The sequence below is a fragment of the Arcobacter peruensis genome (assembly GCF_003711085.1).
GTDB classification, from domain to species: domain Bacteria; phylum Campylobacterota; class Campylobacteria; order Campylobacterales; family Arcobacteraceae; genus Poseidonibacter; species Poseidonibacter parvus.
In genome coordinates, this window is the sequence record NZ_CP032363.1 from 288358 (window position 1) to 1211103 (window position 922746).

At 27.1% G+C, this 922746-nt stretch carries 945 protein-coding genes, 15 tRNA genes, 1 other RNA gene, 2 pseudogenes and 2 riboswitches (2 of these 965 cut by a window edge); of the genes and pseudogenes, 479 read left to right on the forward strand and 484 right to left on the reverse strand.

The features are described from left to right. The 3 genes from yihA to D3Z07_RS01490 form a co-directional block, all read left to right on the forward strand. Positions 1 to 472, forward strand: partial view of a ribosome biogenesis GTP-binding protein YihA/YsxC gene (gene yihA, locus D3Z07_RS01480; RefSeq protein ID WP_076087156.1) — the 3' portion only. It extends 131 nt beyond the left edge of the window; the window shows 472 of its 603 coding nt (coding positions 132-603); its start codon lies off the left edge, out of view; the stop codon is at positions 470 to 472. Further along, on the forward strand, positions 462 to 923 hold the full coding sequence (locus D3Z07_RS01485) for an N-acetyltransferase (protein ID WP_076087154.1): 462 nt from the start codon (positions 462 to 464) through the stop codon (positions 921 to 923). Before yihA ends, D3Z07_RS01485 begins: the two co-directional genes overlap by 11 nt. A gap of 260 nt (positions 924 to 1183) precedes the next feature. After that, positions 1184 to 2023: an SEL1-like repeat protein gene (locus tag D3Z07_RS01490; protein WP_076087152.1), complete on the forward strand. Its 840-nt coding sequence runs from the start codon at positions 1184 to 1186 to the stop codon at positions 2021 to 2023. Positions 2024 to 2025: 2 nt separating this feature from the next. On the opposite strand, the gene D3Z07_RS14270 is transcribed toward D3Z07_RS01490, so the two are convergent. The 4 genes from D3Z07_RS14270 to D3Z07_RS01510 are packed head-to-tail and all read right to left on the reverse strand — an operon-like array spanning position 2026 to position 7400. Next, entirely contained in the window at positions 2026 to 3684 is a 1659-nt protein-coding gene (locus D3Z07_RS14270) for an efflux RND transporter permease subunit (protein ID WP_076087150.1), read from the reverse strand. After that, positions 3681 to 5267, reverse strand: a complete 1587-nt coding sequence (locus D3Z07_RS14275; RefSeq protein ID WP_122892890.1) for an efflux RND transporter permease subunit — start codon at positions 5265 to 5267, stop codon at positions 3681 to 3683. Before D3Z07_RS14275 ends, D3Z07_RS14270 begins: the two co-directional genes overlap by 4 nt. 7 nt (positions 5268 to 5274) lie before the next feature. Continuing rightward, complete coding sequence (locus tag D3Z07_RS01505; protein WP_172802476.1) at positions 5275 to 6033, reverse strand: efflux RND transporter periplasmic adaptor subunit; 759 nt, start codon at positions 6031 to 6033, stop codon at positions 5275 to 5277. Then, a complete protein-coding gene (locus D3Z07_RS01510) occupies positions 6030 to 7400 on the reverse strand; it encodes a TolC family protein (RefSeq protein ID WP_076087146.1) in 1371 nt (456 codons plus the stop codon). The genes D3Z07_RS01505 and D3Z07_RS01510 overlap by 4 nt, the downstream gene beginning before the upstream one ends. A 223-nt stretch (positions 7401 to 7623) precedes the next feature. On the opposite strand from D3Z07_RS01510, the gene D3Z07_RS01515 reads away from it, so the two are divergent. Together D3Z07_RS01515 and D3Z07_RS01520 are read left to right on the forward strand one after the other, a co-directional pair. Continuing rightward, positions 7624 to 8046, forward strand: coding sequence for an FKBP-type peptidyl-prolyl cis-trans isomerase (locus D3Z07_RS01515; RefSeq protein ID WP_076087144.1), 423 nt, complete (start codon positions 7624 to 7626; stop codon positions 8044 to 8046). 85 nt (positions 8047 to 8131) lie between these two features. After that, complete coding sequence (locus D3Z07_RS01520; RefSeq protein WP_076087142.1) at positions 8132 to 8620, forward strand: EAL domain-containing protein; 489 nt, start codon at positions 8132 to 8134, stop codon at positions 8618 to 8620. Here D3Z07_RS01520 and D3Z07_RS01525 read toward each other — a convergent pair. Then, positions 8617 to 8904, reverse strand: a complete 288-nt coding sequence (locus D3Z07_RS01525; protein ID WP_122892891.1) for a hypothetical protein — start codon at positions 8902 to 8904, stop codon at positions 8617 to 8619. The genes D3Z07_RS01520 and D3Z07_RS01525 overlap by 4 nt on opposite strands. After that, complete coding sequence (locus D3Z07_RS01530; RefSeq protein ID WP_164707180.1) at positions 8871 to 9704, reverse strand: omptin family outer membrane protease; 834 nt, start codon at positions 9702 to 9704, stop codon at positions 8871 to 8873. The genes D3Z07_RS01525 and D3Z07_RS01530 overlap by 34 nt, the downstream gene beginning before the upstream one ends. Before the next feature lie 107 nt (positions 9705 to 9811). Here D3Z07_RS01530 and D3Z07_RS01535 point away from each other — a divergent pair, with 107 nt between their 5' ends. After that, positions 9812 to 10615 carry a TerB family tellurite resistance protein gene (locus D3Z07_RS01535; protein ID WP_083657206.1) on the forward strand — a complete coding sequence of 268 codons (804 nt, stop codon included), beginning with the start codon at positions 9812 to 9814 and terminating at the stop codon, positions 10613 to 10615. Between the two features lie 304 nt (positions 10616 to 10919). Here the strand turns inward: D3Z07_RS01535 and D3Z07_RS01540 are convergent, their stop codons facing one another. From D3Z07_RS01540 to D3Z07_RS01575, 8 genes are all read right to left on the reverse strand, one after another. Then, complete coding sequence (locus D3Z07_RS01540; RefSeq protein WP_076087136.1) at positions 10920 to 13355, reverse strand: Ig-like domain-containing protein; 2436 nt, start codon at positions 13353 to 13355, stop codon at positions 10920 to 10922. Between the two features lie 74 nt (positions 13356 to 13429). Then, on the reverse strand, positions 13430 to 15742 hold the full coding sequence (locus tag D3Z07_RS01545) for a PKD domain-containing protein (protein WP_076087133.1): 2313 nt from the start codon (positions 15740 to 15742) through the stop codon (positions 13430 to 13432). 3 nt (positions 15743 to 15745) lie between these two features. After that, positions 15746 to 17371: a hypothetical protein gene (locus D3Z07_RS01550; protein WP_076087131.1), complete on the reverse strand. Its 1626-nt coding sequence runs from the start codon at positions 17369 to 17371 to the stop codon at positions 15746 to 15748. Between the two features lie 471 nt (positions 17372 to 17842). After that, a complete protein-coding gene (gene fliP / locus D3Z07_RS01555) occupies positions 17843 to 18571 on the reverse strand; it encodes a flagellar type III secretion system pore protein FliP (RefSeq protein WP_076087129.1) in 729 nt (242 codons plus the stop codon). 66 nt (positions 18572 to 18637) lie between these two features. Beyond that, positions 18638 to 20416, reverse strand: a complete 1779-nt coding sequence (gene mrdA, locus D3Z07_RS01560; RefSeq protein ID WP_122892893.1) for a penicillin-binding protein 2 — start codon at positions 20414 to 20416, stop codon at positions 18638 to 18640. Next, on the reverse strand, positions 20413 to 20853 hold the full coding sequence (locus D3Z07_RS01565) for a hypothetical protein (RefSeq protein ID WP_076087126.1): 441 nt from the start codon (positions 20851 to 20853) through the stop codon (positions 20413 to 20415). The genes mrdA and D3Z07_RS01565 overlap by 4 nt, the downstream gene beginning before the upstream one ends. Positions 20854 to 20920: 67 nt before the next feature. Next, positions 20921 to 21250 (reverse strand): EscU/YscU/HrcU family type III secretion system export apparatus switch protein, encoded by a 330-nt coding sequence (locus tag D3Z07_RS01570; RefSeq protein ID WP_076087123.1) that lies wholly within the window; start codon positions 21248 to 21250, stop codon positions 20921 to 20923. A gap of 2 nt (positions 21251 to 21252) precedes the next feature. Then, positions 21253 to 23229, reverse strand: a complete 1977-nt coding sequence (locus D3Z07_RS01575) for a flagellar hook-length control protein FliK (protein WP_122892894.1) — start codon at positions 23227 to 23229, stop codon at positions 21253 to 21255. 94 nt (positions 23230 to 23323) lie between these two features. On the opposite strand from D3Z07_RS01575, the gene fliW reads away from it, so the two are divergent. The 8 genes from fliW (at position 23324) to ftsZ (ending at position 31788) form a co-directional block, all read left to right on the forward strand. Further along, a complete protein-coding gene (gene fliW, locus D3Z07_RS01580; protein ID WP_122892895.1) occupies positions 23324 to 23698 on the forward strand; it encodes a flagellar assembly protein FliW in 375 nt (124 codons plus the stop codon). A 53-nt stretch (positions 23699 to 23751) separates the two neighbouring features. Continuing rightward, positions 23752 to 24636, forward strand: a complete 885-nt coding sequence (locus D3Z07_RS01585; protein WP_122892896.1) for a hypothetical protein — start codon at positions 23752 to 23754, stop codon at positions 24634 to 24636. A gap of 90 nt (positions 24637 to 24726) precedes the next feature. Beyond that, on the forward strand, positions 24727 to 25086 hold the full coding sequence (arsC, locus tag D3Z07_RS01590) for an arsenate reductase (glutaredoxin) (RefSeq protein ID WP_076087115.1): 360 nt from the start codon (positions 24727 to 24729) through the stop codon (positions 25084 to 25086). A 107-nt stretch (positions 25087 to 25193) separates the two neighbouring features. Further along, positions 25194 to 25430, forward strand: coding sequence for a hypothetical protein (locus tag D3Z07_RS14195; RefSeq protein WP_228144656.1), 237 nt, complete (start codon positions 25194 to 25196; stop codon positions 25428 to 25430). Next, positions 25430 to 27748 carry an AAA family ATPase gene (locus D3Z07_RS01600; protein ID WP_076087111.1) on the forward strand — a complete coding sequence of 773 codons (2319 nt, stop codon included), beginning with the start codon at positions 25430 to 25432 and terminating at the stop codon, positions 27746 to 27748. Before D3Z07_RS14195 ends, D3Z07_RS01600 begins: the two co-directional genes overlap by 1 nt. Positions 27749 to 27806: 58 nt before the next feature. Further along, positions 27807 to 29270 (forward strand): peptidylprolyl isomerase, encoded by a 1464-nt coding sequence (locus tag D3Z07_RS01605; protein WP_122892897.1) that lies wholly within the window; start codon positions 27807 to 27809, stop codon positions 29268 to 29270. Positions 29271 to 29272: 2 nt separating this feature from the next. Then, positions 29273 to 30658 carry a cell division protein FtsA gene (ftsA, locus tag D3Z07_RS01610; RefSeq protein ID WP_076087106.1) on the forward strand — a complete coding sequence of 462 codons (1386 nt, stop codon included), beginning with the start codon at positions 29273 to 29275 and terminating at the stop codon, positions 30656 to 30658. Continuing rightward, entirely contained in the window at positions 30658 to 31788 is a 1131-nt protein-coding gene (gene ftsZ, locus D3Z07_RS01615; protein ID WP_076087104.1) for a cell division protein FtsZ, read from the forward strand. The genes ftsA and ftsZ overlap by 1 nt, the downstream gene beginning before the upstream one ends. Before the next feature lie 13 nt (positions 31789 to 31801). On the opposite strand, the gene D3Z07_RS01620 is transcribed toward ftsZ, so the two are convergent. Further along, on the reverse strand, positions 31802 to 32194 hold the full coding sequence (locus D3Z07_RS01620) for a heat shock protein transcriptional repressor HspR (RefSeq protein WP_076087102.1): 393 nt from the start codon (positions 32192 to 32194) through the stop codon (positions 31802 to 31804). A gap of 12 nt (positions 32195 to 32206) precedes the next feature. Next, the gene (locus D3Z07_RS01625) at positions 32207 to 33067 is read right to left on the reverse strand and encodes a DnaJ C-terminal domain-containing protein (protein WP_076087100.1); all 861 of its coding nucleotides are present in this window, start codon (positions 33065 to 33067) and stop codon (positions 32207 to 32209) included. A 202-nt stretch (positions 33068 to 33269) separates the two neighbouring features. On the opposite strand from D3Z07_RS01625, the gene D3Z07_RS01630 reads away from it, so the two are divergent. The 3 genes from D3Z07_RS01630 to D3Z07_RS01640 are packed head-to-tail and all read left to right on the forward strand — an operon-like array spanning position 33270 to position 35365. After that, on the forward strand, positions 33270 to 33596 hold the full coding sequence (locus tag D3Z07_RS01630) for a type 1 periplasmic-binding domain-containing protein (protein WP_076087098.1): 327 nt from the start codon (positions 33270 to 33272) through the stop codon (positions 33594 to 33596). Further along, positions 33589 to 34770, forward strand: a complete 1182-nt coding sequence (locus D3Z07_RS01635) for an FAD-dependent oxidoreductase (protein ID WP_122892898.1) — start codon at positions 33589 to 33591, stop codon at positions 34768 to 34770. Before D3Z07_RS01630 ends, D3Z07_RS01635 begins: the two co-directional genes overlap by 8 nt. Positions 34771 to 34789: 19 nt before the next feature. Beyond that, positions 34790 to 35365: a hypothetical protein gene (locus tag D3Z07_RS01640; RefSeq protein WP_076087094.1), complete on the forward strand. Its 576-nt coding sequence runs from the start codon at positions 34790 to 34792 to the stop codon at positions 35363 to 35365. 22 nt (positions 35366 to 35387) lie between these two features. Here D3Z07_RS01640 and D3Z07_RS01645 read toward each other — a convergent pair whose 3' ends face one another. The 5 genes from D3Z07_RS01645 to mltG all read right to left on the reverse strand — a co-directional run bounded on the left by D3Z07_RS01645 (position 35388) and on the right by mltG (position 39916). After that, a complete protein-coding gene (locus D3Z07_RS01645) occupies positions 35388 to 35651 on the reverse strand; it encodes a hypothetical protein (protein ID WP_076087092.1) in 264 nt (87 codons plus the stop codon). Positions 35652 to 35742: 91 nt separating this feature from the next. After that, positions 35743 to 36117, reverse strand: coding sequence for a helix-turn-helix domain-containing protein (locus D3Z07_RS14415; RefSeq protein WP_407641343.1), 375 nt, complete (start codon positions 36115 to 36117; stop codon positions 35743 to 35745). 138 nt (positions 36118 to 36255) lie between these two features. Further along, complete coding sequence (locus D3Z07_RS01650) at positions 36256 to 36534, reverse strand: heavy-metal-associated domain-containing protein (protein ID WP_076087090.1); 279 nt, start codon at positions 36532 to 36534, stop codon at positions 36256 to 36258. Between the two features lie 81 nt (positions 36535 to 36615). Continuing rightward, entirely contained in the window at positions 36616 to 38808 is a 2193-nt protein-coding gene (locus D3Z07_RS01655; RefSeq protein ID WP_076087088.1) for an NADP-dependent isocitrate dehydrogenase, read from the reverse strand. Between the two features lie 121 nt (positions 38809 to 38929). Then, positions 38930 to 39916, reverse strand: coding sequence for an endolytic transglycosylase MltG (mltG, locus tag D3Z07_RS01660; protein ID WP_228200562.1), 987 nt, complete (start codon positions 39914 to 39916; stop codon positions 38930 to 38932). Positions 39917 to 39971: 55 nt separating this feature from the next. Here mltG and D3Z07_RS01665 point away from each other — a divergent pair, with 55 nt between their 5' ends. Then, positions 39972 to 42890 carry a YhdP family protein gene (locus tag D3Z07_RS01665; RefSeq protein WP_228200563.1) on the forward strand — a complete coding sequence of 973 codons (2919 nt, stop codon included), beginning with the start codon at positions 39972 to 39974 and terminating at the stop codon, positions 42888 to 42890. 16 nt (positions 42891 to 42906) lie between these two features. On the opposite strand, the gene D3Z07_RS01670 is transcribed toward D3Z07_RS01665, so the two are convergent. Next, positions 42907 to 44112 (reverse strand): ABC transporter permease, encoded by a 1206-nt coding sequence (locus D3Z07_RS01670; RefSeq protein ID WP_076087082.1) that lies wholly within the window; start codon positions 44110 to 44112, stop codon positions 42907 to 42909. 1 nt (position 44113) lies between these two features. Beyond that, entirely contained in the window at positions 44114 to 46732 is a 2619-nt protein-coding gene (secA, locus tag D3Z07_RS01675) for a preprotein translocase subunit SecA (protein ID WP_076087080.1), read from the reverse strand. A 57-nt stretch (positions 46733 to 46789) separates the two neighbouring features. Here secA and lolA point away from each other — a divergent pair, with 57 nt between their 5' ends. From lolA to D3Z07_RS01695, 4 genes are all read left to right on the forward strand, one after another. Further along, a complete protein-coding gene (lolA, locus tag D3Z07_RS01680; RefSeq protein WP_076087078.1) occupies positions 46790 to 47314 on the forward strand; it encodes a LolA-like outer membrane lipoprotein chaperone in 525 nt (174 codons plus the stop codon). Between the two features lie 30 nt (positions 47315 to 47344). Then, positions 47345 to 47672: RNase P RNA component class A (rnpB, locus tag D3Z07_RS01685), an RNA gene on the forward strand. Between the two features lie 277 nt (positions 47673 to 47949). Continuing rightward, a complete protein-coding gene (locus D3Z07_RS01690) occupies positions 47950 to 48336 on the forward strand; it encodes a PAS domain-containing protein (protein ID WP_076087074.1) in 387 nt (128 codons plus the stop codon). 9 nt (positions 48337 to 48345) lie between these two features. Then, entirely contained in the window at positions 48346 to 50580 is a 2235-nt protein-coding gene (locus tag D3Z07_RS01695) for a methyl-accepting chemotaxis protein (protein ID WP_122892900.1), read from the forward strand. A 28-nt stretch (positions 50581 to 50608) separates the two neighbouring features. On the opposite strand, the gene D3Z07_RS01700 is transcribed toward D3Z07_RS01695, so the two are convergent. From D3Z07_RS01700 to D3Z07_RS14200, 4 genes are all read right to left on the reverse strand, one after another. Further along, on the reverse strand, positions 50609 to 52381 hold the full coding sequence (locus D3Z07_RS01700) for an ABC transporter ATP-binding protein (RefSeq protein ID WP_122892901.1): 1773 nt from the start codon (positions 52379 to 52381) through the stop codon (positions 50609 to 50611). A gap of 45 nt (positions 52382 to 52426) precedes the next feature. Beyond that, positions 52427 to 53083, reverse strand: a complete 657-nt coding sequence (locus tag D3Z07_RS01705; RefSeq protein ID WP_122892902.1) for a winged helix-turn-helix domain-containing protein — start codon at positions 53081 to 53083, stop codon at positions 52427 to 52429. 87 nt (positions 53084 to 53170) lie between these two features. Then, a complete protein-coding gene (locus D3Z07_RS01710; RefSeq protein WP_076087066.1) occupies positions 53171 to 53470 on the reverse strand; it encodes a hypothetical protein in 300 nt (99 codons plus the stop codon). 49 nt (positions 53471 to 53519) lie between these two features. Next, on the reverse strand, positions 53520 to 54290 hold the full coding sequence (locus tag D3Z07_RS14200; protein ID WP_228200564.1) for a hypothetical protein: 771 nt from the start codon (positions 54288 to 54290) through the stop codon (positions 53520 to 53522). Between the two features lie 249 nt (positions 54291 to 54539). On the opposite strand from D3Z07_RS14200, the gene D3Z07_RS01720 reads away from it, so the two are divergent. The 5 genes from D3Z07_RS01720 (at position 54540) to D3Z07_RS01740 (ending at position 57519) form a co-directional block, all read left to right on the forward strand. Further along, a complete protein-coding gene (locus tag D3Z07_RS01720) occupies positions 54540 to 54758 on the forward strand; it encodes a DUF1104 domain-containing protein (protein WP_076087064.1) in 219 nt (72 codons plus the stop codon). Beyond that, complete coding sequence (locus D3Z07_RS01725; RefSeq protein ID WP_122892903.1) at positions 54758 to 55426, forward strand: response regulator transcription factor; 669 nt, start codon at positions 54758 to 54760, stop codon at positions 55424 to 55426. Before D3Z07_RS01720 ends, D3Z07_RS01725 begins: the two co-directional genes overlap by 1 nt. Positions 55427 to 55526: 100 nt before the next feature. After that, a complete protein-coding gene (locus D3Z07_RS01730; protein ID WP_322898835.1) occupies positions 55527 to 56576 on the forward strand; it encodes a sensor histidine kinase in 1050 nt (349 codons plus the stop codon). Further along, the gene (locus D3Z07_RS01735) at positions 56564 to 56908 is read left to right on the forward strand and encodes a hypothetical protein (protein WP_228200565.1); all 345 of its coding nucleotides are present in this window, start codon (positions 56564 to 56566) and stop codon (positions 56906 to 56908) included. The genes D3Z07_RS01730 and D3Z07_RS01735 overlap by 13 nt, the downstream gene beginning before the upstream one ends. Positions 56909 to 56976: 68 nt before the next feature. Then, the gene (locus D3Z07_RS01740; protein ID WP_076087056.1) at positions 56977 to 57519 is read left to right on the forward strand and encodes a glycine zipper 2TM domain-containing protein; all 543 of its coding nucleotides are present in this window, start codon (positions 56977 to 56979) and stop codon (positions 57517 to 57519) included. Here the strand turns inward: D3Z07_RS01740 and D3Z07_RS01745 are convergent. Then, positions 57516 to 58343, reverse strand: a complete 828-nt coding sequence (locus D3Z07_RS01745) for a flagellin (RefSeq protein ID WP_122892905.1) — start codon at positions 58341 to 58343, stop codon at positions 57516 to 57518. The genes D3Z07_RS01740 and D3Z07_RS01745 overlap by 4 nt on opposite strands. Before the next feature lie 156 nt (positions 58344 to 58499). Here D3Z07_RS01745 and D3Z07_RS01750 point away from each other — a divergent pair, with 156 nt between their 5' ends. After that, positions 58500 to 58826 carry a DUF309 domain-containing protein gene (locus tag D3Z07_RS01750; protein ID WP_122892906.1) on the forward strand — a complete coding sequence of 109 codons (327 nt, stop codon included), beginning with the start codon at positions 58500 to 58502 and terminating at the stop codon, positions 58824 to 58826. After that, positions 58823 to 59344 carry a 3'-5' exonuclease gene (locus tag D3Z07_RS01755; RefSeq protein WP_076087050.1) on the forward strand — a complete coding sequence of 174 codons (522 nt, stop codon included), beginning with the start codon at positions 58823 to 58825 and terminating at the stop codon, positions 59342 to 59344. The genes D3Z07_RS01750 and D3Z07_RS01755 overlap by 4 nt, the downstream gene beginning before the upstream one ends. A 30-nt stretch (positions 59345 to 59374) precedes the next feature. Here D3Z07_RS01755 and D3Z07_RS01760 read toward each other — a convergent pair whose 3' ends face one another. Continuing rightward, positions 59375 to 60664, reverse strand: a complete 1290-nt coding sequence (locus tag D3Z07_RS01760) for a DEAD/DEAH box helicase (protein WP_122892907.1) — start codon at positions 60662 to 60664, stop codon at positions 59375 to 59377. A gap of 94 nt (positions 60665 to 60758) precedes the next feature. On the opposite strand from D3Z07_RS01760, the gene D3Z07_RS01765 reads away from it, so the two are divergent. Beyond that, positions 60759 to 62486 carry a Na/Pi cotransporter family protein gene (locus tag D3Z07_RS01765; protein WP_322898836.1) on the forward strand — a complete coding sequence of 576 codons (1728 nt, stop codon included), beginning with the start codon at positions 60759 to 60761 and terminating at the stop codon, positions 62484 to 62486. Then, entirely contained in the window at positions 62473 to 65022 is a 2550-nt protein-coding gene (gene hrpB, locus D3Z07_RS01770) for an ATP-dependent helicase HrpB (protein WP_122892909.1), read from the forward strand. The genes D3Z07_RS01765 and hrpB overlap by 14 nt, the downstream gene beginning before the upstream one ends. 40 nt (positions 65023 to 65062) lie before the next feature. Here hrpB and D3Z07_RS01775 read toward each other — a convergent pair whose 3' ends face one another. Together D3Z07_RS01775 and D3Z07_RS01780 are read right to left on the reverse strand one after the other, a co-directional pair. Next, positions 65063 to 65341 (reverse strand): HU family DNA-binding protein, encoded by a 279-nt coding sequence (locus D3Z07_RS01775; protein WP_076087046.1) that lies wholly within the window; start codon positions 65339 to 65341, stop codon positions 65063 to 65065. Between the two features lie 120 nt (positions 65342 to 65461). Further along, the gene (locus D3Z07_RS01780) at positions 65462 to 66040 is read right to left on the reverse strand and encodes a class II aldolase and adducin N-terminal domain-containing protein (protein WP_076087044.1); all 579 of its coding nucleotides are present in this window, start codon (positions 66038 to 66040) and stop codon (positions 65462 to 65464) included. Positions 66041 to 66101: 61 nt separating this feature from the next. On the opposite strand from D3Z07_RS01780, the gene rsmH reads away from it, so the two are divergent. The 4 genes from rsmH to D3Z07_RS01800 all read left to right on the forward strand — a co-directional run bounded on the left by rsmH (position 66102) and on the right by D3Z07_RS01800 (position 70763). Next, on the forward strand, positions 66102 to 67004 hold the full coding sequence (gene rsmH / locus D3Z07_RS01785; RefSeq protein ID WP_076087042.1) for a 16S rRNA (cytosine(1402)-N(4))-methyltransferase RsmH: 903 nt from the start codon (positions 66102 to 66104) through the stop codon (positions 67002 to 67004). Next, entirely contained in the window at positions 66997 to 67251 is a 255-nt protein-coding gene (locus D3Z07_RS01790) for a hypothetical protein (protein ID WP_076087040.1), read from the forward strand. The genes rsmH and D3Z07_RS01790 overlap by 8 nt, the downstream gene beginning before the upstream one ends. Next, positions 67248 to 70334, forward strand: a complete 3087-nt coding sequence (locus D3Z07_RS01795) for an efflux RND transporter permease subunit (RefSeq protein WP_122892910.1) — start codon at positions 67248 to 67250, stop codon at positions 70332 to 70334. The genes D3Z07_RS01790 and D3Z07_RS01795 overlap by 4 nt, the downstream gene beginning before the upstream one ends. A gap of 72 nt (positions 70335 to 70406) precedes the next feature. Beyond that, complete coding sequence (locus D3Z07_RS01800; RefSeq protein ID WP_122892911.1) at positions 70407 to 70763, forward strand: hypothetical protein; 357 nt, start codon at positions 70407 to 70409, stop codon at positions 70761 to 70763. 16 nt (positions 70764 to 70779) lie between these two features. Here the strand turns inward: D3Z07_RS01800 and D3Z07_RS01805 are convergent, their stop codons facing one another. From D3Z07_RS01805 to D3Z07_RS01815, 3 genes are all read right to left on the reverse strand, one after another. Beyond that, the gene (locus D3Z07_RS01805; protein WP_122892912.1) at positions 70780 to 72201 is read right to left on the reverse strand and encodes an SDR family oxidoreductase; all 1422 of its coding nucleotides are present in this window, start codon (positions 72199 to 72201) and stop codon (positions 70780 to 70782) included. Positions 72202 to 72273: 72 nt separating this feature from the next. Continuing rightward, on the reverse strand, positions 72274 to 73551 hold the full coding sequence (locus D3Z07_RS01810) for a C40 family peptidase (RefSeq protein ID WP_122892913.1): 1278 nt from the start codon (positions 73549 to 73551) through the stop codon (positions 72274 to 72276). A gap of 58 nt (positions 73552 to 73609) precedes the next feature. Then, entirely contained in the window at positions 73610 to 74770 is a 1161-nt protein-coding gene (locus tag D3Z07_RS01815; RefSeq protein ID WP_122892914.1) for a TsoY family (seleno)protein, read from the reverse strand. 168 nt (positions 74771 to 74938) lie between these two features. Here D3Z07_RS01815 and D3Z07_RS01820 point away from each other — a divergent pair, with 168 nt between their 5' ends. Then, positions 74939 to 75778 carry a GGDEF domain-containing protein gene (locus D3Z07_RS01820; RefSeq protein ID WP_122892915.1) on the forward strand — a complete coding sequence of 280 codons (840 nt, stop codon included), beginning with the start codon at positions 74939 to 74941 and terminating at the stop codon, positions 75776 to 75778. A 56-nt stretch (positions 75779 to 75834) separates the two neighbouring features. On the opposite strand, the gene D3Z07_RS01825 is transcribed toward D3Z07_RS01820, so the two are convergent. The 12 genes from D3Z07_RS01825 to D3Z07_RS01880 form a co-directional block, all read right to left on the reverse strand. Beyond that, positions 75835 to 76113: a c-type cytochrome gene (locus D3Z07_RS01825; protein WP_076087026.1), complete on the reverse strand. Its 279-nt coding sequence runs from the start codon at positions 76111 to 76113 to the stop codon at positions 75835 to 75837. A gap of 117 nt (positions 76114 to 76230) precedes the next feature. Next, complete coding sequence (locus D3Z07_RS01830; protein WP_122892916.1) at positions 76231 to 77802, reverse strand: AMP-binding protein; 1572 nt, start codon at positions 77800 to 77802, stop codon at positions 76231 to 76233. 10 nt (positions 77803 to 77812) lie between these two features. Beyond that, the gene (locus tag D3Z07_RS01835; RefSeq protein WP_076087022.1) at positions 77813 to 78997 is read right to left on the reverse strand and encodes a glutamate mutase L; all 1185 of its coding nucleotides are present in this window, start codon (positions 78995 to 78997) and stop codon (positions 77813 to 77815) included. Beyond that, positions 78991 to 80358, reverse strand: a complete 1368-nt coding sequence (locus D3Z07_RS01840) for a methylaspartate mutase (RefSeq protein WP_076087020.1) — start codon at positions 80356 to 80358, stop codon at positions 78991 to 78993. The genes D3Z07_RS01835 and D3Z07_RS01840 overlap by 7 nt, the downstream gene beginning before the upstream one ends. Then, positions 80358 to 80768, reverse strand: coding sequence for a methylaspartate mutase subunit S (gene glmS / locus D3Z07_RS01845; RefSeq protein WP_076087018.1), 411 nt, complete (start codon positions 80766 to 80768; stop codon positions 80358 to 80360). The genes D3Z07_RS01840 and glmS overlap by 1 nt, the downstream gene beginning before the upstream one ends. A gap of 138 nt (positions 80769 to 80906) precedes the next feature. Next, positions 80907 to 81548, reverse strand: coding sequence for a DsbA family protein (locus D3Z07_RS01850; protein WP_076087016.1), 642 nt, complete (start codon positions 81546 to 81548; stop codon positions 80907 to 80909). 62 nt (positions 81549 to 81610) lie between these two features. Beyond that, the gene (locus D3Z07_RS01855; RefSeq protein WP_076087014.1) at positions 81611 to 82927 is read right to left on the reverse strand and encodes a dual specificity protein phosphatase family protein; all 1317 of its coding nucleotides are present in this window, start codon (positions 82925 to 82927) and stop codon (positions 81611 to 81613) included. Further along, positions 82920 to 84644, reverse strand: a complete 1725-nt coding sequence (locus D3Z07_RS01860) for a bifunctional alpha/beta hydrolase/class I SAM-dependent methyltransferase (protein ID WP_122892917.1) — start codon at positions 84642 to 84644, stop codon at positions 82920 to 82922. The genes D3Z07_RS01855 and D3Z07_RS01860 overlap by 8 nt, the downstream gene beginning before the upstream one ends. A gap of 9 nt (positions 84645 to 84653) precedes the next feature. Next, on the reverse strand, positions 84654 to 85265 hold the full coding sequence (locus D3Z07_RS01865; RefSeq protein WP_122892918.1) for a lysophospholipid acyltransferase family protein: 612 nt from the start codon (positions 85263 to 85265) through the stop codon (positions 84654 to 84656). Between the two features lie 9 nt (positions 85266 to 85274). After that, on the reverse strand, positions 85275 to 86198 hold the full coding sequence (locus D3Z07_RS01870) for a phosphatidate cytidylyltransferase (protein WP_228144653.1): 924 nt from the start codon (positions 86196 to 86198) through the stop codon (positions 85275 to 85277). Further along, a complete protein-coding gene (locus D3Z07_RS01875) occupies positions 86198 to 86779 on the reverse strand; it encodes a CDP-alcohol phosphatidyltransferase family protein (RefSeq protein WP_122892919.1) in 582 nt (193 codons plus the stop codon). The genes D3Z07_RS01870 and D3Z07_RS01875 overlap by 1 nt, the downstream gene beginning before the upstream one ends. Before the next feature lie 62 nt (positions 86780 to 86841). Beyond that, complete coding sequence (locus D3Z07_RS01880) at positions 86842 to 87831, reverse strand: hypothetical protein (protein WP_122892920.1); 990 nt, start codon at positions 87829 to 87831, stop codon at positions 86842 to 86844. A 126-nt stretch (positions 87832 to 87957) separates the two neighbouring features. Between D3Z07_RS01880 and rraA (D3Z07_RS01885) the strand changes: the two genes are divergently transcribed. From rraA (D3Z07_RS01885) to ovoA, 4 genes are read left to right on the forward strand one after another with little or no spacing between them, the layout of a single operon-like run. Then, positions 87958 to 88437 carry a ribonuclease E activity regulator RraA gene (rraA, locus tag D3Z07_RS01885; RefSeq protein WP_076086996.1) on the forward strand — a complete coding sequence of 160 codons (480 nt, stop codon included), beginning with the start codon at positions 87958 to 87960 and terminating at the stop codon, positions 88435 to 88437. A gap of 2 nt (positions 88438 to 88439) precedes the next feature. After that, complete coding sequence (locus D3Z07_RS01890) at positions 88440 to 89009, forward strand: gamma-glutamylcyclotransferase (protein WP_076086994.1); 570 nt, start codon at positions 88440 to 88442, stop codon at positions 89007 to 89009. Beyond that, complete coding sequence (locus tag D3Z07_RS01895; RefSeq protein WP_206423292.1) at positions 88987 to 91209, forward strand: tetratricopeptide repeat protein; 2223 nt, start codon at positions 88987 to 88989, stop codon at positions 91207 to 91209. Before D3Z07_RS01890 ends, D3Z07_RS01895 begins: the two co-directional genes overlap by 23 nt. Before the next feature lie 54 nt (positions 91210 to 91263). Beyond that, the gene (gene ovoA, locus D3Z07_RS01900) at positions 91264 to 93354 is read left to right on the forward strand and encodes a 5-histidylcysteine sulfoxide synthase (RefSeq protein ID WP_122892921.1); all 2091 of its coding nucleotides are present in this window, start codon (positions 91264 to 91266) and stop codon (positions 93352 to 93354) included. Positions 93355 to 93371: 17 nt separating this feature from the next. Here the strand turns inward: ovoA and D3Z07_RS01905 are convergent, their stop codons facing one another. Beyond that, a complete protein-coding gene (locus D3Z07_RS01905; protein ID WP_076086990.1) occupies positions 93372 to 93590 on the reverse strand; it encodes a hypothetical protein in 219 nt (72 codons plus the stop codon). Between the two features lie 64 nt (positions 93591 to 93654). Beyond that, entirely contained in the window at positions 93655 to 95136 is a 1482-nt protein-coding gene (locus D3Z07_RS01910) for an alkaline phosphatase D family protein (RefSeq protein WP_076086988.1), read from the reverse strand. Positions 95137 to 95271: 135 nt separating this feature from the next. Between D3Z07_RS01910 and D3Z07_RS01915 the strand changes: the two genes are divergently transcribed. The 12 genes from D3Z07_RS01915 (at position 95272) to D3Z07_RS01970 (ending at position 108394) form a co-directional block, all read left to right on the forward strand. After that, positions 95272 to 96450, forward strand: coding sequence for a ComEC/Rec2 family competence protein (locus D3Z07_RS01915; RefSeq protein ID WP_228200566.1), 1179 nt, complete (start codon positions 95272 to 95274; stop codon positions 96448 to 96450). Between the two features lie 39 nt (positions 96451 to 96489). Continuing rightward, positions 96490 to 97284: an ion transporter gene (locus tag D3Z07_RS01920; protein WP_122892923.1), complete on the forward strand. Its 795-nt coding sequence runs from the start codon at positions 96490 to 96492 to the stop codon at positions 97282 to 97284. Further along, entirely contained in the window at positions 97265 to 98413 is a 1149-nt protein-coding gene (locus D3Z07_RS01925; RefSeq protein ID WP_122892924.1) for a metallophosphoesterase family protein, read from the forward strand. The genes D3Z07_RS01920 and D3Z07_RS01925 overlap by 20 nt, the downstream gene beginning before the upstream one ends. Continuing rightward, positions 98400 to 100769: an AAA family ATPase gene (locus D3Z07_RS01930; protein ID WP_122892925.1), complete on the forward strand. Its 2370-nt coding sequence runs from the start codon at positions 98400 to 98402 to the stop codon at positions 100767 to 100769. The genes D3Z07_RS01925 and D3Z07_RS01930 overlap by 14 nt, the downstream gene beginning before the upstream one ends. A 262-nt stretch (positions 100770 to 101031) precedes the next feature. After that, positions 101032 to 102057 (forward strand): hypothetical protein, encoded by a 1026-nt coding sequence (locus D3Z07_RS01935; RefSeq protein ID WP_164707181.1) that lies wholly within the window; start codon positions 101032 to 101034, stop codon positions 102055 to 102057. Continuing rightward, positions 102050 to 103261, forward strand: coding sequence for a hypothetical protein (locus tag D3Z07_RS01940; RefSeq protein ID WP_122892927.1), 1212 nt, complete (start codon positions 102050 to 102052; stop codon positions 103259 to 103261). The genes D3Z07_RS01935 and D3Z07_RS01940 overlap by 8 nt, the downstream gene beginning before the upstream one ends. Positions 103262 to 103273: 12 nt before the next feature. Beyond that, the gene (locus D3Z07_RS01945) at positions 103274 to 103603 is read left to right on the forward strand and encodes a hypothetical protein (RefSeq protein ID WP_122892928.1); all 330 of its coding nucleotides are present in this window, start codon (positions 103274 to 103276) and stop codon (positions 103601 to 103603) included. A 318-nt stretch (positions 103604 to 103921) separates the two neighbouring features. Then, on the forward strand, positions 103922 to 104392 hold the full coding sequence (locus tag D3Z07_RS01950; RefSeq protein ID WP_122892929.1) for a hypothetical protein: 471 nt from the start codon (positions 103922 to 103924) through the stop codon (positions 104390 to 104392). A 1-nt stretch (position 104393) separates the two neighbouring features. Next, positions 104394 to 105236 carry a YecA family protein gene (locus D3Z07_RS01955; protein ID WP_122892930.1) on the forward strand — a complete coding sequence of 281 codons (843 nt, stop codon included), beginning with the start codon at positions 104394 to 104396 and terminating at the stop codon, positions 105234 to 105236. Between the two features lie 176 nt (positions 105237 to 105412). Continuing rightward, positions 105413 to 106291, forward strand: a complete 879-nt coding sequence (locus D3Z07_RS01960) for a M48 family metalloprotease (protein ID WP_122892931.1) — start codon at positions 105413 to 105415, stop codon at positions 106289 to 106291. A gap of 206 nt (positions 106292 to 106497) precedes the next feature. After that, positions 106498 to 107289, forward strand: a complete 792-nt coding sequence (locus tag D3Z07_RS01965; protein WP_122892932.1) for a hypothetical protein — start codon at positions 106498 to 106500, stop codon at positions 107287 to 107289. A 109-nt stretch (positions 107290 to 107398) separates the two neighbouring features. After that, positions 107399 to 108394: a DUF2971 domain-containing protein gene (locus tag D3Z07_RS01970; RefSeq protein WP_122892933.1), complete on the forward strand. Its 996-nt coding sequence runs from the start codon at positions 107399 to 107401 to the stop codon at positions 108392 to 108394. Positions 108395 to 108517: 123 nt separating this feature from the next. On the opposite strand, the gene D3Z07_RS01975 is transcribed toward D3Z07_RS01970, so the two are convergent. Next, a complete protein-coding gene (locus D3Z07_RS01975) occupies positions 108518 to 109312 on the reverse strand; it encodes a hypothetical protein (protein ID WP_122894182.1) in 795 nt (264 codons plus the stop codon). 35 nt (positions 109313 to 109347) lie between these two features. Continuing rightward, entirely contained in the window at positions 109348 to 109815 is a 468-nt protein-coding gene (locus D3Z07_RS01980; RefSeq protein WP_122892934.1) for an HAD family hydrolase, read from the reverse strand. A 232-nt stretch (positions 109816 to 110047) separates the two neighbouring features. Here D3Z07_RS01980 and D3Z07_RS01985 point away from each other — a divergent pair, with 232 nt between their 5' ends. The 6 genes from D3Z07_RS01985 to D3Z07_RS02005 all read left to right on the forward strand — a co-directional run bounded on the left by D3Z07_RS01985 (position 110048) and on the right by D3Z07_RS02005 (position 115058). Next, positions 110048 to 111202, forward strand: coding sequence for an alpha/beta hydrolase (locus D3Z07_RS01985; protein ID WP_164707182.1), 1155 nt, complete (start codon positions 110048 to 110050; stop codon positions 111200 to 111202). 42 nt (positions 111203 to 111244) lie between these two features. Next, complete coding sequence (locus D3Z07_RS14205; RefSeq protein WP_228200567.1) at positions 111245 to 111373, forward strand: antibiotic biosynthesis monooxygenase; 129 nt, start codon at positions 111245 to 111247, stop codon at positions 111371 to 111373. A gap of 204 nt (positions 111374 to 111577) precedes the next feature. Further along, complete coding sequence (locus D3Z07_RS01990; RefSeq protein WP_122892936.1) at positions 111578 to 111922, forward strand: type II toxin-antitoxin system RelE/ParE family toxin; 345 nt, start codon at positions 111578 to 111580, stop codon at positions 111920 to 111922. Continuing rightward, positions 111915 to 112190: a helix-turn-helix domain-containing protein gene (locus tag D3Z07_RS01995; protein WP_076086958.1), complete on the forward strand. Its 276-nt coding sequence runs from the start codon at positions 111915 to 111917 to the stop codon at positions 112188 to 112190. Before D3Z07_RS01990 ends, D3Z07_RS01995 begins: the two co-directional genes overlap by 8 nt. Positions 112191 to 112234: 44 nt before the next feature. Beyond that, positions 112235 to 113308, forward strand: coding sequence for a DUF2326 domain-containing protein (locus tag D3Z07_RS02000; protein ID WP_122892937.1), 1074 nt, complete (start codon positions 112235 to 112237; stop codon positions 113306 to 113308). A gap of 43 nt (positions 113309 to 113351) precedes the next feature. Further along, on the forward strand, positions 113352 to 115058 hold the full coding sequence (locus D3Z07_RS02005; protein WP_122892938.1) for an AAA family ATPase: 1707 nt from the start codon (positions 113352 to 113354) through the stop codon (positions 115056 to 115058). A 9-nt stretch (positions 115059 to 115067) separates the two neighbouring features. Here D3Z07_RS02005 and D3Z07_RS02010 read toward each other — a convergent pair whose 3' ends face one another. Continuing rightward, entirely contained in the window at positions 115068 to 115490 is a 423-nt protein-coding gene (locus tag D3Z07_RS02010; protein ID WP_228200568.1) for a hypothetical protein, read from the reverse strand. Between the two features lie 197 nt (positions 115491 to 115687). After that, positions 115688 to 116287, reverse strand: a complete 600-nt coding sequence (locus tag D3Z07_RS02015) for a TIGR04211 family SH3 domain-containing protein (RefSeq protein ID WP_076086937.1) — start codon at positions 116285 to 116287, stop codon at positions 115688 to 115690. A gap of 153 nt (positions 116288 to 116440) precedes the next feature. Between D3Z07_RS02015 and D3Z07_RS02020 the strand changes: the two genes are divergently transcribed. After that, positions 116441 to 118144 carry a protein adenylyltransferase SelO gene (locus tag D3Z07_RS02020; protein ID WP_122892940.1) on the forward strand — a complete coding sequence of 568 codons (1704 nt, stop codon included), beginning with the start codon at positions 116441 to 116443 and terminating at the stop codon, positions 118142 to 118144. 2 nt (positions 118145 to 118146) lie between these two features. Here D3Z07_RS02020 and D3Z07_RS02025 read toward each other — a convergent pair whose 3' ends face one another. Then, a complete protein-coding gene (locus tag D3Z07_RS02025) occupies positions 118147 to 118632 on the reverse strand; it encodes a DUF2062 domain-containing protein (RefSeq protein ID WP_076086931.1) in 486 nt (161 codons plus the stop codon). A 122-nt stretch (positions 118633 to 118754) separates the two neighbouring features. On the opposite strand from D3Z07_RS02025, the gene rlmF reads away from it, so the two are divergent. Together rlmF and D3Z07_RS02035 are read left to right on the forward strand one after the other, a co-directional pair. Beyond that, positions 118755 to 119705: a 23S rRNA (adenine(1618)-N(6))-methyltransferase RlmF gene (gene rlmF / locus D3Z07_RS02030; RefSeq protein ID WP_122892942.1), complete on the forward strand. Its 951-nt coding sequence runs from the start codon at positions 118755 to 118757 to the stop codon at positions 119703 to 119705. A gap of 3 nt (positions 119706 to 119708) precedes the next feature. Continuing rightward, entirely contained in the window at positions 119709 to 120335 is a 627-nt protein-coding gene (locus tag D3Z07_RS02035) for a SanA/YdcF family protein (protein ID WP_076086925.1), read from the forward strand. A gap of 2 nt (positions 120336 to 120337) precedes the next feature. Here D3Z07_RS02035 and D3Z07_RS02040 read toward each other — a convergent pair whose 3' ends face one another. The 3 genes from D3Z07_RS02040 to D3Z07_RS13820 are packed head-to-tail and all read right to left on the reverse strand — an operon-like array spanning position 120338 to position 123955. After that, a complete protein-coding gene (locus tag D3Z07_RS02040; RefSeq protein WP_122892943.1) occupies positions 120338 to 123094 on the reverse strand; it encodes a PAS domain S-box protein in 2757 nt (918 codons plus the stop codon). A gap of 1 nt (position 123095) precedes the next feature. Continuing rightward, positions 123096 to 123761 carry a leucyl/phenylalanyl-tRNA--protein transferase gene (gene aat, locus D3Z07_RS02045; RefSeq protein WP_076086919.1) on the reverse strand — a complete coding sequence of 222 codons (666 nt, stop codon included), beginning with the start codon at positions 123759 to 123761 and terminating at the stop codon, positions 123096 to 123098. 23 nt (positions 123762 to 123784) lie between these two features. Next, positions 123785 to 123955, reverse strand: coding sequence for a hypothetical protein (locus D3Z07_RS13820; protein WP_164707183.1), 171 nt, complete (start codon positions 123953 to 123955; stop codon positions 123785 to 123787). A 284-nt stretch (positions 123956 to 124239) separates the two neighbouring features. Here D3Z07_RS13820 and D3Z07_RS02050 point away from each other — a divergent pair, with 284 nt between their 5' ends. The 3 genes from D3Z07_RS02050 to D3Z07_RS02060 all read left to right on the forward strand — a co-directional run bounded on the left by D3Z07_RS02050 (position 124240) and on the right by D3Z07_RS02060 (position 126311). After that, on the forward strand, positions 124240 to 124998 hold the full coding sequence (locus D3Z07_RS02050) for a DUF4344 domain-containing metallopeptidase (RefSeq protein ID WP_122892944.1): 759 nt from the start codon (positions 124240 to 124242) through the stop codon (positions 124996 to 124998). Between the two features lie 75 nt (positions 124999 to 125073). Continuing rightward, on the forward strand, positions 125074 to 125916 hold the full coding sequence (locus tag D3Z07_RS02055; protein ID WP_164707184.1) for a 3'-5' exonuclease: 843 nt from the start codon (positions 125074 to 125076) through the stop codon (positions 125914 to 125916). 176 nt (positions 125917 to 126092) lie between these two features. Further along, positions 126093 to 126311, forward strand: coding sequence for a cold-shock protein (locus tag D3Z07_RS02060; protein ID WP_076086910.1), 219 nt, complete (start codon positions 126093 to 126095; stop codon positions 126309 to 126311). Positions 126312 to 126355: 44 nt separating this feature from the next. Here the strand turns inward: D3Z07_RS02060 and D3Z07_RS02065 are convergent, their stop codons facing one another. From D3Z07_RS02065 to tatB, 5 genes are read right to left on the reverse strand one after another with little or no spacing between them, the layout of a single operon-like run. After that, positions 126356 to 127693 carry a sodium-dependent transporter gene (locus tag D3Z07_RS02065; protein ID WP_122892946.1) on the reverse strand — a complete coding sequence of 446 codons (1338 nt, stop codon included), beginning with the start codon at positions 127691 to 127693 and terminating at the stop codon, positions 126356 to 126358. 59 nt (positions 127694 to 127752) lie between these two features. Beyond that, positions 127753 to 128505: a 3'-5' exonuclease gene (locus tag D3Z07_RS02070; RefSeq protein WP_076086904.1), complete on the reverse strand. Its 753-nt coding sequence runs from the start codon at positions 128503 to 128505 to the stop codon at positions 127753 to 127755. 13 nt (positions 128506 to 128518) lie between these two features. Further along, the gene (queA, locus tag D3Z07_RS02075) at positions 128519 to 129541 is read right to left on the reverse strand and encodes a tRNA preQ1(34) S-adenosylmethionine ribosyltransferase-isomerase QueA (RefSeq protein WP_076086901.1); all 1023 of its coding nucleotides are present in this window, start codon (positions 129539 to 129541) and stop codon (positions 128519 to 128521) included. Between the two features lie 6 nt (positions 129542 to 129547). Further along, complete coding sequence (tatC, locus tag D3Z07_RS02080) at positions 129548 to 130327, reverse strand: twin-arginine translocase subunit TatC (protein WP_076086899.1); 780 nt, start codon at positions 130325 to 130327, stop codon at positions 129548 to 129550. Continuing rightward, positions 130327 to 130773, reverse strand: a complete 447-nt coding sequence (gene tatB / locus D3Z07_RS02085) for a Sec-independent protein translocase protein TatB (protein WP_407641340.1) — start codon at positions 130771 to 130773, stop codon at positions 130327 to 130329. The genes tatC and tatB overlap by 1 nt, the downstream gene beginning before the upstream one ends. Before the next feature lie 154 nt (positions 130774 to 130927). On the opposite strand from tatB, the gene D3Z07_RS02090 reads away from it, so the two are divergent. Further along, positions 130928 to 131791 (forward strand): EF-hand domain-containing protein, encoded by an 864-nt coding sequence (locus D3Z07_RS02090; protein ID WP_122892948.1) that lies wholly within the window; start codon positions 130928 to 130930, stop codon positions 131789 to 131791. A gap of 40 nt (positions 131792 to 131831) precedes the next feature. On the opposite strand, the gene nhaD is transcribed toward D3Z07_RS02090, so the two are convergent. The 5 genes from nhaD to D3Z07_RS02115 form a co-directional block, all read right to left on the reverse strand. Continuing rightward, entirely contained in the window at positions 131832 to 133199 is a 1368-nt protein-coding gene (gene nhaD, locus D3Z07_RS02095; RefSeq protein ID WP_122892949.1) for a sodium:proton antiporter NhaD, read from the reverse strand. Between the two features lie 9 nt (positions 133200 to 133208). Next, positions 133209 to 134360, reverse strand: coding sequence for a multidrug effflux MFS transporter (locus tag D3Z07_RS02100; RefSeq protein ID WP_122892950.1), 1152 nt, complete (start codon positions 134358 to 134360; stop codon positions 133209 to 133211). After that, a complete protein-coding gene (locus tag D3Z07_RS02105; RefSeq protein ID WP_076086884.1) occupies positions 134360 to 134785 on the reverse strand; it encodes a MarR family winged helix-turn-helix transcriptional regulator in 426 nt (141 codons plus the stop codon). The genes D3Z07_RS02100 and D3Z07_RS02105 overlap by 1 nt, the downstream gene beginning before the upstream one ends. A 75-nt stretch (positions 134786 to 134860) precedes the next feature. Then, complete coding sequence (locus tag D3Z07_RS02110) at positions 134861 to 135244, reverse strand: hypothetical protein (RefSeq protein WP_122892951.1); 384 nt, start codon at positions 135242 to 135244, stop codon at positions 134861 to 134863. A gap of 107 nt (positions 135245 to 135351) precedes the next feature. After that, on the reverse strand, positions 135352 to 137070 hold the full coding sequence (locus tag D3Z07_RS02115; RefSeq protein WP_122892952.1) for a cation:proton antiporter domain-containing protein: 1719 nt from the start codon (positions 137068 to 137070) through the stop codon (positions 135352 to 135354). A gap of 159 nt (positions 137071 to 137229) precedes the next feature. Between D3Z07_RS02115 and D3Z07_RS02120 the strand changes: the two genes are divergently transcribed. From D3Z07_RS02120 to D3Z07_RS02155, 8 genes are read left to right on the forward strand one after another with little or no spacing between them, the layout of a single operon-like run. Further along, the gene (locus tag D3Z07_RS02120) at positions 137230 to 137985 is read left to right on the forward strand and encodes a TerB family tellurite resistance protein (RefSeq protein ID WP_076086875.1); all 756 of its coding nucleotides are present in this window, start codon (positions 137230 to 137232) and stop codon (positions 137983 to 137985) included. Beyond that, positions 137985 to 138224 carry a (2Fe-2S)-binding protein gene (locus D3Z07_RS02125; protein WP_076086872.1) on the forward strand — a complete coding sequence of 80 codons (240 nt, stop codon included), beginning with the start codon at positions 137985 to 137987 and terminating at the stop codon, positions 138222 to 138224. Before D3Z07_RS02120 ends, D3Z07_RS02125 begins: the two co-directional genes overlap by 1 nt. Beyond that, entirely contained in the window at positions 138217 to 138447 is a 231-nt protein-coding gene (locus D3Z07_RS02130) for a (2Fe-2S)-binding protein (protein WP_122892953.1), read from the forward strand. The genes D3Z07_RS02125 and D3Z07_RS02130 overlap by 8 nt, the downstream gene beginning before the upstream one ends. 4 nt (positions 138448 to 138451) lie before the next feature. After that, the gene (locus D3Z07_RS02135) at positions 138452 to 138667 is read left to right on the forward strand and encodes a hypothetical protein (RefSeq protein WP_076086867.1); all 216 of its coding nucleotides are present in this window, start codon (positions 138452 to 138454) and stop codon (positions 138665 to 138667) included. A 21-nt stretch (positions 138668 to 138688) separates the two neighbouring features. Further along, positions 138689 to 139450, forward strand: coding sequence for an NAD+ synthase (locus tag D3Z07_RS02140; RefSeq protein ID WP_122892954.1), 762 nt, complete (start codon positions 138689 to 138691; stop codon positions 139448 to 139450). A 3-nt stretch (positions 139451 to 139453) separates the two neighbouring features. Next, positions 139454 to 140593, forward strand: coding sequence for a DegT/DnrJ/EryC1/StrS family aminotransferase (locus D3Z07_RS02145; protein WP_076086861.1), 1140 nt, complete (start codon positions 139454 to 139456; stop codon positions 140591 to 140593). Between the two features lie 7 nt (positions 140594 to 140600). After that, positions 140601 to 141545, forward strand: a complete 945-nt coding sequence (locus D3Z07_RS02150) for a tetraacyldisaccharide 4'-kinase (RefSeq protein ID WP_122892955.1) — start codon at positions 140601 to 140603, stop codon at positions 141543 to 141545. Then, positions 141538 to 142008, forward strand: coding sequence for a hypothetical protein (locus D3Z07_RS02155; RefSeq protein ID WP_076086855.1), 471 nt, complete (start codon positions 141538 to 141540; stop codon positions 142006 to 142008). The genes D3Z07_RS02150 and D3Z07_RS02155 overlap by 8 nt, the downstream gene beginning before the upstream one ends. Here D3Z07_RS02155 and D3Z07_RS02160 read toward each other — a convergent pair. The 4 genes from D3Z07_RS02160 to D3Z07_RS02175 form a co-directional block, all read right to left on the reverse strand. After that, a complete protein-coding gene (locus D3Z07_RS02160; RefSeq protein ID WP_122892956.1) occupies positions 141990 to 143189 on the reverse strand; it encodes a glutathionylspermidine synthase family protein in 1200 nt (399 codons plus the stop codon). The two genes, D3Z07_RS02155 and D3Z07_RS02160, sit on opposite strands and share 19 nt — an antisense overlap. A gap of 3 nt (positions 143190 to 143192) precedes the next feature. Then, the gene (locus D3Z07_RS02165; RefSeq protein ID WP_122892957.1) at positions 143193 to 143837 is read right to left on the reverse strand and encodes a UPF0323 family lipoprotein; all 645 of its coding nucleotides are present in this window, start codon (positions 143835 to 143837) and stop codon (positions 143193 to 143195) included. Between the two features lie 150 nt (positions 143838 to 143987). Continuing rightward, on the reverse strand, positions 143988 to 144779 hold the full coding sequence (locus D3Z07_RS02170) for a shikimate dehydrogenase (RefSeq protein ID WP_122892959.1): 792 nt from the start codon (positions 144777 to 144779) through the stop codon (positions 143988 to 143990). Between the two features lie 11 nt (positions 144780 to 144790). Beyond that, complete coding sequence (locus D3Z07_RS02175) at positions 144791 to 145399, reverse strand: class I SAM-dependent methyltransferase (protein WP_122892960.1); 609 nt, start codon at positions 145397 to 145399, stop codon at positions 144791 to 144793. Between the two features lie 59 nt (positions 145400 to 145458). Here D3Z07_RS02175 and pgeF point away from each other — a divergent pair, with 59 nt between their 5' ends. Then, complete coding sequence (gene pgeF, locus D3Z07_RS02180) at positions 145459 to 146127, forward strand: peptidoglycan editing factor PgeF (RefSeq protein WP_122892962.1); 669 nt, start codon at positions 145459 to 145461, stop codon at positions 146125 to 146127. Between the two features lie 311 nt (positions 146128 to 146438). Next, on the forward strand, positions 146439 to 147695 hold the full coding sequence (locus D3Z07_RS02185) for a malic enzyme-like NAD(P)-binding protein (RefSeq protein ID WP_122892963.1): 1257 nt from the start codon (positions 146439 to 146441) through the stop codon (positions 147693 to 147695). Between the two features lie 61 nt (positions 147696 to 147756). On the opposite strand, the gene D3Z07_RS02190 is transcribed toward D3Z07_RS02185, so the two are convergent. From D3Z07_RS02190 to D3Z07_RS02200, 3 genes are all read right to left on the reverse strand, one after another. Next, complete coding sequence (locus tag D3Z07_RS02190) at positions 147757 to 148482, reverse strand: GntR family transcriptional regulator (protein ID WP_076086822.1); 726 nt, start codon at positions 148480 to 148482, stop codon at positions 147757 to 147759. A 15-nt stretch (positions 148483 to 148497) separates the two neighbouring features. Next, a complete protein-coding gene (locus D3Z07_RS02195; protein ID WP_122892964.1) occupies positions 148498 to 149229 on the reverse strand; it encodes a GntR family transcriptional regulator in 732 nt (243 codons plus the stop codon). An 84-nt stretch (positions 149230 to 149313) separates the two neighbouring features. Further along, complete coding sequence (locus D3Z07_RS02200; protein WP_076086816.1) at positions 149314 to 150873, reverse strand: glycerol-3-phosphate dehydrogenase/oxidase; 1560 nt, start codon at positions 150871 to 150873, stop codon at positions 149314 to 149316. Positions 150874 to 151271: 398 nt separating this feature from the next. Between D3Z07_RS02200 and D3Z07_RS02205 the strand changes: the two genes are divergently transcribed. From D3Z07_RS02205 to D3Z07_RS02280, 16 genes are all read left to right on the forward strand, one after another. Beyond that, on the forward strand, positions 151272 to 152360 hold the full coding sequence (locus tag D3Z07_RS02205) for an ABC transporter ATP-binding protein (RefSeq protein ID WP_122892965.1): 1089 nt from the start codon (positions 151272 to 151274) through the stop codon (positions 152358 to 152360). Between the two features lie 12 nt (positions 152361 to 152372). Further along, a complete protein-coding gene (locus D3Z07_RS02210) occupies positions 152373 to 153452 on the forward strand; it encodes an ABC transporter ATP-binding protein (RefSeq protein WP_076086810.1) in 1080 nt (359 codons plus the stop codon). Beyond that, the gene (locus tag D3Z07_RS02215; RefSeq protein ID WP_122892966.1) at positions 153449 to 154318 is read left to right on the forward strand and encodes a carbohydrate ABC transporter permease; all 870 of its coding nucleotides are present in this window, start codon (positions 153449 to 153451) and stop codon (positions 154316 to 154318) included. Before D3Z07_RS02210 ends, D3Z07_RS02215 begins: the two co-directional genes overlap by 4 nt. A 1-nt stretch (position 154319) precedes the next feature. Next, positions 154320 to 155150, forward strand: a complete 831-nt coding sequence (locus D3Z07_RS02220; protein ID WP_076086804.1) for a carbohydrate ABC transporter permease — start codon at positions 154320 to 154322, stop codon at positions 155148 to 155150. Between the two features lie 11 nt (positions 155151 to 155161). Beyond that, complete coding sequence (locus tag D3Z07_RS02225) at positions 155162 to 155440, forward strand: DUF2160 domain-containing protein (RefSeq protein WP_076086801.1); 279 nt, start codon at positions 155162 to 155164, stop codon at positions 155438 to 155440. 39 nt (positions 155441 to 155479) lie between these two features. Then, positions 155480 to 157183 (forward strand): ABC transporter substrate-binding protein, encoded by a 1704-nt coding sequence (locus D3Z07_RS02230; protein ID WP_122892968.1) that lies wholly within the window; start codon positions 155480 to 155482, stop codon positions 157181 to 157183. A gap of 95 nt (positions 157184 to 157278) precedes the next feature. After that, positions 157279 to 158778 (forward strand): glycerol kinase GlpK, encoded by a 1500-nt coding sequence (gene glpK, locus D3Z07_RS02235; RefSeq protein ID WP_076086794.1) that lies wholly within the window; start codon positions 157279 to 157281, stop codon positions 158776 to 158778. Positions 158779 to 158853: 75 nt separating this feature from the next. Further along, on the forward strand, positions 158854 to 159687 hold the full coding sequence (purU, locus tag D3Z07_RS02240) for a formyltetrahydrofolate deformylase (RefSeq protein ID WP_076086791.1): 834 nt from the start codon (positions 158854 to 158856) through the stop codon (positions 159685 to 159687). Next, positions 159687 to 160151, forward strand: a complete 465-nt coding sequence (locus tag D3Z07_RS02245) for a tRNA (cytidine(34)-2'-O)-methyltransferase (protein ID WP_076086788.1) — start codon at positions 159687 to 159689, stop codon at positions 160149 to 160151. The genes purU and D3Z07_RS02245 overlap by 1 nt, the downstream gene beginning before the upstream one ends. Before the next feature lie 9 nt (positions 160152 to 160160). Next, complete coding sequence (locus tag D3Z07_RS02250) at positions 160161 to 160820, forward strand: response regulator transcription factor (RefSeq protein ID WP_076086785.1); 660 nt, start codon at positions 160161 to 160163, stop codon at positions 160818 to 160820. Then, positions 160798 to 161661: a sensor histidine kinase gene (locus D3Z07_RS02255; RefSeq protein WP_228200569.1), complete on the forward strand. Its 864-nt coding sequence runs from the start codon at positions 160798 to 160800 to the stop codon at positions 161659 to 161661. The genes D3Z07_RS02250 and D3Z07_RS02255 overlap by 23 nt, the downstream gene beginning before the upstream one ends. A gap of 18 nt (positions 161662 to 161679) precedes the next feature. Beyond that, entirely contained in the window at positions 161680 to 162609 is a 930-nt protein-coding gene (locus tag D3Z07_RS02260; protein ID WP_083657334.1) for an SPFH domain-containing protein, read from the forward strand. Then, complete coding sequence (locus D3Z07_RS02265) at positions 162602 to 163027, forward strand: NfeD family protein (RefSeq protein WP_076086776.1); 426 nt, start codon at positions 162602 to 162604, stop codon at positions 163025 to 163027. Before D3Z07_RS02260 ends, D3Z07_RS02265 begins: the two co-directional genes overlap by 8 nt. Positions 163028 to 163033: 6 nt before the next feature. Next, entirely contained in the window at positions 163034 to 163459 is a 426-nt protein-coding gene (gene exbB, locus D3Z07_RS02270) for a TonB-system energizer ExbB (protein ID WP_076086773.1), read from the forward strand. Further along, complete coding sequence (gene exbD, locus D3Z07_RS02275; RefSeq protein WP_076086770.1) at positions 163440 to 163817, forward strand: TonB system transport protein ExbD; 378 nt, start codon at positions 163440 to 163442, stop codon at positions 163815 to 163817. The genes exbB and exbD overlap by 20 nt, the downstream gene beginning before the upstream one ends. Next, complete coding sequence (locus D3Z07_RS02280; protein WP_083657185.1) at positions 163814 to 164578, forward strand: energy transducer TonB; 765 nt, start codon at positions 163814 to 163816, stop codon at positions 164576 to 164578. The genes exbD and D3Z07_RS02280 overlap by 4 nt, the downstream gene beginning before the upstream one ends. Here the strand turns inward: D3Z07_RS02280 and D3Z07_RS02285 are convergent. Further along, positions 164571 to 165194, reverse strand: coding sequence for an HAD family hydrolase (locus D3Z07_RS02285; protein WP_076086764.1), 624 nt, complete (start codon positions 165192 to 165194; stop codon positions 164571 to 164573). The genes D3Z07_RS02280 and D3Z07_RS02285 overlap by 8 nt on opposite strands. 288 nt (positions 165195 to 165482) lie before the next feature. Between D3Z07_RS02285 and D3Z07_RS02290 the strand changes: the two genes are divergently transcribed. The 8 genes from D3Z07_RS02290 to D3Z07_RS02325 all read left to right on the forward strand — a co-directional run bounded on the left by D3Z07_RS02290 (position 165483) and on the right by D3Z07_RS02325 (position 172529). Further along, positions 165483 to 165986, forward strand: a complete 504-nt coding sequence (locus D3Z07_RS02290) for a hypothetical protein (protein ID WP_076086761.1) — start codon at positions 165483 to 165485, stop codon at positions 165984 to 165986. Then, positions 165986 to 166696, forward strand: a complete 711-nt coding sequence (locus tag D3Z07_RS02295) for a sulfite exporter TauE/SafE family protein (protein WP_076086758.1) — start codon at positions 165986 to 165988, stop codon at positions 166694 to 166696. Before D3Z07_RS02290 ends, D3Z07_RS02295 begins: the two co-directional genes overlap by 1 nt. A gap of 81 nt (positions 166697 to 166777) precedes the next feature. Then, positions 166778 to 166963 (forward strand): hypothetical protein, encoded by a 186-nt coding sequence (locus D3Z07_RS02300; RefSeq protein WP_122892970.1) that lies wholly within the window; start codon positions 166778 to 166780, stop codon positions 166961 to 166963. 20 nt (positions 166964 to 166983) lie between these two features. After that, positions 166984 to 168795, forward strand: a complete 1812-nt coding sequence (locus D3Z07_RS02305; RefSeq protein ID WP_122892971.1) for a TonB-dependent receptor plug domain-containing protein — start codon at positions 166984 to 166986, stop codon at positions 168793 to 168795. 1 nt (position 168796) lies between these two features. Beyond that, a complete protein-coding gene (locus D3Z07_RS02310) occupies positions 168797 to 169624 on the forward strand; it encodes an ABC transporter substrate-binding protein (RefSeq protein ID WP_122892972.1) in 828 nt (275 codons plus the stop codon). Then, positions 169608 to 170306 (forward strand): ATP-binding cassette domain-containing protein, encoded by a 699-nt coding sequence (locus D3Z07_RS02315; protein WP_122892973.1) that lies wholly within the window; start codon positions 169608 to 169610, stop codon positions 170304 to 170306. Before D3Z07_RS02310 ends, D3Z07_RS02315 begins: the two co-directional genes overlap by 17 nt. Further along, complete coding sequence (locus D3Z07_RS02320; RefSeq protein ID WP_122892975.1) at positions 170303 to 171262, forward strand: FecCD family ABC transporter permease; 960 nt, start codon at positions 170303 to 170305, stop codon at positions 171260 to 171262. Before D3Z07_RS02315 ends, D3Z07_RS02320 begins: the two co-directional genes overlap by 4 nt. 16 nt (positions 171263 to 171278) lie before the next feature. Then, the gene (locus D3Z07_RS02325; protein WP_228200584.1) at positions 171279 to 172529 is read left to right on the forward strand and encodes a cobyrinate a,c-diamide synthase; all 1251 of its coding nucleotides are present in this window, start codon (positions 171279 to 171281) and stop codon (positions 172527 to 172529) included. Between the two features lie 43 nt (positions 172530 to 172572). On the opposite strand, the gene D3Z07_RS02330 is transcribed toward D3Z07_RS02325, so the two are convergent. Both D3Z07_RS02330 and D3Z07_RS02335 read right to left on the reverse strand, forming a co-directional pair. Then, positions 172573 to 173316 (reverse strand): metallophosphoesterase family protein, encoded by a 744-nt coding sequence (locus tag D3Z07_RS02330; protein ID WP_076086745.1) that lies wholly within the window; start codon positions 173314 to 173316, stop codon positions 172573 to 172575. Positions 173317 to 173413: 97 nt separating this feature from the next. After that, the gene (locus tag D3Z07_RS02335) at positions 173414 to 173626 is read right to left on the reverse strand and encodes a malate dehydrogenase (protein ID WP_076086743.1); all 213 of its coding nucleotides are present in this window, start codon (positions 173624 to 173626) and stop codon (positions 173414 to 173416) included. Between the two features lie 52 nt (positions 173627 to 173678). Here D3Z07_RS02335 and D3Z07_RS02340 point away from each other — a divergent pair, with 52 nt between their 5' ends. Next, positions 173679 to 174656: an SLAC1 anion channel family protein gene (locus D3Z07_RS02340; protein WP_076086741.1), complete on the forward strand. Its 978-nt coding sequence runs from the start codon at positions 173679 to 173681 to the stop codon at positions 174654 to 174656. 17 nt (positions 174657 to 174673) lie between these two features. Here the strand turns inward: D3Z07_RS02340 and D3Z07_RS02345 are convergent, their stop codons facing one another. After that, complete coding sequence (locus tag D3Z07_RS02345; RefSeq protein ID WP_076086739.1) at positions 174674 to 175174, reverse strand: MarR family winged helix-turn-helix transcriptional regulator; 501 nt, start codon at positions 175172 to 175174, stop codon at positions 174674 to 174676. 113 nt (positions 175175 to 175287) lie between these two features. Between D3Z07_RS02345 and D3Z07_RS02350 the strand changes: the two genes are divergently transcribed. From D3Z07_RS02350 to D3Z07_RS02375, 6 genes are all read left to right on the forward strand, one after another. Beyond that, positions 175288 to 176523, forward strand: a complete 1236-nt coding sequence (locus D3Z07_RS02350; RefSeq protein WP_122892978.1) for a TolC family protein — start codon at positions 175288 to 175290, stop codon at positions 176521 to 176523. Further along, the gene (locus D3Z07_RS02355) at positions 176520 to 177593 is read left to right on the forward strand and encodes an efflux RND transporter periplasmic adaptor subunit (protein WP_164707185.1); all 1074 of its coding nucleotides are present in this window, start codon (positions 176520 to 176522) and stop codon (positions 177591 to 177593) included. The genes D3Z07_RS02350 and D3Z07_RS02355 overlap by 4 nt, the downstream gene beginning before the upstream one ends. 1 nt (position 177594) lies before the next feature. Then, positions 177595 to 180735 carry an efflux RND transporter permease subunit gene (locus tag D3Z07_RS02360; protein ID WP_122892979.1) on the forward strand — a complete coding sequence of 1047 codons (3141 nt, stop codon included), beginning with the start codon at positions 177595 to 177597 and terminating at the stop codon, positions 180733 to 180735. 4 nt (positions 180736 to 180739) lie between these two features. Then, positions 180740 to 181339 (forward strand): TetR/AcrR family transcriptional regulator, encoded by a 600-nt coding sequence (locus D3Z07_RS02365; protein WP_122892980.1) that lies wholly within the window; start codon positions 180740 to 180742, stop codon positions 181337 to 181339. Positions 181340 to 181396: 57 nt separating this feature from the next. Beyond that, a complete protein-coding gene (locus D3Z07_RS02370) occupies positions 181397 to 182416 on the forward strand; it encodes an aldo/keto reductase (protein ID WP_076086726.1) in 1020 nt (339 codons plus the stop codon). 103 nt (positions 182417 to 182519) lie between these two features. Then, complete coding sequence (locus D3Z07_RS02375; protein ID WP_122892981.1) at positions 182520 to 183416, forward strand: ChaN family lipoprotein; 897 nt, start codon at positions 182520 to 182522, stop codon at positions 183414 to 183416. A 47-nt stretch (positions 183417 to 183463) separates the two neighbouring features. Here D3Z07_RS02375 and D3Z07_RS02380 read toward each other — a convergent pair whose 3' ends face one another. The 4 genes from D3Z07_RS02380 to D3Z07_RS02395 form a co-directional block, all read right to left on the reverse strand. Then, positions 183464 to 184723 carry an NnrS family protein gene (locus D3Z07_RS02380; protein ID WP_122892982.1) on the reverse strand — a complete coding sequence of 420 codons (1260 nt, stop codon included), beginning with the start codon at positions 184721 to 184723 and terminating at the stop codon, positions 183464 to 183466. Then, complete coding sequence (locus D3Z07_RS02385; protein ID WP_122892983.1) at positions 184723 to 185478, reverse strand: ATP-binding cassette domain-containing protein; 756 nt, start codon at positions 185476 to 185478, stop codon at positions 184723 to 184725. The genes D3Z07_RS02380 and D3Z07_RS02385 overlap by 1 nt, the downstream gene beginning before the upstream one ends. Continuing rightward, a complete protein-coding gene (locus tag D3Z07_RS02390; RefSeq protein WP_076086714.1) occupies positions 185466 to 186248 on the reverse strand; it encodes an ABC transporter permease in 783 nt (260 codons plus the stop codon). Before D3Z07_RS02390 ends, D3Z07_RS02385 begins: the two co-directional genes overlap by 13 nt. 102 nt (positions 186249 to 186350) lie before the next feature. After that, entirely contained in the window at positions 186351 to 187331 is a 981-nt protein-coding gene (locus D3Z07_RS02395; protein WP_122892984.1) for an ABC transporter substrate-binding protein, read from the reverse strand. Between the two features lie 309 nt (positions 187332 to 187640). Here D3Z07_RS02395 and D3Z07_RS02400 point away from each other — a divergent pair, with 309 nt between their 5' ends. From D3Z07_RS02400 to D3Z07_RS02415, 4 genes are all read left to right on the forward strand, one after another. After that, positions 187641 to 188003, forward strand: coding sequence for a hypothetical protein (locus D3Z07_RS02400; protein WP_122892985.1), 363 nt, complete (start codon positions 187641 to 187643; stop codon positions 188001 to 188003). Positions 188004 to 188012: 9 nt separating this feature from the next. Next, positions 188013 to 190070, forward strand: coding sequence for a TonB-dependent receptor plug domain-containing protein (locus tag D3Z07_RS02405; RefSeq protein WP_122892986.1), 2058 nt, complete (start codon positions 188013 to 188015; stop codon positions 190068 to 190070). 171 nt (positions 190071 to 190241) lie between these two features. Continuing rightward, complete coding sequence (locus D3Z07_RS02410) at positions 190242 to 192785, forward strand: methyl-accepting chemotaxis protein (RefSeq protein WP_122892987.1); 2544 nt, start codon at positions 190242 to 190244, stop codon at positions 192783 to 192785. An 8-nt stretch (positions 192786 to 192793) separates the two neighbouring features. Next, entirely contained in the window at positions 192794 to 193174 is a 381-nt protein-coding gene (locus D3Z07_RS02415) for a PAS domain-containing protein (RefSeq protein WP_122892988.1), read from the forward strand. 13 nt (positions 193175 to 193187) lie between these two features. Here D3Z07_RS02415 and D3Z07_RS02420 read toward each other — a convergent pair whose 3' ends face one another. Further along, a complete protein-coding gene (locus D3Z07_RS02420) occupies positions 193188 to 193577 on the reverse strand; it encodes a hypothetical protein (RefSeq protein ID WP_076086693.1) in 390 nt (129 codons plus the stop codon). A gap of 249 nt (positions 193578 to 193826) precedes the next feature. On the opposite strand from D3Z07_RS02420, the gene D3Z07_RS02425 reads away from it, so the two are divergent. The 9 genes from D3Z07_RS02425 to hypF all read left to right on the forward strand — a co-directional run bounded on the left by D3Z07_RS02425 (position 193827) and on the right by hypF (position 205412). Continuing rightward, positions 193827 to 194423 carry a TetR/AcrR family transcriptional regulator gene (locus tag D3Z07_RS02425; RefSeq protein ID WP_076086690.1) on the forward strand — a complete coding sequence of 199 codons (597 nt, stop codon included), beginning with the start codon at positions 193827 to 193829 and terminating at the stop codon, positions 194421 to 194423. Next, positions 194401 to 195306, forward strand: coding sequence for an NADH-quinone oxidoreductase subunit B family protein (locus D3Z07_RS02430; protein ID WP_172802474.1), 906 nt, complete (start codon positions 194401 to 194403; stop codon positions 195304 to 195306). Before D3Z07_RS02425 ends, D3Z07_RS02430 begins: the two co-directional genes overlap by 23 nt. Then, positions 195284 to 196582 carry a nickel-dependent hydrogenase large subunit gene (locus D3Z07_RS02435; protein ID WP_083657182.1) on the forward strand — a complete coding sequence of 433 codons (1299 nt, stop codon included), beginning with the start codon at positions 195284 to 195286 and terminating at the stop codon, positions 196580 to 196582. The genes D3Z07_RS02430 and D3Z07_RS02435 overlap by 23 nt, the downstream gene beginning before the upstream one ends. Before the next feature lie 117 nt (positions 196583 to 196699). Continuing rightward, the gene (locus tag D3Z07_RS02440) at positions 196700 to 197944 is read left to right on the forward strand and encodes a hydrogenase small subunit (RefSeq protein WP_076086687.1); all 1245 of its coding nucleotides are present in this window, start codon (positions 196700 to 196702) and stop codon (positions 197942 to 197944) included. Beyond that, positions 197937 to 199778, forward strand: coding sequence for a nickel-dependent hydrogenase large subunit (locus D3Z07_RS02445; protein ID WP_076086684.1), 1842 nt, complete (start codon positions 197937 to 197939; stop codon positions 199776 to 199778). Before D3Z07_RS02440 ends, D3Z07_RS02445 begins: the two co-directional genes overlap by 8 nt. A 46-nt stretch (positions 199779 to 199824) precedes the next feature. Further along, positions 199825 to 200532, forward strand: coding sequence for a cytochrome b/b6 domain-containing protein (locus D3Z07_RS02450; RefSeq protein ID WP_076089281.1), 708 nt, complete (start codon positions 199825 to 199827; stop codon positions 200530 to 200532). A 2-nt stretch (positions 200533 to 200534) separates the two neighbouring features. Continuing rightward, positions 200535 to 201110, forward strand: coding sequence for a hydrogenase maturation protease (locus D3Z07_RS02455; RefSeq protein WP_083657180.1), 576 nt, complete (start codon positions 200535 to 200537; stop codon positions 201108 to 201110). 62 nt (positions 201111 to 201172) lie between these two features. After that, on the forward strand, positions 201173 to 203191 hold the full coding sequence (locus tag D3Z07_RS02460; protein WP_122892989.1) for a hypothetical protein: 2019 nt from the start codon (positions 201173 to 201175) through the stop codon (positions 203189 to 203191). Further along, positions 203172 to 205412: a carbamoyltransferase HypF gene (hypF, locus tag D3Z07_RS02465; protein WP_122892990.1), complete on the forward strand. Its 2241-nt coding sequence runs from the start codon at positions 203172 to 203174 to the stop codon at positions 205410 to 205412. The genes D3Z07_RS02460 and hypF overlap by 20 nt, the downstream gene beginning before the upstream one ends. 234 nt (positions 205413 to 205646) lie before the next feature. Here the strand turns inward: hypF and istB are convergent, their stop codons facing one another. Together istB and istA are read right to left on the reverse strand one after the other, a co-directional pair. After that, the gene (gene istB / locus D3Z07_RS02475; protein WP_076085329.1) at positions 205647 to 206414 is read right to left on the reverse strand and encodes an IS21-like element helper ATPase IstB; all 768 of its coding nucleotides are present in this window, start codon (positions 206412 to 206414) and stop codon (positions 205647 to 205649) included. Next, on the reverse strand, positions 206401 to 207444 hold the full coding sequence (gene istA / locus D3Z07_RS02480) for an IS21 family transposase (protein WP_076085331.1): 1044 nt from the start codon (positions 207442 to 207444) through the stop codon (positions 206401 to 206403). Before istA ends, istB begins: the two co-directional genes overlap by 14 nt. 80 nt (positions 207445 to 207524) lie before the next feature. On the opposite strand from istA, the gene D3Z07_RS02485 reads away from it, so the two are divergent. The 6 genes from D3Z07_RS02485 (at position 207525) to D3Z07_RS02510 (ending at position 213306) form a co-directional block, all read left to right on the forward strand. After that, positions 207525 to 207902 (forward strand): hypothetical protein, encoded by a 378-nt coding sequence (locus D3Z07_RS02485; protein WP_122892992.1) that lies wholly within the window; start codon positions 207525 to 207527, stop codon positions 207900 to 207902. Beyond that, the gene (locus D3Z07_RS02490; RefSeq protein ID WP_122892994.1) at positions 207895 to 208575 is read left to right on the forward strand and encodes a Rossmann-fold NAD(P)-binding domain-containing protein; all 681 of its coding nucleotides are present in this window, start codon (positions 207895 to 207897) and stop codon (positions 208573 to 208575) included. The genes D3Z07_RS02485 and D3Z07_RS02490 overlap by 8 nt, the downstream gene beginning before the upstream one ends. Before the next feature lie 149 nt (positions 208576 to 208724). Next, positions 208725 to 210377, forward strand: coding sequence for a HipA domain-containing protein (locus tag D3Z07_RS02495; RefSeq protein ID WP_164707186.1), 1653 nt, complete (start codon positions 208725 to 208727; stop codon positions 210375 to 210377). Positions 210378 to 210899: 522 nt separating this feature from the next. Continuing rightward, the gene (locus tag D3Z07_RS02500) at positions 210900 to 211160 is read left to right on the forward strand and encodes a hypothetical protein (protein WP_122892997.1); all 261 of its coding nucleotides are present in this window, start codon (positions 210900 to 210902) and stop codon (positions 211158 to 211160) included. Positions 211161 to 211346: 186 nt separating this feature from the next. After that, positions 211347 to 212003 carry a response regulator transcription factor gene (locus D3Z07_RS02505; RefSeq protein ID WP_076086663.1) on the forward strand — a complete coding sequence of 219 codons (657 nt, stop codon included), beginning with the start codon at positions 211347 to 211349 and terminating at the stop codon, positions 212001 to 212003. Beyond that, entirely contained in the window at positions 211993 to 213306 is a 1314-nt protein-coding gene (locus D3Z07_RS02510) for a sensor histidine kinase (RefSeq protein WP_076086660.1), read from the forward strand. The genes D3Z07_RS02505 and D3Z07_RS02510 overlap by 11 nt, the downstream gene beginning before the upstream one ends. 143 nt (positions 213307 to 213449) lie before the next feature. Here D3Z07_RS02510 and D3Z07_RS02515 read toward each other — a convergent pair whose 3' ends face one another. Next, entirely contained in the window at positions 213450 to 214013 is a 564-nt protein-coding gene (locus D3Z07_RS02515; RefSeq protein ID WP_122892998.1) for an undecaprenyl-diphosphatase, read from the reverse strand. Positions 214014 to 214144: 131 nt separating this feature from the next. Here D3Z07_RS02515 and D3Z07_RS13825 point away from each other — a divergent pair, with 131 nt between their 5' ends. The 5 genes from D3Z07_RS13825 to D3Z07_RS02535 all read left to right on the forward strand — a co-directional run bounded on the left by D3Z07_RS13825 (position 214145) and on the right by D3Z07_RS02535 (position 217865). Next, positions 214145 to 214291 carry a hypothetical protein gene (locus tag D3Z07_RS13825; RefSeq protein WP_156981732.1) on the forward strand — a complete coding sequence of 49 codons (147 nt, stop codon included), beginning with the start codon at positions 214145 to 214147 and terminating at the stop codon, positions 214289 to 214291. 174 nt (positions 214292 to 214465) lie between these two features. Then, positions 214466 to 216079, forward strand: a complete 1614-nt coding sequence (locus D3Z07_RS02520) for a phosphoethanolamine transferase (RefSeq protein WP_122893000.1) — start codon at positions 214466 to 214468, stop codon at positions 216077 to 216079. After that, positions 216057 to 216761 carry a phosphatase PAP2 family protein gene (locus D3Z07_RS02525; protein WP_122893002.1) on the forward strand — a complete coding sequence of 235 codons (705 nt, stop codon included), beginning with the start codon at positions 216057 to 216059 and terminating at the stop codon, positions 216759 to 216761. Before D3Z07_RS02520 ends, D3Z07_RS02525 begins: the two co-directional genes overlap by 23 nt. Positions 216762 to 216778: 17 nt before the next feature. Next, a complete protein-coding gene (locus D3Z07_RS02530; RefSeq protein WP_076086650.1) occupies positions 216779 to 217147 on the forward strand; it encodes a diacylglycerol kinase in 369 nt (122 codons plus the stop codon). Positions 217148 to 217637: 490 nt separating this feature from the next. Next, on the forward strand, positions 217638 to 217865 hold the full coding sequence (locus tag D3Z07_RS02535; protein WP_076086648.1) for a hypothetical protein: 228 nt from the start codon (positions 217638 to 217640) through the stop codon (positions 217863 to 217865). Between the two features lie 210 nt (positions 217866 to 218075). Here the strand turns inward: D3Z07_RS02535 and D3Z07_RS02540 are convergent, their stop codons facing one another. Both D3Z07_RS02540 and D3Z07_RS02545 read right to left on the reverse strand, forming a co-directional pair. Continuing rightward, positions 218076 to 218324, reverse strand: a complete 249-nt coding sequence (locus D3Z07_RS02540; protein WP_076086646.1) for a CDGSH iron-sulfur domain-containing protein — start codon at positions 218322 to 218324, stop codon at positions 218076 to 218078. Positions 218325 to 218341: 17 nt separating this feature from the next. Continuing rightward, on the reverse strand, positions 218342 to 218965 hold the full coding sequence (locus D3Z07_RS02545) for a transposase (protein WP_122893004.1): 624 nt from the start codon (positions 218963 to 218965) through the stop codon (positions 218342 to 218344). Between the two features lie 110 nt (positions 218966 to 219075). Here D3Z07_RS02545 and D3Z07_RS02550 point away from each other — a divergent pair, with 110 nt between their 5' ends. The 8 genes from D3Z07_RS02550 to D3Z07_RS02585 are packed head-to-tail and all read left to right on the forward strand — an operon-like array spanning position 219076 to position 225805. Further along, positions 219076 to 219720 (forward strand): hypothetical protein, encoded by a 645-nt coding sequence (locus tag D3Z07_RS02550; protein WP_076086642.1) that lies wholly within the window; start codon positions 219076 to 219078, stop codon positions 219718 to 219720. Between the two features lie 10 nt (positions 219721 to 219730). Further along, positions 219731 to 220555: a hydrogenase nickel incorporation protein HypB gene (hypB, locus tag D3Z07_RS02555; RefSeq protein ID WP_076086640.1), complete on the forward strand. Its 825-nt coding sequence runs from the start codon at positions 219731 to 219733 to the stop codon at positions 220553 to 220555. A 1-nt stretch (position 220556) separates the two neighbouring features. After that, the gene (locus D3Z07_RS02560; protein WP_076086638.1) at positions 220557 to 220883 is read left to right on the forward strand and encodes a HypC/HybG/HupF family hydrogenase formation chaperone; all 327 of its coding nucleotides are present in this window, start codon (positions 220557 to 220559) and stop codon (positions 220881 to 220883) included. After that, a complete protein-coding gene (hypD, locus tag D3Z07_RS02565; protein ID WP_076086636.1) occupies positions 220870 to 222030 on the forward strand; it encodes a hydrogenase formation protein HypD in 1161 nt (386 codons plus the stop codon). Before D3Z07_RS02560 ends, hypD begins: the two co-directional genes overlap by 14 nt. Positions 222031 to 222042: 12 nt before the next feature. Continuing rightward, complete coding sequence (hypE, locus tag D3Z07_RS02570; RefSeq protein ID WP_076086633.1) at positions 222043 to 223035, forward strand: hydrogenase expression/formation protein HypE; 993 nt, start codon at positions 222043 to 222045, stop codon at positions 223033 to 223035. 8 nt (positions 223036 to 223043) lie between these two features. Next, complete coding sequence (locus D3Z07_RS02575) at positions 223044 to 224693, forward strand: enoyl-CoA hydratase-related protein (protein WP_122893006.1); 1650 nt, start codon at positions 223044 to 223046, stop codon at positions 224691 to 224693. Then, a complete protein-coding gene (hypA, locus tag D3Z07_RS02580) occupies positions 224686 to 225027 on the forward strand; it encodes a hydrogenase/urease nickel incorporation protein HypA (RefSeq protein ID WP_076086627.1) in 342 nt (113 codons plus the stop codon). Before D3Z07_RS02575 ends, hypA begins: the two co-directional genes overlap by 8 nt. 10 nt (positions 225028 to 225037) lie before the next feature. Continuing rightward, positions 225038 to 225805: a DUF695 domain-containing protein gene (locus D3Z07_RS02585; RefSeq protein ID WP_076086624.1), complete on the forward strand. Its 768-nt coding sequence runs from the start codon at positions 225038 to 225040 to the stop codon at positions 225803 to 225805. 22 nt (positions 225806 to 225827) lie between these two features. On the opposite strand, the gene D3Z07_RS02590 is transcribed toward D3Z07_RS02585, so the two are convergent. From D3Z07_RS02590 to D3Z07_RS02600, 3 genes are all read right to left on the reverse strand, one after another. Beyond that, a complete protein-coding gene (locus D3Z07_RS02590; protein WP_076086621.1) occupies positions 225828 to 226361 on the reverse strand; it encodes a hydrogenase maturation protease in 534 nt (177 codons plus the stop codon). A 141-nt stretch (positions 226362 to 226502) separates the two neighbouring features. After that, complete coding sequence (locus D3Z07_RS02595; protein WP_122893007.1) at positions 226503 to 227174, reverse strand: response regulator transcription factor; 672 nt, start codon at positions 227172 to 227174, stop codon at positions 226503 to 226505. A 2-nt stretch (positions 227175 to 227176) separates the two neighbouring features. Beyond that, positions 227177 to 229072, reverse strand: coding sequence for a sensor histidine kinase (locus tag D3Z07_RS02600; protein ID WP_122893008.1), 1896 nt, complete (start codon positions 229070 to 229072; stop codon positions 227177 to 227179). A gap of 131 nt (positions 229073 to 229203) precedes the next feature. Here D3Z07_RS02600 and D3Z07_RS02605 point away from each other — a divergent pair, with 131 nt between their 5' ends. Next, complete coding sequence (locus D3Z07_RS02605) at positions 229204 to 231240, forward strand: sensor domain-containing protein (RefSeq protein WP_122893009.1); 2037 nt, start codon at positions 229204 to 229206, stop codon at positions 231238 to 231240. Here the strand turns inward: D3Z07_RS02605 and D3Z07_RS02610 are convergent. Next, positions 231227 to 233128: a methyl-accepting chemotaxis protein gene (locus D3Z07_RS02610; RefSeq protein ID WP_076086607.1), complete on the reverse strand. Its 1902-nt coding sequence runs from the start codon at positions 233126 to 233128 to the stop codon at positions 231227 to 231229. The genes D3Z07_RS02605 and D3Z07_RS02610 overlap by 14 nt on opposite strands. A gap of 332 nt (positions 233129 to 233460) precedes the next feature. On the opposite strand from D3Z07_RS02610, the gene D3Z07_RS02615 reads away from it, so the two are divergent. From D3Z07_RS02615 to ypfJ, 7 genes are all read left to right on the forward strand, one after another. Then, positions 233461 to 233823, forward strand: a complete 363-nt coding sequence (locus D3Z07_RS02615) for a YbgC/FadM family acyl-CoA thioesterase (protein ID WP_076086604.1) — start codon at positions 233461 to 233463, stop codon at positions 233821 to 233823. Continuing rightward, positions 233810 to 234313, forward strand: a complete 504-nt coding sequence (locus D3Z07_RS02620; protein WP_122893010.1) for a phospholipase D-like domain-containing protein — start codon at positions 233810 to 233812, stop codon at positions 234311 to 234313. Before D3Z07_RS02615 ends, D3Z07_RS02620 begins: the two co-directional genes overlap by 14 nt. Positions 234314 to 234378: 65 nt before the next feature. Continuing rightward, complete coding sequence (locus tag D3Z07_RS02625) at positions 234379 to 235386, forward strand: GGDEF domain-containing protein (RefSeq protein WP_122893011.1); 1008 nt, start codon at positions 234379 to 234381, stop codon at positions 235384 to 235386. A gap of 78 nt (positions 235387 to 235464) precedes the next feature. Next, positions 235465 to 236712, forward strand: a complete 1248-nt coding sequence (locus D3Z07_RS02630; RefSeq protein WP_076086595.1) for a M48 family metallopeptidase — start codon at positions 235465 to 235467, stop codon at positions 236710 to 236712. Further along, the gene (gene rmuC / locus D3Z07_RS02635; RefSeq protein ID WP_228144649.1) at positions 236705 to 238120 is read left to right on the forward strand and encodes a DNA recombination protein RmuC; all 1416 of its coding nucleotides are present in this window, start codon (positions 236705 to 236707) and stop codon (positions 238118 to 238120) included. The genes D3Z07_RS02630 and rmuC overlap by 8 nt, the downstream gene beginning before the upstream one ends. A gap of 3 nt (positions 238121 to 238123) precedes the next feature. Continuing rightward, the gene (locus D3Z07_RS02640; protein ID WP_076086589.1) at positions 238124 to 239260 is read left to right on the forward strand and encodes an SO_0444 family Cu/Zn efflux transporter; all 1137 of its coding nucleotides are present in this window, start codon (positions 238124 to 238126) and stop codon (positions 239258 to 239260) included. A gap of 1 nt (position 239261) precedes the next feature. Beyond that, entirely contained in the window at positions 239262 to 240155 is an 894-nt protein-coding gene (ypfJ, locus tag D3Z07_RS02645) for a KPN_02809 family neutral zinc metallopeptidase (protein ID WP_076086586.1), read from the forward strand. Between the two features lie 30 nt (positions 240156 to 240185). On the opposite strand, the gene D3Z07_RS02650 is transcribed toward ypfJ, so the two are convergent. The 3 genes from D3Z07_RS02650 to D3Z07_RS02660 all read right to left on the reverse strand — a co-directional run bounded on the left by D3Z07_RS02650 (position 240186) and on the right by D3Z07_RS02660 (position 242082). Next, on the reverse strand, positions 240186 to 241406 hold the full coding sequence (locus D3Z07_RS02650) for a molybdopterin molybdotransferase MoeA (protein WP_122893012.1): 1221 nt from the start codon (positions 241404 to 241406) through the stop codon (positions 240186 to 240188). An 8-nt stretch (positions 241407 to 241414) separates the two neighbouring features. Then, complete coding sequence (locus D3Z07_RS02655; RefSeq protein WP_076086580.1) at positions 241415 to 241708, reverse strand: hypothetical protein; 294 nt, start codon at positions 241706 to 241708, stop codon at positions 241415 to 241417. A 185-nt stretch (positions 241709 to 241893) separates the two neighbouring features. Next, positions 241894 to 242082, reverse strand: coding sequence for a hypothetical protein (locus D3Z07_RS02660; RefSeq protein ID WP_076086578.1), 189 nt, complete (start codon positions 242080 to 242082; stop codon positions 241894 to 241896). Positions 242083 to 242245: 163 nt separating this feature from the next. On the opposite strand from D3Z07_RS02660, the gene D3Z07_RS02665 reads away from it, so the two are divergent. The 4 genes from D3Z07_RS02665 to D3Z07_RS02680 all read left to right on the forward strand — a co-directional run bounded on the left by D3Z07_RS02665 (position 242246) and on the right by D3Z07_RS02680 (position 244941). Further along, entirely contained in the window at positions 242246 to 242662 is a 417-nt protein-coding gene (locus D3Z07_RS02665; RefSeq protein ID WP_122893013.1) for a GNAT family N-acetyltransferase, read from the forward strand. Between the two features lie 78 nt (positions 242663 to 242740). Continuing rightward, a complete protein-coding gene (locus tag D3Z07_RS02670) occupies positions 242741 to 243517 on the forward strand; it encodes a tRNA 2-thiocytidine biosynthesis TtcA family protein (protein WP_076086572.1) in 777 nt (258 codons plus the stop codon). Between the two features lie 3 nt (positions 243518 to 243520). Beyond that, positions 243521 to 244012, forward strand: a complete 492-nt coding sequence (locus D3Z07_RS02675; RefSeq protein WP_122893014.1) for a DUF523 domain-containing protein — start codon at positions 243521 to 243523, stop codon at positions 244010 to 244012. 20 nt (positions 244013 to 244032) lie between these two features. Further along, positions 244033 to 244941, forward strand: a complete 909-nt coding sequence (locus D3Z07_RS02680) for a homocysteine S-methyltransferase family protein (RefSeq protein WP_122893015.1) — start codon at positions 244033 to 244035, stop codon at positions 244939 to 244941. 11 nt (positions 244942 to 244952) lie between these two features. On the opposite strand, the gene trxC is transcribed toward D3Z07_RS02680, so the two are convergent. From trxC to D3Z07_RS02700, 4 genes are all read right to left on the reverse strand, one after another. Beyond that, positions 244953 to 245384, reverse strand: a complete 432-nt coding sequence (gene trxC, locus D3Z07_RS02685; protein WP_206423293.1) for a thioredoxin TrxC — start codon at positions 245382 to 245384, stop codon at positions 244953 to 244955. Positions 245385 to 245388: 4 nt separating this feature from the next. Then, complete coding sequence (locus D3Z07_RS02690) at positions 245389 to 245628, reverse strand: hypothetical protein (protein ID WP_076086563.1); 240 nt, start codon at positions 245626 to 245628, stop codon at positions 245389 to 245391. Then, positions 245615 to 246112, reverse strand: coding sequence for a putative metalloprotease CJM1_0395 family protein (locus D3Z07_RS02695; protein WP_076086560.1), 498 nt, complete (start codon positions 246110 to 246112; stop codon positions 245615 to 245617). Before D3Z07_RS02695 ends, D3Z07_RS02690 begins: the two co-directional genes overlap by 14 nt. 102 nt (positions 246113 to 246214) lie before the next feature. Then, complete coding sequence (locus D3Z07_RS02700) at positions 246215 to 247756, reverse strand: SulP family inorganic anion transporter (RefSeq protein ID WP_076086557.1); 1542 nt, start codon at positions 247754 to 247756, stop codon at positions 246215 to 246217. A gap of 98 nt (positions 247757 to 247854) precedes the next feature. Between D3Z07_RS02700 and D3Z07_RS02705 the strand changes: the two genes are divergently transcribed. Genes D3Z07_RS02705 through D3Z07_RS02715 form a run of 3 tightly spaced genes read left to right on the forward strand, consistent with a single transcriptional unit; the run spans position 247855 to position 250448 of the window. Next, on the forward strand, positions 247855 to 248961 hold the full coding sequence (locus D3Z07_RS02705) for a GGDEF domain-containing protein (RefSeq protein WP_122893016.1): 1107 nt from the start codon (positions 247855 to 247857) through the stop codon (positions 248959 to 248961). Further along, positions 248961 to 249518, forward strand: a complete 558-nt coding sequence (locus D3Z07_RS02710; protein WP_122893017.1) for a CDP-alcohol phosphatidyltransferase family protein — start codon at positions 248961 to 248963, stop codon at positions 249516 to 249518. Before D3Z07_RS02705 ends, D3Z07_RS02710 begins: the two co-directional genes overlap by 1 nt. Before the next feature lie 12 nt (positions 249519 to 249530). Next, positions 249531 to 250448: a Ppx/GppA phosphatase family protein gene (locus D3Z07_RS02715; protein WP_122893018.1), complete on the forward strand. Its 918-nt coding sequence runs from the start codon at positions 249531 to 249533 to the stop codon at positions 250446 to 250448. Here the strand turns inward: D3Z07_RS02715 and D3Z07_RS02720 are convergent. Further along, positions 250445 to 251239: a DUF5713 family protein gene (locus D3Z07_RS02720; protein ID WP_122893019.1), complete on the reverse strand. Its 795-nt coding sequence runs from the start codon at positions 251237 to 251239 to the stop codon at positions 250445 to 250447. The genes D3Z07_RS02715 and D3Z07_RS02720 overlap by 4 nt on opposite strands. 149 nt (positions 251240 to 251388) lie before the next feature. Here D3Z07_RS02720 and D3Z07_RS02725 point away from each other — a divergent pair, with 149 nt between their 5' ends. From D3Z07_RS02725 to D3Z07_RS02815, 19 genes are all read left to right on the forward strand, one after another. Then, on the forward strand, positions 251389 to 253086 hold the full coding sequence (locus tag D3Z07_RS02725) for an acetolactate synthase large subunit (protein WP_122893020.1): 1698 nt from the start codon (positions 251389 to 251391) through the stop codon (positions 253084 to 253086). Beyond that, on the forward strand, positions 253086 to 253583 hold the full coding sequence (ilvN, locus tag D3Z07_RS02730) for an acetolactate synthase small subunit (RefSeq protein ID WP_122893021.1): 498 nt from the start codon (positions 253086 to 253088) through the stop codon (positions 253581 to 253583). The genes D3Z07_RS02725 and ilvN overlap by 1 nt, the downstream gene beginning before the upstream one ends. A gap of 39 nt (positions 253584 to 253622) precedes the next feature. Further along, a complete protein-coding gene (gene lpxD, locus D3Z07_RS02735) occupies positions 253623 to 254570 on the forward strand; it encodes a UDP-3-O-(3-hydroxymyristoyl)glucosamine N-acyltransferase (RefSeq protein ID WP_122893022.1) in 948 nt (315 codons plus the stop codon). Between the two features lie 10 nt (positions 254571 to 254580). Then, the gene (locus D3Z07_RS02740; RefSeq protein WP_122893023.1) at positions 254581 to 256812 is read left to right on the forward strand and encodes a DNA translocase FtsK; all 2232 of its coding nucleotides are present in this window, start codon (positions 254581 to 254583) and stop codon (positions 256810 to 256812) included. 90 nt (positions 256813 to 256902) lie between these two features. Further along, a complete protein-coding gene (hpf, locus tag D3Z07_RS02745) occupies positions 256903 to 257445 on the forward strand; it encodes a ribosome hibernation-promoting factor, HPF/YfiA family (protein WP_122893024.1) in 543 nt (180 codons plus the stop codon). 89 nt (positions 257446 to 257534) lie between these two features. After that, positions 257535 to 259031, forward strand: coding sequence for a ribosome biogenesis GTPase Der (der, locus tag D3Z07_RS02750; protein ID WP_122893025.1), 1497 nt, complete (start codon positions 257535 to 257537; stop codon positions 259029 to 259031). A 15-nt stretch (positions 259032 to 259046) separates the two neighbouring features. Further along, entirely contained in the window at positions 259047 to 260621 is a 1575-nt protein-coding gene (locus D3Z07_RS02755; protein ID WP_122893026.1) for a SulP family inorganic anion transporter, read from the forward strand. Then, the gene (locus D3Z07_RS02760) at positions 260614 to 261246 is read left to right on the forward strand and encodes a uroporphyrinogen-III synthase (protein ID WP_122893027.1); all 633 of its coding nucleotides are present in this window, start codon (positions 260614 to 260616) and stop codon (positions 261244 to 261246) included. The genes D3Z07_RS02755 and D3Z07_RS02760 overlap by 8 nt, the downstream gene beginning before the upstream one ends. Positions 261247 to 261496: 250 nt before the next feature. Continuing rightward, positions 261497 to 262765: a phosphoribosylamine--glycine ligase gene (gene purD / locus D3Z07_RS02765; protein WP_122893028.1), complete on the forward strand. Its 1269-nt coding sequence runs from the start codon at positions 261497 to 261499 to the stop codon at positions 262763 to 262765. A 4-nt stretch (positions 262766 to 262769) separates the two neighbouring features. Continuing rightward, complete coding sequence (locus tag D3Z07_RS02770; protein ID WP_122893029.1) at positions 262770 to 263207, forward strand: RDD family protein; 438 nt, start codon at positions 262770 to 262772, stop codon at positions 263205 to 263207. Then, positions 263200 to 265299 carry an LPS-assembly protein LptD gene (locus tag D3Z07_RS02775; RefSeq protein WP_122893030.1) on the forward strand — a complete coding sequence of 700 codons (2100 nt, stop codon included), beginning with the start codon at positions 263200 to 263202 and terminating at the stop codon, positions 265297 to 265299. The genes D3Z07_RS02770 and D3Z07_RS02775 overlap by 8 nt, the downstream gene beginning before the upstream one ends. Beyond that, the gene (locus D3Z07_RS02780; protein ID WP_076086509.1) at positions 265300 to 265950 is read left to right on the forward strand and encodes a phosphoribosyltransferase; all 651 of its coding nucleotides are present in this window, start codon (positions 265300 to 265302) and stop codon (positions 265948 to 265950) included. A gap of 5 nt (positions 265951 to 265955) precedes the next feature. Then, on the forward strand, positions 265956 to 268136 hold the full coding sequence (locus D3Z07_RS02785; RefSeq protein ID WP_122893031.1) for a polyribonucleotide nucleotidyltransferase: 2181 nt from the start codon (positions 265956 to 265958) through the stop codon (positions 268134 to 268136). Positions 268137 to 268214: 78 nt separating this feature from the next. Next, complete coding sequence (locus D3Z07_RS02790; protein WP_076086503.1) at positions 268215 to 268583, forward strand: response regulator; 369 nt, start codon at positions 268215 to 268217, stop codon at positions 268581 to 268583. A 14-nt stretch (positions 268584 to 268597) separates the two neighbouring features. Beyond that, positions 268598 to 270664, forward strand: coding sequence for a chemotaxis protein CheA (locus D3Z07_RS02795; RefSeq protein WP_076086500.1), 2067 nt, complete (start codon positions 268598 to 268600; stop codon positions 270662 to 270664). Next, positions 270665 to 271510 (forward strand): CheR family methyltransferase, encoded by an 846-nt coding sequence (locus tag D3Z07_RS02800; RefSeq protein ID WP_076086497.1) that lies wholly within the window; start codon positions 270665 to 270667, stop codon positions 271508 to 271510. Then, entirely contained in the window at positions 271507 to 272181 is a 675-nt protein-coding gene (locus tag D3Z07_RS02805; RefSeq protein ID WP_076086494.1) for a chemotaxis protein CheD, read from the forward strand. The genes D3Z07_RS02800 and D3Z07_RS02805 overlap by 4 nt, the downstream gene beginning before the upstream one ends. A 35-nt stretch (positions 272182 to 272216) precedes the next feature. After that, the gene (cheB, locus tag D3Z07_RS02810) at positions 272217 to 273290 is read left to right on the forward strand and encodes a chemotaxis-specific protein-glutamate methyltransferase CheB (protein WP_122893032.1); all 1074 of its coding nucleotides are present in this window, start codon (positions 272217 to 272219) and stop codon (positions 273288 to 273290) included. A gap of 106 nt (positions 273291 to 273396) precedes the next feature. Continuing rightward, positions 273397 to 274452 (forward strand): tyrosine-type recombinase/integrase, encoded by a 1056-nt coding sequence (locus D3Z07_RS02815; protein WP_122893033.1) that lies wholly within the window; start codon positions 273397 to 273399, stop codon positions 274450 to 274452. 12 nt (positions 274453 to 274464) lie between these two features. On the opposite strand, the gene D3Z07_RS02820 is transcribed toward D3Z07_RS02815, so the two are convergent. Genes D3Z07_RS02820 through hemW form a run of 5 tightly spaced genes read right to left on the reverse strand, consistent with a single transcriptional unit; the run spans position 274465 to position 279249 of the window. Beyond that, positions 274465 to 274743: a hypothetical protein gene (locus tag D3Z07_RS02820; protein ID WP_122893034.1), complete on the reverse strand. Its 279-nt coding sequence runs from the start codon at positions 274741 to 274743 to the stop codon at positions 274465 to 274467. 11 nt (positions 274744 to 274754) lie between these two features. Then, complete coding sequence (locus D3Z07_RS02825) at positions 274755 to 275261, reverse strand: hypothetical protein (RefSeq protein WP_076086481.1); 507 nt, start codon at positions 275259 to 275261, stop codon at positions 274755 to 274757. Between the two features lie 51 nt (positions 275262 to 275312). Continuing rightward, complete coding sequence (locus D3Z07_RS02830; protein ID WP_122894183.1) at positions 275313 to 277280, reverse strand: M3 family metallopeptidase; 1968 nt, start codon at positions 277278 to 277280, stop codon at positions 275313 to 275315. Positions 277281 to 277296: 16 nt separating this feature from the next. Next, positions 277297 to 278124, reverse strand: a complete 828-nt coding sequence (gene prmC / locus D3Z07_RS02835; protein WP_122893035.1) for a peptide chain release factor N(5)-glutamine methyltransferase — start codon at positions 278122 to 278124, stop codon at positions 277297 to 277299. 57 nt (positions 278125 to 278181) lie between these two features. Further along, positions 278182 to 279249, reverse strand: coding sequence for a radical SAM family heme chaperone HemW (hemW, locus tag D3Z07_RS02840; RefSeq protein ID WP_122893036.1), 1068 nt, complete (start codon positions 279247 to 279249; stop codon positions 278182 to 278184). Between the two features lie 55 nt (positions 279250 to 279304). On the opposite strand from hemW, the gene D3Z07_RS02845 reads away from it, so the two are divergent. From D3Z07_RS02845 to folP, 5 genes are read left to right on the forward strand one after another with little or no spacing between them, the layout of a single operon-like run. Then, positions 279305 to 279799 carry an RNA pyrophosphohydrolase gene (locus D3Z07_RS02845; protein ID WP_076086469.1) on the forward strand — a complete coding sequence of 165 codons (495 nt, stop codon included), beginning with the start codon at positions 279305 to 279307 and terminating at the stop codon, positions 279797 to 279799. A 17-nt stretch (positions 279800 to 279816) separates the two neighbouring features. Further along, on the forward strand, positions 279817 to 281028 hold the full coding sequence (locus D3Z07_RS02850; RefSeq protein WP_122893037.1) for an aspartate kinase: 1212 nt from the start codon (positions 279817 to 279819) through the stop codon (positions 281026 to 281028). Between the two features lie 2 nt (positions 281029 to 281030). Further along, a complete protein-coding gene (locus D3Z07_RS02855; RefSeq protein WP_076086463.1) occupies positions 281031 to 281582 on the forward strand; it encodes a HobA family DNA replication regulator in 552 nt (183 codons plus the stop codon). 1 nt (position 281583) lies between these two features. After that, positions 281584 to 282210, forward strand: a complete 627-nt coding sequence (locus D3Z07_RS02860; RefSeq protein ID WP_172802472.1) for a DNA polymerase III subunit delta' — start codon at positions 281584 to 281586, stop codon at positions 282208 to 282210. 9 nt (positions 282211 to 282219) lie between these two features. Then, complete coding sequence (gene folP, locus D3Z07_RS02865) at positions 282220 to 283026, forward strand: dihydropteroate synthase (protein WP_122893038.1); 807 nt, start codon at positions 282220 to 282222, stop codon at positions 283024 to 283026. 21 nt (positions 283027 to 283047) lie between these two features. On the opposite strand, the gene D3Z07_RS02870 is transcribed toward folP, so the two are convergent. After that, positions 283048 to 283878: a prephenate dehydrogenase gene (locus D3Z07_RS02870; protein ID WP_076086454.1), complete on the reverse strand. Its 831-nt coding sequence runs from the start codon at positions 283876 to 283878 to the stop codon at positions 283048 to 283050. A gap of 101 nt (positions 283879 to 283979) precedes the next feature. On the opposite strand from D3Z07_RS02870, the gene bamA reads away from it, so the two are divergent. From bamA to D3Z07_RS02900, 6 genes are read left to right on the forward strand one after another with little or no spacing between them, the layout of a single operon-like run. After that, positions 283980 to 286223, forward strand: coding sequence for an outer membrane protein assembly factor BamA (gene bamA, locus D3Z07_RS02875; protein WP_228200570.1), 2244 nt, complete (start codon positions 283980 to 283982; stop codon positions 286221 to 286223). Further along, the gene (locus tag D3Z07_RS02880) at positions 286223 to 287293 is read left to right on the forward strand and encodes a dehypoxanthine futalosine cyclase (protein WP_076086451.1); all 1071 of its coding nucleotides are present in this window, start codon (positions 286223 to 286225) and stop codon (positions 287291 to 287293) included. Before bamA ends, D3Z07_RS02880 begins: the two co-directional genes overlap by 1 nt. 7 nt (positions 287294 to 287300) lie before the next feature. After that, complete coding sequence (locus tag D3Z07_RS02885) at positions 287301 to 288593, forward strand: M16 family metallopeptidase (protein ID WP_228200571.1); 1293 nt, start codon at positions 287301 to 287303, stop codon at positions 288591 to 288593. A gap of 1 nt (position 288594) precedes the next feature. Then, positions 288595 to 289815 (forward strand): glutamate--tRNA ligase family protein, encoded by a 1221-nt coding sequence (locus D3Z07_RS02890; protein WP_122893040.1) that lies wholly within the window; start codon positions 288595 to 288597, stop codon positions 289813 to 289815. Then, positions 289812 to 290084, forward strand: a complete 273-nt coding sequence (locus tag D3Z07_RS02895; protein ID WP_076086442.1) for a YggT family protein — start codon at positions 289812 to 289814, stop codon at positions 290082 to 290084. The genes D3Z07_RS02890 and D3Z07_RS02895 overlap by 4 nt, the downstream gene beginning before the upstream one ends. A 9-nt stretch (positions 290085 to 290093) precedes the next feature. Further along, positions 290094 to 291746 carry a lytic transglycosylase domain-containing protein gene (locus tag D3Z07_RS02900; protein ID WP_122893041.1) on the forward strand — a complete coding sequence of 551 codons (1653 nt, stop codon included), beginning with the start codon at positions 290094 to 290096 and terminating at the stop codon, positions 291744 to 291746. Here D3Z07_RS02900 and D3Z07_RS02905 read toward each other — a convergent pair. Then, positions 291715 to 292194, reverse strand: coding sequence for a hypothetical protein (locus D3Z07_RS02905; protein WP_122893042.1), 480 nt, complete (start codon positions 292192 to 292194; stop codon positions 291715 to 291717). The two genes, D3Z07_RS02900 and D3Z07_RS02905, sit on opposite strands and share 32 nt — an antisense overlap. Positions 292195 to 292261: 67 nt before the next feature. Here D3Z07_RS02905 and mobB point away from each other — a divergent pair, with 67 nt between their 5' ends. The 5 genes from mobB to D3Z07_RS02930 are packed head-to-tail and all read left to right on the forward strand — an operon-like array spanning position 292262 to position 296746. Next, entirely contained in the window at positions 292262 to 292759 is a 498-nt protein-coding gene (mobB, locus tag D3Z07_RS02910; protein ID WP_076089273.1) for a molybdopterin-guanine dinucleotide biosynthesis protein B, read from the forward strand. A gap of 2 nt (positions 292760 to 292761) precedes the next feature. Next, positions 292762 to 293604 carry a class 1 fructose-bisphosphatase gene (locus tag D3Z07_RS02915; protein ID WP_076086433.1) on the forward strand — a complete coding sequence of 281 codons (843 nt, stop codon included), beginning with the start codon at positions 292762 to 292764 and terminating at the stop codon, positions 293602 to 293604. After that, positions 293597 to 293803, forward strand: a complete 207-nt coding sequence (locus tag D3Z07_RS02920) for a hypothetical protein (RefSeq protein ID WP_076086430.1) — start codon at positions 293597 to 293599, stop codon at positions 293801 to 293803. The genes D3Z07_RS02915 and D3Z07_RS02920 overlap by 8 nt, the downstream gene beginning before the upstream one ends. Positions 293804 to 293831: 28 nt before the next feature. Then, on the forward strand, positions 293832 to 295787 hold the full coding sequence (gene metG, locus D3Z07_RS02925) for a methionine--tRNA ligase (protein ID WP_122893043.1): 1956 nt from the start codon (positions 293832 to 293834) through the stop codon (positions 295785 to 295787). Next, a complete protein-coding gene (locus D3Z07_RS02930) occupies positions 295787 to 296746 on the forward strand; it encodes a UDP-N-acetylmuramoyl-tripeptide--D-alanyl-D-alanine ligase (RefSeq protein ID WP_122893044.1) in 960 nt (319 codons plus the stop codon). Before metG ends, D3Z07_RS02930 begins: the two co-directional genes overlap by 1 nt. A 2-nt stretch (positions 296747 to 296748) precedes the next feature. On the opposite strand, the gene D3Z07_RS02935 is transcribed toward D3Z07_RS02930, so the two are convergent. Further along, entirely contained in the window at positions 296749 to 297405 is a 657-nt protein-coding gene (locus tag D3Z07_RS02935) for a S24 family peptidase (RefSeq protein ID WP_076086421.1), read from the reverse strand. Positions 297406 to 297725: 320 nt separating this feature from the next. Here D3Z07_RS02935 and D3Z07_RS02940 point away from each other — a divergent pair, with 320 nt between their 5' ends. From D3Z07_RS02940 to D3Z07_RS02960, 5 genes are all read left to right on the forward strand, one after another. Beyond that, positions 297726 to 297968: an OadG family protein gene (locus D3Z07_RS02940; RefSeq protein WP_076086418.1), complete on the forward strand. Its 243-nt coding sequence runs from the start codon at positions 297726 to 297728 to the stop codon at positions 297966 to 297968. A 5-nt stretch (positions 297969 to 297973) separates the two neighbouring features. Then, complete coding sequence (locus tag D3Z07_RS02945) at positions 297974 to 299794, forward strand: biotin/lipoyl-containing protein (protein WP_076086415.1); 1821 nt, start codon at positions 297974 to 297976, stop codon at positions 299792 to 299794. Positions 299795 to 299812: 18 nt separating this feature from the next. Then, positions 299813 to 301135: a sodium ion-translocating decarboxylase subunit beta gene (locus tag D3Z07_RS02950; protein ID WP_076086412.1), complete on the forward strand. Its 1323-nt coding sequence runs from the start codon at positions 299813 to 299815 to the stop codon at positions 301133 to 301135. A 27-nt stretch (positions 301136 to 301162) separates the two neighbouring features. Then, complete coding sequence (gene pckA / locus D3Z07_RS02955) at positions 301163 to 302743, forward strand: phosphoenolpyruvate carboxykinase (ATP) (protein ID WP_076086409.1); 1581 nt, start codon at positions 301163 to 301165, stop codon at positions 302741 to 302743. A gap of 85 nt (positions 302744 to 302828) precedes the next feature. Continuing rightward, positions 302829 to 303317 carry a hypothetical protein gene (locus tag D3Z07_RS02960; RefSeq protein WP_076086406.1) on the forward strand — a complete coding sequence of 163 codons (489 nt, stop codon included), beginning with the start codon at positions 302829 to 302831 and terminating at the stop codon, positions 303315 to 303317. A 24-nt stretch (positions 303318 to 303341) separates the two neighbouring features. Here D3Z07_RS02960 and D3Z07_RS02965 read toward each other — a convergent pair whose 3' ends face one another. After that, positions 303342 to 304373 (reverse strand): bifunctional 3,4-dihydroxy-2-butanone 4-phosphate synthase/GTP cyclohydrolase II, encoded by a 1032-nt coding sequence (locus tag D3Z07_RS02965; protein ID WP_122893045.1) that lies wholly within the window; start codon positions 304371 to 304373, stop codon positions 303342 to 303344. Positions 304374 to 304492: 119 nt separating this feature from the next. Here D3Z07_RS02965 and D3Z07_RS02970 point away from each other — a divergent pair. The 4 genes from D3Z07_RS02970 to D3Z07_RS02985 all read left to right on the forward strand — a co-directional run bounded on the left by D3Z07_RS02970 (position 304493) and on the right by D3Z07_RS02985 (position 304894). Next, a tRNA-Gln gene (locus D3Z07_RS02970) sits at positions 304493 to 304567 on the forward strand. Between the two features lie 47 nt (positions 304568 to 304614). Then, a tRNA-Met gene (locus D3Z07_RS02975) sits at positions 304615 to 304691 on the forward strand. Positions 304692 to 304703: 12 nt separating this feature from the next. After that, positions 304704 to 304780, forward strand: a tRNA-Met gene (locus D3Z07_RS02980). 36 nt (positions 304781 to 304816) lie between these two features. After that, positions 304817 to 304894, forward strand: a tRNA-Thr gene (locus tag D3Z07_RS02985). 16 nt (positions 304895 to 304910) lie between these two features. Here D3Z07_RS02985 and D3Z07_RS02990 read toward each other — a convergent pair. Continuing rightward, complete coding sequence (locus D3Z07_RS02990) at positions 304911 to 305108, reverse strand: hypothetical protein (RefSeq protein WP_076086401.1); 198 nt, start codon at positions 305106 to 305108, stop codon at positions 304911 to 304913. A gap of 1 nt (position 305109) precedes the next feature. After that, a complete protein-coding gene (locus D3Z07_RS02995; RefSeq protein WP_083657168.1) occupies positions 305110 to 305451 on the reverse strand; it encodes a hypothetical protein in 342 nt (113 codons plus the stop codon). Positions 305452 to 305688: 237 nt separating this feature from the next. Here D3Z07_RS02995 and D3Z07_RS03000 point away from each other — a divergent pair, with 237 nt between their 5' ends. Next, complete coding sequence (locus tag D3Z07_RS03000; protein ID WP_122893046.1) at positions 305689 to 308196, forward strand: sensor histidine kinase; 2508 nt, start codon at positions 305689 to 305691, stop codon at positions 308194 to 308196. A 53-nt stretch (positions 308197 to 308249) separates the two neighbouring features. On the opposite strand, the gene pyk is transcribed toward D3Z07_RS03000, so the two are convergent. The 13 genes from pyk to D3Z07_RS03065 form a co-directional block, all read right to left on the reverse strand. Next, positions 308250 to 309695, reverse strand: a complete 1446-nt coding sequence (gene pyk, locus D3Z07_RS03005) for a pyruvate kinase (RefSeq protein ID WP_076086392.1) — start codon at positions 309693 to 309695, stop codon at positions 308250 to 308252. A gap of 10 nt (positions 309696 to 309705) precedes the next feature. Then, entirely contained in the window at positions 309706 to 311325 is a 1620-nt protein-coding gene (locus D3Z07_RS03010; RefSeq protein ID WP_076086389.1) for an NADP-dependent glyceraldehyde-3-phosphate dehydrogenase, read from the reverse strand. 137 nt (positions 311326 to 311462) lie between these two features. Next, positions 311463 to 313118: a glucose-6-phosphate isomerase gene (gene pgi, locus D3Z07_RS03015; RefSeq protein WP_076086386.1), complete on the reverse strand. Its 1656-nt coding sequence runs from the start codon at positions 313116 to 313118 to the stop codon at positions 311463 to 311465. A gap of 2 nt (positions 313119 to 313120) precedes the next feature. Beyond that, positions 313121 to 313756 carry a bifunctional 4-hydroxy-2-oxoglutarate aldolase/2-dehydro-3-deoxy-phosphogluconate aldolase gene (eda, locus tag D3Z07_RS03020; RefSeq protein ID WP_122893047.1) on the reverse strand — a complete coding sequence of 212 codons (636 nt, stop codon included), beginning with the start codon at positions 313754 to 313756 and terminating at the stop codon, positions 313121 to 313123. A gap of 1 nt (position 313757) precedes the next feature. Continuing rightward, complete coding sequence (gene edd, locus D3Z07_RS03025; protein WP_122893048.1) at positions 313758 to 315587, reverse strand: phosphogluconate dehydratase; 1830 nt, start codon at positions 315585 to 315587, stop codon at positions 313758 to 313760. Beyond that, positions 315584 to 316291, reverse strand: coding sequence for a 6-phosphogluconolactonase (gene pgl, locus D3Z07_RS03030; protein WP_122893049.1), 708 nt, complete (start codon positions 316289 to 316291; stop codon positions 315584 to 315586). Before pgl ends, edd begins: the two co-directional genes overlap by 4 nt. Further along, positions 316281 to 317744 (reverse strand): glucose-6-phosphate dehydrogenase, encoded by a 1464-nt coding sequence (gene zwf, locus D3Z07_RS03035; protein ID WP_122893050.1) that lies wholly within the window; start codon positions 317742 to 317744, stop codon positions 316281 to 316283. Before zwf ends, pgl begins: the two co-directional genes overlap by 11 nt. A gap of 69 nt (positions 317745 to 317813) precedes the next feature. Next, positions 317814 to 318740: a carbohydrate kinase family protein gene (locus D3Z07_RS03040; protein WP_122893051.1), complete on the reverse strand. Its 927-nt coding sequence runs from the start codon at positions 318738 to 318740 to the stop codon at positions 317814 to 317816. Between the two features lie 22 nt (positions 318741 to 318762). Next, positions 318763 to 320226 carry a mannitol dehydrogenase family protein gene (locus D3Z07_RS03045; protein WP_122893052.1) on the reverse strand — a complete coding sequence of 488 codons (1464 nt, stop codon included), beginning with the start codon at positions 320224 to 320226 and terminating at the stop codon, positions 318763 to 318765. Further along, positions 320223 to 321263 carry an ABC transporter ATP-binding protein gene (locus D3Z07_RS03050; protein ID WP_122893053.1) on the reverse strand — a complete coding sequence of 347 codons (1041 nt, stop codon included), beginning with the start codon at positions 321261 to 321263 and terminating at the stop codon, positions 320223 to 320225. Before D3Z07_RS03050 ends, D3Z07_RS03045 begins: the two co-directional genes overlap by 4 nt. Positions 321264 to 321301: 38 nt before the next feature. Then, positions 321302 to 322132: a carbohydrate ABC transporter permease gene (locus tag D3Z07_RS03055; RefSeq protein ID WP_076086365.1), complete on the reverse strand. Its 831-nt coding sequence runs from the start codon at positions 322130 to 322132 to the stop codon at positions 321302 to 321304. Positions 322133 to 322142: 10 nt separating this feature from the next. Further along, entirely contained in the window at positions 322143 to 323018 is an 876-nt protein-coding gene (locus D3Z07_RS03060; RefSeq protein ID WP_076086362.1) for a carbohydrate ABC transporter permease, read from the reverse strand. A gap of 100 nt (positions 323019 to 323118) precedes the next feature. Next, on the reverse strand, positions 323119 to 324426 hold the full coding sequence (locus D3Z07_RS03065) for an ABC transporter substrate-binding protein (RefSeq protein ID WP_122893054.1): 1308 nt from the start codon (positions 324424 to 324426) through the stop codon (positions 323119 to 323121). A gap of 282 nt (positions 324427 to 324708) precedes the next feature. Here D3Z07_RS03065 and D3Z07_RS03070 point away from each other — a divergent pair, with 282 nt between their 5' ends. Genes D3Z07_RS03070 through D3Z07_RS03090 form a run of 5 tightly spaced genes read left to right on the forward strand, consistent with a single transcriptional unit; the run spans position 324709 to position 330125 of the window. Further along, positions 324709 to 325413, forward strand: coding sequence for an HAD family hydrolase (locus D3Z07_RS03070; RefSeq protein ID WP_076086355.1), 705 nt, complete (start codon positions 324709 to 324711; stop codon positions 325411 to 325413). A 2-nt stretch (positions 325414 to 325415) separates the two neighbouring features. Then, a complete protein-coding gene (locus tag D3Z07_RS03075; protein WP_076086352.1) occupies positions 325416 to 326363 on the forward strand; it encodes a sugar-binding transcriptional regulator in 948 nt (315 codons plus the stop codon). Positions 326364 to 326368: 5 nt separating this feature from the next. Next, the gene (locus D3Z07_RS03080) at positions 326369 to 326965 is read left to right on the forward strand and encodes an arylesterase (protein WP_122893055.1); all 597 of its coding nucleotides are present in this window, start codon (positions 326369 to 326371) and stop codon (positions 326963 to 326965) included. Continuing rightward, positions 326965 to 327621, forward strand: coding sequence for an ABC transporter ATP-binding protein (locus D3Z07_RS03085; protein WP_197682246.1), 657 nt, complete (start codon positions 326965 to 326967; stop codon positions 327619 to 327621). The genes D3Z07_RS03080 and D3Z07_RS03085 overlap by 1 nt, the downstream gene beginning before the upstream one ends. Continuing rightward, complete coding sequence (locus D3Z07_RS03090; RefSeq protein WP_122893057.1) at positions 327621 to 330125, forward strand: ABC transporter permease; 2505 nt, start codon at positions 327621 to 327623, stop codon at positions 330123 to 330125. Before D3Z07_RS03085 ends, D3Z07_RS03090 begins: the two co-directional genes overlap by 1 nt. Before the next feature lies 1 nt (position 330126). Here the strand turns inward: D3Z07_RS03090 and D3Z07_RS03095 are convergent, their stop codons facing one another. Beyond that, positions 330127 to 330873 carry an alpha-ketoglutarate-dependent dioxygenase AlkB family protein gene (locus D3Z07_RS03095; RefSeq protein ID WP_122893058.1) on the reverse strand — a complete coding sequence of 249 codons (747 nt, stop codon included), beginning with the start codon at positions 330871 to 330873 and terminating at the stop codon, positions 330127 to 330129. A 129-nt stretch (positions 330874 to 331002) separates the two neighbouring features. Between D3Z07_RS03095 and D3Z07_RS03100 the strand changes: the two genes are divergently transcribed. Further along, a complete protein-coding gene (locus D3Z07_RS03100; RefSeq protein WP_122893059.1) occupies positions 331003 to 332487 on the forward strand; it encodes a carboxypeptidase M32 in 1485 nt (494 codons plus the stop codon). 15 nt (positions 332488 to 332502) lie between these two features. After that, positions 332503 to 333207, forward strand: a complete 705-nt coding sequence (locus tag D3Z07_RS03105) for a hypothetical protein (protein WP_122893060.1) — start codon at positions 332503 to 332505, stop codon at positions 333205 to 333207. A 29-nt stretch (positions 333208 to 333236) separates the two neighbouring features. Here D3Z07_RS03105 and D3Z07_RS03110 read toward each other — a convergent pair whose 3' ends face one another. Then, entirely contained in the window at positions 333237 to 334139 is a 903-nt protein-coding gene (locus tag D3Z07_RS03110) for an IS3 family transposase (protein ID WP_122893061.1), read from the reverse strand. Further along, positions 334115 to 334411, reverse strand: coding sequence for a transposase (locus tag D3Z07_RS03115; protein ID WP_076083151.1), 297 nt, complete (start codon positions 334409 to 334411; stop codon positions 334115 to 334117). The genes D3Z07_RS03110 and D3Z07_RS03115 overlap by 25 nt, the downstream gene beginning before the upstream one ends. 188 nt (positions 334412 to 334599) lie before the next feature. Between D3Z07_RS03115 and D3Z07_RS03120 the strand changes: the two genes are divergently transcribed. From D3Z07_RS03120 to D3Z07_RS03135, 4 genes are all read left to right on the forward strand, one after another. Continuing rightward, on the forward strand, positions 334600 to 335739 hold the full coding sequence (locus D3Z07_RS03120) for a hypothetical protein (protein ID WP_164707187.1): 1140 nt from the start codon (positions 334600 to 334602) through the stop codon (positions 335737 to 335739). Between the two features lie 83 nt (positions 335740 to 335822). Then, the gene (locus D3Z07_RS03125; RefSeq protein WP_164707188.1) at positions 335823 to 337163 is read left to right on the forward strand and encodes a DEAD/DEAH box helicase; all 1341 of its coding nucleotides are present in this window, start codon (positions 335823 to 335825) and stop codon (positions 337161 to 337163) included. Positions 337164 to 337265: 102 nt separating this feature from the next. After that, positions 337266 to 337760, forward strand: a complete 495-nt coding sequence (gene msrA / locus D3Z07_RS03130) for a peptide-methionine (S)-S-oxide reductase MsrA (RefSeq protein WP_122893064.1) — start codon at positions 337266 to 337268, stop codon at positions 337758 to 337760. A 79-nt stretch (positions 337761 to 337839) separates the two neighbouring features. Continuing rightward, positions 337840 to 339222, forward strand: a complete 1383-nt coding sequence (locus D3Z07_RS03135; protein ID WP_122893065.1) for a sensor domain-containing diguanylate cyclase — start codon at positions 337840 to 337842, stop codon at positions 339220 to 339222. Positions 339223 to 339243: 21 nt separating this feature from the next. Here the strand turns inward: D3Z07_RS03135 and D3Z07_RS03140 are convergent, their stop codons facing one another. The 7 genes from D3Z07_RS03140 to ribA all read right to left on the reverse strand — a co-directional run bounded on the left by D3Z07_RS03140 (position 339244) and on the right by ribA (position 343732). Then, positions 339244 to 339717, reverse strand: coding sequence for a hypothetical protein (locus D3Z07_RS03140; RefSeq protein WP_076086319.1), 474 nt, complete (start codon positions 339715 to 339717; stop codon positions 339244 to 339246). A gap of 21 nt (positions 339718 to 339738) precedes the next feature. Beyond that, complete coding sequence (glyS, locus tag D3Z07_RS03145; protein WP_076086316.1) at positions 339739 to 341754, reverse strand: glycine--tRNA ligase subunit beta; 2016 nt, start codon at positions 341752 to 341754, stop codon at positions 339739 to 339741. Beyond that, a complete protein-coding gene (locus D3Z07_RS13830) occupies positions 341747 to 341902 on the reverse strand; it encodes a hypothetical protein (protein ID WP_164707189.1) in 156 nt (51 codons plus the stop codon). The genes glyS and D3Z07_RS13830 overlap by 8 nt, the downstream gene beginning before the upstream one ends. Positions 341903 to 341971: 69 nt before the next feature. After that, complete coding sequence (locus D3Z07_RS03150; RefSeq protein ID WP_122893066.1) at positions 341972 to 342343, reverse strand: hypothetical protein; 372 nt, start codon at positions 342341 to 342343, stop codon at positions 341972 to 341974. Between the two features lie 8 nt (positions 342344 to 342351). Further along, positions 342352 to 342570, reverse strand: a complete 219-nt coding sequence (locus tag D3Z07_RS03155) for a PP0621 family protein (RefSeq protein WP_076086310.1) — start codon at positions 342568 to 342570, stop codon at positions 342352 to 342354. After that, on the reverse strand, positions 342570 to 343157 hold the full coding sequence (gene rsmG / locus D3Z07_RS03160) for a 16S rRNA (guanine(527)-N(7))-methyltransferase RsmG (protein WP_076086307.1): 588 nt from the start codon (positions 343155 to 343157) through the stop codon (positions 342570 to 342572). The genes D3Z07_RS03155 and rsmG overlap by 1 nt, the downstream gene beginning before the upstream one ends. Further along, on the reverse strand, positions 343157 to 343732 hold the full coding sequence (gene ribA / locus D3Z07_RS03165; protein ID WP_076086304.1) for a GTP cyclohydrolase II: 576 nt from the start codon (positions 343730 to 343732) through the stop codon (positions 343157 to 343159). Before ribA ends, rsmG begins: the two co-directional genes overlap by 1 nt. 59 nt (positions 343733 to 343791) lie before the next feature. Here ribA and hemB point away from each other — a divergent pair, with 59 nt between their 5' ends. Genes hemB through D3Z07_RS03180 form a run of 3 tightly spaced genes read left to right on the forward strand, consistent with a single transcriptional unit; the run spans position 343792 to position 346559 of the window. Then, on the forward strand, positions 343792 to 344766 hold the full coding sequence (gene hemB / locus D3Z07_RS03170; RefSeq protein WP_122893067.1) for a porphobilinogen synthase: 975 nt from the start codon (positions 343792 to 343794) through the stop codon (positions 344764 to 344766). Between the two features lie 9 nt (positions 344767 to 344775). After that, positions 344776 to 345861 carry a PAS domain-containing sensor histidine kinase gene (locus D3Z07_RS03175; RefSeq protein WP_122893068.1) on the forward strand — a complete coding sequence of 362 codons (1086 nt, stop codon included), beginning with the start codon at positions 344776 to 344778 and terminating at the stop codon, positions 345859 to 345861. Positions 345862 to 345878: 17 nt separating this feature from the next. Next, on the forward strand, positions 345879 to 346559 hold the full coding sequence (locus D3Z07_RS03180) for a response regulator transcription factor (protein WP_206423295.1): 681 nt from the start codon (positions 345879 to 345881) through the stop codon (positions 346557 to 346559). Here the strand turns inward: D3Z07_RS03180 and D3Z07_RS03185 are convergent. The 3 genes from D3Z07_RS03185 to D3Z07_RS03195 are packed head-to-tail and all read right to left on the reverse strand — an operon-like array spanning position 346536 to position 349447. Continuing rightward, positions 346536 to 347213, reverse strand: a complete 678-nt coding sequence (locus tag D3Z07_RS03185) for an anaerobic ribonucleoside-triphosphate reductase activating protein (RefSeq protein ID WP_122893069.1) — start codon at positions 347211 to 347213, stop codon at positions 346536 to 346538. The genes D3Z07_RS03180 and D3Z07_RS03185 overlap by 24 nt on opposite strands. Next, a complete protein-coding gene (gene nrdD / locus D3Z07_RS14280) occupies positions 347191 to 347355 on the reverse strand; it encodes an anaerobic ribonucleoside-triphosphate reductase (protein WP_076086292.1) in 165 nt (54 codons plus the stop codon). The genes D3Z07_RS03185 and nrdD overlap by 23 nt, the downstream gene beginning before the upstream one ends. Beyond that, positions 347333 to 349447, reverse strand: a complete 2115-nt coding sequence (locus D3Z07_RS03195; RefSeq protein ID WP_122893070.1) for a ribonucleoside triphosphate reductase — start codon at positions 349445 to 349447, stop codon at positions 347333 to 347335. Before D3Z07_RS03195 ends, nrdD begins: the two co-directional genes overlap by 23 nt. A 213-nt stretch (positions 349448 to 349660) precedes the next feature. Here D3Z07_RS03195 and argF point away from each other — a divergent pair, with 213 nt between their 5' ends. The 4 genes from argF (at position 349661) to lgt (ending at position 354215) form a co-directional block, all read left to right on the forward strand. Beyond that, the gene (argF, locus tag D3Z07_RS03200) at positions 349661 to 350587 is read left to right on the forward strand and encodes an ornithine carbamoyltransferase (RefSeq protein WP_076086286.1); all 927 of its coding nucleotides are present in this window, start codon (positions 349661 to 349663) and stop codon (positions 350585 to 350587) included. Position 350588: 1 nt separating this feature from the next. Further along, positions 350589 to 351956, forward strand: a complete 1368-nt coding sequence (hemN, locus tag D3Z07_RS03205) for an oxygen-independent coproporphyrinogen III oxidase (RefSeq protein WP_076086283.1) — start codon at positions 350589 to 350591, stop codon at positions 351954 to 351956. Between the two features lie 134 nt (positions 351957 to 352090). Continuing rightward, the gene (locus D3Z07_RS03210; protein WP_076086280.1) at positions 352091 to 353386 is read left to right on the forward strand and encodes a (Fe-S)-binding protein; all 1296 of its coding nucleotides are present in this window, start codon (positions 352091 to 352093) and stop codon (positions 353384 to 353386) included. A 1-nt stretch (position 353387) separates the two neighbouring features. Then, positions 353388 to 354215: a prolipoprotein diacylglyceryl transferase gene (lgt, locus tag D3Z07_RS03215; RefSeq protein ID WP_076086277.1), complete on the forward strand. Its 828-nt coding sequence runs from the start codon at positions 353388 to 353390 to the stop codon at positions 354213 to 354215. Positions 354216 to 354224: 9 nt separating this feature from the next. On the opposite strand, the gene D3Z07_RS03220 is transcribed toward lgt, so the two are convergent. The 4 genes from D3Z07_RS03220 to polA all read right to left on the reverse strand — a co-directional run bounded on the left by D3Z07_RS03220 (position 354225) and on the right by polA (position 358207). Beyond that, positions 354225 to 354452 (reverse strand): hypothetical protein, encoded by a 228-nt coding sequence (locus D3Z07_RS03220; protein WP_237671629.1) that lies wholly within the window; start codon positions 354450 to 354452, stop codon positions 354225 to 354227. 35 nt (positions 354453 to 354487) lie between these two features. Beyond that, the gene (locus tag D3Z07_RS03225; protein WP_076086271.1) at positions 354488 to 354682 is read right to left on the reverse strand and encodes a hypothetical protein; all 195 of its coding nucleotides are present in this window, start codon (positions 354680 to 354682) and stop codon (positions 354488 to 354490) included. Between the two features lie 39 nt (positions 354683 to 354721). Then, positions 354722 to 355426 carry a response regulator transcription factor gene (locus tag D3Z07_RS03230; RefSeq protein WP_122893071.1) on the reverse strand — a complete coding sequence of 235 codons (705 nt, stop codon included), beginning with the start codon at positions 355424 to 355426 and terminating at the stop codon, positions 354722 to 354724. A gap of 102 nt (positions 355427 to 355528) precedes the next feature. Next, positions 355529 to 358207: a DNA polymerase I gene (polA, locus tag D3Z07_RS03235; RefSeq protein WP_122893072.1), complete on the reverse strand. Its 2679-nt coding sequence runs from the start codon at positions 358205 to 358207 to the stop codon at positions 355529 to 355531. Positions 358208 to 358295: 88 nt separating this feature from the next. Here polA and kdsB point away from each other — a divergent pair, with 88 nt between their 5' ends. The 3 genes from kdsB (at position 358296) to D3Z07_RS03250 (ending at position 362405) form a co-directional block, all read left to right on the forward strand. Beyond that, positions 358296 to 359021 carry a 3-deoxy-manno-octulosonate cytidylyltransferase gene (gene kdsB, locus D3Z07_RS03240; protein WP_076086261.1) on the forward strand — a complete coding sequence of 242 codons (726 nt, stop codon included), beginning with the start codon at positions 358296 to 358298 and terminating at the stop codon, positions 359019 to 359021. A gap of 89 nt (positions 359022 to 359110) precedes the next feature. Continuing rightward, the gene (locus D3Z07_RS03245) at positions 359111 to 361093 is read left to right on the forward strand and encodes an EAL domain-containing protein (RefSeq protein WP_122893073.1); all 1983 of its coding nucleotides are present in this window, start codon (positions 359111 to 359113) and stop codon (positions 361091 to 361093) included. Beyond that, positions 361086 to 362405 (forward strand): GGDEF domain-containing response regulator, encoded by a 1320-nt coding sequence (locus tag D3Z07_RS03250; protein ID WP_076086255.1) that lies wholly within the window; start codon positions 361086 to 361088, stop codon positions 362403 to 362405. Before D3Z07_RS03245 ends, D3Z07_RS03250 begins: the two co-directional genes overlap by 8 nt. Before the next feature lie 21 nt (positions 362406 to 362426). Here D3Z07_RS03250 and lptB read toward each other — a convergent pair whose 3' ends face one another. Genes lptB through D3Z07_RS03270 form a run of 4 tightly spaced genes read right to left on the reverse strand, consistent with a single transcriptional unit; the run spans position 362427 to position 364800 of the window. After that, a complete protein-coding gene (gene lptB, locus D3Z07_RS03255) occupies positions 362427 to 363149 on the reverse strand; it encodes an LPS export ABC transporter ATP-binding protein (RefSeq protein ID WP_076086252.1) in 723 nt (240 codons plus the stop codon). After that, positions 363142 to 363555 (reverse strand): tRNA (adenosine(37)-N6)-threonylcarbamoyltransferase complex ATPase subunit type 1 TsaE, encoded by a 414-nt coding sequence (tsaE, locus tag D3Z07_RS03260; RefSeq protein WP_076086249.1) that lies wholly within the window; start codon positions 363553 to 363555, stop codon positions 363142 to 363144. The genes lptB and tsaE overlap by 8 nt, the downstream gene beginning before the upstream one ends. A 9-nt stretch (positions 363556 to 363564) precedes the next feature. Then, positions 363565 to 364545 (reverse strand): anthranilate phosphoribosyltransferase, encoded by a 981-nt coding sequence (trpD, locus tag D3Z07_RS03265; protein ID WP_076086246.1) that lies wholly within the window; start codon positions 364543 to 364545, stop codon positions 363565 to 363567. A gap of 3 nt (positions 364546 to 364548) precedes the next feature. After that, positions 364549 to 364800, reverse strand: coding sequence for a S4 domain-containing protein (locus D3Z07_RS03270; protein ID WP_076086243.1), 252 nt, complete (start codon positions 364798 to 364800; stop codon positions 364549 to 364551). 68 nt (positions 364801 to 364868) lie between these two features. Here D3Z07_RS03270 and D3Z07_RS03275 point away from each other — a divergent pair, with 68 nt between their 5' ends. Both D3Z07_RS03275 and D3Z07_RS03280 read left to right on the forward strand, forming a co-directional pair. After that, a complete protein-coding gene (locus tag D3Z07_RS03275) occupies positions 364869 to 366110 on the forward strand; it encodes an argininosuccinate synthase (protein ID WP_076086240.1) in 1242 nt (413 codons plus the stop codon). Between the two features lie 11 nt (positions 366111 to 366121). Beyond that, on the forward strand, positions 366122 to 366622 hold the full coding sequence (locus D3Z07_RS03280) for a gamma carbonic anhydrase family protein (protein WP_076086237.1): 501 nt from the start codon (positions 366122 to 366124) through the stop codon (positions 366620 to 366622). A 50-nt stretch (positions 366623 to 366672) separates the two neighbouring features. Here the strand turns inward: D3Z07_RS03280 and D3Z07_RS03285 are convergent, their stop codons facing one another. Genes D3Z07_RS03285 through recR form a run of 4 tightly spaced genes read right to left on the reverse strand, consistent with a single transcriptional unit; the run spans position 366673 to position 369850 of the window. Further along, the gene (locus tag D3Z07_RS03285; RefSeq protein WP_076086234.1) at positions 366673 to 367596 is read right to left on the reverse strand and encodes a dUTP diphosphatase; all 924 of its coding nucleotides are present in this window, start codon (positions 367594 to 367596) and stop codon (positions 366673 to 366675) included. Between the two features lie 11 nt (positions 367597 to 367607). Continuing rightward, on the reverse strand, positions 367608 to 369095 hold the full coding sequence (locus D3Z07_RS03290) for a PAS domain-containing sensor histidine kinase (protein ID WP_122893074.1): 1488 nt from the start codon (positions 369093 to 369095) through the stop codon (positions 367608 to 367610). 7 nt (positions 369096 to 369102) lie between these two features. Continuing rightward, entirely contained in the window at positions 369103 to 369276 is a 174-nt protein-coding gene (locus D3Z07_RS03295; protein ID WP_076086228.1) for a uracil-DNA glycosylase, read from the reverse strand. 1 nt (position 369277) lies between these two features. Continuing rightward, positions 369278 to 369850: a recombination mediator RecR gene (gene recR, locus D3Z07_RS03300; protein ID WP_076086225.1), complete on the reverse strand. Its 573-nt coding sequence runs from the start codon at positions 369848 to 369850 to the stop codon at positions 369278 to 369280. Between the two features lie 100 nt (positions 369851 to 369950). Here recR and dnaJ point away from each other — a divergent pair, with 100 nt between their 5' ends. From dnaJ to D3Z07_RS03320, 4 genes are all read left to right on the forward strand, one after another. Beyond that, positions 369951 to 371075: a molecular chaperone DnaJ gene (gene dnaJ / locus D3Z07_RS03305; protein ID WP_076086222.1), complete on the forward strand. Its 1125-nt coding sequence runs from the start codon at positions 369951 to 369953 to the stop codon at positions 371073 to 371075. A 64-nt stretch (positions 371076 to 371139) separates the two neighbouring features. Then, positions 371140 to 374511 carry a transporter substrate-binding domain-containing protein gene (locus tag D3Z07_RS03310; protein ID WP_122893075.1) on the forward strand — a complete coding sequence of 1124 codons (3372 nt, stop codon included), beginning with the start codon at positions 371140 to 371142 and terminating at the stop codon, positions 374509 to 374511. Between the two features lie 73 nt (positions 374512 to 374584). Continuing rightward, positions 374585 to 375802: a tryptophan synthase subunit beta gene (gene trpB, locus D3Z07_RS03315; protein ID WP_076086216.1), complete on the forward strand. Its 1218-nt coding sequence runs from the start codon at positions 374585 to 374587 to the stop codon at positions 375800 to 375802. 88 nt (positions 375803 to 375890) lie between these two features. Further along, entirely contained in the window at positions 375891 to 376784 is an 894-nt protein-coding gene (locus D3Z07_RS03320) for a formate dehydrogenase subunit gamma (RefSeq protein ID WP_122893076.1), read from the forward strand. Positions 376785 to 376799: 15 nt separating this feature from the next. Here the strand turns inward: D3Z07_RS03320 and D3Z07_RS03325 are convergent, their stop codons facing one another. Beyond that, positions 376800 to 377468: a hypothetical protein gene (locus D3Z07_RS03325; protein ID WP_122893077.1), complete on the reverse strand. Its 669-nt coding sequence runs from the start codon at positions 377466 to 377468 to the stop codon at positions 376800 to 376802. Positions 377469 to 377492: 24 nt separating this feature from the next. Further along, a complete protein-coding gene (locus D3Z07_RS03330; RefSeq protein ID WP_122893078.1) occupies positions 377493 to 378311 on the reverse strand; it encodes a ferritin-like domain-containing protein in 819 nt (272 codons plus the stop codon). 53 nt (positions 378312 to 378364) lie between these two features. On the opposite strand from D3Z07_RS03330, the gene D3Z07_RS03335 reads away from it, so the two are divergent. The 3 genes from D3Z07_RS03335 to D3Z07_RS03345 are packed head-to-tail and all read left to right on the forward strand — an operon-like array spanning position 378365 to position 380858. Further along, on the forward strand, positions 378365 to 378958 hold the full coding sequence (locus tag D3Z07_RS03335; protein WP_122893079.1) for an MBL fold metallo-hydrolase: 594 nt from the start codon (positions 378365 to 378367) through the stop codon (positions 378956 to 378958). Between the two features lie 10 nt (positions 378959 to 378968). After that, the gene (locus D3Z07_RS03340) at positions 378969 to 379874 is read left to right on the forward strand and encodes a GGDEF domain-containing protein (RefSeq protein ID WP_122893080.1); all 906 of its coding nucleotides are present in this window, start codon (positions 378969 to 378971) and stop codon (positions 379872 to 379874) included. Continuing rightward, entirely contained in the window at positions 379875 to 380858 is a 984-nt protein-coding gene (locus D3Z07_RS03345) for a GGDEF domain-containing protein (RefSeq protein WP_228200572.1), read from the forward strand. Between the two features lies 1 nt (position 380859). Here the strand turns inward: D3Z07_RS03345 and cmoB are convergent, their stop codons facing one another. Beyond that, positions 380860 to 381777, reverse strand: a complete 918-nt coding sequence (cmoB, locus tag D3Z07_RS03350) for a tRNA 5-methoxyuridine(34)/uridine 5-oxyacetic acid(34) synthase CmoB (RefSeq protein ID WP_122893082.1) — start codon at positions 381775 to 381777, stop codon at positions 380860 to 380862. 203 nt (positions 381778 to 381980) lie between these two features. Between cmoB and ccsA the strand changes: the two genes are divergently transcribed. Together ccsA and D3Z07_RS03360 are read left to right on the forward strand one after the other, a co-directional pair. Beyond that, positions 381981 to 384755, forward strand: a complete 2775-nt coding sequence (gene ccsA, locus D3Z07_RS03355; protein ID WP_122893083.1) for a cytochrome c biogenesis protein CcsA — start codon at positions 381981 to 381983, stop codon at positions 384753 to 384755. Between the two features lie 57 nt (positions 384756 to 384812). Beyond that, positions 384813 to 386105: a M20/M25/M40 family metallo-hydrolase gene (locus tag D3Z07_RS03360; protein ID WP_122893084.1), complete on the forward strand. Its 1293-nt coding sequence runs from the start codon at positions 384813 to 384815 to the stop codon at positions 386103 to 386105. A gap of 22 nt (positions 386106 to 386127) precedes the next feature. Here the strand turns inward: D3Z07_RS03360 and D3Z07_RS03365 are convergent, their stop codons facing one another. Genes D3Z07_RS03365 through modA (D3Z07_RS03390) form a run of 6 tightly spaced genes read right to left on the reverse strand, consistent with a single transcriptional unit; the run spans position 386128 to position 391616 of the window. Then, complete coding sequence (locus D3Z07_RS03365; RefSeq protein WP_122893085.1) at positions 386128 to 386625, reverse strand: DsrE family protein; 498 nt, start codon at positions 386623 to 386625, stop codon at positions 386128 to 386130. Positions 386626 to 386672: 47 nt separating this feature from the next. Further along, entirely contained in the window at positions 386673 to 387488 is an 816-nt protein-coding gene (locus D3Z07_RS03370; RefSeq protein WP_122893086.1) for a DUF1853 family protein, read from the reverse strand. An 8-nt stretch (positions 387489 to 387496) separates the two neighbouring features. Next, entirely contained in the window at positions 387497 to 387847 is a 351-nt protein-coding gene (locus tag D3Z07_RS03375) for a hypothetical protein (protein ID WP_122893087.1), read from the reverse strand. A gap of 51 nt (positions 387848 to 387898) precedes the next feature. Beyond that, positions 387899 to 388183, reverse strand: a complete 285-nt coding sequence (locus D3Z07_RS03380; RefSeq protein ID WP_122893088.1) for a hypothetical protein — start codon at positions 388181 to 388183, stop codon at positions 387899 to 387901. A 14-nt stretch (positions 388184 to 388197) separates the two neighbouring features. Then, positions 388198 to 390831 (reverse strand): response regulator, encoded by a 2634-nt coding sequence (locus tag D3Z07_RS03385; RefSeq protein WP_122893089.1) that lies wholly within the window; start codon positions 390829 to 390831, stop codon positions 388198 to 388200. Continuing rightward, complete coding sequence (gene modA, locus D3Z07_RS03390; RefSeq protein ID WP_122893090.1) at positions 390831 to 391616, reverse strand: molybdate ABC transporter substrate-binding protein; 786 nt, start codon at positions 391614 to 391616, stop codon at positions 390831 to 390833. Before modA (D3Z07_RS03390) ends, D3Z07_RS03385 begins: the two co-directional genes overlap by 1 nt. A 115-nt stretch (positions 391617 to 391731) precedes the next feature. Between modA (D3Z07_RS03390) and D3Z07_RS03395 the strand changes: the two genes are divergently transcribed. The 5 genes from D3Z07_RS03395 (at position 391732) to D3Z07_RS03410 (ending at position 395048) form a co-directional block, all read left to right on the forward strand. After that, the gene (locus D3Z07_RS03395) at positions 391732 to 392778 is read left to right on the forward strand and encodes an HD domain-containing phosphohydrolase (RefSeq protein WP_122893091.1); all 1047 of its coding nucleotides are present in this window, start codon (positions 391732 to 391734) and stop codon (positions 392776 to 392778) included. A 274-nt stretch (positions 392779 to 393052) separates the two neighbouring features. Next, positions 393053 to 393367 (forward strand): hypothetical protein, encoded by a 315-nt coding sequence (locus D3Z07_RS03400; RefSeq protein ID WP_122893092.1) that lies wholly within the window; start codon positions 393053 to 393055, stop codon positions 393365 to 393367. Positions 393368 to 393371: 4 nt separating this feature from the next. Further along, positions 393372 to 394256 (forward strand): nucleotidyl transferase AbiEii/AbiGii toxin family protein, encoded by an 885-nt coding sequence (locus tag D3Z07_RS03405; protein WP_122893093.1) that lies wholly within the window; start codon positions 393372 to 393374, stop codon positions 394254 to 394256. Positions 394257 to 394500: 244 nt separating this feature from the next. Then, positions 394501 to 394746 carry a hypothetical protein gene (locus D3Z07_RS13835; protein ID WP_164707190.1) on the forward strand — a complete coding sequence of 82 codons (246 nt, stop codon included), beginning with the start codon at positions 394501 to 394503 and terminating at the stop codon, positions 394744 to 394746. Beyond that, entirely contained in the window at positions 394737 to 395048 is a 312-nt protein-coding gene (locus D3Z07_RS03410; protein WP_122893094.1) for a hypothetical protein, read from the forward strand. Before D3Z07_RS13835 ends, D3Z07_RS03410 begins: the two co-directional genes overlap by 10 nt. 131 nt (positions 395049 to 395179) lie before the next feature. Here the strand turns inward: D3Z07_RS03410 and D3Z07_RS03415 are convergent, their stop codons facing one another. Then, entirely contained in the window at positions 395180 to 395434 is a 255-nt protein-coding gene (locus D3Z07_RS03415; protein ID WP_122893095.1) for a helix-turn-helix domain-containing protein, read from the reverse strand. Positions 395435 to 395829: 395 nt separating this feature from the next. After that, positions 395830 to 396177, reverse strand: a complete 348-nt coding sequence (locus tag D3Z07_RS03420) for a hypothetical protein (RefSeq protein WP_122893096.1) — start codon at positions 396175 to 396177, stop codon at positions 395830 to 395832. A gap of 79 nt (positions 396178 to 396256) precedes the next feature. On the opposite strand from D3Z07_RS03420, the gene D3Z07_RS03425 reads away from it, so the two are divergent. From D3Z07_RS03425 to D3Z07_RS03440, 4 genes are all read left to right on the forward strand, one after another. Further along, the gene (locus tag D3Z07_RS03425) at positions 396257 to 396949 is read left to right on the forward strand and encodes a TIGR02453 family protein (RefSeq protein ID WP_122893097.1); all 693 of its coding nucleotides are present in this window, start codon (positions 396257 to 396259) and stop codon (positions 396947 to 396949) included. A 44-nt stretch (positions 396950 to 396993) separates the two neighbouring features. Continuing rightward, the gene (locus tag D3Z07_RS03430) at positions 396994 to 397695 is read left to right on the forward strand and encodes a class I SAM-dependent methyltransferase (RefSeq protein WP_122893098.1); all 702 of its coding nucleotides are present in this window, start codon (positions 396994 to 396996) and stop codon (positions 397693 to 397695) included. Between the two features lie 28 nt (positions 397696 to 397723). Then, the gene (ligA, locus tag D3Z07_RS03435) at positions 397724 to 399673 is read left to right on the forward strand and encodes an NAD-dependent DNA ligase LigA (protein ID WP_122894186.1); all 1950 of its coding nucleotides are present in this window, start codon (positions 397724 to 397726) and stop codon (positions 399671 to 399673) included. Positions 399674 to 399794: 121 nt separating this feature from the next. Then, on the forward strand, positions 399795 to 400271 hold the full coding sequence (locus tag D3Z07_RS03440) for an acyl-CoA thioesterase (protein ID WP_076086171.1): 477 nt from the start codon (positions 399795 to 399797) through the stop codon (positions 400269 to 400271). Between the two features lie 74 nt (positions 400272 to 400345). On the opposite strand, the gene D3Z07_RS03445 is transcribed toward D3Z07_RS03440, so the two are convergent. Beyond that, entirely contained in the window at positions 400346 to 401932 is a 1587-nt protein-coding gene (locus D3Z07_RS03445) for an ABC-F family ATP-binding cassette domain-containing protein (protein ID WP_076086169.1), read from the reverse strand. Between the two features lie 74 nt (positions 401933 to 402006). Next, positions 402007 to 403503: a hypothetical protein gene (locus D3Z07_RS03450; RefSeq protein ID WP_122893099.1), complete on the reverse strand. Its 1497-nt coding sequence runs from the start codon at positions 403501 to 403503 to the stop codon at positions 402007 to 402009. Positions 403504 to 403693: 190 nt separating this feature from the next. Between D3Z07_RS03450 and modA (D3Z07_RS03455) the strand changes: the two genes are divergently transcribed. The 5 genes from modA (D3Z07_RS03455) to D3Z07_RS03475 are packed head-to-tail and all read left to right on the forward strand — an operon-like array spanning position 403694 to position 406735. Then, positions 403694 to 404449 (forward strand): molybdate ABC transporter substrate-binding protein, encoded by a 756-nt coding sequence (gene modA, locus D3Z07_RS03455; RefSeq protein ID WP_076086165.1) that lies wholly within the window; start codon positions 403694 to 403696, stop codon positions 404447 to 404449. Then, positions 404442 to 404837, forward strand: coding sequence for a TOBE domain-containing protein (locus D3Z07_RS03460; RefSeq protein ID WP_122893100.1), 396 nt, complete (start codon positions 404442 to 404444; stop codon positions 404835 to 404837). Before modA (D3Z07_RS03455) ends, D3Z07_RS03460 begins: the two co-directional genes overlap by 8 nt. Further along, entirely contained in the window at positions 404837 to 405523 is a 687-nt protein-coding gene (modB, locus tag D3Z07_RS03465) for a molybdate ABC transporter permease subunit (RefSeq protein WP_076086161.1), read from the forward strand. Before D3Z07_RS03460 ends, modB begins: the two co-directional genes overlap by 1 nt. A gap of 8 nt (positions 405524 to 405531) precedes the next feature. Continuing rightward, the gene (locus D3Z07_RS03470) at positions 405532 to 405879 is read left to right on the forward strand and encodes a DsrE family protein (RefSeq protein WP_076086159.1); all 348 of its coding nucleotides are present in this window, start codon (positions 405532 to 405534) and stop codon (positions 405877 to 405879) included. A 1-nt stretch (position 405880) separates the two neighbouring features. Beyond that, positions 405881 to 406735, forward strand: a complete 855-nt coding sequence (locus tag D3Z07_RS03475) for an ABC transporter ATP-binding protein (protein WP_122894187.1) — start codon at positions 405881 to 405883, stop codon at positions 406733 to 406735. Between the two features lie 4 nt (positions 406736 to 406739). On the opposite strand, the gene D3Z07_RS03480 is transcribed toward D3Z07_RS03475, so the two are convergent. Beyond that, positions 406740 to 407369: an NAD(P)H-dependent oxidoreductase gene (locus tag D3Z07_RS03480; RefSeq protein WP_076086157.1), complete on the reverse strand. Its 630-nt coding sequence runs from the start codon at positions 407367 to 407369 to the stop codon at positions 406740 to 406742. Between the two features lie 2 nt (positions 407370 to 407371). Next, entirely contained in the window at positions 407372 to 407965 is a 594-nt protein-coding gene (locus D3Z07_RS03485) for an NAD(P)H-dependent oxidoreductase (protein ID WP_076086155.1), read from the reverse strand. Between the two features lie 144 nt (positions 407966 to 408109). Here D3Z07_RS03485 and D3Z07_RS03490 point away from each other — a divergent pair, with 144 nt between their 5' ends. From D3Z07_RS03490 to D3Z07_RS03500, 3 genes are all read left to right on the forward strand, one after another. Next, entirely contained in the window at positions 408110 to 408484 is a 375-nt protein-coding gene (locus tag D3Z07_RS03490) for a winged helix-turn-helix transcriptional regulator (RefSeq protein ID WP_076086152.1), read from the forward strand. Positions 408485 to 408492: 8 nt separating this feature from the next. Then, positions 408493 to 409392 carry an AEC family transporter gene (locus tag D3Z07_RS03495; protein WP_076086149.1) on the forward strand — a complete coding sequence of 300 codons (900 nt, stop codon included), beginning with the start codon at positions 408493 to 408495 and terminating at the stop codon, positions 409390 to 409392. A gap of 71 nt (positions 409393 to 409463) precedes the next feature. Beyond that, on the forward strand, positions 409464 to 410192 hold the full coding sequence (locus D3Z07_RS03500; RefSeq protein WP_076086147.1) for a thioredoxin fold domain-containing protein: 729 nt from the start codon (positions 409464 to 409466) through the stop codon (positions 410190 to 410192). Positions 410193 to 410279: 87 nt separating this feature from the next. On the opposite strand, the gene D3Z07_RS03505 is transcribed toward D3Z07_RS03500, so the two are convergent. The 3 genes from D3Z07_RS03505 to D3Z07_RS03515 are packed head-to-tail and all read right to left on the reverse strand — an operon-like array spanning position 410280 to position 413292. After that, positions 410280 to 411686, reverse strand: a complete 1407-nt coding sequence (locus D3Z07_RS03505; RefSeq protein ID WP_206423297.1) for a TRAP transporter large permease — start codon at positions 411684 to 411686, stop codon at positions 410280 to 410282. After that, positions 411686 to 412294, reverse strand: a complete 609-nt coding sequence (locus tag D3Z07_RS03510; RefSeq protein ID WP_122893101.1) for a TRAP transporter small permease subunit — start codon at positions 412292 to 412294, stop codon at positions 411686 to 411688. Before D3Z07_RS03510 ends, D3Z07_RS03505 begins: the two co-directional genes overlap by 1 nt. Positions 412295 to 412302: 8 nt before the next feature. Further along, on the reverse strand, positions 412303 to 413292 hold the full coding sequence (locus D3Z07_RS03515) for a C4-dicarboxylate TRAP transporter substrate-binding protein (RefSeq protein WP_076086143.1): 990 nt from the start codon (positions 413290 to 413292) through the stop codon (positions 412303 to 412305). A 154-nt stretch (positions 413293 to 413446) separates the two neighbouring features. On the opposite strand from D3Z07_RS03515, the gene D3Z07_RS03520 reads away from it, so the two are divergent. Genes D3Z07_RS03520 through D3Z07_RS03530 form a run of 3 tightly spaced genes read left to right on the forward strand, consistent with a single transcriptional unit; the run spans position 413447 to position 417790 of the window. Further along, positions 413447 to 416092: a PAS domain-containing sensor histidine kinase gene (locus tag D3Z07_RS03520; RefSeq protein WP_164707191.1), complete on the forward strand. Its 2646-nt coding sequence runs from the start codon at positions 413447 to 413449 to the stop codon at positions 416090 to 416092. Then, entirely contained in the window at positions 416089 to 416799 is a 711-nt protein-coding gene (locus D3Z07_RS03525) for a response regulator transcription factor (RefSeq protein WP_076086139.1), read from the forward strand. Before D3Z07_RS03520 ends, D3Z07_RS03525 begins: the two co-directional genes overlap by 4 nt. Beyond that, positions 416792 to 417790: a TAXI family TRAP transporter solute-binding subunit gene (locus tag D3Z07_RS03530; protein ID WP_122893103.1), complete on the forward strand. Its 999-nt coding sequence runs from the start codon at positions 416792 to 416794 to the stop codon at positions 417788 to 417790. Before D3Z07_RS03525 ends, D3Z07_RS03530 begins: the two co-directional genes overlap by 8 nt. A gap of 26 nt (positions 417791 to 417816) precedes the next feature. Here the strand turns inward: D3Z07_RS03530 and D3Z07_RS03535 are convergent, their stop codons facing one another. The 7 genes from D3Z07_RS03535 to dapE all read right to left on the reverse strand — a co-directional run bounded on the left by D3Z07_RS03535 (position 417817) and on the right by dapE (position 422905). Continuing rightward, entirely contained in the window at positions 417817 to 418509 is a 693-nt protein-coding gene (locus D3Z07_RS03535) for an aspartate/glutamate racemase family protein (protein WP_122893104.1), read from the reverse strand. Positions 418510 to 418528: 19 nt separating this feature from the next. Next, entirely contained in the window at positions 418529 to 418972 is a 444-nt protein-coding gene (locus D3Z07_RS03540) for a GyrI-like domain-containing protein (protein WP_076086133.1), read from the reverse strand. Between the two features lies 1 nt (position 418973). Beyond that, the gene (locus tag D3Z07_RS03545; RefSeq protein WP_076086131.1) at positions 418974 to 419315 is read right to left on the reverse strand and encodes a zinc ribbon domain-containing protein YjdM; all 342 of its coding nucleotides are present in this window, start codon (positions 419313 to 419315) and stop codon (positions 418974 to 418976) included. A 49-nt stretch (positions 419316 to 419364) separates the two neighbouring features. Continuing rightward, a complete protein-coding gene (locus tag D3Z07_RS03550; RefSeq protein ID WP_122893105.1) occupies positions 419365 to 420168 on the reverse strand; it encodes an aldo/keto reductase family protein in 804 nt (267 codons plus the stop codon). A gap of 32 nt (positions 420169 to 420200) precedes the next feature. Beyond that, positions 420201 to 420437 carry a helix-turn-helix domain-containing protein gene (locus D3Z07_RS03555; RefSeq protein WP_076086125.1) on the reverse strand — a complete coding sequence of 79 codons (237 nt, stop codon included), beginning with the start codon at positions 420435 to 420437 and terminating at the stop codon, positions 420201 to 420203. Further along, positions 420406 to 421620, reverse strand: coding sequence for a type II toxin-antitoxin system HipA family toxin (locus tag D3Z07_RS03560; protein ID WP_076086122.1), 1215 nt, complete (start codon positions 421618 to 421620; stop codon positions 420406 to 420408). Before D3Z07_RS03560 ends, D3Z07_RS03555 begins: the two co-directional genes overlap by 32 nt. Positions 421621 to 421804: 184 nt before the next feature. Further along, positions 421805 to 422905 (reverse strand): succinyl-diaminopimelate desuccinylase, encoded by a 1101-nt coding sequence (gene dapE, locus D3Z07_RS03565; RefSeq protein WP_076086119.1) that lies wholly within the window; start codon positions 422903 to 422905, stop codon positions 421805 to 421807. An 89-nt stretch (positions 422906 to 422994) separates the two neighbouring features. Here dapE and D3Z07_RS03570 point away from each other — a divergent pair, with 89 nt between their 5' ends. From D3Z07_RS03570 to D3Z07_RS03585, 4 genes are all read left to right on the forward strand, one after another. Further along, positions 422995 to 423474 (forward strand): FHA domain-containing protein, encoded by a 480-nt coding sequence (locus D3Z07_RS03570; RefSeq protein ID WP_076086116.1) that lies wholly within the window; start codon positions 422995 to 422997, stop codon positions 423472 to 423474. Between the two features lie 17 nt (positions 423475 to 423491). Continuing rightward, positions 423492 to 426845: a DUF748 domain-containing protein gene (locus tag D3Z07_RS03575; RefSeq protein WP_122893106.1), complete on the forward strand. Its 3354-nt coding sequence runs from the start codon at positions 423492 to 423494 to the stop codon at positions 426843 to 426845. A 133-nt stretch (positions 426846 to 426978) separates the two neighbouring features. Further along, positions 426979 to 427521: a hypothetical protein gene (locus tag D3Z07_RS03580; RefSeq protein ID WP_076086112.1), complete on the forward strand. Its 543-nt coding sequence runs from the start codon at positions 426979 to 426981 to the stop codon at positions 427519 to 427521. Between the two features lie 9 nt (positions 427522 to 427530). After that, the gene (locus tag D3Z07_RS03585; protein ID WP_122893107.1) at positions 427531 to 427920 is read left to right on the forward strand and encodes a DUF6858 family protein; all 390 of its coding nucleotides are present in this window, start codon (positions 427531 to 427533) and stop codon (positions 427918 to 427920) included. Between the two features lie 27 nt (positions 427921 to 427947). On the opposite strand, the gene D3Z07_RS03590 is transcribed toward D3Z07_RS03585, so the two are convergent. From D3Z07_RS03590 to D3Z07_RS03660, 16 genes are all read right to left on the reverse strand, one after another. Then, complete coding sequence (locus D3Z07_RS03590; protein WP_076086105.1) at positions 427948 to 430152, reverse strand: endonuclease MutS2; 2205 nt, start codon at positions 430150 to 430152, stop codon at positions 427948 to 427950. Between the two features lie 6 nt (positions 430153 to 430158). Then, positions 430159 to 430698, reverse strand: coding sequence for a molybdopterin adenylyltransferase (mog, locus tag D3Z07_RS03595; RefSeq protein WP_076086102.1), 540 nt, complete (start codon positions 430696 to 430698; stop codon positions 430159 to 430161). Positions 430699 to 430729: 31 nt separating this feature from the next. Then, positions 430730 to 431251 carry a pimelyl-ACP methyl ester esterase BioV gene (gene bioV / locus D3Z07_RS03600; RefSeq protein WP_122893108.1) on the reverse strand — a complete coding sequence of 174 codons (522 nt, stop codon included), beginning with the start codon at positions 431249 to 431251 and terminating at the stop codon, positions 430730 to 430732. Beyond that, entirely contained in the window at positions 431241 to 432707 is a 1467-nt protein-coding gene (locus D3Z07_RS03605) for an AAA family ATPase (protein ID WP_122893109.1), read from the reverse strand. The genes bioV and D3Z07_RS03605 overlap by 11 nt, the downstream gene beginning before the upstream one ends. Further along, positions 432688 to 433956 carry a tRNA (N(6)-L-threonylcarbamoyladenosine(37)-C(2))-methylthiotransferase MtaB gene (mtaB, locus tag D3Z07_RS03610; protein WP_122893110.1) on the reverse strand — a complete coding sequence of 423 codons (1269 nt, stop codon included), beginning with the start codon at positions 433954 to 433956 and terminating at the stop codon, positions 432688 to 432690. Before mtaB ends, D3Z07_RS03605 begins: the two co-directional genes overlap by 20 nt. A 21-nt stretch (positions 433957 to 433977) precedes the next feature. Continuing rightward, entirely contained in the window at positions 433978 to 435720 is a 1743-nt protein-coding gene (locus D3Z07_RS03615; RefSeq protein ID WP_122893111.1) for a mechanosensitive ion channel domain-containing protein, read from the reverse strand. Then, entirely contained in the window at positions 435713 to 436756 is a 1044-nt protein-coding gene (aroB, locus tag D3Z07_RS03620; protein WP_076086088.1) for a 3-dehydroquinate synthase, read from the reverse strand. The genes D3Z07_RS03615 and aroB overlap by 8 nt, the downstream gene beginning before the upstream one ends. A gap of 186 nt (positions 436757 to 436942) precedes the next feature. After that, a tRNA-Glu gene (locus D3Z07_RS13840) sits at positions 436943 to 437018 on the reverse strand. 102 nt (positions 437019 to 437120) lie between these two features. Next, positions 437121 to 438395, reverse strand: a complete 1275-nt coding sequence (locus D3Z07_RS03625; protein ID WP_122893112.1) for an ATP-binding protein — start codon at positions 438393 to 438395, stop codon at positions 437121 to 437123. A gap of 126 nt (positions 438396 to 438521) precedes the next feature. Beyond that, positions 438522 to 438965 carry a Sua5 YciO YrdC YwlC family protein gene (locus D3Z07_RS03630; protein ID WP_122893113.1) on the reverse strand — a complete coding sequence of 148 codons (444 nt, stop codon included), beginning with the start codon at positions 438963 to 438965 and terminating at the stop codon, positions 438522 to 438524. 20 nt (positions 438966 to 438985) lie between these two features. Beyond that, complete coding sequence (carB, locus tag D3Z07_RS03635) at positions 438986 to 442228, reverse strand: carbamoyl-phosphate synthase large subunit (protein WP_122894189.1); 3243 nt, start codon at positions 442226 to 442228, stop codon at positions 438986 to 438988. 143 nt (positions 442229 to 442371) lie between these two features. Then, positions 442372 to 443052, reverse strand: a complete 681-nt coding sequence (locus tag D3Z07_RS03640) for a HesA/MoeB/ThiF family protein (RefSeq protein WP_172802470.1) — start codon at positions 443050 to 443052, stop codon at positions 442372 to 442374. 300 nt (positions 443053 to 443352) lie between these two features. Beyond that, positions 443353 to 443550, reverse strand: coding sequence for an exodeoxyribonuclease VII small subunit (gene xseB / locus D3Z07_RS03645; RefSeq protein ID WP_076086079.1), 198 nt, complete (start codon positions 443548 to 443550; stop codon positions 443353 to 443355). Then, positions 443550 to 444656 (reverse strand): homoserine O-acetyltransferase MetX, encoded by a 1107-nt coding sequence (metX, locus tag D3Z07_RS03650; RefSeq protein ID WP_076086076.1) that lies wholly within the window; start codon positions 444654 to 444656, stop codon positions 443550 to 443552. Before metX ends, xseB begins: the two co-directional genes overlap by 1 nt. Positions 444657 to 444716: 60 nt before the next feature. Beyond that, positions 444717 to 445166, reverse strand: a complete 450-nt coding sequence (locus tag D3Z07_RS03655; RefSeq protein ID WP_122893114.1) for a protein tyrosine phosphatase family protein — start codon at positions 445164 to 445166, stop codon at positions 444717 to 444719. Positions 445167 to 445176: 10 nt separating this feature from the next. Continuing rightward, positions 445177 to 446184: an adenosine deaminase gene (locus tag D3Z07_RS03660; protein WP_122893115.1), complete on the reverse strand. Its 1008-nt coding sequence runs from the start codon at positions 446182 to 446184 to the stop codon at positions 445177 to 445179. Positions 446185 to 446303: 119 nt separating this feature from the next. Here D3Z07_RS03660 and D3Z07_RS03665 point away from each other — a divergent pair, with 119 nt between their 5' ends. Further along, entirely contained in the window at positions 446304 to 447332 is a 1029-nt protein-coding gene (locus D3Z07_RS03665) for a coproporphyrinogen III oxidase (protein ID WP_122893116.1), read from the forward strand. A 94-nt stretch (positions 447333 to 447426) separates the two neighbouring features. Continuing rightward, positions 447427 to 447822 (forward strand): YhcH/YjgK/YiaL family protein, encoded by a 396-nt coding sequence (locus D3Z07_RS03670; protein ID WP_228200573.1) that lies wholly within the window; start codon positions 447427 to 447429, stop codon positions 447820 to 447822. On the opposite strand, the gene D3Z07_RS03675 is transcribed toward D3Z07_RS03670, so the two are convergent. After that, on the reverse strand, positions 447819 to 448433 hold the full coding sequence (locus tag D3Z07_RS03675) for an acyl carrier protein phosphodiesterase (RefSeq protein WP_122893117.1): 615 nt from the start codon (positions 448431 to 448433) through the stop codon (positions 447819 to 447821). The two genes, D3Z07_RS03670 and D3Z07_RS03675, sit on opposite strands and share 4 nt — an antisense overlap. A gap of 107 nt (positions 448434 to 448540) precedes the next feature. Between D3Z07_RS03675 and D3Z07_RS03680 the strand changes: the two genes are divergently transcribed. After that, positions 448541 to 449035, forward strand: a complete 495-nt coding sequence (locus D3Z07_RS03680; RefSeq protein WP_076086058.1) for a type II toxin-antitoxin system antitoxin SocA domain-containing protein — start codon at positions 448541 to 448543, stop codon at positions 449033 to 449035. A gap of 13 nt (positions 449036 to 449048) precedes the next feature. Here D3Z07_RS03680 and D3Z07_RS03685 read toward each other — a convergent pair whose 3' ends face one another. Beyond that, a complete protein-coding gene (locus D3Z07_RS03685) occupies positions 449049 to 449984 on the reverse strand; it encodes a matrixin family metalloprotease (protein WP_076086055.1) in 936 nt (311 codons plus the stop codon). 62 nt (positions 449985 to 450046) lie between these two features. Here D3Z07_RS03685 and D3Z07_RS03690 point away from each other — a divergent pair, with 62 nt between their 5' ends. Next, positions 450047 to 450466, forward strand: a complete 420-nt coding sequence (locus D3Z07_RS03690; RefSeq protein WP_076086052.1) for an FKBP-type peptidyl-prolyl cis-trans isomerase — start codon at positions 450047 to 450049, stop codon at positions 450464 to 450466. Between the two features lie 7 nt (positions 450467 to 450473). On the opposite strand, the gene D3Z07_RS03695 is transcribed toward D3Z07_RS03690, so the two are convergent. The 5 genes from D3Z07_RS03695 to D3Z07_RS03715 form a co-directional block, all read right to left on the reverse strand. After that, the gene (locus D3Z07_RS03695) at positions 450474 to 450827 is read right to left on the reverse strand and encodes a thiol-disulfide oxidoreductase DCC family protein (RefSeq protein WP_076086049.1); all 354 of its coding nucleotides are present in this window, start codon (positions 450825 to 450827) and stop codon (positions 450474 to 450476) included. Further along, positions 450827 to 451216: a hypothetical protein gene (locus tag D3Z07_RS03700; protein ID WP_076086046.1), complete on the reverse strand. Its 390-nt coding sequence runs from the start codon at positions 451214 to 451216 to the stop codon at positions 450827 to 450829. The genes D3Z07_RS03695 and D3Z07_RS03700 overlap by 1 nt, the downstream gene beginning before the upstream one ends. Beyond that, a complete protein-coding gene (locus D3Z07_RS03705; RefSeq protein WP_076086043.1) occupies positions 451209 to 451442 on the reverse strand; it encodes a hypothetical protein in 234 nt (77 codons plus the stop codon). The genes D3Z07_RS03700 and D3Z07_RS03705 overlap by 8 nt, the downstream gene beginning before the upstream one ends. Positions 451443 to 451467: 25 nt before the next feature. Continuing rightward, positions 451468 to 451845, reverse strand: coding sequence for a thioredoxin family protein (locus D3Z07_RS03710; protein WP_076086040.1), 378 nt, complete (start codon positions 451843 to 451845; stop codon positions 451468 to 451470). Positions 451846 to 451948: 103 nt separating this feature from the next. Beyond that, complete coding sequence (locus tag D3Z07_RS03715) at positions 451949 to 452578, reverse strand: adenylate kinase (RefSeq protein WP_076086037.1); 630 nt, start codon at positions 452576 to 452578, stop codon at positions 451949 to 451951. 140 nt (positions 452579 to 452718) lie between these two features. On the opposite strand from D3Z07_RS03715, the gene D3Z07_RS03720 reads away from it, so the two are divergent. Further along, positions 452719 to 452952: a transcriptional antiterminator Rof gene (locus D3Z07_RS03720; protein ID WP_076086034.1), complete on the forward strand. Its 234-nt coding sequence runs from the start codon at positions 452719 to 452721 to the stop codon at positions 452950 to 452952. Between the two features lie 2 nt (positions 452953 to 452954). On the opposite strand, the gene D3Z07_RS03725 is transcribed toward D3Z07_RS03720, so the two are convergent. After that, a complete protein-coding gene (locus D3Z07_RS03725; RefSeq protein ID WP_076086031.1) occupies positions 452955 to 453716 on the reverse strand; it encodes an alpha/beta fold hydrolase in 762 nt (253 codons plus the stop codon). 50 nt (positions 453717 to 453766) lie between these two features. After that, positions 453767 to 454078, reverse strand: a complete 312-nt coding sequence (locus D3Z07_RS03730; protein ID WP_076086027.1) for an EthD family reductase — start codon at positions 454076 to 454078, stop codon at positions 453767 to 453769. A gap of 122 nt (positions 454079 to 454200) precedes the next feature. Here D3Z07_RS03730 and D3Z07_RS03735 point away from each other — a divergent pair, with 122 nt between their 5' ends. Both D3Z07_RS03735 and D3Z07_RS03740 read left to right on the forward strand, forming a co-directional pair. Beyond that, positions 454201 to 454455 (forward strand): hypothetical protein, encoded by a 255-nt coding sequence (locus D3Z07_RS03735; RefSeq protein WP_076086024.1) that lies wholly within the window; start codon positions 454201 to 454203, stop codon positions 454453 to 454455. Between the two features lie 143 nt (positions 454456 to 454598). Beyond that, a complete protein-coding gene (locus D3Z07_RS03740; protein ID WP_076086021.1) occupies positions 454599 to 454889 on the forward strand; it encodes a DUF3144 domain-containing protein in 291 nt (96 codons plus the stop codon). Positions 454890 to 454922: 33 nt separating this feature from the next. Here D3Z07_RS03740 and D3Z07_RS03745 read toward each other — a convergent pair whose 3' ends face one another. From D3Z07_RS03745 to rpmJ, 9 genes are all read right to left on the reverse strand, one after another. Then, entirely contained in the window at positions 454923 to 455198 is a 276-nt protein-coding gene (locus D3Z07_RS03745; RefSeq protein ID WP_076086018.1) for a GIY-YIG nuclease family protein, read from the reverse strand. 81 nt (positions 455199 to 455279) lie between these two features. Next, positions 455280 to 456725 carry an IMP dehydrogenase gene (gene guaB, locus D3Z07_RS03750; protein ID WP_076086015.1) on the reverse strand — a complete coding sequence of 482 codons (1446 nt, stop codon included), beginning with the start codon at positions 456723 to 456725 and terminating at the stop codon, positions 455280 to 455282. Between the two features lie 12 nt (positions 456726 to 456737). Further along, complete coding sequence (gatA, locus tag D3Z07_RS03755; protein WP_076086012.1) at positions 456738 to 458099, reverse strand: Asp-tRNA(Asn)/Glu-tRNA(Gln) amidotransferase subunit GatA; 1362 nt, start codon at positions 458097 to 458099, stop codon at positions 456738 to 456740. A gap of 183 nt (positions 458100 to 458282) precedes the next feature. Continuing rightward, entirely contained in the window at positions 458283 to 458633 is a 351-nt protein-coding gene (rplQ, locus tag D3Z07_RS03760) for a 50S ribosomal protein L17 (protein WP_076086009.1), read from the reverse strand. 15 nt (positions 458634 to 458648) lie between these two features. Beyond that, positions 458649 to 459647 (reverse strand): DNA-directed RNA polymerase subunit alpha, encoded by a 999-nt coding sequence (locus D3Z07_RS03765; protein ID WP_076086007.1) that lies wholly within the window; start codon positions 459645 to 459647, stop codon positions 458649 to 458651. A 16-nt stretch (positions 459648 to 459663) separates the two neighbouring features. Then, positions 459664 to 460290, reverse strand: coding sequence for a 30S ribosomal protein S4 (gene rpsD, locus D3Z07_RS03770; RefSeq protein WP_076086005.1), 627 nt, complete (start codon positions 460288 to 460290; stop codon positions 459664 to 459666). A 9-nt stretch (positions 460291 to 460299) separates the two neighbouring features. After that, on the reverse strand, positions 460300 to 460692 hold the full coding sequence (gene rpsK, locus D3Z07_RS03775; RefSeq protein ID WP_076086003.1) for a 30S ribosomal protein S11: 393 nt from the start codon (positions 460690 to 460692) through the stop codon (positions 460300 to 460302). A gap of 9 nt (positions 460693 to 460701) precedes the next feature. Beyond that, a complete protein-coding gene (gene rpsM / locus D3Z07_RS03780) occupies positions 460702 to 461070 on the reverse strand; it encodes a 30S ribosomal protein S13 (RefSeq protein ID WP_076086001.1) in 369 nt (122 codons plus the stop codon). A gap of 5 nt (positions 461071 to 461075) precedes the next feature. Continuing rightward, positions 461076 to 461189, reverse strand: a complete 114-nt coding sequence (gene rpmJ, locus D3Z07_RS14385; protein WP_072682678.1) for a 50S ribosomal protein L36 — start codon at positions 461187 to 461189, stop codon at positions 461076 to 461078. 242 nt (positions 461190 to 461431) lie between these two features. On the opposite strand from rpmJ, the gene D3Z07_RS03790 reads away from it, so the two are divergent. After that, positions 461432 to 461794 (forward strand): HIT family protein, encoded by a 363-nt coding sequence (locus D3Z07_RS03790; protein WP_076085999.1) that lies wholly within the window; start codon positions 461432 to 461434, stop codon positions 461792 to 461794. 16 nt (positions 461795 to 461810) lie between these two features. Here the strand turns inward: D3Z07_RS03790 and D3Z07_RS03795 are convergent, their stop codons facing one another. The 3 genes from D3Z07_RS03795 to D3Z07_RS03805 form a co-directional block, all read right to left on the reverse strand. Next, entirely contained in the window at positions 461811 to 462740 is a 930-nt protein-coding gene (locus D3Z07_RS03795; RefSeq protein ID WP_076085997.1) for an exopolyphosphatase, read from the reverse strand. Positions 462741 to 462860: 120 nt separating this feature from the next. Beyond that, positions 462861 to 463928: a 3-isopropylmalate dehydrogenase gene (gene leuB / locus D3Z07_RS03800; RefSeq protein WP_076085995.1), complete on the reverse strand. Its 1068-nt coding sequence runs from the start codon at positions 463926 to 463928 to the stop codon at positions 462861 to 462863. Beyond that, positions 463929 to 464429 (reverse strand): 3-isopropylmalate dehydratase small subunit, encoded by a 501-nt coding sequence (locus tag D3Z07_RS03805; protein ID WP_076085993.1) that lies wholly within the window; start codon positions 464427 to 464429, stop codon positions 463929 to 463931. A 173-nt stretch (positions 464430 to 464602) separates the two neighbouring features. Here D3Z07_RS03805 and rpoD point away from each other — a divergent pair, with 173 nt between their 5' ends. Together rpoD and D3Z07_RS03815 are read left to right on the forward strand one after the other, a co-directional pair. Next, positions 464603 to 466456 (forward strand): RNA polymerase sigma factor RpoD, encoded by a 1854-nt coding sequence (gene rpoD / locus D3Z07_RS03810; RefSeq protein WP_076085991.1) that lies wholly within the window; start codon positions 464603 to 464605, stop codon positions 466454 to 466456. 3 nt (positions 466457 to 466459) lie between these two features. Further along, positions 466460 to 467140, forward strand: coding sequence for a hypothetical protein (locus D3Z07_RS03815; protein WP_076085988.1), 681 nt, complete (start codon positions 466460 to 466462; stop codon positions 467138 to 467140). 19 nt (positions 467141 to 467159) lie between these two features. On the opposite strand, the gene D3Z07_RS03820 is transcribed toward D3Z07_RS03815, so the two are convergent. From D3Z07_RS03820 to hemL, 4 genes are read right to left on the reverse strand one after another with little or no spacing between them, the layout of a single operon-like run. After that, on the reverse strand, positions 467160 to 467708 hold the full coding sequence (locus D3Z07_RS03820; protein ID WP_076085985.1) for a hypothetical protein: 549 nt from the start codon (positions 467706 to 467708) through the stop codon (positions 467160 to 467162). Beyond that, positions 467698 to 468009: an AtpZ/AtpI family protein gene (locus D3Z07_RS03825; RefSeq protein ID WP_076085982.1), complete on the reverse strand. Its 312-nt coding sequence runs from the start codon at positions 468007 to 468009 to the stop codon at positions 467698 to 467700. Before D3Z07_RS03825 ends, D3Z07_RS03820 begins: the two co-directional genes overlap by 11 nt. 8 nt (positions 468010 to 468017) lie before the next feature. Continuing rightward, positions 468018 to 468332: a pyrimidine/purine nucleoside phosphorylase gene (gene ppnP / locus D3Z07_RS03830; RefSeq protein WP_076085979.1), complete on the reverse strand. Its 315-nt coding sequence runs from the start codon at positions 468330 to 468332 to the stop codon at positions 468018 to 468020. A gap of 10 nt (positions 468333 to 468342) precedes the next feature. Further along, on the reverse strand, positions 468343 to 469623 hold the full coding sequence (gene hemL, locus D3Z07_RS03835) for a glutamate-1-semialdehyde 2,1-aminomutase (protein ID WP_076085976.1): 1281 nt from the start codon (positions 469621 to 469623) through the stop codon (positions 468343 to 468345). A gap of 49 nt (positions 469624 to 469672) precedes the next feature. On the opposite strand from hemL, the gene D3Z07_RS03840 reads away from it, so the two are divergent. The 3 genes from D3Z07_RS03840 to D3Z07_RS03850 are packed head-to-tail and all read left to right on the forward strand — an operon-like array spanning position 469673 to position 471622. Beyond that, on the forward strand, positions 469673 to 470446 hold the full coding sequence (locus tag D3Z07_RS03840) for an energy transducer TonB (protein WP_076085972.1): 774 nt from the start codon (positions 469673 to 469675) through the stop codon (positions 470444 to 470446). A 9-nt stretch (positions 470447 to 470455) separates the two neighbouring features. Next, a complete protein-coding gene (locus tag D3Z07_RS03845) occupies positions 470456 to 471163 on the forward strand; it encodes a hypothetical protein (protein WP_076085969.1) in 708 nt (235 codons plus the stop codon). Positions 471164 to 471178: 15 nt separating this feature from the next. After that, positions 471179 to 471622 carry a hypothetical protein gene (locus tag D3Z07_RS03850; RefSeq protein WP_076085966.1) on the forward strand — a complete coding sequence of 148 codons (444 nt, stop codon included), beginning with the start codon at positions 471179 to 471181 and terminating at the stop codon, positions 471620 to 471622. A gap of 21 nt (positions 471623 to 471643) precedes the next feature. On the opposite strand, the gene D3Z07_RS03855 is transcribed toward D3Z07_RS03850, so the two are convergent. Further along, positions 471644 to 472750 (reverse strand): FtsW/RodA/SpoVE family cell cycle protein, encoded by a 1107-nt coding sequence (locus D3Z07_RS03855; protein ID WP_076085963.1) that lies wholly within the window; start codon positions 472748 to 472750, stop codon positions 471644 to 471646. 19 nt (positions 472751 to 472769) lie between these two features. Between D3Z07_RS03855 and D3Z07_RS03860 the strand changes: the two genes are divergently transcribed. The 10 genes from D3Z07_RS03860 (at position 472770) to D3Z07_RS03905 (ending at position 482146) form a co-directional block, all read left to right on the forward strand. Further along, on the forward strand, positions 472770 to 473756 hold the full coding sequence (locus tag D3Z07_RS03860; protein ID WP_076085960.1) for an RluA family pseudouridine synthase: 987 nt from the start codon (positions 472770 to 472772) through the stop codon (positions 473754 to 473756). Then, a complete protein-coding gene (locus D3Z07_RS03865) occupies positions 473704 to 474987 on the forward strand; it encodes a fibronectin type III domain-containing protein (protein WP_228144699.1) in 1284 nt (427 codons plus the stop codon). Before D3Z07_RS03860 ends, D3Z07_RS03865 begins: the two co-directional genes overlap by 53 nt. A gap of 9 nt (positions 474988 to 474996) precedes the next feature. Continuing rightward, the gene (trmB, locus tag D3Z07_RS03870) at positions 474997 to 476187 is read left to right on the forward strand and encodes a tRNA (guanosine(46)-N7)-methyltransferase TrmB (RefSeq protein WP_076085957.1); all 1191 of its coding nucleotides are present in this window, start codon (positions 474997 to 474999) and stop codon (positions 476185 to 476187) included. After that, a complete protein-coding gene (locus D3Z07_RS03875; protein WP_076085954.1) occupies positions 476187 to 476849 on the forward strand; it encodes a cell division ATP-binding protein FtsE in 663 nt (220 codons plus the stop codon). Before trmB ends, D3Z07_RS03875 begins: the two co-directional genes overlap by 1 nt. After that, on the forward strand, positions 476836 to 477654 hold the full coding sequence (locus tag D3Z07_RS03880; RefSeq protein ID WP_076085951.1) for a cell division protein FtsX: 819 nt from the start codon (positions 476836 to 476838) through the stop codon (positions 477652 to 477654). Before D3Z07_RS03875 ends, D3Z07_RS03880 begins: the two co-directional genes overlap by 14 nt. Next, positions 477644 to 478990, forward strand: coding sequence for a murein hydrolase activator EnvC family protein (locus D3Z07_RS03885; RefSeq protein WP_228144698.1), 1347 nt, complete (start codon positions 477644 to 477646; stop codon positions 478988 to 478990). Before D3Z07_RS03880 ends, D3Z07_RS03885 begins: the two co-directional genes overlap by 11 nt. Beyond that, positions 478990 to 479727 (forward strand): hypothetical protein, encoded by a 738-nt coding sequence (locus D3Z07_RS03890; protein WP_076085948.1) that lies wholly within the window; start codon positions 478990 to 478992, stop codon positions 479725 to 479727. The genes D3Z07_RS03885 and D3Z07_RS03890 overlap by 1 nt, the downstream gene beginning before the upstream one ends. Then, positions 479724 to 480170, forward strand: a complete 447-nt coding sequence (locus tag D3Z07_RS03895; RefSeq protein ID WP_172802469.1) for a YaiI/YqxD family protein — start codon at positions 479724 to 479726, stop codon at positions 480168 to 480170. The genes D3Z07_RS03890 and D3Z07_RS03895 overlap by 4 nt, the downstream gene beginning before the upstream one ends. Positions 480171 to 480262: 92 nt before the next feature. Further along, a complete protein-coding gene (locus D3Z07_RS03900; RefSeq protein ID WP_172802468.1) occupies positions 480263 to 481075 on the forward strand; it encodes a DUF234 domain-containing protein in 813 nt (270 codons plus the stop codon). Positions 481076 to 481078: 3 nt separating this feature from the next. Beyond that, positions 481079 to 482146 carry an FkbM family methyltransferase gene (locus tag D3Z07_RS03905; RefSeq protein ID WP_076085942.1) on the forward strand — a complete coding sequence of 356 codons (1068 nt, stop codon included), beginning with the start codon at positions 481079 to 481081 and terminating at the stop codon, positions 482144 to 482146. A gap of 32 nt (positions 482147 to 482178) precedes the next feature. Here D3Z07_RS03905 and D3Z07_RS03910 read toward each other — a convergent pair whose 3' ends face one another. From D3Z07_RS03910 to D3Z07_RS03930, 5 genes are all read right to left on the reverse strand, one after another. Then, complete coding sequence (locus tag D3Z07_RS03910) at positions 482179 to 482529, reverse strand: RidA family protein (RefSeq protein ID WP_076085939.1); 351 nt, start codon at positions 482527 to 482529, stop codon at positions 482179 to 482181. A gap of 11 nt (positions 482530 to 482540) precedes the next feature. Further along, positions 482541 to 484370, reverse strand: coding sequence for an ABC-F family ATP-binding cassette domain-containing protein (locus D3Z07_RS03915; RefSeq protein ID WP_122893119.1), 1830 nt, complete (start codon positions 484368 to 484370; stop codon positions 482541 to 482543). Between the two features lie 72 nt (positions 484371 to 484442). After that, positions 484443 to 484820, reverse strand: coding sequence for a SpoIIAA family protein (locus D3Z07_RS03920; RefSeq protein WP_076085933.1), 378 nt, complete (start codon positions 484818 to 484820; stop codon positions 484443 to 484445). A 60-nt stretch (positions 484821 to 484880) separates the two neighbouring features. Next, complete coding sequence (locus D3Z07_RS03925) at positions 484881 to 486908, reverse strand: thioredoxin domain-containing protein (RefSeq protein WP_122893120.1); 2028 nt, start codon at positions 486906 to 486908, stop codon at positions 484881 to 484883. 61 nt (positions 486909 to 486969) lie between these two features. Then, positions 486970 to 488157 carry a tetrahydrodipicolinate N-succinyltransferase N-terminal domain-containing protein gene (locus D3Z07_RS03930; RefSeq protein WP_122893121.1) on the reverse strand — a complete coding sequence of 396 codons (1188 nt, stop codon included), beginning with the start codon at positions 488155 to 488157 and terminating at the stop codon, positions 486970 to 486972. Between the two features lie 154 nt (positions 488158 to 488311). On the opposite strand from D3Z07_RS03930, the gene D3Z07_RS03935 reads away from it, so the two are divergent. Next, positions 488312 to 490501 carry a PhoX family protein gene (locus D3Z07_RS03935; protein WP_228200574.1) on the forward strand — a complete coding sequence of 730 codons (2190 nt, stop codon included), beginning with the start codon at positions 488312 to 488314 and terminating at the stop codon, positions 490499 to 490501. Between the two features lie 159 nt (positions 490502 to 490660). Here D3Z07_RS03935 and D3Z07_RS03940 read toward each other — a convergent pair whose 3' ends face one another. The 20 genes from D3Z07_RS03940 to D3Z07_RS04030 all read right to left on the reverse strand — a co-directional run bounded on the left by D3Z07_RS03940 (position 490661) and on the right by D3Z07_RS04030 (position 514557). Next, positions 490661 to 490990 carry a type II toxin-antitoxin system RelE/ParE family toxin gene (locus tag D3Z07_RS03940; protein ID WP_076085928.1) on the reverse strand — a complete coding sequence of 110 codons (330 nt, stop codon included), beginning with the start codon at positions 490988 to 490990 and terminating at the stop codon, positions 490661 to 490663. A gap of 6 nt (positions 490991 to 490996) precedes the next feature. After that, on the reverse strand, positions 490997 to 491269 hold the full coding sequence (locus tag D3Z07_RS03945) for a type II toxin-antitoxin system Phd/YefM family antitoxin (protein ID WP_076085926.1): 273 nt from the start codon (positions 491267 to 491269) through the stop codon (positions 490997 to 490999). 158 nt (positions 491270 to 491427) lie between these two features. Beyond that, the gene (locus tag D3Z07_RS03950) at positions 491428 to 491619 is read right to left on the reverse strand and encodes a hypothetical protein (RefSeq protein ID WP_076085924.1); all 192 of its coding nucleotides are present in this window, start codon (positions 491617 to 491619) and stop codon (positions 491428 to 491430) included. Positions 491620 to 491662: 43 nt separating this feature from the next. Next, positions 491663 to 491788 (reverse strand): hypothetical protein, encoded by a 126-nt coding sequence (locus D3Z07_RS14285; RefSeq protein ID WP_265936464.1) that lies wholly within the window; start codon positions 491786 to 491788, stop codon positions 491663 to 491665. A 44-nt stretch (positions 491789 to 491832) separates the two neighbouring features. Further along, positions 491833 to 492345 (reverse strand): hypothetical protein, encoded by a 513-nt coding sequence (locus D3Z07_RS03955; RefSeq protein WP_122893122.1) that lies wholly within the window; start codon positions 492343 to 492345, stop codon positions 491833 to 491835. A 46-nt stretch (positions 492346 to 492391) separates the two neighbouring features. Then, positions 492392 to 493105, reverse strand: a complete 714-nt coding sequence (locus tag D3Z07_RS03960) for an HlyD family efflux transporter periplasmic adaptor subunit (RefSeq protein WP_076085920.1) — start codon at positions 493103 to 493105, stop codon at positions 492392 to 492394. 92 nt (positions 493106 to 493197) lie between these two features. Then, entirely contained in the window at positions 493198 to 495045 is a 1848-nt protein-coding gene (locus D3Z07_RS03965; RefSeq protein ID WP_076085918.1) for a primosomal protein N', read from the reverse strand. Continuing rightward, positions 495045 to 495479, reverse strand: coding sequence for a type II secretion system protein (locus D3Z07_RS03970; protein ID WP_076085916.1), 435 nt, complete (start codon positions 495477 to 495479; stop codon positions 495045 to 495047). The genes D3Z07_RS03965 and D3Z07_RS03970 overlap by 1 nt, the downstream gene beginning before the upstream one ends. Beyond that, a complete protein-coding gene (locus D3Z07_RS03975) occupies positions 495479 to 495688 on the reverse strand; it encodes a hypothetical protein (protein WP_076085914.1) in 210 nt (69 codons plus the stop codon). The genes D3Z07_RS03970 and D3Z07_RS03975 overlap by 1 nt, the downstream gene beginning before the upstream one ends. Then, on the reverse strand, positions 495681 to 495881 hold the full coding sequence (locus D3Z07_RS03980) for a hypothetical protein (RefSeq protein WP_076085912.1): 201 nt from the start codon (positions 495879 to 495881) through the stop codon (positions 495681 to 495683). The genes D3Z07_RS03975 and D3Z07_RS03980 overlap by 8 nt, the downstream gene beginning before the upstream one ends. Positions 495882 to 495936: 55 nt before the next feature. Further along, positions 495937 to 496344 carry a hypothetical protein gene (locus D3Z07_RS03985; RefSeq protein ID WP_076085910.1) on the reverse strand — a complete coding sequence of 136 codons (408 nt, stop codon included), beginning with the start codon at positions 496342 to 496344 and terminating at the stop codon, positions 495937 to 495939. 175 nt (positions 496345 to 496519) lie between these two features. After that, complete coding sequence (locus D3Z07_RS03990; RefSeq protein ID WP_164707192.1) at positions 496520 to 505849, reverse strand: Lcl domain-containing protein; 9330 nt, start codon at positions 505847 to 505849, stop codon at positions 496520 to 496522. 122 nt (positions 505850 to 505971) lie between these two features. Then, positions 505972 to 506655, reverse strand: coding sequence for a response regulator (locus tag D3Z07_RS03995; protein WP_122893124.1), 684 nt, complete (start codon positions 506653 to 506655; stop codon positions 505972 to 505974). Further along, on the reverse strand, positions 506652 to 508424 hold the full coding sequence (locus tag D3Z07_RS04000) for a 7TM diverse intracellular signaling domain-containing protein (RefSeq protein WP_122893125.1): 1773 nt from the start codon (positions 508422 to 508424) through the stop codon (positions 506652 to 506654). The genes D3Z07_RS03995 and D3Z07_RS04000 overlap by 4 nt, the downstream gene beginning before the upstream one ends. A 258-nt stretch (positions 508425 to 508682) precedes the next feature. Then, positions 508683 to 509378, reverse strand: a complete 696-nt coding sequence (locus D3Z07_RS04005; protein WP_076085898.1) for an ABC transporter ATP-binding protein — start codon at positions 509376 to 509378, stop codon at positions 508683 to 508685. Continuing rightward, positions 509371 to 510138, reverse strand: a complete 768-nt coding sequence (locus D3Z07_RS04010) for an ABC transporter ATP-binding protein (protein ID WP_076085895.1) — start codon at positions 510136 to 510138, stop codon at positions 509371 to 509373. The genes D3Z07_RS04005 and D3Z07_RS04010 overlap by 8 nt, the downstream gene beginning before the upstream one ends. Then, positions 510135 to 511175 (reverse strand): branched-chain amino acid ABC transporter permease, encoded by a 1041-nt coding sequence (locus tag D3Z07_RS04015; RefSeq protein ID WP_076085892.1) that lies wholly within the window; start codon positions 511173 to 511175, stop codon positions 510135 to 510137. The genes D3Z07_RS04010 and D3Z07_RS04015 overlap by 4 nt, the downstream gene beginning before the upstream one ends. Position 511176: 1 nt before the next feature. Beyond that, positions 511177 to 512073, reverse strand: coding sequence for a branched-chain amino acid ABC transporter permease (locus tag D3Z07_RS04020; protein WP_076089249.1), 897 nt, complete (start codon positions 512071 to 512073; stop codon positions 511177 to 511179). Between the two features lie 121 nt (positions 512074 to 512194). Then, entirely contained in the window at positions 512195 to 513310 is a 1116-nt protein-coding gene (locus D3Z07_RS04025; RefSeq protein WP_076085889.1) for an ABC transporter substrate-binding protein, read from the reverse strand. A gap of 146 nt (positions 513311 to 513456) precedes the next feature. Continuing rightward, positions 513457 to 514557, reverse strand: coding sequence for an AAA family ATPase (locus D3Z07_RS04030; protein WP_076085886.1), 1101 nt, complete (start codon positions 514555 to 514557; stop codon positions 513457 to 513459). 150 nt (positions 514558 to 514707) lie between these two features. On the opposite strand from D3Z07_RS04030, the gene D3Z07_RS04035 reads away from it, so the two are divergent. The 3 genes from D3Z07_RS04035 to D3Z07_RS04045 all read left to right on the forward strand — a co-directional run bounded on the left by D3Z07_RS04035 (position 514708) and on the right by D3Z07_RS04045 (position 517858). Further along, positions 514708 to 516006 (forward strand): APC family permease, encoded by a 1299-nt coding sequence (locus D3Z07_RS04035; RefSeq protein WP_076085883.1) that lies wholly within the window; start codon positions 514708 to 514710, stop codon positions 516004 to 516006. A gap of 48 nt (positions 516007 to 516054) precedes the next feature. Next, a complete protein-coding gene (gene msrA / locus D3Z07_RS04040; RefSeq protein ID WP_122893126.1) occupies positions 516055 to 516657 on the forward strand; it encodes a peptide-methionine (S)-S-oxide reductase MsrA in 603 nt (200 codons plus the stop codon). Between the two features lie 61 nt (positions 516658 to 516718). Further along, positions 516719 to 517858, forward strand: a complete 1140-nt coding sequence (locus D3Z07_RS04045; RefSeq protein ID WP_122893127.1) for an MFS transporter — start codon at positions 516719 to 516721, stop codon at positions 517856 to 517858. 16 nt (positions 517859 to 517874) lie between these two features. On the opposite strand, the gene D3Z07_RS04050 is transcribed toward D3Z07_RS04045, so the two are convergent. Further along, positions 517875 to 518225 carry a DsrE family protein gene (locus D3Z07_RS04050; protein ID WP_076085878.1) on the reverse strand — a complete coding sequence of 117 codons (351 nt, stop codon included), beginning with the start codon at positions 518223 to 518225 and terminating at the stop codon, positions 517875 to 517877. Beyond that, a complete protein-coding gene (locus D3Z07_RS04055) occupies positions 518222 to 519607 on the reverse strand; it encodes a chloride channel protein (protein WP_122893128.1) in 1386 nt (461 codons plus the stop codon). The genes D3Z07_RS04050 and D3Z07_RS04055 overlap by 4 nt, the downstream gene beginning before the upstream one ends. A 152-nt stretch (positions 519608 to 519759) precedes the next feature. On the opposite strand from D3Z07_RS04055, the gene D3Z07_RS04060 reads away from it, so the two are divergent. From D3Z07_RS04060 to D3Z07_RS04080, 5 genes are all read left to right on the forward strand, one after another. After that, positions 519760 to 519957, forward strand: a complete 198-nt coding sequence (locus D3Z07_RS04060) for a YgaP family membrane protein (protein ID WP_076085872.1) — start codon at positions 519760 to 519762, stop codon at positions 519955 to 519957. Between the two features lie 194 nt (positions 519958 to 520151). After that, entirely contained in the window at positions 520152 to 520448 is a 297-nt protein-coding gene (locus tag D3Z07_RS04065; protein ID WP_076085869.1) for a DUF3817 domain-containing protein, read from the forward strand. A gap of 4 nt (positions 520449 to 520452) precedes the next feature. Then, positions 520453 to 520926 carry a DUF420 domain-containing protein gene (locus tag D3Z07_RS04070; protein ID WP_122893129.1) on the forward strand — a complete coding sequence of 158 codons (474 nt, stop codon included), beginning with the start codon at positions 520453 to 520455 and terminating at the stop codon, positions 520924 to 520926. Positions 520927 to 521006: 80 nt separating this feature from the next. Beyond that, entirely contained in the window at positions 521007 to 522134 is a 1128-nt protein-coding gene (locus D3Z07_RS04075; RefSeq protein WP_076085860.1) for a cytochrome-c peroxidase, read from the forward strand. Then, positions 522134 to 523966 (forward strand): multiheme c-type cytochrome, encoded by a 1833-nt coding sequence (locus tag D3Z07_RS04080; protein ID WP_076085857.1) that lies wholly within the window; start codon positions 522134 to 522136, stop codon positions 523964 to 523966. The genes D3Z07_RS04075 and D3Z07_RS04080 overlap by 1 nt, the downstream gene beginning before the upstream one ends. Here the strand turns inward: D3Z07_RS04080 and thiI are convergent. From thiI to D3Z07_RS04105, 5 genes are all read right to left on the reverse strand, one after another. After that, positions 523954 to 525414 carry a tRNA uracil 4-sulfurtransferase ThiI gene (gene thiI, locus D3Z07_RS04085; protein WP_076085854.1) on the reverse strand — a complete coding sequence of 487 codons (1461 nt, stop codon included), beginning with the start codon at positions 525412 to 525414 and terminating at the stop codon, positions 523954 to 523956. The genes D3Z07_RS04080 and thiI overlap by 13 nt on opposite strands. 64 nt (positions 525415 to 525478) lie before the next feature. Continuing rightward, positions 525479 to 525607, reverse strand: a complete 129-nt coding sequence (locus tag D3Z07_RS14290) for a hypothetical protein (protein ID WP_265936465.1) — start codon at positions 525605 to 525607, stop codon at positions 525479 to 525481. Between the two features lie 436 nt (positions 525608 to 526043). Further along, positions 526044 to 526460: a hypothetical protein gene (locus D3Z07_RS04095; RefSeq protein WP_076085852.1), complete on the reverse strand. Its 417-nt coding sequence runs from the start codon at positions 526458 to 526460 to the stop codon at positions 526044 to 526046. 377 nt (positions 526461 to 526837) lie between these two features. After that, positions 526838 to 528754, reverse strand: coding sequence for a TIGR00341 family protein (locus D3Z07_RS04100; protein WP_122893130.1), 1917 nt, complete (start codon positions 528752 to 528754; stop codon positions 526838 to 526840). 153 nt (positions 528755 to 528907) lie between these two features. Next, positions 528908 to 531481 (reverse strand): bifunctional aconitate hydratase 2/2-methylisocitrate dehydratase, encoded by a 2574-nt coding sequence (locus D3Z07_RS04105; RefSeq protein ID WP_076085846.1) that lies wholly within the window; start codon positions 531479 to 531481, stop codon positions 528908 to 528910. A gap of 346 nt (positions 531482 to 531827) precedes the next feature. Here D3Z07_RS04105 and D3Z07_RS04110 point away from each other — a divergent pair, with 346 nt between their 5' ends. Continuing rightward, positions 531828 to 532268 (forward strand): YiiD C-terminal domain-containing protein, encoded by a 441-nt coding sequence (locus tag D3Z07_RS04110; protein ID WP_122893131.1) that lies wholly within the window; start codon positions 531828 to 531830, stop codon positions 532266 to 532268. A gap of 29 nt (positions 532269 to 532297) precedes the next feature. Here the strand turns inward: D3Z07_RS04110 and D3Z07_RS04115 are convergent, their stop codons facing one another. Then, complete coding sequence (locus tag D3Z07_RS04115; protein WP_076085840.1) at positions 532298 to 532732, reverse strand: DsrE family protein; 435 nt, start codon at positions 532730 to 532732, stop codon at positions 532298 to 532300. A gap of 190 nt (positions 532733 to 532922) precedes the next feature. Between D3Z07_RS04115 and D3Z07_RS04120 the strand changes: the two genes are divergently transcribed. The 3 genes from D3Z07_RS04120 (at position 532923) to D3Z07_RS04130 (ending at position 534931) form a co-directional block, all read left to right on the forward strand. After that, entirely contained in the window at positions 532923 to 533438 is a 516-nt protein-coding gene (locus D3Z07_RS04120; RefSeq protein WP_076085837.1) for a rhodanese-like domain-containing protein, read from the forward strand. 157 nt (positions 533439 to 533595) lie between these two features. Next, a complete protein-coding gene (locus tag D3Z07_RS04125) occupies positions 533596 to 533850 on the forward strand; it encodes a hypothetical protein (RefSeq protein WP_122893132.1) in 255 nt (84 codons plus the stop codon). Position 533851: 1 nt separating this feature from the next. Further along, positions 533852 to 534931, forward strand: coding sequence for a YeeE/YedE family protein (locus tag D3Z07_RS04130; RefSeq protein WP_122893133.1), 1080 nt, complete (start codon positions 533852 to 533854; stop codon positions 534929 to 534931). 25 nt (positions 534932 to 534956) lie between these two features. Here D3Z07_RS04130 and D3Z07_RS04135 read toward each other — a convergent pair whose 3' ends face one another. From D3Z07_RS04135 to D3Z07_RS04145, 3 genes are read right to left on the reverse strand one after another with little or no spacing between them, the layout of a single operon-like run. Then, positions 534957 to 535739 (reverse strand): TrmH family RNA methyltransferase, encoded by a 783-nt coding sequence (locus D3Z07_RS04135; RefSeq protein ID WP_122893134.1) that lies wholly within the window; start codon positions 535737 to 535739, stop codon positions 534957 to 534959. 10 nt (positions 535740 to 535749) lie between these two features. After that, on the reverse strand, positions 535750 to 536640 hold the full coding sequence (yddG, locus tag D3Z07_RS04140; RefSeq protein ID WP_122893135.1) for an aromatic amino acid exporter YddG: 891 nt from the start codon (positions 536638 to 536640) through the stop codon (positions 535750 to 535752). Continuing rightward, complete coding sequence (locus D3Z07_RS04145; protein WP_122893136.1) at positions 536640 to 536948, reverse strand: hypothetical protein; 309 nt, start codon at positions 536946 to 536948, stop codon at positions 536640 to 536642. The genes yddG and D3Z07_RS04145 overlap by 1 nt, the downstream gene beginning before the upstream one ends. 161 nt (positions 536949 to 537109) lie before the next feature. Between D3Z07_RS04145 and D3Z07_RS04150 the strand changes: the two genes are divergently transcribed. Together D3Z07_RS04150 and D3Z07_RS04155 are read left to right on the forward strand one after the other, a co-directional pair. Beyond that, entirely contained in the window at positions 537110 to 537868 is a 759-nt protein-coding gene (locus D3Z07_RS04150; RefSeq protein ID WP_122893137.1) for a M48 family metallopeptidase, read from the forward strand. A gap of 2 nt (positions 537869 to 537870) precedes the next feature. After that, positions 537871 to 538176, forward strand: coding sequence for an NINE protein (locus tag D3Z07_RS04155; RefSeq protein ID WP_122893138.1), 306 nt, complete (start codon positions 537871 to 537873; stop codon positions 538174 to 538176). A gap of 21 nt (positions 538177 to 538197) precedes the next feature. Here the strand turns inward: D3Z07_RS04155 and D3Z07_RS04160 are convergent, their stop codons facing one another. Beyond that, the gene (locus D3Z07_RS04160; RefSeq protein WP_076085810.1) at positions 538198 to 538908 is read right to left on the reverse strand and encodes a YebC/PmpR family DNA-binding transcriptional regulator; all 711 of its coding nucleotides are present in this window, start codon (positions 538906 to 538908) and stop codon (positions 538198 to 538200) included. A 112-nt stretch (positions 538909 to 539020) separates the two neighbouring features. Here D3Z07_RS04160 and pgp3 point away from each other — a divergent pair, with 112 nt between their 5' ends. The 5 genes from pgp3 (at position 539021) to D3Z07_RS04185 (ending at position 544535) form a co-directional block, all read left to right on the forward strand. Next, positions 539021 to 539872 (forward strand): peptidoglycan metallopeptidase Pgp3, encoded by an 852-nt coding sequence (pgp3, locus tag D3Z07_RS04165; RefSeq protein ID WP_122893139.1) that lies wholly within the window; start codon positions 539021 to 539023, stop codon positions 539870 to 539872. Positions 539873 to 540036: 164 nt separating this feature from the next. Then, positions 540037 to 540762 carry an MlaA family lipoprotein gene (locus D3Z07_RS04170; RefSeq protein WP_407641344.1) on the forward strand — a complete coding sequence of 242 codons (726 nt, stop codon included), beginning with the start codon at positions 540037 to 540039 and terminating at the stop codon, positions 540760 to 540762. 2 nt (positions 540763 to 540764) lie between these two features. Then, the gene (locus D3Z07_RS04175; RefSeq protein WP_076085804.1) at positions 540765 to 541364 is read left to right on the forward strand and encodes a Tgt2/MlaC family protein; all 600 of its coding nucleotides are present in this window, start codon (positions 540765 to 540767) and stop codon (positions 541362 to 541364) included. Next, positions 541365 to 543848, forward strand: a complete 2484-nt coding sequence (locus D3Z07_RS04180; protein WP_122893140.1) for an efflux RND transporter permease subunit — start codon at positions 541365 to 541367, stop codon at positions 543846 to 543848. Between the two features lie 276 nt (positions 543849 to 544124). Then, positions 544125 to 544535 (forward strand): ModE family transcriptional regulator, encoded by a 411-nt coding sequence (locus D3Z07_RS04185; RefSeq protein ID WP_076085798.1) that lies wholly within the window; start codon positions 544125 to 544127, stop codon positions 544533 to 544535. Here D3Z07_RS04185 and D3Z07_RS04190 read toward each other — a convergent pair. The 9 genes from D3Z07_RS04190 to D3Z07_RS04230 form a co-directional block, all read right to left on the reverse strand. Continuing rightward, on the reverse strand, positions 544532 to 545161 hold the full coding sequence (locus D3Z07_RS04190) for an HAD family hydrolase (RefSeq protein WP_076085796.1): 630 nt from the start codon (positions 545159 to 545161) through the stop codon (positions 544532 to 544534). The genes D3Z07_RS04185 and D3Z07_RS04190 overlap by 4 nt on opposite strands. Beyond that, positions 545158 to 546270 (reverse strand): aminotransferase class I/II-fold pyridoxal phosphate-dependent enzyme, encoded by a 1113-nt coding sequence (locus D3Z07_RS04195; RefSeq protein ID WP_122893141.1) that lies wholly within the window; start codon positions 546268 to 546270, stop codon positions 545158 to 545160. Before D3Z07_RS04195 ends, D3Z07_RS04190 begins: the two co-directional genes overlap by 4 nt. Before the next feature lie 2 nt (positions 546271 to 546272). Beyond that, the gene (locus D3Z07_RS04200; protein WP_076085794.1) at positions 546273 to 546860 is read right to left on the reverse strand and encodes a TlpA family protein disulfide reductase; all 588 of its coding nucleotides are present in this window, start codon (positions 546858 to 546860) and stop codon (positions 546273 to 546275) included. 70 nt (positions 546861 to 546930) lie between these two features. Continuing rightward, on the reverse strand, positions 546931 to 547224 hold the full coding sequence (locus D3Z07_RS04205) for a hypothetical protein (RefSeq protein ID WP_122893142.1): 294 nt from the start codon (positions 547222 to 547224) through the stop codon (positions 546931 to 546933). Between the two features lie 46 nt (positions 547225 to 547270). Beyond that, entirely contained in the window at positions 547271 to 548452 is a 1182-nt protein-coding gene (locus D3Z07_RS04210) for a hypothetical protein (protein WP_122893143.1), read from the reverse strand. Between the two features lie 130 nt (positions 548453 to 548582). Then, positions 548583 to 549233, reverse strand: coding sequence for a DsbA family protein (locus D3Z07_RS04215; RefSeq protein WP_076085788.1), 651 nt, complete (start codon positions 549231 to 549233; stop codon positions 548583 to 548585). Further along, on the reverse strand, positions 549223 to 549648 hold the full coding sequence (locus D3Z07_RS04220) for a disulfide oxidoreductase (protein WP_122893144.1): 426 nt from the start codon (positions 549646 to 549648) through the stop codon (positions 549223 to 549225). Before D3Z07_RS04220 ends, D3Z07_RS04215 begins: the two co-directional genes overlap by 11 nt. A gap of 132 nt (positions 549649 to 549780) precedes the next feature. Further along, positions 549781 to 550065: a hypothetical protein gene (locus D3Z07_RS04225; RefSeq protein ID WP_076085784.1), complete on the reverse strand. Its 285-nt coding sequence runs from the start codon at positions 550063 to 550065 to the stop codon at positions 549781 to 549783. Between the two features lie 58 nt (positions 550066 to 550123). Next, positions 550124 to 551065: a methyltransferase domain-containing protein gene (locus D3Z07_RS04230; RefSeq protein ID WP_122893145.1), complete on the reverse strand. Its 942-nt coding sequence runs from the start codon at positions 551063 to 551065 to the stop codon at positions 550124 to 550126. Positions 551066 to 551260: 195 nt separating this feature from the next. Here D3Z07_RS04230 and rraA (D3Z07_RS04235) point away from each other — a divergent pair, with 195 nt between their 5' ends. Beyond that, positions 551261 to 551746, forward strand: coding sequence for a ribonuclease E activity regulator RraA (gene rraA / locus D3Z07_RS04235; protein WP_076085780.1), 486 nt, complete (start codon positions 551261 to 551263; stop codon positions 551744 to 551746). A gap of 52 nt (positions 551747 to 551798) precedes the next feature. On the opposite strand, the gene D3Z07_RS04240 is transcribed toward rraA (D3Z07_RS04235), so the two are convergent. Then, the gene (locus D3Z07_RS04240; RefSeq protein ID WP_228200575.1) at positions 551799 to 552437 is read right to left on the reverse strand and encodes an N-acetylmuramoyl-L-alanine amidase; all 639 of its coding nucleotides are present in this window, start codon (positions 552435 to 552437) and stop codon (positions 551799 to 551801) included. A gap of 65 nt (positions 552438 to 552502) precedes the next feature. Between D3Z07_RS04240 and D3Z07_RS04245 the strand changes: the two genes are divergently transcribed. The 10 genes from D3Z07_RS04245 (at position 552503) to D3Z07_RS04290 (ending at position 560120) form a co-directional block, all read left to right on the forward strand. After that, on the forward strand, positions 552503 to 552766 hold the full coding sequence (locus D3Z07_RS04245; protein WP_076085774.1) for a hypothetical protein: 264 nt from the start codon (positions 552503 to 552505) through the stop codon (positions 552764 to 552766). 147 nt (positions 552767 to 552913) lie between these two features. Further along, a complete protein-coding gene (locus D3Z07_RS04250; protein WP_076085771.1) occupies positions 552914 to 553240 on the forward strand; it encodes a DUF6172 family protein in 327 nt (108 codons plus the stop codon). Between the two features lie 33 nt (positions 553241 to 553273). After that, positions 553274 to 554005 (forward strand): ABC transporter ATP-binding protein, encoded by a 732-nt coding sequence (locus tag D3Z07_RS04255; RefSeq protein ID WP_076085768.1) that lies wholly within the window; start codon positions 553274 to 553276, stop codon positions 554003 to 554005. Beyond that, positions 554002 to 554748, forward strand: coding sequence for an ABC transporter permease (locus tag D3Z07_RS04260; protein WP_076085765.1), 747 nt, complete (start codon positions 554002 to 554004; stop codon positions 554746 to 554748). Before D3Z07_RS04255 ends, D3Z07_RS04260 begins: the two co-directional genes overlap by 4 nt. Positions 554749 to 554782: 34 nt before the next feature. Then, a riboswitch (TPP riboswitch) is annotated at positions 554783 to 554888 on the forward strand. Between the two features lie 79 nt (positions 554889 to 554967). Beyond that, complete coding sequence (gene tenA, locus D3Z07_RS04265; protein ID WP_206423299.1) at positions 554968 to 555621, forward strand: thiaminase II; 654 nt, start codon at positions 554968 to 554970, stop codon at positions 555619 to 555621. Between the two features lie 30 nt (positions 555622 to 555651). After that, positions 555652 to 556599, forward strand: a complete 948-nt coding sequence (locus D3Z07_RS04270) for an ABC transporter substrate-binding protein (protein WP_076085762.1) — start codon at positions 555652 to 555654, stop codon at positions 556597 to 556599. A 10-nt stretch (positions 556600 to 556609) separates the two neighbouring features. Next, positions 556610 to 557404 (forward strand): hydroxyethylthiazole kinase, encoded by a 795-nt coding sequence (gene thiM, locus D3Z07_RS04275; RefSeq protein ID WP_076085759.1) that lies wholly within the window; start codon positions 556610 to 556612, stop codon positions 557402 to 557404. Positions 557405 to 557433: 29 nt separating this feature from the next. After that, complete coding sequence (gene thiD / locus D3Z07_RS04280; RefSeq protein WP_076085756.1) at positions 557434 to 558252, forward strand: bifunctional hydroxymethylpyrimidine kinase/phosphomethylpyrimidine kinase; 819 nt, start codon at positions 557434 to 557436, stop codon at positions 558250 to 558252. Then, on the forward strand, positions 558245 to 558901 hold the full coding sequence (thiE, locus tag D3Z07_RS04285; RefSeq protein WP_076085753.1) for a thiamine phosphate synthase: 657 nt from the start codon (positions 558245 to 558247) through the stop codon (positions 558899 to 558901). Before thiD ends, thiE begins: the two co-directional genes overlap by 8 nt. 10 nt (positions 558902 to 558911) lie before the next feature. Next, complete coding sequence (locus D3Z07_RS04290; protein ID WP_206423300.1) at positions 558912 to 560120, forward strand: NRAMP family divalent metal transporter; 1209 nt, start codon at positions 558912 to 558914, stop codon at positions 560118 to 560120. A gap of 2 nt (positions 560121 to 560122) precedes the next feature. Here the strand turns inward: D3Z07_RS04290 and D3Z07_RS04295 are convergent, their stop codons facing one another. Together D3Z07_RS04295 and D3Z07_RS04300 are read right to left on the reverse strand one after the other, a co-directional pair. Then, complete coding sequence (locus D3Z07_RS04295; protein ID WP_122893146.1) at positions 560123 to 561016, reverse strand: aldose 1-epimerase family protein; 894 nt, start codon at positions 561014 to 561016, stop codon at positions 560123 to 560125. A 3-nt stretch (positions 561017 to 561019) separates the two neighbouring features. Further along, positions 561020 to 562309 carry a DEAD/DEAH box helicase gene (locus D3Z07_RS04300; RefSeq protein WP_122893147.1) on the reverse strand — a complete coding sequence of 430 codons (1290 nt, stop codon included), beginning with the start codon at positions 562307 to 562309 and terminating at the stop codon, positions 561020 to 561022. Between the two features lie 202 nt (positions 562310 to 562511). Between D3Z07_RS04300 and D3Z07_RS04305 the strand changes: the two genes are divergently transcribed. From D3Z07_RS04305 to D3Z07_RS04325, 5 genes are all read left to right on the forward strand, one after another. Then, positions 562512 to 562598: transfer RNA gene (locus D3Z07_RS04305), tRNA-Leu, on the forward strand. Positions 562599 to 562612: 14 nt separating this feature from the next. Continuing rightward, positions 562613 to 562701, forward strand: a tRNA-Ser gene (locus D3Z07_RS04310). A gap of 56 nt (positions 562702 to 562757) precedes the next feature. Beyond that, a tRNA-Cys gene (locus D3Z07_RS04315) sits at positions 562758 to 562833 on the forward strand. 102 nt (positions 562834 to 562935) lie between these two features. Then, a complete protein-coding gene (nrtS, locus tag D3Z07_RS04320; RefSeq protein ID WP_083657146.1) occupies positions 562936 to 563181 on the forward strand; it encodes a nitrate/nitrite transporter NrtS in 246 nt (81 codons plus the stop codon). A gap of 26 nt (positions 563182 to 563207) precedes the next feature. Then, positions 563208 to 564071 carry a methyl-accepting chemotaxis protein gene (locus D3Z07_RS04325; protein ID WP_122893148.1) on the forward strand — a complete coding sequence of 288 codons (864 nt, stop codon included), beginning with the start codon at positions 563208 to 563210 and terminating at the stop codon, positions 564069 to 564071. Positions 564072 to 564196: 125 nt separating this feature from the next. Here D3Z07_RS04325 and trxA read toward each other — a convergent pair whose 3' ends face one another. The 3 genes from trxA to D3Z07_RS04340 form a co-directional block, all read right to left on the reverse strand. Further along, the gene (trxA, locus tag D3Z07_RS04330) at positions 564197 to 564523 is read right to left on the reverse strand and encodes a thioredoxin (RefSeq protein ID WP_076085738.1); all 327 of its coding nucleotides are present in this window, start codon (positions 564521 to 564523) and stop codon (positions 564197 to 564199) included. Between the two features lie 122 nt (positions 564524 to 564645). Then, positions 564646 to 565575 carry a thioredoxin-disulfide reductase gene (gene trxB, locus D3Z07_RS04335; protein ID WP_076085735.1) on the reverse strand — a complete coding sequence of 310 codons (930 nt, stop codon included), beginning with the start codon at positions 565573 to 565575 and terminating at the stop codon, positions 564646 to 564648. Positions 565576 to 565600: 25 nt separating this feature from the next. Continuing rightward, positions 565601 to 566197 carry a peroxiredoxin gene (locus D3Z07_RS04340; RefSeq protein WP_122893149.1) on the reverse strand — a complete coding sequence of 199 codons (597 nt, stop codon included), beginning with the start codon at positions 566195 to 566197 and terminating at the stop codon, positions 565601 to 565603. A 165-nt stretch (positions 566198 to 566362) separates the two neighbouring features. Between D3Z07_RS04340 and D3Z07_RS04345 the strand changes: the two genes are divergently transcribed. The 5 genes from D3Z07_RS04345 to D3Z07_RS04365 all read left to right on the forward strand — a co-directional run bounded on the left by D3Z07_RS04345 (position 566363) and on the right by D3Z07_RS04365 (position 577002). Beyond that, on the forward strand, positions 566363 to 569377 hold the full coding sequence (locus D3Z07_RS04345) for a diguanylate cyclase (RefSeq protein WP_122893150.1): 3015 nt from the start codon (positions 566363 to 566365) through the stop codon (positions 569375 to 569377). Between the two features lie 95 nt (positions 569378 to 569472). After that, the gene (locus D3Z07_RS04350) at positions 569473 to 570228 is read left to right on the forward strand and encodes a CHASE domain-containing protein (RefSeq protein ID WP_122893151.1); all 756 of its coding nucleotides are present in this window, start codon (positions 569473 to 569475) and stop codon (positions 570226 to 570228) included. A gap of 15 nt (positions 570229 to 570243) precedes the next feature. Beyond that, positions 570244 to 571863: a PAS domain-containing sensor histidine kinase gene (locus tag D3Z07_RS04355; protein ID WP_122893152.1), complete on the forward strand. Its 1620-nt coding sequence runs from the start codon at positions 570244 to 570246 to the stop codon at positions 571861 to 571863. A 71-nt stretch (positions 571864 to 571934) separates the two neighbouring features. Further along, complete coding sequence (locus D3Z07_RS04360; protein WP_122893153.1) at positions 571935 to 573659, forward strand: ABC-F family ATP-binding cassette domain-containing protein; 1725 nt, start codon at positions 571935 to 571937, stop codon at positions 573657 to 573659. Positions 573660 to 573714: 55 nt separating this feature from the next. Further along, complete coding sequence (locus D3Z07_RS04365) at positions 573715 to 577002, forward strand: EAL domain-containing protein (RefSeq protein ID WP_122893154.1); 3288 nt, start codon at positions 573715 to 573717, stop codon at positions 577000 to 577002. Here D3Z07_RS04365 and D3Z07_RS04370 read toward each other — a convergent pair. Together D3Z07_RS04370 and D3Z07_RS04375 are read right to left on the reverse strand one after the other, a co-directional pair. Then, on the reverse strand, positions 576999 to 578585 hold the full coding sequence (locus tag D3Z07_RS04370) for a HAMP domain-containing sensor histidine kinase (protein ID WP_122893155.1): 1587 nt from the start codon (positions 578583 to 578585) through the stop codon (positions 576999 to 577001). The genes D3Z07_RS04365 and D3Z07_RS04370 overlap by 4 nt on opposite strands. Further along, positions 578582 to 579478 (reverse strand): PhnD/SsuA/transferrin family substrate-binding protein, encoded by an 897-nt coding sequence (locus D3Z07_RS04375; RefSeq protein ID WP_122893156.1) that lies wholly within the window; start codon positions 579476 to 579478, stop codon positions 578582 to 578584. The genes D3Z07_RS04370 and D3Z07_RS04375 overlap by 4 nt, the downstream gene beginning before the upstream one ends. A gap of 168 nt (positions 579479 to 579646) precedes the next feature. On the opposite strand from D3Z07_RS04375, the gene D3Z07_RS04380 reads away from it, so the two are divergent. Together D3Z07_RS04380 and D3Z07_RS04385 are read left to right on the forward strand one after the other, a co-directional pair. Next, on the forward strand, positions 579647 to 579943 hold the full coding sequence (locus D3Z07_RS04380) for a transposase (RefSeq protein WP_076083151.1): 297 nt from the start codon (positions 579647 to 579649) through the stop codon (positions 579941 to 579943). Beyond that, positions 579940 to 580821 carry an IS3 family transposase gene (locus tag D3Z07_RS04385; protein ID WP_237671630.1) on the forward strand — a complete coding sequence of 294 codons (882 nt, stop codon included), beginning with the start codon at positions 579940 to 579942 and terminating at the stop codon, positions 580819 to 580821. The genes D3Z07_RS04380 and D3Z07_RS04385 overlap by 4 nt, the downstream gene beginning before the upstream one ends. Positions 580822 to 580850: 29 nt before the next feature. Here D3Z07_RS04385 and D3Z07_RS04390 read toward each other — a convergent pair whose 3' ends face one another. The 8 genes from D3Z07_RS04390 to D3Z07_RS04425 all read right to left on the reverse strand — a co-directional run bounded on the left by D3Z07_RS04390 (position 580851) and on the right by D3Z07_RS04425 (position 589361). After that, positions 580851 to 582131 (reverse strand): PAS domain-containing protein, encoded by a 1281-nt coding sequence (locus D3Z07_RS04390; RefSeq protein ID WP_322898847.1) that lies wholly within the window; start codon positions 582129 to 582131, stop codon positions 580851 to 580853. Between the two features lie 30 nt (positions 582132 to 582161). After that, a complete protein-coding gene (locus tag D3Z07_RS04395) occupies positions 582162 to 582416 on the reverse strand; it encodes a response regulator transcription factor (protein ID WP_122893158.1) in 255 nt (84 codons plus the stop codon). Between the two features lie 191 nt (positions 582417 to 582607). Then, positions 582608 to 584866 carry a glutamine--tRNA ligase/YqeY domain fusion protein gene (locus D3Z07_RS04400; RefSeq protein WP_122893159.1) on the reverse strand — a complete coding sequence of 753 codons (2259 nt, stop codon included), beginning with the start codon at positions 584864 to 584866 and terminating at the stop codon, positions 582608 to 582610. Between the two features lie 95 nt (positions 584867 to 584961). Beyond that, the gene (locus D3Z07_RS04405; RefSeq protein ID WP_122893160.1) at positions 584962 to 585846 is read right to left on the reverse strand and encodes a uroporphyrinogen-III synthase; all 885 of its coding nucleotides are present in this window, start codon (positions 585844 to 585846) and stop codon (positions 584962 to 584964) included. A gap of 14 nt (positions 585847 to 585860) precedes the next feature. Then, positions 585861 to 587108, reverse strand: a complete 1248-nt coding sequence (locus tag D3Z07_RS04410) for a response regulator (protein WP_122893161.1) — start codon at positions 587106 to 587108, stop codon at positions 585861 to 585863. Beyond that, complete coding sequence (locus D3Z07_RS04415) at positions 587105 to 588319, reverse strand: response regulator (protein WP_122893162.1); 1215 nt, start codon at positions 588317 to 588319, stop codon at positions 587105 to 587107. Before D3Z07_RS04415 ends, D3Z07_RS04410 begins: the two co-directional genes overlap by 4 nt. Before the next feature lie 93 nt (positions 588320 to 588412). Then, positions 588413 to 588829, reverse strand: a complete 417-nt coding sequence (locus D3Z07_RS04420; RefSeq protein ID WP_122893163.1) for a DUF3010 family protein — start codon at positions 588827 to 588829, stop codon at positions 588413 to 588415. Positions 588830 to 588926: 97 nt separating this feature from the next. Then, positions 588927 to 589361: a hypothetical protein gene (locus tag D3Z07_RS04425; protein ID WP_076085677.1), complete on the reverse strand. Its 435-nt coding sequence runs from the start codon at positions 589359 to 589361 to the stop codon at positions 588927 to 588929. Between the two features lie 125 nt (positions 589362 to 589486). Between D3Z07_RS04425 and D3Z07_RS04430 the strand changes: the two genes are divergently transcribed. The 7 genes from D3Z07_RS04430 to D3Z07_RS04460 all read left to right on the forward strand — a co-directional run bounded on the left by D3Z07_RS04430 (position 589487) and on the right by D3Z07_RS04460 (position 593805). Continuing rightward, positions 589487 to 589930 carry a DUF2721 domain-containing protein gene (locus D3Z07_RS04430; RefSeq protein WP_076085674.1) on the forward strand — a complete coding sequence of 148 codons (444 nt, stop codon included), beginning with the start codon at positions 589487 to 589489 and terminating at the stop codon, positions 589928 to 589930. Positions 589931 to 589965: 35 nt separating this feature from the next. Continuing rightward, a complete protein-coding gene (locus D3Z07_RS04435; RefSeq protein ID WP_076085671.1) occupies positions 589966 to 590343 on the forward strand; it encodes a DUF302 domain-containing protein in 378 nt (125 codons plus the stop codon). Further along, positions 590340 to 591023: a class I SAM-dependent methyltransferase gene (locus D3Z07_RS04440; protein WP_076085668.1), complete on the forward strand. Its 684-nt coding sequence runs from the start codon at positions 590340 to 590342 to the stop codon at positions 591021 to 591023. The genes D3Z07_RS04435 and D3Z07_RS04440 overlap by 4 nt, the downstream gene beginning before the upstream one ends. Further along, positions 591023 to 591421, forward strand: coding sequence for a hypothetical protein (locus tag D3Z07_RS04445; protein WP_122893164.1), 399 nt, complete (start codon positions 591023 to 591025; stop codon positions 591419 to 591421). Before D3Z07_RS04440 ends, D3Z07_RS04445 begins: the two co-directional genes overlap by 1 nt. 2 nt (positions 591422 to 591423) lie before the next feature. Further along, positions 591424 to 591849: a hypothetical protein gene (locus D3Z07_RS04450; RefSeq protein WP_122893165.1), complete on the forward strand. Its 426-nt coding sequence runs from the start codon at positions 591424 to 591426 to the stop codon at positions 591847 to 591849. Positions 591850 to 591945: 96 nt separating this feature from the next. Continuing rightward, a complete protein-coding gene (locus D3Z07_RS04455; RefSeq protein ID WP_164707193.1) occupies positions 591946 to 592920 on the forward strand; it encodes a DUF438 domain-containing protein in 975 nt (324 codons plus the stop codon). Between the two features lie 60 nt (positions 592921 to 592980). Beyond that, the gene (locus tag D3Z07_RS04460) at positions 592981 to 593805 is read left to right on the forward strand and encodes a ribonuclease H family protein (RefSeq protein ID WP_122893166.1); all 825 of its coding nucleotides are present in this window, start codon (positions 592981 to 592983) and stop codon (positions 593803 to 593805) included. On the opposite strand, the gene D3Z07_RS04465 is transcribed toward D3Z07_RS04460, so the two are convergent. Both D3Z07_RS04465 and D3Z07_RS04470 read right to left on the reverse strand, forming a co-directional pair. Continuing rightward, entirely contained in the window at positions 593802 to 594263 is a 462-nt protein-coding gene (locus D3Z07_RS04465; protein WP_076085653.1) for an Lcl C-terminal domain-containing protein, read from the reverse strand. The genes D3Z07_RS04460 and D3Z07_RS04465 overlap by 4 nt on opposite strands. 48 nt (positions 594264 to 594311) lie before the next feature. Further along, entirely contained in the window at positions 594312 to 594533 is a 222-nt protein-coding gene (locus tag D3Z07_RS04470; RefSeq protein WP_076085650.1) for a hypothetical protein, read from the reverse strand. Positions 594534 to 594680: 147 nt separating this feature from the next. On the opposite strand from D3Z07_RS04470, the gene D3Z07_RS04475 reads away from it, so the two are divergent. Together D3Z07_RS04475 and D3Z07_RS04480 are read left to right on the forward strand one after the other, a co-directional pair. Beyond that, a complete protein-coding gene (locus tag D3Z07_RS04475; protein WP_076085647.1) occupies positions 594681 to 595649 on the forward strand; it encodes an aldolase catalytic domain-containing protein in 969 nt (322 codons plus the stop codon). Positions 595650 to 595759: 110 nt separating this feature from the next. Beyond that, on the forward strand, positions 595760 to 596467 hold the full coding sequence (locus tag D3Z07_RS04480; RefSeq protein ID WP_122893167.1) for a DsbA family oxidoreductase: 708 nt from the start codon (positions 595760 to 595762) through the stop codon (positions 596465 to 596467). Positions 596468 to 596503: 36 nt separating this feature from the next. On the opposite strand, the gene D3Z07_RS04485 is transcribed toward D3Z07_RS04480, so the two are convergent. From D3Z07_RS04485 to D3Z07_RS04505, 5 genes are all read right to left on the reverse strand, one after another. Further along, the gene (locus D3Z07_RS04485; RefSeq protein WP_076085641.1) at positions 596504 to 596725 is read right to left on the reverse strand and encodes a hypothetical protein; all 222 of its coding nucleotides are present in this window, start codon (positions 596723 to 596725) and stop codon (positions 596504 to 596506) included. Positions 596726 to 596771: 46 nt separating this feature from the next. Then, entirely contained in the window at positions 596772 to 597944 is a 1173-nt protein-coding gene (gene alr / locus D3Z07_RS04490; RefSeq protein ID WP_122893168.1) for an alanine racemase, read from the reverse strand. Positions 597945 to 598067: 123 nt separating this feature from the next. Further along, positions 598068 to 599579, reverse strand: a complete 1512-nt coding sequence (locus tag D3Z07_RS04495) for an alanine/glycine:cation symporter family protein (protein WP_122893169.1) — start codon at positions 599577 to 599579, stop codon at positions 598068 to 598070. 141 nt (positions 599580 to 599720) lie between these two features. Next, the gene (locus D3Z07_RS04500; protein WP_076085635.1) at positions 599721 to 600959 is read right to left on the reverse strand and encodes an NAD(P)/FAD-dependent oxidoreductase; all 1239 of its coding nucleotides are present in this window, start codon (positions 600957 to 600959) and stop codon (positions 599721 to 599723) included. 37 nt (positions 600960 to 600996) lie between these two features. After that, positions 600997 to 601371, reverse strand: coding sequence for a RidA family protein (locus tag D3Z07_RS04505; RefSeq protein ID WP_076085632.1), 375 nt, complete (start codon positions 601369 to 601371; stop codon positions 600997 to 600999). 184 nt (positions 601372 to 601555) lie between these two features. Here D3Z07_RS04505 and D3Z07_RS04510 point away from each other — a divergent pair, with 184 nt between their 5' ends. Both D3Z07_RS04510 and D3Z07_RS04515 read left to right on the forward strand, forming a co-directional pair. Continuing rightward, positions 601556 to 602203, forward strand: coding sequence for a helix-turn-helix transcriptional regulator (locus tag D3Z07_RS04510; protein WP_076085629.1), 648 nt, complete (start codon positions 601556 to 601558; stop codon positions 602201 to 602203). Positions 602204 to 602345: 142 nt separating this feature from the next. Continuing rightward, positions 602346 to 602759: a helix-turn-helix domain-containing protein gene (locus D3Z07_RS04515; protein WP_076085626.1), complete on the forward strand. Its 414-nt coding sequence runs from the start codon at positions 602346 to 602348 to the stop codon at positions 602757 to 602759. A gap of 11 nt (positions 602760 to 602770) precedes the next feature. On the opposite strand, the gene D3Z07_RS04520 is transcribed toward D3Z07_RS04515, so the two are convergent. Next, the gene (locus D3Z07_RS04520; protein ID WP_076085623.1) at positions 602771 to 603367 is read right to left on the reverse strand and encodes a pyridoxamine 5'-phosphate oxidase family protein; all 597 of its coding nucleotides are present in this window, start codon (positions 603365 to 603367) and stop codon (positions 602771 to 602773) included. Position 603368: 1 nt separating this feature from the next. After that, complete coding sequence (locus D3Z07_RS04525; protein WP_122893170.1) at positions 603369 to 603953, reverse strand: DJ-1/PfpI family protein; 585 nt, start codon at positions 603951 to 603953, stop codon at positions 603369 to 603371. A gap of 89 nt (positions 603954 to 604042) precedes the next feature. On the opposite strand from D3Z07_RS04525, the gene pdxR reads away from it, so the two are divergent. Beyond that, complete coding sequence (gene pdxR, locus D3Z07_RS04530) at positions 604043 to 605416, forward strand: MocR-like pyridoxine biosynthesis transcription factor PdxR (protein WP_122893171.1); 1374 nt, start codon at positions 604043 to 604045, stop codon at positions 605414 to 605416. A 16-nt stretch (positions 605417 to 605432) separates the two neighbouring features. On the opposite strand, the gene D3Z07_RS04535 is transcribed toward pdxR, so the two are convergent. Both D3Z07_RS04535 and D3Z07_RS04540 read right to left on the reverse strand, forming a co-directional pair. Beyond that, positions 605433 to 605825: a hypothetical protein gene (locus D3Z07_RS04535; RefSeq protein ID WP_076085613.1), complete on the reverse strand. Its 393-nt coding sequence runs from the start codon at positions 605823 to 605825 to the stop codon at positions 605433 to 605435. Positions 605826 to 605843: 18 nt separating this feature from the next. Continuing rightward, positions 605844 to 606128, reverse strand: coding sequence for a putative quinol monooxygenase (locus D3Z07_RS04540; protein ID WP_076085610.1), 285 nt, complete (start codon positions 606126 to 606128; stop codon positions 605844 to 605846). An 89-nt stretch (positions 606129 to 606217) separates the two neighbouring features. On the opposite strand from D3Z07_RS04540, the gene D3Z07_RS04545 reads away from it, so the two are divergent. Further along, positions 606218 to 607390 (forward strand): class I SAM-dependent methyltransferase, encoded by a 1173-nt coding sequence (locus tag D3Z07_RS04545; protein WP_076085606.1) that lies wholly within the window; start codon positions 606218 to 606220, stop codon positions 607388 to 607390. An 86-nt stretch (positions 607391 to 607476) separates the two neighbouring features. Here the strand turns inward: D3Z07_RS04545 and D3Z07_RS04550 are convergent, their stop codons facing one another. Then, the gene (locus D3Z07_RS04550) at positions 607477 to 607944 is read right to left on the reverse strand and encodes a hypothetical protein (RefSeq protein ID WP_164707195.1); all 468 of its coding nucleotides are present in this window, start codon (positions 607942 to 607944) and stop codon (positions 607477 to 607479) included. A 57-nt stretch (positions 607945 to 608001) separates the two neighbouring features. After that, on the reverse strand, positions 608002 to 608349 hold the full coding sequence (locus tag D3Z07_RS04555) for a rhodanese-like domain-containing protein (protein ID WP_122893173.1): 348 nt from the start codon (positions 608347 to 608349) through the stop codon (positions 608002 to 608004). Positions 608350 to 608530: 181 nt separating this feature from the next. Here D3Z07_RS04555 and D3Z07_RS04560 point away from each other — a divergent pair, with 181 nt between their 5' ends. Beyond that, positions 608531 to 609694 (forward strand): zinc-binding metallopeptidase family protein, encoded by a 1164-nt coding sequence (locus D3Z07_RS04560; protein WP_122893174.1) that lies wholly within the window; start codon positions 608531 to 608533, stop codon positions 609692 to 609694. A 44-nt stretch (positions 609695 to 609738) separates the two neighbouring features. On the opposite strand, the gene D3Z07_RS04565 is transcribed toward D3Z07_RS04560, so the two are convergent. Beyond that, positions 609739 to 610332 carry a pseudouridine synthase gene (locus tag D3Z07_RS04565; RefSeq protein ID WP_076085597.1) on the reverse strand — a complete coding sequence of 198 codons (594 nt, stop codon included), beginning with the start codon at positions 610330 to 610332 and terminating at the stop codon, positions 609739 to 609741. Positions 610333 to 610515: 183 nt separating this feature from the next. Between D3Z07_RS04565 and D3Z07_RS04570 the strand changes: the two genes are divergently transcribed. The 5 genes from D3Z07_RS04570 to D3Z07_RS04590 all read left to right on the forward strand — a co-directional run bounded on the left by D3Z07_RS04570 (position 610516) and on the right by D3Z07_RS04590 (position 613146). Next, positions 610516 to 610878, forward strand: a complete 363-nt coding sequence (locus D3Z07_RS04570; protein WP_076083344.1) for a hypothetical protein — start codon at positions 610516 to 610518, stop codon at positions 610876 to 610878. 115 nt (positions 610879 to 610993) lie between these two features. Continuing rightward, positions 610994 to 611554, forward strand: coding sequence for a TetR/AcrR family transcriptional regulator (locus D3Z07_RS04575; protein WP_122893175.1), 561 nt, complete (start codon positions 610994 to 610996; stop codon positions 611552 to 611554). Between the two features lie 27 nt (positions 611555 to 611581). Further along, complete coding sequence (locus D3Z07_RS04580) at positions 611582 to 611881, forward strand: carboxymuconolactone decarboxylase family protein (RefSeq protein ID WP_122893176.1); 300 nt, start codon at positions 611582 to 611584, stop codon at positions 611879 to 611881. Positions 611882 to 611929: 48 nt separating this feature from the next. Beyond that, positions 611930 to 612376, forward strand: coding sequence for a spermidine synthase family protein (locus tag D3Z07_RS04585; protein WP_122893177.1), 447 nt, complete (start codon positions 611930 to 611932; stop codon positions 612374 to 612376). Positions 612377 to 612498: 122 nt separating this feature from the next. Further along, a complete protein-coding gene (locus D3Z07_RS04590; protein ID WP_122893178.1) occupies positions 612499 to 613146 on the forward strand; it encodes a peroxiredoxin-like family protein in 648 nt (215 codons plus the stop codon). 91 nt (positions 613147 to 613237) lie between these two features. Here D3Z07_RS04590 and D3Z07_RS04595 read toward each other — a convergent pair whose 3' ends face one another. Together D3Z07_RS04595 and D3Z07_RS04600 are read right to left on the reverse strand one after the other, a co-directional pair. Beyond that, positions 613238 to 614134, reverse strand: a complete 897-nt coding sequence (locus D3Z07_RS04595) for a dienelactone hydrolase family protein (RefSeq protein WP_122893179.1) — start codon at positions 614132 to 614134, stop codon at positions 613238 to 613240. 198 nt (positions 614135 to 614332) lie between these two features. Next, positions 614333 to 614512, reverse strand: a complete 180-nt coding sequence (locus D3Z07_RS04600) for a hypothetical protein (RefSeq protein WP_122893180.1) — start codon at positions 614510 to 614512, stop codon at positions 614333 to 614335. A gap of 141 nt (positions 614513 to 614653) precedes the next feature. Between D3Z07_RS04600 and D3Z07_RS04605 the strand changes: the two genes are divergently transcribed. Beyond that, complete coding sequence (locus tag D3Z07_RS04605) at positions 614654 to 614998, forward strand: hypothetical protein (RefSeq protein WP_076085576.1); 345 nt, start codon at positions 614654 to 614656, stop codon at positions 614996 to 614998. A gap of 11 nt (positions 614999 to 615009) precedes the next feature. Then, the gene (locus D3Z07_RS04610) at positions 615010 to 615624 is read left to right on the forward strand and encodes a cupin domain-containing protein (protein ID WP_076085573.1); all 615 of its coding nucleotides are present in this window, start codon (positions 615010 to 615012) and stop codon (positions 615622 to 615624) included. Positions 615625 to 615656: 32 nt separating this feature from the next. Here the strand turns inward: D3Z07_RS04610 and D3Z07_RS04615 are convergent, their stop codons facing one another. Beyond that, a complete protein-coding gene (locus D3Z07_RS04615; RefSeq protein ID WP_122893181.1) occupies positions 615657 to 616313 on the reverse strand; it encodes a hypothetical protein in 657 nt (218 codons plus the stop codon). 219 nt (positions 616314 to 616532) lie between these two features. Between D3Z07_RS04615 and D3Z07_RS04620 the strand changes: the two genes are divergently transcribed. After that, positions 616533 to 617123 carry a rhodanese-like domain-containing protein gene (locus D3Z07_RS04620; protein WP_122893182.1) on the forward strand — a complete coding sequence of 197 codons (591 nt, stop codon included), beginning with the start codon at positions 616533 to 616535 and terminating at the stop codon, positions 617121 to 617123. A 309-nt stretch (positions 617124 to 617432) separates the two neighbouring features. Here the strand turns inward: D3Z07_RS04620 and D3Z07_RS04625 are convergent, their stop codons facing one another. From D3Z07_RS04625 to D3Z07_RS04690, 14 genes are all read right to left on the reverse strand, one after another. Beyond that, on the reverse strand, positions 617433 to 618464 hold the full coding sequence (locus D3Z07_RS04625; RefSeq protein WP_076085564.1) for an energy-coupling factor ABC transporter ATP-binding protein: 1032 nt from the start codon (positions 618462 to 618464) through the stop codon (positions 617433 to 617435). After that, positions 618452 to 619147, reverse strand: a complete 696-nt coding sequence (locus D3Z07_RS04630) for an ABC transporter permease (RefSeq protein WP_076085561.1) — start codon at positions 619145 to 619147, stop codon at positions 618452 to 618454. Before D3Z07_RS04630 ends, D3Z07_RS04625 begins: the two co-directional genes overlap by 13 nt. A gap of 20 nt (positions 619148 to 619167) precedes the next feature. Then, positions 619168 to 619992, reverse strand: a complete 825-nt coding sequence (locus D3Z07_RS04635; RefSeq protein WP_076085558.1) for a substrate-binding domain-containing protein — start codon at positions 619990 to 619992, stop codon at positions 619168 to 619170. Between the two features lie 13 nt (positions 619993 to 620005). Continuing rightward, positions 620006 to 621265: a molybdopterin molybdotransferase MoeA gene (locus D3Z07_RS04640; protein WP_122893183.1), complete on the reverse strand. Its 1260-nt coding sequence runs from the start codon at positions 621263 to 621265 to the stop codon at positions 620006 to 620008. Then, positions 621255 to 622244: a cysteine desulfurase gene (locus D3Z07_RS04645; RefSeq protein WP_122893184.1), complete on the reverse strand. Its 990-nt coding sequence runs from the start codon at positions 622242 to 622244 to the stop codon at positions 621255 to 621257. The genes D3Z07_RS04640 and D3Z07_RS04645 overlap by 11 nt, the downstream gene beginning before the upstream one ends. Next, the gene (locus D3Z07_RS04650) at positions 622241 to 622615 is read right to left on the reverse strand and encodes a winged helix-turn-helix domain-containing protein (protein WP_076085549.1); all 375 of its coding nucleotides are present in this window, start codon (positions 622613 to 622615) and stop codon (positions 622241 to 622243) included. The genes D3Z07_RS04645 and D3Z07_RS04650 overlap by 4 nt, the downstream gene beginning before the upstream one ends. Then, on the reverse strand, positions 622599 to 623036 hold the full coding sequence (locus tag D3Z07_RS04655) for a ModE family transcriptional regulator (RefSeq protein WP_076085546.1): 438 nt from the start codon (positions 623034 to 623036) through the stop codon (positions 622599 to 622601). The genes D3Z07_RS04650 and D3Z07_RS04655 overlap by 17 nt, the downstream gene beginning before the upstream one ends. Then, complete coding sequence (gene fdhD, locus D3Z07_RS04660) at positions 623029 to 623826, reverse strand: formate dehydrogenase accessory sulfurtransferase FdhD (protein WP_228144696.1); 798 nt, start codon at positions 623824 to 623826, stop codon at positions 623029 to 623031. The genes D3Z07_RS04655 and fdhD overlap by 8 nt, the downstream gene beginning before the upstream one ends. An 87-nt stretch (positions 623827 to 623913) precedes the next feature. Next, on the reverse strand, positions 623914 to 624873 hold the full coding sequence (locus tag D3Z07_RS04665) for a cytochrome b/b6 domain-containing protein (protein WP_076085543.1): 960 nt from the start codon (positions 624871 to 624873) through the stop codon (positions 623914 to 623916). After that, entirely contained in the window at positions 624863 to 625477 is a 615-nt protein-coding gene (fdh3B, locus tag D3Z07_RS04670) for a formate dehydrogenase FDH3 subunit beta (RefSeq protein ID WP_076085540.1), read from the reverse strand. Before fdh3B ends, D3Z07_RS04665 begins: the two co-directional genes overlap by 11 nt. A gap of 9 nt (positions 625478 to 625486) precedes the next feature. Next, positions 625487 to 628318 (reverse strand): formate dehydrogenase subunit alpha, encoded by a 2832-nt coding sequence (locus D3Z07_RS04675; RefSeq protein ID WP_122893185.1) that lies wholly within the window; start codon positions 628316 to 628318, stop codon positions 625487 to 625489. A gap of 12 nt (positions 628319 to 628330) precedes the next feature. Then, complete coding sequence (locus tag D3Z07_RS04680) at positions 628331 to 628543, reverse strand: Tat pathway signal protein (RefSeq protein WP_076085534.1); 213 nt, start codon at positions 628541 to 628543, stop codon at positions 628331 to 628333. Between the two features lie 92 nt (positions 628544 to 628635). After that, complete coding sequence (locus D3Z07_RS04685; protein WP_122893186.1) at positions 628636 to 629409, reverse strand: TorD/DmsD family molecular chaperone; 774 nt, start codon at positions 629407 to 629409, stop codon at positions 628636 to 628638. Beyond that, a complete protein-coding gene (locus tag D3Z07_RS04690) occupies positions 629409 to 631097 on the reverse strand; it encodes a 4Fe-4S binding protein (protein ID WP_122893187.1) in 1689 nt (562 codons plus the stop codon). The genes D3Z07_RS04685 and D3Z07_RS04690 overlap by 1 nt, the downstream gene beginning before the upstream one ends. Before the next feature lie 193 nt (positions 631098 to 631290). On the opposite strand from D3Z07_RS04690, the gene D3Z07_RS04695 reads away from it, so the two are divergent. The 3 genes from D3Z07_RS04695 to D3Z07_RS04705 are packed head-to-tail and all read left to right on the forward strand — an operon-like array spanning position 631291 to position 634667. Continuing rightward, on the forward strand, positions 631291 to 632439 hold the full coding sequence (locus D3Z07_RS04695) for an ABC transporter substrate-binding protein (protein WP_122893188.1): 1149 nt from the start codon (positions 631291 to 631293) through the stop codon (positions 632437 to 632439). 1 nt (position 632440) lies between these two features. Continuing rightward, positions 632441 to 634021 carry a sensor histidine kinase gene (locus D3Z07_RS04700; RefSeq protein WP_164707196.1) on the forward strand — a complete coding sequence of 527 codons (1581 nt, stop codon included), beginning with the start codon at positions 632441 to 632443 and terminating at the stop codon, positions 634019 to 634021. Then, on the forward strand, positions 634011 to 634667 hold the full coding sequence (locus D3Z07_RS04705) for a response regulator (protein WP_122893189.1): 657 nt from the start codon (positions 634011 to 634013) through the stop codon (positions 634665 to 634667). The genes D3Z07_RS04700 and D3Z07_RS04705 overlap by 11 nt, the downstream gene beginning before the upstream one ends. Positions 634668 to 634669: 2 nt before the next feature. On the opposite strand, the gene D3Z07_RS04710 is transcribed toward D3Z07_RS04705, so the two are convergent. From D3Z07_RS04710 to D3Z07_RS04725, 4 genes are read right to left on the reverse strand one after another with little or no spacing between them, the layout of a single operon-like run. Further along, entirely contained in the window at positions 634670 to 635029 is a 360-nt protein-coding gene (locus tag D3Z07_RS04710) for a hypothetical protein (protein WP_076085516.1), read from the reverse strand. 56 nt (positions 635030 to 635085) lie between these two features. After that, on the reverse strand, positions 635086 to 636561 hold the full coding sequence (locus D3Z07_RS04715) for a PhnE/PtxC family ABC transporter permease (protein WP_164707197.1): 1476 nt from the start codon (positions 636559 to 636561) through the stop codon (positions 635086 to 635088). Further along, positions 636554 to 637213 (reverse strand): ATP-binding cassette domain-containing protein, encoded by a 660-nt coding sequence (locus D3Z07_RS04720; protein ID WP_122893191.1) that lies wholly within the window; start codon positions 637211 to 637213, stop codon positions 636554 to 636556. The genes D3Z07_RS04715 and D3Z07_RS04720 overlap by 8 nt, the downstream gene beginning before the upstream one ends. Positions 637214 to 637218: 5 nt before the next feature. Continuing rightward, entirely contained in the window at positions 637219 to 638064 is an 846-nt protein-coding gene (locus tag D3Z07_RS04725) for a putative selenate ABC transporter substrate-binding protein (protein WP_076085506.1), read from the reverse strand. 242 nt (positions 638065 to 638306) lie between these two features. Here D3Z07_RS04725 and selD point away from each other — a divergent pair, with 242 nt between their 5' ends. After that, positions 638307 to 639344, forward strand: coding sequence for a selenide, water dikinase SelD (selD, locus tag D3Z07_RS04730; protein ID WP_206423302.1), 1038 nt, complete (start codon positions 638307 to 638309; stop codon positions 639342 to 639344). A 121-nt stretch (positions 639345 to 639465) separates the two neighbouring features. After that, entirely contained in the window at positions 639466 to 640974 is a 1509-nt protein-coding gene (locus D3Z07_RS04735) for a sensor histidine kinase (RefSeq protein ID WP_122893193.1), read from the forward strand. Between the two features lie 169 nt (positions 640975 to 641143). Here D3Z07_RS04735 and D3Z07_RS13845 read toward each other — a convergent pair. Beyond that, a tRNA-Sec gene (locus tag D3Z07_RS13845) sits at positions 641144 to 641242 on the reverse strand. Positions 641243 to 641299: 57 nt separating this feature from the next. Between D3Z07_RS13845 and selA the strand changes: the two genes are divergently transcribed. The 16 genes from selA (at position 641300) to D3Z07_RS04815 (ending at position 655839) form a co-directional block, all read left to right on the forward strand. Continuing rightward, entirely contained in the window at positions 641300 to 642646 is a 1347-nt protein-coding gene (gene selA / locus D3Z07_RS04740; protein ID WP_122893194.1) for an L-seryl-tRNA(Sec) selenium transferase, read from the forward strand. Then, positions 642646 to 644475, forward strand: a complete 1830-nt coding sequence (selB, locus tag D3Z07_RS04745; RefSeq protein WP_122893195.1) for a selenocysteine-specific translation elongation factor — start codon at positions 642646 to 642648, stop codon at positions 644473 to 644475. Before selA ends, selB begins: the two co-directional genes overlap by 1 nt. A 3-nt stretch (positions 644476 to 644478) precedes the next feature. Then, on the forward strand, positions 644479 to 646104 hold the full coding sequence (locus D3Z07_RS04750; protein ID WP_076085490.1) for a UvrD-helicase domain-containing protein: 1626 nt from the start codon (positions 644479 to 644481) through the stop codon (positions 646102 to 646104). A gap of 4 nt (positions 646105 to 646108) precedes the next feature. Then, complete coding sequence (locus tag D3Z07_RS04755; protein ID WP_122894196.1) at positions 646109 to 647056, forward strand: hypothetical protein; 948 nt, start codon at positions 646109 to 646111, stop codon at positions 647054 to 647056. Beyond that, positions 647053 to 649212 (forward strand): hypothetical protein, encoded by a 2160-nt coding sequence (locus D3Z07_RS04760; protein ID WP_122893196.1) that lies wholly within the window; start codon positions 647053 to 647055, stop codon positions 649210 to 649212. Before D3Z07_RS04755 ends, D3Z07_RS04760 begins: the two co-directional genes overlap by 4 nt. A 66-nt stretch (positions 649213 to 649278) precedes the next feature. After that, on the forward strand, positions 649279 to 650025 hold the full coding sequence (locus D3Z07_RS04765; protein WP_122893197.1) for a hypothetical protein: 747 nt from the start codon (positions 649279 to 649281) through the stop codon (positions 650023 to 650025). A gap of 10 nt (positions 650026 to 650035) precedes the next feature. Further along, a complete protein-coding gene (locus D3Z07_RS04770; RefSeq protein WP_076085481.1) occupies positions 650036 to 650410 on the forward strand; it encodes a hypothetical protein in 375 nt (124 codons plus the stop codon). A gap of 75 nt (positions 650411 to 650485) precedes the next feature. Further along, positions 650486 to 650560, forward strand: a tRNA-Gln gene (locus D3Z07_RS04775). Between the two features lie 17 nt (positions 650561 to 650577). Further along, positions 650578 to 650662 (forward strand) — tRNA-Tyr (locus tag D3Z07_RS04780). A 5-nt stretch (positions 650663 to 650667) separates the two neighbouring features. Next, a tRNA-Phe gene (locus D3Z07_RS04785) sits at positions 650668 to 650743 on the forward strand. Positions 650744 to 650786: 43 nt separating this feature from the next. Next, positions 650787 to 650873 (forward strand) — tRNA-Leu (locus D3Z07_RS04790). 144 nt (positions 650874 to 651017) lie between these two features. Continuing rightward, positions 651018 to 651527 carry an NADPH-dependent FMN reductase gene (locus D3Z07_RS04795; RefSeq protein ID WP_076085478.1) on the forward strand — a complete coding sequence of 170 codons (510 nt, stop codon included), beginning with the start codon at positions 651018 to 651020 and terminating at the stop codon, positions 651525 to 651527. Between the two features lie 102 nt (positions 651528 to 651629). After that, the gene (locus tag D3Z07_RS04800; protein ID WP_122893198.1) at positions 651630 to 653006 is read left to right on the forward strand and encodes a PhoH family protein; all 1377 of its coding nucleotides are present in this window, start codon (positions 651630 to 651632) and stop codon (positions 653004 to 653006) included. A 209-nt stretch (positions 653007 to 653215) separates the two neighbouring features. Further along, positions 653216 to 654697 carry an HD domain-containing protein gene (locus D3Z07_RS04805; RefSeq protein ID WP_228200576.1) on the forward strand — a complete coding sequence of 494 codons (1482 nt, stop codon included), beginning with the start codon at positions 653216 to 653218 and terminating at the stop codon, positions 654695 to 654697. Between the two features lie 56 nt (positions 654698 to 654753). After that, on the forward strand, positions 654754 to 655392 hold the full coding sequence (pdxH, locus tag D3Z07_RS04810; RefSeq protein WP_122893200.1) for a pyridoxamine 5'-phosphate oxidase: 639 nt from the start codon (positions 654754 to 654756) through the stop codon (positions 655390 to 655392). A 78-nt stretch (positions 655393 to 655470) separates the two neighbouring features. Continuing rightward, positions 655471 to 655839, forward strand: a complete 369-nt coding sequence (locus D3Z07_RS04815) for a hypothetical protein (RefSeq protein WP_122893201.1) — start codon at positions 655471 to 655473, stop codon at positions 655837 to 655839. Between the two features lie 19 nt (positions 655840 to 655858). Here D3Z07_RS04815 and D3Z07_RS04820 read toward each other — a convergent pair whose 3' ends face one another. The 3 genes from D3Z07_RS04820 to D3Z07_RS04830 are packed head-to-tail and all read right to left on the reverse strand — an operon-like array spanning position 655859 to position 657186. After that, positions 655859 to 656452 (reverse strand): pentapeptide repeat-containing protein, encoded by a 594-nt coding sequence (locus D3Z07_RS04820; protein ID WP_122893202.1) that lies wholly within the window; start codon positions 656450 to 656452, stop codon positions 655859 to 655861. 10 nt (positions 656453 to 656462) lie between these two features. Then, entirely contained in the window at positions 656463 to 656846 is a 384-nt protein-coding gene (locus D3Z07_RS04825; protein ID WP_122893203.1) for a thioredoxin family protein, read from the reverse strand. A 58-nt stretch (positions 656847 to 656904) separates the two neighbouring features. Next, positions 656905 to 657186 carry a peptidylprolyl isomerase gene (locus D3Z07_RS04830; protein ID WP_122893204.1) on the reverse strand — a complete coding sequence of 94 codons (282 nt, stop codon included), beginning with the start codon at positions 657184 to 657186 and terminating at the stop codon, positions 656905 to 656907. Between the two features lie 109 nt (positions 657187 to 657295). On the opposite strand from D3Z07_RS04830, the gene D3Z07_RS04835 reads away from it, so the two are divergent. Then, a complete protein-coding gene (locus D3Z07_RS04835; RefSeq protein WP_197682254.1) occupies positions 657296 to 658120 on the forward strand; it encodes a mechanosensitive ion channel family protein in 825 nt (274 codons plus the stop codon). Between the two features lie 30 nt (positions 658121 to 658150). Here the strand turns inward: D3Z07_RS04835 and dbpA are convergent, their stop codons facing one another. From dbpA to D3Z07_RS04855, 4 genes are all read right to left on the reverse strand, one after another. Beyond that, positions 658151 to 659623 (reverse strand): ATP-dependent RNA helicase DbpA, encoded by a 1473-nt coding sequence (gene dbpA / locus D3Z07_RS04840; protein ID WP_228200577.1) that lies wholly within the window; start codon positions 659621 to 659623, stop codon positions 658151 to 658153. Further along, on the reverse strand, positions 659584 to 661290 hold the full coding sequence (locus D3Z07_RS04845; protein WP_122893205.1) for a sensor domain-containing protein: 1707 nt from the start codon (positions 661288 to 661290) through the stop codon (positions 659584 to 659586). The genes dbpA and D3Z07_RS04845 overlap by 40 nt, the downstream gene beginning before the upstream one ends. 68 nt (positions 661291 to 661358) lie before the next feature. Then, positions 661359 to 661898, reverse strand: a complete 540-nt coding sequence (locus D3Z07_RS04850) for a DedA family protein (protein ID WP_076085451.1) — start codon at positions 661896 to 661898, stop codon at positions 661359 to 661361. Next, positions 661898 to 662533, reverse strand: coding sequence for a hypothetical protein (locus D3Z07_RS04855; protein WP_122893206.1), 636 nt, complete (start codon positions 662531 to 662533; stop codon positions 661898 to 661900). Before D3Z07_RS04855 ends, D3Z07_RS04850 begins: the two co-directional genes overlap by 1 nt. Before the next feature lie 149 nt (positions 662534 to 662682). Between D3Z07_RS04855 and D3Z07_RS04860 the strand changes: the two genes are divergently transcribed. Then, a complete protein-coding gene (locus D3Z07_RS04860) occupies positions 662683 to 663903 on the forward strand; it encodes an EAL domain-containing protein (RefSeq protein ID WP_076085447.1) in 1221 nt (406 codons plus the stop codon). Further along, entirely contained in the window at positions 663903 to 664706 is an 804-nt protein-coding gene (locus D3Z07_RS04865; protein ID WP_122893207.1) for a diguanylate cyclase domain-containing protein, read from the forward strand. The genes D3Z07_RS04860 and D3Z07_RS04865 overlap by 1 nt, the downstream gene beginning before the upstream one ends. Here the strand turns inward: D3Z07_RS04865 and D3Z07_RS04870 are convergent. From D3Z07_RS04870 to D3Z07_RS04910, 9 genes are all read right to left on the reverse strand, one after another. Continuing rightward, on the reverse strand, positions 664703 to 665437 hold the full coding sequence (locus tag D3Z07_RS04870; protein WP_164707198.1) for a 5-oxoprolinase subunit PxpA: 735 nt from the start codon (positions 665435 to 665437) through the stop codon (positions 664703 to 664705). The two genes, D3Z07_RS04865 and D3Z07_RS04870, sit on opposite strands and share 4 nt — an antisense overlap. A 55-nt stretch (positions 665438 to 665492) precedes the next feature. Continuing rightward, positions 665493 to 666407: a 5-oxoprolinase subunit C family protein gene (locus D3Z07_RS04875; RefSeq protein WP_122893209.1), complete on the reverse strand. Its 915-nt coding sequence runs from the start codon at positions 666405 to 666407 to the stop codon at positions 665493 to 665495. Beyond that, positions 666404 to 667078, reverse strand: a complete 675-nt coding sequence (pxpB, locus tag D3Z07_RS04880; protein WP_122893210.1) for a 5-oxoprolinase subunit PxpB — start codon at positions 667076 to 667078, stop codon at positions 666404 to 666406. Before pxpB ends, D3Z07_RS04875 begins: the two co-directional genes overlap by 4 nt. Further along, positions 667075 to 667812 (reverse strand): 5-oxoprolinase subunit PxpA, encoded by a 738-nt coding sequence (locus D3Z07_RS04885; RefSeq protein WP_122893211.1) that lies wholly within the window; start codon positions 667810 to 667812, stop codon positions 667075 to 667077. The genes pxpB and D3Z07_RS04885 overlap by 4 nt, the downstream gene beginning before the upstream one ends. 30 nt (positions 667813 to 667842) lie before the next feature. Continuing rightward, complete coding sequence (locus D3Z07_RS04890) at positions 667843 to 669180, reverse strand: TRAP transporter large permease (RefSeq protein ID WP_076085437.1); 1338 nt, start codon at positions 669178 to 669180, stop codon at positions 667843 to 667845. Continuing rightward, entirely contained in the window at positions 669170 to 669655 is a 486-nt protein-coding gene (locus D3Z07_RS04895; protein WP_076085435.1) for a TRAP transporter small permease subunit, read from the reverse strand. The genes D3Z07_RS04890 and D3Z07_RS04895 overlap by 11 nt, the downstream gene beginning before the upstream one ends. Before the next feature lie 3 nt (positions 669656 to 669658). Then, on the reverse strand, positions 669659 to 670615 hold the full coding sequence (locus D3Z07_RS04900) for a TRAP transporter substrate-binding protein (protein WP_076085433.1): 957 nt from the start codon (positions 670613 to 670615) through the stop codon (positions 669659 to 669661). Between the two features lie 73 nt (positions 670616 to 670688). Continuing rightward, entirely contained in the window at positions 670689 to 671369 is a 681-nt protein-coding gene (locus D3Z07_RS04905) for a response regulator transcription factor (RefSeq protein ID WP_122893212.1), read from the reverse strand. A 1-nt stretch (position 671370) separates the two neighbouring features. Continuing rightward, complete coding sequence (locus tag D3Z07_RS04910) at positions 671371 to 672891, reverse strand: cache domain-containing protein (RefSeq protein ID WP_122893213.1); 1521 nt, start codon at positions 672889 to 672891, stop codon at positions 671371 to 671373. Between the two features lie 95 nt (positions 672892 to 672986). Here D3Z07_RS04910 and D3Z07_RS04915 point away from each other — a divergent pair, with 95 nt between their 5' ends. Then, positions 672987 to 673610, forward strand: coding sequence for an LOG family protein (locus D3Z07_RS04915; protein ID WP_122893214.1), 624 nt, complete (start codon positions 672987 to 672989; stop codon positions 673608 to 673610). Here D3Z07_RS04915 and D3Z07_RS04920 read toward each other — a convergent pair. Beyond that, positions 673599 to 674144, reverse strand: a complete 546-nt coding sequence (locus tag D3Z07_RS04920) for a pyridoxamine 5'-phosphate oxidase family protein (protein ID WP_076085421.1) — start codon at positions 674142 to 674144, stop codon at positions 673599 to 673601. The two genes, D3Z07_RS04915 and D3Z07_RS04920, sit on opposite strands and share 12 nt — an antisense overlap. 8 nt (positions 674145 to 674152) lie before the next feature. After that, a complete protein-coding gene (locus tag D3Z07_RS04925; protein ID WP_122893215.1) occupies positions 674153 to 674587 on the reverse strand; it encodes a hypothetical protein in 435 nt (144 codons plus the stop codon). Between the two features lie 75 nt (positions 674588 to 674662). Between D3Z07_RS04925 and D3Z07_RS04930 the strand changes: the two genes are divergently transcribed. Beyond that, positions 674663 to 675484, forward strand: a complete 822-nt coding sequence (locus tag D3Z07_RS04930) for a DUF4197 domain-containing protein (RefSeq protein ID WP_122893216.1) — start codon at positions 674663 to 674665, stop codon at positions 675482 to 675484. Here D3Z07_RS04930 and D3Z07_RS04935 read toward each other — a convergent pair. Beyond that, positions 675481 to 676065, reverse strand: coding sequence for a hypothetical protein (locus D3Z07_RS04935; protein ID WP_083657129.1), 585 nt, complete (start codon positions 676063 to 676065; stop codon positions 675481 to 675483). The two genes, D3Z07_RS04930 and D3Z07_RS04935, sit on opposite strands and share 4 nt — an antisense overlap. A gap of 99 nt (positions 676066 to 676164) precedes the next feature. Between D3Z07_RS04935 and D3Z07_RS04940 the strand changes: the two genes are divergently transcribed. After that, positions 676165 to 676623, forward strand: a complete 459-nt coding sequence (locus D3Z07_RS04940; RefSeq protein ID WP_122893217.1) for a hypothetical protein — start codon at positions 676165 to 676167, stop codon at positions 676621 to 676623. A gap of 10 nt (positions 676624 to 676633) precedes the next feature. Here D3Z07_RS04940 and D3Z07_RS04945 read toward each other — a convergent pair whose 3' ends face one another. Both D3Z07_RS04945 and htpG read right to left on the reverse strand, forming a co-directional pair. Further along, a complete protein-coding gene (locus tag D3Z07_RS04945) occupies positions 676634 to 677104 on the reverse strand; it encodes a hypothetical protein (protein WP_076085406.1) in 471 nt (156 codons plus the stop codon). 133 nt (positions 677105 to 677237) lie between these two features. Then, positions 677238 to 679145 (reverse strand): molecular chaperone HtpG, encoded by a 1908-nt coding sequence (gene htpG, locus D3Z07_RS04950; protein WP_076085403.1) that lies wholly within the window; start codon positions 679143 to 679145, stop codon positions 677238 to 677240. A 186-nt stretch (positions 679146 to 679331) separates the two neighbouring features. Here htpG and D3Z07_RS04955 point away from each other — a divergent pair, with 186 nt between their 5' ends. After that, positions 679332 to 679706 (forward strand): DoxX family protein, encoded by a 375-nt coding sequence (locus D3Z07_RS04955; protein WP_122893218.1) that lies wholly within the window; start codon positions 679332 to 679334, stop codon positions 679704 to 679706. 23 nt (positions 679707 to 679729) lie between these two features. Here the strand turns inward: D3Z07_RS04955 and D3Z07_RS04960 are convergent, their stop codons facing one another. From D3Z07_RS04960 to D3Z07_RS04970, 3 genes are read right to left on the reverse strand one after another with little or no spacing between them, the layout of a single operon-like run. Then, positions 679730 to 680068: a MerR family transcriptional regulator gene (locus D3Z07_RS04960; protein WP_076085397.1), complete on the reverse strand. Its 339-nt coding sequence runs from the start codon at positions 680066 to 680068 to the stop codon at positions 679730 to 679732. An 11-nt stretch (positions 680069 to 680079) separates the two neighbouring features. Further along, positions 680080 to 681129 (reverse strand): alcohol dehydrogenase family protein, encoded by a 1050-nt coding sequence (locus D3Z07_RS04965; RefSeq protein ID WP_076085394.1) that lies wholly within the window; start codon positions 681127 to 681129, stop codon positions 680080 to 680082. After that, the gene (locus tag D3Z07_RS04970) at positions 681126 to 682310 is read right to left on the reverse strand and encodes a TauD/TfdA family dioxygenase (RefSeq protein ID WP_083657126.1); all 1185 of its coding nucleotides are present in this window, start codon (positions 682308 to 682310) and stop codon (positions 681126 to 681128) included. Before D3Z07_RS04970 ends, D3Z07_RS04965 begins: the two co-directional genes overlap by 4 nt. Before the next feature lie 100 nt (positions 682311 to 682410). Here D3Z07_RS04970 and D3Z07_RS04975 point away from each other — a divergent pair, with 100 nt between their 5' ends. Beyond that, positions 682411 to 684189 carry a choline/carnitine O-acyltransferase gene (locus D3Z07_RS04975; protein ID WP_076085391.1) on the forward strand — a complete coding sequence of 593 codons (1779 nt, stop codon included), beginning with the start codon at positions 682411 to 682413 and terminating at the stop codon, positions 684187 to 684189. A gap of 20 nt (positions 684190 to 684209) precedes the next feature. Here D3Z07_RS04975 and proX (D3Z07_RS04980) read toward each other — a convergent pair whose 3' ends face one another. From proX (D3Z07_RS04980) to proV, 4 genes are all read right to left on the reverse strand, one after another. Continuing rightward, positions 684210 to 685187 (reverse strand): glycine betaine/L-proline ABC transporter substrate-binding protein ProX, encoded by a 978-nt coding sequence (proX, locus tag D3Z07_RS04980; protein WP_076085388.1) that lies wholly within the window; start codon positions 685185 to 685187, stop codon positions 684210 to 684212. A gap of 98 nt (positions 685188 to 685285) precedes the next feature. Beyond that, the gene (gene proX / locus D3Z07_RS04985) at positions 685286 to 686263 is read right to left on the reverse strand and encodes a glycine betaine/L-proline ABC transporter substrate-binding protein ProX (RefSeq protein WP_076085385.1); all 978 of its coding nucleotides are present in this window, start codon (positions 686261 to 686263) and stop codon (positions 685286 to 685288) included. Then, positions 686253 to 687281, reverse strand: coding sequence for a glycine betaine/L-proline ABC transporter permease ProW (gene proW / locus D3Z07_RS04990; protein ID WP_076085382.1), 1029 nt, complete (start codon positions 687279 to 687281; stop codon positions 686253 to 686255). The genes proX (D3Z07_RS04985) and proW overlap by 11 nt, the downstream gene beginning before the upstream one ends. Further along, positions 687274 to 688398, reverse strand: a complete 1125-nt coding sequence (proV, locus tag D3Z07_RS04995; protein ID WP_237671627.1) for a glycine betaine/L-proline ABC transporter ATP-binding protein ProV — start codon at positions 688396 to 688398, stop codon at positions 687274 to 687276. The genes proW and proV overlap by 8 nt, the downstream gene beginning before the upstream one ends. A gap of 238 nt (positions 688399 to 688636) precedes the next feature. On the opposite strand from proV, the gene ciaB reads away from it, so the two are divergent. Further along, entirely contained in the window at positions 688637 to 690514 is a 1878-nt protein-coding gene (gene ciaB / locus D3Z07_RS05000) for an invasion protein CiaB (RefSeq protein WP_122893219.1), read from the forward strand. 39 nt (positions 690515 to 690553) lie between these two features. Here the strand turns inward: ciaB and D3Z07_RS05005 are convergent, their stop codons facing one another. From D3Z07_RS05005 to D3Z07_RS05015, 3 genes are read right to left on the reverse strand one after another with little or no spacing between them, the layout of a single operon-like run. After that, the gene (locus tag D3Z07_RS05005) at positions 690554 to 693223 is read right to left on the reverse strand and encodes an MlaD family protein (RefSeq protein ID WP_076085373.1); all 2670 of its coding nucleotides are present in this window, start codon (positions 693221 to 693223) and stop codon (positions 690554 to 690556) included. Then, positions 693213 to 693797 (reverse strand): paraquat-inducible protein A, encoded by a 585-nt coding sequence (locus D3Z07_RS05010; RefSeq protein ID WP_076085370.1) that lies wholly within the window; start codon positions 693795 to 693797, stop codon positions 693213 to 693215. The genes D3Z07_RS05005 and D3Z07_RS05010 overlap by 11 nt, the downstream gene beginning before the upstream one ends. Continuing rightward, positions 693798 to 694397 (reverse strand): paraquat-inducible protein A, encoded by a 600-nt coding sequence (locus D3Z07_RS05015; RefSeq protein ID WP_076085367.1) that lies wholly within the window; start codon positions 694395 to 694397, stop codon positions 693798 to 693800. It abuts the gene before it with no gap. Positions 694398 to 694542: 145 nt separating this feature from the next. Here D3Z07_RS05015 and D3Z07_RS05020 point away from each other — a divergent pair, with 145 nt between their 5' ends. Then, positions 694543 to 694974, forward strand: coding sequence for a globin domain-containing protein (locus D3Z07_RS05020; RefSeq protein ID WP_122893220.1), 432 nt, complete (start codon positions 694543 to 694545; stop codon positions 694972 to 694974). Positions 694975 to 695014: 40 nt separating this feature from the next. Here the strand turns inward: D3Z07_RS05020 and D3Z07_RS05025 are convergent, their stop codons facing one another. The 4 genes from D3Z07_RS05025 to D3Z07_RS05040 all read right to left on the reverse strand — a co-directional run bounded on the left by D3Z07_RS05025 (position 695015) and on the right by D3Z07_RS05040 (position 700107). Continuing rightward, on the reverse strand, positions 695015 to 695221 hold the full coding sequence (locus D3Z07_RS05025; RefSeq protein ID WP_076085184.1) for a hypothetical protein: 207 nt from the start codon (positions 695219 to 695221) through the stop codon (positions 695015 to 695017). A gap of 62 nt (positions 695222 to 695283) precedes the next feature. Further along, positions 695284 to 698469, reverse strand: coding sequence for an NAD-glutamate dehydrogenase domain-containing protein (locus tag D3Z07_RS05030; RefSeq protein ID WP_076085181.1), 3186 nt, complete (start codon positions 698467 to 698469; stop codon positions 695284 to 695286). 101 nt (positions 698470 to 698570) lie between these two features. Beyond that, a complete protein-coding gene (gene ybaK, locus D3Z07_RS05035) occupies positions 698571 to 699038 on the reverse strand; it encodes a Cys-tRNA(Pro) deacylase (RefSeq protein WP_076085178.1) in 468 nt (155 codons plus the stop codon). After that, a complete protein-coding gene (locus tag D3Z07_RS05040) occupies positions 699022 to 700107 on the reverse strand; it encodes a DNA alkylation repair protein (RefSeq protein ID WP_122893221.1) in 1086 nt (361 codons plus the stop codon). Before D3Z07_RS05040 ends, ybaK begins: the two co-directional genes overlap by 17 nt. A gap of 122 nt (positions 700108 to 700229) precedes the next feature. On the opposite strand from D3Z07_RS05040, the gene D3Z07_RS05045 reads away from it, so the two are divergent. Then, a complete protein-coding gene (locus D3Z07_RS05045) occupies positions 700230 to 701291 on the forward strand; it encodes an agmatinase family protein (RefSeq protein WP_076085172.1) in 1062 nt (353 codons plus the stop codon). An 11-nt stretch (positions 701292 to 701302) separates the two neighbouring features. On the opposite strand, the gene D3Z07_RS05050 is transcribed toward D3Z07_RS05045, so the two are convergent. From D3Z07_RS05050 to D3Z07_RS05075, 6 genes are all read right to left on the reverse strand, one after another. Next, positions 701303 to 701737, reverse strand: coding sequence for an Lcl C-terminal domain-containing protein (locus D3Z07_RS05050; protein ID WP_076085169.1), 435 nt, complete (start codon positions 701735 to 701737; stop codon positions 701303 to 701305). Between the two features lie 79 nt (positions 701738 to 701816). Next, a complete protein-coding gene (locus tag D3Z07_RS05055; protein ID WP_122893222.1) occupies positions 701817 to 702392 on the reverse strand; it encodes a superoxide dismutase in 576 nt (191 codons plus the stop codon). 49 nt (positions 702393 to 702441) lie between these two features. Beyond that, positions 702442 to 702846, reverse strand: coding sequence for a NifB/NifX family molybdenum-iron cluster-binding protein (locus tag D3Z07_RS05060; protein WP_122893223.1), 405 nt, complete (start codon positions 702844 to 702846; stop codon positions 702442 to 702444). 111 nt (positions 702847 to 702957) lie between these two features. Next, positions 702958 to 704091: a cytochrome d ubiquinol oxidase subunit II gene (gene cydB, locus D3Z07_RS05065; protein ID WP_076085159.1), complete on the reverse strand. Its 1134-nt coding sequence runs from the start codon at positions 704089 to 704091 to the stop codon at positions 702958 to 702960. Continuing rightward, positions 704092 to 705621, reverse strand: a complete 1530-nt coding sequence (locus tag D3Z07_RS05070) for a cytochrome ubiquinol oxidase subunit I (RefSeq protein ID WP_122893224.1) — start codon at positions 705619 to 705621, stop codon at positions 704092 to 704094. It abuts the gene before it with no gap. A 10-nt stretch (positions 705622 to 705631) separates the two neighbouring features. Beyond that, positions 705632 to 705844, reverse strand: coding sequence for a DUF4492 domain-containing protein (locus D3Z07_RS05075; RefSeq protein WP_122893225.1), 213 nt, complete (start codon positions 705842 to 705844; stop codon positions 705632 to 705634). A gap of 104 nt (positions 705845 to 705948) precedes the next feature. Between D3Z07_RS05075 and D3Z07_RS05080 the strand changes: the two genes are divergently transcribed. Then, a complete protein-coding gene (locus D3Z07_RS05080; RefSeq protein WP_122893226.1) occupies positions 705949 to 706539 on the forward strand; it encodes a DUF134 domain-containing protein in 591 nt (196 codons plus the stop codon). Between the two features lie 45 nt (positions 706540 to 706584). Here D3Z07_RS05080 and D3Z07_RS05085 read toward each other — a convergent pair whose 3' ends face one another. Next, positions 706585 to 707505 carry a manganese-dependent inorganic pyrophosphatase gene (locus D3Z07_RS05085; protein WP_122893227.1) on the reverse strand — a complete coding sequence of 307 codons (921 nt, stop codon included), beginning with the start codon at positions 707503 to 707505 and terminating at the stop codon, positions 706585 to 706587. A 112-nt stretch (positions 707506 to 707617) separates the two neighbouring features. Between D3Z07_RS05085 and D3Z07_RS05090 the strand changes: the two genes are divergently transcribed. Then, the gene (locus tag D3Z07_RS05090; RefSeq protein ID WP_076085144.1) at positions 707618 to 708127 is read left to right on the forward strand and encodes a ferritin; all 510 of its coding nucleotides are present in this window, start codon (positions 707618 to 707620) and stop codon (positions 708125 to 708127) included. 11 nt (positions 708128 to 708138) lie between these two features. Here the strand turns inward: D3Z07_RS05090 and D3Z07_RS05095 are convergent, their stop codons facing one another. Genes D3Z07_RS05095 through D3Z07_RS05115 form a run of 5 tightly spaced genes read right to left on the reverse strand, consistent with a single transcriptional unit; the run spans position 708139 to position 712222 of the window. Next, positions 708139 to 708633 (reverse strand): asparaginase domain-containing protein, encoded by a 495-nt coding sequence (locus D3Z07_RS05095; RefSeq protein WP_122893228.1) that lies wholly within the window; start codon positions 708631 to 708633, stop codon positions 708139 to 708141. Then, the gene (gene aspA / locus D3Z07_RS05100; RefSeq protein ID WP_076085138.1) at positions 708633 to 710042 is read right to left on the reverse strand and encodes an aspartate ammonia-lyase; all 1410 of its coding nucleotides are present in this window, start codon (positions 710040 to 710042) and stop codon (positions 708633 to 708635) included. The genes D3Z07_RS05095 and aspA overlap by 1 nt, the downstream gene beginning before the upstream one ends. A 60-nt stretch (positions 710043 to 710102) precedes the next feature. Then, complete coding sequence (locus D3Z07_RS14295) at positions 710103 to 711434, reverse strand: sensor histidine kinase (RefSeq protein ID WP_322898848.1); 1332 nt, start codon at positions 711432 to 711434, stop codon at positions 710103 to 710105. After that, positions 711397 to 712017, reverse strand: a complete 621-nt coding sequence (locus tag D3Z07_RS14300; protein ID WP_122893230.1) for a cache domain-containing protein — start codon at positions 712015 to 712017, stop codon at positions 711397 to 711399. Before D3Z07_RS14300 ends, D3Z07_RS14295 begins: the two co-directional genes overlap by 38 nt. 16 nt (positions 712018 to 712033) lie before the next feature. Continuing rightward, positions 712034 to 712222 carry a sodium-dependent tyrosine transporter gene (locus D3Z07_RS05115; protein ID WP_076085132.1) on the reverse strand — a complete coding sequence of 63 codons (189 nt, stop codon included), beginning with the start codon at positions 712220 to 712222 and terminating at the stop codon, positions 712034 to 712036. Between the two features lie 119 nt (positions 712223 to 712341). On the opposite strand from D3Z07_RS05115, the gene D3Z07_RS14305 reads away from it, so the two are divergent. After that, complete coding sequence (locus tag D3Z07_RS14305; protein WP_265936466.1) at positions 712342 to 712470, forward strand: hypothetical protein; 129 nt, start codon at positions 712342 to 712344, stop codon at positions 712468 to 712470. Between the two features lie 66 nt (positions 712471 to 712536). Beyond that, entirely contained in the window at positions 712537 to 713451 is a 915-nt protein-coding gene (locus D3Z07_RS05120; protein WP_122893231.1) for an AEC family transporter, read from the forward strand. Here D3Z07_RS05120 and D3Z07_RS05125 read toward each other — a convergent pair. Together D3Z07_RS05125 and D3Z07_RS05130 are read right to left on the reverse strand one after the other, a co-directional pair. Continuing rightward, positions 713434 to 714621, reverse strand: a complete 1188-nt coding sequence (locus tag D3Z07_RS05125) for an MFS transporter (protein WP_206423304.1) — start codon at positions 714619 to 714621, stop codon at positions 713434 to 713436. The genes D3Z07_RS05120 and D3Z07_RS05125 overlap by 18 nt on opposite strands. Then, entirely contained in the window at positions 714618 to 715331 is a 714-nt protein-coding gene (locus D3Z07_RS05130; protein ID WP_076085123.1) for a sulfite exporter TauE/SafE family protein, read from the reverse strand. The genes D3Z07_RS05125 and D3Z07_RS05130 overlap by 4 nt, the downstream gene beginning before the upstream one ends. Positions 715332 to 715432: 101 nt before the next feature. On the opposite strand from D3Z07_RS05130, the gene D3Z07_RS05135 reads away from it, so the two are divergent. From D3Z07_RS05135 to D3Z07_RS05170, 8 genes and pseudogenes are all read left to right on the forward strand, one after another. Beyond that, entirely contained in the window at positions 715433 to 715702 is a 270-nt protein-coding gene (locus tag D3Z07_RS05135; RefSeq protein ID WP_076085120.1) for a hypothetical protein, read from the forward strand. A 126-nt stretch (positions 715703 to 715828) separates the two neighbouring features. Continuing rightward, positions 715829 to 716482, forward strand: a complete 654-nt coding sequence (locus tag D3Z07_RS05140) for a peroxiredoxin-like family protein (protein ID WP_076085117.1) — start codon at positions 715829 to 715831, stop codon at positions 716480 to 716482. A 32-nt stretch (positions 716483 to 716514) separates the two neighbouring features. Continuing rightward, entirely contained in the window at positions 716515 to 717186 is a 672-nt protein-coding gene (locus D3Z07_RS05145) for a haloacid dehalogenase type II (protein WP_076085115.1), read from the forward strand. Between the two features lie 41 nt (positions 717187 to 717227). Further along, the gene (locus D3Z07_RS05150; protein ID WP_076085112.1) at positions 717228 to 717797 is read left to right on the forward strand and encodes a TetR/AcrR family transcriptional regulator; all 570 of its coding nucleotides are present in this window, start codon (positions 717228 to 717230) and stop codon (positions 717795 to 717797) included. 94 nt (positions 717798 to 717891) lie between these two features. Further along, positions 717892 to 719076, forward strand: a pseudogene (locus tag D3Z07_RS14215) (cache domain-containing protein); the annotation flags it as partial. 45 nt (positions 719077 to 719121) lie between these two features. Next, on the forward strand, positions 719122 to 719631 hold the full coding sequence (locus tag D3Z07_RS14220; RefSeq protein WP_228200588.1) for a GGDEF domain-containing protein: 510 nt from the start codon (positions 719122 to 719124) through the stop codon (positions 719629 to 719631). Between the two features lie 80 nt (positions 719632 to 719711). Next, a complete protein-coding gene (locus D3Z07_RS05165; protein ID WP_122893234.1) occupies positions 719712 to 720497 on the forward strand; it encodes an exodeoxyribonuclease III in 786 nt (261 codons plus the stop codon). 183 nt (positions 720498 to 720680) lie between these two features. Continuing rightward, complete coding sequence (locus D3Z07_RS05170; protein WP_122893235.1) at positions 720681 to 721706, forward strand: cytochrome-c peroxidase; 1026 nt, start codon at positions 720681 to 720683, stop codon at positions 721704 to 721706. An 18-nt stretch (positions 721707 to 721724) separates the two neighbouring features. Here the strand turns inward: D3Z07_RS05170 and D3Z07_RS05175 are convergent, their stop codons facing one another. Further along, positions 721725 to 722819, reverse strand: coding sequence for a glycoside hydrolase family 3 protein (locus tag D3Z07_RS05175; RefSeq protein ID WP_122893236.1), 1095 nt, complete (start codon positions 722817 to 722819; stop codon positions 721725 to 721727). Between the two features lie 166 nt (positions 722820 to 722985). On the opposite strand from D3Z07_RS05175, the gene D3Z07_RS05180 reads away from it, so the two are divergent. From D3Z07_RS05180 to D3Z07_RS05195, 4 genes are all read left to right on the forward strand, one after another. Beyond that, positions 722986 to 723252, forward strand: a complete 267-nt coding sequence (locus D3Z07_RS05180; RefSeq protein ID WP_122893237.1) for a hypothetical protein — start codon at positions 722986 to 722988, stop codon at positions 723250 to 723252. A 125-nt stretch (positions 723253 to 723377) separates the two neighbouring features. Continuing rightward, on the forward strand, positions 723378 to 723623 hold the full coding sequence (locus D3Z07_RS05185) for a hypothetical protein (RefSeq protein WP_076085098.1): 246 nt from the start codon (positions 723378 to 723380) through the stop codon (positions 723621 to 723623). A 4-nt stretch (positions 723624 to 723627) separates the two neighbouring features. Then, positions 723628 to 724302, forward strand: coding sequence for a response regulator transcription factor (locus D3Z07_RS05190; RefSeq protein ID WP_076085095.1), 675 nt, complete (start codon positions 723628 to 723630; stop codon positions 724300 to 724302). Beyond that, a complete protein-coding gene (locus tag D3Z07_RS05195) occupies positions 724292 to 725668 on the forward strand; it encodes an ATP-binding protein (RefSeq protein WP_164707199.1) in 1377 nt (458 codons plus the stop codon). The genes D3Z07_RS05190 and D3Z07_RS05195 overlap by 11 nt, the downstream gene beginning before the upstream one ends. On the opposite strand, the gene D3Z07_RS13850 is transcribed toward D3Z07_RS05195, so the two are convergent. Genes D3Z07_RS13850 through D3Z07_RS05220 form a run of 6 tightly spaced genes read right to left on the reverse strand, consistent with a single transcriptional unit; the run spans position 725665 to position 729770 of the window. Further along, the gene (locus tag D3Z07_RS13850; protein WP_164707200.1) at positions 725665 to 725826 is read right to left on the reverse strand and encodes a hypothetical protein; all 162 of its coding nucleotides are present in this window, start codon (positions 725824 to 725826) and stop codon (positions 725665 to 725667) included. The two genes, D3Z07_RS05195 and D3Z07_RS13850, sit on opposite strands and share 4 nt — an antisense overlap. 26 nt (positions 725827 to 725852) lie before the next feature. Beyond that, positions 725853 to 726698, reverse strand: coding sequence for a radical SAM protein (locus D3Z07_RS05200; RefSeq protein ID WP_122893239.1), 846 nt, complete (start codon positions 726696 to 726698; stop codon positions 725853 to 725855). Further along, entirely contained in the window at positions 726695 to 727144 is a 450-nt protein-coding gene (locus D3Z07_RS05205; protein WP_076085086.1) for a phosphate-starvation-inducible PsiE family protein, read from the reverse strand. The genes D3Z07_RS05200 and D3Z07_RS05205 overlap by 4 nt, the downstream gene beginning before the upstream one ends. A gap of 19 nt (positions 727145 to 727163) precedes the next feature. Further along, complete coding sequence (locus D3Z07_RS05210) at positions 727164 to 728021, reverse strand: ADP-ribosylglycohydrolase family protein (protein WP_122893240.1); 858 nt, start codon at positions 728019 to 728021, stop codon at positions 727164 to 727166. A 14-nt stretch (positions 728022 to 728035) separates the two neighbouring features. Then, positions 728036 to 729499, reverse strand: coding sequence for a DUF4139 domain-containing protein (locus D3Z07_RS05215; protein WP_164707201.1), 1464 nt, complete (start codon positions 729497 to 729499; stop codon positions 728036 to 728038). A 4-nt stretch (positions 729500 to 729503) separates the two neighbouring features. After that, on the reverse strand, positions 729504 to 729770 hold the full coding sequence (locus tag D3Z07_RS05220) for a DnaJ domain-containing protein (RefSeq protein ID WP_076085077.1): 267 nt from the start codon (positions 729768 to 729770) through the stop codon (positions 729504 to 729506). A gap of 115 nt (positions 729771 to 729885) precedes the next feature. Here D3Z07_RS05220 and D3Z07_RS05225 point away from each other — a divergent pair, with 115 nt between their 5' ends. Further along, positions 729886 to 730509 (forward strand): DsbA family protein, encoded by a 624-nt coding sequence (locus D3Z07_RS05225; RefSeq protein ID WP_122893242.1) that lies wholly within the window; start codon positions 729886 to 729888, stop codon positions 730507 to 730509. A gap of 47 nt (positions 730510 to 730556) precedes the next feature. Here the strand turns inward: D3Z07_RS05225 and D3Z07_RS05230 are convergent, their stop codons facing one another. Then, positions 730557 to 732248 carry an L-lactate permease gene (locus D3Z07_RS05230; RefSeq protein ID WP_122893243.1) on the reverse strand — a complete coding sequence of 564 codons (1692 nt, stop codon included), beginning with the start codon at positions 732246 to 732248 and terminating at the stop codon, positions 730557 to 730559. 328 nt (positions 732249 to 732576) lie between these two features. On the opposite strand from D3Z07_RS05230, the gene D3Z07_RS05235 reads away from it, so the two are divergent. Then, a complete protein-coding gene (locus D3Z07_RS05235) occupies positions 732577 to 732945 on the forward strand; it encodes a DnaJ domain-containing protein (protein WP_228144693.1) in 369 nt (122 codons plus the stop codon). A gap of 8 nt (positions 732946 to 732953) precedes the next feature. Continuing rightward, positions 732954 to 733454 (forward strand): SprT-like domain-containing protein, encoded by a 501-nt coding sequence (locus D3Z07_RS05240; protein WP_122893244.1) that lies wholly within the window; start codon positions 732954 to 732956, stop codon positions 733452 to 733454. A gap of 105 nt (positions 733455 to 733559) precedes the next feature. On the opposite strand, the gene D3Z07_RS05245 is transcribed toward D3Z07_RS05240, so the two are convergent. Genes D3Z07_RS05245 through D3Z07_RS05255 form a run of 4 tightly spaced genes read right to left on the reverse strand, consistent with a single transcriptional unit; the run spans position 733560 to position 736033 of the window. Next, on the reverse strand, positions 733560 to 734207 hold the full coding sequence (locus tag D3Z07_RS05245; RefSeq protein WP_197682261.1) for an SDR family NAD(P)-dependent oxidoreductase: 648 nt from the start codon (positions 734205 to 734207) through the stop codon (positions 733560 to 733562). Positions 734208 to 734230: 23 nt separating this feature from the next. Next, the gene (locus tag D3Z07_RS14310; RefSeq protein WP_197682252.1) at positions 734231 to 734368 is read right to left on the reverse strand and encodes an SDR family NAD(P)-dependent oxidoreductase; all 138 of its coding nucleotides are present in this window, start codon (positions 734366 to 734368) and stop codon (positions 734231 to 734233) included. A gap of 9 nt (positions 734369 to 734377) precedes the next feature. Further along, positions 734378 to 735340 carry an LLM class oxidoreductase gene (locus tag D3Z07_RS05250; RefSeq protein WP_076085062.1) on the reverse strand — a complete coding sequence of 321 codons (963 nt, stop codon included), beginning with the start codon at positions 735338 to 735340 and terminating at the stop codon, positions 734378 to 734380. Positions 735341 to 735370: 30 nt separating this feature from the next. Next, a complete protein-coding gene (locus D3Z07_RS05255; protein ID WP_206423306.1) occupies positions 735371 to 736033 on the reverse strand; it encodes an NAD(P)H-dependent oxidoreductase in 663 nt (220 codons plus the stop codon). A 155-nt stretch (positions 736034 to 736188) separates the two neighbouring features. Between D3Z07_RS05255 and D3Z07_RS05260 the strand changes: the two genes are divergently transcribed. The 5 genes from D3Z07_RS05260 to D3Z07_RS05280 all read left to right on the forward strand — a co-directional run bounded on the left by D3Z07_RS05260 (position 736189) and on the right by D3Z07_RS05280 (position 738709). Further along, complete coding sequence (locus D3Z07_RS05260) at positions 736189 to 736587, forward strand: winged helix-turn-helix transcriptional regulator (RefSeq protein ID WP_122893246.1); 399 nt, start codon at positions 736189 to 736191, stop codon at positions 736585 to 736587. Positions 736588 to 736648: 61 nt separating this feature from the next. Continuing rightward, complete coding sequence (locus D3Z07_RS05265) at positions 736649 to 737119, forward strand: hypothetical protein (RefSeq protein ID WP_076085053.1); 471 nt, start codon at positions 736649 to 736651, stop codon at positions 737117 to 737119. A gap of 72 nt (positions 737120 to 737191) precedes the next feature. Further along, positions 737192 to 737268, forward strand: a tRNA-Pro gene (locus tag D3Z07_RS05270). A gap of 194 nt (positions 737269 to 737462) precedes the next feature. Beyond that, positions 737463 to 737942 (forward strand): glutathione peroxidase, encoded by a 480-nt coding sequence (locus tag D3Z07_RS05275; protein ID WP_076089214.1) that lies wholly within the window; start codon positions 737463 to 737465, stop codon positions 737940 to 737942. 8 nt (positions 737943 to 737950) lie between these two features. After that, positions 737951 to 738709: a phosphotransferase gene (locus D3Z07_RS05280; protein WP_076085050.1), complete on the forward strand. Its 759-nt coding sequence runs from the start codon at positions 737951 to 737953 to the stop codon at positions 738707 to 738709. Here D3Z07_RS05280 and D3Z07_RS05285 read toward each other — a convergent pair. Further along, positions 738706 to 739416: an SOS response-associated peptidase gene (locus D3Z07_RS05285; protein ID WP_076085047.1), complete on the reverse strand. Its 711-nt coding sequence runs from the start codon at positions 739414 to 739416 to the stop codon at positions 738706 to 738708. The two genes, D3Z07_RS05280 and D3Z07_RS05285, sit on opposite strands and share 4 nt — an antisense overlap. A 91-nt stretch (positions 739417 to 739507) precedes the next feature. Here D3Z07_RS05285 and uvrC point away from each other — a divergent pair, with 91 nt between their 5' ends. Both uvrC and D3Z07_RS05295 read left to right on the forward strand, forming a co-directional pair. Continuing rightward, on the forward strand, positions 739508 to 741352 hold the full coding sequence (gene uvrC / locus D3Z07_RS05290; protein WP_122893247.1) for an excinuclease ABC subunit UvrC: 1845 nt from the start codon (positions 739508 to 739510) through the stop codon (positions 741350 to 741352). 439 nt (positions 741353 to 741791) lie between these two features. Continuing rightward, positions 741792 to 742277, forward strand: a complete 486-nt coding sequence (locus D3Z07_RS05295; protein ID WP_122893248.1) for a tetratricopeptide repeat protein — start codon at positions 741792 to 741794, stop codon at positions 742275 to 742277. 19 nt (positions 742278 to 742296) lie between these two features. On the opposite strand, the gene D3Z07_RS05300 is transcribed toward D3Z07_RS05295, so the two are convergent. The 9 genes from D3Z07_RS05300 to D3Z07_RS05340 all read right to left on the reverse strand — a co-directional run bounded on the left by D3Z07_RS05300 (position 742297) and on the right by D3Z07_RS05340 (position 755663). Beyond that, positions 742297 to 745122 carry a methyl-accepting chemotaxis protein gene (locus tag D3Z07_RS05300; protein WP_122893249.1) on the reverse strand — a complete coding sequence of 942 codons (2826 nt, stop codon included), beginning with the start codon at positions 745120 to 745122 and terminating at the stop codon, positions 742297 to 742299. 240 nt (positions 745123 to 745362) lie between these two features. After that, positions 745363 to 746124: a competence/damage-inducible protein A gene (locus tag D3Z07_RS05305; RefSeq protein ID WP_122893250.1), complete on the reverse strand. Its 762-nt coding sequence runs from the start codon at positions 746122 to 746124 to the stop codon at positions 745363 to 745365. Then, positions 746124 to 746708, reverse strand: a complete 585-nt coding sequence (locus D3Z07_RS05310; protein ID WP_076085031.1) for an adenylate kinase — start codon at positions 746706 to 746708, stop codon at positions 746124 to 746126. Before D3Z07_RS05310 ends, D3Z07_RS05305 begins: the two co-directional genes overlap by 1 nt. A 13-nt stretch (positions 746709 to 746721) precedes the next feature. After that, complete coding sequence (locus D3Z07_RS05315; RefSeq protein WP_076085028.1) at positions 746722 to 748491, reverse strand: YgiQ family radical SAM protein; 1770 nt, start codon at positions 748489 to 748491, stop codon at positions 746722 to 746724. A gap of 91 nt (positions 748492 to 748582) precedes the next feature. After that, the gene (locus D3Z07_RS05320; RefSeq protein ID WP_122893251.1) at positions 748583 to 751165 is read right to left on the reverse strand and encodes a chemotaxis protein CheW; all 2583 of its coding nucleotides are present in this window, start codon (positions 751163 to 751165) and stop codon (positions 748583 to 748585) included. Between the two features lie 121 nt (positions 751166 to 751286). Further along, positions 751287 to 752075: a metal ABC transporter substrate-binding protein gene (locus tag D3Z07_RS05325; RefSeq protein ID WP_164707202.1), complete on the reverse strand. Its 789-nt coding sequence runs from the start codon at positions 752073 to 752075 to the stop codon at positions 751287 to 751289. Positions 752076 to 752092: 17 nt separating this feature from the next. Beyond that, positions 752093 to 753838: an aspartate--tRNA ligase gene (gene aspS, locus D3Z07_RS05330; protein WP_122893253.1), complete on the reverse strand. Its 1746-nt coding sequence runs from the start codon at positions 753836 to 753838 to the stop codon at positions 752093 to 752095. Positions 753839 to 753882: 44 nt separating this feature from the next. Continuing rightward, positions 753883 to 754998 (reverse strand): hypothetical protein, encoded by a 1116-nt coding sequence (locus tag D3Z07_RS05335; RefSeq protein ID WP_122893254.1) that lies wholly within the window; start codon positions 754996 to 754998, stop codon positions 753883 to 753885. Further along, positions 754995 to 755663 carry a uracil-DNA glycosylase gene (locus D3Z07_RS05340; protein WP_122893255.1) on the reverse strand — a complete coding sequence of 223 codons (669 nt, stop codon included), beginning with the start codon at positions 755661 to 755663 and terminating at the stop codon, positions 754995 to 754997. The genes D3Z07_RS05335 and D3Z07_RS05340 overlap by 4 nt, the downstream gene beginning before the upstream one ends. A gap of 124 nt (positions 755664 to 755787) precedes the next feature. Between D3Z07_RS05340 and D3Z07_RS05345 the strand changes: the two genes are divergently transcribed. Further along, positions 755788 to 756000, forward strand: a complete 213-nt coding sequence (locus tag D3Z07_RS05345) for a hypothetical protein (RefSeq protein ID WP_076085009.1) — start codon at positions 755788 to 755790, stop codon at positions 755998 to 756000. Positions 756001 to 756171: 171 nt separating this feature from the next. Here the strand turns inward: D3Z07_RS05345 and infA are convergent, their stop codons facing one another. The 29 genes from infA to ruvA form a co-directional block, all read right to left on the reverse strand. Beyond that, on the reverse strand, positions 756172 to 756390 hold the full coding sequence (infA, locus tag D3Z07_RS05350; RefSeq protein ID WP_076085006.1) for a translation initiation factor IF-1: 219 nt from the start codon (positions 756388 to 756390) through the stop codon (positions 756172 to 756174). A 12-nt stretch (positions 756391 to 756402) separates the two neighbouring features. Continuing rightward, positions 756403 to 757164: a type I methionyl aminopeptidase gene (map, locus tag D3Z07_RS05355; RefSeq protein WP_076085003.1), complete on the reverse strand. Its 762-nt coding sequence runs from the start codon at positions 757162 to 757164 to the stop codon at positions 756403 to 756405. A gap of 5 nt (positions 757165 to 757169) precedes the next feature. Further along, positions 757170 to 758432, reverse strand: coding sequence for a preprotein translocase subunit SecY (secY, locus tag D3Z07_RS05360; RefSeq protein ID WP_076085000.1), 1263 nt, complete (start codon positions 758430 to 758432; stop codon positions 757170 to 757172). A 2-nt stretch (positions 758433 to 758434) separates the two neighbouring features. Beyond that, positions 758435 to 758833, reverse strand: coding sequence for a 50S ribosomal protein L15 (gene rplO, locus D3Z07_RS05365; RefSeq protein WP_076084997.1), 399 nt, complete (start codon positions 758831 to 758833; stop codon positions 758435 to 758437). 4 nt (positions 758834 to 758837) lie between these two features. Continuing rightward, positions 758838 to 759278 carry a 30S ribosomal protein S5 gene (gene rpsE / locus D3Z07_RS05370; protein WP_076084995.1) on the reverse strand — a complete coding sequence of 147 codons (441 nt, stop codon included), beginning with the start codon at positions 759276 to 759278 and terminating at the stop codon, positions 758838 to 758840. 9 nt (positions 759279 to 759287) lie between these two features. After that, positions 759288 to 759647 (reverse strand): 50S ribosomal protein L18, encoded by a 360-nt coding sequence (rplR, locus tag D3Z07_RS05375; RefSeq protein ID WP_076084992.1) that lies wholly within the window; start codon positions 759645 to 759647, stop codon positions 759288 to 759290. Positions 759648 to 759658: 11 nt separating this feature from the next. After that, complete coding sequence (gene rplF / locus D3Z07_RS05380; protein WP_076084989.1) at positions 759659 to 760192, reverse strand: 50S ribosomal protein L6; 534 nt, start codon at positions 760190 to 760192, stop codon at positions 759659 to 759661. A 9-nt stretch (positions 760193 to 760201) separates the two neighbouring features. Next, the gene (rpsH, locus tag D3Z07_RS05385) at positions 760202 to 760600 is read right to left on the reverse strand and encodes a 30S ribosomal protein S8 (protein WP_076084986.1); all 399 of its coding nucleotides are present in this window, start codon (positions 760598 to 760600) and stop codon (positions 760202 to 760204) included. 13 nt (positions 760601 to 760613) lie between these two features. After that, entirely contained in the window at positions 760614 to 760799 is a 186-nt protein-coding gene (locus D3Z07_RS05390) for a type Z 30S ribosomal protein S14 (protein ID WP_076084983.1), read from the reverse strand. Then, the gene (gene rplE / locus D3Z07_RS05395; protein WP_076084980.1) at positions 760799 to 761347 is read right to left on the reverse strand and encodes a 50S ribosomal protein L5; all 549 of its coding nucleotides are present in this window, start codon (positions 761345 to 761347) and stop codon (positions 760799 to 760801) included. Before rplE ends, D3Z07_RS05390 begins: the two co-directional genes overlap by 1 nt. Position 761348: 1 nt before the next feature. Next, positions 761349 to 761588 (reverse strand): 50S ribosomal protein L24, encoded by a 240-nt coding sequence (gene rplX / locus D3Z07_RS05400; protein ID WP_076084977.1) that lies wholly within the window; start codon positions 761586 to 761588, stop codon positions 761349 to 761351. Between the two features lies 1 nt (position 761589). Further along, positions 761590 to 761958 carry a 50S ribosomal protein L14 gene (gene rplN / locus D3Z07_RS05405; protein ID WP_076084974.1) on the reverse strand — a complete coding sequence of 123 codons (369 nt, stop codon included), beginning with the start codon at positions 761956 to 761958 and terminating at the stop codon, positions 761590 to 761592. After that, positions 761958 to 762209 (reverse strand): 30S ribosomal protein S17, encoded by a 252-nt coding sequence (rpsQ, locus tag D3Z07_RS05410; protein ID WP_076084971.1) that lies wholly within the window; start codon positions 762207 to 762209, stop codon positions 761958 to 761960. Before rpsQ ends, rplN begins: the two co-directional genes overlap by 1 nt. Before the next feature lie 10 nt (positions 762210 to 762219). After that, on the reverse strand, positions 762220 to 762411 hold the full coding sequence (gene rpmC, locus D3Z07_RS05415; RefSeq protein WP_076084968.1) for a 50S ribosomal protein L29: 192 nt from the start codon (positions 762409 to 762411) through the stop codon (positions 762220 to 762222). Next, on the reverse strand, positions 762398 to 762823 hold the full coding sequence (gene rplP, locus D3Z07_RS05420) for a 50S ribosomal protein L16 (protein ID WP_076084964.1): 426 nt from the start codon (positions 762821 to 762823) through the stop codon (positions 762398 to 762400). The genes rpmC and rplP overlap by 14 nt, the downstream gene beginning before the upstream one ends. 2 nt (positions 762824 to 762825) lie before the next feature. Beyond that, a complete protein-coding gene (gene rpsC / locus D3Z07_RS05425; RefSeq protein ID WP_076084961.1) occupies positions 762826 to 763524 on the reverse strand; it encodes a 30S ribosomal protein S3 in 699 nt (232 codons plus the stop codon). Beyond that, a complete protein-coding gene (gene rplV / locus D3Z07_RS05430; RefSeq protein ID WP_076084958.1) occupies positions 763524 to 763856 on the reverse strand; it encodes a 50S ribosomal protein L22 in 333 nt (110 codons plus the stop codon). Before rplV ends, rpsC begins: the two co-directional genes overlap by 1 nt. Before the next feature lie 3 nt (positions 763857 to 763859). Then, on the reverse strand, positions 763860 to 764135 hold the full coding sequence (gene rpsS / locus D3Z07_RS05435) for a 30S ribosomal protein S19 (protein WP_076084955.1): 276 nt from the start codon (positions 764133 to 764135) through the stop codon (positions 763860 to 763862). A 9-nt stretch (positions 764136 to 764144) separates the two neighbouring features. Further along, on the reverse strand, positions 764145 to 764972 hold the full coding sequence (gene rplB, locus D3Z07_RS05440; protein WP_076084952.1) for a 50S ribosomal protein L2: 828 nt from the start codon (positions 764970 to 764972) through the stop codon (positions 764145 to 764147). A 10-nt stretch (positions 764973 to 764982) separates the two neighbouring features. Next, positions 764983 to 765264 (reverse strand): 50S ribosomal protein L23, encoded by a 282-nt coding sequence (locus D3Z07_RS05445; protein WP_076084950.1) that lies wholly within the window; start codon positions 765262 to 765264, stop codon positions 764983 to 764985. Position 765265: 1 nt separating this feature from the next. Further along, positions 765266 to 765877: a 50S ribosomal protein L4 gene (rplD, locus tag D3Z07_RS05450; protein WP_076084947.1), complete on the reverse strand. Its 612-nt coding sequence runs from the start codon at positions 765875 to 765877 to the stop codon at positions 765266 to 765268. After that, positions 765874 to 766449 carry a 50S ribosomal protein L3 gene (gene rplC, locus D3Z07_RS05455; RefSeq protein ID WP_076084944.1) on the reverse strand — a complete coding sequence of 192 codons (576 nt, stop codon included), beginning with the start codon at positions 766447 to 766449 and terminating at the stop codon, positions 765874 to 765876. The genes rplD and rplC overlap by 4 nt, the downstream gene beginning before the upstream one ends. Before the next feature lie 13 nt (positions 766450 to 766462). Further along, positions 766463 to 766777 carry a 30S ribosomal protein S10 gene (rpsJ, locus tag D3Z07_RS05460; RefSeq protein WP_071627220.1) on the reverse strand — a complete coding sequence of 105 codons (315 nt, stop codon included), beginning with the start codon at positions 766775 to 766777 and terminating at the stop codon, positions 766463 to 766465. A 212-nt stretch (positions 766778 to 766989) separates the two neighbouring features. Further along, positions 766990 to 768204, reverse strand: a complete 1215-nt coding sequence (locus tag D3Z07_RS05465; RefSeq protein ID WP_076084941.1) for a zinc ribbon domain-containing protein — start codon at positions 768202 to 768204, stop codon at positions 766990 to 766992. Between the two features lie 47 nt (positions 768205 to 768251). Beyond that, entirely contained in the window at positions 768252 to 768740 is a 489-nt protein-coding gene (locus D3Z07_RS05470; protein WP_076084938.1) for an HIT family protein, read from the reverse strand. Positions 768741 to 768748: 8 nt separating this feature from the next. Then, positions 768749 to 770185: a Mur ligase family protein gene (locus D3Z07_RS05475; protein WP_076084935.1), complete on the reverse strand. Its 1437-nt coding sequence runs from the start codon at positions 770183 to 770185 to the stop codon at positions 768749 to 768751. Further along, complete coding sequence (locus tag D3Z07_RS05480; protein ID WP_122893256.1) at positions 770172 to 770891, reverse strand: alpha/beta fold hydrolase; 720 nt, start codon at positions 770889 to 770891, stop codon at positions 770172 to 770174. The genes D3Z07_RS05475 and D3Z07_RS05480 overlap by 14 nt, the downstream gene beginning before the upstream one ends. A 2-nt stretch (positions 770892 to 770893) precedes the next feature. Further along, entirely contained in the window at positions 770894 to 771934 is a 1041-nt protein-coding gene (locus D3Z07_RS05485) for a D-alanine--D-alanine ligase (protein WP_122893257.1), read from the reverse strand. 16 nt (positions 771935 to 771950) lie between these two features. Then, a complete protein-coding gene (gene ruvA, locus D3Z07_RS05490; RefSeq protein WP_076084926.1) occupies positions 771951 to 772514 on the reverse strand; it encodes a Holliday junction branch migration protein RuvA in 564 nt (187 codons plus the stop codon). 95 nt (positions 772515 to 772609) lie between these two features. Here ruvA and D3Z07_RS05495 point away from each other — a divergent pair, with 95 nt between their 5' ends. Further along, positions 772610 to 774796, forward strand: a complete 2187-nt coding sequence (locus D3Z07_RS05495) for a methyl-accepting chemotaxis protein (RefSeq protein ID WP_076084923.1) — start codon at positions 772610 to 772612, stop codon at positions 774794 to 774796. Between the two features lie 36 nt (positions 774797 to 774832). Here the strand turns inward: D3Z07_RS05495 and D3Z07_RS05500 are convergent, their stop codons facing one another. The 3 genes from D3Z07_RS05500 to D3Z07_RS05510 all read right to left on the reverse strand — a co-directional run bounded on the left by D3Z07_RS05500 (position 774833) and on the right by D3Z07_RS05510 (position 777204). Then, complete coding sequence (locus D3Z07_RS05500; RefSeq protein WP_122893258.1) at positions 774833 to 775189, reverse strand: hypothetical protein; 357 nt, start codon at positions 775187 to 775189, stop codon at positions 774833 to 774835. A gap of 87 nt (positions 775190 to 775276) precedes the next feature. Next, positions 775277 to 776341, reverse strand: a complete 1065-nt coding sequence (truD, locus tag D3Z07_RS05505) for a tRNA pseudouridine(13) synthase TruD (RefSeq protein WP_122893259.1) — start codon at positions 776339 to 776341, stop codon at positions 775277 to 775279. 41 nt (positions 776342 to 776382) lie between these two features. Then, the gene (locus tag D3Z07_RS05510; protein WP_122893260.1) at positions 776383 to 777204 is read right to left on the reverse strand and encodes a thiamine-phosphate kinase; all 822 of its coding nucleotides are present in this window, start codon (positions 777202 to 777204) and stop codon (positions 776383 to 776385) included. Between the two features lie 140 nt (positions 777205 to 777344). On the opposite strand from D3Z07_RS05510, the gene D3Z07_RS05515 reads away from it, so the two are divergent. Continuing rightward, a complete protein-coding gene (locus D3Z07_RS05515) occupies positions 777345 to 777728 on the forward strand; it encodes a class II SORL domain-containing protein (protein ID WP_076089212.1) in 384 nt (127 codons plus the stop codon). Between the two features lie 69 nt (positions 777729 to 777797). Here the strand turns inward: D3Z07_RS05515 and D3Z07_RS14315 are convergent, their stop codons facing one another. Next, a complete protein-coding gene (locus D3Z07_RS14315) occupies positions 777798 to 777923 on the reverse strand; it encodes a hypothetical protein (protein WP_265936467.1) in 126 nt (41 codons plus the stop codon). Positions 777924 to 778014: 91 nt separating this feature from the next. Here D3Z07_RS14315 and D3Z07_RS05520 point away from each other — a divergent pair, with 91 nt between their 5' ends. Next, entirely contained in the window at positions 778015 to 779118 is a 1104-nt protein-coding gene (locus D3Z07_RS05520; RefSeq protein WP_164707203.1) for a nitrous oxide reductase accessory protein NosL, read from the forward strand. Positions 779119 to 779169: 51 nt separating this feature from the next. Here the strand turns inward: D3Z07_RS05520 and ppnP (D3Z07_RS05525) are convergent, their stop codons facing one another. Continuing rightward, a complete protein-coding gene (gene ppnP / locus D3Z07_RS05525) occupies positions 779170 to 779490 on the reverse strand; it encodes a pyrimidine/purine nucleoside phosphorylase (protein ID WP_122893262.1) in 321 nt (106 codons plus the stop codon). A 116-nt stretch (positions 779491 to 779606) separates the two neighbouring features. Between ppnP (D3Z07_RS05525) and D3Z07_RS05530 the strand changes: the two genes are divergently transcribed. Then, positions 779607 to 779861, forward strand: coding sequence for a hypothetical protein (locus D3Z07_RS05530; protein ID WP_076084909.1), 255 nt, complete (start codon positions 779607 to 779609; stop codon positions 779859 to 779861). 8 nt (positions 779862 to 779869) lie between these two features. Continuing rightward, entirely contained in the window at positions 779870 to 780484 is a 615-nt protein-coding gene (gene recO / locus D3Z07_RS05535; protein ID WP_122893263.1) for a recombination protein RecO, read from the forward strand. Positions 780485 to 780498: 14 nt separating this feature from the next. Here the strand turns inward: recO and D3Z07_RS05540 are convergent, their stop codons facing one another. After that, on the reverse strand, positions 780499 to 781317 hold the full coding sequence (locus D3Z07_RS05540) for an HDOD domain-containing protein (protein WP_122893264.1): 819 nt from the start codon (positions 781315 to 781317) through the stop codon (positions 780499 to 780501). 84 nt (positions 781318 to 781401) lie between these two features. Further along, positions 781402 to 782505 carry a redox-regulated ATPase YchF gene (gene ychF / locus D3Z07_RS05545; protein WP_122893265.1) on the reverse strand — a complete coding sequence of 368 codons (1104 nt, stop codon included), beginning with the start codon at positions 782503 to 782505 and terminating at the stop codon, positions 781402 to 781404. A 259-nt stretch (positions 782506 to 782764) separates the two neighbouring features. On the opposite strand from ychF, the gene D3Z07_RS05550 reads away from it, so the two are divergent. From D3Z07_RS05550 to blaOXA, 5 genes are all read left to right on the forward strand, one after another. Continuing rightward, on the forward strand, positions 782765 to 783805 hold the full coding sequence (locus D3Z07_RS05550) for an FIST C-terminal domain-containing protein (protein WP_122893266.1): 1041 nt from the start codon (positions 782765 to 782767) through the stop codon (positions 783803 to 783805). Beyond that, the gene (locus tag D3Z07_RS05555; RefSeq protein WP_122893267.1) at positions 783799 to 785295 is read left to right on the forward strand and encodes a sensor histidine kinase; all 1497 of its coding nucleotides are present in this window, start codon (positions 783799 to 783801) and stop codon (positions 785293 to 785295) included. Before D3Z07_RS05550 ends, D3Z07_RS05555 begins: the two co-directional genes overlap by 7 nt. Beyond that, the gene (locus D3Z07_RS05560) at positions 785292 to 786425 is read left to right on the forward strand and encodes a sensor histidine kinase (RefSeq protein WP_206423307.1); all 1134 of its coding nucleotides are present in this window, start codon (positions 785292 to 785294) and stop codon (positions 786423 to 786425) included. Before D3Z07_RS05555 ends, D3Z07_RS05560 begins: the two co-directional genes overlap by 4 nt. A gap of 18 nt (positions 786426 to 786443) precedes the next feature. After that, the gene (locus D3Z07_RS05565) at positions 786444 to 787130 is read left to right on the forward strand and encodes a winged helix-turn-helix domain-containing protein (protein ID WP_122893268.1); all 687 of its coding nucleotides are present in this window, start codon (positions 786444 to 786446) and stop codon (positions 787128 to 787130) included. Between the two features lie 203 nt (positions 787131 to 787333). Beyond that, positions 787334 to 788092, forward strand: coding sequence for a class D beta-lactamase (blaOXA, locus tag D3Z07_RS05570; RefSeq protein WP_122893269.1), 759 nt, complete (start codon positions 787334 to 787336; stop codon positions 788090 to 788092). 51 nt (positions 788093 to 788143) lie between these two features. On the opposite strand, the gene D3Z07_RS05575 is transcribed toward blaOXA, so the two are convergent. Together D3Z07_RS05575 and D3Z07_RS05580 are read right to left on the reverse strand one after the other, a co-directional pair. Next, the gene (locus D3Z07_RS05575) at positions 788144 to 789346 is read right to left on the reverse strand and encodes an IS256 family transposase (protein ID WP_122893270.1); all 1203 of its coding nucleotides are present in this window, start codon (positions 789344 to 789346) and stop codon (positions 788144 to 788146) included. A 57-nt stretch (positions 789347 to 789403) separates the two neighbouring features. Beyond that, entirely contained in the window at positions 789404 to 790450 is a 1047-nt protein-coding gene (locus D3Z07_RS05580) for a PAS domain-containing sensor histidine kinase (RefSeq protein WP_122893271.1), read from the reverse strand. A gap of 67 nt (positions 790451 to 790517) precedes the next feature. On the opposite strand from D3Z07_RS05580, the gene D3Z07_RS05585 reads away from it, so the two are divergent. Continuing rightward, positions 790518 to 791264, forward strand: a complete 747-nt coding sequence (locus tag D3Z07_RS05585) for a response regulator transcription factor (RefSeq protein WP_122893272.1) — start codon at positions 790518 to 790520, stop codon at positions 791262 to 791264. Positions 791265 to 791266: 2 nt separating this feature from the next. On the opposite strand, the gene D3Z07_RS05590 is transcribed toward D3Z07_RS05585, so the two are convergent. The 6 genes from D3Z07_RS05590 to D3Z07_RS05615 form a co-directional block, all read right to left on the reverse strand. After that, positions 791267 to 792526, reverse strand: coding sequence for a response regulator (locus tag D3Z07_RS05590; protein ID WP_122893273.1), 1260 nt, complete (start codon positions 792524 to 792526; stop codon positions 791267 to 791269). A gap of 4 nt (positions 792527 to 792530) precedes the next feature. Next, positions 792531 to 793256, reverse strand: a complete 726-nt coding sequence (locus tag D3Z07_RS05595) for a response regulator transcription factor (RefSeq protein ID WP_122893274.1) — start codon at positions 793254 to 793256, stop codon at positions 792531 to 792533. Positions 793257 to 793313: 57 nt separating this feature from the next. Then, positions 793314 to 795164: a sensor histidine kinase gene (locus tag D3Z07_RS05600; RefSeq protein ID WP_122893275.1), complete on the reverse strand. Its 1851-nt coding sequence runs from the start codon at positions 795162 to 795164 to the stop codon at positions 793314 to 793316. Between the two features lie 8 nt (positions 795165 to 795172). After that, positions 795173 to 795949, reverse strand: coding sequence for a phosphate/phosphite/phosphonate ABC transporter substrate-binding protein (locus D3Z07_RS05605; RefSeq protein WP_122893276.1), 777 nt, complete (start codon positions 795947 to 795949; stop codon positions 795173 to 795175). Between the two features lie 266 nt (positions 795950 to 796215). Then, complete coding sequence (locus tag D3Z07_RS05610; RefSeq protein WP_122893277.1) at positions 796216 to 796863, reverse strand: hypothetical protein; 648 nt, start codon at positions 796861 to 796863, stop codon at positions 796216 to 796218. 3 nt (positions 796864 to 796866) lie between these two features. Then, entirely contained in the window at positions 796867 to 797397 is a 531-nt protein-coding gene (locus D3Z07_RS05615; protein ID WP_164707204.1) for a response regulator, read from the reverse strand. A 111-nt stretch (positions 797398 to 797508) separates the two neighbouring features. Between D3Z07_RS05615 and D3Z07_RS05620 the strand changes: the two genes are divergently transcribed. After that, a complete protein-coding gene (locus D3Z07_RS05620) occupies positions 797509 to 798624 on the forward strand; it encodes a hybrid sensor histidine kinase/response regulator (protein ID WP_122893279.1) in 1116 nt (371 codons plus the stop codon). 40 nt (positions 798625 to 798664) lie between these two features. Here D3Z07_RS05620 and D3Z07_RS05625 read toward each other — a convergent pair whose 3' ends face one another. Genes D3Z07_RS05625 through D3Z07_RS05640 form a run of 4 tightly spaced genes read right to left on the reverse strand, consistent with a single transcriptional unit; the run spans position 798665 to position 802576 of the window. Next, positions 798665 to 800092, reverse strand: a complete 1428-nt coding sequence (locus tag D3Z07_RS05625; RefSeq protein ID WP_122893280.1) for a leucyl aminopeptidase — start codon at positions 800090 to 800092, stop codon at positions 798665 to 798667. After that, positions 800089 to 800790, reverse strand: coding sequence for a DedA family protein (locus tag D3Z07_RS05630; RefSeq protein WP_122893281.1), 702 nt, complete (start codon positions 800788 to 800790; stop codon positions 800089 to 800091). The genes D3Z07_RS05625 and D3Z07_RS05630 overlap by 4 nt, the downstream gene beginning before the upstream one ends. 10 nt (positions 800791 to 800800) lie before the next feature. Beyond that, complete coding sequence (gene trpB, locus D3Z07_RS05635; RefSeq protein ID WP_076084848.1) at positions 800801 to 802009, reverse strand: tryptophan synthase subunit beta; 1209 nt, start codon at positions 802007 to 802009, stop codon at positions 800801 to 800803. A 12-nt stretch (positions 802010 to 802021) separates the two neighbouring features. Then, a complete protein-coding gene (locus tag D3Z07_RS05640) occupies positions 802022 to 802576 on the reverse strand; it encodes an adenine phosphoribosyltransferase (RefSeq protein ID WP_322898842.1) in 555 nt (184 codons plus the stop codon). A gap of 136 nt (positions 802577 to 802712) precedes the next feature. Here D3Z07_RS05640 and D3Z07_RS05645 point away from each other — a divergent pair, with 136 nt between their 5' ends. Next, positions 802713 to 803537, forward strand: coding sequence for a DNA ligase (locus D3Z07_RS05645; protein WP_122893283.1), 825 nt, complete (start codon positions 802713 to 802715; stop codon positions 803535 to 803537). A 1-nt stretch (position 803538) separates the two neighbouring features. Here D3Z07_RS05645 and D3Z07_RS05650 read toward each other — a convergent pair whose 3' ends face one another. From D3Z07_RS05650 to ispG, 3 genes are all read right to left on the reverse strand, one after another. Continuing rightward, a complete protein-coding gene (locus tag D3Z07_RS05650) occupies positions 803539 to 803940 on the reverse strand; it encodes a type II secretion system protein (RefSeq protein WP_122893284.1) in 402 nt (133 codons plus the stop codon). Positions 803941 to 804031: 91 nt separating this feature from the next. Beyond that, positions 804032 to 805477 (reverse strand): replicative DNA helicase, encoded by a 1446-nt coding sequence (locus tag D3Z07_RS05655; protein WP_076084836.1) that lies wholly within the window; start codon positions 805475 to 805477, stop codon positions 804032 to 804034. After that, positions 805477 to 806538 (reverse strand): flavodoxin-dependent (E)-4-hydroxy-3-methylbut-2-enyl-diphosphate synthase, encoded by a 1062-nt coding sequence (ispG, locus tag D3Z07_RS05660; RefSeq protein WP_076084833.1) that lies wholly within the window; start codon positions 806536 to 806538, stop codon positions 805477 to 805479. The genes D3Z07_RS05655 and ispG overlap by 1 nt, the downstream gene beginning before the upstream one ends. Positions 806539 to 806642: 104 nt before the next feature. Here ispG and D3Z07_RS05665 point away from each other — a divergent pair, with 104 nt between their 5' ends. From D3Z07_RS05665 to D3Z07_RS05730, 14 genes are all read left to right on the forward strand, one after another. Beyond that, complete coding sequence (locus tag D3Z07_RS05665; protein WP_122893285.1) at positions 806643 to 807437, forward strand: CvpA family protein; 795 nt, start codon at positions 806643 to 806645, stop codon at positions 807435 to 807437. A 12-nt stretch (positions 807438 to 807449) separates the two neighbouring features. Next, positions 807450 to 808976 carry a lysine--tRNA ligase gene (gene lysS / locus D3Z07_RS05670; protein ID WP_076084827.1) on the forward strand — a complete coding sequence of 509 codons (1527 nt, stop codon included), beginning with the start codon at positions 807450 to 807452 and terminating at the stop codon, positions 808974 to 808976. Positions 808977 to 808986: 10 nt separating this feature from the next. Beyond that, positions 808987 to 810249 carry a serine hydroxymethyltransferase gene (locus D3Z07_RS05675; protein ID WP_122893286.1) on the forward strand — a complete coding sequence of 421 codons (1263 nt, stop codon included), beginning with the start codon at positions 808987 to 808989 and terminating at the stop codon, positions 810247 to 810249. 41 nt (positions 810250 to 810290) lie between these two features. Further along, the gene (locus tag D3Z07_RS05680) at positions 810291 to 811193 is read left to right on the forward strand and encodes an SPOR domain-containing protein (RefSeq protein ID WP_122893287.1); all 903 of its coding nucleotides are present in this window, start codon (positions 810291 to 810293) and stop codon (positions 811191 to 811193) included. A gap of 14 nt (positions 811194 to 811207) precedes the next feature. Next, positions 811208 to 812617, forward strand: a complete 1410-nt coding sequence (locus D3Z07_RS05685) for an anthranilate synthase component I family protein (RefSeq protein WP_122893288.1) — start codon at positions 811208 to 811210, stop codon at positions 812615 to 812617. A gap of 23 nt (positions 812618 to 812640) precedes the next feature. Beyond that, positions 812641 to 813417 (forward strand): pyridoxine 5'-phosphate synthase, encoded by a 777-nt coding sequence (locus tag D3Z07_RS05690; RefSeq protein ID WP_076084815.1) that lies wholly within the window; start codon positions 812641 to 812643, stop codon positions 813415 to 813417. Next, the gene (pdxA, locus tag D3Z07_RS05695; protein ID WP_122893289.1) at positions 813414 to 814340 is read left to right on the forward strand and encodes a 4-hydroxythreonine-4-phosphate dehydrogenase; all 927 of its coding nucleotides are present in this window, start codon (positions 813414 to 813416) and stop codon (positions 814338 to 814340) included. Before D3Z07_RS05690 ends, pdxA begins: the two co-directional genes overlap by 4 nt. A gap of 3 nt (positions 814341 to 814343) precedes the next feature. After that, a complete protein-coding gene (locus D3Z07_RS05700; protein ID WP_122893290.1) occupies positions 814344 to 815411 on the forward strand; it encodes an ATP-binding protein in 1068 nt (355 codons plus the stop codon). A gap of 61 nt (positions 815412 to 815472) precedes the next feature. Further along, complete coding sequence (gene pyrH, locus D3Z07_RS05705) at positions 815473 to 816180, forward strand: UMP kinase (RefSeq protein ID WP_076084806.1); 708 nt, start codon at positions 815473 to 815475, stop codon at positions 816178 to 816180. Between the two features lie 22 nt (positions 816181 to 816202). Beyond that, on the forward strand, positions 816203 to 816418 hold the full coding sequence (locus tag D3Z07_RS05710) for a DNA-directed RNA polymerase subunit omega (RefSeq protein WP_076084803.1): 216 nt from the start codon (positions 816203 to 816205) through the stop codon (positions 816416 to 816418). Positions 816419 to 816456: 38 nt separating this feature from the next. Further along, positions 816457 to 818601, forward strand: a complete 2145-nt coding sequence (locus D3Z07_RS05715; protein ID WP_122893291.1) for a RelA/SpoT family protein — start codon at positions 816457 to 816459, stop codon at positions 818599 to 818601. Positions 818602 to 818619: 18 nt separating this feature from the next. Next, the gene (gene tyrS / locus D3Z07_RS05720; RefSeq protein ID WP_122893292.1) at positions 818620 to 819828 is read left to right on the forward strand and encodes a tyrosine--tRNA ligase; all 1209 of its coding nucleotides are present in this window, start codon (positions 818620 to 818622) and stop codon (positions 819826 to 819828) included. An 11-nt stretch (positions 819829 to 819839) separates the two neighbouring features. Then, on the forward strand, positions 819840 to 820922 hold the full coding sequence (locus D3Z07_RS05725; protein WP_122893293.1) for a nitronate monooxygenase: 1083 nt from the start codon (positions 819840 to 819842) through the stop codon (positions 820920 to 820922). A gap of 101 nt (positions 820923 to 821023) precedes the next feature. Continuing rightward, positions 821024 to 822646, forward strand: a complete 1623-nt coding sequence (locus D3Z07_RS05730; protein ID WP_122893294.1) for an N-acetylmuramoyl-L-alanine amidase family protein — start codon at positions 821024 to 821026, stop codon at positions 822644 to 822646. On the opposite strand, the gene D3Z07_RS05735 is transcribed toward D3Z07_RS05730, so the two are convergent. The 4 genes from D3Z07_RS05735 to D3Z07_RS05750 are packed head-to-tail and all read right to left on the reverse strand — an operon-like array spanning position 822643 to position 825265. After that, a complete protein-coding gene (locus D3Z07_RS05735; RefSeq protein ID WP_122893295.1) occupies positions 822643 to 823089 on the reverse strand; it encodes an NUDIX domain-containing protein in 447 nt (148 codons plus the stop codon). The two genes, D3Z07_RS05730 and D3Z07_RS05735, sit on opposite strands and share 4 nt — an antisense overlap. A 9-nt stretch (positions 823090 to 823098) precedes the next feature. After that, a complete protein-coding gene (locus D3Z07_RS05740) occupies positions 823099 to 824166 on the reverse strand; it encodes an LptF/LptG family permease (RefSeq protein ID WP_122893296.1) in 1068 nt (355 codons plus the stop codon). Position 824167: 1 nt separating this feature from the next. Continuing rightward, positions 824168 to 824719 (reverse strand): aminoacyl-tRNA hydrolase, encoded by a 552-nt coding sequence (pth, locus tag D3Z07_RS05745; RefSeq protein ID WP_122893297.1) that lies wholly within the window; start codon positions 824717 to 824719, stop codon positions 824168 to 824170. Between the two features lie 9 nt (positions 824720 to 824728). Continuing rightward, positions 824729 to 825265: a 50S ribosomal protein L25/general stress protein Ctc gene (locus D3Z07_RS05750; RefSeq protein ID WP_122893298.1), complete on the reverse strand. Its 537-nt coding sequence runs from the start codon at positions 825263 to 825265 to the stop codon at positions 824729 to 824731. 159 nt (positions 825266 to 825424) lie between these two features. On the opposite strand from D3Z07_RS05750, the gene folD reads away from it, so the two are divergent. From folD to D3Z07_RS05770, 5 genes are read left to right on the forward strand one after another with little or no spacing between them, the layout of a single operon-like run. Next, positions 825425 to 826285, forward strand: coding sequence for a bifunctional methylenetetrahydrofolate dehydrogenase/methenyltetrahydrofolate cyclohydrolase FolD (folD, locus tag D3Z07_RS05755; RefSeq protein ID WP_083657106.1), 861 nt, complete (start codon positions 825425 to 825427; stop codon positions 826283 to 826285). Continuing rightward, positions 826286 to 827071: a signal peptidase I gene (gene lepB, locus D3Z07_RS05760; RefSeq protein WP_122893299.1), complete on the forward strand. Its 786-nt coding sequence runs from the start codon at positions 826286 to 826288 to the stop codon at positions 827069 to 827071. Continuing rightward, positions 827072 to 827527: a ribose 5-phosphate isomerase B gene (rpiB, locus tag D3Z07_RS05765; RefSeq protein WP_122893300.1), complete on the forward strand. Its 456-nt coding sequence runs from the start codon at positions 827072 to 827074 to the stop codon at positions 827525 to 827527. A 22-nt stretch (positions 827528 to 827549) separates the two neighbouring features. Beyond that, complete coding sequence (locus D3Z07_RS14320) at positions 827550 to 827675, forward strand: hypothetical protein (protein ID WP_265936468.1); 126 nt, start codon at positions 827550 to 827552, stop codon at positions 827673 to 827675. Next, positions 827672 to 828898, forward strand: coding sequence for an HD domain-containing protein (locus D3Z07_RS05770; RefSeq protein WP_122893301.1), 1227 nt, complete (start codon positions 827672 to 827674; stop codon positions 828896 to 828898). Before D3Z07_RS14320 ends, D3Z07_RS05770 begins: the two co-directional genes overlap by 4 nt. A 10-nt stretch (positions 828899 to 828908) precedes the next feature. Here D3Z07_RS05770 and D3Z07_RS05775 read toward each other — a convergent pair whose 3' ends face one another. Continuing rightward, a complete protein-coding gene (locus D3Z07_RS05775; protein ID WP_122893302.1) occupies positions 828909 to 830846 on the reverse strand; it encodes a TonB-dependent receptor plug domain-containing protein in 1938 nt (645 codons plus the stop codon). A 141-nt stretch (positions 830847 to 830987) separates the two neighbouring features. Here D3Z07_RS05775 and D3Z07_RS05780 point away from each other — a divergent pair, with 141 nt between their 5' ends. Continuing rightward, entirely contained in the window at positions 830988 to 831236 is a 249-nt protein-coding gene (locus D3Z07_RS05780) for a hypothetical protein (RefSeq protein ID WP_122893303.1), read from the forward strand. Continuing rightward, positions 831236 to 831634: a hypothetical protein gene (locus D3Z07_RS05785; protein ID WP_122893304.1), complete on the forward strand. Its 399-nt coding sequence runs from the start codon at positions 831236 to 831238 to the stop codon at positions 831632 to 831634. The genes D3Z07_RS05780 and D3Z07_RS05785 overlap by 1 nt, the downstream gene beginning before the upstream one ends. Positions 831635 to 831672: 38 nt before the next feature. Here D3Z07_RS05785 and nth read toward each other — a convergent pair whose 3' ends face one another. Next, the gene (gene nth, locus D3Z07_RS05790; RefSeq protein ID WP_122893305.1) at positions 831673 to 832320 is read right to left on the reverse strand and encodes an endonuclease III; all 648 of its coding nucleotides are present in this window, start codon (positions 832318 to 832320) and stop codon (positions 831673 to 831675) included. Between the two features lie 18 nt (positions 832321 to 832338). Beyond that, positions 832339 to 834312, reverse strand: coding sequence for an excinuclease ABC subunit UvrB (gene uvrB, locus D3Z07_RS05795; protein WP_122893306.1), 1974 nt, complete (start codon positions 834310 to 834312; stop codon positions 832339 to 832341). 162 nt (positions 834313 to 834474) lie between these two features. On the opposite strand from uvrB, the gene D3Z07_RS05800 reads away from it, so the two are divergent. Next, complete coding sequence (locus D3Z07_RS05800) at positions 834475 to 835353, forward strand: transporter substrate-binding domain-containing protein (protein ID WP_122893307.1); 879 nt, start codon at positions 834475 to 834477, stop codon at positions 835351 to 835353. 10 nt (positions 835354 to 835363) lie between these two features. Further along, positions 835364 to 836941 (forward strand): sensor histidine kinase, encoded by a 1578-nt coding sequence (locus tag D3Z07_RS05805; protein WP_164707205.1) that lies wholly within the window; start codon positions 835364 to 835366, stop codon positions 836939 to 836941. Positions 836942 to 836943: 2 nt separating this feature from the next. Here D3Z07_RS05805 and D3Z07_RS05810 read toward each other — a convergent pair whose 3' ends face one another. Genes D3Z07_RS05810 through greA form a run of 5 tightly spaced genes read right to left on the reverse strand, consistent with a single transcriptional unit; the run spans position 836944 to position 840506 of the window. Then, positions 836944 to 837801, reverse strand: a complete 858-nt coding sequence (locus D3Z07_RS05810; RefSeq protein ID WP_122893309.1) for a DUF808 domain-containing protein — start codon at positions 837799 to 837801, stop codon at positions 836944 to 836946. After that, the gene (locus D3Z07_RS05815) at positions 837802 to 838332 is read right to left on the reverse strand and encodes a hypothetical protein (protein ID WP_122893310.1); all 531 of its coding nucleotides are present in this window, start codon (positions 838330 to 838332) and stop codon (positions 837802 to 837804) included. It lies immediately after the preceding gene. Next, entirely contained in the window at positions 838329 to 839027 is a 699-nt protein-coding gene (locus D3Z07_RS05820) for a UDP-2,3-diacylglucosamine diphosphatase (RefSeq protein WP_122893311.1), read from the reverse strand. The genes D3Z07_RS05815 and D3Z07_RS05820 overlap by 4 nt, the downstream gene beginning before the upstream one ends. After that, positions 839017 to 840021: an N-acetyl-gamma-glutamyl-phosphate reductase gene (gene argC, locus D3Z07_RS05825; protein WP_122893312.1), complete on the reverse strand. Its 1005-nt coding sequence runs from the start codon at positions 840019 to 840021 to the stop codon at positions 839017 to 839019. The genes D3Z07_RS05820 and argC overlap by 11 nt, the downstream gene beginning before the upstream one ends. Continuing rightward, complete coding sequence (gene greA, locus D3Z07_RS05830; RefSeq protein WP_122893313.1) at positions 840021 to 840506, reverse strand: transcription elongation factor GreA; 486 nt, start codon at positions 840504 to 840506, stop codon at positions 840021 to 840023. The genes argC and greA overlap by 1 nt, the downstream gene beginning before the upstream one ends. A gap of 60 nt (positions 840507 to 840566) precedes the next feature. Between greA and D3Z07_RS05835 the strand changes: the two genes are divergently transcribed. Next, positions 840567 to 841217 carry a ThiF family adenylyltransferase gene (locus D3Z07_RS05835; RefSeq protein ID WP_122893314.1) on the forward strand — a complete coding sequence of 217 codons (651 nt, stop codon included), beginning with the start codon at positions 840567 to 840569 and terminating at the stop codon, positions 841215 to 841217. A gap of 62 nt (positions 841218 to 841279) precedes the next feature. After that, the gene (locus tag D3Z07_RS05840; protein ID WP_122893315.1) at positions 841280 to 842185 is read left to right on the forward strand and encodes a chemotaxis protein CheV; all 906 of its coding nucleotides are present in this window, start codon (positions 841280 to 841282) and stop codon (positions 842183 to 842185) included. 29 nt (positions 842186 to 842214) lie between these two features. Here D3Z07_RS05840 and argH read toward each other — a convergent pair whose 3' ends face one another. From argH to D3Z07_RS05860, 4 genes are all read right to left on the reverse strand, one after another. After that, the gene (gene argH / locus D3Z07_RS05845; protein ID WP_122893316.1) at positions 842215 to 843606 is read right to left on the reverse strand and encodes an argininosuccinate lyase; all 1392 of its coding nucleotides are present in this window, start codon (positions 843604 to 843606) and stop codon (positions 842215 to 842217) included. A 54-nt stretch (positions 843607 to 843660) separates the two neighbouring features. Next, positions 843661 to 844830, reverse strand: coding sequence for a hypothetical protein (locus D3Z07_RS05850; RefSeq protein ID WP_164707206.1), 1170 nt, complete (start codon positions 844828 to 844830; stop codon positions 843661 to 843663). 104 nt (positions 844831 to 844934) lie between these two features. Further along, positions 844935 to 845369 carry a hemerythrin domain-containing protein gene (locus D3Z07_RS05855; RefSeq protein ID WP_122893318.1) on the reverse strand — a complete coding sequence of 145 codons (435 nt, stop codon included), beginning with the start codon at positions 845367 to 845369 and terminating at the stop codon, positions 844935 to 844937. A gap of 75 nt (positions 845370 to 845444) precedes the next feature. Then, on the reverse strand, positions 845445 to 846212 hold the full coding sequence (locus tag D3Z07_RS05860) for a sulfite exporter TauE/SafE family protein (protein WP_122893319.1): 768 nt from the start codon (positions 846210 to 846212) through the stop codon (positions 845445 to 845447). Between the two features lie 109 nt (positions 846213 to 846321). Between D3Z07_RS05860 and D3Z07_RS05865 the strand changes: the two genes are divergently transcribed. Further along, positions 846322 to 846954 carry a CBS domain-containing protein gene (locus tag D3Z07_RS05865; protein ID WP_122893320.1) on the forward strand — a complete coding sequence of 211 codons (633 nt, stop codon included), beginning with the start codon at positions 846322 to 846324 and terminating at the stop codon, positions 846952 to 846954. Between the two features lie 62 nt (positions 846955 to 847016). On the opposite strand, the gene D3Z07_RS05870 is transcribed toward D3Z07_RS05865, so the two are convergent. Continuing rightward, a complete protein-coding gene (locus D3Z07_RS05870; RefSeq protein ID WP_122893321.1) occupies positions 847017 to 847997 on the reverse strand; it encodes an iron-sulfur cluster assembly scaffold protein in 981 nt (326 codons plus the stop codon). Positions 847998 to 848026: 29 nt separating this feature from the next. Further along, positions 848027 to 849223: a NifS family cysteine desulfurase gene (locus tag D3Z07_RS05875; protein ID WP_122894200.1), complete on the reverse strand. Its 1197-nt coding sequence runs from the start codon at positions 849221 to 849223 to the stop codon at positions 848027 to 848029. Between the two features lie 269 nt (positions 849224 to 849492). On the opposite strand from D3Z07_RS05875, the gene D3Z07_RS05880 reads away from it, so the two are divergent. From D3Z07_RS05880 to D3Z07_RS05930, 11 genes are all read left to right on the forward strand, one after another. Continuing rightward, a complete protein-coding gene (locus D3Z07_RS05880) occupies positions 849493 to 849849 on the forward strand; it encodes a DUF2237 family protein (RefSeq protein WP_122893322.1) in 357 nt (118 codons plus the stop codon). A 68-nt stretch (positions 849850 to 849917) separates the two neighbouring features. Next, complete coding sequence (locus tag D3Z07_RS05885; RefSeq protein WP_076084717.1) at positions 849918 to 850700, forward strand: transporter substrate-binding domain-containing protein; 783 nt, start codon at positions 849918 to 849920, stop codon at positions 850698 to 850700. Positions 850701 to 850835: 135 nt separating this feature from the next. Next, positions 850836 to 851501: an amino acid ABC transporter permease gene (locus D3Z07_RS05890; protein WP_228144692.1), complete on the forward strand. Its 666-nt coding sequence runs from the start codon at positions 850836 to 850838 to the stop codon at positions 851499 to 851501. Between the two features lie 106 nt (positions 851502 to 851607). Beyond that, the gene (gene sufB / locus D3Z07_RS05895) at positions 851608 to 853053 is read left to right on the forward strand and encodes a Fe-S cluster assembly protein SufB (RefSeq protein WP_076084711.1); all 1446 of its coding nucleotides are present in this window, start codon (positions 851608 to 851610) and stop codon (positions 853051 to 853053) included. 21 nt (positions 853054 to 853074) lie between these two features. Further along, positions 853075 to 853830, forward strand: coding sequence for a Fe-S cluster assembly ATPase SufC (sufC, locus tag D3Z07_RS05900; RefSeq protein WP_076084708.1), 756 nt, complete (start codon positions 853075 to 853077; stop codon positions 853828 to 853830). Next, on the forward strand, positions 853817 to 854851 hold the full coding sequence (locus D3Z07_RS05905) for a SufB/SufD family protein (RefSeq protein ID WP_122893323.1): 1035 nt from the start codon (positions 853817 to 853819) through the stop codon (positions 854849 to 854851). The genes sufC and D3Z07_RS05905 overlap by 14 nt, the downstream gene beginning before the upstream one ends. Then, on the forward strand, positions 854844 to 856028 hold the full coding sequence (locus D3Z07_RS05910) for an aminotransferase class V-fold PLP-dependent enzyme (RefSeq protein ID WP_076084702.1): 1185 nt from the start codon (positions 854844 to 854846) through the stop codon (positions 856026 to 856028). The genes D3Z07_RS05905 and D3Z07_RS05910 overlap by 8 nt, the downstream gene beginning before the upstream one ends. A 2-nt stretch (positions 856029 to 856030) precedes the next feature. Further along, complete coding sequence (locus D3Z07_RS05915) at positions 856031 to 856438, forward strand: SufE family protein (RefSeq protein WP_076084699.1); 408 nt, start codon at positions 856031 to 856033, stop codon at positions 856436 to 856438. 11 nt (positions 856439 to 856449) lie between these two features. Beyond that, positions 856450 to 856794 (forward strand): metal-sulfur cluster assembly factor, encoded by a 345-nt coding sequence (locus D3Z07_RS05920; protein ID WP_076084696.1) that lies wholly within the window; start codon positions 856450 to 856452, stop codon positions 856792 to 856794. 2 nt (positions 856795 to 856796) lie between these two features. Further along, complete coding sequence (locus tag D3Z07_RS05925) at positions 856797 to 856991, forward strand: hypothetical protein (protein WP_076084694.1); 195 nt, start codon at positions 856797 to 856799, stop codon at positions 856989 to 856991. Positions 856992 to 857045: 54 nt separating this feature from the next. After that, the gene (locus D3Z07_RS05930; protein ID WP_122893324.1) at positions 857046 to 857291 is read left to right on the forward strand and encodes a hypothetical protein; all 246 of its coding nucleotides are present in this window, start codon (positions 857046 to 857048) and stop codon (positions 857289 to 857291) included. Positions 857292 to 857314: 23 nt separating this feature from the next. Here the strand turns inward: D3Z07_RS05930 and D3Z07_RS05935 are convergent, their stop codons facing one another. The 7 genes from D3Z07_RS05935 to D3Z07_RS05965 all read right to left on the reverse strand — a co-directional run bounded on the left by D3Z07_RS05935 (position 857315) and on the right by D3Z07_RS05965 (position 864935). After that, the gene (locus D3Z07_RS05935; protein WP_156981718.1) at positions 857315 to 857719 is read right to left on the reverse strand and encodes a hypothetical protein; all 405 of its coding nucleotides are present in this window, start codon (positions 857717 to 857719) and stop codon (positions 857315 to 857317) included. Positions 857720 to 857723: 4 nt separating this feature from the next. Then, positions 857724 to 858608 (reverse strand): DMT family transporter, encoded by an 885-nt coding sequence (locus tag D3Z07_RS05940; protein ID WP_076084688.1) that lies wholly within the window; start codon positions 858606 to 858608, stop codon positions 857724 to 857726. A 63-nt stretch (positions 858609 to 858671) separates the two neighbouring features. Continuing rightward, on the reverse strand, positions 858672 to 859907 hold the full coding sequence (locus tag D3Z07_RS05945) for a TolC family protein (RefSeq protein ID WP_164707207.1): 1236 nt from the start codon (positions 859905 to 859907) through the stop codon (positions 858672 to 858674). Between the two features lie 8 nt (positions 859908 to 859915). Beyond that, entirely contained in the window at positions 859916 to 863044 is a 3129-nt protein-coding gene (locus D3Z07_RS05950) for an efflux RND transporter permease subunit (protein ID WP_122893326.1), read from the reverse strand. Between the two features lie 6 nt (positions 863045 to 863050). Then, on the reverse strand, positions 863051 to 864106 hold the full coding sequence (locus D3Z07_RS05955) for an efflux RND transporter periplasmic adaptor subunit (RefSeq protein WP_076084682.1): 1056 nt from the start codon (positions 864104 to 864106) through the stop codon (positions 863051 to 863053). Between the two features lie 2 nt (positions 864107 to 864108). Then, positions 864109 to 864339 (reverse strand): DUF2798 domain-containing protein, encoded by a 231-nt coding sequence (locus D3Z07_RS05960; RefSeq protein WP_076084680.1) that lies wholly within the window; start codon positions 864337 to 864339, stop codon positions 864109 to 864111. Next, positions 864336 to 864935, reverse strand: coding sequence for a TetR/AcrR family transcriptional regulator (locus D3Z07_RS05965; protein WP_164707208.1), 600 nt, complete (start codon positions 864933 to 864935; stop codon positions 864336 to 864338). Before D3Z07_RS05965 ends, D3Z07_RS05960 begins: the two co-directional genes overlap by 4 nt. A 172-nt stretch (positions 864936 to 865107) precedes the next feature. Here D3Z07_RS05965 and D3Z07_RS05970 point away from each other — a divergent pair, with 172 nt between their 5' ends. Then, on the forward strand, positions 865108 to 865656 hold the full coding sequence (locus D3Z07_RS05970) for a YceI family protein (protein WP_076084676.1): 549 nt from the start codon (positions 865108 to 865110) through the stop codon (positions 865654 to 865656). Between the two features lie 17 nt (positions 865657 to 865673). Here the strand turns inward: D3Z07_RS05970 and D3Z07_RS05975 are convergent, their stop codons facing one another. The 3 genes from D3Z07_RS05975 to D3Z07_RS05985 form a co-directional block, all read right to left on the reverse strand. Continuing rightward, on the reverse strand, positions 865674 to 866408 hold the full coding sequence (locus tag D3Z07_RS05975) for a TIGR03915 family putative DNA repair protein (protein ID WP_076084673.1): 735 nt from the start codon (positions 866406 to 866408) through the stop codon (positions 865674 to 865676). Beyond that, positions 866405 to 867652: a putative DNA modification/repair radical SAM protein gene (locus D3Z07_RS05980; protein WP_122893327.1), complete on the reverse strand. Its 1248-nt coding sequence runs from the start codon at positions 867650 to 867652 to the stop codon at positions 866405 to 866407. The genes D3Z07_RS05975 and D3Z07_RS05980 overlap by 4 nt, the downstream gene beginning before the upstream one ends. 77 nt (positions 867653 to 867729) lie before the next feature. Next, positions 867730 to 869184 carry a protein adenylyltransferase SelO gene (locus D3Z07_RS05985; protein ID WP_122893328.1) on the reverse strand — a complete coding sequence of 485 codons (1455 nt, stop codon included), beginning with the start codon at positions 869182 to 869184 and terminating at the stop codon, positions 867730 to 867732. 170 nt (positions 869185 to 869354) lie between these two features. On the opposite strand from D3Z07_RS05985, the gene D3Z07_RS14325 reads away from it, so the two are divergent. Then, on the forward strand, positions 869355 to 869486 hold the full coding sequence (locus D3Z07_RS14325; RefSeq protein WP_265936469.1) for a YbbN family protein: 132 nt from the start codon (positions 869355 to 869357) through the stop codon (positions 869484 to 869486). Positions 869487 to 869501: 15 nt separating this feature from the next. Beyond that, a pseudogene (locus D3Z07_RS05990) lies at positions 869502 to 869720 on the forward strand (thioredoxin family protein); the annotation flags it as partial. A gap of 30 nt (positions 869721 to 869750) precedes the next feature. On the opposite strand, the gene D3Z07_RS05995 reads toward D3Z07_RS05990, so the two are convergent. Next, complete coding sequence (locus D3Z07_RS05995; protein ID WP_122893330.1) at positions 869751 to 870752, reverse strand: tRNA pseudouridine(13) synthase TruD; 1002 nt, start codon at positions 870750 to 870752, stop codon at positions 869751 to 869753. Positions 870753 to 870866: 114 nt separating this feature from the next. On the opposite strand from D3Z07_RS05995, the gene D3Z07_RS06000 reads away from it, so the two are divergent. The 3 genes from D3Z07_RS06000 to D3Z07_RS06010 all read left to right on the forward strand — a co-directional run bounded on the left by D3Z07_RS06000 (position 870867) and on the right by D3Z07_RS06010 (position 873226). Beyond that, the gene (locus D3Z07_RS06000) at positions 870867 to 871592 is read left to right on the forward strand and encodes a hypothetical protein (RefSeq protein WP_122893331.1); all 726 of its coding nucleotides are present in this window, start codon (positions 870867 to 870869) and stop codon (positions 871590 to 871592) included. Positions 871593 to 871628: 36 nt separating this feature from the next. Then, the gene (locus D3Z07_RS06005) at positions 871629 to 872714 is read left to right on the forward strand and encodes a methyltransferase (RefSeq protein ID WP_122893332.1); all 1086 of its coding nucleotides are present in this window, start codon (positions 871629 to 871631) and stop codon (positions 872712 to 872714) included. Between the two features lie 83 nt (positions 872715 to 872797). Further along, a complete protein-coding gene (locus D3Z07_RS06010) occupies positions 872798 to 873226 on the forward strand; it encodes a DoxX family protein (protein WP_076084652.1) in 429 nt (142 codons plus the stop codon). Positions 873227 to 873288: 62 nt separating this feature from the next. Here the strand turns inward: D3Z07_RS06010 and lpdA are convergent, their stop codons facing one another. The 3 genes from lpdA to aceE are packed head-to-tail and all read right to left on the reverse strand — an operon-like array spanning position 873289 to position 879044. After that, positions 873289 to 874719, reverse strand: coding sequence for a dihydrolipoyl dehydrogenase (gene lpdA, locus D3Z07_RS06015; RefSeq protein ID WP_076084649.1), 1431 nt, complete (start codon positions 874717 to 874719; stop codon positions 873289 to 873291). A 14-nt stretch (positions 874720 to 874733) separates the two neighbouring features. Next, the gene (locus tag D3Z07_RS06020) at positions 874734 to 876362 is read right to left on the reverse strand and encodes a dihydrolipoyllysine-residue acetyltransferase (protein ID WP_122893333.1); all 1629 of its coding nucleotides are present in this window, start codon (positions 876360 to 876362) and stop codon (positions 874734 to 874736) included. Positions 876363 to 876371: 9 nt separating this feature from the next. Continuing rightward, entirely contained in the window at positions 876372 to 879044 is a 2673-nt protein-coding gene (aceE, locus tag D3Z07_RS06025) for a pyruvate dehydrogenase (acetyl-transferring), homodimeric type (RefSeq protein ID WP_076084643.1), read from the reverse strand. A 256-nt stretch (positions 879045 to 879300) separates the two neighbouring features. Here aceE and D3Z07_RS06030 point away from each other — a divergent pair, with 256 nt between their 5' ends. The 9 genes from D3Z07_RS06030 (at position 879301) to D3Z07_RS06070 (ending at position 888529) form a co-directional block, all read left to right on the forward strand. Continuing rightward, on the forward strand, positions 879301 to 880014 hold the full coding sequence (locus D3Z07_RS06030) for a lipoate--protein ligase family protein (RefSeq protein ID WP_076084639.1): 714 nt from the start codon (positions 879301 to 879303) through the stop codon (positions 880012 to 880014). After that, positions 880015 to 880893: a lipoyl synthase gene (gene lipA, locus D3Z07_RS06035; protein WP_076084636.1), complete on the forward strand. Its 879-nt coding sequence runs from the start codon at positions 880015 to 880017 to the stop codon at positions 880891 to 880893. 32 nt (positions 880894 to 880925) lie between these two features. Next, the gene (locus D3Z07_RS06040; RefSeq protein WP_076084634.1) at positions 880926 to 881867 is read left to right on the forward strand and encodes a malate dehydrogenase; all 942 of its coding nucleotides are present in this window, start codon (positions 880926 to 880928) and stop codon (positions 881865 to 881867) included. 105 nt (positions 881868 to 881972) lie between these two features. Continuing rightward, positions 881973 to 882086: riboswitch (TPP riboswitch) on the forward strand. A gap of 75 nt (positions 882087 to 882161) precedes the next feature. Continuing rightward, positions 882162 to 884195, forward strand: a complete 2034-nt coding sequence (locus D3Z07_RS06045; RefSeq protein ID WP_122893334.1) for a TonB-dependent receptor — start codon at positions 882162 to 882164, stop codon at positions 884193 to 884195. Further along, the gene (locus D3Z07_RS06050) at positions 884195 to 884473 is read left to right on the forward strand and encodes a hypothetical protein (RefSeq protein WP_122893335.1); all 279 of its coding nucleotides are present in this window, start codon (positions 884195 to 884197) and stop codon (positions 884471 to 884473) included. Before D3Z07_RS06045 ends, D3Z07_RS06050 begins: the two co-directional genes overlap by 1 nt. Next, the gene (gene thiB, locus D3Z07_RS06055) at positions 884474 to 885463 is read left to right on the forward strand and encodes a thiamine ABC transporter substrate binding subunit (RefSeq protein WP_122893336.1); all 990 of its coding nucleotides are present in this window, start codon (positions 884474 to 884476) and stop codon (positions 885461 to 885463) included. Between the two features lie 2 nt (positions 885464 to 885465). Beyond that, complete coding sequence (locus D3Z07_RS06060; protein ID WP_076084625.1) at positions 885466 to 887097, forward strand: ABC transporter permease subunit; 1632 nt, start codon at positions 885466 to 885468, stop codon at positions 887095 to 887097. After that, the gene (locus tag D3Z07_RS06065) at positions 887090 to 887731 is read left to right on the forward strand and encodes a thiamine ABC transporter ATP-binding protein (protein ID WP_076089202.1); all 642 of its coding nucleotides are present in this window, start codon (positions 887090 to 887092) and stop codon (positions 887729 to 887731) included. Before D3Z07_RS06060 ends, D3Z07_RS06065 begins: the two co-directional genes overlap by 8 nt. Before the next feature lie 51 nt (positions 887732 to 887782). Continuing rightward, positions 887783 to 888529: a 3'-5' exonuclease gene (locus D3Z07_RS06070; protein WP_076084623.1), complete on the forward strand. Its 747-nt coding sequence runs from the start codon at positions 887783 to 887785 to the stop codon at positions 888527 to 888529. A gap of 53 nt (positions 888530 to 888582) precedes the next feature. On the opposite strand, the gene D3Z07_RS06075 is transcribed toward D3Z07_RS06070, so the two are convergent. Both D3Z07_RS06075 and D3Z07_RS06080 read right to left on the reverse strand, forming a co-directional pair. Beyond that, positions 888583 to 888945, reverse strand: a complete 363-nt coding sequence (locus D3Z07_RS06075; protein WP_076084621.1) for a hypothetical protein — start codon at positions 888943 to 888945, stop codon at positions 888583 to 888585. Between the two features lie 152 nt (positions 888946 to 889097). Next, a complete protein-coding gene (locus tag D3Z07_RS06080) occupies positions 889098 to 891023 on the reverse strand; it encodes a sensor histidine kinase (protein WP_076084619.1) in 1926 nt (641 codons plus the stop codon). 230 nt (positions 891024 to 891253) lie between these two features. On the opposite strand from D3Z07_RS06080, the gene D3Z07_RS06085 reads away from it, so the two are divergent. Together D3Z07_RS06085 and D3Z07_RS06090 are read left to right on the forward strand one after the other, a co-directional pair. Beyond that, positions 891254 to 892405 carry a trans-sulfuration enzyme family protein gene (locus tag D3Z07_RS06085; RefSeq protein WP_122893337.1) on the forward strand — a complete coding sequence of 384 codons (1152 nt, stop codon included), beginning with the start codon at positions 891254 to 891256 and terminating at the stop codon, positions 892403 to 892405. Between the two features lie 9 nt (positions 892406 to 892414). Continuing rightward, complete coding sequence (locus D3Z07_RS06090; RefSeq protein WP_122893338.1) at positions 892415 to 893911, forward strand: PLP-dependent transferase; 1497 nt, start codon at positions 892415 to 892417, stop codon at positions 893909 to 893911. A gap of 45 nt (positions 893912 to 893956) precedes the next feature. Here D3Z07_RS06090 and D3Z07_RS06095 read toward each other — a convergent pair whose 3' ends face one another. Together D3Z07_RS06095 and D3Z07_RS06100 are read right to left on the reverse strand one after the other, a co-directional pair. Further along, positions 893957 to 895462: a HoxN/HupN/NixA family nickel/cobalt transporter gene (locus D3Z07_RS06095; protein ID WP_122893339.1), complete on the reverse strand. Its 1506-nt coding sequence runs from the start codon at positions 895460 to 895462 to the stop codon at positions 893957 to 893959. Beyond that, on the reverse strand, positions 895459 to 896361 hold the full coding sequence (locus D3Z07_RS06100; protein ID WP_122893340.1) for a metal ABC transporter solute-binding protein, Zn/Mn family: 903 nt from the start codon (positions 896359 to 896361) through the stop codon (positions 895459 to 895461). The genes D3Z07_RS06095 and D3Z07_RS06100 overlap by 4 nt, the downstream gene beginning before the upstream one ends. Before the next feature lie 123 nt (positions 896362 to 896484). On the opposite strand from D3Z07_RS06100, the gene D3Z07_RS06105 reads away from it, so the two are divergent. From D3Z07_RS06105 to D3Z07_RS06130, 6 genes are all read left to right on the forward strand, one after another. Then, positions 896485 to 896859: a Fur family transcriptional regulator gene (locus tag D3Z07_RS06105; protein ID WP_076084607.1), complete on the forward strand. Its 375-nt coding sequence runs from the start codon at positions 896485 to 896487 to the stop codon at positions 896857 to 896859. Positions 896860 to 896864: 5 nt separating this feature from the next. Next, positions 896865 to 898145, forward strand: a complete 1281-nt coding sequence (gene nhaA / locus D3Z07_RS06110; RefSeq protein ID WP_122893341.1) for a Na+/H+ antiporter NhaA — start codon at positions 896865 to 896867, stop codon at positions 898143 to 898145. An 85-nt stretch (positions 898146 to 898230) separates the two neighbouring features. Then, positions 898231 to 899022, forward strand: a complete 792-nt coding sequence (locus D3Z07_RS06115; RefSeq protein WP_122893342.1) for an AraC family transcriptional regulator — start codon at positions 898231 to 898233, stop codon at positions 899020 to 899022. 51 nt (positions 899023 to 899073) lie between these two features. Beyond that, the gene (locus D3Z07_RS06120) at positions 899074 to 899973 is read left to right on the forward strand and encodes a DMT family transporter (RefSeq protein WP_122893343.1); all 900 of its coding nucleotides are present in this window, start codon (positions 899074 to 899076) and stop codon (positions 899971 to 899973) included. Further along, positions 899970 to 900869 carry a DMT family transporter gene (locus tag D3Z07_RS06125; protein WP_122893344.1) on the forward strand — a complete coding sequence of 300 codons (900 nt, stop codon included), beginning with the start codon at positions 899970 to 899972 and terminating at the stop codon, positions 900867 to 900869. Before D3Z07_RS06120 ends, D3Z07_RS06125 begins: the two co-directional genes overlap by 4 nt. Next, complete coding sequence (locus tag D3Z07_RS06130) at positions 900859 to 902046, forward strand: APC family permease (RefSeq protein WP_122893345.1); 1188 nt, start codon at positions 900859 to 900861, stop codon at positions 902044 to 902046. Before D3Z07_RS06125 ends, D3Z07_RS06130 begins: the two co-directional genes overlap by 11 nt. Positions 902047 to 902052: 6 nt before the next feature. Here the strand turns inward: D3Z07_RS06130 and D3Z07_RS06135 are convergent, their stop codons facing one another. The 3 genes from D3Z07_RS06135 to D3Z07_RS06145 are packed head-to-tail and all read right to left on the reverse strand — an operon-like array spanning position 902053 to position 905681. Beyond that, positions 902053 to 902919: a patatin-like phospholipase family protein gene (locus D3Z07_RS06135; protein ID WP_122893346.1), complete on the reverse strand. Its 867-nt coding sequence runs from the start codon at positions 902917 to 902919 to the stop codon at positions 902053 to 902055. Between the two features lie 20 nt (positions 902920 to 902939). Continuing rightward, on the reverse strand, positions 902940 to 904952 hold the full coding sequence (locus tag D3Z07_RS06140; RefSeq protein WP_122893347.1) for a methyl-accepting chemotaxis protein: 2013 nt from the start codon (positions 904950 to 904952) through the stop codon (positions 902940 to 902942). Positions 904953 to 904976: 24 nt separating this feature from the next. Then, positions 904977 to 905681 (reverse strand): SDR family NAD(P)-dependent oxidoreductase, encoded by a 705-nt coding sequence (locus D3Z07_RS06145; protein ID WP_122893348.1) that lies wholly within the window; start codon positions 905679 to 905681, stop codon positions 904977 to 904979. 130 nt (positions 905682 to 905811) lie between these two features. On the opposite strand from D3Z07_RS06145, the gene D3Z07_RS06150 reads away from it, so the two are divergent. Continuing rightward, the gene (locus tag D3Z07_RS06150; protein WP_122893349.1) at positions 905812 to 907692 is read left to right on the forward strand and encodes a sensor histidine kinase; all 1881 of its coding nucleotides are present in this window, start codon (positions 905812 to 905814) and stop codon (positions 907690 to 907692) included. 5 nt (positions 907693 to 907697) lie between these two features. On the opposite strand, the gene D3Z07_RS06155 is transcribed toward D3Z07_RS06150, so the two are convergent. From D3Z07_RS06155 to D3Z07_RS06180, 6 genes are all read right to left on the reverse strand, one after another. Next, on the reverse strand, positions 907698 to 907961 hold the full coding sequence (locus D3Z07_RS06155) for a hypothetical protein (protein WP_076084576.1): 264 nt from the start codon (positions 907959 to 907961) through the stop codon (positions 907698 to 907700). 85 nt (positions 907962 to 908046) lie between these two features. Beyond that, positions 908047 to 909210, reverse strand: a complete 1164-nt coding sequence (locus D3Z07_RS06160; protein ID WP_122893350.1) for a cytochrome-c peroxidase — start codon at positions 909208 to 909210, stop codon at positions 908047 to 908049. Between the two features lies 1 nt (position 909211). After that, positions 909212 to 910135 (reverse strand): sterol desaturase family protein, encoded by a 924-nt coding sequence (locus D3Z07_RS06165; protein ID WP_122893351.1) that lies wholly within the window; start codon positions 910133 to 910135, stop codon positions 909212 to 909214. 2 nt (positions 910136 to 910137) lie between these two features. After that, positions 910138 to 911082, reverse strand: a complete 945-nt coding sequence (locus D3Z07_RS06170; RefSeq protein WP_228200578.1) for an imelysin family protein — start codon at positions 911080 to 911082, stop codon at positions 910138 to 910140. Continuing rightward, on the reverse strand, positions 911082 to 912332 hold the full coding sequence (locus tag D3Z07_RS06175) for a di-heme oxidoredictase family protein (protein ID WP_228200579.1): 1251 nt from the start codon (positions 912330 to 912332) through the stop codon (positions 911082 to 911084). The genes D3Z07_RS06170 and D3Z07_RS06175 overlap by 1 nt, the downstream gene beginning before the upstream one ends. Before the next feature lie 115 nt (positions 912333 to 912447). Further along, positions 912448 to 913806 carry an imelysin family protein gene (locus tag D3Z07_RS06180; RefSeq protein ID WP_076084564.1) on the reverse strand — a complete coding sequence of 453 codons (1359 nt, stop codon included), beginning with the start codon at positions 913804 to 913806 and terminating at the stop codon, positions 912448 to 912450. 165 nt (positions 913807 to 913971) lie between these two features. Here D3Z07_RS06180 and D3Z07_RS06185 point away from each other — a divergent pair, with 165 nt between their 5' ends. Then, the gene (locus tag D3Z07_RS06185; protein ID WP_076084561.1) at positions 913972 to 914664 is read left to right on the forward strand and encodes a rhodanese-like domain-containing protein; all 693 of its coding nucleotides are present in this window, start codon (positions 913972 to 913974) and stop codon (positions 914662 to 914664) included. Between the two features lie 15 nt (positions 914665 to 914679). On the opposite strand, the gene D3Z07_RS06190 is transcribed toward D3Z07_RS06185, so the two are convergent. Continuing rightward, positions 914680 to 916761, reverse strand: coding sequence for an AsmA family protein (locus D3Z07_RS06190; RefSeq protein WP_122893354.1), 2082 nt, complete (start codon positions 916759 to 916761; stop codon positions 914680 to 914682). 221 nt (positions 916762 to 916982) lie between these two features. Between D3Z07_RS06190 and D3Z07_RS06195 the strand changes: the two genes are divergently transcribed. Next, on the forward strand, positions 916983 to 917297 hold the full coding sequence (locus tag D3Z07_RS06195; protein WP_076084555.1) for a F0F1 ATP synthase subunit C: 315 nt from the start codon (positions 916983 to 916985) through the stop codon (positions 917295 to 917297). A 74-nt stretch (positions 917298 to 917371) separates the two neighbouring features. On the opposite strand, the gene D3Z07_RS06200 is transcribed toward D3Z07_RS06195, so the two are convergent. Then, positions 917372 to 918502, reverse strand: coding sequence for a PAS domain-containing sensor histidine kinase (locus tag D3Z07_RS06200; protein WP_122893355.1), 1131 nt, complete (start codon positions 918500 to 918502; stop codon positions 917372 to 917374). Positions 918503 to 918617: 115 nt separating this feature from the next. Here D3Z07_RS06200 and D3Z07_RS06205 point away from each other — a divergent pair. Beyond that, a tRNA-Leu gene (locus D3Z07_RS06205) sits at positions 918618 to 918701 on the forward strand. A 10-nt stretch (positions 918702 to 918711) separates the two neighbouring features. Here the strand turns inward: D3Z07_RS06205 and D3Z07_RS06210 are convergent. Together D3Z07_RS06210 and D3Z07_RS06215 are read right to left on the reverse strand one after the other, a co-directional pair. Beyond that, positions 918712 to 919353: a response regulator gene (locus tag D3Z07_RS06210; RefSeq protein ID WP_122893356.1), complete on the reverse strand. Its 642-nt coding sequence runs from the start codon at positions 919351 to 919353 to the stop codon at positions 918712 to 918714. 14 nt (positions 919354 to 919367) lie between these two features. Next, positions 919368 to 922634, reverse strand: coding sequence for a response regulator (locus D3Z07_RS06215; RefSeq protein WP_122893357.1), 3267 nt, complete (start codon positions 922632 to 922634; stop codon positions 919368 to 919370). Between the two features lie 95 nt (positions 922635 to 922729). Here D3Z07_RS06215 and D3Z07_RS06220 point away from each other — a divergent pair, with 95 nt between their 5' ends. Continuing rightward, positions 922730 to 922746, forward strand: the start of a protein-coding gene (locus D3Z07_RS06220; protein WP_122893358.1) for a mechanosensitive ion channel family protein. It continues 1909 nt past the right edge of the window; only the first 17 of its 1926 coding nucleotides appear in the window; it begins with the start codon at positions 922730 to 922732; the stop codon falls past the right edge of the window.

Below are 922746 nucleotides of genomic sequence, written 5' to 3' on the forward strand. Positions count from 1 at the left end.
AAATAGAAAAGGTTTAGCTAAATCATCTTCTACTCCTGGAAAAACACAGCTAATAAACTACTTTAATATTAAGTTTAAAACAGATAAAGAAGCAATGCCTTTTTTATATGCAAGGTTTGTTGATTTACCAGGCTTTGGTTATGCGAAAGTTTCAAAAAGCTTAAAAAGAGATTGGAATAGTAATTTAACAGGATATTTAGAACAAAGACCATGTTTACAAATTTTTGTACATTTAATTGATTCTAGACATATTGGATTAGAAATTGATAAAAATGTTGATGAGTTTTTAAAAGCAACAAAAAGAGGTGATCAAATTATCATCAATGCTTTTACAAAAATTGACAAATTAAAAAAGAATGATTTGCAAAAATTAAAAAGAAATAATCCTGACGGTATATTTATTTCTAACTTAAAAAAACAAGGTGTAATTGACCTTCAAAATAAAATTACGGAGTACTTATTTGGAAATTAAGTTTTATAAGCCAAATGTTACTGATATTCCTGCTATGCAAGAGCTAGTAAAAGCAGAAGTTGAAAACGGTAATATTCTTTTACGAACAGAAGATGAAATGGCAAATACTATTAGATCTTATATTATTGTGCAAGTAGATGGTAAAATTGCAGGATTTACTGCTTTACATATACATTCTGCAAGATTAGCAGAAGTAAGAAGTTTAGTTGTATCAAAACAATATAGAGGTTTTGAACTTGGAAATAAACTTGTTGATGAATGTATTAAAGAAGCAAAAGAGTATAAATTAGAGCAAGTACTATCCTTAACATATGCAAAAAGCTTTTTTGAAAAATCTGGTTTTAGAGTAATTGAAAAAGAAGCAATTCCAGAACATAAAATCTGGGCAGATTGTATTAGATGTAAACATTTCCCAATTTGTGACGAAATTGCGATGGTTTTTGATCTTTGAAAAACCAAATAATTAGAGAAATTTATAAATTTTTCTAATTATTAAATTCTACAACATATAAAAACATTTTTTTTGTAAAATTTAAAACCTTAAAATAATATTAAAGTATAATTTACAAGTTTAGCCTTTTTTTAAATTGTGTATAAAAATCATAACAACTTTATAACTAACATACATATCATTAAATTTCATATTATATTATTTAAATAAAAAAATAATTGTAGTATTATTAAAGATAATAATTTTTAATAGGAGAAACTATGAGATTTGTAATATTATGTTTGATTATGTTTTCTATATTAAATGCAAGTGATTTAACTAAAGGTAATCATGAATATATAAAACAGAATTATAATGAAGCTAGAGAACTATATAAAAATTCTTGTGATGAGAACAGATATGTAGCTTGTTATAATTTAGCTCTTTTATATCAAAATGGGAAAAGTGTAAAGCAAGATTATAATAAAGCTGCCAAATTATATCAAAAAGCTTGTGATGGTGGAGATGTATATAATAGTTGTTATAATTTAGCTTTACTTTACGCAAAAGGAAAAGGTCTAAAAACTGATTATATTAAAGCAAGTAAGTTATATTTAAAAGCTTGTGAGGGAGATGTTTTTAGAGGCTGTCATAATGCTGCATATTTATTTGAAAAAGGTATCGGTGCTGTTAAGCAAGATTATTCAAAAGCGATTTCTTTATATGACAAAGCATGCGAAGGTGGTTTATCTCAAGCTTGTATGAACTTAGGTGTTTTATATAAACATGGACGAGGTATAGAACAAAATTATAAAAAAGCTAAAATTCTTTATGAAAAAGCATGTCTTGATGGAGTATCGATAAGTTGTTATAATTTAGGACTTTTATATGCAAAAGGTTTAGGAGTTACAAAAGATATAATTAAAGCCAACAAACTGTATAAAATTGGTTGTGATGGTGGCTTTGGTAATAGTTGTATGAATTTAGGTGTATCTTATTATGAAGGAAGAGGTATTTCTAAAAATAAAACAACTGCTAAAAACTTATTTAAACAAGCTTGCTCTTATGGATATGAGAAAGCTTGTAAATATTATGAAGTTCTAAGTAAAGAAGGTTTTTAAAATTAATTAATTATCTTTTTTATTTGATTCTTTATAATTACAGGAACAAAGAACATTGATACAATATAAGATATCAATGTTCCACCTATTAACGCAACTCCTAGTCCACCAAAAACAGCATCTGTTGCTAGTAATGAAGATGCAAAAACCATTGTAAGAACTGTAAGTATAATTGGCTTAGAACGTGTTGCTGTTGCTTTTGCAATTGCTTGATTTATACTCATATCTTTTTCAATTACTAACTGCTTTGAAAAATCAATTATTAGAGTTGAGTTTCTAGAGTTTATTCCAATAAGTCCAATAAAGCCAATAAGAGATGTTGCTGTTAAATAGAAAATATCTGCTGTTATTAAATCCATAATTACATGAGCAAATATTACTCCTACAATAGAGATAAAACTAGCAAGAACTATTCCTCCTGAAAGTGCAAAACTTTTGTAATACATTACCATTAAGAAAAATATTAAAACTAATGCAATAATAAAAGCCCCTCCTAAATCAATAAAAGTATCAATAGTAACTTTTAATTCACCATCAAAAACTAAATCGAATTTTTCACTTGTAGTTTTATTTTCAAATGATAGGTTTAACATATCTGTTTTACTTACAATATACTCATTACTCAAATCTTCAAGCATTTGTGTTCTTGCATCTAAAAGTGGATATATCTGGCTATCTTTATTTGTTTCAGCAATTACATTTATCATCATATTTAAATTTTTTGATGTAAGTGTTGGCTCTTTTATTACCTTTTTAATTGTTACAAAAGAGGAAATTGCAATCATGTTTCCGTTACTATTTACAACTTTTAACATCTGTAATTTATTTTCTAAACTATCTATACTTGAGTCTTTTAATAATCTTGAATCATCAAGTCTTAAAAATATAGGTATTTGATTTTCTGCATTATTCTCATTTACAACAGAAATTTCCATACCTTCATAAGCTAAATAAAGTATATTTTTAACTTGTTCTAAACTCACAGCACTTTTTACAATTTTATTATTATCAAGAACTAAATCATATTTTATATAATCTTTATCAGCCATAATATCAATATCAACTAGTGAGGCTTGTTGTTTTAAAATAGTTGCAATTTTCTTTGAAAATTCTCTTCTGTTTTCAAAATTTTTACCACCATATATTTCAGCAACAATAGAAGCTAAAACAGGAGGACCAGCAGGAAGTTCAATGAACTTGATATTTGCATCATATAGTGAACAGTTTGATTGTATTTGCTCTCTTATATTACTTATTAGATTATAACTTGTAATATCTCTATCTTGAGCTTTTTTGATATTTACCATTATTTCAGCTTGTGATTGCTTGTCTTTTAAAGCACTTTGTTTAACTAAAGCTGCAAAATCTAAAGGCTGTCCTTCTCCTATAAATACTGAAATATTAGTAACTAGCTCATTTTTTTGAAGATTTTTAGAAATACATCTTGTAACTTCTTTTGTTTGAAATTTACTAGAACCATCTTTTAAATCTACATAAATAGAAAAAGTATTAGAATCTTTTCCTGGAAGCATTTTTGCTTTTATAATTTCTGTGGGAAAAGTTGCAATGCTTAGAACAAATAAAATAAATGTAATAAAATAAACTAAAAAAGATTTTGTTTTACTTTCTAAAATACTTAATATAAAGTTTTCTAATCTCATTTTTTAGCCTTATAAATTTTTTTAATTAAATATGGAGTAAAAGAGTAAGCTACAAATAAAGACATTACAAGTGATATTGAAACAAATACAGGAAGAGGGTGCATAAATTGACCCATCATTCCACCTACAAAAAACATAGGTATAAAAGTCATTATAATAGCTAGTGTTGCAATATTTGTTGCATTTCCTATTTCATTTGTTGCATTTATTGAAAGTACTGTTATATCTATATCTTTGTTTTCTTTTCTATGTCTATGAATATTTTCTATTACAATAATTGCAGCATCAACTAGCATTCCTAAAGAAACTAAAAGCGCAAATAGTGTAATTCTATTTATTGTTTCATCTAGTAAAAAACCTGTAAATAATGTAAGTGACAAAATCATAGGAACAGCAAGTGATACAATCATAGCTTCTTTAAATCCTAGTGTAAATATAAGCAATATTGCAATTATAACAATTGAAATTAGTAAGTTTTGAACAAGTGAATTTACCGCTTCATTTGCTGTATATCCATCATCTCTAGTAATTGTAAAAGCAATATTTTTTTCTAATAAATCATCTTTTTTTAAAGACATATATTCAAATATCTTTTCATTTATAATTACAGAATTTGAACCATTCAATTTTGAAATACTCATTGTTAATTGATTTATTTCTTCAAACACACCATTTTGATTTTTTTGATATATTTGTGCTTCTTTATCGTTTTGAATATCATAAGTTCTTTGCACCTTTGCTATATCTTTTAAATAGACTGCTACATTATTAGCATATGAAACTATTATATTTTCAATGTCTTTTTCACTTTGTATTGCATTTTTTACTCCAAAAAGTACAATATTAGAGTCTTTTGTATTTCCTTTGATATCTGGAGTTTTATAAGATAGTGCTTGCACTTGCTTCATAACTTGAGCGATTGAAAGGTTATAAGCTGATATTTTATTTGGGTCTATTAAAATATTGTATTGCTCTTTTTTCTCACCTTTTAAATCTATTAATGCAACATTTTGTATTTTATTTATTTGGCGTGTTATTTTATTTACTTCTTTATAAAGTTGTGTTTGAGATATTAAATCTTTTCCATCTTCTTTCATTGAATAAAAAGCAATTGTAGCAATTGGAATATCTGTATCAATATCCATTGTTTTTACAATTGGTTGCATTGCACCACTTGGCATTAGGTCCATATTTCTCATAACTTGATCATAAAGCTTTAAATTTGACTCTTCTTTATCTTGTCCTATAAAATACTGAGCTTGCACAATTCCAACAGAATCCTTTGCAAAAGAATAAATATTTTCAACACCTTTTATCTCTTTTATCTTTTTTTCTAAAGGTTCAATTATAACTTTTTGTATTTCACTTGGACTTGCTCCTGGAAGTGCTACAATAACAGCTCCTCCACTTACTTTAATTTGTGGATTTTCTTCTCTTGGCATAAATACAAGTGAGATATAACCAAGTATTAAAATAAACATACCAAATATAAAAGTAAGAGGGTGATTTATAAATGCAAGTGATAACTTACCTGCAATATTCAAATCTTTATCTATGCTTTTTGAAAACTCTTTATTACTCATAATTAACCTAATTTAGTGGTTTTATTAATAGTTTTGAATACATACCTGGGTAAACTCTGGCATCTTTTTTATCAAAAGAAACTTTTAAAATAAAGGAATGTGTAATAGTATTAACATTTGGAATAATTGCAGAAATTTGACCCTTAGTATTTAAATTTATAGAAGGTATATTTACATCAACTTCTTGATTTAGTTTAATTTTACTTAAATTACTTTCTGAAATATCAGTTTTTATTTTTAAACTTGAAAGGTCTGTTAATATAAAAGCTGGAACCAAAGGCATTGCCATTTCTCCTACTTTTATAGATTTTTTTATAATTAATCCATCATTTGGAGCTTTTATTTTTAAATAACTGTATTGAGAGTTTACTTCTTTTAATTTTGCCTTTGCAATTAAAAGCATGTTTTTTGTATTTACAAGATTTAATTTTAATTGTTCAACATCATATTTGGGAACTAAATCTTGCTTGTACAAACGCTTATATCTATTGTAATTAATATTGATATTTGCAAGATTATTTTCTTGAATTTTTATATTTAATAATGCTTCTTGTTTAAGTGAGTCAATATTTGATGAATCAATTTCATATAATAATTGTCCTTTTTTTACAAAAGAGCCTTCATTTACATAGACATCTTTTATTAACCCCATATTCCTGCTTGTTATAATTTTTTCATTATCAGAGATTACAGAACCTGATAACTCAATATCATTTGCAAAAATATAAATAGATGTAATACAAATTAGTAGTAAGTTTTTTATCATTTTTTCACCTTTTTTGTTTCTTGTGTAAAATCACTAGCAGAGATTAAAGCTATATTTGCTTTAGCTAAAGACTTTTCATATTTTGCAAGGATAAGTTCAGCCTTGCTATTTCTTAAATTTGCTTCTTGTTTTAATAATTCTGTCATTGAAATTAGTTGGTTTTTATACATTAATTCAGATTGTTTATAAATATCACTTGCTAAAAGAACTTCTTCTTTTCTTTCTTTTAGTATTTTTTCTTTTGCTTTATATTCTAATAATGCTTTTTGTAATTGAAGTTTTGTATAATCTTTTAATTTTTCATAATTTAAATTTGCTTGCTTATATTGAATTTTCTTTTTTTCTTTTTCAGCATTTCTTGTATTATCAAAAATAGTATATTTTAATCCAATAACTGCATTGTAATAATCTTTTTCATTTGATAGTGTGAATTTATCATCGTTAAACCCATATTCTAAATGCGAATATACATTTGGGTAAAACTGCGAATTAGCTACTTCAATATTCTTTTTTCTTATTTTTTTGTTTAGCTCTTGCATTTTTAAACTGTTTTTATTATCTAATGCATTTTTGTATAAAACATCATAATCCAAATCAGAAATATTTATATTTTTCAATTCTTTTACATCTGTTATTTCATCATTTGATGTTAAAAATCTTAGGTATTGTAAGGCTAAATCATATTTATTTTCTGCTTGTATTTTTTTCGAATTAATACTTAATTTATAAGCCTTTGCTTGTTTTACATCTATTTTTGTAACTAAGCCTTCTTTATGAAAAGCATTTGCTGTTTTAACTACAAGGTTTATAGATTCTTTTGCTTTATTAACCGCTTTTATAAACTCTTTTGCAACTACTGCTGCATTGTAAGCTTTTAAGACTTCATATGAGAGTTCATTTGTTTTGGAATTATATTTTATTTCATATATCTTTTTTTTCAATTTTAAAATATCTTTTTGATTAGATAGTTTAAATCCTGTAAATAATGGAATATCATAATTTAGTTTTGTGTTAAAGTTGTTTCTAGCTTTTGGATTATTTAGATTATCAGGTGTTATATCTAAACTACTTGATGTTCCATCATATTGAATTGCTCCAAAATCATTAAAGCTAGCTTCTCTTGAAGATAACTTAGAATTAAAAACATAACCTGAATGATTTGTTCTGTTTATTTGTTCTTCAAAAGATAATGTTCCATAAGAAATAGAGTTTATTTTTTCAATATCAAGATTAGATAATTCAATATCAAGTTTGTGATTTTTCAAGTCTTTATTATTTTTAAATGTTTGTTTTAAAGCTTCATCAAAATTCAATGTTTGACTATAAGCTGAAGTTATTAGCAATAATGATAAGAACATCTTATTCATATAATATTTTCCTAAGTAATTTTAGGGTGATTATACAAGGTTTAAACAAAATAAGTAGTAATAATACCATTTTTTAATTATAAAAATAAGTTATATATATTATTTTTATTTATATTATAATTTATACTTATTCTAATTGGCTTTTTAGCAGAAATATTTTCTAAAATTGATATTTTACCTTAAATATAATATAGTTTATAAATTTAAATAGAAGGGGCAAAATATGCCTATTGAAATAAATCAAACAGTAAAGATTTTATTTGAGGTTAGAATTAATGGAGAATTAGTTGATGGAAGTAGAAGTGAAAAACCTTTTGAATTTTCTTATGGAGTTGGTCAGTTAATACCCGGACTTGAAAGAAGAATTATAAATATGAAAGCGGGAGAAGCTGCAAGTTTTAGAGTCCCAGCTGCTGAAGCTTATGGAGAATATAACCCAAGTGCGATTCAAGTTTTACCAATTGAAGATTTTGCAGGTATAGAAGATTTAAAAGTTGGAATGCAAATACAAGGTGAAGATGAAAATGCAGAACCCATTCAGTTAATAGTAAAAGAGATAAATGAAAAAGAAGTAATTATTGATTTAAATCATCCTTTAGCAGGTAAAGATATAGATTATAAAGTTAAAATTGATTCCTTGTTATAATTAAATAATTAAAAAAGTAGTCTAAATATCATGTATTTATTATATAATAACGTTGTTATAAAAGTAGAAAATTTAGAGGACAAGAATAAATGATGAAAATGAATTTTCAATAAACATAAGTATCATTGATATTTTAAATAAAAGTTTTTCAGAATATTTGATAAAAAAAATACAAGAACATAATATTGGTTCAAAACTAGTTCTTGAAATAGTTGAGCAAGAAAATATAGATGATTATGATGAGTTTTATTCATTTTTGAAAAAAGTTAAATCTTTAGGTTGTAAAATTGCAGTTGATGATTTTGGAAGTGGTTACTCAAACTTTGATTATATAATTAAAATGAGTGAATATATTGATTATCTAAAGATTGATGGTTCATTAATCAAAAATATAGTTGATGATGAAAAGTCATTACTTTTAATACAAAGTATTATCTTCTTATGTGCTAAGTTAGATATTAAAACAATAGCTGAATATGTAGAAAATAAAGATATACAAGATTTACTTACAGAACTTGGAATTGATTATTCACAAGGCTATTATATAGCAAAACCAAGTGGTGATTTAATTTAAAGAAAAAATCTATATTTATATTCTAAATTAATTAGATTATTTTCACTTTCAACTCCAACTGTTCCTGGAAGTTCCCAATTATAACCTGTTACATATGATCTTACTCTATCTCCTCTTTTATAAAAATATTTTGTATAGTCGTATGAAAAAGATAGTATTTGATTCCTATGCATATTATAATCAATCCCAAGACCTAAAGATAGCATTGATGTGTCATTAAATGAAGTATAATCAGTAAATGATGGAACTCTCATATGATGTGTATCTGTAAATTCAACTTGCATGTTAGGTGTGTATTTAGTATAAAATATAAATCTTTATACTTTTTTTCTAGTTCTGCACCTAAATAAAACCCTTTGTATACTTGTTCATAAGTTATACCTTTTCCACTAAATGTACCAGTATAAGCTCGTAATTCAGAAGGTAAATCTGAACCTGAATAAATATAAGAACCATCATAAGCTTTAAAAAGTTGTTTTTCCCATTTATAACCTAGGCTCATTATTAGTTTTGTTTTATCATAGATAGTAAATTCTTTATTTATTCCTAAATCTAGGATGTTAACATCTTCTACTACTGTATTATCATGATGTGACCAATCTGTCCAAGTATTTGGTTGGGAATCATATAACCAATCATAATCATCCATTACACCATTGCCATCTTTAATATTTGTTTTATAATTAAAATATAAACCTAAGTCTTTAGTCTTGTGTTCAATTCCAAATCCAAGAAGTTTTACATTATTTGCTTCCCATGTTAATTGACTTATTTTTCGATCATTTGGTCCGTTGTAAATGTATTGTTCTGATTTAGAATTAAAATCTGATAAGGATAGTTTTATCTTTGTATTTTTATTATTGAAGAATGTTTCATCTTTTAGTTTAGAAACCCTTGTGTACTCTTGATTATCTTCAATGATTATTTTTTGTGTCACTTCTTTTTTATTAACAACTGTATTATTATTTAGTTTTGAAAATTTATACTCTGCTTGCTTATCTTTTGAAATTTTACTTATAGGTATATAATTATTATTTGCACTTAAGCTTAGTATTGTAGTACTTATTAGTAAGGTTTTTTTCACTATTTTCTCCAATTTTCTAAAACCTCAAATTTTACCATAAATTACTTGTTTTAATTATAATTATTAAAGTGTAATAAATATATAATAGAAATAAAAAGAGAACTTCAATGAAATTAAAAAAATGGATATTTATATCAATATTATTAGTAATATTTTACTATGCATTTATTGTAAATACCCTTGTAACACTATCAGTGATTTTTGGACTTTATATTGCTTTTAAAGTATATAAATTTTATTCAAAATTTAAATTAAATAAGTTAGTTAATTCAAAAGAGTTATTTAGACAAAATGAATTAGGACTTTTTATTGCACTTGTTGCAAAAGTTGCAAAAGCAGACGGCCGAGTTCAAGAATTAGAAGCTCAACTTATTAGTAATATGTTTGATGATATTTCAAAGCTTTTTAATGAAAAAGAAAAAGCAAGAGCTATTATGAAAGAGATTTTCAATGAAGAAAAATTAAAAGTTGGCGATACAGAACAATTAGCCCAAGCTTTAAATAAAAAACTAGGAAGAACACTACTTAAAAGAAGACAATTTATGGGCTTCTTAATACAGTTAGCTTTTGTTGATAATGGAATTAGTAGCGATGAAGACAAAGTATTACGTGAAATTGCTCAACATTTAAATATAACTTCTCAAGCTTATGACAACATGGTTCAAAAGTTTGAAAATATGAAAAATGCAAAAGCTCAAACTATGAGTATTGAAGAAGCATATAAGGTTTTAGGTGTAAATCCTAGTGATGATATGAATACTATCAAAAAGCAATACAGAAAGCTAGTTAGACAGTATCATCCTGATATTATAAGTTCACAAGATAAAGATGAATCATATTTAGAAGAAGCAACTGCTAAAACTCAAGAAATAAACCAAGCATATCAAGTTATTAAAGATAAATTTAAATAACTTCATAGCAAAAAGGTTTGTAAAATCGTTACTTATACATTTTGCTAATCCCTAAGTGAGTATTTTGCTTTATAATATATTGTGATATAGTTTTCAAAATATTACTAAATCAGTACTAGTAATAGAAAAATATAAAACCTACTCATTAGATGAAAATGAAAAAACAACAATTGCTAGAATAGAAAAAGATTATGAAGGTTGTTTTTGGATTGCACTTGACAGTCAAGTGTTAATGTGATTTAGAATGGGATTAAGATATCCAAACTCCTAAGAAGAAGAATGGATATAATTATAAACGTATTTCTTAATAGTTGGTTCCATCCCAAATAAAACTTCTTGTAATAGTTTCATTTGTATAGCTATCAACTAATGTATAAATACCAGTCCAATAGTTTGCTGTTTCATTATTGTTTAATGTATATCCTAATTGAATAGATTCATAAGGTTCTAATATTCCATTATTAAGTAAAGCTAAATCACTTGTTGAAGATCTTATTGTTTCGACATTGTTATAATAGCTTTTTATTTCGAATTTGTTTACAATGAAATTTCTATTTAAGATATTGGATACTTTAAAGTATAATTGACTACCTGCCGCTAATGTAACAGTAGTTGTAGTATTGATTGTTGCAGAAGAAATACTTTTTGAAGAACCAACTTCCTCCATTGGTAAGATAGAAGAATAATCATTTGGTTCATATACTATGGCATCATCTTTAATACATCTAATATTCATACCTCTTGCATAATCTGTCGCTTTACTCATAGACGATATTAGATCATCTGAAAAATATAACATTCCTTTATTTGTCCAATAATATCCATAATGCCCAAACTGTAATACTGTACCACTTTGTCTCCATCTCATACCACCACTTGGTAACTTAAGAAAACTATTAAAGACATCAGTTTTTCCTAGTACCATTGAATAAATAGAACTTGTATTTATTCTAATGTCTTCTGTTACTAATTCAAATCTAAGCTCTTCATTTGTAGGAATTCTAAATCCAGAAGGACAAACAGAAGTACCATCAGTTTGCGACCAAAAATCACTTCGTAGTGATCCATCACTATCTACACCTCCTATAATCCAATCACTATCAGAACGAATGAATGTATTATCTAAATTATATAATGTTGTAGCTAATGGTCCAGAATATGAAGAAGATATAGGACTTGAAGTTTTCTCATGTCCATCAGAAGATCTACCCCATTGGAAGTAATCACCAATACAATTATAGATATTTGAAATGTCATTACAAACTTCTTTTGCTCCAATATTTCTATCTAACCAAGTTTTTCCAGTTATGTCTGAATTTACTATATCATAAACCTCATAGGTATGTATAATAGAAGATTTATTAGAGGAAGAGTCAGTAGCACTATATTCTATTTCATATATTCCTGCAGTATTAAAATCAACTATTTCATGTGATGAAACGGTAATGTTGTCATTATTATCAGTTGCTGTAACACTCTCATAAGCTAAAGAAGTTCCAACTATAGTTCTAAATGTCTTATTTGTACTACTTAAAGTTGGAGCTGTTGTATCTGGAATAATCTCATTAACATCATTGATATGAAGAGTGATATTTTGAGTTGATTGATTATTGGAACTGTCAGTAGCTATTGCATCAATAGAATATAAATTCTTTGTTTCATAGTCAGGTGAAATAATAAAAGATATCTCCCCAGTGATTGAATTTATACGAAAGGAAGTGGCATCTAAACCACTTAATCCATATATTATTGATGAATTATCTGTAGCTGTAACTGTTAACGCTGAGGTTTGATTTTCATCAACACTTATACTTGATTGTGAAGTAAATACTGGAGCTATAGTATCTGGTTCATCTTGAACTAAAAATTCAATTAAAATATCAGTATTCCCACCATCATTTGATAAAGTATTTCCTGCAAAATCTTTTAGTTTTGAACTAATTACAAATTCATAAGATTGAGAATAATCTAAGTCACTTCTTGGTGTTATTGTAATTACTTTATTTTTAGCTTCTATTTTTATATCAACATTAGAACTATTTAAATCATTTGTTAATATAAAATATTCATTTGTAATATATTCTTTTGGAATAGTTTCTGAAAATGTTAATACTATTGATTGTTTAATCGATACACCAAAAGTTCCATTTACAATTGAACTACTAATTAATTCAGGTTCAGTAGTATCTGATATCTCACCAAATTGTTTTAAAGAATTCTCAATATGTGTTTTTACATCTTCATCTGATAGTGGAGTAAATCCATTATTAGTAAGAACTGTATTCACATCAAGTGCATCAATACTTTGTGTTGAACTTTCAAACTTATCAAAATCACTCTTTAAAATTTCAATTTCATCTGTTAAAGGATCAGAATCTAATGATTGAAGTAAATTAGCTATTTTAAGTAATTTAGAATCAGTAGTATTTGTTCTTTCAAGTCCAATTAAATCTTGAAGAAAGACTTTATTATCAGAAGTCATAGAGTTTAACTCTCCAATTTTTATTCCACCTAAGTAAAATTCTACTAAACCAGATGTATATGGAAATTTACCATCTGTATCAGTAAAGCCTGTATCTGAACCATTTATATATTTAACACCTGAAACAGTATTATCAATTAGAGTTCCTGTACTAGATGTGATAGAAGAAGAACTACTTCCATCACTACCTCCACCTCCACATCCTATTAATAGACCTGCAGTTATTGTTGATAAAATTAAACTATTTAATATTTTCACTTATTTTCCTTGTGTTTGATGTAATCATTATTATCCCTAATGATCTAATTTTTGCTTCGCTTTTATAGTCAATATTATTTTAATACCCAAATACCAGCAGCAGCATTTATTTTTGTAGCTAGTTTTATAGTTGAATCATTTTCTATTTGTTTTATATACGTACTATTTGATGAATAAGCTTCCCATGAGTTACTTGTACTATTAAAAATCCATACTATTGAAGCATTATCAAATATTGTTAAGTCCATAATTTCACTAGGACTTGAAATATTATGCCAACCACTTGAAAGAGCATCTATTTTAGCTTTTGTTAATGGTTCTTTTAATTCTAATCCAAATGATGATGGACTTGAAAGAACTATCTGTTTACCTTGTTCTACTGCACTACTAACAGCTGTATCTTTGTCAGCAATAGTAATAAGTCCAAATGTAGATGGATTGGCTGTAACATTAGCTTGACCAGTTGTAATAGCACTAGCAATTGCTATATCACTAGCTGTTTTTGTAATTAAATTAAACTCAGTTAAGTTGTCTTGAACATATTGTTTACCAGTTGTAATTCCAGAAGTAGTTGCAGCTTGAACATCAGCATCTCTTGTTGTTGTAGTTACTAGATTAAATTCAGCTAAGTTATCTTGTGCATATTGTTTACCAGCGATTAATCCATCATTGTATCCACTTGTTTGAGATAAAGAAACTAAGCTATCAGATTGTGCTTTAGTAATTAAATTATATGATGAAGGATCGGAAGTTACGTTATTTTCACCTGTTGTTATTCCTGAACTTGTAGATGTAGATTCTTTATCACTTATAATAGCTATTATTTCATCATAATATTGAGAGTCAATAGCTTTTATCAGCTTCTGTTCATTTGTCATACTTGCAAAGTCAAGTTCAGTAATTATGATTTCTTTTGATTGTATTGAGAATTCGCCTTCACTATCTGTAATTTTTACTTTTACTGTATAAGTTCCAGCAGTATTGTAAGTATGAGTATTTGATGTTGTCCATGTCTCATTGTTTTCAAAGTCATAAGATACACTGTTTATATATCTTCCATCTGTTAAAGTGTAATTTGTAGTGAAAGTAAGTTCGTTTAATTCTTGCGTATTACCAGTGTATGTAAATGAATTAATAGTTGGTCTTGTTGTACTAAACTCATATGGTCCTATATCAATACTAGCTCCAACTATTCTGGCCTTTCCATCTAGGTCTGTTGTAGGTAGATTGAGCCCTTCTATAGTCGTAGTTCCTGCATCTATTAGGTCTGATGTTGGAGTTAAATGATAATCTCCATTGTCTTCATCTACAAAGCCTAGTGTGGTATAGATTGTATGATAATTTTCAACAAATGAACCCATAACTTTTTCGGAGTTGAGATTACTAAACAAGACTGTTGGAAAGCTAGAATCTGATCCATTGAAAATATCATAAGTTTCATTACTAAAAAATGTATTTTTAATTGTTGCAGAACCAAGTGTCTGTATAGCTGTTTGATTATCTATAAAAATATTCCCAATTGAGACATCATCCCATAATTTCAATCCTGTTGAGTTATTAATAAAAAGACTATTAATAGAGTTACCAGCAAATCCAATGTTATCATTGTCCTTTACAATAGAATTATATAAATTACCTGTACCAGTATATGAACTTTGTGGTCCTTTATTATTAATAAAATAAGAATTTTCTATAGTTGTAGCGCTAACTGCTGCATTAGCATTAGTTGTAGAAACTTCATTAGATTCAAAATAACAATTAAAAACTTTATCTACATTCTTCAAACCACCAGTAGCATTTGACCCAGTGTGAGTTGATGTAGCTTTATTATTAGAAATATTAGAATCATATATCTCAAAATTTTTACTATATTCAGTATATACCCCTCCTGTATTATCTCCTATATTATTTAAAATTTTTGAATTTCTAATTATAATATTTTTAGCTTGTATGCCACCTACAAATGCATTTATATTATTATTTATGGTACTTGAAGTTATAGAAATATCGTGTGTAGAATAAATACCTGCAGCACCACTATTATTGCCATTACCATTTTGAATACTAAGTTTTTCTATATGAATATTACTTTGACATTCACCTAAGAATTCTATAACTCTATTTGTTGAATTACCATCTAAAAAAGTTTCATTATCATCACTTCCTCTTAAGGATATATTTTTACAATCTTGATTTAAAAAGACAAATGTACCCTCTCCATCATCTGTAGTCTTATAAGTACCATCAGCTAAAATAATAGTATCATTCTCACCATTTGTAGAAGCAGTGCTAAGTGCAGTTCTAAGCTCTGGTGTTGTACTTACATTGAATGTTGCTGAGAATAAAGATCCAGCTAATATAGTTGTTAATAAAAATATCTTTTTCATTGATTAATTTCCTTGTAGTGTTGGCATCATTGGTGGTTGTGGTAATACTGTATTTGTAGGTATTACTAAAGCACCTGTATCTTTGATAGTTAAGTTAAATGCTTTTGTAACTGATTTACCATTTGAACTAGCCGTTATTGATATAACATCTGTTCCATATTTGTTTACTATTGGTGTGATTGTTAATACATTTAATTCTACTGCTAGAGTATATAAATCATCAGTATTTTGTGATGCAGCTGTATATGATACTTCTGTTCCATCTAAATCTGTTGCATTTAGTGTTAATGTATAAACTGAATCATTTTTATTTAAAGTAATATCTGCTAAGTCATTCATTATTGGTGTATTATCATCTAGGTTATTAATAGTAAGTAATAAGTTTAAAGATGATCTCTCTTTACCATCATTTACTATTAATTGTAGATTATAAACATTGTCATTGTTTGCATCCATTGCGTTCTCATGATCAAATGAAATAGATGTTAACTTTGATGTTGTGCTGTTATATGCAAAATGATTTTTATCTACTCCACTTAGAGTATAAGTTAAAGTGTCACTATCATCATCTTTTGCCAAGATAGATAAATCTAAAGTAGCATTTTCATCTAATGAAATAGTTTTTGAAGTGATTTTATCTGTACCATTTAGAAAATAGGGTGCTGTATTTGTAGCTATAGCTTCACCTTGGTTAAGTAAAGTACTTACATCTGGTATTGTAACCTTTGTTAATATATCAGTACTTGTAGCATTATTGATTATAGTATAGGCATCATTCATTTGTATTTCAAATGCATTCTGAATCTCGTCTAATTTTGTTATATCAATCGTTGTATCAGTTGATAAGATAGTTAAATTTGTTTTTATCTCATCTGATTGTTCTACTATAAAAGTTTTCTCATTACTTGGAATAGTTATAGATAAATCTGTTTCAATATTAGTTAAAACCTTTGAAATATCAATTGTATTAGTTTCTGCTATTTGTTTAACCAATGCTTCTGTGATACTATTTTGTTGCTCTATAGTTAATTGTGTACTTAGATTCTTTTGTGAACTAGTTTTTATTAACTCTTTGATTTGTTGAATCTCTTGAGCTTTTGCAAAAACTTCTGTGTTTTTCATAGGATCATTATCTAATTGAGCTGTAGTTAATCCTAATGCAGTAGATATAGTATCTCTTGAGCTAAGTAAAGCTGATTCATCTTTTGTAGTACTTTGTAAAAAAGAAGTAGCTACTAAATCAGTTAATGGTGAAATAGTCAAAGATTCACCACTATTTATAGTATTTGAATCAAAAACATTCTTTAACTCACCATCAAAAGCTTTTCCTGTAGCCGTATCAATACCACCTATTGAAATTACAGGGTAAAGTTTGTTTGTTTCCACTTCTACATCTTTAAAAGTAAAAGTTCCATCTTCGAGTGATTGTGTTAATGGTTCAGTTGTATCACATAATCCATTTGAGTTTATATCTAAGCAAACAGTAGCATCTTTGATGTAACCATCAATAATCGTACCTGATAAAGATTTGAGTGATGAAGAACTTGATGAAGAACTTCCACCACCTCCACAAGCTATCAAGAAAGATGCAGTTATACTAGAAATCAGTATGTTTTTGAAGTTTTGCATTCATTACCTTATTGTCTATTTTGTGTATAAGTATATCTAATTAAATAACTTTAAGAATATCATTTTCTTATGTCAATTACATGTCAAATCATCATGATGTAATTTATACAACTATTTGTTATGAGTAGTGTATTTTTTTAGTTATTTTAGTATAACAATAAGTATTAAAATTTCAAATATTTTTTAACTGAAGCTATCTTGATGTATGAAAATAGTAAGTTAGGAGAATGTTATTCTTAAAATATGAGAGCTATAAAGTATCTATTATATAGATTTAAGAGTTCTATTTGGACTCTTAACAGAGTGTTAAGAATGTGATGAAAGTGTGCTGTAATTAGTGAAAAACACCCAAAATCATACGAAATTGAGTGTTTATACTGCTATAAAAGTATCTTCATTTTAGCAAGTAAATGGTGTTAATAATTGAGTGGAATTTCGATTGCTAAAATCTCTGTACGTATCATAAAATCGTCACTTAAACGATTGGGCTAGATTTCCAATAATTAACTGCCATCCATCTATTACAATAAAGAAGATGATTTTTATAGGTAAGGATATCATAACAGGCGGTAACATCATCATCCCTAGAGACATTAAAATGGAAGCTACAATAATGTCTATTACTAAGAATGGTAAAAATATCAAAAAGCCTATTTCAAAGGCAGTCCTAAGCTCACTTACAATAAATGCAGGCATTAAAAGAGTTAATGGCACATCATCGATATTTTTAGGATTTGGTTCTTTTTTAATACGGTAAAATAGGGCAATGTCTGATTCTCTTGTATTTTTTATCATAAACTCTTTAAAAGGCTTAATTCCTCGCTCAAAAGCTAACTCATAACCAATCTTTTTTTCCATATAAGGAGCAACACCATCTTCCCAAGATTTCTTTGCATAAGGTTCCATAATAAAAATAGTTAATATCAAAGCAAGAGAAATTACAATTTGAGTTGGTGGTGTAGTTTGAAGTCCCATTGCTTGTCTAAGCAGTGAAAAAACAATTACGATTCTAGTAAACGATGTTACCATTAAAATAAGTGAAGGTGCTAGTACAAATAGAGTTAAAATAATTGCAATATTGATTGTTTTTACAAATTGTGCAGGATCATCAAGTGCTGCAACTGAAAGATTTACAATAGGTGCTGTATCTTCTGCAAATGCATATACAGTAAAAAGTAATAATGTTAATAATAGTTTCAAAAAAATTCCTATGTAAAAATTAAAATAATAATATCAAAAAAACAATTAAGTCATGATTTCAAGACTTTAGTCTCTACTTTTGATATATTCCATCTCATAAAGTTTGTCATATATTTTACTAACAATTCCACCTGCAGCTTCACCACCATGACCTCCATGTTCAACTAATGCAGTTACAACATATTTGGGGTTTTTATAAGGACCATAAGTAGTAAGCCAAGCGTGTGATCTATGAAAGTATTTCAGTTCACTTTCTTTCATTCTTACTTTCTCAGACTGTGGAATACTTACAACCTGAGCTGTTCCTGTTTTCCCTGCAATTGTAATTTTTGATTTTATATGTCTTGTTGCAGTTCCTTTAGCATGATGTGTTACATCATGCATCCCTTGTCTTAGCATACTAAGCTCTTTTTCTGGTATTTTTAAATCTTCAGGTTCTTCATAATTTGCTTTATAAAAGTGTGGTTTTGGAAGTTTTCCTGTAGCTAAAAATGCAGTATATCTTGCCATTTGCATTGGAGTTACAAGCATATTCCCTTGACCTATTGACGTAATTACAGTCTCACCTACATACCAAGGTTGTTTGAACTTCTTTTGTTTCCATAATTTATTTGGGTTTACACCAAAAAACTCATTTACTTGGTCAACTCCTGTTTGCTTACCAAAACCAAATTTATCTAATGTTTGAGATATTTTATTAATACCTACTTCTAAACTTCCTTTATAAAAGAAATCATCACAACTCTCTCTTATTGCTTTTCTAAAAGTCACTTTTCCATGACCTGAACTTTTCCAACATCTAAAATTTCTATTTCCAATTCGAATAGAACCAGAACATTGAACAGTAAAGTTTTCATCTAAACCATTTTCTAAAAAAGATAATGCAACACCCATTTTTATAATAGATCCAGGAGGATATAATCCATTTATTAGTTTGTTTGTAAAAGGATGATTTAAATCATTTCTCATGATATTCCACTCTTTTACGGAAATTCCTGATGCAAAAATATTATTATCAAATTCAGGCATAGATGTAGCAGATAAAATTTCACCATTATTTGCATCCATAACTATAATAGCACCACTTCTTTTACCAAATATTTTTTGTATATATTTTTGAAGTTCAATATCAAGTGAAATTTTTATACTATTATCAATTGAAGGTTCTTTTTCATCTAAAGTTTCAATCTCTTTATTTAAAGCATTTACCTTTACATCTTTGTAACCAATTTCCCCTTGAAGCTTATCATTATAGAATTTTTCTAAACCATTTTTACCAATTATTCCGTTATGAGCTGAGAGTTCATTTTTTAAAATATCTAATCTTGAAGCTTTTCCAACATAACCAATAACATGAGAAGCTGCTTTTCTATATGGATAAAATCTCTTTACAGCAGACTCTACTTTAATAGTGTCTTTTGATGAAAATAGAGTGTATTTTGGGAAAAACTCTTGATATGGCAGATAATCTACTACTTTTACAAAATCATGATTATATGCTGAATCTTTTCTGTTATAGGCTCTTAAAAGTTTTTTCTTTTCTTGTTTTGGAAAATGTTCTACTATTAAATCTATTGCATCATTTAATTTTTCTTTATTTTTTTTAGATTTTAAATGAGGTTTTACCAAAATTGAAAACCCCATTTGATTTACAGCTAATTTATTGCCATTTCTATCTTCAATAATACCACGAACAGGAATTTTCTTAACTCTACTTATATAATTTCTTTTTGATAACTCTTCATAATAAGTATTTGATTTAATACTTAAAAAATATACTCTTGATAAAAGAGTAATCATAATTACAAAAATAAAAATAAAAATTAGGTTTAATCTATTAGTCAAATAAACACTCCAAAAAATAATAAGTCGATTATAATATTAACAAATATTATAGCAATAAAACTATCAGACATTCCAATTGTCATTACCCAAATAAAAAAAACACCTAAATAAAAAATCAAAATATAAATATATTCGTTTAAAGAGCTAAAAGACATAATTCTATGTGTTTTTGGAATAATAAATATATAAATAAATAGTGACAACAAGGTCAAAGAAAAGGGTTTTAATCCTGAATTAATTTCAATAAAAAAGAATGTAAGTACTACAAATAACAATGAATATAAGTATTTTCTTTTCAAACACGTATAAAATGCAACAAAAGTTACACCTGCAAGCATAATCAATAAAAAATGAATCGAAGATATTGTATTAATAGTAATTGCAACTAATAAAAATGTAAATAGAAATATAGGATTATCTAAATTGTTTCGAGTCATAATATTATAGTACTTTTGATTAATTTATCGCGATTATATTATAAAGAATCTTATAGTTATATTCAAACTAAATTTTGTTCTTATCTTCATAATTTTTTTGGAACTGTTTATTTTTATTTGATAAATCATAAATAAAAGAAAATATTTCAGCAACTGCTTTATACATGCTCCCAGGTATTTCTTTATCTATATCTATTTGTGATAAAAGTTCAACTAAATCTTCATCTTTTTTTATAGGAATATCATGTTCATTTGCAAGTTTAATAATATTAGTAGCAGTTTGACCTTTTCCTTTTGCAACTAAACTTGGAGCACTATCTTTTTCCATGTCATATTTAAGTGCAACTGCTTTTTGAGTTGTTACATTATTTATTTCATTTATATTCTTTTCTTCCATGATTAAACCCTTATATCAACACTAGTCAAGTTTTGATTGTTATATGGATTTACAAATGCTTCAGTTTTTATATCTGTTTGACTTTTTTCATTTTCTTCTTTTAAATCAAGCAGTTTAATATTAACTGGAATTAAATCTACTTCATTAAGAGCAATTTTAAGATTTTGAAGGTTCTCTTTTACTGCTGTTTTAAAATGATCTCGTTGAGCAGAAATTGTAATGTCAATTTTATTTTTATCATACATGGCAAGCATTAAATCAACTTTTCCAAAATCTTTTAATGTTAAATTTATTTGACAATAAAATTTTTCTTCATCAGTTTTTTTCATATTTATAGAACCATCTTCTAGCATATCCCACAAAAAAGGTACATAAACACTATTTGAATTTCCTGTATGAGATAAAAGCTGATGGTAATCAATCTGGGTAATCATTTTGTCAACTTGCTTAAACATCTCTTGTGATTTTGCATCTGTTTTAGAAGCTAATTCATCGCTCATTTGTAATAAAATTGATTTCATATCACTTGATAAGGGATTTGTTTCATTTTTTGAAATCATTTGTGTATTTGGATTTATAATATTTTCTTTTAATATAACTTCAATTTTATCAATAGCTTTTAATAAGTTATTTTGTGCATTATTGTTATTTTGGTTAGTAGCTAAATTTGTAATATCTTCTTTCATTGACATTAATAATGTATTTAGATTTGATGAGAAATTACTTGTAAAAGTACTAATATTACTAGCAATATTACTTTGTAAATTAGAAATTGGATTATCAATTTTTGAAAAAAGTGTTGTAATATTTTCTAATTTTGAAATCATTTGATTAGCTGCTTTACTATCAAGACCACTCATATTTGATAGTTCAAGTTTTAATTGTGATAAGTTTTGTTTTAAATTATCAATTAATGATGCTTTATCATTTACAATTGATTGTGAATTTAAAACTTTTTGCTCAAGATTATTAATATCATTTGTAATATTTTTTAAATTTAAAACTAAAGAAGAGATATTAGAGTTTAAATTACTAGCATTTTTTATATCACTTGAGTTCATCAATTGATTAAGTAAAACTTTTGGCTCAATTAACTTATCATTTTTAGCAAATAAATCATTTGTTTTAATTAAAGTATCTATTTGACTTAAAAGATTTTTAGTTTGATTTGAAGGATTGTTCCCTAAAACTTCATTTTTAATTTGTGATAATAACTCTTTTGCTTGATTATTAATTGTATTTTTATTATCTAATAATTGATTTGAGTTTGTATTTTGAAGTTTTGATTCGATTAAGCTTGCTTTATCAATCATGGAACTAAGCTGATTTGTTAGATTTGATAGGTTTTGAGTTGTTTTATTCGATAAACTATTACTTAAATCTTGCAAAGAAGTAAGTAGTGTTTTCATATTTGTTAATTGATCGCTATTTGAATTTGTATTTTGTGTAAGTTTTGTAATTAAGTCATTAACCACTTTAGCTTGAGTTGTATTTAAACCTTTTGTAATATTTTGTATTTGATTTAATAACTGCTCAACCTTATTTGGTAAACTTGAATTATTTGAACTATTTTGAGCTATTTTTGATTCAAGAAAAACACCTGATTTATTTATTTGTTCTTTTAAAGTGTTTTCATCTAGGCTGTTCATGTTCTTTAAAAAGTTTTGTAACAAAGGTTTGAATTTACTTAAATTACTATCTTCATCAATTTGATCTAACAATGTTGATGTAGAACTTGAAAAAGAACCTAAATCTTTAAATGCAGATGAGTTTTTTAACATGCTTTCTATATTTGTATTTGATTTAGCACCACTTTTTGCCTGTTCAAATAAATTTTTTAATACATCAGCAGGAGAGGATGATTTGTTTTGTACCATATTTTGAAGGGTTTTTGTATCTGCTTCTTTTAGTACAGTTTCAAGAGCTTTATTCTCTTTTGCTATGAGTATATTTAGTGTTGGGTTTTGTGATACTACCATACTTGTAGTATAACATAATAGAATAAATTATACTTTTTATATTAAGAACTTTTAATATACAATAAGAAGAACAAAATTATTCTAAGGCTTTTAGATGAAATATGAGGTTACTATTCCTATTGATGGTTTTGAAAATGAAAAAGAGTTCTTTTTTCAAAAACTAGATGATTTCTTTTCTACAATCACAGGTGTAGAAAATGAAAAAGAGATTAAATTAATGAGCTTTGGAGCTTTAAAAAATATAATCTTCACTTTGCCAGATGAATTTATTAGCAAATTAGAAATAGATGAAATAAGTGATATTTCTATTTATTATGTGTTTGTTCTCCAAACTAATAATAACGACAATTCTTTGAATACCTTTTCTCCAATAGTTTTAAATAATAAAAAATATAAAATGGGTCAAATCCACTTAGATGCAAACGATTTAGGTTTAGAAAATTTTGATGCCTTACTTCCAAAATTGTGATTTAATAATTTTTATGATAGAATCTTAAAATTTTTTATTACGGAGTGTTTTATATGATTAGAGGATTTTTATTACTTTCAATTGGTGCAAGCTTATTTGCGAGCTCAGATTATGTACCTTTTAGCAAATTTTCAAAAGAAAAACAAGTTGAATATAACTTTATTAAAATTGAAAAAAATAGTAATGAAAAAATTCCAGAAGTAAAAAAAATCAAGAAAACACAAATTAGAAATTATAAAAAAGCTAATGAAGCAAATCTAATTAAAAAAAGTCAAATTAGAAAACAAATATCTCAAAATACTGCAAATATTAAAAACAGTGAAGCTATAAAAGAATATAAAAAAGAAAATATTTTAAATGATAATACAAAAATCACAAATAATACTTTTATTAAAGATATTAAAATAACTCCAAAACTTTCATATATGCATGTATCCTCATCAATAGAAGATGAAGATACTGATAAAACGCATGAAATTATTCCTGAAATATCTTTTACATATAAAAATCATACTTTAAAGGCTGATTATTTTAATGTAAATAGAAAATTACTCAATTCCTTTAATTATGATACTGATTGGTATCGTTTGATATATTTGCATAAAATAGAGAACCTAAATGTTGGTTTAGGATTTAATTCTTTAAAATTAGAATTATCTTTATTAGGGATATCTGATAAAAATTCAGAAAAATTTCCCACATTTGAATTTCATATGAAAAATAATCGAGATCGATTTCTTGTTGAGTATGGTGGATTTTATGGAAAAAATAGTGATGAAATCAAAAGTGCATATGAATATTATTTAAATCTCGGATATAAAATATTTAATAATGATAATTTAATTTTTAACCTTGGATACAAAAATAGAACAGTTGATTATGATAATACAAAACTTGAATTTAAAGGCCCAACTGTAGGAATTAGCACAAGCTTTTAATATTAAACATTACAAAGTGTAATAATTTTATATACTATAAAAAACTTTTAGCTATAATCACAATAATTATAGAAAAAGGTTTATTTAAATATGGAAGATATAACAATTTGGCATAATCCTAGATGCTCAAAATCAAGAAATGCATTAAACTTAATAGAAGAAAAAAATATAAATAAAAAAGTATTTAAATACTTAGAAGAAAATCCTTCAAAAGAACAAATCACAAATATTTTAAAATTGTTAAAAATTAGTGCAAAAGATCTTTTAAGAACTGGTGAAAAAATCTATAAAGAATTAGATTTAAAAAATATCGATAATGAAGATGAATTAATTACTGCAATGTACGAGAACCCAAAATTAATTGAAAGACCGATAATTATAATTGGTAATGAAGCTGTAATTGCTAGACCTATTGAGAACTTGGAGTTATTATTAAAGAAATACACGTAAAACAAATAAGAATTAGATATATAAGAGTTTTAGAAAAATTCTTTACAAGAACTGTATCTTTATTAAAATTAGAAAATTTTGATCATGAATTATTTAAAAAAAGAACTTTGAAAAATTATGAAGAGATGCAAAAAGCGGAAGAAATAGAACTTTATTCATCATATATGACAGATGTAAAAAACTTTATAGAAAAAACTATGCAATTTGTAAATGAACATTCAAAAACTTTTGAAAATGAAAGAGCAATTTTACTAAAAGATGCAAATCTTTTACAAAAAGAGAAAAAGAGTCAGTCATATAGTAAAGATAAACATAAACATAAAAAATTTAATGATGAATATTAATGGCAAAGCAAGAAGAGTATAAAAGCTTCAAACTCACGGGAGTTATAAAAAAAGTTCTTTATACAAATGAAGAAACAAAATATGTAATCGCTGTTTTAGAAAACAATCAAAAAATTTGTGGTGCATATTTTGATACTGAAATAGAAAAAATTGTAGGTGAAGAAGTTGTATTAAACGGTAATTGGACTACACATAAAAAATATGGAGTTCAATTTGAATTTGATACTTTAGAGCTCAAAGAAGCCGAAATATTCTTTTTTCTTACAAAAATTGTAAAAGGTGTAGGCAAAAAGTTTGCACAAGAACTCTTAGAAAAATATACTGAAGATGAATTAGTAAAAATATTAAACGACAATCCTGAAGAGCTACTAACATTTAAAGGCATCAAAGAAAAAAAACTTAATATGATTGTAAACTCTTGGCAAAAATTTAAACACTTAAGAGAGCTAGGCTCTTTTCTTGCAAAATTCGGAGTAACTTCAAATTTAATAACAAGAATTTACTCATCACTTGGTGAAGTTGATAACTTAATTGAGAAAATCAAAAAAAATCCGTATCTTTTAATAAATATAAAAGGAATTGGGTTCAAGCGTGCAGATGAAATTGCAAAAGCTTTAGGAATTGATCCTTTCTCGCAGTTTAGAATAATGGCGTGTTTAAACTACACTTTAAGAGAATATTGTGACAACAATGGTAACTCATCAATTGATAAATCACATCTGTACAAACTTTTAGACGATTCCTTACGTTTTAGCGATAAAAATGATTTATACGAAGAGTCACTTACAAAAATGCTTGTTGAAGAAGAAATTTTTGTTACAAAAGAAAATCGTTATTCTCCTTCAATTCTGTATTATGCAGAAAAAAGAACTTTAGAATTTTTTCAAAGAAGACAAAATGATTTGAATCGTAAAATAATTGCTACTTTTGATGATTATTTAGTAAAAAAGCAGCTTACTTTAGGTTTTGAGTTAAGTAGTGAACAAAAAAAAGCAGTTGAACTTGTAAATGATGGACATAAAACACTTTTTTTAATTGGATATGCAGGAACAGGTAAATCTACATCAAGTAAGGCTATTTTACAACTATTAGAAGAAGTTGTTTCTTATGACGATATTATTACAATTGCTTTAAGTGGAATTGCATCACAAAGGATTTCTGACACAACAGGCTATAACTCTGCAACCATTCAATCACTATTGGTAAAACATAAAGAAAAAGATTTTTTTCCTTATAAAGTTATTTTACTTGATGAAGCTTCAATGGTAAATTCAGTAACTTTCTATCAGATTATTTCAAAAATCGACGATGATACAGTTTTTATTATAGTTGGTGATGATGGTCAGTTGCCTGCTATTGGTGCTGGGAATATCCTTGCTGATTCAATTAAATATGACTTAGCTCCTATTTGTAAATTAACAAAAATATATAGACAAAATGAAAACCAAGCAATTGCATTAATTGCAAATGATATTAGAAAAGGTGAAGTCCCAAAATATAATGAAGAGTATGAAGATTTTAAGTTTATCAATGTCTCAATTTCAAATTATTATGCACAAAAAAATTCTAACTCATCAAATGAATTTGCTGATATTAGAGGAGAAAATTCTGAGTTTATATTAAATAATATATTAAATATTTCAGCAGGTTATATTCAAGAATATTTTGATTTAATAAAAGAGAAAAAAATAAATAAAGCACTTACATTATTTCAAGTGATTACGCCTATGAAAGGTGGTTTGTTAGGTGTTGAGAATCTAAATATGCAGTTACAAAAACTATTTAATCATACAAAAGGTAAAGCTTATGCAACTAAACTTTATGAGTATAAAATAACTGATAAAGTAATACATATTAAAAATGAAAACATGAGAGCTCAAACAATGAGTATGTATAAAAATGGTTCAAGTGATTTTTTAGAAAAAAGGGTGTTTAACGGACAATTAGGACTTATTATAAAGCTTGATTTTGATGAAAATAAATGTATTGTTTTATATCCTAATGATGATATGGTAGTATTTTATGACTTGGATAATGTCTCATCTTTATTATCTTTAGCATATTGTTTAACAATTCACAAAACTCAAGGAATGGAGTATGAAAATGCTTTAATTCCAATGAGTTTTTCTCACTATATTATGCATAATACAAAGCTACTTTACACAGCAATTACAAGAGCTAAAAAAATGTGTTTTATTGTTGGTGAAGAAGAAGCATTTGTAAGTGCTTGTAAAAAGTTAGAAATAACGATTAGAGAGTCAGTTATAAACGATTTATTATCTAAGCCAGACATTAAAAATAAACTAATAGATCTTTAACTAAAATACAAGCAAATCTTTAGTAATATATCTAAAATTTTTAAGAGGATTATATTTAATGATTACGTGGATGCAAAGACATAAAAGATGGCTTGTTATTACTATTTGGATAAGTACCATCGCATTTGTAGGAGCAGGCTTTGTCGGCTGGGGTTCTTATGATTATGGAAAAGAGGGTGGAACAGTAGCTGTCGTTGGAGATAGAGAAGTTTCAATAGAAGAATATCAACAAGAGTATTCAAACCTTTATGATCAATATTCAAGACTATTTGGTGAAACTTTTAACGAAGAGATGGCTAATAAATTAAATTTAAGAGATGTTGCTTATAAGCAAGTTATTCAAAAGAATTTAATTTTATCGTATGCTGATACTTTAGGTTTAGATATTACAGATCAAGATATTGCAAAAGAATTGTTAAAATATAACGCATTCTTAAAAGATGGAAAATTTGATAAACCAACATATATCAAAGTTTTGTCTCAAAATAGAACAACACCTGTAAAATTTGAAGAATCATTAAAAAGAAATATTTTACTTCAAAAAGTTCAAGCATTATTTGATGTTACTCCAAACAGTGTTGAAGTTGAAAACTTAACAAAATTACTATTTGTTGAAGATGACATTACATACAAAATTTTAGAAGCAAAAGATATTGTTGTAACTCCTACACAAGATGAACTAAAAAAACACTGGGAATCAAATAAAAATGCTTACATGTCAGAAATTTCTTATGAACTTCAAACAAGTGAAGTTCCTGTAGTATCTGCTAATTCTTCAGAAGAAGATATTAAAAAGCATCATGCAAAGTTTAAAACTGATTACAAAAAAGAAGATGGAAAATTAAAATCTTATGAAGAAGCTAAAGCTCAGGTTATCAAAGAGTTAGATGCTAAATTTACTAAAAAAGAAGCTTTAAAGAAATATCTTAAAATTAAAAAAGATGAAGAAAAATTAACTTCATCAGCAATTCTTGACCAAAGTAAGCTTAAGTTTAATGCTGAAAACAATCAAAGAATTATTGCAGCAAAACAAGGAGATTTATTAAAACCATTTTTACAAGATAATAAATACATTATCGTTAAAGTAGTTAAGATTAATCAATCAAAACCTCTTTCTTTTGAAAAAGCTTTAGAAGATCTAAAAGCTTCGTATGAAGTTGTTGCAAAAGATAAAAAGCTTGATGAATTAGCTAAAAAAGAGTTAGAAAACTTTAGTGGTATTGAAGCTAAAAATGTTTCAAGACAATCAATTGATAAAATTACTGGTTTAAATCCACAAGAAGCTTCTAATTTCTTAAGTCAATTATTTCAAGTAAATGAAAAAACTGGAACTATTAAATTAAATGGGAAAGTAGTACTTTACAAAATCAATGCTTCAAAATTAGGAGCTAATGATAAAACAAAAGAAGAATCAGTAAAAAGTACACTAATTCAACTACAAAGTGAAGAATTAATGAATAATCTAGTAAAAAGATTAGAAAATACTTTTGAAATTCAATCTTCTATAGAAACAAAGGAATAAAATTGAATAATACTCTTTTAGCAATTGATATTGGTTCATCTTCTATAACAGCAGTTATAGCAAAGCATGATTTAGAATCAAATATTAATATCCTTGGTACTGGCTTACAAAAGAGTGAGGGTGTTAATAAGGGTATAATTATAAATATAGAAGAAGCTTCAAAAGCTATAAAAGATGCAATAAATATAGCGAAAAGAAGTACAACAGAGGTTATTGAAACTTCAGTTGTTTCTATTTCAGGTAGTTATACAAAAAGTATTCGAAGCTCAGGTTCTGTAAATGTTCCTAATGGTTTGATTACTGAAACTGAAATCAACCAAGTAATGCAAATGGCCCTTTATAATGCAACTATTGTTCCTGAATATGAAGTAGTTCATGTTGTACCTATTTTCTTTAAAGTTGATGATTCTGTTGATGTTGATAATCCTCTTAACATGAATGGTTCAAGACTTGAAGTTTCAGTTTATATTGTTACTGCAAAAAGAACAGCTCTTACAAATATTAAATCAGCTCTTAAAATTTCAGGTGTTGATATTACTAGATTTGTTTTAGATGGTTATGCATCAGCTATTTCTGTTTTAGATGAACAGCAAAAAAAGTTTGGAGCAACTGTAATTAATATAGGTTCTACAACAACAGAATTTGTATCTTACAAAGGTAGTTCACTAATCTTTAATGGTTTTATACCAGTTGGTTCTAACCATATTACAAATGATTTATCTGTAATGCTTCATACTCCTCCAGCAGCTGCTGAGAAAATTAAAACAGAATATGGTTCTTTAACAAAAAACTTTTCTGCTTCAAATGAACTTGGTGTTACAAAAGTTAAAATCCCAAGAATTGGAGATGAAGATACTCACTCTGAAGTTGCATTAGATTATATTCAAACTATTATTCATGCAAGAGTTGAAGAAATTCTTGTACTTGTAAAAAACAAATTAAAGAAAAGCGGTATCTTAGATAATGCTGGTTCTGGAATTGTAATAACAGGTGGTATGAGTAATTTAGAAGGTATAAAAGCTTTAGCTGAAAAAATCTATGATGGAATTCCAATTTCAGTATCAAACCCTAAAAATATTGAAAATGGATATATGAGTTTTGATGATTCACGAATGTCAACAATAGTTGGTCTATTAGTTTATTCTCTAGGAATTAATAGAAACTACGAATTAGATTCAAGTAAAAAATTAATGAAACCAGTGAAGAAACAACAGGCTATTGTTGAAGAAAAAACAATAAACAATAATTCAATTAATACTAAATCTGAATCAAATGAAAAATCAGATTTAAGCTTAAAAAATGATGACCCAACAATTTTAACACCTCTTAGAAAAGATAATAAAAAAGGTGTTTCAAAATTTTGGAGTAAAGTATCGGAGTGGTTTTAATGGATAATTTATTTAAAGTGGATGATATAAAAGTGGATATGCCAAATAAAGTTTTATCAGATAATGTAGCAAAAATTGCAGTAATTGGAGTTGGTGGTGGTGGTTGTAATATGATTAACCACATGATTAAAGAAGGTTCTCATAAAATCGATTTAATCGCAGCTAATACAGACCTACAAGTACTTCATATTTCAAAAGCTCCAAAGAAGATTCAACTTGGACTTAAACTTACTAAAGGTTTAGGTGCAGGAATGAAACCTGAAATTGGTAGAGATTCAGCTGTCGAATCATACGAAGATATAAAAACTGCACTAAAAGGTGCTGATATTATTTTTATTGCTGCTGGTCTTGGTGGTGGTACTGGAACTGGTGCTGCTGCTATTATTGCTAAAGCTGCAAAAGAAATTGGAGCATTAACTGTTTCTGTTGTTACAAAACCATTTACATGGGAAGGTAAAAAAAGAGCAGGCTTAGCAAATCTTGGACTTGAAGAACTTAAAAAAGTATCTGATTCAATTATTGTAGTACCAAATGATAGGTTATTAGAAATCATTGATGAAAATGTTGGAATGAAAGACGCTTTTAAAATTATTGATAATATTTTATTCCAAGCAGTTAACGGGATGTCTGAAGTAATTTTAAATCCAGGAAATTCAGATATTAATACGGATTTTGCTGATGTTAAAACTATCATGCAACATCGTGGTATGGCTTTAATGGGAATTGGTAAAGCTAAAGGTGAAGATGCTGCTCAAAGAGCATTAGAAGATGCTATTGACTCTCCTTTACTTGATAAAGTATCATTAAATGGTGCAAAAGGTATTTTAATTCACTTTAATATTCATCCACAAGTATCATTATTTGCTATTAATGATGTTATGGGAACTATAAATGATAGAATGGATTCAAATGCTGAGATTATTTTTGGAACTACATCTGATTCAACGCTTGAAACTGATGAAGTTAAAATAACTATCGTTGCAACTGGTTTTGAATCTAAAAACGATGAACATGAAGAAACATCTGAAAGTTCAGAAGATGGAACACAAAGTGCAATTTCTACTGATGATGATAACTATTTAGATGTACCACCTTTAATGAGAGACTACGTAGTACAATATCAATTTTAAAAAAGAAGAAGAATTAATCTTCTTCTTTTTTCTCTACAATAACAATATCAAAAGACGTTTGTTGTACAACAAGTGCTTTTGTATCTGGAACAACTGCTAAATTATTTATATTTTTAATTTTTGTTTTATATGTATGTATTTCTTCTTCTAATAGGCTTATTTTCTCATTTAACTGTAAAATCATATCAACACCTGCTAAATTAACTCCAAGTGTTCTAGTTAGCGTTAGTACATACTTTATATGATCTATATCTTTTTGTGAATAAAGTCTAATTTTACCATTTGTTCTAGAAGGAGTTATTAAACCTTCTCTTTCATATTGTCTTAGTGTTTGAGGGTGAATATCTAAAATCTCTGCAACCGCTGAGATTAAAAAAACTGGTTCAATATAACTATTTGTTTCCATAAATCAATCCTTTTAATTCTCAGGAAGTTTCTCTTCAAGAATTTTTACAAACTCTTCATCTAAGTCATCAATCTTTGGTAATACTATATTTGCTTTTAAATATAAATCACCTTTAACACCTGCTTTTCTATTTAAAACACCAAGTTCTTTAACTCTAAATTTTTGATATTGTTTAGTGTTTTTTGGAACTTTTAATGTTATTGTTTTGTGAATTGTTTTTATTTCAATCTTTCCACCAAATAGTGCTGTTTTTAGAGGTATATCAAAAGTTTTGATTAATGTATCATCTTCTCTTTCATATTCAGGACTAGGAGCAACATTAATTTTTAAAATCAAATCTCCTCTTTGTCCTTGATATGCTTTACCTTTTCCTTTTGCACGTATTTTTTGACCATCTTGAATCCCCTCTGGAATTTTTATATCAAATGAATCATTATTTAATGAAATATGTTGTTTTCCACCTAAAATAGATACATCAAATGCAATTGTTATTTGTGCACTAGTATCTAGATCTGGTTCATTAAAGCCTCCAAAACCACTTTGAGAGAAACCTCCACCTCCAAAGCCTCCGCCACCACCGAACATTTGTCTTAGCATTTCATCTAAATCTACATTTGAACCTTGTCCTTGTGCAAAATCATGGAAGTTTTGACCACCAAACATAGAGTCTCCATGTTGGTCATATTGTAATTTTTTTTGCTCATCACTTAATACTTCATAAGCTGCATTTATTTCTTTAAATTTATCTTCTGCTTTTGGATCTTTATTCACATCTGGATGATATTTTCTTGCTAATTTTCTATATGCTTTTTTTATTTCATCTGCTGATGCATTTTCATTTACTTCTAGTGTTTCGTATAAACTTTTCGCCATATTTTTTCCTATATTATTATAAACTATTTCTTTTTTAAGTCTTAATTATATCTAAAACTTGAGTCAAAGTCAATCAAGGTTTGAAATATATTTAGCAATTATACTACTATTTTGATGATTTAATATGAAAAACTTTAGTGTTTAAGCCTTATTTTCTATGTATTTAGTTAGGATTTTATTAATTAAAATTAAATGGATTACAATGTTTGAAAAAGATGAGTGGACTCAACAAGAGTTATATAAATACTCAAAACAGCTAGAAGATAAAAACATTAAAGTAGTTTTAATAGATACAATATTAAAACCACTTGATAAAATTGAAACTATTACTTATAATCCTTATGAAATGAAATTGATGCCTAAGGGAACAGTTTTCGTGTTTTATTGTGATACTGGAAAAACAACAAAAGAAAGACTCAACTTTTATAAAAAGAAATTCCCTGATTATAAATGTATTAGCTTAAGGGGTGGAAGAGGGTATTGGCGACCTAATTATCAATTATTAGAAGAATTGGATAAAAATGCTTAATAACTATGAAGAATTTGACTATGTTATAGTAGGAGCTGGAATTGCTGGATGTAGTACGGCATATTTTTTATCTAAGTATTCTAAATCTGTTTTATTAGTAGATAAAAATAAAGAAATAGCCTTTGGAGCAAGTGGAGCAGCTGGTGCTTTTTTATCTCCACTTTTAGGAAAACCAAATGTATTTAAAGATTTAATAACAAAATCTTTAAAGTTTTCAACTAGCTTTTATAAAGAAATAAATAGTATATCTTTTCAAAATAATGGGGTGTGTAGAATACCAAAAAATGAAGAAGATAGAGAAAAGTTTAAATCATATATTCCATATATGGATTTTGAATATAAAGCTTTAGATGATGGATATTTCTTTGATATTGGTTCTTGGATTAATCCTAGTGAAGTTTGTAATTTATTAGTTGAAGATATCAAGAAAAAGCTAAATTATAGTATTGATACAATTATAAAAGAAGATGATGTTTGGTTTTTAAACAATGAAATAAAAACAAAAAATCTTATACTTTGTACAGGTGCTAATACAAAATTAATAGAAGAAAAATATTTTGATATTAGAGCAGTTTGGGGTCAAAAAATTGATGTTTTATCAAGTACTTGTGTAGGTTTTAACTACCATAAAGCGTGTTCTATATCTAAAGCTGTTAAAACAGATAAAGAAAACCTTTTTAAGTTATCAATAGGTGCAACACATCATAGGTTTAATTGTAATAAAGATATTTGTAATTATTGTGTTGAAGTTGCAAACCTTAACAATGATTGTTCTAAGTGTTATACAGAAAATATAGTAAATCAAGATTGCTTAGAATTAATAGAATTAGCTAATAATATTGTAAAACTTAATGATGTAAAAGTTGTTGATATTAAAATAGGTGCTAGAGCTTCAAGTCCTGATTATTTTCCAATGTTAGGGAAATTGATTGATTCAAAAAAGAGTTTTGAAAAGTTCCCACATTTAAAAAATGGAACGCATATAAAAGAAAAAATGCTTGATAAAATTGAAAACCTTTATATTTTAAATGGTGTAGGTGGTAGAGGTTTTGTATTATCCCCATATTTAGCAAATGAATTAGTGGAGCACATAATAAATGCAAAAGAAATTGATGAATCAATCTCAACTTATCGTTTATTTAAAAGATGGGCTAAAAAACAAAAAAATAATTAATTAATAGGAAAAATAAAAAATGATAAATACTTTGAAAATAGTTTTTTTAGGTGTAATTGGATTTGCATTATTAGTATACTTAACTGCACCAGAACAAGCAAATTTAGATAAAAATGTGAATGCCAAATTAAATACTGCATCCTTTCCAAAGCACTTTGAAGTTATTGGAATCTCAGGTTACGCAAAAAAAGCTGACTTATTCAAAGATGGTTTAGAGAAATATATTATTGTTTTAAATCATGATGCCTTGTCTTTAGTTGAAACTTTAAAATTAAATACTAGAAAAGACATTGTTTTACTTGCAAACATTTCTAACACACCTTGGTTTATAAAAAAACTTGCGGTTAATGGAAAACTTGCAGAGTTAAATCAAGGCTCATCAATTCCGATGATTAATGATACAAATGGTGAATTAATAAAAGCATTAAATCTTTTTGATGATACACAAACAAAATATTTTGTGTATAAAGTTAATAAAGATAGTTCAATTGTAAAAATTAGTGAAGGTGAAGTTAAAGAGGGTGCTTTAGAAAATGGTCTTAAAAAAGAAGAGATAGATAGATATATAGCTTCTTTGCTATCATCATTAAAATAATACTATAAATAAAGACTAATCACTATTTATAGTGTCTGTAATTAATAAATCTTTTAAAAAAAAGTCTTGGTATTATAATAAATAATGATAAATAAAATAAAGAAGCGATCATTATTAAAAATGAGTGTGCCAAGAAAGGTAAGTCTATAAATATCTCATTAAAAAAACTAGATAAATAAGTAATAGGTGAGATAAAAATACTTGTAATTATTGGTGATATTTGAAAACCAACAAAAAGTGCAAAAAGTAGTGTGGCTATTGCAAGTGTAAAAATAAATATTTTCATTAATAATCCTTTATATTTAATAAAGTACTTTATAATATAAAAGTTTATTAATTGTGTAATTTAATATAGATATATTGTTTAGAATTTTTAATTATAAATTTTTATAGCTAATATACCTTTTATAAAAATGAGGAAATCCCCAGCCAATTAGTACATACGGAAACCATAAATTCTCATAGTTTGTACTAATGTTTATAATAATTAGAAAAATATTTATAAATAAAAAGTAAATTGTTTTTTTATCATTTTGTAAATAGTTTAAGAAATTAGTATTAGATGTATTGTCTTTTTTTATAAAATTACCATCTTTAGGTTCTAAATATTTTTCAAACTCATCTACTTCCAGTTTAAATACACTAGCTAGCGCGATAATTGATTCACAGCTTGCTTTATTCTCTTTTTCTATTCTTTGTATTGTTCTAGTACTTAAGTTACTTAGAGAAGCTAATTCCTTGTGAATACTTATTTTTAATTCTTAATTCTTTTAAACCCATAATATTCCTTTTTGTATTATTATATACAGTTTTAGGTTTTGTCGGTTACGAAAGGAAACACGACACAACATGACAAAGCCTAATTTATGGTGTTTTCTTAGCCTATTTTTTTAAGTATTCATTTTTCCAATTGCACAAGAAACAAAGCTTTTAGCAGTTGTTTTAGCTTTTTGTAAACCTGATAATTCATCTGTTGTTAAAGGATATCCTAAATCCCTTAGCTTAAGTTTTAAAGCTTCTTTTTTCTCATCTTCTAAATCTAGTGTAATTTTTCGAGGTTGAACATTTAGGTCAACTTCAATCTCACCAAATTCTTCTTTTAATGATGTAATCAATGTATTTGCACAGCCCTTACATTTTACATTCTCAACTTCTAAAATCTGTTTCATCTTTTGTCCTTTTTATTTTATCTTTAAATAAAAAAAGGCAAGACCTAAGCCTTGCCTTTTTTATACAATTTAAATTAATTATTATCCAATAATTGAATTTAAAGTTGCAGATGGTCTCATTGCAGTTGAAACTAAATCATCATTTGGTAAGTAGTATCCACCCATGTCAATTTGTTTACCATGACCAGCTACTAATTCAGCAACAATTTTATCTTCGTTTTCTGTCATTGCTTTTGCAATTGGTGCAAACTCTGCAGCTAAATCAGCATCAACAGTTTGTGCAGCTAATTCTTGTGCCCAGTACATTGCTAAATAGAAGTGTGAACCTCTATTATCAATTGAACCTAATTTTCTAGCAGGTGATTTGTCATTTAAAAGGAAAGTTCCAGTTGCTTTATCTAAAGTATCAGCTAAAACTTGTGCTTTTGAATTACCTTGTGTATTTGCTAAGTGCTCAAAAGATGCAGCTAAAGCCATGAATTCACCTAATGAATCCCATCTTAAGTAATCTTCTTGTGCAAATTGTTGAACGTGCTTAGGAGCAGATCCACCAGCACCAGTTTCAAATAATCCTCCACCTTTCATTAATGGAACGATTGATAACATTTTTGCAGATGTTCCTAATTCTAAAATTGGGAATAAATCAGTATTGTAATCTCTTAAAACATTTCCAGTTACAGAAATAGTATCAAGTCCTTTTCTCATTCTTTCTAATGAAGTTTTTGTAGCATCAACAGGTGCTGCAATTGTAATATCTAAACCAGTAGTATCATGTTCTGGTAAGTATTTATTAACTTTTTTAATCATTTCTCTATCATGAGCTCTATTTTCGTCTAACCAGAAAATTGCAGGAGTGTTTGATAATCTAGCTCTTGTAACTGCTAATTTAACCCAGTCTTGAATAGGTGCATCTTTTGCTTGACACATTCTGAAAATATCACCTTCTTCTGTATCAAAAGAGAATACAGTTTCTCCAGCAGTATTAGTAACTACGATTTTTCCAGCAGCTGCTGCTTGGAAAGTTTTATCATGTGAACCATACTCTTCAGCTTTTTTAGCCATTAACCCAACATTTGGAACAGTACCAATTGTTGTTACATCTAATGTACCGTTTGCTTTACAATCATCAATAACAGCTTGGAAAGATTGTGCATAACATCTATCAGGAATTACTGCAACTGTATCTTCTTCTTTATCATCAGCATTCCACATTTTACCACCACCCTTAAGCATAGCAGGCATAGATGCATCAATAATAACATCAGATGGAACATGTAAGTTTGTAATTCCTTTTTCAGAATTAACCATTGCAAGTCTTGGTTGTTTAGCATAAACAGCTGCGATATCAGCTTCAATTTCTGCTTTTTTATCTGCATCAACTTGGTCTAATTTAGAGTATAAATCTCCTAAACCATTGTTAAAGTTAACACATAAAGAATCGAATAGTTCTCCATGTTTAGCAATTAAGTCTTTGAAGTATACTTTAACTGCAAATCCGAACATAATTGGATCAGAAACTTTCATCATTGTAGCTTTTAAGTGTAAAGATAATAATACATCTTGCTCTTTAGCTCTGTTAATTGCAGTTTGGTAAAATTCTTGTAAAGATTTAGCACTCATACAAGTAGCATCAATAATTTCTCCAGCTTCAACAGGTGTAGAAGCTTTTAAAACAGTTTCAGATCCATTTGCATCAACAAAAGAGATTTTTAAATCATCAGCTTTATCAAAAGTAGTTGATAATTCAGCACCATAGAAATCATTTTCATTCATATGCATAACTTCAGTTTTAGAATCAGCTGTCCATTTACCCATTCTATGAGGGTTGTTTTTAGCGTAGTTTTTAACAGCTCCAGGAGCACGTCTGTCTGAGTTTCCTTCTCTTAATACAGGATTAACTGCTGAACCAGAGATTTTCCCGTATCTTGCTGTGATTTCAGGTGATGCATCATAATTAGGAACATCGTAACCTTTTTCTTGTAATTCTGCAATACAAGCTTTTAACTGTGGAACAGAAGCTGAAACGTTTGGTAATTTAATAATATTAACTGTTGGATCTTGAGTTAATTCACCAAGTTCTGCTAAGTGGTCAGCGATTTTTTGGTCTTCTTTTAAGTTCTCTGGAAAATTAGCAAGAATTCTTCCTGCTAATGAGATATCTTTTGTAAGCATTTCAATACCTGAGCTTTTAGTAAAAGCTTTAATCATTGGTAAGAAAGAGTATGTTGCTAAAGCAGGAGCTTCATCAACTTTTGTGTAAATAATCTTTGACATGTTTATTCCTAAATTTGAATTTTTATATTGATGATATAATATCAGTAATTCAATTTAGGGCTATTTAAAGTTTAGTTTAATTTTACTGCAAAAAAAGGTGTGTTTCAATATTGCACATTAATTATTTTACATTATTCCAAAGTGATTTAATAGTTCTTGGCTTCTGCTTCGTTACATCGGTCTTCATAATGGTTTTTGCTTCTTTATCAACTCTAGTTTCTTTTTCTTTAACTTTAGTGTAACTTTTTTTAACACCTACATTAGCTCTGATATTATTAACATGAGTTTTATATGACTTTGAAAACTTATGTAGGCCTGTTTTATTGTTTTTTACAAAATAGTAGTAATCACTTTTTACAGGAAAAATTGCTGCTTTAATAGCATTTAAACTAACAGCACAAACAGGGTTTTTAGGTAAACCTTTATTTTTGTAAGTATTATATGATGAAGTGTCTTCTTTAATTCTTTGTGCACTTACTCTAACATGAGAATATTTCCCATAATTTAAAGTTCCATCCATTTGAAGTTTCATTCCTTTTGTAAGTCTATTATGAATAACACTTGAAACAATTGGCATTTCTTCAACACTTGCAGCTTCTTTTTGAATTACAGAAGCTAAACTAAGATAGTGGTACCATTTTTTCTTATCATATAATCCAAATATCTTTTTTGAAAACTCTTCATATCTTTTATTACTTTGAGACAATAAATAAAAGATCATATGATCTTCATTCATTCCATAAGGTAAAGCATAAGTATCTGCTAAGATATTACCATCTAATTTATAAGCATATTTTTTATAAGTTTCTTCAAGTATTTGTTCTGATAAGTTAAACTCTTTTGCTAATTGTCTTAAAAATATATATGATGTTTCACCTGGAATTAAAGTGATGTTTTTTAAGGCTGCTTTTGAAGTTGTAAGTTTATATAAAAAATCCATTTTTGTAAGTTGGTTTTCATTTAAGTCAATCCATCCACTTTGAATAAATCCTATTGATCTTAATATAATTTTATCAATTATATTCATTTCAAAACCCTTATTATTTAGGTAAGTTACTGTATTATTTGTACTTCCTTTAGGGATGAATAATACTTTTGTTGAACTCATTGGAATCGTTACATAAAATAAAACTATAATACAAACTATAAGGAATAGCTCGATAATGTTAAAGGCAATTAAACTTTTTTTAGGTCTTCTTTTAGTCTCTATAATATTAATATCTTCGGTGTTGTTTTCTGGCATAAAAATAAACTCTTTGTCTTTTGGGAATGTTTCTCTCTCGCAATTCTATATAAAAATAGATAAAAAGCTTATTGTAGACATAGAAAAAATAAGTATTAAATCAAAAAAATCTTCTGTTACAAGCTCTTATGATGATTTAAAAAAGAATATAGAACTTTTCCCTACAATCTTAAAAATATTTCAAAAAATTGATATTAGAAAATTAGAAATTGATGGAAATGAATTTACAATTGCATTAAATGAAGAAGCTTTATATTTAGATAATAAATTTGTTAATATCTCTTCAAAACTAGAGTTTAATTCAAGTCAAGTAATATTTGATATTTATTCTTTGTATTTAAAAGATGTTGAATTAATGTTAAGTGGAAAAGCTAAAATTGATTATTACAAAGAAAAACTTGATTTACTAGGAAAATACAATTATAAAGACCTTAACGGTGATATTACTTTAGATATGACTAAAGATTTAGCAAACTTTTATTTAAATAGTAATGAGTTTGAAAGCCTAAGTTTTTTAAAGAAATTTTTTAGACTTGATAGTATTGCAGAAGCATGGATGTATGATAATGTTAAAGGTAAATTACAATTAAAAGAGTTTTATGGAAGCTTTGATTTAGAAAAAAATAAGATTATTGAAAAGTCCTTATCTGGAAATGCTGTAATAAAGAATGCAAAAATCAAGTTTAATAAAAATGCTAAACAAATTTCTACAACGCAAATTGATGTTTCATTTAAAAATGATAAATTAATTTTAGATTTAATCGAACCTGTTTATGAAAAAATCAAAATTGATGGAAGCTATGTTCATATACATAACTTAACAAGTGAAAGAAATGGTCTTGTAGAAGTAAATATAAAAGCTAGTAAAGCTAAATTAGATAATAGAATATTAAATATATTAAAAAATTATAATATTAACTTACCTCTAGTTCAAAAAACTGGCTTTACAAATGCAAGTGTAAATTTGAAAATTCCTTACGCTGCAAAGAAAAAAATGGACACAAGAGGAAAATTTATTCTTGGAAAATCTAATATTGATTTAAATGGTTTTTTATTTAGTACAAATAAAGCTACTGTAATTTTAGATAATTCAAAAGTAAAAGTTGTAAATGCTGATATTAAACATAAAAATATGATTCAAGCTGATTTAAATTTCACTATTGATACGAATACTTCAAGTGCAAAAGGAAATGCTTATATCAAATCTTTTTTAATTGAAGATAGTGGTGATAAAATTGTAAATATTACAAAAGTAAAAACACCATTATTCTTTTCATATAAAAATGATGTAGAAATAAAACTAGATGCAATAAATACTGATATTAAAATAGCTGATTTGATATATGTTGATATTAAAAAACTTTCTTCTATTTACAAATACTCAAAGTTACTACAAGATATTAATATTAAAAATGGAGTTTTAGCTTTAAAAATAAAAGATGAAAATGATATTTCTTTTACTTCGTCAATATCAAATTTAGATTTTCCTCTGCAAAGAAATAATAAGAAAATTAATTCTTTGCAAGTAAAAGGTTTAATAAAAAAAGATTATGTAAAAGTTGATACTTTAGATGAAAAAATAAAAGTTGAAATAAAAAATAAAAATATTTTTATATCTTTAATTGATACAGATATTGTAATAGATACTAAAAGTTCTTCAAATAAAGAATTACCTATATTAAATATTAATGCTAAAAATGCAAAGTTTAAACTTGATAATGATATTTATAATATTGTAAGTGCAAAGGCAAAAATAAGTCCTTTTTTAATTAGCTTTAGTGCAAGTGTTAAGGATTTGGATATTCCTATACAAAAAGAAGGAAAGAAAGTTAGTTCTCTTGATATAAAAGGTACTTATGCTAATAATATTGCAAGTATTGAAACATTAGATAAGAAAATTAAACTAAAAGCAACAGGAAGTAAAAAGCTAGATATAGATCTTAAAAATTACGATGTTTTAGTAAATACTAAAAATGAAGATGAAAGTAAGATACGTGATTTAAATATTGAAGGTGAGAACTCTACAATTATTGTAAATGAAAAATTTAAATTCTTAGCAGATAAATTTTCACTAAGATTACGAGACAACAATAAATATTTCCATTTAAATCATAAAAAAACAGATTTTACCTTCAAAGAATCAAAAGACAAAAAAATAGATATATTTGCAAGTGATATAAGTGATACTTTTATAAATACTATTTTTGATAAAAAGATTTTAAGTGGTAATAATATGCAATTTTTAGCAAACGGAACACCTGAATCTATTAAAGGTAAAATGATTTTAAAAGATGTGAAAATTGAAGATTTAGCTATTTTAAATAATTTACTTTTATTTATCAACACTTCACCTGCATTGATAAATCCTCTTCTTGCTATTCCTTCTGTTGTAGGAATGGCAACTAATGGTGGTTTTAATTTAACAGGGTATAAACTAATTGATGGACTTTTAGAATTTGATTATCATCAAGATAAAAAGATTTTAGATATCAATAGAGTTTCAACTGTTGGAAATGGAATAGATTTTGATGGTAAGGGAAAAATAGATTTAAATACTGAAAAAATAGATTCAGAAATTAATTTAATTTTTCTAAAAGATTACTCAAAAGTAGTTGGTGCAATTCCTATTGTAAATTATGTTTTATTAGGAAAAGATAATAGAGTTGAAACAAAGGTAAACATCTTTGGGGCTTTAAATAATCCAAAAATATCTACAAACCTTACAAAAGATGCTTTTTCTGTTCCTGTAAATATTGCAAAAAGAGTTTTAACTTCACCTGTTGAGTTTGTAAACTTCTTAAAAGCTTTAGGAAAAGATACTAAAGAAGAAAAAAAATAAACCTAAAAGTTTAGGTTTATTCGTTTCTTAATACATCAATTACATCTATTTTAGTGGCCTTTGATGCTGGATAATACGATGATAAAACTACGATAACAGAAGCTCCAATAACAATAGAAATAAAATCACTTAAAGCTAAATCAAGTGGAAGTTTAGCAGTTCCATAAACATCAGCAGGTAAAGATACAATATCAAAAGTATCTAAAATCCAGTAACCAAAGAAGCCTAAAGCAATTCCTAGTAATATTCCTGAAAAACCAATAATAGTTCCGACTCTTAAAAAGATAGATTTTATCTCTTTGTTTGAAGCACCCATAGATAAAAGTAGGGCAATTTCTTTTCTTCTACTCATTACTGTCATTAAAAGTGAAGAGATAATATTAAGTGATGCCACTAAAATAATTAACATTAAAACTATGAATAGTGCTGTTTTTTCCATTTTCATTGCAGCAAAGAAATTTCCATTTTGTTGCCACCATCCTAAAACTCCAGCTCCTGTATTTTTTAATTCAACTCTTAGTTTCTCAATATCTTTAAATGCATCATCAGAATAGATATGAATTCCATCATAAGTATCTTTTGGCTTTTTTAATAGAGTTTGCAAAGCTTCAATTGAAGTATACATATAAGCTTGGTCATAAGCATTTAAACCTGATTTAAATGAGTTTTGAAAAGTAAATCTTTTCATTTTTGGAATCATTGAAAATCCAGTTGGATTAAGTGATGTAAAATATAATGTTGTTTTAGCACCTTGATTTAAATAAAGCTTATCAGAAATCCCAGCACCTGTAATTATGTCATATTTTTTTAACTCTAAATTTCCCAAAGCTTTTTTATAAATATCATTTATAGAAGCTTCTTTTTGTGGAATTACTCCAAAAATCATTCCTCCACTCATATCTTCACCACTTTGTGCAATCACTTGAGATGAAATATATGGAGAAAATTTTAAATGGGGATATTTATTTTGTAATTGGTTTAGTAAAGATTTATCAATTGCATTATCAAATTTAGAATAAATTGTAAGAGGGTAATTCATAGTAAAAAGTTTTTTCTCAAACTCTTTTGCAGTACCATTCATAATTGCCATTGAAAGTATTAAAACCATAACACCAACAGCAACACCTATAAATGCTAAAATAGCACTTATAGATATAAAAGGATTTTTCTTGTCAAATCGTAAATATTTTTTTACAATAAAATTAACTAATTTTTTATTCAAATTAGTTTCCTGCTGCTAAACCTCTTTTAGGTCCGCTTTTTCCACAACATTGTTTGTATTTTTTTCCAGAACCACAAGGACAGTTATCATTTCTAGCAATTTTCTTTTCACTAGCCATTACTTCTTTTTGAGCAACATTAGTTGTAATGTTTTCAGTTGATTCTTCCATTTGTTCTTTCATTTTTTCTAATGCTTCTTGTTCTTTTTTAGCATCTTCTTGATTTTGAAGTTGGATTGTAAATAATACTTTGATAATTTCATGTTTAATATTAGAAATTAAATCAATAAACATATTATATGACTCTTTTTTATATTCAACTAATGGATCTTTTTGGTTGTATCCTCTAAGCCCAATACCAGTTTTAAGCGTATCCATAGAGTATAAGTGTTCTCTCCATGCATTATCTAAAATTTGTAAGTATAAAATTCGCTCAATTTCACTTTTTTGTTCAGGTGCTGCCATTTCCATTTTTTTAGCATAAACATTTGTGATTATTTCATTAAGTTTTGTTTCTAATTCATCATAAGACTCAGATGTAATATCTTCTAAAGTTACAAGTAATCGAAGCTCTTCTTTGAATTTTGCAATAATATAATCATAATTATAATCTTCACTAGGCATTCCATCGATAATTTCAGCATTTGAAAGTGTAGTTTGAACATACTCTAATCTGTTTTCTGTTAATTTTGTATCTATATCGTAATCAGGTTTTAAAAGGTCGTTTCTAAAGTTATATATTACTTTTCTTTGTTCATTTGCAACATCATCATATTCAAGTAAGTGTTTTCTTGATTCAAAGTGCATTTGCTCAACTTTTTTCTGAGCATTTTCAACAGCACGTGTAACCATTTTAGATTCAATATGCTCACCATCTTCAATACCAAGTCTTTCCATAATACCTTTGATTTTATCTGAACCAAAAATTCTTAATAAGTTATCTTCTAATGATAAGTAAAACTGAGACTCACCCGCATCACCTTGACGACCTGCACGTCCTCTTAATTGGTTATCAATTCTTCTTGATTCGTGTCTTTCAGTACCTAAAATTACTAAACCACCTAGGTCAAGAATTTCTTGTGTTAATTTAATATCAACACCACGACCTGCCATATTAGTAGCAATTGTAACTGCACCTTTTTGACCAGCATCTTCAATAATTTTACCTTCTTTTTCGTGTTGTTTCGCATTTAAAACTGTATGAGGTATTTTTTTATTTTTTAAGATTTTGTGTAAGGCTTCTGATTTTTCAATTGAAGCAGTACCAACAAGAACTGGTTGACCTTTTTCATTTAATTCTTTAATTTTATTACAAACAGCTTCAAATTTTTCATGTTCGCTTTTGTAAATTAAATCATTTTTATCAAGTCTTTGAATTGGAACATTTGTAGGAATTGATACAACATCTAAGCTATAAATTTCAGCAAACTCTGTAGCTTCTGTTTGAGCAGTACCTGTCATACCTGCAAGTTTATCATACATTCTAAAGTAATTTTGGAATGTAATATCCGCTAATGTTTGAGATTCATCTTGAATAGTAACATTTTCTTTAGCTTCAAGTGCTTGATGAAGACCTTCAGAGAATCTTCTTCCTTCACTTAATCTTCCTGTAAATTCATCTACAATTATTACTTCATTATCTTTAACAACATAATCAACGTCTTTTTCAAAAATGTAATTTGCTTTTAAAGCTTGGTCAAGATTGTGAGATAATGATGCATTTTCTAGAGAGTATAAATTATCAACTTCAAACAGTTTTTCTGCTTTTTCAGTTCCATCTTCTGTTAGTACAACTGATTTATTCTTTTCATCAACTGTAAAATCACCTGTAGTTATTGGTTTTTCGTCAGCTTTTTTAGGCTCAATTAATTCACCTTTTTCTAAAGTCATTGCAATTTGTTGAGCTTGAAGATAGTTTGCACTTTTTTGATTTGTTGGTCCACTTATAATTAAAGGAGTTCTTGCTTCATCAATCAAAATTGAATCTACTTCATCAACAATTACAAAACTATGGTCTCTTTGAACTTTTTCTTCGATATCATAATTCATATTATCTCTTAAGAAATCAAATCCAAATTCGTTGTTTGTACCATAAGTAATATCAGCAGCATATTGCTCTTTTCTTAAATCATCATCTTTTAATGTTCCAACAATTGCACCAACACTAAAACCTAAAAAGTTGTATAAAGGTTCTAATTCAGCTGCATCTCTTGAAGCTAGATAATCATTTACTGTAACAACATGTACACCTTTGCCTGTTAGAGCATTTAAAGAAACGGCTAATGAACCTACAAGTGTTTTACCTTCACCTGTTTTCATCTCAGCAATTCTACCATCGTGTAAAACCATAGCTCCAACTAATTGAACGTCATAAGGTCTCATATTTAAAACACGTTTACTAGCTTCTCTAGTAATTGCAAAAGAATCATTTAATACGTCGTCTAAAGATTTTTCTTCATTTTGTACTTGATTTTTTAATTCATTTAAACTATCTTGTAACTCATCATCACTCATTGCTTCATATTTGCTTTCAAGTGCATTTATTACTTGAGCTCTTTTTCTATATCTTTTTACTTCTTTATCGTTTCTAGTACCAAAAATTTTTGAAAAAACATTTAACATAAAATTAATTCCTTTTTGTTATAATCGCATAGATTATATAGAAAAAAAGGTTAAAATATGTTTTATAAAATGATATTTACAATTATAGTTTTTTTTATTGCAATTAATGCAACAGCAGATATTAAAAATTTACAGAGTTTTAAAGCTGACTTTACACAAAGTATTAAATCAATTAATAATAAAATCATCGAATACAAAGGTGAAGTTTTTATAAAAAATACAGGAAAGATTTTATGGAAATACAAAACTCCAATTGAAAAAAATGTATATATATTAAATGACTTTGCAATTATAGATGAACCAGAACTAGAACAAGCTATTTACACTCAGTTACAAAGTGAAATTAATATTATAAAGCTATTAAAAACATCTAAAAAAATTAATGAAAATACATATTTAGCAAATATTGATGATATTGACTATTTAATTGAAACTTCAAAGCAAATAGAACTTATCAAGTATAAAGACAAGCTTGATAATAGTGTAGAAATTAAATTTGAAAATCAAGTTACAAACAAAGAGATTCAAGATAGTATTTTTAAGTTCACTGCCCCAGAACACTACGATATTATCAGAAAGTAAAATTTTAGAATACTTAGATATAATACGCCAAAGGTAAATCAGATGATAGCTTGAACTTCGTGTTCAAGAGGAAAGTCCGGGCTGCTGTGAAGTATGGTTCCATTTAGAGAATGGCTAGGGTAACCTAAGGGATAGTGCAACAGAAAGTAAACAGCCGATTTTCGGTGATGGTGAAACGGTAGAGTAAGAGCCTACCAGCATTTTGAGTAATCTTAATGGCTATGTAAACCCAACCTGCAGCAAGAAGACTAGGTATTTACTTCACATTTTTGGTCTTTGCTTGATTGTTAAAGTAATTTAGCAACTAGATAAATTATCGTCATTTAAACAAAACTCGGCTTATTGATTTACCTTTTTCTTCCCAATTTAATAATTTTTAACTACTAAAAATAATATTTCTTACAAAATTCATAAATTTACTTCTAAAAATTCCATTATTATGATGTTTTTTATTATTATTTGATTACTATAATCTAATAAGAATATATTTTTATTGTTATTTATAATTTAAATATAGTTAAAATAAGCTTTTTAACGTTAGTTGTCAATATTACTATTAATATAAATTAGTATGAATTTTATTTGTATAATAAAATTATTATACAAATTTAAAAAATAAGAAAAGGGAAGTTTTTATGAATTCAGATGAACTTAAATTATCAGTAGATTCTTTTTTATTATCAGAAACCGATGAAAAAGGAATTATTCGTTATGCAAATGAAGAATTTTGTCAGTTTGCAGAGTATAAACTTGAAGAGTTAATTGGAAAACCACATAATATAGTTAGGCATAATGATATGCCTAAAGCTGCATTTAAAGATTTGTGGGAAACTGTACAAAGTGGTAAACCATGGAAAGGTTTTGTAAAAAATACTACAAAATCTGGAAAATACTATTGGGTTTTTGCAACAGTATTCCCTTTTAAATCTTGTGATGGTTCAAAAGGCTATATTTCATGTAGAAGAATGGCTTCAGTTGCTGAAATTGAGAAATACACTGCAATATACAAAACAATGAAATAGGAAATTACCATGTTTACATTTTTAAAAAGATTATCTATTGCTAATAAGATAAAATTACTTACGATAATTCCTTTGATATTTATTATAGTTTTATCATTAGATATTTTTTATATCTCTTATAGTAAGAAAACACAATTAGATACTGTTAAGCAAATTGTTTTATTAAATTCAAAAGTTTCACTTTTACTTCATGAAACACAAAAAGAAAGAGGTGCAAGTGCAGGTTACTTAGGTAGTAAAGGTCTTAAATTTAAAGATACTTTATCCAAACAAAGAGTGCTTACAGATAATAGAATTAAAGAACTAAATAGTTTTTTAAATGCTTTCTCTATTGATGAACACTCTGTTGAGGGTAAAAAGCTTATGGATAAAGCTTTAAAAGATTTATCTGTAATTAATAATATTAGACCAAAAATTGATAGCTTAGAAATAGAAGGGAAAAAAGCAATATCTTATTATACTAGTATGAATTCAGATTTACTTGACTTTATAGCTATTGCATCATCTTTTGCACATAATCCTGATGTTATAACTGATATCAATGCTTACTATAATTTCTTAATGTTAAAAGAAAGAGCTGGGATTGAAAGGGCAATTGGTTCAAGTACTTTTGCAAGAAAAAGTTTTGCTCCTGGAATGTTTGTTAGGTTTTCAACTTTAGTAAAAGAACAAGAATTATTTTTAAATGGATTTAATGTTTATGGTCCTAAATATATTGATTTTTCTGAAAAAAAAATGAATAGTCAAGTTTTTAATGATGTACAAGAAATGAGAGAGGTATTACTTTCAAGTGATGGAAAAGAGGATGTTCAATTTAATATTGACTCAGGACATTGGTTTAAAACAATTACAAATAAGATTAATGTTTTAAAAGAAATTGATGATTATATTTCAAATGAAATTATTAAAGAAATTAATACATTAATTAGTGAAGAAGAAAGTAGAATGTATTCACTTTCTTCGTTAATGATTTTAATTATATCTTTAACTATTTTCTTTATAGTGTTTTTTATAAAAAACATAAATAGTTTTATCTATACAATTACTGATGGTATAGAACAGTTTATGAAATACTTAAATAAAGAGATAAATGAAATAGAAAATATTGAATTAGAGACAAAAGGTCCTCTTGGGGATTTAGCCAAAATGGTAAATCTAAATATTGATACTATTAACGGATCTTTAGAAAAAGATTTACTTTGTGTTGGAGAAGCTACTATTACACTTGATAAGATGGAAAAAGGTTATTATGGATGTAGAGTAAATTCTGTTGCTGCAAATCCACAAGTTAGAATATTAGCTAAAAATATTAATAGAATGTTAGATACTCAACAAAGAGTTATTAATGATATTTTAAAAGTATTAAATGAATACACAAACTATAACTATTTAAGTGTTATTGATACTAATGGTTTAGAAGGTGAATCTAAACAAATGGTTGAAGGAATTAATGGTTTAGGCCAAGCAATTACAAATATGCTAATTGAAAATAAAAACAATGGTGAAACTTTAAAAGAAGGTTCAACTCAACTACTAAAAAATGTTGATGAATTAAATACTGCTTCAAATGATGCAGCAGCAAGATTAGAAGAAACAGCAGCAGCTGTTGAAGAAATTACAGGAAATATTAGTTCAAGTACTCAAAATATTGCAAAAATGGCGAAAAATGCAAATGAATTAACTGTATCTGCAAATGAAGGAGAACAATTAGCAAATAAAACTGTATCTTCAATGGATGATATAAATGTTCAAGTAAGCGCTATTAGCGAAGCTATTAGTGTAATTGATCAGATTGCTTTCCAAACTAATATCCTTTCATTAAACGCAGCAGTTGAAGCTGCAACTGCAGGTGAAGCTGGAAAAGGTTTTGCTGTTGTTGCTGCAGAAGTACGAAATCTTGCAAGTAGATCTGCTGATGCCGCAAATGAAATAAAAGCCTTAGTTGAAAATGCTAATTCTAAATCTAATCAAGGTAAAGAAATTGCATCTTTAATGATAAATGGTTATAACAATTTAAATGAAAATATAAATAGTACACTAGCTTTAATTTCAGAAGTTGAAAATGCCTCGATTGAGCAAAAATCTGGAATTGAGCAAATAAGTGATGCAATTAATAGTTTAGATAAACAAACACAAATAAATGCAAACATTGCAAGTGCAACAAATGATATTGCAGTTGATACATCAAATTTAGCACAAAATGTAGTTGATTCTACAAGTACAAAAGAATTCAGAGGAAAATAAGAGACTTTAAGTCTCTTATTACAAAATCTTAAATCAATTGATTTTTCACAAACTCTAAATAATGACCTTCCTCTTCTTCTAATTGTTTATGATTTCCTCTTTGAACAATTTTCCCATCATCTAAAACATAAATCATATTAGCGTTTTTAACCGTACTTAATCTATGTGCAATTGTAATTACTGTTTTATCCTTAAGCACATCTTCAAGGGCTTTAAATAGCTTTGCTTCTGTATGAACATCAAGTGCTGAAGTAGATTCATCAAAAATAACAACACTTGGGTTTGCAATAAGCATTCTAGCAATTGAAAGTCTTTGCCTTTGACCACCACTTAATCTTATTCCATGCCGTCCTACAATTGTTTCTAAACCTTCTGTCATTTTTAATACTACATCATCTAATTGAGCTATTTTAAGAGCTTTAAATATTTCTTCATCACTTATATTTTCATTTCCCATTGTGATATTAAATCGTAAAGTATTATTAAAAAGTATTGGCATTTGTAGAACTAAAAAGATATTTTCTCTTAAACTTTGTCTATTTAGTTTATCGATACTAATATTGTTATATAAAATATCACCACTTTTTTTAGAGTAAAATCCAGATATAATTTGGGCAAGCGTAGTTTTTCCACTTCCACTTGCACCTATTAAGGCAACTTTATTCCCACTTTTTATATTAAGTGAAATATTTTGTAAAATGTTTTTTTCTTCTGTATATGAAAAAGTTAAATCTTTTATAGATATATCAACTTCTTTTTCTTTTACACAAAGCTCTTCATTTCCATTTTTTTCAATATCTAAATCTAATATTTTATTGATTCTAGTAACTGCTGCATCGGCACTTGCATAAGAGTATTGTATTGATAATATATCTTGAACGGGTGTCATAATAAACCAAATATATCCAAACATTGCAAACATCATACCAATTGACAAGCTATCATATTCAACTAAAATTAAACCAGTTGATCTAAATATCTCAAAAGCCATTAAAAATATTGTAAAAGAAAATCTTTCGTAAGCTACACTTTTATAGTTAAAATTATTTGATGTGATTTGAATCTTTTTAGCTTTTTTGATAGCTTCATTAAAGAAGTATTCTTCTTTGTTACTTGCTTTTATTTGTCCAAATAAATCTAGTGTTTCTCCTACATTGTCTTGGAATTCTTCAATTGCTTGATTTTCTTGTTTTTTTAATACACCAGTTTTTTTTGATATTTTTTTTGAAAGAATCATAATAATAGGTTGAATAAATAAAATCATTAAACCTAAAATTGGGTCAATGGCTATTATAACAATTGCAACTGCAATTAAGGTTAATATAGAAGCTATGAATTTACTAGCAATTGATATTATAAAAGTATCTAAAGTATTTATATCAGTTACTAAGTTTGAAGATATTGCACCTGAACCTAGGCTTTCATACTCATTCATATTTACAAGTTTTAAGTGCGTTAGAACTTTTACTCTTAATTTATATGTTACGTATTTTGAAATATAAGTGAAAATTTTAGTAATAACAACTGTAAAAACAAAATATAGTAATCTTAAAATTATTACAGCAAGTGTTACAATTACAATATAATAAAAACCATTTCCTGCGCCAAAAGTATCGTTAATTGTATTTACAAAAAAGTCTGGTTTATCAAGTAATACTTCATCAACTAATACAGGAAGCATTAAAGGGATAGGAACACTTATTAAAATAGCAATAAAAGTGATTATTTGACCTATGATTAGGTGCTTTTTGTTGTCTAGTAAAAGTTTAAATATATATTTAAATGATATGTGTTTATTCATAGTAATCTTTCTTAATTTAATAAGTTAAGTTTTACTATAAATAACTTAATTTAAATTAAATCTGTATCCAATACCTGAAATATTTTTTATTAATTCTTTATATGTTTTTTTTCTTAGTTCTTTTACTACTGAACGTAATGCATCTTGAGTCATAGAACCTTCCCATATATTTTCATCAATTTCCTCATAAGAAACAGTATTATTAACTCTTATTGTCATGTATTTAAAAAAATCATTCTCTTTTTTTGATAATAAAACTATTTCTTCATCTTTTAATAAAACTTGATTATAATGATCATAAGTATAGTTGTTTTCTAATTTAAGTATATTTGATCTATTTGCATCATAAGATTGAATACAATCTTTTAGTGTAGATATTAAATTCTCTTTTGTTATAGGTGTTTGTAAATATTTAGTAAGTTGTAAATTTATTCCATTAACTAAATGAGAATTTTTAATTAAATCTGTAGCAATAATAATTTGAACTTTTTTATTTGTACTTCTAATTTTAGAAAAAAATGCATTATCATTGTATTCAGAAAATATAATATTTATTTTTTTTGTATTTAGTATCTCTAAAGCATCTTCTAAGTTATGTGTTAAAATAAAATCTTTTGCATTTGTGTTTAAATATTCTATTGCAATATCTTGCATAAAATTATTTGATATATATAGTACATTTAAGTACTTTAACTCTTTCATTTTAATCCTAGTTTTTTTAACGCATTTATAACATAAAAAACATAAAAAATTATTTAAAAGTATTTTTTAAAATTATAAATGTGCTTTTTATTTTAAAGGTGCAGCTAACATCTTTTCACAAACTTCAAGTTTCATACCATCGTGAAACTCACAGTTAAGTCCACATTTGTAAGTTCCTGCTTCAGTGATTTTAAGTATTTCTAATTGTTTCTCAGATTCATCTTGACATTGTTGTAGACTTTTAAAAATCATAGGACTTTTAAGATTTCTTTTAGTGTTTTGTTTATCTGGGTAAATAAATGAGTGCCACTTTTCTTCTTTTTCTTTTCCAGAACAGGCAGTAAAAAGTAAAGTAACAGTAGCTAGTAATAGTAGGTTTTTAAACATTAAAACTCTTTTTTTCGTATGATTGTAGTAAAATTATATTTAGAAAACCTTAAACCATTACATTTTGTAGAGTTTGTTTGATTACATCGAAGTCTTTAAGTTCTTCTTTTAATCTTAAATTTTCTAAATAAAGTTCAATTGCTTTGCTTAGTTGGTCACTTACTTTTCCTGTTGAAGCAGCTTTATTAATAGTGTCTGGTTTATATCCTAATTCAAAAGAAAGTTTTTTGTATGTTAGGTTTAAATCTTTACAAACATGCTTTATAACATTTGGATGTAAATCTACATAAAGTTCCTCTGCATCAATATTAAAAGAGTTTGCAATATCACAAACTACATCTTTTTTAAGTAGAAGGATATTTCTATAATAATAGTGCTTTGAGCTTGGTTGAAATAGTTTTAAGTTTTCTTTTGCAACAGAAATAAATAGTTTTTTCCCATCACATCCAATAATATCATCAAATACTGTAACTAAACTATTTTCATTTAAATGTTTAAATGTTTCAATAAACATAAATGAGTTTATATATTTTGTTTTAGTTTTTGATTCTTTATACTCTTCAAAAGTAAACTCAATATCTTCGTTTTCATATTTTAAACTAAGATTTTCTTTTGGCATATTAGTTTTAATTACTATATGAAAATGTAGTAGGTTATCTCTATTATTTGAAAAAACATTTACAATATTTTCTACGTTTATCTTGTATTTGCTTACTAATGTATTTATAATGTTCTCAACATATACTATATCTTTATAAGTATTGTCTATATCTCTTACTAAATATGGTGTTTTGTTGAATATTTTTCCTAATTGTGTCATAAGTTATCCTAACTCTTTGGTTTATTCATACATATATTATACATAAGTACTAAGAGTTTTAATTCATTATTTCATTAAAATAGCTATAAAAATAGTAAAAAAAACAAAAAAAGCATACATATTACTTATATGCTATGAAAACGCTATTTTATTGATATAAATGTGCTACTTTTGCTATACTTGGGCCTTAAACAATTATTCCACAGTTATTATGTTATAATATTAAAAAATATAAATAAAGTATGAGCCATGAAAAAGAAAATAATATTATTTTTTCTTATAACTAGCTTTGTTTTTGCAAAAGTTGATTACTCTGAAATGAGTACTCAAGAATTAATCGCAATAATGGGCTATGTAAAAGATAAAAATAAAAAACAATTTGTAAGAGAACTAAATTCAAGAACTTCTACAATGAGTGAAAAAGAAAAACAAAATTATAAAAATAATTTGCCAAAGTTAAACAAATAATGAAGACAAAATTATTATTATTAGAAGATGATCTAACTTTAAATGAAACTATAGTTGAATATTTTGAAGATGAAGGTTATGAAGTCACTTCTGTCTATGATGGAGAAGATGCACTTTGCTCTATTTATGAGAATAGCTTTGATTTATTACTACTTGATGTAAATGTTCCAAAACTAAATGGCTTTGAAGTATTAAAACAAATTAGAAAAGAAGGAAATGAAACGCCTGCTATTTATATTACATCTCTAAACTCAATGGACTCTTTAGAAGAAGGTTATGATAGTGGTTGTGATGATTATATTAGAAAACCTTTTGCACTAAAAGAACTTTTAATTAGAGTTCAAACAATAATTAAAAGAGAGTTCCAAGCTAAAGATGATTTAATAAAAATTGGTGAAAATATTACTTTTGATTCAATTGCAAATGAGCTTCTTTGTGATGGTGAAGTGGTAAAATTAAACTTTAAAGAATTAAAACTTTTAAAGTTCTTTTTACAAAATCCAAATGAACTTTTAGTTCATGATAGAATTTATGATTATGTTTGGGAATATGATGAAGAGTATAGTGATAACTCTTTAAGAACATATATTAAAAATCTTAGAAAAGTATTAGGAAAAGAAAGAATTGTTAGTCTTAAAAAGCTTGGATATCGATTTAACCAAGAGTGAGACTAGAACCCTTTTAGGCTTTAGTCTTTTATACTCTTTTTTAGTTCTTGTAATATTAGGAGGTTTTTCTTTTATTTATTACAAGTTTCAAAAAGATTTAATGCTACAAGAAAAACGTCAAGTACTTCAAGAATATTCAAATGAATTTATATTTTCTTTAAAAGATTTACATGTAAATTTTGATAAATATAAATACTATCCTCGAGCTGATAAATATAACTCGGCAATTTTTGATAGTGATAAAAAACAAATTTTTTCAACTTTAGAATCTAAAGATATAAAATTTGATGAAGTAGCTTATACGTCCGATAATATGATACATTTTATTGAAGAACCTGAATCTTATTATTTAGGAACAAAGTATATAGTTATTGAAATTCCTGATGATAATATTTGGTTTGTAAAAGTTAAAAATGAGATAATTATATATTCTCTAATAGCATTTATTTTTATGATTATTATTGGATATTTTATATCAAAACTATTTTTAAAACCAATGCGTGATGCCCTACATTTATTAGATAGATTTATTAAAGATACTACTCATGAATTAAATACACCAATTTCTGCAATTATTACAAATATAGAAATGATTGATAAAAATCTTTTAGATGAGAAACTAGCAAGAAAAATTAATCGTATTGATATTGGGGCTAAAACAATTTCAAATATTTATGAAGATTTAACATTTCTTACTTTAAACAATAAGATAATATCTCAAAATGAACACTTAAATTTATCACATATAATAAAGCAAAGAGTAGAGTATTTTAAAAGTTTAGCAAGCATTAAAAAAATAAACTTTGAGCTTGATATTAAAGATGAAATATATTTGTATAGTGATATAAAAAAGATTTCAAAGTTAATAGATAATTTAATTTCTAATGCTATTAAATATAATAAAATTTCAGGAACAATAAGTATTTGTTTAAAAGAAGGGTATTTAAGTATTGAAGATACAGGAAAAGGTATGAGTGATGAAAATTTAAGTAATCTTTTTGAAAGATACTCACGTTTTGATAATAGTGTTGGAGGTTTTGGAATAGGGCTTAATATTGTATCTTTAATTGCAAAAGAGTATAACTTAAAACTAGATGTAAAATCAAAGCTAAATGTTGGAACAAAAATAGAGGTAAAATGGCAAAAATAATACTAACACTAATTCTTTTAATATCATTTTTAAATGCAGAAAAAACTAGTAAAAATATATATGAATCAAACTGTATTAAATGTCATAATAAACTTCCTGTTTCAATTGATAAATATTTTTATAGGTACTTATTAAAGTACAGTAGTGAAAATAGTGTAAAAGAATCAATGTTTAGGTATTTAAAAAAACCAAATAAAGATATGACTATAATGCCTGATGCTTTTATAAAAAGATTTGGAATTAAAAAGAAAACTAAACTTAGTGATAAAAAGTTATATGAAGCTTTAGATATCTACTGGGAAAAGTATAAAGTATTTGGTAAATTAAAATAAAAACCTTTCACAATAAGTTCACTATTTGAAAATATAATTCTTTTATAAATAATTTAAAAGGATTTCAAATGAATAAAATTTTATTATCAATTTTAATGTGTGTAAGTTTTGCTTTTTCTAAGCAACATACAAGTCATACGCATGCTTATGTAACTCATAGTGAAGCTGTATATGAATATAGACATAATGACAGATATGAGAAGAGATATAATGATTCTTATAAAAACAATCACTATAGAAGTAATTATAACAGCAACTATTCTAATAACAATTCAATAGGTTTAGATACGATTGTAGGTGGAACTATTGGTGTTATTATTGGAAACCAAATTGGGCGAGGAAATGGTAAAACAGCTGCTAAAATTGTAGGTGGTTTATTAGGTGCTGCTGTTGCTAATAATACTAGATATGAGAGCAATTCATATTCACAAAATGCAGATTATGTAAGACATAGTGAGTATGATAACAGAAATAAAAGACATTACAATAAAAGAAAACAAAGAATTTTAGTAGGATATAAAAACTATTTTGTTTATAACAATAAAGAGTTCTATAAATTCTCAAAGCATAGAAAAAATAGAATTAGAATTACGGAAACTATTAACTTTTAAGTTAATAGTCTTCCAACTGTTTGTTGATTAATATTGTTAGCTTGAGTACTTGCAAAAGCTCCAATTTGTGCTAACACATTTTGTTTTGAAAAGTTAGCTGATTCTTTGGCAAAATCTGTATCATAAAGAGCATTTGCACCTAAAGTCTCAGTTCTTTGTGATAAAAGATTTGTTGTTGAACTTTCTAATTGATTTTGAACAGAACCAAATTCACTTCTAATGTCACTTAAAGAACTTATAGCATTATCTACATCATCTAAAAAACCTCTAGCATCCGAACTTGAAAAACTTGAAGCATCTTGATTTACAAGTGCTGATAAAGAAAGACCTTCAGTATTTGATTGTACACTTGATGTTTCAATTAAATCACTACTTTCTTCACCTGCTTGGAATTGTAAACTATTTGTAGCAGAATTATCGCTACTAGTATTTTGAAGTAAATTAGTATCATTGTAATTTGTACTGCTTGCAATATTATCAAACTGTTCTAATAGTCCTTTAATATCATTTAAAAGCGCATCTCTTCCATCTTGGCTAGTTGTATCAGTTGATGCTTGTAAAAGCTTTTCTTTTACATTATCTAAAATTTTAGATTGTTCACTAATAGCACCATCTGCTATTTGTGTTAGGGCAATTGCTGAATTAGAATTTTCAATTGCTTGAGTGTAACCACTAGCTTGTGCTTGTAAGTTATTTGATATTGCTAAACTTGAAGCATCATTGCTTGCTTGATTAAGTGTAACACCTGTTGCAATTTTATTTAAAGACTGATTTGCACTTGAGTATATATCTTGGCTTATTTGCGAGTTATTTCCAATTTGCATAATGACTCCTTTTAATAACCTTTACATATTGTATAACTAGTAATATTAAAATATTATTAAATAAAACAACTACTTGTTTTTAGATAAAAGATAAATTATTTATAAAGTTTAAATTTACTTTGATATAATTACACAACTACAATATATAGGTTGTTTATGAATATTAAAATGGAACTAAAAGAACTTATCGTTTTATTAGAAAAAAATTATTTTATAAATGTTCATGATAAAACAGAAGAGTTATGGAGAAAGTATAAAAATGATAAAAAAACAAGAAATGAATCTTTTATACTAAAAGCTTTTGTAAATGCTTTTGCATATTTTGAACTAATAAAAATGCAAAGGTATGAACATGCACAAAATATATGGCTACTTTATAAAAAATATGAGAACCTAATAGATGAAATAGATTCTATTAATAAAATTGAATATAAGAAAATACAAAAAATGATATATAAAAAAAGAGAAGAAATAAAAAAATGATAATTTTAGATTTTGAAACAAATTCACAAAATATTGGGGATGTAATAGAAGTAGCAGCTGTTAAATTAAAAAAAGTAAATGATAAATATGAGTTAGTTGATAAGTTTCATAGATATTATCTTTCAAGATATAGTGTTAATCCATACTCATATGAAGTACATAAGTTAACACCAGAGCTTATATTAGAGCATAGAAAAGATATGACTTATTCTTCTTATTTTACTGAAGATTTAGATTTTATAGAGTTTTGTGAAGATGCAAATACTTTAGTTGCACATAATATTTCTTTTGAATTAAGACATCTTGATAGAATGGTAAAGTTTGAAAATCATTTTTGTACAATGAAAGAGAATAAAAAAATAGTAAAAGCTTTAAATAAAAATGGAAATATCAAAAATCCGAAACTTGATGAAACTTGTAATTTTTATAAAATAGATTTTGATGATGTTAAATATCATAGTGCTACTTATGATGTTTCGAAAACTTATGAGATATTAAAAAGAATGAATATTATATAAAGAAAACTAAATAAGATATCTTATGATATCTTATTTTCTAAAGTTTCTATTAGCATCTCTTTTTGTTGTTTTTTTAGATGCTTTTTGATTAGGTTTTTTATTTGTTTTGCTTGTTTGTTTTGGTTTTCCATATTTGTCTTTTAAACCTTTTTTCTGTGAAAGAGGTCTTCTTTTATGAACAAATATTCTTGGTTTTTTTTCTGTTGGTTCAAAACCTTCTACTTCTTCTCTTCCTAAATCAAGAATTAACTCTTTTTCAATCTCTTTCATCATTTTATAATCTTTTACACTTAAAAGTGTAATAGCAAAACCAGATTGACCAGCACGGCCTGTTCTTCCAATTCTGTGTGTATAATCACTAACACCTTCTGGAAGTTCAAAGTTAACTACAAGTGGAAGCATTTGAATATCAATACCACGTGCTGCAATATCAGTTGCAACTAAAACTCTATTATCTCCGGATCTAAATTTTCTTAAAGCTTTTGCACGTGCAGTTTGTCTTATATCTCCATGAATACAAGAAGCTGGTAAACCATCAAGATTTAAGTGTTCAACTAGGCCATCTGCTTCTTTTTTCGTATTTACAAAAACTAAAACTTGTGAATAGTTCTCTGAACCAATAATATAAGAAAGTAGTGCAGCTTTTTGGTCTGGGTCTACTTCTATAACTCTTTGAACAATTTTTTTAACACTTGATCTTTGTGAAGAAATTTCTATAACAACGGGGTCTTTTAAAAACTCTTTTGCAAGTTTTTTAACATTTTGAGTCATTGTTGCAGAGTACATTAAAATCTGTCTGCTTTGATTTGCTTCTTGAAAAATTACTTCTATATCATTTAAAAATCCCATATCAAGCATAGTATCAACTTCGTCTACAACTAAAGTTGTAACTGAAGATAAATCAACTGTTTTATTTCTGATATGTTCTTGTAATCTTCCAGGAGTTGCAACTAAAATATCTAAACCACGTGCTATTTTTTTAGCTTGGTCTGTAGATGAAACTCCACCATAAACAACAGCTTTTTCTATTCTTATGTATTTTGAAAACTCTTCAATAACTTTTGATATTTGATTAGCAAGTTCTCTTGTTGGTACAATTATTAAAGCTCTTAATGTTTTATCTTTAAGACCTTCTTGATTTTCATGAATTTCATTTAAAATTGGTAATAAAAATGCAGCAGTTTTTCCTGTACCACTTTGTGCGGCTGCTAATATGTCTTTCTTTTTAAGCGCTATTGGTATAGACTTTTCTTGTATTTCCGTAGCTTTTTCAAACTCTAAATCTTTTAATGCGTCAATTAATAGAGAATTTATGCCCATTGAAGTAAATGTTTCGATAACAATTCCTTTTGTTTTATATATTTTGCGATTATATCTAAATATTTGGTATTATTTCATAAAAGGAATTTTTATCTTGAGAAAAATCATCTATCCATTAATTTTAATTGCATTAGCTTATTTACTTTTAGTTGATGATGATGCAAAAGTTATAATCACTGGAATCGCAATTTTTTTAATTGGTATGACTTTTATGGAAGATGGTTTCAAACTTTTTAGTGGTGGTATTTTAGAAAAAGTTTTATCTAAAACTACTAATAATATTCCAAAAGCTATATTTACAGGCTTTTTATCTACTTCAATTGTTCAAAGTTCTTCATTGATCTCAGTTGTAATAATATCTTTTTTAAGTGCAGGGTTAATATCTTTAAGTGGTGCTATTGGAGTTATCTTTGGCTCAAATATAGGTTCAACTACAACTGCTTGGATAGTTTCAAGTTTTGGAATGGAAATTAAAATAGCTGCCTTTGCTTTTCCTATGATTATTTTTGGAGTAATTTTTAGATTCTCTGACAATAAAAGTTATAAAGGTTTAGGTAATGTTCTTTTAGGTTTAGGATTTGTCTTTTTAGGTATTTCTTATATGAAAGAAGGTTTTGATACTTTAAAAAATGGTATTGACTTATCTCAATTTGCAATGGAAGGCAATTTAGGAATATTAATTTATATTCTAATTGGATTACTTGCAACTGTAGTTATTCAATCAAGTGCTGCAACAATGGCATTAATTATCACTGCTTTAATGACTAATCAAATTTTATATATAAATGCTTTAGAATTAGCAATTGGAGCTAATATAGGTACAACAGTTACTGCTGTTGTAGCTGCAATTTCATCAAATGCTAATGGTAAAAGATTAGCAGTTGCACATTTTATTTTTAATATCACAACTGCAATAATAGCAATTGTTTTTTTATATCAACTAGCAGATTTAGTGTCTGTACTTGCTTCTAAAATAGGAATTTCAGAAGATAACTATGCAATGAAATTAGCATTATTTCATACTATTTTTAATATTATTGGAGTTTTACTTGTATCTCCTTTTACCTATAAATTAGAAAGTTTTTTAGCAACACTATTTAAAGATGAAAAAACATCAAAATTAAAAGCAAAATTTCTTGATGATATTGTAATTTCAGTTCCTGATGCTGCAATAGAAGCTATAAAAAATGAAACTATACATTTATACGAAAACTCAGTTGAAGTGATTTCTCATGCTTTATATTTACACAGACACAACTATTTAGGAAGCCATGATATTTCTTTAGTTGTTAAAAATTCAAATGCACAAATAAATATTGATATTAATGAGTTTTATTCAAGCAAGATAAAATCTTTATATGGAGAAATAATACATTTTTCTGTTCTTGCTCAAGAAAATATGGATAATGATTATAAAAATAAAATATACTCTTACAAATTAGCTTCAAAAGACATAGTTGAAGCAATCAAGAATATTAGAGATCTTCATAAAAATATAATCTTTTATTTAAAATCAGATAATAGCTTTATAAAAGAAGAATACAATTATTTAAGAACTAATATAGCTAAGACTATAAATACAATAAATGATTTAAAAAATGATAAAGATGATGTAAAAGCTTTAAAAAACTTAGAGATTTTAGAGTATGAAATAATGCAGTTAGGTGATTTACACAATGAAAAAATTGATACATTAATTAGAAAAAATCAAATAACAAGTACAATGGCAACATCTTTGATTAATGATTCCACTTATACTCACAGTATTTCAAAAAATTTAATTGATGTAGCTAGAATATTATGGATTGATGATAAAAAATAATATGAAACAACTCCCTATACATGAAATAATTCCAACACTAAAAAAAAGTTTAGAAAACAAAAAAAGAGTAGTTCTTCAAGCAAGTGCAGGTGCAGGTAAAAGTACAATAGTACCAATATCACTTTTAGAAGAAAACTGGTTAAAGCATCGAATGATTATTATGCTTGAACCTCGAAGAATGGCTGCAAAAAATGTTGCTTTGCAAATGGCAAGATTACTTGGTGAAGAAATAGGGCAAAGAGTAGGGTACCAAGTTAAAATGGATTCTTGCTTTTCAAAAGATACAAAAATATTAGTAGTAACTGAAGGAATATTAACAAGAAAGTTACAAAATGACCAAGCTTTAGAAGATATTGCATTGATTATATTTGATGAGTTTCATGAAAGAAGTATTCATAGTGATTTATCCTTAGCTTTATCTTTACAGTCTCAAGAATTATTAAGAGATGATTTAAAGATTCTTTTAATGTCAGCAACTCTAAATACTAAAGAAATATCAAGTTTATTAGAAAATGCAGAAGTAATAAAAAGTGAAGGAAGAATGTATGATATTGAAGATGTTTATTTAAATCAAGATATTAAACATCCAACACTTGAAACTTTAAATGACATTTTATTAAAAACTATTTTATCTTCTATAAACAAAGATGAAGGTGATATTTTAGTTTTTCTTCCTGGTTTAAAAGAGATTAAATATTTAGAAGAAAAATTAAAGTTAAAAGTATCAAATAAGGAAATTAATATACTTCCTTTACATTCAAGTTTAACTCAAAAAGATCAAGAAAAGGCTATTGGGAAAAGTGAAAATAGAAAAGTAATTCTTTCAACAAATATAGCACAAACCTCACTTACAATTGAAGGAATTAAAGTAGTAATTGATTCAGGTTTACAAAAACAAACAAGATTTAATTCTTCTAATGATATGAATCATTTAGAATATTGTTTTATTTCAAAAGAAGCTTCGATACAAAGAGCAGGACGAGCTGGAAGATTAAGTAGTGGAAAATGTTATAAGCTTTGGCATAAAAATAGAATTTTAGAACAAATATCAAAACCTGAGATTTTAAGAGCGGATTTATCATCTTTTTTACTTGAAGTTGCTTTATGGGGAGTTGAAGATTTAAATGAATTAAAACTTTTAGATTACCCAAGTTTAGAAATTATTGATTCCTCAAAAAACTTACTACTAAATTTAAATATGTTAGATAATAAAGGTAATATTACAAAAGAGGGTAAGCAGTGTTTATCTTTAGGAATTCATCCTAGATTTGCAAATATGATACTAAAAGCAAATGAATTAGGCTATGCAAAGCAAGCTTGTTTAATTACATCAATGCTTTTAGAAAATGATATTTTTAAAGATACTTTTAGCTCTTGCAATTTATATGAAAGATATATAGCTTTAAAGCAAAAAAGATTTAATTCTTTTAATATTAATGAATTTAGAGCAAAACAGGTATTAAAACAAGCAGAGTTTATTTATAAAAAACTTACAAAAATTATAACAATTCTCAAAGATAAGAATGAATACCTTGAAGAAAATATTCTAGGTGTATTACTTTTATTTGCATATCCTAATAGACTTGCAAAACTAAGAGCTAAAAATGATAATAAATATAAATTAAGTAATGAAAAGGGTGCAATATTAAACAGTAAAGATACTCTTTTTAATAGTGAATATTTAGTTTTACCAAACATAAATGCAAAAGAAAAAAACTCACATATACTTCATGCCTGTCCTATTAACTTAGATGATATTAAAAAATATTTTTCTTCTTTTTTAAAACAAAAAGATGAAGTGATATATAAGAAAGAAAAAAATAGTTTAGATATTAAAACATCTACATACTTTTTAAAGCTTGAACTCTTTTCAAATGCTAATACTGAGTTTAAAAAAGAAAAATATCCAAGATTGTTAATACAGTTAATTAAGAAAGAAGGCTTAGCTTTGTTATCTTGGAATAAAAAAGCCCAAGATTTAATATCAAAAGTTTGTTTTTTTAATCATCATATTAAAAGTGAAGATGTTAATACTATAAATTTAAACTTACCTGATTTTACAAAAGAAGGTTTACTAAAAAATATTAATAGCTTAGAACCTTTTTTACAAAATATAAATTCATTAAAAGATTTAAAAAGTATTGATACTTATTCTTATTTACAATCAATGCTTTTATGGGATGATTTACAAACTTTAGAAAAATTACTTCCAAATACATTAAAAGTTCCAAGTGGCTCTAATATCAAAATAGATTATAGTGATATTAAAACGCCTATTTTAAAAGTAAAGATACAAGAAGTTTTTGGATTAAAGAAAACACCAATGATATTAAATAATTCTGTATTTCTTCAAATACATTTATTATCACCAGCACAAAGACCTATTCAAATAACATATGATTTAGAAAGTTTTTGGAAAAATTCTTATACAGAAGTTCGAAAAGAGTTAAGAGGAAAGTATAAAAAACACTACTGGCCCGAAAATCCTTATGAAGCAGTAGCAACAAATAGAGTTAAAAAAAAAGGATCTACATAAAGTAGATCCTTTTTTAAGTTGGTTAATTTAAGTTAATAAATTATTTTTTAGCAATTGCTTCTTTTAAAGCTTTTCCAACTTTGAATTTTCCAACAGTAGTAGCTGGTACGTCAACTGTTTTATCAGTTCCTGGAACTTTAGCAGTTCTTGCAGCTCTATCAGCAGTAGTAAATGTACCAAAACCAATGAAACTTACAGATTCTCTTTTTACTAATGTTTCAGTAATTGTTTCTAATACAGAATCAACTGCACCTTTTGCGTCTTTTTTAGATAAACCAGCTTTTGCAGCTATTGCGTCAATAAATTCAGCTTTGTTCATGGATGAACTCCTTAATTAAAATAAATTTGATAAACTTTATACTATCTAAGCTTTAAAATAGCTAAAATTGGGGGTTTATATTGAAAAATAATGTAAAAAATAATGATTTAATAAATTTTATTAGCAAAATGATGTTTTTATACTAAGTAATCTGCAAGAGTTTTCTAAAATTGCTATTTTTTTTACAAGTTCATTTATGTCTCTATCATAAACATAAGCACCAACACCTTTGATTACCATTACATTGTTTTTTGATTCTTTTAAGTATCTAGTGATTTCTAAAGCGTTTCTGCTATACCAATTTTCACATTCCCCTGGGTCATAAATTGGAATTTCTCCAAAAGTTGTTTTTCCAAAATAATCTTCGAAAACTATAGAATCATGTTCAAAGGTATATGCTGTAGTATAAATAGGCATTCCAAAGGCTATATATTTTGCTTCATGAATATTTGTATATATTGTTGCATGAATATGTGATTCTATACTTGCAATTTTCCATCTATAATCTTGTTTATTGATATTTAGTGTACAAAATGAACTTGATGTCATTTCATCAAAAATTGCATCATTTGTATTAATTACAAAGTTCTCTTGATCTAGTTTTGCAGAGATTGCTCCATGATAAATTCCAAAGAAGTTTTTTCTAAACATTGTAAGAGATAAATCACTTAATTGTTTTACTGTAGCCTTATCTACCATTTTAAAAAGCCTTAAATATATTTTTGGGTATTATATACTAATTTTAATAAGGACTATTTGAATGCAAATACCACATGTTCCCGTACTATATAATGAAACACTTGAAGCTTTTTCTAGTATTAATGAAGGATATATCATTGATTGTACCACTGGTTTTGGTGGTCACACTAATGGATTATTAGAACAAAATGAAAATGTTAAGTTAATATGTAATGATCAAGATGATGAAGCTTTAGCTTTTTGTGCAAAAAGATTAGAGGCTTTTTCGTCAAGAGTTACTTTTAATAAAGGGAATTTTGAACATGTTCTTGATAACTTTAAAGATTTTGATATTAGAGGTGTTTTAGCTGATATTGGAGTTTCTTCTTTACAACTTGATAAACTAGAGCGTGGTTTTGGTTTTGAAAGTGAAACTTTAGATATGAGAATGAATCAAAATCAAAGTTTAGATGCTTCTGTAGTTGTAAATACATATTCTCAAAGTGAACTTGAAAGAGTGTTTAAAGAGTATGGAGAAGTGCGAGAATATAAAAAAGTTGCATCTTTAATAGTTAATAATAGACCTTTTACTTCCGCAAAACAAATAGCACAATTACTATCACAAAAAATGTCAAAAGGTAAAATACATCCAGCAACTCTTCCTTTTCAAGGTATTAGAATTGAAGTAAATGATGAGCTTGGAGTTTTAAAAAGATTATTTGATTCTTTGGCAGATGCAAAATTAGAAAATTGTATTGTTGCAATTATTTCATTTCATTCATTAGAAGATAGAATTGTAAAGCAATACTTTAAAAAATGGACAAAGTCTTGTATTTGTCCTCCTGAAGCTTTTAGATGTGAATGTGGTAATAATCATGCTTTAGGAAAAATACTTACAAAAAAACCAATTATTCCTACAAAAGAAGAGATAAAAAAGAACCCTAGAAGTAGAAGTTCTAAATTAAGGATTTTTAAATTTGATTAAATTAAATGCTGTTAATTCTTTAGTAATTGTATTTTCAATACTTTTTATTGCTGTTATTTTGTATTTTCCAAAAATATATTTTAGAAACAATATTTATTATATTAGTAAAGATATCAATAAATTATATGCTCACTATATTTCACTACAAGAAGAAAATAAATTCTTAGCACAACAATTAGAAGATATGAAATTTAAAAATCAAATTATTGATTCACTATTATTTAATCCTTTAAAAGATGAGAAATGATAAAAAGCATTATAGAGTTTGCATTAAAGAAACCTATTTTAAATCATATGTTTCTTCTTTTTATTTTATTGCTTGCTTTTTTTTCTTATTTTAAAATACCAAAAGAAATTTTTCCACCATCTGCTTTAGATGCTGTTTCTATTAGTGGTTATTACACGGGTGCAAGTTCAGAATTACTTGATAAAATTGCAGTTTCAGATATTGAAGATGAACTTTTAGGTTTAAGTTCTGCTGATACTATTTCTTCTACTATTAAAAATGGAAGTTTTAATATCAAAGTTGATTTAAAAGACGGTTATAAAGCAAATGAAGTTGTTGATGATGTAAAAGATATTGTTACAAAAATTAAAACAAACTTACCTTCTGATATGGATGAACCAACTGTTAAAACACTTGAACACGCTTTTCCTTTGATAAATATTTCAGTTTCATCAAAACAAGATGTTTCAAAAGAGTATTTGATTGAAGTTGCTACAGATGTAAAATCAAAAGTTATGCAATTAAAAGATTTATCACAAGTTTCAGTTTTTGGAAAAAGTGATAAAGAGCTTCTAATAACTTTTAATGATGAAAAAATTGATGCATATGGTTTAAATAAATTAAGTGTTATAAACGCAGTTCAATCTTTAAGCTCTATTTTTCCAATTGGTTCTATTAAAGACTCTTCAACGCACTATTATTTATCTACATATAATGGTGAAAAAGATATTGAAAAAATAAAAAATACTTTAATACGAATAAACGGAACTTCTCTTTATTTAAAAGATATAGCAAATGTTAAATATACACTAGGTGATGTAGCTGATATCTCTCATTTTAATGCAAAAACAAATATTGCAGTAGGAATAAATAAAGGCGTAGAAGGTGATGCAATTGAACTTGTAAAACAAATCAAAGAAATTGCAAAAGATTTTGATAAAAAGTATGAGAATTTAGAGTTTGATACTTATATTGATACTTCTATTTGGATTAAAAATAGACTTAATACTGTTGTTTCAAATATTTTATTTGGTTTAATTTTACTATTTATTGCACTATTTATATTTATAAATGTAAGAATTGCTATTGTAATAGCAATTGGAATTCCAACTTCCTTTATGATTGGTTTAATTGGTGCTGATTATATGGGATATAGTTTAAATATGCTTTCTTTGCTTGGAGCTTTAATTGCTTTAGGAATGCTTGTTGATGAAGCTATTGTTGTAGGTGAAAATATCTATAGACATCTTGAAATGGGAAAAGATAAATTTGCAGCAGCACGTGATGGAGCCTTAGAGATGTTTCCTGCTGTTTTAACAGCAACAGCAACAACAATATTTGCTTTTTTACCAATATTACTAATGACAGGAGAAGTAGGGAAGTTTATGCAAATACTTCCTGTAATGATTACAATACTTCTTATAAGTTCACTTGTAGAAGCATTTTTCTTTTTACCTCTACATGCACAAGAAATACTAAAAGTAAGTAAAGGTGAAAGAAAATCTCATAAGGTTTGGGATTTTAATTATAAGCTATATGGAAATATTTTAGAGTTTTTATTAAAATGGAAATATATTGCAATAATCATTATGATAGCTACAATTATCGGTTCATCTGTAATTATATTCAAAACTCAAAAGTTTGAGTTTATGCCTTCTTTTGATTCAACTCAAATATATATAACAGGTTCTGTTGGAGTTGGTAAAAAAATTGAACAAACAGAACAACTTGTATTTGATATTGAAAAGAAGATATTAAACTCAGTTGATTTTAAAAATGTAGTAAGTTCAGTATCTTCAGTTACGGGAATGAAACTTGATGGTAAAAATCAACCTCATTATGAAGAGTTTTATTTTCATATATTTGTAAACTTACATGAAAGAGCACCTACAAATATTTTTGAAGAGTTTGTAAACCCTTATCTTTCGCCAAAATATGACAATACTAATATGATTAGAAATATTGCAGCTCAGGATATGGAAGAGCAGTTAAAAGAGATTTTAAATGCTGATATTAGTTCTGGAACGTATGATGAATTAAAAGTATTTGTTCCTCAAGCTGGAATTGTTAAAAATGATATTGAAATAGCAGTTTCAGGAGAAAAAGAAAAAGTAGCACTTGCTGTTAAAAAATTAAAAGATTCTTTTTCTAAAACAAATGGAGTTTCAAATATAGCTGATGATGCACTAACAGGAAATTATGAATTAAAGTTTAAAGTAAACTCTTATGGAAATAATATTGGAATTAGTGAAGAGACTATATTAAATGAATTAAGACCTTTTTATTTTAAAGGAACTTACTCAAAAATGTTTGATAATCAAGGTATTGTTGATATAATTTTTGAGAGTAAATCAAAGGATATTTTAAATAGTTTAGATACTTTTGAAATTACTACTTCAAGTGGTCAAAAAGTTCTTTTAAGTGAAGTTGTAGATTTTATAAAAGTACCTGCATATTCTCAGATATTTAAAGAAAATAATGAACAAATCATAAGCGTAACAGCTTCTTTAAACAAAGTTACATCAGCAGAAGTATTTAAAACAATTCAAAGTGATATTGATGAGCTTAGAAAAACAGTTACTTTAGAAATTAAAGGTGAACAACAAGAAAACGAGAAAGTGCAAAGAGAAATGGGGCAGGCTGCTTTAATAGCTGTTATTCTTATTTTTATGGCACTTGTTTGGATGTTTGATTCTATTGTAAAACCTCTAATTATTTTAAGTACAATTCCATTATCTGTTTTAGGTGTTTTAATAGGTCATGTTGTAATGGGAATAAATGTTTCAATGCCAAGTTTAATTGGAATAGTAGGACTTGCAGGTGTTATAGTAAATGATGGAATTATTATGATGGACTTTATTAAAAAAGCAAAAAATTTAGCTGAAATGGTAGAGTTAGCAAAAATGAGATTAAGACCAATATTACTAACATCAGTTACTACAATATTAGGACTTTCTACACTTATTTTCTTCTCTTCTGGACAAGCCTTGATTTTACAACCAATGGCTGTATCTTTAGGTTTTGGAATATTATGGGCTACAATTTTAAATCTTTATTTTGTACCAATGATTTATAGAATTATTTATTTGAGAAAATCTGAATAAAGTATATATAGTATACTTATTTATGAATATAAAAAGATTATACTTTAATATAATATACAAAAAGTAGTAATGATGTTAAAGAATATTAATGAAAATATTATAGATGAAGTTTGGCATAAAAACTATTTTGAAATTTGTAAACTTAGATTGTCTAAATCTTCATATGAAATAATGATTGAAGAAATCAATAAAGTTATTGATGAAAAACTAAAGAGTAATTCAAAGCTTGTTGTAAGAAGTATCTTTCCAAGAAATATTTGGCGCAATACTATTTGGGAAGAAGCTTATACTAAAGCTTGTTCTCAAGATGATTGTTATTCAGGTCAATTTGTTGGTTTATTAGTTTGCCAAGAATTGATTTTAAGAGAGGAGACTTGGTACTTTATTAAAACCGATGTATCTTCAAATATGGTTTACTTCACTAAATAGATATTTGAATATTTATTTATGAACTCTTAGCTTTTTTAACAATATTACTTATCATATTTTTAAATACAAAATAATGAATAGGTACAAGTGAATACCAATATATTCTTCCAAAAAGTCCTTTTGGATAATAATAAGCTGTTTGGATTAGTTTATTATCTTTGATTTTAAACTCTAACCATGCTCTTCCTGGTAGTTTCATTTGAGCAAATAAAAGTAATCTTTCATTTTTTTTGATATCAACTACTTTCCAAAAATCTAAGCTATCTCCAATTCTAAGATTATATTGGTCTCTTCTTCCTCTTTTTAGTCCAACTCCACCAATCATTTTATCAATAAAGCCTCGAATTTCCCAAAGAAAATCAAATTCAAACCAACCATTTTTCCCACCAATACTAATAAAACTTGCATATACTTTTTCTTTTGGAATATTACTAATATCAAATTCTTTTCTATCTAAAAATATTGCATCTGCTATTTCTTTTGAATGATCTTTATTCCAATCTTTTCCAAGGTTATCACTCCATCTAGAAATTACTTGATTCTGTTGTATTACTACAACTGCTTGTTTTACTGCATCTATAAATTTTGTTGGTATTATATTTGGATAATATTTTTTTGCATTGTCATTTTGAATTATTACTTCTGATTTTAAACCTTCAATTAGTGCTTTTGCAACTCCAAATGGAACAGGAGTAAAAAGATTTAACCAATATGATGAGATATTTATTGTTAAAAAAGGAAGAGGAATTATCACTCTTTTAAGCCCCAAAGCCTTAGCTGATTGAAGCATCATTTCTTTGTAAGTTAATTGTTCACTTCCAATATCAACTACAAGGTTTTCTTTTTCTTTTATATATAAAGATTCTAATAAATAAGCAATAACATCATCAACACCAATTGGCTGTGCTTTTGTTTCAACCCATTTTGGAGTTGTCATTATTGGAAGTTTTTCTGTTAAATTTCTAATAATTTCAAAGCTTGTACTTCCTGAACCTATTATAACTCCAGCTCTAATCCATATATTTTGTACTTCTTTTCTTGAAGAAAGTATTTCTCCTGTTTCTAATCTACTTAATAAATGCTCACTTGTATTCTCATTTTTAACTCCAAGACCACCTAAATAAATCACTCTTTTTACACCGCATTCTTTTGCAATATCAATAAAGTTTTGAGCCGAAATTTTATCAAGTTCTTTGTAGTTTTCATTATTTAAAGAGTGAACTAAATAATAAGCTATATCAATGTCTTTAAGTGCTATCTTTAATTTTTCTTTATCAAAAGTATCACCTTCAACCACTTCAATGTTTTTGTGTTTTTTTGAAGATAGAATTTTCTTATCTCGAACAAAAAGTCTTAGATTAATATCTTCTTTTTCAATTAATTTTTGTTTTAATCTTCTTCCAATATATCCATTTGAGCCTGTTAGTAATACATTCATAATATATTCCTTTCGATTTATATGTCAGTATATTACTAACAGAAATTATTCTGTAGGTGTTTTATATAAGTTTTATAATATTACAATACCTTTAACTTGTCTAAGAATATTGTTGTTTTCATCAAAATCTTTTAACTCTTTTCCTGGTTCTAGTGTTGTAATTGTAGCTTTTCCAATAATATGTCGATATTTCTTTCCATATTTGTTCTTAAGCCTTACACTCCACATATTGTGCATTACAAGTGGTTCATTTTGTTTTTGTCCAATATAAAGCATAATATGACCTTTTAAATATACTAATGTAGAAAAAGGAATTGCATTTTTTCTTATATATTCTTTTTTTTGTTTTTTTGTAAAACTTGAGATGTCATGATATTTACCATTTTTTGTTTGTGCTTTTGAGTTTCTAGAAAGGTACTTTCCAAATGGAGCAAAAAAATCTTGTGTAAAACTTGAACAATCTCTATTGTTTAATAATCCACCCCAACCATAAGGTTCATCTAGTAATGCTTTTGCAATTTTTATTCTATTACTAGAATTAAATTCTAAAGGCATTGATTCAACTGAATTTGGATCTATATCAATATATGTGATTATTGCATTATTATCAAAATCTTTTTTTGCAATAATATATTTATTTGCTGCTTTTGGAAAAATAGTAGCTACTTTTACATATTCTCTAAAAGTATTGTCATATATTGGAAACTTTTCTTCTATTGCTACACTATAGTTGTTTGTTTTAAACTCATTGATAAATTCTTTATCAACAAATGCTATGTCTCTAATATGAATCCATCCTCCAACACTATTAGATTGCATATAAACCCATGCTTTATCTTTTGAATAATGAGAAACAAATATTGGAGTATTTATTTTAATAGCAGAGTTCTGGTTGTAATCAAAAGGAAAACCTTCACCTGCTTTATTTGGATTATAAAACATTGGTGATGATGTTGGGAAAACTCTAATATTAGTGTTTTTTAGTGTAATTGCTTTCTTTAGTAAAGTATTGTATTTTTCAAAATTTGAATTATCAATTTGTTTATTAAACCATTTTTCATCTGCTTTTATATGGTTTTCTAAATATACAGTTTTATTTTTGTATGAAAAACCCCAAGTTGCATCTTTTAAATTGTATGTAGCTTTACTTTGATTCCATGGTCTAAAATATTTTGATAGATATTTATCACTTTCTTTATTTTGATTCATAAAGTTATTGTTTGCAAGTTTTGTACTTTTTATCAGATCATTTTTCTTTACTTTTACAAGAGGTTCTTTTTGTGAACATGCAGTAAATAATATGAGTGTAGAGAGTAAAAGAATATTTCTAAGTTTTTTGCTTTTTGTCATAGGTAACAGCCTCTATTTTTAATATAGAGATTGTACCATTTTATAATTTTTCTATTTATTAAAAAAAGAACTTTTTCTTTAATTTAAAGAAATAAATAACTGTTTTGTATTGAACAAAAATAAAAGGAAGCATAAGAATAAAATATGCAAGTGAATATTTTGCAATAATACCATTAAAAGTAAGTCCAAAGTTTATAAAAAACATTCCAAATACCATAAATGCAACACCTGGACAAATTAGTGCAAATGATACAGATGATCTTTCTTTTCCATCAACAAATTTTTCAAAATATCCTAATTGATTCATAATTTTATAACCTAGTACACCGAATATAATTTGTAAAGAAACAATAATTGAAGTAAGGGTAAATAATGAAGATTTATCAACAGCTGAATTAAAATGATGATCAAAACCAAAAGATACTCTTACTGCTGTAATTCCTAAAAGTGTTAAAATAGGAATTATAATCCATAATGATGGTGATGCTTCAGCTGAAATACCATGTTCAAACATATTTTTAAAACCGATTGTAAGTTTAATTACAAGTAATAAAAGTGATAAAGCAGTGAAGAATAGTGCACCAAATATACCAATTGCATTTATTTCAATATTGTGGCTCATAGCTCCAGGTGCTGCGAAACCAACAGCAATCATTGCAAAGGCAAAAATAGAAATCATTTGTGAAAGATTATTGTTTTTTGTAAAATCAAAATCACCATTTATAATAATTCTAGAAAAGTAATTAAAGAATATTTTTAATCCAAAGAATCCTGTTATTATGAATCCAATTAATGCAAATGGAAATAAATATTCAACAATTCCCCAAAGGCCTGGAACAAAAACAGCTCCTAAAACAAAACATACATTTATTGTCATTGTAAATGTAAGTGGTATTGTCATTAAAGTAATTTCTGCATTAGAATTTTTTAATTCTTTATAAATATCTGATTTTTTATACATATTAAATTGTTTTGTATTCCAAATTAAAAGTTTAAAATGTAAAAATGCAAAAGCTATAATCATTACAAGAGAGAAAGCAGATACAAAAGATAGCCAGTTTCCTTTTAATAGTTGAGGGTATATAAAATCAAAAGTTGCCATTGGAGCACCTTCGTGAGGTACTAAAAACATTAAATACATAAAAAATGATACTGATAAACCACCAGCACCTAATGCTGATAAAAAACACATGGGAGAAAATTTTTCTCTTAAAGTCATTATAAGTCCTTAAATAAATTTTTTAGATAATACAATATATTATATTAAATACTTATGAATATACTATAAGAAAAACTTATTATAATATATTTTTGAACATATTCCAAATATATAGCTAAGTTATTACTTGATATAGTTTTATTAGATTATTTTAGGAAATTATATAAGATGCAAAAGATTTCAGTTTCAAAAGAGTTGTTTGAAGATATTTTATTAAAAAAAATACTAGTTCTTAGTAAAGAAAATAATAAATATTGGAAAAAAATACTTCTTGAACCTAAAATTGTAAATGATAATATTGAATACTCAATAAAACAATTTGATAATTTAACAATTACAAATGGCTTAGGAAAAGATTCACCTTTACTTGTAATTGAGTGTAAAAAAATAGATTATTCTTCTTCAAAAGATTGTTTTGAGTTTTCTTTAGGAAAAATCATAGAACAAAAAAATACAAACCTAGAAGAAAATTATAAAGATAATCTAATTGAAGAACTATTAAGAGAAAAAGAACTTTTAAAAGATCAGATGAATAGAGACCATTTAACTAAGGTTTATAATAGACGAAAAATGGAAGATGATTTAAAAGTTTTTTCAAGACAAAGTAATTCTTCTTTTTTAAGTGCAATATTTATTGATGCTGATAGATTTAAAGGTATAAATGATAATTTTGGACATGAAGCAGGGGATAAAGCTCTTATTTATTTAGCTAATAAATTAAAAAAACATGCAGAAGTTCTTAATGGAGAAGTTTATAGATATGGTGGTGAAGAGTTTATAATATTATGTTTTATCACTAAAAACCATATTTTAGAAAAGTTAAATGAGTTAAAAGAAGATATTAAATCAAAAAAATTATATCATCCTTTACGAGATATTTCAATTACTGTAAGTATTGGTGTTTCTTTTTTAAGTGATTGTAATAATGTTGATGAAATGATACAAAAAGCTGATAAAGGTGTGTATAAAGCTAAAGATAATGGTCGTGATAGAATAGAATTTGTATAAAGTAAGTAAAAATAATAGACTAGCTAAAAGCTAGCTATTATTAAGTATTGATAGAATTATTTTGCTATTTTATCTGCAATCGCATTCATAGTAGCTTCGTCCATACCTTTAACTTGACCTTTCATTAAACCTTTCATAGGTCCTCCGTAAGATCCATCTTGGTAACCTTTTAAAGCTGCAACGAAATCTGCTTTAGTCATATCTTTAATAACTTTTGATTTACCTAATGCTACTTTTTCTCCATTTGCTCCATGACAACCTGCACATTTTGCGTAAGGGTTAGCGAATGCTACACATGCTGTTAATACTGATGCTGCAATAATAATTTTTTTCATTGTTAGATCCTTTTTTTTATATTGTAGTAATTATAATATAATTTATTTTAGGAGTAATTGACGTTAGTCAATAAAAAGTGAGTTTTTTATAAATATAGCTTGATGCTATATTTATAATTATTTAATAATTAATTCTTTTTTTAATTCGTCTATATTTATCTTATTTTTATCAGAAGGAATAAGAGGTAAAGATTTTTTATATATTATTCTTGATGGAATCATATATGATGCTAGATGTTTTTTTAATTCAAAAATAATCTCTTTTGAACTTAGTTCATTATTTGCTGTATAAACTAAAACTATTTCTTCTTCAATCTCTTCATTTTCTATTGAAAATACTGCACATTGATCAATTTCAGAAATATTTTTACAAACTACAGATTTTATTTCATATGGACTTACTCTAAAACCTCTTGTTTTAATCATATTATCATCTCTTGAGACAAAGTAAAGATAACCTTCTTCATCTTTATATACATAATCTCCAGTTGCTACAACTATTTCATCATTTAACTCGCCATCAAGGTTTATAATGTTTTTAAGTATTTGTGCTGATTTAAATCTTTGCTTAGTTTGTTTTGGACCTTTCCAGTATCCTTGATAAATATATCCACCTCTATGAATTAACTCACCAACAACTCTTGGAGGACACTCATTCCCATCTTCATCAATTACATATAATTCAACATCAGGAATTGCTTTTCCAATTGAATCAGGTCTTATTTTAAGCTGAGATGGATCTAAATAAGTAGATCTAAAGGCTTCTGTTAACCCATGCATAGAATAAAATTTTGCAGTTTTAAAATATTTTTCAATATCTGTAATCATTTTATTTGTTACATTTCCACCTGAAGATGTAATAATTCTTACATTTTCTAAAAGTTCACTACTTGGAAGTCTATTTTCTTCTTCATCAAACATATCTGTAATTGTAATAGGCATAATAGGTAAAACAGTTACTTTATCATTTATTAAATGATTAAAGAAGTCATTTGGTAATACAAATCTATGTAAAGCTAATGTAGCTCTTTTATATAATGAACAAAAGATTTGATTTAATCCATAATCTAGATTAAAAATCAAAAGTCCTGAAATCACATCATCTTCTTTTAAATCTAGATATTGTGATACTACACGTGCAGAATCAATAAAGTTTCTATGTGAAATTACAATACCTTTTGGTTTTCCACCCATTCCAAATGAATAAGTAATAGCTGCATTTTGATGACCTGAAATATTACATTCATAAGGTTTATTATAATATTTGTAAATCTCTTCAAAAGAGGGCAGGTCTTTGTGTGTTGTTTCATAAGAGATAATTGAACCTGTAAAGTTGATTTCTTCAATAGATTCTAATTTTACTTTATCAGTAATAATACACTCTATATTACAATCATTGATTATATACTCAACTTGCTCTGATTTTAAAAGTTTTGTTAATGGAACTAAAATATAATCAGTTGATAAAATAGCAAGCATTGCAATTACTTGATCAATCCCTTTATTTGAATAAACACCAATTCTACTTTTACTAGGCATATTTAATTCATCTAAATAATAAGCAATTTGATTAACTTTAGTAAATAATTCACTATAAGTTAATTTTTCTTGGCCATGAATAATTGCTACTTTATCAGGGTTTGATACATTAGCTTCTTCTATTAATGTTCTTATACAATTTATTGACATATTATTTCCTTTACTTTTGAGTAATTCCAAGAGTCCAAATATCATAATTTGAATCTAAAACAATTGAAGGATGAACTTCACTATTTAATATTTTTTTATAGAAAAATGCAATAATATCCTCAACTTCTTCAAAACTTAAAACTTTAGTAATTCCACCTGTTAAAACAACAGATTTTAACAATTCTAGTTTTAATTTAATATATAAAGGATGAACTTCTGATACTTTATACATTACTAAGAAAATAGCAAGTTGCATTAAGATTCTAAGGCTTTTTTCATTATTTTCATTAAAGATATTTTCTGTAACTTTTAAATGTGCAAGTAATTCATATACAAATTCATTGTTTTGTGCTGCAAAGATTAAAGACTCACGTGATTTAAAAACACCTAGTTTTTTAAATACTAATCTATCATATTCATTTTCTGTAACGATATTATCATCAGATAAATCTTTTGAATAATGAATATCTGTTGTAGCTCCACCAATATCAATTAAAATAAATGGATTAACTGCTGCAAATTTTGAATCAATCATTGGTAATGTCTTATTTACAATATAAGGAGTTGAATAAATTTGATTTGATGTTAAATCATAAAGGTGTTTAATATCTTCCTTACCCATGATATCAGCTTGATAAAGATTAGTTAAATATTCTTTTAAAGGCTCTTCTACAACATGCAGTTTATTATTGATTATATTTTCAATAATAATTAGGTTCTCAATTTTTGAACTTAAGTAATTTGCATCTTTAGATGAACCTGCAAATACGACATTTGAGTAATTTACATTTTCTAAGTAATTAAATAAATCTTCATCAAATAAACCATCAACGCTATTTATTCCACCAACAATTATTACAACATCGATTAAATCACTTGGAACTGAGGCTTTTTTAATATCTTGGTATAAAACAGTATCTATAATATTAATTCCAGAATTATAAGCAATATTTTTTGCAAATTTCAATGAAAAAGAGTTTGTAACACCAATTACTAAAGTTGATAAACCACCATTTGCAGATGAACAAATATATACTTCATCTTTTGCAAAACCTTCAATCTTACTTCCACATTTTGATACTAAATCATCATAAATATTTTTATTAAAATCTCTAAAATGTTGCTCAACTTTATCATTTGTTGCAACTTTGAAGTAAGTACTTCCTATGTCTATTAAAAGTTTATTTTCTACCATTGCATAATTCCTATATCATGAATAATATCATTTACAATTGACGAGGCATCTTTATTTAAATCACAGTGTTTCTTTTCATATTCAAAACATCTATCACTAATTGGTAAATTACCTTTTTTTATAATTCTGATATTTTTGTTTTTATCTCTTACTGTTACAACTTCATTATGATTAATAATATGTGGAGAGAAAGGAACATCAATAGTTCCATTTTTAATAGAGTTAAAGACTTTTCTCCATAATGTATCAGCAGGGTCATTGAATACTGCTTCCATTATGCTCATTACTTCTTCTGTTAAAATCTCTTCTTCTTCTTTATCAACTACATTTGGAAGTCCATTTAACATTCTTAGAGTATATTGAGTATTTGCAACTGTTTTAGCATTTGCTTCTTTTGTTGGAATTCCTGATGCTTCTTCTCTTGTTTTTGTAATAATCTTATCAGCACCAACCATTGATGCAATTACAGTTGAAGTATTAATTAAACATTCTGCAAAGTTTTTATCAGTAGGGAAGGCTCCCATCCATTGATGATATACTAAATGAACAGATGCATCACCACAGCCAATTTCTTCTGCATAATATTTTGCCATTTTTCGTATAACTGCACCAGTAACTATATCTTGATTCATAGAACCAGTTTGCGAGAAAGATACTGAGAATGACTTTACACCTTCTTCAAGTGATAAAAGCATTTCAAGTAATTGAATTACAATAGTTACACAAGGAGGCACTAGTGTTGCAGTTAATGGTCCAAATGATTCTCTATTAATTGGTTCATTTAATTTTGAATAATTTGCACATACTCGTTCAACGTATTTCCAATATAAAAAAGCCTTATCTAATGGAAAGTTTTTTGAATATGGTAAAAGGTAAGTAATTGGTCCACCTTCAATTTCAAATATTCCTGATGCAATTGCAGTTTCTATTAAAAGTCTTGCATCTGGAGTTCCGTGTCTTAGACTTACAGGCTTATTAAAATGTGTAATCATTTTTCTTGTAGTTTTATAACCATGATTTACTAATGGATATCCATTTAACATATCAACTTCATTTTCTTCAGAAAGTTTTAACATCTTAGCAGATGTTGCATAGTCATTTAATCTTGTATTAGAATCAATAGTTAAGGGTAAAATATCAACATCTGCATTTACAAAAAACTCATATAAGTCATATTGCTTTTGATAAGTTGGAAAACCACCACGAGGTTGAACAAGCATTTTATTTGCATTTTTAAATCTATGAGATATAAATAAATCTTTTGAAGCATTTTTTACAAACTCTTCAATCTCAGCAAAATCAAAATCATCTGCATATTTATTTTGGATAATAATATCTCTTTCTTCTTGAAGTAAACTCATTATTTTCTCTCCTTCAAGTATGTTTCTAGTGAATCAAGTCCTGTATTTAAATCAATTTGATGAAATACTAAATCAAAACCGTAATCTTTAAACTTAGCAACAATTTCATCATTACTTCCTGTTCCTACTGTTAAGTTTCCACCAATCATAAATACTACATTATCTAAAAGATTTCCATATTTTGACTTTAAGATTTTAACTTCTCTACACCATCCTTCAGCTTCGCCATTTAATGATGATATTAATAAAATATCAGCATTTGTTTCAACAACTGCATCAAGAAATTCTTCTAAATAAGTATTAACACCTAAGTTAAATACTTCAAATCCACGTGCTTGTAATGATATATCAATAAGTCTGTTTGCAACAACATGAATATCATTGCCAACAACTCCTGTAACTACTTTCATATATTTGTACCTAATTCTTTTTTTATTAGTTTATTTAAGGCAAATATAATATCTAAATTGTGGTTAGGATTTAATTAGATGTACAAAAATAGTACAAGAAGAGCTTGAAGTAGATTATCTAAATCTACTTCAAATGATTTATAATTCAGAATTTATTAAATCAATTAAGTTTTGTAAACCAAAAACTTCTAAAGGTTTGCCATTTACATAATAAGCTGGAGTTTTGTTTGCTTTTAAAACTTTTCCATCTTCTATATCTTGTTTTACTATTTCAATAATTTTAGGATTTTTCATATCTTCTGCTAATTTAGTCATATCAAGAAGTTTTGAAGTGCTTAATATTCCCCAAGTTTTATTTAAATCAACTTCATGATGAACTGTCCAAAACTTTTGAGTTGCAAATAATAGTTCTAATGTTTCTAAAAATTTCCCTTGCTTTTTTGTAGCTTCTAGCATCATTACAACATCAACTGAGCCTTTATGAAAAGGTGCATATCTTAAAACAAGTTTTATGTTTCCTTTGTTTCTTTTCATAATATCTTTTACATGTGGATGCATTTGTGCACAAGTTTCACAAGCTGGGTCAAAAAACTCAACAAGTTCTACTTTTGCATTTTTTTCACCTAAAATAAATGAACTCTCTCGTACAAGGGCTGAGGAGTTTTGTTTTGCATTTGATGCTAATTGTTCTGATTTATTTGTTTTAAAAATATATGCACCACTTAAAAATACTAATATTAATACTATTAGTGAGCTTATTATAACTTTTTTATTTTGCATTCTTTTACCTTAAATTTTTGATTTAAGATTATCAAATAAACGTTAACAAATAGTTACGATAATTAGTTATTCTTGGAAATAAATTTTTCATATAACTCAAGATTTATACTCATATATTTTGATTTAACATAAATTGGTCTTAGTTTATTCATAATTTCATTTACTTCATTTATTGATTTTTTTTTGTAAAGTAAATAGGATGATATAGCCAAAATACTTCTTGACATTCCTAGAGTACAGTGTATATATATTTTTTCATTTGAATGTTTTTCTATTGTTTTTATTATTTGATGTAAAATCACTGGATCTTGCATTGTCATATCCAACAATGGATATCGTATTTCTTTAATATTTGTTTTATGAAATTGTTGATCATTTGCAAGGTTTATAATGGTTTTAATCCCTAGTGCTTCAAGTTCTTTATACTCTTCTTTTGTAGCTTGTCTTCCAAAATAAATATTGTCATTTAATTGTGATTTAAAATCTATTTTATTTTTATAATAATTCCAAGAAAAATAAGAAGCAATAAAATATGGTGCAAATAGTATTTTTTGAAATATATTTGGTTTTGATTTTTCATTTGTCAATAATAAATTAAAACCAAAAGCATAGATAAAACTTATACTTAAAGCTGTTAAAAATAAATATATAAAAATAAATGAATTAAAGTTAAAATATAAAATTATTGATATAAGAACACCTATTAAATAGTACAAAGACATTTTTAAACTTCTAGGAGTCATAAATCTCGAAGTTAAATATGTTTTTTTCTTCGAAGATATAAGATAAACCACGGTAAAGCCAACAACCGCACCTGTTGGAATATCAATAAAATGATGTTGATAAACAAACAAAGTAGATAAGCAGATAAGTATAAACCAAAAGGCTAAAAATGATTTTATAAAAATATTTGAAATATGTTCTTTCATTGAAAACCAAAGTACAATAGCTAAACTAATATGTAAAGAGGGCATTTGATTATAAGCTAAATCAAGCTCTAGCATTGAAAAAAGAAAGTTTGAAGTTTCAGGTTTTACAAAAGAAAATTGTAAAGGATAAAGAACAAATACAAAAACAGAAAAAGTCATTGTAATAAATATCCTAAGCGCTAAAACTCTAAGCTCAAACCTAGTTTGAGTCAGTAGTAGTGCAATTGCAAATAATATATCAGATGACATATAAGGAATTATAAATATTTCAATAAATGGAATATTTTCTTCCCATTGCATAAAAAAGGATTCATGAGGAGACGTTAAAAAAGCATACTGATTTGCACTTCCGTATAAAATAAAAAATAAAGCACCAAGATACAAAAGCCAAACACTTCTTTCTTTTAAAGTTGCATTTGCTTCTAGGGATGGATTATATATTTTAGTCATTAGCTTTTTTAAACTTTGCAGAAGAAACTGTAAAAATTCCCCAGTCATCTATATTCATATTTTCTTTTTCAAAATTATATTCATTAAATAACAAGTCTAATTCATACTGACTTCTTCTTCTCATAATCCATTGCTTATCTCTATGATTTCCTAAAACGTTTGCAATTTGTGCTAATTGAGGATGCCAAGGTTGTCCTGTATAAACTAAATATCCCTTATCTTCAATAACTGCTGTTATACCCTCAATTGCATTTTTAATCAAATCATTTGAAGGAAATAGCTCAAATACCCCAGAAACTACTACAATATTTGGTTCAAATATGTCCTTTGAATATGTATTTTTATCAAAAGCATCAGCTTGTTTATAAGCAATATTTCCAATTCCAAACTCTTTAACTAATTGTTTCCCTTCATTAATATTTTGTTCTTGATAATCTTGTACCAAAACTTGAATGTTAGGGTATTTTTTACATATTTCTATTAAATATCTAGCAGGTCCTCCAGCGATATCCAAAATTTTTACTTTTTTATTTTCTTTATTTAAAGCTTCAATTTTTTCTTCTAAAGTAGAAATCATATTTACTTTTCTTTGTCTAATCCCTTTCCAACCAATACTATTTAAATAGTTTTTATCAATCATTTCACCAAGTTTCGTTTTTCCACTTGGTTTATTTGCATAAATATAATCAAGAGTTACTCCTGAATCAAATCCATATTTTAAGCCTTTTTTCATTCCATCACTCATGAAACCTAGATTATTAAGCATGAATCTTTGTGTAAAATATGAAGTTTTCTCACATAAAGATTGACTTCCGTAAACTATCTTATCGATTTCATCTTGAGTAATCTTTATTTTTTCATTTAAATAGTTTTCTTTTTCTGATTTAAAACAAAGTTCAATAAAATCCACTATTTCTTCTATTGCTAAATCTTTTTTGTCTTCATATAAAACACCATGAAAGAAGCCATCTAGTTTCACAAACTTTTTAATCTTTGAAGAAAGTTTTGCATAAAAGTCTCCTTGAATACTACTGTTTACAACATAATCTTTTGAAGCACTTAATACTAAAGTTGGTGTTGAAATTAAAGTCGCATCCTTAACCACTCTTTTTGCAGTATCAAGTAGTGTTGTTAGTTGTTTTGCTGGAATATTTGGAGTTATAAGTTTATCTTCATCATATATCTTTTGCTCATTTTTATCATGTGTTAAAAACTTTGATTTTACATAAGATTTGATGTTTAAATCTGGTTTTATTTTTATTGCTAAATCTAAAAATTCTTTGGCAAAGGGAAAATATAATTTTATTTCAAAAGCAGGAGCAACTAAAGCAACTCCTGCAATTTTAGGTGCATAATCATGTATCCAAGTAGATGCAACAACACCTGCAACAGAGTTTGCAATTACAAAAATATCTTCTTGTTTAATCTTTTCTTCTTTACAAACAAAGTTTACAAAAGAGTTTAAATCACGAACTAAATTCATAAATTCATATGTTGCATCAACTTTTGTTTTTCCATGACCTCTATTATCATAAGAATATATTTTATAATTTTCAAATGCTTTTGTTTTAGCAAATTCTTCTAATCTTTTTGAGTGCTCATGCCCTCTATGCAGCACAATTAGTACTTTTTTATTCCAAGTATTTATATTTTCCCATTTACGAAAAAAAAGTTTTTGTTTATCAAAACTTTTAAAAGTATTTATGTTTTCTTCCATTTCTTGCCTTTAGTTTTTGAAATTTTCTTCTAATAATGATACAAAGTCATTTACATTTGAATTTACTTGATTAAAGCAAATTGCTTCTTTTATTTCTAATTTGATTATTAAAGGAATAAAAAGCGCTTCATTTTTAGGTAATGCTTTTCCTGTGTTTTCTAATACCATTGGTACAATTTTTAAATCTGGATATTTTTTTGCTATATGTCCGATTCCATTTTTAAACTTTTGCATAACAGATGCTTCCCCACGACTTCCTTCTGGAAATATAATAAGTATTTTGTTCTCTTCTATAGCTTTATAAACACCATCTAATGGATGCTGTCCATCTTTTCTATTTACTTTTCTATTAATAGGAAGAATTCCAATTAATTGTGTTGAAATCCATTTGATATATTTGTTTTTAAAAAAATAATCACTAGCAGCTACGGGAGATACATTTACGATATCTTTATTTGAATACATTGTCATAATGGCTAAAATATCTAGATGGCTATTATGATTTGCAATAATAACATATGGTTCATCTTTTGGTAGATTTTCTATATTTTTAATACTAAGACCTGTAATTATAAACATAAAAGGCTTTGCAAAAATAGCAAAAAATAGTTTTTTAAACATCTCTAAACCTTAATAATATAAATAATAAACATAATGAAAAAATAAAGGCGTAGTATATGTTAAGCTATCAATTCTATCAATAATTCCACCATGACCAGCTATTAAATTCCCAGCATCTTTAACACCAACATCTCTTTTTATCATAGAAACTACAACATCACCAATAAAACCACCAATACTTATAATTAGACCTGCACCTATTGCTTCAATAACTGTAAAAGGTGTTAGGTATGAAAATATAACTGCTAAAATTGTTGTAGTAATAACAGCTCCACTAAAACCTTCAACAGTTTTATTTGGACTTACTTTTGGAATGATTTTATTTTTACCAAATCTTTTACCAAAAACATATTGTAAAATATCATTAAATTGAGTTAAAAATACTAAATATAAAACCATCATAGCACCACTAACTACTTCAATATTTGGTAAGAAGAATAGAAAAGCCATATGACTTATACAAAATACAAATAGCATCACTCCCCATTGTACTTTACTAGTATTATTTATGAAGCCATCAGTTTGACCTATTAACATTTGTCTAAATGGTAAAAGAAGATATAAATAAACAGGAATACAGATAATAAACATTTCATACCATTGAATATATGCAAAATAGTATTGAAATGCAATTACTATATATCCATAAAACATGATCCTTCTATCTGTATGTCTTGTTGGAATTAATGTAAAATATTCTTTTAAAGCTAGGAAACTTAACATTGCAAAAAATATGATTGCTAAGGTATTATTTATATAAACACCAACAATAAAAAAGCCAATCATATATATCCATGATATTGTTCTATTATAAAGTTCAGTAAAAGGTTTATTCTGCTTTTTTTGTAGGTGTTTTATAAAAAAATATGCAAAAGCTAAAATTGCAAGAATTATTGAAAAAGTAGTAAGAATTTGAGAGTTTAAAATATTCATTATAAACATCCTTTTAATCTGTTATAAATTGTAATTACTAGAAGTATAATACTAATTGCTAGAAGTATATTTAAAAAAACAATATTTACATTAAATACTAATAGAAGTGAAATTAAACCAAAAAGAAAGGCTCTATCACTTTTTCCCATTGGTCCATCATATCTTCTGTCATTGTAAACTGCTTGAAAAAGTACCCCAGTAAACTCAGAGATAATAGAAAGAATAACAACTATTACAACAAGATAAATATCAAGAAACAATATAAAAGGTAAATATAAAAAAACATCAGAAAGGACATCACTTAATTCATTTAAGATTGCACCTTTTTTTGTTTTCATATCATGCTCTTTTGCAATCATTCCATCAATTGCATTTAGTGCCATTCTAATAAACATAATAATAGGTATTAAAAGAAGAAGTTTAATATTAAAACTAGCTAGTAAAATAATTAGCCCACTGATAAAAGATAAGAAAAGTGCAAATAGAGTCACTTGATTTGCAGTGTAGCCTTTACTAGCACATTTCCTTACAATAGGACGAAGTAAATCTTGAAATTTTGGTTTTAAATCATATATAGTCATTAAATTTTCACAACCTTTTTATTTTAAGTTGTGATTCTATCAAATAAGTCTTAATAGTATTGTTACGGCAGTTGAGATTTTGCTTTTATTTTTTCTTCTAAGTTTTGCTTTGTTCTTAATACTGCAGCGTTAATCAGGCTTAAATTATCTAAATCATTTACAAGTAATTTTGCTTCTTTATAAAGTTTATTTGCTTGAAATAAGTTTGCATTTGCTTCATAAATTAATCCCATATTATAAAGAACTTCATAACTTTTGTAATTAAATTCTTGATTAAGTTTTTCTAGTTCACTTAAAGATAATTCTAAATTTCTATTTTCCATTAATTCAGTAACTTTCTCAAATCTTTTATTTTGATTATCTGTAAAAGTTAGATTTTTTTCATTTAACTCTTCAATCATATTTATATCAAAGTACACATAATGAGGAGAAATATCATCTAAAAAATCACTTGCAATTAAGTCTGCAAGTTTTGTATTTATCTCTCTTTTATTTCTAGGAATTGTATGATAAGCATAATAGTGGTGTCTAAAACATTCTCTTATACTTCTTGATCTATTATAAGTTTTTGCAAAAAGTATTTCACTTGTAGAGTCTTTTAAAACTTTAATATTTGTTTGAACATTATAAACTCTATTTTCGCAAGGAATTAAGCGAACATGATACTCCATACACTTTCTTTTTCCTTTTTTACCTTTCTTTCCTTCATATCTATATGATCTACATCTTCTATAATCGATTTCTTCTTCATAATAAGTATAATAATTTAAACTTGAATCAACTATACCTTCTACTCTTGCATCAGTTTTATTGTAATTATTTAATACTTTAAAAACGTTCTTTCCATTTATATTTTTGTTTGCTAATTTATTTTGAATTTTTAAACTTTGATATAAATTGTCATTTACAAAATCTTCTATATATATTGAATGTATTTTTTCATTTGGTATTTTTGAAGGGTGAAGTGATTTTACGGTTAGTCTTTTTGTTCCACATCCAGTAATGAGTACTAAAAAAAGTAAGAATAAAATAGTTTTGTAAATAAGTTTCATCGAAATTTCCTTTTATAAAATATATTATAACCTTTTTGTGTAATTATAGTGAATGAATAAGAATAGATTAATAGTAAAATGAGATAATTATAACTTATTTTAAAGATTATAATAACAAGGATTAATATGGGATTTTTTACAGCAGATTTATGTGATGATTTTAGTGATAAAACAGAAGTTTTAGGGCCTGATTTTAAATCATATGGAGGAAGTGTAAAGTTTAGAGGTACAGCAATTACAGTTAAATTAGACAAAAATAATAAAGATTTAGCAGTACTTTTAAAAGATAAAGATGGAAAAGGCAAAGTTGTAGTTGTAGATGTTGATAAAAAATATTACGCAGTTGTTGGTGACAATTTAATGAAATTTGCAAGTGATAATAACTATGAAGGAATTATTGTAAACGGATATGTAAGAGATACTGTTACAACTAAAGAGTTTGAAGTTGGACTGTTAGCTATTGGAACTTGTCCTAAAAAATATATTCCTGTTCAAGAAGGAAAAATAAATGAACCTTTAAATATTGATGGTGTAGATATTAAAGAGGGTGACTATGTATATGTTGATCCTGATGGAATTGTGATTTCAAAAGAGAAGTTAGTTTAGTTATGTATCTTTTTGGATATGGTTCTTTAATCAATTTATTAAGTGCTCAGAAATCTTTTAAAAGAGTTTTAAAACAAGAAGATTTACTTCCTGTAAATATAAATGGTTTTGAAAAAGTTTGGAATTCGATTGAAAATATTCAATTTGATGGACTAGATGTAAATGGTGTTTTTTTAAATTTACAAAAAAACTCAAATACTTCTACAAATGGTGTCATTATCAAAATTACAGATGAAGAGTTAGAGTTATTAAAACTTAGAGAAAAAAATTATACTTGTATTACAATAAAAGCTTCAAATGCCAATATAGAATTGGATGAAGATATAATCGCTTTTATGACTACAAAAGAAGATAAAATAGCAAAAAAAGGTGATGAAAATTGTTTTATTCCTGCTAAATATATTGATATTTTAACAAATGCTTTTCCTTCATATAATGAAGAGTTTAAAACAAAATATTCAAGTTGTTTAGAAAATTATCCTTTTGAAGTAAAACAAGGAACATATACTTTTAGTGATCCTGTTCAAAATAAGTTTGCAAAGCAAGGAGTTGATTCTGTCAAGTCAAAATAGTTGTAATATTTATACTTCAAAACTTTGTGAAACAAAAAGAAAATCAAAAAGCGACAAAATCATTTCAAAAGAACAAAATGAAATACATATTACTTTTTGTGAAGGTGATTCTTTAGAAACATTTGAAAATGATTTAAATGAACTTCGAGGAAACTCTTTTCTTTATTTTTTTAAAAAAAGATTTTCAACTGCATTTATTTCAATAATTTCAGTACTTGTAATCATGTTTGCTTTGATTTCTGCCTCTATTTATGAGGATTTATTAAAAAAAGTGATTTTCAGCTTGCCTTTTGATTGGCAGATAAATGATACAGTTTCTTTAAGTTTCGTATTGATTTTCTTTTTTGGTTTAATGATGATGCCTTCACTTTTAGATGCAGAAGGAAATGAGTTTAAAAACAATTTATCTTCATGGTTTAATAAGGACATTAGAAAATTAAAAAGATTAAAATTAGGTTTTTCAATTTATGATAAAAAAACTATTATAAATTTATACAACTTTGATTTAGAAGATGAAGAACATTGGATAAATAGACTTTTACTTAAAACCTTAATAAATAGATTTTATACAATAAATTTATTTATTAGAAATGACCAAATAAAAAGTATTGAAAAAAAGCTTGAAGCCTTTGATGTTTTAAATATTGAAGTAATTAAAACAAAAAAACAAATAAATAAAGGTGATATAAGTTTTATTCTTTCAAGTAAAGAACAAAAGTTATTCTCATTAATGCAGCTTAGTTCAACAAAGCTTTTAAATACTCAGAATAAAAGTGTTTTTATTTCATTAGAGTTATTTGAATACTGTGGTAGAAACTTTTTTGAAGACCAAAAAGGTTCAAAAGAACAATTAATATCAGGCTTTCAAAATTTTATAAATAGAAGTTTTGATGATTTTAATTTTATTTCTCAAGAAAAATCACAGCAAATTTACTTTACAAAACAATCAAACTTTAAAGATTTAGAAGATGAAGAAAAAAGATTATCATATTACTTAAGAAATCATATTGAAGATTGTATTTCATATTTTGATAATCCTATTTCACTATTAATTTTATATTATTATGTAAAAGATATTGTTTTAGATGAAAAAAGAACAATATCAATACTAGAAAAATTTATTGAAACAATTGATAAAAAGCAACAATATGAATTGATAGAAGATTATTGGTTTAATATTGCAGGAGAGATGTTTGATTCTTCATCTTTGGAGTCTTTTGAAAAAACAAATAGTTCTTTTTATAGAAAACTTTCAATTGAGGCTCTAAATAAACTAGTTTTCTTATTTGAAAGAAATGGATATTACCAGCAAGCTGTTTTAATATGTAAGTATTTATATGAAATTAATCCAAATAAATACTCAGTTACAATTTGCTCATTACATGAAAGAATGGGACAATTTGAAAAAGCTTATGATAGTTTACCTTTAAAGTTAAATTTAGGAAAAAATAGTAAACCAAGTGATACTGAAATTAGATACTTTCAAAGAAAAGCCTGGATAGTTGTAAGTCAAAGAAAAGATGAATTAAAAGAAGAGGGTTTAAAAGCACTTGAAAATTTAAAAGAGTTGATTTTTTCACATAATGATGATAATGAACCTCTTTGGTTATGGCATTACTACAATATAAAAGCAAATTATGCAGAGTGGAATGAAGATTATGATTTATCAATAGAAAATTTTAAAAAATGTTTAGCAATACCAACTTTAGGTGCTTTTGAATATGGAGCAACTTTTGTAAATATGGCAATTTCTTATAGATTTAAATATTTAACATCTAGTACACAAAACTTTGATATTATTGATAAGTCTATTAGTATTGGTAAACTTGGAGTATTTTTAAAGCAATCAGTTGGTGACAGAGATGAAATGCCAATAGTTTTACATAATCAAGCTTTAAATATTTTATCAAAAATGTTAAATAGTAATGAAGATGAAAAGTTATACAAAGAAGTTGTTACTATTACAAATGAAGCAATTTTTATTTTAGATAAAACAAATTCTATAAAAAGACTAGGAATGCTTTTAATTGAAAACTATATTGCGAAATGTTTTTTACAAGAAGATACAAGTGCTATATCAATTAGATTAAAAAATCATTTGTCATTTTTGGATGAGAATGAGACTAAACAACTAAATAGTTTGTACAAAGAGTTTATAAAAGTCGATAAAATAGCAAGATTAGATTATCTAGATAATTAATTTTAATATAATTTAAACATAATATAATATTTACAATTTCTAATAAGGAAAAGAATGGATTACATAAAAAATACCATAAATTTAACTACAGGAACAATCGAGGAAAAAAGAGAAGAAATTAAAGAATATTTTCTTCAAACATACGCACTAGACGAAAAACTATTTGATTTATTAAAAGATGAAAAATGTATATATAAACAACCAAATAGTTTAAGACATCCCCTAATTTTTTATTTTGGACATACTGCAACATTTTTTGTAAATAAATTAACATTAGCAAATATTTTAAAAAATAGAGTAAACAAAGATTTTGAATCAATTTTTGCAATTGGCGTTGATGAAATGTCATGGGATGATTTAGAATCAAAACATTATGCTTGGCCAACTATTGAAGAAACAAAAAAGTATAGACAGCAAGTAAAAGAGATGGTTTTAGACTTAATTGATACAATTCCTTTTACAATGCCAATTAACTGGGAAAGTCCTATGTGGATTATTTTAATGGGAATTGAACATGAAAATATTCATATAGAAACATCATCTGTTTTACTTCGAGAACTTGATAATAAAAGATTAATAGAAAATGAAATTTTTGAATATGTAAATGAAGAGAGTCAAACTTTCCCTCAAAATGAATTACTTGATGTAAAAGCAGGTGAGGTTGTAATAGAAAAAAATAGAGAAAACCCTATTTACTACGGGTGGGATAATGAGTTTTCATTCCATAAAGCATATATAAAAGATTTTAAAGCTTCTAAGTATTTAGTATCAAATGGAGAGTTTTTAGAGTTTGTAAAAGATGGTGGATACAGTAAACCTGAAATGTTTACAAAAGAAGGAAAAGAATGGTTAGACTTTACACAAGCTAAGCATCCTGTTTTTTGGAGTAAGGTTGATGGAAAATATTTCTTAAGAGAAATAAATAGAATAATTGCTTTACCTTTAAATTATCCAGTTGATATAAATGTTTATGAAGCAGAAGCTTTTTGTAAATTTAAAAGTGCAAAATTAGGATATGAAGTAAGACTTCCAAGTGAAGATGAATATTATAGATTATATGATTATGTTAATGCAGGACAAAAAGACGCAAATATTGGATTAAAACAATTTAATCAAAGTCCAGTTGATAAGTATAAGTTTGATGAATTCTACGATGTTAGAGGAAATGTATGGCAGTGGAGTTTAACTCCTACTTATCCATTTGATGATTTTAAAGTACATCCAATATATGATGACTTTACAACTCCAACATTCGATGATAGACACGCACTTATGAAAGGTGGATCTTTTATTTCTTTAGGAAATGAGATCTTAAGAGAAGCTAGATATGCTTTTAGAAAGCATTTCTTCCAACATGCAGGATTTAGATACGTGAAATCAGATAATGAATATAGAACAAAATTAAATGACAATGTTTATGAAACAGATGACTCAATAGCTCAATATTGTGAGTTCCATTATGGTGAGGAAAACTTTGGAGTTAAAAACTTCTGTGTAAACTCAGTTGAATTATTAAAACCTTATTTAGAAAAAAATAAAACAAATAAAGCCTTAGACTTAGGTTGTTCAGTAGGGCGAAGTACTTTTGAATTAGCAAAAACTTTTGATGAAGTAACAGGAATTGATTTTTCTGCAAACTTTATAAACGTAGGTGTTAAACTTATGAAGTATGATTCATTAACTTTTAGAGTAAAAAATGAAGGTGATATTTCAACTGAAAAAACTGTATCATTAAAAGATTTTGGTTTAGAAGAAACTCAAAATAAAGTATCTTTCATGCAAGGTGATGCCTGTAATTTAAAAGATATTTATACTGGATATGATTTGATTTTTTGTTCAAACTTAATAGATAGATTATATTATCCACAAAAGTTTATTGATGATATTCCTTCAAGAGTAAATGATAATGGTTTATTAGTTTTATTAAGCCCATATACATGGCTTGAAGAGTATACACCAAAAGAGAACTGGTTAGGTGGATATATTAAAGACAATAAAGAAGTTTCAACGCTAGAAACTTTAAAAACTGAACTTCAAGATTTTGAATTACAAGAAACTATTGATGTTCCTTTTGTAATTAAAGAAACAAATAGAAAGTATCAACATTCAGTTTCTCAAATGTCAATTTGGAAGAAAAAAGCTTAGGCTTTTTTCTTTTAACTTTAAATTTTATTTTCCATTAAAAAATTACAATGATAAGATGTTAATAGTATTAATGGTGATAAAGACAACAATATAATATTTCCAAATACAAATGCAAAAGTACCTATAAAAGCTGTTAAAACACTTACAACGCCAGTTATATAATAAATATCACTCTTATTTAAATTATTCAATTTTATGATACTTTTTTTAAGTATATTTTCTATTTTAGATTTCATGTTAATCCTTATACTATCTTTTTTAAATTATAACTTTATATTTTAATAAAAACAAATATTTTATTTAATTTAAGGCATAACAAGGTTTGTCTTTATTATCACAAACCCAATTTATCCATAACTTTTCATCTGTTCCTTCATTTAATGTTACAAAATTTCTAACTCTTAGATACTTAGCTGAACCAATTGGTGTTAGCATTGAAGTCTCAATGGTTTTATCTTCATTTAAAAACTCATTTCTATCATTTGTAACAGCACAAATTCCTAACCATTCAATATATGAAGGAGGTGTGTGTACAATACCTGAAGATACTACTTGATGAATTTTATCTTTATTTTCATGATCATTAATAACTCCCAAAGAACCTACATGAACATCACCTGATAAAATCACTGTTCTTGTATTTTTTTTATTTGATTTTCTTTTTTGTATATTCATAAATAAACGCATAATAAGTCGCATTCTCTCACCTTGATGCTCTTTTGCTCTCCAGTGATCTTTTAAATCATCTGTTAACTCTTCTTGCCATGATGTAAAATCAACTAAATCTTCAGTACAAGAAAAATCTCTATAAACAACAGGAACAGCTGATAATACCAGTAAGTTATCATTCAAAGCATTTTCATCAAGATAATTGTTTATATCTTTCCATTGCTCATTTCCCATTACAGAATATATACTTCTTTGAGCTCTATTATCAAGTCCTAAAATATGATAGTTTCTAAATTTTAGTGCAAAAGAAAAATGGTCTCTTTTTTTAGAAAGTAGGGTATGATTTTTAATTGTTCTAATTTGGAATATTTCAAAATACTTTTTTGCAACATTAAAAATATTATTGTATACATTGCACGTTTGTAGTTCTTCAGGATAAGAACCCCAACCATCAAATATGTCATGGTCATCCCACATCATAACTGTTGGAATAGATGCAAGTGCTAAGGACATTGATTTATCACTCCATTTTTTTATATAGAGTTTTTCATAAAAATCATTTAACTGCCTAATCATAGTTTTAGAAGCGTTTCTTTTTACTTTCTCACTCATCTTAAGTTTTGACCATTTTTCAAGTTCTAAAACTTTTGACCATAATTCATCTGCATAAACTTGATCACCACCCATTATAAGAACAGAAAAGGGCTCTTGTTTATGAGCAATTTCTAGTTTTTCCCATAATTTATATGGAACATCAATTTTTGCAAGAAGGTCAGGACTTGAAAAACCATTACAAGACCCATAAGCAAACTTTGGTTTTTCATCTTTTGCTGGAATATAAAACTCCCAAAAATCACGCTTATTAAAATCTTCTAGAATACCTTTTTCATTTTGTATTTGATATTTGATTATTCTAGAATTTTTTGATTGTTTTATATTATATTCTGCTCTATAAAAATATCCACTATTTAAATTTGCAAATTTTGTAGCTTTTACTATTGTGTTATTAAATATAACAGAATAATCAAGATTAGTTTTACTTAAAAAACAGACAATATATTTATTATCATCTTCTACTGATAATAAAGGACCTAAGACTAATTTCTCGCTCATTATGGCTCCTTTTATAAATAATAAAGTTATCAAATTAGTATAACATATATAAAACTCACTATAATAATTTATATGATTATTTTAAATAAAAAACAGCTTGAGTCCTTAAACTTGAAATTTGTAGTATTGTTATTTATGATTTTTTGTATAAGTCTTTCCATTGAATATACTAAGTATCAAGAGTTGGTTTATGAGGAGGTTTATGAAACAAGAGTTGAAGTTATAAATATTTATAAAAAAGAAAAGTATGATGTATTAAAATTAAAATCTAAGAATTTTGATTTTTTCACATCTTTTCCTAAAAGTCATAATGTTAAAAAATTTGATTTACTAAATATTGCAATTATTACAGAAAAAATCGATTTTATTAAATACTTAAAAGGCTTTTATACTAATACAATATATTTTGATAAACTTACAAAAACAATAAGTTTCAAAGACAAAATAATAGAAAAAATAAGAGCTAATCATCAAAATACTCAAATTAGTGAAGTATTTGAAGCACTGTTTTTAGCAATTCCTTTATCTACGCAAACAAGAGAAGTTTTTACAAATTATGGTATTAGTCATTTGGTTGCTTTATCTGGTTTTCACTTGGCTGTTTTGTCATTTCTTATTTATTGGATTTTTTATTTTCCTTATAGCTTTTTTCATACAAGATATTTCCCATACAGAAATAAAAGATATGATTTACTTTTAATAGCACTTGTTTTTTTATTTTCATACTTGCTTCTTACAAATGTTGTAGCTTCACTTCTTAGGGCTTTTGTAATGTTATATTTAGGAATATACTTACTTCGCTCGAAGATAAAACTAATCACTTTTACAAATTTATTTTTTGCTTTTTTAATAATAATATCAATTTTCCCAAAATTTATATTTTCTTTATCTTTATGGTTTTCTATGTTTGGAGTATTTTATATATTTTTATTTATTAAGTATTTTAAAGATTTGAAAAGTAAAGTCTTGCAGCTTTTATTTTTTAATTTTTGGATATATTTTGCGATGAACCCAATTGTTCACTACTTTTTTGAAACTACTACCTATGAACAACTGTACTCTCCTTTTATGACTATTGTTTTTACTTTTTTTTATCCACTTGAACTTTTTGCTCATATATTTAGTTTTGCACATATTTTTGATAAATATTTACTCTCTTTTTTATCATATGAGTTTTATACCTTTGAGGTTGGAATTACATTTGAGTTGTTTATTATTTTTGTACTTTTATCTTTTAGCTCAATATTTAATAAAAAAGCTTTTATATTATTAAATGTTTTTATAGTTTTGTATAATATATATTTGTTTTTATAAGATTATTATATAATTAATAATTACAATAAAAGAGAATATATGAATCTAAAAAAACAACTACACACGATATTTGAATATCCCCGCAAGCATAAGTATGGAATGCTAATTCAAATTTTGATATTTACAAATATTTTTATAAGTATTATTGTCATGTTTTTACAAACTGAAAAATCCTTATTAGAGTATTATGATATTTTTTCAATAATAAACTTTACAAATGTAATGCTTTTTACTCTTGAATATCTTGCAAGAGTTTATGCTCTTGGTTTTAATGCAAGAATAAATAGATTTAAATATATGACTAGACCTATGATGCTAATTGATTTAATAGCAATTCTTCCTTTTTATCTATCTTTATTCAATCTTGACTTTGGTTTCTTAAGAGCTTTACGTATTCTTCGTATCTTTAAACTATTTAGATTGACAAAATTTGCTGAGTTCGATGGTTTAGTTGTATCAATAGTAAAAGAAAAAAAAGAAGAATTTATTTTTATAGCTATTACTCTTATCGTATTACTTATTACTATTACACCTTTAGTTTATTATTTTGAAAAAGATGCACAGCCTGAAGTTTTTATAAGTATGGGTACGACTATGTGGTGGACAGTTATTACTTTTACAACTGTTGGATATGGAGATATGTATCCTATTACACTTATGGGAAGAATACTTACAACTTTTGTAAGCTTTTTAGGTATTGCTTTTTATGCAATTCCTGGAAGTATTTTTACCTCAGCACTTTTAGAAAAGATAAATGATAAGAAGCAAAGAAAAAGAGAAAAAATAGAAAGAGAAAAGCTGGAAAAGGAAAAACTTGAAAATTCTTCATTTTAGTGATACTCACTTAGGATATAACGACCTTGATATTCTAGATGAAAATAATATAAACCAAAGAGAAGCAGACTTTTATGATGCCTTTACTCAAGTAGTAAATCAAATCATAAAAATTAAACCTGATTTCATAATTCACACAGGTGATTTATTTCATAGAAGTTCTCCAAGTAATAGAGCTATTACTTTTGCACTTGAACAGTTTAAAATAATAGATAACTTAGATATACCTTTTATACTAATAGCAGGTAATCACTCAACGCCAAGAACAAATCTAAGCTCACCAATTTTGAAGATATTTGAAAACTTTAAAAATGTATATGCTTCATACTCACAAGAATATAAAAAAATAGAGTTTGATGATGTAGTGTTTCATACACTACCACATATGAATGACGATAGTATTGCACTAGATCAAATAGAAATATGTGAAAGCAGTATTGATACTCGTAAAAAAAATATTATGATGATGCATTGTACTGTTGGTGCTTGGTATCTTATGAATGAGTATGGAGAGTGGGTATATCCAATTGATAAAGAATACATCTTTGAAAAGATGAATTATGTTGCACTTGGTCACTGGCATGGTTTTGGAGCAGTAAGTATAAAAGGTACAAAAGAAAAATACGAAAATGTTTTTTATAGTGGTAGCTTAGAGCGAACTAGTTTAAACGATAAAAGAAATGAAAAAGGTTTTGTAGTTCTTGATATTGAAGATGATTTATTAAATACCTTACATGTAGAGTATAAACAAATTAATATAAGACCTATAAGAGTAAAAGAGATTGATTGTAGTGATTATGAGCAGTCAATACAAAATATTGATGCTAGTGATACTCTAAATGCTATTGTAGATGTGAAACTTACAAACCTAAGCTCACTTCAATCAATAGACATACAAAACTCTAGTATAAAAGAACTATTTCCAGATGCTATGAGTGTAAATATAAAAAGAGAGTTTAAAAACAGCTCTAGTGATTCTAAAGTAGAAGATATAGAAGCTTTAAGTTTAGAAGAGTATTTCTTAGAGCATATACATGATGATAGTAAAAAAGAAGAATACGATAGATTAAAAAACAAAGTGCAAGAGTTGTTTTCTTTATATGAGGAAAGTACTAATGATACTAACTAAACTAACTCTAGAAAATTTCAAAAGATATACTTCTTACTCAATAGAGTTTAAAGAAGGTCTTGTAGGAATAATAGGAAAAAATGGTAGTGGAAAGTCTACTATATTTGAAGCAATACTATTTGCACTATATGGTGAGCTTAAAAACAAAGGCTATAAAGAAGTAATACGAAATGCAAATGCTAGTTCTAAAGAAGCTGTAATTGTAGAACTAGAGTTTGAGTTTGACAGTGTTGAGTATAAAGTAAGTAGAGAGTTTAGAGGAAAGGCTCTTAGTGCAAATGCAAAGTTTTATAAAAACAATGAACTTATAACTACAGGAGCAAAAGAAGTAACAACTTCAATTGTAAAACTAACACGTATGAGTAAGGATGCATTTTTACATACACTGTTTGCTTCACAAAAAGAGTTAACCTCTTTAAGTAATCAAAAGCCAGAAGATAGAAAGAAGATGATTAGAAAACTTCTAGGACTTGAAAAGATAGATTTCATAGAAAAAGAGCTAATTGAGAAAAGCAGACAACTAAATCGAGAAATAAAGGCTTTTGATGAGGTTTTACTTTCAAGTGAAGATGTAGAAGTTAAGAAATCGCATATACTAGAGTATAAAGAACAAACAACACAATTACAAAATCAAGTAGATATAAAAACAAAAGAAATAAATCAATCTAAACTATTAGAAGTAGATATACAAAAAGAACTAGCAATTTTCTTAAAAACAAAAGAGCAAAAACTAAATCATGCTTCACAATGTGAGATATTAAAAACTAGTATAAACTCACATATAAGAAATCAAGCAAAACTAAGTGATGATGTAAATACTTTAAAGCTAAAACAAAATGAACTAAAAGGCTTAGAAAGCATTAAACAAGAGTATGTAAAAGTGCATGATAGTATAAAAGAACAAGAGAAGTTAAAAGAACACCATATAAGAAAAGAAGGCTTAATAACAGAGCAGATAAGTTTAAGAGAACAATATACTAAATCAAAAGAATCTATTGTTGAGTTAAAAGAGCAAACAAAAGAGCATAAAACACTAATAGAAAAAGAAAAAGAACTAGAAAAGTATATAGTAGAGTATAAACAAAAGCTAGAGCAAAAACTACAAGAAGAAAAGAGTATAGAAAAAACTATAGCAGGTGAAGATAAACTAATAGCAGATGTAAATACAAAAATAAAAAAGATAAAAGACCTAGGACGTGAATCAAACTGTCCTACATGTACAAGACCATTACTAGATGAGTATGATAATGTACTTGAAAGTCTAGAAGATATAGTAAAACAAACGAAAAACGAAAAGATACAAAAACATAAAGAAGAACTTGAAACTTTAAAGAAACAAAAAGAAGAACTACAAAAAAGTTATGAGAGTACAAATCATGAGTACTTTACTACCTCAAAGAGTGTAAATCTAATAGAGAGTAAAAAACGTGACCTAGTAAAAGAAGAAGAACACTTTGAAAAAGTAAAAGCTCATGGACTTAAAAACAAAAGTGAACTAGAAAAGATAAGTACTTTTATCTATGATGAAACAGCTCATAATAACGCACTAGAAAAACAAAAAGAGTTAAAGTCAAAGTACGAGTATGTTCTAGGATTAGAAACTATGCTTTTACGTTTAGATAAAGTTCAAGATGAACTAAATAGTGTGACTATAACTATAGATGATTTAAGTAAAAAATATGAAGCTTTAGAGTTAGAGTATAAACAAATCAACTATGATGAGGTAAAACACAAAGAGAAAGAGAAAAACTTTGATGAGGTTAAAAAACAAAAAGAAGAACAATCAACTATTCTAAATAATCTAAAAGTACAAATAGCCACAATAAACGGACAAATCCAAACAATCCAACAAAGCTTAGATGATAATACAAAACAACTAAGCAAAGTACAAACAAAAAAAGATGACTTGACTGACTACGAAAAAATCAAAGTAAGTCTAGGAGAGTTCAAAACAAAACTAAACTCTAAAATAGCTCCTAGAATATCTACAATAGCTTCAGAAATGTATGCCATAATCACAAAAGGAAAATACCAACATATAGAAGTATCAAATGACTTTGACTTCTTTATCTATGATGAAGGTAAAAAGTATCCAATCGATAGATTTTCTGGTGGTGAAGTAGACCTTGCAAACTTGGTTCTTAGAATCGCCATATCAAAAACACTAGGCGAACTAAGTGGTACAAGTTCTGTAGGGTTCCTAGCTTTTGATGAAGTTTTTGGAAGTCAAGATGAAGCAAGACGTTTAGAAATACTAGAAGCTTTTCATACTATAAAAGAACAGTATAGACAGATATTTTTGATAAGCCATGAGATGGAGATAAAAGAGATGTTTGAGTTTGTTGTTGAATTATAAACTAATACCTAGAGGAGAAACTATGAAAGCAAAAATATTATTAGCGACAATGTTACTAACTTCGATGTTATACGCAGACTTTACCTTAGAGTATAAAATGGATGACAACATGAATCAGCTTGTCCAGTATAAAGATGCACAACATGTGATGATTACAACAGGTGGTGAAGGGGAACAAACGTCTCAGTTATTACTTGGTGATAAACGTTATATGGTGATGAAACAAGGTAGTAAAACCAAATATATGGATATGGATGTCATGATGGAACAGATGAAACAGATGTCTGCTAAATATGGTGGTATGCCAGGAGAAGTTGAAGAAGAGGAGTCACACGTACCTGATTTTAAAATAGTAAAAAAAGGTGAAAATAAAACTGTTGCAGGCATCAATGGTCAGGTTTGGACGGTTGAGTATGAGGAAGAGGGTAAAAAAGAACAGTTAGACTTGGTTGTTACAGACGATGAAAAAGTAGTAGATGCAGTACATAAGTATATGAATATTATGACGAAATTTACTCAAGGAAGTGCAGATGAAGATGGACTCTCTTCACTTATGAACATTGAGAAAGGGTATGTAACCATAGCTTTTGAGGGTATGGAATTGTTGAAGTTTGATGATGCAGACATTTCTGACTCAGTATATGCTTTACCTGCTTCTATGAACGTAGACAAAAAAACAGAAGTTTCTGTAAAGAAACCACCTCTTTGTCCATTAGTTGGATCTCATGGAGAAGCCCAACAACTCTTAGAAATGTTAAAACCAGAAGCAAATGGTTGGAAACAGCTTTCAAATGCTACTTGTATGAATATGATGAAGACGAAAATTGAAAATGCTATTTATCAAAAAGGTGATTTCTATATTCATATCAATCTTTCAATTAATGTTGAAGATGAAAAAGGAATGGTTGCAAAATATAGAATCAATGATATGGAGATACAGAACTACAAAAAAGGAAAGATTCAAGGAAAGCGTTATCAGGCTGCGTATCTAAAAAAGTCCAAACATGATGCAATGGATATTAGACTTGAAAATGCCATGCTAACCATGACAACAACAAGAAATGATAAAGTGGATTTAGTAGAGTTTTCAAAAGCTGTATTTGATTTGAGTAAGTTTATTCCTGTTGAAAAATCAAAAGTTACGGCTGATGATGCATTGAAATCTCTTGGAGGTTTATTTGGTGGAGGTGCTTCACAAAGTGAAGAAAATTCAAAAGATACAAAAACTGCTGAAGAGATGCTAAAGGGTCTCTTTGAAAAATATGATAAAGGAGTTGATGATGAATAATATATTTGCATACATACAAAAATTGATATTAGGATTGTTACTTATATGCAGTGTAAATATTCTGGAAGCTTCTTCAAGTGAACAAGTAGCAATTGGTTACAATCCTGCTGACTTTACTGTTGTAGGTATGCGCTATCCAGATAGAGCCCTAACGGATATGGTTGTTACTACTTTGTTTCAGTCACGTTGTTCATATATAGTAACGGCAACAGAAGACCCTAGGGTGATGGAAGCAATAAATGAGGAGATTGAACTCTCTAATAGCGATTATATTGATCCTTCTAACCGGGTAATATCTAATCATATAGCAGCAACCCATTTGGTAAAAGGAAACTCAGTTTTAAAGCAGGGTAGATTGACAGTAAATCTGAGGATTGAAGACCGTCAGGGTAATGTAGTAGCTCAGGCAAAGGCTTCAGGATTACATGTTGGTACGAATTATTGGCGTTTGATAGAAGAGGCATCGAGATCATTAGCAAAGCAGATGTGTAGAGAACCTTATTATACAGTTACAACTTCTCAAAAAACAAGTACAACAGCAAAAGTTATTGAAAACTACCGTGGAATAAATAAAGATTTAAAAAGTCATCAGGAAGATAAAGATACGTATTATATCTATATAGATGAAGATAATGCAAAGATCGTGCAGTATCATGTAGATGCAAAATCGACACGTAAAATACATAGAGAAAAATACGAACTTAATATGGATAGTTGTCAGTATGAGATAGAAAAAGAAGACAAACTCATAAAAAATATGGGTGGACAAGATATATTAAAATCTGAAGATGAAGGTTGGTGGTTCGAGGACGATTCCAAAATCTATGTAAATCTGCCATCATCAGACAAAGAGTTATCTTTTACATGGGGTAGTTTGAGAAAATATGGTAACTACAGTAATAATAAACAATACAAGGACAAAATACCTGAAATAGCAAAACAAATTTTGGGTAAAGTCAATGATATGGCAACACTTTTCAGGAAAGAGAGTAAAAATAGTAAAGAGATGGAAATATTTAAAAACCTTTATGGTTATCCAGGTTCACCTGCAGATGTACAGTGTGGAGGAAAGGTAACGATGGAAAGTTTTCTAATTCCACCACTTGATGGACTACAAGACCCAGATATTGATTTTTCTATCAATATTAGACTTTCAAATAAAGATGAGATTAAAATCTTACAAAAGAAAATGAACATTAAATAAGGAAATGAATTAATGCTAGAAAGAAAGTTTGTTATTAAAATTTATAAGGATTATGATTGGGAGATAAAGTTAAAAACTTTATCTGATTATGCCTTGTATCCAGAACTTGAAGTAGAGAATTTTTCAATAGCTAGACAAACACTTGATAGAAAAATTGTCTATTTATTTGATGCAACCATTGAGCAAGAAAATATAGATGTATGTAAAGAAGATATTAGATTTAATGAGTTATGTAAATTTGAAGCTTTTATTGATGATGGAGCAGGGGAAGAATTATCATCTGAATTTGATGGAACTATTATTGATGCATTAGAATATATTCAAAAGAATTTTGCTGATTAGTTTTATCTTGAACTCCATCTAATAACTTTTTTTAACTTCCATAATAAAAACCTTTTTCTTAAGGGACATAATTTCCTAATACCAAGATATATGACAAATAACGGAACACTTTGTCCTGTTATCTCTTGATATAGAGTTAAAAGGACATTTTATATTTAAGGTTAATAGTATAAAAGTTAGTGTTTTTTTAATACATTACATTTTTGTAATAAAAAATATTATTAATAAAACACTTTTTATGTCTTTTAATAATATATATAAATATTAATTGGGATATAATGTTCTTTGAATAAATAGTTAGAATGTAAAAGGAAATATATGAAAGAACCAACTATAGAAATTTTAAATGAACCATCTGAAGACTTTAAAAAATTTTATTCTGAATCAAATGGAATTAAAATTGTTCCAGAATTTTATAATGGTACTAAAGAGAAAATATTACAAAGAGATAGTGGAACTTTTGCAAAATGGGTACATAAACATCATGCTGAAATAAATATAGATTATAATCCTAATTTTAAAAAAATATCTTTGCATAATAATGAGTATTGGTTACCTTTAGTTTTTTTGGCATCTGATACTTCAGTTCAAATATATATGGGATTGATTATTAATTTTATGTATGATAAATTAAAAAGTAGTCTAACTGGAGAAAAAAAAGAAGCGAAAGTAAATTTTAGTTTTGAATGTAAAGAAGGTGATGATTACAAAAGATTTAATTATAGTGGTGATTTAGAAGGATTAAAAAAGTTTAAAAAAATTGATTTAAATAAGATTTTAAAAGATTAATATGTTTAGAACAGAACTAATAACAAATTTCTATCAAGAAAATGATTTTAAATCAATATATAAAAATTTACATGAAAAAAAATTTCATAATGCTAAAAACAACTTGTCATTAATAGAAAATAAAGTGCAAAAATTTATTTCACAAGATGAACTTGTTTTAAATGATATTTATCTAATTAACAAAATATTATCATTTCATACATCACTAATAACTATGTGGGAAGAAATTTCAATAAAAAATTATTCTAATTCTTGGAAATACTTACAAGATTCTCTTGATTCATTAAGAAATATTAATAAGTTTTCAATAAATAATCAAAAAGAAAAAGTCTTGAGTTTTTTTGAAAAACAACTATTGATATTAGAAAAACTATATCCATATAAAATTTTTGCTAGTATTGGTTGGGAAGTGAAAATGTACGAATGCAGTATTTGTGGGAATGATATTGATTCATTTGAATGTGAACATGATAAAGGTGAATTATACAATGGCGAAATAGCAATAGGAATAGCTAATGATATAACAGATATTAACCATATTTCAATGGTTGAAAATCCTATGGATAAAAGATGTGTTGTTGAATATGATAATGAGGCACAACAATTTAAGGGATTACATTTTTTAAATAAAAAACTTCTATCAAATGAATTAACACCTATTACCATATATGATATTGATGAAACTCCAAGAAAGAAACCTAATGAAGAGTATGTAAAACTTGCAAGAAATGAAAAGTGCTTTTGTGGTAGCAATAAAAAATTCAAAAAATGTTGTATTACTAAACAATATATTGAAGAAGAACATATTGAGTTGATAATAAAGCATGAATTTACATTATGGTAACAGCAAATTCTAACAAAACAGAGAAGTGAACGAGGTACCCACGGGCTTAAAAGATAATTTTAGTTATCATTAAAAATAAAACTGATAAGTAATGGGAACAAATACAAAGGTACCACGTCCACTTACTTCAGTCGTTAGACAACTATTTTAAATATAAAGCAAAGAGAAAATTGTAAATGCATAAAGAACTGATAAATAATATTTTTAATGATTTTAAAGATTTTTTTCTTAATGAAAAAGATTCAAAATTTATTAAATACAAATTACTTGATAATATGTCAGGTGGAATGAAAGTATCCCGCACAGGAACTAAATCACATATTGCGATATCAAATGATATGCAGTTTTTAGATATAGAGAGTGATGCCTCAAAAATATATGTTTTATTTATGATAGGTCATGAGCTTGCACATTTAGTAAATAAACATCTTGAATATGATGATAAAAACAAATTTGATTCACAAACTCTTGAGATGTGGGCAGATTATTTTGGCACAAAAATTTCAATGTCTATACTTCAAAATGGTACAAAATTTAAAAAAATGTTAATTTCAAATTTCAATGATGCTAATGTTGGTTTAGAAATAATATTTAATGCATTAATTATGATGAAAAATAACATTTATATTAATACAAATTCATCAAATAAATATTTAAATAGTAATGACAGAATGTCTACAGTTATTGCTGCTATCTCTGCTTTTCTAACAAGAAAAGAAATGATAGTAAATTTTAAATTATCAGAAGCACAACATGCAAAAATTGGCTCTGATTGGGGAATGGCTGTAAATAGAAAACTTTTTCAATTAGAGATGACAGACAAACTGTATATTATAGGTGCTACTGAAACAGATACTGATATCACTGCATTAACTAAAAATGTTTTTACTATACATAATTATCTTAAACAAAAGAATAGACAATTACTAAAAGGATTAGATTTGTATCATTCATATATACTTGATACATCATATGAAGAACATAAGCCAAATCAAATGATGATAGATGAATTCAATAAAAAATTAGATAAAATTGGATGGGATATTAAACTTTAATTTAAAGATTAAATTGTCTAACAAATCGGAGGAGAGAAACGAGGCTATACTGCAAAAGTTTCAAGCTTTTAAGTGTCTCATAAAGAAACTTAAAAGCCGAACAATTAAGTACGAAATATCGCCATCGTTCCTCACCTTAGCCGTTGTGTATACAAATAAGCTTCAAACAGTATTTTGTGTTAAAAGTTGTAAAAGGAAAAATACAAATGGATTCATTTATTCAGTACTTGGATGTTGTTAATAAATATTCGTCATTGATTTTGGTATTGGCTACACTTGTTTATGTAGGTTTTACAATTGTATTAGCTAAAGAAACTAGTAAATTAAGAGAGGTGGAAACTTCTCCATTTATTTCAATCATATTTGATATATCTTTTCAAGCAGTGAGTCACTCAAAGATTATCATTAAAAATATTGGTAAAGCTCCAGCGTACAATATAACCTTCAAAGTAGATGAAAAATATTTACCTCATTTTAATGGCTATACATTTGAAAACATGATTGAATATTTTGCACCAGAGCAAGAATTTTATATATTGGCAAATGGTTTTAACAACTTAAAAGAAGCAGGATTTGAAAGTATTCCTATTACTGTAAATTATAAATCAAAAGATGCTAGAGCTTTTAGCGAACAATTCAATTTAAGTTGGCAGCATTTTCAATACTATGAAAAAGACACTTTACAAGAGATCAAAAAATCATTTGATGACCTTAACAAAGAGATAAAAGAGATTAATAAAACACTTAAAAATAAAAAATATTTTGTTTCAAATAAATTAAGTGTTTTAGAAATTGAGAAAAAAGATGATTATGTGCAATTTATTTTTAGCAATGGTAAGATTTGCAAAATTAAGAAAGAACAGATTGCAGATATAGGTTTTAAAGATATGGAAAATGTTTATATTGGTGATGGTGATATACAAGATTATTCAACTAGAACAAAATTTACTGCGGAAGAACTTTTTAATAATATAAAAAATTTGACACAAAAAATCTAAGATGGATATTCTAGAGTGAATCACACAACAAAACATAGCACACCAATAAAGTACCTGCAGCACTTTATTGGTGTATTCAAACGTTAGTATTCAAAAAGAAGTAAGAAAAATGATTAAATATTTATATAAATATATGAATTTAAGACCAAGTTTTTTTAATGAGCCTATGTTAAGAGCAACTCCCGTATATGCATTAAATGATCCTTTTGAAGGTATGTTTAATCATCAACAAATAAAGAATGCAAATAAAACTTTTGATGAATATTATTCAAAAAATGGTATAGAAATAAATAAGAATGAAAATGAGGAAGAAGAGGATTATCAAATTGAACAGATGATGGGATGTACTCAATCTGAAATTTTTGATTTAGGAATTGTATCATTAACCGAAGACCATATTAATCCTTTAATGTGGTCACATTATGCTGATGAACATAAAGGTGTTGTAATTGAATTTTTAAAAGATGTACCCTTATATGAAGACTCTTTACAAAGTTTAGATGGTAAATTAAGTCGTTTTGGAAAAGATTACTTAGGAGAAATTTATGAATATCCAGAAAGAATAATTTATAAAAGAGTAAAACCTACTTTTGAATATGGAAATGAATTAAGCCCAGATTCAGTAACTGATTTTCATTGGAAGAAATTTAATAAATCAATTTTATTTACTAAGTCAGATGATTGGTCATATGAAAAAGAACATCGTTCAGTAGTTAGACTAAAAGATGCAGATAGAATTATTTGTGAAGATGATAAATTTATACGTAAAATTTGTAAAAACAATAAAGACATTGAATTGATTGTTCTTAAAAAAAATCAAATACAAGTTACATATCCAAAAGAATATGAAATGATGGAGGATATGGGAGATGAAAGTATAAAAGATGAAATATATAGATTAGCATCAATGGGTTATAATTCAACAGTAATGCATTTTTTTAGAATAAATCCAAAGTGTATTAGCGGTATTTACTTTGGTTGTAAATCAAATGAACAAAAAGCTATTAAAAATTTGAATAAAAATAAAAAATTAAAACATATAGATAATATAAACAAAATGGATATTGATGATGATTCATATTCATTGATAACAAAGAAATACTAACAAAACACTGGAAGAAGAACAAGTTAATAGAGCGAAAATTATCGAGCTTTTAAATCTCGAATAAATAAAATTTTAAGACCAAACTGTCAAGTCGTTTCACCCACTTGTCCTTCAGTTCGGTCGTTACTTCCAATAAGTTTCTAATCTAATATTCCAACCTTTTCTCCATCTTTCTTCTCCTCGTGTAGGGGGTGAATTTTTGATGCGTCTTGAGAGCATTGTAGAAGCAGACTGGGCAAAGGCTTTTAGCTTGTTTGGTTCATTTGGGTTTATATGTTCAAGTACTTGAAGTAAACCCCAACCTTGATTGTTGTAACGTTCACTTTTTAATGTGCCTTCACCTTTAAAATTGGTGTAATCTAAAAGAACATAGAGTCCTTTTTCATTAATAGAACCATTTTTATGATGCATCACTTCATTAAATCTTTTTGTAATGAGTATTTGTCTTTTATCACTTGTTATAGAGTTTAGCATTTGAGTCAATGCCTTGCTTAAACGTTGTGCCATAAACTCTGCTTGATATGGCATAGTGCTTTTAAGAAAGTTAAAAAGTTCTGTATATTTCTTAGTATTTTGTTTTTTTGCTTTATAAAATTCTGTTTTAGTATTCCAAGGTAGAGAAGTAGTGGAATCTAGCCAAGATGGCATATCTACACTCTTTTTTTCCATAAAGGAGATAAACATGGGAAAGACTTCTCTAAAACGTTCAGTATGTCCTTTAGGAAACCAGATAAAGTGACCAATACCAACAGAAGCAAAGTCTTCACCTTTATTCCAGTGGATAAGATACTTATCTAATCCTGCACCTTCATTTTGCCATACTTTTTTTGCTATAAAGTCTGCTTGTTGTTTTGTAAGTTTTATCTCAGAACCATACAATAAGGTCAAACATATCATAAATGAAAAAATAAACTTCATAAGCTCTCCCCACAAAAAATTAATATTGACTTAGATTAATTCCTTAATGTAGCTATTAATCTATTTTCATCTTTCAAAAAAGAGAATACATCAAAAATTGATTTTATTAAAATATCAGAATTCAATAAAGTCTCAGTACATAAACCCTCATCTTGTAAGATAGCAATACCCAAAATAGACTCTTTTAACATCAACTTATCATTTCGTCCATTTCCAACACTTAAAGTCGTAGAAGAGCCTAAACTTTTAATAAATTCTAACTTACTAATATCTTGAGATGATTTTGGTATTTTTATAACTTCACACTTTGTATCTTCAAGCTCTTTTTCTACACTTCCATAAGTATCAGCAGTAATTACATAAAAGTTAAAAGAGTTTGAAAATTCATTTATACTTTTTTTAATCCCCTCAATTAGTTTACCATCAATTGCAATCGTACCATTATAATCAAATACGATGTTTTGAATTTCTAGCTCTTCTCTTCCTGGAATATTTACTTTCACTTTTTTATCCTTTAACTAACTAATTATTATAAGAATAATAGCGAAAAATGTATACATATCAGGTATTAATTATCCAAGCAAATATTCAAATATGAGTTTTATATCTATTGTTAAATGCTTAAAAAAGAAACAAGTAACACGGAATTTTTAAGTCTAAAAGAGTTAAAATATCGTAATTACAAAGAGTATTCAGTCACTTTGTCATTATCAAGTTATATTAAGGCTAAAAACATTGACTAAACTTTTTCTATTTCTAATACTAACTTTCAATTTTTGTTTTGCAAATAATGAAAACCCTTTATACATTTCGTCTAAAACTCTTCCAACTTTTAATCAATCAGATTTCTCAAAATATGTAAATGAAAACAAAAGTTGGTTAGAAAACAATCGTGTATTTTTGACAAAAAGTCCTGAATTAGAACTTTTTTTAAACTCACCATTTGAGAAAAAGCCTATTAATCAAAAAGCATCAAAGGGAATCTTACTAGTTCATGGACTTGGTGATTCTCCTGGTTATTTTCAAGATTTAGCACAAGAGTTAGTTTCATTAGGGTTTTTAGTAAGAACTGTTTTATTAACAGGACATGGAAGTAAACCTGCTGATTTAATAAACGTAGAGTTTGAGCAATGGGAAAATCTAGTAAAACATCACATAAAGCTTTTAGAGAAAGAAGTAGATGAACTATGGCTTGGTGGCTTTTCAACAGGAGCTAATCTTGTGACTTCTTATGCTTTTGAAAACGAAGAGGATATTTCAGGCTTATTGCTTTTTTCACCTGGTTTTGCATCAAATCAAAGTACATTATTACCTTTTTCCGGAATTGGTTCTTTTTTCAAAACGTGGTTATTTCAAAATGACTATAGTCAAAATATTTTAAGATATGAATCTTTATCAATGAATGCTTCAAATTTATACTACAAGTCTTTACAAAAAGTTGAGGAAGCTTTTGATTCTAAGAGTTTTTCAAAACCAGTATTTATAACAATTAGTCAAGATGATAGTGTTATTGCATCAGAAGATATAGTATCATTTTTTACAAATAAGTTTAAAAACCCAAAAAGCCAACTTATTTGGTATGGAGAAGACAAGAATTTTAGTGATAATAGAATTACTTATTTACCTTCTTATATTCCTTCTGAAAACATTGGTAACTTTTCTCATTTAAGTGTGTTATTTAAAAAAGACAATTTCTTTTATGGAAAAAATAGTCCATTTAAAATGTTTAGAAATGGACAAGATAAAATCTATAATAGCCAAGAAGACGAGCTTTGGTATTCAGCTTGGGGCTTACTAGAAGAGGGCAAGTATTTTGCAAGACTTACTTGGAATCCATACTTTAATAAGACAATAGCAAATATGACAGAAGTAATAAACTCTAATAAATGATGCTTAGGATACAGTATATATTATACAAAAAAAGGAAATATAATGAATCAAGAAATATCACTTCTAATTTTGATAGAAACAAAAAAAGGCCAAAGACAAAAACAAATAGATGCTTATAGTAAATTATTACCTATTGTATTGAGTGAAAAGGGCTGTTTACACCACATATGATTGAGGCAGATAAATTAAGTCCTACTTTTAGAGCTAAACCAGTAACTGTGATTAAATTAAAAAATATTAATTGATAAGCTATATATTACAATTTGCAATGAAAACCACTTACTTTTAAAATTCATAATATAATAAATAAAAATATTATAAGGATGAGTTAATGCTTAATATATTGACAAAAGTTAACTTATATGTTAACCTTTTATGAAAGAGATTCTATTTTATAAAACCAAATTAGGTAAAAGTCCTATTGAAAGTTTTTTAGATTCGTTATCTTTAAAAGAAGTACAAAAAGTAACTTGGGTTTTACAGTTAATCGAAGAATCTCATACTGTATCTACAAAGTTCTACAAAAAACTTGTAAATACAAATGATATAGTTGAAATAAGAATTCAACATACAAGTAATAGTTTTAGGTTATTAGGTTTTGAGCATAAGGGAAAGTTTATTGTACTAACAAATGCTTTTAGAAAAAAAGACCAAAAGACACCTAAAAAAGAGATTGACTTAGCACAAAATAGAAAAGAGGAGTATTTATCAAATGAGTGATTTACAAAAATATATTATTAAAAGAAAAAAGCAAGACAGTGAATTTGAGAAAAACTTTGATAAGGGTTATGAAGAATTTAAAATAGGTGAAATGCTAAAACAAGCAAGAGTTGATACTGGGATGACACAAGAAGAAGTGGCTTTAAAACTTCAAACAAAAAAATCAGCAATATCTAGAATAGAAAACCATGCTCAGGATATAAGATTATCTACTTTACAAAACTTTGCGAATATATTAGGAAAAGAGCTAAAGATACAAATAGTTTAAAATTTAACTATTTATTGAAATTAGCAAGAAAACAAGGAATCTAAATGAAAATATCAAAAATATATGCAAACAATGATAATTTTAAAACTATAGAATTTGATAAAGGTATAAACTTTATACTTTCAGATTCTAACGGTGTAGGAAAAACTAGTCTTTTTAAACTAATAGATTTTTGTCTCTTAGGCGATAAACACTTTTTAGGACACGAACATTTTAAAGATTATATTTTTTATATAGAACTACAAATTGCTTCAAATAGATATATGACGATTAAAAGACCTATTAAGAGTGGTAAAAATATTGAGTTAAAAATCACAAAACAAAAGTCAATGCTTTTAGATGAAAAAACTTTTAATAAAAAAGGAAGTCTTGGTATAGCTAAGTCTTTTTTTGAAAACAAAGTTAATTATTCTATAAATAAATTTAGAACTTACATAACATACTTTTTAAGAGATGAAGCAAATCAAAATAATACCTTTATTTTAAACAAACACACATCTTTAAATGAAATAGAATACAAAACAATTGTATCAAGTCTTCTAGGTATTGATGGGCGTAAAATCAGAAAAAAGTATGAATTAGATGAACTAATCAAAAAAGAAGATATTGAAATAACAGCTTTAGAAAATGCTAAAAGTGACTTAGAAAAAGTCATAGAAGAAAACAAAAAATTAATCAACAGCTATTTTATAGATAGATTTAAAAATATTATTTCTAAGTATGGAAACATAGTATTAGGTAAAGAGACAACTTTTTCAATTGATTTTAATACTTCAAATGACATAGAGTTTAAGCTAAATGTTGAAAATGATGAAAAAATAAATGAAGTTACAAAAAATAAACTTTTATGTTTTATTTTCGCATGTGCATTAGCTGAAGTTTATGGACAAAAGAAACTTATCAAATTTGTAGCATTTGACAGTCCTTTTGATGGTGAAAATAATGTTTACGAAAAAGGTATTTACTCTGCCATTCATCTTTTAAATAAAATCGGTATTCAGACTATTATCACATCAAACGAAGATGATATTAAAAGTGATGAAATGTTAAGAGAAATAAATGATGAGTATTTGACTGATTATTTCAGTGATGGTGATAAATTAATAGGTGATTTTTAATTCAATACGCTATTATGCTAACAAAATTCTAAATAGGTAACAAATGCAAGAAACAGCACTAAAAATACTAAAATCTGGTCAAAATGTTTTTTTAACAGGATCAGCTGGTACGGGTAAAACATATATTTTAAATGAATATATTTTATATTTAAAATCAAGAAAGATTATTCCTACTGTTGTAGCTCCTACTGGTATTGCTGCTTCGCATCTAAATGGTCAAACTATTCACTCTTTTTTCTCTCTAGGAATAAGAGATAGTATTGATGAATATTTTATTTCAAATTTACTAGAAAAAAAGTATTTGCAAACTAGATTTAAAAAGCTAAAAGTTTTAATCATCGATGAGATATCTATGGTAAGCCCAAATGTTTTTACTGCAATTGATATGATTCTACAAGCTTTCAAGCAAAAGGATGAAGCTTTTGGAGGAGTTCAAGTAATACTTTCAGGAGATTTCTTCCAGCTTCCTCCAATCTCACAATCAAATGACTCTAAAAGATTTGCATGGCAAAGCCCATCTTGGAAAGCACTTGATTTACAAACTTGTTATTTAGAAAAGAAATTTAGACAAGATGATAATCAACTAATTTTTGTATTAGATGAGATAAGATCAGGAGAAATATCACAAAAAACTTATGATATTTTAAACGATAGACATCAAAAAGAATTAGATATTGAATTCTCTCCTACAAAACTTTATACGCATAATATGGATGTAGATAGAATAAACAATGATGAATTATCAAGACTAGAATCTCCTTCTTTTGCTTTTAATTATGAAAGCGAAGGTGCAAAATCAAATATTGAAAAGCTATTTAAATCTGCACTTGTTCAAGAAGAACTAACGCTGAAAAAAGATGCAGTCGTTATGTTTATCAAAAACAATCCAGAAAAATACTATATAAACGGTACTACAGGTGTTGTAATTGATTTTTCAAAAGATGATAAAAAACTTCCACTTGTAAAACTATCAAATGGTTATGTAATAAAAGTAGAATACGAAGACTGGTCTATTGAAAATGACAAAGGAAAAGTGTCAGCAAAGATCTCTCAGATACCTCTAAAACTAGCATGGGCTATTACTATTCACAAATCTCAAGGTATGACCTTGGATGCTGCACAAATTGATTTATCGAAGACTTTTGAAGTAGGGCAAGGATATGTTGCACTTTCAAGAATCAAAAATATTGAAGGTTTAAAATTAATGGGCTTTAATGAAAAAGCTTTAAGTGTTGATCCTTTGATTTTGAGTATTGACCCTAGAATTAAACAAGCTTCAAAAAAAGCATATGACAAAATTGAAGCTCAAGATGAAAAACAACTAGAACTTATCAATCTTTCATATATTGAAAGACTAGGAGGTCTTATTGACCAAAAAGCAATTAATAAAGAAAGAGAAGAGTTAGATAAAGAACCAGTAATAGAAGAAAAAATAGCAAATCATATAAAAACAAAAAATCTAATAGAGTCTTCATCTACTCTTGCTATTTTGGCAAAAAGCGCAGGTTTTTCTGTTTCTACTATTATGAAGCATTTATCAACAATTAAAGAAGAAGAACCAAACTTTGATATATCAAAATATATGCCAAATTTAAGCACTATAAATAAAATCAAAAAAGCAATTTCTGAAATAGAAAATGAGAATAAAGAAGAAGATTTTAGTGAAGATGGGAAAATAAAACTAAAACCAATTTTTGTAAAATTAAATGAAGAAATATCATATGATGATATAAAAATGGTTATTATCTAGTTTTTATTATTAATAATCGTCAGCTTCAATAGCAATCTTTAAAAAACTTGTAAATGCAACATTATCAAATGTAAGTGAATCATCAAGGTTTGCTTTCATTTCATCTAAAGCTTTAGTATATTTTTCATAAAACTCAAAACTAGGTCTTGGTTTATATTCCAAATCTTGAAGTTCAAAATATTTGATTACCATTTTTGTTGTAGTTGGTTTTATAAAGTAAGACTTATGTCTATTTATACAATATGGAGTTACACTAATAATTGTCCATTTTGCTAGATTATATTCGGCTAAAAAGTCTACAAGTCCTTCAAAACCATCTTTTTTATTTCCATATAAAAGCTCATAAATCTCAATACTAAGCATATCTTTTTCATAAGAGTTCAAAGTAGCTATGGCATCTTTTAATTTTAGTTTATCAAATAGAGAAACCATAACAGACTTTTGTACTGTTTTAAAAAATCCTTCTACAAATAAATTTGGATTTTGGAAGTTTTCTTTTTTAAGGGCTTCTTTTGCAAAATCTTCTAGTTTTTGAGGATTAAACTTTTGTATTTTTGGGAAAAAAGTCTCGTCTTTAAAACCTTGTGGATATGTTTCTAAAAACTCAGACTCTAAACCTTTTAATTTATCTAAAATCGTGATTTCTTTTTTCTACTTGGAATTAAAGAAGGAAGTACTAATCCTAATAATAAACCTAAACCAGCTACCATTCCGCCGTAAGAGAACCATTTCATTAATAAATCTGTTTTTTCATTATCTAGTAAATCATTTAAAGATTTGTTTTCTTCTTCTACATCATTTAATCTTTTATTAAGCGCTTCATTTGTTTTTTGTAATTCTTGAACTTGATTGATATTTGAAGTTAAATCTTTTTCTAGATTTGCTTTATTTTTATTCGCTTCTTCTTCATAAGTACTTAATTTATCAACTAATTTTGAATGTTTAATATTTAGTGTTTCTAGTTGTTTTTTCAAACCTGGTTGATTAGAAACATATTTTGAGTTAATCCAAACTGTTCGACCTTTTTGATCTCTAATTTGTGTAAAACCTGCACTTCTACTTAATATTGTAATCTTTTGACCTGCGTTAACTGTACCCACAATTTTATATTTGCTTCCTGGACCTGAATGTGAATATGTAAATAAGTCATTTGAAACATAGTTTGCTGCAAATGCCGATGTGCTTAGTGTTAGTATTGCTAAAGTAAGAGAAATTTTTTTATGAATCATTTAGTATGTCCTTTATGTAAATGTTTTTAATAATTATTTTGGTCTAATTATAACTTATTAAATTGTTATAATCCTTAGTACTTTTAAACAATAGTAATCATTTTATGATAAAATCAAAATAATTATAGATGCTAGGGCTTCTAAGGAAAAAATATGAATAAAAATGAAAAAAATAGCACAAGAGTAAAAACATTAAATGATTTAGCAAAATTTGTAGATTATTCATTTATGAATAAACTAAATAAAAATGAAGAATCTAGAGAAGATGGTGTTGATCATGAACCAAGACAAGTGTTTTCAGGACACTATGTAACTGTAAACCCAACACCTATACCAAAACCAAAATATATAGCACATAGTAAAAACTTTTTTAATGAGTTAGGTTTTGATGATGAACTTGCAAAATCAGATGATTTTATGAAAATGTTCTCAGGTGATATTTCAAATGTTCCAAAACCAATGAGTAAAGTAGGGTGGGCAACTGGTTACGCACTTTCAATTTTTGGAACAGAATACTATCAACAATGTCCTTTTGGAACAGGTAATGGATATGGAGATGGAAGAGCTGTTTCTATTCTTGAAGCAGTTATAAATGATAAGCGTTGGGAAATGCAACTAAAAGGTGGAGGAAGAACTCCATATTGTAGAGGTGCAGATGGAAGAGCCGTTTTACGTTCAAGTATTCGTGAATTCTTAGCACAAGAACATATGCATGAACTTGGAATCCCAACTTCAAGGTCTTTAAGTTTATATACTTCTAAAGCGGAACAAGTTAGCCGTCCTTGGTTTTCTAAAGGTTCATATTCAAAAGACCCAGATAGAATGATAAATGAAGCTGTGGCAATTACAACAAGGGTTGCTCCATCTTTTTTAAGAGTTGGACAAATTGAACTTTTTGCAAGAAGAACTCGAAAAAATGAACACGAAAATGCAAAAGAAGAGTTAAAAAAAATAGTATTACATCTAATTGAACGTGAATATAGTAATGATATAGATGATAACTTAGATTTTGAAGAAAAAATAGTTTTACTCGCTTTAGAGTTTCGTAAGAGATTAACAGCTCTTATAGCAAATTGGATTCGTGTTGCTTATTGTCAAGGGAATTTTAATAGTGATAATTGTGCAGCAGGAGGTTTTACTTTAGATTATGGACCTTTTGGATTTTGTGATTTATTTGATCCAAATTATCAACCTTGGACAGGAGGAGGAGAACATTTTGCTTTCTTCAATCAAACTTTAGCAGCACAGCGTAATTTTAATTCATTTTGTAATGCTTTACAGCCTTTATTAACATCTCATGAAAAGCATTTAAATGTTTTAAATGATATTAAAAATGGCTTCTCAAAAATTATGGAAGAAGAAATGCAAAAAATGTGGACTTCTAAACTTGGACTAGTGATTTTTGATGAAGAGTTATTTCATGAGCTTCTAACATTGATGGTGCAAACTTCAGTTGACTACACTATTTTCTTCCGTGAACTTTCATCAATACCTGAAGATATCACAGCTTTAAAGAAAAGTTTTTATGGTGATATTTCTAGCGATGAAAAAATAGAAAAAGCATGGATTTCTTGGCTTGAAAAATGGAACTTAAAAATTGATAAAAGTGTTACAAAAGAAGAATTATCAAAACAAATGAAATTAATAAACCCAAAATATATTTTAAGAGAGTGGTTTTTAGTACCTGCTTATGAAAATGCAAAAAGTGAAGATTATACTTTAATTGAAGAATTACAAGAAGTTATGACAAAACCATATGAAGAACAAAGTAAAGAAATAGAAGAAAAATATTATAGATTAAAACCCTTAAAATTATTTGACCTTGCAGGTGTTTCTCACGTTAGTTGTTCTTCTTAAAACTATTTTCTTTTTCTTTTAACATCTCGAATCCATAAAAGATTCAAGATAAATACCGCTCCAAAAGAACAAACTATAGAAAGAAAAGCAGTTCCTACATATAAGGATAGGGCAATTTCTCCTATATTTTGTTCCATTGTTTCAAAGCTAAATTTAATAGGGTCTTTTACATTTAAAATAAAATTTCCTATTTCATATTCTGCATAATAAATAAAGGGCATTGTTAATGGATTTGTAATCCAAACTAAAGGTAAAGTAATTGGAAAGTTCACTTTAAATAAAATCGCTAAAAAAGCTACTAATACCATTTGAAAAGGCATTGGTATGAAAGCTACGAAAATTCCTATAAAAACTCCACCTAGAATCTTTTTTCTTGAAAGACTCCAAATTTCTCTTTTATTTAATAGCTCACCAAAAATTCTTAGTATTTTTTGTTCTTTTATTTTTTCATGTGAAGGTAAAATTTTTCTTAATTTCGCTCTTGGCACAATTTCTCTTTTTTATAAATATTTATTATTGTACCTAATTCATATTAGATAAACAGTAAATTTACTCAAAATTAGTAATATGACAGTATAATACAAAAAAACTATACACTAAGATAAAAAATATGGCACATAAAAAACATAAAAAGGGCTTACACCCAAGAAATCCACATAATAAAAGATACGATTTTCCTAAACTTATAAAAAGTTTACCAAAACTAGGTGATTATGTATTTGAAAACAAATATGATGAACTTTCAATAGATTTTGCAAATGCAGATGCAGTACTAGTTTTAAATAAAGCTCTTTTAGCTCATTTTTATAATATCAAGTCTTGGTCAATTCCAAGTGGATATCTTTGTCCTCCAATTCCAGGACGTGCTGATTATTTACACTATATTGCTGATTTATTAGCCCAGTGTAATGATGGTAAAATTCCTAAAGGATCTAATATCAAAGGATTAGATATTGGTATTGGTGCAAACTGTATTTATCCTATTATTGGAAATAGCGTTTATGAGTGGTCTTTTGTAGGAAGTGATATTGAAAAAGAATCTATTGCTTCTAGTGAAAATATTATAAACTCAAATGCTTCTTTAAAAGGAAATATTGAATGTAGATTGCAATTAAATCATGACAGTATTTTTACAGGTGTTATAAAAGAAGATGATAAGTTTGATTTTATTTTATGTAATCCTCCTTTTCATAAGTCACAAAAAGATGCGCAAGCAGGAAGTAAAAGAAAAGTTCAAAATCTTACAAAGAAAGTAGTTGAAAAAGCCTCTTTAAACTTTGGTGGCAAAAATAATGAACTTTGGTGTAAAGGTGGAGAAGTTGCTTTTGTAAAAGCAATGATAAAACAGAGTAAAAAATACTCTAAAAACTGTTTTTGGTTTACAACAATTGTTTCAAAGAAAGATAATCTTCCTTTTATCTACGATGAATTAGACAAAATTAAACCAGAAGAGTATGACACAATTGAAATGCAACATGGTCAAAAGATATCAAGAATTGTAATTTGGACTTTTCTTTCAAAACAAGAACAAGAAAATTGGGCAAATACTTGGAGTAAATAATAGATGAATTTTACAATCAAGCTACTTTTATTTATTATTTTATTTTCTTCATCTGTATTTTGTGTTGAAGAAGAAAATAATGATATTTATACTGATATTAAAAAAGTTCCAGCTAAAAAAGCTGCCTTAGTTTTAGGAACTGCAAAATATATATCAAAAGGAAAACAAAACTATTTTTATACCTACAGAATTCGTGCAGCAGTACAATTATGGAAAGCAAAGAAAGTAAATGCAATTGTTGTTTCAGGAGATAAAAGTGCTTATTATGATGAAGTAACTTCAATGTATAAAGACCTAATAAAACTAGGAGTTCCATCTAAATATATTACAAGAGACTTTCACGGACATAGAACTTTTGATTCAATAGTACGTGCAAAAGAGGTATTTAGTTTAGATGATTATATTATTGTATCTCAAAAGTTTCATTTAAATAGGGCACTTTATATTGCACATGAAAAAGGTCAAAAGGCTATTGGTTTTGCTGCAAAAGATATAAAAGGTACTAAGGCAGCGCAAAAAATGATAGATAGAGAAGCTTTAGCACAAGTAAAAGCTTTTCTAGATATTCATGTTTTAAATACCAAGCCTAAAGTTTTGGGTAAAAAAATAAAAGTTAATTATCGAAAATAGCTTTATAAAGTTATTGTAAATTCACAACCCTTATAGTTTTCACCTTTGTACGAATATGTTAAGTTTTCTACGCTGATCTCACCTTTCATTCCTATAACAATGAAATTATAAGTAATATTCAATCCAAGACCTGTTCCTTGACTTTTATGTTTATTAGTTGTGTATGGCTCAAAAACTTTATCTAATAAATCTATATCAATTCCACCTGCATTATCTTTAAGTTTTATAATGGTTTTATCATTTATTTTTGATGTTTTAATAAAGAAAAACTTTTCCTTATTACTTGTATTTTCAAAAGCATCTATAGAATTATTTATTATATTAATAAATGCTTGAATCATATCATTTTGATAATTTTTTAAAATAATATCATCATCTAAATCTAAAACTATATTTAGGTTATGATTAACAATACAAGTATTTGCTAAATTTAAAAAACTTTTAATTGCATTTGATAAGATAAAGTCATTTAATTCTCGGTCTGCTTTTATAAACTCCCTAAAATCATCTATTGTTTGTGAAAGATATTGGGCATTTGTATTTATTACTTCCATCTTATTTATAAAATCATTATCATCTAAGATATCAAGTTCTTTTTCGAGTTTACAAGCTGTTGCTATTGTTGAAATCACTGATAAAGGCTGTCTCCACTGATGTGCAATATTTCCAATCATTTCTCCCATAGAAACAAGTTTTGATTGTTCAAAGATTATTTCTTGTTGTTTTAATTGTTCAGTAATATCAGTAATATATCCAATAAAATGTGTAATATTATTCTTTGAGTCTTTCTCAAAAACTGTATAATCTAAAATCCATTTGATATTATTATCTTTATCTATTATTCTATATGGTTCATGTTTGAAATAATCTAATTTATTCTCAATAGCATCTTCTAATTCTTTTAAAACAACATTATAATCATCTTTATGTATATAGTTTGCATAGTTTAGTTTTTTTGATAAAAACTCTTCTTTTTCATAGCCAAAAAGTTTTTTGACACTTAATGAAACATATTCAGCATCATAATTTTTATTATTTTTCCATTTAAAAAGTATTGCATCACCTTTATCAAATAATGAAAGTAATGAGGATTGGAATTTTGTTAAGGACTCAGCTAGTTTATTTAACTTTTCTACTTTTTCAAAAGCTTCATGTCTTTTTGTAATATCATGCGAAATACCAAGAACTCCAACAATATTTCCTTCTTTGTCTCGCATTGCTTTTTTTGTTGTTTCTGATACTATTTTTTTGCCACTAGAATCTTTTAGGTATTCTTCTTTTATAATTGGAACTAAAGATTTAATAGCTAAAGTATCAAAATTTCTACATTCTTCAGCTCTTTTCTTTTCTTGAAAAGTATAATCAGATTTTCCTATTATTTCTTCTTTTTTTACATTATAAAACTTTTCAAATTGATGATTACATGTAATATAAGATCCATTTATATCTTTTAACCAAAGCATATTAGGGATAGTTTTTAATATTGTTTTATTGAAATACTCACTTTGTTTTAAATCTTCTTCAATTGCTTTACGTGATGATATATCATTTATTGTCCACAATACACCTTTAGATAAATCACTTGAAATTTCTTTATTTAGAAGCTTTCCTGAAAACTCGCACCATATACTGGTTCCATCTTTTTTCTTGAATTGATATTCACCATTTAATTTTTCTTTTATATTTTCATATGTAATATTTGGTAGATAAAAACTAGTGTCATTTAAACCTTTTATCTCTTCAACTGTTTCATAGCCAAATATATCAATAAAACGTTGATTGGCTTTTTGTATTTCATTCTTTTCATTTACATAGATTAAACCACTATGAGTATTATTAAAAAGTAGTGATAATTGATACTCATTTTCTAAAATTGTTCTATAATTGTTATCTTTTTCAATTGCTATAGCTGCAAGATTAGAATAAGCAGAAATTAATTTTAGTTCAAATGAAGAGGGTGCTTTTGGAGTTGTATTATAAATAGCAAATGTTCCTAAAACTTCATTGTTTGATGAAATAATAGGTTGAGACCAACATGAATGTAAATTTGCTTTGTTTGTTAATTCTAAATAATCTTTCCAGTTTTCATGAGTATTAATATTTTCTACTATAACTCTTTTCTTTTTAAAAGCAGCACTTCCACAAGAACCAACTTTTTCACCTATTTCTACTCCATTTATAGCGTTAGTATAAAATATTGGTAAACTAGGTGCTGAACAATTTAATAAATGTTTTTTTTCTTTATCTAATAAAAGAATAGAACACATACTGTTTATATTTCTTTGTTCAGCTAAAAGTACAATTTTGTCTAAAATTGGTTTTAGTTTATTTTGCATTGCAATGTATTCTAATAAAAGTTGATTATCTCGATATATTATTTCATATTCTTTTCTAATAGTTATATTTTTTGCTACACAAAATAGTCCTATTTCATTTTCTTCTAAATCATAAAGAACTTGTTTTGAAGTATTAAAATATGAAATAGTTCCATTATAATGTATTAATTGTTCTTCTATACTATTATTTGATTTTTTACTTTTAAATATTTCATCATCAACTTTTTTAAACTTTAATGCTTCCTCTTTAGGAAATAAATCAAAGTCAGTTTTTAAATAGATATCTTCTCTTTTTTTACCTACTAATTCTACAAAAGCTTCATTTATATGTGTAAATTGACCTTTAAAATTTTTTACAAAAGCTAAATCTGATATAAGTTCAATAAAATTATGAAGCTGTTGGATGTCATGTTTAGTTTTCATTTTAAACCTTTAGTATTTTAAAATACTCTTCTCTATTAATTTCTTTAGCACCTAATGACGCTAGATGTTCATTGTATACTTGACAGTCAATCATTTTTATTCCATTAGCTTTTGCTTGATTACATAAATGATAAAAAGCTACCTTTGATGCATCGTTTACTTTTGAAAACATACTTTCACCACAGAAAATATTATTTATCAGAAGACCATATAATCCACCAACTAGTTCATCATCTAAGTAACACTCAATTGAAAATACGTAACCTAAATCAAAAAGTTTTGAATAGGCTTGTATAAATTCATCACTAATCCATGTTTCATCTTCATGTTTTCTTTTTATATTTGCACAATTTTTTATTATTTCATCAAAATTTTCATTTGATTTTATAACAAAGCCTTTATTTTTGATACTTTTATTTAAACTTTTTGATACTTTAAACTCTTCTGGATAAAGAATCATTCTTTTATTTGGACTATACCAATGTATATAATTGTTCTCATCAATAAACCAAGGAAATAATCCGTTTTGATATGCATTGATTAATCTTTGAGGATGAAAGTCTCCACCAATTGCAACTAAATCATTATTCATCATATCTAAGCTTGGGAAACTAAAATCATTCTCTTCTAAAAGGTATACTTTTTCATCTGCATCTAATAATTCCATAATATTATTTTATCTTAATTAATTTAACATTCGTCTTTTAATGTAACAGTCCAATCTTTATATTCTGGATTATTCGATATTTCATCAATTTGTTTTTTTGTCAAATCTTGATATTTCATTGTTTTTCCATCCCAGATAATACACTCAAAAGTTTTCTCTTTTTTAAATATATTCTTTAAATTCTTTAAAATCATAGTAATCCTTTGTAAAATTTAGTTTATTTTATATAAATGTTGCTAAATTTAAGTTAGTTTTAATTTAAAAAGATGTTATAATACTGGTAACCAAATAATACGGAGGTGCAAATGACGAAGGTTTCACATTTTTAGTATTGTTACAAACTAATATAATAATTTAAATCACTATGTAGTGATAGGTTAAATAAATGTTTTATTTAACTAAGATATTAAATAAAGGGAGTTTAACAGATGTTGACTCCCTTTTTTTATGTTTAATTTTTTAAAAAAGAAATCAATAAATGTTTTATAAAAAAGTAATTTTTAGTATAGTTTTTTCTCTATTTATAGTAACCACTTTATGTGCAAAAGATAAAATAAAAATAGAATTTTTAAAAGCAAATACATTTAATGAAGAAAAAATAAAAAAGCAACTTGAAAATTCTTTTTTTCTTGATACTTTTATTGCAACTTTAAACAATAAGTTTAAACTTGAAAAAACAGTTCTTATTGAAATTGGCTCTAATGATGGTCCTTTATATGAAAATCATACAAATAAAATATTAATTCCATACTCTTTTTATACAAATACTTTTAACACTTTTAAAAAAGTACAATATAATAAAACTGGTATTAGCATTGAAAATGCAAGTATTGATGTATTGATTCAAACTATATTACATGAACTTGCTCATGCCTTCATAGACATCTATAATCTTCCTATTGTTGGGAATGAAGAGAATATTGCAGATAGTTTTGCTGCTGTGATGTTAATAGAACTTTTTAAAAATGGTGATGATATACTTTTAAGTTCTGCAGATATTTTCAAACTTTATAGCGATAATCATAAATTAGAAAATGATGACTTTATAGATGAACATAGTTTAGATATACAAAGGTTCTATGATTCTTTGTGTTATGCCTATGGAAGCTATCCAAAAAAGTATAATAAGTTTTTAGATGAATTAAATTATACACAAGAAAGAAAAGATTTATGTATTGAAGATTATATAAAAAATGTAAATAATTGGTTTATTATTTTGAAAAAGCATTTAAAATAAACTTGAGTAAAACGTATAATTCATGAACTTTTAGATATTATTCGTTAATTAAAACATATTTCCTGGAGAATTTTTTTGAAAACAGATATATCTGAGTCCTTTATAAATAAAAATAGAATTGATCTAATTAAAAAGATTTGTGGAAATAAAACGGGTCAAGAACTAGAAAAAGCTGTTGCAAATGCGTTTAGTGATGTTGTAAACTCTTTAGATGACAAGACTTATAAGCTTATCAATTTCATATCAAAACTTGACAATATAAATAAATTTACAGATGAAACACTTCCTTCTTATTCATTAAAAAATAAAAAAGTTCATATTATTAAAACTGAAAAAGATTTAAATGATGCAGTTGTAAAACTAGAAAATTCAAAAATATTGGGATTTGACACAGAACAAAAGCCTATTTTTGAAAAAGGTGTTCCACCTAGTAAAATTGCAATTATTCAAATGTGTGATGATAAAGATTGCTATTTATTTCAAGTTCATTTAATAAGAAATATTAAACCACTATTAAACATATTAACAAATAGAAATATCATAAAAGTTGGAATAGGATTAAATGGTGATACATCAGCTTTATATACAGAGTTTAAAATAAGACCTAAGTGTTGTATTGATTTTGGTTCATTATTTAAAGCTAAAATGTCATATCCAAATGATATTGGTGCTAAGAAAAGTGTACTTTTATTTTTAAATGAGAATTTACAAAAATCAAAAAGAGTATCAAGATCAAATTGGGAAAACAATAAATTAACAGATACTCAAATAAGATATGCTAGTGAAGATGCATCTTGTGTTTATGATGTTTTTTGTAGTATGTTAATTGATTATCCTTTTTTAGTAGAAATTTTACCTACTTGGTTTCAAGAAAAATACAATCATAATTATTACGAAAAGTTATTAAGAGAGTTTTAGTACTTAATTACTAAAACTCCCAATCTCTCAAACTTGTGTACAAAAAATTTTAAGATTTGTTGTTATTTTTAAGATTTTTTGCTATACTTGTGTTAACTGAAACATAGAAAAGTATTTACTTTATATTTTCAACCACTTTAGAAATAGAGTGTATTTACATAAAAAGGAAATTTGCAATGGCAGATCAAGTTAACGGAACTGTAAAATGGTTCAATAGTGAAAAAGGTTTTGGATTCATCCAACAAGAGACTGGTGGAGATGACGTATTCGTTCACTTCAGACAAATCAATAACCCTGGTTATGGTAGAGTTTCTCTTGAAGAAGGACAAAAAGTGTCTTTCGAAATTGGTGAAGGTCAAAAAGGTCCTCAAGCTCAAAACGTTACAATTCTGTAACCCTTCTTCAGTAAGTAGATATAATTCTACTTACTGATTTTCTTCTATTTTAAAATTCCTAATTTATTTAACAATAATAACAATATCACAAATGGCACAATATATTTAACTAATACATACCAAATATTAAACAAATTTTTTGATGTATGTTTTAAGAACTTTTCTTCAAGTAATTGTTTATCAACAAAATATCCTAAGAACAGACAAGTTACAATTGCTGCAATTGGCATCATAATAGATGAAGTAATAAAGTCCATTAAATCGAATGCATTTTTTCCAAAAAATGTTAAATCTGCACCATATTTTGTAGACATAGAAAGTAGGGCAATTATTCCTAATCCATAAAAAACGCCACCACAAAGAATGGTTGCCTTTTTTCTAGTCATATTAAATCTTTCAACAAAATACATTAACGAAGGTTCAATCATCGAAACAGCAGATGTAATTCCTGCAAACACCAAGGCTAGGAAAAATGAGATTGCAATAACTTGACCTAATATTCCCCATCCAGAGAAAATTACAGGTAATGAAATGAATACAAGTCCTGGACCATCTGCACTTTTTGCTCCTGCTTCAAATAGAAAAGAAAAAATTATAAGTCCTGCAATAATAGCAATTGTTGTATCAATAATAGCTACCATTATAGATGATTTTACAAAGTTAGCGTTTTTATCTAAAGAAGCTGAGTAAGTCATAATAGTACCAACACCAAGTGATAAAGTAAAGAATGCTTGTCCTAAAGCTGCTAAAAGAGCATCTTCATTAATCTTAGAAAAATCAGGTGTAAACATAAATTTTAAAGCTGTAGAAAAACTATCAAGGGTAAATGAATATAGTAATAGACCAAATAAAATCAATCCTAATAATGGCATTAGTATTAGGTTTACTTTTTCAATACCATCTTTTATACCTTTAAGTACTATAAAAATAACACTTCCTGCTATTAAAGTATGATAAAAAAGCTGTAATGCTATATCTTTTGAGATTAATGTTTCAAAAGCTTCTCCTGCTGTTTTAGCATCACTTGGAAGGCTTGAGAATGATGTGAATACATAGTTTAGAATCCAGCCTAATACAACTGAATAAAAAGAAAGAATAATTAAACCAGAAAATATTATGATTCCAGCAAATTTCCATTTTTCATTTTTAGATTTTGATGTTTGAACAAAAGATGTTGCAACATTTGCTTGTGCATTTTGTCCTATTACTGCTTCAGCTAGAAATACAACCAACCCAATAAATAAAATAGCTAATAAATAAACTATTACAAAAGCGCCTCCACCATACTCACCAGTTACATAAGGAAATTTCCATATATTACCAAGTCCTACAGCAGAACCTGCTGCTGTAAGTATAAAACCAACTCTTGTAAATTTATTCACTATCTTACCTTTTATTGTAATTATAGTGTAATTTTTATGAAACTTATATGAATAATTACCTAATAGTTGTTATCAGATCCTAAAACTTTATCAAGTGTATATTTTAAATCTTCGTCTAAGTCCATGTTTGTTCTCATCCAATTTAAATAACCTGAGTCCTCTTTTGCAACTTCAGCTATATCTTTACCTTTATGTTTACCAAATTTAAAAGTTTTGATAAATACAGGTGTTGATGTAAGTTCAACTAGTTTTTCCATTGGATTATAGTCAGGATAAATTTCTCTACATTTACCAACTAATTTTGATAAAAATAGTTTCATAACTAAAACATCTCCAATTGCATCGTGAGCTTTTATCACAATATTATGTTTAGCTGCTTCTTGCTCTTCTGTTTTGTATAATTCAAGAGCATATCTTAAGTATTGTAATCTATGGTAAGGAAGTTCAGGGTATAAGTGTTTTGCACATCTTAGTGTATCAATTTGTTTATATTGATTTACGAAACCTTCTTTTTTAATCATACCCATATCAAAAGCTATATTATGAGCTATTATATAGTTTTCATTTGTATTTAACTCTTCTAATCTTTTATAGAAAGTAGTTTGTGTTGCTTCTGGTTTTCCAATTAGTAAATCAGGAGTTATATTATGAACTTCCATTGCTTCTACTTTAATATCAATATTAGTTGAACAAAAGTCATTATAAGCTTCAACTTTTCCTGTTTGGTCAAGTATCATTGCTCCAAATTGAATAACTCTATCTTCTTCTTTATTTCCTGTTGTTTCTGTATCAAATAGTACGTAATGTGCCATAATTTAATCCTCTTTATATAATTAACATGCCATCACCATAAGAGAAAAATCGATATTTTTCTCTTACAGCTTCTTCATAAATTTCTAGTGTTTTTTCTAAACCAACGAATGATGCTATTAGCATTATTAATGTTGACTTTGGAAGATGGAAATTTGTAAGTAAATGATCAACTTTTATAGGTTTATTAGCAGGATTCAAAAATAAATCACACTCTCCACTAATCATATTTTTTCTAGCATAATATTCTATTGTTCTAGTAACGGTTGTACCAACTGCTAAAACTTTTTTTGCATTATCAAGTGATTGCTTAGCTTCACGTCCAATTTCAAAATATTCACTATGCATAGGATGATCTAAAATGTCATCTGCATCGACTGGTTTAAAAGTTCCAGCTCCTACATGAAGTGTTAGGTAGTTTACATCAAATTTATCGTTTATCTTTTCTAATAAATCTTCTGTAAAGTGTAATGATGCAGTAGGTGCTGCTACTGCTCCATAGTTTTTAGCAAAGAGTGTTTGATAATTTGTATTGTCTTCTTCATTGTCTTCTCTATTCATATAATGAGGAAGTGGAAGATGACCAATTTTATTTAGTGTTTCTACAAGTGTTAAGAAATCTAGTTTTTCTTTATCTTTATAAAATTCTACTACTCTTGTACCATCTTCATTTATTTCTAATACTTTTACTTTTAAGTTCTCATCAAATTCTAGTTCAATTCCAACATGAACTTTTCCTCTAATCATTACTAAATATCTATCCATGAATAATGGTTTATTTAAAAGTAACTCAACTTTCCCACCTGAAGGCTTTTTCCCAAATATTCTGGCTTTAATTACTTTTGTATCATTTAAAAATACAGATATATCATCAGGTAAAAAATCCATTAAGTTTTTAAAAGTACTATGTGTAATTGTGTTTGTTTTTGTATTATAAACTAAAAGCTTTGCACTGTCTGCTGGATGAACGGGTTTTGAAGCTATGAGCTCTTTTGGTAAAGAATAATCATAGCTTGAAGTTTTTAAAGGGTCTAGCATTAAAATTTATTTTCTCTCTTCTTCTATTTCATCTTCTTCATAATCATCTTCGTCTTCAAAGTCATCTTCTTCATCAACTGCTGCTGGATTGAAAACTTTTGCAATATAAATAGATACTCCATAAAGAATTATTAAAGGACCAGCCATTAAGAACTGTGTTAATACATCAGGTGGAGTTAAAAGTGATGCTAATATAAAGATTAAAACGACTGCATATTTAAAGAAGTCTTTTAGCATTCTATCATCAACTAAACCAATTTTTGCAAGGAAAAATGTAATTACAGGTAATTCAAAAGCAACTCCAAAACCAAATAATAGTTTTGTAAAGAATCCTACATATTTACCAATACTTGGTAAGATTGTAACAACAGCAGAACCAAAGTTTACTAGGAATTCAAAACCATAAGGTACAACTACATAGTATGCAAAAGAAGAACCCATTAAAAACATCAGTGTTGCAAAGAATACAAATGGAAATACTAACTTTTTCTCATGATCGTATAATCCAGGTGCTAAAAACAACCATAATTGCCAAAAAATAACAGGTAGTGATAGTATGAATCCAGAGAAAAATGCAACTTTTAAAGCTGTAAAGAATGTCTCTTGAATTTCAACGGCAACCATTTGTGAATTAGGTGGTAGTACTGCTTCAACTGGAACCATCATCCATGTTAAGATTGGTTCATAAAAAAAGAAACAAGCAAAGAACATCACTAAAAGTGATAATCCTGATATCATTAGTCTTTTTCGTAAGTCTGCAATATGTGGTTTTAAATCATCAAACATTAAGCTTTTTCCTCTTTCTTTTTGTCATCAAAATTTACTTTAAATTTATTTGCTGGGTTTTCTTCAGCTTTTGTATCTTTTTGAGTTTCTACAGGTTTTTCTATTTTTTGAGATTTCTTTTTCTTCTCTTTTTTCATAGATACTTTTTCTGTTTTAGGTTTTTCTACTTTTTCAGAGTTTAAATCATCTTTCATAATATCATCAAGGCCTAGGTCAACTTTTGAACTACTAGTCATAGACATTTTTGTATCTTGTATTTGAGCTTTGAATTTATTAGCTTCATCTTTTAATTCTGTAATATTTAGCTCATTATCTAATGTAGATTTTGCATCTTCAACACCAGATTTGAATTTTTTTAAAAACTTAGCTACTTCTACCATCGCAGTAGGTAACTTGTCAGGTCCAAGTGCAATAATTGCAACTATTGCAATTAAAAAGATTTCCATAAAGCCCATTCCAAACATTGTATAACTCCAGTTTATATTTAAGATTGAGATTTTACCTAATTTGAACAAAAATATTAATTAATATCAATAATTTATAAATGTTTACTTTATGTTTACTTTGAGATGATACAATTTTTTTATAAAAGGACATAAAATGATAGATACAACAAACTTAGGAATAATGGCAAACTTTGTTCAACCAACTTCTACTTCTATTTCAAGTCAAATGATATCAAAAAAAGATTCTGATGATGATTCTTCTTTAAGTATAGAAGAATTAGGTGTTAGTGATAATATCTTTTCGTCATATGATTCTGATTCAAATGGATTAGTAAGTCAATCTGAATTAACTACTGCTATTGATACGGCAATGTCTGAATTTTCTGGGGAAATGCCTTCACCAGAAGATTTTCAATCTATACTTGCATCTTTTGGTTTTGAAGCACCATCAGGAAGTGAAAGTAATTCTTCTTCACCAGAAGAAATCATTTCTTCTGTTTTAGCTGATTATGATGCTGATAATTTAACACAAAGTGATGCACAAGCTATTGTTGCAGCTTTAAAAGATGCTGGAATCGAAGCATCTGAAGAGCTTGCTAGTGCCATGGAAGAAGCAGGTTTTGATGCTCAAGAAGTAGGTACTCTTGCAGGTGTTGGTCCACAAGGTGGTGCAGCGCCTGGTGGTGGAGGTGGTGCTATGTCATCATCTGAAGTTGAAGAAGTATTTGACGAACTTGATACAAATGAAGATGGAGTTGTTTCTTTAGAAGAACTTCAAGAAGCTTATAGTTCAAGTTCAGAAGATAGTACAACTGTTACATCAGAGCAACAAAAAGCATTAGACAACTTAGGTATTTTAATGGATATGTTAAAAGCTGGAAGTGAAAGTGAAGACACAGCAATTGATACAAAAAGTTTTGATGGTTTATTAAAAGCAATTAATAATCAAAACAATAATAGTGATATTAACATATACTTACAAAATACAAATATAGGTTCACTATCTGGCTACGCATAATCTGCGTAGCTGCTTAGTTATAATTACTCTTTAAAATCTACTAATTAATATTTAAAACAATAAACTGAAAATACCATATTCCAATTGAAACAAAATACCCAATTAATATTGTCCAAGCAAATTTCATATGAGCACTAAAAGTATATATACCTTTTAATTTCCCCATTACTCCAACTCCTGCTGCACTTCCAAAAGAAATTAATGAACCACCAATTCCTGCTGTTAAAGTAACTAGCATCCATTGCGATGTATTCATATCAGGATTTGCTTTTAAAACAGCACTCATAACTGGAACATTATCTACAATTGCTGATAAAAAACCAACGCCTATATTTGATAAAGTAGGGCCTAAAACATTTGGATTATAAACAGATGATAATAAAGTAAGCCAACCAATAAAATATAATGCACCAACAGCTGCTAAAATACCAAAGAAAAACATAAGTGTATTATTTTCAATTTTTGACATTGCTCTGAAAATATTTAGATGGTCACTTCCATATTTTATTGATAATAGGTGCGAATAAATTTTTAATAATGTTAATCCAAACATCATTCCCCACATTGCAGGAAAGTCTAATATTTGGTGAGAAATTACAGCAGATAATAATGTAATAAAACCTAAAAATATTACAACTTTTGCACCTATTGCCATTTGTGGTTTTTCTTCTTTTGATGAATCAAAAACAGGTTTAGATGTTGGAACAAATCTTGATAATAAAAATGCTGTAATGAAATACCCAATTATAGAAGCTGGAAATAAAAATATAAAATCTGAAAATGAACCTTTTCCTGCAGTCCAAGCCATTAAAGTTGTAATGTCTCCAAATGGTGACCAAGCACCTCCTGCATTTGCAGCAACTACTATATTAATGGCACTTGGAACTAAAAATTCTTTATTTTCTTTTTCTATAGTAATTAAAACAGTTGATAAAATTAGTGCAGTTGTTAAGTTATCTGCAATAGGTGAAAGGAAAAATGCAATTAATCCTGTTAACCAAAAAAGTTTTTTATATGTATATCCTCTTGAAATTAATTTATATTTTAAAGCATCAAAAACATGCATATGTAATAAGCATTCGATATATGTCATTGCTACAAATAAAAAGAAAAATATTTCAGCAATTTCTAAAATCACTTTTTCTGATTCATCATGAACTAAATGAATATCAAGACCATTGAAATAGTAATAAACTGCAATTAATAAAAATGAGAAAATACCAATAAAAAGTGCAGGGATGGCTTTATCCATATGATATTTTTCTTCATTAGCTACAAAATAGTAGCCAATTATAAAAATAATTAAAGTTGCAAAGCCAACCCAGGTAGATGTTAAATCTGGTATTTGGTTTTCATTTGCAAACAAAGTAATTGAAAACATTGAAAAACTAATTAAATATTTAAACATATTAAATCCTTATTTATAAGTTCTAATAATCAAAAATGATGTAATAGAAATTAAAGTAACACTAATTGCAATTGGTAAAAAAGTTTGGCTATGAAAAGAAAGAGCAACTGATGAAATAATTGCACCCAAACCAAATTGTAAAACACCAATAACACTAGATGCAACTCCTGCATTTTTAGAAAAATGCTCTAAAGCTAAAGCCATACAATTTCCAAAAATAAAAGCCATCATACTCATGTAACTAGCCATTAATATCATTGTTAAAAGTATTGATTCTCCTTTATAATTTAAAATCATTAAAATTGCTGCAATAATTTGAATAATAATTGCAAATTTAATTAAAAACAGTTGTGAATTGTTTTTTAATAATAAAACATTAATTCTAATCATTCCAATTAAAATTATAAAATTAAAGCCAAAGAAAAGAGGAAACATATCTGTTGATATTCCAAAATGCTCAATAAAAATAAACGATGACTTTGAAATAAATATGAAAAAACCAGAAAATCCAAGTGCAAGGGTAAGCATTGCTTTCATTGCTTTTTTATGTGTTAATACGATTTTAAAAGATTCAAGAACGTTTTGTTTTGTATATGTATAACTTTCTTCTAAATCTTTATAAACCCATAAAGCCACTAAAAGTGAATAGATAGTTAGGAAAACAAATATAGCTTGCCATGCAAAGAAATGTATAATAAAAGCACCAATTGCAGGAGCAAGTAGGGGAGCTAAACTTCTAATTGTACCAATTAGTGAAAAAACTTTTGCAGCTTGGGCTCCTTTGAATCTATCTCTAACGCAAGCAGCTGCATTTACAACTACAATTCCTCCAAAGAAAGCTTCAAAAAATCTATATATCCATAATTCATAAATATTTGTAGTAAAAATAATTAGAAAACTAAAGAATGAATATCCTAAAAGTCCAAGGATTGAACCGATTCTTCTTCCATATCTATCTGAAATTGGTCCTCCAAAAACTTGACCAATTGAAAATCCAATTAAAAAAATTGATAATGTTAGTTCGATTTTTTCGATTCCAACATGAAAGGCAGCTGCAATATCAGGAATTGAAGGAATATATGTATCAATACCCATTGGTGCAACTGATGAAAGTACTGAAAGTAAAATGATTAAATATACATGGTTTATTGGTTTTTTCATTATTCTTCACTTAAAGCTAAAGTAACTTTATCTAAGGATTTAAATAATTCATTTATTTCATCTTGTGTAAATTTAGAAGCAATTTTTTCTCTAAAAGCCTGAACTGTTTGTGAACTTTTCTCTAAAACTTCATATCCTTGTTCTGTTAATTTTATTAGAAATGTTCTTTTATCTAAAGCTTCTTTTTTTATAAGACCTTTTTTTTCTAAAGTTTTAAGAGTTCTACTTATTGTTGTTTTATCTTTTCCTAGTATTTGGGCGATTTTTGTTTGAGTGATATTTTTTTCTACTTGAATAATTTCTAAAGTAGCTCTTTGTTCTATTGCAATATCGTATGTTTGTAGTTGTTGATTAAATATATTATTGAATAAATTTGCAGTTATATTTACTTTAAATCCAATAGAATCTTTTAATTGAGTTTTCATATTAATCCTTTAATTGTATATGCAACTATTGCATATACAACCTTTTGGAAAGATTAAATGAAAGGAGAATAATATTTAAGTAATATCTTCTAATAATGAGTCTAAGAATTTAGAAGCATAATGCTTTTGTAAATAAGCAAAACCAACTATAAGAATAACACCAATACCGTACGTTACAAGAATACTTAGAATTATTAAGGCAACTAAAATAAGTACGTATAATTGTTGTAATTCTCCATCAATAATAAATTTAAAACTCTTATTAGTTTTATCAAGTTTTATAGATAAACTATAATTTAATATTGAAGTTTTAAAATTATCTAGAATTAAAGTTTCATTTTCAATAATAGGTATCTGTTCAGATGTGATTGATAGCTTTTCTCTTAAAGAATCTAAAACTTCTTCTTTACTTTTTTCTAATGTAAGCTCTTTTCTTATTCCTATATCAAATAATCCCATGTTAATCCTTATTATCTTTCTCTTAGTATAACAAGATTGTTAAGAACTTATCAAGTTTTTTGATTATTTAATATACAGTTGTATAGTAAACTATTTTTTACATATAATTAATCGTCAGTATCAATACCTTTATAATGCTTACGAATAGTTTCATAATCATCTTTTCTAAAAAAAGTTAAAAGATCATTAACATCTTCTTTTAACATACCTACACCTAATAATGTCTCTTCTGCTAATCTTAAACTTCCTTCTGAAGCTTCAGGCATTACCCAAGACGCTCCATGCGTTAATAAGGAATCTCTAGTTTTCATATTTTTTGATCGAGCAAATATTTTTAATCCTGGAGAGATATTTCTAATATGAGAAACAATCTTAGCTGATGCATGATGATTATTAATAGTTACAATAACAGCATTTGCTCTTGAAAGACCTATATGCGATAAAAATTCAAGATCACTTAATTCACCATAATAAACAGCTCGTCCTTCTTTTTGACCTAGTTCTATTCTTTTTGTATCAATATCAAAAGCTATAAAAGGAATATTTGCATGACTTAACATTGAAGCTATAAGCCTTCCACCTCGGCCATAACCCGCTATAAAAACACCATTCCACTCTTCTTGGGGAACATAAGCAGATTTTATTTCTATTGGAGTATTATCAAATCTAATGCTTAATTTCTCACTAACTTTTACTAAAAGCGGAGTAACTAACATACTAAAAGATATTATAGTAACAGCTGCTACAAACATTTCATCACTTATAACACCTAATGCTTTTGCTGCACCAAATAGAACAAAACCAAACTCTCCACTTTGTGCTAGTAGGAATGATACTGAAATTGCAGTTGAACGAGTATATCCCATAAATAGCATGATTAGAAAAAGTACTAAAATTTTTATTCCCATAATTACTACTAGATGCTGAATTAAAATTAAAGGATCTTTCATCATTGCATTTAAATCAATTGACATTCCCACAGCAATAAAAAACAGAGTCATTAGAAGACCTTTATATGGCTCTACATTTGCTTGGATTTGATAGTGATATTTTGAATTTGATAGAACCATTCCCATAATAAATGCACCTAAAGCCATTGATAAACCTGCATATTCCATTGCCCATGCTGCAAAAACTACTGATAAAATTACAGAAAAAAAGAATGCCTCTTTATTTTGATTTGCTGCTAAATAATCAAGAAGTCCAGGAATAACATATTTACCAAAAGCTAATAAGATTAGAATCAAACTAATTGCAATCAAAATTTGCTGCCACATAGCATGACCATCAGTTAAGTTTCCTGTTTCTGCAAGTATTGGAACTAAGGCTAATAAAGGAACAACGGCTAAATCTTGCATTAAAAGAATTGAAAAACTACTTTTTCCCATTGGTGAATAAAGTTCACCTTTTTCTTGCAAAATTTGCATTACAAATGCTGTTGAAGATAAGGCAAAAGTTAAACCAATTAAAATTGCAACTTCTAAAGAACTTGCGTAAAAAATAGCATATGCAAATATAAAGAAACCAGAAAACAGAATTTGGGCACTACCTAATCCAAATACCTCCTTTCTCATATTCCAAAGTTTTTTAGGCTGCATTTCTAAACCAATTACAAATAATAGTAAAACTACACCAAACTCAGCTATGTGTCTTACTGACTCTACTTCTTTTGTCAGAATTGGACCTACTGAATAAGGGCCAACTATAACTCCTGCAATTAATAAACCTAAAATACTTCCTAGTCCTAATCTTTTTGAAATAGTAACTAATATAGTAGTAACAACAATAAGATAAAGTGTAGAACTTAATAAATCAGCATTTGTCATATATATCCTTATAAAGAGTTATTTTAGCGTAATAACAATAACTTTTTTCAAATAAACAGAATATTTTTTATCTTAATAAACTATGATTATTCATTGTTTTACCTACTTTTTGATAAAATAATTAAAAATAAAAACAAGTTTAAAAGATTAAGGAAGATAATGAAGTTTATAGTATTACTAATTGTTGGTTTTATATTATATTTAATTGCAAAAAATTACAAAACAGAAAAGTTTCAAAATATAAATTTAAATATTAAAGAGAATTTTGATGGTGATTTAATGAACCACGAAGCTGGATTATTAATTGCTCTAATGGCAAAAGTTGCAAAAGCTGATGGAAAAGTTTGTGAATTAGAAGCTGAGCTTTTAAAACATACTTTCAATGATATTTCAAGCCATTTTGAAAATAATGAAGAAGTAAGAGAAAATTTAAAGGTCTTATATAAAAAAGAGAAAGAAAGTTTTGATAATACGCTAGAAATTTGTCAAAGATTATACAGTCTTACAAAATTTGATTATGCTAAACGTGTTAAAATTATGGAGTATTTACTAAACCTTGCTTTTATCGATAAAGATTTTTCTAATACAGAAAGAATGATAACTGAAGATATTGCAAAAGCTTTAAAAATCAAAACTCATGATTTTGAAAATATGATAAGTACTTTTGAATCATTTTACACTAATCAAGCTACTTCAAAAGCTTTATCTTTAGAAAAAGCATATGAAGTTTTAGAATCAAAAAATAGTGATGATGATGGTGTTTTAAAGAAAAACTATAGAAAATTAGTGAAGCAATATCATCCAGATATCATGTCAGGTCGTGGTGAATCTCAAAATATAATTGATGAAGCAACAAAAAAACTTCAAGAGATAAATGAAGCTTATGAGCTAATCAAAAAACATAGAGGACTCTAATGTTAGGTTTTGATGATTCATATGAAGTATGTAATTGTAAGAGAGTTACAATCAATCAAATTGTTGTAGCGTTAAAAGATAAAGAAAACCCAACTTTAAGAGATATACAAGATTTAACAACTGCTGGTACTGATTGTCGTCATTGTATTTTTAAAGAGGGTGATAATGGTAAAATGAAGAAGAAAATATATTGTAAAGATATATTAAATGAGATAAAGGAAAAAAGAGTAAATGGCTAGAAAGTTTCAACATTCATATGAAGTTTGTACTTGTAAACATGTAACATTGGGTGAAATTATACATGTAATAAAAGATAGAAATGCTTCAAGTATTGAAGAAATAGGGGAGCTAAGTGATGCAGGAACGTGTTGTAAATCTTGTGTAAATGCTAAGCTAGATAAAGGTGAGAAAAAGATGGAACTTTATTTAGAAGAAATAGTAAATAAGTTTGTAAAGAAGTAAAGAATTGGTAAAAGAAGAATTAATAGCAGAAATAAAAGAATTAATGAAAGTTAATGATAATGAGATAATTGATATAAATCCTAACTATCTTGAATATTTTCAAGAAGAAGAGCTGGTGGATATTATAAAACAATTATATGGTAGAAAAGAGAATATATCGTCTATTACATCAAGTTATTTAGATGAAATTTATGAAAAAACAAAAAAAGATGAGATATAATAATTATATAAAGGATTATAAATGATAAATTGGCAAAATGTAAAAACTCAATTAATAAATTTTTTAAAAGATGAAGTAGAAAAAACAGGTTTAGAAAAAGTTACAGTAGGATTATCAGGTGGACTAGATTCAGCTATTGTTGCTATACTTTGTAAAGAAGCTTTTGGAGATAACTTAAACTGTGTGTTAATGCCATCTCAGTTTTCATCTCAAAGTTCAAGCGATCACGCAATTGAACTTTGCGAAAAATTTGATATAAAATACGAAATTATTTCAATTGCGCCTATGGTGGAATCTTTTATTAACAATATGGATGAAGATAAATTAAGAATTGGTAACTTTTCTGCAAGAATGAGAATGTCAGTATTATATGATGTATCATCACGTGAAAGATCATTAGTAGTTGGAACTTCAAATAAAAGTGAAATATTATTAGGATATGGAACAATTTTTGGAGATACTGCTTGTGCTATTAATCCTATTGGTCAAATGTATAAAAGCGATGAGTTTGAATTTGCAAAGGTTTTAGGTGTTGTTGATTCTATTGTAACAAAAGCTCCTAGTGCTGATTTATGGGAGGGGCAAAGCGATGAAGATGAACTTGGATATTCTTATGCTCAAATGGATGAAGTACTAAAATTACTTGTAGATGAAAATAAAGACAAAAATGAATTAATATCTTTAGGTTTTGAAGAAAAACTAATTGATATGCTAGAATATAGAATAAAATCAAATGCTTTTAAAGGTAAATTACCGACTATTGCAAATATTAAGTGGAGCTAGGGAATGAAAAGAGATATTGCTATTTATAAAGCATCTTTGGATAATGAAGAATTAACGCAAATAAGAAGTGTATTAGAATCAAAAGATGATTTATCAAAAGCTATAGAGTTTGAAGAAAATATGACAAAATTCATAGGCTCTAAGTATGCTGTTGCTACTTCAACATCAACTTCAGCAATACATCTTGCTTTAAGTGCAATAAAACTAAAAAGAGGTGACAAGATTTTAATGTCTGTTAACTCTTTTGTAAATTTACCAGAAGTTGTAAGACACTTTGATGCGGAGCCTATATTTATTGATATTAATATGGAAGATATGAATATTGATGTTGATAAGTTTGAAAAAGCTTTGGCTGAAAATAAATCGAAAAAACTAAGAGGTGCAATTATCACTTTTGTTGGTGGTCAAACTCCTGATTTAGATAGAATTTATGATATTGCAGAAAAATATGGAATTATATTAATAGAAGACTGTAGATCTGCACTTGGTGTTATGTATAAAGGGAAAAGAGTAGGGAATTTAAGAGCAGATATGACTATTTTCTCAACTAATCCATCTAATAGTAAATATGCAATTTCAAGATCTGGTGTGATTATTACAAATAATGAAGATATAGCAAATAGAGCAAAACTTTTAAGAACACATGCCCTAACAACTACTTATGATAGCTATGGAAACTTAGATTATGTATATGATGTTGTTGATATTGGACATAAATATGACTTATCAGAACTTGATGCTGCTTATGCCTTAGCACAACTTAATAAAACAGAAAAGTTTATTAAAAGAAGAAAAGAAATAGCTAAACTTTACGAAAAAAGATTAACAGGTGTTAAACACATTACAATTCCTTCTTACAAAGATGAACATATTTTTACACAACTAATTATAAAAGTTTCAAGAAATAGAGATGCCTTTGCAAGAGCTTTAAAAGAGCGAGGAGTTGCAACTGGACTTAATTATATTCCTTTACATCTTTTATCTTATTATAAAACAAAGTATTCTATTAAAATTACAGCCTTTTCAAATGCTTTAAATAACTATCAGCAAATACTTTCATTGCCAATATATGCAAGTTTAACAGATGAAGAAGTTAACTATGTTTGTGATCAAGTTATTGATGTAGCTTCTGAATGGATTTAATTTAGTTTTGAAACAAAAACTATACTTGTGGATTGAAGATTATCTCTTCTTTCCAAATACTTTACAGCAAATTATTGCTTATCTTTTATTACCTTTAACATTTATTTATATGCTTGTTATTTTACTAAAACGTACTTTTGCAAAAGAAGTAGATTTTGGGATTCCTGTTATTTCTATTGGAAATATTATTGTAGGTGGAAGTGGTAAAACACCAATTGCAATTAAATTAGCAAGCTCATATGAAAAGTCATGTGTAATTTTACGTGGATTTGGTAGAGCTTCAAAAGGCTTATATGTAATATCCAAAGAAGGACAGATCTTAGAAGATATAAGTATTAGTGGAGATGAAGCAATGCTATTAGCTAAGTCTTTAAAAAACTCTAGTGTAATAGTAAGTGAAAATAGAATTGAAGCTATCAAAAAAGCAAAAGAGCTTGGTTGTAAAATTGTATTTCTAGATGATGGCTTTTCAAAATATAATATTAAGAAATTTAACATTTTACTTCGTCCTAAAAATGAACCTACAAATTTTTATTGCTTACCTAGTGGTGGATATAGAGAACCTAAAGGTTTATATGCTTATGCTGATTTAGAGTTAAAAGAAGGTGTTGATTTCAATAGGATTATTACAATTAAAAAAGATGATAAGGAAGCTATTTTAAAAGATAAACTTGTAGTTTTAACTGCAATTTCGAAACCAAAAAGGTTACTAGAATTTTTACCAAAAAATACGCAACTTTTAGCTTTTGCTGATCATCATACTTTTACAAATGATGAGATAAATGAAGTAAAAGAAAAGTATAAAGATTATCAAATAATTACAACAGGAAAAGATTTAGTAAAACTAGAAACTTTTAATATTGAAAATTTGTATTTAATGGATTTAGATATTAAAATAGAAGATAGTGTAGATTTTTCTATGATGAAAGAGTATATAAAAACTTATGAATAAAATATATTATTTAGATGAAGAAGCATTATTTCATTTGGATTCAACGAAAAAAACTAACTCTTTTTTATGGAAGATTATGTACAAAAGAGTAAAGAAAAATCTTAATAAAGAGTTGATTAACCCTCAAACCTTAAAAGAAATCATCTTTTCAAAACAAATAGTTGATGAAATCACTTTTAACGCACCTTTACCAAATGTAAGTGTTCAAAAAGGTTCATCTTGGCTTTTAGGTGAGGATGGTAAAGATTACTATATTCCAATTTCATTGAGTTTTTCAAATGATAAAGCAAGGTTTGAGCTTGTATTACTTGATGGTGAAATTGATATAAGAAATGTAGAAATAGGTAAAAATAAAAAAGAAGATATAAAAGTTCTAAAACATAATCCTATGTTACTTTTAAAAAATCTAAAAGTATTAGAATTATGTTTTGAGTTACTATTAGATCAAGTAAGAAGCGCTTGATCTTCTTTCACAATATGTCCTACAAATTTAGACATATTATCTAAAATTTTCTCACCTCGTCTAAATCCTAAAGCACAAGCCTCATAAGCATAAAATACACCAGCTTGGTATGTTACACCATTACTATCAGTATTTAATTCTACATACTCTTGATAAATTGCTTTATGACCTTCGTATTCACCTTCTGTTTGTACATCAATACTTCCATCTTCATTTATGATTTTAGTATTAGCACCTTCTCGTCCAAAACATCTTTTCTCAACTTGTTTTTTACCATCTAATGGTTCAAATGAAGTTTCAAGTAAAAGAGGGTGATTTGGGTATAAATCCCAAAGAATTTTCATAAACCCTTTTGATTGAAACATTAAAGTATACGCAGGATTAAAAATAATCGCTTTCTTCTCTTTTATAATATCTGCTAAAACAAGTGCAAGTTCACTTTCATCAATAGCAATATCTTCCCAAGGAATTAATTTAAACCAAAACTCAAAGCTTTCTTCGTCTTTGAAAATACCTTCATCGTTAAACCCAACTTTATCAATAAATTCAAAATCAGTATTAAACCCAGCTTCATTAGCAATATGTTGTAAAAGTTTAGTAGTATTTTCATCTTCAGCCGAGCTTGAAATTGATGAAAATAGTATTTTCCAACCTAAGTCATTATAATACTCATCAAACTTTTCAATATCAGAATCTAAAGTAATAATTCTTTTGAAGTTGTCTTTTAATGCATCATAAAGATTATTAAATTGACTAGCTTCATCTAATCCATTTGCTTTTAAAAGTGCCCATTGAATAATAGCTGTTTCAAAAAGAGAAGTAGGTGTATCTGCATTAAACTCAATTAGTTTAATAGGTGCTCCATCAAGTCCACCTGCTAAATCAAATCTTGAATATAAATGCCAATGAACATCATTTTCCCAAGATTCTTTGATTGTTTCAACTAAATTAAAAGGAATATTTATTTCATGAAATAAATCATTTTCAATTACATGTTCACCAGCTTCACAAAACATGTCATATAATTCGTTACAAGCTTCATAATAAGCGTTTGCTTCATTTTCATTTACAACTACAACTTCGTCTGCTATGTATGAAGAATTATCTTCATCCGTATGCCATACAAAACCAATTGATTCTAAATATTTATCTGTTAAGGGTTGTAATTTTTCTAGTTTCATTTCTTAACCACCAAAAAATGAAGATCTAGACTTAGAACTTGAAGAAGATTTATTTCCAAAGAATCCACTTTTTTTACTAGATGATGAAGATTTAGAAGCGGAACTATTAGCTTTACTAAATGAACTTTTTGATTTAGAATAAGTTGAAGGAGATTTATATTGTGCTTTTCTTTGATTTTGGTAATTTTGATTTCCAAATAATTTATTACCAATATATGAACCTAACATTGCTCCTGCAATTGAAGACATTAAAACTCCACCAAGACCCATTCCCGCACTAGCTTCTGCAGAATTTGGATTTGTAAGACCTGAAGTTCCATTATCAATTTTTCGCTCTTCTTCTTTTACAAGGGCATCGATTTCTGCTTTTGTTAAAATCTTTTCAGTCCCATCAGGTTTTCTTAAAACAATAGTAGTTTTAGAAGATGGAAACTCATCTACAATTGCATATTGTCCATTTGCAGATTGTTCAATAATAACAAATGCAGCTTGTTTTTGACTTGCATTCGCAAATGCATCACTTTGTCCAAAACCTTGTTGGTTATTAGATTTATCTTCACAACCAACTAAACCTGAAACTAAAATAGCACCTAATCCGCCAACTACAGCGTAGTTAGATATCTTTTTAATATTATTATTCTTTTTCAAAATTAATAATCCTTTTTTACTTTTTGTTCTTTAAAATTTTAGATATATTACTAAATTCTTGCTATGAGTTAGATGAAGAATATTAACATCTTTTATTCAGTGTATTTTTGTAATAAAATCAAGGTATTAAATCTAGGTATTAACAATAATTTAATTATCTTTTAATCCCTTTCTCATAGCTTCTGAAATAGTATTATCAACTTTTTGTTTTGTAAAATATTCAAAGGCTAAAACCCCTTGATAAAGAAGCATATCCTCTCCGTCTTTTATTTCAAGACCATTTTCTTTTGCAAGAGCTAAAAAGGGTGTGATTTTTCCATAAACGCAATCAAAAGCATATTTTGCTGTTCTAAATACATCTTCTAAAAGCTTTTTATCACAAGGTAAATAATCATCTTTAAGTCCTGCGCTTGTAGAGTTTACAACTAAATCAAACTCTTTTATTTCAAAGTTATCCCAAGAGTATGAAGTGATATTTTCATTTTTAAAAAACTCTAGTTTTCCTTCGCTTCTATTTAAAACTGTTACCTCAATATTTTTTTCTTGTAAGGCAAGAGCAATGGCTTTAGCAGTACCACCAGCTCCTAGTAATAAAACTGATTTTATTTCACCAAATGATTCTATTGCTTTTAAAAATCCAGGTGCATCAGTATTATAAGCAATTACTTTTCCATTTTCATTTATATAGGTATTTACAGCTTGTATTTTCTTTGCTATTCCTCTTACTTCATCTGCATTTGCAAAGGCATGTTCTTTGTGTGGAACTGTAATATTTGCACCTTCATATGAGTTTTTTATAAACTCTTCTTTTATACTACTTCCATCTTCTAAATGATGTTTATCATAATACCCATCATAATTAAGTGCTTTAAATCCTGCATTTTGCATTTGTGGGGATTTTGAGTGAGCTACTGGATTTCCAAAGATTACAAATTTTTCCAATGTTTTTCCTTTTATTTTTTTACTATTAAATTAAATAGAGGATATTCTTTTTCATTTCTATAATGTGTATATATTAATTCATAAGAAATAAGTTTAAGTCCTAATTCTTCTATTAGTTCTAATAAGCTATTTTTTTCATAACCAAAATGTTCAACACCATCATTTTTGTGTTTTGCATGAAAAGTTCCATCTTCTTCATATAAATCATTTATACATATAGTTCCATCAGTTTTTATTGCATCTTTACATTTTCTTAGAAACATCTTTGTATCTTTGATATGATGCATTGTCATTGATGAAATTACTAAATCAAAACTATTCTTTGGTAGTTCTTCTTCATTCATATTGTGTTTGATTGCTTTTATATTTTCACAGTCAAATTCTAAAGCTTTTTTATTAAATATTTCAACCATCCCATCAGAATAATCCATCCCAATAACATTATTTGTTTGATTATTTAAAGCAAAAGATATAAAACCTGTACCACATCCATAATCTAAGATATTTGCATCTTCTTTTAAATCTATTTTTGAGAGTAGGTCTTTAACACAAGTATCTGAACTTTCCATACTTGATTGTTTTTTATCCCATGTTTTTGATGCTTCATCAAATCTATTCATTACAATCCCTTTTAAAAAATGGTATTATATCAAAATTTACTTTTTAAATAGGCTTTTATATGAATGATTTTATATGTACTTTTACAAACACTGATGATGGTAATTTAGCTTATCATGTGGGAGATATCAAAGAGAATGTTGATAAAAATAGAAATAAACTTGCTAAAAGATTGGGATATAATTCAAATGATTTAGTTTCAATGAATCAAACTCACGGTAATAATGTTCAAATTGTAAACTCAAGTACTCCTAAAATTATTGATGATTGTGATGGCTTAATCACAAATGAAAAAAATTTACCATTAATGGTAATGGTCGCTGATTGTATTCCAATACTTCTACATGATGAAAAGAAAGGTGTAATAGCTGCACTTCATGCAGGAAGAAACTCAACTTTTTTAAAGATTGTTGAAGTTGCAATAAATAAAATGAAAAAAGAGTTTTCTTGTAATGCTGAAAATATAAAAGCTATTATGGGTCCAAGTATTCAACAATGTTGTTATGAAGTAAGCCCTGAGTTAGTAAATATTGTAAAAACATCATTTGGAAAAGAATTTATAAAGGGAAGAAACATTGATTTACAAGGCATTAATAAATCAATTTTGCTAAAGAATGGAGTTGAAAATATCACTATTTCTAATATTTGTACAAAATGTACAAGTAAAGTACATTATTCTTACAGAAAAAACTCTAAAACTGGAAGATTTGCAGGAATTATTAAATTATAAATATTTTATTCAAAAAATCCATATTATAAATATCTTATATTTACAAAAAAATAATATAAGTAAAAATTATATTTTTTAATATACAAAGCCTAATTATCAATACTTTTAAAAAAAATTATTACATTTTAGAAATCTTAATATATTAAGTATAGATTAAAAAAATAAACTAATGTTTTTTGATTACATAAATTTTACATAAATAGCTTAAAAGATGCTTTATTGATGATAAAATCTATTTTTTTATTTTATTTAAGTTTCTTTTTGTTACTATTTGTGCACTTAGAAAATTAGCAGAAATTTAAAGGATTATAATGAGTAATAAAGTTACAAAAAATGAAGCATTAGATTATCATAGGGTACCAACACCTGGAAAAGTTGCTATTAAAGCAACTACAAGATTAGAATCGCAAAGAGATTTATCTTTAGCATATTCTCCAGGTGTTGCATTTCCATGTGAAGAAATACAAGCTGATCCAGAATTAGCTTATGAATATACTTCAAAAAGAAACTTAGTTGCAGTTATTTCAAACGGAACAGCTGTTTTAGGTCTTGGTAATATTGGAGCAATAGCTTCAAAACCTGTAATGGAAGGAAAAGCTGTATTATTCAAAAAGTTTGCTGCAGTTGATTCTTTTGATATTGAAGTTGATGAAACTGATGTTGATAAATTTTGTGAAATAGTAAAAGCTATTTCTCCTACTTTTGGTGGAATTAACTTAGAAGATATAAAAGCTCCTGAGTGTTTTGAAATTGAAAGAAGACTAATTGAAGAACTTGATATTCCTGTTATGCATGATGACCAACACGGAACGGCAATTATTACAACAGCTGCACTTATGAATGCTGCTGAAATGATGGGTAAAAAACTTGAAGACATGAAAGTTGTAGTTGTAGGTGCTGGTGCATCAGCAGTAGCATGTTCAACTATGTACAAAGGTGCAGGTATTAAAAACCTAATCATGTGTGATTCAAAAGGTGTAGTACATTCTGGAAGAAGTGATTTAAATAAATATAAACAAGATTTTGTAACTTCTGAAGCTACAACTATGGAAGAAGCATTTACAGATGCTGACATGGTTTTAGGATTATCAAAACCTGGAAGTTTTACTAAAGAGCTTATTGCTTTAATGGCAGAAGAGCCAATTGTATTTACTTTAGCAAATCCTACACCTGAACTTTTCCCTGAAGAAGTAAGAGAAGTTAAACCTAAAGCAATTATAGGTACTGGAAGATCAGATTTCCCAAATCAAGTAAATAATGTATTAGGTTTCCCTTTTATTTTTAGAGGTGCTTTAGATGTTCAAACTAAAAAAATTAATATGGAAATGAAAATAGCAGCTGCAAAAGCAATTGCAAGTTTAGCTAAACAACCTTTATATCCTGAATTAAAAGTATTATTTGGAGATTTATCTTATGGAAAAGAGTATATTATTCCAACTCCATTTGATAAAAGATTAATGGTTGAAGTATCAGCTGCTGTTGCAAATGCTGCAGTAGAAACTGGAGTTGCTAGAGTTAAAGAGTTTAACTTAGAGCAATACAGAGAAAAACTTTCACATATGGTTTAATTTTAGTAGAGAAATCAAGATGAATACTTTGTATAGTATTCATCTTAGATTTTTTGTAGCTTTAAATATTAGACATTTTATCATTTGATAGAATTATTTTATGTTTATACATATCAGCTTTAATTACAATATCAGAATATTCAACTGGTATATTATTCTTATCAAAAGATAATCTGTGTAAAGATAGTAATGAAGCATTTTCTTTAATACCTAGTTTTTTAGCTTCTTCTTTAGAAGCATCTTTAGCTTCTACTGTTTCTTCTGCATTATAAAATTCAATTGAATATTCATCTTTTAAAAATGTATATAAAGATTCTATATTAAATCTTTCTTTTAAATTAGGAACTTTTTTAATATCTAAATAATTAAGCATTAACGCAAAGGGTTTATTATCTAAATATCTTTGTCTTTTGATACATAAAAGAGTTTCGCAGTTTATTAATTGTTTAACATAATGATCTTCTTTTATTATTTCAAATTCAATTGATTCAGTTGTTAATTTATGATTTTGTTTTGATAGTCTTTGAGTTAAAGAGCCAATAGAGTTTGCATCATAAAGAATTTTTTGTTCTTTAACAAAGGTACCTTTTCCTTGTTTTTTTATAACAATATTATCTTTTTCTAGCTCTTCAATGGCTTTTCTTATAGTTATTCTACTAACTTTGTATATTTCTTCTAGTTTTAGTTCAGTGGGTATTAAATCTTTAGGACTGTAGTTTTCTCTTATATCTTTTTCTAATTTATTTCTAAGCTGTATATATAACGGAATTCCATTTTTATTAAACAATTGTTAACTCCTCTCTTATATATTTGATAACTTGTCATTAGATAAGATAATTTTATGTTTATACATATCTCCTCTAATTATAAGATTTGAATATTCTATAGGTTCATTCTTTTGATTATAAGAAAGTCTTTTTAAAGATAATAAAGGTGAACCTTTTTCAATATTTAGTTTTTTTGCATCATCATCATTTGCAATCATTGCTTCAACAATTTCTTCAGCATTATGGAATTCAATATTATATTCTTTTTTTAAGAAAGCATATAAAGATTCAAGATTCATTTTTTTATCAATATCTGGTACAGTATTAACATCAAAATAATTAAACATTAATGCAAAAGGTACTTCATCTAGTAATCTTGTTCTTTTTATACATAACAATTTCTTACAAGATAACATGTCTTTCACAAAATGTTCTTCTCTTTCTTCTATTATTTCAAATGAAATTGATTTAGTAGTTAGCAAGTGCTTTTGTTTTGAAAGTCTTTGTGTTAGAGAACCAATAGAGTTTGCATCATAAAGAATTTTTTGCTCTTTAACAAAAGTACCTTTACCTTGCTTTTTGATAACTATATTATCTTTTTCTAACTCTTCTATAGCTTTTCTAACAGTAATTCTACTTAGCTTATATTTTTCTTCTAGTTTACCTTCAGTAGGAATAATATCATTAACTTTATAATTTAACTTTATGTCTTCTAAAATTTTTTCTTTTAGTTGAAGATAAAGTGGTATTCCATTTTTAGCAAACAAACTGTAGGATCCTTTAATTTAGAATTATTATTAATTATAATACATCATAGACTTTTAAAGTGTACTTAATATAATATTATAACGTTATATATCTTTATTTAAAATTGATAATGCTTCTAGTCGTTCATTATCTAAAGTTTCTTCATCCCAAGATAATGCGTCTTTTAGAATTGTTAATACTTCTTCTAAAATTTCAATTGAAGCTTTTTTATCAATAAGAGATAATGAAGTTCTTCTAACTAAAAAATCTAGAGGTTTTTTTACAAATTCATATTTTATAGAATATAAAACTTCTGCATTAGTTAAGCAATATTTAGGATGTAGTTTTTGAATTTTATTTGTACTTTGTGCTACTAGTAATGCTTTATCACCATACATTTTAATTAGATATTCTTTGATATCTTTTTCAACAAAGTCAATTTTTAAATTTTCACTTTGTATCTCGCTTCCAATTAATTTTAGTTCTTTAGTTTTACATTTAATATCTGACAAATTAAATTTATTAATAGTATAGTCAACTACTTCTTCTGCCATTTTTCTATATGTTGTCCATTTTCCTCCAATAATACTGATAAGACCAGAATTTGAACTTGTTATAATATGATCTCTTACAATACTTTTTGTAGAACTACTTTTAGGTGCAGAGACTAAAGGTCTTATTCCAGACCATGAAGATAATATTTCGCTTTTATCAATCTTTAAATCAAAATATATTTCTAAATGTTCTAAAATATAGTCTAAATCTTTTTGTGAAACTTCTGGGTGTTCGCTTAAAATTGTTTTTTCATCAGTTGTTCCAACTAAACATTTTCCCATCCATGGCAAAATAAAAAGAACTCGACCATCTTGCGTTTTTGGTATCATTAATCCTTCGTTTGATGGAAGATATTTTTTATCTAATACAATATGAACTCCAGAACTTAAATCTAGCATTTTTGCAGCTTCTTTATCATCCATTTTCCTAACTTTATCAGAAAAAGCTCCTGTAGCGTTTATAATAGATGTTGAATTATAAGTATAAGTCTTTCCTGTAATTTTATCTTCCATCTCTAATCCAGAAATTTTATCATTTGTATATATGAAAGATTTAACTTCACTATAGTTTTTACAAATTGCACCATATTTTTCTGCTGTTTGCAGTAGTGTTATATTTAATCTAGAATCATTGAAACTACCATCATAGTATTTAATTCCTCCAACTAATCCTTTCTTTTTTATGGTAGGAAAGGTATTAATCATATCATTTTTAGATACTACAGATGTTCTTCCTAATCCTCTTTTCCCGGAAATAAAATCATATAAGAATAATCCTGTAAACATATAAGGTATTTCCCACCATTTATATAAAGGAGTAACTAATGTTAATCTTGTACATAAATGAGGAGCATTTTTTAAAAGTCTTGATCTTTCTTTAAGACCTTCCTTCACCAAATTAAACTGATCTTTATCTAGTTTTTTGACAGCAGCTTCTAAATAACGTACACCACCATGAACCATTTTTGTACTTCTTGAACTTGTACCTTCTGAAAAATCATTTTTCTCTAATAATAATGTTTTAAATCCTCTTGATGCAGCATCTAATGCAATACCACTTCCTGTTGCTCCACCACCAATAATTATAATATCAAATTGTTCATTACTCATTTTTTTTTCCTCTTATTATAAGGTTATAATGTTATGTCAGTCATTATAAGGTTATATCTATAAAAAGAATCTTAAACTGAAATATATACTGAATAAATTAGAAGAAAAAGCATCAAATAGAGTTTTTAATTTCAATTTTATCTCTTGATTTTTTTTAAACACTTTATAAGTTTAAATCTCTAAGGGGCCTTAAAATGGGGATGCTATTTTAATGTTACGTTTTAATTTGACAAAAGAAAACTATAATTCGTAGTAAAGGACATTAAATTTAAGGTTAATTTAAAAATCTATACGTCACTATATTAACAACATTATAATGTTATGACATAAATATATAAATTGTATGTATGTGATCTTTATAAGTATACAATTTATAAAATTTAAAAGGAGTAAAGTTAATGTCCTTAGAACTAAAAAATATATCTATGAGTGTAGATGGACAAAAACATATATATGACATTAATATAACACTTAAAAAAGGTACGATGAATGTGTTATTAGGTCGTACATTATCTGGTAAAACTACATTAATGAGAATTATGGCAGGTCTTGATGTTCCTACAAAAGGCAAAATTTTTTGGGAAGGTAAAGACGTTACAGGAATGAGAGTTCAGGATAGAAAAATTGCAATGGTTTATCAACAGTTTATTAACTATCCTTCAATGAGTGTATATGATAATATCGCTGCTCCTCTTAGAATTATGAAAAAAGATGAGAGATTCATTGATGAAGAGGTTAAAAAAACAGCTAAATTAATGAGGCTAGAGAATATGTTGGATAGAAAACCAAATGAACTTTCTGGTGGTCAACAACAAAGATGTGCATTAGCTAGATCACTTGTAAAAGGTTCTGGTCTTGTATTATTAGATGAACCCTTAGCAAACCTTGATTATAAATTAAGAGAAGAACTAAGAGAAGAAATTCCAAAAATGTTTGAAGAATCAGGTGCAATTTTTGTATATGCGACAACAGAACCAGAAGAAGCATTATTATTAGGTGGTAATGTTGCAACATTATGGGAAGGAAGAATTACTCAGTTTGATGAAACAGCAAAAGTTTATCATACTCCTAATAATGCAACTACTGCAAAAGTTTTTTCTAATCCATCAATGAACTTTTTAGATATAAGAAAAGAGGGTGATTATATTTATTATGGAAATAATGAAAAAGCTCCTGCAACTGATGTTTTAAAAAGATTATCAGATGGAAAGTACTTAGCTGGTTTTAGACCAAATCATTTAGAACTTAATAAGCATGCAGGTAATGCAATTAAGTTTTCAACACATTTAGATGTGACAGAAATTACAGGTTCAGAAACTTTTTTACATATGCATCATGATGATGATAATTGGATAGGTTTAGTTCATGGTGTTCATGATTTAGAATATAATAGTAATTTATCCGTGTATTTAGATACACGTCATATTTTTATTTTTGCAACAGATGGTGAACTTATTGAAACAGCATCTTATGTGCAAGAAAGATAGAAGGAGAAAAAAATGGCAAAAATAACTCTTTCAAATTTAGCTCATAGTTATATGAAAAATCCAAAAAATAAAGAAGACTATGTACTTCAACCTCTAAATCATGAATGGGATGATGGAGCAGCATATGCACTTTTAGGACCTTCTGGTTGTGGTAAATCTACTTTATTAAATATTATCTCAGGAATTTTAACACCTTCTGAGGGAAGTATTTTATTTGATGACAAGGATGTGACTTTTGCAGATACTACAAATAGAAATATTGCACAAGTTTTTCAATTTCCTGTAGTATACGACACAATGACAGTTCGAGAAAATTTAGAATTTCCTTTAAAAAATAGAGGAGCAAATAATCAATATATTGATCAAAGAGTAGGTTCAATTGCAAGAGCAATTCAAGTTGAAGATATTTTAGATAAAAAAGCAAGAGGCTTAAGTGCAGATGCTAAACAGAAAATATCATTAGGTCGTGGAATGGTTCGAGAAGATGTAAATGCTATTCTTTTTGATGAACCTTTAACTGTAATTGACCCTCATATGAAATGGGAATTAAGAACACAACTTAAAGCCTTACATAAAGAATTAAAACATACAATGATTTTTGTAACACATGATCAAACTGAAGCTTTAACTTTTGCAGATAAAGTTGTTGTTATGAATGGAGGACATGTATTACAAATAGGTACTCCTGAAGAATTATTTGAAAAACCTGCACATACTTTTGTTGGATACTTTATTGGCTCTCCAGGTATGAATGTTTTTGAAGCAAAAGTTACGGGTAATATTGCTAACCTTCAAGGCTATGAAGTAAATCTTAACTCTACTTATAAATCTTTACAAGGAAAAATTGAACTAGGAATAAGACCCGAATTTATTGAATTATGTGAAGATGGAGAAGGTATAAAAATAGAAATTAGTCGTATTGAGGATGTTGCTCATCATAAAATTGTAAGAGCAAAATATAATAATAGAAAAGTAAATATTATTGTTCCTGAAGATGTAAAAATTACTCCAACTATGAATAGTATAAAATTTAAATTAGAAGGTGTAAATGTTTATGTTAATGATTGGTTAGTAGAAGGAGAGTTACTATGAAAAAAACAGTAAATCAAAAAGCATGGTTTTTAGTATTACCTGTATTGTTGCTTGTAGGTTTTTCTGCAGTTATTCCTTTAATGACAGTTGTGAATTATTCAGTACAAGATACTTTTGGAAATAATCAGTTCTTTGCTGTTGGATTAGAATGGTTTGAAGAAATTCTACATTCTGAAAGAATTCATGATGCTTTAGGGCGACAAGTATTATTTACAACAATTATTTTATTAATTGAGATTCCTTTGGGAATATTTATAGCTCTACATATGCCAAAAAAAGGTTTTTGGGCATCAGCTTGTTTAATTTTAGTTGCTTTACCACTTTTAGTACCTTGGAATGTTGTTGGTACAATTTGGCAAATTTTTGGAAGAACTGATATTGGACTATTAGGACATACACTAGCTTCTTTTGGTATTGAATATAATTATACTCAAAATGTGTTAGATGCATGGATTACTATTATTGTTATGGACGTATGGCACTGGACATCACTTGTTGTACTACTTTGTTATGCTGGTTTACAGTCAATTCCTTCAGCCTATTATCAAGCAGCGAAAATTGATCAAGCATCTAATTGGAATGTATTTAGATATATACAACTTCCTAAAATGATGGGTGTTTTATTAATTGCTACATTGTTAAGATTTATGGATAGTTTCATGATTTATACAGAACCAATGGTTGTAACAGGTGGTGGTCCAGGAAATGCTACAACTTTTCTTTCTATTGATTTAGTAAAGATGGCAATAGGACAATTCGATTTAGGACCAGCTGCTGCATTTTCATTAATATACTTCCTAGTTATATTATTGACATCTTGGGCATTTTTTACAATCATGACAAATATTGATAAGCAGGAGAATTAAGATGAATAATTCAAAAATAAAAACAGGTTTTTTCTCAAGTAAATCACCTATGATTATGCTGATTTATATAATATTTTTAATGTTGCCAGTTTATTGGTTAATAAATATGAGTTTTAAAACAAATGAAGAAATATTAGGAACTTTTTCACTTTTTCCTAATAACTTTACATTTGATAATTATATTATAATCTTTACAGATCCCTCTTGGTATTGGGGATATATAAACTCAATGACATATGTTGTTCTTAATACAATAATATCTATAGCAGTTGCTTTACCTGCAGCTTATGCATTTTCTAGATATAAGTTTTTAGGAGATAAACATTTATTCTTTTGGTTATTAACTAACAGAATGGCACCACCTGCTGTATTTGCGCTGCCATTTTTTCAACTTTATTCAAGTGTTGGTTTATTTGATACACATATAGCGGTGGCTTTAGCTCATACATTATTTAATGTACCATTATCTGTTTGGATATTGGAAGGCTTTATGCGTGGTGTACCAAAAGAGATAGATGAAACTGCGTATATTGATGGTTTTAGTTTCTTTGGATTTTTTACAAAGATTTTCACTCCATTGATTGCGTCTGGTATTGGAGTTGCAGCATTTTTCTGTTTTATGTTTTCTTGGGTAGAATTATTACTTAGTAGAACATTAACATCAGTTAATGCAAAATCAATTGCAGCAACAATGACAAAAACTGTATCTGCTTCAGGAGTTGATTGGGGTGTACTAGCAGCAGCTGGTGTACTTACACTTATTCCTGGTGCTATTGTTATATATTTTGTTCGTAATCATATTGCCAAGGGTCTATCTCTTGGACGAGTTTAAGGAGGTTTAATATGGATTTATCATGGATGGCATGGACAAGTGGAACAGCTACGTTTTTCATTTGTATTTTTGTAGCTTTGATGGGTATGATAGTTTGGGCAATTAAATGGCCTCAAGCTCCAAGAGTAGGGATATTAAGAATTGAAACTACTCCTGGTGACCGACTTTTTCTTAGTCTATTAGGTTCTGCATTTATTAGTTTAGCCTGGTTAGCAATATTTGGTGCTCCAATTTATGGAGGAATGATTGTTTGTTTTATTTATGCTCTAGCGGTTTTTCGTTGGGTATAAAAACTATTTGTAATACATTTAACTTTTAAGGAGAGAAAAATGAAAATTAAAAATAAAATTACTACATCGGTTCTTGGTGCAATGTTAGGTTTAAGTGCAAGTACTTTAAGTGCTGCAGATATGGGTAAATGGATTGAAGAATTCCAACCTTCTGCGCTTACAAAAGCAGAACAAAAAACTGAAATGGATTGGTTTGAAAAAGCTGCAATGCCTTATAAAGGGATGACTATTAAAGTTGTATCTGAAGGTATAGGAACACATGTTTATGAAAGTAAAACATTAACAAAAGCATTCTTTGATTTAACAGGAATAAAAGTTATTCATGACATTATTGGTGAAGGTGATGTTGTTGAAAAATTGCAAACACAAATGCAAACAGGTCAAAATATATATGATGCATATATTAATGATTCAGATTTAATAGGAACTCATTGGAGATACAAGCAAGCTAGAGATTTAACAGATTGGATGGCGAATGAAGGAAAAAGTGTTACTAATCCTAATTTAGATTTAAAAGACTTTATAGGTACTTCTTTTACAACTGGTCCAGATGGTAAGTTATATCAGTTACCAGATCAACAATTTGCTAACCTTTATTGGTTTAGATACGATTGGTTCACAGATAAGAAAAACATGGCTGACTTTAAAGCTAAATATGGTTATGAATTAGGTGTTCCTGTAAACTGGTCAGCATATGAAGATATCGCAGAGTTCTTTACTGGTAGAGAAATTGATGGTAAAAAAGTTTATGGACATATGGATTATGGTAAAAAAGATCCATCTTTAGGTTGGAGATTTACTGATGCATGGATGTCAATGGCAGGTATGGGTGATAAAGGTGAACCTAATGGTCTTCCAGTTGATGAATGGGGAATTAGAGTAAACGATAAGTCTCAACCAGTTGGGTCTTGTGTTCAAAGAGGGGGAGCTACAAACTCGCCAGCAGCTGTTTATGCAATTGAAAAATACTCTGAATGGTTAAAGAAATATGCACCACCTAGTGCTTCTGGTATGGTATTCTCTGAAGCTGGACCAGTTCCTGCTCAAGGTGAAATTGCTCAACAAATGTTCTGGTATACAGCATTTACGGCTGATATGGTAAAAGAAAAAATTGCAGTTGTAAACGAAGATGGTACTCCAAAATGGAGAATGGCTCCATCTCCACATGGTGCTTATTGGGAAGAAGGAACAAAAATTGGTTATCAGGATGCTGGTTCTTGGACTTTAATGAAATCAACTCCTGTTAAAAATGCGCAAGCTGCATGGTTATATGCACAGTTTGTTACATCAAAAACAGTTGATGTAAAAAAATCGCATGTTGGTTTAACTTTTATTAGAGAATCAACAATTAATCATGAATCATTTACGAAAAGAGCACCAAAACTTGGTGGTTTAGTAGAATTCTATAGATCACCTGCTAGAGTGCAATGGTCTCCAACAGGAACAAATGTACCTGACTATCCAAAGTTAGCACAATTATGGTGGCAAAATATAGGTGATGCTTCTTCTGGAGCTAAAACAGCGCAAGAAGCTTTAAATTCACTTTGTTTAGCACAAGAAAAAGTTCTTAAAAGACTTGAAAGAGCTGGTGTACAAGGTGATATCGGACCAAAATTAAATAAAGAGAGTGATGCAGAGTATTGGTTAAAGCAACCAGGTTCTCCTAAAGCTAAATTAGCGAATGAGAAACCAACTCCAGTAACTATTTCTTATGACAAATTAATTAAGTCATGGACAAAATAATAAACTAAAAAATAGTAAAAGTTGAGAGTTTTTCTCAACTTTGCTATACTTATATTTAAATAACTAACAAAACTAATATACTTAAGTAGGCAATCATGAAATACATTTTAGCAATAGATCAAGGTACAACTTCAAGCAGAGCAATACTATTTAATAAAGAAATGAAAATTGAAGCAACTTCTCAAGAAGAATTTCCTCAATACTTTCCAAATTCAGGATGGGTTGAACATAATCCTAATGACCTTTTTCAAACAGTAATAAATTCTTGCAAGAATGTATTAAAAGAAGCTAATGCTACAATTGAAGATATTGTATCTATAGGAATAACTAATCAAAGAGAAACAACTGTTGTTTGGGATAAACATACAGGAGAAGCAGTTTATAATGCAATTGTATGGCAAGATAGAAGAACAGCTAAAGAATGTAATGAATTTAAAAAAGATGGTCATGAAAAAATGATTATGGAAAAAACTGGTTTATTGTTTGATCCTTACTTTTCAGGAATGAAATTACGATGGATTCTTGAAAATGTTGAAGGTGCTAAGCAAAAAGCCTTAAATGGTGATTTATTATTTGGAACAGTTGATTCCTTTTTAATTTGGAAACTAAGTAATAAACAAAACCATGTCACAGATGCTACTAATGCTGCTAGAACTATGATTTTTAATATTAAAACAAATGAATGGGATAAAGAGATTTGTTCTTTGTTAGATATTCCTATGAATATATTACCTGAAGTTAAAGACTGTGCAGATGATTTTGCTTCTGTACATAAAGATTTTTTTGGTAAAGAAATACCAATTAATGGTGTTGCAGGAGATCAACAATCAGCACTTGTAGGTCAAGCTTGTTTTGAACCAGGAATGGCAAAATCTACTTATGGTACAGGTTGTTTTGCAATACTTAATCTCGGAGAAAATATGGTTGTATCAAAAAATAGACTACTTACAACTATTGGATATAGGTTGAATGGAAAAACAACATATGCATTAGAGGGTTCTATTTTCATTGCAGGAGCAGTTGTTCAATGGCTTAGAGATGGTCTAAAAATTATAGAAGAAGCAAGCAATGCACAAGAAATGGCACTTAATGCAGATGAAAATCAACAGCTTTATTTAGTACCAGCTTTTACAGGACTAGGTGCTCCTTATTGGGATATGGAATGTAGAGGTGCTATTTATGGTTTAACTCGTGGTTCTGGTCCTAATGAATTTGCAAAGGCAGCATTAGAAAGTGTTGCTTATCAAACAAGAGATTTAATTGAAGCTATGTTTGATGATTGGAATAGTTTTGAAAAAAGCAATAGTAATAAAAAATCTGTTTTAAGAATTGATGGTGGTATGTCTTCATCTAATTATACAATGCAATTTCTATCTGATATGTTAGCAATGGCAGTAGATAGACCTGAAATACTTGAAACAACAGCGCTAGGAGTTGCTTGGTTAGCAGGTATGAAAGCAGGTTTTTATCCTAATGAAGAAGGTTTTTCTGATTCTTGGAAACTTGAAAGAAAGTTTGAACCATCAATGGATGAAGAAAAAAGAGAAATTCTTTATGATGGTTGGAAAGATGCAGTTCAACGAACATTATCTTAGCTTTTGAAATAAACTATTAATTTATAAAATGGTATTATTCATTTAAAATTTTAATGAGAATAATACAGGACAAACATGGAAGAATACATACTTTTAATAGATACTGAAGACGCAAAAGGTTTAGTATATAATATCTCAAAAGTGCTTTTTGCAAATAACTTAAATATAGAACAAAATACTGAATATGTTGACAAAGAGACAAATAAATTCTTTATGAGATCAATAATATCAGGAAATGTTTTAGAGAATATACTTTTAAAAGAGTTAAAAGAAGTCTTACCTCAAAATGCAGAAATAAAGTTAAGCAAAAAATCTAAGAAAGATATAGTTATTTTAGCTACAAAAGAATCACATGTTTTAGGTGATTTACTTATTAGATATATTGATGGTGAGTTAAATGCAAATATTAAAGCGGTCATTGCAAACCATGAAGATTTAAGATCACTAGTTGAAAACTTTGATATTCCATTTACATGTATAAGTGCAGAGGGATTAAGTAGAGAAGATCATGAAGAAAAAGTAATTGAAAAAATCAATGAGTATGAACCAGAGTTAATTGTTTTAGCAAAATATATGAGAATATTAACTCCAAATTTTGTGGTAACATTCCCTAAAAAAGTTTTAAATATTCACCATTCATTTTTACCTGCATTTATTGGAGCAAATCCATATAAACAAGCACATCAAAGAGGTGTTAAGATTATTGGAGCAACTGCTCATTACGTTACAAATGATTTGGATGAAGGTCCAATTATTTTCCAAGATGTTGTAAATATTGATCACTCTTATTCTTGGCAAGATATGAGAAAAGCAGGGCGAAATGTAGAAAAAATTGTATTATCAAATGCACTACATATGTTACTTGATGATAAAGTATTTGTTCATGGAAATAAGACGGTAATTTTATAATGTTTAATTTAGTTTTATTAGAACCACGAATGCCAGGAAATGTTGGAACTATAGGAAGACTAGCTTTTGCAATGGATTGTACTTTACATCTAATTAAACCTTATGGTTTTGGTGATATTACAGAAAAAGAAGTAAGAAGAGCAGGGCTTGATTACTGGTTTGAACTTGATGTAAGAGAATATGAAAATATTGAAGAGTTTTGGGAAAAGAATCCATTCTCTCCAAGACATTTTTTTGCAACTACTAAAACAACTCAAAACTACTTTGAAGCAAAATTTGAAGTAGGTGATTACTTCTATTTTGGACGTGAAGATGCTGGACTTCCTCAAGAAATATTAGATAAAAGTAAAGAGGCTTGTATTACAATTCCTATGACAAATGAAGCTAGAAGTTTAAATATTGCAAACTCTGTTTCTATTATTGCTTATGAGGCATTAAGACAAAACTACAACGACTTCAAGTAGAGATTAAATATGTTTAATATATTGGTTTTAGAAGATGATGAACTTTTTGCTTCTACTTTAGAAGACTTTTTAGAAGATGAAGGTTTTGAAGTAGATATTGCAAGTGATGGTGAAGAGTGTTTAGATTTAAACTATGAAAAAAACTATGATTTGTATATTTTTGATATTAATGTTCCTAAAATCAATGGCTTAGATTTATTAAAGCAACTACGTAATTCAGGTGACCAAACACCCTCTATATTTTTAACATCATATAAAGATAAAGATACTTTAAAAGAGGGTTTTATAAATGGTTGTGATGACTATATTAGAAAACCTGTTGATTTAGATGAATTGATTTTAAGAATAAAAGCTTTACTAAAAAGAAATAAAAAACAATTTGATATAGTAGAATTAAATTCAACGCTTACTTTTAATCCTGATACAAAAAGAGTTTTTGAAAATAATTGTGATTTAAATCTTCCTGTAAAACTTACAGAACTTTTAGAACTTTTTATTGAAAATAGAGGCTCAATTGTTACAAAAGAAATGATTATTTCCAAATTATGGAATGTTGATGAAGATTATAGTGAAGGCTCTATTAGAGTTTATATAAATCAAGTGAAAAAACTTTTAGGGAAAGAATCCGTTTTAAATATTAAAGGTATTGGGTACAAAGTTGAATTCTAAGAAAAAAGATTTTCTAATTTCTATTTCAATTGTTTTTATTTTCACACTAATAATAGTTTTATATGTTAATTATGTTTTAATCTCTCTTTTTGGTTTAAATCAAGAAAATTTTATTTATATAATTATTCCTTTGTTACTTTTAGCTCTAGGTATTTTTCTTAGTTTTACATCAAGTATTTTAAAGCCTTTATTTACAAGTGATGATAACTTACAAAAAAATTTAAAAGAAACTATACATGAGTTAAATATTCCTGTTTCAACTATAAAAATGAATACTCAGCTTTTAGAAAAAAGTATAAAAGATGAAAAGAGTTTAAAACGTCTTAATAGAATTAAACAAGCTTCTAATAATCTTATAAAATTATATGACGATATGGAATATGATATAAAAAAAGAAATAGATGTAATTGATAAACAAGAATGCTTTTTAGATGAGATAATTGCAAATTCAATAAATAAATTTGATGATATAAAAAAAGATGTAATAATTAAATCAAGTATTCCAAATATCAAGCTTTTAACTGATATCAATGGTTTTGAAAAAACAATTGACAATCTTATTTTAAATGCGATTAAATATAATAGTAGTGAAGATCCCATTGTTGAGATTACATTTGAGAATAATATTTTATCTATATTTAATAAGGGTAAAAAAATTGATACAAAAAATTTACTTATAATTTTTGATAGATATTATCAATCAGATTCTTCAAGTGAAGGCTTTGGTTTAGGTTTAAATATTGTAAAAGAGTTTTGTGATAAAAATAAGATTGTTATTAAAATTGATACATTTAAAGACGGAAATACATTTAATTTAAATATAAAAAATATACTAAAATAAAAAGGAGTTATTATGATAATAGATGAAAGTTTGGTTTTTGCCATTGCAATTATAATTTTTGCATTAATTATAGTTTTAAAAGGGGTTAGAATTGTTCCTCAATCAGATTTATATATTGTTGAAAGATTGGGAAAATTTAATAAAGTTCTTCATGGTGGGTTTCATTTAATCATCCCTGTAGTTGATTCGATTAGAAATGTTTTAACTTCAAGAGAACAATTAGTTGATATTGAAAAACAATCAGTAATTACAAAAGATAATGTAAATATTTCAATTGATGGAATTGTTTTTTGTAAAGTAGATGATGCACAAGAAGCTACATATAATGTAGTAGATTTTAAAAATGCTATTGCAAACCTTGCAATGACAACTTTAAGATCTGAAATTGGTGGAATGGATTTAGATGATACTTTATCAAATAGAGAAACATTAAATGCAAAACTTCAAAGTGAATTAGGAAGTGCAGCTGCTAACTGGGGAATAAAAGTAACTCGTGTTGAAATATCTGATATTTCTGTTCCTGCAGAAATTGAACGAGCTATGAATATGCAAATGGAAGCTGAAAGAGAAAAAAGAGCTATTGAAACAAAAGCAAGAGCAGATAAAGAAGCCGTAATTAGAAAAGCTGAAGGATTTAGACAAGAAGAGTTCTTAAAAGCAGAAGCAATTGAAAGAATGGCAGATGCAAAAAGATATGAACAAGAACAAGTTGCAGCAGGACAAATGGAAGCTATGCGATTAATTAATGAATCAATGTCTTATAATAAAGATGGTGCAGAGTTTTTACTTGCGAAAGATAGAGTTGCTGCTTTTAAATCATTAGCTGAAAGTCCATCAAATGATAAAATGATTTTACCTTATGATGTTACACAAATGATTGGAAGTACAAGTGTTCTTGGTGATGCTTTTTTCAAAGGTGTAAGTAACGAGAATACAAACAATGCTTAGTGTAATTGACCCATATATCTTACTTGGAATTGGAATTGTTTTAATTGCACTTGAGGCTGTTATTACATCATTTATTCTTATTTGGTTTGGAATAGGGTTTATGTTAACTGCACTAATCTCATATTTTTATGCTTTTGATGATGGAATTTGGCAACTTGCAATTGCCTCTTTTATTTCTTTATTGTTATTAGCAATATTACGAAAGAAAATTTTTAAAAGTTTTTTAAACCCAGAAAAAAAGATAAATGACAATTTTTTAAATGAAAAAGGCTTTGGAATTATAAAAAATCAAAAGATTTTTTATAAAGGAACTTATTGGGAAATTGATGGTTCAGTTGATGAATCAATTTTTACTGAAGGTGAAAAAGTAGTTGTTTCAAAAACTTATAAAAATTTTGCAATAATAAATAAAAGGTAAAAAGTAATGGATATAGAAGTTTTAAAAGATTTAATTGATTATGGTGTTATTGCACTTTTAGTATTTATGAGTTTTTTATCTGTTTGGTTTTTTATAGAAAGAATGTTTTTTTATAAAAAGCTAGACGTAAAAACATATAAAAATAAAAAAAGTTTAGATGTAGCACTTACTCGTAATCTTACGATAATAGGTACAATCGCATCAAACTCTCCTTATATTGGATTATTAGGAACTGTATTAGCTATTATGCTTACATTTTTTACAATGGGAAATGGTGATATTGAAGCTGCAAAAATAATGAGTTCCTTAGCACTTGCACTAAAAGCTACAGCTGCTGGCTTAGTTGTAGCAATTATTTCTCAAATCTTTTATAATATTTTAGGAAGATATGCTGAAGTTTTAGAGAGTGAATATGAAACTGAAGAAGTTTGAATCAATAAATGTAATACCTTTTATTGATGTATTATTAGTTTTATTAACAATTGTTTTATTAACTTCTACTTTTATTTCAAAAGGAATTATTCCAGTTTCACTACCTGATGCTAGTAGTGCAGATGATATGAAACCTAAAAAAGAGATTGTAATTACAATCAAAAAAGATAACACTATTTTTGCAAATAAAGATATTTCAGGAATTGAAGCAATCAAAAAACATGTATTATTAAGCCCTAAAGATACACCTATTCATATAAATTCTGATAAAGAATCTAAGTTTGATACTTTTGTAAAAGTATTAGATATGTTAAAAGAAAACGAATACTCAAATATTTCTATTGTGACGGAAAAATGAATCGATATTTAAACTCTTTTTTTATCACCGTTTTTTTATATGGAAGTTTAGCTTACGGTTTATTTGTAGTTTTTGAAGATAAGAAAATTATACATAAAGAAACAAAACCTTTAAAAACTATTTCTTTAAATCATGTACAAATAAAAAAAGAAGTTGTTAAACCAAAAGAAATAGTTGAACCTAAAAAAGAAATTGTAAAACCTAAAAAAGTTGAACCAAAAAAAATAGTAAAAAAAGAAAAACCAAAAAAGAAGATTATCAAGAAGAAAGTTGTTAAAAAAAAGGTAGTAAAGAAAAAAATAGTTAAGAAAAAGAAAATTGTAAAAAAGAAGATAGAAAAGAAGATAGAAAAAAAAGTAATTAAGAAAAAAATAGTAGAACAAAAAGTCGTAAAAAAAGTGATAGAAGAACCTGTTTTAAAACCTGTAAAAAAAGAAATAGTTCAAAAAACAGTTAATAAAGAAGCTAAACAAGTTGATATAAAAAAGGATTATTTGAGTAAACATTTAGCGCAAGTTAGAAGACATATTATAAAAAACGCAAAATACTCTAAGCGTGCCAAAAGACTTCGTATTGAAGATACTGTAAAAGTTAAATTTACTCTTCTTTCAAATGGAAAAGTAAAAAATATTCAAGTTTTAAGTGGAAACAAACATCTTCACAAATCAGCTATAAAAGCTGTTGAAAAAGCTTCTGTTTCCTTTCCTAAAGTATCAAAAAGTATCGATATTATAATACCAATACTATATAAACTTATTTAAATTTTTCGTATATTTTTTGTTCTAATTCTTCTATTGTTTCAATTGCACCTTCTTCATGATTAGAAAATCCCCAGTTAACAAGTACAGAATCAACTCCTGCACTATTTGCGGCAAGTATATCTTTATGTGAATCACCAATCATTTGGGCATTTACATTTGTAATACTGTGTTTATTTAAGATTTTATTTACCATTTCAGGATGTGGTTTTGGATTCTTCACACTATCATAACCTAAAATAGTAGAAAAATTAGCTCCAATACCTACATGATCTAGCATTTTTTTTGCATATTGTGAATTTGCATTTGTAGCAACAGTTAAAACAAAATCACCTTTTAAGTCATCAATTAACTTTGCAATTCCATCATAAAGTACTAAATCTGTTAAACAATGTTCATTGTAATACTCTTCAAAAAGTTCGGTTTGCTGTTGTGTAAACTCTTTTGTTCCATAGAAAAAATCAGCTGAATTTAGATGGGGTTCATTTACTTTTTCTAAAATATAATCTTTCTCTAATCTTTCAAAGCCAAGATTTTCTCTAACATAATTTATAGTATTTGTAATAGCAAAGCCACTATCAATTAAAGTTCCATCCATATCAAACATAATTAAACGCATTTATTTTCCTAAAATATATTTTTTGTATTATATGATTTAAATGATAAAGTAAGATTAAATTTTAGTAAAATTATAAAAATAGGACAGTTTGTATCCTCATTTAACAAATACTTAACAAATACTTGTTATACTACGAAACAATTTAGGATATTACTAGATTAATCCTCCTACTAAACTGATTATATACGAGCTTAGTATCCTATATACTATTATAATAAATTTGAATGCGGCTTCACAAATCTTTGTGAAGCTTTTTTTTTGTATAATATTTTCTTTGGAGTTCTATAAATGAAAAAAATCTTACCTTTTTTAACAATAATCATAATAATAGCTGTAATCGTAATAATATTTCTATCAATGTCAAATAAAAAACAAATGGTAGTAATTCATGAAGGTAATCATACTCATCAGCCTGTTAATATAAAACATGATCATTTTCAAGATACACAATGTGGAATGACGATTACTCAAGATGATAATTCTGCACAAGCAGTATCTCCTGATGGAAAAACGTGGTTTTTTGATGATGTTGGATGTTTAGTACTTTGGTACAATAATATTAAATTTAAAGAAAAAGCTACTTTATGGGTTTTTTCAAATGATACAAAAGAATATATAAATGCAAGAGATGCTTGGTATAGTAGAACTGAAAGAACACCAATGGGATATGGTTTTGGTGCATATAAGGAAAAACAAGAGAAATTTATATCTTTTGAGGAAGTAGTTTTAAAAATGATTAGAGGTGAAAACCTTACAAATCCATATATCAGAAAAGAATTAGTAGGTAACTAATGGAAACTATAAGTATATTAACTATTGTTTCTATCGCTTTTTTAGGCTCTTTTGGTCACTGTGTTGGAATGTGTGGTGGAATTGTAATCGCATATTCAAGTACAAAAATTAAAAGTGAATGGTCTAAAAAAATGCAGACTACTGTTCATTTACTTTATTCACTTGGAAGAGTTACAACTTATACAATTCTTGGAGCATTATTTGGTCTTGTTGGTGGAGTTGTTACTTTTGATAATTTAACAAGTGGTATTTTACTTCTTACAACTGGTTCTATGATGGTTTTAATTGGATTATCTTTAATGGGAAAAATCAAATTTCTTACTATGTTAGAGCATTCATGTTCAAAATCACCACTTTATCAAAGTACTTTCAAATCACTAATTGGTTCTGATTCATTGATGAGTTTTTACTTACTTGGAATGCTAAATGGACTACTTCCTTGTGGTTTTGTTTATGTTTTTGCAATAACAGCTGCAAGTACAGGAAGTGCTTTTTGGGGTGCTTTTGTAATGTTTATTTTTGGACTTAGTACTATTCCTGCTTTATTCTCACTTGGTTTTTTTATTGGACTTTTTAAACAAACTAATTTAAGAGATTTGTTTATTAAAATGGCTTCTTTTTTAGTTATTGCTTTTGGACTGTATATAGCTTATTTAGGTTATGAATACATCATTGATCCAACAAAAAGCATACTAAGCTGTCATATTTAAAACTATTAATTCAATAGTTTTATCTATTTTTCTATATAATCCCGATAATTATTACAAACAAAATTTTTTAAAGGAGGATACATGATTAGTAAATCAAAAAAATATTTTACAATTTTTGGATTATTAGCAGCTACTGTTGATAAAAAAATGCAATCTTTTTACTGCATGATAGATGCAATTTTACATAGCTTCTTGCCAAAAATACTAAAAATATTACTAGCAAAAGAATTAAAACCCATAAACTTAGATTCAACAAATAAAATATAAAAAACCAGGAATATAAAATAATGAATAAAAAAATATCTACAAGCTTAGGGCTAAGCTTACTAATAGCCACAAATATCTACGCAAATGACACTGCCCAATTAGACGAAATCACAGTTACAAGTGCTACAAAATCAGCACAATCAATCAAAGATGTTACATCAAATATAGATGTTATTACTAAAGAAGAAATTGAAGAGAAACACTTTACTACGGTTTCTGAAGCTTTAAATACACTTGCTGGTATTAATGTAATAAGTAATGGTGGACTAGGAAAAGCTACATCTTTAAAAGTAAGAGGTTTTGATTCAGAAAGAGTTTTAGTATTAATAGATGGTATTAGATATAACGATATTACTGGTTTAAGTGGTGCTCCATTTGAACATTTAATTATTTCAGATATTAATCAAATAGAAGTTATTAAGGGTTCACAATCTGGGATTTGGGGTGCGGATGCTAGTGCAGGTGTTATTAATATAATAACAAGTAATTCTAAAAAAGGATTCCACGGTTCTATTAATACTGAAGCTGGATCATATGGAACAAAGAAATATGGAACTAGTTTATCTTATGGCACAAATGATTATTATCTAAAAGCTAATATACAAAAACTTACTACTGATGGTTATACTGCAAGAGCTCCAAAAGGGTCAGATATTGATGATTTTGAAGATGACAAGTATCAAAATACTACAGGAAGTATAAAAGCTGGTTTTAATTTCAATGAAGAAAATAAAATAGATTTCTCTCATACTGTAATTAATGCTAAAGGCGATTTAGATTCATCTTTTGGCGGAACAGTATCTGATCAAGCAAATGACGATTCAAACAGTAATAAAATTCGAGATACATTTTCAACTGTAAGTTATCAAAATAAAAATTCCATTGCAACTACAGATGTTTTTGTTAAAAGGTCACTTTTTGATAGAAGTTATAATACATCAGAATATGATGGGTCGGTTAATGAATATGGTATAAAAACTGTTATTCCTTATTTTAACAAAGAATCATTTGTAGTGCTTGGTGGAGATTATAAAGAATTTAAACATAAGAATAGTATTCAAGAAGAGTATAAGAATAAAGCAGGGTTTATTACAAATAGTAATAAATTTAATGATACTGTTTTCACTCAATCCTTAAGATATGATAGATATGATAAGTTTGAAAATAAACTTACAGGTAAGATTGGATTAAAACAATTCTTTACAAGAGATTTCAATGGTTCTATAAATTATGGAACGGGATATAATGTTCCTACTTTATATAATTTATATTCATTTTATGGAAATGAAAACTTAACTCCTGAAAATACAAAATCATTTGATATAAGTCTTGGATACAAAAACTTTAAGATTACTTATTTTGATAATAAAGTAAAAGATATGATTGATTATGACTTTACGATTAGTAAATATGGAAACATTGCAGGAGAATCAAAACTTAAAGGTTATGAATTATCTTATAAACAAAATATTTTAGATGATACACTTTTTTCTACAAATTATACACATCTAAGTGCAAAAAATAGTGATGGAGAAGAATTAGCTAGAAGAGCAAAAAGACAACTTGGTTTTGCTATTGATTATTATGGGGTTGATAAGTTACACTTAAATATTAATGGTACTTATTTAGGATCTATGTATAATAGTGATAATAAACAAGGTGTAAAAACTGGAAATTATACAGTTTGGAATACAGTTGTAAACTATGAAATTAATAAAACTTTTTCTACATATTTAAAAGTAGATAATTTATTTAATAAATACTATCAAAATATAAATAATTATGCAACAGCTGAAAGAAGTGCTTATATTGGATTAAAGGCTACATTCTAATATGAAAAAATTTATATTTATTCTTTGTATCTTTTGTATAAATTTATTTGGGGAGAGCAGAATAGTAACTCTTACTCCTTCAATAAATGAGATTGTTTATGCTCTTGGAATGGGATATAGTGTTGTAGCTAATACTCAATATTGTGATTTTCCAATAGAGTCAAAACACGTAAAGAAAGTAGGTGGATATGCAACTATATCTTTAGAAAAGATTATAGAAGCTAAGCCTACAGTTGTAATTGCTCAAAATTATGATGAAAAACTATTACGAAATTTAAAGAGTTTAGATATAAAAACTTTAGTATTTAAAACAGATACTATATCTTCTATTAAAAATACTATTAAAACTTTAGGAGAGTATTTCCAAAAAGAAGAAAGAGCAAATGAGTTAATATCAAATATTAACTCTTCTTTATTTTCTTTAAAAGGAATTACTTCAAACAAAAAAGTTTTAATAGTAATAGGTCCTAGAAAAAACTTAAATAATCAAATTTATATTACAGGGAATCATCTTTATTTTGAAGATATTATAAAAGCTTCAGGAAATAAAAATGCATTTTTTTCAACAAGTAAAAATCAACCAGTTGTAAATAGTGAAAAAATTATCAATATGAATCCTGATATAATAGTTCTTTTATCTCCTTTTTTAGATGGTAAAAAAGAAGAACAAAAAGAGTTAATTAAGGTTTGGGAAACACTTCCTATTAATGCAAGTGTAAATAAAAATATTTATTTAATAGACAAAACTTACTCAGGTATTCCAAGTCAAAGAGTAGTTTATTTTATAAAAGATTTTAAAAAGATATTAGAAAATGTTAGAAATAAATAAATACAATAGTGATATCTTATATGATATTACTTTTTCTTTAGAAGAGAATGAAAATCTTCTTATATTAGGTGAAAATGGAGCAGGGAAGTCAACTCTTGCAAAAGTTTTATCTAATCTAATTGAAAACAATAATGTGAAGCTTTTTGATGAAAATCTATGTGATTTAAGTGACAAAAAAAGAGCAGAATATATAAACTATATTCCTCCAAAACTATCAATATTTGATGAGTACATAACTTTACGAGAATTCTTTGAATTAGCATGTATTGATCAAGTTGATAATAAAAAAATAGATGAATTAATTGATATTTTAAATCTAAAAAAGCTTGAATATAAATATTGTAAAGCTTTTAGTTCAGGAGAAAAACAACTTCTTCTTTTAGGTTCAAGTATTTTACATAACGCAAAGATTACTATATTTGATGAGTTAACTGCAAATTTAGATATTACAAGATTAAAAGAGGTTTTTGATATTTTTAACTCAGATTTTCTAAAACAAAAAATCATTATTACCCACAATCTTGATTTAGCTTATGCCCTAAAATTTAAAGTATTATATATAAGAGATGGAAAGATAGAGTTTTTTGGAAAGCATGATGAGTTTTTTTGTAATGAAAATCTTAAAAAGTTTTATAATGATTCAATAACAAAAATAAATGAACATTTGGTTGTAAACTTATGAAACTAGGTTTATATATTTTTTCTATAATTATTTTAATAATCTCTCCTTTCTTAGGTGAAATCACTTTAAATCTAAATGAACTATTTGATTCAAGTACTATTACTTATAAAGTATTTTGGGAGCTTAGAGTTTCAAGAGTTTTATTAGCTTTTTTTGTAGGTGGAATACTTGCTTTAAGTGGTTTGATATTTCAAATCATTTTTAAAAATGCACTTATCACTCCTTATACTTTAGGAATCGCAAGTGGTACGACATTGTTTACTGCAATATCTATAGTTTTCTTTCCTGCTATGATTTTATCAATATCATCTGCATTTGGTTCACTTATCACTATTACAATTTTATATTATATTTCAAAAAATATTAATAAAAACACAATAGCAGTCTCAACAAACTCAATACTTCTAATTGGTATTGCTTTATCTTACTTTTACTCATCTGCTTTGATGTTAGTATTTTATATGAGTAACTTAGAGCAAAACTATTCAATAGTAAGATTTACACTAGGAAGCTTAGATACCGTTGGTTTTACAAGTTCTTTTCTGATATTTGTAATGGCTGCAATTATGTACTTTACTATTTATACAAATAGAGCAAAAATAAAACTTCTACTTATTTCAAATGATACAGCTTTTTTAAAAGGTTTAAATGTACACAAATTAAACCTTCTTTTACTTATAGTTATTTCTATTTGTGTGGGAGTAAGTATTAGTTTTGTTGGTCCCATTGGTTTTATTGGTTTAGTTGTTCCTCATATTATAAAACTTATTTACAAAAAAAGTGCGGATCAGTTAATTTTTCCAGTATTTTTCTATGGAGGAATTTTTTTAGTTATGTCTGATTTAATTGCAAGAAATTTAAACACAGCTTCAAGTTTACCAATTGGAGTAGTGACTGCATTTATAGGTGCTCCTTTCTTTGTATATTTATTAATTAAAAGAAATAAAAAGGATTAATATCAAGGCTTTATGTATTAGTGCAACTGCATCAAATCAAGGTAAAACTATTTTGACAACGGCTTTACTTTATCACTATAGAGAATCTGTTCGTCCTTTTAAAATTGGACCTGATTTTATAGATCCTTTATTTCATGAAAAAGTCTGTGACACTCCCAGTGTAAATCTTGACACTTGTATTATGAATAAAAATCAAGTTAAATGGATGTTTAATAAATATTCTAATAAAAATATTTCTATATTAGAAGGTGCTATGGGCTTTTATGATGGCATGGATAAAGGCTCATCTACTTATGATATTTCAAAACTTCTAGATATACCAACAGTAGTAATTTTAGATGCAAGTGGCTCTTATACGACCCTCAGTGCAATAATAAAAGGTTTAAAAGAGTATCGAGAAGGAAATACTGTAAAGGCAGTTGTTTTTAATCATGTATCTTCACAAATGCATTTTGAACTTATAAGAAAACAAGTAGAAAAAGATTTTGATGATATTGTGATTTTAGGTTGGATAAAAAGTAAACTTGACTCTTTAGATTCAATTCATTTAGGACTAGATTTAGGTGATAATGATAAAGAAAAATTAGAAGAAATATCAAAAGAAGTATTGACAAATATTGATTTAAAAAAACTAGAAAATATAGCTTCTTCAAATTATGAAACTAATGATATTTATCCTTTTGAGAAAATAGAAAAATACAATAAACATATAGCTGTTGTAAATGATGATAACTTTGCATTTCTCTATCATGATAATTTAGAATTTTTAAATGAGCATTTTTCAAAAGTTACAATTGTAAATAGTATTAAAGATGAGATAATTCCAAATGATTGTGATATTGTATTTATTTGTGGTGGTTATATTGAAACACAAAAAGCATACGATAAATTTAAAGATTCAAATAACTTCAAAAATTCTCTTGTAAATCATGCTAAAACTAAAGCTGTTTATGGTGAATGTGCTGGGCTTATTTTACTTGGTAGAAAAGTTGATGATAAAGAGATGTTAAATCTTTTATCTTTAGATTTTGAACTAACAAATAGACCAAATAGGTTAGGGTATTATGACAATGATCTAGGTATAACAGGACACGCTTTTCATTATACAAAGATTATTACAGATGTTAAAGGTGAATATACTTTATACAAAAAGAAAAATGAATATGAAATTTATGCTGCCTTTAAAAAAGAAAAAGTTTTTGGAACTTACTTACATACAATGTTTAGAAACAACTTTTCAAAGATAAAAATATACTTTAATCTTTAGCATTAATGTTGGTCTTTTATGCAAGTAACTAGGAGTAAAACTCTTAGTTTAGTTTTCCTGTTCTTAGTCTATAAGCCCAATCATCTCTGCCATTTTGACTAGCTTTTAAAGCTGCTTTTTCTGTATCATAAGGAATTTTACGTAATTGAATATCATATTTATCATCTTCAATTGTTAAAATTACATAAGAAGCTTCTGGTGTATTATTTTCAATAGTATGATTATTTGGAATGTTTTTAGTACATGCTTGAAGCCCAACTGAACCTGGGTTTATTACAACTTGTCCTGAACTTAAATTTACACATCTTGGAGTACAAGAATTCCCACAAAATATAAATTTTGATTTAATATCATCTAATATTTCTAATATTTTTTTATCATTATGAAGCTCTAATCTTCCACTTGATGCATCTTCTAACATATATAAAGAATCATCTTGATATGTTCCATGAACCATATAAAAATCATCGCCTATTAGTTTTTCAAAAGGTAACTCTTGAATCCAATATAAAACTTCATCATTCAAATCATTATAAACAAATTTTAGTGTTTCATTTATTTCAAGTTGAGCTAAAGATGCTTCTAGAATTTGTCTATCTTCATCTCCTAAAAGAGTGATGAAATCGTTTTTTCTAATTAAATCGTATGTCTCTTTCGGAGCAATAGGTCCGAAAAAAGAATCTCCAAGATTTAGTAATACATCAACATGATTTTTTTTAGTATCATCTAAAACTGCTTCTAAAGCGTAAACATTAGATTTTATGTCAGATAAAATTGCTATTTTCATTAATTTCCTTTTTTTTGTTAATTCTTTTTTATTATAATTTTTACTTATGTAACTTAAAACTAATTTTAATAATAATAAGTTATAATTATAAATATAATTAGAAAAAACTGTTTAATTGTGCTTTTAACTTTTTAGGTAAATGAGCATATACCATGGTTCTTTTGGCTATAAAATCTTGATTTTCAAAGATTTCAGTATCTAAAGTTAGTGTTTGAGTTTTAAAATTTATTAGTTTTATTGTTTGACCTTTCTCTTCAAAAGAGAGGTTCATCTTTTTTAAATCTACTAATACAGCTTTCTTTTTTGCCATTTTTAACCTTTTTTTTAATTATATTAAATTATTTATAAATAGGATGTAAGAAATGAAAAATAATGAGAGTATTAAATCAATACCATCAAATAGATTACAATTCTTTCCAGTAATGATGTTCGCTATTGTAATGGGATTATCTGGATTGTCATTAGTATTTAAAAAATTAAGTGAAGTTTTATATTTTCCATCAATAGTTGGAATTTTATTTACTTTATTATCAACAATAATATTTTTTCTAATTTTAGGAAACTATCTTTATAAACTATTAAAATATAAAGAAGAAGTTAAAACTGAGATAACTCACCCAATTAGAATCAACTTCTTTGCTGCTATTTCAATTTCAATATTAATATTGTCAATTCTTTATAGACACAGTTTAGATGATTTATCACAAATATTCTTTATAGTTGGAGCAATTATACATATAGGATTGACTTTTTATACTATGAAATTTTGGATAAATAATAATCTTGAAATACAACACTCAAATCCAGCATGGTTTATACCAATTGTTGGTAACTTAATTGTTCCAATTGCAGGAAAAGGTTTTATTGATGATTCTATATTATATTTTTATTTTTCAATTGGTATATTCTTTTGGATTATACTTTTTTCAATTATATTAAATAGAATTATCTTTCATAAACAATTTGCACCAAAGTTTATGCCAACACTGTTTATTTTAATAGCACCACCTGCAATAGGTTTTTTATCATATATTAAATTAACAGGAGAATTAGACTTCTTTGCCCATATTTTATATAGTTTAGGACTGTTTTTTACTATTCTTGTTTTTACTATGTATAAAAACTATATTAATATTAAGTTCTTTATTTCATGGTGGGCATTTACATTTCCAATGGCGGCAATAACACTTGCAACTATCTTAATGTACGAATTAACAGCTTTCTCATTTTATGCAATTTTATCTTATGCACTTATGGTTATTACAACTATAGTTGTATTTTTAGTTGCTAAAGAAACTATTGCACACATGAGAAAAAAAGAAATATGTATTATGGAGTAATCCATAATACATATATTTTACTTTTCTTTTTCTTCTGCAATTGAGTATAGAATCTTCTTAAAAGCTTTTTCTAGAATTTCTTTTTCTGTATCATTTAAAATATCATAAAAATAATCATCATTCTTTTGAAATAAAGGAAAACATTCAACTACAATTCTTCTACCTCTTTCTTCAAGATATAAGAGTGAACTTCTTTTATCTTCTTTAGAATCTTTTTTATAGATAAGTTTTTTAAACTCTAGCTTTGTAACAACTTTACTAATTCCACCTGAAGAGAATACAAGTCTTTCTGAAACTTCAGAAGCTGTTAGACCTTCTTTATATATATGTAAAGCAACCAGCACATCAATTTCAGCTTGAGTTACATCATATTCTTCATATATATGTTTACCTCTTGAATGTAACATATTTGAAATAATGGTCATTGGAATAGATATTGCAGCAGTATTATTTCTAACACCTTCTTTATTTTCATTTTCTTCATATGCATAGAATGCATCTAATATTTTTTTCTTCATGTATAAATTATATCACAAAAATTTAGAAATTCACATAAAGTGCCTTCTTAGGAAAGCACTTTGTAAGTTTGAAGATGTTAAATTCCTAGGAAGGTAATTAATAAGGATTTAAAATGATAAAAAAAGTTGTAATAGGATTAACTTTACCTATCTTACTTTTCTCAGAAAGTTTAAATGATTTAATAGAAATGTCATTAAAAAATAAAAATATTATGTCAACACAAAAAAGTGTAGAATCAATTCAAGAAGAGTATAAAAGCGTAAAGAAAGGCTATTTGCCAGAATTAAGTATAGGTGGAGCATATACTGATGTCTCTCATGAGACTGCATCTTATGCAAATAATTCATTAAATGCATATGTAGACTTATCTTATAGTTTATATGATGGTGGAAAAAAAGATTTAACTTATAAATCTTATGAGTCACAAATAAAAGCTTCTAAAGAAGATTTGTCAACATTAAAAAATGAAGTATCATTAGATGTTATAGAACATTACTTCAATTATTTAACATATGTTTCTCAAAAAGATGCAAAGTTAAAAGAAATAGAACAATTAAATGCTCAGCATAAAAGATTAAGTAAGTTCCTAGCTGTTGGTACTACTACAATTGATGAACTTGATAGAATTCTATCAACTTTAGAAAGTGCAAAAGTTGAACTTCATGAATTAGATTTAAATATTCAAACAGTTTTACATGAACTAGAATATATAACAGGACAAAGAGTTAATATTGACGTTGGATCATATATAGATGTAATAAATGATGAAAATGAACAAAGAAATGATATAAAATCTTTAGAACACAGTGTTCAAACAAAATTTATAGATGCTAAAAGTGTTAAAACAGAGGATAATCCACAAATTACATTGGATAATAAGTTTACATATTATGATAATAATTATAATAGTTCAACATATGAAACAAGTGCTAGTAATATTGATAGACAAAATATTTTCTCAGTAAATCTTACTTGGAAATTATTTGATTTTGGTTCAACAAAAGCTGCTTATGAGGCTTCTCACAAATCTTTCTTAAGTTCAAAATCAAAACTTGAATATGAAAAAAACAAAGCAAGTGTAGATTTAAATTTAGCAAAAAAATCTTTTGATATTGCAAAGCTTAAAATTAAATCAGCACAAGCAGCAGTAAGAGCTGCATCAAGTACATATGATGTAGTAAAAAATAAATATGAAAATGGTTTAGTAGATAATGTAAGTTATTTAGAAGCATTAAGTGATAAATCAAATGCTCAAAGTTCACTTAGTTTAGCAGAAAATAATTTTGAAGTTAGAAAAGCTAACTTAATGTATCAAAAAGGTAAAAATGTATGGGAGTACGTAAAATGAAAAAATTATTAGCAAGTTTAGTATTATTAACAAGCACATTTGTGTTTGCAGCCAATAAAGAAGCACCAAGTGTTAAGGTAGAAGCCTTTACTGTTACAAATGATGTTGTAACAATTAGTAAAAAATATCCAGCGACTATTAAAGCAGAAAAGAGCGTTAATATAATTGCAAGAGTTTCAGGTGCACTTCAAAATAGATACTTTGAAGAGGGTTCTTTTGTAAAGAAAGGTCAAAAATTATATAAAATTGAACAAAGAACATATCAAGCAAATATTGATTCATCACGAGCTGCTTTAAATAGCGCAAAATCATTATTAGTAAAAGCTACAAATGATTGGAAAAGATATAAAAAATTATATGAGCAAAAGTCAATTAGTGCATCTCAAAAAGATGAATATTATTACAACTATCAAAATGCATTAGCAAATACAAAAAATGCTGAAGCTGCATTAACAAATGCAAAAATTCAATATGGTTATACACAAATTAAAGCGCCAATGGATGGTATTATTTCTACTACTTTATTAAATGTTGGTAACTATGTAAATGCAAATACTGTATTAACAACTATTACAAAAGTTGATCCTGTTTACGTTGAATTCTCATTACCTCAAACTGATTTAGGTAAATACTTAAGTCATATAAAATCAAAAGAAGTAAAGTTTTCTATGAATTGTCAAAATGAATGTATTGTAGGTGGAACTTTAAAATATATTTCTCCTATATTAGATTCTTCAACAGATACACTTTTATTAAGAACAGAGTTTCCTAATAAAGATAATAAAGTTATTGTAGGACAGTTTACAAATATTAATGTAGAAAATATAGCTATCCCAGGTGTAATTAGTATTCCAGAAATTGCAATTATGCAAAATGGGGGTGCTTCAGTTGTATATGTAATTGATGATAAATCTACAGTTCAAATTAGACCAGTTGTATTAACAGGTGAAAATACTCAAACAGGTGTTGTTATTAGTAGTGGTTTAAAAAGTGGAGAGAAAATTGTATTAAGTAATATTGCAAAGCTTAGACCAAATTCAAAGGTACAAATAGTAGAAGGAAAAAAATAAAATGATTTCAACTTATTTTATAAAAAATCCAGTATTTACATCGGTAATTTCAATTATCATATTTCTTACTGGACTTTTGGCAATTAAAAACTTGCCAGTTGAGCAATACCCTCAAGTATCGCCTCCTCAAATTATTGTATCTACTACATATGCTGGAGCTAGTGCTCAAACTATTGCACAAACAGTTGTTGCACCATTAGAAGAAAGCTTAAATGGTGTTGAAAATATGATTTATATGGAATCAACAACATCAGATGATGGAACAGCTTCTATTAGTATTTTCTTTGAAGTAGGAACAGATAAGCAAGATGCAAAAGTAAATGTAAATAATAGAGTACAAACAGTTCTTTCTACAATGCCAACAGTTGTTCAAAGTCAAGGATTAAATGTTCGTGAAAGATCAGCAAGTATGCTAAAAGTTTATGCATTAATTTCTCCTGATAATTCTAAAGATACTTTGTTTTTATCAAATTATGCAAAAAACAATATAGTTGATGAACTTAAACGTATTAAAGGTGTTGGTGATGTAGTTATTTTTGGTGAAAAAGAATATGCTATGAGAGTTTGGATTGATCCTGATAAATTAGTTAGTTTCAATTTAACTGCTGCTGAAGTAATTACAAAAATCAAAGATCAAAATGAACAATATGCTGCTGGTAAATTTGGTCAAGAACCAACTGCGAGTAAGCAAATGTTTACATATACATTACAAACGCCTAATAGATTTGAAAATGCGGAACAATTTGCAAATATTATTTTAAAGTCTGATGAAAGAGGAAGAAATGTATTATTAAAAGACGTATCAACAGTTGAACTTGGTGCTGCGTCTTATTCAAGAAAGCCTTTATATAATGGTAAAAATGCAATTCCTTTTGGTATTTTCTTACAATCAGGGGCAAATGCTTTAGATACTGATGCTGCAATTAATACAAAAATTAGTGAAATTGAGAAGATTTTCCCTGATGGAGTTGCCTATAAAGTTCCTTATGAAACATTATCATTTATTAAAATTTCTATCAATGAAGTTGTTAATACATTTATTGAAGCTATGATTTTAGTTATGTTAATTATTTATATATTCTTACAAAACTGGAGAGCTACACTAATTCCAATTTTAGCTGTTCCTATTTCGATTGTTGGGGCATTTGCTGGTATGTATGCACTTGGTTATAGTATAAATCTTCTTACATTATTTGGATTAGTTTTAGCCATTGGTATTGTTGTTGATGATGCTATTATTGTTATTGAAAATGTTGAAAAACATATGTCTGATGGTATGAGTCCAAAAGATGCAACAATGAAAGCTATGCAAGAAGTTTCAGGTGCCTTAGTCGCAATTGTTTTAGTTTTATCTGCTGTATTTTTACCTGTAGCTTTTCTTGGCGGACTTTCAGGTGTAATGTATAAACAATTTGCTGTTACTATTGCAATTTCTGTTGCAATTTCAGGTTTTGTTGCATTAACATTAACACCAGCACTTTGTACTTTACTATTAAAACCAAACCATGGTGAGCCAAACTTTTTCTTTAGATGGTTTAATAGAATGTTTGAATCTTTATCTAATGGATATGCAAAATTAGTTAAATTTGTAATTAAATTATCAGTTGTATTTTTAGTTATTTATGCAGCTATAGTTTATGTTACATATTCGGAATATGGAAAAATGAATACATCATTAGTTCCAACAGAAGATCAAGGAAATGTATTTATTCTTTCTTATAATCCTCCAGGTTCTTCATTAACAAGAACAGAAAAACTTGCAGGTCAAATTTATGATACTGTTACACAAAACCCAAATGTTGAACAAGTATTCCAAATTCCTGGTATGGATTTTGGTACATTTACAAATAGAACAAATGCAATGATTACATTTGTTGATATGAAAGATTGGAGTCAAAGATTAAATCCTGATCAACAAACTCCATTTTTAGCTAAAAAGTTTACAGGTCAATTAATGCAAACTACAAGTGAAGGATTTAGTTTCGGTGTTGTTCCTTCTCCAATTCCAGGTATGTCTATGACAGGTGGTTTTGATATGTATGTACAAGCTAGAAATAGTACAGATATTTTAGAATTAAACAAATATGTAAGTGAAATTGTAAAAAAAGCAAATGCTAATCCAAGTTTAACAGGAGTTAGAACTACACTTAATGTTAATACTCCAAAATACAAAATGGAAGTAGATTATCAAAAAGCATTCTCAAAAGGTGTTACAACAAGTGATATTTTTACAGCTTTAAATGCAAGTTTAGCAGACAAGTATGTGAATGATTTTACATTAAATGGTAAAAATTATAATGTTGTTATTGAGTCACTTCAAAAATATAGAGAAAACCCAGAAAATTTAAATAAGATTTTTGTTAGAGGAAGTAATGGAGAATTATTACCTATTACATCATTTGTAGCAATTAAGAAAACAACAGGGACTGATATTATTACTAGAATGAATATGTTCCAATCAGCTAAAATCTCAGGTTCTCCTTCTGTTGGAGTTAGCTCAAGTGAAGCATTAAATGTAATTGAAAAAATTTCTAAAGAAATTCTTCCTAGTGATTATTCTATTGCATGGACAGGAACTGCTTATCAAGAAAAAGAGTTATCAACTAATAGTAGTTTAGCATTTATAGCAGGTATTATTTTCTTATATTTAGTTCTTTCAGCTTTATATGAAAGATGGTTCTTACCAATTGCTATTGTATTTGCTGTTCCGTTCGCAGTATTAGGTTCTATTGAAGCTACAGTTTGGAGAGAATTATCTAATGATATTTATTTCCAAGTTGGATTATTGGTACTTATTGGACTTAGTGCAAAAAATGCAATTTTAATCGTTGAGTTTGCATTACACAAAAGAAAAGAAGGAATGAAATTAGTTGATGCAGCAGTTGAAGCTGCAAAATTAAGATTAAGACCTATTATTATGACTTCATTAGCATTTACAATTGGAGTTGTTCCTTTAGCAATATCTCAAGGAGCAGGTGCAGCTAGTAGACACTCTATTGGTACAGGTGTTATTGGGGGTATGTTAGCAGCTACATTTATAGCAATTATTTTTATTCCAATGTTTTATTATGTAGTTGAAAAACTTACAAATAGTGATGAAAAAATGGAAAAAAAAAGATTATTAGAAGACAAAGAAAGTTGATATTATGAATGAGGATAAGAATAATTTAAAGAAAATAAGAAAAAATGAAATTATGAAAATAGCTTCAGATTTATTTTATTCTAAAGGTATAAGTGAAACAACAATTTCTGAAATTACATATCTAGCGAATATTGGCAAGGGGACTTTTTATGAATATTTTAAAAATAAAGATGATGTAATTAATGAATATATAAAAGATTATTTCAATAATGTTCATAATCAAATCAATGAAAAAGTTGATGATTTTAAAAGCAATAGAGAGAAGATTCTCTTTATTGTTAAATACCTTTTTAAATCGAAAGAAAAAGATGAAAAATTTACTTATGTTTTAATTGAATTTTTAAGATTAACATTTAATAAAAAGAATGATGAAGTAAAAAAATTACATGGTTTTAATGAACAGGTTTTAAATCTTATAAATTATCATTTAAAAAAAGGAATACAAACTAAAGAGTTTAAAGATTGCAATACAGAAGAGATATCTATTGAAATCATTTCAAGTATTTTAGGAAATTTAGTTATGTCTTTAAGTCATGAGTTTAAAGATTGTGATAATTCTACAAAATGTAATGTTGAAACAATTTTAAATTCAATAAAAAATTAATTGAAATAAACTTTTTATATAGTTATAATCACTTATTAAAAATATGAAGGAAATATTATGGATTTTAGATACATAGGAAATAGTGGACTTAGAGTTTCTTCAATTTGTATGGGAACTATGACTTTTGGTTCTACTACATCTAAGAAAGAAGCTTTTAAGATAATGGATAAAGCATATGATAATGGAATAAATTTTTATGATACAGCTGAGCTTTACCCCGTACCTCCTAAAAAAGCAACTGCTGGAGATACAGAAGAATGGGTAGGGGAGTGGTTAAAGACTAAAGAAAGAGATTCTATAATCTTAGCTTCAAAAGTAAGTGGAGCAGCTGCAGGTTGGTTTGTTCCACCTCAAAGACATGGGCTTACAGCTATTGATTCTTTTCATATTAAAAAAGCAATTGAAGGAAGTTTAAAAAGACTTGACACTGATTATTTAGATCTTTATCAAATGCATTGGCCAGACCCAATTGTACCTATTGAAGAGAGTTTAAGAGCTTTTGATGATTTAGTAAAAGAAGGAAAAGTAAGATACTTAGGAACTTCAAATGATTCTGCTTATGGACTTACAAAAGCGAATGAAACGGCTAAAAATAAAAACTTATCAAGGTTTCAATCTATTCAAAATAATTTTTCACTATTAAATCCTAGATTTCTAGATGAACTTTCTACTGTATGTAAAAATGAAAACATTTCGCTTCTTCCATATTCACCAATAGGTGGGGGCGTTTTATCAGGAAAATATAGTAATAACTTTTATCCAGAAAATGCAAGGTTTTCAGCTTATGTAAATAATCCAAATCCAAGAGTTCAAGCACAAGCTACAAGATTTGTTAATCCTAAAACATTAGAAGCTACAAGTAGATATGTGCAATTATCAAAAGAGTATGGTATTTCTCCTGTTACTTTAGCAGTTGCTTATTCAAAACATTTTGATTTTGTAGCTTCTACAATTATAGGTGCTAGAGAATTGTCTCAATTAGATGAATCCCTAGAAGCTTTTAAATTTAATATTGATAATGAGTTAATGAGTAAAATTGAAAGAATTCAAGCTGATATTTTATATCCAATGGGATAATAATATTAAATTATTATAATTAAAAAGAAGATGTAATTTTATTACATCTTCTTCATATACATTCTTAGTGTTAAAATATTACATAAAATCAAAAGGTAAAAATATGTTAAAAATTTTATTAATATTTATAACTGTCATTTATATATTTTCAGGTTGTACAAACAAAGAACTCTTATTAACACATAATCTAGAAAAAAAAGAAGGAATTTATTCTATAAAACAAGCAAAAGATATAAATATGAAACAGCTTGTAAAAGAAATAGAATATTATCCAATAATCTTTGTTGGTGATCATCACAATACTGAAAAAACACATAAGTTTTTTGAAAATCTTTTAAAAGAATTAGATAAAAATGGTACAAATTTATTTTTAGCAAATGAATGGTTTACACCACAACATGATAAGTTGTTAAAAGACTTTACAGATGGAAAAGTTGATAGTAAGACCTTAAAAGAAAAAAGAAAATGGGATGAATTTACAGTATATAAATGGAAATATGTAGAACCCTTATATGAAGCTATAAAGAAAAACAATGGGAAACTTTATGGTATCAACATATCCAAAGAACAAAGAGAAAAAATATCTTTAAAACTTTTTGATAAAATGAGTAAAGAAGAAAAAGAGTTTTACAATAATTTAGATTTAAATGTTAGTGCTCATAATCAATTAGTAATGCCATATTTAAAACATTGTAATAAAATGCCTCCTTCAGATAATCCTGAACCATGTGAAGAAAGAATGTATAGAGTTCAAGTGACATGGGATACCTATATGGCACAAAATCTAGCAAAAATAGCTAAAAAAGTAATCAAAAACCCAAAAGACAAACTTATTGTATTTGCAGGTGCTATGCATGTTGAACAAAATTTAGGTATTCCTTTAAGATTTGCAAGATTAAGTAATCTTCCTTTTGTAACTATTTCAAATGAAAAGATACAAAAAGATAAGGATTTAAAACTTGATGTTAATAAAGCAGATATCGTTTACATTTACGAATAAGATATCTCTAAAGATTAGTATAAATTTTCATTTATACTAATCTTTTTTTATCCTTTTATACCATCAGCTCTAGGAGTTAATAAAAAGTTATAAAATACTTTTATGTATATTACAAAAGGAATCGCCCATAGAATTGATGAGTACATATATAATTCTTGTATATAGTTTTCAAAAAATGGAATCAAAGCTCTCATAAGAGTTGCAATAACAATTAATAAAATCATAATATGAGTATAAATATTTGAAGTTAAATGTCTTCCTGTATGCACAAAACCAATAATCATCATTACAATTAAATAAGATAAACCAATACCTCCACTTGTAATAAAGTGTCTAAAGTGATTTATTCCATATATATTGTCATTTAATATATCCCAACCCATAAGTGCATAACCAAGACTAAGCATAAGAGGAATTAGTGCTAGATATATTACATAAGGTTGATTCAAAATAAATTTATCTTTTAAAATATAATCACTAGTAAGTGCTAAAATAGACGTAGCAGTAGCAAGTCCTAACCAACCTAAAGCACTATTCTCTGGATATAAGAACTCTATAGTAGTAAATAAAGCTATACAAAATATTGCAAGATTTGTAAGAGGTGGTCTTGATATATAAATATCATCAATGCCTTTATCTTCCATTAGTTCGTTTACTGCTTCCATATTAACTCTTCTAAGTGCTAGTAGTATTAAAATAACAATTGCGCCTGTTGCAACTTTTAAAATACTTATTCCTTCAATACTTACAAATCCTAATTTTGAAGAGAAAAACCATATTTCAATAGCTAGTATACTAATAAGACTATAACCTAAACTGGCATGTCTTTGAAGTTTATCAAGAACTACATCTTTTGCAAACCATAATAACCATATAAGCATTGAAATATTTAAAATAGCTGTAAGCCATATTCCTGTTATATCAATAGTCCAAAAACTAACACGTCCTAAAACCCATAAAGCAACTATATATTTTAGTCTTTGTCCAACAAAGGGAATCATTCCTGGAAAAAGTTCAGGAAGACCAGTCGTTAAAAATGCCATAACTCCAGCTGTTAATATTCCAAATAACATTTCATAAATATGCCAAGTTAAAGAAGCATCCATAAAAGGAATTGATAAAACACCATTCCAAACTAATCCCCATAATATCATTGAAATAACAAGGTAAGGTGCTAGTAGTAAAAATACTGGTCTAAATCCATAGGCTAAATAAGGAGGAACATCTTTTTCATCGGGGTAGTACATATAATGATTTGTTGCGTGCAATGGCTGTTCTTGGGTATTATTTTTTAATTCATTTTCCATTATTTAAATCCTATTGTTTGTAATTCAAATGTATTTATAATAGTTTCATCTTGCAATATCTTTGCTGTTTCATTATAAACAAATTTATCATCTCTTTTTTCTTGCGATAAGTCATATTCAAACTCTTTTATTATATGACCAGGGTCAGCTTGTAATAAATGTATCTTGTCGCTTAATCTAATCGCTTCCATTAAATCATGAGTAATAAATAAAATAGTAAGGTTCTTTTCTTTAACCATTTGAATTAAGTATGTTTGTAACTCCATTTTTAAACCAATATCTAAAGCAGAGAAGGGTTCATCAAGAAATAATAAAGATGGATTTACAACTAAAGCTCTTGCAAAAGAAACTCTTTGTTTCATTCCTCCACTTAAATCTTTTGGAAATTTATCAAAATCATCTTTTTCTAATCCAAATTTTAGTGCTATTTCTTCTGACATTTTTTTAGCAACTTTATTTTTGATACCTTTTGCTAATAAACCAATAGCTATATTATCAATAACATTTTTCCATGGAAGTAATCTTGCTTCTTGAAAAGCAAAAGATGAACTAGTAAAAGTGTTTTCTACACTTCCTTCTTGAACATCAATAAGATTTGCACATAAATGCATTAATGTAGTTTTTCCACCACCTGATGGCCCAACTATTGATAAAACCTCACCTTTTTTTATTGAAAAGTTTATATCTTTTAATATTTGAGTAAAACCAAAACTATGATTTAATCTTTTTACTTCTAAACATTCTAAACTCGCCATAATTCAACCTCTCTTTTTATAGGTTCTAATATGATGTATTCAATAAACATTAATGAACCAACCATAATAGAAACAAGTGCTAAAGCTGTCGGTGTATCAAGTTGACTTCTAGCAACTGCTAAAGAAGCTCCAATACCATTTGAAGTTGCAAGTAATTCAGCCATAACAACTATCTTCCAAGCCATTCCAAGACCACTAACCCATGCAGGAAAAACATAAGAAAAAATATGAGGAAAATAAACATCAATAAACTTCATATGCCATGGCAAGTTAAAACTATCAGCCATCTCTTTTAAATCTCCTTCTAATGTTCTTGTTCCTTGTAATGCTCCTACAAATATGATTGGAAAAGATGCAATAACAACTGTAAAAATTACAGTTTCATCTCCCATTCCAAACCAAATCATTGCAAGTACAATCCATGCAATTGGAGGCATTCCCATTAAAATTGTAACAATAGGACGACTCATCATTGATGCAGTCGCAAAGAAACCAGCAAGAAGACCTAAAATTGATCCTACAAGTAATGAAAAACCAAAACCAACAGCAGAACGATATAAAGTAGTTTTAATTTCTTCAATTACTGATTTATCTTGAAGCATCAGTCCTAGTGTTTGGAAAGTTTCTAAAGGGGAGGGGAGTATTAAATCCCCGTAAATTTGATTTCCTACATCCCATGAAGCAATAAAAAGTAGAATAGATGCAATCGCACCCCATCCGCTCCAAAGGTAAGCAGGAAAATCTTTTAATATTTTTAGTAAAAACTTCACTAAATATCCTTAGTATCAAATTTTATATTAATGATAATCATTATTGTAATAATATCAGAGGTCTTATTTTTCCACATTGACTAATATCAATATTTATTCTTATTATCTGAAATAGAAAGCATCATTAGGTAATTTACCACCAATTGTTTTAGGATTGTTTTTTTCTAATAATTTATAGAAGAATTCTAAGTCTTCTTTTGAATCTTCTGCGCTTACTGTATTTAACTGAACATGTTTAATACTTTCGGCAACTCCAGCTTCATCAAGCATTGGTATTTCTTCTACTACAATGCTAGCAGCTTCTTTAGGATTGTTTTTATACCATTGTAATGATTTTGCATACTCTTCATTAAATCTTTTGATTGCTTTTTCATTTAAAATCATATCTCCAATAACAGACATTCCCGCTTGTGGAACTTTTGACTCAACTTTAAAAGTTTTTCCCCATTCTTTTTGTAGATCAACGCTTCTATATAAATCAGGTGCTACAAGTTTTAAAGGAAATGAACCTGTCTTCATTAAAGCAATAGAAATTGCTGGTTCTGCTAGTAATGCATGATCTACTTGTCTTAAAATTAAGTTTTGCATTGCATCAAAAGGATTACTCATATATTTTAATTTGAAATCTTTTTTAGGATCCATCCCTTGTGTTTTTACAAGCTCTTCAAATATAATATCTGGCATATCAGCTCTAAAAGGCATTGCTATTTCTTTACCTTTAAAGTCTGCTAATGTTTTAAGAGTTTCATCTCTTGTAATCATTCCTAATATTCCCCAAACAGAAACATTTAAGAGCTTTATTCTCACACCTCTATTATAAAGATTAGCAGCTACGTTTGTCGGAACTGCAATAAAATCAGCTCTATTTTTTAAAGTTAAAGCTCTTAATTCATCTGGATTTTTCCATAACTTAAACTCAACTACTTCTGCAATATCATTTAAAGCGCCAGTCTTAACCATATGAATAAGTGGATGAGAAACAGAAGCTACTGGACCACTTAATACTAGTTTTTTTAATTTATCTTGTGCATTTATATTTACGCAAGAAAGTAGTACAAGTACTGTAATTAGTGTTTTAAACATTTTAAATCCTTTGTTTTTTTGAATGTTATTATAATAAATCTTAATATTATATTTAATGATGATAATTGTTATCATAATTAAATTTAAAAAGAAATGATCTGTATCAATAATTAAAAATTTAATTCCGTTATAATTTTAAGAATGATTATCAAAATTAATAATTTTCTAAGATTAAATTGTTATTATTTCTTTTTAATAATAGTTATCAATTAAGGAGTGAACAATGAAAGAAAACGAAACTATTGATATGGATGATTTACAAAAGAGATGGAATGCAATGAAAAAGAATCAAAAGAAAAAGGATCAAAAATGATTTTTATTAACATAAATACAGTTTTCAAAGATGCTTTTACAAATAAAAATGTTTGTGCTTTAGATACGATATTATCATCATCTGATTCGAGAATTAACATCATAAAAGAATTTGCTAATAAGGAGAATATAAATGAATTTAGAAAAGTCTTAGCTAAATTTAAAAGCAAGGGTCTAAAAAAAGATATAGAGGATTATTGTGATTTAATTGAATCTAAATATTTAAAACAAAGTAATAAAAATGATGGATTAAAGTCAATAATAATTAAATGTGTTAATGAAGAAAACATAAAAATAAATAAAGTTAAATATCTCAAAGATGATACATTCTCAAAAACGAGAGTAAATAACTATATATAAGGATAAATAATGCATAATAAAATACTATCAACTGCACTTATAGGACTAGTAGCAAGCACTACTATACAAGCAAGTACTTTAGATAAAATTACAATTACGACTGCGACTAAAACTGAAAAATCTATCGATGGAGTAACTGCATCTGTTGTTGTTATTACAGAAAAAGATATAGAAAAAACTGGTGCTTCTACATTAGATAAAATTTTACAAAAAATACCATCTATAAATGCACAATATGGAAGGTTCCCACACCCTAGTTCTTCATCAAAAGCTTCTATTTCATTAAGAGGTATGGGATCAAATGGTACACTGATTTTAATTGATGGTAAAAGATTATCAGGAGAAACTGAAAGTCCATACGAAATGACTAGAATAACATCTTCAATGATTGAAAGAATTGAGATAGTTAAAGGTTCAATGTCTACTTTATATGGTTCTGATGCTATTGGTGGTGTAATTAATATTATCACAAAAAAAATAGATAAAAATGTTACAACATTAGATTTAAAATATGGTTCAAATAGTGATGGGGAGGCTATAAATAAAAATGCAAACCTTACAAATAGAGGACGTGTAGGTAAATTTAAATATAAAATCAATGCATCTATTGATGATACAACTCCTTATACAGAAAACAAATCATATACACAACAAGCTATTAATCCAAGTTCCGGAGCAGATTTAGACTCACATGCTTTAGATAATACTTCTGGAAACTATAATGTAACGTATAAAGATGAATCAACTGTTAAAACTATTGGAACAAGATTAGAATATGATTTTACTGATAACTTTAATGCAGGGTTTGATCTAAACTATTTTACAGAAAATAGAGAAGGACAATACTTAGGAAATGCAGCATCATCTCTTGGTGGACTAATCACAAACACTCCTGTAAATTCTGAAGATAAAAATAGAAGAATTGATGTTTCAAGTGATTTTAACTATATTATAAATGATGATTTATCAATGAATACAAAACTATATAGATCATATTATAAAAAAAGAAACTATACAGATCCATTAACATTTGATGGTTCTACAAATACAAAATTTAGTGCAAATGTTACTATTGATACTTTAGAATCAGGTTTAATTTATATTTTAAATGATTCAAATATTATTACAACAGGTCTTGAATATAGAAAAGAAACTAGAGACTCGGGAGCAATCAATCCTATTGCATCATCAAGTGAATTTGTTACAAAAATTGTAAAATATAAATCTTTATTTATTCAAGATGAAATAGAGTTTTCTGATACGCTAAATGCAATTATTGGTGCTAGATATGACAATATTTCAAATGCTGATAATAAAATCACTCTTCAAGCAGGACTTGTTAAAAATTTAACGGATAATACTAGTATTAGAGCGAATTATGCACAAGGATACAGAACACCTGATATTGCTGAACTTTATGTTAATTCTATGTATTATAAGGGAGCAAAAAGATATGGTGCTGAAGTTATTAATACTATTAAAACAGAAGCTTATGACTTAAAACCTGAACAGTCTCAAACGTTTGAACTATCATTATCAAATAAATATAAAAACCTTTCATCTACATTCACAATCTTTAATAATAAAGTAAAAGATAAAATTGATTTAGTCTCATATAATGACTCTAACTCTTCTACAAAATATTATACATCAGAAAACATTGATAAAGTTGATATTAAAGGGGCTGAAGTTTCTTTTGATTATAGCTTAAATAAAAATATCGATTTTGGAATAAATGCAACATATTTGAAAACAGAAGATGAAAGTACAGGAAAAGAGTTAACTTATACACCTGATATTTCTGCTTCATTTAATACAAATTATAAAATCACTGATGCATTTAATACAAATTTAATGCTTAGATATATAGGTAAGCAATTCACAAACTCAACAAATACTGAAGAAGCAAATGCCTATACATTGGTTGATTTAGGTGCGCAATATCAAATCAATAAAAATATAGAGTATTACATTGGTATTGATAATATTTTTAATAAAGAAGTTGATGAAGAAATTGGCACAAATGTAGGGACTTACTACTTTACTGGTCTTAGAATGACTTTTTAAACTAATACATGATAATAGATAATTATTTATCCTTTAGGATATCTAATTATCATATGTATAATCAATTTATAAATATAATTATTATTATTTTATTTTCATAATTTAGTATAACTTATTTTAATAATAAAAATACTATAATGAATTAATAAAAATGTATTAAAGGGTACCAAAATGAATAGTATGAGTCTTGCAAAAAAGTCAGCATGGATAACTATCATAGTTACATTAGTTATGTTGATTATTGGTTATTTTATTTTAAATAAGTATAAGAATGATTTACAGCAGCAAGTTTATAATGATACAAGTGTTGAATTAAACTACTTAGCTAGTGAAAAACTTAGATCAAAGCTAGATGTTGGTATATCAAATGCTATCTCAATTGCAAATGATGGAATGATAAAAAATGCTTTATCTTTTAATGATAGATTATTATCTATAAAAGCATTAGAATCATTATCAAAAAATATGAAAGCGCATACTCCATTTAATAATATTAAAGTTCACGTTCATACAAAAGACAATAAATCTTTTCTACGATCATGGAAAAGAGATAAGTTTGGAGACGATTTAAGTTCATTTAGAAGTAGTGTTGTAAAAGTAAATAATACTAAAAATTCTGTTAATACTTTTGAAGTTGGAGAAGCAGGACTTAGTATTAGGTCTGTTGTTCCAATTATGGATAATGAAAATAATCACTTAGGTTCACTAGAGTTTATGCAAGGTGTTAATTCTGTTGCAAAATCTTTTGATAAAATTGGTGATGGTTTTTTATTACTTATGGATAGTTCACTCTCTGTTGCAAAAGTTGATGAAAAAAAGAAATTAAACAAATACATTATTTCACAAAAGTTTGTTAATGAAGAAATTTTAAGTGATTTAAGAAATATTAATTTTGATGAATTAATTAAAAATAAATATTTACTTGATGATAAATATTTTTATTCTTTTATTGATATAAAAGATTTTAATGGTAAAAAACTTGGTATTGCAGTAACTATAAGAAATATTCATAAAGTAGAAGTTGCTGTAAACAATGCTTCATCAATAATTTGGGTTGCTTTAACAATTTTAGTTATTGCTTTATTATTGACAATGATTATTTCTATAATAAATATGAAAAAAAATATTATAACTCCTATTTTAAATTTAAAAGATTCAATTGATCAAATTAAAAATAATTCATCATTAGATTCATCAAGAATTGAAGTAAAATCAAAAGATGAAATTGGTGATGTTGTTACAAGTTTCAATGAATATTTAGATTCTATTGATGAAGGATTAAATCAAGATAAGCTTGTTATTGATGAAACTAGAATAGTTATAGAAAAAGTTAATACAGGTTTATTAAATGATAGAATTAAAGGAAAAGCTCATTCTGTTGAAGTTGATTCATTAGTTATTGAAATCAATAATATGATTAGTACTATGCAGTCAAATTTAACTCAATTATCAAATGTATTAGTTGATTTAGCAAACGCAAAATATGATAAGCCAATACCAGAAATTGAAGGTTTAACAGGTTCTATTGCATCATTATTTTCTGGTACAAAAGTTACTCAATCAACTATTAATGAAGTTATGTGTTTAATTGATGAATCAAATTATAAATTAACAAATAGTGCAAGTGAATTATCTGATGCATCTAAAAGTTTAAGTGATTCATCAAACGCTCAAGCTGCATCATTAGAGCAAACAGCAGCAGCAATTGAAGAAATTTCTGCAACTATTGATAAAAGTAGTCAAAGTGCTACAAAAATGGCTCAATATGCGCAAAATGTAACTAAATCAAATGAAGTTGGAAAAGATTTAGCATTTAAAACATCTGAATCAATGGAACACTTAAGTGTTGAAGTAAATGCAATATATGAATCAATTTCAGTAATTGATCAAATTGCTTTCCAAACAAATATTCTTTCTTTAAATGCAGCAGTTGAAGCAGCAACTGCAGGAGAAGCAGGAAAAGGTTTTGCAGTTGTTGCTGCAGAAGTGCGAAATCTTGCAAGTAGAAGTGCAGAAGCGGCAAAAGAAATAAAAGATTTAGTTGAAAGTGCAACATCAAAAGCAAAAGATGGAAAAGAAATTACTACTAAAATGATTAGTGGCTACAATGAGTTAAATGAAAATATTGGAACTACAATAGAGCTTATTGAAGATGTTGCAACAGCTTCAAAAGAACAACAACTTGCAATGTCACAAATAAACGATACAGTTAATTCATTAGATCAAGCAACACAACAAAATGCATCTTTAGCTTCAACTATTAATGAAATGGCAGATGTTACAACATCTTTAGCTGTTCAATTACAAAGTGCTGTAAATAAAACATCATTTGATAAAGAAGCAAAAAAAAGAATTTGTGACACAGATATGATTTTTGATATAAATAAATTAAAATCAGATCATATTTCATTTAAAAATGTTAACTTTGCTGAATGTAAATCTGGACATACTTTCAAAGTTAAAAATCATCATGAGTGTAATCTTGGTAAATGGATTGATGCAAATTCAAATAGTGAGTTTGCAAAAACTAAAGAATGGGAAGAGTTATTAGTAGCACATAGTAGAGTACATACTATGGTTCAAGATACGGTAGATTTATATGCACAAGATTATGATAATGGACAAATATTTGCAGTTACAAGAAATATTGAAACAAATATTGAAATTGTATTTGATAAATTAAACAAAATTAGAGAAATCAACTGTGGGAATTAGGAATTAGTATGAATGAAACTGTATTAAAAGAAGAAGCTTTTCTTGTTAGTGAAACAGACTCTAAAGGAATTATTACTTTTGCAAATGAAGAATTTTGTGAAGTTGCTGGTTATACATTAGAAGAATTAAAAAATCAGCCACACAATATAGTAAGACATAAAGATATGCCAAAAGCTGCATTTGAAGATTTATGGAGTACTGTAAAATCTGGAAAAGTTTGGCAAGGTTATGTAAAAAATGCAACAAAATTAGGTGGTTTTTATTGGGTTTTTGCAACAGTTTATCCCTATAAAGATGCTAATGGCAATGAGTCTTATATTTCTTGTAGAAGAAAACCTTCAAGAGAAGATATTAAAAAAGCTGAAGAACTTTATCAAACAATGAGATAAGAACTAAAAGTAACTACTGAGTAAAACTAGCAAAAGCACTTTCAATACTTGGAATATTTTTGTAGCTTGTTTTTGATAGTTTTACTCTTTTTGTTTTTAAGTCACATACTGCAAGTTTAAAACTAGAACCCATTGATGGCTCTACCACACAAATGATATTATTTTCAATTTGACGTGTAGCATAAATAGTACCTTGCAAAGAATTAAAAAAATATTTTGGATAAGTTAAGGGTGTAATTTCGACTATATCTATAGCCTCTTCATTTTCTAAAGTTTGTACAATATCTTTCGCTTCATCATAACTTTCAAATTGAATACACCAATCATCAAAATATTTATTAAAATTTTGTAAATCTTCATCTAAGAAGCCACCAGCTAGTGATTGTAAAGCAAATATTGACACGAGTACACCTTTATTTTAATATTTAATTTTAGCATATTTATGTTTTAAATTAAGATATATTTATACAAATCTAATAGTTTTTTTAAGTAATGAACTTTATTTATTATCTAGTAAAATTAATTTTAGAAATTTTAATAAACTAATCTTTTAAATAGATACTAAAACATTTAAAGAAATCAATTTTATTCAGTCATTCAGAAACTTTTATATTATATACTATGATAAAAAATAATTAAGAAACGAGTTTATATGGCAAGAGTAACAAAAGAAGAAAGAAAAAGTATTATAGTCTTATCTGCATTGAAATTATTTTCGCAGAAAGGTTTTTATATGACAACTATCCCTGATATTGCAAAATATGTTGGGATGAGTGTTGGTAGTTTTTATAATTATTTTACTTCTAAGGATTTATTAGCAAAAGAGCTGGTTATATTTATTTCAGAATACCTAGGTAAACGCATTAGAGAGATAAATGAAGAAAAAATAAGTACTGAAGAAAAGATTTCAAAAATTGTTTCGATGTATTTTACTATGGCAGAAGAAAAGCCTGAAATGATAGAATATTTTTTACGAGTTTATTTATCAAACCGTGAAATTTTTGGGAAAGAATGTAAGGGTATGATTTGTGTTTCATCTTTTGTTACGGAAATGATGATCTTTTTTGATGAAGGAGTAGAGTGTGGTGAGTTACATAATCAAGATTTCTTCAGTGCTTTTGGACTTTTTATGGGTTATTTAGGTGGTATGGTTTTTTTACATGGGGAAGAAATTTTACCTGGGTCTTTAGACGAGTATAAAAAAGATATTTCTGAAAACATTTTCAATGCACTTAAATCCAGAAACTAAGCTTCGTATTATTTGGATACAAGGGGTTACTTGTAATGCAAATATACATTCTTTTTTAAACTTACCATCACTACCATCTTTACTTGATAATTTAGATATGGTATATCACCCTTCTTTGACATCATTACATACTCTTGAGGAAATTACTTTATTAGAAACTTCATGTGATGTATTAATTTTTGAAGGAGCATATGATCCTCTTTTAAAAAGAAATGATGTATTAGTTAAAAATATTTTGAAACATTACTCTCTTAATGCAAAGTATGTTATTGCATTAGGAAGTTGTGCAAGCTTTGGTGGAATATTTAAAGCTTCTGCTCCTGAGCGAAATAGTGGACTTATCTTTAACGAAAAAGAAGAATTCGGACCACTTCTTGATTCTAAGGCTAAGGTGATTAATCTTTCAGGGTGTCCGATTCATCCTGAATGGCTTAGTTATACTTTAAATATGATTATAAATAAAAGAGAAGTACCACTTGATAATCTTTATAGACCTTTGGAATTGTATAGTAATCTTGCTCATCATGGATGTACAAGAAATGAATACTTTGAATGGAAGATTGATACAAAAGGTTTTGGGAAAAAAGAAGGTTGTATGTTTTATGAACAAGGGTGTCGTGGTCCAATGACACACGCTTCTTGTAATAAGATTCTTTGGAATGAGGTTAGCTCTAAAACACGTGTTGGAACACCGTGTTTTGGTTGTACTGAACCAGATTTTCCAAGATCAAATCTTTATAGCACAAAAACAAATATGTCTATACCACAAGATGTGCCTCTTGGTGTTCCCAAAAGGACTTATTTGACTATGACAGGAATGGCAAAAACATTTAGTATTAAAAGACTTGAAGGAAAACTCATTGATTACGAAACAACTGATTGATCAAATAGAAGGTGAAGCATCTGTTTATTTTGATATGAAAAATGAAAAAGTTAATTTTTCTACTATTGCTTTTCCTCATTTTCGAGGAATCGAAAATATTTTAAAAGGAAAAAATGCTCTTGATGCTTTGGTAATTACTCCTCGTGTATGTGGAATATGTGGTCATGCTCATTTGATGTCTAGTGTAAGGGCTATAGAAGATGCATATAAAAATGCGGGATATGAAGTACATTTAAGTAAAAAAGCAAAAAAAATACGAGAATTTACTTTAGTAATGGAAATAATACAAAACCATTTAAAGTGGGTGTATATGGTACTAATACCAGAACTCTCAAAATTAAGAAACTCTAATGAAGAGAATTATACCCTAAAAGGTGCATATGGAGCTAGATTAGCTACGAAGGCTATATCGCTTCTTGGAGGACAATGGCCTCATTCTTCATATATGGTTCCTGGTGGAGTCACTAGCGATCCAACTTATATAGAAATTTTGCAAGCACAAAGTATACTTAAAGATCTTATACAATTTTTTGAAAAAGAAAGTTTAGGAGTTAATCTAGATGAGTTTTTAACATATAAAACACCTAAAGAGATTTCAGTAGGGGAAGCAGATGTTTCTAAAATAGAGGAACATTTAATAGAATTAGGCATGCAAGAAAAAGGATTGGCTTATGATAGATTTATAATGTTAGGGGATCACCTTTTTATTAATCCTATTAAAATGAAACAAACACGGCCTTTTAGTGTTGATATAAAGCATGTTAGTACTGTTGAATCTTATTCTCCAAATGAAAAAACTTATGCAAGAAATGCTATGTATAAAGATGATTACTATGAAGTTGGTTCTTTATCACGAATGATGTCTCTACAAATACCTTTAATCAAAAATATTCATAGACGATATAAAGATAGTGCTTATTCTCGTGTAATTGCACGTATATATGAACTAGCACATTTAATGAAACATGCTAATGAGCTATTAAGTACTATTTCTATTTCTGAAAATTCATGTAATAAACCTATCTCTATAGAAAAAGTAACTGCTAGTGGTATAGGTATAGTTGAAGCACCTCGTGGACCTTTAATTCACAAAGTTGATATAGAAAATGGAATTATAAATAAATATGAAATTATTACTCCTACTCAATGGAATATTGGAAGTTCTACTAAAGATAAATTAACTCCTGTTCAAAAAACTATGTTTGGACACACTAAAGCAGAAGCACTTTTTATTTTTCGTACATTTGATGTATGTTCTGTTTGTACTACACACTAGTTTTACATAGATATTAAAACTGATTATCATTAAACTACCTTTAAGTTATTATAAAATACTATACTGAATACTTATTCAGTTGAATGGATATTCAATTAAATATAAAAAGGGGAGATAATGAATATAGCAAATGATGAATCTGTAAAAAAACTTTTTACAGCAGAAAGTGCTAAAGTTGATACTAATAAAGGTGATACATATTATGAAAAACTATATGAATCTTGTCAACAGAGGATCGAAGATTTAAAAAAACTTGCACCTCTAAATAACAGAATGGACTTTACAGAAAGTATAGAAGAACAAGGTCTTGAACGAAGAGACTTTTTAAAATGGGCATCTGCAACTACAGCTATGTTGATGCTTCCTGCATCTTTTACACCATTAGTAGCTGAAGCTGCAGTACTTATGAATAGAGTTCCTGTTATTTGGCTTGAATTACAAGATTGTGCAGGTAATTCTGAAGCACTTTTACGTTCAGATGGACCGAAAATTGATGAAATTATTTTAGATATTATTTCATTAGAATTTCATGAAGCACTTCAAGCAGCTTCTGGACATCAAGCTGAAAAACAAATGAATGATGCAATGGAACATTTCAAAGGAAAGTATTTACTTTTTGTTGAAGGAGCTGTTCCTTTAGGTTTAAATGGAAACTATGGAACAATTGGTGCTATAGGTGAAACATTTGTAGATCATTTACATAGAGCATCTGAAGGTGCCGCAGCAATAGTAGCTGTTGGTTCATGTGCAACTTATGGTGGTATACCAGCAGCTGCTCCAAATCCAACTGATGCAGTTGGAGTAATGGATGTTGTTAAAGGTAAACCACTTATTAATATTCCTGCCTGTCCTGCAAATCCATCTAATATGGTTGGTGTCATATTGCATTATGTACTTACGGGTTCAATTCCTGAACTTGATTCTCTTTTACGTCCTAAGTTTGCATTTGGATACAGAATCCATGATAACTGTGAACGACGTGCACATTTTGATGCTGGAGAATATGTAGAAGAATGGGGAGATGAAGGGGCTAAAAACAACTTCTGTCTTTATAAAGTAGGATGTAAAGGTCCTATGACTTTTAATAACTGTTCTATTATTCGTTACAATGAAGGTGTAAATTGGCCTATTGGTGTAGGGCGTGGCTGTATAGGATGTTCAGAACCAGATTTTTGGGATAAGTACGCATATGAACGACCAATGGCAAATGCTAATATCAAAGCTCCAACAGGTGGAGTTGAAAAAACAGTAGATGAGTTTGGTCTTGGATTGTTAACAGCTGCAGGTGTTGGAATTGCAATACATGCAGCAGCAAGTGCTGTTGCGGGTAAAAAGGAAAAAGCAGGAGAATTAAATGAGTAAATTACATGGAAAAGATGGTAACTTCCATCAAACAGATTCAAATGGGAATAAGCATATTATTGTTGACCCTATTACTAGAATTGAAGGACATCTTAGAATTGAAGCTGTAATTGATAAAGACAATACAATTATTGATGCATGGAGTTCTTCTACTATGTTTAGAGGAATTGAAACTATTGTAAAAAATAGAGATCCAAGAGATGTTGGATTAATGACTATGCGTATTTGTGGTGTTTGTACTGGTACACATTATCAAAGATCAATTGAAGCTGTTGAAGATGCATTTGATGTAACTATTCCTAAAAATGCTCGAATTGTACGTAATCTTATTCAAGGTTCACTTCAAGTACATGATCACTTTGTACATTTTTATCATTTACATGCTCTTGATTTTGTAGATATTATTTCAGCTACAAAAGCTGATCCAGTTAAAACTGCAAAAGAAGCAGAGAAATGGGCAAAAATTGCAGGAACTACTCCATATATTGCAGGAGCTACTGATTTTAAAGATATTCAAGACCGAATTGTAAAATTTGCAAAAGAGGGTCGTTTAGGTATTTTTGGAAATGGATATTGGGGGAATAAAGGATATAAACTTACTCCTGAACAAAATCTTATTGGTGTAGCACACTATCTTAAAGGGTTAGATGTACAAAGACGTATGTCTAAAATGCATGCACTTTTTGGTGGTAAATCTCCACATCCTCAATCAATTGTTGTTGGTGGAGTTACATGTGTTCAAGATATTCAAAACCCTGCTCGTATAGCTCTTTTCCAAGAATTATTAAGAGAAACTACTGATTTTGTTAAAAGAGCATATCTTCCAGATATCTATATGGCAGGAACGGCTTATGCAGAAGAAGCAACGGATTCATCTCAATCTTTTCATGGTACTAAGCATAAAGGTACATTAGGAAAAGCTATTGGTGGTTCTGGTGGAGGACTGTTATCATTCATGTCTTATGGTGACTTTAGACTTGATGATACAGGATTTTATAATTCTGCATTATTTTTACCTGCTGGTGTAATACTTGATGGTGACATTTCTAAAGTACATGAACTTGATGAAGATAAAATTACTGAAGATGTAACTCACGCATGGTTTGAAGGTACAGGTGAACCAGAACATCCTTATGTTGGAACTACTATTCCTGAATATACTGGACTTGATAAAAAAGATGATGGATATGCTTATCTTAAAACAGAAGGTAAATATTCTTGGATAAAATCTCCACTTTACGATGGACGCAAAGTAGAAGTTGGACCACTTGCTCGTATGGTTATTGGATATGCAAAAGGCGATAAAGTTATTACTAAATATGTTGGTGATTTCCTTAAACGTTCAGGTTTACCTATTTCAGTATTATTCTCAACTGTTGGAAGAACAGCTGCACGTGCAATTGAAACAGAAATGATAGCAGATGGTATGAAAGAATGGGCATCAGAGCTTGCAAAAAATGCTGCTAATGGTGATCTTAGTACTTGGACAAGTTTTGATTTTGATGAAGTAAGTAAAGACTGTAAAGGTAGAGGAATGGCAGAAGCTCCAAGAGGAGCATTAGGTCACTGGATTGTTATTAAAGATGGATTAGTATCTAACTTTCAAGCAGTTGTACCTTCTACTTGGAATGCAGGACCAAGAGGACCAAATGGTGAAATTGGGGCTTATGAAGCATCATTAATTGGAACAAAAGTAGCAAACCCTGAAGAACCATTAGAAATCATTCGAACAGTACATAGTTTTGACCCTTGTATTGCTTGTGCAGTACATGTTATGGACACTAATGGTAAGGAGTTAGCTGTATATAAAGTTGACCCTACTAGTGCCTTTTAAGGAGTAAATTGTGGAGAATAAAGAAGGATATACTCGTATAAGACGTATGACCCCTGCAATGAGAATCATTCATTGGGTTAATGTTATTTCAATGATTGTAGCAATTGCTACAGGTCTTTATATTGCTGCACCGTATTATCAAACTTTTATGGCTGATGATGCAGTGGACAAATATGTAATGGCTTGGAATAGATGGGGTCACTTTATAGTGGCTATTATTTTTGATGTTACTTCTGTTATTATTGCTTATCTTTTCTTCTTTTCACGTTTTGAAAAGCCATGGAAAAAGGTTATTCCTACAGGAAAGAATATTAAAGAGTTTGCTGAAGTATTTTTAAACTTAATAACACTAAACCGACGAAAGAAATTTGATTCAACACATAGTGATAGCTTTAATTCTGTTTATTTTTTAATTTTTCATTTACTTTTAGGGTGGATGCTTTTAACAGGTCTTCAGCTTTATGTACATGCATTAGGTTCAGGAGAGAGTAGTGTTGGAACATGGTGGCCTTGGATATTACATGCTACAACAGACTGGACACAAGTAGTTAGTTCATGGATGATTGGAACAACTGCTACTGGTGCGAATATTATGGATGTACGTATTTCTCATCACTTGACAATGTGGCTTTTAATTACATGGATAGTTTTTCATATTTATTATCAAGTATGGCGAACAATTTTTTGGAAAGAGGGTGATATTTCAATAGTTGTTGGTGGTGATAAATTTGTGAAAACTGAAAAGGAATCATAAATTTGAACCATGAAAGAATAGCACTTATTGGCATTGGAAACATTATGTTTCATGATGAAGGTTTAGGTGCATATTTAGTAAAGTATATCGAAGAAAACTATGAAGAACATCCTAAACTAACTATTGTAGAGGGTGGTACATTAGGGTTTACTTTGATGACTTATTATCAAGAATATGATAAAGTTATTGTTGTTGGAACAGGATCTAAAATAGGTCCTGTTGGTACTATAAGTTCAGAAAATTCTGAGCAGGTAATGGCGAATTCAACATCTACAAGAAGAACTGCAAATGAAGTAGAAATAACAATGATGATAGAAATATGTTCTTTTCATGAAGATATGGGTGAAGTACAACTTATAACCATGGTTCCTCATGATATTATAGATGTTAAAAATGCTATGACACCAGAGGCATTAGAGCATATGCCTTCACTTGTTGATGAAACGCTTTATGAATTAAAAGAATCTGGTATTGAACTTACAAGAAAAAAATCTGATGAAGTAAGCTTTGAAAATATAATTGAAGCCTATGCAAATCCTAAAATTGCGGATTTTACAGATATGTCAAAACTTATTTAGTACACAGGTAGATCTTTTAATCTATCTGTTTAGTAAATAAAAATTTAAAATCAGGAAAAGTAATGTATTTTATCTTTGAGATAACATTTAGCTCAAACAAGAACTATATATCAAAACTAATACGTGGATATGCGAATAAAACAGAAATTGAAGTAGAAATAGTTCAAACAAAAGATAAGATAGTTATGATTTTTAATCAAGATGACGAAAAATTAGAAAGTTTTTTATTAAATATGGAATATTTATTACCTGCTTCTTTATTTTTAGGAAATGCTAATCACTATTTTAGTGAAGAAAAACCATCTTTAGTTGCAGTAGAACAGTCAAATCTTCCTGTAAATATAGCACCTTGTCCTAGTTGTCAAAAAGAAATGTTTGATGTAAGCTCTCGTCGTTTTTATTATCCTTTTACTTCATGTAATAGCTGCGGTTCACAACATCCTTTTTTGACTAAGTATCCTTATATTCGTGCAAATACAACAATGAAATTTTTAGTACCTTGTTCAGAGTGTGAAAAAGAAAGAGAAACTAATTTTTTACGTAAAGACTATCCCCTGATTTCATGTATAGAATGTGGTATAGGCTTAAGAATGCTTAATCAAGAAACAGAACATATGGCTCTTAATAAAGGAGATTACCACAATCTTTTTAAAGTAAGTGCAGGTGCAATTAGCACAGGTAAAACTGTTTTAATGAAAACAATACATGGATATAGAAAGTTTTTTTATCCAAAACCAAATGCTAGTTCTATAGATAAAATAAAATTTACAACAAATAAAGTTGATATAGGTCTATCTAAGCCTCAAAATACTTCAACAAAACATATTGAAAATAACGTTGCCTTATCAACATTACTTATGGCAAATTCTGCAGGTTTTAATAAGCATCTAATGCTTGTTGAACAAGAGTTTAATGCCTTACTTAGTATTGAACGTCCACTTTTAAGAGTTGCAACAAAAAGTGATGAAATAAAGAAACTTTATGGTTCATCTGCTTTGGTTAAATATCCAGATGATGGTATGACAATGCTTTTAGCAGCAGAAGCTGTGAAACATGGTTTAGAGTATATGGCTTATATAGAATGTAGTAGTGATGAAGAAGCTGATTTCTTAGTTGATTTTGATATGCCTATAAATACACAAAAAGATACAAAACTTTTTATTAATCAAGATACAAAATTTTTTATTTCAGGTGAACGTATTATTTACCCTACAATAGCTAAAAATGAAAAAGCTAGGGTTACTGTAGCACATGATTTAGCTTGCGTTCCTTTAGAAGAAGAAAGTATTATAGATTCATTTAGTGTATTTGATTCTGTATATACATCAGAACTATATGTACTAGATGCTCAAAAGAATTTTGGAAATGAAGAAAATAATCAGAATAAATTTGAGCAATATGAAGCGTCGATGCTATCAGTACTTGCTGAATATGAAAAAGTTGGAGAAAAAGCTATTGGTGTTCATTTTGATGGAAGCTTGAATTTTTTATATTACAATGGAAAAAAAGTTATAAATGCAGTACCAGCAATACCTTTTGAATCCGATAACTTGTGGGAAAAGATTAGAACACTTAGAGATGGTTCAGATAGATTAGTTACTAATTATAAAAAAGCATATCCTAAAATATGGGATCGTTTAGATAACTTAGAAGGAGATATGGATGTTTTTGAAGTTACAGCTATTACTCTTGGACTTGAAAATGAGAGTTTTGAAGGTATTTCCTCTGAATCTCTTAGTTTTTTAGGAAAAGGTGGATTACAAATAGATACTAAAATCAAAGATAATCGTTTTGATAATTACGCATTTTTAACAAGTATCATGTCTTATCAATTAGGAGATGTAGAGAATAATTATATTTGTTATAGTATTTATGAATCTTTTGGTGATTATATAGGGGAATTGGTTCCACAACTTTGTGATAAAGTAGGAAGTAATATAGTAGTTCTTAGTGGTGAAACTTTTGCAAATCAATCACTTTATGCTAGTATTCAAAAAACACTTGGGGCTAAAAAACCTCTTATGAATAAAAACTTTCCTATAGGTAAGGAGAATTCGGTATATGGAGCTTTGTACTTATAAAATAAATATCACTGGTACTGTGCAAGGTGTTGGATTTCGTCCTTTTATTTACTCACTTGCTCAAAGATACATACTAACTGGTACAGTTAGTAATAATAGTCGTGGTGTTGAAATAATTATTAATAGTGATACCATTACTTTAAAACAGTTTTTAACAGCGATTGAGTACGAATATCCACCTTTAGCTTCTATTGAAACTATTGAACACAAAAAGATTACTTATAAAGCTTTTGATAGTTTTGAAATTATCAAAACTCAAAGTAAAGGTGATGTTGTTGTTAATATTCCTTCTGATGTAAGTGTTTGTAAAGAATGTGAAAAAGAACTTTTAGATATTAACAATCGTCGTTATCAATATCCTTTTATAAACTGTACTCACTGTGGGGTAAGATACTCTATAATTCATAATTTACCTTATGATAGAAACAAGACGTCAATGAAAAAGTTTAAGATGTGTAAGACTTGTGAAACAGAATATAATAACCCTTTGGATAGACGCTATCATGCTCAACCTATTGGATGTAATGATTGTGGACCAAAATTACAGTTACTAGATAATCTAACAAAACAAATAGATATAAAAACAAATGAAGTAAATAAAACTGTTTCATTATTAAAACAAGGTAATATCCTTGCTCTTAAAGGAGTAGGGGGTTATCATCTAGTTTGTGATGCAACAAATGAAAGTACAATACTAAAATTACGTAATAGAAAAAAAAGAGAAACAAAACCTTTTGCTGTAATGGTTCGTAATATGGAAATGGCTAGAGAACTTGCAGTTATTTCTAAGGATGAAGAGAATCTTTTACTTTCAAAAGAAAGACCTATTGTGATTGTTAAAATGAAACAAAAACATTCAAGTGTTATTTCACCTAATATTTCTTATATTGGTCTCTTATTACCTTATACTCCTCTTCATTTACTTTTGATAGATAATATTAATCGTCCTTTAGTATTCACTTCTGCTAATATAAGTAATGAACCAATTTGTACAAGCTTAGAAACTTTAGAAAAATTACATGGAGTATATGATTATATTTTAGACCATAATAGAGATATTGTTAATGGTTGTGATGATTCTGTAGTTATGGTAGTAAAAGAACAAACAATTGTTATTAGAAGAGCTAGAGGATATACTCCAATGAGAGTTACATTACCTTTTGCATTAAATAGTAATGTTTTAGCTCTTGGAGCTAATCAGAAAAATACAATAGCTATTGGTTTTAATAATCAAGTTATTTTATCTCCTCATATTGGAGATTTATCTAGTATTTCATCTGTTGAATACTATGAAAAAAATATCGAAACATTAGAGAGAATATATGATTTTAAAGCAGATATTATTGCTTACGATAAGCACCCTAATTATGAATCAACTAAGATAGCAAATAAAATAATAAGCAATAATAAGAAAATTATAGGTAAAGAAGTTCAACATCACTATGCACATATCTTATCTGTTATGGCAGAAAAAAAGATAAAAGAAAAAGTATTTGGAGTTGCCTTTGATGGTACTGGTTATGGTGATGATGGTATGCTTTGGGGTGGTGAGTTTTTAGTATGTGATTTTGATGACTACAAAAGAATAGCTTCACTAGAATACTTTAAACTTTTAGGTGGAGCAAAAGCTATTAAAGAACCAAAACGAGTTGCTCTTTCAGTACTTTTTAGTCTTTATGGAAAAGATGTTTTTGACTTGGATAATCCTACTACAAGAGCATTCTCATCTGTAGAACTTAAAGCTTATTATGTAGCATGGGAAAAAGGATTAAATTCACCATTAAGTTCTTCAGTAGGAAGATTATTTGATGCAGTTGCATCCTTACTTGGTATTTGCCAAGTTATGAGTTTTGAGGGTGAAAGTGGAATGTTACTAGAAGAATTATTTGATAGTTCAGTTACAGGATACTATCCTTTTAACTATGAAAATGGAAAAATAGATATACTTCCTATTCTTCCTTTACTGTTAAAAGAAAAAGATATTTCAACTGCTGTAAGTAAGTTTTTTTATACTTTAGTTGAAGTAATAGTTAAAGTATATGAGCCTTATGATTTACCTCTAGTTTTAAGTGGCGGAGTTTTCCAAAATAGAGTGCTTTTAAGTTTAGTTTTAGATAGATTTCCAAAGGCTATAATTTCAAACATGATTCCTCCTAATGATGGTGGAATTGCTTTAGGCCAAGTTAAGTCTACAATTAATACATCAGGATATAAAAACTAATGAGTTATTTAAAAAGTTTTATACAAGTAACATTTTGTTTATTTTTAAGCTTTATACTAAATATTATAGAATGGATTCCGTCATTTATTCTTATAAGTATTGTTAATATTAGTATTATCTTTTTATATTTATTATCAATATTTTTTGCATATAAAATAATTTGTAATATTTATTGTCAAGTGCAATCCAAAAATGCACCAATATGCAGTGCAAAAGTGCACCACTTTGTAACACCTATTTATTAGAAATATTTAACAATCCAGCTTCCCTTTTTTGTTTCAATCTATAGCTTTCACCTGTAACATTTATTAAATGTGAGTGATGAATTAATCTATCTAATATTGCTGTTGTTAATGCTTCATCATTATTGAGTACCTCCTTCCATTTTGTAAATGATAAATTTGATGTAATTATTATTGATCCTAATTCATATTTTTTATTAATTATTTGAAAAAATAAATTAGCTTGATTTTCATTGAACTTTACATATCCAAACTCATCAATAACTAAAAGTCTTGGAGTACCTATAACTCTTTTAAAGTAGTTATCAAGTTTATTTTGAGATTGTGCACTTTCAAGTTGTATAATTAAATCGCTTGCAGATATAAATTTAGTTTTTATTCTTTTTTGTGTTGCTGCATATGCTATTGCACTTGCCAAATGTGTTTTTCCAACTCCACTTGGGCCAAATAGTAAAATATTTTTAAATTCATCTATAAATCTAAAAGTTAGAAGCTCATTTATTAGTGTTTTATCAACTGATGAAGATTTATAATCGAAGCTATCAATTGTTTTTATTTTAGGCAACCCTGCTATTTTTAAAAGCATATCTTTACTTCTTTGTTCTCTTCCTATATTTTCAAACTCTAATAATTTATGTAGATATTCACTATAAGACATTTTCTCTTTTGAAGCTGTATCTGCTAAGTGTTGATACTGTTCTAAAATACCAGGAAGTTTAAACTTTGAACAATATTCATTAATTGATTCATGCAGTAGCATACGAGACTCCTAACACTTTTTCATAATCTGAAATTGTTGTATGATATTTTATATCTATATTTAGTTTCTCTAAATTTATACTGTTAGTTATATGATTATCTTCTTGTTTATTTTTTACTTCTTTTACACTTGAGTAAAATGGCTGTAACAAATGTTTCTCTTCTTTAAACAGATCAATTGGCTTTTTCTTTGTTGTATCATGGATTCTTGAGTTTGCCATTTCTAACCAAGTAAATACTTTATTATTTAGTAAGTCACAATTCATTTCTACTTGACTACCTTTTAAAGCAGCTTTTAGTGGTACATAGAAGTTACGTTTTAAATATAGATTAAATCTTTCCACTTTTCCTTTAGTTTGTGCACGATAAACTTTACATAATTTTGGAATAAAATTATCTTTTGCAAACTCTAAAAAATCATTATTAAATCCATGTTGATTTTTCCCATATTTATCTCTTTGTATTACTACTGATTTTAAATTATCATAGAGAAGTGTTTGTGGAACTCCACCAAAGTATTCAAATGCTTTAACATGGCAATCTTGCCAAGTCTCTTGTCTCATATTATCTGTAAAATATACAAATGCCATTCTACTAAATCCTAATACCATAACAAAGCCATATACAGGATTTTTCCCTGTTCTTATAAATGTCCAATCAACTTGTGCTTGATAAGATGGCTTTGTCTCAAATCTTATTACTTCTTCTGGAGCTGAATCTATTTTTAATGAACTTAAAAATGTTTGTAATATTCTCACTTTTCCATCATATCCATATTTCTTTATCTCTTCATATATTACACTTGATGGAATATTATCTGGTAAAGCTTGTTGTACTCTGGAAATTATATATTCTTTATATGGATCTAATTTTGATTTATACTGAATATTTTTATAAGATTTTAATTCATTTTCTTTTAATCGTTTTGAAACTGTTCTTCTATTCAATCCAACTATTTTTGATATAGCTCTTATACTATATCCTCTTTTATGTAAAGTATGTATCACGGTAAATTCCTCTTTATCAATCATACCAACTCCAAATATTTTATTTAGAGTTTATTGTATTTATTTCTATTAATAAAGTGGTGCACTTTTACTTTGCACTACTGGTGTATTTTACCTTTGCACTTGACATTTATGATAATCAAACAAAAAAAGCACTTTGGAAAACTACAGGATACACTCTATTTTTTTTAAGTTATATAGGTAGTGCTTCAATTATTATGATTGGTATTGGATATAGTAAAAGCACATATATTAAAAGTTATATGTTTGAAGATAAATCTTTTTATGTTTATCAAAATATTGATTTATCTTATGAAGTATGTGTTAAAGAATCTGTATTACCTCTACGTTCATTACCTATAGCTACTTTTACTAATAAATTTACATTAAGTAAAGAGAATCACTATATTTACGCAACAAGCAAAGAAATTTATAAAAAAATATATAATTTAAAAAGAAACAAAAAGGAAAAAGATGAGTAAGAAAAAAAAGATAGCTATTTTAGGTTGTGGATGGGTAGGAAATGCTCTTAAAACAAAAATGGAAGAACAAGGACATGAAGTAAATTGTCTATGTCGTGATATTAATATGGACTCTTTAGTAGGCTTTTATAATTGTGATGCTTTGATTATTGCTGTTCAACCTTCAGATGAATACTTAGATGTTATAGAAGATGTATATTTTTCTGTTTCTTTAAATGAAGCTATTAATACACAAATGATACTTTTAAGTTCTCTTTCTTTTTATGATAATGATAAACTAATTGCAGATGCTGAAGAATTAGCAAAAATAAAAGATGAAAATACAGTAATTCTAAGACTTGGTGAACTAATGGGATATGATAGAATTGCGGGAGAAAATACTGCTGACAAAATGATTAACGATTCTACTACAAATTATGTACATCGTGATGATGTTATAGGTGTTATTGAAACTATTATTGATAAAAATGTTAGAGATAAAATATTTAATGTAGTAGCACCAATTCAATCAACAAAAAAAGAAATATTTACTCAAAATAGCAAAAAATTCAATTTTAAAGAACCATCTTTTAGTAATATAATAGATAAAAACAATTCTTATTCTTCAGATATTCTTTGTGATGTTTTAGGATATAAGTTTCAAAAAGAGAATGTACAAGATTTTTGGAGTTAGTTTAGATAAATATTAATTTAAATTTAAAAATTACACTTTTCGCACAGTACCGCACAAAGAAAAATTGATTTATCACCATTTTTATGATAATATTTAATATAAACTTAAATATTTGGTATTTCGCACAGTATCGCATAGAAAGGAAGATTATGAAAATTGATGATTTATCAAGAAATCAAAGAAATATTATTGCAATACTTGAAAAAGTAAAAGAGGGAACAACTGGTGAACTTACAAAAGAACTTGGACTTCCTAGAAGAACTTTTTTAGATAATATTAACTTCTTAATTAAACATGGCCTAGCAAAAAAATCTGGTTCGGGAAAAGGTACTTTTTACTCTAGAGTGATTATTAATGAATATATTGCAAAAGAGATTACAGTATTTAAAGAGGGTATTAAATTTGGAGTACTTCAATTTGGTGCAAATGGTTTTGAATTTACATATGATAAAAACTATAAAGGAGAGAAACCTACTAGCCTTTTAGAAAATGTGCAAAGCCCTGACTTGTTTCCCGAGTTTGAAAATCTTATTCCTGAATATGCTAGAAGAGATAAGTTAATAAATGAATATAATACAGAATATTTATCTGAACTGTTAGTACATTTAAAAAATACCCATGGTGCATATGACTTTATAAATAGCTATGAAGAAAGTAAATATGTAAGTGATTATTCAAATAGACCTTCTTGGTATAGTATTAAAAATAAAATTCTAGGAAGCAATGATTATCCAAATGTTTTATATGGATTCAATCTTAATGTAGAAAAAAAAATATTAACAGCTAAAACAAAAGGTGAACACTCTGCACTGAGTGGAAATCAGAATAAGGTAGATATTGATATTGATTTTAAAAACAAAGAGATTGCAGAGGTTACAAAAGATGAAGTTGCTTTATATCTATTAAAACCATATAGTGAAGATTTATCTAGTTATTTTGAGCAGTTTAAAAAAAGAGATAAAGGGTATTATCCTCATATTGCAATTAATGAACATCTGTTTATGAGTTTTGCGAAAAATGAATTGGGTTTCAATGTACCATATACTGCATTAATAGAAGGAGAAAAAGAATTTCATTATATTACAAAAAGATATGACAGATATGAAAACTATAAATATCATCAAAAAGACTTTGCTCAATATCTTGGTATTAAAAGTACTCAAAAATACAAAACGACTAGTGAAGTATTGTTTACTAAACTAAATGAGGTTATATATAGTGAAGATGAAAAGTTTGATGCGTTGAGATTCTATTTTTACTCTAGTATTATTAAACATAGTGATCTTCATGCAAAAAATATTGGTGCGCTAAATATAGGAAGAGAAAAAAATATTCTTGCTCCTCTTTATGATGTTATATCAGTTGGTGTTTATTATGGAAATAGTGATGCACTGGGATTATCTATCAATAGTAGATACTTGCATAAAAAGGTTAAGTTTAGAGTTGAAGATTTTTACGGACTTGCTGATATTTTAGGAGTCAATAAAGATAAATTTAAAATAGCTGCAAAAGAAATTTTAATTACTTTTATTGAGAAGTTTCCTATCTATATAGAAAAATCTAAAGAGCTATTAAAATACTATTCTCTTGAAATTAACAATACTAGAAATGGATATACTAACTTTATAATCAAACTAGCAAATTTCTATAATGAAAGAATAGTTGAATTTATGAAATTAGATATGTTAAGAGATTTTGATATAGATAAATATAAAGAAAAACTACAAGAAGACAAGCTATTAAAATATAATAAGCTAGAGTTAAGACAACTTCATGAAAATTATAAAATAGATAAGGATTAGGTCCTTATTTTTATTTAAATAGTACATAACTTAACAAGATTATCCAAAATTTTGTGTAAGCAAGTAATAGTTATTATAATTATATAATAGTATATCTTTTGCTACTTATTGAGTGAGAGTTGCAAAAGGTACAGATTGTGGAACTTATTATTATGAGCCATCTTTTCATGTCCTAGAGTGGAACTTCTTGCAATTCCAAATATAAATTTTATTTGATTAAATATTAAAATAAATATCATTTACAAATTTAAAATATATACGAAAACTGAAAACATGTTTTTCACTAGATGCCGGGAAATATAAAAGTAGTTTTAGTGTATAACAAGAACATTAATTTAGTATCACTGAATACTAGTTTATAAAACTAATTTTTATCAAAAGATTTTAATGTAAAAGAAAGCATATAAGTCCTCTGCTTAATATAATGTTTTTTAACAGTAATTTTCATTTATAATTCATTTTCACTACTTATACTTCCTTATCAATAAAACAATTATTGAATAAATTATACGAGGATTTAAAATGAAAAAAAGTTCATATTTTGTAAAAAGTCTTATTGGACTAAGTTTAATAGGAAGTGTAGCATTAGCTAATGATATAGAGTTAGATGATGAGAAAAAAGATTTAGAAATAAAAAGTTCAATTCAAGTAAATGATGATGTATCAGAAAATGAAGAAAAATCTTATGCTAAAATTGATGTTAACGAAGTAATTAATATTTTAAGAAAAGAAGAATCTGGTAAAATCATAAACGTAGAATTAGAAAATGAAGATGGTAATTAAGTTTATAAAGCTGAAGTTATCAATGATAATCAAAGTATAGATTTTATAGTTGATGCAGGAAATGGTAAAATATTACATAAAGAAGTTGATAAAAATGATAAAAATGATAAATCTGATAAAGAAGATGAGCATGAAGATAATGATGAGAACGAAAAAGAAAAGAAAGATTAATGAATTAGGTAGTCTATGAAAATCTTATTAATTGAAGATGACCCTAACATCGTATCTCTTTTAAAAAGAGGATTAGTTGAAGATGGTCATTTTATTGAAACTTCAGAAGATGGAGAAGAAGGTGAATATTTAGCAAGTATGAATAATTATGATTTAATCATACTTGACTGGATGCTACCTAACAAAGAAGGGATAGAGATATTAAAATCTTTGAGAAAAAAGAATATTACTATTCCGGTATTAATGTTAACTGCAAAAAGTGAGATTGATGATAAAGTATTAGGACTAAATCATGGAGCAGATGATTATTTATCTAAACCTTTTTCCTATAAAGAATTAATAGCAAGAATTGAAGCAATATATCGAAGAATCTTGTCTGATGGCAAAAATGAAGTTTTAATAAATGACATAAATATTGATATGAGTAAGAAAATTGTAAAAAAAGAGAACATCGAAATATCATTAACTGCAAAAGAATATGAACTGCTACTTTTTCTAATTAAGAATAAAAACTCAATGGTTTCAAATGGTATGATTGAGCAACAATTATGGAATAATGAAGAATTTATAAATAGTAATGTGATCCCAGTAACCATTTATCATCTTAGAAAAAAAATAGGTAAAAATCTAATAAAAAGTTTTAGAGGCTTAGGATATAAAATTGAAGTTTAAAGGTTTAAAAACACGCATACTATTTTGGTTTGGAAGTAGTACTTTTTTAGTTTTATTAATATTTAGTTTTTCTTTCTATTTCCTCTTTGAGAAAAATACTTATTTTAATTTTGAATCAAAATTATATAAAGAAGCAATTTTTATAAAAGAAAATCTTTTAAATGATAATAAAGAAAATTTTAATAAAAGAGAATTCCTTTCTTCTAAAGCTGCATTATTTGAGAATGAGCAAATAATAAAAAAAACAGATGATTTTAAATTTGAAGAGATAAGTTCTTATTTAGATAATGAAAAATCTTTTTTATTAATACATAATGATGAAAGTATGCATGCTATTTATACTTTAAAGGTAAATAATAAGTTAAAAATCATCTTATATGAAGATAATATAGATGATAAGATTGAAGACATAATAGAAGTTATGTTGGTTATTGAACCCTTACTTTTTTTCACTTTACTTTTTTTAGGAAGTAGACTTATTGATAAAATATTAATACCAATAAACCATATAACAAGAAGTGCAAAGAATATTACTATAAATAATTTTTCAAAAACTATTCCTCCTCATAAACATAATGATGAAATTTCTGAATTAATAGAATCCTTTAATACTATGATTGAAAGACTTCAAGATGGTGTTAAGAATTTAGATAGATTTAATAGCGATGTTTCACATGAGTTAAGAACACCTTTAACTGTTATTCGAGGGGAAATTGAAGTTTCATTACGAAGGGAGAGAGAAAGCTCATATTATATTGATTCTATGAATACAGTTTATTATGAAATAAAACAAATTGAAGATATCATTGAAAACTTACTCTTATTAACAAAATATTCAAAAGAGAATATAAAAAAGACTTTTGAAGAAACAAGTGTTGATTCATTATTGCTTGATACTATTTATAAATATGATACTCAAATAAAAAATAAAAATATTACTCTTACTATCGATAAAATGGAAACTATTACTAAAAAATTAAATCCTTTACTTCTTAAAACAATTTTCTCAAATCTTATAGATAATGCTATTAAGTACTCTTTAGATAATAAAAATATAATAATTAAACTTTATCAAAATGAAAAGATGCATTTTTGCATTGAAGATGAGGGTATTGGTATTTCAAAAGAAAAGTTGCCTTTGATTACAGATAGATTTTATAGGGCTGATAAGTCAAGAAATAAAACTATAGAAGGTTTTGGATTAGGATTATCTATCGTTAAAAATAGTGTTGAACTTCATAATGGTCAATTAAAAATTGAATCTGTTCTAAATAAAGGAACAAAAATAGAAATAATTCTTTAAATCTAAAAACTTGTAGTGTTGATAATAATTCTATTTTTTCTTTTGAAAAAAAATGTACAATAAATCCAGCTACTTCATACATAATGATTCACTTGATTACTTAATGTTGATGTATCCATTATAAGATTTCCTTTTTTATTTTTTCAATTTTTCCAAAATTCTATTCTTCTAAAGGTATTTATTAAAAATAAATTTATATTGTTAACGTCATCTTTTGTCGTATAAATTAAACTAATAGCCATTATAGAAACTACAAGTGAACCAATTATATCAAATGGATAATGAACTCCACAATAAACTCTTGATATACCTCCTATTATGGCTAATATAAATAATAGATATCCAATTTTCCTAGAAGATTTAAATATTAAAAATGCTAGTGCAATTGATATTAAAAAAGTAGTATGGTCAGATGGAAAAGAATTTTCAACTTTATGTATAACTAATGTTACTCCAAACCCATCTACAAATGGCCTATTATGATAAATAAACCAACCAATAACTTGATTTATTAATAAACCAAGAATTACAGTATATCCTGCATATAATGTTTCATTCTTTTTATTTGTAAACCATGTATAAACCATTATTATAAGAAATAAGTATGGCAAATATTCAGCAAATGTTATCATTATATTATCTAGAAATTCACTTGTTTTTGCGAATGAATTTATAAATAAAAATAAATTCATATTTAAATGTTCCAAAATATTTCCTTCTTTTTCTTTAATTATATTTACCCATATGAAATGAAAATGAAAACTTAGTTATAAATCATTCATTTTCATTTCATTTTTACTATATATCATTAGGAAATATATTTAATAAGGAGATAAAAATGTTAAAAATTACAATATTGAGTTTAGGATTATTTGTTGGAAGTTTATTTGTTCAAGACAATTTAAATAAAATATCATCATGCGGTCTAAAAGGTTATTTGTCTACTTTATCAATAAGTAAAGAGAAAAATAGTCCTCTTACTTAGTAAATGTTGATTTTACAAAAAAAGGTAACTATGGGTAGATTCTTAGATTTAGTAAGCATATAGGTGGAGTTAATCATTCTTTACGAGGAAAATTTTAAATCTAATAAATTTCTCTTTCATTTTCATTTCATTTTCAATTGTTAATTTATTAATATCAGAAACTAAAGGAAAATAATGAAATTTATTTTACAATATAAACTTATACTATTAGTTGCCATATTTTTTGCAACTTTTTATAATTTATCTTTTTTTACAAATGTCATATCAATTTATGAACCCGTAGGTAAAAATATTTTATATATTTGTTCTCTTGCTATTGTTTTAGTAGCATTTACTGTATTTTTATTTACACTACTCTCTTCAAAATATACAACTAAACCTCTTTTAATAATTACATTAATGGTTTCTTCATTTACTGCATATTTTATGGATACATATCGTGTAGTTATTGATGATGAAATGATACGAAACTCTTTACAAACAAACTTAGCAGAATCTAGTGACTTATTTAGTTTTCAACTAGTTTTTTATGTCTTATTATTAGGAATATTGCCCTCTTATTTTGTTTATAAAATAAAACTAGAATACAGACCTTTAAAAAAAGAATTATTATTAAAGATAGGAACTATTATTGTAGCTTTAATTTTTGTTATACTTCCAATCTTCTCTTTTAGTAAATTCTATACTTCTTTTTTTAGAGAACATAAACCTCTTAGATACCATGTAAACCCGATTTATTGGATTTATAGTACAGGAAATTATATTAGCAAAACAATGAACAGTGGTCCTATGGTTGTAAAACCAATAGGACTTGATGCAAAAATCCAAAAAACTGAAGATGAAATTGATAAAAAAGAATTAATAATAATGGTTGTAGGAGAAGCTACAAGAGCTGATAGATTTTCATTAAATGGTTATGAAAAAGAGACAAACCCCTTACTTAAAAAAGAAGATGTAGTTAATTTCTCAAACTTCTATTCATGTGGTACTTCAACTGCACAATCAGTACCGTGTATGTTTTCTATTTATGATCGTGATACTTATGATTATAAAAAAGGGATTACTACTCAAAATGTATTAGATGTATTAATCAATACAAAAGATGTAAAAGTTCTATGGAGAGATAACAACTCAAGTTCAAAAGGTGTTGCAGACAGAGTTGATTATGAAGATTATCGAACAAATAAAAACAATACAATTTGCGATGATGAATGTAGAGATGAGGGTATGCTTATTGGGTTAGACAATTATATTAAAAAAAATAAAGATAAAGATATTTTAATTGTATTACATCAAATGGGGAATCATGGCCCTGCATATTATAAGAGGTACCCAAAAGATTACGAAAAATTCACGCCAGTTTGTGAAACTAATCAATTAGAGCAATGTACACAAGAAGAAGTTAGTAATGCTTATGATAATGCAGTTTTATATTCTGATTACTTCTTATCTAAAACTATAAACTTCTTAAAACCATATTCTAAAGATTATGAAACAGCAATGGTTTATATGAGCGACCATGGAGAGAGCTTAGGAGAGAATGGACTTTACTTACATGGAATGCCTTATTTTATGGCTCCTGATGAACAAAAACATGTAGCATCATTTATGTGGTTTGGTGAAGGTGATATTAAAGAAGATATTGATGTTGATAAACTTAAATCATATTCCGATAAAAAGTTTTCACAGGATAATCTATTTCATACCTTATTATCATTTTTTGAAGTTGAAACAGATGTTTATGAAAAAGAGATGGACATATTAAATGATGCAAAAAAATCTCACTAAATATATTCTAATTACTATTATATGTTTGATTTTTACAATTGCATTATTTGAATTCACAGCTATAGATATTATCGTACAAGGTTATTTTTATAATCTTGATACAAGTTCTTGGGCTTTAGATAGTAGTGAACCTATTTTAAAGTTTTTACTTTATGATGGAATAAAAAAACTTTTAATATTTTTTGCTTTTCTTATTCTTTGTAGTTTAATATTTTTTAGAAAAAAAAAGATTATAATTAATTATAAGAAGGGATTAATTATAGTTTTATTATCCGCCATAATTATTCCTGTAACAGTTGGTGCATTAAAAGCTACAACAAATATGCCTTGTCCTAAAAATATAGAATTTTTTGGTGGAAATTATCCAGATGTAAAACTGCTTGATTCCTATCCAATAGAGTTTATGCAAAACAAAAAAATAAAATGTTGGCCAGCAGGACATGCGAGTGGTGGCTTTGCACTTCTTTCTTTATTCTTTTTATTTAAAAAACGAAGGAATCAAATATATGCACTTAGCTTTGCTTTGACTGTTGGATGGAGTATGGGTACGTATAAGATGCTAATTGGTGACCATTTTTTAAGTCATACAATTATTACAATGCTTATTGCTTGCCTACTCGTTCTAATTATTTATAAAATAATTAGTTATATGGGAAAAAGAAAATATGTACAACAACAATAATAATAAAAGGAAGAATATTGAGAAATCAACCAAAATACAATTTTTTTAAAAATACAAATTATGCATTAAAAGGTTTAAAAGATTTAATAAAATATGAAACATCTTTTAAAATAGAATTAATAATCGCAATAATTCTAATGCCTACTCTTTTTATAATAGATGTAACAATAATTAGTAAACTTTTAATGTTTACTAGTTTAACAGGAATGCTTTTAGCAGAAGCTATAAATAGTGCTATTGAAAGAGTTGTTGACCTTGTTACTCTTGAACATCATGAAATGGCAGGTAGAGCTAAAGATGTTGGAAGTACTGTGGTGTTTATAAGTATTTTTATATTTGTAGTAACATGGGGTACAATTTTATATACTCATTTTTTATTTGAATGATAAATTGATTTCATTCCAAGGAAGTGTTTAAATTCTCTTTAAATCTAATAAAAATAAAATAGAATATATAACTTTTTTAAGACTAATTTTAAATCATCTGTTCACCGTCGCCTATCGATAACTTTGCATAATCAAGAAAGTACTATTATATGTATGTATGAAAACATTATCGGATTGGAATACGAAAATAAATTTCTATATGTGTGGGTTTTCATATATCAATAAACAATATATATTCTATATTTATTTCAAGCACATAATTTAATATATTTTATTTGCTTTATAATATCTATGTAATCAAATTCATCATAATATCTTTCTCAACAACCTCTTATATTTTAAGCAGTTTTTACTAATGAAAAGCTTGTTCCAAAAAGAGTTGAATTGTTGAACATTCTCAAAATACCGTTTTTAGTGTTATAGCTATACCAATAGTATTATATTTCTTATTGTAAATGTATTTGCTATAATTTACAAAAAAAGGAAATAAATGAAAGTTATTCCATTTATATTATTCATCTTAGTTTGGGTACTTCTATATAAGTATTTAGCTAATAAAAAACAAAAAGGGAAAATACTATCTCATATTTTTAGTTTACTAGCTGCTATTTTTATCTTACTATTATCTGCAGGAATCATTGCAGGTTCAGTTACACAAGAACAAAAACTTCAAGAACTAAAAGAACAAATGATAGAAAAGATGCAAGAGAAACAATAATTTAGTTTGAAACTTAGAAAAAGTTACAAAACCTCTTATGTTTGGAACAGAAAACACTCAAGTGAGTTTTCCTGTTCCACAAAGTGTTCAAAAATTAAAAACTACAAAGTTCCATAAGTTTTAAAGAATTATGGAATAACTAAATAGTACTTTTCAAATCAGTTATTTAAAGTTTCACCTAAATTCCTTTAAAATATTAAATACTTTTGTTTATTCTAATAAAAAATCTAAGTCCAATTTCTCACGTTTTGCATGTGCTCCATCACAAAAAGGTGTACAGGTACTGTTTTTACATAGACATAATAAAAATTCGGCATTTCTCGTAGCTATGAACTCTTTTGGAGTTAAATCAGTACCTTTATGACTTCCATCACAAAGTACGCCATCTTCACTTTGTCCACAAGTACAGAATTGATAAGTTTCACCTTTTTTTAGGTAAGTTCTCACTGGGTGTTTCATATATGTATTCCTTTAAATTATTCTATATTTTTTCTTTGAAGGTTAAATCTCCATTCAGCTTCTTTAAGATAAAAAATAAACTTTTCATCACTCACACCTTTGTAACGGCAAATAAACTCTTCAAAATAATCCCAAAACCTTGTAATCGTATTTTCAGATTTCGAAAGCTTTGATATTGTATTAAATTTAAGATATTTCATTAAAAGCTTATGCTCTTTTTCATCATCATCTTTAATCAATGATAGTTTTTTCTTAGGCATCATTATATTATAAATCGTATCATCATAACAAAATGTGAGAAAATGTTGAAGTTTATCTATATTTGTTTCAATTTGAAGACTTCTTGGTAAATAAAGATATTCATCATAGTTTGTTACTCTATGAGAATTTTTTTGATATATTTCATCTGCATAAATTGCAATATTCTTTCTAAATTTTTCAAAGTAATTTTGAATAGTTAAAAAGTGCATTTTAGTACTAATAGCTGTTTGTCTTGCTGTGTCACCTTTTTTAAAATGGTCGAAAACTCTTTCTTCTCTTTGTATTTTTTTCAGGCTAAATTTTCTTTTACATTTACTGCATTTTCTTTGCGTATTGGCAAGTGCATAAGTATGAGGATGATTACAATAGATACATTTCATTAATTATTATACTATTTAGTTCCTAAAATAGAGTAGAAGTAAATTTCTTAATAAATATTTAATTATTAAATACTATTATAATGAATAAACATTCATTTTGGAGAGAATATATGGAATTAACTTTACTTGTTATATTTTGGTATGGAATACTTCATGCTTTTGGTCCTGATCATCTTAGTGCTATAGCTGATTTTTCTGTTGGAAAAAATCAAAGAAAAACACTACTTATAACATTTTTATTTGCTTTAGGACATGGAGTAAGTCTTTTTATTTTTGCAAAACTATTAGAATCTGTAGAAATTTCAGAAGAACTATTAGCATATGGAGATATTGTTTCTGCAACAGTTATTATAGGAATGGGAGTATATTTACTCTTTATGGTAATAACTAAGCGTATTCAATTACAAAAGCATAGCCATGAAAATAAAGAACATATTCACATTTACTTTGGTAAATCACATGAGCATAATAATGATTCTACTGCTATGACTTCTTCTCTTAGCTTAGGACTTCTAATGGGAGCAGGTGGTGTAAGAGGTATGCTTATTACATTAGGTGCTGTTAGTAATGGTACTGTTGATTTGACAATGGTTGCTGCATTTACTTTAGGTGTTATGCTTATTTTTGGAGTATTTGGACTTTTCATGCTTTATATAAATCAAAGATTTTTAGGTAGTCTTACAAATGTAAGACGAACATTTTCTATAGTAGGTATTATTTCACTTATTGTAGGAACAAATATTTTATTAGGATAGGAGATTAAATATGTGTACAGATTGTGGATGTAGTATAAGAGGAATGGATGAACACGCTCATGAACATAGTCATGATGGCGGAAAAACATTTCATTCTCATGAAAAAATGACAGATGAAGAAAATAAATCTAGTGATCATCAAAAAGCGCATGAACATTTGCATCATAACCCTCAGTTAAACGATACAAAAACTATTTCTGTTATTCAAAAAATATTAGATAAAAATGATCAAGAAGCAAATCATAATAGAAAGCATTTAGAAGATAATAAAATTTTAGGTGTTAATCTTATGTCTAGTCCAGGTTCTGGTAAAACAACACTATTAGAATACCTAAGTGACGTTGCAGAGTTTAAATTTGGAGTTATAGAAGGTGATTTAGAAACTGAACGAGATGCAAATCGTTTACGTGCTAAAGGAATACACGCTGAACAAATACAAACAGGTACAGCATGTCACTTGGATGCTTTTATGGTACATAAAGGTTTACATCATATGCCACTTAATGATATAGATATTTGTTTTGTAGAAAATGTTGGAAATCTTGTATGTCCAGCCTCATATGATGTAGGAACACACTTAAATATAGTACTTGTTTCAGTACCTGAAGGTGAAGATAAAATTGCTAAATATCCTGTGATGTTCCGTCAAGCTGATTTAGTACTTATTACTAAAACAGATTTATTGCCACATTTCAAATATGATATAGAAGCAGAAAAAGCAGAAGCTAGAAGATTAAAACCAAGTGTTGATATTTTAGAAGTAAATGTGAATGATTTAAATTCTGTTAAAGCAGTTGCCAATTGGATAGAATTTAAACGTAAAATGAGAGGCTAATATGTGTTTATCAATTCCAAGTAAAGTGGTTAAAATCTCAGAAGATGAAACAATGTGTACTGTTGATACAATGGGTGTGAAACGTGATGCTAATCTAATGATGATGGAAGATGGTGATGTAAGTTTAGGAGATTATGTACTTTTACATATTGGTTTTGTTATGAATAAAATTGATGAGGAAGAAGCTTTATCTTCTATTGATACATATAAAGAAATATTAAATCACATGGATGAAGAAGAAAGGCAAAGAGCAATTCTTGAAGATGATGAATGTGCAGCGCGTGGAGCAACATATACTGAGGAGATTAAGAGTAATGAAGGAACTTGAACTCAAAAACCTCTATGATGATTTTCGTGATGCCAAAACAATTAAAGCATACGCCAAAATTATTGCAGAAGATGCAAAAAAGTTAAAAAGACCTATTAATATTATGGAAGTATGTGGTGGTCACACGCATACGATTATGAAATTTGGTTTACCTCAGCTTCTTCCATCAAATATAAACTTTATTCATGGACCTGGTTGTCCTGTATGTATTATGCCAAAAGAAAGAATTGATCATGCATATGTTTTATCAATGCAAGAAAATGTTATTTTAGTAACATTAGGTGATATGATAAAAATACCAGGATCAAATGGTAGTTTACAAGATGCTAGAGCAAAAGGTGCTGATGTTCGTTTTGTTTATTCACCTATGGAGTGTATTAAAATAGCTCATGAAAACCCTGATAAGAAGGTAATCTTTTTTGCTATTGGTTTTGAAACAACTACTCCTATGACAGCAGTTCTTGTTAAAGAAGTTATAAGTAAAAAAATAAAAAACATTTTATTTCATATAAATCATGTAACAGTTCCTGAAGTAATGGTTGAACTTATTGATAGTCGAGATGTTCATGTAGATTCTTATAATAATGAAATTGATGCTTTCTTAGGACCTAGTCATGTAAGTGTTATCTCTGGATCTAAAATCTATGAAAAGTTTCCAAAAGATTATGAACGTCCAGTTGTTGTAACTGGATTTGAACCTGTAGATGCTATGCAGGGTATTAGTATGATAATTAAACAGTTTTTAGAAAAAAGATGTGAGCTTGAAATACAATACAAAAGAGTAGTGAGTTATGATGGTAATTTAAAAGCCCAAGACTTGATAAATACTTATTTTGAAAAAATGAGTTTGTTTAGATGGAGAGGAATTGGTAATGTTCCTGATAGTGGATTAAAGTTAAGAGATGAATATGCACAATATGATGCTGAAAAAGTTTATTCAAGTGTACTTCCAATCTCCCAAATAGAAGACCATAAACTTTGTATTTGTGGGGATATATTAAGAGGAATGGCTAAACCAAAAGAGTGTACTATTTTTGGTACAGCCTGTAAACCTACATCTCCTGTTGGTTCATGTATGGTAAGTAGCGAAGGTGCTTGTGCCGCATATTATAAATATGGAAATTTAACTTTTAGTACTACTACTTAAAAAAGGAACAAAATGATAAAAACAATTACACTAGCACACGGTAATGGTGGAGCAGAGAATAATGAGCTAATTGAAAAAGTGTTTTATAAACATTTTAAAAATGACATTTTATCAAAAAGTGAAGATGCCGCAGTTATAGAAGAGGGTAAACTAGCTTTTACAACAGATTCTTTTACAGTTAGTCCTTTATTTTTCCCTGGTGGTGATATTGGTAAACTAGCAATTTGTGGAACATGTAATGATCTTTCTATGATGGGAGCTAAACCTAAATACTTAACTTGTTCCGTTATTATTGAAGAAGGTTTTTTAACAAGAGAACTAGAAAAAATAGTTAAATCAATGAAAAAAGAACTTGATATAAATGGTGCTATTGTTGTAAGTGGTGATACAAAAGTAGTTCCAAAAGGAAGTGTAGATAAGTTATTTATAAATACTACAGGTATTGGGGAAATAGAACATAAAGGAATTTCTGCATCTGCTTTAAAAGAAGAGATGAGTATTTTAGTAAGTCGAGATATTGGTACTCATGGTGCTACAATTTTTGCAGAACGAGAGGGTATAAAACTTACTAGTACTTTACAAACTGATTGTGCATCACTTTATCCTGAAATAAAGAAACTTGTAGATTCTGGAATTAATATAGTTGCTTTAAGAGATGCAACTAGAGGTGGAGTTAGTGCTGTTTTAAATGAATGGGCTAAAAGCTCTGATGTTTGTATAGAAATTGAAGAAGAGAGTATTCCTGTTAGAGAAGAAGTTAGAGGTATATGTGAAATGCTAGGTTTTGAGGCAGTTAATCTTGCTAATGAAGGTACTTTTCTTTTAGCAGTAGCAAAAGAAGATGAAGAAAAAGCCTTAGAAATATTACAAGAAACACATAAGACTTCAAGAATAATAGCTAGTGTTACTAATCAGTATAAAGGAAAAGTTTTATTAAACTCTTCATGGGGTACTAAACGCTTTTTAGATTTACCAACTGGTGAATTATTACCTCGGATTTGTTAAGTTAATAAATGAAAATTCTTCTTTTAGTTACATCTTTTAATTCTGTTACTCAAGCTATATATACAAAACTTATAGATTCTAACCATATTGTATCTGTATGTTTTGCAATAGAAGAAAAACAAACACTAAAAGAAATTGAAGAGTTTGACCCAGATTTAATTCTTTGTCCTTTTTTAAAAAGTTATATCTCTTCTATCATTTATGATAGATACCCTGTCTTTATCTTTCATCCAGGTCCAAGAGGAGATAGAGGTCCAAACTCTTTAGAACATGCCTTGAAAAGTCATACTAAAAAATGGGGTTTAGTAGTTCTTCAGGCAAATAAAGAATATGATGGTGGAAATATTTATGCACAAGAAAGCTTTGATGTTAGAAATACTTATAAAGCTTCTATTTATAGAAAAGAGATTGTAAGAGCTTCTCTTAATGCTTTAGATACTTTGTTAGAAAATATAAAAAATGATAATTTTGTAGAACAAATATTAAATCCAATTCATAAAAAGTTGACAAAAGAAGATAAAACTATAAATTGGACAATAGATACAACACAAGAAATAATAGAAAAAGTCAATCTTTGTGACTCTTTTCCTGGTTTACTTGATGATATATTAGATTTACCTTGTTATTTATATGGAGTACATAAAGAAGAAAAACTAAAAGGTAAGCCTAAAGAAATTTTAGCAAAAAGAGATGGAGCTATATGTTTAGGAACAGTTGATGCAGCTTTATGGATAAGTCATCTAAAAGAACCTAATGGTTTTAAATTACCTTCAACTTATGTGCTTAAAGAAAAACTAAAAGGCATAAAAGAAGAACGATTACCTCTTATTTTTGATAAAAGTTATAAAACATTTTATGAGTTAAGTGTAGATAAGAAAGACAATGTAGCTTATTTACATTTTAATTTTCATAATGGTGCAATGAATACAGCTCAGTGTATTCGTCTTAAGTATGCAATTGAGTATATAAAAACTCAATGCGATGTTTTGGTTCTAATGGGAGGAGAAGATTTCTTCTCTAATGGAATACATTTAAATATTTTAGAAGATAGTAAAAAACAAGGCGAAGATGGGTGGGCTAATATAAATGCAATGAATGATGTAGTTCATGCGATACTTTATGCTAGTGAAGTTGTTACTATAGCTTCTTTTTGTGCAAATGCAGGAGCTGGTGGTTTTTTTATGGGACTTGCTTGTGATTATGTTGTTGGAAAAGAAGGTATAGTACTTAACCCTCACTATAAGACATTAGGATTAAGTGGAAGTGAATATCATACGTATTCTTTAGCTAAAAGAGTTAGAAAAGATGTAGCAGATAAATTACTTAATGATTGTTTACCTATATCCATCACACAAGGAAAAAATATAGGTGTAGTTGATGAGGTATTTGGACATAATAAGTATTCAAAATCACTTCATAGTTTTGCAATATCAAAATATGATGAAGAATTTTTATGGGATAAAGAAGAATTTTTAGAAGAAAATACACAGATGATTGAAGTATTAAAAGAAGAAGAACTTAAAATAATGCATTCGGAATTTTGGGATAAAGAAAGTAAGTTTCATAACTTACGCTATGAATTTGTAAATAAAATAAGTCCATTACAAACACCTTCAAGGTTAAGAATAGAAATGATAAAGGATTATAAAAATGCATGAATATAGTGTTGTTCAAGCTTTACTAAATCAATGTGAAGAAGTAGCTAAGCAAAATGATGCGAGTAAAGTTATAAAGATAATTGTCAAAATTGGTGTTATGGCTGGTATTGAAATACATCTTTTAAAAGTTGCTTTTGATACATTTAAAGAGGGAACAATATGTGAAGACTCAGAGCTGATTATTAATCCTCAAAAACTGAAACTTGAATGTAAGGAATGTGGGAATATTTTTGAGGTAGAAGAAGTTCGTTATTTTTGTATAAAATGTGAAAGTCTTAGAGTTAAAATACTTGATGGGGAAGATATGCACCTCATGAGTTTAGAAATGAAATAAAGGAGTTAATATGCAAGAATATTGGGAATTATATATGAAAAACTTAGAAGGAAAGGCTGCACTTATACAGTTTAATGCAGGTATTTCTATGGATATGGAAGAATTAGAATTTACTCACCAAACAGTAGGATTTGTGAAAGCAAAACTAAAAGATGCAACTGCAAAAGGTTTCATTTCTGAAAAAGAAGAACCTGAAATACTTTTTATGGAAGACAAACTTGAATCAGCTATGCTTAAATTTCGTATTGGGAAATATGTAGGACGTATTGTTTCAGATGGTTATGTTACCTTCTTATATTATTTACAATTTACTTATAATTGGCCAGATTTTATAGAATATGCTTTAAATGAGCATACTTCATATGAGATAAGTAATGGACATAGTCATGATTCAGATTGGAATTATTATAAAAAGTTATTGTACCCAACAGCAAAAGAATGGCAAATTATACAAAATCATAAAGTATGTGATAATTTAAAAGAACAAGGTGATAACTTACAAACTCCTAGAGCCATTGAGCATAAAGTTTATTATAAAAATGAAGAAACCAAAGAGTCTTTAATACAAGCCTTAGAGAAAGAAGGTTTTAAAATTAAAAAAGAAATAGAAAATGAAGAAGGTGTTAAAGGTTTAGATTTCTATCGTTTAGATAAACCTTTTTATCATGATATTGATGATTTGACATTAAACTTAATAGAAATAGCAGAATTTTATGAAGCTCAATATGATGGTTGGGAAACTAGTGTTGTAAAATCAGTAATGAAGCAAGGTATTTAATCCTTGCTATTTTGATATATACTTAAATCATAACTCCTGATGGATCTTTTGCTTTATCTATGATTTGATGTAATGTTGTATGCGAAGATACTTTTGTAGCTTCAATACCTTGTTTTTTTAAGTACTGTAATACAACAGAAATATATCCTTCAAAAGCATCTAAAAGCTCTTGACTTAATCCAAATTCAAAAGTAACTCTTGCTGGAATTATTCCAATTACTATTGATTCTGGAATTTCTTTACCTTGAAGTTCCATCATATCCATACATTGTAAAATGCCTATTTCATGAGCACCACCATTGTTAAGACCATATCCAGAAATCTCTTTCGCAGGAATAGCGTAGATTGAAGCTGGAGTGTCATTCAACTGTAAACAATCTAAGATTACTATATGCGTATTATCTTCAAGAACATTGTATAAATGTATTCCTTCAACTCCACCATTAATAATTTTAATATTTTGAGAAAAGGTATAGTTTTCTTGTAAATATGTTGCTGCATATACACCTAATCCATCATCTTTTTGTAATATATTACCTATTCCTACTATGACCATAAATATCCATTTTAATTAGTATTCTATATTTTTAAAGAGTGATACTCTGAAAATAAATTATACTATAGCTAATTTAAAAAGACATATCAATAATTATTACTTCATAAAATGAAACACTTTAAGTAATTCATCTAGATTTTATTAATTATTTAGATTACTTTCAAAATAATTAAATCTATAACCTAATCCGTAAATATTTATTATTAATTCAGGATTTATATTTTTTCTAAATCTTTTTAAAAACATTCTTACTTTATTTTCGTTGTATTCTTCTTCTTCATATAAAAGAGAAGATAAATCTTCATTAGTAAATATTTCTTGCGTATTATTACAATATCTATTAAATAATTTTATTTCATTATTTGTCAATTTTATAATTTCATTCTTATGTTTTAATATCTTATTTTTTAAATTCCATTTGTAATCATACATTAAATCAATACTTTGAATTTCTTTAACATCAGATATTGCTTTTATTAGAGTCTGCTTTAACTCATTCCTTGATACAGGTTTCAATAAATATTTTGTAAGTTTTAGTTCAATAGCTTGGATAAGAATATCTCTATCATCATGTGCAGTTAAAATTATAATAACTGTTTTATTATCTCTTTCTCTTATTTTTTTTGCAACTTCAATCCCATTTAACTTTGGAATATTTATATCTAATAATATTATGTCAGGAGTACAATTATAATACTCCTTTAGAGCCTCTTTTCCATTAGATACCTCAATAACTTCTCTAAAAATTGATTTTAAATAGAATCTGAGATTTTCTCTAATTTCAATATCATCTTCTACAAATAATAATTTCATTTTTATCCTATAATTGTAAATCTAACACCATCTTTAGTGTTCTTTATTGTAATCTCTTTATTCATACTATCTTCTATAATCATTTTCGCGATATATAAACCCATTCCATCATTTTGATTTTGATTTTTTGTTGAGTAATATGGTTCAAAAACTTTATTTATATCATTTTCATCAATTTTTTTCCCATTATTTTCAATTGATAAAAATGGCTTATTTCCAATTGTACTAATTGTACAAGTTATATTCTTATTCTTTGTATTCATTTGTTTAAATGCATCATAAGCATTATTTAAAATAATTAATATTACTTCTTTGTATTCTTCTTTAAATCCTATGGTTTCTATATTTTTATTATCGCAATTTATATGAAATCTAATTTCTATAGAAGAAAGAGTCTTTTTATAAAAAGAAATGATTTCATTGATTAGTGAGTATAAATTTATTGATGTCTTTTCTTTGTAAGGATGAAAATATTGCGAAAATGTTCTTATAGTTTTAGACATATAATCAGTTTCAGATTCAATAGAATCAAGGTATTTACTTATAAGTAAATTATCTTTAGAAGTGTCCATTTTTGATTCTATATTTAAAAGAATTGAATTGATTCTCATTAAAGGTTGTTTCCATTGATGAGTTATATACTGTAGTAGTTCTCCCATGGAAGCGTATTTTGATTGTTTTAATAATTCTAAGTCTTTTAATTGATTACTATCTACAAGTTTATCTTTTTCTTCTTGAATATTTTTTATTTTATAAGCAATAAGTAATGACATTAAAATTAGTTCAATAACAAATGAAAATTGAACTATTTTATTTATACAATCAATATCAATAAAATAATTAAATCTATTTATTATATATAAAGTTAAAGTAGTTAAAGGAAAAAACCAGGCAACAAGTAATAATTTTGCTAATTTATTTTTAGCTATTATTTCTTTTATAATTATAAAAGTTAAATAGAAAATAGTAATTCCAGTAAAGAAAGTACCAACTTGCGAGCTTAGGTAGATATATTCATAGCTTATGGCAATATTTTGTATTTGTATTACAATTATAATAAGATGAAGGTACAAAAATAAATTCAAAGTTTTATTAGTGATACTTGGTCTTTTAATATCTAAAATATCTTTTAAAAATAAAATCATACTTATAGGAACTAGTACTTCTGCTAAACTTATTAATATTTTATTTAAAATCATATTATCAGGATATAGATACATGTATCCGTAATTTAAAAGTGTTATACTTAGTGCAATTACTGAAAAAATATATACTAAATAAAACCTATAGGGTTTATATTTAGTAAAAATATAAAGAAGAAAATTATAAAAAAGCATTACTAGTAAAATACCTATAATAATTCCATTAAATATATTTCTAGAAATCATTTCACTATGTATTTGTTTATGTGAAGATAGTTTAAAAGAATAAGTATTTGGCTTAAAAGAGTTTTTAAGTTCAATATAAATAGTATATTTTTCATTTTCTTCTAAATCAAGTGGCATTATAAATTTATTTGAAATAAAAGGTCTACTTGAAAAAGGTTTATCCAGTCTTGTTTTGTACTCTGAAATCAATATATTTTGCTTAAATTTATAAATATTAATTAAATCAATAGTAGTTAAATTAAACTCAAGAAAAAAATCTTTTTCTAACTTATTAATAACTTCAAACTTCAACCAATAGCTTTTGTTTCCATAACCAAAATTTAATTGATTATCGTTGCTTTTTGTCCAATTAGTAGAATTCTTAGAAATGACATTTATATCTACACTTTCTAAACTATTATATATTTGAATATTTGGAATAACACTATATTCATCATCATTTTCTAAAACAATAATTTCAGATGAAAAAGATGTAATAACCAACATAAATAAAAACAATAATTTAACCACTCAAAACCCCTATCTTTGTAATTATAACATAATATGAAAAAGTTTTTTTCTTATATTTTGACCTATTTGTGACTTAATATTTATGTATTCTATCCCTATATATTAAGACAGTAAGTTAAAAGGTAATAATAATGTTTAAATCTATGGAAACAGCCATTGATGCATCTGGAATTTTAGTCTATTCAATTGATTTAGAAACTAATGAAATAATTTATGCTAATAAAAATGCTAAAGATATTTTTGGCAATGTTGTTGGAAAAACATGCTATAAAGTTTTACAAAAAAATCAAAAAAACCCTTGTTCTTTTTGTCCTATTACAAATCAATTAACAACTTCTTTCCCTCATTCTTTAGAAAGTACTTATCAATGGGCAAATAAAAATTCTTTAAATAATGAACATTATATGTTTATAAGTCATATAACAAAATCTGAAGATAACCGTAAAGTTAATATGCAGTTAGGAATTAATATTACTAAAGAGAAAGTTTTAGAAGAAAAAATTTTAGAAGAAAAAGACAATTTTATAACATTCTTCAAGACTCTAATAAATTCTACTCTTGAAGGAATTATGGTTTATGATGAAAATCTAAATTGTTTTCAAACTAACACAATAGCTCCAAAATTATTATCTTATAAAAATGATGAAATGATAAATAAATATCTATTTGACTTTATTGCTCCTTCCTCTTTTAATTTAATAAAAAATATAATTCATGAACATAATCAAGAAGTTTATGAAGTAGAATTACTTACGAAAAAAGGATTAATACTTCCTGTAAATTTAAGAATAAAAGAATTAACACTTTTAGGAAAAAAAATAAAAATAGTTGCAATCATAGATATAAGTGAAGAAAAGAGAAAAGAAAAAATGATTTTAGAGTTAGCACAATATGATAGCTTAACTAAAATCCCTAATCGTTCTTTATTTAAAAAACAGTTACTAACTATGGCCAAAAGAAATAGAAGAAGTAATTCTTATGGCGCGATACTATTTATAGATTTAGATCATTTTAAAATGGTTAATGATACAAAGGGCCATAATATTGGAGATATGGTTTTAATTGAAACAACTAAAAGAATACAAAAAGTATTAAGACAAACAGACTTATTATCTAGATTAGGTGGTGACGAATTTATAATTGCTCTTGATTTAAATGAAAGTAATAAAGAAGATGTAATTAATAATGTAAATTTTGTAGCAGAAAAGATTCTTGAAGAAATAAAAAAACCTTATCTAATATCAAATTTTGATTTAAGATTGACTGCAAGTATTGGAATAGTTTTATTTAAAGATGAAAATCAGAAGATAGAAGACCTAATGAGTTTTGCCGATACTGCTATGTATAATGCTAAAGAGAATGGTAAAAATAAATATAGTTATTTTGATCCTCAATTACAACAAATAATAAAAGAAAAAGCAGATTTGACTAAGTGTTTAAGAGATGCAATTGAAAATGAAAAAATGGCAGTATATTATCAATTACAAATTTTAACTAAAAATAATCAAGATAAGATTATTGGAGTAGAAGCACTCATTAGATGGAAGGATAAAGAAAAAGGAATTATTAGCCCTGATCAATTTATACCCTTAGCAGAAGAAACAGCTTTAATTATACCATTAGGAAATTGGATAATTAAAGAAGTAATGAAGCAATTAAAAGAATGGGAAAATGATTCCATAAAAAAAGATTGGAGAATATCTATTAATATTAGTTATAGACAATTTGAACAAGAAAATTTTTTAGAAATATTAACTTCATTAATAGAAGAATATAAAATTAATCCTTCAAAATTAAGATTAGAATTAACAGAAAATCTATTAATCAAAGATACACAAAATGTTCTTAGAAAAATCAATCACTTACATAAAATGGGTATAACTTTATCAATTGATGATTTTGGTACAGGTTATTCTTCTTTGGCATATTTGAAACAGTTATCAATAAATGAACTAAAAATTGACCAATCTTTTATTCGAGATTTAGTAGTAGATCCTAATGATTCAATCATTGTTGAAACCATGTTATCAATAGGAAGTAAATTTAATTTAGAAGTTATTGCAGAAGGAGTTGAAACAAGAGAACAACATTCAAAGCTAAGTTCGATGGGTTGTAATTTGTTTCAAGGATATTTATTTGGAAAACCTAGTCTTCCTAAATTTCTTTAGAAATAGTATCTTTTGATATTGAATATGATGTATTAGAATTTGATTTCATACTTTTAGCCTTAATTTGATCTTTTCCTTCAAACTCTTTTTCGTCTGTACTACGAACAACTAGTTTTGCAATTTCATCAGTAATTATTGACACATCATGTGTTTCAGATGCAACCATAGCATTTTTTTGCGTTTGTTGATCAAGTTGTGTTACCGCATCATTTATTTGCTCAATACCCATTAATTGTTCTTTACTTGACATCTCAATATCAGTAATTAAATTTATTGTTTGAGAAATATTTTGATTTAACTCTTTATATCCTATAATCATCTTTGATGATATTTCTTTTCCATCATTTGCTTTCTTTGTTGCATTTTCTACTATACTTTTTATCTCTTTTGCAGCTTCAGCAGATCTACTTGCAAGATTTCTAACTTCTTGTGCAACAACAGCAAAACCTTTACCAGCTTCACCTGCAGTTGCAGCTTCTACGGCTGCATTTAAAGAGAGAATATTAGTTTGGAATGCTATTTGATCAATCACAGTAATTGCTTCATTGATTGAATTAACTTGCACATTTATCTCATCCATAGCAGTTGTTGTTTGATTTGCTAATTTTTCACCATCTTGAGCTGCTTTTGTCACGTCATTAGAATATGTAGCCATTTTTGCAATATTTTCTGTATTATTTCTAATATTTGAAGTAATTTCCTCTAATGCCGCAGCTGTTTCTTCTAAAGAACTTGCCGCTTCATTAGAACTTATATTTAATTTGTCAACATTTGCTAATAATATATCAGAACTTTCATCTAATGTTAAACCATTAGTTTTATTTTCAACAAGCATTTGAGTTATTGAATCACCAAGAGTATTAACACCATTTGACAGTTTTAAAAGATGTTTTTTCAAATCTTTAGTAGTGATTTTATTTAAGTAATGATAATTTGAATATTCTTCAAGTATATTAAGTACATTATCAATATTTGTCTCAAAGTTATCTGCCATATTGTTTAATACGTTTTTTAATTCCATTAATGATGGATTAGAAACACAAAGATTTAATCTTTGAGATAAATCACCTTGCTCAAACTCTGAAAGAACAGTTATCGTCTCATCAATTAATTCTCTATCTTCATCTATACCTTTTTTAGTCTTCTCAATATTTGTATTTACTACTTCTGCCATTTTCCCAAATTCATCTTTTGATGAGGCGTTTAAGAGTTTAACTTCATTTGTTTCTCTGTTTAAATATGAGAAGAAAGATATCAATCCATTATTGAAATCTGTTAATGATTTTACAATCACAGAAGAGATATATAATGAAACTATTAAAAAAACTATAATAGAAATTAAAACTACTATAATTAATAATTCATTTAAAAATCCATTTGATTCTTTTTTTAGTTCAAGTGCATTTATATTAATCTCACTTATTTTCTTTTCTAATACTAAACCAACTTTTACCATTTTAGAAATTATAAGTTTAAGTTCCGCTGTTTCATCTTTTATTCCATTTTTAAAGTCAGTTATTCTTTTATTAGCAAAATCATCAAAGTGTTGAATATATTTTGTTGAACTTGAAACGATTTCATCACATATAAGTTTGTTTTTTTTAAGATCTAATCCATTCTTAAAATTTGAAACATCTAAATTTAATGAATTAAAAATATCTCTTACTTTTTGTGCATTAATTTCATTTGGTGCTCTTAAAAACTGATAAACTGATATCCTACCTTTTAGCACATCTTGTACAAAAATATCTGTCTTTATTGCAGCATCTATTTTTGTATTTGATACATTACTCCAATAACTATAAAGTATACCAACAGATAGTACTATAACTACAAAAATACTTGGAAATAATAATAATTTCTTTTTAGTATTAATTTTACTCAACATTTATGTCCCTTTTATTTTTTAAAGATGTATTATATTAATAATAGAAAGAAAGGATATTTAAATTATGAGTCTCAAATAAGTCAACATTAAATAAGTTAATAGATTTATCAGTTATATTACAATAATACGCAAAATATATAAAAGAAGATGATAATATAGAGCTAGTTTTTATTATGATAAAATGGTTTTAGATGAAGAAGAATATTTTTTTATGACTGGAGAGATAGTGCTATTTTAAAGTTATCTCAACAAGCTTTAAATATAAAATAGGCAGGATTTTAGGCGCTATTTAATTTTTCTTTAAAAAAAGTCCATAAATAAGAGGTTAGAGAATGAAAATAAGAGTGTATTACGAAGACACAGATGTAGGTGGCGTAGTATATTACGCAAATTACCTAAAATTTTGTGAACGAGCTAGATCAGATTTATTTTTTCAGAAAAATATGAGTCCACATAATGGTGATGAGTTTTTTGTAGTAAAGCATGTTGAAGCTGATTATATTAAATCAGCTGTATTTGGTGATGAACTTGATGTTACTTGTAAAATTATTGAAAAGAAAGCTGCGTCTATTATAATGTATCAAGAAGTTTTAAAAGATGGCGAAGTTTTATTTACTGGAAAATTTAAGTTAGCTTTTCTAAAAAATTTTAAACCAGCTAGAATACCAAAGGATTTAATGAATGTCTTTATTTAAAATAACACTTATTTCAATATGTTTATGTTTTAACTTATATGCAAAAGATAATAAAGCAATAGCGTTTACAAGTTTAAATGAAATATATTTTCTACCTAAAGAAACAAAAGAAACAAAAAATAACATATCAAAATTGATTAAAACTGCAGAAAGAAATATACATATTGCAATGTATAATTTTTCATATAAGAAATTTGCTAAAGAACTTGTATCTTCTTCAAAAAAAGGGGTAAAGGTTAAAATAGTACTTGATGAGTCTAAAATAGATAAAAATGATAAAATTTATAAATATCTAAAGAATAATGGAATCATTGTAAAAATAGCAAATAAAAAATTACATACTAAAATAGCAATATTTGATGAAAAAGTAGCAGTTCTTGGAAGTATAAATTGGACAAAAGAATCTTTTAAAAATAATTATGAGGTAATAATGTTTACTAAAGATAAAAAAATAATAAATAAAATGTTAACTTTTCTAAATAAATTTTAGATTAAAAATAAAAACTAAATTTATTTTAAATTAATATCAGGTACTATCCTAATTTGGAGATTTAAATGACTAAATATGTGATAGCCTGTATTGATAATGATGTTGAAATTCTTGATGCTTTATATAGTAAGATTTCAAGAATAGTAGACAGTGATTATATTATAGAAAGCTATATTAATGCAGAACAAGCTTTAATTGGATGTTTTAACAATATTATTGCAGGAAATGAAGTACTTATTACTATTAATGGAAATAATAATTCAAATATCACATGTGACGAATTTTTAGTTGAATTATCAAAAAACTCTCCTAATACAAAAAATATTATATTTAAAGATATACTTAACTTAGATAGTCTTCAAAATATTATTAACAATTCAAGCGTATATAAAGTTATCCCAAGACAATTAAAAAAAGTTGATTTTGAACTTATTATTTTAGAAGCAATAAAATTGAATGCACAAGAAAGAAGATTAAAAGAATACCAAGATGTTCTTGAAGCAGCAGTTGATAAAAGAACTAAAGAACTTAATAAAATTAATGTAAAACTAAACGTTTTAGCAACAACAGATTCTCTTTCTGGTGTAAAAAATAGAAGAAGTTTTTTTGAATCATGTGGGCCTATAATTTCATATAATAGAAGAGAAAAAAAGAAATTAGCAGTACTTATGATTGATATTGATAAATTTAAACTTATTAATGATTCATATGGTCATGGAATAGGTGATGAAATTATCAAGTTAATGGCAAATAAATGTAATTCAACACTTAGAAAAAGTGATATTTTTGGAAGATTAGGTGGAGAAGAATTTGCAGCTGTTTTACCAAATACTTCAGAACGTGGAGCTTTACAAGCTGCTGAAAATATCAGACAAGAAATACAAAACTTAGAATATACAAGTGCTAATAATAAAAGAATAAAATTTACAGTAAGTATTGGTATAGCGATGCTTCATCCCCAAGATGTAGATCTTGAAGCTATCTTACATAAAGCAGATTTAGCTTTATATGCAGCAAAAAGAAACGGTCGTAATAGAGTTGAAATTTCAAAAGAAGAAAAACAAAATAATTAAGCAAATAATTTTTACTATAACACAAGTAAAAAGATTGTATTATATAATTTAATTTATAGATTAAAAAAGGATTATTTTGTGTTAGAGATATTTGTTATTGGATATTGCCTATATTTTTCATTTAATATTTATACTTCATTTATGCAAGTAGCTTTTGTAAAAAAAGCAAAAAACTTAGAACCTATTATTTTAGATGCTTCAAAATATACTGTTGCAGCTAATTATTCTATTGAAAAAGAAAAAATTTCAATTTTATCAACTTTTTACGATTTTCTTATATTCATGATGTGGATTAGTTTTGGATTATCTGCTTTAGATTCTCTTGTAACTACTCAATCTTTTTGGTTAAAAGCAGTAATATTTGTAAATGCTTTTATTATTATCAATTGGATTTTAACATTACCTTTTGAATTATATTCAACTTTCAAACTAGATAAAAAATATGGTTTTTCAAATATGACTGTTGATTTATATATAAAAGATACCCTAAAGTCTGCTCTACTATTTTTAGTATTAGGTTCACTAGTAATTGCAGGTATTGCTTTTATTGTTGAAACTTTTCCTGCATGGTGGATATGGGGATTTGCTTTTATTTTTGCAATTATTATCTTAATTAACATGTTATATCCTGTTATTAGAGATAAAATGTTTGATAAATTTGAAAAATTAAAAGACAAAGAATTAGAAGGTAAAATCGAAAAGCTTTTAGATGAAGTTGGATTTAAAAGTTCAGGTGTTTTTTCAGTAGATGCAAGTAAGAGAGATAATAGATTAAATGCATACTTTGGTGGTCTTGGAAGTACAAAAAGAGTTGTATTATTCGATACTTTAGTTGAAAAATTATCACATAATGAATTATTAGCTGTACTAGGACATGAATTAGGTCACTTTAAAAATGGAGATATTCTTAAGAATATTGGTATTATGGGACTTGTAATGTTTGTATTTTTTGCAATTTTTGGTAATTTACCTGAAGAGCTATTTTTAGGCTTACATTTAAATCAAGAAGCATCATCAATTATTGTTGTATTTTTAATATTTTCACCAATATTATCATTTTTCTTAATGCCTTTAATTTCATTGATTTCAAGACATAATGAATATGCAGCAGATGAATTTGGATCTAATCTTTCTTCAAAAAATGATTTAGTTAATGCTTTATTAAAATTAGCGAATGAAAACAAGTCTTTTCCTTTATCTCATCCTTTATATATATTCTTTTATTATTCACATCCACCATTAACAGAACGGTTTAAAGAATTAGGATATGATGTAAAAAATAATTCAAATACAGCACTTAAAGAGGAGTTCGATTATGATGAATAGCGGTATAATTGAAGTTAATTATTTAACTTTAATTGTTTCAATAATTGGTATATTATCAGGTTTATTAATAATTTTACAATTTTCAAGACAAAAATATGAGAATAAATTAAGTGCATTACAGGATGAAGCACTATTAAAGCTAAAAGCATTAAATGAAAAAATTGAACTAAACCATAGTTCATATGAAGGTCAGATTAATACTTTAAATACAGCAAATAGAAAACTAGAAGAAGAAAAAAAGCTAATTAAAGAGAGTCTTGAAGATAAATTAAAAATGCTTGAAAGACATACAGACCAGACTTTAGATAATATTACAGCTAATTATGAGCTTAAATTATCTAGCCAAGAGAAAATGTCAAAGAGTAAAGAAGAAAATCTTAATGAAAGAATTGATTTATTAGAAGAATCAAAAGTTCAAATGAAAATGGAATTTGAGAACTTAGCTAATAAACTTTTTGAAGATAATCAAAAAAAATCAAATGTAAATTTAACTCAAGTTTTAACATCATTTAAAGATCAACTTGAATCTTTTGGTAAAAGAGCAAATGATATTTATAATGAAGAAACAAAACAAAGAACTTCTTTAATTACTGAAATAAAAACACTAAAAGATTTAAACAATAAAATATCATCAGATGCAGTTAATCTAACAAAAGCATTAAAAGGTGAAAACAAAACTCAAGGGGATTGGGGTGAAATGATTTTATCTTCAATTCTAGATCAAACTGGTCTTAGAGAAGGTAAAGAGTATGACACACAAGGTTCATATACAGATAAAGATGGAAAAGTATTAAGACCTGATGTTATTGTTCATCTTCCTTCAAACAAAGATATTATTATAGATTCAAAAGTTTCTTTAAACTCTTATCTTGCATATACTCAAAAAGAAGATAAAACTAAAAAAGAACTAGCTTTAAAAGAACTTCTTAAATCAATTACAAACCATATCAAAAGTTTAAGTACTAAAAAATATGAGGATATTGAAGGTGTTAAAACATTAGACTTTGTACTTATGTTTGTTCCAATTGAAGGTGCTTTTTTATTAGCTTCATCAGAAGATAAGAACTTATTCAAAATGGCATTTGATCATAATATTATGATTGTCTCTCCTTCTACTTTATTTGTAACTTTAAGAACAATAGAGAATATTTGGAGAAATGAACATCAAAATGAAAACGCAGAAATTATTTCAAAAAAAGCTGCTGATTTATATGATAAGTTTCATGGTTTTATTAGTGATATAGAAGATATAGGTACTAATATTAATAGAACTCAAAAAGCTTATGAAAGTGCATTTTCAAAACTTTCAACTGGAAATGGAAATCTAATTAAAAGATCTGAAGAGTTTATTGAATTAGGTGTTAAACCCAAGAAACAAATAATTAAAAAACACACGTCAATTGAGTAAAAAATGAATTTTGCTATAGATTTCGCAAATAATTTTTTAATATTATTAGATGCAATGGCAATTTATATTTTAATAGGATTACTAATTGCAGGAATATTAAAACAATTAGTTCCTGATGATTTTGTAATAAAACACTTAGGAAAAGGTTCTACCTCTTCAGTTTTAAAAGCTACACTTTTTGGAATACCACTTCCTGTTTGTTCATGTTCAGTTATTCCTCTTGCACAAGGTTTAAGAAAAGAGGGTGCTAGTAAAGGTGCTGTTCAAAGCTTTCTTATTTCAACTCCTATTACTGGTGTTGATTCTATTCTTGCTACTTTTTCTTTTTTTGGTTTTGTTTTTACTGTTTTTAGAGTTGTTTCTTCTGTAATTATTGCAATTATTGTAGGCTTAGTTCAAAATTTTGTTGAAAAAGAAGATGACATTAAAAACTTTAAAGAAGATAGTTCTTGTGGATGTAGTAATAGTTCATGCTCAAGTACACAAGAAAAGAAAAAGTTTTCTTTGAAAAATGCTTTTTCTTATGCATACAAAACACTTTTTATAGATATGGTAAAACCACTATTTATAGGTTTACTTTTAGGTGCTATTTTTACTACATTTACACCAAAAGAATATACTTCTTTACTTTTTGAAAATCAAATTTTAACATACATTGTTATTATGATATTTGCAATGCCCTTATATGTTTGTGCAACTGCTTCTTTGCCAATTGCAGCAGCTTTTATACTTCAAGGTATGAGTGGTGGAGCCGCGTTTATATTTTTAACAGCAGGACCAGCTACAAGTGCAATTACTATGAGTGTTGTATATAAAACTTTAGGACGAACATCTTTAATAGTTTATGTATCAACTATTGCTATATTATCGTTTATATTCGCTTTTATATATGATTTTTTCTTTGCAAATATTAATATAATTAATTTTTCAAATAATATTGAAGAGTCAACACTTATTTCTCAAATAGCATCTTTAATTATGTTAGCTTTAATGTCGTATTATTTAATCAAACCTTGGGTAAGCAGAAAAACTATAAAAGAAGAGAAAATTAAAAAAACATCTTTTGTTTTAAAAGATGATAATGAAAAAAAAGATTTAAATAAAATGATATTTAAAAAAGAAAATAAATTTAAGGTTTAATATGAAATGGGAAGATAACAGACGAAGTTCTAATATGGAAGATAGAAGAAATGAGTCAGGAGGAATGAACTTTGGTTCAAATCAAAAAGGCTCAATGATGATGCTAGTTCCAATTGTTAAAATGTTAATTGGAACAAAAATAGGAAGAATTGTATTAGTTGTTGGAGTTATTGCATATTTTATGGGGTACAACCCTTTATCTCTTTTAAGCTTAGGAGAAACATCAAATACTACAACAAAACAAGTTGTTAATACGGTAAAAGATGATAAGAGTGCGCAATTTGTAAGTGCAGTTCTTGCTCAAACTGAAGATATTTGGGCAGAAGTTTTTAAAAAATATGGTTCAGAATATAGTGAACCTAAATTAGTATTATTTAGAAACTCTGTTAAGAGTGCTTGTGGTTTTGCTTCTTCTGCAACTGGACCATTTTATTGTCCTGCTGATAAAAAAGTTTATTTAGATTTATCATTTTTTGATGAATTAGCAAAAAGACATGATGCTCCTGGAGATTTTGCACAAGCTTATGTTATTGCTCATGAAGTTGGACATCATATTCAGAATATTGTAGGAACAATTCCAAAAGTACATAAAGCAAAACAAAATGCAAGTAAAAAACAAGCTAATGCCTTACAAGTTAAAGTAGAGCTTCAAGCTGATTGTTATGCTGGAATTTGGGCACATTATAGTAAAAAGAATTTTAATTCTTTAGAAGATGGTGATATTGATGAAGCCTTAAGAGCAGCAAGTGCAATCGGTGATGATACATTACAAAAACAAGCACAAGGATATGTAGTTCCTGATGCTTTTACTCATGGTTCATCTGCTGATAGAATGAAGTGGTTTAATCGTGGATATACAATTGCTACATTAGATGCTTGTAATACATTTAAATAAAAAATATTACAATATCAGTTAAAGTGAAATTTACTTTAACTGATTTAACAGAAGAATATCAACTAAATCATCTTTTTTAATATCTTCACTATCTTCTTTTTGAATTAATAAAGCAGGACTTTCAAGCATATTTGTCAAAATAGCACTTGTTCCTTTTTTCTTTCCATCAAAATTGATTTTATATTCGTTATTTGTATATTCAACATTACAAGCAGTAAATACTGTTTTTGGCATTTTTCTAGGAAAATCTTCATTTATTCTAGCTTTTACAATTGGTAAAGCTTCATTTGATTGTCTAAATCTATATATAAGTGGTAACACATATAAAATTGCACATACTGTTGATGAGTATGCAAAACCAGGAAGTGCAATAATTGTTTTTCCATCTTTTATTGCTACAAGTATATGCATTCCTGGTTTAATAGTAACACCATGAAATAATACTTCAGCTTGCAATTTGTCTTTTATAACATCTTGAACAAAATCATAATCGCCAACAGAAACACCACCAGTAGTTACAACTATATCAGCTTTTTGTAGAGCAGTTTCAAGTAAGTTTGTAATTGATTCTATATCATCTTCGACAATACCCATTTGAAGTGTATTTGCACCATTTGTTTTACAAAGGGCTTCAATTGTTAAATGGTTTGAACTTCTAATTTGAGCTTCATTTGTTTGAACTTCGCCTAAATCAAGTATTTCACTTCCTGTACTTGCAATTGCAACTGTAGGATTTACAATTACGTTAATCTGTGCAATATTCAAAGAAGCTAATACTCCAACTTCAGCAAAACCAATAACGGTACCTTTTTTTATTAGTACTTCATCTTTTTCATAGTTTTCACCAATTGCTCTTGTAGCAAAACCAAAAGGCACTTTTTTTGTAATTTTTATTGTATCTTCAAATACTTCGACATTTTCAATAGGAACTAAAGTATCACTTCCTTGCGGCATTAGTGAGCCTGTGAAAGTTTTAATACAAACACCATTTATAACTTCAGATTCAACTACGCTACCAGCAGGATTTTTATCAATAATTTTTATACTCTCATTATTAATATCATCAAATTTAATAGCATAACCATCCATTCCTGAAGTTGGAAGTTCTGGACTATTATGATCTGCAATCACATCATTTGCGATTACTTTTCCAATCGCATCAATTATAAATTTTTTTTCTGTTGTAGCTTTATTTAGTTTTATCTTATTTAATATTTCAATAGATTTATCATAGTTAATAAATTCTCTCATGTTCTTTCCTAATTATCTTGATTTTGTATAATAAAATCTTTATATTTTAATGCTGTATTATAACTTACTTGTGCTTCTTTAGCAACTGAGTAAATAGTTATTTTTTGATTAAACATTCTCATCATATTTACAGATGCTTCAATTTTCTTTTTTGCAACTTCTTGTCTAGTTTTAGTAGCTTTCTTTGTTGCATTAGTCTTTTTCTCTGTTATACTTTTCTCATATTTTTCTTCTTCTTGATGAAGTTTTTTATATAGTTCTGCTTGCCCATGCTCTTTGCATAATTCTTGTAAAACTTTCAATTCTTTTACTGATATAGTAATTCTAATTTTAAAACCTTTTTATTATTTTATTCTTGTGTTTTATATGGATATATCCAAATGAAATAGAAGATATTTATAATAAATATACTTTAGTGTTATACATTTTTAATAATTGTATAATTTATAGAGTAAAATACAATATACATATAAAAACTTATTTTTTGTTATTTATTATATTTGTAAACCATTATTTGTTGAAATAACATATTAGAAAAACCCTTAGTTAGACTTGGATTTTCTTTTTCAACTGATACTATAATTTGTTTAATCTGTTCTTCTGTCATATTTGAAACTATTGGAAAAATTGTTTGTGCAAGTTTTTCTCTATATTCTTGTTCTTCTTCTTTTGTCATATTTTATATCTCTTATCTTTATGGATTAATTAATCTGAATTATATAGTATTTAAATAAAAGATTGGTAAAAAAATCATTATTTTTAGTTTTTTATGAGTATATTAAAAAAAGGTTTGATATGATTATAGTATAGAATATAAATAATAACAAAAGGTTAATTGTTTGGAAATCAAAATTGCAACAGAAGATGAAATAAAGTATTGTTATAAAATGATGCATCAAATAAGAGAAGACTTATCAGAAAAAGCATTACAAAAAATGATTTCCGATCAAATCAAAAATGGGTATCAATTAGCTTATGTATTACATGAACAACAAGTTATTTGTGTTGCAGGATTTACAATAGGACAAAAACTATCAATTGGAAAACATCTTTATATTGATGATTTTGTAACAGATAAAAGCCTTACGTCAACAGATGCTGGTAAAGCATTGTTAAATTTCATAAAAATATATGCAAAACAACAAGAGTGTAAATCAATTCATTTAGATTCTTCAGTTGATAGACATGATGCTCACAAATTTTATTTAAGTCAAGATTTACATATTGTATCACATCACTTTAGTATTGATTTATAATTAAAAAAGAGTTACTTAACTCTTTTATTTGATAAACTTTTAGATATAATCACAAAAATTTTACACAGGACTTATATATTGCTTGAATTAAGTAAAAAAATATCTTCATTAGTAGGTAGAACTAATGCAGAATACGAATTAATAAAAGAGGGTGATAAGGTTTTAGTTGGCTTTTCAGGTGGAAAAGACTCTTTAACTTTACTTCATACTCTAAATAGAATGAAAAAAGTAGCACAATATGATTTTGATTTTAAAGCAGTTACTGTTACTTATGGAATGGGTGAACAAGTACAGTTTTTAGCAGATCATTGTAAAGAACATGGGATTGAGCATGAAATAATTGATACTCAAATCTTTGAATTAGCTGGTGAAAAAATTAGAAAAAACTCATCATTTTGTTCATTTTTCTCAAGAATGAGAAGAGGGTACTTATATACTGCAGCTTTAGAACAAGGTTTTAACAAAGTAGCTTTAGGTCATCATTTAGATGATGCAATGGAATCATTTTTTATGAACTTCTTTTATAATGGAACAATGAGATCAATGCCTCCTATTTATAAAGCTGAAAATGGTTTAGAAGTTATTAGACCTCTAATTTTTTGTAGAGAGAGACAACTTCGAGCTTTTGCTGATAAAAATGAAATCAATGTAATTGGTGATGAAGCATGTCCTGGTATGAGATTTGATGTTAAAATGCCTCATGCAAGAGCTACTACAAAAGAGTTATTAGCAAAATTAGAAGCTGATAATCCCCAAATTTTTGTATCTATGAAAGCTGCATTTAAAAACTTCCAACCATCAACATTCTTTAATAAGGAAGAATTAAATAGAATTATTGAAGATGAAGAAGTTTAATATATGAAAGTATTAGTCTCTTCTTGTTTATTAGGTGAAGATGTAAGGTTTGATGGAGGGAATTCCTCTATTGCTATGGGTTCATCATTTACTTTTTCACAAAAAGAAATATTTATGGATATTCTTTGTGATAATGAAATATACTCTTTTTGTCCAGAGGTTTCTGGTGGGTTAGGGGTTCCTAGAGTAAAATCAGAGATAGTAAGCGCAAATAAACCTTTTAAAGTTGAAACAATTGAAGAAAAAGATGTAACAATACCTTTTTTAATTGGAGCAAAAAATGCTCTAGATATTTGTAAGGAAGAAGATATAAAAGTAGCACTTTTAAAATCTAAATCTCCATCATGTGGAAATATTGAAATTTATGATGGTACTTTTTCAAATAATCTAATTGAAGGTCAAGGTTTAACAGCTAGACTTTTAGAAGAAAATGGAATAAAAGTTTTTAATGAAACACAACTTGAATCTTTAAATCAATTTATTCAATCTAACTAAATAGATAGGTTTTAAAAAGTATGAATAAAGACTTTTTCAAAAAAACTAGAATATTAGATGGTGGATTAGGACAAGAATTATTATCAAGAGGTATGAAGCCAAAAGGTACGCTTTGGAGTGCTAATGCTTTACTGCAAGAAAAATATCACCAACTTTTACTAGATATACATTTAGATTTTATAAAAGCTGGTGCTGAAGTTATAATTACTGCAACATTTACAACAAGAAAACTACGTTTAAAAGATAATAATATTGAAGATAAGTTTGAGTATTTAAATATAAAAGCAGGTGAAATAGCAAAAAAAGCAAAAGATTTAAATCCACATGTTTTAATTGCAGGTGGATTGCCTCCTCAATATTTAACTTATGAAACAGATACAAGATCAGAAAAAGAGATTAAAGAAAACTTTTATGAGCAAGCTAAATTATTAAATCCTTATGTGGATTTCTTTTATTTTGATGTTTTAAGTAGTGTACGAGAAATAAAATTAGCAATTGAAGCAATAGAAGAGTTTAATAAACCATATTTAATTGGTGCTCATATCTCTGAAGGCAATAAAATGCCAAGTGGAGATGATATTAGTGATATTATTACTAATATTGAGCATAAAAATATTCTTGGAGTTATACTTTCTTGTGTATCTCCTGAAACTTATGAAAATAATTTGGATGAGCTTAAAAGTTTAGGTGTACCTTTTGGTTTTAAACTTAATGCATTTGTAACAACAAAACCTAAATTAGGTTACACAAATAACTATAATAATAGTAAAACAAAAAATCCAAGTGAATTTTTAGGACAAAGAATGGATTTAACTCCAAGTAAGATAGGATTGCTAGTGCAAAAATTTAAAGATTCAGGTGCAACTATTTTAGGTGGTTGTTGTGAAACTGGTCCTAAGCATATAGAAGAGATGGCAAAACTTAAATAATAAGTTTTGCTTTATAAGTTTTCATTTACTAAATTAGATAATTTCAATGGATCTAATGCTCCACTAACTCTTTTTACTTCAACTCCTGCTTTATAAACTACAAGTGTAGGAATTGATCTTATATTAAACTTTGCTCCTAAATTTTGATGGGCTTGTGTGTTAACTTTTACAAATAAAGCTTTAAGTGGATACTTATTAGCAACTTCATTAAATATTGGTGCCATCATTTTACAAGGTCCACACCAAGGAGCCCAGAAATCTACAATTACAGGGATATCTGAGTTTACAACTACATGATCAAAGTTTGATTCATCTAGTTCAATTGGGTTTGTATCTAACAAAGAATTCTTACAAGAACCACAATTAGCTTTTGAATAAGAATCTTTTTTTGGAATAGAGTTTACTTTTAAGCACGATGGGCATACAACGTTTATTTTATCCATTTATTTAAGCCTTTATATTTAATAATGTGTCTAAAACTGCATCTTGTGTTTTAATACCTTCTGCATTTGCAGAATATGCAATAACTTCAGGAATTTGTCCTACAATTGCATCTATTAAATCTTGACTAACTTCTTGTAAAGCTGGGTCACCAACTGTATTTGCTACTTGTGCAATTTTACTAGCATTTTGAGAAACTTGCTCTTGTGCTGCAAGCATTCCTCCTAAGTTATTAGTTATTTCCATAATCTACTCCTTGTTCAATACCTTGTAGTAATAGTTTGTTTAAATTAGCAGCTCTTGATATTTGACTATCTGAAAAACTCAATTGTGCTGGTCCAGAAGCAGCACTGGCTAATTTATCAAGTTTTACCTCAGCATTAACTTCATTATCCGGAATACTAGTGTCAAATCGTACACTTCCTCCTGATGCATATACCTTTCCATCTGGTCCTACTTGATATGAATAGTTTATAGGTGCAGTTGTCGAAGCTCCTGCTGAGTGAGTTTGTTCATGCGTTCGAACTTCACTATCAAGGTCTTTATATTTTTGAAGAACTCTTTTATAATCTTCTTCATCATAGTTTTTTCCAACAATATTAACACTATCATTATTTTCAAATAATGACTTTTCATCTTCTTTTTTATCAATACTACTAAGTTCTGCTTTTTTAACAGCTATTTGTTGGTTGATAGATGAAATAGTACTATAATTATTATTTATTTCCATAATGTACTCTATTTATAAATTATTTATAATTATTTTAGCAAAATTGAGTTGAATTGTAAAGTTTGTTTTAAAGAGGTGTATATTAAAAGCCCAAAAGGACTTTTAATAATCGTATGCAACTTTATATTTTGGATCATCTTCTTCATAAGTACAAAATTGACCTGCATTTTTCATAATTGTCTTACACTCTGAACTTAAGTGTCTAATTTTTACTTTTTTATCAAGTTCAAGATATTTTTTAGTAATTGCATCAATAGCCTCTACTCCTGAAATATCCATAACTCTTGCATCTTTAAAATCTAATACAATATTTTCTGGATCATGTTCAATGTCAAAGTTTTCATTAAATGATGTTACACTTCCAAAAAATAATGGCCCATCAAAATCGTATACTTTTGTTCCATCATCTTCTAAGTGAGTTTTTGCAGTTACTTTTGCGTGATTCCATGCAAACACAAGTGCTGAAATAATCACACCAGAAATTACTGCAATTGCTAAATCAGCAACAATTGTAATACAAGTAACAGTTACTAGTACAAAAGCATCACTTTTAGGCATTTTAGTAATTCTCGCAAATGAGCTCCATTCAAATGTTCCAATAGATACCATAAACATAATACCAACAAGTATAGCTACAGGAATTATATTTAAAAGGTCTGTTAAAGTTGCTACTAAAAGAATTAATCCAATTGATGCAACAACACCTGAAAGACGTCCTAATCCACCAGATGTATAGTTGATAATTGATTGACCAATCATTGCACATCCTGGCATCGCACCAAATAAACCACAAGTAATGTTTCCTGTTCCTTGTGCAATACATTCTTGATTTGCACTACCTCTTGAACCACCAATTTCATCTAAAACTGAAAGTGTTAAAAGTGATTCAATAACTCCAACAAGTGCAACAATAACAGCATAAGGAAGAACAAGCTTTAATGCTTCAAAATCTAAAATTACATCAGGAATATGAAAAGATGGAAGTAAGCCTTTAAACTCTGATAGGTTTGCTAAATCTCCTACAAGCTTTGTATCAGCACTTGTAATATAAACACCTAAAGTAAATACAATAATTGCTACTAAACCTGCAGGAACTGCTGCTGTAAACTTTGGTAAAAAATACATAGTAGCCATTGTTCCTAAAATAATTGCATACATAATAATTCCAGCACCATCTAAAAATTTAAATTGACTTGTTGCAATTACAACTGCAAGTCCATTTACAAATCCATGAAGTGCAGGTTGAGGAACTAAACGAATAAATTTACCCATTTTAAATGCACCAATTATTATTTGAATAATACCTGCAACAATTGCTGTTAATGTAATATATTGAACTATTCCAAATGATAATTCATCACCACTTAGTCCTTGAGATATCAAAATCTCTTTAGACGCAAGACTAACTCCTACTAAAACAATTGCAACAGCACCAGTAGCTCCTGAAATCATTCCAGGTTTTCCACCCATAAGAGCTGTAATTAATCCTAAAATAAATGCAGCATATAATCCAACTATTGGACTAACTTGTGCAATAAATGAAAAAGCAATAGCTTCAGGTACAAGTGCAACAGCAACTACAAGTCCTGATAAAATATCACTTTTTGCATTTTTTCCTATAAAAGTATCTTTTATATTTAACAAATTTAAACCTTTTTTAACATTTTTGTTTTCAATAATTCGCGATTATAGCGAAGTAGAAATTTAATCTTAGTTAAATGATTTTTAGATAAAATATCGTAATGAAATTAAAGCTATTTAAATCTGTCACATTTAAACTAATTCTATTAGTTCTTGTTGTTCTTTTTGCTTTAATTAGTGCATCAATCTTATTTAACTCTCAAATTGATAAATTAAAAGTACAAATAGATAATCTTTATTTTGGTAATTTTATTCCTATTGTTAAATTAGAAAACATTCAAGATAATTATAAAACAATAATTTCATGTCGTACTCTTAAATATATTTGCGATTTTAAAAAAGAACAAAAAATCATTCTAGAAGATTGGTCTTATTATTACAACGCTTACAAAAATGAAAAAGAAAGAAATGTTATAAATAATGTTGATATTGCATTAAAAGAAACATTCAAAATAAATAAACTTCACAAATTTAAAAAAATAGTACAAAAAATAGAATTCTTAATAGATTATGAAACTAAAATGGCATTTAAACAAAGAAAACTTTTTGTAGAAGAATATAAAAGAATGAAAGACTACTTGTTTATTAATATTGTTCTTCTATTAGTTTTAACTTTTGGTATTGTTGCCTATATTATTTATCAAGTAGTAAAAAAAGATAATCAATTAAGAGTTTTAAATACAAAATACAAGATTGATTCTATTACAGATTCTATGACAAGTCTTTATAATAGAAAATATTTTGATACAATATTCGATAATATGCCTTTTATTGCAAATGCTAATAATTGGGAATGTGCTTTTATAATGTTTGATATTGATTATTTTAAACAATATAATGACACTTACGGACATGATGCTGGTGATGAAACTTTAAAAAAAGTTGCAAAACTTTTAAAAGAGTATTTTAATAATAAATATGAATTTGTCTTTAGATTAGGTGGAGAAGAGTTTGGAGTAGTTTTATTTGATATTGATTTAGATATTTTAGAATCATGTCTAAAAGATATAAATCAAAAAATTGTTGATCTGAAAATTGAGCATAAGACAAGTGATGTTCTAGATGTTGTTACTATTTCTATAGGTGCAATCATGTACGAACCAAATACATATATCTCTGCAAATAAGCTTTATAAAAGAGCAGATGATAGTTTATATAAATCAAAACATAATGGTAGAAACCAATACCATATACATAAAGGAAAATAATGTCTTTTTTATTTAATAAAAATAATCATTTTAATTTAGCAAACATAGTAACTTTTTTTAATATTGCAGCAGGTATTTTTGCAATTTATTTTTTAACTCATCATGAGTTTTTTGCGGCTGCACTTTTTGCATGGCTTGCTGGTGGATTTGATATTATTGATGGGAAAATTGCAAGAAAATACAATCTTTCTACAGAATTTGGGATTCAATTAGATTCTTATGCAGACTTTTTATCATTTGTAATCGTTCCAACAATGTTTATTTATTTTGCAGTAATAGATACAAAAGAGCTAATGCTTAATACACCACTTATTGTATTTGCATTTGTTTATTATGTAATATCAGGATTAAGAAGATTAATTCAATTTAATATTAACTCAGAAGAGGGTGAAGTTGCAAAGCATTTTATAGGAATTCCAACTCCTTTAGGTGCAATTTTATTATGGCTTGTTTATTTAATCTATCTAACTGGATTTATGCATGAACATGTAGTTTTAGGTTTAATGATTATTATTGGATACTTATTAAACTCTAAAATAAAAATTCCACATTTATAAGATTAGTATTAAATGTGTGAAGAAGTTGTAAGTATTGATTTAGGTTCTAATTCTTTTAGAGTTCTAAAATATGATTGTAAAAATCATAAAATTATTGCTGAATATAATCAAGTTGTAGGAACTGCAGATGGCTTAGTTGATACTGGATTAATATCGCAAGAAGCTCAACAAAGAGTTATAGAAGCTTTAAAGAAATCTATTGAAGTTGTTAATTATAATCCAAACAAAGCAGTTGCGGTTACAACAGCTGCTATGAGAAAAGCTAGTAATAATCAAGAAGTTTTAAAAAACTTTGAAGAACAAACAGGTGTAAAGTTTACTATTATTGATGGTAATGAAGAAGCTAGATTAACTCTTCTTTCAGTTAAATATGCTTTAAAAAGAGAAAAAATTGATTCTTCTAATTTTATTCTTTTAGATATAGGTGGCGGTTCAACTGAAATAATTGTAAATACTAACAATGAATATAAAGCTAATAGCTTTGATTTTGGTATTGTAACTATGACTCAAGAATTTCTAAAATATGATGATTTACATAATGATTTAAAAAATAGAAAAATACAAGTAAAAAAATATTTAGATTCTTTAAATGTAAATTTAAAAGATTATATATTTGTAGCAACAGCTGGAACTCCAACTACAATTGCTGCTGTTAAACTTGGACAAGATTTTTTCTCTTATGATAGACAAACAGTAAATGGAACAATTGTAAACTTAAAAGATTTAGAAGATTGCTTAAGTATTTTTGATACATGTTCAAAAGATGAAATTACAAAATTAGTAGGAAGCGGAAGAGTTGAGTTTATACAAGTTGGAATTTATATTTATAGAGCTATTTTTGAAGTTTTAGGAAAAAATGAATCAATAGTTTTAGATGATGGATTAAGAGAAGGAGTTGCTCTTAACACATGTTTAAAGAGTAAGGTTTAAGATAATAACCTTACACTTTGCGCTTGAACAATATTAGCTTGTGAAGCAGCTAAATACCCAAGATTAGCAGATATATTGTTTTTTGAAAAATCTACAGATTCTTTTCCATAGTCTCTATTTTCATTATATAAAGAAACTTGCTCTTTTATATTCTCTCTTGCTGTTTCTTCTATTTTACTTCCAAATTCTTTAAATTCTTGACTTATAGTTTCAATTTGAGTTTTTGTATTTTCTACTTTTGAAATTACTTCATCTAATTGTTTTGGGTCGTTTAAATTTGAAGCGGTTAATGTTTCAAATATTCCACTTGCAAAATCTGGTGTATTTGTTTTATCAATAGAAAAACTTTCACTATCAGTATTGATTGTAATATTTTTTGCTTCATCATAATAATCTATACTTAACAAGTTTTCATTTTTGAATTTTGTTTCATATGCAGTTGCATTAAAATCTTTCAGGTTTTCATTTATAACTTGTTTAATATCGTTTTTATCTTGTAGTTGATTATCATCACTTTTTAAGTTTTCTAGTTCTTCTTGAATATTACTTATATACGTTTGTTCTTTTTCTAAAGCATTTGTTGCAATATTACTAATTGCAATACCATTATTTAGTGATTGAACATTTGAAGATAATTCATCTCTTTTTTGATTATATTCATTTATCGAAAGAAAAGAGGCTGAATCATTATCAACTTTTTGTACTTGCTTTGATTGTTCTGCTTTATCAATTTGAAGTTGTGTTGATTGATTAAGGTTACTAATATTGTTATTTATGCTACTTACATCCATAAATTAACTCCTTATAATTAGTTTATTACATGATTATATGTTAAGTAAACTAAAAGCAATCTAAAATCTGATATTTAGATAATAGATGTTAACCAATAATTAATATTATCTTTTGTAGAATACAAACTATTTTAAAACGGAGAAGTATAATGAAAATGAGTGGCGCTAAAATGGTTGTAGAATCATTACATCAAGAAGGGGTTGAAGTCGTATTCGGATATCCTGGAGGCGCTATTATGAACGTCTATGATGAAATTTATAAACAGAATCATTTCCAACATATTCTTAACAGACATGAGCAAGCTTCTATTATAGCAGCTGAAGGTTACGCAAGATCAACAGGTAAAGTAGGAGTTTCAATTGTAACTTCTGGACCTGGTTTCACAAATGCAGTTACAGGTTTAGCTGATGCGTATATGGATTCTATTCCTTTAGTTGTGATATCAGGACAAGTTCCATCACATATTATAGGAACTGATGGTTTCCAAGAAATTGATGCGGTAGGAATTTCAAGACCTTGTACAAAGCATAATTACTTAGTAAATAAAATAGAAGATTTACCAAGAATTATCAAAGAAGCTTTTCATATAGCAAGTACTGGAAGACCAGGACCTGTTCATGTTGATATTCCAAAAGATATTACGGCTGAAATGGCAGATTTTGCATATCCAAAAGAAGTGCATTTACCAACATATAGACCAACTGTAAACTACAATAAAAAACAGTTAAAAAGAGCTATGAATCAACTTAGTAAAGCTAAAAAACCATTATTATATATTGGTGGTGGAGCAATACTTGCAAACTGTTCTTATGAAATTAGAGAATTAGCTAAAAAGCTTAATATTCCTGCTGTTGAGACATTAATGGCAAGAGGAGCAATGGGTGATGAAAATCCATTATTCTTTGGGATGTTAGGTATGCATGGAGAATTTGCAGCTAATATGGCAGCACATGAAACAGATCTTTTAATTTCACTAGGCGCTAGATTTGATGATAGGGTAACTGGAAGACTTGATGAATTTGCATCAAAAGCAAAAGTTATTCATGTTGATATTGATCCAGCAAGTATTAGTAAATTAGTTACTGCTGATTATCCAATTGTTGGAGATTTAAAAAGAACAGTTGAAGGTATGCTTGAATCAATTGATGATATTGAATTTAATGATTATTCAAATTGGGTTGAACTATTAAGTGATTATAGAGAAAAAGAACCATTAAGATTTATTGACTCAAATGATGTTATTAAACCTCAATGGCCAGTTCAAAGAGTTGGAAAACTTTTAGGTTCAAAAGCTGTTATTTCAACTGATGTTGGACAACACCAAATGTGGGCAGCACAGTTTTACCCATTCTCACAACCTAGACAATGGATTACATCTGGTGGATTAGGAACTATGGGATTTGGATTACCAGCAGCAATGGGTGTAGCACGTGCTCTTCAAGGGACGGATAGAGTTTCTATTAACTTCACAGGTGATGGTTCAATTTTAATGAACATTCAAGAGTTAATGACTTGTGTTGAGTATAATTTACCTGTAATAAATATTATTTTAAATAATAACTATTTAGGAATGGTAAGACAATGGCAAACAATGTTCTATGAAAATAGATTATCAGAAACAGATTTATCAGCACAACCAGATTTCCCAAAACTTATTGAAGCTTTTGGAGGACTTGGATACAGAGTTACAACTAAAGAAGAGTTTGATGCCGCATTAAAAGATGCAGTAGAACAAAAGAAACCTGCAATGATAGAAGTTATTGTTGCAAGAAATGAAGAAGTACTTCCAATGGTACCAAATGGTCATGCATTAAATGAAATGACTTTAATTGAAGGAGGAAAATAATGAATAATTTTAATCACTATTATGATTCAGAAACTACAAGACAAGTAATTTCAGTAGTTGTAATGAACGAACATAATGTTTTATCAAGAATTGTTGGATTATTTTCAGCACGTGGATACAATATCGATTCTTTAACAGTTGCACCTATGGAAGGTAGTGAATACTCAAGAATGACAATTGTTACAACAGGTGATAAAAGAGTAATTGATCAAATTGTAAAACAATTAAATAAATTAATTCCAGTATTAAAAGTAAATGAACATAGAAATGTTGTTGAAAAAGATACAGTTTTAATGAAGTTTTCAATTGAAAATAATTTATCTGATATTGATGTTATTGCTCGTGCTTATCATGGTTCAATACAAAATGTTACAGATGAAGCAATTATAGTTTCTGCAACTGATTCAAGTTTTAGAATAATGAACTTTATAAAAGTAATGCAAAAATTCAATCCACTTGAAGTCGTAAGAAGTGGTATTGTAGCAATGGAAAGATAAGAAAGCTTTTTCTTATCTTATCCTATAAAAGGATAACAAATGACTCTACAAGAGATTGCACAATCTATTAATATTGATTGTGAAAATACAAAAGAAATATCAGGTTTAAGTACTTTACTAGATTCTACACAAACAGAAGTGACATTTTTAGAAAATAAAAAATATTTGAATGATTTACAAAATACAAAAGCAGCAGCTGTTTTAATTAATGAAGAGTTTGCAGATAAAGTTCCAGAAGGTACTATTGCTCTTATCTGTGAAGAACCATATTTAAATCTTGCAAAATTATCAAAATTATTTGCACCTGAGGTAATTGAAATTGAAGGTGAAAAACCAGTAGTTGGTGGATTTACAAAAGTCATGCCAAATGTTTATATTGGAAAAGGCTCAAGTATTGGTTCTGATTGTACTATTATGTCAGGTGCTTATATAGGAGATAATGTAAAAATTGGAAATAACACTATTATTCATCCAAATGTTGTAGTTTATAGAGATTGTAATATTGGAAATGATTGTATTATTCATGCAGGAACTGTTATTGGTAGTGATGGTTTTGGTTTTGCAAATACAAAAGAGGGTAAATATATAAAAATTTATCAAAATGGAAATGTTGAGATTGGAAATGACGTAGAAATTGGAGCAAATACTTCAATTGATAGAGCTGCATTTAAATCAACTGTAATTTCTGATGGTGTAAGAATTGATAATCTTGTTCATATTGCGCATAATTGTAAAATAGGGCCTGGTTGTATTTTAACAGGTCAAGTAGGGCTTTCTGGATCTACTACACTTAATCATTATGTAATTATGGGTGGTCAAAGCGCAACAGCAGGGCACTTAGAAATTGCACCATTTACAACTATTGCAGCACGTGGTGGTGTTACAAAAAATATTACAGAACCAAAACAATCTTGGGCAGGATTTCCTTTAATGAAGCATAAGCAATGGCTTAGACTTCAAGGAAAAATTGCAAAATTATTAAAATAAAGGCCATCCCATAGCTAAAAAAATATTATCACTAATTGTTCTATTTGTTATAGTTTATTTCGAATTTTCAACTTTTTTCAGTACTAAAGATAGTGTTGGAAAAGTTGGATTTATTTTTGCTCAAAACTCACATATATATTTTGGTTTTTTATCTTATGTATATCTTTTATTGTTCCTTTATCCTTTATATATTATAAATTTTAAAGAAAATATTAAGGGTAAAGATTTAACATTAAATATTATTATTGTCTTATTAATATTATTTGTATCTTTGATTTTACAATCTTTAATAGTTGAAAAAGGTATCTTTAGCGGAGAAATTGGAAATATTTTAGTAGAGAGTCTAAGTCCCTTTATTGGCTATGCTGGACTTTATATCTTTGTATTAGTAGGTTTTGTTATCTCTTTTTTAGTTTTATTTGAAAACTCTGATATGGATGTAGAAAAAATAGTTACTAAGTTAAAAACTAATAAACCATCTAAAGTTAAAAGAATTGAAAATAATACTAGACAAAAAAGAAAAGAAGAAAAAGTTTCAATAAAAGAAAATGGTAATACAGCTGAAATAATTGTAGATAATCCAGTAATTACACCTATCTTTGAAAAATCAATTCCTGAAGTAAAAGATAATACTAATATAAATAATGAAATGGAAATTCTTGAAGTTGTAGAAGAAATAAAAGAAGCTGAAATAAATTCAGAATCAAACTTGGATGAAAATACTACACCGCTTGCAGAAACTCCTGCTGAAGCCCATGGAATAATTGTTGAAGAATTAGAAGAGAATAAAAAACTTTTAGATGAAATTGAACAAGGTGCTACTGAAAAACCAAATGATTTTGAATTACCTCCAACAAAGTTTTTTCAATCAACACCAAAAGAAAAAAAATCTAAAGTATCTGAACAAGTAATAGATCAAAAAATATGTGACTTATTAGATAAACTTTCAATGTTCAAAATTGAAGGTGATGTTGTTAGAACTTACACAGGACCAGTTGTAACAACTTTTGAGTTTAAACCAGCACCTAATGTTAAAGTATCTAAAATCTTAAACTTACAAGATGATTTAGCAATGGCCTTAAAAGCTCAAACTATTAGAATACAAGCTCCAATTCCTGGTAAAGATGTTGTTGGTATTGAAGTACCTAATGAAGATACTCAAACTATTTATTTAAAAGAAATGCTAGAAAGTGAACTATTTGAAAACTCAAAATCACCATTAACAATGATTTTAGGAAAAGATATTGTAGGAAAACCTTTTATTACAGATTTAAAGAAATTACCACACTTACTAATTGCAGGAACTACGGGTTCTGGTAAATCAGTCGGTATTAATTCTATGATTCTTTCATTACTTTATAAGAATTCACCAGATAATTTAAAACTTGTTATGATTGATCCAAAAATGCTTGAATTTTCAATGTATAATGATATTCCACATTTATTAACTCCTGTAATTACAAAAGCAGGTGATGCTATTAATGCTTTAGCAAATATGGTGGGTGAAATGGAAAGACGTTATACTTTAATGTCTCAGACAAAAACAAAAAATATTGAAAACTATAATGAAAAAGGTAAAAAAGAAGGTTTTGAAACTTTACCTTATATAGTTGTTGTTATTGATGAGTTAGCTGACCTTATGATGACAAGTGGTAAAGATGTTGAATACTCAATTGCAAGACTTGCACAAATGGCAAGAGCTTCTGGTATTCACTTAATTGTAGCAACACAAAGACCATCTGTTGATGTTGTAACTGGTCTTATTAAAGCGAATTTACCAAGTAGACTTTCATATAAAGTAGGGCAAAAAATAGATTCTAAGATTATTTTAGATTCAATGGGAGCTGAATCACTTCTTGGTCGAGGAGACATGTTATTTACTCCTCCTGGAATGTCTGGACTTGTAAGAATTCACGCTCCTTGGTCAAGCGAAGATGAGATTGAAAAAGTAGTTGATTTCTTAAAAGAACAGCGAGATGTTGAATATGATATGGATTTTATAAAAGATAGAAACTCTCAAAACAGTTCTAATACATCTACAAGTGCAGAACTTGGTGATGTTGATGAATTATATGAATCTGCAAAGATGGTTGTATTAAATGATCAAAAAACTTCAATTTCATATATTCAAAGAAAACTTAGAATTGGTTATAACAGAGCGGCAACAATTGTTGAGCAATTAGAACAAACAGGAGTATTATCTGAGCCAAATATCAAAGGAAATAGAGAAATACTAGTTTAAATAACTGTTTTAAGTTTTATCTAATCTAGCATAGAGCCTTGTTTTATTTTAATTATGATAAAATAAATAAATTATTATAAGGAGTTTGTTATGAATACAAGTATTGTAGGAAGACACATAGATTTAACTGAGCCAATTAAAGAATATATTAATAGTTCAATAGAAGTATTTAAAAAATATAATTTAGATATTATTTCTGTAAATTCAATTATTTCTCAAGATGAGAAAAACGGTAAAAAAGCATTTTCATTTGAATTCACTTTAAATGTTGCTCATATAGATACAGTTGTTGTAAAACAAAAAGATAAAGATTTATATTCAGCAATTGATATTGCAGTAGATAGAGTTTCTAAAGTTTTAAGAAGACATCATGATAAAGTTTCAGCACATAAAGCTACTAAATTAACTGAAGTTGTATCTTCAGAAATTGAAGACAAAATTGCACTTGAATTAGAAAGTTTTGAAACTGAAATTTATCCTGCAAGACTTAGTTCTTATAAACCAATGGATATTGAAGAAGCATTAAAAGAATTAAAAGGTTCTGATGCTGCATTTAAAGTATTCTATGATAAAGATGATAACATGAGAGTATTATATAAAAGTAGTGCTGAAGGAAAATTCGGATTATACTAATCTTGAATTTTTATAATAAAAAGGGTATTAGTCTAATGGCTAATACCTTTTTTAATTTTAATAATATACAAATAGGATATTAAAAGTTTATGAATAAAACATTAAAAAAAATTGCACTTATTGGTCAACCAAATGTAGGAAAATCTTCGCTATTCAATAGAATTGCTCAAAAAAGAATTGCAATTGTTTCTGACTTAGCAGGGACAACTAGAGATATTAGAAGACATGAAGTTACAATTATGGATAAGACTGCATTAATGCTAGATACTGGTGGTATTGATGAAACAAATGATGCAATATTTTCAAATGTAAAAAGAAAAGCTATCGAGACTGCAAAAGAGGCTGATATAATACTTTTTATGGTTGATGGTAAAAATATACCTGAGGATAAAGATAAAGAATTATTTTATGAGCTTCAAAGATTAGGTAAAGAATTAGCTCTAATTGTAAACAAAATTGATAACGATAAAGAACTTGAAAGACTTTGGGAATTCTTTGAATTTGGTATTGGTGAAGAGAATTTATTCGGTATTTCTGTTTCACATAATAGAGGTACAAAGAATTTATTTGATTGGATTTATAATCAACTTCCTGAACCAGAAGAGGAAGTTTTAGAATCTTCTGAAGTTAAAGAAATCATTACAGAATCTCACATTGTTCCATTAGATGAAATGGAAACTAATGAAGAGTTAGAAGATTATGAAATTCAAGAGGATATTGTTTTTGATGATGAAGAAATTGAAAATCCTGATGCATTTGTAGTTGATAATAAAATAAAAGTTGGAATCATTGGTCGAGTTAATGTTGGAAAATCTTCAATATTAAATGCTATTGTTGGACAAGAAAGATCTGTAGTTTCTCCAATTGCCGGTACAACAATTGACCCTGTTGATGAAGTTTATGAATATGCAGATAAAAGTGTTACTTTTGTAGATACTGCTGGTTTAAGAAGACGAGGAAGAATTGAAGGAATTGAAAAGTTTGCTTTAATGAGAACAAAAGAGATGTTAGAAAAAGCTAATGTTGCGCTACTTGTTTTAGATGCATCTTCTGAATTAACTGACCTTGATGAAAAAATTGCAGGTTTAGTTGATGAGTACGGATTAGGTACTATTATTGTTCTTAATAAATGGGATGAAAATATGGAGACTTTTAAGAAAATGGAAGAACTAATTAGAGGTAGATTTAAATTCCTTTATTATGCTCCAATTATTGCAGTTTCTGCTAAAACTGGTCGTTCTATTGATAGATTAAAAGATAAAATCATTGAAATATATGATAACTATACACAAAGAATTCCAACATCACAGCTTAATAGAGTTATTGAAAAAGCAGTTATTAGACACTCTCTTCCAAGTCCAAATGGTGCGTATTTAAGAATTTATTATTCAACACAATTTGAAACAAAACCACCAAGAATTGCACTTGTAATGAATAAACCAAGACTTCTTCATTTCTCTTATAAAAGATATTTAATAAACTTCTTAAGAGATAACTTTAATTTTGAAGGTTGTCCTATTCATATTATTGCTCGTGGTAAAAATGACAAAGTCGGTGATGAGGAATATTTAGAAGAGGATAATTAATTCTAAGGAGCAGTAATGCATATTATAAAAAATGATATATTTGCTGGTATTACAGCTGCTGTTGTTGCACTTCCTCTCGCTTTAGCTTTTGGAGTTGCAAGTGGCGCTGGTGCTATTGCTGGATTATACGGCGCAATTATATTAGGTTTTTTTGCAGCTGTTTTTGGAGGCACTTCTACACAAATTTCAGGACCAACTGGTCCAATGACAGTAGTAACTGCTACTGCTATTGCAACTTTCCCAAATGATTTTTCAACTGTTATGACAGTAATTTTTCTATCTGGATTAATTCAAATTTCTTTTGGATTAGTAGGGATTGGAAAATGGATTAAATATATTCCTTATCCTGTAATCTCTGGCTTTATGTCAGGTGTTGGTGTAATTATTATCATACTACAAATTAATCCATTTTTAGGAGTTGAATCAAATAGTTCTGTAATTCATACATTAACGGAAGTTCTTAATACTCTTCATAATGCAGATGATCATGCTTTAGTAGTGGCTTACATCACCTTAGGAATTATGTTTTTAACTCCAAAATTTATTACAAAATATGTACCTTCCGCATTAATAGCACTTTTTGTTGTTACTTACTTTACAATTAGTACAGACTATGAAGTAGCAACAATTGGGAGTATTCCTGTTGGTTTACCTGAATTTATTTTACCAATATCTTTTGATATTTTGCAATTAAGTTCAATTATAACTTTAGCTATTACACTTGCACTATTAGGTTCAATTGATTCTTTATTAACTTCACTTGTTGCCGATTCCATGACTAAAACAAAACATAATCCTAAAAAAGAGTTAATAGGTCAAGGAATTGGTAATGCTGCTTGTTCTTTTTTTGGTGCAATTCCAGGAGCAGGAGCAACAATGCGTACTGTTATAAATATTAATAGTGGAGGAACTACAAAATTATCTGGAATGGTTCACTCAATTGCTCTTTTATTAATCATTTTATTTTTAGCTCCGCTTGCATCTGAAATTCCTCTTGCTGTATTATCAGGTATTTTAATAAAAGTTGGTTTTGATATTTTAGATTATAAATTTTTACGAATTATGAACAAGGTATCAAGACAAGATTTACTTATTATGATTACAGTTTTTTTACTTACAATTTTTGTTGATTTAATTATGGCTGTTGGAGTTGGAATTACAATTTCATCTATTTTAGCTGTATATCAAATATCAAGAAATACTAGAATGAAAACAAAAAGATCAAAAAGCTCTTTTGAAATTGATATTGGAAACAATAATATTGAAATTATCAAAATTGATGGTTCTTTATTTTTTGGTACAGTTTCGGAATTAGATAATAAATTAGATAAAATATCTGAGAATAAAATAGTTATACTTGATTGTAAAAATGTTTCATTTTTAGATATATCTGCAATTTTTACAATTGAAGATATGATTGCAAAATTAAGAAATAGAAATATAAAAACACTTCTTGTTTTAAAACATGCACATAAAAGACATATTTTAGCTGTAGATACAGATGGTTCTTTTAAAAAAAATAAAATGTTTTTTCATATGGATGATGCTATTAATTATACACAACAATTGCAAATGGAGCAAAATGTCTAAAATATATTTATTAAATAATTTAAAATATGAAGGTGTTGAAAATTTAGAAGTTTTTGGTATTGAATATATAAAATCACAAATTGATTTATCAAAGTATAATGCATTAATTTTTACATCGAAAAATGCAATATATTCATTAGATTCTTTTAATAAATCTTGGAAAACAATTCCTTCTTATGCAATTGCCCCAAAGACTGCAAACATAATAAATGAATATGAAGGTAATCTAGCTTTCACAGGTATAAGTTCTCATGGAAATGATTTTGCTAAAGAGCTTATACCAATACTTAAGAATAAAAAAGTTTTGTATATAAGAGCTTTAAAAACCGTTTCTAAAATCACACAAATACTAAAAGAAAATGATATTAAAATTGATGAATTAATTACTTATAAAACTTCATGCTTAAAATCTTCAAAAAAATTAGAAGAAAATTCAGTATTTATTTTTTCTGCACCTTCTAGTGTTGAATGTTTTTTTAAAAATTATACTTGGAATAATTCTTATAAAGCTATTGTTATTGGCAAAACAACTGCAAAATATTTGCCAACAAATATCAAATATCAAATAAGTGAAAAAACATCAATAGATGAATGTATAAAACTTGCAAAGCAATTACTTATTTAAACTCTAATTTAACCATCTTTAGATAAAATATTGCCATCTAAGTAGTACGGGATTTCCATTGTTGAGGGTCCGATAATTTATTTTTGTGTGTAAGTGTAGAAGTGTGGTGTGCAGCCTTTCATTGTGTTTAGGCTCCTTAAGTATTTCTCTTACGTGCAGTTATTGGCTTTTTAGGGCCAAATTTATGGTTAACGGCTACTTGGAAAACTAAATAAAATTTTTAAATAATAATTAAATACAAGGAATAATCGTGAATATATTAATACTTGGAAGTGGTGGTAGAGAGTACTCTATTGGCCTTGCTATCTCTAAAGAAGAAACAGAACATAATTTATTTTTTATGCCAGGAAATGGTGCTACAGATAACTTAGGGACAAATATTAATATTAAAGATTACAATGAATTAGCTTCATGGGCTAAAACAAATGAAATAGAATTAACTATTGTAGGACCTGAAGCTCCTTTAGTAGATGGTGTTGTTGATATATTTAAAGAAAATGATTTAACAATTTTTGGACCAAGTAAAGCTGCAGCTGAACTTGAAGGTTCAAAAGTTTATATGAAAAATATATTAAAAAAATATAACATACCAACAGCAGCGTTTATAGAAACAACTAACGAAAAAGAAGCTCATGATTTTATCGATACAATGAATTTACCAATTGTTGTAAAAGCAGATGGCTTATGTGGTGGTAAAGGTGTAATTATTGCACAAAGTTTTGATGAAGCAAAACAAGCAGCCTCAGACATGCTAGCAGGTACTTCTTTTGGAGATGCTGGAACTTCAATTGTTGTTGAAGAATTTTTAGATGGATATGAACTTTCTATTTTTGCAATTTGTGATGGTGAAAACTATAAAGTTTTACCAGCTGCTCAAGATCATAAGAGAATAGGTGATGGTGATACTGGACCAAACACTGGAGGAATGGGTGCTTATGCTCCAACTCCACTTGTAAATGATGATATATACCAAAAAGTTGAAGACAGAGTTATTAAACCAACTTTAGAAGGAATGAAAAAAGAGGGAGCTCCTTTTGAAGGTGTTCTTTTTATTGGTGTAATGGTTGTAAAAGGTGAACCAATTATTTTAGAATATAATGTAAGATTTGGTGATCCTGAGTGTGAAATTTTAATGCCATTATTAGCATCTCCTGTTTCTGATTTATTTTATAAAGGTGCAACAAAACAGCTTGATAAATTAGATATTAAAATCAAAAACGAATTTGGTGTTGGTGTTGTAATGGCTAGTGAGAACTATCCATATTCAAGCTCAACTCCTGCTGAAATAATCGTAGATAAAATTGTTGATGAAGACTTACTAAATAATTCACATATCTCATATGCGGGTGTTTCAAAAGTTGATGATAAGTTAATGGCTGATGGTGGAAGAGTTCTTGTATGTGTAGGTTTTGGAGCAAGTATTAAAGAAGCTAGAGATAGAGCTTATGAATTATGTGGTCAAGTACATTTTGCTGGTAAAAAAATCAGAACTGATATTGCATATCAAGCATTAAAGTAGTTCAATGAGTAATAATACAGACGATTTACAATTAGCATCAATGAGATCAAGAGCAACGGCTTTTGTAATTGATGATTTACTTGTAACTGCAATTATTCTTATCATTTTTTGGAATAATATAATGGCTGTTAGTCATGATGTTAATGCAATGATGTATTTTATGAAAACAGATTTAGTTATGCCTTTAATATTTTTAAAACTTGTATATCAAACAGTTTTCGTTTGGTACTATGGTGCAACTGTCGGTAAAATTGTTACTAAAATTAGAGTTATAGATTCTAATAATTGGGGAAGAGTAACATTGTTTTCTGCAGTTTTAAGATCAATTGGTAGAATTTTTTCTGAAATGTTCTTTTATATTGGTTTTTTAATTGGATTCTTTAATGATGGAAGAAAAACATTCCATGATTTAACAGGTAAAACATTGGTTGTTAATGCTTAGAAATTATGTAGCTTCATTTTTATTACTTACTACATTAGCTAATGCTGATGAGTTAAAGAATGAAAAATTTCAGCTTATATCTCAAAATATTGATACTGAAAAGAATATAGTAATAGCAAGTGGTAATGTTGTTATTTTTTCTCCTACATATTATATTTCAGCCTCAAAGGTAATATATAATAAAGAAGAAGAGACTTTTGAGTTATTTGATAATGTATTAATATTAAAAGATAATACAATTCAAACTCAAAGTGATTATGCTTTAGTTAATTTAAAAAATGATTCTTATTCACAATCACCTGTTTTACTTTTTGATAAAAAAAGTAATCTATGGGTTAATTCAAAAAAATCGACTAAAGATGATACAAATATAGAATTAGAAAGTTCGATAATCTCTTCTTGTGATTGTGTTGATCCTGCTTGGAGTATACGTGTATCATCAGCTTCTTATGATACAGATAATAAGTGGGTTCATGCCTATAATCCAAGATTATATTTTAGAGATGTTCCTGTATTTTACAGTCCTTATTTAGGTTTTCCTACAGATACTACAAGAAGAACTGGTTTATTACCTCCTACAATTGGATATTCAAATAGTGAGGGAGTTTACTATTCTCAGTCCTTATTTATAGCACCTGCAGCAAATTATGATTTAGAAATAAAACCTCAAATTAGAAGTGATAGAGGATATGGAGCATATACTTATTTCAGATATGCAGATTCACCTTATTCTTTACTAAAATTAAATGCAGGTTTTTTCAAAGAACAGAAATCTTATCAAATAGAAAATGACTTAGACAACCAAAAGCATTATGGTTGGGGTTTAGAGTATGAAAGAACTAAACTATTTTCAAAGAAAAACCATCAAGATGGTTTTTATGCTTCAATTAATTGGTTAAATGATGTTGAATATGAAACTTTAGAAGATGAAGAAAGTACTATTTCTACAGATGAAAAAGTAGAATCAAAAATAAACTACTTTTATAACACTCCAAGATATTATGGTGGAGTATATGGAAGATACTATATTGATACATCAGAAGATTCAAATGATTCTACATTACAAGAATTACCTCATTTACAATTCCATTCATATAATAAAGAACTATTTGGTATAGATAATCTTTTATATTCACTTGATACTAAATATCGAAATTACACTAGAGAAGAAGGTTTAAATGCACAGTATTATGAACTTTCATTACCTATAAATTATAGTAGATATTTTTTAGATGATTATTTATATGTAAATGTTGAAAACAAAGTTGTACTTAGTAAATATAAATATACTAATGATGCTTCAACTTATGATGATGGGACATTAGCACAAAATGTTTTTTCAGTTTCTGTTGGAACTGATTTAATAAAACCTTATGATAATTATCTTCATACTATAAATTTAAATGCCCAATACTCTCATCCTGAAAATTTAAGAGAAGATGGTGATTTATATGGAATTACTACAGAAGATTCTACAAGTGAATTATCTTCATTTGCTAATACTGAAGAAGATAGAGAAATTAACATTTCATTAAATCAATCTTTATATGATAATAAAAATTTAAAACAAGTTATAAATCATAAATTAACTCAATCAATTCTATATAATAGCGTTGACAAGCCAAAACTTCAAGATGCAGAAAATTATATAAAGCTAAATTACAATGACATCTCTGTTTCAAATAAGATTACATACAATGTTGAAGATAATTATTTTACTCAGGCTTCTTTAGATGTTAAATATAAAATTAAAGATTTAACATTAAGTGCAGGGTATTATAAATCAAAAGAAACAACTAATTCTAATAAAGAAGAATTAGAGTCTTATAGAGTTAAAGCAGATTACAAAATTTCAAAAGATTATAAAGTTTCTTATTATGAAAACTATAATATTTTAGAAGAAGTAAAAAGTAAACAAGGTATTAACTTCAATATAAATGATGCATGTTGGAATTTTGATATAAAATATGAAAGAGAAAGAATTCCTTCTACAAGTACAAGTTCTAGTATTGATCAAAAAATATTATACTTCAATCTAGAATTAAAACCTCTTGGTGGAATAAAACAACAATATGAACTTGAGGAAAACTAGATGACTACTGATCCAATTTTTTTTAAAAATAGAGAAGTTGCTGCATACAGATTACTTGATGTTCTACCTATTGATAAAATGAAACTAGAAGATTGGACTGTTTTATCTACTTCTTGTAGTGGTTATCCAATTGCAAGTATTATTGCAAAAGAGTTAAATGCCAAATTAGATATGATGTTTTCAAAGAAAATATATGCACCTAGTAATAATGAATGCGAAATTGCTATTGTAACTGAAGCTGAGGAAGTTCTAATTCATGAAGAACTTGTAAAATCTTTTGATATAAATTTAGATTTGATATATGGTCAATCTAAATATTTATATGAAAATGAGCTATCGTATGAAGTGAGTAAATTCAGAAATGAAGCAACTTTAACTAATTTAAATGAAAGAAATATACTTCTTATTGATGAAGGATTAAATACAGGATTAACAATGATGGCTTGTATTAAAAGTGCAATTAAATTAGGTGCAAAATCAATATCAGTGGCAACACCAGTAATTCCCACTGCAAGTATTCAAACAATTGAATCAATTGCAGATGATTTGTATTATGTAGAAAAATTAGATCATTTTATATCTATTAATTTTTATTATGATACATTAGAAGAAATAAAATTTAAAGATATAGAAACAATAAAAAAGGATTAAGATAAATGTCAACAGTTTGTGAATTTGAATTAAGTAAAAAACAAGAGATTTTCGAGTTTGGAAAAGTAGCTAAACAAGCAAATGGATCTGTATTAGCAAAATTAGGAAATGCAGTTGTATTAGCAACAGTAGTAAGTGAATTTGATAATCCTGTTAGTGAAGATTTTACTCCTTTAACAGTTCAATATATTGAAAAAACATACGCAGCAGCAAAGTTACCTGGAGGTTTCTTTAAAAGAGAAGCAAAAGCCAGTGAATTTGAAACATTAACTTCAAGAGTAATTGATAGAAGTTTAAGACCATTATTTCCAAAAGGTTATGTTTATCCTACAACTATTACTGTAATGGTTCTAAGTGCAGATAAAGAAGTTGATATTCAAGCATTAGCTTTAAATGCTGCAAATGCTGCATTATATACATCAAACTTACCTGTTAAAAAATCTGTTTGTGGTGTTAGAGTTGCAAAAATTGATGGTGAATATGTAGCAAATCCAAAAATGAGTGAATTAGAAAACTCGACTTTAGATTTATATATAGCAGGTTCTAAAGATGAATTATTAATGATTGAAATGAAATCTATTTCTTCAACTGATATGGTTGAAGTTGATATTGAAGCTTTTACAAAAGTTCATAATTCAAATGAAGTTAATGAAACTAATTTAGTTGAAGCTATTGCTTTTGCACAAAAAGCTTTATTTGAAGCAAATAGTGCTTATGAAGCAGGTTTTGAAGAAGTTTGTAAAGATATGAAAGAAGTTGAATTAGTTGAATTTAAAATTCCTGAAGAAGTTATTGTTTATGTAAGAAACACTTATTCTTCAAATATTACAGCGGCTATTGAAAAACTAGCTAAAAGTGAAAGAGCTACTGAACTTAAAGATGTTGCAAAAATGATTTCTATTGATTCATATTGTGAAGAAAATGAAATTGAATTTTCAGTTGTTTATGAAGCAGTTTCTGTTGTTAAAAGAGAAATCGTAAGAAAAATGATTGTAAATGATAAGGTAAGAGCTGATGGTAGAGGTTTAAAAGATGTTAGACCAATTTCAATTGATACAAATATTTTACCTTCAGCACATTCATCTTGTTTATTCACGCGTGGAGAAACACAAGCATTAGTTGTAGGAACTTTAGCTGGAGCTAAAGATGGACAAATGTATGAAATGTTAACTGAAAAATCAACATTAATAGATAGATTTATGCTTCATTATAACTTCCCAGGTTTCTCAGTAGGAGAAGCTAAACCAATGTTTGGAGTAGGAAGAAGAGAATTAGGTCATGGTAATTTAGGTAAGAAAGCCTTAGAACCAACTATTGATAACGATTATTCTGAAACAGTAAGATTAGTATCAGAAATTTTAGAATCAAATGGTTCTTCATCAATGGCAACAGTATGTGGTGGTTCTTTAGCACTTAAAGCAGCTGGCGTTCCAATTTCTGATTTAGTTGCTGGTGTTGCAATGGGTATGGTTGTTGAAGATGGTAAATATTCTGTACTAACTGACATTATGGGACTTGAAGATCATGATGGTGATATGGACTTTAAAGTTGCAGGTACAGCAAAAGGTATTACTGCTTTACAAATGGATATTAAACTTGGTGGAATTGAGTTAAGTGTTTTAGAAGAAGCATTATTACAAGCAAAAGAAGGACGAGAACATATTTTAGGTCTTATGGAAACAGCAGCAGCAGAGATTATTCCAAGTGAGGCTTTACCATTAATTGAACAATTTGCAATTGATCCTAGTAAAATAATGGTTGTTATTGGAAAAGCTGGTTCAACAATTAAAGAAATAATTGAGAAATTCTCAGTAGGAATTGACTTAGATAGAGATAGTGGAAATGTTAAAGTAAGTGGAAATAATAAGCAAAATGTATTAGATGCTTGTGAACATATTAAAACAATTTCAAACAATGCAGTTTCTAGAAAACCACATTCAAAAGATTTAGATTTTGAAAAACTTTATAAAGTGGATGACGTTGTAATGGGTAAAGTAGAAAGAATTGTTGACTTTGGTGCTTTTGTTGCCCTACCAAAAGGTGGAGAAGGACTACTTCATATTTCTAAAATATCTAAACAAAGAGTAAAAAATGTTGCTGATGTTTTAAGTGTTGCAGATGAAGTAGAAATAAAAGTACTTAAAGTTACAAAAGACAGAATTGAATTAGCTTCTAATTCAATTTAATAATTAACCCTAGTTTAATACTTCTTACGTTAGTATAGATTAATAACTTTTTAATATACAAGGTAAGGGGTACTAGATATGGCGAAGCTTTTAATCGTAGATGATTCTACAATGCTAAGAGATATGTTAAATTATGCATTAAATGAAGGTGGTTACACAGATGTAACTGAGGCAGTTGATGGAGTAGATGGTTTAGCAAAAGCTAATAGCGCTGATTTTGACTTAATAATAACTGACGTAAATATGCCAAATATGGATGGACTTACACTTATTGGCGAACTTCGAAAAATACCAAAATATTCTAAAAAACCTATTTTAGTACTAACAACTGAAAGAAGTGATGAAATGAAAACTAAAGGTAAAGCTGCTGGAGCTACTGGTTGGATAGTTAAGCCTTTTGTTCCTGATCAATTGTTAAAAGCGGTAAATATCGTTTTAAGTAGATAATAAAAGGATCTAAGATGTCATTTGATATTTCAAAATATAGAGAAATGTTTTTAGAAGAAGCTGAAGAACTTTTTGAATCAGCAGATAATGTACTTTTAGAAGCAGAAAATAATGGTTCTTTAACAGACGATGAAATGGGACAATTATTTAGAGATGTGCATACCTTAAAAGGTAGTGGTGCATCAGTTGAGTTAAAACTTTTTGCTGAATTCACTCATGATGTAGAAAATATGATGGATAAATTAAGAAATCATCAAATTGAGTTTATTCCTGAAATGGCTGGAACTTTAATTGATGGTTTAGATGTAATGAAAGAGATTTTAGATCTTGAAGTTGCAGAAGATTTAACAAAAGAAACTTTTACAGAAATGACGTCTAGCTTATTAGTTGAGATTCGTGCATATACAAATGGAACAGCTGTAAAAAAAGAAGAACCTGAAGTTGTAGTACCTGTTGTCTCAACACCTGAACCTGTTAAAAAAGAAATTGAAGTATCAGATGATGATAATTTCGGTTTTTTTGATGATGATTTAAATGATCAAATTGGAAGTAAATCTTATGGAATTTTTGCTGATGATGTAGATGAGGATCAAAAAAACTTTGGTTTTTATGATGAAGCATTAGAAAATGCATCAAATAATTATAAAGATACTCCTTTAAATCAAGAAGAAAAAGAAAATTTTGGATTCTTTGACGACGTTCCTTCATTAACACCTGATGCTGTTATGGAAAGTAATAATATTCAAGAAACTGAAAATAAAGAAGAAGCTAATGTAGTTACATCTAATGATGTAGTTAAAACTGAACAAAAACCAGTTGCAAGAGCTAGTAAAGAAATTAAAGAAAAACCAACTAAAAAAGCATCAACAAATAACAATATTAGAGTTAATCTAGATAAAATTGATTTACTTATGAATAATGTTGGAGATTTAGTTATTACAAATGCAATGCTTACACAATTTTCTTCAACAATTGATGATACAAAAACTAGAAATTCTGTACTTGAGAGATTAGAACTTTTAGAAAGACATATTAGAGATATGCAAGATTCAATTATGAGTATTCGTATGGTACCTATGGAATCTATTTATTCAAAATTCCCAAAAGTTGTAAGAGATATTTCTAAAAAACTTGGCAAGAAAGTAGAGTTCAAACATTTTGGTGATAATGTTGAAATTGATAAAGCAATGATTGAAGGATTAACTGATCCTTTAATGCATATTATTAGAAATTCACTTGACCATGGTTTAGAAACTCCAGAAGAAAGAGAATCATCTGGAAAAACTGACGTTGGTTCAATTATTATCTCAGCAGAACAAGCTAATGGTCAAATGATTATTACAATTGAAGATGATGGAAGAGGAATTGATTCTGAGAAAGTTGCCTTAAAAGCACTTGATCAAGGACAAATTGATGAAAATCAATACAATACAATGAGTCTTAACGAAAAAGCTATGCTTGTATTTGGAGCAGGTGTTTCAACTGCTGATCAAATTTCTGAAATTTCGGGTCGTGGTGTTGGTATGGATGTTGTTAAAACAAATATACAAAAACTAGGTGGAGATCTAAAATTAGATACAACTTTAGGGCAGGGTACGATTTTAACAATTATGTTACCTTTAACTCTTGCAATTCTTGATGGTTTAGATATTGCAGTTAGTGATCAAAAATATATTTTACCACTATCATCAATTGTTGAGTCATTACAACCAACATCTGATATGATTAAAAAAATTGGTGACGGAACACAAGATCTACTAATGTTAAGAGAAGAATTCATTCCAGTTGTGAGAATTCATCAGTTATTTGGACTAAAGAATAGTTTTGAAAACTTAGAAGATGGAATGTTAATTGTTGTTAAATCTGGGAATACAAAAGTTGCATTGTCAATTGATGAATTCTTAAATCAACATCAAGTTGTTGTAAAACCACTTGATAAAAACTTTAGATCTGTTGAAGGTATTGGTGCTGCAACAGTAAGAGGTGATGGTAGTATTGGCTTGATTTTAGATGTTGTTGGTATTATAAATGCACAAATAAATATTGAGAAGAATATGAATAAGGCAAGAAAAGCATCATAAATGAATTACACTACAGATGATATTCACAATAAAGTAAAAAAACTTCTTTATGGATTAACTGGTATAACTCTAGCAGATAATAAAGATATCATGATCTCTAATAGAATAGAGAAACTAAAAAGAGATAGTAAATTTAAAGGTGATATTATGGAACTTCTTCAATTAATTGAAGAAGGTTCGTATGTTACTGATTTTATTAACTCTTTTACTACAAATAAAACTCACTTTTTCAGAGAAGATTTTCATTTTTTAGATTTAAAAAATAGAGCCATACCAGAACTAGTGAAATCTGGAAATAATATTAGTATGTATTGCTCTGCTTCTTCTACAGGAGAAGAACCTTATTCAATGGCAATGACACTCTTAGAAACTCAAGAAGAATTAGGAAAAAGATTAAATGCTTCAATAATTGCTACAGATATAGATACAAACGTATTACAATATGCAGCAAATGGGGTTTATAGATATTCTAAATCATCAAAAGAGTTTCCTTCTTGGATAAAACCTCCTAAATATTTCAAAAAAAGAGTTCAAAAGAATTTATCTGGTGAAGAGATACTTATAAAAGTTAAAGATGAGTTAAAGAAAATGATTTCTTTTCAAGTTATGAATTTAAATGACTCTTCTTATCCTTTTTCGAAAAATCAATTTGATATTGTTTTTTGTAGAAACGTATTAATATATTTTTCATCAGAGGATCAAAATAAAATATTAAAAAAACTTTTTTCACACCTAAAGATTGGTGGTACTTTGTATTTAGGTCATTCAGAAAACCCACAAGATCTAGTTAATTATGTAAAAAGAGTAGGGCAAAATATTTTTATAAAAGAAAAGGAAATCTTTTGATTATTATTGGACATAAAGATGGAAGTATTGAAAAAACGTCTTCTATAAGATTTACACAAAAAACTAAAGGTCTATCAACACACACTGTAATTGGTGGAGAATTTGCTGTTGGTAATGATGTTGAAGAAATTGCTTTTAAAACATTATTAGGCTCATGTGTAGCCATTATGTTTTTTGATAAAGTAAGTAAAATAAAAGGAATGAACCATTTTTTACTTCCGGCAACAAATAATAGTAATGATGATATGAAATATGGTCTTTATTCTGTTGAAGCAATGCTTAATGAAATGTATAAACTAGGCTGTAATAAAAATAATATGGTTGCAAAAATATCAGGTGGTGCTGATATCATGCAACTTAATATGTCATCACAGTCAATAGGGCATAGAAATGTAGAGTTTGCTAAAGATTTTTGTAAATCAGAAGGTTTTCAATTAGTTAGTGAACATACACGTGGTGAACATGGTAGGTTGATTTTATTAGCAAATGAATTTGAAACTTTTATTAAAGTAACTCAAAAAAGTGAAACAGATAGTAAAATTGCATCTGAAGAGAAATCATTACAAAAAGAGATTACAAAAGCTCCTGTTATCAAAGAATATGTTGGTGCTGTTGACTTATTTGGAATGGAAGAAAAACAAGAACCAGAAATGGAAATTGAACTTTTCTAAAAAATTAGAGATTTATAAATAGGGTGGCTATATAAGTGTATACAGTTTTAGTTATTGATGATTCTGCTTCAATGAGAAGAATTATTAAAGATATGATTAATGATATTGAAGAATTTGAAGTTATATCAATGGCTGTAGATGCCTATGATGCAAGAGAAAAAATTAAACAATATGAACCTGATTTAGTTACTATTGATATAAATATGCCTAAAATGGATGGAGTAACTTTCTTAAGAAACTTAATGAGACTCCACCCTATGCCTGCTGTTGTTGTGTCAGGTGAGGGTGTAAGAGGTAATGATATTTTTGATGATGGAGCTGTTGGTTTTATTCCTAAACCTGAAAATGGTGAATCTATGCAATCTTTCCAACATAGAATAAAAGACACCTTATTAAATTTAACATTTTTACTTAAAAGATATACTTTAAAAAAACCTAAAGCATTGATTGTCAAAAAAACTAATAATAAAGAAATAGAATATAAAATTCATCCAGATGAAGTAATGTCATCTAAACCAATTAGAGGTAATGGAAATAAGCTAATTGCAATAGGTTCTTCAACAGGTGGTGTTGAAGCTTTATTAAAAGTATTTATGAAACTTCCTTCTTCTTTACCTCCTATTTTAATTACTCAACACATCCCTTATGGGTTTTCAAATTCATTTGCGCATAGATTAAACGATAACTCAGAAGTAAATGTTCAGGAAGCAAAAGATGGAATGCTTTTAGAAAAAGGTCATGCTTATTTAGCTCCTGGAAATATGCACTTAAGTATTGAAAAAAGTGGATTAGGGTATAAAACTAAATTACTAGACACAAAAAAAGTTAGCCAACATAAACCAAGCGTAGATATATTATTTCGATCAGTTAACAATGTAATTGGTTCATCTGCAATGGCTGTTATTATGACTGGTATGGGTGATGATGGAATGATTGCAATGAAAGATATGTATGATAATAATGTTTATACTCTTGCACAAAATGAAGAATCTTGTGTTGTATTTGGAATGCCAGCAAAAGCAATTAAAGCAGGTGCAATAAAAGACATCATTCATTTAAATGATATAGCTGAGTATATTATAGATTATTCTAAGGGAAAGAGAAAATAGAAGACTATTTTGTAATGTATAATTTAGTTTGAAAATTATAGTTTTCAAGACTAAATTAAACTTATTAAAGTATAATAGTATTTATATAAACTTTTAAAGGCTATAAATGAGATATGATTTAGACTTTTCTAATACTTTTGATAGAACACTATTGTTTTGGATAGAACGTTTTATAAGGTATAAATTAACTACACTATCAAATAGACAAGTTAATGATAAAGAAAAACTAGCACTTATAATACAAAAATTAGTTGTTGGTACAAATAATATTAATGAACTTACATTATTAGTGAAAGATGCAAGAAACATTGGTTTATCAGGAATTAACACATATTTTAATCCCTTAGTAAAACTTTTTAATTTTCTAAATAATTTAGGTTTAGCTTCAATGAAAGAAATTGATGAAGAACTCTTGAGTGATTTTTTAGCAAGTTCAACAAGTGGTCTATCAGATGCATCAAAGAAAAATCATAGAATTGCCCTACTTGGACTTTTTACTTATATTGATAAACAAAATGAAAATACAGATGGTAATTCATATATGTTTAAAATTGAGCTAAAAAATTGGGGAGGATTAAAAGGAAATTCTGGTTCAAAACTACCCTCTTTTATGAATAAAGATGAAATTAATAGATTTTTAACAGCTATTAATGAGTATGAATTTAGTGATAAAACATCATATAGAAACAGACTTATCATCAAAATGATAATTTATACAGGTATTCGTGTATCTGAGATGTTAAATTTAAAATTAAAAGACATGTTTAAAGAAGATGATGTTTATTTACTTCAAATTAGAGGAAAAGGAAATAAACCACGAGTTGTAATGATTAAAGCCTCAATTATAGAAAATGATTTAAATAATTGGCTCGATATGCGTGTTTGTAATGATGACTTATTAGTATGTAATCAAAAAGGAAATAGATTAACACAAAGTTATGTAAGTAGAACAGTTGAAAATATATTAATAAGTGCAGGAATTAGAAAAGAAAAAAATGGTGCTCATATGTTAAGACACTCATTTGCAACTTTATTATATCAAAAACATCATGATTTAATTTTAGTACAAGAAGCACTAGGACATGCAGATATAAATACATCTAGAATATATACACACTTTGATAAAGATAGGTTAAGAGCAACTACTAATTTAATGGATTAAGGATATTATTTTTTACCAAAAAGAGGCAGTTTCATAAGATGAGTTTTCAATGTTGTCTAATTCTAAATAGATATTATCATTATAATCTATGTATAAACTATAATCCCCTATAAAAAGACTATTTTCTATCTCTCTTTTGTTTAAATATATATCTTCTGCACCTTGGCTTAAGTCCGATAAATAGTACTCTACCATTGAAGGTGCCATATTATTAATAGCACCTTCTATTGAGTTAAAATTATCAACACCAAAAGTATTATACAAAGATATTTTATTTAATAATGTAATCATTATTCTCTTTTTTAATTATTAAATCCATTTAATAGTGAAGCCATTCTATTTAAATCGATTTTATTATCTTCTTGTTTTTCTTCGTTTTTTTCTTCTTTATTACTACTTACATCATTTTGAGAAGTTTTATTATTTGAATTATATAAACCACCTAAAGGTTCATCTTCTTTCTTTTCTTCTTTGCTTTCTTCTTTATCTGAGTCTTCTACAGTTTTCTTTTCTTCACTAGTGCTTGATGAATCATTTGTAATATCATTATTTGATACTTTTTTATTTAGTAAACCTTCAATTTTTCCTAACATTGAAGAAATATTAGAATTATCTTCTTCTGTATTAGTTTTAAAGTCGTTTACATTTAATTCTAAATCTTCTTTAACTGTTTCAAGATCAAGAATTTCATCTTCTAGTTCAGTTATCTTTGTCTCTAATTTAGTATTTTTTAATTCAAGTTCTTCATAAGCTTTAATTAGTGTATTTAAAGCATTGTTTAGTTTTGAAATTGTTTCTGCATTTGTCATTTGTATTTAATCCTTGTTGATATTATTATTAGTTCGTTATTATTACAAAATTTAGCTAATAATTCCATCAATTTTTAATAAAGAATCAACACTTGGCTTTCTTTGTGCAAAATTATAGAATAATTCATCCATATTTTTTGATCCACCTTTAGATAATATAGTTTCTTTATATTTTAAAGCAAGCTCTTTATTGAAAATATTTTTTGAATCAATAAACATATAAAATGCATCGGCACTTAGTACTTCAGCCCACTTGTATGAGTAATATCCAGCTGCATATCCACCTGCAAAAATATGAGAAAATCCATTTTGGAATTTGTTATATGAAGGTGGAATCATTGGTGAAAATTCTGCTCTTACTTTATCTAGTACATTTTGCACTTCTTCTTCAGTTTTGTATAAGTCTTGATATAGTTTAAAGTCAAACAAAGCTAATTCTATTTGTCGTACAAGTGCAAGCGATGATTGGAAGTTCTTAGCTTTGATAATCTTTTCAATAGCTTCATCATCTAGAACCTCTTTAGTCTTGTAATGTTTAGCAAAAAGTTTTAACACTTCTTTATCATAAGAAAAGTATTCTAAAAACTGTGATGGAAACTCAACTGTATCCCAAGCAACTCCAGAAATACCACTTACATAAGGTTCTTTTATATCACTTAATAAATGATGTAAGGCATGTCCCATTTCATGAAATAGTGTAACAACATCAGAATGTCTTAATAAAGATGGTGTAGTTTCAGTTGACTGAGGGAAATTACAAACAATAAAAGCTGTAGGAAGTTGTTCTTCGCCTTTACTATTAGAATAGTGTGAATGCCAGCTATTCATCCAAGCTCCACCTCTTTTATCTTTTCTAGCTTCTAAATCTATATAAATTCGTGCAGTTTGTTTTTCATTCGTTAAAAGATCATATACTTTTACTTTCTCATCCCATGCTTTAGTATCAACTTGAACAAATTTTACATCAAACATTTGATGTAAAAAATCAAAGAAACCATCTAATACAGATGTTTGCTCAAAATAAGGTCTATAATACTCTTCATCTAAATCATATTTAGCTTTCTTTAGTTTTTCAGAATAATAAGACATATCAGAAGATCTAAAATCACTTACACCATCTTTTAATGCTAGTTCTTTAATTTCATTCAGCTCTTCACCTGCTTTTTTCTTACCCTTGTGACCTAATTCTTCTAAGAACGAAACTACTTCTTCTTCTTTTGAAGCCATTTTTGTCTCTAAAGAGTATTCAGAATAAGAGTTAAATCCTAATATTTTTACTTTTTCATTTTTTAAAGTTAATATTTGTTCAATTATCTTTCCATTCTCAGGTGCTCTTGTACAAAAAGCTTTATAAAGTTCTTCTCTTTTTTCTCTTGATGTTCCATAAGTCATATAAGCCATATAAGAAGGAAATTGTAAAGTAAATTTATATTTAGTCTTTCCATCTTCTTCGAATACTGCTAATTCTAAATCAGAGCTAGGTATTTCTTTTACATCATCTTTATCTTCTACAATCATTTCAAAACTATTAGTTGCATTTAAAAGATTTTGTGAGAACTTATGAGATAACTCACTAAGAGTTAAATTTATATCTTCTAATCTTTTTTTCTTTGCATCATCTAAATGTGAACCTGAAAGTTTGAAGTCTCTTATTTCATTTTCTAATACTTTATTTTGTATATCATTTAAAGTAGTTTTACAGTTAGACTGTATATCTTTTAAAGCCTTAAAAACATCATCATTTTGAGATATCCAAGTTTCATATTTTGATAAAACTGGAAGACATTCTTCATAAACTTTTCCTGTAGTTTCTGAATTTTTAACAGAATCTATATGAAATATAGGAGTAACAAAATTGTTAATACTCTCCCCTATTTCTTGATATGGCATAACAAAATTTTCATAAGTTTTATTTTCTATTTCCATTAATTCTAATATTTCATTTTTTGATTGATCTAAAAGCTTTTCTAATAATACTTTTGAATCAGTTAACTTTTCTAAATTAAATTCTTTAAACATTTTATATAATCCTTTTTTATTTTTTAAATTGTATTGTAAATCCTCTATCAAACTTTTCATAGTCTTGATAGAAAGTAAAACTTTTTGTATTAAACTCTTCTAAATACTGCGACAATGGATTTTTTTGATCATAACCCATTTCACAAAGTAAATATTCGATATTTCGTTCATTTGTTTGTTTTATTATATCTTTTAATAACTCATCACCAATATTTCCACCAAATAAAGCATTTGACGGTTCATAAGCTACATTTTTAGGCAAGTCATAATTATTTGCAATATAAGGAGGGTTTGAAATAGTTAAATCTATATTCGTTTCATTTATATTTTCATATAAATTACTTAACCTAAATTCTATTTTATCGTCAACATTATGTTTTATTGCGTTTTGTTTTGCTAATTCTAGCGCTTTTTCGTTTATATCTATTGCAATTATGTTTATATCTTTTATTAATAAAGCTAACATCACAGATATTATTCCTGAACCAGTACCAATTTCAAGAACATTTATTGTTTCTTTTTTATCTTTTAATATTTCAAGTGCATTGTCTATTAATAGTTCTGTTTCTGGTCTTGGTATTAAAACACCCTCTTTTACAATAAAAGTCTCACCATAAAATGAAGCTTTGTTTGTTAAATACTCTATAGGATAATCTTGGCCTCTTTTTTTTACAAGTTTTGCTAGTTCTTGTTCTTTATCAAACTGCTTATTATAATTCATATGTAACCAGATAGTATTTTTATCTAATAAATACATCATTAATATTTCAACTTCTTTAGCTGGAATATGAGTTACAAACTTTAAATCATTTGCATATTTTCTAACTGTATCTTTTATTGTCATTTATTATTAAACCTTTTTTAAACTTGTTATTATAGTTAAACTATTATGAATTAACATTTATCCTAATATATATAAAGCTAATTCATCAGATAATAAAAAGTTTTTATTATAAATTCTATTATTTTGTATTAAAACTTTGTCTTCTTGTACTAAATGTTCTACTTTTTCTAACTCATCTTGTGTAAAAAGTGATAATTCAACACCATTTGAGCATCTAAATCCTAGTAGTATTTTTTCTGTTTTTATATCTTCTTGGCTTATTGGTTCATACTCCATATTGAATGGATTTTTTATATATTCTTCAATGCTTTTTATAGGATAATATCTTTGATTATCAACATAACCAACAGCACCTGCACCTATTCCTAAATATTCTTTATGTTCCCAATATCCATAATTATGTTTTGATTCATATTTTTTTTCTTTTGCAAAATTTGATATTTCATATTGCTTAAAACCATGTTCATTAATAAAATCAAATATTTCATAAGAAAGCTCTTCGTCATCAATTTTTACTGAAGATCTATCAAAGAACTTTGTACCTTCTTCAATAGTTAAAGAATAAGCACTTAGGTGTGTAATAGGAAGTTCAAAAGCTTGTTTAAAATCTTCTTTCATACTTTCTAATGTATCTCCTTGAACTCCATAGATTATATCACAGTTAATACCATTAAAACCAATACTATTTGCATTTTGTATAGCTTTTAAAGCACTTTTATTGTTATGCGAACGACCTAAGAACTTTAGTTTATCATTATTAAAACTTTGTACTCCAAAACTAACTCTTGTTACTCCATAATTGTACATATTTTCTAACCACTCATATGAGGCAGAATTTGGGTTTGCTTCTGTTGTGATTTCAGCACCTTCAATTAAGTAAGGTTTGAATATTTCAAATACTTCTTTATATTCATGATGTTTGATGCATGATGGTGTTCCACCACCTATAAAAACTGTTTCTATTTTTTTATTATGTTTTTTTACATAATTATTTAATTCTGTTTTTAATTGTAATTTTAAAGCTTTCATATACTCTTGTTTTAAATGAAACTTATCTGTATATGAATTGAATGCGCAGTAAAAACATTTACTGTCACAAAAAGGTATATGTATGTATAAAAGCAATTTTTAATCCTATTTTTTGTAAAATCTTTGGCTAATTATAAGGGAAAATATATTTATGACTGATAAAAATGAAATCACAAAAGATAATACCAAAAATTACAGACCTAATGTAGCAGCGATTGTACTATCAGCTAAATACCCACATACATGTGAAATATTTATTGCTTCACGAACAGATGTAGATAATGCATGGCAATTTCCACAAGGTGGAATTGACGAAGGTGAAACACCTAAGGAAGCTTTGTATAGAGAGCTTGAAGAAGAAATTGGAACAGGAGATGTGGAAATTATTGCAGAATATCCAAAATGGGTTTCTTATGATTTCCCTCCAGCAATTGCAAAGAAGATGCAACCGTATGATGGACAAATACAAAAATATTATTTAGTAAAGTTAAAAAAAGGTGCAAAAATAAATATTGAAACTGAAATACCAGAATTCAGTGAATTCAAGTTTGTACCAACAAAAAATATTTATGATTATATAACTTTCTTTAAAAGAACAGTATACAAACAAGTTATAAAATATTTTAAAAGTGAAGGTTATATTTAAAAAGGATTGATGAATAAATGTTAAAAGTATTAAAATTTGGTGGAACAAGTGTAGGAACACTTGAGAGAATCCAAAATGTAGCAAATATTATAAAGAAAATTAAAGATGAAGGTCATGATGTTATTGCTGTAGTTTCTGCAATGAGTGGTGAGACTAATAAATTAATTGAATATGCGGAAAGTTTTTCAAAAGAAGCAAATCCTACTGAAATGGATATGTTATTAAGTTCAGGTGAGCGAGTTACTTCAGCACTATTATCAATTGCTTTAAATGAACAAGGTTATAAAACAACTTCAATGAGTGGTAGAGAAGCTGGAATTATTACAGATGAAGCTCATACAAAAGCAAGAATAGAAGATATTGATACTACAAATCTTAAAAATGCTATTAGTGAAGGTAAAACTGTAATTGTTGCAGGTTTTCAAGGTGTTACAATTAATACGAATAGAGTTTCAACACTTGGACGTGGTGGAAGTGATTTATCTGCTGTTGCAATTGCAGGCGCTATACAAGCTGATATTTGTGAAATATATACAGACGTTGATGGAATTTACACAACAGATCCAAGAATTGAACCAAAAGCAAAAAAACTAGAAAAAATTTCTTATGATGAAATGTTAGAATTAGCTTCTTTAGGAGCAAAAGTTTTACAAAATAGATCAGTGGAAATGGCTAAGAAATTAAATGTAAATTTAGTATCAAGATCTAGCTTCACTCCAGAAGTTGAAGGTACGTTAATAACAAAGGAAGAGAATATTATGGAAAAACCAGTTGTAAGTGGAATCGCATTAGATAGAAATCAAATAAGAGTTGGTATGTACGGAGTAACTGATAAGCCTGGCATTGCTGCATCAATCTTTACATCATTAGCTGATGCTGATATTAATGTTGATATGATAGTTCAAACAAGAGGACTTGATGGTACAACTGATTTAGATTTTACTATTCCTACAACTGATTTTACATTATGTAAAAGCGTAATGGAAAAATTCAAAAGTCAATCTAAAAATATTGATTACAATGAAAATATTTGTAAAGTTTCAATTGTTGGTGTTGGAATGAAATCTCATACAGGTGTCGCATCAAAAGCTTTTTCTGCATTAGCAACAGAGAATATTAATATTAGAATTATTTCAACTTCAGAAATCAAAATATCAATGATTATAGAAGAAAAATATGCTGAATTAGCAGTAAGAGCATTACACGAAGCTTATAATCTGGATAAATAAGCGTGCAAGAATTTTTAAACTGGACAGTTGATGTAATTAGGGAAGATAGACTAATCTCTCCTTGGTTAGAAGAAAAAAAATATGAATGGACACCTTTAGTATCTAAAAATATCGTAAATTTATTAGAAAAAGGTGCATCTGTAATTGTATTAACTGATAAAGATAGAGAATGGTTTTTAGAATATGTTTTATCAAATATTAATTCACCAAAATTAAATAGACCATTTCTACCTTTTTATGATTTTAAATCTTTTTACAAATACATGGATAATATTAAATCAGATGATGATATTTCATATATAAAAGATATGTTAAATATATCTTTTCCAAATGGATATTGTTTTTGGTATATTGGCCGAAGTCAAGATGTAAGAGCTGTTATTCCAAAAGTTTCAAAAAACTCTTTTCTTTGGCTTTTTGATGAAGAACAGCAAGATGCCTTTAATCTTAGATCTAGTGATGAAGCTTTAGATATGAAATTATTACAAATGTTTAGACTATATAATAAAACTGTAAGCTCAGCTCTTTTTGCAGAAGTAAACGTAGAAAATTAATATGATTGATAAAAAGATTAATAACTCAACTATTTTAATAGTTAATGATATAACTCAAACATTAAATGAATTATTACCTTTTTATTCTCCTCATAATATTAGAATAATTAAAAATGAAGAAAAAGAAGAGTTTCAGATTCTACAAGCTAATCAAGCTATTAAAGAAGCATATATTGCTTCAAATGAAGATAAATATATTTTTCTTTGTGGAAGTACTTTTAGAAAAGAAGCACAAAACTCTTTATTAAAAGTCTTGGAAGAACCTCCTAAAAATGTGATATTTATTATTCTTACAAATTCAAAGTCTTCAATTTTACCAACAATTTATTCTAGAATGCCATTTAAGTATTTAAAAACATCATCTTTAAAAGATGAAATTTCACTTGATATTTCAAAACTTGATTTAAAAGATATTTACTCATATTTAAAAGAGAATCAAAAAATATCAAAAAAAGATGCAAAAGCTGTTATTGAATCAATTTTATTAAAAGTAAATAAACAAAAAATAAAGCTTGATGAAAAACAATTAGATTTATTTTCTAAAAGTTCAAAACTTCTTGAGTTAAACTCAAGACCTATAAATATTTTAACTACCCTACTTTTATCACTATCAAATACTAAAAAATAAGAACTATAAATGAAAACATACAAAACAAAAATAATGGGTGTTTTAAATGCCAATGAAGATTCATTTTTTAAAAGCAGTAGATTTGATTACAAACAAACTGCTTCTAAAATTGAGTTAATGATTGAAAATGGTGCTAATATTATTGATATTGGTGCAGTTTCAAGTAAACCTGGAAGTATAGCAGTTGATGAAAAAGTAGAATTAGAACGATTAAAAAATATTGTTGAAATTATTTATAAGGAAAAATACTTTGAAAAAGTAGATTTTTCCATTGATTCTTATTCTCCTTTAGTAATAGATTTTGTTTTAAATAAGGGTTTTACAATTGTAAATGATATAACAGGTTTACAAAATGATGAAGTTTGCTCCCTTGTATCAAAATATGCTGCAAAAGTTGTAATAATGCATATGCAAAATAAGCCTTCAAATATGCAAGATAAACCTGAATATAATGATGTAGTCTTGGACATTGACAATTTTTTTAAAAAACAAATTCAAAAAGCAAATAGCTTTGGAATTAAAAATAAAGACATAATTTTAGATGTTGGAATTGGTTTTGGAAAAACATTAGAGCATAACTTATTACTTTTAAAAAACTTAGAATACTTTAAACATTTTGATTGTGAACTTTTAATAGGTGCAAGCAGAAAATCTATGATTGATTTAATTAGTCCTTCAAAAGTTGAAGATAGATTAGCAGGTACAATAGCAATACATTTAGAAGCTATTAAAAATGGTGCTTCAATTATTAGATGTCATGACGTTTATGAACATAAGCAAGCTATAAAAGTTCAAGAAGCAATTTTTAAGACATAAAAATATGAAAACATGAAATACCTAAAGTATTTCATGTAAAGTATTAGCTTTTTTCATCCATTCTTCTAACTTTTCATACTCTTCATCTTCAACCATTTGTCTAACTTTTTTCATATGGTCTTCAAATAAATCAATTGAATTTAATAAATTTTCTCTATTTTGTTTAAAAATATCTGTCCACATATTTGGACTAGATTTTGCTATTCTACTCATATCTGTAAATCCCCCAGCAGCAAGAGCAATAATTGATTTAGGGTCTTCATGATTCATTACTGTATTTGCAAGTGAATATGAAATAGCATGTGGAAGATGTGACATGTAACAAGCATGAACATCATGATTATGTGAGTTCATAAAAACAAGTCTCATTCCAATATCTTGAAATACTTTTATAGCTCTATTTTTATGTAATTCATCATTTGCTTCCAAATCACATAAAACTACAGTTTTACCTTCATACAAATTATCCATAGAGGCTTTTGGTCCAAACTTTTCAGATCCACACATAGGATGAGCTGCAACAAAATTTGATCTAATTTCATTAGGAATATTTTTTACTATAAACTCTTTTGTTGAACCTAAATCCATTATTGTAGTATTTTTATCAATATCAAGTAAATTTGGTAAAAATGAAATGATATTATCAACAGGTATTGCTAATACAATCAAATCACACTCATCTTTTAATCTTTGAATATCAACTAATTCATCTACTAAATTTAATTCTAAAATCTCTTTTTTTGATTTTTCACTTCTAGCATATCCATATACTTTTTTAGCAATTCCATATTTTTTAACAGCCTTTGCTAAAGAACCACCCATAAGTCCTAAACCAACTATTCCTATATTCAACACAGCACCTTTTTTGTAAATTAATTTTGTGATTATATCTTAATATTTATATAAAGTGAATTTAGATATATTATTGTCTAATTATGAAATTAAGGAAAGTTGTGAAAAATCAAATAATGCTTTTTTCTTTAGCTTGTGCAACAGCACTATGCGCAGATACAATACAATCTATAGAATATAATAATTTAAATAAGATATCTTCTAAAATAGTAAATGAAACACTAGACATAAAAGTTGGTGATGAATTTAACAATGACAAAATAAATAATGCAATAAAAGAGTTTTATAAATTTGGCTATTTTGACGATATAGTTGCCATTAACGATAATGGAAAATTACAATTAAACTTTAAAGAAAAGCCTTCTATAGCCAATATAGATATACAAGGTTATAAATCAAGAACTGATGATATAGAATCATTAAAAACAATGATTAAACTTAAAAAAGGGTCAATGTATACTGAAAAAAGAGTAAAAGACGCAAAGAAGATTTTGCTAAATATGCTTGAAGAAGAAGGATATATTAACTCAGTAGTTGAAACTGAAATTGAAACATTAAATGAACACTCTTTAAAACTTACATTTAATGTAAATAAAGGTGATGAAATCATCATCAAAAAAGCTAACTATTATGGTTCAAACGAACTAGACCAAGATGATTTTGATAATGTTTCAGCAAACAAAGAAGTTGAATTTGCTTCATGGTGGTTTGGTCAAAATGATGGTGAAGTTAAAATTGATCAATTAAAATACGATGCAAGAAGAATTAATGAATTATATTTTGAAAAGGGTTATCTTGATGCACAAGTTAAAGAACCATTTTTAAATATTGATTTTGCTTCAAATCAAGCAAATTTAGACTTTTTTATTAAAGAAGGTACTAAATACTATACAAATGATATTAAAATTTATGTAGATTCAACAATAGTTGATCCTAAAGATATTTATCCAGAGTTAGACTTAATTATTGGAAATACTTTTAATATTAAAAAATTAAGAAAAGATCAAAACTATATTAAAACACAAGTTGCAAACAAAGGTTATGCTTTTGCACAAGTTAGATTTGATGTTAAAAAAGACACTGAAAACTCAAAAGTTGATGTTGTATTTAATGTAATTCCAGGTAAAAAAGTTTATATTAATGATGTTAAAATTTCTGGAAACTCTAGAACACTAGATAGAGTTATTAGACGAGATATTTATTTAGCTCCAGGAGAATTATTTAACCAAACTGATTTAAATGATTCAAAATCAAAATTAGGAAGATCTTCATATTTTGAAAAAGTAAACATTGAACAAAAAAGAGTATCAGAAGATAAAATTGATATTTTAGTAAATGTAGTTGAAGCAGCAACAGGAGCTTTAACTGTTGGTGGTGGATATGGTTCATATGATAAATTTATGGTTAATGGTTCTGTAAAAGATTCAAATATATTCGGTTCTGGTTTAAGTGTTGGACTAAGTGCTGATTTATCTGCTAATAAAAGTGATTTTACATTAAGTTTAAGTAATCCTGCTATTAATGATAGTAAGTTCAGTGGAGATATTGAAGCACATAATAGTGAGAGTGAAATTAGTAGAAGTGTTTATGATTTAGATAAATCTACAAAAGGTTTTTCTGTTGGTGTTGGTCGAGAAATTGTAAGAAATTTAAGAGCTGGTATTAGATATAAATTAGATTTTATTAGTGAAGATTATGAGTATGATACAAGTGCTTATACAGGTACTAATCCTTATGAAGATACTGATTATATCTCTAGTTCTTTAGTTCCTTATATAAATTTTGATAATACAGATAATTATCAATTACCAAGAGAAGGAATGAAAATTGGAACTTCTTTACAATACGCAGGTGTTGGTGGAGATTCAAAATACTTAAAATCTACTTCATACTTTAAATACTTTAATAGTTTAAATGACTACGCAGAATTAGATTGGATTTTTAGATTTAGAACAAAAGTTAGTGTTTTAGTTGATAATGGACAAATTAATCAAGGTGATTCACTATATCTTGGTGGAACAAAAAGTTTAAGAGGATTCTCATCTTATGCCTTCCCTACAAATTCAGATGGTGATGTTGTTGACCCATCAAAATACTTATGGGCAAACTCTGTTGAAATGAGTTTCCCTTTAATTCCAAATGCTAAAATGAGATGGGCTTTATTCTATGATTATGGAATGATTGGACAAAATGATTTTACAGAAACACAAAGATCAAGTACTGGTGCTGTTTTAGAATGGATTTCTCCTTTAGGACCATTACAGCTTATCTTCGCTAAAGCTTTAGATGCAAAAGCTGATGATGATACATCATCATTTGAATTCTCACTAGGGAGTAGTTTCTAATGGTTAAAAAAATGGATTTATTAAATAGAAGAATAACAAATGAAGAAGCATTAGATTTAATTAAAAATGCTTCATTATTAGAGCTTGGTGAATTAGCAAGTAAAAGAAAACTAGAGCTTCATCCTGATAAAACTACATCTTTTATAGTTGATAGAAATATCAACTATACAAATGTATGTTGGGTTGATTGTAAATTCTGTGCTTTTTATAGACATGGACGAGATGATGATTCTTATGTACTTAAATTTGATGAAATTGATCAAAAGATTGATGAATTACTTGAAATTGGTGGAACGCAAATTTTATTTCAAGGTGGAGTTCATCCAAAACTTAAAATTGATTATTATGAAGAGTTAGTTTCTCATATTCATGAGAAGTATCCACAAATTACTATTCATGGTTTTTCTGCAATTGAAATTAAATATATTGCAAAAGTATCTAAAATCACTATTTTAGAAGTGTTAAAAAGATTACAAGCTAAAGGTTTAAGCTCAATTCCAGGTGCTGGTGCTGAAATTTTAAGTGATAGAGTAAGAGATATTATTGCTCCTAATAAAATGGATAGTAAAGATTGGATAAATGTTCATGAATTAGCACATTCTATTGGAATGAAAACAACTGCAACAATGATGTTTGGAACAGTTGAAACAGATGAAGAGATAATTGAACATTGGGAAATGCTAAGAGATTTACAAGATAAATCAGGTGGATTTAGAGCATTTATTATGTGGTCATTTCAAGGTGCGAATACGCAACTTTTAAAAGAAATACCAGATATTAAACCACAATCATCGAATAGATACTTACGATTATTAGCAGTTTCAAGACTTTACTTAGATAATTTTAAAAATATGCAAAGTTCTTGGGTGACTCAGGGCTCATATATTGGTCAATTAGCTTTAAATTTTGGAGCAAATGATTTAGGAAGTACTATGATGGAAGAGAATGTTGTTAAAGCAGCAGGAGCTTCAAATAGAATGAATCAAGAAGAAATGATTAGGCTTATAAAAGACATAGGTGAAAATCCTGCAAAAAGAAATACAGCCTATGAGATATTAGAGAGGTATTAATCCTTTTATGAAAAAATTAAAAAAATATATATTTGCATTAGTAATTTTACAAGGAAGTTTAATGAGTGCTACGATAAAGCATATAGAAACAAATGGAATAAAAATACCAGTAGTTTTTGAAAAACAAAAGAGTTTACCAACGTTAAATCTACAATTAGTTTTTCAAAACTCAGGTTATATTCAAGATAGAAATAAAAGTGGGTTAGCAAGTCTTTCTTCACAATTATTAAATGAAGGAACTAAAGAGTTAGGTTCAACAGGTTTTGCTCAAAAGCTAGAAGAGAATGCTATTTCTTTACACACTTCAAATGGATTTGAAACATTTGTAATTGAGTTATCAAACTTAAAAGATGTATCTAATAAATCAATACAGTTATTAACAAATTTAATCAAATCACCAAACTATAGTGAAGATACTTTAAATAAATTAAAAACATTAAAAATTGGTGCTTTAAAAAGAAAAGAGAATGATTTTGATTATACTGCTAAGAATTTATTAAAATCAGTGTTATTCAAAGATACTGCTTTACAAAACCCAAGTTCTGGTACAGTTGAGTCTATAGAGAAAATTAAACTTAAAGACATAAAGACCTTTATCAATGATACAATTAACTTAAATAATTTAATTATTGTTGCTGGTGGAGATTTTGATTACAAAGAGTTTAAAACTTTAATTACACCTGTTTTAGATGCATTAAAACCAGGTATTAAAAGAGAATTAGAAGAGATTAAATTTAAATCAGAAAAACAAGAAGAAACTTTAATCAAAGAGACTGAACAAGCTTATATCTATTTTGGAAGTTCTTACAATGTTACAGCTAAAGATGAAAAAAGATATATTTCAAAAGTAGCATCATTTATTTTAGGTGGTTCTGGTTTTGGTTCTAGACTTATGGAAGAAATTAGAGTAAAAAGAGGACTTGCTTATAGTGCTTATGGCTCTGTTTCTATAAATAAATCACATACTTTCTTTAGTGGGTATTTACAAACAAAAAATGAAAGTGCAAAAGAAGCACAAACTTTAGTAACACAAATTGTAAAAGATTTTGTAAAAAAAGGTGTTACTCAAGAAGAGTTAGATGCTGCTAAAAACTTTTTAACAGGTAGTGAACCTTTAAGAAATGAAGTATTATCTCAAAGACTAAATAAAGCTTTTACTCTTTATTATAGAGGTTTAGAGCAAAATTATCCTCAAAAAGAATTAGAATTAATTCAAGATTTAAAATTAGAAGATTTAAATAAATTTATTGCTTCTCATGAAGAAATAAACAATTTAACATTTGCAATAGTAAGGAAATAGTTTGTTAAGATTTGCACCAAGTCCTGTTGAAAGTATGAGCTTAAATAACCTTCGTTTAGCTATTTTAAACTATATAGTTGCAAAGCAGTTAAATGAAGATTTAGTTATAAGAATTGAAGATATAAATAAAAAGAAGAATATAGAAGGAAAAGATAATGAAATCTTAGAAATTTTATCTTTGTTTTCTATTGATTACTCAAGAGCTGTTCATCAAAGTGACTCTTTAAAATATCATCAAAAAATGGCAATGCAACTTTTAACACAAAAAAAAGCTTTTTCATGTTTTTGCGGCGATGAAAAACTTGAAGAATTAAAACAAGAAGCTATTAAAAACAATAAACCTTATAAATATGACGGTTTTTGTGAAACACTATCTGATGAAGCAGTTTTAGAAGTAAATGCTCCTTTTACAGTTAGAATTAAAAGCTTTGACAAAGATGTTGATTCTTTTATAATTTTAAATCATGATAAGTCACCTACATATAATTATGCATGCTCAATTGATGATATGCTAATGGATATTTCAACTGTTATTAGATCAAATGAACACGAAGAAGATACTGCAAAGCAAGTTCATATTAGAAACTTACTTTCTTATGATAAAGAAATAAACTATATTCATCTTCCAAAAGTTTCATCTAGTATTAACAGTTCTGTTAAGTATTTTATTGATGAAGGTTTTCTTCCTAGTGCGATTGCAAATTATTTAGTACTTTTAGGGAATGAAGTTCCTTCTGAGATATTTACACTTGAAGATGCTATTAAATGGTTTGATATTGAAAAGACTTCAAAAGAAGAACTATTAATTGATATTGAAAAATTAAAAGAAATTAATAAAAAACACATTGAATCAATGGATGAATTAAGATTATCAAAAATCTTAGGTTTCGCTGATTTAGATATTGGTAAATTAGCTAAGATTTATTTAAATGAAGTTAGCACTATTAAAGAATTAAAAAATAAAATTGATATAGTTTTTACTTCAAAAGACAAACTTGAAGGCTTTGAAGAAGAGTTTTTAGAAATAAAAGAGTGTATAAAAAAAGCACCATTTTTTGAAACTTTTGAAGATTTAGAAAAATATATTAAAGATAATACTTCTTTAGAAGATAAATCTTTATCAACACCATTAAGATATATTCTAACAGGACAAAAAGAAGGTCCTTTATTATCTGAAATATATCCTTTAATTAAAAACTATTTAGGAGAAATTGCAAAATGATAGATGCTTTTACTACTTCAGTTTTAACTGTTGTTTTAACAATTATATCTTTATATAAATGGGTTATTATAATATCAGCCCTATTGACATGGGTTAACCCAGATCCAAATAATCCAATTGTTCAAATGTTATATAGATTAACACAACCTGCTTATAATTTGGTACGAAAATATATTCCTACTGTTTTTGGTGGAATGGATTTAGCTCCAATAATACTTATTTTTGGATTAATGTTTTTAGAAATTTTCTTAAAAAATTTATTCTTTTAAAGTAAATTCTTGAAAAAAATTATAGCTTCATTATTTTGCGCTGTTTTAGTAAATGCAAGTGCAAATAATGAAGTTTTAAATATAACTGATAAAAACTTCAAAGTTACTCTTGATTGGCTTGATGAAAAGCCAAAATCTTATGCAAAAGATTTTTTTATAATTCAATACTTAAAACAAAAAGATATTAGCCAAGAAAATGCACAAAATGCGTATGATATGGCTAAATCAAAAAGTGGACGAGTAAAAAAAGCTTTTAATAAAAAGTTTTCGACAATACCAAATAAAGATCTTAAATGTTATAGAGCAAGTGCAAAAGAATTATTAAAAGAAGATTCAAGATGTATAGCACTTGGTTTAAGTATTTTTGATGCAACTAAAATGTCAAAAAACGATTTAAACTTTGCAATAGAAAAAATAGCTAAGTACCCTACTTTAAAAAATGATTTAAAAATAATTGCTTCGAATGATCCTTTTAATGAGTTGATTAATACAAATACAAACAGATTCTATAGATTATTTTTTGATACTAGAAAAAATTATCGTCAAAATATAATAGACCATATAATTCCAAATACATTTATTGATAAGATATCAAAAGAAAAAAACTTTAATAAATTTATTTCCTATGCAGTTCATCGAGATGAATTAAACAATTTACAAAAATCATTATTTAATGTTAAAAACAATTCTCTACTTACACATCAAACATTTTTTTCATTAGCTTTAAATGCTATCAATCATAAACAAGAAGAAACAGCATTAAATTATTTACAAATAGCTTACAAAAAAGCATATTTTCAATCAACAAAAGATAAAACACTTTTTTGGATATATTTATTAACTCAAAACAAATCTTTTTTACATGAAGTTTCAAATAGTTGGGATAATAATATTTACTCACTATACGCAAAAGAACTTTTAAATGTTGATATAAATAATATATACTACGATATTGATATTCCAAATACAAAAACATCATATAATACTTTAGATCAATTTGAATGGATAAAAGTTGAAGCTGATACAAAAAAGAATCTTGATGATAAGAAATTAGAAAAGTATAGTAATTTATTTACTGATTCTTCCACTTTACCTCACTATGCCTATGTTTTAGAAAGACATTCAAGATACAAAAAACAATATTTTATAAAGCCATTTAGAGATGTAATGAAAAACTATGATATTAATAGACAGGTTTTAATGTATGCAATTGGAAGACAAGAAAGTAGGTTTATTCCTTCAGCTGTTTCCTTTGCAACTGCACAAGGTGTAATGCAAATTATGCCTTTTTTATCTAAAGCATTAGCAAATCAGTTAAAGGAACCATATAATATTTATGAACAGTTTTTACCAGAAGTAAATCTAAGATATGCAAATAAACATTTAAATTCTTTAAGTAAACAGTTTAATAACAATCCATTATTTATTGCTTATGCATATAATGGAGGTCCAGGATATACTAGAAAACAGTTTAAACGTGGACTATTTAAAGAAAAAAATAGGTTTGAGCCATTTATGAGTATGGAACAAATTTCTTATGATGAAACTAGAAAATATGGTAGAAAAGTTTTAACAAACTATTATGTATATAATAATCATTTAAATAAAGAAAATAAACTTAGTTTATCCTCTATTTTACAAACTTTAGTTCTGTCGAATTAGCACTATTATTTGATAAGGTAAAAATTAATTCTTCAATATTTTTATCTTTTTCAAATTTCACTAAGTAATATTTACCCCAAGTATTCTTAGATAAAATATCTTTATATAATTTATTATCTTTAGAAATCTCTTCTATAGATAGTGGTGTTTTTTTATTTAATGAAAAACTATAATTATTATCACCAATATCTTGTGATAAAGCATCAGTAAAATATGTTGATGTTAGAAATGATTCATAATTAGTATCAAACTCTTTAATATCTGTACTATTTAAATAAGTTACCCATAAAAGTACTTTTTGTTCTTTATTGATTATTACATCAGCTTTTTTTGTATATTGCATAGCTTTAGCTTCAATTTCTTCTTTTTCAAAATGCTTAAGTGCACTTGTAGATGAACATCCAATAAATATAGTTGATAATATTGATAAAAATAAAGTTTTGTACATTGTTTCTCCCAACTTTGAAGCTGATATTTTACAATACTTTAACCATCATTTAGATAAAATCCATTTTATGAATAAAAAAAGATTAGTGGTGGCTTTCTCAGGACCATCAAATAGTGGAAAAACTACTGCAATTGTTAAAGTTTCAAATATTCTACAAGATAAGGGTTTTAAAGTTTGTATTATTAAACATGATCCAAAAGATAAAGCTATGTTTGATAGAGTTGGAAAAGATTCATATAAATTTGGAGAAACAGGTGCAGATGTTGCAGTTGTAAGTCCTAATAAAACTACTTTACTAAAAAAAGAGACTTCTAGTATTGAAGAAATGATAGCTTTATTTAATGATTTTGATTACTTATTAGTTGAAGGATTAAAAACATTGGATTTACCTAGAATCTCTATTTTTAGAAATAATTTAGATGAAACTTATTTTAAAGTTACAAATGCAATTGCAAGTGATGATACGATAAATGACGATGATATACCATCATCAATTGATAAAATTGATTTAAACTCTCCAGAAGATATGATTATCTGGATTGATAAAAACGCGAAAAGAGTATAAAAATGCAAGATATAATCAAAGCCATAGAAGAAGCAAGTATTAAGATTAAAGAGTTAATTGAAACAGGTGACACTGGTAAAAGTGAACAAGAAAATTCAACTGGTGATACTCAGTTAAAACTTGATATTGCAAGTGATGTTATTATCGAAGATATTTTCAAAACAATTCCAAGTATAAAAGCAATTGTAAGTGAAGAACAAGAAGAAATTGTATCTTTAAATGAAGATGGTGAATATTTAATTGCTTATGATCCTTTAGATGGTTCATCACTAGTTGATGTAAATTTATCTGTTGGTTCTATTTATGGAATTTATAAAGGTGGTTTTGATGCAAAAAGTATCATTGCCTCTGTATATGTTGTATTTGGTCCACGTGTAGAAATGGTAGTTGCTATTGATGATGTTAAAATGTATAGACTAAAAAAGGGTAAATTTGAATTTATTCAAAATATCGTTTTAGAGGAAAAAGGAAAGCTTAATGCACCTGGCTCTACTCAAAATTGTTGGGCACCTTATCATAAAGAATTAATTGATGATATTTTTAATGATGGCTATAGATTAAGATATTCAGGTGGTATGGTTCCTGATTTACACCAAATCTTATTAAAAGGTGGTGGATTGTTTTCTTATCCAGGTACAACTGATAGACCAAAAGGTAAATTAAGACAACTATTTGAAGTATTTCCTTTTGCATATACTTATGAAAAAGCAAATGGGCAAGCAGTTGATGGATTTAAAAGAGCTTTAGAAGTTGAAACAACTCATATTCATGATACAACTCCTTGTTTCTTTGGATCAAACACTGAAATAAATAGAGTATTAGAAGTTTATAAAAAGAATGGATAATAAAGACGAATTAGTAATTGATGAGTGGGAAATTAAACTTGATCAAAAACTAGTTGAATTAAAAGAGTGTCAAGTAAAAGAATCTTTAGAATCATGTACTCCATGTGATAAGTTTTTTGATTGTGACTTAAGAAATAAATATGTACTAGCTGTCTACGCCTCTATGAATAAAGGTTCAGGCGGTGGGTTTGAATTTTAATATTATAATTTATAAAAGAGGTAAATAAATGGAAGAATCTTGTAAAAATGTGTATATCACTACACCAATATATTATGTAAATGATGTTGCACACATAGGACACGCTTATACAACAATTATAGCTGATATGCTAGCTAGATATTCAAGATTAACTGGTGCAAATACATATTTTCTTACAGGAACTGATGAGCATGGTCAAAAAATCGCTCAAAGTGCTGAACAAAGAGGAAAAACTCCAAAAGAATATGCTGATGAAGTATCTGGAAAGTTTAAAACATTATGGGATGATTTTGATATTTCTTATGATAAATTTATTAGAACAACTGATGATGAGCATAAAATTGGTGTTCAACATGCATTTCAAAAAATGTTTGATAAAGGTGATATTTACAAAGGTGACTATGAAGGTTATTATTGTGTATCATGTGAGACATTCTTTACTCAAAAGCAGTTAGTTGATGAGCAGTTTTGTCCTGATTGTGGAAAGCCTACAAATATTGTAAAAGAAGAAAGTTTCTTTTTTAAATTATCAGCTTATGAAGACAAATTAATCAAATGGTATGAAGAAAATGATGATTGTATCTTACCAAGATCTAAGAAAAATGAAGTAATAAACTTCGTTAAAGGTGGATTAAGAGATTTATCAATTTCAAGAACTTCATTTGATTGGGGTGTTAAACTTCCTGAATCTATGAATGAACCAAAACACGTTATGTACGTTTGGCTTGATGCACTTATGAACTATATCACAGCACTTGGTTATGGAAGTGACGAAAAAAATATGAATCAATGGCCTGCAAATGTTCATTTAGTAGGAAAAGATATCTTAAGATTCCATGCTATTTATTGGCCAGCTTTTTTAATGTCATTAGATTTACCTCTTCCAAAGCATATTGCAGCACATGGATGGTGGACAAGAGATGGTGAAAAAATGTCTAAATCAAAAGGAAATGTTGTTGATCCAAAACTTGTAGCTGATGCTTATGGTTTAGATGCATTTAGATACTTTATGATTAGAGAAGTTCCTTTTGGACAAGATGGAGATTTTTCACAAAAAGCTTTAATGGATAGAATTAATTCAGATCTAGGAAATGACTTAGGAAACTTATTAAATAGGATTTCTGGTATGAGTGGAAAATATTTTGATTCTAAAGTTACTTCTGTTGATGTAAAAAAATATCACCAAAAAGAGCTAGATGAAGTAGAAGAGATTTTAGATAAAGTTGAACTTTATTTATGGGATATGCAATTAAATAGATACCTTGAAGATATTTGGAAAGTATTAACAATTGCAAACAAAGCAATTGGTGATTACGAACCATGGGCTAAAATGAAAGAAGGTAAAACTGATGAAGCCATGGCTTTAGTAGCTTTAATTACAAATATAATGGCAAGAGTTTCACTTCTACTAGATTCAGTAATGCCTGAAAAAATTGGAAAAATCGCAACATCAATTGGAATTACTATTGATAATGCAACTTATACTTCATTACTTAAAAATAAAGAGTTAATTGCAGATACTACTATTACAAAAGTTGAGCAATTATTCCCCCGAATTGAAGAAGTTCTTTTAGAGCAAGCAAAACCAGCTGTTGTTGAAAAAAACACAACAGAAGAAAAATCTTCAAAAAAAGATGAAGTTATAGAAGAAGATGATAACTTAATTACAATTGATAAATTTTTTGAAACATCTTTAAAGATTGGAACAATTGTTGAAGCAGAAGAAGTTCCAAAGTCTAAAAAACTTTTAAAACTGCAAGTTGATTTAGGTGAAGGAAGAAATAGACAAATCTTAGCAGGTATTAAAGAATTTTATTCTGCAGAAGATTTAGTAGGAACACAAGCATGTGTTGTTGCAAACTTAAAACCTGCAAAACTAATGGGAATGATTAGTGAAGGAATGCTAATGGCTGCCAAAGATGAAGATGGTTTATCATTAATTAGACCAGAATCAAGTAAAAAAATAGGTACAAAAATAAGTTAGTGCAAATAAACTCTATTTTAGATATTATTGATGGAAAACTTTTAAATTCTCCATCAATATCTTTTATATACTCTTTTAAAACTGATGTTAATAAAATAAAAGAAGGTGATCTTTTTATTGCTTCAAATTTGGATGATGTTCAAATAGCTGTACAAAGAGGTGCCTTTGCAATAATCACAGAAAACTTCTATCCTATAATTGATAATGAAATTGCTTGGATAAAAGTAGATAATATTACTAATGCAATTGTAAAATTACTTAGATATAAACTTGCAACTTTTAACCTTCAAGCATATTTTTGTAATATTGTTAGTTTTAATTTATTAAAAGCTTTATCTTCTTACGAAAAGAATTTAAAGTTTATATCAAATAATTTTGATGAGTTATTATCTTCACTTGATGATATTAATGAAAATACTATTCTTATTTCAAAAGATATTGAACTATTAAATAAACTTTATCCTAATAATTGTGTTTTTGAAAAAGAAAAGTTTGAAATATCAAATTTAATTGAACATTCTCTTTTTGAAACTTCTTTTACATACAAAAACATATACTTTCAAAAAATTAAAATACCTTCTATTTATGTAGAAGATTTTATAAGAATTTATGATTTTTTAAATATTAGTGATTTTGATGATTCAAAATTGAAAAACTTTAATTTTTTTAAACCCACTTTTTTAGATAAAAATTTTAATATTGTAGAGTTTGGTAAAAGTGATAGATTTATTATAGTTCAAAATGAGCTCTCTTTAATTAAAAAAGAAGTTAATTATTTAGAAGAAAAGTTTTCTTACGCAAAAAAAATATATTTAAGTTCTCAAGATATAAAAAGTATTGAGAACTTAAAAGAAATTATAAAAAAACAATCTTTTAATGCTTTATTTATTACTGGATTCGAACTTGAACAAATACAGCAAGCCTTATTAAAAGAAGAGAAAGAGTTATCTCTTTTCTAATTTTAATACACTGAACCAAATGAACTTATAACTTTTCCAATAATTTTAATATCATTATTAGCTAAAACCTGTGAAGGGTAATCTTTATTATCAGAAATAATATCTAACTTACCATCTACTCTTTTTTGAATTCTTTTAACAAATAAACCATGAACTGTTGTAAATGCGTATATTCCATCTCTTGAACAGTCATTTTTTGTTTTATCCATAAATATTATATTATCATCATTTAATGTTGGTTCCATAGAATCCCCTACTACATTAATTGCATCAATATTTTTAAGATTTTCTTTCCCACCTAACATATTTACAAAATAAGCTGGAACTTCTAAAGATTCAAAGTCATCATCATTTTCATAAGCACCCCCACCTGCACTAACACTTACTTCAGGAAAATATTTAATCCAGTATTTATCAGTACTATCAACAAGAGAGCCTGGGTTTTGGTTGTAAAGTAACCAATTAATTGAAATCTTTTTCTTTGCACAAAAGTTTAAGATATTTGAGTATGGTATCTTTCCTCTATTTTTCATAGTGGCAAAATTAGCTTGTGAAAGTTCCAAAGATGTAGCAACATCTTTATCAAATATTTTTCCATTAACACCATCTGCACTTAATATGTCTTTTAATTTATCTATAATTTCACTTACAATTAGCATTTTTTCTTCCTTACATACTATTTACATAATTATATTACAATTTGCAATATTTTTCAATAGTTTTGAAAAAATATTATAAAATTTGAAATATTAAATACTAAAGGATACAAAATGGCAAGAAAAATTATTGAAACTAAAAATAACGTTATGGATTTTTTTCATAAAGTAGACACTTTAATTTACCAGTTTGGAGATAAAGTATTATAAAAAAACCAAATTTATAAATTTAATAAAAATCAAAGATACTTATAAATGTTACTAAAGCTAGTTTAATATATTATTACATTAATAATCACATTGTGGTAACCACGGAGACTGTTATGGAATTAAACTTAGTTACGGAAGCATTAAAATTTATGATGTTAGGAATGGGTGTTGTATTCTCATTTTTGATTATTATGATTTTTGTGCTTAAAGCTCAAGCTGCATTATTAACAAAATATTTTCCTGAAAAGAAAATAGAACCAGTTAAAAGGCCTACGCCTTCTGCTTCAGGTAATGAAACTGCGAAAGTAGCTGCAATTGTTGCAGCTGTTCAACATCATAAAAATCTAAAAGGTTAATATTAATGGCTAAAAAGTATATAGATGTCATGGATACTACATTTAGGGACGGATTCCAATCTGTCTTTGGAGGTAGAGTTTTAATGAATGACTTTTTTCCAGCTGTTGAAGCTGCGAAAGATGCAGGAATAACTCATTTTGAGTTTGGTGGTGGAGCTAGATTCCAATCTTTATTTTTCTACTTACAAGAAAATGCATTTGAAATGATGGACAAATTCAGAGAAATTGTTGGTCCAGATGCAAACTTACAAACACTAGCACGTGGTATTAATACAGTAATGTTAGATACAGGTTCTAGAGAATTAATTGACTTACACGCAAAAATGTTCGCAAAACATGGAACAACTACAATCAGAAACTTTGATGCTTTAAATGATGTACAAAACTTAGAATACTCTGCTGAGTGTATTAAGAAGTACGGATTAAATCATGAAGTAGTTGTTACTCTTATGGATTTACCTCCAGGATGTTCAGGTGCACATGATGTAGCTTTCTATGAAAAAACATTAAGACAAATTTTAGATAGCGGAATTCCTCATGATTCTATTTGTTTTAAAGATGCTTCAGGAACTTCATCTCCACAAAAAGTATATGAAACAATTCAAATGGCTAGAAATTTAGTTGGAAACGATACTCATATTAGATTACATACTCATGAAACAGCTGGTGTATCTGTTGCTGGTTACTTAGCCGCATTAGAAGCTGGTGCTGATGGTATTGATTTAGCAGCAAGTCCAGTTTCAGGTGGAACTTCACAACCAGATATTTTAACTATGTTACACGCTGTAAAAGGTAAAAACTTTGATTTAGGTGGTTTAGAAATTGAAAAAGTTCTGAAATATCAAGAAGTTTTAGCCGATCAATTAAAAGATTACTTTATTCCACCAGAAGCTACTCAAGTTTCTCCTTTAATTCCTTTCTCACCAATGCCAGGTGGTGCTTTAACAGCAAACACTCAAATGATGAGAGATAATGGAACTTTAGATAAATTCCCAGAAGTAATTAAAGCTATGCGAGAAGTTGTTGAAAAAGGTGGTTATGGTACTTCTGTAACTCCAGTATCACAATTTTATTGGCAACAAGCATATGCTAATGTTATGTTTGGACCATGGAAACAAATAGCTCCAGGTTATGGAAAAATGGTATTAGGATATTTTGGTAAAACTCCAGTAGCACCAAATGAAGAAATTGTAGCTCTTGCTGCTGAAAAACTAAAAATGGAACCAACTAAAGAAAATCCTTTAGATATTGCAGATAGAGATGAAAAGAAAAAAATATCTGTTTGGAAACAAAGATTAGAAATGGAAGGTATTGAAGCTAGTGAAGAAAACATTTTCATTGCTGCTGCTTGTGATGAAAAAGGTATCGCATTTTTAAAAGGTGAATCACCATTAAATATTAGAAAAAATGATTCTACATGTGAAAATGATAAAGAATGTAATTTAGGAGAAGGTAAAAATATGAGTAATGCAAATGGAAACTATACAGTTGTAGTAGATGGTCAAAAGTTTAATGTATCAATTGCTGAAGGAAATGCAGACATTCAAGTAACTCCTGTAGCTGCTTCAAGTGAAGCACCTGCTGCTGCAGCTCCTGCAGCTTCAAATGGTGAAGGTGTAGAAGTTCCTGCTGTTGTAAATGGTGCAGTTTGGAAGATCCTTGTAAAAGAAGGTGAAAAAGTTGAAAAAGATCAACAAATTATGATTTTAGAAGCTATGAAAATGGAAATTGATATTAATGCTCCAGCAGCAGGTACTATTAAACAAATTTTAGTTGGACCTAATGCAGCAGTTGAGGAAGGACAAACTTTAGCCATTATTGGTTAATAGTTTATTGGAGTAATAATGAAAAAAAGTTTATTTTTAATTTTATTTACCCTCTTTTGTGTATTCACAGTAAATTCTTTTGCAGCAACAGCACCTGTTGAAGTTGCAGGAGAGAAAAAAGAGTATGAATCAAAATCTATGTCTGGTTTAGTTGATTCATTTTACAGTACAACTGGGATAAAAGCGATTCTTAATCCTCAAGAAGGATTAAAAGGCCCTCATGGTGAAGAACTAACAAAGTTTGCACAAAGCTTTGGTAGAGTTATTATGATTATAATTTGTTTTGTTCTATTTTATTTAGCAATCAAAAAAGGTTTTGAGCCACTACTTTTGATACCTATTGGGTTTGGTGGAATTTTAGCCAATATTCCAATCGCTGAAATAGCTGGTGCTGATGGAATGCTTGGTATTATTTATAATATGGGTATAACAAATGGATTTTTCCCTCTTCTAATTTTTATGGGAGTTGGAGCTATGACTGACTTTGGTCCATTATTAGCAAATCCTAAAACTGCATTACTTGGTGGTGCAGCTCAATTTGGTATTTTTGGTTCATTAGTTGCAGCAGTATTATTATCACAATATGTGCCAGGTATCGAATTTACATTAGAACAAGCTGCTGCTATTTCTATTATTGGTGGAGCAGATGGTCCAACATCAATATTTATAGCCTCTGCATTAGCACCTGAATTATTAGGTGCGATTGCAGTTGCTGCTTATTCTTATATGGCTTTAGTTCCAGTTATTCAACCTCCAATTATGAGAATGTTTACATCTGTAGCTGAGCGAAAAATTAGAATGAAAACAGCAAGAAAAGTTTCAAAATTAGAGAAAATAGTATTTCCTTTAGTAGTAGTAATGTTAACTTTACTAATTTTACCAGATGCATCTCCACTTATTGGAGCTCTATGTTTAGGTAACTTTGCTAAGGAATCAGGAGTTGTTGATAGACTTTCTGATACAATGCAGAATTCATTGATTAATATAGTTACTATATTCTTAGGATTAGGAGTTGGTTCAAAGCTTGCAGCTGAACAATTCTTAGTTGCTGAAACTATGGGAATTATGGCAATTGGTCTTTTAGCATTCTCAGCAGGTACTGCTATGGGTGTTTTAATGGCAAAACTTATGAATTTATTAAGTTCAAAAGAAAATCAAATCAATCCTTTAATTGGAGCAGCTGGTGTATCAGCAGTTCCAATGGCAGCAAGGGTTGTAAGTAAAGAAGCTCAACAATATGATTCATCGAACATTTTATTAATGCATGCGATGGGTCCTAATGTTGCTGGGGTAATTGGTTCAGCCGTTGCAGCGGGTGTCCTTTTATCAATATTTAAATAAAAATTAATTAGTAGGAAGAATTAAATTATGTCTGAAATTAAAGACTCTTTAGGTTTAGAAAACGTTGGAATGGTTAAAAGAAATCTTGATGTAGATGCATTAATAGATTATGCAGTTGCAAATGAAGGTGCGAAAGTGTCTTCAACTGGTGCATTAATGATAGATACAGGTATTTTTACAGGTAGAAGTCCAAAAGATAAATTTTTTGTTAATCAAGATCCATCGAATAAATATATTGCTTGGGGTGATATAAATCAAAAGGTATCTAAAGAAGTTTATGAAGAATTATTAGTTACTTCAAAAAAACAATTAAGTAACAAAGATTTATTTGTTACTGATGTATATTGTGGTGCATCTTTAGATTCAAGAAAATCTGTAAGATTTATAACTGAAGTTGCTTGGCAAGCACATTTTATTCAAAATATGTTTATCATGCCTCAAACACAAGAAGAGATTGATAATTTTGTTCCAGACTTTACAATTTATAATTCTTGTAAAACTGTTGACATGGCTTATGCTAGTCACAATTTACATTCAGAAGTATATGTTGTATTTAATGTAGAAGATAATGTTGCAATCATTGGTGGTACTTGGTACGCTGGTGAGATGAAAAAAGGTGTTTTCTCAATGATGAATTACTGGCTTCCTTTAGAAGGTAAGCTTGCAATGCACTGTTCTGCTAATATTGGAGAAAATGGCGATACAGCTTTATTCTTTGGTTTATCAGGAACTGGAAAAACAACACTATCAACAGATCCTAAAAGAGCTTTAATTGGTGATGATGAACATGGTTGGGATGATCATGGAGTATTTAACTTTGAAGGTGGATGTTACGCAAAAGTAATTAATCTAGATTCAAGTTCAGAACCTGAAATCTTTGGTGCTATTAAAAAAGGTGCAATATTAGAAAATGTTGTATATGATGAAAATGGTGTTGTTGATTATTCAGATGGTTCTAAAACTGAGAATACAAGAGTTTCTTACCCTATAAATCATATTGAAAATCATACACCAGATATGATGGGTGGACATCCTACTAATATTATTTTCTTATGTGCTGATGCATTTGGTGTTTTACCGCCAGTTGCAAAACTTGATAAACAACAAGCTATGTATTACTTCTTAAGTGGTTATACTGCAAAAGTTGCAGGAACAGAGAGAGGAATTACTGAGCCAGTTGCTACATTCTCATCTTGTTTTGGTGAAGCATTCTTACCATTAAATCCAACAGTTTATGCAGAGTTATTAGGTCAAAAAATTGATAAGCACAATGTTAATGTTTACCTTGTAAATACAGGATGGACAGGTGGAGCTTATGGAGTTGGAACTAGAATGACTATTAAAAATACAAGAGCTTGTATTAATGGTATTTTAGATGGTTCTATTGAAAACTCTGAATTTGAAACATTACCTATTTTTAATCTTGCAATTCCTAAGACACTAAATGGTGTTGAAACTAAAGTATTAAATCCTAGAAATACTTGGGAAAGTAAAGCAGAATATGATGAAACTAAAAAGAAATTAGCTTCAATGTATATTGAAAACTTTAAAAAATACTTAACTTTAGAAAGTGAATATGATTTCACAGCTGCAGGACCAATTTTATAGAGTATAATTTTTTATAAAATTTAATGTTAAAAGGAGTGGATTAATTTTCACTCCTTTTTTTTATTACAAATTATAGGAGAAATTAATGAAAATATCTGAATTTTTAAATAATCTTAAAGTAAATGAGCAAGAAGTGGTACACTATTGTTGTAATCATTTATTATCAAAAAAATTTGATGTTGAAAATGATAGTTTAACACAAGATGAAATCAAAGAACTATTACTTGATTATGGTAATTTCAATAAATATTTAAATGATTCTGCTGGTACTATTTATAGAAAGTATGAGGCTGAATTAAATGATGTTTATAAGGCTATTTGTAAAACATTTAATGAAGAGTTTGATAATAAATCATTATTTGACTTTAGATTTGCTCGTATTATAAATCAAGAACCTAAACAATTCTTAGATATTGAAGATAAAGATACACAAGAAACTGTAATTGAAAAGTTTCAAGACAAGATAAATACGATATTAGAATCAAAATATTACAAAAATAATGAAAGTTCATTATCTAAAGAGATGGTGATTCCTCAAAGAACATTAGAATTAATTAAATCTGCTGTAAGTTAATAAAATTAAAATAAATAGAGTGTATTAACACTCTATTTGTATTTCTTCTAATATTTCTAAACCAAATCCATTTAAACCAACAAAGGAATGTTTTCCTCCACTTGTCATTAGTTTTAATTGTTTAACATTAAGAGTGCTTAATATTTGAGCCCCTATTCCATAATCTTTTTGAGATTCTTTTGATGTTTGATCATCACTTAAAAATATTAGAATTCCACCTTTTGATTGTAAGAAATTTATTGTTTTAAGCATTGAATGTAATTTTTCATCATTTAGAAAAAGTTTTATATCAGGAATTACTGTATGAAATTTAACATGACTAACTTCACTTATATCTCCAAATAATATAGCTGTATGAATACTTCCTAAATGATCTTTGAATTCTTTTTTAATTGTATTAGTACCAAAAAATTGTATATCACAACTTGAAACTTCTTCAACAAGTTTTTCATGTGATAATCTGTATTCAACTAAATCAGAAATATAAATTTGTTTCATATCATGCTTATTGGCAAAAATATCTAAATCATCTCGTCTTGCCATTGTTCCATCTTCTTTCATGATTTCACAAATAACAGCTTCTCCATTTAATCCTGCTAATTTACATAAATCAACACTTCCTTCTGTATGTCCAGTTCGTACTAATACTCCACCATCTTTTGCAATTAATGGAAATATATGTCCTGGACGAGCTAATTGAGTTGCATTTGAAATAGGATTAGCAAGAATTTTAATAGTGTCATCTCTTTCCCCTGCACTAATACCTGTTAAAGCATCAACAGCATCAACTGAAACTGTAAAAGCAGTTTCATAAGATGAAGTATTAGAGTTTACCATAGGATTTAATTCTAATTTATTAGCAGTTTCTTTTGTAACTGAAACACAAATTAAACCTTTTGCATGTGTTGCCATAAAATTTACTTTTTCTGGTGTGCTTAGTGCTGCAGCATAAACTAGGTCACCTTCATTTTCTCTATCTTCATCATCAAGCATAATAACCATATTACCTTTTTGAATTTCTAAAATAGCTTCTTTTACTCTTTGTATTGCATTCATTTTTATTCTCTTTATATAGTATTTGATATTTTTGTTATTATATCAAAAATATTAAAATTTAATCTAAAAGCTATTGACAATAGTATACTTTTTTACTATAATTTCGTCACTTAAACGATTGGGGTATCGCCAAGTGGTAAGGCAACGGCTTTTGGTGCCGTCATTCGAAGGTTCGAATCCTTCTACCCCATCCATTTAAGAGTTTATTTTTTTGATTATTTAATCATTAAAATTTACAGGTCGCGGAATAGAGCAGCACGGTAGCTCGTCGGGCTCATAACCCGAAGGTCACTGGTTCAAATCCAGTTTCCGCAACCAAATTAGCCATAAGTCAAGGTAGCTCAGCTGGCTAGAGCGCTGGTCTCATAAGCCGGAGGTCGAGAGTTCAAGTCTCTCTCTTGACACCATTCTTAAACTTTTTAAGAATTTATAATAACACTGTTGCTGGTGTAGCTCAGCTTGGCTAGAGCAGCTGATTTGTAATCAGCAGGTCGGGGGTTCAAGTCCCTTCACCAGCTCCATTTATTAAATTTATTACTACTTAGCAATTTCATCAATTTTTTCTTTTGTTCCATTATATGCATCAGATGATACATCTTTAGTTGTTTCCCAACCTTTTGATGATAAGTCTTTTATCACTTGCCATGCAGTTGAAGTATCCTGCTTTATACCTGTCCATGTAGCACATGAAGTAAAAAAGAAAGAGCATAGAATTAAGAAAATATACTTTTTCATATTATTGACCTGGGTTTTCAAAAAAAACATAAGTTGAATAATCAGAAACTTCAAAATAAACTTTCTTTTCATTACTATCTTGCTTAAAATTTAAATTTTCATCTAAAAATCCATATCCATATCTGTAATTTCTAGAATCTTTTCCGTCAGTAGAAATTGCAGTAGAAAGTTTATCTATTTTTATAAATCTTTTTACAAGTTTTTCACCCGCATATATTTCAATTACACCATTTACACCTGTCCAGTTTTGTAAATATCTATTTATTTTATTTTGTTTTTCTTCACAACCATTTATAAATAATGCTGCTGATATTAAAGATATAGTTAATAAACTTTTTTTCACTATTCTTATCCTTTTTTCTATTTATTTATTCTTAGATTTTACAACAAAAGTACTTCAAATAATATATAAAACTTGTAAATGTTATTTTTATAGTATTTTTATTATTATTTATGCACGATAGCTTTATTAAAGCATTTAAAAGAATAAAATAAAATTATATTTTTAATAATAATACTATTTTGATACTTTTTAACTATACAATGTTAATAATAAAATCCATAATACTTAGGAGCTATCGTGCAAAAAATAAAAGGAAAACAAGAAAAGTTACAAAAAATACTTTCAAAGCATTTTTTAAAATTTTCACTTGTACCAATATTTGTTGTTGAAGTTGCATTAGTAGTTTTATACTTTTCTATTAATTCTTATATTTCATCGAAAAACACAGAATTACTTTTAGCTGAAGCCAAACTATACAGTAAAACAGTTCTAGAAAATGAAGCTAATATTATTAGTGATAAGTTAAGTACAATTTCAAGAATTAATACTCAACTTCAAAGAGAACATGAAAAACTTTTTGAAAACCCTTCTGTTTTTGGTTTACCAAATGGAAACCCTAAATTCAATATCGCCCCAAATGGTGTTTTTTATAAAGAAAATAAAATTGGTTCTAGTTTATATTATTCGTCTAAAACTAAGATTACTGAAAAAGAAAAGCAAAAGGCCATTTTTACTGAAGCTATGGATATTTCTTTAAAAAGTGTTGTTGATATAAATCCCAATATTGTTGCTTCATATTTTAATAGTTGGGATGATATGAATAGACTTTATCCATTTATTGATGATGTAGCTAAACAATATGGTGAGCATATTCATATGGAAGATTATAACTTTTATTATTTAGCTGATAATAAACATAATCCAACAAAAAAAGCTACATGGACTAGTGCTTATTTAGATCCTGCTGGTAATGGTTGGATGCTGTCTTCTTTAGTTCCAATTTATAATAATGGTTTTTTAGAAGGAGTTACAGGTTTAGATATTTCTATTGATGTTTTTGTCAAAAATGTATTAGATAAAAAATTGCCTTATAATGCAAATTTATTTATGGTAGATGAAAAAGGTATGATTATTGCAATGTCTGAAGAAATTGAAAATTTATTAGGATTAAAAGAATTAAAAGAACATCTATATACTGATGCCATATTAAAAACAGTTGAGAAACCTGAAGAGTTTAATCTTATTACAAACAAAAGTGATTCTGCTAAACATTTTAAGAATATATTAGAAAATAATATCAAAGAAGCATCTTTCGGGCTTAATGGTAAAGATTATTTAGTTTATGAACAAGATGTAAATGAGACTGGTTGGAAATTATTGGTATTAATTGATAAGAAAAATATTTTTTCTTCTATTGAAATACTTCAAAACTTATCAAATAAAATTGGTTATGCAGCAATTGCCTTTTTATTACTTTTCTATATAGTATTCTTTTATTTATTACTAAAAAGAACTAATGAATTCTCAGATAGTATTACAACTCCAATTACTAAACTTTCTAAACAAACATCTAAAATAATGAACATGAATAATGAAATAAAAGTTCTTGATACTAATATTGAAGAAATAGATAAATTAAGTAATAACTTTGTAAATATGATTGGTGTGCTTAATGAAAGAACAATCAAACTTTATGAAGCTAAAGAAGTTGCAGAAGAATCAAATAAATCAAAAGATGAATTTTTGGCTAATATAAGTCATGAATTAAAAACTCCTTTAAATTCAATAAATATAATTTCTTCAATAATGAAGAAGAATTCTAAAGAGAATCTTGATGAAAAAGATGTAAAAAGTATAGAAATAATAAATAATTGTGGAAAAGATTTGCTTTTATTAGTAAATGATCTTTTAGACTTAACAGAAATAGATAAGGGAACGCTTGAAGTAAACAATGATAAAATTATTCTAAAAGATTTTTTTGACAAACTTTATAATAAGTTTTCAGAACAAGCTAATGCGAAATCATTAAATTTATCTTTAAACATTGATAGTACGATATCAGTTATCAATAGTGATGATTACAGACTTAATCAGATAATTGATAACCTTCTTAGTAATTCTATTAAGTTTACAAATAAAGGTAATATATCTTTAAATGTTAAAGATGATAGCGAATATATTAGAATTCTTGTTAAAGATGATGGCATAGGAATTTCCGAAAATCAATTAGCTACTATCTTTGATAGATTTAAACAAGTAGATGGAAGTACAAGTAGAAAATATGGTGGTACAGGACTTGGTTTATCTATTACAAAAGAATTAGTTTCTCTTCTTAAAGGTAAAATATTTGTTAATAGTGAAATTAATATTGGTACAACTTTTGAAATAATTCTTCCAAAAAATGTTGAGATCACACAAGAAAAAAGTAAAATTATTCAAAGTAGCAAAATTGTAGATGAAATTATTCCTGCACCAAAAGAGAGTGTAAAAAAAGTAGAAAAAGTTTTAATTTTAAATAATAATCCAATTACTTTCATTATTATGATTGTAGAACTAAGAAAAAAATATGAAGTTATTCAAGCTACTAATATAAATGAGTTTTTAAAAATCAATAGTAGTGATAATATTAGTAAGGCAATTTTAGATACTTCTACATTAAAAAATGATGAAATTGTTAGCTTAAAGGAAAATGTATCTAATAACTTTGTTATGATTTACAAAGACAATTTAGAAGAAGAATTAGAAAAAAAATCTATTTTAAAAATAGAAAAAAATGAAATAAAAAAATCTATAAGTCAGATATAAAAAAAGGAGCTATTATTTAGCCCTTTTTTAGATACTCTAAATAATATTAAGTTTTACTTCTTTCCCTTAAAATTCAAATAATATTCAATCTCAGACTCAGTTAAAATCTTAATTGTATTTGTACTTCCTGGCATTCCTACTGGATACCCTACTGTTGCTACATAAGGTCCTTCTTTTTGAAGTAAGCCTTTTTGCTCTAATGATACTAACATCTTTTGAAACATTTTAGAGGCATGTGCTTCTTTTATTGTTCCTATTGGTTGTACTCCCCAAACTGCTGTTAATGAATTTAATACTTTTTTCTTATGTGTAAATGTTAAGATTGGAGTTTTTGGTCTATATCTTGACATTTTTATTGCTGATTTTCCTGAGCTTGTTAAAGCTAGAATTCCTTTTGCATTTAAATCATCTGCTAATTTTGTTACAGTTGCTTGTATTACATCAAATTCATCTAAGTATTCTAATTTACTTTGTTTATCAAAGTTATAAATATCTTCTGTTTTTGAAATAATATTACTCATTGTTTCAACTACATTTATTGGATCTTCACCTACTGCACTTTCTTCAGAAAGCATTACTACATCTGTTCCATCTAGTACTGCATTTGCTACATCTGATATTTCTGCTCTTGTTGCTCTTTCATTTTGAGTCATTGATAAAAGCATTTGTGTTGCTGTAATTACAGGCATTCCTACATTATTTGCTTTTTTAATTAGCATTTTTTGAATAGTTGGTACATCATAGTAAGGTACTTCAATACCTAAATCCCCACGTGCTACCATTAGACCATCAGATTGTTCTATAATATCATCAATATTTTCAACAGCATCGAACTTCTCTATTTTTGCTATTAATTTACCTTTATAACCATTTAGAAGTTCTCTTGCTCTTTTCATATCATTACCATTTTGAACAAAAGAGATTGCAAAGTAATCTACATTATTCTCTACACCCCAAGCGATATCTTTTTCATCTTTTTTAGTAATTACATTAATATCAATTACAGTATTTGGGAAATTTACACCTTTTTTAGATGAAAGGATTCCATGGTTTTCAATACGAGCTATTACTTCACCTTCTATTTGAATTACTTTTGCTCTAATAGTTCCATCATAAAGGTAAATATATTCATCTATTTTTACTTTATCTAGAATATCAGGATAATTAATAGAAACTACATATTTTTTATCTTCTTTTTTATATCCTACAATTTCTTCTTTTAGAAAAGTGATTTCATCACCACGTAAAAGTTCAAAAGGTTCTTTTAAATCCCCTACTCTAACTTTCGGTCCTGAAATATCTTGCAATACTCCTACTGTTGTATTAAGGTTTTTCATAGCAGTTCTAATATTATTTAAAGTATCTAAGTGATATTCATGACTTCCATGAGAAAAGTTTAATCTAAACATATTTGCACCTGCTTTGATTAATCCTTCTATTGTCTCTATGCTATGGCTTGCTGGGCCTAAAGTTGCTAATATTTTTGTTCTTTTTTCCATCTCTTTCCTTTTATAAAATGAAATCAGTTGATAAAAAGTTAGATTTATGATCTCTTAAAATATTCGTTACTATCTCTTTATTTTCACTATTATTTTTAATAGCAACCATTGACCTAATACTAAAAGCTCTTAGTGCATCACCAACTGAAAGTGTACTTTGTGCAGAATCTTTTCTTCCTGTAAATGGGAAGATATCTGGTCCTCTTTGACATTGAGCATTTATATTAACACGGCTTACTTGATTAACAAAACTATCAATCATTTTAGCGATTTCATCAGAATTATTTCCAAAAATACTTACTTGTTGTCCATAGTTTGATTCCATTAAATATTGCATTGGCTCATGAATATCTTTATAAGTTAGAATTGGAACAACAGGACCAAATTGCTCTTCATGATAAACTTTCATATCTTTATTAACAGGATATAAAACAGCTGGGAACATAAATGTATTTTTTATTGTGCCACCATCTTTATTTACTATTTTTGCACCTTTTGAAGTTGCATCATCTATTAAATCTTTTAAATATGTAGTTTTATTAGATTCAGGTAATGGTGTAATTTGAACATCTTTATCCCAAGGCATTCCATATTTAATAGCATCTACTTTTGCATTAAATTGTTCCAAAAAGCTTCCTACAATATTTTCATGAACAAATAAAATCTTTAAAGCTGTACATCTTTGACCATTGTAAGATAGACTTCCTGTAACACATTCATTTACAGCAACTTCAAGATTTGCATCAGGCATTACAATAGCTGCATTTTTAGCTTCTAAGCTTAGTACTGATCTTAATCTATTTGGTTTTGGGTGATGATGCTCCATAGTACTAGCAACTTTTGAACTACCAATAAAGGCTAATACATCAATTTTCCCACTTTTCATTAATGGAGTTAATAACTCTTCCCCGCTTCCATATAATGTATTTACAATACCTTTTGGAAAAGAATCTCTAAATGCTTCAAGAAGTGGTCTATGTAATAAAACACCAAATTTTGGTGGTTTAAAGATAACTGCATTCCCCATAATAAGCGCTGGAATTAATGTAGTAAATGTTTCATTTAATGGATAGTTAAATGGTCCCATACATAAAGTAACACCAAGAGGAGATCTTTTTACTTGAGCTAAAATTCCAGATTCAATCTCTAATTGAGAATTTTTTCTATCTAAGTTTTTTAAAGCTTCAATTGTATCTTTAATATAATCAACTGTTCTATCAAACTCTTTTTGAGAATCTTTAAGTGATTTACCTATTTCCCACATTAAAAGATTTACAACTTCTTCTCTTTTTTCAATCATTTTAAAAGTAAATTTTTCTACTGCTTTTATTCTCTCTTCTACTTTCATTTGTGGCCATTGACCCATTCCATGATTATATGCGTTCATTGCAGAGTCTAAAGCTTGATGTGCTTCATTTTGAGTTAGTTTTGGATAAGTTCCAAGTTTTACTTGTTTCCCATCTTTTAAACATATTGGAGAATAAACATCTTGTTTTTGACCTTTCCAATGTTTTATTGAACCATCAATTAAATACTCATCTTGAGAGATTTCACCATCTAATTGAAATTGTTTTGGAATTTCTTCTATAGATGTAAATATATTTTCATATTTTTTATTATTAGTTTTCATTTTTATTTCCTTAAAATTCATAATGTCATTATAATGACTTAAACGTTAATTAAAACTTAAACATCATAATGTTATATTGTTATTATAAAAAATAAACTTTTAAATAAATAAAGAGATATTAATATACCTCTTTATTTCTATTCTTGCCAGGCACTAATTGCGTTTAATAATCCAGCACTTGATGAGTCCATATCTTTGTGCGTATACTCTTTTTTCTTTTTATGTGTCTCTTGAACATGTGTTAACATCTCTGTTGCTAACTCTTTTCCAAGTTCAACTCCCCATTGATCAAATGAGTCAACACCCCAAATAATACCTTCTACGAAAACTCTATGCTCGTATAAAGCTATGATTTTTCCTAAGGTTTTAGGGTCAAGTTTTTTATATAAAAGAGTTGATGAAGGACGATTACCATTAAATTGTCTATGAGGAGCTAATCTAATTGATTCTTCATGTGGAACTCCTCTTTTTTCTAATACACGAATTACTTCATCAATTCTTCGACCTGCCATAAGTGCTTGACTTTGTGCTAAACAGTTTGCAATTAATAAATCATTATGCTCTTTCATATCATTTTCTGATTTATTTACACCTAACATAAACTCACATGGAACTATCTGTGAACCTTGATGTAGGAGTTGGAAGAATGAGTGCTGTGAGTTTGTTCCTGCATCACCCCAAACAATTGCACCTGTTTTTTCATATAAGCTCTCACCACTTGAAGAAATACTTTTTCCATTACTTTCCATATCAAGTTGTTGAATATAAGAAGGAAAAGAGCTTAATCTTTGATCATACGGTAAAATTGCACGTGTTGGATATTCGCATATATTTCTATGCCAAATTCCAATAAGTCCAAGTATTACTGGCATATTTTGCTCAATTGGTGTATTTTTAAAATGCTCATCCATTTCATAAGCACCATCTAAAAACTGTGAAAAATTATCAGTTCCAATTGCTATCATTACACCTAAGCCAATTGAACTCCAAATTGAGTATCTTCCACCAACCCAATCCCAATATCCAAATACTCTGTCTTCACTAATACCGAAATCTTTAGTTTTTTCTAATGCTGTTGAAATTGCAGCAAAATGTTTTCCTGCATTTTCTTCACCAATTGCATTTGACATCCATTTCATTGCTGTTTTTGCATTTGTCATTGTTTCAATAGTTGTAAACGTTTTAGATGCTATTAGTATTAATGTTTTTGAAGGGTCAAGATTACTTAAAGTATCTGTAATATGAGATGAATCAATATTAGATACAAAATGAACATTAGGACCATCATGAAAAGGTTTTAGTGATTGTGTAACCATAGCAGGTCCAAGATGTGAACCTCCAATTCCTATATTTACAATATCTGTAAAAGCTTCACCACTTGATGAAACAATTTTACCATCTCTGATTCCATTTGCAAATTTTTGCATTTTTTCTAAACCTTCTTGAACATCTTGCATAATATCTCTATTATCAACATATATAGGTTTATTTGGTTTATTTCTAAGTGCTATATGTAAAACGGCTCTATTTTCAGTGATATTGATTTTATCACCACGATACATTGCATCTCTTTTTTCTTCAACATCACAAGCTTTTGCTAGTTTAAATAATGTTGTCATAACATCATTATTTACATGAACTTTTGAATAATCTAAAATCATATCATCTAGTGAAGTTGAAAACTCCTCAAAACGCTTTGGATTTAGAGTAAATAAGTCATTTATTGACATATTTTTAAGCTGGCTTCTAATTTGCTTTAATCTAGCAAAAAGAATATCTCTTTGTTCGTTCATATTTAAGCCTTGTTGATTTTTTCTAATGAACTTTTAGCAATTCTAGTAATCTCATCAAAGTTCTTTTCATCTAATAGCTTTTTTGGTACTAACCACGAACCACCAACACAAAGTACATTTTTTAAATCTAAAAATTCATTCATATTATCTAAGCTTACTCCACCTGTTGGGCAAAAACTCATTTTTGCAAAAGGTCCACTAAAGGCTTTTAATAAATTAACTCCTCCTACTTGTACTGCTGGAAATAGTTTACAAGCGTTTATATCATTATTTTGTGCTAGCATTACTTCTGATGCTGTACAAACTCCTGGAATTAAAGCTATATCATTTTGTTTTGCAGCTTGTATTAACTCTTCACTAATTCCTGGAGAGAATACAAAAGCTGCTCCATGAGCTATTGAGTCTTCTAAATCTTTTTTATTACATACAGTTCCTGCTCCTACATTCATTGAAGGCATTTGCTTTGATATTAGTTCTATTGCTTTAAGTCCTGTAGTTGTTCTTAGTGTAATTTCCATTATATTAATTCCACCATCTTGCAATGCCTTTGCAAGTGGTAATGCATCTTCTATATTATCTATTGCTATTACTGGTACTATTGGGCTAATGCCTAGTACTTCTTTTGCGTTTATTTTCATATTAATTTCTCTCTTTTCCAATAATATCAAAGATAGTAGCACCCTCTTCTGCACTACTAATATTGTCTCTAACACTAGAGAATAAATTTCTACCATAGTTATAATGATTAGCTGATAAGTCTACTTTTTTGATACTTCTTCTAATCTTTTCTTCTGCAGGAATTTCAATATTTAATGTTCCTTTTTTAACATCTAAACAAATCATATCTCCATCTTCTATAAGTGCAATAGCTCCGCCTTTTGCAGCTTCATCAACTAAATGAATTGCAGATGGTACTTTTCCAGAAGCTCCTGACATTCTTCCATCTGTTACAATTGCAACTTTAAATCCTTTATCTTGTAAAACACCAAGTGAAGGTAATAATCCATGAAGTTCAGGCATTCCATTTGATTTTGGTCCTTGGAATTTAACAACTGCTACAAAATCTTTATTTAACAAACCTTCTTTAAAGGCATTTTTTAATTCATCTTGAGTTGAGAAAACCATAGCAGGAGCTTTGATATATAAATGCTCATCTTTTAAAGCAGAAGTTTTAATAATACTTCTTCCTATATTTCCTTTTAATAGTGTAATACCACCCTCTTTTGAAAAAGGAGCTTCAACACTTGAAACAATATCTTTGTCTCTTGAAATTATGGCACCTTTATTAAATTTTAGTTTATTATCAATTAAAGATGGTTCAACAATATAATTTTTTAAACCACGACCTACAATTGTATTCACATCTTCATGTACTAAACCTGCATTTATTAATTCACTAATTACAACACTCATACCACCTGCGTCTCTGAAGTGGTTAACATCAGCACTTCCGTTTGGATAAAGTCTACATAATAGTGGTGTAACAGATGAAATCATATTAAAATCATCCCAATTTATAATAATTCCAGCAGCTCTTGCCATTGCAATTAAATGAATTGTATGATTAGTAGAACCACCAGTTGCCATAAGTCCTACAATTGCATTTACAAAACTTCTTTCATCAATAATATCAGCTATTGGTGTAAAGTTGTTTTTATATTCTGTTAAATTCAATAAAGTTTTTGAAGCTTCTTGTGTTAGTTCATCTCTTAATTGAGTATTAGCATTTACAAAAGAAGAGTTTGGAAGCTGTAATCCCATCATCTCTAAAAGCATTTGATTAGAGTTTGCAGTTCCATAAAAAGTACATGTACCACTACTGTGATATGAAGCAGCTTCTACTTTAAATAGTGCTTTTTCATCAACTTTTCCTTGTGCAAACTCTTGACGTACTAATGCTTTTTCTTTATTTGAAATACCAGAAGGCATAGGACCAGCTGGCATGAAAATAGCAGGTAAATGTCCAAAAGATAAAGCACCTATTAAAAGTCCTGGAACAATTTTGTCACAAACTCCTAAATAAATAGCTCCATCATAAACATTATGAGAAAGCCCAATAGCAGTACCCATTGCAATGTTATCTCTTGAAAACAGACTTAATTCCATTCCTTCATAGCCTTGAGTAACACCATCACACATAGCAGGAACTCCAGATGCAACTTGTGCTGTTGCTCCTTCATTTAAAAGTGTTCTTTTTATTAATGATGGATACACACTAAAAGGTTCATGAGCTGATAACATATCATTGTATGAAGTTACAATTGCAATATTTGGAGTAACTTTATCTGACATTAACTCTTTTTCTTGTTCATTCATAGGGGCTATTGTATGTGCTAGATTACTACATCCAACTTTTGATCTATTAACACCTTTAATGCTAGCTTCTTTAACTCTATTTAAGTAAATCTCTCTACTTTGTTTTGATCTTTCTATAATATTATTTGTAACTTCTAGTATTATTTCATTCATCTGTAATATACCTCTATTATTTTTTTATCTTGATTTAAAATTGAAGCTATTGGCATTTGTTTTTTATCAATACCTTCACATACTTGCTTATAGATTTTTTGTTTTTCTTCACCTTCAAAATGTAAATAAATATTATTTGCAGATAATATTGCATTTTTTGTTAAACTCATTCTGTCATAAGGTGCGTTGCTTGGTGTCATAAAAACACATAAGCTATCATTTGTTTCAAAAGCTTCTTCAAGCTTAGTATTATTAGGAAAAATAGAAGCTGTATGTCCATCAGCTCCCATTCCTAATACTATTACATCAAAAGGAAATAGTTCATTTTGATAAATGTCTGAACAAGTTTTTTGGGAAGCTTCAATTGTTTTATTCTCTTGATACATTGAAATAAATTGTGCTTTTTTAGCAAAGTTTTGTAAAAGTGTATTTTTAACTAACTTTTCATTTGAATCATCATTAGAAGAAGGAATCCACCTTTCATCTACAAGTGCAATTTTTACTTTTTCCCAAGGAATATCAAAAGTACTAAGTTCTTCAAATAATGGTTTTGGTGTACTACCACCTGAAACAATTAATGAAGCATTTCCTTTTTGTAATATTGCATTTTGTAAATTCGTAATTATATTTAGACTTAAAGATTCAATTAACTCTTTTTGTTCTGAAAAAAAATTCTCATTATTATTTTGACTATTAGTCTTCATGCCAATCCCTACCATCTTTTGCAATAAGCTGTACACCTGCACTTGGTCCATTTGTACCTGCTGCATATTTTTTCATAGGAACAATATTATCTTCCCAAGCTTCTAAAATACTATCAACCCATTTCCAAGCACTTTCAACTTCATCAAGTCTCATAAATAGTGTTGGATTTGATCTTACAACATCAAGTAATAATCTTTCATATGCTTCATTTTTTCTTTTTGTAGATGAAGGGGAAATCAACTCTAAGTCAACTTCTTCTAATCTCATATTTTCACTTAATTCTGGTACTTTATTTATTAAACTTAAAGTAATACTCTCTTCAGGTTGAAGTGTTATAACAAGCTTATTTGAAGAAACAGGCTCACCATTATTTTGGAAAATAGAATAAGGAACATCTTTAAATTGTATTACAATCTCAGAGTTTCTTTTTTCCATTCTTTTTCCACTTCTAATATAAAATGGAACGCCATTCCATCTCCAGTTATCAATATCAACTCTTAAAGCAGCAAATGTTTCTGTTAAACTTTCTTCAATATCTTTATTATCTAAATATCCAGGAACTGGTTGTCCATCTATTGAACCACTTGAGTATTGTGCACGAACAGTATTAGCTGCTACATTTTCTCTAGTAATTGGTCTTAACGATCTTAAAACCTTTACTTTTTCATCTCTGATACTATTTGCATCAAGTGAACAAGGTGGCTCCATTGCAACTAAACAAAGTAATTGCATTAAATGATTTTGAATCATATCTCTCATAGCACCATATTGGTCGTAATAACCTGCACGACCTTCAACACCAACACTTTCAGCAACAGTAATTTGAATGTGGTCAATATTAGTAGCATCCCAAAGAGGCATAATAATTCTATTTGCAAAACGTAAAGCTAAAATATTTTGTACTGTATTTTTTCCTAAATAATGGTCAATTCTATATATTTGGTTTTCTTTAAAGTATTTTAATACTTCATTATTAATTTCTCTTGCAGATTCTAAATCTTTTCCAATTGGCTTTTCTAAAACAACTCTAGATGTTGGTTTTATTAGTTCCCAATGACTTAAAGATTTACAAATATCTCCAAAAAAGTTTGGTGATGTTGATAGATAACTAACTCTATCTTCGTTTGAGCTTTCATCTAATATCTTTTTTAAATCTTTATAACTATCATTATCTGCAAAGTCAACATATACTGAATGTATTATTTCTTTAAACTTATCAAAGACTTCATTGCTAAATGACTCTTTTTCTATAAATTCTGATAATTTTTCTTTTGTTAATTTTATATGTTCTTTTCTACTTAACTTTTGTCTTGATACGGAGATGATTCTACTTTCTTCTTCTAAGTAACCATCACTAAAAAGATGGTATAAAGCTGGTATTAGTTTTCTAAAAGAAAGATCACCATATGCTCCAAAAATTATAATATCTGTTGGTTTTTTTATTTCATTCATAAGTTTTAATATCCTTTGATAAAAATATCATAACATTATAACCTTATGATATTTTTAAATTTTAATAAGTTATGAGTTTAGTTCACTAAAAAAAGGAGGATTAGCACCAATTCGGCCTACACTAATTCCTGCAACTTTATTTGCGAATATTAATGATTCTTCAAGCGAATTTTCATCAATATTAACTAAACCTTTTTTAGAGAAGCTATTGTTTTTAGATAAAGAGAATAATAAGGCTCCATTAAAAATGTCACCTGCACCAATTGTGTCAATAACTTCTACTTTTTGCGCTTTTGCGAATACTTCATATTTTTTAGTTTTAATTATCGCACCTTCACTTCCTTTTGTAAGAACAATGATACTAAGACCTAAGTCTAGCCATTTTTTATGTAGTTCTTCAAAAGAAGTATTAGGGTATAACCATTCAAAATCTTCGTCTGATATTTTTATAATATCACTTTGAGAAAGTATATTCTCAAATCTTTGTATAAAAATTGATCTATTTTCAATAAAATTAGGTCTGATATTTGGATCAAAGAATACAACTTTTGAAGAGCTTTCTTTATTGATAAAGCTTTCAATTTCACTTCCATTTGGTTCACTCATAAGTGAAATTCCACCAACATAAAGTGTGTCTACTTGCTTTTGATCTAAAACTACATCTTTTAAAGATATATTTTTATTTGAACTATTTTCATCAAAAAAGCTATATGTTGTAGTACCATTTGCAATTTTTGCAAATGCTAATGTTGTATTTTGTGAAGTTTTTATGCATAAAGAAGTGTTTACCTTAGATTTTTCTAATTCTTCTATTATCATTTCACCAAATAAATCATTTGAAACTGAGCCTAAAAAAGCTACATTAGCACCTAATCTTCCTAAGCAAATTGATGTATTTAAAACAGCTCCACCAATTTTAGGTATAAAAGCTGTTTCCCCATTATCAAGATTATTAGGAATCATATCTATTAGTGCTTCTCCACAACATATAATCATTTTTCTTTTCCTTTAATATATATTATTGTTTGTTATAATTTTTAACTGTATTTTCTACACCATTTTCCCAAATACTATTTAAGAATTTAGTAAAAGTTTCAGAGAAATAACTATTTTGAGATAATGTTCCATAAATTTCATCAAATTGAATAAATACAATTGGATTATCTTTTGCTTCTAGTGCTAAATCTTTTAGTTTGTCTTTTCTAGGGTCATTTATATCTAATTCTTTTCCATTTTCATCTGTTCCAATTGAGTATCTACACCATAAAGCACAAGCTAAAATAAGTCCATCTACATTAACATTGTTTTTGATTCCATCTTTTATACTATCAATTATAAATTTTGGTTGCTTATTAGAATTATCAAAACAAATTCTTGTAATTGTGTCTTTTATATATGGATTGGCAAATCTTGTTATTACAGTATTATAATATTCATCAAGATTAATATCTGTAACAATATCTTTAAGAACTGGAATTACTTCTTTGTTTATAATACTGTCTAAAAATGTCTTTACCGTTTCATTTTCTAAAGCTTCATGTACATGATCTATATCTAATAACGCACTTACAGATGAAATTGCTGCATGTGAACCATTAAGCATTCTAATTTTCATTAATTCATATGGTTCTATATCATCAACAAACATTACTCCTACTTCTTCAAGTGCTGGTCTTCCATTACAAAAGTTATCTTCTATAATCCATTGTATAAAAGGCTCTGAAAATACAGGTCTATTATCTATATAACCATATTCACTTTGAATAAATGCTATGTCTTCTTTTGTAGCAGTTGGTGTAATTCTATCAACCATAGAGTTTGGACAAGATACATTATTTGCTATATATTCACTTAAATTTGCATCTATTTGTTGTGACATTTTAACCATTACATTTCTTAAAACATTTCCATTATGTGCAATATTATCGCACGTTAAAAGTGTAAAAGGATTAAGACCTTTTTCTTTTCTAATTTTTAATGCTTTTATTAATATTCCAAAAGCTGTTTTTGGATTATCAGGGTTATTTATGTCTGCTTGAATTTCTTCATTTTGAATATTGAAGTTTCCATAAGAATCTATATAATATCCTCCTTCTGTAATAGTAAGTGATACAATTTTTATATCTTCATTACATAAAGATTCAACTAATAAGTTATTATCAACTTCTATAAAATCAATCATTGATTGTAATACTCTTGTATTAGTTGTGTTTTCATCTCTTTGAACAAGAGTTGTTAAACAGTCTTGTTTTAATAAATCATTTCTCATAAAAGTATCATATTCTCTTAAACCTGCACCAATAATTCCATAATTTAAATCTTTTCTTTTATTAAATAAAGAATCTAAAAGGTAAGCCTGATGTGATCTATGAAAGTTTCCAACACCAATATGAATAATTCCTGCACTTAAATCATCTTGAGAGTAATTATAATCAGCTTTATTAAATGCACTATTTTGTAAAAAGTTTTTATCTAAAATCATTTTATAGCCTTGTCTTCATTATCAAAGAAGTAAAATCTCTTATTGGCAGAATTAATGAAAATTTCATCACCTACTTTTAAATGGTCTTGTACACTTTTAACAGTAATTAATTGTTCATTACTTAAGCTTACGTAATAAATTACATATTCACCTAAGTGCTCAACTAAATCAACAGTACCTGTAAAATCAGCTTCATCTCTTTGGCATAAATCAATATGTTCAGGTCTAACACCTACTGTTTTTACAGAAGCTTTATCATCAATATCACTTTTTTCTACAATATTTTTTGCTTCATTTGAATTACTAGTTTCAATAAAGTTCATTTTTGGACTTCCAATAAATCCTGCAACAAATAAATTATCAGGACTATTATATAGTTCATCTGGCGATCCAAATTGTTGAATAACACCTTTGTTTAAAACAACAATTCTGTCTGCAAGAGTCATTGCTTCAACTTGATCATGTGTAACATAAAGCATAGTAGCTTCTAAATGTTTATGAAGTTTTGCAATCTCAATTCTTGTATTAGATCTTAAGTTTGCATCTAGATTTGATAAAGGCTCATCAAATAAGAAAACTTTTGGTTCTCTAATAATTGCTCGTCCAATTGCAACTCTTTGTCTTTGACCTCCTGAAAGATTTTTAGGTAATCTATCCAGTAAATTAGTCATTTGTAAAGATTTAGCTGCTTTTTGAACTCTTTGGTCAATTTCAGCTTTTGGTACTTTTTGTAATTTTAATGAAAATGACATATTGTCATAAACATTCATATGAGGATAAAGTGCGTATGATTGAAATACCATAGCAACTCCTCTTTTTGATGGAGGAGTATCATTTATAACTTCTCCGTGAATTGAAATTTCACCACTTGTGATTTCTTCAAGACCTGCTATTGTTCTCATTAATGTTGATTTTCCACAACCACTAGGTCCTACGAATACAACAAACTCACCTTTTTTAATTTGTAAGTTTGCGCCTTGTATAATAGTTGTTCCTTCATAAGCTTTAACAACATTTTTTAATTCAACACCTAACATATAATTTCCTTTTTCTTTTTTCTTTAATATTTAATAATTTATTTAACAGCACCGAATGTTAAACCTTGAACTAGTTGTTTCTGACAGAACCAACCAAACACTACTATTGGAGCACAAGCTAATGTTGAAATAGCTGATAACTTAGCCCAGAATAATCCTTCAGGACTTGAGTAAGAAGCAACTAATGATGTTAATGTTGCCGCATCTGCTGAAGTTAAGTTAATTGACCAAAATGCTTCATTCCAACATAAAATAATACTTAGTAATCCTGTTGAAGTAATTCCACCCCATGAAAGTGGTAATACAACATGTCTTAATTCTTGAAGATAATTAGCACCATCTAAACTAGCTGCTTCTAAAATATCTTTTGGTAAATCTTTAAAGTATGAAAATAACATCCAAATAATAATTGGTAAGTTCATAAGCATAAAAATTACAATTAAAACTGTTTTAGTATCTAATAGTCCAAATTTTTGAGCAATTAAATAAATTGGAAGTAATACACCAACTGCTGGTAACATTTTTGTTGATAACATCCATAACATTACATCTTTTGTATTTTTCGTTGGAGAAAAAGCAAAAGAGTATGCTGCAGGAACTGCTATTATTAATGATAATAACGTTGCACCAAATGATGTAATAATTGAATTAATAGCATGATGCCAGTAATCACTTCTTTCATTTACTAATGCGTAATTTTCAAAAGTTCCTTCAAAGATAAACATTGGAGGAACGGCAATTGCTTGTAATTCAGTTTTAAAACTTGTTAATACCATCCAAAAAATTGGAAAGAAGAATATTAGTGCAATAACCCATGCTAATGTAACTAATACCCTGTGTGTTATTTTTTCTTTTGTTTTATAAGTCATCTTTAAATCCTTATGCCATTAAGCTTTTGCCAACTTGCTTGATTAAGAAGTAAGCAACAATATTCGCTAAGATAATGGCAAATACACCACCAGCAGAAGCAATTCCAACATCAAAGTCTAATAATGCGTTTGTAAAAATCATATATGTCAAGTTAGTACCTTCACTACCTGGTCCTCCACCTGTTGTAATTAATATTTCAGCGAAAATTGATAAGTGAAAAATCATTTGAATCATAACTACAATAGCAATTGATCTTGAAAGATGAGGTAATGTTAAGTAATAAAACTTAGCAAAGAAACCTGCACCATCTAATTCAGCTGCTTCTTTTTGTTCTTGATCTTGTGACTGTAAAGCTGTCATAAAAATTAATAAAGCAAAAGGTGTCCATTGCCAACTTAACATTATTATTATGGATACAAGTGGAAAATCAGACATCCAATCAATGGGTTCTAATCCAAACGTGTTTGAAAAAAACGCAAACATTCCATAAACAGGGTTCATAAACATATTTTTCCATAATAATGCATTTACAGTTGGCATTATAAAAAATGGAGCAATTAACATAACTCTTACAATTCCACGTCCAGGGAAGTTTCTATCAATTAAAACAGCAAGTATAATCCCTGAAATAATAGTAATAGCAATAATACTTACAACTAATATAAGAGAATTAAAAACAGCTGGCATAAATGCTTCATCTGTCATAAAGAACTCATAGTTTCCTAAACCTTCAAAACCTGTATCCATTGGATTTAACAAGTTATATCTAATTACCGAAAAGTATAAAGTCATTGAAAGCGGTACAATCATCCATAAAAACAGAACAATAATACTTGGAGCTTTTAATAAGTTCATAACGGTACTTTTATCTAAATCAAATTTCATTATTTACCTTTATAAGTTAGTTTGATACATACATAACAAATTTTATAATTTAATACGTATGTATCAAAAAAAGAGTTTCCTCTTTTTTTGATTAGAGATACTATTTGTAGTATCTAGCTCTTTTCATTGTTCTATCAGCTGCTTTTTGAGAAGACTGTAAAGCTTTTTCAACAGAAACTTTGCCAGCAAGTGCTGAACTCATGTGTTTACCAACTGTTGTAGCAATTCCTTGGAATTCAGGAATAGTAACAAATTGAACACCTACAAAAGGAGTTGGGTTTAAAGTAGAATCTTTTGGATTTGCTGATAAAATTGCTTTTAACTCAGCATCTGCAAATACAGCAGCATCTTTAAAGTTTTGGTTTTCATAAGTACTTTTTCTTGTACCTGTTGGAACTTTACCCCAACCATTAGTTTTACCAACTAATTCAATATATTCTTTAGAAGTTGCCCAAGAGATGAATTTTTGAGCATCTGTTAAGTTTTTAGTACTTGATGGAATTGCTAATGCCCAAGACCATAACCAGTTTGCACCTTTACTTGTAACACCTACAGGAGATTGAGCGAATGCAATTTTATCGTGAACTTTAGATTGTTTTGGGTCTGAAATAAATGATGCTGCAATTGTTGCATCAATCCACATACCACACTTACCTTCATTAAATAAAGCTAAGATTTCATTGAAACTATTTCCACTTGAACCTGGAGGTCCATATTTACTTACTAAGTTAACATAGTAGTTAATTGCAGAATTCCACTCTTTAGAGTCTAATTGTGGTTTACCATCTTTGTCAAACCATTGAGCTCCAAAAGTATTAGCCATAGTAGTAATTAAGGCCATGTTATCACCCCAACCTGCTTTTCCTCTTAAACAAATACCATAAATTCCTTCTTCAGGATTGTTAATAGCTTTTGCTACTTTTTCAATATGTTCCCAAGATGGATTATCTGTAATTGTCATTCCCGCTTTTTGTACTAAATCTTTTCTATACATTAACATAGAACTTTCACCGTAGAATGGAGCTGCATATAATTTACCATCATTTGATAAACCATCAACCATTGCAGGTAATAAATCTTTTTCATCATAAGCTGCATCGAATTTCATTTCTTCAATCCAACCTTTTTTACCCCACATTGGTGCTTCATACATACCAATAGTCATAATATCAAACTGACCACCTTTTGTAGCAATATCAGTTGTAACTCTTTGTCTTAGAACACCCTCTTCTAAAACAACCCATTTTAATTTTACATCTGGATTTTGTTTTTCAAATACTTTTGATAACTTTTGCATTTCAACCATGTGGCCATTATTAACAGTAGCAATTGTTAAATCACCTGCATTTAAACTTAATGCTGCAATTGCTGCAACCATACTCGTTTTTAATATTTTTTTAACATTCATCTTTCTCTCCTAAGTTTTTGTTAAACTGGGCTTTTGCTAATTTGAATAGCAAAAGCCCATTTGTTGAAAAGATAATAACAATATGAAACTTAATTTTGTATAATATTTAACCAATTAATGAATATTTTTTATGCTATTTTAATGCTACTTTTTAGATAAAAATTATTAATCTTTTTATATCCTTACATATGGCCTATTTTTGATAAATTTTCTGATAATGCAAATATTAAATAAAAACTTGTATACTTTCAACAAATATAAACAATTATAAAGGCAAAAAAATTGCAAGTAAAAAACTATGAAAATATTGAATTAATTATTTTTGATTGTGATGGAGTATTAATAGATAGTGAGATTATAAGTGCACAAGTAATCTCAAGACAATTTAATAAAATAGGTATAGACATAAGTACACAATATGTGCAAGATCATTTTATTGGACAATCATATTCTAAAACTAAAGCACATGTTCTTGAAAAGTTTAATACTAATTTAGCGGATAACTTTGAAAAAGAGTATAGAACAGAATTATTAAAAGCTTTTGACACAGAATTAAAGATTATACCTGGTATTGAAACTATTCTAAAAAATTTAAATATTAATAAATGTGTAGCAACAAGTAGTAGTCTTAGTCGTGCTAGTAGTTCTTTAAAAACCGTGGGTGTTTATGAATATCTTAAAAATGATATTAATAGTGCTTATGATTTAGGACCTAGAGGTAAACCTGAACCTGATATTTATTTAAATTGTGCAAAACAGTTTAACGTAGAGCCTAAAAATGTTTTAGTAATTGAAGATAGTTTAATAGGTATACAAGGTGCAAAAAAAGCAGAAATGAAAGTATGGCACTTTACAGGCGCTAGTCATTTAAAAGATTGGGATACTAATCATGTATATAAATTTCAGCCTGATTTTGTATTTAATGATATGAATAATTTCTTTTTATATCTTCCACATTTAACAAACAAAAAGATAAAAGGAGAATAGTCATGTCTCAAAAAGTTGATAAACTAGATCTTGCAGCTCGCGCTGGATGGCTTTATTATGTTGCAGGATGTACACAAGAAGAAATAGCAACACAATTTGGTATTTCAAGACAATCTGCACAAAGAATGGTATCTTTATGTGTAAGTGAAAAGTTAATAAAAGTAAGACTAGATCATCCAATTTCTGAATGTATGAAGCTTGCAGAACAATTAAAAGAAAAATATTCTCTAAAAGAGTGTGAGGTAATACCAGCTGTTTCTAAAGATGTTAGTACAAATATTGGTTTAGGACAAGCTGGTGCTTCTTTAATGGAAAAATTTATTGAATCAAGCGAAGCTACAATTATAGGTTTAGGAACAGGAAAGGTTCTTAATATGATTGCAAATGAGTTATCACCAATGAATGGTTCTCATCATAAACTTGTATCATTAGTAGGAAATATGGCAAATGATGGCTCGGCATCTTCACATGAAGTTGTTAGTAAAATCTCTGATAAAATAGATGCTACGTACTATCCTATGCCTTTACCTTTAATTGTTTCTTCAGAAGAAGAAAGAGATTTACTTCATAATCAACAATCAACAAAAAATGTTTTAGCTTTAGCTAAAAAAGTTGATGTTTCTTTTGTAGGAATTGGACAAATGGATGGCACAGCTCCTATGTATAAAGATAATTTTATTAATAAAGAAGAATTAGATGCACTTTTAAATGCAAAAGCTGTGGGTGAAATTATTGGTTGGGCTTTTGATATTGATGGAAATGTAATTAATGCAGCGACAAACAAAAGATTAACAAGCATTCCTCTTGTAAAAAACCCTGAAAAATTAGTAATAGGAATTGCAGCTGTAAAAGAAAAACATACTGCAATTAAAGCTGCTTTAAAAGGTAGCTTAATAAATGGACTAATTACAAATGAAGTATGTGCTAGAGCACTTTTAAAGAAAGGATAAATATTATGAAAAAGATTTTATTAATTATGTGTTTATTTACTTTTCATTATTCAAATGCAAGTAGTATACTGTTTTTAGGTGATTCTTTAACAGAAGGCTTAGGTGTTGATAAAGAAAAAGCATATCCAAAACTAGTAGAAAAGATGCTTCAAAAAGAAGTAAAAAAAGATATAAAAGTAATTAACGGTGGTGTTAGTGGCTCAACTACAAGTGATGGACTAGCTAGACTTAGATGGTATTTAAAAAGAAAACCTAGCATAGTTTTTATTGCACTTGGTGCTAATGATGGTTTAAGAGGTTTAGATCTAGAACAAAGCCAAAAAAACCTAGAAGAGATTGTTTTTTATGCAAAAAAAGCTGATGCAAAAGTTTTACTAGCAGGAATGTTAATCCCACCTAACTATGGTCAAGAATACGCAAATAACTTTGAAAAAATGTACAAAGAAGTTAAAGATAAATATAAATTAAAAAGTATGGATTTTTTATTAAAAGATGTTGCGGGAATAAAAGAATTAAACCAAAATGATGGAATACATCCAAATACACAAGGACATAAAGTAATTGCAAAAAATGTTTTTAAATTTATAAAGGAAGAATTATAGTGTTAGAAATAAAATCATTAAAAAAAGCTTATCATCAAAGCTCAACGAGTATTGAAATATTTAAAGATTTAAATTTTCATGTTAAACCTGGTCAAAAAATTGCAATTATGGGAAAATCAGGAAGTGGTAAATCTACACTACTTTCTTTAATTTCTGGAATTATAAAAGCAGATGATGGAGATATTTTATTAGATGGCACTTCTTATAAACAATTAGAAGAAAGCCAAATAAATGACTTTAGGGCTTCAAATATTGGTTTTGTTTTCCAAAACTTTCATTTAGTATCTTATTTAAATGCTTTAGAAAATGTAATGTTACCTGCAAAAGTTTGTAATATTTCAAATCCAAAGGAAAAAGCTAAGGAATTACTTAAAAGCGTTGGTTTAGAGCATAGATTAGATCACCTTCCTTCACAACTAAGTGGTGGGGAGAAACAACGTGTTGCAATTGCACGAGCACTTATACATAACCCTAAAATTATTTTAGCAGATGAACCAAGTGGAAATTTAGATGAAGAAACAGGAATTGCTGTTATGGATAAGCTTTTTGAATTAATTGATAAAAACAACACAACATTAGTTCTTGTAACACATTCTAAAGAAGTTGCACTAAGATGCGAAAAAACTTATGAACTTTCACAAGGAAATTTAGTTTAATGCTTATTTTTGAATTAGTTTTAAAAGCACTTGCAAGATCTAAGTCTTTTTCTTTAATCTTTATTTTAAATTTTGCCTTAGCAATTGCTGCATTATCATACTTACAGTTTTTTAAAGGAAGTATAGATAACTCACTTGAGACAAAAGCAAAGAGCTTATTGGGTGCAGATTTAGTTGTGTCTTCACGATTTGCAATTACAAATGAACAAATAAAAGATATAAAAACAAAACTTCCTAAAATAAAAAGTTTTAATGAGGGAATTTCTACTGTTAGTATGATTTCATCTTCTAAGCGTGCAAGACTTATGGAACTTGTTAAAATAAATGAAGACTTTCCTTTTTATGGAGGAATGACATTTAAAGATAATTCTATTTATCCAAAGGGAATAAATCCACCTAAAAGCAATGAAGTTTGGGTTTATCAAGAAGTTTTAGATTTACTTGATTTAAAGAAAAATGATCAGTTAAAAATTGGAAAAGAAAACTTTATTATCAAAAAAGTTATAGTTGATGATAGTTTAAAAGCTATTAGTTTTAGTGGTTTCATGCCTAAAATTTACATAAGTAAAGAGGGACTAGATAAAACTGAATTATTACAATTTGGTTCAACTGCTTCTTATAAATTAAACTTTTTATTTGAAGAAAATATTGAAAATGATAAATTAGAAATCTTAGAGAATACCCTAGAAAAAAGTATTGACCAAAACTTAAGAGTACTTTCTCCTAATGATGGAAGAGATAGATTATTACGTGTTTTAAATTTTGTTACAAACTTTTTATCACTAGTTTCTCTTATATCATTCTTTTTAGGTTTAGTAGGTTTAATATACTTATACTCAGGTTTTTTAAACAAGCACCAAAAAGATATAAACGTACTAAACGACCTTGGATTTAATAAAAAAAGTTTAATGCTTACTTATTTATTACATTTATTTGTACTTGTTAGTATTTCAAGTATTGTTGTTTTTACTTTTATTGGTTTATCAGCACAGTTTTTGGCACCAATTGTTCAAAAACTTATTGATATAGATTTTGATTTTACTTTAGATTATATATTTTTCTTAAAATCATCGCTTATTTTATTTGCTTTGAGTATTAGTGTTGGTTTTCCTTTGATTTTACCACTACTTCAAAGACAAAAGCAAAACTTATTTAAAGTTGTACTTTCTTTCGTACCTTTTTTAGTTCTATTATTACTTATCTCTCACTTTGTGTCGCCTGCAAGAAATATTGGTCTATTTTTTGCTCTGGCAGTTTTAATAGTAATTATATTGTTTTTTACAATAGGTTCTTTTATATTAAAGAAATTAGATTTTTCAGGACATATAGAAAACTTATCTTTATCTTTGGCTATTAAAAATATTACAAGAGAAAAGAAAACTTCTTTGACTTTGTTTACTGCTATTGTTTTATGTACTACGTTTTTTAGTTTAATTCCACAAGTTGGTTCATCACTATCAAATGCTTTAACACTTAGTGTAAACGACAGACCTAGATTTTTTGTTATAAATGCTAAAGAAGAACAAATCAAAGATTTAGAAAAACAAGTAAATACTTTAGGTGCAAAATTAGAAAATGTTTCAGCAATGATTCGAGCTAGAATTGTAAAAGTGAATGACTTAGATTTTACAAAGCACTCTATTAATAACGCTGATAAAAAAATTAAAGCAGATGCAAATGAGCTACAAAATAGAGCTATAAATCTATCATATAGAAATAAATTAAAAAATAGTGAGCAAATAGTTGAAGGAAGAGAGTTCTCAGGTGTTTACAATTCACCTGATTTTTCAAAAGCAATTGAAGTTAGTGTTGAGAAAAGATATGCACAAAGAAGAGGTATTAAATTAAATGATACACTTGTATTTGATGTTTTAGGTTTAGAACTTGAAGCTAAGGTTGTAAATATAAGAAGTGTAAATTGGACTGAATTTGTTCCTAATTTCTTCTTTATATTGCAAGAAGGAGCTTTAAATGATGCACCTAAAACTATGTTAGCAACTATTTCTTCTGGAGATTATGATGCTACACAAGTACTAATAAAGCTTACAGATTCTTTTCCATCTTTAAGCATTATTGATGTAAAAGATTTATTTGAAACTTTTGCAAACCTTGTAAAAAATGTTACTTCAATTACTGATAAAATGAGTATCTATTCAATTACAATAGGTTTACTTATGAGCTTTATAATTATTCAATACCAAATGAATTTACAAAAGAATAATATATTAAGATTAAAAATGATTGGTATTAAAAACCATACTATTAGAAACTCATTTTTATTAGAATTTGGTCTTATATCATTTACTGCAAGTACTTTTGGAATAATATTAGGAAGTATTGGTTCATATTTTATAAGTGCCCTACTTTTTGATTCATATTGGGATTTTAGACCTGATATATTATTTGCATATTTCTTTTTTATTCCAATATTAACATTGTTGATTGTAAGCTTTTTTACATCTAGAATGATTCATCAAAAAGAAAATGTTCTTTTTGGTGAGTAAGCTATTTTATAGTTCTAAAAGTTAAATTGAATCTTGCATTTTTTCTTTTTTTTCTTTTTGGAACTGAATGCTTCCAATGATGTTGTATTTCCCCAGACATAATTAGAAGAGTGCCATGTTTCAAAGGTATTGTTATCTTTTCATCTGTTTTATTAGATTTTATTAAGAAGTCTCTTTCTTCACCAAAATTTACAGAAGCAATAATTGGGTTTTTACCAAGTTCTTTTTCATCATCAGCATGCCAACCCATATGGTCATCACCATCTCTATACCAATTTAGTAATACGCTATTAAACTTAAGATTTAGAGTTTCTTCAATCTTTTGTTTGATATATAATAAACCTTTATTCCATTTTTTAGCTTGAAATGTGATGCCTGAGTATGTATATGATATATTTTCATCACCATACCATGCTGAATATCGTGGTACATATATTTCCTTACCAAACATAAGTATTTTGTCATGTTGCCATAATATATTTTTAAATTGGATAGATTGCAATTTATCTTTTTCAAACTCTCTGTAGTTTTTAATATTAGAATCAATGGTATCATTTTCTAAAAAATACTCAACACTTCTGTCACTTATTTTTGTATCAAAAAAGTCTTTAGCATAAAATAGCTCACCATGGGGTATTTTTATATCATAGCCTTTTAGACTATCATTCCATTTTATGCTATAACCGTCTCTTAAAGGGATAAGAAAAGGTAAATTATCATTATTTTTATAATCACTAAATAGATTCATTTTAAACTTTTATTTTAATATTATTTATATAATGTAATTTTATCCTATGAATACTTTGAATAAATAAACAGTAGCTTATTAAAAACTTTTTATGCTAAAATCTTTTTAATTTTAATCTTAAGGATATTGATGAAAGCATATAAAAAGCTTGTAGAGAAATATGAAAGAATACATCACTTATCTCATATGCAATCTATTGTTTATTGGGATCAACAAAGTATGATGCCTAGTGGTTCAAGCGATGCAAGAGCAAAAGCAATGGCAGAGTTTGGAGTGATTATTCATGAAGCATCAGTAGATAAAGAAATAGCCCTACTTTTAAATGATGCTATGGGTGAAAATTTAAACGCAATACAAAAAGCATCTTTAAGAGAAATGCAAAAAACATATACAAGTAATACCATTCTTCCAAGCGATCTTGTAAAAGCACAAAGTTTAGCTCACTCAAAATGTAATCATACCTGGATTGAGCAAAGAGCAAATAATAATTGGAAAGGTTTTGAACCAAGGCTAAATGAAGTTATAAAGCTATCGAAAGAAGAGGCAAGGATTAGATCTGAAATAAATGGATTAAGTGCTTATGATTCTCTTTTGGATTTATTTGAACCTGGAATGAAAAGCCAAACATTAGATGGTATTTTTGCAGATGTAAAAACTTGGCTGCCAGAACTTATTCAAAATATTGTAGAAAAGCAAAAATCACAAACATTTATTAAGCCACAAGGTATATTTGAAATAAAAGCTCAAAAAGAACTTGGTATAAAAGTAATGAAACATTTAGGATTTGATTTCAACAAAGGTCGAATAGATATCTCAGCTCATCCTTTTTGTGGAGGAGTTCCTGAAGATGTAAGACTAACTACAAGATATGACGAAAATGATTTTGTGCAATCTTTAATGGGTACGATACATGAAACAGGACATGCTTCATATGAGCAAAATTTACCACAAGACTTATTAGCTCTTCCAGTTGGACTTGCAAGGTCTATGGGAATACATGAAAGTCAAAGTCTATTTTTTGAAATGCAAATGGGAAGAAGTGGTGAGTTTTTAAAATCAATTCATCCATATATCATTGAATCTTTTGGAAATGATGAAGCACTTGCTCTTGATAATTTAGTAAAAATTTATTCAAAAGTTGAACCTTCTTTGATTCGTGTAGATGCTGATGAAGTTACTTATGCTTCACATGTGATTTTAAGATATGAAATTGAGAAAGCTTTAATAAATGGACAAATTCAAACTTCAGATATTCCAGATATGTGGAATGATAAAATGCAAGAAGCTCTAGGATTAAATACAAAAGATAACTATAAAAATGCTTGTATGCAAGATGTTCATTGGAGTGAAGGTTTATTTGGATATTTTCCATCATATACCTTAGGAGCTATGTATGCAGCACAACAATTTAATACTGTTAAAAAAGTTCATCCAAATATAAATGACTCAATAGCAAATGGAGATTTATCTCAAATTAAATCATGGCTAAAAGAAAATATTTGGAGTAATGCAAGTATTTATTCTACAGATGAATTAATGAGTAAAGCTACTGGTGAGTCTTTAAATCCTAAATACTTTAAAGAACACCTTGAAAATAGGTATTTATTTAATTAAAGTTAATACAAAACTATGAAATATTATATTTATGATGTAGAAACCTTTCCTAATATATTCACTTGTGTTATTCAAAATGCACAAAATAAAGAGTTAAGAGTATTTGAACTAAGCTCCAGAGTAAACGACTTAACAAAGTTTTTAAAAACACTTGAGTGGCTTAGTAAAAATGAAAAGATATTAGTAGGATACAATAACCTAAACTTTGATTATGCAGTACTACAGTTTATTTATAAAAATGCAAAGAGTTATTCTATAAAAGAACTAGTTTATAAAGTTTTTCTTTTTGCAGATTCACTTATCAAAAACAATATCATTTACAAAGAAGATAAAAATACTTTAAAAATCAATCAACTTGATCTTATGAAAATACACAATTTTGACTATAAAGCTACGAGAGTTAGCCTAAAAGTATTAGAAGTAAATATGCGTATGGATTCTATTGAAGATTTGGACTTTAAAATAGGTGAAGATATAAAACCAAATGACTTTGACAATCTAATTAAGTATAATAAACACGATGTAGAAGCTACGCTATTATTCTTCGAGCACTCAAAAGAAGCCATAGAGTTTAGAGAAGACTTAAGTTTAAAATACAATGAAAATATGCTCAACTACAGTGATACAAAAATAGGTAAAAGATACTTTATTCGTAATCTTGAAGAAAAACTTGGAAAAGATATATGTTATGTAAATGGTAAACCAAAACTGGAGAGGTAACTAAAATTCATACACTTTTTTGCTTATCCCTAAGCCACCATTTCACTTTGTAACGCATTTTGTTTTTCTTCAAATTTAACAGGAGATAAATTTCCTACATAACTATGACTTCTAACTCTATTATAATAAAATTCAATATATTCAAATATCTCTTTTTTAGCTTGTTTCTTTGTATAAAAATATGTGTTATAAACTAATTCTTGTTTCAATGATTTAAAAAAACTCTCAGCAACAGAATTGTCCCAGCAATTGCCTTTTCGACTCATACTTTGTGTAATATTGTTTTTTAATAATAAATCTTTATGGCTATAAGAAGCATATTGTGAGCCTCTATCTGTGTGCCAAATGAGTCCAGAAGGTGGATTCCTATGAAGTATTGCCATACTTAATGCATCATTTACCAATGATACTTTCATCGTATCATCCATGCTCCAGCCAACTACTTTTCTTGAGTATAGGTCAATTACCGTTGCTAAATATAACCAGCCTTCACCTGTTGGAATGTAAGTAATATCCCCTACATATTTTTGATCTGGACTTGAAGCATAAAAGTCTCTATTTAAGATATTAGGTGCAATTGGCAGATTATGATTAGAATCAGTTGTATTTTTATATCTTCTTTTCATTTTAACTTTTAGATTTAAATCTTTCATGATATTTGAAATACGTCTTCTTGAAATAATTAATCCATATAATTCTTTTAGTTTATCTCTAATCCTACGAGTACCGTAGTTATTCCTACCTTGAAGAAAAATAATCTCAATTAATTCATTAAGTTTTTTATCTACTTTTTTTACAACAGACCCTGTTTTTATCCAATGGTAATAAGAAGATAAATCTACTTTAACAACTTTACACATAAGCTTAATGCTAAAACTCTTTTTATTCTCAAATATCCAAGCATACCTTATAGAGTTTCTTTTGCGAAGTATGCTGCTGCCTTTTTTAAAATGTCTCTTTCTTGTTTTAGTATTTTATTCTCACGTCTCAGTCGTTTTAGTTCTTCATTATCACTTTCTTTAGAAGAAGAATTTATATCTCGTATTGGTATATTATGAGCTTTTTTATATATAGTAACCCAATGATATAATGTCTTTGTATTTAAACCTAAATCTTTTGCTACTTTTACAACGCTTTCACCATCATTTAAAATTAATTGTACTGTGGAATCTTTGAACTCTTTACTGTATTTACTCTTTCTCATTTGTAACCTTTATTCATTTTATTTTATCTCAGAATTGTTAAATTCCGAGTATGAATTCATGTTACCACTCCAAACAGACTATTAGAAACTTCTTGGACTTTAACAAAATTATCTTTGACTATATTAATTTTGAAACAGTAGAGTTTCAAAGTCTACTTAAGTATCTAAAAAAGCAGTATTCAAATTCTATGAATGAAGTTTTTTCAAATATTAGCCAAGACAATCTAGGGGAACTTGGCTCTTATTGTACACTAAACTCTAAAAATGAAGCTCAATCTTTACATTTAAACTATAAAGGTTTTACTTTCTATTTTGGAACTGGGGGTTTACATGGAAGTGTAGAGAGTAAGTTCTATGATAAAAGTAATGATTTTTTAATAATAGATGTTGATGTTGCTAGTTACTATCCATCTATTGTAATTCAAAATAATTTATATCCAGAACATCTTGGAATTGAGTTTGTTGATATATATAAAGAAATTCGAGATTTGAGATTTTCTTATAAAAAAGGTACTTCTCAAAACAAAATGCTAAAACTAGCTCTAAACTCAACATATGGAGATACAAACAATCAGTTTAGTCCTTTTTATGACTTCAAGATGACTTTGGATATTACGATTAATGGGCAGTTGATGTTGTGTATGCTTGCTGAAAAACTAATGCAAATACAAACAGTAACTTTAATACAAGCAAATACTGATGGTCTTACTTTTAAAATAGCAAAGAAAGACAAATCAAAATATGAAGATATCTCAAAAAAATGGCAAGATTTTACTGGATTAGAACTAGAAGAGATAATATATGAAAAGCTTTGGATTAGAGATGTTAATAACTATGTAGCTTTGAAAGAAAATGGCGAAGCTAAAAAAATAGGTACATACAAATATGACTTAGCATGGAATCAAAATCACTCTTCTTTAGTAGTTCAAAAAGCAGTAGAAGCATATTTAATAAAAGGTATTAAAATTGAAGAGTTTATTCATAATCATAGAAATAAATATGACTTTTTATTAAACTTTAAAGCTACAAAAAATATAGACTTAGTCCTTGAAAAAGTATACTCACTACAAAAGACTTACATACCTTTATCTAATACTATTAGATATTTTATAAGTAAAAATGGATTTCCTTTAAAAAAGATTCTACCACCTTTAAATAAAGATTCAGAACAAAGAGTAATAGGAATAAACGTAGGATACAAAGTAGAACTTTGTAATAATATAGAAGATTTTTCATACGAGTTTTTAGACTTTAATTATTATGTAAAAGAAGCTTATAAACTCATAGAACCCTTTAATAAAAGCCAAGAATCACTCTTTGACTTTTAAAAACATTACAAATTGTTATCATTTTGAAATATTAGAATTTTTTTACATATAATCTTAAAAATGAAATATTCTTAGGAGATATGATGCAATTAATAATAGGCTCACAAGTTAAACTAATAGATGGAACTATTGAAAAAATCTTCCCTTATGGCGAAGTCTTGTCATTGTTAAGTAAATTTAAGAATATTTGTACTGATATAAAATGGAACGTAAATGTACCCGCTAGAGATAAGTGTCAAATTATAAAAAATCAAGCAACTATTAATATTAAGAATTTTCAAGCACGAGATTTCCAACAAGCTTGTATTGATAAATTTACAAGAACTACACTTACAGGCTATATTTACGCTCCTACAGGTTCTGGAAAAACAAACATAGCTGCATATTTAATTGCTAAAAGAAATATAAGAACACTTTTTATTGTTCCTAAATATGATTTAGTAAAGCAAACAAAAAAAAGATTTCAAGATATTTTAGATATTGACCCATCAATGATAGGTGAGCTGAGTTCTTCAAAAAAAGAGTTTGGAGCTCCTATATTAATCACTACATGGCAATCATTAAACAATGAAGCAACATTACAAAGAATTAAAGATGACAGATATTCACAAATTATCTGCGATGAAATGCATAAAGCTAGTGCAGATGTTTATTATAATATCGTATCTTCTATTCCTGCTATGTATAAACACGGTCTTACGGCAACACCATATAGAAATAATATTAAAAATGAACAAAGACTTTATGATTTAGTTGGAGAAGAAAGGGCAAGTGTTAATATACTAGATTTATATAGAAATGGATTTTTAGTTCAACCAAATATAAAATTTAAAAATACTAATTATAAAATTAATATAGACCAAGAATACTTACGAACATTAGATTTTAATATAAAACTAGGAATGCTTAAAAAAAATATTGATAAATCAAAAAAGAGAAAAGAATTTATACTAAATGATATTAAAAATTCTCTAAAGTTCGAAAGAAACAAGTTTAAGTCTAATCAATCTGTAGTTTTAGTCAATACTCTTGAATTGGGACAAACATTGAAAGAAGAATTATCATCTTCTTATAATGTATTATATATTGATGCAAGTACAAAAGCAAAACAAAGAAATGAGATATTTTCTGATTTGACAGAAAACAAAATTACAGATTATGTTTTAATAGGAACTTCAAAACTTCTAGGAGAAGGTACTGATATTCCTTCTATTAAAAATGTATTTTGCGCAAGTCCTGCCTACCCTCCTTTTGAAGATACAGCACGTTTACAACAAATCATAGGAAGAGCTATGAGACCATTTAAAAATAAAAACAGTGCAAATATAATCATTTACAATGATGAAACAACAGGTTGGATAAATAAAAAGAAAAATGAAGTTTTAGATATTGTAATTAACAATGTTAAGCCAATGATTTCATAAGTCTTTATTTTTGGAAACTTTAAACTAAATGGTGTAAAATATCTTGATTACTATAAAAGTGATTTACAAAATATTATAAAATTTTAAATACAGGAAAATTAAATGTCAAATTATAAGAAAGCATATATTGCAGGCGGTTGTTTTTGGGGAATGGAAGATTTATTCAGAAATCAAAAAGGTATCATTGATACGGAAGTTGGTTATCAAGGTGGGGAAAATAGTAACCCAACATATAGAAACCATCCTGGACATGCGGAGGGTATTGAACTTACTTATGATCCTACGATAACATCTTTTAAAGAAATCCTTGATTATTTTTTTAGAATACACAATCCTACAACAATTGATAGACAAGGTAATGATATAGGATCAAGCTATCGTTCAACAATATTCATACAAAATGAAGAAGAACTAGAAACAGCTAAAGAGATTATAAAAATCGTAAATGAATCAGGAAAATGGGAAGCCCCAGTTGTTACAACATTAGAACCTTTTGATACATTTTGGCCTGCTGAAGCAGATCATCAGGATTATTTAGTAAGAAATCCTAATGGATATACATGCCATTCAGAGAGATTTGGATCATTTCTTCAATAAACATTACAAATAAAAACTATAAAGAAAATCTTCTTTATGGTTTAATATTATTATTTATAAGACAAGACTATAATAAGTAATGAAAAAGTTATTTATAATCCTATGTATTATCATATTAAATATCAATTCTTCTTTTGCAGATGAAATACAAACTATTGACCTAACAAATAGTAAATGGGAATATAGATGGGGAGATTCTGATTTTAAAAATGATATCCCAAAATGGACTATAGAAAATGAAAACTCTAAAGAATGGAAAGAGATTAAGTTTCCAAGTAATCCTCCAAATAGAGCTTTAAAAACAAATGCCTGGTTTAGAGTTAAAATTCCTGATAACTTAATGAACAACCCTATTTTATATATTTCAAGTATTGATTTGATTTCTCAATTTTATTATAAAAAAGAGCAAATATATCACTTTGGAAATTTTAATGAAGAAGGAAAAGGAAAATTTAGCGGATGGCCTTGGCATAAAATTTCTTTACCGCAAAATAGCTCAGGAGAATATTTATATATAAGAGTCTACTCCAATTATCTTGATATAGGATTATGGGGAGAAATTTTAATATTATCAGAAAGTGATTTGTACAAAAAACTACTTAATACTAGTATGCCAAAAATTATGGTAGGTTCTGTTTCTATATTTGTAGGTGTAATACTATTTTTATCATTTTTATCACGATGGAAAAGAGTAGAATTATTAATACTAGGTTTATTATTTTTAGCACAAGGAGCAGATTTACTTGTTTCTGCAAAAATTATTGAATTATATTTATACTTTCCCTTATTAAAACAATATATACTAGCTTCTGTGTTCTTTTTCTTTCCAATTGGAATGGCTTTGTATATGGATAAAACTATAAAGGAAAAAGTGCCCTTTAATCTTATAGGAAGATTGTGGCAAATTCATGTAGTTTATTTTATTTGCGCTATTGCTGGTTCTTTACTTGGATTTTATTCACTGCCTTCAACGTATGAGTATTTTGATATTTTATATAATTTTCTATCTCTTCCTATATTAACTTTCTTTATGATTTATTTCTTTTATAAAGGAGATAAAGAAACTAAAATTATTACCTTTAGTTTCTTTATAATTTCAATTTATTGGCTTTATTCTTATTTAGTAGCATCAGGAATTATAACTTGGAATGAAGTACCAGGAGAGATAGCAATATTTTCTTGCTTATTACTTTTATCTTATTCAATAATCAATAAGCTAAACTATACTGATGATCTAGAAAAAGAAAAAAATAAATTGAAAATTATCTCTACTTTAGACCATTTAACAAAATTAAGAACTAAGATAGAAAGAAATAAACTAAATATAGCAGAATATAAAACTGCAAGTTTTGGAATTTCCTCATATAAAGAAAATGATTCCATATTAAAACTTCTAGAAAGAGCTGATAAAGCTATGTATCATTCAAAAAAAGAAGGTAAAAATAGAATTACTATAATATAAATATTTTAAAACTAATTTATTTTATTTAAGTAAATGTAAAAATTGCCCAACATTAGCTGCAATTGCTACACAAGTATTTGCTAATCCTAAATAAAACTTATTAGCTTTATATCCAGTAGGTTTCTTAAAATTATGAACATCCATCCATTTATGAACAATAATCAAAACAAAACTATCTGCAAAACTTGTATTTTTTAATAAAAAAATTATTGGTGCTAAAATAAGTAAATAACCTGTAAAAGCTGTACCTTCATATTGTGAAGCTACTTCATTTGTTTCAAAATTATACTCTTCATTACTTAATAGACCTTTTTTATTTAAGACACTACAAACGGTCTGTTTTCTTTTTACATTATCAAGATTTATAGCAATATTCTTTTTAGGAAGAAAAGCACCAATTAGTGCAATAATTGCACAAAAAAGTAACCATATAATAAATAAGGGAAGTGTTATAGCATAAGCTATAATTTTAAGGAAAAGAGTCAAGTACTTCATAAAGTTTGACTCTTTTTTAATTTAAATTGTAATTTCTTTAATATCAGCAATTTTTTTGAATGCTTGATATACAAGAGCAATTGTATTTTTTCTGTTTGCTTTAATTGCTTCATCTTCATGATTTACAAAAACTTTTTCAAAGAAAGTATCAAGTTCAGGCTTCATTGCAAATAATGCTTCTAGTTCTTCATCATATGTAACATATGATTTTGAAGTTACTTCATTGTATTTAGACACAAGCTCTTTTTCTGCATCATCTTCTAGTAATGATTCATTAATAGTTAAAGTAACATCTAAGTTAACATCTTTAATGATATTTGCAACTCTTTTAAATGTTGAAGAATACTCTTTAAATGAATCACTTTGTACAATTGGATTTAAAGCACATAATTTTTGTGAAATCTCGTAAATGTCAGTTTCACCACTTCCTAAAACTGCTTTTAAAACAGAAGGATTAACTTCAAAGATTTTAAATAGTCTATCATTAAAGAATTCAACTAATTGTTTTTTATCTAAACCTTCATAATTAGAAGCTAATGCATCAATGATTTTTGATAAGTCTATTGGTAATTTATGCTCAATTGCAATTTTTACAATACCTGCAGATGCACGTCTTAGACCAAATGGATCTTTTGAACCTGTTGGAATTTTTCCAACAGAGAATAATCCCATTAAGTTATCAAGTTTATATGAAAGTGCAATAATTGAAGAGAAAGTACTTGATGGAAGTTCTGAGTCTTCACCATCAGGTAAATATTGCTCTTTTAGTGCTGTGTATACTGCTTCATCTTCACCTGCTAGTTTTGCATAGTAGTAACCCATTAAACCTTGAAGTTCAGTAAATTCAAATACCATTTCTGACATAAGATCAGCTTTTGAAAGCATTACAGCTTTTTCAATTAATTCTTTCTTTTCTTCGTCAAATAAAATAGCTAAATGATTTGCAATTTTTGCTTCACGTTGAGATTTTTCATACATTGAACCTAAACCTTCAACAAAAGTAAGCTTTTTAAGTCCTTCATTAGATAACCCATTTGCAATATCGTTTTTGTAAAAGAACATTCCATCAGCAAGTCTTGGTCTTAATACTTTTTCATTACCTTCAATAATAAATCCAAAGTCTTCTGTTTTAGAATTTGATACAACAATAAAATTGTTTGTTAAAACACCATCTTTATAAACTGCAAAGTATCTTTGGTGTTCTTTCATAGATGTTACAATTACTTCTTCAGGAAGCTCAAGAAACTCTAAATCAAACTTACCAATTAAAGCAGTTGGATATTCAGTAATAGCAACTACTTCTTCAAGTAGTTCTTCATCAATATCAATTTTAACACCGTGTTTTGTTTCTATATCTTTCATTTGAGAAAGAATTCTTTCTTTTCTTTCATCAGGATATAAAATAACACCATTGTTATCAAGTTTAGCAAAATAATCACCTGCAAAAGAGTATGAGAAGGGCTCATAAGAAACCATTCTATGAGCAAATGAGAAGTTTGATGATTTAACACCAAATAATTCACCCTCAACTACTTCATGATCTAATACAATAGATAAAGATCTAATAGGTCTAATGAAAGAATCACTTCTATCTCCCCATCTCATAGATTTTCCAAAGTTAAGTGATTTCATAAATTCATTTACCATATCGTTTAGTAAATCTTTTGCAGCACTTCCTTTTACTTCTTTTTTAAAGTAAAGAACTTCACCTTTACCCTGATCAATTCTATCAAGTTCTGAAACATCAACACCACATTTTTTAGCAAATCCAAGTGCAGCACCTGTTGGTTCACCATCTTTAAAAGCTATTTTAACAGGAGCTCCAAATTGTTCAACTACTGAATCTTCTTGAGCTAATTGAAACTCTTTATGCCATAATACTAATCTTCTTGGAGTATAATAAAATTCAAAATCACATAATAATCTATTCTTTTCTAATATATCCGACCATTTTTTTTCAATATTTGGTAACTCTTTTAAAAATGGAATGGCTGGTAATTCTTCTACACCAATTTCAATTAGTAATGGTTTATTCATCTATAGTTTCCTTCTGTTTGTTTCTTTTTTCGTTTTCTTCAACTTTATCTGTATGTTTCTTGATTTGTTGTCTATTAAAATTAATGATAAACATTGCTACCATAATTATAAACATAATAAGTATTACTGTATCTAATATATCTTTCATATTTATCCTAATATTTTCTTAATAAAAGCAGACATTTTATCTAAAAATCTCTTAATTATTAAGATTTGCTTATTTTATTATTTCTTTATAGATGATTCCATCTATTTCATTTTGTGCTATTTCTTCTATTTCATCACAAGATTCTATAATAGCTAATACTTTAGAATCAAACATATAATTGTCTGCTATTTTTTGTACATCTTTACTTAAATCTTTTTGACAAATTATATACCTAGCATTTAAACAGTTTGCATAAATTGCTTCTTTAATTGATGTAATTACTACTGCAAAATCAAGTTCATTTTTCGATGAATAAGTCAATAAATTTTCGTTGTAACGAAATGAAATAATACTATTTGCTTTAGTGTTTTTTATTTCTTCAAGAGAAGAAATGTTTACTAAATCATCAAATGGAATAAGTTTATCCCCAATAAGTATCATACAAACTCCTATTTATTAGCTAAACAATCTTTTGAACAGTAATATTTTCCATTACTTACAATTGATTCTTTTGTTGAAATATATGTTTTACATGTTGGACATTCAACCATTTCATCTTCATATTTCACATCTTTCTTTTTTATAATATCTTTTTCTCTGTTCTTCTTGAAAAAGATTATATATACTAAAAATAAAACTGCCGCTATTGCTAATATTTTTAAAATCATTACTTACCTTTTATATATAAATAGTTTCTATCATTTCTATTGACTATTTTATAATTTTGATTAACTTTTGCTACTTCTAATTCTTCGTTTAACATGCTACCTTTATAAAATAAATATGAAGGATTCTCGTTAATAATATTTTTTGTAATATCTAATAAAAGTGCTGTATTTGTAACAGCTCTTGAAGTAATCAAATCTACTTTTAAATCTTCTACCTTCTCAACTCTATCACAAATTACAGTTAGATTATCAAGTTTTAAAGAAGCTTTTACAAAATTTAGAAATGCAACTCTTTTAACTCTTGGTTCTATTAAATAAGCTTTACAGTCTCTATTTGCAATAGCTAGTAAAAGTCCAGGATAACCTGCCCCTGTTCCTATATCTGCAAAGCTTTTATATTCTGCAATAAATTTTAAAGGATATATCGAATCTAAAATATTTTCATTAATATCTTCAGTACTTAATCGTCCACTTAAATTATGAACTTTACCCCATTGTTGTAATAATCCTACAAAGATATTACAATCTTTGTAAAATTTACTATCAAAACTAAAATCGTTTTGTTCTAAAAGTTCTTGTAAGTTCATTACAGCATATGCCCCATTTGATCTTTTTTTGTATTTAGGTAATCAATATTGTGTTTATTAACCTCTGTAATAGCAGGAATTCTTTCAACTATTTCAACCCCAATACTTTTTATATATTCTATTTTATGAGGGTTATTAGTAATTAGTTTAATTTTTTTGATATTTAAATCATTAAAAATATGTTTTACTATTTTATAATTTCTCTCATCTTCTTTAAAGCCTAACTCTAAGTTAGCTTCTATAGTATTTCTACCTTTATCTTGTAAACAATAAGCATTCACTTTATTTAGTAAGCCTATGTTTCTTCCTTCTTGTCTATGGTATATTACTAAACCACCATTTTCTCCTATAAAATCTAATGATAAATTTAATTGATTCTGGCAATCACACTTTAAACTTCCTAGTGCATCACCTGTTAAGCATTCTGAGTGAACTCGTACATAAGGTATTTGTATATTTTCAAAATCCTCACTCATAATTGCTAAATGTTCTTGATTGTCCTGTGTATAAGCTTTTATTCTAAAATTTCCATGTTTTGTAGGCAGGTTTGCAATATTTGATTGTATTATATTCATTGTCTTTAAACCTTATTATTGTTATAATTCGCAGATTATAACCAAAAGAGGTAAATAGAATGTTTAAACGATTTAGAAGACTAAGAATAAATGAAACTTTAAGAAATCTAGTGCAAGAAACTACAGTTACACCAGATGACTTTATATATCCACTGTTTGTACGAGAGGGAGAAGGTATTAAAAATGAAGTATCTTCAATGCCTGGAGTATTTCAAATGAGTATTGATGAAATACTAAAAGAGTGTGAGTACTTAATTAGTATTGATTTAAAATCAATTATCCTTTTTGCAATTCCTGATGTAAAAGATTCAGTAGGAAGTGAGTGTTTATGTAATGAAAGTATTATTTCGAGAACAATAAGAGCTATAAAAGAAAAGTTCCCTCAAATGTTTGTTGTAACTGATTTATGTTTTTGTGAATATACAGACCATGGACATTGTGGAATACTAGATCCTAAAACACAAACAGTTGATAATGATAAAACATTAGAAATTTCAGCTCAACAAGCAATAGTACATGCAAAAGCAGGTGCTGATATGATTGCACCTTCAGGAATGATGGATGGAATTATCACAACGCTTAGAACTGCTTTAGATGAGAATGGATATGAAAACTTACCTATTATGGCTTATTCAACTAAATTTGCAAGTGGTTATTATGGACCATTTAGAGATGTTGCTGAATCAACACCATCTTTTGGAGATAGAAGAACTTATCAAATGAATCCAGCAAATAGACTTGAAGCTATTGAAGAATCATTACAAGATGAAAAAGAAGGTGCTGATATCTTAATGGTTAAACCAGCTCTTGCATTTTTAGATGTAATTAGAGATATTAGAAATGAAACAAAACTTCCACTATGTGTATATAACGTAAGTGGAGAGTATGCAATGCTTAAAAATGCAGGAGCAGCAGGTTTAATTGATTATGAAAGAGTTATGATGGAAACTCTTATGGGCTTTAAAAGAGCTGGAGCAAATATAATCATAACTTACCATGCTAAAGAAGCTTGTGAGTTAATGAAAAAAGCATAGTTAAATAAAATGAGCAATACTTATCAAGACGCAATTGAAAATTCAAATATAGTATCAAAAACTGATATTAACGGAATTATCACTTTTGTAAATGATGAGTTTTGTAAAATCTGCGGATATACAAGAGATGAACTTCTAGGTCAAAACCATAATATAGTAAGACATCCAGATGCACTCTGTTCAGATTTTGAAGCATTATGGAAAACAATACTTTCAAAGCAATCTTACAAGGCAACTGTTAAAAATCTTTGTAAAAATGGCAACACTGTTTATTTAAATACTACAATTACTCCTATTTTAGATGATGAAGCAAATATAAAAGAGTTTATAGCAATAAGATATGATGTTACAAAAGAAAAACAACTTCAAAAAGATTTAGAAGAAAAACAGAAAATTCTCTTTATGCAATCAAGAATGGCTTCACTTGGTCAAATGATTGCAAATATAGCACATCAATGGAGACAACCTTTAACTGAGTTAAATCTTACTTTATACAATATGAAAAAAGCATCATTAAAAAAAGATGAACAAAAAGTTGATTTGCTTTACAAAGATAGCATTACGTTAATAAAAAATATGTCTAATACAATAGAAGACTTTACAAATTTTTTCAATCCTAAAAAAGATAAAGAAATTTTTATAATAAAAGATGCAATAAATGAAGCTGTAAATATATTAAATAAGGTAATAATACAAGAGCAAATTGATATTAAGATTACTATTTTTGAAGATTGTAAAGCTTTAGGGGTATCAAATGAGTTAGTTCAAGTTATCATAAACCTAATTCAAAATGCAAAAGATGCATTTATTGTTAATAACATTATAAATAAAAAAATCAGTATAGTTTTAAAAGATGAAATTATTGATAATATAAATTATGCTTGTATTTATGTAGAAGATAATGCTTTAGGAATAAATAAAGAATCTATTGATAAAATATTCGAACCTTATTTTACTAGTAAACATAAATCACAAGGTACAGGGTTAGGACTTTTTATGTCAAAGATGATTATTGAAAAAAGTTTAAATGGAAGAATAGAACATAAAAATATTAAAGATGGTTCAAAATTTAGTATTTTAATACCAAATAATTAAAGTAAGATAATTTGAAAATGAATTTAAACTTATTAAAAACACTAAAAATACTAATTGTTGAAGATGAAGTTAAAATTGCAAGTTTATTAAAAGATGCATTAAATGATTACTTTCATAAAGTATTTATTGCAAAAGATGCGCAAGAGGGTTTAAAAAGATTTAAGATGAATAAACCTGATATTGTAATAACAGATATTATGATGCCAATAACTGATGGCTTAGAAATGACTATTTTAATAAAAGAAATAGATGAATTAACTCCAATTATTGTTCTAAGTGCACATTCAGATAAAGAAAAACTGCTAAAAGCTATTGATATAGGAATAAATAAATATTTTATAAAGCCTTTTGATCCTGATGAGGTATTAGAGCATATTAATAAAATTGCACCAACATTAAATAAACGAAGAAAAGTTAAATTAAAAGATGGTTTTGTTTTTGATAATAATTCCACTACATTGTATAAGGACGGGGTATTGATAAGTTTAACGAAAAGAGAAAAAGAGTTTTTTTACTTATTATTAAAACATCAAAATGAAGTTGTAGAAGCTTCAACAATAAAAGAAACGATTTGGGAAGAAGAAGTAAATGATGAAAGGCTTAGAACCTTTATAAAAAGATTAAGACTAAAAACTTCAAGAGACTTAATACAAAATGCTTCTGGTCAGGGTTATTTAATTTCTCCAAGTAATATTTAAAGTATTTGATTTAATATCATCTTTATTAAATATACTTTCTTCTTTAATATCTCCTATATTTGTAGGGGTTTGTAAAAAGTTTTGTAAATAATAAGTATTTTTATAACCAATATTTTCTAATACACTAATCATCTCATTTATATCATAACTGTTTAAAAGTTGTGAATGGACCGTCGTTCTAATTTCAAAATCAAAGTTAATTTTTATTAAATATGTTATAGTTTTTATATATTCATCATACATATTAGTTTTAGTAATTTCATAAAACTTTTCTTTTGTTGCTTTAAAATCAATGGCCATATAATCAATCAAATTTAAAGAAATTAATTTTTTTATTTGTTTTGGGTTTGTTCCATTTGTATCTAGTTTAATTTTAAAGCCAAGCTTTTTAAGCTCAATACAAAAATCAACTAAATTATGAATACTAGCTTCACCACCTGATAATACAACTGCATCTAGTAACCCTACTCTAGTTTTTAAAAACTCTAAGCATTCATCTAATGTGTAATTACCAGTTTTAGAGTAAACTAAATCATCGTTATAGCAATACTCACATCTAAAGTTACACTTTATAAACCAAATTACGCAAGACAAGTGTCCTACGTAATCAGTTGTTGTAAACTTCGTTAGATTATAAACAATTCTTTGATTCAACAAATTTTACTCTTTGTTTATGTTCAGCTTTTTTTCCAATATTAAAACTCTCTACTGGTCTGTGATAACCCATAACTCTTGTATAAACCATACATCTTGTTCTTTTATTTTCATTTGCATCAAGCACTTCTTGTTTGTTCATTACTTTTCTCCTTTGCTAAGATTTCTTCATCACATTTTGGGCAAAATTCATGTTCTCCATTTAAGTAACCATGTTTTTCACATACTGAAAATAGTGGTGTAACTGTTATATATGGTAATTTAAAATTAGATATTGTATTTTTTACAAATTTTCTACAAGCATCTATTGAAGACAATTTTTCATTCATATAAAGATGTAAAACTGTTCCTCCTGTGTATTTACACTGTAGTTCATCTTGTAAGCTTAAGGCTTCAAAAGGATCATCAGTAAAATCTACTGGTAATTGTGATGAATTTGTATAATAAATATTATCTTCGCTACCTGCTTGAATAATATTTTCATATCTTTTTTTATCTTCTTTTGCGAACCTATAAGTAGTCCCTTCAGCAGGTGTTGCTTCAAGATTATAAAGATTTCCAGTTTCTTCTTGAAACTCAATCATTTTATCTCTCATAAAATCTAAAATTTCACTACAAAAAGTATTTCCAAGTTCACTTGATAAATCAGTGTCATTTTCAAAGTAGTTTTTAATCATCTCATTCATACCATTTACACCAATTGTTGAGAAATGATTATTAAAGCCAGGTAGATATCTTTGTGTATAAGGGAAAAGTCCTCTATCATACATATCTTGAACAAATACTCTTTTTTTCTCCAGTGTTGATTTAGCTAAAAGCATTAACTCTTCTAATCTTTTTAATAAACCATTAATATCTTGCTTATATAAAAAGCCAAGTCTAGCCATATTTATAGTTACAACACCAATACTTCCTGTCATTTCAGCACTTCCAAATAAACCACCACCACGCTTTAGTAACTCTCTTAAGTCAAGCTGTAATCTGCAACACATTGATCTTACATGACCTGGTTTATATGCCTTATCATTTGGTATTAGTTTTCCATTTTTATCTTTTATATATTGACTTCCAATAAAATTCTGAAAATATGAAGACCCAATCTTTGCAGTGTTTTCAAATAATATATCAGTATTTTCTCCATACCAATCAAAATCTTCTGTAATATTAACTGTTGGAATTGGAAAAGTAAAAGGTTGACCTGTTTTATCACCTTGAGTCATTACTTCATAATAAGCTTTGTTAATAAGATTCATCTCTTTTTGAAAATCTTTGTATGTTAATTGCTCAAAAGTAGAGTAGCCTTTTTGTTTAATTGCTTCTAATAATTGATCATCTTTAACATCTTTTAATAGATGTTCTTGATTTGAAGTAGGAATTTGATCTTTTAAATCTTGTGGAACTGTCCAATCAATTGTAATATTTGTAAAAGGGCTTTGTCCCCAACGTGCTGGAACATTTAAATTATAAATAAATGACCTAACAGCTTTTTTTATTTCACTGTATGAGAGTTTATCTTTAAAAACATAAGGTGCTAAATAAGTATCAAAAGAAGAAAAAGCTTGAGCTCCTGCCCATTCACTTTGTAATATTCCCAAAAAGTTTGCCATTTGTCCTAAAGCTTCTCTAAAATGCTTTGGAGCAGAACTTTCAACTCTACCTCTAACACCATTAAAACCTTCATCAAGTAAAACCCTTAAAGACCAACCTGCACAATAACCACTTAAACAATCTAAATCATGTATATGATAATCAGCATTTCTGTGTGCATAGCCTTCTTCTTTTGAATAAACTTTATCAAGCCAATAGTTTGCAATAACTTTTCCTGCACTATTATTTATAAGTCCCGCATGTGAATATCCAGTATTTGAATTGGCTTTAATACGCCAGTCAGAACCATTTATATACTCTTGTATAGTTTGACTTGAATTTATATATGTAGTATCTGTTTCAAGTTGTAAAACTTGTTCTCTTTGTATTTTATGTAAATGTCTATAAACAATAAAAGATTTCATTACTTCAAAATATCTAGCTTTATATAACTCTTTTTCAATAATATCTTGAATATCTTCAACTGCTACGACTCTTTTTTGTTTAATTAACTCAATAACATTAAAAAAAACTGCTTGTGAGTAAACAATATTAACACTTTTAAATGCATTTTTTATTACATCTTCTATTTTATATGCTTCAAATTTTTGCTTTGAACCATCTCTTTTTAAAATCTCTTCAATCATTTACTTTTCCTTAAAAATATTCGTAAGTATAGATGAGATTTTCTTAATAGCAAATAACACAATTTGTCACAAAAGTGTCATTATATGGGCTTTTTATTAAGTTTTTCATTACCTAAATCTCTAAACTTTTATTTAAATAAAGTCAAATTTAAGTTAGTAATAATGCTAATTCATATAGAATATCAGCTTTTATTAATTACAGAGGAAATAATTATGAGACATTTCTTAACATTAGCAGATTATACAAAAGAAGAGATTCTTGAGATATTAGAACTTGCTAAGCAAATCAAAGAAGAGACTAAAAACAAAGACTTCAAAGAGTATATGCCAAAGCAAACTTTAGGAATGATATTTGAAAAAAGTTCTACAAGAACTAGAGTATCTTTTGAAACTGGTATTTACCAATTAGGTGGAGTAGGACTTTTCCTTTCATCAAATGATATACAACTTGGACGTGGTGAACCTTTAAGTGATACTTCAAGAGTAATTTCAAGTATGGTAGATATGGTTATGATTAGAACTTTTGGACATGAAAAAATTGAAGAATTTACAAAGTATTCAAAAGTTCCTGTAATAAATGGTTTAACAACAGAGTACCATCCAGTTCAATTAATGGCTGATTATATGACAATTCAAGAAGCAGGTTTGGATAAAGACTTAGTAGTAGCATATGTAGGTGATGGAAATAATCTTGCTCATTCATGGTTAAACTTATGTGCAAAAATAGGATTTGAACTTAGAATTGCAACACCTAAAGGTTACGAGGTTAATGCTGAGATTTTAGAAAAAGCTTTAGAGATGGCAAAACTTTCAGGTGCTAAAATCACTATTGGAAATAATCCTAAAGATGCGGTAAAAGATGCAACAGTTGTTACAACTGATACTTGGGTTTCAATGGGACAAGAAGATGAAAAAGAGCAAAGACTTAAAGACTTTGATGGTTATATTGTTGACCAAAAGATGATGAATTTAGCTCAAGATAAAGCTATTTTCTTACACTGTTTACCAGCATACAGAGGTTACGAAGTAAGTGAGGAAGTAATGGAAGGCTCTCAAAGTTTAATTTTTGAAGAAGCAGAAAACAGACTACATGCACAAAAAGGTGTAATGGTTTGGTTAGATAGAAAGAGAAACTCTTAATATGATTGATTTTAAAAAATTTGAAAAATATTCAAGACCAGGACCAAGATATACATCATATCCAACAGCTCCAGAGTTTAGTGAAGAATTTACACAAGATGATTTAAAAGCTTACTACAAAAACCAAAGTGATGATAGAGCAATCTCTATTTATATACATATGCCATTTTGTAGAAGTGCTTGTTATTTTTGTGGATGTAATACTATTTTTACTTCAAAAGAAGAAAAAAAAGTTGAATATATTACATACTTAAAAAAAGAATTAAATATATTAAAAGAGCATTTGAATACTAACAGAGAAGTTACTCAAATGCACTTTGGTGGAGGAACACCAACTTTTTTCTCTCCTAAGCAACTAGAAGAGGTTATAAATGCTGTAAAAGAAGTATTTCCAAATTTTAGAGCAGATGCTGAAGTTTCATGTGAAGTTGATCCAAGATTCTTTACAAAAGAGCATATGGACGTTTTAAAAGCTGGAGGTTGTAATAGATTAAGTTTTGGTGTACAGGATTTAGATGAACAAGTACAAAAAACTATTCATAGAATTCAACCTTTTGAATTAACACAAAATGTAATCAAAATTGCACGTGATGCAGGAATTCATTCTGTTAATACAGATTTAATTTATGGACTTCCTCATCAAACTAAAAAAAGTTTTAGAAAAACACTAGAAAAAATGATTACTTTAGATACAGATAGATTTGCAGTTTTTAATTATGCTCATGTTCCATGGCTTATGAAAACTATGAGAAAGTTTGATGAATCTACTTTTCCAAAACCAGAAGAAAAACTAGAAATGTTAAAAGATACAATTGATTTCTTTACATCTAATGGTTATAAAATGGTTGGAATGGATCACTTTGCTAAACCTGAAGATGAGTTATTTAAAGCTATTGAAAAAGGCGAATTACATAGAAACTTTCAAGGTTATACTACAAAAGGTGGAGCTGATCTAATTGGAATTGGTTTAACTTCAATTGGAAATGGTGTTGATTATTATGCTCAAAATTTTAAAGATATTCCTACTTATGAAGCTGCACTAGATAATGGTGATTTACCTGTATTTAAAGGTTATAGATTAAGTGATGATGACCAATTAAGACAATTTGTTATTATGGAATTAATGTCTAATTTTTCATTAAATATAAAAAGAGTTGAAGAGCAATTTAATGTAAACTTTAAAGAATATTTCGCTGATGCAATTGAAGCCTTACAAGAATTCGTTGAAGCGCAACTTGTAGAAATATCTGATGAAAAAATTCAAGTTTCTCAAACAGGAACTATGTTAATTAGAAATATTTGTATGCCTTTTGATGCATATTTAAACAAAATACCTGAAGATAAAAGAAGATTTTCTAAGACTATTTAGTCTTAGCTTCTCTTTATTTAAACTACTCTATTTAATTCTAACCTCTTCCCTTTTTATCAACTATTAACCAACTTTTTAGTATATTAATTTTTTATTATAAATATTATAAATTTTAAACAAAAGGTTATATAAAAGTGTCAATAAATAAATTTAATTACACAGCTGTATCTGATGCCTGTGTTAAATGTGGAAAATGTAAACCTGTATGTACAATCTTTAATATAAACCAAGATGAAACAACAAGTCCAAGAGGATTTATTGATTTATTAGGTGCTTATGAAAGAGATGAATTAGAATTAGATCAAAATGCAAAAGATATTTTTGAATCATGTTTCTTATGTACAAACTGTGTTGAAGAGTGTCCTATTGATTTACCAACTGATATGGTAATTGAACAAGTAAGAGCAGATATTGCTAAAAAATATGGAATAGCTTGGTATAAAAGATTATTCTTTTGGCTATTAAGACACAGAAAAACTATGGATATGCTTTCAAGAATGGGATGGATGTTCCAAACATGTGCTTTAAAACTAGATAAAGATAAACAATCAGCAGAACCTAGATTTTCACTTCCTATTGTGAAAAAAGATAGAGTTTTACCTTTTGCAGATATGAGAAGTTTTTTAAATAAATATCCTCAAAATATTTTTGCAAAAAATAAAAAAGTTGAAGAGAATAAAAAGAATAAAGTTGCGATTTTTATTGGATGTATGAGTAACTATACTTATACAAATACAGGTGATGCACTTGTTAAAATTCTAAAAAAGCTTGAGCTTGATATTATGATTCCAAAAAAACAACTATGTTGTGGAGCTCCTGCATATTTTACAGGTGCTTTTGATACAGTTGATTATTTAACGAAGAAAAATATTGAATATTTTGAAACATGGATAGATGATGTAGATGCTGTAATTATCCCAGAAGCAACATGTTCTGCAATGATTAATCAAGATTGGGAACATTTCTTACATGACCAGCCAGAATGGCAAGCACGTGCAGTTAAATTATCTAAAAAAATATTTATGGCTACAAAATGGCTTGATGATAATACTCAATTAAGAGATTTACTTGCACAAAGTAAAAAAACTATTGATACAACAGTTACATATCATGATCCATGTCACGCTAAAAAAATGCAAGGTGTTTGGAAAGAACCAAGAAATCTACTAAAACAAAACTATGTTTTAACAGAAATGAGTGATTCAAATAGATGTTGTGGTTTTGGTGGTGTTACTATGCAAACTGAAAAATATGATTTTGCAAAAGCAGCTGGACTTCCAAAAGCAGCAATGATTAAAGAAACAAAAGCACAAGTTGTAAGTGCTGAGTGTTCTGCATGTAGAATGCAAATTACAAATTCACTATATCTTTCAGATGTAGATGTAGAGTTTAAAAATCCAATAGAATTAATTGCAGAGGCACTTGATTAAAATGCAGGAGTTTTGGCAAAATATTTACTCAAATTTTGACCCAGTTGCAATAAATTTAGGACCTGTACCAGTTCACTGGTACGGGATTATGTATGCATTAGCTTTAATTTCAGCAATTTTTATCGCTAAATGGTTTATCAAGCATGATAAATTAAATATTTCAAATGAATTATTTGACTCATATATTTGGTGGGCTGAAATTGGTGTAATCTTAGGTGCTAGATTAGGATACGTTTTATTTTATGATACAAATACTATGTATTATTTAAAAAACCCTTGGCAAATATTTAATCCTTATGTAGATGGTGTTTATACTGGAATTGCAGGAATGAGTTATCATGGAGCACTAATAGGCTTTATAATTGCATCAATATTATTCTGTAAAAAGAATAAAGTTTCATTCTGGTTTATAACAGATATTGCAGTTCTTGGTATTTCAGCAGCATACGTTTTTGGTAGAATCGGTAATTTCTTTAACCAAGAATTAGTAGGTCGTGTTACTGATGTTCCTTGGGGAATTTATGTAGGAGAGACTTTAAGACATCCGTCACAACTTTATGAAGCAATTCTTGAAGGTTTAGTTGTATTCGCTATATTAGTTTACTTTAGAAAAAGAAAAACTTTTAATGGTCAACTAGCTCTTATGTATGGTATTTTATATTCATTTATGAGAATAGTAGCAGAGTTCTTTAGACAACCTGATATTCAACTAGGATTTATCTATAGTGATTGGTTAACTATGGGTATTTTACAATCAGGAGTAGTATTATTAGTTTGTGTAATTATTTATTTTATGATTAAAAGAAAAAGTCTAAATAAAAATAGTTAACTTTAAAAGTTAACTATTTTCTTCTATAAATCCAGCTTCAATAGCTAATTCATTAATTTTATTTTTTAATAAATCTAATCTCCAACCATGTCTGCTAGCAAAATTTTCAATTTCCACTTCTCTTTGTTCTGGAGTACAAAAAACAAATATTCGTTTTAAAAATGGTTTTGGTACTTGAATTGCGATTAGTTGAAAATAGTTTTCTTTACAACTTCTTGAGCAAAAAGCTTTACTCATAGCTATCTTTTTTTTGCAAAAAGGACAATGGGACATTATTTATTACCTTTGGTTATCAATTTGTAGAATTTAGCATTTGTTATATCTTGAAGAAATTTGGGATCTACATCATGTAAAGCTATAATATCTATTTCTTTACCGTCCATCAACCAAGATTTACCAGTGTCTATTAACTCTTGAGTATCAAACATCTGTACAAGTTCTTCTTTAGAAACGATCAATTCTTCCATATTATAACTTTTTTATTAATATTATGCAAATCGATAAGATTAAGAGTTCTTAAAATTATCTATTGTATATCCCTTATTAGAATGGTTTCTAATAATTTCATAATAAGTTTTTTGTCTAATTTTATTTACAATATTTCTCATTGTATAAATAGACATATCCTTACCTTTCCAAACTACTTCTTTAATTAAATCGTAATCTACGATATCACTTCGTTTAGAAATTAAAAGCTTTAAGAAAGCTTTTTCTAATCTAGTAAAATCAATTAAAGTTCCACCAGCTTTAAAAAACTGATCTCTGTATTCATCAAAATAAATTCCACCTTGGAATTCAATTTTATCACCTCTTTTTGTTTGATTAAGACACATGATTACAGATAGTCTAATATCTTTTGGTCTCAATGGTTTTGATAGAAAAGTATATGCACTATAATTAATAGCTGTAACAATGTCTTCATTATCATCTGAATCTGAAATAATAATTTTTGGTAATGTTGGTGCCAAATTTGCTAATTCTGAACATAATTCAGAAAAACTAACACCTTTAATATTTGTATCAATGATTACCATATCATATGTATTTGAACATGCTAATTCTAAAGCATCATTAATATTACTTGCTATTTTTAATTCTTTAAAATAATCATCAAATTCATTTTCAATTGTTTCATGAATTGTTTCATCACTACTTACGAATAATAATTTTGCGTTATAAAGTTTTCTTATATTTCTTACTGTTTTTAACATTTTTTACTCTTTGAATATTGATTTAAGCCATAATAATAACAAAAAAAACTTAATAAGTCAAAACATATCTAGTATATTTTACAATATTAGGTTTTCTTAAGTCTATTTTAAGTCTTGCCAAGACTCTCCAATTGAACAAGATACCTTTAATGGGACGTTTAAGCTAAAAATGCTTTCCATTATCTTTTCTAAGTCTTTAGTTATTTTTTCTACCTCATTTTCTTCAATTTCAAAGATTAATTCATCATGAATTTGTAATAACATACTCATTTTTTCATTATTTTTATATTTTTCATATATTTTAATCATTGATAATTTTATTAAATCTGCTGCAGATCCTTGAAATAAAGTATTAACAGATTCTCTTAAATATGCAGCTTTTTGCATTCCATTTGCTGAATCAAAATCAAATAATCTCTTTCTTTTTAGAAGCGTTTCAATGTATCCATTTTCAAAAGCAAACTCTTCAATTGATTTTAAATAATCTTTTACTGTAACAAAAGCTTCAAAATATGATTCAATATATGACTTAGCTTCTTTAGTTGTTATTCCTAAAGTATCAGCAAGTTTTTTACTTCCCATTCCATAAAGTAAACCAAAGTTAATTGATTTTGCAACTGCCCTTTTCTCTTTTGCCTTTTCTTCGCCAAAAATTTTCACTGATGTTTGATAGTGAATATCATCTCCTGAATTAAATGCATCAACTAATGCTTTATCTTGACTAAAATGAGCAAGAAGTCTCAACTCTATTTGTGAATAATCAATTCCTACAAGTTTATATCCATCTTTTGGTATAAATGCTGATCTTATTAATCCCCCGGCCTCGCTTCTTACAGGAATGTTCTGTAAGTTAGGGTTCTTAGAACTTAATCTTCCTGTAGCTGTTCCTGTTTGTAAAAAAGAAGTATAAATTCTATTTTCGTCATTTTTTAAAGCTAATTCTAACAATGGTTCTATATAAGTTGATTGAAGTTTAAAAGCTTCTCTATATTTTAGTAATAAAGGAATAATTTCATGTTCATCATATAGTTTATGTAAAACAACTTCATTAGTACTATATCCAGTTTTTGTTTTCTTTGATGGTGGTAGCTTTAATGTTTCAAATAAAATACTACCTAATTGCTTAGGAGAATTAATATTAAACTCCGTTCCTGCAGCTTCATAAATTCTTGTAATTAAACTTTGTATATTGTCATTGTTACTATGTTTTAACTCTTCAAGAACTTTAGTATCAACTTTTATTCCTTTTTCAAACATATTTGCTAATACATATATAAAATCAAACTCTACTTCTTTTGCTAAATCAAGGAGTTTTTTATTTTCTTCTTTATCAAACTCAATTAACTGTATTTTATAAAGTTTAAAAGTCATTAATGCATCTTCACCTGCATATTCACAAGCTTTAGATACTTCAACATTAGAAAAGTTCTCACCTTTTTTTACAACATCTTTAAATGCAATCATTTTATGGTCAAAATATTTTTCTATTTGGAAATCAAGACCTACTCTTTGGCTTGTATTTAAAAGCCACGCTAAAATCATTGTATCTGCGTATAGTTTTAATTCTATATCTAAATTAAATTTTACTATCTCATAGTCATATTTGAAGTTTTGTAATACTAATTTATGATTGTTTAATTCATTAATAGCTCTTTTAGCTGCTTCAATAGAAATTTGTTCAGGTGCACCTAAATAAAAATGCGAAATTGGAGCATAATATGCTTTATCTTCTTCATAGGCAAAAGAAAAACCTACAATTTGAGCTTTTAAAGTATCTACATCTGTTGTTTCTGTATCAAAAGCTATAATAGTATCTTTTGGTATTTTGTTAATTACTTCGAATAATTCTTTTTCATCGTTTAAAAGTATATATTCAGTTTTTAAAACTTCTTTTGGTTTTGGCATTTCAGTTTTATAATTTAGTCCTTCTTTATTAACTCTATCAATTACTCTATTTAAACCAAATTCTAATAACGTATCAGAAATTTTTAAAATTGGGTTTTCAACAGGTAAATGGAATTCTTCTAAATTATCAATACAATGACAATCTTTTGATAAAGTTACAAGCTGTTTTGAAATATAAGCTAATTCTTTTCCTTCTGTTAAAAGTGTTTGCCATCTTTTCTTTTCAATATTTTCTAAATTTGCATAGATATTATCTAAGTCATTATATTGTTCTATTAAAGCTTGTGCCGTTTTAGCACCAACTCCTTTAACTCCTGGAACATTATCAGCACTATCACCTAATAGTGATTGATAATCAGTGAACTGTTTTGGATAAACACCATATTTATCAAAACATGTTTTTTCATCAATAACACTTTTTTTAATTGGGTCAAATAAATAAATGTCTTCTTCGATTAATTGGTATAAATCTTTATCGTGAGAAACAATTCTAACTTCTAAACCTTTTTCTTTTGCATCTTTTGCAATTGAGGCAACAATATCATCAGCTTCAAAACCTGTTCTAATTGCAGTTTTAAAATCCATTCTTTCAATCCAATCAATTGCAATTGGAAGTTGTTTTAATAAATCTTCAGGAACATCAGGTCTATGTGATTTATATTCAGTATATATATCACTTCTAAATGTAGGTCCTTTTGCATCAAGAGCAAAAACAATATAATCTGTTTGAAAATCTTTTCCAACATTTGCTATAAAATTCATAAATCCTGTTAATAATCCTGTAGGAAAACCATCTTTTGATTTTAACGGTGGTAGTGCATAAAAACTTCTAAATAAAAAGCCAAAGGTATCAATAACTGTAATAGTTTTTTTCATAAAATTCTTCTTTCATATTCTTCTTTAAAGATTTTATAATATAATACATACACTTTAAACAAGGTTTGATAACCTAAGGAACAAATAAATGATTATTATCCCAGCAAGATTAAATTCAAGTAGATTTGCAAATAAAATATTAGTAGATATTTTAGGTTTGCCTATGGTTATAAAAACAGCAAAACAAGTAAGCTCATTAGACAAAGTTGTAATTGCAACAGATTCTCAAGAAGTGATTGATTTAGCGCAAGAGCATGGTTTTGATGCCGTAATGACTTCAAGTGAACACCAAAGTGGAACAGATAGAATAAATGAAGCAGTTAATAAACTAAATTTAGATGAAAACGAAATAATTGTAAATGTTCAAGCAGATGAGCCTTTTATTGAAAAAGAAGTTGTTCAAGCTGTAATAAATAGAGTTTCAAAAGTAAAAGAAAACAATGAAGATATAATGATTGTTTCATGTCATAAAGAAATAAGCTCTGAATTAGCTGATGATCCAAATCATGTAAAAGTTATACTTGATGAAAATTTAAATGCAATTTATTTCTCACGTGCAAAAGTGCCTTATCATAGAGACCATTATGAGAACTCAATTTATAATGGACACTTAGGTATTTATGGCTTTACAAAAAAATCATTAAATAAATTTTGTTCACTAAAACCATCAAAATTAGAAAATGTTGAAAAGCTTGAACAGCTTAGAGCTATTGATAATGGATACCATATTGCAATGGTTAAAGTAGAATCTAGGTCTTTTGGTATTGATACACAAGAAGATTTAAACAATGCACTTAAAATTTTTAATAAATAATTTTTTTATTTCTATGTAGTAGTACATATAGACAATAAGTAATATTGAAGCTACTTTATGTAAAACTATAATAAAATTTAAGGTGAGAAATGCGTTTTAATGTATTAATAGCTGATATAAATTCTACTTATTTAGATGATTTTAAGAAGATTTCAAATAAAAAAATAGAAAACACTACTATTAGCTATTCTTCAAATTTTGAAGAAGTCATTGATAAAATTAAACATTTAAATATACTTTTTTTAAATATTGAAATAAACAATTATGAAGAGCTAATAAAAAAAAGTATAGAAAATAATATTTATGTAATACTTTTAATCAAAAATAATATAGATTTAATCAAAGAGTCAAATCATCTTGATTATTTGTATGCACCAATTAATATTAATAATTTTATATACAAAATCAATCATTACATAAGTATTTTAGAACAAGACCTACTCCTTAAACGTGAACAAGAAATATCAAGCTCGATTATTCACAATATTTCAAATCCTATCTTTTCAACTAATGGTAAAGAAGTGTTATTTGCGAATGATTATTTCTATAAATTAACTTCATGTAATACACTTGAAAATATAAATAAAAAATATAATGAAATTGGTGATATTTTTATTAAGCATGAAAAATGTTTTAGTAATATAAACAACAATTGGTTAGAAAAATCTTCAAAAAACAACCTAAAAGTATGTATTGTAAATGAAAAAGAAGAAGATAGTTTTTTTACACTACAAAAAATATCTTTAAATCATAATGACACAAATATCATATTATTAAACGACATTACTCATGAAATCAATCACAAAAAGAAATTATTTGAAGTTTTATATACAGATAATTTGACTAACTTGCCAAATAGAGCTAAATTAATAAAAGAATTACAAAAAGATAAAAGCATTAAACTAAGCTCAATTTGTATATTAGATATTAATTCATTTAAAGAAATAAATGATTTCTATGGTCACAAAGCAGGCGATTTAATTTTAAAAGAACTTAGTTATCTTATAAAAGAAGAGACTGATAAATTTGATAATTTAGAATTTTATAAATTTCCTTCAGATATTTATTGTATTACAAATGTTAAAAATGATAAAAATGAATTTCTAAAAGTTATAAAGAATATATTAGAGTTCTCATATAAAAAAGTTTTTAATTTTAATCAATATGAAATTGATATTAGATTAACAGCTGGTATATCTTTTTCAAATAAAAACAATAAATTAATAACTGCTGATATTGCGCTACAGACAGCGAAAAAAGACAATAAAGATTATGTAGTTTTTTATGATGAACTAGATAAGTTTCAAGAATATGAAAACAATATGCTATGGACAAAGAAATTAAAGTCTGCTTTCTTAAAAAACCATATTGAAGTATACTTTCAAGCCATAGTTAATAACAAAACTTTAAAAGTTGATAAGTATGAATGTCTAGTAAGACTTATAGAAGATGATGGTAAAATTATAGCTCCTTTTTTCTTTTTAGATATATCAAAAAAATCTAATCAATATACAAAGTTAACAAAAATTGTTATTGAGAAATCTTTTAAAAAATTCGATAACTTACCTTTTGAATTTTCAGTAAATATATCTTATGAAGATATTGAAGATCCAGATTTCTTAATTTTTATAAAAGAGATGTTACTCAAATATGATGTAGCCAAAAAGGTTGTCTTTGAAATATTAGAAGATGAAAATGTTAAAAACTATAATCTTTTAATTTCTTTTATTGATGAAATTAAAAACTTAGGTTGTAAGGTTGCTATTGATGATTTTGGTTCTGGATATTCAAATTTTGAACACTTATTAAAAATGAATGTTGATTATTTAAAAATTGATGCATCTATAATTAAGAATATTGCAACAGATGACAACTCTTATAAAATCACTAAAACGATTGTAGAATTTGCAAAAAGTTTAAAGTTATTAACAATTGCAGAGTATGTTGAGAATAAAGAAATATTTGCATTAACAAAAGAATTAGGGGTTGATTATTCTCAAGGTTATTATTTTTCAGCACCAATAGAAAACCCATCATTAATAGACTTTAAGGAGAGTGATTTAGATGAATAAAGAAATACTACAAAACATATCCGTTTTATATGTAGAAGATGAAATAGAAGTTAGAGAGTTTACATCAAAACTTTTATCATCTCTTGTTAAAAAAGTTCATTCTGCCGAAAATGGTTTAGAAGGACTTGACTTATTTAAACTAAATATTAATGAAATAGATTTAATTGTAACAGATATCAATATGCCTAAAATGGATGGACTTGAAATGTGTTCTTTAATAAGAGAGTTAAATAAAGACATTCCTATAGTAATTACAAGTGCACATAATGATCCAAGTTTTCTTAAAAAAGCTATAAATGTGGGCGTTAGTACTTATGCAATGAAACCAATAGATTTATATCAATTAGTTGAAAGCATGATTAAAGCTATTGAACCAATTTATTTAAAAAGAAAACTAGAAGAGATGAATATATCTTTAGAAACAAGAGTTGATAATGAAATACAAAAAATAAAATCTATATTAGACTCTCAAGATAATATTGTTTTATTATCAAATAAAACAACTATAAAAAATGTAAATAAGAGATTTTTAGAATTTTTTAATATTACTTCAATAGAAGAGTTTATAAATACCTCAAAAAATATATTTGATTATTTTATAGAAGATTATGGATTTATTTCTAAAAGTATCTTAAAAGATTATCCTTGTTACTATGAATATATTAAAAGTTTAAAAGAAGTTAATAGAATCGTAAAGATGAAAAACTTAAATGACGAAGAAAGAATATTTACAATAAATATAGATAATTATGATGATGTAAATGATTTTTATGTTTTATCTTTAACTGATGTTACAGAATTAAAAGAAAAATCTAATCTATTAGAATATCAAGCTTCACATGATAATTTAACTGGTTTATATAATAGAAATAAATTTAATTCTTTATTTGAAAAAGAAATAAGAAGAGGTATTAGATATGATAATGAATTATCATTAGTATTATTTGATATTGATTTCTTTAAAAAAGTTAATGATGAACATGGTCATCAAGCTGGTGATGAAGTATTAAAAGAAATAGCAAATATTGTAAGTAAAAGTGTAAGAGAGCATGATACAGTTGTTAGATGGGGTGGTGAAGAATTTTTGATACTACTTCCAGAAACTAACGCTGAAGGGTCTAGAGTTGTTGCAGAAAAAATCAGAAGTACTATTTATGAAAATTCATTAACAGCTTTAAACTTAAATGTTACGGCAAGTTTTGGGGTTTGTGCTATAAAAGAGGATGATACAGGAAGCAGTTTTATTTCAAGAACAGATGAAGCTTTATATGAAGCAAAAAGAACAGGAAGAAATAAAGTAGTAGTGAAATAATCATAACTACTTTTTTTAAATTTAGAAATTAAAATCTTCTCCAAGATAGTGTTCACGTACTTTTTTATCTTGTCTAATTTCATCGCTAGTTCCACTTGCAAGTAAAGCCCCTGCTTTCATAACATAAGCTCTATCACAAATTTCTAAAGTTTCTCTAACATTATGATCTGTAATTAAAACACCAATATTAATCTTTGTAAGTTGTGCAATAATTTCTTGAATATCTTTTACTGCAATTGGATCAACACCAGCAAAAGGTTCATCAAGAAGTAAAAACTTTGGATGAGAAACTAAAGCACGTGCTATTTCAGTTCTTCTTCTCTCACCTCCAGATAAAGAGACACCTTTTCTTTGACGTATTGGTTCAATATTAAATACTTCAAGTAATTCTTCAACTCTTTTGTGTTGTTCTGCTTTATCATCAGTTACAATTTGAGCTGCTAACATTAAATTATCTTCTACTGATAAATCTTTAAAAATAGAAGACTCTTGCGGTAAATATCCAATTCCGCTTAATGCTCTTTTATGTAAAGGCAAAGAAGTAATGTCTTTATCATCAAAAAATACTTGACCTGAAGTTGGTTTAACAAGACCACATACTGTATAAAAAGTAGTAGTTTTTCCAGCACCATTTGGTCCAAGTAACCCTACAATTTCACCTGAATTAACTTCTAGTGAAATTCCATGTAATATTTGAGTTTTCTTAATTGATTTTGTAATATCTGTAATTTTTAATTTATGCATTTATTTTATATTGCCTTTTATTTTCACATTTTTCTATTTCTATTAAAATTACATTATATCCATAATCTTCTAATAAATTTTGTAATTTTTCATCGCCCCATTCTACAAAATGAGTACCACTTTTTTCAAACTCTTCTAACATTCCTAAAGAAATGAACTCTTCTAAAGTTTTATTATAAATATCATAATGATAAATATCACCAGAATAAACACTTTGTAAAGAGAAAGTAGGAGATGTAACTAAATCATCTAATCCTAGTGATTTTACATAATTTTTAACAAGTGTAGTCTTGCCACTTGCTAAATCACCTCGCAAAATCACAATTACATCTTCATTTATAATTGTTTTAAGCTCATTCGTTAAAATATCAATTTCTTCTAATGCTAAATTATATTCTTTTACCAAAGTTCTTACCTATAATTGATTTGAAACTTTGATAATTTGTTCAAGTTTTTCTTTCGCTTTTCCATTTAGAATAGCTTCTTGTGCTATTTGTATACCATCTTGAAAATCTCTTGCTTTTTCATCAACAATTAATGCTGCTGCTGTATTTATTAAAACAATATCAAGTTTTGCACCTTCAATATTATTTGACAAAATATCTTTTGTAATATTTGCATTAGTTAAAGCATCTGCACCAATAATCTCTTCTTTTGGTGCAAGTTTTAATCCATAGTTTTCTGGATTTATCTCAAAGTCTTCTATTCTTCCATTAAATAAAGAAGTACCATAAGAAATATCAGAAATAGATATTTCATCCATTCCATCTTTTGATGAAACAATTATTGATCTTTTAGTATCTAACAAATCTAAAGCAGTTGCTATTTTATTTATATATGATTTGTCAAAAACACCAATTAATTGCTTTGAAACAGTAGCAGGGTTTGATAAAGGTCCTAAAATATTAAAAATTGTTCTATGTGGAATACTTTTTCTAATTGGCATAATATATTTCATAGCAGGATGATGATTTTGTGCAAACATAAAAGTAAATCCTGTTTCTTCAAGCATCTTTGCAGATTTTTTTAAAGATAAATCAAGTTTAATATTTAAAGCTTCAAGCATATCAGCACTTCCACTTTTACTAGTAATACTTCTATTACCATGCTTTGCAACATAACAATCACAAGCACTCAAAAGAATTGAAACTGTTGTTGATATATTAAAAGAGTTTGATTTATCTCCACCAGTTCCACAATTATCAATGATTTTTTCTTTTAAATCATAATGAATTGGTAAAGGAATTAAATGATCACGCATAGCGCTAGCAGCTCCTGCAATTTCAGCAGCTGTTTCACCTCTTTCATAAAGTTCGATTAAATACTCTCTTACTTCATCTTGTGGTAGCCTATTTTCAAAAATATCATCAAATTTCATTTTTGCTGTATTAAACATAATTTATCCTTCAATCTTTTCTACATATTCTGCCATTTTTGATTTAGGCGTTGATTTTACTGTTGGTATTTGTAAAACTTTAAATTTGTCACTTTTTTCAAGATATCTAATTTCTATAATATCCCCAAGTTTAACTTCTTTAGCTTTTTTAACACTTTGATTGTTGATAAATACAACTTTATGTTGTAACATATCTTCAGCAACTGCTCTTCTTTTAGTAATATTAACTGCATTTAAAAATTTATCTATTCTCATAATAAAGATTATAACAAAATTTAGTTAAAATATGCGCTTAAAATTAATGATAATCATAGGATAAATTCATGAGTAAAAAAGAAGTTAAAAAAGTAGTATTAGCTTATAGTGGTGGGCTTGATACTTCAGTTATTTTAAAATGGCTACAAGATGAATATAATGCAGAAGTAATTACATTTACAGCAGATTTAGGTCAAGGTGAAGAAGTTGAACCAGCAAGAGAAAAAGCACTTGCAATGGGTATTAAACCTGAAAATATTTTTATTTTAGATATTAGAGAAGAATTCGTAAAAGATTATGTTTTCCCAATGTTTAGAGCAAATGCTATTTATGAAGGTGAATATTTATTAGGTACTTCAATAGCACGTCCTTTAATTTCTAAAAAACAAATTGAAATTGCACATAAAATGGGTGCTGATGCAGTATCTCATGGAGCTACAGGAAAAGGAAATGATCAAGTAAGATTCGAATTAGGTTACTTAGGTTTAGATTCTGAAATTACTGTAATTGCTCCTTGGAGAGAATGGGATTTAAATTCTAGAGAAAAATTACTTTCTTATGCAAGTGAACATGGAATTACAATTGATAAAAAGCACTTAGATGAAAATGGAAATCCAGCAGTTAGTCCATACTCAATGGATGCTAATCTTTTACATATTTCTTATGAAGGTTTAAGCTTAGAAGATCCAAATGCAGAACCAGAAGAAGCTATGTGGCTATGGTCAGTTTCTCCTGAAAATGCACCTGATAAAGCTGAATATATTACAATTGGATATAAAAACGGTGATCCAATTTCTATTAATGATGAAGAAATGTCACCAGCTACTATTTTAAAAACATTAAATGAATATGGGAATAAACACGGTATTGGAAGAATTGATATTGTTGAAAATAGATATGTTGGTATGAAAGCTCGTGGTTGTTATGAAACTCCAGGTGGAACTATCATGTTAAAAGGACATAGAGCAATTGAATCTATTACTCTTGATAGAGAAGCTGCACACTTAAAAGATGAATTAATGCCTAAATATGCAAAATTAATTTACCAAGGTTATTGGTTCTCACCTGAGAGAGAAATGCTTCAAGCTTCAATTGATGCAACTCAAAAAAATGTTGAAGGTACTGTAAAACTTAAACTTTATAAAGGTAATGTAACAGTTGTAGGAAGAGAATCTTCAAAATCATTATTCTCAGAAGCTCACTCAACTTTTGAAGAAGATGAAGTTTATAATCAAAAAGATGCAGAAGGGTTTATTAGACTTAATGCATTAAGGTTCATTATTGCAGGGCAAACACAAAACAAAAAATAGTAGGAAAAACTATGATTTTAAAATTTAAAGAATTTTATCCCCAAATTGAATCAAGTGCTTGGATTGCTCCAAGTGCTGATGTAATTGGTCAAGTAAGTATTGGTGAAAACTCATCCGTATGGTTTCAATGTGTATTAAGAGCAGATGTTAATAAAGTAATTATTGGTAAGAATTCTAATATTCAAGATTTATCTATGATTCATACAGATGTAAATACTCAGACAATTATTGGTGATAATGTTACTATTGGACATAAAGTAATGCTTCATGGTTGTAAAATTGAAGATAATTGTTTAATTGGAATGAGTGCAACTATTTTAGATAATGCAGTTATAGGAAAAGGTTCAATTGTTGGAGCAAATTCACTTGTAACTGCGGGAAAAGTATTTCCACCAAATTCTTTAATTATGGGAAGTCCTGCTAAAGTTGTAAAACAATTAACAAGTGAAGATGAGCAAGGTTTGATTAATCATGCTGCTCATTATGTAGATTTTAAAAACGATTATAGTTAATATATTTTATTTATAAAGTTTAGTTTTAAAACTAAACTTTATTTTTTACACTATTTACACTTGCTATATGCTTTTGTTAACTCTTCAGTTAAGATGTCAAAACTTACATTTTCCATAGTATCAATAATTTCTATCATAACAACATTATCTTCTCTACCATTCCATTCTTTAATATAAGTACCCTCTTTATACCCATTATCTTGTCTAAATTTATTTAAACAGTTTTTACCAATATAAAGTTTTTGTAACCAAGTAAATGAAAGACCAGAAATTTTACATGTTCTAAAGAATTGATCAATAAATCTTTCAATTCCTGAAAATGATGGCATATTACCAGTTTCAATAGCTAGTGAAATATAAGAAAGCTTTTCAGATTCTTTAATCATTAATTTAACATCAACATCTTCAACTGCTTCATAAATACAGTGAGTATTAACTAAAGATACACCTTTTGGAACATTTGTTTCTTGTAAAATATAAGACATTAAAAAGTGCCAAATATCAACTAACTCAACATGAATATTTTTCATATCAGGATCAGCTGAAATATTTTTCCAATGTTTCCAAGGCGCAGAATCAATTAACTCAGCAACTTCCATATGTATACATCGAAGCCAATTAATCTCTTTTCCAAACTTATTTACACCTAATTCCCAGTTTTTACCATTTGTTGAGTCATTTAACTCTTTTTGTAATAAAAACATTTCTTCTAATTTATGAGGAAAAGATGAAGCTTCTTCAAGTAAAGAAGCTAATGGTAAACACTCTTCAACAACACTATCTAAAGCGGTGTTATTTGGAAGTTCACCCTCACCTTTTAATAAATGAACAATTAAAGATACAGTATAAGGAACTTCATCTTTTTCTTCCCATTCTAAAACATCCGATGATGTAACTCCAATGTATTTCATAAAATCTTCAATTGATAAAAATCCTAATGATTTAATACTAGTTTTAAAATCTTTATATAACAAACTTAACTCTCCTAATTTAATGGTAATTTAATTGTAAATTTCGCGCCTATATCTGAGTTTTCAACAAAAATAAATCCATTACTATGCTGTTCTATTATTGTTTTACACATATATAATCCTAAACCTGTTCCATTTTTATTTGTTTTTGTTGAAAAATATGGCTCAAATATTTTTCCTATTACATTATTTGGTATCCCACCTGCATTATCTTCAATAATAATATAAATAAATTCACTATCTTTTCTAGTACTAATATTTATAATTTTATTTTCAATAGCCTTTTCATTTAAGGCATCACAAGAATTTTTAATAATATTTATTAAAGCTTGAACTATTTCATTTAAATATACATAAACTTCAATTTCCATCTTGTTTTCAATATTTAATTTTATAGAGTTAGCTTTTAATAAATATCCTAAAAAATCTACAGACTTATTTAAAACAACAGAAATATCAATAACTTCTTTTTGACGATTAGGTTTAAAGAAATCTCTAAAATCATCAATAGTCTTAGACATATACTGAAGTTGTACACCAACATCACTTACTACACTATCAATTAGTTCATCAGTTATTTGTGTACCCATCATTTTTGTAAGTGGTATTTTTTGAACTAAAATTGAAACTGCTTGTAAAGGTTGTCTCCATTGATGTGCAATCATAGAAATCATTTCACCCATTGCTGCATGTTTTGATTGTTCAATTAATAAATTTTGTTGACTTTCAATTACTTTTTTAGAAGTAATATCTTGACTGATTGCATCAAAACTTATTATTTGTCCCATATTATCAAAGTTTGGATGAATACTAGTTTCAACCCAATAAAAATCACCATTCTTTTTGATATTTTTAAGTTCACCTGTCCAAATGTTTCCTGCACTTATTGTTTCCCATAAATTATCAATTAATTCTTTTGAAGTATCAGGATGTTTTAATAAAGCATGAGTTTTTCCAACTAATTCTGTACTTTTATATCCATTTATTTTACAAAAAGCTGATGATACTTTTAAAATCTTTCCCTTTGCATCAGTTCTAGATAAAATCACTTGTTTATCAACAATATCTGCTGATTTATTTAAAGCTTTTTCAATATCTTTTACTGTTTGACTATAAATTTCTAAAAATTTTATAAATATTTTTTCAGAAAGCTGATTTAATTCATTGGAAATTTCTAAAGAAATAACATTTGATTTATTTAGATGTTCAAGCATTGAATTCTTTAAAGATATAAATAAGATATAAAGTTCTTCTGGTTTAACACTTTGTTTACTTAAATACTTTAAAAAATCATTTATTGATGAAGTTTGATTAAGCGTTATCTTTTCTGATATTAAATCGATATAATAATCCAATAAACCAAAGGCATATCTTTTTATAAAAAGTTCTTTATCAATTTTACGAGTATTTAAAATAAATTTAACTTCTTCATTATTAATCCAATATCGAATAATAACTAATTTATTTTTTTTTAAATCATCAATTTGCTTTTTTAATTGCATAAGTTAATCATCTTTGCTTTTGTTTATAAAAAGTACAATCCATTTTGCTAGAGTTTCTTACAACAATAGATGGTATTGTTTGAGATTTAAAACCATAAGCATTACAACCATGTGGTTTACCCTGTTCCCAAGTAACATAATAATAAGTACATTTTTGGCAAACAATTCTTTGAGTACTCATTTTAAACCTCTACTTTACTTTGTATTGCTTTTGATAAAGATAAGATATCAACATTTTCTAAACTTACTCCTGTTGGAACACCTTGGGCAATTTTGCTGAATTTTATATCTTTACTTTTTAGTTTATCTTCAATATATAAAATAAATGCATCATTTGCAATTGATGGTGTTATTGCAAAAAGAACAGTTTGCACTTCGTTATTTTCAACAAACTGAGTTAAGGAATCAATTGCATATTGGTCTAATTCTTCAATAACAAAATATTTACCATCAAACTGTTTTGAATCTTCAATAATAAAAATATCTTTTGCACTTTGAACAATACACATTTTTGTGTTATCACGTGAATCGTCTAAGCATACTTCACATATTTCGTGTTCACTCATAGAACCACATTTAACACATTTTGTAATATTTTTTAGAGCATTCTCAATACTATGCGCAATTTTAATACCACAATAATTATCATTCATAACAACATGATATGCAAGTCTTAAAGCAGATTTCTTACCAATTGTAGGTAAAGATTCAAATGCTTCAACTAAATCATAAAATTTTTCTAAGCCTTTTTTCATACGCGAATTATAACAAAAAGTAACTAAAATTAATTCATTTAAATTTTAGTTACTTTTAGATAAAATCGCGTCTTAAATATAATTATATAGGAGTTAATAATTGACTGAAATAGATTATTATGAATTATTAGAAGTAAGCAGGGATGCTGAAAAAAGTACAATTAAGAAAGCTTATAGAAAAATGGCAATGCAATATCATCCTGATAAAAACCCAGGAGATAATGAAGCTGAAGAAAGATTTAAAGCAGTTAATGAAGCATACCAAGTATTAAGTGATGCAGAAAAAAGATCAATTTATGATAGACACGGAAAAGCAGGACTTGAAGGTCATGGACAACAAAGAGGTGGATTCTCAGGTGGTTTTGATGACTTAGGCTCGGTTTTTGAAGAAATGTTTGGTTCTGCCTTTGGCGGTGGAGGAAGTTCACGAAGACAAAGAAAATCATACAATTATAATTTAGATGTTGCAGTTGAAGTTAGATTAGAGTTTAATGAAGCAATTTTTGGATGTAACAAAGATATAAAATATAAATATAAAACTGCTTGTAAACCTTGTAAAGGTACAGGGGCTAAAGATGGAAAGCTGTCAACATGTTCAACATGTGGAGGACAAGGTCAAGTTCATGCTAGACAAGGTTTTATGACTTTTGCACAAACATGTCCAACATGTCAAGGTTCAGGACAAGCTGCAAGTTCATCTTGTAAATCTTGTAGTGGAACTGGTTATGATGAAATAAAAGATAACTTTAAAGTTGATATTCCAGAAGGTGTTAATGATGGAATGAGAATTAGAGTATCAAATAAAGGTAATATAGCTCCAGATGGATCAAGAGGTGACTTATACTTAGAAGTTTCTGTTGAAGAAGATTCACATTTTGTTAGACATGATGATGATATTTATTATGAAGCTCCAATTTTCTTCACTCAAGTAGCACTTGGTGGAAAAATTAAAATCCCTGGATTAAGAGGTGAGTTAGAACTTGATATTCCTGCAGGAGCTAAAGATAAACAACAATTTACATTTAAAGATGAAGGTGTAAAATCTGTTCAAGGATATGGAAAAGGAAATTTAGTAGTACAAATTAAAATTGAATATCCTAAAAAATTAAATGATGAACAAAAAGAATTATTAGAAAAACTACAAGAAAGTTTTGGTCTTGAAAGTAAACCTCATGAATCAAGTTTTGAAGGCATGTTTGCAAAAGCAAAAAAATGGTTTTCATAAAATTTATATAATTCAAATTATAATATACAACCTTTTAATGATATAATCATAAAAAAGGTTGTACATGTCTGTAATAAAATCTCTATTATTTTTTTTAATTTTTTTCTCAAATATATCTTATGCTAATTCAAATATAAATTTAACAGAAGAAGAAATACAATATATAAAAAACAATCCTACTATAAAAGTTGGAGCAGAAAAAAACTGGGCACCTTTTGATTTTGCAGAAGATGGTTTATACAAGGGTTTAGCTAGAGATTATCTAGATATAATTGAGAAAAAAACTTCATTAAAATTCGAATATGATATTGATTCATGGAATAACTTACTTAAAAAGATAAAACAAAATAAAATTCAATTACTTCCAATTTTAAAAAAAACTCAAAAAAGAGAAAAATATCTTTTATTCACACGTGATTATTTAACAATTAGAGCTTATGTTTATACACTTAAAGATGTAGAAATTAGTAGTACAAAAGATCTTGTAGGTAAATCAATAGCAATACCTAAAGGGTCTTCACATGAAGAATATATAGAAAAGAATCATCCAAAAGTAAAAGTTTTAACAGTAAAAAATGTTTTAGAAGCAATAGATGCTATAAATACAAAAAAAGCAGATTTTTTAATCTCGAATATTCCAATTATAAATTATCTGACAAATAAACAGAACTTATCTAAAATTTATCCAAAGTTTCATTTAAATAATATTGAAAATAAATTATCTATGGCTACAAATAAGCAGACAAATATTTTGGTTAATATTATTCAAAAAGCATTAGATTCAATAACTCAAAATGAAAAAAACACAATATCCTCTAAGTGGTTAGGAAATATAGAAAATAAAAAAGTTCTTACTTTTACTAAAGAAGAAATAAATTTTATAAAGAAAAATGAGAAACTAGTTATTGCAAACGAATTGGCTTATAAACCTTATGATTTCAATGAAGAAGGAGAGCCAAAAGGCTATGTTATTGATTATATAAGATTACTCTTTTCTAAAATTGGAATAGAACCTATTTTTAAAGCAAAAGAGTGGTCTTTATTAGTTAATGATTTCAAAGAAAGAAAAATAGACATATTACCCATAATTACAAAAAATAAAAAAAGAGAAGAATATATAAGTTTTTCAAAACCTTATATTAATCAGAACATGTCAATAATTACAAAAAAGAGTAATAATTCTTTAATCAATATTGATGATTTAGATGGTAAAACTGTTGCTTTAGCAAAAAATTGGAATATGACAAAACTTGTAAAAAAACACCATCCAAAGATAAAGGTAATTGAATATAAAACTGTCTCAGAATTTTTAGATGCAGTTGCAAATAACTATGCAGATGCTACTATTTTAGATAAGCTATCAGCAAACTATTATATTAAATCAAAGTATATCCATAAACTTCATATCACAGGTACTGCTCATATTAAAAACTTTAATCCAATGTTGTCGATGGGAGTTCATAAAGATACAAAAATATTAAAAGATATTATTAATAAAGCAATGCTTTTAATAAGTGACGAAGAGCAAAAAAATCTTAATAATAAGTGGATCAATCATACAAAAAATATTAATTTCACTAAAAAAGAGCTTGACTTTATTAAAAACACTATTATAAATATCTCATTAGTTAAAACTTGGGCTCCTTTTGCATTTGAAAATAATGGAAAACCCTATGGATTAGGATATGATTTTTGGAGCCTTATCATAGATAAAGCAAATTTAAAAACTAAAAATCATTTTGATGATAAGTTTTCTTCATCATTAAAAAAAATAGAACTAAAAGAAAATGATGTTCTAGTAACAACATCAAAAACAAAAGATAGAGAAAAATTTGCTATTTTTTCTGATTCATATTTTAAAGCTCCAATAGGAATTGCAACATTAAAAGATAAAGATTATATTCCTGATGCAAGTAAATTAATTGGTAAAAAAGTTGCAGTAGGTGAAAATTATACAGCACATAAACTAATAAAAGAAGCCTACCCTAGTATTAATCTAATACCAGTAAAAAACATAGGTGAAGCATTGGACTTATTATCAAAAGATGAAGTTTATGCTGTTGTAGATATAATGCCTGTTTTAATCCATAATATTAAATCTAAGGGCTTTAATAATATTAAAATCACAGGTGTAACAGGTATTGATTTTAATATGAATATCTTGATTAGAAATGATTATACTCTTCTTCAATCAATAATAAATAAAGTGCTTAAAAATATAACTCCCGAAGAAAAAGAACTTATTTATAATAAATGGTTGAATATCGAATATGAAAAAGTTTTTGATTATTCGTTATTTTGGAAAGTAGCTCTTATTTTTATAATTATTTTATTACTAATTTTATATAAAAACAATCAATTATTAAAATATCAAAAGAGACTAGAAAATACAACAAAGAACTTCGAAACAGTAATTGATTTAAGTTTAGCTGGTATATTAATTATCAAAGATTATCAAATAATTTATGCAAATAAAGAAACCTTAAATATTTTTAAATACGAAGAGTTAGTAAATAAAGATATTTCTATGCTTCTACAAGAAAAAGATATAGTTGAAATTATTAGACAAACAGAAGAAAAAGACAAAGAACATGAAGTTATTGGAATAACGAAAGATAGAACAAATGTGCCATTACTTGTAAATGCTAAAAAAATTGTTTATGATAATTTATCTTCATATATTATTTCTGTAGTAGATTTAACAGAAATAAAAAACAAAGAAAATTTAATCATACAACAATCAAAAATGGCAAGCTTAGGTGAAATGATTGCAAATATTGCACATCAATGGAGACAACCTTTAAGCTCAATTACAACAACAGCTTCAGGACTTAAAGTACAAAAAGAGTTTGGATTATTAACAGATAAAATATTTATTGATAGTGTTGATAGTATTACAAATACTACACAATTTTTATCACAAACCATTGATGATTTCCAAAATTATATGAGAAAAGATAAAATAAAACAAAACTTTACTATTGAAAATAGTATAAATACCGTGCTGTCAATCGTAAAAGGTTCTTTAAAAAACTATTTTATTAATATTGAAAAAGATATAGAAGAGATAGAGCTTTATTCTTATGAAAATGAATTAAATCAAGCTATTCTAAATATTATAAATAATTCAAAAGATGCTCTAAAAAATATAGAAGAAAATCAAAGAAACATTTATATAAATGTCTTAAAAAAAGACAATAAAGCATTAATTGAAATAATAGATACAGCAGGTGGAATAAAAGAAGATATTATAAAAAAAGTATTTGAACCCTACTTTACTACTAAACATAAATCTCAAGGCACGGGCCTTGGTTTATATATGACACATAAAATTATTACAGAGAGTTTAGAAGGACAAATAAGTATAAATAATATATCTTACAAAAACTACGAGAAATGTACAAAAGTTAATATTTTAATACCTATTAAATTATAACTATCACATCTATTATTTTCTTTACATAAAAAATAATGTAGAATACTTTCATAAATACTTGCTAAGGAAAAATATGAAATCTGAATATTTAGAAACAATGCCAGATAAAAATGGTTATTTTGGAAAGTTTGGAGGTTCTTTTATTCCTCCTATTCTTGAAAAACCATTCGAAGATATAAAAAATGCTTATGAACAACTAAAGAAATCTCCTGAATTTATTGATGAGTTAAAATATGTAAGAAAACACTATCAAGGTAGACCTACTCCAATTTCTTTTGCAAAGAATCTTACAAATTATTGTGGTGGTGCTAAGATATATTTAAAAAGAGAAGATTTAAATCACACTGGTGCACATAAATTAAATCATTGTATGGCAGAAGTAATACTTGCAAAACATCTTGGAAAGAAAAAAGTAATTGCTGAAACAGGAGCTGGTCAACATGGTGTTGCACTTGCTACTGCTGCTGCATATTTTGGATTAGAGTGTGAAATACATATGGGTGAAGTTGATATTGCTAAAGAGCATCCAAATGTAATTAGAATGAAAATATTAGGAGCTAAAATTATTCCGGCAACTCATGGATTAAAAACTCTTAAAGAAGCTGTTGATTCAGCATTTGAATCTTATGTTTCGCAAGTTGAAGATTCAATATATTGTATTGGCTCAGTTGTAGGTCCTCATCCTTTCCCTATGATGGTTAGAGATTTCCAAAGTATTATTGGTATTGAATCAAAAGAACAATTTAAAGAGCATGAAAACAAAAACCCTGATAATGTAGTTGCATGTGTTGGTGGTGGTTCAAATGCAATGGGAATATTTGCAGGATTTATTGATGATACTGATGTAAATTTAATTGGTGTTGAACCTATGGGAAAAGGTGAAAAAATTGGAGAACATTCTGCAAGTTTAACTTATGGAGAAGAAGGTGTAATGCATGGCTTTAACTCTATAATGTTAAAAGATAAAGAAGGTGAACCAGCACCAGTTTATTCAATAGGTTCAGGAATCGATTATCCCTCTGTTGGTCCTGAACATGCATATCTTAATGAAAGTGGACGAACAAAAGTAGGATTATGTGATGACAAAGAAGCTATTGATGCATTTTATAAATTATCACAACTTGAAGGAATTATTCCCGCACTTGAATCTGCTCATGCTGTTGCTTATGCAATGAAGTTAGCAAAAACTTTACCTAGTGATAAAACTATATTAGTTAATTTATCAGGTCGAGGGGATAAAGATATTGATTTTATTGTAGAAAATCATCCTATACCAAATACAAAATTTTAGTAAAATATTTTTTACTTTTTTATAAAATGTCATACTAAAGTCATTCTCCAAGGATATAAATTTATATAATTTATTACAGGAGAACAAGATGTTAAAATCGTTGTTGATTTTTTTAGGGTTTAGTATAATTTCATTTGCTTCAACAACTGTAAGTGATGCAAATCAAGATCTTATTTATACAATGCTAGCTTATGGAAAAGAAGGTAGTGTTTATTTAGATGAGATTTTTGTTGCTTTACAGACAAAGATTTTTAAAAATGCATATTTAGGAATTATAGTAATTGTTCCATTAGTTTTTTTAGTGCATTATTTAATTATAGGACCAAAACAATTCTCACATGAAGGTAAGAAATATTATTTCTTTACTTTATTTAATAGAATTGTTCATGGAATGGCAGCTGTGTCATTTATGTTATTAATTCCAACTGGTTTAATTATGATGTTTGGTACATATTTTGGTGGTGGAGCTTTTGTAATTGCCTGTAAAGACATTCATGCCGTTGTTACAATTTTATTTATAATAAGTGTTATTCCTATGTTTATAATGTGGTTTAAAAATATGCTTTTTACTGGTGATGACATAAAATGGTTAATGATAGTAGGTGGTTATTTATCAAAAATTAAAAAACCAGTACCTGCTGGAAAATTTAATGCTGGTCAAAAAATGTGGTTTTGGGTATGTACAATTGGTGGTGTAGCTATGATTTACACAGGAGCAACACTTTATGTACAAGATCTAGATATACAAATATTACATACTTTAGGACTTACTCAAATTGAAGTTTTAAGATGGTCTATAATTGTACACAATGCTGTTGGTTTAGCTATAACTGCCTTATTCTTTACTCATGTTTATATGTCAATGTTTGCAATTAAAGGAGCATTACAAAGTATTATAAATGGATACAAAGAAAAAGAGGAAGTTGAGATTTTACATAGTTCATATTATAAAGAACTAGAAAAAGAAGAAAAAAAGAAATAGTTTTAATATCTTAAATTAAAACTGTTTTATAATATTTTTATTATATAAATCTATTTCTTCATATTTATAGAGTAATTCTTGATATTTTAATGCATAGTCATTATATAAAAAAGAATAATCATTGTCTTCATCATCTTTGTATTTACCGTATTGGTCTTTAGATGTTGTTGATAATGCACTTACAAAATTAAATGAGTTAACTGTTGTTAATATTTCATCTAATCTATCTTGTGATATTACATCACTAGTTTTTTTATTGCCCGTGTCTAATTTATTTGAAATAGAACTGTGTAATAAATCTGCTAAAGATGAATCAGTATTAAAAAAACTATTTTTATCTTCATATCTATCATAAAGATAAGAATAACCAAGCTCAAAAGGTTCACCCATAACTGTATTAAAAAGTGCTTGTCCTAAAGTTTCATCTTCTGTAAATAGTGTTGCTAATCTAAGGTTTTTAGCTATATTATTTGACTCTTCATCTTCAAATAAAGTATCAATCTCTTCTAAAGAAATACCTTTGATATTTGAATAAGTTAAAGAATTGTCTCTTTTAACATCACTACTATTTTCTATTTTAGTTGAAGTCAAAGTATTTAAAAAATCATTACTTGGATTTTTATTATTATTCGATTCTGTAATTTCATTTTTTAACAATATTTCATTTATATTTGATGTAATCATTTAAAATCCTTTAACTCTTAAATATTATGCACAATCACTTTTTTTTGATAATATTTTTAATACATCACAAGAAAAACCAGCTTGTTTTCTTGCTTCAAAATTTAAATCCATTTTTCTTTTTGTAGAGCCTGGAAATACATCTTCAATGATTTCTAAATATGTAGAATCATAAGGAAGGTTTTCTAAATCACAAGCATACTTATACCAAACATCCCCTTTTGTTACATGGTCGACTTCTTCTTCTAAAATTGTTCCTAAAACTTTTAATATCTTTCTATTAAAAGGATCATTATTTGATTTTAATTTTTCCATAATTTTTGGATTCTGGTCTAAACCATTTGCTTCTAAGTACCTAGGAACAGCAGCCATTCTTCTTAAAAAAGTTGGTGTATCTTGTAAGGCTTCAAATAAGTTTTTGTGTACAGGAAAATCACCATATTTTCCGTCAAGTTGCGCTAATAAATCTTCTAACATTAAAAAATGTCTAATTTCATCACTTGCAACTTCTAACCAATCTTGATAATACTTTAATGGCATATTTTTAAATCTTAAAGCTGCATCAAGAGCTAAATCAATTGCTGAATATTCAATATGTAAAACTGTATGAATTAAATATTTCTTACCTTCATCTGTGTTAAAGTTTTTAATTTTTGGAAGACTAGTTGGTTTTACAATTTCTAAAAAAGGTTCATAAGATGGTACTTCTAAAACACAAGGTTCATAAGAATCATTAAAAGTAAAATCATTATCTAAAAACTTTTTATAAAACTTCTCAAATTTCTCTATTTTACTTTTTGGTTCACTTGTTAATAAAACCTCTTCTAGTGTAAAAAAATAATCCATACATAACCTCTTTCTTGATATAATTTAGTAATTTTAGCGAACTAAGGTTTAAAATGGATATAAAAGTACAGCCAATGGGTGATTATCAAACAAATTGTTATATTGCAACAATTGATGGAAAAGATTTAATAATTGATCCAGGTGTAGATGCATTAAGATGGATTAAAACAAAAGTTAAAAATCCAATAGCAATATTAAATACTCATGGGCATTTTGATCATATATGGTCAAACACTGCTGTTAAAGAAGAATACAATATAAAATTATATACTCCTGTAGACGATGATTTTATGTTAAAACTAAATCCATATGGAATGGGAATGCCACCTTCATCTGCTGATGTATTAATAAAACCAGACGAAGAAATTGAACTTGAGGGAATAAAAATAAAATTCCATCATTTCCCAGGGCATACACCAGGATGTTCTGCAATTCAAATAAATGAGCATTTATTTACAGGAGACTTTATTTTTAAAGGAACTATTGGAAGATTTGATTTTCCAATGTCTGATGCATCAAAAATGAAACAAAGTATTAAAAAAATATTAAAATGGGAAGAGGATTTTCATATTTATCCAGGTCATGGAGATAAAACTACATTAAAGAGTGAAATTCATACATTAAGACAATGGGAACAAAGTATATAAAGGGATAAATTTGAATAAAACTTGTGAAGACATAATAAGAAAAAATGAAGAACTAAAACTTTTAAGTAATTTGGAAGATATTTATTTATCGATATTTGACTATTTAAAAAAAGAATTTAGAATAAGTCAATTAGAAATATTATTAAAAACAATCGATAAAACAGATACTCTATTTAAATCAAATGATTCTATTTTCGATAAATTTCTTAATAATTTAAAATTTGTAGAAAATGAAAATACACAAGTGCATTTTATAATATATTCAAAAACACAAGAAGACAATGATTTTATTGTTGAAAATATGCCTAAATTAAAACTTGCTTTAGAATTCTTTTCTTCATCTTTATATAATAAATATCTTGAAAAATCTATACATGAGTTATCAATTGTTGATTCAGTCACAGGTGCATTTAATAGGTCTTACTTAGATGTATATGTGGATAATATACTTAGTATTTCAAATAGAGAGCAAAAAAAAGTTGGCTTCTTAAAAGTTGGAGTTGATAAGTTTAAAGCTGTAATAGATGAGTTTGATTACACTATAGGTGATAAGGTTTTAATTGAATTGACAGATACATTAAAAGAAAGCATAAGAATATCAGATATTGTTATTAAAATGTCAGAAGATGAGTTTTTAGTTATATTATTGAATGTAATTAATGAAAATAATGCTACAATAGTATCAGAGAAATTAATTAATAACTTTTCAGATAAAAAAGTTTTAGTTGATAACAATACAGAACAAACACTTAAAAAAACTATTTGTGTAGGAATGTCTATCTATCCTGATGATGCTATAAATGTCGATGATGCTATTAAAAAAGCAGATGTTGCTTTATATGAAGCAAGAAATATGGGAAGAAGTAAATACTATAAATATAGTGAAGAAAGTGTAAATACAATTGATTTTTTTTAGGTGGAAATTTTGAAAAATAAAATTTTAGAGTTAATTAAATCATCAGCAAATAATGAAAAAGACTTTGATGCTTTAAATAGTATATTTAATCTACATGAACAATTACAATATGCTACGAATATTAATCAAATGGCAGAAGATATATATCTATGGCTAAAAAAAGAGTTTAATATTGATAATATGGTTTTTGCTTTATTTGATATAAATACAAATCAAAGAGAAGAGCTACTTGTAGAAGGTGAAGATTTTTATTTAGATGATGAACATTCATGTTTTTTTATCATCAACACACATACAAATTTAAATGCTACAGTATCTTTTAATGTAGCTTCAAATGTACATTATCAAATAATGCAATCAAAATATTCAACTATAGAAGCTGCATTTTTCCAAATATCTCCAATTATTCAAAATGGAATTATAAAAAAGAACTTTATAGAATCATCATCTTTAGATTCTGTTACAAAAGTTTATAATAGAAACTACTTAATTGAAAACCTTACAAAACATCTTAATCTAAGTAAAAATAAAAAAGATGAAATTTATTTTCTTATGGTAGGCGTTGATCGTTTTAAAGCTGTAATTGATGAGTTTGATTATGATGCTGGAGATAGAGTTTTAATAGAATTAGCAAAAGTTATACATTCTAATATTAATGAATTTGATATGGTAGCAAGACTTAATGCAGATGAATTTTTAGTAACAATTGTAAGTTCTTCTTCCGAATTTGAAGCTATTCAAATTGCTGAAAAAATTATAAAAGATTTTTCTGTGAAAAAAATAATAGTTAATGATGAAACTAATCAAACTTTATTGAAAACAACATGTATTGGTTTGGATACTATGCATATAAGTAAAGATGAAGAAATTATAAATGCTATTAAAAATGCAGATATTGCATTATATGAAGCAAAAAATCTTGGCAGAAGCCAATTATTTAAATTTGTAGATTTAAAAGAAGAAGATACAATAGATTTATTTTAATCTATTGTATCTTTTTTGCTTTCATATAGACCCTCTTAGGAGCTGGATAACCTTCAATAGTTTTAGAATTATCATTTGGGTCTAAAAAATCTTCTAAACTTTGATCAAAAGACCAAGGAGTTTTTCTTTGTTCTTCACTACTTGTTACTGTTGTAGTAATTACTTCAATATCTTCAAACCCTGCTCTACTTAACCAATTTGTTAATGCTGGTATTGTTGGTATAAAATAAATATTTGGTATTTTTGAATATCTTTTATTTGGTGTTAAACAAATCTCTTCATCTCCATCAATCATAAAAGTATCTATCAAAATTTCACCTTTTGAGTTTAAACCACGTGCAAGAGATTTTAAAGTTCCAACAGGATCTGCTCTATGATATAAAACACCTAACATAAATATAAAATCAAATTTATGATTATAATATTCTAAATGCTCAACTCCAAGCATTTCATATTCAATATCTGATTTTACAAAATGGTTTACAAACTCAAATTGATGAAGTGTTAAAGGTGCGGGATCAAAACCAATTAGTTTTTTTGGTTTATCTTCAAGCATTCTAAACATATAATATCCATTGTTACAACCAATATCAGCAACTACTTTATCTTTTAAATTAAAGAAAGGTCTTATTAAATTGTATTTAATATTACTTTGCCATTCACTATCTATTTCTAATCCAAATAAATTAAAAGGGCCTTTTCTCCAAGGTATTAATATTTTTGCAGTTTCTTCAAGTAGCTTAAACTCTTCATCACTTAAATCTTCGCGTTTTCCTACACTAAACCAGTCACCATAATCAAGTTCTAAATTATCTTTATTAATCTTTTGTGCAATTTCTTGAATCTTTGTATGCCAAGGTTCAACATTTTTCCAAGTTCTACACTCGTTTTTCTTTTTTTGTAATGTAATTAAATCCATGGCGTAATTATAAGGCTTTTAATTAAAATGTTATCTTAAATCAATAAGAAATAAACCCATCTTTAGATATAATCTCATTTTTAACAGTTATAAGTAATATTTATTGAAAATATTCTGTAATTTAAATAAAGACTAATAGTTTGTTAACCTTGAGTTAACTACTTGGGATTATAATTAAATCAATATACTAAAAAGGATTTTTATTGAAAATTTTAAATGTCTTATTTTCTTTTAAGACAACACTAATTTTACTTGCTATATTAGCAATTGGAGCTGGAGTAGCCACATTTATAGAGAATGATTTTGGTACATCTACAGCTAGAGTTCTAGTTTATAATAATATCTGGTACGAAACAGCTTTAGTTTTAACTACTGTTAATCTTGCAGGTATTATATACAAATTTAAAATGTGGAAAAATACTCCAAGATTTTTATTTCACAGTGCCTTTGTAGTTATTTTAATAGGTGCAGGAGTTACTAGATATGTTGGATATGAAGGTGTTATGCAAATTAAAGAAGGTTCTACAGAAAATAGAATGATATCTTTAGAACCATATTTACAAGTAACTATCAAAGAAGATGGAAAAACTTACTTTAAAGAGTATCAAATGGAATTTGCTACATTAATGAAATCTATTAATGAATTTTCTCACACAATTACTTATAATGACAAAAATGTAGTAGTTGACTATAAAAACTATATGTTAGCAAAAAAAGGTACTGCAAAAATGGGAATGTTAACTGTTGACGTAACAGCAAATGGTGAAACAAAAGAGATTAAATTACCAGGAAGAAGAAGTCAAAAAGGTATGCAAAGAGATTTACAATTTGGTGATACTACAGTTTCTTTAGAATATGGTTCTAAAATACTTTATTTACCATTTGCAATTAAGTTAAATGACTTCCAATTAGATAGATATCCAGGAAGTCATTCACCTTCATCTTATGCTTCTGAAGTTACTGTAATTCAAGAAGATAATACATCTTATGATTATAGAATTTTCATGAATAGAACTTTACATCAAGGTAACTTTTTATTCTTCCAAAGTTCATACTTCCCAGATGAAACAGGAACAGTATTATCTGTAAATAATGACCCAGGGAAATGGCCTACATATTTTGGATACTTTTTATTAACTTTAGGTTTAGTACTTAATTTCTTTGATAAAAAATCTAGATTTGCGAAATTAACTAAATTTGTTGCTTCAAAAAACATTGCTTCTCTTACAGTTGCCTGTTTATTAGCATTTGCAACTACAAGTTCAAATGCTGCACAAAGTGATGAAGAATTTAAAGCAAAAGCTCAACAAACTGTTGAGTACTTAAAAACGTTTAAAGAAAGCTCAGATGTAACTGCAAAGAAATTTGCAAGATTAGTTACACAAAGTTCATCAGGAAGAATGAAACCAATATCTTCATTAAATAGAGAGATTGTTACAAAATTAAGTGGTAAAACTTCATTACTTGGAATGAATTCAGACCAAATAGTGCTTGGTATGTTATCTCGTCCTGAAATTTGGAGAGATTTAAAAATCATAAAAATCAAAACTCCTAAATTAAAAAAGTTTATTGGTGTTGATGAAAAAAGAAAGTATATTGCTTTTTCTGAAGTTTTTAAAGATGGAGCATATTTACTTTCAAAAGAATCTGAAAAAGCTTCGCTTACAAAACCAAATGAAAGAGGAACATACGAAAGAGATATTATTAAAGTAGATGAAAGATTAAATATTATGTACGCAGTATTTAATGCAAGTTTATTTAATATTTATCCTAAAGTAGTTCTAAAAGATGATAAAGAACATAACAACAAATGGTATACACCTATGGAAGCAATTGATAGCTTTGAGGGTAAAAACAAAACTGCTGTTGAACAAATAACTAGAGGTTTAATTAATACAATTATTCAAAATAATTGGGAAGAAGCGAATAACTATATTTCTTTATTAAGTACTTACCAAGAAAAAGTTGGAGCTGAAGTTAATTTAAGTAAAGCAGAAATTGACAATGAAATTATGTTTAATGAACTTGATATCTTTCCAAAAGTTATGATTGCATATTTAATTTTAGGATTCTTTATATTAATTGCTGCATTTATTGTAGTATTTAATCCAAAAATTAAACCAAGAAAAACTACATTTGTTTTCTTTGTAATTTTATCTGCTATTTTTGCAGTTCATACATTTGGTATGGGATTTAGATGGATTATTTCAGGACATGCACCATGGTCTGATACTTATGAGACATTATTATATATTTCATGGTCAGCAATTTTCGCTGGAGTTATGTTCTTTAGACGTCATTTACTTGCATTAAGTTCAGCTGTAATCGTTGCAGGTATTTTTATGTTTGTAGCACATTTAACAGGAATTGACCCACAAATTACAAATCTAGTACCTGTATTAAAATCATACTGGCTTACAATCCACGTATCAATTTTAACAGCGTCTTATGGATTCTTTGCACTTGGAGCAGTTTTAGGATATATGACATTAATTATGTTTATATTCAGAAAAAACAAGCCTCATGTTGATGATACAATCAAACATGTAAATGCAATTAATGAAATTGCATTAATTGTCGGACTTGCTGCAATTACAATAGGAAACTTCCTTGGTGGTATTTGGGCAAATGAATCATGGGGTAGATACTGGGGATGGGATCCTAAAGAGACTTGGGCTTATGTATCAATCGTAATGTATGCTATTGTTATTCACCTTAGATTTATTAAAGGTCTTGCAACTCCATTTGTATTTGCAGTAGCTTCATTATTATCATTCTCAACAATTTTAATGACATATTTTGGAGTTAACTTCTATCTAGCGGGGATGCACTCATATGCAACAGGTGACCCTGTTCCAATTCCTACATGGGTTTACTATGTTCTAGGATTAATATTTGTAACTATTGCATTTGCATATAAAAATAGAGATTTAAAACCACAAATATCTCAAGAAGAAAATATGAAAACTAATTCTTAGTTCTCATATCTCCTTTAATTTTTTTTGATATAATCTTAAAAAATTAAAGGATACTTTTTGAGTCAAATTATAGATATATTTAAAGAAATTACTTCAATTCCTAGATGTTCAGGAACACACTCACCTTTTATAAATTACATGAAAGAAATATCATCAAAAGCTAACTTTCTATGCTTAGTTGATAATCACAATAATATTTTAGTAAAAAAAGAAAACTCAAAAGCAAAACTTGCTTTCCAATCGCATTATGATATTGTTTGTTTAGATGATAACTGTGTTCCTGTAATAGTAGAAAATGGTGACATTTTATCAGCAAAAAATTCGACACTTGGAAGTGATAATGGAATTGGCTGTGCTTATATGATACAACTAATTTTAGATGGAGTTGATGGTGAATATCTTTTTACATCAGATGAAGAAATAGGACTTATTGGAGCTAATAATTTAGCCTTAGAATTAAAAGCTCCATATATGTTAAATCTTGATAGCGAAGAAGAAGGTGGTATTTGTATTGGATGTGCGGGAGGTGTTGATATTTTTGCAACAAACTCTAATAAAAAGATTATTCCAAATGATGAAAATCTTGACCTTTATGAAGTAAGTATTTCAAAACTACAAGGTGGACACTCAGGTGTTGATATAAATAAAAATATTCCAAATGCAATAAAACTAATAGCAAAAACAATAAAAGAAGCAAATGCAAAGCTTTTAGATATAAACGGTGGTGAGAGAATAAATTCAATTCCTGTTAATGTAAAAGCAATAATAGCTTGTAAAACAAAACCTCTTGCATCTCATGAGAATATGAAAATAGAAAAAATTGATACAACAAGTGAACACTTAAATATTTTTGATGATAATATTATTGATTTTATATATGATTTCAAAAATGGTGTGAGGTCTTTAAACGATGAATTAGGTGTTGTTCAAAACTCAATAAATTTAGCGATTATTAAAACAAACCAAGATTGTATTAAACTTGAAATATCAGCTAGGTCTATGGCAAATGATGAACTAGCACAACTAAAAGATGAAACACTACAAAAATTAAAAGAACATAATTTTGAAACTTCAACAGATGGAAAATATCCAGCATGGAAACCGGATATAAATGAGTTTACAGATAAAGTATTAGAAATATACAAAGAAGTTAATCCAAATGCTTCACTTGAAGCAATTCATGCAGGACTAGAGTGTGCAATATTTAAAGATAAATATCCACATATAAAAGTAGCTTCAATAGGTCCGAGTATTGAATTTCCACATTCAAGAAAAGAAAGAGTTTCAAAACAATCAGTTGAAAATGTATTTAAAGTTGTAGAAAAAATAGTAAAAGAAGTAAATAAATAAAAAAGAGTTTCCTCTTTTTTATTTAGAAAATTGGTACAAGCTTATAGTCTTGAGTTTGCCAACCAATTAATGAAATAAATCCATCTGCAACAATATCCATCTCTTTTGGAATTGTATTGTTATCTATATTGAATACTTTTGTAGCAACTGCACATACTTCCATTCTTACACCTAACTTTGAAAAATTCTTGATTGATTCTTGAATAGAGTTTAACTCTTCTTCATTTTCCATCTCAAAAGCTTCATCTTGTTGTGTACTTAAAAATTTTACTGTTTTACCAATAAATACTAAAACCATTTTAGGTTTAACACCTTGGTCAGTAAAACCTTTATGAGTGCCCTCAATAATTTTCATATAAAATGCTGTAGTTTTTACATCTGTAAAATCTATTAAAAAAACACTTTTTGCTTCTTTTATTCCATTTAAAGCAGCAGAATCATTAATCTCTTTTGCATTTATTACATTAACATATAATAATGATATAAAAATCAATGCTAATATTTTGTTAATTTGTTTCATATTTATTCCTTTATAATATAAGTTTTAATTATATCAGAAGAATAAATTCACCACCAGGTAATAAAAAATCTTTCAATGATGATTTCTTTATTGTGAGTATTTTTAGACCATATAAGAGGTGATGCTTTCATGTTTGCAAAAAATTCTATTTCTTCTTTAGCTTCTTCATAACTTTTCCAAGTTTCATTAGTAGTTGGATCGCTTAACCAATCAAATCTATGAGGAACAAATAAAGACATTTGTTTAAAAGAATCATCTTTAATAAACTCTTTAAAGCTTAGATAATATCCATTTATACAGTCATTATTTATCAAAGGCAAGCTTTGTCCTTTTAAATGCCTTGGTAAAAAAATATTCCCTTTATACAATATCTTTTGTTCAATATTTTCTAAGTCAACATCTTCAAGATAACTTTTTGTAGCTTCATTAAATAATAAAGGCAATTGTTTATTTTTTAGTTTTTCTAGTTTTAAATATAAAGTATCACTTCTGTTTGGTCCAACATATCTGTGAATTTCTTCTTTTATATTGTCATCATAAACATAAAATTTATATTGCATTTCTATATGTTCGTATATATTTCTTTTTTTATTGAAAAGAATAAAATCTATTTCACCAAAAGTATGTTTATCTTGAATAATCTGTTTATTCTTTAAAATTCTCTCATAGTTTGGTGATTGTTCAATAATCGCATCAAAAAAGTGTTCTACTCTCTTTCCAAGAGGAAGTTGTTGAAGAATTTGAATATTATTGATATCAAAATTATCAAGGTCAATATCTTCTAACTCAAATAATTTAAAACCATAAAAATCATTTTCAAATAAAGATGGTGTATTACAAAAACCTCTTAGCTGATTGTGCATTATATTAACTATTTTGATTTACAAGTAAAGTAAAATTGTATAGAACCTTTTGCTTTTCTAGGAACTAACCCTAGCCCCATATCTGGAGTTAAAAGCAACATATATTCAGAATTTGAATAAGAAGACATAGGCCCCCTACTCATTTTAAAATCAAAGACAATATTTTCTTTCGTAATTAATTGATTTTCTTTTATTGAAAAAATAAAAGGTTTTTTAATAGCTTCTTTTTCATCTACATTAAACTGTTGACCTTGTTTGATATTATGTGTATTTAAACAAGTATATTCTTTATTTTTAACAAAAGATTCATTTGCAAATATTGAACTTGTTAATAATGCAATTAGTAGTATTTTTTTCATTTATATCCTTTTAACTATATATCTTATAATATAACTAATTAGAATAAGTTTTTATTGGTCTTTAATTTTAGTTAATGAACAATTTTGATATTCACCATATTCTAAATTACTACAACGTCCTAAAACTCTATCGTATCTATTGATTCTTGCTGTTCTATATACTGTAGCTTTTATTTTTTCACCATTATCTAAAGTTACTCGAACTTTTTTATATTTACTAATTGCTTTAATATCAGTAACTATTCCTCTAACACTAATAGATTTAGCTTTATTTTTATAATTTGCTGCAAATACTAGAGTACTTGTGATACTTATTAAAATTAAATTTTTTATCAAAATTAAGTCCTTTATTATCTTTGTATAAGTTTTCTTATATCATCATCAATTGTTTTAAATATCTCTTCTTTTATAGAAACATTTATTTCATTATTTTCTAATTGTTCAAGCATTTTACAAATATTATCTAAGCCTACATTTAGACAAGAATTCTTTAAATAATGTGCTTTTTGTGATATTGAATAAGAATCTTTCTCTTTAAATATTTTTTTCATATCTTCTAAATCTTCAATTATATTTGACTTAAATCTATTAATAACCATTTGTGCAATATTCTCACTAACATCAAGTTTTGATACAATTTTATTAACATCTAAATACTCTTCATTTTCAATACTATCAATATTATTTTGAGTATTCAAATACTGATTTAAAACTTTTGATAATTCATGGTTTTTAATTGGCTTACTAAGATAAATATCCATACCCTCTTTTAAGTACTTCTCTTGATCTCCTTTAATTGAATTTGCAGTTAGTGCAACAATTGGTGTATGATCATTAGCAATTTTATTTTCATGAGCTCTAATAATCTTAAGAGCTTCAAGTCCATCCATTATAGGCATATTAATATCTAAAAAAATCAAATCATACTTCTGTTTTTTATATTTTGAAACTGCTTCTTTCCCATTTTCAACTATAGTAACATTAAGTCCAAAATCCTCAAGTATTAATTTGATTAATAATTGATTATTTGTATTATCTTCGGCTACTAAAATTTTACCTTCATACTTAATATCTTCATTATTAGACTTTTCTATATTATGATTTTCTTCAATTACCTTAGCTTGTGCAATTATATTAAATATCTTTGAGCCATAAATAGGTACATCTAAATAATAATCCATAAGAGCCAGTAGCTGTGGATAAATATCTATTTTACTTTTATTACCTACAAAAACTACCGGACATTTGAAATGTTTTTTTCTTTTTTCAAGTTTATCTATAAATTCTAAATCCCCAAAACAAAAAATTAAATCAATTTGTTTACAATCTTCTATTTCTTCATCAGATTGATATATATTTCCAAAATATTTCACTGTTGAAATCAAGTGATCTCTTATATTTTCATTATCATTTACTACACCGCAAATTGCAAAATTATATTTAAATTGTTTATTATCTGCAATATCAGTATTTTGAATTTCAAGGTCTAAATCAAAAGAAAATTCACTACCTTTACCTTTTTTACTTTGAAGTTTAATTTTTGAACCAAGCATTTTAAGAATATTTAAACTAATAGTTAAACCTAATCCTGTACCACCAAATTTTTTTGAGATACTGCTATCTGCTTGAGAGAAAGGTTTAAATATTTTTTCTTTTTCTTTTTCTGATATTACTATACCTTCATCTTTTATATAAAAAGAAACTGTAGCTATACTATTATCAATTTTTTTAAGCTTTATGTCAAAAATTACACTTTTATTTTCTGCTGTAAATTTAATTGCATTACTTAAAATATTTGAGAGTACTTGCTTTATTTTTATTTCATCGCCAATTAAAAAATGTGGAATATTTGAATCTAGATTATATAGAAATCTAATATTTTTCTCTTTAGTATTAATTGAATATAACTGAACTATTTGCTCAAGAAGAGTATTTAAATTAAAGCCATTGTTAGATATTTCATATTTTCCACTTTCTATTTTTGAAATATCTAAAATATCATTGATAATATCTAGAAGAGCACTTGCACTTTTAGATATGATTTGTGCTTTTTCTTTTTCTTCTTTCTGTAGTTTAGCCTTAGCTAAAATATTAGAAAATCCTATAATTGCATTAAGTGGGGTTCTAATTTCATGTGACATGTTTGCAAGAAATTGAGATTTAGTTTCATTTGCCTTTAATGCTTCCAATTCAGCTTTTTGAGATTTTTCAGAAACTTCCTCTAACTCTTTACTTTTATTTAAAATTTGTTTAGTAAGAAGAAATCCAAATACTAAAACAAGAAACATTGCAATATAAGTAAATATATATTCTAATTTTCTATAATATTCCTTTTCTTCTTTGATGTCTTTTTCTAATACTTTTATATTCTTTTTGCTGTCATACAACAATCTACTTGCATTTTCTTTCATTCGTATAAATAAAGTAGGAAGTTTTTTAAAAAATAACTTTGCATTAAAAACATCATCTTCTGATATATTAATATTTTTATCAGCAAGTCTAATTTTCATTATATATTCCATATTTGAAAGCTTTTCATCTAGCTCTTCAAGCTTTGGTAGTAAATCAATATCTTCATAAGTGTATCTATTTTCTTTATTGTTAAAAAAATATATCTTATCTGTTATTAAACCTGTTTCTAAAAGATTTAATTTAATATAACTTTCTAAGACTCCACCATATTTCAAAACATCAATCGCTTTTTTTATATCATAGATTTCTTCTTTTATTTCTTTCTCAATTGGTTTTAAAGCTTTAACTTTTGTTACAATTGCCATCTTATAATAGTTTGATTCAATAGAAGCGATTTCTTTTAAAATATATTCACCTATTTTATATCTTGAATATTCATTTTTAACATTTGAATCAAGTTTATTTAATATATTAGAAAATATATTATGAATTACAATAAGTCCTACGTATCCCAAAATAAATATTGTTAATAAGATAATAAGTCTTTTTAATATGGGATTATTTTTAAACATTAAAAAGTCACTTTGTCAAAATTTTTCAAATCATCATTATTTAAAAAACCATATTTTTTAAATACTTCTTTCCCTCTTTTTGAAACAACATACTCCAAAAATTTTTTACTCAATTGTTTATTCTTAGATGTTTTTAATAAATTAAATACAAGTTTTGATTTTATAGTATACTTATCATCTAGTTCAATAGCTTCTACTTCATTTTTATTCTCTTTCCAATAAGTAGTTGCATGCCAATTTAAAGTTAAATCTGTATCGCTAGATTTAATAGCTTGTATTAAATTTCTAGAATCAGAAGCTAAATAAACTGCATTTATAATAGCTTTTTTATATAATTTATGTTTAAGAAGAATTTTTTTACTAGCTTTTCCTACACTACTACTTTGATCATTTCCTAATACTACATTGATATTCTCATTTGCTAATTCTTCTAATGATGCTTTTATATTTTTAGGATTTCCTTTTTTTACAACTAATGAAAGTTTGTTATAACCTACAAACTTACCATCTAATAATAATCCATCTTTTAGATATTTATTTCTATAAGATAAAGATCCAGGAAGATATAAATCACCAACTTGACTTGATTTTATACTATCGTATAAATCTTGGCTACCACCTTGTAAGATTTTAATTTTGCAATTATTTGATAATTCAAACTCTTTTGCTAAAATATTTACAGGTTTAACCATTGTAATTCCAATATAAAATAACAATTCATTTCTAACATTAGCATATAAAGATGAAGAAATAAAAACTATCAAGAAAAGTGTTCTAAAATTCATAAATAATCCTTTAATGTCTGAAATTATACCTTATTTAGGGTTAAATTAATTCGTTAATTAGGAATATTCTATTAAAATAACTTTAAGACAATTAAAAAATAATAAAGGTCAAATAATGAATTTTTCAAATATGAAGATAGTTTCAATCGATGATAATGAGAATAATCTTTATTTAATAGAATCTATTTGCATGGATATGGATCTAAATGTTATAAATTTTACAGATCCTATTGATGCTTTAATGTATGTTTTACAAAACGATATTGATATGATATTAATTGATTATATGATGCCTAATCTAAATGGTTTAGAATTTATTGAGCAATTTAGAATAAATAAAAAAAATATTCCAATTATAATGATAACAGCAGCAGGAGAAGATGAATCAATTCATAAAAAAGCTTTTGAGTTAGGAGTTGATGATTTTTTAGCAAAACCTGTAAATGCAGTAATATTAAAAACAAGAGTTTTAAATTTACTTTCTAACTATCAAAATACAATATTAATTGAAGATAAAGCAAAACTACTTGAAAGTGAAATTGAAAAAGCAACAATGTCACTTATTAACAGAGAGCATGAAACACTAAGTATCTTAGGGAAAATGGCTGAATACAAAGACCCTGAAACTGCATCTCATGTATCAAGAGTTGCTCACTATTCAAAACTATTAGCCAAAGAATGTAAATTAGATGAAAAAGATCAAGATATAGTCTTTTATGCAGCACCTTTTCATGATGTTGGAAAAGTTGGTATTGAAGATAAAATTTTATTAAAGCCTGGGAAACTTGATGAAGAAGAGTTTACAATAATGAAAACTCATGCATCAATTGGTTATGAAATTTTAAAAGATTCTCAAAGCCAATATTTACAAGCTGGTGCAGTAATTGCTTTAGCTCACCATGAAAAATATGATGGTTCGGGATATCCTAACAATTTAAAAGGTGATGAAATTCATATCTTCGGAAGAATTGTGGCAATTGCAGATGTATTTGATGCACTAACTTCTAATAGACCTTATAAAAGGGCATGGAGTTTTGATGAAGCATTAAATTTCCTAAAAGAACAAAGTGGAAAACATTTTGATCCTGCAATAGTAGAACATTTTATAAATAGAATAGATGAAGTTACAAAAATATATAATTCATTTAAAGAAGAGTTTTAATAATTTAATTATTAAAACGTCTTAATTTCGAGGGTTCTTAACCTTGTTTATTTCATTTGTATATTTATATACCATATACACAACTTTTCTAGCATGTACGGTAAATAGATATCTTTTTGATTGTCTAGTATAAGATAATTTAGGTTTAAAAGATATTTAGGCTCTCTTTTTGTCTCTTTTCCTTTATTTATATATTTGTAATAATATGATTTTTTTATAAATTGACTTAAATTATGATATAATAAAAGCATAATCAAACTATAAGTAGGAAAAAATGTTAACGTATAGAAGAAGAGGAAGCTCTGAATCAACTACACATATCACTGTTAATTCAAATAGGAATACTAAATTCTTAGGATATTGTAATTGGTCATATACAAGAAATCATCATATAAATATTAATGAAGCTATAAGAATGTTTAGAAACTTTAATAGTATATATATTCCTTATTATATTAGAATCTTTAATGAAGTGCCAAGAAGTGTTTTATATGACTTTACTCAAAGAAATAATATCAAAGATTCTCAAATTAAAAAAATATATGTAAACCTTATAGAAAAAACTAGCTTTAGAGTTAAATCTTTATAAATAGATGAGCACATATTGCTTTGATGAACAATCTCAATTATTAGAAATAGCTATTCAAATCATAGAAGACTATGATGTTATAGATTGGTCTTTTGGTGGTGGTACTGCCTTATCATGTGTTTATTATAAACACAGAATGTCTTATGATATAGATATTTTTACAACAGATTTTGAAAGTATTAATAATCTAATATCTCATAAGGAAGAAATTGCTTCTAGTTTAGATATATCTAAGGATCAAGTAGAAGCATCTCCTTCAGGAATCACTTTTATACTTTCTGAAGATGATCATCAACTTAAGTTAGATTTTCTATACAGTGAATTATTATCAGCTGAACCTTTACAAATAGCAAATGTTTTAGAACAATCTAATATTAATGTGCAAACTACAATTGAAATAATTTCGAAAAAATTAAAATATAGAGAAATATTAACTATTAGAGATTTTGTAGATTTTGCATATGCTCAAGAAAATGATAAAGTTTTAACAAAAATCAAAGAATTAAATATTATTGATTTGGAAAGATTTATTGATGTATTAACTCAATTTGAATCAATTTCTGAAGAAGATTTTAATCTAGAACTTAAATACTTAAATCCAACTTTTATGAACGAAAAAAGATGTATTACTGAAGAGTTATTTAGTGCATTAACTCCAAATAATTTTATTTCAATTGCAATTAATGAAAATTTTGAAGTTTTAGCAATTGATAACTGGATTAAATTTTACCAAGATGACTATGAAAGTGTTGGTGAATACAATATATATGAACATATTAATAAACAAAAAATTTCTGATTTAATAATAAAGAATATCGATAGAATAACATATGAAGATATTTATCAACTTGAACCCTTTTTAGTTAAAAAACTGCTCCCAAAATTATAAAAATACAATTAAAGTTAAATTTATTCATAGAGCTTATTATCCCTATCTATTCTACTAATTAGTATACTTTAAATTTAAAATAAATACTAAAAAATGATAATATTTTTATCAAAAATCAATACATTTATGCTAAAATATTACTAATTTAATACATAGAAAAGTGCTGAAACTGTAAATAATATATTTAATAACTAACTGCACAAATGCAAAAAAATTTAATCTTACCTTATCTTTAATAAATCAAGTGAAATCCCAATTTAAAAGTGATACTTTATATCAGGATATTATTCTTTATGAAATATTTTGTATTAGAAAAACAGACTATTTATATAAAAACAAATCAATTAAACTATTACATAGTTTATTAAAAGAAATAACTTCGTATACAAGTGTAAAAGTTTTACTAGAATTGGAAGTTGCATTACTAAGAGATGATATGTCTGAATTTAATAAAGTATTTAATAAAAACAGAAACTTAGTATGTTGTTAAACTTTTATGAGTTATCTGTTTATTCTCAAATAGATCATATTTACGATCCAATAGAAGATTTTATAAAAAATCATGATATTGATTCATATAAAGATGAAAAAGAATTTTCTATCTATAATTTATTCAGATTAATAAATAATTATATAAAAGACAATTCTTTTACTAATCGTGGAGAGATATTAAAATCTTTAAATATTTCAAGAAAATATCAAAAAACATTTGATTTCGAACACTTAAATTGGTTTCTTAGGAAAAAAAACGATATGGAACTTTTAAGATTTATTGACCAAATAGTTAATTAAAAAAATGATTATGAATTTTTTCTAAGAAGTCAACTTCATCCTTGCTCAGACCTGTTTCTTTTGTACCTATATGGGCTAAAGTATTTCTGTGTGTATTAAATATAGAAATCCATTTAGTTTTTTCTGCTTTACTATAATGTATTAATAATTTCTGATTTATAATCAATATCAACCTTATTATCATCATTTTGTGAACCTAAAATATAATTCAAATTGAAGCCGTTATTAACACAAATTGTAGTAATATTTTCATACGGTATTTTGTTTCTAGCACGCCAATTTGTAAATGTACCTTGTTTTACATCCATAAACTGATATAGTTCTTTATCTGAGTTAAATTTCAGTTCTTTTTTTAATCTGTTAATGATTTCATCAAAATAATACAATTTGTTTTAATTTTCCTCCATATATAACACAACATGTGCTATTATTCTTTTACCAGTTTATCAAATCACATTTATCAGGGGTAACAAAATGCAATTATATAAACACTCTAACTTTTTATTTTATTAAAATCCTAACAATATTCAAAATCCACTAAATCACTATGGATTAAATCCAACATAATCAAATTATTAAATTTATAACCAATTGTAGAGTTTATACCCATATTTAAGCTCTACAGTGAGTTATCTCATTGGGTACATGCAGATTTACCCCTCATGTGTCGTTACTGTTTAAAAGGGTAAATTAAATAAAAAATACATAGGTTTACAAAATAAGTTTAATTGAAAAAGGAGAATAGAAATAGATTAGAGAATTTATCAAATATTAAGACTCCCTAGTTTCTAGGATTCTTAACTTTATTTATTTCATTTGTATATTTATAAACCATAAAATCGAACATCTTTGTATTTTGATTTTTTTGGAAGAAAAGAAACATTTCAACAAATCTAAATGACATTCTAAAAAATCCTGCAAAAGGAATTGCGTATGTTAAAAAAGTTGAGTATGTTCTATATGGATAATAGTTATCAAGCTCTTCTTTTAATTCTTTTAAAACAAGACTTTCTTCTTGTAAAGTGTCTCTATCTTGTGATGAAATAACTTTGATTGCTAAAAAAAAGTTTAAAACAAACATTAAAGCATTTAAATTCCATCCAATTATACATATATCTAAGTAGCTCATTAATTCTCCAATTTTTATAAGGATGATTATATCAAATTGTTTTTGATATAATTTTAAAAAATTAACAAAATGGGAAAGTATGACTTTTAATGGATTTAAAAAAGAAGCAATAGAGTTTTTAATAGACCTTGAAATGAACAATACAAAAGTTTGGTTTGAAAACAATAGACATATTTGGGAAGAGCATATTTTAAAGCCAAATGTAGCTTTTGTAGAAGAAATGGGCGAGACTTTAGAAATGCTAGTTCCTATGATTAATGCAAAGCCTAAAGTATCTGGTTCTTTATTTAAAATATATAGAGATACTAGGTTTTCAAAAGACAAAACTCCTATGAAAGATAAAATTGGAATAATCTTTTGGCAAGGTGGTGCTCATAGAATGCAAAGTGCAAGTTATTATATTTTTTATAATATTGAACAATATTATATAGCAACTGGTATTAGGATTTTTAAGCCACCTTTACTTAAAGCCTATAGAAAATATATTCAAAATAAAACAAATGCTAAAAATCTACATGAAATTTTAGAAGATATAAAAGCAAAAGGTTATCAGCTTCCAGAACCTAAATACAAAAGACTTCCTCAAGGCTTTAAAGAAGAAGATGAGTATTCATATCTTTCAAAATATAATGCAATGTTTGGATTTGCGACATATGATATTGATGATGTGTTTTTTAGCGAAGAAATTGTAGATAAAACTTTTAAAGTTTATCAAGATATGGATAATCTTCGAGAATGGTTATATGAGCTTACTTTAACAGTTGAAGATTAGGAACATCTTTGTATAATAAATTTTTAAAACACTTAAGGTAAATAATGAAATTAATTGAAGAAAACATCACACAAACACTAGATGAGATTTATTTAATAGAAACACTAAACTTAGATAATAAAACAATTTTAGAGCTAGGTTGTGGAAATGCATCTATGACAAAACAACTAGCATCAAATGGTTCAAATAGAAAAATCATTGCTTGTGAAGTAGATGAAGTACAACATCAAAAGAACCTAAAATTAAATATAGAAAATATTGAGTTTAAACTAAATGGTGCACAAAAAATTGAACTTGGAGATGAATGTATTGATATGATTTTTATGTTTAAATCTTTTCATCATATTCCTTATGATTTAATGAAAGAAGCATTAAAAGAAATTAAAAGAGTTATAAAACCAAATGGCTTAGTTTATATTTCTGAACCACTTTTTAAAGGTGAACAAAATGAACTAATCGCAATGTTTCATGATGAGCAACAAGTAAGAATTGATGCTTTTGAACATATCAAGGAAGCGGTTGAGTCTGAACAGTTTAAACTATTTAGAGAAATCTTTTTTCAAACAGAAATAGTTTATGAAAACTTTGAAGACTTTAAAAACAAGCAAATGAACCAAACGTATAATGATCATACTATTACAAAACAACTAGAAGAAGAGATTGAAAATAAATTTAATAGCTTTAATGATGGAAAACAAACATCATTTATGAAACCTTTTAGAGTTGATATTCTACAAAAAATATAAATACATATTAAATAAGATAAGAGAAAAAATGACAAATACTGAATACATAACAAAAATAGAAAAACTGATATCTTGGGCACATGCTTATTATGTTGAAGATAATCCACAAGCAAGTGATGAAGAGTACGATTTACTAAGTAGAGAATGTTTAGCTTACGAGCAAGAGAACCCTAACCTATCTCATCCAAACTCACCAAATAAAAGAGTTGGTGGTTTTGTTATGGAAGGTTTTAATAAAGCAACTCATTTAAGTAGAATGTGGTCGCAAGAAGATGTTTTTAATACAAAAGAGTTAGAAGACTGGATTAATAGAGCAAAAAAAGTAAATACAAATCTTGATTTTTACTGTGAGCCAAAATTTGATGGAGCATCTTTAAATCTTATTTATGAAAATGGTTTATTAAAACAAGCAATTACTAGAGGAGATGGAACTGTTGGTGAAGATATTACGAATAATGTAAAAACTATTCACTCTATTCCACTTCAAATAAAAGAAAAGTCACTTCTTGAAATTAGAGGTGAAATTGTAATCAAAAAAGCAGACTTTGAAAAAATCAATCAAGATAGATTAAAAAATAATGAAGCACTTTTTGCAAACCCTAGAAATGCTGCAGCAGGAAGTTTAAGACAACTAGATCCAAGTATTACTGCTAAGAGAAAGCTATTTTTTAATGTTTGGGGAGTTGGTGAAAACTCATTAGAGTTTACAAAAAACTCGTCAATGATGGAATATATTTATTCATTAGGTTTTGCTCATCCACCAATGACAAGTCATACTAAAACAGTTGAAGGTATTGAAAAACTATATCATGAAATTATTGAAGCTAGAAATAGTATTGAAATGATGTTAGATGGAATGGTAATTAAAATTGATGACTTAGAAACACAAGAAGAATTAGGACATACAGTAAAATTTCCAAGATATTCTTGTGCTTATAAATTTCCAGCAGTTGAAAAAACTACAAAAATTGTAAATATTATTCAACAAGTTGGACGAACAGGAGTTATAACTCCTGTTGCCGTAGTTGAACCTACATTAATTGATGGTTCAACAGTTGAAAGAGCATCCTTACATAACTATGATGAAATTGCAAGACTTGATTTAAGAATTAATGATGAAGTAATTATTATCAAAAGTGGAGATATTATTCCTAAAATCACAAAAGTTTTTAAAGACAGACGTAATGGAACACAAGAGGAAATAAAAAGACCAGAAAATTGTCCACAGTGTTCAAGTGAATTACTTGATGAGGGAACTTTAATCAAGTGTCAAAATCTTGATTGTCCTAGTATTGTTGCAAACTCTATTATATATTTTGCTAGCAAAAACTGTATGAATATAGATGGTTTAGGAATTAAAATAGTTGAGCAATTAGTGCGAGAAAAAAAGATATATGATATTTTAGATTTATACTCTTTAAACTATGAAAAACTACAAGATTTAGAAGGTTTTAAAGAAAAGAAAATAAACAATCTTTTAAATTCAATTGAAAATACAAAAGGTACAACACTTCATAGAGTTATAAATGCTTTAGGAATTGAACATATTGGTGAAGTAGCTTCTAAACAGATTTGTTTAGAATTTGGATTAAATGTTGTAAATATTGATTTAGATTCACTTGTAGCACTTGATGGAATTGGTGAGCAAATGGCTAATTCTTTTACTGAGTTTATGAGAGTAAATAATGAATTAGTTTTAAAACTACTTGATATTATTAAGCCTGTTGTTGAAGAAAAGATTGAAGTAAGTGACAATAACTTTAAAGACAAAACTGTAGTACTTACAGGAACAATGAGTGTTAGTCGTGGTGTAATCAAAAAACAACTTGAAGCTCTTGGCGCAAAGGTAGGTTCTTCTGTATCTAAAAAGACTGATTATTTAGTATATGGAGAAGATGCTGGAAGTAAATATGATAAAGCAGTTGATTTAAAAGTAACTACACTTACTGAAGAAGAAATGAACGCAATGATTAAATAAATGTGTTACTTTTTTCTATAGTTCCATAAAGAATCAAAAAAATATTGAGAATTGCTATCTTTTTGATACGCTTTTACTTTATAATAAATAAAATTTTAAATGATAAAAATAAGGCTACTAAATGAGTGAAGATATAAAAAGAGAAAAATCGTTAACAATGACTATGTTAATGACTCCTGATAAAGCAAACTTTTCTGGAAAAAATGTGCATGGTGGTGAAATATTAAAAATGCTTGACCATGTTGCATATGCTTGTGCGGCAAGATATACAGGAATGTATGCAGTTACATTATCAGTTGATATGGTACTTTTTGAAAATCCAATTAAAATTGGATCATTAGTTACATTCCATGCATCTGTAAACTATACAGGAAGAACATCAATGGAAATTGGTATCAAAGTAATTTCTGAAGATATCAAAGATCATACAATCAAAAACACTAATGTATGTTACTTTACTATGATTGCAGTTGATGAAGCTGGTAAACCAACACCAGTTCCAAAGTTAAATCTTGTTACTGAAGACGATAAAAGAAGATATGAAGATGCTATTAGAAGAAAAGAATCAAGAATGTCATCTAGAAATTTAAATAAATAGTTAAGTTTTATTTAGATAATAAAAAAGGGGAATGAGTTAACTCATTCCCCTTTTTTTGTGTTTAATAAAATATATTAAGCTTTTTGCTCAATATATTCTTCATAACTTCCTTTAAAATCAATAATTGATCCATCAGCTTGAATTTCAATAATTCTATTTGCGTATACATCTAATAATTCCCTATCATGCGATACACAAACTACAGAACCAGGATATGCAAGTAATCCCTCACCTAATGCAATAATTGCTTCTAAGTCAAGGTGATTTGTTGGCTCATCTAAAATCATAAAGTTTGGTTGTTCTAACATAATTTTCGAAAGCATCATTCTATGTTTTTCACCACCAGAACAAGATTTAACAGATTTTTCTTGCTCAGTTCCGTTAAATAACATTCTTCCTAAACAGTTTCTAATTTCTGCTAAATCAGCATCTCTATCAAAATCTCTTAACCAATCGTAAAGTGTTACATCACCTTTGATTAAATCTGTTGCATTTTGAGGGAAGTATCCATTTTGAATAGTAGCTCCCCAATGAACAACACCTTCATCTGGTTTGATGTTTTCAACCATAATCTCACACATAGTTGTTTTACCAATACCATTTGGTCCGATTAATGCAATTTTATCATCTTTTTCAACTGTAAATGAAACATTATTTAGTACAACTTCACCATCAAATGACTTAGAAATATTTTTAAGACTTAATAACTCTTTACCAACTTCTCTTTTTTGTCTAAAGATAATAGATGGATCACGTCTAGAAGAAACTTGAATAGCTCCAACATCTAATTTATCTAATTGTTTTTGTCTAGATGTTGCTTGTTTTGCTTTAGAAGCATTCGCAGAAAATCTAGCAATGAATTTTTCTAACTCATCTTTTTCTTTAAGTTTTTTATTAACATCTGTTTCATTTTGTTTTGCGATTAATGTAGATGCAATATACCAATCATCATATGTTCCTGTAAATTCTCTAATTTGTTTGTAATCAACATCTAAAATATTTGTACAAACTGCATTTAAAAAGTGTCTATCATGTGAGATAACTACCATAGTACCATCATGGTGTTGAAGTTGGTTTTCTAACCAACCAATAGTAGCAATATCAAGGTTATTTGTAGGCTCATCTAAAAATAATACATCAGGTTTTGGATATAAAACTTGTGCAAGTAAAACTTTGAATTTATCTCCACCAGTAATAGATGACATCAAATCATTTTGTTGAGCAGCAGGGAAGCCTAAATCTTCAAGAATTTTAGTAATCTTTACATCATACTCATAAGTTGGATCTTCTTCACAACAAACTATTTCTAGTTCACCTAGTTTATCACCAATTTCATCAGTATACTCTTCAAGATAAAGTTTTTCTTTTTCTTTAATTGCATCATAAAGTCTTTTGTTCCCCAAAAGTACTGTATCAAAAATTGAATACTCTTCGTAAGCAAATTGATTTTGTCCTAAAGTTCCAACTTTTTTACCATTTTGAACTTGTACTTCACCTTCAGTTGCATCTTCAATTCCTGAAAGAATTTTTAAGAATGTTGTTTTACCAGCACCATTAGCACCAATTAAACCATATCTTTTCCCAGTATCTAATTTTACATTTATGTCTTGAAATAAAACTCTTGAACCAAAAGCTTTTTTTAGATTTACAGTTTGAACCATATTATATTATTCTCCGTATTGATATTCTTTTTCTAGTTATGTCGCGATTATATCTAAAAAAAATTATTCTAAAATTAAAGCTCACTTTCAAAAGCAAGTGTCATTAGGTCTTCTTGTGTTAATTCTTTATTCTCTTTTTTAACAGGAGGATTTTTGATTTTTAATACTTTATCTTTTAATTCATTTAAATTATATTTTGATAAATTCTGAATTAACATATCACTGATTTTTTCTTTTGTTAAAGTTCCATCTTTAATCATTCCACTTATAAGTTCATTTAAATTATTTTTCGTATTTTCATATTTTTTTTCTTCATCAGTTAAAGAAATATAGGCTTTATCTAGATAATCCATAACTGCTGAACCTGGATATTTGTAAGTTGGTACAGATTTATAAATATATTTATGACACTTAACGTCTTTTAGTTTAATTCCTGTAAATACAGCACCATAAACTGTTTTTAAACCTTCTAAGTCTTTTATAGGATTATGAGAACATACAAAATCTTCTTTAACAATTGATGGTGAATATTTTAAAGATGCAATATTATTTCTTAAGACAATAAAACTACCACCTACTTCTTTAGGAGAACCTTTTAAAGATGATATTTCATTTTTAAAACAATGAAAATTTCCAGTAACTTTTGTAGGAGATCCCACTAGTGAAACTAACTCATTATCACTAATATCAAAATCACCATCTACAATATTAAATTTAAGAGGAAGTTTCAATAAATTAGATAACCTATCTGCTAATCTTACATCTCCATTTACATCAACCGAATTATCTTTTAAAATATGAAAATTACTAATTCCATGTTTTTTTAACCATCTGTTAATATCATCAATATTTGAAAGTTCTACAAGAGGTTTATAAATATGATCAACAACTTCACTACCTTTATATCTCCAAATATTTTGCTCTTCATCATGAGAACTTGTGACATGATTTAATCTAATATCTGTAACTAAATCCCAACCAATTTCATCTGCAATATTTTCTAAATCTGTTAGCTTATTTCCATTACAAATATAATCATGTCCTACAGTTATTGGGCCACCTGTTAGTTCTTCTAAGAAATTGTTAGAACAGTCAAAATGAGTTTCAACATATCGTGAACCACCTTTTAATGAACCAATTTTATTATTTGAACATTTGAAGTACCCCTTAACCGTTCTAGGGCTTCCTTTAATTGATGAAAGCTCATTCTCATTACAATCAAAAAAACCATTTACTTCTTTTGGACAATAAGATAAAGATGTTAATTTATTATTAGAACAATCAAAATCACCAACTTTATAAGGTGCACCTAAAAGAGATTTTAGTTTATTATTAGAACAATTAAAATCCTTTAATACATTTTCAGGAGAACCTTCCAATGATTCTAAAGAGTTATTACTTATATCAAAATAGCCATCTACTGTTTTGAATTTAATCGGTAATTTTTTATCTTGTAGTTTTCCATTTAAATTTACATTTCCAAAAACGCTTACTTCTAAATCATCACTTATAATGTAATTAGTTATAGAAAACTTTTTTAACCAATCTTCTATATCTGGAACACTTTTCATATCTTACCTTTACTGTACTTTTATATATTATTTATAATATTCTATCATCTTATTTCTTATAGCTTTTTAATTATTTTATAGAATGCTGTAATTCACTTGATTTTAAGTAAGCACTAGATAATATTTATAAAATATAAGATTAAATTTATGTCTATAAAATATACTTACTTACACTATTAAAGGTAATTAAATGCTATACAAAATACTTTTTGTTAATATTTTATTAGTATTAAATATTAACGCTAATTCAATTACAATCGCAGTTGCAGCTAATGTTTCTTATGCAATTAATGACTTAATCAAAGAGTTTAATACAACTTTTCCTAGTACAAAAGTTAATGTAGTTTTAGGAAGTAGTGGTAAATTAACAGCTCAAATAACACATGGTGCACCTTATGATTTATTTATGTCTGCAAATATGAAATATCCACAAAATTTGTATAATAATTCCAAGGCAATTTCTATACCAAAAGTTTATGCAAAAGGTTCATTAGCTTTATTTAGTAGTAGAAAATTAGATTTGAAAAAAGATTTAAATGAACTCTTAAAAGATAAGAAGATCAAACAAATAGCTATAGCAAACCCTAAAACAGCACCTTATGGAATTGCAAGTTTTGAAGCTTTAAAAAATGCAAAAGTTTTTAATGATGTAAAATCAAAATTTGTTTATGGAGAATCAATTTCTCAAACAATTTCTTATGCTGTAAGTGCTACTGATATTGGAATAATCGCTAAATCATCACTGTTTTCAGACAAAATGAAGCAGTATAAAGAAAATCTTAACTGGAAAGAACTTGATAGTAATTTATATACGCCTATAGAACAAGGTATTGTTTTACTTAAACATGCGAAAAACAATAAAGAAGCTCTTTCTTTTTATAATTTCATTTTAGATAAAAAGGCACAAAGTATTTTTAAGCAATATGGATATTTAATCAATGAATAAACTTGAAGTTACTGTAAGTAAAATTGACACTCTAGAAAATCTAAATATAGTTCAATTTGATTTTAGTGGAATCAACTTATCAATGATGAGTTTAGGATTATCAAATATTAATGTAGGAAATAAAGTTGTTTTAAGCGTAAATGCTTCACATATTGCAATTGCAAAAGATTTTGAAGGTGAAATAAGCTTATCAAATAAACTTCCTTGTATAATTGAAAGGCTTGATAAAGGTGAACTTTTAAGCTCTTTAAGATTAAATATTGAAGATACAATTATAACAAGTATAATAACTACAAATTCTGTAAATAGAATGAATTTAAAAGAAAAAGACAAGGTATTAGCCCTAATAAAAGCAAGTGAGTTATCAATACAAAAGGTTATATCGTAATGAACTACCTTAATAATTTGGAATTTGAACCCTTTATTTTATCTTTTAAATTGGCACTTGTAACAACTATAATATTATTTATAATAGCATTACCACTAGCTTGGTATTTATCACAAACAAAATCAAAAGCTAAGCCTTTTATTGAAGCAATTACCGCTCTTCCAATTGTATTGCCTCCTTCAGTGTTAGGTTTCTATATACTTTATGTCTTGTCTCTAAACTCACCTATTGGAAGTTTCTTTGATGAATATTTTGGGATTAAACTAGTTTTTAATTTTACAGGTTTAGTTGTTGCTTCTTGTTTTTATAGTTTACCTTTTATGGTTCAACCAATGCAAAGTGGTTTTGAAAGTTTAAATAAAAATATGCTTGAAGCTAGTTATATAAGTGGTAAGAGCAAGTTTACAACACTTTTAAAAGTAGCCCTTCCAAATATTAAACCTGCACTTTTAACTGCAATAATCATAACTTTTGCTCATACAGTTGGAGAGTTTGGAGTTGTTTTGATGGTTGGAGGAAGTATTCCTGAAGAAACAAAAGTTGCATCTGTTGCTATATACGAATATGTAGAGATTTTAGATTATGCAAACGCTCATATTTATAGTGCTATTATGCTAATAATGAGTTTTGTAGTTTTATTTGCAGTATATGTTTTCAATGCAAAACAGAAAAAAACATTTATATAGGAAAGATAATGAAAAAAGAAAATTTACTTATAGTTATTTCAACTAAAGATATTGATAGTATATTAAAATTCCCTTTGCTTTATGGTGGTGTTTCAATACCTAGAAATTATTGGAAAAGAGTCCATATAATGTTTTGGGGAGCTTCTATTAAAGCTGTTGTCAAAAGCAAAAAAATTAGAAAAAAAATCAAAGAGATTAAAAAAGATGGAGTTGAGTTTTCTTCTTGTATTGTTTGTGCACAAGAATATGATGCTGTTAAAAAGTTAGAAAAACATGGCATTGTTTGCAATCATACAGGTGAACTTTTGAATGAAGCCTTACAAAATGATAAAACTTGGTCAACACTTACAGTTTAATATGATAAAAATAGATATAAATAAACAACTACATGGTTCATCTGGAGCCATGGATTTGCAAGTAAAACTTGATATAAATAAAGGTGATTTTATTGCACTTTCAGGGCTTAGTGGAAGTGGTAAAACAACCCTACTTCGTATTTTGGCTGGTTTAGAGAATGCAAAAGGCTTTATTAGTGTAGATGAAAAAGTTTGGCTTGATGATAAGAATACTCTTAGTATTCAAAAAAGAAAAATAGGTTTTGTTTTTCAAGATTATGCATTATTTGACAATATGAGTGTTGAGCAAAATCTTTTATATGTAAATAAAGATAAAAAGCTTGCTCAAAAGCTTTTAGCAATTACAGAACTAACAAAGTTAGCAAAAAGATTGCCTAATACTTTAAGTGGTGGACAAAAGCAAAGAGTATCACTATGTAGAGCTATGATGAATAATCCTGAGCTTTTACTAATGGATGAACCTCTTTCAGCACTAGATCCAAGTATGAGAATAAAACTTCAAAATGAAATACTAACTTTACATAAAGAGTTTAAGACAACTACAATTATGGTAAGTCATGAGCCTAGCGAAATTTATCGTTTAGCAAATCGTGTAATAGTTTTAAATCAAGGGGAAATTATAAATGATGGGAATCCAACTGAAGTATTATTAAAAACATCTGGTTCACAAAAGTTCTCTTTTGAAGGTGAAATATTAGATATTATTAAAACTGATGTTATTTATATTGCAATTATTTCAATTGGACAACAGTTAGTTGAAGTTGTATTGTGTGAAGACGAAGCTAAAAGTTTTAAAATAACAGATAAAGTAAGAGTCGGTACAAAAGCTTTTGCACCAACTTTAACTAAAGTCTAATAAATTAGTTTATAAATTCAACAATATCTTCAAGTTTTTCTCGCTCTTGAGATGATTGTTCATTTATTCTATATCCAAAAGGTAAAACAACTGATAATTGGTATTTTGTAGTATCTAAACCTAAAATTTCTTCAACTTTCTCTTTTTCATAACCTTCAATTGGACATGAATCAATTCCTTTAATTCCTGCAGCTGTCATCATATTTCCTGCTGCTATATAAGTTTGTCTTGCTGTCCATGAATAAACATTTTCATCACTTGATAAAGTTTCTTTTAAATGATCAGCATATAAACCTAAATAAAAATCTAATTTTTCTTGAGGCATTGCTCTTCTTTTAAATTTTCTCTCAACTATCCCAAACTCTGGTTTAACAGCATCAATAGCTGCTAACACTAGTACTAAATGAGAACAAGAAGTAACTTGAACTTGATTCCAACAAGCAGGTCTAAGCTTAGCTTTTAACTCTTCATTTGTAATTACTAAAAACTTCCAAGGTTCCATACCAAAAGATGATGGAGATTTTCTTCCTGCTTCTAAGATATAATTCATATCTTCATCTGATATTTTTTTTGTTTCATCAAAAACTTTACATGCGTGTCTAAAATCCATTGCTTCTTCAAATGTTTTGTTCATTGTTATTCCTTTTCTATATTAAAATTTGTTTGTAAAATATTTGTAAATTTTTTTAACTCTAAATTTATATCTAAATCATCTTTAAAAATGTCATGTACTGAGTATGTTTTAAGAGGTTTCAAGCCACAAAATTGAAAGATTTTGTGAGTAGAGATATGCGCTTGGTCTAATGATAAACCATCAAAAAAACCATTTTTATTGTCAAACTCACAGAAAGGACAATTATAAGTTAAAGATAACATATATTTTTTTCCTTGTAATAATCCACCACTTCCATAAGTTTTAGAAGCATCAGTTCTACTTCTACCATCGTTTGCATATTGTACACCTTGAACAAGAACTTCATCAAAGTATTTTTTTGTAATCCATGGAAGTCCCATCCAATAAACAGGGAACTGTAAGATTATATAATCAGCCCATTTAAACTTTTTACCCTCTTCTTCAATATCATAACCTTTTTCAATATGTGTATGTTTCACTTCAAAGTTATTATTTTTTAAAAATTCATCAGCTTTGTTTACGTATTTTTTTGTTAGTTCACCTAAGGCAACTACATCATAATATTGATGTCCGTTAATTATTAAAACATTTTTCATTTTTTTATTTCCTTGCCTATATCTATCTAAATCATTTTGAAAATTATAGTACTCATAAACTTAATTATCTCTTACTTTACTTTAGGTAAGCAATAGTGTTTTATATTTATTGTGTTATAATTAATTTTAATTAGAAGGATATATATGTATCAAGTAAATGACAAAGAATTTAACTGCTCAATCTCGGTAACTTTAGATATTTTTAATGATAGATGGAAACTATCAATTATATGGCATTTGTTAGATTCAGATAAAAGATTTAAAGAATTACATAATGAAATAGATGAAATTACTCAAAAAACATTAACTGTAAAATTGAAAGAATTAGAAAAGAAAAATATTATAAATAGAGAAGTATTTGCCCAAGTTCCACCTAAAGTTGTTTATTCACTAACAGATGCAGGAAGAAGGCTAAAACCTGTATTAGACGATATGTTTACTTGGGGTGTTGGGTATGTTGAAGAGTTTGGAAAAATTACACCTAATGTACAATGTAAGATTAAAGAAGGTAAAAAATAAACTAAATTATGGAAAATTTTGCTTTAATTGCTCTTGCAATCACTATTGGATATGTATTACAAAAATTAAATATCTTTCCTACAGAAACACCTAATATCTTAAATAAATTTATCATTTATATTTCACTACCTGCAATAATTTTATTACAAGTTCCTAAATTAAACTTTTCATTAGATATCTTAATACCAGCAGTTATTGCATGGATTGTTATGCTTTTATCAGCCTTATTAGTACTTGGTATTTCAAAAGCTTTAAACTGGAGTAAAGAAATAACAGGAAGTTTACTATTAGTTGCTATTTTAACAAATAGTTCAATAATGGGAATTCCTATAATAAACGCATATATAGGTGAAGAAGCACTTCCTTTTGTACTTATATATGACCAATTGGGTACTTTTTTGGCACTTGCTGTTTATGGAGCTTTTATTACTGCTTACTATTCATCAAATTCTAATTTGAGTTTTAAATTAATTATTGTAAAAATCATTACTTTTCCATCATTTTTAGCACTTTTAGTTGCTCTACTTTTTTTAGGTCAAACATTTCCGCCAATTATTTCAAATATACTTGCGACATTTGCTAATACTTTAATTCCAGTTGCGCTTGTAGCTGTTGGTTTACAATTACAATTTAGACTACCTAGGGATGATATAAAACCTTTGAGTATTGCTCTTATTATTAAACTAATCATTGCTCCTATTATTGCTTATTTAACTATTGTTTTATTTGGTTGGAATAATTTAGCAGGTCAAGTATCAATATTTGAAGCAGGAATGGCTCCAATGATAACTGCAGGAGCAATGGCTTCAATGGCTGGATTAGCCCCAAGATTAAGTGTTGCAATTGTTGGTTATGGAATATTGATTTCTTTCATAACTACGGGAATTATTTTCAAATTAATCATGTAAAGAAAATCTCTTAACTATTTGTTAACACTATAACAGTAATATTACTTACAAATTTAATATAGGAAAATCCGATGATACAAACAACAAAGAAATTATTATTAGCTGCAGCTATTACTACAAGCTTAAATGCAGCTGGTGAATTATCTAAAAATGAAATAAAACAAATAGAAAATTTAGAATTATTTAAAAGAGCACAAATAAGTGTTACAAAAGCTTATGATATGGGAAACTTATATGCTTTAAAAATTAATGTTCAAGGTAATAATGATGAAGTTTTTTTAACAAAAGACAAAAAAAGTTTAATTACAGGTGAAGTTATTGATACTAATTCAGGAGCTAAAATATCTGCACCTGCAGATTTAACAGGAGTTAGAGGAAAAGAAGCGTTTGTTTATGGAAGTGGTACAGATGAATATTTCTTATTCACAGATCCAGAATGTCCATACTGTAAGAAGTTTGAATCATATTTATCACAAGTTGAAAAAAATGTAAAAATTAGAGTTTTCTATTATCCATTAGAAATGCATAGAAATGCAAAAGATATGTCTATTTATATCATGAGTAAAAAAACAAAAGCTGAAAAAATTGAAGCTATGTTAGATTTAGATGTAACTAGTGACGCTTATAAAAATAGAAAGTATTCAGATGCTGAATTAGCAAAATTAGAAGCACAATTAGCAGAACAAATGCAAATAGCTACAAAATTAAGCGTTCAAGGAACACCTGCTGTATTTGATAAAGATGGGAAAAGTGTTGCTTGGCCTAATATGCTTCAAAAGTATGGTGTAAACGTACAATAAAAATTAATACTTTTATTAATGTATCTTAAAAAAGCAGCTATAAAAGCTGCTTTTTACAATATCAATTTTTATATCAATATTTTAAATCTATAAAAGTCCAACCATTTTTGGAAGCCATAGTACAATCGAAGGTACAGCAATTAAAACTGCAATTGTAATTACATCTGCAATAAAAAATGGTGTAGTTCCTCTATATACATCTTGAACTGAACACTCAGGTCTAACACTTGCAACAACAAAACAATTAAGTCCTATAGGTGGGGTTATAAGACAGAGTTCCGCCATCTTAACAACAATAATACCAAACCAAATAGCACAAGCTGGACCAGATAATCCAAAAGCACTATCAGCAGCAGCTACAGATTCACCACCATTTAGTGCCATTACTGCAGGATAAGCTATTGGTAGAGTTAAAAGTAACATTCCAATTGCATCCATAAACATACCTAAAATTGCATATACACAAAGTATTGCTAATAGAGTAATCATTGGACTTTGCTCAAGCGTAACAATCCAAGATGAAAATGCATCAGGTAGTTCTGCAAAACCTAAAAATCTAACATATATTAAAACACCCCAAATAATACTAAATATCATAACAGTTAGTTTTGATGTTTCAATTAGTACTTTTTTAAAGTCTCCTAATTTCATTCCTTTGTATACAGCCATCATAAAGATAATAAATACACCTAAAGACCCAGCTTCAGTTGGAGTTCCAATTCCACCATAAATACAAATTATAATAATTGCAATAACAGAAAAAACAGGAAGTGTTTCAGGAATTGATGCAAATCTTTCTTTCCATGTATATCCTGTAACTGGTGGTCCAAAGTTTTTATTACTCATTGCTAGAAAAATAACAAGTCCAGCATAAATAAGTGCAGAAGTAACTCCTGGTAAAAACCCTGCCATTAATAATGCTCCAACATCTTGTTCTACTATAATTGCATATATAACTAAAATAGCAGAAGGAGGAATTAACGAAGCAAGTGTTCCACTAGCAGCAACTACACCTGCTGCAAATCTTTTGTTATATCCAAGTTTTAACATTTCAGGTACTGCAATTTTTGCAAATACTGCTGATGTTGCTAACGAGGCTCCAGAAACTGCGGCAAATCCAGCTGCTGAAAATACTGTTGCAACACCCATACCACCAGGAAGCCACCCTACCCATCTTTTTGCTGCTTCAAATAAAGCTTTTGTTAATCCCGTATGATAAGCTAAAAAACCTATTAATATAAAAGCTGGGATTAGTGAAAGTGCTAATGATGATACTTTTGAATGAGGAATAGTACCAGCCATTTTAACAGCTACTATAAAACCTTTTTCAAAACCTAATTTTGCAGCGAATATCCAAACAAGGCCAAGGAAACCAGAAATACCTGCCGCAAAAGCAACTCTCATACCAATAATTACCATAAAGAGCATAAAACCAGTCATTATAAGGCCAATATCAAGTTTATCCATACCAGCCATTATTGAAATAATATCCATTATTTTACTCCATACGATTTATTATCAGATTCAACCGCTTCGGCTGCATTTTCTACTCTAGGAACTGCAACAGCATCAGTGTCATTGTTTTTAATAGCTCTAATATATGCCCATATTTGAATTATAAGCCTAAGTGCTAAAAATGTTAAAGCAACGGGAACTACAAGTTTTGCAGGCCAAGTTGGAAGATCAATATCTAAAGATGTATCTCCAAGGTTGTAAGCTCTTAAAAAGTGTAAAGATGAACCATATATTAAAACTAATGTTAAAAAAAGAATAATTGTAGTTGTAAATAATTCTGTAACATAAAAAAATCTACCTTTTAATTTCGAAACTAGCATATCCATACGAATATGGCCACCTTCTCTTTGAGTATAAGCAATACCTAAAAAAGCAAAAAAGGCCATAAATTGTTCTATCCAGTCAATATATCCATTAACAGGCATAGAAAATAACCATCGACCTAAGATATTAACAGTTGAAATCATTACAATTAAAAAAATAACAACACCACCTAAAAAGCTCATAAAACTTTCTATTTTTAGAAAGAACTGATCAACCTTACTTAAAGTTGATTGATCAGTTTTTATTTTTGAGTCTAAAGACATAATAATTCTTACTTGTTAAATAAGTTTTTTGTATAGTCAAATAATTCTTGAGACTTGAATTTTTTTGAATACTGTTTTATCCACTCTGAATTTACAGATTGAGATAATTCACTTAATTTCGCTGTTTGCTCTGGTGTAAATGTAACTAGTTTTAGACCAGATTCAGCTAATTCAGCTTCATATTTTTTAGTTGTTTTTTCATAGTTCGCAACATAATATTCTAATGCTTCATCAACTGAACCTAAAAGTGCTTCTTTGTTTTTCTTAGATAATGAATCTAAAGCTTCAGTATTTACAACAACAGGACAGTTTGCAGAACCAAGGTTTAAGTTTGTAGTTGCCCAATTTCCTACTTTATACGATTTTGTAGCAAGATGTGCATGTGGTGCAAAAGATGCTCCATCAATAACTCCTGAGTTCATTGCTTGTCTAACTTCTGAAAAAGGAACACCTGTTTTAATAGCTCCTAGTTTTCCTAATACTCCCATAATTCCACCTGGACCTCTAACTCTTAATCCTTTAAAGTCTTCTAATGAATTTAAATCATCAGATTTTGAAACAATATTATATTGAGGAAGTGGTGTTGGCATTAAAAGTGTTGCATTCCATCTTGCTAAATCTTTTACAACTGTTGGATGTTTATAAACTTCTTGAGAAATTTTTGCAACCTGCGCTAATGTTACATCTTTTGAAAATGGTAATTCTGTAACTGTAATAGTTGGGTTCTTACCTTTATGATAGAAAGAACAAAATTGTGCCATTTCAAAAGCACCAATTGATATACCATCAAGATTTTCTTTTGATTTTGATAATCCACCATAAGAAATGTTAAGTTTAAAGTCACCATTTGTTTTTTGCTCAACAAGCTGCGCTAATTTTTCAACATTTTCCGTAAATGCTCTTTGTTTACCCCATAGTGAAACATTCCACGTAGTTTGTGCCTGAGCAGCAACAGCTAATAATGTACTCATAGCTACAATTGATGTTAATTTTTTCATAGTAATCCTTTTTTATATTTTATAAAATGATTCTATCAGTCACTTCTTTAAAAAATTCTTAAAAAAGAACTAAAATGAAACAATTTTGAAACAATTTTATAATACTTTTTTTACTTTTATTTATTTTTTTACCAATATTTTGTTATTATTACTAATGGTTAAAAAACAAAAAAGCAGAACTTATACTCTTGAATATATTGAAAAAATATTTAGGGTTATTCCTATTACATTTATTTTAATATTATCAATGGTTTCTATTTTTGTAGCTTTTATTATCTTAGAATCAAAACAAAAAAGAGATATAGATCTTTTACAACAAAAAGAGCTTCTAAATAATCAATTTTATAAAAAAGAAAAACTCGCAAATTTTTCTAATATTGTTAAAAATGCTGTTAATGAAGAGCTTTCATCTGTAAATAAAGTGCTTCAAGAGCATACTTATAAAGTAATAGGAAGTTTGAATAATGGTTTCTCAAATTTAGAAAATGATAATACGATAAAGTTTTTAGAAAAATATGAATATGAAAATAATATAAAAATAGTACTTTTTAAGAAGTCAAACTTAGAAGTACTCTATGGGGATGATAAAGTAGATTACTTGTCAAAACTTATTTTTGGAAAGAAGAATAAAACTTATAAAGACATAGTTTTACAATATATCTATTCACAAGGACGGTATAACCTTCAAGAGTGGAAAAACAATTTAACAGGAGTTCTAAAACTTAGTTTTTTTGATATTCTAGAAAAAAAAGATGGAACATATTATGTGGGAGCTTTTTCAAGAGATGAAAATATAAGATTGATCACTAGAAGTATCATTATTGATGAGATTGATAAGTTAAATAAAAGTAATGATTATAATATTTGGTTTTATGATTTACTTACTAAAAGTACTTATAATTTTGAAAATGAAAACTTATATGCACATGTACCTACACTTTTATCTAAAAAAAGCAATAGTTATAAATACAAAGTCTTAAAACATTTTGATGAAAATGAAGAAATGAATAAAGACTTTTTAAATAGAACTTTATATAACTCAAAATATAAATTTGCAATATCTATTGATTATAATAAAAATTTCAATTTAAATACAACAAAAATAAAACAAAAATATCACTCTTTTTTTAAAACTGTTACAATATATATACTTATTTTTACACTTGTGATTATTATTGCATCTTTACTTTTTTCAAGGTTTACAAAAAAAATTTTAGATAGGTACAACAATGAACTTGAAGATAAAACAAAATCCTTGACTCACTGGAAAAATAGATTTGAACTTGCAATTATTGCCTCAAATGATGGTCTTTGGGATATTGACTTTGAGACTAATAAAATTTATTTTTCAAATAAATGGCTTGAAATATCAGGTTATAAAAGAGGCGAAATAGTTTCTTTCTCTGATTGGTTTAATCTAATATACAAAGATGATAAAAATGATGTAGAATTACTATTTGAACAAATTTTTGCAGGTAAACAAAACGATTTTATGTGTGAGTATAGACTTAAAACAAAAAATGATGGTTTTAAATGGATACTAGCACGTGGACGTCTTTTTATTGATAAAGATACAGGTCATAAAAGAATGCTTATGATGTCAATGGATATAGATAAAGATAAACGTCTAAAAAAAGAGCTTCTTGATGTAGAACTTCTTGTTGAAGATGGTAAAATAGTTTTATTTAAACTATTTAATGATGAAAACCTAAGCGTGAAATATATCTCAAATGCTATTAAAAATTATGGTTATTCGAAAAAACTTTTTGAAAACAGAGAAATGAACTTTTTAGATCTAATTTATAAAGAAGACATAAATATTATAAAAGTTGCAATGAATGCAGCATTAAGTCAAAACTTGGAAGATTTTACTTTTGTATGTAGAGCATTAAATGCATCAAATGAAATAAGATGGATTTCTTGTAGAACTTTAGTATTAAAAGATCATTCTGGAAATGTTGTTAATTTTTATGGATATATAAATGATATTACAAAAATAAAATTAAGTGAACAAGACTTAAAAATAAAAGTAGAAGAAGAACTTTCTAAAAATAGAGAAAAAGATAGGATATTAATCCAACAGAGTAAACTAGCAGCAATGGGTGAGATGCTTGGAAATATTGCTCATCAATGGAGACAACCTTTAAATAATGTTTCACTATTTTTGCAGTTTATTAAAGATAATTATAAAAATGGACATTTAAATGAAAATCCAAATGAAGCAATGGTAAATAAATATTTTGATAAATCCTTTACTCAAATACAATATATGTCTCAAACTATTGATGACTTTAGAAATTTTTATAAACCATCTAAGCAAAAAGAATATTTTAGTATTAAGTCTGCAATTTCCTCAAGTTTAGAGATAATCAAGGCACAACTAAAAGTTGAAGATATTGAATTAATCTTAGAAATAGAAGATAAAGAGTTTTTAGGCTTTGAAAATGAATTAAAACAGTCTTTATTAAACATATTCAGTAATGCACAAGATGCTATAAAACAAAAAAGAGAAAAAGAAAAGTTTGATGCATTAATAAAAATTGAAACACATTTGAGTAAGGATTTCTTAGAGATTTTTATAAAGAACAATGGTGGGAAAATAGATGAAGAAACAATTTCAAGAATTTTTGAACCCTACTTTACAACAAAATTCGAATCACAAGGTACTGGAATTGGTCTTTATATGACAAAATCAATTATTGAAACAAATATGCATGGAACTATTACAGTTAAAAATATAGAAAATGATAGTGTGAGTTTTAAAATAAAATTACCACTTAATATGGAGAAGATAAGATGAGTAAAATTACAAAAGTTTTATTAGTAGAAGATGAAGAAGATGCTAGAGAAATACTTGGTTTTTATCTTGATACAATTTTTGATGAAGTACAGATTGCATGTGATGGTCAAGAAGGGTTAGATAAATTTTTACAAAAAAAGGAAAAAGAAGAGTATTTTGATGTGATAGTTACAGATATACAAATGCCAAGAAAAGATGGAATGACTATGATTGAAGAAATAGCAAGTATTGAAGAGAATCAAAAATTTATTATAGTATCTGCGCACAAAGATGAAGAGTTTTTATTTAGATCTATCAATTTAAATGTAATGGGTTATTTTGTTAAACCTTTAGTTGTAGAAAATATTATGCAGCTTTTAAAGAAAGTAAAAAAATCTATTTTAGAAAAAGCGGAAACTATTCAAAATAAAGAAGTTGAAATAAAGCAAGTAAAAATCAATGATACCTTTAACTATGATAAAGATAAAAGACTTTTATATGAAGCAGATACAATGGTAAATCTTTCAAAAAAAGAAACATTATTACTAGATGCAATGATTAAAAGAAAAAATGAAATAAATACAATAGAAACATTAAAAATGGAAGTATGGAATAATACTAATATTTCAGATGCTACATTACGAACAGCTATTAAAAGACTTAAAGATAAAATTGCAAAAGATGATTTTATCGTTTCAAAAAAAGGTTTAGGATATATAATTGAATAATATTTTAACAAAATTAATTATAACAAGCTTATTTCTTACATTCCTTAGTGCTAATAAAGATAATCAAAAGTATTTAATAGCAACAGCAAATTCAGGAGGAACTTTTTATCCAGTTGGAGTTGGAATTGCAACTATTGCATCTTTAGAGTTATCCAAAAAAAATAAACTTATCTTTTCTGCCATTACATCTGCAGGATCTGCAGAAAATATAGATATGTTAGAAAACGGAAAGGTTAATTTTGCACTATTACAAGGCCTTTTTGCTTCTATGGCTTGGCAAGGAAAAGCTACATATGAAAACAAAGCAAAGAAAAATCTTAGATCAATTTCAATGTTGTGGCAAAATGTTGAACAGTTTACGATTAATAAAGACTTTGTTAAAACCGGAAATATAATGGACTTAAAAAATCTTTATGGTAAAAATTTTTCTATTAGTGGAAGGAACTCAGGGTCAAGGGTTTCTGCTGAAACGATAATGAATTCATTGGGAATTGATTTTAATAAAATGAATATTAAATATCTAGGATATACTCCAAGTTCTATTGCACTAAATGATGGAAAGATACAAGGTATGAATACACCATCAGGACCTCCTACAGCAGCTGTAACAAATTTATTTAGTTCAATTGGAGATAATATTAAAGTATTGGAATTTGAGAAAAAGAATTTAAAAGTTATTAATAATAATTATCCAGTATGGAATTCATATATTATTAAAGCAGGAACTTATCCAAATCAAATAAAAGATATTCATACAATTGCACAGCCTAATTTATTAGTTGTAACAAAAGAGACTCCAATGCAGACTGTATATCTTTTAACAAAAGCTATTTATGAGAATTTAGCTTTCTTGAATACTGTTCATAAAGCAACAAAAGTGATGTCTTTACAAAAAGCCATTCAAGGATTGCCAATGCCTTTACATCCTGGTGCTGTAAAGTTTTATAAAGAAAAAGGAATTAATATTCCAAATTTTTTGATACCTAATTAATAGTATTAAATGGCGATTATATAAAATTAATTTAAAGCTTTTGATACTGCTTGCTGTGCATGAATAGTTGTAGTATCATAAAGTCTTGTCTTTGTATGTTCTTCTTTAATTAGCATACAAATTTCTGTACAACCAAGAATAATTCCCTCACAACCTTTTGAAGTTAAAGAATCTATAATTTTTAAGTATTCTTTTCTTGAATCATCTTTTACAATTCCAAGACACAACTCTTCATAAATTATTTTATGTACTATTTGTATATCTTCTAAAGAAGGAACAATAACTTCAATATCAAAGTTTTCAGAAATTCTTTTTTTATAAAAATCTTCTTGCATAGTAAAAGCAGTTCCTAGAAGACCAATTTTTCTAATTCCATCTTTTTGAAGTACTTTTGCAGTTGCATCTGCTATGTGTAGAATTGGAATATTGATATTTTTTTCAATTGAATCCACAACTTTATGCATTGTATTTGTACAAATTAATAAAAAGTCTGCATTGGCATTTTCTATATTTTTTGCAGCATTTGAAAGAATTTCTGCTGTTTTATCCCAAGCACCAATATGTTGTAATTTTTCTATTTCATCAAAATCAACACTATAGATAACAACTTTGGCACTATGTAAACTACCTAGTTCTTTTTTGATTTGTTCATTAATCTGCTTATAGTAAAGTGCTGTACTTTCCCAAGACATTCCACCAAGTAATCCAATTGTTTTCATCTAGTTTTTTATTTAATCTTTATTTTTCAATAGAAATATATATTTCTATTTCATTTTCTTTTGTATAGTGCTCAAAATCAATTGTATAAGCTCTTTTATATTCAGAATTATTTTCAAAATATTCCCAAATTTGTGTCCATGTATCAATTACAACTTGTGGTAATTCACCAACTTTTTTAAATACTAAGTACTTTTCATCAGTAATTACAATTGCATTTTTAGCTTTAGTAACTTCTACACCAATTGTTACATCAAAATCACCATTTAAATCTGATGTATAATTATTGTAAACACCATACATCGAGCTATTATTTGCTTTATTATGTGTTGCACTGTAGATGTTTTTTTCTTCGTAATCATCCCATAGTTTTTGAATTTTAGATTCACCTTCAAATTCTGTAGCATTATTAGTAGTAACACTTAAACCTGAAATCATCAGGTTTTTTACTCTAGTTGTTTTCATATTAAGATTTCTTTACATACATTGGAGTTATTTTTAAAGCACCAACACCAGGAATTTTACAATCAATATTATGGTCAATTGCACTTTCAACTAATCTAATATTTTTTATTTTAGTACCAACTTTAACAACAGAAGAACTACCCTTTACTTTTAAATCTTTAATAATAGTAACATCATCACCACTTCTTAAAGTTGCTCCATTTGCATCTTTTACAGTAAATTCTGTATCTTCTTCATCTGCGCTTGCAGTCCACTCATGAGCACACTCAGGACAGATTAATAATGAACCATCTTCATAAGTATATTCGCTGTTACATTTTGGGCAATTTGGTAGTTGTTCCATTTTTTTTCCTTTGATTAAATATTTCGCATTATATCTAAAATCTTGACACTTATAGTAAGTTTTGTATTAAAATAATTTCATTTTCTTCTAGTAAAAAATCATCAATATCTAAATCTTCAAGCATATGAACTTTTGAAGTTGTTCCATTTAATGGAGTTATTCCTATTTGTTTTAAAAATTTATAGAAAATCTGCTCTTTTGTTTTTCCATATTTTAAAACTAAACTAGTAATTTCATTTGAAGCTAAAATATTTGGATTTGCAGTTAAAGACCAAAAACTTTGATAGGTGATGTTCTTTTGCTTACAAAATTCTCTTAAATCTTTATCATAATTTGAAGCAGCATAAAATCTATTTTGTAAAACTTTTGGCTTTACTTTTGCAATATCGTAAAGATATGAAAAAAGTTTTAAGTCATAACAATTAGAAATACCAAGTTGTCCTACTTCTTTATTTTGAACAAATTCTTCCATAGATCTATATACTTTTACCAAATCTTCAATTGGATTAAATGGTGAGTGAATTAAATATGAATCTATAAAATCAAGTTTTAGATTTTCTTTTGATTTTAAAAAAGATTTTTTAACTTGAGTTATAATATCATCACTTGAAAGATAAGGCATATTATTTATATCTTGGCCTGATATTGGAGTAAATTTCGTTTGAACAAAAATATCCTCTCTTTTAATTCCTTTATTAAAAGCATTTTCAAGTCCAAGTCCTACTAGATCTTCTCTATAGTGCTTTGGTTGACAAGCTGTGTCAATGCTTTTAAAGCCAGACAAAAGTGCAGTTTCTACAAGCTTAGCTGTGTTTTCTTTTTTCCAAGCTGTTCCATAAATCATATTTGGCATTGAATTTTCCTTTTTATTTTGTCGAGTTTCTTTTATAATTCATCTAAGTTTTTTAATCCAAAGTTAGTGATTGTTTTAAACTCTATTTCTAGTCCTAATCGTGCTAAAATTAAATCTAAAGTTCTTACAGAAGTATTACCTAATTTTCCTTGCTCAATTTTACCTAAGGTTACTCTACTAATACCGCAGATATTTGCTAATTCTTCTTGCGTTAAATTTTTTGCTTCTCTTAAGAGTCTAATTTCTTGTCCAATTTCGTATAGTTTCAACTGGAATCTCCTTATGTGTTTTTTCTTCTAGTGATAGTTCCCATGTATCAATCATTCTAGAACCAATATCTTTAAAATCTTTATTGGTTTTAATATAGTCTTTTAATTCATTAATAGATTTTTTTAAAGAAAATATTCCTTCATCATAAATTTTATTTGCATCTTTTTTTGATAGATAACAATTATTTTCTCCAAAAGTAATTAATTCTTTTTTCCCAAACCATAACTTTTTACCCTGCATTGTAAGTGCTGGTTTATCTTTATAAAAATATACTTGTGTATTCACAACATCATAAGCAGGAGCAAACCATATTTTTGAAAAGTCTTCATTGTATAATACTCCAAAGTTTTTCAAATGAGCATCACCATTTTTTAATAAATAGTTCATTATCATTAATTTATAAAAACTTAACATAGATTCGAGTTTATTTGTGCTAACACTATATATTACTTTGGCTATTTGCTCATAACTTCCACTGTATTTTTCATCTTTATTTTTTCCAAGTAAAGTAATCAACTCTTCAAATCCTAAAAAATTATTGCTTTTTTTATTATAGTTAAATCGTTCAACTAATAAAAATTTATTATTTTTAGACAGTTTAATATTAGGAATTTTTACACCAGTTTTTTCAATAGCTTTTAAACAAAAATATTCATTTAACGCTAATTGTGGGTATTCTTCTCCCCAAGTTTTAATAATATACTCTTTTGAACTAAGAGATTCTTTATCTTTTAAAATAGCTAAGGTTTTTGGCTGAACTCCACTTATGGCATTTTTATCTAAAAAGGCACTAACTATTTTCGTAAAGTTATCTTGTGTATCATTTTGTAAAACATCTTCTAAATCAAATGCAAAAAAGTCTTTTTTATCTGAAAAGCTTTTATAAGTGATTCTACTTTGAATATTAGAACAGATATAAGAAAAGATTAGGAAATCGTCAATATAACCATACTCTTTCGTTAAATATTTTTTAAATATTTCAAAAAGATACCCTTCTGGTATATTCATATCAAAAATAGGATGAAGTTTATTTTTCCAAATATAAGTAGAGCTTTTATATGGCATAATCAAAGATATTGGCTTATAATTTGAAGTATAATTAAATCCATATTCATTTCTTTCTTTTTCAAAAAAAAGTGAACCTACTTTTTGATTATCAATTTTAACTTCTATATCTTTCATTTTTAACCTTAAATGATAATTTTACTTATCATTATAAGATAAATTTAATCAAATGTAAAGTAACTTTATCATTTCTAAAAATATGACCTTTAATATAATATATGTCCTTTCAACTCTTAGATATAGTATTAAAAGGACTAAGGGTAGCGTTAGTAGTTAAATATCTTGAGTAAAAAACATATACTTAAAACTTCTTAATCAAATCCATATAAACTTCACATAAACCTTCTACTTCTTTAACGGTAGTTCTTTCACCAATACTATGAATAGTGTCATTAATTACACCAAATTCAATTGCTTCAATTCCAAAGGCTCCGAAGTATCTAGCATCAGATGTTCCACCAGCTGTTGAGTGTTTTGTAGTAACTCCTAAAACATCTTTAATTGAGTTTTCCATTGCTTTTACTACTTTTGATTCTTTATTTGTCACAAATGGAAAAGAACCTTGTGTAGTTCGTAATGAATAATCTAAATGCCCAAATACTTTTTGGATATAAGCTTCTACATCTTCTTTTTTTGTATTTGTTGAGTTTCTTACATTAAACATTAAATCCAATTTGTTTGGTGTTACATTTGTAACTTGCATTCCAGATCTCATATCTGTTAGAACCATTTTTGAAGGTGCAAAATATTCATCACCATTATCTAAATCATGAGCTGCAATTTCATTTAAAATTGGTGCAATTTGATGAATTGGATTTATTCCTTTTTCAGGATAAGCTGCATGACCTTGTCTTCCTTGGATATTTAAATATCCATTTATACTTCCTCTTCGTCCAACTTTTATTGCATCACCAAAAACTTGCTCACAAGTTGGTTCTGCTACAACTGCATATTGAGGAATAAAGTCAATTTCTTTTAAATATTCTAAAGCTTTAATAGTTCCATAAGTACCCTCACCTTCTTCATCAGAAGTCATTAAAATACTCAGCGTTCCATCAAAGTTTTCTGCATGCTTACAAGCATAAAGATAAGCAGCAACACCACTTTTCATATCTTGTGTTCCACGTGCAGTAATAACTCCATTAATAATATCAGCAGCAAAAGGATCAACATCCCAACCCTCACCAGGAGGTACTACATCGATGTGACCTGCAAAACATAGGTGTTGAGGATTGTCATTAAATTTTTTATAATATACTCTATTTTTTGTATCCTCTCTATCTACATTTATACAAGTCCAATCTTCGCCTAAATATTCTTCTATAAAATCAAAACCTCCATCATCATCTGGAGTTACTGATTTAAATCTTAATAATTTTTGAAATAATTCTATAATAGTCATTTGTTTCCTTTTTAATACGTGATTGTATCAAAATTGATATTATATTTGTTATAATCATTGATATAACTATTTTAAAAGGTATATGTTTTATGCAAAACATTAAAATTAATTTAATAAAAAGAATTACACCCAATGCTGTGTTGTTGCCATTAACAAAAGAAGCTTCACAATCAATTACAAAAAGCTCTTCAAAAAACGATTTAATTGCTATGAAAGATTTTCCTTTTAAAATTGGAAGAGAATCAAGATTAGGAGAAAGTGAAAAAGGAATATTTATAAAACTTAGAATTGCAAGTCCAACTAAGCCAAATAATGATATTTATTTATTAAATAATTCAAAAGAGTTACAAATATCCAAAGAACATTTTCAAATTGAAAAAAAAGAAATGAATTATTTTTTAAAAGATAGAGGAAGCTCAAATGGAATGACTATCAATGGAATTTCAATGGGTGGAAAAAAAGAAATATTTGAAAAAGAATTAAAAGATGGTGATATTATTAAAATTGGTAATGAAAAATCAAAGTTTGAATACCAGTTTCTAATTTTAGAAAATATACAAATTTCTTAAATATAAAAGGTTAAAAAATGGGAAAAATAGAAAAAACATTTTATTGGCTTTGTTTTTTTCTAGCTGTTTATATAACAATTGGATTTAAATTAATTCCTTATGTTTTAAAAGATCAGTTAGTAAAAAACTTAGATGATAACTTAACTTTAAAAACAACAATTGAAAAAGTAGAGTTTAACCCCTTTACACTCGAGGCAAAAATACATAATTTGGCTTTAAATAATAAAGATAGTGAAAAAGTCATTTCATTTTCGCAGTTTAAGTTAAATATTGCTTTATTACGTTCGATTCTTGAAGCACATGTAAGTTTAGATAATGTTTTACTTCAAAATACAGTTGTTAATGTTGAAGAAGATATAAATGGAATAATAAATCTTACAAAAATTGTAAAAGAAAAAGAGACGGAAAAAAAAGAAGAGATAAAAGATGAAAGTTCATCAGATATAAAATTTTTAATCTCAAAAATAAAACTTGAAAATCTAAATGTAAACTATAAAAAGATTACAAAAGATAAACCTTATGAACTTACTATAAAAAATGCTAACTACACTCTATATGACGTAGGAACCTATAAAAATAGTTTAGCTTCAAATGATTTAGAATTAAATATAAATGAGCATACAAAGTTAAGTTTAAAAGGTGCTTTCAATGTATCTCCTTTTAAAATGTATGGAAAAGCTAAAATTAGTGATCTAAGATTAAAAGAGATTCTTTACCAACAAAAAGAGATATTAAACTTTGATATAAATGAAGAAGCTAGATTTGATTTAGCTCTAGATTATAATATTGATGCGAAAGATGATTTTGATTTGAAAGTTAATACTACAAAATTAGAACTATCAGATATTAAACTAAAACAAAATAAAAATGATATTATCAAGCTAAATAAGTTAAAAATAGGAAATTTAAATCTTGATTTACTAAAACAAGATTTAAAACTAAACAATATAGAAATTAATACACTTTACACAAATCTTATTATGGATAAAAATGGTATAAATTTAGCAAGTTTAGTAAAAGCTTCAAAAGAGACAAAAAAAGAAGCACCAATAAGTGATGAAAAGACTATTTCTAAACCTTGGAAAGTATTATTATCAAATTTAAAACAAACAAACTCTGATTTTATTTTTAAAGATAAAGTTCAAAATATGAGTGTTGAAACAAAAAAATTCAATACAAATGTTTCAAGTGTTAATATTGATGGTTCAAATATTTATCTTAATAGTTTTAAAATATCTAATCCCAATATAGACTATAAAGACAATAAAAACTCAATGTTTATTAATACTAATAATAGTGATATTTCATTTGACAAGCTTTCAATTTTAAATAATAATATAGATATTTCTAATGTTAATCTTTCAAAAAGTAATTTGTCATTTAAAGATAATAAAGCTTCATTAAATATCAATATAAATAAACCAAAACTGAATATAAATAGCCTTAAAATAAAAGGTGCAGATGTTTATATAAAACAAACAAAGTTAGATACACCGAAAATTTCATTTAAAGATTTAAAAAATAAACTTAGTATTCAAACAAGTAATACAGCCTTGAATGTAAATGATTTAAATATCATAAAATCTATTGTTTCAATAAATAGAATAAAGCTTAATACTCCTAGTTTAAAACTTAATGATGCAAAAGCAAAATTAGATATAAGTACGAATAATACTAGTTTAACAGCAAATAAATTAAATATAAATGGTTCTAAAATATCACTTGCCAGTGCTTCTTTAGTTAACCCAAAGTTAAATATAAATGACAAAGCAAATAATTTAAAACTAGATATTAATAAAATAAATGCAAACATTAACTCATTTTTATTAAACAATAATAATATTTCTATAAAAACTGCAAAAATCAAAAAAGGGAAATTGACTCTAAACGATAATAAAAATAGTATGAATATTTATTCATCAAATGCAGAAGTAAATATTAATAGACTTAAACAAAACAATAACACTTTAAGTTTATCTTCTATTAGAGTTTATGACCCTAGCGTTACAATCGAGAATAAAAAAGATAAAACAAATATAATTGCAAAAAATATTGACATAAGTGTAAGTGGTATTACAAATAGTAAAAATGGATTAAAAGTCTTAAAAACAGATATTTCAAAACCAAATATTTCTGTAATACTTGAAAAAAACAATGCAAAAGCAACAGTTGCTAAAAAAACTGAAAACAAAAGTTCTAAAGAATCAAGTGCTAAGTTGAATATTGGACCAATAAATATAAAAAATGCAACTTTATCTTTTGAAGATAAAAATTTACCACTTCCTTTTAAAACAACAGTTAGTGCTTTAAACGGTAAAGTATCAAGACTTAATACAACAGTAGCATCAACTTCAAAACTAAAAGTTGACGGTATTGTTGATAAATATGGAACAACACAAATTACAGGTCTTGTAGATCCTAATAATATCAAAATATTAACAGATATAAATATGATTTTCAAAAATATTTCTATGCAGAATTTTACACCATATACTGGTAAATTTATAGGGAAAGAGTTAAAAAGTGGAAAACTAGACCTTGATTTAAAATATAATATAGAAAAATCAAATCTTGATGCAAAAAACAATATTGTAATCACAAAATTAGAACTTGGTAAAAAAGTAGTAAGTAAAGATGCTGTTTCTCTTCCTTTAGACTTAGCAATTACATTACTTGAAGATAGAAATGGAGTAATCGATTTAAGTATTCCAGTATCTGGGAATATGGATGATCCTCAATTTTCTATTGGACCTATTGTTTGGAAAGCATTTGTAAATTTAATTACAAAAGCAATTACTGCACCATTTTCACTTCTTGGTTCAATTTTTGGATTTGAAGCAGATGAAATCAATAGTGTTAATTTTAATTATGCCCAAGATGAAATAACTCCAATTCAAAAAGAAACACTTGATAAGGTATCTGTAATACTTTTAAAACGTCCAAATCTAGTTTTAGAATTTGATCCATCTTATGAAAAGGAAAAAGACTTATATGCTTTAAAAACTAATAAACTTAATAAATTTATTTCAAATGAACTACCAAATAAACAAGCAAAAGATTATCAAGAAGATTATCTTGAACTATTAGAAGAGCTTTATGAAGATTATGACCAAGAGTTAGAAACACTTAAAAACAAATTTCCTAATGATTTAAAAGCTTATACAAATGCTTTAGAATCATTTGTAACTTCAAAACAAGAAGTTAAAAAAGCTGAACTTTCAAAAATAGCTTTAAATAGAGTAAATAATATAAAAAAATACTTATTAGAAAAAAAGAAAATACCTGCTAAACAAATAAAAATATCTAAAAAGATTAAGATAAAAACTACTACAGAAAAAACTTCAAATATAGATTTAAAAATCTCTAAGTAATTATAGTAAAGATTCTTTCTTTACTATAATTATAATTTATACTTATATAAACTATAATTTATTGACATATAAAAGTTTATTTGATATCATACCAAAAATAAGTATTAATTATAATACTAAATAAGGAAAACTTATGAAAAAAATATTACCAATTATATTAATTGCTATTATATTATTTGTTACATTTGCAGTTTTTGAAGAGTTAAATAAATTCGATCCAAAGAAAAAAAGATTAGAGTGTCAAGAAAAAACAATAACATTTGAAAAAATAGAGTTTGAGAATCCTATTTGGGAAACAAATAACTTAATAGAAACAAACAATTTTGTAATCAAATCAGATATTGAATATTCAAAATTAATGCAAAGTCATTTAATTAATATTTTAGATGTATCTCAAGCAGATGCAATCTTAAATAAAGTATTAAAAAAACATATAAAATCAAATCAAGTTAGTGATAAAAAACTTGAAATCGATTACTACATTTATGAAAATGATAAAGAGGACAAAGGTAAGAAAGGTGCTAAATCAAAACTTTATGCAGGTTATTTAGTTTTTGAATTTAAACTAGATGGAAAACTAGTTTATAAAATCCAAACAGATTATATGGATATAGATGGCAAAGATATAGAAGAAAGAATGAATTGTGTTATTGACTCATTCTTATCAATAAAATAAAGGAATAAAATGAAACAAAAACTATTTAAAGATAAATACTCTATTTTTGAAATTGAGTTTAAAAAAGATGAAGTAGAATTCAAAAGTGTTGATGAAATAATAAACGCATTACAAGTAAAGATTGATGCTCATCCTGTTATTGCATTTATAGCAATTTTTGACCAATATGCTCATACATCATCATTAGAAATGGGTGAAGTAAGTCCAAAAATAAAAGCAGCTAAAAATATTATATTCTGTTTTGGAAAAGAGTTACCAACACCTGAGGTTTTAGCAGTAAGACCAAGAAGTATTGGAGTTTGTGAATTAGAAGATTTATTTGTTATAAACTATTTAGAAGCACCAAATGAGGCTGCAAATGAAACAATGGAAAACTTTATTAAATCTCTAAAAAAATAAATTATATATAAAAAGGTTATAAAGCTTTTAAAGCTTTATAACTTTTGCACCAAAGCCACCTTGACTTGGATGTGCATCTGTATACCCTTCAACTCTTGGATGAGAATCTAAAAACTGTTTAACAGCAAATGATAACTTTCCAGTTCCAATTCCATGATAAACTAAAACTTCATCAAAACCTGCTATTAGTGCATCAGATAAAAACTTATCAAGATTTGCAATTGCTTCATCACTTCTTTGTCCATGTAAATCTAATTTAACATGCCCACCTGAAGGTTTTTGAACTGTTACAGTTGCTTTAATAGGTTTCTTTTTTAGTTTTGGAGGATTTCCTGATTTTTGTAAATCAGCTAATTTAACTTGTACTTTCATTCCCATATCATTTTCAATAAACGCTTTAGCACCTTTTATTGAAACAAGTACACCTTTAGTACTTCTATATTTTACTCTATCCCCTACTTTTAACTCAACAGCTTCTTGAACTTTTGTAGTTTTAATATCACTTGCTTTTTTATGAGCAATATTTAAATGCTGATGTGATTCTCCTACTAATTTAGCTTTAATAGCTTTTTTAGCTTCATCACGTGCATCTTTATACTCTTTATGTAGTTTTGACTTCTCTGAATATATATGCTCATCTAAAGTCTCTTTTTGCTCACTTAAATTTCTTGATAATTTTTCCATTTTTGATATTTCATTATTAAGTTTTTCAATCTTAAGTTTGTACTCTTTTTCAAGCTCAGAACTTCTTTCAATTAACTCATTTAGTTTATCTTTATCATCACCATAAACTTCTTTTGCTTTTTTAACTACATTATTTGGAATTCCATATCTTGAAGCTGTTTCAAATGCATAAGATTTTCCAATAGTTCCTTGTAAAAACTCATAAGTAGGTAATCTATTTTCTTCATCATAAAGTGCAGCAATTAGTTCAACATCATCATTTGAAGCCATAAGCGCTGCTAGTCTTTTATGGTGTGTTGTAATAATAATTTTAATATCTTTACTAATTAACTCTTCGATAATTACTTTAAATAAAGAAGCTGCTTCATCAGAATCAGTTCCAAGCTCAATTTCATCAACACCAACAATTGCATTTTTACTAGTAAATAATTTAGAGAATTCTTGCATTCTTCCTGCAAAGGTTGAAATATCATTTTTTACACTTTGAGGGTCATCTAAAACGGCATTTATACTTTTAAAGTTCCCTATTGTTGTATCTTGATGAGCATTATATGGAATAAGATATTTTGAGAGTAAAACAGCTGATAAAATTGATTTTAACATCATTGTTTTACCTCCTGCATTTACTCCTGTAATCATTACAACTGATTTGGAAAAATCAATACTAATAGGCTTTGCATCATGAAGTGCTGGATGTGAGAAATCTACTAATTTATTTATGTTTTTTTTACTTGGAATTATAAAGTTTTTATCATTTACTTTTGCAAAAAATAGTCTTGCTTGGTAATGATCAAATCTATCAAACTCTTTATTTATAAATTTTAAAAACATTAAATTTTTTTCAAAAGTTGATGAAATTTGCTTACAAATTTTTAAAAGTATTTCTTCTTGTTTATTTACTAAATCATTTTGTTTTTGTTTTAATGAACTTACACTATGAGGTAAAACATAAAAGAAACCTGCATTTGATCTATTTATTACTTGTGCTTTTAAAACATGATTAAACCCACCACGAACAAGCAATGACTCTTCACCATTTATATAATGAACTTGAGAATCAACTAAATAAGATCTAACTTTTTGGTTATTGATTGTTCGGTATAGACTTTGTTTTATTTCTTCTTTATTAGATGAAATTGCATATTTAATTGAATCAAATTGCTCATTAACACCATCTTTTAATTTTGACCTATCATCAAAATAATCACAAATATTTGTAATATCATTTGGTATTATAATCTTATCAATCCATTCTTGAAGTTTACCATCAAAGCTAAATCTTTTTAAATAATTAAAATATTTGATTATCTTCGTAAACTCAATAATCTCATCAACTTTTAAAACACCCTGCTTTTGAATATGCATTAATGCAGTATCTAAATTAGCAACTTCGTTGGGAGCTTTAACATCAAATTTACCAAGTTCATTTATTAGTTTATGATGAAGATTAATATCTCCTTCCAAGATTATTGATTTTTTTCTAGCTAAAAAATTTGAAAAAGATTCTAAATAATCTGCTAAATCTAATTTTTTTATAATATCTTGCATAAAAATTTATTTTGCTTTTGGTCTAAAAGGTTTAATTACATCTTCATTACAAACTAAAAATGGACCTTCCATTAAATCAATACAATATGGAATTGCAGGGAAAACTGCATCTAAACATTCTCTAATTGATTTAGGTTTTCCTGGAAGATTTACTATTAATGAACTTCCTCTTAAACCTGCTGTTTGTCTTGATAAAATAGCAGTTGGAACAAATTTTAATGATTCTGCACGCATTAATTCACCAAACCCTGGCATCATTCTATCACACACAGCTTCTGTAGCTTCTGGAGTTACATCTCTAGCTGCTGGTCCTGTTCCACCAGTAGTCACTACTAAACAACATCCTTCATTGTCAACTAAGTCTTTCATCGTTTCTTCTAAAGTTTTTTGGTCATCTTCAATACATCTATAAACTTCTTCCCAAGGTGAAGTTAAATAATCATTCATTGTATCTATAATTGCACGTCCAGATAAATCTTCATAAATTCCTTTACTTGCTCTATCACTTGCTGTTATTATTCCTATTTTTGCTTTTTTTTCATTCATTATAATTCCTTCATATTTATTTAATTTTGTTTTATTTATTTAATATATGTCCTACATTTTTTATGTAATAAACGTTTGCATATTTAGCAAAAAAATCTTTTGCTTTTAAAGAATCACATATTTTATCATCAGCACCTAGAAATACTTCTATTTTTGTGCCTTTTTTTTCTAATTGTTCTAATTTATCTTCAGACCATTCATAATTAATTAGTTCATCTAATTGTTCATAATTTCCTTGAACAAAATATTTACTACAATCAATATTACTTGGGTAGGCAATATTTTCTAAGAAATTAGCACAATAAGCATTTGCATCTTTTTTAAAAAACATTAATTGCATTCTTTTAAATTTTTTATCTTGCTCTTGAAAAAAAGCAGGTGAAAAAAGTTGTAACTTATCAACTCTTTGCTTTGAAGATAAAACTTCTTCAAAAGCTTTTATAGCTCCATAAGAAAACCCTGAAACTGTAAAATCATTTCTTATGATATATTCACTAAAAAGTTCATCTTCATTTTCTAAGCAAAAACCTGAAAAATAAGTCTTAGATATCATTAGTCGTTATAACCTCATTTTTAAGCATAATTTCTTTTAATCTATTTATTTCATCTGCATTATGTGATAATTCAGCTCTTAAATCATTTTTAATATTGTTTAATAATTCTTCTTTTGAATTTGACATTTTGTATTTATTTACAATTTCATCAGCTAAACTATCTGCATCTTCTAAATCTTTATGATTGATTGCGTATTTTTCTTTTTTTATTACTTCAACACCAATAAAACCAGCTAAATCCCTTTTGATATTCTCACAAAGTTCATGATAAGATGGATATGTAGCAGATATTTTTTCTATACTTTCATCAAATAATGAAACTTTTGTTTTTGAAATAAAAGCCTTTGATGCTTGATAAATAGATAGAATTTCTTTTTGTTTTTCATCTAATATTTTAATTTGTTTTTTACCAAACTGAAGTTTGTTTTTTGCTATTTCAATATCATCACTATCTAATATTTTAGATTTTCTTTTTATCATATTTAATAAAGCTTCATTAATAAGTGTAGACAATGCAGCTGAACTAAAACCTGTAGTGTCAATTGATAATTGCTCAATATTTATTTCATGATTTTTGCCATCTAAATATAATTCTAAAATCTTTTTTCTATCTTCAATATTTGGAAGACCAACATGAACACGTCTATCAAATCTTCCAGCTCTTAAAAGTGCTTCATCTAGTACTTCAACTTTATTAGTTGCAGCCATAACAATAACACCACTATCACCTTCAAAACCATCCATTTGTGTTAATAGCTCGTTTAGTGTAGATTCTCTTTCATCATTTGAAGTTCCACTTCTTTTTTTACCAACAGCATCTATTTCATCTATAAAAACAATTGCAGGTGCATTTTGCTTGGCTTTTGCGAATAATTCTCTTACTTTTTTAGCACCCATTCCTACATAAATTTGCACAAAAGAAGCACCACTTTGATAAAAAAATGGTACATCAGCTTCACCTGCAACAGCACGTGCTATTAAAGTTTTACCAACACCAGGAGGTCCAACTAAAATTACACCTTTTGGAAGTTTTACACCATGTTTTAAATACTTTTGAGGCTCATTTAAAAAATCAACTACTTCTTCTAGTTCTTCTTTGATTTCTTTAATTCCTGCAACATCTTTAAATGTTACATTTGAGTTTACAGCATGAATATTTGTATTTAAATCTTCATTTGAAGCATTAGCTTTTGATTGTTCTAATTGTGTACCAAATGCAGAATTCTTTTTATTTTTATTAAAATATTCTTTTAATTTATCTTGTTTCATTTTCACTATTAATGCAACAAAAAGTAAAATAAATAAGAAACCAATTCCTAAATAATAAGAACCACCTTCAATATGTGAACCACCTTTATATAGTGTATATACAAATAATATTAATAATACAACAGCAGACATTGCCATTAATTTAAAATTTTTATCGAGTACTTTGTTATCTGAATTTTGCGACATTGTTTTTAGCCTTTACTTCATAGTCATCTATAAAGATCCAATCTCCTACTAAATCAACAGAAGATTCTATTTCGATTTGATTGAAATGCTGATCTAAACCTATATATTTTCCATTTTTTTCTTGTTCTATTAAAATTTCTAAAGTTTTATTATTATCTTTTCTAAAATTTAAATTTTTATCTTCAATAATTTTTGTTAATTCGTTATATCGTAATTTAGCAATATCACCTCTAACTTCAGGTTTCATTGTTGCACTTGGTGTTCCATCTCTTTTTGAGTATGTAAATGCATGTATATGTGTTAATGGAAATTTATGAAGATTAGTCATTGCTTCTTTCCATAATTCATCAGTTTCACCTGGATGTCCAACAATAAAATCAGTTCCTAAAGCATAACCATTCTCTTTTAAAAATTCAAATAGTTCTAAGTCTGAAAGAACTTTATTTCTTCTATTCATTAGTTTTAACATATCCTTTGAAGTATGTTGTAATGCAATATGAAGATGTTTTGCCATAAATGGCTCATTTACTAATTCTTTGAACTCATCGTCAATTTGAATAGGTTCAATACTTCCCATTCTAATTCTTCTAACACCTTTTATTTTAGACATTTTCTTTAAAAGTTTTGCTAATGATGTGTGCTGTTTCTTTCCATAAGAACCTACATTTGTTCCTGTTAAAATAAACTCTCCAAAACCATTTGAAGCTAATGTTTCAACCTGTTCTAAAATCTTATCTTCGCTGTAAGATCTTGCATCACCACGAACATGAGGAATAATACAGTATGAACATCTAAAGTCACAACCTTCTTGAATTTTAATAAAAGCCCTACTTTTTCCAACAAACTCTTCAACAATAGTATTATCTAAATGTTCTAAATCTCCTGCTTGAAAGAACCTATCTTCTTTTTGTAAAAGCTCATTGATTTTTTCTTTCTCAGAATGTCCAAATAGTGCATCAACTTTTTCTTCTTTAAATAAGCTTTCACCCTTTGTCCAAACTCCACAACCAGTAAATACAACTCTTGGATCTTTTGGAAGTTTTTTAAGACCATTTATATATCCACGTGCAGTACTATCTGCTCCATTTGTAACAGTACAAGAGTTTATAACAACTACATCTGCATCTTTTTCTTCTTGAGTAATATCAAAATCTTTTAGATTACTCATCATAACTTGTGTATCAAATACATTTGTTCTACATCCAAATGTTTTAAAATATACTTTTTGTTTATCTTTTGTAAAATTCATATATTTCTTTAGCCTTCTATTCTATATATCTTCTAATTCTTCTGGTTTAGGTCTTTTTGATCGTGATGGACCATAATGATTATCTGTATTATTCATATTAATTTGTTGAGTTGGATAAGCAATATGAATATCATCTTCTTTCATAAATGCTTCTAATATTTCTGGACTCATAGTACTTCTTAATTGTAAAGCAGCATAAGAGTTTGTAAGATACCATCCTGAAATTACAATTCCATAAGGTTCAACAAAAGTAAATACTCGTGGCTCTACTCCAGTAGCACGTAACTGGTATTTACTTCTCATTTTACTTAATTGTTTTCTTGTTATATCTGTATAACCTTTAGAATAATGCTTTAAAATATCTCTTGAAATTTTTTGTGCTTTTTTATGGTTTGAATCAAAAGTAATTGTAATATCAATACCATCCCATACAGTTCTTAGACCTGAATGAGTGTAGTTTGCAATCATTTCTGAGAAAATATAGTTATTAGGAATAAAGAAAATTCTTCCTGTTCTTCTATTAACTGTATATGATGTATAAGTAATATCTTCTCTAATTGTTATTTTAAATAGTGAAATATCTAAAACATCTCCAACAGTTTCAACACCATTTCTATTTACTTTAATTCTATCCCCTACTTGAATTGAACCAGAAGTAACTATTACCATCCATCCAAAAATTGACATAAACCAATCTTTTAAAGCAATAGCAATACCTGCAGATGCAAATCCAAGGATTGTAACAAGATATGAAACATTATCAATATATGAAAACATTAAAACCATTACAATTAAAAATACAACTGTAAAGTTGATTATTTTATTTGTCATGTAATAACTCTCATTTTGTGAGAAGTATTTTTTAAGTGCAAGTTTTACTAAAAATGCTAAAAAAGATAAAACAACTATAATTGTAAAGATTATTAATATTTTTTGAATTTGTTGTGATATTTGGTTTTTAATTTCTAAAATTACTTGTTCAATTTTTCTTGTATAAACTTCTTCAGTAGTTGAAACAATTTCTAAAACCATGTTAAAGTCTTTTTTTTGCTTATCTAGAAAAGTAATTTCTTCTTTATAGTCACTTCTTTGCTCTAAATTAAAAAGTTCTAAATAAAGAAAAAGTTCATCATCAAGTTTAATTGTTAAATCACTAATATTTTCTTCTAAACTTTTAAATCTATTTTTATTATCTTCAAGTTTTTTAATCTGAGAAAGTGCGTTTATAATTCCAAAAGGATTTGTTATGTGGTCATATTTTTCAATCTCAGGAGGATTGATAAAACCACCAATAGGTGACCCTTTATATTCTTCAATTAATTCAAGCTCATTTTCTTTTACTCTAATTTTATTATGAAGTTGATAGATTTCTTCTTCATCTACATCTTTCTTTTTTGTTAAGCTTTTCTTTAAAACTGCAAGTTCAGTAGATATTTTTCTGTATGAAATATAGTTTGAATATCTTTTCAAAAGAATATTGTTTCTTAATTCTAGTTTTATTTTTTCTATTTTTGCAAGAAGAATATTAATTTTTGCAAGATTTTGCATATCAATTTCTTTTGATTTTTGTTCTTCTAATTCTCTTAATTCTTTTTCTTTTTGTTCTTTTTGTGCTTCATCAAATTTTTCTTTTATAATATCTTGTTCAATTTGTTTAACTTCTGCTTTATCTTTTGTATCAATAGTATCAATATTACCAATCGCATTATTTTCACCATATAAAGATATTGAAAATACAAGTGCTAATAAAAAATTTTTAATCACGTGAGAAACCTTTTAAAACTTTTATAATATCTTCTTTACTTGTCTCATCTGTAATTAAACAATCACCAATTCCACGTGCTAAAATAAACTTAATTTTATTATCTAGAGATTTTTTATCTAAAAAGAAATGCTCATAAAAATCTTCTACATCTTTAATTTTGTAACTAGTAGGAATATCATAAACTTCTAGTAATCTTTTTACTCTTAAAGCATCTTCTTTGCTCATTAGTCCTAGTTTAACAGAAACTTCATTTGCCATCATCATACCAATACCAACAGCTTCACCATGTAAGTATGTATTATAATTTGTTTCATTTTCAACAACATGACCAAAAGTATGTCCATAGTTTAAAGCAGCTCTAATTCCATGCTCTTTTTCATCTTGAGAAACTACATAAGCTTTTGTTTCAACAGATTTTTGAATTGCAATTTTTAGATTTTCTTCTTTGTTAATATCATTTTGCTCTAACCACTCAAAGAACTCTTTGTTAAAAGTAACTGCCATTTTTACAATTTCTGCAACACCTGCACCAAACTCTCTTTTTGGAAGTGTTTTTAACATTGAAGGATCGATATAAACAGCATTTGGTTGGTGAAAAGCACCTATTAAGTTTTTTCCAAATTTATTATTAATACCAGTTTTCCCACCAACACTTGCATCAACTTGAGATAAAAGTGTAGTAGGAATTTGTACAAAATCAATACCTCTTTGATAAATAGATGCTGCAAAACCTGTCATATCACCAATAACACCACCACCAAAAGCTACAAGTAAAGATTTTCTATCTAATCTTTTTGTAAAACAATGCTCTAGTATTGATTCAATTGTTTCCATATGCTTATATTGTTCACCATCAGGAATAGTACAAATACTAAGCTCTTTAGCATTTAATTTACTTTTTAAGTATTCTAAGTGAAAGCCACTAACAGTTGGGTTTGTAACAATTACAACTTTTGTATCAAAATATAGTTCGTTTAGTTTATCAATAAAGATTTCATAAGAATTATCGTGGGGTAAATTAATTTTAACAGTCATTTTAGTATATCCGTATTATTTAGTATAAGTTACTAGATAATAGCAAAAAAATACTAAAAAAATATTGAGTAGATGTTTATTTTCTTTTCTTTTTTGAATTGAGTGTTTTCAATAAACTTGTAAAGCACATTACATTCCATTAATTGTTTATCATTATTTGAAGTATTGTATGTAGGAGTTTTACAGTGGCGACCCCAGAAAGATTCGAACTTTCGTCATTAGGAGGAAATCCTAAGGTCCTTGGCCGCTAGACGACAGGGTCATTTTAAGTGAGAGAGATTATAATTTACTTTTTGTTTATAATTGCTTAAAAAGTTAAAAATATACTATTAAATATGAAATTATAGTTTCATATTAATAGATTTTAGAATATTTCATATTTTCTTTCTAATTGTGTATCAAATTCTTGAGCTTTGATTTCTAGCTTTTTATAATCATTTTCAATGCCTTCGTTTTTATCCCATTTACAATCAATAAAAGTGATAGTTTTTGAATCATAAGCTACAAAATCAAATTCAATATCTTTATTATTCCACCAAGAACCAATTTTTATAGGTTCATAATTAAAAAATTGTGAATTTTCATCTTCTAATAATTCATAAAAATACTTTTTATATGCAGAGGATACAAGTCTTTTAGAAAAGTCTTGTTCTATATAACTAATTACATTATTTATATTGTTTGAATTGATACTATTTATATTAGTATACACATAACAAAACCAAAACTTTAAGAAATTATCTTCAATTTCATATCTACCAAATTTACTTTTATTTGCTGTTTGAGTTAAAGGTACTACTTTGTTTATTAACATCAAATCTAAAAGTTTTTGCATATATCTTGTAAGATATGAAGATTTCAGGTTTAAACAATCAGCTATGTCACCAATTTTATTATTACCTATTGAAATAGCATATAATATTGAACAATACGTAGCTGCTTCACCTAAATCTTTCTTGATAATATTCATACCTTCATTATATAATAATGCATCAAAACTTAAACAGGTATTTTTAATATTTGAAATAAAATCTTTCTTGACATCGTATAACTTAAGGTATTCAGGATTAGTTCCAAATGCTGTAAATAAGTACATTGTCTCATTTTTATCTAAGTTTGGAAAATATTCTTTTATTACATTAAAGCTTAATGATTTTAGTTTAATTTTATTATCTACTTTTTTTGAAATTAGTAAATTATCAAAATTATTTGGTAAAAGTGAAGAAGTAATTATTAGTTGAATATTCATTTTACTAAGATATTTATTCCAATAATTATTTAAATTAATCAAAAAATCTTTATCTATTTTTATAAGCTCTTGAATATTTTCAAAAACAATAATTGTTTTTGAATCAATTTTCATTTCTGATAAGTAAGCGAATAATTCTTCAAAAGTTTTAGTATTAATCGTTTCATCAATATTAAAAAAAGTATTAATATTTTTTTGAAACTCTTTTATTAATGAAGAACTCATAGTTTCAAAGCAAACTAAGTGTAATGTCTGTTTATTTCTTACATATTCATTTATTAAAGAAGTTTTTCCAACTCTTCTTCTTCCAAAAATGAAATTCATACTAGACCGAGGTTTATTAAAGTCTTCTTTTAAAAGACTAATTTCTTTTTCTCTGTACAAAAACATTATTAACCTTCCTTATTTAAGTATATTCTTTATCATATTCTTTAAATACTTAATTATTTCTTATCTATTAAAATACATAAGGAGATGTAGCAGCACAAAATAACTATAAATTAATTTTTCAATATACTATCTAATAGTATTTTTAGTACTTTTAGTTATTTTAATAATTTTTGAAGCAGAGGATTCAAAAAAATTATTTTTGTCTTCTATTATTATATTAGAATGTTCTTTTGCAAAGTTATATTCAAAATTTTTACCAGTTTTATTTGCAGAAGTGGAATAAAGAATACCAAACTTATGTATAAACTCATAAAAAGAACTGTTTTTATTTATTACTCTAAAAGATTTTTGATTTGGGTAAATATATGTAGTTAAAGATGCTCGTCTTACTTCTTTTCTATATTTTTTAGGAATTCGTGTATGTTTTTGTAGAGTTTTAAAAGAGTCAACCGTATGAAGTATTTTTTTACTTCTTGGTCTTTGCTTTACATCTGAAAGCTTTTCATGGTTTGAAGATGAGAAGCCAACAGTTGTATCAGTTTGAACTAGATAAACTAGTGATGAATCCATATTAGTTTATCTTTATAATATTAGTCGTTAAGAAACTCTTGGATAGATTTAACACCTAATCCATCTTTTTTGTTTAATACAGACATAGCTTCAACACAAGCAAGTGCAGCAGCAGCTGTTGTAACATAAGGTACATTTTCTTTTAATACAGCTCGTCTAATATTTTTACCATCATCTTTTGATGATTCTTTTCCATCTGATGTATTAAATGCTAATGCAATTTCACCATTTGTAATAGAATCTGTAATATTAGGTCTACCTTCAGAAATTTTAAGTACTTTTTCACAAGTAATTCCAGCATCACTAATAGCTTTATGTGTTCCACCAGTTGCAACAACTGTGAAACCTTGATCTACTAAACCAGAAGCAATTTTTGGTGCGAACTCTTTATCTAAATCACATAATGATATAAATACTTTTCCTGATGTTGGTAAATCATTTTTAGCAGCACTTTGTGCTTTTGCATAAGATTCACCAAAACTATCAGAAATACCCATAACTTCACCAGTTGATTTCATTTCAGGTGTTAAAATCATATCTGAACCACTTAATTTATTAAATGGAAATACTGCTTCTTTAACAGCAACATGATCTTTTAAAATTGGTTTTAATACACCATTATCTTCCCAGATTAAATCAGAATTATAAGTATCAAGTGCATTTCTTAAGCTCTCACCCCACATAACTCTAGTTGCAACTTTTGCAAGTGGCATTCCTGTTGCTTTTGATACAAATGGAACTGTTCTAGAAGCTCTTGGATTTACTTCAATTAAATAAATTTGACCTTTGTGAATTGCATATTGAGTATTCATTAAACCAACAACACCAAGTCCTAGTGCCATTGCTTTTGTTTTTTCTTCTAATTCTTTGATTAATTCATCTGAAATAGAAATTGGAGGTAAAGAACAAGCTGAATCACCTGAGTGAACTCCTGCTTCTTCAATATGTTGCATAATTCCACCAATATAAACTTCTTTTCCATCACAAATACAATCAACGTCAAGCTCAATTGCTCTATCTAAGAATTTATCAATTAAAACTGGTGCATCATTTGATACAGAAACAGCTGCGTCCATATATTGCTTTAATTCTGTAGTTGAGTAAACAATTCTCATTCCTCTTCCACCAAGTACAAATGAAGGTCGAACTAATACTGGATATCCAATTTTTTCTGCAATTTCAATTGCTTCTGTAACTTCAACTGCTGTTCCATTTTCTGGTTGTAATAATCCTACTTGATCAACAAATTTAGAGAATTTTTTTCTATCTTCTGCTAAATCAATAACTTCAGCTGTAGTACCAATAATTTTAGCACCAATATCTGTTAAAGCATTTGCTAATTTTAATGGAGTTTGTCCACCAAAATGAACAATAACACCATCTGGGTTTTCCGTTTCAATTACTGATCGAACATGTTCAAAATCAATTGGTTCGAAGTATAAAATATCTGATGTATCGTAATCTGTAGAAACAGTTTCAGGATTACAGTTATACATAATAGTTTTAATACCCATTTCATTTAACGCAAATGATGCATGTACACAACAATAATCAAACTCAATACCTTGACCAATTCTATTTGGTCCTCCACCAATAATCATAACTTTTTTATCAGATGATTCTGGTTTTTCAACTTTTGGTAATTTTGTAATATTAGTTGTAGAGTAAAGATATGGAGTTAATGCTTTAAACTCAGCAGCACAAGTATCAACTTCGTTGTATTCAAAGTTTATATCTAAAGCTTTTCTTGCTTGGTATACATCTTCTTCTGTTTTAGAAATAAGTTTTGCAATCATTGCGTCTGAGAAACCATTTGTTTTTGCATTTCTTAAAGCTTCTTCATTTTCTAAAATAGATGCATCCATTGATTTTTCAATATTATACATTTCTCTAAATTTAGTTAAAAACCATGGATCAACTTTACATAAATCAAAGATTTCATCATTTGTTAAACCTTGTCTCATACCATCCATTAAATACTGTAATCTATCACAGTTTGGACGTCTGATTTCTTTTTTGATTAATTCTAAATCAGTAGAAATTACATCAAAACCAGTAAGACCAGTTTCTAAAGAACAAAGTGCTTTTTGAATAGATTCATTAAAAGTTCTTCCCATTGACATAACTTCACCAACAGATTTCATACCAGTTGTTAAAGTAGAATCAGCTTTAGGGAATTTTTCAAAAGTAAATCGTGGGATTTTTGTAACAATATAATCAATTACAGGCTCAAATGATGCAGTTGTACCTGTAATATCATTTTCAATTTCATCTAGTGTAAATCCAACAGCTAAAAGTGTTGCAACTTTTGCAATTGGGTAACCAGTTGCTTTTGATGCAAGTGCAGAAGATCTTGAAACTCTTGGGTTCATTTCAATTACAATCATTCTTCCTGTATTTGGACAAATTGAGAACTGAACATTTGAACCACCAGTATCAACACCAATTTCTCTTAAAATTGCAAAAGATGCATTTCTCATATCTTGGTATTCTTTATCAGTAAGTGTAAGTGCAGGAGCAATTGTAGTTGAATCACCTGTATGAACACCCATAGGGTCTAAATTTTCAATAGAACATACAATAATACAGTTATCTTTAGTATCTCTGATAACTTCCATTTCATATTCTTTCCAACCTAGCATTGATTCCATGATTTCAATTTCATTAATAGGAGAAGCATCAATTCCAGCTTCAGCTAAGGCTTTAAACTCTTCCATATTATAAGCAACACCAGAACCACCACCAGCTAGTGTAAATGATGCTCTTGAAATAACTGGAAAACCGATTTTTTTAGCTTCGATCATTGCTTCTTCAACAGTATAAGCATTTGCACTTTTTGGTAAATCCATACCAATTTTAATCATTGCCTCATTAAAAAGTTGTCTATCTTCACCTTTTTTAATTGCATCAGGATGAGCTCCAAGGAATTGAACTCCTTCTAACATACCTTTATCATACATAGATGTAGCAACATTAAGTGCAGTTTGCCCACCCATAGTAGGAAGTATTGCATCAATATTTTCTTTTTTGATAATTTTTGCAACCATATCTTCAGTGATTGGTTCTATATAAGTTTTGTCAGCAAATTCTGGATCAGTCATAATAGTAGCTGGATTTGAATTAATTAAAACAACTCTATAACCTAATTCTTTTAGTGTTTTAGTAGCTTGAGTACCTGAGTAATCAAACTCACATGCTTGACCAATAACAATTGGTCCAGACCCAATAAGTAATATCGATTTTATATCTTCTCTTTTTGGCATAAAAATTCCCCACATATATTTTTATAAATTTGGAGATTATATCTTTAAAGTGCTTAAAATTCGGTTATGTGAAAATTAAAAAGTATAATTATTATACAAATTATTTTGTAAGTAAAAAAGCATCAAAAAAGATGCTTTTTATATTAAGATTTTGGTAGATTAAATCTTTTTGTGTCAAGCACACCTTCACTATCAAATGAAAGATAATATAAAATATCTTTTTTTATAGGAAGTCCTGTTAAATGTCTAATTGCAAGATTTGCTTGAAGTGATGCAATATGCATTACAATTGGACAAGCAATTCCATTTGGTTTTCTATCACTTATTTGAAAAACTGCTTCATAAGAAGCATTTTCAAAGAAACAAACTTGACCATGGAACTCTTCTACTGAACCATAAATCCACGGCTGTTTGTTTTTCATACAATATTCATTTATAGCTGCTCTTGTTGGAAGATTATCCGTTGCATCAATTACTAAATCAAACTTCAAACCTCTCTTTGCAAAATCTTCAAAACCTTCAACATAAGCTGTAGCTTTTGTATATGGACATCTTGATTCAACAAGTTCTTTTAAAACTTCAGCTTTATACTTTCCATCGTCACCAACTTTAAAACCAATTTGTCTATGAATATTATGAACACCTACATCATCAAAATCTACAAGTGCAAACTCCCCTATTCCAGAAGCTCCAAGTGCAATAGCAAGTGAACATCCAAGCCCACCACTTCCTATAATTGCTACTTTTTTATCTTGAAGTGAGTCTTGTGTTTCTTCGCCCCAAAGCTTTATTTGTCTATTAAAAAATTCATGTATTTCACTCATATTTTATTCCTTAGTAAATAAGTATAGTTTATTTTTATTATATATTTTTATAATAATAGCAGATTTACTTTAAAGTTTTTTGACCTTTTTCATATTAAAAACATAATTCCTATATATTTGTAATTACATTATGTTTTCAACTATAACTACAGATATATACAATTTAAAACAATCATATTATTACTTTTGAGTTGTTCGGAAATTCCGAACAGTTACTTTTTCTAAAGTTATTGAAGTAAAATCTTCTTCTAATATTTTGATTATTTCTTTTGATAGAGTTATTACGTCTTTACCTTTTGTTTAGTTCTTTTCTTGTACTGTAAAAATTAGTTTTGCTTCATCTAGAAGTTTTTGTGCTTCTTCTAATTCTTTGATTCCGTTTTTATAAACTTCAATTGAATCACTTAATGTTATTTGAGGATTTGACAGTTTTTCTAAAAGCTGTTTTGCTTCTAATATTTTATCTTCAAAAATTAATTTTTCGTTTTCTTTACTCATTATTTTCCTTCTAATATATTTTTTACGTGTTGTTCAAATTTATCAACTTCAACTAAAAATGAATCATGACCTGATTTACTATCAATTAATTTATAAGTTACTTGCTCTTCACGTCCAAGTTTAATCATAATATCTCTTATTTCTTCCATTTCTTCTGGAAAAAATAGCATATCATCTTTAAATGCAATTAAATGTAAGTTACATTTTAACTTATCAAATGAGTCTTCTAATTTATCTTTATTTCTTCCTGCATCAAAAATATTCATTGTTTTACATATATAAAGATATGACAGAGGATCAAATATTTTTGGGAAGCTATATGCGTTGTATTCTAAGTATCTCTCAACTTCAAAGCTTCCAAATAATTCATATAAACCATCAGTTCTGCTGTATTCTCTTCCAAATTTATTATTGAATAAAGTTGGAGATAAATATGCAATTAATCCTGCCATTCTTCCAATTGCCAAGCCTGGTAAACCTCGTGCTTCTAAATCTTCTTTTTCATAAAGACCATTTTTGAAAGCTGGGTCATGTCTTATTGCTTCTATTGCAATTTTATTAATTGCAATTGCCCAAGGTCTTGTATATGCTGTTGTTGCAAGAGCAATTACAGTATCTGTAAATTCTGGATATTCAATAGAATAACAAAGTGCTTGCATTCCACCCATAGAACCACCAATAACAGCAACAGCTTTTTTAATACCTAATTTTTCATACAAATTCATTTGTGCTTTTACAATATCAGAAATTGTTAAAATTGGAAATTTTAATCTGTACTCTTTTTTAGTCGAAGGGTCAATACTTAATGCATTAGTGGAGCCAAAAGTACTTCCAAGATTATTTGAACAAATTACAAAATATTTTTGTGTATCAATTACTTTTCCATCACCAATAAATTTATCCCACCAACCCGGTTTCGCTTCATCTCCATACCTTCCAGCTGCATGATGTGAACCTGCTAGTGCATGACAAATTACAATTACATTTGATTTATCTTCATTTAATTCTCCGTAAGTTTCGTATCTTATTTGATATTTTTCTAAGATTCGTCCACTTTCTAAATGTAAAGGTTGATTAAATTCTTGCGTTTTTGTTTCTATTTTCAAATTATCTTATTCCTGAATTTTATTGCTTTTATATTATCAAAAGCTAAGATAAGACTAGCTTTAAGCATTTTTTATTTCATTATAAGATATTTTTATAATTTCTTGCCAAATTACATCTGGTGACCACTGCTCAAACAATGAAATATCAATATCATCAAAAGGAGTTTTTAGAACATATTTATGGTAAATATACATAAATGCACTAACACGATAATTTAAAGCACAATGAACCCAAACTTTGTTTGAGCCTAAGGCTTGTAAGGTATTTAAAAATAGTTTTACATCTGAGGCTTTTGGATTTTCAAAATCTACAGGAATATGAAAATATGCCATATTTAAATCTGTTACTATTTTATCTTCATTTTCTATTGCATTTGAAGCATTATGTAAAGCTAGATTTATTACAACTTCAAAATCATTGTCTGCTATTTGTTTAAACTGTTCAACACTTGGCTGTCCTGATGTCGAAATTAGTTCATTTATTTCTATATAGTTTAAAATATTTTCCATATATTTCCTTTTACTTTTGTTTTTTTATTGTTTCTTCTAGTTTGTTTATATACTGTTTTTTTAAGCTTTCAGATATAAAAGATGAATTAAAAGAGTTTTTAATTAGCTTTATAATATCTTTTTTACTAATGTCTAAATTCTGATATAGATTAATAAAGTTTTGATTTAAATAACCTTTAAAATAGGCAGGGTCATCAGAATTAACTGTAACATTTAAACCATAATCTAAAAGCTTTTTTATATTATGTTGAGAATAATTTTCAAATACTTTTAGTTCAATATTTGAATTAGGACAAACAGTTAAAGGTATTTGCTCTTTTTTTAATCTTTGCATTAATTCATCTGATTTATAAGATTGTACTCCATGATCAATTCTTTGGATACTTAAAATATCAAGTGCCTCAAAAATATATGAAACATCAGCCTCTTCTCCTGCATGAGCTACAAGTTTAAAGCCTTTTTCTTTTGCTTTTTTAAATACTTCTTCAAATTTTGAAGGAGGATTTCCTAGTTCTGAAGAATCAAGCCCAACTCCTAATATATATTTTTTATATTCTAAGGCTTGATTTAAAGTTTTTAAAGCATCTTCTTGGTCTAAGTGTCTTAAAAAACACATAATAATTGCAGATGTGATTCCAAACTTTTCTTTTGCATCATTTAAAGCTTCTTGTATTCCTTCAATTATTGTTTTAAACTCAATTCCTCTATGTGTATGTGTTTGAGGATCAAAAAATATTTCTGTATGAACAATATTATTCTCAACACATTTTAGAACATAATCCCAAGTTAAATCATAAAAATCTTGCTTATGTATAAGTACTTTTGCACCTGCGTAATAAATATCTAAAAAGCTTTGTAAAGAAGTAAAGTTATATGCTTTTTTAATATCATCAATTGTTTTATAAGGTATTTCAATATTGTTTCTTCTTGAAAATTTGAACATAAGTTCAGGTTCTAATGAGCCTTCAATATGTAAATGTAGCTCCGCTTTTGGTAATTGTTTTATAAATTCTATCATCAAATAATTCCAGTTATATTAATATTTCGCGTAATTATACATTACAAGTGTACTCAATTAAGTTAATTTATATATAATTTCTTCATAAAATAAAGTTCAAGAAAAAAGAGAAATAAAATATGATAAAAGCAAAATCACAAGATGCCATTAAAGCTTTGAGTTTAGTTACATCTTTACAAAATAGATTTGTAAAAAAGCTTGACAATTTAAGTAAATTAATAGGTGAAGATAAAAAATTTGAAGAAGTTGTATGGCTAAGAGATGAAGGACTTCATGGTGGAGGGAATAGATTTGAAGCAAGAGACAAAACACTTTTTAACACTGCTAGTGTAAATGTTTCTCAAGTTCATTATGATGAAGATGAAAGTAAAAAACTTCAAAGTGCAACTGCAATTTCTACGATAATTCATCCAAAAAATCCAAATGTTCCTTCAATTCATATTCATATTTCATTGACACAAATTAGAGGAAATGATTCTTATTGGAGAGTTATGGCTGATTTAAATCCAAGTATTAATAATATTGAAGATAAAGAAATATTTGAAAAATCCTTAAAAGAACTTTCTCAAGATAACTTTGAAGAAGGAATAAAGCAAGGTGATAAGTATTTTAATATTCCTGCTTTAAATCGACATAGAGGTATTTCTCATTTTTATTTAGAAAACTATAAAACATCAAAAAAAGAAGATGATTTCAATTTTGCAAATAATTTTGGAGAAGGCATTATTGACACATATATAAACATCATTTCAAATGCTTTTGAAACAAGAAAAGAAATAAGTTCTGAAGATATTCAAAAACAGCTTGATTATCATACTTTATACTTATTTCAGGTTTTAACACTTGATAGAGGTACAACTTCAGGGCTTTTAGTTCATAGTCAAAATGATATTGGAATAATGGGTTCACTACCTTCTTTTATTAATAAAGACTTACTAAAATCATGGGAAAAAAATGTCGAAAAACCACAAGATGTATTAGTTTCTAATTTAGTAAAAGTTATAAATGATGAAGGAAAAGTTGATAGCAAAACAAAAGAAAAACTAGCAAATGAAGTTAGAACTTTTTATAAAAAATATCCTCAAGCTTTAAGTAAACAAGCAAGTGGAAATACAATTCCATCAACAGTATCAAATCACAAAGGTTAAAACATGGCAATTTTTGGAAAATTAGAAGAAGTAAAAAAACAAATAAATAATAAAGCTTTTCAAATAGCTTTTGATTATTTACAAAATATCAGTGATGATTTTTGAAACAATCGATGAAAATGAATGTATAAAAGAAATGTTAAGTGAAGATATTTTTGTTCTTAAACAAGCTTATACTACAAAAGAAAGAAGTGATTGTTTTTTTGAATCTCATAGAAAGTATGTTGATGTTCAGTTCATGGTAAAAGGTGATGAGTACATGGATGTAAGTTGTATTGAATCATTAAAAGTCATAAAAGAGTACGATGATAAAACAGATTTTATAAAGTATGAAGGTAAAGAGAATGATATATCTAAGCTTTTAATTAAAGAAAAAGAATTAGCAATATTTTATCCAAGTGATGCTCATCAACCTTGTATAAAAACTACAAAAAAAGAACTGGTTTATAAAGCAGTTATAAAAATACCTCTTGAATTAGTAAAAAATTAAATCTTCCAATGATTTAGTTTTTTATTATCTAAATCTTTTCTTACATCTTCACATAATAAAGGGAAAAATTCTAAAAAATCTTTTTCTAAATCTTCGATATTTATATGAACATCATAAAAATATCCAGAGGCAGTTTCTCTTTTTAGTAAACGCTCAGACAGTCTTAAATCCATTCTTTTAAATGAACTGTTTAACTGCTCTAAAGTATGATATTTATTTAATAAATCTTTGTTAATTAAGTTTGTAACAATTGTATGAGCTTTTGAAGGTAAATATTCTAAGCTTTTATTTGCTTTAATATAAAAATCATTAGTAAACTCTTGGATTGAAACCTTTGAATACAAATCCCAATTTTTAGTAAGTAAATAATCATAAGTTAAATCAATAATAACAGGCTTTAGTAAACCTTTTTCTCTTAATCTTTTTTTACTTAGTTTTACAATTTCATGTGAATCTGTAAAGGAGTCGATTTGAACATGGGTTTTCATACCACTTATCATTTGTGAGCTTGCATTTTCCCATGTTTTAGCTTTTAATGGATCTGCTAAAATATTGCCAATTTGAAAATCAATATGATTTTCTGATAAAAATGCATGTGCTAACCAATTCATTAAATTCCTTTTAAAATCGTACTTTATATTAATAAACTTAAATACCAATAAAACAAATATTTATGCATAATATTATATAATCCCAATACTAATAAAAAGGAAGTTATTTGAACGTAGATATGACAAAAGTAGCAAATGTAATTTTATATATGTTACATAAAAAAGTTGAGCATTTAAATGATAAAAAACTATCAATTATGCTTTTCCTAATGGAGTACAATCATCTTAAGTTTTGTGATAAAAAAATATTCAATGAAGAATTTATAAAAAATTCAAGAAATCCAGAACCTGTTCTTCTTGGTGAATTATTTGATGTAATTGCAAACAATGAAGATTTAGATGAAGAAGATGAAAGATTATATTTTATTCAAGAACTACTTGATTACCTTGATATTGAACTTGTTGAGAGAAAGAAATTTGTTGAATTAAAGTTTATTAAAATGGAAGAAGAGTTCGATGAATCAATTTTTGATGCAGATGAAATGAAAACAATTCATAAAATTGTCTCAGAATTTAAAGATGTAAGTCCTAGAAATATTGCAAATGCATGTTTTCAAATTGATGATTTAAGAAAAATACCAAATGGTGAAGTAATTATATAAGTAGAAAGAAGTATTAGAAATTTTTCTTAAAGTTTCTAATATCACTTTGTGTTAAAGATAATTGCTTAATCTGACTTTTTTGTAAAATTGGATTCATCAATGCATCTTTTACATTTATATGAGGAATTCCAACTAAATGTGCTATTTCATGAGCTAAAATCACTTTTAATTCATTTTTACTTTCAAAACCATAAACTTCAATTTTATTCATAATATTTTTAATATTCTTTTCTTTTACTCTTTTACCTTTTTGATAAAAAACTTTTGTAGTAACTTGTCTTTGACCAATTGTATTGCCTTTTACTTTTCTAAAACTTCTGCTTATTCTTTCTAATTCATTATTTAATCTATTATACTCACGAATTAAACTATTTTGTAATCTAATTTTTTGATTATAAAAGTTTAAATCGGACTTTAGTTTTCTCTCATCTCTTTTTACTTTATTACTCTGTTTTTTAATTTTACTTTTTTCTAGTTTTATATAATTTTTAATTCTGTCAAGTTCATCTTTTGGGAACTTTTTTTGTTTATTTACTTCACTTACATAAGCATTTAAAGCTTTGATTTTTTTATTTACAATATTGCCATCTTCTTGTATATATCTTTTTTTGATATTTATTTTTTCTAGTTTAGCAGGTAAAGAAGCTTGAATATTTTCTATTTTCTTTCTTTTTAATTCAATTCTTTCTTTTTTTCTTTCTATTCTTTGTTCAAGTTTTGAAGCAGGTACATATAATATATCAATTGGTTTACCATCTTGTGAGTAATCAAAAATATTCATATCAAGATTTGATTCAAAGAGATATTCTATCTCATTTAGCATATTACGTATTTCTTGTTTATTTATTTTATTTTGGTAGTAATTATCTATTTTCCCTATTTTTATCTTTTCATAAGATGCAAAAGAGAAAGAAATAAAGATTAAAATTAAAAGTATTGTTTTTTTCATCATAATGTATTTTAATTAAAATAGTATTTAGATATAGTAAAAGCTACAAAATAAGGAATAATATGGCAATTAAAGAAAAACAAAATGTAATTTTAAATTATGAGTTAAAAATAAATGATGAAATAGTAGATACAAATTTTGATAAAGAACCAATTGAGTTTGTTTATGGAGAAGGACAATTAATCGAAGGTTTAGAAAGCGGTATAAAAGATATGAATGAAGGCGATTCAAAAATCTTAAAAATACCTGCATCACAAGCTTATGGTGAATATGATGAAAAACTTAGCGAAACAATTGATATAAAAGATTTTGAAGGTATTGATTTACAAATTGGAATGGTATTAGAAGCTGAAAATAGTAATGACGAACTAATTAAAGCCACTGTAACAGATGTAACAAAAGAGAATGTTACAGTTGATTACAATCACCCTCTTGCTGGTTGTGATTTAGAATTTAGAGTAGAAATTAAATCAATAATTTAATAAAAATCTATTTTAATAAATCTGAACTTCTTCCTAAAATAGCTAAAAGAGCTTTACGAAGTAATTTTACAAAAGGATAGATTACATTTTTGAAAACTTTATTATTTGTAAAGTAAAGTTTTCTCTTTGTAATTGTATTTAAAAAGTTTATTGCATCAGCTCCATGATAAAGCTTGTTATTGTCAACTCTAACAATAAAACCTTCATCAATATCAAAGCCTAGTTTTTTAAAACTGTTTAATTCTTCTATATTTTCTCTGGCATTTAATAAAATCAAATCATGAGATTCTTTTATAATTAAATATTTTGAATATAGATTACAAAAAGGGCATTGTTTATCATAGAAAACTTCTATTTTCATTATGAAATATACTCCTTTAGAATTGTTTTAATACTCAATTTATCCATATTAGAAATAATAAAATGAGCTTTTAGAGATGAAGCGCTTATATCACCTATTAAAATATGATCATCAATATTCTTAAAAAGATGCACTTTAGAACCTGAAATTCCACCTATTGATATTTTTAAACAATTAGAATCTAATTTATTTAAATATCTAGAGCCTCTTGAAAAGCCTATATATACTTTTGCTTTTGGTATTATTTTATTTGATAAGTTTTTAGCTTCTGAATCAATTATTTCATACTTATATTCTTTTATTAGTTCATAAACGGACGCATTCATTTGTTCATGTTGTGATAAAGTTCCAGAAGCAGGATTGCCTTTAATATAGACTATATCAAGCAAAAGGATTCATATTATTAAATAAAACTATCTTATCTAATCTAATTTTTTGTGAATTATCAAGTATCATATATTCAGCCTTATCAATAATTTTAAAATCAATTACTTTTTGCTGTATTTCTTTTTCTTTATCATCTTCTATATAAACAATCTTTGATAATGTTTTTTTAACAGCTGCCGTTTCTAAAACATCATAAAAATGACAAGACACTCTTTTGTATTCATCCATATGAATATCCTTTTAAACTTTTAACTTAATTTGATAAAAGATACTTTTTTGTACTTTTAGCAATTTGTTCTGGGGTTTTTCTACCTAATTCACGTTCTATTATTTCATCATTTTTAAAATAAATCAAGGTAGGTAAGACATTTACGCTAAACTCTTTAGCTAGTGACTTTTCTTTTAACATATCTATTTTATAAATATGTACATCATCTTTCTTATTTTTATTATAAACTATAAGACTTTCTTCTACGTCTACACAAGCACTACATCCAATTGTATAAAAATCTAATATTACTTTTTTATTTATTGTTTTTTCTTCAAAATTTTCTGAAGTTAAATCTTCAAAGGCAAAAAGAGTAGAAAAAAATAAAAATGGTACGATTAAAAAAGTTCTTTTAAAAATCATAATTACTCCTTAAAATAGAGTTTATCAAAGTAATGTAGCAAGAATATAAAATTAAGATTCTAAGAGTTGGAAATATATTCCTACTCCTAGATAAGTGTGAAAACTATTTAGCTAAAGAAGCAAACATATCAGCAGTTACTTCTGATACTTCTTTTGTACCATCAAGTTCTACAATAACGCCCATGTTTGTATAGAAATCAATTAATGGAGCAGTTTGCTCATGGTAAGCTGATAATCTTTGTTTTACAGTTTCTTCTGTATCATCAGCTCTTTGGATTAAATCTTCTTCTTTTTCATCTGTAGGTGGATTAAATTTCATGTGATAAATTTTACCAGTTACTTTAGATGTTCTTCTTCCCGTAATTCTTTCAACTATTAATTCATCAGGAACATTTAAAGAGATTACTTTATCTAAAGAAATATTCATATTAGCCATTAAATCTTTTAAAGCTTCAGCTTGTGGAAGAGTTCTTGGGAAACCATCAAGAATAAATCCTTTTTTACAGTCATCTTCAGCTAGTCTATCTTTGATAATACCAATAATAGTTGAATCAGGAACTAATTTTCCAGCATCCATAAAATTCTTTGCTTCCATACCCATATCAGTTTTATCAGCAATTGCAGCTCTTAAAATATCACCTGTAGAGATTTGAGGGATATCATACTTTTCTATTAAAAACTTTGCTTGTGTACCTTTTCCTGCGCCTGGAGCTCCAAATACCATTAAATTCATGTTCAACTTCCTTGATTTGTTTTTGTGATTGTATAAAAAAAGTAGTTAATAGTACCTAAGAGGAATAAATTACATTAGAAAATTTAGAGATATGAGTTTTATTTTATATTTGTGTATAATATCAATAAAAAAAGAGAAATATGTATAATCCTATATCATGCGAGTTTTTTGACCAATTAAATGTTGCAATGCAAAGAAAAATACCATCAACAGTTGTTTACTTAAAAAATGAAGAAGAAAAAGAAACGGTAAAAGGTGTTGTTAAAACTATGGAAGTTGTTGATGGAATTGAGTTTATGATTTTAGATTCAAAAGAAAAAATAAGATTAGATACAGTGATTACTTTTAATGGTAAAAAGCACAAAGACGTATAAACCTACTTTTTGTTAACAAACTCTTCAATTTTAGAAGCAAAATAAACAGGACATTCCAACATTGGGTAATGCCCTGCTTCTTGACATTCAATAATTTCTAAATTATTATAATAATTTGAAAATAGTTTTGTAATTGATTTTATTCCAAAAATTGGAAAATCATATTTCCCAACTATAATTTTTATAGGTATATTTATATTTTCTACTTCATTAGAAAAATCAGTTTCTAAATACATTTTCATATATCCTACTCGAGCACTAAGAGTAGAAGCTTCATATGCCATTTTGATTCTAGTTTTAGCCCATATTTTATTATGTCTTTTACTTGCACTATAAACTATTTCTTCAATTTTATTTTTATTTTCACTCATTTCATTTATAAGTTTATCTTGAGCTATTTGTGGAAGTTTTATTCCACTTGGTGGTATGGGAGTAACAAGTATAAGTTTTGAAACTCTTGCGTCAATGAGTGCAATTTTTTGAGCAATTAGTGTTGACATTGAATGTGCAAGTAATGTTACATCATCTAAATTTAAATATGTAATAAGATTTTTAATATCATTAGATGCTTCATTACAAGAATAATTACCTTCAATCTCTTTAGATAATCCATAACCACGCAAATCTACAAATATATAAGTGAAACTATCTGTATCTAAGTAAGTAAATGTAGGCTCATAGTTTTTATAATTTCCCATTAATTCATGTAAAACTATTATATTCTTCTTACCAGTTCCAATTATTTTATGGCCTAACTTTATCATTACTATCCTATATATTTATTCTTTTAGCAAAAATATTAGCATCTATTTTCTTATATTTGAATTTCACTAATTTGCAGTTGTGGTTGGCAGTTAGTAAAGTTTGCAATATCAGAAAGTATTTCTACTGAATTTGGCTCAAAAATTGCTTGAAAAGACTCAAGTGATTCAAATGACATATGAGTCATAACAACATACATTGCAGCTTCACCAGGTACTCCACTGGCAAGTCCAAAATCTACTTGTGCATTTTTTAAAGAATCGCCTAAAAGTTTTGAAACTAAAGGAACATGAGTATTTAAATAATATTCTTTATCAAAAATCAACTCATCTGAATTTGGGTACAGTACACTTACTTTTATCATTTTATTATCCTATTTTTTATTTAACTTTTTAAAGTTAACAAAAGTCTATCATAAGAATATAGCCTGAAAATACTAAGTTTAAAAACCTTTTTGATACACTAATTTAATATTTTGGAGAAGTAATGAAAATAGAAGAACAAATCGAACAAATACTAGATAGTATAAGAAAAGTGGCTTTTTATGTAGGTCATGGAAAATATAATGACTATATGACTACAGAAGAAGTTATAAAAATCAAAGCAACTTTGGAAAAAATACTTGAAATAGAAAAAGAGTATGAAAAGGCTAATACAGCTGGAGAAAAAGATGCAATATATAAACGATTAGTTAAATATCAAACTTTTAGTATTAAGGATTTTATTGATTATAAAATTTGATATAGTAAAAGACTAGAAAAATAAACTATTAAGAAAGAGTATAAAAGTTACTTAGGATAAATTTAAGTAAAAAACATTTTACCATAATTCTATTTTATAACACTCTTTTGACTATAATTCAAATAAAAACAGGATAATATATTATGAGCGAAAAATCAAACGAATTTTTACAAAGAGCAGATGCTCAGATTGCAATTGCAAATGAACAACTACAACAAGGATTAACATTAGGTGAAGTAAGTGCTTCATATATGTATGGTTCAGTACGATTTAGTACTTATATGGCATGTACAGCATATCATACAGCAGAAGATATGCTTGCAGAAAAAGATGAAATTATAGAGTATTTTGCAAAAGAATATAAATTAGCATTAGAAGAACACCTAAATAATCATGCAGTAACTCATGATTTTACACAGAATAAAATTAAATAGTTAGAAAAGAGGTGTATAAAATGCACCTTTGTTTTAATTATCTTTAACAAGTTTAGAAGAATTGCCTTTATAAATTAATTCAAGTTTCTTTAGTCTAGTTAGTTTTTTTATTGCATATTCTCTTTTTGATGCAGTACTTCTGTTTTCAGAAGACTCTTTATATACAAGTTTAACAGGTCGTCTAACCTTTGTATACTTTGCGCCTTTATCACTTAAATTATGTTCATTTAATCGTTTTGAAATATCTTTAGTAATTCCTGTATATAAACTACCATCATTACATTCTAGTATATATACAAAATATGACATTAAAAGCCTTTAAAAGAATATGATGAAGTTTGTTATCCTTCATCATATTTAAAAAGTAAAGATTAACTCTTTACTGTAGTTTTATACGTGGTAGTTTGGAGCTTCGTTCGTAATTGTAACATCATGAACATGAGACTCTTTAAGTCCTGCTGATGTAATTTCAACAAACTCTGCAGTTTCTTGGAATATTTTAATATCTGCAGATCCTAAGTAACCCATAGAAGATCTTAATCCACCAGTCATTTGATGAATAATATCAGCGATTGAACCTCTATATGCAACTCTACCCTCAATACCTTCAGGTACAAGTTTATCAGCAGCAGTTCCTTCTTGGAAATATCTATCCGTACTTCCTTTAGTCATTGCACCAATAGAACCCATTCCTCTATAAGTTTTGAATTTTCTTCCTTGGTATAAAATTAATTCACCTGGAGATTCATCAGTTCCTGCTAATGCAGAACCCATCATTACAGATGATGCACCTACAGCTAATGCTTTTGCAACATCACCAGAATATTTAATTCCACCATCAGCAATAACTGGAATACCATATTTAGCACCTTCAGCAGAACACTCATCAATTGCAGAAATTTGAGGAACTCCAACACCAGCAACAATTCTAGTTGTACAAATTGAACCAGGACCGATTCCAACTTTAACTGCATCAGCTCCTGCATCAATTAATGCTTTAGTTCCTTCAGCAGTTGCAACATTACCTGCAATAATTTCAACATCTAATACTTTCTTAATTGCAGTAACAGAATCTAAAATACCTTTAGAATGTCCATGAGCAGAATCCATAACTAAAACATCAACACCAGCTTCAACTAATGCAGTTGCTCTATCTAATTGACCAACACCAATAGCAGCACCAACTCTTAATCTTCCAAAAGTATCTTTACAAGCATTTGGATGTTCTCTTTTTTTATTAATATCTTTAATTGTAATTAAACCAATTAATTTATTTTCATCATTAACAATTGGTAATTTTTCAATTTTATTAGCATGCATAATTTCGGCAGCTTCTTCTAAAGTCGTACCTTTAATTGCAGTAATTAATGGAGAGTGTGTCATTTTATCTGCAATAACTTTTGTGAAATCTTTTGTAAATCTCATATCTCTATTTGTAATAATTCCTAATAATGAATTAGTATCATCTACAACAGGAATACCAGAGATTTTATATGTAGCCATTATATCTTCTGCATCTTGAAGAGTTTGATCTTTCTTAATTGTAATTGGATCTGTAATCATTCCTGACTCTGATCTTTTAACTTTTCTAACTTGCATAGCTTGAGTTTCAATATCCATATTTTTATGGATAATACCAATACCACCAAGTCTTGCCATTGCAATAGCAGCTTCAAATTCTGTAACTGTATCCATAGCTGCAGAAATAAAAGGTACATTTAACTCAATTGTTTTAGTTAATTTAGATTTTAAACATACTTCTTTAGGTAAAACTTCTGATTTTGCTGGTACTAATAAAACGTCTTCAAATGTAAGTGCTCTTTTTCTTATTCTCATAATATCCCTTTCTTATTTTTTATAATTAATTGCTTTTTCTAGTGACAATGCACCATCAAACATAGTTTGTTCATCGAATGCAGGTCCAATTAGCTGTAAACCAACTGGCATTCCATCTTCATCTTTATCAACAGGTAAAGAAATAGCAGGTAGTCCTGCTAAGTTAACTGAGATTGTATATATATCACTTAAATACATTTCTAATGATGTTTTAAAACTTCCAAACTTAGGTGCAGTTGTAGGTGCAACTGGAGAAAGAATTAAATCTGCATCTTTAAAAATCTCTTCATATTCATCTTTGATTAAGTGTCTAACTTTTTGTGCTTTGATATAGTAAGCATCATAATATCCAGAACTTAATACAAAAGAACCTAACATAATTCTTTTTTGTACTTCATCTCCAAATCCTTGGGATTTAGTTTGAACGTACATATCTTTAAGTCCACCCTCACCTTTTCTATTTCCGTACCTAACACCATCAAATCTAGAAAGATTTGCAGATGCTTCAGCAGTTGCTACAATATAGTAAGATGAAAGAATCTTTCCAGTATCTAACATGTTTTTATGAACAATTTTATGTCCTGCTTCTTCTAAAGCTTTAATAGATTTACTAAATGCTTTTTGAATAGCCGAACTAGCTTGCTCAATAAAATTATCAATAACCGCAATAGTAAGTTTTTTATTAGCATCAAGCTTTGGAGTAACTGCGTCATAATTAACATTAGCAGATGTAGAATCTTTATCGTCATGCCCTGAAATAATGTCATATAAAATTGCAGCATCTTCAACGTTTTGAGTTATTGGTCCACATTGATCTAAAGAAGATGAATATGCAGTAATTCCGTATCTTGAAACTCTTCCGTAAGTTGGTTTCATTCCAACTACACCACAATAAGCAGCAGGTTGTCTAATTGAACCACCTGTATCAGTACCAAGTGCAGCAATAGCAATACCAGCAGCAACAGCAGCAGCACTTCCACCAGAACTTCCACCAGGTACTTTTGAATTATCAATTGGATTTAATGTTTTACCATAGCAAGAAGTATCAGTAGAACTTCCCATTGCAAATTCATCCATATTTGCACGACCAAAAGCGCTTAAACCTGCTTTTTCTAAGTTGTTGATTACAGTCGCATTATATGGTGAAATATAACCTTTTAAGATATTACTAGAACAAGTAACTTCCCAATTTTTAACATTTATATTATCTTTAATAGCAATTGGAATTCCAGAACCTGAAGTAGAAATATCAGTTGAAGTTAATTGCTCAATATATGCACCAACAGTATTTTCTTTTATTTTTGTAGTTAAATCATCTCTTAATTTATTAATATCGTCACTACCTAAAGTAAGTGCTTCTTTTAGAGTTATCAAACGGTCTCCTGTAATTTATAATTATAGTATTACACCGGATTTTATCTAAAAAATGATTAAAAAATGGTAAAGCAAATATTAATTGAAAATAAAAAGAAAAATTTAAGTTTGAGTGTATTTATGAGTATAAAAAAAGGTAGAAGTCTTAAGACTCCTACCTTTCAAGAATGTATAAATTAGTTATTATACGAATGAAATGAATGCCATTTGAGTAGCATCACCTCTTCTAATTCTTGTTTTAATAATTGAAGTATATCCACCGTTTCTACCTTCGTATTTAGGTGCAATTTCGTTTATTAATTTTTTAGTAGCTTCTTTACTTTGTAATGCTGCAAATACTTGTCTATGAGTATTTAAATCTGCATTTCTAGCAGTAGTTACTAATCTTTCAATATATCTTTGTAATTCTTTTGCTTTTGGAACAGTTGTTTCAATCTTTTCTCTTTCGATAATTGCAATTGCCATGTTTTTTAACAATGCTTTTCTATGAGAAGAAGTTCTACTTAACTTTCTATATCCGTGCTTATGTCTCATCTTCTAAACCCTTAATTATGCTTTAAGTTGCTCTAATTTTCTTCTTAATGCAGAAGCAACGTTTTCTGGAAGTGTATCTTCAACTGGGAAACCAAGTGATTCAAGCTTTTCAGCAATTTCATCATAAGATTTTTTCCCAAGGTTTTTGATATTTTTTACTTCAACTTCACTCATAAGTACTAATTCACCTAAGAATTTTAATCCAGCTCTATCTAAAGAGTTGAATGATCTAGCACTTAAATTTAAGTCATCAATTTTGACAACTAAATCTTTTAGTTCTACTGGCTCTTCACCTGCATCACTAACTGTTACTTCTGATAAATCAAATACTTTATTAAATACTGACATTTGAGAATACATAACAGAAACAGCTTCTTTAAAAGCAGTTATTGGAGAAATTTGTCCATTTGTTTGTACATTAAATACAGCTTTTTCAAAGTTAGGATTATCTTCAACTAACATTTTTTCAATATCATAAACTACTTTTTTTACTGGTGTAAAGAAAGCATCTACTGGAATATAATCTGGTCCAACAATTTCTCTAATATCTTCAGAAGGCATATAACCTATACCTTTTTGAATAATAACAGAGAATGTTAAATTACAATCCGAGTTAATTGTAGCTAAGTGAACATCTGGAGAAACTACTTCAACATCAGAGTTGATTAAGTCTTCACCTTTAATTTCTTTTGGTCCATCAAAAGAATATTCTACTACTACTTGTTCTTCATCACCATTAATTTTAAACTTAATATTCTTAAGGTTAATAATAAAAATAGCTATATCTTCTAGCATCCCTCTTAACGAGTCAAACTCGTGAGAAGCTCCTTCAATTTTTACTGCAATTGGTGCGTAACCAACTGAAGAACTAAGAAGAAGTCTTCTTAAAGGGTGTGCCAAAGTTATTGCAAAACCACTTTCAAATGGATATGCAGAAATCTTTGCTTCATTATCATTGATAGTTTCGATTTCAACTTCTGTTGGTAAAAACGGTGTGTCTGCAAACTTTTTCATTGGCTACCTTTATTTATTACTTAGAATATAACTCTACGATTAATCTTTCTTCAACTGGAATAACTACTTCTTCTCTTGTAGGAACTCTAGTAAAAATACCAAATGCTTTTGCTGTATCTACATCAACCCAATCAACAATACCAGTTTGATTAGTTAATTCTAAAGCTCTAACAACTTGTGGGTTAGATTTAGATTTTTCTTTGATTTCGATTTTTTGTCCTGGTTTTACAACGTAAGAAGGAATATCAACTTTCTTACCGTCAACTAAAACGTGACCGTGTGTTGTAAATTGTCTAGCATTTGCTCTAGTTGTAGCAAATCCCATTCTGTAAACAACGTTATCTAATCTTTGCTCAATTAATGTAATTAAGTTAGATCCTGTATTACCTTCGTTTGTAGAAGCTTTTTTAAAGTATTTTCTGAATTGTTTTTCAGAAACACCATACATGAACTTAGCTTTTTGCTTTTCTCTTAATTGTAAACCGTACTCAGAAATTTTAGTTCTTCTTTGTCCGTGTTGTCCTGGAGCAAATGGTCTTTTTTCTAAAGCAGATTTTCCGTTAAGTCTTCTCTCACCTTTTAATCCAAGGTCTGCATCAAGTCTTCTCTCGATTTTTTCTACTGGTCCTCTATATCTTGCCATAACTACTCCTTACACTCTTCTTCTTTTAGGAGGTCTACAACCATTATGTGGTAATGGTGTAACATCCTTTAACCATGTAACTCTGATACCTTCAATTGCACCAACAGCTTTAACTGCAGTGTCTCTACCAGATCCTGGTCCTTGAATTTTGATACCAACGTTTTTGATTCCATGTTCCATAGCTTTAGCAACAGCATCTTCAACAGCAGCTTGCGCAGCAAATGGAGTAGATTTTTTAGAACCTTTGAAACCTAAGTTTCCAGCTGATGACCATGCAATTGCATTTCCAACGCTGTCTGTAACTGTAACCATAGTATTGTTGAAAGTAGCCGCAATATGTACGATACCGTCAGCAATATTTTTTCTTACAATTTTTTTTCTAGTAACTTTTCTTTTTGCCATTAGTTATCCTTACTTCGCTGCTGCGCCAACAGTTTTCTTTTTACCTTTTCTAGTACGAGCATTAGTCTTAGTCTTTTGCCCTCTACATGGTAAACCTTTTCTATGTCTTAAACCTCTATAAGAACCTAAGTCCATTAATGATTTAATATCCATAGCAACTTTTTTTCTAAGATCACCTTCAACCATATAGTTTTTTTGTAATTCTTGTCTAATTGCTGCAGCTTCATCTTCAGTTAATTCGTGAGCTCTTTTATCTTTATCGATTCCAACAGCATCTAAAATTAATCTTGAGTTATGTAACCCTATTCCAAAAATATACGTTAAAGCATATTCCATTCTTTTTTTATTTGGTAAATCAACACCTGCGATTCTTGCCATGTGTCTTATCCTTGTCTTTGTTTGTGTTTTTTAGTTTCGCAAATCACTCTTACGACACCTCTTCTTTTGACAATTTTACATTTGTCACACATCTTCTTTACTGAAGCTCTAACTTTCATAAGTCGTCCCTCTTTTTTTGTGTATTTTGCCAATATTACAACAGGACTGAACGATCAAGTACATTCCTAATACATTCATCCAACTCTTTATAAAACACAAAACATTTTATAAAAACTTCTTTTATGGTTGTAAAATGGATTTGGATTATATTTAATTTTTACTTAAAGGAAGGTTAATATATAGTATTTAAGTAGTTTAATAAAGCTTATAGTAGAATTTCATAAATTATAAAAGGTAAGAAATGTCAATAATATATAAAAATGAATTAATTAAAATAGAAATAGAAAATAGTGAAATTCCATGGCTAAAGATTTTTACAAATAAAGAAATAAAAGAATTCTCTCAATGTGATAATGAAACAAAATTAGAAATATTTAGATGTCTTGATATTATTGAAAAACAGATGTTAGAATATTTCAAACCAAAAAAAATAAATATTGCATCATTTGGAAACTATATGCCTCATGTGCATTTTCATATTATGGCAAGATTTGAAGAAGATTCATATTTTCCTGAACCTATGTGGGGAAAACTTCAGAGAGTTGCAAAACTTGACTTACCATCTTTTGATAAGTTTTATGAAGAGTTAAATAAAAAGCTATAAGCTTTTTATTTAATTTTTAACCATCTTCATTAATTTTTTTAATTAACTCTTCTAAAACTGTATCAGCTTTATCAATGTCTATTTGACATCCACCAGCAGCTTTATGCCCTCCTCCACCATATGAAAGCATTAATTCTCCAATATTTGTTTTCGAGCTTTTATTTATAATTGATTTTCCAGTACTAAATACAATATTTTGTTTATCTTTACCCCAAACTTTATGAATAGATATATTTATTTCAGGATGCATTGCATAAATCATAAATCTATTTCCAGGATAAATAATCTCTTCATTTGTATAATCAATAATTAGTAAATTATCTTTAATAGTAGTACATCTTATTAATTGTTCTTTAAATTGATCTTCATATTTAAAATATAAGTCAATTCTTTCTTTTATATCTTCTAATTCTAAGATTTCATCAATATTATGTTTAGCACAATAATCAATTAAATCCATCATTAATTGATAATTTGAAATTCTGAATTCTCTAAATCTTCCTAAACCAGTTCTAGAATCCATTAAGAAGCTTAACATTGGCCAGCCTCTTGGACTTAGAATCTCTTCTTCAGTAAAATCTGCAGAATCTGCTTTATTTGCTCCATTCATCATTGCAGTGAAATATCCAGGAAATTTATCATCACCTCCATAATATTCAAAAACAACTTGAGCTGCACTGTTAGCATCCGGGTCAATTATATGATTATCTTTCTTTTCATTTCTTAGTGTTTCAGAATAGTGATGATCGAAAGCTAGATTCACACCTTCTACATAAGGAAGGTTAGTTGTAATATCATTAGAAGTTACTTCAACTTTTCCATCTTGCATGTCTTTTGGGTGTACAAACTCAATTTTATCAATAATATCTAGATATTTTAATAAAGTACCACATACAAGTCCATCCATGTCACTTCGTGTTACTAATCTATATTTTTTTTCATTCATAATCTGATTTCCTAGTTAGGCTTTTTTACATTCTAACATAAAAGATTATTAATTACAATAAAATAAGTTATTTTTTAAGAAAACATCTTTAGAGGAATAAAGAAGGAGTATCCTTCTTTATTATTTGTTTATATAGTTGGCGATTACATCACCCATTTCTGTAGTAGTTAAAACTTCTTTAGCATCAAATTCAGCTAAATCTTTAGTTCTATATCCATCTTTTAATACATTTTTAATTGCATTTGTAATCATATCTGCAGCTTTTTCTTCTCCAAGAGAGTATCTAAGCATCATAGCAGCAGATTCAATTGTAGCAATTGGATTTGCAATTCCTTGTCCTGCAATATCAGGAGCTGAACCATGAATTGGTTCATAAACAGCTGTTTTATCTCCAGATGAAGCAGATGGTAATAATCCAATTGATCCAACAACCATTGAAGCTGTATCAGATAAAATATCACCAAAGATATTTCCAGTTACAATAACATCAAATTGTTTTGGATTTCTTACAAGTTGCATAGCAGCATTATCAACATACATATGAGTTAATTCAACAGCAGGATAATCTTTTGATAATTCATTCATTGTATCTCTCCATAATTGAGAAACTTCTAAAACATTAGCTTTATCAACAGAACAAACTCTTTTATCTCTTTTCATAGCAAATTCAAAAGCTTGTTTACCAATTCTGATAATTTCATCTTTTGTATATACCATTGTATTGTATGCTTTTTGCCCATCATTTGCTCTTGGTTGACCAAAATATATACCACCAATAAGCTCACGAACTACCATAATATCACAACCTTGAATTACTTCAGGCTTTAAAGTTGATGCATTTACTAATTCGTCATAAACAATTGCAGGTCTTAAGTTTGCATAAACACCTAACTCTTCTCTTAATTTTAAAAGTCCAGTTTCAGGTCTTAACTCTCTTGGTAAATCATCCCATTTCTCACCACCAATTGAACCAAATAAACAAGCATCTGATGCTAATACACCAGGAACAGTTTCAGGAGGTAAAGGAACACCTGTTTCATCAATTGCAATTCCACCCATTAAATATTCTTCATAATCTAATGTAAAATCACAAGCACCTGAAACTGCATCAAGAACTTTAATTGCTTCATCAACAATCTCAGGACCAATTCCATCACCTTTAATTACAGATATATTATACTTTTTCATTTATTTTCCTTCTGCCATTTCTTCAATTGCATAATTAATTAATCCACCACTTGCAATTAATTCTTGCATGAATGGAGGAATTGGAGTGAATTTATATTCTTTATTATTTGTTTCATTAGTAATAACACCATTGTCTAAATTAATACTAATCTTTTCACCCTCTTTAATTTCTAAAGATTCTGGAAGTTCAAAAATAGGTAATCCCATATTAAATGCATTTCTATAAAAGATTCTTGCAAAAGATGGTGCAACAACAGCAGCAACACCAGCAGCTTTTAAAGCAATAGGAGCGTGTTCTCTACTTGAACCACATCCAAAGTTTTCACCAGCAACTATAATATCACCTCTTTGTAACTTATTAGGAAATTCAGGGTCTGCATCTTCCATTACATATTTTGCTAAATGTTCTGGATCTGAACTATTTAAATATCTAGCAGCAATAATAACATCAGTATCGATGTTAGCTCCAAAATTCCATACTTTTCCAGTAATTTTATTCATATTTTGTATCCTTGGTCTTCAATAAATTTTTCTATATTTTCAAAGAATTATTTTTTAAAAGATGCATTTTATCTAATACTTTAGTAATTTTTGATTAAATAAACTAAACTAATCGAAATTTCAGCTCTTTTGGGTATAATATCCATCTATTTTAAAAAGAGGATGTTCGATATATGAGCGCAAAAGATTTAAATAAAGCAATTGAACAAACGGTTAAAGAGTACAAAGACTCTATTCTTACTTATGAAAAAATCATTAAAATATTTCCAAAAGCACCATCGGGTGCTAATGTAAAAAAACTTTTAGCTTTCATACAATTATATAACGTTACTGTAATTAGTTCGCAAGAACAAGCAAAAAGAATGAATGCAGAAGAAGCTAAGAAGAGAAAAGAACAAAGAGAAAAACTAATAATGAATGAAGATGATGTTTATGATCTTCTGAAAAATAAAGAATTATTAGAATGGTCTAGATCTGATTCTCCTGTTAGAATGTACTTAAGAGAAATGGGACAAATTCCTTTACTTACTAAAGAAGAAGAAATTGAAATTTCTAAAAAAATTGAAATGGGTGAAGATGTAATTCTTGATGCAATCTGTTATGTACCATACTTAATAGATTTTATTTTAGAGTACAAAGAACCTTTAGTAAATAGAGAAAGAAAAGTAAAAGAATTATTCAGAAACTTTGACGATGAAGATTCTGATGATTCATCTGATGATGATAAAACAGAAACTGATGATTCTGATGATGATAAAGCAGATGGGAAAAAACAAAAGAAACTTGATAAAAGAGCACAAACTATTGTTGATGCTTTCAAAATACTAGAAAAAGCAAAAAAAGATTGGCTTAAATTCTTAACAAAAGAGACTGCAAAATCTGAAGAAGATGCTGACCAAATGCAACACAACTTAGCAATTGCTTTCAAAAAAAGAATCTTAAAAGAAGCATTATTAGACCTTGGACCTACGTCTAAACTAATTACTGAAATTGTAAAAGCTATGGAAACTGCACTTAAATCTGATACAGGATTTGAGCATGAGCTTAAAAGATTAGAGTATAAATTACCTTTATTTAATGATACTTTATTACAAAATCACCAAAAGATTTTAGATAATATTGTAAATTTAACAAAAGTACAAATTACTACTATGGTTCCTGAAGCAACTATGGTTTCTACATATATGGAAATCAAAAAACTTTTTCAAACAGCAGAAGCTTCTAAAGATGGTTTTGATTTAGAACCAGAAGAACTTAAAGATGTATTAGAGCAAATTAAACGTGGTAAAGATATTACTGATAAATCTAAAACAAGAATGGCAAAATCAAACCTTAGACTTGTTGTATCTATTGCAAAAAGATATACAAATAGAGGTTTACCATTCCTAGATTTAATTCAAGAAGGTAATATTGGTTTAATGAAAGCTGTTGATAAATTTGAGTATAAAAAGGGATACAAATTCTCTACTTATGCAACATGGTGGATTAGACAAGCAATTTCTAGAGCAATTGCGGATCAAGCTAGAACTATTAGAATTCCAATACATATGATTGAAACTATTAATAGAATTAATAAAATTATTAGAAAAGGTATTCAAGAAAATGGTAAAGAGCCAGATGTTGAAGAAATTTCTAAAGAAGTTGGATTACCTGTTGATAAAGTTAAGCAAGTAATTAAAATTACTAAAGAGCCTGTATCACTTGAAGCACCTATTGGTTCTGATGATGATGGTAAATTTGGTGATTTTGTTCCTGATGAAAAAGCTCCAACTCCTGTTGATAATATTATGAAAGAAGATTTACAAGGTCAAATTGATCAAATCTTAGCTCAACTTAATGAAAGAGAACAAGCCGTTGTTAGAATGAGATTTGGACTTATGCATGATGCTAGTGATAGAACATTAGAAGAAATTGGAAAAGAACTTTCAGTTACAAGAGAAAGAGTAAGACAAATTGAATCTAGTGCTATTAAGAAGTTAAAGCATCCAAAAGTTGGTAAAAACCTTAAGAATTACGTAGAAAGTTAGAAAATGGATTTTTTTGAAGATTGGGTTGAGCTAGACTTAAACCCTATTATCACTTTTTCTTCTACGTCGAAGATTTTATTTAGTAATTCAGAAGCTCAGTTTTTATTAAATAGAATAAAACCAAAAGAGCTTTATGATATGGCTTTACAGTATGCTCCAAAATCTTTTGGAGCACAAACTTCATATATTGACATAAGTATGCAAAATTATACATTTTATGCAATTACTGTTAAATATGATAATGAAGATGAAATTCATATGAAACTTTATAAAAGTGCAATGGTAAAGAAAGAATCAACTCTTAATATAAAAAATATAAATAGTACAAATATTTTTACACTTGTAGATTTAGCAATTTCTACAAATAAAATTAAAACGAATACTACTTATTCTAAAAATTATGACCCTTCAATTCCTGAATTTAAACTTGATGCAAGTTTATTTATAAAAACATTAAATCAAGTATTTGATGCTTTTGATGGCTCGGATAGTATTGAATGTTCTATTTTACTTAAAATTGGAGAATATATTAGAATTGATGGGAAAAAGTATTCATTAATTGCAGTTGAAATAACATCTAATAAAAATGCAATAAAAGAACTTCTTCAATATAAAGAAGATAGCTCTTTTATTTTAACATGTAATGAAAATAAAATAAGTATAGATTTACCACTAGTTATTTAATATTAATCTTTCAAAGCTTTTATTTTTTCTCTAAAAGCTTTGAGAATAATACTCCAATAGGAACAATTCCTAATCCAATTATAAAAGCTATTGGAATAAATAGCTTATTATTATTTAAAGCAAAGAAACCAAATATTAATGTTCCATAACCTAAAATTCTATATATTGATAAAAAACCTGTTGCAGAAAAGATAGTATTTTTAACCGAATTCTTTTTTACTTTAGACTTTTCCTCAGTAATAATCTCTTTTATCTTTTCAGGTGTTAATTCTTCTTCTGGAACTTCTTCATATTCAGTATATAAATCATAAGGATCATCTATTTCATCAACTTTATCCCTACTCTGAGTTTTAATTTCTTTTGATAAATCAAGATTTGAAAGTCTTCTATTTATATTTTTTCTATAAGATAAAAAAGAAGCAATAGTAATAAGTAATGATGAGACAAAAGCTACTTGAGTATTTAACAACCATATTGGTGTATTAAATACTAAAGCATAAATAATCAAACAAAGATCAAGTACAATAAATACTAGTGCAAAATTTTTAATAGATTGATTAATCTTCATCGTCGTCGTATTTCTTATCCCCATGTTTAGCTCTATAAGAATATCTAGGGTCATCTTCCATACCCTCATAAGATTTTTGAGCTCGTTTATAAGCTCTATATACATTAAGACCAGCTGCTGCTATTCCCCAAAATACTCCAAGCCACAATAACCAATCAATTTCAAAAAGTGCTTTTAATCCATATCCAATTCCAAAACCAATAGCAACTGCTGCTACCATTGAAATACCTAAAGATAAATTATCTAAAGCTTCAAGTTTATCTCTATGTTTTGGAGTAATTTTTTCTTCTTTATTTGCCATCTTGAAACCTATTTAATATATGAACAACAATAATCAGTTATTGTTTTCACTTTAATATCAAAGTTTGAATTTGCAATTACACTAAAAGAAGTATCAGCTGTGTATGTATTCCAAGTATCCTCACCTGCTAGTTTAACTTCAACCTCACCTGCTAAAATTTCCATTAACTCAGCTTCTTGTGTTCCAAAGTTATAAGTTCCAGGCATCATAATACCTAAAGATTTACTTTCACCATTTCCATCAATAAATGATCTACTTGTAACATTACCATCAAAATAAATATTTGCTTTTTTTACTAATTCAACATTTTTAAAACTAATCATTTTATTCCTTTTATAAACTTTTCATTACTTCTGATGCTGCACTAATACACTCATCAATATCGTCATTTGTCATAACAGTTGATATAAAACCTGCTTCATATTGTGAACAAGCAAAATAGAAACCTTTTTTTAACATTTCATGATGAAATTTAGCAAATCTATCAAAATCACATTTTGCTACTTGTTTGATATTAAAAGGTTGTTCTTCACAAAAGAAGAAACCAAACATAGAACCTCTAGTATTTACTTGTAAAGGAATGTTATTTGCACTTGCAACTTCTTTTAAGCCATTTACTAATCGTAAAGCTTTATTATTAAGTTCAGTATAAACATTTGGATTTGCTTTTAATTTTCTAAGGTTTGTTAATCCTGCTGTCATTGCAACTGGGTTTCCACTTAAAGTTCCTGCTTGATAAACTGCACCATCTGGAGAAAGATAATTCATGATTTCACAAGAACTTGCAAAAGCACCAACTGGCATTCCTGCACCAATTACTTTACCAAAAGTAATAATATCTGGCTTTGCAGCAACTATTCCAGAAGCTCCTGTTAAAGAAACTCTAAACCCTGTCATTACTTCATCATAAATTAATAAAGCACCATTTTTATCACATAATTCTCTACAAGCACTTAAAAATTCTTCAGTAGCTGGAACTAATCCCATATTCCCTGCAATTGGTTCAATAATAATACAAGCAATATCATTTGAATCTTCAAAACATTTTTTTAAGTTTTCAATATTATTGTATTCACAAACTAAAGTATGTTTAGTTAAATCAGCTGGAACACCAGGAGAACTTGGAGTTCCAAAAGTAGCTAAGCCAGAACCTGCTTGAACAAGTAATGAATCAGAATGTCCGTGATAACATCCTTCAAATTTTAAAATATCATTCTTTTGTGTAACACCACGTGCTAATCTAATTGCAGACATTGTAGCTTCAGTTCCAGAACTTACAAATCTAACTTTATCAATATAATCATACATATCAACAATTTCTTGTGCTAATTGTGTTTCAAGTTCTGTTGGAGCTCCAAAAGACAAACCATTTTTAACAGTTTTAATAACAGCTTCTTCAACATCACTGTCACAATGACCAAATATCAAAGGTCCCCATGATTGTACAAAATCTAAGTATTTATTGTCATCTACATCATAAATATATGCACCTTTTCCTTTAGTTATAAAAGGTGGAGTTCCTCCAACACTTTTGAATGCACGAACGGGAGAATCAACACCACCTGGTATTACTTCACAAGCTTGAGTATATGCTTTTATTGAATTATCAAACATTTATATTCCTATTAATTTTCTATTAGCGTTATTCTACTATAATCACGTTATGAAACTTATTATACTTAGCTTTATTATTTCAATATCTTTACATTTATTTATATTCAATGATTATGAACTTCAAAAAAAGCAAGAAGTAGTTAAAAATGAAATAAAAAAAGAGAAAAAAGCAAATGTTATTTTTGCAAAAATTAAAAAAGAAAAGAAAATTGTCAAAAAAGAAATTCTTAAAGCTAAAGTTACAAAACCCAAACTTCTTGAAAAAAGAAAAATTGTTAAAAAAAGAGTAAAAAAAGTTACGAAAAAAAGACCTATAACAAAAAAAGTAGCAAAAAAATTAGTTAAAGCACCTAAAAAGATTACTTATGATAAAAAAAGAGTAACAAAGTTACCGTCAAAGAAAAAATTACAAGCTGTAAAAAATAGAACTTTAGAAGACTTTTTATCACAACCTGATCCTATTGATAAAAGAATATTAGATGATATTCAAAAATTATACGGTAAAGAGTTTGAAACATTTACAAAAGTTCAAAAAGCTTTTATAAAGAAAAATTTCAATAGTTTTCAAGTAATAACACAAAGAGTGTTAACAAGATTAGGATATCCACAACTAGCAATACAAAGAAGATTATCTGGAAAAAATGTAGTTGAATTTTTATTCCATCCAAATGGAGATATTTCGAACTTGAGGATTATAAATTCATCTGGATATGAAGTATTTGATAAATATACATTAAGATTAATTCAAATAGCGTATAAAGATTATCCTAAACCAAAAACAACAACTAAACTAAGATTTAATGTACGATATAGATATTATTAAAGGGACAAAATGATTACAGAAGAATCATATTTAAAGAAACTAATAAAAGGAAAAATTAGCTTAAGTATAACTTTTTGGTTATGGTTTGTATTTATAAGCCTTATGATTAACTTTTTTATTGATAATAGTTTTAATGAAGTAGAATTTCATAGAAATAATAGTGAAATGTTTTTTAGTATCACTATTTATTTTTTAATTTTTATATATTCTATATTTATTTTTATAGCAGTACAAAAAAGTGCCTTAAACTATATTGGTAATAAACTTTGGTCTTTTTTAGCAAGAGTAATTATAACAATAAATCTTTTCTTCTCATTATTTCAAGCTTATGATTTATTAAGAGTTTATTTTTTTGAAGATTATGCAATAAAAAGTGAAATAAATAACTTCAAAAAGAGTCTTCCTTTAAAAGTTGATTCTTTTAGTTATTTGATTAATATTGATATAAAAGAGAAGAATATTTATTATACTTATTTACTTGATAATATTGAAGCAAATTCAAAACTAAATATAAATAAGTTTAAATCACAAGTTCAAGACTCTCTTTGTGAAGATGAAAACACATTAAAACTTTTGAAAAAGGATTATGTATTAGATTATACTTATGTTGATAAAAATGAAGAAAAATTTACAAATATAATAACAAATAAATTAAGTTGTGGTAAAAGTATTTATGACTTAGAAATTCTTAGAGAAATACTAAGAAATGAAAATTAAAAGGTTTTATAAAAAATGAATTTAGAACAAATACAAGAAAAACTTTTAAGTGAATTTGACTTAAAAAAAGTGATGGATATTTTAGATAAATTAGATGAAATTTATTTCAAAGAAGATTTAATTAATAATATAAAAGGTCTAGTTAAAATGGCTTATCTTTCAAGAGAAATGGATGATATTAGCTTTTCATCTGATCATTTTATTATAAATAGAAGTTATTATGAAGGCGAAGAAGTTGAATACTCTTTAAGTTTTTTACTTGAAGTCAATTCAAATCTAAGCTACAAACTTGAAAAAGATTTTGAAACAAAAAACATAAATGAAAAAGAGTTACAAATAAAAAGAAAATTAGAAGAACTATTACTTTTTAATCAAAATGCCTATGAGGAAAATAATGATAATTTAGTTTTAGAAGGTAATCTTCAAAGAATCGAAAGAATCTTAGAAATAATAGAATAATAAAAAGCCTGTAAAGGCTTTTTATAGTTTTCTTTCATAATTATATAAATCCATATATCTAAAGGCTAATAAGTTCTCCAAAATTGCAAAAATCACAATAAAATTAATAAAAGAACTTCCCCCATATGAAAATAAAGGTAAAGGAAGACCAACTACAGGTGCAAAACCAATAACCATTAAAATATTTACACTCATATTAAAAAACAGTAATAGCCCCAATCCTGAGGCAAATACCCGGATGACGTAATCATCTTTAAAGTAATAATTTAAAGTTAGCAAATGAGCTATTAATAATCCATATAAAAAGATTAATCCAATTGCACCTAAAAATCCGTATCTTTCAACAAAATATGCAAAAATAAAATCACTTGTAGCAATAGGCAAAAACTTTAGCTGTGTTTGTGTTGCTTCTTCACTTAATTTTCCAACTAAACCACCTGAACCAATTGCGATGATTGATTGTTGTACGTGATAACTTGGTTTTTCAGAAATAAAATCTTTTATTCTTTTCTTTTGATAATCTTTGATTAAATATGTATAAATAAAAGGTGATGATATTCCAATAACTAAAAGTATAGAAGTCCAAATTTTCCAATTAACTCCAACAATAAATAAAATTCCATAACCCACAAGTAATAATACTAATGCAGTACCTAAATCAGGCTCTTTAGCAATTAAAACAAAAGGTAATAATATATAAAAAGAAAAATACACAAAATCGTTAAAACCATAACCATTTTTTGGTGGAGGTCTATTATGAATTAAATACCCAAGCATCAAAATGTATATAGGTTTGATTAGTTCAGAAGGCTGCATTGTTGTATTTAAAATAGGTAAAGGAAGCCACCTTTTAGCACCTAGTTTTGTAACACCCCAGAATTCAACTGCAATTAAAAGAAAGATTCCTAGCCAATAAAGAAAAGGAATCCATCGAAGTTTTTTTCTAATTGGTAAAATAAATACTATAATAAAAGCAAAAAATGAAAGTGTAAAGTATATTAATTGTTTATTCGCTAATATTTCATTTGTTTCACTAATTAGATGATATGATAAATATATCAAAGGTAAAACAAAAAGTATTAACAAATAATCAAAATGGGAAATAATTCTCTTATCAAATAAACGCATAGTGAAAGAGTATCTAAAAATGTATAAAAATTTTATTGTTCAAGAAGCAAATAGATTAGATAAATTCTTAGCATCACAAATTGATGCTTCAAGAAATCAAATAGAACAACTTATAAAAAAAGAGTTTGTAAAAGTAGATGGTAAAACTGTTGTAAAATCAGGTTTAAAACTTAAAGAAAATCAAATAATCGATGTTCATTTTCCACAAGCAGAAATAAATCCAGTAAAAGATGAAGAATTTATTAAGAAATCTTTAGAAGGCAAAGATGTAAAAATAATTTATGAAGATGAAGATATTTTAGTATTAAATAAACCTGCAAATTTAACAATTCATGATGCACCAAGTGTAAAAGATGCAACACTAGTTGATTGGTTAAAATTGAAAAAAATATCCCTTTCCACTATTAGTGGCGAAGAAAGACATGGAATTGTTCATAGACTAGATAAAGGAACAACTGGCGTTATGGTTGTTGCAAAGACAAACGAAGCACACGCACTTTTATCAGAACAATTGCAAGATAAAACAATGGGTAGATATTACCTTGCTATTACTGATTTACCTTTAAAAGATGATGTAATAGTAGATAAACCAATTGGAAGAAATGCAAATAATAGACTTAAAATGTCAATTGAAGAAAATGGAAGAAATGCAAAGTCAGCATTTAAAAAAATTGATCTATCAAAAAATGAAAATTTTGAATTAATTGCAGCGAAATTATTCACAGGTAGAACTCATCAAATAAGAGTTCACTTAAGTTCGATGAATAGGCACATACTCGGTGATAATTTATATGGTTTTAAGGGCGATTTAAATACAATAAATAGATTTTATTTACATGCATATAATCTGTATTTAATTCATCCAAGAAGCGGAGAGTTAATGACATTTAAAGCGGATTTACCAGATGACATGAATGAATTTTTAAAAAAACATTTTCAAATGGAGAACATACATGACAAAATTGATGCAAACAACATCATTAACAGCTTTACTTCTTTTACTTAGTGGTTGTAATAACTTAAACAATAATTTAAATACACCAGCAAAACCAAAAATTGATGAAACACTAGAAATTATTGACAACACAACATTAAAATCAATTTCTGATATGACAGCAATTGCTTTTGAATGGAAAAAAGTAGAAGATCCTAGAGTTATTGGTTATAATTTTTACAGAGCTAATATGCACAAAGATGGTAGAAGACTTAAGCTTATTGATACTGTAAAAAATAAATATGCTACTCATTTCGTTGATACGGAACTTGAACCAAATACAAAATATGTTTACCAAATTTCTTCTAAAGCTGCTAATGGCGTAGAATCAAATACTACAAGTGCATACATAACACAAACTCTACCAAGAATAGTTCCTGTTAGTTTTGTTCAAGCATTATCAGATTTACCAAATAGAATTAAAGTTATTTGGAGACCGCATCCTGATTTAAGAGTTGAATATTATAAAATTGAAAAATTCAACTCAACACTAAATGAATGGAATACTGAAGAAAAAGTAAAAGGAAGACTTCAATCTGAATATATCGATGATAGTTTAGATAATAATGAAACTTTTAAATATAGAGTTACTGCTTATACTTTTGAAGATGTTTCAACAAAGCCTAGTGAAGTTGTAACAGCTAAAACAAAAGCTTTACCAATGGGTGTTCAAAACTTAGCAGCAACAACAACTGAACCTAAAAAAATATTAGTATCTTGGGACGCATCATCAACACATGATGTATTAAAATATGAAATTCATAGAAGTTCTATTAAATCTTTTGGTTTTTCAAAAGTAAAAGAAGTTAATAAAAATACTTTTGTTTACACTGATAAAGTTGATGAAGATGGAAAAGAGTATTTTTATAAAGTAATAGCAGTTGATAAAGACAACTTAAAAAGTTCATCAAAAATTGATGCAGTTAAAGGTACTAGTTTAAATAAACCAGGGAAACCAACTATTACATTAGCTCAAATTCAAGGTTCAAAAGCAATTTTAAATTGGACAGCTGCTGATAATAGAGCTATTTCATATAATGTTTATAAAAAAACAATGTTAAATTTCTTCGAATCAAAAACTGAAAAGTTTACAGATGTTAGAGATACAAGATTTGAAGATAATAATATTATAACAGGAGTTGAATATAGATATTCAATTCAAGCAAATGATACTTATGGATTAATGTCTGAAAAAACTGATGATGCATCATTAATTCTTCCAAAAATATCTGTAAAAAAGTAGTTTTAGAATATGCCTCATATTGTATTTAACAAAGCAGAATTAATTAATACACCATCTTCAAAAGATGGTGTAGATTTTAAATTTATTGCAAAATCATATAACTTTACCTCACACCAAAGAAATACTGAATATAAAATTGCAGTTAAAAATGAAAACAAAGATTTTTTATTAACACTAAAAGATAAAGATGATGATCAAATGATCAAAATCGACAAGATAACAAGAGTTGCACCTATTACTGTTGTAAAGGATGCATTAAATGCATATACAGATTCTATTAAACCAACAATTGTATTTTCAAATACTCATAGTATTCATCAAAAAGCTCCACCTCAAAAAGAGTTTTTAAAAGATATCAACTATTTTGTTGATGAATTTCAAACAGATAAAGAAATACAAATTGAAGTTGGATTTGGTAGCGGAAGGCATCTTTTACATCAAGCAAAAAATAATCCTAATATTCAATTTATTGGTTTAGAAATTCATACTCCATCAATTGAACAAGCTTTAAAACAAATGAAAATGCAAGATATAACAAATGTATTGATTGTAAATTATGATGCAAGACTTTTCATGGAATTTATTGATTCAAATAAAGTAGGAAGAATATTCGTACACTTCCCTGTTCCTTGGGATAAAAAACCTCATAGAAGAATCTATTCAAATGAGTTTATAAATGAAGCATTAAGAGTTTTAAAAGTTGAAGGTACGCTTGAGCTTAGAACTGATAGTAGAAAGTATTTTGATTATTGTACTGAGTTATTAACAAACTTGCCTACTGGAAAAATTACAATTGACATAAACAAAGATTTAGAAATTTCAAGTAAATATGAAGATAGATGGAAAAAACAAGGTAAAAACATTTATGATGTCGTTTTATTATCTCATACAGAAGATAAAGCACTTGTAATCGAAAAAGATTTTACTTTTGATTTTGAAATCAATTATGAAGAAAAGATATCAAAACTTCCTACAAAATCAATTGTAGAAAAAGATTTCTTTGTACATATTGAGGATTTATTTACAATTCTAAATGAAGAAAATTCTGGTTTAATTCAAATTACAATGGGTAATTTTGATAGACCTGTAAGTAAATATATAATAATTAGAAATGGTAAATTAGATTACTATCAAGGTTCACCTCTTCCAACAAGCTCAAATATTAAAGCTCATAAAAAGCTAAAAGAGATTCTAAACTAATGCTTGAAGCTAAAAATATATACTTATCTTATGATGATAATAAATATATTATAAAAAAAGGAAACTTTTCTATTAAACCAAAAGAATTCATCTTTATTGGTGGAAATTCAGGTAGTGGGAAATCTACTTTATTAAAATCTTTTTATGGAGAAATTCCATTAAAACATGGTAGTTTAAAAATTGATGGTGTTGAAGTTTTTGGTATAAAAGGGAAAAGACTTAGAGTTTTAAGAAAAGATATTGGAGTAATTTTTCAAGACTATAAACTTGTAAATGAATATACAATTGAAGAAAATATTATGATTCCATTAAAAATTAATGGCTATTCAAATGAAATATCAAAAGACCAAGCTAAAAAACTACTATCACATGTAAAACTATCACATCGTGCGGGATATTATCCAAACGAATTAAGTGGTGGAGAGCAACAAAGAGTTGCAGTTGCAAGAGCTTTAGCACATAATCCAAAAATAATCATTGCAGATGAACCAACAGGAAATCTTGATGATTATTCAGCTGAAGTTGTATGGAATTTATTAAAAGGTGCAAATGAACAACTTGGAATTACAATAGTTGTTGTAACACATAGAGTTCCTAAAAACTTAGGAATAAAATTTAGACAGTTATCTTTAGAGGATGGTATGGTATATGAAGTTTCTTAAAAATATATTTGCTTTTTTAATTCCTTTATGTGCGATGCTTCTTACATTTTCACTATATTTATTAATTGATAATGTAGTAGAAAATTACAAGAAGAAAATATCAAGAGACTATTCAATAGTAATAGTTACAAACACACCATTGATTAAAGAAAACATAGATGAATTAGCAGGTATAAAAGTTGAAAGAATTCAAACCTTACCTAATGAAAAAATTATAAATGACATAAAATCAAATCTATCTACTAGTTCAGTAGAGTTATTAAAAAAGAAACTTCCGCATTTTTATCAAATATATTTAGAAGTTTTCCCAACTACAAGTGAACTTGAAACTATAAAAGAAACTCTACTTCAGAATAAAAATATAAGAAAAGTAGAAGTTTTTTATAAAAACCATAATCAAACTTATTTACTTTTAGTTCTTTTAAGTAGTATCTCTTTTATACTATTTTTTATTATTACAATTTTTGCAATTATAATAATTGCAAAACAAATTAAACTATGGTTTCATGAACATAGCACTAGAATTGCAATTTTAAGATTACATGGTGCATCTGTTTTATATAGTGCCTCTACTGTTTTAAACTATGCAATTATAAGTTCATTTTTAGCTTTCTTAATTGTTGGTGCTTTCTTATATTATATTTCAAATAATATGATTTTGCTATTTCCAATTGAGTTACATGAGATAATAAATGTTCAAATTGATTTAAATTATGAACTATTTAAACTATTTATTTTATCTTTTACTATTTCAATTTTTACAATACTTGGTGTATTGTTAAAGTATAAAATAAATGATGAATAAAATATTATTCTTACTGCTATTTATTTTTAGTAGTATTTCATTTTCATCAACACAAGTAATTGATAAAAAAATTAAAAGTAATAAAAGTAACTTAAATAAAAGTGCATCAAAGAAGAAACAAACATCACAAAAAGTAAAATCTCTTGCAAATAAAATTGCAGATCAAAATAAAAATATTATTAAGTTAGAAAAAGATATAAAAAAAGTAAACTCAGATATTAATGAACATGAAGTTTTATTAGAAGAATCAAAATCAAAACTTGCTCAACTAAGAACAAAATCTTCAAACTTAATAAAAGAAAAAAAAGGTAACGAAGAACAAATAGTTGATACTATTATTGAAGACTTTTCTACCTCTATTGCACTCAAATTAGCTTCTAAAAATACGCTAGGAGAGTTAATTGATAGCGAGATATATACTATTCTTTCAGAAAATTCTAAAGATCAAATTTTAAAACTTGATAATAACTATGATTTACTAACAAACAATACAAAAATAAATAAAAAGAAAATTGAAAAAATCTCTTCTTATATTGAAAAAAGAAAGAAAACAAAAAAGACATTAAATACTCTAAAAAATAAGCACTCTAAGTCTTTAGTTAATTTAGAAGATCAACACAAGTCATATCAAAAAGAATTAAAAAAAGTTGTAGAACAGCAAGAATCACTTAAAAAACTTTTATCAAATTTAAATATTTTAAAAGAAGCAGAACTAAAAAAAGAAAGAATTAGAAGAGCAAAAATTCAAAGACTTCTTGCATTAAAAAAGAAAAAAGCAGAAGCGAAAAAAAGAAGAAATGCAAAGAAAAGTAAAAGCAAAAGTAAAACGCAAGCAAAAGAAGAAACAATTCAAACAGCAGAAGTAAGAAACCAAAAATATGCTAAAAATTTAAACTTGGATGTAAAGAAAATAGGTTCTTCTACTTCAGGTGTTAAAGTTGTTAGATATAGAGGTAAAAGAACAATAGCTCCATTAAAATCTTTTAATGTAGTTAAAAAGTTTGGAACATATTATGACCCTATTTATAAAATTAAACTATTCAATGAATCTATTGTTTTAAAGACAAAAAGACCAAAAGCAAAGGTTGTATCTGTTTTAAATGGAAAAGTAGTATATGCAAAGAAGAACTCAGGAATGCTTGAAAATGTTGTGATAATACAACATGAAAATGGACTACATACTATTTATTCACATTTAGATGAAATTGCACCAACACTAAAGGTTGGTAAATGGATTAAAAAAGGTTATGTAGTAGGAAGAGTGAACAAAAACTTAACATTTCAAGCAACAAAAAATTCAGCACATATTAACCCAAAAGATTTATTTAGAATTTGATGTATAAGTATAAATATTCACATATTTATTTACCTGTATTATTTGCACTCTTCTTAGGACTTTTTCTAGATAGTAAAGATATTTCAAATAAATTTATTAATAGTCAATTTATAGCTAATTTTATTACACTTATTACTTTTATATGGATATATTTTAAAGTATCTGCAAAAATAAAAAAGCTTATGCTTTATGGTCTTATTTTAGCATTTTTTGGTGAAGTGTTTTTTTCTCTTGTTCTTGGTATGTATACTTATAGACTAGAAAACCTGCCTTTTTATGTTCCTTTGGGACATAGTATTATATATGCAGGAGTTTTTTATATTTCAAAAGAAGCTGTTTTAAAAGAGAATAAAGAGCTAGTTATCAAAATACTTTATGTATTAATGATAATATACTCAACAGCATGGTTAATCTTTGCAAATGATGTATTTGGTTTTATTTGTATGTTAGTAATTATTTATTTACTAAATAAAAAGCCACATACAAAACTTTTCTTTCTTGTTATGTTTTTTATGATAGTTTACTTAGAACTTTTAGGAACATACTTTGAATGTTGGGTTTGGCCAGAGGTTTGGTTTGATAAGATTACATTTATAAGTAGTGCAAATCCACCAAGTGGAATCAGCGTTTTTTACTTTGGTTTTGATATTGGATGTTTACTTATTTATAGACAATTTAATAAAATAAAATGGCAAAGATTACGGAATTTACAAAAAATAAAAAGAGAAAAATTATGATATTATATATAGATGGAGATGCTTTCCCGAACCTTTTAAAACCTATTGTTATAAGAGCAATTGAAAGATTAAAACTTGAAACAATTGTAATAGCAAATAAAAAAATAAATATAGGAAAATCACAATATGTAAAATATATGATTGTAGAAGCAGGAGCCGATGAAGCTGATAATAAAATCGTTGAACTATTAAAAGAAAATGATTTAGTAATAACAGCAGATATTCCTCTAGCAGATAGAGTTATATCTAAAAAAGCACATGCAATTGATCATAGAGGTGCTATGTATACAGAAGATAATATAAAACAGTATCTTGCATACAGAAACCTTATGCAAGAAATACGAGATAGTGGAGAAATGACAAAAGGCCCTGCTGCTTTTAGCGCTAAAGATTCACAACAATTTGCAAACTCTTTAAACAGTTTTTTGCAAAAATACAAATAGAAATATAATACAAAGGATTTACCATCTTACTAATAGACGATGCAACTAAAAAACAATTCAAAAAGTTCTGTGAAAAAAACAAACCAAAAGATATGGAAACTGCCATTAAATACTTCACAATCTTTGGAGGTTTAGATATAAAAATTGATACAACTATTCCTTTAAAAGAATTAATTGAAAAAGAAATTTTAAACAAATACTCATACTTAAAAAATGAACTTACACTTTTTACAGGTGGTTATAATGTTGACCAAGCCATTTTAAGTGGAATAGCACTTGGTGATAGAAGAACAACTACATCTTTTAAAAGAGCTTTTGTAAGCTTTGAAGAAGGTATGAAATGTGTTGAAAAATTAAGTGAACGTGGAGTTATTGAAGTTGAAGCTTCACAACACTTTATCACAAATCAAAGAGGTGATAATAAAGTTGCTAAAAAGCTATTATTTACAACTCCATTTTTAAGATTTTGGTATGCTTTTATTTCTCCAATTTATAAAGGAATTAAAGAAGGTAAGTATGAAGAGTTTTATAAAAACTATGAAAACAGAGAAGCTGAATTTACAGATTTTGTTTTTGAAGAATTATGTCTTGAATTACTAACAGATCTTTATAAAGATGATAAGTTAAAAAATAGTGGTAAATATTGGGATGAAAACAATAATATTGATTTAATAGCAAGAACAACATCAGGAAAATTAATAGCAGCCTCTTGTAAATATTCAAACTCAAAAGTTAAAAAAAGTGAACTTACAAATTTAAAAAATACTTGTAAAGAAATAGGTTTTGAACCTGATATCTTTGTACTATTTACAAAAACTGGTTTTTCAAATGAATTAAAATCTTTAAAAGGTGATACTTTAAAACTGTATACAGAAAAAAGTTTTAAACTTTTACTTGAAGATTAATATATGAATTTAGTAGGACTTGATTATATTAATGAAAAAGATAAAAAGTTAGTTGAACTTTTTATCTCTGATTCAAAAATAAAGAAATATATTCTAGGAATCAATAAGCTTGGTAAATGCGTAGCAAAACAAATTGAAGTTGATGGTATTATCGATGATTTTTCAAGAGTTCATACTTCTAGAAAAAAATCTATTCTACAAATTGAAGAAGTTCCTAAAGACTCTATTATTCTTGTAACTGCATCAGGAAGTCCTCTTGAAGTAAAAAATAAACTAGATGAGCTAGGATATACACACTTTAACTATCTTGCACTTATAAAATATTCAAAACTTGATTTAGTTCACCCTCCTTTTATTATGGATTTTAAAGAAGATTTTCTAAAAAATGAATCAAAATACAAACAAACTTATGATTTATTAGAAGATGAAAAATCAAAAGAAGTATTTACTAAAGTAATCAACTTTAAAATATCATTTGATTTAGACTTTATGGAGGGTTTTACTAATAATCATGAAGAACAATATTTCGATAAAGATATCATTCCTAAAATTGAAAATATAAACTTCGTTGATGGTGGAGCTTATATTGGAGATACTCTTCCTCAAATAATAAAAGAATTTCCTGACTATAATAAAATATATTGTATTGAACCAAATAATTTACATATAGGAATTGCTAAAAAAAACTTTCCAAATCAAAGAGATATAAAGTTCATAAACTGTGGATTAGGAAAAGAAGAGATTAAGGCTATACAAGAACAAGAAGTAAAAGATAATTGCTACCATGACTATCAAGCTGAAGATATAAACACTTTAGATAATCTAATAAAAGAAAAAGTAGATTTTATAAAACTTGATATTGAAGGTGCAGAGCAAGATGCAATTATGGGTTCAAAACAAACTATATTAAAATATCACCCTATTCTTGCCATTTGTATCTATCATAAAGCCCAAGATTGGTACAAAGTACCACAAATAGTACTAGAAATTAGAAATGATTATAAGGTCTTTATACGGCATTATATGGAAGGTATATACGAAAGTGTTATGTATTTTATTCCAAATAAATAGAAAAAGAGTTTTATCTTTTTCTATTTGATTTTTTAAGACTTAGCAGCTGTTACAATAATTTCAACTAAAGTTTCAACACTTGCCATATTTGTTTCAACACAAGCACGTGCAGGAGGATTTTCTTTTGAAACCCATTCGTCCCAAACAGAGTTAAATCCAGCAAAATCTCTATAAATATCTTTTACAAAAATTTCAACTCTTAAAATGTCATGCTTTGAGCTTCCAATATCTTCAAGTCTTTTTTCAGCGATTGCTAAAACTCTTTGCGCTTGTCCTTTGATATCTAATGTTTTATCATCTGATACGATTCCAGCTAAATATACTGTTCCATTGTGTTCAACTACCCTACTCATTCTTTCATTTACTTCTTTTCTTGTTATCATTCTATTTCCTTTTATAAGTGATTTAATTTTTCTTCGTATTCTTCTGTAATTTCATCAAGTTTTAATTGTGAAATTTCTAATTCTTCGAATTTATCTTCAACTTTTTGTTCATTTTCTCGTACAGTTTTTGATAGTTCAATTACTTTTGAGTTATCACCTGCATTCGATGCTTGAATTAGTTCGTGTTGTTCTGTTTCGATTATGTCTTCAATTTCCATAATTTCAGACTCTAACTTATCAACTTTTTTCTTTAATGGTGATGTTAATTTATTTCTTTCATTAATCAAAAATGTTCTTTGTTTCTTATTATCTTTTTTATTTATTTTAGGAGCTTTTTTAACTTTTTCTCCTAAATCTTCATCTTCCCAACCAATTTTTTCTAAGAAGTCATCATATCCACCATCAAAGTAATCTGCTCCACCTTTTGAGAAGATTATCAGTCTATCACAAACTCTACGAAGTAACTCTTCACTATGCGTTACAACAATACAAGAGCCATCGAAATTCTCAATTGCTTTTGTTAAAGAATCAATAGATTCCATATCAAGGTGGTTTGTAGGCTCATCAAGAAACAAAATATTAACATCAGTAGCTAAAATTTTTCCAAGCATTACTCTTGATTTTTCTCCACCTGAAAGAAGTGATACTTTCTTTTTTATATCATCTCCTGTAAACATCATTGAAGCTGATATACCTCGTACAATTGCTTCTGGGAGTTTTGGATTACCTAAATAAATTTCATCCATAATAGTATTTGCTGGATTTAAATGATCAATATTTGTTTGCCCAAAATGACCAAAAGTTGAGCTTCCATGATAATCAACTTTCCCACTTAATTGTTTTAATTCACCTGCTATTACATTTAATAGTGTAGATTTACCCTTACCATTTTTTCCAATGATTCCTAATGTTTCGCCTTTTTTTAATGTAAAAGAGATATCTTTAAATAAAATATTATCACTACTATAACCAAAGCTTACATCTTTAATATCAAGTAAAACTTTTGCAGGAGTATCTTTGTAATTAAAATCAAAATCTAAAGTACTATCATGAACAAGTGAACCCAAATCTTCCATTTTATCTAGCTCTTTTTGTTTTGATTGTGCTTGTGCTGCTGTTGAAGCTCTCGCTTTATTTTTAGCAATAAACTCTTCAAGCTCTTTTCTTTTTCTATCTTGTGAAAGTTTTTGTTTTTCAAAATGTTCATCATTACTTGCTAATTGTGCATAAAACTTATGAGTATTTCCTGGTATTATCTCTAAGTTTCTTCGAACTAAGCCTATTGTATGAGTAGTTACGCTATCCATAAAGTTTCTATCATGTGTAATAATGATTACTTCACCAGGAAATGTTTTTAGAAAAGATTTTAACCATCTTAAAGAAAGAATATCAAGGTAGTTTGTAGGCTCATCGAGTAAAAGTAAGTTTGGTTCAGTAACTAAAAGTTTTGCAAGATTGATTCTAATTTGATAACCACCTGAGAAACTCATAGGATCTTTTTCTAAATCATCTTGTGTAAAACCAAGCCCAAACAGAATTTTTTCTACTTTATAAACATTATATTGGTCTTCTTCACTTAAAGCTAAAGCACCCTCTTGTCTTACAGTTTTTTCAGTAAAAACTAAATGCTGTTTAAGTGAACCAATTTTATAACCTTTTGGAATGCTTATAGTTCCATCATCACTATGTTCTTCGCCTAATATTATCTTAAATAGTGTAGATTTTCCACTACCATTTCTTCCTACTAATCCAATTTTATTTCCAGAATTTAATCTAAAATTTAAATTTGAAAACAACTCTTTTTGTGCATAAGATTTTGAAATATTTGATAGCTCTATCATATTACTCTTTTTTATTTATTTAGTATTCGCGATTATACGCAATACTCATTTATAGGCTAATTAAAATATCTTTTATTTTTCATTATCCAATTGTAAAATCCAATCTTTTGCTTTTTGCATATCATTAAAAGGAAAAGTTTTTATTTCTGCACCAATAAAAAAATCCATAAACTTTTCTGCAAAAATTCCTAAACTAGAATCTGTTACAAAAGCAAGATAAGATATTTTTTCGTGATGATTATTAACAAATTTTAAATGCTCAAGTAAAGATGAAAAGCTATCCCAAGAAGGAAAAGATTCAACATGAATAATAAGACCATTAAGTTTGTCATTTTCTAAAATATATGGATCAATTATTGCACTAGCTCTTTTAAAATCACTCTTACATAAGTCACCATCAGGTTCCAAAATAACAATAGATTCTTTTTGTTTTAAATCAACTTTTAACATTTTGCATCCTTTTTTTATATTATATACCTTTTTAGAATACAAAATAATTAATAGGTATATTTATTTATCTAAAATTGCTTCTTTTTTTATACTTTTTATTATAGAATTAAAACTATCACTATAAGAAAAACAAACCCCAATTTTGCAAGCTAAATACTTTTCATCAATATTTTCTTTTTTCAATACAAAAGGAAGATTTTCTATATTTTTATCTTTTAACATATCTTTTGTAGCTTTTAAAACTATATAAGAGTTATTAAAAGCTATATAATTTCTAACTAACCATGCTGAAGAACTAGGACTTGTTGATAATATTGAAGAACTAGAAGTAAAAGTTTCTTTTGCAATATCTTGCATTGCAAAATCATCATTTAAAACTGCGATTTTTAGAATATTATCAAGCATATTAGACAATGGACTTTTATATGCATCATCGTAAATTTCTGCAATTGAAACGAAATCATCATTACTCATATTCCATTTTTTATCTTTATAAAATTTTGATATTGCTTCTTTTGTTAATTTTTTTGCAAAAGTAAGATAGTAAGATTCAAGAGAATAATCATAAGCTTTTAAAAGTGCAGTAATCAAAAAAGAATAATCTTCTAATAAAGCTTTTACTTTTACTGGTTTATTATTGATTATTTGATGGTATAAAGTATTATTTACATATATTTTTTTAATCATTGTATCAAGACTGAGAAGTGCTTTTTTACTATATTTATCATCAAACTTTCCAGCATCTAATAAAGAAGAAATATACATAGAATTCCAAGATGTTAAGATTTTATAATCAATAAAGGGATACTCTTTTTTACTTCTTAAAGATGCTAAATCTTTTTTTACTTTTTCTAAGTTATTTGGTATCTTTATTAGTGATTTGTCACTTAGATATGTATTATTATAATGATGTCCAAAATTCCCTTCATATATAATATTAAAATATTTTAAAATTTTTAAAATCTCTTTTTGTTTGTAACCCTTATCTTCTAAAAACTCTTCTACTTCATCATAAACAAATACAAAATAAAATCCTTCTTCTTTTTTTCCTTCAAAAATACTACTAGCATCACTTGCACTATAATAAAGATTATTCACTTCAAATCTTTTTTCTACAAAAGAGATAATCTCTTTTGCAATCTTTTTATAAAACTTATCATTAGTAATTTTATAAGCTTTTGAATATGCGCTTATTAACTCAGCATTTGTGTAAAGCATTTTTTCAAAATGTGGAATCATCCAGTTTTTATCTACACTGTATCTGTAAAAGCCACCTTCAATTTGGTCATATATTCCACCTTTTGCCATAGTTGTTAATGTTTTTAGTGCAATATCTAAGGCTTTTTTATTTTTCGTAACAGTATAAATGTCTAAAAGTGTTTCTATTTTTGATGCTTGCGGGAATTTTGGTCTTAATGTAAAGCCATTGTTTTCTTTGTCATAATTTTTATCTATTTGTTTTATGAACTTATTTAATAATTTTATATCAATATTACTAGTTTTTATATTTTCATTGGAATATTCTTTTAAAACTTCTTCGATTTGATTTGCAGTTTTTACAACTTTTTTATTTTCATTAATGAAAATATGATTAATGTTTTTTAAAACTTCTCTTATTCCAACACTACCATTTCTAGCATCATAAGGGATATATGTATTTGCGAAAAAAGCTTTTTTATTTGGAGTTAAAATCACTGTAAGTGGCCATCCTCCACTTGTATTATTTAACAAACTATGAACATTTTGATAGTATTTATCAATGTGAGGCATTTCTTCTCTATCAATTTTAATTGATACATAGTTTTTATTTAATATTTTGGCAACTTCTTTATTTTCAAAGGATTCTTCTTCCATAATATGACACCAATGACAAGTGCTATAACCAATTGATAAAAATATTGGTTTATTTTCTTTTTTAGCTTTTTCAAAAGCTGTTTGATTCCAAGCGTACCAATTCACAGGATTAGTACTATGTTGTTTTAAATAAGGTGAATCTTCATTTATAAGATTATTAGTATAAGTTTCATTTGCATTAAGATTAAGAAAAAGAGTTGAAAATATTGTAAATGTAAGAAGTTTTAATTTCATAATAGCATCCTAATATATAATAATACATATTAGGATAACTACGTTTAGTATTTGTTAATTTTTAGTGTAAGTCAGCGTTTAATTTGATTTCTCTTGTTGATCTCATTGCAATAATTTGACCATTTACAGAGTTTTGTCTAAAGTGAACACCATTAACACCTAAGAAATCCATACCTCTCATTAGAGTTTTGATTTCTTTTTCTGGATTAGCTTCTGCGATTGCAGCAACTGCTTTTTCAGATAATGTTATTTTTGTTCCTGGTAAAATAGTTACACCTGCATCTAAGATACAAGCATCTCCAATAGCAGTACCAGTACAAGAGTTTGCACCTAATAATGTATTTTCACCAATAGAAACAGGTACTCCATCAGTTCCTGAAAGAACACCTAAAATAGAAGCTCCACCACCAACATCAGAACCAGCACCAACAACAGCAGATGAAGAAATTCTTCCTTCAACCATTACAGAACCTTCAGTTCCAGCATTAAAGTTAATGTATGCAGCACCTGGCATTACAGTAGTTCCTGCTGCTAATTGTGCACCCATTCTAACTTTTGAAGTTTCTAGAATTCTTGTATTATCTGCAGGAATTACATGAGATAAGAATCTTGGGAATTTATCAACCATATCAATAGTAGGATATTTACCTGATAATTTTAATGCAATTTCATTTGCTCTTAACCAATCTAATTCAATTGGTGTACTACCAGTCCAAGCAACATTATGTAATTGACCAAAGATTCCATTTAGATTTAAAGATCGAATTGCTGCTTTTCCAGTTGATAATGCATATAATTTTAAATATGAAGTTTCAACCGATTGTGCATTTTCATCTTCAAAAATAAATACAGCTTTGTAATCATCAGCAGTAAATCCAGAATCAATTGGTAAAGATGCAAGTGTTGAAATAACTTGAACATTTTTATGTTCTTCACCTTTTGCTTCAGATATATAAGGACTAAATGCTTTAACACATTCTTCTAAAAATACATCAGAAATATTACAAACTAATTCAGAACCACTTGTATCTACATTCTCACCAGCAATTTTAAGTGCATTTAATAAAACAGCTGCACTTCCAAAGTTTTCGTTCCAGTTAATGATTGGGAAAGTTGCTTGTAATACTTTAGATGAGTCTAATTGACCTCTATCTATTCTTGCAATACCAAATCCAATTGGGTTTCTATACCAGTCTTGTGATTGTACGTCTTCTATTAATTGTTTAAATTCTTCTTTAGTGTTAGCCATTAAAAACTCCATAATTTTTTGGGGCATTATACTATAAAGTAAAATAAAGCAAGTTTAAAAGATATAAATATATCTTAATAACAACTCTTAGTATTTGTAATCATTTTGTAATTTCCAATATATACAATGTCATCAATAAAAAAAAGGAAAATACATGAATACTCCACTTAGTAAAAATCATCCAATGTCACCAAATGGTCAAGACTCAATTTCTAAAAACAATTCAAATAGTCTATCATTAGAAGAAATTATTGAATCTAGAGTTTCTAGAAGAACGTTAATAAAAGGAAGTTTAGCACTTGTTGCAGGAAGTTTCTTAGGTTTAAATTCAACAGCACATGCTAGTAGTAAAAATAGTATTTCAAATGCAGTAGCAAATGCCCTATTAGATTTTAATCCAGTGCCAAAAAACTTAAATGATGTAGTTACAATACCTGAAGGCTATAGCGTAGATGTATTATATAGATTAGGTGATCCTATAAATAACTTTACTTCTGAGTATAAAAATGATGGAACAGATACAGACTTTAATAATAGAGCTGGAGATCATCATGATGGAATGTTCTATTTTGGAATGAATAATGAGGGAACAGCAAAAGATTTAAATAATTCTAATAGAGGATTATTATGTATGAATCATGAAAATATTACAGAGATATTTTTACATACTGAAAATGAATGGGATAATTACGATAGAACAAGTAGAACAGCTGCACAAATAGATAAAGAAGTATCTGCTCATGGTGTATCTGTTATTGAAATCAAAAAAGATAAAAATGGCTTTAATTTAAATAAAAATTCAGTTTTTAATAAAAGAATTACTGCACAAACTCCAATAGATATTAACGGTCCTTTACAAAATCATGATTTAGTAAAAACTAAATACTCAAAAGATGGTTCACAAACAAGAGGAACTTTAAATAACTGTGCTAGTGGATTAACTCCATGGGGAACTTATCTTACATGTGAAGAAAATTGGGCGGGATATTTTAAAAGATCTAATAGTACTTTATTATCTGATAAAAAAGCAGCTAGTACACAAAATAGATATATGGGATCAAAAGAGTCAGATGGCTCTTATGGTTGGGCAAATTCTAAAACTAATAATGATCTTTATGATAGATGGAATATTATTCCTAATGCAAAACAAGCAAATGAAGATTACAGAAATGCAGCAAATACATTTGGTTGGGTAGTTGAAATTGATCCTTTTAACCCAACAATGACTCCTAGAAAAAGAACAGCACTTGGAAGAATGGGACATGAAGGTGCAATGCCAGGAAATGTAAAAGAAGGAGAACCTTTAGTTTATTATATGGGTGATGATTCAAAAGGTGAATATGTTTATAAATATGTATCAAGATTAAAATGGAATGAAAAAGATAGAAATGGTGGATTAGATATTGGAAATAAATACTTAGATGATGGAAAACTTTTTGTTGCAAAGTTTAATGAAGATGGTTCAGGAGAGTGGTTAGAACTTTCAATGTCAAATGAAGATATTAAATCTTATAAAAAATATTCATTTGATGATTTAGGAGATTTATTAGTAAATACTAGACATGCAGCTGATGCAGTAGGAGCAACTCCAATGGACAGACCAGAATGGGCAGGAGTTCATCCAAACACAGGAGATATCTACGTAACATTAACTAATAATTCAAAAAGAGGAAATAGTATGCAATTAGATGCATCAAATCCAAGATATTATTCTGATACAAAAAATAGTTCTTCAAGAGATGGAAATGTTAATGGTCAAATAATGAGAATTCAAGAGCTAGAAAATAATCCAAGTGCAAGCACTTTTAACTGGGATATTTATTTATTTGGTGCACAAGCTGATGCTAATGGAAATATAAATATTTCAAAACTAACAGATGATAATGACTTTTCAAGTCCTGATGGATTATATTTTAGTCAGGCTTCAAAAGGGTTAATGTGGCTACAAACTGATGATAGTGCTTATACAGATGTCTCAAACTGTATGATGCTTGCTGCTCTTCCTGGAAAACACAATGATGGAGGAAGTAAACAAATCACAAATAAAAATGTTCCTACAAATAATAATCAAGATGAAACAATAACTACAAAAGTAGGAGCAGAAGCTTCTACTAAAAATCTAAAAAGATTTTTAGTTGGTCCAAAAGAGTGTGAGATTACTGGAATTGCTGAAACTCCTGATGGAAAAACAATCTTTGTAAATATCCAACACCCAGGTGAAAAAACTAAAGATTTAAAGAATGCATCATTATATGGAAGTAATTGGCCAGATAAAGGAACAGCTAGGCCTAGGTCTGCTACTGTTGTTATTACAAAAAATGATAATGGAATTGTTGGTTCATAAAATAAAAAACTAAATAAGAATATCTATCTAAATATACTAGATAGATGTTCTGTTTATTAGTCATAGATTTTTGCTAATAATTCTTTATGAATAATATTTTCTATTTTTAATTCATACCTATTATTTCTTTTATTCCTATTCCCTTTCTCTAGCTTGTTATCATTTTGTTTTAAGTAATCTTTGAAATAGTACATCTTCTAAATTTCTACTTGAATCTACTACTAATAAAATATATACTTTTTTATCATCAAATTTATATATTATTCGCCATCTTTTATATATAATTTCTCTATATTTTAAAATACCTATTTGCTGTAACTCGGGTACAATTCTTTTTCTTTTTGGAAAAGTATATAAACTATTACACTCTTCTTTAATTTCAAAAAATATTTTCTTTGCAATACTTAAACTATCAATTTTAATGTATTCAATAATTGATTCTAAATCAAATTGGGCACTATTTGTCCATATCACTTCAAATTGGTTCATATGATTTTATCCAAATAGCTTATGCTCTAAATTATCAAACATTTTTTCTTGTTTTGTTGTATTATTGTTCTCGATATCATTTTCACTTTGAACAATTAATTTTAATAAATTTAAAGAATTCTGTAAGTTTTCATAAGTTTTAATATCTTGAACAACTGCTTTAGCCTCACCATTTTGCGTTATGATTATAGTTCTTTGATTTTCATTTACACTATTTATAATATCAGCTGTTTTTGTTTTTAAATAACTAATTGGTTTTATATCTTGACTCAAATGCATTTTATCCACCTTTAAATTTAAGATAATATATTGTATTAAATTTAGTCTTAATTTGGTATTATTTTTAATTATATCCCATGGTGATATACGACTAAATCTATTCTTATTTTAGTTGGTATAATAAACCCTTTTGGATTTTTAATAATATTATATCTTATTTAATTAAAAAAAGTGTTCTTGTTTGAAAAGTGGAAATTCATGACCTGACCCCTATTTTCCTCACTCACTTCATTTAATATCTCTAAAAACTTATCTTTATCAGATATGTTCTGCAATATGTATTTTCTTTCTACGGCTCTATTATATACGTGATGATAACCTGCTAATTCAATTCTTACTCGTCTTGGCATTAGAAACCCTTTTGGATTTTTAATAATATTATATCTTATTTAATTAAAAAAAAGTGTTCTTGTTTGAAAAGTGGAAATTCATGACCTGACCCCTATTTTCATTCACTATCGTTATAGGGATATAATTACCAGCATTTCCACCTATATTTGTATATTCTCCAATTGCCATTCTATTCTTCTCCTTTTTTAATTAGTTTTATCTTTATATTATTATTAAGAATACTTATTTTTTGAGATTTTGTACATCACATCTCTAAAATTTGGTTTATCATAATTTGATTCTTCAAAATAATTACATATAAAAAAATTGTTAGTATATAACTTCCATTGTTTTCCTAAAAATTTTGACTCCAGATTAGACATATGTTTAAAATATATATCATTTTTATGAATCTTTACATATCTATATGTAATAAAATGATTTTCTGTAATATATAGTTTATATTTATAAATATTTATAAACATATTTATTGTCATAATAAAAATATATAAACATATCCCAAACACGATATATGTAATAGGATTAGCATATTCTCCTTTATCAATAAAAGCTAATAATGTAACTAATCCACATAAAAACAAAAATATCTTAATCAAGAAATTACCTAAAGTAATTAATCTAAGTTCTATAAGTATCTCTTCATCATCTATATATCTTTTTCCATTTTTTTCAACTATTTCTACTACCTTATCCATCTCTTCAATATCTTCTAATTCAAGGCTCATCTTTTTTCCTTTTTTAGTTTAATTTTTTTATTACATATTATTTTCATCATCTAACACTCAACCCTTCATCCAAATACCGAATAATTGGATATATAAAGAACTCAATAACTCTTCTCTTACCTACTTTTATCTCAGCAGTTAGACTCATACCAGCTTCTAAATATCGCTCTTTCCCTTCTACCATCAAAGTTTTACCATTTGGTTCAATTTTCACTTCATAAATTGGTCCAAGTTTCTCATCATCAAGGGAAAAGCTTCCTACGTTTATGATAGTTCCTTCAAAGAATCCATACTTTTGAAAAGAGAAGGTATCTATTTTGATTTTTGAAATCATATCATTTTTTATAAAACCTATATCTTGGTTTAGTACATTTACTTTTACTATTAGTTGTGCGTCTTTTGGAACTATTGATATTAGTTTTTCAGCTGGTGTTACTACACCACCTATTGTATTTATCATCATTTTTGCTACAAAGCCATCTGTTGGAGAAATAATAGATTGTTTTTTATTTTGGAATTTTATTGCGTTTATTTCTGATTCTACGTTTCTTTGTTCTTTTTTTATAGCTAGTAGTTCTTGGTATTTTGTATCTTTAAACTGGCTAATAAAGCTAGCTTTTTCTTCTTGGATTTCATTTATTCTTTGTTTATTTCTTGATAAAAGCATAGATAGTCTTGATTTTTCTTCTTGTGCTTCTTTTAAAGCAGAGTTTAGAAATAGTGCTTTATTATCAAGTAAGGCTTCTATTCTTTTAGACATGACTATCCTATTTTGTAAATATAATAACTTATCTCATTATATCATAAAAGTAAAAAGTGCAGATTCATTTTCTGGGGTAATAGTATTGGTTACTAATAAATAGTATCCATATCAATAGAAGCCATAGGCGACGTAATACTATGAAGAGAGGTTAAAAGAGCTTTTACATTTGATGAACGTAAAATAATTTCATATCTAAACTTATTTGCCATTTTAAAAATTGGTGATTGTCCAAATCCCACTACTTCAATATCTTTATTTTCTTTTAATTTTTTTACATAAAAATCAAGTTCATCTTTTACTTTTAGTCCATTTGTATGTGCAAATATTACTTTTGCCATTTTTAAATATGGAGGATAAAGACCCTCTCTAAACTCTAATTCTGTTTCTAAAAACTCTTCATAATTTGATTCATTTAAATAAAAGTCAAAAAACTCTTCATTCTTAGTTTGGATGATTACTTCACCCTCACCTTTTCTTCCACTTCTTCCTGATATCTGAATAAGTAAAGATAAGGCTCGCTCTCTTGCTTTGTATGAGTTCATATTAAGTAGTGAGTCAATTCCTAGAACTACTGCTAATTTTACATTATGATAATCATGTCCTTTTGAAAGCATTTGTGTTCCAACTAAGATATCAATATCACCTTTATTAAACTCATTTAATATAGTTTTTAACTGCGTATTTGTTTTTACCTTATCTCTATCAAATCTTTTGATTACTTTGTCTTTAAAGATTTCGTTTAACTCTTCTTCTATTTGAGCAGTTCCTACTCTTAAATTATGGATAATCCCTGTATTACAAGAAGGACAAACTTGTGGAATTTGCTGTGCATAGCCACAATAATGGCATTTTAAAGCTAAATCATTTTTATGTAAACTCATAGAAACAGAACAATAAGGACACTCAACTGATTTACCACAAGATGTACATATTTGATACTTAAAATTTGCTCGTGTTGGCAAAAATATAATCACTTGATTTTTTGATTCTAATGTTTTTGAAATTTGATTTAAAACACTTACTGATAAGCTATCGTCACTATCATCAAAGCTGTATTTTTTACTAGTATCATGATATGTTTGTGTAAGTCTAAAAAATGGTATTTTATGAAAAGAACTTGTTGATACTGTCGCACTTCCAAGTACAAGCTGAATATCAAATTTCTTAGCCATATAAATAGATAAATCTTTTGTATGAAATCTTGGCTTTGAATCACTCTTATAAGACTCATCATGCTCTTCATCTACAACTATTACGCCTAAGTTAGAATATGGCAAGAATAAAGCAGACCTAGCACCTGCTATTAACTTTATACTTCCTTCTTGTAAACCTTGAAGTATTTCTGTTTTTTTCTTTTTTGTGATTTTTGAGTGCCAAATAGCAACGCTTTTATCAAAAACTTTTTCAAGTCTTTTTTGCATTTGAGGAGTTAGTGAGATTTCAGGCATTAATAAAATTGCTTGTTTATTTTCATTTAAATGTTTTTCTATTATTTTAATATAAATCTCAGTTTTTCCAGAACCTGTATTTGCAAAAAGTAGTGCTTGCTTTTTTTCATTTAAAAAATCATATGCTTTTGACTGCTGAGTTGATAAGCTAATTTGGCAATCAAAAGTTAGTTCTTCTTCTTTATCTTTGATTTCATTATTAAAAGGTGCATAAACACTTAAAGCTTCGCCTAAAGAACATACATAGTACTGAGATACAAAATGAGAAATTTCAAGCATTTTACTATCATAATATTCATTTGTAATTTCTTCAATATCTACACATTTAAATTCTGGTTTTTCTACTACTTTTATTATTACACCATCACTTAAAGTTTTTCTATTTCGTATTTTTACAGCTACTTTTCTACCTACTTGTAGTTCTTCTTCGCTTTGGTATGTAAGAGGATTAAGCGGAGATTTTAATAGTGATACTTCATAATAAAACATTATTCTATTTCCTTACATATTTCAAAACTGCTTTTACATTTAAAACTATTATCTTCAAGTAAAAACACAACATTTTTACTTGAAGATAATATATATTTATATGAATTATTTGATACCTTTAACCATTTACCAACTTCATTTATAGCTGAATTTGTGGAAATTATTGAAAAGTCTAGAACTTCTGTAAATAGTAGTTCATCTTTTTTATCAATTGTTGCATTGTCTAAACTATCTATTATTGTACTTTTATTTAATAAAACTTGTGAAGTTTTTAATTTGCTTATGTTATTTCTAATAATTGCAAGATTTGATTTTAAGTCTGAGATATTTGAATTTGAGATGATATTTGTAAACTTAGGAATAGCAAATGTTAAAACTATTGAAATTGTTGCAATTACAAGTAAAACTTCTAATAAAGAGAAGGCTTTAGCCATTAAAATCTTGCTAATTTTGTTGAAAGTTGATTAACATCTTCTTTAAATGTTGAGTATTCTTGTGTGATTCTAATATATGCAGCTAGTAAATCTTTAGTATCATTGTTTTTATTTAAGTCTAAAAATTTAGTAAGTTCTTTTTCCATATCAGGAGTAACATTTATAGTATAAGCCATATTATTAATATGAAAAGTTATGTCTTTATTCACCTTTTTGTGCCTTTATTAGAGCTAATGTACTATCAATTCGAAGAAACATATCTTGATTATTTCTAGCTAATTCATCATTATCATTTTGCATTGATTCAAGTTCTTGCTTTAATGATTGATTCTCAAGCTTTAATCTTTCGTAATCATGTAATAATTTATCAAGTTTATTATTTAATGTTTCTATTATTTCCATAATCGCATTCTACCTAAATTTTCCTAGTAAAAAAATTTAAATAATTGTTATTTTACTAATTTCCTTCATTTATAAAGATATTTGCAACTTGTGAAAGCATTGCTACTGATTTTCCCCATTGAGAATAGTCATCAATATCTTTTAAATCAAATCCAAATTTTTCTGTCATTTTCTTTATTAAATGTTTTTCATTAACATGAAAATTATTATCAATATGAATTAAAATCATTAGTTCTAAAAGAATTATTCTTTGACTTCGAGTAGATTTATAGTTATTTAAATTCTCTTCTAAACAAAAAGTGTCAATTTCAAATGAATCTAAATTCTCAATTCCCATTTCAGTACAATAATCTAAGATCACTTCTTCTTCTCTTTTTCCATAACTCTTATCAATTCTAGCTAAATAATGAGCTAATTGTAAAAATGAAAATTTTTCTCTTGCTTCTAATTGCATTAATAACATATATTAAAATCCTATTTTATGTTTATCTTGTATTCTATTATATTCATTTTAAGTTAATCAATAATAAATAATCATAATTTCAGCACTTAGAATTCTTTGTTGAATAGTTATACTTGTGAGTGAGTCATAACACGAAAAAATCTTTGATTAAATTTCTTCATGTTATATTAATTATTTATAAAGCACCAACACAAAGCACTTTATTAGTAGTGTCTTTTGAACTTGTACTAATTGAACCATATCTTGCAGACATTTTATAAGCTCTTGTATTATCCGAATTATAAATAGTTGAAGACCAATAGTTATCAACTAAAGAGCCTTGAAAGCTTGAGTTTAATGAATTTAAATAAGTATCATTAATAACTTCTTTTCCTCCTGCTGTCGTTAATAACTCTTGAATACTTGGTAATCTCCATGTTCCTGCTAAACTTTCACAATAAGTGTTTGCTTCTGCCCAAGTTTTTGCATCATTTGATAAATCTTGCCATTGTAGTTCTGTTACAGTGATTTCTTCACTGGGTTCATAATCTCTTACACAAATAAATTTATTTCCACCTGCTTCAATTTCTGTTCCCATTTCATTCGGAAATTTAATTTTTATATATTGATCTGAATTCCAAGTACTTGATTCAACACTTTTTGTACTAGTCCAATAATCAAAATGAATCAAATTAACGAAACTATCTATATTTGAAGGAGAAGTATCATCAAAAATAATAAGTGTTTGCATCTCTTTTGCACTTGGTAATCTCCAGTCATCATATGTATCTACAGTTAAAGCACTACAATATAGTTTTGCAGAAGAGTTTGTTCTTGTTTCATTGAAACCATCATCATTCCACATTAAACCTGTATTCTCATCTTTTACAATATTTCCGTTTCTAGATCTACTTATATCATTGTTTAAAGAGAAGTTATCTTCTTGTCCTGTTTTTACAATAGGTAAAGGTTTTGGAAGAGTTGTAAAACTTATACTTTTATACGAAGATTGTTCTCCATAAGAAATAGAACAAGTAAAAGAGTATTTTTGATTGTAAAGTAAATCTTCACTTGGTTTATATATTATACTAGCTCCTGAAAATTGCTGTGGTGTAACTTCAACGGCATTATATTCATTTGCTTTTTGTATATAACACTTAGTATTATTAACATGAATTGCTTCTAAAACCTTGTCATAATTAAATATAATATTAGTATCTAAATCAACATATGTTTCATTATTAGTTAAGTTTGAACTTTCAAATTGAGGAAGTTCTTCATAGTAGTTTTCTAAACTATCATCTTCTTTTTGAACTATTACATCACGAATATCAAAAGTTTCACCATTTACAATGATTTTATCTCCTAAAATCTCGTATTCTTTTCCATTTGCTAGAACTTTTCTATCTTGAATCATCCATTGTCCTGATGTAACATCATTTTCAGTAAAATCTTGATTATCTCTTATAAATTCTATTGTTTGTTCATCGTTTGAGCTGTCTTTGTAAATAAGTGTAAGCTTTTTAAAATCACCTAATATTTGATTATTTACCATTAATATTGGTCTATAATTAAAATCAATTTCTACCCAAGCAAATTTTGGATTAGTCATATTGTTGAATAAAGATTTTGTATATGCATAAGATAAAGGATATATCATATTTTGAGATTCCGAAAGTATAGATCCAAACTCCCAAATCGGATTTCCTCCTCCTGAAATAGAATCTTTTAATCTTTTACTTACATATTCAGAAACTGTTACAAAGATTCTTGCTCTTATTTTCGATTGTGAACCTAATTTATCATTTGATAAAACCTCATTTCCCAAAGATATTAGGAATTTTAAGATTGTAGTATCTTGGGGTGCACCTTCAAAATCACCTTCCTCACTAGCTGAATAAACTGTATTAAAAAAATCTTCTAAATTTGATTTAGTTATGTCATATCCACTTGAATTTGCCATAATTGCAGAGTTAATTATTACATTTGAAAGTAATACTCTTCTAAGTTTTGCTTTTTGTTCATCTGTAGCTATACTCATATCTTCAAGTAAAATACTTGAATCAAAAGGATCCAAATAAAGTTCTTCTACACTTAAATTTGCATCAAAACCATTAGTAACTAATAAGCTAATAATTTCTTGATTCGTGAAACCTAAAGTACTAATTGATGTAATAGGTGAAATAAGTCCTTGTTTTGAACTAGAATATTTAGCACTTAAATTACCATCAAAAACCTTACCATTATGTAAACCTTTATCAAGCATTGTAATCAATGCATTTTCAGGAACTTGAATGTTAAAAATAAACTCACCATTTTCATTTGAGTAAGAAGATATTTCATCTTCATCTTCTTGTGAATCACCATCTGCATCATACCAAAATCTTGCATTTACAATATATGGGTCTATTGCTTGTCCTCTAGTTGAACCACCGTTTTGTTCATCTATAGCAGTAACTGTAATTGGATATTTCCCGCTTACAGTTACATTAGTATTTAATTCATTTTTATTAACAACTACATTTACTTCAGCATTAGTATCAAAATCGCTTCCATCGTAAGCTAAAGTAACAATTGCAGAACTACTATCATTATAAGTTACAGATGAAATTGTAGTACCTATTGGTGCAAGATTTAAAGTGAAGTTATTTACATCTAAGATGTTGTCTTTAAACTCTAAAGAATTTCCTAAAATTACATAAATCTTTGCAGCATCAAGATTTGCTTCTGTTATTGTAGTATTATCTTGATGTGGACTATTTTCTATTTTAATAGCATTTTTACCACTTGTTACAGACGCTATTGAATGAGTATTGTCTTCATATCCATCTGCAATAATTTTTATTGATCCATTTGTATCATTAACTGAATATGGTGTTCTTAAATCAACTGTTGTTGAACTATTGATTATAAGTTTTATTTGTCCGCTTGTTATTTCATATTCATATGTTTTTAATAATGAATATTCACTATTTACTCCAGCTTTGTAATAAACTTGACTAATAGCACTTTCCCAAGCTTCATCCTCTTCAAAAGAGAAGATAAAAGCATCATTTTCTAAACTGTATCCAACTTTTCCAATTATTGTAGGAACTGTTTTTAAAGGCTCTGTAATTGTACTAGAAGAGAAAGTATCACTTATAGTTCCAACTGTTAAAATTGTATCGACACTAGTTGCATAAAAAGAAGAAGATTGATGTCTTACTTTTACTAATTGATTATTTTCTAGAGTTAATGCTTCAGTTTGCCAAGTTATACCATCATCTAATGAATATTCACCATTTATTATTGATACAGGTGTCTCTTGATTTATTCCCGTAATTGTTATAGATGAACTTACTACTTCATCTAAGGAAGCATCAGTTTTATCTGTAAAAGTAAATTGATGAGGAATAGTATCATTTACTTCTTCACTAATTGTTTCACCAATATTTGTAATTAAAACAGCTCCACCATCAATTGCTTTATCATCATTTTTCCAGTTTCCAAAAATTACCTCATTTTGGTCAATTGCTACATCATATCCATAAACACTAGGTACTGTACTTTTTATATAATCATTACCTTGAGGTGTATAAGAATTATTACCTGCAACTATATAATTTAAAGCATCATGATATATACCAACACTACCTGTTATTGCTTGTGTATTTTCTATTTTTCCATTAGAAATCACTGTATTAAAAGCTCTTTTATATAAATATACTGAACCTGTATCATTATTTCCAAAAGAAGAAATAGCTATATGATCTCCTGAAATTGCAACACCAAATCCAAAATGATCAGCTAATCTTGAAGAATCACTTGGAGTAATTACACTTATTAACTCTAAAGTATCATTTAAATAAGTGTAATAATTTGCAAATCCTGCACCTAATTCAGGTTTTGTATCTATTGGGGTTGCTCCTAAATCTGGAAATACCGAAGAACCGATTACAAAATAATCTCCATCAATTGCTACATCAAAACCAAAACTATCTGAACTTTTTCCATCAGCTCTTTTTATTGTTTCAACTAAAGCAAAATTATCACTTCCATTATTTTTAAATAAGTAAGCAGCTCCTTTATGATTATCATCATTATAAGCACCAATTAGTAATAAATCACCACTAATATCAACAGATGCACCAAAATGAGCTGAGTCACTTAAACCTGAAACTGTTATATTTTGAATTAAAGAATAAATTCCATTTTCATTCTTTTTATAAAGCTCTACTCTGCCTTCTAAACCATTACCTTCAACATAATAATTTCCATTACCAGCAACTAAATAATCTCCGTCTAAAGCTATTGAAGCGCCAAGAATTTCTGTCCCTTCAAATGCAGCTATTTTTTGAGTTTCTTGATAATCTCCATTTATATCTTTATTGTAAATATAAATTCCTGATCTTGCTATCACTGCAGCTGTTCCATCTTTTACATCTACAGAGTTTCCAAAATGTGCATTATCTATTGGATTACTTGGATAAATAACATTTGACCAAGGTATTTCAACTACTGCTGTTACATCAAGACTATTAGTGATAACTTCTTGACAAATATTTAATTCATTTGCTGCTATTGATATTTGTATTAATTTATCTTCATCAAAATCTGTACCATCAAACTGAAGTGTTACTTGAGCAATTGATTCATTTATATAAGCTACATTAGATATTGATACTCCATTTGGTGAACTATAAAGTGAGAAGTTATTTTTTGAAAGTGAATTATCAATAAATTTTAAATGATTTGATAAATGTATATTTATTCTTGCCTCATTTAAATTAGCCTCTGTTATTGGTTTATTATCAGCAAATTCAATACTTGTTGCTTTTACTGCATATTGACCATCTTCAACCATATTGATAATAACTTCACTATTTGGATAATTACTTGCTTTTACAACAAGTCCAGCTCCACCAATATATGGAGTACGTAAAATTGGATTTGTAGTAGTTGAAGCATGAAGTTTTAAACTTCCTTCTGAAAATGTATAATCACTAGGATTTAAAATAACACTCGTACTTTCATCATAACATCCAAACATAGAAACTTCTGTAATTGAATCTCTCCAAGTAGCATTATCAGTAAAATTAAATGATAAATCTGGGTTTTCTAAACTATGCCCTGCTCCATTTATATAAGGTGCATCATTAGAAACTGTAATGTTAAATGTAATATCATCTAATCCATTATCTCCAAATGCAGTGATTCTTACTTGATTATAAACATTAATTTCTCTAGGTGTTCCATTTAACGCTCCAGTAACTGTATTAAATGTTGCCCATGAAGGTTTATTTTCAATAGTAAAAGGTTTTGTAACTGCTGCGAATTTTGTATAATCTGTACTAAGTTGTGGAATATAAGAATAAACTTCACCGACATTAGCTCTAGTATTAGGAGCACCTACGATTAAAGGTAATTTTGTATTTTCATTTTCTTTAGTTGTAGTACTAAAAGTATCACTATCATTACCAATTGTAATAGTCGTATCTAAAGTAGTATCATATTCATTTGATGATTTATGCCAAACTGTAAGAATATCACCATTTTGAACAGTAGTAGTTCCTGATATTCCATCTTGTCCATTTACTTTAAAACCGAAATGTACGTTTTGCCCAAGATATCCACTACTTATAACAGCTTTACTAAGACCTGTTTCTAACCAATCAACTGTAACACTAGAATCAAACCATTGTTGTATTTCAACTCCTACTTTATCATTAAATTGAAATTTCGGTGTAGCTGGTTTTCCTTTTACTAGAATATTAAATATAAACTTTTCACTTGTACCTCTATCATTTGTTGCTGTTATTTCTATACCTTTAAAAGTTGTATCATCTGATAATAAACCTTTAATTAATCGTGAATATTTAAGTTCTCCAGTACTTCTATTAAATTCAAAACCATTTGGCATATTTTTTATTTCCCATGTTCTAGCTTTGTTTCCACTATTTGTAGGAGTAAATGAGAATGCTTCATAAGATGTTTTGTCTTTAGGTTCAATTGTATGTGAAAGCTCTCCACTAAGAATAGGAGTAGTTGGAGCATACCAAATATCTATATAATTACTTACACTTTTATCACCATCACTTACAGTAAAAGTATGTCTTGTTTTTAAACTTGGATGAAAATCATCAATATCTTGAAAAGCAAAACTTATAATTGCAGTACATTTTCCTCTAAGACATTCTAAAGTGGTGTTTGAAAAATTAGCTGTTTTTGCAAAACCTACTCTTGTTTCAGTTATAACACCAGCATAAGTTACATTTGATGAGTTTAAAGTATTATCATTATCTGATATATCAAAAGTGAAAGTATAATTATTAGGAGTTGCACTTGTATCATCTAGAATAAACTCTTTTTTAAAGTCAGCACTAGTAATAATTGGTACTTCATTTACATCTATAACAGTGATTTTAAAACTTTCAAAACGAGTTGAACCCTTTCCATCTGTTACACTAATAGTGATATTTATATCTCCAATATCATCTTTAGTTGGTGTTCCACTAAGAGTTTGTGCTTCTTTATCAAAAGTAAGCCAAGATGGTTGATTTTGTATATTAAAAATTAAAATATCTCCATCTAAATCATTTGCATGAATTTGTACGGTTAGTTCTTCATTTTCATTTACTGTTTTATCAGATATTGCTGATAATGTAACATTAGAATTTTTATCAATAACTGTTAAATTAAAAGTAAAAGAACTAGATAGTCCACCTTCTTCACTTACAATTACTTTAATATCTTTTTTTATTCCAACATCAGTTTGTCTTGGAATTCCTGTTAATTCTCCTGTTTGAGTATTGATATTCAACCAAGTAGGATTATTAGAAATACTCCAAGTTAAGTCTCCACCTTCAATATCTATAGCTCTTGCTTGTTTAGAATAATTTCTATTTTCATCTGTAGTAGATGAAGTCCAAATATCACTTAAAATTGGGGCATCATTAACATCATCTACCATAACTTTAAAATCTATATTTGTTTCAAGTCCACTTGAACTTTTAATTAATAAAGAAATAGTATCAGATTGTCCAATATCATTTTGACCTGCAGTTCCATTTATTTCTCCTGTTTGAGTATTTATACTCATCCAAGTTGGTTTACTTATTAAAGAATAAGTTAAAGTATGAAAATCACTTACATTTGGAATAAAAGTATAATTAGAATTTTGATTTACTCTTGTAGGAATTTCATTTAGAAGTACAGGAGCATTTGAAGTTTTTGTTTTAAATTCATACTGTGCGTTATCAAAACTAACAATACTTCTTACAATATCATTTGCTTCTTGTGAACTTTTATGTCTTAATTGTAATGTATTATCAACATAAAGCAACAATTTATCAGAACTTGTTTTCCATTCACCACCATTAATTTTAAATTCAGCATTTACAATTTTTACATTAGTATAAGAATCAATACCTTTTATTGTAACAATATTTGATTCATAATAAGTATTAATAGCAGCATTTTCTTTATCAATAAAATCTATACTATCTATTTTAGTATCAATTTTTTTATTATAAACATGAAAACTAGCGAATAATTTTTTTTCAGGTCCATAATAAAGATATCCCGCATTTGTACTATTATTATCTAAAGCTGTTTTTATTCTTAGTTTTATTTTACTTCCTGCACCAATGTCCATAGCTTCACTCGTCCAAGCAGAACCATTTACACTCATTTGTGCTCCATTCGAAACATAAGCATAAGTTGCAGTATCATTGATTCCGGAGATAATTCTCTCTTCACTTTCAACAAAGCTATTAAAATCTGCATCAAAAACTGTTTTAAACTCTATTTTATCAACATTTGAACTTGGAACACTAGGATTATCTATTGTTTTAGTTTCAAAGTTTACTATACTTTTACCTACTTCAATATGAGTATTTTTTATTGTTCCATACGATGATGAAGATGTTTGTCTAAATTTAATTTTATAGCCTGTAGGTACTTGAGAAAGTTCACTCAACCAAATTTTTTCACCTTCAAGTTGAACTTCACCATTTGTAACTTTAATATCTAAACCACCCTCATATCCACTCATTTTAAAATATGAAGTTTCATATTTAGTATTTAACTCAGCTAAATATACAGTTTTAGGAAAGAATAAATCAGGTTTTAAATCTTTTTCTTTTGAGAAAATGATAAATTTCCCCTCAATACCACCAATAGTTAAAGTTGCTTCTTCTTTTCCACCATAAGAAGAACTAGCAGCTTTACTAACTTTTACAATATCACCATTTCTAACACTTGCAAATTGTAAAGTATCTTCATATTGATTGCTTTTCCAAGTTCCATCGTTGATTTTATATGAAGCACCACTTGTTATTCCAACTTTTGAAACAACTCCATTACTTAAACCACTTACAATAATTTCATCACTTGTAATAAGTCCTCCTAAAGGAGCATTTATTCTAATTGGAAAAGAAAACTTATTTGGACTTGTTATATTTAAAGTTGGATTTGCTTTTGTAATTGATTTAAAAGTAATTCGTGAAACTCCAATATTTAAAGTACTTATATTTTCACTAGAAAAAGAATCTAATGAAAAATGTTTTACTCTTATAGAATCACCATTTTTTACAGTTGTTTCTATATCAGTAAACTCACCATCATTTAAACTATAATAACCATTGTTTATAGTTAATTTTGCAGTTGAAGAAAGCTTGTTAATTACAATATAATTAGAAATTAAACCTTTATTTATATCTTGGTCAACTTTTGTATCAAAAGATAGATTATGATTAAAAGGTAAGCTACCTTGTCTTGTATTTTCACTAGGAGCGTTTGATACACCAATTGTAGAAGATAAGATATTACTAACACTAAATAAATCTACATTATCAGCTTTTTCTAATATATCATTATAAGTATTTATAACATCAGTATTTATATCTCCCTCAACAGTAATAAGTTTAGTTAACTTATCTAATGAAGTATCTGGATTATCAGAAGCTAGTATTGCAGCTGAAATTTTTAAAAGCTGTGCATTATCAGATTTATTAGAACTTATTCCATCTGTTAAATCTAGGTCTTCTAATTGAGTATCATTTGATAATTCTAAAGAAAACATTTCTTTTATTTTTTCTCTTGCATTTTCTTTTGCAACATTAATATTTTCACCATTTTTTAACATGTCTTTTATTTGTGCTGCAGCAATATGAGTAAAAATATTTATATTTATATTAGGAGAAGAATTGGCTTGGAGATTAACAATCGCAGATAGTATACCATTACTTACATAATTACCAGTATTCTCATCTAAATACTCACCTTTAATTTCATATTCAGTTGCACCTGACCATGGTAGAGGAAGTAAGAAAGAACCTTTATCATCATTTGTTGTTGTACTTTTCTTATCAGTAGTACTTCTTTCACCATTATTAAGCTTGTATGCCGTTACAGTAGAGCCATCTAAAAATGGACCTTTTTGTGCAATACCACTTGAACTTGATGATGATACTTGATTACCACTATTACAACCAATTAATACTATTGTAAATATTAATAATAGTATAGATATCTTAATATTCTTCATGCTTAATCCTTTATTTTTCTTGTTACTAAGTATAAGAAAAAGGCATTGCAAAAGCATTGCAAAAATAATAAAAAAAATATTAAATTATAAAATAATTATGATTAGAGTTATAAACAAAAGATTTAGATATTTATTCTATAACCAATAGAAGGGATAGTTTCAATGAATTTATACTTCATTTTAGCTCTAAGTCTACTAACTAAGGCTCTTCTAGTATTTTCATTGGGAAATTTATCTGGCCATATTTTATTCTCCATTTCATAAATTGAAACAATGCAGTTTTTAGAAATAACTAAAAGATTTAGAAGTTGAATTTCTCTTTTTGTAAGATGTAGGTATTCATTATTATAAATAAGTTGATTATTTTTAGAGTCATAACTAAACTCATTATCAAATAGTATATCTCCGACTTTATGATCTTCTCTTTTAATATTATTATCATACGAAGATACTGCCATTTTAAGAGAAACAAATAATTCTTGTTTATTAAAAGGCTTTGTTAAATAGGCACTTGGGTTAGTTTTAATAGCTCTCTCAACTGTAGTTTCATCACAATATGCAGTTAAATAAATAATACTTGTATTTATCTTTTTTTGTATCATTGAAGCTGTATCAATACCATCTTTATCACCTTTGATTCTTATATCCATCATTATAATATGTGGTTCGTATTTTAAGGCATTGTTATATCCATCTAATGAGTTATTTGAAATATTTACAACTTCATATCCAAGGTTTTCCAAATAATCAGCTATTTCCATAGCAACAATCATTTCATCTTCTATTATCATTACAGGTATTTTCATATTTTCAACTTTATATTGTATTCACATTTATTATCTATATCTTTTGATATAGTACCATTTAGTTGTCCTACAGCTAAACTATTAACAAGTTCTAAACCTAAAGACTTTTCATTTATATCTGAGCTTTTAAAACCTTTTCCATTATCTGCTATATGCAAAAATAATTCATTTTTCTTTTGAGTTAAGTAAATTGAGATTTTCGTACATTCAGAATATTTCATACTATTAGTAAGTAATTCATTTATTATAATACCTATATATACAGCATCTTTCAAGGATATGAAAACAACAGTTCTTATATCAAAATCTATCTCTTTAGAATATGAAGTTTCAATATCTTCACTTAAACTATAAATATATTCATACATATCAATTTTTTCAATATCATCATTTAAACTTAGAATCTCATGTGTTTTAGATATAGATTTGATTCTATTTTCAAGCTTTAAAAACTGTTCTTTTGTTTCAATATTATCAATTTTATTACTTTGCAATCTAATAATTGAAAGCATAACTTGTAAATTATTTTTAACTCTATGATGAAGTTCTCTGTATAGATTCTTTAACATTAAAGTTCTATTTTCAACTTCTTCTTTGATAATTGCATTTCGTTCATGTAGCTCTTCTACTAATTTATTATCAATTGAATCTTTTTGTTTTTGTAAAATATTTAACTTATCAACAAATGCAAGTAATAAAAATAAAGCTTCAATTGCTGTAAAAACTAAAACTAAAATTGGAATATTATACATAATAGAATAAATTCCTAAGGCATCAATAATTGTAAGAAAAAATCCAATTATAAGAAAACTCCAACCTACTATAAAGAATCTAGCTTGCTTATTCCCTCTTTTATAAACATAGATTGCAGCATAATAATTAAAAAATATAAATACTAAACCAGTTAAAACGGTAATTTCTGGATAATAAAAATAAGGACTTGAAATAAATACTATTTGCAAAAGTACTATATATATAAGATATTTATATATTTTATCTATGTTCTCATAATTCTTTGTTTTTAAAAAACTTCTTGCAAAAACTATCCCCATAATTATTACAGCACCAACTTTAGGAACAACTATCAAATTATCAATTCTAGTAAACCATAAGGGCATGTATAAGGGTAGTAAACCAATATAAGTGAGTTGCTGAAAGAGTAAGACAATAATATAAAAGGAATAATATAAATAGCTTATATCCTTTGCATAAAAGAATAAAACCATTGCATAAATAAGAAAAGAACTAATAACTCCTATTAATAATATAATAGAGAATTGTTTAGCAAAATCTTTTTTTAAAAATACTTCTTCATCTTCAAGCTTAATAGAAAACTGTAAGGCTGTTGTGTTATTTTTGATTTTAACATAATAAGATTGCGTTGAATTTGCAGAAATATTTAAAGTAAAAGAAGGATTGATTGTCTTTCTTTTTTCATCTATATATAACATACCACTTCTTCTAATATCTTTATTTGAGTATAAAACAATTTCCTCTAATAAAGGATTTTCAAGATCTAGTATTTTTTGTATCTTTTTATTTGTATTATTTTTTATTTGTATTTTTAACCAAACAGTAAGGTTTTTATTAAACCCAAAGTTCTTGTGAATATTATTTAAAGGCTCAAAGGTTTTAGTTTTAATAGCTTCGATATTTAAATTTTCTTTATCAATAAAAATAAAAGAATTACTAATAGATATTTGATTATTAGCATATAAAAAAGAGTTTAGGAAAATAAGTATAAGAAGAATTTGATTATATTTTTTCATTAATTTTCTTTATAGATATATAAATCATTATATAATTAAAAAAGTAATAAATATATTAAAAGTTATTAAGAAGTATAGATAGCATTAAATCCAATGAAAACTTTTCTCTTGCTTCTAATTGCATTAATAACATATATTAAAATCCTATTTTATATTTATATAATCTATTATAATGGTTAAACGTTAATCAATTATAAATTAAATCAAAAAAAGTAGATAGATAGTATAAAAATACTATCTATTATCTATGTTAGAGTATTAAGCACCTAAGTATTTAGCTCTAATTTCATCAGAATCAATAAGCTCAGATCCTGGTCCTTCAAGTGCAACTACACCATTTTCAAGTACATAAGCATAATCAGATACTTCTAAAGCAGCAAAAGCATTTTGTTCAACTAATAAAATAGTTATACCCTCTTCTTTTAGTCGTACGATTGTTTCAAAAAGTTCACCAATAATTTTAGGAGCTAATCCTAAAGATGGTTCATCAAGCATTAAAAGTTTTGGGCTTGACATTAAAGCTCTTGCAATTGCAAGCATTTGTTGCTCCCCTCCACTCATTGTTCCTGCTAATTGACCTTTCTTAGCAACAAGTCTTGGAAAAAGTTTAAACATCTCTTCTTGAAGCTCTTCATATTTGTCATCATTGTTAAAAGCACCCATTCTGAGGTTTTCTTCAATTGTTAAGTTTTGAAAACATCTTCTTCCCTCAGGAACAAGCGCTATATCATTTTGAATAATTGTATGAGTTTTCATTTTAGAAATATCTTCATTTCTAAATGTGATTTCACCATTTTTCTTAACATCATTTACAATTGATTGTAAAGTCGAAGTTTTACCAGCACCATTAGATCCAATTAATGAAACAATTTGACCTTCTTTAACTTCAAAGTTTACATCTTTAACACCTTTGATAAGTCCGTAAAATACTTCTAAATTTTTAACTTTAAGCATGTTTAAAATCTCCTAGGTAGGCTTTTATTACTTCTTCATCTTTAATAGCATCTTTAATATCACCTTCAAAAATCGTTTTTCCATAATCTAAAACCATAACTCTATCACATAGTTTATTTACAAACTTCATATCATGTTCAATTAATAAAATAGTAATATCAAATTCATCTCTTATTTTAAAGAATAATTCTGCAAGCTCATGTGTTTCTTGTGGATTCATACCAGCTGCTGGTTCATCTAAAAGTAAAAGTTGAGGATTTGCAGCAAGTGCACGAGCAATCTCTACTTTTCTTTGTTGTCCATAAGAAAGTGAAGTTGCTAATTCATCTGCATACTCTGCTATGCCAAGTACTTCCATGATTTCAAAAGCTCTTTGTTTAACACGTCTTTCTTCTTTGAAAAATCTAGGCAATCTAAAAATAGTTTCTAGATAAGTATATGATGCTTGATAATCAAATCCAATTAAAATATTATCTAATACTGTCATTGATGTAAAAAGTCTAATATTTTGGAAAGTTCTTGCAATTCCACGATGAACAATTTTATATGGTTTTATTCCATTTATTTTTTGTCCATGAAATTTAATATCACCTTCTGTAGGTTCATAATTTCCAGTAATAATATTAAACATTGTAGTTTTACCAGCACCATTTGGACCAATAAGACCATATATTTCTTTTGCTTTTACACTAAAAGATGTGTCCTTAATGGCAGTTACTCCACCAAACTTTTTAGTAACATTACATACTTCTAATATCATTTGTCAGCCTTTTTCTTTTTGAAGAAGTCTTTTAATTCTTTTTTACCTGTTAATCCTTCTCTTGCAAAAAGCATTACAAGAATTAAAATAAGTGAGAATACAACCATTCTCATTCCAGGTGTTCCTTCTGTTTCTATTCCCATAAAACTCATAGGTTCATCTAAGAATCTCATATATTCTAAACCTGCCATTACAAAAATAGTTCCTAATATTGCACCTGTTGTACTTCCTAATCCACCTAATACAATAATAATTAGTAATTGGAATGTTAAGAAGAATGTAAATAAATCTGGTGATATAGATGTTAATAATGCAGCTAATAAACCACCTCCAACACCTTCAAAAAAAGCTGAAGTAGAAAACGCTAAAGTTTTAATCTTAAAAGTATTAACACCCATTGCAGTTGCGGCATCTTCATCGTCCCTAACAGCTTTCATAGCCCGTCCATATTTTGAATAGATAATATTTAAAATAGCAAGAACAGTAAATATAGCAATACCGCCTGTCCAATAAAGGTTTGAATATTCAGGAATATCATTTATACCTAAAGAACCATTTGTGATTTGAGGATTATTAATAGCTAAAATTTTAATAATAAAACCAAATCCTAATGTTACAATTGCAAGATAATCTCCTCTTACTCTAAATACAGGAAAAGATAAAGATAAAGCAACCAACGCTGAGATAATACCTGCAAATAATAATGCCCATGCAAAATCTGCTTGCATAGCTAAAACCCAAGCTGATGGGTCTTCAATATCATATTGATAAAGCATCGTATCAGCATCAACAATCAAAATAGAAGTAACATATGCACCAATAGCAACAAATCCATTTGGTTCAAGAGAAAACTGACCAGTAACACCATTAATAAGGTTATACGAAACTGCAAGAATAATAAAAATTGCAACATTATTTATAATTCTTACTGTATATTCATCAAAAGTAACCTGTGCAAACCACGTAAACCAAATAGCAGTTACTATAATTGCTAGATTAATTAATCTTTGTTTAGTAAATATTTTATCTTCAATCATATTAGAACCTACTCTTTTCAAGGTCTTCACCCATTATTCCAGTTGGTTTAAAAAGTAATACAAATATTAATAAAATAAATGCAAAGGCATCTTTATAACCACCAAGTTCTGGCCAAAAAGCAATAAATACAACTTCAGTAAACCCAATAATAAATCCACCTATAACAGCCCCTGTAACTGAACCAATACCCCCAACAACAGCTGCTGCAAAGGCTTTAAGTCCTACTAAAACTCCCATCATTGGTTCAACACTAGGGTAATTAACTGCCCAAAATAAACCACCAACAGCAGCAAGAGCAGAACCCAATCCAAATACAATTGCAATAATTCTATTTGCATCAATACCCATTAAATTTACAGTTTTAATATCAAATGATAAAGCTCTAATTGCCATTCCATATTTTGTTTTATATAATATATACAAAATACCTAGTAATAATCCTAATGTAACAATTGGAACAGTAATAGATGCTACTGAAAATACTACACCTGAAACATCAAATATTTTTTCCATATACTCAGGAACTGGAAAAGCTCTTGGAGTTCCACCAGCAAAAACTGTAAATGTATTTTCTAGAAAAAATGAAATACCAATTGCAGTAATAAGTAATGAAATTTTTGGAGCTTCTCTTAAAGGCTTATATGCAATCTTGTCCATAAGCACCCCTAAAAGTGCAGCTATTACAATTGATAATAACATTGTAACAGGGAAAGACAATTCAAATACTGCCATAAATGTATAACCTAAAAAGGCACCAACCATCATAATATCACCATGTGCAAAGTTAATAAGCCTAAGCACTCCGTATACCATTGTATAACCAATTGCAATTAAAGCGTACATAGATCCTAAAGAGAATCCGTTTACTAGTTGTTGCATTAATGTTAATAAATCCATTAAATCTCCTGATTTTTTTACAAACTTCTTTTCTAATAGTAAAAACAACATTATTACTTTTACTATTACAAAAAAAAATCTAGCAATTTCTTGCTAGATTTTTTCTATATTTATATTTTTATTATGGGTTAACTGTCGCTTTAAATCCAGCTTTACCATCTTTAATTTCTTTAATAACTGCAGATCTTGTTGCATTTCCTTCACTATTAATAGAAATTTTTCCTGAAACACCATCAAAATCAACTGTTTTTTTAATTTCATTATTAATACAAACAGAGTTTGTTGGGTCTTCACATTTATTCATTGCTGCAATTAATACATTATAAGTATCAGCACCTAAAGCAGTAAATGAATTCATTTCAGCATTTCCTGTTTCTTTTTCGTGGAAAGCTACGAAATCAGCTGAAGTTTTTGATGGAGGGTTTTTGTAATCAAAGAAGTCTGTAAACATATATCCTTCAACAGATTTTCCACCTAAATCAATAAATGTTTGATTTGCAACACCGTCACCTGAGAACATTGGTTTATCTAAACCTAATTGCTTAGATTGTCTAGCAATCATAGAAGCTTCTGGGTGATATAAAGGCATAAACATAAAGTCTGGATTAATTTTCTTAATTTGAGAAACTACAGCTTTAAAGTCTTTATCACCTGAAGTAACTTTGATTTTTTTAACAATTTTTCCACCTTTAGCTTTAAAAGCTTTTTGGAATGCTTTTGAAAGACCTAAAGAATAAACTTGTGCTTGATCAATTACAACAACAGCAGTTTTATAACCTGATTCAATAGCAAAGTTTGCAACAACTTCACCTTGGAAACTATCTGTAAAACAAACTCTATTTGCAAAAGTTCTCTTAGCAGTTAATTTATCATTTGTAGCAACAGAAGCGATTACTGGAATTTTTTTCTTATCAGCAATAGCAATTGTTTGCGCAGTATTTGTAGAAGTTAAAGCACCTAAAATAGCAACAACTTTATCAGAAGAGATAAGTCTAGTTGTAGCAGTTGCAGTTTCAACTTTATCACCTTTGTTATCTAATAATACTAATTTAACAGTATCACCATTTGCTAAAGTTGGTTGTAATTTATTTGCAAGTTCTAAACCTAAGTGAGTTACTTGACCATAAGCAGCTATTGGTCCAGACATTGGCATAACTGCCCCTACTTTAATCTCTTTTGCCATTACAACACCACAAGTTAATGCAGATGCAAGTGCAATACTTAACATTTTCTTCATTGAATCTCCTTTTGTATTTTAACAATTTGTTATATTCTATGTAAAAAATCTGTAAAAACAGCTTATTTATTTATATAATATATACAAAAGTTACAAATTTTATGCATAATAGTGATTATTATTTAGACACTTCTTCTGCAATTTTTTTAGATTCTAGTAAATGTTTTTTGTAACCACAATTCAAATGTTCTATCTGGAATATATATTACATCATCATTTTTATCACATATCTCTTTTTCAAATAGTGCCTTTATTGCTGATTGTAAAGTTTGCTTCTTTATATTAAATTCATTAAGTACATCTTGTGTATATATTTTCTTTTTATATTTTGATAATATTTTTAGTGCAATCTTTTGATTATTGTTTAACATATCATATATTAATCTATAACTTGAATCTTTAGAATTTACAATTTGTTTTACAACCTCATCGATATACTCTTTACTAATTTCCTCATTTTTCTTTTCTAACCATAAGATATGACATATGTTTTGTAAGAGTTTTGTTTCACTATCAGATACTTCATATATATAAGACATTAACTCTTTTGATATATTTATATGTTTCTTTGTATATGTATATACTTCTTCTAAAGCTAAAGGTTGTAATTCTAAATGCGTTGCCATTTCATATAGTGGTGCTTTGTATTCAAACAGTGAAGTTAATAAATGTCTTTTTGAACCTAAGAATATCCATGATACATTTTGCAGTGTTTGTATATACTTTCTTAATAGCGCATCTAGCTTTATATCTGTTATTAGTGATATTTGTTGAAACTCATCTATTGCAAATACTACTTGCTTATCTTTTGATATTTCCTCTAGTGCTAAAAAGAAGTCTTCTATCATCTCATCAAAAGAAAGTGTTGCTACTATTGGTCTTAATGAGAATTTTGAAGTATTAGGATCAAATGATGGTTCTACTCTTACACGTTTAAACATCTCACTAAATTTTTTATACATTACTTTGAAATCACTCTCTTCTATGTTTGATATGCCCTTTAATAGTAACTTTATAAAATCTTCTTTTGAAGTAATATCAAAGATGTCACAATATATGCAAGTATACTCATTACTATTACGTCTTAGTACTTCTTGTATTAAAGTTGATTTACCCATTCTTCTTTTTGAGTGTATTAATATATTGTTTGAAGTTTTAATAAAATCGTTTATTTTTTCTATCTCTTCTACTCTTCCATAGAATGTTTTACTATCTGCTATTATCTCATAAGGAAATGGTGATTTCATTTTATGCCTTTTTTTAATACTTTTATCAGTATTTATTTTTTAGTACTTTTAGTATTTTATCATTGCTTATATTAATTACATATTAAAAGTATTTTATTTTAAATACTAAATATTTATACTATAATATTTTAAAAATACTAAGGTAAGTACTTGAATAACGAAAATGATAACAAAAGAACAATTGGATTAATAGGTGCAATTTCAATTGGTATAGGAGGAATGGTAGGAGGTGGAATCTTTGCTGTTTTAGGTGAAGCTGTATCTTTAGCAAAAGGAGCAACTTTAATTGCTTTTTTATTTGCAGGAATCGTTGCCCTACTTACTTCATACTCTTATGCAAAACTATCTGTAAAATTTCAAAGTAAAGGTGGGACAGTTAGTTTCATAGATAATGCTTTTGGTCATAACTTTTTATCAGGAGCTGTAAACTTTATACTATGGTTATCTTATCTTGTTACAATTTCTTTATATGCAGTTGCTTTTTCTTCTTATGCTGAAGTTTTGTTTTTCAAAGAGTCTACTTTATTAAGTAAGCATTTGTTTATTTCTCTTGCTATTATACTCCCTTTACTTATTAACTTAATTAGTGCTTCTTTTGTAAGTCGGTCTGAGACTATTATAGTTGTAATTAAAGTAGTACTTTTAGTAGTAATTATTCTATCAAGTTTTTCTTATGTAGATACACAAAGATTATCACCTTCACAATGGAGCGATAGCTTTTCTATCTTAGTTGCTGGTATGATTATCTTTGTAGCTTATGAAGGTTTTGAGTTAATTGCTAATGCAGCAGAAGATATTAAAAATCCTAAGCAAAATTTACCAAGAGCTTTTTATGCTTGCGTTATTATAGTTATCTTTCTATATATACTAATTGCATTAATTACAGTAGGAACTGTTGAAGAAAGTGCATTATTAGAAGCTAAAGATTATGCTTTGGCAATTGCAGCAAAACCGGCTTTAGGACAAATTGGTTTTACTATTGTTTCTATTGCTGCACTATTAGCAACCTTTTCTGCTATTAATGCAACTATATATGGCAATGGAAGACTAGGATTTATACTAGCAAAAGAAGGCGAGCTTCCTTCAAAACTTAATAAAGAGAAAAAAAGTATTCCTAGTACTAGTATTTTAGTAACTGCGTTTTTTTCTTTGATTATTGCAAACAGTATTGAACTAACTCAAATAGCAATAATAGGAAGTGCTAGTTTTTTACTTATTTTCTTTATAGTTAATATTGCAGCTTTAAAACTATATAAGCTCTTAAATGCAAATAGAATAATAGTTCTTCTATCTTGTATAGTAAGTTTTCTTGCACTTATTACTTTACTAGTTCATACATACAGTAGTGATAAAAATGCAATTATGATATTTTTTGCTTTTATAGCTTTTGCTATTTTATTTGAAGCAATATATGGAAAGATAATTAGAAAGAACTTTTTTGATAAATAAGCACTAAACAAAACTTCACTAAAATATAAAATACAAAAAGGATAAAAAATGAAGATTAATAAATATGCAGTAATTATAGCTCTTGGTCTATTAGCGTTTATCTCTACAAATTTTAGTAAAGAAGTTGTAGTTCCACAAAATAAAAACATTGACTATACAAAAATGAAGACTGCACATTTTGCAGGTGGTTGTTTTTGGGGAGTTGAACACTTATTTGAAAAACAAGCAGGTGTAAAAGATGTAATTAGTGGATATATGGGTGGTCATAAAGAAAACCCTGATTATTATGGTGTAATAAAAGGTGATACAGGACATGTTGAAACTGTTGAAGTTATATATGACCCTAGTGAAATTTCTTATGAAAGTTTAGCAAAGCTATTTTTTGAAATACATGACTCAACACAAAAAGATGGACAAGGTCCAGATATTGGAAGTCAGTATTTGTCTGTAGTATTTTATAATAATGAAGAAGAAAAGAAAATAACAGAAAAACTAATTGATATTTTAAAATCAAAAGGTTACGATGTGGCAACTACACTTAAAAGTACAAAAGACACTCCTTTTTATGCAGCAGAAGGATATCATCAAAACTATTATATAAGAACTGGAAAAAGTCCTTATTGTCATGTTTATAAAAAGATTTTTGACTAATCTTTTTATAACTGACCTTTTAATATTGGGTAAATAATAAAATTTACCCTATAATCCAAAAATGAAAAATATCAAAAAACTTACAATGCTTACTTTATTACTAATCGCAATGACAACATCAATGTCAAATGTTGCAATAGTAACAGCCTTACCTCATCTAAAAGAGTACTTTACAGATATAGCAAATATTGAATTTTACTCAAGGCTTATGTTAACAATTCCTTCTCTTGTTATTGCTATATTAGCACCTTTTCTTGGACATTTAATTTTTAAGTATGGAAAGAAGCGTGCTGTTATTATCGCAATTAGTGCTTTTTCTATAACAGGAAGTGCAGGATTATATTTACAAGATATCGAAATGCTTTTATTTTCAAGGGCCTTATTTGGTATATGTGTAGCAACGTTAATGATTGTATCAACTTCTCTTATTGGGGATTATTTTAAAGAACAAGATAGACACAAGTTTATGGGTTATCAAAGTGCTTTTATGGCTTTAGGTGGAGTTGTATTTGTAATAGGTGGTGGAGTTTTATCTGATATTTCTTGGCGTTACTCTTTTGGTATATACTTAATTGGTTTTTTACTTGTTCCTCTTGCTATTACACAACTTAAAGAAGTTATAGTAAAAGATGAGAAAGATGAAGATATTGAAATTAATTCTAATATGTTTTATATATATTTTCTTGCTTTTTTTTATATGTTGATTTTCTTTATACTACCTACTCAAATTCCATTTTTATTAATTGAAACATTTAAAGCTAGTGGAAGTTTTGCTGGAACTATTATTGCAATTGCTTTTTTATGTAATGCTTTAGGAGCTATTACTTTTTCAAAGTTAAAACAAAAGTTTTCATTTTCTATTATTTACATTATAGGTTTAGCAATTATTGGTATTGGATTTGCAGGTGTTGGTTTTGTAAATCATACTTACTATTTCTTTTTAACAAGTCCATTACTTGGCTTTGGTGGTGGTTTGATGATGACAAATATAACTGCTTGGATGTTAAGTCGTACAAGTGCAAAAAAAAGAGTCAAAACTTCTGGATATTTCACAAGTGCAATTTTTTTAGGACAGTTTAGTTCACCTATTATATTTCATTGGCCTGTTGATTTTTTAGGTGTACAGCATTTCTTTTTAGCTATTGGTATATCATTACTTATTATTGTTTTTTCATCTTTTATATATATCAAAATAAAATAGAACTATTTGTTCTATTTTATACAGAGATAATACTATTACCTTCTTTTACCCATGAGCTTAATAACTCACCTGTGTAATATACTTGCATATCACAAGCTTGTAAAGTATCACTAACACCTAAATCTTCTGCACACTTTTTACAAGCTATTACTTCAACACCATCTTTAATCATTTCTTGGATTTTGTCTTGTAATTCTTTATCTTGACTTATTAGTGTTTGAGAAGCACCCCAAACAAGTATTTGAACATTTTGTATCCAACCTTTTAGTTTTGCATTATGTGCATATAAACATATCATGTTTATTGCTGTATCTTTATTGTCTGTTGTCCATAAAATTTTTGCTGTATTTTGTTCTTCTTTAATCATTTTGGTAACCTTTTATTTGTATTTTTACTTTTATTTCTTAATCTTTGTTTTAAATCTTTGAACTTTTGTTTATCTTCAGCTCGTACATTTGCAGAAGAATGATCCATATCTTCACCCATTGAAATATCAAGCATTTCACTTTTTTTCATTTTTAATATTTGAGAAGGGAAAACACTTCTATGTCCTGTAATTAAAAAAGTAATTACAACAGAAATTGCGGCATAAGGAGCAATTTCAAGTCCAAAAAGTTCAACTGCCATAATAATAGCAGCTATTGGCGCATTTGTAGCACCTGCTAGTAAACTTACAAAACCAATAGCTGAAAAGAATGCAATATGATCACCCATTAAAGAACCAAATAAATTCCCACTAGTTGCACCTACAAAAAATAAAGGTGTTAAAACTCCTCCACTTCCACCAACTCCAAGAGTAATTGATGTAAATATAGTTTTTAAAACAAATGCATACCAAGGTATCTCTTCTACTACACTCTGATCTGAAAAGAATGTACTATTTACAGTTTCTAATCCTAAGCCAAAATACTGTTCACCAAAGAAAAAAGATAATACAATTAAAAATGTTCCGCCTAGAAAAGCTTTTAAGTAAGCATTCATTTTAAATGATTGAATAGACTTTCCTGTAGTTTTTAAAAAAGTAATAAAGAAATCTGCAATAATTCCAAAAAATAAACCAGCAAGTACAACTTGACCAATAAGTGTAAGTTCAAGTGGAATAGCTTGTGAAAATCTCATATCAAAATATGTATAGTTTAAACCAAGAAATTGTGCCGTAGAAAAAGCTGCAAAGCCCGCTATAAAAGAAGGAAGTAGTACATCATACATAATAATTCCAACAATTAATACTTCAACACCAAAAATAGCACCTGAAATTGGTGTTCCAAAAACTGCTGCAAAACCTGCACTTATCCCACAAATTACAATTTTTTTTCTATGCTCTTTTGAAAATCTAAAAATATCGGCTATTAAAGAAGCAGCACCAGCACCTATTTGTGCAGCTGGTCCTTCTTTTCCTGCTGAACCTCCTGCAAAAATTGTAAGAACAGTTGCTATTAATTTCACAGGTATTATTAAAATATCTATTTTTCCATGTTTTTTATGAATTGCTTCTATTACTTTTTCTGTTCCATGACCTTTTGCATTTGGAGCAAAAGTTTTTGTAAGCCATATGGTAAGCATTAAAGCAAAGGGCAATAAATAGTAGTATTTAAAGCCTAGTAAATCTCTTGAGTCTTCTGAATACTGTAAGACTGTCACAAAAAAAGTAACTATTGCACCTATTACTATACCTATGATTGTTGAGATAATAAGCCATTTACTAACTGAGAAAAAGATAATTGATTGTTCGAGGAAGTGTTTTTTCATATTAAAACTTTTGATTTATAAATTATATTTTTATTGTATCATCTTTTGAAAAAATAACACTTGATTCATGTCTATTAAATAAACTTTTAAATTTTTATAAGTTTCATAAGATATAATTATAAAAATTAAACTATTAATAATAAGGAAAACTTATGAATTTTTTTGAAAAGATGAGAATGGTATGTAGACCATTTAGAATTGTTTTAGGACTTGTGCTAATTGCAGTAGGATTTTTTACAGGCAATGCATGGTTTTATTTAGGGGTACTTCCTTTAATTGCAGGATTAGCTAACTTTTGCCCTGCTTGCATTATCTCAAAGAAGTGTGATTTAGAAAAGAAAGAAGATTAATTCTTTTTTCTTTTAAAAAAAATATGTTTTAACAACATCTGCTAATATATACAACACCAATAGTGCAAAAATGATTTTATTTGTACTCATATATTTAAACTCTTTCTTTTAATTATACATATTTTTTATAAAGTTTTTAGTTAATCATTAAGTATATTTACATATAATCAAATTTAAAATTTAAAGGAATAAAAATGTTAAAAACAGCATTTGGAAGATTTAGACTTATTTCAATAATAGAAGGTCTTTCATATTTATTGTTAGTATTTGTTGCAATGCCTATTAAGTATTTAGGCGATAATCCATATCCCGTAAAAATAGTTGGAATGGGACATGGTGTATTATTTATATTATTTTGTATGGCACTTTTTCATGTAATGGTTAAATGTAAATGGGACAAAGGTTTAGGATTTCAATTATTTGTTTATTCATTAATTCCATTTGGTTTTATCATAATTGAAAATGTAATTAAAAAACAAAATAAAGATTAATTGTATGCTATTTAATCAGGGTTTTTTGGGAACAGCAGCACCTTTTTATATAGATTTTGTAACTATATATTTTGCTGTATTCCCACTATTAATGGCTTTTACAATATATTTAGCCGTTAAAAGAAAATATAAAGAGCATTTTATATCTCAAGCTTTTTTATTATCTATTACTATTACTATTATAATTGTTTTTGAAATTGGACTTAGAATTTCTGGTGGCTTTTTAGAGTACTCAAAAGCTAGTAATATTTCATATACCTTTATGCTATCTTTTTTAATTATTCATATAATTATTGCTATTATTGCTTTAATTTCATGGGTGTATTTATTTATTACCTTTATTAAACTATACAGAAACAAGCAATTAGAACAGATTAAAAGCTCAAATCATAAAAAATTAGGTAAGTTAATATTTCTAGGACTTACGATCAGTTCATTAATGGGAGTATGTATTTATCTATTTTTATTTTTATTTTAAATAAAAATTGATAATTTACAATTTTTAAAACCTATCTTTTTGATAGTATCTAATAAATATATATTTATTGGATACTATTTATGAAAATATTTATGAGAATATTGTTATTTGCATTTGTTGTAATATCAATACTATTATCACTTCCTTCACTTCTTAAACAAAGAGATTTTCCCTCATACAACGACGATTCATTAAGAAAAACAGCTATAAAAAAAGGACTTAAATCAATTCCTAAATCTTATGAAGAGTATTTAGAAAAATATGAACAAAATACTATTTTAAATAAAGAAAAAATAGCTTTAGGAAAAGAGTTATTTTTTAATCCTAATCTTTCACTAAATAAAAAAACTTCTTGTACTACTTGTCATATGATTAGTAAAGAAGAAAATAGTATAACAAAAGAAGAGCAAGTATTAATAGATACAAATAATTGCGTAAGATGCCATTTAAAAGACGAAAGCGGTACAGATAGATTTTCTTCCTCTCTAGGAGATAACAATACTTTAAATCCTCACCATCTAAATACTATAACTATTTTAAACTCATCACTTGCAAAAACTTTTACATGGAGCGGCGAAGTAAAAATATTAAAAGAACAAATCATAAACTCAATTAAATCAACACATAAATTAAATATATCAGCAGAAGAACTAGAAAAAAGATTTGATTACAACTATGAAGAAATAATTGATGCAATAGAAGCTTATATCAAAACACTTTTGACAAGAAGTAGTTTTGATGAGTTTTTAGAAGGTGACAATAATGCAATTAATAAGCAGGCAAAACAAGGCTTAGTAAATTTTATGAACTTTGGGTGTAGTGGTTGTCATACGGGAAGAAGTGTAGGAGGACAAAGTGTTCAAAGGTTTCCTTTAAGAAACTTTGCTGGTATTCATGATTTAAGACCTAATCTTGGTCCTGCTCCTGATTTTGAAATAATTGATAATACTTTTCCTTTTGAAAATAAAGGAGAATATAAAGGAAGAGCAAATACAAGCTTTTTTAGGGTTCCTATTTTAAGGAACGTTACAAAAACGTCTCCATATTTTCATAATGGTTCAGTTGATAAAATAAGAAAAGCAGTAGAAATAATGGGAAGGCATCAAGTAGGAATAAATCTTACAAATACACAAATAGATGATATTGTAGCTTTTTTGAAGACCTTAGAGGGGAATGTAATTAAACAATCAAAGAAGGAAATTAAATAATGAAACTATTTAATATCAAAATACTAATTATTCTAATTTTTATTACAGGTGTCTTACAAATGGATATTTTTAATATCCAATGGAAATATTTAACAGATATATCTATTATCCATGCTTTTACTTCTATATTATTTTCAATATTTTATATTATTCCTTTTGTGAATAAACACGCTTACAAATATATAGTAATAAAAAAAGTAAATAGTAAGATTGGTTGGATTTTAGGTTTTGTTCTACTCTTAACTACCTTAAGTGGTTTTTATTTGTTCTTTATTGGAAATACAGGTGGAAATATATTAGGAATTTACTCATTTAATATTCACCTATATTCATCTTTTATTCTTCTTGCATTTTTATTTTATCATACAAAAAATCCTAAGAAAAACAAACTTGTATTATTGTTTATGGTAGGTATATCTATTACATTTATTAATCCAACACCTTCTTATTCTTTAGAACAAGAATATAAAACAAAACTTGTCTCTTTTGAACTTGAAGATGGTAAAACTATGTATCATAGTGAGGATTGGACAAACTCTACAAAATGTAAATCATGTCATAGTGAAATATTTAATCAATGGGCAGATTCAAATCATAAAAATCTTGTAGACTCAAATCCATACTATATGGTTATGGAAAATCTAGCAGGAGAACTTGAAGGTCATGAGTTTAGGCAATGGTGTATGTCTTGTCACAATCCAAGTGGTATTACAACAGGATTGACTAAGTCTTCACATTATATGAATGAAAACTCTTTAGCAAATACTCTTTTTGATAAAGGGGCTAAAACATTAATAAATAATTATAAACAACATGGCAATTCAAGACTAGAAGAAGGAGTATCTTGTCTTACTTGCCATAGAATAAGTGATGCAAGTTCAAAAGGAAATGCTTCTTATAAATTGGACTTAACAAATAGAAAAAAATATCCTTTTGAAGATGAAGAAGGAACACTTGGCTCATATTTAGGTAAAAAGTTTATAAATGCAAAGCCAAATGTACATAAAGAAAGCTATATGAAACCTCTTTATAAAAAAAGTGCATACTGTGCTTCTTGTCATGATGAAACATCACCAACAACAGGAAAACAAATAGTATCAACATTTAAAGAGTGGGAAGAATCGCCTTATAATAATCTTGCAGATAAAACAAAACACAAATCATGTATAGACTGTCATATGACAAACCTAGAAAATGATAAGTTCACACCACTTGTAGGCACATCAACTAAAGGAGGAGTTCTTAAAAAAGATGTAAAAGTACACTATTTTTCTGGTTCAAATCACTTTTTATCAGGTTTAAAAAGTAAAAAACATGAAAACCAAACACTTCAACTTTTAAGAACTGCTGCAAAGCTTGATGCTAGTGTTAAAGATACTATTTTAGAAGTTGGAGTTACAAATATAGGTGCAGGACATCATTTGCCAACGGGCGTTGCAGATTTTAGAGAATTATGGTTAGATATTACAGTAAAAGATTCAAAAAATAAAGTTATATTTTCAAGTGGTAAATTAAAAAAAGATGGAAATCTAGGTAAAGATGCTAGACCTTATATGAAAGTATTTGCAGATGAAAATGCTAAAGAAGTTGGTTTAGCATTTTGGAGATATAAAATATTATTAAGAGATACAAGAATAAAAGCAAAAGAAAGAAGACTAGAAAAGTATGAACTCCCTAAAAATCTATCTTTTCCTTTAAATGTAGAAGTAAAACTGAACTTTAGAATATATCCACAATGGGTAACAAATATAGTACAAAAATCTTATCCAGCACTTCCAAATCCTCCTATTGTAATAATAGAAGAATTAAATATAAGAGCTTATGGTCGATAAACTCTTATGTTTGTAAAGTTCTCTGCATCTCTTAGATATTGAGCATGTAACTGGCTTAAAATACCTTTATCACAGTAAAATAAATACTCTTTATTTTGTGGAAGGTTTTTAAATTCACTTTTTAATTTATAAAATGGAATTTTAATAGTTTCAGCAGAAGTTTCAATACAATCATCACTTTGTCTAATATCAATAACTGTGTACTCTGCACTACTTAAATCACTAACAGTTTCTATTTGTCCAATATCAGAAATATCATCTTCGATTTCATGAACTCTTAAACTTACTGCATTTTCTACAGCTTTATCTAATACTATGTAATCAAACTTTCTTGCTTCTTCTTCTAATCTTTTAAATGAACCATGAGTATTTGGATTTTTTGAAATTACACCACAATATTCAGGCATTGTTTCTGCAAATCTTCTAGTACCAATATCATTTGCAATATCCATAATATCAGTTTTATTCATAGTAGCTAAGGGTCTTAAAATTAATTTGTTTGTAACTTGATCAATTAAAGCTAAGTTTCTTAATGTTTGACTAGATACTTGAGCCACACTCTCACCTGTAAGTAAGGCATCAATTCCCATATCGTCTGCAATTTTTTCAGAAGCTTTAATCATTAATCTTTTAAGTGTAATACCCATGTACGAATCTGATGTAGATCTAAATATCTCAGTAACTACATCATCAAAAGGAACGGATATAAATGTAATATTATGAGATGAGCCAAATTTATTCCAAAGATATAAGGCAACTTGCTTTACACCAATTTCATGTGCAACACCACCAAGATTAAAGAAAATAAAATGAGTTTTAATTCCTCTTTTCATTGTAAGATAAGAAGCTACTGTAGAATCAAATCCACCAGACATTAAAGATAATACATCTCCTTGAGTTCCTATTGGAAAACCACCTAAACCTTTATGCTTTAATGTGATAATATTTAATTGATTATCAAAAAGTTCTACGTTTATTGTAGCTTCTGCTTCTCTTAAACTCACTCCTTTTGTATCATTATGAGCCAACATATATCCGCCAATAGTTTTTTCGATCTCTGTTGATTTAAAACTATGAGTTCCTGAACGCTTTACTCTAACAACAAAAGTTTTACCAATAACTTGATCTTTTGTTACATCATTAACTATAACTTTCATTTGATCTATTGTTGTGATATTATCAAACTGTAATGCTTCTAATACAAGCTGAGCACCTGGAGTTTGTAATAGTATTTGTCTAATTTCTGTTACAAAATCTACTAAACATACAACTTCAATCTTATCATGAAATTTTTTTATTGATATATCTTCATCAATTTTTGTTAGCATCTTTTTAAGATTATTGTAAAGCTGATTAATCATCTGTCTCTTAGCTTTACTACCTTTTATCATAATTTCGGGGAAAAATTTAATTATGAATTTTTGTGTTTTAACTTCGGGTTTTTCCATTATTACTGTACCTTGTTTTTATTAATCGCGATTATAGCATAAGCCTTTTAGAAAATGTATTAAATTATATCTTTTCTGTTTTAAAAGTTTTTAAAACTTTTTTATATTTTCTATCACTATTACGAGGAGAATCAACAATATCTTCTGTTTTAACTTTTTTCTTTTTAGTTTCCACTTTTAACCATTTTGCCATAAGTGGAAGTGTTGCACCTTGAATTAATATTGAAAATAAAACAATAAAAAATACAATAAAGCAATTGCAAGTCCTGATAAGGCAACATCTAGAAATTCAGAAGGAAAAACTAACAGTCCAAGAGCTAAGAATACTGCAATTTACATAATTCATGATAGTCCATCATTAAAACCAACTAAATTTTTTTTATGAACAAACTCTCTTGTATTTGCCACAATTCCGGCAATATAAACTGCTAAAAAAATATTTCCTTCCAATAATAATGTTGAAGAAAATAGAAGTAAAATCCAAGCAATTGTAAAAACAGGATAAAGACCATAAAAACTTAAATGAATTCTATTTAATATTACAGGTAATAAATATCCAAAATCCCATCAGAACCTGATAATATACCAAGTCCTAAAAAATATAAATCTATTGTTTCCATTGTTTTTACTTAAAAAACAAAAGAAATATCTACAATACTAATATTATAAATATCTACTTTTACACCTGAACTGTCTAAAATAGCATATTTTATTGTTAATTCATTTGGATTAGAAACTTCATCATTTTGCTCTACAAATTTTGTATATTTATCTAAATCAATTATTGAATAAATAAACATTGCTTTTGATTTAAAACTTTCATTATCAATATATTTTTCATACACTTCTTTGTATTGTGTTTTGTCATATTTATCATAAAAATTTTGCTTGTATAAAGCTTCACATAATTCTTGTTTTTTAAAATTTTCTGTTGAATAAGTATAATAATCATCAGCGATTATTGATTCTAAATCTGGATGAATTTCAAAATAATTGTATTTAATATATCCATCTTCATTTGATATTTCATGAGTAGTTTTTATCATAAGTGTTCGCCTTGAGTTTTTTTTCATTCTAACATATTGGTTATTTTATTTTCTTTTAGAAATTATATGTATATATTTTAAATATATTTAAATTTATACAATATGTAAAACTCTAAAGTGAAAATATTTACTGTTTTAGTTTTATTATATTATTGTGTTTTTTGAAAAAATTATTTTTTCTATAAATACTTATATACAGTTCATATAGAATAAAAATATCCATTTTATAAATATATAATAGATATATAAAACACTTTCATTTTGTATAAACTTTATTTTTTAGTTTTTATCGGTTTTTTGGATATTTCGAGTTTTCTTCTTTAGAGGATATTTCTTGCTTTCAAAAAAGTCATATATCCCCTACTCTATTTGCAGATTTAATGTATTTTTATTATTGGTATAATTTTTAAAACTATTTTTTTGTCTACTTGTTCTTCTAATTTTTGTTTGATAAAATTGTAGTTTACTAAGTCTAAATGTTTACTTGACACTACTTCAATATCTAAGAAAATTGCAGTACTTTTATTCTCAAGACTTTTAATATTTAACTCTATTTTTTTATCATTAAATTCAAGTGTTTTTATACTATTTAATTTACTCATATAATCATTCTTCTCAACTACTTGCATAAATGAAATAAATAAAGGTACTGTAATTAAAGCCATTAAAATTGAAGTATAAAAGATTCCTTTTTTTGCTCTTTTAATAGGTGCATATCCTAAAACCATAAAAGTTAATGTTGCACTTAATGTAATACCTACTAAGTTTGTAATAAATAGTAAAAACGAACCAAGTATAACATCTATATTTCCAAGTCCTAGACCAATTCCTGTTACACTTAAAGGTGGAACTAAAGCAACTGCAATTGCAACACCAGCAAGTGATTTAGCAACCTCTTCTTTTGAAGTAGCATAAGCTCCTGCAATTCCTGAGAATATTGCAACCATTAAATCTAGTAAGTTTGGATTTAACCTTCCTTGCATTTCTGATGTTATTTGTTCTAAAGGAATAAATAAAGTATAAATACTAGAAAACAGTAAAGCCATAAAAATACCAATAACTAATGTTTTTGCACTTTTAATTAATAAATACTCATCAGCACGTGCAACTCCCATTGATAAAGAGATGATAGGAGCCATTAAAGGTGCTAATATCATCGCACCAATTATCACAGGTGATGAATTAGCAAAAAGCCCTGTAGTAGCTAATAAAGTACTTAGAATCATTAAAGTTAAATATGTATAAGAAAAACTTGCACTATCTTTTAAACTTATTAGTAAATCCTTAAATTCATCATCACTTGCTTTTTTAAATAAAGGCAGTTTTCCACCTATTAAAATACTACTTAACTCAGCTTTTGGTAGAGAGTTTATTTTTATTTCATCTTTTTCTTCTAATTGTTTTTCATCTTTTTTTACAATATCTAATAAAGGTCTTCCTAAATGTATATTTATACAATCTTGTACTACTTCAAGTTCAATTGTTCTAGCTTCATAAAAATCCATATTATCAATTTTATATCCTAAGTCTTTATCAGAAGTAACTGTAAGCTTAGTTGTTTTAATAAACCCTAAACTCTTTGGTAATGAGATTAAAGATATTTTTTGATAAAAAAAGATTGATATTAAATACCAAATATAGGAGATTAATGAAGTTGGAGCTAAAATATATGCATTTAATTTACCATCATGAATGGATAATTCATCCCGTATTGCAGAATCTTCACTAATGGCACTTGTATGCTCAAGTACCGTAATTCCTGATGCTGCTGTTTGTATTGAGTGATCTTTAGATGTCGTTAAGGTATAACTTCTAAAAGATATTTCTTTTAAGTTTTTTAAAAAAATCTTTATTTTGTCTATTCTTGTGTTTTTATTATAGTCAAGTCTATTCATACCATGCATATCACCAATTGAAATTCTTGTAAATGCAATTTCTTCATTACATTTTAAAATATCAATACTACTTAACAGCTCAATATTAAAAGCATCCTCAATTGCTTCATCTAAATCTTTTGAAATTGCATAGTTTTTTACAGCAATTGAGCATTTATCATTTGGAAGTATTCCAATTGAAATATTACTATTGAGATATTTTTTAAAAAACTGTTTTATATTTGTATCATCTAAATATAATAAATATAAAGAGTTTTTATTTTTATCATCAATATCAAACATTTGATTTGCTTGAATTTCTAATATTTCACTATTGTATTTTTCTTTTATATTAGCAACTATATCTTCTATATTTGACTTATCTTCTTCTTGTGTAATTAAATAGACTTTTTTATACATTTATAATAATCCTTTTGAACTTCTATTATAGTGTAAGTTTTTTTAATAATATAAAAGATTTTTATTAAGTAAAAATTAAAGTTAGTTTGTTGAGAAAAGAGGTTTTAAATAAAAATCAAACTAGGAAGTCCTAGTTTGATTTGAGTTTAGTTCCTAAGAGTGAACTAAGTTTGTTAATTGATCACCTGTAACTTGGTGGAAGTTTAAGTATTTATAAACACCATCTTTGTTATCTTCAGTAATTTTCTTAGGTACAATTTCCATGTACTCAGCTTTAGTTGGAAGTCTTCCAAGAAGTGCTGTTACTGCTGCAACTTCTGCAGATCCTAAGTAAACTTGAGAACCTTTTCCTAATCTATTATCGAAGTTTCTAGTTGAAGTTGAGAATACTGCTGCACCTTCAGAAACTGCTGCTTGGTTACCCATACATAAAGAACATCCAGGAATTTCAAGTCTAGCACCCGCAGCTGCAAAGATTGAGTAGTACCCTTCTTCAGTTAATTGTTCTTTATCCATTTTTGTTGGTGGTGCAACCCATAGTTTAGTTGGAACTTCACCCTCACCTTTAAGTACTTCACCAAGTGCTCTGAATAATCCGATATTAGTCATACAAGAACCTACGAATACTTCGTCAATATTTTTGATTCTTTTATCGTCAGCTAAAATGTTAGTTAATGTATCAACATCATCTGGATCATTTGGACAAGCTAAGATTGGTTCAGTAATTGTATTTAAATCAATTTCAATTACTTCTGCATATTCTGCATCTGCATCTGGAGTTAATAACTCTGGATTAGCAATCCATTCTCTCATTTTATCAGCTCTTCTTTGTAAAGTTCTAGCATCTTCATAACCTTCTTCAATCATCTTTTCAATTAAAGCGATATTTGAAGATAAGTACTCAATGATTGGTTCTTTATCTAATTGAACAGAACAAGCTGCTGCTGATCTTTCTGCTGCTGAATCTGATAATTCGAATGCTTGCTCAACTTTTAAATCAGGTAAACCTGCAATTTCAATAATTGTTCCAGCGAATACATTCTTTTTACCTTTTTTCTCAACAGTTAATAAACCATCTTGAATAGCTTGGTAAGGAATAGCATTTACTAAATCTCTTAAAGTAATTCCTGGTTGCATTTCACCTTTGAATTTAACAAGTACAGATTCAGGCATAGTTAAAGGCATAGAACCAGTAACACCAGCAAATGCGATTAGTCCAGAACCAGCTGGGAATGAAATACCAATTGGGAATCTAGTATGAGAATCTCCACCAGTACCTACTGTATCTGGTAAACATAATCTATTTAACCATGAGTGAATAACACCATCACCTGGTCTTAATGTAACTCCACCTCTTGAAGAAATAAATTCTGGTAAAGTGTGTCTTAATTTAATATCTGCTGGTTTTGGATAAGCAGCAGTATGACAGAATGATTGCATAACCATATCAGCACCAAAGCTAAGTGCAGCAAGTTCTTTAATCTCATCTCTAGTCATTGGTCCAGTTGTATCTTGAGATCCAACAGTTGTAGCAATTGGCTCAACGTACATACCAGGTTTAACACCTTCAATACCACAAGCTCTTCCTACCATTTTTTGTGCTTGAGTAAATCCTTTACCATTATCAGCAGGTTGTGTAGGAGCAACAAATGCAGAAGTTGCATCTAATCCTAAAGTTTCTCTAGCTTTAACAGTAAGACCTTTACCAATAATTAATGGAATTCTTCCACCTGCTCTCATTTCATCAGTTAATGTGTTTGGAGCTAAATCAAATTCAGAAACAACTGAACCATCTTTTTCAATTACACCAGCATATGGTTTAACAGTAATAACATCACCAGTTTCTAAAGCATCAACCGGAGCTTCAATTGGTAAACATCCAGAATCTTCTGCAGTATTGAAGAAAATTGGAGCAATAATAGAACCAATTACAACACCACCAGTTCTTTTATTAGGAACACCTGGAATATCTCTACCCATGTGCCATTGAACTGAGTTAATTCCAGATTTTCTAGATGAACCAGTACCAACAACATCACCAACGTATGCTAAAGGATGACCTTTTTCTTTAAGTTCAATCATTTTGTTTAATGGATCTTCCATTCTTGATTGTAACATTGCAGTAGCATGTAATGGAATATCTGATCTAGTAAATGCAACAGTTGCAGGAGATAAATCATCTGTATTTGTTTCACCAGGAATTTTATATACTGTTAAAGTAATTTCTTCTTCTAATGCAGGTTTATTAGTGAACCACTCAGCATTTGCCCAAGATTCAATAACTTCTTTAGCTTTTGCATTTCCAGCATCCATTAAATCTTTAACGTCATTAAATGCATCATATACTAAGATAGTGTTTTTTAATTGTTCTGCAGCATCAGCAGCTACTTCGTCAATTTTAAGTGCTTCGATTAATGGAGTAACATTGAATCCACCCATCATTGTTCCTAAGATTCTTACAGCTTCAGATTTTGAAATCACTGAACATGTAACGTTACCTTGAACCACGTCATTTAAAAATGCAGCTTTAACGTAAGCAGCATCATCAACACCTGGGTTAATTTTATTGTTGAATAAATCTAATACGTACTCAGATTCAGCAACTGTATCAGCTTTTAATAATTCTACTAATTCTGCAACTTGCTCAGGAGTTAATGCTAATGGAGGTAATCCACCTTCATTTGCTCTTTCTTGTGCATGTGCTTTATAATCTACTAATAAACTCATATATTGTCTCCTATTTATTTAATTTTATTGTTCAAATTATATCATAAAGGTAGAAAAAGAGATGTACAATTATTGTAAACGTGTGTACAAGTTCTTTATTTTGTAAATAAAAGTTACATTCACTTAAAAAGTAAAAATACAAAACTAATACCAAGTCCTATTTTATAGTACCTTCTAAGATTATTATATCCAATTAAAAATAGCTACTTTTATACACACTTTTATTTTTAATAGTTTATATTTTGTAACTCTTATAATTAGTGTACAATTTTTGTTCTTTTGGCTGAGCTATAATTTAAAGTATTTATTAATATAATTTGTTATTAAATATTTAAAAAGGATTATTTTGATTCAAGAATTACAAGAAAAATTACATAATGAAATACCACTAACAAAACTAATGCAAGTAAATATTAATAAATATAATAAAGAAGAATTAGTTTCAAATATACCTTTAGAGATAAATATAAATGATAAAGGTACTGCTTTTGGTGGAAGCTTAAGTACACTAACAACTATATCAGCATGGAGTATGTGTTGGTTGATTTCAAAAGAATTAGAAATTAATAGTACAAATATTGTAGTTATTAAAAATGAAACTTCTTTTTTTAAACCTGTAACAAAAGATATTGTATGTCATACGAAAAAGCCAAGCTTAGAAGATATTTTAATAGTAAAAGAAAAAATACATCAAAAAGGTAGTGCTTCAATTAAAATTGAATCTCAAATTATTGAGAATAATGAAACTTGTGTAGTTTATACTGGGTTTTATGTGATTACTAAGTAGTATAAATATATCTACTTAGTAATTTAAGTTTATGGTCTAATATAAGAATAACCTTCTTCTTGTAATTCTATAATTCTTGCAACTCCTGCTGTTACTGTTTGTACTCCATCAAGTAAAACAATTTTTGTACCAAATTTTCTTTCAATATTCTTAATAGTATTAGAACATGCAGAAAACTCTATATTTTGTAAAGCTAGGCTTTCAACTCTTTTATTATGTATACCTTTTGTTGTTAGTAAAGTTAATCCAGGACCATAAGCTACAATCTCTATTTCAACATTATCTAGTCCATATAATTTTTGTAAATTTACTGCATTATTTAGTGCGATGTTTTGAGTTCTTAAATCATCTGTGCTAACTTGGATTACTACTTTATGTATTTTTTCTTCGCTTTCATCTTGGGCATTTACACTTGTAAAAGATATAAATAACATGATTAAAACCATTTTAAAAAATTTCTTCATTTTTCTTTCCTTTTTAAGTATATTATCAATAAGTATTATCAAAGTCAATACAAAATTTACAAGATATTCTTAAATTATTTTCAAAGAGTAAAAGTAATTTATTAGTAATAATTATAATATTATTATAATTTTTTATTATAAATTAATTTTTATTTTATATAATGCTAAAAAGAGATTTTAAGGATTAAGTATGAAACTAAAGAATTTACTATTAGCTACTACTCTTGTTACTACATCATTAATAGCTAATGAATTTGTTGGATATAATGAGATAGCATCAAAGCTTATAAAAGAAAATAAAAAAGCTGGAAATTATGCAAGTATTGAGGACGTAAAAAAAGCTCTTGATTCAAAAGATTGGATTGTAGCAGATGTTAGAACTCAACTAGAATGGGCTTCGGCAAGAATAAAAGGAAGTGTTAGAGTTGGAAGACAAGCACCTGAAAAAGCTCTTGCGAACTTTGCATTAGATGATGATGATAATTTTGTAAAACAAAACCTTATTGTTGTTTGTAACACAGCAAAAAGAGCTTCTATTGAGGCAGAAACTTTTAAATTAATGGGATTTAAAACAGTTAAAATATTTGATATTTATTCTTGGATTGATACGTGTAATCCTGTAACAACTGGTTATTCTTCAAAAAAATATAAAGCTGGAACTAAAAACAAATTTGGTCAAATGAAAGCCGAACATTGTTATAAATAAAAAGGTTAATCCCTTTTTATTTACTAAGCACTTACTTTTTTAAACACTTCTTTCTTACTCACTCAGAATATATTACTGCCTATTTTTTTACATTTATTCTTTACTATAGAACTTATTTTGATATAATCTCAAAAATTAGACTAACATAGGAACAAGAATGAGTAAAATTCAAGAATTAGAAAAACTATTAAAAGAAGATGTACTACCTGAAGTAGAAGAAAATATTGATGAACTTCTTGACATAGTTGAAGGTAAAAAATCTACTAAAGAAGATAAAGACGAATTAAAATATATGGAAGATATCAAATTATACTTTGATGAAGTGATCTTAGATATTGAAAATAATAACTTAAAAGATGAAGATGCAATTGAAATATTAGAAGTTTTAGAAGAAATGAGATTAGATAAATAGTATGTTTGATTTAGAAATATTTGAAACAGTAAATATCCTAGCTTTACTTCTTGGAACAGTTTTTGGAATGGTGGCTCAAAAACAGCAGTTTTGTTTTAGTGGTTCTGTAAAAGATTTTATTCTTACAAAATCAACAAGAAGAGGTTCTTCTGTAGTAATGGCAATGATTGTTGCAATTATTGCCACATCTTTACTATCTAGTTATTTTGAAATTGACTTAACTGAAACTGTGTTCTTTAAAGAAGATATCAATTACTTTATTATCATTTTTGGTGGAGCTTTATTTGGTATTGGAATGATGTTAGCTGACGGTTGTGGAAATAGACAATTAATTAAATTTGCACAAGGTGATTCAAACTCTTTAATCACAATTATCTTTATTGGTATCTTTGCTTATGCTACAACTAAAGGTATTCTTCATGGTGTTTTAAATCCAATTATCAATAATGAAACTTTAATACATCTTTCATCATATATTGAAAATGTACAAATGAATATTTTTGTAGTACTTGCTATTTTAGTAGCCTTACTATTATTTTTAGTTAAAAAAGTTAAAAGAATATTAACATTATGGGATGGAGTTGTTATTGGGATTTTAATCTCAATTGCTTGGTATATAACTGGTGTTGTAGGTGCTGAAAGTATGGAAAGAGTGATTGACTTAACAGGTATTACTTTTGTTTATCCAACTGCAAAATCTTTAGAACTATTTATGTTTTATCAAGTAAATGAATTATCATTTGCAATATCAATTGTAATTGGTGTTTTATTTGGAACATTTGTAATGTCATTTATTAATAAAAAATATAGCTTTGGTTGTACAGCAGCACAAAATATTAATAGAACAAAATATAATATGATTGGTGGAGCACTTATGGGAACAGGTGGTGTTTTATCAATTGGTTGTACAGTTGGACAAGGATTAACTGGACTTTCAACACTTGCTTTTGCATCTTTTTTAGCAATCGTTTCTATTATGGTTTCAGGAATCATAACAGCACTACTTCTAAATAAGAAAAATAAACTACCTATGTGTTTTATCTTTGATTGGAAAGATAACAACAACGACTATCAGATTTAAGTCCTAGGACTTAAATCTTTAATCTTTATTTACCCATCTGAAAAAACACAATAGATGCAGCAATAGCAGCATTTAAACTTGTAACTTCTTCACTTATATCAATTCTAAGAATATTATCTGATAAATCAATAATATCTTCTTGTGCTCCAAAACCTTCACTTCCTATTACTACTGCTGATTTTTTTTGGAAAGTAAATTCATGCAAGCTTACTGCTGTTTCATGATTTGCAGTTGTTAATACTTTGTAGTCTAAAGATTGTAGTTTTATTAAATCATCTTTTAAAGTACTTGTTTTATATACTTTTATATTAAATAAATTTCCAGTAGAAACTCTAATACATCTTCTAATAAATGGTGAACATGTATTTTCATCTATAATTAAAGTAGTGATATTAAAAGCTGCACAAGAGCGAACAATTGAGCCTACATTCTCAGGAGATGTAAGTCCATTTAATACTACAACATTACCTTGTATTTCATCAAAAGTAATATATTTAGGTTTATCTATAAGTGCTAACATACCTTGATGTATTTTGTGCCCTACTATATCTTTCATTAGTTCATTACTTGCAGTGTATATTGGAAAATCTATGTCTGAACAGTTTTCTTTTAAAAAATCAAGATGCTCAATAGTTGTAAAAACTTTATGTATTTTTATATTTGTTGAAAAAAGTTTTTTGAAAACATTTTTACTCTCTACTACTACTTGATTTTCTTCAACTTGTGATTTTCGTAAACTTATAAACTCTTTTATTTGGGGATCATTTATCTCACTAATGTTGATTATGTCTTGCATTTTATTCTGCATTTTGTTTTCCTTATTTCTTAAAAAAGAAGTTTTTTATTGATTTTAAATACTGCGCTGAACTTACAAATGAACCTAAAATAATAAAAATACAAGCTAATGTAATAGCCGTAGTAAATTCGGCATATCCTAAAAGTACAAGTAATAGCGTAGAAAGTAATGGTGTAAAATATGAAATTGAACCAAGTAGTTTTATATCTGCATTTTTAACTGCATAATCCCATAAATAAAACGCCCCTCCAACAGGTCCAAGTCCAAGCATTAATATTCCAAATAATTCTGTAGCATTTGGAATAACAGTAGTTTCAAATATAAAATGACAAATACCTGATAATATAGCAGTAGCCATACAAAAGCCCGTAACTGCATAGGTAGGAATATAAGATAATGTTCTTGAAATCACAGAATATGATGACCATATTAAAGCTGCAATTATTGCAAATATGTATCCTGAAATATATTGTGCTTCAAAAGAAAAACTTCCACCTTTTGAAACTAAAAGAAAAGCTCCAAATAATCCAAGAATTGTTCCTAAGATATGAAACCATTTTAATCTTTCATTTGGTAAAAAAGATGAAAATACTACTATTAACAATGGCCATAAATAATTTATTAGATTTGCTTCAACAGCAGGAGCATTTTTAATAGCCAAGAAGTAAAAAAAGTGATAACCAAATAAACCACTTATTCCAATAAACCAGACTTTTACAGGAATTTTAAAAAGCTTAGATATGTGAACCTTTTGTTTTTTTAAAAAAGCCAATCCTACAAAAGAAGCTACAAAAAAAGATAATGATGTTAATTCAAAAGCAGGAATATTACTAGTAAATATTGAAAAAAGTGCTAGTGAAGAGTATAGTAAAATGGTTATAACACCATAAATATTACCCTTTTTTGCTTGCACTAATTAATCTTTTTTGTAGGCATGTTATTTTCTAATCTTCTATCTATATAACAATATGCAAAAAACAGTACCACTAACCAAGAAGCAAATATCACGCTTGAAAAAGTTGTAGTTTGTGCAAACTTCATTACAAAATAAGAATCGATTAAAGCTATAAAAATTGCAATTGCAATCCAACCATAATATTTGATACTTCTATCTAATTTAAATTTATTAGAACAACTAGGACAAGTATATTTTCCAGTAAGGCTTTTAAAATACATTTTTGAATCTAATTCAACACTAGTTTGACAATGAGGACATTTCATATTTATTCTTTATAATAATTTTTGTAATAATACAATATTTATTATTATCAATAGATTTTTCTAAAAGTTTAAAATAAATTATATGATTATTAGATTACAGTTTAAGATAATTTTCTTTAGATATAATAAAAGATACAAGTAAAACATAAAAAGGAAGAACTATGAAACTATTAAGAAATTTCATTTTTGTAGGTATCACTGTATTAATAATCATAGGTTGTACACATAAAACACCCTATACTAATAGATCGCAAATGATTTTTATGTCACCTAAAGAAGAATTAGCTCTAGGAGAAACATCCTATAAGCAAGCTTTATCAAAAGCAAAAGTAATTAACAATACTTATGATGCAAGAAGAGTAAAAGCAATTGGTGCAAAAATTGCAGCTGCTGCAAATAGACCTGATTTTAAATGGGAATTTAATCTAGTTCAAAATGACGCAATGAATGCGTTTTGTTTGCCTGGTGGAAAAGTTGTAGTTTATACAGGTATTTTAAAAGCTGCTAAAAATGACGATCAGTTAGCAACTGTTATGTCTCATGAAGTTGCACATGCTCTTGCTCGTCATGGAGCTGAGAGAATGAGTTCAGCAAAAGTACAACAAGGAATACAACTTATTGGAAATGTAGTATTAGCAGCAACTGCACCTGGCTATACAAATGCATTTAATCAAGCTTATGGTCTTGGTTCGCAATTAGGAGTAATGCTTCCTTATGGTAGATTACAAGAAAGTGAAGCTGATGAAATTGGTATTTATTTAATGGTTAAAGCAGGCTACAATCCTTATGAAGCTTTAAACTTTTGGCAAAATATGAGTGCTGGTAAAAAAACTCAAAATGAATTCTTTTCAACACATCCAAGTTCGAATACAAGAATTCAAGATATAAAAAATACAATTGCTAAATTAAAAAGAAAATAAAAATGAATAATATTGATTTAGAAAAAGCAAAAACACAACAACTAAGTGTTGTATTAGCTTATCTTCTATGGTGGTTTTTAGGTATCTTTGGAATGCATAGACTATATACAAAACAAAAGCGTTGGTGGATATATATACTTGTAGGATTTATTGGACTAATTACTACTTTTATTCTTATAGGTTATTTGATTTTAATAGGTCTTTTTATTTTATGGGTAATAGATGGTTTTAAGTTAAATAATATTGTAAAAGAGTTTAATCTAAATATTTTAGAAGAGTTTGAAAGAAGTTCAGAAGAAATCAATTAAATTGATTTCTTCTAGTGTTGTTTATGCCATATTTGTATAAACAGCTTGAACATCATCATCATCTTCAAGTTTTTCTAATAACTTTCCAATCTCTTCTTCTTGTTCTTCTGTAAATGTTTGTGGATTATTTGAAATTCTTTCTAATTTTGCTTTAGTAAGTTCAATTCCCATTTCTTCAAATGCAGTATTTAATGTACCAAAATCAGTGTAATCAGCAGTTACTAAAACAATACCGTCTTCTTCTTCAATTTCTTCTAATCCTGCATCAATTAGTTCTAATTCTAATTCTTCAATATCCATATCTTCAGTTTTATTAAATTCAAATAATGCTTTTCTATCAAACATAAATTCTAAAGAACCAGTTGGTGCCATTGAACCACCATTTTTATTAAAATACATTTTAACATTCGCAACAGTTCTTGTATTATTATCAGTTGCAGTTTCTACAAAGATTAAAGAACCATGAGGCCCTTTCCCTTCAAAGTTTACATCTGTATAGTTAGCAGAATCTTTTCCACTTGCTCTTTTAATAGCAGCTTCAATATTTGTTTTTGGCATATTTTCAGCTTTTGCATTTAAAATAGCTGTTCTAAGTGCTGAGTTCATTTCAGGATCAGGAACCCCAGCTTTTGCTGCCATTTCAATAGCTTTTGCTAATTTTGGAAACAATCTAGACATTGCTCCCCATCTTTTTAATTTTGACGCTTTTCTATATTCAAAGGCTCTACCCATTATAACTCCAATAGTTTGTTTTTCTAATTTTCGCTGATTATACCAAGTTTGTAATAATAGATAAATAAGTTAATAAAACTATTACTTAAATATTTTTAGATATTATTTATTTATGAAAAAAATATTAATAATCCAAGTAATCCTATTTTGCAATTTATTTGCCTTAACAATAAGCCAAAATGTTGTAAAAAATGCCAACACAGTTCTGTTGGAAATACAAAAAGAAAATATATCAAATGTAAAATTGACGTTTCATACACAAAATATAGATTTTTTTAAAAATAAGTTTAAAAAAAATACATACTCTGCATTATTGCCAATTTCATACTATCAGAAGAAAAACAATTATAGAGTTATTATCTCTTATCTTGAAAACAATAAAAAAGTTTTTAAAGGTTTAAATCTAAAAGTTGTTGATGGAAAATATAAAAGTGAAGTAATAAATGTTTCAAAAAAGAAACTAAAACCAAATCCATCAAGAGTTGCCAGAACTAAAAAAGAGTATGCAGAAGCTATAAAAATATATAAAAGTAAAACAAATAAAATCTTATGGGATGAAGAGTTCATTTATCCATTAAATTCTAAAATCACCAGTAATTTTGGAACAAAACGAGTCTATAATGGAATGCTTAAATCCTATCACAGTGGTACAGATTTTAGAGCAAAAAATGGTACACCAATTATTGCTTCAAATTCAGGTATTGTAAAAATTGCACAAAATAGATTCTATTCAGGTAATTCTATTGTAATAGATCATGGTTTTGGAGTTTATTCTTGTTATTTTCACTTAAGTGTTATGAATTATAAAGTTGGAGATTTTATCAAAAAAGGTGAAATACTAGGTCTTAGTGGAAGTACAGGAAGAGTAACTGGTCCACATTTACACTTTTCTTTTAGAATCAACGGTATACAGGTAGATCCATTAAATGCAATAGAGGTTTTAAATAGCTTAAAAAAGCAATAAAAAACTTACTTAAACATTATCTACACATTTTTTCTATATAATACAAAAAAATAGCACAAAGGAAAAGTTTGAAAAATATTATTTTACTTATTTTAACAGCTTTCATTTTTAATGCCTGCGCAGTAAAAGAAGCATCAAATGCAAAAAATAAAATTGATGAGAAAATAAAAATTTCCTCACAAACTAATAAATCACAAACAGTTGAATATGATGATTTTGAAGATGAATTTGCAGATGAGTTTGCAAATACACAAGTAGAAGTATTTGACCCTTTAAGTGGTTATAATAGAGTAATGACATCTTTTAATGATGGTATTTATACTTATGCTTTAAGTCCTGTTGCAACTGGATATACTTATGTATTTCCACAAACCCTTAGAGTTGGAATTTCTAACTTTTTTTCAAATCTGCTATTTCCTTTAAGATTTATAAACAATTTATTACAATTAAAATTTGAAAACTCAGTTGAAGAGTTAGGAAGATTTTTAATTAACACTACTTTTGGATTAGCTGGTTTTATGGACCCTGCTAAAACTGAATTAGGTTGGGAAGCACATGACGAAGACTTTGGACAAACTCTTGGATATTATGGAGTTGGAGAAGGTTTTCATGTTGTTTTACCTTTTTTAGGACCTTCAAATCTTAGAGATATTGTAGGGCTTGCAGCGGATGGATATATTAGTCCTCTAAGCACAACTGGTTCAAGTGATATTGGATATAAAATTCCAAATAATAGTTTAGAAAATGTAGGAATAATCGCTACAGATACGATAAATTCTACTTCACTTAGACTTGGTCAATATGAAAGTATTAAAAAAGATGCTTTAGATTTATATCCATTTTTAAGAGATGTATATAATCAAAGAAGAAATAAACAAATAGAGGAATAAAAATGAAATTAAAGAACTTATTTAAAATATTATTATTGATTACTTTTGCAATTACATCTGCAAGTGCTTTGAAAAAAGAGACAATAAAAGAAGAAATGGGAAATAAAATCAATACAATTTTACTTATTTTAAAAGATGAAAGTCTTCAAACTAAGCAAAAAGGTGAAAAAATAGTTTCTATAATTGATTCAGTTTTTGATTATAATACTATGTCAAAAATTGCTTTAGGTAAAAAAACTTGGACATCAATTTCTAAAGAACAAAGAAATGAATTTGTAAAAGTTTTTGAAAGAAAACTAAAAAACTCATATATTGATAAACTTGAATTATATACAAATCAAGAAGTAAAGATTATTTCTTTAGAAGATTATAAAGGAAGTAGATTACAGTTAGTTACAGAGTTAATTGGTCAAGATGATGTATACACAATTAACTATAACTTTTACAAAAATAGAGCTAGTAATGAGTGGTTAATTTATGATGTTGATTTAATTGGTGTAAGTATTATGCAAACAAATAGACAACAATTTTCAGGATTATTAAAAGAAAAAACTTTCGATGAAATGTTAGCTGTTTTAAAAGAAGCAAACGAAAAAAACTAAATGATAAAAAAGATTTATGACAATGTCATTTTAAAATTTCCAATTGCAGTTTTACTAGTATTATTCACTAGCATTACTGTTTTAGGATACTACGCTACAAAACTTGAAATTGATGCTTCGGCTGAAACACTTCTACTTGATGATGATAAAGATTTAAAATTTTCTAGAGAAGTAAACAAAAGATATTACAATCCAAACTTTTTAGTTGTTACTTATTCTCCAAAAGATGAACTTCTTTCAAAAACAAGCTTAGATAGATTATCAAATCTTTCAGATGATTTACTTAAATTAGAAAATATAGAAAGTATAACTTCAATATTAAATGTTCCTTTAGTTCAATCTCCAATAAGACCAATTTCTGATTTAGTTGATGGAGTTGAAACTCTTAGTACTAAAGAGTATGATTTAACTTTAGTTAAAAAAGAGTTTTTAACATCTGAACTTTACTCAAATAACTTAGTAAGTCCAGATTTTAAAACGACTGCATTAATGTTAAATCTAAAAGAAGACAAAAAGTATTTTGAACTTTTAGAAAAAAGAAATGATTTATTAGCTAAAAAAAGAGCAGATAATATTAGTAAAGATGAATTAAATCTTTTAAATAAAACTGTATTAGAGTTTAAAGAATATAGAGATTTTTTAAGAGAACAAGAAACAAGTGATATTAAAAATATTAGAGCAATAATTAGTAAGTACGATAATCAAGCAAGTATTTTCCTTGGTGGAATAAATATGATTGCAAATGATATTGTAGGCTTTGTTAGAAGTGATTTATTAATTTATGGTTCTACTTTAGTACTTTTACTTATTTTTATTTTATGGTTTATTTTTAGACATCCTAGATGGATTATCTTACCAATTGTTATTTGTCTTTTATCTGTTGTTTCAACAGCTGGAGTATTGGGTTTATTTAATTGGGAAGTTACTGTAATATCATCAAACTTTATTGCTTTACAGTTAATAATAACCATTTCAATAGTTTTACACTTAATTGTAAGATATAGAGAATTAAATGTAAAATATAAAAATGCCAGTCAATATAAGCTAGTGATAAACACTATTTTATCAAAAATGAATCCTTCATTTTTTGCAATTATTACTACAATTACAGGTTTTGCATCTTTAGTATTATCAAGTATTCAACCTGTTAAAAACTTAGGTTTAATGATGAGTGCTGGAATTGCAATCTCACTTATTATTGCTTTTTTAGTTTTTCCTATTGTTTTAATAATGGTGAATAAAAAAGATGAACATGAAAGAGAAAAAAACTCTAAGTTTTCACTTATTTCAAAAGCTTCATACCTTGTAGAAAACAAAGGAAGTAGTATTTTAATAGGTTCTTTACTTGTAGTTGTATTTTCTCTTTCAGGAGCATCACAATTAATTGTAGAGAATAGTTTTATTAACTACTTTAAACAAAGTACAGATATTTATAAAGGAATGAAAGTAATTGATGAAAATTTAGGTGGAACAACGCCCTTAGATGTAATTATAAAATTCAAAGATGAAGAAAAAACAGTAAAAATTGTAGAAAAAGCTAGCGAAGATGACTTTTTTGATGACTTTGAAGATGAGTATAAAGAAAGCGAAAACGATGAACAATATTGGTTTTCACAAGATAAAATGAATACAATTACAAAAGTTCATAACTATCTAGACTCACTGGAAGAAGTTGGAAAAGTACAATCGTTAGCAAGTATTTTAAAAGTAGGAAAACTTTTAAATGACAATAAAGAACTAGATGGAATAACACTAGCACTTTTATATAAAAAACTTCCAGAAAGATATAAAGATTTAATTTTAGCACCATATATCAACATTGAAAATAATGAAGCTAGAATAACTATGAGAATAGTAGATTCAAATCCAAGTTTGCGAAGAAATGAATTGTTAAATAAAATCAATACTGATTTAAGAGATATTATTCAAAATAAAGAAACAACATATAAATTATCAAACCTAATGGTTTTATATAACAATATGCTTCAATCATTATTTGATTCTCAAATCTCTACATTAGGTTTTGTTTTAGTGATTTTATTTATAATGTTTTTACTTCTTTTTAGATCACTTAAAATTGCATTTATTGCACTAATTGCTAATATTATTCCTATTTCTGCTATTTTTGGAATTATGGGTTGGTTAAATATTCCTTTAGATATTATGACTATTACAATTGCAGCTATTTCTATTGGTATTGGAGTAGATGATACAATACATTATATTCATAGATTTAAAGAAGAGTACAAGTTTGATCATAATTATATCAATGCTATGAAAAGATCTCATGAAAGTATTGGATATGCTATGTATTACACTTCTTTAGTAGTTGTAGTAGGTTTTTCTATACTTGTTTTATCAAATTTAATTCCTACTATTTACTTTGGTTTATTAACAGTAGTTGTAATGGCTACAATCTTAGCTTCAGCACTACTTTTACTTCCAAGATTAATAATATTATTAAAACCATTTACAAAGCATTAACCTTTTATTTAAAAAAGGTTAATACTAAGCTATTATAATTTTTACATGCATTAGGTTACACGACCCTAATAAATAATAAAAACTATAAACTTGATTCTCCTACAAACATACAAGTTAATAAATAGAGTGTCTTCTCCTTTCACTCTATTTATAAAATACAATTATACAAATTTTATACAATAAAATTATAATATATTTAAATAACTAGTTTATAATATAAAGTTATCATAAGCTTGAAACTTTATAATATCACAAAATAAAAGGTTAGTAAAATTAATGGTTAAATTAGATTCAATACAAACAGACTTAGTTCTTACAAATTTAGATGAGAACGGTGCATTATCATGTTTAAAAGCTTTTAGAGTTGCTAAATTAATTGGTAAAGAACCAAAAGAGATTGCACAAATAGCTAAAGATATGAACTTTAAAATCACTAATTGTGAACTAGGAGTATTTGGAGATTTAAAATTTACAGATATGAATGATGATATTTATGATATGTTAAAATCAAATTCTAATAATTCTAAAATAGAATGCCAAGTAGCTTGGAAAATAGCTCAAGAGAAAAACCATTCAATAAATAAAATAGGCTCAACTCTTAAAAAATCAGACCTTAAAGTAACAAAATGCCAAATTGGTTGTTTTCAAGAAGAAGAAAACCATGGTTTTGTAATAGCAACAGATTAAAGAATATTAAGTAAATCTTTTAAAGTATCTATTCTATAACTTGCTTTTGAAAAATCATGAGTTAAAGTGAACTCATTTTTAACAATAACACAATCAATTCCAGCATTAACAGCAGAGCTTAGACCACGTTGTGAATCTTCTACTACAATAGCTTCCGAGGCATTTGCTTTAAACTTTTCTAAACCTGCTAAATATGGATCAGGATAAGGCTTAGCTTTAGGATAATCTTCAACACATAAAACAAAATCCATAAAATCAGTAATTCCTCTATTTTTATGAATTAGTTCAAAATCAACTCTTCTTGAAGTTGTAATAATTCCCATTTTATATTTTTTTGACAACTCTTTTAAAATCTCTTTTACATCAGGAATCTCAATATCTCTTGTTTTAATAAATTCTTGATAATACTCATCTCTTTGAAATCTTTTTTTATCAATTACTTCTTTTGTAATTCCAGCTTCTCTTGCAACTTCCCAAGCAGTTCCACCTCTTGCCATAATTTTCATATATCTCTCAAACGTAAGCTTGATTCCAAGTTCACTCAAAGCTTTTACATTAGCTTCAAAATATAAAGGTTCAGTTTCGACTAAAACTCCGTCGTTGTCAAATAGTATAAATTTTTTCATTTACTTAAATACTCTTTCAATCTTTTTATTCCTTCTTTCATATGCTCTATATCTCTTGTATATGCAAATCTAATATATTGATTTGTTTTATTAGAACCAAAGTCAATTCCAGGAGTAGTTGCTACATGAATATTTTCTAATAACTCTTTTGCAAAAGCAAAACTATCATCACTATACTTTGAAATATTTGCCCAAAGATAAAATGCACCATCAGGTTTTGCATCTATTTCAAAAATAGTGCTTAATTCATCATATAAGTAGTCTCTACGTTCTTTAAAAGTATTTTTGATACTACTTAAGTATTCCTCATCAAAAGCTTCTATTGCTGCGTATTGAGAAAGTGTGGGTGCAGATATAAAAATATTTTGTGCTATTTTTTCAGCTTCTCTACTTAAATTTTTGGGTACTACTATCCACCCTAACCTCATTCCAGGCATACAGTAATATTTTGAAAAACCATTTATTACAAAAACATCATCACTAAACTCTAATGCAGTATGAGCATTTTGCTCATAAGTTAAACCATGATAAAGTTCATCTGATATAAAAGATATATCTTTTTCCTTACAATAAGAAATCATTTGCTCTAAGTTTTCTTTTGAATATAAGTTACCAGTAGGATTAGATGGTGAAGAAATTTGTAAAGCTTGGATATTTTCTTTTTTTAAATGCTCAACAGTTAATTCATAATTAGAAGATTTATCAATATTCATAAAACAAGGATTAATATCTAGCATATTAGCAAAGTTTTTATAACAAGGATAAGAAGGATCCGAAAGTCCTAAGTTTTGTTTATATTTTAAAGTTAAAGTATAAGCAATTAAAAATGCACCTGAAGTTCCAGGTGTTAGTAGTATTCTTTGAGGTTCAATATCTACATTGTAGTTTTTTTTATACATTGTAGATATTTTATTTCTAAGTTCTATTAGGCCTAAACTTTCAGTGTATGAAAATCTATTGTCTTCAACAGCTTTTTGAAGTGCTTTTTTTACTTTTAAACTTGGGTTTAAATCAGGTTGACCTATTTCAAAATGAATAGTATCTTCATATTTTTGAGCCTCTCTTACTATATCCATTACAATGAATGAAGAAACATTTTCATATCTCAAATCTATTTTTTACCAATTGCCATTTTTACATACTCTTCATAAGTTTCTAACTCTGTTTCACCTAGGAATTTTTTAACAAACATTCCATCTTTTGAAAATAAAAATAGTTCAGGAATTCTTTGAACATCACCTAAATCTTTTGCAAGTTTAAAGTTTTCTTCTCCAATAGTAATTGGATAAGTAATACCATATTTCTCAATAAACTCTAAAACTTCAGCTTTTGGTTTATCTTCTTCTTTTTCAAATAGTACTGATACTATTTCAAAATCATCTTTGTATTTTTCTCTTAATTCTTTTAGTACTGGAATACCTTTAATACATGGCGGACACCATGTTGCAAAAACATCAACTAAGATTGCTTTTTTGCCTTTATAATCTTTAAAGTCAATACCTTCTTTTGTTGTAGTAAGTTCAATTATTTTGCCATCAGTAGTTGTAAGTTTAAGTGTTCTTGAAACAAACTCTTTAATAATTGGAGTATTCTTTTTTACATCTGCAACTAAGCTTTCATCAAATTCTGATTTTGAGTCACATCCTGAAAATAAAAAAATTGATGTAAGTAGTGTGAATATAATGTATTTTGTTTTCATAGTTATCCTATATTGTAAGTTTAATTATTTGAAATTATAGTAAAAATAAGTTAATAAATCATAAATGATATTAACTATAAGAAGAAAGTTCTTTTAAAAGTTTTGTAGCTTCATTTTTATTAAAAAAAAGATTCATTGATAGTTCATGATTTATTTGTTTAAGTAGTTTTATTTTTTCAACTGTTTGAGTTTCTTTATCATTCTCATATTTCTTTAGTAAGTCTCTCATTTGAATTTTATAAGCTTGTATTAACTCATCTTTTTTTACAGCAGGTTCTTTTATATTCTTTTTTTTACTTGCAGCAAAAAATAAAAAAATTGCGAAAAATATAAGAAATATTAAAATAAGTGTAAGAGTGTCCATATTTAATCTTTAAGTTATATAAGGTGCATCTAAATGCACCTTATATTTATTTTTGTCTTGCGATTTCTTTTGCTTCATTTGCAATTGTTTCTGCACGTCGTGCTACTTGAAGTGCTTCAGCTATTGCTTTATTAGTCTCTTCATCTTTTTCTAATCTTTCAATTCTTTCTAAAACATTTCTATAAGATATATGTCCGATTGTTTCAAGAACTCTTGGAGATTTAATAATATGATTAATATATGTTAAATCTCTCCAATTATCTGTAATTTGGCAATCTATATGATTTGAATAATCAGATTGAATTTTTGTTTCATTTGCTACAAATGCTAAATCTAAATCAATATCTTCTGTTTTTGCAAAGAAATTATGATATAAATCTTGTAAATAAGTAGATGATTGAAGGTTTGTAATATATGAATATACAGCTTCTTTTTCATCATTTTCTAACATATAAGATAAAATTACATTAGAGATTCTATTCTCTTGGCTTGTAATTGCTTCTTTTAACTTTTCATTACAATTTTTATATACTAATCCTGATTTATCTTTTTCAAGTGCTTTTGTAAATTTGAATAAATCTAAATTATAAGAGTAAGAGAATTTATTAATTTGTTCAATAAGTGGATTTAATAATGATTCTGGATTACTTGTAGTATTAGCATAAGAAACAATACTATTAACAAACTCTACATCATTTTCATCAAAGTCTGTATTTTCACTATATGCACTAATTTCAGCACTTAAGTTTTCATCTAATAATGTTTTAGATTTTTCTTCATAGTAAGATGTTAAATCATCCATTTTATATTTTTTAGAATTCTGTGCAATTAAAGCATATTGAGCTGAAATTTGCTTATATTTATTGATTTTATCTTTAATATTAAAATCTTTTAATAAATTTAATTCTCTTTGTAGAATATCATTTTTTTGCGCATTGATACTGTTTGCTAGTCTAGGACCTCTTTTAGGTAGTTCTGTTGCAAGTTTAGTTAATGAAGAGTCGTATTCATCAAAATCATTAGAGTTTTGTATATTAGATACTAATTTTACAGCTGAAGATATTTTCATAGATCTTCTTATGAAAAATACTATAATTAGTACAATTACCAACACAACTAAAAGTGCTGCGTATACACCATTTGGATCTTGTGCATAAATTTTAGCAATATCAAAATTTGATTCTTTTGCAATTGCGAAAAATGCATTAACTTTTTCTAGAAATGACATTAAAATTCCTTTTGTTTTCTACGTTTAATATTTAATACATAGTATACATAATTTTTCTTAATATTTTCTCTATATAAAATAGGTATTTGGCTTAAAAATACCTATTTTAAAAATCTGCTACAAAAACAGACTATTTGTATATTTCTGATTCTACTAATTCGATTAATGTTGAATAAGATAATACTGCTAATTTTTTTCCATTTACAAAAATAGTAGGAGTTCCTCGTACACCTAAAGTTCTTCCATCATTAGAGTCAATATCCATCATTTCATCAAAATTTGAATTTTTAACATCTTCTTCAACTTTTTTAATATCTATACCTTCAATTTTAGCAATATAAGTCCATAATAATCCAGGTTGAGGATTGTTATGATTTGCCCATTTATCTTGTGTAGAGAAAACTACATCTAAAGCTTCATTATATTTATTTTGTAATCTTGATGCTTCAAGAAGTTTTACAACAAATCTAGAGTTTCTGTGATTTGGTAAATATCTAATAACTAAAGAGATATCTTCGTAGTTTTCTTTATACATTCTTTTCATAATTGGATGAAATGCTGCACAAGCTTCACATTCAGGATCTAAAAATTCCACAACAACTACATTCTTTTTATTATCTCCAAACTTTGGAGAATGAGCTCTTATATAAGGTGCTCCATCTTCACTAGTAGTGACATTTTGAACTTTTTTTGTTTCATTACTTTTGTAAAGATATGTACCTGCTATAAATGCGATTACAAGAACTAATAATGAGATTACAACAATTTTTTTATTTTTCATTTGATAAAATTCCTTTTTTAATAAATAATAATAAGATTAAAATAATTGAATAGGAAATTAATGAAAGAAAAGGAATAGTAACAAAACCAAGCCAATTAATATATTCAGTTGAACAAGGAACACCTTGAACACAAGGAACAATACTTTCAGGTATTATTTCAAACATCAGTAAATTATGATAAATAGAAAAAGACAAACCTACTAATACTATAGGCATTGCATACTTTACAATTTTATCATCTGGGTATAACATATTTACTAAAAATATTAATACCAATGGATACATAAATATTCTTTGATACCAGCACATAGAACAAGGTATAAACTCCATAACTTCAGAAAAAAATAGACTTCCTAAAGTAGCAATAGTAGCAGTTATAAACGATAAAAAAACATAAGTTGATGTTGAATTCAAATTAATTCCTATTAAAATTTTCGAAAATTATATCAGAAAAATTTCTTATTTTAGATTAGGAATTAGAGATTAATTTGTTAGTAATTTATTAAGATATAAGTAGAACTTATAAAAGGTGAGTCAACTCACCTTTTATGCTCCACCACCAATTTCTGAATTTAATTCAGCATGTATTTCACTTCTTGGAATTGAATCACAAAGTGCAACTGATTCATTTAAAGCTTTAAAAAATATTTCAATATTTTCATAAGGTATTTCAACTTCTGAAGTTTTAGTTTTTCCTTCTGAATAAATAGCAATACTAACAACTGGGCTAGAATATTCACCATAAGGTTTTTCAACGTGTTCTATTTTAACTGTGTCACTTGTAGAATGAGCTAACTTAAATGTTTTTACTTCTATATGTTTACATGGCATAATATACTCCTTGAATTTTTATGCAATAATTGTATCATAAATAAAAAAATAAAAAAACTTATTTCTGTTTCTTTTTAATGCAAGTTGCAGTTAAAAAGAGGTAATTCTTACCTGTTAGCGTAACTTTAAACTTTTTTTGTTGTAAATATTTTTTACAAAAATAAACATCTTTATAAAGCAAAGATTGTTCAGAATATGTATAAGTAGGATTTTTTGCACCATAAATCATATCAGCTTCAACCCATCGACAATTTGGGAAACCAAGAATAATACTTCCACCCTCTTCTAAGTAATCTTGAATTAAAGACATAAATACTAATTTAAAGTTAATACTACTTGATTGTAGTGTTCCAATTGAAATAATTAAATCAGATTTCTTTAAATTTAAGTCATCTAATTTATTTATATCATGTGAATAAAACTCAAAGTTTTTATTTGGAAATTTTTGTTTTGCTTGATTAATTGCACTCTTTGAATAATCAATTCCAACAAAATTAATCTTTTCAAAAACTTCAGAATAAACAATATTTTTTATGATTTCAAATTCATCTGCTTTATTAACACCAAGATTTAGTATTTGTTTTTTTTCATATACTTTTGTATGTATTAAAGCTTTTGTGTAAGGAAAAACAAAAGCTGGCTCTTCGTTTTTATTTATTTTAGAAAAGTCTGATTTTATTCCATACTTTTCATTTTCTTCATCATTTAAATCATTATGAAAAGAGCTAGAAAGATCTAGTTTCCTAAATTTTAAGCATATTGTATTTTCTGAAAGAACTATAGGTGTAAGCATTTTACAAAACATTAGTTCAGCTAAATCTGTCCATGATTTATATGACCTATAGATATATGATTCATCTAAATCAATAGTATAACCTGCATAATTATCAATTCCTAAATCTGGATTTAAAACTTCAATACTTATTATTTCATATTTTTTTAATGAAGTTTCAAAATAGTGAATAATCTCATACATAGATTCATTTGTAAATTTTTTCATATAAATTCTTTATTTTTTACGAATTATATAATAGCTTTATAGTTAGTTAGTTTTAAATATTATTTTTATTAGCTTATTTATTTAGATTAATTATAAATTTTAATATTCATTTAATTTATACATTTTTTTTACATTTATTTTCACTACTATATAAATCTCAAATTCATAATTTGAGATAAAGGAAGAGGAAAAGAAATGAAAAATATACATACAGCAGATTTATGTGATGAAAATCAAGATAAAGAGATAAAAGTACTACCAACAAAATTTATAAATTATGGTGGTTTAAAAAGATTTTATGGACAAATTGAAACAATAAAACTAGATAAAAGTAATTGGCGTTTACTAGAAATGCTAAGAGATGAAGATGGAGAAGGAAAAATTGTAGTTGTAGATAATGCACAAGAATTTTTTGGAGTTGTAGGTGATAGATTAATGGCATTTGCAGCTAAAAACAATTGGCAAGCAATAATCTTAAATGGTTATGTAAGAGATACAGATGAAACTAAAAATATTAATGTAGGATTATTTGCAATTGGAACTTGTCCTTTAAGAAATTTTGAAAAAACATCTTCATCAAGAGGTGAAGAAATATGCTTTGAAGGTTTGACTTTTAATAAAGGAGATTACCTTTATGCGGATAATGATGGAGTTATTATTAGTAAAACTAAACTTATTTAGTATATAATATGAAAGAGAATAAGAGTTGAGATAAAAATCTAAAACGCGAACTTTAGTTTTTTAATCCTTTTATTTCTTTTCTCAATGCTTTCATAAACTTTTTATGAGGGTCACTTTTAATAGTTTTATAACTATTGTCTTTTTCTAACCATAATTCATGATTCTTAAATTTTAGATATTCACTATGTGCAATTAAGTACTCAATTGTTTTATATTTTTTCTTTAAATAATTTACTAACTTAATATTAGCTTCTAACTGTTCTTTTGTTAAAGTATCACTCTTTTTTTGGCCTCCAACATTTTCAATTCCTATACTTGAATAATTTAAACCAATAACATGTCTAGCCATGTGAGTTTCATTCATAAGTGAATAAATAGTACCATCTCTAGCAACTAGAAAATGCGCAGATACATTAAGTAATGAAGCCTTTGCTATATCTTTTCTATCAATTAATAATCTTGAAGGATTAAATCTGTGAAAAGATCTCTTTAGACTATTTACAGCCGTATGATGAATTACAATCATTTTTGGAATAATATTAATATTATCAACACTTAAACCATAATGATTCTTTATATAATCTTTTGTTAAATCCATTCTCATTTTATCAAAAACAATTGGTTTTTGTATTATTTCTATAGCTTCTAAGTTTAAAAATATTGTTAAAATAAGTAATAACTTTTTCATCATTTATTGTATCTAAGCTAAACCAATATTTTTCACTATATAATTACATTTTAACTTAAGGATAATAAATGTCAGAAATAAAAGACAAACTAAAAGATTTAGTAGAAAATGGAATGATTCCAGAAGTAGAAGCATATCTTGATGATTTGCATATACTTTTAGCTGAAGGTAAACAAAGTGAAGATGACGAACTTGCTGTAACAGAAATGGAATCACTTTTAGTAGAACTTCAAAATGTACTAGCAGTTATTGAAGAAGATAAAACAGAAGATAGTGAATATCAAAGAATTTATGATTATATTTCACAAAATCTAGAAGATCATGAGCATTAGGGAATATTTAAATGGAAATAATTTACCAAATATTTGAAATAGCAATTTTAATATATTTTGCATACATGTTATATAAATTTTTAAAATGCAGATTTGGAAAATGTGATATCAACTAATGTTCAGATATAATGCGCCAAAAGGAAAGAAATGAAGAAAACATTCAAATTAAACGTTGAAAACAAACACCCAGATAGACAAATAGAAGCTATCAAACATGAAATTAGAAAATACATTAAAAGAGAAAAAAATAAGCCAAGACCTGAAGGTGTTGATTTTTGGAAATTTAACTGTAAATTTGGAAAAAATGAAGAAGAACCAAAAGTAATTGATTTTATTGATATTACAAAAAATATAGATGAAGCTTCAAATGAAAAATGTGAAACTTTATATATGGAAATTTTAAGCGTTGCTGGTATTAGAGAGCCTAAAGTTGTAAGTGATGAAACTACTGAAACAAATGAAGAAGATAATTAAAAATTATCCTCTTTATTTATAAAAAATAAAACCATGAATAATAATTTCATAGCCCAAATACAAAACCTAAACCTTGATTTCAAAGGTAAATCTCTATTTAAAAATCTTAACTTTAATATATTAGAAAATAAAAATACAGCTTTATTAGGAAGTTCAGGAGTTGGAAAATCAACACTTCTTAGATGTATTGCAAATCTTGAAAGAGAAACTATAACAAGTGGAGAAATTACACTTAAAGAAAATACAAATATAGCTTGGCTTAGTCAAGAAAATTCACTTTATCCATGGCTTAGTATTTTAGATAATGTACAACTTTTTTATCATTTAAAAGGATGTAAAACAAAAAAGACTCTACAAAAAGCAAAAGAGATTTTGGACCAAGTAAATATGTCTAAACATTTAGATAAAAAAACTTATGAACTTTCAGGTGGACAAAAACAAAGAGTAGCCTTAGCTAGAACACTTATGCAAGATTCAAATCTAATTTTAATGGATGAACCCTTTTCAGCTTTAGATGCAATTACAAAAATACAACTTCAAGATTTAACTTGCGATTTATTAAAAGATAAAACCGTTGTATTAGTAACACACGATCCACAAGAAGCAATAAAACTAGCAAATCATATTTATATTTTAGAAAATCAACCAGTAAGCATAAAAGAAGTGGCAAGTTTAGAAGGTAATTTACCTCATCAACTTTCAAATGAAAAGCTCTGGAATTTACAAGAAGAGTTAATCTCAAAATTAAAAGAAAGTAATCTATGAAAAAGCTTTTTAAAATATTACTTCCTACTATTTTTTTATTAGGACTTTGGCAAGCTCTTATTATAATTTTTGATTTACCTCATTATATGTTACCGCAACCAAAAGATGTATTTTTACAATTAATAAATCAATATGACTTACTTTTAGAACATACACAAACTACACTTTTAGAAATAATACTAGGAATAATCCTTGGATGTTTCTTTGGTCTAAGCTCTGCTTTTGCCCTACTATACTTTAAAAAAATTGAAAAATACTTACTTCCAATACTTGTAATTTCTCAAGCTATTCCTGTATTTGCAATAGCTCCACTTTTAGTTTTATGGTTTGGTTATGGCTTAGCTTCAAAAATAGTTATGACAGTTATTATTATATATTTTCCAATTACAAGTGCTTGTTATGATGGACTTAAAAACACACCAAAACAGTGGCTTGACTTAGCTCATACATATAAGCTAACACCTTTACAAACTTTGTTTAAAGTACGATTTAAAGCTAGTTTACCCTCATTAGCTTCAGGGCTTAAAATAGCAGTTTGTATAGCACCTATTGGAGCGGTTATTGGCGAATGGGTTGGTTCATCTAAAGGACTTGGATATTTAATGTTACATGCAAATGCACGAATGCAAATTGATTTAATGTTTTCTGCACTTTTTATATTAATAATACTTACTTTAAGTATCTATTTTCTAACAGATTATCTTACAAAGAAATTTATTCCATGGGCTAGTCATTTACATTAAATTGACTTAAGGTTTTTTTTGTGATAAGATTTTGCTTTAATACATAGGGAGCTTATAAATAGGCTGAGAGGGAGTTTAAAACTTCGACCTTTGAACCTGATTTAGGTAATGCTAACGTAGGGATTTGTTTTTTACAAATGTATTTTTATACTTCAATTTTTTTATCTTTTTTTAAAGATAAACTCTTCTTCTTATTTATAAACACTTATAAGGAGAATTATGACTATTACACAAAATCTTATCAAGAAATCTCAACCCTATTGGGATGATTATATTAAACATGAATTTGTTCAAAAATTAGCTTCTGGAACATTAGAGCTTAAAAACTTTCAACACTATTTAATGCAAGATTATATTTATTTATTTCATTATAGCCGTGCTTTTGCACTTGCTATGTATAAAAGTGATACTTTTGAACAAATGGAATTCTCAAGACAAGCTTTAAATTCAATACTAGATGAGATACAACTTCATATAAGTTATTGTAAGGAGTTTGGAATTGATGAAAAATCAATTTATGAACAAAAAGAATCAACGGCTTGTATAGCTTACACAAGGTTTGTACTAGATTGTGGATTAAATGGAGATTTAACACAACTTTATGCAGGTTTAATACCTTGTTTTGTTGGCTATGCAAAGGTTGCTGATTATATCACTTCCAACAACTTAAGTGTAGAAAATAACCCATACCAATCTTGGATAGATATGTACTCTTCAAAAGAGTATCAAGAAGCAGCAAAAGAAGCAACAAGTTTTTTTGAAAAACTGTGTGAAGATTTATCACAAAAACAAATGGAAAAAATAGAAGATATTTTTACAACAGCAACAAGAATGGAAATATCATTTTGGCAAATGGGTTTAGACCTATCATAAAATATAAAAAACATAAGGAAATTAAATAAAATGAAAAAAATAATATCAAAAATAACACTAGGTTTATTACTATTAAGTTCAAGTGCATTTGCAGACAAAGAAAAAGTAAGTTTGCTTTTAGACTGGTTTGTAAATCCTGACCATGCAGCTATTATAATTGCACAACAAGAAGGTTTTTTTGAAAAGAATAATTTAGAAGTAGAAATTATTGAACCAGCTGATCCATCAATGCCACCAAAACTTGTAGCTGCAAAAAAAGCTGATTTAGCAGTTGATTACCAACCACAACTACAAATGCAAGTAGCACAAGGCTTGCCATTAGTTAGAATTGCTACTCTTGTAAACTCACCTCTTAATAGCTTAGTTGTATTAAAAGACAGTGGTATAAAAAACATAGAAGATTTAAAAGGTAAGAAAGTAGGATACTCTGTAAGTGGATTTGAAACAGCACTTTTAGATTCTATGTTAAAATCTGTAAATTTATCAGCAAAAGATGTTGAACTTATAAATGTAAACTGGTCTTTATCTCCATCTTTAATGAGTAAACAAGTTGATGCAGTAATAGGTGCTTTTAGAAACTTTGAATTAAATCAATTAAAAATAGAAAAAGAAGAAGGAGTAGCATTTTTCCCTGAAAATTATGGTGTTCCAAAATATGATGAGCTTGTAGTTGTAGCAAATAAAGAAACTGTGTCGCAAGAAAAATATAAAAACTTTGTAAAAGCTTTACAAGAAGCTACAAAATACTTAAAAGAAAATCCTAAAAAATCTTGGGAATCATTTGTAAGTTATAAACCAAAAGAGTTAAATAATAAATTAAATACTCTTGCATGGAATGATACAATACCATATTTAGCACAAAATCCAGCTGTTTTCGATAAAGTTGTATATAAAAAAATGGCTACATTTATGAAAGAAAACAAGCTTATTAAAACTATTCCAAACTTAGATGATTACGCAAAAGAGTTATTAAAATAAAGGCTAAATAATGCAAACAGATAATATAAAAAGATTAAGACAAAATAGTCCTTTAATACATAATATTACAAATATAGTTGTAGCAAATTATGTAGCAAATGGTTTATTAAGTATGGGTTGTTCACCTATTATGTCAAATGCAATTGAAGAAATGGACGAACTACCTGCTATTTGTCAAGCTTTAGTTATAAACATAGGAACACTTACATCAGAGCAAGTAAAGTCTATGATAAAAGCAGGGAAAAGTGCAAATAAAAACAATATACCAGTAGTCTTAGACCCAGTTGGTGTAGGAGCTACTTCTTTTAGAAAACAAACTGTACAGACTTTATTAAAAGAAATAAAGTTTGATTTAATAAGAGGAAATGCAGGAGAAATAGCACATCTTGCCCAAGTTAATTGGAAGGCAAAAGGCGTTGATGCAGGAAGTGGAGAAGCCAACTTTTCACAAATAGCAAAAGATGTAGCTTTAAAATATGATTGTATTGTCTCAATTAGTGGAGAGATTGATTATATAAGTGATGGACTTAAAGTAGCAAAAATAGATAATGGAACAACACTATTCCCAAAAATCACAGGTTCAGGATGTCTTTTAAGTGCAGTTTGTGGAGCATTTTTAACACTTGGAGAAAATAGTTTTGAACTAACTGTAAGTGCTTGTACTTCTTACGCAATTGCAGGACAAATTGTAAAAGAACAACTAAATGATAATCAAACAGGACAGTTTTATATAGCCTTACTTGATAGTCTAGCAAAATTAGATGATACCACAGTAGAAAAATACGCAAAAATAAGTTTTGAATAATTGTAATAATTTAAATAAGAGGAAAAAACATGAGTAAAGTAGCACAAGCTTTAAGTATAGCAGGTTCAGATAGTGGTGGTGGTGCTGGAATTCAAGCAGATTTAAAAACCTTTCAAGAAAGAGGTGTTTTTGGAACAACTGCAATTACAGCAATAACAGCTCAAAATACAACAGGTGTATTTGATATTCATCAAATTCCTTTAGAAACTATACAATCCCAACTAAAAGCAATTGCTGATGATTTTGATATTAAAGCTTTTAAAGTAGGAATGCTAGGAAGTCAAGAAGTTATAACTTGTGTTGCAAACTGTATTAAGAAGTATGACTTTGGATATTTTGTATTAGACCCAGTGATGATATCAAAAGGTGGAGTTGCACTTTTACAAGAAAATGCAACAAAAGCTTTAAAAGAAGAGTTGATTCCTCTTTGTGACATAATAACTCCAAATTTACCTGAAGCAAAAGCCTTAACAAATATTGATATAAACGACAAACAAAGTGCAAGAAAAGCCGCTTTAAAACTTCAAGAAATGGGAGCAAAAATAGTAATCATAAAAGGTGGACATACAGATAATAGCACAAGTGAAATTTGTGAAGATTGGGTATTTACGCAAGATGAAGAGTTTACGCTAAGCGCTGTAAGATTTGATACAGTTCAAACACATGGTACGGGTTGTACTTTTAGTGCTTGTATAACAGCACAACTTGCAAAGGGAAATAGTATTAAAGAAAGTATAGTCTTAGCAAAAGATTTTATAAGTGCAGCTATTAGTAATCCTTTAAATATAGGCTCAGGACATGGACCTACAAATCATTGGGCATACTCTTTAAAGGATAAAAATGTTTAATGTTAAAGAAATGCTTGGCGTTTATTTTATAGCAGGAACACAGGATTGTCTTCACTTAGAAAATTCTGCACAAGAAAATTTACTTTATATTTTAGAAGAAGCTTTAAAGAATGGTATTACTTGTTTTCAATTTAGAGAAAAAGGTAAAAACTGTTTACAAAATGAAAGAGAGATTTTTGAACTAGCTAAAAAAGCTCAAACTCTTTGTAAAAGATATAATGTACCTTTTTTTATAAATGATAATATAGACCTAGCTTTAAAATTAAAAGCTGACGGTATTCACATAGGTCAAGATGACAAAGAGGTATGTGAAGTTGTAAAACAAATACAAGGAAAACTTTTACTAGGACTTTCTATAAATAATTTAGAACAAGCACTTCAGGCTAAAGATATTGAAGGTATTGATTATTTTGGAGTAGGACCTATATATAAAACAAACTCTAAAAGCGATGCAAAACCAAGTGTTGGACTAGATTTAATCAAAGATATTAGAAAACAAAATATCAAAAAACCTTTAGTTGCAATTGGAGGAATACAAGAAGCACATGCAAAGAATATTTTGGAATGTGGTTGTAATGGTCTTGCAATAATTTCTGCTATTACAAAATCAAAAGATATGGAAAAAACTATACATAATTTAAAAAACTAAAAGGTATAAAGTGAAAGAATTTTTAAAGAATTTTGGTCCTGGGATTATTATGGCTTCGTCAGCTGTTGGTGGATCGCATATTATTGCTTCTACACAAGCGGGAGCTTATTATGGATATCAATTAGCTTTATTTATTATTGTAGTAAATTTATTAAAATACCCATTTTATAGATTTGCTTTTGATTATAGTACTATTCATAATAAAACTTTACTTCAAGGTTATAGTGAAAAAGGAAATGCTTATTTATGGGTTTTTCTAGTTTTTAATGCCTTTGCTACAGTTGTGAATGTTGCAGGTGGAACACTACTTAGTGCGGTTTTATTAAAAATGCTAATACCACTTGATTTATCACTGCAAGTTTATAGTATATTTATACTTCTTACATATTTGTTTATACTTTATTATAAACAATATAAAGCCTTAGATAGTGTTTCTAAAATCATTATGCTATTTTTAAGTGTAGTGACTATCATAGCTTTAATTTTAGCCTTTACTCAAACAAATACCCAAGCAAAAGTTGATTTTATAGAACCAAATGCATTTCAAATAGCAGCAATTCCTTTTTTAATAGCACTTATGGGTTGGATGCCCTCACCTATGGAGCTTAGTGTTTCTGCTTCTATTTGGGTTGTTGAAAAAAACAAATTAAATCCTGAGTATAAGAGAAGAAGACTGATTGATTTTAATAGCAGTTATTTAATAACTATTGTTTTAGCTTTGATGTTTATGTCTTTGGGTGCATTAGTTCAATATGGACAAGATATAACGCCATTAAGTGGTGGAAAGTTTATCAATCAATTTATTGATATGTATGCTACTAGTATTGGAGAGTGGACAAGAGGCTTTATTACTTTTATAGCTTTTATTTGTTTATATGGAACTACTATTGTTGCTGTTGATGGATATTCTAGATGTAATCATCAAAGTATTGTTTTACTAAAAGATAAAACTGCCCAAGTTTTTTCACATAAAGCCTTACAATACTCTATGCTTTTTACAACTAGTGTTGCATTTATTGTAATACAATTTTTCAGCAGTTCAATTGGAAAAATGATACCATTTGCAATGACAGCTTCGTTTATTTCAGCACCTGTATTTGCATATTTAAATTATAGTTTATCAAAGCAGTATGAAAAACCTACTTGGCTTACACTATTAGCTCTTTTAGGTTTAATATACTTAGCTTCAATGGTAGTAGTTTATTTTATATTTTTTTAAAATTAAATACTAATAAAATAAGAACTAGAAAAAGTATCATCTTTTTCTAGTTTGATTATTCCTTCTTTATCTTCAAGTTTTTGATTATGTTCAATAAAATCAGCAATTCCATGCCAAGGTTCAATACAAACAAAAGGTGCACCACTTGGTTTTGACCAAAGTCCTAAATGTGAAAAGCCTTCAAAATCCATTTGTATAAATTTATCATTTTTACTATTTTTTAATTTTATTGTATTTAGCTTATTAGTTTTACTTTCTGTTTTGAAAATCAAAGCATCTTTTGTAAAAGTGTTTTTTGAAATTGCTAGTTTTTTATTTTCTATTATTACATCTTCTTTTTTAGATGAAATTCCATTTTCTAATAATGGTAATCTTTGTAAAGTATCATTTTCTAAAGCTTCAAACTCAAAGTAATAATCTTCTTGGCTATCATTTTTATCTTGTGTTAGAGGCCAATTAAAAGCTGGATGAGCGCCAATTGAGAAATACATTTTGTCTTCTGATTTATTTAAAATATCATAAGATACTTTTAGTTTTCTGTTCTTAATTTCATAGCTAATATATAACTCAAAAGAAAAAGGATAGATTTCGAAACTTTTATCATCACTTTTTAATAAAAACTTTAAAGAGTTTTTATTTTGTTTTACAAGTAAAAACTCTTTATCTCTTGCAAAACCGTGCTGAGACATTGAATATTGTTTATTATTAAAAGTATAAGTATTATCTAATAGTTTTCCAACAATTGGAAATAATACAGGTGAGCTTCTATTCCAGAAATCAGGATTTCCCTGCCATAAATACTCAAGCTTATCTTCTAATAACACTAAGCTTTTAAGTTCAGCTCCAAAGCTATTTACTTCAATTTTTATTTCACTATTTTCTAAACTATAAATCATTTTTTAACTCGGTCTTTTGGTATTTGCTCTTGGGTTTCTTCTTGGATTGTTTTTCTTGCTTTCTGGTTTTCTTCTATTTGAATTATTTCTATTGCCTGAATTAGAACCATTAGAACCTCTTGGAGTTTTTTTCTTTTGAATTGGTTCTGCTTTAATTCGTGGGTCTACTTCAAAGCCTTCAATTGGAACGTTTTTAATTGTTTTTTTAATTAGTTTTTCAATATCTTTCAAAAGACCTAATTCATCAATACAAACTAAAGAAATAGCTTCACCTTCGTTTCCTGCTCGACCAGTTCTTCCAATTCTGTGAACATAATCTTCTGCGATATTTGGTAACTCATAATTTACTACATGAGGCAGTTGGTCTATATCAATACCTCTAGCTGCAATATCAGTTGCTACTAATACTTTAATTTCAGATGATTTAAAATTAGCTAAAGCTCTTGTTCTTGCACCTTGTGATTTTCCACCATGAATTGCAGCTGCAGTAATTCCATCTTTTCCAAGTTGTTCTGCTAGTCTATTTGCTCCATGCTTTGTTCTTGTAAATACTAAAACTTGTTTCCATTTACCTTTTTTAATAATTGTTGATAAAAGCTCTCTTTTTCTACTTTTATCAACACTGTGGATTACTTGTGACACAATTTCTGAAGAAGTGTTTCTTCTTGCAACTTCTATTAAAGTTGGTTTATTAAGAAGTCCATCTGCTAATTTTTTTATTTCATCTGAAAAAGTTGCAGAAAAAAGTAAATTTTGTCTATGTTTTGGTAAAAGTACTAATACTTTTTTAATATCGTGAATAAAGCCCATATCAAGCATTCTATCAGCTTCATCAAGAACAAAGAATTCAACTCTACTTAAGTCTAAACAATCTTGGTTAACTAAGTCTAAAAGTCGTCCAGGAGTTGCTGTTAAAATATCTAAACCTTTTCTAATAGCTGCTTTTTGAGGATTAATACCAACTCCACCAAAAATAACTGCTGATTTAAAAGGAAGATACTTTCCATAAGTACTTACACTTTCGCCTACTTGTGCTGCAAGTTCTCTTGTGGGCGTTAAGATAAGTGCTCTAACATAAGGCTTACCTTTTGTTTTTCGCTCTCGCATTCTTTGTAATAAAGGAAGTGTAAAACCAGCTGTTTTACCTGTACCTGTTTGTGCACCTGCTAAAACATCTTTTTTTGTTAAAATAATTGGAATTGATTGCTTCTGAATTGGAGTTGGTTCTGTATAACCTTGCTCTTTAATAGCTTTTAAAATAGGATCACTTAATCCTAAGTTTGAAAATGACATATATTGTACCTTATAATTTGTTCTTGATTTTTGTATTATTTGTAGATTAATTATAAAGATTATACCCTACTTTACATAATAAATTGATTTTTTTAGAAATTTGCAAGAAAATAGTTGTTTTTAAAGTTAATTTTAAAGTTTATTTTATTATAATCCCACTCCAATTTAAGAAACATCAGTTTTTTAGATTCTACCAAATAGTGCGAGTGTGGCGGAATAGGTAGACGCGTTGGACTTAAAATCCAATTCCGGTTTCGGAGTGTCGGTTCAATTCCGACCATTCGCACCACTAATTATAAAAGTAGAGAGTTGCCAGAGTTGGTCGAATGGACCGGTTTTGAAAACCGGCGAGGTTCACGCCTCCGAGGGTTCGAATCCCTTGCTCTCTGCCACTTTTATTTACAACTAATCATTTTCTTTTCAATATAAAAATGATTTATCTAACATTGGAGCTATAGCAAAGCTGGTAATGCCCCGGATTGCAAATCCGGTATGCGTTGGTTCGAGTCCGACTAGCTCCTCCATTTTCTAAATTCAAATATTTAATTAAAAACTACAAAAATATTCTAAACAAGTACTAAATAATTTTTATGATATACTCTAACAACTAAAAAATAGGATACATTTTGAATAAACTACAACTAATAATTTCTATTGCTTCTAATAAAACACTATTATTAAAAGCCATAAAGATTGCTTTGTTTGTTGGAATTGTTCTAAATCTAATTAATCAAGGTGAAAAGATATTTATCTTAGCCTTTGAAGATATAAACTATTACAAATTTTTTTTAACATTTATTGTTCCTTTTAGTGTATCAATGTATACAGCAATTACAATGAAATTGAATTTGCATGTTGAGAAAAAGCAATGAAAAATAAGCTAAAGCAAGGATAAAAAGTGTCAATTGAAGAAATAGAATCAGAAGAGTTACAAGAATTAAAACGAAAAGCAGAACTTTTTGACAAATTAAATTTAAATGAGTCATTAAATATAGCTCAAAATATAACAAACAATGCAATAAAAGTAAATAGTGCTTCTAAAACAAGATTATCTGAAGTTGAAAATATTGAGCAGTTAGTAAATATTTTTATTAATCATTCAAATGAAATACAAACTATGTCCGATGATTCTTTAAATTCTGCAAAATTAGCATCATTAGAAAGTACAAGTGTTATAACTTTAGTTCAAGAACTATTTGACCTAATTAATAATATGTCAAAAGCCATAGACGAGTTTTCATATACAATTGAAGAGTTAAATGAAAAAAATAATTCAATTACAGATTTAGTAAAAGTGAACGATAAAATATCAATGCAAACAAATCTATTAGCTATAAATGCTGCTATTGAAGCATCTAAAGCAAAAGAGTTTGGAAGAGGTTTTGCTATTGTTGCAACTGAAGTTAAAAAACTAGCTGCTTCATCAAAAGAATCAACTCTAAATATTGGAAATGAAATAGATAACATCAAACAAATGACAAGTTCAGTAACAAATAAAAATGAAGCTATTCAAATTTTAGTAAAAAATAGTGTAGAAATTTCTAAAGATGCTATATTAAAACTTAAAAATCTTATTGAAGTAGCAAATCAGAATAGTGAAAATTCTAATACAATATCATGTAATGTAAACCAACAATTACAAAGCTCAGATACAATTAAAAATAAAATCCATAATGTAGTTGAAGATACTAGGAAAGCTATAAACGGTTCACAGACAAATATTCAATTAGGGCAAGCACTTATTTCAAATTTAGAAAAATAAAACAATTAATATCATTAGCATATAATGAAGTGTTAAAAATGTATATCACTAAAAAAAGAAATTACATTTGTTTCAGTTAAACTTCATTATATAAAAACTACTATGAATTTCAATTATTAAAATAATTATTTATTAATTAATGAATTAATCTTTTCTGTAAGAACTTCTTTATTAGCAGAAGTACCAATTACTTGATCTATTACTTCACCATTTTTAATAAAAATAATTGTTGGTATTGATCTTACACCATATTTAACTGTTAAGTCTTGTTGTTCATCTGCATTTACTTTACAAATATTTGCTTTTCCATCAAAATCAACTGCAAGTTGATCAATAATTGGAGATATCATTTTACAAGGTCCACACCATGGAGCCCAGAAGTCTACTAGTGATACACCTTCTTTTACAGTTGCATCAAAATTTTCATTTGTTAATTCTATATATTTACTCATTATTTTATTCCTTAAAATAGTCCCTATTTTTATGAGACTTTACTTATGTTAGCTTCTTATTCTAATGAAAATAAATTCAATTTAAAGAAGCAAATCCTAAAAAGAGTTATTAAAAACTCTTTTTATCCTACGTATTCAATAATATCTACAGCAGCAGTAGCACCGTCACCTGCTGCACATACAACTTGTTTAGCAGCGTCTATTCTTACATCACCAGCTGCATAAATTCCTGGAACATTTGTTCTCATTTTTAAGTCAACTATTATTTCACCTTGCTCATTTACATCACAAAGGAAAGTTCCATCTTCTTGTTTAAATGGTTCATTTAATACATCTCTACCTACAAAGACAAATACACCAGGTACATTTAAGTCTCTAATTGTTCCATCAATTTTTGATTTAACTTTTAGACCAGTTACACCCATATTATCACCATATACTTCTTCTACATCTACATTTGTAACTTCTTCAATATTATCACGAGCTTTCATATGCTCAATCGTAGATGGAGCTGCTCTATAAGTATCACGTCTATGAACTAAATAAACTTTTGAACAAATCTTTGAAAGGTAAACGGCTTCTTCTAAAGCAGAATCACCCCCACCTATAAGTGCTACTTCTTTCCCTTTATAGAAAAAACCATCACAAGTTGCACAAGTTGAAATTCCTCGACCAAAGAATTCATTCTCACCTTTAAATCCAGCACGTCTTGGAACAGAACCTGTTGCTAATAAAACAGATTTCGACTCTTGTTGTTTTCCATCTGCTGTAATAATAGTAAAAATATCACCATCTTTAACTACTGTTTTAACTTGATTCATTTCATGCTTTAAACCAAATTTTAAAGCTTGAGCTGGCCAGTTTTCCATAAGTTCCATACCTGTCATAACCTTACCTTGTCCTGGATAATTTTCTATCTCAGAACTCCCTGTAATTTGACCACCTGGCATACCCATTTCAAACATAGTTACATTTTGTAAACCACCTCTTGTTGCATATAAACCTGCTGTTAATCCTGCAGGTCCTCCTCCAATAATTGCTAAATCTAACATTATGTATTCCTTTTAAAAGTGTATTCTATAAATTATTTTCATTGTTTGCTAAATACTCAGCAACACCTTCAGTTGATGCTTTCATACCTTCATCACCTTTTGCCCAACCTGCAGGACAAACTTCACCATTTTCATTTGTAAAAATCATTGTATCAACCATTCTAATCATTTCATCAATGTTTCTTCCAAGTGGTAAATCATTAATTGTTGAATGTCTAACTGTTCCATCTGAATCAATTAAAAAAGATCCTCTTAAAGCTACTTCTTCATTAAGTAATACATCATAATCACGTGCAATTTGTTTTGATAAATCTGCAACCATTGGAAACTCTACTCTACCAATTCCACCCATTTCAACAGGTGTTTCTCTCCATGCAAAATGAGAGAATTGTGAATCTACTGAACAACCTATTACTTGAATACCTCTTTCTTCAAAATCTTTAACTCTTTTTGAAAAAGCAATGATTTCTGAAGGACATACAAATGTAAAATCTAAAGGCCAGAAAAATAATACTGCACCCTTTTCACCAATATTTTCATATAAATTAAAATCTTCTACAATTTGACCATCTGCTAATACAGCTGTTGCTGTGAAATCTGGAGCTTTTTTTGTTACTAACATTTTTTTTCCTTTGATATTTTTTATTGTTGATGGAAGTTTACCATTTTATTCTTAAAGTTTTATTAATAATATTTATTTAAAGATAATTATTATCCTTTGTGATTAGAAAATGTTTTATTTTTTATAATTTAGTATAAAAAGAGTAAACTTATTAAAAGGATTAAATTGAATTTATTTAAAAAAATATTTTTACTATTATTTATTTTTCTTAGTTTAATTTTAAATGCAACAGAAATAAAAAAATTAAAGTTGCAATTACAATGGAAACATCAATTTGAATTTGCAGGGTTTTATGCTGCAAAAGAAAAAGGCTTTTATAAAGATATTGGTGTAGACTTAGACTTTATTGAGTATAAAGCAGATGATAATATTGTTTCTAATGTTTTAAATAAAAAGGCTAGTTTTGGAGTTACTTATTCTTCTTTAATAGCTGAATATATAAATGGTAAACCTGTAATATTTCTTGCAAATTATCTAAAACAATCACCTCTTGTTCTTATTACACAAAAAAATATAAAAACACTTTCAGATCTAAAAAACAAAAAAGTAATGGGTGTATCTAATAATATCGATACTATTATTTTAAAACTGATGCTTCAAAAAGCAGGAGTCTCTTTATCTAATATAGATTTTATTGGTACATCTTTTGATACTAAAAAGTTTATAAATAAAGAAATAGATGTAATGGCTGCATTCACAACAAATGAAATATATAAATTAGATGAACTTGGTATTAAATATAATATCTTTAATCCATCTTTATACGGATATGAAAATTATGATGTGAATCTTTTTACATCAAAAGAATTCTTAAAAAATAATACAACTCTTGTAAAAGAATTTAAAGAAGCTTCTAATAAAGGATGGAAATATGCTTTAGAAAATAAAGAAGAAATTGTAAAACTGATTTTAAAAAAATATAATACTCAAAATAAAACTAAAAAAGAACTTTTATTTGAAGCTGAACAAATTGAGCAGTTAATGCTTACAAAAACCTATCCTATAGGACAAATTGATGTTGCAAGAGTAGAGTTTTTATCAAAAAATTTTATGCAAGCAGAATTAGTAAGCAGTATGAAAGATGTAGACTTTAAAGACTTTATATTTCAATCAGATGATATAACTTTATCAAATGAAGAAAGAGAGTTTTTAAATAATAATCCTGTAATAAAAGTTTATATGGATTATTCATATCCACCCTACTCATTTATTAAAAATGATAAATTAAATGGTTTCTCTGTTGAATATGCTGATTTACTATCAAAACTTTTAGGTGTAAAATTTGAATATACAAAAACAATGACTTGGAACAGTGCCTTAGAGAACCTTAAAAATAAAAATATTGATATGATAGGACAAATGGTAAACACAAAAATAAGAAGAGAGTTTGCTATTTTTAGTCAAGACTATTATGATTATTTTACAGGAATAATAGTAAGAAAAGAAAATAGTCATTTAACTAGTCTATCTTTATTAAATAATAAAACTGTAGGTGTTGTAAAAGGATACCTTGAAGAAGAAATTTTAAGAAAGCATTATCCTAATATTAAAATAAAAACTTACAAAGACAATCACCAAGTAATAAATGCATTATTAAATAAAGAGTTCGATGCCTCAATTGGTATATATGAAGTAATAGAATATACGATTAATAATATGGATTTAAGAAATAAATTACTTAGTATTCCCATGAGAATAGAACCTGTTTTTGGAATAACAAAAGAAGCTTTTGGAATAAGAAAAGATTGGACTTTATTACAATCAGCTTTAAATAAAACAATAAATCTAACAAAAATACAAAGAGATGAACTAGAGAAAAAGTGGTTATCAAAAGAAAGACATAAAGAAATAATACCGTTTTCAAAAGAAGAAAAAGAGTATTTATCTACTAAAAAATTTATAAGCATGTGTGTAGACCCCAATTTCCTTCCATACGAAAGTATTGATACAAAAAGCAAGTATATTGGTATTGGTGCAGATATAATGAATCTAGTTTCCGAATCAATTGATAAACCAATAATATTAATTCCAAGTAAAACATGGAAAGAGTCGCTAGAAAATATTAAAAATAATAAATGTGATATTCTGCCAATGGCTACAAAGACTAGAAGTAGAGAAGCTTATATGAACTTTACTAAACCTTATATTATTGATTCATTAGCCGTTGCAACAAAAACAGAACAGTTTTTTATAAAAGATAGTAAAGCTCTTTCAAATCATAATATAGGAGTTATAAATGGATACTCAACTATAGAATTATTAAAAAAAAGTAATCCAAATATAAATATTGTAAAAGTTGAAAGTGCTGAAGAAGGACTAAGAAAAGTACAAGAAGGTGAATTATTTGGGTATGTGGATGCCTTATCTGCTATTGCATATGCGATACAAAAATATGGGTTTGTAGATTTAAAAGTTGCTGGTAGATTAGAATTTGATCAACAACTTAGTCTTGCTTCAAAAAAAGAGGAAGCACTTCTTAATACTATTATGCAAAAAACGTTAAATAATATAGGTGATGAAAAGATAAGAACAATTATAGGTAAATGGATAGCCATTCAAATTGAGCAATCTATTGATTATAAAAAAATCATATTGATTACTTTGTTTTTTGTAATTGTCTTATCTTTAGTTATGCATAGAAATAGAACTATTAATAAGTTAAATAAAAAGCTAGATGAAAAGAACAAACAACTTGAAGAACTTTCAATTAGAGATAATTTAACAAAACTTTTTAATAGAAATAAATTAGATGAAGTTTTATCACTTGAAGTAAATAGAGCAAATAGATACAAAACAAGTTTTGGAATAATAATGATTGATATTGATTATTTTAAAAAAGTAAATGATGTATATGGTCATCAAATGGGAGATATTGTACTTAAAGAAGTTGCAAATATTATAAAATCTAATTCAAGAAAAACTGATACTGTTGGAAGATGGGGTGGTGAAGAATTTTTAGTAGTTTGTGCAGATACAAATTTAGAAGGCATAAATCAACTTGCAAATAATATAAAAAAAGAAATAGCTTCTTATAATTTTTCAATAAAAGAACAAAAAACAGCTAGTTTTGGAATTGCCGTTTATAAAAAAAGTGAAGATATCTATTCTTTAATTAAAAGAGCTGATGATGCATTATATAAAGCGAAAGATAATGGTAGAAATAGGATTGAAATCCTCTAGTCAAGTTTGTAACTAAATATTTACTAGTTTTATTGTTTTAATTAAAAAATGACTTTTATTAGCTTTCAGGTATAATCAACTTTACAAGGATTCAAATGATAAATAATCTTAAAGAAAAAAGACCTTTAATAGTTTTTATTCTAACCTTTACATTTATATTTTCGACATTAATTAGTTTTTATATGTTTTATAAAGAAAAAGAAGAAAATCAAACTTCAAATAAAGCAAATGTATTAATGTTAAATATTGTAAATGAAATACAATCAAAAATATCACAAGGAATTACAGTTATAGATTCTCAAATTGTATTGCTTAAACAAAATAACTACAACACAAAAAATTTCGATATTTGGGCAAAAAATCTCATGAAAGGGAAAGATGCATTAGCTTGTATACAAATAGCTAAAGATGGTATTGTGTCAAATATTTATCCATATGAAGCACATAAAACAGCTATGGGACATAATTTATTAGAAGATAAAAGAAGAGATGATAGTGCCTTGTTAGCTATAGAAAAAAGAGAGATAATATTTGTAGGTCCTGTAAAACTAATGCAAAATGAGAAATATGCCCTAATTGCAAGAAAACCTATTTTTATAAATAATAACCAAAAAGAAAAGTTTTGGGGCTTTTCTATAGTAATACTTTATGTAGATGGGATTATGAAATCATTAGAAGAAAAAATCATAAAAAATGGCTTTGAATATAAACTTGAAGGCTTTAATCCTGATATGACAAATAGGCCTTTACTTTCAAAAAGTAAAAACTTTACAGAAGAAAACTCTCTTAAATTTGAAGTTGTAGTGCCAAATGGCAAATGGATTTTTCATTTACAAAATAGTGAAAAATAAAGGAATTTATATAATATGATATATATTTTAATAACATTAATTTCTTTCTTATTTGCATGGCTTGCTTACAAAAATGAAAAGCTAACTTTAAAAAACAATGAAATTTTAGAAAACTATAATAGTGCTTTAGAAAATGCACTAAAAAAAAGGACTCAAGCTTTAGAAGATAGTGAATTTAGATGGAAGTTTGCTGTGGATGGAAATGGTGATGGTTTATGGGATTGGAATATAAAAACAAACGAAGTATATCTTTCGAAAAGATGGAAGGATATGCTTGGATATGAAGAAAATGAAATAGAAAATAGTTTTCATGAATGGGAAAAAAGAGTTCATCCAAAAGATATAGTTCAAGTTTTAAAAGATGTAAATAATCATCTAGAAGAAAAAACCAGTTCTTATAAAAGCGAGCATAGAATACTTTGTAAAAATGGAAAGTATAAATGGATTTTAGACCGTGGTATCATAGTTCAAAGAGACGAAGAAGGAAAACCTATTAGGCTTATTGGAACTCATACAGATATTGATGAAAGAAAACTGTTTGAACAAAAAATATTAGAACAAAAGAAAGAATTCGAAACAATATTTAAAACAATTAAAGATGGTATTGCAATTATTGATTTAGATACTAAATTTGTTAATTGTAATCAAGCTTTTATTGATTTACTTGGTTATTCTTTAGAAGAACTATTACAAAAAAATTGTTTTGATTTAACTATTGATGAAGATAAAGAAAACTATAAAGAAGCTATTAATAATGCTATTAATAATATTTCTGTTGATAATATGGAAAAATCTTGCATCACAAAAAAAGATAAGCATATTACTGTTCATGTAAGTATTGCATTATTACCAGATAAAAAGCATCTAATCTTATCATTAAGAGATATAAGTAATATTAAACTTTTAGAAGAGCAATCTAAATTAGCTTCAATGGGAGAGATGATAGGTAATATTGCACATCAGTGGCGACAGCCACTTTCTGTTATTTCTACAAGTGCTAGTGGAATGATAGTGCGATCAGATTTAGGGATGGATTTAAATGAAGATGATATATTAAGGTCTTCAAAAAATATATTAAAACAAGCACAGTATCTCTCTGATACTATTGATAACTTTAGGGACTTTTTAAAAGCAGATAAAAGTCATTCTAAAATCAATCTTTACGATGTTATGCAATATACTTTTTCTTTACTAAATGCAAGTATATCAAACAACTATATTACTTTTGTAAGTAATATTGATAAAGACTTATATATTTATGGAAGTAGAAATGAACTAAGTGAAGCCTTTATAAATATAATTAATAATTCAAAAGATGCTCTTAAAACAAATATAAAAGATACAGATGATAGATTTATATTTGTAGACGTAAAAGAAATTGAAAATGACAAAATTGAAATAAGTTTTAAAGATAGTGGTGGTGGAATTCCAAATTCCATTATAAATAGAGTATTTGAACCATACTTCACATCAAAACACCAATCTATAGGAACAGGATTAGGACTTGCGATAGTTTCTAAAATTATAAAAGAAAGACATTATGGATTAATTACTGTAAATAATGAAGAATACGAATATAATAAAAAGCTTTATAAAGGAGCATGTTTTAAAGTAATTCTTAATAAAGAGTCTTAGTAATTTATCAAGCTATAACTCTTCATATCATATAATCGCGAAATTAAAACCTTAATAATAAAAAGAGAATTATGATTGAACTAATAAATATATCAAAAAGCTATCCAACAAGTGAACTTTATAGTGAACTAAACTTACGTTTAAATTCTGGTGATAAAGTTGGCCTTGTAGGACGAAATGGTACTGGAAAATCTACACTATTTAAACTAATCTTAGGTGAAGAGCATCAAGATTTAGGTGAAATAAAATTTCCAAAAGCTTATAAAATAGGTGCATTAAAACAGTACTTTGACTTCTCAGAAAAAACACTTATAAGTGAAACTGCCTTAGCTTTAAGTGAAGATGATAAATATGATATTTACAAAGCTGAAAAGATTTTATTTGGATTAGGGTTTGCAGAAGAAGACTTAGAAAAAGACCCAAAATCCTTCTCAGGTGGTTTTCAAATTAGAATTAATTTAGCAAAACTTCTTTTAACTGAACCAAATATGCTTTTACTAGATGAGCCTACAAACTACCTTGATATTTTGTCAATTAGATGGTTAAAAGCATTTTTAAAATCTTTTCAAGGTGAAGTAATACTAATCACACATGATAGAGATTTTATGGATAGCGTTTGTACTCATACTTTAGGAATTGTAAGAAAAAGAGCTTTCTTAATTCAAGGTGGAACAAAAAAATTCCATGATCAAATTTTAGCAAATGAAGAGCATCATGAAAAACAAAAAATTGCTCAAGAAAAAAAGATTAAAGATTTAGAAGAGTTTATTGCAAAGAATAAAGCAAGAGCAGCAACTTCAACGCTAGCACAATCAAAAGTAAAAATCTTAGAAAAAATGGATATTTTAGAAGATATAAATTATGATGCAAATTTAAATTTTGATTTTAACTACAAAGATACAGCTGCGAAGTTTTTAATAGAAGCAAAAGACTTAAGCTTTGGATATACAAAAGATAATATACTTTTCAAAGATATAACATTTGCACTATCTCGTGGTGAAACTGTTGGAATCATTGGTAAAAATGGTAAAGGTAAATCAACTCTTTTAAATACAATTGCAGGTGAATTACAAGCCTTAATTGGAAAAGTTGATTTTCATCCATCATGTGAATTTGGACATTTTGGACAAACAAATATTTCTCACTTAAATGCTAAAAATACAATTATGGATGAAATTTATAGTGTAAACCATAAACTTTCAGAACCAGTTATTAGAAAAATTTGTGGTTTAATGATGTTTAGTGGAGATAATGCAAAAAAGAAAATCTCACTTCTATCAGGTGGAGAAAAATCAAGAGTAATGCTAGGTAAAATTATTGCACAAGATGTAAATCTTCTTTTTCTTGATGAGCCTACAAACCACTTAGATATTGACTCAATAGACGCACTTACAAATGCAATAAAAGCCTTTGAGGGTTCTTGTATGATTGTAACGCATAGTGAAGAATTATTAAGAGCTGTTTGTGATAGATTAATTGTTTTTACAAACAATGGAGCTGATTACTTTAATGGAACTTATGATGAATTCTTAGAAAAAATTGGTTGGGAAGAGGATGATTCAACTGAAAAGAAAAAAGTAGTAAAACCAAAAAGAAATAAAAAAGAAATAAAGAAATTAAGAGCTTTAATAGTAACACAAAAAGCAAAAGCAACTTTAGATATAAGAAATGAAATTGCACAAATTGAAGAACTAAGTCTTACTGAAAAAAATAAAAAAGTAGCAAGACTTAATGAATTACAAAAAGAGCTTGAAAAATTAAATAAGGAATTTGCAAAGAAATTAGACGAAGTTTAGTTATTTCTTTGTACTATGTTATAATCAAAAGTAAATAATTCCAAAAGAAGTTAATTTGAAAAAACAAGAATACGAAAGACTAAAAGCTATTGCACTAAAAGATATAGAAAATTCTTCATCAAATAATTCTAATAATAAAAGCTTAAAAGAAATTACTCAAATTACAGAAATTTATCAAGCTGAATTAGAAGCTCAAAATAATGAATTACAAACTCATATTCTAGATTTAGAAAATGCACAAAATGAATTAGAAATTTTATTTAATAATGCTCCAATTGCTTATGCTTTAATATCTAATGATTTTCGAATATTAAGGGCTAATAAAGAAATACTTTCAATGTTTAACTCTTTTAACGTAACCTCTAATTTAGTACCTTTATATTCATATATATACACTGAACATATTACAAAATTTCTAGATTGGGTAAGAAATAAAGAGAAAGAAAATACATCTTTAGAAATATTACTTAAAACAAAAAATGGATTTAGATACTGTAGTTTAAGCTATCATAATTGGTCAGAACAAAATAATGATACTTTTCTTTTATCTATTCGAGATATACAAGATGAAAAAGAACAAAAAGACAGATTTAAAGCACTTTTCGAGAACTCTCAACAAGGTATTATTTATTTTGATAAACAAAATAATATTATAGATTTAAATCATCTTGCTTCTAAAATACTTGGAGATAAGAAAGCTTTAATATCTAAAAACTTAAATGATATAAATTCATTTTTTCTTGATGAAAAATCTCAAGCTATATCTATTGATGATTTCCCTTCTACTAAAGCTATTAAAACTAAAAAAATACAAGATACTTCTATCTTCTCTATTAAACATAAAGTACCTAATCAAACAATATGGCTCAAAATTGAAGCAATACCTTATTTTTCAGCTGAATATAAACTTTTAGGTGCATTTTGTATATTTACAGATATAACAATTGAACATGCCTTAAATAAAGAACTAGAACAACGATTAGAAAACTTTAAAGTTCTAAGTAATAACTTGCCAGAAGTAATATTACGAATAAATGAACAACAAGATATATTATTTGGAAATAAAAAAGCTTTTGAATTTTTCAATATTTCTTCTGATTTATTATATAAAAGAAAATTTTCTGATTTTCCTATATTTAAGAATAAAGAAGCAAGTAATTTTTGTGATACTTTAGATAATTTAAATCAAATAGATAAAATTACAACCAAGCAACTTAGCTACAAAAATAAAAACTATTTTTTTAGAATAATTCCAGAAGAAATAGATAATAAAAGTAATGTTTATTTAATTACGATTGAAGATATATCAGAAAGAGTTGAATCAGAAAATATGTTTAATCAACTATTTTATTATGCTTCTGATGCAATTATTTTAATAGATCATAGTATTGGAAAAATCAAATCAGTTAATGAAAAAGCATCTATACTTCTTGATTTAAAGAATACAAATATAGAAGAATTATCTTCTGTTGAGATTTTTAGTATACTTCATAATAAACACAATTTCAGCACTCACTTAAGAAATCTAGAAGAGTTTGGAATTGATACATATGAGGCATCTAGAACTTTGAAAGATGGGAAAACTCAATATTTAAAAATATATGCTTCTTTAATAAATATAGGAAATAAAGTTTATTTACAATCAATAATTCATGATTTAACCGATCATAAGGTACGTGAATTAAAATTAGAACAAACTTCGAGAATATTTAAACAAACAATAGAATCCATCCTAATTACAGATATTAAAGCTAAGATTATCTCAATTAATGATTCTTTTACAAAAACGACAGGTTATACAAAATCTGATATATTAGGTAAAACTCCAGCAATTTTAAAGTCAAATAAACATGATAAAGAATATTATAAAAATATGTGGGAAGAGCTGATAAAGAATGGCACATTTAAAGGTGAGATTTACAATAAAAAGAAAGATGGAACAATTTATAAAGTATGGGTTGCTATTTCAACTATTTATGATGAAAATAATAAAGCCATACAATATGTAGCTATTTATTCAGATTATTCAAAAATTCAAAGAAACCAAAAAGAGTTACAATCTTTAGCTCATTATGATACCTTAACAAAATTACCAAATAGACTTTTACTTAAAGAAAGTATGTCTCAATTAATAAAAATATCAAAAAGACATGATTATCAATTTGCAGTTTTGTTTATTGATTTAGATAGATTCAAACAAATTAACGATACATATGGACATGAAACTGGAGATGAAGTACTAAAGAAAACAGCTAATCGATTAAAAAGTGTTTTAAGAGAAAGTGATATTGTATCGCGTTTAGGTGGAGATGAGTTTATTGTAATACTTAATGAAATAAAAACCCAAGAAGATACTGAAATGGTAGCAAAAAACATTCTTACTAAATTACAAATACCTTTTAAAATTGATGAAAACAATCATTTTATATCTTGTAGTATTGGTATTAGTATATATCCAAATGACACACAAAAAGATGATATTGATACACTAATTAAAAACGCAGATATTGCTATGTACAAATCTAAAAATAGTGGGAAAAACAATTATCATTTCTTTTCTCAAAATATGGCAGATAAAGTAAATAAGATTTCTTTATTGCATAATGATTTAAATTTAGCTATTCAAAATCAAGAATTTTATTTAACTTATCAACCACAGTGCGACTTAACAAAAAATAAACTTGTAGGTTTTGAAGTATTAGTTAGATGGAAACATCCAATAAATGGAGAAGTTTTTCCTGATGAATTTATTCCTTATGCTGAAGAATCAAAATTAATTATACCTATTGGAACTTGGGTAATTAAACAAGCAGTAGAAGATTATTACAAAATAAAAGAAGTATTTAAAGAAGATTTTAAAATAGCTGTAAATGTTTCACGTTTACAAATAAACCACGACCTTATTAATCTTTTAGAAGCAATTATATTAAAAGATAAAAACTTAGTTAATATTCTAAAAATAGAGATTACAGAGAGTGCCGCTATGATTAATATTAATCAAACAAAAGTGATAATTGAAAAAATAAAAGAGCTTGGTTTTAAAATTTCTCTTGATGATTTTGGAACAGGATATTCATCTCTTAACTCAATTAAAACTCTTAAAATTGATGAACTAAAAATTGATAAAAGTTTCTTTAATAATATTCCAGGAAATAAAGATGATGAAGAATTGGTATCAACAATTATTCTTATGGCAAAAACTATGAAAAAAACTGTTGTAGCAGAAGGTATTGAAACAGAAGAAACAAAAGATTTTTTAATTGAAAGAAAATGTCCTGTAATCCAAGGTTATCTTATTTCTAAACCTATGATTTTAGAGGATGCTTTAAAGTTTAAACTTTAAAGTATCTCTTCATTTATTTTCATTTTTATTAGAAAACTTGCACCATTATTTTCATTTTTAGCAAGAAGAGAACCATCCATATTGTTTTCAATAATCATCTTAGACATATAAAGACCTATTCCAGTACCCTTCCCTTCTTCTTTTGTTGTAAAATATGGATCAAAAATATCATCTATTATATTTAAAGGTATTCCTCCTGCATTATCTGATATTTTCACTAATACATCTTTACCTTCTTTTGAAACATTTATGATTATTTCTCTATTACTACTATCATTATTTTCAACTAAAGCATCTTTTGCATTTCCAAGAAGATTTAAAATAACTTGTGAAAACTCACTTGGAAAACCTTTAATAGTAAGCTTTTCATCTATATTTTCTATAATATTTATCATATTATTTTCTAAAGTATTTTTAATAATATCTATTGAAATATCAATAGAAGATTTTATTGAAAATACTTCAACTTTTTTATTTGGTTTAAAAAAGTTTCTAAAATCATCAATTGTCTGAGACATAGAACCTAATAATCTATTTGATTTAGTAATAACTCTATTAATATATTTTTCATCAATCATCTCCATTTCATAAGCAAGTTCTAGATTTTGAATTACAAGACCCATTGCATTTAAAGGCTGTCTCCATTGATGAGCAATATTTCCAATCATCTCTCCCATTGCAGCAAAACGTGATTGCTGAATAAGCATTTTTTCTTGTTGTGATTGTTTTGATACTTCTTCTTGAATTTTTTTATCTAAATCATGATTAAGTTGATTTAATTCATGTGTTCTTTCTTGTACTCTAATTTCTAATTCTTCATTTGATTTTCTAAGTTTTTCATCTGAAAGTCTTAGAGTATTAGTCATATGATTAAAACTGTTTGACAATTGTCCTAATTCATCTTGTGAGTTAATCTCAACCTTTGTATCAAGTTTTCCAATTGAAACGTTATGAGCAGCTTTATTAATTAATAAAATAGGGTTTACTATCCATTTTGAAATAAAAAATGAATATAAAAAAGATATTCCTAAAACTACTATTAAAATAATAAGCATTGATTTATATAAAAAATCTAAATCATTATTATACTCATCAAGTGAATAACCAATATCTATCCATCCCCATTTAATTCCTGTAAAAACTACAGGAAAAGAAACATGAAAAACTTTTTCATTTATTATCCTAGATTTAATCTTTTCAGAATTAATTGTTTCACTATGTGTCTTTTTAATATTTAAAGGAAGACTTGATAATAAAGACCAATTTTCCTGTGTTACAAGTATAATCTCATCTTCATCTTGGGCTTTTGTAACTATTGCATATTTTATTACATCATTATCTTCAATTACTTTTTGTAAGTGCTCAACAATAAAACTATTATCATTTGTAACCATTGCATCAGAAGTCACAAGAGTAATTGCTTTTGCAATAGTAATTGCTTTTGAATACATTACATTAACTAATGATTGTTCTTGAGACTTTAAAATTAAGTATTCTGAAAATAATACAAGTATTAAAATTGTACTAGAGAGAAGAACGAATATTTTTTGAAAGAAACTAGAAAATAGTTTAATTCTTCTCATTTTTTACTACTTTTTAATAATTCGTATTTTTTATAAAACGTTTTAAGAGGTTCTAATTTTTTACACTCTATTTCTTTTACACCTTTTATTTTAAAAAGATTTAAAATATTTTGTCCTTGAGAAGTAGTAGGAAGAATATTTATTTCATTTATTAAAATGTCTACAAACTGCTTATTTGCATCTTTATGAAAAAAAGTTATAAGCGGCATAAATATCTCTTTGGAAACACTTAATACTCTTAATTTTTTACTAACAGAAGGATTAAGTTCTTGAACCAAATTATATGTACTTATTGGAACTACACAGGCATCTATTTTCCCAAAATATGTGTTTAAAATGGCAGTTGACTTTTTTTTCGTTTTTACAATCTCATAACGAGATTTTTTTAAATTTTTAGATAATTTTTTTAAACTTTCATATTCTAAAAAGATTTTTGCAAGATAATCATCATTCTCAATTCCAATTTTTTTCCCTCTTAAATCTTTTAATGTTTTTATATTTTTATCTTTAACAAGTAAAACATATTGTTCAAACTCTTTATCCCCTTCTAATGTTATAGAACAAGTTTGAGTAAGACTATCAATAAGCTTACTATTTTTTAAATAGAAAAAAGGATTTATTGAAATATATTCAAATTCAGAATTTTTATATCCTTTAATTATTTCTTTTTCTGTATCAAGATATTTTATTGATACATCAATATCATTATTTTTAGTTACTTCAATTTTCCATAAATCAAATGCAATTCTTGCATCTTTATATTTTACACTACTTAATCCATCGATTAAATATCCCATTTTTCCACTTAACTTAGAGGAATCATCCGCTAATAATTGTAAAGGTAAAAGAATAATTAGCATTATTCTAAATATACTAAGAATATGATTTCTCACTTTATACCTTTAACCTTTTTTAATTTATTATATTTGCTTACTAATTCTCTAATTGGTTTTAATAAGTTCAAATCTGTTTCAACAATTTTTTCTGTTTGGAGTGGTAACATGAATTCATACTCGGAATTTAACAATTCTGAGATAAAATAAAATGAATAAAGGTTACAAATGAGAAAGAGTAAATACAGTAAAGAGTTCAAAGATTCCACAGTACAATTAATTTTAAATGATGGTGAAAGCGTTGTAAAAGTAGCAAAAGATTTAGGTTTAAATACAAAGACATTATATCATTGGGTTACTATATATAAAAAAGCTCATAATATACCAATACGAGATATAAATTCTTCTTCTAAAGAAAGTGATAATGAAGAACTAAAACGACTGAGACGTGAGAATAAAATACTAAAACAAGAAAGAGACATTTTAAAAAAGGCAGCAGCATACTTCGCAAAAGAAACTCTATAAGGTATGCTTGGATATTTGAGAATAAAAAGAGTTTTAGCATTAAGCTTATGTGTAAAGTTGTTAAAGTAGATTTATCTTCTTATTACCATTGGATAAAAACAGGGTCTGTTGTAAAAAAAGTAGATAAAAAACTTAATGAATTAATTGAGATTATTTTTCTTCAAGGTAGGAATAACTACGGTACTCGTAGGATTAGAGATAAACTAAAAGAATTATATGGATTAATTATTTCAAGAAGACGTATTTCAAATATCATGAAAGATTTAAATCTAAAAGTTAAAATGAAAAGAAGATATAAAAATACAACTGATTCTAATCATAATCTGCCAATTGCACCTAATATCTTAAATAGAGACTTTTATGCTTCAAGTCCAGATCAAAAATATGTAGGGGATATTACTTACATTCCAACAGGTGAAGGCTGGTTATATTTAGCAACGGTAATTGACCTATACTCAAGAAAAGTAGTTGGCTGGAGCATGGATGATACGATGAAAGTATCATTGGTAAATGATGCATTAAGTATGGCAATACTTCATAGGAATCCACCTTCTGGACTCATTTGGCACACAGATAGAGGCTCACAATATGCTTCTTATAGCCATAAAGATTTATTATTAAAAAACAATATTACACAAAGTATGAGTCGAAAAGGCAATTGCTGGGACAATTCTGTTGCTGAGAGTTTTTTTAAATCATTGAAACAAGAATTAGTTTATAACACATATTTTTATACAAAGAAACAAGCTAAAAAAGAGATATTTGAATATATTGAATTTTATTATAATAGAGTTAGAAGTCATAGTTATGTAGGAAATTTATCTCCTGTTAAATTTGAAGAAAAACAAAATGCGTTACAAAGTGAAATGGTGGCTTAGGGATAAGCAAAAAAGTGTATGAATTTTAGTTACCTCTCCAATCCACTTCCATCCCATTTTTCATGATGTTCATATGCAACTACTCTTGCTGCATTTAAAACTTCTCTTAAAGATCCTGAAAGTACTTCTTTCCCTATTTGGGTATGAGTTTTCATTATTTCCCATTCCTCATCATTTAATTTCCCAGGTTTATTAAGTATGCTATCAGGAATACCTACTTTTCCAATATCATGCATAGGACTTGCAGAATAAAGAAGATTTACTTTTTTATCATCTAAACCATATAATTTAGCTAATATTTTAGAATAATTAGCAACTCTTTTTACATGGTTTCCTGTTTCTTGACTTCTTGTTTCTCCTATTTGTCCCATTTTATAAATAACATCTTTTTGGGTATTTTCAATTTCAGAATGAAGATAAAAAATTTCTGTAACATTATTACTTATTGCCATATACTCAATAATTTTTTTATTCTCATTTATAATAGGGACAATAGTAGTATTTATCCAATATGGTTTTTTATTTTTTGATTGGTTTTTTAAAACGCCGTGCCATATTTGACCAGAAGTGATTACATCCCATAAGTCTTCAAATATCTTATTTGGATTATCAGGATGTCTTACTATTCTATTTGTTTTACCTATTAATTCTTCTTTTGAAAATCCAGAAATATTTATATATTGGTCATTAACATATATTATTTTACCGCTTGCATCTGTTCTTGATACTACTGTACTTTCATTAATAGCTTTTTCATACTCTTTTGAAATATTTAATGCTGAACTAAATTGCTTATAAGTAATATTTAATTCATTTTTAAAATAATCACGCATTTGAACTTCATGAGTAATATCTCTTCTTAAAGCAATAAACTCAATAATATTATTGTCATGATCTAAAATAGGATTTATTGTTGTATCTACCCAATAGTGAGTACCATCTTTTTTCTTATTTTTTATTTCCCCATACCAAGGTTTTTTATCTCTTTTAATAGTTTTCCATAAATTAGTATATATTTTAGCATCCATATCAGGGTGTTTTATAAGATTGTGTTTTTTTCCTAAAATTTCAAAATCTTTATAACCAGATATTAAACAAAATTGCTCATTAACATAAGTAATATTTCCTTCTACATCTGTTTTTGAAACAATTGAACTCATATCTACTGTTTCTTTATATTGTTCTAAAAGAGTAGCTTGTTTTTTTATTTCTAGTTTTGTATTTAAGTTTTTAGTAATTTGATTAATAGTTTTATTTAATAGTTTTAAATTAATTGGTTTATTTATATATTTATCAATAGAAAGATCAATAGCTTTTTTAAAAAATTCTGCATCACTATTTCATGTAAGAAGAATTATAGGAACATCAGAACAAATATTTCTAATCTCCTCAGACATTTCAAGACCATTCATTTTAGGCATAACAATATCGCTAAGAACAAGATCAGGCTTTTTTTCTTTAAATAATTTTAAACCTTCAACACCATTTTCTGCAAGATAAAACTCTTTTGATATATTACGAAGGTACATTTCCATTTCTTCTCGAATATCAGATTCATCATCCACAAATAGTATAGTAAATTGTTTTTCTTTCATTTATTTTTTACTCACATTTTAAATAAAATATTAATTTTATATAAGTTTATCATCTTATTATTTAATTATTAATAAATATTGATTTTTAATATTTTATTTAAAAGATTGTAAAAATGGTATTTTATTTGAATTCTGTATATATTATTTATTACTTATCAAAGGAAAAAAGAAAAGCTAAAAGCTCTTCTTTTTTATTGTAGTTTTAAACCTACAAGTTCATTAACAACTTTAGGATTAGCTTTTCCACCAGTATTTTTCAATACTTGTCCTACAAAAAAGCCTAAAAGTTTTTTGTTTCCTGCTTTATATTTTTCTAAATTATCAGGATTCTTTGAAATAATCTCTTCAATAATAGGTAAAATTATAGCAGGGTCACTTATTTGAACAAGACCTTTTTGCTCAACTATTGTTATTGGATTTTCACCTATTTTAGACATTTCTTCAAATACTTCTTTTGCAATCTTATTTGAAATAGTTTCATCATCAAGCATTTTTACAAGCTGTGCTATTTGTTTTGAATTAAACTTAAGCTCATCTATTTGTTTTTCTTTTAACACTCTTGCTACTTCAGTTACTACAATATTTGCAATACTAATAGGACTATTTAACTCTTTTAAAACTTCTTCATAAAAAGAAGAAAGTTTTTCATCTCTTGCTAAAATATTTGCAACTTCACTATTTAGTTTTAGTTCATTTGTATATTTTTCAAATAACTCTTTTTGCTCATCATTCATTGGAGTTTCAGAACCAACTACTTGCTCTTTTCTTACTTCTTTTTTTGGCTCTTGTTTAGCATTTTCTTTACTAACACTTTTTTTAGCCCATGAATCTTTTAAACCTACAATTTTATTAAATACTGGTTTTTCATCACTATAATCAATTGGGTCAGCATAGAAATAACCTTGTCTTTCAAATTGAAATCTAGTATCTGGTTTTTGTGTTATAACAGCAGGTTCTATTAAAGCATCTTTGATAACTTTTAATGAATTTGGATTAATATCTTCTAAACCTTCAGGTGCTTCATCTTTAAATAATCTGTCATATAATCTTACTTCAATTTGCTTTGCGTCTTTAGAACTTACCCATTGTATTGCACTTTTTACTTTTATACCACTTGTATCTTCACCACTTTTTGAGTTTGGATGATATTGTGCTTTTATTTCTATAATATTTCCATTTGAATCTTTTATAACTTCTTTACAAGTAATTATAAACCCATGTCTTAATCGTACAGGTTGTGTAGGTGTAAGACGGAAATATCCTTTTGGTGGATTTTCACAAAAATCATCTTTTTCTATAAATATCTCTTTTGAAAAAGGTATTTTTCTAGAACCCTCTTTTGGTACATCATGAGGATAATAAGAAGCATCAATTTCTTCACTACCTTCATAGTTCTCAATTGTTACTTTTAAAGGATCTAGAACACACATAACTCTAGGAACTTTTTTATTTAAATCATCTCTAATACAAAATTCTAATTGTGCAACATCTACCATTGAATTTGCTTTTGCAACACCAATTTGATCACAGAAATTTAAAATAGATTCTTTTGTGTACCCTCTTCTTTTATACCCAGCAATTGTAGGCATTCTTGGATCATCCCAACCAGAAACCTGTCCACCTTGAACTAGTTCTAAAAGCTTTCTTTTACTCATTACTGTATAATTAATTCCAAGTCTAGCAAACTCATGTTGGTAAGGTCGTGGAAGCTCTAAACCTAAAGTATCAAGTACCCAATTGTAAATATCTCTATTATTTTCAAACTCTAAAGTACAAATTGAGTGAGAAACACCTTCTAAATAATCAGATAAACAATGAGCAAAATCATACATTGGATAAATACACCAATCATCATTTGTTCTAAAGTGATGCGCATGTCTAATTCTATATAAAAGAGGATCTCTTAGTTTCATATTAGCAGCACTCATATCTATTTTAGCTCTTAATACATGCTCCCCATCTTTAAATTCACCGTTTTTCATCTTTTCAAAAAGTTCTAGGTTTTCTTCAATACTTCTGTTTGCATAAATACTTCGTTTTCCTGCTTCTTTTACAGTTCCACGAAACTCTCGCATTTCTTCTTCATTTATACTATCAACATAGGCTTTACCCATTTTTATAAGTTGTATTGCATATTCATATATTTTAGGAAAATAATCAGAAGTAAAATGTACTTTATCTCCCCAGTTAAAGCCAAGCCATTGTACAGCATCTTTTAAAGCTTCAACATATTTAGTATCTTCTTTAGTTGGATTTGTATCATCCATTCTTAAGTTACAAAACCCTTGATAATCAGCTGCAATACCAAAGTTTATACAAATTGATTTAGCATGTCCTATATGTGGAAAACCATTTGGTTCAGGAGGGAATCGTGTTATAACTTTATCATATTTACCAGCTTGTAAATCTTCTTCAACTTTAAGACGTAAAAAATCTTTTTTCTCGCTCATTATTATTAAACCTTTTTGATTTTTGATACTATTTTAAGACTTGCATTTTATCAAATTAGAGCTTATATCATCTAGGAGTCAATTTTCTAAATATATTATAAAGATAAAGCCTTATCAACACAAGATTTAAATGAGGTATCATCAGCAAGTACTGGTTTTATATTTGGAGGAAAATATTTTGCTGTAGTTTTACCAATTGATATTGCTGTAAAAGATTCATCCCATGAAAAAACTTTAAAAAAATACTTTATTGTTGAAGGTGAAGTGAAAATAATCTTTGAGTTTTTAGGTATTTTTCTCTTATTTATTGATTCATCAAATATATTCTCATAAATAATTTCATCTAAACAATCTATATTATTAGCTTTTAATATACTTATCAATTCTGACACAATATCTTTTCCTCTTAGATATAAGACTCTCTTACCTTTTAACTTATTTATTAATTCATAAGCAAATTCATTTCCATGTTTTGTTTTACTAATAAATTCTACATTTCCATCTAAGTTTTTTACTAGTTTAGCAGTTTGCTCTGAAATTACATAAGAAGGTATTTTTTTCCATTTCTTATTTATAGAATCTATTGCATTTATAGAATTTTTTGATGTAAAAATCAAGGCATCATATCCCTCTAATTTAATTTGTTCTTTTGTATAAACAATTTTAAATAAAGGAATATTTTTAGCGCCTTTTACTTTTTTATCATTTAATAAAAAAATATCTTTATTTGAATCTTTTACTTTTTCAAGAAAGGATGTAAAGCATTTTTTTATTTCAAATTTGTTTTGTGATAATTCAATAGATTTATTTTTTAAAACTTTAAAAAAGATATTATTTTTGCTTAAATAATATGTGATTTTAAAAAATTCTAATTTTGTATATTTGTTAGAATAATTAACATCTTTGATTAAAATATTTTTCTTAGTATCAAACTCATAATATATTAAGTTAAGTGAGTTAATAATCTCTTTTATATCCATAACTGACCTTTTTACTATATTAAACTTAAATTTCTTTCTTCATTATCAATTTGAAGTTCTAATTCTTCAATAATATCAATTTGATTATCTAATTCTTTTGTTAATTCATTAATACTTTTATTTTTTATATTAAGTTTATTATATAAAACTTCTACATTATTAACACTTTTAACTTTAGCATTAGGTTCAGTTTTTTTTGTTTTTATTAAACTGTTAATCTTTTCTCTTGCATTTTGGCTTATGATTCTTAAATTATCTTCTTTAGTTTTCAACTCTTTTTTATAATAAGCTATTTGATTTGCAAATTTTGAAACTCGCTTTTTTTCTTCAAACAATGAACTTTTAATACCTTCAAGTTCTTTACATTTATCTAATTGTTTAAATAAGCTATCTATTTCAGCTCTAGCTTCTAGATTAATTCTTCTACTAGAATGAATGTTTTGTACAACTTTTTTCTTAAATTCACTCTGTTCTATCTCTTCTTCAGTTGATATAAACCTAATCCACATAAACTCTTTAATATCATTATTAAGAGGATTTCTAATAGGAATAATAGTAAGATAAGCGAAAAACACTTCTTTGTTTTTTGAAGTATATTTCATTTTACCTTCCCATGTTTTTCCTAGTTTCATGGCATTGTTCATATCTTTTACTTGTTCAACATTTACATCTTTTGCTCTGAAAAAATTATGATTTAGACCAATTATTTCTTCTTGACAATAACCTGAAGTTTCACAAAAATATTTATTTGCAAAAGTTATATTACCTTCCATATCAGTTTTACTAGCTAAGGCAACATCATTTATTGCATTAATTAACTCTTCTAAGTCTTCTTCTATATCTTCAATAAATTTATCATGATGTCTAGTTCGTGAAGCTTTTTGTACAGAATCAATTAGTGCTTTTTTAGAACTATTTTTGGGTAAATAATCTGTTATATTATACTTGATTACTTCAAAGAGTTTTTCTTGCTCTGTATTATCTGTATGTAAAATGATTGGTATTTCCAAATCTTCATTTCTTATACTTTTTATTATTTCAATTCCACTTATATCTGGCAAATCAATATCACATATTATAAGATCAAAAATAAAAGTTTCTTCTTTGTTTTTTATAAATTCTTCAATTCCATCTTTTCCTTTATTAACACATATAACTTTGTTAAATAAGCCATCCATTAAGCGTAAAAAATCTTTTTTAATATTTTCATCATTTTGGATATATAAAATATTTATTGTTTTTAAAAACTTATAATTTATCAAACTTTTATCCTATTTCTTTGTTCATTAACTTTTGATGATCTTTTAGTTATTTCATTTGATATTCTTACTATTAGTTCTTCTCTTCTTTCTATTTCACTTTTAATTTCTTTTATTTTATTTTCAGTGATAGTCTTTTTATTAATTTTCTCTTGTGTTATAGTTGTAATCTCTTTTATTTTATTGTTAATTCCAATTGAAAGCTGTCTTTGTTTACTATCTAAGTTTAAAATTCTTTTTTCTAGCTCTTTAATTTCTTTATAATATTTTATGCTTAATTCTTTTTGATTAATTAATTCTTCTTCATATTTATTAACATCTTCATATTTTGAAATTTCTGTTTTTAATTCTTTGATTTTATCTTGTGCAACTTTATATACTTTTCTAGTTTCTTGTAAGTTATAAAGTACTTTTTTCTTGTAATCTCTTTTTTTATTTTCTTCTTCTGTTGTTAAAAAATTTATACTTATAAATTTATTCTTTTTATTATTAAAAACAGAGGTAATTGTAGTATTTGTATAAAACACTGAGTTATTCTTTGATAAATGTTTTATTTTACCTTTCCAACTTTTAGTCTTTTTAAGCTCATTCCATTGTTCTTCTAATATAGTTTTCGAAATATCATTATGATAAGTAAATCTATAATCTTGTTCAAGTAAATCTTCTTCAAGGTATTTTGAAACTTCACTAAAGAAATTATTTACATAAAGTATTTTTCCATTATCATCAAAGATTGAAACAATTGCTACTTTATTGATTGAATTTAAATATTCTTCTAGTTCGTTGATGTATGTAGAGTTAGTCTTTTTTTCTTTTGGATTTAAACATTTTTTCTCAATTTCGTCTACTATTTGATTTTTTGTTATTGGTTTAAGAAGGTAATTACTTGCACCATTTTTAATAGCACTAATTAAATCCTGTGTTTTTATTGTACTACTTGTAAAGATAAATGGTATATGAGTATCAACTTTTTTTACATGAGTTAAAAAATCTATTCCACTTAAATGTGCTAAAGAAACTTCACTAATTATTATATCAATAATAATATTATCTGAAAGTGCATCATTAAATTTGTTCATTGCTTCTAATCCATCTGAAGCAAATATGATTTTTTTAAATAATTTTTCAAATGTTGTTTTAAAGTTATTTATCTCTTTTTCTTCATGCTCAACATAAAGAATAGTCAAAGTTGCAAGAAGTTCTTCGTTTATCATATATTTTCCATATCTAATTTATTTCGATATATTACTATAAAACTTAGAAATAATTAATTAATTATTGTAAAATTTACACTTTTTTAAATCTAATTATTTAAAAAGCATAGATAATATAGCTAAATATGATTGTTCTTGATATTTTTTTAAATTTTTGGGATATATTATTTCATTTTTTCTTTCATAAGCTGAAAGTGCTTGAGGTGATATTAAAGTTACCTCAGCATTAGCATATAACTGTATTAAAGCTTCCATCTTAAAAGTTACTGCACCACCTGAAAACGCTCCTTTTTTTGAGCGCTTTTTTATAACTATTTTTTCAACCTTTTCATTATTGAAAAAACTATTTATTTCATTGAGATAAGAAATTATACTTTGTTTATTTTCATCATCTTCTAAAGTGATTTTTTTTATTTTTAAATCAATGTAATCTACAATATCATCAGATAAAAAATCAACAAGTGTTAATACTGTATAGTTTGATTTTAATTCAATTCCGCATACTCTCATTTAATAATCCTTTTATTAATATTAAATTCAAGTATACAAAATTTTATGATTTTGTTTTAATTTTATGTCAGTTTGTAATATTTAGTCTTTTTTACTCTTAATCTTTTATTTCTTCAAATAAATAAAAGTTCATATTGCCAGATTTTGAATCATAAGAATCACTTTTTTTATCTGTAAATTTATATATCATTTCCATTGCATCTTTATGACAATTTGCATTTCCAATTACTTCTTTTAAATCATCTTTTGTTAAGAAGTTTTGATCATGTCCTTTTTTAAATTTTGAAGCTGCATCTTTATCTACAAAAGAATACTTTACGATATTAAAATTCTTTTTTACATCAATTCTTGCTTTTTTATTAGCATCTTCAAATCTTAAAATTCTATTACCATTTGAAGAAATTTTCATAGTTATCGCACTTTCAATATCTTTTGTATCTTCTGTAATAATATATTCTTTTCCATTAATCATTATTTCATTGTTATCAAGTCTTTTGATTTCTTTAATACTTGTCTTTTTCCCTTTAGCCACTTTAGCTCCTTTTGTAATATATATTATATGATTTTTTAGCATTATATCTAAATTAAAACAATTGAATTAGTAAAATCAAAATTATGATAAACTTCTATACAAAATACAAACTATAGGCATATAATATGATTACAGCAATAACACAAGAGGGAGTAAACACAGTTTCTCATCTAATACAGCTTTCAGTTGCACCTGTTTTTTTACTAGCAGGTGTTGCAGGCTTACTAAATGTTTTTACAGGAAGATTATCAAGAATTATTGATAAAGTAGAAAAATTTGATGCTACTAGCATAAATAATGAGCATGAAGATAGAAGGTTATCACTAACACTTAGAATGCAAAATATTAACTATGCAATTTCTTTATGTACTATGACTGGACTATTAATAGCACTTGTTATTGTAACAATGTTTTTAAGTTCAATATTTCAGTTTAATGGTTCAGTATTTATAGCAACTTTGTTTATCTTTGCAATGCTATCTTTGATTGTTTCATTAATTTTATTTCAAAAAGAGATATTTTTTACTACTTCTTTTATAAAAAAGAAGAAAGCCAGTTTAAAAAAATAGTATATTATAATTATGAAAAATTATTAGGAAATTAAATGCATTATATAGAACAATCAGAAAAAAGCGTACAAGAAGTAGTTGATACAATACAAGAAATCGTTTCAAATTATAGTTTTGGAGTGCTACATATTCATAATGTTAAAAATACACTAAATTCAAAAGGAATAGATTTTGAAAATGAATGTCAAATTTTAGATGTTTGTAATCCAAAAGTTGCAAAAGAATTTTTAAGCTCTGATATGTCTTTATCAGTAATTATGCCATGTAAAATTTCAGTTTATAAAGATGAAGGAATTACAAATATTGCAATGAATTCTTTAACTCAATTAATTGATGATATTAACCCTGATTTTATTGAATTAGCGCAAAGTACACAAGAAACACTATTAAAAATCATTGATGAAGCTAAATGATAGAGTTTGATGCAGTAAAATATAAACAAATGGTAAAAGAACACCATGAAAATGATGAACCTTTTTCATGGTGTGATTCTGTTTATACAGATGCACAAGGTGATTATAAAGCAGTATTTTGGGCAGATTTAGAAGCAAGTCCTTATTTAGTAAAGTGGCTTGAAGAAAATAAAAATCAATTAACAAGTAACTTACAAGATAAAAAAGCAATAGTAATTGGATGTGGAGTTGGTGATGACTCAGAAGCTTTAAGTGATTATGGATATAAAGTAACAGCTTTTGATATTTCACCTGAAGCTATTAAACTATGTAAGAAAAGATACCCAAATACTAAGGTTGATTATCTAGTCGCTGATTTATTTGATTATGATAAAGCATGGCTTGAAAATTTTGATGTAGTTTATGAGTGTAACACTATACAAATTCTTCCTGGAGAGTATAGAATTCAAGCAAGAATTGCTATGTCAAATTTATTAAGTAAAAATGCTCATATCTTAGTATCATGTAGAAGCAGAGAAAAAAATGAAAAAAAAGATGAAATACCATTACCTTTAGATTATGAAGAAATTAATAAGTTTGTAACAGATGATAAACTAAAAGAAATTAGTTTTAAAGCTTATAATGATAATCAAACACCTAGTATTCCTCATTTTTTTGCAGTTTATAAGAAAGAAGTTTAATGAAAAATGATAAAATTCCAAAACTAGAAAGAATTTTAGAAAAACCTATAAAAGTTTTTGGTAAACAATTAAAAATTATTAGAGTAATACTAATTGCAGGTGCGGGTATTTTATATACGGGAATGCTATTTAATGAAACTCACTCTTATACGCCTTTAGTATTTTTAATTTTACTTTTAATTTTATTAGGAATTTCAGCACTTTTAATGTTTAAAAGAATTTTATACTTTGGAAAGTATAATCTTGAATGCTCAAGTGCAGGTGATGTTTATCTTACACAACTTCAAGGTATTTGTCCTAAGTGTAAAGGTTCGTTAAAAATAGTTAAAAAAGATAATACAAAAAAAATCTTATGTGATAAAAATGATACTCACATTTGGAACTTAAAGGAAAAATAAAATTGGAAACAGAATTAATTATACATTCAAGTTTACGTTGGATAATACTAATTACACTTTTAGTGCATTTATATTGCATTTATACAGGATATTTTAAACATAAACCATTTACAAAATTTAATAATATCTTCTCTCATGTAACTGTTGGTTTCATTCATTTACAGTTTGTTATAGGTTTATATGTTTACTATACTAGTGAAAAAACAAGTATTTTTTTAAGTGATGTAAAAGGCTCTATTGCAATTAGTGAATTAAGATTTTATGCAGTTGAGCATAGTTTAATTATGCTAATAGCAATAATTATAATAACAATTGGTTCTTTTAAAGCAAAAAGAATTGAAGATGAAAGAAAAAAATACAAAATTCAAATCATCTATTTTACAATTGGTTTAATTTTAATACTTGCAGGAATTCCTTGGAATATGTAAGTTAACTACATAAAAAACTAAAAATTGATAAATATCATGGAAAATTGTATTCATTAAGTTATATTTAAAAGAAAAAACTTAAGGAATATAATTTACATGAATGATTTATCAAATATACAAAACTTTCAAGAAGGTCATCCAGTAAGGGTCTATCTTGAAGAAAATATACTAACAAGAAAACTTTTTCAAGAACTTTTACAAACTAATATGCAAGAAGACTACCAAAGGTTTTATAATATCTTTAATCAAATCTGTGAAATCGAAAAGCACTTTGCAAGAAAAGAAAATCAGCTCTTCCCATACTTAGAAAAATACGGATGGACAGGTCCAAGTCAGGGAATGTGGGCTTTTCATGACCAAATTAGAGAAGAGATTAAATTTGTAAGAAAAAAAGTTGAAGCAAAAGATTCAAGTGACATTTTAAATGATGCTATGAGTCTATTTAATAGTATAGATCATCTTTTACAAGTAGAAGAAGGAAGACTTCTTCCAAGAGCACTTGAAATGTTAAATGAAGATGATTGGAAAGAAATGTATGAAGGAGATAAAGAGATTGGTTGGATGTTTGCAGATGCTCCTGTTAGATATCCTGAAGTAAAAGAAGAAGATTATGTTCACCCAAGTGAAGATAAAAAAAGAAGAAAACTACCTTTTTCACTTGAAGATAGAACACATTTTGATGAAGGTTATTTAACTCCTGAACAAGTTAATTTTATTTTTAAATTCCTTCCTGTAGATATTACTTATGTTGATGAAAATGATATTGTAATTTTTTACAATAGAGGTGATGATAGAGTATTTCCAAGAAGTGCAGGAATAATAGGACGTGAAGTTAAATTTTGCCATCCTCCAAAAAGTGTTGACCAAGTACTTAAAATACTTGAAGAGTTTAAAGCAGGACGTCAAGATACGGCTGAGTTTTGGATTCAATTTAAAGGCAAGTTTATTCATATTAGATATTTTGCAATTAGAGATGAAGAAAAAAACTACAAAGGTGTAATTGAAATGTCTCAAGATATTACAGATATTAAAAAACTTGAAGGTGATAAAAGACTTTTAGATTGGGCATAAATAAAAATAGATAAATGTAGTTTTTTTTGATATAATCAGCGAAAAAATTATGGATAATTTATGCAAATCACTTACGAATTTATACACCTTATTTCCTTTGAGGAAACACTAAATAAAGAGCAATGTAAAATATTAGAACTACCCTTCCCTTGTGAAGACAACTGGAAAGAAGTAGTTCTAAATAAAGATATACTAAAAAATGATGCAAATAGACTTATGCTTTTAAAAGGTAAACTAGCCTTAAAAGCACAAGAACAAATACTAAAAAACTACAATATGGTTTTAGAGTTTAATAATATAAAAACAACAAATAAAACTACAAGTAAAGAAGTTAAAGAAACATCACAAAATACTACACAAATAGATGAAGATGAAGAGCATATTAGAATTTATTGTGATGGAGCATGTTCAGGAAATCCTGGACTTGCAGGAAGTGGTTTAGCTATTTACTCAAATGAAAGAAACCCAGTTTTATTACATGGCGATTTTGTAGAAAATGGTACAAATAATATTGCAGAATTAAATGCACTTTATCAAGCTTTAATAATAGCAAAGCAAACAAGTTCTAAAAATATTATTACTATTTATTCTGATTCAAAATATTCTATTGATTGTATTACAACTTGGGCTTATGGATGGAAAGCAAAAGGCTGGACTAAAAAAGGAGGAGAGATTAAAAACCTTGAACTTATTAAAAAAACTCATGAACTATATGAGAGAATAAAAGATTTAATAGAAATCAAACATGTAAAAGGTCATGCTGGAATTGAAGGAAATGAGCTTGCTGATAGAATGGCAGTAACTGCTATAAAAGAGCAAACTACAAACTATGAGATGTATTCTTATGACAAGATAGAAGAAGTTTTAAACTTAACTTCTTACTAATCTTTTATCATATTACGAACACATCTAACATAGGCTTTACCAGTTCTATCATTATCATAAGAAAAGCCATCGCTGAAGTAAATTCTTTTTACTTCTGTGGAATCTTTCAATGTAATATGTTCACCTAATTGTGTAGTTTTATATAAAATTGTCCAATAATGACCAGAAGCTGTATATTTGAATATATCATTTATAGTGGGTTTATATACTTCATAATCACCTAAACTTAATAACTCTTCATAAGTTGGAAGCCTCCAATCTTTCTTATCTTGTAAAGCTAAGCTATTACAATGATTAATAGAATCCTCTAAAAAAAGTTTTGTTTCTTGTGATTGCTTATTATCTTGCCATTGAAGATTTAATTTCTTATCAATTACTGTTTGATCATCTCTTATAAATTCACTCTTTGCAAATAAGTCTAGTATTATTAAAATAGATATAAATAGTATTCTTTTCATTATAAATTCCTTTTATTAAATCATCATATCTAATACTATAACAAAAATTTATTTACTAAGTGCTTCCTTACATTTTAATAGTAACACATTTTCATCATTGAAAACTTCTTTAATAAAATTGAAATTATCTTGACCCATTTTCTTTTTACACATTTCTAATGTCAGTGCAGTTTTTTCTTTCTTTGTAATTGTTTTATTTACTTCTGTAGCTTGCGCTGATAAAGAAGAAATAAAAGCTATGCTTATAATTGTAAATATTAGTTTTTTCATTAAAATTCCTTTGTTTAGGACAGTATACATATAATCTTTATTTAATTCATTGAAATAAATCAAGGTTTATCATATATTTAAAGATGAATTGAGCAGTGTTAAGATATTATTTGGAAAAATATTATTAAAAGAGAATAGGAAATATTTATGATTGAAAGAAAAGGTTCAATACTAACTGTAAGAGAAGACATAAAAGTATTTGATTGTACTATAAGAGATGGTGGTTTAGTAAACAATTTTCATTTTACAGATGAGTTTGTAAAAGCACAATACGACACATGTGTAGCAGCTGGTATTGATTATATGGAAATTGGAAAAAACAATTCACCTTCAATTATGAGTGAAGAAGAGTTTGGACCTTGGAATTTCTGTAAAGAAGAAGATATTAGAAGAATTGTAGGAAACAACGATACTAATATGAAAATTGCAGTAATGTCTGATATTGGAAGAACTGTAAATGAAGAATTACTTCCAAAAAGTGAATCTGTAGTTGATATGATTAGAATTGCAACTTATATTCATCAAATTCCTGCTGCAATTGAACTTGTAGAAGAAGCACATAAAAAAGGTTATGAAACGACTATTAATATTATGGCTATTTCAAAATCATTTGATGATGAATTAACTGAAGTTTTAGAAACAGTTGCTAAATCTAGTGTTGATGTAATTTATATTGCTGATTCATTTGGTTCATTTTACCCTGAGCAAATCAATAAATTAACTGAAAAATATTTAACTATTGCACAAGCACATGGTAAACAAATTGGTATTCATGCACATAATAATATGCAATTAGCATATGCTAATACTATTGAAGCATTAACATATGGTACAAGTTTTCTTGATGTTACAATCTCTGGATTAGGAAGAGGTGCTGGAAACTGTCCTATGGAACTTTTAATTGGTTTTTTAAAAAATCCAAAATATAAATTAATGCCAGTATTAAAATTTATTGAAGAGTTTATTATTCCATTAGAAAAAGAACTTGACTGGGGTTACTCAATTCCATACATGTTAACAGGACAATTAAACGAACATCCAAGAGCTGCGATGAAAGCTAGAGATGAAAAAGACACTAACTATAGAGACTTTTACAGAAACTTACTTGCAGAATAATATTAAACTTTAATAAGATAAAAAAAGAGTAACTAGTTAGTTACTCTTTTTTTAAGTTATATTTTAGAACATTCATTCTATTATTTCATATCCCAATATAAAGTGAAAATATGAAAAAAATATTAAAAGCAATACTCTCAATAACAATAATTTCCCAATTTTCTTTTGCTGCAGATAAAATCAAAATTGATATCGTATCTGATGTTGTATGTCCGTGGTGTGCAATTGGTTATAAACGATTAAGTGTAGCTATTGATGAGTTGAAACTTAATGAAAAAGTTGAAATTGTATGGCATCCTTTTGAGCTTAACCCTGATATGCCAAGAGAAGGTAGAAATGCGAATGAATACTTAATGGATAAATATAATTTAACTGAGAAAAAGCTTCAAGAAACAAGAAATAGAGTGACAAATTTAGGAAAAGAAACAGGATTTGAATTTGACTATTTTGCTGAAATGAAAAAAGTAAATTCATTTAATTCTCATATCTTACTTAAATATGCAAAAAAATTTAACAAGCAAACAGAATTAAAAGTACGATTACAACATGCATACTTTGGAGAAAGAAAAGATATTAGCCAAAGAAGTGTTTTAAGAGAAGAACTTTTAGCAGTTGGATTAAATGCAGATGAGGCAATGAAACTTTTAGATGATGAAAAAGAAATTAAAGCTATTGAAAATGAAGAGAAGTTTTGGAGAGACCAAGGTGTTTATGCAATTCCAACTATTATATTTAATAATAAAATTGCACGAATGGGAGCAAATAAAACTTCAGAATACAAAGAAATTTTAAAAGATTTAGAAAAAGAACTTAATTAACAGAAATTAAATTTTCTGTTAATTAAAAAATCTATTTTATTTTTTATTCTTCTTTTTTGAAGCTTTAGCCATTTTGGCTTTTTTCTTAGCTTTAGCTTTTGCTAAATCTACATTTGCACCTTTTCTAGCGTTTACTACTTGCTTACCAATCTCTTTATGATTAAAATCAACTAATACAGGATTTTTATTTTGATTAGACTTCATTGCAATCTTATCACCTTTAGTTGTATCAACGCTTGAAGTGTTTTTTCTTGACATGTTTTACCTTAATGTTTATAATTATCGTATTCTATTAAAATTTGAATTAACTTGTAATAAGTTTGAGATAATCTTTATAGTAAATTGCCTTTTCATCTTTTATATATACTCTAGGAACACGTTTATCAACCATACAAACTATTTCATAATTAATTGTATTTAAAAGTTCACTAACACTAGTGATAGAAATTCCATTTTTATCATTTCCACCAAATAAAACAACCTCATCATCAATTTTTGCATCAAGACCACTTATATCAATAATACATTGGTCCATACAAATATTTCCTATAATGGGAACTTTTTTATTTTGAAGCATTGCTGATGCTTTTCCTGATAACATACGTGTAAAACCATCTGCATATCCTATTGGAAGTGTTGCAACTTTTGAATTTTTAGTACATTTGTATTTTAAACCATAACTAACACCTGTACCTTTAGGTATTTCTTTTACTTGAGATATTTTCGCTTTTAAACACATTACTTCTTTTAAATTTACATTATTTTGATTAACATTTTTTGATGGATATAAACCGTATAACATAATACCAGCACGAACCATATCCATATTAAGTTCAGGCATATCAATAATAGCTGCACTATTTGATACATGTTTAATAGGAATATTTAAACCATTTTCTTCTAAGGCATTAACTATTTTTTTATATTTTTTTACTTGATTGTTAGTATATTCTTTATCAATTTCATCAGCCATTGCAAAGTGCGTAAAAAGTCCTTCTATAAATAAGCCTTCAAATTTACTCATTTGTAAAATAGAATCAATTGTTTCTTGGCTTTCTTGCATACCTAAACGATTCATTCCTGTATCAAGTTTAATATGTACTGTAATTTTTTTATTTGATAAAAGTGCTAATTTTGAAAAGTATTCTGCTTGCTCTAAAGTATAAATAGTTTGAATAATATTGTTTGCTAAAATATCTTCTGTTAAGTCATTTGGAGTGTAACCTAAAACCATTATTTCAGTATTTGGAAAAGATGCTCGTAATTGTATAGCTTCACTTAAAGTAGCAACTGCAAATCTATTAGCTCCATTATCAAGTAAAGTTTGTCCAATACAAACGGCACCATGGCCATATCCATCAGCTTTTATAACTGCTGTAATTAATGTATTTTTATTTACAACTCTTCTTGTTTCTTTCATATTATGAGCTAAATTATCTAAATTAATTTCAGCCCACACAGGTCTTGATAAATTCACGTACATTTCTCCTACTATTCTATAAGGTATAATTTTACCATAAGAATATTTACTAAACCTAAGGTAAGATTTTAATAAGTATAAATAGCTTCACTTATAAAAAGGAAGCTACCATTTATACTTTTATCTATATTTTTTAATTTCTCCAGATTCAATTCTTGAAAGGTAAGATTTAAGTTCTTCTTTAACAATTGGCATTAGGTAATATAACCCAATAATATTAAATATAGACATTGCAAACATTGCAGCATCAGAGAAGTCTATAACTGCACCAAAACTTATACTTGTACCAACAATTACAAATAAACAAAACATTCCTTTATAAACAAGTTCAGTTGTTTTACCTTCACCAAAAAGATAAGTCCATGCTTTTAGTCCATAATATGACCAGGATACCATTGTTGAAAAGGCAAACATAACTACTGCAAGTGCTAAAAGATATTCAAAAATAGATGCAGTTTCTGTAAATGCAGCAGCAGTTAATGCAACACCAGTTAATTCACCTGTATTCATTCCTGAAATAGTAATAACTAAAGCTGTCATTGTACAAATTAATACAGTATCAATAAACGGTTCAAGTAAAGAAACAAAACCTTCTGTTATTGGTTCTTTAGTTTTTACAGCCGAATGCGCAATTGCAGCTGATCCAACACCTGCTTCATTTGAGAAAGTTGCTCTTTTTAGTCCTTGTATTAATGCTCCAATAAAACCACCAGCAACACCAGCACCAGTAAATGCTCCTACAAAGATTTGTTCAAAAGCACCGCCTATTTGATCATAATGAGAGATTAAAACAATAAGTGCCATACCAATGTATAAAGCTGCCATAAAAGGAACTAATTTTGAAGTAACAGAACCAATTGAAGGCATACCACCTATGATAACTCCTGCAACAAGTACAGCAAAAACAATACCTGTAACCCAACCATAACCAGGAGCAATTCCAAATGTTTGAACAATCATTGCATTAGCTTGATTTCCTTGAAACATATTTCCTGCACCAAGTGCTGCGAATATTGTCATAATTGCAAAACCAACAGCTAAAAATTTACCAGTTTTTGCATTACCTTTTTCTTTAAATGCTTTTGATAGGTAGTACATTGGACCACCAGATACTGTACCATCAGCATTCTCATTTCTATACTTTACACCTAGTGTACACTCCGTAAACTTTGAAGCCATTCCGAATAAACCACAAACAATCATCCAAAAAGTAGCTCCTGGTCCACCAATTGCTAAAGCAACACCAACTCCTGCAATATTTCCAAGACCAACTGTACCTGATAAAGCAGTAGTAAGTGCTTGGAAATGTGAAACCTCACCAGGTACTTTAGATTTAGGATCAGAATATTTACCTGATACTATGTCTAAAGATAATTTAAATTTTCTTAATTGTATAAAACCAAAATAAAAAGTAAAAACTATTGCAGCAACAAATAACCAACCAACAATAAGGGGGAAAGTTACTCCATCTTCTATTTTTACACCATAAAAAATTGCACTTGCAAACCAACCAAAATATGTAGTAAAAAATTGATCGATTTTCTGATCAATCCCTACAATTTCCTCTGCAAAACTTAGACTTGGTATACACATCATTGCCATATAAAATAGCACATTCTTAAACTTGTTCATGATATCTCCTTTTATTTTATATAATGTAATAAGACATTACATTATTAATTTTTTGTTACGTAACTATCTAATTATTAATTAATTGATTTAGTAAATAAGCTTTTTTTAACTAAAGAAAGAGAAAAACTCTTTCTTTAAAATCTATCCTTGAAAAAATGATGAAAACAATAAAATATCCGCATTAGTTTCATTTTTCTTATCAATAGTAATAACATCATTGATAATTTTTCCAATTGAAGGGGCAAATGTAATTCCTAACCATCCTAAACCAGTTGCATGAACTAAGTTTTTATAGTTTTCATCAAATCCTAAAATTGGAATATCATTTGGAGTAAGTGGTCTAAATCCTGACCATTCAACAACATCTCTTCTTTCAAATTCATTTGTATATTGAGCTAAGTTTTTATTCATACTATCAATTTGTTTTTTTACAATTGATGGATCTGTAGTTCCAAGTTCTAATTTTGAAGTCATTCTTAGTGTTTCTTTTCTTGGAGTCATTGCAATAAATAGATCTGCAAATAATGATGTAGTTTTAGGCATTAATTCTTCATTCATTTTAAATGTAAGACTATAACCTTTTGCAGGTGTCATCATAAATTTGTTTTTAGCTTGTCGTGCAAGTTTATCATCAGCTCCAGTTGAAAGAATAAATGTTTCAGCTTCATAAACACCTTTAGAAGTTCTTATTTTACTAACTTTTGAACCTTCAAACTCTAATCTATCTACTTCTTCATTTAAAAGAAACTCAACGCCTTTTGCTTCTAAATATTTTTTTAATTCAAGCATCATTTCACCTGGATCAATGTGACCATTTTCTTTTAATAAAATAGAACCTATTACCTTATCATTTAAAATTGGCATATACTCTTTAGTTTTTTCTTTAGAAAGAATTTCATAAGCATCTGGGTCTGTACAATGAGCAGCTTTTGCATCAAATGTTTGTTGCTCTGTATAAATCATTAGTAATCCATCTTTTCTAAAGTGAAAATCCATTCCTTCATCTTCAACCATAGCTTCATACATATCTAAACTAATTTGCCCATATCTTTCAAATAATGCTAATGTTCTTCTTAATCTAGCTTCAGTTGAACTTGCAGCAAACTTTAAAAGCCATTTATATAAATGTAAATTAAATGTAGGATGAACACTTGCAGGTGATTCTCCTTTTAGCATTAATTTAATAGTATCAGTAATAGCTCCTGGAGCACTTAATGGAGCTTTTTTAAATGCTGACAATAATCCTGCATTACCAAAAGATGTACCATTTGTAATATCATTTTTTTCAATTACAGTTACACTTCTACCACTTTTTTGTAAACAATATGCACTCATAAGTCCAATACAACCACCACCTACAATAATCACATCTTTTTTCATTTTATTTCTCCATTAATTTTATAATAAATTTTATTTCTTATTTTTTAGCAATTGCTTCAATTTCAATCAAAGCATCTTTTGGCAATCTTGCAACTTCATATGTTGCACGTGCTGGATAAGGCACAGTAAAATACTCTCCATAAATTTCATTAACAGTTACAAAATCTTCAAGATCTTTTAATAGTATAGTAGTTTTTGAAATATCTTTCATTTCTAATCCAGCTTCTTCTAAAATATATTTGATATTTTCCATTGATTGTCTTGCTTGTGATGCAATGTCATCTCCTGCAAATTCTCCTGTATTTTCATCAATTGGTAATTGTCCAGATACAAAGATAAAACCATCTTTGTCCACAGCTTGCGAATATGGTCCGATTGCACTTGGTGCTTTTGTTGAGTTAATAGCTTTCATTTTATTCCTTTTTTATGATAATTTATTTTCATTAAAAGTATTATATAATAAATTTTTATCATTTTTACACTTTTATTGTATATTTTTAATACAAATTTATTATTGTAATAATTTTTTATCATTTTTTTGACAATAATTTATTATTCTTCTATAATAACTCTTCATAAAATATCTAAGGCTTTTTTTGAATAAATATATTAATAAATACATATCAATTGCGGATTTTTTAGCAGAAGTTCTAGGCTCAAACACGGAAGTGATACTTCATGATTTAACTGATTATCAAAAGTCAATTGTTTATATAGTAAATGGACATATAAGTGGTAGAAAAATTGGAGATTCAATTACAGATTTAATGTTAGAATTTATTCTTAGCGAATCAAAAGGAAATAAACAGTTTATTTGTAATTATAATTCAAAAAATATTGAAGGTAAACTTTTATACTCTTCTACATACTTTATTAGAGATGATTCAAATAAAATTGTTGGAGCATTAGGTTTAAACTCAGATTATCAAGAAGTAAAAAACTCTTTATCTTTTTTAACTTCTTTATTACCTAATTATGTTGATGATAAATTATCATCATTAAATATCATCAAAGAAAATCTAAGCTCAGATGGACAAGAGTTAACACTTAATAAAATTGATACAATTATTGACCAATTTAATGTAACTCCTACAAGAATGACTCCTAAAGAAAAAACAGAAGTAATGAAAGCACTTGAAGAGTGTGGAATTTTTAATATAAGAGGTTCTGTTCAAGAAGTGGCAAATAAACTTGCTATGTCAGAGCCATCTATTTATAGATATATTAAAAAAATTAGAACTTAATCAATAATTTTAACAATGTTATTCTTCGGAAGCATATAAAAAGTTATAAAATTATTATTATGATAACTATCTATTTTATAGGACTTATATTAGTTATTAAATAAATTTAATGTATAATCTCTTTAAAGTTAAAGGAGATTATATGAGGACAATAACTTTTAAATTATCAGAACAATTAGAAAATGAATTATCTTATAAACTCAAAAGAAGAAATTTAACCGACTCAGAATATATTTTAGATTTAATAGAATATGATTTATTAAGAATAGATTTAGGAGAAGGTTTTAATTATAATAAACAATTAAATAAACTATATGATAAAGAAAACAAAGAAGTTCTCTTAACAAGAATTGGAAAAGAACTTTTACGTAACCTTATCCAAGCTAATGGCGAAATCGTTTCTGTTGAAAAACTAATGGAAGTATCTTGGAAAAAAGATAATGTTTCTATTTATACATTTAGAAATATGATTAAAAAAATAAGAGATCAAACTTATTATGGAATAATAAAAAATCGTTCCAATCTTGGATATGCAGCAAATATTCAAACTAAATAAATATAAAGGAGTTATTTTCTAAACTCCTCTAATATTTTTAAAGTAGCTAAATCTTCTTTTCTTCCTCTTTGTTTTAAATGTTCACTTACTCTTTTAAACCTTTGTTCATTGAAGTTTTGTCCTAAGTAAAACTTTGCACTAATTTCTTTATTTATTAATCTATAAACACCTGTAGCATTTATAATTTTTTCATACATCTCATCATCTAAAGTTTTATATCCACCCTCTTTTTGATATTTTTCCATTAATGCAGATAACGCTGACTTTTTTAGTTCATAATCTTCAACTATTTCAATAATTCCATCAATTATTACAGATTTATACATGTGAGTTGCAGGTGATGCATTTTCATCTGCTGTACTAAAGTAAGAAGGTAGAAAAGATATATTTTCAACAACTGAGAAACTAGCATTAGAATTTTCTTTTATCATATCTATTTTCTTTCCCTTCTTAGTACCATGAAAATAAATATCATTTTTGAACTGTACAAAATTTAAAGGTAAAGAATATGGTTTATTTTCAAAACATAAAGCAAGTGTTCCAAACTCTACTTTTTCCAAAACACCATTTATTAAAATCTTGTCTTTTATTTCATGTATTTTTTTCATCTTAATTATTCTTTGTCCAATCAAATTGCATTTGTTTTGCTGTTTTAAGAGCTAAATCATTACTATGAAGTTTAGAAACTAAATGTAAACTCATATCAATACCAGCTGATATGCCTGCTGAACTTACTATATTTCCTTCATCTACCCACCTAACATTTTTTATAACATCTAAATGGGGATAATCATTTTTTAAGTCTTCTATATCTTCCCAATGAGTAGTTACTTTATGATTTATTACTACTTTTGCTTGAGCTAATAAAAATGCACCTGTACAAACAGAAGCTATTAGTTTAGTACTTTTAGCTTGATTAGTAATCCAAGTAATTACATTTTGTTTTTTTACTTCTTTTGTATGTACTCCACCAACAACAATTAAAACATCTAAAATTGGATGATTAGTAAAAGTATATTTTGAATTTACTTCATACCCTCCTCTTGCAATTATCGTAGTTTTATTTTCACTTATTAGAAAAACATTAAACTTTTCACTTTCTTTTAAAAACCTTGAAGCTACAGAAAACACTTCAAAAGGTCCAGAAAAATCTAATACCTCTGCATCATCATAAATATAAATTCCAATATTCATTAAACCTTCCTTTTATTTTTTTTGTGTAGTATATCATTAAAGTGTACTTATTGTAAGTGCCAAATAATAAAAAAATATTAAGGACAGTTTTGTATATACTTAATCCTAAAATTAAAAAACCTCTTCATATTCAACTTTTTGAAGAACTAAAAAAAGATATCATCTCAAACTATACGATTGATCAAAAGTTACCTTCAATAAGAAAAATATCTAGTTCTTACAATATTAGTAAAAACACCGTTGAAACTGCTTACTCTCAATTAATAGTAGAAGGATTTATAAATAGTAGACCAAAAAGTGGATATTACGTAATAAATACAAATACAAGTAACTTTAAAATTTCTAAACAAATAAATGATAAAAATATAGAAGTAAATATAATTAAATATGATTTTGCACCAGCAAAATTAGAAAAAGACTCTTTTCCTTTAAAAACATGGAAAAGAGTTTTTAATAAAGTAATAGATAATCAAATTAATTTAGGAGAATATACAAATAATCAAGGTGAATTAGGATTAAGAGTACAAATTGCAAAATATTTAAACCATTCAAGAGCAGTCAAGTGTAATGAGAATCAAATTATATTAGGAAATGGATTTGCAGACTGTATGTCCTTATTGGCAATGATATTAAAAGAAGATTTTGACACTTTAGCAATAGAAGAACCAGGTTATCATGTTGCAAGAAAAGTTTTTGAAAACCATTCTTATAATATAAATAGAATAAATATAAATAAAGATGGAATTGATATTAAGCAGCTAGAAAATTCAAAAGCAAAGCTTGTATATATAACACCTTCTCATCAATATCCAACAGGAGTTAGTATACCTATATCAAATAGGTTTAAAATTCTTGATTGGGCAAAAAGAAAGAATGCTTTTATAATTGAAGATGATTATGACAGTGAATTAACATATCAAAATAGACCAATACCTTCACTTCAAGGTTTAGATGAAGAAGAACGTGTTATTTATATTGGTACATTCTCAAAAGCACTCTCACCTAGTCTTCGTGTTAGTTATTTAGTTTTACCAAATACTTTACTTGATAAATTTAAAAAAGACTTTTCATATCATGGAGCAAGAGTGTGTTTGACTACACAAAAAGTACTTGAAGAGTTTATAAAAAAAGGACATTGGGATAAGCATTTACGTAAAATTAGAACATTAAATAAAAAGAAACATAATTTAATGTTTAAACTATTAAAAGAAAAACTAAAAAATACAATAAAAATAGAATCACAAGGTGGAGGTCTTGCAATACTCATAAACCCAAGTGTTCCTCTTAATTGGGATAAGTTAATAAAATTATCAAAAGAAGAATCACTAAAACTTTACTTTGCAAAAACAAGAAGTGGAGATAATTGGCAAGCAATAATGATGGGCTTTGGGGGTCTTCAAGAAAATGAAATAGAAGATGCAATTGATATTTTTTCACAAATATGGTTCAAAAGTATTATTTAACTTTTGAACTTTAAATCTATTTTAACTCTTTACTTAAAGTTCTGATATCATTATCAAAAAGCAGTATTTCAGTTTTTGTAGTATTTTTAAAAAGAACTAAATATGTATCTATTCCTTGGTTTTTTTCTGTAAACCAGTATTCATCAAAAGGAATTATTGTCTTTTTTTGAATTTCATTTGTATTTTCATCTACTTCAAAAACTTTGATAGTTTTTTTATCTTCTATTACAAAGTATTTTCTTTCATTTGCATTTTTAATTTTATAAAGTTTATTTATACTTATATTTGTAAAGTGTTTATTTTTAATCTCTTCACTTATAGCTTCTCTTCCTGGAAAAAAAGTAATGTATCCCATTATTAAAACTATTATTAGAACTAAAGCATTTATAATTCTACGTTGTTTTTTCATTAGTGTAATCCTTAATTTTTATAAAACTTCAAGTTCAAATGGCTCTATATGAGCATTATATTGTTGGAAGTTGTTTATAAAATGTAAATAGTGTTCACTTTCATAATGTGCATTTAAAGCTTCTTCATTTTCCCATGAATCAATAACAATAAATTCTACTGGATTGTTTTTTGTTTGAAAGACTTCATACATTAAACATCCTTCTTCTTTTTTACTACCTTCAATTGTTGTTTTTAATAGTGCTTTTAATTCATTAATACAATCTTTTTTTGCTAAAAATATTATTTGTCTTGTTATTGACATTATCATTGCCTTTTTATATATTTGTTTCGTATTTTAATTAAACTTCACTTGTGTTTTGATATCATACAAAAAATAGGAGTTTTAAAGTTTTGGAAAATATATCTGAATTAGTAAAAAAAGTAATAAACGAAGAAAGTATAATATCTGCAAGTTTTTCTGGAATAAGAAATAAAGCTTCAAAAACTTTTAATAAAGTGACAATAAAAAAAGTAATCATAAAAAATGAAGAAAAATATCAATTTGAATACTTCTATGATAAAAATGTAGAACATAAAAATCTAAATAATAATGAAACAATAGAAGAAATGACAAAGCTTCTTGAAACATATTTCAAACAAGCACTTATTAATACAATTAAATCTGATTATCATGTTTTAATAAATAAAAAAGGTAAGTTAAATATCAATCAAAAAAAACCTACAAAAAAGTTTGAAGAAGCCTCTCATAATAGAAAGAAAAAATATATTCTAAATGAAGGCGAGTTAACACCTTTTTTAATTGAACTTGGAATTATGACAAAAGAAGGGAAAATTGTAAACTCAAAATATGATAAGTTTAAGCAAATAAATAGATATTTAGAGCTTGTTTCTGATTGTATTCCTTATTTAGATAAAAATAAAACTATTAGAATCATTGATTTTGGTTGTGGAAAAGCATATTTAACTTTTGCACTTTATGATTATTTAGTACTAAAAATGGGTTACAATGTAGAAATTGTAGGACTTGACTTAAAAGAAAATGTTATTGAATTTTGTTCAAACTTAGCTAAAAAACTTAGCTTTGATGATTTAAGATTTGAGCAAGGTGATATTAAAGGATTTAATCAATTTTCAAATGTTGATATGGTTATTTCACTTCATGCATGTAATACAGCAACAGATGAAGCCTTGGCAAAAGCAGTAAATTGGGGTTCTAAAGTAATACTTGCAGTTCCTTGTTGTCAACATGAATTCTTAAAGAAAATCAAAAATCAAAAGATGAATCCAATGATGAAATTTGGAATTATAAAAGAAAAATTAGCTTCACTTTTAACAGATAGTGTAAGAGCGAATGTATTAGAAATCATGGGTTATCGTACGCAAGTTTTAGAATTTGTAGATATGGAACACACACCTAAAAATATTATGATAAGAGCTTTTTTTGAAGATACACAAAATATACAAAAAGTAGTAAATGAATACAAAGAGTTTAAAAATCAGTGGCAAATCTCGCCATATATAGAAGAAGCCTTTGGAGAAAGTCTAACAAATAAACTAGATTAAAAATAATCTAGTTTTTAAATCAAGAACTTGAAGTCCAAATTTCAAGAACTAAGTAGATTGTTTTATTAGTACATTTGCTAGATTTGTTAATACCTTTTTCTTTTTTCAATCGTTTGTCTAACATCCTTAACAACTTTGAAACCAAAAATATTCTCTTTATAAAATACAAAAACAATATTTTTTGGTCTTATATTATTCCAAATTCTTTTTGGTACAAAATATTCAAATTTTTCTTTGTCATTAATATTAAGTTCTAGAAGATAAGCATAAACTCCAGTTGATCTTGATGTACTCATTCTGATTTTATTAAGAACAGGTGCTTCCAAATACTCTTCTTTACTAGTTTGGGGAAATAACATTATCATACAAAATATACTAGTTATTAAATAAGTCATAAAGTATATACCAATATATTCCAAACGCTTACCTTTTCTAGTAATCATAAAGGCAAAGGCAAAAATTACACCAAAAGCAGCTATACAAAATAAGTAAAGAGACATTCCTCCTAGAATTTCATAATATATATCCATAAGAAGATATACTGTAACACACATTGGAAAAATCCACATTTCTTTAATTGTAAAAATAATATCTTCCTTAGTAATAAATGTTTAAAATTTTCTCAGAGCATGCCATGAACCTGCATTATGAACATTTTTAAATCCTTTTGAAATAAAAACACGTTTTGCTATTGCACTTCTACTTCCACTTGCGCAACAAAGAATTATAGGTTTATTTTTATCAACTTGCGATATTTTTTCATTAATCGAAGTTATGGGTATATTTATACTTCCTTTTTTATTTGCTATTGCAAATTCATCTACACTTCTTACATCAATAATCAAAGCACCCTCTTTTAGTAAAGATGGAACTAGTTTTAAGACCTTGTACTGAGCGTATTTTTTATAAGCAATAAAAGCTACAAATACTAAAAGTATATAAATTAAAGTATTATCCATAATTGTCCTTGTTTAAAATGCCACAATTTACTGTACATTAAATAAATTTTTACTTAACAATAGAGTATACAAAAGTAATCAGCTGTATACTTTTAATCCTTTTAAAAGCTTCTATATGCAATAGTTGCGTTTTTTATATCAAAAATATAAAGCAAATCCATATAATAAGTAGAGTATCTAAATGAAAACATTTAAATGTAATTGTGAAAATCAACAAATACTATTTTTTGAAAGCCAATCTTGTGTTGCATGTGAAAGAGTTGTAGGAGTTGATGACACTTTTAATAAAGTTGAACCTTATGATTTTGATGAAGAAAGCGGTTATTACTATAAAGCATCACAATCAAAAGAGCCTTATCAAAAATGTGATAATCACAAGACATATCAAGCTTGTAATGGTATGGTAAATATGGATACTTTTGAGCCAGTACCTGATAAAGACGAAGTATTATGCTTTGCTTGTCGTTTCAATGAAACTATTCCTGATTTAACTATTGTTAAACATATTCCTTTATGGAAAAAAATGGAAGTTGCAAAACGTCGTGCTATTTATACTTTAAAAGAATTAAACCTTCCATTAGAAAATATTGTTCAAAATGAAGAAAGTGGTTTGAGTTTTGATTTTATAACTGATAGAGATGTAGAAGATCACTTTGTAAGCAAGTTAGAAGACCAAGAAACTGTTTTTACAGGTCATGATAATGGTCATATTACTATTAATTTAGCTGAAGCAGATGAAGTAGCTAGATCACATACAAAAGTTGCTATGAGTGAAAAATATCGTACATTACTTGGTCATTTTAGACATGAACTAGGACACTACTACTTTAATAAACTAATTCTAATTTCTGAAGAAAAACATGAATTATGTAAGAAATATTTTGGAGATGATGAAGAAGATTACTCAAAAGCACTTAAAAAATATTATAAAAATGGTGCACCAAAAGATTGGGATAAAGATTTTATAAGTGAATATGCAACAATGCATCCTTATGAAGATTGGGCAGAGACGTGGGCACATTATATGCATATAATGGATACATTAGAAACTGCAAAAAACTTTAATATTACTGGTTCAACAACAGGAAGAATGGATATAAAAGAACATGTTGGAAATTTAAATTTACCACAAGATTCATATTTCTTTTCTTCTCAAACATCAATAGATACAATTTTAGATACATGGATGGATTTTGCAATTATTCTTAATTCATTAAATCGTAGTATGGGGATGAATGATGCTTACCCATTTGTTTTAACTCAAGCTGTAAGAACAAAACTTTCATTTATTCATCATGCAATTCATGATAGTTTAGATTATATGCCTGATGTAACTGAAGAATAAAAAGTTTTAATTTATCTTTAGACATCCGTCTATATCTGAAACTGTCACTCAATTACATCATTAAAATTTGCTAGTGCAACAACATCACCAGCATTCATCTCATCAATGTGAATATCGCCAATTCTAACTCTAACTAGTCTTAAAGTAGGAAAACCAACAGCTGCTGTCATTTTTCTTATTTGGCGCTTTTTACCTTCACATAAAGTAATAGAAATCCAACTTGTAGGTCCATGTCTTTGGTCACGAATATTACGTCCACGATTGGGCAGTTTAGGTTCAATATCAAGAGTAAATGCTTTACAAGGTAGTGTTTGATATTTACTTGAGTTAACTGTAATTTCAACACCATTTTGAAGCTTAGTCATTGCATCTTCGGTAATATCTCCATCAACTTGTACATAATACTCTTTTTCTATACCTTTGTCTCTTATTTTATAACTCATCATACCATCAGTTGTAAGTAACAATAATCCTTCTGAGTCATGATCTAAACGACCAATAGCCATAGTCTTATCAGGGAAATTAAATAAGTCACCTAATAGTTTTTTCTTTCTTTTAGCTTCTTGTACAAACTGACTTAAAAAACCATGTGGTTTGAATATTTTGAAGTGTTGATGATTGTCATTAGCGTTTAACATTAGATGTGTCCTTTTAACTTTTACATACCTTACTACCATTTTATGATACTAGAGTTAATATATTGTTTAAATCTCACTACACAAACAATAAACGAACTCTTTACGCAAGATACACATAAAAAATCTATAATACACTTATCAAACAAACGAAAATAAAAAATTAATATTTAAAAGGATTTTAAAATGAAAAAATTATCAACAACTATTATAGGATTAAGTTTATTAGCAGGAAGTGCATTATCAGCACAAGATACATTTGCAAGTTTTTACCCAGTTGAGAACGATGACACTCCAAGTTATCTTTCTTCAGTTCAAGATGATTCAAAAGCTTATCAAACTTTAGCAGTAGCAACTAGTGATAACAAAGTGTTTGCATCTTTTTATCCACTAGAAAATAGTGATACACCAGATTATTTAAGTTTTAACAATACACAAACATCAGCAGCAAGTACTAATATTTTAGCAGCATCTGCTATTAGTCATTGTACACTAGCTTCTTTCTATCCAGAAGAAGATACTGATACTAGACTTCATACTTCTTGTTAATAATTTAACAAGAAACCCCTCTCCTTAATTTAAGAAGCCGACAATTCTATTGTTGGCTTTTTTTACTTGACATTATAGAATTACTATTCTATAATGTATTTACAAAGGATATATAATGGCAAGACCTGTGGAATATGATTTAGAAAATGTACTTGATCGTGCAATGGAAATATTTTGGCAAAAAGGATATGAAGCAGTATCTATAGCAGAGTTGGTTTCACATACAGGATTAAATCGTGGAACTATGTACTCTTTATTTAAAGATAAAGAAGGTCTTTTTAAAGATGCATTAAATAATTATTATAAAAGACGAGCTTCAAATCAAGTTTCTATTTTAAAAGACAATCCTGGAAAAAAAGGTATTGAACTTTTTTTTAGGAATTTTGCCTTTAGTGAGAATTACAAAGGTTGTTTATTTTCTAATACAATGTGTGAAAAAGATTTTTTAGATACACAGGCATATGAAATTCCAGAAGAGTTTTTTAAAAAAATTCGTATGCAATTAGAGCTTAACCTTCAACAGGCAAAAGAAATGGATGAATTTAGTGCAGATGCAAGGGCAATGTCTCTAACTATTATAACAATGGTTCATGGTTTTCATGTACATGGTAAATATAATTCATCAAAAGAAGATGGTGAAATTATAATAAAAAATATTCTAAATATGATTAGATAATAAAAATTAAAAATAAAAGGATTAAAAATGACAGGTGAAGATTTAAAAGCAGTAAAAGCATTAAAAGAAATAAGTGAGGATTCATCTCTATCAAAAAGAGAAAAACATTTAGTAGGGTTAGCCGTTACATTAACATTAGGCTGTACTGTATGTTCAACTAGAAGGTTTACAGAAGCATTAGAAGATGATATTTCTAAAAAAGAATTAATAGATCTTTCAGATTTTGTTGCAATGACTAGTGCTGGTGTTATTTCAAGAACAGCCTTATCTAGCTGGGATGATAATAATGATGAAATCTGTACTGATGGAACTTGTAGCGTTAGCTAAAATCTAATAATTATAAATTATAAAATCAAATAAAAATTAAGGAAAATTATGAGTATATTTACGAAAATCACAACATTGTTAAGTGGTCTTCTTCTAATAAGATTTGTTTTATCAAAGTTTTTTGCTTGGCCAGTTTCAGTTCAAGCATTTATCGAAATGGCTAAGCCTATAGGAATAGACCCAACATTCTTTAGATTATTCACAGGAGTTATTATTATGATAGCTTGTTTAGGTTTTTTAATAAGTTTTTATCTACTAATAAGAAATAAAGTAAGAACTCAATCTAAAGAATTAATCTACACAGTGTTTTTTTATCTATATGGAATAGGTGCAATGATAGGTGCTTTACTAGCAGAGTTTATACTAAGAGATGAACCTAAATTACCTCTTGTTATTATCGCTCTTTTTATTGTGATAACATCAATTATAAACCTACTATACTTAAGAAAATATGATATTTTAAGCTCACTAAAAAGTTTATCAGAAAAGAAATAAACTAAGATAAATCCTATTTTTATAGGATTTTTCTAACTCTTTAACTTCCTTAATATCCTAATTAGTATTCTAGAAAAAAGAACATTAAATTAATTTTTTATTAAAAAACTCAAAGGAACAATATGAAAACATTGAAAGAACAAACAGATGAAAAAGTTGCAATGGGAAGAGAAGCAAATCCTGCTTTTATGAAAACAGTTGATGAAGTAGTAAACACTGCAAAAGAATTTAAAGAAGGTAAAAATGCAGTAAAAGTTAATACAAAAGCTCCAAACTTTGAATTACCAAATGCACAAAATAAAATCATTTCTTTAGAAAAACTACTAAAAGAAGGTCCTGTAGTTGTTACATTTTACCGTGGAAGCTGGTGTCCTTATTGTAATTTACAGTTAAAAGCGATGCAATCAAGATTAGCAGATATTCATGCACTTGGCGCACAACTCGTAGCTATCAGTCCTCAAATACCTGATAATTCACTAAGCATAGATGAGATATCAAAGATGAACTTTATTGTTCTATCAGACCAAAACGCAAGTGTAGCATCGAAATATGGTGTAGCATGGAAAGTACCTGAATTTTTAACAGACCATATGAAAATAGATAGAGGTCTTGACCTAGAATCAATCAATAATGGAAATGCAGACATATTACCTATTCCTGCTACGTATGTACTTGGAAAAGATGGAATTATTACATGGAGGCATGTAGATGTAGACTATAGAACAAGAGCTGAGCCTGAAGATATTATTGATGCTTTAAAAAAATTCTAATGCTTCATCATTTTTATTAGACAATACTTTAACTCTTAAATTATTTATAAGAGTTAAAGTCTTTATCTATTATGGGTCGAAAGAGTAAATATTAAGTTAATTTTTTATTAAAAAACTCAATTGTTCTTTCCCATGCAAGTTGAGCATTTGCTTTATCATATCGACCTGTTGAGTCATTATGAAAACCATGGTTAGCATTTTTATACATGTGCATTGTATATTCAACATTATTAGCTTTTAAGTCCTGCTCATATTCAGGCCATGTGGCATTAACTCTTTTATCTAATTCACCTAATTGAATCATAAGAGGTGCTTTAATATTTTTACGTAAGTTTGCACTTGCAGGTGTACCATAAAAAGGTACTCCAGCATTAATAAGCTTAGAATCAACAGCAGCTAAATAATTTACAATATAACCACCAAAACAAAAACCAACAGCGCCTAATTTACCATTACTATTAGAGTGCGATTTTAAAAAGTGTGCAGCTGCAACAAAATCATTTTGAATTTTTGCTCTATCCATTGTTTTTTGCATAGCACGACCTTCATCATCGTTCCCTGGATATCCACCTAAAGGATATAAAGCATCAGGAGCAAAAGCAATAAAACCAGCTTTAGCAAGTCGTCTTGCAACATCTTTGATATAAGGGTTTAAGCCACGATTTTCGTGTATTACTAATACTACGGGAGCTTTTCCATCTAAATTTTTTGGAACTACTAAATAACCCTTTCCTTTACCATGACCTTCAGGCGAATCAAACTCTTCATATGTTGCTTTTATACCTTCATCATTAAAAGATACTTGCTCTGCTAAAAGATAATTTGGTAATAAAGCAGAAGTTAATGTAGCCATAGTAAAACCAAGAGCAGTTAAGCCTCCAAGTTTTTTCATAAAAGTACGTCTATCTATTATGCCGTGTGCATATTCATCATACCAATCAAATGCTTCTTGAGGGATGTTATCATATTCTGTAGTATTATTTTTCATAGTTAATCCTTTATTTTTTAATAATTTATAGCTTATATTATAAGCTAATAAAAATAAAAAACAAAGTTAAAAACCGATAATTTTTATCTAAGTGTAACTTAGGATTGGAGTAAAGTTCATATTGTGTACATTAATTTTATTTCCTATTTATTCCCCATTTAAATTTATCTTTATACCATCCATCTATATTAGAAATAGTTACACTATTTGCTCTTCCAGAATAGGACCAGTTTTAGCATAAACATAGGGACTGCCAAGTTTTGATTTTGCTAAGGATATTAAAGCATCATTTGAATTAGTAGATGATTCTGCAGATAAATATTCAAACAAAGTAGATACAAGTGCTAATATAAAAAAGAAGGATTTTAATATTTTCATAATTTTATTGTTCCTCGTTCTTTTATTTCTTTATATAAAAGCAATTATATCACAATACATATTAGCTATATTTTCAGGCAAAGGATGGTATCGTACGCTTAATATCAATATCATTTAGAAAAATGATTGTAAGGAAAATAAATGAAAAGATCTATTGGAATGAAAAGTTCTCATGCTCTAACAAATCAAAGTGTCGATGATGAAATCACAAAAATATCAGCTGGTAACTTTGCTTTAGGATATGAAAGTAAAAGTGGTCTATTTGTAGTTCAAAACTTTGGTCGTTCTGATACAGATTTAAATCAAGAAGTTAAAAACTGGATTGGTAAATATAAAAGATTTAAATTCTTCTATGCCTCAAGTCCTAAAAGTGCTTTTGTAAAAGAGTGCAAAAATTATCACGCTTTTGATAAAAAGAAACTAGACAATAAAACGCATCCCAAAAAACCTGAAGATGCAGATTATGATTGTCCTTATTGTAACTAAGGGAAAATACTGTGAATAGTGATTATGAAAAAAGAGCTTTAATAAATACAGATAAATTAATATGGGAAAAAAGTAAATATGAAAATGTCTTTAAAAAAATTTTAGCAATAAAAGACAATCAAGAAACAGCTTTAATAAAACTAGATAATTCAAGTGTTTTAAATAAAAACTCATTAATAAATAGTGTGGAGATATTCGTACTTGAAGGTATTTATGTTAATGAATATGGAGAGTTTGAAAAAGGTACATATTTAAAACTTTCAAAAGAAGATGAAGCCCAAGTATCCTCAAAAAATACATGTGTAATATTTAGAAAAACTAATCATTTTTCAAATAATGAACAAGTTATTATCAATACACAAAAAACAAATTGGTTAGAAGGCCAAGGTAATCTAGAGGTTATGCCTTTATCTGATCAAACTGCTTTAGTAAAATGGCCAGAAAATGAACGTTTTTTAGCTCATAAACATTGGGGTGGAGAAGAAATATTTGTTTTAAGTGGTACATTTATGGATGAATATGGAGCTTATGTAAAAAACACTTGGCTAAGAAGCCCCCACTTAAGTGAACATTTTCCTTTTGTAAAAGAAGAAACAATAATATTTGTTAAAACAGGTCATATCTAATTACATTGAGGAAAATGAATCATCTATTAATTCTATTTTAAGTAAGTCAAAACCTCTTCATTAATATTAAGAGTTTTTGGTTTAATATCTTTCATTAAATTTTTAAAATTTAATTCTATTTCATCTTTATTTTCACTAGTCATTTTTTGATTTGATTTGATTAAATAAACAGAAAAATCACTTAAAAATGAATTGATAAAAGACATCCATTGAGCAATTAGCCCTTTAAAATCTAAAGATTTTATATTTACTTTTGCATCCTCATTAGCAGCAATAATAGCTTGATATTCTTCAAATTTATAGTAAGTTCTTAAAAAACTTGAAGCTCTGTTTTTAAGTTTGTTTTTTAAATCTTTATTATTTGAAATATCTGCTAAAAGTAAAAAATACCCCATATGATACAGAGGAGTTAAAAAGGAAACTAGCTTTGAAGGCTCTTCTTCCCATCCATTAAATATATTTTTATAAGAGCTCTCGTTTAGATATTCTTCTTTCATTTTGTCAAAAAATGAAACAATATTAGTAAAATCTCCTTTATGATTTATATCTGGCATATATCTTGTCGTTTGTGAAATAAGTACAAATTTTTCTGCCGATTCTTTCATCACACTTTCTTTGAATTCTGAAGATTTATATAAAACACTAGTGTTAATTTCTAGATGATTTTTTTTTGAATAACTTATTTCCATTTTAATATTTCCTTGGTATTTATATTTTCTAAATATTTTTGATTTTGTATTGTCACATAATTAGTCTTGATTCAGTATTTAAATAAAGTAATATAGTTGTCAAATCGCCTACTATTATAATTAAAAATTATACTATATTAATAATTTATAATTATAATAATTTGGCTAAGTTTAAGAATAATTATATATAATTTTAAAAATCAGATTAAAAGGAAAAATATGCAAAAAATATTAATTACAACATTATTATCAATAGTTATGAGTAGTGCTTTACTATCAGCACCTACACCAACATCACCAAAAAAACAAACGAAATGGGGCTTATATGTGGATGCTAAAGAAGCTAATTCAATGAAAAAAGCTGATCAAGATAATGTTTTATTTATAGATGTTCGTGATCCTGTAGAAATCATGTTTGTTGGTTTTACTGATGTCGTAGATTATAATATTCCATTTATGACTACTAATACAAATGAGTGGCACAGTAAAAAACCTGTATTTAAATTAGAAAAAAATAAATATTTTGAAGAAGATATTGCAAATGCATTAAAAATGAAAGGTATGTCAAAAGACACACCTATTTTGATTATGTGTAGAAGTGGTGGAACAAGAGGTGCACCTGCAACTAAATTATTAGAAGGTCATGGATATTCAAAAGTTTATGTTGTAACAGATGGATTTGAAGGTTCAAAAACTAAAACTGGTGATAAAAAAGGTTTTAGATTGGAAAATGGATGGAAAAATTCAGGGTTACCATGGAGTAATAAATTAAATAAAGAGAAAATGTACTTTACAAATTTTAAACATTAGTAAAAAAGAGGGATAGTTTACTAATTTAACTACTTAGTTAATTAAGTAAACGTCCCCGGAATTCTGTGAAATAATTCTTTTGAATTTATTAAAACACCTTGTTAAGTATTTATTTTGTAAGCATTGCTTCATACATTCAATATCATTTTTTTATCTTCAAATAACTCCCAAGTTTCTTTCCCATTAACTAAATTGGCTCCGTCAGTTACTTCAGATATTAATTCTCCGGAAGTTTTTGCAGTACCATTTAATTTACTCAAAGATGTATTAATTCTTTCTAGTAGCTTACTTCATAGACTCATTGAAATTTTAAATCCAACAAACCTCATCAACATTTATATTCACATGGATTTTATCACCAGGTAGTAAGGTCTGAGATTGCATCTCTTCTCTTGTGATTTTACTATTAAAAGAAATACCTCCAATACTAAACTCTATAAGTAAGTTTTGAGTTGAGGACTCTTGTCTTATTGATTGAATTTCACCTATTAAAGTATTAGAATTTTTCATATCATCACAGTTTTCTCTACAGATTTCTATATCATCTGAGTTTATCATTACTACTGAGTCTCTTTTTTTAGAGTAACTATTTGGTATAAGTAATCTTTGACCATCTATAAATACTTTTACAAGATTTCCTTCAGGGCTTTTTTCCCATGGTGCAAAAAGTAAGTTTACACTACCACTTTCTACTAAATTACCTTGAAAAAGTGCTACTCTACTATCACAGATATGATTTAGCCAGTTATGGTCATGACTTGAAATAAATATTGTAGTATTGTACTTTTGTTTTGCACTTAGAATCGCTTCTTTGATTAGTTGCGCTGAGTTTGTATCAACTCCACTTGTTGGTTCATCTAAGATTAAAACTTTTGGTTTTAGTATTAGTCTTGCTGCAAGTGCTACTCTTTGTGCTTCTCCACCTGAAAGCTGTGACCATTTTCTATTGATAAATGAGCTATCAAGTCCAACTAAAGATAAAGCTTCTTCAACTCTTTGCTCAATATCTTTAAAATCTTTTCTAAGCTTTAATCCAAACGCTACATTTTCATATACTGTTCGTTTTAACAAATATGGATTTTGGGGAACCATAACTATGTTTTGTTTTGTTTCTTGATTTATATGTTTATTATCAATTCCATTAAAATGTAAAGTTCCACTTGTTGGCTTATCTATAAAAGAAAGTAATGAAAATAGCGTTGATTTACCACTACCATTTGGTCCAAAAAAACCAATAATTTTATTTTCTTCAAGACATAAGCTATCTATACTTAATACTTTTTTACCATCATAATGTTGCTCGATATTCTCTAATTCATACAAAGTACTCACTGTGTCCATTTCCTTTTTAAAGATGATAATGCGATATTAACAATCAATGCTACTGCAAATAATACAAGCCCTAAAGCAATACCAGTTACAAACTCACCTTTTCCAGTTTCAAGTGCAATTGCAGTTGTTACTGTTCTTGTATGGTATTTAATATTACCACCAACCATCATCGAAATACCAATTTCTGTGATAATTCTTCCATAAGCAGTCATAGCAGCTGTCATAAGACCGAATCTAGCTTCTACTAGAGTTGCTACTAATATTTGATAAGAGCTAGCTCCCATGCCTTTTAAAGAGGTATACAGTCTTTTATCAACTGATTCAACTTGAGTTGCTGTAAGTGCAATTATAATAGGTAAACCTAGTACTATTTGACCTATTATTATTGCTTGTTGTGAAAATAGTAAATTATACTCACCAAATGGCCCAGCTTGTGAAAGCATAGTATATGCAATAAGACCAATTACTACTGTTGGTAAGGCTAGAAGCGTATCAACAATAGTTCTTATTACTGCTTTACCAAAAAAGTTATAGTAACCAAGAGCAAATCCTAAAGGAAGCCCTATTGCTAAACTAATTAGTAAAGACCATGATGACACAGTTATAGTTGTAGTAATTGCAGAGTACACACTCTCATTACCTGAGACTAATAAATCAATTGCCTCATTAAAACCATCGGTGAATAAATTCATTTTCTATTAAAACCTTTTGTCTATTTATCAGCGTTTGGAATAAATAAAGCTTGACCTAATAATCTAAAGTCAGCTATTGTTTTTTGAGTAGTTGGTGAAACAACCCAGTTTGTGAATTTTTTTGCAAGTTCTGGTTTTACATTTGCACATTTTTCTTTATTAATAGAAACAACAGAGTATTGATTGAATAATGATTTATCACCCTCAACTACTACTTTCATCATATTTTTATCACCAGTTTGTGACATATATTTAATCCAAGTACCTCTATCAGTCATTGTATATCCACCTTTTTCAGATGCCATGTTAATAGTTCTTAACATTCCTTGACCAGTTTGAACATACCATGAAGATTCAGCTTTTGTATCTACATTTGCATTTTTCCATAAAGAAAGTTCTTTTTTATTTGTTCCTGAATTATCACCACGTGAGAAGAAGTTTGATTTGTTAGTTTTGATTTTTTGTAAAGCATCACTTGGAGTCATTCCATTTACCATTGCTGGATCTTTTTTTGGTCCTACTATTACAAAATCATTATACATAACTTGCTTTCTATCAACACCAAATCCAGTAGCTATAAATTTTTTCTCAGATGCAGGTGCATGAACAAATAAGATATCAACATCACAATTTCCACCCATTTTAAGAGCTTTTCCAGTACCAGTTGCTACCCATTTTAAATTTGTTCCTGTTTCTTTTTCAAAAATAGGAGCTAAATAATCTAATAAACCTGTATTATCAGTACTTGTTGTTGTTGCCATCATTAATGAGTCTTTTGCACTTAAGCTTGTTGCAAAAACCATTGACACCGATGCTGTAAGTAAAGCCAGTTTTTTTAAATTCATTTTATTTTTCCTTTTAATTAAATATATTTATTTGTGTTTGTAATAACTTGTTATTAAACTTAATAACCTTAACCATTTGCTTTTGCTCTATATTTGAAGTATTCTCATCTGTTACTAAGATGCAATTACTTTCATATAAAGCAGTAATCATTCCTGAACCATATTTATTGTTTCTTGTTACGCTAAATCCTCCGTTTTCTAGATTTCCAAGTACTAAATTTACTCGTCCTTTTTTTGTTTTAAATTCTTGTACATTATTTGCAATACAAATATCATGGTAAAAACCACTATTACCTTGTATTTTATTTAATACAGGAATTGCAAAAAGTTGCATATTTACCATTGCTGTTAGTGGATTTCCAGGTAAACACATTACAAAAGTTTGCTTATTTTCATGTTCTATACTTCCCATCATAATAGGACGTCCTGGTTTTACATTTACACCATGAAAAGCAGTTTTTAAACCATTTTGAATAAATGCCTCACCAACAAAATCTGCATCTCCCATAGAAATACCACCTGTAGTAATTACAACATCATAAGTTTTTAGATTAGATATAAAATTTATAGATTCTTCTAAATTATCAGGAACTACACCACTATAAGTTGCGTCAAATCCTGCTTCACTTAAAAGTGAAACTAAAGCATAAGAGTTACAGTTGTAAATCTCTTCTTCATTTGCTGCTTCCCAAGGTTCTTTAAGCTCATTTCCTGTTGATACAACTGCTATTGAAATTTGCTTAAAAACTTCAATCATCATAAGACCTTGAGAAGCTAAAAGAGTAATATGAGATGAGTTTATAACTTCACCTTTTTTAAATAATACATTTCCCTCTTTTTGCTCTTCACCTTTTAATCTTAAATTACTTCCTTCTTTTAAATCACTTGGAAGTGTTACAGTTTGTTCATTTGCATTTATACAATTTTCAATTGGAATTATAGTATCAACATCACTTGGAACCTTTGCTCCTGTCATAATCTTATAACATTCATCCTCTTCTAAAATTGCTTTTACATCATCACCTTTATCACCTGCAAAAATTACTTTTTTTATTTTTAGTGTTTTTCCTGCATCTTTGATTTTAAAAGCAAATCCATCCATAGCTGAGTTATTAAAAGAAGGAAGATTTTTCTTACAAAGTACATCACTTCCTACAACTCTTCCTAAAGCTTTTGAAATTGGTATTATTTCTTTTAGAGTTGTTGTTTTTGCTAAATCTAAGCTAATCTTTACAGCTTCTTGAAAATCTAAAAAATTCATTTTATTGCTCATTTAAAACCTTTATTTGTTTATATTTTTTTACAAATGTTTTTATAATTTTTTCAATCTCTTCTTCTTCAAACTCTTGTGTAAAAGTTAATGAAATTGCATTTCTTGAAATGATTTCTTCATATCCCATTTCTTGAATAACTCGTGAAGGCATGGATAAACCTAAAGAACATCCTTCACCATTTGTAATATGAATAGAGTTTAATGCTAATGTTCTAATAATTTCTCTTGCTTTTATGTTTTTTAATGCAAAATGAAGAGAAAAAGGAAGTGTTTGTTTTGAATCTACAAAAAAGTATAAATCCTCACCAAAAGCCTCAATAAGCTTTTGCTTGAAAATATCTTTTTGTGAAGTATGAAAAGATTGTATTTTTAAACCTTCACTAATAGCAATTAAAGAGGCTACATCTTTAAAACCAATAACTTGCTCTTCAAATAACTCCTTGTTATATAATAAAACTGAAGATAAGGCATAACCACTTAATTTATATGCATCAAAATAAACAGCATCACTAAAAGATGAAAACTGTGCACTTGCATTTGAAATAATTGTAGCCTTGCTAAGTGTTTTGATTTCTTCTAAATCAACGTTTACAAAAGTATCAATTACATAAGAAGAGATAAAAATAAAATCTGCATTTGTATTTTTAATATCATTTACATTTATATTTCCATCTTTTTGTAAGCTAATCCAATCAAGTTCAAAGCCTAAGGCTTCATACTGTTTAGCTGCTTGAACAATTGCATGTGATTCTCCAATACTTACAGCAATTTTCCCTTTTTCTTTTAATTCTAAAAATAGTCCGAGAAAACCACTTTTAGAGAATGAAAAAGTATTTAACTTAGAAAATGAATATTCTTTTTTAAAACTATTTTCAAGTTTTTCATATTCATCATTACTTTTTAATATTCCTAATGATAGTTCATTTGATATATGCAAATTTTGCACATTTGGGTATTGTAAAGAATTTAATTTAATCACTTTTCACCTTCTTTAATCTTTAGTATCTCTTTGTTATCTTTCAAAAATAGCTCTTTATATCTTTTGTCTGCATATTTTTTAATATCATATTGTAAGATTTTATATGTTTGTATTACTTCTCTTGCTTTTGGAGTAAGTGAGCTACCACTTAGCTCACCTTGTCCTTTATTTGTATGTACTAAATCATCTTCAATATGTTTTTCTAATATTTTTATATGTGACCAAGCTTTTTTATAATTCATCCCAACTTTTTGAGCTGCTTTTGAAATAGAACCTGTTTCATCAATTAATTCTAATACTTCAGTTTTTCCACCACCAAAAATTAGATTTTGTTCTTCATCTTCAATCCAAATTTTAACTTTTACTTTCATGATGTCCCGCTTTATGTCCTTGCTTTTCTCTAAAACATCCAAGTTGACAATGTACTACATCAATATCAGTACCCTTAACTGTAGAACCTACTGTACGTAAAGAAGTTTTCTTAGCTTCTTCCCATAGAATTTCACAACCAAGTCTTTTCTTCCCATTATAGTTTTCTTCTAATTTATTGTAAACTGCCATATTTGGATCTTGAAATTTAATCTTTCCAAACACACCTAACTCACAATTTGTTATCTTTAAACCTAAACTTTTTGTAATAGCAGACATTTCTTTTGGCTCTCGTCCAATTAAACGTGCAACTTTAAACGCCTTTAGACAAGACATTTTTCCGTCTTCGTCTAAATTTGTCATTATTAATTCTTTTTGAATATTATCAAGTTTAAAATCTAAATTATCATCAATACTAGACATCTATTCTCCCTTGATGTGTATATAAATTCATTTTTTTACCTCTTGCAAAACCAATCATTGTAACTCCATGTTTATGTGCAACTTGCACACCTAAATATGTAGGTGCAGTTCTTGATACAATAATAGGAATTTTGTGCATTACAGCTTTTGTAACCATTTCAGAACTTAAACGTCCTGATACAAATAAAACTGATTTTGATGTATCTAAACCTTTTAATTTACATTTACCAACAACTTTATCAATTGCATTATGTCGCCCAATATCTTCAGCAGTAATAGTAGACCCATCTAGTAAATAAATCATAGCTTTATGAACACAACCAGTTAGATAATATAATTCACTCTCTTTGTAAAAGATTTTTACTTCTTTTGAGATTGTTTCTGGTTTTATAGTAAATGCAGTTTGGTTAAAAGGTATTTCTAAAGAACCTTCAATATTTCCAGTAACTCCACCACCACAACCACTTACAAGTGTTTTTTCTTTATAAAGGTTTTCTAATGAACCATCATTAATTTTAGCCTTTACATCTACTCTTAATCCATCTTCACTAACACTTAATTCTTCTATATCATCAACACTTGAAATTACATTCTCGCTCATTAAAAAACCAATTGCATGAGCATCTTGATCTTTTGGAATACACATCATAGATATAGTTTTTTCACCATTTAAATACAAGTTAAGACGTGATTCATCAATTGTCACATCCTCAAATTCTGTCGCTTCATTTTCTATAAGTTTGTCAATAATTACTGTTTTTAAATATTTGGCGTTTTCTATATTTTCCATGTTTTTCCTTAATATGCAAATCTTGCATATATCTATATTATAAAAAAGAAAAGAGGCTTTACTCCCTAAGGAGTAAAACTACTTAATCTATTTTTTTAAATCTTCGTATTCTAAAATTTCTGGTCTAAATTGTTCTAAATATTCAACAGGTAATCTTCCAGTAATTATACCAGGAATATAACCTTTCACTGAAACAAAATATGAATAAATTGTTTCAAATGTAAAGAACGAAATAATCGCACTTCCCATAAAGTGAACAAATAAAAGCAATCTTTTAACCTGAATAGTTTCAGCATGTGTTGCTGCATCAGGGAACATAAACCAAATAATAAAACCACTTAATACAAGTAAGAAGCCAAAAGCTACGTACGCATAATAATTAATTCTATTCATTGCTTCATATTTTCCTCGCAAAAAGATCTTATTCCAAATCTTCATACTTGGTCTTGCAAAATACTTATGATCTTTAAAAGCAATTATTGTCATAATAAGCCAAACTGGTATCCAACCTACTCCAACAATTTCATGAGTTGCTCTCATAAATCTAGCAATTTCTCCACCACCAGTTACATTTCCAAATGTAATTGAAAAACCAGTGATAAATAAATATATCATAATGATAATATTTAACATTAGTACTAATCTTTGAAAAATAGAATATACTTGAACAGTATCTTCTGCTCTAGTAATTTTTGCTTGTTTTCTTCCCTTTGCAACAATAAACATTGTTAAGAACAATAAAAATTCAACTAAAAATACTATAGGTAGTAAATGTTGTCTCTCTTCAAATGCTCTTATTACTTCTGGTGCAATTGAATGGTAATCTGGTCCAAATAAACCAACTTCCATTTGTTGATAGTTAGTTAAACTTTCAAATGGAACAATTTGCCCTGTAAAATTACCTTGCAACATTTGTAAAATAAATTCATATACATATGAAATATCTGCAATAGTTGCTAACCAAAAGTACCAATATGTTAAAAGGACGAATAGAAGGCCTATAATTAAATAGACCTTATACTCACTTAGAAAACTTTTATTTTCCATACGCTTTATCCCAACCGTAAGGTGCAGACTGAACTCCATGTCCAGATGCCATTACTCTTTCTCTAAAAATATTTGATACAGATTCTGCATCACCTACTAATAAAGCTTTTGTTGAACACATAGCAGCACAAACAGGAACTCTACCTTCAGAAATTCTATTCTGACCGTATAATTCTCTTTCATGTTCACTATTTGTTTCTAATGGACCACCAGCACACATAGTACACTTATCCATTACACCTTTTGTTCCAAATGCTCCATTTTTAGGGAACTGTGGAGCTCCAAATGGACAAGCATATAAACAATATGAACAACCAATACATTTATCTTTATCATGTAAAACAATACCATCTTGTCTAATGTAAAAACAATCTACTGGACATACTTGCTCACAAGGTGCATCTGTACAGTGCATACAAGCAACAGATAAAGAAAACTCCATCCCTTGCTTACCTTCGTTTACAGTTACAACTTTTCTTCTAGAGATCTCAACAGGTAACTCATGAGCTTCGGCACAAGCAACTGAACAACCATCACAATGAATACATCTGTTTTCATCACAGTAAAATCTCATACTTGCGAAATCTACATTATTATTACTCATTTTGCTCTCCTACACTCTTGATATCTGACATAATCCACCCTTAGTCTCAGGTATTTGAGTAACAATGTCATAACCGTAGTTAGTAACAGTATTTGCACTCTCACCTGTAGCATAAGGAGCAGTTCCATCAGGATACTTATGAAGTAAACTTTCACCTTCCATTACACCTGCGAAGTGAATTGGAATAAATATTCTATCAGGACTAACTGAATAAGAATAATGTGCTTTTACTTTAATTTTAGTTCCTTGAGGTGAATGAATCCACATCATTGAACCATCTCTAATTCCGTATCTACCAGCTAAATCTGGATTAATATCACAGAACATTTCTGGTGTTAATTTTGCAAGATACTTAGATGCTCTATTTTCCATACCAGCACCATTCATATTTACAAGTCTTCCTGTTACAAGGTTAATTGGGAAATCTTTTGCCCAATCTTGTTTAGTTTGCTCAGAAATATATCTTGTATCTACTCTCCAGTGATTTGGCTTATCTGCAAAACTTGGATAATCTTTTGTTAAATCTGTTCTAGGCGAATGTAGAGGTTCTCTATGTTTTGGAATCTCATCTGCCCATCCCCATACTTTTGCTCTTGCTTTTGCATTTCCATAAGGAGCTATTCCAGCTTCCATACATTTTTCAGCAATAATATTTGATTTATCAACTTTCCAGTTTTTACCAATTCTAGATTTCTCATCTTCTGTTAAAGTAATTCCTAAAACAGCTTCAATGTTATCTTTATTAATTTCAGGATATCCATCTTTGTTACTTGAAGCTTTTGGTGCACTACCTTTACCAGCTAGTAAATTCTCACCATCTCTTTCCATACCAAATCTGTTTCTGAATCCCATACCACCTTCTTTAACACTTCTGTTAATATTGTATAGTACTGGACTTCCTGAATGTCCTTCTGTCCAACAAGGCCATGGTAAACCATAGTACTCACCAGTCATATCTCCATAACCTCTTAAAGTTACTTCGTCAAACATGTGCCAATTTTCTTGGTGTGCTTTTAATCTTTTAGCTGTCCAACCTGTTAATCCAATAGTTTTGATAATTCTAGCTATCTCATCTGTTGCATCTTCTGGCCATTTGAAATCTTTTTTATCATCATTCATTTTCATACCAGCTGTAAATTCATCATAGAATCCAAGTCTTTTTGCTAATTCAAACATAATGTCTTCATCTGTTTTAGATTCAAACATTGGTTCAACTACTTTATCTCTCCATTGAGCAGATCTGTTTGTAGCTGTTACTGAACCGCTTGTTTCAAACTGAGTAGCTGCTGGTAAAATATACACATCATTTTGCTTATCAGTTATAATAGCACCCTCATTAACAAATGGATCACAGAATACTGCAATGTCTAAGTTATCTAGAGCTTCTTTAACTTTTTTTGTTTGTGCAGTTGATGTAATACCATTACCCATAACAAATAAAGCTTTTAATCTTGTTCCTGCATTGTGAATTGCATCTTCGCCTTCATTTTCACCAAGTACACCAGCCCACCATCTAGCTAATGTGAAACCTTTTTTACCCATCCATGAAGGATCTTTAAATCTACCTTGAAGCCAATCAAAATCTACACCCCATGAAGAAGCGAAGTATTTCCATGAACCTTCTGATAAACCATAATAACCAGGTAATGAATCAGCTAAACAACCAAAATCAGTTGCACCTTGAACATTATCATGACCTCTAAGAATATTAGTTCCACCACCTTCAACACCCATATTACCAAGTGCCAATTGTAAAATTGGAGCCATTCTTGTATTAGAAGTACCATTTGTGTGTTGCGTTAATCCCATAGCCCAAATTAATGTACCTGGTGTATTGTGTGCGTAATGCTTAGTAATTTGTACAATTAAATCTGCATCAACACCCGTTACTTCTGCAACTTTTTCAATAGGCCAATTTTTAGCCTCTTCCATGATATCTTTCATACCAAAAACTCTATCGTTGATAAAGTTTTTATCATGCCAATTATTTTTAAAGATGATATTTAACATTCCATACATAAATGGAATATCAGTACCAGGTCTAATTTGTGCATAATAATCAGCTTTTGCTGCTGTTTTAGTAAATCTAGGATCTACTACAATAATCTTTGTGTTATTTCTTTCTTTTGCTTTTAAGAAATGTTGGAACCCTACTGGATGATTTACTGCTGGATTTGCTCCAAAAATAATTATCGCTTTAGAATTTTGAATATCTCCTAAAGAATTTGTCATAGCACCATAACCCCATGTGTTTGCCACCCCGGCAACTGTTGAGCTATGTCAAATTCTAGCTTGGTGATCTATATTATTAGTTCCAAACATTGCAGCAAATTTTCTGTAATAATATGATTGCTCATTACCGAATTTTGCTGATCCTAAAAACATTGTTGAATCTGGACCATCTTTTTGTCTAAGATCTTCTAATTTTGAAGCAATACCATCTAAAGCCTCATCCCAAGAAATTCTTTTCCATTGTCCATCTTTCTTAACCATAGGATGCTTAAGTCTTACTTCTGATCTAACCATATCAATCATATCAGCACCTTTACAACAGTGCCCTCCAAGTGATACAGGGTGATCTTGAGCAACTTCTTGTCTTACCCACACGCCATTTTGTACTTCTGCTATTACACCACAACCAACAGAACAAGCTGTACAAACAGTTTTCACCATTTTTGAACCAGGGAATGGATTTTTAATCTCTTCCTCTGTAGCTTTTCTAGTTGCATTTGTACTAGCAAAAGAAGACGTAACACCAAATGCAGTAGCAACCGCAGCCATTTTCATAAATGACCGTCTTCCTACCTTTGCATTTAGAGTTTCATATGTATTTGCTGACATACATTACTCCTTTTATTTTGCAGTCTTGTAATATTCTTCCCAAGCCGCAGATTTTTTGTATAGAATCTCTTTTTTTGTAGAGCTTCCTAAAACAACACCATTATTTTCATCACTTTGTGTATGTGAATCACCGTTAGCCGCCAATACACTAGTTCCCGCAACTGCTGCAGCACCCGCAGCAACAAGTGCTGTCTTCTTTGCAAAATTTCTTCTACTTTCTTGCATGACTGACCTCCTTATAGAAATTAAGTCCCTTGAATTAGAGACTTTATTAAAAAAACTTAATTTTCTTAATAAAATCTCTAAGGATTTATTATTTATATATCTGTTTCCATTGCTGTTGCTGTATCAACAGGTCCTGCAACTATGTCTTCTTTTGGACCTAAAGCTTTTAAAGCTTTATTTTTTGCTCGTCTTTCTAATTCTTCATCAGAAATTCCATCACTTTTTACTTCTTTTTTAATTTTTTCTTTTGGCTTTGGTTTTGAAACTTCTAAATATAATCTTTCAAATTCAGCAAATGAGTGTAATACAATCATCAATTGTGCAAATATTTTTGCATTTTCACTTTCATAAACTTCTTTTGCAAACTCATCTACAAAATCATTTAAAATTTGTGAGAAAATACAATGAACTGTATTTTCATACTCTTTTTCTCCATTAGCAATATTATCACATAATTGAGCCATAAAAGAAAAAATAAATCCAATTGAATCTTCATAATCAAAATAGCTTTTTTCATCACGTCTTAGCTTTGTTTTTGCAACAAATTGAATCATTTCTACTCTTTTTTTACCTGATTCAACACCTTCATCATAATAAGAAGCTGTAAGTCTTATTTTTTTGTTTAAAGGACTATGAAATAAATCATCAAATTCTTGAACTAAAGCAACATTTGAACTAGGATCTAATTCATCTGAAATATTTTGTAAAGCTTTTCCTGATTCAATATCTAAAGGACTATCTTTTAGAATATTAATTAATCTTACTAATTCAAAATAGTTTTCACTTTTAGATGAAACTATAAAAAAGTTTGCAAATAAATTATAATAAAGAGCTCTAGCTTTATTTATTCCTTGAGTATCTTGCATTAGTCATTTCCTTTATTTTTTTGATCATAATAATTTTGCATCATAATTTTTGGTTTACAATCAGCACAACAGTATAAAGATCTCTCTTTAACAGGGTCATGTGAGAATAACGGAGCCATCATATCTGCAATTTTAGTTACAGATTTTACTGTTGCAAACTCTACCCCACACTCAACACATGCAAATAATTCATCTTGTGCTAAAACACTTTCTTTAAACCAAGTTGGCTCTAATTTTATTACATCTCTTTCAATAGTTAAACAATCAGCTTCAGGACATGAAACTTCACAATAACCACATGATGTACATAATGATGGATTAAGTCTTAAAGTATTATCACTTGCATCTGCTTGTAGTGCATCAACATTACAAGCTCCCACACAAACTAGACATAAAGTACATTTATCTTCATTTACTTTTACAAGTCCATAATGAACGTGTTCTCCAGTTTTAACCTCGCCTAAATCTTCATCACCTACAATTTTTTGTAATCTGTGAGAGAAGATTTCTCTTTTTTTAAGTGAATCTTGATTGAAGTTAAATTCTGAACCTTCTATAAATGAAACTTCTTCAAGTGCATTTTGAAGTTCTTCTTCGTTCATAGCAACTAAAATAGCATCTTTACCATATTTAGCTTGATAAATATCATTTACAATTCTAATAGCATCTCCACTTCCTTTTGAAATAAAATCACTATAGAAAATTACTTGTGAACCAGATATTTGAAGTAGTGTTAAAAATGAAGCTTCATGTAAAAACTTTTCTCCTTCAACCGCAAAAGGTAAAACATTTTCTTTTAAAGAAAGATTTAAATCACCTATATTCATTTTTTCAGGAACTACTAAAGGGTGTGTTTCTTCATAGAACTTACTCATTTCAAATAATGACTCTTTGTTTGATGGAGCATAATCTATTGCACCACTTGGACAAACAGAAACACAACCACCACAACCATGACAATCAATTTGAGAAAAGCCTAATGTTTTTGTTTCATCATCTTTAGTGATTGCAACAGTTGGACAAACCTCTTCACATTTAGAACAAATTTCTTCTCTTCTTTCATGATACTGGCAAATACTTTGATCATATGTTGTAAATTTTTTGTAAGAATATTCATTAATATTCTCTTTTAAAGTTTGTACAACTTCTTCTACACTTGAAAGATTTGGATCAAATGTTCCACTTTGATTAAGACCTATTTGTTTTGCATCAAACCAAACAATTTGAGAAACATTTAAAGTAACATCTTTACCTTCATCATCAACTATAACTGTAAGATTTCCAATATGGCCTGAGATTTCTTTTACAATATCTTCATTTACAGAAAATAGTTCAAAATCATCAGGCTTAATACAAGCTGCAAAAGCTTCATATTCTTCTTGAGAGTTTGTAATTAGTAATAATTGTTTTGAAACATCTTCTGAATAAGATATATCTTGTGCAAAATCATATTTACTTGCAGCAATTTCATAAAGCTTTAATACATTTTCAATTTTTGTTGATACTGAATCTTGTGAATTATTTATATAAAATTCTATTTCACTTGCGTTTAATTCTGATTGTACTTCTTTTGTATTTGATATTAAAAAATTCTTTTCTTTTGTATCTTCGATATTTGTTGTAACTAAAATTTCTTCACTTAGTGGGAAATCTAGTTCTTTTGGATTATAATAAATAAATTCTTGCATTTAACATGCCTTTTTGGTCAATAATATTTTATTTTAATAATATATGTATAAAAATTAAACAAAGCTTAAAAGTTAAAAAATATTTTACCAAAAAAAAAATAAACTGTTACTTTTAACCTCTAATTTAAATTTAATTATTTTTATATCTAAATAATTAAAGCCATATTTTGTTCATTTTTTAGTAAACTGTCTTATGATTAAACGTATACCTATATTACTTTTTATTTTTGCATTAATATTTATTTACTTCAAAGATGAAGTATTTACGAGTAAAACAATTACAATTGGAACATCTATTCCTAAAACAGGAATAATAAAAGCATGGGGTGATTCAGTAACAGCAGGAGCAAACTCATATTTTAAGTTTGTGAATGAAAAAAATATTCTAGGAAATAAAAAAATTGATTTTCTAATCTATGATGATAAATATGAACCAGAGCTTACAATAGACAATACTAACAATCTTACATTTAAAGATAATGTCTTTGCACTTTTTGGTTTTGTAGGAACCCCAACGGTTAAAAGTATTTTACCAATTTTATATGATGAAGATATTCCTTTCTTTGGAGCTTTTACAGGAGCTTCATTTTTAAGAGATAGTAAAAAAGAAAACTTAGTAAATTTTAGAAGTTCTTATGAAGAGGAAATCGAAGCTATTGTTTCTCATTTACATGACGATAAAGGATTAACATCAATTGCAGTTTTTTATCAAAATGATGATTATGGAGAAGAAGGTTACATATCATTATTAAAATCTTTAGAAAAAAGAAATTTATCTTTAGTAGCACAAGGTTCATATAAAAGAAATACATTTTCAATAAACCATGCTTTTAATGAAATCAAAGATGCACACCCGCAAGCAATAGTTATGGTTGGAGCTTATAAAACAAACTCTTTATTTATAAAAAAAGCAAAAGAAAATGAATATTTAAAAGATGCAATATTTTGCAATATTTCATTTGGAGATGCAAATGAAATGATAAAAGAGTTAAAAAAACAAAATACAAATACTAATAATCTTTTGTTTTCACAAGTTGTTCCAAACTATACAGATACTAGTATTCCTACAATTTTAGGATATCAAACATTGATGAAAAAATACTACCCTGAAGAAGAACTTGGCTTTATTTCATTAGAAGCATATCTAAGTGCAAAAATATTAGTTAATGCATTAAATAGAGTAAAAGGAGACTTAACAAGAAAGAAATTTCTAAGTGCATTGAAAAAAACACCTTATAATTCATTAGATGGAATATATTTAAACTTTAGAAACACTCAACTTTTAAATAAAGTTTATCTATTTCATTATGAAAACTCAAAATTTGTAGAAGTGAAGAACTAACATGAGTTTAAAAAAAATACTAATATTCTTTGATAATCTTAGCTTTAAATATAAAACATCATTTTTGATTTTTATTATTACAGGTGGAATGATTTGTATTGTTGTCTTATCACAAATTTCAACTTTTACGATAAAAGAAGATTTTGATACTTTATTTGATAACAGAACAAAAACATTAATCAAACTTGAAAATATAAAAGATATTTATAGCGTGAATATTCAAGATACATTAAAAGATTTAGAACAAGCAGATATAACAGATAATCAAGCAGATGAAGTTCTAGCTTTAGCACAACAATTAATTGATAAAAATTGGAGTGAATACAAAATAAATATACAAAATAAAAAAACTAGAATATTCATAACAAAGTTTATAAAAGATTTTTTAATTCATGAAGAAAGATATTATGAAAATAAAATATTAAAACAAAATATTATAAAAAATATAAATAAAAAACTTTTAGATATAAAAGACAATCTTAATATCAATCAAAACAATAAAAACTTTGCAAAACTAAACCTTGATATAAATGCAATATCAATATATCTTACCAGTTTGATTAATTATGATTTATCACTTGCCGTTAATGAAAAAAGAAACACTCAAAAAATATTTAATACAATAATGGTATTTTCATTTATTTCAATTATTTTAGTTTTTTTATTTTCAATAATTCTTACAGTATTAATTATCAATAACTTTAAAGTTTTACATAATACCTTAGAGCAAAAAGTTGAAGATAAAACAAAAGAACTAATAGAGTTAAATAACTACCTTGAAACAAAAGTATCAAAAGAAGTTGCTCAAAATAGAAAAAAAGATATCATAATGTTCCAGCAAGCAAAACTTGCATCAATGGGTGAAATGATTGGAAATATAGCTCACCAATGGAGACAACCTTTAGGTTCTTTAACAATGATTGTACAGAGTTTTCAGACAAAAATGTCTTTAGGAAAATTAAGTGAGAAATTTGTAGATGAAAAAGTAGAAGATGCATTATTGCTAGCTAATAATATGTCAAATACACTTGATGATTTTAAAAACTTTTTTAGTCCAGATAAAGCAAGAAGTGATTTTTTTATAAAAAACTGTATTGAGCATTCTATGCAACTTGCAAAATATTTATTAGAAAAAGAAAATATACAAATAAAACTAATTATAAAACAAGATATTCAAATTAATAGTTTTTATAATGAACTTTCGCATGTCTTTTTAAATATCTTATCAAACTCAAAAGATGCTTTATGTGCTATATCTAATAAAAATGATAGAATTATTAAAATAATAGTTCATAAATATAAAGAAAATATCATTATAAATATGATTGATAACGGTGGTGGAATAGATGAAGAAATTATTCCTAAAATTTTTGAACCATATTACACAACAAAATATAAAAGTGCTGGTACAGGAATTGGTCTTTATATGTCAAAGCAAATTATTGAGAAACATATGAATGGTACAATATCATATAAAACTGTTAGTCATAAAATTATTGATAAAAGAAGTTTTAATTGTTCACTTTTTACAATCAAAATTCCAATAAATCAAGAGCTTAAAAAGGAAATAAATGCAAAATAAAGATTTAAGTATATTACAAAATTTTAATATCTTATATTTAGAAGATGATGAAAATTTATTAAAACATACAAAAGATTTATTAGAAGATTTTGTTAACAATATTTATGCAGTTAAAACTTCAAAAGAAGCTATGAATATATTACTAAATAAAAAAGTTGATGTAATTATCTCAGATATTTTACTTGAAAATGAAAATGGAATTGATTTTTTAAAACATATAAAAGAGAAAGAGATATTTATTCCAACTATACTTACAACTGCTCATACAGATACAAAATATTTGTTAGATGCTATAAAACTAAAAGTAGAAAACTATATTGTAAAGCCTATTAATATTAAAGAATTACTAAATAGTTTACATGATATTTTACTTCCAATTGTACAAAAACAAGAGATTTTAAAAAACATTTATGTAATCAAAACCATTTCAGCAATTACAGATAGTAAGCAAGTTGATATTATAAAATATATCATAAATAGTTTAGACAATGATAATCAATTTACAGCTTCGTATACAGATATTATGGAAGAAATATCAATATCAAAACCTACATTGATAAAGCTATTTAAAGATTTAGCCCAAAAAGATATTTTGGTAAAAGTAGCTCATAAAACTTATAAATTTAATCAAAGTGCTTTAAAATAAATCTAAAGCACTGGTTTATCAACTCCAAACTTTTTATACCAATCGTAAGATAATACAATATGATGGTTAGCTTCATTATCTAAGCTTTTTAAATACTCGTCATTTGGGTATGTTTTAGTTAATTTAATCCAAATATTCACAGCAAATAATAAATGTGCTTTAATATCTTTTGGAACTGGAATATAAGGTCTAAAATCTGTAATTCCATCTTTTTCTAATTGTGCTAATTTTTCATCAGAGATATAATCAATTGGTGTATTTGTTCGTGGGTTTCTAACTATTTTTGCTTCCATGTCTTTTTGATATTGTGCATAATCAAATACTTCTACAGGTTCATAGTCTTTGTTCATAACTTCATTCATATTTAAACTTCTTTGTGATTTTTTTTGTATTATAGCTAGAAATATTTAAACTTTTTTTACTTCAAAGAACATCCACAAGATGTAATGTTTTCATCAACTCTTAAATAAGCTCTAACACGTCTTGAGATTAAATCAACAATAATATTTAGTAAAGCAGTTACGACTAAAAGTAAAAACATTTTATCAAGTCTAAAATCAGCAATAGCAGAATCTATAAAGAAACCTAGTGTAGCAATTCCTAATATTCCTAAAATTGCACTCTCTCTCATAATTATTTCCCATCTATAAAAAAGGTAAGCTAAAAATTGGTTATAGACTCTTGGCATGATTTCATAAAAGTAAAGGTTAATTCTTTTTTTACTTACTCCAGCTCTTAAGGTAATTAAAGTCGTTTCATTACCCATTAAATGACCAATAATTGAACCATTGTGAAGCATAAGAGCTAAAGCTGCAGGAAGCATTGAAGGACCAAAAAGCTGTAAGAAAATATAAGCTAATATATACTCAGGTGTTGAACGAAGTATTACTAAAACTATGTGACTTAAAACTCTTGTAGGTTTTGAAACAAATTTTTGTGATAATAATGGGAATAAAATCAAAGCTAAAACTGCTGTTAATACAAGTGATAATTGTGTTAGAACAATTGTATTAATAGTTCCTGGAACTATCTCATTTGTAAAAATATTTGAAAACCAAGAAAGAGTTTTTTCAAAACCTAAATCATTTCTAATTGGATGAGGCACAATATCATTTGTAACAAATCTGATTAAATTATCAAAATTAAAACCTTTAAAATCATCTAAATAAAAAAATGAAGCAATAACTAAAAAAGGAAAAGAGTACTTTGTAAACCAGTATTTAATAGTTGCAATTACAATATAAAATGAAATTAAAATCATCCATACTTCAGAATAAATTCCTTGCATAAATGATGATGATAAATAGTACCCAAGTGTCGTAATTCCAACAAAACCTAAAATAGCAGTTGAACGTAAAGCACACTCAAATCTATAAAGTGTGTAAGATATTAAGTGTGGAAAAGCATCAGGTACTTTTGTAAATAAAAAGTAAGATAAGGCATCTTTACCTCGTAAAACTTTAGGAAAGGTATCATGCTCTTCAAGTATTTCTGCGTATACTTTTCCTAAAATCGCACTATATGGTATTACAATTGCTAGTAATGCTGTTAATGTATTAAGACCAAATATTTGTAAAAAAATCAAAGCCCAAAAAAGCTCATGTATTGCTCTTGTAATTGCTAATGAAATTCGCACTAATAAAAAATTAAAAAACAGTGCTAAAAAAAATCCAATAATAGAAGAAAAAAATATTGCTAATATTGCAATTGAAATAGTATTTAAAAATGCATCAAATAAAATTGAATAATCATTAAATTTTAAATCAAAAATAGAATAAAAAAAATCTTTTGTAAGTTGAGTTGTATCAACAGTTGATACTTCTAAATCAGCAAGAATAAAAGAAAGAATTCCTATAAAAATAAATAATACAGAAACTTTAGTATTTTTAGTCACAGACATAATATAACTTTTGTCTATCTTCGTTTGTTAATTCAGTACATTTCTTATCAACAAGTACTTTTCCATTTTTAAGACCAATTACTCTATCAAAATGCTCTACTGCTAAATCAACGTTATGTAAGGCACAAACAATTGTTTCAAATTTTTGATTTAAAACTTCTAGAACTTTTGAACTTAGATATTCATCTAAAGCAGATATAGGCTCATCAGCTAATAAGATATCTTTTTGATTATAAATTGACCTTGCAATTGCTGATCTTTGTTTTTGACCACCTGATAAGTCATGGTTTTTTACAAAAATCTTATCTTCTAAATCAAAATCAATAAGTATATTCTTGATTTGGTCAACTTCTTTTGAAGCTGGTTTGATTAGATTTCTAATATTATAAAAAGTTGAATAATCATCTAATCTTGCTAAATAGACATTATGAAAAACTGACAAATTATTTACTAAACCTAATTCTTGTGGAATATATGAAGACTCATCTTTTTTAAGTTCATAAAGTCTTTTTATAAGTGTGGATTTACCACTTCCACTTTTACCTAATAAAGCAACCTTTTCTCCTTTTTTTATCTCTAAAGATAAAGAGTCTAAGATTACTGTATCAAAATATGAAATAGATTCATTTTGTAAATAAAATGCCATAATAATTAGTCTATTAAACCTATTTTTCTTCCAACATTTAAAATTGGGTCAAAATCAGCATTTTTAGCTTTAATAAATGCAGCTCTTGGGAATGCATCTAAGATTGCTTTATCTTTTAAATTTAATAATGCGTTTGTAAGTTTAGTAGTAAATCCAGCACCATAAACTTCATCTAAGTTACCATGAGCTGTGAACTGATAATCAGGATAAGCAGGAGTCTTCCATAAAACTTTTACTTTTGAAGTATCAATATTTCCAGCTTTAAGCTCTCTATCCCATACTTTAAAGTTTACGGCACCAACTTCATAAGCACCACTTTGAACTAGTGAAATAGTTTTAGTATGATTTCCAGAGAAACCAACTTTTTTAAATAAATCATTTGGAGCTTTTTTCATATTTTCTCTGATGAAATATTCTGGCATTAATCTACCACTTGTACTACCTTTTGAACCAAAAGTAAATGTTTTATCTGCAATTCCTGCTGGGAATGCTTCACTTTTTTCTAAGCCAGTTGATGAATTTGCGATGATATAAGAATGAAATTCTGGATCTTCAACACCTTGTGCAATTGCAACAGAACCAGGAACGATTAATCTAGCTTTAACACCTGATAATCCACCAAACCATGCTAATTGAACTTGATTGTTTCTAAACGCAGCAATTGATGCTGAGTATGACTTAACTGGAACAAATTTAACGTCTACATTTAACTCTTTTGTTAAATAAACAGCTAATTTTGAAAATCTTTCTTTTAATTTAGTTTCATCTTGATCTGGAATCGCTGTGAAAGTAAATGTTTGTGAAAATAGTACTGATGAAAGTACTAAGAATGAAATAAGTATTTTTTTCATGAAAAAACCTCAATAATTTGAAGCATACATTAAGATATAAAGTAGATTTTAAATAATCATTTCTTTATGTCAAACCTAAACCTTAGGTCTAAATGCTATTTTGTACGAAATAATACAATATGAATAGTAAACAAAAGATTAAATGGTAAATTTTTTTTTACTTTTTACTCTTTATTAATAACTATTTAAAATAAAAAGATGTAAAATCCACAAATAAGAAAAAAATCTAAAAGAGGAAATCAATGAACAACGAATATAAACTAACTAAATTCGTTCAAGCTGCTGGATGAGCTGCAAAGATGGGTCCGGGGGATCTTAAACAAACTCTTTGTAATCTTTCTCCAAAAGATGAAAAAATTTTAGTAGGATTTGACACAGCAGAAGATGCTAGTGTTTATCAAATAAATGAAGACCAAGCCATTGTTCAAACATTAGATTTTATAACTCCTGTTGTAGATGATCCATATATTTATGGACAAATTGCAGCAGCTAATTCATTATCAGATGTTTTTGCGATGGGAGCTGAAGTAAAAACAGCTTTAAACATTGTTGGATTTGATAAGAAAAACCTATCTTCAGAAGCTTTAGGTGAAATCCTAAATGGTGGAAATGAAAAAATAAAAGAATGTGGTGGACTTTTATTAGGTGGACATACAATTGAATCACCTGAAATGTATTATGGTTTATCAGTAACAGGAATAATTCATCCAAATGATGTAGTAAGAAATAACACATCTAAAATAGGTCATGTTTTAATTTTAACAAAACCTCTTGGAATGGGTATTTTAACAACAGCTATAAAAAGAGATTTATTAGAAGAAAAAGTTACAAGACATTGTGCTGATATTATGGCTTCTTTAAATTATCTTCCATCTAAGATAATGAGAAAATATGACGTGAGTTCTTGTACAGATATTACAGGTTTTGGATTATTAGGTCATAGTTTAGAATCAGTAAATGAACTTACATCTTTCTCAATTGAGTGTTCAGCTGTTCCTTTAGTAACTGATGCAATTGCATTATCAGAAGATAATGTAATTCCTGGGGGAACAAAAAAGAATATGAAATATATGGAAGATAAAGTTTTATATATGAGTGGATTAGCTAACTATTGTAAGACTATTTTATGTGATGCACAAACTTCTGGTGGATTACTAATTGCAATGGATAGAAATGATGCTAAAGAATATATCAAAGAAATCGAAGATTTATCTTTAGGTTATGCTTCTATTATTGGAGAAGTCATACCAAAAGGTGCTAAAGATATTATAGTTCACTAAAAACACTACTTTAAATTAAGAGTTGATATTTAAATATTAACTCTTTTTTTATTATTTTTATTCATTTACCTTAAGTTATTTTTCACACAGTTAAAGATAAAATAATTTGAAGGTGTAATAAATGGATAATTTCTCACAGATACACAAAAATGAAATTCTTGATGATGTTTTTGACAATGAATTTGTCGCAATAATTGTAGTAGATAAAGAAAGAACTATTAGAGTAGTCAATAATGCATTTTGTAAATTATATGGCTATACAAAAGATGAAATAATAGGGAAAGACACTAGTAATTTTCATATAAATAATAGTTATTTTAATGATTTTAGAAAGATTGCTTTTGAAAAAATTATAAAAAATGAACCTGTAAGTATTGAATATGAATTTAAAAAGAAAGATGGAAGCACTTTTTGGGCTAAGATATCTGGGAATCCTTCAAAAAATGAAAATCTCTTCTTATGGATGATTGTTGATATAAGTGAAACAATCAATATGAGAAATCAAATAAAAGAACAATCCAAACTTTTAAAAACTGTAATAGATGAAAATCCAAATCCTATTGTATTGAAAGATTATGATGCTAAATTTGTACTTGTGAACAAAGCAACCGCTTTGCTATATAATTCAACACCAGATGAAATGATAGGAAAAGATGATGGAGATTTTATTCCAGATAAAAAATTAGCAGAATTCTTCAAAAAAAATGTTCAAGAAATTATGAATAGTAAAAAAACAGAAATTGTATATGAAGATTCAATAGACGTAAAAACAAATGAAGTAAAAAATTACATGTCTATTAAAAAACCTTTCAAAAATCAGCATAATGAAAACTTTATATTAGTAATTGCAAATGACGTAACAGAATTAAATAAAAAGAATCAAGAGTTAGCACAAAAAGAAAAACTATTATTCCAACAAGCAAAGCTTGCTTCAATGGGTGAAATGATTGGAAATATTGCACACCAATGGAGACAACCTTTATCATCAATATCAGTTTTAGCCTCGGGGTTAAAACTAGAAAAAGAGCTTGGTATTATAAGTGATGAAGATTTTACTTATGCAATGGATAATATAATTAGTACAACAAAATATTTATCACAAACAATTGATGACTTCAGAGGTTTCTTTAATCATAAAAATATAAAAGTCACTACATTTAATATAAGCTACTTAATAGATAAAACTCTAAATCTTGTCAATAGCCAACTTAAAAATAATGAAATTGAATTAATAAAAATCATTGATGATTTTGAAATAAGTACTTATGAAAATGAACTCGTTCAAGTATTATTAAATATAATCAATAATTCAAAAGATGCACTTTTAAATAAGAAAGAAAAAAAAGTTATTCAGATAAAAACATACCAAGATGAAGAAAATGTACATATAGAAATTCTTGATAATGCAGAAGGTATTTCTTTAGATATTATCGACAAAATATTTGAACCATATTTTACAACTAAACATAAGTCTCAAGGGACAGGTATTGGACTATTTATGTCAAAAGAAATTGTAAATAAACATCTAAATGGTAAGATAAGTGTATTTAATGACACTTTTGAAGTTGATAATGTTAAATATAAAGGTGCGAAACTCACTATTTCCTTAGCACGGGAAAATAATACTTAAGTCTAATATTATGTTAACTAGAACTATTAGTTTTAAAATAAGTTAAAGTAATAATAAGTCTTTTGAATCTAATTTATCGATAGTTTCAATATCAAAATATTAAGGTTTTGTTGATTTTTGTTTAGATACAATCCATAAAAATTAATGAATCAAATAATTGTAGATAAAGTGGCGAGAAGGCGTAGGAATTGAACCTACCGCGGCGTACACACGTAAACCGCCGATCAGGGTTGAAACCTGCGGTGCCCACCAGGGTCACATGCCCCCCACTTTTGATATAGAAGTTTACATTATTTAGATTTAAAACCATCTGAAAGAGTTAATTATGAGTCTACTAAAAAGTATTCCAAAAGTTGATAGGTTTATCAACAACAAAAAGTTTAACGGATTTTCAAAATCTCTTATAACAAAGTTATCAAAAGAATTAATAGTTAATTTAAGAGAAGATATCTTAAGTAATAAAATTGATACAATAAATGAAGAAGAGCTTGTTCAAAGTGTAATAAATAAATATAATTCATTAATATCTCCCTCTCTTCAAAGCGTGATAAATGCAACAGGAATTATTGTTCATACAAATTTAGGACGCTCACTAATAAATGAAGAGAGTTTTAATAAAGCAATGAAAATTGCAACTTCTTATAACAATTTAGAATATGATTTACAAAAAGGTAAAAGAGGTGAAAGATACTCTCATATTGTAAAAACTTTACAAGCGCTAACAGGTTGTGAAGACGCAATTGTTGTAAACAATAATGCAAGTGCAGTATTCTTAGTACTAAATACTTTTTCAAAAAACAAAGTAACAGTAGTTAGTCGTGGTGAGCTTGTAGAAATTGGTGGAAGTTTTAGAGTTCCTGATGTAATGAGCCAAAGTGGAGCTATCTTAAAAGAAATTGGAACTACAAATAAAACACATCCAAAAGATTATAGAAACGCTGTAAATGAAAACACTTCAATGCTTATGAAAGTTCATAAATCAAACTATACAATAGAAGGATTTACTTCTGAGGTTGATTATGAAGAAGTAGTAGAAATTGCAAAAGAAAAAAATGTAATTGATTACTATGATATGGGAAGTGGGCATATGATTGATTTGCCTTTTAATCTAGATCAAGCTGAACCTTCAATTTTAAAAATCATGCAATATAATCCAAGCTTATTAAGTTTCTCAGGTGATAAACTTTTAGGTTCTGTTCAAGCTGGTGTTATTATTGGTAAAAAAGAGTTAATTGAAGAAATCAAACAAAATCAACTTTTAAGAATGCTAAGAGTTGATAAAATCACACTTGCACTACTTGAAGATAATTTAACTTCATATTTAGAAAACAAACTTGATGATATACCAACTTTAAAAATGCTAAATACTTCTGTTATAGAATTAGAAAAAAGAGCTACGAGTTTAAAAGAAAGTATAAATGAACTTTGCGAATGTGAAGTTATTCATACACAAACACTAATAGGTGGAGGAACAACTCCTAATAAAAAAATACCTACAGTTGCTTTAAGCATTTCATATAAAAATTATAAAGCAAATAAAATTGAACAAATGTTTAGAAAAGAAAATTTAATAACAAGAATTGAAAATGAAAAAGTTTTAATTGATTTTAGAAGTATAAAAGAGAATGAAATATATAAAATAGAAGCAATTATAACAAAGGTATTTAAGTAATGGCAAATATAATTATAGGAACAGCAGGACATATTGACCATGGTAAAACTGCTTTAATTAAAGCACTAAATGGCTACGAAGGTGATATTACAAATGAAGAAAAACAAAGAGGAATCACTATTGATTTATCTTTTTCAAATTTAAGTCGTGGACAGCAAAATATTGCTTTTATTGATGTACCTGGTCATGAGAAACTTGTAAAAAATATGATTGCAGGTGCTTTTGGTTTTGATTATGTAATGCTTGTTGTTTCTGCGTACGAAGGAATTATGCCTCAAACTGTTGAGCATATTGAAATTATAAATTTACTTGGAATCAAGAACTTAATTTTAGTTATTACAAAAAGTGATTTAGTAAGTAGTGATGAGCTTGAAAAAACAAAAGAAAAATCATTAGCTTTTTTAAATGAGTTTGATTTTGATATTAAATTTACTCAAGAAGTTTCAATCTTTCAACCTGAATCAATAGAAAAACTAAAAAACAATCTATTCACTATTAAAAACTCAACGAAACAAGAAGAAAACTTCTTTAGATATTATGTTGATAGAGTTTTTTCTCCTAAAGGTATTGGTACAGTTGTAACAGGAACTGTTTTAGGGAAAAAGTTAGAATTAAATGAAAAAGTATTTATTTGTGAAGCACAAAAAGAATCAAAAATCAAAAATATTCAAGTACATAATGAAAACGTGCTTGAAGCAAATATCTCAAATAGAGCAGCTTTAAATTTACAAGGTGTAAATAGCTCAAACATTAAAAGAGGTGATTTAATTACAAAAAAAGGTCACGTTCGTGGTTTTGATGAAATTGATATTTCTTTTAAAGCTTTAAAGGGAAAGAAACTTCATCATAATAAATCATATACAATATTTATAGGTGCAAAAAAACTTGAAGCAAAGGTTTTACTATTTGATTCAACACAAGAGCTTGAAAGTGGATTTGCAACTATTAAAGCAGATGAAAAGCTTTTTACAATATTTGCAGAAAAACTAATTATTCGACAAGGAAATCAAACTATAAGTGGAGGAAAAGTTTTAAATCCAATTATTGATCCAATGAAAAAAAATCAAAAAAGACAACTTTTAGAACACTTAGAAAACAATAACTTTAAAGATGCATATTATGAACTGCTTCAAGCACATAAAAAAGGCTTAGGAATAATATCTTCAGCTCAAAGATTTGCACTTTCACACACAGAAGCAATAGAATTTGCTAAAAATTTAGAAAATGTATTTATTGATGAAAAAGAGCTTGTAATTTATCCAATTGAAACAAAAGAGTTAATTGTAGATTCAATTAGAGAAATTTATACAAAAAACAATTATGCCCTACTTTCAAATGCTTCAATAGCACTTCGTTTAAAATGGGCAAGTACTTCTTTTATTCAAGCAGCACTAGATGAACTTGAAAATGAAGGTTTTTTAAGTAAAGATAATAACTTATATAAAAATGCAAACATAATCGAAAACTTTGCTAAAAACTTAGAAGATTCGTTTTTAGCTAGATTAAAAAAAGAAGATATTACACCAACTGCACCATATAATATTTATGATGAATTAGACTTAGATAGAAAATTAGGTGATGATATTTTAAAATCTTTAACTGCTAAAAAACATGTAGTTAGACTTCAACATAATCTTTTTATTCATGCTGAGAGTTTAAATAATATCATTATGAAAATGAAAGAAATCATAAAAGAAGATGGACATATTGATATTGCAAACTTTAAAGCAAAATTTCCAATGAGTAGAAAATATTTAGTTACTTATTTAGACTATCTAGATAATTTTTCAAATATCAAAAAGATAGATAATAAAAGAGTATTTACTTAAATAATGACATTAACTAAAGAGCAGACAAATATAATAAATGCAAAAGAAGAGTCGTTTAAAATAAATGCAGTAGCAGGAAGTGGAAAAACCACAACCTTGCTCGAATATGCAAAGAAAAACTCTCATTTAAGAATTTTATATTTAGCATATAATAAATCCCTGCAAACAAGTCTTCAAAAAAAACTTCATGAATATAAACTAACACATATGAATGTAAGTACTATTCACTCTCTTGCCTATCAAAAAATAAGTGCATATCAATACAATTTAGCACATGATTTAAAAATTCAAGTAATTGAAAAACTTTTAAATGGTTATGAGCAAACTTTTAATCAAAGAACAAACTATTATCCTGTTGCTGAATATGTTGCACTTATAAAAGATTTGGTTAATTTTTATTGTAATTCATCATTAATAGCACTTGATTTAAAACTTTTAGAATCATACAAAAAACAAGGTGATTTAAGTGCAAAGATACTTGAACTTTTAAACAAAGATGAACAAAAGGCTCTAAATCATTTAAAACATATCTTATCCGCTATGAAAAATAAAATCATAGATGCAACTCATGATTTTTACTTAAAAATGTTTTATTTAAATAAAAAAGTAAGTACAAACTTAGGCTATGATTTGATACTTGTAGATGAAGCACAAGATATTTCAGATGTAATGATAGCAATTGTTGAAGCACAAAATTGTAAGCGTATTTATGTAGGTGATTCCTTTCAACAAATATATTCTTTTAGATATGCAATAAACGCTTTAAATAAAATAGAATTGCCAAGTTATGAATTATCAAAAAGTTTTAGGTTTAGTGATTCTTATGCAAAGGTTTTAGAAAAAAACTTAAACACTTTATACGGTATGAATAGTAAAAAATTATTAAAAATCTCAGGTGTTGATACAACTACAAACTTAGGTGAAAAAGCTATTGATTATAAAAAACCTATTTGTGTAATTGCTCGTTCTACTTTTGGGTTAATTCAACAAATTGTGCACTTTATTCAAGATGATAAAAAAATATACTTTGAAGGTGGTTATAATTCATACTCTTTTATGAATCAAACTGTATATTCAATTTTTTATTTAAAAGAAAAGAAAAATGACAAAATTACAATTGATGAGATTAAAGATTTTGAAACTATTCAAGAGCTTGAACAATTTGCAAAAGATACAAAAAATCAAGACTATTTAAATATTATAAAGTTCATCAACACTTACGGAGATAATATTTTTGAAATCAATAAAAAGATTAAAACAAAAATTACAACAAACAAAAAAGACGCTGATTTGATTTTTACAACAACTCATAAATCAAAAGGTTTAGAGTATGAACAAATTATTATGGCAGATGATTTTATTACAAAAAAAGAGTTATCAAATCCAAAAAGCAAAGTATCATTTTTAAAACTACAAGAAGAGTTAAATATTTATTACGTTGCAGCAACTAGAGTTAAAAGTGCCATTTGGCAAGCATCATTAAATCTTGATTATGTTTACAAAGAAGGTGATGAAAATAATTTTGCAAAATCAAAATACTCTAGTAAAAAAACAAGCTCTAAAAAAATGAAACAAATGCAAGAAGAATGGCTTAAACAAAATAGAGTAAATAAAGTTAATGCTTTTTAAGAATATGAAAAAAAGTATTTTTATATCTTTACTTATTATTGGAACTATACTTATAGCTTTTTTTATTTTTAATGATAAAAATAAAGAGCTTAACTATTCTTTTTATCATTGGAAAAATAGCTATAATCAAACAAATATAAAAGATAAACTTTATATCAAAGTACTTGAAGTAAAGTATTCTAATAAAATTGAATTAATAAAAACAAGATTTATTACAAATCCGAACAAGAACTTTGTTCCCGTTGTTTATATAACAAATGAAGCAATGAAAAATCTATCTTTTAAAGACATCTCAAAAAGTATAGTTCAAACACTAAAAAACATTAATATAAAGTATCAAGAAGTACAAATCGATTGTGATTGGTCTGATTTAACAAAAGTTAATTACTTTAAATTATTAGAAGATTTAAAATCAAAACTTCCTTTAAAAATTAGTGCAACCATTCGATTACATCAAATCAAATATTATAAAAGAACAGGTGTTCCACCAGTTGATTATGGCTTATTAATGTATTATAATATGTCTACAATTACAAAACTAGAAACTAAAAATTCAATTTTAGATAATACTATTGCAAAAAAATATCACTATAACTTTGAGACTTATCCTTTAAAATTAAAACTAGCTCTTCCTTTATATTCTCAAGCTATATGGTTTAGAAAAACGCAAGCTTTGGAAATATTAGAAGGAGTAAATGAAAAAGATTTTTCAACTAACTTTGAGATGATAAAACCTAATATTTACAAGTGTTTAAAAAGTGATTATTTCAAAGGTAGATATATTTACAAAAATGATATATTTAGATTCGAAGATTCAAAAGAAGAAGATATAAAAACTGCATTAAAAGATTTTTTTTCAATTTCTTCAAATAACTTTGATGAAATAATATTCTATACAATAAAATATAAAAACAAATATGATTTAGATAAATTAATAAAGGATTATAAATGATTAAAGTAATTTTAATACTTCTTCTTAGCTTTAATATTAGCTTATTCTCATGTGCATCAGGATGGGACTATAGTGATAAATCCTTTGTATTTTTAAAACAAAGAGAACTTCCTTTTTCTAACCTTGATAAAAATTTAAATAGTCCAAGTGTTTATAATGATATTAATTACAAATATAAAACTACTGCAAAAAAAATCAATCTAAAAGAATGGCAAGCATATTTAAAAAAAGATTTAAATGAAAATTTAGATCTTGAAACAATTGAACAAATTGTTTATAAAGGGAAAGAGCTTTCATTAATTAAGAATTTAAATACAAAAAAATATTTGCAGTTTGTACATAATCAAGAAGAGTACGTAACAAATTATTATTATGGGAAAAAACAGACAAAAGAAAAGAAAAAAGAAGAATTATTAATAAATGAAGCTATAAAAAGAATTAATACAAATATAAACCCTTGGCTAAAACTTAGATACTTTTACTTAAGCATAAGACTTGCTCATTACAAAAAATTAAATCCTTTAAAAATATATAAAGAGTATAAATATCTTTTAAATACAAAGCAAAAAACTATAGTAAAAGATTGGATACAAGGAATATATGCAGGTGCTTTAATCAAAAATAATAATATAGAAAAAGGTGTATATGAGTTTTCTAAACTTTTTGATAAAAACAAAGTAAATTGGCATTTGTCATATTATAATTTTCATCATATAAAAACAGCTAAACAATGGAATAATTTAATAAATATTCCAACAACAGATTTTGAAAAGACAAAACTTATTACTCTTCGTGCTTTAAATAAAAATAGTAATATAATTGAAGAATTAAAAAATATTTATGAAATAGATAAAAACTCTATTTGGTTTGATTTTCTTTTATATAGAGCATTATTAGATTCACAGCACTTCTTTGATACTCAAGATTTTTATGTACGTAATTTTCCAACACAAGATTTTATTAATTATCTTCAAACAATAAAAAAAGATGATATGTATTTAGTTAATTTAGCACTAGGTTATTTTAACTTGTATACAAATAATTTAAAAAAAGCTAAAAATATAGCAAGCAAACTTTTAACATTAAGAAACAATCATGAAGTTCAAACATTTAACTATCTTGTAAATTTACATCAACTAAAAAGTATAGATACTCAAGTAGAAAATGACATCTATTCACAGATGATACAATTATCAAGCAATACAAATGAATGTACAAAAGCTACAAATGATTATACCTTTGTAATTTTAGAAAAACTATATAAAAAACAAGATAACAAATTCAAAGAATTTCTAAGTGCTAATATAAATTATTTGAATAATAGCTCTTTTTCTTTGCAATCTTTAAATGAATTTAATCAATTTATTAAAACAAAAAGTAAATCAAAAATAGATGAATACCTAAAAGAAAGATACAAAGAACAATCAAAAATAAAAAAAGTAAAGGATAAATATTTATTTGATGAAAGTTTAAAAAGAACTAAGATTAAACTATTGATTAATAATTTACAATTTGAAAAAGCAAGAAAAATAAAAAGTGAATATTTAAATGAAATAATTAAGTTCAACCCTTTTAATGTTTCAATTAGAGGAAATAATCGCTCAGGAAAAACTCAAACATATACAATAAAAGAGTTTTTAGACAAAATAACCCAAATTAAAAAAATCTTAAAAAACAATCCAAATAGTGTAATGGATAATTATCTATATGCAAATGCGATATATAATCTAAGTTATTTTGGTAACTCTAATAAAATTACTACTGAATATAGAAGTGTTTATTCATTTAGAAATAAAAAATTAGAATTGCAAAAAGTTAATAATTCTATAAAATATTATGAAAAAGCATTGAAATATTCAAAAAAAGATGAATTTAAAGCAAAAATTACATATATGTTAGCAAAATCAGAACTTGCACTTTTTGATATAAACTTTTCAGAAAAATCTAAATACCATTATTTTAATACAAAAGAAATAAGCTCTTATGATTTAAAAAGACAGTGGTCATATACAAAAAATAAAGTATATAATAACTATATAAATAATAATTATGGAAAATATTTCGATAAATTAAAAGATGAATATTCAAATACAAAATATTATGAAGAAGTTTTAAAAGAATGTGCAAACTTAAGAGTTTATCAAAAGAGCAAATAATCTTAGTATAAGCTAACTATATACTAAGATTTGTTAATATCCAAATAGAAAGAAACAAGGAATTTTATGCAATATTTTGGAACGATTGAAACTAAATATGAAGAGATTTTCGTAACATCAAGTTACATGTATTTTGGTGCAGAAGATGAAGTAATAACACCAAAAGAGCTAAAAGCAAAGATTAAATCAGCAAAAGAAAAAAAGAAAAATGTAATAGGTACAGTTTATTTATATAACCCTGTAGTAACTCCTGTAGGATACGATTCAAACAACTACCTTTTAGATCAAGATTTTGATAGCTTTGGAGATATGGTTGAGTTAAAAGCTGAAACATATATCACTATTTTTAAACAAGCAATGAGAGAACATTGTGCAGGTAAAATAGTTGAGATTAGAAACTTATTTAATTTAAATGAGCAAAATATTGATGCCTCAACTCTACTAATGAAATTTAATGATGATTTAGAAATTTATAATTCAGCTCAAAACACAGAGTTTGAAAGAGAAATCATGTATTTAGATGCTGCAAATTTGATTCCAAGTGGTAAATTTGTATTTTTTGCATGGGGAGATAAAATTTCTTCTAAAGAGTTCCCTTATATTCAAGAATATGCAAAAGTATTATATGACAATGCAGTTAAACTTGGTAAAAAAGTTGCCTTTGTTTATAAAAGAGAAAAAACCGAACAAGGTTCAATCGAGTTTTTACAGTTCTCAAACCCACTTCAAAATCATAAAAATAAAAAATTAATTGCCAATGCTATTAAAAAATCATTTGAACAGTTTCCACCAGTTATTACACCATATGAATAAAAGGATAAAAATGAAATCATTAAAAAAAATATTAGCAATATCAGTTTTAAGTGCAATTAGCTTAAATGCTGCAGATTCAAACTCTATTAAACATTTTGGGTTTTCAGCAATTTTTGGACTTGCTAGTGAGACAATACTTCATAAGAATTATCAACAATTTGATGATATTGAGACAATTTCTTATGCAACAGCTATTGGATCACTTCCAGGTTTGGCAAAAGAATTAACAGATGATGAATTTTCAAATGAAGATATGGTATTTAATGTTCTTGGAGCTTTAAGTGGTGCTGTGTTTTCAAATTATTTAAATAATAATACAAGTATTTTTATTGCACATAATAAAGAAGAAAAATCATCACAAGTAAAGCTTGCTTATAAATTTTAAGCTTTTTAATTAATTCACTTAAAATTTTAGCTAACTTTAAACAAAAAGCAATTATAATTCTGCCACTTAAACGATTGGGGTATCGCCAAGTGGTAAGGCAACGGCTTTTGGTGCCGTCATTCGAAGGTTCGAATCCTTCTACCCCATCCATTGTTTTAAGTATTTTCGGGAAGGTTGGAGAGTGGTCAAATCCTACGGATTGTAAATCCGTCGCCTACGGCTTCGAAGGTTCGAATCCTTCTCTTCCCACCATTAATGGCGCGATAGCTCAGTCGGTAGAGCAAAGGATTGAAAATCCTTGTGTCGACAGTTCGATTCTGTCTCGAGCCACCATTTTTTAATATTAATAACACAAATGAATTAACTACCAAACAGTGCGAGTGTGGCGGAATAGGTAGACGCGTTGGACTTAAAATCCAATTCCGGTTTCGGAGTGTCGGTTCGATTCCGACCATTCGCACCACTGTGTTATTAAATTAAAATTCTACACTAATTAAAAATCAACAAATTTCAATATTATTAAATCAAAAGCTATTTATTAGGTACTAACTCAAGTATTCCTTAGATATAATTACAAAAATTTTATATAAAATATAAGGAATAATATATGTCAAAAATTGGAATATTAGTAGCAAGTTCAAATAACAATCAAAAATTAGCTTTAAAACTTCAAGAATTAGCACTAAAAGAAAACTGCGAAGTAGAACTAATTAACTTAGTAGATTTAAGATTACCATTATATAGCACAATTGAAGAAGAAGAGAATGGAATACCTGAAGCTGTATTAGATTTAGCTACAAAAATATTAGACTTAAAAGCTTTTATCATTGTTGCCCCTGAATATAATGGAGTTATGCCACCAGTTCTTAATAATGCAATGGCTTGGACATCTAGAGCTACAAAAGATTGGAGAGATGCATTTAATGATAAAATTGTTGGATTAGCAACTCACAGTGGCGGTGGTGGAGCTAAAGGTCTTCAAGCTATGAGAATACAGTTCCAGCATCTAGGTGCAAATATTTTAGCAAGAGAGCTTTTAACAACTTATGAAAAACCATTAAATGAAGAAACTGCAATTGGAATGATCCAAGCACTTTCAAGATTATCAAAAGTTTAGGATCACTCCTAAACTTTAATTCCAAAATTAAAACTTTCTCAATTATCTATTTTTTATCCTAAATTGTTATTAGCTTGTAACTTTTAAATGTTACAATTTTTTATGAAAGATAAAATATACGTATTAGATACAAATATCATCTTACAAAACTTGCAAAATCTCTACAAAATTTCACAAAATAAAACTAACCATATTGTAATACCTGAAACAGTTCTACTTGAATTAGAGGATAAGAAAAAACTGTCAAATGAATTAGGATATTACGCAAGAGGCTTTGCAAGACTTTTAGCTTTGATGAAAATAAAAGAAGTCGATTATAAACAAGGATTTAAAGTTGTAAAACTTTTTAATGATGAAATTAATATTGATATAATTTCAAAAGATACTTATGAAACAGTGATTGAACAAGTTCATTTATCTGAAAGCAATGATAAAAGAATAATTGAAACTGCTTGTGTAGCAAGAGATTACTATAAAGGTGCTCAAACTATTTTTCTCTCACTTGATGTTTATGCTAGAACTTTTGCACTATTTAAAGGCATTAAAACAGAAACTTTACATGATGATAAATCAACACTTCCAAAATTTGGTTTTGTAAAAACTCTTGAACTTGATTCTTCAAAGTTTAATTCTTTGGATAAGAAAAATATTTTAAAAATTGATGAAAGTTATGAGAAAGAAAATTTTTCTTATATCTTTAATAGCCCTGATGGGAATAGTAAATATGCTGTTATTTACAATGAACAAATTGATACATTAAAAGATACAGATTTTAAAGCGCTTAGTATAAAACCTGTAAATTTAAAACAAAAACTATTTACAAAAGCTATTATTTCAAATATGTTTGAACTACTTGTAATTGATGCAAAAGCTGGAAGTGGTAAAACTTTGATGTCAATTGTAAGTGCTATGAGATTAATAGACTTAGGTTTTTATGACAAAATAGTATATGTTAGAAACTCTATAGAATCACTTGATAAAGGCGAGGATATCGGATATTTAAGTGGAAATGATGAGAAATTTAGAGTTTATAATATGGCTGTTCAAGATACTTTAGAGTTTATTGCAAAAAAACAACTAAAAAAAAGTGAAAGTAAGGATAATCCAGAATCAATACAGACAAAGATATCTGAACTTCAAGCCAAGTATTCTATTGAGACTTTATGGCCAGGAGAAGCTAGAGGACGAACTTTAAGTTCATCAATTGTAATTATGGACGAATGGCAAAATTCTAGTGAAAAAACTACACAACTGATACTTTCAAGATTAGATGAATCATGTATGGCAATTGTAATTGGTTCAAATAGACAAATAGATAATTTGTATTTAAATAAGTACAATAATGGACTTACTACATTACTTAAACAAACTAATGAAACTCATCCAGAATTAAAGATGTTTGCAATAGAATTAGATAAAGCAGTTCGTGGTAAATTTGCACAATTTACAGAGCGAATATTTGAAAATAAAAAGCAGTAAATTAAGGATTTAAAATACAAAATAGATTAATAAATGATACGATATATAATCATATTGAATACACAAAATTAGAAGATAAAATTCTTCAAACAAAAATAGTAAATAGATTACAATTTATTACACAAAATGCACTTGCATATTTTTCATATCCATCAATTACTACCAAGAGATTTATTCACTCTCTTGGAACTATGCATTTAGCATCTTTTATGTTTAAAAACTCTCTTTTAAATGCTGATAAACTAACAAGAGATGATTTTTTATCATCATTAAAAAGTGCAATTAAAAAAATCATAAAAGATGAAAATTTAAATTTAGATTTAAAAACAATGGATTATTTTGATAATAAAGCTTTATATCAATTTAATGTACCTACTAAATCTAAAGCTCACTCAACAGCATATACAGTTATATTACAAACTATTAGAATTGTTGGATTACTTCATGATGTAGGACACCTACCCTTCTCTCATCAAGCTGAAAATGCTTTGAAAAAAGTTTATTCAAGAATTATTCAAAAAGAAGAAAATCAAGAAGTTTTACTTGAAAAAGAGATTGAATTTAAAAACAATTATGAGAAAATTACTAATAATTCAAACGAGGTATTACACGAAGCCATTGGAAAAGAATTTTTAAGATTATTATTTGAATATGAAGTTAATGATTTATTAAAAAAATCTAATGATAAAAAATATATAAAACTAATTGAAAAACTTTGTTTATATATTTTAGAAGAAAAAACAATTTATGGTTTTGACTTTAAAGTTTTACATAGATTTATTGATAGCACAGTAGATGCTGATAGATTAGATTACGTTAATAGAGATATGCTTGCAAGTGGATATATCACAGGACCAAACGATCATATAAGAATTACAAAACAAGCTATTTTAGTAAAACAAAATGAAAAATTTTACTTAAGCTTTTTTGATATGTCCTTAATTGATATTGAGCATATGCTAGAGATGAGATTTAATCTTTACAAAAAAGTAATCTTTAACCATGGTATTGCAAAAACTGATGCTTTACTTGAAAATGTAATTCAATACCTTGCTATCAAGTATTTTCAAAATCCAAAAATGAATGAAAAGACATCTGACAATATATCAATGCTTTGGAATTTTAATAATAGAAATATAGAAAAAAAGCTAGATACAATTTCAATGTTAGATGAAAACTGGCTTATTTCACTATTTAAAAATGAGTACTTTATAATAAAAGAAAAAGATGAATTAAGTTCTGAAGATAAAAAATACCTTTATTGTTTTGAAGAAGTATTATTTGGAAAAAGAAAATTTAGAAGTCCATGGAAAAATCTAAATGAATTTTATAAAGTTCTTGGATTTTCTACAGTTGAGAGATATAAATTTAGAGAAAGCTTTGGATATATAAAAGGTGAAAAAGCAAAAAAACTAGAACTTGCACTTGATAGTTTTACAAAAAAATGGGAAAAAACTAATGATAAAACATTTTTTTCATATCAAGTAGTCTCTTTTAATATTGGTCTTGAAAAAGAGTTTTCATTTTATGATGGTGGAGAGTTAATTAATATTGATGAAATTTCAACATTAAGAAAAAGGCTTAAACAATCCATGTTAAACACAGTTCCTTTTTATATTTACTCAAATAAAAAAGTTTTAAATGAAGAAATGAAAAAAGAGTTAAAAGATATATTATTCGACATTTTTTAATGATTAAAAAAAGTATTATTTTGATAAAATTGGGTAATAAGAAAAAAGGATAAGCTTTGGATTTAAGTGCAATTAGAGGTAAATATACTACAAAAGGTTTAGATATTCCGGATTTAGATAAAGATCCAATTAAGCAGTTTGAAACATGGTTTCAAGATGCAATAGATGAGCAAATGCCTGAACCAAATGCAATGATGTTAGCCACAGTTGGAAAAGATATGATGCCAAGTGTTAGAGCAGTATTACTTAAAACTTTTGATGAAAAAGGATTTGTATTTTTTACAAATTACAAAAGTAAAAAAGCAAGACAGATAGATGAGAATCCACAAGCTTCATCTTTATTTTCTTGGATTCCACTGGAGCGACAAATAAAGATTGAAGGGACTATTGAAAAAATATCAACAACAGATTCTTTAAAATACTTTCTTTCACGTCCAAAGGGTAGTCAAATTGGAGCTTGGGTTTCACATCAAAGTTCTATTATCACTTCAAGAAGTTTACTAGAGCAAAAGTTTGATGAAATAAAAAGAAAATTTGTAAAAGGAGAAGTTCCTTTTCCTGACTTTTGGGGTGGATATATAATTAAACCTGTAAGAATTGAATTTTGGCAAGGTGGACAAGATAGACTTCATGATAGATTTCTTTATGAAAAAGAAGAAGATGGGGAATGGACAATAAAAAGATTAGCTCCATAATATTACAATTTGAGATATTTTTTAAAAAGCTAAAAAAAAATTGTTAGAATACTCTAAATTAAACAAAAGAGTATTATTATGATATTAGGAAAATGCCCCTACTGTGAGGGAAGTGTAATTGCAAGAGATTTTGTTGCACAAGGAAAGAAAATAAAACTTTATACTTGTGAACATGCACAAAAAGTTTATGATGAAAGTGAATCATTTGTATTTACAGCAGAATCAACATGTACTTTTAGAGTTTACTCAAATGCTTTTTTACGATGGAATAAACGAAGTTTTAGTCAATATGAAATGAAAAAACTTCTACAAGATGGTCAAGCTACGATAAGATTACATGGAAGAAAAGGTACTAGTGAGTATTTTAAATATGTAATACCAGATAAAGAATATGGTGTTTCAATTTTATGGGATGAAGAAGTAGAAAAAGAAGAAGAAAAAGTGTAAGAACTTAAATTAATTTAAGTTACTCACACTCTACATTTTTTAAAATTGCTTCTTCATTTTTTAAATGCTTACAATCTTCTTTTTTAACAATTGAATCTGTAAACTTTGCATTCCAAAAAATTGCACCTTCTATATTTAATTGGCTTAAATCAACATCTCTAAAAATAGCATAAGCTCCACCTGCATTTTCGAAATCTGTATTTTCAAAACTAGTTTCTAAAAAGTTAGCAGACCAAATTGAAAGATTTGTACACTTTACATTTTCAAATGTTGCATTTGCAAAATTTGTACCTTTAAATGTTGTATTATCACATTTTATGTTTATGATATCAGCACCAGTAAGATTTGAAGCTCTTGCGTTTGTATTAATTAAATTTGCATTTTCAAGATTTACACCCCACATATTAGCTTTTACTAAATTAGTGTCGCTTAAGTTTGCCCCACTTAAATCACTTCCACTTAAATTTGCAGCATTTAAATCTTTTTTACTTAAATCTGCACCACTTAAGTCACATTCTTGACAATCTTTTGTTTTTAAAAATTTATCTAAGTCTGCTTGTTCATAAGCGAATAATGAAGATATTAAAAATGTTAATATTAATAGATATTTCATATTCTTGACCTTACTTCACATTTTGAACAATTTGTAAAAATTGTTTTTCTCTTGTTCCACCTATTTTCTTTGATAGAAGTTCCATTGTTTTTGCATTTGAGAAATAAAAAGTTGGAATACCAATAAATTTATAAGGTAGATTTTTTTCATCTTCTTTAATATCCATAATAACAGATACAAAGTTTTCATTTACAAAAGATACAATTTCTTTATCTTTTAAAACTTTTTTCTTCATGTAATTACACTCCGGACAAGTAGGTGTTGAGTACATAATCATAAGTTTTTTATTTGAGTCAATTGCTTTTTGTTTAGCAGTAGATAAATCTTTTTCAAAGTTTATTGAGCCTGCGAATAAACTTATTGTAAGTGTTGAGATTAATAGTAATAATTTCATAATACTCCTTTTTATTTATTATAATAAAATTAAATAAAAGAAGTATTAAGTTTTCTAATTAGTCGTTTCTAGAAGTAGTTTCTAATAAGTGGTATCCAAATTGTGTTTTAACTGGACCATGAACAACATTGATTGCTTCATTGAATACTACTGCATCAAATTCAGGAACCATTTGTCCTTGATGAAAATCACCTAAGTTCCCACCATCTTGACCTGATGGACATTTTGAATGTTCTTTTGCAAGATCTTCAAACTTTTCTCCGTTTGCAATTTTTTCTTTTAATTCATTACAGAATTCTTCACTTTCAACTAATAAGTGTCTAGCAGATGCTGATTTCATTTTATTCCTTTTTTAAAATTTTGAGATTTTATCATAACTTAATAATGTTACACATTAATTTCACTATAATTTCATATATTATTATTTAATACACAAAAAGGATTATTACATGGAAATGGATATGGAGAAATACGCATCAACTGCGGTTAATTTAACAATGGAATATGCACCTAAGCTTGCACTTGCAATTGTAACATTAATCATTGGACTATGGATTATTAGTGCAGTAACAAAAGTATTAGGTAAAGCATTAGTTGCTTCAAAAACAGATGAAACTTTAATTCCATTTTTACAAAGTTTAACATCATGGGGATTAAAGATATTACTATTTATCTCTGTTGCTTCAATGGTAGGAATTGCTACTACTTCATTTGTAGCTGTTCTGGGTGCTGCTGGTTTAGCTATTGGTTTAGCATTACAAGGTTCACTTGCAAACTTTGCAGGAGGAGTATTATTATTAGTATTTAGACCTTATAAAATTGGTGATTTAATTGAATCACAAGGTCAATTAGGAATTGTTAAAGAAATTCAAATCTTTAATACTGTTTTAACAACGTTCCAAAATAAAACAGTAATTTTACCAAACTCAGCAGTTTCTTCTAACTCAATTACAAATGTAACTGCAAATGGTACTATTAGAGTTGATATGGAAATTGGTATTTCTTATGATAGTAATATAGCTGATGCTAAAAAAGTAATACTTGATACAATTGCTAAAAATGACAAAGTATTAAAAGACCCTGCTTGTGCAGTTGGAGTAAATGCATTAGCTGATTCTTCAGTTAATTTACTTGTAATGCCTTGGTGTAATACAGATGATTACTGGGATGTTTATTTTGGTGTAAGAGAAGATATTAAAAATGCATTAGATGCAGCAAATATATCAATTCCTTTCCCACAAAGAGATGTACATATTATCAATCAAGATTCATAATAGTTAGCCTTTTGGCTAACTATTGAATCACTATTTTTCATAAATCTTAAAGTATTTACCTTTAATTCTACCATTACTTAAGCCATCTAAAGCTTTTTTCACTACTTCTTTTTTTACTGCTACATAAGAGCAAAAATCTAGAGAGTTTATTTTTCCTATATCATCTTTAGCAAGTCCAACACCTGCTGTAAGGGCTCCTAAAATATCACCTGCTCTTACTTTTTGTTTTTTTCCACCATTTATAAACAGTGTTCTGTAATCACTATCAATTTTATATGATAAATCATCATCTAAGTGTTCGACTCTTTCAAACTGCAAGTTATCAAAATCAGCTTTTAAATCTTCTATTTTATCCTCATCATCAATTGTAAATAAAGAAATAGCTAAACCACCCTTACCTGCTCTTGCAGTTCTTCCAATTCTATGTGTATGAGTTTCTACATCTCGTGCTAAATCATAATTAATTACTAAATCAATATCATCAATATGCAGACCTCTTGAAGCTACATCAGTTGCAATTAAAATAGGATAAGATTTATTTGAGAAAAAGATAATTGTTTCATCTCTTTGCTTTTGTTCTAAATCAGAATGAAGAGTTAATACATCAAGTCCTAAGTCATATAAATCATCACTTAAGGCATCACATTGTATTTTTGTATTACAAAAAATAATCACAGATTTTGCTTTATTTGATGAGATTAAAGAAGGGATAATCGATGTTTTTGCATCTTGATTTGTTTCATAAAGCTTTTGATCAATTATAGTTTTTTCTTCATTTTCATTTTTTACATTTAATGGATTTTTTGTAACAAACTTAGCTAAATTATCAATATTTTCTTGGTATGTTGCAGAAAATAGCATAGATTGTCTATTTTTTGGAAGTGTATCAATAATAAGTCCAATATCTTCTAAAAAACCCATATCAAGCATTTTATCAGCTTCATCTAGAACTAAAGTATTAACTTCATTTAAATTGATATTCTCTTCATTTATATGCTTTAAAATTCTTCCTGGAGTTCCAACAATTATATGTGCTCCGTGAAAAAGTGATGATACTTGAGGTCTATATGCAACTCCGCCACAAAGTGTAAGAACTTTTACATTATGAATATGTCGTGATAGTTTTCTAATTTCAATTGCAATTTGATTAGCAAGTTCACGTGTAGGTGCAAGTACAATTGATTGTATTCTAAATCTTTTTACATCAAGTTTTTGAACAATAGGAATAGAAAAAGCAACAGTTTTTCCTGAACCTGTTTTTGCTTGTGCAATTACATCTTTTTCATCTAAAAGTGAAGGTAAAGATTTTGCTTGAATTTCTGTCATTTTGTCAAAACCTAAAGATTCAAGGTTTTTTAAGAACTCTTCTGGAAGTTTTAATTTTGAGAATTTTTCATCTTCTTTTATATTTGTAGAAATGATAAAGCCTTTTTTATTATAATTTTTTGATATTATATCTAAACTTAAGCTTTTATATTTAATTGATTGAAATTTTTGTACCAATGTTCAAACTCTTTACTATCCATTGGTTTTGCATAAAAAAAGCCTTGAACTTTAGTACATGAATTTTTCTTTATAATTTCATCTTGTAAAGGAACTTCTATACCTTCAGCAATTACAGATAATCCCATATTAATACCTAAATCAATAATTGATTTAACAATATCTTCATCATTATTTTCTTTTGTTAAAGAATCAATGTATGATTTATCAATTTTTAGTTTTGAAATTGAGCATTCTCTTAAATAATTAAAAGAAGAAAAACCTTTTCCAAAATTATCTATAGATAAACTAACTCCCAATACCGATAGATTATTTAATGTAAAAAGTGTTTTTGTTGATATTTTCATTACATCATACTCATTAAATTCTAATTCTAAGTATTTTGCTTCTAACTTGTGACTTTTTAACACATCTACAACTAGCTTATATAAATCACCTGTTTCTAGATGTTTTCCAGAAATATTAATAGAAATAACACCATGATAGATATCTCTATCTTGCCAAAGTTTTAACTGTTTACAGGATTTTATTAGGATTTGTTTTTCAAACTCTATTATATGATTTGTATTATCTAAATCTGATATAAAATCATTAGGCATAACTACTTTATTATTTTTTTTCCATCTAGATAAAACTTCTAAGGCAAAAACTTTATTAGTCTTAAGATCAATTTCTGGTTGAAAGTGAATAATAAATTCATCATTTTTAATAGCATTAAAAAGTTCTATTTCTTTTTCAGCTTGAAAATTATGATTTTTATTCATTTGTTTTGAATAAAATTTGAAATGATTTTTACCTTTGTTTTTTGCATAATACATTGCCGAGTCTGCATTATGAATTAAATCTTTATAATTATCGGCATTTTGCGGATAAACTGCAATTCCAATACTAACACCTATATTAAAACTAGTATTATTAATATTAAATGGTTTATTTACTAGGGCTAAAATTTTACTACAAACTCTTTCAATGAATAAATAGTTAGAAATATCACTTAAAACTACAATAAATTCATCTCCACCAACTCTTGCTATCATATCATTCGTTCTAATAATTTCTTTAAATTTATTAGCAAAGGAGATCAAAACTTCATCACCACTTGAATGACCTAAAGTGTCATTTATGATTTTAAAATCATCTAAGTCTAAAAATAAAATTGCAAATTGTAAATTATTTCGTTTAGAGTTATTCACAACATATTCTAATTGTGCTTCAAGTTTAAGTCTATTTGGAAGATTTGTTAAAGGGTCATGATAAGCTAAATGTAATAAATTGTCATTCATTCTTTCTTGTGATGAAATATCTGAAAATATTCCAAAGTAATTAAGTTTTTTTGATTTTTTATTATAAAACTTATAGATTTTTATAATTATAGGATAGATATTTCCATTTTTATGTCTATTCTGAAGTTCACCAATCCAAAAACCACTCTTAGAAATCTGCTTCCATATTTTTTTATATCTATCACTGGAAATTGTTTCTGAAGAAAAAATATTTGGATTTTTGTTTTTTACTTCTTTAAAGGAGTATCCTGTTATATCTTCGCAAGATTTATTTAACTCAATGATTCTAATTTTTTCATCAACAATGATAATACCTTCAGTGGTATTGTTAAGAATTGTAGTATAAAGAGCTTTATCATTATCATAAGATACATCGTATTGCAAGATTTTTTACTCCAAGAAATTAAATTCTTAGAGTATAACTAAAATAATTAAAAATCTTACTCAATTATCTATTTTTTATCAATTCTTTTAAATATATATGAAACTCCAATTACAATTACTAAAACAATTCCAATTCCTACATATTTAAAATCATCGGCTATTGCTAGAATATATTCACCAGCAGCATAAGAACCATATCCTACAATACAAGCCCAAATAATAGTTGCAATAATATTAAAAATTGTAAATTTAATTGATGAGTATTTTGTTAATCCCATAGCAAGAGGAATTAATGTTTTAATTCCATAAACATATTTTTGTACAAAAACTACGAAAGATCCATATCTACGCATCATTAAATGTGCAAGTGCAATCTTTCTTCCGTAGTTTTTCATCATATCTTTCGCATAAGATTTATTCTTTCTTGCAAGAAAAAATAAAAACTGATCCCCTAAAAAGTTTGAAGTAGCAGCAACTGCGATTGAAATATATATATTTAAATCACCTGCAAAGGATAAAACACCTGCTATTATTAAACCAACAAACCCTCCACCAAAAGAGTAAGCAAATAATGCTAAATATCCCCAGTCTTTAATCAATTCTTCCATTATTTGGCCTCAATTCCAAAAAATTCTAAAGCTTCAATTGCATCATCTTCATCTAAATCAACTTCATCATTTTTTATATTTTCTTTTGTCTTATTAATAATGAATTCTTTTACCTGTACTCGCACTTTATTTATATCATCAACTATAGCAAAGCCATTAAACTGGATTTCATTGTCATAGCAAAGAAAAATTCCGTCACAATACTCTTCAATAAAATCACTAATATCTCTATATTCAATTTCTAAAGCAACTGCATGCCAACCGAACTCTTCTAAAATAGAGTCTTCAAAAATCTCAATTCCATCACTTGGATGGTCAAAATAAAGCATATTTTCTCTATTCATTCCAATAATCTTTTGCCAATTATTTAATGGTTTTATTTTACAAGTTGTTCCTGATACTATTGGTTTATATTTTTCAAATAAACTATTTGATAATGATTTAATATCATTTGTATTTTCATCTTTTATAAAGTTATCATTAATAAAAATGATTGCTTTATTCTTTGGAACTTCTTTATTTATATATTTATTACCATCGATATCTATAATAATTTTATTATTTACATCTTTTAATTCTAAAAGTGGTATCATATCAATGTTTAGTTCTATATTTTTTATATTTATTTTCTTCATATTTTTTAATCCTAAAGATATTTAAGGCGATTCTATCAAAAAGAGTATTAAATATATAAATTTTACAAGAAATAATGTTTTTTTTACATTTCTTAAAGTTAATTTAATATACAATCCCTAAACATTATTTTTTAATTAAAGGCTAGATTTTGTCACTTCAAAATTATATATATAAATTTTTCAATAAAAATAATATTAAGACACTTTTCTTAATTGATATTTTATATATGAAAGATATAAATGCCATTTATAATTTTCAAAATGGTGACTATATAATTAAACAATTAAAAAAACTATTAGAAAATAAAATCACATCTTTAATAAGAAAAAAGATTAATAAAAAAATATTAATAGAATTAACAAACACCCATGCTGACGTCTTTGAATTAACAATATATGAAGATTTTACAATTGATGAAATTCTAGAAATCAAAAACTTAATCTTTGAGCATGTTATTAATCATCCTTTTAAATTGAATAATAAATCTGCAAATATAAATATTGATATTACAATTGGTTGTTCAAAAAGTGATGATCAATTAATTAGAATTTATGCAGAAAAAGCACTACATCAAGCAAAATTAAACTTTGTTCATTATATGTATTATGATTCTTATCTTTACAAAAATGAAGCAATAAATGAAGATTTACTTGATATTTTAAATTATAATATTGAAAATGAATTAGTTGAACCATATTTTCAAGCTATTATGGATAATAAAACAGAACAGATTATAAAATATGAAGCACTAATGCGGTTATATGATAAGAAAGGTAATATTCTTTTACCTCATGTATTTATTCACAAATCTAAAAAATGTCGATTATATACAAAACTAATGGAATTATTAATAGATAAAATTGTTTTTTATATTAATAAATACAAAAAAAACATTAGTATTAATCTTGATTATACAGATATTTTAAATCCTAATATAAAAAGATCATTAATTGCGAAAATAAGAAAAAATAATATTGGTAAATATTTAACAATAGAAATTTTAGAAAGCGAAAAAATAGCAAACTTTAATATTGTTAATGATTTTATCTCAGAAGTAAAAAAATATAATGTAAAGATTGCAATTGATGACTTTGGGACTGGTTTTTCAAATTATGAATATATACTAAATTTGAATGTAGACTATATAAAAATTGATGGTTCTTTAATCAAAAAGATTGATGAAGAAATCTACTTAAACTTAATAAAAAGTATTGTTCAGTTTTGTAAACAGCAAGAAATAAAAATAGTTGCAGAATTTGTTAGTGATATAAAAATATTAAGATATGTAAAAGCAATTGGCATAGATTATTCCCAAGGCTATTATATAAGTAAACCTGTAGAAATAACTGAAATAATTGGAGATAAATAATGAAGATTCAACTAAAAAAAATTACTGATGTAACAATTAATGATTTATTAAATAAAGATGTAATTATGCCATCTATCTATTTTGAAAAGTTTAATAAAAATGCACGAACTTTAGATGTTAACCTTGAAGATTCATCATTTGAAAAAGAATTAAATAAAATACTAATTGAAGATTTCAATTCTATTGAAGAATATATGTTTTCTATAGAAAAAAATGCTTCAATAGTAAAGAATGCAGTTGAAGGAACACAAAAGGCACTGCTTAATAAAGATATTGATACTCTTACTGATATATACTCACAAATGATAAAACTAGAAAAAGAAGTAAAAAGTTTAAACAAAAAACTTTTTGTTGATGATTTAACTACTTGCTACAATAGAAAATGGATATATAATAAATTTTTAGATAAAGACTCAAAGTTTAAAGATGATGGAATTTGTGTGCTAATAGATGTTATAGACTTTGACTATATACAAAATGAATATGGAGAATTACTTTCTAATAATCTAATTATATTTATAAATAATTTTATAAAAGAAAAACTAAATGAAGAAAAAACAAGCTTTAAAACAGCAAGATTCTTCGATAGTAAATTTTTTATTTTTGTTAATCATGAAAATAAAAAAGAGGTATCAGATTTAATTTTTAATATACAACAATTATTAAAAAATACAACACTAAAAAGTAAGACTGGTTTAGTAATAAGAGCAGATTATAATTATGCTATATCTAGATTTAAAAATAATGAAGAATCAAAAGAAGTTTTTGAAGCACTATTTCATGAACTAAAAGAAGAAAATTAATTAAGAGATTTTTTTAGTAGTTTAATAAAACCTAATGCATTTTTGTTATCACCATGCACACAAATAGTATTCGCTTCAATAAAAAGTTTTTCTTTATTTATTGTTTCTATATATCCTCTATCTCGTAAGTTAATAATTCTTTGTGCTAGTTCTAAATCATCATTAATCATCGCATTAGGCATTGCTCTTGAAACTAAAGTACCATTATCATTATAGTTTCTATCTGCAAAAACTTCGAAAAGTAAGTTTATTCCATATAAAAGTGCAGTATGTTTATGCGCTTCATTATTAGGAGTTGAAAGAACCATCAATTTTATATTTTTATCAAAAGAAGAGATTGCACTTAAGACTGCTTTTAAAATATTTTCATCTTTCATCATGTCATTATACAATGCACCATGAGGTTTTAAATAAGAAACAGCAGTTCCATGTGCTTTACAAAAAGCTGATAAAGCACCTAACTGATAAAGAATAATAGATTTAATTTCTTCAAGTGAACAAAGTATTGAACGTCTACCAAATCCTACTAAATCTTGGTAAGATGGGTGTGCTCCAATTGTAACATTATATTCTTTTGCAAGCGCTACTGATTTATTCATAGTTAAGGCATCACTTGCATGATATCCGCAAGCAAGGTTTGCCATATCAATAAAAGGCATTATTTCTTGATCATTTCCCATTTTCCAAATACCAAAACTCTCGCCCATGTCGCAATTTAATTTAATATTCATAGCTTCACCTTGCATTATTATTAATACATTTTACCATATAAAAAATAAATTCAATTTATTCAATAAAATATTTATAAAAATCTTTTAGCTTTTCTTGAGCTTCATTTATACTAATTTCTTCAAATTTTATTTTACTATTTGCTTTGGCTTGCGCTAATTTAAAACAATCTAAACTAAATACAGCTCCAATTCTTGGATAACCACCAATTGTTTGTCGTTCTTTTAATAATATTATAGGTTGACCATCACTTGGTATTTGAATTGTTCCAAAACCTATTCCTTCAGAAATAATACCGTTAATATTACTACTTATTTTTTCTCCATTTAACTTACAAGCCATTCTATTAAAATCATTTGTTACAGTATAATCATTTTGAAAAAATTTATCTTTTTCTTCTTGTTCAAAAGTATCAACTTCAGCACATAAAATTACTCTTAAAACTAATTCATCAGTATACTTAGGAATATATTCATCATTTAATCTTTGTGTAATCTGTTCAAAAGTGGGATTAAACTCTAAAATATCACCTTTTTTAAGTTTATCTGCATTTATCCCTCCAAGTCCTTCTTTAATAGTTGTACTATTACTTCCAAAAACTTTTTTTATATTAAAGCCATCTTTAACAGCTAAGTAAACTCTAGTACCTTCTAGAATTTTTCCTATTTTAATAATATCACCATTTTTAATAGTATAAGATTGCCAAGAATTACATAAAATATCATTTATAAAAAATTCACATTTTGCACCTGTTACTACAATAATAGTAGAAGCATTTGCTTTAAAGATTACGTTAGAAAAAGATATTTCTATTATATTAGTTCCATAATTATTTGAGAGAATTTTATTTGCATAACAATAAGCATATTCATCTAATACACCTGAATTTGAAACACCAATATGAGAATAAAAAAAACGTCCTTTATCTTGTATGGTTGCTAGTATTGGGTTATTTATTACTTCTAAACTCATAATATTCCACCTTGAGCTAAAAATTCTTCTTTACTTATTGAATTAAACTTTACTTTACTTCCAACACTTAAAGGAGATAATTCTTTTAAACTTTTATCAAATAGTTCCATTGCAGTTCTTCCAATAATATTCCAACCCCCAGGTGAACTTTGAGGATAAACAGCTGTTTGCTTATCTGCAATTGCAACTGAACCTTTAGGAACACTTTTTCTTGGACTTGAAAGTCTAGGAAGTGCAATTCGTTCATCAACACTTGCTAAAAATCCGAAACCTGGTGCAAAACCAATAGCATAAACATCATACTCTTTTTGTGTATGTATTTGAATAATCTCTTCAATAGAAAGGTTTTTCTTTACACTCATATCTTCTAAATCTAAACCTACTTCTTTTCCATAATAAACATCAATATTAATAATATTTTTTATACTATTATCTTCATAATTTAAATCTATATTATTTTCTAGTAGTTTACATAAAGAAGAATAGTCATATTTAAAAACATCGTATGAAATATATATAGTTGTATATGAAGGAATAATTTCAATTATTCCTTCAATATTCAAATTTTTTAATGATAAATAAGCTTTTTGAACATCACTTGCAATTTCTTTACTTATTTCATTTCCAAAATTTATTGTAAGAGAATCAACAGAAGCTATTTTAAATATCATGCAGATATTTCCTTTCTAAGTATTTGAATGAATTCTAATGCATTATTAGTATCTCCATGAACACAAAGTACATCCGTTTGTAAAGATAGTTCTTTACCTGAGATACTAAGAAGAGTACCTTTTTCTTTTAGACTTTTAATTCTACTAATTACATCTGCTTCATCTTTAATTATAGCATTATCTAAAGCTCTTGAAACAAGACTTCCATTGTCATTATAGTTCCTATCTGCAAACACTTCAAATAATAATTCGATATTATATTCTTTTGCCATTTTTGCATATTCATGATTTCTTGGACTTGATAATATCATTAATTTTAAGTTAGTATTATAAGATGATATTGCTTTTATAATTGCCATAAATACAGCATCATCTTTCATCATGTCTTGATATAGTGCACCATGAGGTTTTACATATGTAACTTTTGTATCATACATTTTACAAAAAGCTTCTAGCGCACCTACTTGATATACAAGCATTGATATAATTTCTTCTTGGGTACAAGCAATACTTCTTCTACCAAAACCAACTAAATCTTGGTACCCAGGATGAGCACCAATTTCAACATTATTTTTTTTAGCTAATTGCACAGATTTATTCATTGTAACACTATCACCTGCATGAAAACCACACGCTAAGTTTGCCATATTTATATAGGGCATAATTTCTTCATCTAGTCCAATTTTGTAAAGTCCAAAACTTTCACCCATATCACAATTTAATTTTATACTCATTATTAATCCTTACTTATTTTATATTTTATTCTATTTTGCCGTCATATATTGAGGCAAGAAATGTACAATTTCAGGGAAAACTGTAATTAAAACAACAGCAACTATCATTAGTAAAAAGAACGGTAATGTTGCTTTTAATATATATTCGATTTTCTCTCCACTTATACTTTGTATGATAAACAAGGAGAATCCAACAGGTGGTGTGATTTGAGATAACTCAACCATAAATACTAAAAAAATACCAAACCATAAAGGATCAAATCCTGCAAATAATATAATTGGTAATACAATAGGTAGTGTCATAACTACAATTGAAATACCATCTAAAATCATTCCTAAAAAGACATACATTATTCCAATAATTACAATTAACATAAATGGTGACAGTCCCATAGCTCCAATAAACTCACTAATAGCTCTTGCTATTCCTAAGAAACCTACAACATGAGATAAAAAACCAGCTCCAACAATAATAAAACTAATCATCACAGAAGTTTTTATAGTATTCAATAAAGCATTTTTTAGTATATCAATAGATATACTTTTAAAATAAGTAGCAAGAATAACTGCACCTAATACTCCTAAAGAAGCTGCTTCAGTTGGAGTTGCTAGTCCACCATAAATTGAACCTAATACGACAATAATCAAAGTAAAAACAGGGAATAAGTCTTTTAATGAGTATAAATAATCATTAATAGTATATTTGTTTTCTTCAACTGGAACTACACTACTATCAACCCTTGATGCAATCATTATATAAATAGAGTACAAAGTTGCAAGTAAAAGTCCTGGAAGTAAACCTGCCATAAATAGCTTACCTATTGATACATTTGATAATACTCCATAAATAATCATAATAAGTGATGGAGGAATTAAAAACCCTAAAGTACCACTTCCTGCAAGAGAACCTAATGCTAAAGATTTTGAATAACCTCTTTTTTGAAGCTCATCAAGTGTAATCTTTCCAACAGTTGCAGTCGTTGCTGAACTTGAACCAGAAATTGCTGCAAATAAAGAACATGCTACTACATTTACATGAAGTAATTTTCCAGGAATAAAACTAAGCCATGGCGTTAAACCATTTAAAAGTCTTGTTGAAATTGATGACTTATACAATATTTCACCCATAAGAATAAAAATTGGTAAAGCTGCAAGCGACCATGAATTTAATGAATCATACATAGATGAAGCTAATAAGTCTCCAATTTTATCAAATATTGAAAGAGTTGGAGGAAGATTATGTTCAAATATTAACATTGCAATAATTCCCGTTAGAATTAAAGAAACACCAATCCAAATTGAAGATAATAGAAATGTAAACATTATAATTACAATAACGATTGATAAAATTAGTGGATCAGATATCATTTTTTAATCCTTGTATAACAAAAACTATAACACTTAAAATAAATAATGAAATACCTAAAGGCATAACTAATTGTGTTAAATAGATCGGTGTTTCAGATACAGCTTCAGAAAGCATTTCCATCTCATACGAATCAAAAGTGTATAAAACACTTCTATACAATGCAAAAAACAAAACAATAATTGTAATCATTCCTGCAAAAATATCAATAAATCTATTAGATTTTTTACTCATTCTTGAAGTCAAAATATTAATTCTAATATGCGCACCTTCTTTAAAAGTATAAGCTAAACCTAAAAAAATTGATGACAGATATAAATATCCGCTATATTCATCTGCTATTAATGTGGACATATCAAAGAAATATCGGATAAATATCTCAGTTAAAATCAACAATACTAGAGAGATCAATAGAACTGATGAAAGATAAGCCCCCCATAAAGAGAGCTTATTTGCAAAATTATAAAAAGCTTTCATAACTTACTTTCTATATTCTTCAAAGATTTTTTTAGTATCAGATTTAGCATCAGATAAGTATTCTTCAAGCATTTTATCTGCAACTTTAGATAACTCAGCTTTTAATGCATCACTAGCTTCTGATATTTTCATACCATTTTTAGCCATTGTATCTAGTGCATTTTTATCTTCAACTCGTACAACTTCCCATTGTTCTTTTTCAATTTCACTTGCTGCTTTTAACATTGCTTCTTTTTGAGATGCATCTAAAGAATTCCAGTAGTCAAGATTAATAGTAACTGCTTGTAAAGGATATGCATAACTAATTTTTGTAAAATCTGTTAATACTTCCCAAAATTTACCATCTTTTCCAGATGATGAAGATGTAATTACAGAATTAACCATACCTGTTCTAAGTGCTGAGTAAACTTCACCCCAAGGTAAGGCAACAGCATTTCCACCTGCACCATTTGCAAAGTTTGCAGAGTTTTTATCATAAGTTCTAGTTTTGAAATTTTTTAAATCAGATAAAGCTTCAAGTTTTTTATCTCCATAAAATCCTGATGGTGGCCAAGTTACACTATAAAGTAGTTTTTGATTCCATTTTTTAGCAACTTTGTCATAAGCTGGTTTTGAGATTTGATAAAGTTTATATGCATCTTCATAAGATTGTGCAATAAAAGGTAAAGCAGAAATTCCAAATACTTTACCTCCTCCTGCTGTAAAAGGTATAAACATATCAGCCATTGCAACAGTACCATCTTTTACAGCTTTTAAAGGATTCCCTTTTACAAGTGAAGAACCAGGATGTATTGTAATATTTACACTACCTTTAGTATAATCTTTTACTAAAGAAGCAAATTTTTCAACACCTTGCGTATGAAAGTTATTTGAACCTTGTCTCGCATTTAAATCCATTTTAACATTTCCTGCAAATACTAAACTTGAAAGAGACGCTAGAAGTAAACATTTTTTTAACATTGTAATTCCTTAATTTTTAGATAAGTTATTGTAGGAATTTCAAGTGAGTTAAAGGTGAGTTTTTATTAATACTTTATAAGTTTTTTAATTTGTAGCCTTCTTGATGAACATTAATGATTAAATCAAGAGGTAATCTTTGTCTTAATTCTTTTATAAATGTTTTTAATGCACTTGTACTCATTATTTTATCTTTCCATATATATTCTTCAATAGTAGAATATACTAGGACTTTATCTTTATTTTCATTAAGTAATAATAGAAATTCTTTTTCTCTCTTTCTTAAAGGTATAAGTTCATCTTTATAAAAAAGTTCTCTTTTTTGTGTATCAAAATAAAGTCTTTCTGCAAATACAATTTTCTTTTCTAACTTATTTCCTAAAGCTTTAATAATCCCATTTAATAGATTTTCTGACACAATAGGTTTTAAAATATAGTGATTAATATTTAGATTAATTAAATTTAAGAGATATTCTTCATTTGAATAAGCTGTCAACATAATTATTGTTGTTGTTAAATCATCTTTTCTTATTTCTTCAGCCATTTCAATACCATTTTTTTCTGGCATTTCTATATCAGATATAATAAGGTTAGGTCTTTTATCGTAATATAAATAATAACCTTCTTCTCCATTAGAAGCTTCATATACTTCTGAGAAATAGTATTTTAAAGTATTTACTAATCTTTTTCTAATTCCATCTTCATCTTCAACACAAAGAACAGTATAGTTTTTTAATTGATTTAGTATATCTTCCATTTTATGCCTTTATTTTTATTGTGAAAATTGCACCGTCTTCATCATTTTTTACACTTAATTCGCCATCCATATTTTTTTCAATAATCATTTTTGACATATAAAGTCCAAGACCAGTTCCTTTTGCACTACTTTTTGTAGTAAAATATGGTTCAAAAATCAAATCTAAATATTCTTCTTCCACCCCACCAGCATTATCTTTAACACTAACAAATGCATAGCCATCTTTAAAATCTACTTCCAAATTTATTTGCGGATTTTTAATTTCTCTTTGATTCAAAATATCTTTTGCATTTGACATTAAATTTAATAAAACTTGAGCAAACTCTCTTTTATAACCATATATTTCATAATTCATCTTTATATTATATTGAAGCTTTATATTGTAATTTTTAATAGATGCACTAATTAAAGATATTGCTTCCATACATGAATCTTCAATATAAAAATCAACTTTCTTTTTATCTGGTTTGAAAAAGTTCCTAAAGTCATCAATTGTATAAGACATAAATTGTATAAGTTTATTTGAATCAGCAACTACTTCATTTATCATCTTATCATCAACTTTTTTAAATTTATTTGCAGTTTCTAACTCCATTAAAATTCCAGAAACTTCACTAAGGGGTTGTCTCCACTGATGAGCAATCATAGAAAGCATAGTTCCCATTCTTGCAAGTCTTGATTGATGAAGCATTGCTCTATCTTTTTTTTGAGCTTCAACAATTGCTACTTGAACTTTCTTTTCTAAGTTTTTATTTAAGTCTTCTAATAATAGTTCTTTTCTAATAACATTTTCTTGATAACGTTGAATAACTTCAGTAATTTTTTTTGACATAATAAAAGAAATTAGACCTATAAAGAAAACAACAAAAAAGGAGATAATAACAACTAATCTAATATATTTGTCAATTCTTTTTTCTAATAGTTTTTTATTTTCTAAAATCGTTTTTTGAATATCATCAGTATATAATCCAGCACTAATAACCCAATTATATTTTTCATAAAGTTTTACAAAACCTAATTTTTTAAAAGGTTTTTCTTCATTTGGTTTCATCCAATAATATTCAATAAAAGCACCCTCTTTATTCTTTAACGCATTATCAACTTGTTTTCTAATCATATATGTTCCAACAGCATCTTTTAAATATTTATCATTCTCGTTTAAACTGTTTTGTCTATAGGGATGTGCTTTTAAATTATACTCTGTATCATGAACCCAAATATAACCATTTTTATCATAACTTATACTTTCTGTATATCTTAGAATTTGATCTTTTAATTCTTCTTTACTTAGCTTTGTATTATGATTGTCTTGAAAGTTTATATAGTTTATAATACTTAATACTTCTCTTCGTAGTACATTTTTTTGTTTTAAGATATACTGTTTCTCAAATCTAATACTCTCTTCTTTAAAATAATCATTTTGAGTTTTGATAAAAAAATAAATAGTAAAGAAAGCAATTAGTATCACTGTTATAATTGGACTTAAAATAATAAGCCTTGGAATATTTTTTTCATTAAACAAGAGTAATATCCTTTTTTTATATTTTAATAAATTATAGTGAGATATAAGTGAGTTTTATCAATTTGATTATATAATAATATTAATAAGGAATAAAAATGAAAAAAGATCAAATTCTTGATAATAAAAAAATACTAAAAGATTTTAAAGATGCAGAAAAGATATTAAAAGATTTAAAAAACAATGTTACTATTTTTGGGAGTGCTAGAACAAAAGATGTGGATATTTATGCAAAATTAGCACAAAAACTTTCAAAAAAATTAGCTAAAAATGATATAAATATTATAACTGGTGGTGGTTCTGGAATAATGGGTGCGGCAAATAAAGGTGCTTTTAAAATCAAAAATGTTGAATCTATTGGTTTAAATATAACTCTTCCAAAAGAACAAACTCCAAATCCTTATACAACAAGAAGTATGACTTTTAATTACTTTTTTTCTAGAAAATATATGTTAGTTAAATATTCAAAAGCAATAGTCGTATTTCCTGGAGGTTTTGGTACTTTAGACGAATTATTTGAAGTATTAACACTAGTTCAAACAGGAAAATTAAATAGATTAAAAATATATTTAGTTGGTTATGATTACTGGAAATATTTAATTAAATTCTTTGAAAAATCATTATGTGCAAATAATATGATTCAAAAAGAAGATTTAGAGATTATGACTTTAACAGATGATATAAAATTAATAGAAAAACAGATACTAAAACTAATCAAATAGTTTAGTATCTTTTCCATCAAAGCTAATTAAGTTTTTTCTTCTCATATATGCAAGGTGTTCTTCTTTTGTAGAGTTATCATAAAAATCATTTAGTTCATCTCTTTGTCCAACAAAATCATATAGAGGAACACCCATTCCACAAGAGTTATTTACACTTTTTATTTTTACTTCAAATACTTGTCTAGCTGCTCTTGAAATTGGAAAGTGATTTATATATTCACTCCAATCATCATCTTTTTCTTGAATGCATTTAGCTTCACAATATAATCTTAAAATATTTGCATCACCTTGTAAAGCGCAAAACATAATAGTCATTCTATTATCTTCTAATAAATGTGCTGCTGTTTCATTTCCACTTCCAAAATAGTTTAACCATAAAATGGTATCTTCATTTAAAATTTTAAAAGTATTATCTAAGCCTTTGGGAGAAATATTTATTTTCCCATTTTTAGGAGCAGTTGATACAAAAAACATTTTTTGCTCATTTATAAAATCAATCTCTTTAGAACTTAATTTTTCAGTGAATTTTGCCATTTTATCTCCTAGTTTTGATACATATGATATTTTGAATTTTCTTTTGCTTGTCTATCTTGAACTATTTTATAAGTGTCTAGTGCTTTTTGTTTTTCTTCTTCATTTACCATTTTTGTTTTATACTCTTTAATAATTGAATCAAGAACTAAAATATAAACAATACTATTTAATTTTAAAGAGTCATTATTTCTCATCAGTTTATCTAAATCAATTGCATAAACAGCTTCTTGAAAAGTGTAAAAAAGTCTTTGTTTATTATCTTCTAATCTATATGTATATCCTAAAATTGTATAAAAGTTTTCTTCAAACTCTTTTTTTAAAGATTGTTTTTCTAATTTTTGAGCATATGTAGATATTTTTATTTCACACTCTTGTAATATTTGTTCTGCTTCCATAACTTTATTTTTAAAACTATGTAAATATTCAGAAATTTCATTAATCATTATATTTATTATCCTTTTCACAATTATTACATTATATAATGTTAAAATAAAACAAAAATATAAATAGGATATTTAATGAAAAAAAGTACAATTATTGCATCTTTAATTTTAACTTCGAGTCTAAGTTATGCCTTTGACTTAGGAAGTATCGCAAAAGATGTAATTGATAATGTTACAAATGAAACGAAAACAGCAGATTCAAAATCTAGTACAAATACAGTAAACTCAAATCTGGATAACTCAACTGTTACAAGTGGTTTAAAACAAGCTTTGAAAACTGGTGTTACATATGCAGTAGAGAATTTAAGTAAAGATAATGGATATTTAAATAATTCATTAGTAAAAATTCCTTTACCTGAAAATTTAGCAAAAGTTGAAACTCTTTTAAGAAGTGCAGGAGGAGATAAAATGGCAGATAATTTAATCAACTCAATGAATAAAGCAGCAACAACAGCCGCACCAAAAACTGCAAGTATATTTGCAAATGCAATTGAAAAAATGTCAGTAGATGATGCAAAAAATATTTTAGCAGGAAGTAATAATGCTGCAACAGAATATTTTAAAACAAATACAACAGATTCATTAAAAGAAATGATTGCACCAATTATTCAAGAAACAATGAAAGAAAATCAAGTAGCATCTTACTATGATATGGCAAACAATTTTTATAAAGAAAATGCAAAAGGTATGGTTGAAAGTACTGGTGTGATGGATATGGCTAAAAGTTTTGGTGTAGATTCATATTTACCTGGAAGTTCAGATCAATCAATTGATGATTATGTAACAGATAAAGCAATTAATGGTTTATTTACTATGATTGCACAAAAAGAAGCCCAAATTAGAACTAACCCAGTTGCTCAAACTACATCACTTTTAAAACAAGTGTTTGGAAATTAATTTCCTGAGCCTTCATAAGAGAAATAGTTGTTAAGATTATTTTCTCTTGTGATTGAAAAATTAAAATCTACAGTATCTTCTGCGTTTCTTTCATGAGTATAAGTATAATCTTTTTTAAAGTTTTTTAATAAATTTGTATATAGTTTTGAGTTTATATCTAAGATAAATACATCTTTATTTGTTTCAAAAATATAAATAAAATTTAATATATAATGCTCATCAAGTTTAAAAGTGATAAATTCGTAATTATTAAAATCATATTTTTCTAAAACCTTCATAGATTTTAAGTTTAGCTTTTTTTTAACTAAATCTATATATAAAGAACTAGGAAGGGCATTCCATTGCACATCTATGTCAGTTTGTATATATTCAATAAATATGTTTTGAGATTTTAATGTATATGCTTGGATAGTATATGGGTCATGCCTAGTTTTAGTATCAAAATCTTCTAAAGTATACGTATAGAATTGATCTGAGTTTATTTTAAACTTTAAAGTATTATCTTGAAAATTAAAAACTGGTCTTGAAAGTTTTGTAAAACTTTTTACAATTGACTTTAAACTATTAGTTATAAAACCCAAGATTTATCCTTTATTTAATATTAAGAAATGTATCTTAACATCTTTATGAATTTAATACAAGACTAATTTGCTATAATTTGAAAAAATAATGGAAGACAAATGGATATTAACAAATACTTTAACAAACTAGCAATAATAAATAATTTAGCTAAATATGATACATATTATCAAGTATCACTTGGAATATTGGTAAATACTACAAATACTAAAGAGTTAGATTTTAATATAAAATTAGAATACGCACTTGGATCTATTTATGAGATGTTAAAAGATTTAAATGAAGATATAGATAATATATTTGAAATTGAATTACAAAAACAAGCTGCAATGGATGCTTTACAATATTTTGCAAATGAAAATATTAATGCAGTTAAAAATAAAGAGTTGGATATTGAAGACACTTTGAATATGATAAATGACAATCTGTTTTTTAATCAAATTACACTAGATATTTGCAATGAAAATATACCTAATCAAATTAAAAAATATGAAGAAATGATAAGTGATGAAGTTTCTGAGTCAATTATAATTTCTTTAAAGTCTTTGGAAAGTAAGTAGTAAATCAAACTTACTCTTTCCAAAAATCTATACAATTATTTGCTTCTACTTCAAACCTAAAAAGTTCAACTTTAGTAGTTTTGTTTTTATAAACATATGTAATATTTATATCTGCTTGTAAAAATCGCTTAGAACTTCTACAAATTCCTTCGACAACAAACTCTTGCATTCTAGGTTGATCTTCAACTCTTACTTTTTCATCACTTTTTTCACCTGTATTAATTTCATACGTAGAAACTAAAGTTAAATTTTCATCAGTAATAGATACAAAAGTAGTATAGTTATCAATTTTTTGAGGAAGATTTTTCCCTATTTCAGCTACAACCATTTTTATAATTTTTTTATTTTGTATTCTAAGTTGTGCATCAGCTTTAGCTTGCGCTTTTGGCTCTACTGTTCTTGGCAAATTATTTTTTATAGGTGTTGTTGTATTAGCATTTAATATTATAATTGTTAATGCCAAAAGTATAATTTTTTGCATATTAATCTTTCATTTTTATTTTATTCTAAAGATCATTTTAACAAAAAATTTTTATTTAACTAATGATATGAATCAAAGATATTTGAAAGAAATATTAGCAACGTAAATATTACGTTACTAATATATAAGGTTTTTATAAAGCTTTTGCAGTAATTCTATTTAATCTTTGTGCAAATGCAACTGCGTCAGTAATTTCCATACCTTCAGATAATTTTGCTTGATCTAATAATACCCATGAAACATCAGAAACTAATGAGTCATCAGCTAAACCATTTAATTTTGTAACGATTTCATGATCTGGGTTAATTTCTAAAATTGGAGCAGTATCTGGCATTGCTTGACCCATTGCTTTCATCATTTGTGCCATTTGAGCCATTTGTGCATCACCTGCGTCTTTTACTACACAAGATGGAGACTCACTTAATCTATTTGTAACTCTAACATCAGATACACTTTCACCTAAAATTTCTTTGATCTTTTTAGTGATATCTTCAAATTTTTCTTCTACTTCTTTTTTCTCTTCTTCCGTTTGTTCAACTTTTGGAGCTTCAGCAGATGTAATATCTTTAAATTCCCATTCTTGGTAAGCACCATACATAGGAGTAATGATTTCATCAATTTCTTTATCATCTAAGATAAGAACTTCGATATCATTTTTCTTATATGCTTCTAATAATGGAGAGTTTCTTAGAACATTTTCATTTTCACCAACGATGTAGTAAATAGCTTTTTGCTCACTATCAGCAGCTTCTTTATAAGCTTTTAATGAAGTCATTTTTTCTGCTTTTGAAGACTTAAATCTAATAAGCTCTAATAATGCTTCTTTATTTGTAAAGTCTTGGTAAGCACCCTCTTTTAATGCTCTATTATATTGTTCAATAAATAAAGCATATTTTTCTTCATCTTTTGACATTTTTTTGATTTCATTTAAAACTTTTTTAACAGAAGCTTGTTTGATATTTGCCATTACTCTGTTTTCTTGTAAAATTTCTCTTGAAACATTTAATGGTAAATCTTCAGAATCTATAATACCTTTTACAAATCTAAGGTAAGTTGGTAATAATTCTTTTTCAGAATCTGTAATAAATACTCTTTTAACATAAAGCTTAACACCTGGTTCATAATCAGCTCTATACATATCCATTGGTGCAACTGCTGGAATATAGAAAAGAGTTGTATATTCATTTACACCTTCAGCCTTTGTATGAATTGTAGCCATTGGATCAGTAGAGTCATGAGAAATTGATTTATAGAATGCATTATATTCTTCATCTTTTAACTTAGACTTTGGTTGCATCCATAAAGCTGTCGCTTCATTAATTTTTTCATTTCTATCTTCAATAGTTTTCTTTGCTTCTTTACCAGCTTTTTCATCTTCTTCACTTAAAGTTTCAGTAACTTCTTCTTTGTAAGATAGAAAAATTGGGTATGCAATATGGTTAGAATATTTTCCAACAATATTTTTGATTCTTTCTTTACTTGCGAACTCTTCTGCTTCTTCATCTTTTAATTTAATATAAATAACAGTTCCTGATGATTCTTTAATACAAGGTGCTAATTCAAATTCACCTGTACCATCACTTGACCATTTATAACCAGTATCCTCACCAGCTTTTTTAGAAATTACATCAACATGTGATGCAACCATAAACACTGAATAAAAACCAACACCAAATTGTCCAATTAAGTTTGAATCTTTTTTAGCATCACCTGTCATTGCTTCTACAAATGATTTTGTTCCTGATTTTGCGATTGTACCAATTGAAGCGATTAAATCATCTTCATTCATACCAATACCATTATCAATAATTGTTAATGATTTATCTTCTTCATCGAAAGTAATGTTTACTTGACCAGCCCAATCTTGTGGTAATGCAGCTTTGATTGTTTCATCTGTTAATTTTAAGTAATTTAATTTATCAATTGCATCACTTGCATTTGATACTAATTCTCTAATAAATATTTCTTTGTTTGAATATAATGAGTGAGTCATTAATTGTAAAAGTTGACCTACTTCTGTTTGAAATTGATGTTTTGCCATAAAAATCTCCTGTATTTTTTAATATAATAGATGTAATTTTATCAAAACTTTATAAAAGAAAGCTAAAGTTTAAAGACAAATTAGCACTATGAGCCCAAAAGTGCTAATTTAAATTAATAAATACTTACTAAACAAAAAAATAATATACTTTTTTTATAAAAATAAAGGTTGAGAAAAGGTTAAAAAATGAAATCAAAAATATTTAATATAAAAAATTTATATTTACTAACAACAGGAATCATAGTTATCTTAGTTGGTTTATTTAGTGGTGTTGTGGATATTTTACAAACACAGGGTGTAATTTCTGCATCACAAGAATTGGGATACCCTTTGTATTTCTTTACACTATTAGGAATTTTTAAAATATTAGGAGCTATAGCCTTAGTATTACCTAGAAAGTTTGAATCAATTAAGCTTGTAGCTTATAGTGGATTTGCATTTGATTTTATATTTGCGTCTTTTTCACATTTTAGTATAGGAGATAGTTTTACTAAAATATTAACGCCTTTAGTGTTTTTAATTATTCTAGCTATTTCATATAAATTAAAAGATAAATATTAATTTATCTTTCATTTTATATAATATTACATAGACTCTACGTCTACAATCTCTTTTGCAGAAAGTTTTTCTAGTTTTTTTTCAACAATTTCTAGGAAATCTGCTTTGTTTTTTTCATCCATATTATTTTCTAACATTTCAATAATATACTTAATACCATTTGCATTTATTTTTTTAACACTTGCAAGATAATGAACAAATGATATAATTTGAACATCGTTTATAGAATAAAGCTTCTTTAATTCTTTCTTCTTAGGAAATAAACCTTTTTCCTCATACATTTTTAATGTTCGTGCTTTTGCTGTCAGTAATTCAGCAATACTACTTAATGGCAGTACATCTTTATTGTTATCTAATAAAGCCAATTTTATTCCTTTTATTTAACTTCTAATACTATTTTACCAATATGTTTCTTAGTTAAAAACTCTTTTTGCGCAACAACAATATTTTCTAATTCAAAAGTTTTAGCAACTAAAGGTTTTATCTCTTTTTTTTCAATTCTTTTTATAAGATTTGGGAAAACTTCTTTTTCTAAAATTGTACATCCAAAAAATGATAAATCTTTTAAGTAAAGTGTTCTTAAATCAAGTTCTACAATTGGACCTGCAATTGCACCAGATACTGCATATCTACCATGAGGTTTTAACACATCTAAAAACTCATTCCACTTTTTTCCTGCAACTAAATCAATTACAACTGTTACAGAGTTTTCTCCAAGAACTTCAACTAAATTATCATCTCTTGAAATCACTTTACTTGCACCTAAAGCTAATATCTCTTCAAACTTTGAAGGTGATGTAATTGCAATTACTTTTGCACCTCTTGCGCATGCTAGTTGTACTGTTGCACTTCCAACTCCTCCTGAAGCTCCTGAAACTAATACAATATCATTTTCATTTACGTGTGCTCTTGTTAATAAGTTTTCAGAAGTTGAATAAGAACAAGGGAAAGATGCTAATTCAATATCAGTATAATCACTCTTTATCTCATGTGCATGTTCATTTGAAATAACAGTAAATTGGGCAAATCCACCATCACACTCACTTCCAAAATACCAAGGATTTTCTAACTGTTCACCATTTATTTTTTGTAATGATGGCTCAATTAATACTCTTTGCCCTATTCTTTTTTCATCAATATTTTTACCAACTGCTACTATATATCCACAAACATCTGCACCTTGAATTCGAGGAAAGTTTAAACTCTCACCTCCCCAAGAAGCATCTTCAGGATTATTGTCATTTTTAGAATACCAGCCAATTCTTGTATTTATATCTGTATTATTAACACCTGCTGCTTTTACTTGAATTAAGACTTCATTTTCTTTTGGAATTGGTGTTTCATAATTTGTAACATATTCTAATTTATCATAATCGCCATTGCCAATCATGAGCATTGCCTTCATTGTTTTTGGTATTTTATTCATATAATCTCTCTTTCTAAAATTCTAATTTTTGATAATAATTCATCTTTATCAACATAACAGCCTTGTAAATGTCTTTCACCTTCTTTTAAATCAAAAGAATTACGGGCATGTAATATTCTACGATTATCAAAAACAATTAAATCACCTTGATTAAGTCTATGATAAAATTGAAATTTTTCATCTCTTGTCAATAGAATAAATAGTCTATAAGCATTATAGAAAGACTCCATATCTTTGCCATCAATATCAATAGGTCCACGTAAAAAATTAGCCATTCTTATTTCTACTATTTCATCTTTATCATTACTTATAATCATAGGACTTACAAATCTATAATCACTATTTTTATCTTTGTTGTAAAAAGACATAGGTAAAGTACTTAAAGCTTTATATTCATCTTTGTGTTTTTCACGCATATACTCAGCAATTTTGAAACCATCAACTAAAATAGATTCACCACCACTAGCATCGTTTACTAAACAATGAAGAAACTGCAATCCTGGTTGTAATTCTCGTGTGGGTAAATCTGTATGTAAAGGAAGTTTTAGGTTTGTATAGGCTGCTGAATTAGCACTTTTTTTAGAGATTACATCAAAAACTATACCAAAATTTGTTTCACGTATAAAAGAAATTCTTTGTGCAACTTTTTGTACTTCATTTAGTTTATTTTTAACGTTTACAATTTTGCTAATTCCATAATCACGTAGATCATATAACCAACTTAATAAAATCTCATCTTTATTCATTACATCTTGATATTCATATAAAGGCAGTGATTTTTCTATTAATTTTTTATCCCAAATTTTATATTTTAAATTTCGTTTTTCCCTTGCTTCTTGACTATAACAGTGTTGCTTTAACCAAGCTGGATGATAACTACTTTTATGGGACTTATAATCCCAGATAATATTAATCATATTATCTTTTGACAATTCAACACTTAAAGGTTTAATATCAAAAGGAACATCACAAATTTCAAATACTTGTTCTTTACTAAGAGAAGTTACGCATTCGTCACAATGGCAATTGTCTCTAAGCCATAAAAAATGATAATCACTTTGCTCACCATTATCCCAACCTACTCTTATTATTCTATCATTTAAACTCACACTTTTAGGATTAACTTGCGTTTTATAAACAGTATATCCGTTTATATATTCATCATTTTTATTTTCTATCACATTTAACTCCAAATGCTGATTATTACTTATTTATTATATCTTATTATAATAATTTTTGATATAATCAAAGAAATTATAATCATAGTTAATAAGGAAAATAATGTCAAAAACTTTTGAACTTCAAGAACAATTAAAAACTCTTCCACTCTCAAATCTAAATGATGCTAGTGAAAATTTTTTAGATTGGGTTGAACCTTTAATTTCTAAAGAACAATTCCAAACTACAAAAGCTAATTTAGAAACTTTTTCAAGTAATGAAGGACTTATTCTTGAAAAAAAACTAGAAGAATGGTCAAAAAAAAATGAAGGTAATTGGTTAGCACCACTTTGGAAAAATATGTATTTAGACATTAGAGAACCTGTTGCTATTGATGTAAATTATTTTGTCAAATTAATAACAGATGAACTTAAACTTAAGTATTCAAGTTGTCAGATTGCAGGTGTTATTATAAGTAAACTTATGGATATATATGAGAGTATTTTAGATGAGTCTTTTGAACCTGAGAAAATAAAAAATACACCTTTATGTATGTCAGCTTATAAAGAGATGTTTAAAGCAACAAAAATTCCAAAACAAAATCGTGATGAGTATATTGTAAAAGAAAAAACAAAAAACTCTCATATAATTGTGATGTATAAAAACCATATGTTTAAACTAGCTTTAAATGATGAAAATGCAAAAAGATATTCATCTAAAATAATCACTAATACATTAGAAAATCTTTTAACATCGCAAATAAAAGAGAATGATACAAGTGTAGGAATTATAACTACTGCATATAGAGATGAAGCAGCTGTATTATTAGAACAAATTGTAGAAATTGAAGAAAATAGTGAGAATTTCGAAACACTAAAAGATGCTTTATTTATTGTTTGTATGGATGAAAACTCTAAAAGTTTATATGAGTTTGCAATGAGTTTAATTGCTTCAAATGAAAATAATAGATATTTTGACAAAAACCTACAACTAATCTTTAATCAAAATGGTGATTTTGGATTTAATTTAGAGCATACAGGCTCTGATGCTGGTTCTTGGATAAATGTTATTAATATGGTTTATGAAGACATCACAAATACTTCGATTATGGCTAGTCATATTGAAAATAACAGCAAAGAAATCATAGAAGTAAAAAAACTTGATTGGGAAATATCTATAGAATTAAAAAAACAATTAGATGATTTAAGAGCTAAACATATTAAAAAAACTAAGGACCTTCATCAAGAGATTTTATATTTCAAAGATTTTGGAAGTAATGAAATTAAAGAAATGGGTTATAGTCCCGATGCATTTTTACAATTAGCACTTCAACTTGCACAATATAGAAAGTTTGGAACATTAAAAAGTACCTATGAAGCTGTTACTACTAGAATTTATTTAAATGGTAGAACAGAGTGTTCTCGTCCTATATCTATGGAACTTTTAGAATTTGTAAAAGCATTTGATAATGAGGATTCAAATAAGAGTACACTTAAAGATTTAATGTCTGATGCTTGTAAAAAACAATCAAGAAGAATAAAAGATTGTTTACGCTCAAATGGAGTTGAGAGATACTTTTTTGCTATGAAAAATATGTATACACTTTTTGGTGAAGAGTTAGGTTTAAAAGAAATGCCAGAGTTTTTTAACGATGTTGGATATAATAAACTTACATACAGTTATATCTCAACAAGTAGAATAGAATCAAAATATTTTGACCTTGGTGGTTTTGGTCCTGTTGTTCCTGATGGTTTTGGTTTTTGGTATAACTTGATTGATGATAGAATTGATATGAATTTAATTAGTAGAAAAAGTGTAAATGGGGATAATATAAAATCATTTAGTGATGCTATTGTAAAAGCTATAAATGATTTAGCCAAGTTTGCTGAAAATAAGGGTTAAAACCCTTATTTAAATTTAAACTATTTTGCAGCTTGTGCTTCTTTAATCCAAGAATTTACTTTTGTTTCATTAGCTTGAATCCATTTTTGAACATGTCTTTTAATATCTTTAGGCTCTTTTTGTCCATTTCTCATAAGCATATTTTGACCACTTACATCATTAACACTTAATTTAACAATATCAAATAATTTTGCAATATCTTGGTGTTTTGTTAAAACACTTGAATTTGCAACTATTTTTTGAGAATTAATAGCAAATCCATAATTTGCTCCATTAGAAATTTGAGTATCGATACCTTTTGGATGCTCAGACTGTGTTACTTGTAAAAATGTAATGTCTTTTCCAGGAACTAATTTTCCTGTTACCCAATAAGGAGTCCATGTCCAAAATAAAATAGGTTTACCAGTTTTATATCTAGCCATAGTATCAGAAATCATTGCTGAATATGCACCTTGATTATGGTCTATTGTATCTCTTAATTTAAAAGCATCTAATTGATGGTTGATTGTATCTGCAACTTCCCATCCTAAACTAGCACCAGTTAAATCAGCTTTACCATTACCACTTGAATCAAATAGTTTAGCAATTTTAGGATCTTTTAAATCACTGATATATTTAATATTATATTTATCAGCAGTTTTCTTATCAATTACATAACCTGATGCACAATTAGATATATATTCAGAAAATATTGCAAGTTTTTCAGTACCACCTACACCTTTAATCATATTTGTTTGAATTGGATCCCAATGAGCGGCCATAAAATAAACATCATCACTTTTTGCATTATCAGCAATTGTTTGGAAAGTAATTGCATACTCTAAATCACTAGAAATTTCTACGTTATGTCCCATTTTTTTAAGCATTTCAACAATAAGTTGTAATTGAAAAGATTCTTCAGCAAGTACAGTTTTTAAAGCTGTAACTTTTGCAGCGAATAAATTTGAAGTAAGAACTAGTGAAAGTAATCCACCTAGTAATATTTTTTTAGTAATCATTTTCTCTCCTAAAGTAATTTAAAACCAATAAACTCCAATTATAACTAGTATAATTATAATTGTTGTTTAATTAGTTTTAAAATTATATTTTAGAAGAATTATTTAGCAGCTTTTGCTTCTTTAATCCATGCATCAACTGTAGCTTTATTATTTTCTAACCATGTTTGTGCGTGTCTTTGAACATCTGTATGTTTATTCTGACCATTTGCCATTAACATATTTTCACCACTTACATCATTTACACTAAGCTTTATAATATCAAATAATTTTGCTATATCTTTGTGCTTTGTAAGTACACTTTTATTAGCAACAATTTTTTGATTATTAACAGCAAATCCATAATCTGTACCATTTGGAAGTTTTGTAGAGTATCCATCAGGATTAGCTGATTTAGTTACTTGTAAAAATGTAACATCTTTACCAGGTACTAATTGACCACTTACCCAATAAGGAGTCCACGTATAATAGAATATTGGCTTACCTGTTTTATATCTTGCAATTGTATCAGCAATAAGTGCTGAGTAAGAACCTTGGTTATGGTCAATATTATCTCTTAAACCATAAGCATCTAATTGATGTTCAATTACTTTAGAACATCCCCAACCACCAGAACAACCTGTTAAATCAGCTTTACCATTTCCATTTGAATCAAATAGTTTTGCAATTTCTGGTTTATTTAAATCATTAACATATTTAATATTATATTTATCAGCAGTTTTTTTGTCAATTAAATAACCTTGAGCACAATTAGCTACAAAGTCAGAGAATTTAGTAAGTTTAGCTTCTCCACCTGCACCTTCTACCATTGTATTTTGTAATGGATCCCAATGAGCTGCCATAAAATAAACATCATCACTTTGTGCATTGTTTGCAATAGTTTGAAAAGCAATTGCATAATCTACATCATTTGTAACTTCAACTGTATGTCCCATTTTTTTTAAAACTTCCACAACAACTTGCATTTGGAAACCTTCTTCTGCAATTGCTGTTTTAACAGCAGTTACTTTTGCCCCAAATAAACTTGAAGCTACTGCAACAGAAGCAACAAGACTAATTAAACTTTTTTTATTTAACATTTTTTCTCCTTAAATTTAAAATAAAACCAATAGGCCCTTTTTCATGCCATCGTCTTTTATCATTTTTATCTTTTTTACCTGCTTCTTGAGTTAATCTATCTAAGATAATTGCAAGTAATACAATACCAAGACCACCTACTGCAGCAAGACCAATATCAAGTCTTCCAATACCTCTTAAAACCATTTGTCCAAGACCACCTACAGCAATCATTGAAGCAATAACAACCATTGATAATGAAAGCATCAATGTTTGATTGATTCCTGCCATAATAGTAGGCATTGCAACGGGAATTTGAACTTTCCATAACATTTGAGATGAACTTGCTCCAAAAGATCTTGAAGCTTCAATTAAGTCCTCAGGTACTTGTCTAATTCCTAAGTTTGTAAGACGAATAAGTGGAGGAAGTGCAAAAATAATAGTTACAATAACTCCAGGAACATTTCCAATACCAAATAACATTACAATAGGAATTAAGTAAACGAATGCAGGTGTTGTCTGCATTCCATCAAGAATAGGTCGTAAAACTTTATCAACAGTATCACTTTTTGCAGACCAAATTCCTAAAGGCAAGCCTATTATTACAGAGAAGAGTACTGCTGTTATAACTAAAGAAAGTGTAATCATTGATTCTTCCCAAGCACCTATAAATCCAATGATAAAAAATGAAATCAATGTTCCAATTGCAAGTTTTTTACTTGCAAGTTGTAAAGCTAATAATACAAAGAATAAAATTACAACATAAGGATTTAAGAATAGTAAAAAACTTTCAATTGATTTTAAAACAATATCAATAGGAGCTTTTGCTGCTAAAAATACTTCTCTAAAATTAACAACTAACCAATCAATTCCATCATTTGTCCATTTGTCAAAAGGAATAAGAACATTTTCAAATGGATTCAAAATATTGAATTCATTAGCTTCTTCAATAGGAGCTTGTGCAGCTTCTTGTGTCCAATCAACTGATGATTCTCTATTTTCTTGTGCAGTTGATGCATTTCCCCAAGGATCATTACTCATTATCAACTCCTTCATCAAATACTTTCAACAATCTACTTTTTGAAATTGTTCCTCTATATTTTCCATCATCACTAATTACAGCAGATGGATAAGCATGCCCTGCTACATCTGAAATAAACTCTCCAATTTGAAGATTTTCATTAATTGGCTTTTCATCAATTACTGCATCATGAATATTTCCATCAATCTTTTTTTGTTCTTTTAAAGATTCTACAGTTAAAAGACCAATATATTTACCGTTTTTTTCAATAAAATATGCATAATCTTCATCATAATCACCAATATATTGTAAAGCAGATTTAATACCTACTCCTTCTTTATTGATTATAGTTGCCTTTGTTTTTTTAACAATATGAGAAGCATTTAATACTGAAGTTACATCAACACCTTTAAAGAAAGATCTTACATAATCATTTGCAGGTTCATTGATAATCTCTTCAGGTGTTCCAATTTGAACAACTTCACCATTTTGCATAATCGCAATTCTATCGCCAATTCTGATGGCTTCATCTAAATCATGAGAAATAAATACAATTGTTCTTTTTTCTTTTTCTTGAAGTTCTACAAGTTCATCTTGCATTTCAGTTCTAATAAGAGGATCAAGTGCAGAAAATGCCTCATCCATTAACATAATATCAGGATCGTTTGCTAAAGCACGTGCTAAACCAACACGCTGTTGCATACCACCACTTAATTCATCAGGAAAAGATAATGCATGATGATTAAGACCAACTTGCTCTAGTGCTTTTTGTGCAGCTTCATATCTTTTGTCTTTTTCTATTCCACTTAATTCTAAACCAAAAGAAACATTATCAATAATATTCATATGTGGCATTAAAGCAAAAGATTGAAAAACCATTGATATTTTTTTTCTTCTAATATCAATTAATTCCTTATCACTTAAATTTGTAACATCAATATCATCAATAAAAATTTGGCCAGAAGTTGGCTCTATTAATCTGTTTAAAAGTCTTACAAGTGTTGATTTACCAGAACCAGAAAGTCCCATAATTACAAAGATTTCACCTTCATTAATTTCGAAACTTGCATCTTGTACACCAATGGTCATACCTGTTTTTGTAAAGATATTATCTTTACTCTCACCTTCATTTAGCATTTTTAAAGCTTTTTTGGGTTCTTTCCCAAAGACTTTAAAAACATTTTTAACTATTAATTTCTTTTTACTAATACTAACTCCTATTACATAACATATGTACTTTATTTACAGTATATATGTTTTTTATTATCATCTATTATGTAAAAATACAACTTAAACCCATATAAAACTATTTACTTATTAATAAAAAAGCAATTAATAGATAAACTACGAGTAATAATACAAGAGGAATAATATAATGAATAATGATAAATTTTTAAATGACTTAGATGAAGTTTATACTTTTTTAAATACTCAAAAATCTAATGTAAATAAACTTATTTCATATCTTGAAAATAATGAATTAGAAAAACTAACAATTATAGAAGAATTTGCAAAATATCTTGAACTTCCAATGAGTGAAGATTTAAGATTTGCACTTGTTACTAGACTTGTTAATTTAAGAGATGATTCACTTGTTCAAGTATTAAAGAAAAACAATAAAAATGAAGAAGAGATTATTGAATTACAAGAAGATGCTTATTGTTTTACTAGAGATTTTTGGCACGAAAAACATAAAAATACAGTTGAGTATATTCAAAATAATAAACTATTAACTCCATTTTATAGAGCAGTTTTTGAAGGTGTTTATCAAGTTGGTTTAAAAATGTCTTCTTGGCAAAGTTTATGGACTGCACATATTATCAATGGAATAAATAAAGAGTTAATGAATAAATTTGATGGTAATGAAGAAAAAGTATTTAAATATCTTGAAGATGAAAATTTACTAGACTTAGGACATAATAATATCATAGCAGATAGATCATATTCAGCACTCGTAAAAGAAAAAGATTCATATCATTCAAAAGCATATATAAACGCTTTTAAAACACAAACAACAGCAGTTATTGATGCACTTGAAGATTTTGAAGAGAGTTTAATTGAGCTTGAAGATGAAGAATATAATGAAAAATGGAATTATATTCTATATATTCAATCTCTTATAAAAGCTTTTGGTGAAGATAAAACTCATTTATTAGTTTCTAGATGGGCTGATGTTGATAGAGCTTGGATGAAAATAAAATCTCCAGTTCAAATTGGTCATCCTTTAGAATATTATGAAGATCATTTTAGAAAAGCAGTTGCATTAGAATGGGATATTAGACTTACAAACCCTGAATTTTCACAAGATGATAACAGAGTTAATAAAATCAAATCTGCATTTGCAAAAGTTTTTGAAAATGTTGAACAAAATGAAAAAAATAAATCTGTTTATGATTTTTCATTAAAATCACTTGACCAAGTTCAGCTTTATATAGGACGTCCTGCACTATTTTTTGGAGCTGAATTAAATGGCTTATTTTCAGCACAAGTTGTACCTAATGATGAAATTGTTTCAAAAGAAATGGGAAAAAAGATTTTTGCTTTTTCTGATGAAATATTGCAAACAACTAGAGCTAAACCATTTTTAAAATTAAGTAGCGAAATCTTTGGACATGAAATATTAAATGAAGATAGAAAGTTTTTGTTTAATGAAACAGCTTCTTGGCATAAAGTTTATGATATCACGACAATAGGTCATGAATTTGGTCATATTTTATGGTGCGATGATGAAACAGAATCTGTTATGAATAAAAGCGGTAACTTTAAGAATATTGAAGAGTTTAAAGCAACAACTGGTGGATTAGTATCATTCTTTCTAGATGAATCAAACGATGAAAAACAACTAGAAAAACAAGTATTAATAGATACAGTTAAACGAGCTGTTGGCTTAATGGGTTGGATGGAAGTTGATGAAGTTCAACCATATTATTGTGAAGGAATTATTCATTTAAGCGGATTATTTGATTCAGAAGTTTTAGATTTTAAAGATAATAAACTAATTATTGACTTATCAGATTCAAAATATGAAGAGCTTAAAAAATGGTATGTTCAAACATATACTTCTTTAGCAAAACACTATTTAGATAAAAAAGATGCGAGCGAGTTTTTAAATATTTATGCTATAAAAGAAGGTAAATATTTTATGCCTGTAAATAAAAAAATAAACGAATTTGTAAAATATTACTTTAAAAGATACCAAGCAATTGGGCAAGAATTAGATACAAATGATAAAAAAGAAAATTATATAAAATAAGAAGTTTTTACTTCTTATTTTATAAACTTCTTAATATTTTTAATACTTCTTAATACTTGGACTTATACTTTCCCAATCTTCTGTGAGTTCTTCTACTAATAAAAACTTATCTTTACTGTTTGCTGGTCTATCATATAAATACGGTGTAACAACAACTAAGCCACCTTTTAAAATACTTGTAAATGTATTTGATTCAACTTTTGAACCAGAAAAGAGTGAGAACTTCATATTAAAGCCACTTATATCATAAAACACTGAATTACTTCTAACAAAATTCGTGTATTTCTCATAAATTAAACAATCCATAATAACACTACTAGCATCATTTGATAAATCAATTTTATTTATTTTTCCTATTTGTACATTTTTATAATAAATAGGAGCATCTACATTTGCACTTGAAGCGTGTTTTGCGTGAACCTTGAAAATTGTTCCATGATATGATTTGTCAAGCGAAGGAAGAGTATCGAAGCCTTTAAATCTAATTTGTGATTTTTTGTTATTGCTTTTTATAACTCCAATATTTACAGCCATTACAGAAGAACCAATATTAGATACTTCTTGAAGTGAAATTTTTGGCTTTTTTAAATAAAAAACTGTTCCTTCTTTTGTAAAAGATTTATAATCATTATATATCTGTGCTTTAACTACAACTTTTTGTTTTTCATTTAATGAAACTTTTGTAACTTTCCCAACTTTTACACCTTTATATGTAAGTTGAGAAAATTGTTCATGAACACCTTCTACATCATCAAAAATTATAGTAATACTATTTGAAGAATCTTTCATTTCATCTTCTGATGAGTAAATATTATACTTAGAATAAAGCATATCTGTATTGTTTTCTAGGACAATTGAACCTTCAAGTAGAGAAGTGAAATTATCCATATTAAATAAAATCCCATTTAAACTTGCATTTAAATCTATTACACCTTTTTTATAAAATCTACTTGTTTTATTTATATATTTTTTATAATCTTTATATATAAATAGCTTTGCATTTGATTTTTTGCTATCAAATTTAATAGCTTTTACAAAACCAATTTCTTGATTTTTATAAACTATTGCCATATTTTTTTTGATTTTAAAATCATTATTAAAATATGCATCAATAGTAAAACCATCATTATGCAGTCTTTTTAATTTTTCTACTTCTTTATAACTTTCGTATAATTTAAAACTTTTTCTACTAAGTTTTTTATCACGTCTAATTTCTTCAATTGCAATTGCACCATTTAATAAAGGATTAACTCCTGCATAATTTATATCAATATCAAAGTTTTTTAACTCTAAAAGTTTTGAACTCATATCATAAAAAAGAGTATGATTATGAATTAGTTTTTTATATTTTTCATCAATTAATATTTGAATATTTACTTTTTTTAAATCCTTAGTTAAAGAATAATAAATAACTTTTCCTATTTCAATATTTTTAAAATAAACTTTTGACTTTTTAGTAATTGAATTTAGACTATCACTTTTTAAAGTATAAATTAAAGAAGAATCTATCTCTTTACTTTCTTTAGAATTATTAACAGTAAAAATATTATTAGGTTCACCTTCTTCATAATTTAATGATACAAAATTTCCTTTTACTATATTGCCTAAATTTTTAACCCCTTCTAAACTAATTTCAGGAGATTCAATATAAAATTGCGTTTTATTTGTAAGTAAATATTTATACTTTTCATAAATAAAAGCTTTAGAAGTAAGAGTGTCATTTCTTAAATCTAAGCTTGTTAATTTTCCAATAGCAAGGCCTTTATAAATAATAGGTGTATTTGCATCAATACCGTTTGCATTTGCGAATTTAATATGAAAATACTCTTTTTTCTCTAAAGAATCTTTTCCTGCAAATAAAGTATATACCTCATCTTTTTCAATTTTGATATCATTTTTATCAGGAGTAATTACAGTTACTCCTCCAACTAATGCAGAATATAAAGAACCAATTTCAACATTTAAACCACTCGGACCATAGCTTACTTTTAAAGCCTCATTTAATACAAATTTTGAGCTTTTATTTACTAAATAATTATACTTATCATAAATATAAACATTTAAGAATACTTTCTCGAACTTAAAGTCTTTTGAAACAACCTCACCTATTTGATATTTATTATAAAATATTGGCGTTCCCACTTCAATACTATCTTTGTCATTTGCAATTAATGAAACATAATAACCATTACTTGCTAATTCATCATCTGGCTTACTATCAAGTCCAATAAAATCGTATTTTTCTTTTGCATTTTCGAACTCTTTATCTGTTCTAAATTTTGGTGATATTTCAATTTTATAACCATCTACAAGTGTACTTAAACCTGATACTTTTGTTAAAGAAATAGTAGGTCTTCTAATCCAAAATCTTGAACCTTCACTAGCTACATATTTACTAGCTTCACTTTTAACTAATATATTAACTTTTACATTTTCTAAATCATCATTAATATCAATTTTTGTAACTTTTCCTAATTGAAGACCTTTATATTCTAATACAGTTGCACCCTCTTTTAAACCTTCTGCACTTTTAAATACTACTGTAATATTTGTACCCTTTTTCATATATGATTCATACGAAATCCAAGCTAAAATTCCTAAAATAATAATAGGCAAAAGCCATATAGAAGAAACTGCTTTTTTATCATCTTCTTTTGCTTTATAAATAACATCATCATTTTGTTTTTCAATAATCTCTTTATCGCTCATCCCATATAATCCTTGTATCAAATCTATGTGCTGCAACCATTGTAAGTATTACTACTAATGCAAAAGATGTAGCTGCAAGTCCACCTTTTATATTAAAGATTTCTCCTAATTGAACAACTGACGCTAATAATGCTACAACATATATATCAATCATAGACCATTTGCCAATCATTTCAATAAATTTAAAAATTCTATTTTTATTTTTATTCCTAATCTTAATATCAATTTTTAATGAAATAAAAATCAATAATAAACCAACTAATTTTATAAGAGGAATTATAACACTAGCTGTAAAAATAACAAAAGCAATAAAATAGCTCTTATACTCTATAAAGCTTACAACCCCTTCTAGTATTGTACTTTCCGTTTTAATTCCAAACTTTGTAATTTCCATCATTGGATAAAGCATTGCTGGAATATATAAAAGTATTGCACAAATAGTTAAAGCTAGTGAAACTTGTAATGAGTTCTTTACTCTTTTTCTCACTTTATGATTACATCTAGTACAGACAAATTCATCATAATTTTCTTTTTCATATACTTTATGACAGTTTTTACAAGATATTAAGAGCATTTATTCACCAAACACATTTTTATCTTCATAGCTTTTATTTGCCATATACAAACAAAAGATATATGCAAGCATTACATAAAAGCCAATATCAAACTTTGTTGAAGAAACCATACCAATAAGTTTTATATACGTAACTATTATACTTATAATAAATACTTCAACAAATCCCCAATGCTTAAAGAAATGGAAACTATCATGTAAAAATGTTTTCGTAAGTAGTTTAATTTTCGTATATTTTTGTATAAATGAAATTATGATTATAATTGAGTTTAATATAGGTGCTACAATTGCTGTAAAAAAAACAATCAAAGCCACAAAGAAAAAGTTTTGTTCTAAAAGAATTAAAACAGTGCCTATTAGTGTAGCTTTTAGTTCTGTTACTCCAAGGGAAAGTGTTAATAAAGGATAAATATTAATTATTGCGAAAAGTAATAAAGCAGAAATAGAATAATACAAAGCATTAATACTATGTTTTTTTTCACTTACTAATTTACTATTACATCTAGGACATCTTAATTTTACTGGTTTTATACCAACTTCTTTGTTTACAAATAAACCACAGCTGTAACATTCTAAAATTTTTTCTGTATTAACTGCCATTTACTTCCATATTTTTGATTTTATATTATTTTATCATATTTAAAATAAAGATGAATTTTATAAAGATTTAGAATATATATAGTATGATTACTTTGCAAAAAATGCACATAAAATACAAATAATTTATATAAAAAAGGTTAATAATATGGAATTTAATATAACAGAAGGTCAAATAGGAACTAGACCCCCAGTTGTAAAACCAGATCCAAAAGTATTAGAATACTTAGGTGAAGATGGAATGAGACAGCTTATTTCTGATCACTATGATTTGTTAAGACAAAGTAATATCAAAGGGTTATTCCCACCTTCTGATGAAGGCTTTGCATTAGCAAAAAAACATTCAGCTGATTTTTTCATTCAAATTTGTGGAGGAACTAGGCATTTTGATCAAAGTAGAGGTAAACCCATGATGGCTGCTCGTCATGCTCCTTTTGCTATTACTCAAGAAGCTAGAAGAGTTTGGTTAGAATCTTATATTATGGTTTTAAAACCTCATGCTATGCCAGATGATTTAAAACAATCATTTTGGAATTATTTAGATGTCTTCTCTATATGGATGATGAATACACAAGATTAATTAAAAAAAGCAAGTTTAAAACTTGCTTTTTTAACATGATTTAATTTTTACTAGTATTAATACCTGGGTTTTCAGGAGTACCTATATAATCACTTGGTAAAGATGTTGTTTTTAAGTAAGCAAAAAAAGCTCCTATTATTAAAATCAGAATTACTACTAATCTAACAATATTTCTTTTTTCTGGTGATTCTTTTCCATTATAATCTTCAATTTTATCGTTTGTTGGTTCATTATTAAAATTACTCATTTTTTATCCTTTCTTTTTTAAGTATATATTACTAAAACTTAATATACTATTATAATATCATCTTATATTAATGATACCATTAATTGATTAACAGTTATCGCTATTTCTTTAATATCTTTGTTTTCTTTTGCCATAAAATTATCTAAATGCTCTCTTACTTTATAAAAAATTGCTTTTTCATTTGATATAAAGTTTGAAAAAGCATCTTGTGGTTCTTCATCAACTCTTTGAAACTCTAGTATTTTTTTTGTGTAGTGAACTACAATAAACTCAATAAATTGTAATACTTGACCTCGAAGTGTCATATCACTTGCACTTGTAATTTTCACTTTATTTAATTCTATTATAATTTCAAGAATATTAAACTCATGAATTAATGAATAGAACAATACTATTACATCTTTAAAAGAGTGATGAGTATCTTGTTTAATAACAATTGCAGCAATTGCAAATCGTAAGTAATCAATTACAGTAAAAAACTGATTAAACTGCTCATCACCTTTAATTAAAACTTTAGTATCTTCTCTATGTACCTGTGATAACAATGTAAATAATTCATCTTTATAATCTAAAATATGCACAGAATCTAATTCATTCTTTTTAAGATATTTTACCATCCATCTTGTACTTGCATATAATATATATTCTAGTTTATTAACAAGATTATATTGCTCTTCTATATCCATAATATAGTCTTGAGAATATATTTTTTTTCTAATATCATATGTTCCAAATAATTGTTTTGCAACTAAATAAGATTTTATTTTTAATAAATATCTCTCTTTTCCTAATTTCTTATAATCAGAAATAAATGTAACACCTTGATGATTAATTATAATATCAGCAATCATTGTTGCAATAATTTCTCTTTTTAGTGGATGGTTTAATATTTCATGCTCATAAGCTCCAACAAAAGATTTTGGAAAATATTTATATAAGTATTGTAAGGCAAAAGCTTCATCAATAAGTTTTGATTCTATTAATATTTTTTTTACAAATATTTTACTATATGAAATTAATGAACCTAAAACTGGTCGTACAATTGAACCATTTATATCTATTATCTCATTTATACTTTCATTTTTGGGAATATAAAAATCTCTTCTATTAAATGCTTCAATATTTTCTTCTAGAATTTCAATTGAACGTATATAATCATTTAAATATTTTCTTGAAAATCTTTCATCAATAGAAACAATAAAAGCTTGGTCATAATTATTTTGTAAAACCATTTGAACAACTTGCTCTTTTAGGGAATCAAGTGTTTCTTCTGATTGTTTTTGATTTAAAATACCTTGTTCTTGAATACTTTTTAGTAATATTTTTAAGTTTACTTCGTGATCTGATGTATTTACTCCTGCTGAATTATCAATTGCATCAAGATTAATTCGTCCTCCATTTAAAGCATATTCTATTCTTGATTTTTGAGTAAAACCTAAGTTCCCACCCTCACAAACAATTTTTGCTTTTAATTCATTTGCATCAACCCTCACTGCTTCATTTTGCTTATCACCAATATCAAGATTATTTTCATCACTTGCTTTTACATAAGTTCCAACCCCACCATTAAATAGCATATCAACATCTAATGTTAGTAATCTTTTACATAATTCTTCACCTGATATTACATCAATATCTATTCCTAAAAGTTTTTTAATCTCAGCACTCACGGGTATTTGTTTATCACTTCTTGCAAATACTCCACCGCCTTTTGAAATAAGAGATTTATCATAACTTTTCCAGCCACCACTGTTAGACTCAAATAATCTTTTTCTTTCAATAAACGATTTTTTTATATCTGGATTTGGATCTATAAATATATCTTTATGAGAAATTGCACCTAATAATTTAAATGTTTTTGATTCAATCATTCCATTACCAAAAACGTCTCCACTCATAGAGCCAATTCCAATTATTGATATTTCATCTTTATAAATATCAACGCCCTCTTCTATAAAAAACCTCTTTGAAGACATAATTGCACCACGAGCAGTAATACCTAAATCTTTATGACCAAAACCATTAGAACCTCCACTTGCAAAGGCATCCCCTAACCAGTAATTACGTTTTATTGCGATTGAGTTTGCAACATCACTCATTGCAGCAGTTCCTTTATCAGCAGCAACTACAAAATATGCATCATCTTCATCATAACAAACTACTTTATCATTTTTTACAATTTTTCCATCAATCATATTATCAACTAAATCTAAATTTGCATTTATAAATAATGAATAAATTTCTTTAAAATATTCTTTTGTAATATCGGCTTGATTTTTGTTAATTACAAAACCACCTTTTGATCCATCAGGAATAATAATAGAGTTTTTACCTTCTTGTGTAATCATTAAAGACTTTACTTCTTGTCTATAATCATCATGTCTATCAGACCATCTTAAACCACCTCTTGAAACCTTTGACATTCTTAAATGAACACCATAAAAATCTCTATGGAAAATAAAGTTTTCAATATTTGGTTGTAGGCCTTTTAAATCTTTAGCAAACTCTTTTGTATTTATTTTAAAAGAGATTGTTTCTTGATTTAAAAAGTAGTTTGTTCTTAAAAGTGATTTTAAAAATAACAGTGTTATATTTAAAATTTTATCATCAATGATTTGAGGAATATTTTTAATCTCTTCTTTTATACTATTTTCAATTGCTTCTAATTTAGCACTTCTATCTTCAATATTTGGTTCAAATTTTGTAATAAAATATTTTACAAAAATAGAAGCTAAGATATGATTTGTTGTAAGAGTTTTTAGTATTGTTGCTGAATTTATTGTTAAAACTGCTTGATCTATATATTCTATAAAAGCACGTATTAGCATTATTTTTCGTAAATCTAGGTTTTCTTTATAAACTAAACTATAAGCTTTTGAGTGTTTAACACTACAATCTTTTAAAGAATAAGAAATTATTGCTTCAATATTTTCTTTTGCTTCTTCAATTTTTTCAAAATTTTCTACATTTAGATTAAACCTTGAAATATAAATAAGTTCTTTTTCATTTGCTACATTATATGTAACTTCATCAATAATCTCAAAACCAATATTATGTAGTAATGGTGTTATATGAGATAAAAAAAGTTGTTCTTTTGAGAATATTTTTATATATTTAGTTTTTTTATTTTCTAATATTTTAGTAACTATTTTTTCTTTTAATACTTGTTCAAAAAGTTTATCATCAACTGCTAAATCATCAGGTGTTAATAACTGAGAACAAATAGCTTGAATATCTGATGTTGACATAATATAATCCTTATATAGTTTTATATTAAAATCTTACTCTTTAAAAGTTAAATCTTTGTTAAAAGATAAAAAATATCTTTTAACTTCTTTATTTTTTCATACTATGCAGTAACTTTAAAATTAATTGCATTTAAAAGCTTTATTAAGTCTTTTGATTTAACTTCAATATCTAAACCTCTTTTTCCACCACTTATAAATATTGTTTCAAATTCTTGTGAACTTGTATCTAAAACAGTTTTAAGTCTTTTTTTCTGTCCTAAAGGAGAAATTCCCCCAAGTAAATAACCCGTAACCTTTTGGGCTTCATCTTTATTTGCCATAATAGCTTTTTTTACACCAAAAGCATTAGCAACATCTTTCAGACTTAATTGATTTGCAACAGGAATTACGCAAACTGCCAATTGCTTTGGACTTAATTCTACTAATAGTGTTTTATATACTTGTTTTGCATTAAGTCCCAATTTTTCTACTGCTTCATTTCCAAAATCTGTACAAAGTGGGTCATGTTCATATTTATGTATTTTAAAATCACATTTATTTTTTTTAAGTAAATTAATTGCTGGTGTCATTTAACTCAAACTCCTTCTTTATTTTTTCTTCACCATTTATTAAAATTGAAATATAGTGCTTTCCAATATAATGTTTTCTTGTAGTCATATTATTAAAGCTTTGTTTTTTTGTAAATTTTTTAGATTTAGATTTAATTTCATTTTGGCTTATCATAAAAATCTTTTTATTATGTTTTTTGTTCACTTTTAAATAATCAATAATATATTCAACTCTTATATTTCCAATTTTTTCATCGCTTTTTAATTCAAAAGAGAAATTTAGATTTTCATTAATATTTACAGAATTATCACAAGTAAAATCTTTAATTTTTATATGTGAAGATTTGTCAAAATTAAAAAGTTTTAATATCTCTTTATCCCCATTTTTAAGTAAGGTTCTACTTGCATGTTTACAAATCCAATCTAGTTCTTTTGTTTTTTCTAGATTATTTTTAACAAACTTGATTACTAAAGATGGATTATCTTTTGAAATATCATTTAAATTATTTGCGACAGATTTTTGAACATATACACTTTTATCATTTTTAAGTATTTCAATAATTTCTAAAACTTTTGCAGGATTTTTCTTAAAAATGCTCAATGAAACTGCCCAAGGAAGTCTTGGACGACAGCCCTCACAAGCTAGTCTTCTAATATGTTCATTTTCATTTTTTGCCCATATTTTTAATTCCTTCATAGTTTTATCTTCATATTTTAAAATAAACTGTCTTATAGCAAATTCACTACTTGAATCAATTGTAAAGACTTTTAAAGCTTTTATAGAATTATCAAAATCTTCAAGTCCATAAACTTCTACAAAATCTTGAAAAAACATAGCCTCAAAAGATGAAAAGCTTTTTGAAACTTCTTTTAAAATATCAAGTTGTTTTTCATAAGTAAAAATTAAAGTATCATTTAACTTATTTGCAATCTGCCTCATTCTTTGTTTTAATTCTAAATCATCCCAAGTAGAATCAAAAATTGATTTTATAAACTTATTTACATCAAAACTTTTTTCAATTTCATTGATTTTTATTGCAAGGTTTGTAATATATTCTTTTGTATATACATATTTTAATTGTGTTGCCATTAGAAGTTCTTTTTTTAATATTTGAAATCATTTTACTCAAAATTTTTTAAATAAATCAAAATTAACATTTTTATTGACTTTTTTATCATATAATTTATTCATATTATTAAATAGGAAAATTAATGTCATACAGAACATTAGAAGAAGAAATAGAAATTTTAGAACAAGGCTTACCACCTGCTCAAAATGATGGTTTTATAGGAGGAAGATTAAATCCCAAAGAAGCTTCTTTAGTTTTAATACCAGTTCCTTGGGAAGCTACAGTGTCATATGGACAAGGTACAGCAAAAGCTCCTGATGCTATTAAACTTTCAAGTCATCAACTTGATGTAGAAAACTACCATTATATTAAACCTTATACTGCTGGTATTGCTATGCTTGAAACTGATAAGGATTTATTAGAGTTAAGCAATAAAGCTAGAAAAAAAGCTATTAAAGTAATAGATGCCATAGAAAAAGGTAATGAAGATAAAAAAGCACTCAAATTTGTAAATGAGGCATCAGATATTTTAAATACTTCTGTTTATAAAAAAGCAATCAAACAAATCAAAAAAGGTAAATCTGTTGGCGTTGTAGGTGGTGATCACTCTTCACCACTTGGTCTTATAAAAGCTTTAAATGATACACAAGATGAAGATTTTGGAATACTTCATGTCGATGCTCATCATGACTTACGATGTGCTTATGAAGGCTTTACCTATTCTCATGCTTCTATTTTTTATAATGCAATGAATGAATGTAAAAAAATCTCAAAACTTGTTCAATTTGGAATTAGAGATTATTCAAGTGAAGAAGCAAATAGATTAAAAGATTATGGAAATAAAGGTTCTTGTTTATATGACTCACAAATGAAAGAAGAATTAGCAAATGGAAAATCTTTAAAAGAAGTTTTTACTCCATATATTGAACAGCTTCCAAATAATGTTTACTTATCAATTGATATTGATGGTCTAGAACCAATTAACTGCCCAAATACAGGTACACCAGTTCCTAGTGGTCTTAGTTTTTCACAACTTGAGTATCTAATATTTTTAATAGTCAAAAGTGGAAGAAATATTATTGGTTTTGATTTATGTGAGGTTGGAACTAGTAAAAATGGATGGGATGAAAATGTAGGTGCTAGAATTTTATATCAACTTTGTGGAGCACTTTTAGCTTCTAATGAGAAAATAGAATATAAATAATCTATTTTCTCTTATTTTAAAATTTTGTAACATCTTACAAAAAACTTGTCTTCCATCAATTCCCTATTAAAAGCACCAGAAAGAAAGTTTATAACAAAAGCTTCGCCACTTGTAGCATGTCCAAAAGTTTTACTTGTCCAGTAATTATCAGAAACAAAATATTTAAATTTTTTTGATAAAGTAGGATTATAAACTTTTGTATCAACAAGTGAAAATAAAGGCATAAAACCTGGTACTTTCCAATTCTTATGCCCATCTAGCTCTAAATTTTTACAATAATCATTAGCTTGTTTAAAAGTTCTTTTTATACTCTTAGCTTCCTTTGTGTCTTCCCATAATAAATTTGTATTTGTATCTTTTATAATAGATTCACTTTCATTAAACATTTGAGCATTACAACAGTAAGTTAAAATAAAGAATAAAATAAATAAAGAGTATTTTTTCATAAATTAGCCTTATAATATAAATTATCAGTGATTATAACTTACTTACTTCAAAATAATATTGATTACAATCAAATATTAATCAATCAAGGTTTTTTTCTACAAAATTCCAATTAACAAGTTTCCAAAAATTTTCTAAATAAGCAGGTCTTGCATTTCTTACATCTATATAATAAGCATGTTCCCAAACATCACATACTAATAGTGGTTTTAAATCACTTTGAATTGGTGTTTGTGCATTTGAAGTTGTAATTATTTTTAAGTTTTTATTTTCATCTTGAACCAACCAAGCCCAACCTGAACCAAATTGTCCTATTGCTTTTGCCGTAAATTCTTTTTTAAACTCATCAACACTTCCAAAAGCTTTAACTAACTCATCTTCAAGATTCGAAGGAATATTTGTTTGATTAGGAGTTAAACCATTCCAGAAAAAATCATGGTTAGAAACTTGTGCTGCGTTATTAAAAACCCCACCTTCTGAAGTTTTTATTATTTCATTTAATGATAAATTTTCATATTTAGTATTTTCAATTAATTCATTTAATTTATTAACATAAGTTTGGTGGTGTTTTCCATAGTGAAACTCTAAAGTTTCTTTTGACATTAATGGTTCTAATGCATCTAAAGTATAAGGTAAAGTCATTAATACATGTTTCATTTTTTATCCTTTTTGTTTAAATTAATATAAGCATTAATATTACTATAAACTAAATAAATATAGAACTTTTATTTAATTCTTTATTTTTTGATTTACGATTATTGTGTAAATCATCTTTCATAAGTGTTTTAAAATTTTCTAAAGTTAAAGGTGGTAATTCTCCATCTGCATATTTTAATAAAACATCATTCATTTCAATTCTTTCGTTTCCGGCAAAATAAACTTTTATTCCCATTTCTAAAAGTACAGAAAATGGATTATCACCCATATGAGAAGTTATAAGAATATCTACATTCTTACTTTTTAACCATGTTGCAACTGCTCTTCCACCTGCATGCTCATTTCTTATAATTTCTATTTTATCATTTGAGATTAAAGCAAAATATTTAGCTTTCCCGAACATTGTTGACACTGCTGTATTTTCTTTATTTGTTTTTACTGGTATTGCAGTCATTTTATCTCCTTTGTTGCGTTTATTATTGAGATTTTATATCCTAGATATATAACCACGGGCCAAAGACTTAACCAAATTAATTCACTTAAATATTCCATATTTTTAACCTTTTTAATAATTATGAGAATCAGGAGATTGAATTTCTTCTTTTGTAATTTTTACTTTATCCATGCTATACCAAGCGTAAGTAATATAAGCTAATACAAAAGGTACCATCAATGATACATAAGACATTGTTATCAAAGTATAATGACTTCCTGAACTATTTACTATTGTAAGACTACTTTGTAAGTCAACTGTTGAAGGATAATAAGCTGTGTTGTTTAATCCAACATTTAATAAAACAGCCATTACAGTAAGAACTATTCCAATTCCACCTGTCTTAATACAACAAGTTTTTCTAAAAATAACTGTAACAAATACAGCAATAATTACCATTGCTACACCTATTAAAAACATAACTAAAACAATTGGCATATCAATAAAATTTTGAAAATATTTAAATCTTTCTATAGACACAAAACCTTCACTATCAACTGCATATCCATCTTTTATAAGAATCCAAGTCATAAAACTTAAAAACGAGAGTAAAAAGAAAATCATATTTGTTTTAATAGATAAAACAGCTCTTTGTCTTATTTCATGGTGATCAATATTATTAATAAAATATAAAGCTCCACTTATTTTTGCTAAATATACAAGCGCAAAGCCTAGTAAATAATTATATGGATTAAGTAGTGATTCTAAACCTCTTAGTGGGTTTTGCCAATCTACAAAATTGTTTGAATCAACTATAAACTCACTCCCACTAAAAAATGTACTAATAGCAACTCCTAATAAAAAAGTTCCAATATTTCCATTGATTTTTAAAAACATTTCATATGTTTTTTGTCCTAGAAAATTATTAGGTTTTGTTCTAAATTCATAACTTACAGCTTGAATAATAAAACAAAATAAAATAGCTAACCATACCCAATAAGCTCCACCAAAACTAGTTGCATAAAATAGTGGAAAAGCTGCAAATAAAGCACCACCAAACAGAACTAAAGTTGTAAAACCTAATTCCCATTTTCTTCCAATACTATTAATTAACATAGTTTTTTCTATTTCACTATCACTTAATTTATCCATTAAAGTTTGTCCACCTTGTACAAACATAATAAACACAAAAAGACCACCTAATAAAGATATTATCATCCACCAATATTGTTGAAGTGTTAAAAGTTCTAATGTTCCAAAACCCATTTAATGCTCCTTACTTTCAGGTCCAAGACCTATTTGTTTAGTCATTATTTTCACTTCTGCAATTAGTAATACTGTAAATAAAGTTGCAAAAATAAAGAAACTTATCATTACATTTGTTGTAGCTATTTTAGTAGCAGCAATTCCAACTGGCATTAAATCTTGAATAGCCCAAGGTTGTCTTCCAACTTCTGCAACAACCCATCCAGCTTCACTTGCGATATAACCTAAAGGAATGCTCCATAAAGCTGCTTTTAAAAGTAATGGGTATTTCAAAATATCTCTTTTTGTTGCAAAAAATAATACCATTGCAAAAAGTAGTGTAAACCAAGAACCAAGTGCAACCATAATATGAAAAGAATAAAAACTAATAGCAACAGGAGGAACTACATCTTCTACTTTTTTAATATGTCCATAACCAAAATACTTCATATTTTCATCAAGAACTGCTTTTGATTGAAGTAATTGATCTTCATTTTTTGCTTTCTTAGCTTCTTTATAATTTTCTAAAGCTTGAACTGCAAGTTTTCCTTTTTGCATTTTCTCTTGTGTACTGATAATTCCTTGTTCTACATTTCCATAAACTAAATCTTTAATTCCAGGAACAAAAGCATGTATATCGTGATACCCTAGAAGTGAAAGTGCATAAGGAGCTGTTACTTCTAAAAGAAAAGGTTCTTCATCATTTGAAATTGTTTTTTTAGGATTTAATATTCCCATAGCCACAATTCCTGCATCTGTTGTTCCTTCATATAATCCTTCCATTGCTGCAAGTTTCATAGGTTGTTTAAGTGCAACTTGATGAGCTGACTCATCTCCACTTAAAATTAAAAAAAGTGAGGTAATAAGTCCAAAAGTAGAACCTATAATAATAGACCTTTTAGCAAATAAAATATCTCTTTTCTTTAATAAATACCATGCACTAATACCAATTACAAATAAAGAAGCTAATACATAACCACTAGCAATTGTATGTAAAAACTTACTAACTGCAACAGGTGAGAATAAAACATCCCAAAAGTTATTCATTTCATTTCTTACAGTATCTGGATTAAAAGTCATTCCAACAGGATATTGCATCCATCCATTTGCAACTAAAATCCAAAGTGCCGATAAGTTTGAACCAACAGCTACTAGCCAAGTTGATAGAAGATGAAAACCTTTACTTACTTTATCCCATCCAAAAAACATAACAGCAAAAAAAGTACTTTCCATAAAAAATGCTAAAATACCTTCAACCGCTAAAGGTGCACCAAAAATATCACCTACAAACCAAGAGTAATTTGCCCAGTTTGTACCAAACTCAAATTCCATTATAATTCCTGTTGCAACTCCAATAGCAAAATTTATTGCAAATAAACCCATCCAGAATTTTGTTGTTTTTTTCCAAAACTCATCATTTGTTTTTACATAAATACTTTCCATAATAGCTACAATAAAACCAAGCCCCAATGTCAATGGAACGAATATCCAATGATACATTGCAGTAAGTGCAAACTGAGCTCTTGACCAATCAACTAAATGTTCTTCCATTTTATTATCCTCAATTTTCTTTAGTTAAATTTTTATATACAAAATCAACTTTTTCGTCATATGTCTTATATTCACTTTTTAAAGATTTATCATGTACAAAATAGTTAAGAAAAAGAAATATAACCAATAGTTTTATTAATATGAGTTTCCATAATGTTTTTCCAATAGTCATGTTTTTAAAACCATTAACATAAAAAGAGTAAATATTTTTGATATTCAACATAAAATCTCCTTTTGTTGACATATGTTCAAAATGATAACACTTTATTGAACATATGTCAAGAATATTTCAAGAGAATTTAGATATTATTTTAAACAAGGATAATAATGGGAAGAGAAAAAACAAAAAGAAATTTAGTCTTTAAGCCTGCATTTAAAGAATTCATACCTGAAAACACAGCATATAATGGAATAACATATCTTTTAGATGAAGAGATGGAAGCCATATATTTAATGGATATTTTAGATTTATATCAAGAAGAAGCAGCTATTAGTATGCAAGTTTCAAGACCTACATTTACTAGAATATTAAAAAATGCAAGACAAAAATTGACAAGAGCAATAGTATATGGAAATAAGATATCAATTGAAGACGAAAATACAAGTTATATTGTTGCTATTTGTAGTTCTAATAAAAATGATTTTGAATCTATGCTAGCAACTGATGAATTTATACATATTTACAAAATGCAAGAAAATGATGTAACTTTAATAAAAGCATTTGAAAATGAAGTTTTTATAAATAACTCAAAACCTGCAATTGTTTTACCTAAAATATTTTTAGATTTTAATGTAAATGTATTTGTATCAAGTAAGATAGGAGAAGGATTGAAAAACTCACTACTTTCAAAAGGGATACAAGCTTATGAGAAACAAATAAATAGTAAAAAAGACTTATTAACTATAATAAACTTTTGAGTTAAAAAAAGACAAATAATCCCAAGAAGGGATTATTTAAAGCATTTAAGCAAATGCAGGTTCTAAGAAAGGAATAATTTGTTTTTTTCTAGATAAACATCCATCTAACCAAACTTTCCCATCAACTAATTCTTTATTAAATGCTGTTTCAAAAATTGAATTATCAACAGAAGCTACTAAAATTTCTGAACCTTCTTTCATAATATCAGTTAAGATTAAACATGCTGTATGAAGATTTTTTTCTGCTCTTAAGTCTTCTAAGTCTGCTTCTAAATCATCTTTTATTGAATCAAAAATAGCCAAATCAATTACTTCAAGTTGTCCAATTCCAACAGCATTTCCGTGCATATCAAAAGGTTTATAATCTCTTAAGATTAAATCTCTAACAGGAACACCTTCAACTGCTGATTTAACTTTAAACATTTCCATTCCAAGTGCAGCAAAATCATTAATACCAGCAATCTCGGCTAATTCTTTTACAATTTTCATATCAATTGGAGTACAAGTTGGTGATTTAAAAATTACAGTATCAGATAAAATTGCACATAACATAATTCCAGCAATATTTGCAGGAATTTCAACACCATGATAATCATACATCTCTTTTACAATTGTATTAGTACAACCAACAGGTCTAATCCAACACTCTAATGGAGTTGAAGTTGTAATATCTCCTAATTTATGATGATCTACGATACCAACTACAGTCGCTTGATCAATATCAGCAGGCGCTTGACCTTTGTCTGAATAATCAGTGATAAATAATTCTTCACCTGCAAATTCAGTTTTTAATAATGGTGCTTCAAAACCAAACTTATCTAAAATAAATTGAGTTTCAGGAGAAACAGGACCTTGACGTGCTGGAATTGCTTCACGTCCAATTTTATTTAATAAATATCCTAATGAAATCGCTGAACAGATTGAGTCTGAATCAGGAGTTGTATGTCCACATGTATAAATTGCCATATTGTATTTTCCTATATTATATATTTTTGCCCATTTTATCTAAACTTTTGTTAGGAGTATTTTAAAGAACAATTACTAAAATTAATGTATAATAAACCTTTAAGGAGTAACAATGATTAGTAAAGCATTACAAAAAGAATTAATTATACAATTAAATAAAGAATTTCACTCAGCATATATTTATTTAGGTATGAGTGCATATTCATCTAAAGAGGGGTTTAATGGTGCAGCATCTTGGTTTTTAATTCAATATCAAGAAGAAGTATCTCATGGTATGAAACTATTTAAGTATCTTGAAGATCAAAATGTAGAACTCTCACTTCCTACAATTGACGCTGTTAAAGTAGAATATAAATCATTACTTGATGTATTTAAAAAGTCATTAGCACATGAACAAACTATGACAAAAAATTTAAATAACTTATCTGATTTAGCAATGAAAGATAAAGATCATGCTACATATAATTTATTGCAATGGTATGTAACAGAACAAGTTGAAGAAGAAGCAACTGTTGGAGAGATTATTGACCATATTAAGCTTGTTGGAGATAATGGTTATGGATTATATACAATTGATAAAGAACTAGCTTCTAGAAGTTTTGTAGATCCAACTCAAGAGTAAAAGCCTAGGCTTTACTCTTGAATTAAAAATTTTCCTTCTTTTCTATTTTTAACCAACTTAGAAGCATCAACTACAACACCATGCATAGCAAGATATATTCCATTTTCAACATTTGCACTTAAAAAGCCTAAAGCTTGCGAGAAATTCATTGTGGCTTCAACTTCATCAATACTCATAGGAACCATTGCACCTGTAAACACAATCTTTTTATTTTTTACTTGCTGTCTTAAAAATGCTGATGTTAAATCAACAGTATCTGTTCCATGAATTATAATAATATTATCATTTGCTGTTTCATTTACAGCTTTTGTAATAACTTGTCTATCTTTATCATCCATATCCAAACTATCTTTTGAAACTATATTCTTAATTTCAAAGTTTACATTATGACAAGATTCAATGATTTTATTTAAAGCAATATTATCGTTTGGAACTTCTAGAATTCCTTTTAAAGGGTTATATCTTTTATTAAAAGTTCCGCCTGTGTTTATGATAGTTATATTCATTATAGTACACTCGAATAATTATGAACCATATTTTTTGGATGAAGAAGTTTATCTAACTCTTCTTTTGTAAATAGTTCTTTTTCTAAGACAATATCATAAACTCTTCTGTTTGTTGCTAAGGCTTCTTTAGCGATTGCTGAGCATGTTTCATAACCTAAAATTGGATTTAATGAAGTTACAATTGTAACTGAGTTTAAAATATATTCCATACAAATATCTTCATTTGCAGTTATTCCTTTTACACACTTATCAGCAAGAGTATAAAATGAACGTCTCATCATATTAATTGAAGTAAAAAGTTTATAAGCAATAATTGGTTCAAAAACATTTAATTGTAATTGTCCCCCTTCACTAGCCATTGAAATCGTAACATCAGCACCAATTACTTCAAAAGCAACTTGGTTTACAACTTCAGGAATAACAGGATTTACTTTTCCTGGCATTATTGAAGAACCTGGTTGTACTTTTGGAAGATTTATTTCATTAAATCCAGCACGTGGTCCTGAGCTTAAAAGACGTAAATCATTACAAATTTTAGAAATTTTAATAGCAACTCTTTTTAAGATTCCAGAAATATGAACAAAAGCGCCTGTATCTTGTGTAGCTTCTATTAAATCTCCAGCACTTACATAATCAATACCTGTTACTTCTCTTAAATTACTTATTGCTTTTCTTTGGTATGAGTCTTTTGTATTAATTCCCGTACCAATTGCAGTTGCACCTAAGTTAACTTCTTTAAGCATTGCTTGGGCATCTCTTAATCTAAAAATATCTTCATCAATCATAACTTCATAAGTTTTAAACTCTTGTCCAAGTGTCATAGGAACGGCATCTTGAAGTTGAGTTCTTCCCATTTTTAAAACATCTTTAAATTCATGTGCTTTTTCATGAAAACAATCTCTTAAATATCGAAGTGAATCTTTCAATCTATAAATTAATTCATAAAGTGTGATTTTAATGGCTGTAGGATATACATCATTTGTTGATTGACTCATATTGATATGATTATTAGGATGAATAATATGATAAGCACTTCTTTTTTCACCAAGAATTTCTAAGGCTCTATTTGCAATAACTTCATTTGCATTCATATTAGTTGAAGTTCCAGCTCCTCCTTGAATAGGGTCAACTATAAACTGGTCATGAAACTTTCCATCTATTATTTCATTACAAGCTTGAATAATAGCATCTCTTTGTCTATCATTTAAATCACCTAATTCGAAGTTAGTCAAAGCACAAGCTTTTTTAACTTTTGCAAGTGACTTAATAAAAGTTGGAAATAAAGATATATCTGTATTAGTTATATCAAAATTTTCTTTTGCTCTTAATGTTTGTATTCCGTAATAAGCATTTTTTTCTATCTCTTTTTCGCCTAAAAAATCTTTTTCAATTCTGTGTTCTTCTTGCATTATTTGCCTTTTGTTTTTGTGTTAAAATCATATAAAACAAAAGTATATAAAAAGTGTGCTTTAATCTTTAAGAAGAGGCAAAATAATACAAAATTTAACTCCAGTATATTTTTCATCATTATAAGTAAAACTTGTATTTTTAGCTTCAATTTTTCCATTCATATGCCTAGATATTATCTCTTGAGAAATATACAGTCCAAGACCTGTACCTTGTGATTTATGTTTTGTAGTAAAATAAGGTTCAAAAATTCTTTTTAATAAATCTTTTTCTATTCCTCCTGCATTATCTTTTATTTCAATAATTGCATTTTGATTTTTCTCATATGCGCTAACAAATATGTATTTATTCTTCGTATCCTCAGCAAAAGCATCTATTGCATTATTTAAAATATTTAATAAAACTTGTAAAAGTTCTCTTTCATATCCTTCAATTTTTAAAGTATGTATATCTTTTATAAAAGTTATCTTTTTAATATTTGATTGTGATAATAAAAGCCTAAAAGTTTTCTTAATAGGTTTTTCAATAAGAAAAATACTTTTCTCTTTATCTGGCTTAAAATAATCTTTAAAATCTTCAATTGTATTTGATAAATGCTCAGATGTTAAGATAATAATATCCAAAGAATCAAATAAAATTTTATCAGTCAATAAATCTGTTTCTTTTTGTATTTTTATTCCAGAAGAAGCTGTTGTAATTACAGATAAAGGCTGTCGCCATTGATGAGCAATATTTCCTATCATCTCTCCCATTGCTGCAAGTTTAGATTTTTGAGAAAGTAATTCATATTGTTTTTGATTTTCTTTTATTTGTTTATTTATATTTAATTTATATTCATTAAATCTTTTTTCAATAAGCTTGGAAATAAGAAAAGATATTAGTAAAAGTGCAAAAGTAACTAGCAAAGAGAGTAAATAAATATTCTTTAATTCATTATCATGTTTTTTAGCGAATTTTTCTTTTTCTTTATCAATTAAAACTTGCACTTCATCAACATAAAAACCAGTTGAAATCATCCAGTTCCATTTTGGTATTAGTTTACTATATATTATTTTTAATCTTGGTGTAATATTATTAGGTTTTGGAAACTTAATAGTTATATATCCACCAGCTTTTGAAATATTTCGTACTTCTTGTGTATTAATATTAACTTTATATTTTTTTGCAGCAGCACTAATACTTTTACCAAGAAGTTCACTGTTTGTATGTTTTATATATTTATTATTTTCATCTATAATTATGAGATATTTATTAGCATTATCAAAATCTATTAAATTAAACTCATCTAAAATGCTTTTTTTTACTTCTTTTGTAAAATCTTGAATATATTCGCCAGTTCCTATAAACCAATCTAATTCATAAATATTTTTTATAAAACCAATTTTTTTTATAATCTTTCAAATCATTTTTATCTTTTCTAAAATACCACTCTTGAAATGATTCATCATTATTTTCTAATAAATCTAAGGATTCTTTTAATATAAACTCACCTTTACTATCTTGAAGATCTAATAAATTTTTTCCTTCAAAATCAGGTAATAAAGGATGAATAACACCAGTTGCATTTTTATCATAAATAAAAAAGTAGCCTCTATTATCATTAAATTTAATTGATTTTATAATCACATTTATAATATCTCTTATTTCTTTTTTAGAGTGAGTATCTTTATATTTTTTATAAATATTTGAGATTATCAAATGAGCTTCATAAACTCTTGATTGAAGGGATTCTTTTAGATTTTTTTCTGTAGATTCTTGCTTTGAAATAATTTGAGAATAAATTGTTTCAATTTGTTCTTTTATGATTAATTTATTATTTTGAATAAATTTTTCTTCGATTTCTTTTTTTACATTCTCAAAATCAGATTTACTTTGAGAATGTAAAAATAAAGTTGCAAATATTGAGATTATTAAAATAAAAAATGGTAGAGCATATCTAATTATAAAAAGTAATTTGCTTTCATTTTTTAGGTTCATTTAATAATCCTTTTAGCTATGCACTCTTAAGAAGTTTTTTCAACCATTTTTCAGCTTTTTTTACATCATCAAATCTTTGTGACTTTGCAACTTGATCTTGACCTTCATAGAATCTTACTCTAATTCCATCTTCAACATGGTCAATTTTTGTTCTTGTAATTTTATTTAAGTTTAAAAAAACTCTTTCATTTAATTGTACAAACATTTTAATCCTTTGTTTTTCTTAATTTTAACATAAAGTTAAGAAATTTAAAGTAATTTATAAAAAATACTTTACATTTAAATTAAAACTAATTATAATTATCAAAAGAGAAAGGATTTATTATGACTACATTTTCAAATTCTAGTGTAAAAAGAAGCATGATTGATGAAATAAATTCTATTTTTATAGAATTTTTTGATGTATCAAAAAACTTTTTATATAAACATCACAAAGTATTAGGATACTTTTAATATCCTAGTACAATTTTTTAATTAATTTTCTAACACCTTAATAAATCAGCACATTATAGAGTATTCATGATCCATATATTTACAGCACTTATTCCTATTTTTTCACTTATTATGATTGGTTATTTTTTTAAAAGAATAAAGTTTCCATCATATGATTTTTGGCCACAAGCTGACAAACTGACTTACTATGTTTTAATGCCTTCATTACTTATATATAAACTTTCAACTGCATCACTTGATTCAAGTAATAGTGTAAATTATGTATTAACTGCTTTAATTACAATATTTATAGTTTTACTAATATTGATGTTTTTAAATAAATTTTTAAACTTTCAAGAAGATTCATTTACTTCAATAGTGCAAGGTGGAATAAGATTTAATACTTATGTTTTTTTAGCTCTTGCAGATGCTGTATTAGGAGACAATGGAATTGTTTTAGCTGCAATTTTACTTACATTTGTAATTCCTTTTATAAATGTTTTATGTATTAGTATTTTTGCTTTATATATAAGTCAAAGTAAATTAACTTTTCTTTATTTAGTAAAATCTATTATTACAAATCCCTTAATAATCGGATGCTTTATTGGAGGAAGTATTAATTTTCTATCAATTGATATACCTATTATCTTAGAAAATACAATACAAATATTAGGACAAGCAGCACTTCCTTTAGGACTTTTATCTGTTGGTTTTGGTTTAGTTTTAAAAGAGATTAAAGCTTCAAAAAAAGATATTTTCACATCTTCTTTTGCAAAGCATTTAATCACACCAATAATTATGTTTTGTGTAGCTAAATACTTTGGTTTAGATGATACTATGATTTTAGTTTTATTGATATTTTCAGTTTTACCAACCGCGCCTAGTTCTTTTATACTTGCTCGCCAACTTGGTGGGAATATTGGTTTAATGTCTTCAATTATAACAGTGCAGACACTAATATCAGCACTGTTTATAATAGTAGTTTTAAACTTCTTTAACTAAAGTAGTTTCAAATCCTCTTTTGGGATTATGAGGAATTAAAAAAGATAAAACTACAGAAATAACAGCAATTAATCCACCAATTATAAATACTAGTGAGTGAGAATATAACCAAACCAATCCTAATAAAACTGGCAAGAAAACAGCTGCTATATGATTTATAGTAAAAGAAACAGCACTTGCACTTGCAATATCTTTTGGGTCTGCAATTTTTTGAAAATATGTTTTAAGTGCAATTGCCATTGCAAATAAAAGGTGGTCAATTACATAAAGTGCAAAAGCTATATATAAATTATCAACAAAAGCATAAGATATAAAAACTATCACAAGTCCAATATATTCATATCGTAAAGCTATTCTTTCACCAAAAATTGAGATAAACTTTCCAATTTTAGGAGCTAGATACATATTTAAAACTGAATTTATAAAAAGTAATAAAACCATATTATGAACATCTACACCAAATTTTTCAACTAATAAAAATCCTGCAAAGACTACAAATATCTGTCTTCTTGCACCTGCAAAAAAAGTTAATGTGTAAAACAGCCAATACTCTTTTTTAAGTCTTATTTTACGCTCTTGAATAACTGTCTCTTTAAAATGTGTAAAAGCAATCCAACAAACAATAGAAAGTATTGCTGTAATCCCTCCAAAAATTAAATAGACATATTTATATTCAAGCGCCAAATAATTCATCAAAATATAAATCAAAATAAATACACTAAGACCTATAAAAGATTTAACAGCAGATATTTTTCCCAAAATTATTGGAGCTTTTTTCTTATCAAGCCATTGAAGGCTCAAAGATTGATTTAAAGTCTCTAAATAATGAAACCCTAATGACATAATAATTGTTGTCATATACAAACCAAAAGCACTAGGGAAAAAGCCAGTTACTGCTGTTCCAAGTCCTAATAAAAGCATTGAAATATAAACTAGTCTTTGTTGTGCAATAAAAGCTAATACCAAAATAACTGTAAAGGCAAGAAAGCCAGGAATTTCTCTTAAACTTTGAAGTATTCCAATTTGGCTTCCATTAAATGAAGCTACTTCAATTGTAAAGTTATTAAGTAAACTCATCCAAGCTGAAAATGAAATAACCATAGAAATAGACATTACATAAAGCAGTGCAACTTTTGATGTAGTTATTTTAGTAAAAAAAGTTTTTCTCAAAGAAATACACCAATAATAACTTTAATAGCAAGAATTGTAAGAAGTACTTTTAAAAGCATTAAAAACTTTTTACCATCTATTTTATCTCTTAGCTTTGTTCCTGCATAAGAGCCTGCAACTGCTCCAATTATCATTGCAACAATAATTCCGATATAATCAAAAAATACAAAACCAAAATACATAAAAACGAACACTTTTAAAATATGAGTAATACTCATAAGTGCTGCTCCTGTTGCTACAACTTTGTCTTTATCTTTATAATCTTTTAAAAGTAAAGTCATAGTTAAAGGACCCGTTGCTCCTACAACTATAGATAAACCTGTTTGTAAAAACCCAACTAAATAGTAGTTTTCATATTTTTTAATCTTATCATTAAACTTTTGTGACCAAAGAGATAAAAGAATATAAACCCCAATAAATAAAGGAACATACTCTAAAGAAATCATAGATAAAATCGAAGCAAAAAGAGCAATTCCTGCAATAGAACCTATCAAAAACTTTGGTATTGTTTCATATTGTACATCTTTGTATCCAAAAACTGCACGTGAAAAATTACTTGACATTTGAGTTAAGCCATGCACAGGTATTAAAGCATTTAAAGGTAAAAAAGCTGGAAGTATTGCAATTAGCATCATTCCCCCACCAATTCCTACAACACCTGCTATTGTTGAAGTGAAAAATGTAAGTAAACCTAAAAGTAGTTCATTCATAAAATTTCCTAAATATTAATATAAATTTAAAATACCCAATAATGCCTTATTTATCAAAAAAAGATATAATTTCTTAAAATTATAAAAAAAGAGACAATACAATGAAACAAATACTAATGACTATCCTACTTTTATCAACATCACTTTTTGCAAACTATGCTTATACAGGTGAGAACTCAGGGAAAATTGATATGCATGGAGGAAAAGGCGATAATCTATTAACAAATAAGAACAAGTTTTCAAATATAAGGATTAATCCTTTAAGTAATATTGGTATAAAAAAGCCTACAGCACCTAATAAACCAGTAGAACTTATAGAAAAGAAAAAGAAAATCACTGAAGATAAAACTGATTTAAAACCTACAAAATAAATATTTAAATAAACTAAATAAAATAAGAATCAAAAAAGACCTTGACAAAAGTTTTGATTCTTGTTATTATTCCAACAGACCAACTGGTTGGTTTTAAAAATATGTACAAAAATTAAAGGAAATAAAATGTCAAGATTAATAGAAGAAATTAAAAATTATCAAGAAGCTTTCAAGAAAAAAGCTCCACTAGAAATACAAGAAATCATGTTAAAAGCTACAAAAAAACTAGAAGAACAGTCAATTAGTAAAAATGCTTTAAAAGTTGGAGACAAAGCTCCTGATATGAAATTACCAAATGCTGTAGGGAAAGAAGTTTCTTTATATGAAACTTTAGAAGAAAATGACTTTGCAGTTGTAAGTTTTTATAGAGGTGTTTGGTGTTCGTATTGTAATTTAGAATTAAAAGCATTACAAGAAAAAAATGAGGAACTAATTAGTTTAGGTGCAAAACTATTAGCAGTATCTCCACAATCTCCAGATGCAAGTCTAAGCACAAAAGAAAAAAATGAATTAGCTTTTGAAGTATTAAGTGATAATGAAAACGTAATTGCAAAAGAGTATGGTTTAGTATTTTCTTTAGCAGAAGAATTAAGACCTATTTACTTAAGTTTTAATATTGACATTCCAGCAAATAATGATGAAGATTCATACGAATTACCAATGCCTGCAACTTATGTAATCAACAAAAATAAAGAGATTATTTTCTCATTTGTTAATGAAGATTATACAAAAAGATGTGAACCACAAGATGTTGTTGATGCAATAAAAGCAGCAAAATAGTAAAAAATAATTAATAAATATAGGAGTTTACAATGAATACTACTTTAGCTTTTGATGTATATGGAACACTAATAAATACAAATGGCGTGCAAGTTTTACTTGAAAAGTTCATTCCAAATAAAGCAAATATTTTTTCTCAAACTTGGAGAGATAAACAACTTGAATACTCTTTTAGAAGAGGTCATATGCAAAATTATGTAGGGTTTGAAGTATGTACAGCTCAGGCTTTAGAGTATTCTTGTAAATTCCACGATGTAGAATTATCTTCAAAACAAAAAGAAGAACTAATGGCAATTTATGCAATTTTACCAAGTTTTGATGATGTAAAACCTGCACTTGAAAGACTAAAGCAAAAAGGCTTTAGACTTTTTGCTTTTTCAAATGGCAAAAAAGCAGCTGTTGAAAAACTACTAATAAATGCAGGAATAAGTGAATTATTCCTAGACGTTGTTAGTGTAGATGATATAAAAACTTTTAAACCTTCACCTGCTGTTTATGGACATTTTCTAAGAAGTGCAAATGTAAAAAGCAATGAAGCATGGCTAATTTCTTCAAATCCTTTTGATGTAACAGGAGCAATATCTGCAGGAATGAAAGCAGCTTGGATACAACGTTCTAGCAAAGCTATTTTTGATCCATGGGAAATACAGCCTACTATTACAGTTGATTCTTTAACACAATTAGCAAAACAATTAAATCATTAAATTAATATAAGATATAATACAAAAAAATTTAAAAGAGTTCTATGAGTACAGTAAGAGAAAAACTAATTGACGCAACCTTTCATGAAGTATTTAGTACAGGATATTCTGCTGCATCTTTAGCAAATATTTTAAAACGAGCTGAAGTCAAAAAAGGGGCAATGTATCATTATTTCCCCTCAAAAAAAGATATGGTGCTTGCTATGATTGATGAAAAACTAGAACAAAGAACAAAAAATAAATGGGAAACAATTTTAAATGAAGATGGAAATCTTATTGATATTTTAATCTCAATATTACAAGATACAAAAAGTTTTAATCTAATAGAAGGTTGTCCTCTTGGCAACCTTTTACAAGAGCATTTAAATCAAGATGAAGATTTTACAAATATTTTAAATTCAATTCTAAATAAATGGAAAGAGATTTTTATTTCTATTTTAAATAAAGCAAAACAAAAAAATCAAATCAATCAAAATACAAACACTCAACAATGTGCTACATTTTTAATTGCTTCAATAGAAGGAGCAATTTTACTTTCAAAAAAATCTCAAGACAATCAAGATTTTGAAGACTGTATGATTCAACTTATTAACTATATAAATACTCTTAGATAAGTAAATAACACTGTTTTAGTTCTTTTTTTAAAAAATAAGGCATAATTAAAAGAATACATATTTTTTATATTTATATTCTATAGAAGGGCTTATAATGTTAAATGAACGAAATATAAAAAACTTTATTGTTTTAACTCCTCTACTTGGTGTTATATTAACATCATTCATTCTTACAAAGCTTTTTATATCTGAAGTAAAATCTCAATATAAAACAGAAGTTCAACAATTATTAACTGACGAAGAAATAAAAGTAAAAAAAATAGTTAAAAATAGAATAGATAATATTATAAGTCTTTTAGAAAAAGATTACAATCAACAAATAGAAGCAGAAAAAGAAGATGTTAAAAATATTGTGGATATTGCTTATAATATAATCAAAAATACCTATAATAAAAATAAAGATAAAAGCAAAGACCTTATTCTTTCAGAAATCAATAATCAATTAAGAGATCTTAGATTTTATGAAAATTTATCTGGTTATTATTTTATTTTCTCAGATGAAGGCACTACCGTTTTACATCCACCCTTACCTCACTTAGAAGGTATAAACTATAGAGATTATAAAGATAATAAAGCAAAAAATACAATAAATAAGTTTATAAATTTTTTAGATAAAAATGATTATGGTTATATAACTTGGGAATAGTATAAACCACAAGAAACAACTATAAAACAAAAGATTGGATATTTGAAAAAATTTAAACCTTTAAATATTTTTGTAGGTAGTGCAAAATACAATGAAGATGTAGAAGAACATGTAAAAAACAAATTACAAGAATTATTAAATACTATTACTTATGACAAAAATAATTATATTTTTGCTTATGATAAATTAGGAAACACTATTTCTCATATTAAAAAAGAGTTAATTGGTAAAAATAGATTTAATTTATCTGTTGAAGGTAGGTTATTAATACAAGAAATTATTAATACTGCATTTAATACAAAAGGTTCATATATCAGTTATTTAGCTACGATTAATCCTCTAACAAAACAACCTTCTGAAAAAATTTCTTATATTAAATTGTTTAAAAAAACTAACTGGGCTATTGGTACTGGTATGTACAATAGTATTATGCTTAATAATATAAAAAAGAAACAATTATTAATGAAGGAAAACTTAGATTACACTATTTCAAAAGTTATTGAATATTCATTTTTAATTACAATTTTTAGTATGATCATAATGACTCTAATTTCAAGAAAAGTCGGAAATATAATTAATATCTATAAAAATGACTTAAAAGAAATAAATAATACATTGGAAATAAAAGTAAAGAATAGAACAAAAGAACTTGAAAATTCAAAAAATAAATTAAAAGAAATGGCATTAAGAGATCCTCTGACAAATCTTTATAATAGACGTTATTTTGAACATACTATAGAAAAATTAATATCCTTAGCAATTAGGAGAAAAGAAAAACTTTGTCTTCTTATGTTAGATATAGATAAGTTTAAAAATATTAATGATACTTATGGTCATGATATTGGAGATGAAGTATTAAAAAAACTTGCAGACAACTTATTAGAGTTATTAAGAAACAGTGATGTTATTACAAGAATGGGAGGAGAAGAATTTGCTATTGTTTTTCCTAATACACCAATTGAAGCAGGATATCAAACTGCTGATAAAATAAGAAAAGTAATTGAGAATCTTAAAATTGAAGTAAAAAAAGATATTTTAATTAGTTTTACTGTAAGTATTGGAATTACACTTTTTGATGAAAATAAAGATAAAGATGTACATAGTTTATTAAAAAGAGCTGACATTGCATTATATGAGGCAAAAGATAGTGGTCGAAATAAAGTAGTTATTTTTAATGAAAAGAAATAGCAAAAAACTTTAATATAAAAACATCTTAGATATAATACAAAAAATTCAAAATACTGAATTTAAATACTATAAGGTTTAAGATGAAAACATACAAATTTATATCATGGAATGTAAACGGAATTAGAGCAGTTGATAAAAAAGAAGCATTAAAATGGATTGATGAAGCAAATGTTGATTTACTTGGAGTTCAAGAAACAAAATCTCAAGTTGATCAAATTCCTTCAACAATTTTTGAAAAAGAGTATAAAACTCTTTTTGGTTCACAATCAGCAATAAAAGGTCGAAGTGGAACAGCACTTTTTACTGATATTGAAACAACTTTTACTTGTACTTGTCCAAGTGTTGATGTATTAGATGAAGGAAGAATAAATGAAGTTCATTTTACATTAGGAGATAAAGATATTGCATTTTTTAATGTATATTTTCCAAATGGACAAAGCAAAGAAGAAAGACTTGTCTATAAAATGGAATTCTACGATAGGTTTTTAAACCATTGCGAGGAATTAAAAAAACAAGGAAAATCAATCATTGTTTGTGGAGATGTAAATACAGCGCATACGGCAATTGATTTAGCACGACCAAAAGCAAATGAAAAGACATCAGGTTTCTTACCAATGGAGAGAGAATGGATGGATAAACTATTAGCCGCAGGTTATATTGATACATTAAGACATGTAATTGGTGATGAACCTGAACATTATTCGTGGTGGTCTTATAGAGCAAATGCACGAGCTAATAATGTTGGCTGGAGAATTGATTACTTTTATGTAAGTGATGATTTAAAAGACAATATTAAAGATGCATATATTCTAAATGAAGTTATGGGAAGTGACCACTGCCCTATTGCTTTAGAAATAGAGTTATAAGGGATTTTCTCTTATAACTTATTATCAAATTTATTATAAATTTCTACTAAAACAATACTCTCTATCAAGATCAATTATTATAACTAAAACTTATATTATAATTATTGCTTTAACTTATATATTTTATTTTACTTTAAGAATTTAAGTCATATAATTACCTTATACAAAAAATAAGGAAACATTATGAAAATAATTAAAACTCTCTCAATTTGTGCACTTAGTGCTAGTGTTATGTTTGCAAGTAGTTCTTTACTTACAAAAGCAAAAGAAAGTGGCTTTAAAGCAATTCCAACAAACAATGCTGAACTTTTAAAGTTAATTGATGATAAAGAAAATCCATTAACTGCAGAAAAAATTGAACTAGGTAAAAAACTTTATTTTGATCCTCGTGTATCAAAAAGTGGAATTATTTCATGTAATACATGTCATAACCTAGGACTTGGTGGTGCCGATGGTGTTCCAGCTGCTGTGGGACATAAGTGGACTGCAAATCCTCATCACTTAAACTCTCCAACAGTTTATAATTCAGTATTCTTTAAATCACAGTTTTGGGATGGAAGAAGTCCTCACTTAGCTGACCAAGCAAAAGGACCAATTGAAGCAGGACCTGAAATGGCTGCACCTGCATCATTAGTTGAAAAAAGAATTACGTCAATTCCAGAGTATGTAAAAGAATTCAATGTTGCTTATGGTAAAGATGCAAAAATTGATTTTGATTTAATTTCATCAACAATCTCTTTATTTGAAAAAACACTTGTTACTCCTGCACCTTTTGATGATTATTTACATGGTAATGAAAATGCTTTAAATGATGCACAGAAAAAAGGTTTAAATACATTTATTGATAAAGGTTGTGCTTCATGTCACAATGGTATTGCAATTGGTGGAACTATGCAACCTTTTGAATTAGCAGCAAAATACAAATTTGCTTCAGTAGGTGATTTTGCAGGAAATGAGCAAGGGATGGTAAAAACACCAACTTTAAGAAATATTACAGAAACAGCACCATATTACCATAATGGACAAATCTGGTCGTTAAATGAAGCTATTAAAGAAATGGGTTCAGTTCAATTAGGAATAACTATTACAGATCAAGAAGCATATGAAATTAAAGATTTCTTAGCTTCATTAAAAGGTAAAAAACCTGTAATTACTTATCCACAATTACCAGAATCAACTTTAGATACACCAAAACCTGACTTTAATTAAGTCTTTTTTATCAATGCACTAGTATTTATTTACTAGAGCATTGATTCTTTTATTTGCAACTTCAATTCTTTTTATTGATATTTGTTTATTTTGTACTTGTAAATAAATAGTATTTATTATCTCTTCTAAACTTAATGGTTTTGCTAATTGATTAGCAAATAAAAGCATATCAACACCTGAATTTATAGCTAAAGTTACAGTTTGTTTTAAGCTATAATGCTTTGAAATTGCTCTCATTTGTAAATCATCAGTAACTAATACACCTTTAAATTTAAGCTTATTTCTTAATAGTTTAGTATTAATACTTTTGGATAATGTTGCTGGATATTTTGGGTCTAGAAATTTATTAAAAACATGAGCTGTCATAATCATATCAGCTTGATTATTTTTAATAAAATATTCATATGGTTCTAATTCTTTTGCATCCCAAGTATTTGAAATATCTACAAAGCCTTTGTGCGAATCACCTAATGATGAACCATGCCCTGGAAAGTGTTTTAAAACAGAAACTACATTTTGCTTTTTTAATTCATCAATAAAAACAGAAGAATACTCAATAACTTTTCTAGGATCTTTTCCAAAAGAACGCCCTAGTTTTACAATAACAGTATTATTTGGATTAATATTCAAATCAACAACAGGTGCAAAATTTACATTTACACCATTAGTATTTAACATTTTTCCTAAATCTTTATATATATCTTTGGCGAATGAAAGACCTTTTGTAGAAACATCTTTTGCTTTTGGGATTGACATAAAACCATTTTTACTATTTAATCTTTGAACAATTCCACCTTCTTGGTCAATTGCTATAAAAAGTTTAGTTTTATTTATACTTTGTAGTTGTTTTGTCAAATTTTGCAATTGTTTAGGATTTTTTACATTTTTGATTTTTTTCTTATTATTAGGATCTTTATCAAAAAGAATAACTCCACCTAAATCATATTTTTTAATATCTTGATATATTTTAGATTTTTTATCAATACTTTCACCTTTAAAACCTAAAACAACCATTTTAGCAATCATCTTTTCTAATTGCTCTTTACTATAATCATTCTGTGCAGAAAAAACATATGTAGTTAATAGTGCTAATAATGTGATTTTTTTTATCATTTTTACTTCTTTAAATTAAAATTTAATGGAGTATATCAAAATATAACTAATGATAAGAGTAATCTTTTAAAGCAATAAATCTATAATTTAAAGAATAACTCTATATTTTATTGACTTTATTAATAAAAAATGATATTATTCTCAAAATTAAAATAAGGAAAGACAAATGTCAAAAGAAGAAAAAGAATTAAAAACAAAAAAAGCTAAGAAAAAAGTTGAAAAAAAGAAAGCTACTAAAAAAGAAGATAAAAAGAAAAAAGAGAAGAAAGCTAAAAAAATAAAAAAAGAAAAGAAAGCTAGTTCTAAAAAGACTAAAACAAAAAAAGAAGCTAAAAAAACTAACAAAAAAAAGTTAGCTAAAAAAGAAGCTAAAAAGCAAAATAAGAAAAAGAAAGCTTTAAAAAAGAAAAAAACAGCTAAAAAAAATAAATAATTTAAAGGCATGAATTCTTTCATGCCTAGTAAATATCACTCACCTAAACTACTACAAATTCATGTTTTATTAAAAATATTACAAAAAAGAGATATAATCACATTATTATTATAAGAGGAGACATAATGTCACACGAAGATGAACTACAGTTAGATGAGATTCAAGAAGAATCTACTGAAATAATTCAATCTGAAGAAGTTACGAAAAAAAGCTATGAAGTTGTAAAAAAACAAAGAAAGCCAAAAATCACTAAACTTAACAAGAAAAGAAAAGCAAAAAAAGAAGATAAAAAAGCTTTTGAAAAAAGAAAAGAAGCTAAAAAGAAAAAAGCTAAGAAAAAAGCTAAATTAAAAAAGAATCATAACAAATAAAACGATGAAAAAAGTACTACTTGTTGAAGACGACCTAGTTTTACAAAAATTGATAAATGAATATTTGGAAGAATATAATTATTCATGTAGTGCTTTTTCAAATCCCTTAGATGCTATAAAAACCTTCAAAGAAAATTCAAATGATTTTATTATTGCTATTCTTGATTTAGGACTTCCTAATATGGATGGTTTTGATTTATTTAAGAAATTAAAAGAAATAAAAGATATTCCAATTATAATTTCAACTGCTAGAGATGATATAGGAAATAAAATCTATGGTTTTGAGCTTGGAACTGATGATTATCTTTCAAAACCTTATGAACCTAGAGAATTAGTTTTAAGAATAGAAGCTATATTAAAAAAACATAATAAATCAAACTATATTCAAATTCATGAATTAAAAATAGATACAAATAAAGATACAGTTTTCTTAAATAATAAAGAAATAGAATTTACTAAAATTGAAAAAGAAATCTTCTTATTATTTATAGATAATTTAAATAAAACTATATCAAGAGAAGATATAGTAAATCAAAGTTCACTTAAAGATGATACAAAAAATCGAACTGTAGATATGCATGTAAGTAATATCAGATATAAAATTGATGACGATTCAAAGGAACCTAAATATATAAAATCTATTTGGGGTATTGGGTATAAATTTTTTTATGACAATTAGAAAACGTTTACTTCTTACATTTTCATTTATTTTATTAATAGTGGCATTTATTATTGGTGTTTTTTTCTATACAATTTATAATTTAAATAGTAGTAACTACCAACAGAATCATAGGTATGAACAATTAATAAGAGTAGAAAAATTAAAAGAGTTTAATAATTCTTTTTCATGGATTGTTCTTGATATTACTACTGATTACGACAAGATACAAATTGTAAATGAAAGAATAAAAAAAGCAGATAAACTTTTTGAAAATTTAGATATTCAGAAAAATAATGTAATAGATAATTCTGAATCAAGAGAAGAGAAGAAAAATTTAGATTTAATTTTTTCATATTTTAATCTAATGAAAAAACAGATAAAAGAAGATTTATATACTCTAGTTTCAAATAAACATAGTAATTTTAACAATTTTAATAAAGAGTTTGAGCAAGTAAATATTAATACTCAAAAATTACTTGAACTAGAAGAAAGATTCTTACAAGATAAACTTGAACAGACACAAAATAAAAGAGATGATTTTCTAGATATTATAAAACTAGAACTAGTTATATTATTCATTCTTTTATTTTTGCTTAGTTTTATATTTTCTTCAAAAATCATTAATAGAATAAAAGATAAACTTGAAAAACTTAATCAAAGTGTTTTGCAATTATTTAAAAATGGTGATAAAACAATAAATGTTGATATTGGAGAAAATAATGAGCTTAGTGAAATAACAAAAAATTTAAATACTTATTTAAAAAAACAATCTGATAATATATCTTCAAGAGAAGAATTATTAAGAAATATAAGTCATGAACTAAAAACTCCTATAGCAAAAGGTAAGTTCATGCTTCAAAAAATTGAAAGTACTAATAACAATGAAGTTATTAAAGATATAAGCACAATTTTTTATGATATTGAAAAACTTACAAGTAAATTATTAGAAAGAGAAAAGTTAAATTTTGCAGTCTTAAAAATGAAGAAATTTAAAGTAAGTAGCTTAATATTAGAATCTTTATCTAAACTAGCTATTGAAGATGAATCTCAAGTAACAGTAATAATTAATAATGATTTTTTTATTGAGGGAGATTTTTATTATCTAACTATTGTACTTAAAAATTTAATTGATAATGCAATAAAATATGCAGATGAATTTCCAATTATTATACAAACAAAAAATAATCAAATTTATATAAAAAATATTGCAAGTGAGCTTTCAAATGATTTAATATATTATATTCAACCATTTACAAGAGAGCCTAACCAACAGCAAGGACATGGGTTAGGCTTAAATATTGTATATAAAATACTTGAACTTCATAATTTTACCTTAAATTATAAATATAAAGACTCATATAATATATTTGCTATAACTTTCTAACCTGCAAAAGTTGAAGAGATTACTCCAATAGTTAAGAATGATAATATTACAAATATAGCTACTTTTTTTACTTCTTCCATGATTTTTCCTTTTATTTCTTTTATATAAATAATTATAAAACTTTTTTGTAAAGAAAAAAAGGCAATAGTTCTTGACAATTTCTTAACAATTTAATATATGTTTATCAAAGACTTTTTAAAATAAAACTGAGTTCTTCTATTAATCTTGTTTTATCTTTTGGTATTGTTCCTGCAAGGGCTAAAGAATTTGAAACATGGTTTGATCTAAAAATCACTTTATTAGAAGGATTTAACTGCTCTAAAAAGCTTTTTTGTTCTTCTAGCATTTCTTTTTCATTTAACATTTTAAAACCTCCATCAAAATTTTTTATAAACTTTTGATATCTGCCCTCTTCTAACATTAATTGTAAAGTAGAAAGATATGTAACTTTAACCTGGTTTATAATATTTGCAGTTTCTTTAATATGCTCAAAGGAGTATTTTTTACCTGCTAATCCTAATATTACAGTAACAGAGGTTTTTAATCCTGCTTGATAGGCTTTATTTAAACTATCAATCATTTTTATTTGTGAAATTGGTTTTTGTATTTTTTTTAATACTTCATAAGATCCACTTTCAATTCCATAATAAATTAAATTTAAACCCTTTTGCTTTAATAGTTTTAACTCTTCAAGTGATTTATCATTTAAATTAAAAGCCGAAGCATAAACAGAAACTCGTCTTAATTTAGGAAATTTTAAATATGCGTAATCTAGTATTTTTATTAAATGATTTGTTTCCATATTAAGAGCATCACCATCAGCTAAAAACATTTTTACACTATCTTGATAAAATGAAGCCATGGTATCAATATCTTTAAAAACATCTTCTAGTTTTCTTACTTTGTAATCTTTAGATTCATACATAGTACAAAAGGTGCATTTATTAAAACTGCATCCTAATGTAACTTGTATGATAACTGAATTAGCTTCTGCAGGAGGTCTATAAAGAGGTTGGTTATACTCTATCATTTACTAGAGTGTTCAACTTCTTCTATATTTGTTTCTACTTCTTTTTTTCCAAATAAATATCTTTGTGAAGTTTTAACAGATAAAAATCTAACTACCAATAAAAATATAATTACACCAGATAAAACCATTAAGTTTAAATTAACCGAACTTGTAAAAAGTGCTTCAAAAGTGGGTAAATCTTCTTTATTAACTTTCACAACATTTACAATAAACTCTCTTAAAGCTAATATGATAAACGCATCAACTAATAAAGATAAAACTACTCTTTCCTCTCTGACATAATTAACAACTGCTCTTACAATTTCCAAGAAGATTATAAAATATAACATATAGATAATAAAATCCATAAGCATATCCATAGAAAGTGCAATAATAAATAACACACTTGCAATTGATATTTCAATATATAATTTGTCTTTAAAAAAGTTAAGTATTGTACGTTTCATTTTATTCCTATTCTTATTATTAAATTACTACTTTAATTGCTAACCAATTTTGTGGAATTTGTTTGATAGATTTATTAGCCATTAATATAACTGATGCAATCATTCCTCTTGCACTTGAATCTCCACCTGCTTTTGCATTACAAATTAACATATCTTTTAAATTTGAATATTTACACAAGAGGTGAATTATTCCAGAGAAGCCTTCATCAACATCACAAGCTGGACCAAAAGTTCTAATTGTATCAAACGTATCTTCTGCTTTTGAGGCAATACCTCTTGAAATCAATCCTTGAATATGTGAATCACTTTGCTCTTTTAATTCAAGTAAAATTGTTTCTATTTCTTTACCTTCAAGACTTTCTAATAAAACTTTAGCAAAAAACTTTGAAGCATTAATTGACTTTTGTGAATTATGCGTAAGTTTTACAAGTTTTTCTACATTTGAAATAAATTCTTCTTTTGTTTTTGAAACTAAAAGTAAAGGAGTAATTCTTCCAACTATAGATAAATCAGTTGATGATGAACCACTTGGAACTACATCATTTTTAATATTTTCTAATGTTTCTCTACTTGAACCATCAATATAACCATTATAAGAAGCAATTTTGCTTTCCCAATATTTTAAATATTCATTTTCATCAAATGTATCTTTATCTTTTAAAAATTCATATAACCAATACGTTTGGTCTCCATAATGAGTAAACTCTCCTGCCTTTTTATCTTTATGCCATACAGATAAGGGATTGTTTAATTCTTCCCAGTTTAGATTGTTTTCTTTTAATTGCTTTTCATCATATACCCAATGTGCACCTAATGAATAAGCATCTGCAACTAAAGATGTTAAAATTAATTCTTCTATTTTTTTTCTATCAAACATATTAAATTTTCCTTTTATTTTTTATAAGGTTTTTCTACAATATATCCAAAATCAATTGTTTTTTCTTCACTTGGTTTTAAAGTTATATCATAGCTTATTTTACCATTATCTTCTTTTTTTGTGTAGTTAGTGTTAGAAATTAAAGAAACTTTTATATCTTCATGTTTACTAACAGGAATTCTTTCAATTAAGGTAATAGTTTTTTCTTCATTTGAATTATTAGTAATTACATATTTCCATGACTTTTCAGTTTTAATTTTTGACTGTGAAAAAAATGGTTTTTCTTTCATATCTTTTATTAAATCTTTTTTCACATCAATAAAACTATTTATTCCTAAATAAAGTGATGTTTCTTTATCTTTCTTTATTTCTCTAATAAAAGATTGACCTATATAAGTACCATCTAAATAAAGTTTTGTATTTTGAGTACTATATAATTTATCACTTTTAAAATCTACTTTATAAAATGCATTTGAACTTGAATATCCATCTATTTCAATTTTATTTTTTATTTTAAATTTATCATTAGAAAAAGTTACTGCATTTTTAATTCCACTTTTTAAATCAATATGAGAAGCTTTGAAAAAAGCTTTAGTTGTAGTTTCATTATATGAAAAACTAGGCATTGCTCTAACACTTTTACTTTTCATCATTGGTGCTGCCATTTCCATCATAGCTACATCAGCTTGTACATTTTTTCTTAAAAGAACTGGTTTTATATCTAAGTAATTTGCTCTGAATATTTGTGGATTAACTGCATTTGAATAATTATATGTATACATATTTATATCAATATTTTCAAAATCAAAACCTGAACTTTGAGTAATAAAAGATTTGTTTTTAATTTCTAAGTTTTTTTCTTTTGAGTTTACATCTATTTCATAAAAACTATTTTTTGATATATTATAACTTGGATATGAAACTAAAATCTTTGAATTACTTGAACAACTTGCATCATAATTTAATTTTGAATAAACACTAGTGTTTTTCTTATTTTTTAATTTTGCTAGTTCTTGATTATATTTTTTTAATTCTAATTGTAGTTTATATATTAAATTATAATTTGCTTCTATTTCATTTTTTGTGTAAGTAGAAACTTCTTTAATATTTTTTAAATTCACTGCATCTTTTTCAAATCTAATTGAATTTAAATGCTCTAAACTATTTTTTACACTTGTTATCTCATTGCTTTTAAAAGCAACTTTCTGTTGATATTCTGCAATTTGTGAAGATAAACTATCACTTGAATAGTTTTCACTTATAACAGATACATTTGATACTTTACAATTTCCATTATTTAAGAATCTTATATCTTCAAATCTAACTTTTCCTATTAAATCAACACTATTTTGTGTTGTGTTTAATTCTTGATTTACAAAAGTTTTGTTTTTATAAATATCTAAACTTTGAATATTTATATTCGCATATGCAACTGTACTTAAAACTATAGACGATACTACTATATTTATTTTTTTCATAATTTTACCTATTCCAATTTTTATAATTTGTAAATGAGGGAAACTGTTGTAAAAATTCTTCTTTATCAAAAGTAAAACAATAAGAATCCATATAAGCAGATAACAAATCATAAGATTTTTTAATCTCTAAAAACTTTTCTTCACTTCCTTCTGGCATATCAGGATGGTATCTTTTCGAAAGTTTTAAATATTTTTGTTTTAAATCTTTTTTTGATAATCTTGATAATATTCCTAATGTATCAACAGCTTTTTCAAATTCTTCGTAATCCATAAATTTTCCTTTAAATATGAATAACATTCTACAATATTTTTTTTAAAGCAAAATTCTATGCTATTATTGTGCAATTATTGTAAAGTAAAAATTTTAAAAATAAAAAAGGATTTATATGGTTTACACACTTTATCATGTCCATGACCCAATGTGTTCTTGGTGTTATGCATTTAAACCAACACTTGATGAATTGCGAAAAAATTTAAGTAAAGATACTAAACTAGTTCATGTAGTTGGAGGCCTTGCTCCACACTCAACTGAACCAATGCCACAACATCAAAGAGAAATGATCGAAAATATTTGGCATGAGATTGAACAAAAAGTAGGAACAAAGTTTAATTATGACTTTTGGAGAGAAAATACACCTAGACGTTCAACTTATCTTTCATGCCAAGCAACAATGCTTGCAAGATACGAGGGCTTAGAAGATGAAATGATTACAGCAATTCAAGAAGCTTATTATTTAAAAGCTAAAAATCCAAGTGATGCTTCAACTTTGATTGAACTTGCAAAACAAATTGGAATGGATGAAAAGAAATTTGAAGAAGATTTAAAATCACAAAAAATTGAAGAAGATTTAAATAATGAACTAAATTTTAGGCGTTCGCTTTATGTGAACAGTTTTCCATCTTTAGTTTTAAAATATAAAAAAGAGATATATCCTATAAATATTCAATTTGGCGATTATAAAGCAATGCTTGCTCAAATTGAGAACATGAGAGAAAATACATATTTTTAAAAAGAAAAGGTTTTTACCTTTTCTTTTTTAGTTTTAAGTAAAATATACTATTTCATTAAAGGATCAGTAATTCCTAAAACATACATTCCTATTAAACCTATAATTCCAGCAAGTAAACAATAATAAATTGTAGGAATTATTGTTCTTCTTAAAGTTTCACCTTCTTGATCTAATAATCCAACAGTAGCAGATGCGGCTACAACATTATGAATTGCAATCATATTACCAGCTGCTGCTCCAACTGCTTGAAGTGCTACCATAAATGCAGTTGAAACCCCAAGTGCATCTGCAACACCAAATTGATATTGAGCTAACATCATATTTGATACAGTATTACTTCCTGCAATAAATGCACCAAGAGCACCAACCATTGGAGCAAATACAGGGTAAATATCCCCAACAGAACTTGCAACAAAGTTTGCCATAGCAACAGGCATTGAATCAAAACCTGATTCATTAATTCCTGAATTAATTAAAATTCTAACTAAAGGAATTGTAAAAATTAAAACAAACCCAGCTCCTAGCATTACTCTAGAAGATTCACCTACCGCTTGGCTTATATCTTTAAATTTCATACCATGTAAAAAGTAAGTAATTAAAACAACAAAAACTAGAATTCCACCAGGAAGATATAAAGGAGTAATAGAATAACCTAAACCCTCACCTAAAATATCTTTAAATGGAATTACCCAAGATTTTACAAAAGCTTTTACCTCATCAGAAACTCTAGTTAATACTAAAATAACAGCAACTAAAACATAAGGAATCCATGCTTTTGTTAAAGACATTGGAACCTTTGAACTTAAATCATCTAGTTTAACTTCAAATTTTGAAACCCATGATACTGGCCATTTTTCTTTTGGAGCAAAATCCCAAGTGTTTTTTGGAATTAAAAAACCTTTTTTTGCTGCTAATACAACAATTGGAAGCCCAACAAGCGCACCAATTAATGATGGGAACTCAGCACCTAAATAAACTCCTGTTAAAGCATAAGGAATTGTAAAAGCAATACCAGCAAAAATTGCAAAAGGCAAAATTGATAAACCTTCACTCCATGATTTATTTTCACCAAAGAATCTTGTTAGCATTACAACCATAAATAAAGGAATAAAAGTACCTACAAGAGCGTGTGTAATTGCAACTTGTGATGTAATGATTTGTAAATATTGATCCCAAGAAGAACCCATAGTTTGTAATGTTAAGCCAATACCATCCGAATCTAAGCCTTTATTTACACCAATTAAAATTGGAGTTCCAACTGCACCAAAAGATACAGGAGTACTTTGAATCATCATCCCAACCATAACAGCTGCCATTGCAGGGAAACCAATTGCTACAAGTAATGGTGCTGCAATTGCTGCTGGCGTTCCAAATCCTGAAGCTCCTTCTATAAATGAACCAAATAACCATGCAATAATAATTACTTGAACTCTTCTGTCAGAACTAACATTGTTAAATCCTTGTCTAATTACTGCAATTGCACCTGAATGTTTTAATGTATTTAAAAGCAGTATAGCTCCAAATATAATCCATAAAACTGCAACTGTAATAAGTAGACCTTGTATTGTTGAAGCTAAAACTCTATTGAATGAAACTTCCCAAACTACGAATGCAACAGCTACTGTTGCAATATAAACTAAAGGCATTGCCTTTTTTGCAGAAACTCGAAGTCCTACTAATAATATACCTGCTAAAAAAATTGGTAGTGCAGCAAAAAATGCTTGTAAACCTATTTCCATTAGATTCTCCTTGATTTTATTTCAAAAAAAAGAATAATCCTTAAATATGATATTTTTATGATAAAAATTACATAGCATTAAAATAGCAATTATTTACACTTTTAATGCTTACTTTTGTAACACATCTAATTATTAAGTTTAAGTTTAAAATAAGTTTACTTGTTTAATTTTATTATAGTGCAAACAATACTATAATACTGCCTACTATAAAAAGGATTAATATTTTATGCCAAACAATACAGTTATATATATTTTTAATAGAATAGTTCGACTATCAATTTTATTTTTTATTTTATACTTAATTTTTACTAATTTTGGAACATTTCTAATGATTATAGGGGTTATTCTAATACTTGGATTTTTCTTTATTTATAATTTAAAAAAGAAGATGAAAACAAGTGGTTTTAATTTTCAATTTAAACAAGGTGCAGGTTTTAATCCAAATGATTTCCAAAACTTCAATAACTCAGGCTTTAATAACTCAAATTTTAATGGTTTTAATAATGCCCCAAGATTTGATGAAGTTCAAAAAGCAAAAGATTTCTTTGGTTTTACACACTCTCCTACAAAAGAAGAGATAAAAAAGAAATATAAAGAATTAGCAAGAAAATATCATCCAGATATTAATGATAACGACGATAGCATGATGAAAGATTTAAATAATTATCGTGATGTTTTAATGAAAACAGTTGAATAAATAATTATATGTTTATTCAACAACTTAAAAAGTTTTTCTTAGTAGTTGTTATTCTTTCATCTTTCTTACTTACTTATCTTTGGTATAAAGATTACTCATTTAACTCAAATCCTTTATCTAAAGAAATTCAAATAAAAGTATATGAAAAACATCAGAAGTTAAAATATTTAACAAATAAATATTTCAATATTAAAAGAGTTTTTCCTATTACAATTACTGATGAATTAGATTCTAGTAGATATGGAATGGCAGTTTATTCAAAAAATGGACAGATAAATTTATATTTGAATAAAAAAAGATTTAAAGAAAATGAAAATTATATGATAAATGATGTAATGCCACATGAATATGCTCATGCAATTATGTTTGCATTAGGAAACTTTTCTAATGAAAATCAAGGTCATTCAAAAAAATGGCAAGAAATTTGTAAAAAGTTAGAGGGATTAAGATGTGATAGGTTTGTTAATCATCAAGATATTTTGATTGAAAAAACAAATCTATTTAAGTAAATATAAATAACTCTAATAGATACATAAAAATCTATGATAGATTCTTCTTCATTTTCTAATAAAGTATAATGTAATAGTCTGATAATTAAATCAGTCATTTAAATTTTATTTATTATTATGAATAATCGCTTCCATTTCAACAACTAAATCTTGACATTTTTGAGTATTTAAAGCATCAGGATGAGGATTTGAAAAAGAAGCAATATCATTATCATAATATTTTCCAGAAGCATCTTTAAAGTCATCACTAAGTGCTGCACGAACTAAAATATCAGAACCAACACTTAAGTCACTTCCTTGTATTCCATAAGCTTCTTTTACCATTTTACTAGCAAGCAGTGATTTTGGATTAATACTTACAATTATTGGGTTATTATCTTTGAATAAACTTGCCATATGATTTGTCCACATTGTGATTGCTAATTTACTTTGAGCATAAGCTTCACTACTAGAAGATAAAAGGACATCTCCTTTTAAAGCATTTAGATCAACAGGAGCTTGAGCTGCTGAAGATAAGTTTATGACTCTTGCATTTTTACTTAAAATTGGAAGTAATTTTTTCATTAAAAGATAAGGTGCAATTGTACTAACAGCAAACCTAATATCAAAACTATCTACAGTTCTTTCATCTTGTGTTTTGTAAATTCCAGCATTGTTTATTAAAACATCAATATTTGTAAACTTCTTTAAAATACTATTAGCTAATACCTCAACATTTTTTAATACTGATAAATCACCTAAAACACTGTAGATATTTCCTGAAGTTTTAAAAGCTTCTAATTTTTTTTAACTTTTTCTAACTTATCAAAATTTCTACCATGGACAATTACATTATGTCCTTGTTCTATAAAAGTTTTAGCACTTAAATATCCAATACCATCTGTTGACCCTGTAATTAAAATAGTTTTTTGCATAGTTTTTCCTTATGAGAATTCTGGCAATATTTCATCACCAATAATTTTTAATGTTTTTTCAATATCCGCTTGATTAAAACGTAGATTTAAAGCAACATGATTAATACCAATTGCTTCTAACGATTTTAAATGTTCAATTAAATGCTTAACATTAAGTCTATATCCTAAATGAATTGGTTGTGGACTAAAATTTAAACCTTCTACTAAATCTATATATAAAGATTGAGAGATTGGTCTATTTTGAGTATAGTTTTCTTTTGCATTATCTCTAATTCGATTTACTATTATTTTTTGAGTATGCACAGGTCTTGGATAAGTTATCCAACCATCACCATTTGAAGCTAACCACGAAGGACTTTGTTGTGATGCCCCAGTAATAAGCATTGGTACTTTTTGATTAGTGGGTTTGGGAAGCATATCTAAATTGGCATTTGGATTTCCAAATTCATTATCAAATATTGGAAAATCTTCCCAAATTTGATTTATATATTTAAAACTTTCTCTAAAGTTATTGCCTCTGTTATCATAGTCAATATTCATAGCAGGGTATTCTTTTGCTCTATCTCCGGAAGCAACTCCTAAAATAAGGCGTCCATTTGATAAAGTATCAATACTAGCTGCTGCTTTTGCAACATTTGCAGGATGTTTAAGTGGTAAAATCAAACTCCCAACACCTAATGCTATTTTTGAAGTTTTAGCACTTAAGTATCCTAAATATGAAAAAGGATCATACATTTGCCCAACATCACCAAAGGAAGGGTCATTAAAAGGAATATCTCTTAACCAAATGGCTTTAAAATTTAATTCTTCAGCTAAAAGAATTTTTTCCATTTGATTAACCATAGTTGGAATTGGTGATCTTGGGTAATTCTCTAAAGGAATTACAAGTCCAATACTTAGCTTATTATTACGAAAAACTGAATTAAATCCATTATTGATAGATTCAAAACTTTCTTTGTATTTAGTTTCCATAGTGGACTCCTTTAATATAATATTTAACTATTAGTTATACCATGTGCTTACAGTTTCCACGTCTTGTCTTGATTTTTCATGTTTAGGAGCTTCTTTTCTGTATCCAAATGGAACCATAACTGAAGCACCATATTCATTAGTATCAATACCTAAATCTTCTTCTAAAAACTTATCTGTTAATTTTAAATCAAAACCTTCTGTTGGACAAGAATCTATACCCATATAAGCAGCACCTGTCATCATATTAGCTAAAGCTATATATGTTTGTTTTGAAGCCCAATCAAATACATATCTATCATTTTCTAATAAAGAAAAATCTTCTTTTTGGAATTTTTCATAAAATCCACTATATATTTCTTGAACATCTTTAGGAAACTCTTTTATATCATTTAACATATATTTTATATAATTACTATCATATTTCATTCCAGAAACTTTTCTAGCTAAAATAATTACAAAATGACTTGCAGTTGGAAGTGTTCCTTGTGCTCCCCATGAAAATTCTTTTAACTTTGCTCTTAAGTCTTCATTTTGAACAACAATAAATTTCCATGGTTCAAAACCAAAAGAACTTGGACTTAAAACACCATATTCTAAAATTTGATTGAAATCTTCATCACTAATCTTTTTTGTAGCATCAAATTCTTTTGTTGCATGTCTGAATTTCATTGCTTCTAAAAACTTATTTTCCATTTTAATCTCCATTTTGTAAAGTAATTATCTTTACTGTAATTTTTGTTAGTAATGAAAGTTTACATATTTAATACTTAATTTAGCCTTATAGTAATTTTTGTAAGTAAGGAATATTTATGTTTTATATTGTATACTTTCAATATAAAGGATTTTAAATGTATAAAGTTAATGATAAAGAGTATAAATGTTCAGTTGCTCTTACCTCTGATATTTTTAATGACAAATGGAAGCTTTCAATTATATGGCACTTATTAAGTGAAGAAAAAAGATTTAAAGAATTACATGAAATAATGTCAGATATAACTCAAAAAACTCTAACTGTAAAATTAAAAGAGTTAGAAGCAAAAAATATTATCCATAGAGAAGTATATCCTCAAGTTCCACCTAAGGTAGTATATTCCTTAACTCCTGCAGGAGCGAGACTAAAAGGTGTATTTAAAGAGATGTACAACTGGGGTATTTCATACGCAAGTGAACATGGTGAGGTAACAAGTGAAGATAATGATGTATGCTGTGATACATATATTGCTAATAAGATTGGAATTAATAAATAGATTTATTCTTCCACAATAACTTCACATTTTAGATATAATATTGCTTTTTTAAAGGAAACTAATGAAATTCATATTAACAATATTATTATTTACAAACCTTGCATTCGCAAGTTATACAATCAAATATCAAGGCTTAACACTTGGTACGATAAAAAACTTTGATACACTAAAAGACAATTATTTAGAAGCAGATGTTACAAACAGTATTGCACGTTTTTTACTAGGAAAAGACAAGTTTGTCTTTTATAATGAAGATTATACTGGTAAGAAAGATGATTCGAATACAAAATATAAAAAAGATAAATATGCAATTGTTTATATTTTACAAAAAGCTGCTGCAAATGATATCAAAAATGAAAGAATTGAAGTAAAAAAGAATAAGTTCATTGATGTAAAATTTGATAAAAACTATAAATTTATTTACAATTCTAAAAATAGAATCAAAAGTGATGGTTATTTTGAAATGAAAAATGGAGTATTAGAAGTCTTAGTTGAAGACGTTAATTCAATAAAAATAGTAAAAAACAACTAATTTTATCAAAAAAAGTAAAATAAGCCTTGACAAATCTTCAAAAAAATACTAAAATTCCGACCTAATACCAGTCGGAGTGTAGCGCAGCCTGGTAGCGCACCTGGTTTGGGACCAGGGGGTCGAAGGTTCGAGTCCTTTCACTCCGACCATTTATACTAACAATTTTTAAATTACAAAACTTATTAAATTCACACAAAATTAATTGACTAAACCTATATAAAAACTATACCAATTAACAATAATTTAGGCTAAAATACCAATAAAAAAGGAATATATTATGATTCAAAGAATTATATTAATGTTTATTCTTTCTCTTTCAATTTTAATAGCAAAGGAAAATAAAATGTCAATTTATGATTTTAAAGTAAAAGATATAAATTCAAATGAAGTATCAATGTCAAAGTATAAAGGTAAGGTTCTACTAATAGTAAATGTAGCAAGTAAATGTGGATTTACAGGACAGTATGAAGGTTTAGAAAACTTATATAAAAAATATAAAAATGAAGACTTTATGATTTTAGGATTTCCTTCAAATCAATTCTCAAATCAAGAGCCTGGATCTAATGAAGAAATAAAAGAATTTTGTACATTAACATATGGTGTTGATTTTGATATGTTCGCAAAAATAGATGTAAATGGTGATAATGAAATTCCATTATATTCATATCTTAAAAAAGAAGCTTCAGGAATACTAGGAACAGAAGCTATAAAATGGAATTTTACAAAATTCTTAGTAAATAAAGAAGGAAAAGTTGTTGATAGATTTGGTTCAACTACAACGCCAGCTAGTATTGAAGATGATATTAAAAAGCTTTTGAACTAGTATAATAAATGAAGATTAATGATTTAGAAAAATATAGTTTATTTAAAAAAGAAAAATTAAAAAAATTAAAAAAATTAAAAAATCAAGGTACTTGTAATACAATATATAAACTAACAAGTAATAAAAAAGAGTATTTAATAAGAGTTTTTAAACATACTCACCAAGATGCAAATAGTAGAGAATTTGAGTTTCTTATTCAAAAAAAAGCTTATTTAAAAGGTATTGCTGCAAAGCCTTATCTTTTAGATAAAGCAAACTCTTTAATGATTTGTGACTTTTTACAAGGTAAACATAAAAGCAAATTAAAAAATAAAGATTTAAATAACTTAGTAAATACTATTAAAAAACTTCATTCTATAAAAGTGAATAAAAAAGTATATAGTTTAAAAGATGATTTTAAATACTATAAAGAAATATTAAAAGATAAAAAATCACAAAAAACAGTTAAAAATTCTCTAAAAGAGTTAAAAAAAATACAAAAATACAAATTTGAGGCTGTTACTTCTCATCATGATATAAATATAAATAATGTCTTATTTCATAAAAATAGTTTAAAATTAATTGATTGGGAATTTGCATGTGTAAATGATTTATTCTTTGATTTAGCAAATATTTGTTTTGAATTTAAATTAAATAAAAAACAAGAAAAGAAAGTTTTAAAAAGATACTTCAAAAAAATCAGAAAAAGAGATATTAAAAAATTGGCTTCATATAAAATAATATATGAAAACCTTTGGATTTTATGGTTTAAAAAAGAAAAATACTAAAATAAAGATAACTGCCCTATTTCTTGTTTTTCTTTAGTATTTTCTTCAACCTTTTTTATCTTTTTAATACAAGAAGGCATATCAAATAAAACTTTGTTAACCTCAGCACTTACTTCATGAATTTGTATTTTATCATTAGGATAAATATTAAATAGCTTATTTACTTCTTTTAAATCATCATTATTTAGCCAAGTATTAAAATCTTTCTTTTCTAAAACTACTGGCATTCTGTGATGAATTTTCCCAAGTTTTTCATTTGCATCACAAGTTATAAGTGCAACTGTAACTATTTTCATATTTAAATCAACATCAAAATACTCATCCCAAATTCCTGCAAGTGCTAAATAATCATTTTTAATATCACTTACAAAATATGGAGTTTTTTCTTTATCTTCTTTAGCCCATTCAAAAAAGCCATTAATTGGGATAATACAGCGTCTATATTTAAAAGAATCACGAAAAGTTTTCTTTTCAAAAATACTTTCACTACGTGCATTCATATTCATAGAAGTCTTTGAAGATGCCCAAGAAGGCAAATAACCAAAGTGTGTATATAAATAGTTACCATTGTTTAATAAAGCAGGAATTGGAGTGGTAGGAGGAATATTATATCTAGGGTTTAACTTCCCTACCATATCATTTTCAATTATAGTTGAAGCATCTATTTTAAATACTTTATCATCATAAATACTTAATCGTCCAGGCATATCAATCTTCTTGTATCTTTTTTTGAAGTATATAATAATAAAATTTAAATATCTTCATTTAGAAAAAGGTTTATTTTGGTAAAATTCGACAATGCAATTAGAAGAAAAACTAAAACAATTACCAAATGATGCTGGCGTTTATCAATACTTCGATAAAGATGGAAGACTACTATATATAGGAAAAGCAAAAGTACTAAAAAATAGAGTTAAATCTTACTTTAAATTTACACCAAAACTACTTCCTTCTGATAGATTAGGTCCTAGAATTTATAAAATGATAAGTGAAGCTTTTAGTATTGAGTGGATTGTAGTACCAAATGAACATGATGCATTAATTTTAGAAAATTCTTTAATTAAACAACTAAAACCAAAGTACAATATTTTACTTCGTGATGATAAAACCTATCCATACATTTACATAGATTACTCAGAACTTTACCCTAGACTTGAAATTACAAGAAGAGTTTATAAAAATAAAAATATTAAATATTTTGGTCCCTATTCTACTGGCTCTCGTGATATGCTTGATAGTATTTATGAGATAGTTCCATTAGTTCAAAAAAAATCATGTATAAAAGGAAAAGAAGCATGTTTATTTCATCAAATTAAAAGATGTCATGCACCTTGTGAGGGTAAAATAACAACAAGTGAGTATTCTAAAATAGTTGAGGAAGCAATTGATTATATCTATAATAAATCAAAATTAATTGTAAAACTACAAGAAAAAATGCTTGAATACTCTGAAGATTTTAGATTTGAAGAAGCAATGAAACTTCGAGATAGAATTAAAACAATTGAAAAATCACAAATAAAATCAGGTATGGACCTAGCAACAAATGAAAACCTTGATGTATTTGCAATAAAAGCATCAAAACAAAAAGCTGTAATAGTAAGAATGTTTATAAGAGATGGAAAACTAACCTCTTCTTCTTATGATTTTATAAAAGTAAATTTTTTAGAAGATGAAACTAATATTGATTTAGATGAAGCATATAAAAGAGCTATTGTAAATTATTATGACAATGAAATTCCATTATTACCAAAAGAGATTTTAACAGCAATTGATATTGAAGAAAAAGATGACTTAGAAGAGTTTTTATACAATAGATTTGAAAAAAGAATAAAACTAGTTAATCCTAAGAAAGATAAGAAAAAAGATTTAATTCAAATTGCACTTAATAATTGTGATGAACTTCTTAGAATTGATTCATCAAGAAATCAAAGTACTATATATGAAGAACTTCAGAAGCTATTTAATCTTCAAATACTTCCACATAGAGTTGAAACCTATGATAACTCACATATGATGGGACAAGCAACTGTTGGAGCTATGGTTGTTTGGAATGAAGAACTAAATGCCTTTGATAAAAAAGATTTCAGACACTATAATCTTGAATCAAAAGATGAATATTCTCAAATGAGAGAAATATTAATGAGAAGGGTTGATAGTTTTGAGAAAAATCCAGCACCTGATCTTTGGATATTAGATGGTGGGTCAACACTGCTAAAATTAGCCTATGATATTATTAATTCAACTGGTGTGAATTTAGATATTATTGCAATTGCAAAAGAAAAAGTTGATGCAAAAGCTCATAGAGCAAAAGGTGCTGCAAAAGATATTGTTCACTATAAAGATGAAAAAGGTGAATACAGGTCTTTAAAACTAGAAACAAGTGATCAAAGATTACAATTTGTTCAAAGACAAAGAGATGAAGCTCATAGATTTGTAATCAGCTTTCATAAAAAACAAAAAAGAAAAGAAGATAAGCAAATTTCATTACTTCAAATAAAAGGAATAGGAGAAGCAAAGGTAAAAAAACTTCTTTTATATTTTGGAGAATTTGAGAAAATTAGAAATGCTTCAATAGAAGAGTTAAAAGAAGTTCTAAACGAAAAAGATGCGATTGTAATTTCAACTTATTTTAAAGAAGAATAAAAGAAAACCTATACTTATTCACATGCTTTTCACATATATTTAAATTCTTTTAAATATATTGATAATTTACCAGATGGTATCAAAGATTATACTAAAGTGGATACCAATCTAAATAAGTTTAGAATCTTTATAAATAATTCAAAACCCCCTTTTTTAAGTCTCTATAGCTATATAATTTAAAAAATGAATTTTTTATTATCATATTAAATACAAATAATTTATATAAAAACTTTATTTTCAGAAGCTCTATTTAAAGGGTCTTAAAAGAATATGTGAAAAGTATATGTGAAAAACTTCACTATATATTTATAGTCTTTAATTTTATTGATTATATGCTCTTTCTAGATATAATAACTTTAGCAATTAAATGAATAAGGTTAAAGTACCATTTATGCTTGTATTTGTAATAAATTTAATATTAATATAAAAGAATAATATAATGAAAAAAACAATCATATCTTTATTAATTTTTTCAAACCTTGTAAATTCTACAAGTTTTGATATCTTAGAAGAAAAGTATAAACTTGCAAAAAAATACTCATCAAAAAAATCAAAAAATTATGATATAAAAAAAGCCTATAATATTTTAGTAGATAATGTAAATAAAAATCATGCAAAATCACAACTTTTAATTGGAAGGTTTTTCTTAATAGGTGCTGCAGTTGAAAAAGACTATGAAAAAGCATTGTATTATTTTAAAGAAGCTTCTAAACAAAAAGAATACAATGCAAACTGTTATATAGCATATATGTATGCAAGCGGCAAAGGAGTTTTTCCAAATTTTGGTAGAGCTAATGTATTTGCAAAAAGTGAATATGAACGTGGAAATAAAGTATGTAAAAAAGTTTGGAAAGATTATAACTTAGGGAAATATCCAAAAGATAAAGGTTGGAATATAGGAGATTATAATAAGCCTGTTAAATAAGGCTTATTATATGTTTTATCTATTTTGTTGTTAACTTACAATTTTCTATAAGAACATTATCTAAGCCATTAAATACTTCTTTAGTAGCTGCTTCAATACCTATTGATAAGTTTGCTAACTTAGTATTACCTTCTCTACTAGCATTTGCATCAATGTATTTTTGAACACCTTGGTGAACATTTTCATGTGCAATTTTTAATTGATTCCAGGCTGATGTATTTACAAATATTCTAGAGTTACTTTCACAAGAATCAATCCATTTTCCTAAGTTACAAGAGTGACAATCAACAACTTTCCAAGATTCAAAAGTATCTAATTTTCTAAAGTTATTATCTTTAAAATTAATATGATCATTTTTATATTTTGCAATATCTGCAATAAGTTCAACATCACAAACTTGATTTAAAGTCTTTTCTTCAAATTTAGCACTTTTTGTAATTTCTAATAATCTTCTTGATAACTCTTTTGCTTCAATAGATAAAGTATCAATTGATGATGCAGTTTGAGCATTTTCTTGAGTAACTTTATCTAAATTATTAATAGCAGAATTAATTTGAATCATTCCTGATTCTTGTTCTTTACTTGAAACAGATACATCATCTATAATATTTTTTGTTTGAATAACTTTTTCATTAAGTTCATTATATCCATCAATCATTTTAGAAGATATCTCTTTACCATGTTTAGATTTATTACTTGCATCTTCAACTAAAGTTTTAATATCTTTTGCAGCATCTGCACTTCTACTTGCTAGATTTCGTACTTCTTGTGCAACAACGGCAAAACCTTTACCAGCTTCTCCCGCAGTTGCTGCTTCTACAGCTGCATTAAGTGAAAGAATATTCGTTTGGAATGCTATTTGATCAATAATTGTAATTGCTTCATTAATAGCAGTTACTTTATCATTAATTTCATCCATTGATGAAGAAGTTAATGATGCTAAATCTTTTCCAGTACTTGAAGACTTGTTTAATTCATCAGATAAAGAAGCCATTTGAATAATATTTTCATTATTAGATCTAATAGTTGAAGTTATTTCTTCAATTGACGCGGCAGTCTCTTCTAAAGATGCTGCTTGACTTGTAGATGAAGAAGATAATTTTTGAGCACCCTCAGAAAGAATATTTGTAGAGTTTGACAATTCTGTTCCAGAGTTTGTTATCATAGCAACTAATTGAGAAATATTTGATCCTAAAAGAAGTGCTGAAGTAACTAAAGATCCCATATCTCCACCCATTTTATTCAATTGATTTTCATTTATAGAGTATTGATAATCTCCACTTGCATAACCATCTAATAATTTATTGATTAAATCAAATTTTTCTTTAGTATCAATAAGCATTTCATTTATATTTGTTCTTAAAGCTTCAACTTCAGATGTAGCTCCATGAGATTTTATAGTGTAACAGAAGAATCCACTTTTTACTTTTTTCATAACATCATCAATCTCTGAAACAACTGCTTTATCTTGTTCCATTAATTGTGAAGTTCTTTCTATTTGTTCATTAATATCTTCAGACATTTGTCCAAATTCATCTTTACTTTTTACTTCTAAAACTGTAATTGTATCTTTTTCTCTAAGTGTGTATTTAAAGAAGTCAGATAATCCATTTTTAAATGTTTCTAATGAAACATTAATATTTCTAGTAATGTATGAAGCCATAATAAGAACAACAATTAATGCTAAAATTGTAAAAATTAAAGTTGTAATAAATGTTGTATAAAAAGAATCTTTTAATGCATGAATATTACTTACCATTTTTGAAGATAAATAATCATCTACTTCTTTTAAAAGATTAATTTTTTTCGTAATTGTAGAGAACCAATATGTAGGTTCTTCACTAAATAGATTTATTCCTAATTTATATAAAGCAATCATCGATTCAGTATCATGAACTTTTACATCTTTATCTAAAGTTTTAATATCGATATTATTTTTATACGCATACTCAATTTTTGATAAGCCATTATGGTATTTTTTAAAAGTTTTCTCAACAACATCTAAAAAACCTATTTCTTCACTTTTTAGATTTGGAAATTCTCTATATTTATTAATTAGTTTTACTAATTCTTTATATTGATTATCAACATTAATTTTGTATTCTTCATCTCCTCTAATTACAAAGTTTTTAAAGTTGTGAATAATACCACCATACCCAACATATTCTCCAATAGAAGCTATTATTTTATGTTTTTCTACAGAAGAAACTAAAACTTGTCTAATTCTATTTACCTCATCAACTTCTTTTCCCTTAACAGTTTGAGTGTAAAAATCAATTGCGTCTTTAGTTGCATAATGTTTAAAAGTAGCTATATAAGAATCTTGTTCAGATACAAGTTTATTAAGTTTTTCTCTCATACCTGGAGCAAAAGAATCTCTACTTAGTGTATTAGTTCCAACTGCTCTTTCAATTCCTGCTCTTTCTTTTGATAATAAAAAAGATGCAAAAGCAGTAATTCTTAGTGATATATCAGCATTATCAGTTAGTTTGGAAAGGACAACAACTGAATCTAGAAGTAGTTTATTTGTATTTGTATAATATGCGATTGCATTTGCAAGAGAGATAGTTTGGTTATCCACACTTTTTCTAATTTTTTCAATGTTTTGCATTCTTTCAATAACAATATTAATCTTTTGAGCTAATCTTTCAGAGTGAGAAGAATTATCCATCTTATTTTTTGCGATTAAAAAAAGTTCCATCTTTTCATTAGTTAAATTTCTTTGCTTAAGTAATGATTCTGCAAACTTTTCACCCTTACTACCAATAAAACCAGCAGTCATACCTCTTTCTTTTTGTGTTTCATGTAAGAGTAAAGAAATAGCTTGTGCAAACTCAATACCCACTTCTATTTTCTCAATCTTACTTATTTCTTTATAAATAGTAATATTTTGTGAAAAAGAGAAGTATAATAATCCTAATAACGGTAAAGAAACAAGTAATAATAACTTTTTTTTATAGCTAAATTATTAATAAAATTCATGTTTATCCTTATTTTGTTCAATATATAATTATATTATATTATAAAATAATATTTTTAAAATAAAAAATTGAATAAAATTTATCTAATTAGAACAATTACTCTTTTATAAACTAATATCTTTTAATATATATTCAATTTTATTATTTTCTAGAAAGTTTGTGAATAATTCAAAATTTTCATCGACATGATTTTTGTCAAAACCAGCTAATGAAATAACTGCTTTTCTTTTTTCATCTTTGAATTTAGGTAATACTGATAAGTCTAAGTCTTTTGATACTTTTAGCATAACATCTATTAAGTCATTTTCACTACATGATGCAGTTAATACCACTCTATATTTTGGTATTGAAGTTGGGTAGTATTTTTCTAAAGCTTCTACTACCATAGCTTGACTCATAGATGGAAATCCAGGAGTAAAGAAAAATCTTTTCTTTAGATAAAATCCAGGCACATTATTTACTACATTTTTTAAAAGTTTTGCATTTATTGGAAGATAAGACATATGAATTCTATGAGGATAAGCTTCTTCTTTAAATTGATTTTCTATTAATTGTTTAGCCTCTTCATGAAACTCTATTTTATAGTTTGTAAAAGCTTTAGCAGCAGCTACTCTTGTATAATCATCAGGTGTAGAGCCAATTCCTCCAAAACAAAACATCACTGAGTTTTCATCAGCTTTAATAAGATTAAAAACATTATTCATTAATGTTGGGTCATCTTCTATTACAAAAGAAGCTTTGTGTTCCCATCCTCGTTTAAGAAGTTCTTGATTTAAAAAAGGGAAATGGGCATCTTTTCTACGCCCATTTAAAAGTTCTGTTCCTATAATAACACTATAAAAATTAACTTTTTTATTACTTGTCATTAGATTTTTGTTTGTATAAAGGCATTCATTTCATTAACAATTGCTTCAATAGTACCTTCACCTGAAATTTGTTTTAAAAGGTTTTTTTTATTATAAAACTCTTGGATTTCTTTTAAAGGATCTGTATATAATTTCATTCTATTTAAAAATACTTCTTCATTATCATCATCTCTTACAATCTCAGCATCTGCTGCACGACCAAGTACTCTTTGAAATGCAGTCTCTTTTGATACAGCAACTTCAATAACACTTTGCAATGATACTTCATTTTCATTTTCTAAATACTTATCAAGTTCAGTCATTTGCTCAATTGATCTTGGATATCCATCAATTACAACTGTATTTGTAGGAGAATTTTTAATTGCACTTAAAATTGTTTCAATAACAATCTCTAAAGGCACAATATTTCCTTTTGAAACACTTGCATCAATAATAGCTCCACGCTCACTTCCACTTGCAATTTCTGCTCTTAGCATATCACCTGTTGAATAATGAGTGATTGAATCATGTTTTAAAGCAATTAATTCTGCATCAGTTGTTTTTCCAGAGCCAGGAGCTCCAATAATTAAAAAAAGTTTCTTCATATATATTTTCCTTTTATCCTTGCATTCCTGCATTTGCCATTTTTTTAGCACGTGCAACATTATGGTTTGTTCTTGGTACTACAATTTCTTTTTGTTTTTCTTTTCTTCTTGGATCTTTTTCTACAAATATTTTTTTCTTTGTAAAAGGGTCCATTTCTGTATAATACATTACAGCAGAATAAGTTCCAGGAGTTGGAATAAATACTTGGGCTTGTTCTGGATTCATTTTTAATTCATGTGTAGTAAACTGTTTTAAATCATGCATATGTTTCTCTTCACAACCTGGATGCGCTGCTATTAAGTAATATGTTAAGAACTGTTTTTTACCTGATTTTTTATTTAAATCATCATACATTTTTTTAAAATCAATAAGTGTTTGTTTTCCTGGTTTCCCCATGTGATGTAAAACCTCATCATTTGTATGCTCAGGTGCAACTTTCATTTGTCCTGAAATGTGATGGTCAACCATCTCTTTTAAATAGCTTTCTCCATGTTTTTTATCAGCTGTAATTAAATCATATCGAACACCAGAAGCTACAAAAGCTTTTTTAATCCCAGGTATTTGTCTAATATCTTTTAATAATTTTATATTTCTACTATGATCAACTTTCATTGTTCTACATAATCTATGTGCATCTACACATCTTTTATTATCAACACAAGTTCCAAGTTTTTCTTTTTTCTTACACTCATAACCATACATATTTGCTGTTGGTCCTCCAACATCAGAAATAATTCCTTTAAAATCTTTAATAGTTGTAAAGTGTTTTGCTTCTTTTAAAATATTCTCTTCACTTCTAGTACGAATAGTTCTACCTTGGTGAGCAGCAATTGCACAGAAGTTACACTCTCCCCAACATCCGTGGTGTGTCATAATTGAAAACTTAATTGTTTCTAAACATTTAACTTTTCCATGTTTTCCATCATAAGGATGTACATCTCTTTGATATGGATAAGATGCAATTTTATCCATTTCTTTTTCATCCATATGATCACTTGGTGGGTTTTGTATTAAATATCTTGAATCAACACCTTGACATAAGCCTTTTGAGTATACAGGGTCATTATTGTCATAAAATGTTTTGAATAAATCTATATAATTACCTTTATCGTCTAAACACTCTTGATGACTTGGTATTTGAATATAATCTTCTACTGGTTCTTTTGAAATATAACAAAGTCCTCTAATATTTCTAGGATCACCACCATTTCTTAAAGTGTTTCCTAAATCTATAATAGCTTGCTCACCCATTCCATAAATCATGTAATCAGCTTTTGTATCAAATAAAATTGGTTTTCTAAGTTTATTAGACCAATAATCATAGTGAGTTAATCTTCGAAGACTAGCTTCAATTCCACCAAGTACAATTGGCACTGTGCCTTTAAAATATCTTCTAATTAAGTTTGTATAAACTAAAGTTGCTCTATCTGGTCTTCTTTCGTTTTTTCCACCAGCAGTATAATCATCTGAGTTTCTAAACTTTTTTGTAGCTGTATAATTTGAAACCATTGAATCAATACTTCCACCACTTACTCCCCAGAATAGTTTTGGCTCACCTAATCTTTTAACATCAACATCACTATTTACATCAGGTTGTCCAATAATTCCAACACGAAGACCAATATCTTCAAGAATTCTTCCAACTACAGCAATACCCATAAATGGTGAATCAATATAAGCATCACCTGTTATTAAAACAACATCAAGCTCATCCCATCCACGCTCACTCATCTCTTCTTTAGTAGTAGGTAAAAATTTATTTGGCTTATTAATATTACTCATAATTCTTCTTTTTTAATAATTTTTAAAATCTATAATATGTTTTTCGTATTGTGCCTTAATATCTTTTAACCTCTACTATAAAAGATAGATATTAAATCTTTTTAGTTAAATTTTCATCTAGTTTTTGAATATTTAAAAGCATTGCAACTTTAGACTTTTCATATTCATCAATATCAACTAAACTTTCAATTAGTGTTCCTGATCCTAAGAAATGGTTTTGAATATGTTGAATTGATTTTTCTTCTACAAGAGAGCTATGTTCTAAAGAAGAGACTAAAATTCCTACACAATGGTCAATATTATCTTTATCATATTCTAATAATATTATATCCTTTAATTCATCATCAGTTATTTCTTCATTTATAAAATCTCTAATATCTAAAACTGCAATTAACTTTTCTTTATAAATAACCATACCTTTAAAATGATTTGTTTTATCCATTTCAATTGAAGATTGTAAATCATCAATTCCTATTGACTCAATCACACATTCGGCCTTAACTGCTAAAAATTTACTTCCAATATTAAATGTTGCTAATTCAACACTATTTCCTGTTTTTTTCTTATTTATATTATTAATATATTTATTTGTAGTAGTAAATGTATTATTATGCTTATCCTCTCCTATTTTAATAAAAGTAAAAGATAAAATATCATTTTTATAATCATCAGCTTCACTTTTATATTCTCTATATCCAGAAGAACATTTAACTCCAATTGCAAAATAAGTATCTGCAATTTTTACAATTTTACTTTTTTGTGTCCCATTATTAATACTAAAAAAGTCATCTTCTAAATTTAAAAGACTTCCAATTTCTAAACTTTTATTAGTTGTTGAGATTATTTCTTTATTTCTATTTGTAAAAACAGCAAAGATACCATTAACTTTTTTTCCATCAGAATGTTTTGGTAAGGTGTCAGCTAACATTGTATATAACTCAGGGGTAGAATCAAAAACAAGAGCAATACCGCCAATTATATTTGATGAGTTTTTTATAGATCTTATTGCAGAAGAATAAATATAAGTTGATTCATTATTATAAAGATTTGTTTTTTCAAAATTTGATACACAATACTTAGAAGTATCTTTTAATGTGAATGTATCTTCCACCCATTTTGTATTAATTATTTTTCCTAGTAAATACTCTTCTTCTTTATTTGAAACTGCAATAACTTTTCCATTTTTATCAAAAATAAATATATTTGTATATACAGTGTATAAATCATTAATATATTTTAAAATGGATGATAATTCATCTTTTTTTGTATTTATATTTTCAATATTTTCTAAAGCTTCTCTAAAATATGAAGTTAAAGCCCACCACCTACAATCGTTAGCTCTTTCATAAAGGTTTCTATCCATTATATCAATTGCTAAAGATGATAAAAATTCACTATTTTTTAAAATTGAGCTTATTATTGTTTGATTTAAATTTGAAAGCGATGCATTCGCTTTTGTTCCTGTTAATCCAATTTCAGTTAATAAAGATTTTGAGAAGTCTCTATTAACAGAGTTATGTTTACTCTGTGCAATATTACCATTCCAAATAATCCTTTTCAAGTTGTCTTGAATAGAATTACTTTTATTAAAAACATCTTTTAAATCTTTAGAAAAATGATCTTTATTTGATATCATTGCGTCAATTACACTTGGTTCATATTTAATATCATTTAAAACATCACTTAAGAATGCATGTTCTAAAGGTATCATAATATGTCCATACCATTTTAATCCCATAAAACCTTGGTAGCCATTTGTATCACAACTTTTTGATATATAATCACGTCCTGCAAAGCTAATTAACTTATATTCTTCATTTATAATTATTGGTAACTGTGCATTTAAAGGAATATGATTTTTGTCACTTGATGCAATTACAAAACCTTCTTCATCAAGTATTGTTAAACACTCTTTGTTAGATTCATCAATTAAATTATTAAAAATATCATTCATCTCACCTGTGAACTTAAAACATAAAGATAAGATACCAATATTCTTTGAATTTGGACTATTATTTTCTGTAACTTTATATGAGTAAACAAGAGATTTTTTATATTGTGGTAAAAAATGGTGAAACTTATAAGTTTCGACATAATCTTCAGAAGTATTTAAAATTTTTTGAACTTGTTTTGAAGAAATCTTTTTAACATCAGTTGAGTCATCAAGTCTAACTAGAATATTACCTTTAGTATCTGCTAATACAATATCAAAATAAACAGAGTATTTTTCAACATACTCTTTGAATCTTTCAATCATATTAAGACTTAATTCATTACTTTTATCATCATATTTTGAAACATAATTTTTTAGAAAATATCTAATATCATCATCTGTAGCTAAAAAACCAATATCCGCAGTTCTTTCAAATAAGTTTCTAATAACTATATCAATAGCCACTTGTGCTTTAAATCTCATTTCATGTCTAACTTTATCAATTTGTTGTTCACTTAAATGATTTAGTAGTGTTGAAGTTAAGTTTAAAAAGTTACCTTTTATTTTTTCTATATCAATGTTTATATCACCTAATTGTCCAAGTAATGCTAAAACATCCCATGATGAGCTTAATCGTCCTAACTCTTCTCTATATTTATCTACATCTTCTATATATTTTATTATTGGGTATAAATCTTTTTTTATATTTATCCCTTTGTAATTAATTAATGAATTATCCATAATTTCTCCCATAATCTATTAATAAATTATATAGGATAGCGAAGATAATAATTATATACATATGTAAAATTAATATACAATTAGAAAAAATAATTTAATAGTGTTAAAAAGTTATCTGTTTTTATTCAATAAACTCTTGTGCAATTTTTGATAAGTTATAAAAAAGAAGTTCTTCATAAGGGTTAAAAGTTTTTATTAAAATATTTGAATGTCCAGATAAAGACTTAGCAAAATTAATATTTTTATTCTCTTCTATAAAAACAACTTTTATTTGATTTTTTTTTACAAATCTTACTAATGGTTTTATTTCTGAAGCGCTTAATATTCTTTTTTTTCTTATGTATTTATTTATTTTAAATCTTTTTGCAAAATAGTCAAATTTTTCATCAAAAACAAAAATATTGTAAATTTCACTATCTGCTAGTTTTTTCTTTATCTCTAAAAAAGAAGCATCTAATTTATTTAAAAAATTATAATAATTAGCTTCATAGTCATTTTTATTGTAAGGGTCAATTTTAGATAAAGTCTCATAAATATTTTTTGCAACTTCTCTTAACAAAATTGGATCAAACCATACAAAGGGATTATCTTCTCCTTCATATTTTAGTTTTTTTATATCTTTAGACATATTAACAGCATTTAATTCTTTTCTAGATTTAAGAAAAATCTTTTCATATTCTTTCTCAATATCAAGACCAAAATTAAAATATACTCTAGTTCCTGCAAGACTAGAAATTTCTGTTGGACTTAAATCTAGAATTTTATTTGAAAAGTTATTTGAAATTGTTTTTATTCTAATATGATTTTGACCGATTTGCTTAACTATATGAGCTTCAAAGGGTAAGCTAGTTGTAACTTGAAATTTTGAAAATAGTAGTGTTGGAAGTAGTAATAATAAAAGTTTATACACCACTACTTCCTTTTAGTTTATGATTGTTGTTCAGTTTTTCTTATTCTTAAACTTAAATCTTTTAACTGCTCAGCATCAACTGGTGATGGAGCACCTGTTAATAGACATTGTGCTTTTTGAGTTTTAGGGAATGCAATAACATCTCTAATTGAATCAGTTCCAGCAAGAAGCATAATAAGTCTATCAAGACCCATTGCAAAACCACCATGAGATGGAGCTCCATATTGAAGTGCATCAAGTAAGAATCCGAATTTTTCTCTTTGTTCTTCTTCTGAAATTCCCATAAGTTCAAATACTTTTGATTGAATTTCTTCTTTATGAATTCTAATAGATCCACCACCTAATTCCATACCATTTAATACAATATCATAAGCAATAGATTCAATTGATTCTAAATCACTTGTATCTTCTAATGATTTTGGCATTGTAAATGGATGGTGAAGTGCTTTCATTTTTCCATCTTCAACTTCAAACATTGGGAAATCAACAACCCATAAGAACTCATAAGCATCTGCAGGAATAATATCCATTTGCTCAGCTAAGTAAAGTCTAAATCTACCCATGTAATCCCATACAGTTTTTTTATCACCTGCTCCAAAGAATACAACATCACCAACTTCAAGCTCTGTAGTTTTAACAATCTCTTCTAAATCAGCTTCTGAGAAAAATTTAGTTAATGGACCTTTTAATCCATCTTCTTTCATTTGGAAGTAACCAAGACCTTTTGCTCCAAATTTTCTAACGTAGTCTTCAAAACCTTTCATCTGTCTCTTAGAGAATAAGTTATCTCCATTTGGACATTTAAGTGCTTTAATTCTGTTATTCTTTTTATCTTTTGCAATATCTGCAAAGATTTCATTTGTAGAGTTTGCAAAAATATCAATAACTTCTACTAATGGCATATCAAATCTAATATCAGGTTTATCTGAACCATAAATTTCCATTGCATCCCAGTATCTCATTCTTGGAAATTCTGAAGGTACAGGTTTACCACATTTTGTAAATACATCAGTAATTACTTTTTCAGCAACTTTAATTACATCTTCTTGATCACAAAAAGACATTTCAACATCTATTTGAGTAAATTCAGGTTGTCTATCAGCTCTTAAATCTTCATCTCTAAAACATTTAGCAATTTGGAAATATTTGTCAAATCCAGATACCATTAATAATTGTTTAAATAACTGAGGTGATTGTGGAAGTGCATAAAACTCTCCACCATGAACTCTTGATGGTACTAAATAATCTCTTGCACCTTCTGGAGTAGATTTTGTTAAAATTGGAGTTTCAACATCTAAGAAACCTAATTCATCTAAAGTATTTCTAACTTGAATAGCTGCTTTTGATCTTAATTGGAAAATCTCAAATGATTTTTTTGATCTTAATTCTAAGAATCTATTTCTAAGTTTAATTTCATCATTAACTTTATCATCATTTAAATCAAAAGGCATAGGCTTTGATTTATTTTCAATAGTTAATTCACTTAAAACAATTTCAATCTTACCTGTAACTAAGTTAGGATTTTCTAATCCTTCACCTCTAGCTCTTACTGATCCCTTAGCAACTAATACAAACTCATCTCTAACTGTTTCTGAAATAGGAAGAATAGCAGGATCTGCAACTAGCTGAACTAATCCACCTTTATCTCTTAAATCAATAAAAATAATCCCACCGTGATCACGTCTGCTGTTTACCCAACCTGCAACAGTAACTTCTTCACCGATGTTTTTTTCTGTAACTTCTGTACAATAATGTGTTCTCAATTCAAAACTCCATAAATATAAATATCCGCGATTTTATCTAAATCTTACTTAATTTCTAAAAAGCCAAACGATGTAGTTTTTAATAATTTTGGTTTATAAACAACATGATTATTCTCAATCTGAGTTTCAATTAATCCTGATTGATTCCCATCATACAAATAATTAACTCCAACTAAAGTAGAATAATCAACCCAGTTATAAATAATATCAGCACCATAAGAGCTAATAGCATCTCTTAAATTATCATCAACATTATCAATAGAACTAGCAAGTAAAAAATTACTTCTATCTTTTACTTGTGTTAAAGTTAAAATTTTTGGATTATAATTTATTTGAGTTGAAAGTATAACCTTTGGATAAATACTATAAGCTCTTAATTGTGACAAAATAATAGATGTTTTTACAATTGGAGTATTTAAAAATAAAGTTGAATTTTTAATTCTATAATCTTTAACAATACCTTTAAAGTAGTTTCTTTTCTTTTTAATCTCTTTTACGACCTTAACATCAGGTGTTAAATTTTCATAAAGTGATTTTAGCTTATCTCCTAAAAAAGAACTTTGATAAAACATTGTATTATTAGTGTTTGAATATTCTAATAACTTAGAAATTTGGTCTTTATAAGAGATTCCTCCATAAAAGAAATTGCTTTTAGCATTTGTTATATAATCTTCATTTGTAAGTGGTAAATAAACTTTTAAATCATTAGTATCAATAGTATGTAAAAGTTCAGTAACTCTTGGTGTAAATAAAGCTAATACATTTGAGAAACCTTGCTCCCTTGCACTTAAAAAAGCTTTTTCTATACTTTGTTGATCTTCAGATATTGTATCAAATACTTTTATTTCATATTTAATATTTTTATAATCAAAATATCCTAAAACAGTATTCATTGATGATTTCGCATATTTTGCTACGATTTTAGAAGGATAAATAAATGCAAGTTTCATTACTTCACTATTATCAATATTAGGTAGTTCATTTTCAATAATTTCTATTTCTTCTAAAGGATCAATATTCTCTTCAATTCTCTCTTCAGTAGGATTTACAGGAGTACCAATATTTTCTTTAGGAGGAAGTTTGATTTCGACTTCTTGTTGTTTTATAGAACAACCTACAAAAAAAGCAGTAATTAGTATAAGTGATAATAAATGTTTCAAGTTGAAAGCTCCAATATATTTTTGATTCTAAGCATATCATAATATGCGTCTTTTTTTGAAGAAGGGTTTCTCAATAAATAATTAGCTGAAAAAGTAGGAACTAGCTTAATATTATTAAACACAAGTTCTTTTCCTCTATTTTGACTAAAATTGTCTTTTTCATTAAATAAATAAGAATATGTATTCTCACCTAAACTAACTATTAGTTTTGGTTTTATTAGTTCTATTTGCTTTTGTAAATAATCATTACATGAGTCAACATGTAATTTATTTAATGAATTTGAACTCTTACATTTAACTAAGTTTGTAATATACACTTCTTCTTTTTTTATATTTAATACATTCTCTATCATTTTTGATAATAACTCACCAGTTTTTCCTGTATAAAAAGAACCTAACTCATCTTCACTATTAGATGGTTCATCAGAAATAAACATAACATTAGCATGAAGACTACCCGTTCCAAAAAGAACGTTTTTTCTACTTTTTGAAAGTTCACATAAATAACAGTTTTCAACATTAGATTTTAATGCAAAAATATTATCAGGTAGTTTTATATTCTTAATATCATTTGGAAGTAAATCGATAGTTTTGTGATAATCATATCCCATGGATTTTAGTGAATGTAAATTATATAAAAGTTTTTGTTTAACTGTATTTGTCATTACAAATTGTACAAAAAATTTTCTTTTATGATTATTTGTTCCAATAATTTGTACAAATGTGATATTTTTATTGACATTTGTCCTTATATTTTGTACAATCTTTCAAATCAAATCAGGAATCGTAATGACAACACCTAGTTTACGTAAATTAGAAGTTGATTTAGATGTTAATAAAACTACTCTACATAATTGGAAAAAGAATAGACCAAAACTATATGAGTTTATCGTAGAATCATATAAAGATAGAGAGATTTTAAAAATGCATTTAGAATCAATGATTAAACAAAAAAAATTAATTGAAGAAGAAATAGATATTACAAAAAATAGAGTGATTTAAATATATAAACTTATGGAGCAATAGCTTTGGTATGACTTTTTTAAAAGCACGCGAAATATCTGAAACTACTGCTTCATAATTATGTATATTTAATTTGAATTTTTATATTGTAGATTATTTATTTTTGAAGAAATTAAATAAGGAACGAATTCCTTATTTAAAAAGATATAATTACTTATATCTGTGAGTGATTCTACCCTTATCTAAAGAATAAGGAGTAATTTCTACTTTTACTTTATCATTTGGTAATATTTTAATATAATGCATTCTCATTTTTCCTGAGATATGACATAATACATTATGACCGTTATCTAATTCTACTTTAAACATTGCATTTGGTAGTGCGTCTGTTACTTTACCATCAATTACAATTACATCATCTTTTGCCAATTTACTATCTCCCTAGTCTACTGTACTTAATATTACTGCTTTTCCGTTTACAACGGCAACTGTATGCTCATAATGACTACCTCTTAATCCGTCTTCAGAAACAACATCCCATTTATTATCTAAAATAACTGGTTCTCTTTCCTTTTGACAAATCATTGGTTCTAAACAAAAAACCATTCCGTTTTTTATTTTTGGACCAGATTTAGTACTTCCATTCCCAATATAATTAGGTATTTCAGGTTCATCATGAGGTTTTTTTCCAATTCCGTGTCCACAGAATCTAACAAGCGGTTGATAACCTCTGCTTACAATAAAATCTTCTATCAATTTTGAAAGTTCTTTGAATCTCATACCTTCATGAATAGAATCAATAGCGTGATATAAAGAATCTTTTGCACAAGCAATTAAATCTTCATCTTCTTTTGATATTTTACCAATAGGCATTGTAATAGCAGCATCACCATACCAACCATCAATTTCAGTTCCAATGTCGATACCTAAGATATCTCCTTCTTTTAAAACTACATCTGATGGAATACCATGAATGATTACTTCATTTAATGAAGTACAAATAGCAGCAGGAAAACCGTATAAGCCTTTAAAAGATGGTCTAGCATTTAAATTATCTAAAAATGCTTCACCCATGGCATCAACTTCTTTCAAAGTCATACCAGCTTTAACGTTTTGCGCTAAATGGTTTAAAGTCTTCGCAACTGCAATATTTGCAGTGCGAAGTTTTTCGATTTCATTTGCTTTTCTTAATGGGATTGCCATAATATTTATAGACCAACCGCACTAAGCGTTTCATATTTATTTGAATATTGTTGTGCTTCAATTTTTCTCATAGTATCAATAGCAACTTGTACAACGATTAGTACAGCAACCCCTCCAAAGTAGAAAGGTACTCCCATAGCTTTAACAATAAGCCATGGAGCAGTTGAAATTAATCCTAAATAAATTGCACCCCAGAATGTTAATCTACTTGCAGTTTCATTTAAAAATTCAGCTGTACCTGCTCCTGGTCTAATACCAGGAATAAATCCACCTTGCTTTTTTAAATTCTCTGAAATATCTTTAGCATTAAAGGTAATCGATGCATAGAAGAATGCAAAGAAAACAACAAATAAAAACATAAATACATTAAACGTATATGATGCAGGACTTAAGTAATCAGCAACGATTAAAAGATACTCATTTTGAGAACCTTGTAAAATAGTAGCTGGGAACATTAAAATCGCCGAAGCAAAAATAGCTGGAATAACACCTGCAAGGTTAACCTTAATAGGAATATAATTCATAACTCTTTTATTTTGGTTTTGCATCATTACTTTTCTTGAATATGAAACTGGAACTCTTCTTTCACCTAACTCAACATAAATAATTGCACCAACTGTTGCTAAAATAATAACAACAATAGCAATAACTGTTAAGAAGTTCATTTGTCCATTATTAACTAAATCAATAGTACCACCAATTGCACTAGGAATTGCAGATACAATACCAGCGAAGATAATTAATGAAATACCATTTCCTATACCTTTTTGTGTGATTTGTTCACCAATCCACATAAGAAGCATAGTACCAGTTAACATCGAAATTGATGAAACAGCAACAAATGTATCCATATCTATAGAAATAGCACTTTGACCACTTTGACCTGTTAGTGAATTAAGACCCATTGAAACACCAATTGATTGAATTAATGTAATAACAATAGTTGCGTATCTAATGATTTGCATATATTTTTGCATACCATCTCGTTCTTTTTTCATTTTACCAAGTGCGGGGAAAGTAGCTGCAAGTAATTCCATAATAATTGAAGCTGTAATGTAAGGCATAATTCCAAGTGATATGATAGACAGTCTTTCAACTGCATTACCACTGAACATATTAACAAGACCTAATGCATTGTTTGCATTTGAATCGAAGAATTCTTTTACTACGTCTATATTAACCCCAGGTACTGGCACGTATGCCAATAACCTGTAAAGAAATATAAAACCTAATGTGATAAGAATCTTATTTATTAGATCTTTACTCATGGTTAGTTACCAGTAGTTGTAACGTTTTCGTCTTTAATCTTTGATGCTAAATCTTTAGCAGTTGATCCAACTAATTTAACTTTCACAACTGATTTAGATAATTTATATACAGACTTGATTGACTCAACTGTAATTTCTTCTAAAGCTGCAACTTGCTTGATTTTATCAACATTGATAGAATAAGGTTTTGCAACTCTTGAAAAGAATCCAATTTTTGGCATTCTTTTTTGGATAGGCATTTGCCCACCTTCAAAATGTCTCTTGATTTTATATCCAGATCTAGATTTTTGACCTTTTTGACCTCTAGTAGAAGTCTTACCCATTCCTGAACCTTGACCTCTACCAACTCTTTTAGTATTTTTAGTACTACCTGGTGCTGGTTGTAAATTATTTAATGCCATAAATCTATCCTTTAATTCTAGCTAATGCTTCAACAGTAGCTTGTACTAAGTTATTTGGATTATTTGAACCTAAAGATTTCGCAATAATATCTGTTACTCCTGAAAGCTCAAGAACTGGTCTAGCAGCTCCCCCAGCAATCAGTCCTGTACCTTCAGATGCAGGCTTAAGTAAGATTTTACTTGCATTATATTTATGTTCAATATCATGAGCAATTGTAGTACCATGAATATTAACTTTGATTAAAGATTTAAAAGCGTCATCTAATGCTTTTTTAATAGCATCAGGAACCTCTTTAGCTTTACCAGTTCCAAAACCAATAGTACCTTTTTTGTCACCTACAACAACTAAAGCAGTAAATCTAAATCTTCTACCACCTTTTACAACTTTTGTAACTCTACCAATTTTAACGATTGCTTCTTCAAAGTCTTCTCTATTAATTGCCATCATTAACCCTTATAATTTGATACCGTTATCTCTAAGTGCGTCAGCGAATGCTGCAACAACACCATGATAAAGGTAACCATTTCTGTCAAATACTACTGTATCAATTCCTGCAGTTTTTAAAGTTCCAGCAAATTCTGCTGCTACTTTTCCTGCATTTTCTTTATTCACGTTTAAATTCATTGTTTGAGAACTAACTGCTGCTAAAGTTTTACCTTCAACATCATTAATTGCTTGCGCACTAATGTACTTATTAGATTTAAAGAAAGAAACTCTTGGTAACTCTGCTGTTCCAAAAATATTTCCTCTAACTCTTTTTTTTCTTTTAATTCTTAATGAATTCTTTTTTGCTAAATCTTTTGCTCTACTCATAGTGTCATACCTTACTTAGCTGTTTTTCCGGCTTTTCTAACGATATGCTCGTCAGTATACTTCACACCTTTACCTTTGTACGGTTCTGGTTTTCTGTAGCCTCTAATAATTGCAGCAGCTTGACCAACTTGTTGTTTGTCAGCACCTTTTACGTGAATTAAGTTTTTCTCAACAGTAATTTCTAAACCTTCTTCGATTTCGAAATTAATTGGGTGTGAATAACCTAATTGTAGTTCTAAAACTTTACCTTTAACAGCAGCTCTATAACCAACACCATTGATTTCTAAAGATTTTTGAAAACCTGTAGCTAATCCATCAATTGCATTGCTTAATAAAGCTCTATAAGTTCCCCAGAAAGCTGAAGATTCTTTTGTTTCTCCAACTCTAGAAAGTACTACGTTACCTTCAGCAACTTCAATTCCAACTCTACCATGAGTTTCAACTGAAGAAACTTTGTTCCCTTTTTTTACATCAATAACAGTACCATTAACTGATACTTCAATTCCAGCTGGAATTGCGATAGGTTTTTTACCAATTCTAGACATTATTACTCCCTACCATACAGTACAAAGAACTTCGCCACCAACTTTAGCTGCAAATGCTTCATCGTTAGCAATTACACCTTTGTTAGTAGAAACGATGATTGTACCGTATCCATTTTTAAAGCTTTTAATTTCTGAAGCGTTTTTGTAAACTCTTCTTCCAGGCTTAGAAACTCTAGTAATTTCATTAATTACTGATTTTTCATTGTCATCATACTTCAATTCAACTTGAATTGTCTTTTTGTTGTTTTTACCGTCAATAACTTTGAATCCAGTAATATACTCTTTTTGTAATAAAACGTTTAAAACGCCAACTACAGTGTTTGAGTGTAATAATGTTGCAACATCTAATTTTCTTAGAGCTGCATTTCTAATTCTTGTTAAAGCATCTGCGATTATATCATTCATCATAGCTTAAATTCTCCTACCAACTAGCTTTTCTAACACCAGGTAATAAACCTTCGTTAGCCATTTTTCTTAAACAAACTCTACATAAACCAAAATCTCTGTAAACAGAGTGAGGTCTACCACAAACAGAACATCTTGTATATGCTCTTGAAGAGAACTTAGGAGTTCTCTGTTGTTTTGCAATCATAGATTTCTTTGCCATTACGCTCTTCCTTTAGTAAATGGAATTCCTACTAACTCTAATAATCTGAAAGCTTCAGCATCATTAGTTGCAGTTGTAGAAACTGAAATATTCATACCGTGAGTTGTGATGATGTTATCATATACAACTTCTGGGAACATTAATTGTTCGTCTAAACCAAAGTTAAAGTTTCCTCTACCGTCAAAACCATTTCTGTTAAGTCCTCTAAAATCCTTAACTCTTGGTAATGCGATTGAACAAAGTTTATCTAAGAATGTGTACATTTGTTCACCTCTTAAAGTAACTTTTACTCCTACAGGGTAACCTTCTCTTACTTTAAATCCAGCAACAGATTTTTTTGCAATAACTTTAACAGCTTGTTGACCAGCTATTAAAGAGATAGTATCTTGAATGTTTTGCATTAATTTACTATCTTTCATTGCTTCACCAGCACCAACAGAGATAACTACTTTGTCTAACTTAGGAGTTAACATTTTGTTCTTTGGGAACTCTGTTTCTAAAACTGGTTTAATTTCTGCTTTATATCTTTCTAATAATCTTGCTGCCATCTTACTCACCTTCTACTTTAGTTACATTAGAGATATCCATTGGCATCTCTTTATTAACAAAACCACCATCTGGGTTTTTTTCTTGATCAGGTTTAACAGTTTTCTTAGCTACTTTGCAATCTTTAACGATTACTTGTCTCTTAGAAGGTAATACTTGAATAACTTCTCCAGTTTTACCTTTATCATCTCCAGCGATAATTTTTACAGTATCACCTTTTTTGATTTTTAATTTAATTGCCATATTATAATACCTCCGGTGCAAGTGAAACGATTTTCATGAAACCTGAATATCTAACTTCTCTAGCAACTGGTCCGAAAATTCTTGTTCCAATAGGATCTTTTTTAGCATCTAAGATAACTGCTGCGTTATCATCAAATCTAATTAAAGAACCATTTTCTCTTTGAACTTCTTTATGTGTTCTAACAACTACTGCTTTAACAACTTGACCTTTTTTAACTTTACCAGTTGGTAAAGCTTTCTTAACTGAAGCAACGATAACGTCACCAACAGTTGCGTATCTTCTCTTAGATCCACCAAGAACTTTAATACACATGATCTGTTTTGCACCTGTATTATCAGCTACATTTAATCTAGTAAAACTTTGAATCATTAGTTAGCTCCTGTAGATACAATCGTCTTTAATCTAAAAGATTTAGTTTTAGATAAAGGTCTACACTCAACAGCTACAACTTTATCTCCAAGTTTTAATTCATTTCTTTCGTCATGAACTAAATATTTTTTAAATCTTTTTACCATTTTGTGGTATCTTGGGTGAATAACTTGTCTAGTAACTAAAACAGAAGCTGTTTTGTCTCCAGAAATTTTTACCACTACACCTTGAATCTCTCTTTTATGTGTCATCTATAGATCCTTAGTTAGCTTTTGCTGCAGTAATTGCTGTTTGAATCTTAGCGATATCTTTTTTAGCCACTCTTAATTCAGAAGTGTTTGTTAACTGCATAGTTTTTAGCTTAGCTTTTAATTCAAAAAGAAGCACCTTTTTTTCTTTTAATAATTCCGTAAGCTCTTGTAAGCTTTTGTCTTTTAAATCAGTATAGTTCATTTTCGCTATCTTTTGTTACAATTTTTGTTTTAAATGGTAATTTGTGCATTGCTAAAGTTAAAGCTTCTCTTGCTAACTCATCACTAACACCAGCCATTTCAAAACAAATTCTACCTGGCTTGATATTCATTACCCATTTATCAACTGCACCTTTACCTTTACCCATTCTTGTTTCTAATGGTTTAGCAGTAAGAGGCTTGTCAGGGAATACCATAATCCAAACTTTAGCTTGTCTTTTAACTTTTCTTGTCATTGCAACTCTTGAAGCTTCGATTTGTCTAGAATCAATTCTTCCGTGCTCAACAGCTTTAAGACCGATATCACCGTATGCTAATGAAGTTCCTCTAGAAGCTTTACCTCTATTTCGACCCTTCATCATTTTTCTATATTTAGTTCTTTTAGGCATTAACATAATTATTTACCTCTTCTCTTTTGTGGTCTTCTTTTTGGTTTTTCTTCTTCAGTTTTTTCAGCTGGAATACCTTTAGCAAGTACTTCACCTTTGAAGATCCAAACTTTAATACCAATACAACCGTAAGTTGTATGAGCTTCAGCAAAACCGTAATCAATTCTAGCTCTTAATGTATGTAAAGGAACTCTACCTTCTAAATACCACTCAGTTCTAGCCATTTCAGCTCCACCAAGTCTACCAGAAACAGAAACTTTAATACCTTTAGCTCCGCCTTTAAGTGCATTTTGCATAACTCTTTTCATAGCTCTTCTGAATGCAACTCTTCTTTCTAATTGTTGTGCAACATTTTCAGCTGAAAGTTGACCAGATAATTGTGGTTTTCTCTCTTCTTTAATATTAACAGCAATTTCTTTTCCAACTAATTTAGAAAGATTAGCTTTTAATTTCTCAACGTCTGCACCTTTTTTACCGATAACGATACCAGGTCTAGCAGCAACGATTGTTACTCTAATTTTTTTAGCAGTTCTTTCAACGATAGTAGATGCAACACCTGCATAGTATAATTCTTTTTTAATGAATTTTCTAATTTTATCGTCTTCAGAAACGTTTGCTGGCATTGTAGAAAATTTTGGAAACCATCTTGATTCCCAGTTTCTATTGATACCTAATCTTAAACCTATTGGATTAACTTTTTGACCCATTACTTGTCTCCTTTTTCAGCAGCAGCTACTTCAATCATAATATGTGCAGTTGGTTTATGCTTTGGAGAAGCACTTCCTCTTGCTCTTGGAGTAAATCTCTTAAGAACTGGACCGTTATCAACTCTTGCAGAAGTAATAACAGCATTTTCTGGTTCTAAACCTGCATTTGCTACAGCAGATGCAATTACTTTAGAAATAATTCCAGCAGCCTTGTTAGGAGTAAATTCTAATGATGCGATTGCATATTCAGCATTCATACCTTGAACTTCTCTAGCAATTAATCTTGCTTTTGTAGGAGAAAGTCTAATAAATTTTAATATTGCTCTTGCCATCAATTACGCCTTTCTTTGAACAGAACCTTTATGGCCCTTAAACGTTCTAGTAGGTGCAAATTCACCTAATTTATATCCAACATGGTTCTCTGTAACATTTACAGGAACGAAGTTTCTTCCATTGTGCACATTAAAAGTAAGTCCAATCATATCTGGTAAGATCATAGATCTTCTTGACCAAGTTTTGATTGGTTTTTTATCATTAGCTTCAACAGCTTTTTGAACTTTCTTTAATAAGTGTGCGTCTATAAATGGACCTTTTTTTATTGATCTTGACATCTTAAACCCTTACTTCTTTTTTCTTGAAATGATTAGTTTATCACTAGCTTTTTTCTTTCTAGTTTTATAACCTTTAGTTGGCATACCCCATGGAGTAACAGGATGTCTTCCAGAGTTAGTTTTACCTTCACCACCACCATGCGGGTGATCAATTGGGTTCATTGCAGAACCTCTTGTTTGTGGTCTCTTACCTAAATGTCTTTGTCTACCAGCTTTACCGATAACCATATTAGAGAAGTCTTCATTTCCAACAATACCAATTGTTGCAATACAAACAGAAAGAATTTTTCTCATTTCACCTGAAGGAAGTCTAAGAATAACATACTTATCTTCTCTACCCATGATTTGAGCATATCCACCAGCAGATCTAGCGATTTGTCCACCTTTACCTGGTTTCATTTCAATGTTATGAACCATAGTACCAACTGGAATATTGATTAATCTCATTGCGTTACCTGGTAAAATATCAAGTCCTGACTCAGCAGCTTGAATTTTAGCACCAACTTTTAAACCAGAAGGTTGTAAGATATATCTTTTATCACCATCAGCATAAGTTACTAAACAAATTCTACAGTTTCTGTATGGGTCGTACTCAATAGTTGAAACAGTACCCTCTACACCGAATTTATTTCTTTTGAAATCAATAATTCTATATAATTTCTTAGCACCTGCTTCTTTGTGTCTAGAAGTGATTCTACCGTTATTATTTCTACCAGCTGCAGCTTTTACTCTTACAAGTAAAGATCTAACTGTTGGTTTAGAAGTAATATCAGAAGTATCCATTACAGACATAAATCTTCTTGCAGGAGTTATTGGTCTAAATTTTTTAATTGCCATTCATATCTCCTTAAGCTGAAAGGTTCGCTATTTCAGCGCCCTCTGGTAATGTTACATAGAATTTTTTGAAATCTGGTCTAGCACCTAATTTCCCTTTAAATCTTTTAACTTTTCCATTTTGTCTTAAAGAATTAACTTTTGATGGAGTAACACCAAAATATTCTTTAAATACTTCTTTTAGTCCATTCTTAGTCATTCTTGGACTAGTTTGAACAACGATTACACCATTTTCTTGAAGCTCAATCGTTTTTTCTGTATATAATATTGCTTTAATATCTGTTATATCTGCCATCTTAAGCCTCTTTTGTTAATGATTCAAATACTGATTTTTCAATTAGTACTGAATGGTATGCTGCAATTAAATAAGCGTTAACTTCTTGCTTTTCAATCATGTAACAATTTTTAACATTTCTAAACGCTAAGTATGTTTTCTCATCAATTGTATCAACTACAACTAGAGTATCTCTTTGGTTTAATTTGTTTAAAATCGCTAGTGCGTCTTTAGTTTTACCAGATTCAACTGTAATTGAATCAGTTATAAATAAAGAACCATTTTCAGCTTGTGCATTTAAGGCAAAACTTAATGCTAAAGCTTTTTGTTTTTTATTTACTTTTTGTACATAGTTTCTCTTAGTAGGACCAAAAACTTGACCCCCACCAACGAATAAAGGAGATCTTTTAGAACCCCATCTAGCACCACCAGAACCTTTTTGAGCTTTAGGTTTTTTACCACCACCTCTAACTTCTGATCTATTTTTAACTCTAGCAGTATTTGCTCTTTGAGCTGCTAAGTATGATTTAGCATATAAATATAAGTTGTGAGAGTTAATCTCAGCAAACTTAGCTGGTAATGCTACATCACCATTAGCTTCAAATTTGTCATTTAATACTATTGCATTACTCATTTAGCAACCTTTACTTTTCCTAATCTACCGTTTGCACCAGATACTGAACCTTTTACTACTAAAATTCCAGTTTCTGCATCAAATGATACTACATCATTTTTAACGCTAACAGTTGTATTTCCGTATTGTCCTGGCATTTTCTTACCTGGTTGAACTCTACCTGGCCATTCAGCATTACCAATTGAACCAGTTCTTTTACCCATTCTATGACCGTGAGATGCTCTACCACCTGCAAAGTTCCATCTTTTAACTACACCAGAGAAACCTCTACCTTTAGTGTTAAAAGTTGTTTTTAATACTTTTGCTTCTGATAAACCACTTACATCTAAATCACCAGCTTCAGTGTTTGCTACTTCTAAAGTTGCAAATCTGTTAAACTCTTTAGATAAGTCGAATTTCTTTTGTTGCCCTTCAATTGTTTTATTCATCTTTTTACCAGATGCATAAGAAACAAATGCTACACCGTCAGTCACTTCACATACCTTAGTATCAAGAACTCTTAAAAGTGTAACAGGAACAGCAGGAACTGAAACAGTTCTACTCATACCAATTTTTTCTACGATAAATTCCATTTATTACCCTTTCTTATTCTTGACCCATAGATCTAACTTCAACATCAACTTCTGGAGCTAAGTCAAGTTTCATTAATGAATCTACTGTATCTGGAGTTGCAGCTATAATATCAATCATTCTTGAATGAACTCTGATTTCAAATTGCTCTCTAGAATCCTTATTAACGTGAGGACCTTTTAGAACTGTATATCTTCTAATCTTTGTTGGTAAAGGTATAGGACCTCTCAACTCAGCACCAGTTCTCTTAACAGCTTCAACTATTGAAGCAACACTTCTGTCTAAAACTCTGTGATCGTAAGCTTTTAACTTTAATCTAATTTTTTCCATTTTTTTCCTTTAAAGAACTCGTTAGATACACGATAAATCGCACTCTAACCCTTTTTATGGACGCGGATTATAACTTAAATGGGATTAAATGTCAAGTATAATGGGGTTTTGTATTGAAAAAGCACTAATTTGTTTCCTTTTAAAAAGGATAACTATTGTATTTTGAATATGTTTTTAAGTTAGTAATAAGTTTAAAACTTAAGTTCAACTATTTATTTTAGATCATTACCGCAATTATAACAATGCTTCAAATTCTTTATCGTTTCCTTATTACAATTAGGACATTTAACTTTTAATTCATTTTTACAACATGGACAAAAGCTCATATTTAAGTAGTCTACTTTATTAGAACATTTAAAACAAATACTTTTGTTATAACTTTCAGTATTTGAAATAGAATTTTCTTCTAGTTTTTTCTGATTTTCTCTAAATCTTTTTTGAATTTTTACTATTAAATATCCAAAAACAAATACAAAAAAAGCAATTGCAAAATAATACACTACAAAAGGTACTTCTATTTCATAAAAGAATTTTAATACTTTTTCAAGAAAGACTTTTGGTAGTAACATATAAATTAGAGTTAATACAGAAATAACTATTGGAATTAATATAACTACTACAATGTTTTTGAACATTACATATAATGTGTATTTTTCATTCTTTAAATACCTTTTCATTATATAAAATGACAATAAAAAAAGTGGTAATAAAAATATTAATGTAATTAACTCTTTTTTAAGTGCGTAAGATTTACTTTGAGTTTTATAATCATCTAATATTTGTTTTTTATTAATGTTAACAAAGGCATTTAATTCTTTTACACTTTTAGAATCAGTAAATTCCTTTCTGATATTTTGCTTTTCTTTTTTTAACTTTTCATTTTCTTCTAAGTACGAGTTGTATTTTTCTTTTATATTCTCAGATGAGATATCATCTTTTATAATTGATTTATCAGATTTTTGTGCCGACATTTTTTCAAATAATACTGTATTATAATTTTCTCTTAAATACGATAATTCATTATTTATCTTATTTTGCTTGTTATTTAGTATTCTTTCATTTTGTCTTAATACTTTAATATTATGCTCTTTTTTAACTGCATCTAATTTAGTATCAATAATAGTAGTACACCTCTCATCAATTTCTAAATTTTTAATACTTTGATATTTACTATTGTATGTTCCTGACATAAAAATATAATTATTGTAATCGTTTAGACTTTTAGAGTTTAGAATATTTCTACACTGTGAAGAAAAAGATGTATTTGGATTATTTAAAACTTTTATTTGAAAATCAATTCCTAATCCAATTGTTATAAAAACAAATATATTAAGAAGTATTATAAATAATATTGTTAGTTTTGATAGTTTTTCTTTTCCTGAATAAGTAAAGTTGTTCTTATAAAAGTTTTTAAGTGAGTTTTTCATAGATATAAATCCTAAATTAATAATTTAGAATTTTACTACATAATTGATTAAATAAAATATTTATTTGATTTAGATTTTAACTTTGTATAAATTTCGTCAAAATTTGCAGGATAAACTCTAGCTGTTGCAATTGAAGTAATAAAATTTGTATCGCCAAGCCATCTAGGAAGCATATGATAGTGAACATGCTGTTCAATTCCAGCTCCTGCTGCTTTTCCAAGATTCATACCAATATTTACACCTTCACAAGACATAACATCTTTTAAAAGCTTTACCCCTTGTCTTACTCTTACACTCATAGCGTTCCAAGTATTATCATCTAGTTCTTCAATTTTATCTGTGTGAAAGTGTGGAATAACCATCATATGACCTGGTGAGTATGGAAACTTATTCATAACAACATAACAAAATTCATCACTAAAAAGAACTTGAAGTTTTTCATCATCTATATTTTTAGATATATGACAAAAAATACATCCTTCAATTTTTTCTTCACTAACATATTCATATCGCCATGGTGCATATAAGTGTTCCATTTTATATCCTATATAAAGTTTGGTGCATCATTTGCAAAAAGTATTAGATCCCCTACTCGTGTTTGCTCAGCCAAGGTATTTTCCATTAAAGCTTTATCTTTTAAAATAAATATTTTTTGTGAATCTATGTGTGCACTTAATAATTGAGTATTTAAACTTCCTGTTAAAATTACATAATCAAATTTTTCGTTTATTTCTTTTGCAAGTAAGATATTTGCTTCATCTGTTGATTCAACTAAACCTGGCGTTATAATTACCTTTCTACCTTCATAAGTAGAACAGATATTTACAGCTTCAAGCATTCCTTCTAAATTTCCATTAAAAGAATCATCAACAATTACTTTTCCACCTGCTTTTATAAGTTGTAATCTATGTTCAACTTGAGGTAAAGATTTTAGTGCAAGTTTAATCTCATCAATACTCATACCTAATTCATGAGCAACTAATATTACTGCTGTTAAATTAATTGCATTAAAACTTCCAAGAATTGGTGCATGGAAATGTTCTAAATTACCATTTACTTCCACATCAAACCAAATGCCATCTAGTGAGCTTTTTGTAATATGTAAGTTATTTGGAAATTTTGTAATAGTTTCATAATCTTTAATAGGTACACTTTCGTGAACAAAACCTTTTTGCATTCGAGGAGATTTTAAAAGTTCCATTTTTGTATGAATAATATTATCTAAGGTCTTAAAATATTCAATGTGTTGCTCTCCAACACTACCAATCACACAAATTTGAGGTTCAAGAAACATTGATATTTCTTCAATGTCACCTTTTTCTCTAGCACCTGCTTCTGCAATGTATATTTGTGTATCAAGAGGAATATCTCTATTTACATCTAATACAATTCCACCAATTGTATTTACAGATCTTGGAGTTTTGTATGTTTTATATTTTTTCTTTAAAACATGATGTAAGTAGTTTTTAATTGATGTTTTTCCGTAAGATGCAGTAATTGCAATAATTTTTAAACCAGTAATACTATGAACTCTTTGTTTTCCTTTATGTTTAAAAGATATAAAGAATATTTTTTCTAATACTAGTGATACTACATAAGCAATTATTAAAGGAATAAATACAAAGGTATTATTACATTCAGGACTTGCTAAACATAAACCAGAAATTGCAAATGTTGCGAATAAAAGTATTGCTAGAAATCTTTTCACTCTAGATGTTAAAACAACAGGACGGTCAAGTTTCCTATTCCATATAATAAAACTTGTTAAATACAATACATAAAAATATATTGAATAGTAAATAGTTGGTATTAAATAAAAAAGTACAATAGGAGTAAAAAAGTAAGTTATATGCCATTGCCATTTATGATGTTTTAAAACAACTCGTTCTAGTTTGTAGTTGTACCATTGTAAGTTTGTGATTAGGTAATAACCTAAACACATAATTAATAAAATTTGTGTAAATAAATTAAAGTATTCCATTTTCTATTCTCTCGCTTATATCTTTTGCATTTTTTACAAAGAAGTAATGATCTCCATCATAAGATATAAAAGTTGATGAATCAATTAAAGATGCAATTTTTTTACCAGATTCTAAAGATGTAGCTGTATCTTTTTCTCCCCAAAAAATTAAGGCATTATTTTTATAATCTTTAAAGTTTTGTGAAAAATCTTCATTTACAACATTTTTAAATGTTGAATACATTCCTTCATTCATAGTATTAACATCTGAACTTCTGAACATTTTTGTAATATTTTTTAAACCAAGTGCATTAAAGAATTTTGCAATTGCAATTTTAGCTTTTACTTCAAAAGATTTTTCTTCTAAAATCCCTGCTGAACTTAAAAGAACTAGATTTTTAGGATTTAAAGAAGTAGCAACTTTTCCACCATAAGAGTGACCTGCAATTACATCTTTTGTAGAGTTTAAAAGTTTTAAAAGTTCATCTATAATTTTAGTGTAATCTTGAGTTTTTAGTTCGTATTCATTTGAGCTTTTCCCAAAACCTGGCATATCAATATAAATATGTCTAAAATCATTTAAATAAGGTGAGAATACATTTTTCATAATATCTTTATTTGAGCCCCAACCATGTAAAAAAACTATATCTTTTTTACAAGAAGGATTTACAATTTCATAAGAAATATCATAAGTTTTATTATCAATACTTACACTTTTTAATGCCAAAGTTATTTGCCTTTGCTTGCATGAATTTTATTTACATATTCATAAGTAACTGGAATATGTTTTTTTCTTGGTAATGAAGTTGCAACACTTTTAAATAAAGTATCAAAATTAGAGAATAAATAGTTTGCCATAGAACCTGGGATTGAATTTATTTCATTTAAATAAACTTCATTATCAACTATAAAGAAATCACATCTAATTATTGAACCTTCAAATAAATTATTGTAAATCTTTTCAAAAGCATCTTTTACTTTTGCATTTAATTCTTCACCTAAATCAACTTCTACAGCTTTTGAAGTTCTTGAAAAATCTAAATATTTTTTATCAAAATCTAAAAATTCTGTTTTTTGAGGCTCTTCTATAATTGAGAATTTAAATTCACCATTTACTTTAGTACCTGCTAAGTTGTATTCTTTAACACCTGAGATAAAAGGTTCAATAATTATTGCATTATCAAACTCATATGCAACATCTAAAGAATAATCTAATTCTTCTTGTGTTTTAACAATTGCTACACCAATTGAAGAACCAAGTCTAACTGGTTTTACAATTACAGGAAAAGTATCAACTGTAACACTATCACCTTTTGTGTAATATTTATAATCAATAGTTTTAACATCAACAGAAGAAGCATAACCTTTTGTTAAGAATTTATTTGAAGAAACTACACATGCTTCTGTTCTTGGTGCAATAAAAGGAATATTAAAAAATTCTAACACTGAAGATAAAATACCATCTTCACCATCTCCACCATGAGAAAGATTTAAAACAACATCAAAATCTATAGGTTTATCTTTTCCTAAAAGTCCTACTTTTTTAAAGAAACCATTCTTTGAAATAGTAACTTTATCACATTTTTTATATTCACCTGAGCTAAATAATTTTGATTTAATAGTGTTAGTTGGAATATGATAAAAGTCTCTATTTTCATCTAAAAATATATAAACTAATTCATCACTTAACACATCTTTCATTGCAATTGAACTTACAATTGAAATTTCATGTTCAAAACTAACCCCACCAAAAACTACTGCTATTTTCATTAAATTCCCTTGATTTCTATTTTTGTAATTTTTTTAATGCTTCTTTTACTAAATCGCTTGTATTTGTAGAAGTACAAGTTTTTAAAACTTTTGCTAAAACATCTTTTTTAAATCCTAATGATTCTAAAGCTAATGATGCTTCTAAAGAAGCAGAATTACTGCTACTATCATCTTCTGCATTTAAATCAATAACTATTCCTGAAAGTTCTACTAAAATACGACTAGCACCTTTAGGACCAATACCAGGTACTCTTTTTAGCATTGAAACATCGTTTTCATTTACTATTTGCGCAAAAGATGAAGGAGTAAATGTTGAACAAATTGCAAGTGCAACTTTTGGTCCAACACCATTTATTTTGATAACTGTATCAAAAAGCTTTTTTTCACTTGAGTCTAAAAAACCATATAAAGTTTGAGAATCTTCTCTAATTATGTGTGTAATATCTAATGTCACATCATCACTAATAATTTTTGAACTACAATTTAGTGAAACAAATATTTCATAAATTATCCCATTAACATTAACATTTAATAATGTTGGTTCTTTTTTAATTATTTTACCTATAAGGCCTACTATCATTAATTCTTCTCTTTGTACAACTAATCGTCTAATTTAATATTCTATAAATTAATATAATTATATAATATTTGTACTTAAACTAAAAGGTTAGTATCATGATTGATTTAATAACAAAAAAAATTAGTAATAAGATTATTTTTGCACTCTTTATTTTAATGACAATTTCAAGTATTGCAATTGTTATTTTAAGTACTTCAAAAGTATCAGAAGACTTGATTACTAATAAAAAAGAAAATCTTGCGATGCTAAATGCAGCAATGTTCCAAAGTTTAAAAAATGCAATGAACACTGGAGATCCTGCTCAAATTGCAAAAGCAGAAGATGATGCTAGAAAAATTGAGGGTGTAAAAAATCTCACAGTTGCAAAAAGCAAAGAATTAATGGAATTATATCCTTCTGAATCTATTTTCACTAAAGATATAGAAACTATAAAAGCATTTAAAAGTAAAAAATCTGCCCTTTTAGAAACAAACAATAATCAAGGTCATAATATTAGAATGATTAAGCCTATGATTGCAACACAAGAATGTCTAATGTGTCATGCAAATCAAAAAGAAGGTGATGTAATTGGTGTAATGGACTTAACATTTTCCCTTGACAAAGCAGATAGTGAAATCTCAGAATTAGTATTATATATTTCATTTATATCGGCTGTTTTAGGATTGTTAACAATTATACTAATATTACTTATTGTTAAAAAAGCTACAAATCCAATTGAAAAACTTAAAAAAGGTTTTGAAAACTTACTTGAATCAAATGATCCATCAATTTCATTAAATGTAGAATCAAAAGATGAAATAGGTGAAGTATCGCAGCTATTTAATTCTTATATGGATAAAGTAAGAGCCGGTCTTAAGAAAGATGAAATTGTAATTGAAGAAGCAAGTGATATTTTAGAGAAAGCTAGTAATGGTTTTTTTGTTTATCAAGTAGGAGAAACTGCATCAAACCCTCATGTTGAAGATTTAAAAAATAAATTAAATGAAATGATCAAAAACACAAAAGATACGCTAGATAAAATCAATGATACTCTTAGAAAATATTCTGAATCAAAATTTGATCATAAGATTGATGATGAAGGAATATATGGAGATTTAGGTTCTTTAACAGCTGGAATTAAACTAGTAGGAAATAATACATCAGAAATTTTAGCAATGATTATGAATACAGGTGATTCCTTGAATCAAAATACTGCTGTTTTATCAAGTGCCTCAAATAATTTATCACTTTCTTCAAATCAACAAGCAGCTTCTTTAGAGGAAACAGCTGCGGCATTAGAAGAAATCACAGCGATAATAAGTGCTAATACACAATCGACTGTTAAAATGTCAAAGTTAGCTCAGAATGTTACAGGTTCAGCAAAAACAGGTCAAGAACTTGCAAATAGAACAGCAGAATCTATGGATGAAATAAATGTACAAGTATCATCTATTAATGATGCAATTGAAGTTATTGATCAAATTGCATTCCAAACAAATATTTTATCTTTAAATGCAGCTGTTGAAGCAGCAACTGCAGGAGAAGCTGGAAAAGGTTTTGCTGTTGTTGCACAAGAAGTAAGAAATCTTGCAAGTAGAAGTGCAGAAGCTGCTAAAGAGATTAAAAATATCGTAGAAGCAGCAACATCAAAAGCTCAACATGGAAAAACAATTTCAGATAATATGATAGAAGGATACAGTGAATTAAATCAAAACATATCTAACACAATCACAATTATCGAAGAAGTTGCCAATGCATCTAAAGAGCAAGAAAGAGGTATTATACAAATTAATGATGCTGTTAATACATTAGATCAAGCAACACAAAAAAATGCACAAGTGGCAGATGAAATCTCTGATATGGCAAAAAATATTTCTGATATGTCAAATGCACTTGTTACAGCAGCTTCTAGAGCTTCATTTATAGAAGAAACTATGGATAAAGTTTGTGATGTGGATTTAGTTTATGATACGGCACAAATAAAAGTTGATATATTAAATACAAAAGATGAAGTTTATGCAAAATTAGGCACTTTTAACTCATGGAAAGTAAAAGAAAATACAAGTTTAGAGCAATGGTCAAATAATCATCTAAATTCAGGTAAAAAAATAGATATAGAAACTATGAATAAAATAACTGAACTAAACAAACAATTTCATAATGATTTACAATCACTAGTAGATGCAAATGCAAACAAAGAAAATAATGAAATTTTAAATCAAAAAGCAAAAGAAGTAGAGTTAAATTCTCTTAGAATATTTGGAAACTTAAATAATGTAAAAAGAATTGCTTGTAAAAAGTAATATTTTATCTAAAGAATAAAAGAAGTTAATCTTCTTTTATTGAGCTTGCATTTGTTTAATAAGTGCTTCTAATTCATCTTCATTCATAATCTCATCTGAAGAATCAATGTTTTTGGCACTTGGAGCTAAACCATATTTAGTTTTGTCTATATTATTGTGTTCACATACAAAATTTACAACTCTTTCTATTTTTTGTCTATGTAGATCTTGGTGTTGTAATAAACCTAAAGCATTTGAAACTTTTTTTTGAACTTTTTCTTTTTCATGTGATAAAAGAGAGAAACTATCAACAGTTTGATTTATCCATTCTAAGTCTTCATATATTAAAGCTGCATTATTTTCTGATTCTTTTATTACATCACATAATTCACTTATTAATTCTTCATATTTCATAAATGTCCTTTAAAACCATTAAGTTATCAATTTTAACCAATTTAAACTTAAGTAAAAGACACTTATTTAAAAGTTATTATTAAATTATTAGTGAATTATTTCAGCAATTAATTCAGTTGCATAACAACCTTTTGGTAATGTAAACTTTAATTCCATCCAGTTTTTATCCTCTTTATAGTTACTTTCAACATCAGAAGGAAAAACCCAAGCAAATCTTCTTGCTCCATCTTCACCTGTTGGTGCTTCGAATTCTTTTTCTATTTCATAAGCTAAATCTACTGAATTTTTAACTCTTTTCCCTGATAATAAGCCAGTTGGAACTCTATCTCTTTCAAAGAATTTATCAGATTCAGTTTCTAAATCTTCAATTGTAAAAATCTTTCCAAACGGATAATGAGATAATAAATCTCCTGTCATAATTTTTAATGGATGTTTTTGTTTTTTCATTCTTTTTACAACATCTAGAGGTAGGTTTAATTTTTGATAAATCTCTTTTGGTTCAAAAGCATCTACAAGTTTTGAGATTTCAATTCTTTTAGAAAGCCAAGAATTAAATAAATGAGATTGATAAGCATTTATATACATTTGCTTTAAGTTTCTTCTTTTTTCTTTTAAAGTTCCTTCAATAATTGCCTTGCCTTTTTTGTAATTATCACCATCAATTCCAAATCGCTGAAATCCAAAGTAATTTGGCATACCTAAAGTTACAATACTTCCTAAAGCACTTTCAATTTTTCTTGAATCAATTACATTTACTCTTTTGAGTCTAATAAAAAAACTATTACCTTTTAAGTGCCCTACTTTGATTTTATTATTATGGTAAGTCGTATCTAAAATCTTAATATTTGGATGATTAAATGTTTTTAATTTTTCTTCGTATTGCTTATGAATAGAAATACTTTGAACTGTCATTGCATTTTTATCTTTAAGTCCTGCATAACCAATATCTCTGCTTCTACAACCAACAAATTTTGCAATTATTTCTAAAGCATCCCAAGTTGCTAAATCTTTTTTCCTAATTTTTAAAACTAAATGCTCACCTTCACCTGAGAATTCATATAACGGTATTTCTGTAACAACAAAATCATCTTTGTTTTGTTTAAATAAAACATCAATGTTTGAATGGTTTAAGTATCTTTGTAATTGGCTCAATATATTTCCTTGTATATTTTAATTTTTTATATTATTTATTTTTAAAAGTGGTGGTTTTTATTTTTAGTTTCATATTTACCTTCAACTGCTTTAGCAAATATATTTAATTTCACTTTATATTTTTTTGCTATTTTTTCAATTCTTTTTAAATCTTTTTTTGAGAAAGAAAAAAGCATTTCATACTCTTCTCCTGATGTTCCAATATCTTCATGTATTTTCTTAAAAAACTCAAAACCTACTTTTGAAGCTTTTGATAATCTTTCAAGTTCAAAAAATAAACCATCAGAGATATCTAAAGATGCATTTACATATTTTGATATTTCATAGAAAAACTCAGGGTTTAATTTTGGTTTTATAAATTTTGATTTTTTTGAAACTTTTTTGTTTGAAAAAAGTTTTTCTAAATCTTTTTTACAAGATCCTAACTCACCTGTATAACAAAGTAAGTCCTCTTTTTTAACACCAGATCTATAGATTGGTTTTTTAGTTTTTGAAACAATTGTCACAGAAATATCAAGTTTCTCATTTGATATTGTATCGCCACCAATAATTTGTATTCCAAACTCTTTAGCAGCTTTTTTAAAACCTTTTGCTAAATCTTTTAAATCTTGTTTTTTATAAGTACTTGGAATTGCTACACTTAAAAGTGCATACTTTGGTTTTGCATTCATAGCAATTGCATCTGAGATATTCACTATCATAGACTTATAAGCAATTTGTTTTAAACTCATCCACTCTTTTTTGAAATGAACATTTTGGAAAAATGCATCCATTGAGTAAACAGTATTTTTAATAACTGCCCCATCATCACCAATAATTTTATTACTTGAAAATTGTTTTATAAAATAGTCTTCTTTATTCATTCGTGATTATACCAAATATGAGCAAAATATACACGTATAATCATATTTTGGATAATTATTCATATAGGATAAAAAATATCCTATTTATTTTAATAAAATTATTGTATAATAAATCTAATTTAAAAAATACAGGAGATAATATGCCAAAAATTAACAAATACGTTGATATTGATACAGTAGAAAGAGAAGCAAAAAAAGATTTAATTGATAGACACAGTCCATTTATTCACTGTGCTGAAACTGCAGTTGCAGGTGAGCCTTTTGAAGTAACAGTTAAAATGGGTAACGAATATACTCATCCAGATGATTTTGATCACTATATTGAATCAGTTACATTATTTAATGGTGAAACTAAATTAGCAGTAGCTACTTACGTTCCAGGAACTTTAGGAAATGTTAAAGCACATAATACTACTACTTTCACAATTATTCCAACTGGAAAAAAATTAAACTTAGTAGCTCACGGTTACTGTACTAAACATGGTATCTGGGAATCAACTCCAGTTACTGTTACTGTTTCGTAATTTTAATTAATATAAATTAAAAAGGTAGGAGTTTTTAGCTTCTACCTTTTTTTATCTTTTATAAATAGCTTATTTATTATTCACTTTATTTATTGTTTCATTTGTAGTCTTGATTGTTTCATATTTTGTAGCTAAAATTGAAAACATATAAGCCATTGCAATAACAACAATTCCTATGATAAAAAAATTTCTCATTATAATTCTCCTTAAAAAACTTATCTTACTAAATATTAACATTAATTTAACTTATTCATTATATACTTTTACAAATACACAAAGGACAAATATGTTAAAAAAATTGTTAATTTCACTTGCTATTATTGGATTACTTTTTACAACGGCAAGTGCAGCTGAAAATAAAATGTTTCAAACAGTAAAGCCTGAAGATGCGACTTTAGTTAAAACTGATTCTAGCAAGGAATTTTGTAATGTATGTGGAATGCATCTTACAAAGTTTTATAAAACTTCTCATGTTAGTACATTTAAAAATGGAAATAAAGAACAATATTGTTCAATTCATTGTCAAGCAAAGATACATAATCATCACAAAGACAAAATAAAAGATATAGAAGTTGTAGATACAAACTCTTTAAAACTTATTAATGCTAAAGATGCTTATTATGTTGTAGGAAGTTCTAAGAAAGGAACAATGAGTGCTATTAGTAAATATGCTTTTTTAAATGAAAATGAAGCAAAAACATTTCAAAAACAGTTCGGTGGAGAAATTCATACATTTGATGAAGCTTTAGAAATTGCAAAAAACTCTATGAAAAAAGATAATACATCAACAAATAAAAAAAGAGCCATGATGGCTAAAAAGGGTAAAAAGATATATGCAGCTATGTGTAAACAAGATGTGTACCCTGAATTCAACTCAGTTGGTGAAAGTAAAAAATATATAATAGATAAGAATCTATGTAAGCCTTTAAAACCAAAAATGCAACAAGCTGTAGCTATTTTTTTATATGATCCTGTTTTAGCTGCAAACAAAGATAAAATGATAAAAGTACCTAATGATGCAAAATGTCCAGTATGTGGAATGTTTGTTTCAAAATACCCTAAATGGGTTGCACAAATAGATGTAAAATCTAAACATACTCATTATTTTGATGGCGTAAAAGATATGATGAAATTTTATTTTAATCCTGAAAAATTTGAACATAATCATGCAAAAAATGATATATCGAAAATGATAGTAACAGATTATTATACTTTAAATGCAATTGATGCTAAGAATGCATATTATGTTATTGGGTCTAATATATATGGACCAATGGGTGAAGAGCTAATTCCGTTTAAAAATGAAAAAGAAGCTAATAGTTTTTCAAAAAGTCATTTTGGTAAAAAAGTATTGAGTTTTGATGAGATTAAAGAAGAGATTCTATACTAGTTATTTAACAATGCGATTTAATTCGCATTGTTAGAATAAGTATTAATTTATTTATATTCCATTTTTTACAAAATGACAACAATAATCAACTAATGAATGTACTCTTAATTTAAATTTCGAATTTGCTGGAACCTCGAATGTTGTTGGTCCTTCATATGTAACCCATTCTTTTGCAGGTAATAAAACTTCTAATTTACCTCTTTGAATATCCATTATTTGTGTATGAACTGTATTTAATTCATATTCACCAGGTAACATAATTCCTAAAGTTTTTCTTGAACCATCTTCAAATTCAATACTTCTACTAGTGATATTACCTTCAAAAAGAACACTTGCAGCTTTTGCTATAGAAACATTATTAAATTCTGCCATTTAATTTCCTTACATAATTATTTATAAGATTATATCAGATTTTTTATTTGCTTTTATTGAAGCAAAAGGCTAGTTCTTTTTTGATATAATCAAAAATAAATTAACAAGGATAAATAATGACAATTCAAGAAGAATTAGCCTCTTTAATAAAAAATGATGTACTAATAGAAATAGAAGATTATATAGATGAATTATTTGAAATAATAGCAGCAAAGAAAGAAGATGAAAGAACAAAAGAAGAACTAGCATCAATGCAAGAAATGAGAGATGACTTTAATGAAATGTTAAAAGATTTAGAAGAAAATGAAATTGATGATGAAGAAGCAAAAGAAATCATGGAAGAAATAAATGAAATGAGAAAAGAGGACTAAAGCTTTTTATGCAAGGTTATATAATTGATATAAAACCAGTAAAAGATGATGACCTTATAGTAACACTTCTTACAGAAACATCTATTTTAACTACGTATAGATTTTATGGAGCTAGACACTCTAATATAAATATAGGTTATAAAATAGATTTTGAACTTGAAGACACACGCTCAACAATACCAAGATTAAAAGATGTAATTCAGCTTGGATTCCCTTGGATTTTAGATTATGAAAAAATGTATTGTTGGCAAAGATTTATAAAAAACTTTAAACCACATTTAAAAGATTTAGAAGAAATTGATGCATTTTATTTTTATAATTTAGATAATTTAGTTCATATAATGATTAAACAAAATGCACTTAGAGCAATTTGTGAATCATATCTTTCTATTTTAGAATATGAAGGAAGACTTCATACAGATTATGAATGTTTAATATGTGAAAATAAAATCACTGAAAACATTTCACTAGTTAGAGGTTTTTTACCTGTCCATGCAAAATGTACTTACTCTAGAATATTTGAGTTAAAAAAAATAAAAGAATTATTTGAAGAAAAAAAATTGATTAATTTAAATGATGAAGAAGTTGAGTATTTATGGAATATAATACTGCAAGGTTTATAATAGAATATTAGACTTTATTCGTCTAATAATCTATCTTGTAGTTTTTCTATTGATTGTTCTAATGCTTTAACATTTAAACCATATTTAGAAGCTTTTTCAATCCCTTTAGCAACATTTTCATCACTTAGTGGATTAGAAATATCACAAACCGTTTTGATTACATCAAGAATCTGTGCTTTTTCTTTAACATTATCATTACATTTTGGAATATCATCAACAAACTCAATTAGATCAATTAAGTTTTCACTTAACTTCCAATGTCTAAAAATTTTAGCTGTAATTTCAGATGTAGTAAGTCCAACTGTTTTTCTTTCTGCTTCTGATAAAGATGCACCTGAAACGATTATTCCTTTAAAATCTTCACTCTTTTTTTCGGCTGTAATTATATCTGCTAATATAAACTTACCTGCTTCTTGTAATAAAGCAGGAAGTAATAATTCATCTTTTAATTCAAAATCAACTTTTGATAACCATAAACTTGTAAGTGTTGAAGAAAGATTTGAAGCTTTCATAAAATCATCGCTTGAAATTCCATAAGGTTCTAAATTCGTGTTAAGTAAGTTTTGTACTGTTCCACCAATTGCAATAGAAATTGTAAAATTAATTCCAAGTAAACTAATCGCTCTACTGGGAGTTTCAACTTTTGATCTAAACCCAAACATTGCAGAATTAGAAATTTTTAATAAAGTTGAAATTATCAAAGCATCTTTTTCTATTATTTCTAGTAATTCAGAAGCTTCTTTTTCATACTTTTTTCTAAACTCTTCAATTTCTATAATTGTCTTTGGTAATGGTGGTAAAGACTCAATTTTTTCTACTATATTAACAGACAAAACAACTCCTAAGTTTTTATTATTTTTAATTATATCTAATTAATTATCAATTGCTAATAAATTATTTAAATTTTTGACTTTAGATTAGTTATTAAACCTAAAGTGCATCACATCACCATCTTTAACAACATAATCCTTACCTTCAAGTCTTAACTTTCCAGCTTCTTTTGCTTTTGCTTCTCCACCTAGTGATACAAAATCTTCGAAAGCTATAACTTCTGCTTTAATAAACCCTTTTTCAAAGTCATTATGTATAACAGCAGCAGCTTGAGGTGCTTTAGTTTCTTTTTTTATAGTCCATGCTCTAACTTCCATTTTACCAGCTGTGAAATATGATTGAAGACCTAATTTATCAAATGCTTTATGGATAATTTGCTCTAAACCAGATTCTTCTACACCCAAATCAGTTAAAAATTCTTGTGCTTCATCATCATCAAGCCCAACAAGTTCTTCTTCAATTTTTGCACATAATAAAATTACATCAGCACTAACTTTTGATGCATGTTCTTTTACTAAATCTACAAATTTATTTCCACCGTCTGCTAATGAATCTTCATCAACATTTGCTCCATAAATCACATCTTTGTTTGATAATAATCTTAATTCTCTATCTAATTCAATAAATAATTCATCTTCAGAATTTTCAAAAGTTTTTGCAGATTCTAGGTTTTCTAAGTGTTTTAATAATGCAGTACAAACTTCGTATTTAGCTGCTGCTGTTTTATCAAACTTTGATTCTTTTTTTAATTTATCACATTTTCTTTCAACTTGAGTGATATCTGCATAGATAAGTTCTGTTTCAATGATTTCAATATCTCTTAATGGATCAATTCCACCTTCAACATGAACAACATTTTCATCTTCAAAACATCTAACCATGTGTAAGATAACTTCAACTTCTCTAATATTAGATAAGAACTGATTACCTAAACCTTCACCTTTTGATGCACCTTTTACTAATCCTGCAATATCTACAAAATCAATTGTTGAGTGTTGAATTTTTTCAGGATCTACAATTTTTGCTAATTCATCTAATCTTTTATCTGGAACTGGTACAACTGCTTTATTAGGTTCAATTGTACAAAATGGATAATTCTGAGCTTCCGCATTTTGTGCTTTTGTTAACGCATTAAACGTTGTTGACTTTCCTATATTTGGTAATCCTACGATTCCTACACCTAATCCCATTTAATTCCTTTAATTTTTATTACTATTTTTATGTTGATATTATAAACGAAAGTGCCAAAAAAGTAGCTAAATATTGAGTTTTATATTAAAACAAAAATTCGTAATTCTCAAATCTGATTTTAATTTAAATATTAAAATATGGTAAAAATGATACTTTCGGGAAATAAATATAGTTATTTTTAATTAATTTATTAAGAATGATACTTTCTTAATACTATTTATAATTATAATTAAAAATAATATTTTAGTGGGTGGATAAATGAAGAATGCAAATTATTACAAAAGTTTAGATGACTTTCTTAAAGAAAATAAAAATAATAAATCAAGATTTTTACTTTTTATTGCAGAAGAAACTAAATTTGATATTACACAAATTAAAGATTTAAATATTTCAGGAGCAATTTTTCCTGAAATTATATTAAATGATACACACTACAAAGAAGGATTATTAGCTTCAGTTATTGAAGATGATTTTGATTTAAATTTTATAGAAGATATGTCAAGTTTTAAACCTGATGATAAAAAATTTATAAATAAAGAGAGTTTAATAGTATTAATTGATGGCTTAAGTTCTGATATAACTATATTTTTAGACTACTTATTTGAGAGTGTTTCAGAGCAAACACAAATAATTGGTTCAGGTGCAGGTAAAATGACATTAGAACAAGAGCCTATTATTCTTCACAATGGAGTTTTTTATAAAAATGCTGCTTTAATTTTATCTATAAATTCTAAACTTTCTTTAAGAATAGAGCATGGTTGGGAAAAACACGTTGGTCCTTTTGTAGCTACAAATACAGAAAAAAATATATTAAAAAAATTAAATTTTGATAATGCTTTTGATGTATATAAAAAATATGTTGAAGAAGACTCTGGCAAAAAACTTATCAAAGATAACTTTTTTGATATATCAAAATCATATCCTTTGGGAATAATAAAATTTGATAAAGAAGTAATAGTTAGAGATCCAATAGCATTAGACGAAAATGATAATATAATTTTAGTAGGAGATATTCCACAAAACTCTACTTTAAATATTTTAAAAGGTGATAAACAAAAGTTAATTGATTCCTCAAACAAAGCTATTTTAAAATTAAATAAAGAATTAAATAAAAATGTTTTTATTTTCGATTGTGTATCACGACTATTCTTTTTGGAAGAAGAACTTGAAGAAATAACAAAAGAAATGGATGAAAATTCAAAACTATTTGGTGTGCTTTCAATGGGTGAAATTGCAAGTACTAATGATGAGTATATAAGTTTTTATACTAGAACTTGCGTATTGGGGATGTTATGTTAGTAGAACAATTATCAATAGCATTTAAGTGTCAAAGTGCAATTGGAAATAGTAACAATTTAAACGAAATGATTCATGAAGTTTTAAGAGCTTTTGTAAATGAAACATATGCAATTTATTCAGAGTTTTGCATAGCTAACGAAAATAACAAATGTGAAAAACTTAGTTCATTTGGAAAAAAAATACAACTAGATTATGACAAATATTCTACACTAAAAGATCCTGTTAATTTAGTAAACGATGATGCAAAAAAAATAATAATATTAAGATTAGAAAATGGTTCAATATTTTTAGTAAGTAAAAATCTAGAAGCTGATTGTTCTTTTTTCTTTTCAATGTTTGAAAGTTTAATACCAAAATTAAATCTTAGTGTTAATGCATGTTTAAACGTTGAAAAACTTATTTTATCAAAAAAATTACTTGAAAAACAAAAAGAAGAATTGATTAATGCAAACAAAACAAAAGATGACTTTTTAGCAAATATGAGTCATGAGTTAAAAACTCCTTTAAACTCTATAATAATTTTATCTTCTATTATGAAAAAAAATAAAAATAATGAATTGAAAGAAAAAGAATTAAAAAATGTGAGTATTATTAATAATAGTGCAAATGATTTGCTTGATTTAATAAACGATGTTTTAGATATATCAAAAATAGCTGCAGGAGAGATTAATATTTTAAAAGATTCATTTGATTTAAAAGAATTTATTTTAGATGAATACGAAATACTTAAGCCTTTAGTTAGCAAAAAAGATATCAATTTTACTTGTGAATTTAACATAAAAGAAACAATGGTTTTTTCAGACAAATTAAGATTAAAACAAATACTAAAAAACTTAATAAGTAATGCAATTAAGTTTACAGATGCTGGAACTATTGAGTTATTTACTAAAGAGTATAAAGATTATTATGAAGTTACTTTAAAAGACTCAGGTATAGGAATTGAAGAGAATAAACTATTACATATATTTGATAGGTTTAAACAAGTTGAAACTTCTACAAATAGAGTATTCAAAGGTACTGGATTAGGTCTTGCTATCTCAAAAGAACTAGCATCGTTATTGTGTTGTACTTTAAATGTAGAAAGTCAAGTTGGAATTGGAAGTACTTTTACCCTACAAATACCTAAAAATCAAGATTCTAAACTGTGTATTTGTGAAGAAGAAAAGAAAGAAATAAAAGAAGTAAGTGTTGTAGAAAGTAAAAGTAAAAAAGAAATACTGTTTTTACACTCTAATTCACTAAAACAATTTAGTTTTACAATTGCATTAAAAAAACATTTTGATGTAAGACCTTTTGATACAACTCAAAAGTTAATTGATTTTTTAGAAATAAATAAGAATAATAAACTTATTGTATTCTGTGAGAGTATCAATAATAAAGAAGAATTAAAAAATATAATTAGTAATAATAACGATTTTATTGAATTTAAAAAAGAAAATAAAGTTGAAGAACTTATACAACATATTAATAAAATAAAGGCAACACAATGACAAAAAAAATTGAAGATTTTAATATATTACTTGTTGATGATATTGAAGAAAATCTATACTCACTAGAAGTTTTAATAAATGAAAAATTTGAATTAAATGTATTTAAAGCTTTGGGTGCAGAAGAAGCAATGAATATATTAATTGATCATAAAATTGATTTAATTTTATGCGATATTCAAATGCCAGATATCGATGGTTTTGAATTTGCCCACTATTTAAAAGAACTTGAAAACACTAAAGATATTCCAATTGTTTTTGTTACAGGTATCTATGATAAAGATGAGTATAAAACAAAAGGGTATAACTTAGGTGCAGTTGATTATCTTACAAAACCTATTGATGATGAATTGTTTTATTCAAAACTAAATGTTTACATTGACATTTATGATCAAAAAAAACAGAATGATTCAAAATTAGAGAAAACAGAAAATCTTCTAATACATAATACTAAAATGGCAAGTATGGGTGAAATGATAGGATTGATTTCACATCAACTAAAACAACCATTAAATACTCTGTCTTTATATTGTGATGATGTAAAACTTTCATATGAATACGAAGAAATAAATGAAGAATATGTAAATGATTTTTCAAAAAACACTAAAAAACAAATAGTTTATATGAATAATACTATTGACAGTTTTTTAGATTTCTTTAATCCAAATAAACTAACAGATAACTTTAATATTTCTGTTGCAATAAATAAAGCAATAGAATTACTACAAAGTAAAATAAATATTAATTCAATTGAATTAGATTTACAAATAGATGATTCATTAGAGATTAAAGGTGTAGAAATGGAGTTTACACAAGTTATTATAAATATTGTAAATAACTCTATTGATGCATTTATTGAACAAAAAAACAGTGATGATCATAAAGTTATAAAAGTTCATGCAAAAAAAGAACTTGATGCAATTAAAATTGAGCTTGAAGATAATGCAGGAGGAATTTCTAATGGTAATATTGAAGAAATTCTAGACCCTTATTATACTACAAAAGAGAATGGTACTGGAGTTGGCTTATATATGGTTAACCTAATAATTAAAAATAGTTTAAATGGTGACTTACAGATTTCTAACTCAAATGAGGGTTTAAAATTTGAGATTTCAATAGCGTCGAATAAATAAAATCTAAAAGAGAATATTATGAAAAATAAATTGATATATAATAGTTATGAAAACCAATCTCTTTTATTAATAAGTGAAGATGACAAACTAATAAATGAAGTAAAAGAAAGTAGATTGATTTTTAAAGAGAAACTTTTTTGTACAAATAAAGAGATCTTTTTATCAATCTTAAATGAATTAGATAAATATGAAATTATTATTTTTGATCTAAGAAGCCAAAAGAGTATTATAAGTTTTTCATCTTTTTATAATCAAATAATAGATGCAGATACATCAGTTTTACTCTTGTGTGATGAAATAAATGATAATTTTTTAAACTATAAATATAATAAGGTTTATGCATCTTTACCAATGAGTATTGATTATAAATTTATAATTAATAATATTGAATTATGTCAAATATATTCAAATACAAGGAAAAAGATTGATTTTAGAGATGGAATTAGTTTTGATTGTAATACAAACTCTTTAATGATTAATAAAGAGTCTATTGAACTTACAAAATCTGAAGATATGATTATTAAACTTTTGATTAAAAATTTGAATTGTCTTGTTGAATATAAAGCATTAGAAGACTTTCTATGGAAAGACAAAAACTTTTCAAAAGATACACTTAGAAATAAGATAAGAAATATAAGAAAAAAAACAAATAGCACTTTTATAAGAAATGTCTCAAAAAAAGGCTATATACTTAACAGTATATAGTTTATTTTGAGACTGTTCAGAGTTTTGTGTCAATGACTGATAGTTAAATAAAATTATATCATAGATTCTAGAAAATGTCTGTAATAATTATGTACTACATTATATAACTAATTAAAAGACGAGATTGTTTAAAATTTTATCAATGATTGATAATTATAGATTTTTATGATATGCTTTAAAATACTTTAATACTAAGGATAAAAATGATTCATAAATCTTTTTTAATATTTTTTCTTTTAACAAGTTTTTTATTTGCTGAAGATTTAGAGTTAAAAAAACTATTTGACAAAAGAGCTCTTACTGGTACAGTAGTCATTAGTTCATTAGATAATAAAACAGTATTTATCTCTAATGATAAAAGAGCTAAACAGCAGTTAGCTCCTGCATCAACTTTTAAGATTGCAAATACTTTAATTGCCCTTGAAGAAAAAGCTGTAAAAGATGAATTAGAGATTATTAAATGGGATGGAAAGGATAAAGGTTGGAAACCTTGGAATCAAGACCATTCTATCAAGAGTGGATTTCCTATTTCTTGTGTATGGTGTTACCAAGAACTAGCTAAAAGAGTAGGACTTGATAAATATCACCAACATCTAAAACAACTAAACTATGGAAATATGCAAACGGGTGGAAATTTAACAAGGTTTTGGTTAGATGGAGATTTAAAAATTTCTGCCTTAGAGCAAATTGAGTTTTTACAAAAACTTTATAAAAATGATTTACCATATAAACAAAGAAACCTTGATAAAACAAAAGATGTAATGATTGTTGAGTCAAATGATAATTATACAATAAGAGTAAAAACTGGTTGGGCAATGAAGATTGGTTGGTATGTAGGATATATTGAACTAAAAAATAAAACTTGGTTCTTTGCAATGAATATGAATATGCCTGAGTTAAGCCAAGCTAAATATAGAAAAGAAATTACTATGGAAGCATTAAAGATTAAAGGTATTATTTAAGCATAGATTATTTATAAGACCATAAACAACAATTTATGGTCTTATAAAATATTACAAATCTAACTTCTCATTAATCCTACCCTCAAAAAATATTGCCAATTGTGAGATTGTAAGTGACCAGTTCCTCATAGGCATAGTCCATTTTTTACTTGCATTTTGAATACCCATATACAAAAGTTTTAAGAGTGAATTTTCATTTGGAAATGCACCTTTAGTTTTGGTCAACTTTCTAAACTGTCTATGAACAGATTCAATTATATTGGTTGTATAAATAATTCTTTTAATATCTTCAGGATATTTAAAATAAGCAGATAGATTTCCCCATTTATTTTTCCAAGATTGAATTACAATAGGATATTTTTTAGCCCACTTTTCTTCAAGTTGAACTAAAGCATCTTCTGCTGCTTCTTTTGAAATGGCTTGATAAATGAGTTTTAAATCTTTCATGAACTCTTTTTGATTTTTAGAAGCTACATATCTTATTGAGTTTCTGATTTGATGAACAATACACAACTGTATTTCTGTATTTGGAAAAATTGCTTTTATAGCTTCAGGAAAGCCTTTTAAACCATCAACAGAGGCAATAAGTATATCTTGTACTCCACGATTGTTTAAATCAGTTAAAACCTGTAACCAAAAATTAGCTCCTTCATTCTCTGATAGATAAAGTCCAAGTATTTCTTTTTTACCATTTAAACCAACTCCTAAAATAGTATAAACAGCTTTAGATATATATTTTCCATTATCTTTTATTTTATAATGTATTGCATCAAGCCAAACAAAAGGATAGATTGATTCTAATGGTCTTTGTTGCCACTCTTTTAAAACGGGTATAACTTTATCTGTAATAGCACTTATTGTAGCTTTTGAAAATTCTAATCCATACATCTCTTCAATATGTTCAGATATTTGAGAGTAGCTATTACCCAGAGCATATAAAGATAAAATCTTCTGTTCTATATGGTCTGAGATATGAGTTTGATGTTTTTTAACTATTTGTGGTTCATAAGAACCGTTTCTGTCTCTTGGAACATCAAGTTCAAATTCTCCAGCACTACTTTTCATAGTTTTAGTAGATTTACCATTTTTTCTATTTTTGTTTATCTCAGATGTGAGATGAGATTCAAGTTCTGCTTGTAATGCAGCTTCAGTAAGTTGTTTAATAAGAGGAGCTAAAACTCCATCTTTACCATCTATTTTTGCACCAGCTTTTATTTGTTCAAGTGCATCTGTTAAATCAAGTGTTTGATTCATTGTTCAATCCTTTAGAATAAATTCTATCAGACTGACACAAAATTTCTAACACTCCCTTTATTTTTGTAGTACAAGTTTAGCTAGAACGCCATTTTTATTATTAGATAATTCTAAACTACTATTTAAATGCTTTTCTACTATTACTTTTGAAATATAAAGACCTAGTCCTGTTCCATTTTTCTTCTCTTTAGTTGAAAAATATGGTTTATATATATTATTCATAACCTCATCTTTAATTCCACCTGCATTATCTTGTATATATATTATTTGAGAGAGTTCATCTTCTTTAAAGTATATCTCTATAATAGCTAGCTTTGTATTATTAGAAATAAAAGCATCTTTAGAATTATTTAATAAGTTTAGCAAGACTTGTAAAATTTCATTTTTATAAATCATAATTTCATTTAACGGGGTTTCTTTTACAATAACTTCTATATTACTAAGAGAAAAAGATTCTTTGATTAAATTAATTGCCAATGATGTTATTTGTACTAAATTTACTTTTTCTTTTTTCTTATTTGGGAGCATAAAATTACTAAAATCATCGATTGTATTTGATAAGTATTGTATTTGTTCATTCATACTATTTAATTTTTTATCAAAAAAATTCATATCTATTGTATTTGTTTTTATTTTTAGATTTAATCTAAGAATAATTGAGGATAAAGAAGTTAAAGGTTGTCTCCATTGATGAGCAATCATACTTAAAAGCTCTCCCATAGCTGCAAATTTAGATTGTTCAACAAGTAAAGCTTCTTGCTCTTTCATCTGTCTTAAATCTAAGATAGAAACCATTTTTAATTCTCTTTGTTTTATTGTTATGTCTTTTATTTTTATGATGCACGGAACAATATTCCCATTTTTTGTAAGTAGTGAAATTTCTTGAAAAGTTTTTGAGTTAAATTTTATATATTTTTCATTTACATCAGGAATTAAAATACCAGTTGCTAGATTACCAATTATATCATCATTGGTATAACTTAACATTTCAAGAAGAGATTTATTTACTTTTTTTATAAAACCATCTTCAATAATTAAAATACCTTCAATAGTATTATCAATTATTTGGTTTAATTCAAAAAAATTATCATCACTTTCATTCATTACTTACCTTTTACAAAATATAATATTAGTATTATATTGTATAATAATTTTATATCAAAGGAATTATATGATCGATTACGTACTTCTAGAAAAATATTCAAAAAACATATCTGTACTGCTTATTGAAGATGATAAAATAATACGAGAAGAAATGCAAGAGCTTTTAAATGATATTTTTAATAATGTTAAAGTTGCAGTTGATGGAAAAGATGGATTAAAACAATATTTTAAATATTATGAAGAAAATAAAACTTATTTTGATTTAATAATCACTGATATAAAAATGCCTAATATGAATGGTATAGATTTAACAAAAAATATTTATAAAGAGAATAAAGAACAAATTGTTCTTGTATTATCAGCTCATAATGAAACAACTTATCTTATGGAATTAATTAACCTTGGTATCAAACAATTTATTTTAAAACCTTTGGAGATAAATGATTTTATAGAAATTATATATAAAATTTCTAAAGAAATTTATTCCAATAAAAGTGATATAGAGATAAAAGAAGTTAATGAAGTTATTTTAAATGATGATTTGTATTGGGATAAGCAACTGTCTCAATTAGTATATAAAGAAAAAAATATAAAACTAACTAAAAAAGAGTTTTTATTAATTGAGTTACTTTTATTAGTTCCTGAAAAAACTTGTACAAATGAAGAGATTTTAAATCATCTTTGGGATGAAGATGATTCAATCCCAAGTATTAATAATCTTAAAAATTTAATTTCAAGATTAAAGAAAAAAATTCCAAGTATTAATATTGAAAATATCTATAGTTTTGGTTATAGACTTATGATTAAAACTTAATATTAAAAAGTTTTTTTACCATTTTTATTGTTTTCAAGATCCATAATAATACCTTTTAGATTATCTATTTTCGTTCTATCTTTTTTATGAGATTCTTCTAAAAATTCAATAGTGTGATTTTTAGAAGCCAATGTTTCTTCTAATTTTTTTATATTTTTTGATGATTCAACTTTATCATTTTTAAAATGTGATACTAGTTTTTGTAATTTATCTATTTCATCATTTTTACTTTTAAGTACATTTGTATGTGTACTTGTGTTACTTAATTTACTAGATTCATAAGCTTCTAATTGTGTTAGTAAGTTTTCATTGTTTTTTAATAAGGAAGCTTGTCTCTCTTCTGCATGTTGTAAAGATGTTCTTAGAATATTAATATTTTCTTCATAAGATTTTTTTTCTTTTTCAATATTATATTTATCTTTTTTACTATCTGCAATATTATGTAATAGTTTTTTATTTAGTTCTTGTTTTTTCTTTTCCTCATCAGTAGTAATAAAACCAATAAACATAAATTCATTAATACTATTATCATCTTCATTTAGAAATGGTATTATTGTAGCTTTTACATAATATACCTCATCATTTATTGTAGTACTTTTTACTGTATCTTTCCAAGTGTTTCCAAGTTTTAAACTATCCCACATATCATTTTTTTGTTTTTCACTTCTACCTTTAAAAATAAAGTCAACACTTTTATCTACTACCTCTTCTTTTTTTAAGCCTGTAGTAGAGCAAAAAACATCATTTACATCTGTTACGTTATGCTCTTCATTTATTTTCATAACCAAAGCTATATCTTCTATTGTTTTTGTATATTTTTCTAACTGTTTTTGATTATCATCTAAAACAGATTTTAAATACAGTTTCTCACATGTTTTAATGATAGTCTCATTAGTTTTAGTCAAATCCATAGGTTTAGTAATATAATTAGTAACTTGAAGCTCTAAGGCTCTCATAATTACACTAGCTTCATTTCTAGCTGTAACTAATATAATCAAAACTTCACTATTTTCTTCTCTTACTTTTTCAACTAATTCAATACCACTCATTTTTGGCATATTAATATCACTAATTATTAAATCAAATTTTGTTTCTTTATCAGAATTCTCTTTGTATGCTAAATATCCATCTAAACCATTTTCACAAATAGTTACATTTGTAAACTGTCTATTTAATATTTTTGAAAACATTTCTCTTGCAGGTTTTTCATCTTCAACATATAAAACATTTAGTTTTTTCATAAATTTTTGGATTTTATTCATAATATTAATCTCTTTCTTTTATTTGTATTTTATATCCCAAGCCATAACAATTTTTTATATCAATACTTGGTAGTTTTTTCTTTAATCTCGAAATTAGGTTTTTTAAACTTGAGTTATAATCTTTTATCTCAAAACTCTCTTTCCATATATGTTCAATAATATCATTTGTAGAATATATTCTATTTACAGTTGAAAATAATAAAGTTAATAAATACAATTCTTTTTTTGTAAGTTCAACTTCTTTATTATTTTTATGCAGTGTATTACTACTGTAATTCCAAATATATTCATTATCAATTAAAAGGATATCTTCATTTAATTGATAAGAGTTTGATTGTTTTAATTTCTTTACAGCTATTTGATTTAAAACTGAAAGTAATTTATCTAAATCAATTGGTTTTAATAAATAGTTAGTAATATTTAAATCTATTGCTTTTAACATTTTACTACTTTCATTTCTACCTGTTAAAAACACAAAAGGCATATTTTCATCATGGCTTCTTAATTTTTCTAAAAATTCTAAACCATTCATTTGAGGCATATTAATATCACTTATTACTAAATCAATATTATTTGATTCTAAAAATATTGAATATGCCTCTTTACCATTTTTAGCAACTAAAACTTTATAATATATTTTTTCTAATATATTTTTTAATTTATTTGACATTACTTCATCATCTTCAATATAAAGTATAGTTAAACTTTTTTTGTATTCTTGAATATTCATTTAACACCTAATTTTAAGTAATAATTATACTATTCTAAAGTATTAAAAAAGTATCATTTAAATTATTCCATTGATTTTACTTAGGTCAATCGGCTTTAAAACAAGCTCTTTAACCCTAGATTTAATATTATTATTTACTTCATTACTTGAAATAACAATAATATCTTTATTATCATATTCTAGCAATTTATTAATAAATACTTCAGATAACTTATCAATATCAACAATAATAGTATCAATTTTACTCTCTTTCTTTTCATCAAGTATTGAGAAGAAATTTTTTTCTGTATCTGCATTAATAATGTCATTTTCTTTTTTTAATTTTATAATTAACCCAATAAATACAATAGGATTATTATTATAAATTAATATTTCTTTTCTTTTTTTAGTTTTCTCAACTACAAGCATTTCTTCTTTTGATTTAAAATTTTCTTCATCTTTTTTGTCATTTTTAACTTTTTTATTGACCATATCAGTCTCATTAATATTTTTAGGAAGTTTAAGAGTAAAAGTAGAACCTTTGCCAAATTCACTTTGTACATCAATTGAAGCATTTAATAACTCTGCAAGATTTCTAGAAATTGACAATCCTAATCCAGAACCTAAATGCTTTCTAGAAATACTTGCATCAACTTGTTTAAATCTATCAAAAAGATCTTTTAATTCATCACTTTTAATCCCTATTCCATTATCTTCAACTACAACAATAATGTTATTTTCATCTTGTTTTACAGTTAAAGATACTTTTCCTTTTGTAGTAAATTTTAAAGCATTAGATAATAAGTTTTTTACTATTTGACTTATTTTACGTTCATCACTATAAATTGTATTTATATTTTCATCGTAATCTAAACAAAACTCTACATTTTTATTTTTAAACTGTTCAGCAAACATATCATATAACTCTAAAATAAGATAATTAACTTTTATTTCACTGTTATTTACATTAACCTTCCCTGCTTCTAATTTTGAAACATCTAAAACATCATTGATTAAATTTAATAAATCTTTTCCACAACTATTAATAATTCCTAAATTTTTGATATCTTTTTCAGTTAAATTTTTATTAGAATTATTTTTCATTATTGAAGATAATACATTTATAGAATTTAGTGGAGTTTTTAATTCATGACTCATATTAGCCATAAAATCATCTTTAACACGATTTGCAGATACTAAGTCATTTTTTTGCTTTTTAAGTTGCTCATTTGCATCTTTAATAACTTTATTTCTTCTATGTAAATTAATTTTCATTCGATTCAATGATTTTGATAGTTTTCCAATTTCATCGTTTGTATTAAGATAAGGAATTAATGTTTTTTCTTCTTTTCCAATTCTTTTTGCAACATCTGATAGTGTAGTTAATTTTCTTGTTAAAGAAATTCCAAAGAAAAAAGCCAAAAAAGTAGAAATTAGAATTTCTGCAATAATAATCCATAAAATATCTTTTTTACTTTCATCTATAAACTTATTATTTAAGGTATTGTCAAAGACAATAAACATTGAACCTAAATGAGTATCAAGCTCATTTATCTCTTTATAAACTATTGTATATGACTTATTACCATGAGATATATCTCTACTTTTTTTAATATTAATAAACTCATCAATTGTTAAATAATCATAAGAATAAGAACTGGATAAAATCCTATTTTGCTTATCTAAAATAACTACAGAGTTCATATATTTAACGGAATTATCAACTAAATCATCTAAATTAGCTAAATCAAATACACTCATTGGTACTTTTACTAACTCTTCTAAAAAAGCAGTATTTGATTGAACTTTTTCTTTTATTAATTTATCTGCTGAATTTTTCAGCGTAATATGATTTAAACTAACAATAAGTATAATGAAGAAAGCTTCTAAAATAACAAATGAAAAAATAAATCTATATTTATATGACATATTAACCTTTACTTAGCACCAATATTTTTTATTATATTAAATTCTTCTGTATTTGTAAGAATAAACTTTTTTATTTTTAGTATTTTTTTAAGTTCTGTAGGCATTTTTAAAAATGCATCTTGTAATTTTTGAACTGTTTGCTTATCTACTCTTGGATGAAATGCAATTGGATGACTTGGATATTTTTTTGTTTTATATACTACAAAAATATTATTATTTCCAGTTTTATTAAAATCATTATAAGTTCGGTAAATTCCTCCACCAATATCTCCTATATTTCTTGATATACCTTTATATACAGAATCATGTGAATTAACATATAAAACATTTGCATCTTTATCAATATCAAATCCAAATTCTTCTTTGAACTCTAACTTTGGAAGTATTGTTGCAGCAAATGCGTTTGGAGCTGGAAATAAAAAAGTTTTACCTTTTAGATTATCTTTTGTTATTTCAAGGTTTTTATCTTTTGATAAAACAATACCTTGAATATTCTTTGAAGCCCTTACAAAAGCTTCATACTTTTGTTTTCTAAAATTAACTAAATGATAAGGATTCATATATGCAATATCATAATAACCAGCTTCTAATCTTTTTTCAAATTTAGGTATTGATTTTTCAGTTTTAAAGATAACTTTTATACCAGTTTCTTTATGCAGATATTCTGTTATTTTAGTCCACTTTTTTGATAACTTAAGTGGACTTTGTTGAGGCACAACCCCTAGTGTAATTTCAGTAGCAAATGAATATGTAATTGCTATTAATATAAGTATTATTGCTTTCATACTTTTTCCTTGTTATATTTATTATATAATAGCAGAAAAAGGTATTACAATAGTATCATAGCAATTATTTTTCTATATTTTTTAAAAATTCTACTGTCATACTAACACCTACTCCACTTTCTCCATGAGGAGATTATATCCCCAAGCACTTTCAACAAATGCATGTCCAGTTAAGAATTCATCTCCAATTAACTCACAAGTAAGTAATACCTAATGTCATTAAATATACTACTCTATAAATTTTCTCATCAGCCTTATCTAATAATCTATGTCTTTTCTATTTTAAAAATTTCTTCTAGGTCTTTAACACGTCTAATTAGTTTATTATTAAGATTTATATATTTTTCATTTTCTATTATAAGTGCTTTTTCTTTACTGCTATTTGAATCTTTCCAATTTTGAGAATTACTATTTTTTATCATTTCTTTTTGTGCTCTTTCAATAAACTTCTCAATTTCTTCTTTTTTCGATTTTAACATCAAGTCATATTTTTCATCTTTCAATATCAAATCTTTTTCATATTTATCAATTTGTGAATTTAAAGAAAGTATTTTATCTTCTAAATTAGATGAAGCATTAACCTTTACTATTAAATCCATTTTTTCAGAAGAAAGTTTTTCTAACTCTTTTTTATAATAAAACTCACGAGAATGTAACTCATTCATATTTTGTATAACTTTTTTATGAAAATCTCTTTTTTCAAGATTTTCTTTTGTAGTTAAAAAAGAGATAGTAATATAACTATCTTCTTCACTAACTAGTTTAAAAATTGTATTGTTTAAATAAAACTCTTCTTTTGTCTTACTTATAAACTTTGTATTCCCCTTCCAAAGTTTTCCTTCCTTTAAAGTTATGAAAGTATCATTAATACTGCTTTTAGCTACATGAGGGTGTATAATATCAGAGAAAGTCAAACCCTAGATATCTCTTTCTTCATATCCAGTAATCTCTAACATTAGATTATTCATATACAATATCTTGCCATCAGAGTCCATTTTATAAATATAAGCTACACTATTTACTGAATCTAAATAATTTGTAATTTCGTTTTTTCTTAACTCTTCTTTATATTTAAAATATTTTCTTTCACAAAGCATATCAATTTTTTCAATTAAAGATTGCAAGTTAATAGGTTTTGGAAGAAAAGAACTAACATTTAAATTAATTGCACTAATTAACATTTCTTGATCAAAAGTAGCAGAAACAATTAAAAATGGTAAATACATATCAGAACGTCTAATAAGTTCTAAAAGTTCTAAACCATTAATTTTTGGCATAGTTATATCTGATATTATAATATCGATATTTTTATTGTTTTTATAGATTTCAAAAGCATCTGCACCATTTGAAGCAGTATGTACTTTTTTAAAATATCTACTTATAGAATTATCAATTACTTCTAAATCTGATTCATTATCATCTACTATTAATATACTAATACTCTTCAAAAAATTCGATTCCATTATGTTAAATACCTATTATTATAGTTTTTGCCATTTTAACTTATTCCGCATAAAAATATGATAAGATTATTCTAGATAAGAAAAGGTAGGTAAACAATGCAAAATTTGAATATAATAATAATTGAAAATGATGAGATGATAAGGAGACAATTTATCGATATAATAGCTCCAAGAGTAAAGTCTTTATATCCATTTTCGGATGCAATTGAGGCATTAAATAATATAAATAATATAAAACCAGATATTATTATTTCAGAACTAAATATGCCTAATTTAAGTGGTGTTTATTTATATAATGAGTTATTAAAAAACAACTTAAATATTCCTATTATTTTTATATCTACCTTTGAGAAAAGTGATTATTTTATTGAAGCTATTAAACTTGATATTTATAAGTTTATAGCAAAACCCATAGATTTTAATATTATAATTAAAGAATTAGAAAAATTTCAAACTAAACTTTTAGAAAAAGAAGAAAGTTTAAAAATAGAAAGTGATATCTTTACTCAATTAAAAATGGCGGCAATGGGAGAAATGCTAACAAATATTGCACATCAATGGAGACAGCCTTTAAATACAATATCTATATGTTCATCTGGAATTAAATTAGAAAAAGAATTTGGTAATATAATTGATAAAAATGATAGTTTAGATAATATGATTTCTAGAATGAATGATGCAGTTAATTATATGAATACAACACTTAATGATTTTCAATCTTATTTAAAACCTAACAAATATGAATCTACTTTTTATATTAAAAAAACTTTAGAAAAAGTTGATAAATTAATTATTTCACAATTAAAAACTTTTGATATAAATATTATAAAAGATATTGAAGATACTCAAGTTTACAATTATGAAAATGAACTAATACAAGTTTTAATAAATATCAAAAAAAATGCAATAGATGAATTGTCAAAAGTAGAACATGTAAAAATAATAAAAATTGGTACTAAAAAAATTGATAATAAACTAATAATATCAATACATGATAATGCAGGTGGAATTCCAGAAAAATATATGAATAATATTTTTCAACTATACTTTACTACAAAAAAAGAAGAAGGAAATGGTATTGGATTACATATGTCAAAACAGATTGTACAAAAACACTTAAAAGGAACAATAACAGCAGTAAATGAAGAGTTAATATATGAAGATATTAAATATATGGGTGCTAAATTTAATATTGAAATAGAAATTCTATAAAATCTATTCACGCATTAAACTTAGCCTTAAATTATTTGGTTTATAATTCTTTTAAAAATCCAATAGTCATTCTAACCCCTGCACCACTTGCTCCATGAGGATTATATCCCCAAGCACTTTCAACAAATGCAGGTCCAGCAATATCAAAATGAACCCATTTTTCTTTATTTTTTTCTTCTATAAAGTTATCTAAAAATAGTCCAGCTGTAATTGCTCCACCATATCTTGTACTTGCAATATTTGATATATCTGCAATTTCTGATTTGATTGTTTTTCGTAAATATCTGTTGAAATCTAAAGTAGTAGCCAACTCCCCTGCTTTTAAAGAGCTTTTAACAACACTAGCTTTTAACTTCTCATTATTTCCCATAATTCCACTTGTATATTGTCCAACTCCAACTACACAAGCACCTGTTAATGTTGCATAATCAAAAATATAATCAATATCTTGAAGTTCATCTTGTGCATAACATAAACAATCAGCAAGAACTAGTCTTCCTTCTGCATCTGTGTTTCGTACTTCTATTGTCTTACCATTTTTTGCAACTAATACATCATCAGGTTTATAAGCATCTGCTCCTATCATATTTTCAACTGCTCCTATGATTGCATGTACTTCATAAGGTAATTCTAACTTAGCAATTGCCCAAATAGTAGCTAATACTGCACAACCTCCACCTTTATCAGATTTCATTGTTACCATATAATCAGCAGGTTTTAAAGATAATCCTCCTGAATCATAAGTAAGACCTTTTCCAACAAGTACAATCTTTTTCTTTGCATCTTTTGGTTTATATGATAAATGAATTAATTTTGATTCATGAACTGAAGCGCGTCCAACGCTAAGCATTGCATTCATATCATTTTTTGCTAGGTATTTTTCACCTTTTATTTTGCAATCAATCTTTGCATCTTTTGCAAGTTTTTTTGCTAAATTAGCCATTACTTCAGGATAAAAATCTCCTGGTGTTGTATTAACCATATCTCTTGCTTTATTAACAGCTTTTGAAATAATCTTTGATTCTTCTAAAATTGAGTTTAACTCAATATTATCTAAACTTGGAGAGTCTTCTTCAATACAAATAATTAGTTCTTGTTTCTTCTTTTTTTCTTTTTTAGATTTATAATCATCAAAAGTATATGAACCTAATAAAGTACCTTCAACAATTGCTTTTAAAACACTTGAATCAAAAGAGGTTAAATCTAATTTTGCAGTTTTATAAAGTGTTGTTTGAAACTTTTTAATTGCAGTTGATATTGCTATTGCTAGAGAATCATAAGTTTCATCTTCAAAGCCTACAAAAATTTTATTTGATTCATTTAAAAAAACTAGTTCTTCATCTTTTGCTTTAAAGCCTAAGTTTTTTAGTAATTCTTTTTCTTCTAAATTATCAATTTTATTTGTTAAAATAATTTGTAAATCTGATTGTACTTTTTCTATTTTTGAATTTGTTAAATTTATTTTCATTTAATATCTCTTTTATTTTTTTCTGTTTTTTTCGAAGCTTTATTAAAATAATAAATAATACTTCCACCAAATCCTAAGGCAATAGGTAATGCAAAATACCAGTGTTCTTTAGCCCAATGTAAAACTTTTAAAATTTCTTCACCAAAATACCAAACAGGCACAATAGTAATTGCAGCCCAACACCAAGCAGATATAAGATTTATAAAAGCAAATGTTTTAGCATCATATCTTGTAAGTCCTATTGATATTGGAATGATTGTTCTCATTCCATACATATATCTTTGCGCAAAAATAATTGGCCAACCATACTTTTGTAATAATAAATGAGCAAGTGCAAACTTACGTCTTTGACCTTTGAACTTACTATGTACATAAGATTTATTAAATCTTCCAATATAAAAATAAACCTGATCTCCAGCAAAGCCACCAAGTCCTGCTACAAAAATTGCTATATATAAGTTCATATCACCGGTATGTGACAAAAGACCAGCCATAATAAGACCGGCTTCACCTTCAAGCATTCCCCATGCAAAAAGAATTATATATCCATACTCTTTTAGTAAATAAACAAAACTATTTTCAAAACCTTCAACAGGAGCTTGATATAGATTGTATGCTAAAAAAGAAAAAAATATAATTACTATAAATGCTAGTATTTTTCCTGCATGTGGTTGTAATTTCTTGAAGATTTCTTTCATTTTTTACCTTTTAGTCAAAGTTTAATAAACTTTTAGCTTGAATCATATCTTTATCACCACGACCTGATAAATTTATAATTACAGTTTTACCTTTTAATTTATCTTTTGCTTTTTTTAAATAAGCAATTGCATGTGCAGTTTCAAAAGCTGGAATAATTCCCTCAGCCCTACTTAACCATACAAAAGCATCAAGAGCTTCTTTATCAGTTATTGAATCATACTGTACGCTTTTATTATCTTTATGAAATGAATGCTCAGGTCCAATTCCTGGATAATCAAGACCAGCTGAAATAGAGTGTGCTTCTAAAACTTGTCCATCTTCATCTTGTAAAAGGTAAGAACATTGTCCATGTAAAACACCTGGGCTTCCTTTTTCTAGTGAACATCCATGTTTATCTGTATCAAGTCCTAAACCACCTGCTTCAATTCCTACACATGTAACTTCTTTATCTTCTAAAAAGTGAGAGAACATACCAATAGCGTTTGAACCACCACCAATACAAGCTACAACATAATCTGGAAGTCTATTTTCTTTTTCTAGAATTTGCTTTCTAGCTTCATATCCAATAATAGATTGGAAATCTCTAACCATCATAGGATAAGGATGAGGACCAGCAACTGTTCCTATTATATAAAAAGTATCACGTGCATTTGTAACCCAGTATCTAATTGCATCATTCATAGCATCTTTTAGTGTTTTACTTCCACTTTCAACTGCAACAACTTTTGCACCTAAAAGTTTCATTCTAAATACATTTAATTCTTGTCTTTCAACATCTTTTGCACCCATAAAAACAGTACACTCTAAACCCATAAGTGCAGCAATAGTTGCACTTGCAACTCCATGTTGTCCTGCTCCTGTTTCTGCTATTACTTTTGTTTTTCCAAGTTTTTTAGCAAGTAAGCCTTGTGCAATAACATTATTTACTTTATGTGCACCAGTATGATTTAAATCTTCTCTTTTTAAATATACTTTTGCACCTATTTCTTCTGAAACATTTTTTGCTAAATAAAGTGGGTTTTCTCTTCCTACATAATCTCTTAATAAATCATTTACTTCAGCCCAGAACTCTTTATCAAATCTATATTTTTTATATTCTATTTCTAATTCTTTTAAAACTGGCATCAAAGTTTCAGGAACATATTGTCCTCCGAAAATTCCGAATTGTCCTTTTGAATCTGGATCAAAAGGGCTTGCTTTTGGTATATAATCACTCATAATATCTCTTTCTTATATTTCTAATACTGAATAAACAGGTGCAACTTTTTGTAATTTTTGCGCACCACCTAAAATTTTTATATCCATTAAAAAACACATTTCTACTAAATTTACATCTAATTTATTTATCAAATTAGCAGCTGCATAAGCTGTTCCACCACTTACAATAATATCATCGATTAAAAGTACTCTTGCATTTTTTTCGCCTCTAAAAGCATCTAAATGTATCTCTACTTCGTCAAAACCATATTCTAATTCATATTTTTCACATGCAGTTGTACTTGGAAGTTTTCCTTTTTTTCTTACAGGAACAAAACCAATACCTAATCTATCAGCAAGTGCCGCTCCAAAAATAAAACCTCTTGAATCAATACCTGCTATGTAATCTAAATTATAGTCTTTATATCTATCTTCAAAATGTTGCATTGTTAAAGCATAAGCATCTTTGTCATTTAATAATGTTGTAATATCTTTAAATATAATTCCCTCTTTTGGGAAGTTCTCAATACTTCTAATTGAGTTTAATAATCTATTTTTTTCATCTTGTGTTAATATCTTTTTACTCAAAACAATCCTTAATTTTTTTATAAATGTAGTGAAAAGTAAATTATTTTATCCAAATAATTATTATGACTTTATGATTTATTTCAAATATTTAATCTCATTTTAAATATAATTAATTAAATTATTTAAAAGAGAATATATGAAGTTATTAATATCAATCTTTATCTTACTATTTTTACAAAATATTTGTTTTGCAATAGATTTACAAAAAGCAAAAACTTATGATAAATCACAGAAAATAAAAAACTGGGTGATGAGTGAAAAACTAGATGGCATTAGAGCATATTGGAATGGTAAAAATCTAATAAGTAAAAATGGTAATATAATTTTTGCACCAAAATACTTTATAAAAGAGTTTCCAAATTTTGAACTTGATGGTGAACTGTGGACAAAAAGAAATGATTTTGAAAATATACAAAGTATAGTCTTAGATAAAATACCCTCAAAGCATTGGAAGCAAATAACATACAATATATTTGAAGTTCCAAATAGTAAAGGAGATTTTTTAACAAGATTAGAAAAAATAAAACATTGGCAAGAAAAAAATCACAACAATTATATAAAAATTATCAAGCAAATAAAATGTAAAAATAAAGAGCATTTAGATAGATATTTAAATGAATTAGTAAAAAAACAAGCAGAAGGAATAATACTAAAAAATCCAATACCAAAATACTTCACAGGAAGAAATCCAAATATATTAAAAGTAAAAAATTTTTTAGATTCAGAAGGCGAAGTAATTGCAATAAATTATAATGAAAGTACTTCAGAAAAAAGTAAATTTAAAAGCCTAAAGTTAAAACTAAAAAATGGAGTAGTATTTAATCTAGGTAATGGCTTTTCAAAGCAAGAAAGAATAAATCATCCAAAAATTGCAGATATAGTTACTTTTAAATATTATAATCTTACAAGATTTGGAAAACCTAAGTTTGCATCTTTTTTAAGAGTTAGAAAAGATGAATAACTTAGTATAAGTCATAAGTTGTAGTTTTTATTCCTGATTCATCTAATTTCTCACAAACATCACCAGCACCAGGAGTTACAGTAAGATTTAAAGAATTAGCTGTATCTTCTTTTGTCACTTCTAAAACTGCACAATCTGTATCACCTTCTTTATAAGTGATTTTTAAATCTTCAACAGTCCAATTAGTTGGATTTAAAGTCACTGCCTCAGAAATTTTAGTAATATTTCCTTCAACTAAATGATAACTTTGAATAGATGTAGTAGCTGTTCCAATATCTCTCTTAAGAGTTGAAACTAAAGCAGAATCACGTGTATCTAAATATTTTGGTATAGCAAAAGATGCAATAATACCAATAACAACAATAGCGAATATTAACTCTAAAAGAGAAAAACCTTTTTTCATAAATAATCCTTTATATTAAAATAATATTTAAGATTATCTATAAATAATAAAATAATTAATTAAAATATTAAATTAATTATTTTATTTAAGCTTACAAGATATCAGGCATATCCATATTAGTTTCTCTCTCTACATCTGCAACATTTTCAAATACAACTTCAATTGGTGCAGTCGAACTCATATCATTCTCTTTATCTACAAATCGTGTAAGTGCTTTTTGGAAATCAAGTTTAACAGTTCCAATTGGTCCATTTCTTTGTTTTCCAATAATTACTTCTGCTTCTTCAACAGGCTTATTTACAAAAGATGATCGATACTCTTCACCTTTATCTTTTGCTTCTTTTTCTTTTCGCGCTTCATCTCTTTCTTTGTATACATCATCTCTATATACAAACATAATAATATCCGCATCTTGCTCAATAGCTCCCGATTCTCTTAAATCTGAAAGCATTGGTCTTTTATCTGGTCTATTTTCAAGTCCCCTGTTTAACTGTGACAAGGCTATAATTGGGATTTTCATCTCCCTTGCAAGCATTTTTAAACCTCTTGATATATCTGATACCTCTTGGTGTCTATCCTTATTTCCAGTTCCTTGCATTAATTGAAGGTAATCAATAATTACTAATGAAATATTATTATCTTCATTTTGAGCTAATTTTCGAACCCGTGCTCGAAGTTGATTAATATTAATACTTCCGCCATCATCAACAAATAGCTTTTTTGTATTCATATCATCAAATGCGCCACTTAATTGACTCCATTCATTATCACTCATATCACCTTTTCTAAGATTTTGTAAAGGTATTGAAGTTTTTGCTGCAAGCATTCTTAACATTAGTTGTTCAGCTGGCATTTCAAGTGAGAAAAAAATCACACCTTTATTTGCTTCAACATTTTTTAAAGCCATATTTAAAACAAGTGCTGTTTTACCCATTGCAGGACGTGCAGCAATAATAATTAAATCCCCTTCATTAAATCCAGTTGTTTTTCTATCTAGTGCATCAAAACCTGTTGTTTCACCAATTAAGTGTTTATTTCCAAGTTTTTTCATTCTTTCAATATATGAAAGAGTATCACCTGTAATTTCTTGCATATCTTTAAGTTCAGAAGTAGCAGAATCTGTAGATATTTTATATAATTCACCTTGAACAGTATCAAGAGCTTCGTTTCCACTAACTTCTTCTTCAAGTGCTACTTTTTTAATAGTAGTAGCTAATGTAGCAAGTTCTCTTTTTACAGAACCATCTTTTATTTCTCTTACATAAGCTATTGTATTTGTAATAGGATTTGCTGAAAGAATTTCAATTAATATAGAATCATCTACGTCTTTTGAACTAATTCTTTTTCTAATAAACTCTTCATCAATTGGCATATCATCATCATGAAGTTGAATCATCACTTGATATATTTTTTGATGTGCAGGAAGATAGAAATCTTTGGGTTTCAATGAAGCTAAAACATCTTCTAACTCTTCAGGATTAAATAATATTGAACTAAGTACTGCTCTTTCAATATTTATACTATAAACGCTATCCATTATGTTCTTTTTTCTGCTTCAAATTCTACTTCTTCTAAAAATTTATTAATTAATTCATCGCCAGACAACTTAGCAATAATTTCACCTTTTTTCATAACCAAACCAGAACCTTTTCCAAAGGCAATTGCAACATCCGCACTTTTAGCTTCTCCAATTGCATTTACAACACATCCCATAACAGATACATCTAAAGGAGCTTTTATATGTTTTGTTCTTCTTTCAACTTCGGCAACTGCTTTTACTAAATCAGCTTCAATTCGTCCACAAGTTGGACAAGAAATAATATTTAATCCCTCTTTTGCAATTCCAACATCTTTTAAAATTGCTTTTCCTACTTCAATCTCTTTTTCTAATTCACCCGTCATTGAAACTCTTAAAGTATCTCCAATTCCATCAAGTAATAATGAACCTAAAGCAATTGATGATTTAATTGTAGAGTGAAACTGCGTTCCAGCTTCAGTAACTCCAAGGTGAAAAGCATAGTTATTCATAGGTCTTAAAGTTCTATAAGCTTGCACTGTTCTTTGAACATCTGATGCTTTTAGTGATACTTTTAAATCAGTAAAATCTAAATCTTCTAGATACTTAATATTATAATCAGCACTTGCAACCATACCTTCAGGAGTTTGACCATATTTATCTTCAAATTGCTTTTCTAGTGAGCCTGAGTTTACTCCAATTCTTATTGGAAGTTTTCTTTCTTTACAAGCCTTTACTACTTCAGCAACCCTCTTTCTATCGCCAATATTTCCTGGATTAATTCTAATACAATCTACAGATTCTGCTGCTATTAATGCTAATTTATAGTGAAAATGAATATCTGCAACTATTGGTAAATCTACTTGCTTTTTTATCTCTTTTAAAGCAAGTGCTGCTTCTTTATTTGGTACAGCAAGTCTTACAATATCTGCACCTGCAAAGTGCAAAGCTCTTATTTGTTCTACAGTTGCTTCAATATCAGAAGTTTTAGTAAAACACATCGACTGAACAGGAATTGGGGCATCGCCACCAACTGGTACGTTTCCTACGAATATTTGTTTTGTTGGGTATCTTTTTATCATAATTGGATTTTATCTAAAAAAGTTTAAATTAAAGTCAAAAGTTTTTTTAAACTTTAATTTTAAAACTTTTAGATACAATAGCGCATATTATGTAAAGGAAATCTATGCAAGAGTTTACAATTTTTGATATGGTAATACTAGGTATTACGTTAGTTTTAGGACTTAAGGGACTATTTAGAGGTCTAATTAAAGAAGTATTTGGAATCATTGGAATTATTGGTGCAATTTTTGTAGCATCAAGAGTATCAGCTGATATTGGTAATTTAATTGCTCCTGTTTTAGCATTAGAAAATCAAACTACTATTAAACTAATTGGTTTTATTGTTGCCTTAGTTGGTTTTTGGATTATTGTTTATGCTTTAGGTGTAATTGTTAGTAAAATATTTTCTGCAAGTGGCCTAGGATTATTTGATAGAATCTTTGGATTCGTATTTGGAGCTGCGAAAGTATTTTTAATTTTTTCAGTTATTGCTTACGCTTTATATCAAGTTCAATCTTTCAAAAATGCTATTGATAATAAGACAGCAGGTTCTGTTGTAATGCCACATTTAATAAGTGTTGGTTCATATATCATAAAACTTGACACTTCTTCAATTACTTCAAGTATTGAAAAAACTGTTGATACAGTTGTTGATACTGCAAAAGATGCTACAAAAACTGAGGAAACACCAGCAAAAGAATTAAAAGAAGATATTGAAAAAAGTTTAGAAGAGACAAAAAAAGATATCAAAGAAGGTGTTGAAAGCACAATTAATGATGTTAAGAAATCTGTAGAAGAAGAAGTAGTAAAAAAAGTTGAAGAAACAATTTCAAATACTACAACTGTAACAGAAGAACAAATTAATACTGTAAAAGAAAAATTACAAAGCATAGTAAATAAAACAGAAGAAAACAAATAAAGGAATATTAGATTGTTCGAAAATAAATATATACAACAAAGAATAGAAAAAGCTGAAAAATTAAGAGAAGCAGGTATTAATCCTTATTCAAATGAAAGTACAAGAAACACTACAATTGGAAAATTTATTAATGTAAATAGCGATATATTTCAAAAAGAAGATAAAAGAGATGAACATAGAAACTATACAGTTGCAGGAAGAATTAAATTCTTCAGACTTATGGGGAAAGCCTCTTTTTTAAAAATAGAAGATGAATCTGGATTATTACAAATTTATGTAAGTAGAGATTTTTTACCCGAAGGTTTTTATAATAATATTTTCAAAAAAACTGTTGAAGTTGGTGATATTATCGAAGTTTCTGGGTATCCATTTGTTACAGGTAAAGGTGAATTATCTTTACATGTAGATGGTTTAAAAATTCTAACTAAATCAATTTCTCCACTTCCTGAAAAATACCATGGTATTCAAGACAAAGAGTTAAGATATAGACAAAGATACTTAGACCTTATTATGAACTCTGAAGTGCGAAAAACTTTTCATATTAGATCTAGAGTTATCTCATTAACAAGAAGATTTTTTGAAAATAAAGGTTTCTTAGAAGTTGAAACTCCAATGATGCATCCAATTGCAGGAGGAGCAAATGCTAAGCCATTTACAACTCATCATAATGCACTTGGTGTAGATAGATTCCTAAGAATTGCACCTGAGTTATATTTAAAAAGATGTATTGTAGGTGGTTTTGAAGCTGTATTTGAAATCAATAGATGTTTTAGAAATGAAGGAATGGATGCAACACACAATCCTGAGTTTACATCAATCGAATTTTATTGGGCATATAAAACGTATAAAGATTTAATTGAACTTACAAAAGAATACTTTGAATTTTTATTTGAACATTTAGAATTGCCTTCTGTTTTACCTTATGGTGAACTTGAAATAGATTTTAAAAACTTTACTGAAATTCCATTAATTGAATCTTTAACTACTATTGGTGGAGTTCCCGCTGATATTACAGAAGATAAAGATAAAATTATTGCACACTTAAAAGCTGCAAATGTTGATGTAAATGAAAAAATGAATCTAGGACAACTTCAAGGTGAATTATTTGATGAATATGTTGAAGATAAATTAATCAACCCTACTTTTATTACAGAATACCCAGTTGAAATTTCTCCACTTGCACGAAGAAATGATGAGAAACCTCATTTAACTGATAGATTTGAATTATTCATTGGTGGAAAAGAAATAGCAAATGCATTCTCAGAACTTAATGATCCTCTTGATCAACTTCAAAGATTTGAAGGTCAAATGGAAGCAAAAGAATCTGGTGGAGATGATGAAGCTCATGAAATGGATGAAGACTTTGTAAATGCCCTATCATATGGTATGGCTCCAACAGCAGGTCAAGGAATTGGTATTGATAGATTAGTAATGATGCTTACAAATGAGCATTCAATTAGAGATGTGTTACTTTTCCCTGCAATGAAACCAATTAAAAATGAAATAAACCTTCACGATGATAGTGAAGAAGATAAATAAGGAATATAAAATGAACTATATATCAAACGCAAACCTAAAAGAAGCAGATTCAGAAGTATTTGAAATATGTGAAAATGAATTAGAAAGACAAACAGACCATTTAGAGATGATTGCAAGTGAAAACTTTACATCTCCAGCAGTAATGCAAGCAATGGGTTCAGTATTTACTAATAAATATGCAGAAGGTTACCCTTATAAAAGATATTATGGTGGTTGTGAGCAAGCTGATAAAGTTGAGCAACTTGCAATAAATAGAGCTTGTGAAATCTTTGGATGTAATTATGCAAATGTACAACCTCATTCAGGTTCTCAAGCTAATGGTGCAGTATATGCAGCACTATTAAAAGCTGGTGATAAAATTCTTGGTATGGATTTATCTCATGGTGGACATTTAACTCATGGTTCAAAACCATCATTTTCAGGTAAGAACTATACTCCTTTTTATTATGGTGTAGAATTAGATGGAAGAATTAATTATGAAAGAGTAATGGATATTGCTAAAATTGTTCAACCGAAAATTATTGTTTGTGGTGCTTCTGCATATGCTAGAGAAATTGATTTTGCTAAATTTAGAGAAATTGCTGATGCAGTTGGAGCTATTTTATTTGCTGATATTGCACATATTGCGGGATTAGTTGCAGCGGGTGAGCATATGAGTCCATTCCCTTATGCAGATGTAGTAACAACTACAACACATAAAACACTTCGAGGACCTAGAGGTGGAATGATAATGTGTAATGATGAAGATATAGCAAAGAAATTAAACTCTGCTATTTTCCCAGGATTACAAGGTGGACCATTAGTACATGTAATTGCTGGAAAAGCAGTAGCATTTAAAGAAATTCTAAGTCCTGCTTGGAAAGATTACGCAAAACAAGTAAAAGCAAATGCAAAAGTTCTTGGTGAAGTACTAGTTTCAAGAGGATATGATATTGTATCTGGTGGAACAGATAATCACTTAGTATTAGTATCATTTCTTAATAAAGAATTCTCAGGAAAAGATGCAGATGCTGCATTAGGAAATGCTGGAATTACTGTAAATAAAAATACAGTACCAGGTGAAACAAGATCTCCATTTGTAACATCAGGGATTAGAGTAGGATCTCCTGCATTAACAGCACGTGGAATGAAAGAAAAAGAGTTTGAAATCATTGCAAATAAAATGTGTGATGTATTAGATGATATTGAAAACACTAAATTACAAGAAACAATTGCAAATGAGTTAAAAGAACTTGCATCTAATTTTGTGATTTACAATCAATCTACTTACTAGTGAGTATTTATAATATTAATTTTATTTAATAAGGATCAGTTATGGAAATAAAAGGCGAAGAGTTTATAAAAAAAGTTCAACTTCAACAAGAAAGAGATGAACTAGAGCAAAAACTAAGTGAATTAGAAGAAGTACAAACTTCAATAGGTCAAAATAATACTATTCAAAATGAAAGTATTAAAGAACCTATAGATAATGAACTAGGTAATATAATGCTTGATAATCCAAGTTCTAATGAAGAGACTAATAAGAAAAAGTACCTAATATTAGGTCTTATTCTTGTAATTTTATTTTTACTTACTATTATAGTGATACGCCTTTTAACTGATACTTCAAAAGAAGATACTTTTACTTCAAATAAAACTGATCCAATTGAAACAAAAACTACTACTGAAGATTCTAACATAGAAGAAAACTTTCAAAAGATAATGAATGAAAGAATTAAAAAAGATAATGTAGAAAAAGAAGTAAGTTCAGAAGAAAAAATTAATGCAATAAATAAAGAAGAAATACCTGAAGAAGTTAAAACAAAAACTTCAGATGAAATTCTAGATGAAACAATCAAAAAGATTGAAGCACAAATTGCTCCAGAGAAGAAAGTTATTGCAAAAAAACCAGTGGTTAAAAAAGTAATTAAGCAAAAACCAGTGGTTAAAAAAGAAACTAAAAAATCTGTAAAAGAATTAGTAAATAATATTTCAAGTAGTGCACCAAAAGGTTACTTTGTACAAATAGGAGCATTTTCTAAAAAACCTTCAAATTCATATATTAGTAAAATTAAAAATGCTAATTTAAAATATAAAGTTCATCAAGTTGAAGTAAAAGGTAAGATTTATAATAAAGTTCTAATTGGTCCATATTCATCAAGAGCAAGTGCAAATGATAATATTGAAAATATTAAAAGTAAGCTAAACTTATCAAGTGCTTACATACTTAAATTTTAAGAAGTTAGGGATATATGAATTTTTATAGTAAAGAACTTTTTTTAGACCAATTTACTCCAGTTTCAATTTATGAAAAAATTAAAGAATCTTATAAAGAAGAAATTACATTTCTTTTCGAAAGTACAATAAATTCTAGTGATGGGAATTACTCTTTTATAGTAATAGGCGCAAGAGAGCGAGTTTGGTATGAAAATGGTGTTTGTTATCACAAAAATGAAGAAGGGAAAATTTTTGAAGTTACTTCAAACCCATTAAAGTTTTTGCAAGAATACTATAAGAAATTTGATAAAAAATTTTACAAACAAAAAGCACAAGAATTAGGTATTGGATTAGTTGATGGCTTTATTGGAAATATTGGTTACGATATTGGCAAAGAGTTTGAACCTAAACTAAAAGATTCAATGAATAATTTAGTAGATCAATTAAATATTCCTGATTTAGATTTAATAAGACCAAATATCATTTTAGGTTTTTCACATAAAACTTCTAAACTTGTTATGTTAACTTCTGTTGAATCTAAAAAAGATGAATTAGATAAAATTGAAAAAAACTTATATACTCCATATAATTATCAAGCTCCCAAAAAAGCTGTTTTATTAGATGAAGGTAAATTCAATTTCTCAAAAGAAAAATTCTTTGAAATGGTTGCAAAATCTAAAGAGATGATCAAATCAGGTGATGTTTTCCAAATTTTAATGTCAAATAGATTTATACAAAAAGCAAAAGTAGATCACTTTAGTTTTTATAGAGCTTTAAGAAGTAAAAATCCAAGTCCATATCTTTTCTTTTTAGAATATGAAGACTTTTCTATTGCAGGTTCTTCACCTGAAGTTATGATAAAACTTCAAGATGGACACTTACTTCTTCGTCCAATTGCTGGTACAAGAAAAAGAGGTTCTACAATTGATAAAGATTTAGAAATGGAAAAAGAGCTAATTTCTGATACTAAAGAGCGAGCTGAGCACTTAATGCTTGTCGATTTAGGAAGAAATGATGTTGGACGTGTTGCAAAACCAGGAACTGTAAAAGTGACTGATTTGATGAGAATTGAAAGATACTCACATGTAATGCATATTGTTTCAGATGTTGAAGCAATGATAGATGAAAAGTATGACATGTTTGATTTATTTGCAGCAACATTTACAGCAGGAACAATGACAGGAGCTCCAAAAATTAGAGCTATGGAATTAATAGCACAATTTGAAGGTATAAAAAGAAATTTCTATTCAGGAAGTATTGCATATTTTGGTTTCGATGGAAACATGGACTCAGCAATTACTATTAGAACAACAATGCTTACAGAAGATACTGTAATTTTTCAAGCAGGAGCAGGAGTAGTTGCTGATTCTAAACCTGAAGATGAGTATTTAGAAGTACATAACAAGCTTGCAGCAAATATTGCTACATTAAAAGATTTAGCTTAATATAATAATTAAAAGGAAGTAGCATGTTACTTGGAGTAAATATAGACCATATTGCAGTTTTAAGAGAAGCTAGAAAAATAAACGACCCAAATCCAATTGATGCTTTATCAATTTGTAAACTTGCAGGTGCTGATCAAATCACAATTCACTTAAGAGAAGATAGACGACATATTCATGATAATGATGCAAAAGTTATATGTGAACAATCTGCACTTCCTGTAAACTTAGAATGTTCAATAAATGAAGATATTATTGATATAGTTTGTAAGATGAAACCCTCACGTGCTACCTTAGTTCCTGAAAATAGAGCTGAAGTGACAACAGAAGGTGGATTAGATGTTAAAGGAAACTATAAAAAACTTGAAAAAGTAATAAAAAAACTTCATGATAATGAAATTGAAGTTTCATTATTTATTGATCCAAATGAAGAAGTAATTGAACTTTCTTCAAAATTAAATGTTGAATGGATTGAACTACATACAGGAACTTTTGCAAATGTATATGCAATGTTAAACTCAGGACTTTCAAATACTCATCATACAATAAAAGAATTAGAACTTCCAAGAAAAGAGTTAAAAAAGAAGCTAAAACAATCAATAAAAGAGATTAAAAAAGCTTCTAAGACTGCAAATAAAAAGAAACTTCAAGTTGCAGCAGGACATGGCTTAAACTATCAAAATGTAACACTAATTTCTTCAATTAAACATATTAGTGAATTAAATATTGGGCAAACTATAATTGCAAGATCTGTATTTACAGGACTTGAAAAAGCGATTATTGATATGAAAGAATTAATATGAAACCTAAAATAGCTATTAGTATTGGCGATATAAATGGAATAGGAATAGAAATAGCCCTACTTTCTCATGAAAAAATAGCTAAAATTTGTAAACCTATTTATTGTATAAATAAGAACTTATTGAAAGCTGCCTCAAAACAATTAAATATAAAAATTCCAAAAGATTTCAAAACTTTTGAAACAAAAGGTGATTTTGAAATAAAACCAGGAGATGTAACAAAAAAATCTGGAAAATATTCTTTTGATTCATTTATGGATGCAATTAAATTAGCAGATAAAAAACAAGTAGATGCAATTTGTACACTTCCTATAAATAAAGAAGCTTGGAGTAAAGCAGATATAACTTATAAAGGTCATACAGAAGTATTAAGAGATTATTTTGGTAAAAATGCAATCATGATGCTAGGTTGTAAGAAAATGTTTGTAAGCCTTTTTACAGAACATATTCCTTTAAAAAAAGTTCCTAAAAAAATAAATGTTGAAGATTTAACAAGGTTTTTAATCGACTTTCAAAAAAGTGTAAAATCAAAAAAGATTGGTGTTTTAGGATTAAATCCACACGCAAGTGATAATGGCGTTTTAGGTAATGAAGAAGTTGAAATATTCAAAGCAATAAAAAATGCAAATAAAATGCTTGATAAAAAAGTTTTTACGGGACCTCTTGTTCCTGATACTGCATTTTCTCCAATGTCAAGAAAAAACTATAAATACTTTGTAGCTATGTATCATGATCAAGGCTTAGCACCATTAAAAGCCTTATATTTTGATCAAAGTATAAATGTAAGTTTAAACTTACCAATTATTAGAACATCAGTTGATCATGGAACTGCTTTTAATATTGCTTACAAAAATGAAAAAGTAAATTTAAAAAGTTATATAAATGCAATTAAAGAAGCAATAGTTTTAGTAAACAGTAAAAAATAAATTATGAAAACACTTGAAAACTGTTATGAATTAAACTTTTCAAAAATAAATTTCATAGAACGTAAAATAAGAATTACTCATCCAAAAACTATTATAACAGGTGCTAGTAAAACAGGGAAGAGTTATCTTATTTATGATTTTTTATCAAATTTTAAAAGTAAAGATTATATTTACATAGACCTAAAAGATTCAAGAAATAACTTAGAAGAAATTATAGATAACTTAGATAAATATTTAAGACAGAATCAAATTACAGTTTTAGTTCTTGAAAATTTCTCTTTTGAGTTTGAACTACCATATTGTGATAATGTAATTATTTCTACAAATACACCAAAAAGTATAAGAGGATTCAAAAATATTACTGTTAGTGCTTTAGATTTTGAAGAGTATTTACTTCATGATAATCGACATCAAAATATTACACAAAGTTTTAATAACTTTTTTAAATATGGAAACCTACCTGAAATAATAAATATTGAAGAACATAAAAAAGTTCAAAGACTACAAGAAATAATAAAATTACAAGCTCAAAATGACACTCAATTTGAAATATTAAAACTACTTTTTGAAAATATTGATGAAAAGAAATCTTTATATCAACTATTCACTAACTTAAAAAATAAAATAAAAATATCAAAAGATAAGTTTTATGAAACATGTAAAACTTTAGAAATCAATAAAACAATATATTTTGTAGAAAAATATAATCAAGAAAAAGCAAATAAAAAAATATATTCATATAATCACTCTTTTTTAAACTCAATTTCACATCATAAAAAGTTCAAAAATGAGTTTACAAATATGATTTTTTTAGAACTTATTGATAAATATAAAAATATCTATTATCTTGATAATATCGATTTTTATATAAAATCCAAAAAATTAGCAATTGTAGGGATTCCATTTTTCAATAGCTTTTTAGTAAAATCAACACTAAGAAAAATCTATAAAATTATGGATGAATATGAGATTAAAGAGTTAAATATTATTACAGTATCAAATGATGAAAAAATTTCTCATGATACTTTTAAAATTAATGTGATTCCATTTTATGAATGGGCACTTAGCTAGTTTATTAATTAGAAATTAAACAAATTTAAGATAAAATCGCAAAACTATAAAGGACACACACATGAACAAAAGAGTACTTGTAAAATTTTCAGGTGAAGCATTAGCAGGCGAAGAAGGTTATGGTATTGATACGAAAATACTAGATTATATAGCTGAAGAGATTAAAGAACTTGTAGACAATGATGTGGAGGTTGGTATTGTTATTGGTGGTGGAAATATTATTAGAGGTGTAAGCGCAGCAGCTGATGGTATTATCAAAAGAACTAGTGGTGATTACATGGGAATGCTTGGTACTGTTATTAACGGTATTGCTATGCAAGAAGCACTAGAGCATAAAGGTTTAAATGCAAGATTACAAACAGCTATTAAAATGGAGCAAATTGCTGAACCATTTATTGTAAGAAAAGCAGCTAGACATTTAGAAAAAAACAGAGTTGTTATTTTTAGTGCAGGTACAGGAAATCCTTACTTTACTACAGATACAGCAGCAACACTAAGAGCAACAGAAATTGGAGCTTCTTTATTAATTAAAGCAACAAAAGTTGATGGAATTTATGATAAAGATCCAATGAAATTTGATGATGCAGTAAAATTAGATACTATTTCTTATGATCAAGCTTTAGAAGATCATATCAAAGTTATGGATGATACAGCAATTGCATTAGCAAAAGATAATAAATTACCAATAGTAGTAGCAAATATGAATGAAAAAGGAAATTTACTTAAAATCATCAATGGTGATACAAGTAAATGTTCAATCGTTAAGTAAGAATTTAAATCAAGGAAAAAATATGAGATTAGAAGAAAGAATGTCACAAGCTTTAAAACAAGTAAATAATGATAGATATATTTTAGCTATTGCTGTTGGTCAAAGAGCAGATGAATTAAGTAAAGGTGCAAAACCTTTATTAGAGCAAAACACTCAAAAAATGAAATACACTGATATTGCAATTGATGAAATTGCAAGTGGTTTATTAAAAATTGAAGGTTTAGTAGACAAAGAATAGTTATAAAAGCCTAGCTTTTATAACTTGTCTATTTAAGTATGGATCCATTTATTAACAAAGTTCGACATATTAATAATGTCGAAGATGCTATCAAAGAGCTTGAAGCTCAAACTACAATAACTCCCAAATTAAAAGATTTAATAGATTTTATAATAGAAGCCCATAGAGGTCAATATAGAAAAAGTGGCGAACCTTATTGTGTTCATCCAATTTTAGTAGCTTGTATTACTGCACATTTTTCTAATGAAGAGTCAATTATTGCAACTGCCCTACTTCATGATGTAGTAGAAGATACAAACTTCTCGCTTGATTATGTTAAAGAACGTTGGGGAAGTGATATTGCTCATATGGTTGATGGTCTTACAAAAATTGTAGAAATAAGAGAAAATGAATTCATCTCTTCAAATAACACAAATGATTCAAAACTAATTTCATCAGCACTAACATTTAGAAAAATGCTAATTGCATCAATTGATGATGTAAGAGTATTAGTCGTAAAATTATGTGATAGATTACATAATATGCTGACACTTGACGCACTACCATCTAATAAACAAAAAAGAATTGCTGAAGAGACACTTGTAGTTTATGTTCCAATTGCTAATAGATTAGGAATCTCTACTTTAAAAAATGCTCTAGAAGATTTAGCTTTTTATTATATTTATCCAAAAGAATATAAAATAATTGATGATTTTTTACAAGAAGAACAGCATGCTATTCAATTAACTTTTAATACATTTATTTCAACAACAAAAAAACTACTTGAAAAAAATGGTTATGACTTAGATAAAATTAAAATCTATAGTAGAATTAAACATCATTATTCTATTTACTTAAAAATGCAAAGAAAAGGTATTTCAATAGATGAAGTCTTAGATCTTTTTGCAATAAGAATTTTAGTTGATGATGATATTGATTGTTATAAAGTTTTAGGATGTATTCACATAGAATATAAGCCACTTATTTCAAGATTTAAAGATTATATTGCAACACCTAAAGAAAATGGTTACCAAACTATACATACAACTGTTTTTTATAATTCAAAAATTTATGAGATTCAGATACGTTCATTTGAAATGAATAAAGTAGCTGAATTTGGTATTGCCGCACACTGGAAATACAAATCAGGTGCTAAACAAACTACAAATTTAAACTGGTTAAAATCTTTGGAATTTTCAAATGAGAACGTTGAAGAATTTTATCAAGAAACAAAAGATGATTTATATACAGAAGAAATAGTTGTTTACTCACCTAAGGGCCAAATATTTAATTTACCAGTAGGTTCAACTGCTTATGATTTTGCATTTGCAGTACATACAGATGTTGGTAAAAGCGCAGTATCATGTCTTATTAATAAAATCAGGAAGCCCTTATTAACAGAACTTAAAAGTACTGATATTGTTACAATAGAAACAGGCGATATAGTAATAGCTAGGTGTTCATGGGTAGATATGGTTAAAACGTCAAGAGCAAAAAAACAAATCAAGCTTCTTTGTGGACATAAAATAAAAGAAATAGATGAGATGTATGGAAAAAACATTATTGATACTGTTTTCTCTAGATATAACATGCAAGTATCACAAAAATATGATATTGATACACCACATAAAATTTCAGAAATCCTTGATTATTTCAAGCATGTAAAGCAGACAATTGAAAAAAATATTGTTAAAGATAGAGGTATCCTTACACGTTTTAAAATACTTACTAGTAAAATTAAAGAATTTAAGTTTGATAATATCTTAATATATTCAAATTTTAGTATAAATTCTGTATCATTTGACCACTGTTGTCATCCTAAATTTGGCGATGATATGGTTGCATTTAAAAATGGAAACGAAGCGGTTATTCATCACAAGATGTGTGATAAAGCCTATGATAAAATAAAAAATAAACATCAAATGCTATTTTGTAAATGGACAAAAGATACTTTGTACCAATATAAAATGGTAGTTAGTATGCCAAATACAAAAGGTGAACTAGCAAGAGTTCTTACTTATATGTCACAATATGAAGGATATATTCTTTCTGTTGAGTATGGTAGACAGCAACATCTATATAGACAATATTGTGATATTGAATTTGAAATAAATAAATCTAATATTGATGAAGTAAGAAAAATTATAGAAAGAAAAGTAAAAGTTATAGAATTCTCATCAAAAAAAGATGCATATAACAAGTAGTAAAAAGGCATAAAATTAATGGAAAACAAAGTTCAAGAAGCACTAGAAGAGATTAAAAGAGGAACATCTGAAATTATTGATATTGAGTCAATTGAAAAATTGATCAAAAGATATTATGAAACAGGTGAAAACTTTTATGTAAAAGCAGGATTTGATCCAACTGCACCTGATTTACACTTAGGACATACAGTACTAATTCAAAAACTAGCACTATTTCAAAAGTTTGGAGGAATTGTTCAATTTTTAATTGGAGATTTTACTGCAACAATTGGTGATCCAACAGGGAAAAGTGAAACTAGAAAAGTTTTAAGTGAACAAGATGTATTAGATAATGCACAAAGCTATAAAACACAGGTTTTTAAAATCTTAGATGAATCAAAAACAGAAGTTATGTTTAATTCTAAATGGTTGAAAGAATTGGGTACTGGTGGCTTAATTTCACTTGCTTCAAATCTAACAGTTGCTAGAATGATTGAACGAGATGATTTTTCAAAAAGATATGAGTCTAATACTCCTATTGCTGTTAGTGAATTTATGTATCCTTTACTACAAGGTTATGATTCTGTTGCTATGAATACAGATATAGAACTTGGTGGAACAGATCAAAAGTTTAATCTTTTAATGGGAAGAACATTACAAAAAGCGTATAATTGTAAAAAACAACAAGCTGTATTAATGATGCCAATTTTAGAAGGATTAGATGGCGTTCAAAAAATGTCAAAATCATTAGGTAACTATATTGGTGTTACCGATGAAGCTTTTGATATGTTTGGAAAAGTATTATCTATTTCTGATGAATTAATGTGGAGATATTTTGAATTATTATCTTCAAAATCGTTAAATGAAATAGCTGCTTTAAAAACAGGTGTAGAAAACAAAACATTACATCCAAAAGATGTAAAAGATTCACTTGCTATTGAAATTGTCGATAGATTTCATGGAGAGGGAAAAGGTGAAGAAGCAAAAGCAGAATTTAAAAAAGTTTTTGCAAAAAAAGACATCCCAACAGATATGAATGAATATACTTTTGAAGGAGAGATTTGGATTTGTCAAGCTTTAGTTGAAGCTAAACTTGTAAATTCAACTTCACAAGCAAGACGTGATGTAAAAGCGAATGCTGTATCACTTAATCAAGAAAAAGTAAGTGATGATAAACTAAATTTACAAATTGGTGAGTACATTTTACAAAAAGGTAAAAAGAATTTCGCTAAGATAATTATAAAATAAAAGGGCTAATTTTGAAGATAGGAAAATACGAGATAAAACACCCTATTATCCAAGGTGGTATGGGTGTAGGAATAAGCTGGGACCAATTAGCTGGAAATGTTTCTAAAGAAGGAGCACTTGGTGTTATTTCTTCAGTTGGAACAGGATACTACAGAAATAAAAGTGAAAATGTTAATGTTGTAATGAGAAAAGATAAGCCAAAAGATGCTTTAAACTTTTACTCAAGAGATTCATTTTTTGAAATTGTAGCAAATGCTAGAAAAATTTGTGGAGATGCTCCATTAGCTTGTAATATTTTACATGCATGTAATGACTATGGAAGAATGGTAAAAGATGCTTGTGAAGCAGGTATTAATATCATTATTACTGGTGCTGGATTACCTACAAATATGCCAGAATTTACAAAAGACTTTCCAGATGTTGCACTAGTTCCAATTGTTTCAAGTGCAAGAGCATTAAAACTTATTTGTAAAAAATGGAAAAAATACAATAGAGTTCCTGATGCAATTATTGTTGAAGGTCCTTTAAGTGGTGGACACCAAGGTTTCAAATATGAAGATTGTTTCAAAGAAGAGTTTCAATTAGAAAATATTGTGGGTCCAGTTATTGAAGAAGCAAAAAACTGGGGTGAAGATATTCCAATTATTGCAGCAGGTGGAGTATGGGATAAAAATGATATTGATAAATTTCAAGCTATGGGATGTACTGGTGTACAAATGGCTACAAGATTTATTGGTACTTTTGAGTGTGATGCTCATCCTAATTTAAAAAATGTATTATTAAATGCAAAATCTGAAGATATTAAATTAGGAAAATCTCCTGTTGGATTACCAGCAAGATCAGTTAGAACTAATTTACAATTTTCAATGGCTAATAATACAGCTCCGAAAGTACAGTGTATTTCAAACTGTGTAGCACCTTGTAATAGAGGTGTTGAAGCTAAAGCGGTAGGATATTGTATTGCTGATAGACTTGGTGCTGCATATAATGGAGATTTAGACACAGGACTATTTTTCTCAGGAGCAAATGGTTATAGAGTAAATAAAATAATTACAGTTAAAGAATTAATTACAAAATTAACTCAAGGAGAATAAAAATTTTTAACAGGTTTTTTATTCTAATATTAACGTATTTAATCTTTTCAATCTCAGCACTTAGTGCTGCAGATTACAAAGAAGAGTATCGTGCTGCAAAAATGGCTTATTTAAAAGCAGTTCTAAGAAAAGACAATGCCTCAAAAATAGAAGAGCTAGAAAAACTTATTATATTAGGTAAAAAACTAAATAAAAACACTACACCTGATGTTAAGAAATTAGAAATACTACGTAAACGAGATATAAAAACTACTCAGAAATCAACTTCTATAAATTCAAATAGTAAATATACAATTAAATCAGTTTATACTCAAAATGACTCTATTATTATTAACTTTAATAATAAAGTATCAAAAGATTATATAAGATTCTTTGAACTGCATCAAGGAAGTATTTACAAAGATGTATTTGATATAAATGGTAATTTCAAAGATGCACAGCCTACAGTTTTAAAAATAAAAAATATTAAGAAAATATCAATAGGTCAATTTAAGGCTAAAACACTTAGAATTGTATTAGCAAATGAAAAGAATTTAAAAACATTTTATACAGTAAAAGAAAAACAAATAATCATAAATATACGTGATTTAAACAATAAGAAACAAGTAAAAAAAGAAATTAAAAAAGAAATCGTTCCTGTAAAAGAAAATCAAAATTTGAATAATTTTATAGATAATGATAATGAAATAAGATCAATAAATACAAAAGACAACTCTATAGTAATAGAATTTAATAAAAACTTTTCAAAAAAAGACCTAGCTTATGTAGCATATAAAAACAATGGATATTATGAAGATGTGTTTGATTTAAAAGGTAAGTTTAAATATACAAAACCAATTAAATTATCAATAGACGGATTAAGAAGAATTATAGTTTCTTCAAAAGATAAAGATAAAACGAGAATTAGAATTTCAGATAAGAAGAATTTAAAAGTTTACTATATTTTAAATAAAAGAAAATTAACTATAAAAATCTCTGGAATTTCAAAAAGCTCTAATAACACTAAAAAAGTAAAAACAACTCCATATAAAAACTTCCAAAGTAAAACAATAGTAATTGATGCAGGGCATGGTGGACATGATCCAGGTGCAGTTGGATCAAATAAGAAATATGAAAAAGTTGTTACTTTAAAAGTAGCCAAATATTTATATACTATTTTGAAACAACGTGGGCATAAAGTCTATTTAACTAGAAGCAAAGATGAATTTATTAAAGTTGGGAAAAGAACAGATTTAGCATTAAGAAAAAATGCAGATGTATTTGTATCAATTCATGCTAACTCAGTTGCTAAGAAAAATGCATCAAAAGTAAGCGGTATAGAAACATATTATCTAAGTCCTGCAAAAACAGAACGTGCAAAAAGAGTCGCAGCAAAAGAGAATAAGTCTGATATTAGAAAAATGAGCAATTCAAATACGCAAGCCTTTCTTTCATCATTAAATAGTCCTAAGCTTAGATACTCAAGATTACTTTCAATTGATGTACAAAGAGAGATGCTAGCATCTGTACGAACGAAACACAAGGTAAAAGACAAAGGTTCTAGACCTGGTCCATTTTGGGTATTATTAGATGCACCACAAGCATCAATACTAGTTGAACTTGGATATATTTCGCATCCACAAGAAGGTAAGAAACTGTATAATAGTACTTATCAAAAATTATTAGCACAAGGAATGGCTAATGGTATTGATGCTTATTTTGAAATGAAATCAAGATTTGACTAGGGATGAAGTTTTTTATTCTTTAAAAAGCTTTTTATCTCTTTTATTAAAGTCATTTGTTTTTTTCTTATATTTGGTAAATCATAAATAGAAAAGAATTTTACTTTTGAATTTTCCCAAGATAAAAAATTGTTTTTTAGTTTATCCTCAAAAAACATTTCATTTATATTTTCAATATTTGAAGCATTAACTAACCAAATACCAATATCTTTTTCTAAGTTTATTTGTTCAAAATAATCTTCAAATAGACCTATTTCGACTTTAATACTACTTTCTTCAAATAGTTCTCTTTGAGCACATTCATAAGCATTTTCATCTTTTTCTTTAAGACCTTTTAAACATCCCCATTTTTCTTTACTAGCGACAGATTTACATAATAATATCTTTATATCATCTTTTGTAACAAGATAAGGAACAATTCCGTATGCTTTAATATGTGATTTCATAATTACCTTCTAAGAATTCATTTTCTTTTTATAAAATAGTAAAGAACCGATTATCCATAAGATAAAAGGTAATAAAATTGATACTTCAGGAATTGTAATTCCTCCATTTGTAAACTTGTAAAGCATAAAAAATACACCCCAAACAATTAATGTTCCAAAAATAGATAAAGATGTAAATTTACCCATATTAAAAAATCTACTATTTAATGAAGCGTAGGCAAATACTAATAAAAGTATTGGTATTACGAAAAAAGAAACAATAACTTGATTGTATAAAGCAGCTCTAATTTTATCAGTATTAATACCTTGGTTTGATAATAAAACCAATGCAGATGCTGCATCAAGTATAGAGAAGTTCGATTTTGATTCATATACATTATCAAGAATTTTTGGTTTAAAACCTTCTAATGTATTTAAAAACTTTTCATATTTAATATCTAATTTCGATGTTTCTAAATCTAATTGTGAAGGTTTATTGATAATTTTTGCATCAACTACATACCATTTATTATTTTGAAAATATGCATTTCTTGCAACAATCGATTGAATAATATCTTTATCTTTTACCTTATAAATATGGATACCTTCTGCTTTCTTTTCTAGTGGTAAAAGTTTCTTGAAATAAACATAATTATCATTATATTTTAAAAAAATATCAGTTTTTGTACTTGTAAAATATTCATCATGTAAAATTTTTCTTTTCTGATCATAAGAGTAAGCTAATGGAGTTGCTTGCATTAAAATCAATAAGGATATTAGAAATAGTGATATTTTTACAACCGGAGCATAAATATCTTTACTTCTACTACCAAGTGCATTAAAAGCTACTAATTCATTGTTTTTAATAAATATTACTAATGTAACTATCCATCCAAAAACAATAGATAATGGTAGTGCTAATGTTAAAGTAAAAAAGCCATTATATAATACGTATAAAAGTTGTAAGTTCGCAGAATCTGGAAGCTTTTTAAAATTTTGTAAGAAATCAATTCCAACAAAAAATAGTTCTAGCGAGATAAGGACAACAATAAAATTTAATAAATATTTTTTTAAAATATATCTTGTTAATATGCTCATTTTATTTCAATGTAAATTTGGATTTTACCTGATCAATTTCTTCAGTTTTAAGTGCGTCAATCGCTTTAATAGTATGAGTTATTATATCTTGTAGTTTATTTAATTCTTCTTTTGAAAAGTTGCTAAGTACATAATTCGCAACATCATTTTTATTTTGAGGTTTTCCAATTCCTATTCGTACACGAATATAATCTTTAGAACAATGTGCATCAATAGACCTTAATCCGTTGTGACCACCATGTCCTCCACCTATTTTGTACTTTACTGTACCAAAAGGTAAATCTAAATCATCATGAATTACAATAATATCTTCAATATCAATTTTATAATATTCCATAATTGAATGAACAGCAACACCAGAATTATTCATATATGTTGTTGGTTTTGAAAATAAGTTATAACCTGATTTTAAAAGTGTAGATTGGAAGTTTGATTTATTTATATTTGTAGTTGTAAGATTTTTGGTCATCTCATCGATAACCATAAATCCTACATTGTGTCTTGTTAGCTGATATTTTTCACCTATATTTCCAAGACCAATTATTAGATGCATAAAGTTAAATTACTTAGCTTTAATTATACCAATTACTGGAACTCTTGGATCTAAGAAACATTTAACAGTTTCTGGTAAGTTTAAATCTCTAATTAAAACATTATCACCTGTATCTAAATCAGTTACATCAATAGTAATGTTTTCTGGTAAGTTTTCAATTGTACATTTAACAGGAACTCTTTTAGTGTGAGTCATTAAAAGACCTTTGTTTTTAATACCAATTGCAGTACCTGTTCCAATTACTGGAACTTTATAAGATGCAATAACACCTGGTTGTGCAACCATTAAATCAACATGTAATAAATCTGAAGTTAATGGACATTTTTGGTACTCTTGTACTACTACTTTATAAACTGTTCCTGAAACTGTAACATCAAATGCGATAGTCTCTTTATTTCTTAAAAATTTAATAAACTCATTCTTTTTGAATGCAGTTGAAACATTTTCTAAACCTTTTCCATAGATATTAGCTATTAAATAACCATCTCTTCTTAAAGTTTTAGTTGCTTGTTTTGTCATACTATCTCTTACGATACCCTCTAACATAAACGATCCTTTTGTATTTTTATTTTAGGGCGCAATTATATTTAAATTTTGCTAAATTTTTTATTAATCTATATTATGACTTTTAATTTAACTTTTTGTAATTGAAGTTTAGCTATTATCATCTACATTATAAAACATATTATTAGAAGGTTCAATCCCATGACATTACTAGATGGAAAAGCATTATCGAATAAAATTAAAGATGAAGTAAAAGTTGAAGTTGAAGAACTTATAAAAGAAAAACACATAACTCCAGGTTTAGCTGTTATATTAGTTGGTAGCGATGCTGCAAGTGCTACATATGTAGCTAGTAAAGCAAAATCTTGTAAAAATGCTGGCATTTATTCTGTTGTACATGAAATGCCAGATACGATTACTCAAGATGAGTTATTAGAAACAATTAAAAGAATGAATGAAAATCCATCATTAGATGGTATTTTAGTTCAATTACCATTACCAAAACATATTGATACAACTGTTGTTCTTGAAGCAATTGATCCATTAAAAGATGTTGATGGTTTTCATCCTTACAATGTAGGAAGAATGGTTTCAAATTTAGATTCATTTTTACCAGCAACTCCATTTGGTGTTATGAGAATGTTTGAAGAGTATGGAATTGATTTAGTTGGTAAAAATGCTTGTGTTATTGGAAGTTCTGATATTGTTGGTAAACCAATGGCATCACTTTTAATTAATGCAAAAGCAACTGTAACTGTTTGTAATTCAAAAACAAAAGATTTAAAAGCTCAGACTTTAGCTGCTGATATTGTGATTATTGCAGTTGGTGTTCCTCATCTTTTAAAAGCTGATATGATAAAAGAAGGTGCTGTTGTAATTGATGTTGGTATTAATAGACTAGATACTGGGAAATTAACAGGTGATGCTGATTTTGAAGATTGTAAAGAAAAAGCATCATTTATAACACCAGTTCCAGGTGGAGTTGGACCAATGACTATTGGAATGCTTCTTAAAAATACAGTTAAAGCTGCAAACTTAAGAGAAAAAAGAGAAGCTAAATAAATGTTTAGAAAAGTCTACAATTGGTCATCAACATGGACAGGAACTATTGTTATAGTTCTTGTGATTATGTCATTTATTGCACAAGCTTTTGTGATTCCTAGTGGATCTATGAAAAACACTCTTTTAATTGGTGATATGCTTTTTGTAAAAAAATTTTCATATGGAATTCCAGTACCAAGAATACCATGGTTAGAAGTTAAGATGCTTCCTGATTTTAATGATAATGGCCATTTAATTGAAGGTCCTAGACCCAAACGTGGAGATATTGTAGTATTTAGATATCCTAAAAATGATGCCATTCATTATGTAAAAAGAGCAGTAGCGACTGGTGGAGACATCGTTGCATTAAAAGATAAAAACTTATTACTTCATCCAAAAGAAGGTAATGAGTATGTAAAAGCAAATTATCCAAAAGAGAATATTATTGAAGTTGGAGATAAATTATGGGTTGTAAATCCATATAAAAAAGAACATCCAGGTATTCACAATGATCCAAGTGTTGTAAATAATGGATTAAATCCAAGTGAATTATTTAATATGATGCCTGTTTTAGTACCTGAAGATGAAACATTTATGATGGGTGATAATAGAGACCACTCAAATGATTCTAGATTTTGGGGAACTGTTCCTTACAAATTTGTAGTTGGAACTCCTTGGGTTATTTATTTCTCATGGAATGATGAAAAAGAAATTAGATGGGATAGAGTATTAAAACAAGTTGATACAATTGAAGAAAAAATGAATACAAAAAATATAGAAATAAATCATGAAAAAGGTATATATTAAATGAAATATTATATTGGTGCAGATCACGCAGGTATTGATATCAAAGCTTATGTAAAAGAGTTATTTGAAAAAAGAGGTCACGAAGTTATTGATTTAGGACCAAATACAAAAGATAGAGTTGACTATCCAGATTTTGCAGCAAAAGTGTGTGAAAATGTTCTTAAAGAAGAAGGAAGTAAAGGTATTTTAATTTGTGGCTCTGGAATTGGAATGAGCATGGCTGCTAATAAATTTGATGGAATTAGAGCAGCACTATGTCACAATGAATACTCAGCTAAAATGGCAAGAGAACATAATGATGCAAATGTGATTTGTTTAGGCGAGCGAGTTTCTGGTTTTGGAATGGTTGAAGCTATTGTAGATGCATGGAATGAAGCCTCTTTTGAAGGTGGAAGACATGAAGGTAGAGTTGAAAAAATAAATGCACTTAGTAAAATGGGAAGTTGTAGAGCTTAGATTTATTAAAAAAGGATAATTAATGAGAGAACCTTGGCAAATATATTTAATGATGTTTATAATCGTTGCTTTAATGCTTCTTGGAAAAAAAATGATGTTTTTTTCAAACGATAAAGAAGATAAGAAAAAGCCTAAGGATAAAAGTTGATTAATTCAAAAATAATTGATTCAATCTTCTCATCTGCATCAATACAAAGATGGAATGATTATCCAAGAATGGTAGAACTTGTTGAGCTTGATAAACAAGCTCATAAGTTTATCATTGCATATTTTATTGCAAAACTAGAAAAAGATGTAAACTATACACACTTAATAGAAGCAGGTATTTTTGAGTTTTTAAGACGAGTTGTAGTAACTGATATTAGACCTGACGTATTTAGAAAAGCCTTACAAAAAAAATCTAAAGAGATAAACACTTGGGTTATCTCAAAACTATCACCTTCTTTAAAAGATATAGATAATGGAACTTTTTTACAAAAATTCGAAGATTATTTAAATAATCCTGAGATTTATAAAAAAGAGAGATTTATATTAAAAGCAGCATCATATTTGGCTACTAAATGGGAATTTTCAATTGTTTATCAAACAAGTCAATTTTTAACAGATATTGAAGATGTTAAAAAAAGTGTTGAAGAAGAAATTGAAGATTATTATGAATTAATTGGTGTTAGAAAAATTGCTTTAAATAAAAAACTTGCAAAAGTTATTGATTTAAGTGGAAGGCTTCGATTTCAAAAACGGTGGGCACAAACGCCTAGAGTTCCTGAAACTTCAGTTTTAGGTCATATGCTTACAGTTGCAATATTTGGATATTTCTTCTCAATTGATGTAAATGCTTGTGATAAAAGAATTCAAAACAACTTCTTTACAGCCCTATTCCATGATTTACCAGAAGCTTTAACAAGAGATATTATAACTCCTGTAAAATACTGTGTAGATGAATTATCAGATATTATTGCTGAGTATGAGCTAGAAAAAATCGAAGATGATATTTTACCAAATGTACCAGAAGAATTACATGATGAATTTTCATATATTCTAGGACTTTATGATGGGAAAAAAGAAGAGTTTGAAAATAAAATATACGAAGATGAAATAAAATTAGTTGATGATGTATCAAAATACAATCAAAACAAATACAATCCAATTGATGGACTTGCTTTAAAACAGTGTGATAAATTATCAGCATTTGTAGAAGCTAGTTTATCTATTTCTCATGGTATTAAATCAAAAGAGTTAATAAATGGCAAAAAAGAGATTTTAAAAGGTCTTAAAGAAATTCAAGGAATTGATTTTAAAGAAATTGCTAATAATATTGATCAAGAGTTTGGTACAACTGGACAAACTCAAGTTCGAATGGATTTTGATTAAAATATAGCTTTTAAAAGCTATATTTTAAATTTGCGTAAAAATATCTACCTGGATCGTTTAGTAATTGAACGTCGCCTGTTCCTACATAAGTTATATCTTGATAAGTATTTGTAGAATTATATGTTTTATCTAATACATTATCAACTCCAAGTGTTAGTCCTATATTTTTAAATATTTCATTATTATACTTAAGATTTACTACTGCATATCCAGCTAATTCTTGTTCATCTGCACTTGAATCAAAGTTATTCCAATTATCAACTGCTAATACTTCAGCTGTATATTTTGCTTTATTATCTTCATAATTTAACGCAATATTTGCTTTTAATGGTGGGATTTCAGCTAAATCTTTATCAGAATAATTTCCATCTTTTTTTCCTCTTTGATATGCTAGACCATAATCAAATGATAAGTTCTCACTCATATAATAAAATCCACTAATGTCAAGCCCATAAATTTTCGCGTCAATATTTTCAAATGTTGTTCCACTGTAGTAAATATAGTCTTTTAATACAGAGTAGAATAACTTAGTTCTAATATTAAAAGTACCTATAGTTTTTTCAAAACCAATATCAGCCTCATAGTTCTTTGTATCTTCTAAACTATCATTTCCAATTCCTGTATAGTATAATTCTCGTGCATCTGGAACTCTTGATGATTTTCCAATACCTGCAAAATACTTTGTATTTTCATCTGCATTATATATACCAAAAATATTTGCGTTTAAAGCAGTGTATTTTTTATCAGTTTTTGATGTATCAACAGTATCTAAATCAGTATAGTCATATCTCGCACCTGCTTCCAAATCTAATTTACCAAAAGATTTTTCTACTTTTGTAAAAATTGCTTTATTATTCGTATCAGTAGAAGCTAAACTTATTGTACTTGGTTTCGTTCTATAATCATATTGACCTTTCCAATTTCTAACACTTGTATCTAATCCTAGAGTTACTAATGAATCTGCAACATCTATACTATTTTTAAGTTTTGCTCCCCAAATAGAAGTTTTCATATGATTAGTTTTGTAATCACTTCCAACTGCATTATTTCTTAAAGTTGTACTCATAGGATGATCAACATTAGAATAATAATAATCTAAATTTAACTCTTTAGAAAAATCTCCTAAATCTCTTTTTGAGTATCCAACTGTATAAATATTTGAATCATCATAATCAGCATCCATAGGAGTATTTGGATATAAAACATTATCACTTCTATTTGCTGTATAAGATAGTTTTACTTCTGAACTATCATCAATATTGTAAATTGCTTTTGTAAGAAGTGTTTTTTTCTCAAAAGCCTCTAAATCACTTTTAGAATATTGGTTAGATCCTGGAACATTATTTGCAATTTGCTGTTCTAAAAAGTCATTTCCATTACCATCTTCATATTGATCACCTTTTTCTATAGAAGTTGAAACTAGAACTTTAAATTTATCAGTTCCACCACTAATACTAGCACTAGCTTTTTTGTATCCAAAACTTCCTGCACCTAGATTTATTTCACCTTGTACTTCTTTGCTTGGCTCTTTTGTTTTTACAATTACATTTCCGCTAAGTGTTCCAAAGTTTTCAACATCATAAGGTCCTTCAATTACTTTTACACTTTCGATATTATTTGATAAAACATGAGATGTTGGTGGATCCATTCTATTTGGACAAGCTCCATATATTTTTGCATTATCAATTAAGATATTAATGTTATCTTTCTTTTGACCTCTTAGAATAATATCATTTGCAATACCACTTCTTCTTACAATTGAAATCGAAGGAATATTTTTTGTAAGAGCTTCTGCTAAATCAGCACTTTTGATTTGTTCATTACTAACATCTTTTACTATTTTTGTATTTACTTTTTCTTCTACATTTATAGTTTCTAAAGTTTGAGTCTGATTTGCTTGTAAAACAATACTCGCACAACATAAAGATAAACCAATAATTTTTTTCATTTAAGTTCCTTAAAATAATTTATTTGCAATTATCGCAAAGAGTTGTTAATTTTCTGTTAACTTTTATTTATCTTTGTTAACTAATTAATTTCAATTTTTTGCTAAGATGAGATATAATTACAAAAATAAAAAGGAAATAATTTGAGTAAAATAACATTAGATATTGATGATAAAAATATTGAAACTGTTTTAACAATTTTAAATAATCTAAAACCAGGTTTAATCAAAAATTTATCTACAACATCGAATAATATAAATTCTAGAATGCAAGCAAAAAAATTATCAAAACAACAAAATATAGAAGAAGACGAATTTATGAGTAAAAGACCAAGTACGGGTAAATACTTATCAAAGACAGAATACAAAAATAAATTACAAAAGGTTAAATAATGCAATTAATTCTATTTTCATTAGTACTTTTAGCAGTACTAATATTTATTATCTATAAGATTAAAAAGTCATTTACAAAAAAAGACTTTATTATATTTTCAGTAATAATTATAGGTGCTATTGTAGCTATTTCTTATTACAATAATTCACAAGAGCATAAATTGCCAAATGCGTTTAAAGCAGATTACTTACAAGAAAAAAATATTGAAATTTCTAAACTTTCATATACTCAAGTAAATTTTGAAGTTTTAAGAAGTACAAAATTCGTATATGATTTTTTATATATTATAAAAAAGAATGATAAAGAATATGTTTGTGAAGCAAAAAATGTTGAAGTTCAAAAAATTGAAGATGAATATATTTTCAAAAAATACAATGAAAATTGTAGATTAAAATAAAGTATTAACAATACTTTATTTTATAAAACTTTAACTTATCACCCAGGTTTAAAACTCTTTTTTGTTTTGCAAACTTGTGGAAATAAACAATTATCACAATCAGGTTTAACAGCTTTACAAATATATCTTCCAAATAATACCATTGCTTGATGAAAAATATGTAAATCATGTCCTTTTAGTTTCTTAACTAAATCAGACTCTGTAATTTCAACTGTTTTACCATCAGATAATCCAAGTCTATGTGCAACTCTAAACACATGAGTATCTACAGCCATTAAATTTGCACCCTCAAACTCAATCATAAATACATTTGCAGTTTTATTACCAACACCAGCAAGTTTCATTAGCTCTTTTTGAATATGAGGAATTTCTCCATCATAATTATCAATAACACTTTGTGCCATTTTGATAATATTTTTTGATTTATTATTAAAAAATGAACATGATTTTAGTAACTCTTTTACATCATCAAGAGAAGCATCTGCAAGCTCATAAACACTTGGGTACTTTTCAAAAAGTGCAGGTGTTATAATATTTACTCTCTTATCCGTACACTGTGCTGAAAGAATAATAGCAATTAACAATTCATAATCATTTTTATAATTTAACTCTGTTACCGCATCTGCATATTTTTCTACAAAGGCTTCTTTTAAAACTTCTATTTCTTTTTTTGTGGCTTTTTTCATATTAAATCTTTATATCTTTTAAATTTTTTTGATTTTTTCTATTTCATCTCTTAATCTAATAGCTTCTTCAAAGTTTAAATCATGAGATGCTTTTTTCATTTGTTTATTTAACTCAATTAAGATTTTCTTTCTCTCAGCAGCTGGCATTTTTTCAACTTTTTCTTTTTTCCAAGCTAATTCATCATACTCTTCAAGTTTTAAACTATCATCTAATTTTCTCTTAGTTGATTTTGGAATTATTCCATGTTCTTTGTTATGAGCTTCTTGAATTTTTCTTCTTCTATTTGTTTCATCAATTGCAAATTGCATTGAGTCTGTAATTCTTTTTGCAAAAAGAATTACCTTTCCATTTTCATTACGTGCGCCTCTACCCATAGTTTGAATAAGCGCAGTACGTGATCGTAAAAACCCTTCTTTATCTGCATCTAATATTGCAATTAATGAAGCTTCTGGAATATCTAAACCTTCTCGCAAGAGATTAATTCCAATAAGTACATCAAATTCTCCGAGTCTTAATTGTCTGATGATATGATTTCTTTGAATTGCATCAATATCACTATGCATGTATTTTACTTTAATACCTAAATCACTGTAGTATGAAGCTAATTCTTCTGCCATTTTTTTAGTTAAAACAGTAACTAATACTCTTTCATCTTTTGCTATTACTCTTTTTATTTCATCATGTAGTTTTTCAACTTGATACTCTGAATCCATAATTTCAATTACTGGTTCAACTAAACCTGTTGGCCTTATAACTTGCTCTGCTACTACTGAGCTTAATTCAAGTTCTAATTCATTTGGTGTTGCACTTACAAAAAGAAAACTTGGGGCTTTTTTAATGAACTCATCAAATTTTAAAGGTCTATTATCTAATGCACTTGGAAGCCTAAAACCATAATCAACTAATACTTCTTTTCTAGACCTATCAGCTGCATGCATTCCACGAAACTGTGGAAGGGAAACATGTGATTCATCAACGATTAGTAAAAAGTCTTTATCAATTTGTGCAAAATAATTCATTAAAGAATATGGTGTTTCTCCTGGTTTTTGACCAGTTAAATGTCGGGCATAGTTTTCAATTCCCTTACACATTCCAGTACCTTCAATCATTTCTAAATCAAATTCAACTCTTTGTTTTAACCTTTGGTATTCAACTAATTTATCATGCTCTTTTAAGTTTTTTAGTCTTTCATCTAACTCTTCTTCAATTTGCTTTACAGCAACAGAAAGCTTATCATTTGAAACAACAAAAGGATTAACAGAATAGATAATTATCTCTTTTAAATCTTGAGTTTTATTGTTTGTTAAATACTCATGTTTAGTAATAGATTCAACCTCATCAGCAAAAAACTCAACTCTAATAAATTCATCTTCATAATATGCAGGATAAATATCAATTACATCGCCATTTACTCTAAAATCTGACCTATCAAAAAATTTATCATTTCTTTTATATCCCATTTCTACAAGTTTAAGTAAAAGTTCACGTTGAGAGTATTCAAACCCAACTTCAAGTCTTTGAACCATAGCTTTATACTCTTCAGGATTCCCTAAACCATAGTTAGCAGATACTGATGCAATTACAATTACATCATCAAATGATAAAAGTGAAGCCGTAGTACTAAGTCTTAGTCTTTCAAGTTCTTCATTGATTGATGAATCTTTCTCAATAAATAAATCAGATCTAGGAATATACGCTTCAGGCTGATAATAATCATAGTAAGAAATAAAATATTCAACATGATTATTTGGAAAAAATTGTTTAAACTCTGAATATAACTGTGCTGCAAGAGTTTTATTATGCGTCATAATAAGCGTTGGTTTTTGTGTTTTTTCAATAACCTTTGCCATTGTATAAGTTTTACCAGAACCAGTTACTCCTAAAAGAGTATTGTATTGATTTCCAGCATCAATAGAATCACTTAAAGCTTTAATTGCCTGTGGTTGATCTCCAGAAGGAGTGTATTCACTTACTACTTCAAATTTTGTGATAATAAATCCTTTTATTTAGAATTATTTTTTTGTGATTATATCTAAGATTTAATTATGAATTCTTTTATACATCACTTACTTATATTTTTATATTATTTATAAAAGTTATCTTTTATCTAATAAGGTGTAAAATAAGACTAATACTCTCACACAAGGCTTAGTATGTTAAGACTATCATCCCAATTAATAATTATTATATTAATTTTTTCAACTTCATTATTTTCTTATGACCTAAAAGAGATAAAACAAAAAGGTGAATTAAGACATTTAGGAATGCCTTATGCAAACTTCGTAACAGGTTCAGGTGATGGCTTATCAGTAGAAGTTATGAAAGGCTTTGCTAAACATTTAAATGTAAATTATAAATTTGTTCCTTCAAATTTAGATAAATACTTTGGAGATTTAACAGGAAGACATGCAAAAAATAGTAAAAACGGTCTTGAGATTTTAGATAATGCACCAATTATAGGTGATGTGATAGCTAGTGGATTAACTATTTTAAATTGGAGAGAAGAAGTTGTTAATTTTTCTAAACCAATATTTCCGTCTGGAGTTTGGTTGATAGCCAGAGCAGAATCAAATATGAATCCAATCAAACCTTCTGGAGATATAGAAAAAGACATAAAACAAGTAAAAAGTTTTATAAAAGATAGAACAGTACTAGCTATTGAAGACACTTGCTTAGATCCAAGATTATATAATTTAGAAAATACAAATGCAAGAATCTTATTGCAATCAAAAGAAATAAAACTAAATGAATTAGTACCAGCAATTATGAGTAGAAAAGCAGAAACAACTTTATTAGATGTTCCAGATGCACTTGTTGCCTTAGAAAAATGGCCAGGATTAATAAAAGTTATAGGTCCAATATCAAAAAAACAAAATATGGCAGTAGGTTTTAGAAAAGATTCACCAGAACTACTAAAAGAATTTAATATCTATTTAGAAAAAATTAAAAAAGATGGAACTTATAATAACTTAGTAAAAAAATACTATCCAGATATATTCTATTATTATGGGGATTTCTTTAAAAATGATTAAATCCTCTAGGATGAAAAATTTATATATTGTTATTGGTGGTTTACTTATAATTGCTTATATAATATTACTAATATCAACTACATATTTAGATCAAAAAAAGATTGAACAGTATCAAAGTAAAGAAATACAATCACATATAAAAACTAAAGCTGTAACCCTAGAATACTTTTTTAATTCTATAAAAAATGATTTTAATGATATTAGTAATAAAAAAGCTATTTATACATATTTCCAGAATAAAGACTTAGGTATGTCAATGCAATATGGACTTAAAGCATCTTTATTAAGAATTAATAGAATATTAAAATATAATACTGAAATTAAAAATATAAATACAATTAGATCATTTAATGAAATTAATATATATACAAAAGATAATAAAATACTATCTGCAAGTAATATAGATAATCTTATATCTTTAAAAAACTTGGACTTAAAAAAAAATATAGAAGATAACGAAGCAAAATTTATAATCAAAAAAAATGAAAATAAAATTGATGTATATTTATATAAAAATATTTATTTTAAGAATCAATTAACTGGGAAAATAATTGCATCAATTAATATAAATACTATCTTTAAAGAACTAATACAGGTAGATAATACTTTAGCTTTATACTCTATAGAAGGTTATTTAGAAAATGATTTATCTTCACTTAATAAAAATAGTTATTTTGATATTAATATTACAAATACACCTTTTATTTTACGTGGTATAAATCAAATAAATACAAACAAAAGCTTTTTTTCTAAATGGTTTGTGCTATTTTTAGCTTTACTTGCTCTACCAATATTAGTAGTTTTATATTTCTTAATTTTATTAAACAATAAAAATATCAAATTAAATGAAGAAAAAAATATAGTAAAAGTTATGCTTCAGCAATCAAAAATGGCAGCTATGGGAGAAATGATATCTAATATCGCTCATCAATGGAGACAACCACTATCAGTAATATCAGCAGGTGCTACAGGTATGAAAGTAAATAAAGAATACGGAGTGCTAAATGACGAAACTTTTTATGAAACATGTGAAAATATAAACATAAATGCACAATATCTTTCGAAAACAATTGATGATTTTAGAAATTTTATTCTAGGAGATAGACAAAAAACTAAATTTTTATTAAATGAAAATATTAATAACTTTAATAATTTAGTTGAAGGTGTAGTAAAAAACCATAAGATAAATCTTATTTTAGATACAAGTTCTAATATTGAAATCATGGGATATCCAAATGAACTTATACAATGTTTTATAAATATATTTAACAATTCTAAAGATGCTTTCGTAGAAAACAATATCAAAAATAAGTTTGTTTTTATATCAACAAGTATTGAAAACAATAAAGCAATTATAAAATTAAAAGATAATGCAGGGGGAATAGATGATAAGGTCTTACCTAGAATTTTTGAACCTTATTTTACAACAAAGCATCAATCACAAGGTACAGGAATTGGACTACATATGACTTATAGTTTAATTGTTGAAGGAATGAAAGGAACAATTAATACAAATAATTTAAGTTACAAGTATAAAAGTAAAGATCAAAAGGGAGTAGAATTCATAATTACACTCCCAATTAAATGATTTTATGAAAATGTTTTTCTTAAACCTTTTAGCTTATGAATCACAAATAAAACAATAAAGCCAATAATAAGGCCTAATACCAAATCATTTATAATTGAAGGAATTGATGTTGGTAAAAGATGATGAATTAAATCGATATTATGAGATAAAATTCCTCCACCTACAAGTATCATAGCAACTGTACCAACTATTGATAGTACCATTATTAATTTAGGCATTAAAGCAATAAAAAAGTTTCCAAGACTAATTTTTTCTTTTTTAATAAACCAAAAACCTAAGTTATCAATTCGAACAATTAAAGCTACTATTCCATATACACCAAAAGTAGCTATTAAAGCAACTATAGTTGTAGATATAATTTGAGTTGTTAAAGGTTTATCAAGTACTGTAGTTAACGCTAATACAATTATTTCAATAGAAAGTATAAAGTCTGTAAAAACAGCTGATTTAATCTTTTCTTTTTCTATATCTACGATATTTTCATTTGTTGAGTTTTTTAGAATTTCTTCATTTTTATTATGTGTTTTTTTATGAAAATACTCTTCAATTTTTTCAGCACCTTCATATAAAAGAAATAAACCACCTAATACTAAGATTATTGTAATTAACCAAGGAGCAATAGAGCTTAAAATAAAAGCAATAGGTAAAATAATAGCTTTATTTTTTAAAGAACCTTTTGTTATTTCCCATATTACTTTTAATTCTCTATCTTGTTTAAAACCAGTTGCTTTTTCAGCATTTACAGCTAAATCATCACCTAGTATTGCAGCTGTTTTTTGTGTTGCTATTTTTGTACTAACTGCAATATCATCTGCTAAAATTGCGATATCATCTAATAGTGCGAATATTCCTGATGCCATTTAATGCCTTGCCATATAATAAAATAAAATTGATACATCTTTACTAGACCATACAATATCTTGAGATAATTCTTCTCTACCTTTAAAAACATCAACTTTATTATTAAATTTATTTACAATTTTTTGTGTTTCATTAACTAATAAATCATCATTAATATTAGTAATTAATTTATGAAATAATTGACTATTATTTGGAACAAAAGAACCTTTATTTTCTTTAATTAAAGCCATTATTAAAGAAACTTGCCAAGTATGCCATTCTACTTTATCAAGGCTTGAGGCTGGTTTATTTACATAATCTAACGATTTAAAAGAATCAAAAACTACTCTTGCAGCTTTATTTAAAGAGTATTCATCCATGTGTTCAATTTTTTTGGGGATTTCTATATTTAAAATATCTAAACTTTTATACTCTACTGTTTTCTTATTTGATTTAGTTTTTTTCTTATTATTAATATTAAATAAAATTACTACTAAAGAAATACATATAATTAATAATGTAATTATACCTATTACTAAAACTGTATTCATATATTTACTCCTATGAATTCATTATTGATTATTTTCATATACTTTTTATCACAACAAAGAGAAGGGATATTTATGTATTTTTTATCTTCAAACTCAAAAGTTGAGCCTTGGTGATAATGACCTTCAATAATTATATCACTTTTATAATTATTAATTCTTTTTTCTACTAATAAATTAAAGTCTTTCATTTTATGACAGATATTTTTACCTAATAATGAAGAATCAATTTTTTTAGAGATAAAATTTCCAAAATCAATCATATTTAAAAACTTCAGTAATATAGGATTTCTAATTACTGAACAATATAAATCATATTGCCAATTAATAAAATTATCACCATGAGATAAAGCAAGTGTTTTATCTTTATATTTTCCTAAAAGTGGTTGTTCTTCTCTTTTTAGAACTTGAATACGAGGAAAGAGTTTTTGTAAATTATAATCATGATTACCTTCTAAATAAAATATTTTTATATTTAAAGATAGTTTATTTAGAAGCTGTATTAATACTTCGTTTTGTTTTATAAAGTATTTACTTTCACCTGATAAAAAATCGAAGTTATCACCCATTAGAATAAGTTGTGAGCATTCAATCTTCTTAGAATCTAATCCTTTTAAAAAAACTAAAAACTCTTTATTCTTTAAGTTGTAGTGAGAATCTGCTACAAAAATAGCATTGTCTTGAAGGTTAAGGAACATAAGCTAATTTAGGGATTCCTTCATTTTCTTCAAACCCACACATTAAGTTTGCATTTACAACAGCTTGTGATGATGCTCCTCTTAATAAGTTATCAATAGATGAATTTATGAATAATGCCTTTTTATTTCTAGCTACGAAAACATCACAAAAGTTTGTTCCAGCTGTTGATTTAATATCTACAGCACTTTTTCTAACTCTTACAAATTCACTGTTTTTGTATGTTTCGTCTAAGATTTCTTCAACATTAACTTCATCTTTTAATGTTGCATAAACTGAAACTAGCATTCCTCTTGTAACAGGAATTAACTGAGGTACAAAATTAATTTGAAACTCTTTATTTTTTACTAATTTTATTTTTTCTTCAATTTCTGGCATATGTCTATGTTTGAAAGGATTATAAGCCATCATATTTTCATTTAAATTTGCAAAATGCGCAAGTTCTGTTAATTTTTTACCAGCTCCACTTATTCCAGATTTTGCATCAATAAATACTTGCGTACCTTCTTCAATATAATCAACAAAAGGTAATAAAGCTAAAAGAGAAGCAGTTGGATAACATCCTGGGTTTGCTACAAGTTTTGCACTAGAAATTTCATTTTTATAATATTCAGGTAATCCATATACTGAAGCAGGAATATTATCTTTATCTTCATGAGGACAATAATGTTCTTCATAAGTATCAAGTTCTAGTCTATAATCAGCTGATAAATCAACAACTTTTACATCTAAAGCTAATAACTCTTTTGCAAAAGACATTGAAGTTTTATGAGGAAGTGCCAAAAATGCTAAGTCAGCTTTTGCTGCAACGTCACTAGCATTTGCTTTTGACACTTCAATATTTAAAACATCTTTTAAACAAGGATGTAAATCTTGAACATTTATATCCCCAGTTGAGTTTGCAATATAAGTAATATTAAATTTTGGATGAGTTAAAAGTAATTTAATTAATTCTAAGCCAGTATAACCACTAGCTCCAATAATTGCTACATTCATTATATTTTTAATTCCTCAAATTTTACACTTAAAACTTCAAAAGTTTTAACTCCACCAGGAAGTGATGCTCTAATTTCATCACCCTCCTCTTTTCCTAATAGTTGTTTAGCTAAAGGAGAGTTAAACGAAATTAAACCTTTATCAACATTAGCTTCAACTCCACCTACGATTGCATATTTAAACTCTTCATCTGTTTCAACATCAACTAATTCCATTGTTGAACCAAAACTTATTTTGTTATGTGGAAGTGTTGATGGATCTATAATTACAGCTTTTGATATAATCGCACCTAATTCAGCAACATGAGAATCTATAAGAGCTAGTTTTTCTTTTGCAGCATGGTATTCTGCATTTTCTTTTAAATCTCCTAATTGTCTTGCTTCATCAAGTTCAATTACTGTTTCAGGTCTTTCTTTTGATTTTAAAAAATCTAATTCTCCTGTAATTTTTTCGTATCCGACATTTGTCATTGGCTCTTTATCCATCAACATCTCCAATCTTTAATTTATGATATAATAGCGAAAATTTTTAAAAGAGTAGTTTAGATGAAATATGATAGAACAAAAAAGCTTTTTGGTGATGAGACATTTAATAAATTCCAAGATACCAAATTATTACTTTTAGGTGTAGGAGGTGTTGGAAGTTTTGCTCTTGATGCACTTTATAACACAGGAATAACAAATATTACAATTGTAGATTTTGACACTTATGAAGAATCAAATATGAATAGACAATTAGGAAGTGTTGGAAATATTGGTAGAGTTAAAGTTGATGTTATGAAAGAAAAATATCCAAATGTTACAGCAATAAATGAAAGAATCACAACAGAATGGATTGATAAGTTTGATTTTTCATCTTATGATTATATTTTAGATGCAATTGATGATGTAAAACCAAAGGTTCATTTAATTCAAAGACACTATAAAAAAATTATTACGACAAGTGGAGGAGCTAAAAGAATAGATCCAAGTAAAATTGAATATAAGTCAATTTGGGATACTTTTAATGACCCCTTTATAAGAAAGATAAGAACAGAATTAAAGCAAAAAGGTTTTAAGAAAAAGTTTAAAGTAATTTTTTCATCTGAAAACCCTTTATGTATTGAAAAAGGTAGCTTTGAAGGAGTTACGGGTTCATTTGGTTTAATGATGGCTTCAGTGACTATACAAAAAATACTTAACAAAATGAAAAAATAACTTAAAGTTACTTAAAGAATAAAACATATATAATAGACTATTAAAGAACTAAAAGGATTAATATGAGCGGAATTAGTGGTAGTGTTGAGCAAATGACACAAGCGCATTTAAGAAATGTTCAGCAATTAGCAGTGTTTTATACTGGTCACAATAATATTTACGCAATTAATATAGCAAAGGTAAAAGCCTTTATTATCACTGATGAAGTAGCTATTAATGATACTCCAACTGACTCTGATGTAATCGCAGGAATTGCAACAATTAGAGGGGAACCAGTAACTTTAATAAACCTAGATGCATGGTTAGGATTAAAAGCTTTACCTGTTGATGATTATAAATTAATTATTTTTTGTGAATTTAATCATAAAAAAATAGGTTTCCTAGTAAAAGATATGCTTGATATTGTAGAAAAAACTACAGATGAATTAAGACATACAGAAGAAACAAATTCAAAAATCACTTATACAACTTATGTGAAAGTTCAAGATAAAGATGAACTATGTACTACTTTTAATGCTGAACAATTATTAAGAGATATTGGTTGGACAGATGATGGAGAAGATGATGTACAGAAATATGTAGATGGAAAATTAAGTTCTGATAAAATAATATTAGCAGCAGAAGATTCAGGAGTAGCAAGAGAAGTTTTAAATAGCTTTTTCAAAAAAACTGGTCTTAGATATGAAATCTATACAAATGGAACTTTACTTATTAAAAGACTTGAAGAAGTTAACCCTGATTCTATAGGAATGGTTTTAACAGATATTGAAATGCCAGGAACTGATGGATATCAAGTTGCTTCATTTATTAAAAATAACTCAAAGTTTTCTCATATTCCAGTAGTTGTAAACTCTTCTATGACAACAGATGCAGTAAGAGGGAAAATGGATCAAATTGGAGTTGACGGCTTTGTAGGAAAAACTGATATTCCTGCATTATTTGATTTAACGAAAAAATTTATTTCATAAAAACTTTAAACTAGAAGAAATCTTCTAGTTTAGTTTTTCTCTAACCACGTTTTAAAATCTTCTATTTGACTTTCTGTTTGTTTTGTTGATGTTCCACCTATTGATGTTCTTGCATTCATAGAGTTTCTTAAATCTAAATACATAACAATTTCTTCATCAATATTTTTAATTTCTTCATTTGCACTTCTAATTTCTTCAACATTCAGCTGCGAAATATCTTTATTTAAACTATTAGCTTTCTCTACTACATCTTTTGTAATATAATAAGCAGTTCTAAAAGGCATGTTTTGTTTTTGCACTAAAAAGTCAGCTAAATCAGTTGCAGATAAATGTCCGATTTTACAAGCATTTTCCATTTTATCAACATTTACAATCATTGTTTTTATTACTTCATTTAAAATCTTTAAAGAAATTTCAATAGTTCTTACAGAATCAAAAACACCTTCTTTATCTTCTTGAGTATCTTTGTTATAAGCTAGTGGTAAACCTTTCATTACTGTAAACAATGAAATTAAGTTTCCATAAACCCGTCCAGTTTTACCACGTAAAAGCTCAGGTACATCTGGGTTTTTCTTTTGAGGCATAATTGATGAAGTTGTAGCATATTCATCACTCATTCTAACAAATTGGAATTCATAAGAAGACCAAGTTACAAGTTCTTCAGAAATTCTTGATACGTGCATCATTGAAGTAGAGATATTAAATAAAATTTCTAAAGCAAAGTCTCTATCTGAAACAGTATCCATTGCATGTGCACTTGGTGCTGTAAATCCTAGTTTATCGCTTGTACTTTGTCTATTTATATTATGTGGAGTTCCTGCTAGTGCTGCACTTCCTAGAGGTGAATAGTTATTTCTTTCATATGAGCTTTCAAATCTTTGAAAATCTCTTTTAAACATATTTGCGTAAGCTAACATATGATAACCAAAGTTAAGAGGTTGTGCATGTTGTAAGTGTGTCATTCCAGGAATTAAAGTATCTGTATGTTTTGAAGCAACATTTACAAAAGTATCAACTAATTGTTTTAATTGCTCTTTTATTGAAAGTGATTTTTCTTGAACATAAAGTCTAAAATCTGTTGCTACTTGGTCATTTCTACTTCTTGCTGTATGAAGTCTTTTACCTGGCTCTCCTATTATTTCAGTTAGTCTATTTTCAACTGCCATATGAATGTCTTCATATGCAAGTGAAAATTCAAACTTTCCAGATTCAATTTCTTCTTTTACTTGTAGTAAACCAGATTCAATTACTTCTTGTTCTTCTTTTGTTAATATACCTTGTTCACATAACATTTGTGAATGTGCAATTGAACCTTTTATATCTTGTGAGTAAAGTTCTTTATCGAACATAATTGAAGCATTAAACTCATCAAGAATTTGTGCATTTGTGTTTTTTAATATTTGATTATTTTGATTTGACATCTATTTTCCTATGTATGAAAAGCGTTAATTTTTCGTATTATAACATAAGTGATATTATTTAAAAGCTGTCATATCCATAGGATCAGTTTTTGCTATTTTTGCGTATTTTTTTATACCAATTAAACAGTTAATAAAAAATAAAATATTAGAAATTATAAAAGCAATTGCTCCTAAATATAAAAAGATATTTATAAAATATCCTATGACAAAAAGTACTACAGATGATAAATGAATAAAGAAATGATATTTAATCTTTTTTTCTTCTATAAACTCTCTAATAGTAGGAAGTGAAAAATATCCTTTTGAACTTAAATGAAACCAAGCTAAAAAGGGAATAATCTTATAAACCATTCCTTGTAATAAAGAATAAACAAAACCAAAAGCAAAAATAATAGCTAAAATAAAATTTGATTCAAAAATATCAAATAACCATAAAACCATAGAAAAGCTTAACATAAATAAAGACAGTTTCCAATACCACAAAGTAACATCAAATACGGGTCTTCTTCTATTATTTAAAGAGTTTAATCCAAAATATGAAAAACTTAAAAACATTCCTATAAAAATCAATTTTAAAATAAAAATATTTATCTCAAAGAAGAAGAAAAAAACTGTAATAAATAAAAGTGAAAATACAATCAAAGGCAATTTATTTTGTACAAATTTTGGAAAATCCTTTGATACATAAAACATTGGTATTACTTGAAAAGAAACACCCATAATAAGTAAAAGTGTAAAGCCAAAAAGTGCAAATAATATGTGTGTATTTACAAAAGAATAGTAATTATCAGGCAGAGAAGAACTTATATGAAAGAAAGCTAGAATTAATCCTAAAATAAATGTAATCAAACCTGATATAGAAAATAATCGCATTGCTTTTACAGTTGAAGTTAAAAATTCAACTTTAAATAGTAGTTTAATACATAAAACAAAAAAGACTAAAAAAGAGATTGATAAAAACAATACTCCAAGATGCAAAAACATTTTAATATCAAAGATAAAAGAAAAAGTAAACCCAAGTGTTCCAAGCATTAAGCTAGAATGTACAATATTTCCAAATAATAGTGGCTTTTTAATAATAGCACCTGCAAGAACTGGCATCATTTGTTGCATTGCTCCAAATATTATCATAGATAAAATACCTAAAGTAAATAAATGAACAGCTCCAATAGTAAGTGGTGAGTATTGATTTGTGATTTCCAAAGGTGAAGAAAAAAGAAACAATAAGCCTAAAAGTACTCCAAAAATAGGAGCACTTAAAAAGAATCGAAAAGGGATACTAATAGGTGGGGCTTGATCTAGGCTTAATCCTTGATTGAACAAAATATTTATATAGCTTTCATATTTTCAACAACATCACTTACTACATCACCTAAATGAGCATCAGCCATTGCATATAGCATTTGTTCTTCTTTCATATTATGTTGTTGCATTAACATCATTAAACTTTCACTTACACCAAAAAAATGATCTTTATCTGTAGCGTTTACATCATTTTTTAAATCTTCTAAAAGTCCTCTCATTTGCTCATGTTCCATTCGCATCATTGCTGTTGGTCCTTGAGTCATTCCTGTTTTACTTTCAAAAGCACTAAACATTACTTTTTCTTCCATATCAAAGTGATGTAACAAATCACTTGAGAATTTGATTAACTTTGAGTTAGCCTCTTCCCAATTTTCTGATGCAACTTCATTTTCCATACTTGCAAATTCTTCATCACATGCTCTGTGATCTTGTGTTAAAAAAGATGATATCGTTTCCATTATAATGCCTTATTTTAATTTTTAACATTATATAAAAAAGTCTAAGACTTTAAATTGATAGTAATCAATAAAGAACTATGAAACAATAATCTTTATAATATTTGCTAAAAGCATAAAAACAAGCACTATAATTAAAACTTTTTTTATAAACTCTTCTCCACCTTTAATAGCATAGTGACTTCCAACCCATGAACCTGCCATATTTGCTAATGCCATTGGCAAAGCAATCATCCATAAAACTTTTCCAGCAGCTACAAAAGCAATAGCAGAACCTAAATTTGTAGCTAAGTTAAGTGGTTTAGTTGAAGCTGTTGATACAATATAATCTAAATGTAAAAACTTTTTTATAGAAATTGTCATATAAGTTCCAGTACCAGGTCCTAACAGTCCATCATAAAAACCAATTGGTGCAGTTGCTATTACAATATTTTTACTTGTAAGTTCAGTTTTTTCTTCTACAATTGTATTGCTTTTTTTAAACAAAAAAAGCAAAGCAATAGGAATTGATATTAAAATAGCCCACTGAATAATTTCATCAGATAAAAACATTACTAATTCACTTCCAATATATGAAGCTATTAAGCAAGGGATTATTGCAATACTTACAACTTTTATTGATATTTTTTTACTAAGATAATATTTGATTGTTGCCATAGTAACACCAAATAAACTAGCCATTTTATTTGTTGCAAGTACAAAAATAGGAGGAATCCCACTTAATAATAAGACAGGAACTTGAACCATTCCTCCACCTCCTGCGATTGAATCAATATAACCTGCTATAAAACCAGTAATTATAAAAACAATAATCCATGTATACGTAATATCTTGTAAAAATTCCATTTGAACTCTTTAATTTTTTTCTGAGTATAGCTTAATGTCACAAATTAGTTAATTAACCATTAATTCTTGTATGTCACTATTAAAAAAGAAGAAAAATTAAGGAGTTAATATGTTTGCTGTTTATAATAATGGTAGTGTTTCAATGAGAAGTACAGCTGATAACTTATATGATTTAAAACAAATTGATTCTCCATCAAATATTCAATTAAAACCTGATGATGACACATTATTTCAAAGTTATATGGATTCAAAAAAGAATGAAAGTTCAAACAATCAAAGAGCTTTAAATATCTATAAAAAAATGGCAAATATAGATACGACAGAGCCAGTTTATCATGTAAAAGACATAATGACTAGAGATTGTGCAACAATTGATTCTAAACAAACTATAAAAGAAGCATACGACATTTTAAAGGAATTAAATATTAGTCAAATTCCAGTAGTAACTTTTGGGAAGAAAATACAAGGTTTAATTAATAATAAGACTATCTTAAATTTAATACTTGAAAATCTTGATAATACGGATGAAGTTTTAAATAGAAAAATAGAAGATATTTATTTACCTGAATTAATTACAGCTGATCCAATATCAGATATTAGAAGAGTTTCTAAAGTAATGATTGACTTTAAACTTAATGCAATTCCAATTGTAGATGAAGAAGATATAGTAATAGGTATTGTTTCAAAAACAGATATCATAAAAGCTGTTTCTAACTTACCACATTTACAACTTTGGTCATAAAAAAAGGCTTATGCAAATAGCACAAGCCTTTTTTAATATTTGATAGTATTTATAAGATTAAATTAAATTGGTAAAACTCTTAAGTTTTCATCAATTTTTTGTTGTAATACAGACTCGATTGCATATAAAGTTCCAGTAGACCCAGACGAACATCCTGAACATGAACCTAAGTATCTAATATATAAATCATAATGAGGAATATTTTCTTTAATATCAATAATTTCCATGTTTCCACCATCCATTACTAACATTGGTCTAATATCTTCATCTAATACTGAATCAATTGCTTTAATTCTTTGAACTAAAGTCATTTTATCAAATGTAAGCTCACCAGATTCACTTGCATCTGCTGCTTCTTTCATTTTAGATTCTGACATTTCAGCTCTTGTATCAGCTAAAATATCAACTAAGTAATAATCCATTTCTTCGTGGCCACCTGGCTTAATACATGATTTACAAAATGCACCAGCTTTTGTAAAGTCAGTAATTTGCTCAACTGTAGTTAAGTCATTGATTTTGATAACTTCTTGTAAAGTTGCTAATGAAACTCTTGCACATTCACATACAATAATTTCAGTTTCAAAAGATTCCATATCAACACCTTTATACTCAGATGCTGCTTTTTTAATAACATCATAAGCCATAACAGAACAGTGCATTTTTTGAGGTGGAACAGCTGGAGTATCTGGATTATCTCTTAATGCTTTTTCAACATCAATATTTGTAATCTTAACAGCTTGATCAACAGTTTTACCAACACATAATTCAGCCATAACATCAGAAGATGCAATTGCAGTACCACAACCAAAAGATTTGAATTTTGATTCAACAATCTCATCAGTTTCTTCATTTACTGCCCAGTATAATCTTACTGCATCACCACATGATTCTGCACCAAAATCAGCAACAATAAGTTTTGTTCCTAATTCTTTAGCTCTTTCTTCTGTGATTTCACCTTGATGTTGAGGGCTATTCATTCTATTTACAACTTGATTTGAGTATTCATCCCAAATTGATCCGCTAATTAAATCATTTTTTGCCATATCATTTTCCTTTATTTATTCTTTATTTTTTATAATTCTGATTTGTGAGATTGTGGTGCATAAGCATAAGAGCTTGAGATACCTCTTAATCTTTTAACAGCATTTACAATTACATCAATTGCATAATCAATTTGCTCTTCTGTATTAAATCTACTTAATGAAAATCTAACACCTGTGTGAGCTAATTCACTATCACTTCCAAAAGCATTCATAACTGGGTTTGCTTCTAAATCTTCACTAGCACATGCACTTCCTGTAGAAGCTCCAATACCTTTTTGATTTAAATCCCATAACATTGATTCACCTTCAACACCTCTAATTGAAATTAAAGTTGTATTTGGAGTTCTATTATCTTTTCCACCAATTACAATAGTTTCTGGTAATTCTAAAATTGCATTTTCTAATTTATCTCTTAATTTACTTACATGATTTTTTTCATAAGCAATTGCCATAGTAGATGTTGCTAAATGCATAGCCCATCCCATACCAACCATTGATGCAACATCAACAGTACCAGCTCTTTTTCCACCCATTTGCTCACCACCGTGAAGTAAAGGAGTTAATTCAGAACCTTTTTTAACATATAATCCACCAACACCTTTTGGTCCATGGAATTTATGAGCTGAAAACGAAAGGTAATCTAAATTACAGTCTTGAACATCTACTGGAACTTTTCCAATAGCTTGAGTTCCATCTGAATGGAAAGCAACTCCAGCTACTTTACAAATTTGACCAATTTCTTTAATTGGGAAAATTTTACCAGTTTCATTATTTGCCCACATAATTGTAACTAAAGCAGTATCTTCTCTAATAAATTCTTTTACTTTTGATGCTTCTAAAACACCTTCTTCATTTACAGGTAAGTAAGTAACTTCAACACCTTGTGTCTCTAAGAATTTACAGGCTGCTGTAATTGCTGGATGTTCTACTTCACTTGTAATCACGTGATTTTTGTCACCTTTTAATATCTTATCAATCCAGATACCTTTAATAACTGTATTATTACTTTCAGTTGCATTCCCAGTGATAATAATATCATCTTCATCTGCTGCATTAATACCTTCATATAAGAAGTCAAGTGCTTCAACCATTTTAGGGTGAGTTCCTGCTCCAAATTTGTGTAATGAGTTAGGATTTCCATAAATATCACAAAAAAATGGTTTCATTTCTTCGAATACTTTTGGATCAACTACAGTTGTTGCGTTGTTATCTAAATAAACATCCATCATATTTTATATTCCTATTTGTTTGATATTTTTAATTTTAAATTAATATATTTGTTAAATTGATTTTGTATTTTAGTGTAAATAGGATAAATTTTGTCTTAATTAGAATTCTTTCTAAAAAGCTTATATCAAATCGTAACACTAAGGCAAAAATAAAAGTAACTTATATTAAGATATTTTATAAATTTTGCACGTATTATAGTGCAATTGTAATAAAAAAATAGATAAGCTTTTATTTTTAAATTATCGAATATATAAAAAGGATAAAAATGCAAACAAATATTTTAGGAACAAATTTAGAACTATGTTGTTCAAGCCCAATTACTGGATTTTATAGAGACGGAATATGTAGAACTAGCCAAGAGGACACAGGAACACATACAATATGTGCAATATTAACAAATGATTTTTTACAATACTCAAAGTCAAAAGGAAATGATTTAACAACACCAATGCCCCAGTATGGATTTCCTGGTTTAAAAGAAGGAGATAAATGGTGTTTATGTGCTTTAAGATGGAAAGAGGCTTATGAGGCTAACTGTGCTCCAAATATTATTGCAGAAGCTACATCGATTGCTACAACAAAATTTATAGAAAAAGAAATACTCTTAAAGTATGCTATTTAGTTATTAAATACTAAAGTGATGTTAAGATTAATATGAGATAATAAATAAAAATTATTAAAGGAAAGTAAATGAAAAAAATTATATCAGTATTAATGATCGCATTAATCTCATTAGGTATATCAGCATTTGCAAAAGAAAAACTTACAGTTGGAATGGAACTAGCTTACCCTCCATTTGAAATGAGTGATAAAGAAGGAAACCCTCAAGGTGTTTCTGTAGATTTTGCAAAAGCTCTTGGAAAATATTTAGGAAGAGAAGTTGTAATTGAAAATACAGCTTGGAGTGGATTAATTCCATCTTTAAAAACTGGAAAAATTGATTTAATTATTTCATCAATGACAATAACAGAAGAGAGAAAAAGATCAATTAACTTTTCAATTCCTTATGCACAAACATCTTTAGCAATTTTAGCAAATAAAAAATCAGGTGTTTCAAATATTGATGAATTAAATGTAAAAGGCAAAAAAGTTGCTGTTAAAAAAGGTTCAACTGGACATATTTACGCAACTAAAAATTTACCTAATGCAGATATTTTAGTTTTTGATAAAGAGAATGCTTGTGTTTTAGAAGTAGTTCAAGGTAAAGTTGATGGTTTTTTATATGACCAATTAACAATATTTAAAAACTATGCACAACATAAAGATACAACTGTTGCACTTTTAAAACCTTTCCAAAAAGATCCTGAACATTGGGGAGTTGCAATTAATAAAAAGAATGTTGAATTAAAGAAACAAGTTGATGAATTTATCAAAAAAGCTAAAGCTGATGGTACGTTTGCAACTTTTGCAAAAACTCATTTAACTGAAGCAAAAGCTACTTTTGATGAGTTAAAAATTCCATTTTTCTTCTAGGAAAAAGCTATCTTTAGAATTAAAAATTTATTTATAAACGAAACAACTTTTAAAAAAGATTTCTCCCTTTCAAAGGGAGTTTATCTTTTTAACTTAATCTTTCTAGCTATTATTGTAATAACACCTGTTTATATTATGTTCTCAAATATCTCTTATGATTTTAATTGGGCTCATGTGTATGAATACAAACAAAAATTCATCAATGGTTTTTTTATGACCATTACAATTTCATTTTTTGCACTTATTTTAAGTTTTATAATCGGACTATTTTTTGCATATGCACAAAATTCAAAACTAATAATTCTACGATTTTTTGCAAGATTTTATATTGAAATAATAAGAGGTACTCCCTTACTTGTACAAATACTTATTTTCTTTTATGTTTTTGCTAATAACTTAGGTTTTGATAATAGATATATTGTAGGAACATTTATACTTGCAATATTTTCAGGAGCTTATGTATCTGAAATAATTAGAGCAGCATTAGGTTCTGTTGAAAAAGACCAGTTTGAAACAAGTGTTAGTTTAGGAATGAGTAACTATCAAACATATAGATATGTAATTTTTCCTCAAGCTTTTAAAAGAATGCTTCCTGCCTTAACTGGTCAATTCGCTTCTATTATCAAAGATTCTTCTCTTTTATCAATAATAGCAATTAGCGAGTTTACAATGAATGCTCAAGAAGTTGATGCAATTACCTACTCTACTTTAGAAAGTTATATTCCACTTGCAATTGGATACTTAGCTTTGACTTATCCTGTGTCATATTATACCAATAGATTAGAGAAAAATATTAAATAGGACTTTTTTTGTCCTCTTTAAGTTTTTTTTAATTGTTTTACTGTTATATTTCAATTAGGACAATAATTGTCTTATTTAAAAAATACCAATAATTATGGAGTCAATTATGAGTGATAATAAACACATTCATGACGTTATTAATAGTGAATACAAATTAGGATTTGAAACTTTAGTTCAAAGTGATACTTTTCCTAAAGGATTAAATGAAAACGTAATAAAAGCAATATCTGCTAAAAAAGAAGAACCTTCTTGGCTATTAGATTTTAGACTTAAAGCCTATGCTAAATGGTTAAAAATGGAAGAACCTTCTTGGGCAAACTTAAAATATCCAAAAATTGATTATCAAGATATTGCATACTTTTCAGCGCCTAAAAAAGCTTTAGATTCTTTAGATGAAGTTGATCCTGAGATATTAAAAACTTATGAAAAACTAGGAATCCCTTTAGAAGAACAAAAACAACTAGCAGGTGTTAAAACTGTTGCTGTAGATGCTGTATTTGATTCAGTTTCAGTAAAAACAACATATCAAGCTGAGTTAGAAGAACTTGGTATTATATTTTGTTCTGTAAGTGAAGCTGCAAATAAATACCCAGATTTACTAAAAAAATATTTAGCATCAGTTGTACCAGTAACTGACAATTATTTTGCCTGTTTAAACTCTGCTGTATTTACAGATGGTTCATTTGTTTATGTTCCACCAAATACAGTTTGTCCAATGGAGTTATCTACTTACTTTAGAATAAATGCTCTAGATACTGGACAGTTTGAGAGAACAATTATTATCTGTGATGAGAACTCTTATGTTTCTTATAATGAAGGTTGTTCAGCTCCAACAAGAGATGAAAGACAACTTCACGCAGCAGTTGTTGAACTTGTAGCACTTGATAAAGCACATATAAAATATTCTACAATTCAAAACTGGTATCCAGGTGATAAAGACGGAAAAGGTGGAATTTTAAATTTTGTTACAAAAAGAGGAGCCTGTAATGGCGAGAGTTCAAAAATATCTTGGACTCAAGTTGAAACTGGTTCTTCTTTAACATGGAAATATCCATCATGTATTTTAAAAGGTGATAATAGTGTTGGTGAGTTTTACTCAGTAGCAATTTCATCAAAATCACAACAAGCAGATACGGGAACTAAAATGGTTCATTTAGGTAAAAATACTAAATCAACTATTATTTCAAAAGGTATTTCTGCAATGAGTGGAGTTAATGCATATAGAGGTCTAGTACGAGTTGGTAAAAATGCTGATGGTGCTAGAAATATTTCTGAGTGTGATTCACTTTTAATTGGAAATAAATCAAATGCACATACATATCCATATCATGAAGTAAAAAATATGAATGCAATTATAGAACATGAAGCTACTACTTCTAAAATTTCTGATGAGCAATTATTTTACATTTCTCAAAGAGGTATTCATGAAGAAAATGCAATATCAATGATTGTAAATGGTTTTTGTAAAGAAGTTTTAAAAGAGCTACCAATGGAGTTTGCTGCAGAAGCAAAAGAGTTATTAAATATATCATTAGAAGGAAGCGTTGGATAAGTCCAACTTAAAGGAAAAAAAATGTTAGAAGTAAAAGATTTAAAAGTTAATATAAATGATAAAGAGATTTTAAAAGGTTTAAATTTAAATATTAAAGAAGGTGAAGTTCATGCTCTTATGGGAGTTAATGGAGCTGGAAAATCTACATTAGTAAAAACTTTAAGTGCGCACTATGACTGTGTTGTAACTGGAGGAAGTATTACTTATAAGAAAAAAGACTTACTAGAAATGGAAGTAGCAGATCGTGCTAATGAAGGAATTTTTATGAGTTTCCAAAATCCAGTTGAAGTTCCAGGAGTAAATAATAGTTATTTTCTAAAAACTGCAATTAATGAAAAAAGAGCCTATGCAGGAGAAGAAGAAATTGATGCAATGGATTTTTTAAAGTTAATTAAAGAACAAACAGCAAAATATGATTTAGATAAAAAACTATTGCAAAGAGATTTAAATGAAGGTTTCTCAGGTGGTGAGAAAAAAAGAAATGAACTAATTCAATTACTTCTTTTAAATCCAGATTTAATCATGTTAGATGAAATTGATTCAGGTTTAGATGTAGATGCAATTAAGACAGTTGCAAATGTAATTAACTCAATGCTAGATGGAAAAAAATCTGTATTAATGATTACACATTATGATAGATTATTAGAATTAATTAAACCAGATTATGTACATATTTTAAATGATGGAAAAATTGTAAAAACAGGTGATTATAGTTTAGCTTTAGAACTTGATGAAAAAGGTTATGAAGGAATAGGAATTAAAGATGAGACTAATTGAATTAGAAGGATTAGAACTTCCTAAAAAAAGAAGCGAAGAATTTATAAAAGTAAATTTTGAAGATCTTTTTTCATATGATTTTAAAAATACTAAAACTTATGAACTTGATATTATGGGTTTAAAAGTTGTAAAAGATGAAAAAAATTATGGAAATGGTTTATTTAATATTTCTAAAAAAATAGATTCAAATCAAGTAGTTTTAACAATAAATTCAAATATTCCTGAGCCTATTTGTTTAATTCACAAGATTAAAGATGATGAAACATTTTTTGTAAATTCATTAAAAATTGAAGTAAAAGAAAATGTAAAAGCATCTGTAATTGAGGTATTTACAAATACATCAACAAATAGTGCTTATAGTGTGAATAGAAATTTTGATATTGAAGAAAATGCAAACTTTGAATATGCAAAAATTCAAGATATAAATGAGAAGAACTATTTTGTTTTTAATGCAGATATTAATCAAAAAAAAGATTCAAAATGCAAAATAACAAATTTTGAATATGGTACGGGTGTTGTTATAAACAATTATATAAATACATTAGATGAAAAAAATTGTGATTATGAATTAAATGGGCTTGTAAAATCTTTTGATGAATCAAACACAGCAAATGTAATTAGAACTACACATAATAATGAGAATTCAATAAGTAATATAAACTATAAACATTCATTAAAAGACAGTTCAAGAGCAGTTTTTAAAGCAATATCAATTGTAAATGATAAGGCTTTATATACAAAAGCATTTCAAAATTCTAATACTATTTTACTTTCTAATGATGCTGCAATTTATGCGCAACCACATTTAGAAATACTAATAGATGAACTAGAAGCAAGTCATGGAGCAACAACTGGAACTTTAGATAAAGAACAACTATTGTATTTACAATCACGTGGAATTTCTAAAGAATTATCTTATGAGATTCTATTAAAAGCTTTTGAGAAAAAAATTTATGATAATATTGAGGATACTTTAATTAAAGAATTTATTGATTCTTATAAAAGGCAAAGTTATGTTTAAAAAAGATTTTAAATACTTTGAGAACTCAGATATTGTATATTTAGATAATGCAGCAACTACTCAAAAACCAGTAGATGTTGTAAGTTCTCAAATTGAGTATTATGAAAGTTACTGTTCTAATACACATAGAAGTAATTTTGGTGATGCTAATAAGGCTACACAAAATTTTGAAAATGCAAGAAAAACTTTAAAAGAGTTTATTAATGCATCTAAAAATGAAGAGATTATTTTTACAAAAGGTGTGACTGAATCTATAAATTTTATAGCTTCAGCTTATGCAAAAGATTTTAAAACTGTTATTATTTCTTCACTAGAGCATCATTCAAATATTGTGCCATGGCACATGCAAAATAGAAGCTTAGGAAATGGCTTAGAAGTTGTAAAATGTGATAATAATTTAGATTTTGATATGCATCATTTTGAAGAACTTTTAAAACAAAATCCTAAAGCATTTGTGAGTATTACACATATTTCAAACGCTTTTGGAAAAATTCATAACATACAAGAAATTACACAATTAGCTCACAAGTATAATGCTGTAGTAATGATTGATGGAGCTCAAAGTTTAGCTCATACAAGAGTTGATATGCAAGAGCTTGATGTTGATTTTTTTGCAATTTCAGCACACAAAACATTTGGACCAACTGGAGTTGGAGCAATTTATATTAAAGAAGAGTATTTAAAAGATGTAAATGCTTATCAAACAGGAGGAGCTACTATAAATGAAGTTGATTTTAATTCATCTACACTTTTAGACTCGCCTTATAAATTTGAAGCAGGAACACAAAATATAGCAGGAATAATTGGTTTTGCAAAAGCTTTAGAGTATATAAATCGTGTAGGTTATGAAAATATTGAACTAATAGAAAAAGATGTTTTTAATTATCTAAATGAAGAGTTATCAAAGCTTCCTAATATTCAATTTTATAATGATTTAGAAAACTGTGTTGGAAGTAGAAGTTTTAACTTCAAGGGTTTAATTCATGATGATGTTGGAATTTTAGTTGATAAAATGAAAATAGCACTTAGAGTTGGTCATCATTGTGCACAACCTATTATGAAACAACTAGGAATAAAAGGTACAATAAGAGTATCAATAAGCTTTTATAATGATTATAGTGATGTAGATAAATTAATCATTGCGTTAAAAAAAGCTTTAAAAATGTTAGAGGACTAAAAATGAGTATTGAACAAAAAGTTGCAGATATTAAAGATGATTTAGATTTTTTTGAGGATGAATTACAAAAATATGAATATATTATTGACTTAGGAAAAAAACTAGAACCATTAAATGAAAAATATCAAATACCTTTAAATTTAGTACATGGTTGTACTTCACAAGTTTGGTTAATTTGTGAGCAAAAAGATGGAAAACTTTTCTTTAGTGGAACATCTGATGCGATTATTGTAAAAGGTTTAGTATATATGATTTTACAAATATTCTCTGGTTCAAGTGTTGAAGAATTAAAAGAGATTGATATGGATATTGTTCATGAATTAGGTCTTAGTGAAGTAGTAACTCCTAATAGACAAAGTGGAGTTATTGGAATGATTAAAAAAATTAAAGAGTATGCACAAAAAGCATAGAAGGATTTATAATGGCAGAAGATTATAATTTTGATGAAATAAAAGAAAAAATAATTGAAAATTTAAAAAAAGTATTTGATCCAGAAATTCCTGTAAATGTCTATGATTTAGGATTAATTTATGAAATTAATCTAAGTATTAAAGATGATATTTTAGATTGTGTAATTATGATGACACTAACAAGTCCAGCATGTCCAGTTGCAGGAACTATAATGGAGCAAGTAAGATTAGTAACACTAGCAGTTCCTGAAGTTGAAGCTGCAAAAGTTCATATTACATTTTCTCCAAGATGGACAAATGAAATGGTAAGTGAAGAAGGAAAAGAAATTATGGCAGTATCAGGTGCTGTTATATAAATATGAAAAAAACTGTAATATATTTACTTATTATAATTGTTGTTACTTTAATTTATTTATTTACAGCAGACAAAAAAGCTAATAGAGGATTTAGTACAGTTTTATATTCAGGTAATGTAAAAACTGATGAAAAACAAATTCCTTCAAAATTGAAGTGGTTTGATTCTTTTAAAGGAATAAGTAATTCAGAGAAATAACATTATTTATTTCCTTAAACTAATAATTAATACAAATTATGAGATAATCCCAAAATGGAAGACATTGTTCAAATAAAAAAACCCAAAAATAGTAAATTAAAATACACACTAATCTTTTTAACTATCCCAATAGTATGTATAATTTTTTTCTTTTTAACAAAGAAAGAAGAAAAAAAAGAACTCAAAGGGGGACTTGCTTCTGCTTTATATAAAGGTGATATTGGTAAAAATGGAAAATATATTCCCTCAAAATTAGAATGGCAGGATTCATTTAAAAAAATCGATAATATGAAGGAATAAGTAAGTTCCTTCTAAATGATGATTTATTTCTTCTCGTCATTTAGATTATGAGATTCATAATGTTTATCAAACCACTCAGGTACTTCAAAATCTAGTAACATAATAATTTCAGAAAATGCCTCAATCTCTTTTTGACTTAATTTTTGTTTTGGCATTAAATCATAAAGTTTTATTGCTGGATGCATAATTGCTTTTTCATAACTTGGCTGTATTAAAAAATCTCTTATTTTAGAAACCGATAAGTCAAGGTCTTTCCCATAAAATTTTTTATATCTTTGATTTATAGCTACTATTGGTGGAGCCATATCATTTTGAACATAAGTATCATGACAAATTGAGCACTTTTTTTCAAAATTATATAAGTCTTCTTCATCAAAATGAGCATGAAGTGAAAGTAAAAAAGTAAGAGTTAATATTAAATATTTCATAATCTTAGTATAACTTTTCTTTTTTAGTTTTTCTTGAGAATAAAGTAATAACAATTCCTAAAGATATAATAATAGTTGATAAAAATAAGTCTAAAGTAAATAATTCACCTAATAAAACTACACTAAAGAATATTGAAATTACAGGAACAAAAAGCTGTATAACACCTGCTGTTAATATCTGCATTTTAGGTAAGACTTCATACCAAATCACATACCCAATAGCTGATGTAATACTTCCAGAAATAAAAGCTAGAAAAATTCCATTTGTAGTAAAAAACATATCTTCATTTAAAAACAAAAAATATGTAAGAGTGATAAATAAAGTAGCCTTTATAAAGTTATCCATAGTGTTGCTAAGAGCATCAATAGACTTTTTACCCATAATTGTATAAACAGCCCAAGAAGTTCCAGCAAGTGCCATTAAAAATGCATGAAAATATGATATCTCAAAATCATGTTTTGGATAAAGTAGAAAAATAAGTCCACCTAAGGCTACAGCAATTCCTAGTATTTTTTGTAAATTTACCTTTTCTTTTAAAAAAATTGCACTAAGAGCCATTATAATTTGGACAACTCCAAATAATAATAAAGTACCAAGTCCTGCATCTATACTTAAAAATGAAAAGGAAAAACAAATAGCATATAAAAAAAGCATAAAAGAAGTAATCCAATTACTTTTTAAAGAAATACTAAATCTTTTATTTTTATAAAGATAAATTGCAATAAGTGTAATACTTGCAGAAAAAAGTCTAAGAAAAGTAAATGTATAAGCATCAATATAGTTGTTTACTAAAGCTGCTTTACAAAGAATTGAATTAAGGGCTAGAAAAATTAGAGCTAAAACAATAAATGTAAGTAGTTTTAATGTTTCTTTATTTATATTAATCATTTTGTAATATATCATAAAAAAAGAGATTTTAACTCAAGTTAAAACCACTTTTTTAATTAAGATTTATTTTTCAAATATTCTATCAAGTGTAGCAATTGCTAAATATTTATCAAAATAAGCTCGAGAGAAATTTTGTTTTGCTTGTGTTAATAAATAGTTTGCATCTGTTAAATCTGTACTTGTAGCAATTCCTTCATCAAATCTATTTTTAACTATTTCATAGTTTTCGTTTGATTGCTCTAAGGATAAGTTTGCTGTTTTTAAATTATCAATAGCAACATCTAAATTTGATACTGCATTTTCATATTGAAGTTTTATATCTAAATTAGTTTTTGCTAATTGAGATTTTGCTTTTAAATATCTAGTTCTATATATATTTTGATTTGTTTGATCATATCCACCATTATACAAATTCCATGAAGCACTAAGACCTAAAATATTTTGGTCTTCATATATTTTTGCTGCATCTTCATAATATTTATTATGTGATGCACTTGCATCAACTTTTGGATAATATGTACTTTTAATAGATTTTTTCTGTTGTTTTAAAGCTTCTATACTCATTTTTAAAGCTTGAATTTCACTTCTATTTTTTAATTCTTTTACATCATATTTCATTGCTTTTAAATTATTGTCTTCTAAAGGTTCTATTTCTTCATTGCTTAAATCTTTTCCACCTAAAATATTACTAAGTGAATATTTTGCAACTTTTAATGCTCCCTTTGCTTTTACAACATTTTGTTTTGCACTTGACATATTTACTTGAACTTGAAGTAAGTCATTTTTAGCAATTAAACCTTCATCAAATCTATTTTTTGAATCTTCATACTGCTCTTGAAATAAGTTATATGCACTTTTAAAAGTTTCAAGTGCATTTTGTTTATCAAGATAATTTATATAAGCAGTTTTTGTATTTAAAACAATATCTTGTTTCAATGCTTCAAGTGAGTACTTAGAACTTTTTGATAAATACTTTGCACTTGATTTATTTGCAATATCTTTAAAACCGTTAAATAAGTTATATGTAGCACTTGCAGTTAATATTCCATCTTCTTCTACATAAGAGTTTGCTTCATCTCTATTATATGTAAATCCTAAATTCACTTTTGGTAAAAAACTAGATTTTGATAAATCTATATTATCAAGTGATTCTAAGTAATCAAAGTTCTTACTTTTTATATCATGGTTGTTTTTTAATGAAATATCAATAGCTTCATTTAAACTCAAAGCATTTAAATTAACAGCAAATAAACTTGCTGTTAATACACTAATAAATAATTTTGTTTTTTTATTTCTCATCATTTCTCCTATGCTTTACTAACATCAACTGGTTCTTTTATTTTACCACTAAGTCTATGCTCTAATTTTATAAAGAACATTAAAAGTGCAGGTGTTACAAAAATAGTAAATATAGTTGAAAGTGCAAGTCCACCTGTAATTACAGAACCTAAACCTCTATAGAATTCACTTCCAGGTCCTGGAAGTAATACAAGAGGCAACATACCAAATATTGAAGTCAATGAAGACATATAAATAGGTCTAATTCTTGACCTTGTTGCTTCAATAACTGCTTTTTTATGATCATATCCTTCATTTTTAATAAGGTTTTGACTTTGATGTACAATTAAAATAGCATTATTAACAACAATACCAACTAGAATAATAAATCCTAACATTGTTAGAATATCAAGTGGCTGTGGTGCTATAAATGTATTTGTTAAAGCAAGCCCAATAAACCCTCCAGCAGTAGCAAGTGGAACTGTAAACATAATAACAATAGGATATAAGAAATTACCAAATAACGCTGACATTAGTAAGTAAATAATCACAAGTGCTAATATAAAGTTTAACTCTAACATACCAATTGTTTGTGTTAATTTATCTGCTGTTCCTGATATTCCTATTTCAACATTATTAGAAATTTTTCCAGAATCTTTCATTCCTTTTATAGTAGCATCTAAAGCAACCATTGTTTCTTGAATTGTCATATTAGCAGGTGGTGTCACTTGCAGAGTAATTGTTCTTTTTCCTGCAAGGTGTCTAATCTCTGAAATACCAGTTACACTTTGTGATGTTGCTAATGATGAAATTGGTAATAATGAAGCGTTAGGAAGTGCAATTTGCGCAGACATAATATCTTCTGGTGTTTGAATTTGTTCTTCATTTGCTTTTAAAACTAAATCAATTTTCTTTTTTCCATCTTGTTCAAAATCTGATATTTTTCTACCACTCATTAAAACATCAACAGTAACTCCTAAATCAAATGAACTCATGCCTAAAGCTTTAAGTGCATCTTGATTTGGTTTAATTCTAACTTCTGGATAAAGTAATTCAATAGATGGAACTGGTCTAACTTGTGCACCTTTTACAGCACCTTGAGAAGCCATAAATAACTGCATACCAACACCTGCAATATCTTCTATTTTTTCACCACTTATATCAATATTTACAGTTTTACCCTCACCAATACCATTTTCAAATACACCTGATTGTAAAGAAACACCAAAAATTGAAGGCATCGAGTTTACAATTGGTCTAAAGAATGGAATTAATTCTTTGGCTCTACTTTCATGCATAGATGTTCCACCAAAAAGGTTAAAATCTCCAAATGAAACGAAAAAGGCTCTATTTAAGCCAGGTGTTCCATCTACATCTTTATTAACATTTGGTTCAATTTTTTTCATTAAATATGTACCCATATCATATCTTTCTTGATATGAAAGTCCTGGAGGAGTAATCAAAATATTAAAAATTAAGTTCTTATTTCCTTGTGGTAAATAGTCTAATTTTGGGAACAATGCATAAATTGTTGAAATAGATAATATTCCTAAAACTAAAATTGTAACAACTTTTGTAAGAACTGATTTTAATGACCAGTGAACAAAACTCATCATAAAATTAACAATTTTATTTCCAAATCTTGTTAAGGCAGTTTCAGTTTTAACTTCTTTACCTGATAAAGATGCAAATTTTTTCCATAACATTGGAATAACCGCAATCGAAACAAATAAAGAAAATGATACAGAAGATACAACTGCAATTGCAATATCTTTAAATAATTGCCCTGCTTCATCTTCTAAGAAAATAATTGGTAAGAATACTGCCATAGTTGTAGATGCAGATGCAATTAATGCACCCCAAACTTCACTGGCACCTTTATACGCAGCATCAGGAATACTCATACCTTCTTTTCTATGTCTATCAATATTTTCTAAAACAACAATAGCACTATCAACTAGCATACCAACTGCAAAAGAAATCCCTGCAAGTGAAATAGTATTTAAACTTCTATCCATTGCTGAAAGAATAATAAATGTACCAATTACAGATATTGGAATTGCAATAGAAACAACAGCAGTTGGTGAAATTGCTCTTAAAAATAGTATTAGCATAAAAATGGCTAATACACCACCAATGACAATGTTTTGTTGTACTAAATCAACGGAACCTACAATATAACCTCTTTGGTCATAAATCCAAATGATATTTAAATCTTCTTTTTTAAGAATTGTTGCATTTAATTCATTTACAACTTTTTCAACTTCATTTGTAAGTGCTACTGCATTTGCATTTGCTGTTGGTTGTACTCCTAGGAACATTCCATCTTTACCTAAGAACATTGCAACAGAAGAAGCTGTTGCGTATCCAAAGTTAACATCAGCAACATCACTTAAAGATACCCTTTGCTCTCTATTTGATACAAGAATAATGTCTTTGATATCTTCTATATTTGCAAACTTATGAACTGTTCTAATTCTATAAGAACGTCTTCCCATATTTTGAACACCTGCTGATACATCAACATTTTCACTTTGTAAAACATTCATTACATTTGCAATTGTTAAATTATATGAAGCTAGTTTTGACAAATCAAGATTAATTTGCATTTGCTGTTTTCTACCACCAGCTGTCATAGTTCCAGCAACACCAGAAACTCTTTCAATAGCAGGAATAACTTCATCATCAAAGAATGTTTTGTATTCATCAATATGTCGGCTATTGTTTTCTTTAGTTTGCATCATCATCCAAATAATTGGACTTGCATTTGCAGTTTCAATTATTGGTTCTTCAACATTTACAGGATATGAACTTACTTCATTTAATTTATTCGAAACATCTTGAAGTGCTGCTCTAATATCAGTTCCTAGTGAAAAAGTTAATGTAATTTCACCCATATTATCTTTTGAAGATGATTCATACTCTATTAAATTATTTAAACTTTTTAAGGCATCTTCTTGGTCTTCTATAATTTCACGCTCAACTTCATAAGGCGTTGCACCTGGCCATACAGTTGTAATTTTAATTTCTGGTTTTGTAACACTTGGTGTTAATTGATATGGTAACTTATCTAAAGAAATAAGCCCAAATAAAACCACAATTAAAACTGAAACGATAATAGTTACAGGATTTTTAATTGAAAACTTAATTAAATCCATTACTTCCTACTTTTCTTTCATTTCATTTAAAACTTTTACGTCCATATTAGGAAAAACTCTCTCGTTTCCTTTTACAACAATATTCATTCCTTCAAGTAAACCTTTACCTTCTATTGCTGCATTTATACCCATAAAACCAACAATTTTAACAGGAAGCATAATAGCTTTATTATCAACAACAGCAAAAACTACATCCATATCAAATCTTTTAATAACTGCATCTCTATTTATTACTAAAGCACTAGTTTTTGCATTTTTTGCAAATTGTACTTTTGCTTGTGCACCATCATAAATAAACATATTTCCTACATTTGCTTTAAATCTTACAGGAAAAGTTCTAGTTAATTTATCACCACTTGGAATTGCAGCATATAGTTTTGCTTTTACAATATTACCTGCAATATTAATATCATAAATATCACCTTGCTTTAAACCATTAACAAAAGATAATGGCAAATTAAATACAACTTCAATCTCTTCTGTATTTACAATTGTTGCAACTTGTGAACCTGTATTTAACCATTCATTTAAATTTACATTTTTTTCAACTATTACACCTGAAAATGGTGCTTTAATAAGTTTTTTTGATTTTTGAATTTTTAATTCATTTAATTGAGCTTTTGCAGTAATTAAACTTGAATTTGCAACATCGTAAGCTAACTTTGAATCATCATAAGCTTTTTGAGCAATTGATTTTTTTGCAAATAGAGACTTATATCTTATATAGTTTTTCTTAGCATTTACTAATTGAACTTTATACATTTCAACAGATGAAGAAGAAGCTTTAATTTGTGCATTTAAAATATCAGAATCAATTGATACTAAAACATCACCTTTTTTAACTTTTTTACCAACTTCAAAATTTATTTTTTTTGCAATACCTGAACTTTGACTTGCAATCTTTGATTTTTTATCAAAACCAACTGAACCTACAAATTCTTGTAGTGGGTTAACTTCTGATTTTTTGATAATATCAGTATTAACAAGTGCAGGTCCTTTTGCATTTAAACTTGTAAAACTAGCTATAAATAAAGCTAGTATAAAACCTATTTTCTTATACATTATTAATTTCCTTGTATTACTATTTTTTTTACTATTTTTTGAACTAAGGGTCCAACTATAAATATTATTGGGAAGGCAAAGCAAAATGCCTTTACAAAAGCTTCTAACCAAATTAATATAAAACCATCTACAAATTCAAGATTTATATATGTGATTATAAAACTCATCATAAAACTCATAAACAGTGACATAAAAAATGAAAATACTACTCTTTCATATTTTTTAGGAATCATTTTTTTACCTCAATTAATTTAAAGAGATTATTAATAAATACTTCACATTTTTTTTGTACATCATATTCATCATTTGTCATTTTAATTAAAGCTAATCCTTTTTCAAAAACCAATAAACCTTCACTAAAATTCATTGATTCTGGAATTAACTCTTTATTTTTTATTCCTTCCTGAATGATTAATTCAATTTGTGCTTTAAAAAAAACATCACAACTTTTATTAAAACCTTTCATATTTTCATTATCTTCAGATAATACAATTGATAAGTATTCTTTATATCCATTAAAATGTTTCATATTTTCAATACTATCATCTAAAACAAATTTAAAAAAATGAAATATTTTTTCTTTTGTAGTCTTTACATCTTTTATACTTTTTAAAAATTCTGCATGATATTCTTCAATATGTAAATTGATTATTTCAAAAATAATATCTTCTTTACTTTCAAAATATTCATATATAGTTCCCTTACCTACACCTGCTGTTTTAGCACATTGGGCAACAGTAAGTTTTTTAATTCCGACTTCGTGAATTAAATCACTACATGAAATTGCTATATCTTTTCTTTTTTGTTCTTTATCAACAATTTTAGGCAAATAACTTCCTTTAATTATAAATATCTTTTTTGACTGACCGTCGGTCATTTAAAAGTATAGTGCTTTTTTTCTTAATAGTATTTTAAACTGACCACTGGTCATTAACAGTTATTTACTTTTTTTAGTTATAATTAGAAAAGTGATTATTTAATAATCAAAGAAAGGATTTAAAATGAAAAAAGTTATATTAAGTTCAATTCTTGCTTTAGGTTTGAGTATAAATTTAAGTGCATACGAGATAAACGGTGATTTAGGTGTAAAATGGACAGGCTTTAAAACAGCAAAAAAAATTCCTGTTTCTGGTACTTTTAAAGATATAAAAATTAGTATCAAAGAAAATGATGATTTGTCAAAATTCCTAACTAGTTCAAATGTTGAAATCAAAACAGCATCTTTTGATTCAAAAAATGAAGGAAGAGATGCAAGTATTACAAGTACATTATTTTCACTTGCAACGTCTAAAGTAATTAAAGGTAAGATTAAAAGTGTTGATGAAGCTAATAAAACATTAGTTTTAAATGTAAATATGAATGAAGTATCAAAAGAAGTTCCTATGTCATTTGATATTAAAGATGGAAATATTATAGCAAGTGGAACAATTGAAATTTTAGATTTTGCTATGAAAGCTCCATATTTAGCTTTTGCTAAAAAATGTGCAGCATTACATGAAAATAAATCATATTCAGATGTAGATATAAAATTTACAATTCCCTTTAAATAAAAGATAAAGCGAAAGCTTTATCTTTTATAAAACTCACTCATATAAGTTCTATAAAGTAGTGGCACTTGATTTTTTTGGCATCTATCATTTTTTTTACTTTCAATTGATACAGATTTAAAAAACTGACTCCAAAGTTTTTTGAACTTTTCTTCATCTTCTGAAAGTTTTGGTTCTTCATAACTTGCAATATTTTGAATTCCTAAAAAATCATCGTTTTTTATAAATGCTATTTTTCTATTTATATCATGAATTATATATTTTTGATTATTTAATCTTTTAAAAAAGTGCTTTCCTAAAAAATATGCAACATTAAATTTTGTTTGCATTTTTGCATATAAAGTTCCATCGTCAAGCTCTTCAAATCTTAAAAACCCTTCCATTTTATGTATATGTCTAAATAGCTCCTTTTCAATATTTAAAATATTAAAAAGTGAAGAATTATTAATATTTGCAAGCTCTTTTTGGTTTTTAAAACCTATAATTATATAGTTTAATAAATCAAGTTCAAAATCTTTTGAATCACACATAAAAATATTTAAGATCCTTTGAAAATTATCTTTTGAAAACTTTTTCTTTAAGGCATCTAAAACTTTTTGTGAGTGTTCTTCATTGTTTTCAATAACTATAAAATCATCTAAAAAAAGCTCATTTGGCATTTCTTTTAATATTCTAATTGGTTTTAACTTTTCATAATAAACTTTAAAAACTAGAGTTAAAAAGCCTTCAAAACTTTTATCATAAACTAATATCATAACTCACCAGTAATATTACTATAAGCTAAGTCAAACAAGTTAGGAGTTATTATCTTTTTCTTTTTGGGTTCAATTATTGCTGTTTTTATTACATCTTTATAAAAAGGTACTTCTTTTTGATATTTTCCTTTGCAAGTTATAAAATACTTGGCTCTTTTTAAAGATATTTTTAACTTTTTTAAATCCTCGAAATCAAGACTTTTAAATCTTCTAGCATTTATTATTTTTTGTACACCTCTTGCTCCAATACCTGGAATTCTTAAAAGCTCTTCTTTTGAGACTGCATTTATTTCCATTGGAAAATAAGACATATTATTTAATGCCCAAAAAGTTTTAGGGTCTAGTTCTTCATCTAAATTTGGATTATCATCATTTACAATTTCATCGTAAGAAAAATCATAAAACCTAAGTAACCAATCGGCTTGATAAAGTCTATGTTCTCTTACAAGTGGTGGTTTTGTAATTGTTGAAGGAAGATTTTTATTATTATCATTTACAGGAATATAAGCGCTGTAATATACTCTTTTGAGTAAGGCTTTATTATATAAAGCTGAGCTTAGTTTTAGTATATCTTTATCACTTTCAGGTGTTGCTCCTACAATCAATTGTGTACTCATACCTATTGGTTTTTTACCCTTTTGCATACTTACATCTCTTGCAAATTTCAAAGGTTGTAATACACTTTTTTTAGTTTTATTTGGAGCTAATAGTTTTAAGGATTTATCACTAGGAAGCTCTATATTTGAGCTTACTCTATTTGCTAGATTTACTATTTGTTCTGTTAATTCATTTGAAGAACCTGGAATTAATTTAACGTGAATATAACCATTAAATTTATACTCATGTCGAAGTATTTTTAAAGTTCGAAGAATCATAACCATCGTATGGTCTTCACTACTTATAATCCCTGAGCTTAAAAAAAGCCCTTCAATATAATTTCTTTTATAAAAATTAATTGTAATATCAGCTAATTCTCTAGGGCTAAAAGCAGCTCTTGGTATATCACTATTTGAACTTCTATTTACACAATAAGAGCAATCATAAATACAATAATTTGTAAGTAAAACTTTTAGTAAAGAAACACATCTTCCATCGGCTGTAAAAGTGTGACAAATACCGCTGTTATGTGTCGCACCTAGTTCCCCTGTTTTGTAATTATTATCACTACCACTAGAAGAGCATGAAACATCATATTTTGCACTATTTGCTAATATGTCCATTTTTTCATATATATCTTTTTTCATTTTGTAATTTTATATTAAAAAATCAAACTCTTTTAATTATATTACAAAATGAAATGAAATTAATATTAATACTTATTTTATGAAGAACAAGAAAGCTTTACATTTGCAAATTCCATAGGAGTTGGTTTTGAATAATTTTCAAACTTTTCATGTTCATCAAATGGATTTTGGGCAATATTTAACATTTCATTTACAAGTGAGTAATCACCTTCATGAGCTAATTCTATTGCTTCTTGAAGCATATAGTTTTTGATCGTGTATTTTGGATTTACTTTTCTCATAATTTCAATTCTTTTAGTAAAACTACTATCCTGCTTTTGACAAACTTTTTCATATGATTTAAACCAATCTTCTAAAGGCTGTCTAAATACACATAAATTTGTAATCGAACTAATTTCATCAAAAGATTTGACTTTTGCAAGTTCATAAAAAAACACATTATAATCCATTTTTGAACTTTCTAATGCACCTAATAATTCAAGTATTAGATCTAAATTATTATCGCCACTTTTTACTGCATCTAGCCCTATTCTTCTATTCATTTGCTCTAAATAAACGTTTTCATGTTGAGGAATAAAAGTATTTAGATATTCTAAAAGTTTTTCTTCATCACAAATTTCTTTTAATGCATTTGCTAATACGCTTAAGTTCCATCTTGCAACATATGGCTGGTTATTGTAAGAATATCGTCCTTCAGCATCTGTGTGATTACAAATACAATTTTTATCAAAATAATCCATAAAAGCAAAGGGTCCATAATCAATAGTAAGACCTGCCATAGAAAAGTTATCTGTATTCATAACTCCATGCATAAAACCATAGCTTTGCCAGTAAGCTATCATTAAAGCTGTTTTATCAACAAGTGAATAAAACATCTTTTCATATTTATTTTTCTCATCTTTTAAGTGAGTATATGATTCTTCAATAACTAAATCTGCAAGCTTTCTAAGATTTTCTTTTGCATTTTTTGTATTTGCAAAAAACTCAAATGTACCTATTCTAATCCAAGAAGGAGACATTCTTAAAACTATTGAACATGATTCTTTTTCCCATTCTCTGTGTGCAAAGGTTTGTGAGTCTATTATTGCTAAAGCTCTAGTTGTTGGAATATTTAAAGCATGCATTGCTTCACTCATTATATATTCTCTAATAGATGATCTTAAAACAGCACGTCCATCACCTCTTCTTGAATATTTAGTAAGTCCTGAACCTTTTGTTTGTAGTTGCCACTTATTTATAGCTCCTAAATTTATAGCTCTTCCATCACCTAATTGTGGTACAAAATATCCAAATTGATGACCTGCATAAACCATTGAAAAGGGTTGCGAATTTTTTAAAACTTTAATTCCATTCATAAAATCTAAAAAATCTTTTGTTTCACACTCTTTATAATCTAAATCTATCAAATCACATGCTTGCTTATTGTAGGAAATAAGCTTTGGATTTTTTAAAGGTGTTGCATCTAATTTTTGGTATAAATTATCATCCATATGGAAATATTCCATATTTACTTTTAAATCATTTAATTTCATTTTTTCTCTTTATTTTAATAATATATTTAATTTTAAAATAAGATATCAAAAACACATATAAAATAAGATAAAATTTGTCTTATTTTAAATTTCTTCTAACTTTTTTTATTTCTAAACAAAAACTACACATTCAAAAACTATAATAGAAAAATTTAAAAAGGATACATAAAATGAAAAAGTTAATAGCTATTTTGTTTTTAGGTTTTAATTCACTTTTTGCATTTGAGCATTTAACTCTTGCAAATATAGAAAGTAAACTTGAAAACAAAAATGTAATTATTGATTTTTATGCAACTTGGTGACCATCTTGTAAGGTTTTAGGTAAAAACTTGACAAAATATAATACAAGAAAACAAGACAACGTAGAAATTTATAAATTAAATATAGAAGATCAAAAACTTCTTACAGCACAATTTGAAATTAAAGGTATTCCAACTTTAGTTTACATGGAAAATGGAAAAGTAGTTGCTAAAAAACTTGGTGTTAAAAGTGTTGAGCAATTAGAAAATTATGAGAAAGTCTATTTTAGTAAGTAATCATACTTACTAAAATATTATCTATTAATATTAAGCTTTTAAGTTTCTATTTGCAATATTTTCAATTAAAACAGTTGCATAAGAAGCTTTTGGCAATGTAAATTTTACTTTACACTTACTAGTATTTTTATCGAAACTTACAGAAATATCACTTGGATATACTATTGCATCACGTCTATATCCTTTTTCTTTGATATAAGTATCATCAAACAGTTCTTCAATTTTTCTAGCATCTTTAATACTTCTAAATGCTTTTTGACCAGGTAATAATCCTGTTGGTACTATTTTTTTATCTTCAAAATCTTTTTGCATTATATCTGTAAAGTTTTTAGGAGTGAAGAATTTATCTTCTCTATAATCTCTAAATACATCACCGTCCATTGCTTTAAAGCTATCATCTGATTGTTTAAGTCGTTCTACTAACCATTTATTAAAAAAATCACTTTGATAAGCAGCTACAAGCATTTTTGATATTTTTCTATCTTTTATTTGATAGTCTTCATAAATATACTTTCTAGCTTTTTCTAAGTTTTCTAAACCATCATGTCCAAATCGTTGGAAACCAAAATAGTTTGGCATTCCTACTTTTGAAATTTGCTTTAAAAGTTTTTCAATTTTTCCAACATCTTGAGCTTGAACTTCATGTAAATTTATTTCAAATTTATTTCCAATTAAATCACCAATGTTTAGTTTAGAGCCATGAAGCGTAGTTTCTAATATTTTGATTTTCTTGTGTCTAAATTGCTTTAAATCTTTTGAATATTTTTTAGGAATTGAAATATATTGAGTTGTAGTTGCATTTTTATCTTTAAGTCCCGCATATCCTAATTCATTATCATATATTCGTAAGCCCTTTGCTAAACTTTCTATTAAGTCCCAAGTTCCAAGCTTTTGCTTTTTTATTTTTGCAATTATAAAGTTACCACGACCAGTAAATTTAATAGGAACTTCTTCAACAATAAAGTCATCAACATTTTGGTAAAACTTAAAATCTAAACTTTTGTGATCTTGTAAAAACTCTCTTTTTATCATGTATATATCTTTGTATTTATTTTTGTAATTATAGTCTAGTTATTATTTAAAGGGCTTAAGTTAAGAAAATAGATTAAGAAGATGTTATAATAAATAAAACAATAAAGAAGCTAAATGAAAAACAAACTGCACACAACTTTAATATATCCTCTAATTTTAATATTCTCTCATTTTCTAAAGGGTAAAAAAACTGACTATTCAAACTTTTTTTATGATAAAAAAAATGAAAACAATAAAGAAAAAATATTAGAAGTTACATCAAACAATAATGAGTTTTATGAAAATATAAAATACTTTTTTGATAAAAACTCAATAATTTATGATAAAACAAAAGTTTTGTTTCAAGTTGATATTTCAAAAGCACCAGAAGTAAAATCTTATATTTTTGATTTTTTCAAAGTTGTAAATGTTTATCATGCAATGTCAATGCTAGGAGCTAAAATTCCAAATGATAATATACAAGTAGAGCTATCAATTAATAAAAATAAGTTAAATGAATCTCAAATTAATAATCTTTTAAGAACTGCACTTTTAGCCTTTGCTTCAAGAAAAGTTGATAAGCTTTTTTTCAATAAAGAGTTATTAAAAGATGAAAAAAGTTTACAAGCATATGAAACTATGATTTCATATCTTGATAAAGCTACTATTGTAAACTTTTCCAATGCAAAAAGTTTATATGTTTTAACTTGTAAAAAAGATAGAAAAACTTTTGATATTGTATGGTCAAGCCAAGATGAAATTGAGTTAACAGAATTTAATAAAGTTTTAGACAAATATGGAAATGAATTAACAAAAGATATAAAAATCACAAATAGCCCTATTTACGCTTTTCACAAATAAATAATGCAAAAAACTAAAACTATAGAAAGAAAATAAATGACACAAAATATACAAGATTTAAAACCAACAAGACCAAATATAATCACAACTAATATTGATAATGCAATTGGTTTTTACCGTAAGATGGATACAAGTCAAACTGTAAAAGAGATGATTGAAGGGAAATATGTAATTGTTGAAGAATATTTTAGCAATGGTTTACAAGTTCTAGAAGAACTTAAAAAACAATTATTAAAAAAGTTTCCTAATAAAGACTTTCAAACACAACGTGATTATAGAAGTGCTTTTCGTTTAGCTTCTCATAGATTATTATTAAAAATAGTTGATAATAAAATCACGGTAAAAAAAGCACCAAAAATTGGATGGTTAGATATTTTATACCCAGAGCTTAGTGATTTTTATATTTCATTTCCTGAAGTTCAAGGTATGAATAGCTCTTGGCAGTGGAATAAAAAAGGAATAGAGATTAAAACCTTAGATATTACATTGCATCCTTATTATGGAACATACTTCCCTACAAGATTCGATCATTTAAAACTATTTGATAAATGGCTAAAAAAATATGAAGGTTCAAAACAAAAAGCAATAGAAATTGGAGTTGGTAGTGGTATTTTATCTTTTCAATTAATACAAAATGGCTTTAATGATATTTATGCAAGTGATACAAATAAAAATGCAATAATTGGGGTACATGAAGAAGCTAAACGTTTAGGATATGAAGATAAACTTACTTTAAATCATGCCAACTTATTTGAAAATTGTGATGTTAAAGCTGATGTAATAGTATTTAATCCTCCATGGATAAAAGCAAAACACAAACTTGAAGAAGGTATTGATAAAGCTATGTATTATGAAGATGAGCTTTTTAATAACTTTTTCGAACAAGCATTAAAACATTTAAATCCTGATGGAAAAATTGTATTAATATTCTCAAATTTAGCACAAGTAGTTGATGAAAACAGTTCTCATCCTATAATTGATGAATTAAGAAATCATAAAAGATTTAGAAAAGATTTACATCTGACAAGAGAAGTTAGAGCTTCATCAAGAAAAACAAAACGTACAGACCAAAGAGCAAATGAAAAAGTAGAACTTTGGGTATTAGCTGCTAAAAAAAGCTAATAATTTTATATATTTCTTATTGTTTAAATTTCATTAATATTGCTTAGGTAAAATTCTTTTTTTAAAGAATAAAGGTTATAAAAATGTATAAAAAAATAGATCAAAAGTTAGCATCAGTTTTGAGTGAAGATGTAGGAAAATTAATATTAAGAGTTTCTATATCTGTATTAATGCTATTTCATGGTTTTTCAAAATTATCTAGTGGTGTTGATAAAATTGCTGCAGGTTTAGTTAAATCAGGTTTTCCAGAGTTTTTAGCTTATGGAGTATATGTAGGTGAAATTATTTTACCTATATTAATTATATTAGGATTATTTACAAGACTTGCTGCTTTAGGAATGGGTATTACTATGTGTTTTGCAATATTTTTAGTTTATTCAGAAAAGCTATTTATGTTAACTAAAAATGGGGCTCCTGTTATTGAGCTTCCTTTATTATATTTAGTACTATCTATTGTGATATTTTTTATTGGAGCAGGAAAGTATAGTTTAGATAATAAGAAATCTGTTTAAGTAAGATTTGTATTGAACTTTGGGTTAATTCCCAAAGTTCAAAAGTAAATAAGGAAACTTATTTACTTTTTCTTAACAGCCTTAGCATTTGGTAAGTCTGTAATACTTCCTTCATAAATTTCAGCTGATAATCCAACTGATTCATGAAGTGTTGGGTGAGCGTGAATTGTAAGTGCAATATCTTCAGCATCACAATCCATTTCAATTGCAAGACCAATTTCACCAAGTAATTCACCAGCATTATCTCCAACAATTGCACCACCTATTAAAGTATGGTCTTTCTTGTCATAAATAAGTTTAGTAAATGCATTTTCACTAACATCACTTGCAATCGCTCGTCCAGATGCAGACCAAGGGAAAGTAGAAACTTCGTAATCAATACCAGCTTCTTTAGCTTCTTTCTCAGTCATACCTGCCCATGCAATTTCAGGGAAAGTATATGCAATAGAAGGAATCATTTTTGGCTCAAAATAATGCTTTTTACCAGCTATTACCTCAGCTGCTACATGTCCTTCATGTACACCTTTATGAGCAAGCATTGGTTGACCAACAATATCTCCAATTGCAAAAATATTATCTACATTTGTTCTCATTTGTTTATCAACTTCAATAATTCCCCAATCATTTACATTAACACCTGCATTTTCTAAACTTAAAAGTTTACCATTTGCAGCTCGTCCGATTGCAACTAAAACAGCATCATAAACAATAGGTTCAGAAGATACACCCTCACCTTCCATTGAAACATGAATACCATCTTCTTTTGCTTCAACTTTAGCAACTTTTGTATTTAACATAATATTAAATCTTTTTTCATTTGCTTTAGTATAGGCTTTTATCACATCTTTATCAGCAACTGGAACTAATTGATCTTGCATTTCAACAACATCAACTGTAGAACCTAATTTACCATAAACTGTACCCATTTCTAAACCAATAATTCCACCACCCATAATAAGTAGTTTAGAAGGAATATTATCTAAATCAAGTGCATCAGTAGAATCCCAAACTCTTGGATCTTCATGAGGAATAAAACCTAATTCAATTGGTCTTGAACCAGCAGCAATAATTGCATTATCAAATTTAACAATAGTATCAACACCATCTTTTGAAACGCTTACAGTGTTTTTATCTACAAAGTTTGCAAGTCCTTGAACAACTTTTACTTTTCTCATTTTTGACATTGCACTTAAACCATCAGTTAGTTTTTTTACAACACCACTTTTATATGCAGCAATTTTTGTAATATCAATTTCAGGTTTCGCAAAACTTACACCATGAGGTGCAATATCTTCTGCTTCTTCAATAACTTTAGCAACATGAAGTAAGGCTTTTGAAGGAATACATCCAACATTTAAACAAACTCCACCTAAAGTATCATGCTTTTCAACTAAAACAACATCTAAACCTAAATCTGCACTTCTAAAAGCAGCAGAATACCCAGCAGGTCCTGCTCCTATTACTAATACTTGTGCTTTTATTTCTGTACTCATATTTTACCTTCTTTTTATAAAAGTAATAATCTAATATTACTTAGTAATTTAGATAATGTTGTTGTAAATCTAGCTCCATCTGCTCCATCAATAACTCTGTGGTCATACGATAAAGATAATGGTAAGATTAATTTAGGTTCAAACTCACTTCCGTTGTAAACAGGTTTTATCTCTGATTTAGAAAGTCCTAAGATTGCAACTTCAGGCGCATTAATAATTGGAGTAAAGTAAGTTCCACCAATTCCACCTAATGAAGAAATTGTAAAACAACCTCCTTGCATATCAGCAGCTTTTAATTTACCATCTCTTGCTTTAATTGAAAGTTCTTTTAATTCTTTAGCAATATCTTCAAAACCTTTTTTATTTGCATCTTTAATAACAGGTACAACTAAACCATTTGGAGTATCAATTGCAACTGCAATATTTACATATTTTTTGAAAATAATACTTTGACCATCTGAGCTTAATGATGAATTGAAATTAGGATGTAATTCTAATGCTTTTGCAACAGCTTTAACAGCAAATACTAATGGTGAAATTTTAATATCAGCACCTGTTTTTACATAAACTGCATTTTGCTCTTTTCTAAAGCTTTCAAGTTCAGTGATATCTGCTTCATCAAATTGAGTAACATGAGGCATACTAACCCAGTTTCTATGTAATGATGGTCCTGATATTTTTTGAATTCTAGATAATTCAACAGTTTCTACCTCACCAAATTTAGAGTAATCAATCTCTTTTAATTCAGGGAAATCAAAACCTAAACCTGAGCCAGAATTTGTACTAGCCCCAGAGTTAACTTTTGTTAATTCAGCTTTAATATATAATCTAACATCTTCTTTTAAGATTCTACTCTTATTTCCAGTTCCTGAAACCTTTCCTAAATCAACACCAAATTCTCTTGCTAATTTTCTAACACTTGGACTAGCATATACTTTTCCAGTTGTTTTAACAGGTTCACTTGAAGTTGAAACTGCTGGTGTTTTTTCAACAACAACTTCAGCTTTAGGTTCTTCTTTTTTAACAGTTTCTTTTGGAGTTTCAACAACAATATCTTTTTGCATTCTTGCAATTAAATCACCAGTTTTAACTTTTGCTCCTGGCTGTACTAAAATTTCTTTTAATATACCAGTAAAAGGTGCAGGAACGTCCATTGTTGCTTTTTCAGTTTCAAGAGTAATAATTCCATCTTCTTCAAGAATAGAATCACCAATACTTGCAAGAATTTCAATAACATCAACAGCTTCTTCACCACCAATATCAGGAACAAAAACATCTTCAACTACCGAAGTAATTTCTGCTGAACTTGTATTTGTTTCAATAATTGACTTTTCTTCTTCTTTTTTAACTTCTACTTCAACAACAGGTGCTGCTTCTTCTTTTACTTCAGGTGCTGCTTCTTCTGCACCCTCTTTTTTAACACTAGCAATAACCATACCTTCAGATATTTTATCACCAGCTTTTACATTTAGTGATTCAATTGTACAATTATAAGGTGCAGGAATATCCATAGAAGCTTTTTCAGTTTCAACAACAATTATTGCTTCATCTTCTTCTAACTTATCTCCAACACTAACACTAATTTCAATAATTTCTACTTCTTCTCCACCAACATCTGGTAGTTTAATTTCTTCAATACTCATTTTCACACCTTATGCATATAATGGATTTATTTTATCTGGATTTATATCAAACTTAGCAATTGCTTCAACTAATACAGCTTTATCTAATTTTCCTTCATCTACAAGTGAAGCTAAAGTAGTATAAGCAATAAAGTTAGCATCAACTTCAAAGTGAGCTCTTAAGTTTGCTCTTGAATCTGATCTACCAAAACCATCAGTACCAAGAACTTTAAAGTTACCTTTAACATATCCTCTTAATTGGTCTGAATAAATTTTCATATAATCAGTTGCAGAAATAATAATATTATCTTCATCTTCACCTAAAGTACTAGTAATAAATGCTGTTTTATTTTCTTCATTTGGATGTAATAAGTTATATCTTTCCACATCTTGTGCTTCTCTTGTTAATTCATTGTATGAAGTAACAGAGTAAATCTCTGATTTAATATCAAACTCTTTTGCTAAAATATCAGCAGCAGTTCTAACTTGTTCTAAGATTGAACCTGAACCTAATAATTTAACTTTATAATCATTTGAAGCTTCTACTGTATCTAATTTATAAATACCTTTTTTAATTCCCTCTTCAACACCTGTAGGCATTGCTGGTTGTTTGTAGTTTTCATTTAAAGTAGTTAAGTAATAGAATACATCTTCTTGATTTTCACCATACATTCTATTAATACCATCTTGAACAATTACAGCTAATTCATAACCATAAGTAGGATCATATGAAATACAATTTGGAATAGTATTAGCTAAAATATGTGAATGTCCATCTTCATGTTGTAAACCTTCACCATTAAGTGTAGTTCTACCAGATGTTCCTCCAACTAAGAATCCTCTAGCTCTTAAATCTCCAGCAGCCCATGCCATATCACCTGTTCTTTGGAATCCAAACATTGAGTAATAAATATAGAATGGAATCATAGGAACATCATTTACAGAATAAGAAGTTGCAGCTGCAGCCCAAGAACCCATAGCTCCTAACTCATTGATACCTTCTTGAAGTACTTGACCTTTTTTATCTTCTTTATAGTACGCAACTTGATCTCTATCTTGAGGAACATATTTTTGTCCTTCATTAGAATAAATACCAATTTGTCTAAACATACCTTCCATACCAAATGTTCTTGCTTCATCAGGAACAATTGGAACAATTTGTTTACCAATATTTTTATCTTTTACTAGAGTGTTTAAAATTCTTACAAATGCCATAGTAGTAGAAATTTCTCTATCTTTACTTCCTGCTGTAATTGCATCAAATGCACCTAAGCTTGGAATTTCTAATTTTTGAGTGAATTTTTCTAATCTTTGAGGAACAAATCCATGAAGTTCTTCTCTTCTTTCTTTCATATATTTTAACTCAGCAGAATCTTCAGCAAAAGTATAATATGGTAAATTTTCTATTTCTTCATCTGAGAAAGGAATTCTAAATCTATCTCTAAATTGTCTTAATGAAGCAAAATCAACTTTCTTAACACCGTGAGCAATATTTTTACCCTCAGCAGCTTCACCCATTCCATAACCTTTAATAGTTTTAGCTAAAATTACAGTTGGTCTATCTTTAGTTTTACCTGCCACATCGTATGCTGCATAAACTTTTAATGGATCATGTCCACCTCTGTTTAAGTTAAAAATCTCATCATCACTCATGTTTTCAACTAATTTTGCAGTTTCAGGGTATTTATTAAAGAAGTGTTCTCTTGTGTAAGCTCCACCTTTTTGTTTAAAGTTTTGGTACTCACCATCAACAGTTTCTTCCATTAATTGTAAAAGCTTTCCTGATTTGTCTTTTTCTAATAAAGCATCCCAATGTTTACCCCAAATAACTTTAACAACTCTCCATCCATTTCCTCTAAAGTTTCCTTCAAGTTCTTGAATGATTTTACCATTTCCACGAACTGGTCCATCTAGTCTTTGTAAGTTACAATTGATTACAAATACTAAGTTATCTAAACCTTCACGTCCTGCAAGACCAATTGCTCCTAAAGATTCTGGCTCATCACATTCACCATCACCCATATAACAATATACTTTTTGCTCACTACAATCTTTAATACCTCTATTAGTTAAGTATTTTAAAAATCTTGCTTGATAAATTGCTTGAATTGGTCCAAGTCCCATTGATACAGTTGGGAATTGCCAGTAGCTAGGCATTAATTTTGGATGAGGATAAGAAGAAAGACCTTTTCCATCTACTTCTTGTCTAAAGTTATCCATTTGTTCTTCAGTAATTCTTCCTTCAAGAAATGATCTTGCATAAATACCAGGAGCAATATGTCCTTGGAAGAAAACTAAATCTCCACCATCTTTTTCATTTGGTGCTCTAAAGAAGTGGTTAAATCCAACATCATATAAAGTAGCACTAGATTGAAAAGATGCAATATGACCACCAAGTTCTAAGTTCTTTTTAGAAGCTCTTAGAACCATCATCTGTGCATTCCATCTAATAGCTGATCTTATTTTTCTTTCGATATCTCTATCTCCAGGCATTTTAGGCTCATCGTCAACATCAATACTATTTAAATATGCAGTTGTAGCTCTAAATGGTAAATATGTACCTTTTCTTCTAGCTTTATCAATTAATTTTTCTAATAAAAAGTGAGCTCTTCTTGGACCACCTTCTTCTAAAACATTTTCAAAGGCTTCTAACCATTCGCCTGTTTCTTCTTCATTAATATCATTTAAATGTCCGTTTGACATCTATTCTCCTTTTATGTAGTTAAATTTTGTTTATATATTTATATACTTTTATTTTTTATCAATTTATTTACTTATTTTAATAAAAAATTAATTAAAAAAGTATTATATTTTTTTAAGTTTTAAATAAGTTAATTAGAATTTTATGGTTTTAATATTAAATTATGCTGAAATTTAAATTCTTTTATTCAAATTTAAGTTTAATTTAATATTATACTCTTGTTTGAAACACATATTAAAAGGTATCAAAAAAATATTAATGAAAAATAAACAATTTAGATTAATTTTAACTCCTAGAAATAATGCTAAAATAAATATGGCAATTGATAATGCAATAGCATCATCTTATAAGGAAAATGATACTCCAATTTTAAGATTTTATACATGGGAAAACTCTTTTACATTAGGATTATCTCAAAATTTTGAAGATTATACACAATTAAAAGAACAATACAATAACAACTGTGCAAAAAGAATCACAGGTGGAGGAGTATTATTTCATGGACATGACCTTTCATATAGTTTAACAATACCTAGTTCTTGGTTTAAGAACTTAAGTGTTAAGCAATCATATGAACAAATATGTCAGTTTCTTTTACATTTTTATAAAGAGTTAGGATTTAATACTTGTTTTGCAAAAGATTTAGAACAAATAAATTTAAGTAAAAATGAATTTTGTCAAGTAGGCTTTGAAGCTTATGACATTATTGTAAATAATAAAAAAATTGGTGGAAATGCACAAAAAAGATCAAAAAAAATGATTTTTCAACACGGTTCTATTCCACTTATAAAAACACAAGATGATGATAAGTTTGGTTCATCATTAGAAGATTTTAAAATTAATTTAACATTTAAACAACTTGAAGAAAAGCTAATTAGTGCTTTTGAAAAATGTTTTGATGCAAAATTAGTTTTAGATGAATTAAATACTATAGAAAAAGAAAAATTAAATAAACTATTAGAAAGGAATTAAATGTCAGTACCTAGTAAAGTTGGCTTTAAAAAACCTCAATGGCTTAGAAAAAAGCTATCAAATAAAGCGCAAGCAGATATGGAAAAGTTACTTGATAATGCAGGATTACATACAATTTGTCAAGAAGCAAAATGTCCAAATATAAGTGAATGTTTCGCAAAGAAAAATGCAACATTTATGATTTTAGGAGATTTATGTACAAGAAGATGTCAATATTGTAATGTAAAAACAGGAAATCCAAATGGCTATGTTAATGAAAAAGAAGTAGAACAAATTACTATTTCTGTTCAAAAACTTGGTCTTAAATTTGTTGTAATTACAAGTCCTGCTAGAGATGATTTAAAAGATGGCGGAGCAAACCATTTTTATGAAGTTACAAAAAGTATTTTAAATAATACAGAAGACACACAAGTTGAAATTTTAATACCTGATTTTCAAGCAAAAGATGAATCACTACAAAAAGTTGTTGATTCAGGTGCTGTTATCATTGGACATAATGTTGAAACAGTTCCAAGCTTATATAAAGTAAGAAAAGGTGCAACATACGAAAGATCACTAGAAGTCTTACGAAGAATAAAAGAACTTGGTGGCGAAAAAGTTAAAACAAAAAGTGCTTTAATGGTTGGACTTGGTGAAACTGAAGAAGAAATGGTTCAAGTTTTTAAAGACCTTATAAATGTTGGTTGTAAATTTTTAAGTATTGGTCAGTATTTAGCTCCTTCAGGAGATTATGCAACAGTAAAAGAGTACGTTAAGCCAGAGCAATTTGAAAGATATAAAACTCTTGCAATGGATTTAGGCTTTGAATTTGTTCATAGTACTCCATATGCTAGAAGTTCATATATGGCTCATGAGTATTTATCAAATCAAAAAAAATAGAAAATAGAAAATTAAATAAAAAAGGATTATTAGTGGAAAATAAAAAAGTTGGTGTAATTGGTGTAGGAAATGTTGGAGCAACTCTTGCTTTTAATTTAGCAACAAAAAACATTTGTGATGAAGTTGTTTTAAAAGATTTAAGAGAAGATTATCTTCAAGCAATGGCAATTGATATTTCACAAGCAGCAAATGCAGCAAATGCAAGTACAAAAGTATCATCTGAAACTTCTGATTTTGTAAATTGTGATGTAATTGTAATTACAGCAGGAATTCCAAGAAAGCCAGGAATGAGTAGAGATGATTTACTTCTTACAAATGCTAAAATCATGACTTCAGTTATTGATGAAGTTAAAGATGCAAACAAAGATGCTATTTACATTATTGTTTCAAATCCACTTGATGCAATGGTTTATACAGCACTTAAAGCTTCTGGACTTCCAAAAAATAGAGTTTTAGGAATGGCTGGAATTTTAGACTCATCAAGAATGGCACACTTTATTGCAAAAAAACTGGGAACTTCACAAGGAAAAATCAAAACATCTGTAATGGGTGGACATGGTGATGCTATGGTTCCTTTAGTTAATTATTGTACAGTTGATGGTAAAAACTTAACTGATCTTTTATCAAAAGAAGATATTGAAGAAATTGTAACATTAACTAGAAATGGTGGAGCTCAAATTGTTAAACTTCTAGGAAATGGTTCAGCTTATTATGCTCCTGGGTATTCAGCATCATTAATGGTAGAAGCTATTTTAAATGATTCAAAAGAAGTTTATCCTTGTGCTGTTTTACTAGAAGGTGAATATGGTTACAAAAATATAACAGCTGGTGTTCCTGTAAAAATTGGGAAAGAAGGTTGTGAAGAAATTATTGAACTAAAATTAGATGCAGACCAAGAAAATGAGTTTGCTAAATCAATTTTATCTGTAAGAGAACTTACTGATACTTTAGAAGAAAAATTCTTTAATAAATAGTCTTTTGACTATTTATTAATACTCAAACTTATAAATTCCTTTCTACTTAATTAAATATCAAATATCATTAAGCTTCAACAAATAAAAGTTAAAGTAAAATCGCGAATCAACCTCTGGGGGCGCTTTAATTTTAAAGATTAAAAGCTGAGATAGCATATTGCTTGTCCCGTTGAACTTGAACTGGGTAATTCCAGCGTAAGGAAGAGAATTGTAAATAATCTTATAATAATATACTTATCATACTTTATATACAACTTTTTCCTACATAAATAAAAATTTATTTAAGGAAACATATTGAAAATTAAAAATTTAACGCTATCTGCGATAGCTTCATTCACATTACTAACTCCTTTTGCAAATGCAGAAGACATCACACTAGATTCAATTACTGTTACATCTGATTTTAGAGATGCAAGTCTAGATAAAACTAGTAAAGCAATTAGCGTATTATCAGAAGATAAAATAGCTGACAAAGCTCATGAATCACTAGAAAGTGTAATAGGTCAAGTACCAAATGTAAACTTTACTTCAGGTGCTTCAAGAGCTCACTATGTACAAATCCGTGGGATTGGACAAAGAAGTCAATTCAAATCTCCTAAAAACCCTTCAGTTGGTTTAGTTTTAGATGGTATTGATGTATCTGAATCTGCACTTGCACTTACTATGTTTGATGTTAATCAAATAGAAGTGTTAAAAGGACCTCAAGGTACAACATTTGGTTCAAATGGTATGGCTGGAATTGTTAGTTTACAAAGTAATAAACCTACAGAAGATTTTGAAGGTCATATTGAAACTACAATTGGAAACTATAATACTAAAGCTGCAGGTATTGCACTAGGTGGAAGTTTAATAGAAAATAAATTATTAGGTAGACTTTCAGTTTATAAGAATACTAGCGATGGCTTTATGGAAAATAAGTACTTAGGTAGAAAAGACACTCAAAATATTGATGAAGTTGCACTTAAATCACAATTAACTTATTTAGCAAATGATGATCACAAAGTAGATATAAATTTTGCTCATGTTAATGTAGATAATGGATATGATGCTTTTACTTATGATAACTCTTATAATACTTATTCAGGTAATCCAGGAACAGATTCTCAAGAAACAAATGCGATTGGACTTAAATCTACATATAAAATTAACAGAAAAATGCATTTAATTAGCAAAGCTTCTTTTTCAAAATCTAATAGTGAATATTCTTATGATGAAGATTGGTCTTATGATGCTGTATCTTCTTATATCGCAGAAGATAAATATTTTAGAAAAAGAGAAAAAACAGATGTTGATTTAAGATTAGTATCTGACGAAGAAGGTCGAATTTTCAATAATAGTACAGATTGGACTTTTGGAACATATTATAAAAAACAAAGTGAAGACTTAAGACAAAACTATACTTATTTTGCTTCAGATTATACGAATAATTTTGATTCAGAAAACTTAGCTATTTATGGACAGTTAGATTCTGATATTACAAATAAACTTACATTAACAACAGGGTTAAGAGTTGAAAACTGGAAAGCTGAACTTAAAGATTCAGATTCGTTAAATAAAGAGACAGATGAAGTACTAATAGGTGGAAAGATTGGATTAAGTTACCAAGAGAATGAAAATAATTTATATTATGCAACACTTTCAAAAGGTTATAAACCTGGAGGAGCAAATTCAGAATATACATTAAGTCAAGAACGAAAAACATTTAATACTGAGCATTTATGGAACTTAGACATAGGTAAAAGTTTTTCTAATTTTGAAAATAAATTAAAAACTAGAGTAAACTTTTTTTATGGCTTAAGAAAAGACCAACAAGTTGATAATTCATATTATGGAACTAAATGGATAGAATGGATATCAAATAGTAAATCAGGTAGTTATTATGGAGTAGAAGCTCAAACAAACTATTATGCAGATAATACTTTACACTTATTTGCTTCACTAGGATTACTTAAATCAAAACTTGATGAATATGAAAGTACTGATGTTAATGATGGAAGAACACCTGCACAATCTCCACTTTATCAATATAATGTAGGTTTCGACTACATGATTACTGATGATATTCAAATTAAATCAGATATAGAGGGTAAAGATTCATATCATTTCTCAAATAGTCATAATCAAAAATCAAAATCTTATGCACTTTTAAATGCAAGTCTTTCATATTTTGTAAGTGATTGGACAGTTACTTTATGGGGTAAAAATCTTACAAATAAATCTTATCAAACTAGAGGATTTTATTTTGATGGACAAGGTAATGGTGATGAACTTTATACACAACAAGGAAATCCAAGAACATTTGGATTTACAGCGAGGTATGACTTCTAATGGAAATTTCAGTAGATATAAGTATGTACCCTCTACAAGAGGAGTTTAGAAAACCAATTTTAGCATTTATTAATGCTATTGAAAATGAAACTAGTATTGATGTAGTAAAAAATGACCTTAGTACTCAAATTCATGGGGATTATAATATAATCATGGAACTTTTAGAAAAAGAGATGTTTTCTGTTTTTACACAAATTCCTGATTCTATCTTTGTATTAAAATTTGTTGGAAACAATAGACTTAAAAAAGATGGAATATATAAAGAGAAAAGAGACTAAATGAAAAAACTAGTATACCTATTACTTTTAACAACTTTTTTTGCATATGCAAATGAAAAACCAACACTAAATGTATATACCTATGATGCCTTTGCTGCATCATGGGGACCAGCTCCTAAGGTTAAAAAAGCATTTGAAAAAACTTGTAATTGTAATATTAATTTTATAGGAGTATCAAGTTCAATTGCAACATTGCGTAAAATACAACTTGAAGGTAAAAAAACAAAAGCTGATGTACTTTTAGGTTTAGATACAGCAATTGCACAAGTTGCAAAAGATACTAAGCTTTTCTCACCTCATGACTTAGATACGTCTATTATTGATTTACCAAATTCATATAAAGATGACACTTTTGTACCTTTTGATTATAGTTACTTTGCTTTTGTTTATGATGAAGAAAAAACAAAAAAGGTACCTAAATCTTTTGAAGAGCTAGCATCAATGCCTGATGATTTTAAAATAGTAATTCAAGACCCAAGATCTTCAACTCCTGGACTTGGTTTGTTATTATGGGTTAAATCAGTTTATGGTGATAAAGCATCTGATTATTGGAAGCGTTTAGCTCCACATATTTTAACTATTACAAAAGGTTGGTCAGAAGCTTACGGTTTATTTTTAAAAGGTGAAGCAAATATGGCTCTTAGTTATACTACATCATCTGCTTATCATATGGTTGAAGAGAATAAATTCAATATCAAAGCTGCACCATTTAAAGAGGGTCATTATGCACAAATTGAAGTTGCTGCTATTGTTAAATCTTCAAAACAAAAAGAATTAGGTAAAAAGTTTTTAGAGTTTTTATATAGCAAAGAGTTTGCACAACTAATTCCTACATCAAACTGGGCTTATCCTGTTATAAAAGATGTAAAACTACACGAATCTTTTTCTAAATTACACCTTCCAAAAGAGTTTATTTTAATGGATGGGAAAACTGTACAAGAAAAAAGAAAAGCTATTATAAATGAATGGCTTGAAGCTGTTAAAAAATAACAATGAGTAAAGGCTTAAAAGATTTAAAAAGATTTAAAAGCTCTACACTTTTAGGTGGAACTTTATCTTTAGCCTTATTAAGCTTTTGCTTTCTAATCTTTTATACTTTATACACAGCTCAAGAAACAAATCTTTTTACCTCAGTTGATAGCAAAATATATGGCTTATTAAAATTTACAATTTTTCAAGCTTTTTTATCAACAGTTCTTTCACTTTTTGTAGGACTACTTTTAGCTTGGGCATTAGCACATCAAGTAAAGTTTAAAGGGCGAAGTATTTTAATCGCACTTTTTTCTTCATCACTAGTTTTACCAACGCTTATAGTTGTTTTTGGAATTATTGGAATTTTTGGAAGACAGGGTTACATAAACCAAATTAGTCTTTATTTATTTGATACTAACTTTGGGACATATCTTTATGGCTTAGGTGGTATTTTATTAGCTCATGTTTATCTTAATGCTTCTTTTGCACTGCGTTCATTACTTCATAGTTTTGAAGCCATTCCAAAAGAGAAATATAAACTAGCAAAAAGTCTTAATTTTTCAGTTTTAAAATGCTTTTATTATGTAGAGTATCCTGCTTTAAGGCCAAGTTTATTAAGTATTGCTTCTACAATATTTTTACTTTGTTTTACTTCTTTTGCAGTTGTACTTTTACTTGGTGGTAATCCTAGTTATAATACTTTAGAAGTTGCTATTTATGAAGCCGTAAAGTTAGACTTTGATATTCAAACTGCTTTAAAACTAGCTCTTATTCAACTTGGTATTTCTTTTGTTTTAGTAATATTATCATCTTCATTTAAAATAAATACTACAAATATTAAGACAAATAGCTTATCAAGTATTACAAAAAACTCTAAAACAATTCAGATATTACAATGGTTTATCATATCATTATTTACACTATTTTTTATCTCACCTTTAATAGTGATTTTTATAGATGGTCTTAGTGCAAACTTTGCTAAAATACTAAGTGATAAAGTTTTTATTCAAGCATTTGTAACTTCTATAATAATTGCAACTCTATCAGCAATCATAACATTAATAGCAGCAATATTTTTAAGTAATACAAGAAGAAACTTTAGTCTTGATACAAGATTAGCAAAGTATCCTTTTTCAAAAGTATTAAATTTATTTGTTGCCTTTTCTGGTAATATTTATCTAGCTATTCCTTCTTTAGTTCTTGGTTTAGGCTTTTTTATGATGTATCAAAAATATGATGGTTCTTTTACTCTTTGGTCAAGTATGGCTCTTTTAACAGCAAATGTTTTGATGTCCCTACCCTTTGCACTTGCAGTAATAACACCAGCAATGCAAAAAATAGCAAAGAGATATGATAGACTCTCTTTTTCTTTAAATCTTAGTTCATTAAGAAGATACAAAGAAGTAGAATTGCCTTATTTAAAATCATCACTTGCTTATGTTTTTACCTTGTCTTTTTGCTTTTCTCTAGGAGATTTAGGGATTATTGCGCTATTTGGCTCTGATGAATTTATAACCTTACCTTGGTATCTTTATCAACTTATGGGCTCATACAATACAAATGACGCAGCAGGAGTTGCGCTAATACTTTTAGTACTTGTACTTTTTGTATTTATTTTTATACCAAGAATATTTAGGAGTAAAAATGCTTAAAATTAAAAACTTGCAATATAGTTACGAAAATTCAAACTCAAAAGAAAACTATACTTATAATTTAGAAGTTAAAGAGCAAGAAATTGTAGCAATTTTAGGGGAAAGTGGAAGTGGTAAATCAACGCTTTTAGATTTAATTGCTGGATTTATTGAAGCACTTGATGGAAGTATAACACTAAATCAAAAAGAGTTATTAGCTTTAGGTGTTGAGAAAAGACCTATTAGTATTTTATTTCAAAATCATAATCTTTTTGAGCATTTGAATGTAAAGAAAAATATCTTATTAGGTTTAGGAAAAACAAATTTAAATGATGAAAAAAGAGTAAGAAATATTTTAAAAGATGTAGGACTTGAAGAGTTTGAAAATACTTTATCATCACAACTTTCAGGAGGTCAACAACAACGTGTTGCACTTGCACGAGTTCTTCTTAGAAATAAACCCATACTATTACTTGATGAGCCTTTTTCAGGTTTAGATGAGCAAACAAAAATCATAATGCTAGATTTAGTAAAAAATATCACACAAGAGCATAAACTTCATACAATAATGGTTACACATGATAAACATGACTGTGAGAGAATCGCTTCAAAAGTTTATAAAATGAAAGACTATTTACTTTTAGAAGAGATTTAGATGTATAATATAAAAGGACTTACACAAAGTTAATATTTAAGGAGTAGTAATATGTCGAAATTTATAATATTTGATACTGAAACTACTGGCTTTTATGAAGAAGATAGAATCATAGAAGTTGGAGCAATGATTATTGATGATAATGATGTCCAAATCTTAGATGAACTTTGTAGTACTGATGTTCCTATAAAAATGGAAGCTACTTTAATCCATAAAATCTCACAAGAGATGATAAAAGACAAATGCAAATTTACTCAAACAAAATTTTATAAAAGATTACTTGAATTAAATAATGAACAAAACTATTTAATAGCTCATAATATGCCATTTGATTTAGGAATGTTAGAAAAAGAAGGTTTTGTAAATAAGTTTAGAATTATTGATACGTTAAGAGTTGCTAAGCATCTTTTAGTAGAGGGTAAATCTATAGCACTTCCATATCTTAGATATTCACTTAAATTATATGAAGAGGAAGAAAAAGAAGCATTAAAATATGGTGTTGTTATGAAAGAGCATACAGCAATTGGTGATGTATTAGTTACAAAACTATTATTTTCAAAGCTTCAAATACTAACAAAAGAAAAATTCCCAAATGAGAATGCTATAGAGAAAATGCTAGAGTTTACTAAAACACCAATATTACAAAAGAATTTCAAATATGGTAAATATAAGGGCAAAAAAATAAGTGATATTTATAACAATGATATAGAATATATAAATTGGTTAAAAAATAATATAGAACTTGATATGGATATAAAATATACTTTTGATACTCTTGAAAAAAAGAAAAAAAGCTAGCAAAATAAATTGCTAGCTTCTTAAATTAAGGAGAGGGGTTTCTTGTTAAAATATTAACAAGAAGTATGAAGTCTAGTATCAGTATCTTCTTCTGGATAAAAAGAAGCTAGTGTACAATGACTAATAGCAGATGCTGCTAAAATATTAGTACTTGCTGCTGATGTTTGTGTATTGTTAAAACTTAAATAATCTGGTGTATCACTATTTTCTAGTGGATAAAATGATGCAAATACTTTGTTATCACTAGTTGCTACTCCTAAAGTTTGATAAGCTTTTGAATCATCTTGAACTGAAGAAAGATAACTTGGAGTGTCATCGTTCTCAACTGGGTAAAAACTTGCAAATGTATCTTGTGCTGATAATGCACTTCCTGCTAATAAACTTAATCCTATAATAGTTGTTGATAATTTTTTCATTGTAAATCCTTTTAAATATTAATTTTTTATTTTCGTTTGTTTGATAAGTGTATTATAGATTTTTTATGTGTATCTTGCGTAAAGAGTTCGTTTATTGTTTGTGTAGTGAGATTTTAATAGGGAGTAGAATATATTATTTAATCAAACCCTTTTCAAATATTATCAGTTGGTAATGAAACTGTGAATTTTGCACCTTTATATTGAACACCTTTATACTCATATTTTTCATTACTTGCAATTAGTGTTCCATTTAAATGTGTTCGGATAATCTCATCACTCATGTATAATCCAATACCTGTACCTTGTGACTGATGTTTTGTTGTAAAATATGGTTCAAATATTCTATCTATAATATTATCTGCAATTCCACCACCATTATCAAGTATTTCAATAATTAAAGTATTTTCCTTCTTGTATGTATTTATAAAAATAAATCTTTTTTGAGAATTAGTTTCTACTAAAACATCTTTTGAATTATTTAAAATATTCGCTAATACTTGAATAATTTCATTTTCAAAAGATAAAATAGTAACATCCTTGATATTCTGAATTATTTCAATCTCTTTTGCTGAAAACTGAGCATTTATAAGATTCAATGTTTTATTAATTGTATGAGAGATAAAGAAATCTTCTTCTTTACTATTTCTTGGGTCAAGGAAGCTCCTAAAATCTTCAATTGTTTGAGAAAGATATTGTGCTGAGTTATTAATAGTATCCATTGTATGAATAAAATCATTATCATTAAAAAGGCCCATCTCTTTTTGAAACTTAGAACCTGTTGCTGCTGTTGTAATAGTTGATAAGGGCTGTCTCCATTGATGAGCAATGTTTCCTAACATTTCTCCCATTGCTGCCATTTTAGATTGTTGTATTAATAATCTTTCTTTTTCTATGGTTTTCTTAATTTCATCTTCAATTCTATTTTTATATGTTATAAATTTTTTTGAAATTTTATTAGATATATAAAAAGACAACAAGATGAATACTAATGTTATAAATGTAGTAAGTATAATTATTTTATTAATTGATTTTTGCTTAGATTCTAGTAGATCTTGTGTTTTTTGCTCAATTTCTTTCTCAAACTTTTCTAAAAAGAATCCTGTCCCAATAATCCACTCCCAATTATCGACAAGCTTTATATACGAGATTTTATCTCTATTCTTTAAATTTTCTGGATTTACTCCTGTACTATAAGACATAAAACCTTTTTTGTTTTCCTTGGCAAAGTTAATTATATCTTTTATTACATATTTACCTAGAGGATTTTTTATATTATATCGATTAGTTCCAACTAAGGAATCTTTATAATGAGAAAGGACCATTCCTTTATCATCAAATATAAATATATAAGAGCTATCTTCACTTTTAGTTTTTTTAATTTTTAATAATAACTCTTTTTGTAAATCACTTTCAAAATCATCAATATACTCACCTGTTCCAATAGCAACATTTAGCGGTTCAAAATATTTATAAAAACTGATTTTTTTATAAGTGTTTTTATTATCATTAGGTTTATACCAATGATAAGTATCATATTTTTCACTTTTTTCTTTGATAGTTTGAACAATAGTTTTTACAAATTGGTAGCCATTTGCATCTTTAAATTCTAGTTTATTTTGATTCTCTAACTTTTTATTTAGAGGTTGTAAAAGGCTTGTTCCTTTTACATCATCAATAAAAAAGTATCCTCTTCCATTGTTATAAGAGATATTACCTAAGACATTTTTTATAGTTAAAAATATCTCTTCTTTACTAGCATAGTTTTTTGCTTCCATATATATATTTGTTGCTATAGTATGGGCTTCATAAACTCTATCTTTTATCTGTTGTTTTAATATTTGTTCTGATTTTTCTTTTTCATATACAATTAAATTATGTATGTTTACTATCTTATTTTTTATTCTTTCTTTATTTTGAATTAGATATTTTTCTTTTGTTAATTCTACTTCTTTTGTAAAATCTTCTTCCATTTTATTTAAATATATATTAGATATAAAAAGAGATACAATAATAACAAGGATTATGGGAGAGAATTTAATTATATTTAGAATTATTCTTTCGTCATTTGTTATTTTCATATTATTTTCCTAATATTAAATCTTTCTTGCTATTATTTATTATCAGTATATAAAAGTTTTTATTAAAGTTTCATATTTAAAATGTCATAAAAGAAAAGTAATTGTTTATTAAATGATTACATCCTAAGATAAATATAATCACAATCAAATTACTACACATTTATTCACTTAAACTCAAAGAAAAACTTAGATATAATCACGTCAAATTATAATAACTATTAGGACACTTTATGAAAAAACATGTAGAAACATCACTAAGCCACATTGCAAAGTTTGCACCTTTTGCTGAACAAACAGGAGCTTCTCATTTTCCAATATACAATACAGGAACATTTGATTTAAAAAAACAAAATGGCGATAAGATATATGACTATACAAGAAGTGATAATCCTACAAGAGAAATGCTAGAAAATCTTTTCACAGAAGTTGAAGGCGGAGCTGGTTGTGTTTGTACGCACACAGGAATTGCTTCTGTTGCGCTACTTTTTGAAACAGTTTTAAAAGCAAATTCACATATTTTAGTTGAAGCTGATTGTTATGGTGGAACATTTAGATTACTTAAAATCTTTAAAGAAAAATATAATGTTACAGTTCATTTTGCAGACTTTTTAGAATTTGATAAAATTGAAGATATTTTAAAAAATAATCCGATTGATTTAGTTTTATGTGAAAGTCCTACAAACCCAGGATTAAAAATCATTGATTTAAAAAAAGTAGGAGCCTTAGCAAAAGAAAATAATGCCCTTTTTGCAGTTGATAACTCACTTGCTACTTTTATTTCTCAAAGACCATTAAAACTTGGAGCTGATTTCTCATTATTTTCAACTACAAAGTATATCTCAGGACATGGAGCAGTAGTTGCAGGTGCAATTGTTGCAAAAACAGAAGAACTTGCAAAAGAAATACACTACTATGCAAATGCAGGAGGAAGATCTCAGAATCCAATGGATGTGTATTTAATCACACTTGGAATTCCTACACTTAAAGTAAGAATGGCTGAACATGAAAAAAACTCAATTATTATTGCACAGTATTTAGAAGAGCAAAACTATATAGATAAAGTTACACATCCAAGTTTAAAATCACACCCACAACATGCCCTTGCAAATGAGCAAATGGATTTTATTCCAGGTTTATTTTGTGTAGATTTTAAAAGTGTTGAATTAGCTGAGCAATTTATAGAAAAAACAAAAATCTTTGGTGAAAAGTGTTCATTTGGAAGTCCTGATTCAAGAGTTGAAATTCCTGCAAAAATTTCTCATGCAACATTTTCTAAAGAAGAGCTTGCAGCAATTGGAATAAGTGATTCTACAGTAAGATTTTCAATTGGATTGGAAAATGTTGAAGACTTAATCAAAGATATAGAACAAGCTGTAAATTAAGAAAGACAAATGAGTAAAGAATTTTTTAAAGCTATTGAATGTGGTCAAACACTACCTATTAACAATGTGCATGCAGTATCTGTATCAATGCCAACAATGCAAGATGTTATTGATTATGAGAAACAAACACCTCAAATTTTTGAAAAAATAAAAAGTGGTTATCCACGATTTAAACTACATCCATACTTAAAAAAGCTAGGACTTTATATAAAAGATAAATATAAAGTATCTGATAATTTTGAAGTAGTATTACTATCTTCTAAAAAAGCAGTTGAGTTAATAAGTGATAAGTATTTTATTCATAATAAAATTGAAGTAGATGAACCTTTTGGAGTAATATTAGTTCAAAGAGGAACAACTCAACTTCAAAAAGTATTAACATATATTCAACATGTTGGTTGTAATTTATCTTCAAGATTAGCAGAAAAATACCTTTTTGACGTAGGATTGATTAATACAGTCCATGAAGAAAAACTAGAAGATGAGAAAAAAGCAAAAGATATTATTATAAATACTTTAGCAAATGCTTATAATCAACCTTCAAAAAATGTATGCCTAGCACCTTCAGGAATGAATGCAATATATTCAATTGTACGAGGGTTAAATAGTATTCAATCACATAATGGAAGAACTATTTTAGTTCAATTTGGTTGGTTGTATTTAGATACTATGAATATTGTAAATCATCACTATAATCAATCAAAAATATTCCCAGATATTTTAAATCTTGACTTACTTGAAGAGTTTTTAAAAATTGATGGAAAAAAAGTATCAGCAATTGTTACAGAAATGCCTACAAATCCACTTTTAAAAACTGTTGATATTAAAAGATTAAGAAGCCTTTGTGATGAATATAATATTCCTTTGGTAATTGATACAACTTTTGCAACACCTTTTAATTTAAATTTAGAAGCTTATGCAGATATATTTGTAGAATCACTTACGAAGTTTGCCTGTGGAAATGCAGATATTTTAATGGGTGCAATTATCTTAAATAAAAAACATAATCTCTCACATATGAATGTAGAGTTTTTCACTCACTGTGAACCTGTATATATAAAAGATATACAAAGATTAGCACTACAAATAAAAGGCTATGAAAAAAGAGTAAAAGAGATTTCTTCTAATACAAAACTATTAGTTGAGTATTTCAAAAAATGCTCATATATTAAAGATATTTATTATTGTTTAAATGAAGAAAATAAAGAGAATTATTCTCAAACAATAAAAGATGATAATAGCCTAACAGGAATTATCTCTGTAACATTTAATAAACCATTTAAAGATATATATAACAATCTAAATTTTGCAAAAGGTCCAAGTTTAGGTACAGAATTTACACTTCTTATGCCTTATACTTATTTAGCTCATTGGGATTTGATTCAAAGTAAAGAAGGAAATGAGTTTTTAGAAGAGATTGGATTGCCAATTGATTTACTTCGTATTTCTGTTGGAGTTGAAAATATAAATGAAATTATAAATGAGTTTAAAAGACTAGAAAATTAGAATAATCTAAATTGATTCTAGTCTTTTAATTTGTTTTATTAAACTCTAAATTGTTTCCCAACTAAGTAATAAAAATAAACCTAAGAAAAACATAAATATAGGTGATGCAATTTCTAAGAAGTTTGTAAACTTTGATGACTTTGCAGATACTTTATGTAAAGAAACACCTAAAAATGAAGATGCAAAAATCACTATTCCCATTCCTAAACTAATAAAAATACTAGCTAAAAATACAGATAGATAAGTTTCTAAAATAAATGCATAAACAAATAATACAACAGTTCCAGGGCAAGGAATAAGCCCTGCTGTTAATACAAAAAATAGATTTTCTTTCTTGTTATTAGCACTAGTGTGAACTGCTTGTGGGTTTTTTAATACAAAATTTGATTTTTCTTTTGGCACTGTAAACATCTGATTTTTACTTTCAGGAATATTACAAGCACAACAAGCACAAGATTTATTTTTTAATTTTCTATATAAAATAAATAAAGATAAAAGCATAATCAATACAGCTGATGTTTTTGTTATATATGAAATTGAATCATCTAAAAAACTTGAAAAAATCCCTTCAATAATAAAAATAGAAATACTAACAAGAATTAAAGCACCAACGATATGAATAAATGCAGTAAAAAATGATATTGTAAAAGCTTGTGTATAAGAGCTTTTTCTTGAACTAAAATATGAGAAAGCCAATGCTTTTCCATGTCCTGGTCCTAAAGCATGAATCATCCCATAAACAAATGAAGCAAAAAGTAAAAATACCATTGCATATTTATCTTCACCTTTTTCAACAGCTAATAAATACTCTTTTATTTTTTGAACAAATTTATCTAGTGTTTTTTCTTCTTTGTTAGTATCTTTTACTTTTATAAGATTTTCTTCTTTGAAGCTTTGTGTAATTGTTAATTCTTTTTCTTCAACTATTTCATCACTTTGTTTTTTGATTTCTATTTCATCTTCATTTGTGATAGCAGATCTTTTTTCATTTACCAATGAAGGAGCATCAATAGTATAAGTGATATTATCTTCTTTAAAATCTTTTCTCACATTATAAGGAATTGTGAAAGATTGCTTTAACTCATCAAAGAAAATAGAAAAATATCCATAATCATCATAAAGACGAATATATAATTTATTTTTATCAATAATTTTGTAGTTTAATTTAGCAACATATTCAAAGCTTAGAATATTATTTACAAATGATATTTTATGACTTTTAATATTTATAATTCTACTGTGTTCTTCAATTTTGTTTGAATATGATAAAAAAGTAAGATAATTCAAGGGTTCAATATAAGTTAAAAGAGATTCTTCGATAGGTTCAAGTTCTTGCTTACTAAAAGTTAAATCAAGATTTGTGTCATATAAACGTAAAAGTTCTTCTGTAAATTCTTTTGAAAAAGTCCATTTAAAGTGGGCATCTTTTATTAGTGTTTTATCAGCAGTTATATTTATAGAAATATCTGTTCGTGGAGTTGTTATAGAACATATCGAGCATCCTAAAAGGATGCTTTGAATAAAAAGAAGTAAGATGAGAAATCTTATCATTTATAAGTATCAGCTATTTTTTTTGCTGAGTCAATTAGGTTTGTTTCCCAATTTATTGATAAAGGATCAATAGTATGAACATTTCCTTTTATACTTTTAGCAATAATTTTTGCACTTTTTTGTGAAAATTGAGGAGCTACAAAAACTATTTTGATTTCATGTTCTTGTGCATCTTTTATTAATTCAATTAACTCTTTTGGTTTTGGTTCTTTCCCTTCTACTTCAATAGCAACTTGTTCTAATGAATATCTATTTGCAAAATATCCCCATGATGGATGAAATACCATAAAAGCTTTATGCTCAAAAGGTTTTAAAATATTAGTAAGTTTTTCATTTAAAGTATCAAGTTCTTTTAAGAAATTTTCATAGTTAGTTTTATAAAAAGAGCTATTAACTTCATCAATTTTAACTAATGTTTCATAAATATTTAAAGCTTGTGTTTTAACAGCAACTGGATCTAACCATACATGTGGGTCTAAACCTTCATGTCCATGTTCTTCATGATCATCGTGCTTTTCATGTCCATGTTCTTCATGATCATCATGACCTTTTTCCTCATGATGTGAATGTTCTTCCATTTCTAGCTTTTTAATACCTTTATCCGTATGAACAATTAACATTTTTTTATTTGCATTTTCAAACTTTTCAAGCCATGATTTTTCAAAAGGAACACCAATTGCAAAATACACACTTGAATGCGATAATTTCTTCATTTGAGAAGTACGTGGTTCATATGTAGCTGGAGAAAAACCTTGCTTAACCATTACATTAACGTTTATTTTATCTCCTGCAATTTTTTCTACGAAATATTTTTGAGGTACAATACTAACAGTTACATCTTTTTTTGTCGCATATAAAGATGAAATCATCATTAAAGCTACTAATATTATTTTATTCATTATAATCCTAATTAATCTATTATATTTATGCAACCTGGTTGCGTATTTGGAATTTTAATAAAAAAACTCTTTAACGCAACTTAGTTGTAAAAAAACTTTAAACATAAATTGATATAATAAAATATGAATATAGAAAAATTAACAACTGATAAAAATATAAAATTAACAACTGCTCGAAAAGTAATTCTTGAGATACTTGTTAATTCAGATAAGCCTTTGTCTTATGAAGATATTAAAAATGAGCTTTCAATGGATAAAGCAACTTTTTATAGAAATATTACAAAGTTTGAAGAAGAAGACTTAATAGACTCTTTTGAATCAAATGATAAAAAAAGGTATTTTGAAATTCAAAAAACGAAGCATTCTCATTTTATTTGTACAATATGTTCAAAGATTGAGTGTATTCATAAAAAGCTTGATTTAAATCTAACAGACTATCAAGTTAATAATATAGTTATAAAGGGTATTTGCCCTAATTGTTTAAAAAATAAAGGATAAAATCAATGATTAAAAGTTTGGTTTCAATAAATCAATTTATAAATAAAGAAGCCCTTAGTGGTATTTTACTTTTTGTTGCAACTGTTGCAGCTGTTATAGTTGCAAACTCTAGTTTAGGCCAAGAATATTATGATTTATGGCATATGCCTCTTGGTATAAATATTGGTGAGTTATCAATTTCAATGACGCTTACATATTGGATTGATGATGGACTAATGGCTCTATTTTTTCTTATGGTTGGACTTGAAATAAAAAGAGAAATGGTTGTAGGTGAATTATCCTCTATAAGTAAAGCATCTTTTCCAATAGTAGCAGCAATTGGTGGTATGCTAATACCTGCACTTGTTTATGTAGCATTTAATCCAGATAATCCATTTGGATTTGGTATTCCAATGGCTACTGATATTGCCTTTGCACTTGGTATTTTAATGCTTTTAGGAACAAGAGTAAATCCAGCACTTAAACTATTTCTAGTTGCACTTGCCGTTGTAGATGATTTGGGAGCTGTTTTAGTTGTTGCTACTGTTTATACAAGTGAAATACATAGTGAATATTTTTTACATGCAGCAATTGTTTATGCTCTTATTTGGGCTTTAAACTTTAAAGGTGTAACAAAACTTTTACCATATTTAATATTAGGTATTGCACTTTGGATTTATATTCACGCTATTGGAATTCATGCAACAATTGCAGGTGTATTACTAGCTTTTGCAATTCCAATTCAATCAAAAATAGATGAAAAAAGTTTTATAAAAGACTCAAAAGAATCAATAGATGATTTTGAAAAAAACATAGATGATATTCCAATGCTTAATCATAATCAAATTGATGCATTGGAAAATATGGCTTATAAATACGATAAGGTACAAAATCCTTTAGTAAGACTTGAACATCAACTTCATGGACTTTCTGCATTTTTTATTATGCCATTATTCGCATTTTCAAATGCTGGTGTTTTAATAGACTTTTCAACAGTAAGTGCAAACTTAATGATAGTTCTAGGTGTTGTTTTTGGTTTGGTTATTGGTAAGCCTGTAGGAATTTTTGGTTTTACATATTTAGCTACAAAATTAAATATCATTAAAAAACCTGATAATATTTCATGGGCTGAAGTAGTTGCGGTTGGATTCCTTGGTGGAATTGGATTTACAATGTCTATATTTATTACTCACTTAGCCTTCTTAGATGAAGATATAATTGCAGCAGTAAAACTTGGAGTTTTTGCAGCTTCATTTGTTGCAGCTATTATTGGGGTTTTATTAATATTAAGAGCAAAAAAAGCATAGTTAATTCTATGCTTTTTTACTAATAACACTATTAAAATAGCAATTCTATTCTATTCTTATTTCTTTATTCAGCTATAATTCTTACATGTCAAAACTATTAAATAATATACTTTTTGAAAATGTTACACACTCAACTGAAGATTTTACAAAACATTACCATAGTACTTATACTATTGGATTAACATATAAAGGTGTTTTAAAATCTTATAATTCTCATGAGTCTTATGAATCTTATGAATATTCAGTTCGTATAAATAACCCTGGAGAAGTTCATGCCGGTAAATCAAAAGATTGGTCACATGTAAACTTTTATCCAACAGTTGATGTTATGACAAATTTATATGAACAAATATTTTATGATAAAAAAATACCATTTTTTAAAAGACATATAGTTGATAATAAAATACTATTTATGAAACTTCATAATTTTTTTGATTCTTATTTTAAAAATGAAGATGAGATATTAGTAGAAACTAATCTAATTGATGCTTTATCAACGCTAATCCTAACTTCAATTATTTATACAAAATCATATAAAGATATTTTTGAAGACAAAAAAATCATCAAAAATACCTATGAATATATAAATGATTCAATTGATACAAATTTTACACTAGATAATTTAGCTTCAAATGTTAATCTTAGTAAATACCATTTTCTAAGACTTTTTAAAAAAGAGTTTGGATTAACACCTCATGCCTTTATTATAAATGAACGATTAAATCGAGCAAATGGATTAATCCAAAAAGGTTATTCAATTAGTCAAGCAAGTGTTCAAGTAGGATTTAATGATCAATCACATTTTTCAAGAAATTTCAAAAAATATTTTGGATACACACCATCAAACTTACAAAAAAATAGCAATATTATTCTATAAGTATTTTCCTTTTTAATATATACTTCTGTAATAAATTACAGAAAGACTATTATGACACATACAAATAAAAATATATTTTACATTTTACTTCTTATTGCAATGATTGCATGGGGTGCATCATCTGTAAATATGAAAGTATTAAGTAACTACATAAATGAATATGAAATGATGTTCTTTAGGTATTTTTTTACCGCACTTTTTATGATTCCAATAATTATGTTTTTAAAGAAATCTTTTCGTGTTGATTTAAAGGTTTTTTTTCTAATTATAATTTCAACTATTTTATTTATTGCTTATACGAAATATTTTTATGTTGGAGTAAAATTAGGAACTGCTAGTTTAGGTGGTGCTTTAGTAACTACTTTAGTTCCAATTAATACTTTTATTTTTTTAGCATTCTTAAAAGTAAAAAAGATTACAGTGAAATCTGCTTTTGCTTTAATACTTGGAGCAATAGGTGTATTAACAATGTTAAATATATGGTCATTTAAAGCAGAAGAAATATTCAAAGAACAGAACTTATATTTTTTATTAGCTTCATTAATTTGGCCAATAGTTACAATTATAAGTTCAAAAGTTACTAAGGTTTCTCCTTTAGTATTTACTTTTTATATTTATCTTGTAGCTTCACTTATAAGTTTGTTTTTCTTTGTTGATTTGCAAGAAATAAACTATGTAAGTTTTGATTCATCTTTTTATATAAATCTTGTAATGATTACACTTGTAGCAACAGTATTTGGTAATACCATTTATTTTTTAGGAGTTGAAAAATTAGGAGCAGAAGTTAGCTCTTTTATTTTTCTTGTTCCTTTTTCTTCTATTACTTTAAGTGCTATCTTTTTGAAAGAAGAAATAACTATTTCAATTGTTATTGGGACTATTTTAACTATAATCGCAGTTAAAATTCTCAATGATATAAAAATCTTTAAAAGTAGAAAGAAATCACAATGACACAACAAAACAAAAACATATTTTATATCTTAATGATTCTTGCAATGGCAGGATGGGGAGCATCGTGGGTAAATGCAAAAGTACTAAGCTCTTATATAAATGAGTATGAATTAATATTTTTTAGAAACCTTTTTACAATAATTACTTTAGCACCTGTACTAATAATTACAAGAAAATATTTTTATATTAATAAAAGAAGTTTTTTGCTTGCTATTTTAGCTTCTGTTATTATGATTGTATATTTAAAGTGTTATTTTTTAGGAACAAAATATGGAACAGCATCTCTTGGTGGTGCACTTGTAACTACTCTTATTCCTATTAATACATTTATTATTATGGCACTTTTTTGGGGTAAAAAGATACTTAAAAAAGACATATTTGCTTTAGGACTTGGAGCAGTTGGAGTACTTACAATGCTAAATGTTTGGTCATTTTCACATGAACAAATATTCTCAATACAGAATATGTATTTTCTAGGTGCTTCAATTTTATGGCCCGCTTTAACAATTACAAGTTCTAAAATAACAAATACTTCTCCAATGGTTTTTGGTATGTATATGTATTTGATTTCAACTGTTATTGTAAGTTTATTCTTTGTAGATTTTTCTAGCATAAACTATGAAGCTTTTGATTCAATCTTTTGGCTAAATATATTAGTACTTGCAGTAATTGCAACTACATTTGCAACTACTGTTTATTTTATTGGAATTGAAAAACTTGGGACAAATGAAGTAAGTTCTTTTATATTTTTAGTTCCATTTTTTGCTATTATTTTTAGTATAATATTTTTAAAAGAAGAAGTACATATCACAACAATAATTGGTGTAATTTTAACAGTAATTGCAGTAAAAATTTTGAATAATATTGTAATATTTAAGAAGAAGATTGAAAAATAATTTAAATACTTTTACCCTATCAGGTTTAATTATTGGTCCAATCTTAGGTTCAGGGTTAATACTTCTTCCTCCACTACTTTATAATATGGTTGGTGATTTTTCACTTATTATTTGGGCTATTATTTTATCATTAGGTTTTGTCTTTGCATTAATCTTCGGAAAACTAGCTGTTTTATTTCCAGGAGAAGGTGGAGTTAGTCTTGCAACAAAAGAGGCTATGGGAAAGAAGTATCAATTACTTACCTCTTTTTATCTTATTTGTGCTGTTTTCTTTGGTCCAGTTGCTGTTTTAATAATTGCTGCAGAGTTTATAAAACCCTACTTTCAAAATACCTCTCTTGAATTATTAGGCTTTTTTATTTATATACTTACATATTTACTTCTATTAATAAAAATTAATTTTCTTGGGAAATTAATGTTAATAGTAAGTTCAGTAATTACATTAATTTTTTTAATTTCAAGTATAAATATTTTAGTAAATACAAATGAGTTTAACTTCTCTTTAGTAAAGATTTCAATTGATGAGTTTGGTCATTCTTTAATTATTGTATTCTGGTCCATTGTAGGCTGGGAAGTAATTGGGAATTATTCAAATGAAGTTGAAAAGAAAAAAACACTTACAAATGCCGTTAAATTATCAGCTATTATAATATCACTTGTTTATATTTTGACAACACTTGCTATTTGTTTTGGAGAGTTTCCTAAAGAAGAAGATTTTAAATTAGTATGGATAATAGAACCAATTTTCCAAGAATACTCAAATGCGATATTAGCAAGTGTTTCTATGATACTTTGTGTTGGTACGTTAATACTTTTTGTAGGTGGTGTAGCACGTCTTATATCATCACTAAAGCTTAGTTCATATACTTCAAAACATCTATCAAATAATACACCAATAGCAGCTTTAAACTTTTTATCCTTAATCTATATAATTACATTACTTTTAGTATATTTTAAAGTATTAAGTTTAGATAATTTAGTGGCTTATGCTGATGGTTTTTTTATTGCAAATGCTTTGATTGGTTTAATAACAGCAGTCATGATTTTTGAAAAAGGTTTTCTTAAAAATAGTGCAATAATACTAGCTATACTGTTTTTTATTATTTTACTATTTTCAAATATATTTATTTTATTAGTAATATTTTCTTTATTTTTATTTACTTATTTTAAAAAATAAAATAGGCTACTTATCTTCATCTTCTAAAATTTCTTTTGTTATTGTACTTCCATAAGTAATTAATTCTTTTGCTTTTTGAAAGTCATAAAATTCACAACATTTATTAGGTATATTTATCATAATATCAGGTTGGTGAGATGCTAGTTGATATCTTGAAATAACTTCTTGCATTGTTTCAATAGATTTATTTATTATCTCAAAATAACTAAGCTCTTCTTTTTTTGATATATTTAATTTAAAGAAATTACTTATATTTTCTTTAATACCTTTTTTCTCTTTTTCAAATATATGTTTATGTTTACTTAGAACATTAGTACTACTATTTAAATCAACTGCTATTAGTAAATCAGTAAACTCTGAAATTGTTGGAATAATTGGTAAAGGATTTAAAATTCCTCCATCAAACAGTTCTTTATCATTTAACTTCTTTGGAGTAAAAACAGTTGGAATTGCAATTGAGGCTCTAATTGCATCTTTTAAAGAGCCTTTTTGAAGCCATATTTGCTTCCTATTTGTAATATCAGTTGCAGTTGCTGTAAAAGAAATAGGCAAGTCTTCTATATTAACATCACCTATCATTTCTTCTATCTTATTAAATACTTTTTCACCATTAATCATTCCACTTCTATTAAAAGAAAAATCAACTAATTTTAAAATATCAAAAACATCAAAGTTAAGTACCCATTCTTCATACTCTTCAAGTTTTCCTGCAGCATATAGTCCACCAATTAATGCACCAATTGATGAGCCTGAAATAGATTTTATTTCATAATCATTTGCAATAAGCTCTTTAATAACTCCAATATGAGCATAACCTCTAGCTCCTCCACTTCCAAGAACTAATGATACTGTTTTTTTCTTCTTATTAATCATAATATTTTAAATTACCTATTTTAAAAACTTTCCCAATCATCTGAAGAGTCATTTGATTGAACTACTTTATTTTTTACATCATTTAATTTTGTATTACTTGTTTTTTCTTGTTTATTAGTAACTAAAGGTTCTTCTAATTTTACTAGTTCTACAATCTTTGCTTCTACTTTATCTTTTCCAATAAATTCTTTATCATTTGCATTTTGAACAACTTTATTTGCAATTGTCAATGTTGATTGTGCAATATTTCTAGTTTGAGAAGCTACTTCTGCATTTTTTTGTGTTTGTGTATCTAATGCAGATATCGAACTATTAATTTGTTCAATTCCAAGCTGTTGTTCTTTAGAAGACTTTTCAATATCACTTATTAAATCCGATGTATTCGATATATTATTACTTAATTCACTATACCCTTTAATCATTTCATCTGCAATATTTTTACCATCATTAGCTTTTGATGTTGCACTTTCTACTAAATTTTTAATCTCTTTTGCTGCTTCTGCACTCCTACTTGCAAGATTTCGCACTTCTGCTGCAACAACAGCAAAACCTTTTCCTGCCTCACCTGCAGTTGCTGCTTCAACTGCTGCATTTAAAGAAAGAATATTAGTTTGGAAAGCGATCTGATCAATTACTGAAATAGCATCACTAATTGAATTTACTTGTGTATTAATTTCATCCATAGATAAAGTTGTTTTATTTGCTAATTCTTGACCTTGAGAAGCAGATAAATTTAAGTCATTTGCATAACCTGACATTTTAATAATACTATTTGTATTACCTTCCATTTGACTTGTTACTTCTTCTAAAGCTGCGGCTGTTTCTTCTAAAGAAGCTGCAGCTTGAGTTGAAGATGTACTTAAAGTTTCTACATTTGACATAAGAGTATTTGAACTATTTTGAAGAGTTAATCCATTAGATTTATTTTCAACTAAAATTTCATTAATAATATTAGCTAATGAATTTATACCTAAAGAAATATCCCCATTGTCATTTTCAATTCTATGATTAAAATTTAAAGATTGATAAGATTTCAATGCATCATCAAGTTTTGTCATGTCAGAACAAATTTTATTTGACATAGTTTTTAACATTTCATTAAAAAGATTTTTTAACTCTTCTAAGTTTTCATTTTCTGTTTTTGCATTCACAGTGTTTTCAATTTGACCTTGATTAACTTTATTTACAATATTTTTTACATCTTCAATTAAAGCTATATCTTGTTCAATTAAGTTTTTAGTATGTTCAATATTTTTGTTTATAACATTTGACATTTTACCAAACTCATCATTTCTACTATCATCTAATTTTTCAACTGTAGCAACTTCTTTGTTTAAATAAGAGAAAAAGTTTAATAAACCTTCTTGAAAATTATCTAAAGAAGAAACTATTCTTTTAATTATAATAAAAAATATAATACATGCCATAACTATTAAAATCAAACCTAATACAATTTGACTAGTTTCAGCAGAAGCAATTTGGCTATCAATTTCATTAGCTCTTAAATTATTTTCTTCTATATGTTCTTTAATCCATTTATCAAGTTTAATAGTTAATTTTTCTGCAAAAGGATCAAGTTCAAGCATCATCTTATTACCTTCAGTTGGGCCATCTTTAACATAAGTATTTGCCATTTTTAAACCAATATTATAAAAACTTGCGAAATCTTTTTTAAATTCTTCTAATTCTTGTACCATTTCTGGTTCATTATATCTCTCGTGTTCTGTAATTACATGATCTAGAATTTTATTTCCACTAACAAAATATTCTTTTGCAATTCCAAATCCATCATCAAAACCTTCTGCTGCTCTAGTTGCAGAAACATCAGTAAACCACTGCTGAACTTGAATAACATCTCTTTGCAAATTTAAGAAACTAAAAACATGAGGAAGAATTTCTCTTTCTTTTTCAATTACTTTATTTTCTATATCTTTTAATTGAATACTATTAACTACAATATTTACAACTGCAATTAAACTAATAATAAAACCACCCATTAGTAATATTGTTTTTAATGAACTATTTTTAAACATTTAAGATCCTATTTTTATTTAATTTTATCTTGCGTAAGAACAATCATTTATATCTAAAGTAATTCCATTAATATAAACAGGACATTCAGTTGCTAGCCAAACAATTGCTTTTGCAACTTCTTCAGGTTGAGCAAATCTTCCTGATGAAACAGTCTTTTTAAACTCTTTTTTTCTCTCTTCTGAGTTATCTTTTTGCATATCAGTTTCTGTTGGACTTGGAGCAATACAATTTACAGAAATTCCATGTGCACCTAATAGTTTTCCATATATTTTAGTAGCATTTATAAGCCCTGCTTTTGCAATACCATACCAAACATCAGGATGTCCGATTTGTCCTGCAATTGATGCAACGTTTACAATTCTTCCATTTTTTTGTTTTTTCATATTTTCGCATAATAAATTCATAAGTTCAACTGGAGCGTGTAAATCCACATTCATGATTTTCTCTTTTGCCTCTTTAGGATAATTATCATAAGTATATTTTGGTTGCATAAAACCAGCATTATTAATCAAAATATCTATATTTCCAACTTCTTTTGCTAATTGCTCTAAATTTTCAATATTTGATAAGTCATACTCTATTTCTGTAACATTAGGAAGACCTCCTAAAGCAAAATCTTTGAAATCTCTAGCTACTACTATTACTTCATAATCAAGTGCTAACATAGCTTGTGAAACTGCTAAACCTATTCCTTTATTTCCACCTGTTACTAATACTCTTTTAGACATATTTTTCCTTGTTTATCTTTTATATTATTATAATAGTTTAATTTTTATTTATATTGGTTTAATTTAATAATATGTATTATGTTTACAATACAGCATTTAAGTATAAATAATAATAAAAGGTGGTATTAAAATGTATAAAAATGAAAAACAAATATTAAATATAATTAAATATACGCCACCTGTATTTGTATTAACAATTTCTATAATTATTTCTGTTTTTTTATATATAGACAAACAATCAACACTAGAAAAAGAAAAAAAACAAATAAAAACAAATTTTATACGAAGTAATAAATTAAAAATTAAAAATGATACTCATAGATTACATGATTTTATTGTAGAAACAAAAAAAGATACAGAAAAGTTTTTAAAAGAAAATATTAAAAATAGAGTTTATGAAGCACATAGAGTTGCAAGTAGTATATATAATGAAAATAAAGATATTAAATCTGAACAAGAAATAAAACAAATGATTAAAAATGCACTTAGACATATAAGATTTAATCAAGATAGAGGTTATTATTTCATCTATTCAATGGAAAACTATGAATGTATTTTGTTACCACTTGCAAAAAAACTTGAAGGTACAAGTTTTTATAATTTTAAAGATGGCAAAGGTGAATATCTTACAAGAAAAATTGTAAAACAAGTAAAAGAAGAACAAGAAGGATTTTTAACTTGGTCTTATCATAAACCAGATGATATGACTAAGCAATATAAAAAAATAGGTTTCAATAAATATTTTGAACCATATAATTGGTTTATAGGGACAGGAGAATATTTTGTAGATTTTGAAAAGCTTGTTAAAAAAGAAGTATTAAATTATACTCAAAAACTATCATCTGATAAAAATAATTATTATATGATTTTAGATTATAATGGCGAAGTATTAGCAAATAATAATAAAATGGATACATTATCAGAAATGACTACTTCTACAAAAAAAGAACTAATCCATATTGCAAAAACAGGTAGTGGTTATCTTTCATATAAAAATGATGATAATACTGCTAACAATACAATCAAAACAAGTTATTCAAAAGGTTTAAAAAATTGGAATTGGGTAATTACTAAGATTTTTTATGAAAATGATATGAGCAATCTTTTTATTCAAAAAGAAAAAGAATTAAACAAGAAATTCAATAAAAATATTTTATATATATTTACTGTTGCTATTATTTTAACATCTATACTTCTTGCTGTATCTTTTTATATATCGAGAATTTTAAATATAAAATTTAATAAATATAGAAAAGATATTCAAAATCATATAGAAGAGAATACTAAGCAAAATCATTTATTATCACAGCAAGCTAAAATGGCTGCAATGGGAGAAATGCTTGGGAATATTGCACATCAGTGGAGACAGCCTTTATCTTTAATTACAACAGCTGCTAGTGGTATGAAATTACAAAAAGATTATGAGACTCTTGATGATGATACATTTAATGATTCAATTCATAATATTACAAATTCAGCACAATATTTATCAAAAACTATTGATGATTTTAGAAATTTTTTCAAAACAGATAAAATTAGTAAACATTCAAGTATCTTAACTGTAATTGAAAAAACTTTAAAATTAACAAATGCACAACTGAAAATCAATGATATAAATTTGAAAAAAGAGCTTATAGAATATGAAGTTTATGGTGTTGAAAATGAGTTAATTCAAGCATTAATAAATATTATAAATAATTCAAAAGACGCTCTAATAACAAAAGACCACTCAAGAGAAATATCAATAAAGACTTATAAAAACAATAATAAAGGTATTTTAGAAATAAGTGATAATGGAGGAGGTATTGACAAAAAAATACTAGATAAAGTAATTGAACCTTACTTTACAACCAAACATCAATCACAAGGTACAGGAATTGGTCTTTATATGACAGACGAAATTATTAAGAAACATTTTAAAGCTTCTATGAGTATAGAAAATAAAAAATATATTCTTAATAAAGATAACTATTTAGGACTTCAGACTAAAATTGTTTTTAATCTAGAATAGTCAAGTTATCCTTTTTTTATAAGTTGCATTATTCTTTTGTTTTCATCTATTTTACAAGCAGTTATTTCTCTTTTACTTCTAGAGTTTTTAAAGCAGTGAAGAGTTCTATTTAAAACTTTTACTCGTTTATAAAATTTATCAAGTCTTGCAACTTCAACTCTAATTTCATATTTATTAATTAGTTCTGTTTTTACCTCTTCTAATTTTTTAAATTTGTAAGTATTAGAACTACTAGCAAATAGTGAAGTACTTATAAGTATAAAAAGCAATGTTTTGATAATAAATCCTTTATTTAATACATATTATCAAATTATACTTAAGTATAAATAAATAACAACAAAATTATTTTTGTTGTTATTTACTATCTATTAAAAGATGTTCATATTTTTTATCGGTTAAAATTTTCATAAATGCAACTAAGGCTTCTATTTTTCTATCACTTTGTCTTTTAGATTTTAACTCTTCTAATGAAATCGTTTCTTTAACTTCTGGATCTTCCCAAGGCTTATTTGTTTCAGGGTTAATTTTTCTATCTTTATTATTGTATTTATCATAAAACTCTACTACAGTTCTTAAATCTTTAAATACACCATTATGCATATAAGGAGAGGTAACTGCTACATTTCTTAAAGTTGGAACTTTATATTTACCTTTTTCTTTTTTATCTGTAACTTTTGGATTATTTAATAAACCACCATCAATAACAGAAACACCATTTTTAGCTCTTAATTTTATATTTGCAGGTGTACCAATATTATGGTATTCATAATTAGTAAATGTTTCACCTAATTTATCTTCACCTTTTAATACATGACAAGTTGCACAAGAGTTATTATTATTTGAGAAAAATATTGCTTTTCCTAAATCTTCTAAAGCTGACAAATTATATTCACCTTTTAAAAATCTATCATATTTTGAATCAAAAGGAGCAAACTCTTTTGTTCTTTCAAAAGCTGCTATTACTTCTGTCATAGCTTTATATACCAAATCATCATTTTCCCAAATATCATCTCCATAAATACTTTTAAAACTTTCAACATAATATGAGTTTTCTTGTAATCTAAGACTAACTTCTTTTTTATCTTTCATACCCATTTCATCAGGATTCAATGGTGGTCCTCCAGCTTGACCTTCTAAGTCATCTTCTCTTCCATCCCAAAACTGTCCACCAATATACTTTTTCTTTTTAATATCATAATGAAACTTTGGAGAAAACATTGCATACGATGCTGTTGGTGCACTTCTATCCCCTATTGAAGTATTATTATCACCTAATGAAGCCATTGAATTTACACCATTATTTCTATCATCAACAAACCCAGCTTCAGGATTATGACAAGTTGCACACGACTGAGTTCTATTTTTTGATAAGTTTTTATCAAAATATAAAACTTTTCCTAAAATTTCTTTATCTTGTTTTTGTTTTAAAATTTCTGCTTTTGATAAGGTATTATCACTTAAACACCCAGTAAATATTAGAGCAAAAAATCCTAATGCTATAAGTTTTAAATAAATCATTTTAATTCCCTTTTTTTATATTTTTTATATTTTTTACTGCTAAAAGTTTAAATGGTTTAAATACTAAATCAAAAATACTTTTATACTCATTCATTTGATTTCTTCGTAAACCAAATTTTAATACTTTTACTTCTTTTGATAGTTTTAAAGTGCCAAATACTCTGTCCCAAAGTGCTAATGTTCCTCCATAGTTTTTATTAAAAAAATTTCTACTATGATGAATTTGGTGTTGCTTTGGTGAAATAAACCATTTCTCAATTCTTTGTCCAAAAGAAAAAGGCACATGGGAATGCCTTAAATTTGATCCTAAAATTGAAAAAACAAATACAATAATATTTACACCTAAAACCGAATATATATCAATCATAGCACCAAAGAAATAGACAAATACACCAGTTACAAGACCAATACTTAATGAATATCGCAGTCCAAAAAGAAGATTTTCAATTGGATGAACTCTATAAAAAGTAATAGGAGTTAAAACTTTTGCACTATGATGAACTTTGTGAAATTCCCATAAAAAAGGAATTGTATGTAAAAATCTATGTAACCAATATCTTGAAAAATCACTTACTATAAAAAGTGAAATTGTGTACATTAAAATTACAACTTCATATGAGAAGTATGTATTTTCATAATACTCAAATTGTAAATATAGTTGTTTATTTACGAAAAAAGCGATACTTTTTGCAGAAATAACAATAGGAATTAGCATAAATACTTTTATAAAATATGAAATAAAAAAGTAATAATAATCAAGTTTAGCACTAGGATGAAGCCATAGTTTTAAACTTAAAATCACTCTTTTACCTCTTGAATTATAATAGTAATAAATTATGCTTATTGCGATTGCCGTAAAGATATAAACCCAAAATATTCTTTTATTTGGGTTTATAATATATTCTAATGCAAAAAGATCATTCAATTTTAGTCACCATCTGCATCAAGGATTTTTGCAGTTACAGATAACTGCTCAATTAGTGATAAATAATATGCATTATGTAAGTTCTTTGCACTATCATATAACTCTTTTGCATTTGAAAAATCATCATTCTTCAATTTTGATACTTCTATTTTTGCATTTTTTATTGCATTTTGTACTTCCATAACCTCAGCTTTTGCACCAGACTCTATAGCCATTTTTCCAAAATTATAAGAGTTTGAAGTATTCATTATTTCATCATGAGCATCTAAAATTGAAGCAATAGCTTCAAATGAATTCTTACTTAAAAAATATTCTGCTCTTTTATTATCAATATCATCTTTATATTTTGAAGAATTCCCACTTGGATCACCTATTCTCCACTCTTTTAATCTATATGTACTTGCAACTAATGTATTAATAATCATTGCATTTTCCCATTTTTCTTCTTTTGGTTTTTGCTTTAAATAGTTTGAATAAACTTCTTTTATATCATTTAAATGAGATTGAATTGATTTAATTATTTCAATACTTAAAAGTTTTTCTCTAGTTGTGATTTCTTTATCATTAAATAAAACGTACTCTAAAGCATTTATAGTTTTAAATGAATTTTTAAATAATGCAATATTCACATCATCTTTTGAAGCAATTACTCTTTTCATTTGTTCATTTAAATCTTCTTTTAGATTATGAAATACATCAATATATCTAGGCGAATCTAAATAATCATTGTCTATTTCACCTGCAAAATATATTGCTTCTACTTTTTTCCATGACTTTAAAAATTTCTTGAAATTCTGCTCGTTTAAATCTTTTTTTAAAGCATCAGCATTGTTTATTGTGTTTTGTACATTTGGTATTGATATATTTTTTAATATCGAAATTAATGCTGTCTCTTGTGCAAAAATAGTTGATACTAAGAACATCAATGTAAATAAAATTTTTTTCATTATATACTTCCTAAAAATTTAAGTAATTTTTTTCTTGTTTGTTTTGGTAAATTCATATAGTTTTCTTTTACACTATTTGCTTCCCCACCATGCCAAAGAATCGCTTCTTGGAAATCTCTAGCTCTTCCATCATGTAATAACCTAGGTCTTTTTTTGTTTATTTTTTCATGTAATGAAAGTCCCCATAAAGGAGAAGTTCTCCACTCTTTTGAACTTGCATTAAATTCATTTCTATTATCACTTAATTGCTCACCCATATCATGAAGTAAAAAATCCGAATAAGGTGATATAGTTAAGTTATCAGAAATTTTAAAATTATTAGCGTGACATTTAACACACCCAATTGATTCAAATATTTCTAAACCTTCTTTAAACTCTTGTGTTTGTTTTGGTTTATAGGCTTTTGTATTTTTTAAATAAAAACTAATTGCTTCTAATCGCTGTGGTGTTATATCTTCTTTGTGTACAGCTTTTGGTGCATCATTACACTCTTTTTGAGAACTAGTACAATTTTCATTCATAAAATACATACTTGTTAATCCCATATCACTAGAAGCTGCTGCTGCGGATTGCTCAATCACACTTGCTGAACTAGCTTTCCATGTATATTTACCTAACTCATATTTTTTTGTTTTAGGTGAATATACCATATTAGCTTTACCTGATATACCATCATTATTGCTATCATTTTCATCAACATTTTTTAAAATATCTTCATTTGATATTTTTTCAATTAAACCTAAACCATGTAAAGAAGGTGCAATACGATAAGTTATCGCTGTATCTTCTGATATTTTTCCATAGTTTTTATTTATAAGTTCATATTTTGGTTTTAAAAGTTCATCAATTTCACCATCAGGAAACTTTACTTTAATTTTTTCAAAATCTATTTTTACTCTTGCTTCAAAATCCACACCATGAATACCATTAATTGATATTTGTGCACCGTAAACAGGATGCGGAATAAAACCATTTTTATTTAATAGTTCTTTATGTTCAAAAGAACCATTAGAAGCAATAGATAATCTTGCTACTAATGAACGAGAGGGTTTACCTTTTTTATTGTATAAAGTTCCTCTACCATTTCCTGCATGACATGAAACACATGTATTTGCGTTAAATAATGGTCCTAAGCCATCTCTTGCAGTTGTAGCACTTGGTGCTTCAACCCAAGGTATTACAAAAAAACTTCTTCCTAAAATGAATTTATCATACTGTTCATCATTCATACCACTTATTGGTTTTAGCATTAAAGACTTATCTTTCTTTGTAGAGAAAAAGTCTCCAGTATTATTAACCGCAAAAAGCCCAGTAGCAAAAATTGCTACTAGGCTTTTAGTTAGAACTAAACGAAAGAAAGAAAAATTAAATTTTTGTTTCTTCAGCATCAGTTACATCATCACTAGTTAAATCAATACCATTTGCTTTAGCAACATTAACCATTTCATCACCTAATTTTCTCATTTCATTTTTAAGTTTTACAATCACTTTTGATTGAGAACTTGTTGATTTGATTTGATAATCAAAGTGCTCACTAGTTTTTGCAGCATTATCAACACTATTAATTTTTTCTTCAATTGATTTCATTAAAGAAATAACTCTAGTTTTTGAATCAGCATCAAGAGTATCTAATAAAGAGTTTCCAAATTTTTGACCTTTATATGTAGAAGTTAAAACATTTCTAAATCCAAGATAGTTATTTAAAATATCTCTATGTGTATTATCAGAGAAACAAGAATGTTCATCTTCTTCACTAGGAGTTAAAACTGCTACTGCAATTCTTTCATTTGCTAATTCAGATTTCATAAATACACCCATACCAGCAATAATTTGTTTTAAAGCTTCACTTGATTCAATATTTTTTGAAGAATTTGAATCACTTAAATTACCTTGTAATGCAGCTTGATATAAACCATTAGAACCATTTACATCTTTTACCCAAGCACTTTTAACAGTTGTTAAATCATTTACGACTTTAGATGCAGCTGCTTTTAAATAAGCTAATCTTCTGTCTGCATTTTTAGCAGTAGTAAAATCACTTAATGGTCGCTGTCCTGCTGTTAATGCACCTTTTGTTACTGAATCTTTTAAGAAGTTAGAGTAATCTTGATCTTGTCCCCATAATAAGAACTCAATAGCATGGTAACCAGTTGAAACATTTGCGTCTCCACCATTTTCATTTAATGCAGATAAAGCATCTTCTGTAATAGTTTTAACATTTACAGCTTGTGCATCTTCTCCACCTGGATTAAAAGTACCCATAGTATCAATAATATTTCCTGAAGTTTTAGCTCCATTTGCATCAATTGTATAATCAATCATATTTTCATCTAAAGGCCAAGCATTAAGTTGTCCTTCTAAAGCACCATAAGCATCAGCAACCCAACCTTCTTCTGCATCAATTGGACCATTTGCAAGTCTAAAGATTTCAGTTTGACCGTAAGATTCTCTTGAAACTAACCAAGCTTTTTTTGCATTAGTAAAGTTTGTAGCACTTGGATTTGAAGCAAAAATATCAATTGCTTTTTCTAAAACGATTGCATCGTTTAAAGCATCAGTATAGTTTGCTAATGCTAAATTTGCATATGAACCTAAAATTCCTTTTGACTTAACAGTTTCCATTTTTGTCATTGCATCATTTGCAGTTGTTGTTACACAACCAGTTAGTGCGATTGCAGTTACTACAGATAAAGAAGCTGCAAAAAGTTTTGTTTTATTTAACATTATGTTCCTTTTAATTTTAATATCAATTATCATTAATGAAATTAAATCAAAATTTGACTTAAAATAATATTAAACTGATAATTATTATCATAACTATATTCGAGCATATTAAAGTGTAGTTTTAAGTATTTATTATTTATACTATAAATTAATAAAGGATCAAAAATGAAAACAGCTCTTCTAATTGTATGTTTATTTATATACTCACATGCAGTAAAACCCTATGCTTTACAATTTACAGGTATAAAAGTTGAACATACATATTCAAATGGAACAAAAGAAAAATATCTTATTGAAAGAGTGATTAATTCTAAATGTCTTAATATTTCAGTTTCAAAAGAGAGTTTTACTGATCAAAACATAGCTACAAATATTCCAAATGAATGTAAGAAAACTATAATTAGTACAAAAGGTGTTATTCAAGGATTGTATATAAATGACAAAATAAAAACATACTCAGAAATTGAAGTGATGAATTTTATTTTTACAAAAACATTAAAAAATCCAGAATCATATGTATTAGTTGATAGTAGAAAAAAATCTTGGTTTGATTTTAAGACAATTCCAAGTGCCGTTAATGTTCCTTATGAAGATTTAAAATATGATGAAGATTTTGAAGAAGATTTTAATGAAGCATATAAAAATTTAGGAATTAAAGTAAATGAAAATAATAAATTAGATTTTTCAAATGCAAAAACAGCAGTGTTTTTCTGTAATGGTCCATGGTGCCCAATATCATCAAAAAGTATTAAATATCTTACATCAATTGGATATCCAACAAATAAAATGATTTGGTATAGAGGAGGAATGGCTTCGTGGGAAAGTTTATCTTTGAGTGTAACTAAGAATTTAAAATAAGGTTTAACCCTTATTTTAAAAAAGTGATTTAAAGTTTTTTAATACTTCTTTTGCACCATCTTCACCTAATTTTCCCTTTAAAACTTTATTTAGTTTTTCTTTTATCTTTTCTTCATTTTTTTCTATTTGTTTATTTATTTGATTATTTATTAAATCTTTTGAATCCAATGAAATCTTAGGTTTTGAAGTATTACCTTTTACATTTAAAGCAAATTGCGTACTTTTAATTTTAGTATTTATTTTGGCATCGATTGTACTTTTTTCTAAATCTAAAACTGATTTGTTTATATCTATTGTTGTATTTTCACTTTTCATATTAATTGTAGATGTTAAAACTAATTTATTTATATTAGTTTCAATATCAACACTTTCATATACTTCTCTTGTAATATCAAACTTTGCAAACTGGTTTAGTAAGCTTGAGAAGTTGTTTGGTAAAAAATGTCCTTGAAGTAGTTTTCCATTTAATTTACCTTTTTTCATAAGAAGATTGTAATCTAATGTTAAAGCTGTTGTTGAATCAAACACTTCAGGGTAATATAACATATGAGTTAATTTTTTGATTTGTACATCTTTAATATCTGCATGGAAATCATCATTTTTTAGATTAAAATCTAATGTACCATCAAGAAGTTTTGAATTACCTGTTAAAAGAAGTGATTTGTTTTTGCTTTCTAAATTACCAGCTATATTAATAGCACCTCTTAATTTAGTAGAAGTAATATCATATAAATTTGCAAGACTTGGTATTTGTAATAAATAATCACTATTTAAAGATGCACCTTTGAAATCAAATACTGCTTTTTTAACATCAATATTTGCTAATGATGTAGCAATTTTTGCTTCAGTAATAGCTTGACTTGGAACTAAAGAAGTTGTTGCATTAGCACTAAATACAATTTCTTTTTTAAGATTTTGTTTGAATACTGTATTTGCAACTGGATTAATGATTTTTCCATTTAAGATATTTGTTTTTATTGTTCCATCTAAAGTTCCAACATTTGCATTTACAATATTTGCATCAATATTTAAAATACCATCAGCATAAACAGGCTCATTTAAAAGACGTAAAAGTTTATCAATTTTTGCATTTGCAATATTTAAGTTAATAAATTCTGGATTTGAATCTACTAATTTTGCTGAATACTTAGTAAGACTTTCAAAAATATCTGAACTTCCATCAATATTGATTGTATTATTCTCAACTTTTACTTTTCCATTAGTAATGAAATTACCATAAAGTTTCTTTCCAATTATACCTTCAAGTTTAGCTAAATTTTTTACGTCTAATTTATAATCTGTTAATATTTTCCCAGAATCTAAAAATACTTCTGTTTGATTTGTAAAAGCATCAGCTAACGATGTGATTAAATCAGATTTAATTGTTGCTTTATTTGGTGTAAGTTTGGCTTTTATATCACTTTTAAAGTAAATTGCAGAGGCAATATTTTGTTTAAACTCTTCATTTATTACTTTATTGTTTAATTTACCTTTAGAAATATTTACAGTTAAATCTCCATCTAGGCTTGGAATATTTGCATCTTTAATATCACCTTTTAAAGTCAAATTACCAATAGCAAGATTTTTTTGATTTAAAAGATGTAACAACTTTTCGATTCGTGCATTTTTTATAAGAAAGTCAATATTCTTAGGTTCAAAATCAACAAGTTTTAAAGCATATGAAGTCTCACTTTGAGCAATATCAGAAATACCACTTATCTCAGAAAAGTTTGCATCACCTTTAAAAATACCCGAAGTAGAAAAAGGTCCATTAAGTTTTTGTTTTGTCAAATTTTCTAAATTTGAAAGTTCATTTATTTTAATATCGTATTTAAGATCAACCTTCTTTTTGAATATTTGTAAATCACCTGAAATGTTAATATTTGAATCATCATTAATACTTGCATCAAAATTTATAGTATTGAAAGTTAATGTAAAATCCTTTACTTTTAACTTAACATCACTTTGTTCATCATTTACTGTATTTTCTATGTATGATGAGATAAAACCATTTCCAGTTTTTGTAAATAACACACCGTAAACTGTACCAATTATGAATATAATCAATATTGTTAGACTTATAAAAAACTTGTTCATAAAAATCCTTAATTTAATAATTAGAATTATTATAGCTATTTTTAAATAAAAAATGAAATCTCTATAGTTTTATCTATATATAATGTTTTTTTATATATAATTTTTCCGATTTAAGTATTTAGTAGGGAAATATTTGCATTTATGTAAGTATTGCTTTGTCTTTATTGATAGGGTTACGCTATCCGAACAAACTTAGTCAAAATATTCTTAAGGATTTACAAATGAAAAAAATCGTTTTATTAATGCTTGCTATTGCTGGAGCTGCTTTTGCTGCTGACGGTGCTGTTGCAAACGAAACTTTAAAAGCTTACTCTGTGTTAGCTGCTGGTGTTGGACTTGGTCTTGCTGCTTTAGGTGGTGCTGTTGGTATGGGTAATACTGCTGCTGCTACTATTGCTGGTACTGCTAGAAACCCAGGTTTAGGTGGAAAATTAATGACTACTATGTTCATTGCTTTAGCGATGATCGAAGCACAAGTTATTTATGCACTTGTTGTTGCTATGATTGCATTATATGCAAACCCATTTTTAGGTTAATCTACAGCTACACAGCTTATAAATTAAAAAAGGTCAGAAGTTTTACTTCTGGCCTTTTTTTTTACCTGTAATAATTATTCTATATTTGAAGCTAATTCTATTATAAACTCTGCACCTTTGTATTTTATATCTTCATGCAAATATTCACTATTTTTCACTTTTAAAGAACCTTTCATACCCTCTTTTACAAGTTGATTTGACATATATAAACCAATTCCTGAATTTTCTGTTTTTGTTTTTGTTGAAAATCTAAAATCAAATATTTTATCAATAATATTTTCATCAATTCCTTTAGCATTATCTTTTATTTTTATAAATACATTTGAATCTTCTTTTCTAATATCTATTATAATGAATTTATTTTTAACATCATTATCAAAGGCATCAACAGAATTACTAACAATATTAATAATAACTTGTATTAATTCATTTGGATAACCAAGAATTTCAATCTCATCTAAACTAGTTGATAAAAAAACTTTTATATCATTCTTTTTTAAAATGCCATCTAAAAGTTTTAATGCATATTTTGAAATATAAAAGAGATTAAAAATAGTTTTTTCGTGAGTTCCATTAACAAAGTTTCTAAAATCTTCAATAGTTTGAGAAAGGTATTTAGTAGTATTTACAATAGAGCCTAAGGAATCACTTATTGTATTATTATCTAATATTCCACAGTCATTTTGTAGTTTTATACCGCTTGCAGTAGTAGAAATAAGAGAAAGTGGTTGACGCCACTGATGTGCAATATTATCCAACATTTCACCCATAGTAGCCATTTTTGACTGATACTCTAAAACTTTGTTTTTTTCTTCAAGTTCGTCTTTTTGTTTTTTTTGCTCTGTTAAATCAATATCAACACAAAACATTTCAGGGTTTTTACTTTTTTCATTTAACATTACATGTGAAGAATATACATAAACCGTATCACCATTTTTATTTATTAATGGAAGTTCCGAAGAAGGAATTGATATACCTTTATTACACCATTCTTTATGTAAGGCAATAACTTTTTCTTTCATAAAATCTGGGATTATTAAATCTTCTAAGTTTTTGCCATATGCTTCTTTTTTTGTATAACCATACATAAGTTCACTTGCTTTATTCCAATAAATAACTTTACGTTCTTTATCGTAACCTTGCACTGCTACATTAGGTATTTTTCCAATTAAATCAATAAATTTATTTTCTTCAAAATTTTTCATAATTAATCCAATTAAATTTGCTTAAACAATTATAACATTTTAGAAAGCAAGAAAGATAAAGATTAAGCATATTTTATGATATTACGTTGTAGAATTCACCTCTTTAATTATCTATGCAGCTGTGGTGGAACGGTAGACACGCGGGCTTGAGGGGCTCGTGCTTCGCGGCGTGAGGGTTCAAATCCCTCCAGCTGCACCATATGATAGTTTTAACCTAAAGATTTTTTTACTTCTGATAAAAGTATTTTTTGTTTTTCTAATTTCTCTTGCATCTCTAAAACTCTTTGGTCAAATACTTTCGAGAAGTTCAAGTTTTCTTTTATTCTTTCATCATTATATTTAAATTTAGTTTCTCTTCCTTGAAAGATTTCTTCACTTATACGTACATTTTTATTAGCTTCTACAAGTTCTTTTGTTAATTTTTGTATTTCTTCATTTAGATGGAGTTGATTTTCATTTAATTCTATTTGATTTTTTGATATTTTTATATGAGCTTTTAATCTTATTTTTAATTCTTTTGGATTTACAGGTTTTGTAATATAATCATAAGCTCCATAACTAAAGCCTTTTTCTATCTTTTCTACCTCATCAACAACTGTAACAAATATTACAGGAGTATAAATATACTTCCTATAATTTTTTACAATTTTACAAAGATCTAAACCATCCATCTCATCCATATTAATATCAAAAATAAATGCATCATAAAGGTTTTCTTCAATTAATGATAATGCTTCTTTTATACTTGTTCTTGAATCCACAATATAATCAGATTGAAGATTCGCTTCAATTATTTGAAGATTTATCTCTTCATCATCAACCACTAATATTTTATATTTTGTTTCATTCATTTTTTTTCTTTATTTTAAATTTTATTTTTCTTATAAATTAGTTTAATTATATTTTCTAATTCTACTATTAACTCATTTAAAAGTTTTTCTTTTTTTTCTATATTAAGTTCTTCTTCTATTTTTATACATTGTTTATATAAAATTCTTAATGCAAGATTACCACTCACACCTTTTAATTTATGAATTTCTTTTGATAACTTATCTTCGTTTTTAAAGTTATTAGTTAATTCCTTTCCATAATCTTTATATGTTAAGGCAAACTTTTCTAGAAGTTGATTTGCTAAGTCTTCACTCCCTACTCTATTTAAAAGTTCATTTCTATCTACATACTTATCAAGATTATAAATTTCATTGCTTTGTTTTTTTTCTTTAGTGATTAAATTAGGTAAGTATGTGCTAATTGTATTTAATAACTCATCAAAATCAATTGGTTTTGATAAATGCTCTTGCATACCAGCTGTTCTTGTAGCAATTTTATCTTCATCCATAACAGCTGATGTTAATGCAATTATTGGAACATCTTTATTAAACTCTCTAATGGCTTTACTAGAATCAAAACCATTCATTCTTGGCATATGTAAATCCATTAGTACAATATCAGGATTATTCTCTTCACACATCTTTATGGCTTCTATACCATCATTTGCAACAATTACTTTAAGTCCCATTCTTTTAAGCATTTCTTGACAAATCATTTGATTTATCTCATTATCTTCTACTAATAATACTTTAGCATTAATTATGATTTTTTCTTCTAGTTTTTGATTACTTAAATAATTTTTTTTCTTTGTTTCTTCAAAATTGATTATCGTATTGTAAATAGTAGAAGGTGTAAAAGGTTTTCGTAAGATATTATTTATTCTTACGTTTTCTTCTTCTAATTTAGCTTTTAGATTATCTTCTTCAAAAGCAGTAACCATAATAATTTCAGCAAAGGATTCAGGATTTTTCTGTTTTAGTTGTTTTATAAAATCAACACCATCAATATCATCCATAATCCAATCTACTAAAATATAATCAAAATCATTTTCTTCATTAAGTTTTTTTAATGCGTCATTTGAATTAAGAAAACTATAGGATTTAACTTCCCATGATTTTAAAATATTTTCAAGGAGCCTAATATCAATTTCATTATCATCTATAATCATAAACTTTTTATTTTTAAAATGCTCATTGTCAAAATTAAAGTTATTTTCATATTCAAGTTCAAAAGTAAAACTAAATGTAGTTCCTAATCCTTTTACACTACTTACTTCAATTTTCCCATTCATTAATTCAACAAGCTCTTTTGTTATAGTTAATCCTAAACCTGTTCCTCCATATACTCTTGTAGTAGAGTCATCAACTTGAGAAAATGATTTAAATAATTTTTCTTGATCTTCTTTAGATATTCCTATACCACTATCTTCAACACTACATTTTAAAACTAAAAGTTTTTCATCTTTTTTTACTAAAGATGTTTTAATTTCTATTTGACCTCTTTTAGTAAACTTAACTGCATTTCCAACAAGATTATTTAGTATTTGAGTTATTCTATGAGGATCTCCTAATAATATCTTTGGGATACGATGATCATGATTAATATGTAAATTTATTTGTTTTTGATGTGCTTGATAATCAAAAAGATTAGTTACATTTAAAAGCAACTTATCAAATTCAAAGCTTCTTTTTTCAAAAGTTAATTTATTTGCTTCTATTTTTGAATAATCTAAAATATCATTTATTACATTTAAAAGTGCACTTGATGAAATATCTGATTTTGTTAAAAAACCTTTTATTTTATCATTTGGATTTGAGTCTAGTGCTAATTTAGTTAAACCAATAATACCATTTAAAGGAGTTCTAATCTCATGACTCATCGTAGCTAAGAACTTGCTTTTTGCTTCATTTGCATTTTCTGCATCATTTTTTGCTTTTTCAAAAGATTTTAAAAGTATTTTTTCTTCTGTAATATCTTGAAGTATTCCTTCTAATTCGATAATCTTGTCATTTTTAGAAATAGCTCTGAACTTAGTAAAAAAAGTGAGCTTTTTATTATTCTTATCTAAATTATGAAATTCAAAGAAGTCTTCATTTTGAATGTTTTTTATTTTGAATTTAATTTTATCTAAAAATTCATCATCAAAAAAGTCATCTAATTCTTCTAAATAATAAGATTTCTTTTTAATATCCTTATAGTTTAAAAGATTAAAAATATTATCATCAAAAGTAATCATATTAGTTTTAAAACTATACTTGTAATAAGCTAGTTTTACTAAAAGTGAAGCATCATTTAATCTATCACTTGTTGTAACAATTGTTTTAGTTAAACCTCTAAAAAGTTTTGATAAGAACATTGAAGAGATTAATGCAAATATAAATACAATAAATGAAACAATTACGTTCTCTTTTAATTCTTGATTATCAAGCTGCTTTAAATACTCTTCTTTTAATTCAATTAAGATATAAAGTTCATTTGATATATCAAAATCAAACTTTTTTATAAAAGTATTTTTATCTTCATATTTATTATAAATTAAAGCTTTTTGGATTTCTTCTTTATATTCACTATTTAAATTATACTTTTTATCTAAATAGAATCCCCAACTTTTTTCTTTTTCGTAATGACTTAAAGTATTCCCATTTTTATCAAATAAAATAGTATTATAAATCGCACTTTCTTCAAATATTTTTAAAAAATCTTCCATGAAATAGTTTATTATTACTATTCCATTAAAAGAGGAATCTTTTTTCAAAGGTAAAATTGCTCTTAGTGTAGGATTGAAAGGTATTTGAACTTTTTTGTTTTCAATATTTAAATCTAAATTTGAAAACCATACTTTTTGTGCTTTATTAATTGAGTTATAAAAATAGTCCCTATCTTTTTTATTTTGTAACTGTTCTTTTTCTACAAAATGTACTTCTGAAGCTATTTTATCTCTATCTAGTCTTATTATTTCATTACCATTTTTATCAATATATCTTAATTGCATTATATCTACAGAAGTTCTAGCAAGAACTAAAAATAAATCTTTTATTTTGTCTTCATCATTTGATTTTAAAAAGTCTTTAAAAGAATTTGAGTTATTTATTGAGTTAAGTTTATTTCTTGATAAATCTAAAAACTCTTCAAAAATTTTTTGTTTTTCATAATAAATATTAATAGAATTTGATACTGTAATACTTTTTATCTTTTCACCAAATAAAACTTTATTTGTCAAAATAAAAGAAAAAATTACACCAAACGTAAATAAAACAAGTATAATTTCTACTTTAAATTTTTCATAATTATTCTTAATCATTTTATTTCCTAGTCTTTACATTATATATCATACAGAAAGTAAGCCTAAAAATCGTATAATAATAAATAATTTAAATTATTTATTATGGAGAAGAAATGAATTTAAGCAAATT

Excerpts from the sequence above, each read along its gene's own strand:
- D3Z07_RS01490 (WP_076087152.1), top strand. The coding sequence starts at position 1,184 with ATGAGATTTGTAATATTATGTTTGATTATGTTTTCTATATTAAATGCA.
- D3Z07_RS14270 (WP_076087150.1), bottom strand. The coding sequence starts at position 3,684 with ATGAGATTAGAAAACTTTATATTAAGTATTTTAGAAAGTAAAACAAAA.
- D3Z07_RS14275 (WP_122892890.1), bottom strand. The coding sequence starts at position 5,267 with ATGAGTAATAAAGAGTTTTCAAAAAGCATAGATAAAGATTTGAATATT.
- D3Z07_RS01505 (WP_172802476.1), bottom strand. The coding sequence starts at position 6,033 with ATGATAAAAAACTTACTACTAATTTGTATTACATCTATTTATATTTTT.
- D3Z07_RS01510 (WP_076087146.1), bottom strand. The coding sequence starts at position 7,400 with ATGAATAAGATGTTCTTATCATTATTGCTAATAACTTCAGCTTATAGT.
- D3Z07_RS01515 (WP_076087144.1), top strand. The coding sequence starts at position 7,624 with ATGCCTATTGAAATAAATCAAACAGTAAAGATTTTATTTGAGGTTAGA.
- D3Z07_RS01525 (WP_122892891.1), bottom strand. The coding sequence starts at position 8,904 with ATGCAAGTTGAATTTACAGATACACATCATATGAGAGTTCCATCATTT.
- D3Z07_RS01535 (WP_083657206.1), top strand. The coding sequence starts at position 9,812 with ATGAAATTAAAAAAATGGATATTTATATCAATATTATTAGTAATATTT.
- D3Z07_RS01545 (WP_076087133.1), bottom strand. The coding sequence starts at position 15,742 with ATGAAAAAGATATTTTTATTAACAACTATATTAGCTGGATCTTTATTC.
- D3Z07_RS01550 (WP_076087131.1), bottom strand. The coding sequence starts at position 17,371 with ATGCAAAACTTCAAAAACATACTGATTTCTAGTATAACTGCATCTTTC.
- D3Z07_RS01565 (WP_076087126.1), bottom strand. The coding sequence starts at position 20,853 with ATGACTCGAAACAATTTAGATAATCCTATATTTCTATTTACATTTTTA.
- D3Z07_RS01570 (WP_076087123.1), bottom strand. The coding sequence starts at position 21,250 with ATGGAAGAAAAGAATATAAATGAAATAAATAATGTAACAACTCAAAAA.
- D3Z07_RS01575 (WP_122892894.1), bottom strand. The coding sequence starts at position 23,229 with ATGGTAGTATCACAAAACCCAACACTAAATATACTCATAGCAAAAGAG.
- fliW (WP_122892895.1), top strand. The coding sequence starts at position 23,324 with ATGAAATATGAGGTTACTATTCCTATTGATGGTTTTGAAAATGAAAAA.
- D3Z07_RS01585 (WP_122892896.1), top strand. The coding sequence starts at position 23,752 with ATGATTAGAGGATTTTTATTACTTTCAATTGGTGCAAGCTTATTTGCG.
- arsC (WP_076087115.1), top strand. The coding sequence starts at position 24,727 with ATGGAAGATATAACAATTTGGCATAATCCTAGATGCTCAAAATCAAGA.
- D3Z07_RS01600 (WP_076087111.1), top strand. The coding sequence starts at position 25,430 with ATGGCAAAGCAAGAAGAGTATAAAAGCTTCAAACTCACGGGAGTTATA.
- D3Z07_RS01605 (WP_122892897.1), top strand. The coding sequence starts at position 27,807 with ATGATTACGTGGATGCAAAGACATAAAAGATGGCTTGTTATTACTATT.
- ftsZ (WP_076087104.1), top strand. The coding sequence starts at position 30,658 with ATGGATAATTTATTTAAAGTGGATGATATAAAAGTGGATATGCCAAAT.
- D3Z07_RS01620 (WP_076087102.1), bottom strand. The coding sequence starts at position 32,194 with ATGGAAACAAATAGTTATATTGAACCAGTTTTTTTAATCTCAGCGGTT.
- D3Z07_RS01625 (WP_076087100.1), bottom strand. The coding sequence starts at position 33,067 with ATGGCGAAAAGTTTATACGAAACACTAGAAGTAAATGAAAATGCATCA.
- D3Z07_RS01630 (WP_076087098.1), top strand. The coding sequence starts at position 33,270 with ATGTTTGAAAAAGATGAGTGGACTCAACAAGAGTTATATAAATACTCA.
- D3Z07_RS01635 (WP_122892898.1), top strand. The coding sequence starts at position 33,589 with ATGCTTAATAACTATGAAGAATTTGACTATGTTATAGTAGGAGCTGGA.
- D3Z07_RS01640 (WP_076087094.1), top strand. The coding sequence starts at position 34,790 with ATGATAAATACTTTGAAAATAGTTTTTTTAGGTGTAATTGGATTTGCA.
- D3Z07_RS01645 (WP_076087092.1), bottom strand. The coding sequence starts at position 35,651 with ATGAAAATATTTATTTTTACACTTGCAATAGCCACACTACTTTTTGCA.
- D3Z07_RS01650 (WP_076087090.1), bottom strand. The coding sequence starts at position 36,534 with ATGAAACAGATTTTAGAAGTTGAGAATGTAAAATGTAAGGGCTGTGCA.
- D3Z07_RS01655 (WP_076087088.1), bottom strand. The coding sequence starts at position 38,808 with ATGTCAAAGATTATTTACACAAAAGTTGATGAAGCTCCTGCTTTAGCA.
- mltG (WP_228200562.1), bottom strand. The coding sequence starts at position 39,916 with ATGAGTTCAACAAAAGTATTATTCATCCCTAAAGGAAGTACAAATAAT.
- D3Z07_RS01665 (WP_228200563.1), top strand. The coding sequence starts at position 39,972 with ATGTTAAAGGCAATTAAACTTTTTTTAGGTCTTCTTTTAGTCTCTATA.
- secA (WP_076087080.1), bottom strand. The coding sequence starts at position 46,732 with ATGTTAAATGTTTTTTCAAAAATTTTTGGTACTAGAAACGATAAAGAA.
- lolA (WP_076087078.1), top strand. The coding sequence starts at position 46,790 with ATGTTTTATAAAATGATATTTACAATTATAGTTTTTTTTATTGCAATT.
- D3Z07_RS01690 (WP_076087074.1), top strand. The coding sequence starts at position 47,950 with ATGAATTCAGATGAACTTAAATTATCAGTAGATTCTTTTTTATTATCA.
- D3Z07_RS01695 (WP_122892900.1), top strand. The coding sequence starts at position 48,346 with ATGTTTACATTTTTAAAAAGATTATCTATTGCTAATAAGATAAAATTA.
- D3Z07_RS01700 (WP_122892901.1), bottom strand. The coding sequence starts at position 52,381 with ATGAATAAACACATATCATTTAAATATATATTTAAACTTTTACTAGAC.
- D3Z07_RS01705 (WP_122892902.1), bottom strand. The coding sequence starts at position 53,083 with ATGAAAGAGTTAAAGTACTTAAATGTACTATATATATCAAATAATTTT.
- D3Z07_RS01710 (WP_076087066.1), bottom strand. The coding sequence starts at position 53,470 with ATGTTTAAAAACCTACTATTACTAGCTACTGTTACTTTACTTTTTACT.
- D3Z07_RS14200 (WP_228200564.1), bottom strand. The coding sequence starts at position 54,290 with ATGACACAATTAGGAAAAATATTCAACAAAACACCATATTTAGTAAGA.
- D3Z07_RS01720 (WP_076087064.1), top strand. The coding sequence starts at position 54,540 with ATGAAAAAGAAAATAATATTATTTTTTCTTATAACTAGCTTTGTTTTT.
- D3Z07_RS01725 (WP_122892903.1), top strand. The coding sequence starts at position 54,758 with ATGAAGACAAAATTATTATTATTAGAAGATGATCTAACTTTAAATGAA.
- D3Z07_RS01730 (WP_322898835.1), top strand. The coding sequence starts at position 55,527 with ATGCTACAAGAAAAACGTCAAGTACTTCAAGAATATTCAAATGAATTT.
- D3Z07_RS01735 (WP_228200565.1), top strand. The coding sequence starts at position 56,564 with ATGGCAAAAATAATACTAACACTAATTCTTTTAATATCATTTTTAAAT.
- D3Z07_RS01740 (WP_076087056.1), top strand. The coding sequence starts at position 56,977 with ATGAATAAAATTTTATTATCAATTTTAATGTGTGTAAGTTTTGCTTTT.
- D3Z07_RS01745 (WP_122892905.1), bottom strand. The coding sequence starts at position 58,343 with ATGCAAATTGGAAATAACTCGCAAATAAGCCAAGATATATACTCAAGT.
- D3Z07_RS01750 (WP_122892906.1), top strand. The coding sequence starts at position 58,500 with ATGAATATTAAAATGGAACTAAAAGAACTTATCGTTTTATTAGAAAAA.
- D3Z07_RS01755 (WP_076087050.1), top strand. The coding sequence starts at position 58,823 with ATGATAATTTTAGATTTTGAAACAAATTCACAAAATATTGGGGATGTA.
- D3Z07_RS01760 (WP_122892907.1), bottom strand. The coding sequence starts at position 60,664 with ATGGGCATAAATTCTCTATTAATTGACGCATTAAAAGATTTAGAGTTT.
- hrpB (WP_122892909.1), top strand. The coding sequence starts at position 62,473 with ATGATAAAAAATAATATGAAACAACTCCCTATACATGAAATAATTCCA.
- D3Z07_RS01775 (WP_076087046.1), bottom strand. The coding sequence starts at position 65,341 with ATGAACAAAGCTGAATTTATTGACGCAATAGCTGCAAAAGCTGGTTTA.
- D3Z07_RS01780 (WP_076087044.1), bottom strand. The coding sequence starts at position 66,040 with ATGGTAGATAAGGCTACAGTAAAACAATTAAGTGATTTATCTCTTACA.
- rsmH (WP_076087042.1), top strand. The coding sequence starts at position 66,102 with ATGCAAATACCACATGTTCCCGTACTATATAATGAAACACTTGAAGCT.
- D3Z07_RS01795 (WP_122892910.1), top strand. The coding sequence starts at position 67,248 with ATGATAAAAAGCATTATAGAGTTTGCATTAAAGAAACCTATTTTAAAT.
- D3Z07_RS01800 (WP_122892911.1), top strand. The coding sequence starts at position 70,407 with ATGTTAAAGAATATTAATGAAAATATTATAGATGAAGTTTGGCATAAA.
- D3Z07_RS01805 (WP_122892912.1), bottom strand. The coding sequence starts at position 72,201 with ATGAATGTATTACTAACAGGCTCAAATGGATATATTGGAAGAAGATTA.
- D3Z07_RS01810 (WP_122892913.1), bottom strand. The coding sequence starts at position 73,551 with ATGACAAAAAGCAAAAAACTTAGAAATATTCTTTTACTCTCTACACTC.
- D3Z07_RS01815 (WP_122892914.1), bottom strand. The coding sequence starts at position 74,770 with ATGACTTTAAGAGAAAAATTTTCTCCCATGTGTTTTTTATCAGCATTA.
- D3Z07_RS01820 (WP_122892915.1), top strand. The coding sequence starts at position 74,939 with ATGCAAAAGATTTCAGTTTCAAAAGAGTTGTTTGAAGATATTTTATTA.
- D3Z07_RS01825 (WP_076087026.1), bottom strand. The coding sequence starts at position 76,113 with ATGAAAAAAATTATTATTGCAGCATCAGTATTAACAGCATGTGTAGCA.
- D3Z07_RS01830 (WP_122892916.1), bottom strand. The coding sequence starts at position 77,802 with ATGTCAATAAATTGTATAAGAACATTAATAGAAGAAGCTAATGTATCA.
- D3Z07_RS01835 (WP_076087022.1), bottom strand. The coding sequence starts at position 78,997 with ATGGTAGAAAATAAACTTTTAATAGACATAGGAAGTACTTACTTCAAA.
- D3Z07_RS01840 (WP_076087020.1), bottom strand. The coding sequence starts at position 80,358 with ATGAGTTTACTTCAAGAAGAAAGAGATATTATTATCCAAAATAAATAT.
- glmS (WP_076087018.1), bottom strand. The coding sequence starts at position 80,768 with ATGAAAGTAGTTACAGGAGTTGTTGGCAATGATATTCATGTTGTTGCA.
- D3Z07_RS01850 (WP_076087016.1), bottom strand. The coding sequence starts at position 81,548 with ATGCAAAATAAAAAAGTTATAATAAGCTCACTAATAGTATTAATATTA.
- D3Z07_RS01855 (WP_076087014.1), bottom strand. The coding sequence starts at position 82,927 with ATGACTAAAATATATAATCCATCCCTAGAAGCAAATGCAACTTTAAAA.
- D3Z07_RS01860 (WP_122892917.1), bottom strand. The coding sequence starts at position 84,644 with ATGGAAGAAAACATAAATACTTTTAAAAGTTTTGATAAACAAAAACTT.
- D3Z07_RS01865 (WP_122892918.1), bottom strand. The coding sequence starts at position 85,265 with ATGTTTAAAAAACTATTTTTTGCTATTTTTGCAAAGCCTTTTATGTTT.
- D3Z07_RS01870 (WP_228144653.1), bottom strand. The coding sequence starts at position 86,198 with ATGAATATTTTAAACTCTCAAATTCTTACTACTTTTTCAATAATTCTT.
- D3Z07_RS01875 (WP_122892919.1), bottom strand. The coding sequence starts at position 86,779 with ATGACTATATATGATTTAAAACCAAAATTTCAAGATTTACTTCGTCCT.
- D3Z07_RS01880 (WP_122892920.1), bottom strand. The coding sequence starts at position 87,831 with ATGAAACTTATTTACAAAACTATTTTATTCTTACTTTTTTTAGTACTC.
- rraA (WP_076086996.1), top strand. The coding sequence starts at position 87,958 with ATGGGATTTTTTACAGCAGATTTATGTGATGATTTTAGTGATAAAACA.
- D3Z07_RS01890 (WP_076086994.1), top strand. The coding sequence starts at position 88,440 with ATGTATCTTTTTGGATATGGTTCTTTAATCAATTTATTAAGTGCTCAG.
- ovoA (WP_122892921.1), top strand. The coding sequence starts at position 91,264 with ATGGATTACATAAAAAATACCATAAATTTAACTACAGGAACAATCGAG.
- D3Z07_RS01905 (WP_076086990.1), bottom strand. The coding sequence starts at position 93,590 with ATGAAATCTAAAATAGAAAATATACTTAAAAAAAGTATCATAAAATTG.
- D3Z07_RS01910 (WP_076086988.1), bottom strand. The coding sequence starts at position 95,136 with ATGAGCGAGAAATTAGTCTTAGGTCCTTTATTATCAGTAGAAGATGAT.
- D3Z07_RS01915 (WP_228200566.1), top strand. The coding sequence starts at position 95,272 with ATGATTTTTTGTATAAGTCTTTCCATTGAATATACTAAGTATCAAGAG.
- D3Z07_RS01920 (WP_122892923.1), top strand. The coding sequence starts at position 96,490 with ATGAATCTAAAAAAACAACTACACACGATATTTGAATATCCCCGCAAG.
- D3Z07_RS01930 (WP_122892925.1), top strand. The coding sequence starts at position 98,400 with ATGATACTAACTAAACTAACTCTAGAAAATTTCAAAAGATATACTTCT.
- D3Z07_RS01935 (WP_164707181.1), top strand. The coding sequence starts at position 101,032 with ATGGAACAGATGAAACAGATGTCTGCTAAATATGGTGGTATGCCAGGA.
- D3Z07_RS01940 (WP_122892927.1), top strand. The coding sequence starts at position 102,050 with ATGAATAATATATTTGCATACATACAAAAATTGATATTAGGATTGTTA.
- D3Z07_RS01945 (WP_122892928.1), top strand. The coding sequence starts at position 103,274 with ATGCTAGAAAGAAAGTTTGTTATTAAAATTTATAAGGATTATGATTGG.
- D3Z07_RS01950 (WP_122892929.1), top strand. The coding sequence starts at position 103,922 with ATGAAAGAACCAACTATAGAAATTTTAAATGAACCATCTGAAGACTTT.
- D3Z07_RS01955 (WP_122892930.1), top strand. The coding sequence starts at position 104,394 with ATGTTTAGAACAGAACTAATAACAAATTTCTATCAAGAAAATGATTTT.
- D3Z07_RS01960 (WP_122892931.1), top strand. The coding sequence starts at position 105,413 with ATGCATAAAGAACTGATAAATAATATTTTTAATGATTTTAAAGATTTT.
- D3Z07_RS01965 (WP_122892932.1), top strand. The coding sequence starts at position 106,498 with ATGGATTCATTTATTCAGTACTTGGATGTTGTTAATAAATATTCGTCA.
- D3Z07_RS01970 (WP_122892933.1), top strand. The coding sequence starts at position 107,399 with ATGATTAAATATTTATATAAATATATGAATTTAAGACCAAGTTTTTTT.
- D3Z07_RS01975 (WP_122894182.1), bottom strand. The coding sequence starts at position 109,312 with ATGAAGTTTATTTTTTCATTTATGATATGTTTGACCTTATTGTATGGT.
- D3Z07_RS14205 (WP_228200567.1), top strand. The coding sequence starts at position 111,245 with ATGAATCAAGAAATATCACTTCTAATTTTGATAGAAACAAAAAAAGGC.
- D3Z07_RS01990 (WP_122892936.1), top strand. The coding sequence starts at position 111,578 with ATGAAAGAGATTCTATTTTATAAAACCAAATTAGGTAAAAGTCCTATT.
- D3Z07_RS01995 (WP_076086958.1), top strand. The coding sequence starts at position 111,915 with ATGAGTGATTTACAAAAATATATTATTAAAAGAAAAAAGCAAGACAGT.
- D3Z07_RS02000 (WP_122892937.1), top strand. The coding sequence starts at position 112,235 with ATGAAAATATCAAAAATATATGCAAACAATGATAATTTTAAAACTATA.
- D3Z07_RS02005 (WP_122892938.1), top strand. The coding sequence starts at position 113,352 with ATGCAAGAAACAGCACTAAAAATACTAAAATCTGGTCAAAATGTTTTT.
- D3Z07_RS02010 (WP_228200568.1), bottom strand. The coding sequence starts at position 115,490 with ATGGTTTCTCTATTTGATAAACTAAAATTAAAAGATGCCATAGCTACT.
- D3Z07_RS02015 (WP_076086937.1), bottom strand. The coding sequence starts at position 116,287 with ATGATTCATAAAAAAATTTCTCTTACTTTAGCAATACTAACACTAAGC.
- D3Z07_RS02020 (WP_122892940.1), top strand. The coding sequence starts at position 116,441 with ATGAATAAAAATGAAAAAAATAGCACAAGAGTAAAAACATTAAATGAT.
- rlmF (WP_122892942.1), top strand. The coding sequence starts at position 118,755 with ATGGCACATAAAAAACATAAAAAGGGCTTACACCCAAGAAATCCACAT.
- D3Z07_RS02035 (WP_076086925.1), top strand. The coding sequence starts at position 119,709 with ATGAATTTTACAATCAAGCTACTTTTATTTATTATTTTATTTTCTTCA.
- D3Z07_RS02040 (WP_122892943.1), bottom strand. The coding sequence starts at position 123,094 with ATGAAAACTAAACATGACATCCAACAGCTTCATAATTTTATTGAACTT.
- aat (WP_076086919.1), bottom strand. The coding sequence starts at position 123,761 with ATGGAATTATTAGATGCAGATGAAAAAGTATACCTTTTAGAAGAGAAT.
- D3Z07_RS13820 (WP_164707183.1), bottom strand. The coding sequence starts at position 123,955 with ATGATTTTAAAGAATTTAAAGAATATATTTAAAAAAGAGAAAACTTTT.
- D3Z07_RS02050 (WP_122892944.1), top strand. The coding sequence starts at position 124,240 with ATGTTTTATAAAAAAGTAATTTTTAGTATAGTTTTTTCTCTATTTATA.
- D3Z07_RS02060 (WP_076086910.1), top strand. The coding sequence starts at position 126,093 with ATGGCAGATCAAGTTAACGGAACTGTAAAATGGTTCAATAGTGAAAAA.
- D3Z07_RS02070 (WP_076086904.1), bottom strand. The coding sequence starts at position 128,505 with ATGGCACATTACGTACTATTTGATACAGAAACAACAGGAAATAAAGAA.
- queA (WP_076086901.1), bottom strand. The coding sequence starts at position 129,541 with ATGCTAGACCCTTTAAAAACTTCAAGCTATGATTATTCTTTACCAAAA.
- tatC (WP_076086899.1), bottom strand. The coding sequence starts at position 130,327 with ATGTTTGATGATTTAAAACCACATATTGCAGACTTACGAAAAAGACTA.
- tatB (WP_407641340.1), bottom strand. The coding sequence starts at position 130,773 with ATGGAAATCTTTTTAATTGCAATAGTTGCAATTATTGCACTTGGACCT.
- D3Z07_RS02090 (WP_122892948.1), top strand. The coding sequence starts at position 130,928 with ATGATAGATACAACAAACTTAGGAATAATGGCAAACTTTGTTCAACCA.
- nhaD (WP_122892949.1), bottom strand. The coding sequence starts at position 133,199 with ATGTTTAAATATTTAATTAGTTTTTCAATGTTTTCAATTACTTTGTTT.
- D3Z07_RS02100 (WP_122892950.1), bottom strand. The coding sequence starts at position 134,360 with ATGAAAAAACCAATAAACCATGTATATTTAATCATTTTACTTTCAGTA.
- D3Z07_RS02105 (WP_076086884.1), bottom strand. The coding sequence starts at position 134,785 with ATGAAAACTCAATTAAAAGATTCTATTGGATTTAAAGTAAATATAACT.
- D3Z07_RS02110 (WP_122892951.1), bottom strand. The coding sequence starts at position 135,244 with ATGGGATTATTTGATATAGGAATAAGAAAAGAGCTTACATTAGAAAAA.
- D3Z07_RS02115 (WP_122892952.1), bottom strand. The coding sequence starts at position 137,070 with ATGACAAATGCTGATTTATTAAGTTCTACACTTTATCTTATTGTTGTT.
- D3Z07_RS02120 (WP_076086875.1), top strand. The coding sequence starts at position 137,230 with ATGAAGTTTATAGTATTACTAATTGTTGGTTTTATATTATATTTAATT.
- D3Z07_RS02125 (WP_076086872.1), top strand. The coding sequence starts at position 137,985 with ATGTTAGGTTTTGATGATTCATATGAAGTATGTAATTGTAAGAGAGTT.
- D3Z07_RS02130 (WP_122892953.1), top strand. The coding sequence starts at position 138,217 with ATGGCTAGAAAGTTTCAACATTCATATGAAGTTTGTACTTGTAAACAT.
- D3Z07_RS02140 (WP_122892954.1), top strand. The coding sequence starts at position 138,689 with ATGATAAATTGGCAAAATGTAAAAACTCAATTAATAAATTTTTTAAAA.
- D3Z07_RS02145 (WP_076086861.1), top strand. The coding sequence starts at position 139,454 with ATGAAAAGAGATATTGCTATTTATAAAGCATCTTTGGATAATGAAGAA.
- D3Z07_RS02155 (WP_076086855.1), top strand. The coding sequence starts at position 141,538 with ATGAATAAAATATATTATTTAGATGAAGAAGCATTATTTCATTTGGAT.
- D3Z07_RS02160 (WP_122892956.1), bottom strand. The coding sequence starts at position 143,189 with ATGAAACTAGAAAAATTACAACCCTTAACAGATAAATATTTAGAATCA.
- D3Z07_RS02175 (WP_122892960.1), bottom strand. The coding sequence starts at position 145,399 with ATGAATAGATTTGATGAAGCATCAAAAACATGGGATAAAAAACAATCA.
- pgeF (WP_122892962.1), top strand. The coding sequence starts at position 145,459 with ATGAATGATTTTATATGTACTTTTACAAACACTGATGATGGTAATTTA.
- D3Z07_RS02185 (WP_122892963.1), top strand. The coding sequence starts at position 146,439 with ATGAGTAATAAAGTTACAAAAAATGAAGCATTAGATTATCATAGGGTA.
- D3Z07_RS02200 (WP_076086816.1), bottom strand. The coding sequence starts at position 150,873 with ATGAGTAATGAACAATTTGATATTATAATTATTGGTGGTGGAGCAACA.
- D3Z07_RS02205 (WP_122892965.1), top strand. The coding sequence starts at position 151,272 with ATGTCCTTAGAACTAAAAAATATATCTATGAGTGTAGATGGACAAAAA.
- D3Z07_RS02210 (WP_076086810.1), top strand. The coding sequence starts at position 152,373 with ATGGCAAAAATAACTCTTTCAAATTTAGCTCATAGTTATATGAAAAAT.
- D3Z07_RS02215 (WP_122892966.1), top strand. The coding sequence starts at position 153,449 with ATGAAAAAAACAGTAAATCAAAAAGCATGGTTTTTAGTATTACCTGTA.
- D3Z07_RS02220 (WP_076086804.1), top strand. The coding sequence starts at position 154,320 with ATGAATAATTCAAAAATAAAAACAGGTTTTTTCTCAAGTAAATCACCT.
- D3Z07_RS02225 (WP_076086801.1), top strand. The coding sequence starts at position 155,162 with ATGGATTTATCATGGATGGCATGGACAAGTGGAACAGCTACGTTTTTC.
- D3Z07_RS02230 (WP_122892968.1), top strand. The coding sequence starts at position 155,480 with ATGAAAATTAAAAATAAAATTACTACATCGGTTCTTGGTGCAATGTTA.
- glpK (WP_076086794.1), top strand. The coding sequence starts at position 157,279 with ATGAAATACATTTTAGCAATAGATCAAGGTACAACTTCAAGCAGAGCA.
- purU (WP_076086791.1), top strand. The coding sequence starts at position 158,854 with ATGGAAGAATACATACTTTTAATAGATACTGAAGACGCAAAAGGTTTA.
- D3Z07_RS02245 (WP_076086788.1), top strand. The coding sequence starts at position 159,687 with ATGTTTAATTTAGTTTTATTAGAACCACGAATGCCAGGAAATGTTGGA.
- D3Z07_RS02250 (WP_076086785.1), top strand. The coding sequence starts at position 160,161 with ATGTTTAATATATTGGTTTTAGAAGATGATGAACTTTTTGCTTCTACT.
- D3Z07_RS02265 (WP_076086776.1), top strand. The coding sequence starts at position 162,602 with ATGCTTAGTGTAATTGACCCATATATCTTACTTGGAATTGGAATTGTT.
- exbB (WP_076086773.1), top strand. The coding sequence starts at position 163,034 with ATGGATATAGAAGTTTTAAAAGATTTAATTGATTATGGTGTTATTGCA.
- exbD (WP_076086770.1), top strand. The coding sequence starts at position 163,440 with ATGAAACTGAAGAAGTTTGAATCAATAAATGTAATACCTTTTATTGAT.
- D3Z07_RS02280 (WP_083657185.1), top strand. The coding sequence starts at position 163,814 with ATGAATCGATATTTAAACTCTTTTTTTATCACCGTTTTTTTATATGGA.
- D3Z07_RS02285 (WP_076086764.1), bottom strand. The coding sequence starts at position 165,194 with ATGCGTTTAATTATGTTTGATATGGATGGAACTTTAATTGATAGTGGC.
- D3Z07_RS02290 (WP_076086761.1), top strand. The coding sequence starts at position 165,483 with ATGAAAAAAATCTTACCTTTTTTAACAATAATCATAATAATAGCTGTA.
- D3Z07_RS02295 (WP_076086758.1), top strand. The coding sequence starts at position 165,986 with ATGGAAACTATAAGTATATTAACTATTGTTTCTATCGCTTTTTTAGGC.
- D3Z07_RS02300 (WP_122892970.1), top strand. The coding sequence starts at position 166,778 with ATGATTAGTAAATCAAAAAAATATTTTACAATTTTTGGATTATTAGCA.
- D3Z07_RS02305 (WP_122892971.1), top strand. The coding sequence starts at position 166,984 with ATGAATAAAAAAATATCTACAAGCTTAGGGCTAAGCTTACTAATAGCC.
- D3Z07_RS02310 (WP_122892972.1), top strand. The coding sequence starts at position 168,797 with ATGAAAAAATTTATATTTATTCTTTGTATCTTTTGTATAAATTTATTT.
- D3Z07_RS02315 (WP_122892973.1), top strand. The coding sequence starts at position 169,608 with ATGTTAGAAATAAATAAATACAATAGTGATATCTTATATGATATTACT.
- D3Z07_RS02320 (WP_122892975.1), top strand. The coding sequence starts at position 170,303 with ATGAAACTAGGTTTATATATTTTTTCTATAATTATTTTAATAATCTCT.
- D3Z07_RS02330 (WP_076086745.1), bottom strand. The coding sequence starts at position 173,316 with ATGAAAATAGCAATTTTATCTGACATAAAATCTAATGTTTACGCTTTA.
- D3Z07_RS02335 (WP_076086743.1), bottom strand. The coding sequence starts at position 173,626 with ATGGCAAAAAAGAAAGCTGTATTAGTAGATTTAAAAAAGATGAACCTC.
- D3Z07_RS02340 (WP_076086741.1), top strand. The coding sequence starts at position 173,679 with ATGAAAAATAATGAGAGTATTAAATCAATACCATCAAATAGATTACAA.
- D3Z07_RS02345 (WP_076086739.1), bottom strand. The coding sequence starts at position 175,174 with ATGAAGAAAAAAATATTAGATGCATTCTATGCATATGAAGAAAATGAA.
- D3Z07_RS02350 (WP_122892978.1), top strand. The coding sequence starts at position 175,288 with ATGATAAAAAAAGTTGTAATAGGATTAACTTTACCTATCTTACTTTTC.
- D3Z07_RS02355 (WP_164707185.1), top strand. The coding sequence starts at position 176,520 with ATGAAAAAATTATTAGCAAGTTTAGTATTATTAACAAGCACATTTGTG.
- D3Z07_RS02360 (WP_122892979.1), top strand. The coding sequence starts at position 177,595 with ATGATTTCAACTTATTTTATAAAAAATCCAGTATTTACATCGGTAATT.
- D3Z07_RS02365 (WP_122892980.1), top strand. The coding sequence starts at position 180,740 with ATGAATGAGGATAAGAATAATTTAAAGAAAATAAGAAAAAATGAAATT.
- D3Z07_RS02370 (WP_076086726.1), top strand. The coding sequence starts at position 181,397 with ATGGATTTTAGATACATAGGAAATAGTGGACTTAGAGTTTCTTCAATT.
- D3Z07_RS02375 (WP_122892981.1), top strand. The coding sequence starts at position 182,520 with ATGTTAAAAATTTTATTAATATTTATAACTGTCATTTATATATTTTCA.
- D3Z07_RS02380 (WP_122892982.1), bottom strand. The coding sequence starts at position 184,723 with ATGGAAAATGAATTAAAAAATAATACCCAAGAACAGCCATTGCACGCA.
- D3Z07_RS02385 (WP_122892983.1), bottom strand. The coding sequence starts at position 185,478 with ATGGCGAGTTTAGAATGTTTAGAAGTAAAAAGATTAAATCATAGTTTT.
- D3Z07_RS02395 (WP_122892984.1), bottom strand. The coding sequence starts at position 187,331 with ATGTTTAAAACACTAATTACAGTACTTGTACTACTTTCTTGCGTAAAT.
- D3Z07_RS02400 (WP_122892985.1), top strand. The coding sequence starts at position 187,641 with ATGATTTTTATTAACATAAATACAGTTTTCAAAGATGCTTTTACAAAT.
- D3Z07_RS02405 (WP_122892986.1), top strand. The coding sequence starts at position 188,013 with ATGCATAATAAAATACTATCAACTGCACTTATAGGACTAGTAGCAAGC.
- D3Z07_RS02410 (WP_122892987.1), top strand. The coding sequence starts at position 190,242 with ATGAATAGTATGAGTCTTGCAAAAAAGTCAGCATGGATAACTATCATA.
- D3Z07_RS02415 (WP_122892988.1), top strand. The coding sequence starts at position 192,794 with ATGAATGAAACTGTATTAAAAGAAGAAGCTTTTCTTGTTAGTGAAACA.
- D3Z07_RS02425 (WP_076086690.1), top strand. The coding sequence starts at position 193,827 with ATGGCAAGAGTAACAAAAGAAGAAAGAAAAAGTATTATAGTCTTATCT.
- D3Z07_RS02430 (WP_172802474.1), top strand. The coding sequence starts at position 194,401 with ATGCACTTAAATCCAGAAACTAAGCTTCGTATTATTTGGATACAAGGG.
- D3Z07_RS02440 (WP_076086687.1), top strand. The coding sequence starts at position 196,700 with ATGAATATAGCAAATGATGAATCTGTAAAAAAACTTTTTACAGCAGAA.
- D3Z07_RS02445 (WP_076086684.1), top strand. The coding sequence starts at position 197,937 with ATGAGTAAATTACATGGAAAAGATGGTAACTTCCATCAAACAGATTCA.
- D3Z07_RS02450 (WP_076089281.1), top strand. The coding sequence starts at position 199,825 with ATGACCCCTGCAATGAGAATCATTCATTGGGTTAATGTTATTTCAATG.
- D3Z07_RS02460 (WP_122892989.1), top strand. The coding sequence starts at position 201,173 with ATGTATTTTATCTTTGAGATAACATTTAGCTCAAACAAGAACTATATA.
- hypF (WP_122892990.1), top strand. The coding sequence starts at position 203,172 with ATGGAGCTTTGTACTTATAAAATAAATATCACTGGTACTGTGCAAGGT.
- istB (WP_076085329.1), bottom strand. The coding sequence starts at position 206,414 with ATGCTACTGCATGAATCAATTAATGAATATTGTTCAAAGTTTAAACTT.
- istA (WP_076085331.1), bottom strand. The coding sequence starts at position 207,444 with ATGATTGATAAAGAGGAATTTACCGTGATACATACTTTACATAAAAGA.
- D3Z07_RS02490 (WP_122892994.1), top strand. The coding sequence starts at position 207,895 with ATGAGTAAGAAAAAAAAGATAGCTATTTTAGGTTGTGGATGGGTAGGA.
- D3Z07_RS02495 (WP_164707186.1), top strand. The coding sequence starts at position 208,725 with ATGAAAATTGATGATTTATCAAGAAATCAAAGAAATATTATTGCAATA.
- D3Z07_RS02500 (WP_122892997.1), top strand. The coding sequence starts at position 210,900 with ATGAAAAAAAGTTCATATTTTGTAAAAAGTCTTATTGGACTAAGTTTA.
- D3Z07_RS02505 (WP_076086663.1), top strand. The coding sequence starts at position 211,347 with ATGAAAATCTTATTAATTGAAGATGACCCTAACATCGTATCTCTTTTA.
- D3Z07_RS13825 (WP_156981732.1), top strand. The coding sequence starts at position 214,145 with ATGTTAAAAATTACAATATTGAGTTTAGGATTATTTGTTGGAAGTTTA.
- D3Z07_RS02520 (WP_122893000.1), top strand. The coding sequence starts at position 214,466 with ATGAAATTTATTTTACAATATAAACTTATACTATTAGTTGCCATATTT.
- D3Z07_RS02525 (WP_122893002.1), top strand. The coding sequence starts at position 216,057 with ATGATGCAAAAAAATCTCACTAAATATATTCTAATTACTATTATATGT.
- D3Z07_RS02535 (WP_076086648.1), top strand. The coding sequence starts at position 217,638 with ATGAAAGTTATTCCATTTATATTATTCATCTTAGTTTGGGTACTTCTA.
- D3Z07_RS02540 (WP_076086646.1), bottom strand. The coding sequence starts at position 218,324 with ATGAAACACCCAGTGAGAACTTACCTAAAAAAAGGTGAAACTTATCAA.
- D3Z07_RS02545 (WP_122893004.1), bottom strand. The coding sequence starts at position 218,965 with ATGAAATGTATCTATTGTAATCATCCTCATACTTATGCACTTGCCAAT.
- D3Z07_RS02550 (WP_076086642.1), top strand. The coding sequence starts at position 219,076 with ATGGAATTAACTTTACTTGTTATATTTTGGTATGGAATACTTCATGCT.
- hypB (WP_076086640.1), top strand. The coding sequence starts at position 219,731 with ATGTGTACAGATTGTGGATGTAGTATAAGAGGAATGGATGAACACGCT.
- D3Z07_RS02560 (WP_076086638.1), top strand. The coding sequence starts at position 220,557 with ATGTGTTTATCAATTCCAAGTAAAGTGGTTAAAATCTCAGAAGATGAA.
- hypD (WP_076086636.1), top strand. The coding sequence starts at position 220,870 with ATGAAGGAACTTGAACTCAAAAACCTCTATGATGATTTTCGTGATGCC.
- hypE (WP_076086633.1), top strand. The coding sequence starts at position 222,043 with ATGATAAAAACAATTACACTAGCACACGGTAATGGTGGAGCAGAGAAT.
- D3Z07_RS02575 (WP_122893006.1), top strand. The coding sequence starts at position 223,044 with ATGAAAATTCTTCTTTTAGTTACATCTTTTAATTCTGTTACTCAAGCT.
- hypA (WP_076086627.1), top strand. The coding sequence starts at position 224,686 with ATGCATGAATATAGTGTTGTTCAAGCTTTACTAAATCAATGTGAAGAA.
- D3Z07_RS02585 (WP_076086624.1), top strand. The coding sequence starts at position 225,038 with ATGCAAGAATATTGGGAATTATATATGAAAAACTTAGAAGGAAAGGCT.
- D3Z07_RS02590 (WP_076086621.1), bottom strand. The coding sequence starts at position 226,361 with ATGGTCATAGTAGGAATAGGTAATATATTACAAAAAGATGATGGATTA.
- D3Z07_RS02595 (WP_122893007.1), bottom strand. The coding sequence starts at position 227,174 with ATGAAATTATTATTTGTAGAAGATGATATTGAAATTAGAGAAAATCTC.
- D3Z07_RS02605 (WP_122893009.1), top strand. The coding sequence starts at position 229,204 with ATGTTTAAATCTATGGAAACAGCCATTGATGCATCTGGAATTTTAGTC.
- D3Z07_RS02610 (WP_076086607.1), bottom strand. The coding sequence starts at position 233,128 with ATGTTGAGTAAAATTAATACTAAAAAGAAATTATTATTATTTCCAAGT.
- D3Z07_RS02615 (WP_076086604.1), top strand. The coding sequence starts at position 233,461 with ATGAAAATAAGAGTGTATTACGAAGACACAGATGTAGGTGGCGTAGTA.
- D3Z07_RS02620 (WP_122893010.1), top strand. The coding sequence starts at position 233,810 with ATGTCTTTATTTAAAATAACACTTATTTCAATATGTTTATGTTTTAAC.
- D3Z07_RS02625 (WP_122893011.1), top strand. The coding sequence starts at position 234,379 with ATGACTAAATATGTGATAGCCTGTATTGATAATGATGTTGAAATTCTT.
- rmuC (WP_228144649.1), top strand. The coding sequence starts at position 236,705 with ATGAATAGCGGTATAATTGAAGTTAATTATTTAACTTTAATTGTTTCA.
- D3Z07_RS02640 (WP_076086589.1), top strand. The coding sequence starts at position 238,124 with ATGAATTTTGCTATAGATTTCGCAAATAATTTTTTAATATTATTAGAT.
- ypfJ (WP_076086586.1), top strand. The coding sequence starts at position 239,262 with ATGAAATGGGAAGATAACAGACGAAGTTCTAATATGGAAGATAGAAGA.
- D3Z07_RS02650 (WP_122893012.1), bottom strand. The coding sequence starts at position 241,406 with ATGAGAGAATTTATTAACTATGATAAATCTATTGAAATATTAAATAAG.
- D3Z07_RS02660 (WP_076086578.1), bottom strand. The coding sequence starts at position 242,082 with ATGACAAAAGAAGAAGAACAAGAATATAGAGAAAAACTTGCACAAACA.
- D3Z07_RS02675 (WP_122893014.1), top strand. The coding sequence starts at position 243,521 with ATGAAAGTATTAGTCTCTTCTTGTTTATTAGGTGAAGATGTAAGGTTT.
- D3Z07_RS02680 (WP_122893015.1), top strand. The coding sequence starts at position 244,033 with ATGAATAAAGACTTTTTCAAAAAAACTAGAATATTAGATGGTGGATTA.
- trxC (WP_206423293.1), bottom strand. The coding sequence starts at position 245,384 with ATGGATAAAATAAACGTTGTATGCCCATCGTGCTTAAAAGTAAACTCT.
- D3Z07_RS02690 (WP_076086563.1), bottom strand. The coding sequence starts at position 245,628 with ATGGAAATAACTAATAACTTAGGAGGAATGCTTGCAGCACAAGAGCAA.
- D3Z07_RS02695 (WP_076086560.1), bottom strand. The coding sequence starts at position 246,112 with ATGGAAATAAATAATAATTATAGTACTATTTCATCTATCAACCAACAA.
- D3Z07_RS02705 (WP_122893016.1), top strand. The coding sequence starts at position 247,855 with ATGAAATTAAAGCTATTTAAATCTGTCACATTTAAACTAATTCTATTA.
- D3Z07_RS02710 (WP_122893017.1), top strand. The coding sequence starts at position 248,961 with ATGTCTTTTTTATTTAATAAAAATAATCATTTTAATTTAGCAAACATA.
- D3Z07_RS02715 (WP_122893018.1), top strand. The coding sequence starts at position 249,531 with ATGTGTGAAGAAGTTGTAAGTATTGATTTAGGTTCTAATTCTTTTAGA.
- D3Z07_RS02720 (WP_122893019.1), bottom strand. The coding sequence starts at position 251,239 with ATGGATGTAAGTAGCATAAATAACAATATTAGTAACCTTAATCAATCA.
- D3Z07_RS02725 (WP_122893020.1), top strand. The coding sequence starts at position 251,389 with ATGAAAATGAGTGGCGCTAAAATGGTTGTAGAATCATTACATCAAGAA.
- ilvN (WP_122893021.1), top strand. The coding sequence starts at position 253,086 with ATGAATAATTTTAATCACTATTATGATTCAGAAACTACAAGACAAGTA.
- lpxD (WP_122893022.1), top strand. The coding sequence starts at position 253,623 with ATGACTCTACAAGAGATTGCACAATCTATTAATATTGATTGTGAAAAT.
- hpf (WP_122893024.1), top strand. The coding sequence starts at position 256,903 with ATGAATACAAGTATTGTAGGAAGACACATAGATTTAACTGAGCCAATT.
- der (WP_122893025.1), top strand. The coding sequence starts at position 257,535 with ATGAATAAAACATTAAAAAAAATTGCACTTATTGGTCAACCAAATGTA.
- D3Z07_RS02755 (WP_122893026.1), top strand. The coding sequence starts at position 259,047 with ATGCATATTATAAAAAATGATATATTTGCTGGTATTACAGCTGCTGTT.
- D3Z07_RS02760 (WP_122893027.1), top strand. The coding sequence starts at position 260,614 with ATGTCTAAAATATATTTATTAAATAATTTAAAATATGAAGGTGTTGAA.
- D3Z07_RS02770 (WP_122893029.1), top strand. The coding sequence starts at position 262,770 with ATGAGTAATAATACAGACGATTTACAATTAGCATCAATGAGATCAAGA.
- D3Z07_RS02775 (WP_122893030.1), top strand. The coding sequence starts at position 263,200 with ATGCTTAGAAATTATGTAGCTTCATTTTTATTACTTACTACATTAGCT.
- D3Z07_RS02780 (WP_076086509.1), top strand. The coding sequence starts at position 265,300 with ATGACTACTGATCCAATTTTTTTTAAAAATAGAGAAGTTGCTGCATAC.
- D3Z07_RS02785 (WP_122893031.1), top strand. The coding sequence starts at position 265,956 with ATGTCAACAGTTTGTGAATTTGAATTAAGTAAAAAACAAGAGATTTTC.
- D3Z07_RS02790 (WP_076086503.1), top strand. The coding sequence starts at position 268,215 with ATGGCGAAGCTTTTAATCGTAGATGATTCTACAATGCTAAGAGATATG.
- D3Z07_RS02795 (WP_076086500.1), top strand. The coding sequence starts at position 268,598 with ATGTCATTTGATATTTCAAAATATAGAGAAATGTTTTTAGAAGAAGCT.
- D3Z07_RS02800 (WP_076086497.1), top strand. The coding sequence starts at position 270,665 with ATGAATTACACTACAGATGATATTCACAATAAAGTAAAAAAACTTCTT.
- D3Z07_RS02815 (WP_122893033.1), top strand. The coding sequence starts at position 273,397 with ATGAGATATGATTTAGACTTTTCTAATACTTTTGATAGAACACTATTG.
- D3Z07_RS02820 (WP_122893034.1), bottom strand. The coding sequence starts at position 274,743 with ATGATTACATTATTAAATAAAATATCTTTGTATAATACTTTTGGTGTT.
- D3Z07_RS02825 (WP_076086481.1), bottom strand. The coding sequence starts at position 275,261 with ATGACAAATGCAGAAACAATTTCAAAACTAAACAATGCTTTAAATACA.
- D3Z07_RS02830 (WP_122894183.1), bottom strand. The coding sequence starts at position 277,280 with ATGTTTAAAGAATTTAATTTAGAAAAGTTAACTGATTCAAAAGTATTA.
- prmC (WP_122893035.1), bottom strand. The coding sequence starts at position 278,124 with ATGACAATAAAAGATACAGTTAGAAAATATGCAAATGATTTAAAGTTT.
- D3Z07_RS02845 (WP_076086469.1), top strand. The coding sequence starts at position 279,305 with ATGACTGATAAAAATGAAATCACAAAAGATAATACCAAAAATTACAGA.
- D3Z07_RS02850 (WP_122893037.1), top strand. The coding sequence starts at position 279,817 with ATGTTAAAAGTATTAAAATTTGGTGGAACAAGTGTAGGAACACTTGAG.
- D3Z07_RS02860 (WP_172802472.1), top strand. The coding sequence starts at position 281,584 with ATGATTGATAAAAAGATTAATAACTCAACTATTTTAATAGTTAATGAT.
- folP (WP_122893038.1), top strand. The coding sequence starts at position 282,220 with ATGAAAACATACAAAACAAAAATAATGGGTGTTTTAAATGCCAATGAA.
- D3Z07_RS02880 (WP_076086451.1), top strand. The coding sequence starts at position 286,223 with ATGGTTAAAAAAATGGATTTATTAAATAGAAGAATAACAAATGAAGAA.
- D3Z07_RS02885 (WP_228200571.1), top strand. The coding sequence starts at position 287,301 with ATGAAAAAATTAAAAAAATATATATTTGCATTAGTAATTTTACAAGGA.
- D3Z07_RS02895 (WP_076086442.1), top strand. The coding sequence starts at position 289,812 with ATGATAGATGCTTTTACTACTTCAGTTTTAACTGTTGTTTTAACAATT.
- D3Z07_RS02905 (WP_122893042.1), bottom strand. The coding sequence starts at position 292,194 with ATGTACAAAACTTTATTTTTATCAATATTATCAACTATATTTATTGGA.
- mobB (WP_076089273.1), top strand. The coding sequence starts at position 292,262 with ATGAATAAAAAAAGATTAGTGGTGGCTTTCTCAGGACCATCAAATAGT.
- D3Z07_RS02915 (WP_076086433.1), top strand. The coding sequence starts at position 292,762 with ATGCAAGATATAATCAAAGCCATAGAAGAAGCAAGTATTAAGATTAAA.
- D3Z07_RS02920 (WP_076086430.1), top strand. The coding sequence starts at position 293,597 with ATGGATAATAAAGACGAATTAGTAATTGATGAGTGGGAAATTAAACTT.
- metG (WP_122893043.1), top strand. The coding sequence starts at position 293,832 with ATGGAAGAATCTTGTAAAAATGTGTATATCACTACACCAATATATTAT.
- D3Z07_RS02935 (WP_076086421.1), bottom strand. The coding sequence starts at position 297,405 with ATGCTAATTGTAAGTGAAATTATAGATAAATTAAAAGACATATTAAGT.
- D3Z07_RS02940 (WP_076086418.1), top strand. The coding sequence starts at position 297,726 with ATGGAATTAAACTTAGTTACGGAAGCATTAAAATTTATGATGTTAGGA.
- D3Z07_RS02945 (WP_076086415.1), top strand. The coding sequence starts at position 297,974 with ATGGCTAAAAAGTATATAGATGTCATGGATACTACATTTAGGGACGGA.
- D3Z07_RS02950 (WP_076086412.1), top strand. The coding sequence starts at position 299,813 with ATGAAAAAAAGTTTATTTTTAATTTTATTTACCCTCTTTTGTGTATTC.
- pckA (WP_076086409.1), top strand. The coding sequence starts at position 301,163 with ATGTCTGAAATTAAAGACTCTTTAGGTTTAGAAAACGTTGGAATGGTT.
- D3Z07_RS02960 (WP_076086406.1), top strand. The coding sequence starts at position 302,829 with ATGAAAATATCTGAATTTTTAAATAATCTTAAAGTAAATGAGCAAGAA.
- D3Z07_RS02965 (WP_122893045.1), bottom strand. The coding sequence starts at position 304,373 with ATGAATGCAATACAAAGAGTAAAAGAAGCTATTTTAGAAATTCAAAAA.
- D3Z07_RS02990 (WP_076086401.1), bottom strand. The coding sequence starts at position 305,108 with ATGAAAAAGTATATTTTCTTAATTCTATGCTCTTTCTTTTTTACTTCA.
- pyk (WP_076086392.1), bottom strand. The coding sequence starts at position 309,695 with ATGGAAAAAAGAACAAAAATATTAGCAACTTTAGGCCCAGCAAGCCAT.
- D3Z07_RS03010 (WP_076086389.1), bottom strand. The coding sequence starts at position 311,325 with ATGAAAACTAATAATAAAAAATATGAAAATATATTTACATCTATAGAA.
- pgi (WP_076086386.1), bottom strand. The coding sequence starts at position 313,118 with ATGAACGAACAAAGAGATATTCTTTTTGCTAGATTAAAGCAAATTAGA.
- eda (WP_122893047.1), bottom strand. The coding sequence starts at position 313,756 with ATGAAAATAAACGCAAAAGAAGTACTAGGCATTAGCCCAATAGTACCA.
- edd (WP_122893048.1), bottom strand. The coding sequence starts at position 315,587 with ATGAATGAAATAATACTAGAAGTTACAAATAATATTATAGAAAGATCA.
- pgl (WP_122893049.1), bottom strand. The coding sequence starts at position 316,291 with ATGAAGACTAATAGTCAAAATAATAATGAGAATTTTTTTTCAGAACAA.
- zwf (WP_122893050.1), bottom strand. The coding sequence starts at position 317,744 with ATGAATGAAATAAAAAAACCAACAGATATTATAATTTTTGGAGCATAT.
- D3Z07_RS03040 (WP_122893051.1), bottom strand. The coding sequence starts at position 318,740 with ATGATTATATGTTGTGGAGAAGCACTAATAGATATGATTCCTAATAAT.
- D3Z07_RS03045 (WP_122893052.1), bottom strand. The coding sequence starts at position 320,226 with ATGATTTTAGATAAAAACTTTTTACAAAATAGTGCATTTAATAAAGCT.
- D3Z07_RS03050 (WP_122893053.1), bottom strand. The coding sequence starts at position 321,263 with ATGTTAGGTGTTGAATTAAAAAATGTTGTTAAAGCTTATGAAGGAACA.
- D3Z07_RS03055 (WP_076086365.1), bottom strand. The coding sequence starts at position 322,132 with ATGACTTATAAAACAAAAGAAAAAATAACACACAGGGTATTAGTTACA.
- D3Z07_RS03060 (WP_076086362.1), bottom strand. The coding sequence starts at position 323,018 with ATGAAATTTGATTTAGATAAAAGTACCGTTATGAACTTATTAAAAGCT.
- D3Z07_RS03065 (WP_122893054.1), bottom strand. The coding sequence starts at position 324,426 with ATGAATGTTAAAAAAATATTAAAAACGAGTATGGTTGCAGCAATTGCA.
- D3Z07_RS03075 (WP_076086352.1), top strand. The coding sequence starts at position 325,416 with ATGTCTCAAAAAGTTGATAAACTAGATCTTGCAGCTCGCGCTGGATGG.
- D3Z07_RS03080 (WP_122893055.1), top strand. The coding sequence starts at position 326,369 with ATGAAAAAGATTTTATTAATTATGTGTTTATTTACTTTTCATTATTCA.
- D3Z07_RS03090 (WP_122893057.1), top strand. The coding sequence starts at position 327,621 with ATGCTTATTTTTGAATTAGTTTTAAAAGCACTTGCAAGATCTAAGTCT.
- D3Z07_RS03095 (WP_122893058.1), bottom strand. The coding sequence starts at position 330,873 with ATGAATCTATTTAGTGATTATAAAAATAATGATAATTTACCTTTTCTT.
- D3Z07_RS03100 (WP_122893059.1), top strand. The coding sequence starts at position 331,003 with ATGAAAGCATATAAAAAGCTTGTAGAGAAATATGAAAGAATACATCAC.
- D3Z07_RS03105 (WP_122893060.1), top strand. The coding sequence starts at position 332,503 with ATGAAATATTATATTTATGATGTAGAAACCTTTCCTAATATATTCACT.
- D3Z07_RS03115 (WP_076083151.1), bottom strand. The coding sequence starts at position 334,411 with ATGAGAAAGAGTAAATACAGTAAAGAGTTCAAAGATTCCACAGTACAA.
- D3Z07_RS03120 (WP_164707187.1), top strand. The coding sequence starts at position 334,600 with ATGAATGAAGTTTTTTCAAATATTAGCCAAGACAATCTAGGGGAACTT.
- D3Z07_RS03125 (WP_164707188.1), top strand. The coding sequence starts at position 335,823 with ATGCAATTAATAATAGGCTCACAAGTTAAACTAATAGATGGAACTATT.
- msrA (WP_122893064.1), top strand. The coding sequence starts at position 337,266 with ATGTCAAATTATAAGAAAGCATATATTGCAGGCGGTTGTTTTTGGGGA.
- D3Z07_RS03135 (WP_122893065.1), top strand. The coding sequence starts at position 337,840 with ATGAAAAAGTTATTTATAATCCTATGTATTATCATATTAAATATCAAT.
- D3Z07_RS03140 (WP_076086319.1), bottom strand. The coding sequence starts at position 339,717 with ATGAAGTACTTGACTCTTTTCCTTAAAATTATAGCTTATGCTATAACA.
- glyS (WP_076086316.1), bottom strand. The coding sequence starts at position 341,754 with ATGAATAAACCATTACTAATTGAAATTGGTGTAGAAGAATTACCAGCC.
- D3Z07_RS13830 (WP_164707189.1), bottom strand. The coding sequence starts at position 341,902 with ATGAAAGATATATTAGATACAGTAATACTTATTATGTTTATAATTATG.
- D3Z07_RS03150 (WP_122893066.1), bottom strand. The coding sequence starts at position 342,343 with ATGATACTTATTGGGGATAAACTTATTCCATTTGATGATTTAGTAAAC.
- D3Z07_RS03155 (WP_076086310.1), bottom strand. The coding sequence starts at position 342,570 with ATGATTTTAAAAATATTAGCAATAGCGGCAGTTTTATTTTTAGTATAT.
- rsmG (WP_076086307.1), bottom strand. The coding sequence starts at position 343,157 with ATGAACTTACAAGAACTTTTAGAACAAAACGATTTTAGTTTTGATAGT.
- ribA (WP_076086304.1), bottom strand. The coding sequence starts at position 343,732 with ATGAATATAATACAATCAAATATTGCAAACCTGCCTACAAAACATGGA.
- hemB (WP_122893067.1), top strand. The coding sequence starts at position 343,792 with ATGTTTAAACGATTTAGAAGACTAAGAATAAATGAAACTTTAAGAAAT.
- D3Z07_RS03175 (WP_122893068.1), top strand. The coding sequence starts at position 344,776 with ATGAGCAATACTTATCAAGACGCAATTGAAAATTCAAATATAGTATCA.
- D3Z07_RS03180 (WP_206423295.1), top strand. The coding sequence starts at position 345,879 with ATGAATTTAAACTTATTAAAAACACTAAAAATACTAATTGTTGAAGAT.
- nrdD (WP_076086292.1), bottom strand. The coding sequence starts at position 347,355 with ATGAACAAACAAGAAGTGCTTGATGCAAATGAAAATAAAAGAACAAGA.
- D3Z07_RS03195 (WP_122893070.1), bottom strand. The coding sequence starts at position 349,447 with ATGATTGAAGAGATTTTAAAAAGAGATGGTTCAAAGCAAAAATTTGAA.
- argF (WP_076086286.1), top strand. The coding sequence starts at position 349,661 with ATGAGACATTTCTTAACATTAGCAGATTATACAAAAGAAGAGATTCTT.
- hemN (WP_076086283.1), top strand. The coding sequence starts at position 350,589 with ATGATTGATTTTAAAAAATTTGAAAAATATTCAAGACCAGGACCAAGA.
- lgt (WP_076086277.1), top strand. The coding sequence starts at position 353,388 with ATGCAGGAGTTTTGGCAAAATATTTACTCAAATTTTGACCCAGTTGCA.
- D3Z07_RS03220 (WP_237671629.1), bottom strand. The coding sequence starts at position 354,452 with ATGAGTAAAGCTTTTTGCTCAAGAAGTTGTAAAGAAAACTATTTTCAA.
- D3Z07_RS03225 (WP_076086271.1), bottom strand. The coding sequence starts at position 354,682 with ATGGAAGAATTGATCGTTTCTAAAGAAGAACTTGTACAGATGTTTGAT.
- D3Z07_RS03230 (WP_122893071.1), bottom strand. The coding sequence starts at position 355,426 with ATGTTAAAAACAGTAAGAAATATAAGAAAACTTTATAACGCAAAATTA.
- polA (WP_122893072.1), bottom strand. The coding sequence starts at position 358,207 with ATGAAAAAAACTATTACAGTTATTGATACCTTTGGCTTTTTATTTAGA.
- kdsB (WP_076086261.1), top strand. The coding sequence starts at position 358,296 with ATGATTATTATCCCAGCAAGATTAAATTCAAGTAGATTTGCAAATAAA.
- D3Z07_RS03245 (WP_122893073.1), top strand. The coding sequence starts at position 359,111 with ATGCGTTTTAATGTATTAATAGCTGATATAAATTCTACTTATTTAGAT.
- D3Z07_RS03250 (WP_076086255.1), top strand. The coding sequence starts at position 361,086 with ATGAATAAAGAAATACTACAAAACATATCCGTTTTATATGTAGAAGAT.
- lptB (WP_076086252.1), bottom strand. The coding sequence starts at position 363,149 with ATGCATAAATTAAAAATTACAGATATTACAAAATCAATTAAGAAAACT.
- trpD (WP_076086246.1), bottom strand. The coding sequence starts at position 364,545 with ATGTTTAATACAGCAAAAATGAAATTTGATGATATTTTTGAAAATAGG.
- D3Z07_RS03270 (WP_076086243.1), bottom strand. The coding sequence starts at position 364,800 with ATGAGAATAGATAAATTTTTAAATGCAGTTAATATTACTAAAAGAAGA.
- D3Z07_RS03275 (WP_076086240.1), top strand. The coding sequence starts at position 364,869 with ATGAGTAAAAAAGAAGTTAAAAAAGTAGTATTAGCTTATAGTGGTGGG.
- D3Z07_RS03280 (WP_076086237.1), top strand. The coding sequence starts at position 366,122 with ATGATTTTAAAATTTAAAGAATTTTATCCCCAAATTGAATCAAGTGCT.
- D3Z07_RS03290 (WP_122893074.1), bottom strand. The coding sequence starts at position 369,095 with ATGCAATTAAAAAAGCAAATTGATGATTTAAAAAAAAATAAATTAGTT.
- D3Z07_RS03295 (WP_076086228.1), bottom strand. The coding sequence starts at position 369,276 with ATGAGTACTCAAAGAATTGTTTGCCAAAAATGTACTTATTATTATGTT.
- recR (WP_076086225.1), bottom strand. The coding sequence starts at position 369,850 with ATGAAAAAAGGCTTAGAAAAATTTTATGATTTAGTTGAAGCATTTGAA.
- D3Z07_RS03310 (WP_122893075.1), top strand. The coding sequence starts at position 371,140 with ATGTCTGTAATAAAATCTCTATTATTTTTTTTAATTTTTTTCTCAAAT.
- trpB (WP_076086216.1), top strand. The coding sequence starts at position 374,585 with ATGAAATCTGAATATTTAGAAACAATGCCAGATAAAAATGGTTATTTT.
- D3Z07_RS03320 (WP_122893076.1), top strand. The coding sequence starts at position 375,891 with ATGTTAAAATCGTTGTTGATTTTTTTAGGGTTTAGTATAATTTCATTT.
- D3Z07_RS03325 (WP_122893077.1), bottom strand. The coding sequence starts at position 377,468 with ATGATTACATCAAATATAAATGAAATATTGTTAAAAAATGAAATTACA.
- D3Z07_RS03330 (WP_122893078.1), bottom strand. The coding sequence starts at position 378,311 with ATGGATTATTTTTTTACACTAGAAGAGGTTTTATTAACAAGTGAACCA.
- D3Z07_RS03335 (WP_122893079.1), top strand. The coding sequence starts at position 378,365 with ATGGATATAAAAGTACAGCCAATGGGTGATTATCAAACAAATTGTTAT.
- cmoB (WP_122893082.1), bottom strand. The coding sequence starts at position 381,777 with ATGGATTTAATTACATTACAAAAAAAGAAAAACGAGTGTAGAACTTGG.
- D3Z07_RS03365 (WP_122893085.1), bottom strand. The coding sequence starts at position 386,625 with ATGAAACAAATTAACAAAATATTAGCATTGATTTTTATATCATTATTA.
- D3Z07_RS03370 (WP_122893086.1), bottom strand. The coding sequence starts at position 387,488 with ATGCACAATCAGCTAAGAGGTTTTTGTAATACACCATCTTTATTTGAA.
- D3Z07_RS03375 (WP_122893087.1), bottom strand. The coding sequence starts at position 387,847 with ATGAAAAAAATACTACTAATTGCATTATTAACAAGTTCAATATTTGCA.
- D3Z07_RS03385 (WP_122893089.1), bottom strand. The coding sequence starts at position 390,831 with ATGTTTAAAAATAATCCCATATTAAAAAGACTTATTATCTTATTAACA.
- modA (WP_122893090.1), bottom strand. The coding sequence starts at position 391,616 with ATGAATTTTAGAACACTTTTCTTGATAGTTTTTATTTCTTCATCTTTA.
- D3Z07_RS03395 (WP_122893091.1), top strand. The coding sequence starts at position 391,732 with ATGAATTTTTCAAATATGAAGATAGTTTCAATCGATGATAATGAGAAT.
- D3Z07_RS03400 (WP_122893092.1), top strand. The coding sequence starts at position 393,053 with ATGTTAACGTATAGAAGAAGAGGAAGCTCTGAATCAACTACACATATC.
- D3Z07_RS03405 (WP_122893093.1), top strand. The coding sequence starts at position 393,372 with ATGAGCACATATTGCTTTGATGAACAATCTCAATTATTAGAAATAGCT.
- D3Z07_RS03410 (WP_122893094.1), top strand. The coding sequence starts at position 394,737 with ATGTTGTTAAACTTTTATGAGTTATCTGTTTATTCTCAAATAGATCAT.
- D3Z07_RS03420 (WP_122893096.1), bottom strand. The coding sequence starts at position 396,177 with ATGAGCTACTTAGATATATGTATAATTGGATGGAATTTAAATGCTTTA.
- D3Z07_RS03425 (WP_122893097.1), top strand. The coding sequence starts at position 396,257 with ATGACTTTTAATGGATTTAAAAAAGAAGCAATAGAGTTTTTAATAGAC.
- D3Z07_RS03430 (WP_122893098.1), top strand. The coding sequence starts at position 396,994 with ATGAAATTAATTGAAGAAAACATCACACAAACACTAGATGAGATTTAT.
- ligA (WP_122894186.1), top strand. The coding sequence starts at position 397,724 with ATGACAAATACTGAATACATAACAAAAATAGAAAAACTGATATCTTGG.
- D3Z07_RS03440 (WP_076086171.1), top strand. The coding sequence starts at position 399,795 with ATGAGTGAAGATATAAAAAGAGAAAAATCGTTAACAATGACTATGTTA.
- D3Z07_RS03445 (WP_076086169.1), bottom strand. The coding sequence starts at position 401,932 with ATGGTTCAAACTGTAAATCTAAAAAAAGCTTTTGGTTCAAGAGTTTTA.
- D3Z07_RS03450 (WP_122893099.1), bottom strand. The coding sequence starts at position 403,503 with ATGAAAAGTGTTCCAGATATAGAAGATTGGTTAAAAAAGTTTTCTATA.
- modA (WP_076086165.1), top strand. The coding sequence starts at position 403,694 with ATGCTATACAAAATACTTTTTGTTAATATTTTATTAGTATTAAATATT.
- D3Z07_RS03460 (WP_122893100.1), top strand. The coding sequence starts at position 404,442 with ATGAATAAACTTGAAGTTACTGTAAGTAAAATTGACACTCTAGAAAAT.
- modB (WP_076086161.1), top strand. The coding sequence starts at position 404,837 with ATGAACTACCTTAATAATTTGGAATTTGAACCCTTTATTTTATCTTTT.
- D3Z07_RS03470 (WP_076086159.1), top strand. The coding sequence starts at position 405,532 with ATGAAAAAAGAAAATTTACTTATAGTTATTTCAACTAAAGATATTGAT.
- D3Z07_RS03475 (WP_122894187.1), top strand. The coding sequence starts at position 405,881 with ATGATAAAAATAGATATAAATAAACAACTACATGGTTCATCTGGAGCC.
- D3Z07_RS03480 (WP_076086157.1), bottom strand. The coding sequence starts at position 407,369 with ATGAACAAAACATTTGAAGAAGCAATGGATTTTAGACACGCATGTAAA.
- D3Z07_RS03485 (WP_076086155.1), bottom strand. The coding sequence starts at position 407,965 with ATGAAAAATGTTTTAATAATTAACGGACATCAATATTATGATGTAGTT.
- D3Z07_RS03490 (WP_076086152.1), top strand. The coding sequence starts at position 408,110 with ATGTATCAAGTAAATGACAAAGAATTTAACTGCTCAATCTCGGTAACT.
- D3Z07_RS03495 (WP_076086149.1), top strand. The coding sequence starts at position 408,493 with ATGGAAAATTTTGCTTTAATTGCTCTTGCAATCACTATTGGATATGTA.
- D3Z07_RS03500 (WP_076086147.1), top strand. The coding sequence starts at position 409,464 with ATGATACAAACAACAAAGAAATTATTATTAGCTGCAGCTATTACTACA.
- D3Z07_RS03505 (WP_206423297.1), bottom strand. The coding sequence starts at position 411,686 with ATGGATATTATTTCAATAATGGCTGGTATGGATAAACTTGATATTGGC.
- D3Z07_RS03510 (WP_122893101.1), bottom strand. The coding sequence starts at position 412,294 with ATGTCTTTAGACTCAAAAATAAAAACTGATCAATCAACTTTAAGTAAG.
- D3Z07_RS03515 (WP_076086143.1), bottom strand. The coding sequence starts at position 413,292 with ATGAAAAAATTAACATCAATTGTAGCTATGAGTACATTATTAGCTGTT.
- D3Z07_RS03520 (WP_164707191.1), top strand. The coding sequence starts at position 413,447 with ATGGTTAAAAAACAAAAAAGCAGAACTTATACTCTTGAATATATTGAA.
- D3Z07_RS03525 (WP_076086139.1), top strand. The coding sequence starts at position 416,089 with ATGAGTAAAATTACAAAAGTTTTATTAGTAGAAGATGAAGAAGATGCT.
- D3Z07_RS03535 (WP_122893104.1), bottom strand. The coding sequence starts at position 418,509 with ATGAAAACAATTGGATTACTTGGTGGAATGTCTTGGGAAAGTACAGCA.
- D3Z07_RS03540 (WP_076086133.1), bottom strand. The coding sequence starts at position 418,972 with ATGAAAACAACTAGAGTAAAAAACCTGATGATTTCAGGTTTAAGTGTT.
- D3Z07_RS03545 (WP_076086131.1), bottom strand. The coding sequence starts at position 419,315 with ATGGAACAACTACCAAATTGCCCAAAATGTAACAGCGAATATACTTAT.
- D3Z07_RS03550 (WP_122893105.1), bottom strand. The coding sequence starts at position 420,168 with ATGCCAAATATGATTTATGGAACAGCTTGGAAAAAAGAAAACACAGCT.
- D3Z07_RS03560 (WP_076086122.1), bottom strand. The coding sequence starts at position 421,620 with ATGAAAGATATAGAAGTTAAAATTGATAATCAAAAAGTAGGTTCACTT.
- dapE (WP_076086119.1), bottom strand. The coding sequence starts at position 422,905 with ATGACTATTATAGAATTATTTCAAAAATTATTAAGATTTAAATCAGTA.
- D3Z07_RS03570 (WP_076086116.1), top strand. The coding sequence starts at position 422,995 with ATGCAAAACATTAAAATTAATTTAATAAAAAGAATTACACCCAATGCT.
- D3Z07_RS03575 (WP_122893106.1), top strand. The coding sequence starts at position 423,492 with ATGGGAAAAATAGAAAAAACATTTTATTGGCTTTGTTTTTTTCTAGCT.
- D3Z07_RS03580 (WP_076086112.1), top strand. The coding sequence starts at position 426,979 with ATGAAAAAAATATTACCAATTATATTAATTGCTATTATATTATTTGTT.
- D3Z07_RS03585 (WP_122893107.1), top strand. The coding sequence starts at position 427,531 with ATGAAACAAAAACTATTTAAAGATAAATACTCTATTTTTGAAATTGAG.
- D3Z07_RS03590 (WP_076086105.1), bottom strand. The coding sequence starts at position 430,152 with ATGCAAGATATTATAAAAAAATTAGATTTAGCAGATTATTTAGAATCT.
- mog (WP_076086102.1), bottom strand. The coding sequence starts at position 430,698 with ATGAATGAAAAAAAAGCAAAAATAGGAATAATAACAGCAAGTGATAGA.
- bioV (WP_122893108.1), bottom strand. The coding sequence starts at position 431,251 with ATGATATCTAAGACTTATTTTTCAGGTTTTTGCTTAGAAAATGAAGAT.
- D3Z07_RS03605 (WP_122893109.1), bottom strand. The coding sequence starts at position 432,707 with ATGTCGCAAAATTCAGATAACAAAGTACTCGATAAAAATTTTAAATTA.
- mtaB (WP_122893110.1), bottom strand. The coding sequence starts at position 433,956 with ATGAATTTTACAAAAGATAAACAAAAAGTATATTTTAAAACATTTGGA.
- aroB (WP_076086088.1), bottom strand. The coding sequence starts at position 436,756 with ATGACTGTTAAAATTAATTTACCCCACGATAATTCTTATGAAATCTTT.
- D3Z07_RS03625 (WP_122893112.1), bottom strand. The coding sequence starts at position 438,395 with ATGTTTTTGTACAGAGAAAAAGAAATTAGTCTTTTAAAAGAAGACTTT.
- D3Z07_RS03630 (WP_122893113.1), bottom strand. The coding sequence starts at position 438,965 with ATGGATTCATCACTAGTTTATCTAGTTCAAACTGATACAACTGTTGGC.
- carB (WP_122894189.1), bottom strand. The coding sequence starts at position 442,228 with ATGCCAAAAAGAGAAGATATAAAATCGATATTACTTATTGGGTCTGGA.
- D3Z07_RS03640 (WP_172802470.1), bottom strand. The coding sequence starts at position 443,052 with ATGAGTGAAATACATGAATTTTTTAATAGACAAATAAAGCTTTGGGGC.
- xseB (WP_076086079.1), bottom strand. The coding sequence starts at position 443,550 with ATGAGTAAAGAAAACGAAAAATTAATTTTTGAAGATAAAATATTAGAA.
- D3Z07_RS03655 (WP_122893114.1), bottom strand. The coding sequence starts at position 445,166 with ATGGAAAATATTTTAAACTATATAGAAATAAATGAACTAATTTCGACA.
- D3Z07_RS03660 (WP_122893115.1), bottom strand. The coding sequence starts at position 446,184 with ATGATAGAATTTATAAAACAATTACCAAAAGCGGAGCTACATTTACAT.
- D3Z07_RS03665 (WP_122893116.1), top strand. The coding sequence starts at position 446,304 with ATGATAAAAGCAAAATCACAAGATGCCATTAAAGCTTTGAGTTTAGTT.
- D3Z07_RS03670 (WP_228200573.1), top strand. The coding sequence starts at position 447,427 with ATGATTTTTGAAACAATCGATGAAAATGAATGTATAAAAGAAATGTTA.
- D3Z07_RS03675 (WP_122893117.1), bottom strand. The coding sequence starts at position 448,433 with ATGAATTGGTTAGCACATGCATTTTTATCAGAAAATCATATTGATTTT.
- D3Z07_RS03685 (WP_076086055.1), bottom strand. The coding sequence starts at position 449,984 with ATGAAAAAAACAATACTTTTAATTTTAATCTTTATTTCTTTCTCTTTT.
- D3Z07_RS03690 (WP_076086052.1), top strand. The coding sequence starts at position 450,047 with ATGGCAATTAAAGAAAAACAAAATGTAATTTTAAATTATGAGTTAAAA.
- D3Z07_RS03695 (WP_076086049.1), bottom strand. The coding sequence starts at position 450,827 with ATGAAAATAGAAGTTTTCTATGATAAACAATGCCCTTTTTGTAATCTA.
- D3Z07_RS03705 (WP_076086043.1), bottom strand. The coding sequence starts at position 451,442 with ATGGATGAATACAAAAGAGTGTCTTGTCATTTTTATGATGTTTTAGAA.
- D3Z07_RS03710 (WP_076086040.1), bottom strand. The coding sequence starts at position 451,845 with ATGATTTTTAAAAGAACTTTTTTAATCGTACCATTTTTATTTTTTTCT.
- D3Z07_RS03715 (WP_076086037.1), bottom strand. The coding sequence starts at position 452,578 with ATGAATTTAATGGTATTTGGAGCTCCAGGCGCAGGAAAAGGTACACAA.
- D3Z07_RS03720 (WP_076086034.1), top strand. The coding sequence starts at position 452,719 with ATGTATAATCCTATATCATGCGAGTTTTTTGACCAATTAAATGTTGCA.
- D3Z07_RS03725 (WP_076086031.1), bottom strand. The coding sequence starts at position 453,716 with ATGATAAAGTTAGGCCATAAAATAATTGGAACTGGTAAGAAGAATATA.
- D3Z07_RS03730 (WP_076086027.1), bottom strand. The coding sequence starts at position 454,078 with ATGATAAAAGTAAGTGTACTGTACCCAAATTCAGATGAGTTGATTTTT.
- D3Z07_RS03735 (WP_076086024.1), top strand. The coding sequence starts at position 454,201 with ATGAAAATAGAAGAACAAATCGAACAAATACTAGATAGTATAAGAAAA.
- D3Z07_RS03740 (WP_076086021.1), top strand. The coding sequence starts at position 454,599 with ATGAGCGAAAAATCAAACGAATTTTTACAAAGAGCAGATGCTCAGATT.
- D3Z07_RS03745 (WP_076086018.1), bottom strand. The coding sequence starts at position 455,198 with ATGTCATATTTTGTATATATACTAGAATGTAATGATGGTAGTTTATAT.
- guaB (WP_076086015.1), bottom strand. The coding sequence starts at position 456,725 with ATGAGAATAAGAAAAAGAGCACTTACATTTGAAGACGTTTTATTAGTA.
- rplQ (WP_076086009.1), bottom strand. The coding sequence starts at position 458,633 with ATGAGACATAAGCACGGATATAGAAAGTTAAGTAGAACTTCTTCTCAT.
- D3Z07_RS03765 (WP_076086007.1), bottom strand. The coding sequence starts at position 459,647 with ATGAAAAAGTTTGCAGACACACCGTTTTTACCAACAGAAGTTGAAATC.
- rpsD (WP_076086005.1), bottom strand. The coding sequence starts at position 460,290 with ATGGCAAGATATAGAGGACCAGTAGAAAAAATCGAGAGAAGACTTGAT.
- rpsK (WP_076086003.1), bottom strand. The coding sequence starts at position 460,692 with ATGGCAAAAAGAAAAGTTACTAGAAAAAAAATTGTAAGAAAAAATATT.
- rpsM (WP_076086001.1), bottom strand. The coding sequence starts at position 461,070 with ATGGCAAGAATCGCAGGTGTTGATTTACCAAATAAAAAAAGAATGGAA.
- rpmJ (WP_072682678.1), bottom strand. The coding sequence starts at position 461,189 with ATGAAAGTTAGAGCTTCAGTAAAGAAGATGTGTGACAAATGTAAAATT.
- D3Z07_RS03790 (WP_076085999.1), top strand. The coding sequence starts at position 461,432 with ATGTCAATAATATATAAAAATGAATTAATTAAAATAGAAATAGAAAAT.
- D3Z07_RS03795 (WP_076085997.1), bottom strand. The coding sequence starts at position 462,740 with ATGAATGAAAAAAAATATAGATTAGTAACACGAAGTGACATGGATGGA.
- leuB (WP_076085995.1), bottom strand. The coding sequence starts at position 463,928 with ATGAAAAAGTATAATATATCTGTAATTAAAGGTGATGGAATTGGTCCT.
- D3Z07_RS03805 (WP_076085993.1), bottom strand. The coding sequence starts at position 464,429 with ATGAATAAAATTACTGGAAAAGTATGGAATTTTGGAGCTAACATCGAT.
- rpoD (WP_076085991.1), top strand. The coding sequence starts at position 464,603 with ATGAGCGCAAAAGATTTAAATAAAGCAATTGAACAAACGGTTAAAGAG.
- D3Z07_RS03815 (WP_076085988.1), top strand. The coding sequence starts at position 466,460 with ATGGATTTTTTTGAAGATTGGGTTGAGCTAGACTTAAACCCTATTATC.
- D3Z07_RS03820 (WP_076085985.1), bottom strand. The coding sequence starts at position 467,708 with ATGAAGATTAATCAATCTATTAAAAATTTTGCACTAGTATTTATTGTA.
- D3Z07_RS03825 (WP_076085982.1), bottom strand. The coding sequence starts at position 468,009 with ATGGCAAATAAAGAAGAAAAAATTACTCCAAAACATAGAGATAAACTT.
- ppnP (WP_076085979.1), bottom strand. The coding sequence starts at position 468,332 with ATGATTAGTTTTAAAAATGTTGAATTAGTAAAAAAAGCAAATATTTAT.
- hemL (WP_076085976.1), bottom strand. The coding sequence starts at position 469,623 with ATGTTTGATAATTCAATAAAAGCATATACTCAAGCTTGTGAAGTAATA.
- D3Z07_RS03840 (WP_076085972.1), top strand. The coding sequence starts at position 469,673 with ATGAAACTTATTATACTTAGCTTTATTATTTCAATATCTTTACATTTA.
- D3Z07_RS03845 (WP_076085969.1), top strand. The coding sequence starts at position 470,456 with ATGATTACAGAAGAATCATATTTAAAGAAACTAATAAAAGGAAAAATT.
- D3Z07_RS03850 (WP_076085966.1), top strand. The coding sequence starts at position 471,179 with ATGAATTTAGAACAAATACAAGAAAAACTTTTAAGTGAATTTGACTTA.
- D3Z07_RS03855 (WP_076085963.1), bottom strand. The coding sequence starts at position 472,750 with ATGCGTTTATTTGATAAGAGAATTATTTCCCATTTTGATTATTTGTTA.
- D3Z07_RS03860 (WP_076085960.1), top strand. The coding sequence starts at position 472,770 with ATGTATAAAAATTTTATTGTTCAAGAAGCAAATAGATTAGATAAATTC.
- D3Z07_RS03865 (WP_228144699.1), top strand. The coding sequence starts at position 473,704 with ATGACAAAATTGATGCAAACAACATCATTAACAGCTTTACTTCTTTTA.
- trmB (WP_076085957.1), top strand. The coding sequence starts at position 474,997 with ATGCCTCATATTGTATTTAACAAAGCAGAATTAATTAATACACCATCT.
- D3Z07_RS03875 (WP_076085954.1), top strand. The coding sequence starts at position 476,187 with ATGCTTGAAGCTAAAAATATATACTTATCTTATGATGATAATAAATAT.
- D3Z07_RS03880 (WP_076085951.1), top strand. The coding sequence starts at position 476,836 with ATGAAGTTTCTTAAAAATATATTTGCTTTTTTAATTCCTTTATGTGCG.
- D3Z07_RS03885 (WP_228144698.1), top strand. The coding sequence starts at position 477,644 with ATGATGAATAAAATATTATTCTTACTGCTATTTATTTTTAGTAGTATT.
- D3Z07_RS03890 (WP_076085948.1), top strand. The coding sequence starts at position 478,990 with ATGTATAAGTATAAATATTCACATATTTATTTACCTGTATTATTTGCA.
- D3Z07_RS03895 (WP_172802469.1), top strand. The coding sequence starts at position 479,724 with ATGATATTATATATAGATGGAGATGCTTTCCCGAACCTTTTAAAACCT.
- D3Z07_RS03900 (WP_172802468.1), top strand. The coding sequence starts at position 480,263 with ATGGAAACTGCCATTAAATACTTCACAATCTTTGGAGGTTTAGATATA.
- D3Z07_RS03905 (WP_076085942.1), top strand. The coding sequence starts at position 481,079 with ATGAATTTAGTAGGACTTGATTATATTAATGAAAAAGATAAAAAGTTA.
- D3Z07_RS03910 (WP_076085939.1), bottom strand. The coding sequence starts at position 482,529 with ATGATAACAAGAAAAGAAGTAAATGAAAGAATGAGTAGGGTAGTTGAA.
- D3Z07_RS03915 (WP_122893119.1), bottom strand. The coding sequence starts at position 484,370 with ATGATAGAGCTATCAAATATTTCAAAATCTTATGCACAAAAAGAGTTG.
- D3Z07_RS03920 (WP_076085933.1), bottom strand. The coding sequence starts at position 484,820 with ATGTTAAAAGTTGATTTAAAACAAAAAGAATCTATTGTTATTTTGGAA.
- D3Z07_RS03925 (WP_122893120.1), bottom strand. The coding sequence starts at position 486,908 with ATGAAATTAAAACTTCTTACATTTACAATATTTTCAACTCTTTTTCTT.
- D3Z07_RS03930 (WP_122893121.1), bottom strand. The coding sequence starts at position 488,157 with ATGGCTAACACTAAAGAAGAATTTAAACAATTAATAGAAGACGTACAA.
- D3Z07_RS03935 (WP_228200574.1), top strand. The coding sequence starts at position 488,312 with ATGAATACTCCACTTAGTAAAAATCATCCAATGTCACCAAATGGTCAA.
- D3Z07_RS03940 (WP_076085928.1), bottom strand. The coding sequence starts at position 490,990 with ATGAACCAATTTGAAGTGATATGGACAAATAGTGCCCAATTTGATTTA.
- D3Z07_RS03945 (WP_076085926.1), bottom strand. The coding sequence starts at position 491,269 with ATGCATTTGAGTCAAGATATAAAACCAATTAGTTATTTAAAAACAAAA.
- D3Z07_RS03950 (WP_076085924.1), bottom strand. The coding sequence starts at position 491,619 with ATGCCAAGACGAGTAAGAATTGAATTAGCAGGTTATCATCACGTATAT.
- D3Z07_RS14285 (WP_265936464.1), bottom strand. The coding sequence starts at position 491,788 with ATGGCAATTGGAGAATATACAAATATAGGTGGAAATGCTGGTAATTAT.
- D3Z07_RS03955 (WP_122893122.1), bottom strand. The coding sequence starts at position 492,345 with ATGAGCCTTGAATTAGAAGATATTGAAGAGATGGATAAGGTAGTAGAA.
- D3Z07_RS03960 (WP_076085920.1), bottom strand. The coding sequence starts at position 493,105 with ATGTCTAAAAGAATAGAAGCCTTACTTGATAATAAAGCACTATTTCTA.
- D3Z07_RS03965 (WP_076085918.1), bottom strand. The coding sequence starts at position 495,045 with ATGTTTTATTATGAAGTATCACTATTAAAATCTCCGCTTAATCCTCTT.
- D3Z07_RS03970 (WP_076085916.1), bottom strand. The coding sequence starts at position 495,479 with ATGGCTAAAGCCTTCTCTTTATTAGAAGTTTTACTTGTAATTGCAACA.
- D3Z07_RS03980 (WP_076085912.1), bottom strand. The coding sequence starts at position 495,881 with ATGGAAATAATAGAAACATTAAATAATAAACTTGATAAATTATTACAT.
- D3Z07_RS03985 (WP_076085910.1), bottom strand. The coding sequence starts at position 496,344 with ATGTTATTAATGCAATTAGAAGCAAGAGAAAAATTTTCATTTTTACAA.
- D3Z07_RS03990 (WP_164707192.1), bottom strand. The coding sequence starts at position 505,849 with ATGAAGAATATTAAGATATCTATACTATTATTAATATTTACAATAGTA.
- D3Z07_RS03995 (WP_122893124.1), bottom strand. The coding sequence starts at position 506,655 with ATGAAAATACCTGTAATGATAATAGAAGATGAAATGATTGTTGCTATG.
- D3Z07_RS04000 (WP_122893125.1), bottom strand. The coding sequence starts at position 508,424 with ATGAAAAAATATAATCAAATTCTTCTTATACTTATTTTCCTAAACTCT.
- D3Z07_RS04005 (WP_076085898.1), bottom strand. The coding sequence starts at position 509,378 with ATGCTTAAAGTTAAAAATTTAGAAGTATTTTACGGACTTATCAAAGGT.
- D3Z07_RS04010 (WP_076085895.1), bottom strand. The coding sequence starts at position 510,138 with ATGATATTAGAAGTATGTAATGTTACTAAAAAGTTTGGTGGAGTAACT.
- D3Z07_RS04015 (WP_076085892.1), bottom strand. The coding sequence starts at position 511,175 with ATGATTGAAGATAAAATATTTACTAAACAAAGATTAATTAATCTAGCA.
- D3Z07_RS04020 (WP_076089249.1), bottom strand. The coding sequence starts at position 512,073 with ATGGATTTATTAACATTAATGCAACAACTAGTAAACGGATTCTCTTTA.
- D3Z07_RS04025 (WP_076085889.1), bottom strand. The coding sequence starts at position 513,310 with ATGAAGAAAATGTTAAGTATTGCACTTGCATCTGCATTAACTTGTGGT.
- D3Z07_RS04030 (WP_076085886.1), bottom strand. The coding sequence starts at position 514,557 with ATGAAATCACCATTTCCTTATGAGATAATAGCAGATAGTAAAACATTC.
- msrA (WP_122893126.1), top strand. The coding sequence starts at position 516,055 with ATGAAGATTAATAAATATGCAGTAATTATAGCTCTTGGTCTATTAGCG.
- D3Z07_RS04045 (WP_122893127.1), top strand. The coding sequence starts at position 516,719 with ATGAAAAATATCAAAAAACTTACAATGCTTACTTTATTACTAATCGCA.
- D3Z07_RS04050 (WP_076085878.1), bottom strand. The coding sequence starts at position 518,225 with ATGATTAAAGAAGAACAAAATACAGCAAAAATTTTATGGACAACAGAC.
- D3Z07_RS04055 (WP_122893128.1), bottom strand. The coding sequence starts at position 519,607 with ATGAAAAAACACTTCCTCGAACAATCAATTATCTTTTTCTCAGTTAGT.
- D3Z07_RS04060 (WP_076085872.1), top strand. The coding sequence starts at position 519,760 with ATGAATTTTTTTGAAAAGATGAGAATGGTATGTAGACCATTTAGAATT.
- D3Z07_RS04065 (WP_076085869.1), top strand. The coding sequence starts at position 520,152 with ATGTTAAAAACAGCATTTGGAAGATTTAGACTTATTTCAATAATAGAA.
- D3Z07_RS04070 (WP_122893129.1), top strand. The coding sequence starts at position 520,453 with ATGCTATTTAATCAGGGTTTTTTGGGAACAGCAGCACCTTTTTATATA.
- D3Z07_RS04075 (WP_076085860.1), top strand. The coding sequence starts at position 521,007 with ATGAAAATATTTATGAGAATATTGTTATTTGCATTTGTTGTAATATCA.
- D3Z07_RS04080 (WP_076085857.1), top strand. The coding sequence starts at position 522,134 with ATGAAACTATTTAATATCAAAATACTAATTATTCTAATTTTTATTACA.
- thiI (WP_076085854.1), bottom strand. The coding sequence starts at position 525,414 with ATGGAAAAACCCGAAGTTAAAACACAAAAATTCATAATTAAATTTTTC.
- D3Z07_RS14290 (WP_265936465.1), bottom strand. The coding sequence starts at position 525,607 with ATGGCAAAATGGTTAAAAGTGGAAACTAAAAAGAAAAAAGTTAAAACA.
- D3Z07_RS04095 (WP_076085852.1), bottom strand. The coding sequence starts at position 526,460 with ATGATAAAAACTACTCATGAAATATCAAATGAAGATGGATATATTAAA.
- D3Z07_RS04100 (WP_122893130.1), bottom strand. The coding sequence starts at position 528,754 with ATGTATAAAAAAGTCTATTTAATTACACAAGAAGAAGATAAGTCAAAT.
- D3Z07_RS04105 (WP_076085846.1), bottom strand. The coding sequence starts at position 531,481 with ATGAGTTTATTAGTAGATTATAAAGCACATGCACAAGAAAGAGCAAAT.
- D3Z07_RS04115 (WP_076085840.1), bottom strand. The coding sequence starts at position 532,732 with ATGAAGAAATTTTTTAAAATGGTTTTAATCATGTTATTTATATCTTTT.
- D3Z07_RS04120 (WP_076085837.1), top strand. The coding sequence starts at position 532,923 with ATGAAACTAAAGAATTTACTATTAGCTACTACTCTTGTTACTACATCA.
- D3Z07_RS04125 (WP_122893132.1), top strand. The coding sequence starts at position 533,596 with ATGAGTAAAATTCAAGAATTAGAAAAACTATTAAAAGAAGATGTACTA.
- D3Z07_RS04130 (WP_122893133.1), top strand. The coding sequence starts at position 533,852 with ATGTTTGATTTAGAAATATTTGAAACAGTAAATATCCTAGCTTTACTT.
- D3Z07_RS04135 (WP_122893134.1), bottom strand. The coding sequence starts at position 535,739 with ATGCAGAATAAAATGCAAGACATAATCAACATTAGTGAGATAAATGAT.
- D3Z07_RS04145 (WP_122893136.1), bottom strand. The coding sequence starts at position 536,948 with ATGAAATGTCCTCATTGTCAAACTAGTGTTGAATTAGATTCAAAAATG.
- D3Z07_RS04150 (WP_122893137.1), top strand. The coding sequence starts at position 537,110 with ATGAAACTATTAAGAAATTTCATTTTTGTAGGTATCACTGTATTAATA.
- D3Z07_RS04155 (WP_122893138.1), top strand. The coding sequence starts at position 537,871 with ATGAATAATATTGATTTAGAAAAAGCAAAAACACAACAACTAAGTGTT.
- D3Z07_RS04160 (WP_076085810.1), bottom strand. The coding sequence starts at position 538,908 with ATGGGTAGAGCCTTTGAATATAGAAAAGCGTCAAAATTAAAAAGATGG.
- pgp3 (WP_122893139.1), top strand. The coding sequence starts at position 539,021 with ATGAAAAAAATATTAATAATCCAAGTAATCCTATTTTGCAATTTATTT.
- D3Z07_RS04175 (WP_076085804.1), top strand. The coding sequence starts at position 540,765 with ATGAAATTAAAGAACTTATTTAAAATATTATTATTGATTACTTTTGCA.
- D3Z07_RS04180 (WP_122893140.1), top strand. The coding sequence starts at position 541,365 with ATGATAAAAAAGATTTATGACAATGTCATTTTAAAATTTCCAATTGCA.
- D3Z07_RS04185 (WP_076085798.1), top strand. The coding sequence starts at position 544,125 with ATGGTTAAATTAGATTCAATACAAACAGACTTAGTTCTTACAAATTTA.
- D3Z07_RS04190 (WP_076085796.1), bottom strand. The coding sequence starts at position 545,161 with ATGAAAAAATTTATACTATTTGACAACGACGGAGTTTTAGTCGAAACT.
- D3Z07_RS04200 (WP_076085794.1), bottom strand. The coding sequence starts at position 546,860 with ATGAAAACAAAATACATTATATTCACACTACTTACATCAATTTTTTTA.
- D3Z07_RS04205 (WP_122893142.1), bottom strand. The coding sequence starts at position 547,224 with ATGGACACTCTTACACTTATTTTAATATTTCTTATATTTTTCGCAATT.
- D3Z07_RS04210 (WP_122893143.1), bottom strand. The coding sequence starts at position 548,452 with ATGTCATTTCTAGAAAAAGTTAATGCATTTTTCGCAATTGCAAAAGAA.
- D3Z07_RS04215 (WP_076085788.1), bottom strand. The coding sequence starts at position 549,233 with ATGAAAAATAAAAAAATTGTTGTAATCTCATTATTAGTTCTTGTAATC.
- D3Z07_RS04225 (WP_076085784.1), bottom strand. The coding sequence starts at position 550,065 with ATGCCATGTAAACATATAGAAGTAAAAACATTTAAGTTAGCTCATTCT.
- D3Z07_RS04230 (WP_122893145.1), bottom strand. The coding sequence starts at position 551,065 with ATGAAAAAATTTACAAATGAATCTATGTATGAGATTATTCACTATTTT.
- rraA (WP_076085780.1), top strand. The coding sequence starts at position 551,261 with ATGAAAAATATACATACAGCAGATTTATGTGATGAAAATCAAGATAAA.
- D3Z07_RS04240 (WP_228200575.1), bottom strand. The coding sequence starts at position 552,437 with ATGATGAAAAAGTTATTACTTATTTTAACAATATTTTTAAACTTAGAA.
- D3Z07_RS04245 (WP_076085774.1), top strand. The coding sequence starts at position 552,503 with ATGTCAGAAATAAAAGACAAACTAAAAGATTTAGTAGAAAATGGAATG.
- D3Z07_RS04250 (WP_076085771.1), top strand. The coding sequence starts at position 552,914 with ATGAAGAAAACATTCAAATTAAACGTTGAAAACAAACACCCAGATAGA.
- D3Z07_RS04255 (WP_076085768.1), top strand. The coding sequence starts at position 553,274 with ATGAATAATAATTTCATAGCCCAAATACAAAACCTAAACCTTGATTTC.
- D3Z07_RS04260 (WP_076085765.1), top strand. The coding sequence starts at position 554,002 with ATGAAAAAGCTTTTTAAAATATTACTTCCTACTATTTTTTTATTAGGA.
- tenA (WP_206423299.1), top strand. The coding sequence starts at position 554,968 with ATGACTATTACACAAAATCTTATCAAGAAATCTCAACCCTATTGGGAT.
- D3Z07_RS04270 (WP_076085762.1), top strand. The coding sequence starts at position 555,652 with ATGAAAAAAATAATATCAAAAATAACACTAGGTTTATTACTATTAAGT.
- thiM (WP_076085759.1), top strand. The coding sequence starts at position 556,610 with ATGCAAACAGATAATATAAAAAGATTAAGACAAAATAGTCCTTTAATA.
- thiD (WP_076085756.1), top strand. The coding sequence starts at position 557,434 with ATGAGTAAAGTAGCACAAGCTTTAAGTATAGCAGGTTCAGATAGTGGT.
- thiE (WP_076085753.1), top strand. The coding sequence starts at position 558,245 with ATGTTTAATGTTAAAGAAATGCTTGGCGTTTATTTTATAGCAGGAACA.
- D3Z07_RS04295 (WP_122893146.1), bottom strand. The coding sequence starts at position 561,016 with ATGATTTATAGTTTAGAAAATAGTGAAATAAAAATTGAAGTAAATAGC.
- D3Z07_RS04300 (WP_122893147.1), bottom strand. The coding sequence starts at position 562,309 with ATGTCATTTTCAAACTTAGGATTAAGTGATCCTATTTTAAAAGCTATT.
- trxA (WP_076085738.1), bottom strand. The coding sequence starts at position 564,523 with ATGAGTAAATATATAGAATTAACAAATGAAAATTTTGATGCAACTGTA.
- trxB (WP_076085735.1), bottom strand. The coding sequence starts at position 565,575 with ATGTTAGATTTAGCAATTATTGGAGGAGGACCTGCAGGATTAACAGCA.
- D3Z07_RS04340 (WP_122893149.1), bottom strand. The coding sequence starts at position 566,197 with ATGTTAGTAACAAAAAAAGCTCCAGATTTCACAGCAACAGCTGTATTA.
- D3Z07_RS04350 (WP_122893151.1), top strand. The coding sequence starts at position 569,473 with ATGATAAATAATCTTAAAGAAAAAAGACCTTTAATAGTTTTTATTCTA.
- D3Z07_RS04355 (WP_122893152.1), top strand. The coding sequence starts at position 570,244 with ATGATATATATTTTAATAACATTAATTTCTTTCTTATTTGCATGGCTT.
- D3Z07_RS04360 (WP_122893153.1), top strand. The coding sequence starts at position 571,935 with ATGATTGAACTAATAAATATATCAAAAAGCTATCCAACAAGTGAACTT.
- D3Z07_RS04370 (WP_122893155.1), bottom strand. The coding sequence starts at position 578,585 with ATGAGAAGAATTAAACTATTTTCTAGTTTCTTTCAAAAAATATTCGTT.
- D3Z07_RS04380 (WP_076083151.1), top strand. The coding sequence starts at position 579,647 with ATGAGAAAGAGTAAATACAGTAAAGAGTTCAAAGATTCCACAGTACAA.
- D3Z07_RS04395 (WP_122893158.1), bottom strand. The coding sequence starts at position 582,416 with ATGAAAGAAAAACAATTTACTATACTATTTGTGGATGATGAATCTGAT.
- D3Z07_RS04400 (WP_122893159.1), bottom strand. The coding sequence starts at position 584,866 with ATGAGCGAGAAAAAAGATTTTTTACGTCTTAAAGTTGAAGAAGATTTA.
- D3Z07_RS04405 (WP_122893160.1), bottom strand. The coding sequence starts at position 585,846 with ATGGATATAAAAGAGATTATTAACTCACTTAACTTAATATATTATGAG.
- D3Z07_RS04415 (WP_122893162.1), bottom strand. The coding sequence starts at position 588,319 with ATGATAAACGAAGAACTTCTTGCAACTTTGACTATTCTTTATGTTGAG.
- D3Z07_RS04420 (WP_122893163.1), bottom strand. The coding sequence starts at position 588,829 with ATGAGAGTATGCGGAATTGAATTAAAATCAAACTATACAGTATTAACA.
- D3Z07_RS04430 (WP_076085674.1), top strand. The coding sequence starts at position 589,487 with ATGATTACAGCAATAACACAAGAGGGAGTAAACACAGTTTCTCATCTA.
- D3Z07_RS04435 (WP_076085671.1), top strand. The coding sequence starts at position 589,966 with ATGCATTATATAGAACAATCAGAAAAAAGCGTACAAGAAGTAGTTGAT.
- D3Z07_RS04440 (WP_076085668.1), top strand. The coding sequence starts at position 590,340 with ATGATAGAGTTTGATGCAGTAAAATATAAACAAATGGTAAAAGAACAC.
- D3Z07_RS04445 (WP_122893164.1), top strand. The coding sequence starts at position 591,023 with ATGAAAAATGATAAAATTCCAAAACTAGAAAGAATTTTAGAAAAACCT.
- D3Z07_RS04455 (WP_164707193.1), top strand. The coding sequence starts at position 591,946 with ATGAATGATTTATCAAATATACAAAACTTTCAAGAAGGTCATCCAGTA.
- D3Z07_RS04460 (WP_122893166.1), top strand. The coding sequence starts at position 592,981 with ATGCAAATCACTTACGAATTTATACACCTTATTTCCTTTGAGGAAACA.
- D3Z07_RS04465 (WP_076085653.1), bottom strand. The coding sequence starts at position 594,263 with ATGAAAAGAATACTATTTATATCTATTTTAATAATACTAGACTTATTT.
- D3Z07_RS04470 (WP_076085650.1), bottom strand. The coding sequence starts at position 594,533 with ATGAAAAAACTAATATTTACAATTATAAGCATAGCTTTTATTTCTTCT.
- D3Z07_RS04475 (WP_076085647.1), top strand. The coding sequence starts at position 594,681 with ATGATTGAAAGAAAAGGTTCAATACTAACTGTAAGAGAAGACATAAAA.
- D3Z07_RS04480 (WP_122893167.1), top strand. The coding sequence starts at position 595,760 with ATGAAAAAAATATTAAAAGCAATACTCTCAATAACAATAATTTCCCAA.
- D3Z07_RS04485 (WP_076085641.1), bottom strand. The coding sequence starts at position 596,725 with ATGTCAAGAAAAAACACTTCAAGCGTTGATACAACTAAAGGTGATAAG.
- D3Z07_RS04495 (WP_122893169.1), bottom strand. The coding sequence starts at position 599,579 with ATGAACAAGTTTAAGAATGTGCTATTTTATATGGCAATGATGTGTATA.
- D3Z07_RS04500 (WP_076085635.1), bottom strand. The coding sequence starts at position 600,959 with ATGAAAAAAGATGTGATTATTGTAGGTGGTGGTTGTATTGGACTTATG.
- D3Z07_RS04505 (WP_076085632.1), bottom strand. The coding sequence starts at position 601,371 with ATGAAAGCTATTAACTCAACAAAAGCACCAAGTGCAATCGGACCATAT.
- D3Z07_RS04515 (WP_076085626.1), top strand. The coding sequence starts at position 602,346 with ATGAGGACAATAACTTTTAAATTATCAGAACAATTAGAAAATGAATTA.
- D3Z07_RS04520 (WP_076085623.1), bottom strand. The coding sequence starts at position 603,367 with ATGAAAAAAATACATGAAATAAAAGACAAGATTTTAATAAATGGTGTT.
- D3Z07_RS04525 (WP_122893170.1), bottom strand. The coding sequence starts at position 603,953 with ATGAATATTGGAATTTATATTTATGATGATGCAGAGGTATTAGATTTT.
- D3Z07_RS04535 (WP_076085613.1), bottom strand. The coding sequence starts at position 605,825 with ATGAAAAAACAACGTAGAATTATAAATGCTTTAGTTCTAATAATAGTT.
- D3Z07_RS04540 (WP_076085610.1), bottom strand. The coding sequence starts at position 606,128 with ATGTCAATAACAAGACAAATAATATTTTTAGCAAAAAAAGATTGTATT.
- D3Z07_RS04550 (WP_164707195.1), bottom strand. The coding sequence starts at position 607,944 with ATGTGTGTTACAGTATATCTTCTTATGGATATATATTATGAAATTCTA.
- D3Z07_RS04555 (WP_122893173.1), bottom strand. The coding sequence starts at position 608,349 with ATGGATAATACTTTAATTTATATACTTTTAGTATTTGTAGCTTTTATT.
- D3Z07_RS04560 (WP_122893174.1), top strand. The coding sequence starts at position 608,531 with ATGAAAACATTTAAATGTAATTGTGAAAATCAACAAATACTATTTTTT.
- D3Z07_RS04565 (WP_076085597.1), bottom strand. The coding sequence starts at position 610,332 with ATGTTAAACGCTAATGACAATCATCAACACTTCAAAATATTCAAACCA.
- D3Z07_RS04570 (WP_076083344.1), top strand. The coding sequence starts at position 610,516 with ATGAAAAAATTATCAACAACTATTATAGGATTAAGTTTATTAGCAGGA.
- D3Z07_RS04575 (WP_122893175.1), top strand. The coding sequence starts at position 610,994 with ATGGCAAGACCTGTGGAATATGATTTAGAAAATGTACTTGATCGTGCA.
- D3Z07_RS04580 (WP_122893176.1), top strand. The coding sequence starts at position 611,582 with ATGACAGGTGAAGATTTAAAAGCAGTAAAAGCATTAAAAGAAATAAGT.
- D3Z07_RS04585 (WP_122893177.1), top strand. The coding sequence starts at position 611,930 with ATGAGTATATTTACGAAAATCACAACATTGTTAAGTGGTCTTCTTCTA.
- D3Z07_RS04590 (WP_122893178.1), top strand. The coding sequence starts at position 612,499 with ATGAAAACATTGAAAGAACAAACAGATGAAAAAGTTGCAATGGGAAGA.
- D3Z07_RS04595 (WP_122893179.1), bottom strand. The coding sequence starts at position 614,134 with ATGAAAAATAATACTACAGAATATGATAACATCCCTCAAGAAGCATTT.
- D3Z07_RS04600 (WP_122893180.1), bottom strand. The coding sequence starts at position 614,512 with ATGAAAATATTAAAATCCTTCTTTTTTATATTAGCACTTGTATCTACT.
- D3Z07_RS04605 (WP_076085576.1), top strand. The coding sequence starts at position 614,654 with ATGAAAAGATCTATTGGAATGAAAAGTTCTCATGCTCTAACAAATCAA.
- D3Z07_RS04615 (WP_122893181.1), bottom strand. The coding sequence starts at position 616,313 with ATGGAAATAAGTTATTCAAAAAAAAATCATCTAGAAATTAACACTAGT.
- D3Z07_RS04620 (WP_122893182.1), top strand. The coding sequence starts at position 616,533 with ATGCAAAAAATATTAATTACAACATTATTATCAATAGTTATGAGTAGT.
- D3Z07_RS04625 (WP_076085564.1), bottom strand. The coding sequence starts at position 618,464 with ATGGACACAGTGAGTACTTTGTATGAATTAGAGAATATCGAGCAACAT.
- D3Z07_RS04630 (WP_076085561.1), bottom strand. The coding sequence starts at position 619,147 with ATGAATTTATTCACCGATGGTTTTAATGAGGCAATTGATTTATTAGTC.
- D3Z07_RS04635 (WP_076085558.1), bottom strand. The coding sequence starts at position 619,992 with ATGAATTTAAAAAAACTGGCTTTACTTACAGCATCGGTGTCAATGGTT.
- D3Z07_RS04640 (WP_122893183.1), bottom strand. The coding sequence starts at position 621,265 with ATGAGCAATAAAATGAATTTTTTAGATTTTCAAGAAGCTGTAAAGATT.
- D3Z07_RS04650 (WP_076085549.1), bottom strand. The coding sequence starts at position 622,615 with ATGAAAGTAAAAGTTAAAATTTGGATTGAAGATGAAGAACAAAATCTA.
- D3Z07_RS04655 (WP_076085546.1), bottom strand. The coding sequence starts at position 623,036 with ATGTCTAGTATTGATGATAATTTAGATTTTAAACTTGATAATATTCAA.
- fdhD (WP_228144696.1), bottom strand. The coding sequence starts at position 623,826 with ATGGAAAATATAGAAAACGCCAAATATTTAAAAACAGTAATTATTGAC.
- D3Z07_RS04665 (WP_076085543.1), bottom strand. The coding sequence starts at position 624,873 with ATGGAAAATAAAAGTTTTCTAAGTGAGTATAAGGTCTATTTAATTATA.
- fdh3B (WP_076085540.1), bottom strand. The coding sequence starts at position 625,477 with ATGAGTAATAATAATGTAGATTTCGCAAGTATGAGATTTTACTGTGAT.
- D3Z07_RS04680 (WP_076085534.1), bottom strand. The coding sequence starts at position 628,543 with ATGCAAGAAAGTAGAAGAAATTTTGCAAAGAAGACAGCACTTGTTGCT.
- D3Z07_RS04685 (WP_122893186.1), bottom strand. The coding sequence starts at position 629,409 with ATGCAAGATACTCAAGGAATAAATAAAGCTAGAGCTCTTTATTATAAT.
- D3Z07_RS04690 (WP_122893187.1), bottom strand. The coding sequence starts at position 631,097 with ATGCAAGAATTTATTTATTATAATCCAAAAGAACTAGATTTCCCACTA.
- D3Z07_RS04695 (WP_122893188.1), top strand. The coding sequence starts at position 631,291 with ATGATTAAACGTATACCTATATTACTTTTTATTTTTGCATTAATATTT.
- D3Z07_RS04700 (WP_164707196.1), top strand. The coding sequence starts at position 632,441 with ATGAGTTTAAAAAAAATACTAATATTCTTTGATAATCTTAGCTTTAAA.
- D3Z07_RS04705 (WP_122893189.1), top strand. The coding sequence starts at position 634,011 with ATGCAAAATAAAGATTTAAGTATATTACAAAATTTTAATATCTTATAT.
- D3Z07_RS04710 (WP_076085516.1), bottom strand. The coding sequence starts at position 635,029 with ATGAATGAAGTTATGAACAAAGACTATGAACCTGTAGAAGTATTTGAT.
- D3Z07_RS04720 (WP_122893191.1), bottom strand. The coding sequence starts at position 637,213 with ATGGCATTTTATTTACAAAATGAATCTATTTCATATTTTGATACAGTA.
- D3Z07_RS04725 (WP_076085506.1), bottom strand. The coding sequence starts at position 638,064 with ATGAAAAAAATACTTATTTCATTCTTAGTACTTTCATCAGTACTATTT.
- D3Z07_RS04735 (WP_122893193.1), top strand. The coding sequence starts at position 639,466 with ATGGATAATTTCTCACAGATACACAAAAATGAAATTCTTGATGATGTT.
- selA (WP_122893194.1), top strand. The coding sequence starts at position 641,300 with ATGAGTCTACTAAAAAGTATTCCAAAAGTTGATAGGTTTATCAACAAC.
- selB (WP_122893195.1), top strand. The coding sequence starts at position 642,646 with ATGGCAAATATAATTATAGGAACAGCAGGACATATTGACCATGGTAAA.
- D3Z07_RS04750 (WP_076085490.1), top strand. The coding sequence starts at position 644,479 with ATGACATTAACTAAAGAGCAGACAAATATAATAAATGCAAAAGAAGAG.
- D3Z07_RS04755 (WP_122894196.1), top strand. The coding sequence starts at position 646,109 with ATGAAAAAAAGTATTTTTATATCTTTACTTATTATTGGAACTATACTT.
- D3Z07_RS04760 (WP_122893196.1), top strand. The coding sequence starts at position 647,053 with ATGATTAAAGTAATTTTAATACTTCTTCTTAGCTTTAATATTAGCTTA.
- D3Z07_RS04765 (WP_122893197.1), top strand. The coding sequence starts at position 649,279 with ATGCAATATTTTGGAACGATTGAAACTAAATATGAAGAGATTTTCGTA.
- D3Z07_RS04770 (WP_076085481.1), top strand. The coding sequence starts at position 650,036 with ATGAAATCATTAAAAAAAATATTAGCAATATCAGTTTTAAGTGCAATT.
- D3Z07_RS04795 (WP_076085478.1), top strand. The coding sequence starts at position 651,018 with ATGTCAAAAATTGGAATATTAGTAGCAAGTTCAAATAACAATCAAAAA.
- D3Z07_RS04800 (WP_122893198.1), top strand. The coding sequence starts at position 651,630 with ATGAAAGATAAAATATACGTATTAGATACAAATATCATCTTACAAAAC.
- D3Z07_RS04805 (WP_228200576.1), top strand. The coding sequence starts at position 653,216 with ATGTTTAAAAACTCTCTTTTAAATGCTGATAAACTAACAAGAGATGAT.
- D3Z07_RS04815 (WP_122893201.1), top strand. The coding sequence starts at position 655,471 with ATGATATTAGGAAAATGCCCCTACTGTGAGGGAAGTGTAATTGCAAGA.
- D3Z07_RS04820 (WP_122893202.1), bottom strand. The coding sequence starts at position 656,452 with ATGAAATATCTATTAATATTAACATTTTTAATATCTTCATTATTCGCT.
- D3Z07_RS04825 (WP_122893203.1), bottom strand. The coding sequence starts at position 656,846 with ATGAAATTATTACTATTAATCTCAACACTTACAATAAGTTTATTCGCA.
- D3Z07_RS04830 (WP_122893204.1), bottom strand. The coding sequence starts at position 657,186 with ATGAAATCAGCATCTGCTAGACACTTATTAGTTGAAAGTGAAGAATTC.
- D3Z07_RS04835 (WP_197682254.1), top strand. The coding sequence starts at position 657,296 with ATGGAAATGGATATGGAGAAATACGCATCAACTGCGGTTAATTTAACA.
- D3Z07_RS04850 (WP_076085451.1), bottom strand. The coding sequence starts at position 661,898 with ATGGAAGAATTGATTAAAGACTGGGGATATTTAGCATTATTTGCTTAC.
- D3Z07_RS04855 (WP_122893206.1), bottom strand. The coding sequence starts at position 662,533 with ATGAAGAAAATAAATATAAAAAATATAGAACTAAACATTGATATGATA.
- D3Z07_RS04865 (WP_122893207.1), top strand. The coding sequence starts at position 663,903 with ATGAAGATTCAACTAAAAAAAATTACTGATGTAACAATTAATGATTTA.
- D3Z07_RS04870 (WP_164707198.1), bottom strand. The coding sequence starts at position 665,437 with ATGAATATTAAATTAAATTGCGACATGGGCGAGAGTTTTGGTATTTGG.
- D3Z07_RS04875 (WP_122893209.1), bottom strand. The coding sequence starts at position 666,407 with ATGAGTTTAGAAGTAATAAATAACCCAATACTAGCAACCATACAAGAT.
- pxpB (WP_122893210.1), bottom strand. The coding sequence starts at position 667,078 with ATGATATTTAAAATAGCTTCTGTTGATTCTCTTACAATAAATTTTGGA.
- D3Z07_RS04885 (WP_122893211.1), bottom strand. The coding sequence starts at position 667,812 with ATGAGTATAAAATTAAATTGTGATATGGGTGAAAGTTTTGGACTTTAC.
- D3Z07_RS04890 (WP_076085437.1), bottom strand. The coding sequence starts at position 669,180 with ATGATATCTGATCCACTAATTTTATCAATCGTTATTGTAATTATAATG.
- D3Z07_RS04895 (WP_076085435.1), bottom strand. The coding sequence starts at position 669,655 with ATGAAAGCTTTTTATAATTTTGCAAATAAGCTCTCTTTATGGGGGGCT.
- D3Z07_RS04900 (WP_076085433.1), bottom strand. The coding sequence starts at position 670,615 with ATGTTAAAAAAATGTTTACTTCTAGCGTCTCTTTCAAGTTTAGTATTT.
- D3Z07_RS04905 (WP_122893212.1), bottom strand. The coding sequence starts at position 671,369 with ATGGAAGATATACTAAATCAATTAAAAAACTATACTGTTCTTTGTGTT.
- D3Z07_RS04915 (WP_122893214.1), top strand. The coding sequence starts at position 672,987 with ATGAAAAAAGATCAAATTCTTGATAATAAAAAAATACTAAAAGATTTT.
- D3Z07_RS04920 (WP_076085421.1), bottom strand. The coding sequence starts at position 674,144 with ATGGCAAAATTCACTGAAAAATTAAGTTCTAAAGAGATTGATTTTATA.
- D3Z07_RS04925 (WP_122893215.1), bottom strand. The coding sequence starts at position 674,587 with ATGATTAATGAAATTTCTGAATATTTACATAGTTTTAAAAATAAAGTT.
- D3Z07_RS04930 (WP_122893216.1), top strand. The coding sequence starts at position 674,663 with ATGAAAAAAAGTACAATTATTGCATCTTTAATTTTAACTTCGAGTCTA.
- D3Z07_RS04940 (WP_122893217.1), top strand. The coding sequence starts at position 676,165 with ATGGATATTAACAAATACTTTAACAAACTAGCAATAATAAATAATTTA.
- D3Z07_RS04945 (WP_076085406.1), bottom strand. The coding sequence starts at position 677,104 with ATGCAAAAAATTATACTTTTGGCATTAACAATTATAATATTAAATGCT.
- htpG (WP_076085403.1), bottom strand. The coding sequence starts at position 679,145 with ATGGCAAAACATCAATTTCAAACAGAAGTAGGTCAACTTTTACAATTA.
- D3Z07_RS04955 (WP_122893218.1), top strand. The coding sequence starts at position 679,332 with ATGAAATCAAAAATATTTAATATAAAAAATTTATATTTACTAACAACA.
- D3Z07_RS04965 (WP_076085394.1), bottom strand. The coding sequence starts at position 681,129 with ATGAATAAAATACCAAAAACAATGAAGGCAATGCTCATGATTGGCAAT.
- D3Z07_RS04975 (WP_076085391.1), top strand. The coding sequence starts at position 682,411 with ATGTCAAAAACTTTTGAACTTCAAGAACAATTAAAAACTCTTCCACTC.
- proX (WP_076085388.1), bottom strand. The coding sequence starts at position 685,187 with ATGATTACTAAAAAAATATTACTAGGTGGATTACTTTCACTAGTTCTT.
- proX (WP_076085385.1), bottom strand. The coding sequence starts at position 686,263 with ATGTTAAATAAAAAAAGTTTAATTAGTCTTGTTGCTTCTGTTGCAGTA.
- proW (WP_076085382.1), bottom strand. The coding sequence starts at position 687,281 with ATGAGTAATGATCCTTGGGGAAATGCATCAACTGCACAAGAAAATAGA.
- proV (WP_237671627.1), bottom strand. The coding sequence starts at position 688,398 with ATGCTAAATGAAGGTGAGAGTAAAGATAATATCTTTACAAAAACAGGT.
- ciaB (WP_122893219.1), top strand. The coding sequence starts at position 688,637 with ATGAATAATGATAAATTTTTAAATGACTTAGATGAAGTTTATACTTTT.
- D3Z07_RS05005 (WP_076085373.1), bottom strand. The coding sequence starts at position 693,223 with ATGAGCGATAAAGAGATTATTGAAAAACAAAATGATGATGTTATTTAT.
- D3Z07_RS05010 (WP_076085370.1), bottom strand. The coding sequence starts at position 693,797 with ATGCTCTTAATATCTTGTAAAAACTGTCATAAAGTATATGAAAAAGAA.
- D3Z07_RS05015 (WP_076085367.1), bottom strand. The coding sequence starts at position 694,397 with ATGGCAGTTAATACAGAAAAAATTTTAGAATGTTACAGCTGTGGTTTA.
- D3Z07_RS05020 (WP_122893220.1), top strand. The coding sequence starts at position 694,543 with ATGGAATTTAATATAACAGAAGGTCAAATAGGAACTAGACCCCCAGTT.
- D3Z07_RS05025 (WP_076085184.1), bottom strand. The coding sequence starts at position 695,221 with ATGAGTAATTTTAATAATGAACCAACAAACGATAAAATTGAAGATTAT.
- D3Z07_RS05030 (WP_076085181.1), bottom strand. The coding sequence starts at position 698,469 with ATGTCAACATCAGATATTCAAGCTATTTGTTCTCAGTTATTAACACCT.
- ybaK (WP_076085178.1), bottom strand. The coding sequence starts at position 699,038 with ATGACACCAGCAATTAATTTACTTAAAAAAAATAAATGTGATTTTAAA.
- D3Z07_RS05040 (WP_122893221.1), bottom strand. The coding sequence starts at position 700,107 with ATGGCAACACAATTAAAATATGTATATACAAAAGAATATATTACAAAC.
- D3Z07_RS05045 (WP_076085172.1), top strand. The coding sequence starts at position 700,230 with ATGTCATACAGAACATTAGAAGAAGAAATAGAAATTTTAGAACAAGGC.
- D3Z07_RS05050 (WP_076085169.1), bottom strand. The coding sequence starts at position 701,737 with ATGAAAAAATACTCTTTATTTATTTTATTCTTTATTTTAACTTACTGT.
- D3Z07_RS05055 (WP_122893222.1), bottom strand. The coding sequence starts at position 702,392 with ATGAAACATGTATTAATGACTTTACCTTATACTTTAGATGCATTAGAA.
- D3Z07_RS05060 (WP_122893223.1), bottom strand. The coding sequence starts at position 702,846 with ATGACTGCAATACCAGTAAAAACAAATAAAGAAAATACAGCAGTGTCA.
- cydB (WP_076085159.1), bottom strand. The coding sequence starts at position 704,091 with ATGGGTTTTGGAACATTAGAACTTTTAACACTTCAACAATATTGGTGG.
- D3Z07_RS05070 (WP_122893224.1), bottom strand. The coding sequence starts at position 705,621 with ATGGAAGAACATTTAGTTGATTGGTCAAGAGCTCAGTTTGCACTTACT.
- D3Z07_RS05075 (WP_122893225.1), bottom strand. The coding sequence starts at position 705,844 with ATGTTGAATATCAAAAATATTTACTCTTTTTATGTTAATGGTTTTAAA.
- D3Z07_RS05080 (WP_122893226.1), top strand. The coding sequence starts at position 705,949 with ATGGGAAGAGAAAAAACAAAAAGAAATTTAGTCTTTAAGCCTGCATTT.
- D3Z07_RS05085 (WP_122893227.1), bottom strand. The coding sequence starts at position 707,505 with ATGGCAATTTATACATGTGGACATACAACTCCTGATTCAGACTCAATC.
- D3Z07_RS05090 (WP_076085144.1), top strand. The coding sequence starts at position 707,618 with ATGATTAGTAAAGCATTACAAAAAGAATTAATTATACAATTAAATAAA.
- D3Z07_RS05095 (WP_122893228.1), bottom strand. The coding sequence starts at position 708,633 with ATGAATATAACTATCATAAACACAGGCGGAACTTTTAATAAAAGATAT.
- aspA (WP_076085138.1), bottom strand. The coding sequence starts at position 710,042 with ATGCAAGAAGAACACAGAATTGAAAAAGATTTTTTAGGCGAAAAAGAG.
- D3Z07_RS14300 (WP_122893230.1), bottom strand. The coding sequence starts at position 712,017 with ATGAACCTAAAAAATGAAAGCAAATTACTTTTTATAATTAGATATGCT.
- D3Z07_RS05115 (WP_076085132.1), bottom strand. The coding sequence starts at position 712,222 with ATGTTTGTACAATTAAATGAAAGAGTTTTTTTAAACTTAAATAAAATT.
- D3Z07_RS14305 (WP_265936466.1), top strand. The coding sequence starts at position 712,342 with ATGACTACATTTTCAAATTCTAGTGTAAAAAGAAGCATGATTGATGAA.
- D3Z07_RS05120 (WP_122893231.1), top strand. The coding sequence starts at position 712,537 with ATGATCCATATATTTACAGCACTTATTCCTATTTTTTCACTTATTATG.
- D3Z07_RS05130 (WP_076085123.1), bottom strand. The coding sequence starts at position 715,331 with ATGAATGAACTACTTTTAGGTTTACTTACATTTTTCACTTCAACAATA.
- D3Z07_RS05135 (WP_076085120.1), top strand. The coding sequence starts at position 715,433 with ATGAAACAAATACTAATGACTATCCTACTTTTATCAACATCACTTTTT.
- D3Z07_RS05140 (WP_076085117.1), top strand. The coding sequence starts at position 715,829 with ATGTCAAGATTAATAGAAGAAATTAAAAATTATCAAGAAGCTTTCAAG.
- D3Z07_RS05145 (WP_076085115.1), top strand. The coding sequence starts at position 716,515 with ATGAATACTACTTTAGCTTTTGATGTATATGGAACACTAATAAATACA.
- D3Z07_RS05150 (WP_076085112.1), top strand. The coding sequence starts at position 717,228 with ATGAGTACAGTAAGAGAAAAACTAATTGACGCAACCTTTCATGAAGTA.
- D3Z07_RS14220 (WP_228200588.1), top strand. The coding sequence starts at position 719,122 with ATGGCATTAAGAGATCCTCTGACAAATCTTTATAATAGACGTTATTTT.
- D3Z07_RS05165 (WP_122893234.1), top strand. The coding sequence starts at position 719,712 with ATGAAAACATACAAATTTATATCATGGAATGTAAACGGAATTAGAGCA.
- D3Z07_RS05170 (WP_122893235.1), top strand. The coding sequence starts at position 720,681 with ATGAAAATAATTAAAACTCTCTCAATTTGTGCACTTAGTGCTAGTGTT.
- D3Z07_RS05175 (WP_122893236.1), bottom strand. The coding sequence starts at position 722,819 with ATGATAAAAAAAATCACATTATTAGCACTATTAACTACATATGTTTTT.
- D3Z07_RS05180 (WP_122893237.1), top strand. The coding sequence starts at position 722,986 with ATGTCAAAAGAAGAAAAAGAATTAAAAACAAAAAAAGCTAAGAAAAAA.
- D3Z07_RS05185 (WP_076085098.1), top strand. The coding sequence starts at position 723,378 with ATGTCACACGAAGATGAACTACAGTTAGATGAGATTCAAGAAGAATCT.
- D3Z07_RS05190 (WP_076085095.1), top strand. The coding sequence starts at position 723,628 with ATGAAAAAAGTACTACTTGTTGAAGACGACCTAGTTTTACAAAAATTG.
- D3Z07_RS05195 (WP_164707199.1), top strand. The coding sequence starts at position 724,292 with ATGACAATTAGAAAACGTTTACTTCTTACATTTTCATTTATTTTATTA.
- D3Z07_RS05200 (WP_122893239.1), bottom strand. The coding sequence starts at position 726,698 with ATGATAGAGTATAACCAACCTCTTTATAGACCTCCTGCAGAAGCTAAT.
- D3Z07_RS05205 (WP_076085086.1), bottom strand. The coding sequence starts at position 727,144 with ATGAAACGTACAATACTTAACTTTTTTAAAGACAAATTATATATTGAA.
- D3Z07_RS05210 (WP_122893240.1), bottom strand. The coding sequence starts at position 728,021 with ATGTTTGATAGAAAAAAAATAGAAGAATTAATTTTAACATCTTTAGTT.
- D3Z07_RS05215 (WP_164707201.1), bottom strand. The coding sequence starts at position 729,499 with ATGAAAAAAATAAATATAGTAGTATCGTCTATAGTTTTAAGTACAGTT.
- D3Z07_RS05220 (WP_076085077.1), bottom strand. The coding sequence starts at position 729,770 with ATGGATTACGAAGAATTTGAAAAAGCTGTTGATACATTAGGAATATTA.
- D3Z07_RS05225 (WP_122893242.1), top strand. The coding sequence starts at position 729,886 with ATGGTTTACACACTTTATCATGTCCATGACCCAATGTGTTCTTGGTGT.
- D3Z07_RS05230 (WP_122893243.1), bottom strand. The coding sequence starts at position 732,248 with ATGGAAATAGGTTTACAAGCATTTTTTGCTGCACTACCAATTTTTTTA.
- D3Z07_RS05235 (WP_228144693.1), top strand. The coding sequence starts at position 732,577 with ATGATTATAGGGGTTATTCTAATACTTGGATTTTTCTTTATTTATAAT.
- D3Z07_RS05240 (WP_122893244.1), top strand. The coding sequence starts at position 732,954 with ATGTTTATTCAACAACTTAAAAAGTTTTTCTTAGTAGTTGTTATTCTT.
- D3Z07_RS14310 (WP_197682252.1), bottom strand. The coding sequence starts at position 734,368 with ATGCAAAAAACTATTTTAATTACAGGGTCAACAGATGGTATTGGATAT.
- D3Z07_RS05250 (WP_076085062.1), bottom strand. The coding sequence starts at position 735,340 with ATGGAAACTAAATACAAAGAAAGTTTTGAATCTATCAATAATGGATTT.
- D3Z07_RS05255 (WP_206423306.1), bottom strand. The coding sequence starts at position 736,033 with ATGGAAAATAAGTTTTTAGAAGCAATGAAATTCAGACATGCAACAAAA.
- D3Z07_RS05260 (WP_122893246.1), top strand. The coding sequence starts at position 736,189 with ATGTATAAAGTTAATGATAAAGAGTATAAATGTTCAGTTGCTCTTACC.
- D3Z07_RS05265 (WP_076085053.1), top strand. The coding sequence starts at position 736,649 with ATGAAATTCATATTAACAATATTATTATTTACAAACCTTGCATTCGCA.
- D3Z07_RS05275 (WP_076089214.1), top strand. The coding sequence starts at position 737,463 with ATGTCAATTTATGATTTTAAAGTAAAAGATATAAATTCAAATGAAGTA.
- D3Z07_RS05280 (WP_076085050.1), top strand. The coding sequence starts at position 737,951 with ATGAAGATTAATGATTTAGAAAAATATAGTTTATTTAAAAAAGAAAAA.
- D3Z07_RS05285 (WP_076085047.1), bottom strand. The coding sequence starts at position 739,416 with ATGCCTGGACGATTAAGTATTTATGATGATAAAGTATTTAAAATAGAT.
- uvrC (WP_122893247.1), top strand. The coding sequence starts at position 739,508 with ATGCAATTAGAAGAAAAACTAAAACAATTACCAAATGATGCTGGCGTT.
- D3Z07_RS05295 (WP_122893248.1), top strand. The coding sequence starts at position 741,792 with ATGAAAAAAACAATCATATCTTTATTAATTTTTTCAAACCTTGTAAAT.
- D3Z07_RS05305 (WP_122893250.1), bottom strand. The coding sequence starts at position 746,124 with ATGACAAGTAATAAAAAAGTTAATTTTTATAGTGTTATTATAGGAACA.
- D3Z07_RS05310 (WP_076085031.1), bottom strand. The coding sequence starts at position 746,708 with ATGAAGAAACTTTTTTTAATTATTGGAGCTCCTGGCTCTGGAAAAACA.
- D3Z07_RS05315 (WP_076085028.1), bottom strand. The coding sequence starts at position 748,491 with ATGAGTAATATTAATAAGCCAAATAAATTTTTACCTACTACTAAAGAA.
- D3Z07_RS05320 (WP_122893251.1), bottom strand. The coding sequence starts at position 751,165 with ATGGATAATTCATTAATTAATTACAAAGGGATAAATATAAAAAAAGAT.
- D3Z07_RS05340 (WP_122893255.1), bottom strand. The coding sequence starts at position 755,663 with ATGACAAATACAGTTAAACAAAAACTTTTATATAATTTACATTCACTA.
- D3Z07_RS05345 (WP_076085009.1), top strand. The coding sequence starts at position 755,788 with ATGACAACACCTAGTTTACGTAAATTAGAAGTTGATTTAGATGTTAAT.
- map (WP_076085003.1), bottom strand. The coding sequence starts at position 757,164 with ATGGCAATCCCATTAAGAAAAGCAAATGAAATCGAAAAACTTCGCACT.
- secY (WP_076085000.1), bottom strand. The coding sequence starts at position 758,432 with ATGAGTAAAGATCTAATAAATAAGATTCTTATCACATTAGGTTTTATA.
- rplO (WP_076084997.1), bottom strand. The coding sequence starts at position 758,833 with ATGGCATTAAATAATTTACAACCAGCACCAGGTAGTACTAAAAATACT.
- rpsE (WP_076084995.1), bottom strand. The coding sequence starts at position 759,278 with ATGGCAATTAATAGAGAAGACTTTGAAGAAGCAATCGTTAAAATTGGT.
- rplR (WP_076084992.1), bottom strand. The coding sequence starts at position 759,647 with ATGAGTAGAGCAAAAGATTTAGCAAAAAAGAATTCATTAAGAATTAAA.
- rplF (WP_076084989.1), bottom strand. The coding sequence starts at position 760,192 with ATGTCTAGAATTGGTAAAAAACCTATCGCAATTCCAGCTGGAATTGAA.
- rpsH (WP_076084986.1), bottom strand. The coding sequence starts at position 760,600 with ATGATGAATGATATAATCGCAGATGCTTTAACAAGAATTAGAAATGCA.
- D3Z07_RS05390 (WP_076084983.1), bottom strand. The coding sequence starts at position 760,799 with ATGGCAAAGAAATCTATGATTGCAAAACAACAGAGAACTCCTAAGTTC.
- rplE (WP_076084980.1), bottom strand. The coding sequence starts at position 761,347 with ATGGCAGCAAGATTATTAGAAAGATATAAAGCAGAAATTAAACCAGTT.
- rplX (WP_076084977.1), bottom strand. The coding sequence starts at position 761,588 with ATGGCAATTAAATTAAAAATCAAAAAAGGTGATACTGTAAAAATTATC.
- rplN (WP_076084974.1), bottom strand. The coding sequence starts at position 761,958 with ATGATTCAAAGTTTTACTAGATTAAATGTAGCTGATAATACAGGTGCA.
- rpsQ (WP_076084971.1), bottom strand. The coding sequence starts at position 762,209 with ATGACACATAAAAGAGAGATTCAAGGTGTAGTGGTAAAAATTTCTGGA.
- rpmC (WP_076084968.1), bottom strand. The coding sequence starts at position 762,411 with ATGAACTATACTGATTTAAAAGACAAAAGCTTACAAGAGCTTACGGAA.
- rplP (WP_076084964.1), bottom strand. The coding sequence starts at position 762,823 with ATGTTAATGCCTAAAAGAACTAAATATAGAAAAATGATGAAGGGTCGA.
- rpsC (WP_076084961.1), bottom strand. The coding sequence starts at position 763,524 with ATGGGTCAAAAAGTTAATCCAATAGGTTTAAGATTAGGTATCAATAGA.
- rplV (WP_076084958.1), bottom strand. The coding sequence starts at position 763,856 with ATGGCAAGAGCAATATTAAAATTTATTAGACTTTCTCCTACAAAAGCA.
- rpsS (WP_076084955.1), bottom strand. The coding sequence starts at position 764,135 with ATGTCAAGATCAATAAAAAAAGGTCCATTTATAGACGCACACTTATTA.
- rplB (WP_076084952.1), bottom strand. The coding sequence starts at position 764,972 with ATGGCAATTAAAAAATTTAGACCAATAACTCCTGCAAGAAGATTTATG.
- D3Z07_RS05445 (WP_076084950.1), bottom strand. The coding sequence starts at position 765,264 with ATGGCAGATATAACAGATATTAAAGCAATATTATATACAGAAAAAACG.
- rplD (WP_076084947.1), bottom strand. The coding sequence starts at position 765,877 with ATGAGTAATGCAATAGTATTAAATGACAAATTTGAAGCTAATGGTGAT.
- rplC (WP_076084944.1), bottom strand. The coding sequence starts at position 766,449 with ATGGAATTTATCGTAGAAAAAATTGGTATGAGTAGAACTGTTTCAGTT.
- rpsJ (WP_071627220.1), bottom strand. The coding sequence starts at position 766,777 with ATGGAAAAAATTAGATTAAAGTTAAAAGCTTACGATCACAGAGTTTTA.
- D3Z07_RS05465 (WP_076084941.1), bottom strand. The coding sequence starts at position 768,204 with ATGAAAAACTCACTTAAAAACTTTTATAAGAACAACTTTACTTATTCA.
- D3Z07_RS05470 (WP_076084938.1), bottom strand. The coding sequence starts at position 768,740 with ATGGAACACTTATATGCACCATGGCGATATGAATATGTTAGTGAAGAA.
- D3Z07_RS05475 (WP_076084935.1), bottom strand. The coding sequence starts at position 770,185 with ATGGAATACTTTAATTTATTTACACAAATTTTATTAATTATGTGTTTA.
- D3Z07_RS05485 (WP_122893257.1), bottom strand. The coding sequence starts at position 771,934 with ATGAAAATAGCAGTAGTTTTTGGTGGGGTTAGTTTTGAACATGAAATT.
- ruvA (WP_076084926.1), bottom strand. The coding sequence starts at position 772,514 with ATGATAGTAGGCCTTATAGGTAAAATAATTAAAAAAGAACCAACATTA.
- D3Z07_RS05495 (WP_076084923.1), top strand. The coding sequence starts at position 772,610 with ATGATTGATTTAATAACAAAAAAAATTAGTAATAAGATTATTTTTGCA.
- D3Z07_RS05500 (WP_122893258.1), bottom strand. The coding sequence starts at position 775,189 with ATGAAATATGAAGAATTAATAAGTGAATTATGTGATGTAATAAAAGAA.
- D3Z07_RS05510 (WP_122893260.1), bottom strand. The coding sequence starts at position 777,204 with ATGAATAAAGAAGACTATTTTATAAAACAATTTTCAAGTAATAAAATT.
- D3Z07_RS05515 (WP_076089212.1), top strand. The coding sequence starts at position 777,345 with ATGCCAAAAATTAACAAATACGTTGATATTGATACAGTAGAAAGAGAA.
- D3Z07_RS14315 (WP_265936467.1), bottom strand. The coding sequence starts at position 777,923 with ATGAGAAATTTTTTTATCATAGGAATTGTTGTTATTGCAATGGCTTAT.
- D3Z07_RS05520 (WP_164707203.1), top strand. The coding sequence starts at position 778,015 with ATGTTAAAAAAATTGTTAATTTCACTTGCTATTATTGGATTACTTTTT.
- ppnP (WP_122893262.1), bottom strand. The coding sequence starts at position 779,490 with ATGGCAGAATTTAATAATGTTTCTATAGCAAAAGCTGCAAGTGTTCTT.
- D3Z07_RS05530 (WP_076084909.1), top strand. The coding sequence starts at position 779,607 with ATGACAATTCAAGAAGAATTAGCCTCTTTAATAAAAAATGATGTACTA.
- recO (WP_122893263.1), top strand. The coding sequence starts at position 779,870 with ATGCAAGGTTATATAATTGATATAAAACCAGTAAAAGATGATGACCTT.
- ychF (WP_122893265.1), bottom strand. The coding sequence starts at position 782,505 with ATGGGATTAGGTGTAGGAATCGTAGGATTACCAAATATAGGAAAGTCA.
- D3Z07_RS05550 (WP_122893266.1), top strand. The coding sequence starts at position 782,765 with ATGAAGAATGCAAATTATTACAAAAGTTTAGATGACTTTCTTAAAGAA.
- D3Z07_RS05555 (WP_122893267.1), top strand. The coding sequence starts at position 783,799 with ATGTTAGTAGAACAATTATCAATAGCATTTAAGTGTCAAAGTGCAATT.
- D3Z07_RS05560 (WP_206423307.1), top strand. The coding sequence starts at position 785,292 with ATGACAAAAAAAATTGAAGATTTTAATATATTACTTGTTGATGATATT.
- D3Z07_RS05565 (WP_122893268.1), top strand. The coding sequence starts at position 786,444 with ATGAAAAATAAATTGATATATAATAGTTATGAAAACCAATCTCTTTTA.
- blaOXA (WP_122893269.1), top strand. The coding sequence starts at position 787,334 with ATGATTCATAAATCTTTTTTAATATTTTTTCTTTTAACAAGTTTTTTA.
- D3Z07_RS05575 (WP_122893270.1), bottom strand. The coding sequence starts at position 789,346 with ATGAATCAAACACTTGATTTAACAGATGCACTTGAACAAATAAAAGCT.
- D3Z07_RS05580 (WP_122893271.1), bottom strand. The coding sequence starts at position 790,450 with ATGAATGAAAGTGATGATAATTTTTTTGAATTAAACCAAATAATTGAT.
- D3Z07_RS05585 (WP_122893272.1), top strand. The coding sequence starts at position 790,518 with ATGATCGATTACGTACTTCTAGAAAAATATTCAAAAAACATATCTGTA.
- D3Z07_RS05590 (WP_122893273.1), bottom strand. The coding sequence starts at position 792,526 with ATGAATAAAATCCAAAAATTTATGAAAAAACTAAATGTTTTATATGTT.
- D3Z07_RS05595 (WP_122893274.1), bottom strand. The coding sequence starts at position 793,256 with ATGAATATTCAAGAATACAAAAAAAGTTTAACTATACTTTATATTGAA.
- D3Z07_RS05600 (WP_122893275.1), bottom strand. The coding sequence starts at position 795,164 with ATGTCATATAAATATAGATTTATTTTTTCATTTGTTATTTTAGAAGCT.
- D3Z07_RS05605 (WP_122893276.1), bottom strand. The coding sequence starts at position 795,949 with ATGAAAGCAATAATACTTATATTAATAGCAATTACATATTCATTTGCT.
- D3Z07_RS05620 (WP_122893279.1), top strand. The coding sequence starts at position 797,509 with ATGCAAAATTTGAATATAATAATAATTGAAAATGATGAGATGATAAGG.
- D3Z07_RS05625 (WP_122893280.1), bottom strand. The coding sequence starts at position 800,092 with ATGAAAATAAATTTAACAAATTCAAAAATAGAAAAAGTACAATCAGAT.
- D3Z07_RS05630 (WP_122893281.1), bottom strand. The coding sequence starts at position 800,790 with ATGAAAGAAATCTTCAAGAAATTACAACCACATGCAGGAAAAATACTA.
- trpB (WP_076084848.1), bottom strand. The coding sequence starts at position 802,009 with ATGAGTGATTATATACCAAAAGCAAGCCCTTTTGATCCAGATTCAAAA.
- D3Z07_RS05645 (WP_122893283.1), top strand. The coding sequence starts at position 802,713 with ATGAAGTTATTAATATCAATCTTTATCTTACTATTTTTACAAAATATT.
- D3Z07_RS05650 (WP_122893284.1), bottom strand. The coding sequence starts at position 803,940 with ATGAAAAAAGGTTTTTCTCTTTTAGAGTTAATATTCGCTATTGTTGTT.
- D3Z07_RS05655 (WP_076084836.1), bottom strand. The coding sequence starts at position 805,477 with ATGGATAGCGTTTATAGTATAAATATTGAAAGAGCAGTACTTAGTTCA.
- ispG (WP_076084833.1), bottom strand. The coding sequence starts at position 806,538 with ATGATAAAAAGATACCCAACAAAACAAATATTCGTAGGAAACGTACCA.
- D3Z07_RS05665 (WP_122893285.1), top strand. The coding sequence starts at position 806,643 with ATGCAAGAGTTTACAATTTTTGATATGGTAATACTAGGTATTACGTTA.
- D3Z07_RS05675 (WP_122893286.1), top strand. The coding sequence starts at position 808,987 with ATGAACTATATATCAAACGCAAACCTAAAAGAAGCAGATTCAGAAGTA.
- D3Z07_RS05680 (WP_122893287.1), top strand. The coding sequence starts at position 810,291 with ATGGAAATAAAAGGCGAAGAGTTTATAAAAAAAGTTCAACTTCAACAA.
- D3Z07_RS05685 (WP_122893288.1), top strand. The coding sequence starts at position 811,208 with ATGAATTTTTATAGTAAAGAACTTTTTTTAGACCAATTTACTCCAGTT.
- D3Z07_RS05690 (WP_076084815.1), top strand. The coding sequence starts at position 812,641 with ATGTTACTTGGAGTAAATATAGACCATATTGCAGTTTTAAGAGAAGCT.
- pdxA (WP_122893289.1), top strand. The coding sequence starts at position 813,414 with ATGAAACCTAAAATAGCTATTAGTATTGGCGATATAAATGGAATAGGA.
- D3Z07_RS05700 (WP_122893290.1), top strand. The coding sequence starts at position 814,344 with ATGAAAACACTTGAAAACTGTTATGAATTAAACTTTTCAAAAATAAAT.
- pyrH (WP_076084806.1), top strand. The coding sequence starts at position 815,473 with ATGAACAAAAGAGTACTTGTAAAATTTTCAGGTGAAGCATTAGCAGGC.
- D3Z07_RS05710 (WP_076084803.1), top strand. The coding sequence starts at position 816,203 with ATGAGATTAGAAGAAAGAATGTCACAAGCTTTAAAACAAGTAAATAAT.
- D3Z07_RS05715 (WP_122893291.1), top strand. The coding sequence starts at position 816,457 with ATGGATCCATTTATTAACAAAGTTCGACATATTAATAATGTCGAAGAT.
- tyrS (WP_122893292.1), top strand. The coding sequence starts at position 818,620 with ATGGAAAACAAAGTTCAAGAAGCACTAGAAGAGATTAAAAGAGGAACA.
- D3Z07_RS05730 (WP_122893294.1), top strand. The coding sequence starts at position 821,024 with ATGGCTTATTTAAAAGCAGTTCTAAGAAAAGACAATGCCTCAAAAATA.
- D3Z07_RS05735 (WP_122893295.1), bottom strand. The coding sequence starts at position 823,089 with ATGAAATCACATATTAAAGCATACGGAATTGTTCCTTATCTTGTTACA.
- D3Z07_RS05740 (WP_122893296.1), bottom strand. The coding sequence starts at position 824,166 with ATGAGCATATTAACAAGATATATTTTAAAAAAATATTTATTAAATTTT.
- pth (WP_122893297.1), bottom strand. The coding sequence starts at position 824,719 with ATGCATCTAATAATTGGTCTTGGAAATATAGGTGAAAAATATCAGCTA.
- D3Z07_RS05750 (WP_122893298.1), bottom strand. The coding sequence starts at position 825,265 with ATGTTAGAGGGTATCGTAAGAGATAGTATGACAAAACAAGCAACTAAA.
- folD (WP_083657106.1), top strand. The coding sequence starts at position 825,425 with ATGACATTACTAGATGGAAAAGCATTATCGAATAAAATTAAAGATGAA.
- lepB (WP_122893299.1), top strand. The coding sequence starts at position 826,286 with ATGTTTAGAAAAGTCTACAATTGGTCATCAACATGGACAGGAACTATT.
- rpiB (WP_122893300.1), top strand. The coding sequence starts at position 827,072 with ATGAAATATTATATTGGTGCAGATCACGCAGGTATTGATATCAAAGCT.
- D3Z07_RS14320 (WP_265936468.1), top strand. The coding sequence starts at position 827,550 with ATGAGAGAACCTTGGCAAATATATTTAATGATGTTTATAATCGTTGCT.
- D3Z07_RS05775 (WP_122893302.1), bottom strand. The coding sequence starts at position 830,846 with ATGAAAAAAATTATTGGTTTATCTTTATGTTGTGCGAGTATTGTTTTA.
- D3Z07_RS05785 (WP_122893304.1), top strand. The coding sequence starts at position 831,236 with ATGCAATTAATTCTATTTTCATTAGTACTTTTAGCAGTACTAATATTT.
- nth (WP_122893305.1), bottom strand. The coding sequence starts at position 832,320 with ATGAAAAAAGCCACAAAAAAAGAAATAGAAGTTTTAAAAGAAGCCTTT.
- D3Z07_RS05800 (WP_122893307.1), top strand. The coding sequence starts at position 834,475 with ATGTTAAGACTATCATCCCAATTAATAATTATTATATTAATTTTTTCA.
- D3Z07_RS05805 (WP_164707205.1), top strand. The coding sequence starts at position 835,364 with ATGAAAAATTTATATATTGTTATTGGTGGTTTACTTATAATTGCTTAT.
- D3Z07_RS05810 (WP_122893309.1), bottom strand. The coding sequence starts at position 837,801 with ATGGCATCAGGAATATTCGCACTATTAGATGATATCGCAATTTTAGCA.
- D3Z07_RS05815 (WP_122893310.1), bottom strand. The coding sequence starts at position 838,332 with ATGAATACAGTTTTAGTAATAGGTATAATTACATTATTAATTATATGT.
- D3Z07_RS05820 (WP_122893311.1), bottom strand. The coding sequence starts at position 839,027 with ATGTTCCTTAACCTTCAAGACAATGCTATTTTTGTAGCAGATTCTCAC.
- argC (WP_122893312.1), bottom strand. The coding sequence starts at position 840,021 with ATGAATGTAGCAATTATTGGAGCTAGTGGTTATACTGGCTTAGAATTA.
- greA (WP_122893313.1), bottom strand. The coding sequence starts at position 840,506 with ATGGATAAAGAGCCAATGACAAATGTCGGATACGAAAAAATTACAGGA.
- D3Z07_RS05835 (WP_122893314.1), top strand. The coding sequence starts at position 840,567 with ATGAAATATGATAGAACAAAAAAGCTTTTTGGTGATGAGACATTTAAT.
- D3Z07_RS05840 (WP_122893315.1), top strand. The coding sequence starts at position 841,280 with ATGAGCGGAATTAGTGGTAGTGTTGAGCAAATGACACAAGCGCATTTA.
- argH (WP_122893316.1), bottom strand. The coding sequence starts at position 843,606 with ATGTCAAATCAAAATAATCAAATATTAAAAAACACAAATGCACAAATT.
- D3Z07_RS05855 (WP_122893318.1), bottom strand. The coding sequence starts at position 845,369 with ATGGAAACGATATCATCTTTTTTAACACAAGATCACAGAGCATGTGAT.
- D3Z07_RS05860 (WP_122893319.1), bottom strand. The coding sequence starts at position 846,212 with ATGGAATTTTTACAAGATATTACGTATACATGGATTATTGTTTTTATA.
- D3Z07_RS05865 (WP_122893320.1), top strand. The coding sequence starts at position 846,322 with ATGTTTGCTGTTTATAATAATGGTAGTGTTTCAATGAGAAGTACAGCT.
- D3Z07_RS05870 (WP_122893321.1), bottom strand. The coding sequence starts at position 847,997 with ATGGCAAAAAATGATTTAATTAGCGGATCAATTTGGGATGAATACTCA.
- D3Z07_RS05875 (WP_122894200.1), bottom strand. The coding sequence starts at position 849,223 with ATGGATGTTTATTTAGATAACAACGCAACAACTGTAGTTGATCCAAAA.
- D3Z07_RS05880 (WP_122893322.1), top strand. The coding sequence starts at position 849,493 with ATGCAAACAAATATTTTAGGAACAAATTTAGAACTATGTTGTTCAAGC.
- D3Z07_RS05885 (WP_076084717.1), top strand. The coding sequence starts at position 849,918 with ATGAAAAAAATTATATCAGTATTAATGATCGCATTAATCTCATTAGGT.
- D3Z07_RS05890 (WP_228144692.1), top strand. The coding sequence starts at position 850,836 with ATGTTCTCAAATATCTCTTATGATTTTAATTGGGCTCATGTGTATGAA.
- sufB (WP_076084711.1), top strand. The coding sequence starts at position 851,608 with ATGAGTGATAATAAACACATTCATGACGTTATTAATAGTGAATACAAA.
- sufC (WP_076084708.1), top strand. The coding sequence starts at position 853,075 with ATGTTAGAAGTAAAAGATTTAAAAGTTAATATAAATGATAAAGAGATT.
- D3Z07_RS05905 (WP_122893323.1), top strand. The coding sequence starts at position 853,817 with ATGAGACTAATTGAATTAGAAGGATTAGAACTTCCTAAAAAAAGAAGC.
- D3Z07_RS05910 (WP_076084702.1), top strand. The coding sequence starts at position 854,844 with ATGTTTAAAAAAGATTTTAAATACTTTGAGAACTCAGATATTGTATAT.
- D3Z07_RS05915 (WP_076084699.1), top strand. The coding sequence starts at position 856,031 with ATGAGTATTGAACAAAAAGTTGCAGATATTAAAGATGATTTAGATTTT.
- D3Z07_RS05920 (WP_076084696.1), top strand. The coding sequence starts at position 856,450 with ATGGCAGAAGATTATAATTTTGATGAAATAAAAGAAAAAATAATTGAA.
- D3Z07_RS05925 (WP_076084694.1), top strand. The coding sequence starts at position 856,797 with ATGAAAAAAACTGTAATATATTTACTTATTATAATTGTTGTTACTTTA.
- D3Z07_RS05930 (WP_122893324.1), top strand. The coding sequence starts at position 857,046 with ATGGAAGACATTGTTCAAATAAAAAAACCCAAAAATAGTAAATTAAAA.
- D3Z07_RS05935 (WP_156981718.1), bottom strand. The coding sequence starts at position 857,719 with ATGAAATATTTAATATTAACTCTTACTTTTTTACTTTCACTTCATGCT.
- D3Z07_RS05940 (WP_076084688.1), bottom strand. The coding sequence starts at position 858,608 with ATGATTAATATAAATAAAGAAACATTAAAACTACTTACATTTATTGTT.
- D3Z07_RS05945 (WP_164707207.1), bottom strand. The coding sequence starts at position 859,907 with ATGAGAAATAAAAAAACAAAATTATTTATTAGTGTATTAACAGCAAGT.
- D3Z07_RS05950 (WP_122893326.1), bottom strand. The coding sequence starts at position 863,044 with ATGGATTTAATTAAGTTTTCAATTAAAAATCCTGTAACTATTATCGTT.
- D3Z07_RS05955 (WP_076084682.1), bottom strand. The coding sequence starts at position 864,106 with ATGTATAAGAAAATAGGTTTTATACTAGCTTTATTTATAGCTAGTTTT.
- D3Z07_RS05960 (WP_076084680.1), bottom strand. The coding sequence starts at position 864,339 with ATGATTCCTAAAAAATATGAAAGAGTAGTATTTTCATTTTTTATGTCA.
- D3Z07_RS05970 (WP_076084676.1), top strand. The coding sequence starts at position 865,108 with ATGAAAAAAGTTATATTAAGTTCAATTCTTGCTTTAGGTTTGAGTATA.
- D3Z07_RS05975 (WP_076084673.1), bottom strand. The coding sequence starts at position 866,408 with ATGATATTAGTTTATGATAAAAGTTTTGAAGGCTTTTTAACTCTAGTT.
- D3Z07_RS05980 (WP_122893327.1), bottom strand. The coding sequence starts at position 867,652 with ATGAAAAAAGATATATATGAAAAAATGGACATATTAGCAAATAGTGCA.
- D3Z07_RS05985 (WP_122893328.1), bottom strand. The coding sequence starts at position 869,184 with ATGAAATTAAATGATTTAAAAGTAAATATGGAATATTTCCATATGGAT.
- D3Z07_RS14325 (WP_265936469.1), top strand. The coding sequence starts at position 869,355 with ATGAAAAAGTTAATAGCTATTTTGTTTTTAGGTTTTAATTCACTTTTT.
- D3Z07_RS05995 (WP_122893330.1), bottom strand. The coding sequence starts at position 870,752 with ATGATAAAAAGAGAGTTTTTACAAGATCACAAAAGTTTAGATTTTAAG.
- D3Z07_RS06000 (WP_122893331.1), top strand. The coding sequence starts at position 870,867 with ATGAAAAACAAACTGCACACAACTTTAATATATCCTCTAATTTTAATA.
- D3Z07_RS06005 (WP_122893332.1), top strand. The coding sequence starts at position 871,629 with ATGACACAAAATATACAAGATTTAAAACCAACAAGACCAAATATAATC.
- D3Z07_RS06010 (WP_076084652.1), top strand. The coding sequence starts at position 872,798 with ATGTATAAAAAAATAGATCAAAAGTTAGCATCAGTTTTGAGTGAAGAT.
- lpdA (WP_076084649.1), bottom strand. The coding sequence starts at position 874,719 with ATGAGTACAGAAATAAAAGCACAAGTATTAGTAATAGGAGCAGGACCT.
- D3Z07_RS06020 (WP_122893333.1), bottom strand. The coding sequence starts at position 876,362 with ATGAGTATTGAAGAAATTAAACTACCAGATGTTGGTGGAGAAGAAGTA.
- aceE (WP_076084643.1), bottom strand. The coding sequence starts at position 879,044 with ATGTCAAACGGACATTTAAATGATATTAATGAAGAAGAAACAGGCGAA.
- D3Z07_RS06030 (WP_076084639.1), top strand. The coding sequence starts at position 879,301 with ATGAAAAATAAACAATTTAGATTAATTTTAACTCCTAGAAATAATGCT.
- lipA (WP_076084636.1), top strand. The coding sequence starts at position 880,015 with ATGTCAGTACCTAGTAAAGTTGGCTTTAAAAAACCTCAATGGCTTAGA.
- D3Z07_RS06050 (WP_122893335.1), top strand. The coding sequence starts at position 884,195 with ATGGAAATTTCAGTAGATATAAGTATGTACCCTCTACAAGAGGAGTTT.
- thiB (WP_122893336.1), top strand. The coding sequence starts at position 884,474 with ATGAAAAAACTAGTATACCTATTACTTTTAACAACTTTTTTTGCATAT.
- D3Z07_RS06060 (WP_076084625.1), top strand. The coding sequence starts at position 885,466 with ATGAGTAAAGGCTTAAAAGATTTAAAAAGATTTAAAAGCTCTACACTT.
- D3Z07_RS06065 (WP_076089202.1), top strand. The coding sequence starts at position 887,090 with ATGCTTAAAATTAAAAACTTGCAATATAGTTACGAAAATTCAAACTCA.
- D3Z07_RS06070 (WP_076084623.1), top strand. The coding sequence starts at position 887,783 with ATGTCGAAATTTATAATATTTGATACTGAAACTACTGGCTTTTATGAA.
- D3Z07_RS06075 (WP_076084621.1), bottom strand. The coding sequence starts at position 888,945 with ATGAAAAAATTATCAACAACTATTATAGGATTAAGTTTATTAGCAGGA.
- D3Z07_RS06080 (WP_076084619.1), bottom strand. The coding sequence starts at position 891,023 with ATGAAAATAACAAATGACGAAAGAATAATTCTAAATATAATTAAATTC.
- D3Z07_RS06085 (WP_122893337.1), top strand. The coding sequence starts at position 891,254 with ATGAAAAAACATGTAGAAACATCACTAAGCCACATTGCAAAGTTTGCA.
- D3Z07_RS06090 (WP_122893338.1), top strand. The coding sequence starts at position 892,415 with ATGAGTAAAGAATTTTTTAAAGCTATTGAATGTGGTCAAACACTACCT.
- D3Z07_RS06095 (WP_122893339.1), bottom strand. The coding sequence starts at position 895,462 with ATGATAAGATTTCTCATCTTACTTCTTTTTATTCAAAGCATCCTTTTA.
- D3Z07_RS06100 (WP_122893340.1), bottom strand. The coding sequence starts at position 896,361 with ATGAATAAAATAATATTAGTAGCTTTAATGATGATTTCATCTTTATAT.
- D3Z07_RS06105 (WP_076084607.1), top strand. The coding sequence starts at position 896,485 with ATGAATATAGAAAAATTAACAACTGATAAAAATATAAAATTAACAACT.
- nhaA (WP_122893341.1), top strand. The coding sequence starts at position 896,865 with ATGATTAAAAGTTTGGTTTCAATAAATCAATTTATAAATAAAGAAGCC.
- D3Z07_RS06115 (WP_122893342.1), top strand. The coding sequence starts at position 898,231 with ATGTCAAAACTATTAAATAATATACTTTTTGAAAATGTTACACACTCA.
- D3Z07_RS06120 (WP_122893343.1), top strand. The coding sequence starts at position 899,074 with ATGACACATACAAATAAAAATATATTTTACATTTTACTTCTTATTGCA.
- D3Z07_RS06125 (WP_122893344.1), top strand. The coding sequence starts at position 899,970 with ATGACACAACAAAACAAAAACATATTTTATATCTTAATGATTCTTGCA.
- D3Z07_RS06135 (WP_122893346.1), bottom strand. The coding sequence starts at position 902,919 with ATGATTAATAAGAAGAAAAAAACAGTATCATTAGTTCTTGGAAGTGGA.
- D3Z07_RS06140 (WP_122893347.1), bottom strand. The coding sequence starts at position 904,952 with ATGTTTAAAAATAGTTCATTAAAAACAATATTACTAATGGGTGGTTTT.
- D3Z07_RS06145 (WP_122893348.1), bottom strand. The coding sequence starts at position 905,681 with ATGTCTAAAAGAGTATTAGTAACAGGTGGAAATAAAGGAATAGGTTTA.
- D3Z07_RS06150 (WP_122893349.1), top strand. The coding sequence starts at position 905,812 with ATGTATAAAAATGAAAAACAAATATTAAATATAATTAAATATACGCCA.
- D3Z07_RS06160 (WP_122893350.1), bottom strand. The coding sequence starts at position 909,210 with ATGATTTATTTAAAACTTATAGCATTAGGATTTTTTGCTCTAATATTT.
- D3Z07_RS06170 (WP_228200578.1), bottom strand. The coding sequence starts at position 911,082 with ATGAAAAAAATTTTATTTACATTGATGTTCTTAGTATCAACTATTTTT.
- D3Z07_RS06175 (WP_228200579.1), bottom strand. The coding sequence starts at position 912,332 with ATGCTAAAACCAATAAGTGGTATGAATGATGAACAGTATGATAAATTC.
- D3Z07_RS06180 (WP_076084564.1), bottom strand. The coding sequence starts at position 913,806 with ATGTTAAATAAAACAAAACTTTTTGCAGCTTCTTTATCTGTAGTAACT.
- D3Z07_RS06185 (WP_076084561.1), top strand. The coding sequence starts at position 913,972 with ATGAAAACAGCTCTTCTAATTGTATGTTTATTTATATACTCACATGCA.
- D3Z07_RS06190 (WP_122893354.1), bottom strand. The coding sequence starts at position 916,761 with ATGAACAAGTTTTTTATAAGTCTAACAATATTGATTATATTCATAATT.
- D3Z07_RS06195 (WP_076084555.1), top strand. The coding sequence starts at position 916,983 with ATGAAAAAAATCGTTTTATTAATGCTTGCTATTGCTGGAGCTGCTTTT.
- D3Z07_RS06200 (WP_122893355.1), bottom strand. The coding sequence starts at position 918,502 with ATGAAAAATTTTGAAGAAAATAAATTTATTGATTTAATTGGAAAAATA.
- D3Z07_RS06210 (WP_122893356.1), bottom strand. The coding sequence starts at position 919,353 with ATGAATGAAACAAAATATAAAATATTAGTGGTTGATGATGAAGAGATA.
- D3Z07_RS06215 (WP_122893357.1), bottom strand. The coding sequence starts at position 922,634 with ATGATTAAGAATAATTATGAAAAATTTAAAGTAGAAATTATACTTGTT.